The organism is Legionella massiliensis (assembly GCF_000756815.1).
Lineage (GTDB): Bacteria > Pseudomonadota > Gammaproteobacteria > Legionellales > Legionellaceae > Tatlockia > Tatlockia massiliensis.
Map to the genome: position 1 here is coordinate 230,687 of NZ_CCVW01000002.1, position 796,814 is coordinate 1,027,500.

The following is a 796,814-nucleotide window of genomic DNA, read 5'->3' on the forward strand; positions in this document are numbered from 1 at the left end:
TTAAGGGTTGGATCAAATTGATTGATACCAGGTCTGTCATACCAATTTTAAAAATTCGTTCTGAAGTAGCCGGTTCAAAAGGAGAATGGGGGCTGAAGATTTTGTCAATCTGCGACATCACCTCACGCACAGGCTCAATTAGGGTAACTGCTAGTGGGGTCAGTTGCATAATTTTATAGTGACCCGGAACAAGTAAGGAATCATTAAAAAATTCGCGCAACTGTTTTAATGAAATACTCATCGAAGATTGGCTTACGCCTATTTGCTTGGCCGCAAGAGTTACATGCCGGCAACTAAGGAGAGCGTAAAGGGCTCGTAACAAATTTAAATTTAGCTGGTTAATGCTCATATTTTTTTCAGCTTATTGCTTTTCTAAGGTATAGCTAATATTTATATTTTTTTCAATTATTTGCAATTGTGTTGGGAAAATAAAAGTGCCACCTTTTTAGATGGCACTTTGAAGAAGGGCTTATAAGGATTGTGATAATTCAATCTCTACTTCATCATCCTCAAAAGCAACCGTAGTTACTGAGTTTAATCCAATCCTCGAAATCACAGCAGCATTGGAATAACTCGAAGAGGAGCTTGAAGAAGAACTTGAGCTCGTAACCATGGAGGAACTTGAAGAAGAGCTTGAAGAGGAACTTGGGCTCGCAGGCGCGGAAGAACTTGAAGAAGAGCTCGAACTTACCGGCACGGAAGAACTTGAAGTAGACGCCGAACTATAAACACTTTCTTGCTCAACCTTTTCACCTGTTGCAATATTTGAATGGTTATCAGCCTGTTCAATATGGTCTATCCAGAACATTAACTCTGCAAACTGACGCTCGTGCTCCTTACTTCCCTCTTCTAAGTAGTTTAAATTGAAGTTTATAAGCAGCTGCATACGTCCAGCTAATCTTCTTGCGTGGGGTGATTCTGTAATTTCACTACGTGCAACTCCTCGCAAGCTTGTCAAGAGCTCAGCGACCTTTTCGTCTTCATTTCGGGTAGCGTTGACTTCTAAGTATGAATGCACTTGCAAGAAACCTTTCAATGCATTCACCGCAGCTAACTTCTCTTGTTTTGAATTCGCTTTCAAATACGCAATTTGCAAGCATTTAAAAGCAGTTTTCGCTGAAACGCTTTCATCAAAGGCCCGGGAACCCTTCATTGCTAAAGAAGCCAACTTCAGCATTTGAGTGGAGGTAGCATAGTTAAGATTGTCTTTGATAGTAGCCAGATAGTGACGTCTTGTGCTTGAGAATATGAAAGTGTTATCCACGTTTTCAAGCGCTTCAGATAATTCATTGACATTAGTAACTAACCCCACATTTTGCGCAATTGCCTGCTCATATTGTGCTCTCATGTTAGCACCTTGAGATACAGCAAAGTCTCGCGACATGAGGCAGGTTGATAGTGAAACTAAGCCCGCTCTGGTATAAGGTTCTGCGGCTGCTATTGCGCCGTCGATATGCACCTTTCGATCATCAAAATAAGTGATTGCAATCTGGCCATACCTTGCCACCAACTCACCAATCGCTTGCTGCATCATTAAGCCTTTATTATCGGTAGGAACAGCGCCCTTAACCTTAATTTGCTTATCAGAGCCAGAGCCGTTGCTAACTGCATATTTAGCAATTTGTTCAGGATCGTTTAAAAACGATCTTAATGAATCTGAATCCAGAGCAACCTCTTCCTTGCCATTAGCTCTATTTATCAAGGCAAGATTAGGCAATTCAGTCAAGGTTTCAGTATGAATAAAAGGATGTTCGCAACGCGCACTTGCAATACCACTAGCCAACTTCCATCGCAGGCTGTTTTGCAGGTAATCAAAGAGATCTTCGCTATTTGAGCTATAGTGCTGTAAATCCAAGCTACCCTGTTCACGTGCACGAACACGTTCCATCAGCGGTAGATAGAGCTCATTAAAGGCTGAACCTATTGGCTTCACTTGGCCGTTTTCATCGTAGTAGCCTGGATCAGCAGAGGTTATTACTCCATGAACGGTGAATCCTTGAGCCTCCATACGCTTAATAATTTCATAGCGGCTAGTCGGGACTAATTCTCTTCCATAATAAGAGACATCTTTTATATCCATATTGGTAAAAAAGTACACATCGGTCACACCCTGTGCACGTAGACTATCCAGTAGCGCCTGATTAATATCAGAGCTGTTGTATAACAAAGTGTCATCAACGTCCAAAAACGCAAAATGTCTCATATCGATTCCTCAGTAATTTAATTGCCTGAGTAAATTATGAACAATTTTGCTTAGGGGATTCTTAGCTTTGCTCGTTAAAAATTGATAGTGCTATTCACTTTTTTAATAGCCTGTAGAAAACATTGCCATTAAATGTCGTTAGGTCTGAGCTAAATAACTACCTTCAACATGCAACACCCTTCTGCTATGAACTCGAAATTGCCCATTAAAACGCTCTAGCGCGTCCTTTCTCATATGAGGGGCGTGATTATCGATGTAATTCAGATAGTCTTCATAATTATCAAGATAGTAAGCAACTGTTACTTTTTTAACAGCAACTTCACCGGCTTGCTGTTCTAACAATAGCTCTGCTTTGACAAAACCCTTTAGCGCTAGTAATTCCCCAATATGCGGTTTTAACCAAAGCATATAGTTGTCAAATATCGCTGAATTCACTTCCAGATTTACTTCATAGATCAACATCTCTAAACCCTTATTGATTTGCTTATTTAAAATTTAAATAATCTCAATTTACTAAGCAACAAATAAATGCGATTCTCAATGAAGTATGGGGGAGCGCAACCTTTATGAAAAATTTGGTCATCCAAAAGTGCGTACAAGGAATTCTGGATAAAGCCAATGTAACCATTAATGGCTCAAAGGCCTATGATATTAAACTCCTGGATGAAAGGGCTTTAAAGGCTATTCTCAAGCAAGGCTCATTGGGCTTGGGTGAATCTTATATGGCCGGTTGGTGGGAATGTGAGCGCTTGGATGAGCTCTCCTTTCATCTTTGCAGAGCAGGACTTGATACCGCGATAAAACCTAGTTTCTTGCAATTGTTATATAATTTATCGACAAAAATCATCAACTATCAAAGCAGAAAACGAGCTCCTCTGGTTGCCCTGAAACATTACAATCTTGATAACAAAATGTTTGAATTAATGCTTGGGCAATCGATGGCCTATAGTTGCGGCTATTGGAAAAATGCCACTAATTTGAATGAAGCGCAGCAAGCAAAATTTGATTTAGTTTGCCGAAAGTTATACCTGACTCAGCAAGATACCCTATTGGATGTGGGTTGTGGCTGGGGCGGATTGGCTGCCTATGCTGCTGAGCATTATGGCTGCCAGGTTGTCGGCATCAATATTTCCGAAAACCAGATTTCCTATGCTAACGAGAAATACAAACATTTGCCTATTGAATTTCATTTGGCAGATTATCGTGATCAGCGAATCTACAATCCTAAGCAGAAGCAATTTAGTAAAATAGTCAGTGTTGGCGCTTTTGAGCATATTGGCTATAAAAACCATCAGAACTTCTTACAACTACTAAGAGAACAGTTGAGTCCCGAGGGCTTATTTCTATTACATACCATAGGAAATAACAGGACAGTAACAACCCTCGATCCCTGGATTAATAAGTATATCTTCCCCAATGGCATCCTCCCCTCGATGCTGCAATTATCGCAAGCAATCGAAAATTGCTTCATCGTCGAAGACTGGCACAATTTCGGCGCCTATTACGATAAAACTCTTTTAGCCTGGTACCAGAATTTTGAAGATAACTGGCTCTCATTAAAGGAACGGTTTGATACACAGTTCTATCGAATGTGGCGCTTTTACTTATTAATGTGTGCCGGTATGTTCCGATCCAGAACAGGGCAACTCTGGCAAATTACGATGTCTAAATCTGGTTTGTTGGGGGGCTATGAGAGTGTTCGCTAGCTAGAGGCCTTATTTAACAAACTCTAGCCTTGATGCAGCGCAACGTAATCAAGATTTTCTTTAGATATGGATAATCATCAACTAAACTTTTGCTGGTTGATTTTTGGTGAATTTTAAATGAAGCCTTGATTACGCTACGCTCTGAGGAATACTGGCATTTTTTTAAACAGAAGGCATGCGCCATATAAGTTCTTTCTGTTCTTTTGTGTGTCATTCCCGCCTACGCGGGAACGACACACATATAAGTCAAAGTAACCGATTAATGTTCACATAGGTATATAAATGATACCTTGATTAAAAAAATGCCAGGATCACTCAGCGCCGCGCTGCATCAAGGCTACACTTATTTGATAAATAGGTCAGATTACAGTGTGTTGCAGTTGAAGCCCTTGCTCATAACATTTTTCAATTACATCTTGTAAGTGCTCAGTCATTTCAAGAACTAAATCATAACGCTTGCTTTGAGTCCCCTTTTTGGCTTCAATCCAAGTTTCTAATGCTTCCAATAGGACTCTATCACTCTCTTCTGAGGGCTCTGCTTTAGCATGTTCCTCAAACGCTCGATCTAATGTACGAGTTTCGTCTGTTTTAAACCAGGAGGCATTCAAACTTCCCTCTGTCCAGTGTTTTTGGAAGTAACCCGTTCTATGCATAACCTGGCGGTTGAGTTGATATAACTCTACTTTATCAATGTTTAGATTGTTAACTAAATGATCATAAATATTATTTCGTAAGCATTCTACTTGATTGTATCGAGAGGTAGATACGTGCTCTTTAGCAATCAGCCAGCTATCAGCCTCTTGGAAAAGATTTTTTAATTGCTCTACATCCTCACTTTGTGTATTTTCGATTGCTTTTACCAAATCTTTGGTTAATTGACTTGAAAAATATGACGCTTTTTTATCTTGCTTAGACCACCAATTAATTAACGCCTCCTCTCTATTCCAGGCCATGCCTTTTCGTAGATGTACTTGAGGATGTAACTTATCAATATAACGATAAGCTTTTTCATTTTCTAAACCAAAAAAACTTTGTAACCGAGAAATCACAGGAAAGGGTTTTGCTTCAAGATGTTGATTCTTAGTATAAGTTGCACGAGCCTCTTCAGTTTTTCTTTGCACTTCTTCTTGAGCAACCAAACCTTGTTTATGAAGATACTTAGCAACTTGCATATGCATATGCGCATCACCTTCGGGAGTATTTGGCGGATTCTGGTGATGGCTCTCACGAGGAATAACAATCAAGTCACGATGAGCAGTTCTTGGTAATTTAGGTACTACCTGTGAAAAAAATCCGCGGTGCACAGGATCCGTACTTTCATGTTGTGCCTCAACTGCATCATGCGTTGTTAAATAGGCCATCATTGCAGTAGAAATAGAATGTTTTCCTTCTATTTGAGGATTAATTTCTAAATGCTCTAGAATTCCTGACGTGTTATATTGCGTATTAAACTCTAGGAGTTGGGCTCTGACATCAGCTCCTACATAATAAAGCGCATTATTCACTAAAAGATAGCTGTTCTGATATGGTGTAAGATCCTCAGGCATCTCTAATTTTACACTGAGGTTGACACTTGTTTTTGCACCGGTATAAGCCCCAAGAATAATACTAACATTTCTTAAATTGTTTAAATTGCTGCAATCAGCAACACTAGCAACATTTGATCCAGGCCCCGAATAAAAATTTCCAGGAACAGGTTGATCAGCTACTATATCCACGGGGATTGTAGGAGCAATTTTATTTAATTCTTTAGCGACTTCAAAACAAGTTACTGCACCACGACTGTACCCACATAAGGTGATACTTTCAATTTCCTCATCACCCACTCCTTGAATATCAGAGCGGTCAAGACTAATACCAATGCCTTCTAACTCTTTACTTTCAGTTGTTGCAATTTTTTTATCTTTACCAAATAGTTTTTTGGTAAAGCGGCGGGCAAAACCTTTTAAATCAGGAAATAGCCCGTTATTACATACTTCTGGCTTATCACATCCCTTAACAAAAACCGTACGTACTTGACCGTCTCCAGGTGCATAATCAAATTGTCCAGGGAAATTATTTCCTGGATTACCTGTACCACAAAAGTAAATGACTAAATGCATAATAATCCTCTTAATAAGTAATTTTAAGATAAAGATTTAGAGGACTAATAATGACCATAAAGTTCATTTTAACCTCAGGCGCAATTTTATAAGTGCATCATGAAGTCAGAATTAATTTCGAATGAATCTTTTTCATGTTGAATTCCATATTGGAATAGTTCAAAGATGGGCCGCTCATTGAAGTGGAGTAATAGGTGACTCCCCTTCCGTCAACGAGCGCCCCAGTACATCATGTCGAACGTAGAGAGACATCTCCTGAGTGTGACACCGTGCCAATCCCGGAGATCCCTCACTATGTTCGGGATGACAGGGTCTTTATCGATGTTCGCCCCTAAGGGGCTGAGGCGCTCAGGATGACGGGCTATATTAGGGTGACGGGGGTTACCTATTACAAAGTGGATGGTTCTGAGCATCAGCTCGGTGAATAAAACATGCGCTCTGCTTATTTCCTGCCATAAACCCGATGGCCAATCCACCCTGCCAAGGCCAAAGTCGAAAAAACAGCGAGTACAATGCCGTAAGGATGCCAGCCTGGGCCGACCAGAGTTAAAGCATCGGGGCTATGTAAAATTGAAAAGGGGATAGCAAGCAGCACATCGACTAAAGCAGAGCCAGCAACTAGCCCGCAAGCAATTAATACCCCTGTTTGCTTACGTAATGATTTCTCTTCCTCAGGAATAGGCTGCTTATTTAAACGCCATTGCACTGCAAGGGCTATCATACCACCTAAAAAGAGCGGGAAAGATGAGGCGATGGGTAGGTACATTCCAATCGCAACCCCTAGAATCGACAAATGGAAATAACGGCCAATATTGCAGAGGTAGTTAATTATAATTAAGGCAAGAATAATACCAGCCCCGATGAACATCATGCTCCAGGGTAGTGTATTGCGAAATACTGCCTCAGTAATCGCTGCCATGAGAGCTGCTGTAGGAGCAGGTAATGACTGGCTAATATCCATCCCCTCTCTAGGCATAACCCCTGCAATGCCATAGACATCAAATAACAACTGCATAACAGGTGGAATAACTAGTGCCGAGACAACAACTCCCAACAATAACATCACTTGTTGCCGCCAAGGGGTTGCCCCCACTAACTGACCAACCTTTAGATCCTGAGTATTGTCATTGGCAATTGCCGCAATACCAGTAACCACTGAACCAATGATAATAGTAATCGCTTCCGCAGCCTTAATTTGGTCATCAGTTAGGGGAAAGGGCAAGCTATGTTTAATTGCCGATAAGAGAATCCAAGCAGCGAATAACATCCCTGCAATAACTACAGACGAGCCCGGGCTTGCTGTCACACCAACCATCCCTGAAAAATAGCCCGTTATTACTGAGAATAAAAAGCCGATAATTAACACGTAAAGCACTGCGCAAAAGACCAAGGTAGGCGCAAAGGCATCATCAAGCCCTACATTTTTCAACGGAAAGATAAATTGAAAGAACAAAAACAAAATAGCGGCCATGAGCACAACGCCTATTAAGATATAGGGCATGGGAATATCTCTATCAGTCCGCGGAATTTTTACATCGGTTCGACTTCTGGCAAAAAAAGCGCTAAATGAAACACTCATACTTTTAGCCAGGGGTTTTATTAATTTAAGGAAGGTCCAGGTGCCAGCAAAAAGCATTGCCCCAATTCCTAAATAGCGCATTTCACTGTTCCATAGCAGTGTTGCAGCTGCATCAGGCGCATTATTACTAATAAACTCAGGAAAAAACTGGCTAACTATAGGCATTGCGACAAGCCAGGAAATAATTGCGCCTAAGAAAATACTCAGGGCCATTTCATAGCCTACTAAATACCCTGCTCCAATCATTGTGGCCGAAAAGCCTACCCCAAATCCAAAGATTGAACGCTTGGCGGTAAACCAAAAAGTCCAATTGTTGGCAATTACTTTGAACCCAGCCTGTAATAGCTCGATCAGTGCCCCGATAGCACCGCCAAAAAAAATATCCTGGATCCCAGCTTTTTCAGCTGAAGATTTTAAAACTTCCGCAATTGCACGGCCTTCGGGAAACCTTAACACCGGTTCATTCACTAAAACCCGCCGTAAGGGAATCGAAAAAAGGACGCCTAAAATACCGCCACAGGCTGCAATAAAGAAATTGGTTAGATAATCAAAATGAGTCCAATATTGAATGATGATCAAAGCAGGAATCGTATAGACAATACCACCTGCTACTGCTTCGCCAGCAGAAGCCGCAGTTTGCACTGCATTATTTTCCAGAATTGTTGCATCCTTGAATAAACGCAAAATCCCCATAGAAATAATCGCCGCGGGAATAGATGCTGAAGTCAGGATACCCAACTTTAAGGCCAGATAAGCATTGGACAAAGCCAATACCACTGTCAGTAAAATCGCCAAAACAACAGAGCGTACTGTCAATTCAGCAATTTTTCTATCCGCGGCAATAAACGGGGCAACCTCACTCATTAGTTACCCCACAAGGTTTGAGAGACTTCAGGACGCAGCCAGGCACTAAGCTTAGCCTTGGGAATTAAAACCGTTTGTGGGCCATAAACATAGGCCGCCACCTGATAAGTATCAAACACGATAGCCAAGCCATTTTTGCTAAAAAACCAATTTTTATAATTCTCTTGAGTTGGTTTGGTGCCAGTTGCAATCCAGTCTTTATCTGAAATTTGCTTAGCTTTGATGGCCGCAGAACTTAATTTTGCAAGCTCTGTCAGATAATTGCTCTCGGGTTTGAATAACTGATCCAAAGTCACAACCTGATTATTTAGAAAATTTAGCGATTGTACACTATTCGCAGGATGAGCTGCACCACGAGTATAAGCAGAAAGTGAAAATAAAAGACTTAAGGCCTTTGGATTTTGGAATTTGATTTTATAGTCAATACGGAGGCTGCTTATCCCTGGTACATCCGCCGACAATTTCTCAGCCTTAGGCCTATTGTTCTTCTGCATGGATTGAATAAAATTTTGCACGGTTTCATCGATATTCTTATTTGCAAAACCTTGGGGATACTTGATTTGGAGATCCAACTCAGTAGTTTCTTTTTTAATTACCACTGTTGCAGGCTTAGAAGCCCAGGCCTGTCCTAAGGAACAACATAAAAATATAAGCGCTAAAATCGATCTTAGCATTAGTGAAACTCCTTAAAGATCAACTAGTTAACAGCCATTCACCCGCAACCATGGTACGGTGAGGGAGCGGAAAACCAAAGTGGTAACAAAGTGACGCGCTATCATACACTGACCAAAGAACTAAATCTGCATTTAAACCAACTTTGATAGAGCCTGTTTCTTGCTCAAGACCTAAGGCCTTTGCCCCCTGATAAGTAACTGCTGCTAAAACCTCAGGAACCCTAAGTTGAAAGAGTTGACAAGCCATATTCATCATTAAGAGTAAAGACGTTGTTGGCGAGCTGCCTGGATTAGAATCGGTTGCTATCGCGATTCCAACCCCCTTTTCTCGCAGCAGATCAATAGGTGGTTTTATTGTTTCACGCAAGAAATAATAGGCTCCCGGCAAAAGCACAGCTACTGTACCACTTTCCGCCATTGCCCTAGCTCCAGCTTCATCCAGATGTTCTAAATGATCACAGGATAAGGCTCCCATCTTGGCTGCCAGTTGACTTGCCCCTAAATTTGATAATTGCTCAGCATGGCATTTGATAGCTAAGCCAAGCTCTTTGGCGTTTAGAAAGAGTTGCTCTGTCTGTTTTAAATTAAAGGCAATCGACTCACAAAAGACATCAACAGCATCAGCTAATCCACTCTCTGCAACCCGAGGTAACATTTCAAAGCAAAGAAAATCAACATAGGCTTGGCTATTATCCTTATACTCTGGCGGGATAGCATGGGCGCCAAGAAAGGTTGTTCTAACACGTAGGCCGCTTAGCTTAGCTAAGCGTCTTGCAACCCTTAACATCTTAAGTTCTGAATCTAAATCAAGGCCATAGCCTGATTTAATTTCCAAGGTTGTCACCCCTTCTGCTCGCAAGGCCAAAATACGGGGTAAGGATTGCTGCAGCAACTCCTCCTCCGAAGCAGCACGAGTATTTCTTACAGTTGATAAGATACCGCCTCCCGAGCGCGCGATTTCTGCATAGGTTTCCCCTTCCAGGCGCCGCTTAAACTCATCAGCACGATCACCGGCATAAACAAGATGAGTATGGCAATCAACCAAACCTGGGGTAAGCAACTGGCCCTGACAATCTTCAATTTGATAAGTTTGCTGCAAAAATTCAGCAGGCAAATCCGCACAATTACCGCACCAAACAATGCGCCCTTGATCTATGGCTACCGCCTGATTGTCTAACTGCTGACCCTCAGCATCAATTGTTGTGGCATTTAATAATAACCGCTCATAGGAATGCATCATTTACTCCCACTCAGGAACCGTATTAGGCGCTCGCAGCCAATATTGGTGGTGACTTTTATCATAAATATCCCATTCTTTCGAAGAATAGACTGCGGGTTCTATATCCAGTAGCAACCAACAGAGGAAATCCCCTACTGTTGCCGGTGATAGCAGTAAGCCATTTCGATGCAGGTTAATAAAAAAATCATGCTTTTCTTCTTCCATAAATTGGGCGTCGCGAATTAAACCCTGCATATCAGTATCAATAATTCCAGGCATCACAGAAGCCATTGCCAAGTTTGGTTTCTCTAGCTGCCAGCAACGTGTCAGCATTGACAAAGCCGCTTTGGAAACACAGTAGCCAGACCAGCCAGCTACTGGAAAATAAGCTGCCCCAGAGCCAATGTGCAAAACGCGACCCTGCTTTAATTTATCGATTAGCAGCTGAGTTAAAAATAAGGGGGCATTAAGATTGGTCGCCAAAATTTGTTGCCAGGCGGACTCACTAATCGATTCGATAGGGGAAATAGGTTGGATAGTGCCAGCATTATGCACTAAACCGTCAATTGAATGCACTTCAGCTAAAGCAGCAACAAGCTGCTTACGTTCCTTGTCGGTAGATACATCAGCACAATGGTAACTGATTAGCGAGGAAAACGAGGCTGTTTCAACAAGGGCTTGCTCTCGCCTGCCAACAATCAAAATCTTTTTACCACGTTTAGCTAAGGCCAGGGCTAAAGCACGCCCAATCCCGCTTCCTCCACCTGTGATTAAGTACATTGGATTCCCCTAGGAGACGACAGTTAAACTTCGCGATAATAGCAGAGGCCCATCTAATTAGCACGATTCTTTGTAGGAGACAAAAAATAGAAAATCCTCTAATTTGCTCCTAATCCCCGCGGCTTGACCCATAGGTATCTATACAAGTGTCTGTAATAGATGAGCTCTGTCCCCCTAAGGCACGTCATCCAGAGCACAGCGAAGGATCTCCTGAATGTGGCACGGTGCTAATCCCGGAGATCCTTCGCTGCGCTCTGGATGACGTAGTGTTGAAACAAGGAAGGACGTGACCTTATTACAAACACTTGTGTAGATACCTATGGGCTTGACCGCGGGGTCTATCAAGCTTTCACTACTCCCGAGGTCAAGCCGCGGGAATTCGAGTTTTCCTGGGATTACCTATTTTTTTCTGTGCAAAGAGCACGATTATCGCGCAAGTAGATGCAAATGAGCTTTAAGAGAGATATATTACTGTGATTTTGCAAATCGCCAGAGCCAGGATGCTAAAATGCTAAACAAACTTTCAAATTATCAACCAACTCAGCCATCCCTATGGCAAGGACGCAAAGATAGTCTGCCCGGCGAACGTTTTTTTCAACATGTTAATCTCGTCGATTTGAACAACCAATCCTTAGCAGAATCATCGAATGCAACCATTCTCCTTGGATTTTGCAGTGACGAAGGCATACGCCGAAATGAAGGACGTATCGGTGCTAAATCAGGTCCCCTTGAATTAAGAGAGCAACTGGCAAAGCTTTCTTGTCACTCCCAGCAACAATTTATCGATCTAGGTAACATTGTTTGCGAGCACGATCTAGAAGGTGCGCAAGAGCAGTTTGCCGAATTAATTAGTTATTGCCATCTGCAAGGATATAAAACTCTAGCCTTTGGTGGAGGACATGAAATTGCCTGGGGGCACTTTCGCGGTTTAACTTCCCATTACCCTAAACTTGGCATCATTAATTTCGATGCTCATTTTGATTTGCGCCCTCTAAAAGATGGACGTTTTGCTACTTCAGGCACTCCTTTCCGTCAAATTTCAGAATATTGCTTGCTAAATCAACTACCTTTTGATTATTGTTGTCTCGGAATCCAGAACATTGCCAATACTCGAAGCTTATTTGACTGTGCAAAAGAACTAAAAGTTTCTTATCTGTGCACAGAACGAATCAATCAAGAAAGCTTTGCCTGGCAAACTGCGTTTCTGGATGAGTTTATGTTACGCCATGACTATATTTATCTAAGTCTTTGTCTTGATGTATTTGCCGAGTGCTTCGCACCGGGGGTCAGCGCTCCTCAAGCTACGGGTCTAACACCCTGGCAGGCCCTCCCACTGTTGAAATACATCCTACAAACTGGCAAAGTGGTAAGTCTTGATGTGGCTGAGCTCTCGCCTCCCTTAGATGAAGGGAAAAAAACTGTGCGATTAGCCGCAAGTCTTGTGGCAGAGTTGCTAGATTACTATTAAAGCAAGGAGTGTTATCGATGAAAAAATCCATGCTGTATGCAGGATTAATGACTATTTTAAGTGCAACAGCGTATGCCGAAGATAGTAACAACCTCAATACTATACAAACAAATCCTGGAGCTACTAATGCTGTGCAATTAGCCATGCAACAGGGAGTACAACTAGCATCTTCTGATGCAGTGCAAACACCCGCTAATAGCACTGTCAAAACACCTGCTAACTCTGAAACACAGCCCGCAGCAGTCAGTACACCAACTTCCGCCACCGGCGCAGCACCAACCCCGGCTTTGGATACCTCAACAGCACCAGCAGCACCAGCAGCGACAGGTGCGACTACGACACCAGCGACGGGGGATGTTACAACGCCAGCGGCAGGTGCTGCTACGACACCAGCAGCAGGTACTGCTACGACACCAGCGGCAGGTGCTGCTACGACACCAGCGGCAGGTGCTGCTACGACACCAGCGGCAGGTGCTGCTACGACACCAGCGGCAGGTGCTGCTACGGCACCGGCAGCAGGTGCGACTACGACACCGGCAGCAGGTGCGACTACGACACCGGCAGCAGGTGCGACTTCGACACCGGCAGCAGGTGCGACTACGACACCGGCAGCAGGTGCGACTACGACACCGGCAGCAGGTGCGACTTCGACACCAGAAGCAGGTACGACTACAACACCAGCAGCAATCAAGCCAGCCCAACCCTTGGATTGTAGCTACCGTATTCCGCCAGAAACTTCGCATATCGAACAAACTATTGTGATGAAATGGGCTGAGAAGGCTGCAGAGCAATCCTTTGATTTTGACTTCAACAACCTTGATAAACAAATTTCCCTATTAAAGTCTTGTTATACTGAGCAGGGATGGCAAGGTTTTAATGATGCCTTACAAAAATCAGGAAACATCAATGCCATTAAAACTCAGCAACTTACTGTAAGTTCGATGGTAAATGGGGAAGGCAAAATTACTGAGCTCAAAGATAACCAATGGAAAATTGCTATCCCAATGCAGGTGGTTTACCAAAATGATAAGGAAAAATTAACTCAACCGCTAACCATCAATCTGATTGTTGGACGCAAAGTCTCTGGCGACTTAGGTATTATGCAAATGATTGCTATACCTCGCCAACCAATGACCAATGCAGCTGGTGGTGAGAACCCTCAAGAGACAACTACCACAACGACTACACAGAAGCCCTAAGGATTTGCATAGGTTTTGTAGTAGCTAGGCGACATCATTTATACCCCCTCATCCTACCCTCTCCCCCACGCTACGCGCGGTGGAGAGGGGATAAATGTAAGATCAAGTCTCCCACCCCGTCATCCTGAGCGCAGCGAAGGATCTCCGGGATTAGCACAGTTGCTACACTCAGGAGATCCTTCGCTGCGCTCCCAAAGACGTACGTCATGTCGAACGTAGAGAGACATCTCCTGAGTGTAGCAACTGTGCTAATCCCGGAGATCCCTCACTATGTTCGGGATAACGAGGTTTTTATGGATGTTTGCCCAAAAGGGGCTGGGGCGCTCAGGATGACGTGCTATGTTAGGGTGACGGGGCTGACCTATTACGGATAAATAGAAGATTACAAACCCATTTAGCCAAAGTGCAGAACATAACGGATTATCCCGTTTGTACCCTGAGAATGGTTTCTCGCGCCCCGCTCAATGTATAAGTTAAAAAATACAAACTGATTTTTGGTTAAACCATAAAGCATTCCAGGACCAATGGCCCAAACCTTTTCTTCTCTCCCAGCAACACCCTGACCATTTACACGAGTATTGGTAAATTGATTAAACACATAGCTATTGATACCTAAGTGAAATTTTTCTGTAACTGCAAAATCAGTTGCAATGTTAGCAAAGACAGCTTGTCCTGCTTGTGTGGAATGCACCGTGGGACCAAAACCAGATGGATCTTTATTTTTTGCATTCCATAGATAATGCAGGCGCATAGATGCCGCCCATTTGGGTGTGATCCACAAAGTTGATGCCCAATAAGGGTTAATTGACCAGAAATTAGCGCTGGGGTTGATCGAAAATTCAGAGTCATAATGACCAATTGGCACAATGACATCAAATTCAAAACGCTGAACAAATAAAGGACCCTGACCATTTTTACGCATAATTGGGTCAAATTGTAAGGCTGGACCTATCGTCAAATCACCAATACCATCAGCCGCTCTTAAGACGGGGTTAGGTAATCCATCATTGACCCTAGCATGTAATACTGAAGGTAGGACCGCTGAAATTCCCAGATTCGCACCTAGAACTTTCTTGGTTGATAAATAAATTAACTGCAAGATATCCGCAGTGACGCGCAGATCATTTTCCGGAAAAGGCAGCTTATTTCCATTCTTATCATTAAGTCGGTTAGCTGTGTAATACTGGAAGTAATTTTGAAAATAAAAACCCGGGCCAGATGGCGGACCACCATCCAAAAAGCTGGTATATCCGAGATTAACAACGGGTTCATCGTAAGCTAGAGCAACTGATGGTAAGGTCAGACACAGTAAGCCAGCAAAACTTGCTAATAGCTGATTCCGTTTCATTATTATCCTTAATATCAATCTAAGATAAGAATTCGATTATTTATCAATAGGATAATCAGTTTTATATTGGCTGGGAATAGTTTTTGTAATTATTAGGCTAACACATTCGCACTGAGTTCTGTGCGCTAGCACAGGTTCTCGAACTGATGTATCTTCACAAACTTGTAACTCAAAAAAATAGTTACTTATTAAATCATTATGCTCTTTTTTATGTCGTTCCTTCGTAGGCAGGAATAACAGGAAAATAGATCAACTTATGCGATTAACATACATTTTTTTAGTCATACATCTGAATTTCAAATTCGTGGGGATACCTCAAGTCTCGAAGCGTCGCTGCGAATAGCTTCGAGACGGCCTAAAGGCCTCCTCAGCCCGAACGGGTAATTCACTCTCCCTCACAATGCGCGTGGTGGAGAGGAAATAAAGACTATTTACGCTGAACCCTTTTCATCCGCATAGGGTAGGATAGTTACCTGCGTACCTACAGTAATAAATTGCTCATTGAGCCATTTAGCCGCGCTTGGTAGTACACGCACGCAGCCATGGCTAGTATTAGCGTAGGGCACTTCATAGCCGGCATGAATTGTAAAACCCTGGAAGAAATACATACAGTAAGGCATTTTTGCGCCCCCGGTAGTTTCTACAGGATATTCACCTGACCGACATTCAAGGCCACGCTTATTATAGACACGGAAGGTACCAGTCACGGTTCGGCAAGATTGGTTGTGATCTTCATCGCAAACATCTTTTCCACCCGAAGCACTACCGGTCATTACTCGGACACCATCTTCATCATAAGCTGCCCAAGCATAAGCTTGCGGGTCAAAGATAAATTGTCTTTTACCTGTTGCAGGCGCTTTTTCCGGAAAATGATCACGGCCACGTTTATCGCGAAGATAATGAGTAGTGCGATGGACAACGCCAACATCATCAGTTATCAGGGTTGATTCATCATAATATTCCATACAACCGGCAAGCCCAAGGGACAGCATGCTCGCCCACAACAACTTTTTCATGGTAAAAATTCTCTCTATTATCGTTGAGTTACAAAGTTATCAATCTTTCAAACGACGATACTTAATTCGTGAAGGCTTGTCGGCCTCATCCCCTAAACGCCGCTTTCTATCTGCTTCATAATCGCTGTAATTGCCCTCAACAAACACGACTTGGGAATCCCCTTCAAAAGCCATTAGATGGGTGCAAACTCGATCGAGGAACCAGCGATCATGGGAGATAACAATAGCGCAGCCAGGGAAATTGAGGATCGCATCTTCCAAGGCTCTTAGGGTTTCGACATCAAGGTCATTACTAGGTTCGTCGAGTAACAACACATTGCCGCCACGTTTGAGTAATTTAGCTAGATGTACACGATTGCGCTCACCGCCCGATAATTGCGACATTTTTTTCTGCTGATCCGCGCCCTTAAAATTGAAGCGGCCAACGTAGGCTCTGGATGGCATTTGGAAAGAACCAACCTGCATAATGTCATGACCATCAGCAATTTCTTGCCAAACCGTTTTATTATCATCTAAATGGTCACGCAACTGATCGACATAAGCCAGATTTACTGTTTCACCAATACGAATTTCACCGCTATCGGGGCTTTCCTGACCAGTAATCATTTTTAAGAAGGTCGATTTACCTGCGCCATTGGGACCGATAATTCCAAGTATCCCAGCTTTAGGTAATTGGAAGTTTAAATTTTCAAATAAGAGGCGATCACCGAAGGATTTGCTAATTTGCAGGCCTTCGAGAACCAAATCACCAAGTCGCTCACCCGGCGGAATATAGAGCTCATTGGTTTCATTACGTTTTTGAAATTCTTTTGAATTCATTTCATCAAAACGAGCAAGTCTTGCCTTGTTCTTAGCATGACGTCCCTTCGGTGAAGTGCGAACCCACTCCAACTCTGCCTTGATAGCACGTTGGTGGGAAGCCTGTTGTTTGTCTTCCATCGCCAGGCGCTCTTCTTTTTGCTCGAGCCAGGAGGTGTAGTTTCCTTTATAAGGAATACCCTCACCGCGATCGAGCTCCAGAATCCACTCAGCAGCATTATCCAGAAAATAGCGATCGTGGGTAATAGCAACCACTGTTCCGGCGAACTCTTCAAGATAACGCTCAAGCCAGGCAACACTTTCTGCATCGAGATGGTTAGTTGGCTCATCGAGTAACAACATATCTGGGCTTGACAAGAGTAAACGACAGAGAGCGACTCGGCGGCGTTCTCCTCCCGATAAATTTTGGATTTTTGCATCCCATTCTGGCAAGCGAAGCGCATCTGCTGCAATATCCAAACGACGATCGAGATCCCAGCCACCATGGGTTTCAATATCATTCTGCAGTTCGCCTTGCTTCATCAATAAGTCATTCATTTCATCATCACTCATTGGCTCTGCAAAACGCATGCTAATTTCGTCGAAGGCAACGAGTTTGGCTTTAATCTCTTTAACACCCTCTTCAACGATTTCACGAACAGTCTTGTCCATATCAAGCTGAGGCTCTTGCTCCAGATAGCCAATTTTAATACCTGGTTGCGGTCTCGCCTCGCCCTCATGTTGGGTATCTACACCTGCCATGATCCGCAGTAAAGTCGATTTTCCTGACCCATTTAAACCCAGAACCCCAATCTTGGCACCTGGAAAAAAACTCAGGGAAATATCTTTTAATATAAAGCGTTGATTATCAACCACCTTAGAAACGCGGTTCATAGTAAAAATGTATTGGGACATAGATGCTCCATCTCGCTAAATGCAGGCGCAGAAAGTAAACCATAGCGTTTAATTTCTCAAGTCTATATTGCGCCTGAATTAAAAATATATTTAGATTCTTAAGTTGGACTAAAGCCCAGCCTACAATTTTTATAACTCACATCAGCTTCAATCAAGCCCAATCAAGAATTACCTTACCAGACTGGCCTGAAGCCATGATTTGAAATGCATGTTGATAATCATCGACTGGAAAATGATGAGTCATAATTGGTTCCAGATTCAAACCACTTTGCAACATGGCTATCATTTTGTACCAGGTTTCAAACATTTCCCGGCCATAAATTCCTTTAATTATCAGACCCTTAAAAATAACATGATTCCAATCAATAAGGGTTTCTTTGGGAGGAATACCCAATAAAGCGATATGGCCACCATGGTTCATTGACTTAACCATATCGTTAAAGGCCATGGGATTTCCAGACATTTCAAGACCGACGTCAAATCCTTCAACCATTCCTAATTCATCCATGACATCTTTGATTGATTGATATTTGACATTCACAGCACGGGTCGCGCCCATTTTACGTGCTAGTTCTAAACGGTGATCATTAACATCGGTAATCACCACATGGCGAGCACCAATATGACGCACAATAGCGGCTGCCATAATACCAATTGGCCCTGCGCCGGTAATTAACACGTCCTCGCCTACGACATCAAAGGCTAGGGCACAGTGGGTGGCGTTACCAAAGGGGTCAAGAATAGAGGCTTGTTCAGCAGTGATGTTATCAGGCAATACCAGCACATTTGTCGCAGGTAATGATAAATATTCAGCAAAACAACCTGGTCGATTGACGCCAACGCCCTCTGTATTACGACAAAGATGTCTTCGTCCAGCGCGGCAATTACGGCACATACCACAGGTAATATGCCCTTCTCCGGAAACACGTTGCCCAACTTTAAGGCCCTTTACTTCCCGCCCTACCTCAACAATTTCTCCATAAAACTCATGGCCTACAGTCATAGGCACGGGGATAGTAGCCTGTGCCCACTCATCCCATGAATAGATGTGAATATCAGTTCCACAAATAGCAGTTTTGTGAATTTTAATCAGTACATCATTCACGCCATGCTCAGGTACAGGGACATCCTCCATCCAAATTCCTGGTTCTGGTTTGGCTTTTACTAATGATTTCATGCATATCCCCCTTTAATATCTTAACTAATAACCCTAAGCTCTTTACCTACTTTCGCGAAAGCCGCTATAGCCTTGTCCAAATGCTCTAACTCATGAGCAGCTGACATTTGAGTACGAATTCTGGCCTTCCCTTTGGGAACCACTGGGTAGGAAAATCCAACAACATAAATACCTTCTTTCAACAAACGATCTGCCATGCGGCCTGCCAAGGCAGCATCACCTAGCATAACAGGTATAATTGGGTGCTCGCCTGGAACTAAATCAAAACCAAGCTGAGTCATTCCTTTACGAAAATACTGGCTGTTTCTCTTTAATTTTTGTGACAACTCATTGCTTTTTTCCAGCATATCAAGCACGGCAATCGAGCTATGAGCAATTACAGGCGCCAAGGTATTGGAGAAAAGATAGGGTCTGGAACGCTGACGCAACCAATCGACGATAACCGCATTCGCAGAGGTATAACCACCTGAAGCACCGCCAAGCGCTTTGCCCAAGGTACCTGTTAAGATATCAATTCGATCAGCTACCCCACAATATTCCGGCGTACCACGCCCTGTCTCTCCCATAAATCCAACCGCATGGGAATCATCAACCATAACCATTGCATCATAACGCTCAGCCAGATCACAGATTGCTGCCAAATTAGCAATAATGCCATCCATCGAAAAGACACCATCCGTTGCAATTAAACGGAAACGAGCGTCTTTTGCGGCGATCAATTGCGCCTCCAGATCCTTCATATCGTTGTTGGCATAGCGGAATCGTTGTGCCTTACATAATCTGACACCATCAATAATACTGGCATGATTAAGCGCATCGCTAATAATCGCATCCTCAGGGCTAAGAAGGGTTTCAAACAAACCGGCGTTTGCATCAAAACAAGATGAATAAAGGATAGTGTCTTCCATACCAAGGAAATGGCTGATTTTCTGCTCTAACTCTTTATGAACAGTTTGTGTACCGCAGATGAAACGCACTGAAGCCATGCCATAACCATATTTTTCCAGTGCTTTTTGCCCTGCTGTAATCAAGTCAGGATGGTTGGCTAAACCTAAATAATTGTTAGCACAGAGGTTGATAACCTCACCTTCTTTTACTTGGACAGCCGCCTGTTGTTGGCTAGCTATAATTCGCTCAGATTTGTATAAGCCTTCTTCCTTGAGCATTTCTATCTCAGATTGCAGAAACTCAGTATATCGCTGTGACACCTCATTCTCCTTTCGTTTCAGACTATAAAATGGCGCAGATAATAGCAAATTTTACACAAGTCCTCTATGAAATCCTCTCTACTTGAAAAAAAGAAAATAAATCTAAGCAATCGCACCTTTTCTCATTTCTTGCTAGAATCATCGCAACGCTTTAACCTAGCTTGTGCAGATAATCCCTTGAATAGCAATTAACCTGCTGATTCATAATAAAAAAAATTAACGGCACAATCCCTTTTTTCTGATGGTGAACCAATGACTACTAGTCAAAATGCACGTGTTAATATGGTCAAACAACAGCTCCGCACAGGTGACGTCCTTGATGAAAACATCCTCTCGCTGTTTAACTCAATCCCACGTCATGAGTTTGTTCCCAGCACTTTAAGAGACGTTGCTTATTCTGACATGCAACTTCCGTTAGCGCATGGCCAACGTATGATGACGCCCTTGGAAGAAGGCTTAGTTTTACAAGCGCTGGCACTGAAAGGGACTGAAACAGTCCTGGAAATTGGAACGGGTACCGGATTTTTTACAGCTCTATTAAGTCGTTTATGTAAAAAGGTGTTATCTGTTGATTATTATCAAGAATTCACAGAACATGCGCGACGTAAACTGGATGAACATCGCTGCACTAATGTCGAGCTAATCACAGGTGATGCCTGTCGCGGCTGGCTTGATAAAGCACCTTATGATGTTGTTATATTTACCGGCTCTATCGATGCAGTTACTGAAACCCAACGACTGCAAGTTTTACCAGGTGGAAAACTATTCGTTATAGTCGGCAAGGAACCTGTTATGCAAGGACAGCTACATTCTTTAGACCACAACGATACCTGGCATGGCAACGTGTTATTCGAAACCTGTTTGCCCTCCTTAATCGATAAATCTAAGCCGAAAGAATTTGTTTTCTAGGATAAGCTGTATGAAAAAAACGTTCTTATGCTTGCTGTTCGGTCTTGGTGTACCTGCCTTGTCGTTCGCAACAGACCTGATGGATATCTACCAGCAAGCGTTGGAGAACGATCCTATTTTTAAGCAAGCCTATAGCACTTACATGTCTAATACCGAAGCAGTGCCTATAGCTCGTGCTGCCTTATATCCTCAGTTGACTATCAATGCCTTAGCTGCACGGAATGTTCAGGATGTTGCGGCATCCACTAGCAGATTAGCGACTACCTACAATTCAAACCAATGGCAGGTCAATGCTTCGCAGGCCTTATTTAACTATAAGGCCTGGGCCCAAGTGCAACGCGCCAAAGCTTCAGTTAAAGCAGCACAAGCCAGTTTTAATGATTCAGCACAAAATCTGATTTTACGCACTGCCAGCGCCTATTTTCAGGTGCTATTGGCTAAAGATACTTTGAATTTTGCTGAAGCAAAAAAGCGGGCGAACAAACGCCAGTTTGATCAGGCAGAACAACGTTTCAAAGTGGGTTTGGATGCTATTACCTCCGTTTATGAAGCGAAAGCAGCTTATGACCAATCCGTTGCCCAGGTGATTTCGGCAAGAAATAATCAGATCAATCAAAATGAGAATTTACGTAAATTAACTAACCATGTTTACGAGCATTTATCGCCACTTAGAGACAGCCGTATTCCCTTAGTCAAACCTGAGCCTGACAATATTAATGAATGGGTGAATACCGGATTAAAGCAAAACTATAAACTTTATGCCGCCAAATATGGCCTAGAAGCGGCGCGTGAAACCATTAAAGCACAATCTTCTGGTGCCTGGCCGACCTTTGCCCTGCAAGGGAATAGCACAACAACCCATATTCAATCGGATGTCTCAGCGTCAAATTCGGCTTCCTTTTTTGTTCCCTCACGCCAAAGTACATCTAATGTAGCTATTGCTATGAATTTTCCTGTTTTTCAGGGTGGTCTTGTGCAAGCTCAAACCAGACAGGCGCAATATAATTTTCAAACAACTAGCGAGCAATTAGAGCAAACCTATCGCGATGTTGAGGTCAACAGCCGTATTGCTTTCAATACAATTATCGATGGTATCAGCAAGGTAAAAGCAGATAAGCAAACGATTATTTCTCAGCAAAATTCGCTTGAAAGCACCGAAGCCCAGTTTCAGGTGGGTACTCGTACGATGGTTGATGTTGTCAATGCCCAGCAACGGCTTTTCGAAGCGCAAGAACAACTTGCCAGCGATCAATACGACTTGATTAATTCCATTTTAAATTTAAAATACCTCGCCGGCACTTTGAATGTGACTGATCTTGAAGAAATTAATGCCTGGCTGCAAACAACCCGTATTGCCAACTTCCCTCCTGAAACCTCAGCAGTTTCTGCTAAGCGTATTGCTGTTCGTAAAAAGCAAGGTAAGTAGTGATACAATTGAGTCCAAGTTTGTAAGTAATAGGGCACTCCCCTTCCGTCATCCTGAGCGTAGCGAAGAGCTCCTGAATGTGACAGAGTGCTAACCCCGGAGATCCTTCGCTACGCTCCCAAAGGCGTACGTCATGTCGAACGTAGAGAGACATCTCCTGAATATGGCAGATGCTAGTCCCGGAGATCCCCCACTACGTTCGGGATGACGGGATCTTTATCGATGTTTGCCCCAATGGGGCTGGGGCGCTCCCAAAGGCGTACGTCATGTCGAACATAGAGAGACATCTCCTGAATGTGGCAGATGCTAGTCCCGGAGATCCCCCACTAAGTTCGGGATGACGGGATCTTTATCGATGTTTGCCCCAATGGGGCTGAGGCGCTCCCAAAGGCGTACGTCATGTCGAACGTAGAGAGGCATCTCCTGAATGTGGCAGATGTTAGTCCCGGAGATCCCTCACTACGTTCGGGATGACAGGGTCTTTATCGATGTTTGCCCCAATGGGGCTGAGGCGCTCCCAAAGGCGTACGTCATGTCGAACGTAGTGAGACATCTCCTGAATATGGCAGATGCTAGTCCCGGAGATCCCCCACTATGTTCGGGATGACGGGATCTTTATCGATGTTTGCCCCTAAGGGGCTAGGACACTCTGGATGACGTGCTATGTTAGGGTAATTACAGTTCCATTTCATATTTAATTTAGGTTTTTATTATGTCTACAAACCCCACTATTGTTGAAAAAAAATTATTACATTACACCGGCAAAGCCATTTCTGATTTTAATATGATTCAGCGTGGTGATCGGGTGATGGTGTGTCTATCTGGCGGTAAAGATTCTTTTAGTTTGCTTACCCTATTGCATACCCTACGTCGCCGCTCAAATAATAAATTTGATATTTTTGCTTTTACCCTTGATCAGGCGCAACCCGGTTGGGATGATAGTAAATTACGTGCCTGGCTCGATGAGAAAGCTATTCCTCATGAGATCTTAACTCGAGATACCTATTCCATCGTTAAAGAGAAAATTCCAGAAGGCAAAACGTATTGCTCGCTCTGTTCGCGTCTAAGACGAGGTATTATCTATCGCTACGCAGAAGAAAATGGCTTCACAAAAATTGCCCTGGGGCACCATCGCGATGATTTAATACGCACCTTAATGATGTCTATTTTGTATAACGGGGATATCCGTTCGATGCCGCCTAAGCTATTAAGCGACAATAAGAAACACATCGTTATACGTCCCTTATGTTATGTTCAGGAACGAGACATTATTAAATTTGCTGAAGAACAGGCTTATCCGATCATTCCCTGTACTCTATGTGGTTCCCAGGAGAACCTTGCGCGCAAACGGATTGGTAAATTAATCGATCAACTTGCCGAAGAAAATCCTAAGGTTCCGTCCAATATTCTACATGCTTTGCAAAGCATCAAGCCGAGCCAATTGATGGACCAGGATCTATGGCAGTTTAAAAATCTTGAAAGCCAACTGCTCAATCCAATGCTGGATAATGGAGAATCTGTCATTGGTGAGGAAGAGCTGGAAGTTATTGAAGACTAGCTTTGAGATCCCGCGGTCAAGCCGTGGGATTTCGGAACGATTAGGACTGTAGATTATTCTCATCACCTTCACATAGCCCCTCACCCTGAGCGCCCCAGCCCCTTTTGGGCAAACATCGATAAAGACCCCGTCATCCCGAACATAGTGAGGGATCTCCGGGACTAGCATCTGCCACATTCAGGAGATGTCTCTCTGCGTTCGACATGACGTACGTCTTTGGGAGCACAACGAAGAATCTCCCAGGTGCTCTTCCTTATATATCATCGAATCCCCTTAACTGCCTTATCCCCTCAGGAGCGAAGGGAAAAAGCGGGGGTTCTCCCTTCCACGGGACGGATGAGAGCTCCTAAAACTGCCTCACCTTGAAGTTAGGCTTGCCCAAACACATGGGTCTCGCAATCAATCCAGTTTTATACAATAATATTTACACTCTGAATAATTGCTTTACACCTTGGCCCGTATGGATTTACATAAAAGTTAAGAAATATTTCTTTCTTGTAAAGATTCACAAAGTATTTAACCTGGGTTACTATTGCTTCACCTCTAGCCGTTGCAAAAAAAAAATCATCATGACTGAAGCATTAAATTCTGGTTTTCGTAGGCTCCGTGTTTATCAATCACGCCATTTAAAGTTTGATTTCGTCGCAGGTATCGTAGTCTTTCTGGTGGCAATTCCCCTCTGTCTTGGGATTGCGCTAGCCTCTGGCGCCCCCCTATTCTCAGGTATCCTAAGCGGAATCATCGGTGGTGTAATCGTTGGCTCCCTAAGCGGCTCGCAGGTGAGTGTAAGCGGGCCGGCTGCTGGGATGGCTGCTGTAGTTCTCGCTGCAATTGCACAGCTTGGCGACTTTAATACCTTTCTTCTGGCTCTGGTGCTTGCTGGCTGTTTGCAAGTTATCATTGGAAGCCTTCGAGCTGGCTTCATTGCAGAATATATTCCGTCCAATGTCGTCCAAGGCCTGCTCTGCGCGATTGGAATTCTGTTAATTATCAAGCAACTTCCTCTTGCCTTTACCCTCTCTACTGATCTTAAAGAATTGAAAGTTCATCTCTTAGAATCAACAGAGAGTCTTGCCTTTAACCCCCTTTATCACATGCATGAACATATTAATCGTGGCGCTTCGATTATTTCGTTGATCTCCTTTGCTATTTTAATTTTCTCCGAGAAAACAAAGATAAAATGGCTGAAGGGAATTCCGGCACCTATTATTGTTGTTATTGCTGGTATTGTTATTAATGAAATCTTCCTGATGACAGAATCCTCTTTTGCTCAGGCTTATCCTCATTTAGTTAATATCCCTGAACACAATGGCTTTTCAGATTTACTTGGGCAATTGCAATATCCCAGTTGGTCCGCCTGGTCTAATCCTAAAGTTTATCTTTATGCCTTTATTATTGCGATTGTGGCTTCATTAGAGAGCTTGTTAAATGTCAAAGCCGGTGAAAAACTTGACAGTAAACATCGCTATTGCTCTAAAGATCAGGAATTAATTGCTCAGGGTGTTGGTAACCTAGCGGCTGGTTTAATCGGTGGAATACCAGTGACTTCAGTTATCGTAAGAACCTCCGTTAATATCCAAGCTGGCTCAAAATCTAAATTTTCTACTATCTTACACGGCATATTTCTTTTTCTAGCTGTATTGCTAATTGAGCAATGGCTTAACAAAATACCGCTGTCTTCCTTAGCAGCCATCTTGATTTTTACGGGTTATAAACTGACAAAACCGTCTATTTACCGCGCTATCTATGAGCAAGGTATGGATAGATTTATTCCCTTCGTTGCTACAGTAGTTAGTATTGTTATCTTTAATCTGTTGATAGGGATTCTCATCGGATTAGCGATTAGCCTGTTTTTTATTTTGAAATCCAACTCAACTGCACGTTTTGATATCATTAAAGAGATTTATCCAACTGGCGAGGCTAGTCGCCTGGTCTTACCCCAGCAGATCACCTTTTTAAACAAAGCCTCACTCATTGCGGAGCTAAGTTCTATCCCGAGAAATTCTCAGTTGATTATTGATGCGCGCTATTCAAACTATATCGATAAGGAAATCTGTGAATTAATTAAGGAATTTCAGCAAGAACAAGCGCCATTAAAACAAATTTCCCTAAATCTTATTGGTTTTAAAGAGCATTATGATATTCATAATTATATTGATTTCATTAATGTAACTACCTTTGACGTGCAGGCCAACCTATCACCCCAGCAGGTGTTGAGTATCCTGTTAGAAGGAAATCAACGTTTTCTCAATGATACACGTATTCATCGCACCACAAAGATTGACATCAAATATACAGCTGAAACCCAACATCCCATAGCGGTTGTCTTGGGTTGTATCGATTCTCGAGTACCTGTTGAAACCGTCTTTGATATGAGTTTTGGCGATCTCTTTTGTGTGCGTGTAGCAGGTAATGTCGTCAATGAAGACATCCTGGCCAGTATTGAATATGCCTGCCACGTTGCTGGTGCGAAATTGATTGTTGTTCTTGGTCATACCCGCTGCGGAGCAATACAGGCAAGCTGTGATCATGTTGAAAAGGGCCATATAACCCAGTTGCTAGCTAAGATTAAACCGGCAATCGCAGCAGAAACTGAAATAACCAGCGATCGAAGTTCGAAGAATACCGAGTTTGTAACGCGGGTAACAGAACTTAATATCGCCAATACCTTGCAACAAATTTATCACGACTCTGAGATTCTAAAATTGATGATTGATCAGGAAAATATTGGGCTGGTCGGCGCACTCTATGATGTAAGAACAGGGCAAGTTTCCTTTAAAGACTATACCCCTGCGCTAAAAAGCCTAGAGCATGAAACTGATAATCATCTTAGAGAGAAAATACAGAAGGTCTTGGGTGCGGCTAATCTGGGAACGGTAATTGGTTAGAAATTCTTCACTCTGAGCCCAAACATTACCCGTCACCCTGAACGTAGCGAAGGATCTCCTGAATGTGGCACTGTGCTAGTCCCGGAGATCCTTCGCTACGCTCAGGGTGACGGGGGTGCTATTACTGTTAGGGTGTTAACCCTTCCTGATAACAGGCAACCAACTCTTCAGGAACTGTAATATTACGCTCCTCACAAAACTCAAGAAATCCTTGCATGATCTCTATATCATTAACCGAACCAGCCTCCGTTAGGCGCTCGACGATTAAACGCGACAACAGGCTGTTCTCGCCAAAAAGTTCATCTTGTATTTTTAAGCGGACTAGATTGAGTGCGCTTTCTTTGATTATCTGCCGCTCTACAGGCTGAAGCGCTTCATTTTCGAGCAAATAAGCATTGATATCCTCAATAAATTGCAGTTCTTCATTACGTGTGCTGACTCTGCAAAAGAGCTTCAGTTTTAGGGTGAAAAAACCGAAACATCCGCCGCTATGATTCTCTATATAAGCTTGCTCATACTCTTCTCTGAGATCCGTTAATCGTAAATTAAAACTTTTTTCTCGTTCCGGGAAAAAAACATTTAAACCATCTTCAATCTGTTTTTGTAAAAGAATTATCTCTGGCAGACATTGGGTTTGCTTGGCTGAATCTTTAGTTTCCAAATAGGCAAGACTTTGTTCTACGATTTGCTGCGCAGCCACTAAAGCAAATAGAAGCACTCTTTTCTTTGCTTCAGGAGAATTAATTTTCTTATTAGGATCCAAGAGGTATTTAATATCTCGTATTAAAAAATCAAGCTTATCCTGATACCCTCCGAACCATCTTGGTTTTACAAGAGGTAAAGCGTAAACGGAGAATTTCGCTTTTTGATCCTTAAAATAACTAACATCATAGGGAGTTAAACCCCAGTCATTCATCCCTTGATCCAAGCGCTGGATATCGCGATTGATTTCTTCATGAATAATCTTAATTTCTTCAAATTTCCAAGCCATCTAAATCTCCGGGATGCATTAAAAATGCGCAAGTGTATCATAAGCATCCATGACTTAGAAATTTAACGGCTCTTATCCATAACTCACGTATTTACATAAAACTGCGCAAATTAGCAGACATCTCCTCAATCCACACTCTAACCTTCGGTTGCATAAACCGTGTGGGATGGTAAAAAAGATAGACAGGAATAGTTGGCATTGCATAATTGACAAGAATTTCCACAAGACTCCCCTGCTCTAGCGCTTGTGCAACCTGATAGTGATGCAGCGCCACTATGCCAAGCCCTCGACATGCACTATCACATAAGGCAGCTGCATCATTTAGATAAAGGATTGGCTCAAGATAAACCGTTTCACCAGAAGGAAAGATCCAACTATTGTTGGGTTGGCGCATGCTGTGAGTTAAATAATGATGTGCTTGCAAATCGCTAGGTTTTTCAGGATGACCATACTGTTCCAGATAATCAGGCGAAGCACAAAAGACATAACGCGTCGTCGTTATTTTCTTTTGCACAGAATTGGAAGCGACCTGGGTAGACATACCAAAAACAATATCCAATTCCTCTTCCAGCATATGGGGAACCTGCTCTGCAATTTGCAAATCCAAGGTTAATTCTGGATATTTGCGCTTGAATTCCGGCATTCTTGCCAAGATTATTTGCTCCGCAAAGAAGCGCGAACTTTTTACACGTAAGAGCCCTTTGGGTTCAGCCTGAGAAATCGCAACCGTATTATTCGCTTCATCCAAGGCGTGTAATACTTTTTGCACTTCAAAATAGTAAGTCTCACCCACTGAGGTTAGGAATACTTTCCGCGTTGTGCGCTCCAATAAACTAACACCCAGTTGTGCCTCAAGAAGGCTAACCTGTTTACTGACCGCAGCAGCGGAAATACCTAGCTGCCTGGCCGCCACAGAAAAACTTCGCGCCTGGACTACTTTGCAAAAGGTTTGGATAAGAGCGATGGTATTCATTTAGCTATCCTAACAGGATTAGGGCATTGCCGCTTAGACCGAACAAGACCGTAGCCTGGATGCAGCGAAGCGAAATCCGGGAAGTCGTACCACTGCTCCCGGATTTCGCTTCGCTGCATCCAGGCTACATTCAATTCAAGCAATGGTGTTTTGACGGAGAAGTATATACCCAAGTTCATTTCCAAAGAACTTGAGTATATAATCGGCAGCCAAATATTTGAATATCACCAGGAGCAGGTATGCGTGCATCTCAATGGCTTCTAGCCACTCTCAAAGAAACACCTAATGATGCTGAGATTGTTTCTCATCAACTCATGTTAAGAGCAGGCATGATTCGTAAACTCGGCTCAGGCCTTTATACCTGGTTGCCTCTTGGCCTAAAAGTCTTAAGAAAGGTTGAACAAATTGTTCGCGAAGAAATGAATCGCGCCCAAGCAATGGAAGTACTCATGCCTGCTGTGCAACCAGCGGAGCTATGGCAGGAAACTGGGCGCTGGGAAACCTTTGGCGGCCAATTGCTCAAGATGTTTGATTCTAATGAGCGTGAATACTGTTTTGGCCCTACACATGAAGAAGTGATCACCGATTTAATGCGCAATGAATTACAGTCTTATAAGCAATTGCCAATTAATCTTTATCAGATTCAAACCAAATTCCGTGATGAAATCAGACCCCGCTTTGGCGTCATGCGTGCACGCGAATTCATTATGAAAGATTCCTATTCCTTTCATTTGAACCAAGAAAGCCTGCAAGAGACCTATGATGCGATGTATCAGGCTTATTGCCGTATTTTTGACCGTTTAGGGCTGCGCTATCGTGCAGTGGAAGCGGATACCGGTGCAATTGGCGGCTCCGCCTCTCACGAATTTCAGGTTTTAGCAGACTCTGGCGAAGACCTAATTTTTTATAGTGACGGTTCTAGTTATGCAGCAAATATTGAGCAAGCAACCTATCTTCTCCCTACCAAAGCGACTACCACAACAACAGAACAGCTTGCGGAAGTTAATACACCAGAGCAAAAAACAATTGCCGAAGTTGCTGCCTTCTTGAAAACTGAGCCGCATCAGATGGTTAAAACACTTATTGTCCAAGGAAAGGAGCATCCGCTGGTTGCCTTGGTGCTGCGTGGTGATGATGAACTTAATGAAGTAAAGGCGTCTAAGCATCCTCTGTTAAAAACACCTTTAAGCTTTGCCGATGAGCAAACAATTTTGCAAACTCTGAAAGCACCTATTGGCTCACTAGGCCCAGTTAATCTTTCTATACCCGTGATTGCAGATCACAGGGCCTTAACCCTGTCTTCATTTATCTGTGGCGCAAACCAGGCTGATAAACATTATATGAATGCTGCCTGGGGTCGCGATGCCCAATACCAAGAGGCCTATGATCTACGCAATGTAAAAGATGGCGATCCAAGCCCTGATGGCAAGGGACAGCTGCTCTCCTGCCGTGGCATTGAGGTTGGCCATGTATTTCAACTCGGCGATAAATACGCAAAGGCCATGAATGCAGCAGTCATTGATGAACAAGGGCAATTACAAACTATGCTTATGGGCTGTTATGGTTTGGGGATTAGCCGTGTTGTAGCTGCAGCGATTGAACAACATCACGACGAGCATGGTATTGTTTGGCCACTTAATATCGCGCCTTTCCAAATTGTGATTGTTCCTATTAATGGTCACCGCTCAGAGCTCGTCAAAGAGCAGGCAGAAAAACTCTACCAGCAACTTTGCCAAAAGGGCTATGAGGTCTTACTCGATGATCGTAATGAGCGCCCAGGAGTCTTGTTTGCTGATAGCGATCTCATTGGTATCCCCCATCGCTTTGTAGTGAGTGAGCGCAATCTAGAGCAGCAGGTCATTGAATATAAAGCGCGTGATAAGGCTGAGGTAATGAAGATTGCCTTAAGCGAACTCGACTCGTTTGTAGCTAATTTAAAATGAGTTAGATGCCGCGGGGATTCGGAGTAGCCCCGCCATCCAGGGACTAGACGCAACTCGAATTCCCGTGGCTTGACCGCGGGATCTATCTATTCTGTACTTCACTCAATAGCAAGTATCAAAAATTAAAGGCGTTGTTAAGGTTTGGTTAATAATTCGGCATTATACTGGCTGTATATTTTTCTCTTAGATCAACATTGGTGCCCAATGAGCGTATTAATCCAAGCACTAACAACTCTTAAATCAGAGCTTGAGCAGATTGCCCAACAACCACTAGGGCGTAAAACTGACGGTCTCGACGACAAAAACGCTGCAAAACAGCTTTTTGCAAATCCTTCAATATTGCCAGGAATACCCGATCTCAGAGATACAAAATATACTCATCCCAACAGCTCCTCCTATTCGGATAATGTAGTTCAGGCAATTTGGAATATTGCTGATATTGCTTCCTGGGCAACAAACAAGATTATGGCTCTTGCAATAATAAAAGATAAACGTGAACTGGAGCTCAATTTCGACTATCTAGATGAAGAAAGCTGGGTGCCCAAGATTATTGACGATACAACCTATCAGGCTGGTAAAGCATTAATAAAATTTCTAAATACCCTAACTACTGATGAGAACGCTCTTGATGTCCTTCCTACCCAGGATATTAAAAACAAGGTCACCGCCAAATTGCAGTCTATGAGAGTGGTATTAGAAACACGGATTGACCTCTACGAACTTCATCTGCCCAAAGCTTTTCATGAGACTGTAGATGCTCTAAAGGTAAAAAAAGAACGTAGAACGATTTGGCATGAGCGTAGAGACCCGTTATCAGATCAAATGAGAGAGGCAGAAACCATCTATATGGAAAATTGGCCTACTTTAAATCAACATCGTGGCACTGATAGTACGGCCCTGGTCGCAGCCAACCAAAGAGTAATGCAAGCTCGTGAAATACTTTTACAGCAGTTTGCAGAATTTAACCGTTTCAAAGACGACTGGCATAGAGAGAATGAAAGTTTAGGCTTACCCACAGAAGTTAGGGCTTCTGATTTAGCCTTAGCCCTTGGATACGACAAACCAGCTTCTGATATAAAACACTGGTGGATACGGCTCTACAACGGTGGTATACGCGTTCATGATGAGAGAATAGCCTCTGCCTTAAATAGCGACTATGAAAGTGCAATCCAAATCGAAAAAGCTGTAGAGCAGCTTATCGGGAAACTGGATGGGCAATCTAAAATGTTAGAGAGTAGTATCGCAGAATGCGCACTCTTAAAAACTTATGAGGACGATATCGAATTAGGCCTCAGACCAATTGTTCAACCAGTACAACCTGATTTTCTACGCACCGAAAGCGATGGACAACTCAGTTTTGTCTTTGTAAGCTCTACCAAAGAAAATGAACTTGAGCGTAATCAGGAAAATGTGCAATTGTACCAGTTACTCATTGAGAACTTGGCACAATATCGACAAAGTCTGATTAGTTATGAAAGAACGGTTACAGCGGCAAATGAAAACTTAGCCCTTAACCACCCTCCTCTAGAGGCAGACGCTAAAACCAGGCTTTGCCAATTATCAACGGAAGTACTCGTGAAAAAACAGGAACTATTAACCACTACAAGTCAAAAAAACCAATTACAAATTGAAGCTGTAAGCGGCCTAATTGCCAAAGCCCAAGCTGAGCAAAACGCAGTTACTTACGCTCAGGAAATACAAAGCTTCATCAATTCGCTCGACCCAGCTGAAAAATCGCCTGAATTTATTAATACTGATGGCAGCGAGCCTCTATTAGTTTTCAAAGCATCGCAGAATGACAATAAACAAGCTGCCTTGACAGAAGACAGTCAAGCCTATGACAACCTGCTTCTAGGATTGCAGAGCTATAAGCGAAGTCTCGCCAACTATCAGAGTTATTTACAGCAACAGCAAGTTCAGATGCAAAATGCATTTGCAATACCCTCTGACACTCCCCAAGCCTATGTTGATTCCTATCAACAAGCCTTTGATAAGGCTAAGGCAACCATTCAGCAAAAAATGGATCTGACCCTTGCAAGCTATGAAGCGATTGCAAAACTACAGCTGGCAACTATTCAACAAAAAAGCGAGATTGATTTTGAACTTGCAAAAATGTCTGATGAAGGTCGAAGAAAGGTATTAGAAAACGCTGGCATAAGAATACGAGACGCGTTTGATTCTCTGCAGAGAAGCCAAAGGCAAGAAGTTGCTGCTTCCGCAAAACATAACGCTTTCCTGATCAATCAGTATGATCCCGCAATACGGGAAATTCATTCTCAGTTTGATAAGCCACTCGAAAAACTTCAAAGCCAGATTGGCCAAACAAAACAATACCTAGAGAACGATAGCCAAGGTCTGAGAAAGCTAGAACTATCTGCAACTGCGCGCACAGAATATTTACAAGCAGCCTCTGCGAGGTTAACTGTATTCAAGAAAATACTTGAAGAAAGTACAGGACTTTATGTTCCCGCGCAGCAAGTGCCTAAAGCAGAGTTATTGTCCCTTCTGGAATGCTTACCAGACTCTAAGGAAGCGCGTTTGCTTGATGAGATGTATGCAACCGAGCAATCAGGTTCTAGCTGGTATGGTCTAAATTTTGCAAATTTAAAAAACAAATTTAATCATCATACAACCCTTTTCGGCGCCAGTGATTTTGACTGGGATATGCACGATTTAGTGAGAGTGCTTAAGGATCGGCTCAAGCAAATTGACGATGAGTTAAAAATTGAAATTGACTCTCAAACTGAGCCGCAAAAAGCGCCAGCTGGTTTCGCTGAAAACAGTCTCTATACTCTTTGGCGTTTTTACCAAAAAACTCAAAGACGAATTGAGAATAACGAAGAACGCTTAGAGCAGCTGCAACAAGAACATAGTACTCTGTCCATAAATGCAACCCGGAGTTTGGCAGTCTGGCAAGGCAAAAAAGAAGAACAAGATCGGGAACTTACCATAGTTCAATTGCATCGCCAATTAACTCAATTTAATCATGCACTAGCCATGCTCGCGGCGGATAGTTATCGCTTGGAATATCAGCTGGACAACATTGCCGAGGAAGCCGGACGATTTAGTCGGCTTGTTGTTGAGTTGACGACCCAAGATAATCTGCAGCAGGTTCAAGCACTTTATGAGTCTAACCTAAGCACCTATAGCGATATCGATACAAGACTCGATGCTAAGGCAAGTTTTAGAGATTATTCACCCCACGAACTAGCACCTAGAGTCAAAGACGCCTTATCTAGTCTGGCGAGGACTAGGGCAGAGCTAGAACATCTTGCCAATTCAATTAGCGATTGCCCTGAAATTTTAAGGGAAAGCTTAGCCTTATTAAGTGGCGAACTTGACGGTCTAGAAACTAGAAGGAAAGCAACTGCGAAAACAGTTGCGCACCTTGAACAAGACCTTCCAGAACTAAAGGCCGCCTTTGATGACCTGGGACAACTAGCACAAATTGACAATGAATTGTCCTTGCTACTTGAGCAAAGCCAAGATCCAGACCTTGATGAGCCAACAAAATTGCAATTGACAGAGGAAATTGAGACAGCTCTGGCTAAGCATCAAGACTACTTAGACGAGCTTAGAACTGTGCGCTTCAATAGTATCGAAGAAAGAATTGTCCATGTTGATTCTCTAATCAATAATCAAGATGGTCTCATGCACTTTATTGCCCGCAATAAATTGGCGCAAATCGAGACTAGATATGCTGAGCTAGCCCTGAAAACAACTGAACTAGCAGCGAAGTTTATGCATGACTTTGAGCAATCCTACTATGATGAAGCTCTCGATGTGGCTAATGAAATCGTTGAGGAGCTTGATAAACACGATGCCTTTCTAAGGCAATGTAAGGAAATACCCTTTCAGGATGTTCAGGAAAGTTTCCGTACTGTTGATAGTTTCGAGGATGTTCTTAGAGAATTCATTATTGACCCCTTTATGTATATCAACGAACCAGAAATTCCTGAACCTGAACCCTTAGAACCTTTTGAAGATCAAATAGACGCATTAATAACGGATTTTTTTGGCAGCCCTATACAACAAAGAGAAACAAGCATTGCAGGGTTTTTTGGTGCCTATTTACACGAACGTGCAGAAACCTATGCCTGGCGTGACTGGTTTAGCACGCTTGCTGCTACAGTTTTAGGCGTCTTTGGTTATCAAACAGAATCTGCAAAAAGACAGGAATTTGTGGAAAATCTGAACAATGCAATAAGCATTTACGAAAGAGCTGGTTGCGAAGCCAATTATCAGATAGTTACGGCTCTAATAACTACAGGTAAGGAGACTTTCTCGCCAAGGGCTAAAGAAGGTGATGAGCACGATAAATCCTTGTTCGCCAAATTGAGCCTATTGGAAAGAAGAATCGAAAGAGTAGAGCGTGATCGTATCGTGGATGATGAGCGAGTACGAAGCGAACTTGCTGTTGCGGTTTAATAGGCCAGCCCCGTCACCCTAACGCAGCTCGTCATCCTAAGCGCCCCAGCCCATTTGGGGCAAACATCGATAAAGACCTCGTTATCCCGAACGTAGTGAGGGATCTCCGGGACTAGCATCTGCCACACTCAGGAGATGTCTCTCTACGTTCGACATGACGTACGTCTTTGGGAACGTAGCGAAGGATCTCCGGGACTAGCACTCTGCCACATTCAGGAGATCCTTCGCTGCGCTCAGGATGACGGAAGAGGAGGCCTAAACCTCTAAAACACTCTCCAACAATTGCTTGGTATAGCCATGTTGGGGAGCGCGCAAAATCTGTTCACACGTCCCTGATTCAAGCAAATGCCCGTCTTTCATCACTAAGACCTCATCAGCCATATAGGAAACTACTGCCATATTGTGTGTGATAAACAGGTATGACAAACCAGATTCTTGCTGTAACTCCTTCAATAAATTAAGAATCTGTGCTTGGACTGACACATCAAGAGCGCTGGTCGGCTCATCACAAATCAACAATTCAGGCTCAGTAGCCAAGGCTCTTGCAATGCAAATTCTTTGCCGTTGCCCCCCAGAAAATTGATGCGGATAACGATGCAAGCTGTTGCGCGGTAAATTGACCTGCTCCAAAAGCTGCTGCTGTTTTTGCCTGATTAATTTGCCGCTAAACCCCTGAACATGCATCCCCTCAGCCAGAATTTCACCAATTGTCATGCGAGGATTCATTGAAGAAAAGGGATCTTGAAAGATAATCTGCACCCGTTTGCGGTAAGCTCTTAACGCTCGCCCCTTTAGCCTTCGCACATCTTGGTCGCGATAAAAAATGTCTCCCGCAGTGATAGGTATCAGCCCTAATAAGGCACGGCAGGCTGTTGTTTTTCCGCAACCGGACTCCCCGACAACAGCCAAGGTTTGTCCTTTAGCCAGGGTAAATGAGAGGTTATCGACAGCCCTAATCTCTTCCCCTTTGGCTCGAAATAAGTGCTGTTTCGCTGAAAAATATACGGAAAGATTTTTTACATCTAATAAAGTTTCTTTTGCTGGCTCAGTTTTCTCCCTAATTATTACCTTATTTAGCAAGGCTGGTGGATACTCATGCTCAGGATATAAATGACAGCGCACCTGACGATGCTGGATCATTTGTAAAGCCGGTTCCTGATGATCACAAAGTGAAAAGGCATGGGCACAGCGGGGATGAAAGCGGCAACCCATTGGCAATGCATCCAAGGTAGGTACAGCGCCAGGTATGGCTTGCAAAGGTTGATAGCGTTTCTTAAAGTCAGGTAACGAAGCCAATAACTGCTGTGAATAAGGATGCAAGACCTGAGTAAAAAACTCACCCACAGAAGCCTGTTCGACAATCTGACCTGCATACATCACACACACCCGATCAGCCACTGCCTTCACTACACCCAGATCATGGGTGATCAGCAACATGCTCATTTGATATTGCTGCTGTAATTTTTTAAGCAGTGCTAAAATCTGCGCTTGGATGGTAACATCCAACGCCGTGGTCGGCTCATCAGCAATTAATATTTCTGGATTGGAGGCTAAAGCCATCGCAATCACAACCCTCTGCTTTTGCCCGCCAGATAATTGATGAGGATATTGCTGCAACCGTAATTCGGGCTTTGGCATTTCCACTTCACGAAGTAATTCAAGTAAACAAGCTTGAGTTTCTTGGCTTGTGCGCTTCGCCTTAGGCAAGGTTTCTACCAACTGCTCGGCAATCGTTAAAACAGGATTTAAAGCAGTCATAGGCTCCTGAAAAATCATGGCTAAGCGCCTTCCGCGCAGAGTTCTCATGATATATTCAGGGAGATTCAATAAATCCTTGCCTGCTAGCTTAATTTCACTTTTAGCACCATAGGCAGCCTTAAAGGGCAAAAGTCGCATCAGAGCAAGCGAGGTCAATGATTTACCACAACCAGACTCTCCCAGCAAAGCCAGAGTTTCACCAGCATTTAGCACGAAATTTAACTGATCGACTGCTTTAATTAATTGGTCTTTATTTTGGAAAGCAACGCTGAGTTCTTTAATTTCGGCAAGTAGAGTCATGAAAGCAATTGTTAAATAAGGAGTTATCACTGTAACAAGAGATAGATCGGGGAGCAACCAGATGCTGACACAGGACTCACTCCCCGCTATAATCCACGCCCATGGGTGTATATCTGGATCTTGATTCACACCATAAGTCCAGCGGAATAAACTAATTAGAAGAATAAAATATGTTTAAAAAGATAGCCTTAGTTGCAATGATGCTCCTGACAAGCCTGGCACAAGCCGCAGCCCTTTATCAAATTGATCTTATAGTCTTTGGCTATCAACAGTCCCCTATTTCGCCAGAATTATCTCTAAGCTCTACCCTGGCATCCCACTCAGCAAATAGTATTCCCCTGCAAACAGAAATCAGTAAAAACCAGACCCCCTACCACCTTCTCCCCTCTTCATCCTCGCAGTTACAAGAGGAATATTGGGCACTACATCGCAAACCCCAGTACCGGGTCTTAATACATTACACCTGGTTACAACCCTTTAATAACCAGAGCGCGATTGCGATCCCTAAGGTTCAACGTGATGGTTGGGAAATAGAGGGCACCGTCCGCGTTCAACGTAGCAATTACTATTCCCTAGATTCAGAATTGTTAATTTCCACACCCAGCTCCAACTCAGCCCCCTTTGTCTTGGTACAACAGCAACGCTTAAAGGGTGGTGATATTTATTATTTGGATCATCCACAGGCAGGGATGTTGATTAAAGTGCATCAGGTTGGTTAGGTAATTACCTGGCGTACCCTACCATGCTGGGCAGTCACTCCCCTTCCGTCATTCTGAGCGCCCCAGACCCTTTGGGGGGCAAACATCGATAAAGACCTCGTCATCCCGAACATAGTGAGGGATCTCCGGGATTAGCACAGTGCCACATTCAGGAGATGTCTCTCTACGTTCGACATGACGTACGTCTTTGGGAGCGATAGGAACCATTTATTTTTGATTTTATAAATTTTTTATCATAAATTGATTACTCGCATCTCAGATATAAGAAGTAGTTATGGATATCCTCTTTGGTAATTTTTCTGTTCTTCTAACAATTGCCCTAATAATTTTCATTTTAATTAACTCTGTAGTCATCGTTGGTGGAACCAAGATCGCTATTCTAGAGCGCCGTTGGTTTGGTAAACGTATTCCTGAAGGACGAGTTGTCGCGCTAAGCGATGAAGTAGGTATTCAGGCAAGAACGCTTGGTCCAGGCTTACATTTGCTAGTGCCCTTCTTATACCGTGTAACAAAATCCGAACTGACGATCATTAACCAAAATGAGATTGGTATAGTTGACTCTATTGATGGAGTGCCTGTTAAGTCTGGGCGAATATTCGCAAGAGCGTTTAAAGAGCATAACTTATTTCAAGACGGTGAATCCTTCTTAAAAGCAGGCGGCGAAAAGGGGCCTCAGCTCGAAATCTTACCGCCAGGTTCTTACCGCATAAATCCCTATCTATTCCAAATTACCATTTCTCCAGTTGTGAGTATTGGCAACAATCAAATTGGTGTAGTCGTCGCAACCGATGGTAACCCTATTGCCAGTGGACGCTTATTGGGAAAACATATCGACAAGCATAACAATTTCCAGGACAGTAATATCTTTTTAGAAAGCGGTGGCCAGAAAGGACCGCAAATCGATATTTTACTTCCCGGTACCTATCGTATTAATACTAAGCTTTTTGAAATTACCGTTATGAATGCGACAGTGATCCCTGTCAAAGAAGTTGGGTTGGTCACTGCTAAGGACGGAGATGCCCTACCCTCTAGCGAATATATTGCTAAATCCGTAAGTGGGCATCAGGATTTCCAAGATGGCGCAACCTTCCTCGCTAATGGCGGACAGCGAGGACCACAGCTAGATTTTTTAAAACCGGGTACCTACTATATCAACCCACTTATGTTTGATGTTTCACTTGATAAGGTCTTAACCGTTGAGCGCGGTGAAGTCGCTGTTATTGTCTCAACGATTGGTAAAGACCCTTCCGAGGATACAGACTTGCAACCCAGCAATGAGAAATCGTTAAAGGATGGTATAGAGCGTTATGTTGTTAGTACCGGTTATCGAGGGATACAGCGCGAGGTGCTTGGGCCAGGAACCTATTATTTAAATAAATTGGCGTTTACACCCCATATCATTCCAACAACCAACATTACTATTGACTGGGCAATGCCAAAGTGGTCAGCCAACAAATATACGCCAGCAGGCAGCGTACCCACTACTGTAGAAGCGCCGGATGCATCAGAGGCAATTAAATCACGCACCTTTAATCCCTTGAATATTGTATCGAAGGACGGTTTTGAGATGTCCGTCGAGGTGAAAGTTATCCTGCGTGTTCTTCCTGAACAAGCACCACACATGGTGGCAAGAATTGGTACGATTAGTAACTTAGTCGAAGACGTGATTCATCCGCTGATTGACAGCTCCTTCCGTAACCAAGCCTCCTCCTCCGAAGCGATGCAGTTTATGCAAGACCGCTATGAGGAGCAACGTAAGGCAGAGGTACATTCAGCAGAGGAATTACATAAATATCATGTTGAATGCGTCAGTGTATTAATTTGCCAAATTAAATTACCGGATCGCTTGATGCAAACCCTAACCGACAAGGTAGTTGCCAGCCAGCAAAAAGCGATGTACGACGCCCAGCAAGAAGCAGAAGGCCGCCGAGCTGAGATGGAAAAAACCAAAGCCCAAGCTGATTTACAGCCTAGTGTGGTGAAAGCAGAGTTTGATGTAAAAATTGCCTCACAGCAAAAACAACAGAATATTATTCTGGCAGAAGCAAAAAGCCAGTCGACCCGATTAGAACAAGAAGGTATTGCAGCGGGGATCAGTTCTGTAGGTAATGCGGAGGCGGGAAAAATCAGCGCAATTGGCCGAGCCACTGCAGAAGCCTATAAACAACAGGCAGACGCTCTGGGACAGCAACCCATGTCTATTATTGAAATCATGAAACAGGTTGCCGGCGGACAGGTGAAAATCACACCCGATATCCTTATACAAACAAGCGGTGATGGCAAAGATGGTGCGAATACTTCCAACCATATGCTGACCTTGTTTCTTGCTGAGTTAATGAAGAATAAGGAGCTTTTTAAGAATAACTAAGAGCCCATCTACTCTGGGTAATGAACTACATTCGTAAGGTTGCCCCTCGTCACGTCATCCTGAGCGCTCCAGCCCCTTTGGGGCAAACATCGATAAAGACCTCGTCATCCCAGGGATCTCTGGGATTAGCACAGCGCTACACTTAGGAGATGTCTCTCTACGTTCGACATGACGTACGTCTTTGGGAGTGCAGCGAAGGATTTCTTGAATATAGCACAGTGCCAATCCTGGAGATCCTTCGCTGCGCTCAGGATGACGGGCTATGTTAGAGTGACGAGGTGACCTATTACCTACTTTCTAAGATCCCTCACAGCCTTGGCTGCACAATCGAACTAATAAGCCCCGCCATCGCCTTCAAACAAAGATCTTTTGCGCTACCCGGCCGCCAATAAAGAGCGATCGAGCGCGATGGGGCTGGCTTAGCAAAGGGGATCACCAATAAATTGCTGCTCTCAGCCTCTTGTAGAGCCAGAGCAGGTAAAAGTGTAACTCCGACACCTGCTTGCACCATCCATCTTAAAGTTTCAAGGCTCGTTGCTGTGAAATCGGCGCGAACCTCTGCCTTTGCCAATTGGCATACAGCCATTGCCTGCTCTCGTAAACAATGGCCTTCCTCCAAAAGCATCACTGGTTGATTAGCCAATTCATCAACCTTTAATTCTTTTTTATTCCTCATCAGGGAGTCATTGGCAGCAGCAAAATAAAAAGGCTCTTCAAAAAGAATTAGATGCTTAAAATCACCATCAACTGGCGTCGCCATTAAAGCCGCGTCCAATTGACCTGCGGCCAGTTTTTCGCTTAGCCGCTGCGTTTTATCCTCATAAAGCCAGACTCGGATTTTTGGAAAAGCACTTTGTATCTCTGTCATTATCAAAGGAAGCAGATAGGGGGCTAAGGTAGGGATTAGGCCTAGCCTTAACTCCCCTGCATAGGGATCTGAGGATGCCCTGGCAAACTCTTTCATCTCAGCGACCTGAGTTAAAATTTGCTGGGCTCGACCCACCAAAGCCTTTCCGGCGTCAGTTAACATCACCTGTTTATTATTCCGCTCGAAAAGAGGCAAACCAAGCTCTTCCTCAAGCTTTTTAATCTGCATAGAGAGTGTAGGTTGGCTTACATGACAGCGCTTGGCTGCTTCACCAAAGTGCATTAGTTCCGCAAGAATAACAAAATAGTGCAAATCGCGTAGATTCATTTTTTTCCCTATAAAACTTTGCATCAGCCCGCACAATCTCGTATAGTCGCGCTTTTTGCCAGAAACTAGATCAATGATAGCAGCAATTAGTATTCCTGAATTAAATGCCAGAAGGCGAACTGGTATTTGGCTTATCGGCGTATCCTTTGTATTGTTCCAATTTTTCTTACAATTGTCATCTGGGGTAATTATCGGCTCAATCATGAATGAGATGGGGCTGACAGCCTTTCAGGCAGGGATTATTAGTAGCGCTTTTTATTATGTTTATACCAGCATGCAAATTCCCGTAGGTATGCTTTTCGATAGAAAAAGCACTCGCTCTTTGCTTGCAATTAGTGCCCTAGTCTGTAGTTTTGGATGTGTTTATTTTGCACAAAGCCATAGCCTTAACCACTTATTTATCGGACGACTAATAATTGGCGCCGGCTCAGCCTTTGCCTTTGTTGGTCTATCACATTTGTTAAGACAGCATTTTCCCTTAAAACAATTTGGCTTTTTGATTGGCCTTTCAGAAACTCTGGGCTTTCTTGTCGCGATGTTTGGCCTGATATCAATGGGTTCTTTACTCAATGAGATAAGTTGGCGAACCTTCCATAATGGTGCTGCTCTATTAGGCCTTATTATTAGCTTTTTTTGCTGGCTCTATATTCCTGAAAACAGCCCGTCTTCCCAATCAACAACAAGGCAGGGCAAGCAAGTTTTAAGCATTTTAACCAACACCAAGGCTTGGATTAACGGCTTATTTGCCGGTTTAAGCTTTAGCGTGATTACGGTATTCGGCGCAATGTGGGCAGTCCCCTTTATCCAGGCAAAACTGGGTTGTAGCTTGCAAGAAGCGAGCTGGGTTGATGCAATGATTTTCCTCGGTACAGCCCTTAGCTGCCCGCTATTCGGTAAATTAGCTATCTTTTTCAAGCGCCGCAGACCAATGCTTCTGACCTCCTGCCTATCAACAGCCTTCTTGCTGTTGGCTCTACTGTATTTACCTATTCATCGTTCGGACTTATTAGGCCTCATAATGTTTGCTATTGGTCTTTGTTGTGGCGCCTATATGCTCGCCTATAGCATAGCTAATGAATTATCGCCCCCCGATTCCTTGTCAACCTGCGCGGGATTTACCAATACCTTAGCCATGCTAACAGCACCGCTGATACAGCCCTTGATTGGGTATTTATTAGATCTCTTCAGTGATTCCAAGCAGGTCTACAGTCTAAGTAATTACCAAGATGCTCTGGTAATTATTCCTATCGCCTTGTTTATTGCCAGCGGACTTGTGTTCTTTTTACCGGAGAAGCAATGCTAATTTTTTCATTATAACTAAGGTCAGCCTCCGCTCTACTATTGAATTCCCGCAGCTTGACCGTAGGATCCGCTGGTTATAAGCTCTTCACTCTGAGCCCGATCCCTCGGTCAAGCCGCGGGAATTCGGGATAGGGGTGATCTATTACAGATAAACCGCAATTACAGGAGGATCTTTGTTATGAAAGGGAGTTATGTTTTTAAAGCCTTTTTGGCTTTTTTTGTTATTTTGCCATCATTCATTACGTCTTCGGCTCAGGCAGCAGATGCTCCAACAGTGAATCAATTAGTAGCCACAGTGGCTAATTCCTTCCTTAGCGATAAGCAGATTCCCGGAGCAGCTATTGCTATTTATTACAAGGGTCAGGACTATTATTTTAATTTTGGTGTTGCAAATAAGAGCTCTAATACTCCAGTGACTCAAGAGACTATTTTCGAATTGGCTTCCATCACTAAAATCTTTGTTACTACCTTGTTGGCTGTTGAAGTACAGGAAGGAAAACTACGTTTAACTGATCCCATCGTCAAATATCTTCCCCGATTAGCCAATACTACTGGCCTGCCGATTGATCAGGTCCAGGTGGTAAATCTGGCAACCCACACCGCAAGCTTTCCTCGGCAATTGGAGCAATTTGGGGTGAAATCAGGCAACATAATCGGGTTCTTTAATAAACTACAAACCTGGCAACCACAGACTCCTATAGGGACACATTATCTCTACTCTAATGTTAGTTTTGGTTTATTAGGCAATGTCTTAGTACATGCTAGCGCTAAGCCCCTTGCCGTTTTACTGAGTGAAAATATTAGCCAACCACTAGCGATGACTAATACTTATTTTACCTTGCCTGCCAATAAGCAAGCATTACAGGCACAGGGTTACCGTCCAAACGGTAATCCTGCCCCGCATTATGTACCTGCTAATTTTCTTGGTGGTGGCGCCTTACGTTCTTCCTCAGCAGACATGCTTAGATTTTTAAAGGCTAATTTAGGCGTTAAAGAGGAGAATGCTTCGCCACAACTTTTGTCTGCTATGCAGTTTGCTCAACAACCTCAGTTTGAGGTCAAACCCCAGTTTGTTCTTGGCTTAGGCTGGCAACGCATCAAACACGGGCAACAATTATTGATTACCAAGAATGGCGCTAATATGGGCTTTAGCACCTTTATTGGATTTTCGCCAGCTAAGCAACTTGGGGTTGTTGTTTTAACCAATAAATCCAAGGGCAAAGCAACTATGCTGGGGAATCAATTGCTAAAAGGTTTGTTGCGGTTGTAAAACGAATTTTGTCATTCCCGCGAAGGCGGGAAACCATCTCTACATTGGCACTGTGCTTAACTAGAAATAGTTTCCCGCCTTCGCGAGAATGACAATCGGAAAACCTTGATTACGCTGCACTGCATCAAGGCTACTTTTGTTAGTCCCCTAACTTCGCTTGAACTACTTGCCCACCAATTTCATCTCTGCTTATTGTACAAAAACCAGGCCTGTCACCCTCTGTAAGACCTGCAATAAGCTGGTGTTTTTCGCCAGTTTTTGCCAAAGCATCTTGCAGTGACAGAAGAACCTTCGGTGAGGAGATCTGAATGGACCATTGCCCAGCCTCGTTTTCCTTAATAGAAACGAATTGAGACATCGGAATGGCGGTTCCCTGAACATCACGCCATCCAGCCACTGCCCCTCTCAGGGCATCGGGTTCTTGTAGGTTGACAGCATAGAAACCGCTACCATCATTAAATTGACACAACACACCTGTTAGAGGATGCATCGTATCTTGTGACTTTGATACCCAAATTTGTTTAAACCAGGCTTTTGCTGCAGTAACAAATTGATCTTTGCTCGATTTTTCGTCTGTTTGTAAATGGCCGTTCAGTCGTCCTGTTTGATTTACTGATAACTCAACACCTGAGCGAAGATCATGATTCAAGGGAGTTATCTTGGTTTGTCCTAACATATCAACTTTAAAATTAAAACCCTTATTCTCCTTTGTTTTAACTCCAAAAACCCAACTGTTATTTATCGGGTTAAAGTGCATGAAAATCTTACCAACATGCCAGTTAGTTGCTACAAAATTCTCAACAGTCGCATCACTTTCTTCAAAGAGCAAGACTGCTTTACTTTGACTATCGATTAGAGTTGCTAGCGCATGAAACTGCGTATCTTTGCGTTGCATTTGAAAATAATAATCATAGTGCTCACCATTTTCATTGGTCACTATGCCTGAAAATACCCAATAGGCTTGTAATGCATTGCTAGAAACAGAATTTTTTTCTTGTTCTATTATGACTTTCGGCGGCGTGACAGAATCCGTAGCTCCGACATAATTTGCGGTCAGTAATGCTATACCTATTAATAAACTGCGCAGTCCTGTTCGTTTCATTAAATGTAACCCTGTAATTGTTCATGAGCCCATAGCGCCTGCCAAAACGAGTCGCTTAATTTTGCTTCAACAGGTAAAAAATACCAGGAATCAGCTGCAAATGCTCGGCATTTGACCGCATCTTTCTCAGTCATAACCACTACATTCTCCCTAAACTGTAGATCATTGATGTGAAAGCGATGATGATCTGGGAAAGGATACTTTATAATTGCAATCCCTAGGTTTTGCAAGGTTGTAAAAAACCGTTGTGGATGGCCAATCGCTGCCACAGCGGCAACTGGCGTAGACAAGGTGTTTAAGGCAACCTTTTCTCCTGTCGCCAGATGGGTTAGCTCACCTGGTTGCATATTCATTGAATAAGCGCCAGGCCAGACTCCCTCATTAACAACTAGTAAATCACTTTTCCCTAAACGACTGACCGTTTCACGCAGAGGACCTGCTGGTAAACACAGGCCATTACCTAAGCGCCTTAGACCATCAATAACTACAATTTCAATTGACCGCCCCATTGCATAATGCTGCAAGCCATCATCAGAGATGATGATTTGGCTTTGGTATTTGTCCAGCAAATACTGCACTGCCTGAACCCGTTTAGGCGCTATCACAACTGGGCAACCCGTTTTTTGGGCAATTAAAAAGGGTTCATCGCCGGCCTGGCTGGTTTTGTCGCTAAGAGATACCTCATGCGGAAATTGTTTGAGTGTAGAGCCATATCCCCGGCTAACTATACCAACCTTTAATCCCCTGCTCTTTAGCTGTTCGGCTAAGGCAATCACCAGCGGTGTCTTACCAACGCCACCTACCGTTAAATTTCCAACCACAATAATGGGAACAGGGAAATCTAATTGGCGAAACTTTAGTAAATAGGCGCGCCGTATTCCAGTCACCACCCTGTATAACAAAGCTAAGGGCCACAGTAGCCAACGTAAAGGATGCTTACCATACCATAATTTATCAATAGTCCCTGCGGCCATTATGCGAAAGCTTCTTCATCATTATCTACACTCAATTGTTGTACGCGATACAGTTGGGCATAGTGACCATCCAAGGCCAATAACTGTTGATGTGCTCCCTGTTCAACAATTTGTCCTTGGCTCATTACAACAATCTTGTTCGCTCGTTTGATTGTCGATAAACGGTGGGCAATAACCAGAGTAGTTCTGGTTTTCATAATTTGTTCTAAGGCAACCTGAATATAACGCTCTGACTCCGAATCGAGAGCGGAGGTCGCTTCATCAAGTATCAAAATTGGTGCATCTTTCAATATCGCTCGCGCTATCGCCAAACGCTGACGTTGTCCGCCTGATAACAGGACGCCATTTTCACCGATTCGAGTATCGTAGCCATCAGGTAAACGCTGAATAAACTCATCAGCAAAGGCAACTTTAGCAGCTTGCTCAATTTGTTCACGGCTTACATCAAAACGACCATAGGCGATATTATTGGCTAAGCTATCATTAAACAGAGTGACATGCTGACTGACCAAGGCAATCTGCTCACGTAAACAGGCCAAAGATAATTCATGAATTGGCTCGCCATCCAGTGTTATTTGTCCCTGCTTTAATTCATAAAATCGCGGTAATAAACTTGCGATAGTCGTTTTACCACTTCCTGAATGACCGACAAGAGCAACCGTTTCTCCAGCTGCGATGTTAAAACTCACCTCATGCAATACTTGCTGTCCCTGGCGATAAGCATAGCTAACCTTGTCAAATTGAATATCGCCTCTTACCTTTTGCTGCAAGCGTCGTCCTTTATCAGTTTCAACAGGTTTATCAAGCAAATTAAACACACTTTCAGCACCTGCTAAACCACGCTGGATAGTAGCATTCAAGGTAGTTAGGGTTTTCATCGGCTTAATAAGCTGTAACATGGCGGCGATAATGGCCAGGAAAGAACCGGCTGTAATGATAATTACTGTTGATAGTTGGATAGCAGCCAGGATGATCATGGCGATCCCTATAGCGATAACAAACTGTACTCCAGAAACGTTAATCGCCTTGGAGATAGCCACCTTCATATCATTTCTACGCGAAACCTCTGTAGCATGATTAAATTTACTAATTTCATGCTGCTCGCCACCAAAAATACGCACAACCCGATAACCATCAATGACTTCACCAGCAATCTCAGTCACTTCGCTCATCGATTTTTGAACCTTATGGCTAATACGACGGACTCGCTTATTGGTATAGTTAACAATGATACCGATAAAGGGAATGGTTAGTAAGAACATCAGTGATAGCTGCCAGCAAATCACCAGCATTACCGTCAAAAGACCAATCACCAGACAGGTATTCTGCACAATATCAGTCAACGCATCAGCGCTCACCTGCGCGACCTGTTCAACATCATAGAGAATCTTTGACAACAATTGCCCTGAGGTTGCTTCATCATAATAGTCAGCCGGCAATTTAACGATATGGGCAAAGACACGCTGCCTTAGCACCTTCACTACCGATCTGGCAACCCAGGTCATGCAGTAACTACCCAAAGAACTAACAAGCCCTCGTACAGTGATTCCTATCAGCACGATAAAAGGAATTTTCTTCACAAAATCCATATCAATATGAATAAAGCCCTTATCAAGAAAAGGACGCATCATATAGGTAAAACCAGCATCGATGATTGAATAGAGAATATTGGCGAACACGCCTAATAAAAGGACAGGCCAGAAAGGTTTAACATAAGAAAGCAAGCGTCTATAAAGAGGGCCCGTTTTGCCTTGAGGCTTTCTATTCAGAGGCTTTTTATTCATCAGTCTGCGATAAGGTTGGATCAAATGGGGCGAATTGTACCTCTAAACCAGTCCTCGCGCCAAGTAATAAGTAAATTGCTTTGTACGGAACAAAGATATGTAATCCCAGAAAAAACTCGAATTCCCGCGGTCAAGCCCATAGGTATCTACACAAGTGTCTGTAATAGATGAGCCCTGTGTTCCCCTAAGGCACGTCATCCAGAACGCAGCGAAGGATCTCCTGAATGTGGCACGGTGCTAATCCCGGGGATCCTTCGCGGCGCTCTGGATGACGTAGTGTTGAAACAAGGAAGGACGTGACCTTATTACAAACACTTGTGTAGATAGCTATGGGTCAAGACGCGGGGATTCGAATATTTGAGGGGATTGCTTAGATTAACTTATGCATCTAAACCAAACCCTCAACCAAATCTCTTACCAGTCTTGGTCCCTTATAAACAAGACCACTATAGACCTGAAGCAAATCAGCTCCAGCATGCAACTTTCCTAGGGCAGTTTCAGGACTATCAATCCCGCCTACCCCAATGAGTGTGACCTCATTACCCACAACCTGTTTTAAGATCCTCAGACATCGTGTAGAACGATCAAATAAGGGACGCCCACTCAAACCACCCTGCTCCTGAGCATATCTCAACCCAGGGACAGCTTCGCGGGAGCAGGTTGTATTGCTAGCAATAATTCCGGCAACACCCATTTCAACAATTACCTCGGCCATTTCCTTTAAGGTTTCATCCGATTCATCTGGAGATAATTTGATCACCAAGGGCACGGCACGCTGATATTTATCAGTCAAACGTTTTTGTTCCTCAACCAATTGGCCGATAAGCTCGCGAAAAAATGCTTCTTGTTGCAAGAGGCGTAAATCTGGGGTATTCGGTGATGAGATATTAATAGTTGTATAGGAAGCTTGTTGATAAACCTTATCCAGACAATAGAGATAGTCCTCAGCTGCTCGATTCAGGGGGGTATCCTTATTTTTGCCAATATTAATCCCCAAGATACCGCGGTATTGCGCTTTCGCAACATTGGCTACTAGGGCATCGACACCCTGATTATTAAAGCCCATCCGGTTGATAATAGCCTCAGCTCGAGGTAAACGAAAAAGCCTTGGTTTAGGATTACCTATCTGCGGCCGCGGGGTCACTGTGCCTATTTCGATGAAGGAAAAACCAAGCCTAGCCAAAGCATCCAAGTGTTCGCCATTTTTATCCAGGCCTGCCGCCAACCCCACTTGATGAGAAAAACTCAGACCCATAGCGACTTTTTCCTTAGCTACAGAGTGCTTAAAGCAAAAATCAGGTAGGTGATGAAGGGTTGCCAAAGTTAAATGATGCGCCTTTTCTGCATCCAGGCTAAACAGCAAAGGGCGAATGAGGGAATACATAGCAAACTCCAGGAAAAAGGAGCAATCATCATAATATAGAATTTGCTATTAGGCTAAAGGTGGAGGATAAAGGTCACTGCCATTAACTGAAGAGCGCTACCTCAAAGCCGTTCGGGCTGAGGAGGCCTTTAGGCCGTCTCGAAGCCTTGCAGAGTGACGCTTCGAGACGTGTGCTATCGCACGCCATCTCAATGAATGGTGTCTGAAGGTTGCTGGTTCGAAGTTCCTTCCTGATATTTGCCCCAAAGGGGCTGGGTGGATTGAGCTGATAGGATTATATCCGTCATCCAGAGCGCAGCGAAGGATCTCCGGGATTAGCACTGTGCCATATTCAGGAGATCCTTCGCTGCGCTCTGGATAACGAGCTATGTTGTTATTTTTCTACAACCTTATAAGGCCTGCGACTTTCCTAGTTGCTGAACGCTGTCATCAACCGGCGATTTAATATTTTCCTTATTCCCTGAAGAAGCAAAAAAGCCAGCAACCTGCTGCGCCTCGACAGAAACCTCTAATGACGAACTTTGAGCGATCGACTCTTCTTCTCCAACCAGGGAAACATCGACCTCTTCCGCTTGTACCAAGGCCAATTCTGCTTGCTCTTGTAAATAGGCCTGAATCTTTCTGATCTGGCGATCGCCATAGGACTCTTCTACGTATTGGCTACGAGCTCTAAGGGATTCCACAATTTCCTTACCAAAGGTAGGTTTATAGTATTCCTCACTGTCGGTAGCAATAGAACACGCTTTAGAAATAAAAGGGGGGGTGTAAGCGTGGTCACAATAAATTTCTTTGCGCCCACCTTCAGCAATACTTCCATTACTAAATCTAACTGAGGCCTCTTCTAATGAGAAGGCTGTTGGTTTATAGGTAATGCCTTTCTTTCTGTCAGTTACCTGTGCATAAGCATTGACACTAGCGGTTGCATTTTTACCGACAAAACCAACAATATCGCAATCGGGTAATAGATAACTTAAGACTCGAGCCGGTGAAATAAAGTATTCCTGAGTAGATTGGTTGTAATATTCATTCGCCGAGTAACAACTATTGAGGATAATACTATTAACTTTCAATCCTGTTTTTTGCTCCAGCTCTCGAATGTACTCCACAAAGGCGAAGGTATTATCCATTTCTGATTTCGCTGTCCTCCTCGCTCCAAATAACCATCCTGGCGCACCATGAGACTCAAGATACACAGTTAAACCAGTTGTTTTGCCGGTGACAGGCTTTAGCTCAGAATCGAAGCCATCAAAACTAAATTTTACTGGCTTTCCAGGTTTACTAAGTACTGTAAACCCACGATCCTCTACAACACGTAGGGCACTCTCATATTTAACAGCACCTCCTTCATCGTCGTAAGGCGAGCTCACAACTATAGCAGAGGGTTTAGTTTTACCAGTTAAACCATTTTGCTTCGGATATAAAATTTCTTTAATCTTCATTTAAGATGACCTAAATAAACACCAGCAACATTTATCATCCATTCATCCGGTATTAAAAAATTGGCAACATGCTCCGTTATTTACCACACTGAGCATAACAATAGCATTTAAATTGGTTAAAATAAAGTCTTCTTAGATTTATTAGACCTTTAAACACTATGACATCCAGCTGAATATAAATTTAGAGATACCGTGGACAAGCCACGGTAACTAGACTTTGAGGGCTTGGGTTATTAGACCTGAGAATTGTTTAAAATCTGCCTATAGGTAAAATTAACAGACTGTCTTGGTCTCCGTTGTTAGTAGGAAAAGGCTTAGGGCCAAAGATTGAAAGGCCATGCTTAACTGCCTTTTCAAGGCTATTAGAACTAGCCGTTCGCTCTATACTTTTGGATACAGTAACACCAGAAACCGCTAAAGCACTTATCGCTAATTGTTTTCGAGTAGACTCATCACTCGATATCTCGAGCTGTTCAGCTTTAATTTCTGGTTCAGAAACAAAGCTCGGGTACATCTCTAATTCGGGCGGACTTACTTGGCTTGAGGCAGCTAAACTACGAGCCATGTCTCTGCTAAACATACTTTGAGACGATAAAGAAATACTCTTATGATCTCTAGTGCGTTTTCTGTTCTCAGATTTCAAATCATCTCCAGTCGTCGCCCTCCTATCTTGCCCAGCCTCATGAAAAATTGTTTTCAGATTCATGGCAAAGGCACTCGCTTGCTGATTTTGCCAATCCCCCAGACTATCGTAACTAGAGGAACTGCCCTCTGCCCTCACTTGATCTATAACTTCCTGTGCCAAAGCAACCTGCAATAATTCGTCTCGATCAAAGCCACAGCCATCAAGAACAAACTTTGGTGTACAGGCTGTTTTATGATCACATAAAAGCAGGTTTTTAAACGCTTTGCCCGTTTCTAATACTTTGCCAGAATTAAAAAGAACGGCTCCGTCATGCAATCCCAGAAATGCAGGCGCATATCCTTCCTCCCCCACCTGGAAGAGATTGGTAATAACTGCTGAAGAATTAGTGCCAACAAAACCCATTACATTTATACCCGGTAACATAATGCTCAAGATCCGCGCCGGAGAGATAAAATAACTAGGCTGATCCAATTCCCAATTACAGGCTTCGGTAGCTGAATTACAACAGTTGAGCACTATATTGTTTACTTTTACTCCCAAGCCACGCTCAAGAGCAGCAATGTATGAAGCAAAATTTAGGGTATAGTTAAGTTCAGATATTTTAGAATCTTGAGAACCAAAAACCCATCCTGGAGCGCCATGCGCTTCCAACCAAACAGTGACCTCTCTGGACTTAGTAGTTATTGGTCTGATTTTTTTCAAAGAAATTTCGCTTTCACCGAAAAGAAGGGGCTCCTTGTTTAAAACATTATATCCAAGGTTATCGACAAAGGTTTTCGTTCCAGAGTATTTGACGGCCGAATCTCCACTAGAATCATGAGGGGAACCTAAAATAATTACCTGTGGCTTAGATTTTTTGGTTAAACCCTTTCTCTTTGGATATATTATTTTTTCAATTTGCTCGCCCATGTCCTATCACTTCCTATAGTTGGCCAGGAATAAATTCGCTTCAATCAGGCAAAAATAACAGACTTGCTATTGCGGTTAATATTGCTGGCGAATAAAAAGCGGGCATTTTATCATGAAATTACCAAAATGTGATCACAGTGAAACAAAAAAATGCACCCACCTTGAACCTAATAGCTCAGGTAGGCTGCAAAAATCTTGGAGAAAGTTCAATTTTGAGTCCAGGTCGAGAGAAAAACGTGATTAAAAAGCGCAGAATAGCTATCTATTTGAGCATTTTTAATCACGTTTTTCTCTCGAGATGGGCCAAAAGTGGACTTTCCTAAGTACGGAGTGATCTATTGCCTAAACTTCGCATTGATGAGCCCAGACACGTAACATCGCATTACCCGTAGGTTGTAAGTGGTAAGGCACTTCCCTTACTTCGACACCATAATTTTGTTGTTGCAAGCCAAGTAAGACCGGACCTAAAAATGGAGAAGGTTGTCCGTGGCGATCAATAAGGGGAAAAATTCGCACCTCTTTTGCCACTCGCGCAAGCTCTTTGAGAACTTGTATATGAAACTCGACATCCTGATCATCTAAATCAGCAAACAAATAATTCGCGCTTAAAGCAAAATCAAAGCTAAAATCGGCAAAAGGCAATTTATATTCGCTGACGCCCAGGTAGCGCTCTTCCTTTTTGCCCTCTTCATAATCAGCAAAAAATTTAGCCATCCCTTCATAACGCTCGTCCATGAGTAACTTAGCACTACCATAACGACTAAAATCAAATTTCTGCTGATCACGCATTACTCTGCCAGCCATATCAGCAAAAATAAGGCTTACCTTGCTGTAAAGAGTATCTTTATCCAGGGTGAATAAGGGATCACAACTGATAATTTGCTGTCCCGATTTAGTTAACTCTGAATTGACAGCACTTGGACCACAACCGTATTCCAATATACGTCCTTTCAAGTCCTCGGAGGATAGATCAAACATCTCCTGATATTCATCAACATGGTTTCCCCAGAGTACAAGTTTTCGCATGAGCCACATCTCCTATCTATATGCTGGCATAAATTTTCGATTAAATTGATATTGCAAGATCAATTCGATTGGGTATAGTCTAGCCTATTTGCTTTAGTAACAGGAAGTCATCTATGCACAGAGGTTTGCAATATCAGCTTGGTGAAACCTATGACATGTTGCGTGATAATGTCTATCATTTTGCCCAAAAAGAAATAGCCCCCCTAGCCGCTCAAATTGATCACAATAACAGTTTTCCTAATCAGCTCTGGCGAAAGCTAGGTGAGATGGGTTTACTCGGTATTACTGTCAGCGAAGAATTTGGTGGTGCGAATATGGGTTATCTTGCCCATGTACTTGCCATGGAAGAAATATCTCGAGCCTCAGCCTCTGTCGGCCTAAGCTATGGCGCCCACTCCAATCTCTGCGTGAATCAGATTTATTTAAACGGTAACAGTGAGCAAAAACGTCGTTATCTGCCTAAGTTGGTTAGCGGTGAATACATTGGCGCTCTGGCCATGAGTGAATCTAACTCGGGTTCTGATGTTGTGAGTATGCAGCTCCAAGCCCGTGCAGCTGGCGATAAATTTATCCTAAATGGCACTAAAATGTGGATTACCAATGGTCCCGATGCCGATGTCTTAGTTGTTTATGCAAAAACTGACAAACAAGCTGGGTCTAAAGGCATTACGGCATTCATCATTGAGAAAGGCTTTCAGGGTTTTCATACCGCACAGAAACTCGATAAATTGGGTATGCGTGGCTCAAACACCTGTGAATTGGTCTTCGAAGATTGCGAAGTTCCTGTGGAAAATGTCCTGGGTGAACTCAATAAAGGCGCTAAAGTCCTCATGAGTGGTCTCGATTATGAGCGCACAGTCTTAGCTGCCGGCCCAGTCGGAATTATGCAAGCTTGTATGGACGTTGTTTTACCCTATGTCCATGAACGTAAACAATTTAATCAAGCCATTGGTGAATTCCAGTTTATCCAAGGCAAGCTAGCCGATATGTACACCGAACTAAGTGCTTCACGCGCCTACCTCTATGCAGTTGCCAAAGCCTGTGACCAAGGAATGGTAAGCCGTCAAGATGCAGCAGGCGTGATTTTATATACTGCGGAGCGAGCAACACAAATGGCTTTACAAGCTATTCAGACACTAGGTGGAAATGGTTATATCAATGAATACCCTACTGGCCGTCTACTCCGTGATGCAAAACTCTATGAAATTGGTGCAGGTACCTCGGAAATCAGGCGTATGCTGATTGGACGGGAGCTTTTTAAAGAAACAATGTAAGGGAGATAAAGAACCATGGAACAAAATGAAATTGTGATTGTAGCAGCAAAAAGAACGCCAATGGGTAATATGCTTGGCAGCTTATCTCCACTAACCGCACCCGAATTAGGCTCAGTCGCCCACCAGGCAGCAATTGAACAAGCCGGCCTTTCTCCTGCTGATATTGATGAAGTAATCTCAGGCTGTGTACTCCAAGCAGGTATTGGCCAGGCACCAGCAAGACAAGCCGCAATCAAAGCCGGTATCCCTAATTCAGCCAATGCAACAACTATCAATAAAATGTGTGGCTCAGGTATGAAAGCAGTCATGCTAGCCCATGATCTGCTCAAAGCAGGCTCTGCCAATGTTATCTTGGCCAGTGGTATGGAATCCATGTCGAATGCGCCTTATTTATTAGCCAAAGCGCGCGCAGGCTATCGTTTAGGTCATGGTGAACTAAAGGATCATATGTTTTTAGACGGCTTGGAAGATGCTTATGAGCGTGGTCAATTGATGGGCTGTTTTGCTGAGGCTACAGCTAACCATTTTCAATTTTCACGCCAGCAACAAGATGACTATGCAATTCGCTCTATGAGTCGCGCCTTGGCTGCTCAACAAACTAATGCCTTTGCTGAGGAAATCGTGCCCGTTATTATTCCTGGCCGTAAAGGAGATGTCGTTATCAGTCAAGATGAGAGCCCAGATGAGTCCAAACTAGCCAAGATGTCTCAATTGCGCCCTGCTTTTAAGGCTGATGGCACGGTAACAGCGGCTAACTCCAGTTCTATTTCCGATGGTGCTGCAAGTCTTATCCTAATGACGGCTGCTCATGCGAAAAAACTGGGGCTGCGTCCCTTAGCAAGAATTGTAGCCCATGCAAGCCATGCTCAAGCGCCGCAATGGTTCACTACTGCTCCGGTCGATGCAATTCGCAAGGTTTTACATAAGGCTAATTGGCATCAATCCGACATTGATCTCTTTGAAATCAACGAAGCCTTTGCCGTTGTTGCGATGGCCGCAATAAGTCAGCTCGAGTTGGATGATGAAAAGGTTAATATTCACGGTGGCGCCTGTGCCTTAGGCCACCCAATAGGTGCATCTGGAGCACGAATTATTGTGACTCTGATGAATGCCCTGCGACAAAAACAAAAAACTCGTGGTATAGCTTCACTTTGTATTGGTGGAGGAGAAGCAACAGCGGTTGCTATTGAGCTTGTTTAGTAGGCTGGGCTAACAAGTTCATAGGTGCATGCTACATGAAAGCCGTTCGGGCTGAGGAGGCCTTTAGGCCGTCTCGAAGCCTTGTAGAGAGTGACGCGTCGAGACGTGTGCTTGCGCACAGACCTCTCAAAGAACGGTGTCTGAAGGAGAGATGAGGGGCTTCTGATTCGAAGTTCTTTCCCGATATTTGCCCCAAAGGGGCTGAGTTGCTCAGCGCGAACGGGTATAGAAGTTGACGGCTATAGGCTTGCCAGCCAAGCCTACACTTGTGCTAATTATAAAAATATTGAATTCCCGCGGCTTGACCGCGGGATCCATAAATCTATAAGCTTGCCAGATCCCGCGGTCAAGCCGCGGGAATTCGGTAACGAGGAAAGACGTATTTAGTTTTTAAAGGATACACATGCTCAAACAATGTCTTATTTATCTGCTGCTAAGTGTTTTAGTGATTATTTTTGCCAGATACGCCAATATGCTGGTTCTTTATGTTGATATGCTATATGTCTTTATAAACCTCAAATTAACGCCAATTTTCAGTCAGGGCGGATTGGGTTTATTAATTCGCAAAGTAATCCTCTTAGTATTCATACCTGTCGTTATTGCAGCAATACCCGCTCTTAGTTATCGACTAGTTAAGGGTAAAGACATGCCTTATTTTCTTGAGACAACTTGGTGTGTATGGCTCATCGTAGTACTTAGTAATATTCTGATACCAGTTTAAGGATTATCCATGACTAAAATTGTCAGTCAGTTAAATCCCGGGAGTAATGAATTTAAAGAAAACCAAGCAACCATGCAGGCTCTGCTTGATGAGTTGCAGAATACTATTCAAAAAATTGCTGAAGGTGGCGATGAAAAGGCGCGTCAGAGACACTTAAAACACGGCAAATTGCTCCCACGTGAACGCTTGCAACAGTTGTTGGATCCAGGCAGTCCCTTTCTGGAATTATCCCAATTAGCAGCCTACAAGGTCTATGATGATCAGGTTCCAGCCGCAGGAATAATTACTGGTATTGGACAGATAGCTGGTACAGACTGCGTTATTGTCGTCAACGACGCCACAGTAAAGGGGGGAACCTATTATCCCCTGACCGTTAAAAAGCATCTGAGAGCTCAGGAAATAGCAAGAGCAAATCATCTGCCCTGTGTTTATTTGGTGGATTCAGGCGGCGCTTTTTTGCCCAGACAGGATGAGGTTTTCCCAGATCGCGAGCATTTTGGCCGTATCTTTTATAATCAGGCTACCCTCTCCGCAGCCAATATTCCGCAAATCGCCGTTGTGATGGGCTCTTGCACAGCAGGTGGCGCCTATGTTCCTGCCATGGCTGATGAATCAATTATGGTAAAAAATCAGGCAACCATTTTCCTTGGCGGCCCCCCCTTAGTCAAAGCAGCGACCGGAGAAGTGATCTCCGCCGAAGAATTAGGTGGTGCCGAAGTGCATTGCCGCCAATCAGGAGTTGCTGATCATTATGCAGAAAATGATGCTCATGCCCTGCATCTGGCCCGGGTTGCTATTAGTCATTTGAACCGTAAAAAGCCAGAGACAGTTTGTCGTATTGCCAGTCGTGAACCACTTTATGAGGCCAAGGAGCTCAATGGGATTGTTCCGAGTGATCCACGCAAACCCTTCGATATAAGAGAAATCATTGCACGGCTTGTTGACGCCTCTGAATTTGATGAATTTAAAGCACTTTTTGGGACAACCCTGGTCTGCGGCTTCGCCCATCTTTTTGGTTTTCCTGTAGGTATCATTGCTAATAATGGGATTTTATTTGGCGAAAGCGCGCTCAAGGGAGCCCATTTCATCGAATTATGCAGCCAACGTAAAATCCCATTGATTTTTCTACAAAATATCACTGGCTTTATGGTCGGCTCTAAATACGAAGCCGCGGGCATCGCCAAACATGGTGCAAAAATGGTAACCGCAGTTGCTAGCGCAAAGGTTCCCAAGTTCACAGTTATCGTTGGCGGCAGCTTTGGTGCTGGAAATTATGCTATGTGTGGACGAGCCTATGACCCACGATTTTTATGGTCCTGGCCTAATGCACGAATTTCAGTAATGGGCGGAGAACAGGCAGCCAATGTCCTTGCCCAGATTAATCGTGATAAACATAGCAAACATGGCACCATTTGGACTGAAGAAGAAGAGGAAGGTTTTAAGGCAAAACTCCGTGCTCAATATGAGGCTCAAGGTAATCCTTATTATGCCAGCGCTAGACTCTGGGATGATGGAGTTATAGCGCCGGAGGATACTCGACGAATTTTAGGGCTTGGTCTTTCTGCTGCCTTGAATGCGCCGATTGATGAGACGACTTTTGGGATTTTTAGGATGTAAGTGTCGCTTCGTGCCACCCTCTCCCTTTAGGGGCGAAGGGCGGTAGGAGTACTTTGTCTCTTAAGGGACAAAGTGTTTATGAAGGAGAAAACTTTGAGTGACTTATTAAGTGAACAGCATAATCACGTTTTTATCATCACCTTAAACCGTACCAACAAACACAATGCCTTTGATGATAATTTGTTAATAGCCCTGCAACAGGCACTCGATAATGCGATAGCAAATTCCCAGGTTAGAGTCATTATCCTTAAAGCGAATGGCCGCCATTTTTCCGCTGGCGCTGATTTGGCCTGGATGCAGCGAGTGGCTGAATACAGCGAAGAAGAAAATCTTGAAGACGCTATGATTTTGGCGCGTCTGATGTATACCCTAAACCAAAGCCCCAAACCCACTATTGCTATGGTACAAGGCGCTGCCCTTGGTGGTGGCGCAGGTCTTGCCGCTGCCTGTGATATCGCTATTGCCGGCACCTCAGCTCGTTTTTGCTTTTCCGAAGTCAAGCTCGGTTTAATACCCGCTGTAATAAGCCCTTATGTGATAAAGGCTATCGGTGAGCGAGCAGCGAAACATTTATTCATGACCGCGGAAGCCTTTGACGCGCAACAAGCCCTGAGATTACAGCTTGTACAACATTGTGTCGCAGACGAAGTCTTATGGCCTTTTACCCTGAATTATGCTGAACAAATTGCCAAGCTAGCGCCACAGGCTGTCAATGATTGTAAGCCCTTGGTTGCTCAGATTGCAGGAAAAACTATTAATGAAGACCTGATACATCAAACTGCTGCACTCATCGCAAAAAAACGTATTTCGGCAGAAGGTCAACAGGGTTTGCGTGCCTTTCTTAACAAAGAAACACCTAACTGGAGCTAGAGGTTTTCATGTTTACTAAGATCCTAATTGCTAATCGCGGTGAAATTGCTTGCCGAATTATTCGAACAGCCAGACAAATGGGTATTCACTCTGTTGCAATCTATTCCACTGTCGACAAAGAAAGCCGCCATGTGCTGGAAGCAGATTCTGCCTATTGTGTCGGAGAGGCGCCTGCTAAAGAAAGCTATCTGAATATTCCAGCCATCATTGCCATAGCAAAAAGTGCTGGGGCACAAGCAATTCATCCAGGCTACGGCTTTTTATCTGAAAACCCTCATTTTGCCAAAGCCTGCGCTGAGGCAGGAATCGTATTTATTGGTCCCTCTATCCCTGCGATGGAGGCAATGGCTTCAAAACAACTCGCCAAGCAAATGCTGGAGAAAACCAATGTTCCACTCACCCCTGGCTACCACGGTACTATCCAGGATGATGAAACACTGTTGAAAGAGGCGCGCCAGATAGGTTTCCCGGTTTTGCTCAAAGCAGCCAGCGGCGGTGGTGGCAAAGGGATGCGTTCCGTTTATGAAGAGTCAGAGTTTTATCAGGCACTGGCCGGCGCCCGTCGAGAGTCAATGGCCAGCTTTGCTGATGACACCATGTTGATCGAAAAATTGATTCAGAATCCCCGTCATGTCGAACTGCAAATTATGGCCGATAACCATGGCCAGGTTGTTCACCTTTTTGAACGTGATTGTTCTATTCAAAGACGCCATCAAAAAATCATTGAAGAAGCCCCCGCCCCTAATTTACCAGAGAAGTTGCGTCAGGGACTGGCGGAAGCCGCCTGTGAGGTAGCCCGTTCTATCGACTACCGCGGTGCGGGTACGGTGGAGTTTTTAGTCGATGGCGCAGAACATTTTTATTTCATGGAAATGAATACCCGCTTGCAAGTTGAGCATCCAGTTACCGAAATGATTACTGGATTTGATCTAGTGGCCTGGCAGTTAAAAATTGCAGCTAATGAAGCTATCCCCTGTCTCCAGGATACTATTTCTGCCAAGGGTCATGCCTTTGAATGCCGCATCTATGCTGAAGATCCCCGCCAGGGCTTTATTCCCTCGATTGGACAAATAGACTTCCTGCAAGAACCTCAAGGCAGCGGTATCCGAATCGATAGTGGCGTGCATCGCGGTTCGGTGATTTCCAAATATTATGATCCGATGATTGCCAAATTAATTGCCTGGGGCGAAACCCGGGAACAAGCCTTGCAGCGTATGCAACAAGGCCTGAAACACTATGCAATTAGTGGATTAAAGACCAATATTCCCTTTTTGCAGGCCATTTGCAGTCATCCGCGCTTTGTTCAAGCAGACCTAAGCACAGATTTTTTAAATCAAGAAAAAATTGCTTTGCCTGAACCTGATAAGGATTTGGCGCTAATCTTTGCTGCAAGCTATGATTTTCTGCAGCTTAGAGAGACGCTTAGCGATCCCATACTAAGTGACAGCTTTGCCTGGCAAATGCACCTTGGTTCACATTGGATCTGGCGTTATCTTATTGCTGATGAGCAGCTTGAATTAAAAATTCTTCCCCTTAACCAGGAATCCTTCAAGTTGTACCTTAGGGAGCAAGAGTTCACTCTAAGCCCCCGCCTAGCAGGTGAGCATTTATATTTAAATGATGGTCAGCTAACAAGACAAACGCTGTTTTCGAATAAATCCGAGGTGATTACTATTTACCTTGAGCAGGGTCCAATCCAAGTTGAACGCTTCAATTGGCAAAACTTCGGCACTACCTCGGCAACCCAGAAAGGCCAACTTACTGCACCAATGCCGGCAACTGTTGTCGCTATTTTGAAAAGCATAGGTGATAAAGTAAAAGAAGGCGAAAGTTTAATTGTTTTAGAGGCAATGAAAATGGAACATACCATTCACGCACCTAAGGATGGTATTCTGGCTGAGCTTTTTTACGAAGTTGGCTCGCAAGTCAATGAAGGGGCGGAATTGTTAGCCTTAAAAGAGGGATAATTATGAACTACCCGCAACAGGTCACTATCGTTGAGGTAGGCCCTCGTGATGGCCTGCAGAATGAAGCGACATTTGTAGCAACAGAGAAGAAAGTAGAACTGATCAATTTATTAAGTCAAAGTGGCCTACAAAACATCGAGGTCACTAGCTTTGTTTCACCTAAGGCCATCCCTCAACTTGCTGATAATGAGGCTGTTTTTAGCACAATATCTAAGACCGGCTCTATTCACTATTCGGCGCTGGTTCCTAATGAACGAGGTATGGTAAAAGCCTTAGAACTTGGTTTAACAGAAATTGCTGTTTTCACAGCGGCCTCAGAATCCTTTAATCAACGTAATATCAACTGTTCAATTGCTGAAAGTATCGCCCGCTTCGAACCCGTTATCAGCTTAGCAAAGGCGAATAAGGTCAAGGTTCGTGCCTATATTTCCTGCGCACTCGGCTGTCCCTATGAGGGTGAAATTAGCTCTCAGCAAGTCGCGGTTGTTGCCCGCCAATTACTCGCCTTGGGTATTGATGAACTTTGTCTTGGTGATACAATTGGCGTCGGTACGGCGAAGCAAACCCAAAGGGTTATCAAGGAAATCTTAGAACTCATTCCCCTTTCGCAATTAGCCATGCATTTTCACGATACTTATGGCCAGGCTGTAGCCAATATCTTTGCCTCTTTGGAATGCGGCATAAGTCGCTTCGACAGCTCAGTTGCTGGTCTTGGCGGTTGCCCCTATGCTCGAGGAGCGACAGGGAATGTTGCTACTGAAGACGTACTTTATCTTATGCACGGCCTCGGGATTGAAACAGGTGTTGATATCTTCAAGATAGTGGCGGCGGGCGATATGATCTGTAAGGCGATGGGGAAGAAGAACCAATCGAAGGTGGCTAATGCTTTATTAGCGAATCAAACTTGAGGGGTTTCTGGTAAAGAACTTCCAATCGAGCCCCCTCATCCGCCCTTCAGGCACCTTCTCCCCTGAGGGGCAAAGGGAAAAATCGGGATTCTCCCTTCTCCCTTTCGGGGAGAAGGTGCCCGGAGGGCGGATGAGGGTTTCTGCCTTCGAAATGATAAGAACGTAGGCTGAGCTGATAAGCTCATCAAAAAAGGTTTTTTTTGAAACACAACGAAAATATAATACCCAAGTTGACTAAACTATTTTATTATACCTAATTTTTAAAAGACGAGGCTGTAGATGACAGAAGGCAGATTAAAACTTGGACTAGTCCAAGAAAAATGGAGTGAAAACCCACAAGAACACCAGGAGAGGCTTGCTTCGGGCATTTTTGCTGCAGCCAAACAAGGCGCAGAAATTGTCTGCTTGCAAGAATTAACGCTTTCACCCTATTTCTGCACTCGCCACGACGTCGATGGCAGTCCCTATATGGAAGACCTTAGTACAGGTCCTACCGCTCGCTTTGTTTCTGAAATGGCTAAATCAGCGAAAGTAACTATTACAGCCTCCCTCTTTGAGAAGGCGGGATACAATACTGCGGTTGCCTTTGATGAAACCGGAAAATTAGCAGCTGTAACTCGTAAACAGCATATTCCCAGCGGTGAAAAATACCATGAAAACTATTATTTCAAACCAGGTGATTCAGATTATCCGGTACATAAGCTTGCCGGCCATAATTTCGGTCTGCCAACCTGCTATGACCAATGGTTTCCTGAACTATCGCGTATCTACGGTTTAAAAGACACAGAAATTCTAGTTTACCCAACCGCAATTGGTGGTGAACCCACTGCACCTGGTTTTGATTCCCAACCCATGTGGCAAAAAGTCATGGTCGCCCAAGGCATTATGGCTAATACCTTCATTGTTGCAGTCAATCGCATTGGCATTGAAGATGGGCTGGAGTTTTACGGTAGCAGTTTTATCTCCAATCCAATGGGAGAAATTTTAGTGCAGGCACCACGTAATGAGCCTGCAGTCTTAGTGGCTGAATTGGATTTTAGCCAACGCGCGCTCTGGGGCCGTTTGTTTCCCTTTGCCGCTCAACGCGAGCCTGAGACCTATCAGGAGTTGCTCAAGCCTCGCAAATCCAGTGTGGGAATTCCCTAATGACCATTAATGCCGCATCCGATGAAAACTTATATAACATCGCTAACTGGGGTGAGGGTTATTTCAACATCAATCCTCGAGGGAATATTGCGATTAGCAAAAAACCTGAGGAAGAAGGTGTTGAGCTGCAAGCTATCGTTCATGCAGCCTGCCGCGCAGGACTGCAACTACCTTTGCTAATTCGTTTTACTGATATTCTGCACGATCGAGTCATCAAGCTAAACGAGGCTTTTGCAGAGGCGATAGATGAAAATAATTATCAGGGTAACTACAAACTAGTCTACCCTATCAAGGTAAACCAGGAATACTGCGTGGTGCGTGAGATTTTAAAAGCCCCTCGCTACCCTGTTGGCCTTGAGGCAGGCTCTAAACCTGAGTTAATGGCAGTTATTGGTTTGCTGGGGCAAAACCCTTCAACGATTGTTTGCAACGGTTACAAGGATAGCTCCTATATCCGCACTGCCCTGATTGCTCAACAGATGGGACATGAAGTTTTTATTGTTATCGAAAAACGATCTGAACTGGATATTATCCTCAAAGAATCAGCCCGCCTGGATATCAAACCTAAAATTGGTGTACGTATCCGCTTAGTCACTAAAGGCGCTGGAAAATGGGAGAATACCGGTGGTGCTAAATCAAAGTTTGGTTTAAATGCCGAGCAGGTTCTCGATGTGGTTAATCAATTAAAAGCCAGAGATTGCCTCGACTTTTTGCAATTGATGCATTGTCATCTTGGCTCACAGATTGCCAACATTCATGATATCCGTCATTGCATGCAGGAAGTAGCGCGTTATTATATTGAGCTTCGCCGTCTGCAAGCCCCAATAAGCACCATTGATGTCGGCGGTGGCCTTGGCGTTGATTATGAGGGTACTCGCTCAAGCACTGGCTGCTCGATGAATTACACTGTTAAAGAATACGCAACCAATATTCTTTTAGCCTTAAAGCCCTTTTGTGAAGAAGCCAATATGCCAGAGCCTAACCTGATTTCCGAATCAGGACGGGCACTCACAGCCCATCATGCGGTTTTGGTCGCTAATATCACCGATGCAGAAATAATCAAGCCATCCCCTGTCTTGCCGCTTGTTGAATCGGCGCATTCCCATGTTATCCGCGATATTTGGGACTCTTATCAAACCATTAGCGACAGCTTACCCAGCGAAAGCTATAACTATGCCAGCCATTCCCTTGAGGAGGCTCATTCCCTCTTTAAACATGGGGTAATTAGCCTGCAAGAAAAGGCAATGGTCGAGCAAATTTTCACGGCTATCTGTATTGAGTTGCAACAACGCCTAGATAAGGAAAATCCAGCTGATAGCGAATTGAAAAATCTGATTGATGAACGCATGGCTGCAAAGATTTTCTGTAATCTATCGTTCTTCCAGTCTATGCCAGATGCCTGGGCAATAGGCCAGATTTTTCCTGTTGCACCTATCTCGCATTTAACTGAACAGCCAAGCATGCATTCTATTCTGCAAGATCTCACCTGCGACTCTGATGGAACCTTAAAAGAATATACGGGACGAGCTTGCATCAATACCACCTTGATGCTTCCACCCTACGATGCAGAGAATCCCTATCATCTCGCCTTTTTCCTGGTTGGTGCTTATCAAGAAATTCTTGGCAACCTACACAATCTTTTTGGTGATACTAATTCGCTGGATGTTAAATTGATTGGCGATGGTAACTTTGAAATTAATGACTTAGTCAGTGGAGATACAGTAACTAACGTCTTGAATCTGGCTCATTTCGACACTAAAAAATTGCTTCTTTCCTATGAGAAACAACTGATTAGTGCGGAATTACCCAATGATCAAATTCAAAGCTACCTCAATGAATTACGTAGCATTTTTACCCAATTAACCTATCTCGACAGCTCTAAAGCGAAAGGATAACAATGAATACACCCAAACAAGCTGGATACCGCATGCCACCTGAATGGCATCCACATGCCGGATGCTGGATGGCTTGGCCCTGCCATAAAGAAAGCTGGGCTGAAATTGGTTTTGAACGCGCACGCATTGCCTATGCCCGCGTTGCTAATGCGATTGCCCAATATGAGCCTGTTACACTCTTAGTTAATCCTGGTGATGAAGAATCAGCAAAACGCTTATGTGGTGAAAAAATTCGCCTGATTAGCCTGCCTATCAACGATTCATGGACACGTGATACCGGCCCTACTTTTTTGTTGAATGACAAACAGGAGCTGGCTGGTGTTGACTGGATCCACAACGCCTGGGGTGGAAATTATGCTGACTGCGCACTCGATAATGAAATCGCCAGCGCTGTAATTCGTGATACAGAGGCTCGTCATTTCAAGGCACCGCTAGTTATGGAAGGCGGTTCTTTTCATGTTGACGGTGAAGGGACTGTATTGACCAGCAAAGAGTGTCTGCTAAATGCTAACCGCAATCCCCAATTAAGCCAAAAGGAGATTGAGGATTACCTCTACAATTATCTCGGCACTGAAAAAATCATCTGGTTAAACAAGGGACTAGTTGGTGATGAAACCGATGGACACATTGACGAAATCGCTTGCTTTATCGCACCGGGCAAGGTGCTAGCCTTAATTACCCACGATAAAAATGATGTCAATTACCCTATCTTGCATGAGAATCTGGAGATACTAAAGTCAGCAACCGATGCCAAAGGCAGGCCTCTGGAAGTATTTACAGTAGAGCAACCTCCGGCCACCTATCTTGGGGAGGAGCGTCTGACCTTATCCTACATCAATTTTTATCTGGCAAATCAAGGCATTGTAATGCCTGCTTTTGGCTATGAAAAAGAAGACAAAGCGGCTTATGAGCTTTTCTGTCAGCTATTCCCCAATTATCATATTAGTCAAATCGATGCTTTAGATGTTTTTGCTGGCGGTGGCGGGATTCATTGTATTACTCAGCAACAGCCTGGTTGATTTGTTGTTCCTACTCCCAAAGACGTACGTCATGTCGAACGTAGAGAGACATCTCCTGAATGTGGCACTGTGCTAATCCCGGAGATCCCTCACTATGTTCGGGATGACGAGGTCTTTATCGATGTTTACCTAAAAGGGGCTGGGACGCTCAGGATGACAGAACATAGGAACAGTGACAAAATTGGGCTAGAACCCAGCCCAAATTAAAAAATAATAAGTAGCAAGGATAGTCAAAATGAAATCAATAGTATGGGAACCCAAGCAACCTGAAACAACTAAAATGTGGCATTTTATGCGTTTCGCAGAAAAAAAATATCAACAACAATTCAATGACTATCAACAACTACATCACTGGTCGATCACTAAGCCCAGCGATTTTTGGCAAGCAATCTGTGATTATTTCGGCCTAACCTTTGATACCCCAGCAACAGAGATTCTCAATCACTATGACCACATGATGGATGCACGCTGGTTCAGCGGCGCAACCTTTAATTTTGCTGAAAAACTATTAAAACGCCGAGACGAGCATCCAGCCCTTATTTCTATCAATGAAAATGGCGATCGCGAGGTCTTAAGTTATAAGGAGCTCTACTACCGGGTTGCCCATTGTGCTCAGGGTTTAAAAGAGGCCGGTGTCGTCGCCGGTGATCGGGTTGCAGCAATTATGCCCAACGTGAGCTACACCATTATTGCCATGTTGGCCACAACCTCGCTTGGGGCTATTTGGTCCTCATGCTCACCAGACTTTGGTGCTCAGGCCGTGCTAGACCGCTTAGGCCAGATCGAGCCTAAAGTACTCTTTGCTTGTGACGGACACCAATATATGGGGAAGACTCATGATGCTGCAGAAAAAATTAGCGAGGTCAGCGAGGCTATTGCTTCCTTAAAAACTGTAGTTATTTGCCCAATTATTAAGAGCAAAACCGACCTAAAGCATGTGAAAAAAGCCATAAACTGGCAGGATTTTATCAAGCCCGCTGAAGACTGCGAGTTCAAAGCCATGCCCTTTGCCCATCCTGTTTATATTCTTTATTCCTCAGGAACAACGGGTAAACCCAAATGTATAGTTCATGGTGCAGGCGGCACCTTATTGCAACACCTTAAAGAGTTGGCCTTACACTCTAATCTTGGCGACCAGGATAACCTTTGTTTTTACACAACCTGTGGTTGGATGATGTGGAACTGGATGGTTTCGGCCTTAGCCCTAGGTATTACCTTGACGCTTTATGAAGGCGCCCCCTCCTATCCTGATGCTAGCCGTTTATTTAAGTTAATTGATGAGGAACAAATTACCGTCTTTGGCACCAGCGCCAAATTTATTTCGTCTGTAGAAAAGGCTGGCGTCAAACCAGGATCGCAATTTGGCCTAAAAAGCCTGCGTGCGATTCTGTCAACTGGCTCTCCCTTGCTACCCCAGAACTATGACTTTGTCTATGAGCAGATCAAAGCGGATGTGCAATTAAGTTCAATTTCAGGCGGTACTGATATTGTCTCCTGTTTTGCCTTAGGCAACCCTCTACTCCCTGTTTACCGCGGCGAACTACAATGCCTGGGCCTAGGCATGGCTGTTGCGGTGTTTAATGAAGAAGGGCATGCGGTATACCAGGAACATGGGGAATTAGTCTGCACTGAACCCTTCCCTTGTATGCCTGTGAGTTTTTGGGGAGATCCTAAACGCGAAGCCTATAAACACGCCTATTTTGACCGCTTCGATAAGATATGGGCTCATGGCGACTTTGCTGAAATCACTAACCATAAGGGACTAATCATCTATGGTCGCTCAGATGCTGTCTTGAACCCAGGTGGGGTACGGATTGGTACGGCAGAAATTTATCGCCAGATAGAAAAAATTCCCGAGATCTTAGACAGCATCGTTATAGGACAGGATTGGCAAGACGATGTACGTGTCGTTCTTTTCGTTAAATTACGCGAAGGTAAGACACTCAATACAGAATTGGTAGAAACCATTCGCAAAACAATACGCAGCAATGCATCACCCCGCCACGTCCCTGCCAAGATTCTACCGGTTGCCGATATTCCTCGTACTATCAGCGGCAAAATCGTAGAAATCGCGGTGCGCCAAGTGGTTCATAATAAAGCAATTAATAATCTGGGTTCTTTAGCAAATCCTGAGGCACTGGAGTATTTTAAGAATCGAAAGGAATTGCAGGAGGATTAAGGTAGAAGTTTTGTAACCGCTCAATTATCATGCTTGCTTTTTTAAATCAGGAGAACCAATGCGATACCGTCTTTGTGATACAGCTTACCCAACTAATAAAGAACTGTTACGTACTCGGCTATTAGAAGAATCAACTACACATCCATTGAAACATGGTTTAAATTATTTTAGCAATTATCTTGCAGAGGGTGGCCAAAGAGAGCATCCAATATTAGGTGATTTAGCTGATTTTATTGATGAAGTGAAAAATAACTGGGATATCAATACTAATGGCACCAACTTTGTTGTAGCCCTTTTGGAAAAAAAGTTTGATTTGGCAAGCGAGTCAACAGCTGAAACAACTTTGACCGCCTCATTCTAATAAGAAGAGATGGATAGGAATAGCATTGTGATAACCAGGTGGGATGTAAAATCTTGGAGAAAGTTCAATTACATAGCATTAACCTAGCTATTACTATCCACTCTACTTGCTTAAGAGAGACTAAAAACTTTCATCCCCTTAGCTAATTCACAATTAATTTTACGGCTCGAAAAGGGATGATAATCCTTAGCGTCCATTATTGTCATGTGCAGCTCTGCTGAACCGTCGGCATTAATATTAAATTTTGCATAATCATAAACCGCTGTGCCGCTATATCCAGGCTCATCAAGGGTGAAATGCCTATCAGATGCAGTCACACGCTTATCAGCAATCAACATCAGAGCATTGGGTTTCACAGAAACCCTAATATTGCCTAGGCTTGCGTCACAGTCTTGCAGAGAGACTACGAACACTAAATCTTTGCCAGCAGAAACCGCTTGCGCCACCTCAGGAAAAGTCTTAAGTTCTGCTGCCTGAATTGCTAAAGGAAAAAGAGCTAGAACTGGAAAAATGATTTTTTTGAGCATTGCCTGACCTCATCTAATTAGAAAAATGCCAGGCAATCATATCCTTAGCGGATAGTTTTGGCGATAGTAGAGGTTTGGGATGAACAATTTAGTTTAATTTTAACAAATTAGCCTCAGACTCATTTTTTTTCACTTATACTGAAATAAAGTTTCCTAACATAATCCGTTGTTGTTATAAAAACAATAAATAAGGAGATTGCTATGTGCGATAGCAAATGCATAAGTAACGGAATTGTTGCCGGTGTTGTTGCAGGTATAATCTTTGCCTTTTTTCTGCTTTTAGGGGGAATGACAGAAGTTATTGGCGGTATTATTGGTATGCCATCAAAAATAGCCGGCATGTTTGTTCACTTTATAGTCAGCATCGTCGCTGGCGTCGTCTTTGCCACAGCCCTGGGCTGGCTCGTTCGCTCTTGGGTAAGCGCCATTTTAGTAGGTCTACTCTTTGGAATTGCCATGTGGATAATAGGTCCGATGACGCTATTACCCTCCTTATCTGCTGGCGAACCCCTGTTTGCAAAATGGAATAGCGCTGGCCTTCATGCCAATATTCATCCCCTTATCGGACATCTTATCTATGGTTTAGTGCTCGGCCTGGCTTATTGCTTTTTGAAAAAAGGCAAACTGCATAAATTGAAAAAACCTAAGAATTAATTAACCATCCCCTACATCAAAGAGAATAATTAAAAAGGAGAAACTAATGTCTCAGCTAAAAAACAAAGTGGCCATCGTTACTGGTGGCTCACGAGGAATTGGAGCTGCTATTGCAAAACGTTTAGCTAAAGATGGCGCTTATGTAGCGATCACCTATGCCAAAAGTCCCGAAGCCGCAAAATCAGTGGTCAGTTCGATAGAATCAGCAGGCGGGAAGGCCATAGCCATCCAAGCAGATGCAACAGATTCAACAGCAGTTACAACCGCCTTCGATAAAGTACTAAATACTTTTGGACAGCTTGATATCCTGGTTAACAACGCAGGCACAGCCATCCCCAAACCCTTTGAAGAAACATCAATCGAAGAAATAAATCAGGTGATTAATCTAAATTTTGTTGGCGTTTTAGTTGCAACACAGGTTGCTTTAAAACACCTTCCCTCTGGAGGACGTATCATAACTATCGGTTCCTGCGTTGGAGAACGCATGCTAACTCCAGGACTAGTTGCTTATTCTGCTACGAAGGCAGCTGTGAGAATGTTCACGCAAGGGCTTGCTCGGGAAGTCGGTGAACGAAATATTACCGTGAATAATGTACAGCCAGGTCCTATAGACACTGATTTAAATCCTGAAAATAGCGAGTGGGCGCAACCCCAGCTCATCAATACTGCATTGAAACGCTATGGTCATGTAGATGATGTGGCCGCTCTAGTTTCTTTTATCGCAGGTCCCGAGGCCTCGTACATCACTGGAGCAAATCTTACTGTTGATGGCGGCACAAATGCATAAAGTACCTCAGACCCCGCGGTTAAGCCCATAGGTATCTACATAAGTGCCTAAAAGCCTTACAGATAAGTGTTTTAGGCAGGTGCAGTGTTCCAACCCACAAAGCTTAATTGATTATTATCCATATCTAAGGAAAACCTTGATGCAGAGCAGCGTAATCAAGGTTTCATCTAAAATTCGCTGCATCCAGGCTACATTCTATCCAGACATGACTTTCTAATTTTTTATCCCCTAATAGCAATATATCAACACTTATAGTATGATGGCCGTTTTGCGCCGATTTGAAAACTCAGCTTGCGGGCGCTCAGATGTCTGGTCTTTGCCGGTCATTTGTAAATACGGCTAAAGCGGGACATTATGCCCTCCTTAGCAACCCGCACGCTGCAAATACCCTTAGGTTATAACGAATGATTGAACTAAATGGATTAACAAAATCCTATGCAGCAAATATCGCCATAAACGATATTAATTTATTCATACAAGAAGGTGAGATCTTTGGCATCATTGGTAAAAGCGGTGCCGGTAAATCAACCTTATTGCGCAGTATCAATTTGCTGGAAAAACCTGATAGTGGTGAAGTGATTATCGATAATGAAATCATTTCAGCTCTTCCTGCCAAAAAATTACGCAAAGCCCGCCATAAGATGGCCATGATTTTCCAACACTTCAACCTGTTAAATTCAAAAACGGTTTATGACAATATCGCTTTAGCAATGCGCATCCAAGGCATTGATGAAGAAACTATTAAAAATAAAATCGACGAGTTACTCCCACTGGTTGAATTAAGTGATAAGGCTGATGCCTACCCTACTCAATTGAGTGGTGGACAAAAACAGCGAGTTGCAATTGCGAGAGCCCTAAGTTGTTCACCGAAAATTTTACTCTGTGATGAAGCTACTTCTGCCCTTGATCCAGAAACAACCGGCTCTATTTTGGAGTTATTGAAAAAAATCAACAGCCTTTACGGCATTACCATGGTACTCATCACCCATGAGATGGAAGTCATCAAGCGCATCTGCCATCGTTTGGCTGTCATGGAAGCCGGTAATATTGTCGAAGTTGTTGCGCTCAGCAATGTATTCAGTAAAGAAAACAGCCCTGCACGGGCAATGCTCTATACGCAATTAAGCCCACAATTACCAACCTGCCTCACGGGTCATATTTCTACTGTGCCCAATGAGAAACCCTTATTACGCTTGTTTTTCCAAGGTGAAACTGCAACTGTACCCTTTATTTCTAAAACAAGCCGCGATCTGCACTTAGACATCAATATTTTGCTCGCTAATATTGATCGCTTTGATACGATTACCTGTGGCGTATTGGTTGTGGAATTAACCGCAGATAGTAATCTGCTGAATCAATTTATAAAGCGCTGTGAAGACGCTAAGTTAACTGTGGAGATTTTAGGTTATGTCACTGACAATGCTCTATGATTTGTTTCTAGCCAGTGGTGAAACACTCTACATGGTAATTCTTTCTACCCTTTTTGCTGTATTACTAGGTCTACCCCTAGGCACCCTGCTGTTTAGCAGCAGCAAAATCAAACCCCATACCGGCATCAACCGTTTTATTTCTGGGATTATCAATATTAGCCGTTCGATACCCTTCATCATTCTGCTTGTTGCCTTAATTCCCTTTACTCGCCTGCTGGTTGGCACTTCGATAGGTATCAATGCGGCAATCGTACCGCTTACACTTGGAGCGACACCTTTTTTTGCTCGCTTAGTTGATAACATTTATCAAAATCTACCTAATGGCTTGATAGATGCAGGCTTTTCGATGGGGGCAAATACTCGGCAAATGATTCGCCATATTTTATTCCCCGAAGCCTTTCCAGCCCTGATTCAGGCAATCACCGTTACAGCGATTACGCTGGTCAATTATTCTGCCATGGCAGGTACAGTCGGCGGCGGTGGTCTGGGAGATTTGGCCATTCGCTATGGTTATCAACGTTTTAACGTTGTCATTATGGTGTCTACTGTTTTGATATTAATAGTCATTGTGCAACTGCTGCAAATGGCTGGCGATCGGTTGGCGCGGCATTTTTCACATCAATAGTTTTTTGGAGATTCTGATGCGTATTTTAAGTGTACTCGTTTTATTAATTGGCTTAGTTGCCTGTAACAAACCCTCACCTAATACTCTGACTATTGGCACAATTGCCGGCCCAGAAACTGAGCTAGTGGAAGCAGGCAAAGAGGTTGCGCAAGAAAAATATGGCTTACATATTAAAATCGTCGAGTTCAATGATTACAACTTACCTAATGAAGCCTTACAAGATGGCAGCTTGGATGCCAATATTTATCAACACCTTCCTTATTTACAAGCCGCAATAAAAGCACACGGTTATAACTTGGAAGCTATTGGCAAAACCTTCGTCTATCCTACGGGCATTTATTCCACTAAGGTCAAATCAGTTGGAGAATTAACTGACCACTCAATTATTGCCGTACCCAATGACCCAAGTAACGAGGCCAGAGCCTTGCTTCTACTGCAAAAAGCTGGGTTGATTAGTTTGAAAAAAAACGACATGGCTACGGTAAACGATATAAGCTCTAATCCCAAAAACCTGCAAATTAAAGAACTTGATGCCGCGCAGTTGCCCCGTGTCTTACCTGATGTCGATGCAGCAGTAATCAATACTAATTTTGCAATTCCTGCTGGCTTAAGCCCCTCCCGTGATGCGATTTTTAAAGAAGGCAAGGATTCTCCTTACGCAAACCTGATAGTTATTCGCCGTGACAGCACGAAGAAACCACAGCTGGAAGAGTTTGTTAAGGCGATGAATTCACCAGAAGTCCAGAAGAAGGCAAAAGAGCTTTTTGGAGATGCAGCAATACCGGCCTGGCACTAACTTCATAAGCACCACTTAGTCGTCATCCTGAGCGCAGCGAAGGATCTCCGCGATTAGCACTCTGCCAAACTCAGGAGATCCTTCGCTGCGCTCAGGATGACAGAGCCTAGAGATTAAGCCGGTTTATTCATTGAACGGCTTTCGATTTCTTGCACTGTTCCCTCATCAAAATGCTGGTCATTGACCTCCGAGAGCAGCCTTCTGCCAATATCCAAAGGAAAGCGACCACCTCGAAACATCTCCCCCAATATTCTTGCAGCCTGGCGAACTTCACTAAACTCCCTAAATCCCTCTTCATCTTTGGCGAATGCGCCACCTAGTTCCCTAGCTTGATAGACAGCTGATGCAGGATTTTCCATAAGTGTAATAAAATTTTCTTGATTCAATTTGTCATTCTTTACTAGGGAAGAAAAAGCTATCGAAATACCTTGCGAAAATTGAATATTTGAGAGCAATAACCCCATATTCGTTTCATTAAATAAAGAATAAGTTGTATCTGATAACACATTAAAATTGGAATCGAAGGCTTTCATATTCTCTGGGTATGTCAACAACTCCAGACTCTCTATAGCTAATACATCATTAGATGCCAGGAAACTAAAGATTGCCCCGAGCGTTTCCGAGTACTCTGGGTATTGGCATAGGAGCCCCATTGTTAAAGGAGTTCGGATATGAGCCTCAGCCTTTTCTATACTTAACTTATATAAATCATCAAGTTGTTGTATTAGCACATCAATCTGCTCTGCTTTCTGCAATACAAACCCCAGATTCTCTTTAGTCAAACAACCAATATCGTTTAAGTGCTTGAATACAGTATTTAAACGCTCTACAAATTCGAGATTTTGGGCAACAGCTTTAATAAGCAAGGGGAGTAGATCAGCTGAGTCTAAAGACTCCAAAGTCTCCAGGACAGATCTAAAATTATTCTCATCTAATTCACGCAACCTACTAACAACAAAAACGACTCCCAAAAACTCCTCTTTGCCCCTTTCAATTATATACTCAGAAAGCGAGGGATAAGGATTTACCTCCGGTTTAGCAAGCAGCATAGCCAATACCTTAGGATTAGTTAAAGAACAACCCCAGTTATAAGCAATGCTACTGTGTCCAATAGTGGAGTAATCCCAATATACTTGAACCTTTTCAATATCATCATTGTGAAAAGCCGTCATAATCCCTTCATACTCATCATAAGCTTGGTCTATTCGCGAATCATTGAATAACAAGCGCAGAATTTCGTTTGGAGCGTATTTAGTCACTATAGCTAAAGAATACTGTCCAAAAATATCAAAGAGTGCATTGCTAAGTTTCGCGGCTTCTTCTGTGCTCAAAAATTCTTCGCTTGCAAAAGTGAGTTCATTGAGAAATTGCCGCAAGGCGTCGATCTTTGACTTTTCTGCAGCAGTTTGTTCATCAAATCCTGACAGGAAATCCTCTAAAAAAGGTTTATCAACGCTAGGAATACGTGCTTGTTTTTCTTTTTCACGCAGTTGTTCATAGTTCTCTAAAGCATTGCTAAATTCTCGGCAGTTTTCTTGACTTATAGTAACTTCAACCGACTCTAAACTTTGATCTTGTCTCGTTTGCATAATTGAAACCCTTTATAGCTGATTAAAAATTGATGAACCACATTCCTTATCTTGTACACTAACAAAGTCAGGCTCGATTGTTATTGAACCATTTTGCTTAATTTTTATCCAGGCAAATATATTAATATGTCTTATTTGTTTTTTTAATATCAATATATTATTCAATTGGTTAACTAGCTATTTTGATTGATTTACGACTCAGATAAAGATTGATCTAATTCAAGTTATTTTTGCTTAATTCTAAATTAAGAAATTACTGATATACTCATTTATATAACTATTTTCGCTACAATCTAGGGATTCTTACCATGTCTTATTCCAAACCTGATATCGATACAAGTCTCTTTGCCTACAATAGTAGATATAAGGCAAATTGGGTCGAGTCTTTTAAAGCAAGCTCCAATTACACTGGTCAATTGAAATGTACTGATAGCTTTGATGCCTTTCAGCAAAACCTCATTGGAGATACCGAGGGTTTGAGTACTGTTAAAACCCGGGATGGCAAAACTCTTACAGAAAAATTGAGAGATGCGGCTCCAGGCACACCGGGTCAATTGGCCAAAGAGGCTTTGGATGGCGCATTGAAATCCGATAAGCTCGAAAAGGCCTTGACAGGTTTTAGCAAAGAAATCAAGGGATTGAATACCTTGATAGCAAGTGATGAGCCTGAATTCCTCCCTGGCGACATAGGCTCTTTCTTACTCTCAATGAAGGGCAATGCTGTTGCTGAAATTAACAATCAGCTTAGTGAGGCAAAATCCAAAATAAATGATTTATTCGCAAACAATGCTGACTTTAAAAATAATTTGCAAACAAGCCTAGGCTGCCCGCCTGAGGAGCTTGAGACTGTCAAAGCAGACATGCTAGCGGCTCTAGATGAAAACAATAAAAAACAACTGGCAGACCTTGAAAAAGCGCTTGAAGATAGTGCTAAAGAGCTTTTCGTAGAATCAAGAAAACAATTTTTCCGTATCTATTGGCTTTCATACAACTATAATCGCGACGCAAATATGAAAGCCGATATGGATAAACAAATGGCCAGCAAGTTGAATGGCACCACTATGGATTTTAACTTTGCATCCAGTGATGGTAGCCTTAGAGACGTCGATATCTCTAAACTTTCGGTATTCACTACCTCAAACAATGGCTGGTTTTCAGGCGGCACAATTACAAAGACAGAGAATGGTTTTAACGTATCGTTCAGTCAATTTTTTGAAACTGAAGACAGTGCACGAGCAAAAGTTGCTTCTATAGTGGCAATTGCTTTGGCGCAGGGTCTAGATTCTTATACCTTGACAATAACTAACAAAGATCCTGAAAGAGCAGACGAGGATGCTCGTCTCGCTTACGAGGGAGCAATTTTGGCAGGTATGGATCCCAAAAAGATCACCATTAAAACCAATCATGGGACGGGAATAGAATACGATTCCAAAGGAAACCTTAAAACGTCACCAGATAAATCTATCTTTAAAGACTTTCCCCAACGCCTACAAGTGGCTCAAGGCAAGGCAGCAGCAATTACCCAAAGGGTAGAACAATTCTCAAAAGGCTCGGAAAATGCAACTAGACAAATTAAGCAAAGACTAATAGCAATGCAAGGGCCAGAATCAACTTCTACCCCTACTCCAGGAATAATCTAAGATATCAATAATTCCAGGTACCGTAATTTATGCGATACCCACTGCCATTAAGTTAAGGGCATTTGTCATTCCCGCGAAGGCGGGAAACCATCTCTACATTGGCACTGTGCTTAGCTAGAAATAGTTTCCCGCCTTCGCGGGAATGACAAAACCTTCCTTAACTTAATGGCAGTGTACGCGGTACCTAGGTGACAGGATTTCCTGTTGATGTATTAAAGTGCTAATGAGTATGGGTATTGTGATTTTTTATCCACAACAAAACTCACTAGGTCCGCTATGGCGTTTTGCTGACGTTATTATGAAGTTACAAAATTCCACTGTAACTCATTGAAGAATTCTGCTATTTTCATCTACTAATATTTCCAATTATCAGACTGCAAGGATTGTAATCTTCTGCATTGAGATAAAACAAATTCAGAATTTTCGACCTTCACCTAGTAAATTGGGGATCCAGGAGCTACTTGCGGGCAAAGGAGAATTGCGATGAGTACTAGAAGACGTTTTGAAGATTTTGAAACCGGGGTTGAAGAGAATATCGTAGCGCAAGAAGGCGTAACTGAATTAAACCTGAATATAAAGCTTGAAAGACGTCGGCGCATCGAAGAGTTATTTGAAGAGAGACGAATGCGTGCGGAACTGGATGAGTTTGATTTAGCTTAATTAGTTTAGCTAGAATTAGCGCCGGCAAAGACGCTAGCTCTAGCTTGAATCATTTTCAATTGTTTGAGAGATTCAAACCCTGCAGATAGTCTCAGTGATAGAAAGAGCAGTGGGAAGTTGATACAAAAGGAGTAGATTCACTTTGAAACCCAAATCATTATCCTCCAAACAGATTTGCTTTGGTTTATTAGGTTTAGGATCTGCGATACTCATCTTCTGGTTAATCATCGGCTATGCCAAAGGACTAAACACCCCAGTGCCTCCTGCCCATCCTTTGCTCCATGAGGGGGGCCGTCTGGTTATTCCCGAAACCTCTCCTTTGCGTCAATTTATAGTTGTTGAGCCAGTTACCGAACAACTCGTGATCTCTCCCTTTACTCTTCCTGCTATCGTAGAAGCAGATCCTGCAACCTTAGTGAAGGTATTACCGCCACTTTCAGGGCGAATAGTTAGCCTAAATAAACGCCTTGGCGATCCGGTTAAGGCCGGCGAAATTTTGTTTACTATCGATTCCGCCGATTTGGCGCAAGCGCTTAGCGATCTCGAAAGAGCAAAAGCTGCGTTGACCTTTTCCCAAGAAAATCTCAAGCGACAGCAAAGGCTTAGCGTCTCCAATATTGCTGCACGACGTGATCTGCAACAGGCTCGCAACGATTATGATCAGGCTCTCAGTGAACTCCAGCGTGCTAATGCACGTTTACAGGCACTCAATGTTAAAACTACTGATGTTAATGAGCATTTGCTGGTTGTTCGTTCTCCCCTTACAGGGCGTGTGGTCGATTTGAATGCTGCTATCGGGGGTTATTGGAACGATGTGACTGCCCCTATTATGACAGTTGCCGATTTATCAAACGTCTTTGTCACCGCTAGTGCTCAGGAAAAAGATCTCAAGCATCTTTATGTTGGACAGGATGTTGATGTGGTTTTAGATGCCTATCCACAACATCTCCGTTCCAAGATTCAATTTATCGGCGCGTTGATGAACCCGGATACTCGCACAGTCGGCGTCCGCATGATGTTTGAAAATAGTACAGGTCAGCTAAAACCCAATATGTTTGGCAAGGCAATTTTCCTAAGCCAACCCCATAAACGAGTTATTCTCCCACTGACTACTGTTATTCAAAGGGGGTTTGACTCTATCGTCTTTGTGGAGGTAAAGCCCTGGCAGTTTGAACCTCGTTTGCTCGAGCTTGGTCCACAAATCAATGATAAGGTAGAAGTTATCTCTGGGCTGCATTCAGGGGAGCGTGTTGTAGTCAAAGGGGGAATTATTCTCAATGATTGAGAGTCTAGTAACTCAGTGCTTTCATCGCCGCGGCATTGTCGTGCTGGTATTTTTATTTGTCAGTTTTTATGGCTTTTATTGCTGGAAACAATTACCCCTCGAAGCTTATCCCGATATTGCACCGACCACTTCGCAGGTAGTTACTCAGGTCAATGGCTTAGCTGCTGAAGAGGTCGAGCAACAAATTACCATTCCTTTAGAACGGGAAATTATGGGAACGCCAGGAATTAGCGTCATGCGTTCACGTTCAACCTTTGGTTTATCACTGATTACTGTGGTCTTTCAGGATGGCGCGGAAAATTATTGGTCGCGACAACGATTACTCGAACGTATTAATAACGTAACTCTGCCCTACGGCGCCCAACCAGGCCTTGACGCACTCACCTCCCCTATTGGTGAAATACTCCGTTATACCTTAAACTCCAAAACACGGACCCTCAGGGAATTATCTGAACTGCAATTCTGGAAAGTGATTCCCAGGTTAAAGCAAGTACCCGGTGTCACTGATGTAGCCAATTTTGGTGGCTTGACCACGCAGTTTTTGCTTGAATTTGATCCAATAAAATTAGCCAAATACAACATTTCTCTTGGGCAAATCATACAAACCATCAATGCAAATAATGCCAACGCCGGTGGTTCAATTATGAACAGAGGCGAACAAGGGATCGTTGTGCGAGGCGTTGGTTTAATTCGTACCTTAGATGATTTCGCTAATATCCAGATTTCACAGAATAATGGTATCCCCGTCTTCTTGAGGGATATTGGCAAGGTAACCTTGGGCTCTAAGCAACGACACGGTATCGTAGGCGAGGATAACAAGCCTGATGTTATAGAAGGTATCGTTCAGCTTCTAAAAAACGAAAACCCTTCAAGAGTTATGGTTGGTGTACAAGAGGCTATAAAGGAACTTAATGAACAAATTTTACCGAAGGATGTCAAAGTAGTTCCCTATCTTAACCGCAGTGATTTGGTCCATGCGACCGTGCATACTGTAGGCAAGACTTTGTTTGATGGGATGACGATGGTTACCCTGATACTCCTGTTCTTCCTCGGTAGCGTTCGCGCAGCAGCAATCGTAGCTATTACCATCCCCATATCGTTATTGGTGGCCTTTATCCTGATGTACAACTTCAATATTCCCGCCAACCTATTGTCATTAGGCGCGATTGATTTTGGCATCATTGTCGATGGGGCAATTGTGGTCATGGAAAATATCCTGCGTCGTCGCGAAGCCGACGAAGAAGGGGTTATGACCGAAGAGGAGGTCCTAAAATCAAGTTTACAAGTCACACAGCCTATTTTCTTTGGTATTCTGGTGATTATTACTGCCTACTCAGTTCTCTTCGCGTTTCAACAGATTGAATATAAATTATTCTCACCAATGGCCTTTGCTGTCGGTTTTGCCTTAATTGGCGCCCTCTTAGTCGCATTAGCCCTTGTGCCAGGATTAGCCTACTGGTCCTATCATAATCCTATAAAAATTTATAAGAACCGCGTATTAACCTGGATGTTACCGCGCTACGAGTCTTTATTAAGGTTCTTAATTGGCAAAACAAAATTAGTGCTTGGCCTTTTTGGCGTAACCTTATGTTTCGTAATACTATTAGGCGGGTCTATTGGCCGTGATTTTCTTCCCTATCTTGATGAGGGTTCAATCTGGTTGCAAGTAACCCTGCCCTCTGGGATCTCTCTCGATAAAGCGAGTGAAATGGCCGGTGAAATACGGGCAGCTACGCTGGAGTTCCCAGAAGTTGATCATGTCATTACCCAAGTAGGACGAAATGATGAGGGTACTGATCCCTTTACTCCCTCACACATCGAGTGTGCAATTACCCTCCATCCTTACAATACATGGAAATCAGGCTGGTCAAAGCAAGATCTGATTAGACACCTGTCTGATCGTTATATGCAAATAGCTGGGATCCATGTCGCCTTTTCCCAGCCAATGATTGATGGGGTCTTGGATAAGGTTGCAGGGGCGCATAGTGATTTGGTGATTAAGATCTTTGGCAACAATTTTCATGGGGTTCGTAAACTGGCTAACTCCGTTGTGAGGGTTATAAAAGAAGTTCCTGGAGCCCAGGATGTGATTATTGACCAGGAACCGCCAATGACCCAGCTACGTATCGAGGTTGATCGCCAGGCTATAGCTAGGTTGGGTATTAATATCTCTGACATTATGGATGTCATTCAAACAGGTATTGGCGGCAATCCAATTACCCGCATCTATATTGAGGATAGAAGCTATGATGTCACAGCAAGGTTCCTAAATAGCACCCGTGATAATCCCCAAGCTATCGGTAATCTGCTACTGACTGCTGCAAATGGCGCGCAAGTTGCCTTAGCACAATACGCTAAAATCAAATTTGTTGAGGGACAGACAACCATCACCCGAGAAATGAACAAGCGCCAATTAACAGTACGCTTAAATCTTCGCGGCCGTGATCTGGTTTCATTCACCGAGGAAGCGAAAAAGCGTATTGATGAGGATGTACATTACGATCATACACGCTATGAAGTAACCTGGGGCGGACAACTAGAAAACCAGCAAAGAGCGCAGGCACGTCTGGCAGTTATTATCCCCATGTTGCTTGGTTTGATGTTTGTCTTACTCTTCTCCCAATTCGGTAACCTACGCCAACCAGGTTTGATTCTTATGGCTGTTCCTCTAGCCATGTTTGGCGGCCTGGTTGCTCTCCTTATGCGTGGCATGACTTTAAATGTATCAAGTGCCGTTGGCTTTATTGCCTTATTCGGTGTAGCAGTACTGAATGCGATCATCATGATCGCCAACCTAAACCGCTGGCAGCGCCAACCAGAGATAAGTTCCTTGAAAGAAGCTGTCATTCATGGTGCCAAAGAACGTATGCGCCCTGTGTTAATGACTGCAACTGTTGCGGCAGTTGGAATGATTCCTGCAGCCTCAGCCCATGGCCTTGGTAGTGATGTGCAACGCCCACTGGCTACTGTAATTGTGGGTGGGCTTATCACGGCAACTGCACTAACCCTGCTGCTATTACCCGCTTTGTATTATTTGATTGAAGAAAATTTTATTGCGCGCAAAGCGAAGAAAGCGGCTCGCCTGCAAGATCAAGATAATAATAATAATAATGGTTCAGGAGAGACGCATTGATTTTACCTACCACTCTCAATAGACCTTTTTCGAAATTATGTCTTACCCTCAGTCTGGCTAGTACTCTTATCAGCGGTTGTACCCTAGGGCCCGATTTTCATCGTGCTCCACCACCGCCAGTTAAACGTTATACTGCTGAAACCCTGCCTTCACACACGACATCAGCGCCAGCAACAGCAGGTAAAAGCCAGTATTTCGCAAAGGGTCAGGATATTCCTGCTGAATGGTGGAAGGTTTTTCATTCCGAACCCCTTAATCAATTGATTAAGGCAGCTTTGAGTTCTAACCCTGATTTACAAGCGGCTACAGCAGGATTACGTATCGCCCAGGAAACCGCTTTAGCACAACGCTCTTTCTATTTCCCTAGAGCAGATGCCAATTTTATTTCTACTCGGCAGGAAACTGCGCATACCCTAACGCCAATTGTTGCTTCCAACTCGTTTTTTTATACCTTAATCACTCCTCAACTGACGATTTCTTACATACCAGATGTCTTTGGGTCAAACCGTAGACAGGTAGAGTCGCTCGAAGCCCAGGTAGCAGCTGAAGTGTTTCAGCGAGAGGCCCTAGCCTTAACTATATCCTCGAATGTTGTCTTAGCGGTTATTGAAGAGGCTTCTTTGCGAGCGCAAATTAGGGCAACGCAAAACACTATTGCATTAGGTAAACGCCAACTTAAGATGTTGCGAGAAGAACATGCTGTTGGAGAGATCGGTCTGGAAGGTGTCAGCGCACAAGAAGCGTTGCTAGCCCAGCTGGAAAGCACCCTCCCCCCACTGCAAAAACAACTTGCTCAGCAACATCATGCAATCGCTGTTCTTTGCGGTCAATTTCCCAGTGATAAGTTATTCGATAAATTTGAGTTGAAATCGTTAAACTTACCGGGAAAATTACCTCTTAGCCTACCTTCTACCCTTGTACAGCAACGCCCTGATATTCGAGCAGCTGAAGCGCTAGCTCATGCAGCCAGTGCACAAATCGGCGTAGCAGTCGCCCAGCGGTTGCCTAATATCTTATTAACTGCAACTGCCGGCTCAGATGGCTTAAATCTCTATACTCTCTTTAATTCCAATACAAATTTCTGGGCTCTTACCGCCAACGTAGCTCAGCCAGTATTCAACGCAGGCTTACTACGTCATAGACAACGTGCCGCTGTTGCCGCTTATAAGCAAGCGGATGCGCAATACCGCTCTGTAGTCTTATCTGCCTTCCAAGATGTTGCCGACACACTTAAGGCTATCCAATATGATGCAAACAATCTGCAAGCCGCCCAAGCTGCCGTGCAAGCAAGCAAGAAAAGCCTCAACATCGCCCAGCAACAATTGGCAGCTGGTGCAGTCGGTTATCTTGCAGTGCTAAGTGCCGAACAAGCTTATCAACAATCTGAAATTAACCTAGTACAAAGCCAGGCGAATCGATTTATAGATACGGTTGCTTTATTTCAAGCGCTGGGTGGCGGTTGGTGGAATCACGGCTAGGGGATGAGGGGTTGCAGGCTCGAAGTTCCTTCCTGAACTCAATTGCCCCCTCAAACAACCCGTCCATCATTGCCAGAGCCCGCAGCCAAATTCGGGTTTTGTCTGGGATCACACATTTTTGTCCGTACAAAACTGGAAAATTTTCATCCAAATATCCTTAATATTTCCTTAAGTATTCTCTGATACCATGCGCGCTCTTTTTAACCAACCTAAGAGTATAAAATGAAAAGAAAATTTGATGATTTTCAAAAACCAGAAGAAAATAATGAAGTAGAAATAACAGAAGAAAGTAATTCTCCTAAAGATAAAATTGCTAAAAAACTTCTGAGTTTTCTAACCACGAGCAACCTTTGCAAAGTTGAAGCTCAGTTATCTGAGTCTTTTGATCGCCACAATCCACCTGGAACAGGTCCTGCTTTCTAATCAGCCTATTCTTGTACAGGGATGTATACCCTCACCCACCGTTGCTCGGAATATAAATATCAAAACGCACTACCTTACCCGGAATATGGGTTGTCGGCGGCAAAATTGCTGCTAAATGCTGAGGCCATTTGATCACTACTCGTTTCATTGCCCGCGATAAAGCAACCTCAAGCAAGGCTTGGGCATCATTGTCTGCACCCAAAAGTTGCTGCAAAGCTTGCATATCTTTTTTGACTAAGGCTGCCTTTTGCCGTGTCGGATGCATAGGATCAATATAAATCACATCGGGATAATCAGCTGGACTTAGAGCCTGTAAATAAGTCTTTGCATCAGCTTCATGTAAATCAAGCCTTAAATTTTTCCTTGATTGCTCATCTTGTCGTGCTAAACCATCTCTTAACAAGGCAGCGATAACTGGTTGACGCTCTAGCATTAATACTTCTGCCCCAAAACTAGCTAATACCGCAGCATCGCGTCCCCAACCAGCGGTGGTATCAATAATCCGCACACCAGGACTGGGTTTGCAGGCCTTAACGAGTCCCTGCTTTTTCCCAGCATCACGCCGCTTTTGCCAGGTTTTGTGACTAAAATCACTGTACAAAGGCGAAAAGCTATCCATTTTCAAGACTAATTTGTCTGCAGTTAGCAGCAATTTATTTTTTGCTTGATTATCAATGAGCAAAGCCAAGCTCTCAGCAAGCTCTTTAGCCTGTTCATAAAGGGATTCAGCCTCATAGGCTATAACCAATTGCTCCGTCATTTATGAGCCAAAAGACAATCCACAAATTGTGCAAGTGAATTAAACACTGGAACATGAAGATAGTCTTGCAAACTGACGCGGTCAGTCATCGGTGATAAAACCATGATAGGCGTAGCTCCTGCAGCTTCTGCAGCCTGAATATCAGAGACCCTATCACCAACGAAGGGTACATCGCTCAAGGCACAATTCATGCGTTCTGCTAAGGCTAGCAGCATTCCTGGCTGTGGCTTACGACAAGAACAACCTGCGTCGGGCATATGTTTGCAATACTCAATGGCTTCAATATCGCCACCCACAGCCCGAACTAAGTGAAGAAGTTTAGCGTGGATAGCGCCAAGCTCCTCTTCACTGTAATAACCCCGGGCAACACCCGATTGATTAGTTGCAAGACCAATGCGATAACCTGCCTGAGTTAAGCGAGCTATAGCAGCAATGCTCCCCTCAAGGGGTATAAACTCATCAACGGATTTGATGTAATGCAAGGAATCCTGATTGATAACCCCGTCTCTATCTAATAAAACTATTTTATTCATAGGCTTCGTTGTAGTAATGGTAACTTCTTAATAAGAAGAGACACCGTCATCCTGAACGCAGTGAAGGATCTCCTGAATGTGGCTTTGTGCCTGCATCTGGAGATCTCTCACTCCGTTCGAGATAACGTTTTATTGAGAAATTACTAATAATGAAATATCAACAACCCCTTGTAACAAGGATTGCAATCTTGCCAATAACTGCAAACGGTTCTTTTTCACAGCCTGCTCATCAACCATCACCATAACCTGCTCAAAGAATGCATCGACTGGCTCACGTAAGCTCGCTAATTGGCTCAAAATCTTGCCATAATCTTCCTGCGCATAGAGTGGCTTAAGCAGTTTTTCCATTACCTGCAAATGAGTAAAGAGTGCTTTTTCTGCCCCCTCTTCTAGCAAAGACTCATTAATTGTTTCTGCCTTGGTATCTGACTGCCCTGCCTGTTGCAAAATATTATTCACACGCTTACAAGCAGCAGATAGAGCTGAAGCCTCCGCTAATTTAATGAAGGAAGCCAGGGCATAGATTCGCTTATCAAAATCATAGAGCCATTCATCTTGGCGAGCACGCACGGCTAAAACCTGGTCAACACTAAAACCAAGCCCCTGATAATAAGATTGCATCCGCTCCAGGATAAAGGGTTTTAACTCTGCAAGTGGTAGATCTGCGGCCGGAATTCGACCACCATAGACCCTCTGTGTTTCAGCAATGAGCTCAGACAGTTTCAGCGCTGTTGGTGTAGCAACCAGCATGCGCACCACAGCCAGTGCATGTCGGCGTAACTTAAAGGGATCTTTTACCCCGGAAGGTTTCTGACCAAGAGCGAAAATACCCACTAAGGTATCCAGACGATCTGCCAAAGATAAGGCTAATCCAAGTCTTGAACCAGGCAGCTCGTCACCAGCAAAACGGGGCATGTATTGTTCATTTAAGGCAAGAGCAACATTAGTAGTCTCGCCATCATGACGAGCATAGTAATAACCCATCAAGCCTTGTAGCTCAGGAAACTCACCAACCATGCCAGTCATGAGATCGCATTTGCTTAACTCAGCGGCACGACTTGCTTCCTGGTTATCCAGTTGCAAAGGCTTCTCCAGAAAATTCATTAGAGCCTGCACGCGGGTGGTCTTTTCTTTAAGACTGCCCAATTTATCCTGGAAGACTACATTTTCAGTCGCTGGGATATGTGAACTGAGTGGCTGCTTTTTATCTTGATGGAAGAAAAAGGCCGCATCACTCAAGCGTGCGCGCATCACTTTTTCATTGCCTGCAACGACTTGCTGCGGATTGGAGCTGACAATATTCGCTACCGTAATGAAATGGGGTAACAGTTGTCCCTCTGCATTTTGCAAAGCAAAGCATTTTTGATGGGATTGCATGGAAGCAATTAAGGCTTCCGCAGGCACATCCAAGAATTCCTTTTCAAAATTCGCAATTAAGGCCTGTGGCCATTCAACAATCGAAGTCACTTCATCGACCAAGGCTTCAGGCATAACTGCACGGGCACTGTGTTGAGCCGCCAAGCCTTCGACTTGTTCAACAATGAGAGCTCGGCGCGCTTTAAAATCAGCAAGGACATAGGCCTCTTTTAGCAAGGCCTCATAATTCTCTGCCTTGGTAATTTCGATAGCCTGAGGATGATGGAAACGGTGGCCATAACTCTTACGTCCTGTTTTAACACCAAGAATTTCACAATCAATAAGCTCATTCCCATAAAGCAATAAGGCCCAATGCACCGGACGGGCAAATTCTGCATCACCCATTCCCCAACGCATCGGTTTAGGAATAGGTAAGGTCGATAAAGCTTGGTTAATCATAGCTGCCAGCAGGTCTCGAGTTTTTGCACCCTGGCTCAACGATTCGTAAACCAACCATTCGCCTTTGTCTGTCTTGGCAACGGTTAAATCGCTCACAGCAACCTTGCATGACTTGGCGAAACCCAATAAGGCAGGGGTTGGCTGGCCATTCGCGTCATAGGCTGCCACCAAAGCGGGACCACGGCGCGTCAAGGACTGACTTGGCTGCTCATCTTGTAAATTGCTTATAAAAACTGCTAATCGTCTTGGTGTTGCAAAAGAACGTAGTTCGCCATAGGAAATTTGGGCTTTTTCAAGTACTGCTACCAAATTAGTCGCGAGGGCTTCTGCTAAAACTGAAACAGCACCTGAGGGCAGTTCTTCACAACCCAGTTCAAATAAAAAATCATTCGCCATTACACACCTTTTTGCATAGGAAAACCCAGCGCTTCACGCGCATCATAGTACGCCTGCGCTACCGCTCTGGATAGATGTCGTACTCTTAAGATATATCGTTGCCGCTCAGTTACCGAGATAGCCTTTCTTGCATCCAATAAATTAAAGGAATGTGAGGCTTTCATCACCATTTCATAAGCCGGTAATGGAAGGTTTAAGGCAACTAGTTTTTGTGCTTCCCCTTCATAATAGTCAAACTGTTGAAACAAAGCATCGACATTGGCATGTTCAAAATTATAGGTCGACATCTCGACTTCATTTTGATGGAAAACATCGCCATAGGTTACAACGCCATGCTCTGTTTTACACCAGGGCAAATCAAAGAGATTATCAACACCAAGGACAAACATCGCAATTCGCTCAAGGCCGTAGGTCAATTCGCCGGTAACCGGTTTGCATACTAAACCACCAACCTGCTGGAAATAAGTAAACTGAGACACTTCCATACCATTTTGCCAAACCTCCCAACCAAGCCCCCAAGCGCCTAAGGTTGGCGATTCCCAGTTATCTTCAACAAAACGGATATCATCAGCCAAGGGGTCAACCCCTAGCGCACGCAGGGAATCAAGGTATTTTTCCTGAATATCCAAGGGAGAAGGTTTTAGAACAACCTGGAATTGATAGTAGTGTTGCACACGATTTGGGTTTTCACCGTAACGACCATCTGTTGGCCGTCGTGAAGGCTGTACATAAGCGGCTGACCAAGGCTCTGGCCCTATAGCACGCAAAAAAGTTGCTGGATGGAAGGTTCCCGCACCCACTTCCATATCCAAGGGCTGTAATATTACACAACCTTGCGAAGCCCAAAACTGCTGCAAAGCTAAAATAATATCTTGAAAAGTGGTTGGTTTTGTCATGATTGTCTCGAAAATTACGAATACGTCAGATTGATAGCAGAATTGCGCTTATCATACATCTTTCTTAGGTAGACAAGAAGCCTGTTAATGTAATAGAGCCTCCCATATTCGTCATTCTTCGCTGCGTTCCCAAAGACATACGTCATGTCGAACGTAGAGAGACATCTCCTGATGTGTAGCACTGTGCTAATCCCGGAGATCCCTCACTATGTTCGGGATGACGGGCTGTGTCCCCCCGCGCTACGCGCGGTGGGAAGATGGCGAAATCTCAAGAAGCAGAGCTTGAACCTGCACTCTTGATAAGTTCTTGCAATGACTCTTCGCTAGCAGCACCAGGGATAAAGGTTGGTGTTGTGCCTTGCTTGAGTTTGCCGTCTGGGGTGGCAGCCAGAATAAAGGCCGGTGTTCCCATTAGATGCAGTTGTTCTGCTAATTGACGATTAGCGTTTAGAGCATCAGTAACTGTCTTGCTGTTCATATCTGCTTTTAATTTCGCAACATTCAAACCAGCAGCTTTAGCAGCGCTCATAATCATATCATCGTTCAAACGACCGTCTTGTTTGATTAGCGCATCATGCATTGCCATATATTTGCCTTGCATAGCAGCAGCTAAAGCAGCTCTGGATGCAGTTTCTGAGCTCTTACCAAAGATTGGGAATTCTTTGTAAACAATGCGCAGATTCCCGTTTTGTTTTGCCAGATCGCTGATCACTGGAGCCATTTTTTTACAATGGATGCATTGATAGTCAAAAAACTCAACAAGGGTTACATTCCCTTTAGGATTGCCAGCTACAGTGAGGTTATCATTGATGATCTTGTCTGCATTAGACTGAATCGCAGCCTGTGCCTGAACTTGCATGGCTTGTTGTTGTTTTTGTTGTAAGGCTTGAGAAGCTTCTAGCAGCACTTCAGGGTTCGCAACCAGATAGTCATGGACAATCTTCTCGATTTGTTTTTGCTGTGCATCAGACATCGGAGATGTACTGGCATCAGTATTTGCAGCTGCAGCAATTGCAGCAGGTGAGGCCATTGCAGTCATCAATGCGCCTGCAGATAACAAACTTGTCAATTTCACTCTATTCCCCTTAGATAATAGTAAAAATAATATATTTTCTGAACACATGTCGAAATAAACCCAGAGACCGTAGCACCAGCTTAGGTTAAATTCAATATGTTAAAGATAAAATTCTTCTAATCAGCTTTGAATCCCCGCGGCTTGACCGCGGGGTCTATGCAGCTTTCACCGCCAGCAGATCCCGCGGTCAAGCCGCGGGAATTCGAGTTTTCTGGGATTACACATTTTTGTCTTGTATTGACGTTAACTTGTCCAAAGTTCTTCTTTTCACCCTAAAAAGGTGCGCAATCATCTTCCAAAATAGTTAGGTTGGCGTAAGCTAACACTAACCATTTGGCCCCTTCTCTAGCAAATTTTACCTGTACTCTGGTATGAGCTCCAGCCCCTTCAACAGCTAAGACAACGCCTTGGCCAAATTTTGCATGAGTGACTGTTTGCCCAAGTTTTAGACCTGCGTCACTTGCGGCAGAAGTTGAGGAAAACTGTGATTTCTGCGTCTTTGGCGCCTGATAGCGCGCTGTAACGCGAATTTCATCAACCAGCTCAGAGGGCAATTCACGTAAAAACCGTGAGGGACGGTGATATTCTTCTCGGCCATACTGACGGCGTACTTCAGCATAGGAGAGGACCAATTTTTCCATCGCCCTAGTCATGCCCACATAGCAAAGACGACGTTCCTCTTCCAAACGCCCCGGTTCTTCAATCGACTGTTTTCCAGGGAAAACCCCTTCTTCCATCCCCACCAAAAAGACCAGAGGAAATTCCAATCCCTTAGCTGCATGGAGAGTCATCAGATGGACATAGCGCTCATGCTCAGCCGCCTGCATGTCCCCAGCTTCCAGAGAGGCATGGGCTAAGAAGGCAACCAGTAAGGGCAACTCTTCTTCCGCATCTTGCTCATAGCGGAATTGTTTTGCAGCGTTAACCAATTCTTGCAAGTTATCTAATCTGGACTCTGCCTTATCTCCTTTGACCTTGGAAAAATGTGCATACAAACCACTTAGCTCCATCACTAAGCTAATTTGCTCATCCAATTCTCGATCTTCTGTTTCGCGCTGTAAGCGCTCGATTAATTCAATAAACTTTGTCAGAGCTACAGCGGCACGTTGCGGTAAAGCTTGTCCCTGTAAAATTGCCTTAGCAGCCTGCCACATAGACATTTGCTCAGCTTTGGCAAAATGACGTGTTTCTTCCAGGGTTTTCTCGCCAATACCGCGGGTTGGAAAATTAACCACGCGCTCAAAGGCGGTATCATCATCAACATTAGCAACTAAGCGCAAATAAGCCAGGGTGTCCTTAACCTCCGCTCGTTCAAAAAAGCGGACACCTCCATGGATTCGATAAGCAATACCCGCACGCAGCAAGGCTTCTTCTAAGACTCGTGATTGGGCATTGGAACGGTATAAAATTGCAATTTCCTCGGCACCGCGGCCTTGGCTAATTTCCAAAGCAATACGCTCGCTGACAAAGCGCGCCTCATCTAATTCATTAAAAGCGCTGTAAAGAACAATTTTTTCGCCGGAAGCCCCAGAGGTCCACAAGGCTTTGCCCATTCTGGAGTTATTGTTAGTAATCAGTGCATTGGCTGCATCAAGGATGGTGGCAGTTGAGCGATAGTTCTGCTCTAGTCTGACAATCTGTGTATTCTTGAAATCCTTGGAAAATTGCTGAATGTTTTCAACCCTGGCACCACGCCAACCATAAATAGATTGATCATCATCACCAACAGCCATAACCGCTGCATGTTCACCGGCGAGCAACCGAATCCAGGCATATTGGATTGTGTTTGTATCCTGAAACTCATCAACCAGAATAGCCTGAAACCGCTGGCGATAATGCGCCAAAAGCTCGGCATTATCTCGTAAAAGCTCATGGGTTCGCAGCAACAATTCAGCAAAATCAATAACCCCGGCCGTCTGGCAGGCTTGCTCATAAGCCTTATAAATCTCTACTAAGGTACGACCAGGTCCATAGTGCAGCACATTAACATGCTGTGGACGCAATCCCTCATCCTTTTTGCCATTGATAAAGGACTGTGCTTGTTTAACCGGCCATTGTTCCTCATCAAGATTCAATGAAGAAATAACTCGTTTAATAACACGGGCTTGATCTTCGCTATCCAAAATATGAAATTGCTCAGGTAATTTGGCTTCCTGATAATGGCGACGTAGCAGGCGATGGCAGAGCCCATGGAAGGTACCAACCCATAAGCCAGCTAGCGGAACTGCCAGCATAGAACCTAAGCGCTGCTTCATTTCACCAGCCGCTTTGTTAGTAAAGGTTACGGCCAGAATAGAATGCGGTGATAACTGTTCATGTTCAATAAGCCAGGCAATGCGACTAACCAAAACCCGTGTTTTCCCCGAACCTGCACCCGCTAGCACCAAGGTGTTACCAAGCGGCGCGGTTACGGCCTCACATTGTCTTTCATTGAGTCCGTCAAGAAGCCTGTTTATCGTCATAACTCTGTCCTGGGAAAAATCGTGCCCGCATTATCTTAAATTTAGCAGTCAAAGACAAAGCTTTCTGAAGGCTTTCTGTGTAGATAGCCAATTAGAATAGGATTTAAACAGATATTTTCCCTCTGTTTTTAGCAACCATTTAATTTATTTACACATTTTTTATAAAAAACTATTGTCGGCTATCCCCATTTTAAGCTATGTTGAATTGAACCCATCTAAAAATGGGTTTTTTAATTGTCATTTAAGGACGAATGCAATTGCTCAACCAAGCCAAATTTGGTTGACGATTGGTCAGAGATAGCAAAAGGAGGAAACATGGCTACTGGCGAGGTTAAATGGTTCAATAATGCCAAAGGTTGGGGCTTTATTATGCCTGAGGGTGGTGGTGAAGATATTTTTGTACATTTTTCTGCCATACACGGTACAGGCTATAAAACCCTAGTCCCAGGTCAACAAGTGAATTACGACCTTGAAAAAGGAGAGCGTGGTTTACATGCATCTAACGTAATTCCTCTGGCGGAAGTAACCGATGCCTAGCTTTTGTGTTTACTATCAATTCATATGAGTTAGTCCTTCCGAAAAATGAATTGATAGTAAACCTAAATCTTCCTATGATGGCGAATATTCTGATATCGATTAATCCTGCTCATGAAAAAAGGTTTACTGCTAATCAATCTTGGGACCCCTGATGCCCCTTACCCCCCTGCTATCAGGCGCTACCTAGCCGAATTTCTTCGAGATAAACGAGTCATCGATTTGCCTGCATTACTAAGATATCCTCTGGTTTATGGCGCAATTCTACCCTTTCGCCCCAAACAGACAGCCAAGGCTTATCAAGAAATATGGACAGACCAAGGCTCCCCCTTAGAGATTCATAGCTTCAATTTACAAAGAAAGCTGCAGGAAGGTCTTGGTGAGCAATGGCTGGTGAGTTTGGGCATGCGCTATGGCAAACCTTCGTTGCAAAAAGGTCTTGACCAACTTAAGCATTGCGAGCAACTAACGATACTGCCGCTCTATCCGCAATATTCATCAGCAGCAACCGGTTCTGCCCTTGAGAAAATTTTAAGTTTAATTGCGAGTAAAACTACGATCCCTTCTCTAAATTTAATTCGCGATTTTTATCAGGATCCTGGTTTTATTAGATCCCAGGCAACCCTAATTAAACCTGAGTTGGATAAAAATGATTACCTTTTATTTAGCTACCATGGCGTACCGGAACGGCATCTAAAAAAAAGCGGCTGCTCGAAAGTTTGTACTGTGGCCTGTGCGCCTATTAGCGAAGCTAATCAAGCTTGCTATAGAGCCCAGTGCTATTCAACAACACTCGCCCTGGCTCAGGAATTACAACTTTCTGAGACAAAATACTCTATGTCTTTCCAATCCAGATTAGGAAAAACACCTTGGATCAAACCTTATACCGACGAGGTCTTAGCTGAACTAATCGACAAAGGGATCAGACGTTTAGCCATAGCCTGCCCTTCCTTTGTTGCGGACTGCCTTGAGACGCTTGAGGAAATTGGGATTCGCGCAAAGCAACAGTGGCTAGCTCTCGGCGGCGAATCACTGTCGCTGATTCCCTGCGTTAACGATACAGACCTATGGGTTGAAGCACTTTGTCGCCTCGTCACTGGAAAGAGTTAAGCTAGCTGCTCCACTCCAGAATGTATAAGGCGATTGAACAGCTGAGCTGTTAACCTGATTTTCATCAGCACCCAACTGACTAAACAGGGTTAGAATGGCTGGCTGCCCTTTAATATCAAGTGCATGACTAAGGTCTAGGAAATCTCTTAGTACCCTAGGTTTTTGACGTTCTAGCAATTTTAGAAGGTTCTTGGGGTCTGCGATTAACAATCTAATCTTCTCTGCCGATTCCAGCCTGGAGAATAAACCCCAATATTTTTCATAGATATCTTCAGGAATTTGCGCTCTAAGGGCATAACTTAAAACACCGTCGATATCCTTTTTATGCACATAACCGCGCTCGAACAACAATCGAGCAACCTCCCACTGTCTATTTAAGACTGCAATTTGCAAGGGAGTACAGCCCGCCCCCTCCGAAAGCTTAGCAACATCAGCGCCGCTAGCAACCAGGTACTTAACTATTTCAAACTCACCCTCTTTGGCTGCCCTGTACATAGCATGGTATCCCCATTTGCTTAGCTGATTCACCTCAGCACCCTGCTCAATTAAAGACTGAACCACCTCAAGCAAGCCGCGTTCAGCAGCGCTATGTAAAGGACTTGCACCACTATTTCTTGTCATATTAATTGCCGCAATACGCTCCTGCTCTGGATAGCAATTCAGTATCAACCTTAATGACTCTGGATTATTCACATCAAAGAGGGCCGTTTTACCTTCGACATTCTTATGCCTGAAATTGACGTTAGTACGCGCAAGGATTTTGCCAACCATAGCTGCATTGCCATACCAGGCAGCGATCATCAACAGGCTGACCTCGTCACTTAAACTAACAACATTCACATCGGCGTTTTTTTCATACAAATAATTAAAAATCGCTTCATAGCCCTTTTGGGCTGCACAATACAAGGGTGTCTTTAGGTTGTCATCGAGAATTTCGATATCCGCCCCAGCCTCAACAAGGGTTCTCACCATCTCCGGGTCATTGTTATTGACTGCTAGAATTAGGGGAGCATTATCATTTTTGTCTTTGATATCAAGACTAGCAGAATTGCTAATCAAGAACCTTGCTAGCTCACGTCCACTCTCATTCCTCCTCTCATATAACACCTCTTCCAGCGCATTGTTTAAAGGTGTATTAGCTGATTTGTCCTGAATATCCAGATAGGCACCCGCTGCAATAAGCTGTTCAACCAGCGCTATATCAGGTTTTAGAACGGCAAGGTGTAAGGCGCTCTGCCCATATTTTTCGGACATCGCATTAATATGAGCCCCTTCCCCAAGTAAGGCAAAATCAATACGCCCTTCATCAAGGGCTGCCATCCATCCCCGATTAACCTGAATTAGCCTTTCCAATTCGTCTTTATGCGCTGTACCGGCCTTTTCCATCAGTAACTCAAGCAGTGCGGCACCATTTTCTTTTTGAAAATAAAGAGCGAAGGCTATCGCTTTCTTTAGATCTTCATTGTCTTTTAATAGCCCTTCTTGGCGGAATAAGGCGGTAAAAAACTGTTCACTGTTGGTTCTTATTAAGGCGTTTAACGCTTCGGATTTACATTTGTTGAAGAAGAGATAGGGAAGCGACTGGTCGGCTAAATAGAATTGTGATTTAGAATCGCTATAACCATAATAATCCGGCGATTCTATTTTTATTGTTGGATAATCACGCAATGCCACTTCGCGGCTAATACCGCTTTGCGTACCTGTATTCACCTGAGTCAGCGGATAAGCGCCGGAGCAAAGTGTTATCGCCAAGGCGCGATACATATCGACAGCGATTTCTTTTGCTTCTGTTTTAGCCTCGATCGAATCGAGACAAAGTGCCGCAGTTTTTGCACGCCAAGCCCAGGACTGGGCAATTACCTCGTCATCCAGACTCGGATTGTCAGCATTCCCCTTCCATAATACATAAAACCCCCCAAGCTCCGAGCAAATCCCATGCAGGGAACAAGCTGCCCCTTGGCCGCCGAGATGTTGGCAGCACTTAGTCATTTTCCCCAGGCAGGCGGCTATTGCGGCTCCCTGGTCAGAGAGGGTGTCCAGTTTTGTTAAATAATAGCCAGGATAACCTAAGCTGGTACCGTCAATAATAAGCTTTGGAATTGCTTCACTGTCTTTACGAACCAGAGAGTAAAACAAGGCAATATCTCTTTCTGAGATACCCTGTTTAATCAGAATTCCTTGCGCAGGACTAGCTTGTTGCAGGTATTGCTCATAAAAGGCAGAGAGTAGGCCTACATTCGCCTTAGGCAGTTCAATACCGCGTGCAATGGTTGCCAATTCTATACTTAAGAGGCTTTGTTGCTGGCGTAAATTTGATAACTCTTTTTTACGTCTTTCTTTTTGTGCTGCTGTTGGGTGGAGCTGCGGTTTTTGGCTAATTTTTCTATATTTTCTTTTTACCCTATCTAATTCGCTTTGTTTCTTTTTAATCTCGTCATCATTGAGCGGGCTCGTTTCTCGCTCAGTCCGGATTAATTTTCCAATTGCTTCAGTATGAGGAAGTAAATCACGAAAACGAGGATTTAGCAGGTTTATCCTGCCTTGCACTCCCTTTTTGTGGCTTAGGCTCTTCCAACTATAAAAATCACTATCCGCCGCTGGTAAATCAAACAAACAAGCATCGTGCACCGGATAAGTTAGAGCGCCTTCTTGATTAAATTCTTTGAGATAATTCACTACCTTTGCAACATCCTTAAAGAGTAAGGACAATTTAAAGGCATGCTCTTCTGCTCGGCCATTCTGCTCTTCCTGAAAAGCATGCTGGCATAGGGGCAAAATCTGGCAATATAATTCGTGATTATAAAAGGGCGCATAATCACCTTGTGGTTCATAAGGCAGCGTTTCTACGCTCTCTCCAGGCATAGGCTATCTCTCGAGATTATATAGTGAGGTCTTGCATAACCAGCTTAGAGCAAGGCACAAGGGGTTCCAAGGATGGAGGAGGTGAATGAGTACCAGAAAACCCTTTGTAACACCGCAATAAAGTACAAAATGCAGGCTATGCAAGTGTCTTATTTTAAAATGCCCATCCTTAGTGGATGATTATGAAATGATGCACTTTTTTAATAGTGACTATTGTGGGAATGAGATAATCAAGAGGTTTTTTCTCAATTTTCTTGCTAAGATGCCGCCCAAACTATTTATTTTGCTGTGATAACTATAATGAGTAAAAAACTCTCTATTATCATTCCTGTTTATTACAACGAAAAAAATCTACCTATTACCTATGCTTTACTCGCCGCGGAAGTACTCCCGCATTTGCCTAGTTATGAGTTAATTTTTGTTGACGATGGCTCAGCTGATAACTCTTATCAGGAAGCCTTAAAGATTCATTCGATCGACTCCCAGGTAAAGGTGATTAAATTAGCGCGTAATTTTGGTCAACATATTGCCATCTTTGCAGGGCTTGAGCACATGAGCGGTGATTGTGCGGTTGTTATTTCTGCTGACTTACAAGATCCGCCTCATTTGATCCTACAAATGTTTGAAAAATATCTTGCAGGAAACAAGGTAGTTATTGCGATTCGTGAAGATCGAAAAGAATCATTTTTCCAGAAGGCTTTTTCATCCCTGTATTATAGATTAATGAAAAAATATGCCCTTAACGATATGCCCCTGAGCGGCTTTGATTGTTTCCTGGCAGACAAGCAAGTCGTAGATGTTTTGACGAGCATCGAAGAAAAAAATACTTCCTTATTTGCGCAAATATTATGGATAGGATTTAAGCGAGCAGAAGTGACTTACACCCGCCAGAAGCGAGAGATTGGCGTGTCACGCTGGACCTTATCCAAAAAACTAAAATTAGCGATAGACTCCATGCTCGCGTTCTCTTACGCACCTATTCAAGCTATTTCTATTGTTGGCTTCTTAGATTGTATTTTCAGTTTAATCTACGCGACCTATATCGTTATACAAAAAGTCATCTGGGGAGCGAATGCGGGCTGGTCTTCGCTTATGGTAGCCATTATGTTTACTTCTGGAGTTCAGATGCTTACCCTAGGCGTCATCGGCGAGTATTTGTGGCGAAATTTTGATGAAAGTCGCAAGCGCCCCCTGTATGTGCTTGATGAAAAACATGGTATCTAAGCGGTTTTTGGAGAAAAAGGATGGGGTATTTACCGCGTTCCGCATTGGAAGAGCTGGGCTTTAAGTATCTTGGCCAAGAAGTAAAAATTAGTGATAGCGCCAAGATTTATAATGCAGATCAGATCATGATCGGAGATAACTCTCGCATCGATGATTTTTGTGTACTATCCGGAAAACTTGAATTGGGGCGCAATGTCTTTATGGGCGTTCATGGTAATTTAGCCGGTGGTATTCATGGGATTAAACTAGCTGATTTTGTAACGATGGCCTATTACGTCAATTTATTTACTCAATCCGATGATTATTATGGCCATAGCTTAACTAACTCAACGATTCCCCGAAAATACAAACAAGAAAAATTCGGACGACTTGAGGTTGGCAAACACGCAATTATTGGCTCTAACTCAGTCATTATGCCCGATGCTCATATTGCCGAAGGTTGTGCAATTGGAGCAATGAGCCTTGTTACCAAACCGACTGAGCCCTGGGGAATTTACCGCGGTATTCCAGCAAAGCGGGTAAAGGAACGCGAACGTGATCTGTTGAAGTTAGAGCAGTTATATTTACTTGAGAGTGAATAGAGGTCATCCCCGTCATCCTCACTGCCATTAAGTTAAATAACCGTTCGCGCTGAGGTCTGTGTGTAAGCACATGTCTCGAAGCGTCACCGTGCAAGGCTTCGAGACGGCCTAAAGTCCTCCTCAGCCCGAACGGTTTTGAGGTAACGTCCTTCTTAATGACGGGCTATGTTAGGGGCAAGGGGGCGAGGGCTATTAGGAATAAAGGTGTTTGTTCAGGGGATAGGTTTGAATCTTAGTGAGAAAATGTTGTCATTAAAACAGCGAGTTATCTATTTTGGAATGCTGGTTACTATGGTAGTCAGCTGTTTTGTATTTTATAAATCCTTTCAATTTCATGTTGCCAATCCTAATCCCTGGGTTAGTGATTTGCCCTCTCACACGCAATATGTCCTGAAATTTACCCAGTCTGGTAAATTTCCTGCCTATACCCTATGGTATAAACTAGTTAGCCTGCTTTCAGGCCAGACTCTCCATTATAAAAAGATAGCCGTCGTCTCTATCCTTCTGCTAGCTGGATTGGTAGCCATCAAATACCTTATTAATTACCTTATTTTGCAAACAGCCCCCTCAACTAATAGCAAATTAATGGCTCTGCTCTCCTTTATTTTGATCTTTGCTATGCCCATTTTGAGTTATTACAAAGCTGGGCAATATCCACAACAAATTACTGTAGATAGCTTTCATGTCTATTTGGGAAATATTGCTGCAAATCAATGGCATAACGCAACTTTGATTTTGGCTATGCCCTTCAATCTCTTATTGTTTTATTACGCTCTAAAATATAGATCTTCAACTAAGGTATCCCATTTTTTCGGCCTAGGCCTTCTTGCTGTTCTTGGGATTCTTTGTAAACCTAATTATGCCCTAGCATTTTTGCCGCTGTATTGCCTAAGTTTATGTCTAATTAATTGTAGAAACCGAGAGTACCTACAAGGCCTTTGCAAAATTTCCGTGCTAGTACTACCCTGCTTGCTGGTTTTAATTTATCAATGGTATTACACCTTTTTAGCTAATGACTTATTTCCGCATCCAGATAAAACAATTCTGGCCCCTTTTTTAGTCTGGAAAACCTATTCACCCCATATCCTTCTCTCCCTTTCTCTGTCCGTTAGTTTTCCTTTCATGGTTGCACTATTTTATTATCAAAAAATGGATGAATATTTGCTAATGTCGTGGGGAGTGTTCCTTGTTGCCCTGGCTATGTTTTCTTTATTGGCAGAATATCCGGTATATTCCAATGGCAATTATTGGTGGGGTAGTATCGCAGCAAATTATATTCTATTCTTATTTTCTGCCAGGTTATTGCTAAGCCAACCCTTTGATTGGAAAGCCAAGATAGCTTATAGCGTATTGGGATTGCATTTTTTATCGGGTTGCTTTCTCTTAGCTAGCTTTTTCTTTAGACACAGTTCGCTTATTTTATAAAAGGTCATAATGATTTTATTCAATAAACCTCCATTTACAGGGAACGAATTCGACTATATGCAACAAGCCGTTGCAAGCAACAAAATCAGTGGTGATGGTGAGTTTACTAGGCGTTGCAACCGTTGGATTGAAGACCAATTTAATATCCCTAAAGCCTTGCTCACCACGTCTTGCACACATGCCTTGGAGATGGCAGCAATTCTGGCAGATATTCAGCCCGGCGATGAAGTCATTGCTCCATCTTACACCTTCGTTTCTACTGTCAATGCCTTTGTCTTAAGAGGGGCTAAAATTAGATTCGTTGATATTCGCCCCGATACCCTTAATCTTGATGAAAATCTCATTGAGCAGGCAATAACTGCGCGCACCAAGGCGATTGTTCTTGTCCATTACGCTGGCGTTGCTTGTGAAATGGATAGTATTTTAGCACTTGCCAAAAAATACAATTTGCTGGTTATCGAAGATGCAGCCCAAGGTGTTATGGCAACCTATAAAGGCCGTGCCCTTGGATCAATAGCTGATATGGGCGCCTTCAGTTTCCATGAAACTAAAAATTATAGTATGGGAGAAGGTGGCGCTTTATTACTCAATAATCCGGCCTATATTGAGCGTGCAGAAATTATTCGTGAAAAAGGAACTGATCGTTCCAAATTTTTTCGCGGCCAGGTCGATAAATATTCATGGTGTGATCTGGGTTCCAGTTATTTACCCAGTGACATTAATGCAGCTTATCTGTGGGCTCAATTAGAGCTGGCGCATGAAATCAATAATGAGCGTTTAAACACTTGGCAACTCTACTATGAAGGCTTGTCAGCTCTTGAGAAAAATGGTGATCTGGAATTGCCTTTTATCCCCAATGAATGCGTCGCTAACGGTCATCTTTTTTATATAAAAACGGCGAATCTACAAGTCCGTACCAACCTGATTAAAGCATTGCTCAGGCAAGGCTGTTCAACTGTTTTTCATTATGTGCCCTTACATAGTGCTAAAGCAGGGAAGATCTATGGCGAATTTGTCGGCGAAGATAACTATACCACCCGCGAGAGCGAGCGTTTGTTACGTTTACCCTTATATTACGGTTTAACAGAAGAGAATGTTGCCGTAGTAATTGATAAAATCTATGATTTTTATGGTTTGCGTCGCTGATGAAAAAAAATATAAACCCTGCTGCAATCCTGCTCATTTTCTCCTATGCCCTGATTTATTTTTTTTGGGGAGAGCGTTTACCTGTTTCTGGAGGTTTGGGATGGGACGGTCTTACCTACGCAGCCTATGCAAAGGATTTTATTCATGAGATTAGCACTAATGCAGATCTCTATCATGTTTCAAGATGTTTTCCCTCTTTGCTGATCTGGCTTACAACTAAACTATTTCACCTATCGCTGGATTCACCGCGCGATATATTTAATGCTTTTTTTATATTTAATGCCTTATGTTTTATGTTGATTGCTTATCTTTGGGGAAAAATTGTGGGTTTAAAGCATTTTTCTATAGCAACTCAGCTCTTTGGTTTTCTCTGTTTTTTTTGTAATTTTGTATTTTTAAAATACTATTTCTATGCACCTGTTGTTACCGATATTTTTGCCTTGTTATTAGGAATGTGTTCTCTTTATTTTTATCTAAAAAAATCGATAATCGGGCTCAATCTGCTTTTAATTCCTACGCTGTTAACCTGGCCAATTGGCCTTGTTTTTATCTCTATTCTTATTTTCTTTGATAAGCCGCTATCTGAGTGCATCAACGACAACCCCTCATCCGCCCTACGGGCACCTTCTCCCCTGAGGGGAGAAGGGAAAAATAGGGGCTTCTCCCTTCTCCCTTCTGAGGAGAGACGGATGAGGGTAGTTGCCTGGACTGTTGCTTTAGGCTATGGATTGAGTTTGTTCTTGCTCTCCCGATTCTCATTGACAACCCATCTTTGGCAGGCTGCAGGAACTCAAATTTCTACCAAGCTTGCACTGCTCAGCGCCATACTTGTCGGTATCTATGTTTTTAGAATAATGGACAGTATCCAGCCTTCCTTATTCCTTAAAAGCATTAGGGATTTTAACAAGACGAATTTATTGATCTATCTACCCTTCCTGGCATTAACTCTAGCAACGCATTATTTTCTTAAATCCTTATCCCCTAACCATCTGCTTTCTGAATCTTCACCCAAGATTTTGAACTTTTTTTTGTTTTACATTCCGACAGCTCCCTTAATTAAACCAGGATTATTCTTTACGATGTTTGCTGTAAATTGGGGACCGATGGCCTTTTTAGTCATTCTCAAATGCAGGGAGATGTTTATAAAGGCTTTTGCTGAGGGTAGCGCTCTGGCAATGCTTCTATTAATTTCTTTTTATTTTCTGTTAAATCCCCAATGTCGCTTTGATACCTTCCTAATCCCTTTAACAATTTATAGTCTTAGCTTAGTGATGCAAAATTTAAAAATAAATTTAAGATTTTGTTTTGCCTACCTTTTAATTTCGCTTTATTGCTCAAAATTTTATTACTCCTTAAACAGCGGCTATATTCCGATTCAGCCCACAGGTGAGCAGCTCTATACGACAGGCTTACAGCGCTTTTTTATGAACACGGGTTATTGGGTTTCCTGGGAGGGTTATTTACTAACCTTATTAATAACCCTGATGACTGGTCTGATGATGCTTGTGCTGTTAAGAAGGTTTATGCCAAGATCCACGGTTTCGAACCCCCCGTTCCAGTATCGAATTCCCGCGGCTTGATCGCGGGATCTGCTGATTAGAAGCTCTTCACTCTGAGCCCACAGATCCAGCGGTCAAGCCCATAGGTATCTACACAAGTGCCTGTAATTGAACGCCCTGTCACCTCAACACCACGTCATCCTGAGCGCAGCGAAGGATCTCCGGGATTAACACTGTGCCACATTCAGGAGATCCTTCGCTGCGCTCAGGATGACGTAGTGTTGAGACCAGGAGGGACTTGACCTATTACAGACACTTGTGTAGATACCTATGGGTCAAGCCGCGGGAATTCAGGATGGGGGTGACCTATTGCAATAAAAATTTTATCTCTCACCAAGTAAAATTCTTTTAAATCTGGATCTTCATAAAAATTGATGTTACAAATTATCAAAAAATGAAAGTTATTGTTTTTTAACTATGATTTTCCTTAAAGCTTTTTATATACCCAAGAAATCTTAAATGCTATTTTTGAAATTTCTTAGGTATATGCTATAGAAAATAGATATTAAAAATTTCTTTTGAGGTGGATATGTCCAACAAAATACTTGCTGAACGTCTTAATAAGGAACTTGATACAATTGGTGTCCCTCCTCGCAGTGATGAGCGTATTGACGCGTTTTCCAAACTAGTCAAAATTCCCAAATTTAAGGCTGACGCTTTTCTGAATGGAATTTCAGTTCCAGATCCTGTTGTACTTAACCGCATCGCTGATGAATTTGAAGTAAATCCTGACTGGCTAATCGGTAAAAGTGATCAGAGACAGAAAAAAACTAAAGCCTAATCCCAATCATCAGGATTATCCGTTGGCAACTGCACTCCTTCTAAATCCTCGAATAAGGCTACGTGAAATAAGGCGTCCCCTTCATTGACTAGAGGAATATTTGTTCGTCCTATGATAAGCCCCTCATAGGGACAGGTAATTCTGACTTTATTATCTCCGAGGGGATCTACAATTGAGCAGAGCAATTCCCCCTTGTCTATTTTATAGCCCTGTGGTTTTGCATCAACCATCATGCCGCTAGCTTGCGCACGTATCCAAAAGGTTGATTTTGCGATAGCGGGCAGAAATTGTTTTTTCGCTATATGCTTCGCCTGTGAGGGTGACAGCATGCCAAGATAGGCCATGACTCTTAAGATCCCCCGTAAACCAAGCTTAATGGCAAATTCATCAAAGCGCAGAGCCTCCCCTGCCTCATAAACAATAACCGGAATATTGAGATTGTCGGTTGCATAACGTAGGGAGCCATCACGGATATTAGACGGAACAATAACGGGCGTGGCAAAGGCTTCAGCCATTTGCTCTGATATCGGGTTTTCCTCACTAAAACGTACCTGCGGGTAATTACTACGGTGGATTGCGCCGGTGTGCAAGTCAATCCCATGTGTTGAGTGTTTAACAATTTCTGTCATGAGCAGATTAGCAAGTTTAGAAGCCATTGAACCTCGCTCACTGCCAGGGAACTGTCGATTCAAATCCCGCCTATCCGGTAAATACCGCGAATGCAGCATCAGACCATAAATATTGACTATGGGGATAGTAATCAATGTACCGCGTAAGCGTTTGATTTGTGGGGCATGATGAAGGCGACGAATGATTTCTACACCATTAATTTCATCGCCATGAATGGCTGCGGTAATAAAAAGCACCGGCCCATCTTTTTTGCCATGAGAGACATAAACAGGAATTTCAAGAGGAGTGGAAGTATATAACATTGCCACAGCAAGCTTAACGCAGCGAGATTCCCCTGCGTTCACCTCTTCATTAGCAATGGTAATGGACTTTCTTGTATTCATCCTTAGACCATTAATTAACAGCTTCTATATATTGAATAATTTTAGCAGCAATATTGAGCCCTTGCTGATCACCCCTGAAACCGTTGATTAAAGCGCTTAGGTTTCGCATTTTTTTCTATATATTGAATAATCTTAGTAGCAATATTTACATGGGTTGCCTTTTCGATACCCTCAAGTCCTGGGGATGAATTAATTTCCAGCACTAAAGGACCATGATTTGAACGAATCAAATCAACACCGGCCACCTTTAAACCCATAGTCTTTGCAGCGCTAATAGCTATTGCCCGCTCCTGGGGCGATAACTTGACTTTGACCGCCTTGCCCCCTTGATGAACATTGGCACGGAAATCACCGTCCTTTGCCTGACGCTTGATAGCAGCAACGACCTTATCGCCAATCACAAAGCAACGAATATCAACACCGCGCGATTCTTCGATAAATTCCTGCACTAAAATATTCGCTGACATTTCCTTAAATGCATTAATAATACTGACCGCTGACTGATGACTATCAGCCAAAATAACACCCTTACCCTGGGTACCTTCCAGTAATTTAATCACTAAGGGTGCACCACCAACCATACGAATCAAGTCTTCTGTATCATCAGGTGACTGGGCAAAACTGGTTAGGGGCATTGGAATCCCCTTTCTTGCCAGCAATTGCAAGGAACGAAATTTATCTCTGGAGCGCGAGATAGCAATCGATTCATTGAGGGTATACATTCCCATTGTTTCCATATGACGCAACAAGGCAGTACCATAGTAAGTTATTGAAGCGCCAATGCGTGGAATAACGGCATCATACATCGGCAAAAGCTCACCGCCACGATAATGAACCTTTGGATTTGAGGCAGCAATATTCATGTAACAGTATAGGGGGTTGATTATTGTAACCTCATGGCCAGCCTGCTCACCAGCGGCCTTCAAGCGCTGGTGTGAGTACAACTGCGGGTTAGTAGCCAATATTGCAATTTTCATGAATCGATCGTTCCTTTTTATTATATTTTTTCTATTTAAAGCCTAGCACGTAATTTCAAAATGAGTCTCTGAAGTTCTGAAAATTAAAAGCGATTTAACCCCACCAACCGTCATTCCCGCACAGGCGGGAATCTATTGCTGATTGAACACAATACCAATGCAGTAATGGATTCCCGCCTGCGCGGGGATGACAGAGTTCAAAGCAAATGGGCCTATCTTTCGGAAACAAGCAAATTGACCTGCTTAAGAAACTAACAACTGATAATCTTTAGCCAAAAATGTTGCCTGATGAGGCGTGGTGAAAAATGCACTCAGCTCACCCTTAGGATTAAACAACATCAGGGCGCCACTGTGCTGCATATCGTAATTCTCTTCATTACCCGTTCTTGATAGAGCAATCCTGGTATAAGCAATCCCCATTTCGCGAGTCATTTGTCTCACGATTGCATCCTCACCTCGGGCACCATAAAAATTGGGGTTGAAAGCCCGGACATAGGCATTTAGTTTTTCTTGGTTATCGCGATCTGGATCAACAGAAATCATGACAATTCTTGGTAGAGGATCAACTTTCTTCTCCTCCAAAATACGATACATTTTGTTCAATTCAGCCATTGTTGTTGGGCAAATGAAACCACAGTTGGTAAAGCCGAAGAAGATCATCGTCCACTGCCCTTCCAGACTGGTATTGGTAAAGGGCTGGCTATCAATCCCAGTAAGAGCAAACTGCTCAATTTCCCTAGGTTTCTCAAGCAAGGTTCCGTGAAATTTATTGGGGTCAATTTTCTTTTTGCCATGGAGATGCTGGGAAACAAATAAACCAGCAATTAAGGCCATAAAAGCAATCAAGACAATTACAGTCTTGGTAACTTGATTTTTTTGGGTCAACATATTATCCCCTCTCAACTGTAATGATCAATCAGTAAAAAGACAAAGAGCATCATTAGATACACGATGGAAAAACGGAAGGTACGCATAGCAATAACTGGCCGTTCGGTACGATATAGCGTTATTGACCAATGCAAAAAGCGTAAACCTAATAAAAGTGCACCAGTCAAATAAAGCCAGCCACTCATTCCAATGACAAAGGGTAATACACTGACGACTAATAGTAAAATAGTGTACAGCAATACTTGTAATTTGGTGTAGGCAATGCCATGGGTTACCGGCAACATCGGAATCTCGGCATTCCTATACTCTTCTAAACGATAAATTGCCAAAGCCCAAAAATGCGGTGGCGTCCAGGTAAAAATAATGAGCACCAAAAGTAAGGCCTGAGGATCCAACTGATTAGTTACTGCAGTCCATCCTAGCAAAGGCGGAGCAGCACCTGCCAAACCACCAATCACAATATTTTGCGGGGTCGCACGTTTTAAATAGCCAGTATAAATCCCGGCATAACCGATTAGGGTAATGAAAGTAAGGACAGCAGTAAGCACATTAATAAAGAGTATAAGAGTTGCCAAACCCAAAACAGCCAAGGTAGAGGCAAAAAACAGGGCTTGCTTTACGGAAACTCGCCCCTTTGCAACAGGTCGTTGCCGGGTACGAGCCATGATCGCGTCAATACGCTTATCAACCAGATGGTTGATTGCAGCCGCTGAGCCCGCACAAAAACCAATCCCCAACAAAGCAGCCAATACAGTCTGCAAGGGAATCCAGCCCGGTGCCGCCAGATACATACCAACAACAACGGTCAACAGCATAAGCGCAACTACTCTGGGCTTACAAAGCTCCATATAATCACGCCAATCGATTCTTTGAATTTGAGGCTCTGTCTTACCCTGCATCGCTGAGTCTCCCTTGGCCAAGATAAAGCATCATAAATAAGACTGCCATTAATGCAGCCGCAACACCATTATGTGCAACAGCAACCCAGAGTGGCAATAAGTAGATGACGTTCATCACGCCCAACAAAAATTGTGAGGCAACCAGCAAAATTGCCAATATTGCCAAAAGCCGCAGAGAAGTATTTTTAACTTTTGCCAGCAATAAGGCAGCCAAGGCTAACACATAGACTGCGGTCACCATTGCGCCTAAACGATGGATAAATTGTATCGTCATACGGATATCATTATCCAAGACCCCACCCTGGTAGTTAGCACCGACAGGAGAAAATAAGTTAAAGCCTTGGGAAAAATGCAGAGGTGGCAACCATTGCCCGTTACACTGTGGAAAACCAATACAGGCAATGCCTGCATAATTTGAACTTACCCAGCCTCCTAAAGCAATCTGGCAAAAAACAATAACCAGGCCTAAGAGAAGCCAAAAACGCCATTGAGGCAAAGCCATAGGCTTCACTGAGCTCAGTTGCAAACTCAAACGGCTTAGGCAGGAAAAAATCAAAATCCCCCCTAGTAAATGCCCCATAACAACAACTGGCAGCAATTTCAAGGTTACAGTCCACATCCCAAGCGCTGCTTGAAAGAACAGTAAGAGAATTAGAGTCAAGGGCAAGACCCAAGGTAGATTCTCGCCCTGCATCCGTCGCCAGAAAACTGAGCCACAAATAAACAGAATAAGAAGTCCTAAGGTACCGGCAGCATAGCGGTGTGCCATCTCAGTCCAAGCCTTTCGCGCTTCAATTGGAATTTGTGGGTATTGATTCTGGGCTGTTGCCAACTCATTTTGGGCACTCGGCAGCACCATATGGCCATAACAACCAGGCCAATCAGGACAACCTAACCCAGCATCTGTCAGACGGGTATAAGCACCCAGCATCACAACAAACAAGGCCAAGACCACTGCAGCTATTGCAGCATACCGTATTGCTTTAAATTGCATTCCTTCAATCACTCTTCTTTTCTGTTGTATTTAATAGTTGTTTGATATCGTGAAAAATATCCTGCGGCTTCGCATCGTCCCCATAGGCCAAAACTAAATAACCTTTGGGGTTTGCAATGAAAACCTTCGGTTTTTCATCAAGAATTGGCAAGGCTTTAGCCAGGCTCAGCACATGAATATCTGTCTCCTTCAATGAAGAGGCTATTGCCCCCTGCACTTGCTGATTTTGTTCTGCCAGCACCAGCCATTCATCCACTTCATAGAGGTGCCGTCCTAAAGCAAGACGAACCCTGGCAAGTTTGTCTGCCTCTTGCAAGCAAGCTGCTTCACAATTTTCAGGATACCAATAGACAAGGCGCCATTTCGGCTTACCCTGAGCAATCTCGGAAAATAATACAGGCGGTGTTAACAAGGTCCCTTTGTTAGTCGTAGCGGCAGTTAACCATTGTGGATTTAAGTAATATAAATAAGCAGTAATCCCCGGTGCAGCAAAGATCAGAGCTAGCACCAACAAGATGAAATAATTACGCTTGGTCATTTTCATAGTTTTTTCTTCATATTTAAGGCGATGAAAAGAATCAAAACTACCGAAGCAATAGCAAACCACTGCATTGCATAGGCATAATGTCGCTCGGGGGGCATCGCAACCACAGGCCACTCTCTCACAAAATTCTGGCCACCACCGTTTTCGAGGCGAATGATAAACGGATACACTGATTTATGCAAAAATTGACTTATTAGTTTGCTATCAACACGTTCAATAATTGCCATTTTTGCCGTTTTCTCTTCCATAACCTGCCCTAAAACCCAATTTTTATCGGAGGGATAATAGGCAGAACCCGTTAAGGTTACTAAATCTTTGGGAGTATTAATCGCTGGAAAATTCTGCCGCCTTATATCACCAGCAACCCAACCCCTGTCGATAAGCAGGATTTGCCCAGAGCTCAATAATAAAGGGCTAAGAACATGGTAGCCAAATTGATGTTGATAATGTTGATTGTCGAGAAGCAGGATTTCATCCAAGTACTGTCCACTCACACGCACAGGCTGGTATTGCTTGGGCAAGGGCAAGGTGGCCTCCCAACTAAGAGGAGCTTGCTTTGCAAGACTGGCCTGCGCTGCTAGCATCTGCTTTTTCTCCTCTGCCCTCTCTAATTGCCAAAATCCCAGGCGGGTAAAAAACAGGATTGCCAATAGGGCTAAAATTGTCATGCGCCAATCAGGAGTGAAACGGCGGTTAAAACAGGTTAAACTGACCATCTTAAGTAAATGACCCAACAGAATAGTTGAGGGAGTATATCAAATGTTATTCAAAGCAATCATCATTGTTGTTATGTTGATTATCTTATTTGCCCTAGGCAGCAGCCTTTTCTACCTAGTCAAAGATGAGGGAAAAACAACCAGAACTGTTAAAGCACTGACCTGGCGTATTGGTCTCTCTTTGGCCCTATTCTTGCTGTTATTTTTAGCTTTTAGTATGGGCTGGATTAAGCCGCATTCAGTTTAAGATATATTTCGGTTTCATATAATCAGTTTCAAGGACGGTAAAATGTATACACTATATTCACTAGGAACACCTAATGGCCTCAAGCCCACAATTATTCTGGAAGAATTAGAAGCACCTTATGAAATCAAGATAATTAATATCCGCGAGGGTGAGCAATTTAAACCCAAATTTGAGCGTATTTCACCGAATAACAAAATACCTGTTATTTATGATCCAGAAACTGATTTTTATTTGTTTGAAAGTGTTGCAATCCTGCAATATCTAGCTGAAAAGCATAAACGCTTTCTACCGACTGATCTGAAAGCAAGATTTGAAGTCCTGCAATGGTGCTATTTTCAGGTTGGCAGTGTTGGGCCGATGTTTGGTCAATATGGCCATTTCCATCGCTATGCTCCCGAAGAAGTACCTTATGCTAAAAAGCGCTACGCCGATGAGGTATTACGCTTGCTGGGCGTTATGAATAAACAATTAATGCATCATCCCTATATTAGTGGGATGGAATATACTATCGCTGACATGGCCATTTGGCCCTGGCTTCATGGTTATCAGAATTTTTATGAAGCAACTATTGATACCAATCAATTCCCGCATTTAATGCAATGGTACAAAACTATTGGTAGACGCCCCCAAGTTAAGGCGGCTATTGCTGCTTATAATGGGGATTAGGCGACTACGCAGTTAAGGATGCTATATTAAAGCCGTTCGGGATGAGGAGGCCTTTAGGCCATCTCAAAGCCTTGCATGGTGACGCTTCGAGACGCGTGCTTAGGCACGCTCCTATCAAAGAACGACTTTCATTATTTCCTTCACTTAAGGGTGGAGAAAAGGTGTCCTAGGGATAGATGAGGGGAAATCTGTTGATTTAGAAAACATTGTGAATTAAAATTAATCTTTTAATTACCCCTCTATTTCCCTATGAGATTTTCCTCCTCACTAAGCACCGATAAAAAATTAATTCTTGGCTTCGCTGCACTCTATCTAACGTTCGTAATGTTCGGTCCCATAATTATTATTATCTTCGCCGCCACAGTAGCTGGTTTGATTCAGAAAAAAATTAGAGATGCGAAAACCATTCAAAGGCTCGTTGAAAAAGCGCTGACAGCAGAGGATATCGAAGATTTACAGGTTTTGGAAAGCAGAGGGATAACACTTAGTGATACACAAAAACTAACTACGCTGTTAAATGCTTATAAACGTTCAAATCAGGGGGTCATCACTAAGCTTACAGCACAAAGTTTCAGACTTAATCTTACGACAATTTATAATTGTTTTAGAGAGGATTATGATCTTGGTTTATTAGCTATTTTAAGAGATGGTTTTCTTGATAAAAATGCAAGACCAGATCCGCAAATTATTAATGCCCTGCTTAGAACTCTTGCTACGAAAAATGCCTTTGACCAGATTGAAGCCTTATTTTCTCTTTATCCCGAACAAATACTTGGAGAAATTTTTACTCTTATTGATGAGAAAGATGCAAGTTCAGCTGAGTTTCTTGTTTTTTTAACCACAAAAAAAGAATGGCTTATTGCCAACCGAAAAATTACAAATGACGCACTTCAAGAGCAAACAAACGAAACTTTAATTAATTTTCTGATGGATATTTTCCCTGATGCAAATCTTAAATTAGACAACAGTCTAATCCATTTAATTAATGGGCCTAGCAGAAATGTTTCTCTGGAAAACCGCATTCTAAAATACATGCAAAAAATGGATAAAACAGAGGATTTTTATCAGAATTTAGAAAAGGTTATATCGCGCGTGTTATATCGAAAAAGACTCGATGTAGCAGAGAAAATATTCCAAGAAAATCCCAGCTTGCTACCGACAAGAAAAGCCTTTGCATCTGGACTCTTATATGTTTATTCAAGAAGCGCAAAAGCTAGCGAACTATTATTAAAATTTGGCGCGGATTCTAATGCCAAATATTCTGAAGACCTATCTGTATTGGAAAAAGGTATTAGTACAACTTACACGCCTGTAAAGAAGAAACAACGGATGCTTGATATCTACAGGAGACACGGGGTGGATCTGAACCAAAGATTGGTCGACGCACCCAAAAAACGATGTGATATGACCTTGCTTGGCTACCTCCCCTTTCTAAATTTAAAAGTTGATAATAACCAGGATTTTGATGCTATAAAATTGCAAAAATTCCTTGCCTTATTTTTGGAAATACCCGGGGTTAGCCATTCAAATGGCACTCTTTGCCATCACACCTATATGCAGGATTCGCAAGCTTATTGGAATTTTCTGCTTGATCTCTATTTTAAACGCTTAGTTCCACAGGGACTTATGGCCAATTTTTCTGCAGAATTCTCTGATGACTATGACCGATGCCTAAAGGCAATCTATAGTGAAGAGGGCCAATATGATCCTGATCTCCTTTATCAAGATTATTCTGCTGGTAAACCTATAATACTTCCGGTCTATCTCACTGATAGGTTTGGAGCCAACCATATCGCTGTTGTTGGACTTATGAAAACAGGGCTTTATTCACAATTAGTTGTACAAGCTGATCGCGGATTGGGGCGCCACGATTTTTCAATCTTTAGCCAACCCTGTTTTGATTATAATAGTTTCTGTAAATATGCAAGAACACGAGATGCGCCAATGTTAACTTACACCTGGCAATCTCATCCGGTTAAAGAGAGACTCAGAGTTGATCTTAATAAACAACAAGATGATTTTTGCTCTGCAATTTCGGCAAAATTCGCACTACAAATTGCTTTTTTTCTCTGTCTTACACGACAAGATCTCGATAAAAATGAACAATCCAATTCAAATGCTCCAATAGAAGATGAGTTAATAAGAAATAATTATGCTACGTCGGCTAGCTGGTATGAGAATTTTTGTCGGATGGCGCAAAGCACCCTGTTAAGTGACTATCGCTCCCTACAAACTAAATATATAGACCAGGAATTTCTCCAAAAAGTCGAGACAGCTATTAAAGATAATCCCCCTAGCGAATTCACCCCGACTGAATTAGGCGACCTTGCAGATAGATCGGATCAGCCTCAAATTTGTACCCTGTAAAAAACGTTCGTCTCCACCGCGCGCAGCGCGGTTAAGCGCTAAGACTTTATAAAATTAATAAATTTTCAATGCGTCTGAACTTGACAGTATCAATTTATACTATCTACACTGTGGGAAGCTATTAGTAGAATGCTCTTAGCTAAACCAAAATTTTTGCTCAACATAAAAGGAACTTTCATGAACAAAGTAAAAGCTACTGGCGCAGCACTGGCAATTGGTGCAGCCGCAATGTTTTCAATGTCTCCTGCTTTTGCATCTTCTTCTGATGCTGCCTCTGCAGGACAGGTTCAGTGTTCAGGAGTTAACTCTTGTAAAGGTCAAAGCGCTTGCAAAACTGCTACTAATTCTTGCAAAGGCCAAAACTCTTGCAAGGGTAAGGGCGTAGTGATGAAAGCGTCTAAAGAAGAATGTACTCAAGCTGGTGGTACTGTTGTTGAATCTTCTGGCAGTACTGGTTCTGGCTCTTAATTATTCCATACCAGGTAAGCCTGAGGCTTACCTGGTCTATCCAAAACAGCTTTGATGATCTCTCTTATGAAAAATCGCCAACTCTTTCCTTATCTAGGCTTTGGCTTAGGTCTGCGTCCTGAGCACTATGAAGATGTTCTGCAAGAAAAACCAGATGTCGACTGGTTTGAGATTATTACTGAAAATTACCTGGTTCCTGGCGGTAAGCCCTTGTATTTTTTAGATAAGGTACGCGAAAACTACCCTATCGTAATGCACGGCGTTTCCCTATCAATTGGCTCCACTGATCCCATCGATTGGGATTATTTAAAGCAAGTGAAATCCTTAGCCGAACGTGCTGAGCCTATATGGATTTCCGATCATTTGTGTTGGACAGGCGTAAAAGGCTTGAACATGCATGATTTGCTACCTATTCCCTACACCGAAGAAGCTATAAAGCACATTGTTGCGAGAATTAATGAAATCCAGGATTTTCTGGGACGGCGTATTTTGATTGAGAATGTTTCTTCTTATCTGACCTTTATTCAATCGCAAATCACAGAATGGGAATTTATTTCAGAAATAGCCCAAAGAGCCGACTGCTATATTTTACTCGATGTCAATAATATCTATGTCAGCTCGGTAAACCATGATTTTAACGCCATGGATTATATTAACTTTGTGCCACCAGAGCGCGTTGTGCAAATTCATCTCGCCGGCCATTCTGATTATGGTAGCTACATTATCGATACTCATGATGCCCCTATCATTCAACCGGTTTGGGATCTTTATGCAAAAGCCATCGCCAAACTTGGGCGAATTTCAACAATGATTGAGCGTGACGATAATATTCCACCCTTATCAGAGTTATTAGATGAACTAAATCTAGCACGCAACATCATGGCAAATACCCCAGAGGGTCTATTAGCATGAGCGATTTATTCAAGTTGCAAAGTCAATTTCAAAATTATTTACTCACTAATCAGGCAGATATTCATAAAGCGATTGTAGCGACTGAGAATGTGACCGTTGAAAAACGCTTATCAATTTACTCTGATGCCTATCATTTTCGCCTCATCGACTCCTTAGGCAGCAATTTTCCTATTCTTATGAATTACCTGGGTTTTGATGCCTTCAGCAGCTTAGCTGGAGACTATATCGACAAATTTCCCTCGCCCTATCGCTCGATTCGCTGGTATGGCGATACCTTTGCTGAATACCTCCGAGAAACTAGTGAACCCTATCTAGCTGAATTGGCTGAGTTTGAATGGAAGATGACTTTAACCTTCGACGCAGCGGATGATAAAGCGCTTGAAATCGAGGAAATGGCAGCGATTCCCCCAGAGTCCTGGCCAAATTTACGCTTCGTTCCCCATGCATCCTTGCAATTGATGCGCTTTAATTGGAATGTCGTAGCTATCTGGGAAGCGCTAAGCAATGAACAAGAGCCCTCGCCACCCCAATCCGGCGATAGCCGCTTATGGGCTTTATGGCGTCGTGATTATATCAATCGCTTTTATTCTCTAAATAGTGATGAAGCCTGGGCTCTCGATGCTCTGGTAAATGGTGCAACCTTTGGCGAACTCTGTGAAGGCTTGTGCGAATGGCATGACGAACAAGAGGTCGGCATGCTCTCAGCCTCTTTTTTAAAAAGTTGGATACAATCAGGGTTAATCGCTGGAATTGAGTTATAGCTATTTATTCCCTCTCCACCGCACGTAACGTGGGGGACATTGCCATGACTCTACCTCAAAACCGTTCGGGCTGAGCAACTCAGCCCCTTTGGGACAAACATTGGGAAAGAACTTCGGGCCAGAAACCCCTCATCCGCCCTTCGGGCACCTTCTCCCCAAAGGGCGAAGGGATTCTTATGATCCGCACAACAATGCCATAGAATTAAAGGACTATAATTAATCAAACACCCAAAGGAAGCAGAGAATGAAATCTGATTTGATCACGATAATTCTGGGCTTTATTGAAGGCTTCGCCTTGATTATTTCTCCCTGCATTCTCCCTATTCTGCTAATCATCCTAGCTGGCTCACTAAGTGGTTCCAAAAAACGCCCCTTGGGTATTGTAATCGGTTTTACGCTTAGCTTTGCCCTTTTTGCTTATTTCTCAAGGCAGTTTGTCCAACATACGGGGATTGATTTAAATCTGATACGCCATATTTCCTACCTATTTTTGCTTCTCTTTGGCCTGATTATGATGTCCTCTTTTTTAAGTGAAAAATTTAGTCAACTGACCCAGGGATTTGCAGGACTGGGCTCCACTCTCTCTTCAGGCTCGAATCCCCAGGGGGGCTTTCTTAGTGGCGTCTTCCTAGGTGGATTAGTAGCAATTATTTGGACCCCTTGTGCAGGCCCCATTCTGGCGGCAGTTATTGTGCAAACCGTACTGCAAAAGACAACCCTTACCAGCTTTTTTACGCTATTAGCCTTTGCCTTAGGCGCAACAATTCCAATGATTATTATTGCTTTTTATGGGAAAACACTTATGGACACCTTCGGTATTTTTAAAACAAAGGCGGTACTTTTCCGCAAACTCTTAGGCGCTATTATCATTGCCTCTGTTGTTTATATGGTTTATTCAGAGGGAGGCTTTGTTTCCTCTTCAATAGCCCAGACAACAATAAAAACCTCCACATCTCTGGAGGATGGCTTGTGGCGCCCTTATAGCGCGCCGGAAATTGAGGGTATTGAGGCCTGGATTAATTCACCTCCACTTAAAATAAGTGAATTAAAGGGCAAGGTGGTGCTTATCGATTTCTGGACCTATTCCTGCATTAACTGTATTCGCACCCTGCCCTATATCAAGAGTTGGTATAGCAAATACCACGATAAAGGTTTGGTGATCATTGGCGTGCACTCGCCGGAATTTGATTTTGAAAAAAACTTAGATAATGTAGAAAATGCCGTCAAACGTGATGGCATTCTCTATCCCGTTGCCCTTGATAATCGCTTTGTAACCTGGAGCAACTTCGGCAATCATTTCTGGCCTGCCCATTATTTAATCGATAAAGAAGGCAAGGTCGTTTACGAGCATTTTGGTGAAGGTGCTTATGATGTGACTGAGAATAACATCCGCTTTCTACTGGGAGTCGATGATCTAAGTTTGGTAAAAGCAGCCTATAACTCTGAACCTTACACCTACTACCAAACCCCTGAAACCTATTTGGGTTACGGCCGTGCCGATCGCAATCTAAGCCCCTATTTGACTCATGACAAAGTTGCCACCTACAGTTTCCCTACTGAATTGACTTCGAATGCCTGGGCCTTAGAGGGCTCCTGGCAGGTCAATGAAGATAAAATCACTTCAGCCGCAGCCAATGCTGCTTTAAAAATTCATTTTAATGCACGCAAGGTTTTCATAGTGATCGGTAATAATTCTGGCAAACCGATTAAAGTCAATTTGCAACTCAACGGTGAACAGCTCATTGCCTCTAAGGGCAAAGACGTTGAGAACTCTGCAATTCTAGTGAATAAATCCTCGATTTATGAGCTTGTGAACGCCAAACAATTTACCACAGGGATTCTAAAGGTTACGGCCACTGAACCTGGGGTGGAGATTTATACCTTTACTTTTGGAAACTAGGTATAAGCAAAACTTTTGCGAATTGGATTTTGGTGAATTTTAAATGAAACCTTGATTACGCAGCGCAGCGTAATCAAGGTTTTCCTTATCTTTATGCCCAAATTTAATCCCTTGATTTCTTTGCATATTGTTTTATAACCGACATAAAGCGCCCAAATGTCGATTGACTTTAACCTTGCTTCGGACATAATCACAGCGGGAATTGTCAAATTATGTAGGATGTATTATGGATCTAGACAAACTTTATCAGCAAAAATTGCTTTCCGCAGAGGCAGCTGTCAATTTAATCCCATCAACCGCTACTATCTCAATGGGTATGCGTGTAGCCACTCCTCCAGCCTTATGTACAGCCTTAGCGCAGCGAGCCAAGGCCGGTGATTTGAAAGAACTAAAGGTCTACTACCTGCGCTGCGGTGAAATTGCCTTAAAAACCATTTTTCAGGAAGAACTGCTTCATATAATCAGACCCTATTCCTCTATGATGTCCGCTGGTGAAGTCAAGCTGACTGAACGTGGTTATGCCCTAGGCAAAAAGTATATTAACTTTGTTCCGATCAGTTTCAGCCGTTATCCCAGCACTATTAAAGGCCAAACCAAATTAGACGCCTTTATCGTTACCGTCGCGCCAATGGATAAATTTGGATTTTTCAATCTAGGTACCAATGGTGATTATGCAATCGAGTTAGCTCGTTATGCCGAGAAGTTGATTATCGAAGTTAACGAAAATATGCCGCGAACTGCTGGCTTAACCTCAATTCATATCTCTGAGGTCGATGCCATTGTTGAAAACACGGTTCCTTTATTAGAGGAACCCTCAAAACCCGCCACAGATTTAGACCGGCAAATTGGCCAGCACATTACTAGCCTGATACCTGATGGTGCCACCATTCAGATGGGTATAGGCGGTGTGCCCAATGCTGTTTGCGAACAATTAATTCATCATAAAAATCTTGGTATTCATACTGAGGTCATTACAGCAGGTATGGTTGAATTAATTAAGCAAGGGGCTGTTACCAACACCCAAAAATCGATTCATCCCTATGCCAATGTCTTTACCTTTGCTATTGGCGACAGGCATCTTTATGACTTCATTAATAATAATCCCTCAATGCACTGCTTGCCGGTCTCCTATGTCAATGAACCAACAATCATTGGTAAAAATAATCTGATGCATTCGGTCAATGCCTTTATCGAGATTGATTTTAGCGGTCAGGTCAATGCTGAGTTTATCGGTCATCAGTTTTCTGGTGTCGGTGGTCAACTTGATTTTCTACGCGGTGTCCATTATTCCGAGGGCGGTAAAACAATTATTGCCAGCTCTTCAACCGCAAAACATGGCACGCTATCGCGAATTGTACCCAGGCTTACCTCGATGGCTACGGATACCAGGCTTGATGTCAATTATGTTGTGACAGAATATGGAGTCGCACAATTAAAGGGTAAATCGACCTCTGAGCGCACAAAACAATTAATTAACATCGCCCATCCTGATTTTCGTGATCAATTGGAACAACAGGCGAAAGAACAGGGCTTTATCTAATGGATTTATCAATCGCACCGGCTCTATTATTTACCCCGGGAAATAAACCAGAACGCTTTGCCAAAGGCCTAAACTCAGGGGCTAATGGCTTAATTTTGGATTTGGAAGATGCAGTTCCTGAGGCTGAAAAAGAACAAGCACGAGATAATGTGCTGCAGTTTTTAAACGGGGAAACCCCGGATTCTGTTTATACCATTATCCGCATCAACCACATCAAGACCAATGCAGGCCTGCGTGATCTACTCGCTCTGAAAGACGCTGATTATCACTGTGATGCAATCCTTTACCCTAAAACGGAAAGTGCAGAAGAGTTGAAGATCATTTATGAGCTGCTTAATCTCGAAGCCAGAAACATCAAGTTGCTCGCGCTGATTGAAACGACGAAAGGAGCGAATCAAATAAGCGCAACAGTCAACGCAGCCCCCTTTCTAGCAGGGCTGGTTTTTGGTGCAGCAGATTATTGTGCTGATGCTGGCTGTGAATTAACCTGGGAATCCCTATTATTCCCACGCTATCAAGTCGTTCAAGCCGCAGCCTTAGCCAAAATTGCTGCTATTGATTCACCCTTCTTTGATTTTGCCAATGAGGAAAAATTAGTTAGCGAAACGATGGAAGTCAAAGCCTTAGGCTTTAAGGGCAAGCTAGCCATTCATCCTAAGCAAGTTGATGCGATAAAACGCTGTTTTACCCCAAGTGCAGAACAGGTTGAAAAAGCAAGGAAGATCATAGCCTTATATGAGGAAGCTGGAGGTAAAGCCTGTCAGTATCAAGGGGAAATGATAGATGTCCCCGTTTATCGACATGCACAACAGTTAGTTCAATTATTTAAAAGTATTAGAGGGGAATAAAATGTCTAATCAAAGTTATCTGCCTATTGGGGAAAATCGTATTCGCGAGGATTTTGGCTTTTATTTTGAAGATTTCGAGGTAGGGCAAATTATTGAGCATCGTCCAGGTAGAACGATTACCCAGAACGATAATATTTCATTCACCCTATTAACCATGAATACTGCGCAACTGCATTTCGACGCTCATTATGCCGAACAGACCGAATGGAAAAAACCCCTGGTTAACAGTACCTTTACTCTGGCAATTATCACTGGCATGACTGTCAATACGATTTCCAAAAAGGTCGTTGCTAATTTGGAATGGGATAAGGTCAAATTGCTTAAACCCATTTTTGAAGGCGATACGATTTATGCTGAAACAGAGATTAAGAACAAGCGTGAATCGTCTTCAAGACCAGGACAGGGTATCGTCACTGTAGAAACGCGTGGAATTAATCAGCACAATGAGATTTTTATGTCGTTTGAGCGGACTGTGCTGGTGTATAGAAAGGGTGGAGCGCCGGATTATTCGATTTAGGGAGAAAGTTGAATTTTGAGTGTAATAGGTCACCCCCGTCACCCTAACATAGCCCGTCATCCCGAACATAGTGAGGGATCTCCGGGATTAGCACTGTGCAACACATCAGGAGATGTCTCTCTACGTTCGACATGACGTACGTCTTTGGGAGCATAGCGAAGAATGACGGAAGGAGAGTGATCTATTACCATAAAATCATAACCTCTGCACAACATTCACTAACCCTGCAAAAGAAGCAAAGCCCTCCAAATTATAAGCTAAGAGACTTGGCACCATATTCTTCAAAGCTGCTCGCGGTCCAAGTTCAAGGAAGGATGATATGCCGTATTCTTTGGCAATGGACATAACCTTATTCCAATGCAGGGTTTGTGAAAGTTCATGGGCTAATAGAGAGAGCATCAACTCAGTATCATCAACACGCTCTAGTGTCAGCGCATTTAAAATGGGAAAGCGCATTCTTTGGTCTTTAAACCTTTGCAAATAATTTAAAAATTTTCCGCTGGCCTCGCTAAGTAACGGTGTATGGGAGGCTAGTTTGACAGCCAGTCTTTCCGCTTTTAGTACCGACCTTTCTTTCGCTTCTTGTAAAAGGCTAAGCAAGGCTTTCTCTTCCCCACCAATAATGTAGTGATCATCTGCATTCACAATAGCCAGATAGCAACCATGCTTTTCACAAAGCTCGCTTGCCATAGCCAGAGAGATTCGTCCCTTAAGTACTATCAACCCTGTACTCTTCCCTTTTACTGCCTCTTGCATCATAAGCGCCCGGTTTCTCACTAGATCAAGACTCTCGGCCAGATCAAGCCTGGCGCTTGCACAAAAGGCGGATACTTCGCCAAGGCTGTAACCACATAAAAAAGGAGGCGAGAGTTGAATTTGCTTTTCGAGTGCATAAAAAGCACCCTCAGAGAGGATTACCAGAAGCAGCTGGGTATCTACCACATCAGCACAGGCCTTTTCCACGGCAAGGGCATCAAATAAATCAATATTGATAAGTTTGGAGGCATCACTCAGCCAGGTTTTACCAAACTTATCGCTGGCTAAAACATTAAACATTTCACCATGCTGATTACCCTGACCAGAAAATGCAATTAGTAATGACATCGCAGTTGCTCGCAAAATACCTGTCCTAAAAATAATACTATAGCAAGCAAATCCGCAACACCACCGGGACTAATATTCTCTCTGGAAAATAAATGATGCATATCAATGGCTTGTGTCATTCTGGCTTGATGACAGTTAAGTGCTAAAAGTTCGGCAGCCCTGCTTTTTGCATAAGCTAAGCCCTGCTCACCCTTTCTATAGAGTATGTTGGTATCATCAATTCCTTGCAAAAGCTCTAAATAGGCGAATAAACAAACTGTATCAATTGAGCTAGTTTCTAAAAATAATTCGATAAAGGGGGCTAATAATTGGAAAGGCAGTTCATAACCTTGCATAGCCATCTGCCGAGCGTCGACGATCTTGAGGTTTTTACGAACTACCGCACCATGACTCCTAGGATTGGTTTGATGTTCAGCCAGATCAGCTCGCCAATCAGCTAGCAATTGCTGTTGTAACTCTCTGGCTGTAAAGATTGATTGTGCATTCATCAGTCTGGCAGTTGAAATGGACAGTAACCCTAGGGCAAAAATGGCACCACGATGGGTATTAATTCCTGCCGTTTTTTCCAACATGCGTTGTTCAGCTTGAATAGCAAGCTGTTTTAAAGCTGCAAAATCATGCCGCCTTAGCCCTTCTCTTATAATTTGCGAAAAATAATGACGCAGGCTCAAGATAGAGCGGTAAAAGGTAGCCCCGTTCATATCTTGATGGGCACCTGAATCAACAAAGCTTACTAAGCCAGGCTTGGGATAGGCTTTAACTTCAAAATACAAAGCTCTTACCGCAATTCTGGCAAGGAAATTAGCAATTTCTGCTTCAGTCTGTTTGTAAGGAAGGGTAGCGTTCATAAAGCACTGTTCTTGCGATAAGCTCAACGCTGTCTCGCGTTTTTAAAAGGATTTGTCTTGCTGATAAATCAACTAACTCTTGGACAGCAACATCACCCAAACCAGCAAAACGAATTTCTCCGTCAATTGTTCGGTTAAATACCTTTGCTAGCTTTGCCACTAACTCATTGAGCTCTGCTAAGGAGTAATCGGAATATTCAATAAGTAAATCAAGATCGGAGGCTTCATTGACATAAGGTTGGCCTGATAAATAGTGAAATAAAAAGGAACCGTAGACAGAGATAGAATGGCAAATATCAGGAAAGAACTTCGAACCAACACCCCTCATTCGCCCTTCGGGGACCTTCTCCCCATTTGAGGGGAGAAGGGAAAAATCAAACGACTCCATTTCATTGAGTTTAGGCAAAGATTGATAACGCAAAACAGCATCTTCTCTAAGTTGTAATCCAATACGTTGTTTTTGGCCTGCAGCAATTAAGGGTAAGCCTAGATTGAGATCACCATTGTTAAGGCCGGACTGCCTGGCATAAATACAGGGTAATCCTCTGGCAAACCAGGCGCGTACCTGTTCATAAAGTTGAGCTTGATTAGTCTGGCATGAATGAATTCTAAACTCGCTGTTAGGATCAGCGAAGACCAGATCATGGCGCTGAGGGTTAATGTTCAATTTATCATGAAAACGCTGAGCACTGTCATCCCCGCGCAGGCGGGGATCCATTATTGCATTACTATTGTGCTCAATCAGCAATAGATTCCCGCCTACGCGGGAATGACAGGATATAGAAATTCCCTTCCTCCTTGCCAGGCCCCGCTCCCGTTCAGGCTGAGGAGTGGAGCTAGCCACGTCTCGAAGCCTTCCTGGTTCTGTGCCTAGGCTTCGAGACGGCATGAATGCCTCCTCAGACCGAACGGAGCATAAAATTTAACTCCCCTTTGGAGAAAGCATAGGAAAAAAGCGCCATCATCCCGAATGTAATGAGGGATCTCCTGGCATTCGGGAGATGTCTCACTACGTTCGACATGACGTAGGTTTTTAGGAGTATATTCATCAGTCATAAATAATTCATCACCTCATGAATAATAGGCAAGGCCAGCTTCCTACCTCCACGCTCATTACCAAGGGCAGCACGATTATCTATAGTATCTTCTTTAGCCATCTCGTCTGCGATTTTCTTAGCCAACTCGGCTAGCTCAACTATGTCATGCAAGCCGCCCAGTTTATAGAAGTTATTCACTCCAGGGGCAAAGACTGGGAAGGTTTTGCTTAATTCTTCAAGCTCGTTGAGCTCAATTTTGGTAACCTTGGAAATACCCTCCAGCCACATAACCGCTAGGGCAGCATTAGGCAAGGCAAGGATTGTATCGCCCATCAAACCAAAGGCAATGAAACCACCACCAATTGCCTGATTATAAACCAGTGAAATCAAGCGGTTTCCCTGTTTGCGCAGGCATTCCAGGCATTCTAGTAAATGACCAAAGTATTGCTGCATACCAAGCCATTCATCGCGCATTGCCAATTGCTGGCCTGCTACATCAGCCATTAGTAAGACTGGCGCCGTTGACTTGCTTTCAATGATTTCAATGACTTTTTCGGCTAATAAAAGGGCTTGTTCAACCCCTAAAAAGGTTGCTTCTTTTACACCGAGAATATGAATAGGTTTGCCTGCAATCGTTGCCTGAGCAAAAACCACTGAGTTCTCTTCAGACAGTTGAACCTCTTCATCGCAAAGCTGCTTTAGAATGTCCTGCAAAGCAATCATGATTTCGCCCCCTTTTCTCTGTTAATCAGAGCTGCTGCCTTGAGAAAATCGTCTTCACTCATATCAAATAGAGTCTGGGCATATTCGGGGAAGGCTTTAGATAAATAGCCGCCCTCATCCTGAAATCCCGCTGTAGTTTCCAAGCGTTGTTTTAATAAGTGATGCTTTTCTTTCAGTGCTGGCAAATCAATCGACCTATTCTTCTCTAAGGCCTCAACAAGCGCCTTGCGGATAGAGCTAACACCAGAGCCGACATAATGTTGGGCAATGGCTTGTAAATAACGGGTTTTGCCCCCATAAACCCGCCAAACCAGCGCCCTATTCTGTGCATCAAAACTTTCAATGCCTTTCACTGCTTGGATAACATCTGCGCCTGAAACGCCAATACGGCCAATTTCGTTAATGATTAGATAGTCCAAACAGGCTGAAATAATTCCCATTCCACCATAGCAACCATTTTTGCCACAGATAAGGCCAATCGTCATCACGCCTTGGTTCCTGGCTTCAAAGATTGCCCTGACTGTTTCGGAAATCGCTATCTCGCCGGCATTAGCCTCATGCAAACGAACACCACCACTATCGATTAATAGAATAACGGCTGCAACCTTGGCTTTAGCAGCTGCCTTAAATAGGCCAGTTAATTTAGCACCATGAATTTCACCGACTGCACCACCCATAAAATCTTTTTGCTGGGCAGCGATCAGAATGTTTTTCCCGCTAAGAAGAGCCGAGCCAATTACGATACCATCATCAGCTTCCCCAGGAAGATCAAAGATAGCTAAATGCGGACTATAATGTTTTTCATTGGCGAGCCATTCAGAGAATGAACCCTCATCACAAAGTGCTTGAATTCTGCTTCGTGCGTCCAATTCAAGGTAGTTATCTAGCTCGCGATGATAACCTTGAAAGGCCTCAAAGGCCTGCCGCAAGCGTAGTGAAACAACTGGTGGTGTCGCGCCATTGTCATTGAGCGTAAAGCGCAGACCAACAGGTTTGTACTCTTTAACAAAATCGTTAATCACCAATTCCCAGATTTTCTGATAGTGTTCAACCGAGGTCTGTACAGAAAATTGAGTCTGTTCAGCATTGATTTCTTCAATAATCACTTCCAGATTACCCGAACCAACAACCCCACAGACCGTTCTTTTCCCGCGATGGCGCTCACCAGAAATATTGAAACTGAATGTCATTTTTTCCATTTTCAGCCCTACCAATTTCTAAATTTCGCAGGTGGTTCATATAACCCCTGCGAACAATCGACAAGTTCACGAACTGATTTTGCTGCCAGCAAATCCCGTGTCGCATCGGACATTTTTATACCCAGATCTTCTGGTCGCATAATCACTTTTCGAGCCCTTAATTCATCAACCTTTGCTTTGTCTCTGTTGATACCAACCTCTGTATATCCAGCCACACCTCGGATCGCCTGTTCCCTCTCTGCGGGATTGCGGCACATTAACAGATTAGCAATGCCCTCCTCGGTCACCACGTGGCTTACATCGTCACCGTAAATCATAATAGGGGGTAAATCGGCAGCCATTGATTTTTGCAAGACCCAGGCATCCAGTTTTTCAACGAAGGTTGGTTTGGCAGGTCCCTGGAAGGTTTCAACCATTTGAATCACCAGCTTCCGACCTCGCGGCATCTTCGCCGAACGGGCTTCAGCTAGTTCTTGCCCGGCTTTTAGCCAAGCGTAGGACGAGTGACGGCGCCCCGGGGCATCACAACCCATATTGGGTGCGCCGCCAAATCCGGCAATGCGTCCATCAACTGCTGTTGAACTGTTCCCTTCAGTATCCATCTGCAAGGTCGCACCAATAAAGACATCGCAGGCATAATGCCCTGCAAGCTGGCCTAACATACGGTTAGAACGCAAACTGCCATCCTTGCCAGTAAAAAAGATATCTGGGCGCGCAGCGGCGTAGCGATTCATACCTACTTCACCACCAAAGGGATGAATTGATTTTACAAATCCGGCTTCAATCGCAGGAATTAAGGTAGGCAAGGGATTCACAATCCAATGTTGACAAATTTTACCCTTCAACCCCAAAGATTCAGCATAGGTGGGAAGGAGCAATTCGATGGCACAGGTATTGAAACCAACGCCGTGGTTTAAAATATTTACCTCATAAGGGGCATAAATTCCTTTAATGACCATCATGGCCATCAGAATTTTGATTTCATTGATTTGTGCAGGGTCGCGGGTAAATAAGGGTTCGATATAAGCTGTTTCTGGGCCTTTAACGATAATATCAACCCAGCCAGCCGGAATATCGATGCGCGGTAAACTATCGATTACCTCGTTAACCTGGACAATGACCACGCCATTTTTAAAATTGCAGGCCTCAATAAGCGCCGGTGTTTCTTCGGTATTGGCGCCGGTATATAAATTACCTTCCTTATCTGCTTTATCAGCCATGAGCAGGCAGACATTCGGCGTTAAATCAGCGAACAAGCGGCCAAACAACTCATTATAGGTGTGGATATTACCAATATGGATTTTATTGTTTTTTACCATATTGGCCAGACGCACCGATTGAGGACCTGAATAGGCAAAATCAACCTTGGCGGCTATCCCCTTTTCAAAAATATCCAAATGCTCAGGTAAGGCTATGGCTGATTGAATCATATGCAGATTGTTAACAACCTTAGGATCCAATCGAGTCATTTCCTGAGCCAGATAGCTCGCTTGTTTTTGATTATCCCCTTCAATACAAACCCTATCGCCGCTATTGATCACGAGTGAAAGTACGGTGACTAGATCAGAAGCATCGACAAATTTATTGTTTTGTATATAGGGTTGTATCTTAGCTAAGCGCTGCAAATAGTTTTTTTTATTAGAATCCCACATACCAGAATCCTTTACTTAGGTCTCACTCGAAATCCCGCGGCTTTACCGCGGGGTCCAGAAATTTCTCAGAGCTATATCCCGCGGCTTGGCCGCGGGATTTCGAGATATCCAACAATGTCTTAGACAGTCACAATAATTTTGCCAATTTGCTCATTGGACTCCATGTATCGATGAGCCTCAACGATGTTATCCAGAGTAAAACTTCGAGCAATTTTTGGCTTAAAGGCGCCACTTTGTAGGTGATCGGCGATATATTTTTCGAGTTTGGGGCGAAGTTCTTGATTCGAAGTAATTTCAAATAGGGTATAGCCTCGTATCGTCAATCCCTTGCCTAAGGCAGCAAACAGCGGATAGGGCATTGAGGTTTCACCTGATAAATTGCCATAAACAAAGATTATCCCCCCTTGGGAAGCGGCTTCAGCAAGCGCTTCTATACCTTTACCGGCAACAGGATCAAAAATAATTCTTGCACCTTTTCCACCAGTAATTTCCTTGACACGGCTAGGTAAGTCTTCATCGTTGGTGACAATAACATGATCAGCCCCAAGCTCTAAGAGTTCAGCCTTTTTAGCTTTGGTTCTTGTGGTAGCGATACTGATTGCACCCTGTGCTTTCGCAATTTCAATAGCAGCGATACCTACGCTTGAGCTGGCTGCCGTAATTAACACATAATCGCCCTGAGCAATCTTGCCATAGTGCACTAAGGCACCATAAGCCGTCATATATTGCATCCAGATAGCAGTGCCTTCCGCGAAAGAGAGTTTTTCTGGATAAGCAGCCAGTGCATAAGCCGGCACTATCGCAGCCTCACCATAAACCCCATATTTCCCCAAATCAAAACAGGGAACTGTGCTGAATTTTTTTCCTATCAATTGCTTGTCAACATCAGGCCCCACTGCATCGATAACCCCAGAGGCTTCATAGCCAATTTTAGAAGGGAATTGAGGCTGTATTAAATACTGTCCTAGGCGAAACATACATTCTGCACGGTTCAAACCGATAGCATGTACCCGCAGTCGAACCTCGCCCTTACCTGGTTCTGATAAGGGTAGTTTTTCTAGCCTGAGTACATCTGGGCCACCAACCTCATGAAAGCGAACAACTTTGGCTGTTTCATTTGACATAATACATCCTTATATATTGATATGGTTTTTAAATTACTTACGTACTATCAACCCATTTTGTACTGATTTAACCCCAGGAACCTTGCTAGCAATATAACCTGCAGTATCACTTTGACGGATCGTCTTAACATAACCGCTTAAAACTACGACGCCTTTCTGAGTCTCAACATGAATAGGCACTGCAGAAAGTTCAGGGTTGTTCATGAAGGCATTGTGTACTGAAGCGCTAAGATTTTGATCGGCATGTCCGGGACTAAAAATTTCGCTAGGACTGCTAAGAGTTTGGCAACCTGCCAAGAGAGCTAAACAAAGACCGGCTACAGCAGTTAGACAATTTTTTCTCATCGTTTTTCCTTAGTTAACGTCAGTTACAAATTTTGTTTTGTCACCTTAGCATGAGTTGCAGTTAATTTCTAATTTAGCTTTGCATGGGACAAAGCTAATGGCTCGATTCTTTATGCTGGAGGAGTGTTTACAACTATAAATAATCAGCTTTCTAATTATTTTGCTGCTATTTCTAGCAATTAAGGGGAGAAGGAAAACCTCAGGTTCGAAGACGATATATCCTCTCTCCCCTTGGGGAGAGAGTTAGAGATGCGGCATAAATTTACTCAAGTCGACACCATTGGGTGATCTATTACGATCACTCAAACACTTTTTTCAAATAGATACGGTCATGGCCAAGAAGAAATTTTTCAAGTCTAGCGATAACCACAAAACCTTTTTTTAGATAAAAATCGAGCGCCTGAAAATCAAAGGTATCAACAAAGATATTGTTTATGTTCTTTGCTCTTGCCTGCTTAAAAAGCTCTTCGATCACTCGCGACCCCAAGGATTTTCGTCGATATTGTTCTGCAAACCATAGGATATCAATATACATAGCATCACTATGCTGCCAAACTGTGGCGCCGCCAATAATTTCCTTTTGCTCATTGCGAACAAAAATACTGAAATGGTTAGCCCTTTCGTGTAGATGACTTACATTAAAACTAACAATCCCCTCTCGCAACACAGCATTGTTCGCTGGACTCGGATTGTTATCAACCTCTAATTCCCAAGACCCCATATCCAACTCCTAAGGTTTCTCCATTCCTTCATTAAGCAAGGCTTCCAAATGCTCAATTTTCCTGAGTAGCTCTAAAGCTAAGCCAGCCCCAGCTAAATTGACGCCTAAATCGTGGTTTAAACGTAAAACTGTGCGAATCCGTCTTAGCGCTTCGCTATCAAAACGCAGTTGCTGCCTGTCATCCTCTTGTACAGAAATAATACCCTCATCAATAATCTCTATGATTGTATCTTTAGAGACACCAAAGGAAGTGGTCACCTCAGTTAATGAGAGGTAAAACCACTGTTCACATTCCAGCGCCTCAGATTTATTTTTATACTCAGACATTATTAACCCCCAGTCTCTCCCGTGGATTGAAATTAGCGGCCTTGGCTAATTGTTCATAGAGCGCATCGATTTGTGGATTCTCTATTTGCGGAATCACAATTTCTAAGGTGACATACTGATCGCCTGGTGTATGAGCAGGCAGGCCTCTTCCCTTTAAACGCAGCTGCTTACCATTCTGCGACAGTTTAGGAATCTTCAGGCTGACTGGTCCAGCCAGAGTTGGAACTTGGATAGTTGCACCAAGCGCGGCTTCCCAGGGACTAATGGGAACCCGCAGGTAAATATCGTTTTTCTTTAAAGTAAATAAGGAATGAGGATTGATGATAATTTCAATGTATAAATCACCGGCCTGATGAGCCCCACCTTTGATTCCCTGGCCTTTTAAACGAATTTGCTGTTTATCAGCGATACCCTTAGGAATTTTGACCCTGACTGCGCGATTGTGATAGTCCATGCGTCCAGTCTTCTCGTCAACAACTGGTGTTTGTAGCTGTAGGGTTTTCTCAGCACCGGAGAAGCTGTCTTCCAGATCAATAGCTAAGCTGGCATGAATATCCCGGCCCTGCTCATAAAAGGAGCTTTGTTGCTGGCCATAGCGCTCGCGAAAAATGCTATTGAGAAAATCTTCAAAATCAGCCGATTGGCCTTCATCAAAATTTTGATACTGATATTTCTGCTCGGAGTGAGGATTATGGCGAGCCTGCTCTTGTTCTTTCCAATATTGGCCGTATTGATCGTACTTAGCACGCTTTTCAGGATCATGGAGCACTTCATAGGCTTCACCTAATTCCTTGAATTTAGCCTCGGCATTTTCTTCTTTGCTAACATCAGGATGATATTTCCGAGCGAGCTTGCGATAACTACGCTTAATCTCTTCCTGGCTCGCCCCACGCTCAAGCCCCATGATTTTGTAATAGTCTTTATAATCCATGGTTTAGCTATACCCAAAATTACTTTGGTCTATATTGTGGGCTTATAGAAAATTTGTCAATTTGCCTTTCCGTTAGTTTAGGGTATTGGAAGAGGATGGTGGAGTACTGCTCCGGCCATTATTAGGCTGTATGGGCGGCGGGCTTAAGTGTGGGGCACTGCCAGGTAGCGGCGGTGTAGTCCTTGAACTATTTCCGTATTGCTGGCCTAGGCGTTGCACGTTTCCTGCGTGATCAAACTCTTCTCTTGGTTTGGGGCGCTCTTTGTAAACAGGAGGCTCTGCACTCTCCCCATAACTACTTCCTCCCGTCCTTCTACTGAAAAACGAAACCACGTTACTGAGGAGACCACCAGCTGTAGCACCGAGTAAGCCCCCAGCAACTGCACCAATAATGGCACCCACGCCTGGAATTGGAATAAGAAGTTGTCCAACTAGCGCACCAGCTCCCGCACCAAGAGCCGCTCCACCTAAAAGAGCTCCTAATTTAAGAAAGAAATTCCCTATACCATTTCCTTTTAAATTAGAAGGAGAATAACTACCCATAGCTGTACATAATCCAGCACCGAGAATCCCGCCAAAAATAGCACCACCAATAGTTCCAAATACCGGAACAACACTACCGATTGCTGCGCCAGCCACTACACCAGTGCCTATAGAAAGTACATAGTCAACTAGGCCTGCAAATAAGTCTCTCATAATAAATCCCTCGTTATCATTTCTAACTATAGCTTATAAAATTGAGATTAAGGTTTTATTAATAGATTTACAATTCAGGAAAAAGAACTTTGTACGGGACAAAAACTAGAAAACCTCTAGCTCATTGCGAATCCCCGCGGCTTGACCGCGGGGTCTATGGTGCTTGTGCTGCAATCAGATCCCGCGGTCAAGCCGCGGGAATTCGAGTTTCTACGGGGATTATCCATTTTTTGTCCCGTACAAAGGAAAAGAATTTGTGTGAAACAAAGAAATTATAATTCGAATTCCGGCAATCTGGGGCGAAGGGAGGAGGTGCCCAAAGGGGCGACTGGTTCGAAGTTCCTTCCTGATATTTGCCTCAAAGAAGCTGAGTTGCTCGCCAAGATTATGTATTACCCCCTGAACGGATAGATCCGTTCAGGGGTAATACAAACAATACTAATGCACTCCCGGCGGTCTTTTGAGTTTATTCAATCCATGTAGCTCAGCAATCACATCTTGAGTTTCTGACTTGAAGAAGGTACTACCAGCCTTGGTCAATGATTTCTTGAGACGCTCTCGGCCCTCTTTATGTCCCAGCTTATCATCACTAGCCTCTTTAATTCCTTTCATGAAATGCTCAAGAGCGGGCTGGTTTTTGAAACGTTTTTCAAAGCAGGACTTATCATTAAAGGTGTAATAGCTACCAGTAAAACCAAAATTCCGTTGCAATTCTACTTGTGGATTAAATTGCGCAGATATGACTTTGATCGCTTTATAATCAAATTTCATATGGGGAAGTTCCTTACCCAGATGCACTAATGCTGTCCACACATAGCGAATTTCCTCAGGATCAACCCCACGTAAAACAAGAGGATTTTTCTCAGTAGGCGGTTCGGACAGACTAGCCAGAACTAAGCTCGCCATAGCAATAGAAAACTCAACTCGAGCAGCAATTAGCTTAGGATCATTAGGGTCTGCCATCGTCGGGAATTTGCTTGCTGTAACACGCAATCCAGGAACATGCTCTGTAATGCCCTCAGGGGAACGATGTTCACCAATTTGGAAGCTTGCTGGCCGCTCTTCTATAAGGCGCCCGCTATAGGCTTTGCCCTCGTTTAAGGTATGTTCGCGCACCTTGCCCTTTTTCAGGCTATCTACAGTCCGATAAGTTGCAGGAGCTCCTGGAGTGATTAAAGCTGTTGCACCACCTACAGTAGTCGCTCTGCGTCTATCGGTCATTGTAGGCGCATAGGTTTTCTCAAAATGCTTCGATTTCTGTTCTACAGGATGATCATCATAATCACTCGCGAAGGTCATGAACTGCAGATCGGACGCATTCACCTTGGCCTGCTTTATTGTTTTTAAGATACCCTGGCGTAATAAAGGATTGGTTGCCTTAGGATCACCATGGAATTTTTTATCCAAGGGCTCATGAATCTCTAATTCTTTTTCTACTCGTTGCAGATAGCGAGTCAATAGTTCACGTCGATCTTTTATTGCTTTTTTCTGAGAACCGTTAGCTAGGGTCTTCCACTCTGCTTCTGTGGGCAAACTAGCTAATTGATCCTTAAGCTCGTGGCGAAGTGGGCGCAAATAGTCAATGATCACCGCGCATCCCAGAGCTAATTTTTCATAATATTGACCCATTTCGCTAGCATGTTTTTTAGCCGCTGATTGAAAACCAGGATTAAACCAATGTACGGGAGAAACCGAACCTAAGGTTTTTAAATCCTCGCGTACAGAACCATCTAGTTTCACTATCTTATTGAGGGTCTGATAGATCTCTGCTAACTCAGCTCTCTCTTCATCCAAAGCATCCTGATAGTCATCCTCACTCATAAAGAGAGCTTGCTTTAATTCTCGTTGCTCAAGTAAATAGGCATATCGTTTCTCTGCTGCATCAACAATCAAAAGATAAGCATCTTCAGTGACTAAGGCGTTGACTAACTTAGGCCTCAAGCCAGCCTCTATTAGCTCTTCATTCGATTCTGCTGCAATAACATCTTGCAAAAGCTCATCATCTTTGGAGATAGCAATTTCAGCCTTCAATGCAGCAACAGCCTTTCTTTGTGCCATCAGCCTCGGACTGCGCTCATCGTGAACAACCTCAGTCAGCCTATGTCGCTCCTTGGCTAAACCACGTCTATCTTCTTTGACGAAGTCATTAATCCGGTCTCGAGCTAATTCGGCAAGATCTCGGTAACTTTGTGGATTGATCAGGGACTGCACTAAGTCAGCATCCAAACCAATGGCCTCTAAACCAGCATTTGATCTGACACGACTGATAGCCTGAAGTAAGCCACGATCGCTAGTTCTTGTTACCAGCTCTCGAAGCTCTTCAAAGGCTTCTCGCTCAGCCTCTAAACGTTCAGAAGCTAGTTCAGCAAGTTCTTCATAGCTATCATCATTTAGGGCATCTAAAACATCGGGAAGACCGAGTATCGCCAGATCTTCGTTGGAGCTTGCCTTTGCAACCTCGTTTAGTTGAACGATGTCTGTGCTCTCTTTAACTCGTTTTTTCAAAGCAGTGATGGCTTCGTTTTCTAGTTCGTCTAAACGCGCTTCCGCTGCTGCCTTGATTTCCTTGTAAACATCGTCCCCTTGCAAGGCATCGATAAGTTTCTTATCCAGACCTTTATCATGTAGCTCATTATTAGAATTAATCCTCTCGAGTTTCCATAACATGGGCAGGTTATTACTAAGCTGCACCTCTTCTAGCAAAGTAACTAAGGCTTCCTGACTGAATTTGGCAAGGCGCAGCTCTGCTGCATCGACAAGTTGTTCATATGCATCTGCTTCATAAAGAGCCTTGACGTGATCATTATTTAAACCAATATTAAGTAATTCATTATTAGAGGAAACCCAAGAAATCGCGTCTAGTAATTCCCAGCTGCAAATCTTAATTTCTTTCTTGAGTGCAGTTATTGCCTTTTCTTGGGCAACCAAGGCTAGGGTTTGAGTTAGTCGCAATCGTTCTGCGTCAAGAGCTAATTTCTCCTCTCTTAAACGTGCCCGCTCTTCTTCGATCGCCCTTCTTTCTTGCGCCAATTGTACTTTTTCACTTCTAAGTACCTGAACTTCTTGGGTTAGTTCAATAATCTGTTGTTGGAATCCTTCACTACGTCCTGCTAATTCTTTTGCTTGATTTACTAAGACAAGATTTTCTTCTTGCACCCTAGTTAGGGTACTCAAAGTACTCTCTACCTCGCTTTGAGCCTCCTCGGCCGCTTTTTGCTGCTCTTGCAATTGCTCTTTGAGCTTAGCTATTGCCTCAGACCCTAAACGATTATTTGTTTGCAAGTCTTCTGTTAAACGCAGGTTTTGTTCGTTTAATACACCTAATCTGTTCTCTAAGTCCCTTGTGTTCTCTTCACTTCTTTGCAGAACTTCTGCTTGCTCTTGTAGCTTAATCGCTAACTGGTCTTGACCCTCTGTCGCTGCATCCAGCTCAACACGCAGGGCAGCTAAGGCACGGTTATGCTCTTCTTGTTCTTTTAACAGAGATTCTTCAGCTTCTTTTTTACCAGCCCTAAGTTCCTCTTCAAAATTCGCAACCCGTTGATGATGACTTTCCAAGGTTTCCTCTGCCTTCCTTTGCAGACTTAGTACTTCCTTATTGGCTTGGTCTAATAATTCATTGGTGCCTGCAACCTGGCGAATTGCTTCTTGTACTTTGCTGCGCTCTTCACCTAACTCTTCAGTGAGCCTTTGCTGGCTTGAGGTTAATTGCTCAACCTCTATGCCTAAGCTATCAACCTGCAAACCTAACTTTTCACCGGCTATTTCAAGCTCTTTGGTTTTGGTAACTAAGGCCTCGTTTTCTTTGCGTGCTTTGCCTAATTCACCCAAAGTCTCTTCAACCGCTTGCTGGGATTTCACAGCCGCGTTTCGTTGCGCGTCTAATTGCTCTTCGAGCTTGGCTCTTGCCTCAATGCCTAAGCGTTGGTTCTCTTGCAATTCTTGTGACAACTGCTCATTTCGTTCTGTCAGCGAGGTTAATTGGCGTTCTAAGACCTGGGTTTTCTCTTCACTGTTTTGTAGAGCCCTACCTTGTTCTTGAAGTGTGCTATCTAAACGTCGTTGAGTTTCGTTGGCTTCCTCGAGTAGTTTTTGCAGCTTAGCTAGGGTGCGTTGATGTTCTTCCTTCTCTTGTGCTAAGGCCTCTGATGCCTCTTTCTTACCTAAGCTAACCTTCTCCTCTAAGACTCTGACCTGTTCCTGATGGGTTGCAGTTGCTTCTTTGGCGCTAGTCTGTAAACGGTCAATCTCTTCATTTGCTGCGGCTAAGGATCGATTTGTTTCTTTAGCCTGCAATCTGGTTTCGTTAACCCTTGCTCGCTCGCTTTCTAATTCCTCGCTTAGCTTGTGCTGGGCTTCTGTTAAACGTCGCACCTGGCCATTTAAGTCATCAACCTGTAAAGCTAGATTGTCTCCTTTGGCTTCTAGTTCTTTAGCCTTTGCAGCTAAGCGCGTGTTTTCTTCCCGTGCTAACTTCAGTTGGGATAAGGTCTGCCCCGTTTCTTCACGTGCTACAGAAATTGTCTTGAGTTGTTCCTGCAATTGCTCTTCAAGCTTTTCCCTTGCCTCCGTCCCTACACGATCATTCGTTCGCAACTCTTCTGTTAAACGCACGTTTTTTTCGCTTAGTGAACTTAGACTGCTCTCTAGGTCTTTTGTTTTCACTTCACTACTTTGCAGTAGTTCCGCTTGCTCTTTAAGCCTGGTATCTAAGAGATCTTGCTTCTTGATGGTGCTATCCAAGACCTCTTCTGCTTTCCTTTGCAGGCTGGTCACTTCTTGATTTGCTGTGGCTAATAGCTCCTTCGTACCCTCGACTTGGTGCAACGCTTCTTGCACTCTTTGGCGCTCTTCACTTAACTCTTCATTTAGTCTTTGCTGACTTTCTATTAACTGTTTTACCTGAGAGCCTAAGCTATCAACTTGCAATTCCTGAGCTTTGGTTTTCGCAACTAAGGTCTCGTTTTCTTCTCGTGCTAAGTTCAGCGCGACTAAGGTTTTCTGAACTTCTTCGCGTGCCCAATTAAGCACCTCTTCTTTTTTCTGTAATTCGGTTTCGAAAAGCCCCCTGGCTTCTCTATCAAGACGTTCAGCCTCAATTAGTTTCTCAGCCAGTTCTAGTTTATCAGCCTTTAATCCAGAGACCTCTAGCTCTAGCTTCTCTGCCAAAGAATTGTTCTTTTCATTCAACTCTTCAAGTTTGAGGGTCAGAGACTGAATAGAGAGCAATTTGTTTTCAATATCACTTTCTTGCTGCTTGAGCTTTATATCCAATAATTCTGATTGGCTTTGCACTGCTTCAAGCTCTTCCTCTAATCGATTAATCTCAACCTCGTTCTTTCTCCTTTCATCATTGAAAGCACGAACAGCATTCTCCAAAGCTTCCTGTCCCTTGTCTCCTGCTAGCCTGATTTGTTGTTCGAGCCTGTCCTCTTCCTCTTTATGAATCAACTTAAGAGCAGTTATTTCTCTTTCTCGGTTCTTGGCATCAAGCCGCGCTGCAATTAACTCTTCTCGCGTCTGTTCCAATTCGCTACTTGCTTGTGAAAAAGAGCGTTGCGCGCCTTGCAGGTCTATGCGCAAAGTTTTTAGCTGGCTGCGATATTCTTCGACTTCGCTATCCAAAGCCCTAATCTTTATTTCCTGCTCTTTGATTAGCCCATGATCGCTCATTAAGGCATCAACTAAGCCATTTAGGTCATTGCTTTGCCTTGAAACTTCTTTGAACACCGCGGAGATAGCAAGCTGGGCTTGGGGTTCTAATTCTTGCTGAAGCGCTGGAGAGACTTCACGCACTAAGGCCGTATAGAATTTGCTCGCTAAGGGAAGGCGCTGCGCATGAGCAGCCAGTCTTTCGAAAAGCAGGCGTTTAAATGTTAAAGATAGGGCTTCATTCTGTAGTAATGCGCGTAGAGCTAGATGAGAATGCGGATTTTCAGCCTGTTCAACTAGCCATTCTTGGTTAACCAAGAGCGCGACAAGCCTTGCTTCCTGTTGTTTGGCTGTCGCTTCTGCAAAATGAGGGCAGATTGAATCAAGCAACTGACCGATAACAGCAAACTGTTGTCTACTATTTGTTTCTGAATTGAGAAAGTTTCTTAGCGGATTAACTGGCTGTGAATTGCTTAGCAAATAAACCAGAATATCTGCACTATCTAAGCCAGTTGACTCTTTTAGCAAGGTTATAAACTTAGCAAGATATTCCAGTTGGCCTTGCTCCAGAATATGGTTCAATAAATTTTTGCTATTTGCATCAGTTTGCCTGAAAAATTGCTGCCATTCTTCGGGTTCTAAATGAATATCCTGGCCTAATTTTATTAATTGTGAAAGCGCAGGGAAATTACCATATTCCGCGGCGATCAACGCTGGTTGACTAGCAAGAAATACCCTCGCTAGTTCTGGATTGTTTTTCAGGAAATCCCAGGGAATGAGCTCGGAGGCTGATTCATCACGTAAAAATAGCTGATAGGGTGAAAGCCCATCAGGTGGCAACTTGATTGCCAGAATTTGTTCGAAGGCTAGGGGGTTATCTGCATGTAAGCTATTGTATTTCTCAAGTATTTGCAGAAAGAATTGTTTATTGCTAAGAAGCGCTGAAAAATGCAGTGCCTGATGAATTATTGGTTCATAGCCATTACTTGCTGGCAACTGCGAAAGTATTGCAGTTAATAGCTCTGAATTATTATTGCGGATAGCAATATGTAAGCAATTGCTTGCCCATTTAATATAAGGAAGGCCATTAATACGCTCTGGGCCAGGACCATATTCAACAAGCATAAGCTTGAATATTTCTTCTTCAGAAGCGCCAGCTTTTTTTAAGGCGTCGATCAGACCTGTAAATACCTCATTTAACCCTTGCTCAGCACTATAATGCAAGAGCCCATCAGCCTTAATTAAGGCGATGAATTCAGGGTTTTCTTTGCTGATTTTTGCCAATAGCGCCAGAACAATTTCCTTCTGCCCCCTTGCAAGAGCCTGCTGCAGAAGTATACGGCTAGGCGGATCATTCTCGATAAATTTGTCGTTAAATTCATCTTCATTAAAGGCCTTATCTAAGATGGCTATGGCCTGTTCTTTTTGCAATACACTGTTTGGATAGGTACACAAAATTTCTAGACGACTACGACCATCAGTGATTTGTAATAAATCATTCGCTGAAAAGTTTGTTCCATGGAGATCTTCATTGATAAGTGCTTGCAGAATATCGCCTTGGGCAAGATTTTGTTGATAGCCTAAATCATTTAATTTTTCATAGTTTTTAATGCATTGCTGTGCCTGATGAAGCACCTCTTTTAATTGCTGTTTGTTAAGCCCTTCTCCAGATGCTACGGCATTATAAACTTGAGTTAAAACAAGATTCACTTGCCTTAGAATTTGCCCCTCAGGACTATCAATCGTTTTATCTGCTTTTTCTAAGATCTGTTGTAGATGCTGTAAACGACGATAGAGGTGTAAGGGTTCACCTTCACGCTGGTTGGCAGGAATATACATCACTGCATCTTGTTTGCGGTAAAAACTGCCATTTTGTAAATTTTCATCGTTGGCAAATTCATCCTGGCATGCAAAAAAGTCGTTAAATTTCTTGGTGTTAACAACTTTCAACCCTAAGGGAATCTGGCCATCAGCTTCCAGAATTCCTGGAACGATGTAATCAGAAACTGCCCGGCCTTTAATCAAGGCAAAATAGGCCTGGCGATTACAGATACCAAAGATCATTGAGGTCAAAGCCCAATCATCCATATAGGGTTCATTGCTATGTAGTTTGGTATCTTTGCTTGTATCGATGACACCACCCTCTGCGGCGACAAGACTACGATCTTCGCCAAGTACCTTGGGGCTAATATAGGGTAAGGTACCATTACGGGCACCATGAAGAATTTGTAAGGAGGGATTAACACCATAGGTTATCTTGGCGCCTTCAATGCGCACAAAGCGTCCATTATCGTCAAAACAGAGATTTTCCACAGAATGAACAGGCAAATCTGCACCAAATAATTCAGCAAAAATCCTGTCAGCAGCCCTGTTCTCACCCTGATAAAGGCTGGAAAAACCACCTGTCGCCCAGTCAATATAGCGCACCTGATAGCTGCCATCGGCATTTTGCTTATAAAGAAAATTTTCTGGTTTGATATCGTTATGCGAAAAACCTAAGAGCTGATTATGTTCTGCCTCTTCAACAACAGCCTGAGCCAAGCCTAGCATATTTTTAAACTCAGCCCAGGATTCAGCCTCACGTTGCAGCGGATTGTGATAGGCAATTTCCGCCTTAGTGAACTGATTCAAGGTTCTATTAGCCGTATCCGCTAGGGTTTCGCCCTTGGCCCGCTCGGTTAAAATCTGATATTGCTCAGGAGTACCATCTTTTGTATAGAGGCGGCCAGCTTTTCTAAGCTTATCTTTTTCAATCCAGTATTGTGTACCTGCTGAAGCATCAGGTTTCGCTGATTTCGCAGCCTTTGATAGGTTTTGTAAAACATCACTTTCAATGCGATAAAGTGGGTCATCACGTGAAGTTAAGGGACGGGTGCGTAAATCATTACGGCTTGCCTCGATAAAGGTCGGCTCTCCGCTAGGTACATAGCCTTTTTTGATAACCTGATTAAGGCCAGTCAGTAAGCTCTCCACCTCTTTGACTGAACCATATTGCCCAACACCTAACAGCCTGGAATGGGTGAACATGCGCCCTTTCTTTTTGCCTTCACCAGCATAAGCGCTGTCCAAACCAGCAAAGGGAGCAATAACACCGCGACTACCGCCATAAGAAAAGATGAATTCACTAGCTCCAGGCGGTTTAATCAGTGAGTAGGGAAGCTTAACGCCTTGTAAATCAACAAGAACATCTCTTGAGTCACCATTTTCAAAAAAGACTCTAACGTTTTGCTGAGCATGCGCAGAATAGCTGATTTTAAACTTCACCTCTGCCATTGTCACCGGAGCAATTGCTGCAGCAATTTGTTGGACTGCCGAGAAATAGGCTGTTTGCTCTTCTTCCATTAAGGCAGGCTCGCCCTTTTTGGTGCGTTCGATCAAGCGAACCATCTCTTGAGCCATAACCTGGATATCGTGATGGAGACGCTCATAATCGTTATGCGTTAAGCCCAGGGTCTCTACCATGTTGTGGTATTCATGCAGAAAAATACCGCTAAGCTGTTCTGCCTTGGTATGCACATCGCTATCAGCAGCAAAAACTGATTGCAGGCTTTGTAGTTTTTCCTGACGCTCAATTGAAGAAAGGCCAAGTACCTTAGCTTTGGCAACAATGGCTCTGGCCTGGTCTTCCAGTCCACGTTCATCAATATGGGCTAATTGCCGATAGGCCTGCTCTATATCTAATTCATAATCACCAGCAATCTTCAATACATCGGAATATTTGCCAGCAGCCAGTGCCTTGAATGCAGCCCTAATTGATGGGGGAATATCAAACCCTGGTATGGAGGCAACAGCCCTTAATTCTAAAATCTTGCGCAGCAATAATTCATTCGCATTATCTAGCCGCAAAGAGGCAATCTCTTTTAGCTTAACTGCTAAGCTGGCTTGCTCCAATTCTCTGCGGTAGGCTTCTTTTTGTACCAGAGGTAGATCTAAGCCTTCTAGTTGCTCAGCAATTTCGTCTAAGGAATTAGCAACCAAAGTCGTCGAATTGAGGGCTTGGCTAATCTTGGAGTCTTTCATCAATGACTGCAGCAAGGTTCGCGCACTATTACCAAAACCACCTAAACCAATAATTCCGTCTAATAAATTTTGTGCCAGATCTGGACTGGGGCTAAGGTAATAAAGATCGACAATAATTTGCCCCTGAGGGGAAATCCTCACCCTGGGGGTAGAGAATTTTTCATCTAAACAACTATTGATAAGCTCAAGAGCTCGCTCTATATGAGGAGCTGATTCTAACTTGTTAACCCTGTTACCAAGGGGGAAAAGGTTCTTTTCTTTGCGTTCCTTTAATACGGCATCGAGGGCATTGCCTAATCGGACAAACCTTGTAGATTCAGTAGCATAATTACCCGGTTCAACTTCAAATTCATGGTGAGAGCTAAAATGGCGCTTTTCTGCTAAACCTGAAAAAACCTGATCAGAAACCCTGCTTTTGGTGAACAGCTCCACATCTCGGATATTTCTTGCCCAAAATAAGTCTCGCGCCAAATTTTGCTGTGTTTTTTGTGCATATTCGCGGCGATCTTCCTGGCCAAAGCGCAGTTTATCCAAGAGGGCTTTTTTCTGTACCATAGCAGAGATTTTCTCTGCTTTGTCCCAATCAGTGCTTTGCTTGATCTGTAGTTTTTCTTCGACCTCTGCAAGTAATGAACCGATTGATTGTCCTTGGGTATTCCTATATTGGCTTAAATTATCGAGAATTGATGATTTACCAACCTTAGGTAATTTGGCATTAATGGAGCGAATAAGATCTTCATAGCGCAAATAGTCTGCTTCTTGTGAGTTAACTGCTTGAATTAATTCACATTCGCGACGTATTAGCTCATAAATTCCCATGTGCACAAGCTTATGACATTGATTGCGTGCCTGCTCATTGCCTTGTGTTTCATAAAGGTTGAGCGCTTGTTCAATCATGTCCTGAATATTTGCCAGGGATAGCGTAGCAAGCTGAGTTTCTTGCTCTGCTTGATCCAGCTTAAATAATACTTCGGTATAAAGACGAGTTTGCAAGGCCTTAATCTGCGGCGGCGCATCAGAAAGAGTATCGGATAAATGGCGAAGATTGCGGAAGTTGGCAGCGAACTTGCTAATAAACTCTTCGTCAATAACAGATGGGTTAATTAGATCAATAGCCTCACGTTCAGCTTGCAGCCTAATCGCTTCTAATTGATCATTGATTTGCGCTAATTTCTCACTCTGCTTTGTTTGGTAATGCTCAAATTGCTCTTGAACAAGAGGAATATCTGGAGGAAATTTGGGTAAAACTGTTAACTCTGCTTTTATAGTTCTTTCTTCTTCCATTAATTCATGATAAACAAATGCAATCAATGAGTTACGAATTAATCTCACTGAATCATCTGCAAAATTTATCAGGTTAATTCCATCTATAAATTTCTTGCAATAGGCCATCTATAGACTCCGAACCGTCTTATTTCCCCTCAATTTTACCCCTTAATTATTAAGGGAAAATTAATGGGGTTGAGTCTTAAATTATAGACCTTATATGGAATATTTATGCGGTCACAGAACACGCGTAATTGTTTGGTTTTTACCTTTTTCTTTTGCTTTATAAAGTAATTTATCTGCAGCTGAGACTATATTATTTAATTCCGTAGATTGTCCTGGCTCAATGCAAATCAAGCCGATACTCAGTGTGACATTTTTATGGCGGTTTTCTTTGCTAAACTCTTCCCTGATACTTTCGCAAAGTTTACTCACTTCAGTTATGGGTATATTTGATAGAATTACAGCAAATTCATCGCCCCCTAATCGAACCAAAACATCTGTAGTCCGCCGCATCGATTTTTTAAGAACAGAGGCAACAAATACAAGGTAACTATCACCATAAGGATGGCCGAAATTATCATTTATAAATTTAAAATTATCGATATCAATTAAGATAAGACCAAGAGGATATTTATTACGCTTCGCTCTATTGAGTTCCTGCAAGAGAGCATTATCAAAATAACGTCTGTTATATAAACCAGTCAGGGGGTCAGTGATGGACATCACCCTAATTTCTTCGTTAGAAGCTTCCAGCTTTTTATTGGAAATAGATAGCTCTTTAATTAGAAAATCTTTCTGATTATCCAGCTGAAGTATTTTTTCTAATAAATTAGAGTTCGTCTTAGCTATTGTAGCAACCATAATCACAAACAAAATGAACATAGTTGCTAAGATAGCTCTTTCTACTTCAAAAAATGAATAATTGTAAATTATAACCGGTAAAAACATAGGAAAAATATAAGAATAATAAGCGGGCAAATATCCTGAAAGAGAGGTTGCTGCCCCTGCTGAAAGCCCCCCAAATATCAAAATAACGGTAACCTCATTAACTTCTGATAAATAGGGAATAAAGATAAGATAGCAAGCGCCCCATAGACATCCCATTAATAAAGTAAGCATCAGAAATAAAAGTGCTGACTTTGCATTTTTTTCTTGATAAAGATGATGGCTAACTACATATTTGCAATAAAATAGTCTAATAAGACTTACAATAACGATCCCTAAAAACCAAAGTAAAATGGGTGTATAAGGTATTTTTTTATATATAAATTCTAGGCAGAGCAAGCCAGAAATAACGATATTGAAGGGAATGGCTTGCACTGAACTCTCAAGCACCAAAAGATAATTTTCAGATTGTAGTAATTGTCGATCCAATTTATTCATCTGACAACCTAAGAGTTAGACATCCCTATCACCTGTATTTTCATTATAGCATTTGCTTAAAACTTCAACTTAAACACGAGCTATTTAGAATGACGAAACCCTAAAAAACAACTAAACTTTATTCAGTATTAAAGCTTGAGATTTAATCATGAGCGCTCCGATTCAACAGTTTTTTTCCTCAGAAGCCTATGCAGTCATTGGTGCATCCACAGATAGAGAAAAATTTGGCAACAAGGTGTTGCGCTGTTACTTGCTCAATAATAAAACTGTCTATCCCGTCAATCCGCGCAATGGTTTCATTGAGGGTCTAACCTGTATTGCTGATATTGCAGCCTTACCTGACACGGTAAAGAGTATTTCTATTATCACCCCGCCAATAGTTACTGAAATCGTCGTTGAGCAGGCAATAAAAAAAGGGATAAAAAACATCTGGATGCAGCCCGGCGCAGAATCAGAATCTGCCATTAGAAATTGCCAGAATAATCGAATCAACGTCATTGCTAATGGACCTTGCATACTCATTGAATTAGGCTTTGCTGAACATTAGGCAGATTCTAGAGCCCACTAGAAAATCTTAGCAAACTGTTTATACTGGTGTTTTGCATTTACCTATCGTCTTTATTGCAAGGAGCACCGATGAGATACCAGTCAATCTTAACAGCCTCAGCTATTTTCCTAGCTAGCAGCAGTACATTCGCGGGCACTATGGGCTCTGTAGAACAACCCTCATGGACCTGGTTTGGCACATTCAGCGCTGGCCCTGTTTGGGAAAATGGTGGTAAAACACAAACCTTTTATCTAACACCCAGTATTGAAAAAACATATAAGTCGAATAAATCCAACAAAGCCTTATTCGACGGTGAAATTTTTGTTGGTTTGCAAAAAGCACTGTCGCAGACTTTCCAAGGCCAACTAGGTTTAGCTGTTGCAGCCACTAATTCCGCCAAACTTTCTGGACATATTTGGGATGATGCTGACCCTTTATTTGATAACTATATCTACAACTATAAAATTCAGCACACGCATATCGCTGTAAAAGGAAAGGTCCTTGCCGATGCAGGCTTCTGGGTTATGCCTTGGTTAAGCGCCAGTGTCGGAGTTGGATTTAACAATGCCCATGGTTTTAACAATACACCAACTATTTTTGAGGCTGAACAAACGCCTAATTTTGCCTCCCATACCAAAACAACCTACAGCTATACCTTAGGTGCGGGAGTACAAAAAGCCTTGAATAGCCATTGGCAAGTGGGTGCCGGTTATGAATTTGCCGATTGGGGAAAATCAAACCTTGGCCGAGCCCCAGCTCAAAGTCAGGGAAGCGGTTTGAAGCTTAATCATTTTTATACTAATGGGGTTTTGTTCAACATAACTTACGTAGCTTAAACCTGCTTTGTTGAAATTCCGAGGAGATCCCGCGGTCAAGCCGCGGGAATTCGATATCGGGGCGGGGCTGACCTATTACAAATACGTACGTCATGTCGAACGTAGAGAGACATCTCCTGAGTGTGGCACTGTGCTAATCCCGGAGATCCCTCACTATGTTCGGGATGACGGGCGATGTTTGGATGACGGGAGTGACCTATTACAATTCGAGTACCTTCCCCTAAAATAGGCAACAGCGCCCCCCAATTAACACACGCTCAGCTTGTTTAACGCAAAATAACTCCCCTCCTCTCGATGAGACTTGTAGAGCATGGAGCCTTTCTTTCTTAAGTTGCTGAGACCAATAAGGAACCAAAGCACAATGCGATGCACCAGTCACTGCATCCTCCCAGTTTGGTTTGTTGGGATAGAAGGTGCGAGAAACAAAATCGACCTCATCCCCTGGGGCGCTAACTACAATCCCTGGATGAGCTAAGTTTTTTAAGATCTCAATTTTCGGTTTCAGATCTTTTACCTGTTGAGCATTTTCCAGAATTACCAGTAAACGATCACCGGCATCATAGACAGCCTTGGCTTGTAGCCCAGCTAATCCTACCGCCAAATCAGATGGGCAACTTATTAGGGTCAAAGGTTTCTCTGGGAAATTGATGAAGACGAGCTCCCCTTCTTGTCTTGCCTTTAATTCACCAGCCTTGGGAGAATAAAAACTGATTTCTGCAGCCTTATTCAATTTCTTTTGAAAAATGACCGATGAAGCCGCCAGAGTGCCATGCCCACACAGCGGTAATTCCGACAAGGGAGTAAACCAACGAATATAAAATTTATCATCAAGCAAACTAACAAAGGCAGTGACTGGCAACTGATTCTCAATAGCAATAGCTTGGCAGGCCTCCGAATCTATTGGATCTTGAGAAATACTAACCGCAGCCGGATTTCCTAATAAATTATGCCCAATAAACGCATCTACCTTTACCATTGAGTTCATAGAGTTACCCTTAAAAAATGTCAGTTATGGATAGGAATCCTCTAATCTGTTCCGAAACCCCGTGGCTTGACCCATAGGTATCTACACAAATGTCCCTCCTTGTCACAACATTACGTCATCCAGAGCGCAGCGAAGGATCTCCTGAATGTGGCACCGTGCTAATCCCGGAGATCCTTCGCTGCGCTCTGGATGACGTGCGGCTATTACAGTCACTTGTGTTGATACCTATGGGCTTGACCACGGGGTCCATGAGGCTTTTACTGCCACCAGATCCCGCGGTCAAGCCGCGGGAATTCGGGTCTTTTTTGGGATTACCCATTTTTGTCCCGTACAAAGCAAAACATAGGGAAAAATGCTTTCCCTGGTTTATTGCGAAGTCACTAAAAAATTAACTACTGCCTTATTAACTTCCTGATGCTGTTCTAAGGGGCTTGAATGTGCTCCGGGGATTAATACAAATTGTGCATTTATGCCCTTTGCAAGCTCCTGGCTTTCACTAGGTAGAGCAATAATATCTTCAACAGCCGCAATTACTAGGGCTGGCGCTTTGATTTCATGCTGCCAACTCTGAGAATTAAAAGTGGGGATATTGCGACATTGGCGTATTTGATCCTCAATCGACTGCGGATAGGGATTGCCTGTTATTGCATCTTTAAATGCAATAATGTTTTTTGGATCGGACATATATGCACTTGAAAAAAACCAAGGCATTGCTGCTTCGATTAATAAGTCAAGAGAAAGATCTTGTTTGCGAAGATTTATGAGGCTTTCCAGAGCAAGGTCTGTTCTTCTATTAAATTTCCCAGTCGAATTTAAAATTATCAGCTTGCCAATTTTATCAGGATATTTTTTTGCAATAATTTGCGCAATTGCCCCCCCCATTGATTGGCCTAAAATATGAGGACGCTTAAGTCCTAAATGCTCAATTAAGGCCATCGTGTCCTGCGCCATATCGTCGAGGCTAAACAGAGCACCATCATCCGTTGTTTGACCAACAGCGCGATTATCAAAGACTAAAACCTGAAATTTTTTAGCAAGCTCATCAAGCATCGCGGACCAGAACAGATGATCGCAGGTATATCCTGCAACAAGCACCAAGGGTTCGCCTTGACCATGAACTTCATAATAAATAGAAGCCCCATTTACCTTTAGAAAAGCCATACTTATTTCCTTTAAAAAGCTTATAGATTAAATCGTTCAGATTCTTATATCACATGGGGAAGTCTAAAACACTATTCGGTATCGCGTACTTCGCCCACCACCTAGCTTCTCAATACAGCCTTTTTCAAGTAGATCAGTCAAATGCCTGGTGGCCGTAGCCTTTGATACCTTGGTAATTTTTCTATCAGGTTGAACGAATTGGAAGCTTAAAAAAAACGGAGCATAGATAGCTATGTGAGTATTTTTTTAGAATCCACTCTCATCAATAAGGTAAAAGCCAGATTTGAGTGCAGGTTGAACGAAGTGGAAGCTAAAAAAAACGGAGCATAGATAGCTATGTGAGTATTTTTTTAGCTTCCACTCTCATCAATAAGGTAAAAGCCAGATTTGAGTGCAGGTTGAACGAAGTGGAGGCTAAAAAAAACGGAGCATAGATAGCTATGTGAGTATTTTTTTAGCTTCCACTTCGTTCAAGATGCGCCAAATATGGCTTTTACCAGCCACCGCCACCGCCACCGCCGCCCCCTCCTCCCGAAGAGCCACTATCGCTCATCCCCGAACTCGATCCCGGAGCCTCGGTTGAAGAACTAACAGCCGTAGCAAATGCACCAGCAAGTGAGGAAGCAAGTGCTGCTGAACTAAAAGCTGTTGAGTCATGATACCAGCTTGGTTGGTAGTCAGTCTGGGAAAGAATCGTCGTGAATTGCTCTGCCCAGCGTTGCTCCACACCCAAGGCGAGAGCATAAGGCAAATATTTTTCAAAGATCTCTGGGGTAAGATTGGGGGGATTGCGGAAATTCATGCGGTCTTTTTCTGTCGCATTGAGGAATAATTTAAAGCCCAGAGTATGTGCATTAATTTCTTGTCCTAACTTTGTGGGGTAACTTAACAACCTGTAAAAGATCAAATTAATGCCAACAAGAATAAGAACTAGCAAACAATAGAGCCACGTTTTCGCAGCAAAAACAGAACTACCCATCCCATATACAAAGGACGTTAAAAAACTGAAATAGGCTATTAACCCTAAAGTAACTAAGATTTTTTTCTTCAATCTGGAGCTATCTACCTTTGCTAAAATAAGGGGGGTGGCCATGAAAAAGAGGAGGATACAGAGAACCGGCCACAACTGATCATTGATTAAAGCCATGATTGCGAAAAGAATGAAGGTTAGGCCAACGCCAATCAGCTTGTGTTTGTAATTAGTGACAAAATGTTGCGATTCATAGTCATTTTTTAAGCGATCGCTAAAGAATGTCTCGATATTATTTGTCTGCTTTTTCAATTCAAAAATATTAGCTCCCCCAAAAAAGAAGGCATGTCCTAACTCCGCCTCTTCAGCGGCCAAAGTACCCTTAAAATCAGGCTCTTTTATCAAGCTATAATTTTTTGAATTCTCATCTTTTTTAATTTTTAGAAAGCCTTTAACAGCTAAATTCAACAGGGCAGAAACCAATACTTTTTTGTCATAGGCCATGCGCAAAATATAACGTAAGGCAGCTGGGGTATAACCCTTTGGCGGCTCATATTCTGGTATTACAACTTGAGCCTGTTTCTTAGATCTGATTCCGAGCCATACACAACAGTAATAAATAAAGATCAATAGCGAACCTGCAGCTAAAATTACTAATAATTGATTATTTTCCAGCTGATAAAATGAAATTTCGCTGACAAACCCCTTTTTCCAACCGAGAGCTATTGTTAACCCCTGGTTTGGCTCCAAAGGCTTCGTTGTTTGAAAAACAAGAACCTGTTCATTCTTAAGGGGTTCAGCAAGATAATTTTGCTCACGACTTCCTTGCACCCCAGTGTAAGCGGTATAACCGGTAATTGTTTCAAAGGCACCCTTTGGTAGCTGCACTATTGCCTTTGCTTTTAAGATGGGATATGCCCAAGCATTACCCGTCACATTCCAATAAAGTTCATCATGATCCTTGAAATAACCCAATTCGCCCAAGGCACTATAGGTTATGGTAAAGGTATAAGTCCCCGCAGCTAATAGCCGATCTTTGTCACCAACATAAATACGGACGCCATTCGATAGATCGTTCTCAAAATGAGGGGTCTCTTGTCCATTCATCTCTGTTTTTAAGACCTTAAATTGAATGTTTACCGCTCTATTAGGTGTTTGATAGCGAGTTGGAAAATCACGATAGATACCGTGTTGAATTGATTTACCATCAGTGGTGATATTAATCTGCTCTTGTACAAGTAAATCACTATTGGGCCTTACATAAATTAGACTATCAAAGGAATTAATAACTGGAGTTGCTTCTAAACTAAAGGAGCATAAAAGGCTAAATAAAAACAGAATAGTTGGATTCATCATAGGCTTAGACCAATTTATAGAAGAGCTAGATTGAAGAAGGAAGGGGATCCTTCCCCATATAATAACTCACAAAGTCATTTTGCTTATACAGCAGGTTTCTGTTTGGTTGTAGCGCGCTCAATAGTAGAACTAGGGGGTCTCTTAACAACAATACCACCTGATATGTTTTCTAACTGCTTGTCATCAAGTTGGTTTTTCTTAGTCTTTTTTTCCTCAACCCTTTGATTTTTTCCTTGCTTAGCTTGAGTCTTCATAAAACACCTCCGTTTTTATCAAACCCATTCATAATTATAGTTAATGCCAACAACCTGTTCAAATATTAATTAAAACACCTAATAGAGGACATAGGGAAGCCATATTTTTACTGTTATTGTCCTATCAAAGATTGGTTTAGCATGCTTGAAAAAGAAGAAATTGGGGCATCCTTCCCCATATAGTGACTTTGTTATTAAACTATTTTTCGCGGTATCGGCATGGCAACTTTTCTAGCAATCATACCACCGGATATATTTTTCAACTTCTTGTCATCAAGTAGGTTTTTCTCATTCTTTTTTTGCCCACTACTTTGATTTTTTGCTTGCTTAACTTGAGTTTTCATAAAACATCTCCGCATTCATTAACTTCTTTTTAGTATGGTTATATGGACAAATTGTTCAAATATAAATCATCAATCATACCAAACCTGAAGGTGGCAAATGGAGTCCTACTCCATTGAAGAAAAAACCGGGGCATCCTTTCCCGTATAGTGATTTTATTTTATAAGCTCGTCACGATGAGATCTAAAAGGTTTGGTAGGTCTAATCTGAGCTTTAGTAACAGCCCAAGCACCACCTGATATATTTTCTAACTTCTTGTCTTCAAGTAGTTTTTTTTGATTCTTTTTTTGCTCACCACGTTGATTTTCTGTTTGGTTAACTTCAGTTTTCATAAAACACCTCCGCATTAATTAACCCCAATTTTTAGTATAGTTAATAAGGATTAATTGTTCAAATATTAATCAGCTGCTCCGGTGTGATGCTAGTACAATAACCTTTTTTTCTTTGTGAATTGATAAAAATAACCCTGCTTAGCGAGGAGTTCTGTATAAGTTCCTGATTCAATGCACTGGCCTGAATCAATAACGTGGATAATGTCAGCCGAACGAATTGTACTTAGGCGATGAGCAATAATCACTCGGGTAACCTTTAAACTCTCAAGTGTTTCCTGGATTAGATGCTGTGCCTTATTATCAAGCGCGCTTGTTGCCTCATCAAATAGAATGATTTGTGGGTTAGCGCTCAAAGCTCGAGCAATATTTAATCGCTGTAACTCACCGCCAGAAAAGGTTTGAATACCGTCGCTTAATAAGGTATCCATGCCCATCGGTAAGGCCTTAATCGTTGCTTTAAGCCCCACTTTTTCAACTATTTCCCAAGCTTCTTCGCGAGTAAGATCATAATTATTCCCCGCAATATTTTCAAAAATAGATCCAGGAAAAGGTTGTGATGATTGCATCACAGTGCCGATTTGAGATCTTAGCCAGTGGCTATCTAAATTCATTAGATTGATTCCGTTATATAAGATTTGTCCTGATTCTGCTGATTCTAAACCCAGCATCAACCGCAAAATGGTTGATTTTCCGGAACCACTAGCACCGACAATAGCAGTAAAAGAGCCTGGTTCAATTGTTAAATTAAAATTTGTCAGCACCGGTTTTTCACTACCCGGATAACGAAAAACAATGTTTTGCAGATTGATCACCCCATCCAAAGAAATATTGCGATTTTTGCTGCTATTGTCTTCTGGTAAGCTGTCAAAAATTGGCTTGGCTTGTTTAAATAAGGGTAGAACATCAATACTTTCACTGAGGGCTTTGGTTAGCGCTGTTAAGGCTGAGACATAGGAAACAAAAGCTGCATTGAAGATGATGAAATGACTAAAACTGATGCTGTCTTCACGCCAACCCACTAAGCTATAAAGCACTAGAGTACTAAGACCTAAAAATCCGATATTGAAGACCTCTACGCCACCTTGTAAATTACTGACTCGATTGCTGGCAATGAATTTCTCTGAAACCTCCTTTTGCCATAACTCGTAAGCCTCTTTTTCCTTATTAGCCACCCTGATTTTCATGATTGAATTGACTAAATTCAATAAGGTTCCAAATAACGAGGAATTAATTTTGGTAATCGTTCTTTCTTGCTTAAGAATGAGCCAATTCATAGTCACAGTAAAAATGAATAAGACTAGAATCATAGCCAGCACAACAGAGGCCAAGAAGAAATCAATATAAGTCATCAGGCCTAGGTAAGCTATTGAAGCAAGACCGGTGACAATTGCACTAATTGCATTAGCACTCAATCGCTCCTGAATAAGTTGCGGGATCACGAGCCGATAGGCTAAGTCACCAGCAGAGAAGGGTTTAAAAAACGATAAGGGTAAATTGATTAACCGGTCCCAAACACCGACCTGGGTCTTATATTGTATTTTTATTTTGATTCTCAATAACAACATGGTTTGTAATAGTTGCACTAAAACAACCGTTACCACTGTCACTGCTAGAATACCTGAATACTCTGTGAGTAATGAAAGGTTAGAATTGGGAATAACTTCATCAAAAATAACCGCTGTTAAAATAGGAACGACAAGTAAAATAGCGCTGTTAATTAGTTGATAAATAATGAATTTTACTAGATCGCTTTTAACCCCCGAGATAGCAAAAGCAACTATCTCTTTTAAACCAAGCCTCTTTTTTGGAAAGGTTTGATAAAAAAGATAAGCATCCAGGGCAATTTCGGCGCCTAGCTCTTTATTAATCTTTTTCTGTGTTCCTTCTTTGAAATTAAAGAGAGTATATTCCATTTTATTGTTTGGAATTAAAGCGCAGAGTTGTTGATTATAAAGAACAAGCAGTGGTCCATAATCGGCTTTCCACCAATTTGATTTTAAATGAATTTTACGTAATTGAATTGCATTATTTTCAGCAACTAAATGCAGATAATCTACAGCTGAAGGATTACGGGTTAAATCAATACTTGGCTTGGATAGATGCAAATTTAATTCTTCGGCAACACGCTGACAGGCAGCAAAATAAGCTTCAAATTGATCCTGATATTTGAGCGTTGTATCCACTTTATTCTTGTAGATACTATCAATCAGGTTTAGGCTTGAGTTTGGCAAGTCATTGCTGTTACTCACATCTCCTCCCTAATCATCAATGTTCTATAAGTACCCGACTGGTTCATCAAACTATCGTGAGTGCCTTGTTGAGAAAGCTCCCCTTCTTCTATAACAAAAATCCTATCACTATCAGTAATTGTGCTGAGACGATGGGCAATTACCACAATTGTACTCTGGCTTTGTTTTAACCGTTGATAAACCTTCTCTTCCAAAATGGGGTCCAGTGCAGAGGTTGCCTCATCTAAAATTAATAATTTCGGAGAGCGTAAGAGAGCCCTTGCTATCTCAATACATTGTTTTTGGCCGCCACTGAACATATTCCCTGTCTCAGTCATCATTAGACCGAGACCGCCTCGAGCCATGATGCATTCATACATATTAACCTGCTCTAAAACCTCATACATTTTTTCATCTGACAAGCTGTTATCCCATAAGGACAAATTATCGCGCAGCGTCCCTCTAATAAATAAAATATTCTGATCAACATAAGCAATGAATTTGCTCAAAGCTTGAGGACTGTAGCGTTCCAACTCTAAACCATTTAAAGTTATAGAACCTGACCAAGGCTTATTCAGACCACAGAATAATTTAGCCAGAGTTGATTTACCGCCCCCTGAAGGGCCAACAATAGCAACGCGTTCAGAGGGTGCTACCTGCAGAGACAGATTATAGATAGCTGGTAATTCCAGCGGCGAGTAGCCAAAAACAAGATTACTGACTTCTAAAATAGGCCCAGTATTTTTTATGACAAGATCTTGTTCTAAAGGCTCTTCTTCCTTGAAACGAGAATCAACTTTGGTGTCGATAATGTCATTTAATCGTACAACATCTCCTTTTAATTGGCGAAGCTGGTTAACAAATTGGATAAAGCTGTTGAAGGGCACTAGCAACATGAGAATTAAAGCTTGTATGGCAACAATAGTACCGATAGTAATAGAACCATGGATCACTAAATAAGCCCCCAAACAAATCATTATCACGTTAATAACAATGCCTAACAGGGTTGGCAGCGTTGTCCCTAGCTGATCGATAAGCATAATATCTGCCTTCGTTTTTACCAGCTTAGTATAAAAGGAGATCCATCGATTAAAAAAATGTTGCTCTAAGGCCGCTATTTTGATCGATTCAATCTGTTGAATGCCATTCACTTGTATAGCCTCCAACTTTCCCAAGTTCTGAGAGTATGACAAGCTTAGGTTATTCAATTTCTTTTGTGTAATTAGCAAAAAAATAAAGTTAAGCGATAAAAAAAATAACAGGCTTAACCCCAGGGGTAAACTTAGAAAACAAACGATGAGAATGATAATCGCCATTTCAAGCAGGCTGACGCCGGCGGTTATCATTTCATCGGACAAGGCTTTGGCAATTTTTTCACTAATATTGCTACGCTCAACAATATCCCCACTGGCACGCTGTTGAAAATAATGCATGGGCACATGCAACAAATGCCAGATAAAATGGAGTGTATTCACAATTTCCAATTTAATTTGCAGCCTGTTGAGCAGCCTTTTTTGTAACCAGGTTAAGAGAATGCTTGCGAGGGATGTAAAACTTAATACAACAAAAATAGTTTTGAATAATTCATATTGATTATTAATTAGTACCTGATCAATAAAGGCCTTAGAAAAAATAGGAATAGATACTTTGGGGATAATTAAGGCCATAGTTAGCAAGAATAAATAAACCAAAGGCAGTTGGTTTTTTCCCAAGCGCCAGAATAACATCCTCAATAGGCTAGGCGGCGGCTTGCCCCCTTTCTGAAACGCCTCTCCTGGTGTCATCTGCACCGCTATTCCTGTATATCCCTTATCAAATTCGTCCCAACTTACAGAACGCGGACCTGAGGCTGGATCATTAAGAAAAACCTTCTGTTGATTGAATCCCTCTACAACTAAAAAATGATTAAACTCCCAATAAACAATAAAAGGTACGGCGATTTGATCTAAGTCATCGATATCTAAATTAGCGCCATAGGCATCCATGCCATAGTTCCTTGCGGCCTTGAGAATATTAATTAGCTTCGAACCATCCCTAGAGACGCCGCAGGCAGTACGAGCCTCTTCTGCGGTGATATAACGCTGATAATAGCCCAGAATAATCGACAATACCGTGGCGCCACATTCTGTGGACTCCATTTGAATAATCGTCGGTGTTCGTATTCGTTTCTGATAGTCCATGTCTATTGACCATTTTCTTTAATAATATGTTTAATGTTCCTAATCAAAAATCCAATGGGTCTTATCTTTTCTACATTAATACTTGTATCCACCAAGCTACCCTGGGTAAATTGCAAATCAGGGCCATTGGAACTAGTCCATTCATAGCCACTCGTGGTTTGCGGATTTTTCTCTAAGCGAATTCGCACAGATAACATGGGTTGGCTAGTACCAAAAAAGGCAGAGAGTTCGCTACTCTTCACCATCGACAGTACATTTTGCTGAGTCACAGGGAACAAGGAAAAACTATCAACCTTACCTTTGATGGAACCATATTCCAGTTTATTGACAAAGGTAGGCACAACCTGTGCATCCATACCGACCTTAAGGAGCTTACCCTTAATTGCAGGAATAAAAACTAAGGCATATAAATCCTGATTAGCTGGGATCACACTAATTAATATTTGCCCTGGCGACACATAATCCCCTGCTTTCACGCGAATCTCAGAGATAACCCCAGAAACGGGGCTCATGACTACATTACTGGCTTCCCACTGTCTTTTTAACAGACCAAAGGCATATTTTTCTTTATAGATTAACAAGGCTAAATTTCGCTCTTTCTCCTTCCAAGCCTCTTTTAGCTCAATAAATTTTTCTTTAACAGCGATTAATTCGGCTTCACGCGCACTAATTTCTTGTTCGTAACCAAAGTACTCAACCCTTGTTGCAGTGACATTCGGTAGATCAATAATGCCTTTACTCAATGCCTTTTCTTTCAGTCCGATTAGGATTCTTAATTGATTAAGCTTTTCTCGAGCAACGTTTAGACTAAGTTGCGACTTTCCAACTTGTTCTGCAACATTAGTTTCAATCAGCGTGATTTCTTTACTCCCCTCCTCTATTAGCTCGTTTTGCACTTCGCGAAGCTGCCTGAGATAAACTCTTTTTAGATTAAGTTGGTTCAATAAGGGATTATTAAAATGGATAAGCGGCGTATTTTTATCAACCATCTGCCCTGGTTTAACCGAGATTTCACTAATCGTGCCTGGAGTGGTCGGCGCTTGGATGCTAATAATATCGGCTGAAACACTCATTAATATCCCCTTGCCTGACACGCGAATAAACAGGGTTCCCCAGAATAACCAGATGACAAAGGAAGCAATGATCAATAAAACAATCAAAAGCGTCAGCCAGTTATATGGAGAAATCACTTGAAAAGCCTCATCAAGAGATACTGGCCGGCTCGCCGTTTCTAATGCCCTTTTCCTAAATTTTATTTCATCTTCATCTGATTCAGTCATTATCCACTCTTTTTATTAGCTGTTCTTGCGCCTGCCTTAATCGTTTAGTAATTACCGGCAAGAGCTGCAGAGCTATTTCTGGATAACTCTGTAACTGCATCTGAAAATCCAGTGATGCTATTGCAAAGGTTTCAGTAGGCTCTATAGCAATCATAGAGGCTGAACGTGGTAATCCATCGATTAATGACAATTCACCGAGGATATCCCCAATTCCCACATCTGAAATATGAATTTTTTTATTGCTTGCCGTTTCAAAAAAAACTTCTACTTTTCCCGATTTGACTATATAGCAATAGTCCCCTTGATCACCTTGATGACAAAGATAGTCCCCTTTTTCAAAAGATTTAATTTGGGCTAAAGCGGAAATCCGCCATTGTATATTTTTGCTTAATGACGAAAATAAAGGCGATATTTTAAGTATGTCCAATAACTCCATTTTAAGTACTCCACCGCCTAGTGGTTGCTCTTGTTAGACCGAAAGACGCCTCACCATTAAGTTATCCGTTCGCGCTGAGGAGTGCGCTGGCGCACGTCTAAAAGCCTCACGGTGCAGGGCTTCGAGACGGCCTAAAGGCCTCCTCAGCCTGAACGGTTTTGATGTAACATCCTTAACTTGATGGCAGTGAGGTTAGCCTCTTCACTCCAAGCGCTTGTATTGCCATAACTTTATTATGGTTGCAGATGGGCAAAAATTCTAGGAAAGGCTAAGAACCCACAACCACGTCATCGAGAGCACAGCGAAGGATCTCCTGAATGAAGCACTGGGCTAATCCCGGAGATCCTTCGCTGCGCTCTGGATGACCTAATGTTGAGACAAGGAGGGACGTGACATTACAAATGTCTATGGGTCAAGCCGCGGGGATTTGGAATGGGCTAGAAGGTTTTTATTTTTTGTCTCTCGGGAAAATAAGAAAGCAAAAAAGGCGATGACACAAGCTATACAGAAAAACGAAAACTTGCCTGATGCTCTTTTAATTCTTTTCTATTCAATGCGTTAATATTTGAAAAAAAACTTTGCACAGCATTGAACTCAGCCTTTGCCGAAGACTCAAAGATTATTTCATCATCAGTTCCCACCACAATCTCCCTTCAGGGACGAAGGGAGAAATAATGTGGCCAAAGTGCGGAAGGGGAAAACATCAACTGAATTATTACTGTATTGAACAATTTTCCGGCTCGTTTTGATTAACAGGAGCTGGTGGATTAGTCGGAACAGGTTGCTTATTAAATTTATGACGATTAGGCACTCCAAGCTCTGGAAGTGTTTGATTCAGCGAGTCTGTAGGGATCTTAAAGGCATAATAGCTACCCTCAGTGTCGTAAGAATAACCTCTAAATGTTTTATTAAAAGTCTGAGCTTCACTTTCCGTTTTGAAAGAGATTTTTTTACAACCATTTCCTGCATCAAATAACATCACAGTTGAACCAGGTATCAGTAATTTTATCCGTTTTCCTAGATTAATATTCTCCTCATGAGGATTTTGTTGTGGTTGCTGTAGATGTTGGGGCGCTGGTGCAGCACGAAAAGAGATACGCTTATCTTGCTGTATAGCATCCATAAGCTCATTAGTCTTAGCGAAAGGAATGCCAATCCAAGCTCGCCTTTCAAATCGTTGTTCTATGACAGGAACATTATTCTTCTTAAGAAAAGCCATGAATGTTGCTGGAACATGTTCTTCATTAAATAGAAAGACAACACATTCGCCCTTATCATGAATATCACCTGCAGCGGCTCTATTTGTATAAAGATTGACATATAATCCACGTCCCCTTAGCAAATCCTGATATTCACGCTCTTTATCTGCACTAACCAGGGTTTGATCAAAACGACTTTGCATAATTACCTCTCTATAAACTTCTTAGTTGAATAAAGTGGCTATTTTATAAGAGTAAGCTTAAAGATTTATTTGATGAACTACGTGAAAATCGCATGTATCGATAGAGTAATAGGCCTGCCTCCAGTCCTTTTTGGGGCAAACATCGATAAAGACCCCGTCATCCCGAACAGAGTGAGGGATCTCCGGGATTAGCACAGTGCTACACTCAGGAGATGTCTCTCTGCGTTCGACATGACGTACGTCTTCGGGAGCGCCCAGCCCCTTTGGGGCAAACATCGATGCTGAACCCTATCAAAATATTGTTAACTGCTATGCCCCCGAGCGGCGTGAACAAATTCATTTATCCTATAAACCCGCAGAAGAATTAACGGTTGATGAGATCTGCGTTAATGGAAAAAAACGTGACTATGGCTTTATTGTCGTTAACCTGCAAAATTATAAATATCACACTAAGGTTGTTGATCTCATTAGCTCTTTTTTAGCATTGTTTCAAAATGGGAGCCTTCCCCATTTAGGCTATCTTGACGAGTTTAAACTGCAATATTTTAAAATAAATCTGAAACGTCAAAACGCCGATGACTTTACTCAAAATAGCCAGGATATCTTTGTATTTCAAAGAAACGCAAAACCTTTGCACTCAGTTTATTCATTCTTTTCCCCAGCGACTATTAAGGAGGAAGATGTAGAGGAAAGACTTAGTCTATGTCTATAAATATAAACAAATGTAGCCTTGATGCAGCACAGCGTAATCAAGGTCATCATTTAAAAAACCTTGATTACGCTGTGCTGCATCAAGGCTACTCTTACTTACCTTAATTCATTTCTACCTATATAATCCTTGTTACAAATTTCAAATCATCGCTCGCTCAAGGATCCCCATGTTTCGATCAGTATTTCTATTTGCGCTAATGACTTTTAACCTTATCGCGCAAGCCACCTTACCTGCAGATCCAATCCAACGTTGTTTAGATGTTAGAAGGCTCGTTGACTTTACTGCAAGACAGAAAATGACCGCCAAAGAGCCCGGGGTCTTGCGCTTTAAATTTCATAAAATTTCAGCCACTGAATTACCCTTAAACAACTCTGTGGGTAATATGGATGAAGTGATAACAGCATTAAATAATCAAGTTGAAAATTGCAGTAAATACCGCGGCGAATTTCAGAGTGTGACTATTGCAGGCCGTACTATCAAACGCCAAGAATGGTGTCTTGCTGCCAACCAAAAAATGCTCGCTCTTGCAAAAGCAGCTCAGGGCAACTATCAAAATTATTTATCCTCCCTTAAAACTGAATTTGACTGGTATAAAAGCGAGGGCTGGCCTGAAAATCACGCTGGCTTTAAAAGGGGTGAGTTTCAATTTACTGCTTATTATGCACCAGCCGCTATTGAAGCTCGTACCAAGAGTAGCAAAGAATTTTTGTACCCACTCTACAGCAACCCCGGTGTTGTCAGTGTGGCCTCGGAATGCAAAAAATTTAATTTAAAAGCCCCTCTTTGCGGGGTTGATCCTCTTACTAAAACGGTGCGTGGATATTGTCTGAAAGATGCCAAAGGCCGCTACTCTGTAGTGCCAGACCGCGAGGAAATTAATCGAGGGGCTTTAGATCCCAAATATATCATTGGCTTTGTTAAGAACCCCAATGACCCAGCATTCTTAATGCTTCAAGGCTCTGGCTCATTAGATCTTGATGGCAAACTATTTCATATCAACTATGAAAGCTATAATGGCAGGCCACGCACTATGCTTGGCCGCATAGTTCAATGTGCACAAGATCCAACCTGTGGTGGCAATATTGATACCATGGAGCGTTGCGCTAAAGATCCTAAATGTCATGATGAAGCCAAACTACGCTGCAATCTATCTAAGGAAGTCAGACAAAGCGGTGCATCAGAAACGCTAATTCGCCAATACTTAGATAATCAGCTTAGCATCAATCAGGCTAACGACTTGCGCAATCGCGACCAAAGCTATGTCTTCTTTAGTAAAGACGATGGCGGGCCTTGGGGATCAGAAAATATTACTCTAACCCCACATGTCTCATGCGCAACCGATCATAGGGTAATTCCTATTGGGATGAGTTTTATCTATCAAAGCAAAAAATCGACTTCATGGTGCATATCCCAGGATGCAGGTGGAGCTATTGTTGGAGCTCATGTTGATGTCTATAAGGGTGAGGGTCTGCAAGCTGGTTTGGAGGCTAATGACCTGAATAATGCAGGCTCATTATATGTGGCGCTGCCAAAGGGCAGATAAGCTGCCTTATTCACCGAAAGTCTGTATTTGGCGCAAATATCAGAAAGGAACTTCGGACCAGCAACCTCTCACTTTCTGATGAGCTCTTGCAAAATTTTGCTAAGAGGCGAAGAATAGATAAAATTTTTCAAGCCCTCGGGATTGATCAACAAGCTATTCTCTCTAACTCATAAGGATCGTGTTATGTTGAATGTTATTAAACCGCCCTCTCTTTTTATTGCTCTTATTTCGATTGCGTCCACTTCTTTTGCCGGTATTCCTTTGTGGACTTATACTCTTTCATCCGGTAACAACGTCCAGTCTATAGCGGAAAATGTGACTGGAACTATTCGTTATAAAATTACAAATCAGGCTCACAGAGTAAAAACTTTAGCTTTAGCCCCAACCGCAGGTTTGGTGCAAATGACCCCTTGCCAGCTTGCCCCCCATGGTTTCCCAGGCGATAGTTGTGAAGTGACTTTGAAAATTATTGGGAACTTGGTGCCAGCCTGGGGAATTCAAGGAGGTCCCTCTTTCTGCCAAGCAAATCTAGATGGTAGCGCGAATCGCAATCAATGCTATGAGCCCAGCATTTATGACGCCTTGTCTATTACCAAAGCAAAAAAGCTGGATGATTGGAGCAACTGGGGGCAGAACATTCAAAATAATCATCATAATATGAACTCTGGTATCACCAGGGACAATGTGGAAAAAATTGCTGCTCTATGCAAGATTGATTATACGCAGGGACTAACACTTACCTCTTCAAATACTACATCTTTTTCAAATAGTGCTAAACCCGTTATAGTGAAGGATACGCTATACTGGACAGGCTTTGCAGGGAAAATCGGGGCTCATAAAATACTGCGTGATGAATATGGTAATTTTCAAGGTTGTAACCAACTTTGGGTACAAGATGTTAGTAATTTGCTTGGCCTGAGTCCTGTAAGTGGCGGTACTCCCTCTGTGCGTTCTTCGGCGGCTTATTATGAACGTGCAAATGGTGCAGGAACCTTGCTTTATACAGCAATCGATAATCCTTTTTCTCTGCCATTTCCAACATGGTTTACTACACCACCTATGGCCTTTGCCATTGATGCTGCAAGCGGAGCAATGCTTTGGAAAATAGACTTAGTCAACCCAAGTGAGGTAGCTGTCGGGGGCGCGGCGGTAATTCCAAGTACAACCGATAGTCCACGAGTCTACAATAATACAGCCTACCTTGGCTTCTCAAGTTATAACAATGGCGTTGATAATATCCCCTTAACCTTTAGAGGCCATATGCTTGCCATAGATTTGGGTGGCCAGGGGATGATGCCTTCAATCAAATGGACTCAATATACAGTTCCCGCACCTCCAGCCAGCTATGCCCCAGGTCAATGGTTTGCCGGTGGCGGTGTATGGGCCAGCACTCCGTCAATCATCCCTGAATTGGGATTGGTGATTTTCGGCGCGGGGCAACTTTATAACTATCCTGATTTTGCCGCAGCCTGTATGGAAAGGCCGGAACCCGTTACAACTCCTACTTTTACTACCACTAAAAAGGGAGAAACAGGGATTGGTGCGCAGCAATGTTTACAAGAAACAGAAGCTAAATTACTTGAGCTAGGCGTTACACAACCTTTAGCAACTAACTCTGTAATTGCCTTAAGCATGCAAGATGGGAGCTTTGTCTGGCATGTATCAACCTCAGGCTTAGATAGCTGGCAAACAGATTGCGGCCTTAATGGTAATGTTCCTTGTAATGTCCCCGTGCCAGGCCCAGATTGGGATGTTGGCGGTAGTTCGCCAATAGTGGCTGATTTAAAATCTCTTGGAAAAGTGGTTATTTCTCATAACAAAGGGGGAGAGCTATTCTGGATTCAAGCGGTCACTGGACAACTTTTAAGAAGAGAGGATATTTGTGTAGGCAGCTCTTTAGGCGGAACACATTGGGGTTTGAGTTATGATCCTGAAGGCGAGACCATTTATGTCCCCTGCTCTGCAGGTGGAATTGTGCCAACTCAAGGAGGGGCTGTGAATTTTATGTCAATCCTGGCTAATGGAAGAAAAACCTGTATGACAGGCTATTTAAATGCCATCGATGCCAATACAGGACAGCTTAAATGGCAAACTCTTCCTGCAAGTTCGGAGATTATTGATGTCAATTCCCCGGGATGCCCAGATCAATTTTATTATAATGATGAACGCTTTAAGTATGGCTTAAACTTTGATCTGGTAATAAAGAATAATCAGTTTAACGTCCCCGTTAATATCATGCCCAACAGCAGCAATATTCCCTTGGCTAATCAGCAAAAAGCAAGGTCTAATGGTGTTCCCGCAAGCTCTAACAACATCGTTTACTGGCCTGTTTATTATGGAATGGTCTATGCCTTAGATGCCTTAACTGGTGCTTATTTAAATCAGTTCCCTTGCGACCAGGGAGCGATGTACACAGCGGGCCCTTCCGTGGCTAAAGGATTGGTTATGTTTGGCTGTGGTTATGGTAATTTCAACCCAGTTGATATTGGTAAATCAATTATGATTTATGGATTGCCTAATATTTCAACAACTGAAACCGATCCTAGGGGATGATTAGAGAGGGTTTTGAAACCCTCGTCCACCCTTCAGGCACCTTTTCCATAAAAGGGAGAAAGGTGCCCGAAGGCTTCAAGTTAAAGAGCTATACTTCAGGTTCGAAGATGATATGTCCCTCGGCAAATATCAGGAAAGAAGTAATAGGTCACGCCATCCCGAAATTTTGCGGCTTGACCCATAGGTATCTACACAAAAAAAACAAGCCTTGATGCAGCGCAGCCTAATCAGGGTTTCATCTAAAATTCACCATCGCCTGTAACTTAATCGGACTCCAGCTTTTCTGACTATCGCACTTCTAACTAGAATTGGCCAGGATATCAGAAAGCCACAAAGGCAATTCATAACATTTCTGAAAAGCAGAGCGAATTTTGTATATTACAGCAGGCAAATAATAACTCGCTGATTTTAAAATAATTTCATACAATTCATTTCGACAAAAGAGGGTTGTATGGATAAAATCAGCGAGTTACATTTCATTTGTTATAACTAGGAAAACCACTAAGATTCTCATCATTGTCGTTTGCTTCATCGTTATCCTGTTGAGCATCGAATTTACCCTGTAGAGCATCGGAAACTTTGCTAAAGACATCGGGTCGACTTTGGATAAAACCCTGAACTTTGTCAAGACGGTTGTTCACGTTATTTACCATACTTTTCCATTGTCTTTGTGCTCCGCTCACAGTATTTTCTACTGTATGCGCTACATCAGCTACAAATTTGGTTACTGCAACCTCATTTGACAAAACCCACGCCTCTTTTGCCCTACCATGTGCGAGATAATTATTTTGTATTGCACCCAATGCATTATTGGCTGCCTTACCCACATTTTCTCCAAAGGTCTCAAGAGATTTTGTAGCACTATCAAAATGTTCTTTTGCTTGTTTTGAACTATTTACTACATCCTTTACATCGGCCAGACCTACAATCGCACCAAGCCCTTGTACCAAGGCCTTAGCATATTGTCCAACACCTTTCAAGGCAGAAACTATGCTATCTTTTACATTAGTACAGGCAGCGTTTATTGCATTCCAACCATCTTTACAGTTTTTATTATATTCCGTGTCATAGTGTTTAAAATCCTCATTAGCCTTATTAAGCCTAGACTCAGCATGAGCTACGCCTCTATCCCACATATCCTTGGATATAAACTGAATATCTTTTTCCATATTCTCTTTAAGAGATTTATAGTTATCCTTATTTAAAAGAGGTTTATCTAACAGAGAATTTATGTTCCCTTCAAGGTTTGCAAGTTTGTTAACCTTTTCGGCGAATGTTGGATTTTTTTTATCAAGATTTTTTAATTCGTTGGATAGCTTAAGAAAAGATTTAATTTCTTCTTGAAGTTTAAGTTCATTTTCTATTTTTTGAATTTGCTCCTCGAGCTCTTTTGGTACATCCTCATCTTCTGATACATCCTCATCTTCAAATGCATCAAAAAATTCTTCATCATCTTCTAAGGTAGCCTTCTCTTCTATTACATCCGGCATTACTTGGTCCACTAATTTTCCTAACTCTTTTTGTATTCCTGTAAGAAACTCAACACGCTTATTATCTTGTTCTTTCTTAGCAGCTTGTAAATCCTTTTCCACCTGTAGGCTGAAGCTTACAAGCTTTTCTTTTAACTTTGAAAGTTTCATGATCACACCTCATCAATAATATTTAAAATTTAGTTGGTTGCAATGTTGCTAATAGTTTGCTGACTAATTGCAATATTCGTAGCAATTGCGCCAAAAGCGTCCCTTTGTTTTTCGTTAAGCGCTTCAGGATATTTAAACTTCTGAAAAAATTGAGCTAACTGATTGAGTCCTAAAACAAGACACTCTTGATATTTATAAACAAATGTTATCTTCTCTTCATTATTATTTCCTCGATCTAATGTAGAGATACTACTTAATAATTGCAGGGAGGATTCTAAATCTTTATTACGAGTAAAATGATCAGCAACCATTTGTAACTCTCTGATTTCTAAGCATAGTTTAGGAAGACATTCATTAATTTTATTGCATTTATCAATGTTCTCTTGATAACCTGCCAAATTAGCCATTGTGCTCATTTTTTGCCCCTTCATGTTAATTACTTATAGATTAAATAATTAGGATTATGATTCTATTAAATCCCTATGAAAAATTGGCATGGGGCATTACAAACAGTGGGGACCGTGGCGAGGGAGAAGGGCTGGGATGAAGGTGATTCAGGTAGCACAGTAGTAAATAAATAGAGAGAAAGCTGGTTATTGAGACAGGGCAAACAAGAATCGGTAGAAATGGGAATGAACGAAATATTTTCTAAATCAATGACACAACCACAAACCTTGATTAGACTGCTCTGCATCAGGCTAGAGTTTGTAAATAAGTGTAGTTACTATGGGCCAAGCCACGGGAATTCAATACTGAAGCGAGGCTTGACCTATTGTGAGATACCTACTCCTCAAAACGATCCGCATTCATCACCTTTACCCAAGCCGCAATAAAATCATGAATGAATTTTTCTTTACTATCATCCTGTGCATAAACTTCCGCGTAGGCCCTTAAGACAGCGTTTGATCCAAAAACGAGATCGACTCTGGTCGCCGTCCATTTTAAAGCGTCTGTCTTGCGATCGCGTATCTCATATTCATTAGCGCTAATTGGCTTCCATAGATAGGCCATATCAGTTAGATTCACAAAGAAGTCATTAGTCAAAACACCGACTCTGTCAGTAAAAACACCGTGTTTGGAGCCGCCATAATTAGTTCCTAAAACACGCATACCACCAATAAGAACTGTCATTTCAGCTGCGGTTAGCCCTAATAGCTGACTGCGATCAAGCATCAACTCTTCAGGTCGTAGGTCATAATCTTTTTTAAGCCAGTTACGATAAGCATCGTAAAGAGGTTCTAAAGGTGCAAAAGATTCTGCATCAGTCATCTCAGCACTGGCATCTCCCCTCCCTGGCATAAAGGGCAGAAGCACATTAACACCCGCAGCCTTTGCTGCCTGCTCAATAGCGACATTAGCAGCAAGAACAATCACATCAGCTATGCTTGCGCCTGCATTTTTTGCGATAGGTTCAAGAATTGCGAGAACGCGTTGTAAACGCTCTGGTTCGTTTCCTTGCCAATCTTTTTGTGGTGCTAAGCGAATGCGTGCGCCATTAGCTCCGCCGCGCTTATCGGAACTACGAAAGGTTCGCGCACTATCCCAGGCAGTAGAAACCATATCGGCTATCGATAAACCTGAGGCAGCAATTTTTGCCTTAACCTCAGCGATATCAAAATTTGTATTTCCTGCAGGAATGGGATCTTGCCAAATCAAGTCCTCTTTAGGCACATCAGGGCCAAAGTAACGAGCCCGGGGACCCATGTCACGATGAGTCAGTTTAAACCATGCCCGGGCAAATACTTCCGAAAAATAGACAGGGTCCTTATAGAAGCGTTCGGCAATCTTGCGATAAACAGGATCTTTAATCATCGCCATATCGGCATCAGTCATGATTGGACTATGTCGAATGGACGAATCTTCAACATCAACAGGCTTATCTTCTTCTTTGATATCGATAGGCTGCCACTGCCATGCACCTGCCGGCGATTTTTTAAGTGCCCACTCATGGTTAAAAAGCATAGTGAAGTAACCATTGTCCCATTTGGTGGGATGTGTTGTCCAAGCACCTTCAAGGCCAGATGTCACCGCATCTCGGCCAATGCCTCGTTTGCTATGGTTTATCCAACCCAAGCCTTGCTCACTAAGCTCTGCTGCTTCTGGATCGGGACCAAGCAAGGCAGCATCGCCATTTCCATGGCATTTTCCAACAGTATGCCCTCCTGCTGTGAGCGCCACGGTTTCTTCATCATTCATCGCCATCCGGGCAAAGGTTTCTCGAACCTGAGCTGCTGTTTTCAGTGGATCGGGCTGACCATTGACACCTTGGGGATTCACGTAGATTAACCCCATTTGAACCGCTGCAAGAGGATTTTCCATGGTATGGGGATTATTAAGATCAGCATAGCGATCATTACTTGGAGCTAGCCACTCCTTTTCAGGGCCCCAATAAGTTTCTTTCTCTGGATGCCAAATATCTTCGCGGCCAAAGGAAAAACCAAAGGTTTTCAATCCCATGCTTTCATAAGCAATAGTTCCTGCCAAAACAATAAGATCTGCCCAACTCAGTTTATTGCCATATTTTTTCTTAATAGGCCATAGTAAACGCCTTGCCTTATCAAGACTAACGTTATCTGGCCATGAATTGAGTGGAGCAAAACGTTGATTGCCCCTACCAGCACCCCCACGTCCATCAGCTATACGATAGGAGCCAGCAGCATGCCAAGCCATACGAATCATCAAACCACCATAATGACCCCAATCGGCAGGCCACCAATCCTGGCTATCAGTCATCAAGGCATGAACATCTTTTTTCAGCGCAGCGACATCGAGCTTTTTAAGCGCTTCACGGTAATCAAAATCGTCACCTAAGGGATTTGTTTTTCTGTCATGCTGATGAAGAATATCGAGATTAAGGGCCTGCGGCCACCAATCCATATTTGATATTCCTACTGCGGTGATACTGCCATGCATAACCGGACATTTTTCACTACCATTGCTCATTCCAAAGCTCCAAATTAGGTAATTAGATGAATATAAAATCGATTTTTCATCTTATTTCCTTTTTAGTGATTAGTCTATTAATCTAGCAAGAGCAAGGTTACCTATCTTATATAGTATAGCGATTAGCAGGTTCAGGTCTTTCAAAGCCCATTTGTTCAACAACATCAGCGACTTTGTTCTCATCGTCAAATTTACTATGGAGAAATTTCAAAGCCTCGGGGGGGATCTGTGTTTTATCCCCATTGTTTTCAAATCTCACTATATGACCCAACTCTTTACCACCCTGCTTCATAGGATATTTTTCTCCATCACCATAGTAAGAGATCCCTTTGAGTCCCGATTTTTCTAATAATTGTTTAAACGCTTTTGCATCTTGAGCATTATCAAAAGCCATTTTGAAGGTTCCCTGCAAAGCGCCCTTAGATACTAGAGGGATTTCGCTCTTGCTTTGGCCAATCATTTGTTGAATGGCTGAACTAACTTCCCGGCTTGCACTACTTTGGCTTGATGATGCCATGTGGGGTACACTTCGAGGCTGCATAGAATGCATCTGGTTATGATTAGCCTGTTGTGCTGCTTGGGGAGCTGCATAGGATTTTACATCCAGGGTACCTTTTTTGATTGCTCCAGCAGAAATTCGTTGAACGAGATGTGAACCTAAATCAGAGGTATCAGGTTGCCCCAGCCCCTGATCCCTTTTAGATTGTTTTCTGACATCAGCGAAGGTACCTTGAATTCCGTGCTGATATTGAGTACGCGCATTGGCATAATGACTTGCTACATTTGCTGTTTTAAAGGATTGTAGTTCCGGTTCAGGTGAAGTTAGGCTGAATTGATTATTTTGAACCATCATGGCAAAGGCTGTTTGCGAATTACCAAGAATGTTAGTCCCTTTACCTGCAGGACCAGTACCCCATATTTCTTCTGGGCCTTTCCCTGTTCTTAAGCTACTAGTATCTTCAATGATGGCAGCAGGGCCTTTATTATCGCCAAAGGCCTTGCCTAGATCGATAGATTTTTGGATGCAATCACGAAAGTCTTGAGACTGCTGATACTTAGCCGCGTTAATTTGCATTTGCACAAAAACCTTATCACTATCCCAGGCTTTATTATTAAATCCCTGGGGTGTCATGTATGCGTTCTGTGCATTTGAAATATGGTAAGGACTCTTAGGGTCTCTTATTCCAGCAAGAATTACTCCAGGGCTTTTTTCATTTTGCCAAGCAGCCAAATGTTGAGCTTTATGTTCTGGTTTTATTTTTTGAAAATGCAGATAATGTTCTGAAGTTGGAAACCAAACTTTCCCCAACTTAGGATCTTTAAACCAATATCCCTTACCGTTGTTATCATCGAAGTTGCTTAAAGCAAAGTTCTCTTTTCCTCTCTCATACCCTGAAACACAAACATTCGCCCTATTAGGTGGTTGTCCGTTATTGAGATAAAGCTGTCCGCCCATAATTTAACCACTCAAAATCGGTATTATAAATATATATACCGCCTCGTTAGTGTCGTCAAATACACATTTAGAATAAAAAATGAATCGATAGGCAATATATTGCTTAATCGTAAAAAAAAAACGAATTCCCGCGGCTTGATCCATAGGTATCTACACAAGTGTCTGTAATAAATGAAGTTGCTTGCGCAAATTAATTTTACCCCCCTCCCCCTAACCCTCACTGCCATTAAGTTAAGGGCATTTGTCATTCCCGCGAAGGCGGGAAACCATCTCTACATTGGCACTGTGCTTAGCTAGAAATAGTTTCCCGCCTTCGCGGGAATGACAAAACTATCCTTAACTTAATGGCAGTGAGGGCTAGGAAGAGGGGGATCTAATAGTGTCGTGGAGCGAGACAAAACCAGATGAGCCCTGTCACCCTAACGCACCACATTCACTATGAATTTTATCAATTGGCATATCCCTAAATTCACCGACATTGAGTACACCAGTATTATTAACCAAACACGCCGTTTTACCGTGTTTTTTTTCTGCTTCTCGCACAGCATGCTCAAACTGGTTATAGTCTGTTACATCCAATTGAGCATAACTAACGTTAACTAACTTCCCTCTCCTTGAGCTCAGGCATAAATTGAATAGAACGGCTAATGAGCAAGCAAGGATGCCCTTCCTCAGAAAATTTAAGTGCTAGTGCCTTACCTATACCAGAACTGGCGCCTGTTATTACTACTAATGCTTTTTTATTTTTCATTTTTTAGCCTTAGATCATTAATCGAGACCGTTCGGGCTGAGGAGGCCTTTAGGCCGTCTCGAAGCCTTTCATAGTAACGCTTCGAGACGTGAGCTAACGCTCAGACCTCTCAAAGAACGGTGTCTGAAGGGCGGATGAGGGGCTTCTGATTCGAAGTTCTTTCCCGATATTTGCCTCAAAGGGGCTAAGTTGCTCAGCGCGAACGGGTATCCTTAATGACAGTTAGCTCAGGGACTCCATTAATAACCTTTTTTACTGATTAACAAAATCGACGATTGCATTTGCGATACTCTCAGGGAATTGATAAGCCATCATATGTCCTCCATTTGGCCAACGCTTTATTTTTGCCTGTGGAATTGTATCAGCAAGAATCATGCTGTTTACTGGCGGAATTAACATATCTTTTTCGCCGTTTAATATTAGCGTAGGCACATGCAAGGTTGCGATTTTTCTCGCAGCATCCTCATCCTTACTCCAAGCTAATACCAATTGCTGCTGTTGCGGCAGCGTTTTTTTAGAAACACCCAATTCCTTATGTCCCATGGGGATAAAGCGATCTGTTTTCATTGTATAAATTACCCGTGGCCACCAGAATGGCGGCGCCATTAAACGTAGTACGGTGAAAAATCGACGGATTTTACCTTGAGGAATATTCGTTAATAGTGCCTGCACCTGTAGGCTCGGCTTGACCGCTTGTGTCCCTGCAATTGCGGTATTGATAAGCACTAAATGGCCAATCGCATTGCTATGCAAAACAGCCAGTTGCTGTGCAATCATCCCCCCCATAGAAATTCCAACAACCGCAGGTTTGTGCAAGTGCAATTGAGTTATCAAACTATAGGTGTCATTAGCCAAATCTTTAGCACTATAAGCCGCACTCTTATTATAGGAACCATCAACGTTACGATTATTAAATATAATGAGTTGGTTGCGCTTCGCTAACTCGAATAAAAACTTGCGATTCCAGGCACTCACATTTGCTGCATACCCTGAAATAAGAACTATGGGTTTTCCGTGACCGAACATAAAATATTCGATACGTCCCGTTTCCGTGGAAATGTAGCGCGGTTGTGCATTCATTAAATTTTGCATACTAAAAGAAAATACTGAACCAGCTGACAATAAGCTTACTAGAAGGAACAAAATAAAAGAACTTCTCTTGAACAATTTTTGCATACTACCTCTGAGCTGCAGTTACAATAAGCCCCAATTACACCCTTTGCCAATGAACAGCTATATATCAAATATAGTAGAGGCTTGATTTAATACCTATTGCGTGGGAAAAAGAGAGCTAGTTTAACAAACCGTCTTATTTATTTGCACTATAATAATTTCATACAAAGACTCATTTAGTAAAATAAAAAGGATGTTAGAAGAAATAGATCTCCCATCCAGGAAATATTTATGATTATCGAACAGCTCACATCTGAAGTCTTAAAACAACGTTTTAGATTGGATGATCTATTAAAAAACCTTAACTCGATACCTGCTTTTGAAGGTCTTTCTGAAGAACAAATCAATAACATACTAATGGTAGGCGATGCTGTTTTTTTGCAAAGCAATGAGTATCTTATTAGGCAAAATGCCCTTGATAGTGATCTTTATATTCTGTTGCAAGGGCATTTAATGATTACGCGAAAGGAAGGAGATGAAGAAAGTTATATTGCTGAAATTTCTCCTATCGATGTCGTCGGTGAGGCTTCCTTTTTTACAAAAAATCCGCGAAATTCCAATGTCATTTCAATTCGTGATAGTTTCCTTGTCAGGTTATCAAGGGATAAAATTTTAACTAACCCTCTTTTTATCAATTTTATTACTAATCTCGCAAAAATTAACGCAAAAAGATTATCGAGTCATCACTCAGCACTCACTCTCTATAAAAGAAAGGTAAAAACCATTACTTTAGTTCCGGCCGGGGATTTTCAAGAAATTCGCAGATTTTCTGAGAAATTCTATTTGGCCTTATCAGAGTATGGTCAGACTCTAATTGAATATATCGAAGATGCTCCGGTCGTTTCTAACGAGCAATACATGAAAGATTTTTTTGAAAAAGAAAATAAATATAGCTATATCGTTAGTGTATTAGATAAAGAGTTAACCGATGCAGCAATTAGGTCTATTAACCAAACGGATCATCTCCTTTTTGTGACAAACGACCGGGCTAATTTTCAACTCAATAAGATTGAAAAATATATAGAAAGAGAAAAAAAATATCTTCATCGCAAAGAGTTTGTATTAGTTAAAAATCAGAGTGCAATTATTACGACTGAGATACAAAATTTTATGGAAAAAAGAAGATTAAATGGCTATTACACAGTCATTAATCAAAAAAGTGAATATAGCCGTTTGGCGAGATCTATTATTGGCAAAAGCACTTGTCTGGTTTTAGGTGGTGGTGGTGCTCGTGGATTTGCTCATCTTGGAACAATCAAGGCTTTGTTAGAGAAAAAGGTTCCTATTGATATGATCGGTGGAACCAGTATTGGTAGTGTAGTTGGTGCTTTTTATGCAAAATTTTTAAACTATGAAGAAACAGAAGAAGTACTCACAGCGTTTTGTTCTCAGCATAAATTTAACAAATACACCATCCCCTTAGTTTCACTTTTTAGTGGAAGAGATATTACCAGTGCATTGAAGGAAGGCTTAGGCGAGAACTTATATATAGAAAACTTAGGCTGCCGCTTTTTTTGTGTAGCCTGTAATTTATCACAGTTGAAGCTCGCAGTATTCAACTCTGGATTAGCCTGGAGCGCAATTAGAGCAAGCTTCTCAATACCTATGATTTTTCCTCCTGTAGTCGACGAAAAAGGGGAAGTTTTTGTGGATGGTTGTGTGATGAATAATCTACCTGTTGATCAAATGGAGCTGATTAATAATGGTGGAAAAATTATTGCATCACAGATATTACCAATTGATAGTATGTCTAAGTATGGACTCTCTGATGGTGGACTTAGTGGGTCACAATTATTACTTAACAAACTAAATCCCTTTGCTGAAAAAATAGATACACCCAACATCAATTTTATCTTTATGAAATCTCTTCTTCTTAGCAGCAGATATCATCAACAACAAATGGCACAAATTGCTGATTTTTGTTTCGATCATAATGTTAAAGGAGTAGGAGTTCTTGAGCTTAAAAGCATAAAGAAAATAATTGAAATCGGTTATCAAAATGCACTAAGTCAAATAGAAAATGGACAGTTAGATCGTTGATAACTAATCTAGGCCAATCCCCAGCCTCACTGCCATTAAGTTAAGGAATGACAAATGCCCTTAACTTAACGACAGTGTCCCCAGCACTATCCCTTCTATTTTTACGTAGATCACCTAGGATTACATTAATGTCACTGTATTAATATTGAACAGTTGTTTCAATTATGAGGACTGCAGATGACATCGATTATTAATTTAATGGAAGAACTACAATATCCAACTAATAAGAGTGGAGTTTGTCTTGGGCTTGCCTATATGGCGGAAAGAGCACGTCGATGCGGCCTCTACGGTCAATTTGAAAATAGAATGAATTATTTAGATGAGCTAGGGCATTATAGGTTAAAAGGACTCATCGAAGAGCTTCATGAAAAAATCAAACAATTTGGACCTGATGAAAACGCTTTTCAATTAAATGATGAAGAAAGAATTTTGCTATCCATAGAACCATTTTTTTGGCAAATATGGGCTCACTTTAATCCCAATGAGATTCGAAAATTTCTAACTATAAATGGTCCTTTCATATCACAAACAGAGACCTTAACACTAGAAAACTTATTTTATGCTACAGACTCTGATGACAAAACATTAGCCACCTTAAATCCCCCTAAAAAACATTTTATCAGAGCTGGAAATGAAGAAAATCAAGGTGATTTAGAGTTACAAAAGTTTTTCAAAACCCTATTGAAGTATAAGCATTTATCAACAGGATCAATTATTCATTCTGGTAATCATGCTATTCATGTTTTTTATGATAAAGAAAAGAATCAATGGACCCTTACTAACCATGATCGCATAAGCCATTTTGACGATATCCAAACCTTGGCAAAGGCTGTTATCCCTTGTTTTAGTTCTAATGGTTTAGCTAATTTAGCGATTTATACTTTCACCGATGAAGCCCCAGAAAAAACAAGTTCGCTTTTTAGTGAGTTAGACGAGATATCTAACGAATCTATAAAGTTAATATCTGAAAATTCAAAGATCAATAGCACAGATTCATACAATAACACTGCTTTGCATGTTCTGGCGATTGCAAATATGCCTGAGGCCACAAAGAAATTATTGGCTGTAGAAGGAATAGATGCCTTTAAGAAAAGTAGCAGCCATCAAAGCCCTCTTTTTGATGCGATTTTTACAAACAGCGTGCAAACTGTTCGCGAATTATTTGCCAGCGGGAAAATAGACCCCAATGTATTAAAAGAAACCAAGCCCTTTTTGCTCAGCATTGCTGCGACCAATGGTTTTAGTGAAATCGTTGAGGAACTACTAAAGCAATATGATAAACACAATATCGCCCTTCCAAACAAAAAACCCTTTCTTAGTGCCTTAGACAATGGCCACACTAAGGTGGCAGAACTCTTATTAAAATCCGGAAAAATATATACAAATTCTGCCTTGCATCTTGCTGTATTAACTAAGGATAGAAAGGCTGCTAGCGAGTTATTAGCAACTGGTCGAATCAATGTTAATACAGTATCCGACTTAGGTTCTGTTACTCCTTTACACATCGCTGCAGCAGCAGGAGATGTTGAAATCGTTCGAATGATATTGCAGAAAAAAGAACTGAGAGTAAATGAATCTGATATGTTTGGGACATCTAGTCCTTTAATTGAAGCCATTCGCAAAGGTCATATCGCTATTGTGCGCGAGTTGCTTGAACACAAACATATCAATGTACTCTTTCATGGTCAAAATAGCACAGCCTTAGGAAATGCAATTGTCTTTAACAGAGCAGATTGTGTTGTCGAGTTACTAAAAAAGCCAGATATCGAAATTAACGAGGTTGCCGGTTATTTCAGTCGAGATGATATTGATAAAGACTCAACTAGTTATTACACCTATTTAGCTATGGCTATAAAAGAAAATAATGTTGAGATTGTTAAACTCTTAAGAAATGATCCGCGAATTGATATCAATAAAACAGAGGATAAAGGTCCCACTACGCTTTACTTGGCGGTAAAGAACAATAATAAAGAGATTGTCCAAGAATTGCTTAAACATAAAAATATCGATGTTAACAAGGGTAATCCCTTGGCCATGGCGCTTAACCAAGGGGATTTTGAAATCGCCAAATTACTATTAAATCACCCTAAAATTAATGTTAATCAATTAGATGCAGATGGCAACAGTCCGCTGTATCTGGCAATGAAAAATGGCGATGTTCATAGTAAGGAATTAGTCTTTGCAATCTTAGCAAATGCACAGATTGAGACTGTTGAAACTCCAAGTGAAAGCTCTCTTTATGTCTTAGATTATTTAGAAACCCATTGCCAGGTTTTTTACTATATGCAGCCCTTGGTTCGGTTTATTAATTCGCTTGAAACTGAATTAAACCGCTCAAAGAGGATTTCTAATGATACAAAAGCAGTCATTGATGATATACGCAATACAATTAAGCAACAGGTGAATAGCTCTAAATTAGACGAGCAAGCTCTCTCATCGATACATGAGCAACTTTCTAAATTGTTAGGAAATCAGATTAAAGGCGAGCTATCTACTTTAAATCATTCAAGCCAAGGGTTATTTTCAGTCAACACGAGTGCGATGATGAATAAGTTCTCTAGCGATTTCAACGCGGCTAAAAATGAGTCATCCAATCGCTTAGAAACAGGTATAGGCTCCGCCTACACTGAGATGCTACAACTAATTACCGTAGTGCATCATTAATGAGGGGTTGCTCTTCGAAGCGCCTTCATGATCTTTGCCTCAGTAAAACGTCTAAATTGGACGAATGTGAGACGGCGGCGCCTTTATTTCTGGCTGCGGTGGTTCTGGATTATGTATAAACAAAACGAAGATTAAGAAAGCACCCAGAGTAGCTAGAGAGGATTTTTGCATCTTACTTGATAATTTCCTTTTAGATAAAAGTAAAAAAATCGTATTTAAAACCAACCAAATTACCCAGCCTGTAAAGGCGATGGGAATTCTTAGGTACCAGGTAGGTCTTGGCTGTGTAGGAAAGGGAAATCCCAGAACAAAATAAGCCAGGAGTGAAAATAAAGCGGTTAAGGGTAATAAAATCCAGCCATAGGTGACTACCCTCGCTAGCGTTTTCGGAAAGTTAACTGAATCTACTTTTTCTGATGGGTCTTTCATCTGGTTTTCCCTTTCTCCGAAGCTACCCTCATCCGCCCTTCGGGCACCTTCTCCCCTGCCCACTGCCATTAAGTCAAGGGCATTTGTCATTCCCGCGATGGCGGGAAACCATCTCTACATTGGCACTGTGCTGAGCTAGAAATAGTTTCCCTCCATCGCGGGAATGACAAAACCTTCCTTAACTTAACGTCAGTTTGTACAATCATCATCATACTTATTACCTAAGGGAAGGGCAATCTCGTCAATTAAGCTCCTTCTACAGAGAATTATTTAGCAAATAACTAGAATCAAGCTCCACCACTATCGGTTTGATAGGCACTGGCGTAGAAAACCAATTGCGGCGAATTAATTCACTGCAATATTGATGATAGCCAGGGGATTGCTGTATAGCTTGCTGAAAATCTTTTATTTTATCCAATCTAACTTCAGGACTACGTTTAACTATCTTAATGAATTCAGAATCTTCGGAATTGGTATAAAGACCACCTAACTCGTCCCAAAGCCGCTTAGTTACAGCTTCACTGATTTGCGGCCAGATAGCCTTCACATCCTTACTAAGCTTAGAAAAAACCTGCTCAACTGCCTTGTATTCCTCTGCGGTTCGAGGATTTGTATATTGGGCAAGATAATTCATAGCAACCTCTTTAACAATCCGGTTTATTCGCTCCGTAAGATCCCGCTGAAAGACAGCTTCCAATCTCATAAACTCATTTTGCTGCGAGTCGTAAACAAATATTTCCCCTTCCCCAACATCATAGTACCAACCATGCAAGGTTAATTCTTTACTCTTCAGTTTTTCAGCAATAAAAGGGTAGCTTTGTAAATGCTTCATTTGCTCTATCACATTTTGTTTAATTGCCTCTGCAATCTTTTTTGAACAATCCCCATCGAATTTAGAATCATCCTCCATTTTCTGCAAAACCTCATGAGCATTGGTTAACCAGGGACCGACTAAGTTCAATCGATTTGGAAGATCTGGGTCAAATAATCCTTTAATCGCCCCACAGTCGGAATGGCCGCAAATGATAATGTCTTTTACCTTTAAAACCTCTGCGGCATATTGAATTCCAGCCCCTGTCTCACTTGGGTTAATTTCTCCTGTCTTAGTGAAGAGGCTGGAATAATCTGGAACAATATTACCCACATTACGCATAACAAATAAGTCGCCAGGTATTGATTGCGTTATCAAACCGGGGTCAATACGAGAATCGGAACAGGTAATGAAAAGAATCTCTGGTTTCTGTCCTTTTTTTAACCTCGCAAAAAGCTCTTCCATCATTTTATAAGGTTCATTCTGAAATTTACGAACACCCGACATTAATTTAATTAGCATATCTGATTCTCTTTTAGTCAACTGAGGCCAAGATAACCAATTGTTTCATAATCGTCAATGACTTTACAATATTGTAAAGAAACTATCGAGACCAAAGCCTAGGTTTCACAGACAAGCCGCAGGACGTAGGGAATTATTATTGAGGGATAACGAAGATGATCAGACGCTGTCTGACTTTGAATCAATATTATTTTTCCCAGGACTCACTATCAAACGCACATTTCTTTGCCCTTTAAAAAAATAAAGTACCCAATGTGTAAAGACCACTATTTTAGTTCTAAACCCAATTAGGAAATAAATATGAATAAAACTCCAGGCTAGCCATGCGAAGAACCCGCGTGATGGCAGAGGGCCAGAGAGTACTAGCGCATCAAATTTGCCAATATTAGCCATCATACCTCGATTGACGTAATGAAAAACTGGCCTTTTCTTCCCAGAGACGGTCTTAGAAATCAACTTTCCGACAAATTTACCCTGCTGAACAGCAACTGGGGCAATCGCAGGCAAGCTTTGATCTTTCTCTTGATAGCAGGCACTATCACCTATCACAAAGATATTGGGATCAGTGGCCAAACTTAAGTCTGACTGCACAATAACCCTGCCTGACTTATCACAAGGGGCATTAAGCGTTTTTAGCAAAGGCGATGCTTCATTGCCTGCTGCCCAAATGATATTGTGCGCAGGAATAAATTCAGTACCCAGGCTAACCCCATCCTCGGTAACATCGGTGACTCGTGTATTTAACAGTACGGTTACCTTCCTTTTTTCGAGGCTTTGTTGCGCATAAGAGGCTAATTTAGGCGGGTAGCTACTGAGCACCTGATTACTACCCTCAATCAGGTATACCTTTGTGTGGCCTGGATCGATTGATCGAAAATTAGATTTTAAACTTTGATGGGCAATTTCAGCGATAGCCCCTGCCATTTCAATACCCGTTGGTCCTGCACCAATGACTACAAAGGTTAATAAACTTTTAATGAGTAATTCATCTCTCGTATTTTCAGCTAACTCAAATGAAGTTAGGATCATTTCCCGTACACGCAAAGCATCTTTCAACGTCTTTAATCCAGGAGAAAAAATTTCCCAGTGATTTTGACCAAAATAGGAATGACGTGAGCCTGGAGCGAGGATAAGGTAGTCATAGGGTATTTTCTGGTTATCATCCAAAATAACAACCTTATCCTCTCTGTTTACAGCACTGACGGTTGCCATTAAGGTTTTGATATTTTTATTGTTTCTAAATATTTCTCGGATAGGCATAGCAATATCGCTAGGGGATAAGGCAGCTGTTGCCACTTGATAGAGTAAAGGCTGAAATAAATGATGATTGGTTTTATCGATAAGCGTCACTGAAAATCCTGGTTGATTTGCCAAAGCTTTTGCAGCATTCAATCCACCAAATCCAGCACCTATAATCACCACCTGTTGAGGTTTCATAATCAAATCACTATCCCTTACAATGGAATTGTTTTTATAGCCAAGTAACTTCAAGATGCATGATGTTACTTGGGTATATATTAGCAGCATCACTCTACAAATAGCATAGGAAAAATAAATGCCCTCTAAATATAACGAGCAAACCTTAGATACTCACCTACATAATGCGACAGTCTGGGATCATCAAGCCTTACTACAGCAAGATTGGTCTAGGCCGGTATCTTCCGAGCAGGTTGCAGCTGCCAAACAAGGGCTCTGGGATATTCATATTACTAAAAAGCCACTTCCTGAAACCTGGCTTCCCAAGAACATTCGAAATAAAGATATCCTATGCTTGGCCTCAGCTGGTGGACAGCAAGCGCCTATTCTAGCGGCAGCAGGTGCTCGTGTGACTGTTTTTGATATTTCAGAGCAACAGCTAGAGCAGGATAAATTAGTTGCTACTCGAGATAATCTTGCTCTTAAAACTGTTCAGGGTGATATGTCTGATTTATCAATTTTTCAAGATAGCTCCTTTGATTACATTATCCACCCTATCTCCAATTTGTATGTATCTGATTTACGCCCGGTATGGAGCGAATGCTATAGAGTACTGAGGACTCAAGGCCTGTTATTAGCCAGTTTTTATAATCCAGTATTGTTCGTATTTGCCAGGGATAAAGCGCTTGAAGCAAAAGGACTGTTAAAGCCGCAATATCAATTACCTTATGCCGATATCAGAGAACTTAGCCCACAACTAATCGAAGAGAAGATGAAACAACATGAAGCACTCATCTTCGGCCATACGCTATCCAACCAGATCAATGGTCAAATTGAAGCAGGATTTTTAATCGCAGGGTTTTACGAAGATGAACACCCTTCTCCAAGGTTTTTAATTGAGAAATTTATGAAAACTATGATCGCAACTAGAGCAGTTAAATTGACCTAAGCAGGGCGCTGTTGCGCAGATTGAATGTAGCCTGGATACAGCGAAGCGAAATCCGGGAGCAGTGATCCGACTTCCGGGATTTCGCTTCGCTGCGGCTCCCAAAGATGTACGTCATGTCGAGCGCAGAGAGACATCTCCTGATGTGTAGCACAGTGCTAATCCCGGAGATCCCGGGATGACGGGGTCTTTATCGATGTTTGCCCCAAAGAGGCTGGGCGCTAGGGATGACGGGTTGTATTAGGATTAACCCATCGACGCCGTACTAGTTTGTGCTGCCAAGTGCTGCTCATCGATTACTATTGGCTCATTAAGTAGCAACTCAAGCTCTGCAAAATCCTTATCTAAGCTCTGAATAGCCGACAAAGCCTCGTTGGCCTTTCGGTGTCTGAACACAGACTCGATCATAGGCCCCAACGGCAAATAATCTGTTTTTAAAAAATCATAAATATGTCGTGGCATAGCCTTCTTGGCAGAGTTACTCAGCTCATTCCAGTTTTGATCGAGCTTCTCCCAATTATCTAAAATAGTCCCATTATTATAGTTATACATATTGCCTGCTTGGGTAGTAAGAACATCAATCATGTTTGCATCAAAATTAAACTGGCTTTCTCTCATGATTTTGCCATCTAGCTCATAAGTGACACCCTTTTCTTTTAGCTCTTGATATTGCTTTAATAATTTTAATCTGATTACTTCGCCATGCTCATTCTTGGGTAAACAGCTTAGTATCTTGAGCCACATTTTCTTATTACCCGCCCAAACCGCATATTGAAAGCCACTAATTGCTGAAAAGGAGTAACCTGCATTATCAGTAATTCGCCCCTTTAATAAGAGTAAATCAATATCTTTCCCTAATTTGCTTCCTACTTTTTGATATTGGCATTGAGTTACAGCAGATAAGAATCGACTCACATCAAGTATTGTTTTAAAAATACCGACTTCAGATCTCGAAGTGGAAGCTAGAGCAGCCAGGTCATTTATTTCCAAATCGTTCCCTAACCGTTTTTTTATATCCGTTGTTTGCCCGGTATAAGTAAAGAAGCTTACCGCTTGAATAAATTCATCCAAAAAACCAAAAATCGATTTAAAAAACCAAGCTTCCTTTGACTTACTCAATAAGTTATCGACCTGCTCAGTAGTTGGATTTTCATCATCAATCTCTGAGAGCGCCGAAGATAAATCATAAGACCATAAGCTAAACCACCACCGCTGATACCAGGGTAAATCTGAATAAGATTGTTTCAGTTGTTTTAATCGGCTTATATAACCACCGTGAGTTATTCGCATTTAATAATCCTGGGAAATTAGAGTTTTTTGTGGAGACATTTCTGCGGTGAAGATTTAACTATATGGATTTAAATACATCTAATCAGATGTATTGCTATGTGATATTTAAATTTATGATATTTAGTCCAACTAGCCTTGTTTGTAGAGCAGTACAGACTTTCGGTGAATAGGGTATAGACGCTTATCGTTGATGGGCCGTATAGGGTTCGAACCTATGACACAGAGGTTAAGAGCCTCCTGCTCTACCAGCTGAGCTAACGGCCCAAGAGCATTTCAAGCATAGCTGCTCTATATAAAATTGCAAGTACTGCTGACATAAGCCAATGATATGCATTACAATTGCTCACCTTTTCCTTTTAAAATTCTAATTATGCCATATATTGTCAATCTGTCTGCAATTCATACCTTACACCCAATTTCCACCAATCTTGATGCCTTCACCGAGATTTGCAATCGCTATTCCACGGGCTGCTGGAGTGGATGTTGTCCTAGCTTTTTTCAATCCTGGACTAACTATGGCTGGGTAGCCTATCAATATAATATGAAATACCAAGAACTCATTGAGCCTTATAGATTAGGTCAAATTACTACAGACCAGTTTTTAGCTAATTTAGCAGCGATTTTTGATTTTCTTGAAGAGAGTGACCTTGATCAAGAAGCCTTAACTGACGATGAATCCTGGGTCTACTACAGTAATAACCCCGTTTATAGGATTCTTGAAAGAGCCTGGAGTGCAGGTATTGACCTTGATGACTCTAGCCGCTATCGCTTACCCCATTTGACTAGCCTTAGAGAACCAGTCTTTTTAGTCTCCAATACCAATGAATTAGATGCTTTGAGAATACTAGCCTTATTAAAGGCACAAAATCCTGAAATTAAATTCAACAAAAATATAGACCTAAGCATTGCTGACGACAAAAATCCTATCAAAATCGCCCCTAATATTTATCTTTGCTTGTCCTATCGATTTCAATATTTCAAAACAACTGAGCAAAATGAGTCAGTTACTCGTCCATCAACGATGTCCCTACTACGCTATTTAGTTGAGTTTGTCTTGGAAGCCCATGAATCAGAGATTGAGGTTATTAGCCAGTACGAGGGTGATTTACGAGAAGCGGAGAAGATTGGTATTCCTAAAGCAAACCTTCATTCAGCAGATGATTATTTTTCTGATAACCTAGCCCCGTCAGAAATAATTATAATCTAGGGTTTATTCAATCTGTATCGGGATCGATGCCTATGCTATTATTCGCGCATTTTTCGATTCCGCTTAACCCTGTAACTAAAGAGAATTATTTTGTCTAAGAAACCTTTTTTCCTGAGCCTCCTACTTTTGACTCTTATTGCAACAAATTCCTGGGCGCAAAAACGCGAAGTAGCAATAACGATTGATGATCTGCCCTTTGTTGGGGAGAGTAAAAATTTTCATTTAGATATGATTGTTAGTGCAATCAAAACAAACGAAATTCCTGTGACAGGCTTTATTATTGCTGGCGAGGTAGGCCCCAAAAACTGGGAGGCACTACAAAAATTCCGCGATGCGGGTTTAGGCTTGGGTAACCATACGCTCAAACATAAAAATCTGAATCGGGTAAATAGCGATACTTATATACAGGAAATTGAAGAGGCAGACCGAATTCTCAAGCCTGTTCTTACCGAACCCAAATACTTCCGCTACCCTTACATGGCAATGAGTGAAGGGCAAAAGAAACATAAGGTGCTTGAATACCTTGCAGCAAAAAATTATCAAATCGCCCCGATTACTATTGATAGCCGCGACTTTATATTCAACCAATTATTAATGGCTGTTCCCCAAAAGGATCGCCGTGAATTTCTAACAGTGTTAAAGCCCTGCTACCTCAATTTCATCTGGCAACAAACCTTAAAGGCAGAAGAGCACAGCCGCTCAGCGCGTAAACCTGACCAGGCACAGATTTTATTAATCCATGCCAACCTCCTGAATGCTTATGTGTTACCAGATATTATCAATCTATATAAGCAAAACGGTTATGGTTTTGTAAGCTTAGGCGATGCTCTGGCTTCGGAGAATCCAAAGCCAGTCAATGAGAAGCCTAAAAAGAAAGCTAAATTTTTGCTGGATAACTTTTTGGCTTGGGATTGATTGAGGTCGTGAATTTTAATTGAAACCTTGATGTAGCGCAGCGCTGAGTGCTCCTGATGTTTTTTTAATAGCAGTATCATTTAGATACGTATATGAACATTAATCAGTTACTTTGACTTATATGTGTGTCGTTCCCGCGTAGGCGGGAACCCATTTCTCAAAGTGGTTCCTCACCTTGTTTGCAGGATGGTTTCCCGCCTACGCGGGAATGACAGACAAAAGAACAGAAAGAACTTATATAACACATGCTTTCTGCTTAAAAAAAATGCCAGGACTCCTCAGAACGCAGCGTAATCAAGGTTTTCCTTAAATTAGGGGGAGGTGCGGCATAAGAATACTTAAGTTGACGTCATTGGGTGACCTGTTACAAATTAGTTGATAGTTAGCAGATAAAATTAACGAATATGATACATTTGTTTACACTTGGTCTATAATTAACTCATTCAGAAACTCATCATGGAGGAATTATGCTTTCTTTAATTCCGTTAAAAGGCTTTTATTTGAGTGAAAAGCGAAAACAAATTGTCAAAGTCAATTATCTTGTTAACCAAATAAATCACTATAAAAAAACCGAACCCAATAATGCGGAACCCTTTATTGCTGAGCTTTATGCCTATCAAAATGAACTTATCGAGAAAACCATAGCTGTCGAGCCTGTTTTAAGTTGGTTTGACTCTAATCCTGCTCATAAAGTTCGTAAACTTATTCGAGAAAAAATCAGGGAAAAAACCTTGATACTTCGCATTAAAGAGCTATTTGCAGCAACAAATATGACTGACATTTATTATCAATATACCGGTGCTGCCAGCTTACGAAACCTTATTCAACAACGGTTAGAATTGATTGGCGACAAATACCAGGTTATCAATTTGGATAAAGGAAAAACGCCGCTGGTAAGGGTTATTGGGGAACACAATGAGAGCTTTGTCATGCGTTTCATCCAACTAAATAGTAGAGAAGAAGCCGCAGGAACTTCAGCACGTTTTGCCCGAGAATTTCTTGTTGATTTTGCGCCAATCGCTAAGCCTTATCACCTGGCTTTTATTGAAGATGATGACCATGAAGTCAGTTTTTTAGAGTGCAGTAAATATTATAAAAACGGTAGTCTGGATACTCTGTTTAGGCATCTCCGCAAACAGCTGGCAAGCAATATTGAATTAGGCCAATTAGTCCTTCTTTATGCGCAGCAACTCTTTGAGTTTTTCATCGCAATCAATCAAAAAAACATTTGGTATACCGACCTCAAACCAAGCAACATCTTATTGGATAATAATGACCATTTGATATTCAACGATATCAAAGGCTTAGTTATTTCAACCACAAAAAAAACGACAAGCAATAGAGTTCATATCAGCAAGGAATACTATTCGCCCTCAGTCTATACCAGGGATAATCGGATCAATCTGGAACGATTACAACGACAAACCTTAGCCAATACTCTTTATCAATTAGCCTGCGGGCAACTGCCCATACAAATTAGAATTAACGAGCAAAATTGGGAAAATGCCTATGAATTTAGTCAGGAGATTTTTCAGAATAAAATTGGTGACTATTTAAAAAATCTGATTAATCTTCTGAATATGAAAAAAGCAGTCCCGATGACTAAACTGCTTGTGGAAACAAGGGATTTCATGGCTAATAGGAAAAATTATGCTAATTATGAGTTTGGTGTAAACGAAGATAGGCTAGGTTGTTAAAATCTCCTCATCCGCCCTCGGGCACCTTCTCCCCGCTAGCGAGGAGAAGGGATTCTTAGATCTCCCTTCGCCCCTTTTGGGAGAAGGTGCCCGAAGGGCGGATGAGGGGTTTCTGGTTCGAAATTCCTTTCTGATATTTACCGCAAAGAGCTGAGTTCCTCTGTGCGAGCTATTAAGCGCCTCGATTAGACAGCCAATCCTTCAAGTAGACCTTGGTTTCATCAACAACCTGTATTAACTGCTGATACAGGGGTTCCAATAGGGCAAAATAGCCGGCTTTACGATAGCGTTCGAGATACTGACAGGCATATTGCATTCTGGTTGTACCACAGTAAAGAGCCCCGCTCTTCATTTTATGCGCCAGATTTTCAATTTGCTCCCAATCTTTATCGGCATAGGCATTTTGTAGAAGCTCTTCATCTTCGGGTATTGCCTCATCGATCATTAGCTCAAGTAAATCTTTTAAAACCGCATCACCACCCAAATTTTTGATGCCCTGTTCGGTATCAAGTAGGGGGTATTTATTAAGTTCAAATAACTGCTCTTCGGTATCAGGTAAATCGCGCCCCAAGGAGCCAGCAGCTCCTTTTTGGCTTTGTTGATTGGGTAAGATAAATTCCTTAATAAGCATTTGCATGGTTTCAAGGTAAAGAGGCTTGGTAACTACTTTATTCATACCTAATTGCAGACATTCTTGTTCGATTTCTATCAGTGCCTGCGCGGTTAAACCGACAATTGGTGTTGGTCTTTTATGAAATGCTTGCTCCCAGTCTCGAATCAATTGGGTCATTTCCTTACCTGAAACAACTGGCAAACCAAGATCGGTAATGATTAGATCAAAATCCATTGATTTCACTAGTTCTAAGGCTAATTCCCCATTGGCTGCTGTTGAATAGGAGCAGCCAGTCTGTTTCATTAAGTTTTCTGCAATCCGTACAGCAATTAGATTGTCTTCAACGAGCAACACATGGGGGGCTCCAGCAACAGGTTCACCTAGTAAGAAAGTTTGGGCTTGGGTTTGTTCATCCTGAGCTCCAGGCTGCTTTTCCGCAATCCTGAAGGACACTATGAAACTAAAGGTTGTTCCATTACCAACCGCAGAGCTTAATTTTAATTGGCCACCCATAAGCTCGGTATAGCGTTGGGCAATGTGCAAGCCCACACCATGACCACGCTGCTCTCCATTATAAGAGGGATTAACGCGATAAAAGCGATCAAAGACCTTTTCTTGTAACTTGTCAGGAATGCCAATACCAGTATCTTTTATACTAAATTCAATGGTTATAACGCCCTTTTCTTCACCTACTTTTTTTAAAATAATGGCCACATAGCCTTTTTCAGTGAACTTAATCGCATTCCCTAAAATATTTAATATTATTCGATGTAATTTAATGCGGTCGCCGATAATAAAATCAGGGATATCATCATCGATATTTGAACGTAAATCGAGATTTTTGAGCTTAACCGTTGGTAATTCAAGATGCACTATATTTTCAATACTTTGGCGAATGTTGAAGGTTTCTACGTGAACATCACCTTCCCTAGTATTATCAGCCGAAATTACATCGAGCACGCCATTGAGTAAGCTCAACAGCTGCTCACCGCTTTCATTGACCCAGCGAGCATATTGTCTTTCTTCTGCGGTTTTTGCTCCGTCTTCTAACAACTTAGACATTCCAATAATACCGCTCAAGGGAGTGCGAATATCATGGCTCATATTCGCGATAAATTCCGTTTTCGCCTGATTAGCGATTTCTGCTCGGTTTTTTGCATGCTCTAAGGAGCGTTCAATTTTTTTCCTTTCAGTAATATCGTGATAAATACCTAGAATACCAACTACCTCGTTGTTATCGGAAAACAAGGGGATCTTAGAGGTTAAAAGAACTATATCCCTGCCATCTGCCAGAGTTTGTGGTTCTTCAATCCCTAGCTTGGCCTGTTTATGTTCCAGAATATATTGATCATCCTTGCGGTAAACATCACCCTGGGTCGCACCCCAGGGCATATCGTAATCAGTTTTACCAATAATATCTCGAGGAGAGGAAATACCTGCTAAATCTGCAAAAAACTTGTTGCAGCCAAGAAAGACAAAGGATGTATTTTTCCAAAAAATCGCAGCAGGTAACTGATCAACTAGATCTCTTAGAAATTTTCGCTCACTCCAATAAGCGTCTTCTTTTATCACATTAATACCTACTTTTCTAAATGTTCGCTAATAAATTGGAAAACTTCCCTTTTACTCCACCTCACAATAACAGCTTATCCAGCGAAGTGATCTAATCTCTCATGTTGTAAACCGATTATGTTTCAACAGCATACTATCATCTTCCATTGTTTTAAACTTTGTCGTGAAAAAACCTTTACTAATTGTTTCATTTACTTTCTTTTTATCAGCCATTGTCTGGATAAGTACATTGGCAAAATTACCACTTTCCAAGGACTTCCCCAAAGATGAAGAGGTATGGCGCTCCATATAGCTCTGGATAGCTTTTTTCATGTCCGCGTTTAAAGGTGAATCATGCAATTCTGCATCCGATAAAATAGATTTCATATAGTGATCAATTTGCTGCGAAGCAAGGATCTGATCCTCAATGAGATTAGCAACCAACTCGCCATTTTCAACAAAATAAAAGAGTTTGACTGCCGGGTTGGAAACAACACCTATTTGCTCTTCACGAACACCATGATAATTGCGTCGATGTACTGAGCTTTTGGGGTCTTTTAATTCTGCTAAGGTAAGTTTTCCTTCTGTTTGTACGATACCAAATACAACATCAACAGCTTCTGCATTTTTCATCTCAGGGATATACTTGGCCACTCCAGCTAGCATTTCACTGGCAATTTTAGATTTTTCGGCAGCCGTAGCCCCGCCATCCAATAGTCTTTTTGTATTTTCATCGATATTAAGGCCTGCAAAAGCGGCCATATTGGTTACGTTTGCGTAGGTTAGCATGCCATAGCCATTACCAAGATTTGAAAACATGCCATGTTGTCCCATACAGAAAAACATAGAGTTTGCGTTTTTCAGTGACTCAGGCAATTTGACAACTAATAATGATTTTAGACGATTAGTCCTAGCACCGGGAACCATGACTAAGCCGAGCTGATCATTAAGCTCTTCGATGTTTTGCCAGGTTGAATTAACAACATAATCCGTTTCATAGTTAGAATCCACGACCGCCCCGTTTGCAAGACGCTGTTTCGCTTTCAGGATAAAACGTTTGTCGCCATATTCACCGTGTTCAATACTGACGACCTCTGTATGTTCGTGCAAAGTGATATTAGGATGTTCCAAGATTTTGTTTCTAATATTCGTAGCAAAGGATTTCCAATCAAAGAGTCGCTCAGCAGTTTCAACACCAAGAGCAATCTTATCCATATTGACAACTGTTTCATATTCTTCGGGATCAAGGACGCGGAAAAATTTATCAACAGGGCCAAAAACCTCATTATCCGGATCTTCTGCAATTAGTCGTTTGTATTCTTCCTTGATCGCGGCGTAGGTAGCAAGAATTTCTGTCGGTGTATTGTCCGAATCTTTAGTAATAAAATACCTGCCATGTCGCAAAAAATGATCGTCAGACAGCTTATCGCCCCCAACTAGATAACCAGGGTAGGTACGTTGCACCTGGATAGAAGCTCTTAAATACATCTTGGCGGTTTCCACATCAACATAGTGAAAACCATGCCCCATTCGCCCAGGATTTCGGCCACTTGAACCAGCTCCTAAGGTTTGGCGTTCTATGAGCTTAACCTTATAACCACGATTAGCTAAGGCAAGCGCCGCACTAAAACCTGCAGCACCAGCTCCAATAACAATTATGGGTGATTCTGCTTTGTCTGTGGCTGTAGCTGTAGCTGGTTCACAGGGGGCTGATAGTCCCGCTGGAGTGTCAGATCGCTTAAACTCAGACGGAAACTCATCCGCAAAATCAGGCAGCTCAGTTCCATCATCTGCTTTGGACATTGTAAACTCCTAAATCTTTTATTATTTAGGGATATTTTAGTCTATTAAGGATTAAGAAACAAACAATTTGGATATATAAGAGGCATAGAATTGGAGCTATTTGAATCATCCATGCTCGGAACAAGAACAAAAAATCTTAATAGGCGTTACCTTCTTTATTATAAATTCCCATTAATTCACTAGTTTCGAGTACGTGATCGTGCATAGCATCGAGCAAATCTTGCTTAGTTGCACCAGATTTTAAATTTAATACGGTATCGAGAGCATACAATTTAAAGAAATAATGATGTTTGCCTCCAGGCGGACAAGGTCCACGATAATTTGTTTGCCCCCAGCCATTTTGCCCACTAAGCGCGCCCTTTGGTACTTCAGCTGCTTCGGAGAGTAACCAAACATCAGCTGGAATATTAAACAATAACCAGTGCACCCAATCACCCGCAGGCGCGTCAACATCATCAACGATTAAAACAAAAGATTGGGTATCTGCAGGTGGATTTTGCCAAAATAAAGGTGGCGAAACATCTGCTCCTTCACAGGTATATTGCTTGGGAATTTGGGAACTATTAGAAAAAGCAGGACTTACAAGCTTTAAACTCCCCGCTTGAATAGCCAAACTAAAAAGATATAAGACAACAAAAACAATTGATTTCTGACTAATCACCTTATATCCATTTAAAAACATACGCTACTTCTTAAATCATAAAATGATTAGTTTAGCTGTGTATATATAATTTTAGATTAATTTTGTAATAGGTCACGCCCCTTGCCCCCACATTCCGTCATCCAGAGCGCAGCGAAGGATCTCCGGGATTAGCACGGTGCCTCATTCAGGAGATCCTTCGCTGCGCTCTGGATGACGGGCTATGTTAAGGTGACAGGGGGGCTATTACTTAATTTTCTATGAATACTGCTCACGGTTGTTTCCAACCACCTAGCTCATGCTCCAAAATGGCCTAATTCAGAGTGAATATCCGGCCTAGATCTAGTATCTGGCTTATTGAAAAAAGAATCCTTGGCAATTTTTTTATTCGATTCTACTTGCTCTATCTGTCTGAGCACGTCTTCATAAGCACTATGAAAAGTATCAACACACTCCATTAAAGCTTTAAAAAGAAAATGGATTGCAGATTCTTTGTCCACTGTAGACGGATCTCCATTCTGTGTGTCTTGAATAACACGCAGAGTAACAAGCACGCCAAAGCCAGCTGTTAAAACGGCACTAATGTTTTTTGCGTCACTAGAAAGCGCTTTCCCCTCACCTTTACTCGGCGTATAACAGGGGGAAGCATCCGCTTTAACAGCGAATATTTTGCGTAAAATATTGTTTTCAAGCTCAGGTTTATCCGATAGCTGTTCAAGTTTAACTAATAGAGATTCAATAAAATAATTAAACTGTTTGGTTAAAATTGCTAATTCTATAGTGTTAAAGTCAAAACCATCGATCTCATCAGACAATTTCAATAGGTCTTGCCAATGTTGCAGCTGCTCTGTGAAAGAAAGCTTCGGATTAGCCTTTAATAACAGAGCAGCAGGGAGATGTTCTTCAAACATCCGTTTGGATTCGGGAGGTAATGAGTAGATTTCTTGCAAGTTAGCTATTTTTTGCAAACGAGTATGCAATACCTCAGCCATATCTTTCAGAAAGGGTTGATAATTCCTTGCTGCGAAATCAACAGAATTAAAAGAATCAATACAGAGATAAGAAGCAAGCTCCGTTTGCGTCTTTTTATCCATAAAATCGGCAGGAATTTTATGCAAGGCAGCGCTAACGATCTCTTGCAACAAGCTTTCATCCAGATGACTCTGCAAAAACTTTGCCTGCTCTGCAATTGCCGGAAATAAGCCAGTGATGAGCTTATAGTTAAGCATGTAGCCCTTTGTATAGGCCTTTAGATTAAACCATCCTTGATATTCGAAAGGATAAAGTAAATCCAGATTATTGTTGGGATGGCCAAAATAACGAAAGGCGGCGCCCCAATCAATACGAGCAAATTGCGTCACTTTTTTTTCTGCGCCGGCTAAGGCATGAAGACAAACCATATTGCCACTATGGACACTGTAATCGCCAAGAAGCAAGGAAAACATAAGCGCGCTGGCCAAGCCAAAATACTGCCCTGTCTGGGTCAGTAAAATATAGTAACGCGGGCCAAGAAGCATCTCGGTAATTGGATCACGGTCTGAACCATTACGATAACCAGTGCCAATAATTTTATAGAGTTCAGTGAAGGAAACTTTTGGCTGGATTAATCCGTAGGATCCATCTTCAAATTGAATCAGATCAGCACAAATTAAGGAATCATGATAGATTTTGTCAATCAAGCCACGCGTCTTAAATTCCTCAAGAATTAAGCCGGCAAATAGCTCTGCAAATAATTCCTTCAAATTCGCTGGCTTTTTAATAAAAAACTCTTCTCCATCAGAATTTTTATAAAAACCATCGACATCACTCTGGTTTTTACCAGCTGTCTTCGCTTTAGTTTTGGTTAATTCTTTACCTCGATAAGTAAGCATGGCTGACTCTATGCATAAGTTAAGAACAGTTTATTTTTATCGGTTATTTAAGAAGAAAACAAGTCCCGATGTTCTTTTCGTCAAAGACATGGGGAGAAAGGAGAAAAAAGAGTCCCTTCTCCCCGCTCGCGGGGAGAAGGTGCCCGAAGGACGGATAGGCTGCTGGTTCGAAGTTCTTTCCTCATTCGTCGTTTCGCACCTCCCTCACTGCCATTAAGTTAAGGGCATTTGTCATTCCCGCGAAGGCGGGAAACCATCTCTACATTGGCACTGTGTTTAGCTAGAAATAGTTTCCCACCTTCGCGGGAATGACAAAACCCGGCAGTGCGCACCACCCTCTCCCCTCAGCCCAAACTGTTCAACAATACACTGAGTATCATTTCATAAACAAAGCGGTATATTATCTTGTATCAATAAAATCAACGGGGTAAATACATGAGGCCTATTAGCAAGCTATGCATCTGCCTAAGCCTCTTTATGCTTCTATCCTGTGGCATCAACCTGCCGCCAGAACGCCAAGTTCAAAACCTGAAAACTGTCCCCAACATGGATCAGACCCTCAAGAAAAATTTAAAAAAGAGTGATATTTTTACCAAGGGCGATTGGCCTAGACAGCGCTGGTGGCAGGCCTATGGCTCTGCTGAACTCAATAGTCTAATTGCAGAAGCCTTAAGCTCTAATCCTTCAATACAGGAAATCAACAGTCGAGTTATGGCTGCAAAGCAGGAAGCCATCATAACAGGTTCGCTACTCTTTCCTCTGGTTTTTTTTGATGCAACAGAAAACAGGCAATACCTGAGTAAAAACGGCTTATACCGAGCCTTAAACCATACTATCCCCTTAGACGCGAACTTATTGGATCTTTCGCTGTCTTTTAATTATGAATTTGATTTCTGGGGGCAGAATCGTAATCTTTTCCGTGCCGCTCTGGGCGAGGCAAGAGCCCAGGAAGCCGAAGCTGCGGAGGTAGAACTCATTACTGCAACAGCCCTAAGCCAAGCCTATATGGCCTATAAAACCAATCTTATTCGCAAGCAGTTGTATGAGCAATTAGTAGATATCCGTAAAAATCTGGCTGGCTTACAAAATTTGTTGCTACGCAAAGGACTTTCCTCGGAATTACCGGCCTTTAGCGCCAAAGAAAACCTGCTTGACGCAGAAAAATTGCTTTCGAGTATTCATTCTGAACTCAAGGCCAATAAACACCTGATTAACGTTTTAGCAGGACGCGCCCCTGATAGTCCACTTGCAACAAACAATCCCCTACCTGCTCTGCCAGGCAAATTAGCTATTCCGCAAACATTATCCTTGGATCTCATCGCCCGCAGACCTGATCTGATGGCACAAATCTGGCGAGCTAAGGCCTTGGCCTATGAAACAGGCGCGGCAATGGCTGAGTACTATCCCAATATCAACCTCGTTGGTTTAATTGGTCTTGAAAGTGTCCGATGGGAAAAACTTTTTGACAATTCCAGTAGTACTAGAGCCCTTCGCCCGGCAATTAGTCTCCCTATCTTCACAGCAGGTGCTATTCGAGCCAATATTAATGAGAAGCAAGCAGAATTTGATGCGGCGATTTTCGCTTACAATAACTTGCTCTTGCGTAGCAGCCAGGAAATACTAGACGTGCTTGCCTTTGCCGAAGATGTCTACCGGCAAAAGAAAGAACAGACAACCATCGTAAATTATGCAGAACAACGTTATGGGCTGGTTCGCTTGCGCCAGCAAAAGGGGCTTGATAGCCAATTTGACAATTACGCGCTGAAAGAGGAAGTTATTCAAAAGAAACTAATTAATGTAACCTTGCTATATAACCAATATTTAGCGTCGATAAAATTAGCTAAGGCCTTGGGAGGTGGTTATAGCCAGTCTGAGGTTCCCTTGGTAGGCACGTTTAGGGTAAAAAAGGTATGAGAAGGAATTCAGCATTCATCGGTTTTACAGTATTGCTCATCGTGCTTTGCTTCATTTTCTTTCTATACTGGTTATTTGTCTGGCGCCTGCAAGAATATACCAATGACTCCTATGTGCAAGGCAACCAAGTCTATATTAAATCCTTACGCCCAGGCTTCGTCACAGCAATTTATAGCGATGACAGCTTCCTGGTAAAAAAAGGCCAGCTCCTTGTAAGCCTCAACGAAACAGACTCCTTAATTGCCCTGGAAAAGGCAAAGAAGAAACTCGCGCAAACCGTGCGTGATGTCTGCCAAGCCTTTCACGATGTCTTCATTCTTTCTGCGGATATTGAAGTCAGAGAGGCTGAGCTCTTAAAGGCTAAACAAAATTTTCAACATCGCTATGATGTCATTGGTGCAAAAGGGGTTTCCTTGGAGGATTATCAAAATGCTGTCGATGATCTCAAGGCAAGCACAGCTGCCTTAAAAAGCACTAAATCAAGCTATCAGAAACGTTTAGCCTTTGTGCAAGGCACCTCAATTGCCGATCATCCTTGGGTACAATCTGCAGCTCAGGAGGTACGTGATGCCTGGGTGCAACTTTATCGTTGCAAAATCTATGCGCCTGTCGATGGTTTAGTGGCACAGCGCACCATTCAGGTTGGCATGTGGATTTCCCCAAATGAACCCCTCATGTCAGTTATTCCCCTTGATCAAATGTGGGTTAATGCCAATTTTAAAGAGACGCAGTTAAAGAAAATCCGTATCGGCCAGAGCGTTCACTTTACCTCCGATCTCTATGGCAGTTCCGTTGTTTTTCACGGCAAAATTGTTGGTCTGCCTGGCGGCGCCGGGAATGCTTTTTCATTACTACCACCGGAAAATCTTTCAGGAAACTGGATTAAAATCGTGCAGCGCCTGCCGGTGCGCATAGCCTTAAATCAGGACGAGCTTAAAAAACACCCATTAAGAATTGGTTTATCTTTGGAGGTTACAGCCGATCTTTCCGATCAAAATGGCCTTTTGGTTCCGACTAACAACCTAGACTCCCCTCATTACATAACCGATATTTTTGACAAAGAAGAACAAGGAAATAAGCAGCTTATTGCTGACATCATTAGCAACAATATTGATCCCGATTTACAACTCTATGCCAGCGCCCCTCTTAGCCGCAAAAGTGGGGAGAAGGTAGCGCAAAAATGATTTTATATGTCCTCATCCTTTCACTTCTGGCAGTTATCTTTAATCTCACCTTACCAATCATGTCTGGGCTGTATATTGTCAGTGATCTGGGGGGAAGCGATTATCTTACTTCCTATGCAGTCAGCTTTTTTGCTATAGGCAACATCCTCGGCATACCCTTGGGAAAGCCAAGGGCAACAGGACTAAAACCTCTACATCTATATATCGGCTGTCTATTTATTATGGGCTTCTGTTCCTGGCAATGCGCCATTGCCCATGATTATTTTCATTTTATTTTATTTCGCTTTTTGGAAGGTATTGCTTCTGGCCCGCTCTTTCTATTAATTACCGCTGTGTTAATCCCTTATTTAGCACCAGAAAAAGAAAAACCCTTTATTCTTTCTCTTCTGCTAGTGTCTTTTTCAGTTGGCCCCGTACTTGCTGCATCCTATGGGGGTTGGATAGCCTACTATCACAATTGGCGTATTTTGTTTTATTCCAATATTCCCCTCTGTCTTTTTTTAATAGTCTATTTGGGCTATATGCACAGCAAAGATGCGCCACCTGCGCAGACTAGAAATTTTGATTTACTAGGTTATTTTTTTTATTCGGTGGCAGTTATTTTTATCGGGACAGCGCTAACAACCGGTCAGGAGCTAGATTGGTTTCGCTCATCACTGATTAATTTTTTGTTGATCACAGGCGGCATCAGTCTCGTTTTCTTTATTCTGCAAAGCCGGTATTCCTCTGCACCTATTCTCGATCTTAGCTTGCTTAAAAACTTTTATTTTTCCTTGGCAATGTTCATTGTCACCCTGCTGTTCGCGATCTATTTTGGAATGGTGGTTTTATTAGGCTTATGGCTTAAGCTCTATGTGAATTACACGCCTAACTGGATAGCCCTGATTATTGGCACAATGGCCTTCGCGGCCTGGATTCCCATCGTAATCAATTACAAACGCTTTGAGCCAAGGCTCTCACTCGCTTTTGCCCTACTTTTTATTGCAGTTTCCTGTTTTTACACAACTTACTTTAATCAGGATATCAATTTCGACAGAATTGCCTTTACCCGCATTCTGGCAGGCCTTGGGCTAGCTATCTTTTTAGCTCCCCTTTTTCGTTTATCAGTCAACACTGTGCGCCCAGAAAAAACAATTGAATCGGTTTGTTTTTTCCATGTAGCCCGACTGCTGGGCTCTGGTTTAGGCGTAGCCTTATTTGTCATTCTTTGGCATCGTAGACAGGTCTTTTATCACCTTCGTTTAGGCGCAGATTTGACCGCTTTTTCCCAACTAACCCGTCAATTTTTAGAACGTGCCCAGCTTTTTCATTTACAAGGTCAACAGGCACTAGCTCAACTCGATGTTTTCCTGACTCGGGAAGCCACTGCCCTAGCCTTGGATGACTGCTTTTATTTAATGGGTTGGATGACGCTCTTTATCTTAGGCCTTGTGCTAGCCACCTTTTTCTTACAAGCACCTATTCTGCATGAGCAAGAATAGGCAAAAAATCATTATTTTTATCGACTCCTAAAGAAACCAGCCCCCAGAGGTCAACCCCCACTGCCGTTAAGTTAACATCAGTGCCCCTCTAACGTAGCCCGTCATCCAGAGCGCTCCAGCCCCTTTGAGGCAAAAAGACCTCGTCATCCCGAACGTAGTGAGGGATCTCCGGGATTAGCAGAGTGCCACACTCAGGAGATGTCTCTCTACGTTCGACATGACGTACGCCTTCTCTGCGCTCTTGATGACGGAATAGAGACAATGAAAGTAGGTATTCCAGAATGGAATTCAGCATTACAAATTATCCAGCCCTCTTAAGGGCAGATTAATTTGCGACAAATAGAATTGGGCTTGAACCAAACAAATGGAGCTTACCATGCCAATCAAAAATGAAAATGAAAGTGAAAATGAAAACAAGCCTGGATTGAATAATATGCCTGATGAACTTATCATAGCAGTCTTGGACCACCTCAATAACCAACAGTTAAAAGCTGTTGGGCGTGTACATCCGCAGTTCTCTAGAGATGTGAACACTATAGCGAAGGCACGTGGATTCACAACAGAGAATATGATTCTCCCTAATCAAACTTATTATATTCTTGGAAACACTGTAGACAAGGCAGCAAAATCCTTCTTTAGTTTTTATTATGATGAAGCGCGGAAAGTACCTAATAAGGAAATAAAAGAGGCAGTACCTAAGCCTAATCAAATTGTTTCAGTATTCCGCACAAAAGAAGAAGCGGATACGGTATCCGCATCACATGTAGACTATGATCCTATTTCAAGTGCCGCACAACAAGTGGTTTTTGCTGTAAAACTTAAAGATAATCAAGCTGTTGAGGTTGAATTCAAGCAAGATCAATCAGCTCAATCGAACATCAAATCAGCAAAGCTACCCTCCGAATGCTTCAAAATTATTTCAGGTTACAATCCTCGTACTAATAAGGAAGTCAAAATCGCCAAAGAAAACTGCCAGGTTTCACCATTGAGTTTCTTCAAAAAAGTGGAGCAAACGATTAACGATGCACTTGCAGGTAACCAGCATCGCCCTAATCAGCCGAAATAAGTCAACAGCCAGGGGTTTAACCCCCGGCAGTTCTGTATGAACAAGAATAGGCTTGCCAAATCAAGGGTTCAGTTGCATGATGTCGATATCAAAAACCGGAAATTTTCTAAGATCACGAATTCCCGCGGCTTGACCGCGGGATCAAAGATGCAAAATACATAGATCCCGCGGTCAAGCCACGGGAATTCGATTTTCAGTAGATTAGAGGTTAGCTAAGAGTGCAAGAAAGCTCAGTCATCAAATCATCAAGCGAAGGCCTTTCAAGTTCGCGTCTGACAACTCTCGTCTTTGTCACCCTTGCTGTCGGCGTTGTCTCTGGCCTTGCGGGTATGAGCCTGGCTATGCTCTTGCATTTTATTCAACATCTAGCCTATGGATATACTCATACTCTTTTAAACCCTGAGACGTTTCTTGAAGGAGTGAGTTCTTCTACTCCTTCTCGACGAATTTTTGTCCTCACTCTCTGCGGACTCATTGCAGCTTTTGGTTGGTGGGCTATTTATCGCTATGGGAGACCCTTAGTCAGCATTGCTAATGCTGTCAAAGCAGATAAACCGCAGATGCCTATTGCTAAAACAACCCTCAATGCCTTATTGCAAATTATTACAGTTGCTCTCGGCTCCCCCCTAGGACGAGAGGTTGCCCCCCGAGAAATAGGCTCAGTCTTTGCCTGTTGGATTTCTGAAAAGACCAGATTATCGAGCAAGGAAGCAAAAATTATGGTTGCCTGTGGTGCTGGAGCAGGTCTGGCAGCTGTTTATAATGTGCCCTTTGGCGGCACCGTATTCATTTTGGAAACCTTATTATTTACCCTGAACTGGTCAGCCTTGATTCCAGCCTTATGTACCTGTGCTATTGCAACCGCTGTTTCCTGGATTGGCCTTGGCAATGAGCCAGAATACCAATTGCCCGACTTTGTCATGAATTATTCACTTGTTTTCTGGTCTGTCCTGGCAAGCCCTATTTTTGGTATTGGCGCCTATTACTTTAGCAAAATCACTAGCGAGGCACGTAGCAAGGCACCTCGTGATGGCAGGGTTTTACCTTTAGCACTAATCAACTTTATCATCATCGGATTGTTGGCGGTCTATTTTCCTGCCTTGCTTGGCAACGGGAAAGGACCGATTGAACTCGGCTTTTCGGATCAACTTGCCTTCGGCCTTGCGACCTCGCTTTTAATCCTGAGAGTGCTTATCGTTTGGTCTAGCCTGCGTGCTGGCGCACAAGGAGGTTTGCTGACCCCCTCATTGGCCAATGGGGTCTTGTTGGCAATCATTCTCGGAAGTCTCTGGGATATGGTATGGCCTGGTCCCCATATCGGCTCTTATTCAGTTGTCGGCGCTACAGCTTTTCTGGCTGCTTCACAAAGAATGCCCTTAACCGCAATTGTCCTCACCGCTGAATTTACTAATATTGATTTCAATTTCCTGCTTCCTATACTCATAGGGGTAACGGGTTCAGTCTCTACTTTTACTTTGCTTAAAAAATGAGCCGAAGAAGTAATAGATAACGTCCCCCAAACCCCGTCATCCCGAACATGGTGAGGGACTGGCACAGTGAGATGTCTCTCTGCGTTCGACATGACGTACGTCTTTGGGAGTGCTATGTTAGGATGCTATTACCACTCTTTTAACTGTTTTTCCTTGGTTCAACCCAACGCGCAATCATCATCGTAGAGACGCAGTTGCCTGTGACACTAAGCATAGTTGCCAGAGGATCAATAATTATGCTGATCGCAGCAATCGCAATAAGTACCGAAGGCTGAAAACCGTAAATCGCCAGAATCAATAGTTCACCAAGCATACCCCCACTTGGAATAGCTCCCATGACAGTGCCTACCAGCACAGAAACACCGACTGCGGTTAGCAAAACTGAAGTCCCGGTAAAATCCATATGAAAAATTCCAAACAAAAAGGCAATCTTAAACATACCACCAATGACTGAGCCATCCTTGTGAATAATTGCACCAAGAGGAACAACCGTTTCAGAAATTTCGGGGGGAACTCGCATCGACTTTGTCGCCAATAAATTCGCGGGAATACTGGCCGCACTACTACAGGTTGCAAGGGAGGTCGTCAGGGGTAGGAAAATATTTTTCCAGAACAGTTTGATACCAGTCAGTTTGCCAGCCAAATAGGCGTATAAGGTTGAGGCAAACAGAAAATAGATGATAGAGGAAACATAATAAATTAAGGCTATACGCAAATAATTTTCCATTATTTTAGGGCCAAGACCGGCAACTAAAACCGCAAAATAAGCGAAAAATCCAATGGGGGCATAGTACATAATCAAGGAAAAAACACGCATGAAAACCTCTTCACCAGCCTGTAAAAAATCCTTGAAGATCTTTCCCTTTTCGCTCGATTTTGTCACTGCAATGCCAACTAAAATTGAAAAAATGATTAGCGCTAACATATTGTTATGTGAGAGTAGGCTAGCAAAATCGGAAACTGTAAAAATTCCAGCAATTTGCTTGGAAAGACTGAGAGTCTCTGCCTTGCTCACTTCAGGTAAAACCAAAGAAACCCCTGCAGCAGGAGGAAATAATTTAACGATAACCAGGGAATAAGATGCTGCGATTAGACTAGTAAAGAGGAAAACAATGATCATTGTAAAAATAATCTTGCCCAACTTCCCCATTGAGCCCGTTTTGGCAATTGCTGATGAAACACTAAAAAAGATAAGCGGAACTATCGCCGTGAAAATCAGATTAAGAAAAATATCCCCGAAAGGTTTAAGGACTTGAGTGGCAGGACCTAAGAAATAACCAGCCAATCCCCCTAAAATAATTGAGGCAATCAAGCTAAGTGAGAAAAAATAAGAGCTTAGGGTTTTATTTTGAGTGATCACCAACGGATATTTCCTTTTGCTGAATTGATAATCTTGATAACAGAATTCCAGTTAAATGTCACTGCGGGCAAACTTTAGCAATTCTAATAATCCCTAATTCTCAAGACTGGGCCACGGGATCTAAAGCTCACCCATAACTAGAATAACCACCTCCCTCCCCAACAACTCTTCCCTAATCATCTGATACTTCTCCTCATCCAGCGGACAAGCTGCATCCTCAAGCAAAACACAGCTAAAACCTTCATCAAGGGCATCCTTAATACTGTAATAAACGCAGATATCTGAGCATAAACCACAAAAATACAGTCTTGTTGCTTTCTTTTCGCGTAGATAACCCAGCAAACCTGTGCTTTTTTTCCTAGCATTATCATAAAAGCAGCTGTAGCTATCGGTTTCTGGAGCCATTCCCTTCCTAAAAATAGCGCCTACAGACCGCAAATCAAGCATGGGGTGAAATTCAGCTCCTACAGTCCCCTGCACGCAGTGATCAGGCCAGAGTGTTTGCTCAACACCCTGCAAATCAATAATCTCAAAAACGTTTTTACCTGGATTGTTAGAGGCAAAGCTCTGATGATTTGCTGGATGCCAATCCTGCGTCGCTACTACCAAATCAAATTTCTCTTGAATCTGATTGATAATAGGGACAATCCGATCGGCCTGCGGTACAGCCAGGGAACCGCCTGGCATAAAATCATTTTGAACATCGATAATTATCAGTACATTCATCAAGCTACACCTTAAACTCTGCAATTAATTGTGCCCGGCGTAAATTGAGCTCCTCACTAAGACCTATCTTATAAATATGAGGATTGGTGATTCGTTTATATTCCACGGGTAAATGGCTTAGCCGTTGCTGGCTATATTGCGCTATCTCACTCAGGGTTTTTACTGGCGATAGCGCCTGCCCATTTTCCATGACCTTATGCAGGAGTGGCTCCTGCTGATAGTCGTTGATTGCGAGGAATTTTGAGGTTTCAAAGGGATGAAACATTCGCTCCACCTTAGTCTCACTATACAGAGCAATCACATCAGCGCCCAAATAACTACCATCTCTCTCCAGGATACGATAGACCTGCTTCTTATAAGGCAGGGATATTTTCTTTAGCGTTTCTGAAAGCTTTATCCTTGGTTTATTATCCGCAAAGGCAAGTTTATATACACCATCGAGGGCAGCATCTGGCGCGCCGATGACCAGATTCGTACCCACACCAAAGATATCAATAGGTGATTCCTGCTCAACCAAGCTTTTAATCACGTATTCGTCCAATTGGTTTGACACGGCAATCTGCACATAGTTCAAACCAGCCTGATCCAGCATTTGCCGAGCTCGCTTGGTTAAATAGGCAAGGTCTCCGCTATCTAAGCGAATACCATGCAAGCGCTTACCCTTGGCCTCCAGCTCTTTAGCCACTTTAATCGCATTGGGGATCCCGCTTTCCAAGGTATTGTAAGTATCCACCAAAAGCACACAGTGATCCGGCCAACTTTCAGCAAACTCTCTAAAAGCTGATAACTCATCATCATAACTTTGCACAAAGGAATGAGCCATTGTGCCGGCAATAGCTATGCCGTAATCACGGCCGGCGCGAACATTAGAAGTTGAATCAAAACCCCCAACTATCGCAGCCCGACTGGCGTAGTAACCAGCTGGCCCCTGTGAGCGACGAAGGCCAAAATCAATTAACTTCCGCCCGGCCGCTACCTGGTAGATCCGATTTGCTTTTGTTGCTATAAGTGTTTGAAAATTTAATATATTCAATAGAATTGTTTCTATCAGTTGTGCTTCGATAATATTCGCTTCGACTGTTAATACAGGACTCACAGGAAAAATAAGATCGCCTTCTAAAGAAGAATAGATAGTGCCCTGAAAACGAAAGGTTTTTAGATAGTTAAGAAAATCCGGATGAAAACCCTGGCTCGCCAAAAACTCGATATCCGCCTTATCAAAATGAAAATCCTGCAAAACTCGCAATAAATCATCTAAACCGGCAAAGATGGCATAGCCTCCGTCAAAGGGGAGCCTACGGAAGAAATAGTCGAAATTTGCTAGTTGATTCTGATGTCCTCTTAGAAAATAGGCCTGAGCCATTGTTATCTGGTATTTATCAGTATAGGTGCCTGTAAAATTTATCATTTATTCTTGTATTCCTATCAAAATTCCTGCAACTGCAACGGTAAGGAGTCTATAGCAAAGCGAAATTCCAGAGTAGTAAATTTATAATGAAGATAAGAGGTGAGGGGACATGACCTATTATCTGCAAAGCATGACAGCAAAAAAATAGCCCGCCTGTTTTAATAAAACTCACACTGTATTAAAATGCTCTGGTTTTATTCACCTTTGTTTAGGAAAGCTATGAAAAAACTAACTACCTTGATTTGTTTAACCCTGCCACTTTATACCTTTGCAAACAGCACTTCTATAGATCTACCACTCAGTGAAGAACTTAACGTTGAAAAAGCATCATATACTGTTCCCTTAGACAATTTGAAAACAAATGTGCTCTATAAACTAAGTTGCAAGCTCTCTAATGTTGCCAGCAATCAAACTAGAATGTTATTTGAACCTCGCCTGCTAGCGACAGCCACTTATGGCGACGTTCAACTCAATCAAGTCCAGCTACCCGCAAACGCTGGTGATTTACAGCCTGGCAATAACGAGTTTTCTTTCCGCCTACTCATTAATAAAGAAGATAGCGAGCAATACAACCGTTTTGTTTTAACCGGCGATGCTTCCGTGCAACTAAGCCAATGTTGGGCTTCAGAATCACGTCCCAGCAATAGCAAAACACTGACTAACACAGCATCGAGTGGCGGTTTCTTCTTTGTTACCAATAAGACCAATAATCCTGTAACTATTGGGGTCGGTAATTTCTTCCCTACAGAGTACAAGGTTGACCGCTGTGATTATCGTACTGTCTTTGTTTCAACCGATAACCAGAATATTGAGATTAGTAAGGTAGATCCAAGTGTGGGTGCACCTTGTAGATGATAAAAAGCTGTTCGTGATTGCAATGAAACCTTGATTACGCTGCACTACATCACGGCTACACTTATCTAACAAATCGTAGCCTTGATGTAGTGCAGAGTAATCAAGGTTTTCCTTAGATTGGCTTGTATCGCTGCATCCAGGTTACTTTAGTCATGCAATTTCGTACCATAAAGCCTGTCACCAGCATCCCCTAAACCCGGCAAAATATAGCCTTTCTTATCGATACTTTCGTCAACAGCAGCAGTATAAACCGTGACATCAGAATGTTCTTCATGAAAGGCCGCTAATCCTTCTGGGGCAGCTAAAATACAAAGAAATTTGATCGATTTTGGGTTAGTTTCTTTTACTACAGAAATCGCAGCTATCGCAGAGTTCCCTGTTGCCAGCATGGGATCGACAACAATAACATCGCGATCTTCCATATTTTCAGGTAGCTTGGAATAGTACTCAACGGCACCTAGGGTTTTAGGGTCGCGATATAAACCAATATGTCCGACGCGAGCTGAAGGAATTAATTGCAGCATGCCGTCCAAAATACCATTACCCGCACGCAGGATTGAAACAAAAACAAGTTTTTTTCCTTTTAAAACAGGGGCATACATAGAAGCTAATGGGGTTTCAATTTCCCGGTGTTCTAGCTCGAGATCACGGGTGATTTCATAGGCCAATAACATGCTAAGTTCTTGCAATAAGGTGCGGAATTTGACAGTGCTTGTCTCTTTCTTACGCATTATTGTCAGTTTATGCTGAATAAGAGGGTGTTTTATTTCAATAACTCTCTTTTCATTCATTTATATCACTCCTTGAATTCAATCTAAAAAACAGTGCCATCGCTTATGAGCTGGATGGGTGGAACTCCATCGCTGCGTTTTTGGCGAGCAATCCGCCTACCCGCTTCCCAGGTTCCGCCTTGCAGAATCTTGGCAAGTGGCAATTCTTGTGCGCTCATCTGCAATCGTTGGCGGATAGTTTCAGCCAATTCATCAAGAACAGCAACTGTTAAAGCACGCCATTCAACAATGGCTGCAGAATCAGGGGCTAGAGGCCTGGACAGAATCTGCTCATCCTTGACTTGTAAAAGCCCCATATCGATTAGCAAACCGCCATTACGGTATTCGGGTAAACCAGTCAATTGATCCAAATTGCAGACCTCAACACCATTGTCTTCTAAGGGTTCGATCAAAGAGTAAGTGAGCCATTGGGAGAGTTTGTGGAAGGGAACAAGTTCTGATGCGGGCTCTCCTTCGGTTTTCAGTGGTGGATAGATCCAAACATCACCTAATGGAATTCCCTGATAGCGTTGGCGTTCAGGCCAGATTTCGGCAAAGGCATCTAAAACTGCATGAAAAATTTTAGCTACGGAAAGTTGTCCGTTGACCTTTAAACCAAGAATATAAGTATAGAAATGGCCCAAACGCCCCTCTTTAGCAAAATAATCCGGTCGATTTTTTATGACTCGGCCAAGACGATTTAGCAAAGCCACCCGCCCTTGCAGTCCTTCCAAGGGGTTGGTATCACTGACTTGAAAGGCTTGGGATAATTTTTCTTCGCTAAAACTGAGTAGACAATCGGCATCCACCCTGAAAGGATCCTTAGGGTCGAGGCTCAAAAGGCCGCTTTGGTAAAGCGCTAAACTGGCCACAGCTAAGCCCTCTGAGCGACTATAGATCTGATCTGTAGCTAGCTCATGATAAAGCCAGTGCTTACCTGCTCCAGCATCTAGCAAGACGGAGATTATGACCAATTCATAAAGAATTTTGCCCTTGTCCTGAGGAGAAACTGTGCCAAGCCTGTTCATCAGCTCTTGAATTCGATGAATACCACCTACTTCAAAATGCCGCCAACGACTATGATAAGGAATATTCAGCATTGGGTATTGGGATTGGATAACTTGCAGCAGATAGTCAACAGTAGCAGGCATTTTTGCTTCATTAATCTGGAAATACTCTAAACTATCTGTTCGCGCCAGACTTAACATACGTTGAGCCTGGCGGCGAATGGTTTCTAAATTTTCTACGGTTTGTCTTAGTTCTTCAGAGCTAATCATGGAGCCCACGTCCTTTGGGTTTAGCCAATTCGTTGATATCAATCAATTTATCTGGAGAATAATAACCTGCTGCGCGTTTGGCATCCATCTCTACCTGCGCATCATGAGGAATTAGTTCGTCAGGAATCTTAACGCGCTCAACAACCTCAATACCCGCCTTGGCCAAAGCCTCGTACTTCATATTAGACATGGAAACAAAACGGTGTATTTTTGTGATTCCCAACCATTGCAAGACATCAGAGCTTAGTTCCTGGAAGCGCATATCCTGAATTCCTGCCACACACTCGGTTCTTTCAAAATACTTGGCAGCTGTATCCCCGCCCTTTTGCCTTTTGCGTGCGTTATAAACAAGGAACTTAGTTACTTCACCCAAAGCCCGGCCTTCTTTACGATTGTAAACAATAAGACCAGAGCCCCCTCTTTGGGCTGACTCAACACATAATTCGATACCATGCACAAGATAGGGTCGGCAGGTACAAATATCTGAGCCAAAAACATCTGAGCCATTACATTCATCATGGATACGACAAGATAATTCAACTTTTGGATCGTGAATTGTCACCACATCACCAAAAAAATAAGCAGTTAAACCACCTATAGGTGGTAAAAAAACATTTAAGTCGCTACGAGTAACCAACTCAGGAAACATACCCGCAGTATGTTGAAACAAGATTCGTCGCAGCTCAGACTCTGACACTTCAAAGCGCTCAGCAATACCAGGCAAATACCAGACTGGATCAATCGCAGCCTTAGTCACCACAACATCCCCAGATTCAAGCAAAATTTTTCCATCAGGTTTGAGACGTCCCAGCTGAATAGCCGTTTGCAATTCTGGCAGGTTAATATGTGCCCTGGTTACAGCGATAGTTGGCCTGATATCGTAACCTGCTGTTATTTCCTCGGCAAAAACCTCTGCTACCTTATGCCCCCAGGGATCAATAGACACAATTTTCCCTGGGTCAAACCATTGCTCATGCGGACCAATATTTACCAAAGGCGTTGTGTCTGTTAGATCAGGCTTGTGCTCTGGATCTAGAACCCCTGCAGCAACAGCAAGAGCACGATAGATAGAATAAGAGCCTGCGTGGGTACCCACTGCATTGCGGTGCTTGAGATTAGTAAGCGAGGCAATAATAGGGCCTCGTACCTTTGGCTCCTTTGCGCCCCAATTAATTTGCAGGGGCGCAATTGAATGGCCTGAAGGATGAGAGGTTAAAACAATATGCCCCTTCGCCTTATGTTTTGGGTGTTCTCTTTCTATTGACATTTCAAGTCCTTGTGAGCTCTCCTATCCTTTTATTTTAGTCTAATCCCAAGCATTATTGAGAGCGACTCATTCCAGATATTTTTCTCTCAATGATTTCCTGTTCTTTGGACCAATGCCTGTCAAAAAAACTATAACGCTCAGCAGGGAAATGCCTCGTTTTCTTCTCATTAAACTTGGGGGGTTCTTCTATATCAAATTGCTCTTTTAGAGTTCCAACTAATTGAGTAAGCCAAGGATTACCTGCTGTGCTTTTACTGTAATAACTAAGGCGAGATTTAAAAAAATCTTTCAGGTCCTTATCACTACAATTAAAGAGTTTTAAGTTTCCTGTTTCATGCAGTTTAAGCATGACTTCAATCTCAAAAATATAAGCATTGCCTTCGGTATTATTGATCTTAGCAGCCACATTAAAGGCATGCCCTGTTTCATGAACAATGGCTCCGATAATGTCAATAGCACTCGATTTCAGGAAACTATATTTTAGAGCAATGGTTCCGTTTTCCTTCCAATTTTCATGCTGCCAACTTAAAAGATGAAAGGTTTTATCATTCACAAAGATTGCGGGATTTTCTTGTGCGCCTAAAAAGTCACAGGGAGGTTCAAGCACATCAACTTCAAGGTCGGGGATATAAGCAGTGACGCCGTTACTTAGGCCATCACCACCTATTTCACGACATTCCTGAATAATCTCCATAATGTGGGGTATTGTAAGCATGCTAATCTCCTTATTTATTGATCGACATCGTGTCAAATACTGGTAAAGCTGCTTTTTTTTTCCACTACCAAACCATTATTAAGAATAAATATTTTGCAGTCAACATGTTTTGAAATCATTTTGTTCTTATGTAGATCACAACTCTATGTTGTCGAATATTTACCTCATTTGATTATTTATTTTCCTTTGGGTAAAATTAGCCCAATTCTCATAAGAGGCATTTAAAATGCAAGATAAATCAAAGCGTGTAAGAAAGTTCCCTCAAAAATTTAACAGTTTTCTGTTCCAAGACAGCGAGTCGAAAAAACTTGAAAAGTCTACTTATTCAAAGAAAGAAAAATCCCCATCAAATGCAAATACAAATACAAATACAAATAAAAAAAGAAAAATTGATGACAGCGAGAACGCTGAGAATCTTTTATTTTTTACGAAAACTAAAAAGAGAAAAATAGAGGAAGTTGTCGAAGAAATCTCCATCGAATCGACGGAAGAATCTTCTGCCGATTCGATAGAAGATTCAGATGTGGAAGAAAGCACTGATCAACTCGGCGTAGACCAAAGTTCAGAGAGTTATATTCCCTCTTCTATAGACCGGACTGATTTAGTTAGCGTTCGTGTCGTTGATTTATTAAAACACTCAGGAGGAAGAGGATTATTTGCTGCCACTGATATTGCAGCAGGAACCTGTATTGGTATCTATACTGGTGATCTATTTTCCAAAGAAGAATTTGCTACTTTTTTAGAAGAAAATCCTGGTACTGACAAAAGCTACGCAATGTTTTTTGGTGATAATGTAGTTGATGCACAATTCAATGGGAATTTTACTCGCTACATTAATTGTTCTGATAGCCAAGACAATCTTGAATTTAAAGAAGGATATCTAAATTATAAAAGAGTTATCAAAGTATTCGCTACCAAAGATATAAAAGCAGGGCAGCAACTTCTCATAAACTACAATACCTATGATCAAAAAGCCTCGAAATACTATTATTTTCTTAACCCAGAAGATAGCTCCTTATCCGCAGAACAATTGCGTGATCAACACGCGGCAAGTTTTCAACAATATAAGATGCCTAATGCACTAGCACAATTTAATCTTAAAAAAAATGAGATTATTCTCACTACAGGGCTAGGTCTGGTGGTTCTTGAAGATCAATCCATAGCAAAAGCAAAGCCGATACATCGCAAGGTTGATGAAGTTAGTCTCCCTTTCTTAAAAAAAGGTCGAGGATCTTCAGTTGTTGATTTTTCAAAAACGGATACTTTTACCCCACTAATGCTCGCTTGTTTTCGTGGACAACTTGCCAATGTAAACTGGTTAATTAAAAATGGGGCTAATCTTAATCAGCAGCAAAACCATTCAGGTAATTGCCCACTTTTTCTTGCTCTTGAGGGCTATAGCAAAGCCTCTTCTGCCAAGGAAAAAAATAACTTCATCAAAATCATTGAACTACTAATAGAAAACCAAGCTAACTTGAAAGCCCATGATAGAAATGATAAGACCTTTTTACACAAAGCTGTATCAATATTATCCACTAAGGATTTTCAAAAAATAATTCACTTGATTTGCAAACAAAAGCATATAAATATCGCTGAGTTATTCTCTTATATCGATGAGGATAATAACGATATTCTCACCTTCTGCTTACAGGAAAAACAATTAGCTAAGGCAGGTATGTTGCTGGCTGCTAATCACGATTATTTTCACAGCTATATGTTTGGGGAAAGTGCGATTCGATCTTCAAACCGAAAGAGCTTTACAAATGCAATCGAAGAATACAGTGAAACGGAACTAGATGAACTCGGAGAGTTACTCAGCCACAAGTATCTTAAAATAAAGCCAAGCTTATATACCGCGCTGGGCTTTAAAGAAACAGAAGGTAAACGCTTCGCTCTTTGATTGCAATCTCTATCTCTTTGACAGTTCCCACGGTCAAGCCGCGGGAATTCAATTTTTTCTGGGATTACAAATTTTGTTCCGTATAAAGCTATATTTGTTAATATGCACGACTAAAATTTTTATTCACTAGCAGGCTGTTTATGAAATCTATTTGTGTATATTTAGGCGCCACCCCAGGGAATCGCAGAGACATCGAGCAGGCGGTAACTACCTTAGGTAAAGAAATTGCCAAGACACAGCTAACTTTGATTTATGGAGGCTCCAGTACTGGAATGATGGGACTCTTAGCAAGAACTGTTAAGGAGAACCAGGGGAAAGCAATTGGCATTACTACTACTCATCTTATGCATCTTGAAAAACCTCTAGATATTTTGGATGAGCTGCAAGTGACTGAGTCCATGCAAGAAAGAAAAAAGATGATGCAGCATAGAGCGGATATGTTCCTAGTCATGCCAGGCGGCTTAGGTACGCTGGAAGAAGCCTTTGAAACCTGGAATGCGATTAAAATTGGCCTTTTGAAAAAACCCATCGGTTTTTTCAATATTGATGGCTACTTCAATGAATTATTTGCCTTTGTTAATACGGTTATCGAGGCCGGTTTTATGACTAAAAAGCATCAGGAAATACCAATAATTAGTTCTGATATTCACCAGCTTATTGCTGAGCTTAGGCAAGGCTGTTTGTAGTACACGTCATCAAGGTTTCATTTAAAATTCAAGAGCGATCAACAAACTTGTTCCTCTGAAAGCTTCCCTTTAAGATAAGCGAAATTTATTCAAGCAAGCATTACAATGTCATTCAAAACTTATTTTCTTGTTGGCGGAGCTGGATTTATTGGTTCCCACTTCACAGATGCCCTTCTTGCCCTAGAATCCACTGAAAAAGTGACTATCTATGATAATTTTTCTTCTGGTAGAGAATGGCATTATCAGCAGCATCTTTCTGATTCACGCTTTTCCCTTATCAGAGGTGATGTCAAAAACTCCAAAAAACTCAACCAAGCAATCGTTGGGCATGAGGTTGTTATGCATTTTGCGGCTAATCCCGATATAGCCCGTGCAGCTACTGAACCTAGTATTGATTTTACAGAAGGCATTTATCTTACTCACCAAGTCTTGGAGGCAGCGCGCTTAGCCAAGATTAAACGTATTTTATATACCTCCGGCAGTGGCGTGTATGGGGAAGTAAACATTGAAAGCCCAGAGAATCAAGCTGGGATGTATCCTATTTCAACCTATGGAGCGAGCAAGCTCGCTAGTGAAGCGTTTATCTCAAGTTACTGCCATATGTTTGGCTTAACTGCCTGTGTATTTCGTTTTGCCAATGTCGTTGGACCCCGGCAAACTCACGGTGTCGGCTATGATTTCCTCAGGAAATTAAATATGAATCCCACTGTCCTTGAGATCCTTGGCGATGGTTCGCAAAGCAAATCCTATATCCATGTCCAAGATGTTGTCAGTGCCGTACTTCTAGCTAACAGCAAATTAGACGAAAATTATGCTGTTTATAATGTCGCAACCAGAGACTATATAACCGTTAATGACATTGCCAGCATTACTATTGACTGCATGAACCTTAAAGAACCGGTTCATTTAAAATATACCGGCGGGGATAGAGGCTGGAAAGGCGATGTGCCTATTGTAAGATTAAATTCGGATAAAATTCGCGCCCTGGGCTGGCGTAGTCAATATAGCTCAGCAGAGGCTATTAGGCAGTCTATTCTTGCGATGATAAATAACGTCAGTTCGGGATAAGAGGGTTCTAATATCATGAAGGAATTTCGAACCAGCAACCCCTAATCCGCCCCACAGGTATCTACATAAGTGTCTAAAAGCCTTACAGATAAGGGTTTTAGACAGGCGCAGTGCTCCAACCCACAAAGCTTAATTGATGATTATCCATATCAAGGTTTCATTTAAAATTCACTGCTATGGGCTTGACCGTAGGGTCTATGTAGCTTTAGCCACAGCCAGATCCCGCGGTCAAGCCGCGGGAATTCGAGTTTTCTCTGAGATTACACATTTTTTGTCCCGTATAAAGAGAATTATTTTACCCAACCAAGTAGTTAATTACTTTTACCTTCGTTTTCTGTAACCAGATCAATGGCTCTCTGGTGCCCGCAACAGGAGTAGCTGGTATCCCAAGAATCTGTAAGACTCAGGGTTTTAGCAGCACTCCGGATCCAAATCTATGTTCTCAAGCCAGTTCAGTGCTAACTATTAATGCCACTATAGATCCAGTTACTGCTGCGATTTTGAGTGCAAACTCTACGATCAACCAACTCCAGGATCCTCTTAAAATCGTTGCTCCTCCTGGACTAGCATGGCAAATTAATCCAAACCTTGGTTTTGCTAAAACAGTTTTAGCAAACGCTACCGGTATTGCAACAACTGCTAAGCTACGTAGTTTTGCCTGCGGTGCCAGCAGTTCTAATCTTTCTTATTGCGCTGTTGCGGGAGATGATAAAGGGAAGCCAGTGCTATACCAAGGCACAACGGGTATTCTTGGTTTACAACCTATTGATATGAGCAGCATCTTCGCAGGAACTGATATTTCACAAGGTCAAATTAACCAGCTCAGCTGTACTACACCGCCAAATGGTATTCGTACCTGTGCGGCGATTGGCGTTGGTACTGATAGTTCTGCGAATCTAACGTCGCCTTTTATCTTACAGACCATAGATAATGGCAAAACATGGAAGAATATCATCTCTGATCAAATAGCCTTAGGACCACAGATCACTTTAAACAGTGTTGATTGTACCGCTAATGGTTCAGCCACTTTGTGCCAGGTTACCGGTCAAGATACGGGTCCAAATTCTGGTCCTATCCTTTATTACAATTCGGATTCGACAAACTGGCAGACCTATTCCCTTGCCTCAACCGTCATCTCTCCACAAAGCAGTACAGGAAGTATAAGCTGTGCCTCTCTGCCTAATGCAGATATTCATTGTCTTATCACCCTAAACAATAATGATGCTAATGCGCCTACCTTGATCTTTTCTAACCTTATTGGTAACGAAGGAACAAACCTTATTAAAGGAGGAAACTATGGCGCAGCAGTTACAGGTTCCGCAGTGACCCGAGGTAATAGCATTATATATAATGGGGTAGGTTGTACTGAAAATGCAGGTGGTTCTTTCTGTAGCGCAGCAGGCTCTAGTGATGGCACCCCCTTTGTGGTCCAGACTGACAACCTCTTGTCAAACGTCTGGAAAGCATCTGTACAGAATCAAAGCCAGCCAGGCGTATTGACATCGGTGGGCTGCTCTTCTACTGGGGGTAATGTTTTCTGTAATGCAGCAGGACAAAGCACTACTCAAACTGCCTTGCTTGCTGGAGGAATTACAGGTCTTGCCTATTCTACTAGCGCAGCTAAAGTGTGGGCTCCGGTCACTAGTATTGAAACAGCAGGTGTTCGTTACAGCTCAGCAGCCAGCGTAGTAGCTGCAGCTAAGCCTGCGAGAGTAATCTTGGGGGTTAATTCCAATACACAGGCTGCAGTAATGGCTCAGGCAGGTGCAGATAATGCATGGGTCCCTGTTCCGATAATCGCTGCTATTCTTACTCCTGTTGTCAATCAATAAGCATCCATCTCAGAGGGGCTAAAGCCCCTCTGCCATTTAAGTAAACCGCCAATAAATCAGACCAAAACTCAAGCCAAGAACGATACTGAAAATTGCCAGGATAATAAAAAGCAGTTTTAGTCGAGCAAACCACCTCTTCTTTCCAGCATAATCATCCAACAGCCAGAAACTAAGAATCGCAAGGATTACGAGGTAGGGGAGAAAATCCGCTTCATAGCGTTGAACTGCAAAGGGAAGCAACAGGAGAAATCCGGCATTAATTAGCGGAACAATCGCCAAAAACAGGACAAACCATACCAGAGGTTTTCTGCCAATCTTCGTTTTAAAATTAATAGAAACAAGCTTTGGCAAGGCTAAAATGATCAGGATAATTGGCGTTGTAGTTAACACACCGCCAACCGCCTCTAAGCTATAATCTTGATCAACCACGTAGTAACAATTATGTAATCGCAAGCCCAAAAAGGGAAACCGACTGCTCACAGTAAAGGGCTGTAAAAAATAGTAATAAAAACTATACCAAAGATTACGAGGTATTTTTGTTAGATCAGCCAATTCAGCATGTAAGGCTATGACATCATGACAAGACAGCTGCCAATAGTGGCCAGTCTGCAGAACCGAGCCGAAGCGCAGATAATTATAAAGCCCCATTAGAAAAACGACGGTAATAGGAGGTACCAGCAGAGCTGTGAACAATTTTGGCCAATTCACCTTAGGCGCGTAGTAAACAAGATGAATTAAAACGGCTGGAATAAGAATAAGGCAAACCAGGGCAAAATTAGGTCTTGCAGCTGGCGTGAGAGATAAACAAAGACTAAAGAGAAAGACATCTCTTAGCCTATATTGGTTATGAAGTGCTTTATAAAGAAAATAAAAAGCAATAATCATAAAGCAAATGGTCGCTGCACAGGCTACTTCATAAGTACGTGGTAATGACAATAACCCCGGCTCGCTGCCTGCAAATGCGAGAAGAAATCCAGCTAAAATCAAATAGGATTCAGAAAAATCAGGAAAATAGCGATCTCTTATTTTTATCAACAAATGAAAACTAACAATAAAGGCTAAGCTTAGAAAAATGAACGCAACAAGGCCATCGGTAGGATAGTAACCAGTAAGAATCTTAAAAGGTAAATAAATACTAAGAACTGGCAAAAGCCCAAAATAAAGATAGTATTTTCCCTGGTATAAGGACGCATCATGGAAACGATATGGGCCATTTAATGCTGGATCATAGGGATTTACTAAATTCAATAATTCAGGCTTAGGCTCTACATTTAAATAGAGGTGGCCAGATAGAAAGCCCTGGGTGAGATAAGAATATAAAGATAAAATTTCAGGCTCACTAGACACTTTCAGATGAAAGACTGGATAAAATGCATAGGCTAACAGAGCATAGATCGCCATAGCCCAATAAAAAAAAACTCGGTTATTCATGTGGTTATCTTCTCGATATTAAAGGTAATTCTCCACTGCCATTAAGTTAAGAGAACTTGTTATTCCCGCGACGGCGGGAATGACAAAACTATCCTTAACTTAATGACAGTGAGGTAATTCTCTTGTCAGATTTAGACAGCCTTTACTATGAAAGTACAATTTTCGTTCCATCAAAATCAAAGGCAAAACGCACCTCTTCCAGACCCGCACGACGCATCGTATGCCTTAACTTATTCCTGTCAGCCGCATAAAACATTAAAAATCCGCCGCCGCCAGCACCGACTAATTTGCCGCCAACTGCGCCATTTTTCATGCCCAGCTCGTACCACTCATCAATTTGTCTCGAACTCATAGCCTTAGACCGCAGTTTTTTATATTCCCAGTGCTCATGCATTAATTCACCAAAACGGAGCATATCACCCTGTTCAAGCGCATCTTTTTTGCGCAAGCCTAATTCTTTGATAAAATGCAAGTTTTGCAGCATCTGGTCATCATCCTTCTCGGTTTTTTGCTTTTGATCACCGAGAATAGAGCCAGCACTCCTTGAATAGCCTGTAAAAAATAAGAGGAGATTATCTTCCAAATCAAAAAGTGTATCCTTGGAAATTTCCAAAGAAGCTGCGGTAACCTTATTATCTTTATGGAAGGTAAAGCAGGTTAGCCCACCAAAAGCAGCGATATACTGATCCTGTTTTCCGATAGGTTCTCCCAACAGATCAATTTCAATATGACAAGCCAGTTCAGCTAAATCTTGTGGCAACAGTAAACGGTGATTATAGGCGTGCCAAGCCATGAGCAGGGCGGTGGTGAAACTACCAGAAGATCCCAGCCCTGTTCCTGCTGGAATATCTGCAAGGGAACTAATTTCTATTTGAGTATTATTTGCATCAAGCAATTTTAAGGTTTCATGAATAATTCTATGCTTTATCTCATCAACCTTATCAACATGTTCCATCTCGGAATACTTTAGAAATATGCCCTTGCTAAAGGGCCTCATTATATTGAGATAAACATATTTGTTAATTGCTGCAGCAATTAGAAAGCCTTCATGCTGCTGATAATAAGAAGGCAAATCGGTTCCCCCGCCGCCAAGACTAATTCTTAATGGGCTGCGTGCAATAATCATTGCTCTCTCCTAATACGCTAACTTAAGTCCTGCTGCTAAAGCATCGTTATAGAACATCTTAACGGTATCAAGCGCGTATTCCTCTAAATTGTAACCAATCAAGGGGAGCTTAGAGATAATGTCCTTAGTTAAGGTAATGATGTGACAACCCAACTCATCAGCCTGAAAGATATTAAGCAGTTCGCGCGGGCTTGCCCAGATTAACTCAACTAGAGGATGATCCTTAATCAATTCCAAGGCCTTTTTCATGAGCACGGAAGGATCGCGTCCTGTATCGGCAATGCGTCCTGCGAATAGGGAAATATAGGCAGGCACATCCGGCGAAAGCACTTGCAGAACCTGGCGAATCTGCTCTTCTGTCATAACAGCGGTGACATTGACCTTAACCTTCTGAGCAGCTAATTTTTTCACCAGTTCATAGCAGGTTTCTCGTTGGGTATTGATGATTGGAATCTTGACATAGATAGTCTTAGCCCATGAAGCAATATGTAAGGCTTGACGCTCCATCTCCTTGAAATCATCACTACAAACCCCGAATGAAATTGGGCGATCAGGAACAAGAGCAATCATTTCTCGCGCAAAGTCCTGATAATCATTAATTCCCGCTTTGCGAATCAATGTGGGATTAGTGGTAAATCCTTTAATGTAAGAGCTATCACCCAGCTCACGAAGATCGGCAAGAGAAGCGCCATCAAAAAAGAGTTTTACCCTTAATTGCCCAAGTTTTTCATTCATCATTTTTTGCCTTATTCTTCAATTTTGGGTGGGATACCAATAAATGCCAAACAATGGCCTGAAAGGCTTCTGAGTGTGGGGTTATTGCTTCTTTATTGACTGTAGGAATAATAAGGCAAGCATCTGCAACCTGGGCTGTATATCCACCATCCCTGCCAACAACACCAACTATTTTTGCATCGACCGTTTCGGCATACTGCAAGGCTTTGACTAAATTAGGGCTAACATTGTGAGCTAGATTACCACCACCAACTGAGAATATAAAAAGCATATCCTTCGCTGTTAGCCTGGAAACCTTTAGCCATTCCACAAAGGTTGTGTCCCAGCCATCATCATTCGTTCTAGCACTAAGTTCGGCAACATTATCGGTGGGCGCATAAGATTCAATACCTAGGATTTTGCGAAAATCATTCACAGCATGAGAACAATTTGCAGCACTCCCGCCTACACCAAGAAAAAACAAACGTCCTGATGAATCTCTGAGATCACATATCAGATTAACTATCTTTTCAATGACACTAACATTAAGGCTGTTAATGATTTCTATTGTTTCCTTTAAGTACTGTTGCGTATAAATCATGTCTTCCTTTTCCTAGATCAATCGTAATTTTATGATTCGCTTCAAGGTCCACCAAGACGTATCAAAGGATTGCATTTTGCTCTCGCCAATTCGCTCATGATAATCAATAAACAGGCTATGCACTTTATAACCTGATACCAGTGGTTTTAAAAGAAGCTCTACTGGCAGAGCAGCGCCCTTAGCTTCAAATTCTAAATTATCGATCATAGACTTACGATAAGCACGCATCCCGCTATGAAGATCAGTAAAACGACGGAAATACAGCAAACTTGCTAAGCAGGCAAAAAATACATTCCCCAAATAATTGATCCAGGGCATAGCCTCTGGTTTTTTTTGTAAACGGGAAGCATCTACCACATCATAACCCTGCTCCAGTACCAGAGCAGCCAATTCAGGAATTTTGTCAGCGGGGTAGGTATTATCGCAATCCAAAGTCACAATAACTTCCCGCTCCCCCTCTCGCAAAGCACATTCCATAGCAGGACCATAACCGCAAGGCGGAAATTGGCGAATCACCCTGGCACCGTTCTCTGCAGCTATTTCGGCTGTTCTATCCCGACTCGAATCGACGATAATGATTTCCGCGCCAGGTACAACCTTTTTGATATCTTGGATAACTCTCGCAACCGCACCCTCTTCGTTCATGGTTATCATGGCAACGGTAATACGTTTTGCTAACGGTTCTACAGATACAACCATTCTAATCCTCGTTCAAAATACTCAGCGCCTTCGCTAAATAACGTTCCTTCGTTGCCTCATTATCAGGCTCCCCGTTTAAAAACGCAGCAACCTTGATTGCCCTGGCGACTGCCATATCCACATTAACATATTCAAAATAACTGAAACGCCCTAGTAAATGTATCCCAATTGAAGCAAACCATGTTCTTACCTTTTCTGCATTCGCTTCATAGCCAACATCATAAACCACGTAAGATTGATCGACCCGATCAATTTGTTCAAACACGATCTGCTCATCGCCCGGCAAAAGATTTCTCTGCTGCAAGCCTTGTTTGGCATGAGCCAAAATTTCTGCATCAGATTGCTGCCAAACAGAGGAAGATCTAGCACAGGTAATTTCTGCCTGTAAGCTCCAATGCCCTTCTGGGCCATTTGCTGCAGAAAAAGTACAGGGATAACTGATGCGATTGACCAAAAATTCTGCCTCAGGAAAGTAAACCGCGGTATATTGATTAGGATCAACCCCTGCTACGCCGAAGGAAATAACAAACATCGGATTGACAATTAATTTCTCAACTGCAGCGCGAATTTCGTTCGGTATCTCAATGTCCATTTTAGAGATAATTTCATGCACAGGCATCGTTGATACGACCTGCTCATATTCTTTCATATTAGATTGCTCATCAAACAATCGAATCTTTCCTTGATCAAATTGAATGCGATCAACCCTAAAACCATAATTTATAACGAGCGTTTTCTTCCAAGCCTCAGAAATCGCCTGATAACCACCAGTTTTCGGATAGAAATAATAAAGTTGATGCAAATAACCCTCAGTACTATAACCCAGAGAAGATTTTAGGATATCTTCTGGCGGCGGATTAGGAATACGGGAAGCCATGGACATAGAAAGTCGCTCTACGGGAATATTCCAGATTTTCTCGTTATAGGGAAAGAGATAATGCGAGCAAATGCCCTCACCAAAGGTCTTCAAAAACCATTCTTTCATATTTGCAGGAACAGCATACTTTTCTTTATAAGGATTGAAGATGAAATGGCTGATGCAATCATAATTATCTTCAAGTTCAAGCGACTTTAAATCATTTTCAAAGGGATACTTCATTATCCTGTTTTTATATGAAATCTTATTATTACGCCGGCATCGACTGACATTATCCCCCAGGCTCGCAACGATAAAATCTAGAATTTGCTGATCACGGGAAAAGAGAATATGCGGGCCGTAATCAAAGGTAAAACCCTTTGCCATAAATGAAGAGGCATGCCCGCCAACATGAGCTTGAGCTTCAAGAATCTCAGGGCTATTGTTTAGGAAAAGACTTAATGCTAAACCGGAAGGGCCAGCACCAATGACAGCAAGACGGGTCGGAGTATTTGTTATATGCTTAACACTCAATTTTGTTAGGCTCGAGAAGGAGTGATTGAATAGATGTCACTATACCCAAGTTTCTTCAAAATGCTAGTTTTTGAGGAAATTCGAAACCTTGTAAAGGACAAAAAACATCCAAAAAAATCCGAACTCCTGCGGCTTGACCCATAGGTATCTACACAAGTGATGAGTCCTGTGTCCCCCTAAGGCACGTCATCCAGAGCGCAGCGAAGGATCTCCTGAATGTGGCACGGTGCTAATCCCGGAGATCCTTCGCTGCGCTCTGGATGACGTAGTGTTGAAACAAGGAAGGACGTGACCTTATTACAGACACTTGTGTAGATACCTATGGGCTTGACCACGGGGATTCGGAATAGTGCAATTTATATGAGAATTTAATATGACCTTACCTGTTGTTATTCTAGCTGGTGGACTTGCTACAAGAATGCTCCCCCTGACAGAACAGCTCCCCAAATCACTTCTTCGTGTTGGCAATGATTATTTTATTAATCATCAACTTCGCTATTTAAGCCAGCAAGGCATTAGCAAGGTCATACTCTGCCTAGGCCATTTGGGTGAACAGATTCAACAAGTGGTCGGCGGCGGTGAAAACTATAAGCTAAAGGTGCAATATTCCTGGGATGGTCCTTGCTTGCTGGGAACCGGTGGAGCATTGAAACGAGCCTTGCCTTTGTTAGACGAGCACTTTTTTATCCTTTATGGCGACTCTTATCTCCCCATCGATTTTGCCGCTGTAGAAAAACAATTTTATGCTCATGACAAACCAGCCCTAATGACCGTATTTAAGAACAAGAGTCTCTGGGATAGATCAAATGTCGTCTTCGGTCAGAATCTAGTAATTGAATACAATAAAAAGCAACCTAGCACCATGATGGAATATATTGATTATGGTTTAAGTATTATGTCGGCCTCTATCTTGCAGAACTATCCCGTTGAAGGCTCCTTTGATTTGGCTGAGCTTTTCTGTGAATTGGCCAAACAGAGGAAATTACTTGGCTATGAAGTTTTTGAGCGTTTCTATGAAATTGGCTCTATGGAAGGCTTAGAGGAGGCAATTGCCAGGTTGAGCTAATCGCTTAATTTAACGTCAGTTATGGGGTTTTATAACCGTTCGCGCTGAGCAACTTAGCCACTTTGGGGCAAATATCAGGAAGGAACTTCGAACCAGCCCCCCTCGATAAGCCTGATTATTATTACAAGAGATCAATAGCGTCTTCTACAATTAAGGCAATACCCTGATGCGCAGTTCCACTAGGATGGACAGTATCAGCAAAGAAATATCCATCAGCTGGAGCCATACAGGCAAGTGCTTCAACGCCCTTTCCACAAGCAGGGTCAGTAGTATTAGTAAAGAAAAACGATTGGCCTCTGATCAAATAAGGTCGTCCTGCTCGAGAAGCCTCTATTACGTCAGTAACAAGTTTATAGGCATCGATAATTACAACCTGAAGACCAGTACTGGGTTGGCTTATCTGTTTGGAATAAGCAACAACGGATGTTATTTGCGGACTGGTATTAAAATCAGTAATAACCTGGCCTAGTCTTTGATTTAGCAGTACGTTAAAAAAATAACTCATCTTTTTTAAGGTTACAGGAATCGTTGGTATATTGGTGCTGGTTGCTAGTTCAGTTGCAAATGGGGAGATACCAAAATTGGGTAATGACATAACCACAATTTTTCTGGCACCTCTAGCACTTAGGGCTGCGACCTGGCTGGCAATGTTAGTAGCCGCGATATTAGCCGTTTGTAAGATTTGCGCTTGGCTAGGGAGTGGGTTTTGAATCACAGAGACTAACATGTCATTAGAACCAGCCCAAATAAAATAAATCGCATTGGAATCGAGTTTTTTTGGGGCATGAGCGAGATAATTGCTAACTTGCTGTATTAAAGAAGGTGCCCAACTAATCCCATATCCTGGGTTTGAGCCCGTCATACTACCACCACAACCGTAGTCTACACCGTTTAAATCGGGAATAACCGCACCAAAACTGGGTAATACCAGGGGAGTTGTATTATTTGTGATTAGATCGGAGGTTGTCGGAAAGGGGCCAACAGGCAGGGGGAAGCCCTTCACATCATGAGCAATATACTGTGACCAAATATAGCCACCAAAGGTTGTAAAGGTGGGCGCTTTATTGGGTATGCCAAAAAGAGAAGTCGCATTATTGCTAAATCCGCTATCTATCAGACTATCGCCAAAAAAATAAACTTGGCTGACCTGCGAAAAAGGCATAGTTTGACCAACTGCAGGGAAGAACGTACTCAAGATAAATAGATAAAACAAAATAGCTAGATCTGTCTTCGCTTTTACTAATGCTTCCTTAATCATCCTCACAGAGTTTCTCCTTTGCGCTCATTAGGGGTATTTATTTGAGATTTGCTAGCAACTGTAACGAATTCCCAAAGCAACAATATTTGCAGAGCCTTTGAACCGAGCTTGCACCTGATTGATCTCGATTGGGCTGGTAATTAATGGATTAATTATGCCCGATTCAGTTTGATGAACACTTCGGCTATTCTGAAAAACATGGGAATAAGCGCCGTCAACGGATAGATAATTAGTTAGAGCATAAGTCAATCCGAGATTTGCTGAAAATTGATTAGAATCAGGAATCAAAGTATTACGATGAGCTTTAGTGGCTGGTGTTTGATCATAAGCAAGACCAGCACGAACAGTTAAAGTCGATGTTGCACGATAATCTGCACCAAGTGAAGCAAACCAAGCATTACGCCATTTCATTTTCATTGCATTATTAACGACATAAGCTTCTGGGGTTGCAATAGCCAGGGTTTTAAAGGTATCCCAGAAATTAACTTGTGCTGTGGCTTTCACAGTCCATTGGTTATTTAAATCTTGCGCAGCTCCCAGCGTTAAAACAGCAGGCGTTTTAATTTTGCTAGACATCCTTGTAAAGGTATTAAAGATGAAATCCTGCGAGGGAGCACTGACTATCGCGCCACCCGTTGTATATTGTCGGCCAGTCCCATGGAGGCGCGTAGAAATTTTTGAGCGATAGCCTATCCCCAAGCGCGTGGATTGGCTAGGTTGGTATAAAGCACCCAGGGTATAGCCATATCCCCAGCCGTTCCCTTTAACAAAAGAAGGGATAGAAGCAGCTAGCAGATCATCAATATCTCTTTCACCAGTATAAGGACCGTAAAAATTAGAAAAGCTTGCTTGTAAATATTGTGCCTGGAATCCTGCGGCTACAGCCCAGCTATCATTAATTTTGTATGAAAGCGCTGGATTGGCATTCAATGATTTAATTTTGGTTTTGATATTGCTAAAGCGCAGTACAGAATTGGGTGAGAAATTAGATGACCAATAATAAGGTTCATTAATTCCCAGGCCAAAGGTGAATCGCTCACTAATGCGCTCACCCAGATAGGCACTAGGTAAAAAGGCAGATTGGTTAATCTTATTTTGACTAGTCAAACCTAGAACCGGAGCGCTGAGATTCGATGGCATATAATCGCCAGGAACATTAAAAATATGAACCGCGCTAGCCCCTGACATCTTTAATTGGGGCAGGAATTCACTAGCACCAAGGTAGGCTTGATTTTGTTTTAGAGTCGCCAAGGTCGCTGGATTATTGAATAAAGCACTGACATCATTGCTTGCAGCAGCAGCCCCCGCCATAGCCGACCCTTGCAAGCTTGGGCTAGTCAAATCGGGCTGAAAGCCCGCAGCAAATAAAGCCGTTGCAGCAAAAGACTGGCAAATAACAAACACTGCGGTAGATTTTTTTCGAAGAAGGTAAGAGCCAGCCACTTTATACTCCTTGTAAATAGAGGGGCGAGAACTAATTGTTGCCAAAGCAGCTAAGACTGGCAGATTTTTTGAATAAATACAATCTGTTAGTGTGACGTAGACTGTATGCAGCGAAGCAAGAACAATGATATTCCAAATAGCTCAGATCGAGCATAGATAACAGGATGTAGGCTGGACTGTTAAGCCCAGCCTACTTTAGTAATCAGCTTAACTCAACACTCCGCTCAAGTATGAACTCTTCCTGATCTTGTCTAGCATCAGATGCTGTAGGATCAACACCCCAGAAAGTTGCTGTCCAAGAACGTTTTGGATGTGAGTAGAGAAACTCAGGAACCTTTCTATCCCTATGAAGAACATAATCCTTCACAAAAGCACCGATTTCATCAATTTGTCTGTCTCGGTCAGAACTGTGGTATTGAGGCTCTAAACAACTGAGGGTCTTGTAGTATTCCTTAACCTCATCAAGAATCCCAGTGAACTCACCATTCTCAAAAAATGCATCTTTATTTTCACTCGCTCTATAACCAGCCAATACCTTATCCAGCGTATATTCAGTGATTGTTGAGATATTGAAGGTAAAGGCTTTACGCGTGAAGGCCCAAGGACCTTTACGGCCATTTTGTCCTTCACTAATGGTTTCATTAGCAGGCAGACGACCGGCCTTCAAAGAAGAGTAGATATTTTGGAAGCGTTGCTCAGCATCTTCTACAGGCTCCTGCGCTTCAAAACGGGGCTTCTTCAAGGCTTGGTTAATTCCCTTCAAAGCAGCCACAATCGGCGAAGAGATTACCCCTAATATCAAACCCAGCGTAACAGGGATAACCTTCTTGAAGATTAGGACCACAAAGCTCACAGGTAAGGTTGTAGCCATAGCTAATGCATAGCCAGGTAAGCCTGCAAGTTTAGCATTATCAGAACGTTTATCAGCAGCCAAACCACCAAAGAATGGGGTCTCTAAGCTACCGTTTAATAATGAACCTGACAAACTACGCCAAGAGTAAAAGCTATGGGACGCCCCCTTAACAGCACCAATACCAGCCAGGGTTACCGTTCCAAAGAGCCCACCGATAACTACACCAGGCAAACCGAGAAGGTATTTTGCTTGCCAGCTTCGTTCATCTTGTTGACCTAATTCTTGGTAGGGGAAGCGCTCATCGTCATTCAAACCAACATTAGCAACCGAAGCAAAGGTACGAGTACCTGTGTTGAAGCTTTCCTTGAAGATTCGATGTATACCACGACCAACAAAAACAGCGCCGCCAGAGATTGCACCAGCTAATACACCAGGTAATCCGAATATATAGCGATCGACAAAGGAACGTTGCTCTACAAGTGGCTCAACCTGTTCTGATTCTAATATATCTCTTTGAGGTTCAACCTGTCTGACAATTGCAGAATAAGTCTCTGAGGTTGTTTTCCAACTTTCAATGAAGGAACGTTGCAAGCCTGACAAGACAAGACCTACCGCTGCAGTCATGCTACCAATAATTAGCCCAGGAAAACCGAAGACATATTTTTGCAAATTACTACGTGTATCATGCTGCAAGTCTTCTCCAAGCTGCTCATTATCATGGCGAGCCACATTAATCCCTGAGACAGTGAGGCTTTTGACTGTAGCATAAGAGTTTGCCGCAATGCGTCCTAAGTACACGCCTACAAAGCCCAGAGCGCCTGCAAAACCACCCAAGATTACACCAGGCAAACCAAAACCGAATTTGATATGTGCAGGGCGTCCATCTATCGCCATACCAAAACGTTGGATGCGAAGCTCTTCAGCCAGCGAAGGATTAATCACCGTAGAAAAACTATGGATTGCGCTCGTTACAGATTCACTAAACACCCGGCCAACAATCACTGCTGCAAAACCTAGGCTACCTGTGAAAGCACCAAAGAGATAACCAGGAGCACCAAAGATATGGCGATCAACAAAGAGGCGTTGCTCATTAGCTAATTCTGGTTGTGGGAAGGTCTCTGCCTCGGCCTCACCTGCAGGCAGAGCCTGTTTAACTATGCTAGAGTGAACCTTATTTGCTGTTTTCAAACTTTCAACCACAATACGTTGTAAGCTTGCGAAGCCTAAACCTAGGGCTGCAGTCACGCTACCGATGATCAGCCCAGGAAAGCCTAAAACGAATTTTAGAACGGTTGAACGGCCATCCTGTTCTAAGCCCTCCGGAATCTGCTCATTATCATGGCGAACTGCATTCACTGCAGAAAGAGTGAGGCTTTTTGCAGTTTTGTAAGAGTTTGTAAACACTCTCCCTATACCAACTAGGGCAAAGCCAAGGCTCCCCGCCAAACCACCTAAAAAGAGGCCAGGGAAACCAAGGCCATATTTTTCTGAATTAGGGCGCCTATCTTGTTCAAAACTAAGCCCCTGAATTCTGTCTTCAGGATCCAAAGCAAGATTTGTCACGGTAGCGAAGCTATTCATTGCACTTTTTACGGACTGAATAGCAGAACGAACGCCGATAATTGCTGCAAAACCGACCGCCCCTGTAATTGCACCTATTAGCAACCCTGGAGCACCATAGACATAACGGCTCATAAAGGAGCGCTCTTCCCTATTTTGCAGTAGAGCTTGTTCTTCTCCCTCTTCAGCTGCGGGTAGAGCCCGTTGAATGAAGCTAGTAAAGACTTCTTTCCCTGTTTTAACACTCTCTTTATTTAAACGTCCCAAACCAGTAATAGCGATAGCTATTGATGCACTAACACTACCGATAATAAGACCAGGAAAACCTAAGACATATTTCAGGATGGAAGAACGTCTATCCTGTTGTAAGCCCCCTCTTAACTCAAGGTCATCCGGAGCTCGGACTGAATTAATCCCGCTGATAGTGAGGCCTTTTGCTGTCGCATAAGAATTGGTGATTACTCGCCCAATACCTACTGCTAAAAAGGCGATAGAACCTGCAAGTCCGCCAAAGATAGTACCAGGAAGGCCAAAACCATATTTTAGGCGATTTGCACGCTCATCTTGGTCAAAACCATAGTGTTCAATACGATCTTCATTAGCTAAAGCTAAGTTTGTAACAGTGGCAAAACTATGTGCCGCAGAGCTAATGGACTGGGCAACAATGTTCTTTGCTGAAATAGCCAAAAAGCCTAGGCTACCGGCAAAGGTACCAAACAACAGTCCTGGAGCACCAAAAAGATAGTAATCAACAGTGCTACGTTGTGGAGCTTCGTCGCTAGCAATTTCTGACGGCTCTTCTTGCTCTAGCGAGGCCTGTCTGACAATTTTAGTAAAGAGGTGTAGACTTGTTTTCCAGCTTTCAACCGCAGAACGCTGCACGGTTGCGAATCCAAGACCTATTAGAGCTGTTGCGCTACCGATGATAAGCCCAGGCAAGCCTAGGAGATATTTACGGAAATTAGGGCGTATATCATGTTGGAAGTCGCCTTGAAGCGTCTCATCATCATGGCGAACTACGTTAACTGCCGAAATAGTAAGGCCTTTAGCTGTAGTATAGGAGTTAGTCAGGATTCGCCCTAGACCTACCGCCGTATAACCCACGGTTCCTATAAGCCCACCAATAATAGTACCTGGCAGACCAAAACCAAATTTGATATGGGTTGGGCGCTCATCCCGATTCATACCAATCTCTTGGAAACTATCTTCTGAATCTAAAGCATAATTGATCACTGTAGCAAAACTGTGGGTTCCGCTTTCAAAAGATTCCTTAATCACTCGACCAAAGATCACCGTTGCAAAGCCTAGACCTCCGGTCAATGCACCAATCAGATAACCGGGAGCACCAAAGATATGTTGATCAACGAAGAGACGTTCCTCTGCCTCAAGCTCTAATTGTGAGGGCGCTTCCCCTTCTTCATTTGCCGGCAAAGCCTGATTGACTACGCTAACGAAGACTCGTTTTGTTGTTTTCCAGCTTTCAACCACTGAGCGGTACAAGCTTGATAAACCTAAGCCTAGGGCAGCAGTCACACTACCAAAGAGCAATCCAGGAAAACCTAAACCAAATTTTAGGAGGTTTGAACGGCCGTCATGTTTTAAATCTGCCTCAAACTGCTCACCCTCACGACGAGCTACATTCACGCCGGATACGGTGAGGCTTTTAGCTGTTTTATAGGAGTTAACAATGACTCGACCTAAACTAGCTATTGCAAAGCCAAAACTTCCTGCTATGCCTCCCAGAATCACACCGGGCAAACCAAAGCCATAGATTCTAATCGCTGAACGCTGATCTTTATCAAGACCAAAGAGCTCAATCTCATCCTCTTCTTCTAAGGCTAAATTCGTCACAGAAGCAAAACTGTGTATGGCGCTTTTTAGGGAGTTTGTTACTACGCGAACCAAGCCAATTGCTCCAGCCGCTATTAAACCAACAGCCCCGCCTAAAACGAAGCCTGGTATTCCAAAAATTAGGCGATACCAGGGCATGCTGCCATTCAGTTGTTTAATCTGCTTATCTGCTGGAAGATCTAATAAAGCAAAATTGGCTGTCTTAAGAAAGCCAGATATTGAAAGTAATACCGAATTATAAAGCAGAGGAATGAGTGTTACAGAAGCTAACCAAGCAAGAATAACTAAAGGTGAGAGAGCAATCTGCCCGAAAATATTAAGAGAACTTGGTGTAGGTGGACGGGTATCTAAAAGCTCCTGCTCGATAGGAGCAGTATGTTGGCCGAGTAAATTATAATGTGCCCGGAAGGTATCTCGAATAAAGTAGGAGGAAGTTACACCCGCTCTACCAACGCCTGTTGCCAGTGCCCAAATCGCATAAGCAATGTTATGCGACAACTCTGTAAGCAGTTCAATCATGATTTAATCCGATATAAAAAAACCGCCGCCATTGTATTTTGTTTGGATTTATAATTCAATATTTAGTCATCTTTGCAGCAAGAATTAGCAGTCTTGTTACATTCAATACAGTATTTTCTACCGTATTAACCCTCCCAAAGCACTATAAAAACCCAGCTTGAATCTATCCTATACTATTATTATCTGATCTACTTTTGAGCAAAAAGCCTCTTTTTCTGTTTAAGGGGGTGTATTATGGCTAAAGGCCTTACCCAGGAATTACGAGAGGAAATCGTTAGCGTTGTTAGGGAAAAATGTAATACAGCAGATTATGCTGTGCGAGATGCGGTATCTTTTGCAGGCTGTATACCCGATATTGATAAAACTAAAAAAATCAAAGATCAGGAAGGTGAGGTTAAAGCCTTGTTTGATCGCTGCGAAGCAGCAGGAAAAGCGATTGAATCTGTCATACCTTTTCGCAATATGCCTTCACTAAGCTTATGGTCCATTGCCAATTAAACGGCCTGCCCCTAAATGAGATGGTCCCCAACATGCAACCCTCTATCAAAATAGTTGCAAACCAAACTGGCCACACCTCCCATACCTTTGTTCTGTTCGGTTATGAACAAGATGATTATTCATCGATGAAACTTGAAACGCATAAGGATGAGTTTTTTATTGTCGATCTCTGGCTTTACGCACTAAGCGATCAAGGCGAATTGGGTTGTGGTGTTTATACCTACCAAGATTATCCTAGGGGTTTCCTGAGCCATGTGAAATGTGTCTATGATAATCACCAGCCATTTACCAGAGCAGATTGGCAAAACTATCTTGATGAAAAGGAAGGAATTCAAAAAGCGGCTAATGGCTTTTTTTCTCCCGATCCGAAATCACTTCTTAGTCAAAAAATACTAAATTTAACTAATAAAATTTCCGAGCTGGAATGGCGAACAACGGATCTTGAGAGGGAAATAGAGACCAGGGAAACGCAAACTATTGATGAATGGGGTCTTGAGATTGAAGATAACCCCAGCTTGTTAGCTGAATTAAAACAACAATTAAATCATTTCCGTACCTCAATTGTGAGAGCAGAAGAAGAGCTGCAAAAACTCAATGAAAAGTTAGAATCTATAGACTCAACCGCGCCCGCTCACCCATCTCCTCTTAAGTAACTCCAAGCCTCGTCATCCTGAGCACCCTAGCCCCATTGGGCAAACATCGATAAAGACTCCGTCATCCCGAACATAGTGAGGGATCTCCGGGATTAGCACAGTGCTACGCTCAGGAGATGTCTCTCTATGTTCGACATGACGTACGTCTTTGGGAGCAACGTGAAGGATCTCTTGCAGCGCAGCCAGTGTTCCATTATTATTCCGCTCGATTTTTTATTAATTAGATTGAGCAAAAATGAAAGATGATGGCAAAATTAAAGACGCTAAATTTCCCTTTAATGAAGTAGAAATTAAGGAGCTTATTGCCAAGCAATCCTTTAAACCGCATTTAATGATAGTAAAGGCTAATGCGCAACCGACTGCATTCGTTGATTACCTAATGAATTTGTCACAATCAAACAAGAGTTTTCGTGAGCAATGCATAGTTCTTTATAATGAGCATTGGTTCGGCTTGGATTTGGAACGTAAAAAAAGAACCGGCAAAATTTCAATAGTAATCTTGGATGCTGCAGCCCCCTTTACCAAGGTAGCTGCCTTTATGTTTCTTATGAAACAGATTTCGCAAAACGGCTCCATAGCCTTTGATACCCTATTGATAGGTTCTAATTCAGATAAGAATTTACAGCGAAATAACCGTGACTGCTCTACCTATGCATGGGAGCTTCTTAAATGGGCGAAGGAAAGCCCCAATCTTCACGATAAGCTGTTTAAACTCAGTGCAAGTATTCCTAATCAACTGCGTACAAAAAGGCAGATCTTGCCAAAAATTGCTAATGAAAGAATATCAGCGCCTATCCTAGAAAAGTTAAGAGAATCATTTTTAGAAATCCATTGGCTAGATAGCGAAAATCTGAAAGGAGAAGAGTGGGCAGAGTTTTTTATCAACTCGCAATCAACACTTCCTGCTGAATTTGCAGACTCAGCAAAAAAATGGATTGTGGAAGAACTTTGTCATGACTCTTGGACTGAGCATAATATTCGTATTAATTATTGCGAACATCTTATGAAAGTGGAATTAGCCAATACCCCAGCTCTAAGCGAAAACGACTTTATTATCAAGCATATCTGCACTGCCCATGGTAAAACTGAAAATGAACTCGGCTTGGTGCTGCGACTAGCGATTAGCAAGGGTTTGATTTTCCAGGTAAGAGCTCTTTTAGATCTTTCCAATGTTGATGTAAATGAGCTTCCTGCTTCTAAAATGACCGCCTTAGACCGTGCTTACGCTCTAGACCGGAATAATCCTGTCCGTGAAGAAATCATACTATTACTTAAGGCAAAAAATGCCATCGCTAATACTGTAAAAAGTCCTATCCAAACTTCAGTGGAACGCAATGAGAGTACTGTCGGCGAGACAGCGGGTAACTACACATTATGAGGTACAAACTGGAAACCCCTCATCCGCCCTTCGGGCACCTTCTCCCCAAAGGGGAGAAGGGAAAATCTGTTTAAGTGTCAAACGCAGTGAGGCAATTTCAAAGAACAGTTGGATTTGAATGCAGATTTCGAGATAACGAGGCAAGAAAAGCTCAGCATACACGCAGTATGTGAGCATTTTTTGTCTCGTTTTCTCAGAAGCTGTGCCAAATACGGCTGTTCTATTCACGGATGTGGCCGTTGCCTTGGACTACCCATTTATAACTCCCCAAAGCCTCCAAAGCCATAGGCCCCCGCGCATGTAATTTTTGGGTACTAATACCAATCTCAGCACCCATACCAAACTGCCCACCATCAGTAAAGGCTGTCGAGGCATTAACATAAACCGCCGCCGCATCAATATGCTCAAGAAAATACTGCGCAGCCCCTGCATCCTCAGCAATTATTGCTTCACTGTGACCTGAGGTGTACTCCCTTATATGTTTTACCGCTTCCTCAATTGAACCTACTGTTTTTATTGACATTTTGTAAGAAAGGAATTCTTGGCCAAAATCCTCAGGCTTTGCTCGATGCAATAGTTGTGAAGGATAATGTGCCACCAAAGCCTGATAACTTGGCTCATCAGCAAAGAGTTCAACCTGATGATCTGCAAGTAAAGCGACAATTACTCCGAGCTCAGCAAGCCGTTTTTCGTGAATAACTAAGGTATCCAGCGCATTACAAACACTGACTCGTCTGGTCTTAGCATTATTGATAATCAGCCGTCCTTTTTGCTTATCACCACTTGCATCAAAATAAGTATGAACAATGCCTGCCCCTGTTTCTATAAAGGGGATCTGGGCATTTTCGCGCACAAAATTAATCAAGGCCTGGCTGCCTCTAGGAATACAGACATCAACTAAGCCAACCGCTTTTAATAGCGTATTCATTGCTGCACGTTCTGAAGGAAAAAGATAAATTAGATTTTCATCAACCTCTTGGGCTCGGAGAGTCTGGCGAATCAGTGAAACTAAAAACTGATTAGAGTGATGAGCCTCTTTACCGCCTTTTAGGATGCAGGCATTTCCCGTTTTAAAGCAAAGGCTAAAGGAATCAACTGTTACATTTGGCCTTGATTCATAGATGATGGCAACAACACCTAGAGGAACGGACACCTTTTGAATTTTCAAGCCATTAGGCAACTCTTTTTCAGCTAAAACAGCAGTCCTGGGATGGGGAAGGTTGGCTACTGATTCTACATCATTGGCAATGGCCTCAATGCGTTCTTTAGATAGTAAAAGACGGTCATATTTGGGATCTTCGCTATCCATCAACGCCAAATCTTTTTGATTTTCAACAATGATTTGCAAAGATGCCTCTCGTAACTGTTTGGCCAAGGCCAGCAAGACAGACCTGCGTTTTTCTTCATCAAGCAACATTAAGTCATAACTGGCTGCCTTTACCACTTTCAGCTGATTCATTAAATCGCTATTCACCCTAAGCTCCTAATAAATGTGCAAATGATCATAGTGAATAAATTCGGGTTTATCCTTTTGCCCTATATATTCTTTTAATTTTGCAGCATCATATTTGGCAATACCAATGCCTATTTTTTGATTATCGCGACTATGTATTTCCACTAAATCACCGCGCTTGAAATCACCAGAAAAACGCTCAATCCCGACCGGCAAAATGCTAAGAACCCGTTTTTTTTCTTTAATAATCTCATATAAACAAGGATTTATTGCAATTGAGCCCGTGTATTTGTCGTGGCTAAAGGCAATCCATCGTTTTATGTTTGATTTCTTTTTGCTCGGCAGAATGGTAGTGCCTAGGGCTTCACCTTCGACAAGTTTTGTCACCACTGAAGGATGTTCAATGCTAGCAATATGCGTTGTAATACCAAGATTCGACATTTTTCGCGCCGTACCCAGTTTAGAGAGCATCCCTCCTCTGCCATGCTGGCTTTTCACTGCGGAAACCTCTGGCCAGCCTTGTTGCTGCGGATCAATCACTGGAATAAATTGCGAATCGGGCTCATCAGGATGTCCGCTGTAAACCCCTTTTACATTGGATAAAATAATCAGCTTATCGGCATTAATCTGGGCAGCTATCAGCCCGGCTAACTCATCATTGTCTGTAAACATCAGCTCTTCAATCGCAACGCTATCATTCTCATTAATTATAGGAATAATCTGTTTATCCACTAAAATTTCTCGTAGTAATCGGGAAATATTCAAATAATGTTGCCTGGTTTGAAAATCCTGTTTAGTCAGTAACAATTGCGAAACTAGCGTTTTATGCGCCCTAAACATTACCGCATAAAGGTGCATTAGCTCATGTTGTCCTAAGGAAGCTAAAACCTGCTTTTCGGCAATTGAGGTGCCATATTGCCGCCCCAGTAACTGAGAAGCAGCCTTACGCCCGGAAGCAACGGCACCGGAACTGACTAAGACAACCTGATGCCCAGCTTGTTGCAGAGCAACTAATTGCTCAACCAAATGCAGCAATACATCTTCAAAGGGTACCCCCTCTGAAGAGAGAATACTTTGCGTCCCAACTTTGATTACAATTTTCATTTGTTTCCTGTAGGGGTTATTAGTGTCTCTGGCACATCAATTTAAATGAGCATCAATTGTGACAGATGGCAATTATATTGACAATAAAGGCTGTTCCAAGTACCGTTAGATGCACACTGGGCCATAGCCCTATCACTGCCATTAAGTTAAGGAAGGTTTTGTCATTCCCGCGCAGGCGGGAAACTATTTCTAGCTAAGCACAGTGCCAATGTAGAGATGGTTTCCCGCCTGCGCGGGAATGACAACTGCCCTTAACTTAATGGCAGTGAGCCCCTAGAATCACCCCAAGAAGGACAGTTTAGTGCCGATGTAATTGGAGAAAAGATGACAATCATTCGAGAAAAGGATTTTGTCCAAAGTATTGCAGATGCCTTTCAGTATATCTCTTGTTACCATTCCCCCGATTTTATTCAAGCGATGTATCAAGCCTATAAGAAAGAACAATCTCCTCGTGCTCGAAACGCACTTGCGCAGATCTTGATAAACTCTCGAATGGCTGCAGAAGGTCGACGCCCTATTTGCCAAGATACTGGCCTAGCGGTTGTTTTTCTTAAAATTGGTATGGATGTTCGCTGGGATTCAACAGATAAAACTGTCAATGACATGGTCAATGAGGGTGTGAAATTAGCTTACACAAATCCCGTCAATCCCTTACGTGCTTCAGTTGTAAATCATCCCTCTGGTAAACGAGACAATACTGGTGATAACACCCCTGCTGTCGTACACATTGAATTTGTTTTAGGTAATACAATAGAGGTAACCGTCGCCGCGAAAGGATTTGGATCCGAGGCAAAATCAAAATTTGCTATTTTAAATCCCTCCGATAACCTTGTTGACTGGGTGGTTGAGCAAATACCGCATATGGGCGCGGGATGGTGTCCCCCAGGTGTATTGGGAATTGGCATCGGTGGTACAGCCGAAAAAGCAATGTTGCTTGCTAAAGAAGCGCTTATGGAGCCTGTAGATATTCATGAATTGTATCAACATAAGCCACAAAATCACTTAGACAAGTTACGTCTTGAGCTTTATGAAAAAATAAATGCTCTTGGAATTGGCGCTCAAGGGCTCGGAGGATTAACTACAGTTCTTGATGTAAGAATTAAAGAATATCCAACCCATGCTGCGTCTTTGCCAATCGCTATCATTCCCAATTGTGCAGCAACAAGACACCTATCCTTTACTCTTGACGGCAGCGGGCCCGTTGAATTAGAGCCTCCTTCTCTCGATTCTTGGCCGAAACTTGATTGGGACGCTAACATCCCCTTGCGTAAAGTCAATCTAGATAATTTGACACAAGAGGATATTAAAGAGTGGCAATTAGGTGAAACCTTATTGTTATCTGGAAAATTAATTACCGCACGTGACGCAGCACACAAAAAATTAGCTCAGCTATTCGCAGAAGGCCGTGCCTTACCTGAGCAAATTAATTTAGATGGCAAATTTATTTATTATGTAGGTCCAGTACCTTCAGCAGCAGGTGAAATTATAGGTCCCGCAGGCCCTACTACAGCAACACGTATGGATAAATTTACTGAGCTCATGTTATCAAAAACAAAGATGCTTGGAATGATTGGCAAGGGTGAGCGCGGACCTCTAGCCATAGAGGCAATCAAACGTCATCAGTCCGTTTCTTTAATTGCAGTAGGTGGTGCCGCCTATTTAGTATCCAAATGTATTCGTAAAGCACGCATTATTGCCTTTGAAGAATTAGGTATGGAGGCTATCCGCGAATTAGAGGTTGTTGATATGCCTGTAACCGTAGCAGTTACTGCTGATGGTCAATCAATTCATGAAACAGGCCCTGCGGAATGGCGTATTAAAATTTCTGAAATCCCCCGTAAAAACAAAGATTAGGATTATTCAAATGTCAAATCAGTCTCTTACAGCTGAGTTAACTGATAAAACCCCTCAAAACATTCGCTTAGGAGTCATGTTAGCTTTCGGCGCATCGTTATTTTATTCAGTGATGGGTGCTCTCGTTAAACTGGTAGCTGATGACACCTCAAACACAACGATTATCTTTTTTAGGTTTGCTTTAGGATTTTTAGTACTTCTTCCAATCATCAGTATCGAGCAAGGACATAGGCGTCCTTTATCGTTTTTCAAAACGCGCCGCCCTTTCCTGCATTTGATCCGTGCAATAAGCGGATTGTTATCATTATTATTGCTTTACTATTCTCTAAAGTATGTTCCCTTAGTTGATGCTGTTTTATTAAACACAACCTATCCTATTTTTGTTCCTATTGTTCTTTGGATGTTAATCGGAGCCAAAACTACTGCTAAATCAAGTATAGGAATTTTAATTGGCTTTATTGGTATTGCCTTGGTTCTTAGGCCAAATGAAGGCTTATTTAATTCTGCTTCGCTTATTGCCTTAGCTTCCGGAGTTGCAGCAGCCTTTGCGATAGCCTGTACTCGTCTTTTAAGTAAGACAGAATCCCCAGATGTTATTAGCTTTTACTATTTTTTATTAACGACTCTTATTTCCCTAATATTGATTCTTTTTAGCTGGAATACTCCTGATTTGAAAACCCTGCTCATTTTAGTAGTTATCGCCATAGTGGCCACAGCCTATCAATTATGTCTAACACAAGCCCTTGCCCGAACACAGGCGCGCATAGTATCGCCAATTATGTACTCTGCCATTATTTTTAGCGGTATTCTAGGTTGGTGCATTTGGGGGGTAATACCAGATCTATTATCGGTAGCAGGGACAATTCTAGTTTTTACTGGTGCTTTGATTGCTGTTTCTGCGCAAAATCGTACACAGTAATGGAGTTTGTATTGCTTCTCTCTGCTCGCAATAGGGGGGATTGGATACCGTGGACAAGCCACGGTACCTAGGGCTTAGGAGTAAAAACAACTATTCATTTAGGGCGATGCTGGTTACCTGCAAGTGCTGATAGTGCATCATTAATCTTTTTCTCCGCTTTTTGGAAGAAACTCAATGATGAAACCTGAGAGTTTTCTTTTGCGATTTGGATTTCTTTCTTAGTACTAGGATTGTAACCTGCAATAATTTTGAAGCAGTCAGCGCTTAGTCTTGCTGACTCAACTTTCGACTTAGAAGGTGGCGTTTTATGGAGTTCAAGTCCAAGAGTTTCTTGCTGGCGTTCAATCTCAAAAGCTTCTTGTTGGAACTCAACCTCAAGAGCTTCTTGACCCTCTTTAAGTTTTACAGCAAAAACCACTGGTTTCTTACGCGCACTCATAGGATCGCGATCACTAGACTTTTCCTGCACTGAGGATGCTTTTTCCGCTTCTTCTTTTGTGCGAAATACTCGAACAATTTGATCAGACTTGGGTGCTGCATCTTTTATTTCCTTGTTAGGAACCTCCCGACCTGCTGTATAAGCATAAGTAAGGACACCGAAGGGAATTTTATTCATTTCTACAGTGTTTCCAAGAATGTAATACATCTGATTAGGGAGAATATTCTCTGTTGTGAGTCCATGTTCCTTCTCTACAACGTTCACAAGCCTAGAAAACTGATCTTTATTTACTCGCTCAATAGCTGCTAACTGTCTGTTATTGAGATGGCGCAAGACTTCTAAAGTAACTTCATGAGGAAAGGTATCAAAGAATTCAGGTTGCTTTTCATTTTCTTGAGTTCCGTCATTTTTGATTGGCATGGTATGCTCCGTTTGATTAGGTTCAGATGTAATTTTATTTGCTGCAAATTAGTCCACCCTTAAGAGGGATAGATAATTTGTGATGCTGCAGTCCATTCTGGAATACCTGTAGAGCGTCAATTAACATTTCTGGTGGCTTTGTCGCAAAGGATAGGCTTGCTAAATCACAGACGCGGTCAAGTGCGTTTATGATCTTGAGTCGCTACAACTAGGGGGGCAGGGCCTAACTTGCTGACCTCTTACTTTGAGTCCTGGCGAAAGTTAGGCCCCTAGAATAATTCAATTTCCATAACAGTTACTGGATAGTCACGGAAGCTATCTACGGCAATTTTTGTCCAACCCTGTTTGCCATAATAATCAGGAATTGTTGGATCAAAGGCAAAAAGAAATAGCTTTTCAAAGCCTAAGGCCCGTGCCTGTTCTTTGGTAGCCTCAATAAGCAGTTTAGCAATACCTCTGCCTTGATACGCAGGTTCAACAACCAGCGAGCCAAGCCAAGGTTTTAAATCCGCACGAATTCCGTCATTTTCGCGTAAACTGCACATTCCAACCGGTTTAGAATCTACAAAGGCAACATAGGTCAGCGGTAAATTTTCTGTGTGCAAATGCTCAGTAAAACGTTGTTCTACCCGCTCAATGGAAATATCAGGCAACCAGATCTGGCCTAGTACTTCATGCCAAATTTGCGCTAGTTTTGGGATAGCTTCTTGGTGCTGCTGTAATAGTTCGATTTTTATCATAATTTACCTTTTAAGATTGCCTGGCTGGCTGCCCGCAACCCTTATAGGGCGGATGAGGGGCGATTCAAGCACAGGTCTCGAAGCGTCATCGTGAAAGGCTTCGCGAACGGTTAATAACAGGCTGTTCAGGCTACTCGGACATACCACTACCCAATGCTCTCAGCTCCAACCCTTCAATCTCTTGCAAGGATTTACCAGCAATACCCTGTAAATCGCCATACATCCCTATTGTCGAAGTCATCACCCGCTCGATCTGCTCATTGCGTTTTACCCATTGTTTCATAATGACCTTACGCTCTTTTTCCAAATCGATTTGCATAGCAGAAAAGGCTTCGACGATTGCTTCTATGCGCTGGCGAAAACGGGGTCCTGTCAAATACTGATAGACCATTTCCATCTTGGTCTGCTGTCCTTCGGCAGAATTGCGAGCCAGTGATATTTCAAGAAGAGAATGACGAAGGACCATCGCCACTGGAAATGCAGCTCTGGGATGGGTCACCCAGACACCATTTATTAATTCAAAGGTTTCAACATTGGCCGGCAAAGCTTGGCTAACAATAACAGCAATCTCTGCCTTAGCCGCCCGCTGATCTTCTTTTAACTTTGTTAACCACCCCTCAGACCAGTTTTTAGTGCGCTTAGATTCCCATAAAATGCTACCGCATAATTGGCCAGATCCTGCAAAAACTCGTTGCAGCACATCACCGCCAAACTCGCCCTTAGGAACAGGTTCGATGGAATCGAGGGGGAATTTGCTTTGCAGCATTGCTTCGAGAATAAGCTCCTGTACTTCTCCTTGTAGCTGCTGCGACCCCTGTTCCGCCTTACGTTTCAACTCTTCAATTTGCTTTTGCATGGAACTGATAGTCTGTTCTCTCTCCCGGATCCTTAAACTGAGTGAGTCTTCAGCTTCTTTACGAGCATTAACCCGTACAAGTTCCAAGCCCTCGTTAATTTGTTTTTCGATGGTTAATTGCATTTCGCGCTGGGCATCGTCCAACTCGCGCTGCTTCTTAATGAATTCGGCCTCTGCCTTTTGTGCCAAAGCCAGCTTTTCATCACGCAATTTGAGAATTTCTTGTAAGTCTGATAATTCTTTCGCTTTGTGTTCGAGCTCAGTACCCAAGGCGAGTTTCGCTTTTCTTGCCTCATCAACTGCAATTTGCTCACGTTCTTTTTTAAGTTGTGCCTGCAGTTGCTTTTTTGTCGCCTCGATGAGAGGAGCAGCGAGGGATTCAGTAAGTTTGATTTCGATCTGACATGACGGACAGGTAATTGTAGGCTCTGACATTTTTCGGTTTCAATTTGCAATAAGGGGATATGTGCAAATTATACGCCGATGTCTTGTCGGTTCCATATCTTTTTAAAGCTAAAACTACTAGAGCTCTATTTCATGTGATCAATAACGCGGATTAATTGGCTATTTCTAACGAAACTAACAATTTTTTCGGCATGTTTTTGCGTAAAAGGCTTATTAAAATAGCCAACCATACCAACTGCGCCAGCCTTATCACGGTATTCCTGATCACTATATACGGAAACAGCCGCAATCGAAGTTTTTCGGTTCAAAGCAGAGTGCGCCTTAATTTGAGCTGCAGTGTCAAAGCCATCAGGGCCATTACCTAAACCAATATCCATTAAAATAACATCATAATGACGACCCTGCGCTTTTTCTATAGCGCCTTGTGCATCGGCAGCAATATCGACTATACAGCCTTGCTCTACCAAATTTGTCTTCATCACCATTTGTGCTATTTTCGAGTCTTCGACCACAAGAATATGTATTGCATTCATTTGGTTATCCTCATAAAAAATACAGTCAGTTGAAAATTTCAAGAATGTTGGGAAGGATAACTGCAAGATCTATTCCTCCTTTAACCTTCACCAAATCCATTTTCATCTCGATGACCTTATTATCAAACTATGATACAATATGTTTTTATTTTAGTCACCTAGTTTTTTTCTTATTCTCTTGTAAGAATTCTCTCAACTCAGCCGACAAAAGATAAGGTCAACCCTTGTTGCTCTTCGGCAACAAGATAAGACCGTATCCCAGTCATAAATTTCCGATGATTTCTAGGGTTATCATCAGGACGAATAGCAACATAGAGCTCTAATAAATAATCGATGCTTTCATTGTCATAACTACTTAGAGAAGATTGAATTCCAATCTCCTGAAGGCACTCATTGATGTATTGGCTAGCAATATAATGTTTATCTGTCCTAAATTGATTATCCAAATATTCAATGCCCATTGCTAATTCCTTCAGAAGAGCTGCTTTATAGAGCGGATAAGCAGCAAACTGTTCATTGGCAAGCGCTTCGATTAATTCAGAGGGCATTTTTTTCAAGGCAGCAAGGGTTTCATAAACCTCACACTCAATGTGCCTTAAGGTCAGTAGCTGAGCAGGTAAAGCCTTCTCCGAAGTATATTGTTCAAAGACAGAACTAATTATATCTCTTGGACATTTAAAAACAGCTGGCTTCTCGTCAGAAACTGGCATTGAAAAGGGCAGACTATTCATGCAGCTACCAAAATCAATTAGAGTCACCTGCACGACACTAGTGCCCTCAACCAAGCCCCAGTTATAATTTGCCCTATCTATTTTACCGAGCAACTCTATTAGTACAGCAGCTACACCAAGTCCTTCTATCCGCTTAGACTGTGAGGGAAAGGCCAGATCACCTTGTGCATCAAGCTTTGCGCCCAGAATCGTTACACCATCAGAATCATAAGCCTCTTTCCATGTTTTAAAGCTGCCTAAATAATCGGAGCCAATGAAAGCGTTGGGCAGCGCTTTTTCATAATAGCGTTTATACTTCGGCGAGCTTGCAGGACTAAGCTGACGTACAAATTTTGCAGAAAATATCTCACGGGCAATAGCAAATGCACCCTCATTTTCTTCAATTTCATCGTCAAAGATTTCATAACGATAAAGAGTCTCGTTTGCGTCCGCATCCCCTTCTTTCAGTAACTTATACTTTTCTCTAGTTTCCTGTTTGATGATACCTTTAACGGTATTGCCGGGAGGGCCATCTGCAGTCAGAGTGTAATGTTGAAGAACTCCTGGATTTTTTTTTGATATTTTGAAAAAACGGGTCATAGATTAGTTAGTTATTTCTTTTGGCAAAGCATACCATAGGCAGAGAAATTGAAAAAAGCTATTTTTTGCCAAATAAGGTCAATTTAAAACCAAAAAGCCTATTCTATACTTAACTTGTCATTTCAGCTACAGAAAGGATGCTCTCATGATATATAAAAACATTATGGTCGCTATTGATGGATCATCAATCACTGAGGCTGTACTTCATGAAACGATTAAACTTATCAAGGGGAATGATAAGGAAATCAATCTGCGTATATTATCTGTGATTGACGAAACAGCAATTAACTATAGCGGTGGTGTTTTTGACTATCAAGGCTATTTTGATGCCTGCAAGGAAGCAGGCCACAATCTTTTAGCTCGAGCTAAAGAGATTATCACTCCACATTCAACAGCTAAGATCGAGACTTATCTGCTTGAGCTTAAACCCTTTGGGGGAAGACTCTCTGAACTGATCATTAAAGAAGCGCAGGCCTGGCCTGCTGACTTACTAATTCTTGGCACACATGGACGTCGAGGTTTTAGCCGCCTAATAATCGGAAGTGTTGCTGAAAATGTACTTCGGCTTGCGACTATGTCTGTTTTGTTGGTGCGGGGCAAAAATGTGTAATCCCAGATAAAACTCGAATTCTCGCGGCTTGAGCCATAGGTATCTAGCCAAATGTCTGTAATAGATGAGCCCTATTCCCCCTAACGCACCTCATCCAGAGCGCAGCGAAGGATCTCCTGAATGAGGCGCCGTGCTAATCCCGGAGATCCTTCGCTGCGCTCTGGATGACCTAATGTTGAGACAAGGAGAGACATTTGTGTAGATACCTATGATTCGGAATGGAAAAAGAAGGAGTATAAAACCTTCCATTGGTAAAAAATTGTCATTTCAAAAAATAGATGTTAGAGTTTTTATTTTTTCCTCCTACTATGAAAAAATTATCTCTAAGTATCCTACTGATTGCTTTTGCCACAGTCACTTTTGGAAAAGCACTTGTCGATGGTAATGTCGTTAACACCATCCAGCAAAGCAAAAGAATGCAGAAATCTCTTCCGCTCTCGCTTATTGTTTTTTTACATTCAAACTCAGAGAAAAAAGGGTTTTTAAAAGACCTCGACAAAATACCTGATATCACCTTTCAGGAAATTGGCAATATGCCGGCTATCGCCGTAGTTATCGCGAAGGACCTATCTCTTTTAGAAACGCTTGCCGATCACCCTGCCGTTGCTCAGATCACTGTGAATAACGCCGGAACGAAAGAGTTAGATATAACAACCCAGGCGTTAAAATTAACCCCTTCTGTTTTTTACCCTAATGTAAGCAATTGGTGGGCCCAAGGTTATACCGGCCAAAAGGGTGTTATTGGTGTGATTGATGATGGTATTGCCGCAGAGCATCCTAATTTGACTAATAAACGCATAATAATCAGAAAGGAAGATGGCTCACTTTATAACCGCTTTCTCAACGGTGTGCGCACTGCCCATGGCACAGGAGTAGCCTGCATTTATACAAGTAGTGATCCCTTTTATAAAGGCATTGCCTACGGAGCAACTACCATTGTTTCCGGCCTCTCTGGCGAAGAAACAGCCAATGTACAAGACATCATGATGACCATGGCAACCCTGGACTGGATGCTAACCCGCGCTGAGGTCAAACCAACCATTATTAATTACAGCATAGGAAACGGCAGCCTTGCTTGTAAGAATTGCCCTGAATGGAGCGGGCTTGCAAAGGTTATCGATTACATTGTCAATCATGACAAAATCTTATGGGTTAAATCAGCAGGAAATAACGGTTATATTGAAGCGACCCAAACTGCCCCCTTTGCTTCAACCCTTACCGTACCTGGTGATAATTACAACGCCCTCACTATCGCTAATATGGATACTGTGAACACTGAAAACTTTATCAATTATAAAACAGCAAATCGCGATAAACACCGCATTCATGCAACCAGCAGCCGCGGCCCAACACCCTATGGCAGACGTAAGCCTGACCTGTCAGCGCCTGGCTACAATACCAGAACCTGCGCCCCCGATCCCCAGGTTTATGGCTTTAACTATTCAACAAGCATGGATTACCACGAGGGTTTCCGGTTAATGGGTGGAACCAGCTCAGCTGCGCCTCATGTTGGCGCCTCTGCCTTATTAATCCAGGATGCGGGGATAAAAAATCCGATAGCAGTTAAAGCCTTGTTGATTAATAGTGCCGATGCCTGGACAGACAACAGCGAAACTGAAGCAGCCAGCCAAGCAACTAGCAATCATTATCAAGTTATGGGCTCAGAATGGAATCGTACCTATGGTTGGGGCTATATCGATATGCAAAAAGCCTTTGAGCAGCGCAATGATATTATTGAATCGACCCTGACTGTGGCTCATCCCATACAAGAATACGAGGCTGTTCTTGAGGTTGGTGATAAGGTCACTGTAGTGCACGAACGTCGTGTTGGTTATTTCAAAGACTCTAGCGAATGGAAGCTTAGTCATATCTCTCTTGAGCTTATCGATTATGATAGTCAAAAGGTTATTGCCCGTGATGATAGTCCCATTGATACCGTTCATCAGGTCGCTAACTGTAGTCGCCAGCCAGGCGAGAGAAATTGCTCTTCGACTACAAAGACAATTCACGCTCTGGTGCGTGTCAAATTATTGAGTCCAAATATCGATGGTAGCGTTCAAGAGCCCTTTGCTCTTGTTTTAAAGCAAGGAAAAGCCTAAATGTAGCCTGGATGCAGCGAAGCGAAATCCGGAAGTAGTGATCTGACTTCCCGGATTTCGCTTCGCTGCATCCAGGCTACATTCAATCCATACCAAGATGATTTTTATCTATCTCCACAAAAAAAATGATTACATATAAAGCAATAAGTCGCTATAATGGGCAAACTTAATTCATAAAGGTGGCACACAATGGGTGGATGTAGACGCGGGTTTAGAGGTTACTTAGATGAGTTGCAAGAAGCAGGCGCAGAACAAAAGCAAGAAGCATTTAACCTTGTCAAAACAGGTAATGCAAGTGGAATTCTAGCCTTACTCAACCGATATCCTGGTTTATTAAAACAAGCATCTGATGATGAACATAAAGCGAATCTGATTATTTCCATACTTTATGAAATAAAGACTACGCGCAGTAAAAGAGTCCATGATGCGCTTATAAAACTTCTTAAAACGATTATTACAGAGCATAGAGACAAGCTTGATCTAACCTTCAGAGATAAAGATGGCAATACAGCCCTGCATCGTGCTTTTTGGTATGCCATAACCTCACAGAATGCTGCAACATCCAAAGCTCTTAGTGACATAGGGGTTGCATTTCTCAAACTGATCAAAGACGCCACCCACTTTAGGCAGATTATTGCCCTTAAAAATATCCATAATGAATCATTTTTACAAAATATTTATCTAGGAAACGTCGAACTCAGTCAAATCCAACAGCAAAACCTAGAGAAGGTGCAGAATCTGGTTGGTCCCCTCCTAAATCCCTATAAAAGACAAGCTAAAACAGGGCCCCAGGCCCCGCTTGACTTCAAAGCCAAAAGCTTTAAAGCACGCTTAGAGGAGTTACTTACTGAACCAGTAACGCTGGATTTAATCGAGGAGCCAGTAGTCTTTATCAAAGAAGGCCACACGCTTGATCGAGCAACTTGGGCCATCTTAAATCCCAAAAAGAGCCCTTTGACAAGAACCGATTTCAAAGACTCAGAGCTACAACCCAATGCAACGATTGCAGAAGTACTGAAGCTATACAAGCTGCACGCTGAAAATGAGGAAGTGCTTATTATAAGCCTGACTGAATTTTTTGGGTCTCAACAAGCTGGGCAATCAATTGATGATTTATTTGTAAGTAATAAAGACGTATTAACTGAAGATATTAAAGATCTGCTGGAGAACTACAACAGACAATATCAACAACTGCTTCACGTTGATGATGATCATAGCAACAGCTCTAACGACGTCACGCCAAGTAACAGTGATAGTGACATTGAGGAAATTAGTATTACAAGCCCATTAAAAGGCGGTTTTTCGAATGCTCAAAAAACGCCTCCAACTTCTAATAATCCCAAAGCCTCTATTAGTGAGATAATTAAAAAATTAAAGCGCAATATAGAAAACAAAACCTCAGGCCGGGAAACCTGGTTTGATAGCAACACAGATACAAAGGTTGCCAAGTTAGAGACAATTGCAACCTGGGTAAATTCCAAGCAATCTCTAAAGCCAGATGAGACAGCGCTTATTTTAGCCCTGGTTCGTGATGTCTGCGCAATTAAACGAAATAGCTGGGGTATCTTCCAGCCGCACAGCCTGGCAGAATTCAATGAGCTGACCGCCAAGAAGAAACTAAAGGCTCCTGCGGATCTTTCTTTTGATACTTTGGAATTACTACGACTGGAAGATAAAAAGGATGGGCTGAGCTTTATCGATGAACAAATGAGACCATCATCAGAGTTGGAGTTGTCCTAAATCTGCGCTGCTGTTAAGTTTTGTCATTCCCGCGAAGGTGGAATCTATTTCTAAGAAACACAGTGCCAATGTAGAGATGGATTCCCGCCTTCGCGGGAATGACAAAGGTTCATAACTTAAAGGCAATGTCCTAAATCGTGAGGAAATTAAAGTGCTTAATAGCCAATATCTTAAAGGCAAATTTTTTCATTATTTAGAGTATGTTAGAAATAGAAAGAACATCCGTAAATCGGCTTATAAGTATTATCCAGAACCGTTTTATCCCTGGTGTGGCATTGATAAGATTCATTTAGAACCAGCTGCCGAAAAGCAGCGCCCCTTTCTCATAAAAAAATATACCCGGGTCAAGGGGGAATTAGATAGAGTCTTATTACACAATCCCCAGCATTTATCCTATGACGATCACGTAACCCGCATTAAGGTCAAAGGCCAAGCCCTGACAACGGCCTCTTTCAGCTTACCGCGCTTGTCAGACTCGCAGTACCAGATCACAGACTTGCTAAACTTGGCTAGCTTGCCAGCAAAGTTCGATACTCTATTGACAGAAAACCCACAATTAGGCCAAAGACCCGCTCCCTTTGACTATATCAACATGGAGCAGCCAAACAATCCGAACAAGCCTGCCTGTGTTGGCTTACCCGAAGGCTATGATGATTCTTTTCGCTTTAATGAAGAGGAAACACTGACGGAAAATGTCTTGCATTTACCGCTTAAAGTGAGTGCAGAAAAGGCTAGAGAGCTAAACGCAGAAGGACGGGTTATTGCAGGCAGCTCTATGGCAATTAGCCATGAATCGGTTTACCTGCCCCATGAGCTGCGTTATTTAAAGCCTTTCATCGATTATCTTTGCCAAATCGAAAAAGCCTGCAATCCGGACTTTATGCAAGACTATTATATTTTCTTGTCGGTTAGTCATTCGCTCATCCCGCCAGGAGACTCACAACGCCGTGGTGGCTGGCATATTGATGGGCATCAGGGTTATGAACGTTTGCAGAAATCTGGTCGCAAACTCCCCTGTGATCGGCAATATCTAATTTCCAATATTCTGCCGACAGAAACTATTGCCTGCTCCTTTGATTTTGCTAAGGTCAGAGCCTATTGCCAAAGCAATTTTTGCGATTTGGATTCGGTCAACATGCAAGATGTGATTGAACAACAGGCTAGCCATTTCGCCAATAGCGATAATGTTAGTGCGCTGAGCCCTAATCGCTTGCATTTTCTCAATCCTTATATGGTTCATCGCGCGATGGTTAATCCCCATGATTACCCTATCAAACGTACCTTTACTCGTATTCTGTTTTCAACCTTTACTCGTAATCGTCTCGGTGATTCAGTGAATCCGGTGCTCGGGCCAATTTATCCCTTAAAGGTTAAGACGATTAAGGATATCCATGAAATTCCATCGAGCATCTACTTGGGTTGACTATGTTTGGCAAAAGAACAGATGAACAAATTTCAGACGCCCTCTTAACGACTTATGCCGCCTGGGATGACTATGTCTCGGCAATTTGGGCCTCGTTCTTTGTTGATTCCGGCTTAAGCCAAAATGGCGTCATTCTTGAGATTGCCCCCGGCGCCTCACCTAAAATCGCCTATGCCCTAGAAAAAATTGATTTTCGCGGCGATATCTATCTGATTGAGCCCTATCAAGACGCCTTGAAAGCAATTTCTAAAAAATATCAGACAATTTTACCCCAGGCCAAACTCCACCCTTTACCCTGCGTATTGATTGATAGCCTGAATCATTTACCCAGAGAACTAGACTGCGTCATTTCCCATCATCCCCTGGATGATATGATTATGGCGATGGATGATGACCCGCAAATTTTTGAACAATTATTCTCCTGGGTTAATCAGGATAAATTAGAAATACACCCTAAGTTTGCCGCACGTTGGCAACAGTTGCATGCAAACCCCGACAAAATTTCGCAAATAGAAAATGAAATAACCAGACAGTGGGTTTTGTTCGTCGAACAAATACAGCCTAAGCTATTAATGATGAGTCAGTATCCTAGTTTGGTCTTGGAAACAGAAACTATGTGCAGCCTAAATAAGCAGGCGCAGCTCTTATTACAAAGACTGAAACAGTATTTTCATAAGCAACTTATCGCAGATAGGCACGTTCAGGATTTATTGAATCATAATAAGAATTACAATTTTGATTTAATTGGCAATGAAGTGTTAAATGCTAAGAATTGGCTAATTTATAATAGGAATAGCAGCAGCCCTGGAGCCTAATATAGCCCGTCATCCAGAGCGCAGCGAAGGATCTCCGGGATTAGCACCGTGCCTCATTCAAGAGCTCCTTCGCTGCGCTCCCAAAGGCGTACGTCATGTCGAGCGTAGAGAGACATCTCCTGAGCGTAGCACTGTGCTAATCCCGGAGATCCCTCACTATGTTCGGGATGACGGGGTCTTTATCGATGTTTGCCCCTAAGGGGCTGGGGCGCTCTGGATGATGGAGTGTAGGGGCAATTTTAATAACCCCGAATTCCCGCGGCTTGACCGCGGGATCCAACAATCTTAGACCATTATTTTTTACAACTCTGAGGAGTAAACAATGACCAAAGGACCCTTATTCGACACACCAGAAGCCGTGAAGCGCCAGGGAGAAAACCTCTTTGTCAAATGTCCTTTGTATCGTTCTAAAGAATCAGTGCGCCCTATTTATATCAATAAAGAATTATTTCAGCAATTTATCGCCGACACAGACGCCTCATGGGAGCAAATGAGCGCAACCCTTAGCGAACTATTTAGCCTGACACTCAAATCTGAAGAAAGTTCAGGCGAGCAAATAGGCTGGGCCTATGTGGACAGGCAAAGCGATCCACTCAATCTTTCACTTTCAGGTAATGAAGGTTCGGGCAGAGCCTATTACACGGGTAAAAACTTTAACATTAAGGGTGAAAAGACCCCTCTTGCGACCTCAAGCGAAATCAACCATTCCAATGGTGTCTTGGCTATGCAAGATGGAATCTGGTCCTGCCTGATAGCCAACAGCCTTTACCCCAATGGCAAGGTCACACCGGTGCTAGCTGTTTTGGACATTAATGAAGTCTATAACCATCCAACCAAGCATAGTGATCTAGCCAGGGTAAAAATTATTCGCCTGGATCTTGACGGCTCCTTGGACAGAATTACCCATCTTTTTCAGCTGAAAAAATCGCTAAGCAAGGACGAACTCTTAGCCATGGCGGCTCAGTTTGGCCAACTCGATGCCTATAAATTCATGCAACGCATCGTGCACGGTTCCTGGTCTAACGGTAATATCTCACCCCATGGCCATTTGATTGATTATGATTCTGTTTGCGCTGTAAAAGGTAGGCAACCACAGTTTAGTTTAAGCAGTTACTACATCGATAACTATTTTTCTTTTGAATATGTCGGTAAACAAAAGGTTTTAGAAAGCCTCATCAATGATCCGCAGACTAATATTGAGCAAGTCCAATTTGCAGAGGTTAGCGCTGAGCTAATCGCTGCAAGAAACCAGGACATTGCTAAACTCTTGCTTGATTTAATGGGATTCAGTGATCCAAAGCTATTTAGCAATTACAACACCGAGCTTTATGACTTGGCACAGCAACTTATCAATCTCAGCCGCTATGTGCGTTACAGCAAGGAACGCAGTTTTTATACCAATACGCCCTTTCACTTTTTTGCCCATATCTTCGATTTTTCTACCCTCTTTCGCTATTTCGCGCTGTTGAAATTGAATGAGCGTTTTGATTTGGATGCGGGTTTTGCCTTGCTGGTAGAAAGTGAATTAATTCCTGAAGATGAAACTATCGACATCGCCGGTGATTTTATTGAAGAACCTCTGGAACCGAGAGTTTTAGCCTATTTGCAAGACTGTTTCATCAACAGTGAAGAGCAGATTATCCGCTTAAAAAATGAAGCCTATACCTTTATTGAAGCCTTTAATGCCTTATTTGACCGCTTGATTATCAGCAGCCATCTATCAGTGCCGGATGTGGCAAAGCAAGCTTATTTGGTTAACGAAGATCGTTTTTATTTATTTCCAGTCTTCGATTTAAGCAAAAAAATAACCAAGATAGCCTTATCGCAATCCGCCGAGCAAGCTAACGATCTCATTGGACAAATTATTAGAGCTAGCAGAAGACCCGCTGAGCGCGCAGATTTTCGTCTCTATATTGAAGGCATCACCTATATTGAATTTAGCGGCAAAGAGACTTTCCAGATTGTATTTGAACTCAAAAAACAAAGTCTAAACCTTGAGTTGGCTGATTTAACCATCAGCTTTAATGCGAAGACTTATAAAGCCAGTAGCAAGATAGTAAATACTGACACCATCAAAATCGAATCAGCAGCTATCGACATGAGGGAGCTTCTTGTTTCTTATCCCCGTGATGAAGTGTTCAAATTGAGGAAATATGAATTATTAGCCGGGGGTAATGTGATTAGGCTTCAGGATTATCTTAGGGTTGATCCTAAGCTAAAGTATTATCTATAGAGGCGCATAAATCCCCATGCCCCCTGTTTTTTATCCCCTCTCCCCCACGCTACGCGCGGTAGCTCGAATTCCCGCGGCTTGATTGCGGGATCTGGCTGTGGCTAAAGCTACATAGACCCCGCGGTCAAGCCCATAGGTATCTACACAAGTGTCTGTAATAGGTCATGTCCCTCCTGGTCTCAACACTACGTCATCCTGAGCGCAGCGAAGGATCTCCTGAATGTGGCACCGTGCTAATCCCGGAGATCCTTCGCTGCGCTCAGGATGACGTGGCGTTGGGGGGACAGGGCGTTCAATTACAGACACTTGTGTAGATACCTATGGGCTTGACCGCGGGGATTCGGAGCTAGTTAGTGGATTTCTATGTTTTGTCTGTAATAGGTCATGTCCCTCCTGGTCTCAACACTACGTCATCCTGAGCGCAGCGAAGGATCTCCTGAATGTGGCACCGTGCTAATCCCGGAGATCCTTCGCTGCGCTCAGGATGACGTGGCGTTGGGGGGACAGGGCGTTCAATTACAGACACTTGTGTAGATACCTATGGGCTTGACCGCGGGGATTCGGAGCTAGTTAGTGGATTTCTATGTTTTGTCCCGTACAAAGAGATCCAACAAGATATGACCAACAATTAATCATCCCTTAATAATATAACACTATAATTCTACCTATTGAGCAGTTTGTCGAAACAAAACGCATAGACAAAATAACAAATAGGAAAATTCAATGAGCCAAGAAATTATATTTGTAGAACTGTGCCAGAAGATTCAAGATGAGATCACCCGTCTTGAGGCTAGTAGAACAAGTTATAATCCCTTTGTAACCTCAAGCGATTTAAAAATCCAAATATTAAATCAGCTGCTTCAAGTTATTCTGGCCCCGGAACGTTTTCCTCCTGAAATATTGGATAAATATTTTAAAGATGAGCTCACTGGTGCTCATCAGGCAAAATCACTGCCAGATCTTATTGATATCCTTTTAAATGACACCACGCTTTGCAAAAATAATGCAACGGGTAAGGTTGAAGCGGTAACAAATCAAACGCTCATTAATGAAAACCGCAATATTTTTCACCATAGTGCCACCACCAAAAATAGTGCTTTTTATCAAGACCTGAAGGAACAATTCAAAGATCTTCGTATAGCGCCACCAGCGGTTAAGCAATACAGCTTACATGCTTATAAAAAAGAGCTTGATCCTGTCGCTGATAAAGGAAAATTATTCATTCGCTGGGACGAGGACAACAAGGTCCTCAAGTATAAGGTGATTAATCCCAAAGGGGAGATAGTCTCTAATACCATTAGCGAAGAGGCCTTAAAGGCACAATTAGGCGATCGTTATGCAGCTTTTAACGAAACTCTTGCTAATCATCATCTTCCTGTTCCCTTTCTCTTTGATCTCCTGCAAATTACTTCACGCAATGGCGATACCTATCATTTCGGACCGCAGCGTACCTACAATCGCATTGTCTACCTTGGCGACAGCCTGACCGATAAGGGCGAAATGTATGACTCTATACTTGGCGCCTGGAGTGGTCTAATCGGTACCTCACCTAATAAAAGTTTTTCCAATACCCGTGTCTGGGCTGATGGCATGGATAATATGATGGCCGAAGAACTACTGAAAAAAGTGGTTGCAGAGCATCTCGGAATTAAAGGCTATCGCAATTTTTTAACCTGTACCCAACAAGAACGCAGAGCTATTCAAGAAGCAATTGTAGACTTGGATCAACATCTTAAGGATCAATACAAAGCGTCTTTTGGCCTCGACAATAACAGCCGTTTCACCATTAAAGATGATGATGGCAACGATGTTGTCTTTTCGATTACCAAAGCTATTGGTGGGCTGACTGCTTATAGTTATGCAGGAGTACTCAGTATTAATCCGGTTCGGACAATCATGCGTTATCTCTTATCGACTTTAGCTAAGCAACGTGAAGAGCTACTCGAGATAGAGAAAGATGTCCCTGCTGAAGAAAGGGCTAAAACGGTTGTCCATATTTTAGCAGGCGCTAATGATTTAGTGACCGTGAATACCAGACCCTCACACGAAGAGGTTGATCATGCCGTCGATGCCATTTTGGAAACCATGGAAATACTCTGGCAAAACGGCTATCGTCAGTTTGCGCTTTCCGACTTGCCTGATCTATCTAGAACGCCTCGTTATCAATATGAATCGCGCATAGAACAACTCAATGCACATGTCTGCTCGGAATACTTTAATCGTCAGCTCGAAATGCGCCTTGCCCAATTCAAATCTAAACACCTTGATTCTGCGGTAGACGTTTTTGGTTTACATGATTTGTTGCAAGATGGTATCGACAATCCCAAGAAGTATGGCTTCAGTACCGAATATGAGCTATCCGAAGTGGATGACAGCAAGTGGTCTAAGTTGAGTTATCTCTCTGAGGGCTGTAGTTTTTATCGCGTACCAGAGGGCAGTCTCGACGCATTATTTGATGAAATTAAGACTAGAGCCTATGTACGCACAGGCAATCTGCTTTACTACATCGATAAAACTGATGGTACCGATGCCTTTACCCTTATCTTATCTGGCAAAGACGAAGTTGCTGAATTTGATAAGAAAGTAAAATGCGCAGATAAGGTCAAAATGCTGCCAGAAAATAAACTGGCCGATATCTCTAAGCTGCTCAGGGATAAAGCCGCTCATGACCAGACGCCAGTAGCACGTCACTTCGCTCCTCAAACGACACCAAAACAAAATAAAATTTATTATCAAATCAAAGCTAATGAATTCCACTATCAGACTATGGATGTTTATGATCGCTTGCGCAAAGACAAGGTCAGCAAAGAAGACTTGCTGAAGCAAGTTAATGGCTGTGCCCTGCTTCGTGCAACGATCTGCCCTGTCGATAAACAAACAGGTGAAGTTAAAATTGATATCCCCTCAGGCGCTGCCTTTGTGCGTTACCAAAATCAATTGTTCTATATTCGTCGTTCCGCCGGAGTCAATGATTTTGAGGTTGAAAAAACTATCGATTTAACTGATGAACAACTTGATGACTTCGATGCACGTTTTAAACCCTGGTACGCTTCAAAACAATTGTCTGAGGATGAGCAAGCCAAATGCCGTCAAATGTTTGATGCTCCATTCTCACCACCAGCAAAGATAGATGACCTCGAGCTTGATACTCAACATGCGCCAGGCTATGTCCCCTATCTCCAGGCTATTCTTGCTGAGCGTGATCATGTGGTTGCCCGCGGCGATATCTTTACTCCGGCGCAAAATACCCAAGCCTTCAAGCGTTTGCTTGAAGAGAGCGGGCCTGTAATGCCTGGTGATGTGACACCAACCAGTAATAAGGCCTTCAATGACTTATTACATCCGCTTGGCGATATGGGAGCACGTTGGACTGATAAATTTTTTAATGAATTTTTGGCAAAACTCTATTTATATGTCCCTGCCGCTGAGAAATTTAAGCACTTTATCGAGGAGCTAATAAAGCCTGACCTCAGTGCAAAAGCCTCTGATAAGGAGCAAGTCGAACCTCAGGTCAAAACGACAGAAGCAGCAGAGTTGCTTGTCGATACAAGCGAGCTAGTTAAAGCCTTTGCGGTTGCTTATAACGATAAGTTGGTCGCTGAAAAGAAAGAAAACTCCAGCATTTTCAGCTTTTTCCATCCTCATAAACCAGAAAAAAATCTACTGCCTGAACTAAGGGAGCTTGATGGGGAGGAGGTTCTGCAAACTGTTTTTGGCTCTGCTAAGGAGACATCTGACAACCGTACCCATAAAGTATTACAAAGCATTAATTGGATGACAGCAGAGGGTAAGCTAACCGCTTGGGCTGAACAGGTTCCCCAATTGAAACAGGCCTTTTCAGGTGAAAATCATCAATTATTGGTAGAGCTTTAAACCACAAACTTCCGCGTCCTAAATAGAAGGAATCGAAGCGTCTCCGTCATTGCAAACAATCTAAGGTCCAGAGCCCTGAACCTTAGATTGCTTCTCTCTCTTCTCAATGGCAACATACTGTCTCTATTAATTGACAAAGGATTGATTATGGCAGAGATTTATATTCATCCCTCCTTAGTACGTTTTACTGATAATCAAAAAACACTGGAATTAGCAATTTCTACCATTGAAGAATTAATTCCCGCCCTATGCGCAAAATTCCCTAAATTAAAAGCAAACCTGCTTGATGACTCTGGTGAGTTAACTCCTTTTGTGAACTGCTATATCAATGGAAAAAATTTACGCTCCTATGACCCCAAAAGCCTAATAATGCCAGATGCAAAGGCAGAGATAGTTACTGCCTTAGTTGGTGGCTAAGGTAGTAGGCAATAGCTCAGCCGTCATGGTGAGCAAGTAAAGCAATCCCAGGTTCAGAGCTACTAAGGTCACCCCTCCCGACTTTCCGCGGCTTGACCGCAGGATCTGTGGGCTCAGAGTGAAGAGCGTCTAATCAGCAGATCCGGCAGTCAAACCGCGAGAATTTGATACTGACGTGGAGGGCTGACCTATTGCGCTAGCTGATAAAATAGTCCTTCCTGCTTAATTAGCTCCTGATAGGTGCCAGTTTGCACCACTTTCCCTTGATCAAGCACAAAAATGTTATCAGCACTTCGAATTGTTGACATGCGATGGGCAATAGAAATACGGGTCATTGCCAATTGATTAATCCCTTTGATAACTAGTTCTTCTGTTTCGCTATCCAAAGAATTTGTTGCCTCATCTAACAATAAAATTTTTGGCTTTTTGATTAAGGCCCTCGCTATTAGCAGCAATTGTTTTTGCCCACCCGACAAGAGCCCAGAAGACACCATGGTATTAATTCCCATAGGCAGTGCCGCAATAAAATTATCAAGGCTAAGGGAGGCTAGGACTCTCCAAACCTCAGTCTCCGCTGGATCATTAGGACCAAGGATATTGTCAAGAATAGTGCCATAAAACAGTTGGCTCTCCTGCAAAACAACACCCAGATTTGCACGAAATTGCGCCAGATCGATTTCTTCCAATCGCCTGCCATTCAATTCAATACCGCCTTTTTGCGGGTTATAAAAGCCTAATAACAACTTTAAAAGAGTCGATTTACCCGAACCAGACAGGCCAACAAAAGCAACATGTTGACCCGATTTTATCTGGCAATTTAATCCTTCTAACACCCAACGTTTAGAATCAGGATAATGAAAATAAACCTCCTTAAAACAAATATACTCAAGGCTCTCATTCTCTGATTGATAGTTTCCGCTACCTTCCCTTGCTGTTTCTAAGATTGGCTGCAGACGGCGATAAGCGATAAAACTATCAACAATGCCGCCTGAATTAATCAAAAATGAAACCATTGTTGCAACTAACAAACAAAGACTACAAAAAAAGATAATGAAATATTCTGCCGACAAAGTACCGGTTTGCAGACTAGCTCCATAAAAAACCAAGCACATAATAAATAATGGAACACTAGAGAAAATAGCATAGCCCCAAATCCCTTTATTATAGATTTTCTGCAACAGGCTGCGAACTTCGCTATATTTTTTCAACCAAATCGACTCTACAAAGGCTTCTCTAGCAAAGAGCTTAACCCGCGTTATTCCATTTAATACTTGCAACATAAATCCATAAAGCGCTTCTGTTCGCTGTCTCTGCTCTTCATAATGAGGCAGCAGGCGCAGTGAAGCCCAAAAGGCTAAAACGCTAAAAAAAACGACTAGAATCAAGACTAAAACCGTAAGTTGCCAATTAAAATAAAGCATGAGATTAAAGCCGAGGACTAATCCTAGAAAGGACAAAATCTGCCCCATTTTTCCTGTACTACACAAAGCACTTAAGGACGTAATCCAAAGAATACGATATGTCAGATCACCAATTGTATAGTGATGAAAAAAGTGAACTGGCAATTGCAAGACCCTACGCATTATGCCTGCTTGCAACTGATAGAGAACGCGTATTTCCAGCTGTAAATAAAAATAAGTACGAATCGCACTTAAAAAGAGAATACCTAAGCTGATGCTAGCCAATAAAATAAGAAAATGAACCATTCCACCGCGCTGCAACATAAAACCAATCATAATAGGACGTAGGAAAGTAGCTAACGCAGTAAATAACACCAAGACGAGCAGACTAGTCAGCAAAAAACGATTATCTTTTATTTTTAACTCACACACTTGCTGTTCTCCTGAAAAGCTGCTCATAGGAACCACTAGCCACCAAATGACCTTGTTTAAGTATGTGAATATGCTCAGCATCCACTATTGTCGTTAAACGGTGAGCAACCGAGATACGAGTACCTGGAAATTGCCTGAGGTTAGTCTTTATTCGTGCTTCAATGATTGGATCTAAAGCGCTAGTAGCCTCATCTAAAATCAGGATTGCTGGTTTGACAAGTAGAGTTCGAGCTATTTCAAGACGCTGGCGCTGGCCGCCACTTAGATTGACTGCCCCTTCAAGTAATTGAAAATCAAAACCCGCAGGCTCTAGTCGTGGTAAATCATCTATTGCCGCCATTTGCAGGGCAGCATTCATTTCTGAATCTGAATAAGTCTCTCCCCATAAGGATAAATTTTCCCTAAGGCTCCCTTTGTAAAAGAAAAAGTCCTGACTGACAACACCTAATAAACGCGCACGCAAGGTAACAGGTATCTCTGCTAAGGGCTTACCATCAATTAAAATCTGACCTGACCAGGGTTGATAGAGTCCTGCAATCAAATTCATCAGGGTGCTTTTACCACTTCCAGAAGCCCCAACAATAGCAACATGCTGCCCGGGATTAATAGTTAAATTAAAATTCTTAAACAAAGGCTTAAATTCAGGGCTAAAACCAAAGGTCAAATCGATAATTTCAATTTTCCCTTTTAGGTTTTCTAACGTATGGCCGGTTTCCTTTGTAATAACAGGTTCAACAGGATAGTCAACAATATCACAAACCCCTTGCAAATCAGCTTCAACCTGGTTTTGTTGGCTAGCTAACCTCAGATGCTGTGTAATTGCTTCATTAAAAGAAATAAAGAGAATCTGGGAAGCCATCATTTCCCCTAAAGTCATGCGTCCTTTATGAATGCAATAAAGACCCACAGCAGTCGTTGCAATATAACCTAAGGAAAAAAAGAAAAAGGAAAAAAGTTGCATTAAGCCATTCGCTAATGAAGATTCGCGGTGAGCCTGTAAAAACGCCTTTAGCTGTTGCTCCCATTTTACAAAACAAGCTTGTTCCGCACATTGAGCCTTAATTTGGGCGATTGTTGTGAGATAGCTTGCAGTCAACGCAGTCAAGCTAGTCATTGCTGCTTTACTAGTCATTGCCACATTTCCCCACCGCTTTTGCCAGTATTGTCTAAGCAGAAAATAAGCAGCTAAACACAGGCAAGCAATCAAGGGCAATAAGGGACAATAGGTAAACATTAGGGCAACAGCAATGAAGCCTTGAAAGGTTGTGATAAAGGCTAAACACAGACTGCTCCAGGGCGCAGCAGCTAGTCGCTCGGAGGCTTGCAAACGATAGAGCAAATCACCTGAGCGACGATAGGAAAAAAAAACTAAGGGTAACGACATAAGCTGCTTTATCAGTTTGCTATTCAACCAAGTTGCAAATTTGGTTTCTAAACGACGAAAAATCCTGCGTTGTAAGTAACAAAAAGAAACCTGTACTAGCAAAAGTAGCAACATCAGCGATAAAAGCCGGCTCTGTAGTTCGTTTTGCATTTCAAGGCCAAAGAACACATAGTGATCAACAAAAATTCTGGCAAAAACAGGGGGTGCCAAACTCATTAAGGCCGTTATTACCATGAAAAAACACAAGATAACCAGACTAGGCCCTTGTTTACGAAGCAAGGGTAAAAACTCCACATAAGGCTTTGATTTTGCCCTTTTGCTAAAGCTTGTATTAGGACTTAACTGCAGTGATATACCAGAAAAACCAGCATGAAAAGTCTCCCAGTCTAAAATCTGAGGCCCTCGTTTAGGATCATTGATATAGATCTTAGAACCGATGATTTGCTCAAGGACAACGTAGTGCTTACGATTCCAAAATAGGATAAGTGGGAAACTGGGCTTCAGCGGCAATCCATTTTGAAAGACTTTGGCATTCATGCCAAAATGGGCCGCCGCTTTGACAAGATTTGCCAGACTGACACCCTCGCGAGAAACCAAACATTGCTGACCTAATTCATGAAGTGGTACATGACAATCATGAAAAGCCAATATAATGCCCAAAGCCGCAGCACCACAATCAACCGTTTCCATCTGCAGGAAAACCGGCGTTCTTCCCGATTTCCAACCTAGCACGTCACTAATACTCCTGAGGGTAATTGGCCAGGCTCCTTGTCTGATCAAGCCTATACTCAAAATGAAGGGGCTGACTTATTAGGTAATAGGTCACCCTATCCCGAATTCCCGCGGCTTGACCGTGGGATCTGTGCGCTCAGAGTGAAGAGCGTCTAATCAACAGATCCCGCGGTCAAGCCGCGGGAATTCGATACTGGAGTGGGGGACAGACCTTACCTTATTAGTTCCAAAGCTTAGAACAATGCTGAAGTACTAGCAGCAACCGCAGCACCTGTGGTTGTTACGCTAGTTGCACTTCCACCTCTGGTATCGATTAGCTCATCAAGATCGAGGGCTGTAATTGAAGGGGAGCTGTAAGTTTCACCTGCTTCGAGGTTTTTCTTATTTTCGGCACATTTGGCTAAAAATTCCTCTGTTTTTGTGGTCATAATAAATCATCCTACAATAAATGAGACATTCCTTTACACGAGGGCATACAGTAACATATCTCTTCATCTTGTATCTAGTTGATATTTATGCTGAATCCTAGCCGTCATTGCGAACAAAGCAAAAGCAATGAGAGCCACGCAAATAATACCTGCTCGCAATGATCATATAGAGGTGAACTATTACTAAGAAAATAGCGATTATTGGTGCGGGGCCGGCTGGTATCTCCCTTTGCCTACAACTGTGTAATGCCTTCGAAGAACTAAACATTCCTATTGAGCTCATTCTTTTCGAGCAAAACTCAAATATAGGCCCGGGTTTGCCCTATTCTGACCAGGAAAAAACTTTCTGCCTTAATTTACCTCATGAGCACATGAAACTTCTTAAAGAGGAACCACGACATTTTTCACAATGGCTCCATGATAGACAAGAATCATCAGACTTTCCGCCACGCTATTATTTTGGCCACTATATCCAAGAACGGTTTGCAACCGCAGAAAATAATGCTAAGAAAGTAACAATTACCAGCCTTAGAGAACACCAGGTTAAAGCTATTCTTCCCCGAGCAAGGCATCAATATCAAATCCTGGCCTGGTATCAAAGCCAGGAGGTTTCCTATAAAGCGCATTTTGTTGTTTTAGCAAGCGGCCATTTACCAGCTACCTTGTTTGCGGACTATCAAGCCTTAACAAATTTCCAGCCTAACCCTTGGAACTTAAATGCTTATAATAACCTCTCAAGCCACTCTCATGTGGCCATTATTGGAAGCCATTTATCAGCCATCGATGTAGCCTTAAAACTCTCTAGCCAAAACCACCAAGGGCGAATTTCGATGGTTTCCCGCAATGGGCTTTTATCAGCAGTCAGAAGCCAGCAACACAAGCATCAGATGCAATTTCTCACCAGCGACAATATCCGCCGAATTCTTAACCAAAAGGATCCCAGGGAACTGCTACCCGAACTAATTCATTTATTCAGCAAAGAAATGGGGCCTTATTTGCCTAATCCTAGCCTTAGCGAAACGCTAACTAAGCTCAAAAAAATAGCCCCCTTGAAACGCCTTAATTGGGAAATTCGTAATGCAGAAACAAACAGGCTAAATTGGCAATTAGTTCTCTCCTCTTTCTACCAGCTTCTTTATCGGCTTTGGCCGAAAATACCCTTTGCGTGTCAGTCTGAGTTTTTGGAGAAACATGCCAGTCTAATGTTCAGCTTTTTATGCGCTTTTCCTCTAAAGTCTGCTTATATTCTGCAAGCGATGATGCAAAGGCAGCAATTAAGTGTGCACAAGGGATTTATAGGTATCGAACCATGTAGCGGACAGTTTCTAATCCATTTAAAACAACAGCGACCCTTGATTTGCGATTATCTGATTTGTGCAACAGGCTCAGGCACTCAAGCAGCAGCCCAGCCTTTATTAGCAGAAATGCTAAAGCGAAAAATTATTAAAGAACATCCTTTGGGCGGCATTTGTATAAACCCAACTAATCATCAAATACTTACTGATAAACAAGAGCATCCTGGTTTTTATGCCTTAGGCGATCTAGTCAAAGGAGCTCGTTTTAGAATCATTGAATTAGGACAAATCGTTGAACAGGCAGCACTTATTAGTCAACATATTCTAAAATCTTTTTCTCCAGCAACAAGCTAAAAAAGGATTGCAGATCTGCTAACACTCTATCCTGCGGCAAATTATAATAAGCAGCTACATAGTCTGCTGCTACTTGCACAGTACAAGGTTCTTTGTCTAAAAACTCCCAGAGTTTTATGCCAGAGGCATTAATACGATAATAAATCTGGTCTTCAGGCCCCATTAGCACTAATTCATTATCAATTAGCGTGGCGCAAAGCTCAGGATATTTTCTGAGTTTACGATCAAGAACTAATTCGGCCATTGGCAATCCTTCTTCATACGAACAGGCTGGTCCTGCTCATCTAAATAACCAAAACGCCGCATATAAACACCATGGTCGCGAATAATACGCCCTATTTGCTCATTATTCAGAGTCGACTCCCAATCACCAACGATCCCTTTCCTAAAAAAATTTCCCGCCAGAGGCGAACTTTCTCGAAAACCAAATTGCTGCTCATAGTTTTTTAAATGTTCAAAGTTAGACTTTTCCAAGGCCGCTAAAATCATGGCTTCAGAGACACTCATATTTAAAAACTGAAAAGCCTGGGAAAAGGTTTCCAAGGTAGCGAAGCTCATATCTTCATAGCGTAAAATTAACAGCGGAATATCCTTAATAGAAGTCCAGCTTTTAACATGGCCAGTCCAAGAGGAGCAACGCTGTCTAAATTGCGCCATTGGTCTTTGAGTAAATCCCTTTAAAGTTAAAAAGGGATCATTCATCATATCAATCGCTCTATCCAATGAAGTATTCATATGATGAGCAAAGGAAATAGCAACATCCAGCGGATTTCTCAGGAAATAAACAACTCCAGCACTAGCATCCCTCGGTACCAGGGGAAGCCTGTTATTTAGCTCATAAAATGCATCATGGATTTTAAAATACTCTGGTTGCTTTTGCTGCTCTGCCTGCCAACAATAAACGAGAGGTCTTAGTTTTTCTAATTCATCCTCATTGAGTAAGTTGCTGTCAAAACCTAAAGCTTTATCCATCATAGATCGTGCTGCCGCACCTGTGCCGATGATAGTTTCTTTATTCAAGTCTAAAGTCTGTCCCACAGAATTTAAAAGATTACTAAGAACGATTCTAAACCAGGTGTTTCCTGATTTTGGGTATGAGGCTAGCCAGACAATCCCTTTATTCAATATCATGCTAATTGTCTGTCTACTAATTCAATAAAATCTTGCAATTGACTATATTCAATCAAACTCATCTTTGCTTGGCTAGCTAAGTTTGCATGATAATGGAAATATAACTTAGTCTTTGCAAATCCATTTAAATATGCCCTGCTATAACTATTTTTCTGTAAATAGCTTATTTTTTCTCCACCAGCTAAATCTCTGTAACTGAGCTCACCCTGCTTTTGCGAATTCAATACCCAGATAGTTTTGAGGGGCAAAGGTTTATCAAGAAAAGCCTTCTCAGCGGGCAGGGAAAATTTCTGTACCTTTGGTCTGATCGGCTTTAGTTCATCCCGATTAAGTTGCAAATAATCCGCCGCTGTATATCCCAAATGCAACTGTGCCAAGCCTGGCAAAGCACAACCCTCTTCACTAACAACACAAAGTCCATCTGCCAGAAACTTAGCGCCTCTATTCATCATTCTTGCAAGAGCCAGCGATTTGCCTGAAGCACTCGGACCAATATAGGCCAGGGCATAATCCGCAATCTGGATTACACTACCTTTTAACACCAATAAATTACGCTGCATAAGCAAGGCAGCCAGACAAGGTCCATAGACAAAAACTGCAAGAGAACTGTCAGCAACAGCAGCACAGGGATCTATATGGATTGACTCCCCATTAGACACTAAAAATCGGCCGATATCAGGGATATTCAGCCAGAGCTGATTGGAGTTAACCTGATAAAATAAGCCTTTTTCTATAGGCTTGTCCAAGCCCTGGGGTGAAATCTCCGCATAGCTAATAGCAAGATCTGCACTTGATTTTGAACTGGGAGTTAAGGCATCACCTAGAGGAGATAGAACAGAATTAATTATTAAACCATAGGCTTGAAAATGGAAGTTCGTCTCGGCTGCCGTTGCCCTCATCATTCCTGCCTCATACCCAGCTCTTGCTCATACAAAATCAGCCCATCATAAATCCAATTATAATATTCTGGCGCCGTCGCCAAACCTGGTTTGATATCTCTAAATCCTTGATGAATATAAATTATCTTCATATAAATCAATACAAATTCTAAGCATTTTTTTAAATCAATACCCTCTGCCTGCTTGTAGCGCCGCCAAAAACCCAGATCCTCTAAATGCTCAGCTAAGACCTCTGATTTGAGCGTCAAATGCGGCGCATCTAGGTGCTCATTTAGCAGCAAAATAAGGACAATAATCCAAGTCAACAATCCTTGACCTGCCTTGGAAAGGATAGAGAGGTCTTGTTCAAAATAAAAAGCCGCAACGGGTAAATAGCTCTCGACTCGTGCTTTGTTACTATTTGTCAGACAGGTGAAATGCAACATCCAAGGATACAAAGCTGACAATTCCTCATGCCCGCAAAGGTAGGTATACAACTTTTCTGGATAGTAAAGATTATTAGCCTGGATATATTGCAAGTAATGCTGTTGCTCTTCTAATAACTGCGTTGACTCAAGTACAACAAAGGCATTTTTCAGCAACCTGCTTAGTTCAAAAATCAACTTGTACTCTGCCGGATTCTGCAAAGACAATACTTGTATTTTACGTTCTATTTCGGGAAGCCAGGGCAAGGGATTATAAAAGGGGGTAGCCATCTCATCATCAACCAAGGACGCAATAAACTTGGTATAGGGTAAATTAGAACCCTTCTCTGATTTGGCACAGAGTGTTTGAACCTCTTGCAAAACCGCAATAGCATCTGCACGTTTAAGATCTATCACACCATGCTGTTTAAGCCATGCAGAAAGTTTTGAGTAATCGCCATCCTGATGTTTTATCGCTGCTTGTAAAGAGCGCTTAGGGTAAAACTGTGCTTTGCACCAGCAGACTAATTTCTCAGCCGAATCGGGAGTTATTATTTTGGCTTCTATAGCCGCTTCTAGCGTTGCCCTGATATTGACCATAGCCTCATTAATTGCAGACATGCCCTGTTCTTCACCATAGTGCAAGACAGCAACCTCGTCATCATCGTTTAAACGGCCACTCAGAAAATCCTGAAATATTTTACCAACACCTCTCATGCCATATGCATCTAGCTCTGCGGCACGTAAAGCACCCATACTCGCCGCGCCATAGACTATAACGCCACGATCCAGTGCCAACATGATTTCTTTGTGCCAAACAGCAGGAACCTGTTCATAAAGCCCATCAATTAGCACGATCACTTTAGGCGCTAAGCGCAACAGTCGTATCAAATCGCCACATTGAACTGGGGGGTGATAATACGCTTGTGGCAAATAGCCTTGTGCAGTCTGTAAATCCAGTGTCGGGCCTAAGAAAACATGAATACCCATAAGCTCCTCGTTCATGACAGCCGCGATAAAGAACAAGAAAAACAGGTACCATGCAGGTAACGCAATCCTGGCACCATGACATGTACCACAGGAATTGCAAACTCCTCTCTGGTATGGTCATAAACAATAATCTGTTTAAATCCATTGGCTTGTAAAATATTCAACAAATTATCCAGACATTGTGAAAAACTAAAGTTTTCCGCTATTTTAGTCTCAAAAAAGGGCATTTTCTCCACCTTGGTTTTGGCAAAGATTTCATCAAAATCCCCTCTTACTAACTTTATTTTTCGATAGACTCGCGGTGTTTGATCATCTCTGGAACCAGAAATAATTGTTAAACGTGCCTGAATAGCCTCTGTGATGGCACGTGATAAGGCAACCACAGAGGAAAAATGCGCTCCTGTTCCCATCATCATGCCTACATTGCGCAGTTCATCAGGGTTATGCAAGATGGCTAAATAAGCTGGAATATTTAACCTTGTACTGATATCCCAAACCTCTAAACGTAGATCGGCAGCAGCAATACTGCTTAGCAAACTCAGCAGATGAGGTGAGCTAATCGACGATAGATCGACTTGTTTCTGCCTGGATAACATTAAATTTTCAACGGTAAAATCACGTTCCAACACTTCGAACAAGGCATGACAGATTGCCTCTTCCCTGGTATTGCCCGAAGCAAGGCCATTAGTTGTTGGTGGAAAATAACGATAGCCCGGACGAAAATAAGTAGTATTAACATTAAAGGTCGTATAGGGAAAATAAATTGCTTTGCCACTAAGCAATTCCAACCCCTTTCCCCAAGGCACTTCAAGGTTTGCAATATTCTCCCAGGCAAAGGGACCATGATTAATATGGGGATGCAATTCTAGCAAAGGATATTCCTCGCTCAGATCTTGGTAGGAACCAAAGAGTTCTGGAGGTGCCATATTTTCACAATGCCAACCTTCAATTGACTCCATAATAGCTGAAATCTTGGCTAAATTATGAGTTAAGCCTTTGCCCTGTGCAGAGGTTAATAATTTGGCAGCCGGCCGAATTGCCACATAGGTAGGGACTCCAAGATGATCGAGCCCAGTAATATTTGCTACCCGGCTAATACGAAATTTATCCCACAAAAGCGGTTCAACTTTGGCTAGAGTCTCCTCAGGGGTGAATGCTCGATAAGTTCCGCCCAAATCAATCATTGCTCTACCTACCTAACAGAAGTATTCAGGCACGTAGGCCTGGGTTTTATGCTTAAACCAGTCAAAATGCATACCTGGAATAATGACATGAACAACTGGAATTGCTAATTCAGGTCGGGTGTGGTTATAAACAATCACTTGCTCAAAACCTTGGTTTTTTAGACGCTTAAGTAAATCTTTAATGCAGGCTTCGAAATTAGCTGGAATCTCGGTTTCTATAAAAGGGTATGATGGTTCTAGTTTTTCAATTTTTGGAAAACCATTGCGATAGAATTTTCGTTTAAATTTATAGTTTGCCGGATAAATATCATCCCTTGAGCCTGAAATCATGGTTAAACGAGACTGAACTGCCTCAGTAATTGCCCGAGACAAAGCAACAACAGAAGAGAGGTGAGCACCTGCGCCACTAAAAAAATCTAAATTTCGCGTGCCTTTTAAATCAAACAAGGTAGCACTATAAGCAGGTACTCCATTTGCAGAAGTCAAATCACAAATCTTAAATTTGATTTCATGCGCTTGCATTATATTAAAAAGCTCCAGTAGATGAGCAGCTTTAATGGATGAGGGATCAACATAGGCCGCCTTAGCAGTCTCTGCAAGCGCCCAGCTATGGCGTTCTATAACTTCATAGAGACCATGGCAAACCGCCTCCTGATAGGTATTTCCAGAGGCCAGGCCATTGGAAGTTCCGGGAAAACAGCCTAAACGCTTTGAACTTAAAATGAGTGAGTCAAGATCAATAAGGGAACTAGGAAAATAAACCTCCCGTCCGCTGTTTAACTCGATACCTCCAACCCAAGATAGCTCAAGGTTATATAAGGCATCTGCGGTTAGGTGAAAATGACCATTGATTAACTGCTCCAATTCAACCAGGTTATAAGACGGTTTAAGTACTCTATAAGACCCCACTAGTTTAGGGGAGGAAAGCCGCTCTGCATGCCAACTCTCAATCGACTCCATAATGGCAGAAATTTTCGCCAGCTCATGACTAATCCCCTTTCCCTGAGATGTAGATAAAATTTTAGAGCCAGGTCGGATTGCAATATAAGTAGGGATATTCAAAACATCCAGACCCGTTATATTAGCAACTCGGCTTATACCAAATTTGTCCCAGAGTAAGGGCTCAATTTTGTCCAGAGTCTCCTTCGGACTTACAGCCCTATAAGTGCCTCCCAAATCAAACATTAGATTCCAACCACTCATACCTTATTCATACGAAAGGCTCTATGTTAGCGCATCTTGCGCTCAAAGGCGGCCTTTCACCAAGCTTTACTTATACCCAACGGAGTACTAGTCCAAACATCAGACTGTCTAAGGATGGATTCTGAGCGCTAACAGTACTGGAAACCCCGGCTGTTGCTTGAGGATTAGAAAAAGCGCCTGAAACTTTTGCCGAATAATTGTTATTGCCAAAAACATGCATATAAGCCAAGGAAATACCGACAATGTCATTAACATTATAAATACCACCCACTTTAACTTCTGGCAAAACATTGGTAGAAACTGTATGTAATTTATTTGATGACACGTAATTGGTCGTATTATTGCTGTTACGGAACACGCTCAACCCCTTAACCCGTCTATTTTCAGCCATAGCACCAGCCTTTAAGAATAAGCTGCAACGATTAAGGTCATAGGTCAATCCTGCCAAGATATCAAAGCCATAGAGATCACTGCTATTGGAAATTGCCAAAGAACCTGACTGTGCAGCACCAAATACATGCGAGGAGGTCCTGCCATAATATCCCCAACCAATTTCTGAACTAAAACCAAAATTATTACGATATTGATGATTAAACCCAACAGCAACGCGCCCACCCCATTTGTCTTTATTGGTACTAGGGCTAACATCAAAAACTCGTGCTGATTTAATGGTATTCCAGGTTACAGCGCCCTCACCACTGATAAAGGGTATAAAGGGGCTTATTTGGACTGGGTTAACAACACCCATATCACCCGCGAAAACATTTTGTGACATTAATCCTATTAAACCGATGGTTAATGCGGTCTTTTTCATCCTAACTCCCTTTATAAATTGATTCTTGAAAAATTTTCTTTGAGCATAATGGCAGGCCCATCCTGCCTTTCGTTATCCTGAGCACAATGAAGGATTACGAGTTGTGATTCCATGCAAAACCAAGTCGCTAAGCAAAACGCAGTAATCTTCACATAACTCATTGAATTGATCTATCTTTTTTTATTTATACTTACCTTGAATTCTTCGCATTAAAGGGATAAAACAATTGTAAACAATTCTTAATATCTTTAAGATAAAATTTTATTTCCTGGAAATAATATGCCTCAGCTTCATGTGTTCTTAGGCCCTTCACTAGACTTAGAGCACGCGCAAAAAATCTTGCCAAACGGCCATTTCCACCCCCCTATCCAATGCGGAGATATTATCCGCCTGATGCGATTAAACCCTCAAACGATTGTTATTATCGATGGGCTCTATGAAACAACTCCAGCTGTCTGGCATAAAGAAATTCTTCTAGCCTTGGAGGCGGGAATCGCAGTATGGGGTGCTGCCTCTATGGGAGCACTTCGTGCCGCAGAGCTTCATTTTTTTGGCATGCGAGGCATAGGCGAGATCTTTCATGCCTTTAAAGATGGCAAGTTAAGTGATGATGATGAAGTGGCTGTTTTACATCTTAGCAAAAAAGAAAATTATCAAGCGATTAATGAAGCTATGGTTAATATCAGGGCAACTTGTGAGTTAGCCTGCTCCCAGGGGCTTTTAGCTGAAGATGCTAAGAATAACCTGATTAACTACTGTAAATCACAGTTCTACCCTTACCGCTCCTTAAAAAAAGCTATACAACATTTTGCTAAATCAGCTGTTGAGGATTATTCTGCTTTTGCTTTATGGTTAGACAAGGAGGGAATTGTTGATCTAAAGCGTAAGGATGCCATCATGCTTCTTGAACATCTTCAGCAAGTGGCTCCGCAACAAATTCCAGCCCAATCTGAGCCCATGAATCCAATGACTTGTTTTTTGAGAGAGCTCATTTTTTTTGCTAATACGACCCCTTTTAATTATGATGCAGCCTGGCTACCCGAGAAAGATAAATTGTTGCAGGAATTGCATAAGCAATCTCCATTGGAATATATGCTCGTTGCGGAACTGGCTACCTTTTTACAACGATTGGCAATTTTTTCCTCACAGGATAAAAAATTAATCGATAATGCCGTTTTACTTGATTATATTGAAAAAAATCAACTCTACTCACCAGAAATCGATTTTACTGTATGTAAGGATCATCCCCATTTAATTGAGCTTTATTCCTTAATTTGCCAAGCAATTTGTCTTAATCATCTTAAGACAGAAACTCTGGAGGAATATTTACCAGCCATTGCGCATTACTATGCCCTACCCCAAGCACTAGTCGTTAACTGCCAACAGATCTTGCGAGCAATTTTGGTTATTATTTTTTCTATTAATCAGCATCTTGAATTGCCGGGACTTAGCATTTCCCCAAAGTTGCTATCCCATCACCTTAAGCAAATAAAAAACTGGCGCCATTATAGTACGGAGCAATTTAAACATTGGCTTCACGAAACACCGGTAAGCCGTCAGATATTTAAATCATTTTTATATTCCTATATCCAAACCTCATCCGTTTACTTATTAGGGACAATAAAAATGAATTACTATCAATGGATATATGACGCCTATTCGATACATAACCAGACCAGGTTGTTCTCCCTACTCTCAAGGGAAGAGGTTGCAGCAGAGAGAACAGCTAAATGAGCATGAAGCAATCAGAATTTTTGCGATATCAGCGGCACCTACCTGTGATAGGCACCCAAGGGCAATTGCGATTAAAACAAGCGAAGATACTTTGTGTTGGCGCTGGTGGTTTAGGTTGTCCGGCCTTGCAATATCTCGCGGCAGCCGGTATTGGTACTCTAGGTATTATCGATAGCGATAAGGTTGATTTAAGCAATCTACAAAGACAGATTTTATTCCAGACCTCAGATATAGGCCGTCTTAAAACTGAGGTTGCAAAAGAACGTCTACTTGCCTTGAATCCAGAAATAACAATCAATACTTACTGTGAATTTTTCTCTGATGCGAATGCCAGTTCTCTAGTTAATGATTATCAAATAGTGCTCGATGCTAGTGATAATTACCAAACACGCTATTTGCTCAATGAAGTCTGTAGAGCCCAAAACACTCCTCTTGTTTCAGCCTCAATTTATCAATTTGATGCACAGATAAGTGTATTTAATTTCCATAATGGTCCTTGCTATCAATGTTTATACCCCAGCCCTCCACCACCTGCCTTAACTCCCAATTGCACACTGGGCGGTGTGCTTGGTGTTTTACCAGGGGTCGTGGGAGCTATGCAGGCAACAGAAGCTATCAAAATTGTTTTAGAGCAAGGCGAAATCTTATCAGGCACCCTATTGAGTATGGATTTGCTAGCTATGCGCTTTAATCAATTTACTATTGATAAACAAGATTGCACCCAGCATCCTGCTATCCGCTTCACCAATCTAAGCAATAAGGAGCCAAAATCTATTAGCCCTGCAGAGCTGAAAGCCTTACTTTCATCAGGCAAAGAAGCATTAAAGCTTATTGATGTTCGCCAAGCCTATGAGCGCGAGATTTGTCATATCGGTGGTCAACACATTCCTTTGTCTGAATTGGATCAAAATTTGGATCAGATAACTGATGGGCAGTTAACCGTCATCTACTGCAAATCAGGTGCGCGAAGCGCTCAAGCCTGCCTTAAACTAGAAGAGGCAGGGTTTACAAGGGTTATGAATCTGCAGGGCGGTATACTTGGCTGGATAGAGGCAGTCGATGATAGATTGACAGTTTATTAACTGAACAGCTAATTGACAGGAAATAACCTTGAACCCCTCATCCGTCGCTTCGCGCCACCTTCTCCCCACTGGGGAGAAGGTAGTATAAATTTAGCCCTTATCCGTTCAAAAGGTATGTAGTGAAAATATGGATTTGAGTGCAGTGAAGGATGAGAGGTTGCAGACAACTCAAGACTCACTCAGTCTCTTTCAAACCAGTCGCTATCGCTGTCACGCCAATATTTGGATTAACCCCGCAGTCATCAAGCAGCTTCAATAAGTTATTTCCTCTACGAGTTAAGCGCCGCACACAATAAGCATCAAGATAGGATTGCAAAATATAATAATACTCGGGCAGGGTCAAAACCGTTAAAATCTTCTCCGCGCGCTCAACATGATGGGAATTACTATAATCACAGGCCTGAAAAAGCACGGCACCAAGCATTGCAGCAAAACTTGCCTTTCGGCTTGGAGTTGCCAAATAAAAGCGATGAATACATTCATCAAGAGCACGATCCTTATCCCATTCAACCCAGGTTTCATAGAGCTCCATGGCCGTATTGGGATTAAAATCACTTACAGAAATATCTGCCAATTGTTGCAGGGCATAAGCTGCTGGAATTATTGCCTGGATATTAGCCCAAGAACAGTTTCCAGTAATTTGCGACTTAACAGGCAATTGCAAAACCGGTATTAATCCTAATTGCTGATTAATAAGCTGATGAAAAAATCGGCGGCTTTGTTTCTTGTAGAGGAATTGCAGCATAAATTTAACATCGATCGCTTCCGGACGAGTGATTCGGTAAATATTCACCGAACCCTCGCTAAGACTATTTTCACCTCTGTCTATTTTCGCCCACCATTGTTTATAACGTACAAAGCCCATCGCATGGCCACGGCTTGCCGCAGGTAGCACTAACATATCAGTTCTAAGCAAATGCCCTATCATTTGCTTATGATGATCAGTCAATATGGGTTGATGCTGCAGCCTGATCAATTCCGAAGCGACGGCAAAGGCATCCATCACCGTATGTAAGAAGGGAAAATGCCCGCGTAAATGCCGTGTTGAATAGCTACTGATGAAACGCCTTAATGAATCATTGACCACAGCAACCGTAAATTCCAGGATAAACCCTTCATAATCAAGCTCAACAAATTCACCCTTGCCATTGATAATGTCGGCATAACCTTTCAACTCATAACGATGCCCTAGTAATTTGCCATTGATAAAATCAAGAGCAAAATCCAATTTGGCACCATATTGATAAAGTAAATGTTTGAGATTGTCCTGTCCGCGTAATACAGGATAAACCAGTGGTGAAAAACCCGTTTTGGTATAGGCATTAGGGTCGGCGCCGTGATTCAGATATAGACGCGCCAATTCCAACTCATTATTATCCACAGCCCAATGTAGCGGTGTACGCATAGTCACATCGGCTTTGTTTACATCGGCACCTCTTATCAGTAATTGTTCGGCAATCTGTATTTGTCTTGTTATTGCACATTCAATTAAGGGCGTGAAGCCATAGTCATCAATATCGTCTAAGGATTCTCCCTGACGTAGATAATGGTCAAAATCTGGCATTCTGCGACTAATAATATCATCGGCTATAGTCATTTATCGATCCTAGGGCGGCTTAGGCTCCGGTGCTGAGCCCATTTTGGGCGCAAGACCTAATCTCTTCTGGAGCTCTAAATTCTGCTCTCGCTTAGCATTGTCATACTCAGTACGAGCTTCAGTATTTAAATCCGGCTCGCGACTCTCATTCGGGGCCGCGCCATCATTGAGCTGACTGTCCAGATCGGGATGTTGCTTAATATTATTCTGCAACTCCCCCTCTGGCGCTGATTGCAAAGGCTCCTGATGTTCAACGGCATTGACCTTGGCATATTGGCTATGGCCTTTTTGTTCCTTCTCGCGCCGATCCATTTCCATCTGGAAGGTTTCATCAACTAAATAAGACTCCCCCCGCTGCCTTTTCGGTGGCCGGGTTGATGAATCGATCTCAATTATGCCTCTTTTTTTGCTCATATTGTCAATTATATGTTATAAATAATCGCGTTGCAGGATTTCGGCAATCTGTACAGCATTTGTCGCTGCCCCTTTGCGAATATTGTCTGCAACAACCCACAAATTTAAACCATTAGGATGAGAAATATCTTGTCTTATACGACCAACAAAGACCTCATCACGACCAATTGCATGGGTTATTGGTGTTGGATATTGCAATTTTTCAGGGTTATCGACCAATTTAACACCAGGCGCTTTGGCCAGTAATTTACGTGCATCCGCAACACTAAGGGGAGCCTTTAATTCAAGATGGATTGCCTCTGAATGACCATAGAGCACAGGAACACGTACTGTCGTTGGGTTTACCAGAATTGAGTCATCCTCCATAATTTTCTTGGTTTCCCAAACCATCTTCATTTCTTCGCGGGTATAGCCATTTTCTAGAAATTCATCAATATGTGGCAACACATTAAAGGCAATTTGATGAGGATAAACAGAATGCAAAGCTGGTCGACCATTGAGTAATTCAGCAGTTTGATTAATCAATTCAGAAACTGCTTTTTTGCCAGTACCTGAAACTGCCTGATAGGTAACAACATTGATACGATGAATACCTACTGCGTCATGCAAGGGCTTCAAGGCAACAACCATTTGAATTGTTGAGCAATTGGGATTAGCAATAATCCCACGATTTTTATAGTCAGCGATACGCTGCGGATTCACCTCAGGCACTACAAGGGGAATATCCTTCTCATTACGAAAATAAGAAGTATTATCCACTACTACACAGCCTGCCTCTGCTGCTTTGGGGGCAAACTCTTTTGATACAGAACCACCAGCCGAAAATAGAGCGATATCAACCTGACTAAAATCAAAGGTCGCTAAATCGAGCACTTCTAATTCAGTCTTATTGAAGGTTACCGTCTTACCTGCAGAACGATGGCTGGCGAGTGGATAAAGTTTATCTACTGGAAAATCTCGTTCTTCTAACACAGTGAGTAAGGTTTCCCCAACGGCGCCAGTTGCTCCCACAATGGCAATATTTAATCGTCTATTCATTTATAACCTCTATGTTCTTTAATCTCAGTTATAGATAACTGGCGTTCTTTAGTATAAAGATAGTAATAGGTCAGCTCCGCCCCAGTATCGAATTCCCGCGGGGTGACCTATTACTAAAGATACCTTAAAAATACAGATAAATCTGTATTTTTAAATATCACTTAGTATTTTATTTGTTCTGCGCTTTATCCCGCAAATAATGATCCATCAACACCAAAGCCATCATTGCTTCAGCAATAGGTACTGCGCGCAGGCCAACACAGGGATCATGGCGACCTTTGGTCACAACAGTCGTTTCTTCCCCTTGAATATTGATTGTCTTCCCTGGTTTAACAATACTTGAGGTTGGTTTTAAAGCCATGGAAACAATCAGGGGCTGACCAGTTGAAATTCCACCTAAAACCCCGCCCGCGTTATTGCTAAGGAAACCTTGCTTGCTTATTTCATCACGATGCTCACTGCCCTGCTGACTTACTGCAGCAAAGCCTGCACCAATTTCAACACCTTTTACTGCATTAATCGACATCATGGCATAAGCTAGGGTCGCATCCAGCTTATCAAAAACAGGATCGCCAAGGCCTATTGGCACCCCGCTCGCCACAACTGTTACTCGCGCCCCTACAGAATCCCCCTGGCGTCTTAGATTATCAATATAATCAGCCAGAGCCTGTACCTGGTGGTTATTAGGACAGAAAAAGGGGTTATTGTTAATTTCCCCTTCATCAATAAAATCCAGTGCAAGCGTTCCCATCTGCTGTAAATAGCCAAGGATTTCAATGCCGACAATCCGTTGCAAATAAAGACGGGCTACCGCTCCGGCTGCAACTCTCGCTGCGGTCTCCCGCGCTGATGAGCGTCCACCACCGCGGTAATCACGAATACCGTACTTATGATGATAAGTAAAATCTGCATGACCCGGACGAAAAATATCTTTAATCGCTTCATAATCGCTAGAACGCTGATCAGCATTGCGAATTAATAAAGCAATTGGAGTTCCCGTGGTTAAGCCTTCAAATACACCAGAAAGGATTTCAACCTTATCCTCTTCACGCCTTTGCGTCGTATATTTCGATTGCCCAGGCTTACGTTTGTCGAGAAAGGGTTGGATATCCTCAGCCGAAAGCGCTAAACCGGGTGGACAACCATCAACGATACAACCCAGCGCAACCCCATGGCTTTCACCGAAGGTCGTTACACTAAATAATTTTCCAAAGCTGTTGCCACTCATCTAATTACCTTTGGGCGCAAAATGCGCTTGCAATTGTTGCCGAGTCAGTAAAAATACCCCATGACCACCATATTCAAAGTCAAGCCAGGTAAAGGGAACCTGCGGATAAGCCTCTTGCAAGGCTTCGTCGCTATTCCCTACCTCAACCACTAAAATACCCTCTTCAGTTAGATAATCATGGGCGTTTGCAAGAATTTTTTCAACAATCGCCAAACCATTATTCGCTGTTTCCAAGGCTAGATTGGGCTCATGAAGATATTCTTGCGGCAGGGTTTGCATTTCCTCATGTCCCACATAGGGAGGATTTGAAACAATTAAATCATAACGAACTTTAGGAACCTTTTGCCAACAATCTGATTCGATAAGCGTCAAAGTTTCCTCTAAACAATAGCGCTCACGATTAATCGCAGCGACTTCCAAAGCCTCAGGAGAAATATCCACTGCATCGACTAATGCCTCTGGAAAAGCATGACTACAAGCAATAGCAATACAGGCGCTGCCAGTGCAAAGGTCTAGTACTCGCTCAACCTTATCAGCTTCTATCCAGGGTGCAAACTGTTGCTGAATCAGCTCAGCAAGCGGCGAACGAGGAATTAAAACCCGCTCATCAACATAAAAAGCCAGATCGCAAAAATAAGCTTCATTAGTGAGATAAGGTACGGGAATTTTATCAATAATACGCCGGCTGAGCTTGTTAGCCAGCGTTAGCTTCTCTTCTGGACTCAGGCGTGCCTGATAAAACATCGGATCACAATCATGGGCTAAGGAGAGGCAGCCTAAAACCAAGGCGAAAATATCATCCCAGGCATTATCAGTACCATGGCCATAATATAAATCTGAAGCCTTAGCCTTAGAGATACCAAAACGAAGAAAATCGAGAATTGTTTCGAATTCAGCTGTTGCTGAAGCATAAGAGACTGTCATAGAAACCTTGAATAATGTTTATTTTTTTACGCTAAGCACATAATTACCACAATTTATACTCAAGTAACATCAAGATCGGCACAATTTATCGGTATAAATGCGTTATACTTGGAAATATTCACGCTTTATAACAACCACTTGTATGTCCGATGATTCTTTGTCTGATGAAGATAAATCCCTATTTCGCCAAATGATGACTGGTGTCAAACCCCTGACTAAAAGCAAAAAAGCCGACTTACCAAGTCCAAAAACCGCACCTATTAGAAGGGCACGACGTGAAAACCAGACTAAAGTCCCCCCTACTCATGAGATTTATCTCTCAGATTACTATACCGAGGAAGTGCAAACGAATAGCATTTTGTCCTATTGCAGTCAATCTATCCCCAATAAGCGGCTACGCGAGCTTAAGAACGGCCTTATTCCTTGGCAGGCACGCCTGGATTTACATGGTCTAAGACCAGATGCAGCGCGCCAATCGCTGGTTAATTTCCTGCAACAACAGACTAGCTTGGCTCATCGTTGCCTTTTAGTTATCCATGGCAAGGGTAGCCACAAGGGGGAGGCTCCTGTTCTGAAAAATTTAGTTGCTCATTGGTTACCTCAGTTTCCACAGGTTTTAGCCTTTCATAGCGCGTTAAACCGAGATGGCGGTGCAGGTGCAGTCTATGTGCTTCTAAAACGGCAAAAGGAAGAGTAAATTCACCCCATTTGGGCTTTAGTGGAAAAGTTCGATAATTACGAAAAAAATTGAATTTATCCTTATAAAGCCTTAATATTTGCACAAATTTTTGAATGTTATCGTCATGAGCAAAAAAGCAATCATCATTGGGATTTCCGGCCCATCCGCTTCCGGTAAAAGTCTTCTAGCCAATACTATCGTCAATGAGCTAGGTTCCGATCAAGTCGCTGTCATCTCGGAAGATGCCTATTACAAAGATAACAGCCATTTGCCCTTTGCTGAGCGCGAAAAGATCAACTACGACCATCCCGATGCCTTTGATCACGCTTTACTTTGCGAGCATTTACGCAAATTACAGCAGGGAGAGACTGTTGAAATCCCGATCTACTCGCATTCCAAACACATTCGTTTACCAGAAACCCGTCGCATTGGCCAGCATGCAATTATTGTCCTGGAAGGCATTCTGCTCTTCACTGATAAACCTTTGCGTGAGCTAATGGATACTCGTATTTTTATGTCTACTCCTTTGGATATCTGCCTAACACGCCGCCTAAAACGAGATGTTGTGGAGCGTCATCGCTCTTTTGAATCCGTTGTCCATCAATATGAAACCACTGTTAGACCGATGTACTTACAGTTTATCGAGCCATCAAGTCGCTATGCAGATATTATTGTTCCACGTGGTGGGGAAAATCGCATTGCTATTGATATGATCCAAGCAAAAATGCGTGAGTTAATCGCAACGCATAAAAACGGTTAAAGGAGATTCAAGTGGGATTTTTAAACGGTAAAAAAGCATTAATTATAGGACTGGCATCTAATCGTTCGATTGCGTACGGTATTGCCAAAGCCTTCCATGAACAGGGCGCAGAATTAGCCTTCACCTATCAAAATGAAAAATTACAAAGCCGCGTAGAAACGATGGCAGCAGAATTTAATTCTAGCCTGACCTTCCCCTGCGATGTCGCGTCAGACCAGGACATTCAGGCTGTATTTGAGCATTTAGGCGCTCATTGGAATAAATTAGATATTCTTATTCATTCTGTCGCCTTTGCTCCTGCCGATCAGATTAGCGGTGATTTTGTCGATTGCTCTACTCGTGAAGGTTTCCATATTGCCCATGACATCAGCGCCTACAGCCTAGTTGGTCTGGCAAAGGCAGCCCTTCCGCTAATGCAGGATACACAAGGCTCAATTTTAACTCTGAGCTACTATGGCGCAGAAAAAGCCGTGCCCAATTACAATGTGATGGGTATAGCCAAGGCTAGTCTTGAAGCCTCTGTACGCTATCTTGCTGCCAGCATGGGTCCACGCGGAATTAGAGTCAATGCTATTTCGGCAGGTCCGATTAAAACACTGGCCGCCGCAGGCATTAAAGATTTCCGTAAAATGCAGAGCGCTTATGCCAATACAACGCCGTTAAAACGCAATGTTACTGCCGAAGAAGTTGGTAATACCGCAGCCTTCCTCTGCTCAGATCTAGCCTCTGGCATCACCGCAGAAGTCGTTCACGTCGATGCCGGCTACCATGCAGTAGCAATGTCAGACTTAGTCTAATAGAAATTGTTTAGGGGTAAGAGCCTCCCTCGCACACGATTCTACCCCTAAAAACATGTAGCCTTGATGCACGTAGTGTAGTCAAGGTTTTCCTTCTCTCCAAAATAAAAAACATCAACAATACTTCATAACCAATAACTTGTAATAAGTCCCGCAGCATTCACGCCCTATTCACCGAATAGTCTGTAGGAAACCTTGATTACGCTGCATCAAGGCTACGTTTGTTAGATTGGCGGCGAGAGTCCAAGACTAGATATCTCGGCTTCAGAGGAAAGAAAAATTTTGCTCTTTAAATCTTCAAGTCCAGTTTTAAATTGCCCAAGGGTTATTTCAAATTCAAAAGCTTTTTTTGCCGACTTTGCTATTTGCCGTGCGATAGTCAGGGAATAGCAATCATTAAGAACATTATAAATATCCATTTCGATTCGATTTAGTCCATCATTGAATACCATAAACCTAGCCGTTGCAGCATCCTGGATACTACTCAACAACCTAGAGTTTTTAGGATTACCAATAATTTCCATTAGGTCAGAATTTATCCGCAAGGCAACAAGCCTATCTCTAATCGTAGTATCCTTATAAAGTTCGGGAAAAAGCTCCACAATTGCCGTCAGGGTATTTACCTTGGTTGTATATTTCATGCTTACCTCAGGCTATTTATAAACAAATACTTTTATCAACAAGTGCGAGTCCTTTTATATCAATTCTTATTATTTTTGCAATAATTCTGCACAGAACCGCAGATATTACAGGGATTTCATATTGCCATCACTATTTTGTATTCATAATGATTATTAGTATTTCATATAACCAATTTAAAATAATGGCAGTGCTCAAAAGGAAACCAGATTTAGAAATCCTCATCCGCCCTACTAGCACCTTTTCCTTAAATAAGTGAAACAATAAACCCTCTTTTTCCCTTCACCCCTCAGGAGACAAGCTGCTCGTAGGGTGGATGAGGAGCTGTCAATTAGAAATTCTTTCCTGGTGCAAATTTGCTCCGGGTGACATAGTAGAAAGGGCTGTCAAACTATACCTACTGTTTAGGCGAAAATGATGCTGAGGAAATACTACTTAGTTCAGTATATGAAACTCTGAAACATTATTTTAGTGAATGATGCGCTAAAAATAGCGCTTTATATGATAGGGAGCGAATATTTTTTAAGACCATCTCTGGATACCACACATACAGTGCGGTATTCAGAGATGATTAAGATCATTCTGATATTAGAATGTATGTGTAGGATAACCTTGTTGTGCATGAGGATCGAAATACGGTGCAGACGGTTCCGGAATCAAATTAGAATGCGGCACATAATAATAACCCTGAGGCGCCGGATACTGAGGCTGATGTACAACCGACATACCTATAGGAGATGGGAACTCGAAGGGTGACAGTGGTTGCGTTGGTTGGAGCCCAGACGAAAACGGAAGAGTATCTGGATATATTTGGCCAGTTGGTTGATGATAGGCATGATCAGATTGCTCATGACTCGGGTCAAGTAGCGGCTGTGGATAGTAGGGCTGCTGTGGTTGATGGTATTGTTGCTCTGAACCAAACGGTTGCTGCGGTGAATGGTATTGTTGGTGCTGACCAAACGGCTGCTGCGGTGAATGGTATTGCTGCTGTTGTTCTAACGGCGGCTGCTCAAAGACGTACTGAACTTGAAGCTCTTTTCTTAAATCAAATCGGAGGGTATAAGCTTCTGTTTCATTAGCCACATTTGCAGGAACATTCACTTCCATAATACCAAAGCTTCCTTCATCAAACTCACCCTTCCGTAACTGGCGGATTTTATCTAAAAGCTCTTGCTTTTCTCTACCGCCTGAAGTGAATACACGACCTAATAATGAAGGTAACTGCTCTTTGCCCATGGTTTGGCGAATAGCAATCATTGCAGAGAGTACCTTCTCAGGATCTATGCCCTTAGCTTCCAAATCTTCCCGCTCAGAATCAGTCAGTTCATAACGATGGGCATCATAGACATCAATAGCATCTGGATTAGCCTTTCTTATCGCATATTCTTGAATTTTGTTGGTAATAAAACAACCTAAACCAGCGCCAATAATAGTCAAACAAACTACGGCTAAAATTACCATACCAGCAGGGTTGCTCACACCAGCTGCTATAGCTAAAGAGATAATAGGAGCTTCTAGGAGGAAAAAGGTTAATAAGCCAACAGCACAGCCACTTGCTGCTGCAGCCATCATTGAAACGGCAGCCTGAATCCAACCCTCATTATGCCAAAAACGTTCCATATCATCCAAAAACTGGCTGAACAAATAGTACATAGCAATAAAGGCAGCAGCAATCGCCAAGGCAGCCAAAGCAACTAACAGAAGAAGAGCCCAGGCCTCTCCATCAGTGCTAGAAGAGCTAGAACTTACACCGTGATAAATACTGCTACCATATCCACCATGATGGTGAAGTGAATGAAGCATCAAGGTATCAAGCATCAGCCAAGTAAAGAGCGCATCATCAGAGGGACAATAACGATAGCTATTATAACGGTAAAAGTCTCTTTCAAGTATTGGTGTAAATTTTATAATAAAAAGTATCTGAGTATCCGTTTTTTTCATATTCAGGAATTGAGGGCATGCCTGGAAAAAGGTGTTTAGAGTAGCAAAAACTTTTTGCTGTTCTTCAAAAGGGAGGTCATAGAGAGCACTACTAGGATCGCTCAGATTATATTGCACGCGAGTAACTAATTTGTCATAAATCTCATGAGGTGGAGTTTTTTCAGCAGCTAATTGCTCAAAATCTCTTTGCAGCTGCATCTGCAGACGCGCTCTTTGGTTATTAGTAAATTTTGCTGGCATTACATCTCCTTACATCTAATTTTTAGTAATTTTTGCCTTAGACACCAGGTCATTGATATATAAATCGTAATCCATTACTCCATTGCTACTCTCAATTTGCTGGGTCAAACTTGCTTGTTGCTCTTTATCAAGGCTCTTATATTGCCCATCATTAATTTTTTTGAGGCGAACTATAACATAGTTTCCATTGCTTAAACTATGTCCATCTCGACTATTTTCTCGCGGTAAGCTAAAAGCTAGATCATTGATAGCAGAATCTGTCTTATCTGTATCACGAGTCGCTTTTTCCACTTCATGCCATTGCAGTTGATTCTCTTGCATCAGTTTTTCTTGTTGGCTTTCATCTTCCTTGTTAGATAAAAGTTCCATACCCACAGCCTGAGCTTTCTTCTCAGCGCCCTGCATAGCCAGTTTATTAGCAATATAATCCTTTACCTCTGCCAAGGGTTTCTCAGCTGTCGGGACATGCTTGTTAACCCGCAATACAATTACGCTGTCATTATCAAGTTGAACAGGCTCACTATTGTTACCCAGCGCCAACACATCGTGGCTAAAAGCAGCATTAATGATCTGTTTATTTTTTGTTAGGTCAGAGTCACCGCCTTGGCGTGAAAAAAGCTCAGATTGTTCAACAGGCAGTTTTAAGGTATCTGCAACAGGACTCAGCGAATCAGGACTTTGATAGCTCAAATCACCTAACTGTTCTAGAGCCTGAGCATACTGTGTTTGAGTTCGCTCAGCCAATAGTTGTTCTTTTATCTCTTGCTGCACTTGATCGAAGGGTTTAAGAACAGCGGGCTTGTAGGCAACTAACTTAAATATTTCATAACCAAGCTTCGACTGAACTGGTGGTGAAATCTGTCCTGGCGTAGTTAACTCTGCAAGTGTCTTATCAAAGCCAGACTGACCAGCAACCAGCCAAGGAAGAACTCCATTACTCGCAAGCGACAACTTATCATCTGTTTTTGTTTTTAATAATTCATCAAATTTTGCAGGATCATCTTGGAGTGCCTGATAAGTATCATCAGCATTTTGCTGAATCTGCTTTCTTGCTTCATCGCTTGCATCCTCAGGCACCGCAAAAAGAATATGTGCTACCTGCCATTGTGCTGGTGTAAGAAAACTACTCTCGTTTTCCTCGTAATATTGTTTTACATCTTCAGAACTAACCGCAATCTTGTTTTTTAATTGCTGGGTCGATAAACGAACATAGTCAATACTAACCTTCTCTGGTGCTAAAAATTCTTTTTGGTGTCCCTGGTAATAGTTATTAATAGCCTCATCAGAAACTTGGCTCTCTTTGATAAAGTTAGAGGCAGGAATTTCCAAATAGTCGTAATCCCTAGTTTGCATATAGAGCTTAACAAAGCGCTTTATTTCTCCAGGTAAGGCAAAGGCGGACCCCATAAAGGCAAAACGTTGCTGATTTAGCAACATACCTTGTCTTACTTCATTTTGAAATGATTCAGGGGTAAACATAGCGCCACTTAAGGCTTGTTGATAACGTTCAGGAGAAAAATGGCCATCTTGCTGAAATTGGGGGATATTGAGGATTGCATTATTTGCCTGTTCAAGACTAACCTCAAACCCTGCAGCTCGTGCTGCTTGCATACTGACTTCATTATTTATCATATCGGTCAATACTTGCTTCTTTAACGCTTGTTCACTTGCAGCCGTTATTTCAGAGGAATCGCGCTGTTGCCGCGCTCGTCTGTAATTGACTTCAAAAGATTGCTTACTAATCGCTTGTCCATTGACATCAACTTCAGCATCAGATGCCTGGCGAGACTGCATATAGTAGTCCACCCCAAATAAAGTAAAAGTCATCGCAATAAGAATAATGACTATCCAGGCTACAAGACCTTGTATGCGTTCGTTCAGCTTCTGCAACATGTTCGAAGTTCCATATTTGGTAATATTCGCAAGAAATATATTTTAATCTAAAAAACGCTGTTGAATCAGCAGATTAGCCTCTCTCTCGACGGTTCAACTGCGTTTTTTAGATTAAACGAGGCTTATAAAAAAAACGCGCCCTTCGGCGCGTTTATCTTGGCGGAGTGGACGGGGCTCGAACCCGCGACCCCCGGCGTGACAGGCCGGTATTCTGACCAACTGAACTACCACTCCTTTTCTTGGTGGGTGCTGCAGGGATCGAACCTGCGACCCTCGCCTTGTAAGGGCGATGCTCTCCCAGCTGAGCTAAGCACCCAGAAAACTATGCTTCTTGTACAGCTTCTTTTAAAGACTTACCAGCTTTAAATTTAGCAACTCTAGAAGCTTTAATCTCAATTTTTGCGCCAGTCTGTGGGTTTCTACCAGTACGTGCAGAACGATTGCCGGTGGAGAAAGAACCGAAACCAGGTAGTACAACTTGATCGCCACTTCTTAAAGCATCAGTAACAGTAATCATAAAAGTATCAAGAACTCGACTAGCGTCTGCTTTAGTTACGCCAGAACCACTTGCAATTGCATCAATCAATTCACTCTTATTCATCTTTTCCCCTATCTGTTATTTCTTCCGTTACCCGAGCCGATTAAATCAAAATCATCAACTTCAGTCAAGCAGTCACATCCCTGCATCACCCACCAGCAGCGGGCAACGGAGTGAAATATACCCGGTATTAATGGGCATGTAAATCTTTATTTTTACTTTTTTTAGAACTTTTAGCAGAAATGATCTCTTGCGGAGCTTGCTCAGGTGCATTTAGGATTGGATTGCGTTGCAAAGCCAGTTCTAAAACCTGTTCAATCGTCTTCACGGGATGAATCGCCAGTTTCCGTAAAACATTATCCGGAATCTCTTCAAGATCTTTCCTATTCTCCTCAGGGATTATAACGTGCTTGATTCCACCACGATGTGCTGCCAGTAGTTTTTCCTTCAAACCACCTATAGGGAGAACCTGGCCACGTAGCGTTATCTCACCGGTCATTGCTACATCTGCCCTTACTGGTATCTGTGTAACAACTGAAACTAGTGCCGTACACATACCTATCCCCGCACTGGGGCCATCTTTTGGGGTAGCGCCTTCAGGAACATGGATGTGAAAATCACTTTTGTCGTAAAAATCATCTGCTACGCCAAAACTCTTGGCTCGACTTCTCACCACAGTCATTGCTGCCTGGATGGATTCCTGCATTACTTCACCAAGCTGACCGGTATGAGTAGTTTTACCTTTCCCAGCCATCATTGACGCTTCAATTGTAAGCAATTCCCCGCCAACGCTTGTCCAAGCAAGACCGGTTACCTGCCCTACTTGGTCAAATTCTTCTGCTAGTCCATAACGGAATTTTTTTACACCGAGATATTTTTCAATATTCGTGCGGGAAACAGTCACTTTTTTCACTCGCTTGCCAGTAAGGATTTCTTTAACCACTTTGCGGCAAATGGAAGCAATATCCCGCTCGAGATTACGTACGCCAGCTTCTCGAGTGTAATGTCGGACTATTTCGCGAATTGCGCTTTCGCCAATATTAATCTCGTCTGGTTTAAGGCCATTCAGCACCAACTGCTTATCAACCAGATAACTCTCTGCAATATGAATTTTCTCATCCTCGGTATAACCAGCAAGGCGAATTACTTCCATACGATCAAGTAAGGGAGCAGGAATCTCTAAGGAGTTCGCTGTTGCTATGAACATCACATCACTCAGATCATAATCTACTTCCAAGTAATGGTCGTTAAAGGTGTGGTTTTGTTCAGGGTCGAGAACCTCAAGTAAGGCAGAGGCAGGATCACCGCGAAAATCCATAGCCATCTTATCAACCTCATCGAGCATGATAAGCGGATTTTTAACACCAGCCTTACATAATTTTTGAATAATCTTACCGGGCATAGAGCCAATATAGGTACGTCGATGACCTCTGATTTCTGCCTCATCACGCACACCACCTAAAGCGATACGGATAAAGGTTCTTCCAGTTGCATTTGCAATTGATTGCCCTAAGGATGTTTTACCCACCCCAGGTGGTCCGACTAGACATAATATAGGACCTTTTAAGCGTTTTACCCGTTGTTGCACAGCCAGATATTCGATAATTCGTTCTTTAACTTTTTCAAGACCATAATGCTCTTTATCAAGCAATTTCTCTGCCTTGCGCAAATCAAATTGAATTTTATTCTTCCTCTTCCAAGGCACACTCAACATCCAATCCAGATAATTGCGTATAACAGTTGCCTCTGCTGACATGGGAGACATCATTTTCAGTTTATGTAACTCAGAAAGCGATTTTTCTTTTGCTTCTTTAGGCATTCCTGCTTTATTAATGGATGCTTCAAGTTGCTCAATTTCATTACCCTCTTCGCCCATCTCGCCGAGTTCTTTTTGAATCGCTTTGATCTGCTCATTAAGATAGTATTCGCGCTGGCTTTTTTCCATTTGCCGCTTAACTCGACCACGAACCCGCTTTTCAACATGCAGCAAATCAATTTCGCCTTCAATCGCGGCCATTAAACGCTCGAGACGTGTTCCAACATCGACCGTTTCTAGTAATTCCTGCTTATCATCAACTTTTAAGCTTAGGTGGGCAGCAATTGTATCTGCCAGTCGGCCAGGTTCTTCAATGCTAGCTAAAGAACTGAGAACTTCAGGAGGGATTTTTTTATTTAACTTGATGTATTGTTCAAATTGGGACATCAATGAACGCATTAAAATCTCTATTTCCTGATCTTTTAAAAGATCGCTGACTTCCTCAATTGGTTCAAGAGATGCCTCTAAGAATCCACTTTCCAGAGTATAAGCTGTAACCTTAGCGCGCTGCTCACCTTCAACGAGTACTTTGACAGTACCGTCTGGCAGTTTTAATAACTGCAGAACACTTGAAATAGTACCAACTGTAAAAACATCTTCAGGGCTTGGATCGTCATTTGAGGATTTTCGTTGTGCAACAAGAAAAATCCTTTTGTTATCAACCATAGAGGCTTCTAGAGCCTTAATGGATTTATCACGTCCGACAAATAAAGGGATAACCATATGTGGGTAGACTACAACATCCCGGAGAGGCAATACTGGTAATGGTGATAACTCTTCATTTTCAGATTCAGACGGCATGATTTCATTTTCGCTTTCGCTAGACATAATGAGCCCTTATTCAAACGATAATCTTATGAGAAATAACATACAGCCTTTTAGGACTTGGATTTAGGCATATCCTCCTAACCTATTGCCTTGTCCTCTAGATCTGTTGGCATTTAGTGACAGAACCAAATGTCAACAGCTCTTTAGATTTGTTTGCCCCTAAATTAAGAACAAACAGAAAACCTGGGCGGCCCTACCGTAGCTATAATCCGCATAATCTACAGTAGTGCTCAGACATATTATTATTCTCTTCCACCTGCAGCAGATTGTTTACCTTCCTCACCTTCATAGATAAGGATTGGCTTTCCAGTGCTATTAATAACACTTTCATCAATTACTACTTTCTTTACACCTTCCATAGAAGGTAATTCATACATGGTGTCTAAAAGTATATTTTCAAGTATGGCACGTAAACCACGCGCACCAATTTTTCTCTCCAACGCCTTTTTAGCAATCATGCCCAATGCGTCATCCCTAAATTCGAGCTCAACATTCTCCATTTTAAATAAGGCATGGAATTGCTTGGTAAGCGCATTTTTAGGTCTTGTGAGAATATCCACTAATGCTGATTCATCTAATTCTTGCAAGGTTGCTACTACAGGTAAGCGGCCTACAAACTCAGGTATCAAGCCATATTTTACTAAGTCTTCAGACTCAAGCGCCTCAAGAACCTTTTCTGTATCCTTCCCAGCTTTTTGGTTTTTCAACTGAGCCGCGAAACCAATTCCAGACTTATCGCTACGCTCACGGATCACTTTATCAAGTCCAGCGAAGGCGCCACCGCAGATAAATAGGATATTTGAGGTATCAACTTGCAGAAACTCTTGTTGTGGGTGTTTCCGCCCACCTTGTGGTGGTACTGATGCAATCGTACCCTCGATTAATTTCAATAAGGCTTGTTGTACACCTTCACCGGAAACATCTCGAGTAATTGACGGATTATCAGATTTGCGCGAAATTTTATCGATTTCATCGATATAAACGATACCCTGCTGGGCTTTCTCTACATCATAATCACATTTCTGTAACAATTTTTGGATTATGTTTTCAACGTCCTCACCAACATAACCAGCTTCTGTCAGAGTTGTTGCATCAGCCATGGTAAAGGGAACGTTTAATAAACGCGCTAAAGTCTGCGCAAGCAAAGTCTTACCGCTTCCTGTTGGGCCGATTAAAAGAATGTTACTTTTGCCTAACTCAATACCATCTTCTGTTTTGTGATATAGCCGTTTGTAATGGTTATAAACTGCTACAGACAGCACTTTCTTCGCATGGGGCTGCCCAATCACATACTCATCAAGGAAATTTGATATTTCTTTAGGCGTAGGTAAGTTCGCCTCTGCTTCCTCAGGCGCATCCTGAGTTTCTTCGCGGATAATATCATTGCAAAGTTCTACACATTCATCACAAACGAAAACAGATGGTCCTGCTATCAGTTTTTTTACTTCGTGCTGACTTTTACCACAAAAAGAACAATATAAAACCTTATCACTATCGTCGGTTTTACTCATCTACAAACCCCTTTCTTACTGTTACCTAGCCCAATCAGGTAATCTTATACCCTTACGAATGAATTTTAGGTTTTTATGCTATCGCCTAAAATCCCCAAAATCCATTCGTTAAGGGCATAGTAAAATTTTAGACAATCGAAAAAATAACGCCAGCAAAAATGCCAGTTAATTCGAGCAAACGAATAAACTGGCATTTCTTATCACTCCGCTACTGCCATAGCTTCACGATCGTATAGAACTTTATCGATTAGACCGTATTCACAGGCCTGTGAGGCACTCATGAAATTATCACGCTCAGTATCACGCATTATTTGATCTGGCGTTTTCTTAGTGTGCTTAGCCATAATACTGTTTAATCGTTCACGTACAGCTAAAGTTTCACGTGCGTGAATTTCTATGTCAGTAGCTTGTCCTCTATAACCACCCAAAGGCTGATGAATCATCACTCGCGAATTAGGTAAACAAAACCGCTTACCCTCAGCGCCAGCGCAAAGCAAAAGTGCAGCAGCACTAGCTGCCTGACCAATACAAAGAGTACTGACATCTGGCTTGATGAATTGCATCGTATCATAGATAGCTAGACCAGCTGTCACTACGCCGCCTGGCGAATTGATGTAGAGAGAAATATCCTTCTCTGGATTTTCTGACTCAAGAAACAACAACTGGGCAACAACCAGATTAGCCATATGATCTTCAACTTCACCCAAAAGAAAGATAATGCGTTCTTTCAAAAGCCTTGAGTAAATATCGTAAGATCGTTCCCCTCTAGAGGTCTGCTCGACAACCATTGGCACAAGGCCACTGGCATTTCTAATCAAGTTTTCTGAATAACCCGACATATTTACTCTCCTTTAGTCTCACTTTCCTTCGTGGGGTTCATAACATCATTATAGTTTTTGGCTTTCTCTATAAGTTTAGCATTTTCACTAATCTTTTCGGCAACCATCTCTTCAGTAACCAACGCTTCGATTTCTGCTAATCGCTCTTTGCTACCCTGGTACCAAGCACGCAGCTCATCAGGATTTTCGTAAGCCATAGCAAATTTCTCTATCATTGCATTAACACGTTCTTTATCAGCTACTAATTCATGTTTTTTCACGTATTCAGAGAACAATAAGCCCAGATGAACACGTCGTTTTGCCTGTTCCTCGAAGAGAGCTCGTGGGAAATCAGGAATTTGCTCATTATCAGAGTGCTCATGACCAAAGAGACGATGATACATTTCATGCTTAAGGTGTTCGATTTCTTTATCGATCAGAGCCATTGGTAAATCAAATACGTTGATTGCCATTAATTTGTCGAAGATTTTTTCACGATTCATCGCTGAGACTCGTCGCTCAAGCTCTCGAACCATATTTTCTTTAATATCCTTTCTCAGGCCTTCAATACCGCCATCTTTGATATTAAATTGCTCAGCAAAGGCATCATCCAGTGCAGGTAATTTGCCTTCCATTATTTTATGTACGGTGATCTTAAACGTCGCGTCCTTTCCTGCCAATTCTTTGTGACCATAGTCTGCAGGGAAGGTAACTTTGATTTCGAAGGGCTTCTCTTTTTCAGCACCTACAATACCATCTTCAAAGCCTGGAATCATTGAGCCAGAACCAAGAGCAATTTCATAACCTTTCGCAGCACCACCTTCAAAAGCTTCTTCACCTAAGAACCCTTCAAAATCGATAACAACCTTGTCATCTTTAGCAACTGCACGAGAAACTTCATGCCATTCTTTATTTTGCTCGCGTAATTTTTCAAGCATTTCATTGATATCTTCGTCTTTAACTTCAGCACGAACAACTTCAATTTCATCCTGGTTTAATTCAACAATGTCAAAGGTTGGAAATATTTCGAAAACAGCGGTATAGATAAAATCTTTACCTGATTCAACCTGGGTAGGTTCAACAGTTGGTGAACCTGCGGGGACCAACTCATTTTTTTGCAGCGCTTCGAACAAAGTTGATTGCACCATTTCTCTGGCGACCTCTTCGCGAACGCTATCTGAATAACGGTTTTTTACAACATGCATAGGAACTTTGCCCGGGCGAAAACCGTCAACTTTTACCTTTCGAGCAAGATTTCTGAGACGCAGGCTCACTTCTTCCTCTACTTTTTCGGTAGGTACCGAAACTGTTACTTTACGTTCCAAACCTTTCAAGGTCTCTACAGAAACTTGCATCTAGTCACCTCTTGGATATTTGTCAAAGTATGGTGCGAAAGGAGAGACTCGAACTCTCACGGGTTACCCCACTGGAACCTAAATCCAGCGCGTCTACCAGTTCCGCCACTTTCGCAAACAGGGTGGAATTATCAAACAGTATGTCTATCTTGTAAAGACTCAGGATGAATCTTTAGCTTATCGACCAATTTAGGGGTCTGGGGTGAACGATGGGACTCGAACCCACGACAACCGGGATCACAACCCGGGGCTCTACCAACTGAGCTACGCTCACCATTATACTCATCTTTTATAAAGATTGCGGAATCTGCTTAAGGCTGGCACGCCCGGCAGGATTCGAACCTGCTACCCTCGGCTTAGAAGGCCGATGCTCTATCCAGATGAGCTACGGGCGCATAAAAAATTGGTCGGGGTGGAGAGATTCGAACTCCCGACATCCTGCTCCCAAAGCAGGCGCGCTACCAGACTGCGCTACACCCCGTTTTCAACCCGTCCCAAGGACAGAGCCGGAATGATACTCGGTGCAGATGTCGAGGTCAATAATTCTTTTAAATTATTTTTATTTACGGCAGGAAGCTGTTTAAGATAGCATTAAAGTTTAATTATTTGTGCAATTTTTCTATGAAAGCCAAGCTTTTACCGCTCTTCGACAGCCTTGATCATCTACATAAAAATTTAGATAACGTGGTATTACCTGATCCAAATTGTTATCAGGATTTTTTTTATAGTCTCAATTTTCTCAAGAGTTATACAGGTAGCTTGGGTACATTCAACTCTTACCGGCGCGAAGCTGAGCGCTTGTTACAATGGTGTTGGCAAATAAAAAAGATAAGGCTCAATGAGCTTAAACGAGAACATATTGAGCAATACGTTCGCTTTTGCCAAAATCCGCCACAAACCTGGATTAGCCTAAAGAAGGTACCTCGATTTATTGAAAAAGAAGGGCTCCGCCTGCCTAATGAGGACTGGCGCCCTTTCGTTGTAACTATTTCTAAGGCATCAAGAAAACAGGGTTCTCAAGCGTCCATTGAGCAATTCAGTTTATCGCAGGGTGCGATACAGGAAATTTTTGCAATTCTCAGCACCTTTTTTAATTTTCTGATTGCTGAAGAATATCTTGTATCTAATCCGGTGGCCTTAATCCGTCAAAAAAGTAAATTTGTTCGGAAACGGCAACAAAATGCACCTATCAGACGCCTTAGTTTGCAGCAATGGGCTACTGTTCTGGATACTGCCGAGCACTTAGCACAAGAAAACCCGGACAAACATGAGCGTACTCGCTTTATTTTGAGTATGCTTTTTGGCATGTATCTAAGAATTTCAGAGCTTGCAGCCAGTGAGCGTTGGATTCCAACTATGAACGATTTCGCCAAAGATTCTAATGGGCATTGGTGGTTTACAACCGTTGGCAAAGGCAATAAAGAGCGACAAATTGCCGTAAGCGAGGCTATGCTTGATAGTCTAGTACGCTGGCGTAGCTTTCTAGGCTTGCCCCCTTTACCAGCGCCTTCTGATAATTCACCTCTGATTCCCAGAATCCGAGGTACAGGCCCAATGAGTGATACGGCACCGCTTCGCCGTATTGTTCAATTTTGCTTTGATCAGGCAGCTGAACAATTACGTCGCCAGGGACTGACTGAAGAAGCGGATAATCTGACCGCGGCAACTGTGCATTGGTTGAGGCATACAGGAATTTCTGAAGATGTGAAAATTCGTCCACGGGAACATGTCCGCGATGATGCCGGCCATAGCTCCAGTGCGACAACCGATCGCTATATTGATGTTGAAATGCAGGCACGCTATCAGTCTGCGCGTAAAAAACGTATTGAGGTTGAGTAATGTGTTTGCCCCTCATCCGCCCTTCGGGCACCTTCTCCCCTTGTATAGGGAGAAGGGAAAATAAAGAGCCAAAATAGGGATAAGCACTTAAGCACTCGGCTTAGCATCAACAAGCTCGATCTGCTCAGCCTGCAAGGCTTCGCCTAAAAATATCTCGCCAACGGCTTGAAAACGTTTGACCGAATCAGTAACTAAGTAGTTGATTTTAGCTTTTTGCTGTTCACTACTTAGCAAATTCGTGTCGCTAAGCACCTTATGCAAGGCTTTCGCAGTTGCCTCTGCGGAATCGACTACGGTCACTCCGGCAGGTAACAGCGTGGTTAATAAGGATTTAAAAACTGGGAAATGGGTACAGCCTAAAAGCAGGGTATCTTCTTCACTAAAATCAGAAAGGTAATGCCTCAAGGCTTCTCGAGCAACTGTGTTTGACACCATGCCCTCTTCGGCCAAAGCTACTAAAACACTACAGGCACGGGCATTGATAGTCGCTTGGGGTAGAGACTGGCTAATTAAATGCTGATAGGCATTCGAAGCAATGGTTGTTTCTGTTGCCAATACAATAATTCGGTTATTTTTTGTTGCAGCAACGACCGCAGATGCACCAGGAATTACCACGCCAAGAACAGGTATATCAGGAAGCATGGCCTGCAGATGAGGCAAGGCTGCTGTAGTCGCGGTATTACAGGCGATGACCAGGGCTTTTATTTGTCTCTCTACCAGAAGCCGTGCCATTTGTACTGCATAGAGCTGTATGGTATCAGGACTTTTTGTTCCGTAGGGTAAACGAGCAGTATCCCCTAAATATATAAATGACTCATTCGGGAGGGTTGTTTTTAGTGCGCGCAGCACTGTCAAGCCCCCCATTCCCGAATCGAAAACACCTATTGGCAGATTATTCTTGTCCATCATGTCCCTATTTTCTTTATAATTATCACTAGAGCGACCTCTCGCAATCCGCTATTTAGGTCCTCCCGGGCCACCTAAGGTCACACCATGCGTATCTTCCTGCTCTTTGTTCTTCTCGGTGATCAAAAGCATATTCTGTTTGAGAGCCTTTGTTAACTCGGTGGTATCTTGCCTTGCTTGTGCTCGTTCTTGTAGCGTGTCTTTCGAGAACTTTTTCTCATTGACTTCCTGCACACCTTTTAACATTGCACTCAACTCAGGATTCTCTTTAAATTTATGATAGAGAGCATCGCCACCCCAACGAAGACCACCTATGCCAAACTCAGATTTAGGATCAAACTGAGCGCAAGTCACCTTAATTTGCTTGTGGTCAAATTTCATATTTTTATCTGATTCGCCGAGTATCATTAGTGCAGTCCATAAATATCTCGCTTGGACTGGATCGTTACTACGCAGCCTAATAGGGTTTTCTTGAGTAGGCGCACCTCTCAGGTTAGCCAGCATCTGGCTTGCCATCGCCATTGCAAAATACATCCTTGCCTGATGTTGCGCTGGAAATTTAGTTACAGTTAATTTTATCGATGGTTCGTAGGTCACTGTCCCATCAGGTTTAATCTGTGCAGCCAGGTTTTTAGAGGCGCGTTCCTCAATATAAAGCCCTTTGACCGGCGTGGGAGCGCTACCTTGGTAGAGCACGGTATGTTCCCGGAATTTCCCTTCTGGAATTGCTGGTACAATATCAAAATCGTCTAAGGATCCATCAGACGAAAGAGAAGTTCTGTCCTCAGGATCATCTGCCAGTCTGGCTTCCCCCCCCCAGCTAGCAGCCATGTGTGCAGCTTTTGTAGAGTTATCACAGGGAACCGAGTAGGTATTAAAATTCAATAACCGAATATCCGATTTACCTGCAGCGGCCTGATCTAGGGTTTTTATGAGACCTTGTCTTATTAATGGATGTACTGTGTTATCTGCATTAGGTACACCGTTGAAAACACGCTGTAAACGTTCATAGTCAGCAAGCTCTGCGCTTATACTCCGGTATAAGTTTCTTAATTCGTTTGCTCGTTGTGTAACTGCAATGAGCATATTTCTTCGCTCCGCTGCTGAAGCCGCTGGATTTTGCTTGATTTGTTGTTCTGAAGGTAAGCCATAATAATGAGCTTCAATCTCACTTAGCTGATTTGTCAGATAAGTTACATAAGCATCGCATTGTTTAGCAAGTACACGTAATTCGGGACCCATTGCTATTGCGTTTTGTTTTGCATGAGCCTGGAAGGCAGGGTTAAACCAATAAATTGGTTTTAGCCCAGCTATGCGCCTTAACCTTTCGCGGGCATCATCATCCAGTACTTTATCTTGGAATTGCTGTTTTATTAACTTAGTCTCTTCCTTTTGAGCCTCAAGCGCATCTTCATAATGTTCGGGACTCAAAAAGGCCGCTAATCTTGCTTGCGCTTTAAGGTAGTCAAAAGATTGTGGCGTTAATTGTTTTCCCAGTGGAGGATCAAAAACGTCTTTATAGCCTCTGCCATCAGGAGGAGGAGCATTGACTAATTTAAGAAAGCTAGCCAAGGTTTTGCAGTTTTTGATATCAGTAACAATTCCCTTGTTCGGATCATCTTCGAAGATTTGAATCGCAGGGAATACCTTATTTTTACTTAAAGCAGCCAAGGCCAGAATAATTTCTTTATCCTCAGGGGTTGTAGCTGGCTTGCGGTATTCAGCAAACAGGTATTGATTACGTGTCTGCTGTTCGGTTATAGCTGTTACTATAGGTGGATTTGGTGTCTTGACATCACTCCCATCGTCTTCCAACCCAAATTGCTCAAAAAGCTCGCTCTCTGGGTCTGAGTCTAACTCAAACAATGCGGTTATATCCTGCATTGCAACGAGATAAGTAGGAGCTGGTTGAGCGAGTAAGATATTATTAATGTCTTTTACTATATCTGTTGTCACTTCTAGTGGAGGTTGAAAGTTCGCCAAAATTTCAGCAATTTTGCTGTTGGCAACTTTAGCAATATTCAGTAAATTTTCATTTTCAGCGGCAACAGCTCTGATATAGCCTTTAGCAACCTTATGGTTTTCTCCCAATACCTCTTCGATTTCTGCTTCTGTACTCGCCGCAGCTAAGGCAGTTAGTGCTGCTGGCTTATCCAATAGGGCGCGTTGTTTTTCCAATGGTAATTGAGCGATTAAATCAAATAGTTCTGGATGAGCACCCTTGCCAAAATGCAGGGGATGGTTTGCACTAAGCTGAATAGCCCGGGTACAAGCGCTTTTTTGTATCTGCTCCATCGATTCTTTAGTAACCCAATCAACATTGGTCACATCAAACTTCTCAGTTAATAGTTGCTTGAATTTGTCTAGATCAGTCTCTTTGGCTAAGGTAGTCAACTTAGCGGCATCGGGGGGTGTTAGCCTATCTTGCGTATAATTTTTGATTAAAGACTCTACTAGAATGGTTTGAAGCCTAGCTTTTTCTTGAGCAGGGAAATCAGGATTGCCTAACAAATCTTGAAATTGTGGATCATTAAAGGCAAAAGTATTGATCTTGGCTAGTAATACATCATACCCAGCAGTACCAGTTGTTGCTGATAGATCCTGATTAGGCTGCTGTGCGTCTCTGATAACCATTTCGATTGCAGCATAGGTTCTGAATGCTTTAGAAACACGCTCGTTAGGGTCACCAACTAAATCCTTAGCGATGTCTGAACCGAATAAAACCTCCGTACTATCCTCTACATCATCCATAGTAGTAGCATTAATTAAGTCCATAAGATCATCGTCTTCCAATGTTCTTAATTCGGTTTTTGCATAGGCTAATAATGCTTGCTCACGAACTAGATGAATATTGTCTTTATCAAGGAACCCATTAATCGCGCCCTTAAGTTGAACTGTGATATCTGGAGCAGAAAATAGTTGATGATATTTCTTTTGAAACGCATCAGTCTCAGAGTTGCTAAATTCAATTAACGCTCTTAAATTTTCAGGTTTATCTGTAACTGCTATATTTTTGCTAATATGAGCAGCCGCGATCACTGCATTTAGGTCAGTTGAAGCTGTGAAAGCTTCTAAAAATTTGGGTTTATCTTTGTAACCCAACTTGCTATTAGTCGCTAGAATATTTTTTAGCTCATCAACAGTGGTTATATCAATTAAGGCATCCAAAGTTCCAACATCATCACAGAGCGCAATTTTCATACTGAGTGCTTGTGTTGCAAAAGCTTGGCGGATTGTTGGAAGCGAAGCTTTAGCTACATGCTCAGTATAGTCACCTTCTATCTCTAAAGTCGTCGCTATTGCATCTAGAGCCACCTCTGCTAAGTCTGGGGTATCAGCAATGGCAACTGCTTCCATTTCACCAATACTATCAGCAAATAACTTTTTCGCATTGAGGAGCAAAAAACGTGTTCCGAGTATGCCTTTGACAGCACTTATATCGGAATCAGCCAGGAATTTCAGAGGAAGATCAGCCAGATGTCCCGTGCTGAAAACATCCAAATCTTTAAGCTCATCTCCAAAGTCATCATCATCTGCGTTTAAAATATCCAAGCCATCTTCGAGCACTTCCTCGTCAGTCAGTGTGTCCAACCCTAAGATAACAGCCTTCCTCGCAGCGACATCTGTTACAGAATTTTTATTAATCACTAAGAGAGGGCCACGCGGTAATATATCCTTAAATTGCATAGTGTCAGTAATATTGGTATCTGGGGCGGGGCCAAATAGCTTTTTGACTATTACTTGAAAGTCTGTCTGATTTTTACAATTGAGTAAGCTACGCATTACGACTTGAGCATCAGGATTATTATATTCTTCAATTTTTTTAATCAATAATCGGCGTTGAACTTCTATTTGAATTTCTTCAAGATCCCCAGCCTTAAATATCGAACCTTTATTAGGATTCCAGCTGGGTATTCTGACTGGAGGTTCACCAAAAATACTTTCACCATTGGCATTAAAAAGCGCTAGACGAGCTTCTTTCGCGCCAATTGCATGTTGCTTAATAAACTCTTCAAGTTGATCCTTAGTTGCATCTTGTAAAGCAAGTAATACTCTTTGTTTGGCTGCTGCTTGAGTTAGCTCCTTAAAACCCTCGCCCCAACCATCCTCTTCAGTCAAAAAATCGTCGTCTGTAGGATCAGCATCATCAGCAATTTTGACAGCGCTTCTGGGACTCACAACCTTTATTAACGGATTAAAGAGTTTCTTATGATTAATTACTGCCTGTCTGAATTGCTGGTTTGAATCTTCTTCACCATAACCAGCTTCAAGAATAGCATTCAAAGCAATTATTACAGCATTTCTATTTTTAACCGTTGATAATGCACCTTTTTCATCATTTAAAATTTTTGCTAATACTTCATTCAAGTCAGCCATTTATTGCTCCGAATATCTTTTATAAACTAAGTTTAATCTTTATTTCTTAAGTCTACCTTAATTTTGATTCTTTTTTTTGCGAAAAGAATTTTATTTGGGATAAAAATAGACCCCGAGGTCGATGCCCATAGGTATCTACACAAATGTCCCTCCTTGTCTCAACATTAGGTCATCCAGAGCGTAGCGAAGGATCTCCTGAATGAGGCACCGTGCTAATCCCGGAGATCCTTCGCTGCGCTCTGGATGACGTGCGTCTATTACAGTCACTTGTGTAGATATCTGTAGGTCGAGGCCTCAGGGATTCAATGTTGTAAATAAGGAGGGTTCTCATTATTTATTTCTTACAAGGCAAAAAAAGTTTGAAAATGGAAGGAATTCATATAAGTTGTATAGTACATCATTCAAAGTCACCGAAATAATGAGTAAAAGGTCAGCCCTGCTCCAGTATTGAATTCCCGCGGCTTGACCGCGGGATCTAGTGGTTAGAAGCTCTTCACCCTGAGCCTATAGATCCCGTGGTCAAGCCGCGGGAATTCGGGATGGCGGTGACCTTTTACAATAATGAAGGAGCAAAGTGTGACCAAGTGCTATTATCTTTTGTTGTTTTTTCTACCCTCTTTGCTCTTTGCCCAGGGTTGTATTGTTGGTGATAAGACCGAGCGTCCGAGTTATGTTTGCTTTGATGGAAGAACCTTGTCGCCTAGTGAGTCTGGTTTTACCTGGCATGCCAAACGGGGCTGTTTTATGAGCCGGCTGCCTTGTTGTGCTTATGATGCGACCCATTACAGTTTTTCGCATGATCCGCAATATGTTTATCATTCTTTCAAACGTTGTCGCTATCAATACCCATTCATGTTAGGACAGATGCAGACTCATTAATCTTTCGAGCGTAATAGCCCCCCGTCATCCCGAACAGAGTGAGGGATCTCCGGGATTAGCACAGTGCTAGACTCAGGAGATATCTCTTTACGTTCGACATGACGTACGTCTTTGAGGACCTAATGAAGGGTCTCCTGAATGAGACACCGTGCCAATCCCAGAGATCCTTCTCTAAGTTCGGGATGACGAGACAGTTTAATAATCATAATCAGTGATTATAAGTAAGACCAAAAATAACCAGACAAACAGTAGGGTTATACCCTCATATTTAAAGGTATTAAAAGACTTTCGTTTATACCAGGCTTTGATAACCAGAACGGGAAGAAAGGGGAAAGCCGTTATTACCAAAATATTGGCCATAAAGTTTGCCAAGCGTTTGAAGGGTAGCAAGGAGGCCAGAGTTTCTATAAGCAATGACAATAAAGACTGAAGTCCTGTTAATACTGTGACCACATTAGCTTCATAATAAACAACAAACAGGGTGGTGAGTGATAGAGGTAGAAAAAGTGGCATGCCTCGAATCGACATGATTTTCTTAATTCCCTCACCAAATTCCTTAGCAAAAAACACGACTATCGAACAAGTCAGAACAACAATCGAGAGGGCTAAGGTATTATCGTTCATCGCTTATCCTCTGTCCTCTAAGGCTTCCCAGCGCGCATAAAGTTCAGCAAGCTCTTGTTCATCCTTAGCTAATTGTTGATTGTGCGCACTCAGTGCTTGAGCCTCTTGTTGATAAAATCCTGGCTCAGTCATTTTTAATTGCGAGGCCGCAATTTTTTGCTCTAGCGCTTCGATCTTTTGCGGTAATTGTGCAAGTTCCCTTTGCTCATTAAAGCTCAATTTTGCTGAGTTGCTTACACGTTTTGTTGCAGGTTTAGCAGGTGCCGCCTGTTCACGTTGCTGCTTCTTGAGGTTACGATAATCATCATAACCACCAACATATTCGTTGAACTTTCCTTCCCCTTCATGGACCAACACCGAGGTAACAACCTGATTGATAAAAGCCCTGTCATGGCTTATCAATATCAAGGTTCCAGCGTATTCCATCAGCATAGTCTCGAGCAGCTCTAAGGTTTCAATATCCAAATCATTTGTGGGCTCATCCATAACCAAGAGATTAACCGGTTTGGCAAATAATTTAGCTAAGAGCAAACGGTTGCGCTCCCCTCCAGATAGGGTAGCGACCGCTTGATTAAAACGCTCGGGGGGGAATAAAAATTCTCGTAGATAAGAGGCGACATGCTTTTGTTTGCCATTGATTGTGACGTAATCAGCCCCGTCAGCAACATTAGCCATCACCGTTTGCTCTTCATCCAATTTTCGGCGTAATTGATCAAAATAGGCGACTTCTAAAGCAGTACCAAGGCGAACGGAGCCAGAATTGGGTGTTAGCTCACCTAATAGCAAACGTACAAGGGTTGTTTTACCACAGCCGTTTGGGCCAATGATGCCAACCTTGTCTCCGCGTGTAAGCAAGAAGGAAAAATCCTTAAGCAGTGTTTTATCGGTAATGCTGTAATTTAAATTTTTCGCCTCGATAACCAGGGAACCAGAGCGCGAGACATCGAGGCTCAGAGATTGTACCTTGCCCAATTGTTCTCGACGCGCCTTGTATTGGTCGCGCATCGCTTTAAGCGCTCGCACCCTACCCTCATTGCGCGTACGCCGTGCTTTAATACCTGTGCGTATCCAAGCCTCTTCCTCAGCCAAGCGCTTGTCAAACAGATCATTATGCTTTTGCTCGCTCAGACGCATGGCTTCGCGGCGATCTAGATAGGTTTCATAATCACAATCGTGGCCATAGAGCTTACCTCGATCAATTTCGACAATACGATTAGCAACCTGTCCTAAAAATTCGCGGTCGTGGGTTACTACCAACAAGCTGCCGCTGTAACTTCTAAGATAGGCTTCCAGCCACTCAATTGCATTAACGTCCAGATGGTTAGTTGGCTCATCGAGCAGTAAGAGATCGGGGGCAGCAATTAGCGCAGCAGCGAGAAGAGCGCGGCGTTTCATACCACCAGATAAACGGCTCATTTCTGCATTGGAGTCTAACCCTAAGCGGCTTGCCATCATTTCGACCCGCGGCAATAGATCCCAGGCATGTAAGTTGTCCATTTGCTGCTGGCAGCTGGCTAAGGCTGCTAAATCCTTATTAGTCATTGATAGTTGATGAAACTGAGCAAGGACTTCGCCGGCTTCACCGAGTCCTTTGACTAGGAAATTATAGACTGATTGATTATTAGCTTCGATGGGGACTTCTTGCATTAAACCTGCAACCCGCAAACCGTTGAGCTGCTGGACTTGACCGCTATCAGCTACCAGCTCACCTTGCAACAAGCGTAACAGTGATGATTTCCCTGCACCATTGCGCCCTACCAGAGCGATTCGGTCTTGCGGCTGAATTTGCCAATCAGCCTGATCAAGCAAACGGTTGCCAGCTAAATTTAGGGTTACATTGTTCAGGGAAATTATACTCATACAAACTCTTTAATCTTGTTGCTGCCAAAAGAAAGGGGTTGATATTCCCTCATCCGCCCTGCGGGCACCTTCTCCCCAGAGGGGCGAAGAGATTCTATATCTTAGTCCTTTTTTATAATCAAACGCTGTTTTTCCTGCGATAAATTAAATTGGGATAAGACATTCATGCCTAACAATATTGTGTCGTCATCGCTACCCGGAACTATCACTGCTTTCACGTCAGTTAAATTAAATCCGCCAAAACTAAGCTGATTTAGTCGAGTCAGGGAGCCTGTAACCTCTCCGCTCGCAGTAGAAACGGTCATTTCATAACGCCCCTGTAAATTTAACTGTTCCGCCAACTTTTGCGGAATAGCTACCAGACTTGCGCCAGTATCAACCAAAAACTCAACTGGGTGCTCGTTAATCTGCCCTTTTACATAGTAATGACCATCTTCGCCAGGCGTAATCATGACCATTCCATGGTTAATCTGGTAAGAACCGTGTGCTTCTCCATTGTAATAGCGGAAAAACAGGAACATCAGAAAAAATAGGAACAGCCAGGCAATAATGAACATAGAACGCCCAGTTTGGGCGTATTGTTTATCACTCACAATTTCAGCCGTTGCTCTTTGTATTGAGCACCATAATACCATCAACTTCCACTTGAGCAGCACGAGGTAAGGCGGAGACACCAATAGCAGCTCTGGCTGGGTAAGGCTCAGCAAAATAACGGGTCATCGCTTCATTAACCAAGGGAAAATGATTCAAGTCTATCAGGTACACATTTATTTTAACCAAATGAGCCAAACTGCCACCTGCTGCCTCACAGACAGCTGACAAATTATCAAAAACCTGGTTAATTTGCATGCGAATTTCATCGCTGCAGAGTTGCATTGTTGTAGGGTCAAGAGGAATTTGTCCTGACAAATAAACAGTATTATCACAGCGAACAGCCTGACTATAGGTTCCGATTGCAGCTGGTGCTAAATCAGTATGAATAGGTTGCATCAATTATTCTCCCTGCTTTTTACGATAGAGGCGCATAACCACCTTGTTGGCACGCAAACGACGCATCACCCGCGCCAAATGGGTTCTGTCGCGTACACTAATAGAAAAAGTTACCGCATTATGCCGTCCATCTCTGGGATCAACATTAATATTACCGATATTGGATTCTGCCTCAGCAATAGCAGTAGCCAAAGCTGCAAGCACTCCCCTTTGGTTTGCTACTTCAACAGTAATATCCACCCAATACTCACCTTCAACCTGCTCATCCCAACGTAGTGGAACTAGCTGTTCCAGATTGCTACGGCTTTGGTTGATGTTTGGACAATCACTAGCATGCACAATAATTCCCCGTCCTTGTTGAAATCGACCCACGATGTTATCACCCGGAATAGGCTGACAGCAATCTGCGAAATGAACCACCATACCCTCTGTCCCTTTAATTGCTAAGGGACGGCTTTTTGCTGATTTATCAAGCTCATTGCTCTCTTGATTTATGACCAGGCGTTTTGCGATAACCATTGGCATCTGATTACCGATTCCCAAGGCATAAAGCAACTCATCAGCCGATTTGTAAGTTAAATCATGCAGCAAGGCCTGTAAGGTTTCTGGTGGTACCTTGACGTAGTCACTGCCTAATTCAGAAAGGGATTGCTCAAGCAAGCGCTTACCCAATACGATGGATTCAGCATGCTGCTGGCTTTTCAAAAAATGGCGGATGTTTGAGCGCGCTTTGCCTGTAACCACAAAATTCAACCAGGCAGGATTAGGATGTGCGCCTGGAGCAGTAATAATTTCCACTGTTTGGCCATTAGTTAGCGGAATACTTAGGGGAACCAAGCGACGATTAACCTTCGCCGCTACACAACTATTCCCTACACCCGAGTGAACCGTATAGGCAAAATCAACTGGCGTTGCTCCCTTAGGCAATTCCATGATATGTCCTTTAGGGGTAAAAACATAAACTTCGTCGGGGAAGAGATCAATTTTGACATTTTCAATGAATTCCAGAGAACTTCCTGTACTGCGCTGCATTTCCAGCAAACGTTGCACCCATTCGCGCGCCCGTAATTGGGCTTCGTTCACTTCCAAGCCTGTTGATTTATAGATCCAATGCGCGGCAACACCATTTTCAGCCACCTTATCCATATCACGAGTACGGATTTGTACTTCAAGCGGAACACCAAAGGGGCCAAACAGCGTAGTGTGTAGGGATTGATAACCGTTTGCTTTTGGAATACCTATATAGTCTTTAAAGCGCTGTGGCACAGGCTTATAGGTTCGGTGCAAGGCCCCCATCACTCGGTAACAGGAGTCAATATCTTCTGTAATGACCCTGAAAGCGAAAACATCGGTTATTTCGGTAAAAGAAGCTTTTTTCTGACGCATTTTGCGATAAATACTGTATAAATGCTTTTGCCTGCCAAAAACATGCTCATAGGGAATGTTCAGTTGGTGCAAGGCTTGTTCCAAGTCCTGCTCAATTTTTTGCGTTAATTCACGACGGTTTCCACGGGATTTTTCCACCGCAGATTTAATTGCCCGGTAACGCATGGGATAAAGCGCCTGAAATCCCAAATCTTCAAGGCCAGTATAAATAGCATGCATACCAAGACGGTTAGCAATTGGCGCATAGATCTCCAGGGTTTCAATAGCAATGCGTCGGCGCTTAACTGCTGGCATCACGCCTAAGGTGTGCATGTTATGAAAGCGATCAGCCAATTTAACAATGATGACTCTGATATCCTTGACCATGGCCAGCACCATCTTACGGAAATTTTCTGCCTGTGCTTCGGCCCTCGATTCAAATTTAATCTTAGTTAATTTAGTTACACCATCGACTAAGGCAGTAACATCTTCACCAAATTGCAAGGTCAAATCATCTTTAGAAATGGAGGTATCTTCAACGACATCATGCAGCAAGGTTGCCATAATGGTCTGATAATCCAAGCGCATACGAGCAAGGATTAGAGCGGCTGCAACAGGATGAGTAATATAGGGTTCGCCAGAACGGCGCATCTGACCATGATGTGCTTTTTCGGCGACCAGATAAGCTTGATAGCATTTTTCAATAAGCGGCTGCTCAAGGTAGCATTTAAGCTCTTCGTCTAACTCCTTAAAGTAGCTCACGCCATACTCCCCTAATTCAACTACCGCCAACATTGGGCCAACAGCAGATTTCGTCAACATATACTATATGAATGAGTCCAGGTAACTCGATTTTCAAGTAAAAGGAATAACAAATCCAGCTTTAGCTTGTTTAGATTAGATTTGTCATTCCCGCGAAGGCGGGAATCTATTCCTAAATTAGCACTGTGCTTAGCTAAAAATAGGTTCCCGCCTTCGCGGGAACGACAAGTTCACCCTCATCGTTTTCTAGAAGCTGTTTAGACTTCGCTAGGCTGAGTGCCCAAGGGCTGATTTTCGAGCACCTTAACGGGGCATACATCAGTATGTGACTAACCGAGCGCAGAAAACCAGCTCTTGGGTTCCAGCCTAGTAGAAATATAAAAGCGTCTAGTCTTCGTTAAGTATTTCAGGTGTGATCAAACCTTCAGCAATTTCACGAAGCGCGACTACAGTTGGTTTATCATTTTCCCACTCAACCAAAGGCTGCTCACCACGCACAGCTATAGCACGCGCGCGCTTTGTAGCAACCATTACTAATTCAAAACGGTTTGCTACATGCTCTAAACAATCTTCTACGGTTACACGCGCCATTTTATCCTCCGGAATCTACATGACAAAGGCTAGCTTTGCCTAATTTTTAGCTAAAAAACGTTCTATTTTACTGTGATGCAAGAAGGAAAGAAAGTAATTTTCCTTGCGCCCCCTTCTGGCGCCCCATTCTTAGGCGATTTGCAATAACAATTGCCTGTAATTCCATTGCCGCCTTATCAAAATCATCGTTAACTATCAGATAATCAAACTCGGCAAAATGACTTAGTTCTGCCTGCGCGCGATGCATGCGATCATCAATGACATCCTGATTATCTTGTCGTCTGTCACATAGGCGCTGTTGTAAAATTTCCAGCGAAGGTGGAAGCACAAAGACTGAGACTGCGTCCGTGAATATCGTTCTGATTTGCTGAGCTCCCTGCCAATCAATATCTAAAACAACATCAATCCCTGCTTGCAAGCGTGAATTAATCTGGGCAACGGAGGTGCCATAATAATTATTAAAGACCCGGGCATATTCTATAAATGCATTTTCCTTGATCATTTCCTGAAATTGCGACTCATCAATAAAAAAATAATCGACTGTATTTTGTTCACCAGGGCGCATCTTGCGAGTTGTATGTGAAGTTGAGACTTCTATCTTATCCAAAGTACTCACTAATTTTTTAATTAAACTAGTTTTCCCACCACCTGAAGGTGCAGCAACTATTAGTAAATTACCTGGATAGTAGTCAGCCATAATTTTCACTCTATATTTTGAATTTGTTCACGCATTTGTTCGATTAATACTTTCATTTCCACAGCGCTTTGTGTCAGGGCCACTGAATCGGATTTGGAACTTAGGGTATTTGCTTCCCTATTTAATTCCTGCATTAGAAAATCCAGTCGACGCCCAGCTGCTTCGGAACCTTCCAGTGACTTTGCAACTTCTGCAAGATGCGTTTCTAAACGATCCAACTCTTCACTAACATCCAGTCGCGCTAGCATCAATGCAATTTCCTGTTCAATACGAGAGCTATCTATTTCTAATGACAGCGTGCCAAGACGAGTTAACAATTTATCACGTGTCTGTGCTAGCGAAATACCCGCTTGCTGTTTTGCTCCTTTGACCTCAACCGCTAATTTTTCCAGACGATTTTGGATATGAGCTTTCAAGGCCAGCCCCTCAGTTTTCCTCATCTGCACCAGTTGAGTCAGGGCGTCTCGAAATAATTGCTCCACATATTTGGATTGCGCCTCAATATCTGGTTGAGTAATCTCTATAACACCAGGCCAACCAAGAACTGCGGTCAGAGATAAATCATTAGCCAAGAATTTTGACTCAGCTAATTTATTACCCGCTTCAATCAGGCCATTAACTAAATTATCGTTGATGTGCATAGCTTGACTGCCAGTGCTAACATCTTGAAATTTAAGCTGGCATTCTAATTTACCACGACTTAAGTTACCGCGCATCATCGCACGAAGTGGAGTTTCCAGATAGCGAAACGCCTCCGGCATACGGAAGGATACATCCAGATAACGATGGTTTACTGATCTAATTTCCCAGCAGAAAACACCTGTGTCAAACTGTTTCTGGACCCGGGCAAAAGCTGTCATGCTGTAAGTCATAATTTCAAGGTCAACTATTCCAAGGTTGGGCGACTATAAACTAAATCTGTACAAATGCAAGCCTAAATGTTTCGTATCGAACGCTTTTAAACCATAGTATCAAGTAGGTGCATAGTCCTAGTGAAAGGTTTATACTTGGCCATTTTATTATCGAGGATTATTATGCGCCCCTCCAATCGCGAACCCAATCAATTACGACCAATCAAAATTACCCGTAACTTTACCAATCATGCTGAAGGCTCTGTTCTAGTAGAGTTTGGCCAGACCCGTGTCTTATGCAATGCCTCTGTTGTTGATGGTGTACCACGATTCCTGAAAGGTAAGAATCAAGGCTGGATTACTGCTGAATATGGTATGTTGCCTCGAGCTACTCATAGTCGTACAGAACGCGAAGCAAGCAGGGGCAAACAAGGCGGTAGAACACTTGAAATTCAACGACTGATTGGCCGCTCACTACGTGCCTGCATTGATTTAAAAGTTTTGGGTGAAGTCACTTTAACTATTGACTGCGATGTCATTCAAGCCGATGGCGGTACCCGCACTGCAGCAATCACTGGAGCCTGCGTTGCTATGAAAGATGCTCTCAATTGGATGGTTGCACGAGAAAAATTACGCAAGATGCCTACCTTTAATTACGTAGCTGCAGTTTCAGTTGGAATTTACCGTGGCCAGCCTGTACTGGATCTGGACTATGCTGAAGATGTATTAGCAGAAACAGATATGAATGTTGTCATGAACGAAGAAGGGCATTTTATTGAAGTTCAGGGAACTGCCGAAGATAAAAGCTTTAATCGTGAAGAGCTAAATAGCATGCTGACTTTAGCTGAACATGGTATTAGTCAGCTGATTGAATTGCAGAAGAATGCCTGAGTTGGCGTAGCTCTCGTCCGCCCTTCGGGCACCTTCTCCCCTGAGGGGCATAGGCACTGCCATTAAATTAAGGGCATTTGCCCTTCCCGCGAAGGCGGGAAACCATCTCTACATTGGCACTGTGCTTAGCTAGAAATAGTTTCCCGCCTTCGCGGGAATGACATAACCTTCCTTAACTTAACGACAGTTATGGATAAGAATCGTTTAAAATCGAGAGAAATCAAAGTAATCGAGGCAAAAGCGCCCAAAAAGCGCAGGACTAGCAGGGCTAATTCGAGCATTTTTGGGCGCTGTTAACGAAGAGTACTTTGATTTATCGAAGAGTTTAAATGATTCTTATCCATAACTGACGTTAACTTAATGGCAGTGAGGGGCGTAGGCATCGGAAGCTTAGCTTGACGCCTATGCCCCTGAAGGGACAAAGAATTTTTTTAAAATAACACCTTATTTACCGCAGCGTCTCTTGCTGTCTGGCGACTTATCAGGTTAGCGTTTAGCAATTGAACTAAATGTTGATCATGCGTTCGCATGCCTTGGGTTTGTCCCGTCTGAATCACCGAGTACATCTGCGCAATTTTATCTTCACGAATCAAATTTCGAATAGCCCTGTTGCAAAGCATGAGCTCAAAGGCGGGAATCCTCCCTCCCTTTGTTGATTTCAATAGAGTCTGGGCAATGACTGCCTGCAAGGACTCAGAGAGAAGTGAGCGAACCAAGGCTTTTTCCTCCCCCCTAAACACATCAACAATGCGGTTAATCGCCTTTGCGGCTGAATTTGCATGCAAGGTTGCGAAGACAAGATGCCCTGTTTCAGCAGCAGTCATGGCCAAGCGGATTGTTTCCTCATCACGTAATTCACCGATAAATAGCACATCAGGATCTTCGCGCAGAGCTGAGCGTAGAGCAGTACTAAAACTGAGGGTGTTCTTATTGACTTCTCTTTGATTAACTAAGCATTTTTTTTGTTGATGGAAGAATTCCACCGGATCTTCAATTGTTAAAATATGCTGCTGAGTGCTTTGGTTAATCTGATCAAGAATTGCTGCTACCGTAGTTGTTTTACCAGAGCCTGTTGGACCGGTCACTAATACAAGACCTTTTGTATAAGGAGCTATTTCCTTAAAAATAGAGGTTAAACCTAAGGTTTCTATGTTTGGAACTGTAGTGGGGATGAGTCGAAAAGAGGCTCCGGCTCCTCGGGTTTGCATGAATAGGTTGGCACGAAATCGCGACAAGCCAGCGATTTCGAAGGAGAAATCAATTTCCCTATTTTGTTCAAAATTCTCTCTGTCCCTATCATTCATAAGGCCATTAACCACTTTGACAAGATCGTCGTGGTGCAAAATAGGTAAATTAGCGCGAAATAAATCCCCATTAACGCGGAAAAAAGGCGCTAGCCCAGCAGAAAGATGTAAATCAGAAGCCCCTTGTTGAACGGCACTTTTTAATAATTCCTGAATATCCATAAGATTCCCTTTGTTGAATTGCCGGTAGCGAGCCTAACTAATTTTTGGGGTTTTAGCAAAGTCCTGCTATCTTTGGGCTTTTGGTCTGAAAGAGCTGCTATGACTATCGCCGAACAAGTTTTTAAAATCCAACAAGTTATCATCAATACAGCCAAATCATGCCAACGTGAACCAGAGGCTATTCAACTCATGGCTGTAAGCAAAGGACAGCCTGCCAATGCAATTCGTGAAGCCTTTGCCACAGGGCTTGTTAATTTTGGGGAGAATTATTTACAAGAAGCTCAGGCGAAAATGCATTCCTTAGCCGATTTAGCTCTAAATTGGCATTTTATTGGCCCTATTCAAAGCAATAAAGTACAGGCCATTGCTGAGAATTTTAGCTGGGTGCATAGTCTAGACCGTGAAAAAATAGCTAAGCTCCTTGCACAACACCGCCCTGAAAGTCTGCCAGCGCTTAATCTTTGCCTGCAAGTAAACCTGGATAATGAGGAAAGCAAATCAGGCCTTGCTCCACAGCAGGTTGCTGAGTTAGCTCGCCAGGTGCAGCAACTACCCCGACTGCGCTTACGTGGCTTAATGGCCATTCCTAAGCCACAAAGCGATGAACAGCAGCAATACGAAAGCCTATTAAGATTGACTAGACTATTTAATCAACTCAATAAGGATCTCAATTTATCGATGGATACCTTATCGATGGGAATGAGCGATGATATAGTTGCCGCCATCCGTGCGGGCTCCACAATGTTGCGTATTGGTAGGGCAATCTTTGGTGAGCGTCCTAGATACTAGATAAGGGAAGCATAAACATGAAAATTTGTTTTGTTGGCTTTGGCAATATGGCAAAAGCAATCGCTCATGGCCTGTGTAAACAGGGCAGCTATCAAATTAGCGCCACCTCCCCCTCTTTGCCGGAAGGACAGACCCTTGAAGGAATCCTTACCCATTCTGATAACTCAATCGGCGTTACCGATGCTGATATAGTCATTTTGGCTGTTAAACCCGCTAAGGTCGCTGAAGTTTTACAGTTGATTAAAACAGTTCTGCCGAAACACTGCCTGTTAATCTCTGTCGCAGCGGGTATTAGCCTAAGCTGGTTGGAGCAATATTGTGCTGAGGGACAAGGCATAATACGTTCCATGCCTAATATTCCGATCTCAATAGAAAAAGGGGCAACACCGTTGATCGCCAATCATCATGTCAGCCCAACACAAAAAAGTTGGGCCGAAGAACTGTTTCAATGTTCCGGCATTATCTCCTGGGTCAAAGAGGAAAAAGATATTGATGCCTTTACTGCTTTATCAGGCAGTGGACCAGCCTATGTTTTTTACTTTTTGGAAGCAATGATTGACGCTGCCATAAAATTAGGCCTTAATGATGAAATAGCTAGACGTTTTGCCCTGCAAACTGTAAGCGGGGCCGTTGAATTGGCCAGCGGATCTCAACTTGCAATCGATGAGTTACGAAAAAAGGTTACATCTCCTGCTGGCACAACAGCTGCTGCAATCGCTATACTCGAACAGCAGGGATTTGCTAAATTACTGTTTGAAGCGATGGATGCGGCCTACAAACGTGCTAAAGAATTAGGAAAATCATAATTGTTGGGCCAAGGCCCGAACTACTTGCGAGGATAAAATGTCAGGTTTTATAGCTGTTGGTCATTTTCTGGTATCTATGTTTTTTAGTTTACTTTTTCTGCTATTGTGGGCGCGAATGTTTCTGCGCTACTACAAAATCAGTCCCTTACACTCTGTAAGCCAGTCGGTAAACTCCCTAACGGACGCCTTTGTCAAACCAATCAGCGATAAACTACCCACTAAAAGTACCCAACCTTCTCGCTATGACTGGGCTTGCCTGACGGTAATTGTGATTGCTGAAATTATTAAATATCTTCTTATTGGCTTTATACTCTATAAAACCCTGATGCCTTTAGGTTATTTATTTTTATTTGTTATCACTGATCTCGTTTCTCAGCCCTGTAATCTGCTTTTTTATTTGATTTTGATCCGGGTTATCATGAGTTGGGTCAAGCCCGATTGGAAACACCCTGCTGAGGAAGTAATCAGAACCATCACCGATCCTGTTCTAGCGTTGGGACGCAGTATACTACCTGAGATTTCAGGCTTTGATTTCTCGCCCCTTCTCGTTTTAATTATTTTGAAAGCGATTACATTGTTCATGAGTGCCTCTCTGCCTGTAAGACTCGTTTAGAGCCTTGAAAAAAAGATCTTTTTTGTCCCAGCAAAAATAGAAAGAGAGAACTATACTTGGATCAAAGCGACCATTTAGGATCAGCTCATGACTAATCGATTAGCTGTAGCTTTAGGATTAATTTCCGTCTCATTGAATGCTTTAGCAGCAACTCAATCTTACTATTGCCCAGAAAATCACGGTTACATCAATCTGGGCATGACACCTGATCAGGTGATTGCTGCTTGTGGGCAACCAATAAGCCAGCAGGATTCTAACCAACCCATCATGCAACAAGTACCTATGCAACAGCTTATGTTCAACAACATGGGTTCTCAGAAGGCATTCTATGGTACCTGGGCAATCCCTACAGGAACAACTGGTGGAAGCCAATTGCAAGTTAATATCATCAATAACAAGGTTTATTCAGTGAACATTAATGGCAGCAGTACTAATGCATTTTCTGTCTGCGGTGGGGTGAGTATTCAGGTTGGCGATCCTGCATCTAAGGTTTATGGTGCCTGTGGTAACCCTTCCGTGGTGAATAATTCTTTCATTAATCAGCCACTTCAGTCCAATACTAAACCACAAATCTGGATTTATCAGCCAGGCCAATATCAATCGCCGATTACCTTGACTTTTGTTAATGGCAAACTACAATCCATCGATTAACTTAGATATTGGAAATTGACATGAGTGACTCGATTGATGATTTGACTATCGCCTTTAGCGAAGATGGCAACGAAAAAACCCGTGAATTGGGCAAACATGTCTTATCGAAGGGTGCCTGGACTACCATCATGTTCCGCTATCAGGATTGGGATAATAGTAAGCAGGATTATGGATCAGTAAAATATTCAATTAGACGTTATCAAAAGAAAAACAATCAATATTGGATGAAATCAAAATTCAATATTTCCAGTGAAGATCAGGCACGTAAGATTATTGAAGTACTGACAGGTTGGTTAGAGCAGGATAGTGCTGAGTAATTTTCGGGCTTGAGTTTCTATTGTCTTATACGGGACAAAAAATAGAAATCTTCTAATTCGTTCTGAATCCCCGCGGCTTGGCCGCGGGGTCCATGCAGCTTTCACCACGGCCAGATCCCGCGGTCAAGCCACGGGAATTCGAATTTTTTCTGAGATGTTGAAAGCAAAAAGCGCAATTTTTGAAAGTTAACTCAAAGTGTTTTATAATCCACCGCTAATTTTGCTCTTGGCTAGCTAATGCATGAAATACCGACCAATCGCGCTACCCGTGACAATCTTGGTTATTCTAATTTCCACTTATTCCTTTATTTCTCATCAAAAAAAAGCTAAGTCAAATACCAATGAAATCAAAACTATTACTGTAGAAACTTCACCCGTTACTGAAAAAATCCTCGCTGAACAATTTGAGACTCTCGGAAGCTTGGCTTCAACGGATAATATCGATATCAGCTCAGAATTGGCAGGACAGATTGCGGCTATCCACTTTACACCAGGTGCCTTTGTTAAAAAGGGAACCTTGCTGATTCAATTAGATGACCGAGTTTTGAAAAGCCAACTTGCCAGCGCTGAGGCCAATCTGCTCCTAAGCAAAGCCAATCATAGCCGCACTACAGAATTGGCAAAACGAAGTGTTGCCTCAGAGCAGGCCTTGGATAAAACCCTAGCCGACCTGCAGGAAAAACAAAATACCGTTAAAGTTAAAAAAGCCCAGCTCGAAAAATTAAGTCTACGCGCTCCTTTTTCAGGAACTTTGGGCTCCAGGCAGGTGAGTGTAGGCCAATATGTGAAAATCGGGCAGCCTTTGCTGCATTTAGTTGCCAATCAGAAATTACGTGTCGAATATAATTTGCCCGAACGATATCTAGCAAAACTCCATTTAGGTCAAAAGGTAAAAGTTTGCTCAGATGCCTTTCCAAATAAAACCTATATTGGGGTTGTAAATTACATCGATCCAGCCGTTGATAAGGAAACACGTACCATTGCCGTAGAAGCTTTAATTGATAATACAGAACGACAACTCTCTACGGGGTTATTTGTTCGTGTCAACCACCAGTTTGGGGAAAAGAAGAAACGCTTGCTTGTCCCTGAAGAAAGCCTGATTCCAACTATTAATGGCCAGAAAATTTTTGTCTTAAGAGATAAAAGAGCTATTGCTATCAAAGTCAAAACCGGATCTCACCATGATTCCATGACTGAGGTTTGTAGTGGTTTAAGTGCTGATGACATCATCATTATTCGAGGCCAGCATAAGCTGAAGGAAGGCAGCCGCGTTATTGATAGACATTCAGGGTGAGATTATGGTTAATTTTCCTGAACACTGTATCAAACGTCCCGTATTTACCATTGTACTCACCTTGATTTTGGTCATTGCAGGCCTGATCAATTTTGGAAAATTACCGCTCAGACATTTACCTAATATAGATAAGCCAGTTATCCATATTGCTACCGACTTTGATGGGGCGAGCCCTGAGTTAGTTGAAAAGGAAATTACTATTCCTATCGAAAATGCCATCTCAGGTATTTCAGGTATTGATACACTGCGTTCGACCAGCTTGCTTGGGAAAAGCCGTATCAATATAGATTTTCAGCTAGGTGTGGATATTAATGAAGCTGTTAATGATATTCGCAACAAGCTTTCTGCCCTGCAAGCCAAACTTCCTAAAGATAGCAATCCGCCAACGGTCTCTAAAAATGATGCTGATGCAAACCCGGTGGCAATGATTGGTTTTAACGATAAGTCTAGAACTCCACTGGAAATTACTGACTATGTAACCCGTAACATCAAACCTATTCTCCAGGAAATTAAAGGAGTTGGTGAAGTGACTTATCACGGCGGGCGTGATTATGCCGTTAAAATTGCCTTGGATCCGGTAAGAATGGCAGCTCATCAGGTGACAGTTGCCAAGGTCAAAGATGCTCTTATGCAGCAGAATATTGATGTTCCCAGCGGACAAATCAAAAGCACCAACCGCTATTACACTGTAGTCACCCGAGCTCGTTTACAAGATGCCAAACACTTTGCTGATCTGGTTATTGCTCATCGAAACAAACAACTTATTCGACTAGGTGAGCTTGCCCAAGTCAGCGTGGATAGTGAAAATGAAGATAATTTACTACGCATTAACGGTAAGCCCGCTGTTGGTTTAGCGATTCTCGCTCAATCGACAGCAAACCCGGTCGAAGTAGCCGCCGCTGTTACAAAAACCATCACAACTATGCGGCAAACCCTGCCACCAGGTTTTAATATACAAGTTGTTTTTGATTCGACCCGATTCATTAAACAGTCAATTCATGAGGTGTATAAAACCTTTATTGAAGCTGTTTTATTTGTGGGTCTAGTTGTCTTTTTATTTTTAGGCAATCTGCGCGCCGCCCTTATCCCAATTATTACTATCCCAATTTGTTTGATTAGTGCATTTTGGCCTATGTATTGGCTAGGCTTTGAGTTGAATACACTCACCCTCTTAGCGATGGTTTTGGCCATCGGTTTAGTCGTTGATGATGCAATTGTTGTCTTGGAAAATTGCCATCGCCATATGCAAAAAGGTTTAAACCCTCTGCAAGCGGCCATTAAGGGGTCAAACGAGATTGTTTTTGTTGTGTTGGCAATGACTGTCACCCTTGCAGCAGTCTACGCTCCAATGGGCTTTGTTGCTGGCTTTACTGGAAAGTTGTTTTTACAATTTGGCGTCACTCTCGCGCTGAGTGTCATTATCTCCGGGATTATTGCTTTAAGTTTATCGCCAATGATGTGCTCACGACTGTTAAAAAAGGATGATGGCTCCTATAGCAAATGGCTAGACAAACATTTTGAACACCTAGGTAGCCGTTACCAGGAGACCTTGAATTTTGCCTTGAGCCATCCGCGTCGTCTAATCAGTTTATTAACCTTCTTCTGTCTGATAGGTCTTTTTTGCTACTTCCATCTCGGCGCTGAATTAGCCCCGATGGAAGATCAGTCCTATATTATCGGTCCTATAGCTTCTCCTACCAATTCCAGTACGAGTTATACCGATAAGTACAGCCGCGAACTTGAGGCCATTTATGAAACAATTCCGGAAAAGGCAGCCTATCTCACCTCGGTGAAACCGGCATCGGCCTTTACACTTTTAAAACTAGTCCCCTGGAACGAGCGCAGCCGCTCGCAAAAAGAAATATCGAATGAGCTTAGTGATAAAATGCAGAAAATCACAGGAGTCTCTGTTTTTCCTGTAAGTCCCAATCCTTTTGGTCATCGCGGAGGCAATAATAGCCAATTCAGCGTATCTCTATTAGGTAATAGCTCTTACTTGCAGTTGAATGATATTAGTGCAGAAGTCGTTAAAGCATTATCGGATGATCGACGTCTAAGGCATGTCAAAAACAATTTAGCCCTTGATAGCGAGCAAATTGATATTGAAATTGACAGGCAGTTAGCTGCTGATTTGGATGTTAATCTGGCCGATGTAGCAGAACTACTATCGACTATGCTTGGTGGTTCTAATCCTGTTAACTTTAATTATGATGGTCAATCCTATAAGGTCATCTTACAACTGCAACAATCTGAGCGCCGTGATGTCTCTGTATTAAATAAGCTTTATGTACAAAGTGGACGTGGACGTATGATTCCCTTATCCACCCTGATTCAGATTAACAATACGATAGGCCCAGACAGCCTACCCCACTTAAACCGGCTACGCGCCGCAAATATTACTGCTGAATTGACTCCAGGTACTCATCTGAATGAAATCATTAGAGATGTTAAAAAGCTTTTAAAAGCAAAGCTTCCTGATGATGTTCAGTACCGTTTTATTGGTTCTGTGAAGGATTACATCGAATCATCTGATTCAAGCCTCTACGCCTTTTTGCTCGCCTTACTTTTTATTTATCTTGTCCTGGCAGCGCAGTTTGAGAGCTTTATCGACCCCTTAATTGTCCTTTTTTCCGTTCCTCTCTGCTTGGTTGGTGCTATCTGCGCTCTCTTTTTATTCGGCGAAAACATGTCGATTTACACCAACATAGGTATGGTTACTTTGATTGGTCTGATTACAAAACACGGTATTATGATTACTGAATTTGCCAATCAGCAGCTCAAATTAGGTAAGTCAAAAGCACAAGCAATTAGAGATAGCGCCCGCATCCGTCTGCGCCCTATCCTGATGACCACCTTGGCTATGGTGCTAGGTGCACTACCCCTGACCTTAGCAGGTGGAGCTGGAGGCGAAAGCAGGCGGCAGTTAGGCCTTGTTATTATCAGTGGTATGAGTGTTGGTACCTTGTTTTCACTCTATGTTGTACCTTTCGCTTATTTGGTGATTTCGAGACGAGCACCGATTGAACAGGCTGAGGGTGAAGGTGAAGCAATCCAAGATTTAGAGTGTAGTAGGCTGAGCTGACAACCCCAATGGCTCTTAGAAAGCTATACAAAAAATGATCGTCGATGAGGTCGTCAAATTCCTGCACAAAAAGTTCCCCTCTCCTCCGCGCGCGGAGGAGAGGGGACAAAAAGCATTTTTTACACAGCTTTCTAAGAGCCATTGGGCTTGTCAACCCAGCCTGCGATCGTTATGACCGACAGCTTTCTGGATAGCCATCCATATCACAGTTGGGTATACGATAACGCTCACAGAACATACGGGTGGTCTTTTTACACCCAGGGGTTGGTTCACTTTGAAAAATCACTCCAAGGCAACTGGCCTGGTTTTTAAAAGTAAGTGAGGGAGAACAACCAGGCATCGAGGACAGGGGATGGCAGCGCAGCTCATCAAAATCAAGACAATAGGGCTGCTCTCCATGAAGCTCGTCATAGGGTATACAAGAGCACCAGACATAGATATCACGATAGCAGCCATCTTCATCAGGCCCGCATAAAAGATATTTTTCGGCCCGAACAGCCCCTGAGAAGCCAATAAGATTTAGGGTTAAGAAAAAAATCAGGACGAGATCATAGGATAACTTCGATTTGAAAAATTTCATTTTTATTTCTTCCTTGTTAATCAGACTTGTTTGCCTAATAGGCGGTGGGGATTATTCGATAAATGGGTCTAATTAACAAGTATTTATATTTTTCACAACTCTTATTTCGTCATAGAGCTTCGAATCGGCAACCCCTCATCCGCCCTGCGGGCGCCTTCTCCCCTGAGGGGCGAAGGGAAAAATCCGAGTGGGATTTCTTTTTTTTCAAAACAAAATGCAGCCTACCTAGGAGTAACAACCTAGACCTCTCACCCCAATAATCTCGCAGAGCGTAAAAGCTGAATCATCTAGACGATAGGTCACTTGACCATATCTAAGCTCTATCTTTCCCTGCTCAGTCTGTGATAACTGGGGCGGGGTTAAATCTGTCTTGTCCTGGCATAGCCCTTTAACATGGAACCACTTGCTCTTGCCTTGCTCTAAGGTGTCGCAGGTTGCCGGTATGATGAAAATATCATCATAATCCGCTATGGCGGCTCTTACCGCATTATTTGCGTCTAAAATACCTGTGCCACAGGATTTATTGCTTACACAGGAATTACTATTATCCTTGTTCTGGCCAAAGGCATGTGTTGTTGCTACTAGGATTTTCTCCACTTGTTCAACAGAAACTGAGTCCTTGCTGACTGCATAGATTAAACCTACAACACCTGCGGCATGCGGAGCAGCCATAGAAGTACCTTGGTAGAAATCAAAACCAGAATATTGATAGCCACCACCCGGATTTACTGTCGATAAAATTCCGCCTTGTTTACCGTAAAAGAGATCACCACCTGGTGCTGCAAAACTGATACTGGGGCCGTAATTGGAGTAATAAGCTCGAAAACCCGTAGGGCCGGTTGCAGCAATTTTAAGAGCATACTGGCAAACAGCAGGAGCAGAATAATTTTCTAATTTGTTTTCGTTACCTGCAGCTACTGTAATCACCGCTCCCTTAGAACGAACAAAATCTAATGCCTCTTGTAAGGCAAGATCGCAATGCTCCACCTCCTTCCCAGGCCGCTCATCAACACCAAAACTCATGTTTAACACTTTGGCTGGATAGGGATTCTTTGGCACCCCTGGTATATCGCCACCAACCGACCAGTAAATTGCATTAATCACCTGACTTTCATAGAACATACCGCTGCTATCAGGGATTTTAACGGGCAAAATCTTTAAATGCTCTCCTACCCCAAGCATCACGTTTCCATAGGCGGCAATTGTTCCTGCCACATGAGTGCCATGGAAGGTACCAGTTTCATCGAAAGTATCCGCATTATTAGCCGCAAAATTCCAGCCTAGAAAATTACCCTGTTCATCTTTAATCAGATTATTAATCAAGCTAGGATGTGCAGCTATCCCCGTATCAAGGACCGCTACAACAATAGGCTGGGGCGCTTGGCCACTAGTGTAAGACCAAGCGCCATCGCGAAAACCAGCAACGGATTCAAGCATTATCCCGCCAGGTGCTGCAAATTCGTCCCATTGTGCTTCATGCGAAACTAAAATGCTGCTTTCTGTTAGTTGCAATTGTGGTGGGGCTATAAAATGCCCTATTCGATCTTTAACTGCATAGACAACATTGGGGTTCTGGCGCAACGTCGCTAATACAGCTTCAGTACTATCAGAATTTTTAATTCCTTTCGGCCTGGCTTGGCTATCGAAGGTTAAGACATAGGCGCCACCGGCTATGGGTTTCAGAGTTGTCGGGGAAAGATTAGTTGTCTGTTTGAGCTGTTTTTTCAAAGAGCTAGGACTTGTAGCTTGCTTGTATTTGATAATGACTCGGATCCCTGTCTCATCAAGGGCAAATCCACTATGAGTCAGGGATAAAAGCATTAGTCCGGTGATGCCAGCTTGGTAACGCATGATTACTCCTTACTTACAAACTGATGCTTCACCACAAAGAGGTATTGTCGTGCAAATAAGCAACCTTTTGGTAATAGGTCAGCCCTCTTCCCGAATTCCCGCGGCTTGACCGCGGGATCTATAGGCTCATAGTGAAGAGCTTCTAACCAGCAGATCCCGCGGTCAAGCCGCGGGAATTCGATACTGGAGCGGGGGCTGACCGATTACACCGTTTGCTGTCATTGCGAACGTAGTGAAGCAATCTAGAGTTCTGAGCTTCGAACCCTGGATTGCTTCGTCACTTCGTTCCTCGCAATGACAACAGCAAGCGTAGGGCGCGACCAATAATTATTTAGCCATGCAACACTTAATATCTATAGTGCTCAGGCTTATAGGGCCCATTCACTGGAACGCCAATATAGTTGGCTTGTTCTTCAGTTAATTGTGTTAATTTCGCACCAATTCTGTCCAGATGCAAACGAGCAACCTTCTCATCAAGGTGCTTGGGTAATACATAGACCTGGTTTTCATAATGATGCGCATTTTGGAACAATTCAATCTGAGCCAAAACCTGATTAGTAAATGAGGCCGACATCACAAAGCTAGGATGTCCAGTTGCACAACCTAAGTTAACCAAACGACCCTCTGCAAGAATGATAATTCGCTTGCCATCAGGGAAGATAACATGATCGACCTGTGGCTTAATATTATCCCAGGTGTATTGTCTTAAACTTTGAATATCGATTTCTGAATCAAAATGGCCAATGTTGCATAAGATAGCCTGATTACGCATGCGTAACATATGCTCGTGGCGAACAACATGGTAGTTTCCAGTTGCCGAAACAACTATATCAACCTGCTCGGCCACATCATCAAGAGTTACCACGCGATAGCCTTCCATCGCCGCCTGTAAAGCACAGATTGGATCGATTTCACTAATCCAGACCGTTGCCCCTTGACCACGCAAAGCTTGTGCGCAGCCCTTACCTACATCGCCATAACCAAGGATCAGCGCGACCTTACCAGCTACCATCACATCAGTTGCTCGTTTTAAGCCATCAAGCAAGGATTCTCGGCAACCATATAAATTATCAAATTTAGACTTGGTCACTGCATCATTAACATTGATAGCAGGTGTCTTTAATTGACCATTTTTAGCCATTTCATAAAGTCTGCTAACACCTGTCGTTGTTTCCTCAGACACCCCCTTGATATCCACAAGAATTTCTGGATATTTTTCATGGACGATCTGAGTGACGTCACCGCCATCATCAAGCAGCAAATTAGGAACCCAGCCTTCTGGTCCTTTCAGGGTTTGCTCGACGCACCACCAGTATTCTTCCTCAGTCTCACCCTTCCAGGCAAAAACAGGTATCCCAGCTGCAGCAATTGCTGCTGCCGCATGATCCTGGGTAGAAAAGATATTACAGGATGACCATCTTACTTCAGCACCCAGAGCTAAGAGAGTCTCAATTAAAACAGCAGTTTGAATAGTCATATGCAAACAGCCAGCAATTCGAGCGCCCTTTAGAGGCTGTTGTGCTGCAAACTCTTTGCGCAAAGCCATGAGGCCTGGCATCTCAGTTTCAGCAATTGCAATTTCTTTGCGGCCCCAATCGGCAAGCGCTAGATCCGCTACTTTAAAATCGTGTTTCATTCTTTTTCCTCAAATGATTAGCTTATAAAGCCTTTGCTAAAGCATCAACCTTATCCAAACGCTCCCAAGGTAAACCTGGACGACCATAGTGACCATAAGCAGCCGTTTGCTGGTAAATAGGTCTTAATAGATCGTGATGATCAATAATGCCTTGCGGGGTCAAATCGAAATGCGTGTTAATTAAATCAATAATTACATTATTAGCTAAGCGCCCGGTGCCATAGGTATCAATTGAAATAGAGGTCGGTTCAGCAATACCGATTGCGTAAGAAACCTGAATTTCGCATTTATCAGCTATGCCTGCTGCAACGATATTTTTAGCAACATGGCGGGCTGCATAGGCGGCAGAACGGTCTACTTTTGAAGGATCTTTCCCTGAGAAACAACCACCACCATGGCGTGCCATACCACCATAAGTATCCACAATTATTTTACGACCTGTTAAACCGCAGTCGCCCAAGGGACCACCAATAACAAAACGACCTGTTGGATTAATAAAATAGCGAGTTGTCGCAGAAAGCCATTCAGCAGGTAAAATTGGTTTAATAATTTCTTCACGAACAGCTTCTACCAGATCTTTGTGGCTGATCTCAGGAGCGTGCTGAGTAGAAAAGACTACGGTATCAATTGCTACAGGTTTTCCTTGCTCATACTTAAAGGTGAGCTGGCATTTAGCATCAGGACGCAACCAAGGTAACTTATTGCTCTTGCGCATCTCTGCCTGTTGCGCCATAAGGCGATGCGAGTAAGCTATCGGCGCAGGCATATAGACATCTGTCTCACGGCTGGCATAGCCAAACATCAGTCCCTGATCACCAGCACCAAGAATTTTTGTGTCTTTATTATCGACGCCCTGAGCAATATCTGGTGACTGTTTGCCAATTGCCGAAAGTACTGCGCAAGAGGCCCAATCGAAACCCATTTCTGAGCTATTGTAACCAATCTCTTTAATCACCTCACGAGTGATAGCTTCAACATCGACCCAGGCAGAGGTTGTTATTTCACCACCAACCAACACCATACCTGTTTTAACAAAGGTTTCACAGGCAACGCGGGCTTTGGGATCCTTGGCCAGAATCGCATCTAAAATTGCATCAGAAATTTGATCGGCTATCTTATCGGGATGCCCTTCTGAAACAGACTCTGAAGTAAAAACATGAAAATCGCTCACCTTAGTTCCTCTTTATATAATGACTTAGGGGATGCCTGGGCACACTGCCATTAAGTTAGATGATCCATCAAAACCGTCCGCGTTGAGAGCGTGCGCAAGCACACGTCTCGAAGCGTCACCTGTGTAAGGCTTCGAGACGGCCTAAAAGCCTCCTCAGCCCGAACGGTTATAAAATTCCTTAACTTAGTCGCAATGATGCCTTTGCACCCATTAATGCAATAAATTCATCGAATATTATTTCGATATCGTGTGGTCCGGGACTTGCCTCAGGATGCCCCTGGAAACCCAAAACCGGCTTATGCTTATGCCGAATTCCTTGTAAACTTTGGTCAAAGAGAGAACGGTGAGTCACCTCAAGATAATCAGGTAAGGTTTCTTCATCGATTGCAAATCCATGGTTCTGACTTGTTATCAGCACACGCTTTGGTTCTTTAACCTCAACCACAGGATGATTGGCGCCATGATGGCCAAATTTCATTTTCAATGATTTTGCACCACTCGCAAGGCCGAGTATTTGGAAGCCTAAACAAATTCCCAAAATGGGAAGACCAGTTTCTAAAAACTCCTTTGTTGCCGCAATCGCATAATCACAAGCTTGGGGATCGCCAGGTCCATTAGATAAAAATATACCGTCTGGATTAAGGGCTAAAACATCTGCTGCGGAAGTTTTGGCCGGTACAATAGTGATATGGCAACCTTTGTCATGCAGGATACGCAAAATATTATGTTTGACACCAAAATCATAGGCTACAACATGATATTGAGAGGGCTTGGAAGCTGTTCCCCATTCTCCCCGCCCCTCATGCCAACGTTCTGTTGTTTGCCGCGATACCTCTGACGCCAAATCAGCTCCTTCCATCCCATCGAAAGAACGCGCTTTAGCCAAAGCCAATTCAGGTTCATTGACATTCGTGCTAATGCAGGCAGCTATAGCACCCTGTTCACGTAGACGAACTGTTAATTGACGGGTATCGATACCAGCAATCGCCACTATGCCATGCTTTTTAAGCCAATCAGGCAAGGATTGCGTAGAACGGTAATTGGAAGGCAACAAAGAGCAATCACGCATTACCAGGCCAGCAGCCCATACACGTGAAGACTCCATATCCTCGGCATTACAGCCGGTATTGCCAACATGGGAGGTGGTCAGAGTAATAATTTGTTTGGCATAAGAGGGATCAGTAAGCATTTCCTGATAACCAGTCATAGCGGTGTTAAACACTAACTCGCCTACACAATCACCGTTGGCACCTACCGAGATTCCATGCACAATCGTACCATCAGCAAGAACTAATATCGCAGGTTTGGTATACATATAAGGCTCTTAGTCCGAGACAAAATAAGCGATTGTACCGTAGACCGGTTAAAATTTCATGTCTTCAAAGAATTTTTTTACCCCATCAAACCAAGAGCTAGTACGAGGCGAATGGCTCTTACTAGAATCCAAAGAGGTTTGCAACTGAGTAAATAATTCTTTTTGTTCACGCGAGAGATTCACTGGTGTTTCCACAACCACTCGGCAAAGCAAATCACCTATTGCATGGCTTCGCACCGATTTTATGCCTTTACCACGCATACGGAAGGTTTTACCGGTTTGTGTTTCACTAGGGATTTTAAGAGTCACCCTACCTTCGAGTGTTGGTACTTCGATAGAACCGCCAAGAGCTGCTGTGCTAAAGCTAATGGGTACTTCACAATGCAAATCATTCTCATGACGTTCAAATATTGTATGGGCTTTTACATTAATCTGTACGTATAAATCGCCAGGCCCGCCGCCATAAATACCGGCCTCACCTTCTCCGCTTAAACGAACACGATCACCGTTATCCACGCCGGCAGGAATTTTAACCGTTAATTTCTTGCTTTCTCGTACTCGACCCTGACCATGGCAGCTTGTACATGGATCGGTAATGACCTTACCCTCGCCATGACAACTTGGACAGGTTTGCTGGATTGAGAAAAAGCCTTGCTGAATTCTAACCTGCCCCACACCATTACAGGTTTCACAGGATTTAGGTGTTGACCCTTTTTTTGCTCCAGAACCATCACAGCTTTGGCAGCCTACATGTCGAGGAACAGTGATTTCTATTTGCTTGCCAATAGCCGCTTCTTCAAGGGTCAAGCTAACATTGAATTGTAAATCAGCACCGCGCTGGCCACGGGATTGTCGGCCTTGGCCACGACCACCGGAAAAAATATTTTCAAAGATATCTTCGAAAACATCACCAAAGCCACCGAAACCACCAAAACCGCCAGCACCACCAGCAGCGCCATCTACACCTGCGTGGCCAAAACGATCGTAGGCTGCTCGTTTTTGCTGATCAGATAAGACACCATAGGCTTTTTGGATTTCTTTAAACTTTTCTTCGGCTTCTTTGTCGTTTGAGTTACGATCGGGATGATATTTCATCGCTAGCTTTCGATAAGCTTTTTTGATTTCGGCGTCATCAGCACTGCGACTAATACCTAAAATCTCGTAATAATCCTTCTGTTCCATAACTCAAACACCAATTGTTAGTTAGAGGCTAGTAGCCTAAAAAAATAATTCCCATGCCCCTTGGAGACCGTCATCCTGAGCACCCCTGCCCCTTAAGGACAAACATCAATAAAGGCCTCGTCATCCCGAACATAGTGAGGGCTCTCCGGGATTAGCACAGTGCTACACTTAGGAGATGCCTCTCTACGTTCGACATGACGTACGTCTTTGGGAGCGCAGCGGCGAGAGGGAGCCGACCTATCTTAATTACTTCTTATCTTCGTCCTTAACTTCTTCAAACTCAGCATCAACGACACCTTCCTCAGCCTTAGCTGATTCATGTGCTTGTGGCTCCTGAGCTGCACCTTCTGGTGCTGGCTGGCCTTCAGCCGCTTTCTTCGCGTAAACACGTTCAGCCATTTTACCAGAAAGATCAGACAAAGTGTTTAGTTTTTCTTCAATAAGCGCTTTATCATTGCCTTTTGCTACTTCTTTCAACTCAGCGATAGCTTTTTCAATACCTTGTTTTTCATCAGCGCCCATTTCATTTTCTAAATCTTTTAATGATTTTTCGCTGTTGTGGATTAGGCTATCGGCCTGATTGCGGATATCTGCCATTTCTTTGAATTTCTTATCTTCGTCAGCATGGGCTTGCGCATCTTTAACCATAGCGTCAACTTCAGCATCGCTTAAACCACTGGATGCCTTGATCACGATAGATTGCGCCTTACCTGTTGCCTTGTCTTTTGCAGAAACATTCAAGATACCATTCGCGTCAATATCAAAGGTCACTTCAATTTGTGGCACCCCACGAGGTGCAGCTGGAATATCAGTCAGATCGAAACGTCCCAAAGATTTATTCGCAGACGCTTGCTCACGCTCACCTTGTAACACGTGTACAGTTACTGCAGTCTGACGATCATCAGCAGTCGAAAATACCTGGTTTGCTTTGGTTGGGATTGTCGTGTTTTTCTCGATCAACTTGGTCATCACTCCACCTAAGGTTTCGATACCTAAAGAAAGTGGTGTTACGTCAAGTAACAGGATGTCCTTCACATCGCCTGATAACACAGCAGCCTGGATCGCAGCACCTACAGCAACCGCTTCGTCAGGGTTCACGTCTTTTCTTGGTTCTTTGCCGAAGAAATCTTGTACTGTCTTTTGCACCATAGGCATTCTTGTTTGTCCACCAACAAGAATGACTTCGTTAATTTGTGAAACATTCAAGCCAGCATCCTTAAGCGCAGTTTTACAAGGATCAATAGTACGCTCAACTAGCTTTTCAACCAGTGACTCTAATTTTGCACGGGTTAGTTTGATATTTAAGTGTTTTGGTCCTGAGGCATCAGCTGTGATGTAAGGCAGGTTAACATCGGTTTGTTGTGCAGAAGATAATTCGATCTTCGCTTTCTCAGCCGCTTCTTTCAGACGTTGTAATGCTAAAGGATCATTATGCAAATCAATACCAGTATCCTTTTTAAACTCAGCTGCCAGGTACTCGATTAGAGTCAGGTCAAAGTCTTCACCACCGAGGAAGGTATCACCATTAGTAGCCAATACTTCAAATTGATGCTCACCATCAACTTCAGCGATTTCGATAATTGAAATATCAAAGGTACCACCACCAAGGTCATAAACAGCAATAACTGAATCGCCGCGTTTTTTATCCATACCATAGGCAAGGGCTGCTGCAGTTGGTTCGTTAATGATCCGTTTAACTTCCAGACCAGCAATCCGTCCAGCATCTTTAGTTGCTTGTCGTTGGGAATCGTTGAAATAAGCAGGTACAGTAATAACCGCTTCAGTCACTGCTTCGCCTAAATAATCTTCAGCGGTTTTCTTCATTTTGCGTAAAACTTCTGCAGAAATTTGCGGTGGCGCCTTATCTTGGCCTTTGACACTAACCCAAGCATCGCCATTGTCTGCTTTAACAATCTTGTAGGGAACCATTTTAATATCTTTTTGCACAACAGCATCATCAAAACGACGACCTATCAGGCGTTTGACAGCATAGAGAGTATTATCAGGATTCGTTACTGCCTGGCGCTTAGCTGCTTGTCCAACGAGAACTTCATCATCGTTGGTATAAGCAACGATTGACGGAGTAGTGCGGTGTCCTTCGCTATTTTCGATTACACGTGGTTTGTCGCCTTCCATTACAGCCACACAGGAATTTGTTGTACCCAGGTCAATTCCGATAATTTTTGCCATTTGTTCTTGCTCCGATCTATTTAATTGGTTACGCAATAGTTCTCAATATGGGGTGAGATCTACTAATTTCAAGCTTTTTCATCTATTGGTTTTGGTTTTGACACAATAACCCGCGCCGGACGAATGATTCTGTCATTCAATTTGTAGCCTTTTTGGAAGACCGTTAGAACGGTATTGGGTTCCGCACCAGGTACTTCCTGCATAGACATTGCCTCATGCTCTTGAGGATTAAAAACAGCGCCCTGAGGGTCGATTTGTTCAACGTCCATTTTCTGCAATGCATCAAGGAACAATTTCATGGTTAATAGCAAGCCTTCACGCATGCTATCGTCTACCTTGTTCTCAGTCAGCTGGATCGCTTGCTCAAGACTATCAACCACAGGTAAAAAGGAATGAATCAGTTTTTCTTGGCCATAACGGTGTGCATTAGCAACATCTCGTTCTGCACGTCGGCGAACATTATCTAACTCAGCCATTGCACGCACGGCTTTTTCCCAATTTTCATGGGCTTTTTGCTCTGCCAGAGTGAGTTTTTCTTCAAGGATGGCATAAGTCGGATGCTCTAGGGCAGCCTCAGAGCCCCCTTCGCCACCTTCATCATCCTGTTCCATTTCATCCATAAATTCAGCTTCCTCTTTTTCATCTTTAAATTTCTGCCAGTCTTTACCTTGATCTTTACTCATAGAAGCCTCCTGAATACATTGGTGAAACTAGGTGGGGATTCGAACTAAAAATTCAAGCCCCCAGTTGCAGAATATTTTAAGCGATTCTTATCCTACTTAATAACTTGCACCAACTGTTCATTCATCGCATACTCAGTAGTATAGATAAACAAGAGGTTTTTTTTCATTATGCGAGAGTGGTCAGCACAATCATGGCAAAATTTTTCTTATGAGCAATCTGCTAATTACCCTGATGAAAATCAGCTCGATCGGGTAGTTGAACAATTAAGCCAGCTCCCTCCCCTTGTCACCAGTGGTGAGGTCAAAAATCTGAAGAAGGCGATTGCCAAAGCAGGCCGGGGCGAAGCCTTTATCTTGCAAGGTGGTGATTGCGCTGAATCCTTCGATGAATGCCGTTCAGATATCATTAGTAACAAATTGAAGATTCTTCTGCAGATGAGTCTTATATTGATTCATGGCTTGCGCAAACCGATCATCCGTATTGGCCGTATAGCTGGTCAGTATGCTAAACCACGCTCTTCTGATCAGGAAACGATTGATGGTGTTACTCTACCCAGTTACCGTGGTGACTTGGTCAACTCCCAACAATTTGACGCTGCATCGCGTACACCCAACCCTAAATTAATGCTGCAAGGCTATAGCTGTGCCGCAATGACTCTGAATTTTATTCGCGCTTTGCTAGATGGGGGCTTTGCCGATTTGAATCATCCGCAACTCTGGGATCTGCGCTTTGTGGAGCATTCACCTCAGGCTGATGAATACCATGCCATTGTGCGTTCGCTCTCTGAGTCGCTGGAATTTATGGAAGCAATTGATGGTTTTCGTTCTTCAAACCTGAACAAGGTTGATTTTTATACCTCTCATGAAGCACTCCATCTACATTACGAACAAGCATTGACTCGCAACCTCCACGATGGCAATTGGTATGATCTCTCTACTCATTTGCCCTGGATTGGAATGCGGACAGCGAAAATAGGTAGCGCGCATTTAGAGTTTTTGCGCGGCGTTCAAAATCCAATTGGTATTAAAGTTGGGCCAAGTGCAACCAAAGAATGGTTGCAGGAAATTATTGAGTTGATGAATCCTAAGCATGAGGAAGGACGAATACTGCTGATTACTCGAATGGGCGCCAAACAAATTGATAAGTTGCTACCCTCTCTCATTAAGGCTGTGCAAGAAACTAAATGCCCTGTTACCTGGTCTTGTGACCCCATGCATGGCAATACCGAAACTACCGCTGATGGAATTAAGACAAGGCATTTCGATAATATCCTCTTTGAATTACAGCAGGCGGTTAAAATTCATCGCGAAGCAAATAGCTATCTGGGCGGGGTACATTTTGAGCTTACCGGCGACAATGTTACTGAATGTATTGGTGGCGCACGTGGCTTAAATGAGGAAGATTTAAAGCGTGCTTATCGCAGTTTGGTTGATCCGCGCCTGAATTATGAGCAATCCTTGGAAATGGCCATTCAGTTGAGTAAGCAGTTTAATACTTTATAATTGAATCTCCTCTCCCCCCAAGGCACTGCCTTAAGTTAATGGCTGTGCCCAAGGGAGGTGAGGGGATCATCCCTCTCAAAAACACCCCTCAAATAAGCTGGAATCCGCTGTTCCAACCAATAAACCGGTTTGCCTGGTAACCTGCCCGCAATAAAACCAACATGTCCTCCCTTCTCACTTAATTCGAGAATAACATCCGGAGCGAGCTCTTCTGCCTGGGGCACTACCTTAGGGGTCATAAAAGGATCATCCAAGGCATGGATCACTAGGGTTGGGGTTTTAATTTTAGCAAGGTAAGCCCTTGAACTGGATTTTCTATAATAATCATGAACATGCTTAAAGCCATGTAGCGGTGCAGTGACATTTTCATCAAAGGTCCAGAAACATTGCCATTTATGCATATCCTGTAGTTCCCTTGGCATATTATCCTGAGTGAAATAGGTCTGTTTACGTTCAAACACTCGTCGTAAACGTCGCAATAAATATTCCTGGTAAATTCGCGAAAATCCTGTGCTTATACGATCCGCGACCATACGGAGCTGAAAGGGCACAGAGACCGCAACAGCGGCTTGAATTATCGATTGCTCGCCGGTTTCCCCCAGCCATTTCAATAAAACATTGCCTCCCAAAGAAACACCAACAACTGCTTTCTTAGTTTCTGGTTCACGCTCAGCCAAAAGATGGAGCAGATAATTAACATCAGCGGTATCACCGGAATGATAGGCGCGTGCTAAACGATTAGGTTCTTTGGAAGCGCCTCTAAAATGCATAAGCACTGCTCGCCAGCCACAGCGATTAAACTCATGCATCAGGCCAGCGGCATAGGTTGAGTCCATTGAGCCACCCAAGCCATGTAAAAAAACGATAAGCGGCGTATCCTTTGCCAAACCATTGATAGCCCAAGCCAAATCAATAAAGTCGCCATCGGCTAATTCAAGACGCTCCATGAAATCCACCGGTGACTGGATGCGGCGCATTAGGGTTGAATAAAGCGTCTGCGTATGCGAATTAGCCAACCACCAGGCTGGCTTAAAATCACTCTTGATTATCATAATCAACCACCATGATAGCCAGGGCTATATTCATGCACGGCCTCAATCATCGCCTTAACATGTTCAGGGGGAACATCGGGGGTAATCCCATGACCTAGATTGAAAACATGGCCACTACCCTGGCCAAAGGAAGCAAGCACTCGCTTTACCTGATAGCGTATACTTTCAGTATTGCTAAGCAATACAGCAGGATCAAGGTTACCTTGCAGCGCTACCCTATCGCCAACTAAAGCCCGCGCTCTACTTAGTTCACAAGTCCAATCCAAACCTAAGGCATCGCAACCGCTGTCGGCTATGCGTGTTAACCATTGCCCTCCCCCCTTGGTAAAAAGAATAATGGGGATTTGCGGGTGCTTAACCTTTAACTCTTGCACAATTTTAGTCATGTAATTAAGTGAAAAATCCTGATAGTTCTGGGTGGTTAGAATTCCTCCCCAAGTATCGAAAATCATTAGAGCGTTTGCCCCTGATTTGACCTGCTCATCAAGATAGGCGCTCACTGCCTGAGCAAGCTTGGCTAAGAGTAAATGTGTTAGCTCAGGCTGGGTATAAAGCATACGGAGAATCTGTTTAAAATCGCGGCTTGAACTACCCTCGACCATGTAACAGGCCAGTGTCCACGGACTGCCAGAAAAACCAATCAGGGGCAAATCTTGGGGCATTTCCCGCCGAATCAGACTTAAGGCATCCATAACATAGGCAAGTTCTTCCCTAGGATTTGGGATAGTTAAGGCTTCAATGGCCTGGCTATCGCGTAGCGGTCTACGAAAACAAGGTCCTTCCCCTTCTGCAAAATAAAGACCTAAACCCATCGCATCAGGGATAGTCAAGATATCAGAAAATAAGATTGCCGCATCAAGTGGATAGCGTCTTAAAGGCTGTAAAGCCACTTCACAAGCTAACTCTGGGTTTTTACAGAGACTTAGAAAATCACCTGCTTGAGCACGCACTTGGCGATATTCTGGTAGATAACGACCAGCTTGGCGCATAAACCAGACCGGCGTTCGTGGTAGGGGTTTGCGTTGAAGCGCTCGAATAAATAAAGACTCCGCAATCTCAGACATTAGGGATCCTAGATAAGTCAAACAAAGTTGCGATTCTAGCACTAGTCAGATTTTTTTTCTTCAGGAGAGGAAGATTAGTTGTCCCTTGATTCACTGCAATTAAGTTAACGTCATCCAGAGCGCTCCAGCCCCTTAGGGGCAAAGCCCTCCGTCATCCCGAACGTAGTGAGGGATCTCCGAGATTCACACTGTGCCACATTCAGGAGATGTCTCTCTACGCTCGACATGACGTACTCTTTGGGACGTAGAGAGACATCTCCGATATTCGCACTCTGCCACATTCGGGAGATCCTTCGCTACGCTCTGGATGACTTGGTATTGAGACAAGGAGGTCTTCTTACCACAAATTATGGAAAAGTCAGATGATGGTTGCTATGCTAGCCGCAAATTATTTTTAGCGTGTGACTAACTTGGATTCTTTACATATTAAAGGCTTAGCTGTAGAAACTCACATTGGTGTTCATGCCTGGGAACAACAAATCTTGCAGCGTCTTCTGATTGATATAACAATCCCAGCCGACTTTAGCGCTTGTGAAGATGAGCTCAGCAAAACAATTGATTATGACAGGCTTTGTCAGTTAGTCACTGCTTATATCGAAACGAATTCTTTTCAATTAATTGAGACGGTTGCTGATAAGATTGCTAATTTAATTAAGACAGAGTTTAAAATTCAACAAGTTAGCATCTCAGTTAGCAAGCCCCATGCGATTAAGAACGCAGCGAACATTCAAGTTAATGTAACGCGCTAAACTAATTTCAAATATATCAACCTTAATGTAGTAATTTAAATCCAATCACCTTAAAATTACCCACCATGTTTTTTGTCCAAACACCTTACCATGCCAAAAAAAACCATATTCCAAGATTCTGTCCTTATCTCAGGTGTGATGTGTCTAACAGGTTGTGGGATGGGAATTCAGAGTACGCTAAATAGCTGTATAGAAGATTGCATAAAAGCGGAGCTTCTTCCTAAGGATGCAAAGCTCACTATTGATTCAGAGCCCAGTGGCTTGGGTATTCATCGCTTTTTTCTAAGGATTGAGACTGCTGAGGAGAGTTTTGTACCACCAGAAAATTTTCATAATACTATTTCAGCACAACTCAAAGAAAACATCTTTTTTGACATCGTTGATGAGCAAACCGATGGAGAAGGAGAAAAATCCAATAAAACCAATTGGATAAACATTGCAATTAATTTGCTAGCTATAAGCGCTATTATTGCCCTATCGCTGCTCTTTCCTCCCTCAATCCCCTTAACTATCGGCTTAGCCTCGATCTCCTTTATAAGCACAGCATTTACCGCTAGAGAATATCTGATCGCTTTTTTTCGAAATCTATGGAATAGGGATCTGGCCAACATGACCACGACTATTTCTCTTGGCTGGTTTTTGTCCTTAGCACATACCATCTTCCATGCGATTAGCATGCCTTTAGCCAGCAGCTTTTCCATGGTTTTTATGAGCTTTATCATGCCAGTAATGCTGATAGGCTTTATTAACGGTATGGATGAAATTAAGCGCTTGGTTTTAAACAAGGCTAAAAAAATGCAACTTCAGGGGATAAGAGCAATATTCCCACAAATGTCTGAAGAATACCTTCGTTATGAGCTAAGCGATGAACAACAAAGCATCCTGTTAGAACAGTTTCAACCTGTCGATAAAGAGCTTAAAAGCGTAGCTGAGCATATTGACTTGGATAAGCTCTCCTTTATGGAGCACTTGCTAGAATCAAACAATCCTGTAAGTGAGAAGAAGGGACTTCTCAGAGGGGGCATGATCATAGAGGTTAAACGCGGAGAGTGCTTTCCCGTCGATTGCATCTTGCTTGATGGCAATACAGTGGTTGATGCCTCACTTCTGACCGGAGAACCACAGCAAAGCAAATTACGCTGGCAGAGAATTCCTGCAGGGGCACTCAATCTTGGTCAATCCGTAAGAGTCTATGCGGAAAACGGAGCCTACACCTCAACCGTAAATAAGCTTTTATTTAGATCAAATCGTGCTCGTACTAGTACCGTACAAGAAACCTCCCCTCTATTCACTTATCTTTATACTGGCTTGATTATTCTGGGACTGGTTGCAGCCATTGTGGCGCCGGCTGCCTTAGGAATTCTTACTATACCCCTGGTCATGCAAAATCTAATGGGCATCCTATTTTCGGTTTGTCCTTGTACTATTGCCATAGCCCACCAATTACCTAATTTAATCGGTATTTACCAGCGCACAAAGCAAGGGATTCAGTTACGTGATGACAATATCACTGGGCGAACTGACAAGATAAACACCGTGGTCTTCGACAAAACAGGTACACTGACTAATGGCAATTCTTCAATAGAATCCACAAATATTCCTTTCTCTTCACCAATTTGGCACAGGATCTATTTACTGGAGAAAGCACATGGAGGAGAACATCCCTTAGCCAAAGCAATCATAAATTATTATGAGTCCAATGCCTCACCCAGCATTCCTCTCAACGACGTAAAAAATTGCATTATCGATTCACAAAACCGCGGTTTAGTAGCAACTGTGCAAGGGAATCGAATTCAACTAGGCAATGCTGCCTTCCTCCAGGAAGCAGATATAGTGGTTCCTGAAGCAGATACTGCTAAAATTGCCCAGGGTTTTTCGCCTGTTTATGTCGCGGAGGATGGAGTCTATCAAGGTGTCATTTATATCCAGCACGAGCCTAGAAAAGATATTTTGGAAGCGCTTTTACGTCTGAAAAAAGAAGGTAAAAAAATTATTATGCTTACCGGGGATAGCAAAGCCGCGGCAAAAGGCTTTAATAGACATCTTTCAAAACTCGCAGGTTTGGATATAGATAAAGAATCTATCTTCGACCAAGAAAACATCCATGCTGAGCAAACACCGCAAAATAAAGAAGAATTCTTAAAATCGCTTATGACCTCCTCAGGGGTCGATCCTAAAGGCGTCTGGTTTGTGGGTGATGGATTAAATGATGCCCCCTGTTGCAGAATAGTCAGTGAATTGGGAGGGATCAGTTGTGCCATAACTGGTGAAGATAAGGCTGCCTATTTCACCGATATCTCTTTAGACGGCTCTCTGAATTATTTATTCGAGCACAATAAGCTGAATCGCATGCTGCAAACTAATGTCCTGCAAAATCAATTGATTATGGGATATAGCACAGTGGCGTTCCTGGCCTTCATTATTAGTTTTTCCATCGCTGGTATTGCAGTTTCACCCATAATTCCCTTAGTGATTATGCTAACGACCACGATGTTCGTTTTATTTAATTCCTATCGCGTACAACTGGCAACCGATGATGCGCTGGATAAAACAACATCCTGGCCAAAGAAACTCTTAGCCTCCAATTTATCCATCAGCTTATTAGTCCTTGCAAGCAGCTTACTCATTGGCGCGACGTTGATTGCAACAATATCAACGGGAGGCTTAGCTCTGCCTGCTATTGTGTTCACCGCCGGTCTCGTTACAGCGCTCAGCAGTGCCTGTACAGTTGCAGCAACTGTCTTGTTTAGTGCCTTCGCCCTACTGTTAACCTCTCATCTATTGACCAATTACTTCCCCAAATCAGATCAAAATGCAGAGATAGAGCAAGCAATGCCGGAGCAAATAGCGATTACCCAACCCGATGCTACGATAGCTTCAGAGGAAGAGCACCATAGCTTTAATCTGTTTTCCAGATTATTTTGTCAGCATACAGATACCTCCCCCCCTGGAACAAACAATGAACCACTACAATTATTTGCCAAAATCCGTTGACATCAGCCTATATTATTGTTTTAAAAAAATGCCTTTTATCCCCTCACCCTAAAGACCACTGCCGTTAAGTGACCGTTCGCGCTGAAGTCTGTGCGCAAACCCGCGTCTCGAAGCGTCACACTGAACAAGGCTTCGAGACGGCCTAAAGGCTTCCTTAGCCCGAACGGCTTTGAGGTAGCGTCCTTAATTGTTTCCCCACTCATATAAAACTTTTAAATTCATAGTGTTATGTGATAAGTTGATCAATCTTAAAGTTAGTTTTATATGAGCAAATCTCATTGGTTTCATAATAAATATAAGGACATTTTATGAGTAAAACCGCTTGCAAAGTAAAACTTTTTGTTGCCGCCTTGGGGCTTTTAACTTTCAATGCAGCAACTGCTCAGGCACTGAATGAAGCTATCCCCTCCCCGTGGACGGCACGTTTTACTGGACAAGGACTTAGCGGAAACAACCAACTTGGAGGATTTGTAGACTCTATGATTCCTCTTGTAGCTGATGCAAATCACTTATGGTTCGCTGATGGTAGTTTTATGGCTGGTCAGAGTGATAATTACGCCTTTAGTCTTGGTTCGGGATTACGCAAATTAGCAACAATAAATACTCATCCGCTCATTCTAGGTGCCTTTCTTTTTGGTGACTATCAAAGAACAACCAAACATACTCATACCTGGCTTGCGAATCCAGGAATAGAACTCTTGTCCCGACACTATGAGGCCCGCATACAAGGTTATCTCCCTGTCGGTCGTCGTCAACAAGCTTTCAGCCATTCAATGGCCAGTGTTTTCCCCCCAGCAAACGGCCCTCAACAGACAAATCGCTTATTTGGGGGGAAAGGACATTTATTTATCGACACACCGATAAATTTAGTCAATGAATTTGGTACTGGACTTGAGGCTGAAGGAGGTCGGTATTTTTCTCTGTTTAAAGGTGCATGGCTAAGAGCAGGTTTCTATCATTTTGATTATAAGTCTACAAAAAGTATTAATGGCGGCGAGGTCAACATTGAGTTTTATGTCAATAATAACGCCTCATTAATTCTGCAAAATAACTATGACAATCAAAATAAAAACAAATTCTCAATCGGTATTCGTTATAGTTTTGGCGGACCAAACCATACAGATGTCAGTAATTTAAGCAATCGAATGGAAGAACCTATTATTCGCCATCTTGCCCGTCAATCTTATGGAATGGCAACACCAGTACGTGACAGCTTTGTTGTTAGTGGTCCTACACAAATACTCGCTTCCAATGTATGGTATTTCAGCCGACAAGGAACTGCTCAAGGGCCAGTAAATTTAAATAGTTGTACAGCGGAGCATCCCTGTCTTGATTTGGATCAGACCGTTGCAGACGGAATTAATGCTCTAACGCCTTCTGCTTCTTTGTGGTTTGCCACAGGGCAGTATCAACTCCCAACAACTGGAACTAATGGCCTTGTAAGTTTACATGATGGCCAAAGCCTGTATGGCAGAACCATTGACTTCAGCCAGACTGCAATTGGACCATTCAGGCCTGAGATTATTGGCGCTCTATGGTGGAAGGGCAGTGGCGCAATAAGTGATTTTCAAGTTAGCAATAATAATCAAATTGTTCCCTCTGCTATCAACGGGACAAGCGTTAACCGAATACTAGCTGTTGGGGCTAGTGGTAATTTAACTATTAATAATTCAGAAATTAATACCAGTAATTCCACAGCCAATATCGCTGCCCATGGGGTATTTGGCTTGGAAAATATCGCTATGAGCAATTCGGTTGTTAATGCTACTGATACCGGTAATACAAGGCCTCTTGAGACCTCTGGGATTCGCTCACTTACAGATAGCATTGTTAGTAATTCGATAATTAATGTTAACAGCCATAATTTCTCATATGGCGTTATAACTAGCAAAGATGCCATCGTAAATGGTTCTATCATTAACCTTAACTCTAATAGTTCCAGTGCCAACTTTAGTGCTGGAATTCAAACTGAAGACGCTATTTTTGCTAGCAATTCCGTGATTAACATTGCTGGAAAAAATAATGATGTATACGCGCTCAGTGCAGGTACATTTATTATCTCAAACACTAATACCCTCACAGCCTCTTCGACTGGTTCGGGCGTAGCCCAGGGTTTAAATGGCACAAACAGTACAGCAATTAATTCAACAATCCTTGTAAAAAGCACTGGAAGCGGTCGTATAGCAGGTATTGAAGACTATTCAGGCGGCAACACTCTTAGCCTGAACAATTCGATTATCCGAGTTGAGAATACGGGGAGCGGACAGGCAGTCGGTCTCAGTGCAGCAACTGGAAATATTATTTTCCAAGGCCTAGGTGCAACTAAGGTGTTTGTGGTTGGCACTCCTGCTTTAGCGACCCTTGGAGCAAGCCTAACGAATAGTAGCACCCCTGCCTCGCAATGTTCTGTCAATGGGGGCGTAGCAACTAACTGTTAATGAAATAGGTCAAGCCCGCCCCGTCATTCTAAGCGTGGCGGGGTACTAATCTCCGGGATCCTGTGTTGAACGAGGGGAATCAATTTTTTAAACGTCTATTTTACGAATCATTCCTTTTATGCGCTCATTCTGCGCCAAATTTAGCTGCGCTTTTTCAGCTGCAGGGCGCGAGCCAAAGGGACCAACGATTACTCTATACCAACTAACCTGTTGCTGAACAGTTGCAACTACACTGACATCAAAGCCTTTTAAGGTCAGTGCCGCTTTGAGGTGTTCCGCATCAGACCTGGCTTTAAACGCCGCAATTTGGATGAGATAGGATTCTCTGCTGGTATTCGCAACGGCAACTGGCTTACTTTCAGTAACAACCACTGCATTTGCTGCTTGCTGCGCTGGGGTAGTTGCCGGAACTGTTGCTTGTTGTGCTGGAGCTACTGGTTGTTGAGGAGCCTGTGGTTTTACCTGTTGTGCTACAGGAGCTGGCTTAGGTTGCGCTGGTGCACTGCGATCTTTCGCTAATAAGGTATAAAACTCAAATTTTGGCTTGGGGAGCTCTGGTTCTTTAACTGCGACCTGAGCCTCAGGCTTAGTACCTTTGTGTTTTGCCAGAATATTAGCATTAACCCAGCTACTCAGACTGGTAAAATCAAAGACTGTCGCTGCTAAATACCCGCTTAGAAATGAAGCTAAAAGCCAAAACAATTGCTTTGGCATGCTAGATTTTTGTCTTGTCGGCTTTCTTTTGCCGTAGTCCTTTGCCATCACATGCTCTCAGGAGTTGATACACCAATTAGTTGTAGGCCATTTCTCAAAACCTGCCGTACTGCCTTTAATAAACATAAACGGGCTGATCTGAGGGTCTCTTGTTCACAAAGCAATTGTACTGCATTGTAATAACTGTGCAAGCCAGTCGCCAACTCCCTTAAATAATAAGCAAGTTGGTGTGGTTCACAGCTTTTAGCAGAGGCATCAATAACCTCTGGATAGCGGCTAAGGAGAGAAATCAAGGCAATTTCCTGCGGCTCAACCAAGAGATCAATATGGCTTAAACCGTTCTCCTCATCCCAACTCAGGCCGCGCTCTTGCAACTGTCTTAGGACAGAGCTTATGCGGGCATGGGCATATTGAATATAGTAAACAGGATTATCATTCGATTCAGATTTCGCTAAATCCAAATCAAAATCCATATGTTGTTCAGGTTTACGCATCACATAAAAGAAACGCGCGGCATCATTGCCAACCTCTTCCCTTAGCTCTCGCAGAGTAACAAAGGAACCACTTCTGGTGGACATTTGTACCCGCTCGCCGCCTCGGTAAAGTATTGCAAATTGCACCAACAAAACATCTAAGGCTTTTTCATCATGTCCTAAGGCGTTAACTGCGGCGCGGACACGAGTAACATAGCCATGATGGTCTGCTCCAAAGATATCGATTACCCGAGCAAAACCCCGATCATACTTATTCCAGTGATAAGCAACATCGGAAGCGAAATAAGTTGTTTGACCATTTGCACGCACTAAAACCCGATCCTTCTCATCAGCGAAATCAGTAGCGCGGAACCACAGTGCGCCTTCCTTCTCATAGGTATGGCCAGCATCTTTCAAAGCCTGGATACCCTTGCTGATTGAACCATCATCAAGCAAAGATTGCTCTGAAAACCAGCATTCATAATGTACGCCAAACTCGGCTAAATCGTCTTTGATATCGGCCAGTACAGAGTCCAAGGCATGCTTATGAAATAATTTAAAACCCTGCTCACCTAGAAGTGTTCTGGCTCGTTCAATGACGGCATCAATATAGAGCTCTTTATCGCCGCCCTGAGGTTCGTCAGCTGGTAAGCCCTCGACTATAGTGTTCCATGGTCGGATAAAATCATTGCCTTGCTGCTCTAGAACTTCCTGAGCAATGGCAGGTACATAGTCACCTCGATAGCCATTTGCTGGGAAAACCAAGGTCTCACCTGCCAGCTCCAGATAACGCAACCATACGCTTACAGCAAGAATATTCATTTGCCGGCCAGCATCATTGACATAATATTCAGAGCTGACTGCAAAACCTGCAGCCTTTAGAATATTAGCCAAGCTTGCACCAAAGGCTGCACCGCGGCCATGGCCTACATGTAGAGGACCGGTGGGATTCGCAGAAACAAATTCTAAAATAACCTTTTGCCCCTGCCCCAATTGACTACGGCCAAACTGTTCACCACCTTTCAGAACGTCTGTGATCACCTGGGAAAGCGCTTCATTACGCATGAAAAAATTAATAAAGCCAGGTCCGGCAATTTCAACACGCTCTAGGGCTGAATGAGCAGGTATGTTTTGGATGATTGTTTCAGCCAGTTGGCGTGGCGCCTGACGGCAGGGTTTAGCTAGCAACATAGCTAGATTGCTAGCAAAATCACCATGGTTAGAATCCTTTGCGCGCTCAACCTTGATTTCTATATCAAGATCCTCAGGGATTTGGGAAGACTGCTTGAGTGAATCGAGAGCCTGTGCGAGTAATTGTTCGACAGTATGTTTCATAGCGCTTTTCTAACTCGTCAAAAACCCGCAATTATGCGCTTTTTCATGATAGTTGCATAGGGGCTATTAGATATCCATATTAAATTGCAAATCCTCATCCTCCCGAGGTTCCTTCGCTATGACTTTCTTTATTCCTTCTCGTTGTTCTGTAGATGTAAAGGAACGAGCTTGCTCCTCTAAAACTGTGACATTTTCTTCCATGCTATCTTTTTGTGCTTTTAAGTCATCAAGAGCTTTTGGTATGTGTGCTTTTTGGTTAATTTCGCTTTCATTCGATTTAAAACGAGTTTGTTGCTTTTCATTATCTGATCTTAATAATTGGATTCCTACCTCTAATCCTTTACGAGTTTCCACATCTTGTTGATAAGCACTACATTTCTCTCGCGCAGCTTCGATTGACTCTGGTGATGAAAAAATAGCTAAAATAAGGCTTTTGAATATACCAGGGGCCTTATCTGCTTTATAAAAGTCCCAAAATCCTGGCTCTTCAAGGGCTGGTGCTCCTAGTTGCTCTTCCTTTGTGCTAATTTCTTCAGAGTTCCTGGACATCCTACTTTGTATTGCAATCTGCTGCCCTCCTAGTTCACTAAGGCTTGCTACTTCCCCTTCCATCCGTTCTATATTTCTATTAACTAGGGGAAGCGATTGTTTAAATATGCCAATAATATATAGTAAATCATCGTCTGTAAGATGTTCTAAAATAGAACCACCTCTTGAGCCCGCCATAAATCTGGCCTGTTCTAGCTTTGTAAAAATTTTATGATACTCACCAATATTTCTAATTTCATCCTCCTCTAATTTTAGAATCTTGTTTATAGCCTCGTGTATTTGTCTTTTTTTGTCTCTTTCGCCAACAAGTTTCTCAATAGTTTTAGCCATAGCAATAACACCTAAAAGTAACCATATAGACCAATTTTAGCACATTAAAATTGAACGCTTGTTACTATTCTGACGGTGTTACAGACGACATAGGTCAAAGGATCAAGCCGCGGTGATTCAATCTGAATAAAAAATACCATTTAGGCTAGGCGCTCGTTAAAGAAATCCAAAAATGCCCTGATCTTTGGCAATTCATAGTCATAAGCACGATAAAACATATAAATTTCATGATGACGAAAGGTATATTGCGGCAATAATTGCAGGAGTTCACCGCTTTCTAACCAAGATTTAACCAAGCTATCACCGGTTAAAAACATGCCTATTCCTGCCAGACAAGCCTGGTTTAAGGCATCAAAACTATTCATATAAAGAATAGGCCTGGCGCAATGCAAGCGACTGCCGTCCGCTAGAGAGATAAAATGTGCTGGTTTGCGCAAACTGTGGGAGATAATCTTAAAATTTGGTAACTCTTCGGCTGTCTTCGGCTTACCATAGCGCAGAACGAAGGACTTAGAGGCACATAGGATATTATTCATCGCAAACATTCGCCGGTATTTAAGCGCTTCGGTGGCTGGAGGAATCACAGGAAAACCCACCATAATGTCGATATCAGAACGGGCTAGCTCATCATCTTGCTCTGAGAAAATAAGTTCCAGCTGTAGTCCTGGATAGGCAGCAACAAAGTCATGCAAATGCTTTAAAACCCAATCCTTGGAAGTAATCGTGGATACCAAAACCTTCAACTCGCCCTGAGGCTGTTCTCTATTAGATTCGATAAATTGATTCACTGCGGTAATTTGCTCATCGATTAATTTACAACGTTCATAAAATAACTGACCAAACTCCGTAAGCTGCACGTTGCGGGTGGTGCGAAGAAATAATTGCTCGCCTATCGCTTCTTCCAAATTCTTGATTTGCTTGCTCACCGCAGTAGGAGTCAAATGCAAGCTATTCGCTGCCAGGGAGAAATTGGCCAGCTCCGCTACTTTTAGGAAACAACTGATTTGTCGTTGGTTATACATTAGCGACCCAATTATGAACTAATAGTTCACAATGAATGAATTATTAGTCGATTTACAATTTTTTGTTGTTAATAATATAATGAATCATCAACAAAGAGGAGTAGATGATGACTGTTAAAACAACTAAATATGAATTCCACCACATGGGAATTCCTACAGATACCCCACGCGAGGGTGAGCGTTATAGTTCAACCTTTAAAATGTATACCAGTGGTGGTGAAAACTCTGAGTATCGAATTCAATACCATCGCTTTGAACCTGGTTGCCCCTTGCATCCTTTGATTCAAACCAAGACACATATCGCTTTCTTAGTCGATAGTATTGAAGAGGCTATTGCTGGTAAAGAAGTGATTCTGGAGCCCTATGAGCCGATTCCAGGATTTAAGGTTGCGATGATTGCTGAATGCGGTGCCCCCATTGAACTCATCGAAACTGAGCTTAGTGAAGAGCAGATTTGGTATGGTAATCACAAAAATACTTTGATTTATCCTGAGAAATAGGAGTGAAGAGCCGGAGCTCGAGGTAATAGCAACTGTCTTGGTTTAAGCATTTTCTCCAAGACAGTTGTTATTAGATTTTGAGGAATCGGAAAACCTTGATTACGCTGCGCTCTGAGGAATCCTGGCATTTTTTTAAACAGAAAGCATGTGCCATATAAGTTCTTTCTGTTCTTTTGTGTGTCATTCCCGCGCAGGCGGGAAACCATTTCTCAAAGTGGTTCCTCACTTTGTTTGCACGATGGTTTCCCGCCTGCGCGGGAACGACACTCATATAAGTCAAAGTAACTGATTAATGTTCATATAGGTATCTAAATGATACTTTGAGTAAAAAAAATGTCAGGATCACTCAGCGCTGCGCTGCATCAAGGCTACGGTTGCTTTTTTGTCACAGGATTTCAGAATTTTATGTTAACGTCAGTTATGTTATCGTCTAGGCATCCTAAAATGCCCTCTATCTACTATGTCAAAGCAATTTATCGGTCTTAGAAAAGAAGAATTGGATACCCCCTGCCTAGTCATCGATCAGGAAAAGCTTCACTCAAATCTCGAGTTGATGCGACAACATGCTAGCCACAGCCAGGTTAACCTTAGGCCTCATTGTAAAACACATAAGTGTAGCAAGTTGGCAAAGCTGCAATTGGAATATGGCGCGATTGGAATTAGCGTCGCCAAGGTTTCTGAGGCAGAAGGGCTTATCAATGAAGGCGTCAGAGGCGTCTTAATCACCTCGCCCATTGTCACTTCCTATAAAATTGCGCGTTTACTTCGTTGCTTACAGAAAGCTCCTGATACCATTATCGTCTTGGATAATGAAGAAAATCTGAGGGAGCTAAACCAAGCAGCTGCTTCAATTCAACAAAGGCTCAATGTCCTGGTTGATCTTGATCCTGGAATCGGCAGGACAGGCTTAAAACCTGAACCAGCCCTACAACTAGCTAAAAAAGTCGTTAATTCAGACTGGCTAAGCCTTCTTGGCCTGCAATGCTATGCAGGCAACTTGCAGCATATTTCCTCTTATGAAGAGCGAAAGGCGCGCTCCCTGGCAGTCATGCAGCAGGCCAGTGGGGTAGTCAGAAACTTCCGCGAAGCCGGTTTGCCATGTGAAATCCTCAGCGGTACCGGAACAGGAACCTATGACATTGATGTTGCAGCAAGTGAAATCACTGAAATTCAACCGGGTTCTTATACCGTGATGGATGTTGAATACGCGGCCATAGGCTCAAAAGAAAATCAGCAGACCTTCACTAGCTTTCAACATGCAATGACGCTGCTTACAACAGTGATCTCCTCTAATCGCGAGGAACATGTCACTGTTGATGCAGGCACCAAGGCTATTTATGTCGATGCTCACAACAAACCTAAAATAATTAGCCATACTTCGCTTGCCTATGATTGGGGAGGTTTTGGTGATGAACAAGGTAAGATTAGCGCAGTCAATGGTGCTAAATTGCCGAAGAATAAAGAGGTGATTGAACTGATTGTGCCTCACTGTGATCCAACGATTAACCTCTATAATCAATTTTTCCTGACTAGTAATGATGTGGTTGTTGATGTCTGGGATATTGATTTGCGGGGCGCGTCGCAGTGAGTGCTTGTTTGGTGCCAATTGATCCTCATCCGCCCTTCGGGCACCTTCTACCCAGAGGGGAGAAGGGTAACACAGGGTTCACTCTCATAAGCCCTTACAATGCCTAACCTCCTGCAGCCAAAATTTATACAATCCAGAATTGACGCCAGCAGGATCAACAGGCAAAACAAAGATAAATATCGAAAACAAAGTAACATCTGTGTCTGAGTACTTTCTAGCTAATTTAAGTTGTTTAACTACCCTCTCTGGCGGGGCCGCTTTAAAGCCCGTTTGAGTTTTAGCTGTAATAAATAATTCACTAATCACCCCAAAACGAGCCTTATTGCCAGCAAGTTGGCTATCGATCGTTTTTAAATAAAGCTCCAGTGTTCCCAGATTTAATTTTCCTGTTCCTATACTGTCTTGGAATAGAATTTTATCCAGACTCTCAATTGCAAACAGGAAATTATAAAACTCAGCCACAGCAGCCATTGACGCCTGGCCAGAGCTGAAGGTTGAAATCCTAATGGACCAATCCGGTGTTTCCTTTTTTAATTCCTTCGTCATAGCCCCTAAGTAATCCTTCAAAATGCTGCGACGACTTGGTGATTGCCAGCTCTGATCATCAAGCTCATCAGATAGGTACCAGCCTCTAACTGTCTTCGCTTCTGGATCTGCCGCTTTTATAGTTGCCAGCAAAATGGGTAAGGCCTGCGACTGCTGTTGATAGCGAGCTATCATATATGTCTGTAAAGCAGCATCACTAGCGGACAATGCTGACCAAAATTTAGGATCATAATTTAGACCTATTGTCAGATCTAAACCTTCCTTCGCAGCAGCCTTGATTATTTTGGACAAGGTCTCCTGGCCTTCGCCATAGAAGGCTTGATCACCATAGCTGCTCCATTGCAGAATCAGATGTTTGATATACAGATGACGTGTTTGTTTAAACAGTGCTTCCCAATCGGATTCGGAAAGACTCGAGTGAACAACATAGAGTTGCAGAAAACTCGTATTGACCCGTTTAAGAGGACAAGCTGGAATTAAAACATATCTTCCAATTATCATTAAAATCAAAATCATAAATAGAAGACGGATTTTTCTAGGCTTAAAACTCATTATTACCAATCTATCAGAGTACCATCGTAACTATACATAACCTCTGCATGGCAAACTGACCTATTGATCAGAATAACGGTCAACATTCCTGCCACACTTAGTTCTGCATCAATTTCCGCATTAGCCCCACCCAAGTCTGTTCTCACCCAGCCTGGATGGAGAAGCATAACCTTAACTCCCTTATCCTTGATATCGACGGCAAAAGAGCGCATCGCGCAATTAAGAGCAGCCTTGGATGCGCGATAGGCATAGGCACGGCCGAAATGAATGCTCGATATACTCCCCATCTGCGAGGTTATCGCGATAACCAACTTGTCGTTACTTTTTTGCAAATTAGGTAATAGTGCCTCGCTGACCTTTAAAGCGCCAAGGCAATTAATATTGAAAACCTTTAAGAAATTATCACGCTGGATATTGCCTACGGTAACCCCAGGCTCACCAATTATTCCGGCATTATTAATGACCCAATCAATGGGTTGATCGCCTAGCTCTGCAACTAACCTGCTAATACTTTGATCATCGCTGACATCAAGCTCAAGGATAGACAAACCTTCGTTTGCTTTTGCTAATTGCTGGAGGAGTTCTGCTTTCGCCGGCTCTCGACAGGTTGCAATAACCCTCATATTTTGCTCGCATAATTGCCTGGTAAACTCTAGACCCAAACCACGGTTGGCACCGGTTATTAGTATGGTTTTCACGTGCAAAATCCTTTTAGGGAGTTGTCTTCAAAGTTTAGCACATGCCTGAGGGTCTGCTGGTAATTGATGGGGAGGCTGGTTGGTGTACCGCTATTAAAATCCGTTCACGCTGAGGAATGTGCGCTAGCACACGTCTCGAAGCGTCACTCTGCAAAGCTTCGAGACGGCCTAAAGGCCTCCTCAGCCCGAACGGTTTTAACCTAGGAAGCCAACCGGGCTTTTAATTCAGACTTGCTCGTTATCACTGCTTCACAGTGCAAACCACGGCAAAGATAAGCACAGCTTTTGCCCTGCACTTTTTTCAGGGCAAGCGACTCAGGGAGGTTGGCTGCATCGACAGGAATAGCAAAGCAATAATTATTTAGCCTCTGCGCCTCCTGATGCCAATCTTTGATTTCATCCTTCTCACCGCGAATGACTAAAATTTGCCCTGGCAACAGAGATTCTTTGAGGCCTAATAAAAGCGAGCAATGCTCCGCAGGATATTGCGTCAGCATCGGCCAGGCTGCTTGCAAGGTTTTTTCTGCAGCAGAGATATAAGTTGTTTCTCCCAGTAAATAACCCAGCACTAACAAAGCACGTACTAAAATGCCATTTCCCGCGGGAATTGCTTCATCCATCATTGTTTTAGGGCGGTATAGCAATTTTTCATGATCTTTAGCGGTAAAAAAGAAGCCGCCATCTTGATTATCTGCAAAGGATTGCAAAAGCACGTCGGTTAGTTGTCTTGCGAATAATAAATGCTCAGAATTCCAGGAAACTTGCAAAGAAGTGACTAAAGCATCTAATAAAAAGGTGTAATCATCCAAATAAGCGGCGAGATAGGCTTTGCCATCTTTATAGCTGGCAAATAAATGGTTTTCTTGCCACAAATTGTCTTGAATAAACTTGATTGCCTTTTGACCTGCTTGAATGAAACGCGGTTCACCAGTGAGCATTAACCCCTTAATCATTAAGCTATTCCATGAGGTTAGAATTTTTTCATCACGAAAAGGAGCAGCACGCTTGGAGCGGGCTTTGACTAATTTCTTTTTTGCTGAAGCTACTAATTTTTCGGCTTCTTTTAGTTCCAGATTTAATTGCTTAGCAACCGACTCTAGGGATTGCGCGATATAAAAATGCCAGTATTCTTCAAAATTGGCATGCCTGTCCAAACCATAGTAACGACGCACTAGGGCGAATTCATCAGAGCTCAGTAAGCTCTCAATCTCTTCCCGTTGCCAGCGATAAAATTTCCCTTCTTCACCCTCAGAATCCGCATCAAAACTGGAATAGAAGCCCCCTTCTGCTGCTTGCAGATGTTGCAAAGACCATTCAGCCGTTTCCCTAGCGATTTCCTTGAAAGAAGGCTCGTCATAGTATTTAGCAGCCAAGGAATAGAGCGCTAGCAATTGGCCATTGTCGTAGAGCATTTTTTCAAAATGAGGAATATTCCAGTATTGATCAACCGAATAGCGGTAAAAACCGCCATCGAGTTGATCATAAATACCGCCACTGGCCATATGCTGCAAGGTCTCTAAGGCCATAGGCGAATTGTTACGCAATAAATACTCCAGCCTGATCGCCTGCGGAAACTTCGGAGCCTGTCCAAAACCACCGTAATCCGCATCATAATATTGCTGTAAAGCGGCGATACCTGCTTGCAAGGGTAGATTATTAAGATTTTGACCTGCTGCCTTATATTCATGTTGCTCTAAAATCTTTTGTAACTGCTGAGACTGGGCTTGAACCTTTTCAGCTTGCTGCTGATAAAAATCCGCTATAAGCCTTAAAATACGTTTGAAGGAAGGTCGTTGGGGATGTTCTTCTTTAGGAAAATAGGTGCCACTGAAAAAAGGAATTAAATCGGAGGTTAAGAACATGGTTAAAGGCCATCCTCCGCTTTGTCGGCTTAGCAAATAATGAGAAGTCTGATAAATTTTATCCAAATCAGGACGCTCTTCCTTATCAACCTTGATACTGACGAAAAGCTCATTCATCAACCGCGCCGTCTCTTCATCCTCGAAGGATTCATGAGCCATGACATGGCACCAATGACAGGCTGCATAACCAATTGAAAGTAAAATAGGTTTCCCTTCAGAAGCCGCCTTAGCAAAAGCTTCCTTCCCCCAAGGATACCAATCCACAGGATTCTGGGCATGCTGTTGTAAATAGGGGCTTGGTTCTTGTTTAAGGCGATTTGTTTTCATAAGTAGAGTTCACTTTAACCAAAAAAGATTGACGTAGATGTACAAAAGGCTTAATCCAATAAGAGGAATAATAAGAAAGGCCAGGAATAGATGAATTTGTCTGCGGTTCTCAGCCGAAGCTTGATAAAATTTTTTCAATCTTGTGAATATCGACATATCTCCTCCCCCTGAGCTCAACACTTGTCATTCCCGCGCAGGCGGGAATGACAAAACTTTTCTAAGCTTTACAAAGTCTCATAAGCCTTTTTAATCTGGCCATCCTGCGACAACATAATGGCCAAAGGTCGTGTTGCTTCAAAATGGGCAAAAATAATCATCATCATTACAGTAATTGGTACAGAAAGAAACATCCCTAAGATACCCCAGACAGCACCCCAAAGCGCTAAAGAAAACAGAATAACTAAGCCACTCAAATTTAAAGACTTACCAAGAAAACGCGGTTCAACAAAATTACCTACAACAAATTGAATAGCGACAATGCCTGAAGTAATCACGATGAATGGAAACCAGCTTTCAAATTGCACCAGCGCGAGCATAGCCGGAAAGGCAGTAGCGATGATTGCGCCAATATTAGGAATAAAATTAAGAAAAAAAATGAGCAAACCCCAGAATTCAGCAAAGTCCAAACCCACACATTTCATAATGACCCAGCTGGCTGTTGCAGTGAATAAACTCATAAAGGTTTTTAAACCCAGATAGGTCTGGGTATCCTTAACAATATGGCTGGTAATATTATTCACCAGATTACGGTGCTCCTCCTGAGGAAACAGCGCATCCATTTTTTGCGTGAAATAATGCTGTTCAACAAATAAAAAACTGACATAAAGGGCGATTAGTACTGCTGAACTGGTAATCGCACTAAATACTGCGTAAATATTAACCAGCATGTTTTGCACACTTAAACTTCTAACAAAGGTATCTACAGACACCAAAGTTTTGATATGAAAGCGTTGATCGGCTTCGTTAAAAATTTTAGTTAGATTTTCTTGATAGCGTGGGGAGGCAGCGATTACTTCGTTAACATTATTACCGATAATATCGATTAGGATTTTCATCAGCAAAGCCACGACTAGCAGAGCCAAAACCATTGCCAACCATCCTGGTAAACGCTCACCCAAATAAGGAAGATGCCGCACCCCCCCTTTAACTGTATTGAGAAGGTGCCAAATGAAAATAGCAATAACGATCGGGATTAATAAACTTCGTCCCATTATCAGTAGATAGCCAATAATCCATACCGAAATCAAACCCGCAGTGAAGGTGATGGTACGATTCATGCGCAAACCCCGAGTTTTTATTCTTTATCTGATCAACTCTATCCTATTTTCCTGCTATTATCAGTTCTTTTCTTTCAGTACATATCGTGCTCCAGCAATCTTGCGAAATTCTGGCAGGCGTCGGCCCAACACTTGGCGCTAAACTGAGCAAATGCGGGATAAATACCCTGGCTGATCTGCTCTTCCATCTACCTTATCGCTATCAAGATAGAACCCGTATAACTGCCATTTGCGATTTACGTCCTAATGACTGGTCGGTCATTGCTGGCCGGGTCTGTAAAACCGAGATCAAATACGGTAAGCGCATGATGCTTTACTGCTATGTTGAAGATAAAACCGCTGTGCTGAAATTACGCTTTTTTCACTTCAATAAACAGCAAGTTAAAGCACTCAATGAAAGCACAATGATCCGCGCCTTCGGCGAGGTCAAGGCCTTTGCTAATAGTATGGAAATGATTCACCCCGAATATCAACTTTTGGCCAATGAGCAGGACTGCCAGGTTGAGGAAACCTTGACTCCTATCTATCCTTCCACCCAAGGTTTAAGCCAAACACGCCTAAGGCAGCTGGTTAAACTAGCTTTGGAACACTGTGACCAGACCCTGGATGAACTGGAATGGATGAGCAAAGAGCTCTTGCAGAACTATGGTTTCTATCCTTTGGCAGAAGCCCTTCATTTACTGCACAATCCCCCACCTGATATTTCCTTGCAAACCTTAGAGCAAGGCAGCCACCCTGCCCTGCAAAGACTGGTTTTCGATGAATTACTAGCCCAGCGCCTGAGTATGCAATTTGCTCGCAAACATCGCTCTAGCTTGAGCGCCCCCAGAATTCCTTTGGAAGCCTCGTTAAAAGACAAGTTCCTGCAACAATTAAGCTTTGAGTTAACCAATGCACAGCACAGGGTATCTGAGGAAATCGCCAGCGATTTGGCGGAAGTTAAACCCATGCTACGCCTGGTTCAAGGGGATGTTGGTTCTGGTAAGACAGTAGTCGCTGCCTTGGCTGCTTTGCAGGCGATCGCTAATGGTTATCAGGTCGCACTTATGGCTCCCACCGAATTACTCTCTGAGCAGCATACTAATAACTTACAAGCCTGGCTAAGTCCTCTAGGCATAAACACTCGCCGCTTAAATGGTAAGATGAAAGCCGCTGAACGACGAGAAACCTTAGCCTTGCTGGCAAATCAGGAATGCCAGTTACTGATTGGTACCCATGCCCTCTTTCAAGATAGCGTCAGCTTTGCCAAGCTCGGCTTAGTCATTATTGATGAGCAACACCGTTTTGGCGTTGAGCAACGCCTGCTGCTCCAGCAGAAAGGTCAGCAGGACGAACTGATTCCTCACCAGCTACTGATGACAGCGACCCCTATCCCTAGAACCTTAGCAATGACCCAATTTGCCCATCTGGATTTATCAATTATCGATGAATTACCCCCAGGGCGAACAGCCGTGACAACCGCCGTTATTTCTCAGGAGAAAAGAGAACCCATTATTGATCGCCTACAGGCAGCGATTGCCAGCGGCCGTCAAGCCTATTGGGTTTGTACGCTGATTGAAGAGTCAGAAAAATTGCAATGCATGGCAGCAACGGCCACCGCAGAAAATCTCCAGGAACAGCTCCCGCAGGTACGGGTAGGCCTAGTTCATGGTCGGATGAAAGCCGTGGAAAAGGAAGCAACGATGGCTGCTTTCAAACAGGGTGAAATTGATTTGCTTGTTGCGACTACCGTGATTGAGGTAGGGGTTGATGTCCCTAATGCCAGCCTAATGATTATCGAAAATGCCGAGCGCCTAGGTTTATCACAGCTACATCAGCTACGTGGTAGAGTGGGTCGAGGAAGCACCCAATCGCATTGTTTATTACTTTATCAATCCCCCCTATCGCAACTCGGGGCTGAACGCCTACGAGTCATGCGAGCGACCACTGACGGCTTTGTCATTGCCGAGAAAGATCTGGAGTTACGCGGCTCAGGAGAAATTCTTGGCACAAAACAGACCGGCTATCGGCAGTTCAAAATTGCAAACTTACAAAGGGATAAGACTCTGTTAACTGCTGTTGCCGCTGTTGCCAAGGATTTGGTGAACCAACGGCCTGATATTGCCCAGCGAATTGCTAATCGCTGGTTAGGTGAGTTTGAGCAGTTTTTGCAGGGGTAGTCTCCCTCATCCTAGTGTAACCCAGCATCTAGAACGTAGCTCGTCATCCCGAACACAGTGAGGGATCTCCGGAATTAGCACTATGCCATCTTCAGGAGATGTCTCACTACGTTCGACATGACGTACGCAAAGGGGCTAATAAATTTCGAATAGAAAACTCCCAATTTTTCATCCCATATAGAACATTTTCTGAAGTCAAGACTGTTTTTTAATTTTTTCTTTGTTAAGATAGCCGGGCTACCAGTCTTCAAACTCCCGAATCACATCCTGTGGATAACTTTTCTAATCTCTCCCTGAAAAGTTTAATATTCTCCAGTCTAATCTTTAGATAACCCAGTACAGACATGACTTATAGCGTTTTTTCCAGACTTTTTCTCTAATTCGATTTATCCACAAAATCTGTGGATAATCCTGTGTACAGCATTTAAAACTCCTTTAAAATAAAGCTCAAAGTCTGATTGTTCGCGAACTTACCAACCCTTCTAACCCTCTCGCTTAATCTTATGCCAGGCAGCATAGAGTGCTGGAATAAAAAGCAAAGTTAATGCTGTTGAAGCCAAAAGTCCGCCCATAATAGAAATCGCCATTGGCCCCCAAAATAGACTACGGCTTAAGGGAACCATCGCAAAGGCAGCAGCGAAGGCGGTAAGGAAAATAGGTCGAACACGGCGAACAGCAGCGTCAACTACAGAATCCCAAGCAGATTTATTGTCACGCATGTTTTGACGAATTAAATCGACCAAAATAACGGTGTTACGCATAATCATTCCACTTAAAGATAATGCACCAATCAAAGCGACAAAGCCGAAGGGCTTATCCAGCAGCAATAAGGCAGGGACAATCCCAATTATCCCTAGAGGCGCAGAGAGCAATACCATACACAAATCGGACAGAGACTGAAGCTGTAACATTAAAATCAATACAGTAACTACAATCATGGCAGGGACTACTGCATATAGTGCCTGTTGTGACCTATCATTTTCTTCCTTAGCTCCCCCCATCTCAACACGATAACCATCGGGAAGAGCTTGTATGATAGGTTGTAAGGAAGGCCAAATTTTTGCAGCAGCATCGGGACCTTCAGCGCCAGGCATCAAATCACTGACAACATTAATGGTTAATTCTCGATTTCGCCGCCAAAGTACGGGTTCCTCCATTGTAGAGTCAAGTTTCGCAATTTGACTTAAAGGCAGAGCCTTGCCTTGGGTATTGAATAATACGGTATCATGCACAGAATCCGACATCTTCCGCTCTTGCGCCCCGCCTCGCACCACAACATCAACTAACTCCTCTCCTCGCCGTAATGTTGTAGCACTATCTCCATAAAAAATAGTATTCAGAGAACGTGCTATTTGTTCATTATCCAAAGCCGCTTCCTTGGCCTTGTCTTGATTAATAATTAGCTTCTCAACGCGAACCTGCTCATTCCAATTAAGTTGTACATCGCGCACAAAGGGGCTTTTTTCTACCACATTCAAAACTTGATAAGCTAATTGCTTTAAGGTTTCAGGGTCTTTTCCAATAACACGAAATTGAATGGGATATTCGACAGGAGGCCCAAAATCCAAGCGGGTAACTCGAGCTCTGATTCCAGTATAGGTTGGGCTGGACGCAAACAACGCCTGCAGATTCTGATAAAGCTCATCGCGCGATTTTAGATCCTTAGCCATGATCACGAATTGCGCATAGCCTGGATTAGGTAAGACTGGTGGTAAAGAAATAAAAAAACGTAATGCCCCAGCACCGATATAAGCGCTGTAATAACGGATTCCAGGTTGCTCGTCTAAATAACGTTCAATATGATGCACCTCTTTTTCTGTGGCCTCAACCGATGCGCCTTCGTGCAATTTGATATCGATGAGAACTTCCAAGCGCGGTGTGGGTGGGAAAAACTGTTGCTTAACCAAAAAAATACCAAGTACCGAGGCAATAAAAAGAGCGCTAGTAATCACAATCACCTGATAACGACTCTCTAGAGAGTGATTAATTAAACGTCTAAACCAAGGCCACTGTTGAGGATCATGTTTTAAATACTTCTTATCTAATAAGGACATCCCAATAATCGGCGTAAATAAGACTGAAACAAACCAGGAAATAACCAGAGAGCAACCCACGACATAAAAGATACCGCCTGCATATTCTCCTGTCGCCGAATGCGCAAAGCCTACAGGAATAAAGCCTGCAGCAGTGACCAACGTGCCTGTTAGCATTGGGAAAGCAGTTGAACTATAGGCAAAAACTGCAGCCTTCGTTTTATCTAAACCCTGAGCAATTTTAGTCATCATACTTTCTGTTGAAATAATGGCATCATCAACCAATAAGCCCAAAGCAATTATCAAAGAACCTAAGGTCACACGGTTTAAAGACCAATTAGCGTAATACATCACAATAGCCATGCTAGCTAAAACCAAAGGAACAGAGGCTGCGATAACAACTCCTGTGCGCCAGCCTAGCCAAAGAAAAGTAATCATCATGACAATTGCCAGAGCCTCAATAAAGGAGCGCTCAAACTCCCACATGGACTCAGACACTATCTCTGGCTGATTAACAGTTTTATGAATCTGAACGCTATCTGCTAATTTCTTTTGCCAATAGACCATCCGTTGACTCAGGTTGTTTCCTAAATCCAAAACACTCGAATCAGCACGGTTAGTAATGGCCAAGGCAACGGCAGGTTGTCCCTTATAACGAATTAAAAAACTAGGAGGCTCCTCATATCCTGCATAGATCTTGGCAAAGTCACCTAGCCTTAGAAAATTACTTCCTTTGTTAATAGTGATATTTTGAATATCGTTGACGCTAGTTGCTTTGTCTTTAAGACGCAGAAAGAGTTGATCCTGACCTGTTTGGATTTGCCCCATGGGCTTCAGCTGATTATAAGTCTGTAAGCTCGACTCAATTTGCCCATAATTAAGCCCTAAGGCCGCCAATTTTTTCGAGGGAATATCAACAAAAACTTTTTCATCAGGATGCCCATAAAGACGAATTTTATTGACTTGGGGAATAGTTTGAATATCACGCTTGATGTCTTTAGCCACCTGATAAAGCTGAGCTAAATCCTTGCTCTGACTGGTTAGGGTATAAATGACTGGATAGATATCTGAAAATTCATCATTGAAGCTAATCGATTGCAAATCCGCTGGTAAGCTGCCTCGTATATCATTCACCTTTTTGCGAGCCTGGTACCAGGCATCATTAATAACTCGGTTAGAATAACCTTCTTTAAGCCAAACAGTGATCACTCCATAGCCTTGACGAGAATAACTCCAGGTATAGTCAAATTGTTCAAGTTCTGCGACAGCTTGCTCAATTTTATCAAGAGCCGAATCCTGTATTTCTTGCGCTGAAGCGCCTGGCCAGGTCACAGTAATAGTCATAGCAGGCAGAGTGAATACCGGATCCTCTAAGCGATTTAATTTCATAAAGGCAAAAAAGCCCATACCCAATAAAAAGAACATAATCAAGAACATAAAGGGGCGATGATGAACGGCATATTCTGAAAGATTCAATTTAGTCATGGCGTTATCATAGTGATATGTATTTTCGATAAAGGATTAAGCTTCTGCGAACCTGAAGTCACAATAAGCGCCCCATCATTGACTCCAGTTACCAAGGCTTGGTTTAGGTCATATCGTTTAACCCTCACTGGAATAAAAAACAGACTATCCCCCTTGATTCCCCAAACGCCAATCTGTCCTCTTTGATGCACTAATGCAAAAGCAGGCAGTGAGAGATAATGTGCTTTGGACATCTTGGTCAGTATTAATTTGGCATTCATACCCTGCCATAGGGGGAAAGATAGTGGTGCTATGTTGTATTTAGCTTGATAGGTTTTAATTTTTTCCGATGCCCAAGGCATCAGCTCTCTCAAGGTCACAGGATAGACTTTGCCAGGGTGACTCCATAAACTCATTTTTGCAGTCCAGGAGGATAAATTAGAAAGCAGGGTTTCGGGAATATCAGCCCTCAGCTCCATAACCTTAGGATCATAAAAATCGGCGACACTTTGATTGGCTCTAACATTTCGACCAACTTCCATCTGCAGATTAATGATCACACCATCAAAAGGCGCCACTAAGCGAGAATAAACAAGGTTATTTTGGGCTTGTATTAATGCTGCTTGGGCTGTCAAAAGGCGTGCATGCGCCACATCGAAGCGTGTTCTTTGTCGTTCGCTCTCGGCGATACTCGCAACTCCCTTTGCCTTTAATTGACTCAAGCGAACATCATCAGACTTAGCCTGATTCGCATCAAACTCTGCAGCCACCACCTGGGATTGGGCATTTTTCACTGCAGTTTGAAAATCAACAGTATCGAGTAAGGCGATTGTATCTCCTTTTTTTACAGTGAAACCATTCTCAACCAAACGCTCCACCACAAGACCACTCACCCGAAAACTTAAGCTCGTAAGATAGCGAGGGGTAATCTCTGCATTAAATTCATGGCGTTCGGCAATGGGAAGATTATGGGCAACAGAGGCATGTACATTTAAAACTGCTGTTTCTTTCTTTTGATGCTCACAAGAAATGAGCAAAACAAAAAGAAAAAACATTGTGTAAGTTCTGACCATGATCCCTCACTGAGAGTTAAGTTCTTGCTTCTGCAAAAATTTTGCCCCTCCTTGATTCTAGCTCAAAACTTTAACTCAGGATAATTTGCTATGATTTCAGTGAGATAAACCCTAATCAATTTCTCATCCACCTGGGGACAATGAAGCTTGCTTTCAGACAGGACTTGTAATGAATGAGCTGTCTGAACGTGGATTTTTCGCATATCTAACATCTTAGTAATCAATGGTACTTTATTCTTGTCAACACCAAGCAAAATAGGTACATATTGATAGAGCGCGCATTCAGGATGAGACAAAATCGCTTGAATCCAGTGCCGTTGATCCACAGGCTCTAGCTTAAACCCCTCTTGTTTAAAATACTTCATTAGTTTAGTCAAATGCACTGGGACAGGATTAACCCAATGATAAAACTGCGAATAATCTCGTTTCATCATGGTGTAAATAGTCGCCCGTGCAACATAATCGACGGGAGCAATATCAACATAGACATCCAGAGGCACATAGACCCCTAGTTGCAAGGCGGCCACAAGCAAGCAGGTTGTAAAATCATTATGATTATAGCGACCTGTCATACTGTCTCCATACACATTACCTGCACGATGTATATTAATTTGCATACCCCGCGCCATTGCCTCATACACTAGCTGTTCGGCAGCCCATTTACTTTGGACATAACCCATGTGCGAAGAAGGTTCAGCCAATACTGGCGCCTCTTCGCCATTGACTGAAGAATCCAAAACTGAATAAGTAGAGATATGTTCAACAGGCTTATCTCGTTTATGGCATGCAAAACGGAGGATTTCCTCTGTGCCCAGCACATTGGTAGGCACTAAAGCCTCATAAGGCAAAACAAAGTTCACCAAGGCTCCAGAATGCAGCACCACATCAATTTGCTCAGCGAGCTCATCATAACGCTCCTGCGATAAAGCAAAACGAGCCTGGCTCAGATCGCCTGCAACAGGAACAATACGCTCAGTAAAATACTCTTGCCAAATACCGTATTTTTTACAGTTTTTTCTAATTCGCTTCATTGCATGTTCTGCATTGTCTGCGCGTACAAGACAAAAAACATCGGCCTTGGTTTTAGTTAAAAGATAAAACAGCAAATAGGCGCCTAAAAAGCCACTTGCTCCCGTGAGCAAAATATTTTGCAAGTCAATTTGGCTTTGTGGGGGATTTAAGGGGCGAATCTCTTCGGCAAGCTTAGGCAAGATTATCGGAGCTGCTTCCTCATCCTTTTGATCATGTAAATGTTGAGCAATTTCCCTAATATCCTGTTTATACAATTTTTCAATGCTTAAACTAGCCCCTGGAAAGTCAATAAATAACTGGGTGAATAAGACAGAAAACTGCAAGGAATCCATGCCTAAATCAGCCAGTGTTTTATCAGGATCAATTTTATTGGCAGGGATCCCAGTGATCTCTGACAAAATGGTTAAGAGCTTAGGTAAAGTAGTAGGATAACCATCACCAAGAGACATGATATCGGCATCATTTGATGCAACTTGTAACTGAGATAAAAGGCGTTTTTTATTTTCGGCATAGCGCACTTTCATTGTGTTAGTGCGGATAATCTCGTCCACAAAATACACTTTATTGATGCGCATATGGAAAGGTAGAGTAGAAGAGCGCTCGTTAATGGCTTCATTAATGAGCTTATTTTCCTCATCGATCTCATTGCTTTTCACCACCAGCGCACAGATATGCTCATTTCCCTGCTCAGGCTCTTCCATACCCAACACAATGAGCTCTTTGACATGGGGAATGTCCTTGTACAAGGACTCCACTAAAGAAGGAGATACTTTTTTACCATTAGATAGCACTATCAACTCTTTGATTCTTCCGGTAATTCTTAAAAATCCCTTATCATCTAAAAATCCTAAATCGCCGGTATGAAACCACCCCTCCTGGATAGGCCCTTCCCCAGACTCCGCCTTGAAATATCCCTCCATCAAGAGTCCACCTTTAAGGCAAACTTCTCCCTCACCCTGCTCGTCTGGATTATCGATTCTAATTTCACATAAAGAACCAAATTGTCCAACAGAGCCTGAGCTTGTATGGTTTGGCACCTCAGAAACACAAGCACCAGATACCTCGGTTAATCCATAGCCTTGGTAGACTGGCGCAATAAAAGCAGAAAAAAAAGCTTCTGTTTCATAAGACAATTTGGCTCCACCAGCAATAAAACAACGGACCTCGCCACCAAAAACTGATTTTAATTGTTTACTCAATAGCGTATTGATTTTAATGAATTTAAGAAACTTACCCATAGACCCATCACTGAAGGCTGAAACCGCAATCTGTTTTTTTAAGCCTGATAAAGATTGAATTTCTTGTTTGATTTTTTGATGGAATAACTCAAGAATTCTGGGTACTGCAACAACAAGGGTTGGTTTAACTTTATGCATAACCTTAGACAAGCTGAAAAAGTCTAAATGTTTGACCAACGCCATTTCGCAGCTATGAAATAAGCCTGTCAGTAAGTTAGAAACCAGCGGGTAAACATGGTAAAGCGGCAAGAAGGCTAACATTCGCTCTTCACCAGTTTTCACCAATCCCCACTCATCTGTGAGATATATTCCAGTCAACAAGGATCTGTGACTTAGACAAACTCCATGAAAATTTCCTGTAGTACCAGAGGTAAATAAGATCAACGCAATATTGGGATCGATTTCAGACTGCCTAAAATCTAAGATCTTTTGTGCATAATCAGTATTGATATGGCAAGGCACTGTATTCAAACTTAATATTAGATGCTTTTTGAGCTGATTTGCAGATAATTTGGCTAATAAGCTGTCTTCCATCATTAAAACACGTGTTTCGAGTTGCTCTAGCATTTGTTCCAATTGCGGCTGGGGCATATCAATATCCATTAATACCGCAGTAGCCCGTAGGGAAAACAAAGCAAACAAATGAATGATCGTAGACGGGTCATTACGAGGAAAAAGGACAACCCGCTCACCCTCTTGTATCCCTATTTGACGTAATTGTTCCTGAACCAACATGATTTTATGGTAAAGCTTCTTATAGGTTATTGAATGCCATGCGTGCTCACTGTAATAAGTCAAAGCAGTATGAGAAGGACGCTGATTAACAACTTGAACAAAATTTCCCCATAAATCATTAACCGAGTGAGAACCAAAAATATCTACTGCTGATGCCATACATAAATCCTTATAACTTGTCACTGCCTATTTGAGTAACAATAAAACTCGCTTTGATTAAATTTTAGACAATCGCTACTGTGAACGCCAATTTAAATGTTGCTATGTAGATTCAAATACTCACTTTAGGGTAGAATACTGGTCATTTTGTTATCAGGTTATACCATGTCATTAAAACGTAAAGCTGTCGCGCTTATTTCCGGCGGGCTAGACTCCATGCTTGCTGTTAAGGTCATCCAGGATCAAGGCATTCATGTAGAAGGAATCAATTTTTATACGGGCTTTTGCCATTCTGGCCATACCTCAGCTATTCGCAACCGCAAAACGGGCAAGCCGTTGCGCAATGATGCCTTATGGGTCGCTGAGCAACTTGGCATCCAACTTCATATTATTGACATCGTTGAGCCCTACAAAGAGATCTTACTCAATCCGAAACATGGTTATGGTAAAAATGTAAACCCTTGCCTGGATTGTAAAATATTCATGGTCCAGCAGGCTCATCAATGGATGCTGGAAAATGAGTTTGATTTTATTATTACCGGCGAAGTGATTGGCCAACGCCCTAAATCGCAACGTAGCGCCACCATGCCAGTTATCGCCCATGAATCTGGCGCAGAAGACCGCCTACTGCGTCCCTTATGTGCCAAATTACTACCACCTACCCTGCCAGAGCGAGAAGGTTGGGTCAATCGAGAGGCCTTACATGATTTCAAAGGTCGAAATCGCAAACCACAGCTAGGACTCGCAGCCTCCATGGCCATTGATGAATTTGCCCAACCCGCAGGGGGCTGCTGTGTTTTAACCGATGAAAACTATACTCGTCGCCTACAGGATATGTGGAAGCATCGCGATACACGCGACTATGACATGGAAGATATTATTCTCCTGAAAGCAGGTAGACACTTACGCCTCATGCCCCATTACAAAATGATCATTGCTCGGGATGAGTCAGAAAGTAATTTTCTGACCGGCTATCGTAAAGAATTCATCCATATGCAAGTGCTTGAGCATCGTGGTCCAATGATCTTGATTGAGGGTCAGCCCAGAGCAGAAGATCTATTAACCTGCGCTCGTATAGCGGGGCGTTTTTGCTCTGGTCGTGACGAAGCAGAGATTAAAATTAATTTGCATTATCTTGATGGTCAGTCCGAAATAGTGCAGGTCAAGCCGATGAAGGCTGATGAAATTCAACAAGAATGGTATTTGTGATGCCCCATTATGAACTCGATGCGCGTCGCCTTTTGTGCCCAATGCCGGTCATTAAGACGCAAAATATGACAAAGAAATTACAACACGGTGATACCCTGACCGTGATTGCCACTGATCCCGGTACTCAGCATGATTTGCCCTGTTGGTGCAGGATTAATGGCCATCAGGTGATTGAAACAAAAGAGATGGAGGGGGAAATCTACATTACCCTGCAACTGGTTAAGGAGTAGGTATGAATCAGCCCGAACGTTATCAACAAGCCAAAAGGATCACCGTCATTGGTGCTCTCATCAACGCCCTCCTAGGTTGTATCAAGGTTCTTGGTGGCGCTTTCTTTCATTCTCATGCTCTGATAGCTGACGGGGTACACTCTTTTTCTGACTTAATTACCGACTTTATGGTGGTCTTTGCTTCAAAATACGGCAGCCAGGATGCGGATGATTCGCACCCCTACGGCCATCAACGCATTGAGACCGCAGCGACCCTGCTCTTGGCAGTTCTGCTGATTGTCGCTGGGGCAGGTATTGCCTGGGATTCGCTCGATGAATTACTCAGTGGCGCAGTGTCTAAACCAGGTGGTTTAGCCCTTATTATTGCCTTTCTTTCCATTTTGGCTAACGAAGCTTTATTTCATTACACCCACCATGTGGGTCAACGCATTCAATCGCCCTTGATCATTGCCAATGCCTGGCATCATCGTTCCGATGCAGCAGCCTCGCTTGTTGTCGCTTTAGGTCTTTTAGGTGCTTTGTTTGGCTTTGTTTATCTCGATGCTATTGCGGCGGTTATCGTTGGTTGTATGATCATTAAAATGGGGATGAGCTATGGCTGGAACAGTGTAAAAGAATTGGTCGATACAGCCGTAGAACCCGAGATGCTTAAACAGATTGAGGCGATTATTGAGGCAGTCGATGGAGTGCAAAAAATTCATCAGCTTCGCAGTCGCCTTATGGGTGGTGAGGTACTAATCGATGTACATATCCTGGTATCCCCTCTTATCTCTGTTTCTGAAGGGCATTATATTGCGCAGCATGTTCATCGCGCGCTTATTAATAAGCTTAGTGCGGTGAAGGATGTCACTGTACATGTTGATCCAGAAGACGATGAAGTGAGTTGCCCCTCCCTGCATCTACCGAATAGGGATGCTTTAGAAAAGAATTTGATTTTATCTTGGCAAAACGATTTTCCTGAACTCAGTGATTGGACGATACACTACCTCGATGGCAAACTAACTATCGATTTGCAATTCAACCCTAAATTTAATGATTGGCAGCAATTCAAGGAAAGACTAAACATCGACCTACAACCCAACGACAAAATTTGCCAGGTTCGCTTATTTAGCAATCAAGGAGTTAATAACTATGAAGAAAATTAACATAGTGGTTCTTGATGCAAAACCGCTCATTAATAACGACGTCAACCTAGAGCGCTTATATAGCTTGGGTGAGGTAGAGGTTTATGACAGAACAGCTGATGAGCAGGTTATTGAGCGGGCTATAGACGCTGAGATTGTCTTAGTCAACAAGGTAAGATTAGACGAGCGACATTTTGCTGACTTACCCAAACTCCGTTATATCGGGGAAACTGCAACAGGCGTTGATAACATTGATCTTGCTGCCGCCCAAAGATACGACATTACCGTAACTAATGTCCCAAATTACGGAACTGATAGCGTTGCCCAACACGTGATCGCCCTGCTCTTTAGCCATTGCAATCATATTGAAACCCATAATCAATCAATCCAACGCGGTGAATGGCAGGAACAACCTTATTTTTCTTATTGGCTCAATCCAATCACTGAATTGTCTGGGCTTAAACTAGGCTTGCTGGGTTACGGAAAGATAGCCCAGAAAGTTGCCCTTATTGCACAATCTCTGGGCATGGAAATTATTGCTCATAAGCCAAATTCTTTTCAGGATAAGCTTGCGCGCGCCGTTTCCTTAACAGAGCTCTTGCAAGAAAGCGATGTCTTAAGTTTGCACTGTCCTCTTAATCAGGCAACGAATAAAATAATCAATAGCGACACACTTGCTCAGATGAAGGCATCGAGCATTATAATTAACACGAGCCGTGGCGGCTTAATCGACGAATTTGCACTTGCTCAGGCGCTAAGCGAGAAAAAACTCACAGCAGCTTATTTAGATGTGCTTACTAAAGAGCCCCCTGATGCAAACAATCCCTTACTAGGCTTGGCGAATTGTATTCTAACCCCACATATGGCTTGGGCATCAGTCACGGCAAGAAAACGCTTGCTAAATATAGTTTGCGAAAATATTATTCATTTTCTTAATCAGCAGCCTATTAATGTCGTGAAGTGACTGGGCTGTAGTAAACGAACCCATATGGACTATCGAATTCCCGCGGCTTGACCGCCGGATCCAACGACGGTGCAAGATGCATAGGTATCTACACAAGTGACTGTAATAGACGCACGTCATCCAGAGCGCAGCGAAGGATCTCCGGGATTAGCACAGTGCCTCATTCAGGAGATCCTTCGCTGCGCTCTGGATGACGTAATGTTGAGACAAGGAGAGGCATTTGTGTAGACTCCTATGGGCTTGACTGCCGGGTCAAACGACGGTGCAAGATACTTAGATCCCTCGGTCAAGCCGCGGGAATTCGGGATAATCCCCAGATTTTATATGCGATACATTGTAGAGGATAAAGCATTATGGCCGAGGCCACCCTAAAGTTAATTTTTGCCTTGATAACCTTTTTGATTATCCTGCTTGGCGGTTGGTATCCTTTCAAAAAGCGTGTTAAACATGAGGAGCATCACGATTTTCCCATAGGTGAAACCTTGGCTACCGGCGTTTTTCTAGGGGCAGCACTTTTACATATGCTCCCTGAATCTGGGGCTCTGTTTCTCGAGAGGGGGTATCATTATCCTTGGGCCTATCTTATTACCGGCGCTGTTTTTCTGTTTTTCCTATGGTTTGAGCATTTAGGCAAAGAACTTTACCAACACCATAATGCCTCCCATCCGGCTTTTGCAATTCTAGCCTGGGGTATGCTTTCAATTCACTCCATTATGTTGGGTACAGCTTTGGGGTTAAATCATAGTAACTCTGTGATTATTATGCTTTTCCTTGCAATTATTACTCACAAGTGGGCGGAAAGCTTCGCGATTGCTGTTCAACTTAATAAAAGTACACTAAGCCGACGACAAAGCATCTGTTTCTTTCTGAGTTTTAGCCTTATGACTCCCTTAGGTATTTTGATTGGCTGGTACTTTGGCCATGGGGTTGAAACTAATTCTATCTTTGACCCGGTATTGATCGCGGCCTCTGCCGGTACCTTCCTCTATTTAGGAACCTTGCACGGCTTAGAGCAATGTGTAATGGTAGAACGTTGTTGCAATTTACGTGATTTCAGTTTTGTCATTATTGGCTTTGGCCTCATGGCGGCGGTAGCATCCTATGTCTGAATTTATTAAGCAAGAACCACTTATTTTAGCTTCAGCATCGCAAACCCGCCTGAAGTTGCTGCATTCCCTGGGCTTACATTTTGAAGTTATCCCCTCAAACTGTGACGAAGACAGTATTAAACAAAGCGTCAAGACTGACAGCCCGGAAGACCTGCGTAATATGGCTGCTCTCCTTGCGGCCAGCAAAGCTCTCGAAGTGAGCAAGCGCAATCCCAGTCATTTTGTCATTGCAGCCGATCAACTCTGTGTTATTGGTAATCAATATCTCGACAAACCAATTACCCACGAGAATGCTGTCAATCATTTACGCTTGTTAAGTGGCAAAACCCATCAGCAAATTGCCGCAACCTGCATCGCTAAAAACGGTGCTATAGTCTGGCAACACCAGGATATTGCAATTCTTAAAATGCAAACACTCAGTGATAAGACCATAGAGCATTATTTACGCATGGAAAAACCTTATCAAAGTTGCGGAGCTTATAATTATGAAGGCCGGGCGAAATGGCTGTTTAAAGACGTAGAAGGAAGTGAGAGTACGATCCTGGGTTTACCCTTATTGCCATTAACCCAAGCATTGATAGAACTGCAAGCGATCAGTTTATAGAAAAGATATATACTAAAAGAATTCCCGCGGCTTGACCACGGGATCTGAGCGTGATGAAAGCTATATGGACCCCACGGTCAAGCCGCGGGGATTCGGAACAAATTAGAGAATTTCTATTTTTTGTTTTGTACAAAGAATAACTGCCGTTTTTGACATGGAGTTAAGGATTATGGCTAATGCAACTAAAGTTAATCATAGAAAATCGAAACATCAGAAAGAGGCTCTCGGTCATATTAATAAACCGGCTGAAGCCTTGAGTTCTAAACAAACATATGACCGCATAGCCTGTGTATTTCAGGGTGGTGGAGCTTTGGGAGCTTATCAAGTCGGTGCTTTTCGGGCAATTCATGAACGAGGGTATCACCCTAATTTCCTCGCGGGTGTTTCCATCGGCGCTATTAACAGCTCAATAATTGCAGGCAACCCTCGTAATAAACAAATTGAAAAATTAAATGAATTTTGGGATACCATCGCGCCCAAACTATTAGGTGATCCCATCGATTTTAATAGCTTTGATTTCGCGCATCATTTGCACAATCAATGGGGTGCCTTGCAATGCTTATTTTTTGGCCTGGATGGTTTCTTCAAACCACGCGCAGTTCCTCCCTCAGTCTTATCAAATAATACCCCTGATAAATTGAGTTACTATGACACCTCCGAATTGCGTAGCACTTTAGAGAGTTTAATTGACTTCGACCGTATCAATTCGAAAAAGGTTACTCTCTGTCTTGGTGCGGTTAATATTGTTTCCGGTGAAATGGAGTTTTTTAATAATCAAAGCCAAATTATCACCCCTGAACACATAATGGCTAGCGGCGCCCTACCTCCTGGCCTGCCAGCAATCAAAATTGGCGAAGACTATTATTGGGATGGCGGTATTTACGCAAATACACCCTTGGTTACTGTGCTTGATGCCCTACCTGAATTGGATACGCTTTGCTTTGTCGTTGATTGCTTTAGCTTAAAGGGACGCTTGCCAGAAACTATGGATCAATTGGAGGAGCGACAAAAAGATATTCGCTATGCTAGCCATTCTCGTCGCCTAACCAATGTTTATACAAGTCGGCAGAATTTACAGGCAGCTATTAGTCTCTTGGGTGAACATTTAACACCAGAAGCTAAAAAGAAGCCATCCATCCAACGTGTGCTAGAACTAGGCCATGCAAAACACTTTAGTGTTGTACATATCATCTACAATGGCACACCTTTTTCACATTCTTTTAAGGACTACAACTTTGTACGTTCGGCAGTAAATTATCGCATTGAAACCGGTTATAAGGATGCAATTGCCGTGCTGAACAAACCAGATTGGGAGCAAAAATCCAATAAAAGCCTAGCCTGCTCAATTTATGGGGTTCCCTTAGAGTATTTTGATCAGAAATAGGACTCTACATCAAAGCCGTTCGGGCTGAGGAGGCTTTTAGGCCGCCTCGATGCCTTGCACAGGTGACGCTTCGAGACCTGCGCTCGCGCACACGCCTCTCAAAGAACGGTTTCCACTATTTCCTTCGCCTAAGCGTGGAGAAAAAGTGTCTGAAGGATAGATGAGGGATAGTGCTCGAACCGCCCCTCATCCGCCGATTCACCCAATCCTTAAGAAAATCTGATCAACCCCAGCCAAAAATTCATAGCGCCTGAAAACCTTTCATGGCCAATTCATACAATCATAATCCTAGTTTTATATAGTAATAAATATGAAATTTAATTTTTGTTTTTATTGGGGATTATCATGAAAAGAAATGACAAGTCAGTTGCAAATAGTGAATCAAAAAAGAGAAAGCTTGATGAGGCACTAAGCAAATATGACCAGTTGGTTATTGAACATGAAAAATCAACAAAAGATTGCCAAAAACTAACAGGCCAAATAGGAATATACTCAAATGATTCGTCTCCAATAGATAACCAAAACTTTGTAAACAATCGTTTAGAACAAGATGGAATTAAAGCCTTATATGATGGGATTTCCAAATATAAACGTGGCTACGAAAATTTAATTAAGGAAAATTACCCAAACGACGATGCCAGTGATAAGGCTATCAATAATAAACGATTTTTTAGAGAGAAATTCATTCAATTTATGGCAGAAAAAAACGCATCGTCAGAAGGGAAATATAACGGCGATCCAGATATAAGAGCCACCAATCCTGAGCAAGCAACAGTTTCCATGACAGAGTTCCTTGGTGTAGAAGGAGCTAAGTTGTATCAATTAGCCCTTGAGGAAGAAATGAATAGCTTTGAGTACATGAACGCTGTATTCAAAGCGTCCACAACACATTTTGCAGGAGAAAAATGGGCAGAAAGACCTATAATCTTTGTCGCTGGCCCCTCTGGATGCGGTAAATCCTTCGCAGCCCAAGCTGCTGTCGAAAAAGCAGGTGAGTTCTTAGCTAAAGAAGAGAGTAATTCAAATGCAAGCAATCAAGATGGAAATGATGTTGTCGCGGTTGATGGCGGTATTGCTCGAGAAGTATCTCAAATAAGAAAACTGGTTATCCAAGTCGCAAATAATAAGGGCTATCCTGGAATTAATGATTTACATAGCAAGAGTAAGGTTTTGGAGGGAGTAAAGGATAGAATGCAGAAAGCGGTCTTAGATCCTTCAACAAAGGTTGGGGTGGTCATTCCTGAAACATTTTCAGATTTTATGAAACCCATTCTTAATATAAAGAAAGCTCTTTTAAAATTAGTCAGTAACCTTCCTGGTGCCAAAGCAATATTTTGTCGAGTTGATGGAGATGAACCAGATATATTTCAAGAGGTTGTTGCATACATGGGCTCAAGACGTGCCTGGAAAACCTCAGATTTTAAGGAAGAAGGGGAGTCACTTGACTTAAATAACACCAAGATTCCTGAATCTAAAGCCTATGGAGCAAGTGGTTTTAAGTTTGGTCAACTAGGATCTTATTTGGCGGAGCTTTGGTTTATAAAACATTCAAAATCAAAGCTTAGTATAAAAATTTCTAATGACCTTGTGCTTAAAAGACCTGAGCCCCTCGATTCACAAAATTGGGTGGATGCCAAACAAGGCGAGCCTGGAACAGAAATGTTTTCAAAACGTGTTTTTAATCAATGGCAAGAATATCTTGCTGACCATCAAAAAAATCCTTCACTCACTAGCGAAGAATATGCTAAAAAATCTCCACGCCCAGCTTATCAATTTTCAGACTTAGCAAATCCCCTACTCACTCTTAAAGCTTATGCTAAAAAATATCCTGCCCCTTCTTTAATAAAAACCTCGGGAGAAATGGATTTTGCTATAGCTAAAGAAATCTTCGGAAAAAGAATAGAGGCAATCAAAGAAAGCATTGCAAAAGAAACGATAAAAAATCCTGGCAGTGTAAACATAAAAGAACTAGAGGATGCATGTAAAGTACTAGACGTAATTAAGATGAATATGGGGCTCATTGGCAGACTTAACAATAAAGAGGTTTTGAAGTTAGAAGAGCAACTAAGAACTAATATTATAATAATGAAAAAACACGGTGATTTCAGTCTTATTCCTGGCACCGAAAAAGATCTAAATCGTGCTATGAATGCGCTTAAAAAAATTACTAAGGAAATGTCAGAACAAGAATTAAACAATGATGTCTCTTCCCATTCTTCACCTCCCTCTTCACCGGAGTTTTCATCGCCCCATTCATCACCTTCTTCACCAGCGTCTTCATCCCCCTCTTCATCTCCAAACCAGTTAAAAGTAGGAGAAAGGACATTGAATCCCAAATTCTCAAATCAAAAAGCAATGAGAGAGGCGCTTCTTATAGTAAGAAATCAAGAAACGGAGAACGTTAGTGATCAACGACTCAAGGTCATTTGACCATTGACGTCACAACCAAAAACCGACTCTTTGCGCAAAAAGTCGGTTTTTGGTCTCACAACAACAAAATGTCAACAGTCTCTTAACCCCTAAATAGCCCCTGCTGGACAAACTACTTTGGCTATGCCAGGATGGGTGCTGCACAAAAACCTCAAGCTTTAAAAGTGCACAGGATTTATTACAACAAAGGAGATGTTATGAAGAAAAAGTGTGACAGTTTGAAATTTAAACTGGCCGTGTCATCTGTGTTGCTCGGTATGATGAGCGTTCAGGCACACGCTTTACCCAATGCTCCTGGTAAGGCGCACCATCCAATCCATTACAAGCCAAATACACCGCATATATTGCCCAGTGGTTTAACACCTAATCAAGTAAGCCATGCTTATGGATTTGCCCTGTTATCTACACACGGAGAAGGACAAGTTATAGCAATCGTCGATGCCTTTGATGACCCTTATATCGAATCTGATTTAGGTGTATTTAACAAGCGTTTTGGTTTGCCTACTTGCACCACAAAAAATGGCTGCTTTAAAAAAATCTATGCTAGTGGTAGAAAGCCCAAGACTGATGCCGGATGGTCAGGCGAAATTGCGCTCGATGTTGAGTGGGCTCATGCTATGGCACCCAAAGCAAAAATTATCTTAGTCGAAGCTGCCAGCGATAGCTTGAATGATTTATTCCAAGCTGTACAAGTCGCTGTGAAAAGTGGAGCTACGGTTGTATCAATGAGCTGGGGTGGTGGCGAGTTTAGTGAAGAAACTCAATTTGATAGCTATTTTAACAACCCCAATGTCACCTTTACTGCATCCTCTGGTGATAATGGTACAGGGCCAAGTTATCCTGCTGCCTCTCCTTATGTCTTAGCTGTAGGCGGAACAACTCTGCATGTCGATTCTTATGGAAACTATCAAGGCGAATCTGCCTGGTCTGGTAGTGGCGGAGGAATTAGTACAATAGAAGCTATGCCAGCAGGCCAAAGCAGCTTCTCAATCCCCCAAGCAAATAATATGCGCGGAATACCTGACGTATCCTACAATGCCGACCCAGAAACTGGCTTCTCTGTGTATAACACAGTCCCAGGTGACGGAGGTACAGGCTGGTCTGTAGTAGGTGGTACTAGTGCTGGAGCACCACAATGGGCAGCTATCGTTGCTGTTGCGAATTCTCAATTGAAAGCGCAATTGGGTAAGAATCTTGGTGGAAACTTTGCTAATCTGCTCTATTCTGCAGCGAATCCTCAAACTGGGAACTACAGTAGTGACTTTAATGACATAACCGATGGTAGTAACGATAATACCGGTGGTAGTTGTCAGGATGTCTGTTCCGCGGTAGGCGGTTACGACTTTGTTACCGGCTTGGGTAGCCCTGAATTAGGAAACCTTATTGGTGATTTACCCAATTACCTAATGGCTCAATTAGTTCCTGCTAACTCTCCAATCTTAGATCTTATAAGCTAACTGACACCCCTCATCCCTGAGGGCTCCCCTCAGAGATGAGGGGATATCATCACACCTTCTCCAATACCTCATGTAAATGCTTCACCGCCTCAATCTCCATACCAATGTTCTGCTTAGGGGCATTAGCATAGGGTACAATAGCCCGCTTGAATCCATGCTTAGCCGCTTCACGTAATCGTTCCTGACCACTTTGTACCGGCCTTATTTCACCGGCCAAACCAACCTCGCCAAAAATAATAGTTTCTCGATCAAAAATCCTATTGCGCAAACTTGATACAACTGCTGCTAATAGCGCCAGATCACTACCAGTCTCTGTGACCTTTACACCACCAACTACATTGATAAATACATCCTGATCAAAGGTTGCTACCCCACCATGACGATGTAGCACTGCAAGTAAAATAGCTAGGCGATTATGTTCAAGACCTGCCGACACTCGTTTGGCCTGCTGACCATGAGCCTCATCAACTAAGGCCTGTACTTCGACCAACATGGGGCGTGAGCCTTCCCAGGTTACCATCACAGCAGAACCCGGGGTTGCTTCAGGTTGGCGTGATAGAAAGATCGCAGAGGGATTTGCAACCTCTTTCAGACCACGATCGGTCATGGCAAAGACCCCAAGCTCATTGACCGCACCAAAACGATTTTTGATAGCGCGGATAACCCGAAAACGGTTATCACTTTGCCCTTCAAAATATAAGACACTATCCACCATATGTTCTAAAACCCGTGGCCCAGCTAAAGCACCCTCCTTAGTCACATGACCAACCAGAAAAACAGCGGTTTGGGTTGTTTTGGCGAATCTTACTAATTGGGCCGCTGACTCACGAACCTGTCCCACGCCGCCGGGTGCGGAACTCAGTGTTTCAGTAAAAATAGTTTGTACCGAATCAATCACCATGATACGGGGTAATTCTTTTTGGGCATGAGCAATAATTGATTCAACCTGAGTTTCGGCTAATAAGCGCAAGTTGGCAGTGGGTAATTGCAAACGCTTGGCACGCATGGCAACCTGTTGCAGAGATTCCTCACCGGTAACATAGAGCACTTTTTGTTGCTGCGATAGGTTAGCGAGGGTTTGCAATAATAAAGTGGATTTACCAATACCCGGATCACCACCAATGAGAACAACAGAGCCATCAACCAAACCACCGCCCAAAACCCTGTTCAATTCCGACAAGCCACAATCCATGCGGACTTCTCGATCAAGCACAACATCGTCAATGGCAGTTACTGCAGAACGTTGATTGGCATAATGCCCCATCCTTGTACCACGCGCTGTTGCGACTACATTTTCTTCGCTAATTGCATTCCAGGCACCGCATTGAGTACATTGCCCTGCCCATTGGGAAAAAACTGCTGCACATTGATTACAGACAAAGCGTAATTTAGTTTTCATCGACCTTGCGCCTAAGCCACTACAAAAAACTGAGCTTAGGGTGTCACCCCTAACTTGTCAATTGCTGTCCCTGCACCCTATTTGTATAATCGCCGAGAGCTTATTAGAACTGACGGAATAGAAATGAATAACAGAATTTATCAATGGGCTGTAGTTGGCGCAGGCCCAGCCGGCATTGCTGCAGTAGGCAAGCTTTTAGATTATGAGGTTCCAGCACAAGATATCTTATGGATAGATCCGCATTTCCTGGCTGGAGACCTTGGTCTGTTATGGAGGAATGTGTCCTCAAATACGACCGTACAGCGTTTTCTTGATTTCTTGAATGATGTCGAGTCTTTTGCTTATGAAAAGGCGCCTAAAGATTTTCACTTAAACCATTTACCGCCAAACGATACCTGCACCTTGAAAGAGATTGTTGAACCCTTGGAATGGGTTTCACAGCAGTTAACACAACAGGTTGTTACTGAGACCGCGACAATTCATAGCATGTCCCTGACTGAGCGAACCTGGACCTTAGACTCGAGTTCCAAAAGCTATAAAGCTAAAAATGTCGTTCTCGCAACAGGTGCCGTCCCCTCCAGCCTTAACTACCCAGGCGTTGATGTTGTCCCCTTTGAAATCGCTATCGATAAAGAAAGGCTGTCGAACTATGTAAATAAAAATGACACTTACGCTGTTTTTGGCTCTTCGCATTCTGCAATTATTATTGTTCGTTATCTGGTCGATTTAGGTGTCAAAAAGATCATTAACTTTTATCGCTCGCCCTGCCGCTACGCAATTGAGATGGGTGATTGGATTTTGTTTGACAATACCGGTCTGAAGGGACAAACAGCTGCTTGGGCAAGAGAAAATATTGATGGGGTTCTGCCAGCTAATCTCGTTCGTTATAACACCAGCGAACCCAACATCGCGCGCTACCTCCCTGAATGCGACAAAATAGTTTATGCGGTTGGCTTTGAACGACGCAACAATATTGTTATCGGCGATTATGAACACGCCAGCTACAACCCACATGTTGGAATTATCGGACCAGGCCTGTTTGGCTTGGGCATTGCTTATCCAGAACTTAAACCGGATCCCTTTGGCTCGGTAGAGTCTCAGGTGGGGTTATGGAAATTTATGGCTTATCTGAACAAGGTGATGCCGGCTTGGTTTATGTATCATACATAGAAACGGCCCGTCATCCAGAGCGCAGCGAAGGATCTCCTGAATGTGGCACAGTGCTAATCCCGGAGATCCTTCGCTGCGCTCTGGACGACGGGGGCATTAAATATATAAATCACTAGTTCTGAACTTAATTTCACCCTCCTCAACCCAAGCTTTAGTGAGTGAATATTCTGGCAATTCAATCCAGGTTGTGCGGTCATTAGTTAAGGGTTCTGAGGCAAATAAAATGTTGTTTCGTTTGTTTGAACCGTGCATTTTATACATCCCATCATAAATTCCATAAGCTTCACCAAAAGTAACCCAAAGACTATGATATTCAAGAAAAGCTTTATGAACGAGGGTTGAACTACAGCCAAAATCAAAGACAAAGCGGGTAACAATCAAGTAGTGTCCATTGGTTACAAAAAGATTGAGTGGAGAAGGCTCTTCAATGCCAAGTTTTTGGCGTACTTCCTTTAAGGTTTTAATCGTATTAATAAGCGCTTCAGTCGCTTCATTGAGAGAAATTTCTTGGGTGTAATCCGATAAATAAGTTAAAAAAAGTGAGTAAACCCACTCGCTATCTGTAGTTCCTTTAATTTGAGATAAAATTTCCGGTTTAATAATCCTGGCAAGAGCCACTTTCATTAAAGGCATTTGATCAAGTTTGCCATTATGAGCTAGCACAATTTTTGCATTTTCCAACATAAATGGATGAACATTTTGTTCTGAAACCGTTTCACTCGTACTGTATTGTACGCCGCGAACATGAGCTAAGAGGCAATTAGTATTTATTTTGTAAGACATTCGATAGAGATTTTTATCGAAAAACGGCAGCTGTGTCGTTTTATAATAAAAGGGCTTTTGCGGTTCAGGCGAATTAGGAGACCAAGCACAAAAACCAAGGCCAGCAAGATTCTGAATATGATGCATTAATAATGGCGCATAACTCTGATGAGCTAAAGAGTTATCTGGACCATAAATTAGATCATAAATCGACACTTCTTGTTTTCCCAAATACATTAGCATTCTACACATAAGACTACCTCCATAATACCGCTTTATGTCTCAGGGTATTATGTTGTTGAACTCACTATTTATCCTTAAAAACTGACGATTAACACTATAAACAGAACTAATAATAGCTCGGTTTATCGATTCACTAATTGTATAAAATATAGCCGGGTTCGCTTGATAAAGCTCCAGATAAACACCCATATCAAGCTCTAAAATTACGCATTTTTCACAGGTGACATAATCCGCAACTTGACGAAAGGCAGGGAAAATAAAATTCTGTAAAAATAAATCGCCTACTCCTGAAATAGCTATCGACTTTTTTAATTCATTATTTTCTTTAATAAAAAACATTACGGCGCCAGAATAAACAATGCCTATTTTATTTAGCTCTTTATTATTAGATAAAAAACGATAGCCCTTTCCATATCCTTTAGCTTTCATAAGCGACAGCAGTTTTAAAATTTGATTTTCAGTAAGTCGATTAAAAAAACTTAATTTTTGTATGTGATTTAAATCTAATTTATTAATGTCTAATTCCTTTATATAGGCATAAGGATTTTCCAGGCTAACCCTATGTTCATAATCTGATTCATCCCTAGGTATGCTATCTAATATTTTCAATATATTGTTAATATTTAATATTATTTTATCTGCTGTTTGATGAGCTATTTCCTTTTCAATTTTATAAGAAACATCGGGCTTGGCAGTACGTAACATCTCAAGTAATTTATGATAAAAAACAATACAACAACAGGGCTCTAAGGCAGCTACTGTTGCAGTAACTAATGTATTTGAAAGAAAGGTTACCTCACCAAAAACCTCATTAGCCCCTAAAACTGCTAAACGTTTTTGATAATCACCAGGAAGATTAATATCAACGGATACAAAACCAGAAATAACCAGATATAAATCCCCGCCACGACTACCCTGTGGAAGGATAATTTCCCCCTTAGCAAATTTTTTTTCTTCCATGTAAGGTAGAATAAATTTAATTTCTTTGGAAGTTAGCCCATTAAAAAATGGTACCTCTTCATACTTTATAGCAGGCTTAATTTCCATTTTTACCTCCTATATCTTCCATTCTGAAACTGGGATTTCCTGATATTGATTTTCTAAATATGCAGCCATCATATTATAAAAATCATTCCCATATTTCTTAATGAATTTACATTGCCAAATACTTCCATTCATCTTGTTGTTTACTCTCCTATCAATTAAGTCGAGATAGAAATTAATATCAGCGGCCTGAATATCAAAAATCTGCAAACCTTTTCTTGCTAAAGGGATAAGATTTTTTATTAATTCGCAGGCAGAAACGTCTCCTCCTAAAAACCATTTTAGCTGAGCATCTAAACCATAGCGCGCCGCATTAAAAAAATTTTTCCTGGCAAAATGAAAGGGTAGCAAATAATTGATGGGGGTACTTTGTACAGCATAGTAATTTAAAAGCCCATAGAAGAAGGCTGCATTGGCAACCATGTCGATAACTGTCGGCCCAGTTGAGGGGCCACGGTGCTCAATACGTAAATAAGGTTGATTCTGTTCATTAAAATCGATAATAGGACGATTCCATCTATAGACCACGCCATTTTGCCGTCTGACATGAAACATAAATTCCGGAGGAATATTGGGCACAACCTCTGGTAACAAACGCGGAAAAAACTGATAGTTTTGCTCAAATAATTCGAAGAAAGAATCGTTCAGATAATTCAGACCAAATAAACAACTTTTAAACCCTCTGGCTTTATCAAAATGTTGCAGTGTCTTTACCTGATCAAAGCTAGCAATTCTTGTATCAGACCAGACATGTTTTCCCAAAAGAAAGGGGCTATTAGATGCAATTGCCAGCACAGGTGCTGCTATTGCCTGCGCAACATTGTAATAACGCACAGATTGACTTAATCCAATTTGCATATGTGGTTGAAGGGCTGAAATTAGCCCATTCATCGCTAAGGATCCTGGTTCTAATCGAAGATTTTCAACCCCTTCAATATTGATGGAAATTGGCTTACCGCCTCGTTGCTCACTCATGCAGGAATTAATTAGATGATAGCGTTTTTTATCCGTCATAAAATTCAATTGGTGATGTATCTCTGTAGCCGTAGGTAAAGAGCCAATCAAGGCCAAATGGTAGTTGTTTTTCCTAGCAAGATCGTGACATTTTTTCCAATACTCAAGAATATTTTGATGCAAGCCAGTTAAACAATTCGCAGTAAAATTGAAATGTTCTGTATTAATTTCAAGCTGTGCTGAACCTACCTCACAAACTAAGTGGGGCTCTGCAACTAACTCAATGAATTTTAAATTGTTTGGTGAGGGAGCATAGTTATTATCGAGAAGAAAAAACTCAATTTCAGCGCCAATTTCTAACCCTCGTTCAATGAAAATCTTATCGATAAACCAATTTTCAAGCAAAGCCGTTTCTATTAGCAGTCTTTTATCAAAATCGCTGTAATCTATCGCAGTAGGCCAATCGTTTACTTCTTTATAACTTATCATAAGCAGAAACTCTTCTATTCAAAGTTTCATATTTTGAGTGTGGTGCATAAGCAATTCATCGTCAAGCAAAGTTGACTTATAATTGGACAAAAATGCAATAACAGAAAACATGCATCTTGAAGTTAATTGGGTATATACTCTCCGAAATTGAAGGACTATGCCTTAGGAAAGCCTAATGACCAAACCAATCCATTTTGAAAAATCAATGACAGAACTCGAAGAAATTGTTATGCAATTGGAAAAAGGGGAATTATCACTGGAAGAATCCCTAAAACAATTTGAAAAAGGCATAAATCTGGCGCGCAAATGCCAAGATGTGTTAAATCAAGCCGAACAAAAAATTGAAATGTTGGCCGCATCAAACTCTACAAACAGCGAATTTTCTGATGATTAATCAAACTATTACGAATTATATTAGCCATCACGATGAGGTGCTTGAACGCTTAGTCAATGAAGCCGACATTCCGGCTGAACGATTAAGAAATGCTATCCTTTATTCACTTTTTCCAGGTGGGAAACGCTTACGACCTATGCTGGTTTATTTATGTGGCGAAATTCTCGAGGTCCCGCCTAACTGCCTCGATCCGATTGCCGCTGCAATCGAGATAACCCACTGTTACTCCCTGATTCATGACGATCTACCAGCGATGGATGATGACGATTTTCGCCGAGGTAAACCCAGTTGTCATAAAGCCTTTGATGAGGCTACAGCTATTTTGGCTGGTGATGGTATGCAAGCACTGTCGATTGAAATTTTATTGAAGTATCTACCAACCCTCTTAACTTATGCCCAAGTTAATGAGGTATGCCGAGAACTGGTTCATGCCAGTGGAACTGCCGGCATGGTAAGTGGGCAAAGCCTAGATCTTTCCGAATTAAAAAATCCAGAAATCAATGAAGCACAGCTACGATTAATTCATTCACTGAAAACAGGCAAATTAATTTCTGCCTGTATCAAAATGGTTATTGCTGCAGCCAGACCGCCCAAACCAGTTTTGGAGACCTTGATTAGCTACGCTAATTATCTGGGGCTGGTTTTTCAAATGCAGGATGATTATCTAGATCATTATGCTGAGGACGATATTTTAGGTAAGGGGCGCTCCTCTGATCTGGCAAATGAAAAAATTACTTTTGCCAACCTCTATTCTAAGGCTGAATTGCTTAAACAAATAAACCAACTCTATCAAGCAGCCAAAGAGATACTCTATCCTTTTGGCGAGCAAGCAGCGAATTTATTAGCACTGACGGATTATCTTCATAGGCGTACCTAATAGCCTCTACATTATGTCATCCAGAGCGCAGCGAAGGATCTCCGGGATTAGCACGGTTCCACAACCAGGAGATCCTTCGCTGCGCTCTGGATGACGGGCGTTAGTGGGATAGGGCAGACTCTTCTCTGTGGCTCTTAGGCCCCAAAATGGTTAAGAAGATATCTTCCATCACTTATGGCATAATAACCACTTCAACTCTGTAGATTAATTAGCTGGAAAATCAATGAACTACATGAATCTCAACTATTTTCTTCATCCTGATAAAGCACTAAATGGTTTCTATGCTTTATGTCTCTTTGTACTTGGCTTTATTTTCGCTAAAAGACTAAGCAACGTTATTGAGAGAGTCTTATCTAAACGTGTCTCACGCCATCATACTATGCTAATCAAACGCACTGTTTTTTATGGTATTTTTATCGTTTTTAGCGTAACGAGCTTACAGCATTTAGGTTTCAAACTCAGTGTTTTATTAGGTGCTGCCGGAGTATTTACCGTTGCTCTCAGTTTCGCTTCACAGACAGCTGCGTCGAACTTAATAAGCGGGATTTTTCTTCTCTTTGAACATCCCTTTAAGGTTGGCGATACTGTAGAAATAAAGGGGATCAATGGTGTTGTTGACTCTATCGATTTACTCTCAACCAAGTTAAAAACCTCTGATAATAAGCTAGTCCGAATCCCCAATGAAGCGATGATTAAATCAGAGATCACTAATTTAAGTTATTTCGCAACTCGACGCCTTGATTTAATTATTGCCATTGCTTATAGCTGCGATATCGTTAAGGTGAAGGCAGTTTTGTTGGACCTTGCTGATCATTGCGAACATGTTTTGAAGGACCCAGAGCCCAATGTCACCATTAATAATTTCGCCAACTCGGCTGTGGAACTCAAATTCATGGTTTGGACAACTACAACCGAGATAAATTCAACCCGTAACCATTTACAAGAAATGATAAAAGAACGTTTTGATAGGGAAGGCATTGAGGCTCCTCCTCCACAAGTTACGGTACAACGAGTATAAGATATGGATCCTATTACCCACGCAGCCTTGGGTGCAGCCGCAGCTGAGGCTATTTTGTTCAAGCGAGATAAACAGGGTAGATCTAGTGTTTGGCTTGTGGGCGCTTTGGCTGCAATGGCACCTGATTTGGATATCTTTATTAATTCAAATACAGATCCCATGTTAGCGCTCTTGTTCCATCGTAATTTCACTCACTCCCTAACCTTCATCCCTCTAGGTGCAGCGCTGGTTACCTTGGGGCTTATGCTTTTTAAACGCTTTCGTAAGAATCCCTGGTTGACCTTTTTGGCAGCGCTTATTGGTTATGCGACGCATGGATTACTCGATGCCTGTACCAGCTATGGGACGATGTTATTCTGGCCATTCTCCGAGACCAGAGTCAGTTGGGATATTATTGCAATTATCGACCCGCGCTTTACCACTCCCTTAGTGCTTGGTACTGCCTGGACGGTTATCAATAAAAAACGCTTAGGTGTGTTTGTTGGCCTTAGCCTAGCTGGTTTATTCATGCTTTTTAATATTTATCAACACAGCCGGGCAATGTCGGTTGCCAATACCTACGCACAAGAGCAGCATCTAGCAACTAATGAATTTCGTGTCTTCCCCTATTTAGCAAGCTCAACGCTTTGGCGCTCCGCTATTATTTCCAATAACCAGATTTATGTAGCCGATATACTTACTCCTTTGTTCAAGAAAAATCAGCTAAGCTCAGTTGGAGTATTTCCTCTCTTTCGCCAGCAACAACTGCCAGCCGAAGTGATGCAATCCCATAGCCAATTACACGATTTCACAATCTTTAACTGGTTTTGTGATGGCTATGTTATCTTAGCTCATCAGAATCCTTTGATCCTTGTTGATGGGCGTTATCTCATTAACAAAAATCCAACTATTGCTCTTTGGGGGATTCAATTTGTACCTGGGCAACCCCATGTATCATCATTTAGTCTTATCAAACTAGGAATTTCAAAATGACAGCAGGATTACTTGCCACTGGCGACGAAATAATTCATGGTGATACCCTTAATACCAATAGCCATCAGCTTGCTAAAATCCTAAGTTCTGAAGGCATTTCCTTGGGACTCCAGCTTGTCTGTAGTGATAAAGAAAGAGAGCTTTTTGATTGTATTAATTTTCTTGCCTCTAACCATGATCTGATTATCATTACTGGCGGTCTAGGGCCAACCTCTGATGATCGTACCCGTTTTGCATTAGCTCGCTGTCTTAATCTGGACCTGATAGAGTTTCCACAAGCAATTGAACATATTAAAAATCGCTTAAAATTAAGCGACGACCAATTAAACACAGGTAATAGGCAGCAAGCTTTATTTCCAGCTGATGCAACAATTCTTCCTAACCCTAATGGCACTGCAGTGGGCTGCTATTACAACTGGCAAAATAAAGTGTTTGTGCTCTTACCAGGCCCTCCTCGCGAATGCATTCCTATGTTTAATAACTATGTTATGCCCCTACTGCAAAAGGCAGTTCATAGTGAAAAACAACTTATTAAATGGCGTTTATTTGGTGTTGCTGAATCGGAGATCGGCCAGAAGATCGATGAGGCTTTAGCTGGCGTTGATTGTAAAATAGGTTACCGCCTAGAGACCCCCTATGTTGAATGCAAGGTGAGCTGTAAGAAACCCTTAGTTGAAACTGTCAAACAGATCCTTGAACCCATTATTGCACCACATATCATTGCCACACCTGAACAAAAAGCCTCAGAGTACCTTTATGAAGCAATCGCAAAGATTCAGATTCCTATTTCTATTGTTGATGAGGTTACTGGCGGTATTTTGCAAACCCTAATCCAACATCCAACAAGCTACCCATGGGTTAAGTTTTATCCTTATGAACAGGCCGAACTCCATTTCCATCTTCGCGGACTGAAGGAATATTGGTCAGGTGAAGGTAAGACGGGAAAAACACAGCTGTCGATTGAATATAAAAATAACCGACTAAGTGGTAAAGAAAGCCATGAAAGCCACGAACTTCCATTTCGCAGCCCTCTTGTCGTCCACTATGCTGCAGAATGGCTAAGCTTCCGCCTCTTTCATCTCATCAATCAGTTGCATCAATGAGTAACAGAGCTGTTGAGTGCCCTCTCCGCTGATTGCAGATATGGTAAAGACCTTGTCTTGCCAATCTAAGCCATCAACAATAGCCTTCTCTGCATCATGGCGCGCCTGTTCATCAGGCAACATATCCATTTTATTTAATACTAACCAGCGAGGTTTGTTGACTAATTCTGGATCATAAACTTCAAGTTCTTTGATAATTGCCTTGGCAGAATCAACGGGGCTTGAACCATCAAGAGGAACCATGTCCACAACATGTAAGAGTACACAGGTCCGTGATAAATGCTTTAAGAAACGATGTCCGAGACCAGCACCATCAGCAGCTCCTTCGATCAAACCGGGAATATCAGCCATCACAAAACTTTTGTGAACAGAGACAGAGACCACACCCAAACCAGGGTGTAAGGTTGTAAAAGGATAATCAGCAACCTTGGGTTTAGCACTTGAAACTGCGCGAATTAATGTTGATTTGCCAGCGTTCGGCAAACCAAGCAAGCCGACGTCAGCTAAGACACGCAGTTCAAGGCGCAAATGTCTTGATTCACCTGGTGTTCCAGGCGAGGTTTGGCGTGGCGCACGATTAATACTGCTTTTATAGCGAGTATTTCCTAGGCCATGAAAACCACCCTGAGCAATCAACAGCCGTTCTCCAGCATGATTGATATCCCCAAGTAGTTCTCCTGAATCAATATCATAGACCATTGTACCTACTGGCACCTGGATGATTAGATCATCCCCTTTCTTACCAGTACAATTGCCTCCCATGCCTTGCTGACCATTTTCGGCCTTAAACTGACGCTGATAGCGAAAATCAATTAAAGTATTGAGATTTGAGTTCGCTTCGAGAAATACACTCCCGCCATCTCCTCCATCGCCACCATCAGGGCCGCCACGTGGGACAAATTTCTCGCGTCTAAAGCTTAAGCAACCATGACCGCCATTGCCAGCTTCTACTTTAATGATCGCTTCATCGACGAATTTCATGATTTAACTCTTTGGACTAAAAAAAGTAATAGGTCACCTCCATCCCGAATTCCCGCGGCTTGACCGTGAGATCTATGGGCTCAGAGTGAAGAGCGTCTAACCAGCGGATCCCGCAGTCAAGCCCCGGGAATTCAATACTAGCGCGGGGGCTGACCTATTACAAAAAAAAGCCCCGGATACTGGGGCTAATGAATAGTTCTAAAAAGACATTCCCGCATAGGCCGGAGCTGCTTTTATTAATTTTCTACTGCTTTAATCGTTACGTATTTACGGTTTTTCGCACCCTTAATAGTGAAGTGTACGATCCCGCTAACCAAAGCATATAAGGTGTGATCACGGCCACAGCCAACACCTTCACCAGGATGAAAACGAGTACCACGTTGGCGAACGATAATTTCACCAGCATTGACTAACTGACCACCATAGCGCTTAACACCAAGGAACTTAGGATTCGAGTCGCGGCCGTTTCGTGTACTACCACCTGCTTTCTTATGAGCCATTTCTTTCCCCTCTTACTTACCAATCGCAGTAATTTTTACTTGCGTATAATATTGTCGATGACCCATTTGTTTCATGTGGTGCTTACGACGACGGAATTTGATAATTTTGATTTTCTTGTGACGGCCATGCTCAATAACCTCGGCTTTCACTGCTGTCTTAGCAATAAAGGGTGTACCCCAGGTGATCTTATCGCCATCAGCAATCATGAGTACTTCAGAGAAGCTAACTTCGTTGCCAACTTCATCAGGCAGTAATTCTAATTTGATAACATCGCCTTCTTTTACGCGGTATTGCTTACCGCCCGTTTTAATCACAGCGTACATAGCTATTCTCCAACTCGCCTGAATGGCTTTCACAAATTTAACAAAGTGGCATATTCTATGAGATTACGGCAACGACTTCAAGTTGATTTTAAAATATACTCAAGTAACTTCAAGATGCATGGTTCTAGGCAGCTTAATTTTTTCATTCAAAATAATTCTAAAAGCGAGTAATAGACTATTCATATTGTGAGTTTTTAGAGTTATTTTGAACGAAAAAAGCACAAGCTCAAACTTAGCATTTCCAATAAACTAGGGTATGTTGTATACTTCGCCACCCTTTCCGAGATTTCGGAGTTTTGTCCTGGTCGCGGGCGAAGCTAGGGAAAAACTGATCCTAACTAAATTATGGAGACTTAGATGTCAACAATCGTTTTAGAAGCTGAGTCGAGAAAAGATATAGGGAAAGGTGCGAGCCGCCGCCTACGTCGTCTTGAAAACAAAGTACCTGCAGTCATTTATGGCGGCGGTAAGAAACCACAATCTGTCCACTTATTACATAATAAGGTTGTCAAAGCCCTGGAAAACGAAAGCATTTATTCCAGCGTATTTGATCTAATGGTTGATGGCAAAGCACAGCATGTCATATTAAAGGATCTGCAACGCCACCCTTATAAGCCTGTAATTCTACATATGGATCTGCAACGTGTTGATGGAAAAGATGTGTTGGTAAAACATATTCCTCTGCATTTTACCAATGAGCAAAACTCTAAAGGTATAAAAGCGGGTGGTATTATCAACCACACAATGAACCAAGTTGAAGTTCGTTGCCAAGCGAAAAATCTGCCAGAGTTTATTGAAGTCGATATGACTAATGTTCAATTAGATGATGTTGTTCACTTATCTAACCTGAAACTTCCAAAAGGCGTTGAACTGACTATCGATGTTAAAGATGGCAGCCATGACTTACCTGTAGTGAGTATTCATGCTCCTAAAGTTAGTGCCAGCGAGGAAGAAGAGACTGCTGCTCCAGCCCCTGCTCCTGAGGTTGAAGCAACTAAAGAAGTGAAAGGCGAAGAGTAAAGCAACTGTAGGTTGGGCTTCGGCCCAACTAACCTTCCTATATGAGCTCTCATTCATGGCGATAAAACTTATCATCGGGCTACGTAACCCCGGTTCAGCCTATGAACATACCCGACATAATGCAGGTGGATGGCTAGTTGAAGCACTTACTCAGCGCCACAACGCCTCTTTTAAGGCCGACAAGAAGTTGCATGGTGAATTGGCTTCTTTTGATATAGATCACCATAGCTGCAAGACCTTGCTACCCCTGACATTTATGAACCATAGTGGCTTACCAACACGGGAAGTCAGCCAATTTTATCGTATTAAACCCGAAGAGATTCTAGTCGTTCATGACGAATTGGATCTGCCGGCTGGCCGTATAAAAATAAAAACAGGCGGTGGCCACGGGGGACATAATGGTTTAAGAGATATTATTCATCAAATAGGCAGTGCTGAGTTTCACCGTTTACGAGTGGGCATTGGTCATCCTGGACATAAGGATTTAGTATTAAATTATGTTTTGGGGAAACCGACCCAGCATGAGAGACAATTGATATTTGATGCTATCGATCGTGGAGTTGCAGTGATTGCAACCGCAGTTACCGGCAATATAGCCGGTGCTATGAATATATTGAATAGTTAAAGAGAGGTGCCTGATGGGATTTAAGTGTGGAATCGTGGGTTTACCTAACGTAGGTAAATCAACCCTGTTCAATGCCTTAACCAAGGCTGGTATTGAAGCAGCAAACTACCCCTTTTGTACAATTGAACCTAATGTAGGCATTGTTACCGTACCAGATCCCCGTCTGGATGCCCTATCTGAGATTGTCAAACCCCAGCAAACGGTTCCTGCAACCATGCAGTTTGTTGATATTGCTGGTCTAGTTAAAGGAGCCTCTAGTGGTGAAGGCCTGGGAAATCAGTTTTTGGCAAATATTCGCGAGACTGATGCAATAGCCCATGTTGTTCGTTGTTTTGAACACAATGATGTTATCCATGTTGAAGGTCGAGTTGATCCGCTAAATGATATTGAAGTCATTAATACGGAATTAGCTCTGGCTGATATGGACACCGTTGAAAAAGCACTGTTAAAAGCTGGAAAAAATAGTAGAAGCGGCAATAAAGAAGCCCTATTTGAAAAGCAAACTCTAGAAAAAATAAAAACCCATCTGGATCAAGGCCTTCCTGTACGCACCTTAGCCCTAAGTACTGAAGAGGAATTAGTCTCTCGTCGACTCTTCCTGTTAACCGCCAAGCCCGTGCTTTACATTGCTAATGTCGATGATAATGGCTATGACAATAACCCTTTACTTGACAAGGTTAAGACACTTGCTAAAGATGAAAATGCATCGGTTGTCGCCCTCTGCGCAGCAACTGAGGCTGAATTAGTTGATTTAGATGAGGCTGATCGCAAAGAATTTATGGACGATCTTGGTCTTGAAGAACCAGGTTTGCATCGTGTAATTCGAGCAGGCTATGAGTTATTAGGTCTACAGACTTATTTCACAGCTGGGGTCAAAGAAGTTCGTGCTTGGACTATACGAAAAGGTGCTACAGCACCACAAGCTGCTGCTGTCATCCATACTGATTTTGAAAAGGGGTTCATTCGCGCAGAAGTTATTGCTTACGAAGCTTTCCTAGCTCATCGTGGCGAACAAGGCGCTAAAGAGGCTGGTAAATTAAGGCTTGAAGGAAAGGATTACATCGTTTGCGACGGCGATGTTATGCATTTTCGCTTTAATGTTTAGTGCTATCTCAAAACTCACTCGAGTTCTCATCTTTGGGAATTCGAAGTTTTTAATAGGTCAGCCTAATGCAACTCGTCATCCAGAGCGCAGCGAAGGATCTCCTGAATGAAGCACAATGCTAGTCCCGGAGATCCTTCGCTGCGCTCTGGATGACGGAATGTAGAGACCTGGAGCCTAACCTATTACATCGGCCACCGGTTTGACCTATATGAACCCACCCTGTATAATTCGCAATCTTTGCTAAGACCAGGTTTGGAGAGGAATTGATGACTGTTGTAAGTGTCACTTTTTTGGGAAAAGCAAACAGTGGTAAAAGCTATCTAATCAATCGGCTAAAAAACAACAGCTTTGCCGAGAGTCCAAGTGATAATACTGGTGTGTTTTATCTAATTGCTCGCAAAGGCGATGCCAAGCTAGAAATCTGGGATATTCGCGGAAAAGTCATGCCGCTATTAGCAAAACGCTATTTGCAAGGTTGTAATACCTGCGTCTATACCATCGACCTCTCTGCCACAGTTGACGAAGAACAACTTGCTGCTGATATTGCCATGATTAGGGAAACAGCACCTGACACAGTTCTCATTTTGGCCGGATGCAAGAACGATTTGGAACAGCAAGTAACACCTGAACAGCTTGCTTCGCTTCAAGCTAAATACAATATTGACCAGGTATTTACTACCTCCGCCCGCACTGGTGAGGGAGTCGATGAACTCCTTAGCACAGTTGCAAACCAGGGTTCTCTTCATAAGGTTAAGGCCAGCCTAATGAGTCAACCCAATCTTGATTGTTTGACCCTAGACGACATCAAGCGCTTACTCGACAAAAAAGGGCCGCTCTATGAAGCTCTCGTCAATCTCGAATCACTAATTAGGGACTTGCCTGAGTCATATCACAACACGATCAATCACGCCATGGTGGATTTAATCACCACTCTCCATAATCCTAAGAAAGATAGAAACAAGGCGGTTGAAGATTTTGTTCTAACCTGTAATGACGTTTTGCTGAGTGCACGCCAACTTGGCTTTAACAGAGAATCTCTTGGCAAGATTTCTAATGGGGTTCTTCTTCTTGCTGCAGCCGCTTTGGTTACAGTTGCCGCTACCTCCTTTGTTTTTGGTTTTGGCATACTCACCGTTTTGCTTGGTGGATTATTGGGAGCAGGCACTGCTAGCGCTTATTTATTAGTTAAACGAGGAATGTTTGCAGAGAAATTTAATAGTTCTCTTGATGAGATTAATAATGCTGTTAGCTGTGATAATAATTTTATAGGTATAGAAGTTAGATAACCCCATCTTCAAGCTTTGTGATAATGCTGTAGAGGTGCAAGCAGACGACCAAGCCTATGGGCGCCTGTTCGTTGACGCTATGTGACTTGCAAAGGACAACCGGAGTGCTTTGGGCGATACGGCAATTCAAGATTATTTTGACACCAATCATCTGCAAATGAATATCAAAGAACTGAGCCAATCGACTATTGAACGCTATCTTACGGAAAGTATGCTGCTGTGTAAAAGTGCCTTAGCGTCTTATTATAATGAACGCTCTGGGCTGGCACAAAGTTGGATAAGTCAGTCCTCTTTGTCTTACCTGGAATCAAAACCGAATGATCTCCAAGCGGGTACACAGACTTCATACGACTTAGGATAGTCAATAGTCCCGTAGCCTGGATGCAGGCTACAAACTCCCCCCTAGATTCAACAATAAGGAACAAAACGGCAAAATAGCGCAATTAATTCGGCTCTTGTTGCTACACTTGTCTTGTCTTTTGCTTGCTGCAGATGAGTTTCAACGGTTCTTGGTGACAAAGTTAACTGTTTTGCGATTTTCTTAGTGCTATATCCCTTAGCTAAGAAGGAAACACATTCTCTCTCCCGTTTAGTTAGCTTAGCTATTCCCTGTGTAGAAGGTAGGGCTATGCTCATGCCAATCAAACCAATAAGCTCGCCATTTTGCGCTGCAAGCGGCGACTTTCGGGTCAGAATATTCACAAAGGTTCCATCATATCTAACAATCTGCTCGTAATGACTTTGGCCTTGCTTCGCCTCAAAAACAGCCTTGTCATTAGCACGCAGCTCATCAGCATATTCATGCCAGGGAAAATCGTTATCCCGCTTGTAGGTTATCTCCCCGAGAGAGTTATGGCCTGCTGAACAATTGATAAAAAAAGAGTTCGCCCATAAATAGCGCCCCATTCTGTCTTTGATAAAAACAGATCCATCAAGCAAACTATAGGAGGCTAGATTTATTGAATTTGAACTAATCATATTGAGCATATGAGGTAAATAAGGGCTCATTGTACTTCAAGCAGCACTGCTAACAAACTCAATTACTGTTTGAATTCCCTTAGACCTTTGACATGCACATCAACATGGCGAACATAACGCTGTATCAGTTGATTAGCCTGCTCAAGAGTTAGGGGTTTGCGAAGAATGCCATCCATTTCTGCGTCTTCACAGTTAAAGCCAACAACCATTGGATCATGTCCTGTTAAGGCAATAATGGGTACTCTGTAACTCGATCCTTGCTCTCTTTTACGTAGATTTGCAGTCAAATTATAGCCATCCCCTTCTTCCAGGGTTAAATCCATCAAAACCAAATCATATTTTCCCGGTTTAAAAAGCTCGTCGGCCTGGCTGGGTGTGGCAACAACATCGGTTAAGCATTTACAACTCATGAGAATTGTTTTTTCAGCCTTTTGGGCAATAACATTATCTTCGATAAGCAAAATCTTTAACTTATCGACTTGTGCAGGATTTTCAACAACAAAACGATTTGTCGCTGAGCGATGACTGTAGCGAACCTGTGATTTTAAATTTCTTACTTGTTCTGAGAGTTGCTTTAGTTTTGTGATATCGCGGAAAGTAACCGCTAAGCCAAGCGAATTACCGGCCCCATCAGATAAGGGAGTTCGCACAATTTCAAAATAAAGAATCGCGCCATTATTGTTAATAATCGCATGTTGTTCCATTTCGCTTTTACCCGACATAATTGCTTGAACATCATGCTGCTGGAAATTTTGAATTTGTTCAGTAGTCCACAAACCTTGCGTATGCATTAGCTCATAAATCGAAGCTACTGAGTGAAGATCCGCAGGGCTGCAACCTAAAAAACGTAGTAAATTAGCATTACAATCAATAAGAAAACCATCTTTATCGATGAGGTAAAGCATGTTATCCATTTTTGCAAATGCTTTAGCATAAATCTGCGAAGCGACTGAATCTTTCATAGATATCTTAGCTAAGAAATTTATTTTAGTATAAAACATAGCAAACTCAATGTGTTTACTTTTTACACTCTCTTGACACTTTCTTTGCACTCAAGAAATCTTCAATTTTTTATAGGTTACAGTGCTTAATCTCAGAATAATGTACAACAGACACCTTTATAGCACACCTGCTTATCTACTTGATTTTCCGGTGCATTCGCAGGTAAATCTTCTTGCTCTGCTGCTTTCTCAGGCCTATATTCTTGACTTATTGTTTCTTTGTTAAAGGATTCCAAATAAGTATCAAACCCATCTATATGAGCTAGATTTTCGTAACAAAAACGTTCTATCGATGTACACAAAGAGCGAACAGACGCTTTAATTTGGACCTCGGTATACTCTCCTTCACAGAAACTATCATAACTTTCTTTAAAAGATGATCTCTCCGACGCGGTAATATTGATCTCGAAAGGACTATCAACATTAATATAGGTAGAAGCTATAGTACCCAAAGTAGATCGTAAGTCATTTCCTTCTTTGGCTATTGATCTGTAAGCATCTCTTAAAAATAAGTAGTGCTCTCCTGTTTGGATTTCATCAAAAAATTTCTTCTTAAATCCTTCATTCGTATCACTAGTAATTGCAGATTCTAAGAAATGGCATTTACAGATCCTCTTATGGGTACACATGAGCAGTTGTTCCTTTTTGAATTGATTACAAAATGGTTACAACAATAGCAAAAGGGATATTTCATGTCCATAATGGTTAGAGGATTAGCCCTTTACTTTAAAGTAGGAATTCACACTTTCTTGGGGATCGCTTATTTTGCCCTGGGCTTAGAGCAGTTACATAAAAATTTGCAAACACTCAGCTTTTCCAGGATTATTGTCAGATTATTAAAGTCGTGGAGAGCATGTATGATTCAATTGCAGGAACTGATCAAGCCAACCTGGTTTGCAGAAGAATGGCTTAACAATGCCTGGTCTGTTCTTGAAGTTGATGAACAACTGTATATCAAGAATCGGGTAGATGAAATGTTTTACAATGAAATACCTTTTCAGCTCGAGCATGACCGTATTGTTTACATTCATTTGTTCGCCCTACTGGCTCAATTAGAGATTTTAGCCTTTCAAGGATTTCTGAAATCCTTGGAAAAAATGGCTGGAACGCCGCTTTATGCTACGATGCGTAAACAAGTTGTTGATGAAATTTTCCATTCCCTAGTATTTACAAAAATCACAAACCAATTAAGTACACCCTATGCTTCTCCACCCAATTATCATAAAGAAGTGGAGCAATTGATGCAGTTCTTGGCCAGTGAGCCTGATTTAAATACCTTTCTAATCCTAATCAACCTGGTTAGTGAAAGCTGGATTGAGGAAATCTTTAGCTGCATGAAGGAACACAACATTGCTAGCAACATTTTTGAGGTCATCCTAGCTGATGAAAGTCGGCATATAGAAATCTCTGATCATTATTTTCAAAGCGAGCTAAAAGATAAGAGTTATCTCTCTAAGAGAATTGCCTCCCTCGAGGAAGAACTGGTTAAGCTAATATTTTCTCAAGAAAAATTTGTCATTACCTTTGTCAGTTTGTTAGGTAAGAATGGCGTCATTAATTTCATTAACCGTATTGATAATAAACATAGAGCTTCGTTAAAAAAAGTTGGGCTTTCGCCCTCTAACAAATGGCGATTCTTTATGGAGACAATCCATTCGCTGGTAGAAAATGTCTTCCATGAGCAGAGTCATGACAGCTTAGTTACAAAAACAAATACCAGGAGTTTATTCAATTCACTTTGGGATAATCCAAATAATCCGACTCTAATTGGATTTTTTAGTCTTAATATTAGTTCCCTTGATTTTTTTGAGAAAAAACACAAACCCGAGATCTTTACTTGCCTCTATTTGCAAGCCATATCTAAATTGGCAGCAAACAATCAGACACTCAGAAGTTATATGTCTAATCACAAAATTTATAGCACTCGTAACTCCTACGTAGGTCTAACTGTTCTTTTGCCAGGCTGTGATGATCAATTAGGCCTGATAGAGTTTGAAGACTGTCATGAAATGAGCATTGCGGAATTAGCACAATCAATTAAAGATGATATTAAGCTGATGACTTATTGCTATAAAAAGATGCACGAATTAAAAACCGAACATCCTTATTTAGAAGATGTATTTAGTAATTTATTTACACCTCTTAGCGAAAGTATTTATCGAGATCCTATCTTTGCAAAACCAACAATCTCGCTATCTAACGTTGGTTACTGGGGATATGAAGCAGGTGTATCTCCTTTGCTTCCACATGAAGCGCTCAAATTTACCTTAGCAAAGATTGAGCGGAAACAGGTGTGGAACAATAAAACGCGAAGCTTTGAGGTTCAGGATTTGCTTCCTGTCGGTATAAGTGCAGATCATCGCATTATGGATGCCAACATCCCTGTTCCCGAGCAATTACAAGAAGCCTTCGATGCCATGGTTGCGGTTATGAATCAATCGCCTCCCGTAGCGCTCTCTTTATCGCAGTCCGTTCAATTCGATGACTTTATTCGCTCAACCAATGAGATGTTAGACAAGGATCTGGAGTTCGGTTACAGATACTTGTATTACGCAAGTCAAGTTTGGAAGCATGGAAAGACTCAGGAGGTCTTTAAGAAACAAGCGGCTAAGTCAGCTGTAGATTTCGCCTAATCAAAAATAACTAGAAAGCAGGCTGGGCTGTTAAGCCCATAGGCGTCCAAGCTAAGGATATTTGTCATTCCCGCGAAGGCGGGAATCTATCCCTACATTAGCACTGTGCTTTGTGAGAAATAGTTTCCCGCCTTCGCGGGAATGACAAAACCTTACTTAGCTTCCTCCCTAGACATGGGGAGAAGGTGCTCGAAGCGGAAGGGGATATTTTAAACGAGGTTTTATGCAGCCCTATATTTTTTATGAACAACATCTAAGTAAAGTCAGCAGAAGTTTTACCTTCTGTATCAGAGAACTCCCAGAACCTGCAAAGGAGTGGGTAGCCCTCAGTTATTTACTATGCCGAATCATTGATACCATTGAAGACTCAACCTGGCCTAATAAAGAAACCCAGTTCGCTGCCTTCCAGCAAATGAAGTCCTTCTTAACTGAATCCCCTTCAAAGGAACAATTTTCATCTTGGCTTAATAGTTTCCCGGTAAATCTTGTTGAGGCAGAAAGAAAGTTACTCCTTGATCTGCCAATTTTACTAGACGATAAAAATGAATTACCCAACCCCATTAAAACGGCCTTAACGAATACCACATCCCAGATGGTTGATGGTATGGCTCATTTCCTTACTGAATACAAAACAGAATCCAATCTCTCGCTGCCCTCGCTCACAGCGGCTAACCAATACTGCTTTTTTGTCGCTGGTATTGTTGGGGAATTATTGTCACATATCTTTACCTATCTGATCCCCACCTTTGAATGGACAGAAGGTCTGTTAAACCAAGCACTTCATTTCGGTTTATTCCTACAAAAAATAAATCTTCTAAAAGATAAGGGCGAGGATGAAGCTGCGGGACGTTTTTATATCGCTTCAAGAGAACAATTACGACAAAGTCTTATACTTAACGCACAACAAGCCCTTGCCTTTATCCAGGCAATTCCAGTAATTCCAGGACGAAAGTATCGTCTAGCCTGCGCCTGGCCCTTATTTATTGGCCTCGCTTCACTAAAATGGATCGATAAAAACTGGCAAAGACAGACAAATTACAAAATTACTCCGCGTGAAACCAAACTGCTCATTCAACAGACTGCCCAACTTATTGATGATAACCATGCTTTGGAAACCCTTTTTAAACGTTATCTGACAGAGGAGGCCATCACACCAATTCCTCGGGAGATTCACTCCCTGCCTGCATGGTTTGAGACAATCTATCCTAAGAGCTCAGCGAATATTAATTATTTGGCGCTGGGGTTGTTGTAATTACCCAAAGACAATACCAAGCGCAATATCATCTGGATGGCTTTCATAACCATCTGGATCATTAAAAGGCATATCACTATACCCACGTTGACGATAAAAATTCTCAGCAGCTTTGTTTGAATCAATATGCAGGCTGAACAGCCCGTTTTGCCGAAGCCAACGTTCGCAAGACTGCATGAAGAAGCCGCCAATTCCTTGATTACGATAGGGTTCGTCGATAACAATAATGCGCAGGGCTGCTCGATGGTTTGGCCACAATTGAATATGGGCATAGCCTACAAGCTCTGTACTCTTATACAAAACAAAATGGACATGGTTGGGATCAGTGAACGTCCAGGTATAGGGATCAACCAAATTTGCCTTATTAAAAAAATAAAATTGACGAAAATGCTTCGCTGACTCCCATTCTCTAGGCGTGAGGGCTTTTACAATACGCAAGCCCTTAAATCCAGCTTTCCTATCAATATCGCTAACAAACTCTTCCTTCCCGAAACAATAGGCACTGATATCATGCGGATGTTGTTTAGCTAAATTTTGCTTCAAATTGGCATAAGCGTCTCTATCCTCCAGATGAACACGCATCCAATTACGAAAGAGTAAATGCCGATCAATTTCAGAATTTCCTGTTTCAAAAACATGGATATTAAAAGTTCTCTGATCTTCACCTTTTTGAAAAAAACGGCGAAAAAGCATGCCAAATTCACCTCGAGGCAGATAACCAAGCTTTTGCATAAGCGGGTTGGCTAGGTCAACCTTGGTGATATCAGTAACAACAGGAATCATATCAATGACCGGTTTGGCAGCGAGTCCAGGCACAGCAGTTGAGCCGATATGATGAATATCGACACAGTTTTCTCCTAAAGCGTCCTTAATTAAAGCCGCTTCGGCAGCAAATTTCTTCGGCCATTCAGCATCATAGGGAACAACCTCTATCAGTCGTAGATCAGTCATTTTCTTAAGACTCCTTAAACACAGACACTTTGTACTGGGCAAAAAATAAAAATTCTCTTACTTATTCCGAATCCCCGCGGCTTGACCGCGGGGTCTACGCAGTTTGCGCCACCGATAGATCCCGCATTCAAGCTGCGGGAATTCGAATATTCATAACCATCAAATTCTTAGCCGAATAGTCCTCAGCCCCTTAAGTAAAAAAGGTGAGAAAATTACGCAGAGTAAACCAATAAGACCGCCAGCAATAACATGAGAAAGTCGCTCTAAAGCAATAGCACTTGAATGAGTGACCAGTATGACCGCCGTTGCAACGAAAAAACAACGAAAAGTATAAGCAATGACATATCTGCGAAAGGCGACCAAAGTTAGGAAAAGACTAACCGTCACTAGGGTTAGAGTGTAAGGGTTTGAGGGAATGCAACATAGGCCAAAACCGATTCCTGCAGGCACCCCAATAACAACACCAATGAGACGTTGATGGAATTTTTTAGGCGAGGTTTCCACGTTTCCGGTAATTACACTGGCTACCCCCCAAATCATCCACTGGCCATTTTCCATCGGCAGGTATTCAACCAGGCTAGCAGCAACAATGATGCCGAGCCCCATTGCAATCATTGACTCAATGTTGCTTTCCCTTTTACCAAAATCAGATAGATAGGAAAGCCAAACAAACTGCTCTCCTCTACGATATGCTCGTATTTGCTCGTAGATGCTAACAAGCAAAGTAGGTATTAAGGCAGCCAGCAAATAAGGATGCACTGAGCCTTTCTGTAACTCATACTTCATTTCCGAGGCTAGCTCTATAGACAGGATAATTGCTGGAATAAAAGTCCAATTTCCTAAGGTTCTTAGCTGTTCTCCCTGACTAGCGATCCAAATAATAGCTGTTGCAGCAGTGGTGCAAATCAGGATAAAAACTAAGGGAGTTTCTTCAGTTAAAAATAAGAGGTTAAATAACAGAATGATTCCTGCACCATGCAGCAAGACGCCCAGTAGTGAGAGTCTTAGCTTCTCTTCAACAATAAGCGTGGACATAGTTAACACAGAAACCTGCAACCAATAGGCATTTTTTGTCAGCAAGAAAAGACAAGCCATTGGCATCAAAACAAAGATGCCACGTAGCAAAAAATTCCATCTAACCTCATTTTTTAGCCAATTGACTTTCAGTGGCGACATTAAAAACTCTTTAAATCATCAAGGTGAATTATTTGGGCAATTCTGGCCATTAACTCGATTGATGTCCGATGCTCATTCTCATCCGCAGCAGCACATAAGTCCTCAAGAATACAGACTTGATAATCAAGATCATGGGCCGCACGAGCTGTACTTTGCACCGCCCAGGCAGTGCTCACCCCGCCCAAGATAACTCGTTCAATGTTGTTTGCCCGCAGCACAGCATCGAGATTTGTGCCATAAAATGCATTGATTCTTGGTTTAATAATGGTAAGACATCCATCGCTATTCAAATCAGGATGAAAATCCGTGCCTTCTGAACCTAACTTCAGAGCGCCTAGCTCATGAACTTTGGCAAACATGGGAGACTGTTTTGGCTGATCAATATAATCCGGGCTAAAACCCACCTTAACTAAAATTTTCAGCCATTGTTTTTGTGTTGCTATCTCTAAGGCCTCATTAGCCTTAGAGATAATAGCGCGTTGGGAAGCTTGTTCTGCAGCACGTGCAATTTTCCCTCGGGGATGCATGATATCAATTATGTAGTCCAGACCAATTAAAGCAGTAGGCATAAATCCACCTAAACGTCAGTTATGGCAGAACACTATAACTGATTACTAAATTCGCATTCCAGTACTGTTATCATTTTCTTGACTCAAACCAGGTTGCTGAGAGGGTTTCACATCTTGCTGTTTAGAGGTTTGCGCTCCAAAGTTTTTAGCGCGAGTTACAATATTACCGACTTCCGCATCGGGATTTTTAATACTTTGGGGATTGCGTTTAACACCAAAGGTTTTACCATCGTCAAACATTTGCATTGAGGGATCTTTACCAAACTGCTTTGTCAATTGGGCTTTCATCGCCTCATTGAGAGCATCACAAATTTGTTGTTTGACGTTTTCTGGAAGTTTATTGATATCAAAACCCTTGCCGCTAGAGTCTGTTGCTGTAACATTTTTAGCTAGATTAGCTGGGGTCAGTTTCTCACAAGATACAAAAGCAACTTGCCTGTCTTGGGAAGGAGTCGCATTATTTTTGTTTAAATTAAAATTTAATTGCTTACCTGATTCAGGTTCCACAGCTTTAATTGGAGGGAGATTTTCAAGCATAAATTTCATTTCGTCTTCCATCATCTTCGCCAGATAAGCATTTTTCTCTGCCTGGCTCCTAGCGTTATCATAGAAGTGTTTGTTGATTTCCTGAAGTTTTATGTATTCATCTGTATTCATAAATGCCTCTTCCAAATATTGAGCAATTATTAATATAGCATGCTTTATATTAAGCGTTGATTAAGTGAGGCCAAAACCCCATTTATACAAATTTATTGATCACTGTGGCTTTAAATAGTACTCTTCATTCATCTCAAAGATCTCAGATCTTTAGGGAACTGAATAAATACATTTGGAGAACTAATCAATGTTTAATTTTATTAAATGTCTTTCCCTTGGGTTATTGGCATTATTCACCAGCCAATTTGCCTATGCAAATTCACTAGCAGGTATCTGGCAGCACGATAATCAACAAACAACCATAAGACCAGGGCAAGGTTTTAATATGCTCTTTTGTAATGAGCAAGGTGATTGTGCTCAGGGCATTTTACGTGGTTCAAGAGTTGTTGTTGTACCTCAATGGAATGTGACTGGATCGATTAACAAAAGTAAAACCCTGATCGTCTGGTCTAACGGAACTCAGTGGGCAAGATACACGCCGCCTAATAATTTTAACGTTCATCATGTTAGCCGAGGCCCCTCCGTTGCAGGTCCCTGGCTTCATGATGGCAGACCTACATCAATTCAGCTGTTCAACGACGGTATGCATTTCACTTTGATCAATGAAGCAGGTCAGCGTTCTGACGGTTTTATAAACAGAAACGGTGAGCTTGAGCTACCCAATTTACACCTCTTAGGCCGTTTGCATAAACACGGCAGTGTAATCAAATGGACTAATGGAACTACCTGGTATAGACCTTAGTTAATGCTCTACGGCCATTAGCCGTTCGCGCTGAGCAACCCAGCCCCTTTGGGGCAAATATCGGGAAAGAACTTCGAACCAGAAACCTATCCGCCCTTCGGGCACCCTCTCCCCGCGCTCGGGGAGAAGGGACTCTTTTTTCTCCCTTCGCTCCTTAGGAATGTATGTTAATCGCTTAAGTTGCTCTATTTTTCTGTCATTCCTGCGCAGGCAGGAATCTATCCCCCAAACAGAGTGATGGCCTTTGCTTGAGAAATGGATTCCCGCCTACGCGGGAACGACATAAGAAAGAGCATAATGATTTAGTAAATAACTATTTTTTGAGTTGAAAATTCGTGGGGATACCTCAGGTCGAGACGGCCTAAAGGCCTCCTCAGCTCGAACGGCTTTGATCTAATGTCCTTCCCTAAAAATTCACCAAAATTCCATGCTATAGTCCTAATTATTCAGTTTCCGTTTAGAGAGACCTATGGCAACAGCAACTGACTCAGCCTTTGCAGCATTCAAGCATCGAGTTTTTACAATATTATGGCTAGCTACGCTTATTTCCAATATAGGCACATGGATGTTTAATGTGACTGCCGGTTGGTTAATGACTACTCTTAATCCCTCACCACTTATGGTATCAATGGTACAAGCAGCCACCGCGCTGCCCATTTTTCTGTTTGCACTGCCAGCAGGTGCCTTAGGGGATATTTTTGAGCGGCGTATCATCTTGCTGGTTACTCAGATTATTTCAGCTTTTATTATGTTTATTTTTGCAGGGATGTTATGGACAAAGGATAGCAGCGCCTGGGAACTATTGTTGTTCACCTTCCTCAGCGGTGCTGGCGCAGCCTTTTCTAATCCAGCCTGGCAGGCAATTGTTCCAAACTTAGTACCCAAAAATAATTTACAGTCAGCTATTGCACTTAATGGGGTATCTATCAATGTTGCGCGTGCCTTAGGGCCTGCACTGGGTGGTTTTATTCTTGCTACTCTAGGTGCCGTCTTTGCAGTATTACTCAATGCTATCTCCTATGTCATTATCATCATAGCCTTGCTCTGGTGGCATAATACAAAGCAACTAAGCGATAATGCTTTACCCCGCGAACAATTGGTCGGTGCGATGCGTGCTGGCATCCGCTTTGCACTTCGTAGTACAGCCTTAGTTGATACCATTATCCGTGCTCTGGCCTTTATCCTCTTTGCCTCTGCCTATTGGGCCCTGTTACCACTTATTGCTAAAGATTTACTGCATGGTGGTCCTGGACTGTATGGCGGCTTGCTTGCCGCTTTAGGAGGCGGTGCAATCCTCGGAACCTTCCTTATGCCAGCTCTGAAATCCAGATTAAGCATGAATCTAATCGTTGCCCTCGGCACCCTTGCTACCGCAGCTGCCCTGTTGCTGTTTGTCTACGGTGGCTCCATTCTAACCGGCATAGTCGCTGGAGGGCTTGCGGGTATTGCCTGGTTGACCGTTGTATCGGCCTTGAATATATCCGTTCTACTTTCCTTGCCAGATTGGGTTCGGGCGCGTGGTCTTGCTATTTTTCAGATGATGTTCTTTGGTACGATGACTGCTGGTTCTATTCTATGGGGACAGGTAGCCGATCATCTTGGACTGAGCAAGACCTTGATACTTGTAGCCTTATTAGCAGTTTTAGGCATCATTTTGACCTGGCGTTTCAAGCTAAATCTTGATGAGAAACAAGACCATACACCAAGTAGTCATTTGCCTGATCCCGTTGTTGTAACGCCGATAGAACATGACAATGGCCCGGTTCTAGTAACACTCGAATATTCTATTGCTGATGCTGACAGGGAGCGTTTTATTGAATTGATAAAAGAAGCAGGAATTACCCGTCGCCGTGATGGCGCTGTGCAGTGGGGATATTTTGAAGATGTAACTGAACATGGGCGCTTCATCGAAGTGTTCATTGTTGAATCCTGGGTCGCCCATTTGCGGCAACATCGCCGTGCTTCCCAGGCAGATAAGCTCTTACAGGAGAGTATAAACAAGCTGCATCAGGGCGAGACAAAACCACGTATCACACATGCAGTGACGCCCCGCCCTGGCAGCAAAGTCAAAGACTTACCCAAGGTGCATTATGATTAATAATGGGGGCAACAACTACTGTCATTGTTACGATCAGAGTAAACAACAACGCCGAACTTATACTGTAATAGGTCACCCCCGCCACCCTAACATAGCCCGTCATCCTGAGCGTAGCGAAGGATCTCCGGGACTAGCACAATGCCGCATTCAGGAGATCCTTCGCTACGCTCAGGATGACGGAAGGGGAGCGACCTTCTACTTAATTATAAGTATACGAGGGACTAGCAATTGTATCAGGCTCTAATGCGTCCATTATCAAAGCAACGGGATAAGCGATAAACATTGAAGCCAAAGCTACACTCATAGCAAAGCCAGCGATAGCAAAGGTTATCGAAGTAATCCAAGGTAAAACTGGCACAACTGTTGATAGAATTACACAGGCTGCAACCCCCAGCAAAAGCTCTTCTGTCTTAGGATTTCTGGAATCCAAAAAAGCAGCAAATGTTAAGGTATAGGGGCTTACTGCAAAGAGAGCTGTTTTTGTGAAGAAAGAAGCATAGAATTCAGTTAAAGAACGTACTGCAGGCATAATTATCTCACCATTTGGTTATTATTTAGTCTGCAGTAGTCTATACCAAATTGGTTCAATTGTTAACTATTGGCGATGGGATTAAAAAAAGAACGCCTACCCACCACCCTTTATGCGCGGTAGGTAAGTGTTGTGGAGCTCTTAGCGCTTGGCCCTTTAAGCCTGCAATGCCACAGGGCTCACAGGTGCATCCGGTGCACAATCGTCAATCTCAGAGACAAGCTCACTAACTTGACTCTCATAGACGCGGCCTAATTTTGGATCGAAACTAAATTCAATATGTAAAACCTTACAGAGATCTTCAATAGCCTCCTTAAGCCAATCAACAAACTTATCAAAATCACCTTTACCAGCCTGATCAAGGGAACTATAGATCTGAGCATTAGCAACCTCGTTTATAAGCGTAGCAGGCAATGTGTTAAGAAATGCTGTCGCATCATTCACTTTTTGACCAAGCCCGGAATAAGGAGGAGTCATTTGAATCTCATTCAACCAAGAAGCTGCCATACCCATTTGAGAATTTAGCCGTCCCCCTGACTTTTTCAATAGTTCAGTTTGTTCATCTGTGAGATCGTTGTTGCTCAACCACATTGAATTCACACGGCCACTAAGGCGCATAAGTATATCGTGTGCCTTACTCAAGTTATCTAACAAATCACCTACTAGCTCTTTTCGTTGAGCTTCCATTTGTCTATTGAACTCAAGTGCCGCCTCCAAAATTTGTTGAGCCTTTTCCAGCTCTTGCAGTAAATCCTTATAATTAACCTCAGGATCAAAGCCTTTTGTTTTTGCTGCTAGCAAGATAGAACGGTTTTGCTTATAGCCTCTCAATATTTGGCTAATATCTTGATCTTTTAGCCTATCACCCAGCTCATTTCCTCCTTGCGCTGGCCATTTTTGCAAAGCGATCTGAACTTGTCGCCATTGATCAACCCCGCCAAAAAAGTTAGAGGGGGACTTAGCCTCATATACCGGATAGGCAGCTAAGAACCCATTAATGATCTCCACTCTCTTCGCATCTAAGCTATCTAATTTTCTATGAAACCTGTTTAGGTTCACAGTAGTTTCAGAAAATTGAGCCAAGCTAGTCAACAATCCAGTGCAGATCTCGTCAGTTTTCGGTTCAGCAAAGATAATTGCTCTGAAATCTTGTTCAAACTTCTCACGCCATAAGGGATCAGCAAGTTGTTGTATGAGTTGTTGATCGTCTGCAAAGTTTAAATCCGTATCTAATACAAGCCCCATGCCTTCTATGAATGCTTTGTTTCGCTGATAGGCAGCGCTAAGATCTTCAGGGATTCCTAAGTCTAGTGGAGCCGAAGAATTCGCTCTATTGTCGCTTATTTTTGCATGGATCACTTCCATCTTTTCTTCTAGAGTAGTTTCTGACCAATCCAGCTCGACGGGCTCCATTGCGCTTTTGCGCCCTAAGGCAATTTCCTGAATATGATGGAATTGGCATAAATTAGTATAAGCACGTTGCTCCTTTAGCCCGGCTAACCGGCTTGCAAAGTTTGCCATAAGCCCATCATTGACAAAGAAATGTAAGGGCCATTTATTCAATTTTTCATGCAAAAATCTCAGATCTTTTGCAATGCTAGAGCCCGGGTTAAATTTCTGCTCAATAGCGAGTTCGCTATTCACAACAGAGAGCCAATGCAATTTATAAGCTTTGGCGATATAGTCACGGCTTTCTTTTAATTCACTTAACTCTGAAAAATTATAACTTTCAAATTGCTTACTATCTGGCAAAGCAACCCTTTGTTGTAAAGCTGAATAACGATTAAGATGATCAGCCAAAAAGGTCTGCAGTTCCCCGCTTTTCTGTTTCGCAAACAGGGTACTTATTCCTTCATCAAGGTTAGCATTTAGATCCTCAGAAAATTGTAGCTGCTGCATAAAAGCAGACAGAACCTCATTATTTATTTTTGGATATTGTTTTTGAAAATCTGCTTTTAAATTGCCGATTTTCTGATATAAAGCTGTGAGTGTTTGATCAAGCTCTTCCGAATCACCTTCCGTCGCGTAGAAATAATTATACAGTTGGTTTATGAATTGATTGGGCTTGGCATCTGGCCCAATCTGTTGAACTAGCTGTTGTTGATAATTAAAAGCCATCGCTTGTTGGTAGTTCTTAAAATCATTGCCATTAAACTCTGGAACATAGGCATAAATGCCTTGCTCAAAAGCATTATCGGCAAACTCAGCAAGCTTTTCACAGTAGGCAATTAGCTCTTCACGTGACCAAAAAGTAATAGACGATTTGATAGATAAATTTGATATATCCGAGGTATCAAGCTGCTCATCAACAACTACAAATTCCTGCTCAGCAAGAAGTTTTTGTAATTGAGATACCTCATTCAGTTCCCCTGTAAAATGCCCTTCTCTGAAATTCTCCCCTTTAGCTAATTCCCGCACTGCATCTAAAAGCACTGGATCGGCCCGATGAGCATTTTTGTTCGAAAAGTACATAAAATTATGTTTAGCTTTCGCCTTAGTTATTTTTGATTTACCTAAACAATTATCGAGCCCCCAAATAACCCTATTCATTTCCTCAAGTTTTGATTGAATGTGCTCAATCGGAGTATCAACTAAATCTTTCGCAAATCGGAAGCCTCCACTACTCGCGGTCAGTATTTCCAAGGCCTCTTTTCGTATTTTCTCGTCTTTAAATATAACTAAGGGTGATTGCAAACCCTTATAAGTTTCAAGAAGGCTTTCTTTCTTTTGTGCAAACTCCTCTCTCAGCTTATTTTCCTTGGCTTGTGCCGGTATTACTGCATAAATCTGTTCGATGAGAGGCAGTATCTGTGTCTTCAAGTCCTTCAACTCAAAAATCCTGTTTAATAAATGGCTATAATTCTTAAGCTCCGGATCTTTTACTGAAGCAATTTCACCTTCTGCCTTGTTAAGCTGCTGCATCAATTGATCCAGGGATTTTTTAAGCTGAGCAATAACAGGACCATTTTTACCTTTTAATTGCGAGTCTAGTTTTTTCTGCAATTCGGTGAGTTCCTGCGAAAGAGGCTCGTAGGTATCATAAAACTTAGACTTTTTAGTAGTGTACAACTGCTCTTTGTTATCCGATTGCTTAAATTCAACCAAGGATTTTTCAATGGCATCAATTTCATTGAAGAGTGGATTTACTGTCTGCAACATTTGCGTCAATGCGCTATTTTGCTGTTCTAATAAGTTATTTGCTGAGCGAAGCTTTTTAAGCTCATTGCTACTAGTTTCTTCATCTTTTAAGGTATTAAGTAGCTGCTCAAATTGAAGGAAATGTTCATCTATTCTCTGCTTAATTTGTACAGCTTCTTTAACTTTTTCACCCACAAGCTCATAGAAAGTATCCCTAGGTTTCGCTTTGAGATAATTAACAAGCTTGTTCCATACTTCCCGCGCGTCACTTTGATTTTCCAAGGTAGATTTATATAAACCTTCTAATTGCTCGAAGGCATTATTTTGTTTGAATTGTGAAAGTGAAAGCGCTTGCCATCTTGTCTCTTCAAGTTGTCTTAAGACTTGCAAATTTGTAGAAATCTTAGAAACCAAGGCAGCATTTAGCATCCTTAAGTCGGTTAATTCTTTAGTAAATTCAGCTTCGGTTAATTCTTTAGTAAATTCACCTTCGCTTACTTCATCGATTTTAACGGTTCGACGATTTTTCTTAAGTTTAGCAATTGTTTGGAGTTCGGCGTCGGCGTTTAATAGGTCTGCATAATCCTGGGCAGTAGGCTCCGATTCTCCATCAGAAAATTCTTTTTTGACAACCTGCTTTGCCTTCAGCCATCTCTTCTTCAACTGAGCATGAATGGGCATACTTCCCAAGTGTTTTAGCACCTCGTCGCGTTTAGCAGCATATTGCTGCCTCTTCGCCTTGGAAAATGTTTTCACTTCATTCTCAAGCGCAACCAATCTCCAAAACTTAGGACCTAAAGCTTTGAGATGAGTTTCCAAAACAGCTATTTGCTTAGTTGCACACTCAGCGCTATTCTTTACGGCACTTGCTTCATTGAATTCGGATTCCAAGGCCTTGAGAATATTATTTATCTCAACTTCCAACCGCTCCGCTTCATTAATTTCCAAGCCTAAATTTGACCGAGCAGCTTTAGTATCCGGGCTCGATAAACCTGTTACCTTTGTAAGTTTAATCTGAGCAAACTCGGGTTGCTTGAGGTATCGAAATTGTTTGGTTTTAAAACCTTTTAGTTCTATAAGTAAATTACGGATTTCCTGAGTTAAAGGGTTATGTTCTGTTTTAGTTTTAGACATAGCAAGACCTTCTGCAGGTTTAAACTGGATGTTTTTTAATCATACTGCAATAACATTAACCCTTTATTAACAAGAATTGATTTTTTAAAGAAAAGATCGAAGCAATAATCATTATCGAATCGCGGGGGCTAGCAGTAATACAAGACAGATCCCGTGGTCAAGCCCATGGGTATCTACACAAGTGTCTGTAATAGGTCATATCCCTCCTGGTCTCAACACTACGTCATCCTGAGCGCAGCGAAGGATCTCCTGAATGTGGCACCGTGCTAATCCCGGAGATCCTTCGCTGCGCTCAGGATGACGTGGCGTTGGGGGGACAGGGCGTTCAATTACAGACACTTGTGTAGATACCTATGGGTCAAGCCACGGGATTTCGGAATAGTAGATATCTGGTATAGTTACGACAAATTTAATCCAGTTTTTGCAAAATGATGACAAGAGAGCAATTTAATATTGTAAAACTCACCGCCTTGGGCGGGATGTTGGAATTTTATGATTTTACTATCTACGCCTTATTCGCCCCCTACCTTAGTTATCACTTTTTCACCAATACCTCTCCCCTCATAGGTCTGATCAATACCTTTGCTGTATTTGCCTTGGGCTATTTTGCCCGCCCAATAGGGGGTCTATTCTTTGGTCACTTAGGCGATCGCTTTGGCCGAAAATCCGCTTTTTCCTTGGCTGTTTTTATCATGTCAATTGCCACATTATTAATGGGTTGCTTACCTAGTTATCAAACAGCCGGGATAATTTCGCCCCTCGCATTAATTATTTTGCGATTAGTACAGGGATTTTCGGTTGGAGGCGAAATACCTGGCGCAGCAATCTTTATCATTGAGCATGTGCCTCAAACCAGGCGGGGCTTTGCGATTGGTTTTGTCTTTATGTGCATTACTCTAGGAAATACCTTAGGCGCTGGCATTGGGTTATTGCTCACGACCTTTATTGATCAACAGCAAATGATGAGCTGGGGCTGGCGAATTCCCTTTGTCCTTGGGTTTCTCTTAGGCATTGTTAGCTATCTAATTCGGCGAAAATCAATTGAAACACCAGCATTTATTGCGATGAAGCACAATGAAGAAATTCAGCGTATTCCAGCCCTTGTACTACTTCGCAAATCAAGAAAAAAATTACTGACATGCTTCATACTTACAGCTTTACCCGCATCAATTATTTCCTTATTTCTTTATCTGCCAACCTATTTAATCAATACTGCAAAGATTGCAGTTTCTTATGTTTACTGGGTTAATTTCATCGGGTTTTTATCGTTTTCACTAATGACCTTATTATTTGGCTGGCTATCTGACTTTCTTCCGCGAAAAAAATTATTGGTTAGTGGCGCGCTAAGCTTATTAGTCTTCAGTTATTCACTGTTTGAGCAATTAACCACAGTTGGTGAGCCATTTATCTGGTTTTTTGTACTTGGCTTTGCCCTACTTGGCGGAATGATCAATGCAAGTTATGTCGTGTTTATTGTTGAATCCTTTCCAACTTCCCTACGTTATTCTGGTGTGGGTTTAAGCTATAGTCTAGGTATAGCCTTATTTGGTGGAATTGCTCCCTTAGCCTTTACTGGGCTTCTTCAATTACTCACCATCAAAGAAGCACCTGCCTTTTATCTGTTGGGCTGTGCAACTCTTACCTTAGCAGGGGCCTTTGTTCTATCAAAAAGTAGCAGCTCTACCGTTCGGGCTGAGGAGGCCTTTAGGCCGTCTCGGAGCCTTTCACAGTGAGGCTTCGAGACGCGTGCTTGCGCACGCTCCTCAGCGTGAACGGCTAACCAGCACTTAAGCAATCGGCACTGTCAACCGCAACATCACCCGATCCATCGAGGGAGAGACTCGGGCATTCACCTGGCGCGTCGCAATGTTACCAAGTGCTGTGGTGTGGCTTGGCAGAAATACATGCTTGTAGTCGAGACCAATAGTGGCTCCGGAAAAACCAGGCAGCGAGATTGACGTCGCTATCCTGCCACCGACATAGCCACCCGCCCTCCAGTTATCTTTCGAGGCTACAAAGGCTGGCACTCCCGGCATGACTGCACAGTAAGTCTCGCAGTTATACTTGACTGTCTGGTTCAGCTCAGCCAGACCACCGGTCAAGGAAAGGCTTAATCCTGAGGCTAACTGGTCAGTGATCCAAGCACCAAACATGAACATGTAATTGTCGCTAATTTTGAAGGTATCGCTACCGTTATCAGTACCAAAGGGCCCACCAGGAATACCTGCGATAGGTCGGCCGCTACCTGCGAAGGCATTGAAATTGCCATCGATCCCCAAAGCGAGCGAAGAACCCAAAGCGTTGCTGGACAGCGATGTTTCTGCGAGCATCGCACTTGCGCCGAGTCCAGCACTAAAATCAGAGCTCCCCTGACTAGTATGGTTGCACATGTGATCGTCTTCAGATCCAGCAGAGAAATTGCCTCTATTGACGAAGCTACTTGTGGCGATGGCACCACCGAGCGAGCCACTCAGCTCGAACCTCGGATGACCGGTGGTGGAGCGCATAGCGTGTCCGCATAAGCTCATAGCCTCTGCTTCATCATAACGATTCTGCAGAACCGTGAGATTGCTATTGTCTTGTGCAATGACAAATTCTAACCTCGACTTGCTAGCATACCACCTCTCAGCGGCAATCCTCCCTTCTGGCGGGCCGCCCTTGGTTTCTTCGGCAAGCTGGTCGCTGGTTGCCTTGATCTCAGCCTTTATAGCATCGATCTTCGCCTTAAGGTCCTCGGGAAATTTCTTTTTATCCTCGGCATTGGCAAAGCAAGTGGGTAAATCAGGCGGCTTTACTGTTTCGATAAGCACATTGTCAAGCGAGAAGCGGATCTCGTTGATGTCGGAGAGACTTATTTCCCTCTTTCCATGATCGCCGGCACAGACCGGCTCCTCAAAATCAACTGTACTCCATCCTCCGACATGATCGAGCAACATAATATGGGTGAGTTCATGCATGATGACCAGCACGGGGTCGAGACGTTTCTCGCCATTAGGGCCATCCTTAATGTCCCAACCATTCGCTCCACCCTGCACAACCTGGTCATTGGTCGAGAATTTGTCGATGTCCTTGATGATCTTGACTGACTCAGTGGAACCCTTTGTCAGTCGTGTACCGGTCTGTGACGCAGTGACATCCCCAGGCGGCTTCCCTTGGTCACGGGCTTTCAGTTGATCCTTATAGGTATCAGGCTCGATAAAACCGAAATCAAAGCCGGCTTTCTCATCGTCCTCCTTGCACTCGACGAAGGTTCAACCAGTCTGGCGCGACTTATCGTTCCAATTGTCGATTGCCTTATGGATCCAGCCTGGCCAATTTGGATCTTCAGCGACTGATGGCTGTAGGCGGTAGCAAAGCGTGCGCTTTTTGCCCCAGATATTCGACATACCATAGTAGTGTGCCGACACCGGCATGCTTACAAGCAGCAGAATGATCCACAAAAGTCTGCTGCGGATGATTGATGGTTTCGCGTTCTTTTTCACAGTCATGTGGGGTTTTCTTCCATAAAATCAGGAATAAAAATCTTAGCATAGATGTAAGTTCCAAAGACCTACGTCATGTCGAACGTAGAGAGACATCTCCTGAACGCAGCACTGTGCTAATCCCGGAGATCCCTCACTATGTTCGGGATGACGGAGTCTTGCCCCAAAGAGGCTGGGCGCTCTGGATGACAGAATGTAGAGCGTGACCCATTACAAAAATAACTGACTTGCTAACACCTGCACATTAGGCTCAAAAAACATTGTTTCATGATTCCCAGGCACATTGCAGCGCAGTAAATTACCCTCGATATAAGGCTGCCAACCGTTATGCGCATCATCTATTGCTTTAAAGGATGGCCATATCTCATTCGCTTTAAAAAGTGTCGCATTGACCTGGAGGCCTGACAATTTGTAATCTGTTAATAACTCCTTGCGATACTTCTCAAGCTTAGACAGCGATTGTTTTATTTCGGGATTTAATAACTGCTCATTGGCTTCGGCCTTGCTTAAAAGAAGCCGGGTATCATCATATAAAATATGACTAGGATAGTGAGCCCAGCCATCAAATAATCCTAAAAATTGAATTGCTTTGTTGTCATGAATAAGTTGTTTTGCCATTTCGAAAGCAACCGTTGCGCCGAAGGAGGCGCCACCTAGGCAATAATTATCCCCTTTATATACTTTTTTTATTTCCTGCAAATAAAAACCAGCCATGTCTTCCAGGGTCTTAAACTGGTGGGTCACACCATCTACATTGAGATCTTGAATACCATAGACTGTGTATTTACCTTGCAGATAAGAGGCTAATTGCTTATACCAAAAAACTGAACCGCCAACGGGATGAACCAAAAACAAGGGTATTTTTTCTCCACCTTCGGCCAGTTTTACGAGAAGGTTTGGATAAGTTATCTGCACGTGAATATCCTTCGTGCTTAATATTTGCTCTATTCTTAGTGCCAAACTGGCAATAGTCGGATATTCAAAAACAAGCTGCAAAGGTAAATTAACAGCATAGTGTTCCTTTAAAGAAGAGATCAGTTGTAAAGCCATCAGGGAATCACCACCCATAGCAAAAAAATCGTCATGAATGGAATGAATCACAGAATGAAAGACCTGTTGCCACAAGCGTGTCACCACAACCTCATAGGAATTTAAATCGGAATTTGTTGCAAGCTCATCAAGTTGTAAAAGTTGGTAATTTTGTCGTTCTAAAGCTGCAAAATCGATTTTTTCATTCTCTTTTAGAGGAATAAACTTAATTAGGAAAAATTCACTTGGAATCATATACCTAGGCAAATACTGGCCGAGATAGTCACTTAGATCCTTAGTTGTTCTTTCTTGTTTGTCGGTTACTAAATAAGCGCGCAAATAAGAGACCTTTAAGCGATTTTTCATCACAACAACCACCGCCTGCAGAATCCCTGGCATTTTGGCTAGGGTGGCCTCAATAGCAGGCAACTCTATCCGATAGCCTTGGATTTTTACCTGATGGTCGTTTCTGCCAAAAAACTGTAAGTCACCCCCAGGTAACCAACAAACGATGTCCCCAGTACGATATAAAATTTCATTAATCTGCGAGAAATTAGCCTTGATAAATTTATCTTGGGTCAATTCAGCTCGATTAATATACCCTCTACTAACCTGGGCACCACCAACATATAACTCTCCTTTTACGCCCACCGGACATAGACTTTTGAATTGATCCAAGACATAGCAGGTTGAATTAAAACCAGGTCGGCCAATTGGTACCGATGATTCTTCCACAAGTTCATCCTGAATCACAAAGTAAGAAGTCACCGAAACGGTGGTTTCCGTGGATCCGTATTCGTTAATAATTTGATGATCGGGACAGAGCGATAACCATTTCATCACGTCAACGGTTGGCACAGCATCAGCACCAAGTAAGACATAGTGAAGGGTCTTTAGATCAACAACGTCCTCGGGATAGTGCAATAGCATTTCAAGATAGCCAGGAGTCAGCTCGACATGCGTAACATCATGTTGTTTAAGATGATTTAAGAAATGTTGTGGATTTGTTTTTTGCGCATTGCTGGCTATTACAAGAGCCCCTCCTACCAGGAGTGGCGCAAGTGTGCAGGGAATAGAAAGGTCAAAAGCAATTGAGGAAGAAAAATCGATACGGCAATTTTCATCAAAATGGGTCGTTTCAGTAAACCATTTACAATAATTGATAATATTTTTGTGGGTTACCATCACTCCCTTCGCCCTTCCTGTAGTACCTGAGGTGAACATCACATAGGCTAATTTATCAGCAATATCCAACTTGGGTCTTGGTCGCCGACTCTGGGGTAAATCTTGGGCTAAGATTGCCTCCACCTCTAATAGATGAATAGCTTTCCCCTGTTTTGCAAAAAAACCGCTTAGATCTTCCCAATAATTTTTTTGAATAAAAATATATTCAAGGTTGGAGTCTTCAACAATTTGTTCAATTCTTAAGGCAGGATATTTAGGATCAAGCGGAACATAGGCGCAATGTGCTTTCAAAATCCCTAAAATCACGGCGATCATTTCAACCCCGCGCAAGAGATAGAGGCCAATTAAACTTTGCTGAGCTACACCTTGACGTTCTAACTCATTAGCAATTTGCTCAGCCATCTCATTAAGTTGGAAATAAGAGGTTTCTTCATTCGCTGAATAAATAGCAATTTTATTTGAATTCTCTGCAAGTTGCGCTTCAAACAACGTCTCTAAAGACTGCCCAGACAGATATCTGAATTTCCCCTTTCCCCAATCACGAATCAAGGTACGGCGCTCTGTCTGAGTCAAAAAACAATATTTTTGTACAGAAGCATAAGGGTAACTAACCAGTTGAATCAGGATATTCATAAGATGCTGGGTTGCATTTAGCAAAAGGGCTTCAAGCTGGGCACCATATAAACGATGGCTTATCTCTACCTCGCCAACCAAGGGGTCAATATTAAAATAAAGAACTGTATTATCTTGGCAGCAATAATCCTTGTCCCCGGCCAAGTTAATGCAAATCTGCAAATCAATAGTATTACCAACAAGCTCAGGGTGTCTTGCTGTAATGTCACTTAAAAATACTGGGCGCTTATCAACTTCCATTAATGCTTTTGTTGTTAGATCCAGTGCGTCTTGGAAGGAAAAATCTCCTTTTTTATAAAATGACAGGGGTATGAAGGTCGAAAAAAGCGAGCCAAATTGACTGTTTAAGTATTTATATTCAGGATGAACTAAGGCTACCGTAACCCGTTCATACTGATTCAAGCGTAATAAATAGATAAAAACGGCTGTTAATAGCATTTCCGTCTTATTTAAAAATACTTTGTTAGGAAATAAGGCATTAATTTGAATAGGCTTATCAAAGCGCACAAAGGCCTTATCTTTATTGATGTTCTTATAAGTGAAGGTACTATGTTCTGTAATCGCCTTTATCTTTTTAATCCAATAGCGTTCATGGCCTAAGGCTGTATCGTGGTATTTCCTTTGTGCTTCGAACTCTTTGACCTCATAAAAAGGCAAATTATCTCCGACTTTCAGATTGAGAGAATTTGCCCATTCTTCAATTTCAAGCATCAGACCAGCTTTTGATAATAGACATGTAAACCGAATCGGTTGGCTTAGGGTTGAGACAACTAAGGCATCTTTCTCAATTGCCAGGATTTTGCCTAAACTTTCGTCATTTCCTTTAAAATCGTCAGTCAATTTGGCTTGAGAAACAATGACATAATCGTCAGCAACTAATAATTTTAAGGTACCCACATAATTACTATATCGTCCTAAGGTTAAGGCACGCGATATCCGCTCAATGGTTTTCGCCGAGAAAAGCCGCCAATCAATATAACCAAAGCAGGGTAAATGGTGGTTTGCGGCAAAATAACTCCGGTTTTCAAGATTCTGCCTGCTCGGAGACACTAATCTTGCCTCAATGAGCTTTAATAGCTCTTCGAAGGATGAAATAGCATATTCATAGCATCTTAAATTTAAGGTAAGCGCCGTATCATTAGGATAAATAGGGACTTTCTTTTGAAAAATTATTTCACCCTCATCTATCGAGTCATTCATGACATGCCAGGTCACACCATGCTCTTTTTCATTTTGCACAAGTGCCCAAGACGTTGAATTAAGCCCAGCAAATTTGGGTAAATACGAGTCATGGTAATTAATGGCATAGTAGCGTGCTAATTGTCGGATGGGTTCCGATAAAACTCGGCCATTAACAATACTAAATAGATAATCCACCTGAAAGGATTCTATGCTTTCAAGCTTTTCAATAGAGGATATCCAGGGAAAACCATGATCTGTCGCCCATTCCTTGACATTGTCTAAAGATGAAATCACTAACCTAATACGATGATGTCGTTTGAGGAGCAAGTTTCCACATTGAATAACCAAGCTATCATCACCAATAAGACAAACTTCTATTTCCATATACAGTCCTTAAATGGTATATAATGACCAAATTAGCCAATCATTCTAGAAAGAATCAAAAAGATTAACAATTTGCACATAATATCATAAGGATAATATATTAGCGTGAAAAATAGCCATAACAAACAGCTGACTCAAAACTCCCTGGTTCGATTCCTAATATCACATAGCTATGAGGGAATTATTCTTTTAGACAATGATTTCAACATTGTTCTTTTTAATCCAGTCGCTGAAAAAATATTTAATTACCAAACCGACAATGCCATTGGTTATTCATTTGACCATTTTTGCACCCATTCAACGGTTAACTGCTTTTCAAAACAAGATTGGCAGCGCTTTCTTGGTGCGAGAATGATAAGCAAAATACCGAAACGCAAGAAAACAGCGGAAATCACTTGGCTCATTGAGCGTGTAAAAATTGAAAATTCTGCCTATTTTGTCCTTCAATCAACGAATTACGGTGAAATTGAAAACCATAATGGGATTTTGCGTTTAGAAACTCTGATTGACAATATGCCCTGCAATGTTTATTGGATGGATAAAGATTGCCTTATGATGGGCTGTAATAAAAACGTTCTCACCATGCTGAATATGACTCGAGAGCAATTCCGAGGCAAATCCTATGAAGAGCTCTCAGACTTGTGTAGTTGGCCAACAGGCTTAGCAGCAAAGCTAAAAAATGACGATATCTCTGTAATGAACACAGGACAACCTATTTTTGGTGTTGAAGACCCGCCTATTCCCCATGCCGATAACAGCTTTTTACATCTATTAACAAGCCGAGTTCCCCTGCGAAATGAATCGGGTGAAATTATAGGGGTTGCGGGTATCTCTGTTGACATTACTGCCTTAAAGGAAGCAAAAGAGTTAGCTGAAACAGCAAACCGTGCAAAAACTGAGTTCATCGCAAATATGAGTCATGACATTCGCACTCCCTTAAGTGGAATTATTGGAATGTCAAAGTTTTTAGAAGAGAGCGTAAAAAGTAGCCAAGAAAAACAATATGCGCGCTGGGTCAATGAATGTGGTGAACAGCTTTTGCGACTACTCAATGGCGTTTTGGATGTGGTATCCGCCGATCATCACAGTGAAAAAGATATTCATAATGAAACCTTTGATTTTCGCCAAAGTATCAACGATATCATCCAACTAGAAAAGCCAACTATTTTTCAGAAAAATATAAGCTTAGATATAGAGATTGACGAGCAAATTCCACAGTATTTGGTTTGTGATCGCTTTAAGTTAAACAGAATATTGCTCAATCTGCTCGGTAATGCCATTAAATTTACAGAGCAAGGAAGCATTCGCATTGCCATTAGCCAACAAGCCCTACACGGTGAGAAACTAAGCCTTAAATTCAAGGTAAGCGACTCGGGGAAGGGGATTCCTAAAAAATTACAACCCTTAGTCTTTGAGCGCTTTTACCGTATCTCCCCCTCCTATAAGGGCGAGCATCATGGTCATGGCGTCGGTTTGCACATTGTAGAAAAATTCATTTCACTTCTGGGCGGAGAAATTAGCTTAGTCAGCGAAGAGGGTAAGGGCACCACCTTTATTTTCACCTTACCTATGTCGATAGGTAAACAAGAAAATGCCAGCGCCTTGCCGCCAGTTGCTAGCTTAGCTCCTGAGCTAGTGCCAGCCAAAGAAACCGTAGAGCCAATATTAGCAGCATCTGTAGACTCTAATGCGCCCTATCTGTTGCTAGTAGAAGATAATTTAATTGCCTTAAAAATAGTAGAAGCGATCAGCCAACAGACCGGCTGCCGCTTTATTTCAGCAACTGATGGGGAAAAGGCCTTTGAACTTGCGACTAGTCATTCATTTGACTTAATACTGACTGACATCGGCTTACCTGGCATGTCTGGCAATGAGTTAGCCCAAGCATTACGAGGATGGGAAACGGAACAACATCTCTCTCCTATCCCAATTATTGGCCTAACAGCTCATGGCTTGATGACTGCTGAGATGGAATCTATTGAATCAGGTATGAATAAGGTCATTAGCAAACCAATTCAACTTCCTATCTTTCAAGCAATGATTGGTGAATTCATTACGCCACGGAAAAAGGAATCTGGAAAAACCCTGGGAGTTGATCTCCCTGAGTCCGAAGAAAAATTATTTTTCTTAGAGGAATACCCCTTGTTTGATGAAGATATAGGCCGTCACAATCTTGGCAGTGAAGATGTCCTACGTGAATTACTTACCCTCATGCTCGAGCAAGAATTGCCCAACGAATCCATAAAAATTCGCGACGCCTATCAGGCTAAAAATTGGGATAAGCTTGAAGACCTGGCGCATAAGCTCAAAAGCGGTGCAGTCTACTGCGGGACCACACGCCTTAAATATGCTTGCCAGTATTTGGAGCGTTATCGCAAAGCAGGATTTGAGAGGCTACTTGATCAACTCTATTCTCAGTTAATTCATGTAATTGAAGACTCGAAAGCAGAAATCCAGGGCTGGTTGGCGAAAGAGATTGTTTCTTAATACGTGGATTGAATTACCCTCTTCCGCCCTTGTTTTCCCTTCGCCCCTCAGGGGAGAAGGTGCCCGTAGGGCGGATGAGAGGATACCGGCTCGAAGTTCTTTCCTGATGACAACCCTTATCCTCGTTTAGTTCACATACCAGGACCTTTATAGCCAACTGCCTCACACAATTGTTTTTCAAACTTAGCCTCTTGCGAGAAAAATGCTCTGTAAATTGGCTTAATACCCAAGCTTAGTAGATCGGTTAGTTGTTGTATAAACGGTCTTTCTAACCAATCGGGTTGATTAGCTAAACATTTATTTACCGTTTGTTTTGCTTTTTCGAAAAATTGCTCTCTAAACTCAGGCTTATTGTGATTATTAAGAAAATCTACAAGTGCATTGTATCTGTTGCATAATTTTTCCTGTTTTGCTGATAATGGAGCATTTTCATTAATACCTTCTTTTTCAATTTTCGCCGCCAAATAATTTTTATACTCTTCCATAATCATAACTATATTAACTATCTTAACTATCTTAACTATCTTAACTATCTTAACTATCTTAACTATCTCATTTTGAATTCGGGCTTTCCTACTTTCTATTATTGGGCAAACAAACTCTGGATTTACAGCCTTTTTCCAGTTATCGATGCTACTAGAGAAAGCAATAAATTCTTGAGGTTTCATTTGATTAATTTTTTGAGTTAATTCATCAGCACTTAACTGCATAAATGTAAATTTTTCTAAGCCCTCTTTAGTTTCTTCGGAAACGCGCGACTCCAATAAGGAAAAATTCTCTATAAATTCCTGCTGATTTTCTGTTTGAACGTCCTTTAAATCTTTGTCAGTTACCACCTGCTTGATGCCTACAGCCCTAGATAATAACGTGAGTAGTTCTGTAGCTGAATACATGTTTTCCCCAAAACTGAGATTATTGGAGTAAAGATATCCTATAAAAAATCTTAGCCTCTCAAGATCCTATTTCTCAATATCTGCCGTACAAAGTTCATATATAACCAAAGGCTTTAGTACATCCGTGCCTGATTCATCATCATTTGGAAAATATTTACCTTTAACGAATGCAGCTAATTTAACAGCCTCAAAATAGTCACCACGTCTTAGAGCATCGATAAAATATTGTGCAGTTTTCATGAAAGTAGTCCAAATAATTAACTAACTCCCATTATGAACAGGCCAGATTAAGGACTAGTGACGTCGTTATGAATTATTGGAATAGGCTACGAAAGAAATTCTTTATTAGCACTAATGAGCTAATATCAATGCTATGCACATAATGGCGTCGCCTAGTAGCTACGAAGCCAATTCTTTGCTTAAATAAGTTCATCCTAACTTCTCATTGACGAACCAATATAATCGTCTGTTTGTCGTCCCTGCTCATCATCAATGGAAGGAGGGATTTCGATTTCAGATCGAGGAGGAGCATGCTCTCGCTCAGGTTGAACCGGCTCTGTGTTGAACAAAGTACACCATATGCGTGAATCCTGCTGTTGTTCGAGTTTACGCTGACACAAGGCCCGTAAGCTTGGGATCCCTTCAACTGGCTGCCCAAATTTTTCCTCTTTGTGTTGCGCGATATAGTCGCGTTTATCCTGCTCAAGATTGGCATGAAACCGCATCATATGGTCATCATACCATTGCCTTGCGGCATGCAAGGATGTCTTAGCCAGTCTAGCAGTATGATCAATAATCTGCCGGCTTCCTCTCTCCTGCTCTATTTCAAGTTTTTCGATAATCTCTACGGAATAATAGGGCAACTCAGGAGACTTGGGGGTCTGACCACTATCAACTTGTTGTAACTGTTCTGCTTGCTCGGTGAAAAGTTGATGGGTTTTCTCCAAAATAATAAAATTTTTCCAGCCCTCTCGAAATTGTTTAAACGCTCCATCCCCTGCCACTAAACTCAAGGAATTCAAATCCTCCACTGTCTTCTTACTTGTTAGCAGGTTAAAAATTGCCATCAACTCCTCAGCCTTATCACTTGCCTGGCTCAGTCCCTTTCTAATTTCTGAGGTGGTTCGTAGGAGCCAAGGTGCTGTATCTTGAAGCAATTGTAGTTCTGCCAAAGATTCTGTTTGCATCCTAGGCGTCTTAGGCTCTGCTTGGGTTATAGTTGAAGGGTCGCTTGTAGCATCCTGCTCATTTCCATAATTGGGCATTTCACAAATCTCCGATTAATTTTTCCAGCGATATAAAAATATACCTTAGAAAGCTTTAATCTTAGATACAAATTTTTGATAGTTGAAATTTGGAGGCCTAGTATTCGAGATCTCACATCAATCTCCCGAAATCCCGCGGCTTGACCGCGGGATCTAGGTATCAAGCAACCGTTACTCCGATGATCCACAATCGACGGTTACTGTTATATCTGAATCTGGCATCGTTCCAGAGCCATTAGTACCAATAGTACAACTTTGGCCACTTGCTGTTAGGGTCGCTGCCACACTATAAGTAGAATCTTCAACTAAAGAAGTAGGTAAGGTATAGGTTCCATCTGAGTCCTGTGTCATAGAATCTACATTATTATTAGCCATGGTGTTTGTTATAGTCACCTGATTACCGTTAGTATTTGTTAGTACGACATTTACTGAATTAAAGGCATCAGGAGTATCCACTATCATGTCCGTTATCTCATGAACACTTACACCTATCCCTGTACTTGCAGCATAGCCAAGATACACAGTTGGAGGACAAGGAACCCCCGTATTAGCAGGTACATCATACGTTTGAATAATTTGATCGTTATTACGTGAGACCGTGACAACACAAGCAGAAGTGACTTCAACCTTATATACATTACGACCTGTACTTTCATCAACTACCAAATTCCTGAGCAGTAAAGGATTAGAAGTAGAAGATAATGAGGGTGATAACTGGTCAGTAGCTTTAAGCAGTTGATTATCACAAGCATTTGTACCACAGGATGAGGTATCTCCTGTGGGCCCTCTTATTGCTATTCTATCAGGTATAGGATTATTCCCCGTCGATACGGCTTCAGCAAAATTACCATACTCATCAAAGCCGACTCCAATATAACCATTTGCTATGGCCGCCCCATTGCTAGTACCGTTGACCCTGTTATTCCCATAGCCTAACCCGCCGCCAAAAGGACCAAGTGCTGTAGGAATAGTGCCAGATGTTCCATCAATCAGAAAAAAGGAGATCCCATCTGCAGGAAGGTAATACCCCCACCCATAGGAGTAGGCTGTAAATTGAATAGTAAGTCCTTTCGTCATAGGGAATAAGTAATTAAAGATAACACCTCCTTCTTTATTTTCATAATAGTCGGTTAATTTCAGAGAGCCGTTTCCCTGCTCATCTATAGTATTCGATGCCGCATCATACCAGCCACATTGCATATATAACGACGTACTACCCCCACATGGCTGCGGCTGACCGGAAGGCTCTTGCTGGCCTTCATAACTAGAGTTAGCGCAACCATAAATGATATCTGTACTAGTCCCAGCAATATTAGACGCAGTTAAACAAGCCCAATTCGTGCTGGTATTTTGCCCTGGAGATTCCCAAGATAGGTTCGTTGATGAGTTTCTAAAGCTCTCCATGAAAGGCAGATCTAAGGTACAGTCCACCACTATACTAGTAATATCTTCCCCAGCGACATACCCTATCCCATTTTCAGGAACGGTAACTGAACAACTCTGATGAAGTGGCGATGCAGACACAGTGATTTGGTATTCTGAACCATTTTCTAAAGGAGTGCTAAAAGTAAACTTACCATCTTGCTGGACTTCCAACTCATCCGTTCCATTGTTCAATAAAGTAACAGAACCATTATTAAGAAGGCCGCTAACTTTTCCTCCAATTTTATATTTAGAATCAGGATTCTCACTACAACTGATAGAAGCATTTGTCACATTTTGACCATTAAATGGCCCCGATCCATTTCCATTCACAAAATTACATAATTGTCCCGAAGGTTCCGTTATTTGTATATCATAACTAGTGTTAGGATCTTGCGGATTAAAGGTGAAGGATGTTTGAGTCGAATCTAGTATTATAGTTTGTCCATTATTCACCAATTGGAGCTGCTCACCACGATTAACACCACTAACAGAGCCCCCTACCGTAACCGTACATCTTGCCGCAAGCGAATGATTGGTAGTTACATTGGTTAGTGTACAAGTTGTACTGCCGTCACAGGACGGGTAATCAAAACCATCAACATTCCAACCAATGACACTGTAGCCAGTACTCGCCGACGCCGAGAATTGCGGACTATTCTGGCCATTAGTTACAAACTGCTGTGAGCTCGGTGAAATGCTGCTGCAATTTCCTAGAGTACTTGGCGTAATCGCAAATTGCTGCACAAAACTAACAGTCAGCGTATGACCGGCTGTCACATTGTCTATCACACAAGTGGTATTGAACCCACAACCCGCATCTGCATTATCCAACAGCCAGCCACTAACATTGTAGCCAGCCGCTGGAGTCGCGGTGAAGGATTGGCTAGCATTGTAGTTTACGGATACGCTGCCACTCGGGTAAATGCTCCCCCCTGCTCCTGCGCTCGCCTGGATGGTAAAGGTATTGATAGTTGAACTAAAAGAAACTGCACAATTACTCGTCACATTACCTGTGGTGTAGGTATTGCCTACTAAAGTACCGTTGCAAGTATCATTGGCTATTGCAGCACTATAGCCGGTTGTAACGTTTAGGGTGACCTGGCCTGTTGTATTGTAACGTTTAGGGTAATCTGGCCTGTTGTATTGTAATCAACCGTCTGTGACGCAGGATTGACCGTAACATTGTCATCCCCAGAGGCAGTGACTGTATAGGTATCGATAGTGGAACTAAAGGAAACCGCACAATTACTCGTTACGTTGCCTGTGGTGTAGGTATTGCCTACTAAAGTACCGTTACAAGTATCATTGGCTATTGCAGCACTATAGCCTGTTGCAACATTTAGTGTGACCTGGCCTGTTGTATTGTAATCAACAGTCTGTGACGCAGGATTGACTGTAACATTGTCATCCCCAGAGGCAGTGACTGTATAGGTATCAATAGTTGAACTAAAGGAAACCGAGCAAGGACCCGTAATAGTGCCTGTAGTGTAGGTATTGCCTACTAAGGAACCTCCGCAACTATCACTGGCTATCGCGGCACTATAACCTGTTGCAGGAGTAACTGCGATCTGAGCTGTTGCACCATAATCGATATTCTGTGTCGCAGGACTAACTGTGACATGGTCATCTCCTGCCGCAGTGACAGGATAGGTATTGATAGTCGCTGTAAATACAACATTACACTCAGAAAAAATGGGGCCGGTAGTATATTGATTTCCAGACAACGTACCTGGTGTACAGCTCCCGCTCGGCTGATTTAGTGTATAGCCGGTATTCGCTGTTACATTAAACACCAGCGGTTGGCCATAGGTTGCAGTCTGCGAACTAGGTGAGATTGTCTCATTACCATCACTAGTGGTGGTCACATTATAGGTATTAGCTGTTGCACTAAAGTTAACCGAGCAGCTAGCCGTAATAGCACCGGTAGTATATTGATCGCCAACCATGGAGCCCGCTGGGCAGTCACCAGTGACAGCCTGGAGAGTATAGCCAGCCTTTGCGATGACTTCGAAATCTATTGCGTTGCTATAGTCCACATTTACTGGAAAGTTAGGCGAAAATTCTACATTGCCATCACCGTTGGGGGTAACAGTCAGGGGATTAGAGCTGGCATTAAAATAAACTTCACAGCTTGCAGTAATTGGCCCTGTGGTATAGATATTGCCATTCCAGCTACCTGTTGGACAGGTTCCAGTAACCGATTGGAGGTTAAAGTTTTGACTAGCAGTGACAGTGAAAGAGGCTGTATAGCCCGCCTCCACAGTCTGAGGATACTGTGGAGAGGGAGAAACGGTTTCATGACCATCGCTTTGAGCCGTAACAGTGAAAGCTTTTGATTGCGTTGAGGTTTTAATGCTCGCACTAGTTTTACTTGGACTGATATCCTTAGCTGCTATTCCTTCATTGATTAAGAAAATCGACAAAATCCAAACTAGAACTATCCTCACAATATCCATACACAACCTCCAAAAAAAGCGACGGAGTACATCGTCAATATTTATACCCTTCAGGAATGAGTTTTAGGGTATACACTGAGCTAGTTCTCGTTTTTAAAATGAATATAAACAGAATAACTAAACCATAGGAAACTGATGTCGGGGATTTTATAAAACCAGATTTAAGGCTTCCTCTGTCAAAATGCTATTGTCAAATCCTTTATAAGGTGTTGGCGATTGTAAAACATTTTAAAAAAATCACCAACTCAAAAAAATATAATAAAAGGAAAAGTTATTTTTAACCGATTTCCAATTTATTTTTTGCTTTTTTTTAATCAAAATTACACAGAAAAAATAACCATTTGATTTTATTGAAATTTAAACAAATCACCTCGTTTTATTGCCTTTAGTAGGCTCTTGTAATATTTAAAATGGCATGTGATTATGAACTGTCAATTATGAGTAATTAAAGAATTTATTGTCTAATCATTGAGGCCTTCTATTTCTTCCAATGTAAAGCATTAAATCCCTTAATTCTTCTCCATAAATAAGGATAATTATGTTTAAAAAGCCCTTATTTCTGCCCTTCTAGTTTCCAATATCGCCTTAATTGCAAATGGGATTGCTATAACTACTAATAATAGGGAGTTAATTATGGCCAAAACGAAGAGAAAACGCTCTGCCACTGAAATCATTTCAGGTGCCTTATATTTCACTTCTTCTGTGTTTTATTTGTCTGGAGCCTACGGCGATTTTATTAGCAACAATATTACTACTCCGCAAATTATTGCTGGCGCCTTAATGGTTACTGGTAATCTTGTTTGGATGAGCGCTAGCATTTTCGATATCTGTGCTGGCTGTATTCAGTACCATAAGAAAGATCCAGATGATAATGATGAATCAAGGGAAAGTATCACTCCTGAAGAGGATCTTGAACTACAAAAAACAAATCTCGCCGGTTCCACCAAAAATATCACATCCTTATTAAATATTAATGAGACCAGGTTAAAAAGGAGCCCAAGTGGTGACCACTTGAGCTTGGAGTTTGATGTTACAGACATGGATGATGAGCCTAAGAATGGTTATGTCGTTGTATTAAACGATGTACGCCTGAGAAAGAAGATGAAGCCAGAAGATTCACCGGATGAATTAAAATCAGTGAGCTATCAATAACAGCGCAATTTTAATTTTTCCGTTAACCAATTTACGGCAAATTGAGAATGTAGCTGCCAATTTTTGCTAGCTACATGCCTGTCTTCGGAAAAGACTAAAGTATCAATGTTAGTGACTTGCTTACTCAAGTACTCTATTTCTGCAATCTGGACTAAATTATCTTTGGCACCATTAATGACCAATAAAGGCGCATTTTCCTTTGCTGGCAAGAGGCTTTGTTTACTAAGAGACAATTCAGGACAATAAGCTAAAAACGCATTTGTTGGGTCATTAAATCCACAGGCATAAGCTAGAGTATCGTAGGTTGCATCAGGCAATCGCTTAATCCAATCAGCATCGAAGGTTGAATGGACAGGCCCACCCACATTAACAACCCCAGCAAGCCAAGGGTGCTGAAGAGCTAACTTAGTTGCCCAATAACCCCCAAAAGATAAGCCATAGCAAGCGATTTTATTGGAATCAATATCACTTCTGTTTTTCATTTGCTCAAGGATCGATGTGAACCAAGTTTCAGCAAAGGCAGATATAGGGATAGGACAATCCCCTGTTCCAGGAGAGTCAACGGCCAATACAGCGATCCCCTTTTCCAATAACAAATTGCCAATTTGGTGAATTTGCAAATCACTTTTCCAAATATCAATACCACCCCAAATGATAGCTAGAGCAAAAGGATCTTTCCCCTGCTGTGGTTTTCTTAAGTAAGTATCGAACTCCAAACCAGCCAGCGGGATTTTAACTTTTTCAATCGGATAAGGAGAAAACGCGCAAGCCTTAAGATAAGCGTCTTTATGCTTGGCATAAGCTGACTTCATTGACTCATTAAAACAATGAGGAAACCGGGCTAAAAAATACCAAAAAGACAGATTCAACCAATCCGCTTCGTTATCTTGTGTATCTTCTGCGATCCTGTCTGCAGAGGTAAGCAGAGCTCGCACCCATTCGTCAGTTCCAGGCTTAGCCTGATCGGCTGCTTGAACAACCACTGACATTAATTGTTCTTTTTGAATACCTAAATTAATAAAACCTTGTAATCGAACAGCGATCTCAAAAGGAATTTTATTGTCTTTGACCATGATGTTACTCCAGATTATAATGTCAACTCGAGATGACATTATAAGACGAGGCGACGATATGTCAACCAAAGATGACAAAAATGATTTGCTAAGCAATTTGAAAGGATTATTGCAGGAAAAATTATGGAAGCTGGAAGAACGGTTAGAACAAGAAAAAATTAAATCCCCCTACAAGCATTTCACAGAGGCTCAATCCAGGGTATTAGCAACCTTGCGTGGAGAAAGCCTTTCAATTTCAGAGGTTGCTCGCCGACTAAGAATTAGTAGGCAAGCCGTGCATAAGGTAGTGAGCCAACTTATCAAAGAAGAAATCTTAGCCTTGGAAGCCGCCCCAGATAATGATCGAGATAAGATTATTATTTTCACTGAAAAAGGGGTTTTGCTGAAAAAAACAGCTAAAAATGCATTGAAAATCATTGACCTAGAAGTAAAGGAAAAACTAGGAGAAAGCGATTATGTATTTTTAAAGGAGATTCTTAGTAAGGAGTGGTGGTGAATAGGAAAAGCGATGAACCTCATCAGTCTAAGTGCTCTGTTTATCCCTGGTCAAATCCATAACACAAGTGTAGCTTTGATGCAGCGCAGCCTAATCAAGGCTACGTTTGCTTTTTTTGTGTAGATACCTATGGGGCAAACCGTGGGACTTCAGTTTTGCTAGGTACAAAAGTAATTTGAGAACTTGAGCTTGCAGGTTGCTCCCTATCACGCTGAGCCCTATAAAAACGCCAATGTTCCTGTATTTTTTGCGCTGCAAGATTCAACTGTTGCTCTTCGGCAGCAGTACGCTGGTAAAAAGGCTGCTTTCCTTCGTTATAAAAAGAATCGATTTCTGTATAGCCCAACAAGGTGTACAACTCCTCATCAGCCAAGCCATTTTGCCTTTGGTAAGAAACTATTTTAGGGCTAAAACTCTTTATACTGCCATGCCCATCAAAACTCACCAATTCAGCATTAGCGCCAACACGTTGCTCTAAAAGGCCACGTAATTCAATCCAATAACTAATAAAACATCGCCCATCCACATCTTTGAAAGCCTCAGAACGTATCTCCTCTATAATAGCCCCTAAATCTAATTGCTGAAGCACAGTCTCTGGGAGTGAGTTCAATTCCAGGGCTACAGCAAATTTCTCAGCAGCCAAGGACATAGCCCAAAGACTTTTTAAGTTTTGTGAAATGGCGTAGGCCAGCATTTGGTTTTCACCTGGAAGATACTTCTCATAATCCGCCCCTCCCTCTAGTTCATTGAACTGCGAGTAATAAGGCCAAACTGTATAGGATGAAATGCAGCCTTGTATCCCAGCCTTAAGATCGGGGCGTTCTTGCAAGATTTCAGCTAAATGATATTCAAATAGATTTTCCTTCTTAAAATGTTCCGAATTCCATGGATTGACAGGAGAGGAAGCCATTTCTCTTTTAAAATTCTGATATACGCTAAAAAGAGGATGCCCTTCTACAATCACCTGATTATCCCTATCAAGCTGGAGTCCTAGTAGCATCAGTTGGTACAAACCAGCCGAGTAAAAATAACCAACATCTTGATTCTCAATAAGAACCTCTTTCTTATCGAAATAGGAAGTTCTATAAGAGACCTCAAACCCAAAGGCTGGCCTGCAAGGAAATAAAGGCATCTCTGGCTCCAGGCCGTAATAGACCCGCAGAGGTTCGGGTATATTAATGTCTTTAACCTGCAGAACCTCTCCTCTATTGCCTTGCACTAGCAAATAATGATTATTCACTGGATTAAAGAGATAAAACCGCCCATTTTGGCTATATAAGGGCAGGTTCTTGGTTAACATAACAAACTTATAGCCGAGACTAGTTGTATAAGGGGTGTAAAATAACGTTTTAAGGCTGGTCAAATTATTCGGGTCGATATAAGGCGAACCATCCAGGGTCTTCAACTCCGAAATATTTTCTTGTAACAAACCACAGCTGAGTAGCGTATTTTGATAGTCAGCAAAGGCATGCTCCTCAAAATCTGAGGGAAAGGATAAGCGCCCCATTGCCTCATACCAAGCCTTCAAGGCTAAGAAAGTATCTGAAAACCATTCTTCTTTAGAACGCCAAGACCTATCAAATAATTTCAACCCTCCATCACGTTTCTTTTGTGAACGCATTTGGGCAAGATTAATAAAGGGCATGAGCATACAAGAAGCATCTCGTTGCTGGGCAAAGAGGTAGGTGCTTGGTGTCAGGCTAGCAACATAAGGTTCAATTTCTTGCCTTAACTGCTCTATCCTTAATTTATTCTCCAGCGCTTGCTCTGATAAGGCATCTAATTTCCTAAGAGTATTAAGATGACTCGCTTCTAACTCCTTGATAAGCTCCCCGGTTGCATTAAGCTCATCATTAGCCTCTTGAGTCTCCTGCCAAGCAGACTCATAGCTCAACCTTGCAGCCTGCATTTGCAATTTATAATCTTCGAAAGATAAATTCAGCATTGCCTGCAGAACATCAACCGGGCTATCAGACTCTAACTCCGTCTTGTTAGATTGAAGATAATCCATACAAATTTCAACACAACGTGTTGTAGCTGTATATTGCCAATGCAGTATGGCTTCAGCATAAGCTCCAGCCGAATTAAAATTTGCATAGTCAAGGTTTGCTTGATTATCAAAAAGGCATAGTGCATTGATTAAGTAATAAAGCGTTTCATCCAGGGGTAAATTTAAGGGAAGAGCTATAATTCCTAACTCTGGATTCGAAACTTGATTTGCATCATCCACAAAAACGACCTTTATCAAGTCAAATTTAGCATCCAGACTTGCCACTAAGGTATTCAATAAATAGCTTTCTGATGGGTGTTCAAGTTGCTTAATAAAATCTATCTTGAGTTTTGTTTCTAAACTCTGTTCATTGGGACAATCTATTACAAATATCATGGCAGCTGCTCAAACAAATACAGCAATAGTACTTTCAGCTCATTAAATAACCATTAAGCCTGATTCTTAAAAGTTTATAGTTATTATTTGAAAATCTAAAAATAACGTTGTGAATAAAGTTATGTCGATAAAATCTATTTTTTTCGACATAAAATCTAGATATGTCGATGGTATAAACATATACTCAAAATATGTCGAAAATTCACGGTTTTTTAAACATGAGTTGCAATCCTAACCAACCTTATAATGATTTGCCTTCTTTGCCGCCGCGAACAGAAATTGAAAATATTCAAATACTAAGAGCTTGTATACCCGCTAGAACGGCATTAGCAGAGCTTAAGCAAGCAGGAGAACTTCTACCTAATCAGGGGTTATTAATCAATGCCTTGCCATTGTTAGAAGCAAAAGATAGCTCGGAAATCGAAAATATCGTTACTACAACTGATAAATTATTTCAATTTGCTCAAGAGGATACTCATGCTGATTTGGCCACAAAGGAAGCTTTAAGATACCGTACGGCTCTTTACCAAGGGTTTATAAGATTAAAGGAACGGCCTTTAAGCACGGCAACAGTCGTTGCAGTATGTTCTACCATTAAAAATACAGAGATGGATATAAGACGCATACCTGGAACTACAATTGTTAATTCAAGCAATGGCGAAATAATTTATACACCGCCTGTTGGAGAAACTGTTATTCGTAACCTGCTTTCAAACTGGGAACAGTTTATTCATAGTGAAGACGATTTGGACCCTCTTATACGTATGGCAGTAGCCCATTACCAATTCGAAGCAATACACCCATTTATAGATGGGAATGGGCGAACAGGGAGAATAATAAATACTCTTTTTTTAATAGAAAAAGGCTTACTTTCACTGCCTATTCTATACCTTAGTCATTACATTGTCCGACATAAAAAAGAATACTATCTACGTCTTGAGGCTGTAACTAAAAGAAATGAGTGGCAGGAATGGATTCTTTATATGCTTGAGGCAGTCACTAAAACAGCTCAGCTAACTTACCACAAAATAAACGCCATTAAGCAACTTATAGAACATACAGCAAACTTTGTTCGCCAGCAGTTACCTCGTATATATAGCTATGAATTAATTAGCCTTATCTTTGAACAGCCTTATTGCCGCATTCAAAATCTTATTGAAACAGGTATAGCACATCGTCAAACAGCGTCTACTTACTTAAAAAAACTGGCTGAACTTGGTGTTCTTCATGAAGTTTCTAAAGGAAAAGAAAAACTATTTGTGCACCCTAAGCTAATGCAATTACTAATTGATGATAAGAATCAATTTACTGAATACGAAAGTAACGTTGATAGAACTTACTTATAAATAAATTTTGAGGATCATAAGCCTCTTTTATTTTTATAAATTCCTTATATCTTGGATAGGCTTCACGAAATTGCGTTTTTGCTGCAAAAGGTTGATAAGGCAAATAATAAGTGCCCTCTACAGCGAGGGCAGCATCAATTAGTTGACGAGTCCAGACCTTTGTACGTTCAATCTCATCTTTCGCAAGATCTTGATTAAAATAGAGAACTACAGCAAAACTGTTTTTAGGTGAATAAGCCAATAAAATGTCCTCTTCCGCAGGAACATAGCGAATCGTCACATTCAGCAAATTCACTGAATTTTTTAACATAATAGAGCGAAGCCTATGAATGAACTGAGGAAGTTTGGCTACAGGAATAAAATACTCTTGCAACCAATCCACATCCTTGGCGCTATGATAGTCAGAGGCAAAACGAACAGGTTTCTCCATCGCATTATTTCGCGTCACTATCCGATGATTATAAAACTGACTAAAAAGTTGTTTTTCTAAGGCCCAACGCAAGGCTTTGCCAGAAGAGCCTTTTCTGGATAAATTGAACAGCGGAGTTAGGAGAACATTCCATTTATCAGGGTTATCAAGCGCTATCACGTTGGGAGGTAGTTTATAAGTGTTACTATAAGTGATGATATACATTTTGTTTAAGAAATCTTTACCCGGCGCTATATTAAGATGCGCATAAAACAAGGAAATCTCTTTTTTATTTAAAAGGTTATTCTGAAAATAGATAGGAAAATGCTCTAGGCCTGACTCTTGATAGTTACTTTCAAGCAAATGATTATCAGTTAACTGGAGCTTGACATCGGTCACCACGCCTAACAGGCCATAGCCCCCTCTTACAGCCTGCCATAATACGGGCTCAGTCTCTTGGGAAACAAAAAGTTTTTTACCATTAGCCAAAATGATATGAAAGGAAACAACACAAGCCCCCACTGCCCCTGCTCGAAAATCATCACCATGAGCATTAACGCTCATTGAACCACCTACAGTAAAAAGATTAGGTGATTGCATAGAGCTAACCGCTAAATTGTAAGGATTGACCGCTTTTTGCAATTCAGACCAGCTAATACCACTTTGCACAGTCACTTGTTTCTTTGCCACATCAATTTCTAAGACTCGGTTAAATGACTGCATATCCAATTCGATAGCTCGCAATGACAAGGTTTGCCCGCCCTGGCTATAGCGTTTGCCCATAATCGCAATCGGGAGATGTTGCAGAGAGGCCTGTTTTATTGCGTTTTGGATATCTGCTTCAGAGCTAATTGAAATAACCTGAGAAACCGGCGTTGCACTCATTTGCCCCTTGTCATCCAAGACTAAAGCAAAAGAGGTCGCGCTGATAAAAAGCATCAAAATACTAAACAACTTCATGGGCTTACTCATAAATTCCTGCCTAATGCTGAAGAAGATAGCATAGAAGCTAAATCTTTCTAATTTAAATCATCACAATACAGGTTGACCGATTGAAAATCACTATGCTATTTTAAAAACTAACTTTGTGTAAAAGAACTCATAATGAACAATCGTAGTATAGAAATCAGCGTTGCACAGACTGTAGATTTATCTACAAGCACGCCTTTTCTCTGCGATTTAGTTGCCCTTCAAAATAGCCTTTCTTTAGTGGTGATTCTTCTCTTTCCTTCCTTTCCCTAGGGCGGTTTCTTTCGTTTATCCGCGCCTCTCTAGGGAGAGGCGGTTCCCGCGGATAAATGAAATTTAACTTAACTAGCGGAGAATATTATGCAAGATAAATTTGAGGCGCATAGCGCTGAGACTCAACCTAAAGAAAAGAAAAATGGACTAAGTGTTTTCCGAAGTATATTGGCTGGAAGTGTCACCGGTGCCTTTGAAGTACTCGTTGATCATCCCCTATGGTCAATAAAAACCAGGTTGCAAAATGACGCGCCTTTTACTCTCAATCCACGCATACTGTACAAAGGTATCTTACCCAATGCTGCCAGCATGATCCCCATAACTGCGGTACAAGTAGGATTGAATAGCTTTTTCCAAAAGTGGTTTTTCGATAGTCGCTATGCATTATCGAATAGCCAACAAATGGCGAGCGCTTTTGCTGCTGGGGTTGGTTCTGCCTTGATAAGCTGCCCAACAGAAATGGTAATGACACATCAAAGAGCTAGTTTCCTTTCCACAGGCCGCTATTTGTTCCAACAAGGTGGTATGCCTCGTCTATACACAGGAATGATGGCAACCATGCTGCGCGAAGGAATGTTTTCGACATTTTTTCTAGCAGTGACGCCCTTGTTGAAAGACAACTTTAGGCAATATTGCCCCAATGACTATGCCGCATCCCTACTAGCAGGAATGCTTGCTGGAATCGGAGCAACTCTTGCCTCTCAAGGATTTGATGTAGTCAAATCAAAACAACAATCCTACGCCACGGCCAATCCTGCTGGTTTTTTTAAAACGACTCAGACCCTCTATGCAAGTCATGGAGCTTATGGTTTTTTTAAAGGCTCCCTTCCTAGAGGCTTGCGAGTAATGTCTGCAGTAACACTCATGAGTTGGATGAATGAGAAAATGGCAGAGATACTCGCGCAAAATAGGGTCGAGGAAGCTGATTCGCCGTCAGAGATGACGCGCAGGCCTGGTTGATTCTTGGCTTTGAATGGCTGGGTTGAAAAGCCCATAGCCATCAAGCCAAGGATTTTTGCTCATTTAATACGCAATTACTTCCATCTAGACATGTTCCGTTCGGGCTGAGGAAGCGCACAGCGCTGTCTCGAAGCTTTGCTTAGAGCCTTTGAGACATGGCTTGCGCCACTCCTCAGGCCGAACGGGTCCTTCAAAAGACGGGTCTGAGCTAGATTTTTCTCTTAGCCTGACGGCTATAAGCTGACAAGCTCAGCATTTTCGCCAATCCATTGTATTCAATTACAGCGAACTGCTATATTGTTCCTTTGAACGAGACAAAATAAGCAATCCCTAACGATTCAAATTAGTTAAGCCATAGGTAGAACATTATGCTATACAAGAAAATTATCCTCGCTGTTGATGGGAGTAATACCTCCAATTACGCGCTCCAAGAAGCAATTAAATTAGCCGAAGATCAAAAAGCTGTTCTCTTAGTTATCCATGTGGTTGAAGAAAATTTTGGATTTCATGGCGGAGCTGGTTTTGATTACTCGCCACTGATCGAGCTATATAAAAGAGAAGGACAGAAAATTTTAGACCAGGCTAAGGAAAGAATAAGCAGCCAATCGTCTATTAAGTTTGAGACCAAGCTCGTTCAACTCAATAGTTTTCAGGGTAGAGTTGCGGAAGTCATTATCGAAGAAACCAAACAAAGTGCTGCTGATTTGCTTGTTATTGGAACCCATGGACGCCGAGGCTTTAATCATCTGATTTTAGGGAGTGTCGCTGAACTTGCGATCAGAATAGCGACAACCCCAGTATTACTGATTAGACATTCAGCTAACTCATAACTCATTTAAATGAAGCGCTGCAAACACTTTCATCGCCTCAGCGATGTACTTGGCCAAATCGGGATGATAATGCTCATAGAAGGCTCGAAAATCTGGATGCTCCAAATACATTTGTCCAAGTCCTAAATAGCTTTCCTTAGTGGGCGTCCAGAAATTATTAACCCAATCAAAATGCTGTTGGATAAGCTTCTGGACCTTAGCTGAATCTACTTTTTCCCCCTGTTGGAGTGCCTCCATCAAAGCTAAGTGCAGTTTGTCCCCTGCATCATTAAACTTCTCCCAATCCGCTTTTTTCCAATGAGCAACACGTTGCCAACTGTCATCAATCTGTTGTTGTGAAAGAAGTCCGGTATCCAACATATATTGTTCATGCTCTTGTTGTTTAATAGGGTCAAAACCCTCAAACATTTCTTCAGTCCGCATTTTATATTGTCCTCTTAAATGTGAAATGGTTTTATCAATCGTTTGAATGAGCTTTTCTGTCCGCTCAACATTCGATTTCAACGAGGATTTTTGCTGTTCTAATGATTTTATTTTATCGAAGTCATCACTATTCAAAATCCGCTCAATGGTATTAAGAGGAAACTCGAGTTCACGAAAAAACAAGATTTGCTGCAGCAAAAGCAATTGCTCTTCTTTGTAATAACGGTATTGGTTATCACCATAAAATGCAGGCTTCAATAAGCCAATCTCATCATAAAAACGCAAAGTACGAGTGCTCACACCTGAAAGCTTCGCCAACTGTTTAATCGTGTATCTCATGTTGCATTCCTCTTAATAACAAGATGGAGAATAAAGGTTAACGCTGCGGCAAGGTCAAGCCTGATCTTTTAAATTGCATCCGCTGGTATGTAGTGATACAGTGGCCGCGCTTTTTGCTTAAGGTTTTCGGAATTGGCTAATATCTAATATAAGGTGTCAACAATGAGAATTATCAACAAATCATTATTCGTAGTACTGTCTTCTCTATCAGTGATGGCCTCAGCGGCAACAACAACTAACTCCAGCCCCTATCTCTATGAGAAGTTATATAGGCTAGCAGAAAAAATGTATTACACCGAGTATTCACTAAACGCAGAACAACAAAGAATAGTGGATGCCCTAGCAACTCAAATTGATACGGTCATATCCTTACCCAATGACATCACTTGTGGAACTATCAATGACGTATTTAAAGAAGCCTATAGATGGTCTTATAGTTATGAAGGCTTAAATGAACTATCCTCCGAAGCAGAAAAATTTGCGACTCAGATCACTGCAAAATTTTGCCCTGCAGCTTATTTAGGCGTGTATAAAGCCGCCTATAAATTCGCTTATACAGGCGAAGGCATGAATAAACTCAAATCTGAAGCCAAGAGACTTGCTACTACAATTAGTGATTTTGAAGCGTCAACTTATTACTCTAAAAATACCTTACAGTGTTATGTTGATAATTACACCTTTGCCTATTCGCGTGACGGTATGAATAAAACCAGATCTGAAGCGGAAAAATATGCTAATAAGCTGTGCTTAGGACAATAGCAAAAAATGTAGCCCGGATGCAGCGAAGCGAAATTCGGGAGCAGAGATCCGACTTCCTGGATTTCGCTTCGCTGCATCCAGGCTACGGTGTTGTTCAGAGTAAGCAACAATATCTGCACTTAATTGCTACACACAGATCATTTTTCACTTAGACCAGACCTGTTAAATATGTTACAGTGTGCTCCCTTTTTATTTTAATATTGAGCTACTTATGTCTCAGGATAAACAATGTTATCTAGTATTAACCTCTAACAATGAGCTCTATGATGAAGATGGGGATGTTTCTATTGATAAGATGGAGCAAGCCGCTTCTAACAGAACCTATGAAGTAAAAGAGTATCAAGCCGATGAAAATGAGCAAACTGTCATAGCAGGTTATAGAAACTCTAAACTCTCAAATTTCTTCCCTCATGCTGCTTTAGTTAATCTCAAAAAACAATCATCAGCACCTGAATCATCTAAATACACTGTATCTTCTTATCGATTTTTTAATGCGGATCAAGACCCTGCAACGGCAGCGAAAATACCAGAACCTTCCAAGACGAATGGTCTAGGCCAAACATATAATCCCTGAAATAACTCGAATTCCCGCGGCCTGCCCCATAGGTATCTACATAAGTGTCTAAAAGCCTTACAGCTAAGGGTTTTAGGCAGGGGCAGTGATCCAACCCACAAAGCTCAATTGATGATTATTTTTATCACGTCATAAAATTCACTGCTCCCGGATTTCGCTTCGTCCCATCCAGGCTACGGACTTTTAAACATTTATGTAGATTTCTATTTTTTGTCCTGTACAAAGGAATAACTTATTGCTCTGCCATCTTGCTTAGCCCATTAATTTTGGTTGTTCGTCCCCTAGTACCTTTTCATCATCCTCCTGAAATTCTTTTTGGATAGTTGTAAGCCGATTTTTATGGTTTTCAGTCAGGCAGCTCACAGCACTTAAATGGCCAATAGCCTCTGGAATCTTCCCTTTTTCCAAATCTCTTGCAGATTGAAAAAAATGATATCTATCACACAAGCGATTATATTTTCCGGATAATCCATTCGGCGTTTTATTTTCCATAATCGATTGCGCCTCTCTAATTAGATTAGCTGTTACACTAGGCTGAATAAATTTTCTCTGAGCAGCAAGGGAACCTTTAGCTATTGCAGTCAGAGCATCTCTATCTTGTACTTTTTTAAGAAAACCGGGCTGGCTCAGCATTGCCTCTCTAACATCCTGGATAAAACCATCTCGCTTATGTTGAATGGCCAAGTTTCTTAACTTTGTAACCCCTTTTACTTCAACTGGTTTTGTATGTTTAGCCTCAGCGCTTGCTAAGTTTTCTCCTTTTTTATTGACTTCCTGTTGGTACAAGGTTTCTGGCAATGAAGCAAAGGATTCCTTGGATTGGGTTCCTCTATAGACGAAGGCAAATTCCGGAGGAATGTTGCTTGCGTTAAAAAAACGTTCATGCTTGGAACCTGAGGGTATTTTAAAAGGCGTGTTGTTTTCACGCATTTCTTGTTCACGATTCTCCAGGATAGTGAAGGAATCGAGATTGCTCAGGTGAAATAAAATATCTAATGCAAATCTTGAGCAGCTAGCTCCGTCATATTGAATACCTTGCTTTTTAGTCTCATCGGAGGGTAAAGAACCATCTCGCAAGAAATAGAATTTTGACTTGTTGGGATCAGAGTTTGGGTATTTTTCTACTAATTTATCAAAGATCTCTTTTGCGCCTAATGAGGTTGGATCTGCTACGGCATCAATGTTTATACATTTAACGCCCTCTTGAGAAACCTCGATATCCATTGCTGTCCAGTGAACATTGGAGGTTTTAACCACAAGTTGAACACGAATTGGTTTTGAACTATTCATGGCTTGCTGATGTATGGCATCAACAAAGGTATTAACATTTTCCATGTTAAATCTTTCTTCGCGAAAACGAGGCTGTATCTCTAAGGAATACATTTGCAAATCCTGACCCCTCTGTGCTCTTTTTTCTACTTTTTCAGCAATAACGGCATCAACAGCTAGAGATGACCAAATGTCGTCTTGAAGACTGTTCAATACATCTTGTTCTGTGTTCATAATAAAACCCCGTATAAGCCTCAATTTCTAAGTTAATTTTATGTTGAGCACATTATGGGGCTATGAAACTTGGATAAGTTTTAGGCATACCCTATTCCTTTTTGGAATAGATGTGCATAAAATTACCTTAACAGAGCATTAGTCAGAGATAATTAGATCACGATTAAGTGAGAACATTTTTTATGAAAAATGACCCGCAGTTGGATAAAAAGAAAATTAAACGCACAGAAAAACCCAATGTTATCTTTTGCTTAGAGCAATTGGTCAACGACTTTCCTGGCTGTATTTATTGGAAGAACATTGACGGGATTTATCTAGGCTGTAGCCAATATTACGTATTAATTGCTGGTCTTACTAAACCCGAAGAGATTATTGGCAAAAATGACAAAGCGATCTGGGGTGAAAAATACGCTAAAACTATCGAAATCAATGACCAAAAAGTATTAGAAACTGGAAAATCTCTTACCTTTTATGAAAGGGTAATCATAAAGGGTGAGGAAAAATATTTCGCCACAATAAAAAAACCACTTAAAGATAATCAAGGCAAAGTCATCGGCATCATCGCTAATTCAATCGATGTGACTGAATTAGACGATGCTCAACAAAAGGCCATCATGTTGCCTGCCCTAGGTTCAAAATCTAAAAAAGAACAGGAACAAAGCTCTACGAATCAACAAGAAACTGTGCGAATTTTAATCGTTGAAGATAATATGGTTGCCGCAAGAGCCGTGCAAGCTGCTATCAAGCGCCTCTATAGTCATTGTATTTGTGATAGAGCAGAAACAGGTCAACAAGCAGTTAAAATGGCCGGCGAGTATCTCTATGACTTCATCTTGATGGATATAGGCCTTTCAGATATAGACGGTATTGCAGCAACAAAACAAATTCGCGCCTTGGCGCAAACCAAAAATGCCCAGGTTCCTATTATTGCATTGACGGGACATGCCAATGACTTTGACAAGAGAACAGAAGCACTTGCTGTTGGCATGCAAGACGTTTATGCCAAACCACTCAATGCCGAGACACTAGAATCCCTGATAGTGAATTATGTCCTTAAAGGGAAAAAAAATCAGAGCGATGATAATGGAGAGCTATTCACAAAACCAAATACCCACGATGTCAGACCTATCATCGATTGGGCTCAATGCCTTAAACAATTTAGCGGCGATGAAGATTGTGTTCGCGAGTTATTAGCAGCTCTTGCTATCGACCTTACTATGTCGCAAGAGCGGCTGATTAAAGCCTACGAAGCCCATAATGAAGAGTCTTTAAGAACGGAATTACATAGGGTTCGTGGCGGTGTAATCTGTCTGAGCCTACCTCAACTGACACAAGCACTCGCTGACTTTCATGAGGCAGTCAAAGCAAAACCGCAACTTGCAGAGCATTTAGAAAAAACCTTTAATGATTTATTAGATGCGATTAATAGCTTTTGGATAACCTTGGATTGAACATGCGTAATAGCCCCGTGCTCCTAGTAATAGGTCAGCCCCGCCCCTAACATAGCCCGTCATCCAGAGCGCAGCGAAGGATCTTCGAGATTAGCACTGCGCCTCATTCAGGAGATCCTTCGCTACGCTCTGGATGACGGAATGTAAGGGATGCTTACCCATTAACATTAATTGGGTTTGAATACCATCCAATATAAATTTATTAAAGGTAAGACGGTTGCAATGATGCCAAATATCATCCAAAACTTTTCCAGTCTCCAGTACTCGTCAGAAACCGTTTGAGTAGTTTTAAATTGTTTGGCAATTTGGTGTAACTTAATTTGTAAGGGTACCAGGATTAACACCCAAATAATCCCGGAAGCAATAAAGAGCCCTAGTCCCCAGGCTATCCATTTGATGTGCAAGAAATTAGCATATTGCTTCGCCATTAAAATTCCCGTAACGGCTAGTATCAACGCGCCAATGGCAGTAAAGAAAATATCCGTGTAGGTTACCAATTTTTGTGAGAAAGCAATAACTCGCCAATCCTTTGAATAATCTGCAAATGTTTTCCAAAACGCTGTAACAATAATGTTGCCTAAAAACAAAATAACGCCAAAAACATGAAACATTTTTAACATCAAGTAAGATTGCATTACTCACTTCTCCCATTTAATGGATCCTGCCGGTAAAAACTTATCAACAACTCATAAACTTCGGGATAATATTGCTTAATTAACCCAGGTTCTTCAAAGAAATACTCAGAGAAAACAGCAAAAAACTCGCCTGGAGATGCAGCTGCATAACTGTTAATAGGAAGAGGGGTTCCTTCTTGTAAATGCCTTTCAAAATCGGCATAGGCTCGATTAAATACTTCAGCCCATTGATGCGCAGACATTTCCTTATGAAGTGGCGGAAAACCATTTGCTCTTCCATTTAGCATATCTAATTTGTGGGCAAACTCATGAATAATTACATTGCCACTACTATTTTCCCTATGCCGAGAGTTATCCCAGGAGAGAATAACTGGCCCACGCTGCCATGACTCACCACTGAGATGTACTCTGCCTTGATGAACGACTCCGCACTCATCAACTTCGGTACTTTGCCTTGAAAATTCACCGGGATAGAGAATGATCGATATCCAGCCCTCATACCAATCAAGTCCAAGATTCAAAATCGGGAGACAAGCTTGCAAAGCAATCTCTGCTCGCATCCGGTTGGTTATTTCTAGCTCACCAACACTCTCTAAAACTTTATAGTGAAGCAATAAAATAGCTAGGCGTTTTAACTTTGCTCGTTCCTGCATTGTTAAATATCGAAATAAGCGGAGATCTTGAAAGACGTCCTGCCATTCAGCATCATTTATGGGGGAACGCCTAACAATACGCTCAGCCCACCATGCCTTTATCCATCGAAACATTAGCTTTGCGATGCTCCAATTAACTTTTCTGCACCCCCTTCGGGTACCTCTCCTCTCAGGGGAGAAGGTGCCCGCGGGGCGGATGAGGGAAATCTGGAATCGGTCTCTTTATCAAGCAATATATTTTTTAAATTTCTGCATCAGTACCTCATCAGGCTTTGTAAATACATAATGCTCGGGCGAAGGCACTTGAGTCACATAAAATTTATCAAGCGCATCAAGATACTTCGTCGCATCAATACCCACTTTGGAGCTCAAGGTATGCTTTATAGCGCTAGGATCGAGTTTTGAACCGAGTGCGCGTTGAATAACAACCAAGTCTCTATCTGCTTGAAAACGTGTCGCTACAGCCCATTCTACCTGAGTAGGATCATCGATATTAATATCGTCATCGACCACTATTACCTGTTTTATGTCGTAGTGGCATCCGAATGCGCAAGCAATGACATTCTTAGCCTCCCCGGGATTGCTCTTCTTCATCTTAATTATTAGGTGATAACGCCCTAAGCCACCCGGAGTTAATCTGAGATCCAGAACATTCGGGAAACTTAAACGAATCCTTTCTAAGAAAGAAGCTTCTCTAGGAACCCCTCCCAACACAATATTTTCTAAACCAGAAGGATGATTCGTTTCATAAATAGGATTTCGCCGATGAGTAATACACTTAATCTGCACGACTGGGAGCATTGAACAACCCGTATAATATTTGGGAAACTCACCAAAAGGCCCTTCTAAAGCCCGCAATCCAGGTAAAATTTCGCCCTCTATTGCTATTTCAGCTTCTGCAGGGATAAAAATATCATTAGTATAAGACTTAACTACTTCTAAAGGCTGACCTCTTAGTGCACCAGCAATTTCAAGCTCAGATTGATCTCTCGGAGCCATGAGTTGCGAAGATAATTTAGTGATGGGATCGTGGCCGATCGTTATAGTAATAGGTAAGGGAACCCCCTCTTTGTCTGCGTCCTGATAATAAGCATGAAGATCGCGAGGCAGCATAAGAATACCCAGCTTGTCAGGCAGATGAACTTGCATACGATTAATCGAGGTGTTTTGTTTTCCGGTTTTTAAATTTAAGCCATGCACTAAACCTGAGGTAATAAAGGGAGCAGCATCCTTCTCATGATGAGTCACCACGGGCAGTAGTTTCAACAGATCAATATTTTTATCAATGATAACTTCATGCACAGGAGCTGATTCCTGGTTCACAACCTTCCAGGGTAAGGGATGATGTAAAGCTCTTAATATAGACTCCAGCATGTCTTCTTCTTTGACATTCATGATTTCGGCGATCCAGCTACGCTGGCCTAAAGCGCCTCCTACTACGGGTATGCTGTATCCTTTAGGTTCAGGAAAAAAGCAGGCTTTCTTTCCTTCAAATTGTTCAATCCAAGTCATAACTTCAAATCTGGGATCAACTCCAGTTTTAGATACCATTAAGCGTTCAGTATCTGAGAGATGATCAAGCCAATCTCGTAAATTTCTCATCAGCTAATCCCTTATCAATAATGCAGACAGTCAAGAAAATTTAAGTCGCGTTGCGGATCAAACGAATCATCTGTTTTTGTATTATCAGAACTTATTTTCATTTTTTTTGGATTTAACGCAAAAAATAATCCGTAATCAGCTTTTTCCCCAACAATAATTTCATAATCACTTAGAACAAGGCCATGTTGAGCTAAAAATTTTTCGGGCTCACTAAGTAATAATTTTTTTATATTTTCATCGCTCTTTGCCTGAGCTACTAAGGCTGAAATTGCTTCTGCAAATGAGGGTGATTGGATATCTACCATGCTATTCTCCAAATTCTTCGCTCAGTTTTTTATTATCCTCAGACCAACGCTTAACAATATCGACTTCAATATCAAATAAATCGAGGACACGACCCACACTGTGATTAACAAGTTCATCAATAGTCTTCGGTCTATTGTAAAAAGCAGGCACAGGAGGAGCGATGATAGCCCCCATCTCCGTCGCGCGTTTCATATTTTCAATATGGGTTAAGTGCAAGGGACTTTCACGAACCATTAACACCAGGCGTCGGCGTTCTTTTAAAATAACATCTGCTGATCGAGTCAATAAATTCGACGTAGTACCGCAGGCAATCTCAGCAAGGGAGCGCATCGAACAAGGTGCAATAATCATTCCGCAAGTCACATAAGAACCACTTGAAATACAAGCAGCAATATCATGAATTGGGTAATGCTTGTCAGCCAGAGCATAAAGTTCGGAGGCTTTGAGTTTAGATTCATAAACACGCGTTTGATGTGCAGCTTTAGAAACAATAAGATGAGTTTCGTATTCAGTTTTTGCTAGCAATTCAAGTAGACGTATTCCGTAAATAATTCCGGAAGCTCCGGTTATGCCTATGATGATACGTTTTTTCTTCATAACTATTTGTGATCGCCTTCCTATTTATAACCATACAGATGCCAATTTGCCAAAATTTTATTTCTTAGATCCTCCGGCCAATTAGACTCAAATTTTGCAGGTGCTGGTATTTCTTCCTGGGTCCAATTATCAGGCCTCAGGCAATTGTAAATCGTTTTAGTGCACTTCAGTTCTTCCTTTTCCTCTTTGGATAAAAAAGTTACCAATGGCATTGGCAAGCTTTCATTTGGAAAAATGAGTTGATTATCCGGATTACACCTTGTGGCAAAGGCCCAGACTACGTCATTGATATTAGAGGGATCAATATCATCTGCGATAACTAGGGTTTTAGCCATCCAAATCCCAGGTTTGGTCTTAAAGATAACTTCTTTTATTTGCTCAATAATATCAGCACTTTTATAAGTTCCAGCCTTTTTCTGTTGCCAGATATAATTACGATCAATAGTAATTACCAACCAGTGAACAGCACTTTCAAAAGGAATAAAACAACTAGTAACAGGAACCTTCGCATCTTTTAAATCCGAATAAATTTTAGCAGCTATTCCTAAGGCCCACACAGTATGGTTTTCCTCTATAGGATAACCACCAACGACAACCGGTAGAATTGCATTATTTCGATAACTCATGGCGCTGATATTTAAAACGGGATTTTTGTTTTTTCCAGCTAGACAGATACTACCGGAAAACTCGCCCATTGGCCCCTCGGTAACTAACTCATCGAGAGAAAAACTGCCTTCAATAACAATTTCAGCATTAGCAGGAACTTCCAAATCTACTGTTTCGCATTTGACTAATTCCAGAGGTTTTTTTAAATAACCGCCGATGACATCTCGCTCATTAACTCTTTCAGGAATTCCCATGCCAGAAACGAAGGGAATAATCGGCGCACCACCTTGGAATAAAGCAAAGGGCATTGGCTTTCCAATAGCAGTCCACATATCTCTTATCTTATTGGTGTCTTGGCCAGGTACTACATTAGCGACTAAGCGATTTTTCTCGCCGAAATACATAACCCGAGCAATCGCCCAATTTATCCAGGAACCATCTGGCGTAGCACAAACTATAGTACCTAGTGTGCTAATGTAAGGACCACCATCGTTAAGGTTGAGCTGTGGTGTAGGTATGACACTCAGATCCACTGCTTCATCAATCAAAATATTTTCTTTACATGGGCCGCTTGGAACAGTGATCGGAGGTATTTGCTTGCATTTTGGCAAGTCTGCTAAAACCTTGATAATCTCCTGAGCACTAGTTTGCGGTTCTAAACCTAAAGAAACGGCAACCCGCGACATTAACATTTTAGGCTTATTAGAAGCTGCAACAGGAGCTCCTAAAATGCGGATGCCATGCTTGTTGTCTTTTATGTTGTTGAATAAAGGGGCAGGAGCTCGCAAATCATAAGATCGTCTAATGATTCCGCCAATTTCTAAATAGGGGTCTACTTCGACATCAATTTCTTGAATTTCATTTAGCGCCTTTAAAGCAGAAATATAATCCCTTAAATCATCTAAATGATTCATACTTTTATTCCTTTCAATACACTAAACGATGAGAACATTCATGCTACTTCTATCGCATTTTAGAAGCAAGTACTATTGCTATGATGCCTTATCTCATAAACTCCTTTAAGATCGAAAGCCAATGTAATATCTTTATTCTGTTGTTGATATATCGATTTTTTAATAAGGAATTGAATAGAAATGAGAGTTCTCCTGTTGTCTTTTCTACTAGTTTTTCAATTACAGTCTGCTCTTGGCAAAACTAGTGTTCTTGAAGAAAAACCTGTTGGCTATCATGAAGCTGATTTTATAATTCCGCTGCATCAATTCAAGAACGGTCAAACACTCAAGAATCTTCGCCTACACTATATTACTCTCGGTACCCCTCAAAAAAATGATAAGGGCGAAATTACAAATGCCGTGCTATTTTTACATTGGACTGGGGGTAGTGGCAGTGAAATGTTTAACCATTTTGATAAGGCGTTATTAGCTTCGGGTAAGCCCTTTGATGCAAATAAATATTTTCTGATTTTCCCTGATGATATTGGCCAGGGCCAATCAAGCAAACCCAGCGATGGACTTCGCATGACATTCCCGCATTATGGCTATCATGATATGGTTGAATTGCAACATGAATTAGTTGTTAAAGAATTAAAAATTTCTCACTTAAAAATGATAGTTGGAACCTCAATGGGGGGAATGCATACCTGGTTGTGGAGTGAGCTCTATCCTGAATTCATGGATGGCATCATGCCTATTGTCTGTCTTCCTCTGGCTATTGATGGACGCAATTTATTATGGCGACAAATCGTTGTTAACAGCATTGAAAATGATCCCTCCTGGAATAAAGGAAATTATGATATACCGCCCTATAGCCTACAGGCCATTTGGCCCCTAATGGCTATGATGGTTGATGGCGTACCCCATATGCAACGCACCATCACTAATCTCAAAGATGCAAACAGTTACATTCTTAACGCCAAACTTGCAAGTATGAATTATGATGCTAATGACATTATTTACGTCATGTCTGCCTCTCAGGACTATAACCCTGAAGCCTTATTACCTACTATCAAAGCCAAGGTCTTTGCCCTCGATTTCACAGACGATGCGATAGATTCACCAGAATTTCATCGCATGCCTGATTTAATCAAACGGGTAAAATATGGAAAATGGATTATGCAAAAAGGAACCCCCTTTTCTTATGGCCATTTCACCCTGCTCCATCCCGAGCTCTGGGTTGATCAAGCGGGGCGTTTCGTACAATGGGTAGATTCGCCGAGTATTAAATCGCCATAAATTGCCGTGATTTTGAGCTCGTTGTATGGGGAAAATCTAGAGAATAACGAAGGAATAACTCAGTAATCCCCTTTGGTTTTATCTCGCTCAGCAATAGCATTAGATCCCCTCTCCCTCTCGCCAAAGGGGCGAGGGAATAAATGTGAGATCTCATCATAGAAGCAACCTAAGCAATGCCTCTAAAAACCATTTAATTTTTCATTAATATTTCGCAAGTATAATGCAGCCTGTTTTATTTAAACGCATATATAAATGTCATTTTCTACAGATAAGTTACTTAGGCTAGCTGATAAATTAGGTATTAATTTTGGTGTTGGTCCCTGTATTGGTTTTGATACTGTTTTAGCTATTGCTTATCTGGGTGAAATATCTGATCAGTTGTTTAACCTGCTGGATTTTATTGGTAACCATACAGATATGGAAGCTCTGGCGCATGAAATTGAGGCTGCAAAATTAAAGGTTGGTCTTTTAGGCTTTTCTAAAAGAGATAAACAGCTACTAGCAACTTATCAGCTTCTTGTCTCTATAGCAGCGATCTGTGAAGATCAGTATCAAAACTCTACGATTCTTTTGCAAACATATGCCTCCAAGCAATTGATTTTTAGTGGTCTATTAAAAGAGAAACTATTAAGAAGTGCCGAAGAAGTTTTCATTTTAGAGAAAAACGAAATTACAGAGTTGTTTGAATTACTCTCCCCCTATTTCGCAACCTACCCCTCTATTTGTCTCGGTATTGAATCGCCTGATCATGATGTTTTCCTCAGTTATAGTAGAAAAGAAAAACTTTGGCAGTTATCAGATATTAATGATTTTGATGGCGAATCAGAAGAGGGTGAATATTTTTACAGCTATGACAACGAATCGCTTGCTGACGCATTGGCGGACTGTTTTAACGATGACGAAATTTGTCTAATGAAAATCAAGCTTTTCTATAGGGCTGATATTGATTCGCGACTGATAAACCGATTAACAGCCACTCTGACAGAATATGCAGCCATTAATAGTAGACGAGCTCAAATGGCAAACAGCGATGGTTTAGGCTTGCTTCATCTCGAAGCGCAAAGAGGAAATCTCAAAAGAGTCACTCAGTTATTGGAATTAAAAACTAATCCTGATCAACTGTCTAAGACCAATAATATAGGGCCAATTTTTGTGGCTTGCGAAAATGGGCATTTGCATGTAGTTCAAAAATTATTAGCAACAACAATGATAAACATCAATCAACTAGCAAAGAATGGTAATAGTTTATTAATTGCAGCCTGTTCTACCAAACAATGGCCTATCGTGGACTATTTACTGAGCTATACCAATATTGATGTTAACCTGCAAAATAGTTTAGGCCTTAGCGCCCTTCATTTTGCTGTACTATCACAAAACAAAAAAATTTGTCAGCGCTTAATACAGAAAGGGGCAAATATACATGCTTTTTCTGCAAATTTTGGCACACCATTAAAGTTCGCTGAGTTATTAGAGAATAAAGCGCTGCTAGCCACCGCCCCATGCACTAATGAACATGCTACACACTCCCCCTCCGGGAGGGTCACCCAGGATGATCCTGCGGATTTATATCCTTATAGAATCGATTAGCTTTTTGCAAGGCAGAGATAAGTTCCTCCTTTTTTGGTTCATAACTTATAAATTGATTGGTATTGAAGTCGCTGCGCTCAAAATTGTCGGAAGGAAAAATCTGAGTAATTACATTAGAATAAAGATAAGCATAATTATAATTAGCGCTCACTATAAGAGGATCGCGACTTTGAGCATCAAAGAGGCTTAGGCCATTACTATATCCTTCTGGGGATGATTCACACGAAAAGGCCTCCTTTAATAGCGTTGGAACAAGGTCATAATGTGTTGTTCGATATGAAAATTGTTGTCTAGCCTTGCCTGGCCAATGAATAATGAGTGGCGTTTGTAGTTGAAACTTAGTGAAATTGCTTGCATGTCCCCAATAATTATTATGGTTATCGTTGAACTCCTCCCCATGATCTCCTGTGATGATAATAATTGAATCATCGTATAAATTAGCTTTTTTTATACCATCCAATATTCGACCAATTTGCTGATCTATAAAATGAACGCTGTTGCGATAGCGATTTTGCAGAGGGGTGGACTCATAATCTTTATGAAGCAGAAAGCGAGTGCATTCTTTAACTACAGGTTGAAAGGGACCGTGAGCATAAAATTTGTCACAAAATTGATGAGCTGAATCATAAAAAATAAAGGAGAAAATGGGCTTGGATTTGTCACGAGTTTCTAAAAATGAGAGGAATTTATCTGTAATTTTCTTATCACGTTCAGAGGTCGAAGTACCTGCTGTATTAGTTTCTAAGTTAGGGATAGAACGAAAAATAGTCGATGCAAAATCTGGAACTGTTAGATTAGCACTCGCATATATCCCAAATTGATAACCTAAGCTAAGCAAATGATTAATTAAAACAGGACTTTTCTTTTGCTCTAGAACTGAGGTCCAATACATTCCAGGAAGACTGTAAAACAGAGAAAAAACACCAGGCTGAGTCGCATTACCGCCACTCAAATGATTGGTAAAGGCAAGGTTTTCAGCCATAAGCGCAGAAATATTAGGAGTCATTTTCTCACCTAGTGCCTCGAATCTCCAGGTATCAATTAGCACAATAATAATATTGGGCAGTCTTTGCGGTTTATCACAATTTTGGGGATAGGTCGGATAATTTAAGGGATGCGATGAGAATTGCGGCTGCATTGACAATTGGCTGTAAGCATAAAACCGCATCTGTGTTTTTGTCTTGAAGAAAATATGACGAAAAATTTCGGGGTAAAAAGGAAAAGCAACTATTGCTCTGCGTAATAGGTACTTATCGTAAAGCGAAGCAGAACTGAAAGAAACTATGATCAAATTCATTGAAAGAAAAAGGAAATAATAAACAAATTTGCTAAAGTCAAATTTACTTTTGTACCACAATAGATAAGCAAGCAATATTTCGAATAGTAAAATACCGCTAACAATTGAATAAAAATATTGCCACTCACTTTTTGAAAAATAAAATATTTGATTGTTATATTGGCTAAATAGCATCTTAAATAAGAAGCCATTTAAATGAAATCGATAAATTTTGAATACATATAAATCAATTAATAAGAATAAAATAAACCCGCCCATTGTCAGGAGGCTTAATGAAATACCTAGCCAGTTTTTCTTAGTTAGTTTAAAAGCAAGAAAAGAGGGAATTAAAAAGGCTAGGGTCAACAGTGAAAAATAGCTTATAGCTGTGATTGTTAAAAAAAGTAGAAAAAGCACCTGATAAAAAAAGCTTGCCTGTACGATACCGTCATTTTCAAATACATAAAGTTGTAACGATAAACTACTATCAAGATATCTAAACGCTAAGATATAAATCACTATCAAATTAATGATAAAAAAATGAAAAAACCATTTAGTGAATTTTTCTCGACTTAGATTAATCTTCAAAGCAGATATCTTCTATAAAATTATTAGTTTAGTGGATTTAAGTGAAAATTTGTATCGGTTTTCTTGCAATAGGTCACCCAATGGCGTCAACTTAAGTATTTTTATGCCGCATCTCCCCCTCTCTCTAACTCTCTCCCCAAGGGGAGAGAGGACATATCGTCTTCGAACCAGGGGTATTGCTCCTTAAGTTGACACCATTGATAGGTCCCCCCGTCACCCTTACATGGCCCGTCATCCTGGGCGTAGCGAAGGATCTCCGGGACTAGCACTGTGTCACATTCAGGGGACCCTTCGCTACGCTCAGGATGACGGAGGAGGGGGCTATTACGCTTTCTTCGTATGCACTCCGCTCAGATTTACTCACTTTCATCGCCTCTGTCTATTAGTTATTGTAAGTTCTTAGCTACCGCATTAACTTGTTTTCGCTGATAAATAGCATAAAGAGTACCATCAATGTCTGCAGTTTTATAATAGTAATAATTTTTCCACTCCCTATTAAATTGCTGATTCTGTGAAAAAAAATCAAGATAATTAAAGGGAAGATACTTATAGCGGTATTGCAAAAAACCTACTTTTTGTATCCATTGAAACAGCCATTTCTTAGGTGAAACATCTACAAAGACAAGGCCTGGTTTTATGGTTCGTAAATCTTGCGCCACCATATCACCCAAAAATTTAACATCCCTCTCTCTCTGTTCTTGGCTTATTCCTGTTTTAGCCATATAAGACCACTTCACCATGCTTGGTAACATCCAAAAGGATGAAAACCGTGTTGATACTTTGATAGGTATATAGTAGGAAGCAGGAAAAAAGGGAGCCGCCGTAGTTAGTGCATAAACAGCATTATTTGTTTTGTTAAGCAGAAGCTCATCATGCCATTTTTTTAATAGCGTTGCAGACAGCTCGTGTTTTTTATAATCGTCCCATATAACTGCTACTTCAAGTATAAAAAAAAGACTGAGGATAGACAGGCTAAGAATAGATGTCTTTAGGGACTGACTAGCCTGTTCTATGGATACAGACACAAACAGTAGCACAGCAATTAATAGAGCCAAGGAAAATGCAGGCAAAATATGGTAGGACCAACCAAATCCTTGTACAAAATAAGAGAGCCAAAAGCCGATTAATGCGATAATCAAGACCTGCAATAATTCTATATTCTCCTTTTTAGGAAAAGCAAAAAAAACAACTGCCAAAAACAGGCAAAATAAGCTTCTTCCGTTTACCATCAAATCGAACGCTGGGTAAGAATTTCCTAGGTAATACCAACGCCATATATAAGGTAATACGATCTCAATATAATTTAAATTAATTGTGAAAAGGCAAAGAAAATAAGTGATAAAAACGATAACGATAGCTAATATTTCCGTGCGAAATATATGGATTTTTCTTTGTAGAAAGAGGTAATAACACTCTAATAAAATTAGCGGGAGCAAAAAATAGGGTTTAATTAGAAATCCCAACCCTGAAAACAAGCCAATTAATAAACTAGAACTAGCTTTGATTTCCTCCCCACGAAATCGGATAGCCATCATGAAGAAATAAGGCATAGTAAAAATTAGAACCAAGTGCTCTCTTTGTCCAAATAAATACGCTGGATGTATGAGAAAACAATATAAAAGAGTAAGCATGAACACTCTTTTAACAAATAGATTTTGAGCGGCATTATGGAAAATTCTCTTGGATAATTTGTAGCAAATAAGAAAGGATATGCTTGCAAGGATATAGATATATATTCGAAAAGATAACAATATATTTAAAGAAGTAATCTTAGAGAGTAATAGCGCTGGCAAATAAAGGTATATAATCAAAGGCAAATTATTTTCAAAGAAACTACCTACATCATGACCACCATTTAGCAAACGCTTTGCAACCTTTAAAAGCCATCCAACATCATGGTTCAATGCCAAATGAGATTGCATGGACCAGCCTATGATATATAGGCATCCTATAAACAGGAAAAAAACAATAGATGACCATTCATTTTTATTGAGAAACTTCATTAATAATATCAACCATGATTTTGACGAGCTTGCCCTAGTTCAATTGGGTGAATTTAATTGGAATATAATAGGCCTTCATCAAGAGTTGTAAACCGGGAAGTTTAACTAGAGATAATCCGATTACAACTATAAAACTAAGAATAGTAAAGCACATAAAAAAAGGTTCCCGATGAAGCAATTCTGGAGCTTGGGCTACAGAATCTTTTTTCATACTTATACTCATATACCATGTAAATATAATTGCGAAGAGCGGCATACTTAGTAATAACTCAATTTTATATTTTATTAGAAAAACACCAATAAAAAAGCCAGAACAAAAGGCATAAAAAAAGGAAGACAGAATTAGTGTTTTCTCAGTGTAATACTTAAAAGAATGGCGATAAAGCCCAGCCTGAACTGGGTTATTAATTCTACGATACTCCGCATAACGTTTGCTGCTCATTAGAAATGCGCCGCCCATCCAATAGGCAAGTAATACACTAGCTGGTGGTACGATTGAATAGATAATAGTGAACCAACCTAAGAGGAAACGAATGGGATTATTAATGGATTCAGAAAGCACATCAATATAAGGGTAATCCTTAGTACGAATTGGAGGCGTATTATAAAGCATGCCCATAATGAGCAAACCAACACTTGCCACAAAAAATGCAGGATTAATTAGCCAGGCTAAACTTAGTCCGATAAATATTAATAAGAAATATTCTAGAAAAACAATTTTTTTGTTTAGTTGGTATAAGGCGCCTGGTCGATGACGTTTTAAGGGATGATATCTATCGCTTTTAGAGTCTAAATATTCATTCAGCGTATAGTTTGCTGACGAGATTAAACAGCAGCTTATCAAGCCAAGTAGTACATTGATTATTGCTACAGTGAAACTTGACTTAGTATCTAAAATGAACGCCAGAACAACACCAGGGAACATAAAAATGTTCTTTATCCAATGGTCTGGTCTTGCAATATAAAGATAAGGAGAAAGAGAACGTTTTTTTCCTATAGTTTCATTAGAACAACCATCCTTACCAGCTCTGTTTGTTTCCAAAAAATTGCTCTTTAAGTCATAAAATAGCTGCCCATTATGCATAAGATAATATTCTTTAACAAGAAATTGCCAGCAATGCAGGCAATGTGTTGGAATCACAAAACACTTATCTGTTCAGGCTAAAGGCCCTTTAATTGAACAATCTACTGAGGATAATATCTACATGACCTTACAATTATCGTTTGAAGAAAACCCACAACCTGGTGATATTCAAGTTCTTGGCAATGGCATCATGGCTTATGCCAAAGAAAAAAAAGGAATGAAGGCGCTTCATTTTTTCACTTACCTTATTCGAGATAACGGCAAAAAAATTGTTGGTGGCTGTAACGGTTGCACACTCTACGGTTCTCTTTATATCGATCAGCTTTGGGTGAGTGATTTAATTAGACATCAGGGTTGGGGAACTAAGCTGATAACTGCTGCTTTAACTTACGGCAAAGAAAAGGGTTGCACCTTTGCCACAGTAAATACAATGGATTGGGAGGCCTTTGCTTTTTATCAAAAATTTGGATTTAAGCTGGAATTTGAACGACATGGTTTTCAAAAAAACTCGGTCTTTTATTTCTTACGTAAAGAATTTTGTGAATCTGATATTGAGCAAGGCCGAATCAAGATACTCCCCTTTTCTGAAAAAGATATTTCTCTTTTAGTCACCGAATTTGATCGCCACCATTGGCCTAAACCTGTATCAACCTTTGAATTGTATTGGCAGGAACAAATCAAGGGAGAGCGCCTCATTTGGGTTGCTTTTTACAATGAACAACTAGCAGGCTATGTGACTTTAAGATGGGATTCCTATTACCAACCTTTCAGTGAAAATCAAATTCCTGAAATTATGGATTTGAATGTGCTACCACCTTATCGAAATAAGGGGATTGGTTCTGAACTGTTGAATGTTGCTGAAAAAGAAGCCTCTCTACGAAACAATAAAGTAGGTTTGGGAGTTGGATTATATTCAGATTATGGCAATGCTCAAAAATTGTATATTAAAAGAGGCTACATCCCCGATGGGCGTGGCATCACTTATCAATACAAATCAGTTGAACCAGGAAATAATGCAGCAGTAGACGATGACTTAATACTATGGTTTATGAAGAAACTTCCATGATTATAAAAGAGCAACTGTTTTGTCTTTTGACCCAATCATGAGTTCAAGTAGAAGAGTAATATTCCAACTCATCCTAAGCTGGGTATATTGATTAGTAATTACCTTCATTTATATGTAATGTATATGTTAATCATACTTGTTATAGGTGATATTTATGCTTCCATCTGCAGCTGAGCTAGAGTATTTTCTTGAAGTCTCAAACACCTTAAATCTATCACGCGCTTCTGAGAGGCTTGGGGTTAGCCAACCATCATTAAGTTTAGCTATAAAACGTTTGGAACAGTCTCTAGGAGCCCAAATTTTTGTTAGACACAAACATGGCGTTACCTTAACACAAGCAGGGCAGCAATTATTATTACAGGCAAGGCTTTTGCTGCAGCACTGGGAAAATACAAAATCAAAGGCATTGGCCTCTCATCAAAAAGTACAGGGTTATATTACCGTGGGATGCCATCCGACCATTGCTATCTATCTGGTGTCGAAATTCCTGGCTGATTTGCTAGAAAACTATCCAAAATTAGAAATACATTTAAAACACGATATTTCACGAAAAATAACGGAACAAGTTATCAATTTATCTATTCATATAGGCATAGTTGTCAACCCATTCAAACACCCCGACCTCGTTATTCGAAAAATCTGTGAAGATGAAGTAACTTTCTGGGTTGCTGAAGGAGCGCGAAAAATACAAGACATTCACTCTAAGGATGCTGTTATATTATGTGAGCCAGATCTCACCCAAACCCAGAACTTATTACAAAAAATCAAAAAAACAGGCACTGCTCCCAAACGTATTATGACCATGAATAGTTTGGAAGTAGTAGCCAATTTAACAGCCAATGGATGTGGGATCGGCATACTCCCAACTCGGGTTGCAAAATCCATGTATCCGGATAAGCTCAGGCGTATCCCTAACGCCCCCGTCTACTCAGACGAAGTATGTTTAATTTATCGTAATGAGAATCGAAATATTCAAGCCATTCAAACCATTTCAAATGTTATTAAAGCACTTTTTTAATCCACTGTTCACTAATCAAAGGAGCATTTTGCTTAAATGCTATAAATATTAGCTATGATAAAAATAGGTATTATATATTTTACATATAAATTGCTGGTCGATATATTACAAATGTTTCAATGTGTAATTTAATGAGGACATCTGTATGAAAATCAATCTAAAAATACCAGCTTTTCTATTAGCTATAGCGATAGGACATAATACAATTGCGGCCGAGTCGTCTTATTCAGACTCAGTAAATCTTGACTCACAAAGAAGACATGTGATTACTGAGTATATTCTTGATCTGGGAAAAGCTGATCCAGAAGGGATTACAGCACTTTTTTCGGATGGAGGAACCGTTATTTCTACCTCCAAAGGAGAGGTAGGTGCCTATGACTTTTTCCATTCATTTCTTCCTAATATAGAATCGGCTGACACAGAGGTTCATCAAACATTTCTAAGCAAGGGAGACGAGAATCACTATGCAGCTAGGTTCCGCTTTAATTTCAAATTGAAAGATGGCGAAATGGGAGATGGTGAATATATTGATGAATTTATATTTGAAAATAATTCGGCAAAATTAATCAGCGTTTATATGTTTGAAAATCTTAAATTCAAACCATCTAAGTAATCGTATAACAAACTTTATGCGATGAGAAATCCATCAGCTCATCGCATAAAAATTAAATGACTTTTAACTCCCCGCTTGAAAACCATCATATCCCCTTTCGAATGTTCAAAATTATCCCTCTTATTAATTCGTTCAGGGGATGTTTAATCAGAACTGTCTTTAGTCACTTACGCTTATCAAAACACAAGCGAGGAAGAACATCCTTTTGTTAAACAGGGCCTAAGGAATAATCAGCACTGTTTTCTAATTCTTCTATTAAATCTGCAGTACGAGAGCTTACACCACCAAGGAGTAAATCAGGATAAGCTTTTGTTGCCGCTTTGACAGCTTTATCAATAGTCATAGTTTCTGCACTTTTGATTAAGAGTTCTAGTCCTTTAAATTTGTTGATCTTGCGATCTTTATTGGGATAAGGCCAACAACTATTATATTCCTTTTCAAGTTTTGTCTTTAATTCATCAATCTGATCAATTTGCTCCATAGATAAACTTGACTCAAATGGAGCCGTTATTTCGCAATTTAACTTTTTGATTTTATTAGCATTAAATAAATTACCAAAAGCTGAAATTAAATTTTGCACAGAGTGACAAGCAAAATTAGTAACTAATGCGTAATATTCATCGGATGTTTGGTGATATAGGGAGTGTCCAAAAAAGAATTGACCAGGCCTTTTGGTCTTATCCAATAGCGCTGTCCAATCATTATCACCTGCGTTAACAAGCATCGATTTAAGTGGTCTTGGCACATAATCATCTTTAAGTTCTTCAGGTATTATTTCCTGTTCACCTTGCTCATCCCCCCTATCCTGAATGCTATTGGCAATAGTATAGGCATCATTACCGGCACCATCTATAAATTGAATCCTAGGGTTATTTACACTAGCCAATTGCGTATAAAAATCAGGCCATCCACAGCAATGAATAGTGACAGGACGCCCCTTGTATGCGCTTAGAGATTCGACCATCCCCGCCATCATCGCAGCACGTATTTGCGGTTCCTCTCGCTGTCCCTTGATGAAAACCCCCATACCAAAGGGTATTAGCACAACATCTGTTGTATCCGTTTCTTCTGCGGCTAGCAAAATCTGGTTCATTGTCAGCTGCGTATGTTGCTCCACAGCTGGAATTGTTGATCTTATGGTGGATCTACCTTGCTCTCTAAAACCACGAAATTCATAGCCTGTTACACTAAAAATATTGGTTCTCTTAGGATTGTATTTTAGTTCTCGCTGTGAATAGTGTTTGAAATGAAATGTGGAGGAGGGTTCTTTGCTATTGCGTTCCTGATCAGCATCAATAAGCCGAGTCGCAGAGGTATAATGATTACAATGTGAAAAAGCAAATAGCATCGATGAATTAAGCCATTTAATATAAGCTTGTTGCGAAACCCACCCCAACTCTAGCCAATGACTTGGATGTAAGCGCCCTCGTCTTGTAGCAAATGAAGGGTGCCGCTCCATACAGGCACGAACAGAGATATTCTTGTTTTGCCCAATTTTAGGAAAATTGATCGGGTTAGAGCTCATTTGAATTGACAGATACTCTTGATAAAATTTTGCAGGTAAATTTATAAAAAGCGTTGTTGACTCAAGATGTTGTGCCTTAACACCAGAAGATAACCTTCCAAATTCTTTAACCACTGCCGCTGAGGGCAAGTATTTGCCAGTTAATTTACTTGGAATTTGCGTAGCACTGTCATACCAGTAAACTCGTTGGTTAGGATGCTCTCTTTCAGCTGAAACTTCTTTGGGAGGCCATTTTGCAACAGCGTTTGACGCAGGCATTAAATTTAACTTAATTTGATTAGCAAATGTTCATGAAGTATACAGCAAGTGTAATCGATGTTCTACTATTCTAATTTTGCCAGCAATGCAGCCGCTGCTTGCCGCCCCATTTCTTCCTTGGGACAAAAATCCATTGCTACCGCAAATCCAAGGTGCTCCTCACCTTCGGGCAATGGAGCCTCTCTGTTAATAATTGGCGAAACTCTATCAATCATAAGCTGCATAGCAACATCATCAATGCTCGTAATATGCTGGTTTTTCCGTGTTAGCATAGTGAACAGCGTGGTATCTAAGGCATATTTTAAAAGGTATAAACCCTGCTCTTGTGCTTGATTTAAAGTATCTAGCAGAACCAAGCCTGAATCATCATACAAATGAGTAAACTGATAATCATCAGGAGAAAACTCTCTGTTAATAATAGCTTCCTGTGTGGTATAGGTTGACTGGCATCTAAAGAAAAACAACACCTTATGGTCGCTATTTAAATCGGTGATTTTAAAGCAGCCTTGAAAAATGCAGGGCCTGTTCCACACAGCTACCAATAGAAGCGTTTCAATATTAAGATCAGTTATCATGACTTCTCGCCTTTAAACTTTAGAGTATCTATGAGTATCAAAGCACCCAACATTCTAGTAAAAAAAGTGTCTGCTACAGCAGATCTTCAAGTTTGCCTTACCATCAGGCATCAGGTATTTGTGGAAGGACAAAAGGTCCCAATTAACGAAGAACTCGATGGGCTGGATTCTAGCAGCGAACATTACCTCTTGTCTCTCAATCAACTACCTGCGGGTACCGCTCGTGTTCGCCATGTTGGGGATTACGCGAAGATTGAGCGCGTAGCAATTTTAGAAACCCATCAAAAACAAGGGCTTGGCCATGTGTTAATGAACTTTATACTAGAGGATATTCAAAAGAGCCCCCAAGTTAAAAAGGCAAAGCTTGGAGCTCAATCCTATGCGATTCCGTTTTATGAAAAATTAGGTTTTGTGGTTTGTAGTGATGAGTATTTAGATGCAGGTATCCCTCATAGGGATATGCAGCTTAGCTTTGGGCAGTGATCCAACCCACAAAAGCCTAATCAAGGTTTCATTGTGCAATACAGACTTTTTGTGAATAAGCGTAAACCGTAAAAAAAAGCCCTATCAGACAAACTGACAGGGCTTTTTAAAAACTACTAAGACTAGCTTATTTAGCAGCCGCTTTTTTCTCTTTTTCTTTGGCAATTACTGCTTCAGCTACGCTAGTTGGGCAAGGCGCATAGTGAGAGAATTCCATTGAGAATTGACCACGACCAGAGGTAAGGGTACGCAAGGTACTGATGTAACCAAACATTTCTGAAAGAGGAACATCGGCCTTAATACGAACACCAGCAGCACTTGGTTCCTGACCTGAGATCATGCCACGGCGACGGTTTAAGTCACCAATCACGTTACCAACATCTTCTTCTGTACTATAAACGTCAACCTTCATAATTGGTTCTAGAAGTTGTGGGCCCGCTTTGGGTATAGATTGGCGGAAAGCACCTTTTGCAGCGATCTCAAATGCAATCGCAGAGGAGTCAACTGCGTGGTAACCACCATCGGTAAGGTCAACTACAACATCCAATACAGGGAAGCCAGCTAAGGTACCTGTGCTCATCATTGAGCGGAAACCTTTCTCAATTGCAGGGAAGAATTCTTTAGGAACGTTTCCACCGACAACAGAGGTAATGAAAGTGAATCCTGTGTTTGGCTCACCTGGCTGAATTGTGTAATCAATTTTACCGTATTGACCAGCACCACCAGATTGTTTCTTGTGGGTATAGCTGTCTTGAACCGATTTGGTAATGGTTTCACGGTAAGCAACCTGTGGTTGACCGACTATTAATTCAACGTCGTAGGTACGCTTCAGGATATCCACTTTAATATCAAGATGTAATTCACCCATACCACGTAGAATGGTCTCACCTGAATCTTCATCAGTTTCAACCCTAAAGGTTGGATCTTCAGCAACCATCTTACCAATCGCAATACTCATTTTCTCTGTAGCGCCCTTATCTTTTGGCGAAACAGCAATAGAGATAACTGGCTCAGGGAAAACCATCGCTTCAAGTGTACACTCGTGATCAGGTGAGCAAAGAGTGTGACCTGTGCGAACGTTTTTCATACCGACGATAGCAATAATATCGCCTGCCTCAGCACTTTGTAATTCATTACGCTCATCGGCCTGCATCTCAACCATACGACCAACACGTTCAGTTTTACCAGTAAAGGAGTTAAGAATAGTATCCCCTTTGTTCAGTTTTCCTGAATAAACACGGATAAAGGTTAGAGCACCAAAACGGTCATCCATGATCTTGAATGCCAGAGCACGGAAAGGCTCATCAGGAGAAACGATAGCGAATTGACCGTTCGGCTCGCCTTCAGCATTAGTTAATGGCTGTGGATTAACTTCATGAGGAGCAGGTAAGTAATCAACCACCGCATCCAATAATAGCTGCATCCCTTTATTCTTAAAGGCTGAACCGCAATAAGTTGGGAAGAAGGCTAATTCAAGCGTTCCTTTACGGATACAACGCTTAATGTCTTCTATTGAAGGCTCTTCACCTTCTAAATAAGCCATCAGCAATTCATCATCCATTTCAAGCGCAGTTTCAATTAACTGCCCGCGATACATTTCAACCTCATCAACCATATTAGCTGGTACATCAGTAACACTGTAATTTTCTGGCTGACCAGTTTCGTCCCAAACGTAGGCTTTACGAGTTAATAAATCGACAACACCGACGAAGTTATCTTCAATGCCAATTGGCAAAGTCATAATTAATGGATTTGCACCCAATACCTTTTTGATTTGCTCAGTTACTTTCAAGAAGTCTGCACCGATACGGTCGAGTTTGTTGACGAAAATCAAACGAGATACTTTTGAATTGTTCGCATAGCGCCAGTTAGTTTCAGACTGAGGCTCAACACCACCAGAACCACAGAATACGCCGATACCGCCATCGAGTACCTTCAGTGAACGGTATACTTCAACAGTAAAGTCGACGTGGCCCGGGGTATCGATAATATTGAAACGATGACCTTTCCAAGAACAGGTTACTGCTGCGGACTGAATAGTAATACCCCGCTCTGCTTCCTGTACCATGAAGTCGGTTGTTGATTCACCTTCGTGAACCTCACCCATTTTGTGAATTTTACCAGTGAGCTTAAGAATACGCTCAGTAGTCGTTGTTTTTCCGGCATCAACGTGGGCGAAGATACCAATATTTCTATAAAGGTTTAAGTCAGTCATAGCGCTCTTATGAAATGGATAAAAAATTGTCACGCATTATACAGTATTTTTTCTGAATTTGCAGTAGTACTTTTTCTAATTAACATCTTTTATGATTATTTCTCTGTAATAGGTCACTCCCATCCCGAATTCCCGCGGCTTGACCGCGGGATCTATAAGCTCAGAGTGAAGGGCTTCTAACCACTGGATCCCGCGGTCAAGCCGCGGGAATTCAGTACTCAAGCAGGGGCTGGCCTATTACATTTCTCTTATTACTTGCTATTCGCCGCATCTATTCACTATATGAAAATATTTTGCTCAGTGCTATCATTTGCGCTTTTTTTAATCTCAAAAGAAATACAAACCTATGTTATTAGCTGACTTCCTTCTTTCCATGCGCAATCAATTAACATCAAAGAACATTGATGGAGATCTGCAATGGACGTTAATTTACGAAACTACTCTAGGCAAGCTATATCAAACCTATTTTAACTACAAATATAACCACTTCTGGACCTTGGAAAATCCGCAGGATATAGCAAACCACCGCTTAACTAATGCAGCAACCAGGGAATCAGCCACCCTTGGTGAGATTGCTAATGCATTTGCATCAGCCTATAGTATTACTGACATAACAAGCACTAATACGCAATTTTTAAGTGAATTCGACCGCTTTTTTAAAGCGAAAGCACAGGTAGAGATACCAGTGACCTACTCATATCCCCATTGAGAGAGTACTATGGCAAACATCATTAATCTCAATAAGAAAAGAAAGGCCAAAATTCGTTTGGAAAAAGAAAAAAAGGCCACTGAGAATCGCATTAAATTCGGAAGAACCAAAAAAGAAAAACAGAAAGAGAAGCAAGACAAGGAACGTGATGAGCAGCATCTAGATGGCCACAAGTTAGACTAACGCTCGCAGGATGCAAAAAGGCAAATATAAGAATAAAAAAAGGATAATAATGCCTGTAGAGTAAATCATAAACTTCATCAAATTAGATGGCTTTTCAACTGGACACAACCCAAAAGAAACAATCTTAAAAGCTCTTTTACCTGTGGGATAAACGAATCGATCGATAAATGACTCAAGAATTACTTCAATAATAAACCAACCTAAAAATCGCAATACCGGTCTTAGCAACCCCGGTATTAGCTCATCTAAATCTAACATTATTACCTTTTAAATAGTTTCTTATCCATAACTGACGTTAACTAAGGTTAGATAATTAAAACCTTCGCAGCCCTAGGATTAGCCTTTATCCAATTAGCTACATATTCAATATAATTATTTTTGCCAACAGCAATGCATCCACGTGTTGCACCTGGCAAGTTGCCTAACCAGCCTATGGCCTTAGATGTCTGAGTTGGCCCATGGATCCCTACATCTCTACCTGTATAACCCGCGGCTCTTTGCTTTATGGTCGGATAGAGAATTGGAATAAAGACTTTAAATTGATTGGATTTTCTTGGGTAAGCTAGTCCATATAAGCCAATTGGCGTTTTATTATCCCCCGCTCGTCTTTTACCGATACCCTTGTATCCAAGAGCTACTTTAAAAGTCTTAACCACAGCACCGTGATTACAAATACTTAAAGTTCGCTTGGAAGTATGTACATTGATTCCCGTTGATAAGCGGCAAGTCGAGGAACTAGCGAATAAAGCGAAAGGGAAAAAAATAGAGATCATCAAGATAATTGCTTTAATTTTCATACAAGTAGACAAATATTAACGTAATTGGGCAATAATTATCCCACAGTATTTGTTTTATGCCTAGGGGTTGACAGGCTAAATGGTCATAACAAGAGAGTAAATCCAGGCTGGTTTTGCAGAAATCCTAATGATAAATAAGCCAAACAATTTTCTACCAAAGACTACAGTATTTTCTGATTAGGGCATCCATACAATAAAAGATCTCCGAACTTGGGTGCACCGGCTCAACATGTGTAATCCCAAATAAAACTGGAATTCCCGCGGCTTGACCTATTACACCTAGCCAAGATGCTAAGCGCATCCATCCGGTAAGTCTTAGTAAATTTATCAATATGACATATCAGCACAAACGGTTGGATTTTATTTGACTCAAGTGTGTAAAATTAGCGCCAACTTAATACCTATAGTTGATGAAATCTAGGAGTACAAATGAATTGCTTTAAATCTATTGCCTTAGTAATTTTACTAAGTGTTGTATCAGGCTGTGCAACCATGTATGAGGCCCCCAAAGCCAATGAACCTATGTCGATAGTACGAGTTAAAAATGAACGCACGGGCCTTGCAACTTGGATGCATTCACAGGTTGATGCTATTGATAATAAAACGGCTGGACTAAAACTTTTTTCCGGCAATGTACGCATCCATCCCGGCGTCCATACATTAACAGTTCTGACAGAATTTAATAAAGGCTTTCTTTCAAGCGGCCCTTACCAAGCCTTTTCTGATGTTCAAGCGAATTTTAAAGCCGGTGAAACTTACACAATACAAGCCAGCACTTCAGGCGCTCAGGTTTTAGTTTGGATTACAGATAGTGCAGGCAGAAAAGTATCTCCGGTTAGTTCTACAGGTTATCGAATAGCCCCTAAGAATACCGTAATTGTCATGCATTAATGAGAGCCATGGCCCACAAAAGCTTAATTGATGATTACCCTTAATCTAAGGAAAACCTTGATGCAGCGCAGCTTAATCAAGGTTTCATTTAAAATTTTGACGATTCAACCTGTATTTGCGACTACTCGCGCCCTAAAATTCTGTTGATGATTATCATCGCTTGATTATCACAAAGGGTAGCATCAGTTTCAGGTACAATGGCGCAACCTATATTGTGACAAACCTCTTGAGAACCTATGGCATCGAGGCACGATTTTACTCCCCCTTGAATCAAGGAAATTGTCTGCGCTAAGTTCTGATCATGCTGGTGATTAGTCACGCCTTTATATTGTGCGACTAATTCAGCTAATCCTTTCAACACTTGTTGACGAGCGGCCTGATGTTTTACTCGTAACTCGCAGAGATTCTTGGCTAAATCATGAGCATCATTATCGGGCATCAGCTCATTAGTGTCTTCGATACATTGCGCAAAATTCAATCTTATTTCATCATTATCCGCAGGAATAATTGGATTATCAGGACCATTGTAAGCACTACTATCAGCGAAGGTCACAGTAGTCACAATGAAAAAAACAAAGGTGGTTAATGCCGGGATGGTCATAATTTTCCTTAATTATAATAATTCCGATATTGAGATATTATTTAAATAATAGACTGAAAATATACTTTGCTTCATTCAATTTAACCCTACTATCACCTTAAGGAAGAGAAACCTATGGCTCAAAGAACTCGCGAACTACTCCTTCGTAACCTCCAGGACGTCTATCTGTTTTTTGACGAACTGGATTTTAAATAAGCATATATCGAGAGAGATTTTGCTAATACCCAATAATAATCACTTAATAAATAAAAAATATAATGGCTAATAATTGGTTAGAGGGAGATTTTAAATGCCATTATATACACCAGAATCATTGACTAGAGAAATTATAAAAAAACGACATAGCATCACCAATAGTGATAAGTTAAGAAAAATTAGCCTGTTTTTATTCGATTTGGCAATTAGAAACAAGGATGCTGCTGAAGCTCTCCTTGAACAGCCTCACCGACTCTTAGGCGTTATAGCTTCAAATAGTTCGGAAGAAAAATTGTTGCAATTTGCCCGTGCCAACTCGCCGAAATTAGTAGAAAAATTCATCAGCTATACTACTCTTAATAGTGATTTAGCAAACAAGATGCGTCATGCAGCTTCAAATAAACCTCAAAATAATGAGTTCAATGCCTTCCTGCAAGATGTTCGAAGTAGAAGACCGCAAATGCCACGGCAGGATGGACGAACCTTTTTAGCAGTTCGGAATAATGATCAGGTTATTAGAATAAATCATATAGAAGGAGTCTATATAGATGGAAAATTTACCCCTATCGTGGATAGAGGTACTCGTGATTTTAACAAGAGGCTATGCTCAGTAGGAGTTTCTTCAAAGCGTGAAATCTTACTTCTTGATCCACAAGATAAGGTATTACAAGATCTTTACGCTAAATTAAAATGGCAATTAAGACATGCTTCAAATCCACGTGAAATCTTAGAAATAATAAAAAACCTGACTCAAACTTGTTTTCCTGGTGGTCAACCTGACGAATTCATCGCGCGTAAGCTGAGAAGTGATAAGGTAATTTCTCTTAGTGAATTTATTTTACAAGGACAAGGAGTATGCCGACATCATACTTTGTTGAACTCTTATTTCTTATCTCGTTTAGTACAGGATGGTCTATTACATGGAGAAGTTATTCATCATCGGCAAGATTTTGATAGAGGTGCTGCTCATGCTTGGAATTTGTATCGCGATAGAGATGGCAAAGTTTACTCGCTTGATTCATTGTGGAACGACGTAACCTGTGTAACGGATAATCCAGGTGCGCTTAATAATTTGTATAGGCAGCATTATCTCGAAGGTGAAATTAATAGAATGCATTTCAGAGGCATACCTATAGAGCAGAAAATCCAAAAACAAGTGATTAGCCCCCCTCGCCCAGTAAACGAACTATTTAACAATCCTAGAAATATGATATCGCCACAAGGTTTTGAAGATTGGAAACTAAGAGAAAAAATAAATCAAATTAAAACGGACATTGAAAATAATGTATTTGAAGTTGGTAGTTACTGCTTTTTTCAGGGTGGTCTGACACTCACTTTAGATAATGGCACAGAGAAACGTGTTCCACATCGCGTGTACAAAATTTATGAGGCCATTAGAAAGCACGGTGATTATTCTGAGTCTGTGGAAGTACTATGGGCTGAGATACAAAAACACGCCAAAGATGGATTTGAGAATCCTCGTCAAGGGCAACAGGAAGAAACAACTGCATTCTACTCCGATATTGCAAATTTTGATGAGAGCAATGAGAATGACCATTCACTGGCATATAGGTAGTCCGTGGATGAAATGTAGCCTGGATGTAGCGAAGTGAAATCCGGGAGCAGTGGTGCGATTTCCCGGAGATCCTTCGCTGCTCTCTGGATGACGAGGCTGGCCTATTACATGGATTCTAAGCAAGATAGGTTCCTTTAATTTTTTCTAAAATCTCGGGACTTATCGGCTTAGTAATTGCGTCATTCATTCCCGCCTTAATGCATTTATCCTTTATTTTACTCTCAGAATGACCTGTTAATCCTATGATTGGCACTGGCCTTCGATCATGCATTTTTTCAAACTTTCTAATTCTTTTTGCTAGATCAACACCAGACAAACCCGGAAGCCCCAGATCGGTAATAATTAAATCAAAGGCCTCTGACTTCACTAAATCCAGTGCGCTTTCCCCATCAACAGCAGTGCTATAGCGAAAACCAGCCTGGTTAACAACTGCTTCAAGGGCGAGTAAGGCAATCTGATTGTCTTCAACAAGTAATAATTTCAGTGTATTTGCTGGCCTTTCATTTTTTGCTGTGGAAGATTGACTAACTGTTTCATTATTAGCTAAAGGAATTTGCTTAATATCACCAATTTTTAATAGCAGATCAAAATAAAAAGTCGTTCCTACCTCTGGTGTGCTTGTTAATAGAATTTTTCCACCTAAGAGATTTACATAAGATTGGGCAATATCTAAGCCTAAACCGCGCCCTGTATAGGTTCCTTGATTTGAGGGAGCAAGCCGAAAAAACCTATCAAATACCTTATCTTGAAGTTCATAGGGAATCCCAGAACCTGTATCTGTAACACTAAAGTTAAGTAAGGAATGTTTTTTTTCTTGATTCAGGAGTTTCACCTCAATCTTAATGTCACCGGCCTGAGTAAATTTAATGGCATTACCCAATAAGTTTAATAAGATACGACGGATTTTTATGTGATCGCTCACAAAACAAGGAGGAATTTTAGTATCAATATGCGTTTTTAACTCTATCCCTTTTGTTAGAGTAGATGGGAGTTCAAGATAGTAAATTTCTTGAATAATTTGCTTTAACTCAAATGGTTCTTCCTTTAAGTTTGCTTCATCTATGTTTTCCCCTGAAATGGTGTCCAAGATTACGTTCAACATATTCAGCAGTTGTTTACCACTTTCACCTAACCATTGAGCATATTTTTTTTGCTCAGAATCTTGCACCATCTTCTCAAGTAATTTAGACAGGCCTATAACGCCCGTTAATGGCGTTCGGATATCATGACTCATATTGGCTAGGAACTCAGTTTTTAAGCGATTTTGTTTCTCGAGCTCTTTATTTTTACTATATAACTGTTCTTTAAGTAGTTTTTGTTCCGAGATAGCATCTACCGCCTTGCTAATGTCTCTTAGGGCAGCAAGAGTAAAAATGCCCTCATCTGTCTTAAGCGGACTTATGCTTATATCGACAGGAAATTCCGTACCATCCTTTTTCATGCCAAATAATTCTAATGCCGCCCCCATAGAACGCACGGTTGGCCTAAGAAAATAATTGTCGCGATGGTGGACATGTTTGCTACGGTACCTTTCAGGCATTAGGCTCTCTACATATTCACCTAATAACTCGGCACGTGTATATCCAAATAGATGTTCAGTCTGGCTGTTAATTAAAATAATGTGGCCACTTTTATCAATAATCACCAAGGCATCTGGCATTGCCTCTATGATGCTGGAAAGACGGAGAAAATAAGATAATTGGCTGTCCATAGTTCCTCTTTAGTTATAAGCTGCAAAAATTTGCTTGTCCGCTACTAAGAATCTGATATCAGCTATAAAAAAACAACATCAATTTTTAATATTTGATTAACCATCTATCAATAGAATAGCCGATTAGAAATTTCATGTTTCACTAGATATTTCTGAAAATACAACGATATAAAATCAAATTTTAAGGATGCTACAATGGCCAAGTCATATATTTCCTCAGGGGCAACATTTAATTCAGAAGAATTAATAACTGGATTAGACCAGTTGCAACCCTGGGTGGAACAAATTATTCGCAAATCAATTAAATGCGCCCTAAAGAATTGGAATAACCCCTACAGAGAGCAAAAATTTACTGAGCGACATGAGGTTAGGCCTCATTTTCATTACAGTACCTCTGTAAGTCGATATAGACACTCTACAAATGAGCCTTATCCTTATCATTATCTTGCTGATGTTGTCATTGGTGTAGATATGGAACCCGATGAAGCTAATCTTCGAAGCATGCTGGAAATACTCAAGACACAAACTCTTAATATTGAATTGAACTTGTTTACACGCGCAGGAGAATATCTAATTTTTAGATCTGTAGAGGATAGCCAAAAGAAAATCACCCGCATTGAGCCCTATACTTTCTTAGGGCAAGCCAGAGTAACTGACTCCGGCATTGAAATAATCCGTGAATCTGTACAACCCTCTTCATCAATGGCTGCCGATGAAACACCTGATTCACATGTTTCAGACTATGAAGCATTTTTAGCAGGACAATTATTAGAGTGTATTCCAATTGGCCAAAAAACAATTCCAGCCCCGATCAGAGAGAAAATTGCTGAAATAATTCAGGGTCATGAACCTGTGATCTCGGGATTTGACGCTAATACACAAATAGCACTGCAAGTGATCTTCAAATTTTGTAATGTGGGGGATGCTATGCTTTTTAACAAAGAGCAAACAACTCCAGAAGAACAGAGTGCTATCTTAGCTAGGGTTAAAGCTATTGTCGCAAACCTACTGAAATATAATGAAGAAGAACTCACCTAACTTTCTGAGGGCACAAGACCATCGGCTGCGATACCAGCGGAACCGGCCAAAGCCAAGAAATTCAATCCTGAATTATTCCAGGCTGTAACAAGAGGAGACATCGCTACAGTAGAGCGTTTGCTGGATACTGGTGCTAATCCAGATGCTTGTGATGCCAGAGGACGAAGCCTCTTAATGCTCGCAGTACAATTGCAAAACCCAGCTATGGTTAAATTGCTGATCGATAAGAATGCTAATCTCAATTTACAAACCAAAAACTCGCAAATGACAGCACTAATGATGGCAGCAGATCATGCCGCACATTCCGGATATCAAAACCTGGAAATTTTCAGAATGTTATTAGAGGCGCAGGCTAATACAAGGTTTGTAAACATTCAGGGAAACAATGCACTACAGCTCTTAGACAGTGGACCGATACCTGATGATCAAACGATAAGAACTCAAGTTATGGGCCTGAGAGAAGTTTTATTAAGCTTTATGAAGCAGCAACCTGTGATCAAGTTAAATCAGGTAGAGGGAGAAATCGAGGAAGAAGCCGTGCAAGAAGCTGATTCTTATTTTATGCATTCTTTACTTCCTTCCTTTGTTAAAAGACCGGCAACAAGAGCAGCCGCTCCAATGCCTTCGTCATCCAATAATCCTTTATTTTTTGTGCCATCCATTCTTCCTACTCCCACTAGGACGCCAACTGTAGCAACAAGAGCGGCTCCAATCGCGTCATCTTCCACCTCATCCACGAATGACACATTTTATATACCCTCTATTCTTCCGACCACTCCTCAACGCGCAAGTACTGCTCCAAGAGCATTTTTCCAGCCTCCAAAGGCTAGTGCCCCAGCTGAACCAACTATGGCAGAAAAACAAAGGCATTTTATTCAAGCAATTAATGAAGACAATAGCGCTTATATGCTAGTTGCTCTCGCCAATGATCCCGAGCTGCTTGATTTCGTAAACACAGAGGGAGACACTCCGCTATTTCATGCTGCCAAACTTGGGCGAACGAGTATCCTAAACTTTTTGCTTTCAATGAACCCTGATATTTTCCACAGAAATAATCAAGGCCTTTTAGTTTGGGAAGCAGCAAGCATTGCTGAACAGCAAGAAGTCTATGAAAGATTTGATCGTTTACTCGGTTTAAATGAGATTAGTACCTTGAGTTATTAACCATAGCCTGCAGTACTATATTGGTGACCTTTCTGCAGAATTGCAGAGGGTCGCTAATCTTCACTTAATAATCTTGTAATATAATTCAACACTTTAAATTAGTTATTGAGATAAAAAGTGACTCAGCATTCCAGAGACCAGATCATGCATTTTATTGATAATATGCAAGATTCAAAGAGAAATCTCGAACAAATTCAAGGACGTCTTGGTAAGAGAATCAAGCGAAGAGAGCCTGAAGAAGGTTCTTTGAAAGCTCTAATCGAGGAAATGGAAGACTTAAATAAAAAGAGCCTTGGAGCACAATTTGCACCAGAGAACCCTAAGCAATTTATTAAATTTTTAGATGCTAAGATTGCGCTTTTAGATGCTATAACAGACAGCTTGACAGAGCTTTATAAAATAAAGTCGGATGCTAAATTTCAAGATAAATTGCATAAATATCAGGTTCGATTAGATAACTGTCTTGATTCTGCGTGGCGGCAATTAGTTCAGATAAGTCAAATTGAATCGACTACAACAGTGCTTCCAGAGTTAAATTTAACCAAACCCGAGATACGTGATTATATTAATATGAGAGGCGCTATAACGGCTTGGGTATCAAATTTCGATGCTGCCAATTTCCTAAAAAAGAGCGCTGATAACCAACCAAAAACTGTAAAAATAGTAACGACGCCTTTGGAACCAATCTTGACTGTGGATGATAATCCAGAAGTAGCTAAAGCTGCTGCTATTTCAATAGCAAAAGTTGAGACAACAAAAACCGCTCTTAACACCATACATAATAATTATGCCTATCCAGCAAAAACCAATAAGGATAGCAGGTGGTATCATGCTTTCAAGGCAACCACAAAGGATACATCCCAGGCTTTCAAAGATAAGCACAAGGATCAAATAGGCGACCATTTGAAAAACAGCATTCTTGAGGACTTCAGAAAACAAATTGAAGATGCTCCTTTTGATTTACCGGAGTTTAAGACGTTTGTAACTACACTCAGAAATACAGAAGGATATGCGATTCTCAAAACTGGCCAGGGATGCCTAACGACATTTTTTGATTGGGAAACATCTTCAGTAGCCGCCTTCAATGAGATGGTAGCTGAGAAAATAAAACAAATTGGACAAATTGAACAACAAGCTCAACTTTCAATTTCGAATAGCTAGTTCAAGAATCAGAGCGTAATTCATGATTATGTCATCCAGAGCGCAGCGAAGGATCTCCGAGATTAGCACAGTGCCACATTCACCAGATCCTTCGCTGCGCTCTGGATGACGTGCGTTAGGGTGACAGGGCTCATCTATTACAGACATTTGGGTAGATACCTATGAGCTTGACCGCGAGAATTCGGGCTTTTCTAGATTACACATTTTTCCCCCTACAAAGCTGACTTTCCTATTTTCCCTATGCTGATTAATGTTGCCTTAATTTTGGTCAATTAAAATGACTACAACAATGATGAGAGGAAGAAAATACATGGAAACTCTTGAGCATAAACAAGCTGGTGATCAAATAAGAATTGAAACCTTTACTAATCCTTACCTAGAAGGTAGTAAAAACTTAAATACCGCTGATACGAACAAGTTAAAAGTTACGATGATGCAAACCATCGATGGAATTCCTGTTCCTCTCGATTTAAAGCTAAGCGCTGGTGACATTGTTGCCATGGCTGGCGATTATTACACCTCAGCCGGTTGGGGATACTCTCTTGAATTACCCAAACCAAGTGGCGATGTTGTTAGTGATAATAAAAAACTATTCAACAACCCTGTGCAAGCAAAGGAAAAACAAGCTTTTCATGATGCCTTTGCTGACTTAGCCTCAACCGAGGTTAGCCAGAAAGATATTGAGCGAATTTATCAAATTGAAAAGACCACTTACGTTCCTTTTATTGAATCACTCAATCAGATAATACAGCAGATTGCTTATATCTTCGCAGTCAAAGACTACAGCGAAAAATTATCCAAGAATGCCGCACATTTTGCGCCTTGGTCAACCAGAGCCTACGTAGTTGGCCATGAGTCAGCACTTGATAATGCCAACCTTGCTTATCATTTCAAACAAATCGCAGCAGGCAATGTTATTGACGATGAAACCGTTTCCGATGAGCTAAGTGCAATCGTTGAGCGTATTGAGAAAAACCCTGCTCAATATGGTTTTACAGCAGAACAAATAGATAATAAACAAGATTTTTATACAGAGCTTAGCAATCGCTATCATGCACTTGCAGTCAGCCAAGATCTTTTTGCCATGCATTTTTACTCTGACCATTTTGCCGGCGGACACATGAGCCGTATTGGCTTATTACGCACCGTTATGCCTGAGCAATTTGGTGTCTGGGGTAATATTTTAATTAACAACATGCATAATGAAGACAACCACACTGGCGTTAAAACAACCAATCCCTTTCAGCCAAATCCTAACTGGCAAGTAGGCGATGTATTCGCTATCGATCCAGAAAAAACACAATCCTATGGTGATGGTACTTATTTTCAGCGCAGCAATGATGAAAACGCTAACCTGCTTGTTAATGGTATGGATAACTCCTTAGGTGACATTGCCAGATTAATGCAATCGGGCGAAAAACGTAGTGCTGAAAATTATGGTGGCCTTGCCTTTCTACCTGAAATTGATTACAGCCAACCACAGCCTCAGCCTTTATTACTTCAAGCAGCTGACGGGAAAGTGTATTTTCGGGCTGATGTTAGCCATATCAAAATGCTTTCACCAGAGGCTTATGCAGCTGCTCAGCAACGACCTGCAGAAAATGGTTATGAGGAATTAACCCCTTTTAAAGCGTTTATCTTAGTTATTAAATTGAGGGTATTTGGTTTTATCTTCGCACCTAAACTGGAAGTGCCTTCTACTGAATTAGTAAGCGAGCCGCCACGATTAGTAGCAGTTGAAACAGAAGACTCTTTAGGCTATGAAAATACCGTTGAAGCAGAACAAGAGCCTCTTTTCGAGTTAGCGACTGAACACGAGGCCGAGAAAACTACAAAGGTAGCGAGCATGTCCTATGTTCAAGGTCAAACCTTATTTGGTTCTTTAGCTAATCAAGCAAGGAAACAAGCATTCAGAGAGCCTACTATAGCAGCTCATCAAGGTATGATTCCTGCCTGATCTATCAACCCCTTCGGGCACCTTATCCCCGATGAAGGGATTCTTAGATCTCCCCTCGCCCCTCTTGGGAGAAGGTGACCGAAGGGCGGATGAGGGGCGGTTCTAGCACAATCCCTCATCTATCCTTCGGACACCTTAACTTAACGTCAGTACACATTAAGCCATCTACTTCAGCAACTCCTTAAAATGCGCAAGTACATTGGTGTAATATAGGGTCGATTTACTTTCAAATGCAGAATCTGTTCCTAGAACCAACCAAGCCTCTCCCTTGCCATTAGAAGTTACCGTATAGTGGTCTAATTTTTCCTGCATTTCTGCATCAGGCTGATAAGGCAGCGTTTTTAAACGATAGATGGCGTCTTCGGTATCTACACCAATTGTTCCCAATAAAATCATGTCCTTGCCATCTGTCATTTGATTGCCTTTATCAAGAGCAATGCGATAAAAATTGTCTGAATCTAAATAACGTCTTGGCTTCGCATCGACCACCCCGATTTTCACATAAACCGAAGATCCTGGCCCTCCTCCAACACCTATCGAATCGCTAGCCGCATTTGAGGCAAATTCCAGGGAAAATTGTACTTGGTAAGTTGTATTTGGCTTTAATCCTTTCAGTTGCTTGTAGGAATACATAAATAAATCATCGCTATGATTCGAACCAGCAATCTTTAACCCCCTTATTTTTAGCATTATTTCCGGGGGTAACTGAGCGGCCTCTTTATATTCCAACTCATAAAATTCTTCCTGCCCTTTCGGGTAATCAGCAAAGGCCACATCAAAATGCTCATTCTTAGCAAAGCTGTATTTATAGGTTTTTATATCAAGCCCAGCCTGAGCAGAAAGAGGTAAAAAGCTCGAAACTAAAATAAGAGAAATCAGAGTGTTTTTCATCGAAGACTCACAATTTTTTTAGAGCATTCTTTATACCTTTAATAGAAACTAGAATCAAAGGCCTTTTTTAGGATTATCTAGAAGCTCTCCTCCAAGATCACTATCAAAACTACGAACCATTGTTTTGGCATGATTTTACAATAATTGCCCAAAGGCCATACCTAAACCAGTGCGGGCTGTTCCTGCTCCAACCATAAACTTTGATAGGAAAAATCTCAGTCTGGCAAAATAAAGTTTTATTGGCCACTGCTTGACTAGATTCTCGGCAGACATTGCTTAGAATCGTGTATTTGGAAAGGATATTTTAGAATCTTGATTCACTCTGCACGTGTTCTATAAACGCTCGGAGCTTTGGTTGTACTTGCAAGTGGTGAAAGATATCCTGAACTTTATCAGAAATTAATCGATCGTTGATTTAATTAAGAGTGATAATCTCAACATCGTTGTGTAATGAAAGAATTGCTGCAATCATGACGAGGAAATGAATACCTAAATTCTTAGGTCTAATAAAGGGAGAGTTTTATGAAAACCAAAGCCTACGCAGTACAAACCGCTACCACACCATTAGTGTCCTACACTATTGAACGACGCGAACCCCGCCCCGAAGACGTCCTGATTGAGATTCTTTACTGTGGAATCTGTCACTCAGATATTCATGCTGCGCGAAATGAATGGGGTAGAACGCAATATCCCTTTGTTCCTGGCCATGAAATTATTGGGCGTGTTTCCGCCGTGGGTACTAAGGTTTCCAGCTTGAAGGTGGGTGATATGGTTGGTGTAGGTTGCATGGTTGATAGCTGTCGCCATTGTGCCTCCTGCGATGAAGGCTTCGAGCAATATTGCGATAACGGCTTTACCGGTACTTGGAATGCCGAAGATAAAATTGGCGGTACAGCGCACAAAGTTACGCTCGGCGGTTATTCTGACAAGATCACTGTTGATGCTCGTTACGTCTTGCGCATTCCAGCAAATCTCGATCCGGCAGCGGCAGCGCCCCTACTTTGCGCAGGCATCACTACTTATTCACCATTACGGCATTGGAAGGTGGGTCCGGGCCAAAAGATAGGGATTATCGGCCTAGGCGGTCTTGGCCATATGGGTGTGAAATTTGCGCATGCAATGGGCGCGCATGTGGTGATGATCACAACATCGCCAGAAAAAGGAGATGATGCGAAGAAGCTAGGCGCTCACGAGGTACTTATCTCCAAAAATGAGGTGGCAATGCAAGCTGCCCAAGACAGTTTTGATTTCTTGCTTAACACAATTCCTGTTGGCCACGATGTCGATCCCTATAGCAATTTATTAAAGCGGGATGGAGTAATGGTTATTGTCGGCTCGGTTGAGCCATTGACGAAAGTCAACAGCGCACCTTTGATTTTCCGTCGGCGTACGATAGCGGGATCGTTGATTGGCGGCATCGCAGAAACCCAGGAAATGCTCGATTTCTGCGGGGAGCACAACATCACCTGCGAGATAGAAAAAATCGCCATAAACGATGTTAATACCGCATTCGACCGTACCGTAAAGGGCGATGTCAAATATCGATTCGTCATCGATATGGCAACACTCAAAACAGCATAAATGGAGATTAGCATGGCCTAGCACAATGATGATGGGTGGCCTACTCGATATAGCCATGGAAAACGGTAGTTTTTTCTTAAAATCTATTTTTCTTATTAAAATTAGGCTTTAAGGGTAAAAACCAGAGCAAACTAGGTAATAGGTCACCCCCATCCCGAATTCCTGCGGCTTGAACGTGGAGTCTATAGCAAAGCGAAATCCCAGAGTAGTGAATTTAAATGAAACCTTGATGCAACGCAGCGTAATCAAGGTTTTTCTTAGATAAGAGATGGGGGGACGTGACCTATTACCAAATTAGATGGTACCCATTTCTTTTATATAATATTTCTGGTCAGACCCCATAATCGTCTACGCTCTGGATGACCTAATGTTGAGACAAGGAGGGACATTTGTGTAGATACCTATGGGCTTGACCGTGGGATTTCGTGATAGGGGTGACTAATAACAACCCCATTGCAACACCAGTCATAGAGTTTTTCCAAAGATAGAGCTAAACTTAGTACAAGTACTGTTCATTAAGCTTAAAAAATGATTTTTAACTTCAATGGCTTAAAACTTATGAATCTAAATAAATATTTTTCTGTATTGCTCCTGTTCGCTGTGACTAGCCTATCAGCGCTTCATGCTGAAATTAAGGTAGGGACAAAGGTTTTTTACCCCCCTTTCGTAACCTCTCCCGCCAGCGGCTTTGATATCGACTTAATGAAAATGATTTGCCTCAGACTCAAAGAAGAGTGTCGTTTCATCCCAATGAATTTTAACAATATATTTAGCCATCTGGATCAAGGGAAGATTGATGTTGCTATAGGGGGCATTTCTATTTCACTAAAGCGTATGGAAAAGTATGTTTTTAGCACCCCATACCTAGTGAGCAAAGGGCAGTTTTTGATTTTAAAGAATTCTAATATCAATTCAGTGTCTGAATTAGAAGGAGAAGAAGTTGGGATTATAAGAGGTGAAGATGATGGTAGTGCTATCTATCAAATCTTAATTAAAAACTACGGTTCTAAATTTCAAATCAAGCAATACAATGATGTAGAAGACCTTATTAGCGCACTGAGCAAACAAAAAATTACTGCAGCCTTTATCCATCGAGATGCAGCAATTTATTGGATTGAAAATAGTGGTAACCAATTGCAGGCCTTAGGTAAGCCCGAGGTCATAGGCAATGGGATAGGTATTATAGCTCTCCCTGTCAATGCCCCGCTGATTCAACGTATTAACGAACAGTTGGAAGCAATAGAAAAAGATAACTCCTATCTGGAACTCTATCGCATTTATCTGCATAGCTATTAGGGTCTGATGGGACTGTTGTTTTCTATAAAACTCTCCTCCAGTCATTCCATTATGAAATAGTTCATGAAATCAATTCATTGTTAATCTATGTTCCATTCAATTTATGATTGTGCGGGCAAAATGCTCGTAATTGAGGCCTATTTTGTTTGCCTATCCTTATTAACGTCAGTGGTTATTAGGCGGTCCATTCATAGAGCACAGCAGGACATTTCTCTTCATTATCGGAGCCATCATCAAATTTTATTGCTTGAAAGCCATGGCGCTCATAAAACCGTCTAGCTCCAATATTTTCCTGGAATGTATATAACTGGATAGGAGAGCCTAAAATTGATTTCGCCTTGTTAATCATTAGTGAACCAACACCACGTCTAACTGAATCAGGGAGAATATAAAGTTGCTGTATTCGTCCGATTCCAGCGTCATTTGTTAATGACATCATACCGATAATTACTCGCATTTCTTCAGCAACAATCACTTGTTCTTCAAGAAGAAGGACTTCACGAATCCACTGATAAATGCTTTCATCTGAATGAATTAATGGTGCAAACGATACCAGCTTTTTGCGTGAGAATAGATAAACATTGGCAATGGCGTTTACATCTGCATCTGTTGCATTTCGTAAAAGTAGACTGCTGTTCATTTTTGTTCACTGATTGTCGAAAACTGCCTCTATGTTATGTCCACTTGGGTCAATTATAAAAGCAGCCATCTACTATTCAATGGGAACTCACATTGAAAAACCGCTTGATTTTGCTGAGAACAAAAGGGATAGAGCACCAACCGATAATACCCTCTATGATCAATGCGAGCCCTAGTACTATATAAAAAACCCTCCCCATTTCAAACAGTGCAGCAATACACAATAGTGCACCAATTATTGAACGATTTATCCGATCCGTTTTATCAATATTACATCTAAGTGATTTCATAATTCCTCTATTGGATCAAAAGCAATCTTTCTGCAAAACTGCCTCATTAACCCCGTTACTCCTTGTAGAACCTCTTGCGCCAGCGTTGCACATAGGAAATTAAATACCTAATCACAATTGTATATAATTTTCTAATGCATGATTGATGCGTTATACTTTTATTCTCTCGTCACTTGAGCATATAAATGGAATATTCCTCAAAATCTATCACCAGAGTTTACCTTACCTTAATCTTACTCAACACTTTAGCCACTTCTTTCATTTGGGGAATTAACACTTTATTTTTACTTGATGGAGGACTTAGCAATACAGAGGCTTTTGCTGCTAATGCGTTCTTTACAGCGGGCCAGGTCTTATTTGAAGTTCCTACAGGCGTAGCTGCTGATACTTGGGGCCGCCGTTTATCATTTATGTTGGGAGGCATCACATTAATGGCCTCCACTCTGCTGTATTTATTTATGTGGCAGATCTCTGCTCCATTTTGGGCCTGGGCCGCTATTTCTATTTTACTGGGGTTGGGCTTTACTTTTTATTCAGGCGCAACAGAAGCTTGGCTAGTAGATGCCCTTGCCGCTGCGAAGTTCGACGATGTAGAATCGATTTTTGCTAAAGGACAAATCGTGTCAGGGATCGGAATGTTAACCGGTTCCATAGCAGGAGGGGTTATTGCACAGTATACCAATCTCGGAGTGCCTTATATTTTCCGTGCCTTCTTTCTCATTCTTAGCTTTATGTTTGCATTTTTTTACATGTTTGATATCGGATTTGTGCCCAAACAAACTATCTCTCTATTACCCGAAATGAAAAGAGTTTTATCTTCTTCAGTTAAATATGGGCTAAAAACCCCTCCTATTCGTTGGCTCATGATAGCTGGGATATTTACTTCTGGTGTAGGGATTTATGCCTTTTATGCGTTACAACCTTATCTTTTAAAGTTATATGGCGATCCTTCTGCTTACAGTATCGCAGGATTAGCAGCAGCTTTGGTAGCGGGAGCACAGATTGTAGGCGGTCTGTTGGTACCCTATGTACGAAAATTATTTAAGAAACGTACGTCACTATTATTTTCAGGTGTTTTATTGAACAGCGTTTTGCTTTTCGCTATTGGCTATAACCCTCATTTTTGGATTACCGTTTTCTTAATTTCAATTTGGTCATTAATTTTTGCTGCATCGATACCTGTTCGACTTGCTTATATAAATGGAATAATACCTTCAGATCAAAGAGCGACTGTTTTGTCTTTTGACTCAATGATGAGTTCAAGTGGAGGCGTAATATTCCAACCAGTCCTAGGTAAGGTAGCCGATGTTTGGAGCTATTCAACTTCATATTTGGTTTGTGCCATCATCAACTCTGCGTCTTGGCCATTTATCTTATTGGCAAAGCGTGAAAAAACACAGTCGGATATCATCACAACTAAAGAGGAGCCTTAATCCGTTTTTACCTTATCTGTTACAGGGGACTAGCAGCAAAACAAGCGAATTAGTTTCACAATCAAGGATGAATGACAATGACTACAGCACAAGTAACAATGTATCGATTAAAAACAGCCCTACGTTCTTTATTAGCAATTTATCGTTTACCTCAAGAGCAAATAGATGCCTTTTTACGTTCTTATGAGAGCTTTAACAAAGATATGTCAGATGAGAATGAAGAACAAAGTATTGCTAATTATTATGCCGTTCTAAATCATCTTTGCGCTCTTGGTGAAGTGGAAAAAATGTATATTCCTCCAGTAATGGATCTAACTAAAGGAATATATGACAATCAAATCTTATTCGAAGAAAAAATGAGCAAGGATTTAAGCATTAAGGAAGGTGATAAAGTTTTAGATATGGGCTGCGGTAGAGGACGGGTAGCTGCTCATTTAGCCACTATTACTAAAGCGAAAGTCACAGGGTTTAATATTGATGATGTTCAGTTAACAAGTGCCAAAGAATTTGTGTCTTTAAATAAGTTGGCTGATAGCTGCCAATTTATAAAAGCAAATTTGAATGATCCTTTTCCCTTTGATGATGCTTCTTTCGATTCCTTATATCAAATCCAGGTTTTAACTTATGCCAAAAATAAAGAAAAACTCTTTGCCGAAATGTTTCGTGTGCTTAAACCTGGAGGAAAAATATCCTTCTTAGATTGGGTACAACTGGATAACTACAATTGTACCAATGAACATCATCGTGATTTATTAAAACGCATTAAACCTTTAATAGGTGCAATTGACACACCTACAGCCGAAGAAATTAAAAGTACTTTAGAGAAAGTTGGTTTTAACGTTCTGTTAAATAAGGATATAAGTGTTGGTGGGCACCAAGCCCCTCTCATAGAAAAAATTGATAAATATTATGAGCATATGCAGAAATTCGTGTACTTCATGGTTAAATTACACTTGTTACCCAAACACTTTAAGGTATTGTTAGACCGATTTTCTCAGGATGGTGAGTCATTTATTGAAGCCGATCATTTAGGCCTCTTTACCACCAGTTGCCAAACAATAGCAGAAAAACCTGATGTGAGCCTTCATTAGATAGCACTGAACTTTAGATTGCCTCGGGATCTCTGCCGGAAGCCATACACTGTCTCAAAATACGTAGTCACTGAAATATTTTTTTAAGCTTTCAGCGTTATTCTATTGTTGTATTTCTGCATTTCTGTAGAAAGGTTACGAATGGATATAAAATTTAATCGTCAATTACCACGTCAATTAGAAGATAAGCATCTGGACACACTGACAACCCTGGACAATATAATAGCAAATTGCGTGCAAGGCGGTTATTCCCGCGTTAAAAAATCAATTGGGAGAAGACAATTTCAACCGGCTTGTAAAACACCATGGCCTAGCACTAGATGGCAGTGCTTTCATTGAATTTAATATAGAGGAGCTGAAAAAAGGTCTTGATGTTGCTCCTGATTCTCAATGTGAAGCACGACCTGGATTCTAATGAATGCTATTTATTAATCGATTGTAATAGCAACTGTTCTAGGCAAAACGTTTTGTGCAATAGGTTAATCTTTCAAGAAATCTAAGACACAAAAACAAAAATGCCTCTCTATACTTCTCCTCGTACTATAATAAAACAATGAATATGATGCCCTTCTACAGGAGCCTATCATGGATGATAAACACGACTACAAAGTGCTTCGAATTGCCTTGGTTATTATTGGACTGATTTTTATCTTCGCAGTTTACCCATTAACTCTCTTATGGCCTTCTGGTTGGGCATGGCATTTAGTTGGGCAAAACCTCTATTTACAAATGATATTAGGAATCTATGCAACCTTAGGTATTTTTTTAATCCTTGCGGCTAAGAACCCAATTCTGCATTTAAGTTTAATATGGTTTACTGTTTGGTCTAGTATTGTGCATGGAGGTATCATGGCTATCCAAGCATTATATTACCCGCAACATTTTGCTCACTTATTTGGTGATGTTCCTGCTTTATTTATCATCGCGATTGTCTTGGCTATTTTAACACCTCGTCAAAGCGCTATAACAGAATGAACAACTTAAACTGATCTTGCACCGAAAAACTATCTAATGGAAAAGAACTAAATTGAGCTCAAAATAATTGCGAATTAATCGTAATATCTAAAATTTAGGTGAGTTATTAAAGGGGCGAAATCGATCGAAAGGGAGAAAACTGATGATATGCTCTCAGAATTTCAATGTCGGGGGTCGTGGAGATTTTCATACATTATATAACGGAGAGTCTGTAGATGATCTAGTAATCAACTTCATGGAAAAACATAATATTCCTGGTCTCTCATTAGCAATTGTCCAAGCACCTTACATTACTCGCGTAGTAGGTTATGGCCTTGCTGATATCCAAACTCAACGCTTGGTTGCAGCTAACACAGTTTTTAACCTTGGACAGCTAACTAAAGCCTACACTGCTGTAGCTATTATGCAGATAGTGGAGGAGGGAAAACTGCAATTAGAACAAAGCTTAGCTACTTATCTTACAGATACTTATATTCCAAAAAAATGGAACGATATAACCATTCGAGATTTAATGTCACATAGTTCTGGTTTACCCGATTATACAGAAATTGATTTTTTTGATTTTAGTAAAGAATACAGTCCTAGGGAGATTAGTACACTCATAAAAGATATAGGGTTGCTATTTACACCGGGAACAAAAATAAATTTTAGTGCAACCGATTTTTATCTGTTGGGATTAGTTATTGAGAGAATAAGCGGTATGTCCTTTCAAGACTATATAACAAAAAATCAAATTGACCGGATAGGATTGCAGCACACATTCTTTATTTCAAATCTGAATACGATAAAAAATGGCGTAGAAAATGGGATGATTAATCCTAGGGAGCACGCTTCAGGTTATTTAGAAGAAAATCAGAGTAATGTTCTCGCTAAATCATTGAGCTACTCAGCTACTTTTTCTAATAGTAGTCTCGTGGCTTCTGCGGAAGACATTAGTACTTGGGAAATCGCTTTAGCTGGTGGGCTTTTGGTAAAAAAGCCTCAAAACAGGGACTTCTTATATCAATCTACTACCTTAAAAAATGGAAAGCCGGTCTCGAGCAATAGTGGCTGGTTCTTTCCTGGCCATCCTGGAATGATGCAAATTAAAGGAAATGTGCCAGGGTTTTCAGCATCTTTAAGCCGGTTTACTACGGCCAAGGAGTTAGTATGCGTAACTTTATTGACGAATAAAGAAGGGATACTCGATTTGGATATTTTGGCCCGCAAAATCGCAGCCTCCTTTGATATAAAACTTGCTGCCCCCTTGGGAGCTGTTTGGTCTGAAACGCTACAAAGCCCTTATTCAGTTCAAGATACATTAAATAATGTCGAAACTATTATTAAAGCTAAAGGTGGAAAAATATTTGCTCGTATCGATCATAGCGCGGAAGCAATGCATGTAGGGCTGGCTTTACAACCTACGCAAGTCCTAATCATAGGCAATCCTGCCAAAGGCACAAGTATTATGGAGGCCAAACCGTCAATGGCATTGGATTTACCTTTGCGAATTATGGCTACTAAAGACATCTATGATCAGACGTGGTTAAGTTTTACTAATCCAGTGGAACTCGCAAAGGCTTATAACCTTAATGACTCCAAAACGATCAGCGTGTTGAAACAAATTGAATCTTCATTAATGAATGTTTGCCAAAAAGCAATTCTTGGATGTGGAATTACCTCGTCAAAATAACGGGGTAACAAGGTGAGGCGCCTCTTAATAACAACAGCGCCGCAAGGCCTTATTAAAATCTTTAATATGACATATCAGCACAATCAATTGTATTAAAAACATTCTTTTAGATAAAATATACTTCACAAAGAACAACAATCAACCATGCGGGGCTTGGTTAGCGAGTATAGCTTCAACGCCAAGAACGAACCCACCATAATTTATGGCTATCAAATAGTGAAAATAATCCACTAGACGATCAAATTAAAGAAGTGGTTGATGATTATAGAAAAGCCTTAAATGAAGCCAGAAATTTTTGATGTAGTAATTTTAGGTGGCGGTATTTCAGGAATTGCAGCCGCTCATGAATTAACTAAGAATGGATTTAATGTTCATTTATTGGAAGCCCAAAATAGTTTAGGTGGAAGAATAAAATCAGTAGAGATAGATAATTCAGGAACGCTTGTTGAATTAGGAGCTTCCTGGCGTGAATGGGGAGAAAATAACCCTGTCGCAAAATACCTTGATAACTCATCAGAAATTACTCAAATTCCTGATACTGGACTCAATTTTCTTTATTATGATTCTAATGAGAATAAAATTGAACTAGATGAATTAAGCGGTATTGAGAAACTAGTCGATTGTTATGCAAAAAAATTGGCTAGCAATCCGACCATCAAAACTATTCAAGATTTGTATAACTTCATTATAGAAAATAACTCTGAAATCAATCCAAATACCTTAATAGGTTATTTAAAGCTTTGTAATGGCGGCGTTAATGCAAATGATTTAGATAATTTACCTCTTGATTCGCTATTAAATTCTCAAGGAAATCTTTATTTGCAAAGAAAACTCTCTGTCCTACCGGGACGCTACTTAATGAGTATGGGGGATGATAGCTCTAAAAATTTTGTAATCGGGGGCTACAATAAAATAATTCCTTTAATATTAGAAGAAATAAAACATCATAGTGGTCGGTTAACAATTGATTTAAATTCTGTTGTAGATGGTGTCGCAGATAATGATAAAAATCCTGTCACTATTAGCTATAACTGTGATGGAAAACCCTGTGTCACAAGTGGTTTAAAAGTCATTTGCACCTTTCCTGTGGGTGTAATGCATAAAGTAGTAAAAGACGATAATTTTTTTAGTCCTCCCTACCCTGAAGATAAAAAACAAGCACTACTAAGAATTAAACCAGGACTTTGTAATAAAATAATTATTCAATTCCAGAAGAAATTTTGGCCTGATGAAAAATTTTTTCTGAGGCTAATAGAAAATAATAAAGGAGGCCGGCAATTAAGTTGGTACAACTATGATATGACTGGAAAAAATATCTTAGTGGGAATGTTATATGGAAAAGATGCTCTTTTTGGCGATTTAACTGATGAAGAGATTTTGCAAGGGGCTCTAAAAGATTTACAAAATCTATTTCCTAATAAAGAAACAGTGATAGAACCAGTCAATTATAAAATTTCTCGTTGGGAACAAGATCCTTATAGCCTCGGCGCCTGGACTGGAGTCTCCTTAGATTCATTACCTAATGACCGATGGCTGGTGGCACAACCCTTCAATAATCTCTATTTTGCTGGAGAACATATTGCCTTTTATGGTCCCTCTGTTCATGGCGCCTTTATTTCTGGCCGGCAAACAGCTGAAGATGTTAGTTGTGCATTAGCCAATGATCCAAAATTTTCCGATAAAATTGAGCGTATTAAAGACAATATTTTAAGGCATCATGATTTTGATAGTTTATTAAATACTGGCTATCTTCCAGAAGATAAAACGCTAATGAATCAAGAAAATGTAAGGGATTTTTTATTTCGTAATTTTAGTGGAAGCGAACTCTATAAACTTGGACTTTTTTACAACTCATTAAAAGACTATCTATCTATTGATACAATACTTAATAAATCGCATCAATCACTTTTGACTTTGACAGTACTCAATGAGCTATTAGCTAGTCATACTTCCTTAGTATCTCTTGAATCTGAACGATTGGCTTTATTAAATAATACTTCACCCCTCTTTGTCTTATTAAAAAGAAATTTAATTTCTGTAGATTGGATTAGAGATGCTGATTTTAGTCTTTTAAATGAAATTAATTTATTAGATCTAGATAATCAGTCACTCTTATTTATTTTGCTTGAACAAGGAATGCTTCCTATTGAATTAATTACCGATATAAACACTTTAGATAAAATATCTACGTTATCAAATAAGGATTGGGAGTCATTATATGCTTTGTTACATCTAAAATTGATAGATGTGGAATTTATCAAAAACTCTAGTATTAATGTTTTAAAATACAGCGCCACTACAGTTAGCAATCATTTTCCTGAAGAAAAAAATGAACAAGATGAGGATTTAAAGATTAGTTATAGAGCGTAGTTCAAACTGACACTCCTACCGAAAGCCGGGACCAAGTTCAATCTCCAATCTTTGATGTTATGCTGAGAATTCACATTATTCCAACTCAGAATCAGCCATTCTAATGTTTCATGCCTCGTTAACTAATTGTTAATGCATGACTTTTAAGATAGTGCATGTTTTTTTATTAAGAGAAAAGAAAACATGCAAGATAAATATGAAAATATCGTTGCAGTTAAGAAGCCTGTGCCAATCATACAGCGTCTAAAAAATGCTACTCTTTATGAATTGGAAAATAATATTGTTATCCATCTTCCCATTAACCCTCAAAGCGACCTTCCAGAATCTGTGTGTCATGGTTTCTACAGATATGCAAAAACGAAGATCCATTCATGGGCAATTGAAAATAGTGCCCCTTTTGAAATGCCTTTTTTCACGAAAAAAATAGAAAAAGATCTTAAGATACAATCAAATTCTATAATCTCTTTAGCAATCACACTGAAAAACTACAATACTTTATTTCGTTATGTTAAATCGAAATGTCCAAATGAAGATTTATTACCTATTCCTCAAAAATGGACACAAGAACTCGCTAATCAAATAAAAACTCTACCAAGTTATACTAATCTAAATAGTAATACGGAATCATTCCCCGCGCCGAAAAAAACGCCCGTTTCAGCAGTCTCGCGGCTATTGAAAGCTAACTATAAAATAGATCTAAACCATGACTGTTATATAATAAGTATATCAATAAATCCCATTATAGAATTACCTCGAAATGTTATAGCTGTTCTCAGTCATCATCGTCTTGAAATAGAAAAATGGTTGAAAAAAAGAAATGACTCTGTAACTACTTCTTTTAATAAATTTTTTTATACAGCCCATACACAAGATAATGATCGAGATGATATTGTACAAATAGCAGTTAGTTTAAGTAATTATTCAATTTTATATGATTATCTTTCTTGTAAAGGTGAAGCCCGCGGCCAAAAATTTGAAGGTCCCACTCCCGTTAATCGCCCTACAGAAAAAGTTGTTTTTGGACAAGAAGATCAATGGTCTTCCTTGGCGGAATCGACTAGCACCAACCAAGAGGTAAAAATTCAATATCTTTGTAATCGTTTTATGAAGTTTCAAGAAATAATAGAGACACTACCACCTCCTTTAATAGCCTCCACCATCCATACTTCTTTAACACCAACACTATCTAGCCCACACAGTTTTCAAAACAGTTTTAAAAATTTATCTTTTTTTCAGTTTACTGATAAAAAGAAAATAGATGCTGAGAAACAAGAACAACAAAGCGATAACATAATGATGAATGACTGTCACAACTAAGCGGGATGGTTCAAACGTCAGTTATGTAATCTAGGTTTTGCTGGCACAATGGTGGCGAATTATGGGATTTTGTTGCGGTTTGAACCCTCATTCGACGTGATAGGTCAGTGACTCAAAAATGCTTAGTTGATGCTTATCCATATATGAGCTGTATAAGTCTGATTTGTTTTTTTTGCCTCTCCACCCATCTGCAGCTTTCTATGCAAGCCTGAAAATTGCATCTGAATTTGCTCAAGCGTCGGTACAGATTTCGCTCTCATATGTGCTTTTTTGCCATAAGAAGAATCTATATCAATATGACTAACCAACTTTATATTCGCCATTTTCGGATTAACCACAACAAGACCAGCACTAGCCCAGACTCCAGCACCAGACCCAATAAGCGAAAAAGAACGGTTGGGGTTTCCATGTTTAAGATCCCTGTCCATTTTTGAACTTGTTGTTGAAATAGTAGGTCTACGTACCATTTTGCTAAACTCAATTTCAGCCTTCTTACCTTTAATAGGCCCTTCTTCACGAAATGCGATTTCTTCTGATGGATAAATAATAGATCGCACCATTATTCGGTCTTCGCGATTGACTTTCAGTACCTGCCTTAAATAGGTGTAGAGAAGAAGAGCACTTTCATGATCCCAGCGATCTTCCCCCTCGTCTTCAGAGCAGCATCATGAAACAAAGTTGCTATTTGTAATAAAAAAATATCGTCCTGACTAAGCTTGTCGGCATTAAACATACCGTATTTGCGATATAAATTGGCAAACACTGGAACATAATGAGCGACCCGGGATACATGGGTGATACCGTGTACCAATCGAGCGATACCATTCTGCTGCTTGGGATCGGATTCAGGATAGGCAACAGAGATAGGATATCCCCTTCAGGTTAATTGGATATTAAAAGTCCTTTTTGATTTCTAATAGCAACAATTAAAAAATGATGATGGGTAGCGTATTCGCTGTCAGTGATATTAATGCCGTCAAAACATTGCTTCTTGATCCAAAAGTTTTAGTCAATACCCAAGAGATGGAAGGAAGTACAGCGCTTATGATATCTGCTATTCGCAGGCTGTATTTTGAAAGCGGGCTTTATTGGTTACAGGTCGAGTTAGCCACTAACTCTATCAAAAGTCATAACTTTTTGCGACAAAACCACATGCAACAGGTCTGTTGCAAAAAATGATTGTTTGTGCGAATATTTGCCAAATTCATTGGGAGATTAGCATGCCGCAAATGTTTTTGGCTCATCGAGTACCTCATACAATAGATGAGATGATAGCACTTTTAAATAAATGTACTCCCTCCAACATGAGTGCGCTAAAAGAATGCTTATCTTTAGAGGATGAATTAAGTTTTGCCAGTTTTGTTGATGCGATTGCCTATCCTATCCAAAGTTATAAAATCACTTCAGCATCTAAGCTCGCGCTATTTCAAGAGATTAACAGGTTGTATCCTGAATTCTCTTTGCAAAATCAAGTTCCTTCAGCTCCAAAAGCAACCTTGCTTAACATTCTAAAACGAATGGATCCACAAAAAACTAGACCTGTCGGTTTAGACGCCTTAGATCCTTTCCCAGAACTTCCAGTTAGCGAAAAATACCGGCTTGCGCTTCTTGGCGGAAAACTTCAATCGCCAACTGGGGAGCAGGAAGTCACAGGACATTTAAGTCTTTGCAAAACGCCAATAGCTGAACGATGGAAAATTATTGCTTCCCAATTAAATAGAGGTCTAAATGATAAGGTTGCTGCGGATTACCAGGCTCTCTTAAATTTACTTTACTTAGAAGCTATACATGTGAAAAAAGCCTGGGCAGTTGTGCAAGCAGCTAAAGTTTGCTACAAGTTTGGCAACGAGCATTATGCAACTGGCGTTCAAAACGTTGTCAGACTCTCTGGTACCATTGAGACTGGTATAAGCCCTGAATGGGGAGATGAAAGCCAAGACGATTTTGCATTTGCAATCCAGCTTACAGAGCTTTTAGATAAGACCCCAGTTTTATTATCTAGCCAAGATCGTAGGCAGCATCGTGTTCTTCTTAACCTATATAGCAAGCTAGAGTCTTTCTCTAAGGAATCGGCAAGCCCACGCGTGAAGTATCTTCTGGCTCATATAAGAAATCAGATGGCTATATTCGAATATAAAAATGCTTATACGGAATGGGTAGATTTTATAACAATATATTCCCAAAATGGTTTAGTGAGGGCTTTTTGTGAACGAGTAGTAGAGGACTGGATTGCTCCTTGTAATAGTATTTTGCTCAACCGGAACAAAAAAACTTTGACGGAAGCGGTAACAGCAATTGTCGAGAATAGGGTATTGCAGGGTTTGGATCCCCAAGAGCATACAGACCTTAATTTTATATGCAGAGCCTATCAAGATATGGCTCAGAGCCAAAGTCAATTATATGCGCATGTTTATCAGTTGTTGCATGGTTTTGTGTACTCTAAAAAATCAGGGCAGAAGATGCAGTATTTAAAGCTTCTTGTTCCCGACTTAGGCGTTGAACGCGTTTTGCCTAAAGAATTGCCAATAAGTGAATTGGAAGAAAAAGAATTATCTTTAAATATGCTTTGTGAGTTGAATAGCTCAATCAATGAGGAATGGCCTATTCCTATCTCTGCAGTTCCACAGCCATCCAGAAAACAATCAAAGCACACAAAACAATCGAAAAAGATCTCTGAACGTGGAGCAGCGAGTAGCTCAGTAAGCACAATACCAGAAGTTCTACCTGATGTAGATGAAAAAACTGAGCTTGTAAACGCAGATCTAGTGTTGGAGAAAAAAGTCAGTTTATTATCACTTCCTCAAACACCCGCACCATTTAGCTATGTATTTAGAGTATTTAGATGGTTTGAAACTAACATTCCCTTGGATCCTGTGCGCTTTCCTGAGTATGTTGAATGCCTAAGCAGCTACCAACAACTTATGATTGCTTATCATGCATTCACTAGTTCTGTCGATTGGTTTGTTATAGATATGGCATTGCAAACCATCTGGAATAATCCTACAACAGGACTTACTGATATCCGATATGTCTTACCCGCTGAAATTTCTATCCCAGAGCTCGGTAAACACGCGAGAGGGGTATTATCCTACTGCATAGGTAAACGGGATGGAAAACTCTATCATCGCTTTTTTACAGAAAAGCCAACTGAAGAAATTGTTAAGAAAATATCTAATAAAGCATTTGAAGCCTCCGATTTTCCTAATGTAGATAACCTATCTGAGGATTCTGAGGAGCAAGCTGAAAAACACTTTCTCTCCCCAAATCCGGATGAAACCATAGTTCAGCATCCTCTGCTTAGTACAGTAACAATTGAGAATAAACGAACAAAAATGAGAATTACTTTATTCCCTGTAACATCTAAAAAGTTGTTAGAGATAGATAAGCCTTCAATAGCCAGCAAACTTAATTTTTAGTGGCTTTGTCGCAAAATCATTTTAAAATGAAGGACTATAAAACACTGGGCGAGTTTATGCAGCGAGCCTGTAGAACTGTTCGATGATAGTTTGATTTCCTCATCACTAAATGACAATAAGGATCTAGCAAGCCCTGTTTGCAAGATATGCCCTATTGACCAATATCGTTTTCGAAAACGCCTAATTTCACTATTACCATTAACCCAAGAGCCGTTTCTAAACTTTGGTGTAACTAAATGCTTGAGATCGATATATTGAGCCTTTCTCGTAGCAAAATAAGCATGCAAAGATTGTTCATTACTAGTTTTTGTTTCCTCTAATACTTGGGGAAACATTTCTTTAAGTTGAGTTGTTAATGTGCTTATTTTTATATTTCTAGCAAATTTTTCTTGATCACGTTGTACCATATACTTTCAAGAATTAGGTTTTGAACTCATTGACTTAGTATAGAAAAAATGTTCAGGAAGAAGGTTCTCAAGCAAAGGAGTTTGAAAAAAATCACAAGACAAAATTCATTGTTAATTTATTGATTTTAAAATAAAAAACTGAAGAACTCAGAGGGACTCGACCCCCAGACACCTTGGTTTGAAGCCTTATGCTCTGGTTTTAAATTCGTTGAAAATCAATACTTTGTGAAGCGTCAAATTCAACAATTACTGCCTAAAACTGCCTACTACAGCGTAGTACCGCCACAGTTGAGACACGTTTTGTTCACAGAAGAATCTTAGTCATTTTGTTTAAAATTAAACTTAATATGTGCTATTCCAGCATCAGGAAATAAGGATTTTTTCTTCATTTTCTTAAGAAAATCATGTGCATCCCATGTTTCAGGCTTCCCGCTAGCATCCCCTTCATCTATAAGGTGACGCAACTGCTCTAGTTTTGATTCAGCTTGTTTTTCACGAAGTAAACGCAACGACTCTCTTAATACTTCGCTATTACTTCTATAATCCCCTGAGCTTACAAGTGATTCCACGTAATTACGAAGTTCATTACCCAAATCAACAGTCATTGTACCAGTCATATTTGCCTCTATATAGTAAGAATATATCTTACGTATAGTGCATAAGACATTGTCTTACATTTCAAACCATCATCATTAGCTACTGTTCCGTTCTCACAGTAGCTAAAGAACATCGTATCTGATTTTGTGTGCCAACATTTAAAGGATACTTTTTTTAAATATCAATAGCTCTAGATAGTTTAGTGACCAAATGATTGTTATTTTATGAAATTTTTCTTCAAACAATGTGGACTGCTATCAGCCCAATTTGGGAGTTTTATTTATTAAATCCTGCAATATTTCAAATAGCATCGGTTCAATTACGGCATTCTTAGATTTTCGATCATGAATTTCATAGTCAATATATCCTTGGATAATTTCTGGGGCAGATACAAGTTGATTCGCTTGTGAAGTCAAACCATCTAACGGGCTATTTTGAGGACTCAATTGTTTTGTATTAAGGTATTCCAAGAACTGTTTATCTAATAATTTTTCATTTATAAGTAGTGTAAGTTGTTCCTGGATATCTTGTAAATTTTGAATTAATAAGAAATGAGCTTGTTCCCAGGTTAACCCAAGTCGAGCATAATCGTTCATACCATTATCATCATATAGACTCGATTTTTGAGATGAACCAAAAAATGTTGGTACCCGAGTTACAACACTAGATTGCTCTTCATCGTCCAACTCGTCGGAAGGGAGAACAATCAATGCTTGGTAAAAAGCGGACTCCAAAATACTTTTTTCTGGTCTGGTTTTTACTTTATCAAGATCTGCAAGAAGCAACTGCACCTGTTCTTGCTTTAATGGAATAATGAGTGAATCTGATGTTCTATCACGAAAATGAAAGGGGTTAATAATATCGGCTATTTCTATATCAGTGAATCCTAATCGTTGTAATTTTACATCCACTTCAGCTCTCGCATTTACATCCCACAAATCAGATTGACCCTGAATTTCTAAAGAGTTTAATGACCAATTATAACTAAAAACAATATGACTATAGGCATTCAAATAAGGAAGAAGTTCCATTATTTTAAATTCAGGATAAAAAGAGTGACTTAATGCTTTGATTAGCCTCTGATGTTGTCCATGTAGTGCAATAAAATCAAACTCTTTTTGCCCTTGGTTTGCTACCAGCATTGCAACCACTTGTAGGTAGGTATCATGATGTCTTTCATCATAAAACTTTAGTGCCTCAATTAGGCGTCCTTTCTCAGTATCTAGGCTGGCTTCACTCGATATATCAGTTCGCCTGTCTGGATTTTGTTTAAAAAAGGCCAACATGTAATAAATCACGAGATCCCTATGAGGATCAATTAACTTAAATTCTTCTAGGGTCTTAATCAGATGTTCTACATCTTCATAATTAGACCAATTTTTTATGGCCCAAAACACTAATTCCTCTAATCTGTTGTGCACTTCTTTGGGAGTATCTAAACGGATATTTTTTACACGTTTAATAAGATTTCGAAAAGCATCTTCAAAATCTCGGTTATAGAATTTTAAAGATTCGATTATTCTATCTTCTTTATTTTGGGTAGATGAGATTGTTGTACAGATAGGGGCAGATCCATAAATTCCAGACTCATATTGGTTTTGTTTGTACAAATTTAAAAGATAATATAATTCTGGGTCAGTAGTGCTATTAATTAGATTCAATTTCTCTAGTAGGTAAATTAATGATTCAAAATTAGAAGAATTGATTTCTTTTACAGCCGAATTAACTAACTCATCCCTTTTTTGAGCTGATATATTATAAAATTTTTCATTCCTTATCTGTTCTAGAAAATTCGTATTATCAAATACCCAATTTCTAAGTCCAGTTTGCTCGGACAAATGAATTAAATTTAGCAAAACAGAACGTCCACTTTTACTGTTTAACAATAAATTTTTAATACAAAAATCGGAAAATTTTGACGACACAGAATGACCGGATAAATCAGAAAGATCAGGTTCAAAAGTGGAGTTAAGCCACCGTGATGCCCCAAGGAAATGCTCCCCTCTTGTATAATACAACGATTGAATGTTTTCTTCTGGAAATAGATCATAAAATTCTTGAAGCTTTTTAATTTGATTATGCCAAAATACGAGCCTAACCTTAGGCCTCTCTTTAATAATAAATTGTATTGTGCTTATTAACTCAGGTGTTAATGTTGTAAATGAAAGATCGATAATGCTGTCATCAGCAAGGTGTTTTAATAATGATTGATTAAGGAGCAATGCAGTAGGGTTGTGGTATAAGGACAAATCAAGCGTATTATATTGTTTGAGTTTTTTTAATTTCTGTATAATAAATTCTTCCTGTGTCATTTTTTTACAAGAGAATAATTCACTCGCAGTAGTTGTCGAGGGCTCCATTCGGTATCCAACTTGCTTGGCAATATGTCGGTTAATCAATGGTTCGCCAACACCACAGCCCACTAAATAATCAGCAAAATCACTATTTGCAAAACCTTGTAATACTTTTAGCGCTTGAAAACCATCGGTTAATACAAGGCGTGTTAGCGAGCCCGATAACACCATAAAGGTTGGGGCATTCTTATCTAACACATTGGCGCATTGATCAAGAACCTCTTGGAATTTCAGCAAATCTCCTTTAATAAATGTTCCTTTATCTGAATATTTAGATTGTGCTTGCTCAATATTAGACTCGTTAAAATCAAAGCCAGCTAGGTGCACATCCGTTTCATTAAAAGCGCTTGATGCCGCATTAATGTACTTCCCATTACCGCAACCACCATCAATAATATTAATCGATTTCAGCACTGGTTCCTTTGCTAGTATTCGCCTAATTTCGTTATTAATTTTTTGATGTTCGGCATCATAGAATTCATCAACTTCATCACGACGCGAAGCGTATGAATTGTAGACCGTATCTACATTCTCTTTAATCCAATCCACAGCAAGTGCAGATTTTCTTGAATAAATACGATCAAGGTTGCATCCCTGAACTTTGAATAACTCTTTAAGGACCAAACAATTTGCGGAATTAAGAGGTATGGCAAATTTGGTTTTATCCTTAAAACTCAGTACAAGATATCCTTTAAAACTTGGATTATCACTATCAATAAATTCTAGCAAGCGCATTTTTACGAGAGATTTTTGGGTTCCATCAACAAGGAGTTCACATGGTTTTTCTGAATCAGATGCAAATTTAGCTTGTTGTAAAACATACATGTTGAAATCCAGGTGAGTGGGGAACGAATATCTACCCTGGGGATACGAATCAATAAGAGACTGGACTTCAAATAATAAGTTAGCTGATTCTTTTGATGAGGTCTCTATAGAGCTTTTAAGTGGATGTTCTTGATCCATGATAAGTATCTCATGTATTTCCGTCGAAATTTTATAAACAACTGGCAGGAAGCATTTATTCAGATCATTTACACCAATTTAGTTTGGAGTTTCTCATTAGTAAGTATAGAGCAACTTTAAATTTAAACTTACCTAAGGCGTGTAAAGTTGATCGGTGGGCTTTTACTTCTACCCACTTAAATGAGAAAGGGCGGGTTTGGTCGAGCCAATACTTGTCGGACAAATTGTTGCTGACCTACTTAAGCTTGGTAAATAACCAGGTACACTACCCCGTAAAATGGCGGTTTACTAAAAACAACGGCATTACGGAAGGCTTCCATCGAAAGATGAAGCTAATTCAACGGCGTGCTTACGGATTTAGAAATTTTGAAAACTATAGGTTAAGGGTTAAAGTTTTGTGTTCTTGATTCGTGCCCCCGGAAATGGGGATGAGCCAGCTAAGTCCTTGATTTAAATGGCGCGCTCGGAGGGACTCGAACCCCCGACACCTTGGTTCGAAGCCAAGTACTCTATCCAGCTGAGCTACGAGCGCATTGTGATGTAAGACCTAGGGTAAATCGTGTTTGTTTAGAATGGTGGGCCGTATAGGATTCGAACCTATGACACAGAGGTTAAAAGCCTCCTGCTCTACCGACTGAGCTAACGGCCCATTATAAAATAACTAATTTTCTCGCCTTTCATTCTGCCACAAAGGCTTGTGGTCAAAATGGTGGGCCGTATAGGATTCGAACCTATGACACAGAGGTTAAAAGCCTCCTGCTCTACCGACTGAGCTAACGGCCCCAAAGAGGCTGGAATGATACCGGATTAAGGTAAAATTTCAAGTGTTTTATGTGGTTTATTTTTCATTAATGTACGACCGGCGTATAAATCTTCGCTTGTTGCTAATACAGTCCACCCCTCAGCCGCGAGATTTTTTACTTTTGCCTTCAAACCAGCACTGGGGATGATTAACAGCAATACATCGGCACCTAAAGCACCACAGCCTTTGGCAGCAAGGACGTCAGCTTGGGAATTGAAGGTACGGATATGCTCTTGGCTATGAGGCGCAACCAGCCCTAAGCTTGATAATTGTTGCTCATAGCTATTTACTGCTTGCACAAGTTTTTCACTGTCAGCTTGCTCAAAGGCATCATGCGCTAATTCTACTGTCGCTGATAATTGATTTATTGAATTGGGAAGCCGGATGTTCTTTAAATGGTAATGCGTTGCTAATTTTTGTCCGCTATGCAAAAGAAGAAAGGAGATATCCTTAAAAACCCAATCATAAGATTTAATAATATGCTGCTCGCGATCGATATAAACACAGCCGTTTTGCGATTGAGCGAGCAAATCATAGCCACTGGGCTTTAATCCCTCTCCTTGCCAGGCACATTGATAATAAGCATCTAACAGGGCTTTCTTACTAGGGACAACCTGCAGCAAACGACAACTGGCTAAATAAACTCCAAGGAATTGAGCGCTGGACGCCCCCAACCCTCCTTTTCCATCATAGGGATCACGCCAAACTAGCCCACGCGAGGGAATACGGTGGTGAGTCCACCATTGTCCAGCTGGTGACTCAGGGTGAATACCTTGTACCTTTGTATCGTCTGTAAAAGCTAACTCAAAACAGGGGGAGGTTGTTAAAACAATTGCTGGAGCACCTGCAACTGCCGCGTACTCGCCGAGCAAAAAGGTTTTTGCAGGAATCCGCCACTTCATGTTGCAGCCTGCGTTTGTCGTATTTCAGTTAATAGATCACAGGCATTGTTTAAACTGACTCGTTTATTAGTTACTAACCAGCTTTGCAGACGCGCTTTTAAAACAGGCATTTCGCCTTCCGTAGCTCCTGCAACTAAAAGCAAATTATCAATATGAAGCTTCATATGCCCCTGAATAATCCCTTCTGTGCACAAGGCTTTCATAGCACCCAAATTTTGCACTAATCCCACAGCAGCAATAATTCGCGACAGTTCATTGGCTGTTTCAATGCCCATCATACGCAAACAAAGTTTTGCCGTCGGATGCAAAGCAGTTACACCACCTACAGTACCAACAATGATTGGTGCGGTTAATTGGCCTGTTAATACCCCATCTTGGTAGCGCCAACGAGTAATTGCTTGATAACGACCCTGGCGAGCAGCATAAGCATGTATGCCTGCTTCAACTGCACGCCAATCGTTGCCTGTAGCAATTAACACAGGATCTATACCATTCATTACGCCCTTATTGTGCGTTGCTGCACGATAGGGATCGGTTTCCGCAAATAGAGATGCCTCTTGTAAACGCTCGCCAAGTTCAGGCTCAACATCACGAATGCTAACCTTCGCCGTTGTCAATTTCTGATCATTCAGATTGGACAAGATACACATAGTGACCTGCTCGCCGGTTAGCTTCTCAATCGGCGCCTTTAAATATTCCAACACCTGATTGATAATATTCGCCCCCATAGCATCACAGCTATTCATCATTAGATGAACTACTGCCATAACAGCACCATCATCACGCTCCAAACGACGTAGTTGCAGATCAATAACCCCACCGCCTCGTTTTACCATGCTGAAAGCAACTTCTTCGTTTGCCTTTTCAATCAAAAATTGCTTATTTTCTTGCAGGATCGCCGCAAATTGCTCCCAATTAGCAACTTTTGCTAACTGAATCTGGCCGATAATACAATCACCCTCCACCTGTGTAGTGATTTCACCCTGTTGTCTTATCCATTTAGCTGTTTTCGATAAGGCAGCGATGATAGACGTTTCTTCCACCGCCAGCGGAACAACATAGTCTTTACCGTCAATGAAAAAATTGGTCGCAACGCCTAAAGGAAGCTGAAAATAGCCAATTACATTCTCGATCAACTTATCGGCAAGCACAGTATCCTGCACTGCACCTTCCTGCAAATATTGAATATCATCCGATGTCAGAGCGCCCATGGCTAGCAAACGCTTAAATCGTTCTTCGCGAGTTAATTTGGAAAACCCTTGAAATAATTCTCCAGCCTGACTATTTAACGGCATGCCTTCTCCTTCAGCTCACTGAGTACACGGCTACCTGTACAAAACATAGCAACCTTCAATTCATATTCGATCGCTCGCATTAGATCATGCACTTGTAGTGCACCTTGCAACCCTGCATTCAACATCGGTTTGGCAAAGCCTACTGAACTTGCGCCAAGGGCAAATAATTTTGCCGCATCCAAACCATTACGAACTCCACCAGAGCCCCATACTTCAAATTGAGGGCTTAGAGAAACTGCATTGATAACAGATTGCACTGTATCAATACCCCAATTACGGAAAGTAATTGCTGTCTTTTGCTTAATACTACCCTCGGCTGCACGATGCCCCTCGATCCGTCCCCAATGAGTGCCACCGAGTCCACTCACATCAACCACAGAAACCCCTATTTCATTAAGGCGTTTTAGGGTTTGTAATGAAAACCCACAACCTGTCTCTTTAACAATGACAGGCACATCCATTTTTGCGACTAAATGAGCAAGCGCCTCCCAACATCCTCTAAATTGCGGAGTTCCTTCCGGTTGAATTGATTCCTGCAAAGGATTGCAATGGATAATCAGCGCCTCTGCCTGCAATGAATCAATTAAGGCCTGAATCTGATACAGGGGAGTATTAATAATTTGTGCAATTCCGAGATTAGAAAAGAGACTTACCTGAGGAAAATCACGACGCAGGGAATGCCATTCTGCAGGAGCTTCGCTATCAGTCAACTCACGGCGCTGAGAGCCAACACCCATAGCCCAACCACTTTCAGCACAGGCCTCAACTAGATTGCGATTAATACTCAGCCCCCCCCGATGACCAGCTGTCATGGAACTAACAAAGAAAGGCGTGGCAACCTCGGAGCCAAAGCGCTGAGTACTGATATTAAGCTCGGCAAAATCCAAGTCTGGTAAAGCTTCGTGAACTAATGAGATCTTATCCAGAACATTCAGCTCGCTCGCCTGGTTATCCTGCCTTAAAGCGAGATCAATATGATCCTGTTTGCGCTTCTCAAACTGACTGTAGGTGTCTTGCATGCCCGTTTATTGCACTAGAAAAAAATGGCCTGGATTGTATCACAAATTAGCAATTACAACTAGGGATCAATATTGTTAAATATTTATCCTATCTAAAATAATTCACCGCTTTGACCAAGTCTTTTGCTGCATAACGCCCTTTTTCGTATTATGCTAGGCTATTTCTTGCCTAACATTCTTCAATTATGGCTAAGCCAAAACCTTCGACTTTTTTTACTTTTGATAAAGAAAAACATTGCTATCAATGCGAAGGCTCATGGTCTGTTCTCAAACTCAATGACCTGCTCAGCCGTATTGATCTCTCAACTCTTCCTGAGGACAAAACAATTAAGGTTAGTGGCAAACCTCTAACCAAATTTGATAGTTCCGGCGCCCTCGCTCTAATGCATTGCATTGATAAATTGAAGGAAAAAGGCAAAGAAGCTGAATTGATTGACTTTAGCAAGCAGCAATTAGCTATGCTAAAAATTATCGAAGAAAAGCGAGAGTCGCTGCGTTATGAGGAACCTAAGGGCGATGAGCGCAACGTTTTTGATAGGATAGGCGAAGAAACTATTCATAAGCTGCATCAGGCTGATGGTTTTGTAATTTTACTTGGTGATTTAAGTACCAAATTTATCGAAGCTCTCGGTCATTGGCGACGTTTTCAGCTACCAAGTATCGTATCAAACGTTAATTCCGCAGGTTTGCAAGCCTTACCTATCGTTGCCCTACTCTCTTTTTTAATTGGTGTAGTCCTCGCCTACCAAATGGGCTTGCAGTTACAAACCTATGGTGCCAATATTTTTATCGCCTATCTATCTGGAATGGCCATTTTTCGTGAATTTGCTCCTTTGATTACAGCAATCATTGTAGCAGGACGGACAAGCTCCGCGTTCACCGCACAACTTGGGTCAATGAAGATTAATGAGGAAATCGATGCGCTGAGTACAATGGGATTATCACCTACTGAGCTCTTAGTTATGCCTAAAGTTATTGGCTTACTCTTTGTTTTCCCTCTCCTTATTTTTTGGGCAGATGCCTTTAGTATCTTTGGTGCGACAATCATGTCTAAATGGATGCTTAACGTTGGTTATATCGATTTTATGGCCAGGTTGAAGGAATCTGTTGGTTTAAATCAAATGATGTTAGGTTTATATAAAGCACCTGCCTTTGCCATGATCATTGCTCTTGTTGGATGCTTTCAGGGATTCCGGGTAGAGGCAAATGGCGCGAGTATAGGCAGTCAAACTACTAAAAGCGTGGTACAAGCTCTATTTCTAATTATCGTTGCAGATGCAGTTTTCTCTATTATTTATAGCTGGATGGGAATCTAAATGGATGAACCAGTCATTGAGATTACAGGCTTAAAAAATCGTTTGGGTGGCCAGTGGGTACACTCTGATGTCAATCTCAAGGTCGAGAGAGGAGAAATTCTAGCTATAATCGGGGGAAGCGGCAGCGGCAAGACCACCATTTTGCGTAGCTTGTTAATGCTCTTACAACCAACAGGAGGCTCTTTAAAGATCTTTGGCGAAGAAATTACTTCTCTAGATAGTCGTCAGGCGAATACAGTTCGTCGCCGTTGGGGGATGATGTTTCAACATAGCGCCCTGTTTTCCTCAATGACTGTATTGGAAAATATTATGTTTCCCATGCAGGAGTTCACCAGTTTAGCACCGCAATTTATGGAAGAACTAGCCATGCTCAAAATTGCACTGGTAGGACTCCCTAAAGAATCAGCCGGTAAATTTCCCTCAGAGCTAAGTGGGGGAATGCAGCGCCGTGCAGCTGCTGCACGTGCTATTGCAATGGATCCAGAACTGCTTTTTTTAGACGAACCTACTACAGGCCTTGATCCACGTAGCGCAAGACTTTTTGATGAATTAGTTGTTTTTTTAAGGGATACCCTGCACCTAACTATTGTCATGATTAGCCATGATATCGAGTCCCTAAAACATGCGACAGACAGGGTCGCCTTTGTTGGCGAGGGGAAAATATTAGCCATTGCCCCCATTGAAGAATTAATGAAAAATAAGCATCCTCTAATTGCTGATTACTTCAGTAAACTTTAAACTGGTTGCAACGAGATAATAGGAGCAAGCTTTTTGGAAGCAAAAACCAATTACACCATGGTCGGCTTGGCCGTAGTGATTCTTGTAGGCGCACTGGTTGCTGCAGGTTTATGGCTATCTGTGGGCTTTGACCAAAAAAAATATAGCACCTATGTTGTTTATATTCGCGAAGCTGTATCTGGGTTAAGTGAACAATCTGCGGTTAAATTTAACGGTGTGAAAGTCGGCTTCGTGAGTAAAATTGAATTAAACCATCATGATCCCCGTCAAGTTGAAATCATGCTCAGTATTGAAGATGGCACCCCCATTACTGTCAGCACTACGGCCACTCTAATCTCTCAAGGTATTACTGGAAACACCTATGTTGGCTTGGCAGCTAGCTCCTCTGACTTGACCCCCCTGGCCGCAGCACCCAATCAGCCCTATCCAGTGATCCCAGCGAAACCTTCTTTATTTAATCAACTTGATAGGGTACTTAAAGAGGTTTCTGAAAATGTTAACAAGGTCAGTAAAAAAATTGGCCAAGTTTTTAGCGAAGAAAATATTAATAACTTTAATAAATCCTTGGCAAACGTCAGAACCGTTACTACTACCTTCTCGCAAAACAGTGAGAATCTTAATCGTAGTATAAAAAATGCCGACATTTTCATAAAAAATATCACCATAGCGAGCCACGGTTTTCCTGAGGTTGTAACCCAACTCAAATCAGGACTAGTGAAAATGGAAGAGGCTGGAGAAAAAATTTCTTCAGCTATGGATTCCGGTAAAACAGCTATTGATAAAGTATCTCAACAAACCGTTCCTCCAGTGATCAACTTGATACATCGCTTGGATGCTATAGCAGTAAATCTTGAAAAGGTCTCTAACCAAATGCGACAAAACCCTTCCGTAGTGATACGAGGCTCTACACCTCCCAAACCAGGTCCAGGAGAATAATCATGAATAAACTCAGTATCCTGGTTCTAATTCTTACCGGATTTTTATTAAGCGCATGTTCGCCGGTAAAAACATCTATTTCTAACCAATACAAGCTAGACAGCTATAGTGCGAAGCCTTTGGGCGGTAGTTCAGCTAAGCAATCGATACTTATCACAGCGCCGGAAGCAGCTTCAGGCTATCAAAGCACTGAAATGTTATATGTGAAAAAAGCCTATGAGCTGAGTTCCTTTGCAAATAATGCCTGGGTCGATCAGCCAGCCAATATGCTTTTACCCCTTCTTGCTCAAAGTTTACAGCGTAGCGGGTATTTTTATGCAGTAACTTCAAGTGTCAATTCCGAACATACCGACTATCGCCTAGACACTCAATTAATTGAGTTACAACAGAACTTTTTGAAAAAGCCAAGCCAAATTGATCTTGTTGTCAAAGTAGTATTAACCCATATGTCTGATAATCGGGTTATTGCCTCTCGTGTAATTAGTCAACACATCAATTGCCCTACAGATACGCCTTATGGTGGTGTTATTGCGGCAAATCTTGCAACGAATCGCTTCACTGCTGAGGTTTCGGATTTTGTTGTGTCGCATATTAAGCGAGACTCTAACTGATAACCGTCTAGAAAATAGGGTATATCAAAGGTCTATTAGTATCCTTAAATAGCCCTTCAAAATTGGCATACATCAGATATCAGTTCTATCACAATCTGGGGCTACTCGTATTCCACTAACAGAATTTGCAACAAGTGAACTATCTCTAGTACTTGCAAGTCATCCCAAGCTAAGGTATAAAATCACGCCCCATAACTGGATTGCTATATCCTAATTAATTGAAAAATAGTTTTTATTATTAAGGAATTTTATTATGTTTAGGGAAAAAATTTCTCTCTCTTTTTTAAGTTTGTTTGTATCGGCAGCAGCTTCATCAGCCCCACCCCAACTACTTGATAAGGATGGACCAATCTGCAATTCATTTTTATGCGCTTTCCAAAGCCCTGGAGGCTTGTATGCGAATTTAACCGGCTACTATTTACGTCCCAGCGAAACTGGAATAGGTTTAGTAACTGACAGTTGGCAATATCCTACTCCGGGTGGAGAGATAGCACGCAGTAAACCTTTTCAGCCCAAACACAGGTTTGCCGGCCGTGTCGCCTTAGGTTATGATTTTGCAAATTCAGCCAACAATATCGAAGTAAGTTATTTCGGCATTAGCAATCGCACCCACGCTGTAAATGATTTTTCTGATGGTTCAAATTATTTTGGTTCAGTTCTATTTCCTGATGCAACAATCCCACCTACCCCCGGTTTCGTCAGTGATGCGCATTTGCGTTATAAATTAAACCAACTAGATCTGAAGGCAGGTAGGAAATATCGTGATACTGGCAGACAATTCAGTATCCGTCCTTCAGCAGGCATTCGCTTCGCAGAACTCGAACATAAGCTCACCTTTGCTGCCCCTGGTAACGTAATCAGTAAATTCCGAGGAGCTGGCCCGCTTTTTAGTCTTGATGCTAATTATGGTTTGGGTAGTGGCTTCGGCTTAGTGGGCTACTTTGACTACGCGCTTATTGTTGGGCAAATTGATTCCCATTCTTATGTCACCTTACAAAATTTCAATTATCAGTATACTTGGCCTAAAAATGATAGAATCGTTAACAGTATTACTGCTAAGCTTGGTATTGATTACAATCATGCTTTTTCAAATGTTGCCAGTGTAACAGTGGAAGCTGGTTATCAAGTTGGAACCTATCTGAGCTCGATGGACACCCTTAGAGGTTGGGTATTTAGCCCTGGCTATCAACATATTGCTGGCAAAGAAACTAATGATTTTTCCTATAGAGGCCCTTATCTGACACTGGCAATGCATGTCTAATTCCAAATCCCCGCGGTCTAACCGCGGGGACTCAAGTTTTCTCAGTGTCATTTATCATAAAACCGTCTATTAAAATCATCTTCACTATGGGCTAAAAGATACTTTTGTAATTAGGCATGCAGGCCTGCTCAAGGCCGAGTTCCTACAGCGCTAACTGCAAGTTCCTATCTTTATTGAACGTTCATTTTTTATTCAAAATGCACCTTTGCGAATTGTGGCTAATTTGCTAAAACAATTGTACAATGACCCGCCATTGCGGCCATTCAGTCAATTAGAACATAAGAAAAAAGAAGGAGATTAGAGGATGAAAGCCAAATCGATAAAGCTAGGACTTGTTGTTGCGGGCCTTGTGCTACTCACTGCCTGTTCAAAAAAAGTGCCCGGCCATGCCGATGGTTTTGGTGAAGGCGGCGCTACAGCACACGGTCTGGGTGGTTTTACCCAATTTGCAGGCCAAGCACCTGGCGAGTCTTATACAACTAAAGCACCACATAACCAACGTTACCTGTTCTCTTATGATGATAGTTCTTTCGCCTCTAAATACAGACCCTCTCTCCAAGCTCAAGCAGACTATTTGAAGTCGCATGAAGGTGCGCGAGTTCTTCTTGCTGGCCATACTGATGAGCGCGGTAGCCGCGAATATAACGTTGCGCTAGGTGAGCGTCGTGCTAACACTGTAGCCGACCTGCTAAAAATGTGGGGCGTTAGCAGACACCAAATCCGTGTAGTCAGCTATGGTAAAGAACGTCCTTTATACACTGGTCATGACGATGAAGCTCACAAGATGAATCGTCGTGTTGAGTTAACTTATGAGGCAACCCGATGATTAAGTACCATCGACTTCTACTAAGCCTATGCCTAACCTGCTGTTTACCACTGCAGGTTTTGGCTGAAGCACCAGTAGTTGATGACAGTGAGAATTTCGCGATTCTCGATGAACAGCAGGCCGCTATAGAGCAGCCTGTTGCTAAAGCGCAGCTTAATGAAGATAGTGATGATGAAGTTGCACTGGCGCGGGATAATCACGATAGTTCCAGCAGCGATAGCGCCGAACTAGTAAATAAGCTGCAAGGATTGCAACAAGATATTCAAGAATTACGTGGCCAATTGGAAGTTCAAGCCCATGACTTAAAGATGCTCCAGCAGCAACAGTTAGCCTTCTACAAAGATTTAGATGCACGTGTGCGTGATGGTTCAAGTAAATCTATACAATCTGCACAATTAGCACCTGCAGAACAACCTCAGCAAGAAGTAGCAGCTGCACCCAAAGTCAATCTTCCTACTCCCAGCCAACCAGACCAATCAGCATCTGAAGAAAAAATAATTACTTCTGGTGTTATAAACACGGCGCGTGGCAACCCGGCAGATGAGCAGATCAGTTATCTTGCAGCCTATGAATTAGTCAAAAATAAGCACTTTGATGATGCATTAACTGCCATGCAGGCTTTCATTAGCCAATATCCTCATGGTGGTTACACCGCGAATGCGCAATATTGGCTGGGAGAGCTTTATATGGTTAAAAGTAACTACCCTAAAGCGATCGAGCATTTTGAAATTGTATTAAAACAATTTCCCTCTTCGTCCAAAGCTGCTGCATCTACACTTAAAATTGGTTATGCACTTGCTGCTTCAGGTAAAGATAGTGAAGCCAAATTTCGCTTACAACAGGTCATAAAGAACTACCCAGATACCCCTACTGCTCAATTAGCAACTATAAAACTGGAGTCTTTAGGCGTCTCATGAAGCAATTTAGTAATCAACTGCGAATTACCGAGATTTTTCATTCTCTTCAAGGTGAATCGATCACCGTGGGTTTACCCACGGTTTTTGTCCGCTTAACTGGCTGCCCGCTGCGTTGCCAATATTGTGATACTGCCTATGCCTTCAGTGGTGGAGAGATTGTCGATATTGCTAGAGTCCTTGAACAAGTAGCCTCCTACGATTGTCAGCATGTCTGTGTTACAGGCGGAGAGCCCTTAGCCCAACCTGGCTGTCTCACACTCATGGAACAACTTTGTGATGCTGGATATAAGGTATCGCTAGAAACAAGTGGTGCACGGGATATCTCCGAAGTAGATAAAAGAGTCATGATTGTTATGGATTTAAAAACACCTGATTCTGGCGAAAGCACAAAAAATTTATTTGCTAATTTAGACTATTTAAAACCAAGTGATCAGATTAAATTCGTATTATGTAGTCGCAAAGACTATGACTGGGCTAGGCAAATCATGGCTGAATTTGGTTTAGCTGACCGGACACAAATTCTTTTTTCTCCTAGTTGGAATGAGTTAAATCCAACACATCTTGCTGATTGGATTGTGCAAGATAAACTACCAGTACGATTTCAATTGCAGTTACATAAAATTCTTTGGAACGATGCCCCTGGGCATTAAAACCATATCTGTTCAGGGGGTATGTTTGAATCTTGGTGAAAGTATGGATTTGAGAGCATGTTGCGAGAAAAACCGCAAAAAAATGCGCAGCATAGCTATCTATGTGAGTGGTTTTTTTGCGGTTTTTCTCGCAACATGCGCCAAATACAGACTTTCTTTGAATATGGCGTGAATGCTTACTAAAAACCTTTAGACCAAACTCAGGAGATCTCAATTATGCAATGGTTTGCTCAAGCACCTGCTAACATTGCCCTAATAAAATACATGGGAAAAAAGGAACCGGAAAGCAATATTCCAGCGAACCCCTCCTTGTCTTATACCTTAAATGACTTGCTAAGCTCTGTTGTCCTGGAAAGCCACTCAGCTAAAAAAGACTTTTGGGAGCCCCTTGAAACACCCGGCGCAGATCCTTTTAATTTATCCCCTCAAGGACAGCAACGTTTTTTACAGCATTTGGCGCGTATAAAAGAGTTCTTTAAGTACACTGGCTATTTTATTGTGCGCTCAACAAACAATTTTCCGCATAGTAGTGGTCTGGCTAGCTCAGCTTCAAGCTTCGCTGCTCTGACTAAATGCGCAGTACTAGCGATTTCTGAACTGAGTTCTCAACCCCAGCCCTCGATAGAACAGCAAGCCTTATTAAGTATGAAAGGCTCCGGCTCCTCATGCCGTTCTTTTTTCGCCCCCTGGGCTTTTTGGCATGATGACAAGGTTGAAGCCATTGAATTACCTTATACTCAATTGCATCATGAGGTAATCGTTATCAGTCATAGCGAAAAGCAAGTACCATCGAGTGAAGCGCATCAGCGAGTTAAAAGCTCCCATAATTACCAATCACGACTCGAAAGAGCCAATGAGAATCTTAAAAGCCTGCTTAGCGCGTTCAGAGAGAAGGATTGGGGTAGTATTTATCAAATTTGCTGGCGTGAATTCCATGACATGCATAACCTCTTTGGTACATCTAATCCACCCTTTCACTATATCACTGAGAAAAGCGATGAGGCCCTAAGAAGTTTACAAGATCTATGGCAACGCGAAGGCGATGGGCCGATTGTAACGATGGACGCAGGACCTAACATTCACCTTCTCTATCGCCCTGACCAAGCTGATATGGCCCTTCAATTTAAACGAGATTATTTAGTTGGCAATTACGATGTCCTATGATTTTCAAACAACAACCCATGGCAAATGGATATTAGCAGGCGAACATGCTGTCCTACGTGGACATGGTGCTCTTGTTTTTCCTATAAAGGAAAAAAAACTTACTCTGAGTTATCGTAAGTCTGGGAATGAACTTAGTGCTGATTACGTAGGCACTAGTGGTACAGACATGCATTTATTATTTTGGAGCGTTCTGGAGCAGGGCCAGCAATTACTAGGTCGCTCATTGAATAATCTCGATGGCCATTTTCATATCTATAGTGATATTCCTATAGGAGTGGGAATGGGCGCATCCGCTGCTCTTTGTGTAGCCACTGCCCGCTGGTTTGCTGCACAGAATTTTTTAGCCGAGGATGCTATTTTTTCTTTTGCCAAAGACTTGGAAAATTTATTTCATGGTAAAAGTTCAGGTCTTGATATAGCTGGTGTCGCAGCTGAAAGCGGGATCTTATTTCAGCAAGGCAATATGAAGCCTGTCCATCAAAGCTGGCAACCGCATTGGTTCCTATCCTCTTGTGGTCAAATTGGCATCACTTCCCACTGTATTAATCAAGTTAATGAGATTTGGCAAAACGATCCGGCTAAAGCGGCGTTCATTGATCAAAAAATGAGTGATAGCGTAAAAATGTCTGCAGACGCATTGGAGAAAAATACAGCTGAATCCTTAAACAATTTAGCTAAAGCAATTAACCTAACGGCAGATTGCTTCAAACAATGGGGGCTAATTAGTGAAACCTTGCAACAACATATGCAAATGTTGTTGAACTCCGGCGCCTTAGCAGTCAAACCAACAGGCTCTGGCGGCGGAGGTTATGTATTAAGTCTTTGGCAACAGCCACCAGAGGCGCTTCCTACAGAGCTCATTGCTGTTTAATATAGGGCATCTTCTAAGAAAAACAGGCAGGCATAGACAGCTATATTAGTAATTAGATCAGCCAAAGAGCCTGTCTCTATTGCTTTGGTTGTTTTTTATACTATTCCCACAGAAACAGCTACACTTAAAAGAAACAAGCCAAAACCTCGCTGGTTTTTATAACAAGAAAGGATTTGTTATGAAACGTAGAAAACTCTTGTTTCCTTTATTACTCTGCTTAGCAATGCTGACAACCCCACTTTATGCAACGCTTAAAGTTGGCACTGAGTATTTTTATCCACCCTATGTTATATCAACCTCTGAAGGGTTTGATATGAGCTTGATTCAGCTACTTTGTCAGCGAATGCATGAGGACTGTGAAATAATACCTATGGATTTTCATGAGATATTTCCAGCGCTCGATTCAGGAAGAGTCGATCTTGCCATCGGCGGGATTTCCATTTCACAGGATCGACTTCAAAAATACATTTTCAGTCTGCCTTATCTTATGGGTCATGGACAGTTTTTAATGCTTAAAGGCTCAGAATTGAAATCACCCAAAGACCTGACTGGTAAAGTTGTTGGAGTCATCAAAGGTGAGGAAGATGGCAGTGTGACCTATCAATGGTTGGTTCAAAATTACAGTACTAGCATTAAAATTGCTGAGTATAATGACATGGAGGATTTAATTAGCGCATTAAGTAATAAAGATATTGCTGCTGCTTTTATACATAAGCCTACAGCTCATTACTGGCTGCAAAACGGAGGTGACCAATTCGATATCTTGGGTGAGCCAGTCTTGTTGGGTCAAGGGATAGCTATTATGGCCTTACCAAGCAAGCCAGATTTAATTCAAAAAATTAACCAGCTATTAGTAACCACAGAAAAGGATAATTCTTATCTCAACTTATATAGAACCTATATGGTTATCGAATAAGGCCCTTTCAATCAACAAACTGATAATAAACTTCATCTTTTTTAACCATACCCAACTCATAGCGAGCTTGCTCTTCTAAGGCCTGATCGCCGCCTTTTAATTCAACAATATCGGCATCAATAGCGAGATTACGAGTTATAAGTTTGTCATTTTCACTTTCCTGTGTGGCTATTTTTTTTTCAAGGCTACGCCATTGATAGATACCACCATCTCCAAGCCATAATTTATATTGCAAACCGGCAAGTGCTAATAACAGAATGAAAACGATTGATCGCATGATAAACCAAAGGGAATTTATTTTTTTCTATTATATACAGGTCACAATGGATTTCACCAGAGTGTCCTTCTGACAACAATGAAACATATAAATGTAGGTACTGTCATAGCAAACAGGCATTGTTGCATGAATAAAAAGAACCGCCGTCATTGCGAACGGGGTGAAGCAATCCAAGGATCAGAGCTCCGAACTCTGGATTGCTTCGTCACTCGCTCCTCGCAATGGCGAGCAAGGTTTTCAGATTAATACCGAACGCCCTGCATAAGGTAGCGGTGCTAACTCATTAATACGCAGCAATTGATTATATTTTGCGACTCTGTCTGTGCGACATAAAGATCCTGTTTTGATTTGGCCACATCCTGTTGCAACAGCCAGGTCGGCTATAAAGGAATCTTCTGTTTCACCAGAACGATGCGACATCACGCAACGATAATTGTTAGCATGGGCTAAACGGATAGCTTGCCTGGTTTCCGTCAGAGTACCAATTTGGTTAAGCTTAATCAAAATAGCATTTGCCATTTTCTGGGTGATTCCCTCTTGCAAAATACGTGTGTTAGTCACGAATAGATCATCTCCGACTAACTGTAGTTTTGTAGCAAAACGAGCAGTCAACTCCTGCCAACCTTGCCAATCGTGTTCATCCAAACCATCTTCAATACTAACAATCGGGTAATTAGCCATTAATTCGCCATAATAACTAATAATTTCTGAGCTGCTCAATTTCTTATTCTCAGAGGCGAGATGATAAAAACCATCATGAAAAAGCTCTGATGCAGCCACGTCCAAGGCGAAAACCATGTCTTGTCCTAGTTTATACCCAGCCAACTCTACGGCCTGGGTTAACACATCTAAGGCCTGACGGTTCGATTTAAGATTTGGCGCAAAACCACCCTCGTCACCCACGGCTGTATTCAATCCCTGTTTTTTCAGAACTGTTCTCAATACATGAAAGGTTTCTGCTCCCATTTGCAAGGCAGTAGCAAAATCAGGGGCGCCAACAGGCATTAACATAAATTCCTGAATATCGACATTATTATCCGCATGCGCGCCGCCATTGAGAACATTCATCATAGGGACTGGCATAGACATCTGCTCACCTTGATTCAGTGTCAGATATAAGGGTTGTTTGACCGCATTAGCGTGGGCACGCGCACAGGCAAGAGAAACAGCAAGAATCGCATTTGCGCCTAAACGCTCTTTGTTATCATAACCATCCAAAGCACAAAGCCGAGAATCAATCTGCTCTTGCTCGTCCACAGAAGAGCCTTTCAGCGCCTGATTGATGTCATGATTGATATGCTCAACAGCCTTCAGCACTCCTCGTCCCGCATAGCGAGCCTTATCGCCATCACGAAGTTCACAAGCTTCTCGACTACCCGTAGAAGCTCCAGAAGGCACACTGGCCCGACCTATTTCACCATTCGCCAAAATAACATCGGCTTCAACTGTAGGATTACCGCGTGAATCAAGAATTTCACGCCCCTTAATACTAGCTATTTGCATTATTTGTCCTCAAGGAATTATTTTAATCTTGCTAAAAACCTTAGGTAGGAAAGGATAAAGTAATTATTGACTTTGTACAGGACAAAATTGGGAAATGAATGAAAGTTTTTTCTATTTGAACAATGCTCGCATCCGTTCTGGGGGAATGTTTGAATCTTGGTGAAAGTATGGATTTGAGTGCGGGTTAAGAGGAAGTGAACGCTTACCTATGCTCGGGGCGCCTATTTCTGTAGTACATAAGTCCCCGGTGCAGCAGCTAAGTTGCGCTTTAGAGCACGGGCTGCCAGTCTTTTCTCAGAGGATTGCTGTATCAGCCATTTATTCCAAGCATCCCACCATGAACCTTTTTTAACCTCTGCGATACCTAACCAGTCCTCTGCGTCTAAGTAAGGGTCTTCTTTTCGGCGCTCATAGATACGATAAAAACGACCTTTCTTTCCTGGTTGGCTTATAATTCCGGCATTATGCCCACCATTAGCTAAAACAAAGGTCATCCTTTCGCTATCGATCATTAGATGGATTTTATAGACTGACTGCCAAGGCGCAACGTGATCATTGTCCGCACTAACGACAAAAACAGGAATTCTTATGTTTTTAGGTGCTACTGGCTTTCCTTCAACCTTATAGCGACCCTCAGCAAAATCATCATTTAAGAATAGTCTTTCCAAATACTCGCTATGCATTTTATAGGGCATGCGTGTTGAATCCGCATTCCATGCGAGCAAATCGATCATCCCTCTTTGCGTACCATTCATATAATCGTGAATCATCTTCGACCAAATCAAATCATAGGAACGCAACATCTGGAAAGAGCCTGCCATCTGCTTAGTATCCAGATAGCCCTGCTCCCACATCATACTCTTGAGAAAAGCAATCTCGCTTTGAGTAGCAAATACCATTAACTCGCCAGCATCGGTGAAATCGGCCTGAGCTGCGATTAGCGAGATACTATTAAGTCGCTTATCGCCATTTCTTGCCATAGCCGCTGCGGTAAGCATTGCCAAGGTGCCCCCTAAACAATACCCCATTAAATTTATTTTTCGACGAGGAAAAATAGCAGATACCGCGTCAATTGCAGCCATTGCCCCTAAGCGATAATAATCATCCATGCCAAGATTCCGATCCTCCGCACCAGGATTGCGCCAAGAAACAATGAACACAGTATGTCCATGCTGGACTAACCATTTCACCATGGAGTTTTCAGGGGAGAGATCCAAAATGTAGTACTTCATAATCCAGGCCGGCAATAATAAAAGAGGCTCTTTAACAACAGTCTTTGTTTGCGGTTCATATTGGATTAATTCAATCAAATGATTGGAATAAACAACCTTTCCAGGTGTAATCGCCACATGTTCACCAGGAATAAAATTTTCTACACCGGCTGGCGGTATCCCTATCAGTTTCTCAAGCATATCGCTAACTGCCAGTTTTGTACCATGAACCAAATTCAGACCATTGTCCCGAATAGTTTCATGAAATAAGTCAGGATTTGTTAAAACAAAATTAGAGGGCGATAAAGCATCCAACATCTGTCTTGTTAGAAAAGACACGATACGCCCAACTGGTTTGGGTAAGCCCGGTAATCTGGTCGTTGCGCGCGACCACCAATCTTCACACATGAGAAAATTTTCAGCCCATAAACGCCAGGGAAAATATTGCCAATCTTCCGTTTTAAAACGCACATCAGTACCTTTACCACCTCGCTCTTCACAATAGATTTTATTTTTGCATTCTCCAGAATAAATTAATGGGTAAAAAGCGAGCTCTAACAAGCGTCCAGGACTAATTAACAATTGCGAGAGCCAGGAATAATAAGCTGTACCAAAAGCTGCTGGACTCATTCCGGCTGTCAATTTTGCAAGATTTGCCTGGTAGTAGCGGTCAATAAAATCAAAAAACTCATCAGGATTAGTAAACCCTAGCAATGAGTTATTAGCGTCCCTTATCTTTTGTTTGGTAGATCGAACTCTTCTCATCTTTCTAAACCTCTTACCAATTATCCGTATTGCTTGTCCCTTGCTGAACCAAGTTAACCTTAATATATAGGGTAGAGTTTTGGGTAAATTGGTTACCTGCACGGATAATCTGGGTAGAAGAATCGACAGGCTGGCTTCCTTGAGGACTCGCCAAAGACACCCATTTATTCAGAGGAACCATAACGGTTGTATCAACCTGTTGTTGGTCAAATTGTTGATTAACCACAGGATTTGCCTGCTCGCGAATGCGACGAACTTTCAACTTAACCTGATTCCCTTGCAAGGTAGGCTGAACCAATAAGCCATTTTGCACCAAACGCCGGTCATAACTAACGCCCGTCCAAAAACCAATTCCCGCCGAGCTCAAAACAGGCTGATCCTGGCCTGTACTGACAAAAGCAGACTCGCCATTCATTACCGTAATAGACTGACGTTGCAGTTGATCAGAGTGTGAGGGCGTAGTAATAACGATCGTATTATCATTCTGATTGTTTAACCAATCGGGATCACCTTGATAAACACTGATTTGAAAGGTCACTGGCGGCTGATCTAATTTGTGTAATACATCACGAAGCTGGGTCAGTGTTTCCGGCGTAACCTTAACTATCAAGGTCTGTCCTGAGCCACTGATTTGTTCACCCTCGCCCAATAAAGGTTGTACTAACTGGATAATATGATCAGCTGTTTGATAATTAAGAGTAATAACCTTGGTTATCATGGCAGAATCGGCAAACACATTTGCCGCTAAAAATAAAATTGCTATAAACCATTTTTTCATCTAAGCACACTCCCTTGCTTGTTTATGTTCAAGTGTAGCAGAGATAACTAAATTCATTATGTTGTTTTGTTCTGAACAAAGTTTAGTTATAATCGCCCGAATCTTTCTCGAAGATATGTATGACGATGGGTAGCATATTTAACATGTTTGGGCCCTCACCAATTAGGCCCATTGAACAACACATGCGTAAAGTACATCATTGTGCCAAACAGTTGTACCCCTTTTTTGAAGCTGTCCTCATACAAGACTGGCAAACTGCCACCAGTATAAAAGATAAAATCTCTTCCATTGAGACTGAAGCTGACCTAATCAAGCGTGATCTGCGCTTGCATTTACCAACTGGCCTATTTCTTCCAGTATCACGAACCGATTTGCTTGAATTATTGAGCGCACAAGATCGTATCGCGAATAAAGCGGAGGATATTGCCGGCCTGATTGTTAGCCGGAAAATGATCCTTCCCCAAGCACTTGCCACCTCATTCATGCCTTTTCTTAATTGCTCTCTAGATGCATCTAAACAGGCTTGTAAAGCAATTAATGAGCTTGATGAACTGCTTGAAAGCGGTTTTCGTGGTAATGAAGTGAAAATTGTTGAAGAAATGATCGTGACTCTTGATGGAATTGAGCATGATAGTGATGAAAAGCTATCTGACATCAGGCACCGTATTTTTGAGCTGGAAAAGGATTTGCCTGCTATCGAAGTAGTCTTCCTCTATAAATTGGTTCAATGGATTGGCGACTTGGCTGACCATGCCCAAACTGTAGGTGGTCGGCTGCAAATTCTCATTGCCAGGTAAAAGATTCCCATGGATTATTCACTTATTTTGCTTTTTATTGCTGTAGCGTTTTGTTTCTTCATGACCTGGGGCGTTGGTGCTAACGATCTCGCGAATGTCATGAGTACCACTATGGGCTCAAAAGCAATTACCGTGCGACAAGCCATGTTGATTGCCATTATTTTTGAGTTCGCCGGCGCCTTTCTTGGCGGAAGTGGTGTGACCGAGACCATGCGTGATGGCATTATCGACTCCAGTCAATTGTCCAATCAGCCTTTAGTGCTAATGGAAGGCATGCTTAGTGTTTTAGCTGCTTGTACTATATGGATGAATTTAGCGAGCTACATGGGTGTCCCTGTTTCCATTACCAATGCCTTGGTTGGCTCAATGGTTGGCTTCGGCTCTGTGGTGTTAGGCACCAATGCTATTCATTGGAATCAAGTATCTCACATCGCTATAGGCTGGGTTACCTCACCATTTATTGCAGGGATCACAAGCTATGCCCTGTTTGTGAGTATTCAGCAAACAATTTTTATCAAAAGCAATCCGCTAGAAAAAGCCAAACTCTATATCCCTATTTATCTCTTTTTAGTAGGGACAGTCTTATCTTTCATTACTGTCTTCAAAGGATTGAAACATTTTAATATTCATCTAAACCTCAAGCAGGATTTAGCTGTAACCTTGGCAACCAGCATTTTTATTACCATAACTGGAATGACCTTTATCAAACGCATTCCAGAAATGCCAAAAATCCGAAGAAGAGAGCGCTTTATTCAGGTTGAAAAATATTTTGCCGTACTTATGGCGTTGACAGCCTGCGCCATGGTTTTTGCCCACGGCTCAAATGATGTGGCTTTGGCTGTCGGTCCATTAACAATCATGCACAGTCTGGTAATCCATGCCAATCAACCTATTGGAGCCGATAATTATCCCTCCTGGATTATCTTACTTGGCTGCGTAGGTGTTATTACTGGTTTTCTGATGTATGGCCGAAAAGTTATTGAAACCGTGGGCAGTTCAATAACTGCATTAACCCCCAGCCGTGCTTTCGCAGCGACACTGGCAGCCGCTACAACGGTCGTTGTCGCAACAAGCACAGGTATTCCTGTTTCAGCGACTCAAACACTGGTAGGTGCTGTTCTTGGTGTTGGCTTAGCACGTGGTATTGGCGCTTTAAATTTAATCGTTATTCGTAATATTTTTATGTCTTGGGTACTTACTCTGCCTGCTGCGTCTGTTTTGACTATTTTGGCTTATAAGATAATCCATCTTTGTACGAGTTATTTAATAACGACTCCTGGATAAGACAAACGATATTTGTGAGGGATAAACGCGGATATGACAATTAGTTCGCAACAAAGGGCCATGTCGCACCTTAACCAATTAGAAGCAGAAAGTATCTATATTATTCGTGAAGCGATAGCTGAGGCGGAAAACCCAGCCATGTTGTATTCCATTGGCAAGGACAGTTCAGTGATGCTACATTTGGCACGGAAAGCCTTTTACCCTGCCACCCCACCCTTTCCATTATTGCATGTAGACACCCGTTGGAAATTCCAAGAGATGTATCGCTTCCGTGATCAGATGGCGCAGATCTGTGGTATGAAATTGCTGGTTTATACTAATCCAGAAGCTATTGCCAAGAATATTAATCCCTTTGATCATGGTTCAGCCTTACATACAGCTATAACAAAGACTGAAGGATTAAAGCAGGCACTGGATCACTATAAATTTGATCTTGTCTTTGGCGGTGCAAGGCGTGATGAGGAAAAATCGCGTGCTAAAGAACGTATTTTCTCATTTCGTAGCAAGACCCATCGTTGGGATCCTAAAAATCAACGACCTGAACCTTGGAATCTTTTCAATACCCGTAAATTACCCGGCGAGAGCATTCGGGTTTTTCCTTTATCTAATTGGACTGAATTGGATATCTGGCAATATATCCAACAAGAGCAGATTCCTGTAGTTCCCTTGTATTTTGCCAAAGAGCGTCCTGTTGTCCTGAGGGACAATACCCTATTAATGGTTGATGATGAACGAATGAAACTATTAGAAGGTGAAGAAATTCAAAATCGTTGTGTGCGCTTTAGAACCTTAGGCTGTTATCCCTTAACAGGAGCAATTGATTCTACAGCCACATCCTTATCTGAGATTATTAACGAACTGATGAACACACGATATTCAGAACGCCAAGGACGTATGATTGATCTAGATAGCTCAGCGTCCATGGAGCAAAAAAAGCAAGAAGGCTATTTCTAATGGAACAAGAGATCACTTTAGAAAACAAAACTACTTTGGCAAACGAACAACAGAGTAGCGATTTACTACGATTTATTACCTGTGGCAGTGTCGATGACGGTAAAAGTACTTTAATTGGTCGCTTGCTATGGGAGTCTCAACAGTTATTTGATGACCAAATTACCGCCCTTAGCCGTGACTCACAACGTTTCGGCACCCAAAACGGGGAGCTTGATTTTGCTTTGTTAGTTGATGGCTTGACTGCCGAAAGAGAACAAGGCATCACGATTGATGTCGCACATCGTTTTTTTGCCAGTCCTCAGCGAAAATTTATCCTGGCAGATACGCCAGGGCATGAACAATATACACGTAATATGGTAACCGCAGCATCTACTGCAGATATCGCCGTTGTATTAATTGATGCATCGAAGGCGTTAACAGTACAAACCTGCCGTCATACCTATCTCTGTTCCTTAATGGGCATTCGTCATATTGTTTTAGCGATCAACAAGATGGATTTGGTTGACTATGATGAATCTGTTTATACCAAGGTAAAATCATTATTTACTGAATTTGCCGCGGCATTAAACTTTTCTTCCATCACAGCGATACCACTTTCAGCATTAAAAGGGGATAACGTCAGCGAACTATCCAATCTGACACCTTGGTATAAGGGCCCAACATTAATGCACTATCTCAATACCATAGAGTTTAATACCTCACCATTTTCTGAAGCACAACCCTTTGTTTTTCCCATTCAATGGGTTAATCGCCCTAACTCCGCTTTCCGTGGTTTTTCAGGCACTGTTGCTGAAGGTCTTGTCCGCATTGGCGATGAAATTCGCGTGACAAAATCTGGACAAACCGCAAACATTGCCAATATCGTCACTATGGATGGTGATTTAGCTATAGCTCATCAAGGCCAGGCAATTACGCTAACCTTAGATAAGGAGATTGATGCCTCCCGCGGCGATGTTCTTTCTTTAGCCCAAAAACCACTTGAGAACACTGATCTGTTTGAAGCAACAATTATCTGGATGCATGAAGAACCTGGACTAGTGAGTCGAAGTTATGAGTTAAAGCTTGCTTGTCAATGGACAACAGCCACTATCACTGTTTTAAAATATCGTATTAATGTTAATACCTTAGCGCATGAAGCTAGCAAGCAAATGGCTGTCAATGATATAGCGGTCTGTCAGCTTAGCACCAATAAACCTATTGTTATTGATAGCTATAACCGTTCTAAACCACTTGGTAGCTTTATTTTGGTCGATCGTTTTACCCACACAACAGTGGCTGCGGGAATTATCCATCATAGCTTGCGCCGCGCACAAAATATTCATAAGCAGCCTTTAACAATTACCCGTGAGCACAGAGAAAAACTAAATGGGCATAAGGGTAAAGTCCTTTGGTTTACAGGGCTTTCAGGTTCGGGGAAATCGACTATTGCTAATGCGCTTGAGATAGAACTCTATGCGTTGGGGAAACGTACTTACTTACTAGATGCGGATAATATTCGCCTGGGTTTAAACAAAGACCTTGGTTTTACAATTGCCGATAGAGTTGAGAATATTCGTCGCATTGCTGAAGTTGCAAAATTAATGATAGATAGTGGATTGATCGTGCTGGTCACCCTTATCTCACCTTTTCGTCATGAAAGGGCGATGGCTCAGGAGTTAATTGGTACTGAAAGCTGTCTGGAAATCTATGTCAGCGCCTCTTTAGAGATTTGTGAAGCACGAGATGTAAAAGGACTGTATAAAAAAGCACGTGCAGGCCTGCTTCCGAATATGTCGGGTATAGATAGTCCCTATGAGCCCCCTGAAAATCCGGCTATGCTGATTAAACATACAGATACAGTAGAACAAGCAGTAAAAGAGATATTAAATTTACTGAAGGTCTAGCAAGGCATTGTTAAATAGAGTAATAGGTCGAGTCCCTCCTTGTCTCAGCGCTACGTCATCCAGAGCGCAGCGAAGGATCTCCTGAATGTGGCACAGTGTTAATCCCGGAGATCCTTCGCTGCGCTCTGGATGACGTTGCATTAGGGTGATAGGGCTGACCTATTACTAAATAGATTGAATGTAGCCTGGATGCAGCGAAGCACTTATCATCCGCCCTACTGTTGATGCTCTTTTACCCCAGCAATCAACATCGAAAGAACACCCCAAATAACCAGGCTAAGTAATAAAGTGGTGCATATAGACCAAATACGGCGAGGCTCAATAGCACTGGCCGGCTTTATCGGGTTTTCAATTCGCTCAAGATAGACCTGCTGACGTGCTGCTTCAATCCTAGCCTGTTCCAGTGAAGACAAGGCAGCTGTTAATTGCTTGTGCGCAAAGATATTCTCTAATTTCAGGTACTCATAACCTAAAGCCTTATTCGATAAAGAACCATGCTTACCGACGACTTGCTCTGTCTGCAGAGCAAGATTATTTTCTAAAGAGGCAACCTGTTGCCTTAGAGCAGGTAGTTGAGGATTTTTAGAGGTAATTGCTTCCATTTGCCGCAATTGCTCCTTTCTAACAATCAGCTCATCTTTGAATTTAGCGACCCGTTGTATCTCAAATGCCGTTTGTTTAATAGGATCAAAGACCTTCTTTTTTTGACGATACTCTAATAAAGCCAATGCCGTTTTTTTTGCCTTTTGCTCAGCATTGCTAACCTCTGCCGAGGCAAAATGCAATATGTCCTGTCGGGCCCGCTCATTGATGTGATTGACTAAAGCCTCACTTTTTTTAAGCAATGCTTTATTAATTTCATAGGCTTTTTCGGGGCTAAATGCACGAACTGTCAATGTAGAAATCGACGACGAATTGTCAGTGGTTACCGTGACATGTTTTTTATAATAGTCTAATAAAGATTCAAAGCTAGTATCCCAAGTCACTCCCCCAAAGCGCTTTAAGCGATCTACCGACTTGGCACCATAGTGTTGTCCAATTTGATACTGTTTCTCCAAAAAACTGAGCGCATCAGTAGAAAGAATATAGTTTTGAATAACAAAGTTATCGTCTTGAGAACGACCAAACCCAGAGTGACTGAGAAACATGCCCAATCCGCTCATTGATTTGTTTTCAGGACTCCGAATCACAAACTGTGATTCAACAACATAGACGTCAGAAGCGATAAGACCAAAATAAACTAGAGAGGCAAAGACAGGGATAACTACAGAAAACAAAAAAAGTCGATCCATCGCGAGAAAATACTGCAAACATCTTCTCATTCCTTTTACAGCAATTTCCTGATATTTCGACTTGGAAAGGGAGGCGGTTTGCGATCTTAAAAAAACAAATTTTTTAATGATATTTTCCACTAGAGAATCATATAGATAGAAAATTTGATGTTAAACAGAATTATTGTTAATTACAATGATTTCATTTAGAAACAATTGATGTATAGTGGCTTGTCATAAAGTGTGTTACGGATTTAGCCACCTATGAATGATCAAAAATTAAAAACAAAAATCTTAGTTGAAATGAGACCAGCTTTCGATGGCTACGCAGGAATTCCTCAAGAAGCCCGACTATTAATGTCAGGGCTAAACAAAATAGAATCGGTTGAGATTGAGGGGCTAATACAAACCTCACATCAGATCTTAGCCAAAGGCACTACCCCCCGTTCAAAATTGTTCTGGCGAGATTATCCTCAAGCACGGCTGTTAAATCGTTACTCTCGCGTCATTGTTTCCTTATCAGAAAAACCTTATCAGACCTACTTAGATCAAGTTTTAAGCTGGTTCGAAAAAAAATTTATCGGCATCTTGACCTACTGGAAAATTAAATGTGGGACCGAGTTTAAACTATCTCATTTTGATTCCCAGCATTTTCAGGATTTTACCTGGCGCACTCTTTTCGCAAAAACCTTACCCGCATCCGAATTCGCCGCTGTGGCATCCCTTAATTATAAAGTCTGCACTGTTCCCTGGCAGATCTTCCATAATTCTGGCCTGCGATCTTTAGGGTTAAAAGACAGACCTAATTATCCTCTTTTAAATACCAGAGGCTTTGATATTTTTATTAGCCAAACACCCTATCCTGGAAGAGTTCATAAAAGCACAGCGCTTATTGTTCGTTATCATGATGCGCTGCCTATTCTTATGCCACACACCATTCCCGATAAATCATTTCATCAGGCAACCCATTTTTATGCCCTAATGTCTAATGTGAAGTCTGGCGGCTGGTTTGCTTGCGTATCGGAAGCGACAAGACAAGAGTTAATTAAATTGTTTCCAGAAGCTAGAGAGAGAGCCGTAACCATACATAATATAATTTCAAGTCATTATTTCCTTGAAGATTCCTCATCAGAGCGAGTAGGTAGCATTATCAGACGCCATTTGCATGAAGGCGATAAAAACAAAAACATTGATCTCTCCCTCCCCTTTTTTTCTCTAAAAGAGAAGGAACGTTTTTATAATTCAGTAACTAGCGATCCAAAATTGAATTATCTTCTTGTCGTTTCCACTATTGAACCAAGAAAGAACCATCAGCGTTTGCTAGCTGCATGGGAAATATTGCGAGCAGAAGCTGACCCCAGTTTAAAATTAGTTATCGTTGGAGGATTAGGCTGGGATTACACGCCGATAGTAAGAGCATTTCAACCTTGGCTAGAGCAAGGGTGTTTATTCATGCTGAGCTCTGTCCCTGCAGCTAGTTTGCGGGTACTGTATCGGCATGCTGCAGCAACAGTCTGCCCCAGTTTGGCTGAAGGCTTTGATTTTTCTGGTGTAGAATCCATGCGTTGTGGCGGTATTACTATTGCCTCTGATATTCCGGTACATCGTGAGGTCTATGATGATGCTGCTGAGTTTTTTGATACCTACTCAACGCAAAGTCTAGTCAATGCCTTAAAGAAGGTACTTTATCAACAAGACGCCTCTAAGAGACAGGCTGAGTTACGTCAACGTGGACAGGAAGTTTCCGCACGCTACCAACCAGATAAAATTCTTCCTAAGTGGGAAGCATTTATACAGTGTGTGAAGGAAGGCAGTTTAGCCGGGATGAATTTCCCCGTGCAAGCTTCAGTGACACCAGTAGATCAAATCTCGAATAAAAAGGAACTGCATAATGTCTCTGCCTGAAGATGATGCCGCAGACTTTGCAGAAAAATGGGTCAAAATTGCTTACCAAAGTATTCTAGGCAGAGACGCTGATGAAGCTGGGTTAAAAGCACATATGGAAGCTATAAAGTCAGAAGCTGAGATTCCCCACTTACTTCGCTCTTTTGTTAATTCTCAAGAACATATTGACAATGTTAGGCGGGGGAAAATAGCTAATGTTGAACCGCCCTATAATTACCAAACCGCCAGATTGCCTACCACCCAAGCTGAATCTCTCGATCAGGAAACGCTCAATGCCAAAATATTATTGCTGGGTACCTGTGGAATCTCTGGTTTCGTCGATTATTTTCCTGAAAACTGTAAAGTGGACAACATCTTATGGGGTTCTAGTCAAATAGATTTGCTACCTGAGGTTGACCTTGAAAATTATGATGCCGTCGTGGTGTCTTTAACCCTTAGACATATTTTAGGCGCGAATTCTGTAGCGGATACAACCATCGGCAAGGAGCTATTGTGGGCTCAGTTACACTCAGAGGATGAATTACAAGGCTATTTTGACAGCTGTAAAGAGCTACTCGATTCAAAGGTCGCCTTGTTTGCAAGTTGCTCGAAAAAAGTAAAGGTTCTTTTCCTCTCGTTTTTAGAGCCAACCTCTAACCATATGGGATATCTTTTCCCTAGGTTTCATTTAAGAAATCCTTCCTTTTTTGTTATGAAATTGAATGAAGCAATGAGCCAGGCTGTTTCAGCAATCTCTAACGCTTATTATCTTGATATTAATGAAATTCTAAATGGCTATGGCAAATATTCTGTACAAGATGACAGCGTCTTATATATAGGACATGCCAGCTACGTGGGAGATTATGGCGTAGACTATGATAACAAACGCCTACAACAATCGACCCTTGTCTCGCAACTCTATCAATCTATTTCACCATCAAAAACGGTATTTTATACTGTGGCTCATCGAATAATCGATAGCTTAAAAATTATAAAACAGACAAACCCTATCAAGATTATTATTACTGACCTTGATGATACTTTATGGCGTGGTGTAGCAGCGGATGATGCAATGCCCGATTGGCAGCGCCTTGAAGGATGGCCTCTCGGTTATATCGAGGCACTTCTGATATTTAAAGCACGTGGCGGCCTATTAGCCATTGCGAGTAAAAACTCTGAAGAAGAAACGAAGATACGCTTTAATAAACTCCTAGGTGATCGTATTTCGCTCGACGCCTTTGTTTCTCTAAAGATCAATTTTGAACCCAAATCTAAGAATATTGCTGAGATACTCAAAGAAGTGAATATTCTTCCTGCTAATGCGCTTTTTATCGATGATAATCCCAGAGAAATTGATGAGGTTAAACACCTTTTTCCTGAAATTAGAACGCTCTCAAAAGAACACTATGATTGGCGGCGCCAAATACTGACCTCTGTTTCAACCCAGGTTGCCTCAATTAGTAGTGAGTCTGCAAACAGGACCGCTTCAATTCAAGCGCTAATAGAAAGAAATCTTCATCGAGAACAGTCCTCGCATGAAGACTGGCTAGCGTCTTTGTGTTTAACACAGCACCATGTTTTGCTTCAGAGTATCGAGCACCACCATTTTCAGCGGGCTTTTGAGTTATTAAATAAAACGAACCAATTTAATACGACAGGTCGCCGTTGGGATCTTAGAGAGGTAGCGGAACTATTTGACCAGGGTGGTTTTTTCGTCTCGGCCTTTCTTAAGGATAAAACAATGGATAGCGGCTTAATCGCGGTTGCTATTGTGCAAGAAAATAAAATCTTACAAGTTGTATTGTCCTGCCGAGTATTTGGCCTCGGAGTCGAATATGCGATGGGACGTCTGGTTACTTTGTTAATCCTTAAGAACTATGGGCAGGTAACAGCAACCATTGAAGATAGCGGCAAAAATTTAACCTGCCACGCCTATTTTAAAAATATGGGATTTCATCAAAGCGAGAATCACTTTTATAGCTCAACGGTACCAGAGGCTCCACAATATATTCATCTAGATTCATCGAAAAATGAAAGTATTGAATTTGAGCGAGCAACTCTTTTAGAGAATTGTTTTTGAACTGAAGAGAGGACATAGAAGTTGATTAACCAATCATTAAAAAATGCTTTTGCTATTCAAAAACGGGTTATAGGAGCCTTAGTTCTCCGGGAAGTTATTACTCGATATGGGCGACATAATATCGGCTTTCTATGGCTTTTTATCGAACCAATGCTATTCACCGTAGGCGTAACAATCTTGTGGACTTTATCAGGCGCACATCAACACACAGGCCTATCAATTTCTGCTTTTGCACTGACGGGCTATTCTTCTGTACTACTTTGGCGGAATATTCCCGGACGCTGCAGTTCGATAATAGAAGCCAATCGTGCCTTAATGTTTCATAGTAATGTAAGGCTTATTGATTTATTCCTAAGCCGAATCTTACTGGAAGCAGCTGGGGTTACCGGATCATTTCTTAGCCTTAGTTTTATTTTCATATATATCGGCTGGAGTCATTGCCCAGAAAATATTCTGGAAGTAATTCTGGGATGGGGATTACTACTCTTATTTAGTACGGGATTAGGCATATTTATCGGGGCTATAGCAGCCCAATCAGAATTAGCAATGATTATCTGGCATCCCTTATCTTATCTATTGTTTCCATTAACAGGGGCCGCTTTTATGATTGATTGGGTGCCTACTTCCGCTCAAAAATGGATCTTGTTAATGCCAATGGCACACGGAACTGAGATCATTCGTGAGGGTTATTTTGGTTCTGTGGTGCATGCTCATTATGATGTGTTGTACATGCTAACTTGCAACTTCTGTTTGTTATTATTGGGTTTATTGCAAATTAAAAAGATCTCCAAGACTATGGTGTTGCAATGATTCAATTTGAAAATGTTGAAAAAAAATACGCTACCCGTTTGGGCATGAGAACGGTTTTTAAAGAAATAAACCTGAAAATAAATCCAGGCGATAAACTGGGTATTTTAGGGCGGAATGGCGCTGGAAAATCGACGTTAATACGACTCATCTCAGGAGCTGAGCAACCCTCTGCCGGGCAAATAAAACGAGAAATGACCGTATCCTGGCCTCTTGCCTTTGGTGGCGGATTTCAAGGCTCATTGACTGGGGCTGATAATTTGCGCTTTATTTGCCGGATTTACGGCCTAGAATTTGCCGATAAAATTGATTTTGTCCAGGATTTTACTGAGTTGGGAACTTTTTTTGACGAACCAGTCAAGAATTACTCTTCAGGCATGCAGGCGCGTTTAGCTTTTGCTATTTCCATGGCCATTGAATTTGACTGCTATCTGATTGATGAGGTTATTGCTGTAGGCGATTCGCGTTTTCACGAAAAATGCCATTATGAATTATTTGAAAAACGCAAGGATAGAGCCTTTGTAATTGTTTCGCATCATCCAGATCAAATTCAAACCTACTGCACTCAAGCTTGTGTCCTGCTTAATGGAGCACTTTATGAGCAGCCTAGTGTCTCTGAGGCCTATGCATTTTATAATGAAAATCTGTGAGATGATTTTTTCTTTAAGGGAGAGCGCTGCATTGCATTATCTGATAAAAATATTTTTCTTATTTTGCCTAATAAACCTATTAACTGGCTGCGCCATTCCATCATCGGGACCAAGTAAAGAACAAGTTAAAAAGCTACCTATTCAAGGAATTCAGGTCGTACAAGTTACAAGCGAGATCGCACAACATTTACTAGCACATCAGCGAAAAAAACTCTTTTCCGAGGTGTTCCCTCATTCACATCGCACACAGGACAGGATAGGTGCGGGAGATATTATTGAGGTTTCTGTATGGGAAGCACCACCCGCAATGCTCTTTAGCAGTTCGGTCATTAACTTACATGCCGGCCCCTCTACAACACAGGTGACCGTTTTCCCACAGCAAATGGTAAATTCTGAGGGCACCATTAATATTCCCTTTGCCGGAAATATACATGCATCAGGGCGAACCCCCTCTCAAATTGAATCCGGTATAGTCGCAAAACTTAGAGATAAAGCCCACAAACCCCAAGTATTAGTGAGAGTTATCACAAATAACTCTTCTGATGTTACTGTTGTTGGAGAGGTTGCCTCCAGTCGCCGAGTCCCATTGACTCCTCATAGAGAGCGTTTATTAGATGCCTTGGCAGCCGCGGGAGGGGTACGGCAGGAAGTGAGCAAAATGACTCTACAAATCACTCGAGGTAATAAGGTCAATGCCCTACCCTTATCAACTATTATCCAAGACCCCAAGCAAAATATAGAACTACAATCGGGAGACATAGTTACAGCCTTATATCGACCTAACAGCTTTACTGTCCTGGGTGCTGCAGGGAAAAATGAGGAGATCAATTTTGAAGCCCAAGGTATTTCCCTAGCACAAGCATTAGCGCGAGCCGGCGGATTACAGGACAATCGTGCAGATGCTCAAGCTATTTTTATATTCCGTCTTGAAGAGGCTGGCGTTTTAAGTGATAAAGCAAAGCGCAACAAACTACATCTTATCCCTGTTGTCTATCAAATGAATTTAAAAGATCCGAGCAGCTTTTTCACTTCACAGCAATTTATGGTTAATAACCGCGATGTATTGTATGTGTCTAATGCTCCTACAGCAGATCTGCAGAAATTCTTGAATATCGTAGTCTCCGCGGTCTATCCGATCGTCAACGTTGGAGCAATTGCTATGGATCGGTTGTAGTATCTAAATATCCGAACCTCTGCAGTTAAACCCCGAGAGATCCTCACAAAATTTTTCCACCTACGTACCGCGCATAAAGCGCGGTACGTAGGCATTCTTTTTTAAATTAGGATAAATCAGCTCTTATCTCTATTTTTTGTGTGGAACTCTCAGAGTTAGACTGCAGGAATTCCCGCATGATGCCTTAAAAGTTTCCTATAATTTATATTGTTATAGATTAAATTGAGTAGTTGAGATGCCTAAGAAGTCCCCAAAACAAGTAATCGAAGAGTCTTTGGAAAATATTTATAAGGAAGTAAGCCTGTATAATGCAGCCAAGGACAGACTTAAATTGCATTTAGGTCATGCTGATTTAGATAAGTACTCTCTAAGTGCTATTAAAGCAGATATGCAACAAATGGCTGATGCAGTGGCCAATCTTAAAAGAATGGAGCTCCCTGAAGGATTGCATAAATACGCACTTGCACCAGGTATAAGCAAGTTAAAGTGGGCTCATTATGAATGAGTGTTTGAAAATAAGAGATGGGCGTGAAAATTATAACCAATTGTTTAGCAATTTAAGAAAAAGTGTGGATGCCCCATTAGAGTTAAGCTCGCCTCTATATCAGGAAAATATATTATCATCAACGCCAATACCCAATACACACTACAGAAAGCCCCCCATCAAGGCAACACCAGATCAACCCCCACCCCAGACGCATGTCTGGATTAAAACAGCCCCTCATATGGAACATCACTCTTTGCACCCCAATCATGATGATGCAGAAAAGGACATCTCATTAACCCAATCAACCAAAACAAGGGTTCATGATTTAACTAGCTCAGAGCCACTACCACGAGATAATTCAAATGATGATGAGGAGGAAGATGACGATAGTGAAGGAGAAAATCCTCTGTATCATTCGTAAATATATCCTTCAGCATCTTTATGCTGTGCTTGTGCGAAGAACTCGCGCAAAGGTATAGGCCTAGTAAGGATTTTGTAAAACTCCCCTGATGAGATTACACTATTTCACTCAAATTAATATTTCCCATGGCTCCCTGCAGCTTTGCAATTTGCAGCCTTTGGCGCCATTAACTAGGAGTGGAGTGGTTGCATACAGGTCGCTCACAAAATCTGGATTTATTGCCCGACCTTAGCAATCACTTTGGGTAAAGCTCGTTTAGGCTTGAGCCCGGATCAGCAAACAGATCAGCATCTGGGAATATCTAATCTGTATAGCCACCAGATTCGCTTTCAACTCACTGTGCTAGCTTAATTCCCCTTCATTTCGAACGGTAGGCTGGACTGTAATAGGTCACCCCCATCCCGAATTCCCGCGGCTTGAAAGTGGAATCTATAGCAAAGAGAAATCCCTGAGTAGTGAATTTAAATGAAACCTTGATACAGCGCAGCGTAATCAAGGTTTTTCTTAGATAAGAGGTGGGGACGTGACCTATCAATGGCGTCAACTTAAGGAGCAATACCTCAGGTTCGAAGACGATATATCCTCTCTCCCCTTGGGGAGAGAGTTAGAGACACTGCCGTTAAGTTAAGGACTCAACCTCAAAACCGTTCGGGCTGAGGAGGACTTTAGGCCGTCTCGAAGCCTTGCACTCTGTGACGCTTCGAGACGTGTGCTTACGCACACTCCTCAGCGCGAACGGTTTAAAATCCCTTAACTTCATGGCAGTGAGAGTTAGAGAGAGGGGGGTGCGGCATAAATTTACTTAAGTTGACGCCATTGCGTGACCTATTACGCAGGGCTTAACAGCCCAGCCTACATCCTGTCATCTACGCTTGATCACTATTACGTGGACAAAGGGTGGTAATTAAAACTCACCCCAAATTTCGCCTTCAGCATCTTTGTTTTCTGCGTGATCACGTAGATTAAAAATGCGCTCGTGCTTTTTAATTTCCTTTAGTTGAGATGCTGTTTTTTCGTGCTTAGCATCAAACTCGAATAGAAACTTGTCATAAGGGCTAACATAAGCCTTATCGATATCATGATTAGACATAACTTTTCCTAGATAGCTTATACTAAATAACAAATCGTCGATTTTATCGGTTTTTAGGTAAAGATACCATCTAAATTATAGTGAGAAGATAGAGCCATGAAAATCAAAAAAGCTGAGTTACATGTCCACTTGGAAGGTACTATTACACCTGAGCTTGCAAAAAAACTTGCTGCACGTAATAAGATGGTGCTAAAAAATGAGCTTTTTGCCCCTGATGGCCAAAGCTATTCTTATCCTGATTTCCTAGGCTTTCTTAAAGCCTATGACGAGGTCGCAGCTGTTATTAAACAGCCTGTCGATTACTACGACATTACCTTTGATTATCTGAAAGCAAATGCCAAAGAAAATACCCTTTATGTTGAAATGATGTATTCGCCAGATCATGCTGAAATGTCAAGCGGACTCCCTTCTTCTGAACATTTGGCCGCAATTCAACAAGCAATTGACGATGCCGAAGCCAAATTTAATATTATTGGTCGCATAATTATCACCGCAGTACGTCATTTTGGAGCTGAATCGGCCATCAAAGTTGCTAAACAAGCCTTAAAAGAAAGAGCTCCTTGCATTGTTGGTTTTGGCCTTGGCGGCGATGAAATTCATTATCCACCACGTTTATTTAGTGAAGCCTATAAGATTGCTCATGCAGGAGGGTTGCATTGCACGGTACATGCAGGAGAGTTTGCCCCAGCAAGTGGTATGCTCGAAGCGATGGAATATCTACCCATTCAGCGAATTGGTCATGGAGTACAGGCCATGCATTCCGTAGAAACACTAGCTCAACTTAAGGAACGAAATATCGCCTTAGAAGTTTGCCCCTCAAGCAATATTGCACTTGGCCTATTTGAGGATATGTTAAGTCATCCCTTGACTCAGCTGATCGGAGCAGGAGTACAAGTGAGCCTTGGCTCAGATGACCCACCCTTTTTTCGCACTAATCTTGCTAAAGAGTATCAGCGGGTACAGCAAGCCTATCAATACACAGATAGCGAAATGAATTCGTTTACGGCAACAGCAATTAAGTCTTCTTTTGCTGATAAAGAGACTAAAGCAAAATTGCTTAAGTTATTGGAGAAGTGATAGTACGTCGTTGTGAGAAAGCTGGGCTTCACAGCCCAGCCTACATCTCTTCTATGAATTGCCGTAGCTTCTTCATGGCATTTTTTTCCAACTGACGCACACGCTCAGCAGAGACGCCATATTTATTGGCCAAATCATGCAGGGTCGCCTTATCATCTGCCAGCCAACGTTGCTGCAAAATATCCTGACTACGTTCGTCGAGACGCTCTAAGGCAAGAAATAAATGTTCACGTCCGCGCTCATCACTTACTTCCTGCTCGATTAGCAAAGCGGGATCGCTTTTTGGATCATGTAAATAATGCGCTGGAGCTTTGAAACTTTCATCTTCATCTTCAGAAACAGGCGCATCATAGGAGGTATCCATTGCATTTAGCCGCTGCTCCATAAGCATGACATCTTCCGGGCTAACTCCCAGGTCATTAGCAACAGCATTAACCTCTTCGCTATTTAACCATCCCAAACGGCTTTTCATTTGGCGCAGATTAAAAAATAATTTGCGCTGCGCTTTGGTCGTTGCAATTTTGACAATTCGCCAATTACGCAGAACATATTCATGAATTTCAGATTTAATCCAATGAACAGCAAAAGACACCAGACGAACACCCATTTTAGGATCAAAACGTTTTACCGCCTTCATCAGGCCTACATTCCCTTCTTGAATCAAATCATTCAGGGGTAAACCATAGCCCAGATAACCACGGGCTACACGCACAACATAGCGTAAGTGGGCAAGCACCAAGCGACGCGCACCTTCCAAATCGCCTTCGTTTTGGAAGCGCTCAGCGCAGTCAGACTCTTCTTCAGCAGAGAGCATCGGGATTTGATTAACCCGATGAATATAAGCATCAAGACTACCAATAGGTAAGGTCAATGAGGCTAATTGCAACTGCTGGTTCATGCTATTTCCTCCAGTAGATAAAATCATAGGAATTAAAAATGTATAAAAATGCAACAATCATTGTATTATATATCAATTATACGGTTCAATAGAAGCGAGTTGCCTTTTTACTGACAATCTGGCTCCTAACCATCCAAGTATTGTCGCGACTAACACCAACAAATAAGCTTGTTTTACGGACAAACCCATAATGGGGTAATGCATTTGGTAAACTGTTGCAAGCTGCTTCACAGCGACAGCAAGACTCAACATGAAAATATTCACAAAAAATACGGCAAGAATGGCGCCTGCCAAGCTGTACCAGATCCCAGAATATAAGAATGGCCTGGCTATGTAGGGATCTGTTGCCCCGATTAATTTTAATACCTGAATTTCTTCATGGCGGTTATGAATCGCCAAACGTAGAGTATTACCAACAACCAAAACAACCGCTGAGGCAAGTAAAGCCATTAAGGCATGAGCGACCTTACTGACAAAACCAAGAATTGCATGCAATCTACTGATCCATTCCATATCAAGCTTCGCTTGCTCGACTTGGGGATAGGCTTTCAAACGGGTATATAGTTGCTCCATTTGTGCTGGAGTATTAATGGCAAGGACCGGAATAACCTCAAGTACTGTAGGCAAGGGATTTTCTGGTAAATAACGCATAATATCATGCATACCCTCTTGCTGTTGCAGTTCAGCAAGCCCTTCTGAGGCCGATTTCAGTGTAATATGTCCCACACCTTCTGTTGCTCGTATCTGATCTAAAAACGCGGTTTCTTCACTCGCGGTTAGAGAGGATTTGAGATAGAGCGAAATATGCCCACCACGTTGCCAGCTTCGTGTTAATTGATCGAGGTTATCTGTAAAAACCCAAAAAAGCGCGGGTAAGGTTAAAGCAATAGCAATCACGACAACGGTCATCATAGTTGCTAACGGTTTACGACAAAGCAAGTTGAGACTGTTACTGGCTGCCTGTAAATGATAAGACGCTAAGGACCGTAGCTTATTTAACATAAACGGCCTCCTTTCAGCATAACAATACGATGTCTCATTCTGGCAATTAGCGCCAAATCATGGGTAGCGACAAGCACAGAAACGCCAACCTGATTAAATTGCTCAAATAGTTTCATAATTTCGGAAGAAAGGCTCGGATCCAAGTTACCGGTAGGTTCATCGGCAAGAAGCAATGCCGGTTTATGCACCACTGCTCGCGCCAGCCCTACTCGTTGTTGCTCACCGCCTGATAAATGCACGGGCAACATTTTTTCCTTTGCTAAAAGACCAACCATATCTAAGGCAGCATGAACCCTTTTAGTAATCATAACCGGTGCCATCCCCTGAATCTGCAAGGGCAGAGCTACATTATCAAAAACGGTTCTATCATTTAATAAATGGGGAGATTGGAAAGTAATGCCTAGGCTGCTGCGATAAATAGCGACGTCACGTTTCTTTAATTGATTTAGGCGGATCCCGTTAACCTCAATCTGCCCTGATGAAGGTGTTTCAAGCCTAGCTATCAGTTTTAGCAAAGTACTTTTTCCGGCTCCGGAATGTCCTGTAAGAAAGGCCATTTCTCCTTGAGCCAGAGAAAAGTTAATATTGCTTAGGGCTTCAAAGCCACCTGGATAACGTTTATTTACTTGCTCAAACTTGATCATCATTGAAAATTGCTCTGACAAATTGCTGGGCATCGAAGGGGCGTAAATCGTCAATTCCCTCACCAACTCCAAGATAACGAAATGGTATCCCTAATTCATTAGCAATAGCAAACAAAATACCGCCCTTTGCACTGCCATCAAGCTTAGTCATGGTAATGCCTGTTAAGCCAACAGCTTGGTGGAATTGCTGAGCCTGATTCAGCGCATTTTGACCAATACTTGCATCCAAAACCAACATGGTTTCATGAGGCGCATTAGCATCCAATTTTTGGATAACTCGCTTCACCTTCTTAAGCTCTTCCATCAAGTTACCTTGCGTATGCAAACGGCCGGCCGTATCGGCGATTAAAACATCAATACCACGCGCCTTAGCTGCCTGCAAAGCATCATAAATCACAGAGGCGCTATCCGCCCCAGTATGTTGGGCAATCACAGGGATCTGATTACGCTCACCCCAAACCTGAAGTTGTTCCACAGCTGCGGCACGAAAGGTATCGCCGGCAGCTAACATGACTTTCTTACCCTGTTGTTGAAACTGCTTGGCTAGCTTACCAATAGACGTTGTTTTACCAGCACCATTCACACCTACGGTCAAAATCACAAAGGGCGAATGATCCGGTGTCTCTAGACTCAAAGGCTTTTCACCCACAGACAAAATAGCCTCTAAGCGCTTTTTAAGCTCATGAAAAACAGCATTACCATCGGTCAACTGTTTTCTCGCAAGCCCTTCATTCAATTGTTGTAGGATACTTTGTGAGGTTTCAACACCCAGATCCGCGGTCAACAAAAGAGTTTCTAACTCTTCTAACAGGGCGGCATCGATCTCCTTTTTCCCAAGAAGCAAACGCCCTATCCCATCGCCGAATTGTTGACGAGTTTTGGTCAGCCCACGTTTAATACGGGCAAAGAACCCCTGTTTCTGCGGTTCCTCGCTGGCAGCCATTGGCTCGGGGTCGACCAAATTCTCATCTGGGTGCAATTCTTCTACCTGCTCTGGTGGTGACTCTGCGGGAGGAGTTTGGGGAGCGGTTTCGCCCTGATTTCTTTTAAACCATTTAATCATAAGGTATACAAAACGAAGGAAATGTGGAATTCTATCACTTTTTTTGCTTTGGAGTTAATCCATGCGCGCTGCATTATTACTTCTATTTTCGGTCCTTTCCTGCCAATCATTTAGCCAAGTCTACGAATATAAACTAAATAATGGTCTTAAAGTACTTGTAAAAGAGGATCATCGCGCACCAGTTGTGGTCTCCATGATATGGTACAACGTAGGTTCGTCAGATGAACCAGGGGGAATTACCGGTATCTCCCATGCCTTAGAACATATTATGTTCAAGGGGACGGCCAAGTATCCTCTAGGTGTTTTCTCAAGAACGATTGCGGCAGTCGGTGGGCAAGAGAACGCCTTTACTAATTATGACTATACTGCCTATTTTGAAAAAGTTGCGGCTAATCAGCTGCCAATAAGTTTCGAACTTGAAGCTGATCGCATGCAGAATTTGCTCTTGGATGAAAACGAGTTCGCCAAAGAAATAAAAGTGATCCGCGAAGAACGCCGCTTACGTACAGATGATAATCCACAGGCATTAGCCTTTGAACGTTACCTAGCAACAGCCCATCTAAGCGCGCCCTACCATCACCCTATAATCGGCTGGATGAGCGATATATATCAGATGAGCATTAAGGATTTAAGAGCCTGGTATGAGCGTTTCTATGCCCCCGATAATGCGACTCTTATAGTGATAGGGGATGTCAATCCAGAAGAAGTTCACAATCTGGCTGAGCAATATTTTGGCAAAATCACTAAAAAAGCCAGTTACGAGCGCAAACCTCAGGCAGAGCCACCCAATTTAGGCCCTAAATTCACACAAATTTATGCACCAGCGCAACTCCCTTTACTCATGTTTGGCTATCCAGCCCCTAGTGTAAAAACGGCCAAAACGGCCTGGGAACCTTATGCCTTAGAGGTGATTGCCGCAATACTGGATGCTGGTGAAAGTGCGCGCTTTGCCAAAGATCTTATTCGCGGCTCACACGTCGCAAGCGGCGCTAATGCTTATTACAATATCTATACACGCTACCCAACCCAATTTATCTTGTTCGGTATTCCCTCGCAATCTCACACTATCGATCAAGTTAAGGCCGCACTGCTTAAGGAAATTAAACGGTTGAAAACTGAGCCAATTAGTCCGGCTGAGCTACAGCGGGTTAAAACGCAAATTATTGCCCAAAAGACCTATGAGAAAGATTCAATTTTTGGACAAGCCATGGAGTTGGGCTTATTAGAAACTGTCGGTCTAGGTTGGAAAACAGCAGAAACCTACGTCGATAACATCAACGCTATTACTGCCGAACAAATACAACAGGCTGCCAATCGTTATTTCCAAGACAACGCAATAACTGAGGCTCGCTTGATTCCTGTAGAATCCGGGGGACCACAAGAATGAAATCATTTTTCAAGCTTAAACAGCTGAGCAACTATCTGGCTACATCGCTGATTTTTACTGTTTCACTCAATGCACAAGCCAATACCTTTAAAACGGAAGAATGGCAAACCGCCAACGGTAGCAGAGTTGTATTTTATAAGGCGATGGAAGTGCCGATGCTTAACATTAGCATTGCCTTTGCTGCAGGCTCTGCCTATGACGGTAAACTCTTTGGCTTAAGTGCTTTAACAACAAACCTGCTCAATCAGGGCAATGCGAACATAGATGCTTCCAAAATTGCAGAAAAGCTAGCCGATGCAGGCGCACAATTCTCTGGCGAAAGTAGCCGTGATATGGCTGTTTTAAGCCTTAAAACCTTAACCAAAGCAGATGCAATGACACAAGCAGTAGATACCTTTACTGCCATTGTCAGCAAACCCGATTTCCCTCAGGATGCTTTTAATAGAGAAAAAAGCCAGCAGCTACTGGCTATTGCGCAAACCCAAGAGTCACCCGAAGATGTTGCCAATCAAATTCTTTTTAAGAAACTCTATTTGAATCATCCTTATGCTCATCCAATTAATGGTACAAAAGAGGCTGTAAAAGCTTTAACGGTCAAAAATGTCCTTAATTTCTATAAGCAATACTATGTTGCGTCGAATGCCGTCCTTGTAATGGTTGGCGCAATTGATAGTGAAAAAGCTCATCAATTAGCAGAACAAATTACCCTAGGCCTACCTAAAGGGCAGCCTGCCGCTCCTGTTCCCCAGGCACTGCCTTTGCAAAAGGGAGAAAGGATTGCTGTTGAGTTCCCATCCTCACAAACCATACTCCGTCTGGCACAAATTGGTATTAGCCACCATAATCCTGATTATTTCCCGTTGACAGTGGGTAATTATATTTTGGGTGGAGGGGCATTGGTTTCAATTCTAGCTCATGAAGTTCGCGAGAAACGTGGCCTAACCTATGGAGTTACCAGTCAGTTCATGCCCATGCCAGGTGAGGGTCCCTTTGTAATCAGCCTGTCGAGCCAAAATAAAAGCGCAGCTACCGCCCTAGAAGTCACCGAAGAGACCTTGACTACCTACCTGGCCAATGGTCCGACGGAGAAGGAGCTCAATGCGGCCAAACAATACCTGACAGGTAGTTTTCCTCTCTCTTTAGCTTCTAACGCGAGCATTGCTTCTATGCTGCTGCGTATCAGTTTCTATAATTTGCCGAAGGATTACTTAGATAACTATATATCTCGCATTAATAAGGTGACAGTGGCAGAAATCAAGGCAGCATTCCAGAAACAAATTCACCCTGAATACATGTTAATCATCGCTGTGGGAAAACACCCATTTAAGGTGTAGGTTTGAATCTTGATGAAAAGCTGGAATTGAGCACAGCCTTTCAGTGAATAGGAGTGAGCCCCTATAGTGAAACAGACAGTACGCATAATCGGCGGCCAATATCGCGGGAAGAAGCTTCATTTTCCGGAGATTGATGGCTTAAGGCCTACGCCTGATAGAGTTAAAGAAACTTTGTTTAATTGGCTAATGAATGATATTCGCGGAGCCCGTTGTCTTGATGCCTTTGCTGGTAGTGGAGCACTGGGTTTCGAAGCCTATTCTCGTGGTGCTGAGCAAGTCGTCTTTGTAGAGGCCTCTGCCCAAGCCTATAGCAATCTTAAACATCTTGCCTCATCCTTTCAGTCTGACAAGCTTATAGTCATCCAAGACAAGGCTGAAAATTATCTGCAAAAAGCCCTAGAACGCTTTGATATTATCTTTCTTGATCCCCCTTTCGCCAAGAATCATCTACCCCAGTGCATAAATTTGCTGGCCTCTTCGGAATTATTAGTAAATGGCGGCCTGCTTTATATCGAATCTGAAGAAAAACAACAGGTTGACTCATCACGCTGGCTGGAAAGAAAATCAAAACAGGCAGGGCAAGTCAGTTATAGCCTTTATGAGAAGATTGCTTGACAAGGCGTCATGCTCCTGTTTCAATCTCTGCAGTACTTATTCGATTTCAAAGCCTAAAGATGATCAACAAGTTTGTCATACTTATTATCTGCTCCATACTGTTCACAGGATGTGGCAAAGTTTTTAAAAAGCCCCCGGTTAATGATCCGAGCGACGACGCCACAATAAGGCTTGCTGAAGCAGCAACCTCTGTTAGTGATTCTATGCTGGAGATGGCGCGTGTAGAAAAGGTGATTACGCCCCCTACGAAAGATAATACGCTTACTATTCCTAATGCTTACAACCTGCAAGCTCGGGCTTCTGTTGATTGGTCAGGACCTATTGAAGAAATAACAGCACGTGTTGCAAAAGCAGCGCATTTCCGGTTACGTGTTTTGGGTACTGAACCTTCCGTTCCCGTATTGATCAATCTTACCGTCAAGGATGAAAGTCTTGCTGAAATCTTAAGAAATATCGATTACCAGGCAGGCAAGAAGGCTTACATCCATGTTTATCCTAACAGTCAAGTTGTTGAATTACGTTATGCGAAAATTTATTCCTAGTTTATTAATACTATGCCTTGCATCCTTGGTTGCTTGTCATCGCAATGTAGAGAAAGCCCCTGGTGATACCAGTTCCTTGGCTGGTCTGCAGTCTATGTCAAATAATCTGAGCACCAAAGCTACACGCAAGAAAAACAAGAACAAAATCAGGGAAACCGCCATTAAAGAAACTGCTCTTAGTGTAGGAGCCCAATCTGGCCTTGCCTGGCGTGCTAAGATTATCGATAATCAACTGACTAAGCTTGGTCGCAGGCTTGATATGATTTACGACTTCAATGCCGTGATTCTTGAACATAACGTTCTCCCCCCTGTATTGCTTGAAGGACGTAACACCCTCAATTTGGCAGATACCCAAACTATTCGTATATCCGACAGAACCTACAAGATTGCTAAACAGGCTCGTTTCGTTACAACACCACCAAACTGGCGTCAATATTTATGGATGGATTATAAACAGCCGGATCCACCCAGTTCCTTCCTCTTACCCAAGACAAGAAGGGAGAAGCAAGTCTGGAGCTATTGGGTTGAAAAAGGTTGGAAAGATGGAATCGAGCAGGCCAATGTTATCCTTGAGGAGAGTGTGGCTCGCATTAAGGAAGACTTTAGCGGTATGATTTTGTATCGCAAATTGCTAGCGATGAATATGGTTTCTCCACCCTTCGTCTCTCACACTGATTTGGGTGTAACTGGTGATGCCTCAGAAATTCACATTGACGATCGTGTATTGCGAATTACCGCCTTACCGACTCTCAATACCAATTCTAAGGAATGGATTGCTGCAGTCTCTAAAGATGAGAATGCTTTGGAGCACTTCAAAAATATGGAAAAATTGGCGCAAAACACTAAAATTATAATTACAAGTAAAGCCTGGCAACCTGTTATTGCCCCTGTTAATTGATTAGAGAACTATGACAAATGTTAATTTAATGCCTGATGAGCCAACTCGCTTTTCGCCTGTTTTCATGGATAAAATGCTACAGCATGCAGAAAGCTTAAATGCATCGGATATCACTATTCAAACCGGTTCAGCTATTTTTGCAGAGGTTTATGGTAGATTATTAAAAATTACTAATCGCAGCCTTTCCAATACTGAGTTGGGCGATCTGATTAATTCCATTTATGGCCCAAACGCTACAACCCAATTGCTATCTGGAAAGGATATTGATACCCATTACGAGTTTCGCCCTATGCGTGGCCTTCGCTACCGCTATCGGGTTAATGCCACCGCTTGTCTCGTTGAAGGCCACGATGGCATACAAATAACCTTAAGGACAATTCCTACTACCCCTCCTAAATTGGAGACAATGAACCTACCAGAGAATATTCTTGAGGCTATTGCTCCACAGGAAGGAATTGTTTTTATAACAGGGGCAACGGGTTCGGGTAAATCAACTTTGTTAGCCTCTATTATCCGCGATCTGATAGAGAAAGATGATTCCCACCGTAAAGTATTAACCTATGAATCGCCAATTGAATTTGTCTACGATGAAATTGAAACGATTTCATCTGTTGTAAGCCAATCAGAAATTCCGCGGCATTTGCCTGATTTTGCTGATGGTGTACGTAATGCCTTACGCCGTAAACCACGTTTAATCATGGTAGGAGAGTGCCGTGACGCGGAAACCATTAGCGCTGCACTTGAGGCAGCACTCACAGGACACCCAGTCTATACAACGCTCCATACCTCCGGTGTGGCCGAGACCATGAGACGTTTAGTCACTTCTTTCTCTGGGGAAGAAAGGCTTGGTCGAACAATTGATATTTTAGAAACGATCCGTCTCTGTATTTGGCAAAAATTAGTCCCCACCGTCGATGGCAAACGGGTTGCTCTAAGGGAATACCTGGTTTTTGACGAAGAAGCTCGTGATATTTTGCTTGAGGGGGATCCTAATGAGGTAACCGCAACAACCAGGAAACTTGTACGTCAACGTGGTCAGCTAATGACCGTCGATGCAAAAAATAAGTTCGAGCAAGGTATTATTTCTGAGCGTGTTTACAAGCTGATTATTGCAGGTACAAAGGAATATCAACGGTAGCTTAGTAATAAGCTCCGTAGGCTGGGCTGACAAGTCCCGCATTATCCAGCTACAGCGCTACGTTCCGTCATCCAGAGAGCCCAATTTCTGAGAGAGAAAAACATCAGGAAAGAACTTCGAACCAGCGCCCCTCATCCGCCCTAAGGGGAGAAGGTGGCGCGAAGCGCCGGATGAGGGGCGGTTCTAGCGCACCCCCTCCGCAAAAAGTGGAGGGAAGTTCTTTAGGAGAGTCCCAAACAAATTTACTTATACAAACAGTCACTTTTAATATTCATGAACAAATACTTTATAGAAAGCATTTTATGTGTATAATGTGGGCAAAATAATGTCATAAAGAAAGATTTCAAAAGAAATCTCAAAACTTATAAAGTACTTAAAATCTCATGCAAATCTATAACACTCAACTGAATACACCAATAGAGATCTATACTGACCAAGAACCAACCACGCTAGCTATTCCCATACCAACAAAGCATCCCTATCTCCAAATCGTTCTTCCCAAATCTGTACAAGAGAGTGAGTACTTTAAACATAATTTCTCTAAAATACTGGCTCATGGCTATAATTCAACAGAAGGTGACAAATTAGTAATAGCCATAACAGGTGCAAGAAAAATAGCCAGCGTTATTCACTTAATGTGTCAGCAAAGAAGTTATATCCGTCAACAAAATACACAAGAATTTATTCAGTTAAAGAGGTTAGCCCAAACTCTGACGTCTCAAATCATTACTAGGCCACCACCGGCCAAAAGCAAAAATATCGCAGCTTATGAGGTTGTGCATGATAGTAACGAGATGCAAAGAGGGACGGCCAGTGCAGCTCATCAAACATCAAAATTAGCTAAGAAAGGACACCGCGCAGAAGAGGTATTTAAGCAGGCTGAAGCTGATAGAAATATTATTGATATCGAAGCCTTTAATGGTATTTGCTACCGTCTTTTATTAAACGAGCAAACACCAAAAGTCAGAGCAATCCATGATTCATCAGGAAAGCGTCTCGGTCTTATTTCTCGCTCCATAGATAACTTTCGATCTTTGCATGATTACTATAAGGCAAAGAAAGCACGATATGGGCGATTTAGATCTCCTCCCCAGGCAGATCTGATAGAGGCTCGTATTGGCAGAATCCTAGCTGCAGCCTATTTTGGAGAAGAAAATGACTTGCATGGCGGCAATATTGGCTATGACCCTATTAACCTACTTAGTTATAAAATCGATCATGACCAGGCAACCTGGCCATTTACTTCAAAATATCGAAATGCGAATCCCCAAAAGATCGTTGAAAAAACAACGCGACGAGCCCATGGTATAAGGCCTGTTGATGCCTTCCCGATTACTCAAAGAGATATTAGCAATTTTCCGCATTTAACCGATGCCAAACCCAATAACTTTCCTGATCGTTCCGATTCAGCAGTTCTGAATTTAACCCGCATCGAAGAAAATGAGGATTTTATCTACGATGCCTTTTCAATCTTTCTAAAAGCTGCGTTGACTACTAAACAGGTCTATAGCAATATTGCCAACGCAACTATCCGCAGCGAAAAACTACGTGAACGACTAGTAAATCACAAAACAGAACGTAGTGAATTACTCAAAACCGAGCTGATTCAGAATGAAAAATTCGCCAAATTTGTATTTACTCACCCTAATTTGAAAAGACAGTTATTAGCTGAGCTTCGCGAATATAATGAAGATTACAAGGCAACAAGCCCTTTACATGTTGACCTTGCCCCAATTGCTCAGGAATTTGACAGAGTAAAAGAGCGCTGTGAAACACTCTATTTTGCACAAAATGATGCAAGACTTAGCGCAATATTTGAAGCGTTTTATCAGCCAGACAACGATTATGCTCAGGATCTAGTCTTTGATTCCAAGGAAAGGAAAAACAATACTCTTAGACAGCTCATGACCGAATTGCAGATCAACAAGGCCTCTGCAGAACGACTCTTTGTTCGCGCATCAAAACTATGGCTGAACAAGCCGGAAAACCAATCTAAGCTAGTTCAAATTCAACAAGCTGAAGAAAGGCTTGATACCATTCTACAAGATCTTATTGCTCTCGATGGCAAGGTAGGCTTTTTTGGTGGTGAAACCTGTCAACTAGAAGACGGCAAGGAAATCGAGATTGCTAAAGGTGCGGCGGCTATCTTCGAGAACTACCAAGAATATAAAAGCGGAGCCCAGCCTTCTGCAGTGGAAGCCTTAAATAAAATAATTATTCAGGCCCATCATTCAAATAATTATCAAGGACATTATTTTTTCAATCGACGCCAAGAAGAAACCAGTCTTTTTTATCAAAAAGTCATGAGCATAGAGCCAGACATTTTGCAGAATATTGCGGAGGAACCGACATCTAATTGTTTTGGCTGCTAACGGACTCGTAATAGGTTAGCCCCCCTCCCATCTCGAACTCCCGCGGTCAAGCCGCGGGAATTCGAGATGGGGGTGACCTATTACACGGACTCCTGCTAAATCATAATGACTTGATTTCTACCATTATGTTTTGCCCTATACATCGCCTCATCAGCCCTAACAAAAAGAGTCTCAATATCATCGCCATGGCGTAAGGAAGTGAGGCCAAAAGAAGCAGTAATAACCACTCTTGTATCACGGTAGCAAAACTCTGTTTCTTGAATTGCTTGACGTAAGTTGTCAAGTACTTTCCAGCCATCATGATCAGAAGTATGTTCAAAAATAAAAACAAATTCTTCGCCACCATAACGTGCCACAAAATCCACTGCGCGCAGGGATGAGCGGAATAGTGTCGCAATTTTCTTGAGCACTTTATCGCCAGCAAGATGGCCGTATTGATCGTTAACATCTTTAAAGTGATCAATATCAGCTATGGCTAATGTCATGTCGCCAAAGCCTCGTTGCCAACGGTGAAAAGCATTCAGCACATACTCATCATAGGCTGAGCGGTTAGGTAGACCGGTCAATGAGTCCTGGTTAATTCGTACTTTTTGGAAAGATAATTGCTCCTTAATTTTTGCAACGCCAGACTCTGCTTCAGTTAATTTAGCTTGTAAAGCAATAACTTGCTCTTCATAGCCTTTTACTCGCGTTTCCTCATTGTCTCTAAAGGATTTAATTTGCTGAGCAATTAGATCTAGACTACCCACTATTTTCGTCGATAATTCCTCAATCGTTTGCGACTGATCAATATGATTTTTAATCGCTATTAGATTTTCTTGTAACCCAGTTTCCAAAGTTTTTCCTGCTTCGTGAGATTGCAAATTATTAGTGTTTGAAACTTGCAGATAAGAGCCAAAATCACGCAGATAATCAGCAAATTTATTTAAAAATCCTTTAAATTGATTATGTTCAAGATTAAAGGCTTCGATAACCAGATCAGTTAAACTATCAACGACCTGTGTCAGGCTATTGAGAGTGAGTTGCTGAGACAAATTCGATTTCAGCGCTTCTAATCTGGGTGAAAAATCTTCAGGGATTTGCAAATGTTCTATTAACTGGCTTAGTCTGGCATTAATTTGCGTATTAACTGATACCTCTTGTGAATCTTTCTTTGTTATTGGTATCCCTGCTGGTTGCGATAACTGTTCAGCTATCCACTGAACACTCTCCTCGAGCAACGCCATAAAATTATTTAACAGCTCTTGCTCATTGGTATCGGCTCGTAACAAAGACTCAATTTGTTCAAAAGTACTTTGATCTTGAGCCTTGATAATCTTAGATAACAGACTTGTACCCTGTTTAACAAAGTCCCCAATTCTAGCCTTATTTTCCTGTTTCTTTTTCTGCAAGGCATTGATTGCATTGACTAGATGCTCAACGCTTTTTTTAATTTTGCTGCTATCTTGGTTTTCTTGAATGTTTGTTTGCAGATTATGCATCTGTCTGTCTACACCAATATAGATACCGTTAGGTAGCAGGCTTAACTGATAGATGGCGCTTTTCAGCACAGAGATTTCATCTTCCAATTTGTCACATTTAATCTTGTATTGACTAATTGTATTGACAATTTTGTTTTTTAATTCCTGTTCAAGCATGACAAAATTCCATTTAGTTTTAAGAGTCTTCCTTTTTAACTAATTATAGTACTGATTTTTGCTCGCATGTACAGCCCGAGTTAAGAACAAACCGCATCTTTATCAGATGCAACCCTCTTTACTACACAAAGAAGTCAATACTCACCATCAATTAATGCTAGATTGAAACATGCATTTTTTTGCTATTTATTTCAGTTTAAATTAATAGTTAGTATCAATAAATTTGCCTTAGATTAACAGGAAAAACATGGTAACTTTTTAACAAAATAAATTGGTTAGACTATTATTTTTTTTGTAAATATTTTAGAAATTCCAGGCTTTAAAATTTTAGAGACTTATTATGGGAAAAAGAAAACAAACAGCCAGTACTCACGAAGCAGCTTCGCTTAATCTACCTCTGGTTATGACTGGTCAGTCAAGCGATAGCCCTGCTGCAGCCAGTAGTGTAGCTCAATCCAGTGAAGATAAAGCTTCAACACCCCCTGAGTCGCCCCGTGTTAGCGAGTTAATTAGTCAACACAGCATATTCATCTCTGATGCTCAAGATAAAGGTCTTGAACATTTATTCAATGAATACAGTAAGATAAAACACTCACTCAAATCCAAAGATCAGAAGAATATAACTAAAGCTACTTATAGTTTGCTCATTTTAATCAAACAGTTAGAGAATCATCCAAAGAAGAAACTTATAAATTCCCACCTAAAAAATTGCTGGTATCTAAGAGCGGCTTGCCTTTTTTATGTAGAAGTAAGTGCAAACCCCGGCAGCATTAGCCGTCGGCAAGAGGCCTATAACTGTATAAGAAAAGCTATAGAGCTAGGTTTTGATGATAGTAAGCATGCTTCTCCAACCCTATTTGACTTCTTAGCCAAATCCTATGAGTGGAGGGATGCAGGTTTAGCGCATACTCGCCGACTTAAAAGAATTGCTGATCTGACAGAAGAGAGGCGTGATCTTTATGACGAAGATATAAGAAAATCAGCCTGCGTAACCAGTTTCATCAAAAGCTATAGCCACAATAGAACTATTATTCAACGATACTTGGCAGAAATATTTCCCGAGCAAGCCCAAACAATCCTGGAGCATGCGCTCGAATTAAAACCCAAATCGCAAACACCAGGTTATATAAGTCCAAGATTTTAGATATCGAATTGCCGTGGCCAAGCTACGGGAATAGTAATACCAAACATCGCCCGTCATCCCGAACATAGTGAGGGATCTCCGGGATTAGCACAGCGCCACACTCAGGAGATGTCTCTCTACGTTCGACATGACGTACCTATTACCGGGAATCCTCTAATCATCATCAACAAAAGTTAGAAAATAAGCAATAAAATCCTGGCTTCTTCCATGAACAAGATCCAGATAGGCTTCTTTTATACGCGAGCCAATCTTGCTCTCCTGGGCCTGGGCAAGTACCTTGTCATTAATAGAACGAATTAGAGTGACTTCTGCGGCCGTGCCTGTAAAAAAGGCTTCCTCTGCCTGGTAGGCATCATCAAGAACCAGATCCTTTTCAACTACCTTAAATCCAAGATGACGTGCTAAAGTGATGATTGTATCCCGCGTAATCCCAGCAAGAATGCTGCCCAATTTAGGCGTATAAATTACCCCATCCTTAGCCATGAAAAAATTCTCGCCAACGCCTTCGGTGATATAACCCTCGCTATCTAAAAACAGGGCCTCATGATAATGGGTTCCTTGCAATTCCAGGGATGCCAAAATGCCGTTCACATAATGACCAGCAAGCTTAGCATCAACAACGGTAGAATCAGGGTGAATGCGAATATATTTGCTTGTTTTGATATCTATACTTTCATAAGGAAGATAAGCACCCCAGGGCCAACAAGCAATGACCAATTCAACAGGATTTCCAACTGGATTAACTCCTAATTTTCCATAGCCATAAAAAGCAATAGGTCGAATATAACCAGCTTTTAGGTTGCTACTACGCACGAGCTCTTTAATCGCCTCGATGATCTCCTCTCTGGAATAGGGTAATTCCATTTTCAAAGTCTTTGCTGAATAAAAAAGACGATCAACATGTTCAATCAGGCGAAATATGGCAGGTCCTCTATCCGTCTCATAAAAGCGAATACCTTCGAAAGCACTACCACCATAGTGCAATGCATGGGTTAAAACATGGATCTTTGCATCTTCCCAGGGAACGAATTGTCCGTTATGCCATATTTTTTCAGTTTTCTGCATCATGCTCATTCTCCTGGCCAGCTTTAAAACAACGTTTAACTCTTTCGAGTATAGCCAGATTTGCAAAGATTTGCATAGAAGCTTTGTTTAAAATCAGGGTGTTATGTGCGCCCTTCTCCCCGCAAACGGAGAGAAGGGCGGATGAGGAGAAATTAATTAAAAAGAAACAATCAAACTCTTATCTATTCGCTGCAACTGCACCTTAAACAAAGACTGAATCTGCTCCAAGCTAGCCTTATCATCCGCCTCAAAACGGGCAACCAGACAGGGAGTCGTATTCGAAGCACGCAGTAATCCCCAACCATTAGCAAACTCTACTCGTAAACCATCTATAGTGATAATTGTCGCCTCAGGGAATTGAGCCTGTTCGCTAAAACGTTGCATAAACTCGAATTTTTCTTCTTCGGCAATAGGTATCTTGATTTCCGGGGTATTCACACTATTGGGAATAGCAGCAAATTGCTCTGAACTTGTTTGGCTGCTTTGACTGATAATTTCCAATAAACGGCAGGCGCTATAAAGCGCATCATCAAAACCGTACCAACGATCTTTAAAGAAGATATGCCCACTCATTTCGCCAGCCAGAGCAGCCTTGTCTTCTTTCATCACGCCTTTAACAATAGAATGGCCAGTAGGACACATTTTGGCAACACCTTCCGCCTCTTCAACAACACGAGCCAGGTGGCTTGAACATTTCACATCATAAACAATAGTTGCGCCTTTATTGCGCTTTAAAACATCCAAAGCATAAAGCATCAACAGACGATCTGGCCAAATCACTTCACCGGTATTGGTAATAACACCCAGGCGATCAGCATCGCCATCAAAGGCTAAACCAATATCAGCCTGGTGCTTAGCAACCGCAGCTTTTAAATCAACCAGGTTTGCTTCAATTGTTGGATCAGGATGATGATTAGGAAAGCGGCCGTCTACATCACAAAATAGAGGAATCACTTCACAACCCAGAGCTTCGATAACCTTAGGAATAACCGGGCCCGCGATACCGTTCCCACAATCAACAACGACCTTCAAAGGACGATGTACTCTCACATCGCTAATGATACGGTCGATATAGGTCGGAACAATGTCTTGGCTCAGAGATTCGCCTTGACCATTCTGAAAGCGGCCAGTCTGAATCAGGTTATAAAGTTCTTCAATATCAGTCTGAACCAGCGTTTTGCCAGCCAGAACCATTTTAATACCGTTATAGTCAGCAGGATTATGGCTCCCAGTCACTATCAGACCACTATCAATATCTGTGCTGTTGGTTGCATAGTACATGACTGGGGTTGCGGCAGCGCCCAAATCTATGACAGTGATTCCACTATCAAGCAATCCTTGTTTTAAGGCTGCGGTCAAACGGTCACTTGTTAATCGACCGTCGCGGGCAACAAATATTTTGTCGCGTTTGAGGACAGCAAGACGGCAGCTAATTGCTCGACCAATACTGTAATAATCATCAACATCTAACTGTTCACCGATGACACCACGAATATCATAGGCTCTAAAAACTGAGCGCTCTACCTGCTTTTCTTGATACTTCATTCACTCTCTCCCCGAACTGCCAAAACCACCCTCTCCCCGCTGACTTTCAATGAAATCATTCACCACTTCAAAAGCAGCTCTGACTACGGGTAAGAATACCAATTGGGCAATTCGCTCACCTGGATTAACAATAAAAGGCTCCTGGCCACGATTCCAACAGGAAATTTTTAATTCGCCCTGATAATCAGAATCAATTAAACCAACCAAATTGCCCAAGACAATACCGTGTTTATGCCCCAAGCCTGAACGAGGCAGAATAACTGCGGCTAGATTGGGATCAGCGATATAAATAGCAAGACCTGTAGGCAGTAACACCGTTTCTTGTGGAGCAATATGAATAGGTTCATCAATGCAAACACGCAGATCAAGTCCCGCCGAACCTGCAGTTGCATAGCTTGGCAAAGCGATAGTATCACCAACGCGTGGATCTAATATTTTTAGCTGAATGGCTTTATGCATAATATTCCTCTGATTTTTAATGCGCCGTATTGTGAATACTTGTGGCAAGGATTGCAATAATTTGGCCGGCAAGTCTTATTTTATGGGTCAATGGCAGTTCGGTTTTCGTATCTTTAGTTAACACAGTGGCCTGATTATGATCCACATCAAAGCCCAGCCCCTTACCAACCTGGTTGGCAATGATCATATCAAGCTTTTTGCTGTGCAATTTATCCTTTGCATGCTTAATGACTTGCGATGTTTCAGCTGCAAAACCAACCACAAAAGAGGCTTTAGCACTTGCTGTAACAGAAGCCAGAATGTCTGGATTAGGACCTAGCTGCAAGGTTAATTCGGGGCTATCTTGCTTTTTTATTTTCTCAGTAGCAGGGGCGTCGACACAATAATCAGCTACAGCTGCTGTGCCAATAAAGATCATCCCTGCTTGCAAATGCTGCATAACTGCTTCTTGCATTGCTTTGGCAGAATCAACCTTATAAGTTTGCACACCAGCTGGAGGACTAATCTCTGTTGGTCCACTAACCAGAATTACCTCCGCACCAGCCATTTTCGCTGCCTCAGCCAGAGCATAGCCCATCTTGCCAGAGCTGTTATTGCTAAGAAAACGAACTGGATCTATGGCTTCGCGGGTAGGTCCGGCGGTAATCAATAGCCTTTGGCCTGCCAATAGTTGATGCACAGAATGCAGCCTCAACGCATTAACAATCGCATCAACCTCAACCATACGCCCTAAGCCCTCTTCGCCACAGGCTTGCGAACCCTCTGCCGGCCCAACCAGGATCAGGCCTCGTTTAGTTAGCCGCGCACAATTTGCCTGAGTAGCAGGATGGGCCCACATTGAGCGATTCATTGCCGGGCAAGCGATTACCGGTGTTTCAGCGACCAGATACAGGGTAGACAACAAATCATCAGCGAGTCCGTTTGCCAGTTTGGCCAAACAGTTTGCCGTTGCCGGGGCGATGACTAAATAATCCGCCCAGCGCGCTAATTCAATATGCCCCATTGCGCGCTCGGCTTGCAGATCAAACAAATCAACACGCACTTCGGATGCACCCAAGGCTTGTAAAGTCAAAGGAGAGATAAATTCTTGTGCTGACTCAGTCATCACGACGCGCACCTGTGCGCCCAAGCGAGCTAATTCACGGACTAGATAAGCGGTTTTGTACGCCGCTATCCCACCACAAATCCCTAATACAATTTTTTTGTCGTTAAAATCTTGCATGGTTTTTCATTTTTAATAAGAATAGCTGCGATCAAACCACAAACCTCGTCATAAAGGAATAACAATGACCAACCTGCAACCGGCCCGACCTTTGCGCCTGCGCGAAAAATTTTTAGCACAAGGCGTGCAAAGCTTCTCAGATATTGAATTATTAGCCCTTTTTATCAGTTCCGGCAGCGCTAAAAAATCTTGCCTGCAACTCGCCTTTGATTTGACCAGACACTTGGGTGATTTACGGGCTATTTTAAATGCTGATCAGCAGAGTTTTAACCAGGTTAACGGGCTTGGTTTAGTACGATATCTGCAATTACAAGCAGCTAGAGAGATTTGCCGGCGCAGTGACTTTATTTCACTGCAAAAGGATCTGCAATTAACCAATACTCAGCAAACTCATGCTTACTTGAAACGTCAACTACGTGACCAGAAAAATGAAACCTTCGTCGCTCTCTTTCTTGATAGCCAACATCGTGTGCTAGCTTATGAGGAACTATTTAAAGGCACGATTAATACAGCCACAGTGCATCCTCGTCCTATTATTGAGCGCGTACTCAAATTAAATGCGGCGGCATTAATTATTGCCCATAACCATCCTTCGGGGTCTGCGAATGCCAGTCAGCAGGATTTTGCTGTCACTGAACGCCTTTGTCATGCCTTAGAGCTGGTCGATGCTCGTTTATTGGACCATTTGGTTATTGGCGATAATGAAGTCTTTTCGATCATGCATCAAATCAAATGGCCCTGTAATTAACGTCAGTTATGGATAAGAGTCGTTTAAAATCGAATGATTCTTATCCATAACTGACGTTAACTGAGCCCGATTCTTTAAACAGCTAAGACTTCCTGTTTCTCGCTTTCATCGGTATCGGAAGTTGCTGCCGGATTAGTTGGTATTGATTGATTCAATAGGTCATCAACATATTGAGAGACCTCTGTATAAATTTTATCAGTCACATAGTGGAGCGGTAAGTCCGCCAGCTTAACCAGTTTTAGCTTTGCACCATCCAAACTTGAAACATTTAATTGCTTCATCAAGGGGGCAAGAATCACCTCTAAGCCCGTTCCTTGATAGGCATTGTTTATCATATCGGCAGAATAAGGATGTAGCTTTTCGGCAACCATTAGCATTTTCAATGCATTTTGATACTGCTGTAATTCGTAGTAAAAAACAAAAAGCAGCAAATATCCTGGCGTCCTATACAAGTCGGCGGCGGCTTTTGCATAGTCTTGTGCTTTTTCAAGACCATTCGGCTGTTTCATATAGTAAATGACTAAGGTCCTTAAGGCGGCAAAATGCCCCAAGTCAGCTGCTAAGATCATGAACTCGCAGGACTCTTCTTTGTAAGCTGCATGAGCAGCCATTGCTTTTGACTTACTATAAAAATAAATTCCTTTTAATAAATCAAAGCTAGTCAGAGTTGATTGGGGTCGATACTCTTGGACAGCTAAATGATTAACCTCAGCAGCCTCCTTCGGATTGCGACCAGATTTTCGCCAGCGCTCATCCCAAAGACTAGTCAATAGAGGATTTTGGCATAGCTTATCGAGCTCAGGATCAGTGATAGCAGCTCTTATTAAAAGCCCTAAGTCAGTCCTTTCGAACACGTTTAATAGCTTATTTTTTTCAATCGCTAATTCTCGTTGTAAATCTTGATTTCTTGCATCTAAGATGCTGTATAAATTCCCTTTATTTGGCAATCTGTAATAGTCATTATAACTGGCTTTTTTTATTTCCATTTTATTTATATTTTCAAGATATTCTTCGCATTCCATCTTAAGATTTCCAATAAAATTTAACTCATCTATTGTTAACATAGAAGCATTTGGCAATGAGTGACTAGTCTTAGGCATAATTACTTAAATTCCATTGAAAAATTAGTAAAAAGCATCCTTTTTTCAAGGATGCTTTTGATGATTATTAAACGCCAGCAACTATACCATCATTTCTAATTTCAAGCGAATCATCATCTGTCTTATTACCTTCAGTATTAGAAAGAATTGGCAAGCCAATATTATCATCTAATTCACTATTCAACTCATCAATTGCAAGGTCAAATGAATCTTTGTGAGAAAAGAAAGTTGTAGGACTATTGGATACTTTAGTCTCCTCAACAGGTGAGGGAATATTAGCTGTTTCTTTCTCTTCTATAGTCGCAGTAAGCTCCTTGATTTTACCTCTCAGCAATCCTTTTACAATTTCCAAGGTTTCTCCTGCTAGTTCTGGAGATAATTTGTCATATTTTTCAACCAAACTAGCTGCATCATTCATATAAAGATCATATTCAGGAATCGGTGCACTCTTCAACGCATTAAACACAACATTAATGGTTAGAGTACCATGATCGTTTTCAGGCGATTCAGCATGAAGGGGATCAACCACATTATGAATCATGCTAGTAGAAAAATAAGAATATCCTGAACTCGCTTCAAATTTCTCTCTAACTTGATGTTCTAAATGATGAGTACCTTCCTGTTTTTCAAAACGTTTCTTATCTGGCTCAACGTATCCCCTAAATACCATATAGCCAGGATCTTTCTCATTGTTTGAAGGCAAATGAATGTCATGGTAATAGCCACCAGTCACAATAAAACTAGTAAAGCCTCTTGGATGCGAATGCCCAGTTTCTTTTTCTAATTTTGCACCTAAATTCGGATAAAGATCTCCAGGCCAAAAATTGAGTCTAAGCTCTGCAGCATCCGTAAGTGCATTCAAAAGTTCTGGCTTAGAAATTAAGCGAATCAAGTCATTATTTAATCTTAAAAACCCTGAAGGATTTCTACTAATTGATAGTTGTTCTGCATAGTCAGGATTATCTAAGACATTTAAAATTTCTGTCATTAATGAAACTTTAAATTTATCGTCTGTTAAGGTGCGATCAACGCTTTCAAAGCGACGCGCATCAACTGAAGTACTTGATAATTTTGCACGCTCTTTATCATTCAAAAAACCATAGATAGTACGTGCAACTTTACCTGTGCTTCCATTATACATTACATCATGAAAAGTTCTGGTAGGGTTAGTTTGTTTAGCTTCTTGCTCTTCGGTTTTTGAATCCACTTCCAGCAGAGTTTCAATCTTTGTTTTTGACATCATATGAGCACCTATTCTTAGCTAGTTTGTATAAAAAAGTTTGTCTGAAACATCCATGGAATGAATTATTAGAATCCAACTGGGGTTTATTTTATACAAATAGACCTTAAGTGAACCTTAGGGGAAGCAAGTTTTTTAGACAATTTGCTCACTTAAATCAAAGTAAAAGTTTAACTGCTTATTATTAAAGAGATTTATGAATAGCGAATGAGGACAAAGCTAGCGAAACAATTCTTGCAGCAGATATTGTGATGCTCAGAAATCACAGAATTTACTAAAAATTTTCATCCATTGATTGCTGCAATACTTCATCTTCCGGTGCCCAATAATAACGATCGTCAGCCGCAATAGCTGCGTTGATCGCTTGAACATCAACAGCCCTGGCTGACATTCTGGAATTATTAACTGCCGCGTAAGAAACTGTCATCGCAGAAGAGCCTGGTGCATTCATGCTGCCATTACCCGTTGTAGTACAACCACCTAAGGCGAGTAGAAAAACTGAGAGTCCTATTTTTCTCATTTACAATCTCCTTGTCCAAAAAATCTTTTTGTTCTTTGATTGCACAAATAAGATCTTTATTGATTTTGTATAAGTATAGGAAAAAATAAATTAAATATTGGGTTAACCCTGTTATTTATTTGATATACCCTTTAGGGATTAAATTGATACAAAGGAATTGTTATGTGCCGTTTCGTCGCTTATTTGGGCTCAGAAGTGCTTCTGGAGGATATCTTAGTTAAACCTATTAATTCGATCATCATGCAAAGCCTTCATGCAAGAGAATCAACTATTCCCACGAATGGCGATGGTTTTGGTCTTGGTTGGTATGCACCTGAGCTCAGTGATGAACCTGCTTTATTTACTTCTGTATCCCCAGCTTGGAACGACCGTAACTTGCTTAATTTGACTGCAAAAATCAAATCACCCTGTTTTTTCGCCCATGTCAGAGCAGCCAGTGCCGGTGGTGTTACCAATTATAATTGTCACCCCTTTGTCTTTGGAAAATGGATGTTGATGCACAACGGCAATATTAGTGATTTTATAACGGTCAAACGCCATCTGCGTCATCTTTTGGACGATGATATCTATAATTGGATTCAGGGAGAAACCGATTCAGAGCATATATTTGCCTTATTTTTGCAATTGGCCAAGGGAAAAGATCTTAACCAACTTTCAGTCCTTACAGATATCATGCAAGCCACCTTAGCTACGATCAATGAGCTAGTCGAGCACTATGGCCAGGAGAATGAGTCTTACTACAACCTCTGTCTTACAGATGGCCAACGCTTGATTGCTAGCCGCTACTGCACAGAAAAAAATGCTATGCCAGAAAGCTTGCATGTTTTTACCGGAGAAAACTTACATGAATATATAGATATACCGCATCCGATCTATAAAGCAGTCTTAATCAGTTCAGAAAAACTTACGAATTTTAACACCAATTGGCAAGATGTTCCTGCCAACCATCTTCTTATCATCGATAATGATTATCGTATTGAATTTCAAGCCTTATAAATTGCCTGGGAAATAACAGCTATGCTAGATTGGCACCCCTTAGATCTAAGTAGGAAATTGTCATGAAGCGGCTTGCAATCTTATTGCTCTTTTTTTCTTCTTTCTCTCAAGCCGCAGAAACTTTAACTACAACTGTTGCTGACCAAGAAACCACTTACAGCCGAGAAATGCTACTTGCGCATCCAAAGTTGATTACTATTAAACAAGCACACTTACCCGCGTATCCAGGGCAGCTTTTTGATTTGAAAGCAGTTCCTCTATGCTCCCTGCTCAAAATAGACGATCAAAACAGAGGAAATATTTTAAAAATACGGGCTTGGGATACCTATATCTCCTATTTTAAACTCCATCGAATTTATCCCTGTGATGGGAAACAAACATCCATTGCCTATGTTGCGATTGAAGAGCCTAATAAGCCCTGGCCAATACTCGCTAAAGCCAAGCGCTCTGCAGGTCCCTTTTACCTGATTTGGCAAGGAAAAAAAGTTCCTACCTCAGATTGGGTTTTTGGAATTGAAAATGTTAGTACAACAAAGAAAAATCCCTTCGACAGCCTTCTCCCAAGCAATAGTACAACCCAAGAAGCAGCAGGACTGGAGCAATTCGCCACAAAATGCGGGGTTTGCCACTCGATTAATCTGATAGGTAACCAAGACGTTGGGCCGGACTTGAATTTTCCAATGAATCCCACCGAATATTTAGCTGAGCCCCTGCTTCGTCAATATATTCGTAATCCCCAATCTGTACGGCATATGAAGAATGACAAAATGTTTGCCTTTACTAAGGAATACTTGTCCGATGCGGAATTAGATAATTTGCTTGCTTTCTTAAAATTAATGAAGCGTCACAAACTGAAAGAAATTCATAGAAAAACATAAGGTTACACTTCTTCATTCCGAATCCCCGCGACCTGACCCATAGGTATCTACACAAATGTCCCTCCTTGTCTCAACATTACGTCATCCAGAGCGTAGTGAAATCTCCTGAATGTGGCACCGTGCTAATCCCGGAGATCCTTCGCTGCGCTCTGGATGACGTGAGTCTATTACAGTCACTTGTGTAGATACCTATAGGCTTGACCGCGGGGTCCATGTAGCTTGAGCCACCGACAGATCCCGCGGTCAAGCCGCGGGAATTCGAGTTTTTCCTACTATTACACATTTTTGTCCCGTACAATGAAAGTTACATGAATATCACCCCTAATATTTGATTTTCCATAGAAATACATATAGAATGAGGCGACTTTTACGCCCTGCCTAGGCGCCTCGAAAAATGCAAGAAACGCCGGATTGTTTTGATTTTTCTCAATTGTCTTCTGACGAAATTGCCGACCTGCTTAAACGATTTAATCTTCGATTAACAGTTGACGAAGCTCTCACGATTCAAAATTCCCTATTAAAAAGACCACCGACCTACGCTGAATGCGTCTTATGGTCTATTCAGGGATCAGAGCACTGCTCTTATAAAAGCAGTCGTAAGCACCTTAATCAATTTAATACCAGCGCCCCCCATGTCATTCTGGGTCCCAAAGAGGATGCGGGAATTGTTGCTGTTGCGAAGGATAAACAAAATAGACGTTATGGCATTGTAGTTAGCCATGAATCCCATAACCATCCTTCACAGCTAGTTCCCTTCGAAGGAGCTGCAACCGGTGTTGGTGGAAATGTTCGCGATGTCTGCTGTATGGGAGCGGAGGTAATTGCTGTTGCCGACAGCTTGCGTTTTGGCGACATCAACCGTGCTAAAACAACCTGGATACAACAAGGCGTTGTACAGGGAATCGCTGGCTATGCTAATCCCTTAGGTATTCCCAATTTGGCTGGAGATACCTATTTTGATGAAGCTTATAATGAGAATTGCTTAGTCACAGTCGTTACCCTTGGCGTTGTCAGAGAAGATCATATTATCCATTCCTATGCACCAGAAAATGCGAAGGATTATCGCTTCATCCTGGTTGGTAAACCCACAGATAACAGTGGCTTTGGTGGCGCAGCTTTTGCTTCCGCGACACTCTCTGAGGAAGAGCAGGAAAAAAACAAAGGAGCGGTACAAGAGCCTAATGCCTTCCTACAACGTCATATCCTCAAAGCAAACTATGCCATGTTCGAATGGCTGCGTGAGCAAAATTTGATTGACCGCGTAGGTTTTAAAGACTTAGGCGCAGGAGGAATAGCCTGCGCCAGTGTAGAACTTGCTGAGGCAAGCGGTTATGGCGCTGAGATCGATTTAGACCTTGTGCCGACTAGCATGAAGAATTTACTCCCTGCGGTTGTTCTTTGTTCCGAAACGCAGGAACGTTTTATGTGGGTTGTTCCCGAACATTTAGTAGACAAATTCCTAGCACATTACAATGAGCGTTTTGCCCTCCCAGAAATTTGTGATGGCGCGCAAGCTACTCTAATCGGCCAGCTTAGATACGATGGTTTATACGTTGTTCATGCTCAAGGCAAGGAGATTGTTTCCGCCAAAGCCAAGGATATTACTCAGGGCATTCTTTATGACCGCCCTTACTCTGCTAAATCGCAAACACACAAAGAGCCAGCTCCCATCACCATTCAGGATTACAATAAGGTCCTTTTGGCTCTCTTGGCTCATGAGAATATTGCCTCACGAGCGCCAATTTATGAGTGTTATGATAAACAAGTCCAGGGGCGTTCAGCTGTAGAGCCAGGCTGGGCAGATGCTGGAGTGCTCACCCCCTTTAATGAAGATAAATATCCCGAAGAGATACGTCATACAGCAGTTGCTCTATCAGTTGATCACAACCCACGTTATAACAAAATAGATGCTTATTGGGGCGCAGTGAATGCTGTTATCGAGTCAGTCCGAAATATTATTGCTGTTGGTGCCTGGCCTCTTTCCCTGACCGATTGTCTATGTTTTGGCAACCCAGAGAACCCTGAGCAAATGGGTGAGTTTGTCGATTCTGTACGTGGAATAGTCGATGCCTGCAAAGCAGTAAAAATGTTCGATAACCGCGAAGTAAGTCTTCCCATTATTTCTGGAAATGTTTCGCTTTATAACGAATCCGCGCAGGGTGCAATTCCACCAAGCCCCATCGTTAGTTGCCTTGGGGCTAGCAACGATATTGCAAAAATACTGACCTATGATTTGAAGCAAAGCAACTCCATCCTTGTACATGTAGGCGAGACTAAAGATGAATGTGGTGGAAGTGTTTACTATCAACTACATAATCAGCTAGGAAGCCAATTACCCAAGCCCAATTTAGCTAAATTTGCCGATGAAATAGCTGCCGTACACCAGGCCATACAAACAGGTCTAGTACTTGCAGCTCATGATATTTCAGAAGGGGGTATTGCGGTTGCTCTGGCTGAAATGAGCTTTAAAAACAAAATTGGCGTCAAACTTTCCATCCCTGGAGAGTTGCCAACTGATAGAAAGCTCTTCTCCGAAAGTGGTGGTTTTATTCTCGAAGTGTCAGCACAAAATCTTGCTGAGCTCGAGCAATTACTCCGCGGCTATTCGGTCTCCTTTGAAACCATTGGGGAAACGACTGAGGAACCAATTTTGCTCATGAATTCCGTTATCAATCTACCAATAAGTACCGCAAGTACTGCCTGGGAAAAAGGTTTAGTTGAGAGGCTCATATAATGTCAATCATTGATTACAAGGCTGCAGGCGTCGATGTAGAAGCAGGTAATGAAGCAGTTCGTAGTATTAAAAAAGCGGTTGAATCGACCTTTTCCCCCCAGGTTCTTACTGGCATTGGCAGTTTTGGGGCAATGTACGATATCAAACAGCTTATGCAAGACTATGAACACCCGGTACTCGTACAAAGTATCGATGGTGTTGGCACCAAAATGATGGTTGCTAAAATGATGCAGAAATTCGATACCATCGGCATGGATTTAGTCAGTGCGACCACCAATGACATTATCGTTTTAGGTGCTAAACCACTTACCCTCCTTGACTATATAGCCAACGATAAATTAAACCCGAAAACGGTTGAACAAATTGTGAATGGCATGGTTATCGCCTGCAAAGAAAATGATATTTCGCTGGTTGGTGGTGAAACGGCAGAAATGCCAGGTACCTACCTTCCTGGTGAATTGGATTTGGTTGGGGTGATTACCGGTGTTGTTGAAAAAGGGAAAGCGATTGAGGGAAAAACGATTTGCGCAGGCGATATTGTCGCAACCTTTCCTTCCAGCGGCTTGCATACTAATGGTTATTCACTAGCCAGAAAACTGCTTTTCGATGTCGCTGGTTATAGCGTTAACTCACCCTTTGAGGACTCCGGCCATTCCATCGGTGAAGAACTTCTGATACCCCACTTGAATTACACGAAACCCATCTTAAAAATCTTAGAAAAAAACATTGAAATCAAAGGAATGGCTCACATTACTGGTGGCGGTTTGTTAGAAAATATTCCGCGTATTCTGCCGAAAAATTGCTCCGTTGAAATTCATAAGAAGCAAATCCCTGAACAGCCGCTTTTTAGCTTACTGCGCCAATTAGGGCATTTGGAAGACGACCAGATGTACCGCACCTTCAATATGGGTGCAGGCTTGGTGCTTTTCCTTTCACCAGAAACTCTCTCTCCAATTCGCGAGTTGCTACGTGATTTCCCCGCCTTTCCTCTTTATGAAATTGGCCGGGTTGTACAAGGCGACCAAAGGGTACGCTTATTATGATACGAATCGGTTTAATACTATTCCCAGGTTCAAATTGTGAACGTGAAACAGCCTTAGCACTAAAGCGTGTTGGCATGGAACCAGTTGAATTTTTATGGAATGAGCCGCTGGATAAACTGCGCGGTCTGGATGGTTATATCCTTATTGGCGGTTTTTCCTATGAAGACCGTTCCCGTGCCGGCATCATTGCCGCACTTGATCCAGTCATTCAAGAAATTAAAGCCCAAAGTGAAACAGGCAAACCTGTTTTAGGCATCTGTAATGGTGCGCAAATTCTAGTTGAATCAGGCTTAGTACCCGGCCTTGCTGATAACGAGGCAAGCATGGCGCTAAGTGAAAATAAGCGCATCGTCGATGGCAAAATAGTGGGTACAGGCTTTTACAATGCCTGGACCTACATGCGGTTAAGCGCTAATCATCAGCAGAATGCATTCACCCGTCATCTTTCTCCTAATGAACTGATTCATCTGCCAATTGCCCATGCAGAAGGCCGTTTTCTCATTCCAGATTCGCTCTTGCAGGATATAGAAAACCATGGACTTAATCTTTTTCAATACTGTGATGCGACTGGCGAGATAATTAATAATTTCCCCGTTAATCCCAATGGATCCGCCGCTAATATTGCCGCTCTAAGCAATAAGGCCGGCAATGTGATGGCGATGATGCCTCATCCAGAACGCACCAAAAATGGCGATCCGATTTTCAAGTCGATGCGTGATTATATTGCTGATACCAACAAAAAACCCTTGATAAACATTCAGGTATCTAAAACAGCACTCAAACCAAAGCAATTTAATAAAATCCCCTCTAGTAAGCTTTGCCTGATTAAATTAATTATCACCGATAACCAAGCCTTGACTGTACAAAAGACCTTAAGGCACCTCGGTTTTCCTGTCTCTGTTACCCGCTTTGAGCATTGGGAAATTGACTGCGGCTCAGCAGAAAGCGTCGAGCTACTCAAACGGTCAGGGGTTTTATATTCCGAGCGCAAAGAGCGAGAAATTAACGACGATGAATTTCATAGCGATTCAGCCCAATCCTTCCTTGTTCGCCCCAAAGATGATCTAAAAGGGCAACAGATACTACAAACCCTAAAAGGGCACTATGCAATACCAGGCATCAAAGGAATTAAACATGGTGTTGTCTGGCAGTTTCAAAGTGAAGAAGGCGATATTGCAAAGCTAGTAGACAATATTTTATTAACCCACATCATTGGAAACCAATATGCTCACGAGTGCTACTTCTATGACCACCTATAGACAGAAAATTCAAACAGCTCTTCCTTTCTGCCTGGATGACACGAAATTACCAATCGGTGAGAAATACCAGGGAAAGGTTCGAGATTCTTATGACCTTGGCGATCACATTCTGCTTATTACAACTGACAGACTCACTGCCTTCGACCGACATTTGGCGCTAATACCTTATAAGGGAGCCGTACTCAATCTGACCTCTGCCTGGTGGTTTGAACAGACAGCAAAACTTATCCCCAACCACATTATTGCTATTCCCGATCCCAATGTGGTGATTGCTAAAAAATGCCAGGTTTTCCCTATTGAATTTGTCGTGCGTGGTTACATTAGTGGTACAACGTCTACCTCTTTATGGACCCAATATCAAAAAGGGGTTCGTGAGTATTGTGGGATTAAATTTCCAGAAGGTTTGCATAAAAATCAAAAACTTGCCGAGCCTGTTTTAACACCAACAACCAAAGAAAAAATTCACGACCGCCCTATAGCTCCCGCTGAAATTATTAGCGAAGGCTGGATGAATAAAGAGGATTGGGAACAAGCCTCTGCCCTAGCAATTAAGCTCTATAATCGCGGGGTTGAAATGGCAGCCGAGCATGGCTTAATCCTGGTCGATACCAAATATGAATTTGGTATCGACGCAGCAGGTAACATTATTGTCGTTGATGAAATACACACCCCCGACTCCAGCCGTTATTGGTTGGCTGATAGTTATGAGGCGCGTTTGGCAGAAGGACTTGAGCCTGAGAATATTGATAAAGAATTCCTTCGTTTATGGTTTGCCAAGAATTCTGACCCTTATAACGATGCAATCTTACCCCAAGCCCCACAAGAACTGATTGAGGAACTATCCTTAAAGTATATACAGCTCTATGAGCGGATTACTGGCAAGGAATTCAGTTTTGCAGATCACGATGAGCCAGTGGAGCAACGTATTATGAGAAATATTGCAAATTACCTGAGGTAAGATTTAATAATGTGTGGGATAGTCGGCATTTATAGCCATGAACCAGTCGCTTATGAGCTCTTTGAGAGTCTTATTCACTTGCAGCATAGAGGTCAGGATGCTGCAGGTATACTCACCTGTGATCAGCGGTTTTACACTAAGCACGGCCTGGGTCTGGTGCGCGAGATTTTTAATCCGGACAATGTTGCAACCCTAGGAGGCAATATTGGAATTGGCCATGTCCGCTACCCCACCGCAGGCGGTTACAGCGAATCGGATGTTCAACCTTTATGGATTGGCAGCCCACGTGGAATAGCCCTTGCCCATAATGGCAATCTGACCAATTATCCGGAACTTGCTGATGAGATTCGTTTAAAACAATATCGCCACCTCAATTCATCGCTCGATTCAGAGGCTATGCTCTTGATTCTTGCCGATATGCTCTCTTATGCCAATGAAGACGACGCCAGTTTTTTCGAACTACTATGCAAAGCTGTGCAGCATATTTTTAAGCGTGTAGAAGGTGCCTATTCCATTGTTTCAGTCATTATTGGTAAGGGTTTGGTTGCCTTTCGCGATCCCCACGGTATTCGCCCCCTGGTTTGGGGTACGCGAGAAAATCCAAATGGGACTGTCGATACTATTTTTGCTTCAGAAACAACACCCTTTTATGCCTTAGGCTTTAAACCACAAGGCGATATTTTGCCTGGTGAGGTAGCCTTTATCGATCTCTCTGGTAAATTACATCGCCGCGTACTACAAAAAGAAGAATTTAGACCCTGTGTATTTGAATATGTTTATTTTGCGCGTCCAGACTCCACACTCAATAATGTCAGTGTCTATCGTGCTCGTTTGCGAATGGGACAAAATTTAGCTCAACAGTGGAAAGATAAGTACCCAGATCTTATTCCCGATGTAGTCATCCCCGCACCGTCAACAGCCAACACCGCAGCCTTATCCTTCGCCCACGAATTAGGGGTACGCTATTCAGAAGGCTTGTATAAAAACCCCTTTATTGGCCGTACTTTCATTATGCCTAACCAGAAAGCCCGCAGCCGCAGTATTCGCTATAAATTAACGCCTCAGCGTACGGAAATTGAAAACAAGGTTGTAATGATCGTTGATGACAGCATTGTCCGCGGCACCACCTCACGAGAAATTGTGAAGATGATCCGTGAATTTGGCGCAAAGAAGATCTATTTTGCCTCAACCTCACCAGCGCTTAAGAACCCCTGTTTCAGCGGCATTGATATCCCTTCTCGCAAGGAACTGATTGCCGCGAATCAAACAGAAGAAGAAATTGCCAAATATCTTGGGGTCGATGCTTTAATGTACCAATCCCATGAAAATCTTGTTGAAGCGGTCACCCGCCGTGGCGACCATCATATTAAAAAACCCTGTATGGCCTGTATGGATGGCGATTATTTCTCTAAAAAAATAACTACAGACAAAATGCAACAGTTAGAAGAACAACGCGAAGCAAGCAGAGTTCCTAATATTGATAAGATAGGGGATTTTACTGAATGAGAATTCTTGTTATTGGTTCTGGCGCCCGCGAACACGCTATTGTTAAAGCTCTGATTCGCTCCTCACAAGACACAACCATCTATTGCTTTGGCACCACTGTAAATCCCGGTATCTTTGCACTGAGTGACAAATATGTTGCCGGTGATATTAACAAATGCGAAGCAGTCCTCGCAAAGGCCAAGGCCTGGAAAATTGAATTGGCCATCATTGGCCCAGAAGCCCCACTTGAGCAGGGTTTAGCAGATCAACTTTGGGAGCTGGGCATTCCAACCATTGGTCCCAAAAGAGCTTTAGCGCAGATTGAAACTTCTAAAGAATTTGCTCGCGATCTCATGAAAAAATATCAGATTGCCGGCCTGCCCCGCTATCAAAAATTCAACAGCTTGGAAAATGCAGAACTCTTTCTCCACGAACTCGGCGCAGAAAATTATGTGATTAAAGCCAATGGCTTAATGGGAGGAAAGGGAGTAAAGGTAGCCGGCGAACACTTGCACTCTTTCGCAGAAGCAAAGCATTTTTGCCAGGAAATTCTTTCTAAAAAGCAAAGCTTCATCATTGAAGAAAAGTTAGTGGGTGAAGAATTTTCCTTCATGTGCTTTGCAGATGGCCGCCGCCTGATTCCCATGCCCTTAGTACAAGATCACAAACGAGCCTTTAAGGGTGATACAGGTCCTAATACAGGAGGAATGGGCTCTTATTCTGACTCGAATCATAGCCTGCCCTTCTTAACGCCTGAAGATGCAGAACAAGCCTTCGCGATTAATCAAGCTGTTTTCCAAGCCTTATCCTCTGAGTTTAATGAGAAATATATTGGCATTTTGTATGGTAGTTTTATCGCCACCAAAGATGGGATTTATGTCATTGAATTCAATGCTCGTTTTGGAGATCCTGAGTCCTTGAATGTTTTATCTATTCTTGAATCTGATTTTCTTGAGCTCTGCCTTGCAATGATTCATGGTGATTTATCGCCTGAAGCAGTGAAATTTGCGAATAAGGCGACGGTTTGTAAATATGCAGTTCCCTTAGGCTACCCAGATAAACCCATGAAAGATTTTGTGGTCGATTTTTCCAAAGTGGAAGACCAAGACCACTTATATCTAGCATCCGTACACAAGATTGATCACATGAGCCGCGCAGCTGGCTCGCGCACAGCCGCTTATGTGGGAGTTGCCGATACTCTCTCAGCAGCAGAAGCCTTGGCTGAAAAAGAAATTATCAGAATTGATGGGCCCCTTTATCATCGTGAAGATATAGGCAGCCAACAACTAATACAGCGTCGAATCGAACACATGCGAAGGATACGAGCCTCATGATTCGTCTCGCTATCTTAGGCTCAACGCGGGGCACTAACCTGACCGCTATAGTAGAGGCTATTAATCAAAAACGCTTAAATGCCTCCATCGAATTGATTATTAGCAATAAATCCAATGCCTTGATTTTAGAAAGAGCGGCTAATTTTGGCCTCAATGCCCTTTTTGTTAATCCTAAGGGATTAAGCCGAGAAGATTACGATAAGCATTTATCTCAAATACTTAAGGAATCCAAGATTGATCTTATCGTGCTGATTGGCTACATGCGTATATTATCACCACTCTTTGTTTCAGACTGGGAAAAAAAAATCATTAATATTCATCCCTCGCTCTTACCCGCCTATTCAGGATTAATGAATCTTGATGTGCATCAAGCAGTCTTAGATGCCGCAGAAACGGTGACTGGCTGTACCGTACATGTTGTTAACGAGGAAGTTGATGCAGGACCAATAATCTTGCAAAAAAGTTGCCCTGTTTTAAAAGATGATACTGCAGAAAGTTTAAAAGACAGAGTGCAACAATTGGAGGGATCGGCCTTAGTAGAGGCTATACAGAAAATAACAAAGGCTTTTTAAAGAATTTCGAATCTGCAACCCCTCATCCGCCCTCCGGGCACCTTCTCCCCTAAGGGGCGAAGGGAAAAAGCAAAATCCCTTCTCCCTTTTAGGGAGAAGGTGCCCGGAAGGCGGATGAGGGTTCTTAAGAAAGAAAAAATGAAGGGAGCTCTTTGGGAACAACCCAACCCGAAAGGCACAGAGAGTCTTTCTCAGACTTTAAACGAACTTATCAATGACCAAGAGGTGATCATGTCAAATATTTTAGTATCTATTTTAATGGGATCAAAATCGGATTGGGCGATTATGGAAGAAGCTAGCCGCACTCTTGATAGCCTCAACATCCCTCACGAAGTACGAGCCCTATCAGCCCATCGTACTCCTGATGCTCTCTTTGAATATTTGAAGTCTGCAGAAGAAAATGGCGTTGAAGTATTTATCGCTGCAGCTGGTGGTGCCGCTCATTTACCCGGTGTTGTTGCAGCAAAAACCCTGTTACCAGTCTTAGGCGTTCCCATGCCCTCATCAACATTCACCGATGGCCTCGACGCCCTTCTCTCAATTGTACAAATGCCGGCAGGTATTCCCGTGGGGACTCTCGCAGTCGGTAAGGCCGGAGCGATTAATGCAGCGATTTTGGCAGCGGCAATCCTTGGTAATAAATACCCAGAGTATCAGGCAGCAGTCAGAAAACATCGAGAAAACCAAGCGAAAAAGGTTTTGGAAAACTCAGTGATTAGATAATTGAACCCCATCGTTGGATCCCGCGGTCGATGCCGCGGGAATTCGGAATTATAGAAGCCATTAGAATCTTCGTAACCCCGCGGCATCAACCGCGGGGTCCAACGATAATGCAAACTCGAGGGGACTCGGAATCTAGGCACTCAACAATAAGGAAATCTCAATATGCTAACACAGGAATGGCCTGCTCATGATTATGCGATTGGTTCTTATATTCAAGCCAGCATTGCCAATAATTATCTTCAAGCCTTAGAAATAGAGCCCGGAGATGATGTCTTGGATATTGGCTGCGGCAATGGGGCATTTAGCCGTAAGATTATAGATAAAATCCCGCAAGGCCAGTTTTTAGGGATAGATGCTTCGGAAAATATGTTGGCATTAGCAAGACAAGAGTTTACTGCATATCCTAATGCTAATCTGCAGCATGCAGATGTATTAGCCATGCCTTTTAGCAATCAATTTGACTACATCGTCTCATTTTGGTGTTTGCAATGGTGTGCCTTTGCCATTGACAGAGCCTTCCTCAATATTCATAAAGCCTTAAAATCTAAGGGAAAGGTCCTCGCTCTTTTCCCCTCTGGAGATGATCCTTTCATTACCAGCTATTACGCTATCAAAGCCTCTGGACAATTTTCTTGTTTAAACGATTTTAAACCGCCGGTGGATTATCAGCACTTTCAAAACTTGGAACAAAAAATACGCGTACTACCTTTTAAACACCTGAAAATTGAACGACTCAAGCATCAATTTCTTTTACCCTCCTTGGACGTTTTCCGTAAATTTGTTAACGGCATTGCTTTTTTTCAAGGTCAAATACCTGATGAGCAAATCAAAACTCTGAATGAAGCCATGGTTGATGTCTATGAACGAGAATGCCAAGAGAAATTCTCTGGTGAGTATTGGTTTAATTTATCGATTTATTTGGTTCAAGGGGAAAAATAAATTATTTGATAATAGTTGTGAATTAGAAATAGGCCAGGTCAAGGATTTTTGTTCATTTAAAACACTATTACTTTCAACTAGACATGCTCCGTTCGGTCTGAAGAAGCGCATAGCGCTGTCTCGAAGCCTTGGCTAGAGCCTTAGAGACCTGACAGCTATGGGCTTTGTTGACTATTGAGACCCAGCTCTACATTCAAAACCGATAACGAGGCGCTTCCTCTGGTCGTGCAGTTAATTGCGTCCTTTGTTCTGGAGTGGCACTCTTAGCTAGAGAAGGACTCTTAAAAAACTCCCGAACAATCTCTTTATCTTCAACCTTTGAAAGTACGTCATATATACCCAGATTAGCGCTCGCAAGTAAATGTGGATATGAGATCATGGCTAGGGCAAAATCCTTTGGAGTTTGCGGGATGCTATCGTATTTATAATCATTAGCTACAAGATGATTCCTATGCTGCACTTTTAGGCTTTCATAATCTCTAGGTCCTAGTGCCGTCCTCAAAGGAGGTATTCGGTGAGATAGCACTACACATTTCAGCAATAATTCCTCCACATGAGCTATCCATTCCCCCCGCACCTCGAAGTTCTTGTTGAATACCCGCATTGGGATAGGTTCTTGGAGTAATAACATGTTTTTTGGCTTTGCCAGGTCTATTCGGAATCGATGCGCGTAATACGTCCTGAACACCATTGATAGCTGCTTGCTCCCAGTCTGGGTAATTAGGCAGCGAATTAATAACCATGATTTCATTCTTGCTTGGATCGCCAAAACTAGCAATTCTGACAGCAATTGCACCGACATGCCCAGGACCAGAGCTATTCATACCAAAATTATAAACAAGAGTCACAGGCAAGCTATGCGGCGGATTGCCATTGAGGTTTTTCATTGCTGCTTTGACATGCTCATTAAGGACGTTTTTAAGACCCTCGGCATTGTCTCGACTTTTATCATAGCCTGGCTTACCTGCCACGTTTGTGATGATAGGAGGAAAAACCGAACAATGATACTTATTAACTCCCGAAGGAATATTGACCTTCACCTGTACAGGTCGTTAATCGTCGCTAAAGAAAAAAAACGCTGGCATCTCTTTTTGTTCTTGATTTAAGAAAACATCTTTTCTATTAATCACATCGCCTACTTCTTCTGGAAAGTATGCTCGATTATAAGGGTTCGCTGCTGTTCAAAATTCAGGAACACGATTGTTGCTGATAACTCCCTGAACCATTCTAGGCGCACTAGCAATATTGTTATGATTTTGGTTTGCGTTAGCCTGTTGAATCTGTGGGCCACGTCGATAATCAGGCCACATATTTTTATAAATCGTAGAGTGTACTTGGATTAGCCGTTCATAATTTCCTTCTTACTTAATGGCATCCGTTAATGCTGGTGTCATAAACATCCTTTTAATAACTTTCTCATCTCTAAGTTTTGCGCAAACATCAAAAAGAACCTCGGAAAAATATATTGCTACTTTTATTATAATAGACAGGCATTTAACCAATGATTATTCTTATTACGCATTTATTGAAATTATAGTAAAAAACAAATTAAGTATTGGATTGTAATAGGTGATCCCTATCACCCTAATGCAACGTCATCCAGAGCGCAGCGAAGGATCTCCGAGATTAACACTGTGCCACATTCAGGAGATCCTTCGCTGCGCTCTGGATGACGTTGCGCTGAGACAAGGAGGGACTTGACCTATTACATTGGATTTAATGTAGCCTGGATGCAGTGAAGCAAAATCTGAGGGCAGTGGAACGACTTCTCGGATTCCGCTTCGCTGCAGGACTAATCTATTAAGAAGCACAAGGAGGTATGCGGAGTTCGCTAACTATTTAGTAAACTCTGCTTATCGATCAAAAATCATCGCTAATTTATTTAATACAGCATCGACCTGAACTAATTTCATCGTATCTTCGCCATGGGCGTGTGTTCCCCAAACATTGGTTTCTTCGGTCTTATTAAGCACCGATTTTACCGCCTCTGGATAACAATCGACCGCCAGATGTTTGAAAATATAAGGTCCTGATACCTCTGCGCTGGTTACAGCATGCAGGGCAACAACTGGGGTATTTACTGCTGCCGCCATATGCGAAGGCCCAGTATCAGGGCATAAGACTGCCTGAGCCTGGTTTATCACAGCAAGTAATTGCTTGGGTTTTGTTTTACCGACCAAATCGACACAAGAAACCTGTTGCAATATTTCATCAGCTAAGCTGCGATCATAAGCACCTGGACCGCCTGTTAAAACTGCTTGTACCTGCCAACGATCCTGGGCTGCTTTGATAACTTCCACATAGCGCGCCACAGGCCAACTGCGCTCCGGCTTAGATGCTGCTGGATTCACTACTAAGATAGGCTGTTTATCGGGTAAATGTGCGCGAGCCCATTCGTGATCAGCCTCATTGATAACTAAATCCCAACGTAGGTCAGGCTTTTCAATACCGAGGGCATAGGCAAATTTTAAGAAGCCCTCTAGGGTATGGTCCTGACCCGGTGCGATCCTTTCATCGACAAACCATCCATGCCCATCCTTAGCACGCAACTTGTCATAGCCAATCTTTCGATCTGCTGAAATTAAGGGATAAAGCAAATTGGCACGAAAGCTTGCCTGAGGAGCTAAGAGTACATCGAATTTTCTACCCTTTAGCTGTTTCTTAAAACGCCAATAATCGGCCAGGTTATTAGGCTTGCTAATGACAATGAATTCAACACCATCCATCCCTTCAACCATGTCATAGGCGGGTCGTGAAATGACCCAGGTAATGGCAACATTAGGCAAATTGGCTTGTAAAGTCCGCACAGTGGGTACAAACATAAGGACGTCACCCAAGGCAGACAAACGGACGACACAAATTGATTTAATCATTCTTCTAAAACAAACTTTGAACCACAGTAAGGACATATTTCCGAGCCAGTTTCTTCAATTGGCAAGTAAACTTTAGGATGGGCATTCCATAGAACCATTTCATCGGTCGGGCAGCTTAAAGGTAAATCACGCTTATGTACAATGTATTTCTTTTCAGTACATGCCGGTTGCTCTTTTTTCTCGGACATCGTTTTCCCCTATGAATCTCAATTTAAAGCTGGCTATTATCCTAAAAAAAGCAGCTGATCTCCACTAGGAGATCAGCTGCTTTTTTTAGGATTATCCAATATTTCATTAATGAGCGCTACGATTTCACTCTTTGTCGTCGGACTTTCACAAGAGAAATTGATAGCCCCAGGCCAACCGCGTAACCAGGTCAATTGTCTTTTAGCAAGCTGGCGAGTTGCAGCAACCCCTTTCAGGCGCAGCGTTTCGTAATTATAATCCCCTGCCAGATAATTAATGACCTGACGATAACCCACACAGCGCATTGCTGGGCAGGTTGGGGCTAAATGCCATTTTTGCAATAATTCTGCGACTTCATAAACAAGCCCTAGATTTAACATCTGCTCAAAGCGGTCAGCGATGCGAGCATGTAACCAGGCACGATCTTCGGGCTGCAAAACTAGATTTACAAACTGATAATTTTGATTTTCTTTCTGCTCTGACCAAAAGGAAGAAAGCGGTTTTCCAGTTAAATTATAAACTTCCAAAGCACGCTGAATACGTTGGGTATCATTGGGATGAATCCGCGCCGCAGATTGAGGATCAACCTGAGTTAACTGCTGATGCATATAATCCCAACCATATAATTCTGCTTGCTGGGTCAGCACAGCCCTTAACGTATCATCAGCCTGGGGCAAAGGAGAGAGTCCCTGCTGCAATGCATTGAAATACATCATTGTTCCGCCAACTAAGAGCGGCAATTTATGGCGGCGATATATCGCTTCACATAACGCTACAGCATCCTCACAAAACTGCGCTGCAGAATAACTATCTGGCGGATCAATAATATCAATTAAGTGATGAGGTGCGCTTGCAAGTTCTTCAGGGCTTGGCTTTGCAGTACCAATATTCATTTCTTTGTAAATCATTGCAGAATCAACACTAATGATTTCAAAGGGAAAGGATTTAACCAGCTCACAAGCCAAGGCTGTTTTACCCGAGGCAGTAGGCCCCATTAAGCAAAAAATAGTTTTAGGCATTTAGTACACCTCGGCAGGCTTCTGTTGATAAATGCTTGCACCAGTTTTTAAATTTATCATTTGCCGAACTCTGTATATAGTCAATTAAAACTCCAGCCTCTTCCTGGCTAAGCAGCTGGGTATTGAATAATTGGCAACCTGTTAATAAAACAAGCAACTCAGCTGTTGCTGGTTGTTCCAACTCAAATACCCTTGTTAGGAAGAGCTTCAAATCTAAATGAGGTACCGCTCGAGGCAAACTTCGAATTATCAGTGTATTCTCACCAACCAAGTCCAATTCAATGCCTACAAGAGCCAGAGCTTGGTAATAGGAACTAATCGCTTCAGCCCTAGATGACTTAATAGGAAAACTCACCGGAACCAACAGCGGACGGCAAGCCAAGGGTAAAGATTCTGTGTTGAGAAAGTCTAAGAGCCAATTTTGTTGGATGGCAATCACATCAACTATATAAGGCTGTTCTTGCAAAAACAGCAAAGCAAAGGAGGGATTTAAGACAATCCAGCTTTTTAACTCAGTTCTTGGGATGCTCAGATTTCTTGTTTGCAAAGGCGGCGGAGTATAAGGCTCGCTTAGCTTTAATACCTTAGACTCAGTCGGCATCTCGTATTGCGGTTGCAGTACAGGGGGCTGCAAGGCCTTCTGTAATTGTGAGCTGATGAAATCATGCACCAACCGAGGTTGCTGAAAGCGGACCTCATGTTTGGTGGGATGGACATTCACATCCACTTCAACAGGGTTAATCGTTAAATACAATAAGCAAGCTGGATGGCGCCCAGGATGTAAGAGGCTCTCGTAGGCCTGCTTAATTGCATGATTAAGCAACTTGTCTTTGACCATGCGATTATTCACATAAATCCAAAGTTTATCATTTTGGCTACGTTGATAATCTTCTGTACTTATCCAACCTGATAAATGCAGACCGGCATGTTCTACATCAAGGTAACAGGATTGCTCAATAAAGGTTTTACCCAATAATTTGCGAATCCTCGCAAGCTTGGATTTATCACAGGTTGCAGACGGCAAACTCAATTGTTGTTTGCCATTATGCGTCAACTGAATAGCAATCTGCGGAGCACTTAGAGCAAAACGTTTGACAACAAGCTCAATCGCTTGAAATTCGCTTCGTTCAGATTTTAAAAATCGTTTCCTAACTGGCGCATTAAAAAAAATATCTCGAACATCTATCGTTGTTCCCTGGCTGCGGGCACAGGGTCTTAGATTAATACGCTCACCACCTTCCGTGCTAAGCATTGTGGCATGTTGCTGCCCTGCGGGTTTAGAGCTGATTGCTAAGCGCGAAACAGAGGCGATACTGGCCAAGGCTTCTCCACGAAATCCCATACTAGCAATTGAATATAAATCATTTAGCTGGCTGATTTTAGAGGTCGCATGAGCCGCGATGGCAAGTGGTAAATCTTCTTCTACAATGCCGCTGCCATTATCGCTAATTTTCACCTGTGTTAAGCCGCCATAGCCGATATCGATGCTAACACTATCCGCCTGGGCGTCTAATGCGTTTTCCAATAGCTCTTTTACTATCGAAGCAGGACGTTCTATAACTTCGCCAGCAGCAATTTGGTTTGCTACTGCGGGTGGTAGTTGCTGTATTCTCATGCTAAGGGTGAAGGAATAACGAGCCTTTGTCCCGCTCGCAGTTGAGCACCTGTTAAATGGTTGGCCGTTTGTAGTGCAGCAACAGAAGTATGATACTTAGCAGCAATTTTGGGCAGAGATTCGCCTCTTTGCACTAAATGAGTATTCGAGCCTCCGGCCATCGCTTCAACCCTTGTTCCATGAGGAGGATAATCCCAAAAATAAGTTTTGAGTCCCTGAAAAATCGCTTGCGTGAGTTTAGCTTGATAAGCAGGGCTAGTCAGATTTTTTTCCTCATGTGGATTAGAAATAAACCCGGTTTCAATCAAAATTGACGGAATATCAGGGGACTTAAGCACCATAAAACGCGCCTGTTCGACTTTATGATTATGTAAGGACGTCACCGGATGGATATTATGCAAAACTCTCTCGCCCATGTGCACACTTGAACCAATTGTCGCTGTTTGCGATAAATCAATTAACACGGTACGAACCAAACCACTTTGATCATCTAAATCCGATAAATTAACCCCACCCAATTCAGAATAGTTTTCTTTTTCAGCCAGCCAACGCGCAGCTTCCGAGGTCGCGCCAGATTGCGATAAAGCAAAAACCGAAGCCCCACTTGATTGTTGATTGATAAAGGCATCAGCGTGAATAGAAACGAAAACATCCGCATTGTATTTTCTTGCAATCGTTAAACGCTCACGCAAACCAATATAATAATCTCCTTTTCGGGTAAGCACGGCACGCATGCCAGGTTGTCTATCGATAATTTGCTTCAGCTTTAAAGCAATCGCCAAGGTTACATCTTTTTCTGAAGAACGCCCAGGCCCTCTTGCCCCAGGATCTTTTCCTCCATGACCAGCATCAAGCACAACAACAACATCACGCAACCCCCGACCAGGTGCATGTTTTACCGCAACAGGCTCTGCGATTGCGGTTACTAAGGGAGCCTCAGTTTTCGTTGCAACATCCTTAACCGTTGGAATTTTTTGACTAGGACGGATTGGCTTTGCTTTCACTAAACCACCATTCGCTGACAAATCAACTGAAAAGCCATTTTTAGCTGCAGAGGGACTTGTTCGGGTTTGTACGACTTGATTCACTTCAAAAACCAGACGCAAAGTATGGGGATTAGGCCTTCCGCTACGAATATATTTGATTAGTTGGCTGCCCAAATTAACACGATTGATCTTGAGAGCTAACTCAGTATCTTCAAAATCAATAACAACCCGATTAGGATTTGTCAGAGTAAATACCTTATGAGCGACAGCACTATCTAAATTAAACAGTACTGAGGGATGCCCCGACTCTTGCTTAATCGTTATCGATAGCAGTTTTGCAGCCATCAGGATGGAACAGGATACCATCAACAAACAAAACAAAAACGTTCGCTTAATCATTGTTACCCACAAGACAAGACAAAATTTTTTCTCCAGTGGTGCTTGTTGCATCTAAGGTCAGCAAACGCCCACTCCCACTAATAGTCAATGCAAAATTAATATCAACTTGCTCAAGGCTATGCACCGCACGCTCTGGCCATTCAATGCAGCAGACAGCATTTTCAAGGAAATAATCTCTAAAACCAATATACTCTAGCTCAGTCTCATCATGAATACGATACAGATCAAAATGATGAATTTGCAAGTGTTCGCTCTCATAACTTTCAATCAGTGAAAAAGTTGGACTTTTGATCGCCGATTTAATACCTAAGGCACGTAACATCGCGCGAATAAAAGTCGTTTTTCCAGCGCCAATTTCGCCGCTAAAAGTTAGTACTAAGGGCGAGTACAAACAGTTGGCCAATCGTGTCGCTAATAATTCTGAATCAACCTCAGTTGCAAGTTCAATTGAACAAACCTTTGTCATGCATACATCCGTTGATTCACTAGACCTTGTAGATAAAGCATTAAATCACTAGCTACTATCCCCCGCTCCCCCCTTTCCGCTGCAGCAGCATCACCTGCTTTTGCATGAAGCCAAACACCTAACTTCGCTGCATCGGCAAGCAATAAGCCTTGTGCCACCAATCCAGCAATAACCCCGGATAGAGCATCCCCCATACCAGCACTTGCCATGCCTGGATTTCCAGCATTGCAAAGATAGATCTCAGATTTATCGGTTGCAACCAAGGAACCAGCTCCTTTCAAAACAATATTTCCACCATAGACATCTTGCAATCGCCTTATGGCCTGATAGCGATCTTGCTGAATTTCTGCCGAAGTGCAATTTAGTAAACTCGCAGCCTCCCCCGGATGTGGGGTCAAAATCCAATTATCATCATGCTGTTGATTATCTGCGAGCAGACGTAAGGCTGAAGCATCAATCACCATCGGTAATTGTGAAGCCATTGCTGTGGTAAACAACATTTTTGCCCATTCATCTTCGCCAAGCCCAGGACCAATAATACAAACAGTCGCTCTATTAATCAGAGGTAACATTTCCGCCGCTTCTTCGATGCCATAAATCATTGCCTCTGGTAACAGCGGTAAGGATTGGCTAGCGTATTCCGGCCTCGTCGCAATAGTCACCATACCGGCACCAACTCTTAATGCGGCATTAGCAGCCATTAGGACAGAGCCCGGCATGCCATACCCCCCTCCAACAATCAGCACATGGCCAAAAAGACCCTTGTGAGAATTTTTGGGGCGCTTCGGCAACAGAAGCTGGTTTAGATAATTATCAATAAGATAGGCTGCTGGTTCTATAGCAGCTACACATTTATCAAGCTCCAGATTATGGCAAATCAGGTCACCACAATAATCAGCACCATCCAAAGTCATTAACCCGAGTTTATAACCGATAAAGGTCACCGTTTGGGTCGCTCGAACACAAGCCCCCATAACTTGGCCTGTATCCGCATCCAAACCCGAAGGGACATCAAGCGCTAAAACAGGAAGTTCAGCCTCGTTGATTTGGTTTATAGCTGTGGCTAAGGGACCATAGACCTCACCTTTCAAACCAATACCTAGTAGCGCATCAACAATCAATTCGATTTCTGGCTCAATTGGATCATCAAGGCATTGGCAAAGAACTCCGGCAGCTAAAGTCTGCAAAGCAGCATGGCGTGCAGCGGGAGGTAAATGCTCGACAGTCTTATATTGATTAATAACGACCGAAAACCCTTTTTCATGGGCAAGACGAGCCAGCACATAGCCATCACCAGCATTATTACCGCTACCACAGAAGACAGCGATTGAGCGTACATCAGGATATAAAATTTCAAGTGTAGAAAACGCGCTTGCTCCAGCCCGAGCCATTAACTCATCTTCGCTCAAACCTAACTCATCCGTAGCCATCAACTCGCAGCTGCGGATTTGACTAGCCTGATAGAGGGCTGTTTTTGAAGCTATCATAGCTATATGGCCTCATTCAGAGATACTGTTGCCCTCCCCACAGAGGAGGGATTTGAAGAAATGCTGTAACAATGGTAAGCGTTCACGCCCTATTCACCGAAAGTCTGTATTCCTCACAACTTGCACTCAAATCCAAACTTTCACCAGGATTCAAACATATCCCTGAACAGATACCCACAATGCTCGATAACAACCCTAATCTTTTTTGACTAAGGTCAAAGCAGGTTTTCCACGCCCTTTGGTCTGTAGACCAGGTGGCGGTGGTGGCGGTTCATCACCGTACTCTTCGCCAAACTCCATCCCCCGGCCATTTTCTTTAGCGTAAATAGCAAGCACAGCAGCTGGAACAACAAAAATTTGTACGCTCTCACCAGAAAATCGAGCGGTAAATACAATTCTGTCGTTTTCAAGATGCAAGCCACGGCAAGCCTTCGGGGAGATATTCAATACTATCCGTCCACCATTGACATGCTCATTGGGAACCTGCACCGAAGGGTATTCTGCATTAACCAAGATATAGGGAGTCATATCATTATCAACAATCCAATCGTAAAGTGCTCGAATTAGATAAGGTTTATTAGATGTCATTGTCGTCATAATCAGGCCGCTCTTAATTGCCTTTCAGTTTCCGTTAAACTTGCTTGAAATGAGTCTCGCTTAAATAAACGCTGCATATACCCATTTAATCCTTTTAGTTTAGCAGGAATCTCTATCCCTAGTTGCGGCAAACGCCATAGTAAAGGCGCTAAAGCACAATCTAAGAGTGAAAATTCATCACTGAGGAAATAAGGTTTATCAGCAAAAACAGGTTCTAAGCTAGTAAGACTATCTAACAAATGCTGGCGTGCTTCTTCAACATTTTTCTCTGCTCTGATATTTTGCAATAAATAATACCAATCCTGCTCTATGCGGTGCATCATTTTGCGCGCTTCCGCACGAGCGACCGGATAGACAGGCAAAAGCGGTGGATGTGGGAAGCGTTCATCCAGGTATTCCATAATAATACGCGCTTCGTAGAGCACTAGCTCACGATCAAGAAGCGTAGGAATGGAACCATATGGATTAACAGCAAATAAATCGTCAGGGGCTTCTCCTTGCCTAGCGTGTAAAATTTCAACATTCACGCCTTTCTCCGCTAAAACAATACGCACTTGATGACTGTAAACATCATCATTGTCTGAATATAAAGACATAATCGTACGTTTTGCTACAATCGCCATCGTAACTCCTCTTCTTCAATCGTTAATCTACGCTTTACAGCGCGTCAAAGGGAAGCATTTTAGCACAATTTTCGCAATCATGATGATCAACAGCATGACAATTTTTTATTTTAAGAAAAAATATAAGTTTTTATCTGATAAATCAATGGTGAAAATTAGGGCTATTAAAGCTAAACGCCTTGCCAATAGCTTTTCTTTAGCAGATAAGCAAGTGCGCTTAGAACACACAAAAAAATAATCACTGCAAACCCCATACGATATCGGACTAATTGTGCAGGTTCAGCAACGTAGACCAGAAAGGAAACCAAATCCTCCAAATCTCTCTCATACTGATGTTGATAAAGTGCGTTTTTCTGTCCTTGTTGCCAAAGAGGGTATAAAACATTCGGCATAGCCGTTTCTGGAGTCAAACTGTTATTTGCACCAAATGGGCGTGAACTATCTGCATAAAAAGCCTTTAAATAACGATAAATCCATTCTCCCCCTCGCTCTCGAGCACTTAGGGTTAAATCGGGTGGAACAATACCAAACCACTCTCTTGCATCAGTTGCTGGCATACTAATCGCTATAGGGTCTTCAATTTTTGCACTGGTAAAAATCAAATTGGACTGTAACAAATCCCTATCAATTTGCCCGGTAAAATCAGTTAAACCTAAATCCTTAGCTAAGGTACTATAACGCAAATGACGCAATGAATGGCAGCCAGAGCAATAATTCATGAATAACTTCGCTCCCCTCTGCAATTTAGCCTGATTATGCGGATCAATGTTTGCTGATTTTGCTGCAACTGCCTCCTGCAGCAATAATGCGGTTAATAAGCTGAAAAGATAGCGCACTAACAGTTTTTTCACCTTATTATCCTTTCTGGCACCCTAGAATGAACCTCATAGCGGCTATAAATTGGCATAAATAAAAAATAGGCAAAATAAATGGCTGTACATATCCTTGCCAGATATTGTTTCAAAGGAGTCATACTCACTGTACCTAAATAGCCTAACACTAAAAAGCAAATAATCATCGCAGCCAAAGCATATCTAGAATAAGCGCCTTTATAACGCATTGAACGTACCGGACTTTTATCCAACCAAGGCATAAATAGCAAAATCAAGATAGCAGAGCCCATCGCGATAATCCCAATAAACTTATTTGGAATAGCGCGTAAAATAGCGTAAAAAGGAGTCATATACCAAACGGGAGCAATATGCTCAGGTGTTACGAGAGGATTTGCCGGGGCAAAATTATTATGCTCCAGAAACAAGCCGCCCATTTCTGGAAAAAAGAAGACTACAGCAAAAAAAACAAGCAAAAATACCACAACACCAAAAAAATCCTTTACTGTGAAATAGGGGTGAAAGGGCAAAGCATCATTTGGTTTTCCTTGCTCGTTTAGACTTTCTTTAATTTCTATTCCTTCAGGATTATTTGACCCAACCTTATGCAAAGCAACGATATGTAAAAAGACCAAGCCTAATAACAGCAAAGGAATACCAATAACATGTAAGGCAAAAAAACGCTGCAATGTTGCATTAGCTACATTGTAATCACCTCGCAGCCACACAACTAAATTATCACCAATATAGGGAATCGCGCTAAAGAGAGAAGTAATCACCTGAGCTCCCCAATAAGACATTTGTCCCCAGGGCAAGAGATAACCACAAAAAGCTTCAGCTAATAATAGAATGAATAAAACCATACCAAATAACCAAAGCAATTCCCTTGGCTTTTGGTAGGAGCCATATAAAATCCCTTTAAACATATGAAGATAAATAACTATAAAAAGTGCAGAAGCGCCTGTCGAATGCATATAGCGCAGGAGCCATCCATAGTTCACATCACGCATAATGTATTCAACAGAGTTAAACGCCTGGGCTGCTGTAGGCGTATAAAACATGGTTAACCATAAACCAGTAATTAATTGAATAAACAAAACGACTAAGGCCAGCGAACCAAAAAAATACAAAAAATTGAGGTTCTTAGGTACATAATACTCACTAACATGTGTCTTCCAGGTATTGATCAAGGGAAAACGTGTATCCAACCAATTAAGCAATCCCTTCATGGCTGTCCTTGTTCCTCATCCAAACCAATTACAATAACCTTATCACTGATAAATTGATAAGGTGGTACCTCCAAATTGATCGGTGCCGGCATTCCCTTAAACACTCGGCCAGCCAAATCAAAGGTTGAGCCATGGCAGGGGCAATAAAAACCACCAAGCCAGTGCGGACCTAGTTCATTTTCCGTTGGTTTGTATTTGGGGACACAACCTAAATGAGTACAGATACCGACTAAGATCAAATATTCAGGGTTGATTGAACGGTACTGATTCTTTGCATAATCTGGCTGTTGATCAACAAGCGAATTAGGATCGCGCAGCAACTCATCGTGTCCAGCAAGTTGGTCGAGCATTTCATTGCTACGACGAATAATCCATACAGGTTTTCCCCGCCACTCAACTGTAACCATCTGGCCAGGTTCAATCATACTAAGGTCTACTTGGACAGGTGCGCCTGCAGCCTGAGCCTCAGCACTGGGTAACCAGGAGGAAACAAAGGGAGTTAAAGCACAAGCAGCACCAATACTACCTATCACACCTGTTGCCGCTAGCAGGAACCGGCGGCGGCGCTCGTCAATCAATTCACTTTTCTGTATTTTGTCATCAACCTCTGTCATCTCACCCGATCCCTTGCATAGTTTTCAACCAAGCTAAGATTGCAAGAAAAAATTTAGCTCTGTTATAGCAAAGAATGTTCTGAATGGGAATTAATGTTCATTATTCCAACCAAGACTAAAGCATTCCTTTTTCGATTAGCACTTTAATCTGTCATTAATAATTTTCTTATAAATTTACAAATAACTACGATTAAAAACTCAGACAAAAAACAATGTTAGCTACAAGGATAAACAGATGAAAAGCCAACAAGCGCAGGATAAGCAAGCAAAAATTACCATGATAAACATTGATATGTTTTCTTCTTTACAAGATAGAGCAAGTCAAGTAGTGGCAAAATTAGTAATTAGTACAACAATCCAAAACGCTTCATTTAGCCCTGATTCTTTTAACGAAACTTTATCTCAGGAGATAAGGTATTTATCAAAAATAATGCAGCTTGCTATTCTTCATTCCCTCAAAGGTGAGCTAGAGCACAATAAAAGCGATTCAAAATACTTCAATAAAAACATTAAATCTTATCTTGCTGAAGTGAACAAGAAACTAAGGCTTATAGAGACTGACAAGCCTCAAGAGGGAGAGGAAAAACAAGCAGAGCCATACTTGGTATGATGCCCCAAGAAAGAGCCAAGCACAGGCACTGCTAAAAAACAAAAGCCCCGCATGTTGCGAGGCTTGAAGAATACATTCCAATATTAACGTTTGGAGTATTGAGTTGCGCGACGAGCTTTGTGCAAACCAACCTTTTTTCTTTCAACACGACGAGAGTCACGAGTCAACAAACCACGCGCACGTAGTTTTCTACGATATGAGTCAGGATTAGGCTCAGCATCTTCAGCAAGACCTTGCTCATCATATGCAACGAGAGCTCGAGCTATACCTAAGCGCACAGCACCTGCTTGTCCTGAAATTCCGCCACCAACAACAGTAGCATAGATATCGAACTTACCGATCATCTCAACAGTTTCTAAAGGCTGACGGACAACCATGCAGGAAGTCTCACGTCCAAAATAATCATCTAAAGCACGATTATTGATCTTGATATCGCCTTTACCAGGACGCAAAAACACCCTAGCAGTTGAACTCTTTCTACGACCAGTGCCATAGTATTGCTGTTTTTCAGCCATAATACTTATTCCTCAATCTCTAGTTGCTTAGGTTGCTGGGCAGTATGTGGATGCTCATTACCAGCATACACTTTCAGCTTACGATACATTTCTCGACCCAAGGGGTTCTTAGGAAGCATACCTTTCACTGCCAGCTCGATAATACGCACAGGATTTTTTTCCTGCAGCTTATCGAAGGAAATTGATTTAATACCACCGGGGAAACCACTGTGATGGTAATACATCTTTTCTTTGAACTTACGGCCTGTTACAGCCACCTTTTCAGCGTTGGTTACAACGATGTAATCACCTGTGTCAACGTGAGGGGTATATTCTGCTTTATGTTTACCGCGTAAACGACGAGCAATCTCGGTAGCAAGACGACCCAAAACCTTATCGCTAGCATCGATCACATACCAGTCTCGTTTGACTTCGTGTGTCTTGGCGCTAAATGTCTTCATTAAATTAACTCCGTACCGCCTTATTGTGGTAATCTTTCAATCATGGACGGGCGATTTTAACCAAAACCAGGACAACCTACAAGTAAAATAAAATAAATTCTTGCAAGCTTTTTCAGATTGGCCGAAAGATCTACGTTTAATTTGGGATTAACAGGCGTGTTACTTGCTCACCTGCAATCAAATGGCTGCTTATAATTTCATCAATATCAGCCGTAGTCGCATAAGTGTACCATACTCCCTCAGGGTAAATCACGATACATGGCCCTAAACTGCAACGGCCAAGACAGCCAGATTTAGATATCCTTATTTTACCGGGACCATGCAACTCAAGTTCCAGTAATTTAGCTTTCAAATAATCAAAAAAAGGCTCACCTCCAGTATTAGCACAACACTGTTTGCCAGCCACTTTCTGATTAGTACATAAAAAAACGTGTTTAGTATAATGACTCAAAACGCTATTTGTCCCGTTCTTCAATTTTTGTTTTTAATTTAAGTCCTGGTTTGAATGTAACAACCCGTCGCGCTACAACTGGGATTTCCTCACCAGTTTTTGGATTTCTTCCTGGCCTTTGAGGTTTATCACGCAGGGTAAAATTGCCAAAACCCGACAATTTTACATTCTGACCATTTTCCAGAGCATGTCTTAAAGTCTCGTAAAACTGCTCAACCATTTCTTTCGCATCTGGTTTAGCTAGCTCTAACTCATCACACAAGGTTTCCGCAATCATTGCTTTGCTTAGCGCATTCACGATTAATCCCTCAATATAATGGAAAATTTATCACTCAGTTTCTTGATTATAGCACTAATTATTGCATTGATCTCACTATCAATCATTGTTCGGTTATCATCTTGTAAAGTCAGAGCAATTGCCAGGCTTTTTTTATCTTCAGGAATCGATTTACCGGTATAGACATCAAAAACATCGAAGGCTTTAAGCAGATCCGTATTTATTACAGAACGGACTATTTCTTCTATCTGGGCTGCCGTTACTTCACTATCAACCAGAAATGATAAATCACGGCGAATTTGAGGAAACTTTGAAATCTGCTTATAACGTAGAGGAGTGTCATCGATTAACTGACTTATACGCAGTTCAAAAAGAACGACCTCTTCTTGCAAATCGAGAGCATCGGCCGTACGAGGATGCAACACACCGCACCAACCTATATGTTGGCCATCAATTTGGATAGACGCTGTTTTACCTGGATGAAGAGCAGGATGTTTTGCAGCAACAAATTGAACATTTTTCAATTCTAAGACATTGAATAAAGCTTGCAGGTCCCCTTTTAAATCATAAAAATCGAATTTTTTTGATAGCTCACCCCAATTCATTGTCCCATGCTCGCCTGTCAGCAGGCCAGCAAGGCAAGGGTGCTCTTTAAGAGAACCATTGTGCAAATCAAAAGTAACACCGTTTTCAAAAATTTTAATTGCTGTCTGCTGACGATGAATGTTGTAAATCATGGAGGCAAGCAAACCAGGCCACATACCAACCCGCATCTGAGATAGTTCAGAAGAAATAGGATTTAGCAACTGCATTGTCTCTGCCTCAGGATAAAGCTCCTGCTGTAATTCCGGATCGACAAAACTATAACTAATTGTTTCGTGATAACCCCGTGCAGTTAGTAACTGAGCAACACGCATTGACAAGACTTCAATAGGGTTAATAGTACCTGCCTGAACCTCGGTAACCATCTTCTCACCAAGCATTTTATCGTAACCATAGAGACGAATGATCTCTTCGATTAAATCTGGCTCTAACTGAATATCAAAACGATGAGTAGGAATAGCAACATCCCAGGGCTTTTTGCTGCTATCTACCTTCATCTCTAAGGCTTGTAACATCCGGACCATTTCCTCTTCAGCAACAGTTATGCCTGTTAGTTGTTTTACTTTGGCAGGATTGAATAACACATTGTTTCTTTTAGGTATAAAGCTTGGTTCAGAAATTAAAGTAATCGGGCCTATTTCCCCCCCAACAATTTCGGATAAAAGCTCTGTTGCACGTTCCAAAGCCAAAACTTGCAATGCGGAATCAACGCCGCGTTCAAATCGTTGTGAAGAATCGCTGCTCAGCCCATAACTTCTGGCGACCCCAGCAATAGTCAAAGGATTAAAGAAAGCACTTTCAAGAAAGATATCCCGACTAGTTTCCTGTACTGAAGATTCTTCGCCGCCCATTACCCCAGCCAGAGCTAAGGGTTTTTCACTATCTGCTATTACTAAGACTTTGTCATTTAAACTGATTTCCTGGCCATCAAGCAACTTCAAGGTTTCACCGACCTTGGCAAAGCGGGCAACAATATTACCTTGGATAGTATTTAGGTCAAAGGCATGCATCGGCTGACCTAACTCTAGCATGACATAGTTAGTCACATCGACAACCGGATGGATCGCGCGCAATCCAGACCGGCGTAGGCGTTCGCTCATCCAGGTAGGCGTGCTCGCTTCAAAATCAATACCGCGAATAACTCGGCCAGCATAGATAGAGCAACCATCAGGATCTTGCAACTTAATCGTCACTGTTTCATCAATAGTAGGCTGACTCGTTTTAGTTGGAACTGGTTTAAGGGGTAATTTAGTTAAGGCAGAGAGTTCGCGAGCAACACCTAATACACTAAAACAATCTGCACGATTAGGGGTCAGGTCTATATCCAAAACATGATCATTGAGAGATAAATAATCCCGTAGCTCCACTCCCAAAGGGGCATCGTCCTCGAGCTCCATAATCCCATCAGAAGACTCAGCTAAACCTAGCTCAGACACAGAGCAAAGCATACCTTGCGATAACTCTCCTCGTAGCATTGATTCTTTAATTTGCAAACCACCAGGAAGGTTCGCACCAATCTGTGCCAACGCAACCTTTAAGCCAGGACGCACATTCGATGCACCACAAACAACTTTTAATAACTTTCCACTACCAGTATTTATCTCACACAAAGTCAGCTTGTCTGCTTGCGGATGGGGTGCAGTACTTTCAACCAGCGCAACAATTACCTGGTTAAAGTTACCAGCAACTGGACTCACAGCATCAACCTCTAATCCAGCCATTGTTAAGAGTGCTGCTAATTGCTGCTCATTTAAAGAAGGATTTACCCACTCACGCAACCATAATTCACTAACTTTCATCATTAAATACCTGTCTAAATAGCCGGCTCACAGCACCAAATGTCAAAATAAATCACCCCTGACATTTAATCATTAAAATTGCTTTAAAAATGTCAAATCATTTTCAAACATCATACGCAAATCATCAATGCCAAAGTACAGCATAGCAAGTCTATCCATTCCCATACCAAAGGCCCACCCCTGATATTCCTCTGGTGAAATATTCACCGCTGCTAATACATTGGGATGAACCATGCCGCAGCCTAGCACTTCCAACCAGCCTGTAAATTTACAAGAACGGCAGCCCTTACCAGAACATTGAGTACATTCAATATCAACTTCGGCTGAAGGCTCAGTAAAGGGGAAATAGGATGGTCTAAAACGCAAGGCTAATTCGCGGCCAAAAAAATGAGCGAAGAAATCCTGGAGCAAGCCCTTTAGGCCTGCCAAAGTAGCTTGTTTATCGATTAATAATCCTTCAACTTGGTGAAACATTGGCGTATGAGTAACATCGGAATCACAGCGATATACACGCCCAGGTGCAATTAAACGTAAAGGTGGCTGTCGAGTTTCCATGGTGCGTATTTGCACGGGAGAGGTGTGTGTGCGCAATAAGTGTCCATCGCCAAAATAAAAGGTATCGTGCATCGCTCTGGCAGGATGGTGCCCAGGTATATTGAGCGCCTCAAAATTATAAAATTCTGTTTCAATCTCAGGTCCTTCAACAATATCAAACCCTAAACGGCTGAAATAATCATTAACGCGCTGTTTCACCTGAGTAACTGGGTGTAAAGAACCCACTTTTAGATTTCGTCCGGGTAAAGTCACATCAATACACTCACCAGCTAGTTTTTTCTGTAATTCTAGCTCTTTAAGATGCAACATTTTCTCATCGATCAACGCGCTAATATCACGTTTTACTTGATTTACTAATTGTCCAACTTTGGGCTTTTCTTCAGCAGATAAACTCGATAATCCTTTGAGGATCTCGGTCAACTGCCCTTTTTTACCGAGATAATCAACACGGATCGCCTCTAAGGTTGCAATATCTTGTGCCTGGGAGATGGCATTAGCCGCTTGTTGTTGTAACAGGATGATATCTTGCATGATTTAAACCCACATAAAAAAGGAGGCTACAGCCTCCTTATTAATTATTGCAACAGAGAAAAACCAAAGCATGTTGACATCCATGAGAACTACGGACAGGCCTGGGTTCAGCAAGGTTACAGGGCAACAGCCAATATATTCTGGACTCTGTTAGCAATTCTATTCATTTAAGCAAGTGCTGCTTTTGCTTTCTCAGCAAGCGCCGCAAAAGCAAGCTTATCGTATACTGCCATATCAGCAAGCACTTTACGATCCAGCTCAATGTTGGCTTTCTTCAAACCATCGATCAAGCGACTGTATGACATTCCACACTCACGTGCTTGAGCATTGATTCGAGTGATCCACAATGCGCGAAATTGGCGCTTTTTCTGACGACGATCACGATAAGCGTACTGACCTGCTTTGATAACAGCCTGCTTGGCAACACGGTAGGTACGACTACGAGCACCGTAATAGCCTTTGGCTTGGTCTAAAATTTTCTTATGACGAGCTTTTGCTGTCACACCACGTTTAACTCTTGGCATTTTTCACTCCTCCCCTTAACTACCGTGCAACATACGCTCGGCCAATCGTGCATCACATTGCTTCAAAGTACCTGAAGCAACTCGCAAACGGCGTTTCTGCTTAGTTGATTTTTTAGTGAGGATATGATTTCTATAAGCGCCACGACGCTTGATAGCACCACTTGCTGTCTTTCGGAAGCGCTTTGACGCCCCACGATGTGACTTTAATTTAGGCATAGCATTTTACTCCGCATTTATTCTGCTACTTAACAATGATGTAGCGCTTTCTATCTGTTCTGTAAAAATAAAGATCATATCACTATTTCCGCCATTGCAAGCCACCAAATTTAATTTGGAAAAGCATTTAGCAATTTCCAAATCACTTCGATAATCTAAGCAGAAAAATACCAACAGAATCTTAAAGAACCACGATATTCAACTACTACTTACTTTTTCTTTGGCGCCAATACCATCAGTAACTGCCGACCTTCACGCTTCGCATGCTGCTCAACAACCGCATATTCAGCGGTATCTTGCTGCAAGCGCTCCATGATTTTCATGCCAATTTCCTGATGAGCCATTTCTCTACCGCGAAAACGCAGCGTAATTTTGACTTTGTCGCCATGATTTAGGAAACGGATCAGGTTGCGTAGCTTGACCTGATAATCCCCATCTTCCGTCGTAGGACGGAATTTCAGCTCTTTGACTTGAATTTGCTTCTGCTTTTTCTTTGCTTCCGCTTGTTTTTTACTCAACTCAAAGAGAAACTTACCATAATCCATAATACGGCATACTGGCGGTCTGGCTGTTGGAGAAATCTCTACCAGATCAAAACCACCTTCTTCAGCTGCACGTAAAGCTTCCCGTGTTGATACAATTCCCACCTGATTGCCATCGACATCAATTAAGCGTACCTCAGGTACATTGATCTGTTCGTTAATCCGTGCGCGATCACTGTCACGCTTATTTGATGCACTAATAGTTCAGTCCTCCAAGTAAATTTTAAACACGACCCTTAGCAACAATCTCTTGTTGTAAAAGATCGCAAATTGTATCAATACTCATCGTACCCAGATCTGCTCCCTCACGAGAACGCACCGCGACTGAGCCACTTTCGACTTCTTTATCGCCAATAACCAGCAAATAGGGAACTTTTTGCAAAGTATGCTCGCGGATTTTAAAGCCAATCTTCTCATTTCTCAAGTCAAAATTTGCTCTAAGGCCTCGCTTTTGCAAAATATTTGTAATTTTTGTCGCAAAATCATGTTGTTTATTACTAATGGGGAGTACTAAAACTTGTACAGGCGCTAACCAAAGTGGAAGGCGACCTGCATAATGCTCAATTAAGATCCCCATGAATCGTTCAAAAGATCCTAGGATTGCACGATGCAACATAACTGGCGTCTGTCTAGAGCCATCTTCAGCAACATACTGCGCCCCAAGTCTATCAGGCATAGAAAAATCGACCTGAACTGTACCACACTGCCAAATACGACCTAGACAATCTGCCAGGGAGCATTCAATCTTCGGACCATAAAAGGCCCCTTCTCCTGGTGCATCCACCCAAGTTATTCCCCTATCACGCATCGCATCTTTTAGTGCTGTCTCAGCTTTATCCCATACAGCATCACTACCAACCCTTTTCTCTGGGCGTAAAGCTAAACGATATTTGATTTCTGTAAAACCAAAATCCGCATAGACAGACTGAACCAGTTGCAACATCATCGCCACTTCGGATTGAATTTGATCCTCCGTACAAAAAATATGTGCATCATCCTGAACCATATTTCGCACACGCATTAATCCATGTAAAGAACCAGATGGCTCACAACGATGACAGTTGCCGAATTCAGATAAGCGCATGGGCAGATCGCGATAGGATCTTAATCCCTGATTGTAAACTTGAACATGGCAGGGGCAATTCATTGGCTTGACCGCATACTGGCGATTTTCAGTTTCAGTAACAAACATCTCATCGCGGAAATTTTCCCAATGTCCTGATTTCTCCCATAAAACTTTATCAACTAATTGTGGGGTTTTAATTTCCTGATAACCAAATTCCGCTAAACGGCTACGCATATATTGTTCTAGTAACTGATAAACAGTCCAACCTTTAGGATGCCAAAAGACCATACCAGGTGCGATATCTTGAAAATGAAAGAACTCCAAAGCCTTTCCTAACTTACGGTGATCTCGTTTTTCAGCTTCTTCAATCCGGTGCAAATACTCTGCTAATGATTTCTTATCAGTCCATGCGGTACCGTAAATTCGCTGCAGCATCTCATTATGCGCATCACCACGCCAGTAAGCACCTGCTACCTTTGTCAATTTGAAAGCTTTCAATCGACCAGTCGAAGGGACATGAGGACCGCGACAAAGATCTTCAAAGTCACCCTGCTTATACAGAGAAATCACTTGACCAGCAGGAATATCAGCAATAATTTTGGCTTTGTATTCCTCACCTAAGTCACGGAAATAATTAATTGCATCATCCCGTGGCATTTCACGGCGAACTACAGGAAAATCAGCTTTAACTAATTCCTGCATTTTTTCTTCAATACGCTCCAAATCTTCAGGCGTGAAAGTTCTACCAAAAGCAAAATCATAATAAAAGCCATCTTCAATTACAGGCCCTATAGTAACCTGCGCACTTGGAAACAAGCTTTTAACAGCCTGTGCCAAAAGATGTGCTGTTGAATGCCTGATTACTTCAAGAGCAGCCTCTTGTTTCTCAGTAACAATGACTAATTCGCAATCCTGTGAAAGGGAATAACTGGTATCAACCAAATGACCATCAACTTGACCTGCTAATGCGGCTTTGGCTAAACCTGGACTTATGCTTTGAGCTAGTTCGTAAACAGTTATCGGATGCTCAAAATGTTTAACACTTCCATCAGGCAATTTAATGTTTGGCATTCTATTATCCCTCCATCCTTCTGGCACCTAAGATTTCTAGAATATACCTAGGTTCTAGTGACATTTACATAAAAACAAAAAAAAACCCTGCACAGCAGGGTTGATTTGGTAGGCACGAGTGGGATCGAACCACCGACCACCACCATGTCAAGGTGGTGCTCTACCACTGAGCTACGTGCCTATTATTAGTTCATACGATATTAAGTGGCGTTAATTATATAAAAGCTATGATCACAAAGCAATAATTATTATTAGAGTATTTTCCCTTCCTCTCTAAGAGAGGCTTGAATGGATTTACATCGATTCAAGCCACAGAGATTTGCGAGGTTAACTACTATGGTTAAACCACCTGAACTGATCGACCACTATCCATTGGGTCTAACAGCTTTCCTTGTTTGGACTCTACTGAAACAAATTTCCTAAGTTTCAGTAATTATTATGTCACAATCGTAAATATAGTCAACATTAAATTTCCAATGGAAACTATTGGTTTCCAAATGAACCTGGATTTGCGGAAATTAAAACGTTTTGTTACAATTTGTTCATCTTTAATCTTTCAATGCATCCCATGGAAAAAGTTGACTTAACAAAACAGTTTGCTTACCGCCTCCGCGATGCAATGATTGCTGCTGGATTTAATTCACGACGCTCCACCTCGGGTGTTTGTATTCATAAGTTAGCAGAGATTACTGGTTATTCTGTGCAGATTTGCCGGAAATACTTACGTGGTGAAGCAATTCCTGAACCGGTTAAGCTAGTTGAAATTGCGGCAAAACTACATGTTTCACCAGGATGGCTACTATTTGGTGATAGTCATAATGATAACTCTATTGAGAGAAATAAGGTTCTTATCTCCAAGAATTTGCTTCTCTATATTCTCAGCAACGCTGTGAATCTATATAATAGGCCTCACTTAGGAAATGAAGTTCCTGGCTTCTTACTTGAACTCATCAATGATGTTAGTCATATTAATGCCAGCGAAGAGCAATCCAAAAAAATAATTGACTTGGCTATATCGTCTGTAAAGCACTTTAGTCATGAAAACGGATAAGTTTGTTAAATTTACATGGAAATTGTTGTATGGAAATAGCCCCACACCCGCATTTGCTGGAAGCACTTTTTGCCTTTAGATCTAAGGTATCAACTGTATTCAGGGATGTTTTAGGCATTCATGAAATTAATCATATTGCCATTAGCCATATTGGTCCAGCCAATAAAATATTGACCTTTTCATCAACCCCTGCAATTGAGTTTAACCTCTTTAACAGCAACCTTTGGCGCTTTGATAAATCTTATACACCAGAATGGTTTAAAACTTGTACCCAAACCGACTGGCAGTCTTTATATACTCCAGAACGGTATGATGAACTCTACTATTTGAAGCAACTCAAGCATCATTTGCCTATTGGCTACACCCTAGCAGCAAGGCTGGAAGATAATTATTTTATCTATTCTTTTGCAAGCAATAGGTCCTGTAAACAAACACAGGAACTGTTCGCTTATCGCTACCATGATTTTTACAAAATAGGCCAATACTGTACCAACATGCTGAGCTCACTGTTCCAACATTATGGCAATTTATCTTCGCAATTATCTGAAACACAGGTTGAATATGAAACATCAAACTAAGACAATTTTAGGTGGCTTCATGGGCAATGTTGTCGAAGCCTATGATGTCTCGATTTGTTATTTTTTATCCAGTGAATTATCACGAGTATTGATGGGTGATAACCAAGGAAATCCAACTGTTGTTCTCGGACTGATTTTCCTTGCTTATTTGGCTAAGCCTATTGGTGCTTTTATTTTGGGCCTATTCTCCGATCTTTATGGGCGGAAAAATGTACTAATGGCTTCTATTCTGATTATGGGTATATCGACAGCCTTGATTGGTTTAATCCCCAGCTTTAACCAGATTGGCTTGTATGCTGCTGGCCTACTGCTAATTCTACGCACAATTCAAAGTATGGCCTTAGGCTCTGAGTTTTTAAACTCTGCATCTTTCTTAGTTGAAAGTGGTGACGATAGTAAGCGAGGGTTTCGTGGCTGTTGGTCCTCTGTAGGGGTGAAAGCGGGATATTTGCTAGCCTGTATCATCGTTGAAATTACCCATTCTTCTGGTACTCAACTCCCATTAATACAAGATTGGTTATGGCGAATTCCCTTTTTACTGGCAATACTCACAACCCTTATGGGAGTTTTTATTCGTTATAAAATGCCAGAGAGCCTAGCTTATATTGTTTATTATGCTGAACGAAAAAAGCCGACTACGAAAGCTATTTATAGTCAGGCTAAAGAATTTATAAGAAAAAATCCCTTTTTGTTTAATTATGCTTTTTTTGCCAGTTTCCTTTCCGTAGCTACAGGATTTTTCTATTATCTTTATATTCCCTTGCATGCACTCCAATATTCACAGCTCACACGCTCTTTTATTATGAGTTCAACAACCATGTCGCTTGCATTTGTGACCTTTCTTATCCCTCTATTTGGTTGGCTATCGGACAAATGCGACCGTCTGCAAATGTTAACTAGTGCAACAATTAGTCTTCTAGTCCTTTCATACCCCTTTATGCACGCAGTGAATCATGGAAATGCTACTTATTTTGTATTGATGCAATTAGTCATTTCTATCCCCTGTGCCTGTTATTACAGCGTATCTTCTGTATTGCTAACAGAACTATTCCCCTTACAGATCCGCTGCACTGCTTTATCAATCGTATTTTCAATTGCAGCAAGCCTTGCTTCTGGGCTTCCTCCGTTGTTATCTGATTATTTAGTAAGAAAAACTCAATTAGTTAATTCACCCTGCCTTATTATGATCACACTGTCATGTATTGTCTTGGTCAATGTAATAGTATTAGCTCAGCGCTATCGCTTAGGGGTGAATCAATATAACATCGCCGCACTCAATGAGGAAAAACCGATTTTTACAATTCACTATCAAAACCCATTAATTGATTAATAATCGGCTACAAACTAACTCAAAAAATCTATCTGTTCAGGAGGTATATTTTGACTTTGATGAACACTTACCAAAAAATAAAGCCTTCTCACAAGATAGTGCAGAAGGCTTTTATGAGCCCAAAAACGATTTATTCGTTCATGGAGCAATAGAGAATTTTGAGTAACAGTTAATCTTATACAGTTACTGTCTCTTTATGAAAATCGGGGATTGTTGCTTGAGACTCGCTATGCTGATCAAGCATGTGGCAAGAATTTTGACGTTTAACGGGATCTTTTTCCTTGGCACATTGCTCTAGGAATACGTCTATGTTGTTTGTGCTGTACGATGCATTGCCAGCGAAGGATAGTACGGGGACTAACAAACTGATTATTATTGCTAATTTTTTCATTAAAGACCCTTTTTCTTTGTTAAGTTAGGACTTAAGTCATTCAAAAAAAGCCTGATTCCAACAAGCAATCTTTAAACACCTTGAATAATATTTCCATTCTCGTCTTTAGAGGGTTCTGGCCTGGCTACAGCCACTTGCACCATCATCCTACAGAGCCATATAGACATTTAATCTCTCTAACGACTGGCGCATTATAGCACAATATCTTTTTTTTTCTCAAATGTGAAGAGTTTTCATGATTCCATAGAAAACAAAATCAATGCCATAACTGCAAATAACATTCCTAAAATTTGTTTAACTGTAACGCCTTGTTTAAGAAAGACCATACACAATAACAAAGTAATAAGCGGATACATTGAAGTGATAAGTACAACAGGCATTGCAGGTCCCTTACGAAGAGCTAAAATGAAAAAGATACAGGCAATCCCATTAGCTAAGCCATTTAACAAACCGTAGATACTTCCTTTCGTTGATATTTCCGGCCTAAAATCTAGCATTACTAAGGCTAAAATACCGGAAATTAAAACACCCAGACTGGAATAAAAGGTAATTGATAGTGGATTAATAAAACTTGAGGCTCTGGCTCCCCAATATCCCCATGCCCCATAAAGGCAGAGGGCTATAATTGAGGGAAAATACCATGTGTTAATAAACATTAGATATCAATTTTCCTGCTAGGATTAAATGCATAGCTGAGAATAACCGCGGACTGAGAAAAATAAAATCATTTTTGATAAAAAAAATAAAAGCCGTATCGACGTTAAACTTCTTTAAACAAGGAGAGGCATAATGGCAGAACAAAATGGCAGCCTGTTGTATCTTGATGACTTCAAGGTTGGGCAACGTTTTATTAGCGACAGTCACAGCTTAGATGCCCAGCAAATTAAGACTTTTGCAGCTCAGTTTGATCCTCAGCCTTTTCACTTAGATGAAAAGCAAGCTCAAAATACTTTTTTTGGGGAGTTGATTGCAAGCGGTTGGCACACAGCAGCGATCACTATGCGCCTTTTGGTCAATAGCTTCGGTCATCGCATTGCCGGAGGGCTAATTGGTAGAGGTGGTGAAATTAGCTGGCCAAATCCTGCTCACGCCACAGATATTCTTCACGTAGAGTCTGAGGTTCTTGAGCTCAAACCATCAATCACCCGCCCTGACTGGGGAACTATTAAAATTCAAAGTCTTACCTTAAATCAGCAGCAGCAGGTCGTACAGAAACTTATTGCTGAGGTGATGTTGCAGCGTAAAAAAGTTTATAAGAGCGATTAAGATTAAATAAATCTTCAATCCATTTTTTATCAATCTATTAAAGCTTTTCTTTAAGCTCAGTAATTGCAGCTAGTTGGCTTGCAAACGCCTCCTTTAAATAATTTATGCTCGTTCGATTAGCCTCTTGGAATTGCGCATCAGTAACGCCCTCAGAAACTTCTGAAGTAATCAAGTCGTGTATGCTCTTAATTGCCTGACTTACATCTTCTGATGCCCTAGTTAGTGCTTGAATTTGTTCTCTTTTACCACCTATAGTTTCTAAGGACTCAATTTTTGCAGCAATTTCGGCATTTAATCCCTTTAGTTTTTGATCTAAGCGAATAATGCTTTCTCGAAGCTCTTGGTCAACTACGCTGATAAATTTGGCCGATTGGGTATTTTGCTCCTCTACCATGTTATTACTCCATCATCTGTTACTATAAGCCTAGCGTTATACTATATATTTCGCCAGTTAGATTAATAGTGCTATGATTGCATTTTTTTAGCACAACAATAAACCTTATGTTACTGCATTATCTATTTATTATGGGCATTTGTGTAGAAGCAATTACCGGGGCTATCGCTGCCGGTCGAAAAAAAATGGATTTTTTCGGGGTTATGCTGATTGCATCTATCACTGCACTCGGAGGCGGAACCGTAAGGGATGTCCTGTTTAACAACTATCCCCTTACCTGGGTCGCTCATCCCGAATATCTAGTTTATACCTCTGCCTGTGCTTTTTTAACTATTTTTATCGCCCATTCACTTGCCCGCATCATGAAAATATTTTTGATTCTAGATGCGCTTGGATTATCTGCCTTCGTGATTATCGGTACTCAAAAAATTCTCAGTAAGGGTTTACCACCTAGTGTAGCAATTATTAGTGGTATGCTCACTGGTATTTGTGGCGGAATGCTGCGGGATATCCTTTGCAATGATATCCCTCTTGTCCTGCGCAAAGAATTATATGCTGTTATTGCCCTTGCTGGAGCCTTACTATTTATCGAGCTTGAACACTTTCATCTCAGCAAAGAGCTTAATGTGATAATCACACTAGCCGCTATTTTTTCGGCACGTCTCTTAGCGATATTTTTCCATGTCGAAATGCCTAAATTCGATTACGCAGCAAGCCTTCGTAAACGACGACGAAAATAAATAGCGCTAAATGCGCTATTTATTTAAACTTCCTTGATGTCATGGATTAACACTTCTTCCACTGGCACATCAGCATGTCCCATGCGTTGCCCTGTTTTCACTTTTGCTATTGCATCGACAATATCCATTCCTTCAACAACTTCACCAAATACACAGTAACCATAACCTTGTGCATGTTCACCACTGAAATTTAAAAAGGCGTTATCAGCAACATTAATAAAAAATTGTGCTGTTGCAGAATGTGGATCCATTGTTCTAGCCATAGCAATTGTACCGCGCTTGTTAGGCATTGCTGTTTTTGCCTCGTTTTGCACAGAAGTCTCTGTCGTTTTCTGTTGCATATCAGTAGTTAAACCACCGCCTTGAATCATAAAACCATCAATCACACGGTGAAAAATGGTATCGGAGTAGAAACCATTGCGAACATAGCTCAGAAAATTTTCAACCGTTTTAGGTGCGGTTTCTTCATGCATTTGTAGGCGAATATCGCCTTTCGACGTACTAATTAAAATCATTAAGCTCTCCCGTTTTCTTTTTAAAAAATTAAGACTCTAGGATCTGTTGGCATTTGGAAGCAGGAACCAAAAGCCGAGATCATTTCGCGCAAATTTTAACTTGAGTGAGGCGAATAGCCAGCTCTATTTAACGAGCTCAAGCTGAAATTTGCGCAAATTAGCTTGGTTTTTGGTCCTGTCTCCAATTGCCAACAGACCCTAGTATAAGGTTGCGCATTTTAGCACAGACATCATGCATTACGTGGACATTATGTATGCTGGCTAATGCCGTAAATAAATTTGCTTTTTGTTTGGATAAATGATGTAAGAATGCTCGCGAATGGTTCTGGCAAGTATAACAGCTGCAACTCTCCATAACTGGCGATAAATCATCAGCAAAGCAAGCTCTTTTGATTTGAATACGCTCATTTTCATAACTACTGGCAAACCTTAGCCAATTACCATCCTTTATCACTTCGCCACAATACAAAGCGCCATGGCGGGCATTGCGAGTCGGCGCGACACAGTCAAACATATCAATACCTTCAGCCACTACCTCTAGCAGATCCTGTGGCGACATACCAACTCCCATAGTGTAGCGAGGCTTATTCTGCGGTAAATACTGTCTAACCCAACGAATAACTTCTATCGTTGTTTCCATATTAAAACCAATGGTTTCCCCGCCTATTGCGATCCCATCGGTATTCATTGAGGCAACAAAATCAGCACTTTCTTGACGCAGATCCTGATAAATGCCACCTTGGATAATTCCAAACAAAGCCTGGGCAGCACCATAACGAGAGTTAGGATGTTGCTGATGATAAGCAGTCGATTGTCCAAGCCAGCGATGTGTGCGAGTCATAATCTTTTGAACTTCATCTCGGGAACAACTATCTGGCGTACACTGATCAAAGGCCATAATAATATCTGCGCCGATAATTTTTTGTGTTTCAAGTGACATTTCTGGTGTCATATGGATAAGGCGCTCTGTACCCGGCAGCTTGAAATGAGCCCCTTCTTCATCAATAGTACAAATTTCTTTATTCTTCGATAGGCTAAAAACCTGGAACCCACCACTATCTGTGAGCATCGGCCCATGCCATCCCATGAAGGGATGCATTCCACCAGCCTGTTCAATAATCTGCATGCCTGGTGCGCAGAGCATGTGGTAGGTATTACCACCTAAAATAATTTGGCTTCCAGCAACCTGCAATTCATTTGGTGTCATATTATTCACCCCAGCTCTTGTGCCTACAGGCATAAAGACCGGTGTTAGAAAATCACCATGAGGCGTACTGACACGCGTCACTCGCGCCTGAGTATAAGAGTGGTTTTTGATAACTTCAGTGCTAAACCTATTCATGATGGTTTGATTAGCTCAATAATAATGGTTTGCGATGATAGCCAAGCGGCTTCTTTTTTACCAGTATTCGTTAAGGATTTGGCCGATCCTTGCTAGCTAATTGGCTATGCAAGACAAATAATACTGGTATGGCAACTAACAGCATCCCTAAAAAATACAACGCAGCCCAGCCAGCCATAGGTAAGCCAAGCCATTGCCAGGTAATGTCAGCGCAATCCCCGCTCCCCAAAAACAGGGCGTGTAATACATCTCGCCAAGGAAAATAACGAATCAGCACATCCAGTTCAGGCATGCATGCAGGCGCCTGGCCAGCTGGGAGCGATTGTAGCCACAGTTGACGGCCAGCAAAAAATAATCCACCAGCAGCAATAAGGAATTGGAAACAGGCAACTATCTGCCCTCCTCTAAGACTCCGCACGAAAGCACCAGCAAAACAAATACCGAATAATAAAAAAACACATATTCGTTGCATCAAACATAGGGGGCAAGGCTGCAACCCTTTGATATATTGAAAATAATAGGAACTTCCCAGAACAAAAAAACTCAGGAAGGTTAATAGAATCTGCCAACGTCTATAAAAAATCTTAGTCATGGCTGCGGCAACATATATTGGATAGCATTTTTAAGATCCTCATCACTACATTCGCTACAAGTTCCTTTTATTGGCATTGCATTTAGACCTTTATTTGCTGAAGCAACAAGATCATCAATGGCTTTTTTATCTATCCGCGATTGCCAATCCTTTGCATCACGAAATTTTGGAGCCCCAGCCAAGCCATCGCGATGACAGACAGAACAATACTGTTCATAGGTTGCTTTTCCGGCATCTTCTTGCGGAAGATTAGCTACAGTGGGATTTACCGCAGGCTTTGTACTTGTTGCAGGCGTCGCTTGTTCAGCTAAATTGACTTGACCAATTGGTTTAATACGCTCTTCAATTTGCTGTCTATCTGATAGGTCTGCAGCCCAAATATTGAGAGACAAAGTGACTAATGTAATAAAAAAACCAAACCGCATGAAGACCTCAGCAACCTTAATTTTAAAATAATGTCTGTTTCCAAACAGACGTTAAATAATACCGATTAGCAACCAGCATTTCCAGTCTGTCTTCACTTCTTATTATGATCTGCTATAGTTTGGAAACATCAATTTTGAGAATAGGTTATGGAAAGCTTTACCAAAAGATTAGGCATACAATTTCCGATTATTCAGGCACCAATGGCTGGCGGACTGACAACAGCAGAATTGGTTGCTGCCGTATCAAATTCTGGCGGTCTGGGCTCCCTAGGCGCAGCCTATATGTCGGCTGATGCCATTAGGAAAGCTATCCAGCAAATTCGCACCTTAACAGACAAACCTTTCGCAATTAATTTATTCATTCCTAATGAATCCTATGCAGCTACTGAACAGATTCAAAATGCCTGCCACTTTATAGAGCAAGCTTGTAAAGAATTAAATTTTAAAATTGTTCCTTCAGAGCCACCTTATGCTATTGCTTTTGATGAACAGATGGCTGTAGTCATCGAAGAAAAAATACCTGTTTTCAGCTGTATTTTTGGCGTCCTTCCTAAAACCTGGCACACAGAACTGAAAAACAATAAAACAATTATCATGGGTACAGCAACCAACGTCGCCGAAGCTATTCTTCTTGAGCAATCCGGGGTTGATATGATTATCGCCCAAGGAAGTGAAGCAGGAGGACACCGTGGTAGTTTTCTAAAAAATCCAGAAGATAGCTTGATTGGTACATTCAGCTTATTGCCGCAATTGCTTGATCATTTAAAGCTCCCAGTCATAGCCGCCGGCGGCATTATGGAGGCTAGAACTATCATGGCCGCGTTAACGCTGGGCGCAAGTGCAGTACAAATGGGGACAGCCTTTCTAGCCTGTACAGAATCAGGAATTCATCCTAGTTATAAAGAGGCTTTATTGGCAACCAAACAAGATAATACTGTCCTGACAACCGCCTTTTCTGGCAGGTTAGCTCGCGGCATAAGAAATAAATTTATTGATCGAATGGAAGCAGATAAAAAAAATATCCTCCCCTATCCCATACAAAATGCAGTGACTAGGGCGATGCGCAACGAAGCTGCAAAACAAAACTGCACTGATTTTATGTCGATGTGGGCAGGACAATCAGCTTATCTTTGCGAAGAAATGAGCGTAGCAAATTTGTTTAGCAAATTAACTACAGAACTTAACAAGATTAGGCCCCATTCCTAAAGGATATATCTGATCTTTTTTTGTCTTTAATATCTAATTTTTATGCGGCCAATTCAAATAAAAACCAGCTGTGGTTTTTAATTTAACCCTCACTATTTATTACATTTTTTACACTTTTGCAAACTCGGCTTTACAATTTATAAATTCGTTTACTTTTTTTATCTTTTGATGAAAATTTATCTCGAAAAATGATCATTATTTATTTTAAAATATCAGCCTTCGATCACAATCGCTATTTCAAAAATAGATAATGAAAATGAACAATCTATTTTTCAAATCACTCTGGGGGCTTAAGTGGACTCTACTCAACTTGAAGAACGTTTAAATTTTATCGAAGCTCGCCTTGCTGCGATTGAAGAAAAATTAAATCTAATTCCTCAAAAAAACGAAGTAAAACAAGCCCCCATAGCTGAAAAGAAAGCACCCTCAGAAATTGCACGCCCTATCCATCCACCTAAATATGGCAACTGGCTTGGGATTATTGCAGTGATCTGTTTCGTTTTCGCAGCTGGTTTTATCATTAAATTGTCTATTGAATCAGGCTGGCTAACTCCTGCGAAACAACTAGGACTGGCAGCTCTTCTTGGCTTAGCGCTTATTGCATCAGGGACTGTTTTATTGAGTTCAGACCGAAGTTATGCAGGCCTACTTCCAGCCTCCGGCATCATTATTTTGTATATCACTCTCTTTGCAGCATATCGCTACTATTTCTTTTTATCCTTTCAAACAGCAATAGCTATGCTCAGCCTTAATTCGGGGATGTGTGTTTGGTTTTATAAAAAAATTAAACATGACCTCTATGCCATTATTGCCGCGATCGGTGCCTATCTGGGCCCCTTCCTTTTAACCTTGAATACTAATGCAGTATTTTCACTTTACTATCTCATTATCTGTTCATTTACTTTCGCAACTATCTCAATTTGCTTGCAGTCACGAACTTTAACGGTAATCTCGGCTTACCTGGCAATTTTGGTTACCTCATTTATTGGACTGCATATGGATCAGGATCTCCTGCTCGCAATAGTACTAGCGCTATATTTCCTTATCTTCTCAATAGGCACCTATTATTATACTCAGTTAACTAAGCAAGAATTGACCGAGAAAGAAGGCTGGAGTTTGTTTCCTGTCTTACTGATTTTCTATGCAATGGAATATTATTTTATAGACCGAATTCAACCCGGTTTGGCCCCGTGGATTTCTTTGGGCTTCGCAGCAGTATTAGGCGGTCTTTATCTTTCTGCCAAAAAATGGTTCCCTGAACGTAGTATCAACAGCCAGATTATTACCCTTGCCTTCGTTACAATTGTATGTTTTCACTCCATTTATCTTGAATTGTTGCCAGCTGAGGTACGCCCATGGCTTTTTGTCATTATCGTATTAGGATTCAGCTTCCCTATAAAAACCTTTAATGCCCCAACACCGCACACCTATCTTTTTCCCAAGATAGCCCTTTGCATTATTGTGGCTATCGAGTATTTGAATATGCTAGATCATCTGATGGGAGCCTTTAGTTTATCCTGGTTTATGGTCTCTATGGCTTCCTTTATCAGTATCTGGTTGATGATTAATCAGAAGCGCGAATGTTTCACAAAAAGAGATGAATATGGTTATATTTTGTTAGGTACTGCTCACCTTCTTGCGATATCAGGACTTTATCAGATCACTGCAGATTATGGTTCTCTCGCGGTTTCAGCGTCCTGGCTTTTTTATGCAATAGCTGTGATGAGTTTTGCCTTTATACGCAAAGATAAGCTCTTTGCTAAGTCAGCCCTCCTTATTTTAAGCTTTGCCGCAGGAAAAGCATTGCTTTATGATGCAGGCTCTACGCCAACAGTTATACGCATTCTCTGCCTGATGCTTACGGGTGTCGTTCTCTATGCCTCAGGATTTGTTGTGCGGAGAATGGCTGAATGGCAGGATTAATCAATTGACGACAGCGCCAGGCCTTGTTATAACTTCACTATGTCGTATCAATCATAATCGATTTGTTCGATTATATACCTCGTATCCGTTCAGGAGGTTCTGCTTGAGTTTAGGGTGGGCAACTAATGGTGAACAACAATAGACCGTATTTAAATGAGGATGTGAAAGAAATCCAAACCAGGGATAATTTTCCCAAATTCCTTAATAAACCCCTAGGACAATACTTTGAAGCTCGCTTAGAACAATCTTCACAAGGCAAGCATCTTCTTAAGGGAAAAAAACCCTCACCAGATGCATTAATTCTTTCAAGCAATGATTATTTACATATCAGCCGTCATCCTCAACTCATCAATGCTCAAATCGAAGCGATGAAACAATATGGAAATGGCCAAATGCAATCACCCGTTTTCTTAACTGACGGGAGCATGCTTTCGGCTTGTGAGGAGCAATTTGCCCGATTTGTTAATTATCCCGCAACCCTGCTTGCCCAATCAGGCTGGTGTGCCAATATTGGTTTGATCCAAGCTTTGGCCTCTCGAGATTTACCTGTTTATCTGGATTTTTATGCCCATATGTCGTTTTGGGAGGGGATAAAGGCGGCGAATGCTAAACCAATTCCTTTCCAACACAACTCAGTACAATCTTTACGTAAACGCCTGGAGCGTTATGGTTCAGGCATTATCGCTGTTGACTCAATCTATAGCACGACAGGAACACTGAGCCCCCTAAGAGAGTATGTTCAACTTGCAAGAGAATTTGACTGTCTCATTATTGTTGATGAATCTCATTCCTTAGGAACCCATGGGCCACAAGGCAAAGGGTTGGTTGCTGATTTAGGCTTGACTGGGCAGGTGGATATTATTACTGCAAGCCTTGCTAAAGCCATATCCGGCCGTGGGGGGTTAATTGCTGCAAATTATAATTTAATCGAGTTGATTCGCTATACCGCTTTACCAACTATATTTAGTTCAGCCTTAGTCCCTCACGATCTTGCGGGCTTTAGTGCTTCTCTTTCCATCATTAGCAATGAAGAATGGCGACGCCAAAAACTACATGAGAATGCAAGATTTATCCGCAATAACATCAAGCAACTGGGTATGAATTTAGGTAGTTCCAATTCGCAAATTATTCCACTTTTCACTGGAAATGAGACCAATACTATCTGGCTACGCAACCAGCTTGAGAAAGCGAATATTCATGGCGCAGTCTTTTGCTCACCAGCCACACCAAAAGATAAGGCCTTAATCCGTCTCTCCATAAGTACTCACTTTCAAGAAAATGATTTAACTAGAATTATTAACTGTTTGAAGAAGCTTGATAGGAAGGGGATGGATTTACCTCTTTTTGAAGAGCCTAGCTAATATACTGCGCTCTGCTCGCGGTGACGATTGAATGTAGCCAGGATGGTAATTGGTCAGGCAATGGCGTCAACTTAAGTAAATGTAATAGGTCATCCCCATCCCGAAATCCCAGCGCAGCGTAATCAAGGTTTTCCTTAGATTAAGAGGTGGAGGGACGTGACCTATTACAAGTATATTTATGCAGCCCCCCTCTCTCTAACTCTCTCCCCAAGGGGAGAGAGGACATCTGAGCTTCGAACGGGAGGTATTGCACATGTAATAGATCACTCCGTACCAAGGAAAGTCCGCTTTTGAACCATCTTGCGAGAAACGTAGTGACGAAGCAGCCCAGAGAATGCGGACAGTTCTGTTTCTAAATCAATAGCAACTCTTCAGCATCAAGCTCTTCCAAATGGCGGTGGTAAGATAGAATTTTATCCTGCCGGACATCAAATAGAGCGGAGCCCTGCACATAGGCGTAGAAATAGGTTTCATCTGACACAAAGCGATGTGCAGGAACCAAGCAAGTTGACCAATCATTCCAATCAGGGGGCTGGTTATTAGCCTGCCAAAAACAAGGAATTTTTTCTCCTCCTGATAATTGGTCTAATACCTCTTCATTGGCACCGTTATCCAGAGCCAAATCATAATGTAAACGAAGATCTGCTTCTGATCTAACGATAAGAAAGCTGACATTAGCATCATCATCCAATAGTAAAAAACTACCAGAATTATCAGCAAGATAATGTTCTACAATGCGTCTGTCATGGCGCAGCTCTTGGAAAAACTCTGCAAATTTTTTATCGTGCAGACAGCTGGGTGAGGTCACTGATAACATGCGGACGATCATATCTGACATAGCTTGAAAATATTGCATCTGTAAATCGTAAATACTTTTCGTAATCAATTCGGCTACATTCGGGTCGCTCTTCTGGATATAACGATGAATCAAACCTTGGTTAAATGCTTCTATCGCTAATTTTTCATCTGCCTGACCGGTTAAAAGGATCTTTTTGATGTTTGTATTTTCTATACGGCGGCAAAACTCTAAACCATCCATACCAGGCATTGCGTAATCGACAACTACAACAGAGATTTCCTCAAAACGACGTGGATTGTAAATCTCTGCGTGAATGGCAGTTAAATCAAGGTTAACCGTATGGTTTGTCAAAGGGCAGTTTTTAGCCTCAGTATATTCGCTCAGACAGCGTTGGCTTAACATATCTAATTCACAGCGTTTCTTATAGATACAATCAAGCGCATCAAAAGGAGAGTCAAAAACGCGATAAGCCAGACCTTCATCCAACTGTAAAACAAAATTCAGCAGAAAATCGCGACTATCATCGATAAACAGTGCGGTACTTGGAAAATAGCAGGTCGGTATTGAAAAGTATTGCATAGCTCCTCCTGAGCAAGCGTTCCTAATAACTTCAAATCTTCCTAATTATTTGACCCGGACGACTTGTAAGATTTGATCGCTGCTTAAAACTAATTAAAAAATTTACAAACTGCTCATAAAAAATCACGATTGGTTGGTTCTTCCAATTATAATCAGTAAGATCGCGAACCATTACAATACAAGGCCAAATTAATTTCAACTGCTTTTTATTTAAATCGCAGGAAAAGAAAGAATGAACTTTGTATAATGCCCCTCACGAGCCTCACAGCGAATATCCCCACCAAAACGGTTCATTACTAACTTACAAAATGACAAACCAATTCCTGTTCCCATAAAAGTTGTTGTATAAAAATGATTGAAAACCCTGGCAAGCTCTTGGGCAGACATCCCTATAGCCGTGTCTTTAAAATACAACATATTGAATTTATCCGTTTTTTCAGTCCAGATTGTTATCGTCCCTCTCTGAGCTGTCGCAATCACATACAAGGCATTTTTTAATAGATTAAACAAAATATGCTGCATTAATAATTTTGAACCAGTAAATGCAAAATCGCCCTGCCAACTCACCAAGGCTCTTTCCTCTGCCGATTTAAAGGGATATCTTGCCATAGCCTCAGCCAAACAATCGGTCATTGAGCAAGATTCAAGTACGCAATTTTGCAAAGAATTTTCGCGTCCGGCTTTGACCAATAACATATCGATAATCGTTGTAGCATAGTCAATTTCACAAATGATCCGATCGCTCACTTCCTCTAATTGCTGTAAACGTAACTCACGCAGAGTATCGGTCAACAACCCTTGTTCTTTGGCAAGATGATAGGCTTGAAATAATTGTGGAGAATAACGCGCCATTGCCTTTGCCCCACTTTTAATTCCCAGTAAGGGCGTGCGTAACTCATGGGCAATCATTCCAGCAGCAGCCGCCATCCCAGCTAAACGCTGCTGTTGGTACATCGCGGTCTTATAATTAACCGTTGACCCCACAATCACCACGAAAAGCATAACAACGATGACCTCAATATGCTCGACACCAAAATAAATTGTTGGGGAAACAAGATAATAACAAATCAGAGCAAGCCCCCAGCCTAGGATTAATAAGATGGTCAAACTCAGCAAATCCACCAGTAAAACCAGCAAAAATACCGAACAAAGCAAGGACATTGCCGAAATAACACTGGCATCATTCATTAGGAAAGAATAAGCAAAGAAAAAGGAAAGGGTATAAAAAATAGTTAGAAACCAGTACCAGGGCAAATAAGGCTTACATGAGGCAGACCAATAAGGTGTTAACATCAAACCCAAGCCCAATAAACTACCAATAAGCCGCAAAGAAAAGGTTTCATAGGGTTGAGGAAACCATTCGGTCCAAATTAAATAAAATAATGGGAATCCAAGAAAGGCAATTGCCCCTACAGCCTTTAATTGATGAGCCGCGTTAGATAAGCTGCGCTCCATTGAATGATCAAGGTAGTTCACTATTTTTTTAAAGTTCTTCATTGCTTGAAAAATCCCGCTCCCTGCCGAGCTTCAAGGGTTGAATAACTCGCCTCTAAAGTCAAGCAGCTCTTGGGTAGTCAACCGAAATAACTATGCTCATTATTTCTACCCAGAAGACCTTTAATCATCATATTTAATAAATTTTGTGTTAACTTCACAAAAAACAGGCTATTCTGTTTTAGTCCAATACAGGGATATTGCGTTCTAACCTGGTTTTTATGGCGATTTAAGTTGTTTATTAATTAAACTAACAAGGAAAAAAATCGTGAAACCATCTATTATTTCGCATTTTGTTATGTTGGGGGATAGCCTCACGGATAGGGGTACTGCAAACCGTCGAAAAATCCTAAGATATATCACAGAGTTAGAAAGAAAATCACCGAAGGGCCGGTTTACAAATGGCTATACCTGGAGTGATCATATTAGCGCAAGACTAATCTCAGAATTCATTATTCGCGAATTGAAAACCGAAGCAGGTATGAGTCCTAGCGATATTGCTGATGCGATCATCCATAATGAGCCTAGGGTAAAAGAACTTGTTCATGGCAGTTACAGCTTAGGCGATGATCTTTGTGTTAAGTATAAGGGCAGCGATTTTGTTAGAAATTATGATGAAGGAGGGCTAACTTCTCATGACTATAGCTGGGCTCCTAGTACAAGTATTAGTCGTTTTGCCACTCGCCTGATTGTCTCGACCTTAGGTGCCAAACTGGCGCAATTATTAGCCTACGATCAAGAAAATCCCCCATCAAAAATACAAAAAGCACAAACGCTGATTGTTGAATGGTCAGGGGCTAATGATTTAATCACTGTCAATGCCGAGCCATCGATGCTCGAAGTCGATCGGGCAATACGGTCTCGAATTACCCATGCAGAGCAGCTAATAAAGAGTGGTTATCGTAATTTTGTGTTGTTCAACTTACCAGATCTCTCTTTATGCCCTCATTTCCAATCGCTAAGCGCAGCAGAGAGAAGCAATGCCCATCAATGCACAGAATATTTTAATGCAGAACTAGCGAGGGCCTGTCGAGAGCTTAATGAAACCTATCCCCACTGCTCAATTGATGTCTTTGATGTCAATTCTGTTTTTAAAGAAATTTATGACGAGCCAGAAAAATATGGCTTTGATAGGGATAAACGGTCTCGCTCTTTCATTCGTTCGCCTGAGTTTACAATTAGGGCTAATGGTACCTCACCTGCAAATGGGTATATGTTTTGGGATGGAATACATCCTAGTGCAGATATGCATGCTCTGTTAGCCGATAGATTTTATGAGAAATACGCGGCTGATTATAATTTTTCTTCACCGCTGCTTGATAGCGACTGGGACCCGGAAATTCCGCTGAGCACTGAGCAATTGCTCCTGTCTTTTGTAAAAAAATACAGCAAGGTCTTGGAGGAGAGCCAGGGATTTTTTAATCCACATCCAAAACCAGATATCCCTTATAGAACAGCAACTCTGGAAGAGATCTTGCGAAAATCCTTTGACCCCAGAGGAGAGCTATGTCGCAGGGTCATTTCTGAACTACAGTGGATCGATGAACAGGGCAATCTGAAATTGAATATCCCTGTATTAAGGGCTGCGATGGTACAAGCCAGAATGGAGGAGGCATCGAAGGGCGAGGTTATGCATTAAACATCTTGTCCTCTAGAGTTACTATTTTGTCATTCGCGTGAAAGCGGGAAACTATTTCTAGCTAAGCACAGTGTCAATGTAGAGATGGTTTCCCGCCTTCGCGGGAATGACAAATGCTCTTAACTTAATGTCTCTAACTCTCTCCCCAAGGGGAGAGAGGACATCTCGCCTTCGAATTTGAGGTATTACTCCTTACTTACCCTTAACTTTCACTGTAGAGTTTGGAAAGAGGTCTAGTGTATTATGTTGACACATTTTGCTAACTCATCCTGAAAAATGACCTCTCAAGTTTTACGCATAGCAACAAGAAAAAGCCCTTTGGCGTTATGGCAGGCTAATCATGTTGCCGAAAAAATTAAACAGTTTTGGCCCTCAGTTGTTATTGAACTTGTTCCTATGACCACCTCTGGTGATAAATTTCTGAAAGATAAGTTATTAACTGTAGGTGGCAAAGGACTTTTTGTTAAAGAGCTTGAAGAGGCTTTATTAGCCAACCAAGCTGATATTGCCGTCCATTCAATGAAGGATGTGCCCGCATTCTTCCCTGACGGCCTGTCGCTTGCAACAATCTGCGAACGACATAATCCCTTTGATGCCTTTATTGCCAATAACTATCAGACTCTGCAAGAGCTTCCATCAGGCTCGATCGTTGGGACCTCCAGTCTACGCCGCCAATCACAACTCTTGGCTCTGCGCTCCGATATAAAAATCCAATCTTTGCGTGGCAATATCAATACCCGCTTAGGCAAGCTCAGAGCAGGTGAGTTTGATGCGATCATTTTGGCTGTTTCAGGACTGGAACGAATGGAATTACAAGATTCCATTGGTGAAATCTTAACTGAAGAACAGATGTTACCCGCATGTGGACAAGGTGCCTTGGGCATTGAGTGCAGAGCTGATGATACAACCATACTAAAGTTGTTAGCTCCATTGAGCGATCCACTTTCAACGATTTGCGTAGGTACAGAGCGCCAGGTTAATGCCCTTTTGGGTGGAAATTGCCACGTCCCCTTAGCTGTCTACGCCAGAGTTGAAGCAGAAAAGCGGATAATGTTGCGCGCGAAGATACTTACCTTGGACGGCCAGACTGTGATTAGTGATCAACAAGAAGGCCTTCTGGCTGATGCAGAGACCCTGGCGAATAATTGCGCCAAAGCCTTGGAGGCAAAAGGCGCTGCTAAGCTGTTAGCACAAGCCTTATGAATGGGCTCAAGGGCTTAAGAGTACTCAATACCAGACCAGTAGATCAGGCTAAGCAATTAAGCCAAGCTATCGAAGCTGCTGGCGGAGTGGCTATTGAGTGCCCTGCTCTGGTTATTCGTTGCAAAGAAAAGACCTGGTTAAACAACCTACCTAATTTGAATGGGGTTGCTCAGGCTATTTTCATCTCTACCAATGCTGTCGATTGTTGTTTTAAGACCCTAATTGCTGAGCTCTTGCCCTGGCCTGCTTCGATTCAAATTATCGCGGTAGGCGAAGCAACAGCCGCAGCCTTGAGTCGCTATAGCCTAGAAGCCCATTTAATTCCCGCAATCGCTGACAGTGAAAATCTTTTACAACTGGAAGACTTGCAAAATGTTCAGAACAAAACAATCTTGCTCTTTAAGGGCGAGGAGGGACGCGAACTGATCGCTGAAACACTTCAGGCTCGTGGTGCAGATATACATCTTATTGAAGTTTATAAACGGGAAATGCCTAAACCGAATCCACAACAACTTCGCTTCCTGTGGCAGAATGAAGTTGTCGATATTATACTGTTTACAAGTCACCAAGCGATGAGCAATATTTTTTACCTGTTTGGTGAAGAGGCACAGGACTGGCTTTGCCGCACACCTTGCCTGGTAATTAGTGAGCGACTTGCTAAAGAAGCGGCTTTATTAGGCATAAAGAAAGTGATAGTAAGTACACCGAAATCAATATTAACGACACTGCATCAATTCAACCAAGGATTAATAGATGGCCAATAGTAATGAGGCACAGCCCCAATCATCAAGCCAAACCACTGAGACCAAATCCAGACAAGACAAAGTTGCAGTAAAAGGCGCTAACACGGCCAAGAAAAGCGTAGCCGGCTGCGCTTTTAATCCAATTCTGATACTGATTATTGCTGCAGTTGCTTTTTTAGTATCGTTGTATGCACTTTATAGTAATAAACATTCTGAACAACTTAGCAATCAGCAAAGCCAGGCCGCCGATGCTGCAATCGCGCAGTTAAAACAGCAACAAACAGAGGTGGAGTCAGGCTTTAATACAGTAAAAGAGACCCTTAGCCAAGCACAAACAGCGCTACATAATCAAATGCAAGCTCTGGATAAAAATCTACAGACAGCAATGCAGCAACGGCTCTATCAAAAGCAAGATTGGTTATTATTAAAAGCACGTTACTACCTGGAATTAGCGCAAATTAATGCCCATTGGAGCGATGATACGCAAGCAACTATTGCACTTCTGGAGCAAGCTGATGCCTTATTGCTTAATCAATCCAATCAGCATTTATTCACAGTCAGGCAAGCAATTGCGAAGGAAATTTCTCAGCTGCAGTCCCTTCCTAAATCCGATATTCCAGGTCTCCTAAGTCAGCTTGATGCTGCACAAACGGCTATTAGCAATTTACCTATTAAACAGCCACTTAGTGCAACTACGAATAGACCTGCTGAAGATAATAGCAGCAGCTCTCCCTGGAAGGAGAAACTCAAGAGCAGTGTGTCTGTGCTGGAAAAGTTGGTTGTGATCCGCCATAACGATGAAAATATTCGCCCCCTATTATCCCCTTTGCATCAAACCTTACTGCGCGATAGTCTGCGTCTTAATTTGCAAGAAACACAATGGGCTATTTTGCAAAATAATCCTCAGGTCTATCAATTGTCCTTAAATCGGGCTTTACAAGATATTCAAGTAGCCTTTGATACAAACTCTGCTGCGACTCAAGCCCTAATTAAGCAATTACAGACCTTGCAACAAGAAAAATTTGAAAAACAGCAAGTTACCTTGGAAGAATCGCTTTCGCTACTAAATCAGTATATTGAAAGCAAAAACTCACAAATTATGGATAAGGCAGCCGCTCCGGAAGGAGGAAAAACACCATGATACGTCTCTCCATATTATTCATTGTTTTACTTCTTTCTGTCTTTCTTGGTATTCAGATTAGCCGGGATCCAGGTTATCTGCTGATTACTATCAACCATTGGAGCATTGAATCAACGCTATGGATAGCCATTATCGCGTTAATTCTTGCCTTTATTCTTTTGCACAGTCTCTTGTTATTACTAACCAAGCTAGGACGAAGCCCTGCTAAAATTCGCAACTGGCAAGCAAAACGACGTGTACTAAAGGCACAATCAATCACTCAGAAGGGGTTAATCGAATTTAGCGAAGGCTACTGGTCACAAGCTCAGAATCACCTCATTAAGGCCTTACCAGATAGTGATAGTCCTTTACTAAATTACCTCACGGCGGCCAGAGCAGCCCAAGAAATGGGAAATAATCAATTAAGGGATACCTATCTGCGTGAGGCTCAGCAATCAATGCCAGACGCTAAGATCGCTGTTGAATTAACCCAGGCTCAGCTGCAACTTGCCAATAAACAATGGGAACAAGCGCTGGCTACACTTAGGCACTTACAAGATCTGGCCCCAAGACATCCCTACGTTCTGAAATTGCTAATGCATCTTTATGAGGAAGTTAAAGATTGGCCGCAGTTGATTGCCTTACTACCCGAACTCAAAAAAAACCAGGTTGTTACAGGCAAGGATTATGACAAGCTCCAGCAACAAACCTATTTGCAAGCCATGTCAGACTTGGCAAAACAAGCACAGCCTGAGGCATTGAAGAAAATGGTTAGACAGTTACCGAAGAGCCTTAATCATGATCCGGCTTTAATGGCGGAATATTGCCAGTTTTTACTCAGCCGAAATGAGCATGGGCAAGCTGAGTCAGTGATTCGCAATTGCTTGCGGAAGCAATTCGATGAAAAACTAATTGATCTTTATGGTCGAATCAAAGGAGATGAAAACCAGCTCAGCTTCGCAGAATCTTTACTCAAAAAACATCCTCACTCTGCTGAACTTTACCTCTGCTTAGGGCGCTTAAGCCTCCATAATCACTTATGGGGTAAGGCAAAAAGCTATTTTGAAAACAGTATTTCTTTGAAAGCTAGTCCAGAGGCCTATGAAGAATTGGGACGGTTATTTGAGCGCTTAAGTGATCAAACTGAGGCCTGCATCGCTTATCGCCAAGGTTTGGCGCTGATAACGCAGGATAGCTGAGGGGTTGTGCTAGAACCGCCCCTCATCCGCCGCTTCGCGCCACCTTCTCCCCAGAGGGGAGCATGAACGCTTACACTATCAATTACAAAGCTCGTTTTTTGGTGTAATACCACTTTATTAGATCCAAAGAACTACCTTCTTCAACATTCTCAATACCAACTGTTTTATCACCATGTAAACCTAAGAGAACCTCTTTTAATTTCCATACCCCATCCAAACGACCAAAAACCCAATATTCTGTAAAGGGAGTAACATAGCTATCTTGTGAAAGTAGAAAGCTATCCTGCTTAAGAATGCGTTGGGCATGCGCTGTTACCCTGGCTGTGAATTCGTCTTTTGTCTTATCATTAAAATTTTTAACAAGAACAATCTCAATCTTGCGAATGCAAAAATTACGATACTCAATTGTCTTCCCTAAGGCCCTCCATCCATCTACTGTTTCCCTAAATTGAGCAGCCACTTCAGGAAAGAGTTGCTCATCTACCTGGGCATCTAGGGCTCCAGCCTCTAAGGCAAGGTGCACGGAACTAAATACTTTGGAGACTCGATTTTCCATCCCTCGCTTATCCCAAAGTTTGTCAGCTTGCACAAGAAAATTTAGCATGCGCTCAACCTTATTAGCCTTTATCTCAACATCTTGTTTTAACCCAGGACCAGCAACACCTAAGTTATCTACTTTATCTTGATATATTTTCTCAATTTGCAGCTCAGTAAATTGCTCAACAAAATTTTCCTCTTTTAAGTAGTCTGACTCGCGTGTCTGCTCGATTTCACGCAAGAGCCATCCCAGATCTTGATCATATTGAAAGGTCCAAAATTCTTGAAATGTTTCTGCACTCTGATCTCCACGAAGAAACTCGTGATTACGATCATCAACATAATAATCCCGAACAGTTGCGGTTATCAAAGCAGTAAACTCTCGCTGTTCTTTCTTCTCGGTATAACGAAGATTAACCAGATCAATATTATTAATTATTAAAGAATCAAGAATATTAATTTCATGATTACGCGTCATAGCAGAAATTTGCAGGCAATGTTGCATATAAAGATCAGGCATTAATAAGGTTTCCATTGGTGTATATTCCCTTGCCTGCCAACACTTCTGAAGTTCTCGAAAAATAATTCGAACTCGCTTTATTAAGGTCTCAGGAGCGACGGTTTTATCTTGCCGCGCCAAAAACTTTAAAAGCTCATCAGTTTTACTCGCTTTTCGCCTTATAACATTACGGGAGAAGTTATAATCCAAATTTTCAAACCTTTTATACTCTGCACCATGCTGAGTAAACCAGCCAAGGGCAAAAACTAAAAAGATAGCGAACAATAGCCCCCCGAGCCCCTCCTCACTTCCTCCACCGCCACCATAGCCGCCCCCTCCCTTATTGTGCACGAGAAATCCATCTGCAATAAAAGTATGAGGAGTCTGCACACGTAGGTTAAAAACGAGAGACTCTGCTTCGGTGTGCAAAGACAAAATAGTTGCCGGCTTAAACCCTTTTGCTGTTTTAAATAGAATTTGGTCATGTACGACTAAACGGCCAGCTTCAGTAAAATAATTAGCCCCTTGCGCTAGAGGATGTTCTTTCGTCGTATGTAGCGTTCCTAAATCGGTTTCTACCGTTAAAATAGGGGACTGTGTCGTGTAAATGGATTCAATTTTAGTGCTAACTTCCAAACCATTTCGATTAATAGCTCTAACCTGTTCACCTGGCGAAAGAAGCTCTATTGCTTTTGGACCTGTTGCTGTTTGAATTTGTGTGCCAGCAGGGAAGCATCCTCCCCCTTTATTATGAACAGCAATACCCGCCGCAAAATAAGTATGAGGCACATCTGTTTGTAGATTATAAACCGTCGTTGCCTTAGAGACCTGATGGATCTCTCGAATCCTCTGAGCTTGCAAGCTATCACCAACTAAAACATAAATAAGCTCCCCGGGCTTTAAAGCCTCTAGTGTTTTGAAGCGACCATTACCAACAAAAAATGGATGCTCAGCAGTGACATTTAAGGTTATTTTATCTGTGCTCAAAACATAGTAGTCAGTCGCCTGATGTTTTATAACGCCTCGCACTTCGGTTGTTACTATCCGCCCATCAATCTCATAAGCACGAACAAGATCTCCTGGACGAATCTGGCTTATTGGGATTGTTGTTCCATTAGCCTGCAAAATAGGCGTGTTAGGTAGGAAACAACCTTTATTATGAACCAGAATTCCATTAGCAAAATAGGTAGCACCATGATCGACTAATAAATTAAAAGCCGGCTTATGTGCTTTGATACGTTTGATAGTCAGTATCGGTAGTTCTTGCCATTGCCCCTTCTGCCAGATAATCAGTTTATCGCCTGGTTGCAAGCTTGCTGCACGTTTAAAAATCCCCATGGCAAGAGCAAAAAGGTGTTCATCAGTGACATGAAGTGTTTCAGCGGGTAATTGAAATTCAAGATAGGATTCTGGTTTAATCTGCGTGGTAGAGACAATCTGAGCTTGTTTATATTTTCCCTGTGAACTTCCCCATACCCAGTCACCGTCCTTGAGCTGTTCTATAGGTATCGGGCCTCTGGGAGTTGAAACCAAGGTGCCTTGCTCAAAACAGCCTCCGCCTCCTCGTGCCCATAAATTTAAAGAGCAGGCTGTAGCTATACTGAAAACCAGGAAATACCTAAAGAGCCGTCCCATAGTTGCTTATTCTCAGCCATGTAAACCCGCTATAATTCCCCCCAGAACTGAGGCGGCAACCACGACACTAACACCTATAATCGCGGCAGAAATGATACGCCCGAAATATTCGGCTACAGCTAAATTACCACGTAGAATTTCTTTCTCTTCATTCATATGTGGCGACCACTGATTGATAATACGCGGCAAAATACTCGCCGCCACAGCGATAATAAAGGTACCAACAATTGCCCCAATAAACATAAAGGCTACTGACCAACCAATATTTATAATTACTTGTGACATCATAGTATTTCCTTATTTTTTGCTGTTCTTGGGAACTCTAAAGCGTTGGCTTGCAGCTATCCTCGCAGAAAGCAGGATTACGCTCAACCTGAATAGTCGCGTGGTGAATATTGTGTTTTTCCTTTAATAAATTAACTAAGGCATGACGAGCTTGGTCACTGATAGGGTCTTCAGGCATGTAAAGATGTACTGAAAGAGCATTTTCTTGAGTACTAATTGCCCAGATATGTAAATCATGTATCTCTTGAACCCCGGAGACTGCCAATAAAGACTGACTGACCTCCGTCCAAGAAATCTCTCGGGGAACCCCATCAATAATTAAGCGGAAACTATCTGCAAATAAAGACCAAGTGCCTTTAATAATTAAAATAGCAATCAATAAACCAACAACGGGATCAATCCATAGCCAATGAGTCCAATAAATTAATGCAGCAGAAATCACTACGCCTAAGGAAATCACAGCATCGTATAATAAATGCAAAAAGGCTGCGCGGATATTTAGATCATCCGAGCCTCGCATAAATAACACTGCTGTAGCCCCGTTGACAAGAATACCGATGCTAGCAACGATCATCACTGAAACAGCCTGTACTTCGGTAGGAGTAAATAATTTATACATTGCCTCAGTTGCAATGATGCCGCAGGTAAAAACCAGCAAGACACCATTAGCCAAGGCAGCCAAGATTGATGTTTTCTTCATCCCATAGGTTGTTTGGGTTGTAGGAATACGTTTCAATAATCCATTGGCAATCCAGGCGAGGATCAAACTTAAAACATCACCCAAATTATGAATAGCATCTGCCAATAAAGACGTTGAATTGGCAATATAAGCAAAAATAACCTGGCAGATTACGAATAATCCATTAGCGATGATCGCTATCAAAAAGGCTCGATTAAACTCGACTGGCCCATGATGATGACCGTGTGAGTGATCATGATTATGTCCATGATCATGATTGTGCTCATGATCATGTGCGTGCTCTCCTTCATCAACTTCATGAAAAATCATAGCGATGGCTCTCCATTAATCCCCTTCGTTCTCAGAGGTATTTGGTTCTTGCTCGTTTCCGTAATAATTCAGGCCAATCTTAATACGTTCCCGCTCATTCTGCTTACGCCAAGCATTCGTATCACGCAAAGAATAAACGCAACCACAGTATTCCTGCTTATAAAAACTTTCGCGTTTGGCGATTTCATACATCCTTGCAGCCCCACCATTTTTACGCCAATTATAGGTCCAATATTCGAGCTCAGGATAACGGCCAGCGGCGCGAACACCGGCATCATTAATTTGGTTCATATCCTTCCAGCGAGAAATACCAAGCGAACTTGAAATCACTGGAAAGCCATGCTCATGGGCATAAAGAGCCGTGCGCTCAAAACGCATGTCAAAACAGGCTGTGCAACGTTTGCCACGCTCTGGTTCCCATTCCAAGCCCTTTATTCTGGCAAACCAATTATCTTTATCATAATCAGCATCAATAAAGGGAATATCATGTTTTTTGGCGAAAGCGATATTCTCTTCTTTTCTAATTTCATACTCTTGTATGGGATGAATATTGGGATTATAGAAAAAAATCGAAAAATCAATTTTGGAAAATAGCAGAGCCTCCATCACCTCACCTGAGCAAGGCGCACAGCAGGAATGCAGGAGTAATTTGTCAGCCCCGTTGGGCAATTCTAATTGTTCACGTTCAACCATGATCACTATCCGGTAAATTAATAAAGTATTGGCGATAATAAACAAGTTCTGCAATTGAATCTTTGATGTCATCCAATGCCAAATGCTTTGATTCTTTGGTAAAACCATTTAACAGCTTGGGCTGCCAACGCTTTACCAACTCTTTCAATGTGCTGACATCAAGATTTCGATAATGAAAATAAGCCGCCAAATCAGGCATATATTTATACAAAAATCGTCTATCCTGGCAAATGCTGTTACCACACATTGGGGATTTGCCTTTATCGATATAATTTTTGAGAAAATCAATAGTCATCTTCTCTGCCTGGGCTTCTGTTGTATTAGATTCCCTAATCCGTTTCACTAAGCCAGATTGATTGTGTTGGCGAGTATTCCACTCATCCATACCAGCAATTAAGGCCTCGTCTTGATGAATGGCCAAAACAGGCCCTTCTGCCAGAATATTTAATTGTCCATCTGTAACAATTGTCGCGATTTCGATAATCCGGTCTTTTTCTGGCTCAAGACCTGTCATTTCCAAATCAATCCAAATTAAATTATTGTTGCTTTTCATGTTCAGTCCAAGATTTTAAAATTAATTCTACACAGGCTACCCGTCGTTGATGTAGCCCTTCTTTAATCGCTTCTCCCTGAAACCCTTGTTCTACTAACTGTCGCGGAGATACCTTTGCACACTCAGTTAATAAGTAGAGCCACTTAGGGGCTTGCTTATAATCAATTCGTCTACAGCGCCCCTGCGCATCCGCTTCACAGGCCAAGAGCAACTTGTCAAACATGGCAGGACGGCGGAATGCGTCTGTCTGTTCGAGCAAGGTCACAATTGTCGTTGCACGTAATTCCATAAGGCGATGTATTTTTAAATGATAGCGCGATACCATCATCGCAAATTTACGGTAATCAGCAGGAATTCGCAAACGCTGGCATAAGGCCTCAATAATTGCTACCCCTCGTTCTTCATGGCCGTGGTGCTTTGGCCACTCGTTCATGGGCGTTGCTGCTTTACCCAAATCATGCACAAGGGCTGCAAAGCGAACCATAGGATCGTCTGATAATTCAACAGCAACCTGTAAAACCATTAATGTATGTATTCCACTGTCTATCTCTGGATGATAGACCGGGGGATTAGGTACACCGAACAAGGCATGAATCTCAGGTAAAATAATTTTTAATGCACCGCAAGCCCTCAACGTATGAATGAAACATTCAGGATTTTTTTCTCCTAAACTACGCAGCCATTCCTGCCATACTCGTTCAGCAACCAAATGAGATAATTCGCCTCGGGTGACCATGTTGTACATTAGAGCCAGAGTTTCATCAGCAACCTTAAATCCCAAATGATGATAGCGCGCAGCAAAACGCGCCACACGCAAAACTCTTACCGGATCTTCTATAAAAGCAGGAGATACATGTCGGAGAGTTTTAGCTTGTAAATCTGAATAACCATTATAAGGATCGATGAGATTACCCTCATCATCTTTTGCCATTGCATTAATTGTTAAATCGCGGCGCAATAAATCTTCTTCTAAGCTTACACTCTGATTGAAATCACAATCAAAACCATAATAACCAGGAGCTGATTTGCGTTCGGTTCTAGCCAATGCATATTCTTCACGGGTCGAAGGATGGAGGAAAACAGGAAAATCACGGCCAACCTGCTGATAGCCTTGCTGCCTTAATTGCTCAGGAGTCGCGCCTACAACAACCCAATCACGCTCTTTTACTGGATAGCCTAATAATTGGTCGCGAACAGCTCCTCCTACTAAATAAATTTTCATTATGCCCTGTACAGAAAAATTACCGTTAAATTTAAAATCATTTTAGCTCTATCTGGTTTATAATGAAGACAATTATAGACTATCTTTAAACCATGAGTAAAAGACGAATCAATAAGCAACAGTCGGGACGTATTCAAAAAATACAGGCAAATTACCGTCAACAAGCTGAAAACAATACCTCTTTAACCGCTGAAAATGGTCTGGTTCTTTCCCGATTTAGTCGCCACGCTGATATTGAAGATAGCCATGGGAATCGAATTCATTGTTCAATTCGCCCTAATATTGACTCTCTGGTTGCAGGAGATAGGGTCATTTGGCAAGCGGAGGGAGTGAAGAGAGGGGTTGTAGTTAGCCGTTACCCCCGCACATCAGTACTCGGTCGGCCAGACAAACGCGGGGAATCCAGGCCTGTTGCAGCCAATATCACCCAGGTAATCATTGTTGTCGCAGCAAAACCGGAGCTAACCTGGTCTTTACTTGATAGTTATCTTGTTATGGTAGAGCAGCTTGGCCTAGAAATTTGTATCGTTTTAAATAAGGTAGATCTGGATTGTGAGGCAGTACAAAAAGAACTTATCGCCTGTTATCAGCCCCTAGGATATCGCATTTTATTCACCTCAAAGGAAGCAAATCTAGGCTATGACTTATTAAAACAAGCCTTAAACCATCAAACCTCTGTTTTTGTTGGGCAATCCGGTGTAGGTAAATCTTCGTTAATCTCTGGGCTCCTACCTCATGAATCAAATATTCAAACCGCTGAAATATCGGCTAATTCAGAACTTGGTTGCCATACAACCTCTAATTCTCGCTATTATCATTTACCAAGCGGCGGAGCCTTGATTGATTCCCCTGGCGTACGTGAATTTGGCTTATGGCACATGCCGGATAATGAAATTACTCAAGGTTATCGCGAGTTCAGGCCACTTATTTCTCAGTGCAAATTTCGCAATTGTAACCATAGAGACAGTCCGGGTTGTGCGATCATTAAAGCGATAAATAACGGCGAGCTATCGCAGAAACGCTATGATAGTTATCTTAAAATCATCGCTCAATTTGGGTAAGCGTTCAACGCAATGGCGTCAACTTAAGGAGCAATACCCCTGGTTCGAAGACGAGATGTCCTCTCTCCTCTTGGGGAGAGAGTTAGAGAGAGGGGGAGATGCGGCATAAAAATACTTAAGTTGACGCCATTGAGTGTTCACGCCCTATTCACAGAAAGTCTGTATTTGGGCCAATACGGCTGTGCCTTGAATCTGTGAACAGTTACAGCCTCTTACGCACCAACCCCTATCATGACCGGCATTGCATCCCTTGAGGTTACTTCATCCATATTTACCTTTGTTGTATCTACTAGAGGACTTATCTCCGCCATATATCGCTGAAGTTTTGCAAGCTCATTCCGTTGGCTTTTCTTGACTACCACATCAAGTTTTTTAATTAAGTCTTGGATCGTAGGTTTTCGATCTACTATTGTTAGCAACTCTGCTTCTAATTTATGAGATAGCATTCTTTTAAGGTGTTCATAGGTGGATTTGTACATTCCAGGGGTTGAGCCAAAGAGACCAGCCTGCCTACATAAACAGTCACGCGCACCACATTGGGCTAAACGGTGTATCAAAAACTCCTTACTTGAGTTGATTGCTAAGTCTGGCTCAACAGTTTCGACCATACTGGCATCCCTAAGACTCTGAAGAATTTCGTTACGCTTAGGTTTAACTGCTGACAGATTCAAAAACTTAGTAAACTCAATATTTACTAGAACCCATTTTTTATATTGATTATCAGGGCCACTAATTATTTCGTGTAGCTCATCCAGGAAGTTTTCTGTAGCTTGTTTCAATTTATTATTTTTTTGAAACCCGGACCATAACACAGTTAATAACAATTCTGGGTCAAAATACTCTTGATTTTCTATATCAAACATCGTTCCTGTATTTATGGCAGTTAACCAAGCTTCTGTGTCCTGATAACGAAACCACGATTTATTCAAAATAGAGGGCTTAATAATATGTTCATATAGCTGGGTAAATAGAAAGCGAGAAGATTTTAAATTACCGCTATTGATGTTCTTGTTGACTAAATTAAAAATTTCATTACCAGTCTCTGTAACTGTATTGCTATATTCATCAATAGAAACGCTGTATCCCATTAACCAGAGACATTGAAACTGATGCGTCATAAGGGATGTAAAGATAGTTAAAGTATACCTCATCGCATCTTCTTCAGTCAGTTCATCGTAGTCGCTGTATACTTTTTTAGCAGAAAATAAACGCATACTTGCAATATCAACATTCTTTTCAATTTCATCACGAAATTTTGTCTCGGGCGCGTAATCCATCACCAACTTTGCAAGGTATTTTCCCCAACCAGCAATACACTCCCTCTGGCTATAACGTTTTGACTGTATCAAATCCATTATCTCCTGGACCGATACTAAATGGCTGCGGTATAAGATTCGTTGGCGAAATAATTTGTCTCTTTCTTCAGCTGAAATCTCACTGATATAAGCCAAGAAATCATCGTAACTTTTAGTCGCAGCATCATACTCGGCTGAACTAACTTGTAGATTAGATAAACCCACCGGATTTAAACTACCATTGACCAGTTTCCTAATTTCATCAATGGTTCTTTTACTGACAGGGGGATCATCATATTTTTCATCAATGCGTAGAAAATAGTCATAAATCTCCCGATCGGCAAAGGCGATACGCTTTCTTTCTTTGAAGCTTAGAGGCATCGGCTCACGGTAGTTACAATTATAAAATGTTTGTTTCGTCCTATGATGCGCTAAACAATTAGGTAAAAAGATAAGTTGCTCGCCATTCGTGGACAAAACATATTTACTAAGTGGATAGGTAGTCAGAGGTTCTAGTGTGACCGGATCAGTATCATGCCTTAATGTTGGTATGAGTAATTTATAGTAATTCGCATCAACATAGCCCGCACCTGCCAAATACTGTGCCAAATGGATCCAAGGTTGATTAACACCTTTTTGTAAACGGAGATAATCAAGCGAGCTATCAATGACTTTTTCCCAACGCAGGGCATAGATCGTCTTTATTTTGTTAGTTAATTGCTCACAGAAGTTCTTGTCATCTGACAACCCTGCATCAATACCCGTTTTTAGAAATTGTAACAATTCCGTTTCTAAGGGCTTCAATACACTTGAAGAGCTAATATTCAACTCGCCAATTAATTTGTATAAGGTGTCTAGATCAAAAAAGCTCCCAACCTTAAGTTCTTCGTAGATAGGTTCGAGGCTTTTATTCTTACTTACCAGAGATGGATCGGTTTTACCGATCCATTTAGCAACACTAAATAGTTTTTCATCCAAATTTTCTATGTTAGTTTCCATACAAGAAAGCAAGATTTCCAGCATAAAATGCTTACTACCATTAGCGTCATCATTAATCCCTATACTATAAAAATGATTAACATCTGATAGGGAACAAGAGGTTAAATGCTCCTTAAAAAGCTTAACTGAGATCTTAAAATCACTAAAGTCACCACTACCTGTTTTCGCTACAAAATATCTTTCAATTACCTCAAGCAGAGCAGGTAACAAATGGGTAGGACACGCCGTATCATTTTGTAAGGAGGGAAGAACTTTGCGAACTATGTAATCCCAAAAGCGTGTATAGGTAATACCATCTGCCTCAGTAAATACCAGTTCTTCACCGCCTCTTTTTAAACTAATACGTCTAAGTTCGTCCAAAGTTAGGGCTCTTGGGCGAATGCTTTTTGGTTTATCAAGAATTCCAAAAACACCGTCAGGTTTTTGTAACTCCTCGTGAAGTGCCCATAGCCTATGCCAGGTTTTATTCTTGGAAATATAAATTGAGCGTGGATCAAGAATCTGATTTAGTCGTGATAAATTGTTAGGATCAATATCATTAACTAGTGTGGGGATAAGTATGGTTACATAAAATTTCTTTAGATCTTTTCCTAGCTCCTTAGCAAAAGCTACCCATGGCGCATTATTGCCAGTCGAATCGAAAGTATAGTCGTCAATACCATCTTCGACATTTCGCCAACGTTTAGCATAGAGTTCAACTAGCCAGTCAATGTCTTCCTGTGGAATAACAACTTCTTCTAAAGGTTGTTCAAGCACATTGGGTACAAGATAGGCTTGGAATTTCTCTTGTAATTCAGCCAAAAAAAGATTATCGCTTGCACTCAGATTAATTTTTATCTGCGATAAAGATAGTATAAATTCCCTTAATTGACGGACTAACATGCTCATCTACTTCCTTTCAAATGGTAGTTAATTCTACTGTATTCTTTTCAACATAAAAACAAAATTTAATATAGTGGAAAAGCTATAGTATTTTATGAAATTAAATAATAATAATTTCAAAATTGCTAATATTAAATCTTCAACTAACGATAAGAAACCGGCGCATTTTGACAGTTTAAACAGCAAATGAAAAGCCAGATAAGCAATATCTTGGAGAAAAAAACAACAGATGGTACTAGAGATTACTGTCTAAGGTTATGGCAGAAATACAAAAGCATTAATCTGTTAGATATTGCCTTTGATCTCATTAAATTGAGTCTGTTATTTTCTTTGAATATAGCTTCAAGATCAAAACTGCTTAGCAGTTCAGTTCGAAGCTCTAAATTGTGTATAAATTCCTGTATGTTGCGAACTAGCATAACCCTATATCCTTTTAAAATTCCATTAAAAAAAAAGCGGCTAAAATAGCCGCTTCTTAGGATAAAGCCCTGGCGATGACCTACTTTCACATGGGGACACCCCACACTATCATCGGCGCTGGTCTGTTTCACTACTGAGTTCGAGATGGAGTCAGGTGGTTCCAAACCGCTATTTTCTTAAGCACTCCAATCTCTCAAAGCGCCCACACAGTTTGTCTTCTCTCTTCTTAATGAACCCGCCCCGAAGGCGTGATGCGTATTCTACTCATCCACGACTCCTTGTCAAACACTTTCTTCATTTTTTTGCAAAATTCTTTTTGCAACCGTTGTAAAAGCTATAACTAGCCGCCTTACTTCTTATCTAATGCAAACGAAGTAATAAGATTTATTATTAAAATTATCGATATAAGTGATAGAGACTGAGTAAAACTATATTTTTTCTCTAAGAGTAACCCAACTAAAGGCTGTAGTAATGGTGCGCTAATCATCACGATCATGTTCGTTACTGAAAGCGCTGTTGCCTGTACTGCGGTTGACACGGTGTCCTTCACAATTGCAAAGACCTGGATATAGCTCGATGAAAAAATACCTAGGCTAAGAAATATAAAATACAATCCTGGAGGGGAAAACTTTGGAATATAGATAGTTAATGCAAAGAGTATTGTTGTAACCAAAGCAAATAGCTGCATAAATAACTGTCTATGCTTCCAACGTTGAATGAGCCATGCATTAAAAGGACCACCTATAGCAATACCCAGGAATACCATGGACATCATTGCGCCAGCGACATCTAAGGTTAATGGATAATATCGCTCTATAAGAAATGGAATACCCCAAAGCGTTACAACAACATTTACAATTGAAAATAGTGCGAAACCATAATAGCCTGCTAGCCAGACTTGTCTGTTTGATAAAACTTCTTTTAAAGCTCTAACAATAGGGAGCGCTTTTTTATTCTTATCAGATAGTGATGCATGGTCGCGTATTATTAGGATTACAGCACCAGTCATCACTGTAGCAACACAACCTACTACTATCATTGTATAACGCCATCCATAGGTACTGATGATCGTAGCCATCCCGATCTCACCTAGAGCAACACCCAGCATTGCCAATGTTTCTGAAACACCTATAAACAAAGCGAAGTAACGACCAGAAAACCAGGAGGATGTTACATAAAGCATTCCTACGAATCCGAATGAACTGCCAATCCCCATCACTAAACGAGCAAGGATAGCTTGCCAATAAACCTGGCTAAGGGCTAAAGAAAAACAACCCGCCACCATAATAATAGTTGCTATGATTAAAATCTTGCGTGCGCCAAAGCGATCGAATATGAGACCTACAGGAACTTGCATTAGCGTGTAGGAAATAAAAAACGCAGCCGAAAGCGTCCCTACTTGCCCGCTTGTTAATTGAAAATCATTTTGCCAGCCAGTAGCCATTAACCCAGCAGCTGCTTGCAGGAAAAACTGAAATAAAGCAAAGCAGGTGCTAACCATCCAATTAAGCCAGGCAGAAACGATTCTAGGCATATGATATCTTTTTAAAGACAACAAGTTTTCTATTATATATGTTTCATTAGCCCAAGCATAAGATTTGTTTACCGAAGCTCTAGCCATCACTATTGTTTTTTGGTACTCTTCGCAATTCAACGATGGTGGCTCTATTGGTCCCCTCGCGACGATAGATTGTGAACCCCGTCAGGCCCGGAAGGGAGCAGCGGTAACGATTGATTCGGGCGCCGGGGTGTGGCTCTTAGAGCTGCCGCCCAACTTGTGAAAGTCCATATGAGCTATCTGGCACTAGCGCGTAAATGGCGACCACGTACCTTTTCTCAGCTGGTTGGCCAAGAACATATTAATAAAGCATTAATCAACTCGCTCAATCAGCAGCGACTACATCATGCCTACTTATTTACTGGTACCCGGGGCGTTGGCAAAACGAGCGTTGCGCGACTTTTAGCTAAAGCCTTAAACTGCGAAGCAGGCATTAGTTCTGAACCTTGTTTGCGTTGTGAAGCTTGTGTAGCTATTGAACAAGGACGCTTTATCGATTTGATTGAAATTGATGGTGCGTCAAGAACTCGAGTTGAAGATACACGAGAATTGTTAGAAAACGTACAGTATCGTCCGACAAATGGACGCTTTAAAATCTATTTAATCGATGAAGTCCACATGCTTTCACAGCACAGTTTCAATGCCTTGCTGAAAACATTGGAAGAGCCGCCAGAGCATGTGAAGTTCTTACTAGCGACAACTGATCCACAGAAATTACCTGTCACAGTACTCTCACGCTGTTTGCAATTCAGTCTCAAACATTTGACAACTGAAATTATCAGCCATCATCTACAACACCTATTAAATGAAGAACAAATAGCCTTTGAAAAAGAAGCTATCGATTTATTGGCTAAGGCTGCGAAAGGTAGCATGCGAGATGCCTTAAGCCTGCTGGATCAAGCAATTGCCAGTGCAGATGGTAAGCTTGTAGCCCAAGAGACAAAAGCTATTCTAGGTTATACCCAGCAGGACTATGCCATTCAGTTACTGCAAGCCCTTGCCAAGTTGGATGCCCAAGAAATTATCCATCTTTCTCGCCAGATTGCCAGTGAGGGAGGCCATTTTCGCTATGTCATCGATGACTTGCTTGAAAACCTGCATCAAATCACCATCGCACAAGCCCTAGTAAGTGACAATCCGCTGCTTAGCCCTCGTTCTGAAGTCAAGGTTCTGGCTCAGCAATTTAGCCCCGAAGATACACAGTTGTTTTATCAGATTGGTATCAAGGGAACAGAGGAAATGCTTTTGGCGCCAACTATAGCAATTGGTTTTGAGATGATTTTGTTACGGATGTTGACATTCAGGCCGGCGCCTAAGGTTGACACACCGCCACTGGCCTATGAGAAACCAGGCGTGAAAACCACAGACCTTTTAGCTGTTAGTATCGAAAACTGTGCTAAGGGAAATGAGCAAAACCCCGCCCCTTCCATCGATATTATAGAAAGAACTGAAAAACACGCAGAAGAGAAGCAGGTTGAACCAGAGCCTAGGCCACCATCTTCAGCTTACATGCCCGAACAAAATCCTGTTGTGCCTAATGACGAAGATTGGGCAAGTATTCTAAGCCGACTTAATTTGGCAGGCTTAACTTTAAATGCCGCGGAGAATGCAGAGTTCATTGAAAAGTCTGGTCGTGAAATTAGATTACGTGTTGCCAAAGGCCATCAGTCCTTATTTACTCCATCGGTGACAGGTAGGATTGAGCAGGCCTTAGAATCTTATTATAAGGAACCAATTAAGATTGCATTAAGCAGTGATGAGCCAGTACAATCGTCACCTGCTCTGCAAAAGCAAATTGCTCAGAATTTACGCCAACAGGATGCAGAAGTAAATCTACAAAATGACCCTTTTTTTCAACAGTTAAGACAGGAATTTTCCGCAGAGTTGGTCAAAAATTCTATTGTCCCTGTTAAAGATGAATTATAATTAACGATATCATTAATTGAGAGGTAAACATGGATATTAATCAAAATCTTGGTAACTTGATGAAAGAAGCGCAAAAAATGCAGCAACGCATGCAAGAGGCTCAAGAACAACTCAGCAAACTAATCGTAGAAGGTGAGTCAGGTGGCGGCATGGTAAAAATCAAAATGAATGGCCGTCATGATGTAGTTGAAGTGAAGATTGCTGCAACATTAATGGAAGAAGATGTCGAAATGATGGAAGATCTGGTAGCCGCAGCTGTTAACGACGCTGTCCGCAAAGTAGAGAAAGCCTCTAAAGAAAAAATCAGCCAATTAACTGCAGGTCTTAACATTCCTACTGATTTCATGAAGGACAAGGACGATAAGGAATAAGACACCTAATGGATGCCTTAAGTCGTTTGGTGGACGCTTTTCGTTGCCTGCCGGGGGTTGGCCCCAAATCCGCGCAGCGCATGGTGTTTCATCTTTTGCAACATCAACGCCAACGCGGCTTACACCTTGCTTCTTGTCTGGAACAAGCGATGCTGGCTATACACCATTGTCAACGCTGCAACAATTATACAGAACAAGATTTATGCTCACTCTGTAGAAACCCCGAGCGTGATTTAACGACAATTTGCATCGTAGAGAATCCAGCAGATGTCGCTGCTATAGAACAAAGTAATGCGTTCCATGGTAGTTATTATGTCTTAATGGGAAAAATTTCACCCCTTGATGGTTTGGGACCGGAAGATATTGGCTTACCACAATTACACGAGCTCATCATTCGTGAAGATATAAGGGAAGTTATTCTCGCTTTGAGCCCTAGTATAGAAGGCCAAACAACAGTTCATTTTATCCATGAACTATTGCGTGACCATCCTGTGCGCATCAGTCAGCTGGCGCACGGCATTCCTTCTGGTGGAGAGCTAGAGTTTTTGGACGGGAATACTATTGGCAATGCATTAAGAAATCGAGCTATAGTGAATGTTTAAAATTCGTGGTTTACTACAGGGCTGTAGTTTTTTTATAGGCTTATTTTTAATAGTTGGAATAGCAAACGCATCATTTCACAGAAATTTATGGCCTAAATGGGAGGTCAACAACCCTTTATCAGAAGCCGTTGTTCCTCATGATGACTGGCAAGAATTTCTCAGTCGACGTGTTGTCACTAATGAGGAAGGAATAAATCTTGTTGATTACCCTCATCTCACCAAAGAAGATTATGATTTACTAAAAAACTATGTTAACAAAATGTCTAAAATTGATATTGATAATTATAATCGAAATGAACAATTGGCATTTTGGATCAACCTCTACAACGCGCTTACAGTCAAGGTTATTGCTGATTATTATCCCGTAGGAAGTATTGAGGAAATAAATATTTCTCCAGGGTTATTCAGCATAGGCCCCTGGGGTAAAAAATTAATTGTTGTTGACGAAAGCAGTTTATCACTGGATGAAATACAAAACCGTATTATCCGTCCTGTTTGGAACGATCAGCGCGCGCTTTATGCCTTAAATAACGGTTCGATTGGTGCGGCTAATTTGAGCAAAAAAGTTTACCAGGGCGCAACGCTTGATGCAGCACTTGATGAGGCCGCTTTCGGATACATTAATTCTCTTCGTGGTGTTCAAGTTATTGAGGGATCGCTTATTGTTTCAAAGATTTATGAATGGTTTAGTGAAGATTTTGGCGGAACTAAACAAGATGTCATCATTCATCTTAAGCAATTTGCCAAGGAACCTTTGAGTAGCCAATTGAAGCACGTAAATAACATTGATAGTTATGTCTACAACTGGCATTTGAACTCTACAGTACCTGATGAAAGCTAGCTTCCCGTGAGACTGAATGCCATGTTCGTGCTGAGCAATTCAGCTGCTTGGCTGGGACGAAGGGAATAATGAGCAAGGCTGATTATCTATTCCTAACACCACAATATTCAGCCGTATCGAGCTCACCGTCTTCGGCCTTTGTCAGGGATTTCGTAGCAAAAAATCCGGCTGTTGCTGCTGCGCAACAAGACTGACTACCCAGTCTTTTATTTTGCTCGTTCCGAAGTAAAGCCAAGATCAAACCATTATCTTTTAAACGTTCAGCCTGTGAAAATACGGTAGTTTTTGTATTGCCAGCTGTCATATCAAGAGAGGCCCCATGTTCAAGAAGAAGTTGAACCATATGATAGTTACTTTTGCTAACCGCTATAAAAAGAGCAGTAACACCTCTTTTATCTTTCGAGTCAACATTGGCGCCGTTCTCTAATAACAATTTGACAACTTCACAATGGCCATTTTGTACAGCTACAGCAAGAGCACTCATTTGAATTGTAGTGGAGGGCTCATTGACAGCCACCTTATGCTCAAGCAATAGCTTCACAATAGGTACATTTCCTCTGCTAGCTGCTAAATAGAGAGGAGAATATCCCAGATCTGATTTTTCATTGGGTAAAATGCCCTGCTCAAGGAAAAATTCAACAAGACTAATATGAGCATTTAAAATAGCTAGAGGTAATAGTCTGTTGCTATTAGTGATGCCCCCCTTAGCCTGTTCTAAATCCCATAGGAGTTTTGCATGTCCCAGAAAACCATATTTGGCTGCCATCGCTAAGGCAGTGTCTCCAGACTTATCTACAGCTTTAACATCAATAGTTGCAGCTAAATCTGAAACTGATGATAGAGACTGATTGCTCTGCACAGCCCAATGCAACAAGGTTCTTTTGTATTGATCTGTTTCGGACGATTTAAAATTAACATTTTTCAAGGCAGTAAATAAAGAGTCAAGCAAAGCTTGTGCTACAGCAAATGCAATCCAACTGTGAAGTGTACGGCCTTCGCTATCCTTTAGTTCCAGGGTATCAAACCCTCTTGCCTCCAAGTCAGTCATAGAGAGCAAGCCCTCTTTAGCTTGAGAAAATAATCGCCTTTGCTCCGCACTAAGTTTATGCATTGAACGGTTATAAGCTTCGTGGAAAACACTATACCATTCAATATCAGCAGGATTTTTACAGGAATTAAACAACTCAGGGAAATATTTTTTAGCTTTGTTCATCCAAAAAACATTATCTTTTAAAAGCAAACTAAAAAACGTATTTACTTGCGCTAGATTCCAGATATCCTCTGGTAATAAGCCGAGTAAAATCCCGTGGAACCACAGCTCATTAGGCAACTGTGTCTCGATTAAAGAAACGTCTGTGGCCAAAGAAGCCGGTTCCGCTTTTGCATCTGAAGCTCCGTCTACTGTATAAATAACAGGACTGACTTGTTTCAGAATCTTGAGTTCAGTTTCACGCACAGTAGATTATTCCTTAATATTAATAGCCGTTCTTGTAATAGGCTAAGGTTCTACAATTAATTATGTTCTTATTTTACCAAACTGTTCTTAATTTGAATACAAACTAAAACAGATATCATCTTGGATTCAACAGAAAGCAAGCTGAAGCTTGCTTTCTGTTATCGATCAAAGTTCTAACTGAGGACTACGTGCTCAGTCTTTTGCTCTTGAACATGGTGTTGCTGAACCATTTGCATTTCTTCGCCCCCATTCTTTCTTAGCAGAACACTATCCGCTTTTCTCGCTGCAGTTAATGCGATTGTATGATGGCCCACGCAGAAGGAATCATTGTGGATTACATTTGCACCAACCTTCAAAACAGAACCACAGGGTACTTTCAGGGAAATAAACGACCATTTCTCATCATCTATTTGCTTTCCAACAATAAATCCGCCCTGACAACTTTCTTCCATAGGAATAAAGAAATGAGGGAAGGAATGAGTTTCCACAAAGAGGCCACCGCCACCTTCAGCTTGAAGCACATAATCCTGCATGTAATCTTCTTTAAACTCATATTCAGTAGCGTATAAAGTCGCATCAGAATCATTGGACAAGACTTCAGATAATGAATGTAAAGAAACCCCATACGATTCTAAGAGATCTTTGGGAACAGAGGTTGCATCGACCACTGGAAAATCGAGTACTGCAGTATCTTCTAATACTTCGAAAGTACCTAACTGGCCGAATACATTTGCATTGGAGGAAGCCTTAGCAGGCTTTTCTGATGCCTTGTACCAATGGGCTCGAACTTCTAATTGAGGAACAGCAGAGCTGTCAAGGACATCGACCTGATTGCTAAGATCGAGTGGCGCAATTTTTGGTAACATCTGGCTAAAGTCAAGATTCGCCTGAGGCTCCAAGACACCACGAACACAATGTGTTGTCATTCGTACTTCATCCGATGGAGATACACGATTCACAATTTCAGCATAAACTAATTCCCAAAATTTGGGCTCTAAACTTCCTTCCCTAATTGCATTGATAGTAAAGTACATAATCTCTTCAGACTCAAAAATTTCAGCAGCAATCATATCTCGTCTACTTGGAGTTTTTTTAGTATTAGACTCTAGCTGCTGCATTGCTGCTGCAGTATCAACACGATGAACTGCTACAACTTTTTCTTCATCAGCAAGAACATCTTTACTCTTAAAACTCAAAGAATCTTGCACATCAAAGCGTTCTGCTATTCTTGAGCGGTAACCAACCATTTCCTTATCAACACTCTCATTGGTTTCAATCTGCTTAGTAGATAAAGTCGAGGCAAACCCTTCACGCAATTTCAGTAGCTGGCTTGTTTCGTTCAAATCGACTCGCTCTTTAAGTTTTCTTAAGCGAATCTCCGTCTTCACCAAGTCAAGTGCATCTTGCTGGCTTTTCTCCAATTGAACACCTTCTTGGGGTTTAAACTCAGCAACTTTCTTTTCCAACTCTTCTGTCGACAAAAACTCGAGAGATGTTTCTGGATTTTGTAAACAACAGGCTAATTTAAAAAGCTGCTCTACAGATTCTTTATCACCCAAATGATGAAATTTAGTACCCTCAACTTTTTCATTTGCCATTTGGCCGATATTCTTAGCAATAGTATTTAGATCGAAGATATAGCTACGCAGGATATTTGTAATAGTATCGTCTTTGATCGCTTCTTTATCATCAATCATCGCCCTACGCATAGCTTTAAACGTTCCATCTGAGATTGTTAAAGACTGAGCAATTTCCAGCATTTTACTATTATCTTTCAAACTAAAAAGACCTCGCTCCCTGATAAACTCCAAAAGCGTTTTTAATCTTTGCATTTCTTCATTATCTTGCATGTGGTGAAAAGGAATGGTGCCTAATAAGATTGTTGAAACGTATTGGTTAAAATCGTCCAGACAGGCAACCGTTTCTTTTTGAAAAACCTCTTTAGATTCGCTTTGATCCAGAAAGGCTGTACCAAGAGCAAGAATAGACTGTACGGCCATCAGACCCGAAAACTGCCAACCATAGTAATAATGCGCATGGTAACCACCGGCATCTTTAGGATGAAAATGCGCCTTGTCTCTGGGTTGATTATAGAATGAATTAAAATTGACATTTGAATATTTATAACCCGCATGATCCAACACGAACTCGACACCAGGCTCAATTCCTGTCATTAACAAAGGTTCATAAACATTGAAATAAGAATAATTTCGCTCATCCCATGCTGCACCAACCATGCAAGCCAGTAATTTACGGCCAACCTGAGTTGGATGGGGATAGATAACAATATGGTTAGTCCCCACTTCAATTCGCTGATAAAAGGGGTGATCTTTAAATTTATAGGTATACAGTGACTCTGATAAGCCAGTTAAGTTCTTTACCGCTTGTTTCCTGAGAACTTTACCTTCTGTTACTTCGGAAGAAATATCATCAAGCGTTGGATTAACATCTTGAATATCGAGAAATTCTGACTCAGAACCTTCAATATGAGTAGATTGCAGTGTGTCAACCGTACTCTCTTCTTTATCCTTTTTTAATTGCTCTTTAACATCTGCTTGATTAAACATAAATAAGCCCTCAGTTTCATTAATAACAAGCTGAGAGCGCGCTAACCTAGTCTTCAGTTCCTTCTTGTTTATAGTGCAAATTGAATTCTAGGATCGGCCTATACCCACCAGCTGATTAAAAATTATACTTGCGGTTTATTAAATCAACATTAAGAGGTCTAAGAAAACAAACTTTCATTATAAAGAACAAGATGTTAGCCAAAGAATGATAGTTGAAATTTGTGATTAAATAGCCTCACTCTGTTAACGATGCAGCCTCTTTGAGGCAAATACCAGGAAAAGAACTTCGAACCCCAAGCCCTTCGGACACATTCACCCCGTGTCTGGGGCCATAGGTATCTACACAAGTGTCTGTAATAAGGTCACGTCCCTCCTTGTTTCAACACTACGTCATCCAGAGCGCAGCGAAGGATCTCCGGGATTAGCACCGTGCCACATTCAGGAGATCCTTCGCTGCGCTCTGGATGACGTGGCTTAGGGGACAGGGCTCATCTACTACAGACACTTGTGTAGATACCTATAGTCTGGGGCGAAGGGAGAAATGAAAGCTGTTCTTTGAGAGGGCGTAAAAATTTTTAAGGACTCTGAATTTCCGCGAACAGGTCACGGAAATTCATTCTTAGGAGGGGGCGTAACCTTTAATTAGAGGTACCATCATCAGGTAAAACGCGAGTATGTTTGCCATAGACAACTAAGACATGTTGCTTCACTTTCAATTTCAAATCTTCTGACTGCGCAACAGAAACAATGGTACCACTATTTAACTTGATCACATAAACATAGCCCTGGCCACCGTCAATATATTCACTACCTGGCGCAGCTGGAGTATTTGCAGGGCTTTTGTTATGAAACTTAACGGCACGTTTTGAAATAATTACACCTGATGCCACCTTCTTTAATTTACCTACTTCTGCTGCATCATAATCTCCGGGGGGCACATCTTTACAAGCACTGACAAGCAAAGACAAAGCCAAGGCAAACAATCCAACAATTCTTCTCATCCTCTTCTCCAACACAATTTGATAAAGCGACCACTTAGGAAAAACCGGGTCTATTCTACAAATTTGCATCGTTTATTACCACGAATAAAATAGTGACCACTAATTGACCAAGCCGATCAATGGTTGTATTATGATCTATATGAACAAAAGATAATCACATTTTAGGATATATTGTGACTCCTGAAGCTCGATTAAAGAAACAACTTGCTGCACAAAAGGTTAGAGAGAGACCCTCATTCTTTTCGTCCAGCAAAAGTATTTCTGATACAGCCGCCGCTCCACCATTGGAAGAACAGCAAGCCATAGAGCGCCTTGTGTTTAGTGGTGGTGGAGCAAAAGGGGTCGTCTATCCTGGTAGTTATGAAGCCCTTTTACAAACAGGTATTCTGAAAGGTGTAAAAGAGATTTCAGGATCCTCCGCCGGTGCAATTACCGCAGCACTGATCGCCATAGGGATGCCCTCTAAGCAGCTTAGAGATCAGTTACTCAGTACTAACTTTCAAGACCTTTTAGGAGAGCCTGTATGGAGTATCCTAGATTACTTTATACCTGGCTGCATCAAACCAGCTGGTGTGAGCTTCATTACGAAAGATGGTTCGGGAATTTTAAATTTTATCCGTGAAAATATTGACGCCACACTAACACAATTTTTTAAAGATAATGCAGAAGACATTAATGCAATAGATGATGAGCGGCTCAATAGTATTGCTGAGAAAATGTTAGAACAACCTGCAAGAATCACCTTTGGCGATCTCGCGGTTCTTAATCAATATTGGCCTGAGACCTTTAAAAAATTAACAATGCCCGCAGTCAGGCATCCTTCTGGGGAAGTACAAGTCTTTAGTTGTGATGAAACCCCTAATGTAGAAATAGCCTTGGCTTGCCGCGCATCAGCGTCTATTCCAGCCCTTCTAGAACCAGTCGAGATTGATTTAGGAGACGGAAGCCCGCCCTACCGATATGTTGATGGCGGTCTTTTTGATAATCTGCCTACTGATTATTTTGATCGAGATGAAGAAACAGGCGCCTTTATAAAAAATCAAAAACCGCAGCAAACACTCGTCTTTGCCTTTGGGGAAGGGCTTAATAACCAAGAAAACCAGGTTTATCAAGCTCTATATGGCCATCGCTGGGACGAGGTTCTAACGAGTAATTTGCTAGCAACTCTATTTAAAAGTACCGCTGAACTCATAGAGGCAGACCTTGATGAAGACGGCCCTCTAATGCTTTCTAATATAAAAGAACGATTTAAACCTGCGCTTTTTCAGGTTCTCAAAGAGTTCGTTGCACAAACGCCAGGACAAGATAGTAGGCGTGCAGCCAATTTGGTCATGCAAACAAGCATGAAAAAACTGGAGGATATTACTAATGATTGGCAGAACTACCCTGATATTTTTCAGGAAAAATCAGGCCAAGCAATCACTATGAATTTGCGAGCCCTTGCTGAACTGATTGAAGAAGAGGTTGCCCCTGTTTTGTATAAGGCAGGTTTTATCGAGCAAATAAAGCGTAACGAATTGGTTTCCACTATAGGCGAGATGAATACGGAGTATAAAAATACTGAGCAAAAAGAATTAGGCTTTCAAAAACTACGTAGTGAATACCCATTAAGAACCGTCGAACTCCGTGTAGGTAACATCAAAACAACTGATTTTGATGAAGCATCCAAGCATGCTCGGGTTATGGATGCCCTGGGTTATTTAGACTCGATAAACCATTTTACCAATCATGATTTAGAAGACCCGGAAAGTTTTAATACCGATCAATTCTATGTTGAGCTTGTACATAATTTTGAACAGATTTATAGCGCAACGCTGCAAGGGTCTAACAAAGATTTAGCCAAGGATGAGCTATTAAATTCGCTGGAAAAACTGCAGAGCCAATTAGCTAATCGAGAAAAACCAGCAACGGCTGAGGTTATAGGCCGACAACTCTATCAAGTCATTAAAGACCAGGTTGAACAAAATTTTGATTCAGCAGCTGCCTTTGCCTTATCACGGGCAGTAGAATTCAATAATGGCAATCTCAATGCGGAGCAACTTTTTAAAGAAACCTATGAAGAAGCCTTCCGCCGCACGCCTTTCGCAATATCCAATTTCGCCGGTGAACGATTTTTTTCCGCCAAATCACTTCATGCTGCATTAGCTGAGCAGAATATGTTTGACTTATATCAGGCACAGGATTCTCATAATGAAAACTCTCGTCATGAAAAAATCTTCAGCGCATTATCAGGAATAGAGGCTTTTGAAACCGCGAGTCAAACCCACAATCTAGCGCCTGAATACTCGAGAAATTCCTTTTGACAGTAGAGTTTAGGTCTAGTATATAATCGAAAGCTGCTGATAATACTTAAAAGAAAAATACCAGGAGGATGAACATCAATGTCAAGCCATCGCAAGTACCTGCTGATTATTGACAATAACCCCTGGGATGAACGGCTAGCAGAATACTTTGCTAAATTTGACTATGAAATTACTCAGCTCAAAAATCTATCAGAGTTAGATAAAGAAAACGAACAGCCTGCAGCACTTTTAATTAATTGGTCTCTTTTTGAAGCTGATTCATCAATAATAGATACCCTCTATCACCGTTACCCAGTTCCTCTAATTGTGATAAGCGATAGCAATGATGAAGATACCTGCGTGCAGATGCTCGAAGCAGGCGCTGATGATTTTCTCGTTAAGCCACTGCATCCTCGAGAATTACACGCACGAATATCTGCTATTTCTCGACGAGTTCAACGCGCTACGCAAGACAGTGATCAAGAAAAAGAGGTCCTGCTTTTTGCTGATTGGCGCCTTTACCCAGCCTCACGACAAATCTTTAATAACACGAATCAAGAATTACAACTCAGCGCTGGTGAGTATGACCTGCTTCTAGCTTTTATACGTCAACCACAACGAGTCTTGGGGAGAGAGTTTTTATTACAAATTACCAAAAACTCTGATTTGAATCCCTTTGATCGACGCATCGATGTACAAATTAGTCGCCTGAGACAAAAAATTGAAACGGATGCAAAAAAACCCGCTTTGATTAAGACAATTAGAAATGGCGGTTATTTGTTTACAGCTCAAGTGTTAACTATTAGAGAGAGCGCTGACAAGGAATAATCGCCGTTAATACCTAAAGAATGGCCACTCCCGTCATCCTGAGCACCCCAGCCCCTTTGGGGCAAACATCGATAAACCCCCCGTCATCCCGAACGTAGTGAGGGATCTCCGGGATTAGCACCCTGCTACACTCAGGAGATGTCTCTCTACGTTCGACATGACGAAGTCTTTGGGAGTGACCGACAAACAAAGTTGTTTAATAAAAATTCAATTTTGTGCTAATATCATCACCTCTTTGCTAGTGAGAGCTGCTGTGAATCTCGTGACTAAAATCCTTAACCTCTTACAAAAAAGATATTTTCTTATCACAACGTTGGCGCTTGTTGTCTTTTATCTTCCCTTTTTAGGTTACCAATTCTTTCAAAAAAAGGCGGTACCCTCGCCAGTCGAAAATACCAAAATAGTTGAAATCGAAGAATTGCAGAATAGCGATATCCGCCAAACCGTTCGGCTTATAGGGACAATCCGCCCCAAACATGCAACCATCCTTATTGCCAAGGGTTCAGGCATGCTGGATTCGCTGGTAGCTACGGGTAATAAAATTCAAAAGGGCGAGTTAATTGCCAAAATTGATAATCCAGATATTGAAAACAATTTACAACTTGCCGAAGTTGCTGAAAAAATTGCTAAAACCCAATTTGAGCGATTACAGAGTTTATTGAAATCGGGAATTGTCAGTTCGAAAGAAGCTGAGGAAAAGAAACAGGCGTGGATAATCTCGCAAAAAGAATTGTCTAAAGCAAAAATTGAGTTAGATACCATGCGTTTCTATGCCCCCTTTGATGGGATTATCGGTGCTTATAAGAAACGAGAAGGAACCCAGGTAAATCAAGGCGATCCCATTGTTACTATTTATGACCCCAGCGCCCTTGTTGTTGATTTCGATATCCCTTGTACCAACCTGAATACCATAAAAGAGGGACAGAGCGTACGAGTTTTTGATAAAGAATATGTATTGAACCATATGCAAAAGATGATCGATGAAGAAACACATATGTGTCCTGCTGATGTGGATATTAGCTGCGAGAATTGTGTAGTTGGCTCCAATGTGGATGTTGATTTGGTTATCGAAGAGAGGAAACAGGTCATTGTCGTGCCCTTCGCAGCTATTTTTCTTCGCAATAGTAAACCTTTTGTCTATGTCGTTGATAAGGAAAAAATTGTATTAGTTCCAGTCGAAACAGGCTTAAAGGAGAAAGCACAAATTGAAATTCTTTCTGGTTTGAAACCAGGCCAAAAACTGATTATCAAAGGCCAAGAGCGTTTGTACCCAGGCATGCAGGTAGCCATTTATAAACCTGAAACAGCGACCTCAACAAGCAGTTAACCTTATGAAATTAACCTCTTATTTCATCAAACATCCAGTTATTGCAATTATTTTTAACTGCATGATTATTGTATTGGGCTTGTTAAGCTTCTATTCACTGTCGCTGCGTGAGTACCCGGATATCAGCTTTCCAACGATTAATGTACAAAGCAATTATCCCAACGCCAGCCCAGATCTGGTTGAATCAGCCGTCACAAACGTGCTCGAAGAACGTTTAGCAGGGATAGAGGGCTTGGAAACAATTACCTCACAATCCTATTCCGGCTCTTCGCAGATTACTTTGGTTTTTCGTGCAGGAACATCTATGGATCGTGCATTGAATGCAACCCAGGATGCAGTTGGCCAAGCTCGCGCAATCCTTCCTACTGAAGTAAAAATGCCTTTGGTCGAACGCCAACGTAAAACCTCCGGCCTGCCTTTTATTGGAATCTCACTGGAATCAACAACCATGGGTTTTGGCGAACTAACCCATTACGCTAATCTTAGTCTGAAAAATGCCTTTCGCTCTGTTAGAGGAGTGTCTTCCGTAGAGGTTTGGGGGCAACCCTATACCTACGACATTAACCTTGATCCAAAAAAACTCTATGCCTTTGGGGTCAATGTTGATGAGATTTTTGATGCACTTGCCCGTAGCCGAGTTAGCCTGCCCGCTGGTAATTATCAAAATAAAATCCCCAGCTCATTAAATTCCGAACTCTTAACAAATGAGGATTATGAGAACCTGCTTATCAAATCGAATAAGCAACATCCTATCTTATTAAAATCCGTAGCTCAGATAAAACTGACAACGGACAATACCCAGATGCGGGTCAGAGTGAACGGCCATGCCGGCTTAGTGCTCTCTATAAATCGTGCCAATGATGCAAACCCGATCGATGTTTCAAAACTGGTGCGCCAAGAACTTAAAGATCTGCAACATGGCTTACCCTCGGGGATGAAAATGCAGGTAATCATTGATCAATCTGACTTCATCAATGCCTCATTACACAACATTCGCTCTTCTATTTTAGAAGCAATTATTTTAGTACTACTCATCGTGTTTGTGTTCCTGCGTAATTTCGCTGCTACTCTGATTCCTTTGTTAACAATTCCTATTTCCTTACTAGGCTCTCTGCTGTTTTTAAAACTATTTGGTTTTTCTATTAACTTAATGACCTTACTGGCGATGGTACTAGCCGTTGGTCTGGTGGTTGATGATGCAATTATTGTCTTGGAAAATATCTGGCGTCATATTGAAAATGGCTTATCCCCCTTTGCAGCAGCAATAAAGGGAGCAAAGGAAATTGGTTTTGCAATTGTGGCGATGACCCTAACGCTAGCCAGCGTTTATATGCCAATTGCCTTTGTTCAGGGCATGCTCGGACAACTTTTTATCGAATTTGCTGTCGCCTTGGCTGGAAGTGTCTTTATTTCAGGCCTGGTCGCCTTGACTCTTTCACCATTAATGTGCGCCAAGTTTCTTAATAGCTCTAATAAGCATATATGGCCGCAAATTGATCACTTCCTGAATTGGCTTTCAGCAGCCTATGCTAAATGCTTAGAGTATATCGTTAAGCGTAAAACCATTAGTTTACTGGCCGCTACTGCATCTATTGGCTTTTCCATCCTTTTCTATAGCTTGCTACCGCATGAAACAGCACCGAAGGAAGATCGTGGATTGATTGGGATTTACACCCCTACTGTAGCGGGGGAAGATATTAATGCTCTCGATAAAAAAATCAGCCAAATTGAGGGTGTAACCAATGCGATTCCTGAATCTGAAAATAAACTAACCTTCTTAGGTGATTGGGGTTCTAGTATTGTTCTTCCCTTAAAACCACATGCATCAAGACATCGTAGCGCAGCTGAACTGGTTGAGACCCTGAAACCAAAGCTAGGAAACTTCCCCTCTACAGATGCCCATGCTTGGAGCTGGGATAGCGGTTTACCAGGGGGGGACAATGCCGGCAGTGGTTCTGAGCTTACTCTGGTTATTTCCAGTGCAGATAATTATCGCCAATTATTCGAGCAAGCAGAAAAGATCAAAGCAGCCTTGGATAAATCAAAGCAATTTGAATCGAGCCGCTTTGACCTTCGCCTTGATTCTATGGGATACAATATTGATCTGGATAATAATATTCTTTCCAAACTCGGTTTATCTGCACCACAGGTAGCCAAAACAATTGAAGTCTTTTTTAGCGGCAATCGCTCGATAAATTTTCAAAAAGACGGTGTTGTTTATAATCTAACGATTAAGGGAGCAACTTCACCATGGACCTTAAATGAACTCTATCTTACAACCGCCAGCGGTAGCCGTGTTTCCTTAGGTACGATTACAAAGATGAGTCCCAAGGCTCAACCAGCAACGCTGGATCATTATAAGCAAATGCGTTCAACAACCTTGCATGTACAAACAAGCCCCGGTGAATCGATGCAACAAGGGATGAAAAAACTTTGGAAAATCGCAAAAACTGAACTTCCGGCTAATTATAAAATGACTTGGGACGGTGCAGCCAAAGCCTATAACGAATCATCCAATGCCATGTTGTTCTTATTGGTTTTATCTTTGATTTTTATTTATGCAATTCTGGCTGCACAATTTGAGAATTTTATCGATCCTTTCATTATTTTGTTTACCGTACCACTTGCCTGTTCAGGCGCCTTATTCCTGGCTTACTTATGCGGACAATCTCTCAATATTTATACTCAGGTCGGATTGATTACCTTGATTGGCTTAATATCCAAACACGGTATTCTGATTGTTGAATTTGCTAATCAATTAAGGGCAGAGGGAGCGCCACTTCTTACAGCGATTCAACAGGCTGCTGTTTTACGTTTAAGACCTATTTTAATGACAACCGCTGCCATGATTTTTGGTGCAATTCCCTTGATTTTATCTCATGCTGCCGGAGCAGAATCTCGCCATGTTATCGGGACAGTGCTTATTGGTGGCTTAGGCATGGGGACCTTGTTTACGCTTTTTGTTCTTCCTTCAGTTTATTATTTTATAAAGGGGAAGACCTCTCTGTAAAACGCAAGTAACCGTTTGAGTAAATCTAAATATAAGGGGCTCGAGCTATTATCGGCAACCCCTCATCCGCCTGGATACAGTCTTACTTTTTCTTCCTACTAACCTTGAGCATCCTTACAGTTCTAATCATATTGTCACTGACTTTAAGGATTTCAAATTGAAAATTGTCAATCTGTAAACAACAATCAGATGGAGGGATATAACCTAGATGTTCAATGATCAGACCGCTTAAAGTTCGTGGACCAATCATTGGCAATTGCCAATTCAACAGTCGCTTTAAATGGCGAAGCGTAATGCTTGCATCCACAATGACAGAACCGTCTTCTTGTTGGAAAACATCTTTACTTAGATCAGCAATATCCGTTGTGAATTCGCCAACAACCTCTTCAAGGATATCCTCCATAGTCACCAAACCCAATAAATCGCCATATTCATCTACAACAAAACAAGACCGTTTTTTCATTTTGCGAAAATTCAGAATTTGTACATTCAATGGTGTTGCTTCAGGAATGAAATAAGGCGGATCAGTGATTTTTAAAAGGCTCTCCATATCCAGGCGCTCCTCCAGTGCCAAATTAAGAATGCTGCGAACATGAACCATTCCCACCAAATTATCTATGCTGTCTCTGTAAACCGGTAGGCGCGTATGTTGTGCTGTTTCTAATTGCTCAAGTAACTCATGCCAGGATTGTTCCAAATCAATACCCACGATATCTGCTTTTGGCACCATAATGTCTTCCACAGTTGCCTGTTCCAAATCAAGCAAACTTATCAACATACTCTTATGTTCTACAGGCAAGAACCCACCCGCTTCATGAACAACTGAGCGCAACTCCTCACCTGATAATACTTCTTTCTGAACCTTATCAATTGAAATGCCAAACAAACGCAAAACAAAATTGCTTATCCAGCTAATTGTCTGGACTAAAGGCGCGAAAATATTTTGTAAAATTTTTAAAGGAAGGGAAACAGCAAAGGCAACCTGTTGTGGATATAAAGCAGCTACTGTCTTTGGCGCCATTTCTGCAAAAACCAAAACAACAAAAGTCAACAGCAAGGTCGCCAAGGCTACCCCTGCATCGCCATACAAACGCTGTCCTATAAGGGTCGCAATAGTTGACGCAACAATATTGGCTAAGGTATTGCCAATTAAAACGACACTAAGCAACTTATCAGGTCGGCTTAGCATCTGATTGACACGAACCGCTTGTTTATTATTCATCTTGACTAGGTGACGTAAGCGATAGCGATTAATCGACATCATGCCGATCTCTGAACTCGAAAAAAATCCAGAAAGCAAAATCAAAAAAAGCAGAAATATCAGTAGAGTGGTTAGAGATAGCTGCACCGCACATCCCCCAATAATTTTAAAGAGACTTTATAAAATAACATTCTAAGCGGGATCCATGTATTTTGCACCACTGCCTGGCTGAACTAGCAGATTTACTCAAATCTTTCGCAAAAGTTGTTTGGAAAATCAGTTGTCAAAGATATCATGTGTTCAAAGTGATACACGTCAAAGGTAGATGACTTTGAAACCTATCTATAGCTTATGCAGACTCCTAACTAAAACTGTTTTCTTCTTTATAACTCTGCATTGCCATGCCCAAGCCCCCATATGGGTCTTTACGCCACTATCACCAACAAAGCTAACCCTTAGCAAAGAAACCACCGCAACAGTCAAATATAAGATCACTAATCAATCGATTAAAAAGCATAGCTTAGCGCTACGACCTATTGCTGGGGTTAAGCAAATTACCACAGGCAGCGACTGCCCCAATCTCTTTGTCTTGGGGTTCCAAGAATCCTGCACGCTCACACTCCAAATAACAGGAAGCTATTTACAAGATGATATTGTTGATGGACCTTGGGTGTGCGAACAGGTTAACCCTTTGCAATGCTATCAACCCAGCCAGCCCGATATCCTTAATATCACGCGCAGTGCCGGAAACTTTTTAGTCATCTCAGATATACATCTAGATCAAGATAAAGCGAGCATTAGCTATAAAGAGGATACCGGAACCCTGCTTTTTTCAAACACCTTATCACAATTAGCACAGCTAATAAGTGAGCAATCCCCCCAGTTTATGGTCTATCTGGGCGACTCGCCAGCGCATAGCCAGATAAATAGGGCGAGTAACGTGCAATTGGTTTTAGAAGGTTTGAGTAGAAATGCGCCTAGTACACCGTTTTTCTATGTCTATGGGAACAATGATTCCTATAATCTAGGCCCAAACCCTACAATCAATTATGGCCCCTTTAGTCAAGACGGCGTGAATTTATTTAACCTGGATCCCGCCGCAGCCTGGCCAGCATTAAATGTTATAACCTGCCCGGCAAGTACAGCTTGTATCAATCCCACCATAAGTCCGAACATGGCCTTTGCACAAAAATATGGGTTTTATAGTGCTTATCCGCTGGGAAGCGATACCCCTTTGCGTTTCATTGCTGTGAATAGCGTTATATTTTCGTATCGCTATACTGGGCCATTGGCTATCCAGCAAGAAGAAGCACAATTTGAGCTGGATTGGTTAGCAGCCCAATTGCAGGATGCCAAAATGAAAAATGAACAGGTTTTCATTGCCATGCATATTCCCATTGGCGATGTTGCAGTGAATCCCACCCACCCTGACTTATGGAACACCTCAATCCTGTTAAATGGGAATATAACCCCCTCCTTGAAAGGGCTGACACTGCGCAATGCGTTTTTAAGACTAGCTGCTGACTATAAACAAACTATTCGAGCTCTGATAACAGGACACACCCATATGGAAGAATATCGGGTTTTATACTGGGGAGAAGCTGCCTCTTACCAGCCAACTGTGCTTAATGTAGGCGTACCAGGCATCACACCTCTGCATCTCAATAATCCAGGCATGCAAATTTATTTTCATGATACAGCCTTTCATCTCATCGATGCCCTAACCTATTACACAACGCCAGAAGCACTACCCTGGTTAAGGTTCAACTTCAAAAGTGACTACGCCTGCCCACCTCGTTCAACCCTATTCAGCTGCATACTCAGCGAACTGATCCCAAACCTTGATCAGGGCTCTAAGGCAGTAAGCCAATATAAAATTAATTATTCTGTTCGTTCGCCCATCTATGCCCCTGAACCAGCAACAACCTGGGAAGAAATATTAAAGTTGATACAGGTATACCCTGTTGCTTAGCAGCTCTTTTTAACTGCGTATTTGTAAAAGGTCGGGCTCCTTGTCTGATCGAGCCTACATACGGGGATTCAAATTTTTATAGGGATTGCTTATTTGTACAAAGGTTAATTCTACTATAATAGCCGTTGTGCTATAGTAAGAATTTTTGCAGCAGAGTAATCATCATGTTTGAGAATCTTACCGAACGTTTAACACGTACCTTCAAGAACCTAAGCGGCCAAGGACGTCTGACAGAAGAAAATATGCAGCAAATGCTGCGTGAAGTCCGTCTTTCCTTGCTTGAGGCCGATGTTGCCTTACCTGTTGTTAAAGAATTTATTGAACAAGTTAAGCAAAAGGCCTTAGGTCAAGAGGTCGCTACCAGTCTAAAACCAGATCAAGCCCTAATTAAGATTGTTCATGATGAATTAGTACATATTCTCGGCGACACACGTGCAGAGTTAGATTTTAAAACTCAGCCTCCAGCAGTGTTCTTAATGGCTGGTTTGCAAGGTTCTGGTAAAACAACGTCCTCTGCAAAGCTAGCTCGCTATCTAAAAGAATCTGAAAACAAAAAAGTCATGCTGGTGAGCGTGGACGTCTATCGCCCAGCAGCGATTGAACAGCTGAAAGTATTAGCTAAACAGCTCGATGTTGCTTTTTTTGATGCAGAAACACACGAGTCGCCTGTAGCAATCGCACATAAAGCCTTAGATAGTGCGAAGAAGCAATATATGGATGTAGTGATTCTTGATACCGCCGGCCGCTTACACGTTGATACTGAGATGATGGAGGAAATCAAAGCCTTGCATCAGGCAGTCAAACCAGTTGAAACACTCTTTGTGGTTGATAGCATGACCGGTCAGGATGCAGCGAATACAGCAAAGGCTTTTCACGAAGCACTCCCATTGACCGGGGTCATTTTAACTAAAACAGATGGTGATGCCCGAGGCGGTGCAGCCCTCTCAGTGCGCCAAATTACTGGGCAAGCGATTAAATTCTTAGGAAGCGGTGAAAAAATTGACGCCTTAGAACCCTTCCACCCTGAACGTATTGCCTCTCGGATTTTAGGTATGGGAGACATACTTACCCTGATCGAAGAAGTTGAGCGTAAAGCGGATAAAGTGGCTAGTGAAAAACTAGCCAAGAAACTCAAAAAAGGAAAAGGCTTTGATTTAGAAGACTTCAAGCGGCAGCTCGAACAAATGAATCAAATGGGCGGTATTAACAGCATGATGAGTAAACTCCCTGGTATGGGACAATTACCTCAACAGGCGATGGGTCAAGTAAATGATAAGACAATGGCAAGAACTATTGCGATTATTAACTCGATGACTCCTAAAGAGCGTCGCCTTCCTAAACTCATCGTTGGCTCTCGTAAAAAACGTATTGCTCTTGGTTCAGGAACCCAAATTCAGGATGTTAATCGTTTATTGAAGCAATATGAGCAAATGCAGAAGATGATGAAAAAATTCACTAAGCCAGGCGGCATGAAGCAAATGATGCGTGGCATCGGTGGCATGACAGGCTTAAAAGGTATTATTCCTGATGATTTGAAATAGAGAAGAATGTCGAGGAGAAACGTTCGCAATGACAATTTAATCCATTTTGTCAGATACATAGATTTTTTCCGGGATAATCACAATAATCCCTTCCAATGTCGAGTTAATTTTCGTACAATACACGGCATTTTTACGTAACCACTCTTAAGTAGAGGAAAATAATGGTCGTTATACGTTTATCACGAGCTGGCGCAAAGAAGCGTCCTTTTTACAATATGGTTGTTACCGATAGCCGCAAGCGTCGCGATGGTGGCTATGTTGAACGCATCGGTTATTTCAATCCAATTGCACGTGGTCAAGAAGTTCGCCTGCACCTGGAAATGGATAAATTAACCCACTGGCAAAGTGTTGGTGCGCAATTATCCGATCGTGTACGCGCATTGGTTAAAGAATTCAAGAAGAACACTGCTGCTGAATAACGTGGATAAGAGTTCAGACTGGGTCGTGGTTGGCCGTTTTGGCCGGGCCCATGGCATTAAAGGGTTTGTTACGGTTCATTCCTTCACAGATCCACGGGAAAATATCCTGCGTTACACTGATTGGCATGCTTATATTGCAAAGCAATGGCAGCCCTTGAAAATATTGCATTTAGAAATCAATGACAAATCGATTCTTGCACAAATTGAGGGTTACCGTGAGCGTGAGCAGGTAGCCAATCTAACTAACGTTGAAATAGCCATCAGCCGGTCTCAGCTTCCTTCGTTAATGCCGGGAGAATTTTACTGGCACGAGCTTGTTGATATGCAAGTTGTCAATCAACAAGGCCAACTCTTTGGTAAAGTAGTTGAAATTATGCCTACAGGGGCCAATGATGTCTTGGTCATTGAAGGCGATAAGCGATATTTGATTCCTTATTTACCTGGTAAGTTTGTTATTGATGTCGACAGAGATCAGAAACTGATTAAGGTTGATTGGGATATGGATTTTTAAAAAATGATGCAGTTTGGCGTGATAAGTTTGATGCCTGAAATGTTCACAAGCCTGGATTATGGCGTAGTTGGGCGGGCAATCGAGCAAAATCTAGCCAAGGTAGATTTTTGGAATCCTCGGGACTGGGCGTCAAGGCCTTATCGTCAAATTGACGACAAGCCCTACGGCGGCGGACCGGGCATGGTTATGATGTATGAGCCATTGCACGCAGCAATAGAGCATGCAAAAAGCCAGATGCCAGATTCCTGTAAAACGATTTATCTCAGCCCTCAAGGAAAAGCTATCCGGCAAGCTGATTTAAATCAGGTAGCCAATAGCAGACAGCCTTTGCTTTTTATAGCTGGGCGGTATGAAGGCATTGACGAGCGGATAATCAATCAGCATGTCGATGAAGAATGGTCACTTGGTGATTTTGTTTTAAGTGGTGGTGAGTTAGCAGCCATGGTGTTTATCGATGCGATTATACGCCTGCTTCCTGGAAGCCTTGGCCATTTAGGGTCAGCTGAACAGGATTCGTTTATGAATGGCTTGCTAGACTGTCCACATTATACAAGACCAGCAAGTATACAAGGTATGGAAGTACCGGCCGTGTTATTAGGCGGCAATCATCGAGATATTGAGTGCTGGCGTAGAAAGCAGATGTTGGGTAAAACCTGGCTTAAGCGTCCAGACTTGTTAGATAAAATAGAGTTAAGTGAAACTGACAAGCGCTTGCTTGTCGAGTTTAAATGCGAACACGGTGATTCCTGAGCAAGGGATACCGATTTGAGGAGTGACCCATGAGCAAAATCATTGATCAGTTAAACGCTGAACAAATGCAAGGTAAAGAAATCCCTGAATTTAGTTCAGGTGACACAGTTTTAGTTCAGGTAAAAGTAAAAGAGGGTACCCGTGAACGTTTACAGGCCTTTGAAGGCGTTGTTATTGCTAAACGTAATCGTGGTTTAAATTCTGCTTTCACTGTTCGCAAAATTTCTCATGGCGTTGGTGTTGAGCGTGTTTTCCAAACTTACAGCCCTGTTGTTGACAGCATAGTTGTTAAGCGTCGTGGAGATGTTCGCCGTGCTAAGTTGTATTACCTCCGTGATCTGGCTGGCCGTGCAGCACGTATCAAAGAGAAATTAACTGGCAAAAAAGAAAGTTAAATCATCTAATGCTCATCGTTACTGCATTCAAAACGCCAGCAGGCTGGCTTGAAGTTCAGTACGATGAGCATTATATCTATCGCGCTATCTTTACTCAGATACCAACCCATCACAAAGAGACAAATGGATTAACGGCAACTATTGCCCGGGAATTGGATAAATATTTCTCTAATCCTCATCACCGTTTTCAATTACCCTTAAAACCACATGGCACTGTCTACCAGCAACGCGTCTGGAACGCCTTACTCGTTATCCCCGTTGGCCGAACGGTTAGCTATGGTGAGCTTGCCCAATCGCTACAATCCAGCCCCCGAGCTGTCGGACAAGCCTGCAAGTCAAATCCCTTAGCGCTTTTTATTCCTTGTCACCGTGTTGTAGGAAAGCATGATCAAGGAGGCTATATGGGACGCGTCGATGCTTTATGTTATAAAACTAGCTTGCTGGAGCATGAGAGCTAAGGTCTCAATATGTCCTAGCACCGCTTCTGTTTGGCACCCAACCCACAAAGCTTAATTGATGATTATCCTTATCTAAGGAAAACCTTGATCACTCAGAGCGCAGCGTAATCAAGATTTCATTTAAAATTCACTGCCCCCAGGGACTAACGTGCTCAACAGGATTGAAGCCTAGCCTCTTGATCAATTAGCTGCTCCTTCACATTTACCGTCACTGTCTTCTCCTTATCCACACTAAAAAAGGCAATTTTTGAGTGATATTTCTCAACTGTAGAGCGATGAGCAATGCTCACAACTGTTGTACCTTTAAGCTCATTAAGCGCTCGATAGACACGTTCCTCGCTCTCTTCATCAAGCTTTGAAGTTGCCTCATCAAGAAGAACCCAATCAGGCTTATTCAATAATACTCTGGCCAAAGCGATTTTTTGTTGCTGGCCACCAGAAAGTTCTGACCAGTCTCGAGCTTTAGAATCGCGCAAGTTTGGAATAAATTGCTCCATACCACCAACTTTTCGCAAAACCTCAGTATATTTTTTCAGAGTATAAGTCCTTGCAGGCTTAGGATAAGCTAACAGGGCTCGCAAACTTCCTTTGCGTAGGGTTGGTTCCTGAGCCAGGACGTCTATGGTTTTCCCCGCAGGTACAGTGATTTTTCCCTCACCGTATTTCCAAACGCCAGCAATCGCTTTGAAAATGGTGCTTTTCCCTATTCCAGATGCTCCTTTTATTACAACTTTGTCACCGGCATTAATTTTTAGATTGAGATTACGAAAAATCAAATCCACGCTTGACTTATTAGGGTGTGTAATCGTGAGTCCTTTTATTTTTATGGCGTCTTTATTTTTCTCTGTTCTGACAATCGCCTTGTGCTCAGGGGCGATCTTGGCATTTTCAAGTCCATACTGAAGTTGGGTGAGCCTTGCAATCGCTGTTCTATATCTGCTGAGATCTTCGTAAGCCTCAACGAACCAACTTAAAGAAGAACTCACCTGGGAAAAAGCCATACCAATTTCCATAATCTGCGCCAGCTCAATTAAGCCGGTAAAATAAAGGGGCGCAGCTAACAGAGTAGGTAATATTGAAGAGAACTGCCCATAAAAGTTTTGAAATGCGACAACCTTAGTCTGTGTTTTTAATTTTTGTTTCGAGATAGTAGCGAGATCTTCCGTCTTTGAGATTAATGATTCTCTGTAATGCTCTCCAGCATGCTCAACACTAATCTTCTCGGAATCCTTGCTCAAGACAGTTAGGTCCTGTCGCAAATCAGCCTCTGTACTTTCTTCTTGTTGATTGGTTTCTGCGAGGGATCTACCGAGGAAATGCGTAGTAATTGTCGCAACTATGGCGATCAGTAGAGCAACCCACACAAGATATCCAGGAATAACAATATTCATTCCAATAGCCAGGGAGCCGCCAACAACCCATAAAGTGCCGGCAAACAAACCGAGGCTCAATGCTGATCTTATAAAATCAGTAACCAAACGAAGCGTTAATTCAACAAAAGATTTGGCACCATCCTGAATACGTTCGCCGATATTATCGATTTCCGGGTAGGTTCTTTTTAGCTCGAGATAATTGTTCTCACTATCAAATAGTTGATTAATAATGTTTTTAGTTAACCACTCTCGCCAGCTGACAGAAAGATTTCCGATAAGATAATTTTTTAATACGTGCAGGCCAACTAAAGCACCAACCAAAATGGTGAACTCCACCATACTCATCAAAAAGGGAGCAAGCACTTTGGCGCCAAGTACAGCCCAAAATCCGGCAGACCACCAAGTTAAAGCCAGCATTAAGCCAACAATTCCGACTACACAAAGAATAATACCGATTAGCTGTAACCAGGCGAAAAATTTTTGGTCAGACTTTATAAAGTAACCAGTCATTAAATCCAGAGTATTACGCCAGCTTGATTTTGGAACTTCTGGAGTTTGTTCCTGCTCTTCTTCATGAAAATCAATTATATTTAATTTTTTTGACATAATGTTAAATCCAAAATTAATTTTGTTGAAATTAACATACAAAATTTAATTTTAAAATAAAATTATTTAATTATATTTAAATATATATTAATAATACTTTATTTTTATTTATTTAATTTAAGATAATACAAGGATAATAAAAGACAAATCAGACGGTAGCCTGGATGCAATTGTTAGAGATGAAGAAATGACCTGAATGCCTTGGTAAGCCAAGGCATAGGGGGTATTGGTGTGTTAAGAGATTAGACGTAGAAAAACCATCTTGTGAAAATAACAGCAAAGACTTCGCCGAGGATAATAGTTGTGAAAAAACTACCCCATAAATTCTTACCTTCCATACCGGAAGATTCTTTAAAGGCAAAAAAATAGGTCATTAATTGCCAGAATATTGCGCCAAAGATCACAAAGTTCTCAAAGGAGTTTAGGAATGATAAATGAAATTCAATTTCCTTCGTCCTATCATATTGGAAGGTCTGAGGGTCAAGATATTTGAAAATCGTGAAAAATATCAATGAGATAAATATGGGATAACGCGAGAAAGCTACTGTACCAAAAAAATCAATAATTCTTATCCTTTTTTGCTTGCATAGGACTGCAGCCAGAATAAAAAGACAAGAAACGGTCAAACAAGAGACAAGATTCTGATAGATCAACAAAACCAGGTTCGGTTTTACCGCCTTAATGTTATAGGCCATCATATAACCTAAGGTCCCATCAAAATAAACATCGGCATAGACCCCCAAGGCAGACATCAGAATCAGGAGAATCAGGCCAAGGGTCAAGGCTTTGAAGCCGGCAATTTTTTGAAATGGATTGATAAATATGGAGTTTTCAATCTGAGTACATAGACTTTTCTTATTTAATGCTGCTAAAAGCATCTGGTAATCCGACTCAGAAATCTTATTATCCTTGCGCATCATTAAGAGTTTGGTTTCTTCTTTATTCATGACAGATCTCACAAGCGTTTCAACATATTCGCGGCTTCTTTGGCAGAAATTTTACCTTCTTCAAGCAATTGCAAAATTTCCTCTTTAGATCCCTCTTGGTTTATTTCCAGATTTCCCAAGGTTTCTATTAAAGCATTGAGACGGTTTCTTAATGTGGGGTAAGACATTTTTAAAATAGTCGCCATATCCTTAAGACTCCCTGAACATTTAACAAAATCAAGGATAAATTGGAGATCATCTTCAGGGAGTTTTAATAAGGTCGGTATGTCAAATTGCCCCTCGAATCTTGTTTTACAATCCGCGCATTCGATTTTAACGACATTTAAATTCGAACTATTGCATGAAGGACATTGCGTAACTATCTTTCCCAATTGCTTATCAACCTTGGCTTCGTAGAAAGGCTGTTATCTTAGCAAACGAGGCATAAATACTAAAGAATTAATAAGCGTCCTATTTATAAAATTAAACTTGTAATAAATAAATCTAAAGGCCATTGTATATAACAAAGACTAAAGAATTGCCAACATCTAGCGATAATACTTAAAAGACACATGGATGCTAACAATGAAAAAGATCACTATTGCTGCAGTTTTACTCTTTCTCCCACTCACTACCTTCGCCTACTGTGATTTAACAACCTTTCGCTGGGGCTGTGATATCCCTATCAAGCCTAAAAGCTCGTCAGGCGCTCATTCATTAGTCTATTGTGGAAGCTCTTATGGTTATATCACACAGGCTCAGTATGAAATTCTGTCGCGTTATCATCAGCGATCTGTGAACATGGTATTAAAGATTAATGGTGAATATATTGACAGCCCCTGTGTTCCTGATGAGCGTTTTTAAGTTTAAGCAGAGCTCACTAAATATCTATAAATTTATTCATCTTATATGGCGATCATCTTTAGATTTTGCCAATCAAAAAAGGCTTACGTAGAATGGCTACGCGCACCTTTTTTTTCAATCGCAAAATTTAAATCTGAACCCCATCTAAGCGAATAAGGTTATAGATATTTAATGAGCTCTGCTTAGCTTGTTGGTTGCTTTTGTTATATGATTTCCCAACAAAAACTACTATTGCTGGCTTTATATGGCAACAAATCAGTTCGAACTCGATGGAATTGCTATCGAAATTCTAAGAAAACCAATTAAAAACATCCATCTACGCATCTATCCGCCAGATGGACAAGTCAGAGTCACTGCACCGCTTAGGCTCCGCTTAGACTTAATTCATAAACAAATCGAGGCTAAACGAGCCTGGATTCATGCTCAGCGGGCTCGATTCAGAGCTAAGCTCCCTCTTTCACCCTTAACCTTTGAGACTGGCGAGCAGCATTTTTTCCTAGGCAAGGCTTATACTCTCAGGATTCATCATGGGGTAACACGCCCTGCTATCCACATTGACACAGAGAACCTGGATTTTTACATTCAACCCGAGGTTTCAACTGAGCAAAAACAACGACTTCTCGACCATTGGTATAGACGACAAATGAAGGCTCTTTTACCCGGACTCATCGCTAAATGGGAGCCCATAATTGCGGTACAGGTTGCCAACTGGGGTATCAAGCTGATGAAAACACGTTGGGGTAGCTGTAATCCGGTTGAAAAGCGTATTTGGCTCAATCTACGTTTAATTAAAAAGCCTTTAATCTGTTTGGAGTACGTGCTTGTACATGAGTTAGTCCATATCTTAGAAGCTAGTCATAACAAGCGTTTTTATGCTTTTATGGATCAGTTTTTACCGAATTGGCGTCAAATTCAGAAACTTTTAGAAAGTAGTTAGGGATTTCCCTAAAGATGATCTACACTTGCCTCTTTCCTAAATTTGGAGCTTATTTGAGCATGTGCCTAGCTGATGAAATCTATTCTCAAGGATTTCATATTATTGATAACTTCTTAGAACCCTCAGTTTTTCAGGCACTGCGTGAGACAGCGGAGTTTATGCATAATCAGGGGCATTTCAAGCAGGCTAAAGTAGGGCATCAAATCAATGCAGCCCATCATTCGAATATCAGAAATGATAAAATTTGCTGGCTCGATGAGGATTCAACAAATAGTGCTGTTAATCGCTATTTCACAAGACTGCATGAGATAGCCAAGATTCTCAACCAAAGTCTTTTTCTAGGATTACAGGACTTTGAAACCCATTTTGCCATTTATCAGCCCGGCTCATTTTATAAAAAACACGTTGATCAATTTAAGGGAAGCACTGATAGGCGAATATCTTGTGTTTATTATCTGAACGCAGAGTGGCAGGAAAAGCTGGGCGGTCAGTTAATGCTCTATGATTGTGACGATAAGCCACTTACCTCTGTCTTGCCACAGGGCAATCGCTTTGTCTGCTTTAGTAGCGAACTCCCGCATGAGGTTTGTACAACACAGGAAACTCGGTACAGCATTACGGGTTGGATGAAAACTAGATCCTCGTCGATTAGTTAGGGCGTGTCCTCAATCTATTACTCGAAGCGAAAATTGAGCTAATTTAGCTAAAACTTTAACTTGAATGAGGCGAATAGCCAGCTCTATTTAACGAATTCAAGCTAAAGTTTTAGCTAAATTAGCTCAATTTGCAGCCGAGTAATAGATTGAGGACACGCCCTGGCGTATACTCAATTTTTGCCTATCACATAACCTCTATGTATGCCCTCGAAATTGAGCAGTTAAAAAAAGTCTATGCCAATGGTGTCGAAGCACTGAAAGGAATTGACCTCAAAGTTAAATCCGGTGATTTTTTTGCCTTGCTGGGTGCTAATGGCGCAGGGAAATCAACAACTATCGGCTTAATCGCCACCTTACTTAATAAAACCTCTGGCAGTATTCGTATTTGTGATTATGACTTGGAGAAAAATCCTGAACAAGCAAAAGCTTGCTTAGGTTTGGTTCCGCAAGAAGTTAATCTGAATATTTTTGAAACCTGCGAGCAAATTCTTATTAATCAGGCCGGTTATTACGGTATTCTGCGCAAAGAAGCGATTCCCAGAACAGAAAAGTTATTGCAACAGCTTGGCCTATGGGAAAAACGCAAAGAAATTGTGCGCCATTTATCAGGGGGAATGAAACGGCGGCTGATGATTGCCCGTGCCTTGATTCATCAACCCAGGGTCTTGATTCTTGATGAGCCGACTGCGGGTGTCGATATAGAAATACGCCGCTCTATGTGGGATTTTCTTGTTGAAACTAATCGACAAGGAACAACCATCATCCTGACAACCCACTACCTTGAAGAAGCCGAACAGCTTTGTAAAAATATTGCCATTATTGACGAGGGACGATTTGTTGTGAATACCTCGATGCAGAAACTGTTAAAAACCTTAATGCATCAAACCTTTGTATTTAACACCGAAAACCCTATCACAGAATTACCCAAGCTTGATCCCTTTATTGCAACGCTTATTGATAGCAATACCTTTGAACTACGTGTAGAGAATAAATGGACTCTTAATGAGGTTTTCGCTGTGCTAACTCAGAAGGGGCTTTGCATTCAAGGCATGCGCAACAAAACTAATCGCTTGGAAGAACTCTTTTTGGATCTGATTAACCATGGCCACTAAACAACAAGCTATAGCACTTTACACCATTGTTAGGCGCGAATTGGTAAGGATGTTTCGCATCGTAACCCAGGTATTCTTACCCCCTGTCATCACAACCGCCCTATATTTTCTTATTTTTGGTAGTTTAATTGGTGGACGGATTGGGCCTATCGATGGGGTAAATTATATTCTTTTCATAGCCCCTGGATTGATTATGATGTCAGTGATCACCAATGCCTATTCCAATGTCTCAACCTCCCTTTTCAGCGTTCGCTTTCAAAAGAACATTGAGGAAATTCTAGTAAGTCCCATGCATGATAGTTTGCTCCTACTTGGCTATGTCCTTGGTGGAGTCTTGCGTGGCGTAATTGTTGCCCTTTTGGTCTATCTAGTTTCCTATTGTTTTTTAAAAATAGAGATCCACAATCTGATGATGACTATCGTCGTTATTCTCTTAGTTTCTGCTATTTTCTCTCTTGCCGGTTTTACCAATGCGATGCTCGCACGTAACTTTGATGATGTAATGATCGTTCCAACCTTCGTCCTTGCACCACTAACCTATCTAGGAGGTGTATTTTATAGCACCAATATGCTACCCGCATTTTGGCAAAAAGTGTCTCATTTAAATCCCATACTTTATATGGTGAATGCCTTACGCTACGCGATGATTGGCCAACATGAAGTTAATATGATAACCTCTATGTTCATTATTTGTATAATGTTGATCGTCCTAACCGCGCTCAATATGATTCTATTAAAAAAAGGCGTTGGTTTGCGAGAATAAAAGGGCTCTAGATTGTTGTAGGGAAGCAGTAACATGAGAAATTCAATAATAGAGATTTACCTCAAACAATGTTCAAAACCCCGTGCGTTTAAGCAAAAACGGCTTGTAAAAGATTTTAAAGCCGCTCTTGTTAAGGTTAATACATTCAAAGAATTGCACAGCTTGCTTAGTCAGTATATTGATAAAGAACTTGAAGAAAAATCTGGTGAAGATTGTGCGTTTTTTGGTGCCACAGATTTTTTTCACACCCTTAAAGAATGGAAAGAAACTTTAGACGCTGAGCACCAAAGAGCTCTCATAATCCACAATAAACTTATAGAATTTAACCCGCCTAAAGATTCAAGCGCGCTCGTGGCCTTTATCCTTAGCTTATTGGATGACCCAAAAAGCTTATTACACCAGCGAACCTCAAGTCTTCTAACCTACCTCAATTTACCTCATTTAGAGAAAACCCTGTCTTATCTGGACTCATTGGCGGAGGCCCCCTGGCCCCAAAACCTACGGCAGGGAGATTATCTGGCGATAAAACCCGTTACTGCTGACCACGCTAAATGCCTTAAACACTTAAATAACAATTGTGCTGTCTTCAATGTCCATAACATCCACTGCGATCATGCAAATAGTATCCTACAAGCAGTTCTTATGATTTTTGAAGATTTAGAATTAGATTCTTTACTGTCTCTCGACCCAATAAATGATGAACTGGAATCAGACGATGAACTATCCACATCAGCTTGCTGCTGCTGGCCCTTTTAAGAAGGAAAATACCTTTATGAATAAATTTATTTATTTTTTTTTGCTTCTGATCTGTCAAATTTCCTTTGCAGAAACCTGTGAAACTAAGCGTGAAATTTTTATTGAAAACGCAGTCACCAAAGTATGGAAAACAACTATTTGCCCACAGCAAAGACTCTCCTTCCATACCCATCAATTTGCACGAGTGGTCATTCCCGATGAAGATGGGCGCTTAACTGTTATTTATAAATCCGGCAAAGAAGTCAGTCTTCACTTAAAAAAACAGGTTCCACTCTATTTGGACGTTGCCCAAGGGCAAGAGCTACATCAGGATGAAAATCCCGAAACGGAACCTCTGCATGTCACCGTTATTGAGTTAAAGAATGGATAATCCTTTTTGGCAATTTTCCCTGCGAATTTACAAGAATGAGAGGGTTAAAAATTATTGCCTAGAATTTCAGGAACAGGAAGCTATCAATGTTAACTTGCTATTGTTTTGCTGTTGGCTTGCTTACGCAGTTGAGCCAATATCAAAGGCTGAATTCATCAAAGCTTGTCAATCCATTGCCACTTGGCAGAAAGAGGTTACCGAATCCCTAAGACGGGCAAGACGGTACTTAAAAACCTTTCCTGCACACTCTTGGCCCCGGGATTTTTACCTACTTATCCTAGAGAATGAAATAAAATCAGAATCCTATCAGCAAGAGCAGCTCTATCTGCATTTCGCAGATAAACAACGAAAACCCAGTTTTTGCGATCATGAATTAATGCAGAGCTATCTTTTCTGGCTTTTTGAAGAAGGAGAAATAGTTGTAAGTCCTGAGTTATCCTCAAGAATTCAAGATTTTAAATGTTTAATTTTATCACTCTTAGTTTGATTTCTGTTTACTTATTGCACAAGCAATTTTTCTCACCTATAATCCTCTGTTTTCCTAATAAGCCACCTCTGTCACCCGAACATAGCTCGTCATCCTGAGTGACCCAGCCCCTTAGATAAAGACCGCGTCATCCCGAACGTAGTGAGGGATCTCCGGGATTAGCACAGTGCTACAATCAGGAGATGTCTCTCTGCGTTCGACATGACGTAGGTCTTTGGGAGCACAGTGAAGGATCTCCTGAATGAGACGCGGTGCTAATCCCGGAGATCCTTCGCTGCGCTCAGGATGACGGAATGCAAGGGCAGAGGGGCGTGGCCTATTAGGTTTTTCCTAATTAACAGATCCTCTTACAATGAAATACATTATCGAAGAAGTTCACTATTATCATTCTCCCGGACAAAAGCCCACCTTTTCAATTCGTTGGAATACAGGAACAACTGACTATTACAATTGGTCAACCTTCCCTGAAAACCCCGATCTAAAAAATTACAAGCCTTGGTATTATCGCAATGCTACCGGTATCACAATGTTCCGTGCACCACCCGAATGGCCTAAAAGACATATACAAACATTAAACATTCGCAATTACAAAGCCGACCCAGAAGTGCCTAGCAGCCCATCAGTGGTAGAGCGCTTGGAAAAGGCCGCTGACGAGATTTGTCAGGCGACCGATGACCATTGTGTCTATTATTGAAAACCGACCCCGATTTAAAATTTTAGCTATATTCTATCCTTGGAACAGGGATAATTTCAGGATGCACATAGGCACCGAGATCATTGGAAAAAAACTTAAAATGGCTATTTGGTCCAGGCAAAACAAGAAGGAGTTATTCAAGGCTAAATCGTTCCAAGAGATTTCTTATTGTTTTCATTAATTGATCTTTTGGCAATGGACCTTGCCGAGTTTCATTTAGAAAATTTTCTATCTGAGACTCTTTTAGAGGAGTAACTATCTGAGTTTCTATTTGAACATTTTCTTTCTGGGTTTCTTGCATAACAGTTTTTTGCTGCGTTGCGTTCACTACATCTTGCCTAAGAACATGACCGACTTGATACTCAGCAGCAACGCTATACAAAAACTCAGGTTCTTCCAATTTTTGCATAGCAGCTAAATGCCAAATTATAAAAGTTAGCTATGTTTCAAATATTGAACGAACCTTGCTCAACACAAAGGTAATGGTTCGTAATTTCGTCAACTATGTCGTGAGGTAAGTGAAAAAAGGCCGAGGCATTTGTTGAGTAATCTTTAAACAGTAATTTTATCTTCGGAAAGGCAGTTGAAGCTAACCAAAGCCTCTTTATTTCTTGTTTAAGTGCTAAATCTTTTTCTGAATCGCTACCAAGCTCATCTTTATTAAGTAGTGGCAATACAATAAGCTGAAAAACGTCAATCGATAATTTTCCAAGATTGTCACAAACAAGTTTAAAGGTTGAAAGCTCTTCTTGCGCACAGCAGCAATTGTAAACAAAAAGCGGTATAAACCGATGAAAGCCTGGAGCCCCTATTAAAACGCTAATCAACTCGCAGGCAAATTTCTCATTTGCCCCCTTAAATAACGCGAATAAATCAGCATGCCTAACTAATTCCCCAAATTCCGCAGCCCAATCAAATGAATCATCGTTTACCATATAAGATAAAACCGGTTTTGCATCCATCTGCAATTCATCTATTTTAAAAAAGAGAGAATTTAAAAGGACCTTTCTCCAAATATAATAGCCATCTAATGCAGTAAATATCTTCAATGCTTTAATCAGCGACTCTGAATCATATCGTTGAATCGCCGCTAAAATCTTAGAGCATAAAATATCGTCGATTAGGTCAACCTCTAAGCTCCCTGCAATTTTGAGTAGTAAATCGCCAATACCTCCATCGACATCGCCAGCAATAATCCAGCCAATCAGGGACTCTGATAAATTATTAGAGTAAAGGTTTGATGGGTCGTATTCTCTATAAGAGCGTTCATTCATAATTTGGAACAGGCAATTTGGATCGATATCGGGATGATTTAATAATAAACTGGCTGCTGTTTTTCGCTGGAATAGACAGGCTAAATACAAGGCATACTTATCAGGTTCAACCCGCGGATCTTGCAGCAATAAATCGAAGCATAAAATTAATGAATTAAATTCTTGTTGCTTTTCTCTGGCAGCAACATAAGCCCAGAATAATTCTTTATAAGGTCTAAGTTCGGAATGCCCCGGATCTAAATTCTCACAATGCTCTAGCATGTAGGCTAGTAAGCCATAACATCCAACAGCACAGGCTTTTTCAAAGCAAAGATGCAAGACAATAAGATAGCGTTCAGATTGATTTAATCCATCAGCTAGCGTCTTAAGTATCTCTTTTGAATAAAATGACAAGTCATAACTATAAAGAAATGTCTCAATTAGCTCTGGTTTGATACCGGCTTGCGCTATAACTGAGCCTAGGGTTTCGTAGTTATTATTAGAAAATAAAGCCTCAACTTGTCTTAGCATTGTAATTTGAACCACTGACTCGACTCTTGGTCTTTTTGCATCCTGACTAACTAAACCGCCAGTGACCGAGCCATCTTGTCGTCGTTTCATGTTATTACCTCTAAGGAAAGCAGAATGCTAGATATCAGCTAAGCGCTCTCAAATAAAATCTGTTGTCCTAAAATAGTCCATTCACAGGTCGAATGAGATTTGCTCACAATGACTACTAACTTCCCCACTTGCTTCTCTACGCGCTTGAAAAAAGGCAGGATAATTTGTAGCAGCATCTTCTAACAGCAATTTTGTTTTAGGTAAGATGACTGCAGCAGCCCAAAGCTCCCTTAGCTCCTGGCTGATTTTCGGGTTGTTAGAAAACTCTTCTAATAATGGTAATACAAGATTCCGTTGAACTTCTTCGATCGATAGTTTCTCAATATCGCCACAAACAAGTTTAAAGCTTGTCAAATCCGCTTGTGCGATACAGCAATATCTGGCTACATTCAGCATAAACCGATAAAACCCTGGTGCAGCTAGTAACACTGTAATCATCTCACAAGCCAACTTCTCATCTGAACGCGTAAATAAATCGAATAAATCATCCTCCCATATTTTTTCAAGTGCGGCAGCCCAATTAAATGAATCATCGCTTACCATATAAGACATCAATGATGTTGCATCCATCTCTCTGCCATCTATCTCTAAAAAAAGAAAATATAAGAAACAATTTTCCTGAATAAATTTACTATCTAATGAAACAAAGCTCTTCAAAGCATGAATTAAAGAATCTGAATCGCATTCTTGAACCGCTACTACAATTTTACAGCATAGAATATCTCGAATTAGATCAGGTTCCACTCGCCCTGCCATTTTGAGTAAATAGTTGCTAATACCGCCATCGACATCACCAGCAACAATCCAACCTACCAAGGATTGCGATAAATCATTAGCAGTAAAGACTACTGGTTCGTATTCATCACCATCGCTTTCATTCATGATTATAGAGAGGCAATTTGGATCAATATTTGGATGGTCTAATAATAAAATTACTGCCTCTTTTCGCCGGAAAAGACAGGCTAAATACAAAGTATATTTGTCGGGTTCTATTCGTGGGTCTTGCAGCAATAAATCAAAACATAGGGCTAAAGAATTAAATTCTTGTTTCCTTTCTTTAGCAGCGGCATAAGCTAAAAATAGTTCTTTATAAGGTCTTAGCTCGAGATGCCCAGGATCTAAATTCTTGCAATGCTCTAGCATGTAGGCAACTAACCCATCACATCCCGCAACACAAGCCTTTTCAAAATAAAGATGCAAGACCGCAATATAGCACTCAGATTGATTTAATCCATCAGCTAGCTTTTTTAGTAGTTCAACTGAATAGGCTGACCAAAAATAATTAGAAATGAACTCCTCAATTACCTCGGGCTCGACACTAGCCTGCGCTAGATATTCGCTTAGAGTTTCGTAGTTAGTATTAGAAAATAAAGCCAAGAATTGCCCTAGCGTTGCAATTTGAACCACTGGCTCCATTCTTGCTCTTTTATTACTATCAACAACCGAGTCATCTTGTCGTCTTTTCATGCTATTACCCCTAAGAAAAACAGCAATATAATAGCACAAAAAGATTGATTTTAAGACAAATTAATATTCAAAGATTTGATATCTGATAGCAAAACTCTTGGTATCAGTACCTATTTAAAACGCGACTATCATGGTTTATCGTTTCTCCAACCTTTTCGCGAGGCATGCGAAAAAAGGCGGAAAAGTTTATACCAGAACCTTCTAACAGCAATTTTGCCTTAGGAAAATTGATTGCCGCTAACCAAAGCCTCTGTATTTCTTGCTTGAGTGCTAAATCTTTTTCTGAATCGCTACCAAGCTCATCTTTACTAAGTAGTGGTAATACAATAAGCTGGAAAACGTCAATCGATAATTTTCCGAGATTGTCACAAACGAGTTTAAAGGTTGAAAGATCCTCTTGCGCCCAGCAGAAATAATTAACAACTTTCGGTATAAACCGATGAAAGCGCGGGGCTGTTATTAAAACGCTAAGCCAATCGCAGGCAAGTTCCTCATTTTCTGGATCAATTAGCGTAAATAAATCAGCACGCTTACCAGGTCCTTCAAATTCCGCTGCCCAATCAAATGAATCATCGTTTACCATATAAGACAAAACTGGTTTTGCATCCATTTGTCTTTCATTTAATATAAAAAATAGGTCATCTAAAAGGGCGTTTCTCCCAATATAACCCCCATCTAATACGGTTAATAGCTTCAATGCCTTAATCAGCGAATCTAAATCACATCTTTGAATGGCCACAAAAATTTTACAGCATAAAATATCGTCGATTAGATCAACCTCTAATCGCCCTGCAATTTTGAGAAGTAAATCACCAATAGATCCATCAACATCGGCAGCAATAATCCAGCCAATCAAGGATTCCGATAAATTATTAATGGCCAGGTTTGAGGGGTTGTACCCCTGGTAAGCGTATTCATCCATAACTAGGAACAGGCAATTTGGATCGATTTCTGGATGATTTAGTAATAAACTGGCAGCCGTTTGCCGCTGAAAAAGACAGGCTAAATACAAGGTGTAGTTATCAAGTTCAACCCTTGGATCTTGCAGCAATAAATCAAAACAAAAGCTTAATGACTTAAATTCTCGTTTTCTTTCTCTTGATGCAGCATAAGCTAAAAATAGTTCTTTATAGGGTCTTAGCTCGGGATACCCCGGCTCTAAATTCTCACAATGCTCTAACATGTAAGCGAGCAGTTCTTCACATCCAGCAGCACAGACTTTTTCAAAACAAAGATGTAAGACTGCAATATAGCGTTCTGATTGATTTAATCCATCAACCAGCTGCTTTAATACTTCCACAGGGTAAAATGACAAATCATAGGTATAAAGAAATTCCTCTATTAGATCTGGCTGAATACTGGATTGCGCTATCAATGCACCAGTACCCTCATGATTATTAGATAATAAATCTATAAATTGCCCTATCGTAGAAATTTGTACCTCTGATTCAATTCTTGCTCTTTTATTTAAGCCGCCAATGGTAGTAATGTCTTGTCGTCGTTTCATTCTTTTGCCTTTAAAAAAGGCAAATAATAGCACAAAAAGACTTATTTAAAGGCAGCCAACACCTTCAAAGATTTGATATCAGATAACAGAATGCTAAATATCAGCTAAGCGCCTTTCAATAAGAGCTGTTGCTATAACAATAGTGTTTGCCGATTCTTTAGTTGATTCTTTTGTCATTCCTGCGCAAGCGGGAATCTATCTCGCAAACAGAGTGATGGCCTTTACTTGAGAAATGGATTCCCGCCTACGCGGGAACGACATAATAATAAACATAGTGGCTTAATAAATAGCGGCCCATGCTAATTGTGTTTATTTAAATATTGAACGAATCTTGCTCAACGCTAATATAATGGTTCCTAATTTCGCCAACTATCTCATTAGGCACGCTAAAAAAGGCGGAGGAATTTGATGCATGACCTTCGAGCAGTAGTTTTACCTTGGGAAAGGTGGCTTTAGCTAACCAAAGCTTCCTTATTTCTTGTTTGAGTGCTAAATCTTTTTCTAGAACGTCACTAAGCTTATCTTCATTAAGTAGCGGTAGGACAATAAGCTGGTAAACGTCAATCGATAATTTTCCTAGATTGTTACAAACGAGTTTAAAGGTTGAAAGATCCTCTTGTGCGAAGCAGCAATCATGGACAAAAGTCGGTATAAACCGATGAAAGCGTGGCGCCGTAATTAAGACACTAATCAAATCACAGGCAAACCTCTCATTTGATCCATGAAATAACACGAATAAATCAGCATACTTAACTACTTCTTCAAATTCCGCAACCCAATCAAATGAATCATCGTTTACCATATAAGACAAAACTGATTTTGCATCCATCTGTCTTTCATCTATTTTAAAAAAGAGAGCATTTAAAAGAACGCTTTGCCAAAAATAATTCCCATCTAATACAGCTAATACCTTCAATGCCTTAATCAACGAACCTGAATCATGTCTTTGAATCGCCACTAAAATTTTACAGCATAAAAGATCATGGATTAGGTCAGTCTCTAATCTCCCTGCAATTTTGAGTAATAAATCGCCAATACTTTCATCGACATCGCCAGCAATAATCCAACCAATCAAGGATTCCGATAAATTATTGGAGATAAAGTTTGAAGGGTCATATCGCCAGTAGGTGCGTTCGTTCATAACTAGGAACAGGCAATTTGGATCAATATCTGGATGATTTAATAATAAACTTGCTGCCGTTTTTCCCCGGAATAGACAGGCTAAATATAAGGCATATTTATCAGGTTCAATTCTTGGATCTTGTAGCAATAAATCAAAACATAGAATTAATGAATGAAATTCTTGTTTCTTTTCTCTAGCAGCAGCATAAGCCCAAAATAGTTCTTTATAAGGTCTAAGTTCGGGATGCTCCAGATCTAAACTCTCACAATGCTCTAGCATGTAGGCCAGTAAGTCATAACATCCAGCAGCACAGGCTTTTTCAAAACAAAGATGTAAGACAGCAATATAGCGTTCTGATTGATTTAATCCATTAGCCAGTCTCTTTAGTAGTTCTTCTGAATAAATTGACAAATCATAACTAGAAAAAAACGCCTCAATTAGCTCTGGTTCTATACGAGCTTGCGCTATAAGCGAGCCAACAATTTCGTAGTTATTAGACAATAAAGCCACAAATTCCCTTAGTGTACTAATTTGAACCTCTGACTCAACTCTTGGTTTTTTACTATCTGGACTTTTTGAGCGACTAGTGAGCGAGCCGTCTTCTCGTCGTTTCATGGTATTGCCTTTAAAAAAAAGGGGAACATAATAACACAAGGAGATTTATTTATGATCAAATCAATATTCAAAGATTTGATATCTGATAGCAGTGCCTTAGGTATCTACACAAATGTCCCTCCTTGTCTCAACCCTACGTCATCCAGAGCGCAGCGAAGGATCTCTTGAATGTGGCACCGTGCTAATCTCGGAGATCCTTCGCTGCGCTCTGGATGACGTGCGTCTATTACAGTCACTTGTGTAGATACCTACGGGTCAAGCCGCGGGCATTCGAGTTTTCTCTGAGATTGCACATTTTTTGCCCCGTACAAAGTACCGTATTAACCAGGAATTTTCAGATAAGGAAACTCTGTTCTAATCAGCTCTAAAACCTTGGATAAGCTATCCTTCGAGCGAATAATCAACAGCACGGTATCATCACCAGCGATAGTTCCTAGGATATCGGAATGATTTGGCGATTGGGATGAAAAAGCGACGTATTTTCTGTCAATGAATGAAGCAAGGCTATTGGCATTAGCTGGATGAGTATGCAAAACGATTAGCCCCATATCCGAAACCTGAATATTCAATACCAAAGGTAAGCTTGGCATATTGAAATCAACCACACGATAAAGCCCTGCTACCTTAGCAATTTTTAGCTTCTTCAAACGCCTTGATAAGGTCGCCTGCGGAATATCATAGCCTCTTTCTTTTAATTTATTTTGCAAATCTATTTGTTCGGGAATTTCCTGTGTTTGCACAAGACTCAAGATATGGCCATCAAGCACATTGTTATAAGACATGAACCACTCTCCCAGAAATGAATACAAAACCACAATATAGAAATTATATCCATTTATGGTTGACAAAACAAGGCAAAGGCAATATAGTCAAAAAATGGATATAAATTGGATGCAAAATCATCATGACCAAATTAAAAACTTGCTTGATAATAGGTTCATTGCTCTTTCAAGTTGCTTGCAGCGATGACAAGTCATTAAACGGCACGAATAAAATGCATTTTGCCACTTCAGGAGAATATCCACCTTTTGAATATAAACAACAGGGTAATCTCAAAGGGTTTGATATTGAACTAGCTAAATTGATTGCCAAAGAGCTAGGCAAAGAAGCCGTGTTTGATGATATGCAATTCGCCAGTATTTTACCCGCACTCACCTCTGGCCAGGTTGATGCAGCAATATCAACCATTACCATTACCGAGGCCAGAAAGAAAAATTTTGACTTCAGCACACCCTATTATTTTGAAGGCATGGCGGCGGTCTTTAAAAAAGGAGAACCCGTCAAAGATCCTTCTCAACTTACAGGGAAAAAACTAGCAGCCCAGCTAGGTTCAACGATGGAGATTTGGCTGAAAAAACATGCTGCGGAAGAAAACATCGTGGCCATGGATAACAATAATCAGGCCATCGAAGCCCTCAAGGCTGGCCATGTTGATGTCGTCCTGATGGATGGCGCCCAGGGTGCTATTTTTTCACAAAAAAATCCAAGCCTGGCTTATGCGATTATTGCTAAATCAGAAGATGGCTATGGCATTGCCTTAGCCAAAGACTCCATGATGACCGCAAAAATTAATCGAATTCTGGCCTCCCTCAAACAAAATGGTGAGCTCGACAAGCTCAAGAAAACCTGGTTGGAGAATACAGAATGGAAGAACTAAAACAAAACCTAACTTATATCGGCCAGGGAACTGTTTTAACCCTAGAGCTCATGGCCGGCGGTATGCTGATAGGCTTGATTCTTGGCACGATACTCGCCGTTTTAAGGCACAAGGGCTTCGCCAAGACAGTGATTAATCGATTTATTTCCATCATGCGAGGAACCCCTCTTATTTTGCAACTGAGCTTTATCTACTTCGCAGCCCCAGCCCTTATAGGTTTAAAGGCAAATATCTTAGTTGCCGGCATTCTAACCTTTGGACTTAATAGCTCTGCCTACATCGCTGAAATTCTAAGATCTGGCATTGAAAACCTGCCTAAGGGGCAATTTGAAGCAGCAAAAACCTTACAAATTCCAAGCTTTTATTTATGGAAAGACATCATTTTGCCGCAGGTTATAAGAAACATCCTACCTGCGCTTATTAATGAAATGATCGCCCTACTTAAAGAAACAGCGTTGATCTCGACAATTGGCGGTATGGATTTGATGCGAAAAGCCCAGTCAATTGCGGCTGAACAGTTCAGTTACTTTTTGCCACTCTGTATTGCTGGTTGCTATTACTATGGCCTGGTCTTGCTCATTGAGCAATTGGGCAAAAAAATCGAAAAAAGGGGGCAGCTATGTTAACTGTTGAACAAGCCTGTAAAACCTTCGGTCCCGTCCAGGTACTTAAACAGCTCAACCTGTCTGTAGAAGCCAATACTATTGTTGGTCTTGCTGGGCCTTCTGGTAGCGGTAAATCAACCTTATTGCGATGCATCCAAGGCTTAGAATCGCTTGAGTCTGGAGCCATACATTTCAGCGGAAAAAGTGGTTTTATGTTTCAGGATTTCCAACTTTTTCCACATATGACAGTTCTGCAAAACCTGATTTATGCACCCAGGCTGCACAATAAAACAGCCAATCATGAAGAAAAAGCAAAGCAGTTACTAGAATCACTAGGCATTGCCGACAAAGCTCAGGCTTATCCTCATCAGCTCTCAGGTGGGCAAAAGCAGCGTGTTGCCCTGGCAAGAAGCCTGATGATGAATCCCTCTCTATTACTTTGTGATGAACCAACCTCAGGTCTGGACCTAGCTACGATTGACGATGTTATTAGCCTGTTAAATGGCATCAAAGTGATGGGAGTCACGATGATTATTGCCTCTCATGATTTGGATTTTTTGAGTAAAGTTGCGGATCGACTGATTGTCTTAAAAGGAGGGGAATTAGTCTCTGACAGCGGTGCTAGATAGATGGATCCCGCAGTCATTAAGTTAAGGACGATACATCAAAACCGTTCGCGCTGAGGAGTGCAAGGGTATATAGGGCCGCGAGCAAATCGCGGAAACTAGATAAAAACGATTTAAAAAAATACTACCAGGAGTGAATTATGACAGCTTCAATTAAAAAAATTGCTCTAGCCTATTCAGGTGGACTTGATACCTCCGTGATGATTACCTGGTTGAAGGAAAATCATCAGCAGGCAGAAATTATTGCCGTGATCTGTGATCTTGGCCAAAGCGAAGATCTTGAGGCAATTAAAGCAAAGGCCATCAAAAGCGGCGCTTCAAAGGCTTATCTTGTTAATGTCCAAGAAGAATTTGTCAGCCACTACCTTTGGCAATTAGTCAAAGCTGGCGCTCTTTATGAGAATCAATACATCCTAGGAACCATTTCCAGACCCCTGATTGCACAAAAACTCGTTGAAATTGCGCTCCTGGAAAAGGCAGATGCCATCGCTCATGGCGCAACCGGTAAGGGCAATGATCAGGTGCGATTTGAATATACCGTCAAAGCCCTTGCCCCAGAACTTAAGATCATTGCCCCCTGGCGATCCTGGGAAATCAAGTCAAGACAAGAGGCGATTGACTATGCTAAGGCTCATGGCATTGAAGTCCCTGTCACGCCGAAATCCCCCTATTCTAGAGATCATAATATTTGGTATATCTCTCATGAAGGCGGTGTGCTTGAAGATCCTAGTCAGGAAAAACCAGACGATCTCCTGCTGATGACTAAAACCCTCGAACAGACTCCAGATGAAGCAGAGCTTATTAGCATCGAATTTGCCAAAGGTGTTCCTGTTGCCCTTAATGGTCAGGCTCTTAACCCAATTGAGTTACTAACAACCTTGAATAAAAAAGCCGGCACACACGGCATAGGGGTCGCAGACATCGTAGAAAATCGCCTGGTAGGTATGAAAATCAGAGGGGTTTATGAAGCGCCAGCCGCAGCAGTACTTTATAAGGCACATCAGATGCTAGAAAGTCTTTGCCTGGATAGAGCAACCCTACATCTCAAACAATCACTGTCGCCTAACTATGCCAACCTAGTCTATGAGGGCAGATGGTTTTCGCAAACGAAGGAAGCCTTGGATGCACTCATCGAGGTGACGCAGAGACACATCAGCGGCACCGTCAAGCTGAAACTGTTTAAAGGCAACATGATTCCCTGCGGCATGGAATCTCCCTTTAGTCTGCATAATCCAGCGCTGGCAACCTTTGAAGAAGACAATGTCTATAACCAACAGGATGCTGAGGGTTTTATTAACCTGTTTTCACTTTCAGCCAAGGTCTATGGCATGGTACATAAGGGAGAAACTCATGAGCAATAAAACCTGGGGGGGACGATTCAAAAAGCCGCTTGACCCAAGTGTCGTGAAATTTAATGCATCCCTGTCCTTTGATCACCTGCTCTATGCCCATGATATTGCAGGATCGAAAGCCCATGCAGCTATGCTAGCCCGGCAGGGACTTATCACTGAAGAGGAAGCCCAGGCGATAAACAGCGCCCTAACTGAAATTGGCCTTGAAATTGAACAAGGTCAACATTCGCTTGATGAGTCCTGTGAAGATATTCATATGTTTATCGAGCATTTACTCATCAAAAAAATTGGTGAGACCGGCAAAAAGCTACACACAGGCCGAAGTCGAAATGATCAGGTTGCCCTGGATCTAAGGCTTTATACCCGAGATGCAGCCAACAAAATTATGGATTATCTCCAGGATCTGCATAGCATTTTGCAAAACTTAGCAACTGAACATGCTAACAATCTGATGCCCGGTTATACCCATCTCCAACAAGCGCAGCCAATCTATTTGGGTCAGTATTTCACCGCCTATCTCGCCATGTTTAAACGGGATCTAAGCCGATTGGCAGACTGGCAGGAACGCATGAATTATTCACCACTTGGTGCGGGTGCCTTAGCCGGTTCCAACTTACCGCTTGATAGGACCTGGGTTGCGCAAAGCTTAAGCTTCAAAGGGGTTATTGAGAATACCCTTGATGCCGTGAGTGACAGAGATTTTATTATCGAGTTCTGCGCCGCAGCCTCAATTATTATGGTGCATCTGTCTCGCCTCTCTGAAGATCTGATTTTATGGGCAACCCAAGAGTTTTCCTTCATTAGTCTTGATGATGCCTTTGCTACAGGTTCTTCACTGATGCCCAATAAGAAGAACCCTGATGTGCTCGAGCTAATTCGCGGCAAGTCTGGGCGGGTATTTGGCCATCTCATGGGGATTTTAACGATCATGAAAGGCCTTCCCCTTGCCTATAACAAAGATATGCAAGAGGACAAGGAATGTTTATTTGATACGGTAAATACCCTTGTTGCCTGTCTTGCTATCATCGGGCCCTTCCTGCAAAGCCTGCATTTCAATACTGAACTGATGCAGCAAAAAGCCAAAGGCGGCTATTTGGATGCAACTGCGGTTCTGGAGTCCCTGGTTTTAAAAGGCATGCCCTTTAGAGATGCCCACCATCAGGTCGGCCTTTGGGTCAGCCAAGCGCTCGAGAAAAATTGTTCACTCGCAGAGCTAATCAAGGAGGTCAACCATGGCTTTTCTAATCTTAGCTGACGGAAGCCTCTTTCAGGGTCAGTCTGTTGGCGTCTCAGGCTATGCCCTGGGGGAAATGGTATTCAACACTTCACATAGCGGCTATCAGGAAATTTTGACGGATCCCTCCTATCTTGGCCAGATTATCAATTTTACTGTGCCGCATATTGGCAATGTTGGGGTTAATGAGGCAGATAATGAATCGACCCAAATACACGCTGCTGGCGCAATTTTCAGGGATTTTTCCAGCACCTACAGTAATTGGCGAGCTGAAGAAAGCTTGCATAACCTTTTAATAAGACAGGAACTGATTGCCCTAAGCGATATTGATACTCGCGCCCTCACCCTGCATTTGCGCGAAAATGGCAGCCAAAATGGCTGTCTGGTGAGCAATGATGAGCTAAGTCCTGAGAAGGCGCTGCTAATGGCACAGAATTTTCAATCAATGAAAGGCGCAAATTTAGCGTCTCAGGTTTCAACTCGAGAACCCTATATTTACAAGGATCCTCAAGTCCCTATTGGCCATATTGTGGTTATAGACTGTGGTGTTAAAGAAGGAATTCTGCAAAACCTTGCGGCCTTTCCTGTCAAAATTACCGTTGTCCCGGTATCAACAACTTTTGAGGAACTATTGAGTCTTGCCCCAGATGGCTTGCTACTTTCTAATGGTCCCGGCGATCCGGAAAGCTGTGATTCGGTGATTAAATTAGCCCGCCAGGCCTTGCAGCAAAAGCTCCCTACCTTTGGTATCTGTCTGGGGCATCAGATTATGGCACTTGCGGCAGGAGCTCAAACAAAGAAGATGAAATTTGGCCATCATGGCGCCAATCATCCTATTCAATGCTGCCAAACAGGAACGGTGTTTATCAGCAGCCAAAATCACGGTTTTGTTGTTGACGAAAGGACCTTACCCGAAACCTTGGCAATCACCCATGTCTCCTTGTTTGATGGCACCATCGCAGGGCTTAGCCATCGCAGTGCACCAGCCTTTTCCTTTCAGGGACATCCTGAAGCAAGCCCTGGTCCTAATGAACTTAGGGTCTTGTTTCAACAGTTCATTCAACTACTAACTAACAACGGAAAAGAACTGCAAATCAGCCCCCCCCATCCGCCCTTCGGGCACCTTCTCTCCAAGTCTGGGGAGAAGGGAAAAATGAGAAAAGTTCTTTGAGAGGTGCAACATGCCAAAAAACACTAAGATAAAAAGCATTCTGGTTATCGGTTCTGGTCCGATTAACATTGGCCAAGCCTGTGAATTTGATTATTCCGGCACCCAAGCCCTTAAAGCCCTCAAGGAAGAAGGTTATCGAGTGATTCTCATTAATTCGAATCCAGCAACGATTATGACGGATCCCGAATTAGCCGATGCAACCTACATTGAGCCAATTACCCCTGAGTTTGTCAGTGCAATTATCGCCAAAGAGCGACCTGATGCGCTGATTGCAACCCTAGGCGGGCAGACCTCCTTAAACTGTGCCCTGGCCTTAGATAAAAAAGGTATTCTGGCGCAATACCAGGTTGAACTGATCGGTGCCTCAATCGAGGCCATTACCCTTGCCGAGGATAGAACGCTTTTCCACCAAAAGATGTTGGACATTGGTTTAGATGTGCCAAAAAGCTTCACAGCCCAAAGCTATGAGACGGCTTTGAACATTATGAATGAGCTAGGCCTACCACTCATTGTCCGCTCTTCCTTTTCCCTTGGTGGAGCAGGAGCTGCCTTAGTTCATAGCGAAGAAGAAGCCCTGGCAATCTTCCAGCAAGCCTTTGCTCAGCCTGAATGCCAGGAAATTTCCATTGATGAGGCACTGATTGGTTGGAAGGAGTTTGAATTAGAAGTTGTGCGCGACAAGAATGATAATTGCATCGTTGTCTGCGGCGTTGAAAACTTTGATCCCCTGGGCATTCATACTGGTGATTCAATTACTGTCGCGCCTATCCAAACCTTGACCGATGTTGAATACCAGGCGATGCGAACAGCGGCTTTCGCAGTCTTGCGAGCAGTGGGAGTGGATACCGGCGGTAGCAATGTGCAATTTGCTGTCAATCCGCAGACAGGTCGAATGGTGGTCATTGAAATGAACCCCAGGGTATCGCGATCATCAGCGCTGGTTTCCAAGGCAACCGGCTTTCCAATCGCCAAGATTGCGGCAAAGCTAGCCGTAGGTTACACCCTTGATGAACTAAGAAATGAAATTACCGCCGGCGCTCTACCCTCTTCCTTTGAGCCCAGCATTGACTATACCGTGGTTAAAATTCCGCGATTCCATGATGAAAAATTCAATGCCCAAAACCTAGCAAGAGGCCCGCAAATGCGGTCTGTGGGCGAGGTTATGGCCATTGGCTCAACCTTCACCGAGAGTTTGCAGCATGCCATTCTAAGCCTTGAAATCAATGCCACAGGCCTTGATTCGCTTCCCGAATTAAGCGATGAGGAGTTGAAATCGCAGCTTAAACGACACACCTCAACCCATCTTTGGTCTATTGCCGAAAGCTTTCGACGAGGTTTCAGCATTGAAGAGGTGCATGCGGCTTCCTTTATTGATCCCTGGTTTTTAGAGCAGGTTAACTCTCTGGTCAAAGCCGAACAAAGGCTTAACTCCTTATCCGAACTTGATAAAACAAGCCTGTTAAAGTTGAAAAAACAAGGTTTTTCCGATCAGCGAATTGCCAAACTAACCAAGACTACAGAAATGAGGGTGCGACAATATCGCCAAGAGCTAGGCATTTACCCAGTCTATAAATGCGTGGATAGCTGTGCCGGCGAATTTAAAACAGAAACGGCTTATTTGTATAGCACCTACCAGGAATACTGCGAATCCAAGCCCTCAGACAAACCAAAGATTATGATCATTGGCAGCGGCCCTAACCGAATCGGCCAAGGCATTGAGTTTGACTATGTCTGCGTCAAAGCAATTCAAGCCTTTGCTGCCGCAGGCTATGAAACCATTATGGTGAATTGCAATCCAGAGACAGTCTCTACCGATTATGATGTAGCCTCTAAACTCTATTTTGTCCCCCTAACCTATGAAAAAGTCCTGGATTTGATCGAAAAGGAACAACCCGATGCGGTAGCCCTACAATTTGGGGGTCAGACCCCATTGAATTTGCTGGACGCTCTTCATCTGGCAAAGGTTCCCCTATTAGGCTTAACTTCAAATATCGTCAATATCACCGAAGATCGCGACAAATTCAGTGCTTTAGTGCGACATTTAGGTCTAAAGCAACCAAAGAATAAAGCACTTAGTAACCTTGATGGGCTCGAGGAGGCCTTAGAAGACTTGCAATTTCCCCTAATCATTCGCCCTTCCTTTGTCCTTGGTGGCAGAGGTATGGAGGTTGTGACGAATGAAATTCTGCTCAAAGAAAAACTCACTGAGCTCTTTAAGCTGAATAACCACGCAGTGCTTCTGGAAGAATATCTTGCTGGTGCTATTGAGATTGATGTGGATGCTGTCACTGATGGTGAAGATGTTTTTATACCAACCGTTCTTGAACATATTGAACCTGCCGGTGTTCATTCAGGCGATTCAGCCTGCATTACCCCCCCCTACAGCCTGACTCCGGCAATCGTCAATCTGATTCATCAGCAGACCAAAGATCTTGCCCAAGCCTTAGGGTTAAAAGGACTTATGAATATACAATTTGCCGTAAAAGATTCTGAGGTGTTTCTGATCGAAGTCAATCCGAGAGCCTCAAGAACCACTCCTTTCATTTGCAAAGCGACAGGCCTTCCTTTGGTGGAAATCGCGGTCAATTGCCTGCTAGGCAAATCCTTAAAAGAACAGCGATGCCTCAGCCCAGTGAGCTTACCTTATTACTCGGTCAAAGAAGCCGTGCTGCCCTTTCGAAAATTTGCTACCTCTTCACCCATTCTTAGTCCAGAAATGAAGGGAACAGGTGAAGTAATGGGAATTGGCCACACCGCTTATGAGGCTTTTTTAAAGGCACAGATTGCTGCAGGCCATGACTTTAGCCTAAGCCTATCAAAGGCTGTCCTGATATCAGGCCTAGCCATAGACGATCCTTTGCTGGCAAAGCTGGCGCAAGCCGGTTTTAGTGTGTTGCATGAGATAGAAAGCCAAAGCAAACCCGATTTTGTTATCGCAATTGATGGTTCCCTAGCCAATTTATCCTATGCCCTGCAGCACAATCTTCCCTATGTTTCGACCTACGAAGCAGCAAAAATGATTGTGCAATCCTTGTTGGAAACTAAAGATTCACTGGTCTTTATCAAGCCCTTGCAAGAGCTCTATCAGCAAACAAAGCATCCTGTTAAAACCAGACATTTATTGACTGGTTTGGAGTTAAGCAAGGAAGAACTGCTTTTTGTTCTTGAGCTAGCCAGCAAAGTTAAAAAGGATCCGCAATCTTATGCTAGGGCGCTTAGCGATAAGAATTTAGTCATGATTTTTGAAAAACCCTCATTTCGAACCCGACTCAGTTTCACCCGAGCAATCCAAAGTTTGGGGGGCACAGCGATTGAAAGTGTTAGCACAACCAGAAAGACGGAAGAACCCCGTGATTTTATTCGAGTCCTTAATGGTTACTGCGACTTTGTGATGATACGAACCCATGAGGATAAAGGGCTTGAGGAAATGGCAGGCTATGCCACTATCCCTATTATTAATGGCTTATCAGCCCTCTATCATCCCTGCCAGATTCTTGCTGATTTACTCACCCTGCAAGAATACTTCGGCAAGCTTGAAGGACTAACTCTGGCCTATATTGGTGATGGCAATAATATCCTGCATAGCCTGCTGGAGCTGGCTCCGCAATTAGGACTGAGTATTAATTACTGCTGCCCATCAGGCAATCAACCCAAGGAGCAAATCCTTACCCGAGCTCAGAGCAAGGCAAAGTCGATGATTCATCGCAAGGAAACCCCAGAAGCAGCCGCTGACCAAGCCCACGCACTTTATACCGACGTATGGACAAGCATGGGCTTTGAACAACAGCGCGCAGAGGAACAGTTTGCTGGTTTTCAAGTGAACGAAGCCTTAATGGCTCATGCAAGACCTGAAGCGATTTTTATGCATTGCATGCCGATGGAGCGGGGAAAGGAAGTATCTCTAACCTTGCCCGATGCGCCGGCTTCGGCAATCTTTAGCCAAAGTGAAAATAGATTGCATGTGCAAAAGGCCTTGTTATTGTTTTTGCAGGATGAGGGCTAAAGTTAAGGGCATCTGTCATTCCCGCGAAGGCGGGAATGACAGAACCCTCCTTAACGGGGCTAGCTGCCTCAAGACGCTGTAGAAAAACAATTATTTTCATGACAATATGGATGCCATCTCAGCCCCAAGTAGAATTGTTTTGAAACGAAATTACCCAATTTTTTTACAACCTCTATCTGCCTTTGTGCTGCTTTGTTACTGCATCACTGGAAATTGCTCGACCATTCAAGATTATCAAAACTGGTTCAATCTAACGGCGTCGGGTAATTTTTCAAAGGACAGTAGATCCTTCAGCCGTTTCAAATACTGGCTGGAGGGTCAGGAGCGGCTAGGTGATGATTCTAGTCGGCGCTCACAAACCTTATTTCGCCCCGGTTTAGGTTATGACCTGACAAAACATCTAAGTTTCTGGCTAGGTTATGCCTGGATTCAGACAGGCGCTCCCTTTGCCAGTTCACTCTTTATTGAAAATCGAACCTGGGAACAACTTTTATGGAAAAAAGAGTTTAAATATTTGACTTTTTCCAGCCGAACCCGCATGGAACAACGCTTTGCCAAAAGAAATACCAATGTCGGTTACCGAGCAAGGCAGCAGTTTAAACTGGTTATTCCCTTAAGAACTCATAGCAAATGGAGCTTGGTTAGTTCTGAGGAATTGTTTTGGAATAAGAATAACTTTAATGCTGATGGAGAGGGCCAAGGCTTTGATCAAAACCGCGTTTTTGTTGGCCTGGGTTATAAAATAACCTCTAAAATTACCAGTGAAATTGGTTATATGGATCAGTATATTAGGCGTATTCGTTCGCCCTATTTCAACTCTAATATTTTGTCTATCAATTTTTATGTGAGTTTGTAGAACCAGATTTAGAAACCCTCATCCGCCCTACGGGCACCGTCTCCCTAAAAGGGAGACGGGATAAACAGGGTTCGATGTGCCCGTAGGATAAGGGATTGCTTTTGTCTCTATGCGCTTAACTGTACCTCTGAGCGCAGAATATCATCACTCATCTGAATTGCGACACCGCGGCAATATTCCTCAGCAGGAAAGGCATAATCCTCTGGTAAATTCTCTTTTTGGAATACCAACACCTGCTTACGATGACCACCGGCCTCAGAGATTGGGCTTTGACCACGCTTAAAGAAGCGTACCACCGGTAATACCGAGCCTTCATCAAGACTTTCTAATTGGTAACGGAAGTCTTGGTTTAAGCTGGCAAGTTTAGAAATCAATGCATGGGCATAAGCTTCCATATCCTCTGGGATTTCAACGTCGTCATTAAGTTCCAACCACAGTTCCAGTTTTTCAGCGCCAAACTGATCATGATAGGTGTAGAAAGCCTTCTTAAGCACCTCTCCCTCGGTATCAATATTTTCTACCGCACGTTCTAACTCAGTAAAGGCTAAGTTCGCGCCGTTGAAAACAACTGTTGAATCACGTCCCCAAACAAACATGAGGGGTAAATTGGTTCTTGGCTTATGGAAAATGCCGTATTTTGCTAACAGGGCTTGTACGTCACTAGAAGCATAGATTCGGCCTTTGTCACCTAAATCATAACGAATACGTGGTGAAGAACGGTCATCACGGGTTGTAGTAAATACCAATGAATCTTTTTCCTCATGCTCTTCTTCTCCATCAAGGCATTCAACATGAGTGTTCCAGGTATCATAGTGGAAAACCATCGGTAAGCCTTTATTCTCGCCATAAAGCTCTCGAGCCAAACCAGGGTTTTGTTCAATAGCCTGACGTACGACCATTTCATCTTCGGTTTCGACACCCAGGTTAATATCCAGGTCAGAAGCACCATAAGACGAGTAGATTTGATTAAAGCCATCCTTTTTCAGCAGATCACGCATTGCTTCGGAAATAGCCTGGCCGCCAACAACACCAATCACTGAAAAGTCTTCTAAGCTATAGCCTGTTTCTGCTTCTTTTTCTTTGATAAAGGCAGCTAAATCTTTCAGGAAGGGTGGGTAACCCGCAATAATCGTTTGTGTCTTCTCTTTGTTTAAGGATTCAGCAATCGCTAGAATTTTTCCTTTATGTTTGTTGATAAAGGCTTGTTGCTGCTCAGAAAGACCATTAATTTTCTCATTCAGAGCATCAGCTAGTTTTAGATCGCGGGTTTTCAGCATTGCTTTGAATGTGGCTTCGATTAGATCGGCAATAAGTTTTTTGCCTGTGTTTCTGATCTTAGGATTTTCTGCCTGCAACTTATCAACTGCTAATTCAAGCTGGTGCCTTTCGTATTTAGCAATTCGCAGCAACTCATCAAGAATTTTTTCTTTATCAGGTCCTGTAGCAAAGACTGATCCGGTTTGGCGCATTAATTCATAGGTTGTTAAACCAGTTGCCCAAGGACCTAAGGCAAAGGCATTAACATAATTAAGCCTGCGATCGCCAAATTGGATTCTTGCAGCAAGCTCTAATGACTTTTTAACCGTATCTAACTCTCGCTCACCACGTACCCAGGCGGTTGGTTTGCCTGTCGTACCTGTTGAGGTATCGGTTTTAGAGCGCTCAGGATATTTACCCTGTAAATGGGTATCTGAGTCATGTTCCTGAACCTTGATATAGTTCGCTTTGTTGGTCAGAGGAATATCACGGAAGCTCATATCCTCAATTGGCATACCATTATAGGTAGTCATATGTGTTCTATAGGCAGGCACTTCGGCATAGGCCTCGTGGAATCGTTTTTTTGCTAGAATTTCACCGTTTTCAAAGTGATCTTTTTCATTGCCATAGAGGAAAAAACGAACTTTGATGAGGTTAACACTGCGAATAGTGACTTGGTAAAGCCAGCTGAGAAAAGAACCTTTGAAAAAATCAACTATCGGATCAGACCAATGTTTGACAGCACGCTGATTATGCTGACCAGCATGACGAAGATGTTCTCCAGCCTCACCTTGTTTAGCCTTTTCTTCCTGGCTTGGATTGTTTAACTCAGAGATCCATAATTTGCTTTGCAACTTGCGAATCAGTGCGTCATCAGAGTCATCAGAGCTGGCATCACCACCGATATATTTAATTAAACTGTTACGATTTACGGTAAACTCACGAGCTTCCTGCGTCCCATGTTCATCAATCTGAGCAGCCTGAATTTTGATTGTTCTATAAAACATAGAACCAGGCCAACGGTGCAAGGTAACACCATTTTTTCCGAGTTCATTACGAGGATTTGCTTCCCCTTGTTGGAATAATAAGCGTTCGCCGTATTCTTCATGATTAAAGATAACGACTGGTGATTCTATTCGATAACTTGGCATTTTTTTATGTCCTAAAATTTTTTTCAGGACCGATTAAAGCACAGCAGTCTTAACGAAATATTACGGGTTTCTTAACGGAGCCTTAACAGTTTTTAATATACTTGTACTTGGTCCCTAACATAGCCCGTCATCCCTCACTATGTTCGGGATGACGGAATGTAAGAGCCCAGACAACAGTACTATCTTTCAATAATTATTCAGAGAAATAATTTCGATAATTTAGAGAAATTTCTTGGATAATTCAGAGAAATTGTTACATAAGTCAAGCCGCGGAAACTCGATAATTAAAAGCAAGATCCTTTGCTTGTACATAGCCCCGTTTTAATGCCTCTTCAGCTGCTGCCAGTACAGGATCATCGCCATCATCGCTATGCAGTTTTTTCTCTCCACCTCGCTGCGCATTATCTTTTTCAAAAATGACATTTCCTCTGGTTTCTGGAAAATTTAAATGACCATAAGCAGTCATATTGATACTGTCAGGTATAAAAGCCAAACCTGTCAGGCCACTCATCTCGCTATCATTAAAGGGCGGATCGCCACAGATCTCTTTTATTTTTTCGATTAATTCTTCATAGAAAATATCGCTATAGTCCAGATCCATAGCAAAGATATAAGTATCGGGTATACCTTGTGCATGACAGCCAAACAAATATTGCTTTCTTAGGAAAATTTCATCGCTAAAATTTAAAAATAAAACGTCATTGTTGGAGTAAACTCCTTCCTGCTGAACAACTTTTAATAATCTTAAAAAATCAGTTGCAAACACCGAATCGCACACAGTTTTAGATAGGGCAGCCTTAGCCAAAATTTGTCGAGCAAAGGCGACCAAGAAAGGATCATCAGGCGCTTTCGCTAAACTAGCGTTAATATTTTTTATCTTAATTCCTAAATCTGTTAATAATTTGATTTTAGTTTTTTCTAAGTTCATGCAGCTTTGGTTAACAAAAAAAGTTAAATAATCTTGCGGACGAATTTTTCTTTGAAAAATTAATCGATTGATAATTTTTGCTGGAATCAGGCCATCCGGATGAATCCACATCTTGACATGCCGATTAAGCATAATAGGCATAAAAAAATCCTCTTTGGTGCCAAAATACTCCCTTTATATAAGTTTAGTTCAGACTAATCTCTCATGCATTTTGATTTCGTTAATAAATGGCCCTAATATAGGAAGTTCATAAAGCTATTGGGTATAGGATGATTATTGCTTATTTGAGTAAAGAAACCTTACAGGCCAACGAAATCAATGAAAGCAATTTATCGTTGCTAAAAGAGGCCGTATGGATTGACCTTCTCCGCCCAACAAGGAGTGAAGAGTTAAAGCTGGAAAAACAATTGGGATTGAATATTCCTACACGTGAAGAAATGCGTGAAATTGAATTATCCAGCCGTTTGTATAAACACAAAGATGCCCTGTTTATGACCGCAGCAATGATTGCTCAATCTGAATCGCCTGATCCTAAGCAGGATGCAGTGACCTTTGTCCTCACTAAACAGCAATTAATTACTATCCGTTATATCGAACCCCAGGCCTTTAAATTATGCATTTCTCAATTGCATAATTTTGATTTCATCCATAACGATGCAGCAACAATACTCATTGAACTATTAGAAGCGACTATTGATAGATTAGCTGATATCTTGGAATTCGTCGCTCATCGCCTTGAAGACTATTCCAAGCTCATTTTCAGATCCGACTCGTCAGGTGGGAAGCCAAATTATCAGAATATGATCCAAGATGTAGGGACTAATGCGGATCTAAATACCAAAGCACGTGAATGTCTGGTTACCTTTAGCCGCTTAATTCCCTTTTTTGGCCAATCAATTGGTGCGCAACTTGATAATGAGGGACAAACAAGATTAAACACCCTAAGTAAGGATATTGGCGCTTTAAGTGATCATGCCAGCTTTATTTCCTCGAAGGTCAATTTTCTTTTGGATGCGACCTTGGGAATGATTAATATTGAGCAGAATGCGATCATCAAAATTTTTTCCGTCGCCGCGGTTATCTTCCTCCCCCCAACCCTGATCGCAAGCATTTATGGGATGAACTTTCATTTTATGCCAGAGTTGAACTATAAATGGGGATATTTCATGGCTATTGGCCTGATGTTTTTATCTGCCCTGCTTCCTTATAAATATTTTAAGCGTAAAAAATGGCTCTAAGAGCCATTTTATTACTAAGTCGCAGCAGCAGGTGAAGGTGTTCCAGCCCCAAAAAAGCTTAATATTAGAAGAACGACAAAAATCACTATAAATAAGAAAAATAGAATTCTTGCAATATCGACAGCTGTCGAAGCAATGCCTCTAAAGCCAAAAAGGCCGGCAATAATTGCGACCACTAGGAAAATTAAAGCCCACGTTAACATGCCAAACTCCTTTTTGTTTAAAAAAGTCCATTTATTTAATACTAGGCTGAAGTGAGGTATTTGTAAAATGAAGAGCTGTACGGAACAAGAATGAACAACCCCAAAATAGGCACTAATTCCCGCGATCACCCCCATAGGTACCTACGCACTTTTAGGTATTTGTAATGTCACGTCCCTCCTTGTCTCAACATTAGGTCATCCAGAGCGCAGCGAAGGATCTCCGGGATTAGCACAGCGCCCCATTCAGGAGATCCTTCGCTGCGCTCTGGATGACGTGCCTTAGGGGGACAGGGCTCACCTATTACAAACATTTGTGTAGATACCTATGGGTCAAGCCACAAGAATTCGGAATAATAAAATGGAAAATCAGGCTATTTTTTATCTTTTCTAATAAAACCAAGCGCTTTAAGACGATCTGCTATCGCTGGATGAGTAGAAAAAGCGGAGCTAAAGGATTTCACTGGGTCGATACTAGAGGGATCAAAAAGGTAAGAGGCTTGTCTTATCTGTTCATGGGCAGTATTGCCATATTCATCAGTATATTGTGCTGCATTGTCCTCATGATCCTGACTAATCTTAAGCAGGGCTCGCGCCATCGGCTCATTATCACGCATTAATTGTACCGCTCCTGAATCCGCCATATATTCGCGCGTGCGACTTAGGAAGAGGGTTAAAACAACAGTTAATAAGGGTAAAACATAGCGAAGAATGATAATAACCATGGCCAGTTGATTTTGATTCCCCCGACGATCATCCCTGCGGCTAAAAACCATCGAATAGAACAAAATATCAATGACGATCAATAAAATATTTGAAAGTACTGCGACCATCAGAGTCAATTTAATATCGTGATGACGGATATGACTTAATTCATGTGCCATGACCGCCTGTAGCTCAGCACGATCCAGTTTTTCCATCAAACCACGGGTTATGGCAACCATGGCCGATTTTTCACTATAACCACTTGCGAAAGCATTCATATAATTTGCTTCAATAATATAAACCTTGGGCATAAAACTCAGGCCGGCAGCAACCTTCATTTCTTCAACCACGTTATATAATTGTTTTTCTTGCAGACTTTGCGCAGTTTCTGGCGTAATTTCCCGCGAATCGGTCCCTAGCAGCATGATGGTGTCGTACATCGCATAGGTGATCATTAATGAAACAGCGGCAATCCCAGCCATTATCAGCGTTGCATAGGGCGTTACTTTGAGGGTCGCTAAAGCAAGCAACAATTGGCCTAATGAAGCCTGGGGATACTGCGAAGAGATAACGACGGCATCAACAACTAAGCCGACAGCAATATAAATTCCCAGGAAGAGCGCAATAACCCAGCGGGTTTTGCGCTCATTTTGCTTGAGTTGCTCACGCCAATTGCCTGCTGAAGCGTGATAGTCTGAAAGTGCCATGGGTTATACTCAAAATTTGACAGTATAATCTTCTCGAACCTTGATTTGCTCCTCAGGCAGAGACCAGTACTCAAAGGCTTTGTCTAATTTATCACGGAAAAATCCAACAACCATGGATTCAAAAAATGACTTTTTCTTTGCCTCATAACGCTCAACACTATCGTTATAGGCTTGCTTGGAATAAGCCAATTTGTTTTCGGTGTTGACGATTTCTTCCTGTAATTGTAAGACGTTCTGATTAGCTTTCAGATCAGGATATTGTTCAAAAACAACATTCAGATTAGAAGCAATCTGCGAAATACCGTTCTCTGCGGCGATTTGCCCTTTTTCATCGCCAGCAGCTTTTGCAGCCTGAGCTTGATTACGCAGAGCCACCACATCTTTCAGCGTAGTCTGCTCATAATCCATGTACTTTTTAACGGTTTCGATGAGCGATTCAAAAACCTTATAACGACGGTCTAATTGAATATCAATCTGTCTCTTGTTGTTGTTAATTGCCTCAATTAAAGCAATTAAACTATTGAAGATCCCAATTGCCCAAAAGAGCAAAAGTACGGCTAACACCAAAATCCCAATTAGAAAGGTACTCATTGCTTTTATCCTTTTTAGTCGTTCAACTATGTTATAGCCTGAAAAAGCTAGAAAAATCAAATTCTGGTGTTCACTGCAGTGATTTTCAATTATTTTACTAATAGTTTGTTTATTATTCACAAATGAAAAGCTAGTATAACTAAATTCCTGCAACTTTGCTGTGGGAATAAAACCATAACCAATAGAAGAGAATATCTATGAATAAAAATATTAACTTTCTTGCCGGTCTTAGCTTAATACTTCCTGTGGTTGGTTACTCACAGACTTACAACGTGATAAATCAATCCGGTTACCAGGTGCAAATAGTGTCTACCTGTACTGGAGAAGGGGCAATTCCCTATGATTTGTCAAATGATAGAAATTATGGGATTCCACCTTGCAGCTCAAATGGAAAACTTAAGGTTACAGCCCAGATTACAACCATGCCATCTACGGTAGTGAGTTGTATCGAAGCAGATTTTAACGGTTCTGATATGACTCAATATGAATACACCGTAAAATCAGCATCAATGCCCCATCGTATAGAAGCTGTTTGCTATAAAAGCGGCGAGCACAATTAGAAAGCCCTAACACTCCGTCATCCTCAGGCAACCCGTCATCCCGAACATAGTGAGGGATCTCCGGAACTAGTACTATGCCTCATACTGGAGATGTCTCACTGCGTTCGACATGACGTACGTCTTTGGGAGTGCAGTGAAGGATGACGGGCTTTACTAGATTTAGATCTTATCAATAGCCGGCCATAAATGATAAAAATGATGAACAGGACCATTCCCCTCACCAACCTTATCATCCTTTGCCGCCTTAATAGCCTTGGAAATATAGTGTTTTGCGACGTGACAGGCATCGACTAAGTCAAAGCCAAGTGCGCAGGCTGCAGCAATAGCCGCCGATAAGGTACATCCTGTGCCATGGGTATTTTTCGAATCAATCCTAGCACTTGTGAACCACTGGCTTTCACCTTGTCGATTCAATAGAAAATCACTCGCTTGATTATCGGACAAATGCCCGCCTTTTAGCAGAACAGCATTTGCGCCAAATTCTAGTAATTGGGCAGCAGCTCTAGGCATATCATGTCCTGAAACAGCAGAAATCCCTAGCAAAGCCTCAGCCTCCGGTAAGTTAGGGGTGATTAGAGTAACTAAGGGGATAAGCTGTTTTTTCATAGCAGCGAGCGCATCAGGCATTAATAGCAGATCGCCACTTTTGGCAACAAGCACGGGATCAAGAATGATAGGAATCTCTTGGGCATAGGGCTTGAGAAAATCAGCAACCAGCTCAACGATTTCTGCCTTAAAAAGCATACCAATCTTAATGCTATGAGGTCGGATATCACTAAAAATAGCCTCTAATTGTTCTTCTATCGCCTGCAAAGGTAATTCATAGCAAGACTTAACACCTCGGGTATTTTGCACAGGCAAAGCAGTTAGGACTGTCATTCCATAGCAGCCAAAGGCTGAAAAAGTTTTTAAATCAGCCTGAATCCCGGCGCCACCGGAACCGTCAAACCCAGCAATCGATAAGGCCTTATGTTCCATACTCATTTATTCGATCTCCATCTTGCTTATTTCATTGGAATAATCAGCAAAGAAGGCCCAATCGGGTTTGAATAAGGCATTTATAAACTGCTGCCGAAAGGTTCCTGGTTCTTGAGTTCGTTGCTGGCTTTGTTGGCCACATAAACCAAAATAGGCCGTTGCTAACAGAGAGTCTTTATAAGCATTAGAACCAATCCCAGCAAAGGCGGCAATTACCGCAGTGAGCGTGCAGCCCATACCAGTAATTAAGGGCATCAACGCAGAGCCGAAAGGCAGCTTAATCGTCGCTGTCCCATCAGTAACCAAATCAACGGGGCCGCTTACCACCACAACATTCCGCAAGGTCTTCGCCAATTTCTTTGCAGAAAACGCCGCCTGGTCAACCGTGCGTGAGGCCTCCACTCCCTTTGTTTCCCCTACTTCATCAGCCAGGGCCAAAATTTCACTAGCATTGCCGCGGATAATATCCGCAAAGGGTAGCAAGGATTTGGCAGCCTCTGTGCGAAGACGACTAGCACCGGCACCTACTGGATCAAGAATAATTGTTTTATGCTGTTGTTTGGCCAAACTTGCAGCATAACGAGCCCGTTCACAAAAGGGCTGATCAAGAGTACCGAGATTAATATAGACCGCTTGGCTTATTGCGATTAACTCTTCAAGCTCATCCCGAGCCTGGGACATCAAAGGGGCAGCACCGAGTGCTAGCAGGCTATTGGCCATTAAGTCCATAGTTACAACATTGGTTAAGCACAGCACAAGGGGCTTAGACTGACGCAGAGATGTTAAGGCTATCTCTAATTCTTTAACCAGGTTCATTATTTTTACTCCTGTCAACGAAAGACCGTAATTCAGCAGCCATAGCAGCGGGATTGTCTGCTTCATGCAAGGCACCAATAACAGCAACACCTTGAGCACCAGCAGCCATTACTTTGCCAAGATTTTGCTGATTGATACCACCAATTGCGATTAGCGGATGTATTGAGCGCTTAGCCAGAGATTGAAGACCATCGAGCCCCCAGATTGTGCGAAGATTGGTTTTATGACTAGAGGGAAAGACTGCACTGGCAGCAACATAATCGACCTCGCAGGCATTTGCCCTTGTTAGGTCGTCTTCGCTTTCAATTGATAAGCCGATGCACTTATCAGGACCCAAGCGCGCTCTGGCGAGAGCTGGTGATCCGTCTGTTTGCCCTAAATGAACACCATGGGCATCAATTTCTAATGCAAGCTCAAGATTATCGTTGATAATCAAAGGAATTTGATATTGATCCAAGAGCTTTTTTAGTCTGGATGCATAGTCAAGCAAAAAGAAAGGCGAAGCATCCTTCTCGCGCAGTTGTACACTACTAACACCTGAAGTGACGCATTTTTCAATAAATTGCAAATAGGCGTCTAGTGGCTGCGCTTGACGGTGGGTAACCAGAATAAGCTTATATATTTCTGTTGTCATAACTTCCTTAACTACAAGGAAGGAGGTGCAACCAAGGTATTATGACCCGCGCAATAAGACCTATCACACTCCCTCCGCAGGTATTAACCAGAGCAGGTTGTAAGGGTTTTTCTCAGCCTTGCTACAAAAAGCAAAGCACCCCCGGCGATAAAAACGAACGTTGTACGGGACAATCTCCAAAAAGATTCGAATTCCCGCGGCTTGATCGCGGGACCTACCGATGGTCAAGCTACATGGACCCCGCGGGGATTCGGAACAGCTAAGAGAATTTTCATCACGCACAAAGCAAAACGGACTAAATCTAAAATAAGGATAAACAATTGTCAATTTATCAATGCTACAATAGCGAAGAAGAAAATATTTATATTATTTAAACAATGAGCCCCAAAAAACACCATATTCTCATCATTGACGATGACAAAGAAATCACCTTACTCATCAGCGATTACCTAACTCAGCATGGTTATAGAACAACCTGCGCCTACAATGGTAATAACCTGTCAGCCTTGTTGCGTGAAAATAACTTTGACCTGATTATTCTGGATATCATGATGCCAGGAAGCGATGGCCTCAGTTTGTGTAAACTCATTCGCCAATCTCATGATGTACCGATTTTTATGTTAAGCGCGGCTGATAGTACCGCCGATCGTGTTGCTGGGCTGGAGTTGGGGGCAGACGATTACATCACCAAGCCCTTTAGCGCGCGTGAACTCTTAGCGCGGGTCAAGGCACAGTTGCGGCGTACCAGTGGTGAATTACAATCAAACAGTAAACGCTTAAGCCCCTTGAATAAAATTCAGTTTGCCAACTGGCAACTCGATAGAGAAACCCATTGCCTAATCGATGAGGATGAAATCGCTATTTCACTCAGCCAACGTGAATTTGATTTACTTGTTATTTTTTTAGAGCACCCAGGCCGTATTCTAAGCCGCGATCAGCTATCTGATCTTTTATACGATAGAGACTGCGATCCCTTAGATCGCTCAATTGATGTACTTATTGGTCGCTTACGTAAAAAAATCGAAGTCGACCCCCGCAATCCCCTGTTGCTAAAAACCATCCGCGGTGGTGGCTATCAGCTAAAAACTCAAGTGAACTCATGAATAAATTAACAGCCTCAGCACGCAAGACTTATGCTTTGCTCATTACTGGCAATCTCTTGCTTTTAGTTGCCTGCATAGTTCTCACCCAATACTTTCTCTTTGCAGCCCTAAAACCTGTTGTTCCGCCCAAGACCGTGCATTCAATCATCAAACTGGTTCATCGTTTACAATCGCAACCCCCAAGCAAATGGCCAGGCTTATTACAAAAACAAACCATCCCCTGGTCGAAGATGACCCTGTCAGCAAGCCCACTCTATCCTGATAATGCCTTATTAAATTTAAAAGCCCCCATTGTCTTTGACTTGATCAAACAACATAAACAAGTCGAACTTTCTGTGTTTATTAAACAAAACTCCTGGCTCAATTTCAGCCTGCTTCCCCCGCAACACGATCATACTAGCCTTAATGCAGCCCTAACAACGGCTCTTTTAGGTCTGCTCTTCGCGTTATTTTTAATCAATTACTGGGCGGTTAAAAATTTAAATCAGCCGATACAGACCTTGAGTCAAAGTCTTATTTACAGTGAAAGCCAGGAAAATTGGCTACCTATGCCAGTAACGGGAAGTGTTGATCAGAAAATGCTTTTAACTCAGATTAATACCCTGCAAGCAAGAATGTCTAAACTTTTACAAAATAGAACGCAGGTTGTCACAGCAATTTCCCATGATTTGCGTACACCTTTGACTCGTTTAAAACTACGTATGGAATATCTAAGTGATAACCCACATTTCGCAAAAATGATGAATGATATTAATGACATGGAAATGATGATTCGTGAAACCCTGGATTATTTTAAGGATGCTCATGATGAAAAAATGCAACGCTTTGATTTGGTTGCTATGTTGCAATCACTCTGTGAAGATGCGGCTGATTTAAATCTTGATGTTAAATTTAATTCAAATGCGGAGAAATTAATTTACTCTGGCTCTGTTAACTTACTCAAACGCGCATTTTCCAATCTGATCAATAACGCTCTTTTTTACGGTAATCAGGCTTTAGTTACCATTGAAAAAACCAAAGAACAAATTGAAATTTCCATCGAAGATAATGGCGCGGGATTGCGGGAATCAGAACTCGAGCAAGTTTTCACCCCCTTTTATCGCGGCGAAAGCTCTCGCTCCAGAGAAACCGGCGGCACGGGCTTAGGCCTTACAATCGCCCGGGAAATCATTCAGCTTCATCAAGGAAAAATCAGCCTGACCAATCGTGTACAGGGTGGTTTAAAGGCTCAGGTTAGCTTCCCCCCTTGTTGAAATGAGATAGCAACTATTTTATGATTTAGGACGATCACATAAGTAAACGGATTTTCCCATGTTAAAAAAAACCTTAGGGTTAGCTCTATTTTCGTTTTGTGCCTCATCCCCCTGTTTTGCTGATGATAACCCACCCCCATCAAGTTACATGCCTGTCGTTGAGAAAGAAAGTTTCCAAACTGTCATGCAGAGGATGTCAGGGCAAAAGCAAGCGATTAACGACAAACAGAAAGAGCTGCTTAATCAGCGTTATGATCTGAGCAACAAGCCATCAAAAGATGCGACCATGTCGAATGGTAAACCAATTCAGGAAGGGGTGCGCGTTAAGTTGCCGTCGGGTACTGACTGGAATAGCCTAGCAAAAATGACCGCTGAGCAGATTAAAGAAAAAGGATTATTTCCGCAGGGCTTTCTCCCGCTACCCCACCCTAACCATGCAGAAGGTGGCATGCTGTTTCCTAAATTTGCTATCGATGAGATTAATAAACAGGAAAATCGCGATCTAACCCGTTTTGACCTCGATTTTGATATTCCTGATCATTTCCTCCCACCCTATCCGGCGCCTATTTATCTGACTACCCGTCCAGATCTCGGCGATGTTTCTCAGGGAAAACTGGTTACCATCGAAAATTATTATGACTTATTCAATGGCATATTAAATCCTAAACAATTGGAAGGTCTGCGCTTATTAGTCACCCCCTTCCCACAGCAGCAATATAACCAAACTACGGATCGCCGTACGGTTGCGCCTAGCCGCGGTGTCGCTTGTTTAGACTGCCATGCAAACGGCCATACTAACAAGGCAACGCATTTAGTAGGCGATATTCGTCCGCAGGAATTCCGCCATCGTATTAACACCCCAACTCTGCGCGGTGTGAATATTCAACGTTTATTCGGTTCACAGCGTGCGCTGAAGAGTATCGAGGACTTTACTGAATTTGAGCAAAGAGCAGCTTATTTTGATGGTGACCCGGTTATTGCCACCAAAAAGGGAGTCAATATACTGGAGCGCGGTAGCCAGGTGCATTTCATGGCGGAGTTTCAAGAGATTCTTGATTTCCCTCCAGCACCCAAACTGAAATGGGATGGCAAACTGGATCGCAGCAAAGCAACTCCTGCTGAATTACGCGGCCAGGACTTATTTTTCGGTAAGGCACAATGTTCAACCTGCCATACACCACCTTATTATACTGATAACACGATGCACAATTTGCAAACAGAACGTTTCTATAAGCCTCAATTGATTAATGGTATGAAGGCAGTGGGTGATGGACCGATAAAAACCTTCCCTCTTCGCGGCATCAAGGATTCTCCCCCTTACCTGCATGATGGCCGCTTGCTAACCCTAGCTGATACTGTAGAATTCTTTAATCTTGTTTTGGAGCTGAAACTCAATGAACAAGAAAAACAAGATCTAACTGAGTTTATGAAGGCGCTTTGATTTTTGCTCTCCCCTGGTTAGCTAGGGGAGATGCAGCAACAAAGTAATGTGATAACGAGCTTTAAGAAGTAGATTATGAAAAAATTAAAATTTTTACCGCTGTTAGGCGCTGCTTTACTTGCATCTTGTGCAACTCACGAAAATATGGATATGGTCACTGATGATGCCGGTTATCCACATTACACCGTACAATACCAAGATGATACCCGCGGCCAATCAGTGTTCCCTATGCAACGGGAAGCAACTGGCAAAAAACTTTTTATCTTTGATCCCAAGGCTGGAGCCTGGGCTGCCTATGATGCCCAAGGCCACCGCGTAATGACCGGTAGTGCCTCTGGTGGTATGGATTACTGCAAAGATATACACCAGGGTTGCCGTACAGTGACTGGAACCTATGCTGTTTTCGATAAGAAAGGCCCAGATTGTACATCGCATGAATACCCAATCAGAGCAGATGGTACAGAAGGTGGGGCGAAGATGCCTTATTGCATGCACTTCTACCAAGGTTATGCAATCCACGCCGCTTATGAAGTCCCAACCTACAATAGCAGTCATGGCTGTATCCGCGTTCTACCGGGTGCCGCAAAATGGTTGCATGATAATTTCATCGATGTAGGAACAACTGTTATTGTTCTGCCCTATAGTTCTTAATCAGGCAGCACTAGATCCCGCGGTCAAGCCGCGGGATTTTGAGTGTTCCACTTCACCTAATCCCGTCATCCCGAACGTAATGAGGGATCTCCGTGATTAGCACTATGCCACATTCAGGAGATGTCTCTCTACGCTCGACATGACGTACGTATTTAGAGCCCGCATGGCAGTTATACTACCTGTGCTCAGGATGACGGGATCAGGAGTAAAAATCCCACGAGCCCCCACCCTGATAGAGTTGAACAAAAAATCAACACCAACGAATTATAAAAAAATACCTTTTACGGTATAATCGCGAAAATTTTTTTGTTGCAGAGGAAAGTGAAGGATGAAATATCGTCCACATGTTGACGGGCTAAGAGCCATTGCTATTTTATTTGTACTGGTATTCCATGCTGGCTTGACTTTATTTCCCTCTGGCTTCATCGGTGTTGATATTTTCTTCGTTATTTCAGGTTTTTTGATTACAGGAATTATTCATAAATCCCTACAAAATAACAGTTTTTCCTTTGTTGAGTTTTATAATCGCAGGCTTTGGCGCTTACAGCCTCTTTTTATTTGCCTGATTGTGGTAACGACTCTGCTGACCCTGCTTTTTTACATCCCCGAAGACTTAGTTAGTTTTGGTAAGAGCGCGCGCAAAACCTCCCTTTTCCTTTCTAACCAGTATTTTGAACGAGTAACGAAGGGTTATTTTTCCGAAAAAGCTGATTTTTTGCCCCTCTTACACACTTGGTCACTATCCATAGAGTGGCAATGCTATTTAATCCTGCCTATTGTCATTTATCTGCTACATCGTCTTGTTGGCAATCGATACATCTCGAAGGTTATTTATCTACTCACCGCTGCATTGTTTGCCCTATCTCTGCATTATTCAGCCATTATGCCGGAGAAAACCTATTACCTGTTTTTAAGTCGTATTTTTGAGTTTTTTATCGGCTCTTGTACTGCACTGGCACCCAGACGTATTAATTGGAACAAGTACCTGGTCAATCTGGTGAGTATTGCAGCCCTGCTCAGTCTATTTTATGTGGCAAGATTGTCGAATATCAGCCTTGGTTTTCCTAACTGGTATACCCTGGGTCTATGTATAGCAGTAGCAATCCTTATCCGCTCAGGAGAGTATGATTCGCAACCACTCAGTGTCTATTTACTTTCACTGAAGCCAATCGTATTCATAGGCTTACTCTCTTATTCCTTGTACATCTGGCACTGGCCTGTTTTTGTAACGATTCGTTACCTCAATTTCGAGGAAACTTCGACAGTGTTAATCCTTGCCTTTGTCTTGATAATCATTACAGCTTATCTATCCTGGCGATTTATTGAAAAGCCTGCACGCAAATTAAATAACACTAGATTTGTTTATACCTTTGCCTCTTTATTGCTTTTACCTGCGCTACTTTTTCATTTCAGTGACTATGAAATTAAAAAATACCAGGGCTATCCTCAACGCTTTGAAGACACAACAAGGATCTACACGCTTCTAAATAAATACTCTACAAGCCTTAGACCCTATTGCTTGCGTAATCTTGAGAAAGCGAATACTGAAATTAGAAACGACTGCCTATTGGGTGCCAATAACTCTGATAGTCGCAAAGGTTTCATGATTGGCGACTCCTTTTCAAATCATCACTGGCAATTTATGGATTCCTTTGCTAAAGATGCGAACCTTTCTGTTTTAGCCCATTCAACAGCCGGCTGTTTAGCTTTACCTGGCATAGCACAATATGACTGGCTAGAAGGTCTCAATGGGGTTTATCAAAGCTGTTATGATCAAAACTCGCTTTACTACAAAATGATTAAGGAGAATCATTACGACTTTGTCATCATTGGACAAAACTGGGCTGGTTACCTGGCACCTAAGATTATCAATAATGTCGATGATGAACGTTCGGTGGAACTATCAAAGGAACGCATTGAGAAAGCGGTTGATCAGGCTTTGCAACTCATCATTGACTCTGGCGCCCGTCCTGTATTCATCAAATCGATAGCCTTGCCCTCGCTTGATGATAATCCCCATGATTGCTTTTTTAAGCATATAAAACGGCGAGTGGCTTACAAACCCGAGCAATGTGATTTTAACTTTGACCCAAAGAGAGACGAATGGTTTGACCAGCTATTTGCAGAAATGCAAAAGAAATATAGCCAACTGATTATTATTGATCCGAGGAAGGTTCAATGTATAAAGGGAGTATGTAAGGTAGATATCAATGGGGTTCCTGTATTTCGTGATCTAACACATCTTACGGATTATGCGTCTCATTCTTATGCTAAATCGTATTTGAAGCGCTATAAGAATCCATTGGTGGGTGAGCAGCCTGGATAATACATCATCCTGAGCAGCCCCAGCTTCCTAAAGAACTTCCAATATCCAAACCCTCATCCGCCCTCCGGGCACCTTCTCCCTAAAAGGGAGAAGGAACGACTCGATGTTTCCCTTCGCTCCTCAGGGGAGAAGGTGCCCGAAGGGCGGATGAGGGGTTGCGGTGCCCGATTACTGACAAGCGGTGTGAAGATGGCAGGCTACGATTTCTTCAGTAAAGGGCGCAAAAACTGTCCAGTATATGAACCCTTAACTTTGGCAACCCCCTCAGGTGTTCCTGTTGCAATAATTTGTCCGCCTTTCGAACCACCTTCAGGACCCAAATCAATAATCCAGTCAGCGGTTTTTATTACATCCAGGTTATGCTCAATAATGACCACTGTATTGCCCTGTTCACGTAAACGGAATAAGACCGATAAAAGCTGCTTAGTGTCGTGGAAATGTAAACCAGTTGTGGGCTCATCCAAAATATAGAGGGTATTTCCGGTATCTCGTTTTGATAACTCACGCGCCAGTTTAATCCGTTGCGCCTCCCCGCCGGATAAGGTGGTTGCGCTTTGTCCTAAACGAATATAGGACAGGCCAACATCGATCAGGGTCTGACATTTTCTCGCTAAAACGGGAATAGCATCAAAAAAAGTTCTGGCGTCTTCAACTGTTAGATCAAGGATCTCATGGATATTTTTTCCCTTGTATTGAATTTCCAAGGTTTCCCGATTGTAGCGTTTGCCCTTGCAAACATCGCAAGAGACATAGATATCAGGTAGAAAATGCATTTCAACCTTGATTAGGCCATCGCCTTGGCATGCTTCACAACGCCCGCCACGTACGTTAAAGCTAAAACGCCCGGGTTGATAACCTCGAGCCCTTGCTTCTGGCGTACCAGAAAAGAGTTCACGAATGGGAGTAAAAATCCCGGTATAGGTTGCCGGATTAGAACGTGGCGTGCGGCCAATTGGGCTTTGATCGATATCAATAACCTTGTCGCAAAGCTCCAACCCTTTAATTTCTTTGAGTGCTCCTATCGTGAGAAGGTTAGCACGGTTTAATTTATTCGCTGCAATTGGGTATAAGGTATCGTTAATTAAACTTGATTTGCCTGAACCTGAGACACCAGTCACGCAGGTTATCAAGCCTAGTGGAATACTAACGCTAATATTCTCCAGGTTATTGCAAGACACTCCCGTCATATGAATCATCTTTGCCTTATCAATTGCAGTGCGCTCAGCAGGCACTGCAATAGCCTGAGTACCCGCAAGATATTGCCCAGTCAATGACTCTGAATTAGCCATAATCTCATTTGGTGTTCCAGAGGCAACAATTTTACCACCATGCACCCCGGCACCAGGCCCTACATCAAGCACATAATCAGCCGAACGAATGGCATCCTCATCATGCTCCACAACAATAACGGTATTACCCAAATCCCGTAAATGCAGCAAGGTTTTTAATAGGCGATCATTATCACGCTGATGCAAACCGATAGAAGGTTCATCAAGAATATACATCACACCAACCAGGCCTGAACCAATTTGACTTGCCAGGCGAATACGTTGAGCTTCTCCTCCAGACAAGGTCTCAGCACTGCGAGCTAAAGACAGATAGTCCAAGCCCACGTTGACTAAAAAGCCTAAGCGTTCGGTAATTTCTTTATTAATTTTTGCTGCAATTTCACCACGATAGCCTGTTAACTCCAGGCATCTGAAAAATTCATAGGCCTTTTCTATAGAATAGGCGCTAATCTCTGGCAAATTTTTATCATCAACAAAGACATGACGCGCCTCCTCACGTAAACGCGCGCCCTTACAGGATTGGCAGGGGCGGGAGGATAGATATTTCGCTAATTCTTCGCGGATCATCGTTGAATCAGACTCATGGTAGCGACGCTGCATATTGGGAATGATCCCCTCAAAAACATGCGTTCTGACCATGTAATCGCCATGTGACCGTTGATAATTAAATTCAATCACCTCTTTGCCACTACCATAGAGCACAACCTCGCGCATTTTTTCGGGTAGATCGCAAAAGGCTTGCTCAATATCAAAGTCATAATGCCGCGCCAAGGACTCCAACATGGGGTAATAATAGGTCGTTTTCTTGTCCCAACCACGAATCGCACCTTCAGCTAAACTAAGGGTTACATCATGTACTACGCGCTCAGGATCAAAATATTGGTCAACACCCAAGCCATCACAGGAAGGGCAAGCACCCATCGGATTATTAAAGGAAAAAAGCCGCGGTTCTAATTCACTTAAACTGTAGCCACATTCCGGGCAGGCAAATTTTGAAGAAAAAACAAGCTCAGGAAATTCACCATCAACCGAGGCAATAACCGCCAAACCCTCAGCACGGTTCAGCGCATTTTCAAAGGATTCACTTAGACGCTGGGTTAAATCGTCTCTTACCTTGAAACGATCGACAACAACCTCAATCGTATGTTTTTGCCGTAAGGACAATTTTGGCGGATCGTCTAATTCATAGATTTCACCATCAATTCGCGCCCTAACATAGCCCTGAGCCTGCAACTGTTGTAGTAACTGCACATGCTCTCCCTTGCGTTCACGAACTACGGGAGCCAGAATCATCGCTTTGGAACCTTCTGGCAGGGTCAAAACCTGATCAACCATTTGACTGATCGTCTGCGCATGCAAGCTCACGCCATGGATAGGACAGCGTGGTTCACCGACACGAGCAAAAAGCAGACGCAAATAATCATAAATTTCGGTAATAGTGCCAACTGTCGAGCGCGGGTTATGTGAGGTCGCCTTTTGCTCAATGGAGATAGCCGGTGACAAGCCTTCTATTGAATCAACATCCGGCTTCTCCATCATCGATAAAAATTGCCGGGCATAGGCGGAGAGCGACTCAACATAACGTCGTTGTCCCTCAGCATAGAGGGTGTCAAAGGCTAGGGAAGATTTTCCAGAACCTGAAAGGCCTGTAATAACGATTAATTGATTACGTGGCAATTCCACGTCGATATTCTTGAGATTATGGGTTCTTGCACCGCGGATACTGATGGAATGCATTATGAGTCATACTAGAGAAATGGTCGATTATAGTGGATTAAACAACTTTTAGCTAATGTGCTATACTCCTGCGACAGTTACCAACAAGTCATGATGATGCGTTCCTTTATAAATTTTCTGATTAGTTCAATCCTCCTTTTCAGTATCGGTTTAGCGCACGCGGAAAACAATCTGAAAGAAATTGAGAAAAATATTAGTGATTCAGTAATAACCACTAAAATTACAGCAAAATTCACTAAAAATACGGCACTTAATCCACTCAAAATCCGTGTATCAACCAATAACGGTGTTGTTACACTTAAGGGCAATGTCAATAACAAGCAAGCCTTCGTTGATGCCTTAACTCTGGCGAAACAAACCGTAGGAGTAAAAGCCGTAGAAACGGATGATTTAGCAATTAAACAAGTCAATACTGCTCTAACCGACACCTATATTACAGCAAAGGTTGAGGCGGCGGTTTTAAAAGCTAAGGTCTTTGATGATGAATCTATTCCCATCGTCGGTATCAATGCAACTACAAACAATGGCACCGTAACGCTTTCGGGCAAGGTTAAAACCGGTAAGTCTATTATCGCTATAATCAAACGGGTCAATGCGGTACAAGGTGTAAAAAAGATTGTTTCAAATTTGCAGGTTAATAAGGATGTTACATGAGCCCCCTGACTCGCTTTAAGTTTTTTCTTTGGTCCTTTGGCCACTTTAAGGTGCCATTAATAGGCCATTTAAGACCTAAGCTGATTCAACTTGACGATAAACACATTGTCGCCAAACTACCTCTTAGTCGGCGTAGTAAAAACCACTTGAATTCAATGTATTTTGGTGCCCTTGCAGTAGGTGCAGATTTGGCCGGCGGCCTGCACAGTTTCTATCATGCTGATCGCGCTAAGCTGAAGGCCTCTGTCGTTTTTAAATCATTTCAAGCACAATTTATTCGACGCCCTGAATCAGATGTTTATTTTGTTTCCGAAATGGGCGATGTAGTAAAGGCAATGCTTGATGAATCGCAGAAAACTGGAGAACGCATTAATAAGCCTATTAAAATTAAAGCCTTTGTGAACTATCCTGACAATCCAGAAGAGGTTGCTGATTTTACTCTCGAGTTATCCATTAAGGTTCTGACTAAGATAGAGAATGAATAATAAAAAAACATTTCGCTTTGTAATTCCTGGCGCTCTTATTTTTGTTTATGCTGTAGTTCTATTTTTGATTTTTAATCTCGAGCGAACCATTGATTTCACTCCCTTCTATATTTCTATCAAAGCACTTAGTTTAGGCTTTAACCCTTATCCACTCTCTAAAACCTTACCCGCTAATTTAAACCCCCCAATTTTTCTCTACGTTTTTTACCCTCTGGGTTTTTTTGAATATCGTACAGCGATAATCATATGGTCACTTATTTCGATTAGCTTAGGATTTATTGGTATCCGCCTTATGTTCATGCATATTTTTTCAGAAAAATTCCGTCAAAAATATGGTTTGTCTTTATATTGTATTTATTTTGGATTTTTTCCGATTTTAATGGACATATCTATCGTTCAAGTAGGCTCTCTCCTGCTCTTTGCGGTGATGCTTGGTTATCATTATTATTTGCGCCAAAACGACTATATTGCTGGGATATGTTGGGGCTTCATTATTTCGCTGAAACTCTTCCCTGCTCTGTTATTTTTCTTTATGTTAAAACAGAGGCGTTACAAAGTATTTTTTATTACGCTTGGCGTATTTCTTTGCGCATTATTAATCCCTCTGCTTTTCCATGGTCCTACGATTTATAAGCAATATCTCACGATGATGTCTGTTATCTATTGGTATGGTGACAGTTGGAATGCTTCGATATACGGTTATATTTTTCGCCTATATCTTGATTTAAAACATCCGGGTCAAAATGTTGTGCCGGTTTATATAGGCTACCTCATTTCTTTTGCGATTTTACTTCCCTGTTATCTCTATGCCATGGGTCCAAAGGAGATAAGAGGAGAAAAAAACCAAGTTAACTATCAACCCTTCTGCCTTACACTAGCGATGATGATCTTTTTGAGTCCTTTTGGCTGGCTTTATTATTTTCCCTTAATAGTTTTTCCGCTGATGCTGACCGGCATTGCTACTTTTAACAGAAATTATAAAACGCTTATTCCACTCATAGCCTGGACGGCATGTTTTCTTCTTCTTAACTTTCCACAGGGCTATATCTTGGGCAGACAAATGCAGAATTTTACGCAGAAGATAGGCCTCTATTCATTCTCATTTTATGGTTTGGCTATACTAGTTATTCTCGTTTGTTGCAAACGAAATTTGCCAGGTCAAAATGAACCTAATATCAGCCTAATGCTTCAAAATGAAGATAAACGCAGATTTCTACTGATAAATCTTGCCTCTCTTGCCTTCGGTATAGCAGCTCCACTCAATAGCTTTTTGATTCGTTTATCGATGGGGGGTGCAGGGAGTTATAACTTGAAAGACTTGTATCCACTACTTGGGCAATCCTAAACGATGAGCAAAACAATCCTTGGCCTGTTTTTCAGTTTAATCTTCATTATTACCTATTTTTTGCTCACCTACTTCACTGTGATTTCACCACCAATAAAGGATTTTACTTCCTTTTACGCAGCCCTTGTAAACCTTGCTGAAAATAAGACTCCCTATACACAATTAGTTAGTAGCTTCTTGCCTACACCTCAAAAATTATCGCCCAATTTAAACCCTCCCATTGTTTTAGTTCTGTTTAGCCCCTTAGCAAAATTCTCCTATTATACAGCGCTAAAAATATGGGTTTTCCTTAGTTTTATTTTAGGTTTATTTGGCGCTGGCCTCGCCTTTTATTACGCCATAGCAAGCAACGATCTAAGAAAATACTGGCCTGTTTTATATCTCTTTTATCTATCCTTATTTTCAACAATGATGAACATATCAACGATTCAATTTGGCGCCTTTTTACTTTTTTTTATCATGCTTGGCTATCATTTTTATCTTACAGAAAGACATCTTACTGTAGGCTTATGTTGGGGCCTCATTATTTCTTTTAAATTTTTTCCTGCATTGTTATTTTTTTTCGTTATAAAGCAGGGCAGGCTAAAGGTGTTTTTTGCTATGCTAGCAACAACAATTGCAGCCTGCCTTATCCCCTATTTACTCTATGGTCAATCTATCTACCTTCAATATATGGAAATGATGTCTCAGGTGTTTTGGTATGGCGATAACTGGAATGCTTCTATTTTCGGCTATATCTATCGATTATTTATCAATATTCATAATACAAAGAAGCATTTAATTCAGTTAGAAATTATCTATCTCATCCTACTTTTTACTGCCTTAATCTGGTACTTAAAGAAATTAGGGGCTCAACAATCTGGACAAATAAATCATCAGCCCTTTTGCCTGACTTTAACAATGATGCTCCTGATGAGCCCTTTCGGCTGGCTTTACTATTTTCCGCTCTTGATTTTTCCTCTAGTTTTAACCGGTATAACCACAGAGAAATCCAAACGTCATTTCAACAGTGACATACTTATTTGGCTTGTTGTTTTATTTTTTATTAATGCCCCACAAGACTATATTATGAGTAGGCAATTACATGGTTTTCCTGAGAAATTTTTCTCCGCATCCTGCCCTTTTTATGGATTAATTTTATTCAATTACCTCTGTGCAAAACAACAACTTCTTTCTGGAAAAAACGAAATAAATCCACCGAGAAATAATAGATCTTCTCTTGCAATTGCCTCCCTTATTTTAATCATCGGAATGCTCACAACTTCTTTAAGATTTATTGCCCATTTGCATTAAAAAATGAATGATTGACAAAGCCAACCTCGCGGTCTAACGTTTAATAAAAGAATACCCCTATTTTTTTTGATAGCGAGTTAAGCCAAATGATTGATTTAACTATCCATACCCAGCCAGATGACGAGAGTTGTGGTCCTACCAGTCTACATGCACTTTATAGATACTATGGTTTGAATATTGAGCTTGAAGAAGTCATTAAAAGCGTAGAGCGTTCTCACTCGGGAGGCACTCTTGCTGCCTTGTTAGGAAAGCATGCGCTAGAGCGCGATTTCTCTGCGACTATTTATGTTAACAATGTCAGTATTTTTGACCCCACTTGGTTTGATATTGAACATGGCGAGTCTTGTGGATCTAATCTTTCTGGTAAATTAATCGCCCAGATGCAACATAAAACCGATGCGAATTTACACCAGGCTAGCAATGCTTATCTGGATTTTATAAAACTAGGGGGACAAGTACGCTTTCACATCTTAACCGTGGCCCTCCTGAAAAAATATTTTGCCCAGAAGATCCCAATACTGACCGGCCTAAGCGCTACCTATCTTTATCGCTCTGCCCGAGAACGCTTTGACGAGGGTAAGGCTGTTTTTGATGACATTCGAGGTACACCTTGCGGTCATTTTGTTGTACTCTGCGGTTATGATGATTCAAAAAAACATGTGGTTGTGGCTGATCCTCACTGGGCGAACCCAATTTCACGTAACAATTATTACAAGGTAAGTTCTAATCGTTTAATTAATGCTATTTTGCTTGGCGTCTTAACTTATGATGCCAATTTACTGATAATTCAACCTAAAAGAGCCTTTAATGCAAACAATTATAGTAACGGATGACACAACTAACTGGAATTTTCTAAGCCCACTAGCCAATATAGTGAACGCCACCAACTACTTATCTAAAGAAGAATACCACCAGTGTGGATCCCTGAGAGTGATTAATCTCTGTCGATCTTATAACCATCAAACGATTGGCTATTATGTCTCCCTGCTTGCCCAAGCACGTGATCACAGAATAATTCCTTCTGTTGATAGCATTCAGGATGTCTTAAGCAGTAGTTTATCCAAGTTTATTTCACAAGATGTGGATGATGAAATTCAGCATAGCTTACATGACATCAAAACAGATGAATTCATTCTCAGCCTTTATTTTGGTCAAAACATGGCTAAACGCCACGCAACTCTTGCTAAGAAGCTACATGGACTCTTTCCACTTCCCCTGCTAAGGTTTAGCTTTGAAAAGAAAAAACAATGGCGCATCAAAGAGTTAAAAATATTATCCTTTGAAGATATTCCCGCACACCATATTGAATTCTTGCAAGAAGCAGCAGAAAGCTATTTATCGAAAAAGCGCTTTCATCACTGGCGCAAAAAGCAGCGCTTTCATGATCTGGCAATTCTTGTTGATCCTGCAGAACCTAATGCGCCTTCGAATAAAAAGGCCCTCGATATCTTCGCTGATATTGGTGAGTCGATGGGATTGAATGTTGACTTTATAGAGAGAACCGATAGCAAGTCCATTGCAGAATATGATGCTCTCTTTATTCGCGCCACAACCTCTGTCAATCATTACACCTATCGCATGGCAAGGCGTGCTGAACAAGAAAATCTTGTGGTCATAGATGATCCACAATCCATTGTTAAATGTAGTAATAAGGTTTATTTAGCTGAGCTAATGCGCAGCCACCAGATTTTGACACCACCAACTACCTTTATCAGTAAATATGACAAAGTGATTCCTGAGATTGAATTTCCTTGTGTATTGAAGCGGCCTGACTCTGCTTTTTCTCATGGTGTCATCAAACTTGAAGATGAAAAAGCCTTACAAAAATCATTGACGCAATTCTTTAAAATCTCCGATTTGGTGTTGATTCAACCCTTTATCCCCACAGAATATGACTGGCGTATTGGTGTTTTAGACAATAAACCCATTTTTGCCTGCCGCTATTTCATGGCAGAAAATCATTGGCAAATTTATAACTGGGATGCCATGAATGAAAAAATAGTTGAGGGAGATCATGAAACTATGCCCCTTCACGCAGTACCAGAAGGCGTCATCAAAACCGCTTTAAAAAGCACTCGATTAATTGGTGATAGCCTCTATGGCGTTGATATTAAAAGCCACGGTGATAAACATTATGTTATTGAAGTCAATGACAATCCCAACATTGATTTTGGCGTCGAAGATCAAATTCTTGGTGAGTCGCTTTATGAACAAGTGATGACTGTCTTTTTACAACGAATTCGCAGGAAGCATGGTTATGTCTGATTATTCTCTTTTTTCTGTACTGGGCATTGAAATTGAATACATGCTTGTTGATAGAGACAGCCTGAATATACAACCCAAGAGCGATCTGCTCCTCAAAGCTTTAGCAGGCGAGCAAACCAACGAGGTTGAACTCGGAGAGATTTCTGCCTCTAATGAATTGGTCATGCATGTCCTTGAATTGAAAAACAATGGACCTAAGCCACCGAAGGCACCTATTGCCGAGCAATTTCAACAAACCATCGAAAAACTGCAGCCCTTGCTTAAGCAATATAACCTGCAACTATTGCCCACTGGCGCTCATCCTTGGATGGACCCCTTAACCGAAACTAAACGCTGGCCGCATGGCAACATGGCTATTTATCGCCAATATGACTCTATTTTTAATTGTGAAGGGCACGGCTGGGCGAATTTGCAAAGTATGCACGTCAATCTACCCTTTGCGAATGATAATGAATTTAACCAGCTTCATAATGCAATCCGGCTGATACTGCCTTTATTACCGGCTCTGGCAGCATCAACCCCCTTCCTTGATGGTCAAAAAACCGGGCTAAAAGATTCACGCCTTTATTTTTATGGTAAAAACCAACAGCGCATTCCTTCTATTAGCGGGAATATCATTCCTGAATTTATCCAATCGGAAGCGCAGTACCAGCAAGAGATCTTAAAACCGATGTATGAGGATATTAAACCCTATGATCCTGAGGGAATCTTGCAATATGAATGGCTTAACTCCAGAGCAGCTATTCCCAAATTTGATTATAAGGCAATCGAAATACGCATTTTGGATTCACAGGAATGCGTACAAGCAGATATCGCTATAGCCCTTGCTATACATGCAATCTTAAAACACTGGCAAACTAATTCTCACTACTATCTGGAAAAACCTTGCGATAGTAATCGCTTGCGAGCAGTTTATGACCAGGCATTAAAAGACGGCTTAGCACTGACTGTGGACGATGCAGAATTATCGGCACAATGGCAGTTACCTAAGCGTAAAATGACCGGCGCTGAGTTATGGTCGCAGTTGATTGAACGTGTCAGCGCTGACCTGGACAATACCAGCCAACGCGCTTTGGAATATATTCTAAGTCAGGGCAACCTAAGTGAACGGCTGTTACGCGCCTGTGGCAATGACTATTCCAAGCAAACCTTAAGCCGCGTTTATCGGCAACTAAGTCATTGCCTCCTCAACAACCAATTATTTAATCCATCATGAAAACAATTGAACTTGTTTTAAGTTGTGAACATGCAGTGAATACCGTTCCTGAGAACTACCAAGCGCTTTTTGCTCCCTATCAGGATTTGCTGCAAACACATCGCGGGATTGATTTTGGTGCCTTGTCTATCGCCAGCGGGATGAGTAAATATTTCAACTGTGATTTTGTGCAAGCTGAGACCACGCGCTTATTAATTGATTGCAACCGTAGCCTGGCAAATCGCCAATGCTTTTCGGAGGTTACAGCCCCCCTTTCTCAAGAAGAAAAAAATCAACTCATAGAAAAATACTATTTGCCCTTTCGCCAACAAGTCGAGAAAAATATCAGAAAACATATTCAACAGGGTAAACAAGTGCTTCATATCTCCGTACACAGTTTTACACCTATTATGAATGGCGTCACACGCAAAGCTGATCTAGGTTTGCTCTATGATCCCAAACGCAGTATTGAGAAAACGATTGCTCGCCAGTGGCAGCAGCAACTTAGACAAGACGCCAGAGAGCCCCTGCAAGTTCGCTTGAATTATCCTTATCGCGGCATTAGTGATGGCTTCACTACAGCATTAAGGAAAGCATTTAGCGACAAGGACTATGCGGGCATTGAAATTGAAACTAATCAAGCTTTGGTCAACGCTCCAAGCTTCCTGGACTATTGGGCAAATTTATTATCTAAGAGCTTAAAACACTTAATGGAGCACAACTAGTAATAGGTTCCCCCCTTCCGCCATCCTGAGCGTAGCGAAGGATCTCCGGGATTAGCACAGTGCCACATTCAGGAGATCCTTCGCTACGCTCAGGATGGCGGAAGGGAGGGGATCTATTACCACAACAAAGCAATGTTCTTGGGTATATACTTTTAACGTCCCACTAAAAATTTTTATAAGGATATAATGATGACTAAAAAATTTGCAGGAAAGGTCGCTATTGTTACCGGCGCCTCCAAAGGAATCGGGGCTGCTATCGCAAAGCATCTGGCAGCAGAGGGTGCATCAGTGGTTGTGAATTACAGTTCAAGCAAGGACGCAGCTGATCGCCTGGTTGCAGCAATTACTCAAAACAATGGTAAAGCAGTCGCTATACATGGAGACCTCTACAAAGAGGCAGATATTAAACATTTGGTGAGTGAAACCCAAAAGGCTTTCGGTTCCATAGATGTGCTTGTTAATAATGCAGGACGCTATGAGTTCTCTCCAATTGAAGAGCTAACAGCCGAGCATTTTCACAAGCAATTTGATCTAAACTTATTGGGATTGCTCCTCACTACCAAAGAAGCCTTGAATCATTTCAACGAGAAAGGAGGCAGCATCGTCAATATCAGCTCTCTAGTTTCCACTGCAACACCACCGCAATCTTCTGTTTATAGTGCAACAAAAGCAGCTGTTGACGCAGTCACAAAGGTTTTATCAAAAGAGCTTGCAGCAAGAAAGATTCGTGTTAACGCAGTAAACCCCGGGATGATCGAAACCGAAGGCCTCATCTCAGCAGGGTTCAATGAGGGTGATACACGCAGCTGGATAGAGGCCAGTACTCCTATGGGGCGCATAGGTACTGTCGATGAGATAGCAGCTGCTGTTTTATTTCTGGCCTCTGAAGATGCAGGTTATATCACAGGAGAAACGATGTTCGTCTCAGGCGGGCTGAAATAGAGGCCTCTCCCATAAGGTAGAACCTTTTGTTATTATCACTGCTGGCAAATTGACAGGGCGTAGGCTGGGCTGACAAGCCCAATGGCACTTAGAAAGCCATACAAAAAATGACCAATGAGCTCCAGGCCATGTGCCAAAGGTTCTCCTCGCCACCGCGCGGTGGCGAGGAGACAAAAAGCATTTTTTACACAGCATTTTAAGTGCCATTGGGCTTAGCAGCCCAGCCTACAGCACTACGCTTATTCTTAGACATCAAACATGAAGGATTAAAACCTTATATGACTACCAAAGAACCAGTCGATGCAGTGATAACCTGGGTTGACGGAAGCGATGTAGAACATGCTAAAAAGCTAGCTAATTACTGTGCAAAACTAGGCATCAAAAAGTCTGAGGGTGCTGCTCCAACTCGTTTTAATGAGCGTGGCGAACTGGTGTATTGCGTTAAATCTTTATTACGTTTTGCTCCCTGGATCCGGACAATTTATATTGTAACTGATACCCAAATCCCGCCTATTATAAAAAGTTTGCAAGGCACTAAGGATGCAGAAAAGCTAAAACTGATTGATCATCGAGAGATCTTTGTAGGCTACGAAAATCATCTGCCAACCTTCAACAGCTTATCGATAGAAACCGCTCTCTGGCGCATTGAGGGTCTGGCGAATCATTTTATCTATCTTAATGATGATTTCTCACTTATCCGCCCGGTCTCTCAAGACGATTTTTTTCGTGATAGTAAGCTTGTATTACGCGGCGATTGGAAGGTTCAATTAGAAAAAAAATGGCGTAATTATTGGAAAAATCTTGCTAAACCTTTCATTAAAGAAAAGCAACCAGCGGTCCCCGAAAATCTGCACCGCGCCGTACAAGAAAAAAGCGCAAAATTAGCAGGTTTCACTAAGCATTTTTTCCATCTCCCCCATGCACCCTACCCTGCAATGCGAACCACCTTTGAACGTTATTTTTCCGAACATCCTGAATTTTTGTCTGAAAATCTGAGTTATCCTCTGCGCGATCATAAACAGTACTGGCCCTTTTCATTAGCGCAGCACTTAGAAATCCAAAGAAAAAATGTTGTCTTTGATAATTCTCTCGAGGTAATTACTATCAATGGCGCCTGCCATTCCCTTGAGCAAATTCAAGCAAAATTAGCAAAGGCTGATAGAAAAAAGAATGTCCCCTTTATCTGTGTGCAAAGCATCGATGAAGCAGCAGAGCCAACACAGCACTTTGTTTTTGAATGGCTTGACAGAAAAATTATTGACTAGCTTGACCCTGTATATGCAAATTCACCTGTCGGCGCAGGACCTTCTTCCTCCATTATTTTAACCAGCCCTGGTGAAAATAATTTTGCCTTGCTCTGGCCAGCTTGAGCAGATGCTTTCTTTGGCGACTGTTGCAGAGCGGGCTCCTGTCCCTGTTTTGTCAGAAAAACAGATAAGTCCTTGAAAGTAGCCTTTTGAGTTGATGAAAGATGTTTGCAATAACCGCTCTCATTAATAAGATTTACAATTAGAATAGCGCTTGAATACATCGTATTAAGCATCAAGCTTTCTGCGGTATCTGTCGCCCCATAGTATTTCTCAATGTAGAGCGCGAACATAACCAATTGCTCAACTTTTTCCTGGCAATCAGACTCTTTGGACGACTCACTTTTAGACTTAAAGAACAAGCCTGAACCCTTTCGCTTGAGTTTAATTAGGGTAAATTTTTGCTCTCCTTCAACAAGAAAGGAACTATATACCAGACGACAAAAGATTTCTCTTGCACTTTCCTTTGCTCGATCTTTGGATGCTGACAAGCTCTTAGTTTTAAAGGGAAATTCAATAATAGTCTTCATGTTTTGCAAAGGGATTTGGAAGAAAAAATCCAACAAGAACTGCTTGTTAAACGCATCATCTGCCTTAGGTGCATTAAGAATCAGTCCTTTAAACTCCCTCGCATCTGCTACTAATGAAAGTAGAGCTTGCTTATGCTCAGTCATTAAATTCATTAAAAAAATATTCAACAACGCCGGATCTTTTTGTTGAATAATCTGAGAAAACAAAGGGCATAGGTTTGCTAAATAAGCGTCTATCCCTAAACGTCTCTGCATATGGAAAACCAAAACATCTAAACGTTTATAGCTCTCCAAGTCCAAGTTTTTAGTTCTGCAAAATTGGGAAAGAGCTAGCTCCAAGATTGATTCTTTGAGATTTCCAGAATCAATCTTCGCCCTTGTTTGTAGCAACGCTTGCAGAATATCGGAATCACAGTTATTTAATATTGCCGCTACGAGAGGACTAACCGTACGATAATTACTATCGAAATCAAAGGGTTGTTCTGACGAGGCGCCTAATTTTAACAAATTATGTAGAATCAAATAGTTATTCTTTAGAATCGCTACACCTAACATCGTTCCTACTAAGGTTGAATTACCAACAACCCTTTGCTCGTCGATCATTCGATTATAGCCACTGCGCCCTTTAAATTTTTTCAAGACGCGGTAAGCGCTTTTGGGATTCTGGCCAACAAGCTCAACCAGATTTTGTAAATCCTGATGAACAAGACAAGTCTCCGGCCTAATACCCTGACTCCGATTTTTTTTAGCTTCCAGGTATTGCTTGGCAATGGCAACAGCTTCCTCTGGCTCGGAATCATATTTTTTAGAGTCTTGCTCTAATCCCTCTGCATAGGCAGCCAAGCCGATAAGTTTCGCCAGTTCATATAAATAATCCACTGAAGAGGTACCGCGAGCACCGGGTGAAAAATCAAGTGGAACTAAAATTGCTTTAAATCCAGCCTTCCTAGCCAGAGTTACAATCACTTCTGAGTCATCCACAATAAGCAGATCCTCAGGCTTAAGCTTTTCGCCACTCGATCTAAATTCGTTAATTCTTTGCAAGATCATATGCAAATCAGGGTTTTTCTCCCTTATATACAGATCCCATTCCTTATCTATTGGCGTATATTGACTCATAAAGGCCGCACGGAATTCTTTAACATCCTCGCTCTTCACAATTAAACTTGGCTTATCAATGCAAAAAAAGATTTTTCTTTTCTTCATGAAATGGAGCAAATCGCTTACAGAAACAGCGCCATTTGCGGATATATCATCATCCAATCGTTTATCGCGGGCAGTATCAATAGCCAAAGGGAGCTTAAGAAGAGAGGCAAATCTTAGGATGGGAATTAATAGATCAGCATCGAGAATTGAACCATAAAGGCCATCGCGCAGATTAACCAAGGTATTATCAACATCAAAGGCCAGGGCTTTTACTCCTGGCTCTATTTTTTCAAACATCTTTTTATCCTATGACTATTCGTCACAATAACTACCCCAACTATTTCACATAAACTTTTTGGGGCACATCGAAATTATACATAACCCCAAAGGCTACCTGGGCTGTATTGGTTGTAATCTTAGTGTTCTTTAGAACGCCACCATTGGGTTCATAAACGGAACTTCTAATACCACCGTAATTAATCTGGCTATAATCCATCATCAAGGTCCAGCGTTCCGTTAAATTATGCCGCACCCCCAGACCATAACGGATTCCGCCGCGATTGGTTGATGCTGAACGTATTGTTGGATCCGATTCCCGAATTTTTATATGACCATTCGCATAACCAATTCGGCCATAAAACCAGGTATCATTGGACAAGAAAAAGCCGGGAAGCAGACTCACCCCTTCGCTATTTTTTACTGTAAAGGTTGTTTTGGAAGTGGTTCCATGGACATACTCATCGTTTGTGAGCTTGTACTCAACTGAACTAATATTGGCATTAACCTCCCCAGCTAAATAGTAACGGTTATACTTCCAGCCATAGCCGCCGAAAACAGTACCAAATCCGCCTAGTCCAGAGAAATGGTTTTTATCAACGACATCAAAGGTACCGGGACGCACAACATGAGCTTTTTGACTAAAGCTAGCACCCTCAGGACCGGCACCAACACCGAGGTAAAATCCGGAAAAGCAGGAAGAGGAGAAAATTAAACCAAGAGCTGCACAAAGAGTTGTTTTCCTTAACATTTTATTTCCTTGAATCTGAATAGGAGCTCTTTGTATATCAGCTAGCCAGCAACTTTGCAAGGATAGAGTCTCTCATCGATTTACACCAATGTATACCGCAACCTCATCGCTGCCGGAGTATAACTCAAAGTCGGAAATAAAATTACGCTGATAACCTTGCGTCTCGGCAAAATAAGACCAGATATTCTGCCAGATTTTAATGACCACCTCTGGCATAACGCCCTGATCCTTAAAAACCAGATAATCACCAGGTTTGACTTCAACGCTAGAGTTGCCGGGTTTTCTAGTCCTATCGTTTAAAGATACTCCCGCCGTAACCTGATAGGAGCCCTCTGCATCTGATTCATAATCCGAATACACTCCAAAAATTTTGGAATTAACTGCGTTTTCGGCAATTTCACTCGCCATAAATTGCTGCCAAAGTGAGGGTAATTTAGCGGTCGCAGGATTAAATTCATCAGTATTTTTTGTGCGGACACTCAGACCAGAAACGAAAAAGCCGTTAAGTACAACTAAATTGGGTTCGTTATAAGACATTATTTTCTCCTTCATTAAGAATAGAGAAAAGATCTTAGACCCTAGCTATGACAGATTCTGACAGTAATGACTTAGAGTTCGTTACTTGCCAACCAACGCCGTATTTCATCAAGGCTATCATCAATAACTCGAAGTGTTTGCTCATAAAGCTGTTCCAACAACTCACGCTGTCCTGTTTTCCAATAACGCTCAAGATATTGGCAAGCCATCTTCATCCGAACAGCCCCCACATAAACCGCCCCACCTTTGATTTTATGAGCAATTTGCTGTGTTTTATCCCAATCATTATTACCATGAGCCGCTTTCATCTGCGATAAATCTTCAACCATTGCTTGGTTCAGCATAAGATCCAACATTTGCAAAAGAATATCCTTACTACCCATCGCCCTCGCCGCTTCATCAGCATCCAAAAGCGGAAATTCATCAAGATTGAATAAATTTTCTTGTGCTGGCAAATCTGCAGCATAATTTCTCATAAAAAAAACCTCCTTTTATGGTGTGTAGAAAATATATTAACAAAAGAATTCGATAATTTCAGAATAGCTCCTATCGCTTAGGTGATAATATTAATAGCATAGATGAGTTCGTTTTGTTTTACTAAAATTATATCAGAGTCTAGTGTGACAATAAGGAATTAGAATGAAGAGAGAAAGTTCCAATATAATATTAATTGTAGAAGATGATTACATCAGCTTTAAAATTGCCAAGGCCTTTTTCGAGCGCTTAGGATGGCAGGTTGAACATGCTGACACTGGCGAAGCAGCAATAGAATTAATTACCCAACGTCATGACGATTTTTATGGTATCTATCTAGACATTGGTTTACCCATTATGAAAGGGATTGAGGTATGTAAAAGAATTAGAGCCTTTGAGCTAGAAAATCCCTTTTACTTAAGCCTTCCTATCATTGCAGTTACTGCTAATTTTTCGACTGAGGATGCAAAAGAATATATTAGTGCAGGAATGCAAGAAACTTTTTTTAAACCCTTGACTCCTGAGAAAACGATAAATTTTTTAGAGCTTTGTAAGACTTGGCATAATAATCTGAGCTAAGACGGAAGAGTTAGAGTAAAGGTAGAGCCTTTTCCGACTTCACTCTTCACAATCAAACTTCCCCCCAAGCTTTCCGCCTGAATCTTTGAAATATATAAACCAGTACCTATTCCTTTAAATTGATTAGCATATTTATTGGAAGGTTCTAGTTTAGTAAAGCGCTCAAAAATATAAGAAAACTTGTCTGTAGGTATACCAATTCCTGTATCAGTAACATCAAAAATGAAATGCTCTTTTGTTCGGTGAATAGAAAGCTTCACATATCCTTTTTCTGTGAATTTAACTGCATTACTAATTAAACTTAACAAGATTAAACTAAGCTTCAACTTGTCTGTTTTAATTAATCCTAGAGCCTCTAGCTCTTCCTGCGAAGGAAAAATTAATGGAATCTTTTTTAAATGCAGCGTTGCCGTAAGCATTTCTTTAATTTTGTGCAATTCCTCATAAAGATAAAATGCATCAATTTTTGTCGCCCCTTCCTCAGTTCGTATCGCCTCTAGAATTTGATGATGGATTTTTTCCCATTGCACACAACTTTCAATCATTGGCTCTAGCCATTCTTTCAATTCAGGATATTGTTCCGCATACAGCGCATACAATACTTCAGCCGATCCATGAATACCTGAAAATGGCGTCCCTAAATCATGTTGCATATTGTGAATAAAGTCGATTTTAGCCTCTACAGCTGCCTCAGCACGTTCTTTAGCGCTGACTAAGGCTAGTTCGGTATTCTTCAGTTCTGTAATATCTACCGATACCCCAATAATTCCAACAATATTTCCTTGCTCATCAATCAGGGGAGCCTTGTGGGTCAGCATAGTAATTTGTCTCTTGTCTGATAAGACAGGGTATTCCTCCAATTCAATCGTTTTGTTCTCTTCAATGATAACTTCGTCAATTTTCTTTAAATTGGGAGCAAATTCTTTCCAAGGCATATCGAAATCAGTTTTACCAACCACATCTGAGATACCAGCCATTTGTAATACAAAATCGTTACAACCTAGGTAAACGCCATTTTTATCTTTCCAATAGATGCTGCCGGGTACTTTATTCAGAATATTTTTTATATAGAAGAGATTTTTTTGAATGCTTGTAATATCGCTAAGCGTCGCAATCATCCCAATAATTTCTTTCTCGGAGTTAAATAAAGGGGCTTTATTTACAAGTAGGTAGCTAGTGTTGCCATTAATAATGATTCTCGGCAACTCTTCATTCTCTTGGGATTGACCTGTATTAATGATATTTAAATCAGCCTGCTCATAGTTATTGATTTGTTCTGCTGTCCAATTGCTAAATTGAAACAGTCGTTGATAAGTTAACTCTTTGTCGTTTGCCGTAAATCCAAATTTATAAAGTAAATTATTATTAGCATGAATCTGCCGACTACCCTTTGAGCGCCAATAGGTCATCGATGGCATGTAAGCAACTACTTGATCTAATTCACTATTCATTTAAAAACCTTTTAGTCAATTACAAAACCAACGGAATCATTATTGAGTCAATATTAACAAATAATGGCTATCCTGATATTTGGTTTTTTGATAAAATACTTTCTTTTTGATAAAATATTGCTCTATGAAAACATTATTTCTCCATGAGTTATTTGAGCGACAAACCCAACTAAACCCTGATGCGGTAGCAATTAAGTGCATCGGTAAAAGCTTTACTTATAGAGAAACTAATAACTTATCACAAATACTTGCCCAGCACTTATTAAAACTTGGCATTACCTCTAATCAATTAGTCGCCGTTATTATGGATAAAGGCTGGGAACAAGTTATAGCTGTCTTAGGTATCTTAAAAGCTGGTGGGGCTTACCTCCCCCTCGATCTAGCTGATTCAGAAGAGAGAATTCATAATTTATTAACTATCTCTGATGTAAAGATTGTCCTTACTCTAAAGAAAATTGAATCAACACTTAAGTGGCCCAAAGGGACGATTGTTATTACCGTTGATTCTTTAGAAAACTCGTCAGAATCGAATGAGGTTAGAACATTATCTAGGGATACCTCAGACCTTGCGTACGTTATTTTTACTTCTGGCTCTACAGGGCAACCTAAAGGTGTGATGATTAGCCATAGATCTGTAGTTAATACTGTTTTGGATATTAACGAGCGCTTTGCAATCAATGAAAAAGATAAAATTCTAGCCCTATCTAATTTAAATTTTGACCTGTCGGTTTATGATATTTTTGGAGTTCTTGCAGCTGGCGGAACCGTGGTTATTCCTGATTCAGAGCAAGCAAAGGATCCTGTTCAATGGTATGAGATTTTTATCAAAGAAAAAGTTACAATATGGAATTCAGTTCCAGCTTTAATGGATCTATTTTTAGAGTACATTCACCATAAAGGATTAAAAGTTAGCTCGCACGCCCTGCGCTTAATTTTATTAAGCGGCGACTGGATCCCTCTTAATTTACCTCCCAAAATTCACTCCTTATTAGGACAAATCAAGACAGTCAGCCTAGGCGGAGCAACCGAGGCATCTATTTGGTCAATACTTTATGAAATAGGCGAAATATCCCCCGAATGGAAAAGTATTCCATACGGAAAAGCCATGAAAAATCAAACTTTCTATGTGCTAAATGACAAACTTGATTTGCTTCCAAATCCAGAGGTAGGCGAACTATATATTGGCGGGCAAGGAGTTGCCGAAGGTTATTGGAAAGATAAAGAACGCACTAACAAACGATTTATTTTTCACTCCCAGTTTGGAAAGCTATACAAAACTGGTGATTTAGGTCGTTATTTACCAGATGGAAATATAGAGTTTCTAGGGCGCGTTGATTTTCAGGTTAAAATTGCAGGATTCAGAGTGGAAATCAATGCAATCGAGAAATATATTTTGGATTTTCCGCATACAAATCAAGCGGTTGTATTGGTTAATAATAATAAAGAAAAAAAACCTCGTCTAGTAGCCTATATCAACTTCGATTATGATAGCTTTTTAAGAAAAGAACATAACAGCTCTTTGTATATTAGGGAGCAAGTCAATCATTGGCAACAGATATACGATGCGCTTTGCATCAACAAATTTCTACCTATTAATGAGCAGACTTTTAATACAGTAGGTTGGATTAGTAGCTATGACAATCAACCTATTCCCAAAATACAAATGCAAGAATGGGTTGCGAGTACGGTCGAACGAATTTCACAGTTAAAGCCCAAGTCGGTTTTAGAAATTGGCTGCGGAACAGGATTGTTACTTTTTCCCTTAGCAGCAATTACTAAGCAATATGATGCTACCGATTTTTCTAAAACTTCTTTAGAGCATATTCAAAATCAGTTAAACCAACTTAATATTGATAATGTAACACTTAAAGAATGTGATGCCTTGAAAATTAGTGAATTATCAAAACATTACGATACAGTTATATTAAATTCCGTAGCTCAATACTTCCCAAGTCTTGATTATTTTATTGAAGTATTAGACCAAAGCATTAATAGCATTGAGAGGTCAGGCCATGTATTTATTGGTGATTTAAGAAGTTTACATCTTTTAAATGAGTTTCACGCGTCCATTCTATTGCATAGAAATATTAGCAATTATTCTTACAATGAGTGGAAAAGAGCCATGCTACAATCTGTTGAGGAAGATGATGAGCTAGTGATTGATTATCAATTTTTCGAGGATTATAAATATAAAAATCAACGAGTTAGCCACATCGAAATTTTATTGAAAAAAGGAAAATATAATAACGAAATGAATAATTATCGTTATGATGCGATTTTATATATTGAGCAGCCTATTACAAAGATTGACAAAGAAATTATTGAAATTCAATGGGATACAAATAAGAGCGAGTGTATCAATCTTGAAAAAATTCACTCAGAGCTATCCACCTATCCCTCGCATTTATTATCCCTCAGCAACGTACCTAATAACCGGGTGAAAGGATTGAGCTATTTAATTAACAATAGTAAAGAGTTCCAAAATGATAAATGGCAAGAAATTTTTGGAAAATACACAGCATCAAACCAGTTTGTAGATCCAGAAATATTTTTCGAAATTGCAGAAGAACACGGCTATTATGCATCTATTACCTGGTCAGATGAGTATCCATCAGAGAGATTTAATGTAGTACTCGAAAAATATAACCCCGAAAATTTTGAAAGAAAATATTTAAACTACTTGAATGCTCCCCGAAGAAAATCAAAAGAAAAAACTTATTATGCAAACTCCCCCATAAAACCACATATTAACCGAGCTCTTATTACAGAATTAAAAGCATTTCTACTGAAAAATCTTCCAAAATATATGATCCCAAGCTATTTTGTTCCCGTCAAAGAATTGCCAATGACAGTAAATGGAAAAGTAGATCGAAACATACTACCAATTATCGATCCACCATTAATCGAAAAAGAATATATAAAAGCACACACCGACACCCAGGAAAAACTTGTATCAATTTGGAAAGAATTGCTAGGAATAGAGCACCTAGGCATAAGAAACGATTTTCACGATATTGGCGGAACATCAATTCTATTAATTCAAATGATTATCAAAATTCACAAAATTTTTGATGTTGAATTAAATTTACAAGAAATTAGAGAATGTATTTCTAATATTGAGAGTTTGAGTGATTTAATTGAGGAAAGGGTGGGGGTTTTAGTGAGTGCTTGATTTATTAGAAAACATGAAAATGGGTTCAAATTATTCGTCTATATCTTCTTCCTGCATCTCTAAAAAGTACATATTTTTGGTCCGACCGGATATGTCGATTTCAGGACATCAAGTGTTTAAAGGGATTGCACAGCGAGGTTATTCTTCCGTAGGTTATTTTTTTGGCTTTAAATTACATCTAGCAATTAATCATCAAGGGGAATTAATGAGTTTTTGTCTCACAAGAGGCAATGTGAGTGACTTAAGTGTGCTATCGAAACTCACTAAGGGACTCTCAGGCCTGTTAGCTGGAGACAAAGGATATGTCAGTAAAAAGCATGAAGAGACTCTTCAAAAACAAGGGCTAACATTAATAACCAAGCTTAAGAAAAATATGAAAAAGAAAATGAGAACTGCTTTTGAAAAATTCTTTTTAGCTCAACGAAATTTAATAGAAACTGTCATTGAACAATTAAAATCCATTTGCCATATTGAACATTCTCGGCATCGCAGTCCTCTTTATTTTTTCGTCAATCTTGTTGGAGGGTTAGCTGCTTACGCTATTAAGCTGCGGAACCCCTCCATCAAAACAACTAAATTACCCCGGGCTTTAAATAATGCCCTTATCCATAACTGACGTTAAATTAATCTAATTTTCTCACTCTAATCGATACAAACAGGAATCCAAGTCTTAAAAATTGTACAATTTAACCCCATTAAATGTATAATAAATATCATTAATGACCTAAATTTAAGTTTTTGCAATATTTTTATTACAATGAAGGAGTTACCTTGAAAATAGCCATTGTTGGTGCAGGATGGTACGGATGTCATCTCGCCCTAGTACTCCAGAAGATGGGGCATGATGTGACTATTTTCGAAAAGAACGATGATATCTTTCAAGGGATATCAGGTAATTTCGGCATCCGGCTGCATAGTGGCTCACACTATCCTCGCTCCCCTGAAACCCGTGAAAGTTGCCGGCGTGGATATAGTGAGTTCATTGAGCGTTATTCCGAGCTTGTTATCGATCACAGTTATTCTATTTATGGTTTGGGTGTTTCTGATTCAACAAATGAAGCATCTCACGTCGGTCCTACAATTTTTAAAGACGTTTGTGAAGAGTTTCCTTCCTCACATGAAATTGCCCCTCAAAAATGGGGTTATCAAAATTTACTAAGCGCACACAATATGGAAGAACCAAGTGTTTTGCTTGGTAAACCTTTACGCGATAAATTCAAACAATACCTCTCAGAAGCTGGTGTTAAACTTCGTTGCCAAACAACTATCGAAAAAGTCGTATCAGAAAGTGAGCAAGTTTGCCTAACTCATTCTAAGGGCGAGGAGCAGTTTGATAAATTAATCAATGCATCAAGCTTCCAAACCTTATTACCTCAAGAGGCACTACCTTTTCCTTTTGAAGTTGTTTATCAGCCATGCTTAGGCTTAGTTTACAAAGATTTAGAGCCCCTAGAAAAGCCCTTCTCTTTTATTGTTATGGATGGCTTATTTCCCTGTGTAATGCCTATTGTTGAAGAAAAACCAGCAAACTCTGAGCACTATTTATTAACACACGGCCAGTACACTATCCTGGCATCTTGCCAAAAACTAGAAAGTGCCCAAGCAATCTTAGAGCGAATTGATGATAACTACATTGAATCAATAATAAAGCCTCGTTGTGAACAAGAAATAAATCGTTTCTGGCCAGAATTTGCTGAACGTTTCCAGTATCAAACATGGAAAGGGGCAATTCTGGCTAAACTAAAGACAAAAACAGAGTTTCGTAGCGCTGTAACTTTTGAAAAAGATAATATTATCCATATTATTCCTGGTAAGATAAGCAATATTTTTGATGCTGAACGCGAGGCCATTCAATTACTGGCTAATCATCATATAAAAACTAAAAATGACTATCGCTATGTTGAGGACGGTGTACTAGACCATGGACTCAATGAAATCATTACACTTCCAGAAGAGAACCAAAGAGCAACAACAACCCTTCAAACTTATACTGATTTAAGTAACTCAGAAAATCATAGCCCGCCATCTTACGTGTCTCTTCGATAAGCTTAACCTCCTTTTTCAGCGTTGAATAGGCTATTATCTATATAAAGCGTTTGCCCAAGAAGCTTCATGAAAAATATAGAAAATAATATTATTCCATGGATTAATGAGTATCCATGGCCTGCTTTTGTTATATTCCCAGAACGCAGTAGCATCCTAGGCAATAAACTCTTAGAGGAGCTCTTGGGTGACCAGGATCATGGCAACATTCAAATAAGCTCTCTTACTCAGAGAGAAGAATTTGAACCATTGAGCAAACTAATTCAGCAAACTAATCTGTCTAAAACAGATACTTTGCCTGTCACTTATCATGAGCAGAATTGTTTGCAATGGTTAGTCTATGAGTCAAACAATGCGTTAATTTGCCTGAGCCAGCCAGTAAATGCTTTTATTCAAGCAATTGAGCATGCAAAAAAACTTCAAACTTCAATTATCGATTTACTGCCTAGTCATTATATTTTGTGGAAGAACATAGACTCCGTTTACCTAGGTTGTAATAAAGCTCTTGCTGATGCACTGGGGCTTCCCTCTACCAATGCAATTATTGGTAAAACAGATTTCGATTTACCTACGACCAGAGAACAAAGCGAATTATATCGTGCAGATGATAGAGAGGTAATGCGAACTGGGTCACCTAAGCTAAATATTGAAGAAACTCAAACCTTACCGGGACAAGGTAATCGAACGTTATTGACATCTAAGGTTCCATTGCTCAATGAGCAAGGCATAGCAACTGGTGTTTTAGCCATTTATTCGGATATTACCGAACAAAAGGTATTACAGCATTCATTAGAGGTATCTAAAGAGAAAGCTGAAGCAGCAAACAATGCAAAAACTGAATTCCTAGAAAACATGCGACATGATATTCGTACCCCATTAACGGGTATTGTTGGATTTGCTGAGATCCTCAAAATTGAGTCTCAAGAGCCTCGTATTAAGGAGTATGCTGAAAACATAGTTGCGTCAAGCCAAGCGTTGCTGCATTTAATGGATGAGGTTTTAGAGGCAATCAGGGTTAGTTCTGGTGAAATTCCCAAGTTAAGGAAAAAGTTTGAGCTAAAGAAAATTCTAGAGCATATTTTAAATTTGAATCGTTCAAAGGCAGCGCAAAAACGGCTTGATATTACCTTTGATTTTGACTCAGCGATTCCCCAATATTTAGTCGGTGACAAGATTCGTATTCACCGTGTTGGCCTAGAGTTAATGGCAAACGCGCTTAACTTCACTGATCAAGGGTTTGTCAAAATTTCCGCGAAGCTTGCTAAACAGGAGAATCGTGAATCAATCATTAAGCTCATTGTTGAAGACAGTGGAGTCGGGATCCCTAAAGAGAAACAACAAGAAATCTATCTTCAATTTAGACGATTAACACCATCATACCAAGGCATTTATAAAGGGGCAGGCTTGGGTTTATCGGTAATTAAGCAGTTTATTGATGAATTAAATGGTGAAATTTATGTATCTAGTGAACCAGGTAAAGGGTCTCAATTTACCTGCATCATTCCTCTGCAAAAGGCTCTTTTAGACGATGATGAGGGTATAGACACCGATTTAGAGCGCTTATTTGATGCAACCTATGAATCGACCTATGCGCAACAATTTAGTCCGGCGCTGCTGACTAATGAGAATACAGAGGATTTTACGCATCGTATATTGGTTGTCGAAGATACTCTAATTGCACAACGAGTTGCACAATCACTATTAGGTCAATTTCAATGCCAAACCGATATTGCGGATTGTGGTAAAAAAGCCGTTGAAATGGCAAATTCCAATGACTATGACCTAATCTTTATGGATATTGGTTTACCTGATATGGATGGTTATGAAGTCACTCACCGAATTCGGGTGCAAGAACTGACAAAGAAAAATCATGTTCCTATCATCGCATTAACAGCTCACGCTGGTGATGAGAACAAAAAACGTTGTATAGAAGCCGGCATGAACGCCGTTTTAAGCAAACCACTGACCCTTCAAAATTGTTCAGACATTATTGAATCGTTCATTCCTGGCCAACGAAAAGAGAAATCAGAAATTAGCAAAAATAACGGCTTGCCAGAAGAGGTCTCCCACTTATTTGAGCTCTCTCAATTCCCACTTCTCAATTTAGAGGAAGGGATTAATACTCTAGGCGATAAGGCTGTTCTCTTTGACATGCTTAAGCTCATGATTAATGGTGAGCTAACAAAGGATTTAGCCATGATGAAAGAAGCTCATGATAATAACGATTGGGATAAAATCCAACAAGTAGCCCATAAAATAAAAGGAGGGTCTGTTTATGTCGGTGCGATTCGTATGGGAATAGCCTGTCAATATTTAGAACGTTATTGGAAAACAGGGCAACGTGATTTATTAGAACAGCTCTATCAACAACTGATTGCAGTAATCGATGATAGTATAAAGTCTATTCAGGGTTCACTTAACAAGTAGCGCTTGCCCCCAATTTCTACAAATTCAGATAAATCATGAATAACATCATAATAGATAGGTAATCCCCCCATTTTTAATTGAAGTTAAAAGTAGAGGATTAGCAACTAGTGCCAATTTTTGCCTAGGAGGAATGCCTCCAATAGCAGTATTTGGACGTTCATTGTTGTACGTCCATAACCATTGTGTGGCATGTAGTTGCACCTCAGCAATAGATTCGAATAAATATTGGCTTAACCAATCATACCGAACAGTGCGATTATACCGTTCAATATAAGCATTTTGCTGTGGATTTCCTGGTTGAATAAAGACCAATCGTATTTGATTTTTATCAGCCCATTGTTCTAGCAACTTACTTATATATTCAGGGCCATTGTCACAACGTATTTGCCGGGGTTTGCCACGCCATTCAATGATTTGATTAAGAGCTCGTATGACCCGCTCTGCCGGCAAAGATAAATCAACCTCGATAGCAAGACCTTCGCGGTTGAAATCATCGAGCACATTAAATAACCGATACCTCCGACCATCTTCTAACTGATCATGCATAAAGTCCATCGACCAGCATTCGTTGATTGCAGTTGGTACCGCCAATGCCTCTGGCTTTTCCCTTATTAACCGTTTTTTGGGTTTTATCCGCATGTTGAGTTCTAATTCCCGATAGATTCGATAAACGTGTTTGTGATTCCAAACAAACCCCTTCACATTACGCAAATAGAGAAAACATAAGCCAAAACCCCAATTACGTTGGTTCTCGGTTAAACGCATCAACCAATCCGCTATGATTACATTTTCATCATCTAATTGTGGCTGATACCGATAACAGGTCTGACTGAGGCCAAATAACTCACACGACAAGCGAATCGAAATATCCTTATTAGCCACCGCCTTTCTCGCCAATTCTCGTCGGCGTGACGGTGTTACCACTTTTTTTCAATGGCCTCTTTGAGTATCTCTGCTTTTAATCGTTCCTCTGCATACATCTTTTTAAGCCGGCTATTTTCAGCTTCCAGCTCTTTTAGCCGCGACATCATCGATGCATCCATTCCTCCAAATTTAGCTCGCCATTTGTAAAATGTAGCAGCGCTAATGACATGTTCTCGGCAGAGTTCTGAAACAGGGGTGCCACCTTCGGCTTGTTTTAGAATCGACAGGATTTGGCTATCTGTAAATTTTGATCTTTTCATGAAGAATCTCCTCCAATATAGCGTATGAGAAAATTCTACTTTTGACATCACTTATTTTTCGGGGGGATTACCTAGCAGCTTGTCTATGCAAATTAACATCTTACCAACTCCAATAATGAGACTAATTTGAGCCCACTACTAATTATCTATTTATATCCTCTACCTTCATCCCTAAAAGGTGTTCTTTTAGACCTTCAAAATCTTCCATATCAGATGTAATTCGGTATTTATGGCCGTTTTTTAAAATAAGATCTAACCCTCTCGCTTTTCTTATAAAAAATGCAAAGACTTTATTCATTGTTGAATTTTCAACGAGCTTTATTGACTCTATTTCAAAAGGGCTAAATGTAACTTGCTTATTAAAATAATTTGTTAAATGAAAACGCTCCCCTTCTTGTTTAATTGATTTAACAAATCCATCTCCTTTGATAATAATAAATAAATTGCTTACAGAAAAATATATAGTAAGAAATACGCCTACTAAAACTACGAGTTTATCTTCTACATTTGAATACATTATTACTTTTTGAGCAGCTAAAAAAGTAATAATACAAACCATAAAAGTTATAACGATATAATATATCTTGGGAGGACAATATGTATTAGTCATCACAGAATCGTTCCAAACCATAGTTATGCTCCTTTATAATTTTACCACCTACTATTTTCTTAATTGATTCCCTAAATTATTCCCTACTGCCGTTGCACTATTGATAATCATTCCATCAATAACCGTTTTGGTGATAGGAACATTAATATAGCGTGTTACCTGATTCGCTTTTGCGACGCCTAGCATTGTAGCGCTTAAAGATACAAAACTATAGTGATGTGTTTGTGGATCCCTAATATAAGAGTAAGATTGACCTAAAAAGTTAGAGAGACCGTTAGATACATAAGGGTTTTTCAAAATTACTCTATATCGTGAATATGTACTACCTAATGTTATAAATACTCCTGTAGCAGCGCCAGCAACCATATCATAGCCATCTCCCCCAGCAGCAACAGCCCCATATATACCTGATGCTCCATTAAGTGCGCTATATCCCATCACGCTCTTAACAACCGGATTTTTCAAAGTCTCCTTCAAATACGTCGCTTTTAACGCAGTTTGCTCTTTATGCGCATAAAGCGTTTTTCCAGTGTAATTTGTCATTTTTAATAAGCTTTTCTCTGCCGCTACCATTGGGTTTGATACGAGGGGTATTAGCTGATCTGCTTGGACGGCATGTTCTTCAGACAAAGGGATTTTTCGTAGTAGACCCAGTGTCTGGGTACCATAGTGATTATCTGTTGCTATATTCCTTATGCCGGTTAAGGTGTTATCTATAGAGTTTAGATAGAGTAAGGCTCCTAGGGCCAGTACTGGGTTAGATACGCCTGCTGCGGTTATAACTGCCGCGGTTATAGACATACCTAAGGCGCCTCCTAGGGCTTGAGCTATGTCATCGGAGTGTTTGCCTAGGTAGGCTGTGGTTTTTGGTAGGCCTGTTAGCTCTAGCTCACTTTTTGCTATCTGAGTATAAGTATTAATCGTTCCCCTGGTAATGGCATCTTCGAAGGCTTTTTCTAGCTGATTATCTGGATTGCCAGTTAACCAAACACCTAGCACTTTTGGGCTGTGAGTGAGAATTTTATCGCCGTAGTCGTTCCATAATTCGTTAGCTTTTTCAGTTATTGATTCGTAGAACTCTCTTTGAGCTCGTTCTTGATGGAAGCGTTCATAGGTGCCTTCTGGGATGGGGGAGAAGGTTTCTTCTTCTGTTATTGGGATTGGGCAGTTGGGAGTTTCCATTGTTGCTATTTCTGATTGTATAGCTGCTAATCGCTCTTCTTGTTCTGCGGCTGCGGCTTGGGCGTTAACGAAGCCGGTGCCTATGGCTGAGCCTAGATTGTCGGTTAGGATTTGGGTGGCGTCGAAATGGCCTTCGTTGATTGCTGTTTGCATGCCGTTGGTCGCTAATGCGCTTAACTCAGAATGAACTAAGGCACTGCCGCCTTCACCTAGATGGTCGACTAAGGATTGGTTGAAGTTTTTGCCATAGGAACTGCCTGCTACTGCAGCGATGGCGCCTCGGGTACCTAGTTCAAGCCAGTTAAAATGCTGGTGGTTTTGTAGAGCAAGACTTACACCTTGGCCTATTGCATCCTGCTCCATCATTTGGGCTGCGGAAGACAGGCTAAAACTTAGGGGAGAAATGTTGTCGAGTTTTCCGATTATATCTTTGTAAGCCTGGTTGGAACTTAGTCCTCGTAAGAGCCCTGTTGATGCTGCTGAGGATAGTCCTGTAATTAAGGTACTGCGCCAGTTGATCTTTTCTTGTAATCCCAAAATCTTTGCTAATCCCTGTCCAGCAAGATTTCCAGCAACACCTGCGGTGAAACCTGCTGCTATGGAACCAGCCGTCCCTAAGATTTGACCTGATAAAACCTTCATTCCCAGGCTAAGTATTTTTCCTAAACTAGCTGCCCCTAAGGCACCACCCAGAGCTGCGCAGGCTGCTGCGGCTATGACTGTGGCAACCATGGAAATAGCCGCTACAGCTATCTTTTTAAATAGGGAATGATGTTTCTTCTGATGAGGGGAAAAGCTCTTGGTTGCAGGCATTGGCACCGTGGCGGAAAGATCACCTAATAACTCTTCGCTGCTCAATAGTCGATGGGTTCCACTATTTTGATGCTGCCTTGTTGCCACCGCGGGGATAATAAGCCGTTTCCCTGTTTGTAGTTGGCTAGCATCGGTTCGATCACTAATACCATTGGCATCAGCAATGAGATACCAGAAGCTGCTATCGCCATAGACCTGTAAGGCTATACTCTCTAAGCTATCGCCTGACTGAATGGTGTATGTGCCTGTATTATCTTGGGGCGTATTTGCCAGAATGTTTTCTGTGGTTTCACTTGAGACGCCGACTTCGTTCCCTCGCGAGAAAAAGCCGATTGTATTACCCAAAGGTAGTACAGCCCTATTTAGTGACGGTGAACCTTGACTAATGGGCTTACCTGTTGGTGTAAAACCACCATAGATATTCAAATGCTGCACACCGTTTGTATCTAATTGCAAATCACCTATCGTTTTCCCAGCCAAGGTTAAATAGTTCCTCTCGCCCTGAGCATCAACTCTACTGCGAATCCCCTCCAGGGTACTTGTCTTGTAGGCTGCACTATTCGATTTACCTTGTGAATTAGTTTGCTGATCGATGGATTGATAGAGTTGTCCATTGACATCGTAGAAACGTCGATTTTCACCAAAGGTTGGGATACCACCATTGACAGACATAGCTACAGAATCTTTAGATTGTAAATAGTTATCCCACAGCTCGTAGTCATAGACGTGAGTACTATCAATAATCATATTGTTATTTATTAAGCGACTAGTAACTGATTGCAGATTTCCCACATTGTCGTAGTGGTATTCATTTAATTCTGTTGGAATTAAATTCGGGCTGTATTTCGTTTGTGTTTTAAGCAAATCTCCTTCATAACCCATTACTGTTATCTCAGTTGCCTGCCCAAAGGCATCATAGAGATATTCTTTTTCAACACGACCGAAGTCATCATAGGCTATCGCCTTTAATATACTGCCGTTTTTATAGATTTGCTGGAGCTGAGAATCGTTATTATAGTTATAGGTATACTGTTGTAGTGCGCCGTTTTCAACGATAAAAGCATCCTTTACATTACCGGCATCATCATAAACTAGACGAGAACGCTGTGGGCCATTGATAACCAGCTCTCCATTAACCAAAAATCCCTTGTTAACAAGCATACGGTTATTGGCGTCGTAACTGAAATAATCATCACTCTGAACCTTCTGATAACCCGTGTAATTAGCCATAGCCTGCGTTCGAATAATATTTCCAACCGCATCATAGGAATAGTTCACCTCTAACAACTGATGATCTTTTTCTGGAAAACGATAGTCCTTATCATCAGATTCGTTACGTTTTACCGAGGTTAAACGCCCCAGCGCATCATAATCATAGATATCTTGCTGAGACTTCCATCCTCTATCCCTTCCCTGTGTCGCACGACTGATTGTTTTACTTTGGATATTGCCCTCATCATCGTATAAATAATAACTAACCTCGTTATAGCTATGATCTGTAAATGACCAAAGTTGCCCATCACCCTCATAACTGTAACTAAGATTTTTGCCTGCAGTTGAGGTCTCCTCCAGCAATAATCCATTGTTGTTATATTGATAACTTGTCTCGTGATTACCTAAATCTCGATGAGAAAGTAAGCGCCCCTGTTCATCATAGCTCCAAGACTGGTTGTGCCCATTCATATCCTGCTCAAAGATTTTATTACCTGCATCATCATAGGCGTAAATCGTCAAACGCTTATTTCCATCTAGCTTTGTAATCTGATTACCTAGATTGTCATATTGAAATAATACAGCCCGCTCCGGTGCATCGCTCTGGCTAAGGAGCTTGCCAATTTCATCGTAGGCATAGCTTTGCTTGCTAGTTGGCGTAGACAAATTAATCAGGCGTTTCGCTTTGTCATAGACATAGGTTGTCAGCCCTTGCAATTCATTTTTGCTGGTTCGCAGCTGCCCGAATAGGTCATAGGTTTTTATGCGTTCAATGCCCTTTGCATCAATTTCGCTGAGCACCTGTCCTTCAGCATCAAGTATTTTTGCCAGGGTATGGCCATTTGCATCGGTTAGGGCAATCGCTCGTCCCAAAGCGTCATAGGCATAGTAAAGTGTAGGCTTCTGACTTTGTTGCTGAAATTTTTCATTAAGAACAATAACCTCTGGAAGCTCTTGCTTGATTAGCTGGTCAAAGGCGTTATATTCATAACTTGTTTTATATCCCTTAGCATTGGTATGGGATAATACATTCCCCCAACGATCAACTGATTCTAACTGGCTAAGCTGCCGCAACTCAGGGGTTTGTTCTGAATTTTTATTTGCCAGGGAAAATTCTTTGGTTTGCTGTAAGCAACGGCCGAGGCCATCGTAAATATTATTCTGACGTTGCAAGGAAAAACGTCTTTCAAAGTCGCCGAAACGCTCAGAATTATCATAGTTCAGAAGGGATAAATCTATGCCCTTTGCACCATATTCAGGCGAAATAGCATTGGATGCAGTCACAATTTGAGCCACTTTATCAGTTAAATCATAGAGAAAAATCTGATAGTAACCCTCCGTATTTGAGCGCCAGGCTCGGCCTAAATTATCGTAATCAATATGAGTACTTAACTTACCATTGAGGCCTTTTGCTATGAGTTCACCAAAGATATTGTAACTTGCGTCCTCAGTGCGAAACTGGCCATCGTTTTTAAAGATTGCGGTTTGTAAAAGATGACCTTCTTTATCGTAACTATAACGTTTATCGCTCAGTCTTTTGCTACCATCAACCTGCGATAGAAGTTCCCAACTCCGCTGTAACTGGCCACTAGCATCATAGCTATAATTGATTTCATGCTCTATGGCATCGATCGTTGTGATCACCTTCCCTTGATTATCGTAGATAGTCCGATTGTGATGATCGTTGACGGAAGCTTGCACTAGATAGTGATTTACATCAGCTTCCTGGGCGCCTTGTTCATAACGGATTAGCTCTACCAATTGCCCCAGACCATCATAGCCATAACTTGTTGCAGCCCGACCAGCTTCTGTGCGTGGGCCTATCTTGGCGACTAGCTGTCCTAAAGCATCATAATAACAGTAGGAACTATAACCGAGGGGATCGGTGGTTGAAGTTAAGTTACCCATCGCATCATATCTAAAACTTGTCGTCAGATCGCTCGTTAAGGACTCATAGCGATTAGAACTGCCAATGAGTCGCTCATATCGAATATTTTTTAGGGTCTTAGTCTCTAGTCGCCCTATATTGTCGTAGCTAAAGGTGACATGGCGATCCTTGCTGTCTGCAACTGGGTTTGTAACAGCTTTTGTATCCCAGGCCGTAGCCCGGTTGGCATATTGCACTTCGTCGACAAGCTCACCAAAATTGTTATACGTGTAGGTGCTGAGGTAATGTTCTGCATCAAGGCCGGCTATTTTTAGGCCGTCCTTGTCATAATAATTCGTGGTCTTAGCCCAGTCAGTTTCATTTCGCTTAACGGCGGTTAAAACCAGTTCCCCAAAGGCATTATAAGATTTAGTCTCTAGAGGATTGAGCGTCTCGTAGCGATTTGTTTGGGCATTATAGCTTTTAACGCCGGGCTTTCGGGTTTCGATTAAGCGGTTTTCTAGACCATAGTCATAGCTTTCTGTTCGATCGGCCTCATTTGCTATGCACGCATTTTTTATTGTATCTGCTGAGAAATCTGGGTGTTCAGCAATAGAGTATGGATTGGCATAGGCGGTCTTTGATACTAGATTGCCAAAGAGGTCATAACTATAGCCTGTAAGCGCCCCCTGGGCATCCAGACTGTAGATAAGATTCCCTTTTTTGTCATAGTCTTTATAACGCCAATTTCCAGCCCGATCTTTAGACGCAATCAACTCACCAAAGGCATTATATTGATGGTCTTCACTTAGGGTTCTTAGTTCTTCTTGGCGAGCTGCACTAGCCTGGTTAGTTGCTGCATTGACTGCAACATTAGGATAAATCGTTTGGATTTTGCGGTTATTAGTATCGTATCTATAATTTATTTTTTGCTGCGAACCTTCGGCGTCATGAATTGTCTCGATGATATTTCCGAAACTGTCATAGACATTACGAGTAACAATAGAACGCATCTGCCGATTCCAACCACTTGCCTGACTCATAACCTCTGTAAGGGGTGAATAGGCTTCAATTAACTGATTTGCCTCATCATAAATGTAAGTCCAACGAGCTGAATTGGCTTCGATCTTCGTCGTGACATTATTATTGTTATCATAGCCATAGCGTGTTTGTTGGTGGTTTGCATCCGTTTTTATCTCAAGCCGTCCAGCAAGGTCATAAGCATAGCGGGTTTTACGAGCAGCTGAATCTGCATTTAATCGCATAGTTATTTCTGCGAAGCTAGCCACATTTGAGTCCAGGCGAATGTCGTGGGCAATTTCGGCGACAACATTACCTAGGGCATCATAACAGCGCTCTAAAATGCGGCCTTCGGGACTAACTCGATAAACTTCACGACCGGCTATATCAAAGAAAAAGCGAGTCATCCTGTCTTGATCATTAGGAGATAACAAACTTTGCCAATTAGCTTGTTTCAAACTAGCAGGCTCTAAGCGAGTGGCATAGGCCCGGGAAGAGATTAAATTGCCCAAGCCATCATAACTATAAGAACTAACTGCACCATCTGCGCTCGCTTTATAACTTAAACGGCCTGCTTGATCGTAGGCATAGGCCGTATATTCATCTTTTGCAGGAGAATATTGGATAGCTCGTTTTAGATCCTCTAAGGTGTAGCTATTTCCAGCGAGTGATAACCCTATGGCATAGCGGGTTTTGGCAATAACTTGCCCACTGCTGTCATAGTCAAACTGCGTTATACCATTAGCTTCATCAACCTGATAAACAAGACGATTTAAGCCATCATAAGCAAAACGCTGTGTTCGAAGACCACCCTTTGGAAACCTCATGGATCCTGCCTTAAGTTCAGCCAGTGGCAGAGCTTGGGCAGAGCGGACGATTTCTAATAAATTAGAATTCGCATCATAGGTATAGCTAGTTGCATAACCCATGCTGTCAAACGACAGGCTAAGGCGTCCCAAACTATCAAAAGTTCGAAACTCATAATGATCCTGGTCACTGGCCTGAACCTGCGAAGCAAGCTCTGCTAAGGTATAGTCGCGCGTTAATGCGAGGCGATTAGCGTAAACTACTTTTTGGATTTCGTTACCCTTCATATTAAAGAGGTGTTCTGTCACTACCCCGCGTGCATCAATTTGATAGCGACATTGGTTTTTAGCATCATAAATGAAATAAGAGGTTTGATTTTTTGCATCAGTTTGGCTAATCAAATTATCATTCAGATCATAGCCGTAGCGGGTAGTGAGATTTAGTCCTTCGGGGTCAATGCTGACTGCCGTGCGTCGCCCTAGATTATCCCATTCATAGGTCGTTACCTTAGATTTTCCTGCAAGGTCACATTCAACTTGCTTGATAATCAAATCTCGAGCGTCGTAATAAAAGCGAGTAATCAGATTAAGCCCATCAGGGTCAATTGTTGTTTGGATGAGGTTGCTTCGATCATCATAGCTAAATCGCTTATGAAGCCCATTGGCCTCTATCACTTCCAATTGGCGTCCTAGCCCGTCGTAATGATAGCTGCTAACAAGAGCTAATCCTTGGGGATCGATTGTTTTACGAAGTATCCTTCCGCTTGCATCATAGCTGTAAGCGATACGGTGGCCAGCACTATCCAGCTCTAAAACAAGGTTACCTGCTGCATCATAATCATACTGCTTCGTACTTCCCTCCGGCGCATCCACCTCAATAAGTTGTCCTTTGGCATCATAGTGATAAGCTGTTGTATAACCATTTCCATCAGTCAAGGAAACTTTATCACCAAAGGCATTAAAGGTTGTTTGTATACTTATCTTCTCATCAGGATGGTTAAGAGTGACTGTATTATTTTTATCATCATAGCTGTAGATATCAATTCGTTTTGTGCCTGTGAAATCTGTCTCAATTAAGATGCGGCCAAAAGCGTCATAAGTTATTACCTTATTTTTTTTATCTTGATTTTGAATAATCACACGCTCACCGCGACGATTCAGAATATAGTTCGTTATCCCTCCGCGACCATCGATCGCTTTCACAAGGCGACCAAAGGAATCGTAATTTGACTTTGTCTCTCGTTTAAGGCCTTCAACATCTTCAATTTGCTGGCAGATCAGTCCCCTACGATCGTAAATGTATCGATTAACAAGCGACCTTGAATCGATGTTCTGGCGAGTTTCTTCTATCTCACCAAAGCTGTTATAGCTTGAGAGCTCTTGCCCCTTGCTTCCCTTGGTTTTTTTAATCAAGAATCCTAGGCTATTGTATTCATAAGAAATTTTTTCATCGGCAGCCTCGTCTTTTAACTGAGCTAAGCGATTAGCAAGATCACTGCTTGTTAAACTGTCTAGATTAGCTGTTAACTTTCGCGAGTAACGATAGCTTGTTTCGATTTGATTAAAGGCATTAAATTGCTGTTCACTAACCCCACCATCTGCATTAACAGTGTACCGAAGCAAGCCAGCCTCGTTATAGAAATAGCGAGTCTTTTGATTCAGGGCATTCGTTTGGCTAATGACTCGACCAGCAAGATCATAGTCGTAGTGCAGGCTATGCTCTTGCCAAATTAGTTCTATCTCTGCTTGGCTAATCTGAGGATTAGCTAAAAGTTTGGCAGCCCCTAAAGCATCTAAACTTTGGCTCACTCTCCCCAGCGAATCATAGCGAAAACGCTGCTCACGTAGCTCTTGAGTTTTCGCATCAATTAAGGTTTTTGCCAGTACCAAGCCTTTTTCATCATAGCGATAACGTGTAATTAGGCCATTTTGCTCACGTTGCTCAATAAGTTGCCCTAATTCATCATAGTTATAGACACTAAGATGATCGTTATCGTTTTCCTGTAGACCAAGCGCGCTAAGTGTAGTTCCTGCATTGATTTTAATCTTGACTGCGGTAGCAAGGCTACGCTTCTTGATTAGTAAGCCACGCTCATCGTATTCATAGGTTGTGGTATAACCAAGAGCATCGATGTCAGCAACTTTCAAACCGGCTGGATTATAGAGGCTAAAATTATGAATATCTGAAGCAGAGGCTTTAGGTACCGTCCATTCAAGCCCGGGTGGCAAGGGCAAGCGATTGAAATAGCGGATTGTTTCTAATAAATGTCCCTGGCGATCATAGCGGTAGGACGTTGCCCCTCCTTCGCCGTTTATTTCTGCCTCTAGACGTCCTGCAGAATCATAGAAATAAAAACAAGAACGATCGTCATTGCTGAATTGCACAACAATAGAGTCAAAGGATAGCGGCTGACGAGATTGATAACTGCTTAGACGGTTTGCATAAGCGGTCTTCTTCGTTAATTGCCCTTGGGGATTATATTCGAAGGCGATCACAGCTCCCTCAGAGTCAATTTGATAAGCAATTTGATTATGAGCGTTATAAATAGTTTGATTGATACGATCTTTTGCATCTGCTTTCACATTAAGAGCAGACCAGGCAGGCATACTTTCATGCCAGCCTGAGGTGTCTAGCCTTTCTTGATAACTGATAGCTTGCACAAGGCGTCCCACAGCATCATAGCTATAGCTGCTAAGGCGTCCACCGGGCTCACATTTTGCTTTTAATTGACCATTACTATCATAAAAATAATAAGTTGCTTTGCCATCGGCACTTAATTCCTCCTGTAAGCGACCTACGGAATCGTAGCGATAGTGGATAGTTCCATAAGCCTGTTGTGTGCCACTTAAGTACTGTGTTGTTAGAAGCAAACCACCGCGATCATAAGTACGGATTGTTTGTAATCCTTTAGCATCTGTTTCGATAATGCGCTGATTAGCGTCATCATATTCGAAGCGCTCACAATGATTTTGGCTGTCTCTACGAAGGATTAAACGCCCCAAATCATCATAGAGATAACTCGTGGTTTTGCCTCCCTCTGATTTTTGCAAAAGCTTGCCGGCTGCATCGTAATGATAGCGATTGATTATGGATTTATTGCTCAGTCCCTCACCATTAGCATTAATTTCGCTGTAACTCACCTCTTCATCAAGAAGCCCGCGCCAATCATAGTGATACCCTTTTAGACTAACGGCCTGAGGATTTTGCGAATTGACCCAGTTCAGCATGTGATTGAGGGTTAGAGCTTGCTCATTGGCGAGTTGACTCAAATCATAACTTGATTGAAGATAGCTACGAACAGTCAGACATTGTCCTTCTTGGTTATAGCGGTATTCCGTCACTGTACCATCACTAGCAATTTGAAAACGCAAATGCCCTAATTCGTCATAAACAAAACGGTTGGCCTTTGGCTTAGCTGGCTGATGATTTCCATCGAAAATTGTAAACGAACTTTCACTTAAAAGAAGATGATCATTATTGTAAGTACGAGTGGTTACCTGCCCGGAAGGTTCTTCGATACGAATGCAATCGCCTGCTTCATTGTAGGCTAATGACCAATGTAAATCCCCTTGATAGACCTCAGTTATATAGTCGCCCTTATAGGCATAACGGATAGGGTTGTTTAAGGGACTATCGATCCCTGTTAAATGTCCTTTCTCATCGTAGAAATAAGCCCAATTTTCTCCTAAAGAGTTGGTCACTATGGTTACGCCAGGCCAATATTGATAAGACGTTATTCGATTTTCACCATCGGCAATAGTTTTTACCCGTCCCTCACTATCATAATCAATGAGAAGACTAGAACCGTCAGACTGGCGAATCGCGCTAATACGATTAGAATCGCCATGACATTCATAAGTTAGCCAATAAGTCTTTCCTTCTCCTAAATCACGACTAACCTTAGTCAAACGCTGCTGTGCATCATAGTCATAATGCAGATGATGAACCTGCTCACCAGCACTCAGGGTCAAAATATCTCTTAGCAAACCCTGTTCGAAGGTCCATTCAATTGTCTGGTTACCACTATTATCGATGATCCGCTCTAACTGTCCCTGCTTGTAGAAAAATTGTAATTGATGACCATCTCGATCGGTCAGCTTTATCAGTAAACCGTTCGCATCATAGATATAAGAACTACTACTTGCCCCTTCTCGGTATGACCATTGATTATTACTGAAGCTGAGCTTAGCTGTTCCTCCATGCTCTGCAACATAGTAGCCCTTTGTTTGATCGAAAATAAAACAGCTACTATGACCATCCTCATCAATTCGCAGAACTTCTGAGCCAGGAGAATTAATCGCTCCGTTAATAATCAACCGTGTTTGGACATTAAAACTCCAATTATGACCGCTCTCACCCAGTGAGTTATAACTTTGAATTAAATCCAGACCTAAACCAGTTCCAGCTAAAAAGCCATCATTCTGTCTTATAACCATATTACCATTTGCCGCATTCACATAGACTGACTCTCCCCCCTGTCCTAGTGTCGCATCTGTTTTTGGACCATAGCTGCCTAATTGGTTTATTGAAGAACTGGCTATGCCTAAACCCTCATTGGTAAATATCTGCGTCATCTTCGCTCCTTATATTATTGTTTTTGGAAGACATCTCTGTCCCGAAATCCAGTCTTTATCTTTCTCTACTCTCAGATCCCGTGGTCAAGCCGGGAGAATTCAATAGTTCATGGTTAATTCATGGCAACTAAGGTCAATGGGATAGCCTCTGATTTGCCTCCTGCTTTATTTTTGATAGTGAGGCAAATTTCATAGAATTGTTCATCAAGATCCTCAGGGACCTGATCAGAGAGCAGCTTATTGTCTTCTATGCGCAACCATGAAGGATTGCTACAACTCTCGGCGAACTCGACAACATAGGCCTCATCCTCGTAGTCGGGATAAATATCGCGATTGAAAACAAAATCATGCTCATAAGGAACTCCGAGAGATGCTATTGGGAATTGCGGATTTTCTGCTTTAAAGCGAGGTCTTTTTTCCTGATCGAAATCTATAGCTAGCTGAATCTTAATCACCTCGGAATTGCCACCAATTCGTGTATTCGTGTGTAAACTCACTTGATAGAGCTGGCCAACAGCATTATCAGGAATAGTACCTATCAGTGCGGTCGGGCTTGATGGTGAGATTCTTAGCCAACTCGCAGCCGGTTCAACCTTATCAATAATCAGTTGCAGGCTAGCATCATTAGCCGGATCGAAGATGTGTTGGCGCACATCATATTCAAACTCAGTTCCAGCCGATTTTTTAAGCACGAAGGGGGATATATGTGACTTAGAGGCCGGATCTATTACTATAGGAATCTGTAGTCTTAGCGGTTCAGAATCCCCCCCAGTATTGGATGAGGCAATGATGGTTACCTGTCTTGTTGTACCAGCTTCATATACGGGAATAGTTCCCTGGAGAACAGTTTCACCAGGACCGCCGATACTCAACCAATCAGGATGACTTTCATTAGTATCAATCCGAAAATGAACTGGATTACTAAGCAGAAAACTTGCCTTAGGCTCAATAAACTCCATTAAATTCAGTTGATAATTGAGACCAGGTGTAGCACTGGCAACCTGGTAATTTTTTCTAAACGCAGGCTTGTCTCGTTGATTAACACCCACGTCAAAATACAGCTTGGTTGCTGCTGATTTTGAGAAAGCATTTTGTACGGCAATGCTAAATTGATAGGAGCCAGTTCGCGAGGGCGTACCGACTATCGCAAAACGAGCGGGATCATAGTAGAGACCATCAAGTTGTTGCGGAGAGACTTCAGCAGCGGCAGGGCTCCCTGCCTGGATATTTTCATCATAATAATTAACATAGCGTTTGAGATCGACATAAACGGGTAAATTGGCAATAGCGTTTTGTAAAGGCAAATTTGCCATTGATAAGGGATGAGGAATTACCTCAACTGAGAAACGCAAGTCCTTTGACTCGTCCCAATGAACGCCGTTTTCGCTACCATAATAACGGTATAGGCCAACACCACTTATAACATTGTTTAGCCGATTAGCTGTTAATCGATCACCTGTGATAACTACATTGAAAAAACAGAATCCTATATCGATGTAAATTTTACTATTTATAAAAGGTGGACAGAATCCACTAGCATTTTGCGGTTGTACATTTGCCGGGAATAGCCATTGCTGATGTGTTTTAAGATGCGTAAAGTCCATGTATATAGGGAGAACAACCTGCTCCCCATAGAAAACCGTATGTATATCTGGCTTTAAATTGTAAAAGTTAACATTAGGCTTATAGGTCGTTGAAACCTCGGCGATTGTTGGCCCAGAAATAAACCCTATTAATAAAATAGCTAAAAATCGTTTCATCCTACTAATTCCATTGGGAGGTAAACTTGCTAATTCTTTACATCTAATAGGTCACTCCACTCCATCATTGTGAGCAAAGCGAAGCGATCCAAGATCGAAGCAATGAACTTTAGATTGCTTCGTCACAACGTTCCTCGCAGTGACAGAACTTGGTGCCTAGCTGGCTAACCTATTAGCTTCACATCAAGATAAAGAAAGCTCTTAAACTGTTCCTGAGCTTCACGATTTAGGAGGATAATTTCCAAAGTGGATGAAATTTTTAAGCCTTAATCCTGGCCATACAAAAATTTCAGTTTTATTTATGAATAAATCTGTGTTTTTAGATTTTATGGGGTATTCCATCATCATTCCTTTTTCTTGTTAACTTGCGATTCAATAACAAATTGAGCTGTATCAAGAAAGAAAAGATGAATGAAGAATACAAATTGAATTGAAACTTGGGATAATCGATTCCATTTGCTTGGACATACAACTCTTGCTTTTCATGATAAAACTCCATATTTTCCTTTTAGCCTTTCCAAGGCTGAGAATGATACTACTTGATAGAATTATCCAGGTCAATTAGCTCCGTGATCATTTTTTTGCCCTTTCTATTTTAACTAAAATTGTTTATAACAATGAGCCTAAGCCTGTTTACCTTTTGAAGGAATACTATGACAAGCGACCAGAAGTCTACTTTCACCCCGCAATTATTTAACCAGATCTCATGGACTGCAATTTTTGTTGGTACTCTGATTGGTTTTGGCCTGGGTGTGCTGCTCGACCTCTTTGGTTTAGCTCTAAGTTTGAGCTTGTTTAGTACTGCAAATACAGGTGCGATGCTTATCGCTATTGGAGGAATGGTTAGCCTCCTTATAGGCTTAGCAATATCCATGTTAATTGCTGGCTATGCCACAGGCTATTTGGGACGCCCGGAAAAACCCCAACGCCATCTCGCTATCTTCTATGGCTTAACAACCTGGAGCCTTGTTTTACTCTTAAATGCTTTGATTGCTCTCCCTCTTAATCAATACATTGCAAGCTTCAACGCAACACTTTACCCCTCTGATACTACAGCCTCAAATAGTCCAGGGTTAACTATTGAAGCCTTACCCACCAATATCAAGAATAATGAGGGAATCACTAATGATGCTCCTAGCCCAACCGCCTCTCCTAAAATGTTGGCGGAAAGTACTTTCATTATTTTTGGTTTATTTTTTATTGGCGCTTGTTTTAGCTGTTTCGGTGCTAGCAAGGGAATGCGAAAAAACCATATTTGCTCTATTGAGCAAAAATAATTCTAAAAAAGAGACATAACCAGCTCTGTTTCACTTTTAGAATCATATTCACTCAAATCTAACTTTACTTTGTGCTTTGTGACTAAAAAGTAATACTAGGTATTTAATTGTCATTCCTTAAAATAATATCTGCTTAATTTTTGACCACTACACTTTATAGAAAGTATTCTTTCAATTGTGTAGAGGTTATTATGGGTAAACGATCAGAGAAAATTTTAAAACCTAAACTTTCAGGACTGGCAGGGAAAGACAAACCTCTTGCCTTCATAGTTCAATCACCGCATGACCGTAATAATCCCGATCCTACTTTGCGTAATGCAGTAAAATTCCTACCAACAAAAACCTTTGTGGGCGACTTAGGCTTTGGTATGCTCAATAAAGCAGCCATCGAGTTCAGTGAAAGCACAGGAGCGTCATTTAAGAAGGTAATCAAACCGGGGCCAATGAAACCTCAAATTACCGTTTGGTTTGAAGCTCATGGAGCACCAGGCTGGCTTTTTGGCGCAGACAAAAGCCAAGCTTCAGAATTCGAAGGTACCGTACAATTTGTCGGTTTTATTCACGCTCTTGAGGCGTATCTAAATACAGAGGTTAATCATATTGTATTAAGCGGTTGTTATACTGGCTGCGAGTTTAATAATGGTAGCGATTACTTTATCTCACCAGCCAGAATGCTAAGCATCCTTTTACCTGGCAAGGAGATTGTAGGCTTCATCGGACAACATGCGAAGGGTAAAGTGAGTCATGTTTACTCATACTCTGAGGGGTTTGGTTATGAAGAACGGCGTGTCAACCCAGAAGAGGCCTCAATCGTTTTCCAAGACGGAATGGCTATTGAGTCTTTAAGTAAAAAAGAGCTTTATTGCGATCATGGATACACGCCTGAGTTTATTTTAGAGGGCTGCCATCTTGATCCAGAACTTGATGCAAGCGACTATTACCTCCCCTGTGCTGTACTTGAGGAGATGCAAGAAAAACAGCTCGAAGCTGCTCCTGATTCCTATGGGGCAACCCAGGAAAGACAAGCACGAGATTTTGTAGAGGCTCACCCTGAGCTGCTAGAAAGGGCACCTCAGCCAGCACGCGGCCCTCGCTAGCATCCGAAGAAATCTTGCTTATCGCTGAGTTTAGTGCTAGATGCAGCTACAACCTGCTCTGACCTAGACTCAGTGAAAAAGCTGAAACTGTTAGGTTTTGACCATACTATCAGCGCAGTACTCTGTGAGTAGCTTATAGCTGTTGGGCTGTCATCATCATCTAAATCTTCAATTAATAGGAAAGGGGCTTGCGAATTTGCGCCGGCCTCATCGGCTGAATCATCATCGAGAGATTCGACAAGAAGTCCACTTAAAACACCCCCAGAATACTCCGTTTCCGCAATAGTTAAGCTAGAAATTTGCTCTTCTAATCTTGAAGTCTCATCAGTATTTTCAAAGGCTCTCGCTCTTTGCCGTTCGGCTAAAACTCCCTCATATTCTTCATCCTTAACCATATGCAAAGCGTCTCTTATCAGCAAATCTTTTCTGTATTGACTCGCAAAACCAGACTCAATAAGTTGTTCTACACCATCTTCTATCGAAAAGATTTCACCGTACTTTCTAGCAACAAGAGGGCTAGTTCCTAAAGAATAAAACATTGGGATATTTAATCTGGCCTTGTAAAAATTGAGTAGAATTTCACTGTAAAATTCACCTAAACTATATGCAAAATTAAGCGCCATTTTTTGGTTACTATCGTTTTCATCACAGATATAAAGCTTAATAACTTTCAGATTTTGGGCTAACTCAGGTGTTAAGCCGCATTGCATCATACGCCAGGCAATAGCTTCAACGGGTAAAAAGCTGGGGGTATCGTTGTGTTTTTGGTAGAAAAATTGATTGGTATTCGTCACATAACCAGGGTTTCCAGTCCCATCCGCTATTACATAGACTGTTGTATTCGTAGGTAAATTCTCAGCAGAAAACTGAAAATGAACGTCATACTCTTCATACTCTTCATTGGTCTCATCTGGATGACGGTACATGACAATTTCTGGAATCTTGTCATGCTTGTTCGAATCACGTAGATTTTGTCGCCAAGTTAAGGCACGAAAGTATAAAGAAAAATTGTTTTCGGTCGCAGAAAAAGGAACAAAAATAACGTTCTTTTTATCCGACAAATCTTTTTTTATTTCAGTTACAGACAGCATTTATTTCTTAATATCTATAAATTATTTTGGCGAATTTTATAGATCTAATATTAAGGAAATATTAAAGAAAACCAAGCATTCCAATTTTGCTTTGTACGAGACAAGAATTTGTAATCTCAGAGAAAATTCGAACTCCCGCGGCTTGACCGCGGGATTCGGAACGAATTAGAGGAGTTTCTATTTTCTGTCCTGTACAAAGAACATGCCTAATAGTTTTTAAGAAAAGGCTTTATTTCTCGGGCTATTTCTTCAATATGCGCCATGCTGGAATCATGCACGCCAGGCAGGTGAATCTCTTCGCCATTTTTTAATATTAATGCTAGGCTGTATTCCTTATGATGTTTACCATGTTCTTCAAGAATTAATTTAGCAACATCATCAATAGAAATTATTGTTTCATGGGTGTTAATTATATTCTTAGCAGCAATAGTTATTGTGTTCGTTTTTTTGCTGAACTTTATGGTAATTAAGCGAAATAAAAGCGATGAAAACCCTATAAAAGGAAATATCAGTACTTTGAAATAAGACCACACAGATTCGACCTTAGGAATACTAATATTTTTCTTGTCGCTTTCGTTAATATAGCTATCCACAGCATCAGCAACATAAACAATATCGATATTTCTTTTTGAGCGAATATTAGGAACTTTAATGTAACCTTCACTGGTATTTAATAATAGGCAGTAATAGATAGAGTTCGCCCTACCTTCGACAAAATTGGATACTGTTGCAGATTTCAATTCGCCCAAATAAGTATCTTTGCTGTATATTTTGAAAAAACTCGTATTTAAGGTACAAATATTTGCATGTTTTAACCCTTTTTCCTCACAACTAATACTATATTGAACCAACATGGGAAATAAAAAAATAAGGCCTGTGGCAATAAACAATATGCCCCATACGCGAAATAGGAAACGCGAATAAACATCTATCAATAATTCGCCATCCTCAATACTAATTTTCATAAGATCTCAAACTATAAAATTAACCAAAACCTAACGTCGCTTTATCCCTAAAGCAGACAATAACGAACGAGTTAGATCGCGCATTATTTGCCGAATTACCTGCCTAAATAAGGTGTTTTTACTGATCTTTTCAACCATTGACTCTTCACTATCTGCAGCAGAATCATTAGGTTTGGCCGCGCCATTTACAGTACTCCTCTCAGCTTCACGCTGAGCTGCCAATATTTCCTGGGCAGAACTCGTCTCCACTCGCGTACCATAACGCTGAATGAGCGATGATTGGGCAACTAAAGCCGCCAGTTCCTGCTGACTAATTACCCCCATCCGTGATTCCGGGGCACGAACACGGCATTCCACCAAGGGTGTAGGCTGTCCTTTAGCATCCAAACCACTGACCAGCGCTTCCCCTATACCTAGAGCAGTCAGAAGTTGCTCGGTATCATAGTAATTTGTCGAGGGAAAGTTTTGTGCAACCAGTTTCATGGCTTTCCGATCTTTGGCTGTAAAAGCTCTTAAGGCATGCTGAATTTTCAGGCCTAACTGACTTAAAACAGCATCGGGAATATCATTGGGTGTTTGCGTACAAAAGATAAGGCCAATTCCCTTGGACCGAATTAGCTTCACCATAGTATCTAACAAACTTAATAAGGCTTTGCTGGCATTCGAGAAAATCAGGTGCGCTTCGTCAATAAACAAAACTAATTTGGGTTTTGGTGGATCCCCTAATTCGGGCATCTGTCGATAAACATCCGACAAAAGTTTCAGCATAAAGGTTGAAAACAGCTTGGGTTTATCTTGCATATCCATCAATCGTAATATTGAAATAATGCCATGGCCCTGCTCATTGGTTCTCACTAAATCCAGCACCTTGAAGGCAGGCTCACCAAAAAATTTATCGCCGCCCTGTGCTTCGAGTTCAATCAATTTACGCATGATTGTGCCTACAGTAGCTGCCGAGACCCCGCCAAAATTAGCTTCAACCTTTTCCTTCCCTTCATCAGTTTGTGCAAACTGTAAAAGCGCTTTTAGATCTGCCAAATCGATTAAGGGCAAATTATTTGCTTTAGCATATTCAAAAATGATGGTTACAACACCAGCTTGGGTGTCATTAATATCGAGCATACGTGAAAACAACACGGCACCAAAATCGCTTACGGTAGAGCGGAGAGGGACGCCCTCCTGAGGAGAGTCATTTAAACTGAGAAATTCAACAGGGAACGCTCGAGGGTTAAAGGTTAAGCCCAAGCCTTTGGCTCGTTCGGCCAAGGCAGGATTTTCTTCTCCTGACTCAGCTAAACCAGAGACATCTCCTTTAATGTCCATTACTAGACTGGGTACACCTAATAAAGAAAGTTGTTCACTAAGTACCTGAATCGTTTTAGTTTTACCACTACCTGTTGCTCCTGCAATCAAGCCATGGCGGTTGAGTGATTTAAGGACAAGATTGACTGGCGAATCGTCAAGCAACTTATCCTTAAGTAAAATCCCGCCTAACTGTACGGAAGGCAAATCGCTTGCTGCATAAGGGATACGCAAATCTTCATACATTGCTAATCGTCCTTGTATCTATATTGAATAAGTATATACGCTTTTATGCCGCATTTTGGCAATCTGGGCATAAGCCGTAAATATTCAAAGCATGATCAGTCATTTTGAAATGAGCTTGCTCCGCTATCATTTTTTGCCTTTGCTCAATGATTTCATCAATAAATTCTTCAACTCTACCACATTTAACACAAACCAAATGATCGTGGTGCTCGCCCTGGCTTAGTTCGAAAACGGAATGACCGCCCTCAAAATTTTGACGGACGACTAAACCAGCAGCTTCAAATTGAGTTAAGACACGATAAACTGTTGCAACCCCAACATCCTCCCCCATATCTAGCAATGCTTTGTAAACTCCCTCAGCACTGAGATGATGATCCGGTGACTGTTCTAAAATTTGCAACACTTTTAAACGCGGCATGGTAATTTTTAATCCCGCATCTTTTAACTGCTGACTTTCTTCCACAAATGCTCCTAGGTAAGGTGTCTTTCAACGGATGACATGTTATTATGGCGAAATTTTTAATAGCAGGCAAAAAAATGCGCGTTGGAACAATTTTTTTAGGAATGGCTTTAATCTTATCGCTGACTAACTGTGCGTCCTATGATTTTTCTAGACGTGTTGTCGAACAAGGCAACATGTTACCGCAAGAAACTGTGCAACGATTAAAAATCGGTATGAGTAAAAGTGATGCAGCAATTTTGTTGGGGTCGAGCCTCTTAAGCCCAACCTTCAACAATGATCGCTGGGATTATGCTTATACTTTGCGGAAAGGAAATGGTCCCTTAGTAGTGCAAAATCTAACCTTATATTTCTCACACGGTTCGCTTAGTCGAATTGAGAGAAGCCCTAAGATAGTAACCTCAAATTAAAACTCTGTAATAGATCAGCCCTGTCACCCTAACGCAACGTCATCCAGAGCGCGGCGAAGGATCTCCTGAATATGGCACCGTGCTAATCCCGGAGATCCTTCGCTACGCTCTGGATGACGTAATAAGGAAAAGTCAGATTTGAGTGCAGATTAGACCCCGTTTTCGTTCAAGATGCGCCAAATCTGGCTTTTCCTTTCGCTCTCTGTCTTCTTTTCTCTTTAGGATCTAGGGTTAGTGGCCTATAGACCTCTATACGATCACCAGATTTCACTATCCGCTCCAAAGGTACCTGTTTTGAAAATATGCCGACAGTCAAGCCCTTGGCTTCTGGATTTGTCACAAATAGGCCAGAAGCTTCCAAAGCCTCAGCGACAGTAGACCCTACCTCTAAGCAAAGGTGCAGATGGATAGCCTCTCCGTCTACAGGGAGATAAACAAGCTCAGCTTTGACCATATATAGACTCAGCGCGCGCGCAGAAGGCATCAACCATTTTATCAGTCACCTGTTCAAAGACCGGGCCTAAAAACATGGAAAGCATACGGCCTGCTAATTCATATTCCAAATCAAAAGATAGGCGACAGCCATCCTGTTCTTCATCAAAGCGCCAAAAGCCTTCTAAATGGTGAAAGGGCCCATCAACCAAGCGAATTTCAATCATTTTATTAGTTTGTAAGCGATTCCGGGTAGTAAAGGATTTGCTCATTCCAGCAGCAGCAATAATCAAAGTTGCCTGGACTTCATCTGTATCGCGATGATGCACCATACTTTGCGTACAATAGGGAACAAATTCGGAGTAATGCTCAATGCTATTGACCAAATTGAACATCTGCTCACAAGAATAAGGGACAACTTTCGATTTTTTAACAACAGCCATTAACGTTCTTCCTCTATTTGTGCAACAAGCCATTTGGAAAGATCTGCAATTTCTTCCGCACAGATGGAATGTTCCATAGGGTAATTATGAAAACTAATATTGCCATAGCCAGCCGTCCCCAACCATTCAGTAGATTGCCTGGTCCAAAGGGGTAAAACAATAGGATCATAAATCCCACCAGCAATAAAGATAGGGGTATCCTTAGCTAAGTCTGTCTTGCATTGTTCAGCCAAAGGCAAATAGGCTGAGAGAGCAATGACACCAGCAACTGGAGTATTAATATGTAAGGCTGAGTACAAAGCCATCGCCCCACCCTGAGAAAATCCAGCTAAAAAGATCTTAGCTCCTGACAATCCAGTACTCAGTTGATCGTCAAAAACTTGTTGAATAAAGGCTGCTGACGCCATAATGCCTTGCTTGTCTTCTCTATCAGTCAATTTCATGCCGACTATATCGTACCAAGCACGCATAGCCATGCCAGCATTAATTGTCACTGGACGAACTGGCGCATCCAAAAATACGTGACGCACAGCAAGCCCACCAATAGATAGCTGTTCAGCAAGCCCGGCCATGTCGGAAGCATCTGCACCTAATCCATGCATCCATATCACACAAGCTTGTGCTGGCTGTTGTGGCTCTTTTAAATAAACGTTCAACGAATGCCTCCAACAAAAAAACTCAAATTATCCCCAAAGCCTTTTATTATGGCAAGATAGGTTAGTGTATATATACCCAATTAACTTCAAGATACATGTTTTCTACTATCGCATAAATCCATGTATCTTGAAGTTAATTGGGTATAGCTGTGATATATTTCTCTGCTATCAGTCAATCGACGTTAACTTACAGATCAAATCGAACGATGTTAAAACAAATTCAAGCCTTACTGCGGTCTTTGGACAGCAAAACTGTTGATTATCAGCTCGACAAAACTATATGGAAGCAAATTGTAGAGCTCTATGAACAATGTTCAGCTGAGCATCGGGACGTTTTAATCTCCGGTTTGTCAAAGCGTTTCACCCTTAGCAACACAGCGCTTAATGAAATCTTCGTTTTATTTAATGCGGCTGACGCAGATGATTTTTTACTTGAGCAAACTCTGACAATTTTTCACGACACTCAAATTCTCGCTGAAGACGAGAAAATCGCTTTATTTAAAAAACGAGCAATAAGGCATTTGCCGGAACTAGACTCGTCAGTAACAGATCGTCACGAATGGTTGGAGTTAATTCGTCGCTTTGAAAAATTAAGTCTAAAACATCTAACACGAAGGTTTCTTTTAGATGAGCTCAGCGATATAACAAAGACGGACTACAATGCTTACATCGCTCAGTTTTCCAGAGACCAGCCCCCTCGGAGGGTGAAGGTGCTGAGCCCCTTAGATTCCGCACCACAAATACGAAGTTTTAAACGCAGAGAACGATACAAAGATGGTGAAAATGAACTGATTTTCCAATCAACGGCAGGCAATCTCTATTTGCATTCACCCTTGCGAAAAACAGGTGCACGCGTTGCAGAACTTGAACCAGCAACACCTGAAAAAGGCTTCACGGGACTACAAAGGACGCCAGGAGGAAGCAAAGTTCGCCCCTATTGGGGTAACTCTAAAGGCAATTTCTTTAAACCTCTCACCCCTTATGGGAAAAAATCTGAGTCAGGGATGGTTGAAATATCGAAGAACAAACGACGCGCTGAAGTTTTAGAGCAAATCCCAGCGCTACGTTTTGAACGACCCGGGCCAATAACCTTCGTCGCAACCCTGGAAAAATTACGGGCTCGCAGCAATGTGCGCAGAAGGGTAAGCCAATTACAAGTAACCGGTGCTCGCTGCCATGATATCTTCAAAGCAGAGGGTAGTGATGAACTCATTACTATTAGTGGCCATGATTACCATTGGTCACATCTCATTGCCTATTTTCTTGGCGGCGAACAAAGCAAAGAAAATTTAATTCCGGGTACTGCTGCATCCAATTACAACACCCTGGAGCTAGTGGAGCAGCCTATTGCACGTAAATTAATTCAAGAGGGGGTAGAAAGCATCGAAATTACGGTGACACCCTCTTACACAGGCGACTCCTTTATTCCTGATGAACTTATTTTCTCCCTGAAATGGGGAGCTGGACATTTTGAAACGATCCATATCAATTCACGCTCCTATAAGCGCATAACCGGCCCTATGCATAAATCGATTGAGCTCCTGAGTAGTTTCGATGATGAACAAGATGGCAATGATCAGGTAGAGCTGAATGGTGATCTAACTGAAGATAGCTTAGCCCCACTGGGAGGGGATTACACGAGCTCAGTTTCTCCGGGAGCAGATGAAAATGACGACCTCTCTGTATTGGATGGTGGCGCAACACTATCCTGTTTTTAACCTAGAAAGATCATAGCGGTTTACAAAGGGATTCATTATACTCAGTGATTTACTGAGCGATAACTCACAATGCGTATACTTCCCTATGTGTTTATAACTTGTATGGCTGTAGTGGTTTTATCTGCTTGCGGGCAAAAAGGTCCTCTCTACTTACCAAAACCTGAGCAACCAGCAAAATCTCAACCGCCTCAACATCAGTGAGTCATTAAATGACAATTCGATTTACAAAAATGCATGGCCTTGGCAATGATTTTATGGTGATTGATGCGATAAACCAGCAGATCAACCTAAGTCCCGACCTGATTAAAAAAATTTCTCGGCGTGATACTGGTATTGGATTTGACCAATGCTTGGTTGTTGAAACCTCCAAAAGCCCGGAACTTGATTTTTTTTATCGGATCTTCAATGCAGATGGAAATGAGGTTGGACAATGCGGTAATGGCGCTCGGTGCTTGGCGCGCTTTGTTCATCATTATGCTCTGACTAATAAAAAATCCATTCGAGTAGCCACTAAAACAACTGAAATGACCCTCGTGCTGAACGACGATAATAGCGTCACCGTTGATATGGGCCTTCCCCGACTAGAACCTGAGGATATCCCCTTTAGTGCTAGTCATTCAGAGGTACTTTATTCTCTGCCCCTAAGCGATGGCTCGAGCTGTAAAATACATGCGATTAGTGTAGGCAATCCGCATGCGGTAACCCTTGTTGATAATCTCGCTGATGCACCAGTTGTCAGCCTAGGACAACAAATAAGCGAGCACAGTCTTTTTCCAGAACAAACGAATGCCGGATTCATGCAAATTATTGATGCTAGCCACCTGCGTTTACGTGTTTATGAGCGAGGTTGTGGCGAAACCAGAGCCTGCGGCAGCGGCGCAGTTGCTGCGGCGGCTGTCGGACGTCTTTGGCATCAAATGGCGAATCAAATTAAGGTTAGTTTACCTGGCGGCGAGCTTCGCATTGATTGGCCTGACACCAAAGGCTCCATTTATCTAACCGGCCCAGCTACCTTCGTCTATGAGGGAGTTTTATTCCCATGCGAATAGTTATCCTCGGAGCAGGACAGGTTGGCGCTGCCCTGGCACGTAATTTAGCGCGTGAAGATAATGACATCACCTTGATTGATTTAAATGAGAATCGTTTACGTGAGCTCCAGCATCGGCTTGATATAAAAACAGTACTTGGCTCTGCAGCACACCCTAATGTATTAATTGAAGCCGGCATTCAACAAGCTGATATGTTAATTGCGGTTACTGATAGTGATGAAATTAACATGATGGGCTGTCAGATTGCTTACAGCCTATTTCGAACTCCAACAAAAATTGCTCGTATACGCGCACAAGATTATTACGATTATCCTCAACTATTCCGTAATGATCATGTCCCTGTTGACGTCTGTATTAGTCCGGAAAAATTAGTTACCGAACATATTGAAAATTTGATCAACTACCCCGGCGCAACCCAGGTTCTTGAATTTGCTGAGGGCAAAATTCTGTTGATTACCATTAAACCTGTCGCTTCAGGCCTGATGGTTGGCAAAACTATCCAACAACTTTATGAGTACCTGCACCCGATTAAAGCGAGAGTTGTTGCTATTTTTCGTGACAAGCAGGCTATTGAACTTCATGCAAATTGTGAAATCGCCATTGGAGATGATGTGCTCTTTGCCGCCTCCCCTATTGCGATTCAGGAAGTGCTCACTGCCTTAGGACGTAACACCAATCCTAACCATCGCATTATGATTGCTGGTGGGGGTCACATTGGTTCTAAACTTGCCCAAGTCTTAGAATCAAAATACCGGATTAAAGTCATCGATCGTAGTTTGGAGCAAGCCTCCACCCTAGCCTCTCATTTGCACAAAGGGACTGTTTTACAAGGTGATATTGCGGATCGCGATCTTTTAGTTAATGAAAATATTGAATTCACTGATGTTTTTTGTGCGGTCACTAATGATGACGAAGCTAATATTATGTCCTGTCTACAAGCTAAACGTTTGGGTGCACGCCATGTTGTCGCTGTGGTCAATCGCAGCGCCTATGTTGAGTTGATTGAAGATAGTGCTATTGATCACGCCATTTCGCCGCAATTGATTACCATTGGTAGTATTCTGGCCAAATTGCGCCGGGGCAATATGATCAAAATTTACCGCCTGCAGAATGATGAGGCAGAAGCTATCGAACTGGTCACCCACGGCGATGAACTGACCTCTCAGGTAGTAGGCCGACAGCTTGGGCAACTTGAGTTGCCACCAAGCTGCTCAATCGCGGCAGTTACCCGCAAAGAAGAGGTCCTAATGGCGACATCCGATCTGGTTCTGCAATCGGGCGATCATGTTATTCTTTTGGTATTAAAGAAGCGTTACATTCGCCAAATCGAATCCTTGTTCCAAGTTAGCCTGACCTTTATGAGCTAAATCAAGATGCAAATTAAAACCATACTTCGTTTATTAGGCTTACTTTTGATGATGTTTAGTTTGAGCATGATCACGCCTTTGCTCATCAATTTTGTTTTCCATGAGACATTTTGGCTGCCTTTTGTAATTGCTTTTATTTGCACCTTCACTACAGGCTTTACACTTTGGCTAAGCTTTAGAACGCAGCACCAAGAACTTAAAATCCGTGATGGTTTTCTCATTGTCGTTTTGTTTTGGTTTGTACTCTGCCTCTTTGCCTCCCTACCGTTTATTTTTGCTCTGCACCATCAACACCACAGCATGACTGATGCCTTGTTTGAGTCAGTATCCGGCTTTACAACAACAGGCGCGACCATCATTGAGCATCTAGATGGATTGCCACAGGCTCTTCTATTTTATCGCCAACAACTCCAGTTTTTAGGGGGTATGGGAATTGTTGTTTTGGCTGTTGCGGTCCTACCTATGTTGGGGGTTGGAGGGATGCAGCTTTACCGAGCTGAAACGCCAGGCCCGATGAAAGATTCAAAACTGACCCCGCGTATTGCGCAAACAGCCAAAGCGCTTTGGTTCATTTATTTGCTTTTAACCTTGATTTGCATGCTCTGCTATTGGGCAGCAGGCATGGATTGGTTTGACGCCTTGGGTGAAAGCTTTGCCACGGTTTCAACAGGTGGCTTTTCCATGCACGATGAAAGTTTCTCTTTTTACAAAAGCGATATGATAGAAGCTATTGCCTGTCTTTTCATGTTACTGGGTGGTACAAATTTCGCGCTGCATTTTATTGCCTTTAAGAAACGTAGCCTTCTGCACTATTGGCATGATGAAGAATTTCGTTATTACATTGGCTTCTTATTTTTTGCCAGCCTCTTAGTCACGATAAGCCTGGTGTTCTATGGCTTCTTTAAGGCCGACCACCATGTTCTGATCAAAAGTTTATTCAATGTGATCTCCTTAGCAACAACGACTGGTTTTATATCCGCACCTTTTACCAATTGGCCAACCTTTGTTCCTATCCTCATCACACTTCTAGCCTTGATTGGTGGTTGCGCGGGCTCGACAAGCGGTGGAGTTAAAGTGATTCGCGCCCTATTAATCTACAAACAATCTAAACGCGAAATGGCTCGCCTCCTGCATCCCAACGCCATTATTCCTATTAAATTTGGCAATCAGAGTCTGGCCGAGCCGATCTTACAAGCCATGTGGGGCTTTATCTCCGTCTTCCTTGCATTATTTACCTTTCTTATTGTGGTCTTTATGGCCTTAGGCAATGATTTTATTACTTCCTTTTCAGCGATTACGGCATCCTTATCCAATGCCGGAGCAGGAATCGGTGACATTCATGAAAACTTTGCCCAGCTAAGCGCCCCCAGCAAATGGGTATTAATTTTTGCAATGTTAGCCGGTCGCTTAGAAATCTTTTCGCTATTGATTCTTTTTTCGCCGCATTTTTGGCAGAAGTAGAGCGTTTGGTAACACCCACACTCCGTCATCCAGAGCACAGCGAAGGATCTCCGGGATTAGCAGAGTGCCTCTTTAGGAGATCCTTCGCTACGCTCTGGATGACGGGCTACGTTAGAGGGACGAGGCAAAGCCAAAAATGGTTTAATTATTTACAACCTTGCAAGCGGCTGCTATGATATTTTTCATGAAAGCGAGTATAAAGTTACTTCATTATCTAATCATTCTCTGTTTGGTTTTTTTATCATTAAAGCCATTGCTAAGTCCTGCAAATGATAAAAACAACATAGAATCAACACATTACTCAACAAGAAGTAGTGATTGCACAAGTCGTGCCCCTCTAGTCAGCACCTGCCAATTAACCTCTTATTACACCTTAACAGAACATGAGATTCAGGCCGCGCCTTATCTATTTATCGTCGCTGGCGCTCTGTTTTTCAGCTTGATTCCCTTAAGTTCCAATTCCCCAGTCTCCCGGCTATTTAAACCTCCTATTTAGTTCATAAAGAGTTATTGATAGTAGATCGCCTTCCACCTCAGCAGTGTTTGGAATGCAGGGTCTATTCTCTAAATCAGCTATTTTTACTGAATTAAATAAGGATTAAAAATGAAAAACGTCACACGGTTAGCTGCCGTTTTCGCGCTAATGTTTATTAGCCATATGGCATGGTCATTCTCTCTGAATTTTGAAAGTTCAAATCCAGAAATGATCATGAGTTTTATTCAACAAAATAACGCCTTCGTCTATTTAAGCGCGTTCTTTGCTATCGGTCTATTGCTGGCTTTCACGCCCTGTGTTCTGCCAATGGTTCCTATTCTATCTGGCATCATTGCCGGTCAGGATTCACTCTCAACCCACAAGGCAGTTAAGTTGTCTCTTGGTTATGTTGCCGGGATGGCTGTTACCTATGCTGCTGCAGGTATGTTGGCTGGTTTTATGGGATCCACCATCCAAACACAGATGCAAAGGCCTTCTGTCATTATCGCTTTTAGCCTTTTATTTCTGCTAATGGCTCTGTCTATGTTTGGCTTATTTGAGTTGCGTCTTCCGGCAAAACTCAATCTGGGCTTGAATCACTTTAGTAAAAAGAGCAATAAACATAGTTTTCTTTCTGTGGCTCTGATGGGAGTCATCTCAACCTTAGTTGTGTCCCCCTGTGTTACCGCCCCCTTAATAGGCGTCTTAACCTATATAGGCCAGAACGGTCAGGCACTTAGAGGCGGTTTGATCTTGTTTGTCATGGCAATAGGAATGGGAGTCCCCTTAGTCCTGGTAAGTGCTGGATACGGTTCGGTCTTACCTAAAACAGGTGCCTGGATGATAAAAATCAAGCAACTCTTTGGCCTTATGATGATTGGTATCGCCATTTGGATGCTAGGGCGTATTTTACCCTCTCTGGCAACAAATCTTTTGTGGGTCGTTTTATTATTCATTACTAGCCTGAACCTAGGGCTTTTAAGATCAGCCATGAATAAATCAGAACGCGTGCTCCAATTATTCGGTCTTTTGGCTCTTATCTTGGGAACTGTAGTGGCCTATCACAGCCTTGCACCTGAATTTCGAAGCAAGACCGAAGAATTGGCGGCTTCCCATGCCCCCTTTATTGAAGTTAACACTCTGGAAGCAGTAAAAGAACAGTTGGCCTTAGCCAAGACAGACTCTAAACCTGTCTTTCTTGAGTTTTCTGCCAGTTGGTGCAGTGATTGCCAGAATATGGACTCACAGGTATTTAATCAGGCAGAGATTAGCAAAGCAATGTCGGGGCTGGTCAGTGTCAAAGTTGATATCAGTGAAAACAATCAAGAGGTTGCCGCAATCAAAAAATATTTTTCCATTTATGGCACACCAACCATGCTATTTTTTGATGCGCAGGGACAGCTACAAAATCAATTAACTGCTGTTGGTTATATTGATAAATCCACAATGTTAAAGCTTTTGCAAAGGGCAGGCTAACCCCGGTCAAAACGTCATCTCGAACATAGAGAGAGATCTCCGAAAGCAGGCACAAAGCCACATTCAGGAGATCCTTCACTTTGTTGAGGATGACGGGCCTTGGGCCCACTCGGTACCCAATATTTAGTCTATAATTTAATCACCAGAGCTGCCCAGGGACCTAATATGAAAATGAGGATTTTTCCCATTATCATCTTTTTATTAGCCTGTCTTTTCAATATTTCCTCGTATGCGGTGGTACGTATTGGCACCCCGCTATTTCAACCCCCTTTCGCTATTAACGTTCAAAATATGCCTATTCAAGGCTTCGATATTGCTCTTATGAAAATGGTTTGTGAACGTATGAAATGGCAGTGTGAATTTATCCCCATAGTAGGCAATGATTTTTTTACAGCTCTCGTTACGAATAAAATTGATTTTGCCATTGGAGGTATTGTTATCACTCCAGCCCGTCGCCAAGCCTTTCTCTTCAGTACGCCCTATCTACCAAGTAAAGCAGGTTTTGTAACGCTAACATCTAGCCCAATTAAGACGCTTGACGACTTAAGAGACAAGCGAGTTGGAGCTTTAAAAGGAAAAGTCTATATAGAATATTTATCGACTAACTTCCCAATACCAGTCATCCCATCATCTTATTCTTTATATGGTGATTTAATACTCGCACTGAAAAATGATGAGATTGATGCTGTTTTTCTGAATTACGACACCGCCTTATATTTAGCTCATCAACATCCCTCAATAATTCGTGCACTTAATGAGAAAATACCTGTGGGTGAGGGAATGGGAATCTTAACTACCTTTGATCACAGCGCTGATATTGATGAAATCAATAAAATTCTCCTGAAAAATGAAGAAGACGGAACTTTTGTCAAATTGTATAACTATTATTTCCAATTTTTCATTGCCCCTGGAAACAAGGTACAAAATTAGCTTTAGGAATTCTACGGACTTTTAGACATTTGTGATGTCACACGTCATCCAGAGCGCAGCGAAGGATCTCCGGGATTAGCACGCGCTGCGCTCTGGATGACGTGCCTTAGGGTAACAGCGCTCACCTATTACAGACATTTGTGTAGATCGATGGATCAAGCTGCGGGGATTCGGAATGAATGAGAATTTTTATCCCAAACAACGAATAATCAATGAGGTCTATACACATTAGGATAGTTAGCAATTGCAGGGGACTCTGCAAGTTTTCCGAATTGCATTAACAGCGTCAATTCAGCCATTGAAATCGGACAGTTTGTCTTTATTTTTCGCAGAGCTTCTATACGAATTTCGAAGCGCTCACTGGCAGCCTTTAATTCACAATCAGCGGTCCTTTTCTCTAACTGCGAATCACAGGCTGCTTTGCAAAGAATCATCCAACAAATTAACTCATCAATTAACTTTTTATTAACTACTACTGGTTCGTTACTAATAACAAAAAATTGGCTCTGACTTTTCTTCATTCTCTATCCCAAGCAATCTATCTATTGTAAGCAAGTAGAAAACACGATCTTGTTCAACAAAATAAAAGCAGTTTGCATTGCAATGATACGCTTTTTTTATACACAATGATCATTGTAATGACATAATTTGGTTCTGTAAATGACCTTATAGTTCCAAAAGGAATCCTTTAGTACAAAAAAAGGTTGATCTTTGTTTTCTGGGACTTATAATACGAAAATCCCCCATCCTAAAATGAGTGAAAAAACATGCTCGAGACACTGATAAACTGTATAAAAAATGGCGAAACAATCACTCATCTAGATAATATCCTCCTTAACTTACCCACTATACAAAGAGCACTCACTGATGCGAGAGTTGAAGAGAGAAAGTTACTTGCCACAGTTAGAATAGCAAGATACACAAAGGCTTCATCTACTGAAGTACTAGAGGCGTTTGAAAAACAAAGTAGGCTTGTTCGTTTTCTTGAGTTTTGTGAGGGTGCCTTAAAAACAGAGAAGCAGGAAAACTCGGCTTATATGCTAGTTTTTGAGTATTGGCTGACACTTCCCCTTGACCAACGCCCAGACAATCATGCTTTAAAAGTTAACGGCCTGTTCATGGCTTTATTAGCAGAAAACGCTAAATCATGCATGGAATATTATGCTAATAACAAAAACCTCTTTCTCGGATACCCGCAAACCCGGACAGTTGCCGAACACAATTTAAAACTGACAAAGGGCTTAGCTCAAGTCAATGAATCTCTGCTATTGCTACAACAACTTTTAGCAGAACAAGAAAATCCCTTAGGCATACAGCCTTTATTTAAGAGTTCAATAAGCGAAACTGAAAAACTTGCCGCATTTTTACTTTGGTTAATTGAAAGAAATACTAGCGTTGAAACCATTTTACAGACCCAGCTATTACATGACTTTTTAAGATACAACATGTCATATTTAGACTCGGAAGATAGTGACATCCATTATTTATACCAATTGTTAAGCCATTTTCCTCAAACCGCCCCACTCATTGAACAAGCAAAGATTACGAGCTGTGATGAGCGCGGGTTTGAACGTTATGCCTTAGATGGCGAACTTAAAGAAGAAGGCAGCGTGCAAAGCATCGATCCTGAAGAGCGAACTCTGGACTTTAGCCCAACAGCTAATAATTTTGATGCGCTCTATCAACTCTTTGGTTCCGCTTTTCTACACCAAGCTCTGAACTGGCTTGCAGTTAATGAGGACGAGCACTGGTCTAACTTGCTGGAAGAGCATTTGAATAGCCCTGCTTGCCTGACTACGGAGTTGCCCGCTCTTATCAATTATATCGCCAAAGAAAATCCACAAATGTTGGAGCTACTGGCCTCGCTAATTAGAATAGAGTCCTTAGATCTGTTACTAAGCTCGCAAAATGGCGCTGTTATGCATCTGCTCCCCTATAACCCCGAACTCTTAGATAGCATTGATGCCCCAAGCATAGCGAGTTTTATTCAGGAAATAAGGGCCAATGTTGCAAGTTATGACCTTATTGCGCAACTATCAGCTCTGTTTGACGCGTCACTACAACGCCATCATGAGACATCTCCACTAATTTTTGACGCGATTATTGATTCTCTTTATGAAAACTCCCATTTAGTCGACGATGATGAGCTCATTGCACTATTAGAAAAATATCCATATAGATCTCAGAATCTTAAGCAACGCTGCCAAAATCTTCAGCAATTGCTTGAAGATACTATTGCTGCCAATACTTCAGATGCCACCTTCGCTACTCATAATTATCATCTCATTGAGGATATGTGGCAGGACACATCGATGAAATTGCGAGTCCTGAATGGAATAAAACCCTCTCTCGAAGTCGAACCCTATGATAAATACAGCTTATACGTTCGCATTGTACAGAGCTCTATTAACCAGCATGGGCAAGTTTTTGACCTTGATGCATTTATTCAAGCCCTAGAGCTTCCTGATAGAAAAGCGCCCGTTGGTGCAAGCCTTCATGAGCGCGTTTATGTTGAACTCTTGTGCGCAATTGATGATCAAATCCTTCGCGTACAGCTTGCCGATTTACTTGGCAATTCTGACTGGATGGCAAAAGACTACGGTGGTCTTAGTGTACTTATCAAGGCGGCTCAACAAGGGAATACAGGATTAATTCAACTGCTTGTTGAAAATTACAACTTAGATCTAATTGATCTTGAACCCGCGCTTTCTGCTTCAACTACGGCAGGCCATTGGGAGACTGCAAATTATCTTTGCAGCCTCCCAGAGGCTCAACTTGAAAAAGAACAGCTGCTTGACTTACTCCGTCTAGCTGTGGATGAAGGTCAGTTGACTACCATCAAGTTACTCGTCGAAATGGATAGCTTTACGCATGTAAATGCTAAAGTATTCAACCAATTATTAGAGAGTGCTGCAACAAAGGGCCATCTTGAGATTGTTAAATTTCTCTGTGAGCACCCATCTTATACACTTAAAACGTATGTAATGAATAAGCTCTTTCAGATCGCGCTTAAATCCAATCATCTGGAAATTCTAGCCTATTTTTGCAATAGCCCCTGCCCACCTATGCAAACTCAAGTTGATAAGGCCTTCGAGCTGGCGGCGACATCAAACAATCTTGAGTTAACGAAGTTTTTTTGCTCTTCTGAAAATATCCCTCCCAGCAAGGGAGCCCTTGAGAGAGTTTTTAAACTGGTTTCCGCCTTAGGTTTTCCTCTCATCGTGCAATATTTAAGAGAGTCGCATCCGAGCTGTCTAACTCAGCCTGTCTGCGCCGATGCGATGGTTGATGCTGCAGCCAATGGTCGTTTAGGGATAGTGAATTATTTAATGGAATTTACACTAGCCTCAGCCGCTGGTCGCGTGCTTAAGGCAGCAATTAAGAACCATCGTTGGGGCACAGCGAACTATATTTGTAACGTATCTGCAGGAGCCCCCCATTTATCTCAGGTAATTAATGCTCAACTATTGTCAATGGCCAAAGAAGGAAATTCATCTGATGTTAAGAAACTTCTCTTGCTGAAAATAAAACCTCAACCGCACGCAATTGAGAATGCGCAGCTTGAGGCTATTAAGCAAGGGCATTTTTCGCTCGCAGTCTATTTATTTAACACTCACCCTCCTTCAACAAAGTTTTTAAACAAAGCGTTAATTGAGGCAGTAAATAGTAAAAGCCTCGCGATGGTCTCCTATTTATGCGAATTAGAAAATATGCCAGATCTCCGCATCATGAAAGCAGCCCGTAGGAGATGTCTTTCAAAGAGTCAGACCGAAATAGCAGCTTATTTATTTGATCGCATTAAAGAGCTACCGACGCAAAACGAGCAAGAGGATGACACAGAACAGCCCCCTGCTACCCAAAAGATTGCTCCAAACTTAAGTGCTTATGGTGTATTTTCCCGTTCTAAAATTAAAAGAGCTGCAACACCGCTTAGCGAGGTGAATTTATCTAGTTCGACTGGGGTAAATTTTTAATTATGCTGTTGGTCAGCTCCACCCTCTAACGCAGCCCGTCATCCAGAGCGCAGCGAAGGATCTCCTGAATGTGGCACCGTGCTAATCCCGGAGATCCTTCGCTGCGCTCTGGATGACGTAGTATTGAAACAAGGAGGGACTTGACCTATTACCTCTCAATAACGATGTGGGGGTGACCTATTACATTACGTAGAGGGGGATAACAGAAGTCACGCTCTTAGCCTAAGGAAAAACACACTTAACTTGATTTTAACTTCCAACGCTTGTGCAACCACAACCACTGCTCTGGGCGAGCTAAAATAATACGCTCGAGAGCTTGGTTATAGGCCAAGGTATTACGATAAATAGACTCTTGCACAGAGTCGTATTCTTGCCATTTTATAGGCTCATAGAACTCCAGGACATGGCGTCCGTTTGGCAAACGATAACCTGCTGCTGGAACCACAGGTACGCCGGTATGGCGAGAAAAGGTAGCTAAACTACGATAAGTGCCTGCTTTCTTGCCAAAAAACTCAGCCGCAATGCCATCTCGATTAGCTAAGGACGCATGTTGATCCATAACAAAGATAACTGCATGGTTCTGCTCCAGAGCATCACAAACCTGATGCAAGGAATTCTTCTTGGGAATCACATTTAAACCGGCTTGGTAATAGCGTCGAAATAGAAACTTCTCTATCGTTTTATTCCCTAAGGTACGCCTTATAAAATGGAATTGCCCTTTAAATTCTTCGAAACTGAGAATTCCACCGAGTGGAGCAAATTCCCAATTACCGAAATGCCCAGTTAGCACCAAAACACCACGTCCTTCTTTAACAGTAGCCAACATATGTTCGGCACCACGAACTTCTACGCGATTACGCAGCTTTTTTTCACTCAGAAAACGTAAGAACAGGGTTTCTTTAATCGAGGTTGCTAAATGAGAATAGAAGGCCTTTATTAGGTGTTCCTTTTCTGCATCGTTCAATTGCTTGTCAAAAACTTGGTCGATATTGGCTCTAATAACCGCGTGTCTGTAGGGCAAAAACCGGTAAAAAATCCGGCCAGCCCAGGTCAGCGGCATTTGTTTGATTTTGGCTTTTATATCAGTCACAGGCTTTAATCACAAGGCAGGCGTTAATACTAGCAAAACCGCGGCTAATCATCACAACAGCCTTCCCTTTATCTAACTGGCGATGCTGTGCACTGATATTTAATCCTTCGCTTGCCAACGCTGGGCTAGCAAAATTTGCGATTCCGGGTATACATTGATCACGCAAGGCATAGGTCGCTAAGACCGTATCTAGAATGCCAGAAGCACAAATCGTATGTCCCATCGACCATTTAAAGGCTGTCACCGGTACCTGATGCGAACCAAAAACCGTTTTTATTGCCTGCGCCTCGCTATCATCCGATTTGCTATTGCCATTACCATGAGCAATCAACATGCCGATGTCAGAGGGTTTAAGCTGCAGCCCTTCTAACGATTGGGCTAAAACAGAGGCTAGATGCTCGCCTTCTGCTTCAATGGAAAATAGGCCAGAAGCTTCTGTTGCCGAGACACCGCCTGCAATTTCACCATAACAAACCGCTGAGCGCGCCCGCGCACTTGCCTCAGACTCAAGGACAATTGCAGCCGCACCATCAGCCAAAATTGTACCATCATGTGATTTATCAAAGGGTCTTAGATGGCGAGCACTTAATACCCCAATTTTTTCATAATAAAACAGCCCTTGCGGTTCAATCAGATCATAGGCAACAACTACAGCGCGGTCTGCCTGGCCTTGCTTAATGGCATGATAGGCTTCCAATAAGGCTTGTGTACCACTGACCGCGTGATTAGTCACATTGTGATTAGGTCCTTTGAAACCATAAGTAATGCCAGTATAAGCCAGCACATTATTAGGTAGGATGCGTAGCAACCACATGGGATGCACTTCGGAAAATAAATTATCGGCAAAGACCTGCATATCATCGCCAGCTTTTCCCATTAGGGGCAGGAAATCTTCTTGTTGGAAATATTTGTTACCAGGCGAGCCTACATAAACACCGGTTTGCTCGTCAAAATTCCCAGGATTTTCCAGGGTTCCACGATAATCGAGCATTTGGCTATGATTCACAGCCTGCACGGCGGCATTAATACCCATCACATCCTGGCGGGAAATGACTTTCATCAATTTGCGATCCGGCAGCATTTTTGCGGGCTGGAAATTTTTAAGCTCGCCACCTAAGCGATGAGTCCAAGAGGACAAATCCCATTGACCAATTTCGGCAATACCAGACTGCCCTGCAATAAGTGCATCCCAGGTCTGCGCAGCGGTTTCGCCAGTTGCAGTTAAGGCGCCTAAACCGGTAATAAAAACACGATTGGAGTTACTCATTCTCCGCTCCTTCAAACTCAGGATGTTTAAATAACAAACAACTGTTCGACCCACCAAAACCAAAGGAATTCGATAAAACCACACCTACCGATTTTTCGCGTGGTCCATCAATCACATAATCCAAATCACATTCAGGATCCGGTGTTGTTAAATTAGCCGTTTTAGGAATTCGCCCATGCTCGATAGTCATCACTGATAACACGGCTTCAAGAGCACCTGCAGCAGCAATTAAATGGCCAGTTTGACTTTTTGTCGAACTAACAGGGATTTGTTTCGCGCGTTCACGAAAGACAGCCTTAATTGCATTAGTTTCACTAAGATCATTCATCTTCGTCGAGGTACCATGGGCATTGATATAATCAACATCGCTCGCGTGCACCCTTGCTTGTTGCAAAGCCCGCTCAATCGCTTGCAGAGCACCATCACCATTAGGGTGTGAATCCGTAATACGATAAGAACTTAGCGAATTACCTTCCCCAGCTAATTCAGCATAAATTTTAGCGCCGCGCGCTTTGGCCTTAGACCATTCTTCAAGAATTAAAAATGCCGCCCCCTCACCGAGGACAAAGCCATTACGTGTACCATCAAAGGGTCTGGATGCTGTTGTTGGCGTATCGCTATAACTTGATAGAGCACCGAGCAAACAAAAGCTGGATAAACCTAAAGGATTGATCATAGAGTCAAAACCGCCGGCCAGCATATAATCAGCATCACCGCGTTTTATGGCTTGCATAGCCAAACCCAGTGCCTGGCCGCCTGAGGCACAGGCAGTGTGCACAGAAGTCGCGTAGCCTTCGATACCATATTGTTGGATCAATAAGGATAAGCCTGAGTTCGAAGTGGTTTTGCCGAAATCGACCAAACTATAAAATTCTTTTGTACTATCCTGTAAAAGCTGCCAATCAGGGATGCCATCTCGTGTACAAAGCTGCTGAAATTTCTGCAGATAGGAAAACTCTGCTGTCATCATACCGCTTCCAGCAACAACTCCCCAGCGTCTGGCGTTCTGTTTTGTTGGTTTGATACCCGCATCATTAAAGGCTTGATAGGCTGCTTCTAAGGCATATTGTGTAAATTGCATTGCAAAGCGATTATGCTTACCGGCAATTGCAGCAGCGCTTGGTGTAAATTGCTTAACTTCCGCAGCGATATAACAGGGAAAAGCACTGGCATCAAAATGTCGAATCTCAGCAATCCCAGATTCACCAGCCATTAGATTGTGCCATGTAGACTGTACATCATTACCTATAGGCGACACAGCGCCTAAGCCTGTAATAGCAACCCGTCTATTTTTCATCTAACTGTTCACTCCCCATTCACAGAAAGTTTGTATTTATCGCAACCTGCGCTCAAATCCAAACTTTCACCAAGATTCAAACATGTCTCCTGAGCAGATGCTTTTCCTATTAATCACCTTTTGCAATCATCACTACTTCCAAGACACAAACTCGCTTACCTTCAACCTCGCTGCGATAACTAAGAACTAGCTGTTGCTCGTCTTGTTGTTTCACTTTGACCTGACAGGTCAACACATCACCTGGATAAACAAAATCACTCATTTTAATGCGGCGTAATTCACTGACTTGATAAGCTTGACTATATGAAGCTCGGACCAGGAATTCGCGGGCTAGATTAAGTTTTGATTCCAGCAATATTGTCAGAGGTAGCACTGGCTTATTAGGAAAATGATCCGGAAAATAGGGTGCGGCACGGGTAATACGTTTTTCCGCTGTTAAGCTAACACCCGGCTCAGAATCAAGAATACGATCAAAATGCATCGGCGCAACTCTAGGATTTAGCGCAGCACTACTGTCTAACTCAAGGGCCGGTTCTAGGTTTATTTGCGGCCAATCACCAGGGCGATTTATTTCATTAAATTGATGCCGGATAAGCACATCATCAATAAAATCACTCATCGGCAATAGAGGTCCTAAAGCCCCTTCAATCGTAAAAACGATCTCCGAGCCCACGCGAGCCACACTATTGTATTGCACCGCCGTATCATCCAGCGATTCAATAACCGATTCCAGTAACAGGGTTTCACCCAAATAGGCGGGGCGGTGCAGTCGAGCACTAGCAACTACGCCCGCAACTGGCCTTAAGGTGAAATCATTGGCAACCATAGCACTCCAAGCTGCCAACTGCCCTAAGGTTTCGCCGATCAAAGAAGGAACGAAACACTGTCGGCCTGTTTCATCAGAGCAAAGGTAGGCATCGTCTCGGGTAATATGCTTTATCCCCCGAGCTAATTTGCCAGGAGATAATTGCAAGATCCTATCAACAAATAAAAACCGCATCAGACAACAGTTTCACAAAGCTTTTGCTCACTAACTGCATTAACGATCAGCTTGCAAAAGGTTTCAACTGTGAACAGCATGGGGATTTCATTGACCTTCAGATTTGCCTTGAAGTGTTCGGCAGGAACTTCACTCAAATAATTCTTCAGCGCTTGCATACCTTTAACAGTCAAAACACCGCCTTTCTCAAATTCATCTTCTGCTAAATCACCGCGAGCATTCTTCTCTAATTGGCCACGAGGAATCTTAATATCAAATTCTTTTTCTAATTGGAAAACCAAATCAAGAAAATCAATCGACTCTGCACCTAAGTCGCTAATTAATCGACTGTTTAATGACACTTCTTCTTCGTCAATAACCAACACATCAGCGATAATTTCCCTCACTTTAGGGTAAACGCTATCTACATTCATGTTTTATCCTCAAAACTCAGCTAGTTCACAAAACCCCAGAGTATATCACAAAGTTATAAAGGGCAGCTACGCTAAACGTGAGACATTTAGCATGCTTTTTGAGCAATAATTATCCACTAACCTCGTTCAAGGGACATGTTTGAATCTTGGTGAAAGTTTGGATTTGAGCGCAGGTTGCGAGAAAAGCTGCAAAAAAATGCGCAGCATAGCTGTCTATGTGAGTAGTTTTTTTGCAGCTTTTCTCGCAAGATGCGCCAAATACAGACTTTCTGTGAATAGAGCATGATCCGCTAGAACAAGGTTTGCTGGATAAAGGTTTGCACCTTTTCATTAACCTGAAAATGTACACCTACTCCCAGCAAGCGAATTGCTTTTTGTTCCCTATAGAGTTTGTTAAATAAGTCATGGAACTGTTGTAAGTCCACCTGTGACCCTTTGGTCTCTGCAGACACTAGCTGAAAATCATCGAACTTAATTTTGATATAGAGATTCTTAATGGCAAATTTTGCAGCTGACTCATTAATTCGTCGGATTAATTCGTCATTTAACTTATCAATAATAGCGAGAGCTTGGTTGCTATCCCTAATATCCTCGGTCAAGGTAGTTTCAACACTCAATGACTTTCTCAGTCGATTAGGTTGTACTGGGCGATTATCAATACCGCGGCATTGGTGATAGAGATGCTCACCTAATTTACCAAAGTCCTGTATTAACAGCCGCAAAGGGATTTCCTGTAAATCAGCGCAGGTTCTTATATTTCTATCATGAAGCTTTGCTGCAGTGACCTTTCCTACGCCGAACAATTTGTTAACTTCTAAGTGATTAACGAAGGCCATCACACGCGGAGGGGATATGACAAATAAGCCATCCGGTTTTTTCCAGGCGCTGGCGATTTTAGCTAAAAATTTATTCGGCGCCACACCAGCCGATGCCGTCAAACCGGTTTGTTGCCTTATTTCCGCACGAATTGCCTCGGCTATCCAGGTGGCGCTGCCTTGATAGAGCTCGCAGTCAGTGACATCCAGATAGGCTTCATCCAAGGAAAGTGGTTCGACAAAATGAGTGTATTGGTGAAAAATCTTATGAAGTTGCTCAGAAATCTGTTGATATTTTTTCATATTGACAGGAAGCACGATTAAATCTGGGCAAAGGCGCAGCGCTTTGGCAGTCGGCATCGCTGCACGCACACCGTATTCACGCGCCAGATAATTACAGGTACAAAGAACACCTCGTCTGTCTGCAGAACCACCCACAGCAACAGGCCTATCCTTTAAAGAAGGATTATCTCGAATCTCGATTGCTGCATAAAAACAGTCCATATCAATATGGATAATTTTGCGCTGCTTATTAGTAACTTCTTTTGGTTCCATAGTTTAATTAAGATATATTAACAACACTCAAACTTAAGGCATGGTGCCATGATGGACATTCTTTTCCATTTAGCCTTTCCGATCCACGATTTTAATTTAGCCAAAGCCTTTTATCTCGATACACTGGGTTGTAAATTAGGGCGCGAATCCGAGCATGCTTTGATTTTACAATTTGGCCCTCATCAAATTGTAGCCCACAAAGTCGACGAGCTCCCGCCGGCACAACAGGGGATTTACCCACGGCATTTTGGCTTAATCTTTTTAAATAAAACTGAATTTGATGAGTTTGTCCATCGTTTAAATACTAAACAGGCTCGCTTTGAAATCCCCTTAAAAACACGTTTTGCAAATTCAAGACTTGAGCATCAGTCTTTTTTTCTGAAAGATCCATCGAATAATCTGCTTGAGTTTAAGCACTATACCTACCAAACAGCAATATTTGGTGAGGTAGAGATGAGGCAAATTGGAGAGGGGTAGGTATTACTTAAATATTGAATATACACTATAGGAGATTAGTTAACGCTTTTAATTCTTCAGTAATAAGTCAGCCCCCCCGCTCCAGTATCGAATTCCCGGATTTCGCTTCGCTGAATCCAGGCTACATTCTGAGAGACAACTTACCTGCGTCTTAACCCACCCGGCTATAACCCGCATCGACAAATATCGTTTGCGCATTAATCATTGCTGCCTCGGGTAAGCAAAGCAAATAAATGGTATCAGCCACATCTTGCGGGGTAAGAGGCCGAGCAGCCAAAGAATGAGCCTGATATTCATCAAGCAATTGCTCGCGATTAGGGAAATATTTAAGTGCGTCAGTATCAACCACTCCTGCTGATACAGTGTTGGCCGTAATGCCGTATTCTGCCAACTCAAGGCTTAAAGAACGTATCAAGGCTTCAAGAGCTGCCTTGGAAGCACCGATAAAGCCATAATTGGGAATAGCCCGATGAGCGCCTAAACTGGATAAGGCAAGAACACGCCCTCCAGTCTTCATGAGATCAAGCCCAAGGGAGACCAAATGATTCAGGGCTAAAGCATTAGTTTCCAAACACCAACGCCAATGCTTGGTAGACATTTTTAACGCGGGTTTTAATACACCACTTGCTGCATTACTAATAAGAAAATCCAGTCGATCAAAATGAGTACGAAAAAGGGCATACATCTCTTTTACTGATTGCTGATCAGCAACGTTGGCTTGCATTGCTATTGCCTTTCGTCCAAGTTTCTCTATTTCTTCGACTGTCGCTTGCGCCTCATCTGAACTGTTATAGTAAACAATTGCTATATCGCATCCTGTCTGCGCCAGCTTCAATGCAGTCGCTTTGCCTATACCGCGTGCCCCACCAGTAATCAAGGCCACTTTATTAGCAAATTGCAATGACATTGGATTTTCCCCTCGCATAAAAATGCACCAAACTACCGTGAATTACTTAGTCTGTCAATCATAGAAGGGGGCTTAGGGTTTACTGTCTTTACAACCTTCTGCCACTAAAATTTATCCCTAATGAACAGTTATCCTTGTCTCATTGCCTCTAACTTTGTACCATTTGCACACTAGATTATGAGGTACCTTATTCTTAATGAAGCATTCCTGGTTAAACAGCGTCTTTCCAATTGCCGCGATTTTCTCATTTCGTATGCTGGGTTTATTTATGTTAATCCCGGTATTCACTGTTTCTGCTGCTCAGCTAACGGATGCAACCCCTGTACTCATCGGTCTGGCCTTGGGAAGTTATGGTTTAACTCAGGGTATATTACAAATGCCCTTTGGCATGTTGTCTGACCGTATTGGCCGAAAACCTGTTCTCAGCATTGGGCTATTGCTCTTCGCCTGTGGAAGCCTAATTGGTGCCTTCAGTCATTCCATATACACAATGATCCTTGCCCGTACCCTACAAGGAACAGGGGCAATTGGTAGTGTTCTCATCGCATTACTTGCAGACCTGACCCCCGATGAGCAGCGCACCAAGGCTATGGCGGTGATCGGTATGACAATCGGCCTCTCCTTTAGTCTGGCAATGGTCCTAAGCCCTGCGTTGACCAACCATTACGGTTTAGCAGGAATTTTTTATTTAACAACCTTCTTGGCTCTATTAGGCCTGCTCTTATTACATACCGTCATACCTAATCCACAGAAAGAACGCTTTCATTCAGACAGCGAAGCCAATCCTTCGCTTTTCAAATCAGTGATTTCTAACAAACATCTGCAGCGTTTAAATGCAGGTATTTTTATTCAACATTTTATTTTAACCGCCACCTTTTATGTCATTCCCCTCTTATTGCAGGAACAAATTAAACAGGGAAACCTAACTCAGCAGTGGTATTTTTATTTGCCACTTATGTTCTTTTCCTTTGTATTTATGGTGCCCTTCATTATCTTGGCCGAAAAAAAACGACAAATGAAAATTGTCTTTTTTATGTCTGTACTGATAACCAGCCTGTGCCAATGGTTTCTTGCCCTATTGGGTCACAGCTGGCTTAGCCTCTGTGGTTTGATGTTTTTCTATTTTATTGCCTTTAATATTCTTGAAGCGACCCTCCCTTCGCTGATATCAAAACAAGCTGATACAGGCTCAAAGGGTACGGCAATGGGTATTTATTCCAGCAGCCAATTCCTAGGGATTTTTATCGGGGGATCTACTGCAGGTTTGCTCTATCAATTGAGTAGTAGTACCGGAATCTTTATCTGCAACGGTTTATTAGGCCTGGTTTGGCTCATGCTAACTATTGCAATGAAGCCTAATGCTTATATTTCAACGATCCTTTTTAGTTACCCCAAGATCCTGCAAAACGAAGCCCAGATAATTGCCCAATTAAGAGCGCTTGCCGGAGTTAATGATGTATCTGTTGTCAATGAAGAAGAGGTCATCTATCTAAGAGTCGATAGAGCCGTTTACAAGTCAGGCAGCGCAGAAAAAATTTTACAAAACTCAGACCTCTGAAGCACAATGAGTTCAAGCAAAGCTACGAAATTGTATTCAGATTAGTTATAATCCGCCTCTAACTTTCGCATGCAGGAGAATAAAAAATGGCTCGTGGGATTAATAAAGTCATCTTAGTGGGTAACGTCGGGGGTGATCCTGAGGTCAGATATCTACCAAATGGTAATGCCGTAACTACCTTATCAGTAGCGACCAGTGAATCGTGGAAAGATAAGCAAACCGGTGAGAAACAAGACCGTACAGAATGGCATCGTGTAGTCTGTTTTAATCGTCTTGGTGAAATTGCAGGGGAATATCTTCGCAAAGGCTCCAAACTTTATGTTGAGGGAAGCTTACGTACCCGTAAATGGCAAGATCAGCAGGGACAAGATCGTTATACGACTGAAATTATAGCCTCAGACATACAGATGCTTGATAGCAAAGGAACCGGAGGAGCACCTAGTTACGATGATATGGCTCCACCACCACATGCTCAGCAGCAACAAAGCGCACGCAAACCCCAACCAGCGCAATCCGCACAGGATGCCTTCGATGAGTTGGATGACGACATTCCATTCTAAATTCAAACGTAATAGCTCAGGTGGGATGTAAAAATCTTGGAGAAAGTTCAATTTTGCTCTCGACATGGGCCAAAAGTGGACTTTCCTAGGTACGGAGTGATCTATTACATTCAAACACAATCTATTTTGTTATTCCTAAAGCCTTAGTCTTAAAGGTTTTAGGTTTTTTTTAGAAGGTGACAAATGGAAAAGGTTAATTTATCTGAAAAATTTGAACTTTTTGACGAATATTGGTCGCCACACATTGTAGGTGAACTGAATGGGCAATACATGAAGCTGGCAAAGTTCAAGGGAGAATTCATGTGGCATAGCCACGCCAATGAAGATGAATTATTTTTGGTAATAAAAGGCAGTCTACGAATTGAGTTCCGCGATGGTTCTATTACCTTAAATGAAGGCGAATTTTACATTGTCTCCAGGGGTGTTGAACATAAACCAGTCGCAGATGAAGAAGCTCATGTAATGCTACTAGAGCCTCAATCTACGGAGCAAACTGGTGGCATTGAAAGCGATTTATTAGTAGCTACTCAACCATGGATTTAAGACTTAACTGACCCGATTTCCGGCAGCGACGCAAGAACACGCATCGCCAAATAAATCATATCATCCATTTCCTCAACCTCTGGTCCAATTTGATTGACAATAACAACCATACTTAAAGATAACTTGGGTATATAGAGAAAAACCGTATGATAACCTAAGGTACCTCCATTGTGAGTCCAGATATCACCATAGCGCTCATCGGTGATATGTCCCACTCCAAGACCGTACCCAACTGCATCACTCTTAGCAGAAAGAGGTTCTCCTGATTTGCATTCGCTATTATCAACGCAGACTAATGCTTGTAACTCTCGTAGTTGTTTTCCTTTTAGAAATTGTTTTGAAAATAACAGATCAGCCCAGTTTGCTAAATCTTGGCTGCGGCTTATTATAGCCCCAGCCGCGCCTGCCCAAGACAAAGTCAAAGCTGTTATATCCTGCTGATAGAATTCTGCATGCTGCGTCTTCTCCATCATGTAACCATGAGCCATCTCTCTAAAATGTCCCAGGGGATAGCTGCTAGGTTCATAGTAAATATGCTGAAATCGTTGAGGATATTTTTTAAATATTTTCTCACTTAGCAGTTGCTCAACCGTTTTATTAGTAAGTCGTTCTAGCAACATCCCAGCCAGAATGTAATTCGTATTTGAATACTCATAGTTTTCACCTGCATTAAAATTTGTATTAGGATTGTGCGAGTAAGCAAGATTGACCAATACATTTGGAGACCAATAATACTTAGGATTTAAAGCAATCTCCCTAAAGAGCCCGGCATCATCAGTGTAATTATAAATACCAGAAGTCATGTTCAAGAGATGCTTAATCTTTATCCCCTTCCAGGCCTGATACTCTGGCAACCAAAGACCTAAGGGCTGTTCAATATTAAAATCAATATTAAGTTTACCCGCTTCAGACTCTTCTTCTAACTTCAGGATAAGTGCGGCAATAAAGGATTTTGTTGTGGAACCGATTTGCATAAGATGCGAGGTACGCATTCGAATTCTTCGTTCTTTATTAGCTAGCCCGCTAGAAAAATTCCAAGTCTGATGGGTATTCGTATCAATCATAGAGACAGAGGCCCCTGGTAAATGATAGGTATTTACGACCTCATCAATAGTCTTTTGAATAAGGGTAGGGTTTTTAATAAGTTCCGCAGAGACAGAGGCACAACTAAAGATAAAAAGAAAAGCAGTAATAATCTTCTTTACAAACATTTTTCAGCAAGTCAAAGCAAAATATTTTCAATTATACAGTTATCTCCATTATCGGTCTATTTGTTTTGTTTTTTAACTTATTGCAAATAGTTAAACATGACCATCTTAGTTTGACATAAACGAATAATAGCTCAGCTTCCTAAAGGATTCTCTGAGAGAAATTACAGCAATAAGATTAGTGAATAGTAAGGACATTGCAAATCCATAACCAAAATAGAGTGGTCCTAAATAAAGGGTTAAATAAGTCAATGCAAAATTCAGAAAAAAGAAAATGATGGTTAGATACAATGCGTTGCGCGCCATATCGAGATAAAAAAATAAATTAAGCTGGGCAATTAGCAAAACTAAAAGAAATGCAGCTACAGTCGTTATTCGTAATAAATAAACGTAGATTGGAGCTAATTTGAGTAAGGCTAAGATCTCAGGAGCAAGTAATATAGCGAATAATGTAATACCTCCTTGTATTTTTAAAGTATTTAAAATGCAGTTTCTAGCCATAACTACTAATTCAGCGTGCTTCTTATTGAGTTCTTCTAAGGTTGCGCCTTCACGAATGGCATCATAGTAGCGGTGAAAGTAGCGTGAAAAATTCGCTTCTACTTCGTAAAAAAACGTTGATATGCCAGGTATCATTAGAAGAAATGAAATAAAGACAGGCATATCGTAGAGGGGGGAAGCGCGTAAGGCGCCTAAGGTTAAAGTGCTTGTATTGTCGCTGAACCAGAAACTTAACTTATCAATCCAGAGGCCTAAATAAAAAAAGAAACCACTATAGACCAAAGCGGGGTTTAATTTCATAAAGTGAAGAAATCTTCTGCTAAACAGGTAGTTAGAAGGATAAGTTTTAAGCATAAAAATAAATAAACAAATGGCTAAAATGACTTGTCCAATATAAAAAGAAAATAGTAATCCTGACAGCTCATATTGATATAAGTAAACTGCTAGTAAAAAGGTAGTTACATAACCCAAAAAAAATGAAAATAGCAAAAAGCGATATTTTTTTAATCCTGCGAAGGCATTAGAAAAAACCCAAATAATATTGAGTAAAACGAAGCTACTCGCCATGAGCAGTTTTACCGCTAGGGGTTGATCAAATAACAAAAACTCTGCCGAAAGATAGCCAATGACCGTGCTGGCTGCCGATAGGTATAAGATTGCTGCAATAAAATTTGGTCTAATTAACTGATATTTCTTTTCAAAGATTCGATCGGAGATAAAGCGGTTCAAGCTATGTTGAAAGATTCCACTTACTATTAAAGATGAGGCAACAAGATAAGTCACTGCTACTAAAAATTGTACGGCAAAAAGTTTGGGCCCCAGGAAGTGATTCACAACAAAATAAATCGCAATAAGAATGCCAATGGAAATAATCCATGCGCCGTTGCTAAGTATGCCCGCATACAATTGGCTGCGCAAAAATTTCCAGAAGGAATCAGTATTTGCTAATTTACGTAATTCAAAACCTATTCCCGCCATTAGCTTAGTGCCTTCTGATAAATGTCATTATAAGAATTAACCATTTTTTCCTGTGTATAGTATTTCTCTACGCGAGTAATGCAAACCTTATGAGCCTGCTGCCAAAGAGCGCGGTTATTAAGCAGCTTAACTGCTTCTTCTGCAAGCATGGACGCATTGGTAATCGAAATAACAGCTCCGCATTTGCCTAAGGCACGATCTTCTTCATCGCGCCCTTCAATAAGCTCCTTACAGGCACCTACAGATGTAGCAATAACAGGAATCCCTGCAGCCAGGGACTCTAAAAGAACCAGAGGCATACCTTCACTAATAGAGGACAAGACAATTAAGCCTGCATTGGCAAGAATATAAAGCATATCGCCCTCTTCAATGAAATGAATATGGTCTTTAAGCCCCATCAAAGAGATGTAATCTAGGCATTCCTGGGCATATTCAGGATCCTCGTTGCCTATATTTCTTATCCAGGCCTTAATGCCAGGATCCATTTCAATCATTATTGCAATTGAGCGAATAAAGGTTTTTACATCTTTAATACGTACTACACGCCCGACAAAGCAAACAATTTTGGGAATTTCTGCATTTGCAGGTCGTCTTATGGCTGCAAATTTCTTTATATCAACGCCATTTGGAATTACCAGGGTTTTTGCCTCATCAGCCCCAGCAGATTGTTGCTGTAGCCTTGCGTTGTCATATAGGCTGATAATCAAACTTGCGTAGTGATAACAACTTCGTGCAAGAGAGTCAAAAAAATTGAGCCATACATTATGCTGATAGCTAAAGTTCTTTGTATTAGAAATTAATTTGTCGACTCTGGGAAACATGGTTGTTTGTAATAACTCAATGCTTCGTTCTTTCGAATACAGACCATGCTCACATAAGATCATAGGCCAGCCGTAACGTTGATGTATCATAGTGGCTAAAAAACCTGCATAGCCCGTAGAAATGGAGTGTAGAACTTTGGTTTTTGGTACTTTCTCCACCATTTTTGCCATCTGCCATAACGGCATATGCATATTGCGGACATTCCAAAAATAATCGATGAATGAGGAGGTTGTACTATAGCTTGTGTACTGCTCTTTAATATATTCCCAAGATTCTTCACTGCGTAGAAAATGTTCTAAATTAAAGCTATCTTCAGCAAGCAAATGACTAATGTTTGGAAGTTGTTCACATAAATCCTTTGGACAGCCATGAGATTGTTTAAAGGTCTGGTGCATTTCTTTTATTTGGTCCAATTCCTCCTGACGCGAATCGAGCTTCAGTGGAATACCTTTTTCTCTTTCTTCAACGAAAAATAAGTAAACAATCTGCAGATGGACAAGATTATCAGGTATTGGATATAAGAACTCTTTGTAAAGACCTTCAACAGCGCCTAAAAAAATAACGCCAAATTTGTACTGAGGTAGATTTTCAATCAGTTGAAAAATCCATGATGACACCCCTCCTCTAACAAAGGGATAAGTTCCTTCAGCAAATAATAGGATGTCAACTTCTTTGCTTGAAAAGCAGGTTTCAATCATGGGTCACCCAAAACGATATCAGTGGTTCTAAACTAATTAATCCTTTCCTCTGACACGGTCTAAGCGTGTCCTTGATTGCGCTATAGTTTTTTTCAATATATTCAATTTCAGCAAGGCAAGAAAGAATTTTATATTCTGGCGCCTCATTCTCAACAGCTAGTTTTAGCCATTGTTTAGCCTCTTTGATATCTGACTGCTGTAAGGCAACCTTAGCGAGTAATAAGGGAAGTTCAATGTCGTCAGGCAAAACTTCTAAAGCTTGTAGGGCATTCTTTTTGATATTTAGAAGTGTATTTCTAAGATTCTCATTCATCACCAAGTAGTTATATACCTGCTCCCACATAATCTGGGCAATTTGTTTCTTATAGTAGGCTATTTTAATCGGATCTTCTGTTCTACTAAGTTCAGTAAGAAAAAATTTGATTAAATTCAGGAGACTCCTTTCACGTTTATCCATGAGACTTTGTGCGAAAAGACGGACCTCATCCATCTCGTCGCCCAAAGCGAGCGCATTAATTTTATTGACATTTTTTGCTCCAAACTGATTTGCAGCAACTAAGAGTTTCTGCCGTAGCAATTTGGGGAAGTTTGCTGAAGTTGCGATCTTAAAACCACTACTCTCACCAAATACCGTGTTTTCAAAAACAGGAGGACGCTGGTAATCGGGCTGATCAACCATAGACCAAGCTATATTCTTCTTTTTCACAGGTTTCTGATAATGCAAAGTTAAGCAAATAATAAAAGAAATTAAAATGCCAAAACCGATAATTGATACGCAGAGGATATAGAGAAGAAGAAAGGTAAGGGGCGGTTGATGACGCATGTATGCGGGAATTAGCAGGGAAATTATATAGGCAATGGGCAAGCAAATAATGCAGTAAAATGGCCATATTATGAAAAGACTATTAACTTGTAAAAAATAGTCAATCGATAGCATGAGTTGCGTTCTCTATAAAAGTATCGAGCTGGATGTTTACGGCTTGATCACTTATTTGCCGGAAACGAAAATTCAACCCATGGGTATTAATTTCCAAGCCAAAATCATTTTTTAAAAGCGTATTAATACGATTTTTATAGCCCAACATTGCTTCCATGCCTGTTAGGGGCATGAGAGTAATAATAAGTTTGGCGGAGCCAAGATCAAGCTCCCAAAGATAGTCCAGAGAACGTTTTTGTCTTTGCAGGATATAGGCAATATTCTGTTGCTGCTGATGTGGAGGAACAACAATACAAGCAAGAAAACTATCAACTCGATGTGTTTTATTTAAACTCACTGCCGATTTCAATTCATTTAAAAACTCCGGGGGGCAACTCGGAAACTCTTTTATTAAAGCACCAGGGCCTTTGATATTTGCTAGGGTTGAGGTGAAATAGGAGGCAAACACGCATAAGGTTTCTAAAGTATCATGTGTCAAAGACCAAAAGGGCATTTCTTTGATAATGATGAATCCGATTAGTTCATTATTTATGTCTAATAGTGGAACAGCTGCCAAATAATCACTATTCCTAGCTGCCAGTTTGTTTACAGCAAAATAGGCTGCAGCTTTGTGGTTAATTACACTTTCGACGAGGGGATCTTCTCTATTGATAAAGAAGTGTTTTCCTAAGACAGCAAGAGTATCAATTTGTTCGTTGTCATTATCGTAGAGGCAAAAGACAGCGCTACTTATCGAACAAAATTGACTAAAAATAGTAAGTAGAGATTCACCGGTTGCAGGATTGATTTCACAATTATTTTTCAAGAGCTCTTGTTTTATTTGTAGGAAGGCATCTCTAAATGACAAAGGCTTAACAATATAAGATTGCTCAATACGCTCGTGGGAAATACGTAATAGATAGTAATCCCGGGATAAATTCTCTAAATGCTCACGCACATAAGCGTTTAAGTCTTGAACATGACGTATTCGTGAGCTCCAATAGGAGCTAAATACTCCAATCAACAAAGTTAATCCAATACTTCCAGCCACGTATTCGCGTAATAACCCACTGTCAAAGAGAGAGGTAGATTGCTCATAAAGTAAAATAATCAATAGAATAAGAAGAGAGAGGGCGCCATATAAAGCATCATAAAAGAGGCTGCAAAAAATAGGGGCTAAAAGAATCCAAGGAAAGGGCCCTTTGAGTGAATAGGGATCCTCCGGTGAGATTAGATGAGCTAAAAAGATAATAAGCAAAGTGATTACAATCGTTTCGATTGATTTCCAGGTATCACTTCGCTTATGTCCATAAGCGATTGAAAAATCCTTTTCAAATTTCATTTAATAGGTTGGGATTATGTTAACTAAAATTGAATTTAACATCGACTGCCCCACTTCATCGAGCCCCGATCGACTTCCGCCAATAGTACTTCCGACACCAGTCCACTCAGTCCTACCGGTTCGTACATTAATTGCACTTAAAGTGGCCCCAGCAACTGGCTCACCATCAAGACCAACCTTATAACGCCACTCGTTAGCTGCGCCAGTAAATACATAAACGAGATGGTTGGCTCTGGCCCATCGGAGAATTTGTGCTTTGGTTTGACTTTCATCAGGACAATACAGCAGTTTTGCACAGGATTTTGAATGCTCGTAATGCTTGATATTTCTAAATCCCCTTGTTTGTAACAAGCCTACCACCATGGATTCAACTTGCCGATTAGCTAAAGGCGTACTTGAGTGGTTTGCAAAGGCCGCTACACCAATTGGCGCATTTGCGGGAATCAACATTTGATTGCTGACATCGATCTTTACGGTTGTACATGCCGTCAGTACAGTACATAGCAAAGTGATAAGTGATAAATGGATTTTATTAATGAAATTATTCGGTATTTGCTTAGAAGTAGCGGTCATAACTTATCCCTATTTTATAATACACCTGTGATTCCTGACTTTGGTTTTGTCCGGGTTGGTTAATGAGTTGATTAACCTGTTGTTGATTAACAGCATATTCTATATGCAATACTAAATGATCACGACCAAATATACTAGTTGCAACCCCACCCTCAACGATTTGCCCCAAACCAAGCAATCTACTGTATAAAAGACCTGCTTCCGCATAGGGCTTCCATTTATGGGTATACTCTTCCTTGTATTGTTGACCAAAGCCAAAAGTAATACCCGTATTGATATCGCTGAGCGGCATGTAGAAAGCGGTTGTAGGGTCCTGATTGGGAGGAATTAACTGTTGTAACAAATGAGGCAGTATTCTGTTTTTAGTTTTATAATTCAACAAGTTACCATAAAAATTAATATTCCAGTCGGGATAACTTAAATACCATTTGTGTTGCCAGTGAAGGCGGAGCTCATTCCCCGACCCTAAATAGAAACCATCTTGTCCTAAAAACCGTTGAACGCCCAGTTGCGCATCATAAATATCATGGCTTTTTCGACCATAGGTAAACTCTAATTTTGCTTCGTTCTTCATTCCTCCCAATAAGAGAGCTGTTGTTTCATCTGATTTGACATGATAACCAAGTGATAGCTCAGCATCCAGGCCGGGGTAAATGCGATCTCGATGCCATTTTGCACTAGCAGGGAAAAAATGATCCAGGCTTTTACGTTCAGCAAGATTAACTTCCCACCATCCCCTATGAACATATTTTCTGGCAATAATCCCTGCTATCTCATCAACTGCCGGTGGTGATGCAATCACACTTGTCTTAGTACTATGCGGAAACCAAGCTATCCCGTAAGGGGTTAGTGCCAAAGAAGGAGTAACAAAAAAACGGCCTTTCAGTTCAGATAGAGGGCCAACTACATTACCATAAGTTTGGATTGATTGATCTACAAAGAATTGATTAGCACGAGGTAGTGTCGTTTCAGTAAATAATTGATACATTTCTGCCTCATCTGGGTGTTCACTCAACCCTTGATAGGCATATTCTTCCGCAAGCTTAAAATTTCCAATACGCGTGGCAGCTATGACTCTGTCTCGATGGGGCAATTGATTAGGGGATTCAAGCAAAAGTAGTTGCATCAGGTCTCTGTCATTCTCTTCCAAAGCTTGGGTTAGAGACATCCAGGGAGGGGTAAAACGCCCAGTTAAAGCATGTGATTTTATGATTAAACCTGATAAATCATAATTATCTGTTTCCAGAGCCCAGGAGATAATTTGCTCATCGACCTCTGGTTGGGAATATAATTTTTCACTCATCTTGAGCATGACATTATAGGCCACTGATGCTGGTGCAAAAAGTTTAACCAGTTCTGAAAGGGCTAATTCTTGCCTTGTTGATAAGTTTTCCGGATGAGGAGAAATCTCATTTAATAATAAATACATCGCCCGTCGCTGGAGGTAATAGGCAGCATAATCATTATTGTTCTGAATAAATAAATCAGCCACTCCTAATAGACTGGCATAATCATTATTGATACTTTCCCAGTGCGGGCTAACAATCTGTAAAGCCAGTTGGTTATTGCCTATAGCGGTGAGAATTGCGGCATGAGCTTCCCAAAGTTCTGGTTTAGCATTAAAAATTTCACACCAGTGCGACAGCACATATTCGATTTGTTTAAATTCATTGTTATCAAACAAAAACCAAAGGAAAGAATCTTGCACAAGGGTTTTCTCAGGCCAGCGCGCGAGAATGCTTTCCCAATTTTGGAAGGATTCAATAACCAACCCGAGCTGCCTGTTCATAGTCGCTATCAGGATTGCATACTCTGGAATATTATTTAATTTTGCCAGATCACTTGGAGGGAGATTGTCTACAACCTCTTTGACTTCATGCCATTTATTTAATTCTGCTCCCAAAGAAAGGAGTAACTTGCCTATGCTAAGGTCATGATTTTGGTTGAAGATGGTTTTCGCATCTTGATAAGCGGCAGCCAGATTGTTTCCAAGCTCTTGTAATTCGACTAATTCCATTGCAGACGTTCTGTCCAGCGCATTGGACTTCATTAGTATTTTTAAGGCAGTTATAGTGGACTGTATGTGTCCTGTTATTGAGGCAAGATCAGCATATTGTTTCCAGAATTCAAGATTAGTGGGCTCTGCTTTTTGGGCTACTTCTGTATAAATATTGAAAGCATCGTTTAGATCACCTCGTGAATAGAGGATTTCAGCCTCTTTTAAATAGGCTTTTGTATTTGATTTATCAATTGAAATTAACTTTTTCAGATAACCAAGCTCTTGTTGAGGTTGATCAGTGCCCTGAGTGATAGCAATGAATTGCTCGAGATATTGTGGGTCTTCTTGAGAGTTTGGAATCGCCTGCAACATTTTTAGTGCCCTATCTGGGTAGCCACGCTTTTGAGTTGCAATATTATTATTCAATAATAACTCTTTGTTATTAGGTGTTTTTTTCAGTTGATAGGCATAAATTATTGCTTGTGCATCGTAGTCAGATACCTGTTTGGCCAGTACCAACGCTCTATAAAGATATTTTTCAGGATTGAGATTATTCTCTATAAGAAAAATCCATTGCTCAAGGGCAAGTTCACCATTCCCTGACCAAAGTGCTGCCTCTACCAGTCTTTCACGCCACTCCACATTTTTAGGTTCATTCTCTACTGCCACAACGGCAATTTTGAGGGCATCGTTAACATTGCCATTCATAAGAAAGACATTGAAAGCAAGAGTAAAGGCTTTAGGTTCATATTGATCTAAATTAATTTCTACTTGTCTACGATTGTCGTCGTAATAAGTAATTTTTTTACTCCGGTTCTCCGTGTCACTGTCTTGGGCGTTGGGCAAGTTTAGGGGGATGGGCGTTTCGGATTCTGCTAATTGGATCAATGGACCACTAAATTTACTTGCTATTTGATTGTTTAACTCTTCTGTACCATGCCTTCCTGGTTTTTCAGATACAGAGGATTTGTTCTTCGATTCAGCAAAATGGGTTTTCTCGGGGAGAGGGGGCGGTGTTTTTGCAGCAACCGTTTGATCATCGCGAGAAGAATCGTTCGCCAAAGGATAGTGTAGATTTGGCGCTTTGTTTTTATAATTTGTCCCAGCCTGTTTTCTCGACACTTCTTCTATAGAACCCAGGAATAGATTTTTTTCCCAATCATGCTCCTCTTTTTTTTCTTCAGAATGCAGCGTGCTCGTAGGCAGACTGCTATTAATGAAAGATTCTTGGGCAGGTTTGAAAGCGGGTATTTTTTTCCTGCTTAATTGCTGTGGCTTTGAAGATTGTGGGGGCGGTTGTTGGTCTACTATTTTTACCGGTGGCTTTTCATTGAGTTTTGATGCTTGTTTTGATTTAGTTAATCCAATGTGCTCCTTAGATTTTTGTGTAACAGCTTTCGGCTTTGTCGATTTTGCCCATACTGCTTTTCGGATTTGAGCTTTCGTCAGCTTAGAAGGTCGTGCTAATAGTCGATGACTAATACTAATTAATTGTGCTTCGTTTTGGATAGGGCCTATAACAACACGATATCTGACTGGTATTGTATTTGAGGTATTGATGCGTACCGTATTGTTAGCAATCAGTTTGCTTAACTCATTTCTGTATTTTTCAGCATTCGAGTAGTTATCAAAGGAACCAACCTGCAAGAGATATTTGTTGGTGGAGTATTTCGGAATTTTTAGGCGGGCACCTTGTTCCGCCCCAAATATAGTGACGGTTTTGCTAATTGGGTGAGCAAGGGTTTCTTGCCCCAAAAACATGAAGGGCATAAAGCATAATAAGACTAGCGACGACCTTCCCATGTCTTGTATAAGCCCCATGCAGTTTTAAGTGAATATCTAAGCAGAATACCAAAAACAAGAAAATCTACAATAAGAAGCATCTTGATTATTAAGTAATATTAGGAAAACTGTAGCAACTAGAAAAATAGACTTCTGTGCACTAAGCTTAAAATTAAAGAATACATCGTGGAGTCTAAAGATGCGGCATGTGCTAGTTACTGGAGGAAATGGCTTTATTGGTAGCTATTTGGTTGAGCGTCTGCTTTCACAAGGTATTGAGGTTTTAGTTATTGATAAATCCATCCATAAACCTACCCCTTGTGATATCCGTAAGGCCAAACTCATTGAAGGGGATGTTTTGTCACATAGCTTACTTCATGAGTGTCTTGAGCAAGTAGATACTTGTTTTCACTTAGCAGCCCTTTCATCAGTACCCATATGTGCAAGAGATTGGATCTTCAGTCATGAAAATAATGTCCAAGCATTTAATGGTCTTCTTGAAGAATTCCGACATTTAAGCCACCCAGTAAAATTGATTTATGCTTCTTCAGCAGCAGTCTATGGTGATTCTGAAGCTTTACCTTTATCAGAGTCAGAACATGTTATTCCAAATTCAGTTTATGGGGCTGATAAATTGTCGAATGAAATCTATGCAGAAGCTGTGTCAAGGACTTTTGGCATTCATTCAATAGGCCTTCGCCTGTTTAATGTCTACGGGGAAGGGCAAATTGAATCAAATTCCTACAGTGGTGTTATTACCAAATTTAAAAATGCTCTTAGGGAATCTCTGCCAATAAAAATTTTGGGGGATGGGAAACAAACAAGAGATTTTATCTACGTTCGAGATGTTGTTGAGGCATTTATACTTGCCGCCAATGCAAATGTTGATGGAGCAAAAATTTATAATATTTGCAGTGGTCATTCTGTTTCAATTTTAGAGTTAGCTCAATTAATGATGCAGCTTTCACATAGGAAAGTGCCAATTACCTATGAAAATGCAAGGATCGGTGATCTCTATCATTCGGCGGGCAATGGTTTGCTAGCCCAACAGGAGTTGGAATTTAGCGCACGTACACCTATTGAATTAGGGCTGGCTTCTCTATTGCAGAAGGATGATCTAGCTCATTAAGAATAAAAAAGTTGGTGCAAGTGCTTCTTGTATTATATTCTTTAAAAACATAGCCCTATTATACGGTCACCTAATGACAAGGACGAAGGTTTCAGTGAACCTCCACAAACGCCTAATTTGTAGCATGCTATGGTTTTTATTTTCCTTTGCTTGCTATGCTATAGATGATAATAGTCGAGTTGCTTTTTATTACGGCACTAATCCGCCTTTAGACGAATTGCATGCGTTTAATATTGTTGTCGTTACTCCACAAAAAGATTTGGATCCTAAAAAATACAATAATCTATCCAGTCAGCTCTATGCCTATGTTAATGTGGGAGAAGTAGATGCTAACTCCCCTGATTTGAAACAGATAAAACCCAGCTGGTTTAAAGGAAAAAATGCTGACTGGGGGAGTCATATTATGGATATGGCTAATCCTGCCTGGCGGGATTATTTACTCAATAAGAAAATTAGTTCTCTTTGGGAGCAGGGTTATCAGGGTTTTTTCCTCGATACACTTGATTCTTATCAGTTACTCAAATTAACTCCTACACAGATTAAAGAACAACAGGCTGGAATTGTTGACCTGATAAAAAAGATTAAAATCAAATATCCAGGTGCAACTATTATCACTAACCGGGGTTTTGAGGTATTAGACAGTATTCATCAAGAGATTAACGCCATGGCGGCTGAGTCATTATTCGCTAAATGGAATCCAGCAGCTAAAAAATACGAGCAAGTCTCTGATAGTGATAGGAAATGGCTGCTCAATGTGCTTAACAAGACGCATCAAGAGTACCATTTGCCAGTGATAGTGATTGATTACGTCCCTCCTGGCAAACCTGAGGAAGCACGCCAAGTTGCTAAGCAAATAAGAACCCTGGGGTTCATTCCCTGGGTCGCAGATGCAGATTTAAATACGATTGGTGTAAGTACTATTGAAATAGTGCCACGAAAAATTTTACTGCTGTACAACCTTACTTCAGAAAAAATTAATGTTCGCAGTACGGATATTGCCGCCTTTGATTATACGGCCTTTCTTTTTCAATTTAAGGGATTTGTTCCTGTGCTACAGCCTGTGGATACAACCTTACCCCAACAGGTTGTGAAGGGTAAATATGCAGGGATAGTGGCCTGGTTTAATGAGCGGGTAGTCAAACATCATGATTTATTAGAAAGCTGGTTGAGCAAACAAATTCAGGCAGGGGTTCCAGTCGTTTTTATGCAGAACTTCGGTCTGCCTAGTACCTCACCGCTGTTAAAACAGTTAAATATAAACATTGATAAAAATAAACAGATTATAACCAGCGTAAAAACCAAATATAAAGAAAAGAGTATTGGTTTTGAAGTATTACCTCAGCCATTAACGACCGATTTTTTAGCAGCTACCATCAAGAACGCCAAAGTTCTTTTAAAATTAACTAATGGGGAACAAGATGAAGATGCAATCGCTATAGCCCCTTGGGGTGGTTATGTGCTTGCCCCCTTTGATATGGTAGTTTTACCTAACACTCAGGCACGTTGGGTTATTAATCCTTTCAGTTTTTTTAGTGAGGCGTTACGTTTACCACAATTTCCTATTCCTGACATCACTACCGCAACTGGTAGACGCATAATGACTGTACATATTGACGGTGATGCTTTCGTTTCTCGTGTGCCTTGGATTGATAATAAATATGCGGGCGAGGTTATTTTAGAGCAAATTCTTAACATTTATAAAATTCCAACCACTGTATCAATTATTCAACGTGAGTTTGTATTATTGGAAGCTAATGCGGGTTTGTCAAAAAGACTTACTGAAACAGCGCAAAAAATTTTTAGGCTACCCTGGGTACAAATTGCAACACACACTTATTCACATCCGTTGGTTTGGGGGGGGCTAGTTGAGGGGAAACCAAATATGTCAGCCCTATCTTATCCAGATAAAAACTATCTTTTTAACTATAAAACTGAAGTGGCTGGTTCTACAGAGTTTATTAATTCCAAACTTGCACCATCCGATAAGAAAGTCGTTGCTGTATTTTGGTCTGGAGATTGTAATTTACAGCAAGGGCCTTTAGATGTCGCAGCTGAAGTAGGGATCAAAAATATAAATGGGATGGCGAAAATATATCTTAATGCGTCTAAGTCACTAAATAATTTAGGTGCTTTTGGTATCATGGTAGGTAACTATTTCCAGGTCTTTGCACCAATCCCTAACGAATTTGAATATACTGATGACTGGTCACAGCCGCTGTACGCGTTTCAAAATGTTATTCATACTTTTCAATTGACTGATAAGCCGGTTCGCTATAAACCAATGTCTATTTATTATCACTTTTACAGCGCTGCTGATCAGGCTGCTTTTCGAGCATTAAAGCGCGTCTATAAATGGGCTTTAAAACAATATATAACGCCGCTGTATATTGCTGATTATATTTCGAAAGTCCTTGATTTTAATCAAATCATTATAGCCAAAGACCTTAATGGAGAACCTAATACCTGGTACATCTTAAACAATAATAGTTTGCGGGAATTTCGTTTACCAATATCCCAAGGATTTCCTGACATTGAGAAGAGCAGAAATGTTGCAGGTTACAGCCCTATTAATAGTGACAACTACATTCATGTGGGAAGTCAAGCTGATACCTTTATAAAGTTAACTACGACGGAATCAAGACATCCCTTTCTTATTGATGCCAATGCAGAACTCACCCGATGGGATATACTTGATATGAGAAGAATTAATTTTTCATTAATGGGGCATGTACCACTAAGCTTCAAGCTTGCAAATATGGAAAACTGCCAGGTAGAGTTGAATCATAAACCTTTAAAAGCTGTTGATGTGAATAGCTATCTTATACAGGAAGCTAATAGTGGAACATTTGAGATACACTGCAACAGATCAAAAACACAAGAAACCAGATAAGGCGCTTTTTTCTTATCAATTCATAGCCTTTGCCTTTTTGCTAGTCCTGGCGCTACTCCTTTATTTATTTCCTGGCAAAGCCTTATTTAATAACCTTATTGAGCAATCCTATATTTCAGAAGCTGACTTCAGATACAGTATTCTATTGTTAAATTCAGATGGTTATAATGAGATCGTAGAGAATCCAGCAGCGATAATAAAGCAATTTAACGACGATGCAGATAAACAGGATTCGGAGTCACTCTGGCTGCAGTACATCATTCTTAAATATATATCCTATCAACCTAAATTACCTAAAGAAATCAAATTGCAAGCTGAGCAAGCCCTAGCTCACTATTTATCAATTTTACAGACGATACCCACCACTGTAGACGAGGAATTCATTTTAGCTAGAGATGCTTTGGCAGTTGATCAGGCGCCACTAGCACTTAATTTTTATCAACAGATAATAGAAAAAAATCCGAAGCAAGATATTGAATTTTATGTCCAAGCTGCGCGAGTCGCTTTATGGGCAAAGCAGTGCGTACAAAGTGCAGATTATTATTTCATGGCCCAATCTATGGCAAAAACAGTGGATGATAAACGATATCTTTTCATCACAGCTATAAAATTGCTTTTTGAATGTAATAAATATGAGGAGGCAATAACCGCTGCTGAGAAGCATATTGATGGTTTGCAAAGTGATCAATTGACTTACCAAATTTTAACTGAACTTGCTGTTCGGGCAGACAAGCCAGCTAAAGCACAGGATTTTGTGCTTAGATTGCTACAACTTCGAAGTGGCATAGCTAACAGCAATGAACTAATAATTAATAAGAATCTATATTATGAAATCAGAAATATCCTCGAGCGTATCTGGGGTTATATTCTTAGTCATTCCCCTTTTACCGATTAGTGCTAGTGGCAATCAACTGGATATAACACAGTGAAATCACAGAGATCCTTTGCTTCGTTCAAGATCTGATACATCCCGCAAGTTTTTAAGTAATAGGCCACCCGTACACCTCCTCTTGGGATAGATCAGTTCAAAATGACCGGCTGCATAGGGAGCTAGACCAGTCTATAACTTTTTGCACAAAAAAAACCCGTCAATATGACGGGTTTTCAGCATTTGAATTCAATTATTCATCAGCAGAACTATCATCTTGTACTGGTCTATCAACCAGTTCAATAATAGCCATAGGTGCGTTATCACCTGTGCGGTAACCACACTTCAGAACACGCACATATCCACCAGGGCGCTCAACATATCTTGGGCCTAAAACAGTGAATAATTTTCCAACTGCACTCTTTGAACGAAGTTTATCAAAAACAAAACGACGTGAAGCAACAGAATCAGATTTGCTAACTGTAATTAGCGGCTCGATATAGCGTCGCAATTCTTTAGCTTTAGGCAGAGTTGTTTTAATCAACTCATGCTCAATCAAAGAAGTACACATATTTGAAAACATCGCTCTTCGATGGCTGCTAGTACGGCTTAATTTACGGCCAGTATTACGGTGACGCATGACAAAAACTCCTAATATTACTCGCCTAGATTCGCTGGCGGCCAATTTTCAAGTTTCATCCCTAAGGATAAAGAGCGTGATGCTAGAACGTCTTTAATTTCAGTGAGGGATTTCTTACCTAAATTTGGTGTCTTTAATAATTCATTTTCAGATTTTTGAACCAAATCGCCAATGTAATAGATATTCTCAGCTTTCAAACAATTAGCTGAACGAACAGTAAGCTCTAAATCATCAACTGGTCGTAGCAAGACTGGATCAAAATCATTTCGCTCTTTGTTATCAGTACGAGACTCTTCAAACTTCATATCAACAAAGGCATGTAGTTGACGCTGAAGAATAGAAGCCGATATACGGATAGCTTCTTCAGGATCAAGAGTCCCATTAGTTTGTAGATCAATAGTCAGTTTGTCTAAGTCAGTACGATTCTCAACACGGGCACTATCAACAAAATAAGCGACCTTTTTAACCGGTGAGAAAGTATTGTCGATTTTTAATTTTCCAACAGACTTATGCTCAATCTCGTCATCAAAAGAGCGAACAAAAGAGTCTGTAGAATGGAAACCAACACCTTTTTCAACCTTAAGTGTCATATTCAGTTTGCCATTTTCGTTTAATGTAGCAATAACCAATTCCGGATTAATTATCTCTTGGCCATGTGTCAACTGAATATCACCTGCAGTAACCTGGCAAGGTCCTTCCTTACTTAAAGTCAGTATTACTTCATCCCCAGTTGTTATCTTTATAGCAACTTGTTTGAGGTTTAAGAGAATATCAACAACATCCTCTTGGACACCTTCAATTGTGCTGTACTCATGCAGGACACCATCAATAGATACTTCAGTAATAGCACATCCCGGCATTGACGACAGCAATATACGCCTCAAAGCATTACCTAAAGTATGGCCATAACCACGCTCTAAAGGCTCGAGAACGATTCGAGAGTGATTGGGCGTCTCAGCATGTACTTTAAGTACAGACGGTGTCAGCATTTCATTTATTTGATTAGACATTCGGCTATATCTCCGAGCTTACTTAGAGTAAAGTTCAACAACTAAATTAACGTTATACAAAGACGATAAGTCATTTAGTGATGGTACGCTTGTAAATGTACCTTTCAATGAACTTGTATCAACAGTCAACCAATCGCACGGTGCACGTTGTTCAGAAAGAGCAACAGCTGCTTGTACTCGACCCTGAGCTTTAGCCTTTTGACGAATTGCAATAACGTCACCAGGACTAACCAGGTAAGAAGCAATATTTACAACTTGCTCATTCACTAAAATAGCTTTGTGGGCTACTAACTGTCTTGCTTCAGCACGTGTACTAGCAAATCCCATACGATAAACTACGTTATCTAAACGTCTTTCCAGCAATACCATAAGATTCTCACCAGTAGAACCTTTTTGTCTGGCTGCCTTAGCATAGTAATTTCTAAATTGCTTTTCTAAAACACCATACAGACGTCTAATCTTTTGCTTTTCACGCAATTGAATACCGTAATCACTCAAACGTGGTCTTTTATCGCCATGCTGTCCGGGTTGTTTTTCAGATCTGCATTTTGATTTGTGATCACGTACACCACTTTTCAAGTATAAATCCGTACCTTCTCTACGTGATAATTTACACTTTGGACCTAGATATCTAGCCATTAAATAACTCCCGAATCTTATACACGACGTTTTTTAGGTGGCTTACAGCCATTATGTGGTATGCCAGTCACGTCAGTAATTTCAACAATCTTAAAATCCTGTGATATCAATTCACGAATAGTTGATTCGCGACCTGGTCCAGGGCCATGTACAAATACTGCCACAGATTTCATACCGTACTCTTTAGCTACAACAGATGCTCTTTCAGTTGCAATTTGAGCCGCATAAGGGGTACTTTTTCTAGATCCGCGGAAACCTGAACCACCAGCAGTAGCCCAGCATAAAGCGTTACCTTGACGATCTGTGAAAGTTACAATGGTATTATTGAAAGAAGCGTGAACGTGTACGATCCCATCGGATACCACACGTTTTACCTTTTTTCTTACTTTTTGTTGCTTTGCCTTACTTATAGCCATCTTTTTTTCCTACATATGAATTAGTTTGAGCTACCTTTACGTCGACCTTTACGTGTGCGGGCATTAGTTTTAGTGCGCTGTCCACGTAAGGGCAAACCGCGACGGTGTCTAAGGCCTCTATAGCATCCAAGATCCATGAGTCGTTTAATATTCATAGTTACAACTCGACGTAAATCACCCTCTACAGTCATCTTGGCAATTTCCGTACGTAAAGCTTCCAACTTTTCTTCAGATAACTGAGATACTTTAGTTGACGGTTCAATTCCAACCGCTTTACATAAATTTATTGATGTTGTTTTGCCAATTCCATAAATCGACGTCAATGCAATCACTATATGTTTGTGATCTGGTATGTTAACACCTGCAATACGAGCCATTAATCTCTCCGAACGTTATTTTGCTCTGCCAGAAAGGGACAGAAGAATACTATTATAATGAACCAAAATCAAGCAAGGAATTAACCTTGCCTTTGTTTATGTCTTGCATCTTTACATATAACGCGGATAACTCCATTGCGCTTAATAATTTTGCAGTTTCGACAGAGTCGTTTTACTGATGCTCTAACTTTCATTAATAACTCCGATAATAATCATAAAAGACCGGGCAACTTGGTCCCTTTAAAATTGGCTTTTTTCATCAAAGAATCATACTGTTGTGTCATGAGATGGGCTTGCACTTGTGCAACAAAATCCATTATCACAACCACAATAATCAACAGTGATGTTCCGCCAAAATAAAAAGGCACATGCCAGGTATACATCAAAATCTGTGGTAATAAACAAACCAAAACCAAATAGAGTGCGCCAATCAATGTCAATCGCGTCATTACTGAATCAATATATCTGGTAGTCTGTTCACCGGGACGGATCCCTGGGATATAGGCACCAGATTTTTTCAGATTGTCCGCTGTATCTTTGGGATTGAATACCAAAGCAGCATAGAAAAACGCAAAGAACAAAATTGCAGCAGCATAAACTATCAGATATAAGGGCTGCCCGGGTGATAAAGCTAATCCAATATCAGCCAGCCAATCCATTCCCTTTCCTCTTGCAAAAAATTGCGCAAGGGTAGCAGGTAATAGAATTATGCTAGATGCAAAAATTGGAGGAATCACACCAGACATATTGATCTTTAAAGGTAAATGGCTAGTTTGCGCCGCATATACCTTACGACCATGCGTGCGTTGAGCATAGTTAACTCTAATTCGGCGTTGAGCCCTTTCCATAAATACAACAAAGCCTGTTACTACAACAACAATAACCGCAACAAGTATTAAAGTAAGAGCCTGCATCTGACCTTCTCGTACTTGTTGAAACACTGATGCGATGGCATTTGGCATGCTTGAAACAATACCGGAAAAGATAATGAGTGATATACCATTACCCACACCTTTTTCAGTAATCTGCTCCCCAAGCCACATCAGAAACATTGTTCCAGTAACTAAAGTAACAACAGCGGTGAAATAAAAGAAAATATCTGCCTGCATGGCAATCTGTTGTCCGGCTAGCCATCTGGCCATCCCCAACGATTGAAATATTGCAAGAATCAAGGTCAGATATCGAGTGTACTGATTTATCTTTCTACGCCCCGACTCCCCTTCCTTCTTCAGTTGTTCTAGCTTAGGAGATACAACAGAAAAAAGTTGGATGATAATCGATGCAGAGATATAGGGCATAATTCCTATAGCAAAGACAGTCACTCTGGATAATGCGCCACCAGAAAACATATTGAACAAGCCAAAAATTGTATTTTGTTGTTCACCAAAAAAATTAGCTAATTTTTGTGGATCTAATCCAGGAACGGGTATATGTGCGCCTAGCCTATATACCAGAATTCCTAAAACAACAAAAAGCAATCTTGCTTTTAGTTCTGCCAATCCACCTTTGGATTGGCTATTGTTCAGCCTTTGGTTATTCATAGTCACTCTTCAATGCTGCCACCAGCTTGCTCAATCGCAGAGCGCGCACCCTTAGTAATACGTAATCCTTTCAACTTAAGCGGAGCTTTAACTTCACCAGAGAGTATAACCTTAACTTCGCGAATTGATTTGCAAATCAACCCAGAAGCTTTCAGTACATCGATATCGATTATCTCTGCTTGTAAATTTGCTAGTTCCCCTAGAGTAACTTGATCAATTGTTTTCGCAACGCGAGATTTAAAGCCCATTTTAGGCAATCGGCGTTGAATAGGCATCTGACCACCCTCAAAATTAATTTTGTGGTAACCACCAGCTCTTGCCTTTTGACCTTTATGTCCTTTACCGCTTGTTTTTCCCAAGCCAGAACCAATTCCTCTACCAAGGCGTCTTTTACTTGGTCTTGAACCGGGATCCGGAGACAGTGTATTTAAATTCATTACGCACTCTCCTCAACTTGTAACAGATAGTATACTGCGTTAATTAAACCGCGTATCGCAGGAATATCCTGATGAATAACACTTGAATTTAATTTACCTAAACCTAACTGTTTTACAATTTCAACATGTTTTGGCTTACGTCCAATCGTACTTTTCACCAGTGTAATTTTAAGATTTTTGCTCATCATTAGCCCGCCATTACTTCTTCAACTGACTTACCGCGCTTAGCAGCTACATAGTCAGGAGTTCCAATATTAGTAAGCGCTGCAATTGTAGCTCGTACAATATTACTTGGATTCGTTGATCCAATGCTTTTAGCAAGAATATTTTGTACGCCAAGAACTTCTAACACAGCTCTCATAGCACCACCGGCGATAATTCCAGTACCTTCACTTGCAGGCTTCATAAACACTTTAGAAGCACCATAACTCCAGGTAATTTCGTGGTGAATTGTTGTACCAGCTAAAGGAATATAAGTCATGTTCTTTCTTGCTTGTTCCATCGCTTTCTGGATAGCAATTGGAACTTCTCGTGCTTTACCACGTCCATAACCAACTTTTCCTTTACCGTCACCAATAACAACTAATACGGCAAACCCAAAAACGCGACCGCCCTTAACAACTTTGGCTGTACGCGTAACAGATACTAATTTTTCTTGGTATCCGTCACTTTTCATTGATTCATCAAATGCCATAACCGTTCCTTAAAAATTCAAACCAGCTTCACGTGCACTATCAGCCAAAGCTTTGACACGACCATGGTATTTATAACCAGCACGGTCAAATGCAACTTCACTAATTTGCTTAGCTTTTGCACGCTCGCCTAACAATTTGCCAACGCGTTGGGCTTGTTCAACCTTTGTTCCGGACAGAGTAGATTTCAATTCTTTATCTAAAGTTGATGCGGATACAATAACCATATCACCTTTCTCGCCACGAACAACGATTTGCGAATATATGTGTGAACCACTTCTGTGTACTACAAGTCTTGGCCTTTTTGAATGGCGTAGAATGGCCTTTGCTTTTAAACCTCGTCGAATACGGGCTTTATCTTTATTCATGATTTACACCTTATTTCTTTTTGGCTTCTTTACGAACAATTACTTCACCTGCGTATTTTACGCCTTTACCTTTATATGGCTCTGGTGGTCTAAATGCACGTATCTCTGAAGCGACTTGTCCAAGAAGCTGCTTGTCAATGCCCCGAATTATTATCGTGGTATTATTAGGTGTCTCAACCGTAATACCTTCAGGTAGCTTGTACTCAATTGGATGTGAATAACCCAATGAAAGAGCTACCGTTTTGTTACTTGCTTGTGCTCTGTAACCAACCCCGACAAGCTCAAGAGTTAAGTCGAAACCGTTGGTAACGCCTTTGACCATATTGCTTACTAAGGCTCTTACAGTTCCGGCATGCGCCCATGCAGTTGGATCATTTGAAGCAGGGCTAAACGTAATTTTTTTGTCTTCACTCTTACTAACATTTACATGCTTGTTATAGTGTTGAACCAATGACCCTTTTGGTCCCTTTACCGTTAAAGTATCTTTTCCCACAGTCAATTCAACGTTTGCTGGTAACTCTATGGGGGCTTTTGCTACTCTAGACATTTCATTCCTCTCAAGTATTAGGCCACTTCACAGATAACTTCACCGCCAAGACCTTTTGTTCTAGCTGCGACATGTGTCATAACCCCTTTTGAAGTAGACAATATTGCAACACCAAATCCAGGTATTGAAGGTAGCTCTTTAGAAGATTTATACACTCTTAAACCAGGTCTGCTGATACGCAAAATACGCTCAATTACCGGTCTACCGTGGTAATACTTTAATTGTATCGTGATTGATTTAAGATTATTCTCAAGCGGCTGTACATTAAAATCTAATATATAACCTTCTTCTTTTAATACCCTTGCTATTTCCTCTTTTAATTTAGATGAATTCAGGGTAACACTCTGATGTTTTGCTTGCTGACCATTACGAATTCTAGTCAACATGTCAGCAACAGGATCATGCATACTCACAGTTGTTCTCCATTGAATAAATTTTACCAGCTGGATTTACGGCCACCTGTGACATTACCAGTCATTAGCTGTTGTCTCAGGCAAATCCTGCAAAGTCCAAACTTGCGATAAACGGCATGTGGACGGCCACATTGCTGACAACGCGTACTGTTACGCACAGGATTTGAATTCAATGGCAGCTTTGCTAACTTTGCTTGAGCTTCCATAATTTCATCAAAATCCTGCGATGACTTAATTAAAACTTTCAATTCATTTCTTCGTGCTCTATATTTTGCGACGAGCTTTGAACGCTTACTTTCGCGGGCGAGCATAGATTTTTTAGCCACAGTATTTACCCTTCTTAGTGTTTATCTCTGTCTTTCAAAGGCAGGTTAAATGCTTCCAACAAGGCCTTTGCTTCTTCGTTTGTTTTAGCACTTGTGGTTATACAAATATCTAAACCACGAATACCGTCCGTCTTATCAAAATCGATTTCAGGAAAAACGATTTGCTCGTGTATACCCATGCTATAGTTACCTGTACCATCAAATGACTTAGGGTTTAATCCACGAAAGTCACGTACACGAGGCAGTGTTATAGTAATTAATCTATCCAAAAACTCATACATACGTTCACGTCGTAAGGTTACTTTGCAGCCAATTGGCCAACCCTCACGAATTTTAAAACCTGCCAGAGATTTTTTGGCTTTTGTAACAACAGGCTTTTGCCCTGATATTAAAGTCATATCTTCAACAGCGTGGTTCATGACCTTTTTATCTCCAACAGCCTCACCAACACCCATATTTAGTGTGATCTTAAGGATCTTGGGAACTTCCATAACACTTTTGTAGCCGAATTTTTTCATCATCATATCGACTACTTCTTTTTTATAAAACTCTTTAAGTCTAGCCATTTCGTCACCTAATTAGACAAGGTCGATTACTTCATTATTCGACTTGAAGTACCTTACTTTTTGCTTTTTACCGTCTTTTTCTAGATACTTAAATCCTACTTTATCCGCTTTTTTAGATACCGGATTATAAATAGCAACGTTAGAAGCATCTAATGCAGCCTCCCGGGTAATTATTCCGCCCTGCTGATCTAATTGTGGATTTGGTTTAACGTGCTTTTTAATTAAATTCGCACCTTCAACGATAACGTTGTTGCCAAATACCCGCATTACCGTACCAACATGACCTTTGCTTTTTCCGGCAATGACGATAACAGTATCACCTGATTTTATGCGCTTCATAGCTAATCCTTCCTACAATACTTCAGCTGCAAGAGAGATAATTTTCATAAACCGCTCTCTCAGCTCACGAGTCACAGGGCCGAATATACGTGTTCCTATAGGCTCGTTTTGGTTATTTAAAAGTACGGCAGCGTTACCATCGAAGCGTATAAGTGAACCATCATCACGGCGTACACCTTGACTAGTCCTAACCACAACAGCCTTCATAACAGCACCTTTCTTTACCTTACTACGTGGTATTGCATCTTTAATGCTTACTTTAATAACATCACCAACACGCGCATAGCGTCTATGTGACCCACCAAGCACCTTGATACACATCACTTTGCGTGCCCCGCTGTTATCTGCAACTTCGAGCACAGTCTGCATTTGTATCATTCTATTCTCCAGCTCTAAATTCGACCAGAAAAAGGCTGCTGATTATATCAGCCCTCTCATAGTTTTAAAAGTAAAACACATGATTATCAGGAAATTACTTCTACTAATACCCAACTTTTCGTTTTTGAGAGTGGTCGAGACTCACGTATTTTTACTATATTACCAATTCTTCCTACTTGATTTTCATCATGAGCGTGAAGTTTAGTTCTACGCTTCATAATTTTTCCGTATTTAGGATGCTTAACTGTACGTTCAACCATTACAACAATAGTCTTTTGCATCTTATCACTGACAACTTTACCTACTATAGTTCTGCCATTTGTTTCACTATTTACCATGGCTTGTTCCTACCTTTTCAGACATGATTGTTTTAACTCGTGCAATAGTCTTTCTGACTGCTGTAACGAGATGTGTCTTATTTAGCGAGCCACTGGCCTTCTTCATACGGAGGGTCATTTGCTCTTTACGCAAGGAGAGAAGCTCGGCTTGCAATTCTTCAGGTGTTAAGTTTCTTAACTCTTTAATATCTTTCATCACATCACCTTGCGCTCTTCGAAGATTACTTTGAAAGGTAGTTTTGCCTTGGCAAGATCAAATGCTTCCATTGCCAACTCTTTACTAACACCTTCCATTTCAAATAACACTTTACCTGGCTGGATCTGAGCAACCCAATACTCTACGCTACCCTTACCCTTACCTTGTCTTACTTCTAACGGTTTTTGAGTTATTGGCTTATCTGGAAATACACGGATCCAAATCTTACCGCCACGCTTAATATGTCTTGTCATCGCTCTACGAGCTGCTTCAATTTGACGTGCAGTTAGGCGGCCTCGTTCAAGCGCCTTTAGACCAAACTCTCCAAAGCTAACCGTTGAACCCCTTTGGGCTAGACCGCGGTTCCGGCCCTTCATTTGCTTACGATATTTCGTACGTTTTGGCTGTAACATGATTCTAATTCCTCACTTACTTACCGCTTTCAGCGTTTCGGTTTTTCTGAGGGAGCACTTCCCCTTTGAAAATCCACACTTTAACACCTATGATTCCATAGGTTGTTTTAGCTTCAGCAGTACCATAATCAACATCTGCACGGAAAGTATGTAGAGGAACTCTTCCTTCACGGTACCATTCACTACGTGCTATCTCAGCACCGCCTAAACGTCCGCTAACGCAAATCTTGATTCCCTTTGCACCGGCTTTCATAGCGGATGTAACAGCACGCTTCATAGCGCGTCGGAACATAACACGTTGTTCCAACTGTTGGGCAATGCCTTCAGCTACTAGAGTAGAATCCAATTCAGGTTTGCGAACTTCTTCTATATTTAAATGAACCGGAACTCCGAGTTTAGCGGCAATCTCGCTTCTAAGTGCCTCAATACCGCCACCTTTTTTCCCGATAATAACGCCAGGTCTTGCTGTATGAATTGTCACAACAGCATTATTTGCAGGTCGCTCTATGCGGATTTTGCTTACTGCTGCTGCCATAAGCTTTTTCTTCAGGTCTTTACGCAAGTTGATATCTTGATTCAAAAGCTGAGCATAATTTTTGCTTGCATACCACTTTGAATTCCAATCCTGCGTTATACCAAGACGTATACCTATTGGGTTAACTTTTTGTCCCATTGCTATTCCTCGTCAGACACTTTAATTGTGATGTGGCAGGTACGCTTGCATATACGGTTTGCACGACCCTTTGCACGAGGGCTAATTCTCTTCAAAGTAGCCGCCTCATCAACACAAACCACACCCACTTTTAATTCATCGATGTCGGCGCCGTTATTATTTTCAGCATTTGCCATAGCAGACTGAAGTAACTTTAGCATTAACTGCGCACCCTTTTTGGGGGTATATTTAAGGACATCAACTGCTTTAGAAACGTCCATTTTACGTATCATATCCGCAACCAGCCTGCCTTTTTGAGCAGACAGAGGTGCATTTCTTAATTTTGCTGTAACTTCCATCATCGCCTCTTACTTACCTTTGGCTTTTCTGTCACCAGAATGGCCTTTGAACGTACGAGTCATGGCGAACTCACCCAGTTTGTGACCGACCATGTTATCTGTGATATATACAGGAACATGATCCTTGCCGTTATGAACAGCAATTGTAAGGTCAATCATCTCAGGAACAATAGTTGAGCGCCTGGACCAAGTTTTAATCGGTTTTTTGGACTTAGATTCGATCGCCGCTTCAACTTTACTTAATAAGTGATGATCGATAAAAGGACCTTTTCTAATAGAACGTGCCACCTTGATATCCTCTTAGCTAATTATTTCTTCTTACGTCTTCTGACGATAAAACGATCTGTACGTTTATTACTTCTCGTTTTGTACCCTTTTGTTGGCACACCCCATGGTGTTACAGGATGACGTCCACCTGAAGTACGGCCCTCACCACCACCATGTGGATGGTCTACGGGGTTCATCGCGACACCACGCACTGTAGGTCTTATACCTCTCCAACGCTTAGCACCTGCTTTACCAAGGGCACGTAAGCTATGTTCACTGTTTGACACTTCACCAATTACTGCTCTGCAAGTAGTTAAAACTTTGCGCATTTCACCAGAGCGTAATTTCAGCGTTGCATATACACCTTCTTTAGCAACAATTTGTCCACTGCAACCAGCACTACGCAACATTTGCGCGCCTTTGCCAGGTTTTAGTTCCACACAATGGATTGTTGTACCAACCGGAATGTTCCGCAGGGGTAAACAGTTACCAACACTGATTGGTGAGTCTTCACCACTTACAATAGTATTTCCAGCGACTAAACCAGAAGGTGCAATAATGTACCGTCGTTCACCGTCTTTGTAAACTACTAATGCAATTAATGCTGAGCGATTTGGATCATATTCAATTCGCTCTACTCTTGCTTCGACTCCATCTTTGTTCCTTTTGAAATCGATCAAGCGATATTTTGCACGAACTCCACCACCTATATGGCGAACTGTAATTCGGCCTTGGTTGTTCCGTCCACCAGTTTTATTTAACTTTTCAACAAGAGCTGCATGTGGCTGCCCTTTGTGAATATGATGATGGACAACTCGTACTTCACCGCGCTTTCCAGGTGAAGTGGGTTTAGATTTTAATAATGCCATCTTAATCTGCCTTATTCAGTCACGGTAAAGTCGATGTCATAATTCTCATGCAGGGAAACAAAAGCTTTCTTCCAATCAGAGCGCTTTCCACTCATTTGCTTGAAACGCTTTCTTTTACCTTTAACATTCATTACAGACACACTTTTGACTTTAACATTAAACATCTGCTCAACAGCAAGTTTAATTTCTTGTTTAGTCGCTGTTTTTAGCACCTTAAAAGTAAACTGCTTAAATTTATCAGCCATCACTGTCGCTTTTTCAGAGGTATGTGGCTCGCGCAGTACCATTAATAATCGTTCTGCATTCATTGTAACTGCTCCTCTAAACTCTTAATGGCTTCCTCAGTAATGAGAATCTTCTCAAAACGAAGGAGGCTAACAGGATCTAAACAACTTACATCACATATGTCATATTGATATAAATTACGTGAAGCAAGGTATTCATGCTCACCAACTTCATTCATTACAATCAATGCATTTTGCAAGTCAAGCTCATTCATTTTTGCAATAAAATCTTTAGTTTTATGTGATTGGCACTGAAAGTCGCTCACAACAACTAGATTTCCACTTCTATGAAGCTCGGAGATTATACTACGCAATGCGCGTTTGTACATTTTTTTATTAAGCTTCTGGCTATAATCGCGCTTTTTAGATGCGAAGGTCACTCCACCGGAACGCCAGATTGGGCTACGAATAGTTCCAGCTCTTGCCCTACCAGTACCTTTTTGATTCCATGGCTTCTTACCACCACCACGAACTTCAGAGCGTGTCTTTTGTGCACTATTTCCGCTACGAGCCTTGTTCATGAATGCGACTACAGCTTGGTGTATCAAGCCTTCGTTATAGTTATAGCCAAATACTTCTTCACTTACACTCAACTTAGCGTTGGTATCTTTAGTAATAAGTTCCATTATTCGCCCCTTACTTTCTTCTTAACAGCGGGCCTTACTTCAACTCTCGCTCCAGGACAGCCAGGAATGGCGCCTTTGATTAAAAGTAAATTACGCTCTTTGTCAACTCGAACCAATTCTAAATTTTGCGTAGTACAACGTACATTACCCATGTGACCGGCCATTTTCTTACCTTTGAATACTCGGCCTGGTGTCTGGTTTTGTCCGATTGAACCAACAACACGGTGCGAACGGGAGTTACCGTGTGTTGCATCCTGTGTACGGAAATTGTAACGCTTTACTGTTCCTGCAAATCCTTTACCTTTTGAATTGGCAGCAACATCAACAAGCTGACCATCATTAAAGATATCGTTTACAGAAATAAGCTGTCCTGGCGCAAATTGCTCAACTGAATCCATACGGAATTCACAAAGCATATCACCAGCATCAATCTGCGCTTTAGCAAAATGACCAGCTAATGGCTTGTTCACATGGCTAGATTTTTTTTCACCACCTGTCAATTGAACAGCACTATAACCATCAGTATCGATAGTTTTAATTTGTGACACTCTGTTAGGTAGTACTTCTACAACTGAGACTGGTATAGAAATACCATCTTCCGTAAATACCCGTGTCATACCGATTTTTCGGCCTAATAACCCAATCGTCATTGTAACACCTCGTTAATAACCCTTGCCTTAGAGAGACTACTCGTCATCAAGGCTAATTTGCACATCAACCCCAGCGGCCAAATCAAGTTTCATCAGCGCATCTACTGTCTTCTCGGTAGGGTGCACAATTACGACTAGGCGTTTATGGGTACGCAACTCATATTGATCTCGTGCATCTTTGTTAACATGCGGAGATATCAATACGGTGAACTTCTCTTTTCGAATTGGCAAAGGTATTGGGCCACGAATTTGTGCCCCAGTACGTTTTGCAGTTTCGACAATCTCGCGAGTTGATAAATCAATTAACCGATGGTCAAAAGACTTCAGACGTATTTTAATATTTTGATTGTTGCTCATTTTTATTACTCAATGATTTTTGCGACAACACCAGCACCAACAGTGCGGCCACCTTCTCGAATTGCAAAGCGCAATCCCTCATCCATAGCAATTGGTGAATGCAGGTTAACTATCATTTGAACATTATCACCTGGCATCACCATTTCTACACCTTCTGGTAAATCACAAGAACCAGTTACGTCTGTTGTTCTAAAGTAGAACTGTGGACGGTATCCGTTGAAGAATGGTGTGTGTCGACCACCTTCATCTTTTGACAATACGTACACTTCTGCTTCGAACTTTGTATGCGGCTTGATTGAACCTGGCTTAGCTAATACTTGGCCGCGTTCAACTTCGTCTCTCTTGGTTCCACGTAATAACACACCAACGTTGTCCCCAGCGCGACCTTCATCGAGCAACTTACGGAACATTTCAACGCCTGTACAGATCGTTTTCTGTGTATCACGGATTCCTACAATCTCTACTTCTTCACCAACTTTTACGATTCCGCTCTCGACTCGACCTGTTACTACTGTTCCACGTCCAGAAATTGAGAATACGTCTTCGATTGGTAACAAGAAGCTCTTGTCAATGTTTCTTACTGGTTCAGGGATATATGAATCCATTGTCTCAACCAGTTTTTCAATCGCTTTAACGCCGATATCGCTTTCATCGCCTTCTAAGGCTTTCAACGCTGATCCAACTATAATTGGAATATCGTCGCCTGGGAATTCGTAGCTGCTTAGCAGGTCACGAACTTCCATCTCTACCAGCTCTAATAGCTCTGCATCGTCTACCATGTCAGCTTTGTTCAGGAATACAACTATATAAGGTACGCCTACCTGACGGGACAACAGAATGTGTTCTCTTGTTTGTGGCATTGGACCATCAGCTGCTGATACTACCAAGATCGCTCCATCCATCTGGGCGGCTCCGGTAATCATGTTCTTCACATAGTCCGCGTGGCCTGGGCAATCAACGTGCGCATAATGGCGATTCGCTGATTCGTACTCTACGTGAGCTGTTGATATCGTAATTCCACGCTCACGCTCTTCTGGCGCTGCGTCAATCTGGTCATAGGCTTTCGCTGTACCGCCAAATTTCTTTGCCATTATTGTCGTAATCGCTGCTGTCAACGTCGTCTTTCCATGATCTACGTGACCAATTGTGCCTACGTTAACGTGCGGCTTCTTACGCTCAAATTTTTCCTTCGCCATTTCTATACCTCATTAACTTTTATTGTTTCTTGATAATCGCTTCAGCTATGTTTGCAGGTGCTTCTGCATATTTAGCAAACTCCATGGTGTATGTAGCACGACCCTGAGTTGCAGAGCGAAGATCAGTTGCATAGCCAAACATTTCAGCCAGGGGAACTTCTGCACGAACAATTTTACCAGCTGGAGAATCTTCCATACCCTGAACCAGACCTCTTCTACGGTTAAGGTCTCCCATTACATCACCCATGTAATCTTCAGGAGTAACAACCTCGACATCCATAATAGGTTCAAGTAAAACTGGCTTTGCTTTCAAAGCACCTTGTCTGAAGCACTGAGAACCAGCAATCTTAAATGCCATTTCGCTAGAATCGACTTCATGGAAAGAACCATCAAACAGAGTTACCTTCACGTCAACTACTGGATATCCGGCGATAACACCATTTTGCATCTGTTCTTGTACACCTTTATCAACTGCAGGTATGTATTCTTTAGGAATAACCCCACCAACAATTGCATTCACGAACTCATAACCAGCACCTGGCTTCTGAGGTTCAATTTTCAGCCAAACATGTCCGTACTGACCACGTCCACCTGATTGACGAACAAACTTACCTTCTTGCTCAACAACTGCCTTTAACGTTTCACGATAAGCTACCTGAGGTTTCCCAACATTCGCTTCAACATTAAATTCACGCTTCATACGATCAACAATAATTTCAAGATGCAGTTCACCCATACCTTCAATAATTGTTTGACCGGACTCTTCATCTGTATGAACTCGGAAGGAAGGATCTTCTTGAGCCAGTTTACCAAGAGCAGTTGACATTTTTTCCTGATCAGCTTTTGTTCTTGGCTCAACAGCTACTGCAATAACTGGATCTGGGAAGTCCATTCGCTCAAGAGTAACAACATGATCAATGTCACAGAGTGTATCACCTGTTGTTACAGTTTTAAGTCCAACAGCCGCAGCAATATCTCCTGCTCGTACTTCTTTAATTTCTTCACGAGAGTTTGCATGCATTTGTAAAAGTCGACCAATCCGCTCTTTTTTACCTTTTACAGGATTGTAAATCGTATCTCCACTCTTCAGAATGCCTGAATAAGCTCTGAAATATGTTAGTGTACCAACAAAGGGATCAGTAGCAATTTTAAAAGCCAGGGCAGAGAAAGGCTCATCGTAAGAGGTATGGCGGTGTATTTCTTCACCATCTTCGTCTACCCCTTTAATTGCCGGAATATCAAGAGGTGATGGCAAATAGTCAATAACACCATCAAGCACAGCTTGGACGCCTTTATTCTTAAATGCAGAGCCACAAAATACTGGTACAATTTCATTATTAATTGTGCGCTTGCGTAATGCCTTTTTAAGCTCTTCTTCAGAGAGTTCTTCACCCTCAAGGTACTTTTCCATTAGCTCTTCAGAAGCTTCTGCTGCAGCCTCTATGATATGCCCTCGATATTCTTCGCACTGAGCTCGCATATCTTCTGGAATATCTGAATAAGTAAAAGACATTCCCTTAGATTCCTCATCCCATTCAATAGCCTTCATCTTAATTAGGTCAATAACACCTTTAAAGGTTTCTTCTGCCCCAATAGGCAATTGAACAACAACAGGATTGGAACCTAGACGTTGTTTAATCTGAGATACAACTCGTAGGAAGTTAGCTCCCATACGGTCCATTTTGTTTACGAATACAATACGTGGAACACCATATTTATCCGCTTGACGCCATACAGTTTCAGATTGGGGCTCGACACCTGATACAGAATCGAATACCACAATTGCACCATCCAACACACGAAGTGAACGTTCTACTTCAATCATGAAGTCAACGTGCCCAGGGGTATCGATAATATTAATGCGGTGAAGAGCGAAACTCTTGTCCATTCCAGGCCAGAAACAAGTTGTAGCAGCAGAGGTGATAGTAATACCACGCTCCTGCTCCTGAACCATCCAGTCCATGGTTGCAGCGCCATCATGAACTTCACCAATCTTGTGCGAGACACCTGTGTAAAACAGAACTCGCTCAGTAGTGGTGGTTTTTCCGGCATCAACGTGTGCTGCGATGCCGATGTTCCTGTATAGCTCTAATGGAGTAGACACGAGTTACCTCTCTATTAATTCCATCTAAAATGAGCAAAGGCCTGGTTAGCTTTTGCCATTTTATGCGTATCTTCGCGCTTCTTAACTGCAGAGCCTTTGCTCTCAAACGCGTCCGATAGCTCACCAGCTAATCGTAGCATCATACCTTTTTCGCCACGTGAACGTGCTGCCTGAACAATCCATCGCATACCCAAAGCGATAGATCTGTCGGTGCGAACTTCCACAGGGACCTGATAAGTTGCTCCACCCACTCGTCTTGACCTAACTTCGACACTAGGACGAACATTATCAAGCGCTTGTTCAAAATAACGTAAAACACCAGCTGACGTTGATGAACCACCTTGCTCACCATCCTCGTCTTCCGATTTTTTGGTTTTCTTAACGCGGTCATTTAGTACTTCTAAAGCACCGTAAATGATTTTCTCAGCAGTAGATTTCTTACCACTAATCATCAATACGTTAATAAACTTTGCGAGCAATTCACTGTGATGCTTTGGATCAGGTAGAATCTCACGCTTGGGGACTTCTCTTCTTCTTGGCATGTCTAGTTCCTACAATCAGATTATTTCTTATCTTTTGGTTTCTTAGTACCGTACTTAGAACGGCCTTGCTTACGATCGTTTACACCAGATGTATCCAAACTACCGCGTACTGTATGATAGCGAACACCAGGTAAGTCTTTAACACGACCGCCACGAATCAACACCACCGAGTGCTCCTGAAGGTTATGGCCTTCACCACCGATGTATGAAGATACTTCAAAACCATTCGTCAAGCGCACACGAGCAACCTTACGCATAGCTGAGTTAGGCTTCTTAGGTGTTGTTGTATAAACACGCGTACAAACCCCACGTCTTTGCGGACATGATTCCAATGCAGGGACGTTAGACTTTCTCTTGGCGTCCGCGCGAGGCTTTCTTACTAACTGATTAATAGTAGCCATTTATTCTTAACTCCGAACTTTCATTTGTATTTATTTCGAATGCATAAGGAGGCCGGATTCTATATAGGTCCGGAGGGTTTGTCAAGCACAAACCCTCTGTCAATAGATCCAGATTAATGATCATGGTTATCTTCGGCATTAAGAGCTTCACTTAATGCGTGTTCCACATCACTAGCTGTTACCGTATGCGTAGTATGCTCAGTACCTGCAGCTTTAGCGCGTTTTGCCTTTCGGCTTTGGTGATAGGCATAGCCAGTTCCCGCAGGAATTAAGCGTCCAACCATCACGTTTTCCTTCAAGCCGCGCAAATCATCGATCTTTCCACTTACTGCTGCTTCTGTCAGGACACGAGTTGTTTCCTGGAATGACGCAGCGGAAATAAACGATTCTGTTGCCAAAGACGCTTTGGTAATACCAAGTAATATTGGTGTTCCATGCGCCACTTGCTTTCCTTCTGCAACAAGTCTGTCATTCTCTTGCAGCATCACACTTTCCTCGACCTGTTCACCTGCGAGGAATTTCGAATCGCCAGCAAATGTTATTACACGCTTACGTAACATTTGTCGAACAATTGTTTCAATATGTTTATCGTTGATTTTTACACCTTGTAAACGATAAACATCCTGAACTTCGTTAACAATATAATTCGCCAGTGCTCCAACACCAAGCAGACGAAGTATATCGTGCGGATTCAATGGGCCATCGGCGATCACTTCACCACGCTCAACGTGCTCACCCTCAAAGACAGAGATATGACGCCATTTAGGAATAAGCTCCTCGTGTGATTGATGCTCTGAAGCAGAGATAATTAAACGTCTCTTGCCCTTCGTTTCCTTACCAAAGTTAACCAAACCAGAAACTTCTGCCATTACCGCAGCATCTTTTGGTTTTCTCGCTTCGAATAGATCCGCAACTCTTGGCAGACCCCCGGTAATATCACGCGTTTTGGAGCGCTCCTGTGGGATACGTGCGATAACGTCCCCAACACCTACTAAATTACCATCTTCAAAATTAATGATTGCATCGACGGGCAGATAGTACTGAGCAGGAACATTTGTACCTGCAAGGAAAATCTCATCACCATCGTCAGAAACCAACTTGACCATTGGACGCATATCTCTTCCGGCAGAACTACGCTGTTTAGCGTCAGTAACAACGATATTACTTAATCCTGTAATCTCGTCGGTTTGTCGATTCATCGTCATACCCTCAATCAAATCGACAAATTTGAGTTTACCGCTTACTTCTGAAATAACGGGGTGAGTATGCGGATCCCAAGTTGCGATGACCTGACCAGCTTCTACGGCTTGATTATCATGCATAGTTAAAACTGCACCGTATGGTAGCTTGTATCGCTCACGTTCACGGCCAAAATCATCAACAATAGATACCTCTCCCGAGCGAGAAATAGCAACCAGGTTGTTATTTTCGTGTGTAACAGTCTTAATATTGTGTAGGCGGATAACACCCTTGTTTTTGATTTGAATATTATTCGCAGCTGTTGCTCTTGACGCAGCACCACCGATATGGAATGTACGCATTGTCAGCTGTGTACCTGGTTCACCGATTGATTGTGCAGCGATGATACCAACAGCTTCTCCGGTATTTACCAAGTGTCCTCGAGCTAAGTCACGGCCATAACAGCTTGCACAAAGACCGAATCGCGTGTCACAAGTTATTGGAGAACGAACCAATACCTGATCAACACCAAATTTCTCGAGTTTTTCAACCCAATCTTCATCAAGCAGAGTACCTGCTGTAACAACAGGTTCTTCCTGATTGGGGATATACACGTCAGTAGCAACGACACGTCCTAAGACACGCTCGTGCAATGGCTCTACAATATCGCCACCTTCAATCAATGGCTGCATTAATACACCGTTCTCAGTACCACAATCATCTTCGGTAATAACAACGTCTTGAGCCACGTCAACTAGTCGGCGTGTCAAATAACCTGAGTTAGCTGTCTTCAATGCAGTATCAGCAAGACCCTTACGTGCACCGTGAGTAGAAATAAAGTATTGGAATACGTTTAATCCTTCACGGAAGTTAGCGGTAATAGGTGTCTCAATAATCGAGCCATCTGGTGCAGCCATCAATCCCCGCATACCTGCGAGCTGCCTAATCTGAGCAGCAGAACCCCTCGCACCAGAGTCAGCCATCATAAAGATCGGATTAAATGAGTCTTGTCTTAACGTTTTTCCGTTGCGATCGACTACTTCTTCTGTCGCAATTTTAGCCATCATTGACTTGGCAACCATTTCATTGGTTCTAGACCAAATATCAATAACTTTGTTGTATCGCTCTCCGTTTGTTACGAGACCAGAACGGAATTGAGATTCAATTTCGCGAACCTCATTATCAGCCTGCTCAATAATTGCTGCCTTATCATCAGGTATTTCCATATCATCAATACCAATTGAAGCACCAGCGCGAGTCGCATATTTGAAACCCATATACATAAGCTGGTCGGCAAAAATTACAGTTTCTTTCAAACCAAATTTACGATAACAACCATCAACAACCTTTGTGATCGCTTTTTTGGTCATTGCCCTGTTAACTTGAGAGAAAGGCATTCCCTTCGGCAAAATATCTGACAGAATGCCACGGCCAACAGTTGTCTCAACGAGATGGTATTTTCCATTGTTTTCGGCAGTATCAACAGGCATTCTGATTTTCACTTTTGCATGAATATCAACATATCCCGCTTCATAAAAGTTCTGAGCTTCCTGAGGACTTACAAAAATCTTACCTTCGCCAGGAGCATTAATGCGCTCACGAGTCAGATAATAGAGTCCGAGTACTACGTCCTGGCTCGGTACAATAATAGGCTCACCACTCGCAGGTGATAAGATATTATTGGTAGACATCATTAATGATCTAGCTTCGAGCTGTGCTTCCAATGTGAGAGGGACGTGGACTGCCATCTGGTCGCCGTCAAAGTCGGCGTTATATGCAGTACAAACCAATGGATGCAGCTGTATCGCCTTACCTTCAATAAGAACCGGTTCAAAGGCCTGAATACCTAAACGGTGTAAGGTTGGTGCACGGTTAAGAAGAATTGGATGTTCGCGAATTACATCATCGAGAATATCCCAAACAACAGGCTCTTCCCTTTCAACCATTTTCTTGGCAGCTTTAATTGTCGTCGCCAAACCTCTGAATTCCAATTTGCTGAATATGAATGGCTTAAACAGTTCCAAAGCCATTTTCTTAGGCAAACCACATTGATGTAAGCGAAGTGTAGGTCCAACTACAATAACTGAACGGCCTGAATAATCTACACGCTTACCGAGAAGGTTCTGTCTGAATCGACCCTGTTTACCCTTAATCATATCAGCTAAAGATTTAAGTGGGCGTTTGTTTGTACCAGTTATTGCTCGTCCACGCCGACCATTATCCAGTAAGGCATCGACGGACTCTTGCAACATACGCTTCTCGTTACGGACAATAATATCTGGCGCACTAAGATCAAGTAATCTCTTCAATCGGTTGTTTCGATTGATGACGCGACGGTACAAGTCGTTTAGATCAGATGTCGCAAAGCGTCCACCATCCAGTGGAACCAAGGGTCGGAGATCAGGTGGTAGAACGGGTAATACATCCATGATCATCCATTCAGGTTTATTGCCAGATTCATAGAACGCTTCCAACAATTTTAATCTTTTTGTAATTTTCTTGATCTTTGTCTCAGAATTGGTTGTTGGCAATTCTTCTCTTAAGGATTTGATTTCTTCTTCAAGATCGATTTGTCTCAATAGGTCGCGAATTGCTTCAGCACCCATACGAGCATCAAATTCATCTCCGTATTGCTCCATAGCATCAAGATAAACTTCATCATTGAGTAATTGACCACGCTCAAGCTCAGTCATGCCAGGATCGACAACAACAAAGGCTTCGAAGTATAAAACGCGCTCGATATCGCGAAGAGTCATATCCAGTAGTAGACCTATACGGGATGGTAATGATTTCAGGAACCAGATATGAGCAACAGGGCTAGCTAGCTCGATATGGCCCATACGTTCACGACGTACTTTCGCCAATGCAAGCTCGACTCCACATTTCTCACATATGACGCCACGGTGCTTAAGTCGCTTGTACTTACCACATAGGCATTCATAGTCTTTAACTGGACCAAAAGTCTTAGCGCAGAACAGCCCATCACGTTCAGGTTTGAACGTGCGGTAGTTAATAGTTTCAGGCTTTTTAACTTCGCCATAAGACCATGAACGTATTAAATCAGGCGATGCAAGTGCAATTTTAATTGCATCAAATTCCTCACTTTGACCTTGTTGCTTGAGGATGCCAAGAAGGTCACTCATTATAGGTGCCTTTCTCATTGGGTCGCTGCTTAGATTAGCCAAGTCTATGCCTCCAAAAAAATAAATTAGTCAGAACTCTTCGATTAACGCTTAGTCGTGGTCAAGTTCAATATCAATACCCAATGCGCGGATTTCTTTCAACAGTACGTTGAACGATTCTGGCATTCCTGGATCCATACGATGATCACCATCAACTATGTTTTTATATATCTTCGTGCGTCCTCCGACATCATCTGATTTAACTGTTAACATTTCTTGTAAAGTATAAGCAGCTCCATACGCTTCTAGTGCCCATACTTCCATTTCCCCAAAACGCTGACCACCAAACTGTGCTTTACCACCGAGCGGTTGTTGGGTTACTAAGCTATAGGAACCAGTTGAACGTGCGTGCATCTTATCATCAACCAAGTGATTCAACTTAAGCATGTACATGTAGCCGACAGTAACAGGATTATCAAACGCCTTACCAGTTCGTCCATCATACAATATTGTTTTTCCATCGCGTCTTAGACCTGCTAACTCAAGCATTGATTTAATTTCAGGCTCACTGGCCCCATCAAAAACTGGAGTTGCCATTGGTACACCAGAACGCAGGTTATTTGCCAGCAGCATCAGCTCGTTATCATCTAAACTGTCAAGACGGACGCGTTCTACACCATCATGATTATAAATCTTAGATAGATAAGCTCTGACTTCAGCCACATTCTTCTTGCTATCCAGGAGTTCAGCAATTCGATGTCCAAGACCCTTAGCCGCTAAGCCAAGATGTGTTTCTAATACCTGTCCGATATTCATACGTGAAGGTACACCCAGTGGATTTAACACGATATCAACTGCTGTACCATCTTCCATATGAGGCATATCTTCAACCGGTACAACTATGGAAATAACCCCTTTGTTACCGTGTCTTCCAGCCATTTTGTCACCGGGCTGAATTCTACGTTTAACCGCAAGATAAACTTTAACAATCTTTAATACGCCAGGGGCAAGATCATCCCCTTGAATTATTTTCTTCCGGCTATCGTTAAAGCGCTTTTCCATTTCTTTACCAAGCAATTCTAATTGCTTAGACAATTGCTCCAGCTGTTGACTGACAGAATCATCATCAACACGGATATCAAACCATTTTTCTCTATCAACTTTTTCTAAATACTCAGGGCTGATTTTTGAACCTGGTTTAATACTGGATGGACCGCCTGTTGCAGCTTTGTTTAATAACAGATTATGAACACGATGATAAATGTCTTCTTCGCGAATACGGCGTTCATCAATCAAGTCTTTACGTACTCTTGCCAGATGCTCCTCTTCAATGCTCTTTGCACGCTCATCCTTTTCCAAGCCATCACGTGTGAAAACTTGTACGTCAATAACTGTTCCATTCATTCCTGAAGGAACTCGCAGTGAAGAATCTTTAACATCAGAGGCTTTTTCACCAAATATTGCTCGAAGAAGCTTCTCTTCAGGTGTCAGTTGTGTTTCCCCCTTTGGTGTCACTTTACCAACTAGGATATCTCCAGCACTAACTTCAGCACCTATGTAGACAACCCCTGACTCATCAAGACTTGCTAATGCAGATTCACCAACATTTGGAATATCTGCCGTGATTTCTTCTGTACCGAGTTTTGTATCTCTGGCGATACAAGTTAATTCTTCGATATGAATTGTAGTAAATCTATCTTCTTGAACAATTCGCTCTGAGATTAAGATAGAGTCCTCGAAGTTATAGCCATTCCAAGGCATAAAAGCGACCAACAGATTTTGTCCAAGTGCTAACTCACCCATATCTGTACATGGGCCGTCAGCAAGAACATCACCTCGTTGGATACGATCGCCGGTAGAAACAATCGGTCGTTGGTTGATACATGTGTCTTGGTTGGAGCGGAAATATTTAGTTAGGTTGTAAATATCCACACCAGTCTCACCTGCTGTCGTTTCATCATCATTGACACGAACAACTATCCTGGATGCATCGACCAGATCAATAACGCCACCACGCTTGGCAACAACAGAAACCCCTGAATCAGAGGCAACTGTTCTTTCCATACCAGTACCAACTAATGGCTTTTCTGATCTCAAAGTAGGAACTGCCTGACGTTGCATGTTTGATCCCATCAATGCACGGTTCGCATCATCATGCTCCAAAAATGGAATAAGTGATGCAGCAACCGAAACGATTTGCTTGGGTGAGACATCCATATAATTGATTTTATCTGGTGTAGTTAACGAAAATTCATTTTGATGTCTGCAAGGAACCAGATCTGCAAGAATTTTGCCATTTTCATCAACTGCTACACTAGATTGTGCAATATACTGATCAACTTCTTCGATCGCTGATAAATACTCAATTTCATCGGTAACACGCCCATCAACCACTTTTCGGCAGGGTGTTTCGATAAAACCGTACTCATTAGTTCTTGCATAAACAGACAGAGAGTTGATCAAACCAATGTTTGGTCCTTCAGGTGTTTCAATTGGGCAAACACGGCCATAGTGGGTAGTATGAACGTCACGTACTTCAAAGCCCGCTCTTTCACGCGTTAAACCACCTGGGCCAAGTGCTGACACACGGCGTTTATGAGTTACCCCAGAGAGTGGGTTTACCTGATCCATAAACTGTGACAACTGGCTTGAGCCAAAGAATTCTTTTACAGCTGCTGAAACAGGTTTTGCATTAATCAGGTCTTGCGGCATCAAATTCTCTGATTCTACGAGGCTTAAACGCTCTTTAACAGCTCGTTCAACGCGAACCAAACCTACGCGGAATTGGTTTTCGGCCATTTCCCCGACAGATCTGACACGTCGGTTACCTAAGTGGTCAATATCATCAACCATACCAATACCGTTACGTATGTCGATGAGCGTCTTAATTACTGCAAGGATATCTTCTTTTGTAAGAGTTCCTGGACCGGTATCTTCTTTACGACCAACACGGCGGTTAAATTTCATACGTCCGACAGCGGATAGATCATAACGGTCATCAGCAAAAAAGAGGTTCTTGAACAATGCTTCTGCAGCCTCTTTTGTGGGTGGCTCGCCAGGACGCATCATTCTGTAGATCTCAACTAATGCTTCAAGTTGACTTGTGGTTGGATCAATCTTCAACGTATCTGAAATATAAGACCCATGATCTAAATCGTTGGTGTAAATAGTTTCAAAGCTGAGAATTCCGTTTTGCGCGAGTTGATCAAGCAAGTCTGCCGTAATCTCATCATTCGCTTGTGCCAAAATTTCTCCAGTCTCAGTATTTACTATGTTCTTAGCTAAAATCTTGCCTACCAAATAATCTCTGGGCACAACAAGATCCTGCATATTGCTTTTTTCCATAAGCTTAATATGACGGGCCGTTATGCGGCGGCCTTGATCTACGATTAGCTCACCTGTTTCTGGTACAGCAATATCAAAAGAAGCCATTTCACCACGTAATCTCGATGGAATAAGGGTAATATGGAATTCGCCGTTTTTAAGCTGGCATGTGGTGGATTCAAAAAACTCAGCAAGTATGTTTTCAGTTTCATAACCTAATGAGCGTAATAAAATACTGACTGGTAATTTGCGTCGTCTATCAATTCGAACAAATACGCAATCTTTCGGATCAAACTCAAAATCTAACCATGAGCCACGGTAAGGAATAATGCGCGCGGAATAAAGCAATTTTCCGGATGAATGCGTTTTACCTCTATCATGTTCGAATATAACACCTGGTGAACGATGTAATTGTGAAACTACAACTCGCTCAGTACCATTGACTACAAAGGTACCTACATCAGTCATGAGAGGAATTTCTCCCATAAATACATCTTGTTCGCGAATATCTTTTATTGGCTTCGGTTCGCCAGCAGCATCTTTATCAAGTACTACCAAGCGGATTTTAACTCTTAGTGGGGCAGAATAGGTCAGACCTCGAAGTTTACATTCGCGTACGTCAAAAGCAGGCTCACCCAGCTTATAGCTAACGTATTCTAGTCTTGCGTTACCCGAAAAACTTTCTATAGGGAAAACTGATGAAAAAGCAGCCTGTAACCCTGTATTTTGCTGTGTACTAGCACTTGAATCGGTCTGTAAGAAATCTCTATATGACTTTAGCTGGATTTCAAGCAGATTAGGAATTGCCATCTTATCTGCTTGTCTACCAAAGCTTTTGCGAAATCGTTTTTTCTCAGCATGCGAGTATTGATGAGCGTTAGCTTCTGCAATTGCCATGGTGGTTCCTCTGTAAATTATTGATGTCAATCAAACACACAAACCCAGCCATGAAACCATGGCTGGGTCTTATACATATAAACAACGGTATTACTTAACTTCGACAGATGCGCCAGCTTCTTCAAGCTTTTTCTTCATCTCAGCAGCTTCGTCTTTAGACACGCCTTCTTTAACAGTTGCAGGAGCACCTTCTACTAAGTCTTTAGCTTCTTTCAAGCCTAAACCAGTAATTTCACGAATTGCTTTAATAACGCCTACTTTGTTAGCTCCAAAGCTTGTCATTACGACATCAAACTCTGTCTTTTCTTCAACAGCGGCAGCAGCACCAGCAGGTGCAGCAACTGCAACGGCTGCAGCAGCAGCTGATACGTTAAATTTTTCTTCCATTGCTTCAATCAGTTCTACAACTTCCATAACAGTCATGTTAGCGATTGTCTCAAGGATATCATTTTTTGATACAGCCATTTCTAGCTCCTAGATTAAAAATTAAATAAAGATTATGTGGTTATTGTTGCTTTTTGTCTTTAATTGCAGCTACCGTTCTAACCAGTTTGGCATGAGGCTCTGCAAGAGTTCGAACAAATTTCTCAACAGGTGCTTTCATCACATACATTAATTTAGCTATTGCTTCATCTCGCGTTGGCAAGCTGGCTACAGCTTCTAATTGGTGGGCTTCATAGACTTTACCACCAACTGATAATGCTTTGACTTCTAGCTTGTCAAATGTTTTTACGAATTCCTTTAACATTCGCGCAGCATCACTTGGGGCTTCCATTGATAATGCGATAAATAAAGGACCAACCAACTTGTCGCTTAGGCAGGAGAAATCAGTGCCTTCAAATGCTCTTCGTGTCAAAGTATTTGGCACTACTCGCAGATATACACCTGATTTACGAGCTGCACTTCTAAGTTGGGTCATTTGGTTAACTGTTAAACCACGATAATCAGCAACGACTGCCGAAATAGCCTTTGAAGCAACTGCAGTTACTTCTTCAACAACGGCTTTCTTTGCAGCTAATGTTAATGTCACGTTACTGACCTCCTAAGTTGTGCAAATCCATTCAGATTTGACAGTTATGGTGGCCGTCTCAGAGAGATCTCGGAGCCGGTTCACCGTCTGCGCAGGGTATTAAGCTTTAAGCACCTGCGGTCTTCGACAGCATCGAACCATGTCTATGCCGTGAAAGCGTTTTAAAGGGCGCTGCATATTACACAGGTATTGAAGCAAGATCAATAGTTATCCCCGGGCCCATTGTTGTTGAAAGTGAGATTTTCTTGAAATATACGCCTTTAGATGATGCTGGTTTCGCTTTTTTCAAGTCAACCATCAGTGCTGCGATGTTTTCGATTAAGTCTTCTGGTGAAAAGTCAATCTTACCAACGCTGCAATGAATAATACCATTCTTGTCTGTTCTGTAACGCACCTGGCCTGATTTAGCATCTGTAACTGCCGCTTCTACGTTCATTGTTACAGTACCTACTTTCGGGTTAGGCATCAATCCACGAGGGCCGAGGATTTGGCCTAATTGACCGACAATACGCATTGCATCTGGTGTTGCAATAACAACATCAAAGTTCATTTCGCCTGCTTTAATTTGTTCTGCTAGATCTTCAAAACCTACCAGGTCAGCACCAGCATTTTTAGCTTTAGCTGCATTTTCACCTTGTGCGAATACTGCAACTCTTACTGTCTTACCTGTGCCCTTAGGTAGATTTGTTGATGAGCGAACAACTTGATCTGATTTTCTTGGATCAACACCAAGGTTCACACTGATATCAATACTTTCTTTAAATTTCGAGCTTGCAAATTCTTTCAGAACAGCTATCGCTTCTACAGCACTATATAGATGATTAGGCTTGATCGTTTCGCGAATTCTTTTTTGCTTTTTACTTAACTTAGCCATGGTAACCCCTTATTCTAAACCTTCTACCTCAATACCCATACTACGAGCAGTTCCTGCGATACTTCTAACTGCCGCCGCCAAACTTCCTGCTGTTAAATCAGGTTCTTTAATCTTGGCGATCTCTTCGAGTTGAGCACGAGTAAGCTTAGCAACTTTTTTAGTGTTGGGATTTCCACTACCACTCTGAATACCAGCAGCTTTCTTCAATAAGACAGATGCAGGTGGTGTTTTTGTAATGAAAGTAAAACTGCGATCAGAATAAACAGTGATCACTACAGGTGTAGCCAATCCTGGTTCTAAATTTTGGGTTGCAGCGTTAAAAGCTTTACAAAATTCCATAATGTTAACACCACGCTGACCTAAGGCAGGTCCAACTGGCGGACTTGGGTTAGCTTTACCTGCTGGAATTTGCAGCTTTATATATGCTTCTACTTTTTTAGCCATCTTCACTCCTTATGGGTATAACGCATTTTCATATAAAAAATCAAATAATGATTTTTTACAGTACTCATACTCCCCTGTTACAAACAAATTATTAAGTCTTTTCTACTTGACTAAATTCAAGTTCAACCGGTGTTGAGCGTCCAAAAATCAATACAGCGACCCTTAGCCTGCTTTTCTCGTAGTTAACTTCTTCCACAACACCATTAAAGTCGACAAATGGACCATCTTTAACGCGAACAACTTCACCTGGTTCAAACAAGATTTTAGGTTTAGGCTTAGTCACCCCATCTTCAACCCGCTGTAGTATTGCTTGGGCTTCTTTATCGGAAATTGGGGTTGGGGTCTGACTAGTTCCACCAATGAATCCTAATACACGTGGTATAGCGCGGATCATATGCCATGTTTCATCATCCATAACCATATTCACAAGTACATAACCTGGAAAAAATTTTCTTGTACTTTTTCTCTTTTGGCCTGCACGCATTTCAACGACTTCTTCAGATGGAACGACTACTTCGCCAATTTTATCTTCTAAATGATGATGTTCAGTACGCGACTTAATTTCACGCATAACAAAGTTTTCATACCCCGAATATGCATGAACGACATACCATTGTTTAGTTTTATGTTCTTCCACCGTATTATCAACCTAGACGTGTTATTTTAGCGATTATCCACATCATTCCAGAATCTATTCCCCAAAGAACAAATCCGGTTACTGTAACCATAATCATAACGATTGATGTGGTTTGGACTGTTTCCTGGCGCGTTGGCCAAACAACCTTTTGTAATTCTATCTTTGCTTCTTTTGCAAATTCAAAGGCTTGTCTTCCTTGAGTAGTAAAAAACGCTAATAGTGCTGTCAATACAAACCAACCAATCCAGATAAGTGCCTCTATTGGGCCTGAGAAATCGTAGTGGTAAGTCCCAAAAAAAGCTAAGGCTGTGACAAGTGCAGTACCTATCCACAGGATTATATCTTTAACATTCATTTTGGAATTATTTGAATTTTTCATAATTATCTAGTAGTTGGCAGGCCAGGAGGGAATCGAACCCCCAACCTGCGGTTTTGGAGACCGCCGCTCTGCCAATTGAGCTACTGGCCTAAATCAATCTTGTGTAGAACTCCAGAATCTCCGGAATTCTACACTTCCGATCACTTATTCAATGATCTTTGCAACAACACCTGCACCAACAGTGCGACCACCCTCTCGAATTGCAAAGCGCAATCCCTCATCCATAGCAATTGGTGAATGTAGGTTAACTATCATTTGAACATTATCACCTGGCATCACCATTTCTACGCCTTCTGGTAAATCACAAGAACCAGTTACGTCTGTTGTTCTAAAGTAGAACTGTGGACGGTATCCGTTGAAGAATGGTGTATGTCGACCACCTTCATCTTTTGACAATACGTACACTTCTGCTTCGAACTTTGTATGCGGCTTGATTGAACCTGGCTTAGCTAATACTTGGCCGCGTTCAACTTCGTCTCTCTTGGTTCCACGTAATAACACACCAACGTTGTCCCCAGCGCGACCTTCATCGAGCAACTTACGGAACATTTCAACGCCTGTACAGATCGTTTTCTGTGTATCACGGATTCCTACAATCTCTACTTCTTCACCAACTTTTACGATTCCGCTCTCGACTCGACCTGTTACTACTGTTCCACGTCCAGAAATTGAGAATACGTCTTCGATTGGTAACAAGAAGCTCTTGTCAATGTTTCTTACTGGTTCAGGGATATATGAATCCATTGTCTCAACCAGTTTTTCAATCGCTTTAACGCCGATATCGCTTTCATCGCCTTCTAAGGCTTTCAACGCTGATCCAACTATAATTGGAATATCGTCGCCTGGGAATTCGTAGCTGCTTAGCAGGTCACGAACTTCCATCTCTACCAGCTCTAATAGCTCTGCATCGTCTACCATGTCAGCTTTGTTCAGGAATACAACTATATAAGGTACGCCTACCTGACGGGACAACAGAATGTGTTCTCTTGTTTGTGGCATTGGACCATCAGCTGCTGATACTACCAAGATCGCTCCATCCATCTGGGCGGCTCCGGTAATCATGTTCTTCACATAGTCCGCGTGGCCTGGGCAATCAACGTGCGCATAATGGCGATTCGCTGATTCGTACTCTACGTGAGCTGTTGATATCGTAATTCCACGCTCACGCTCTTCTGGCGCTGCGTCAATCTGGTCATAGGCTTTCGCTGTACCGCCAAATTTCTTTGCCATTATTGTCGTAATCGCTGCTGTCAACGTCGTCTTTCCATGATCTACGTGACCAATTGTGCCTACGTTAACGTGCGGCTTCTTACGCTCAAATTTCTCCTTCGCCATCGGAAGATCTCCCCATTTCAAAAGTTATAACTGTATGGTGCCCACAACTGGACTCGAACCAACGACCTCTTCCTTACCAAGGAAGTGCTCTACCGCCTGAGCTATGTGGGCTTTAATATTCAGACCGTAGCATTGTTTTAATTCCACAGCCTGCTTTCACAAACTTGGAGCGGGTGATGGGAATCGAACCCACGCTATCAGCTTGGAAGGCTGAAGTTCTACCATTGAACTACACCCGCTTGTATACCATATCTCCTGC

Annotated in this window: 670 protein-coding genes, 14 tRNA genes, 1 rRNA gene, 1 other RNA gene, 1 pseudogene and 1 riboswitch (1 of these 688 cut by a window edge); of the genes and pseudogenes, 303 read left to right on the top strand and 384 right to left on the bottom strand. The window is 41.8% G+C overall.

Annotated features, from left to right (window positions below; all coding sequences use genetic code 11):
* From BN1094_RS08260 to BN1094_RS08270, 3 genes are all read right to left on the bottom strand, one after another.
* Window positions 1-349, bottom strand: the 5' portion of a protein-coding gene (locus BN1094_RS08260; protein ID WP_245614256.1) for a LysR family transcriptional regulator. It extends 566 nt beyond the left edge of the window; only the first 349 of its 915 coding nucleotides appear in the window; it begins with the start codon at window positions 347-349; its stop codon lies beyond the left edge, outside the window.
* Between the two features lie 120 nt (window positions 350-469).
* Window positions 470-2,203 carry a hypothetical protein gene (locus tag BN1094_RS19825; protein ID WP_043873969.1) on the bottom strand — a complete coding sequence of 578 codons (1,734 nt, stop codon included), beginning with the start codon at window positions 2,201-2,203 and terminating at the stop codon, window positions 470-472.
* 138 nt (window positions 2,204-2,341) lie between these two features.
* On the bottom strand, window positions 2,342-2,665 hold the full coding sequence (locus BN1094_RS08270; protein ID WP_043873970.1) for a DUF4286 family protein: 324 nt from the start codon (window positions 2,663-2,665) through the stop codon (window positions 2,342-2,344).
* Between the two features lie 104 nt (window positions 2,666-2,769).
* On the opposite strand from BN1094_RS08270, the gene cfa reads away from it, so the two are divergent.
* Complete coding sequence (cfa, locus tag BN1094_RS08275; RefSeq protein WP_043873971.1) at window positions 2,770-3,909, top strand: cyclopropane fatty acyl phospholipid synthase; 1,140 nt, start codon at window positions 2,770-2,772, stop codon at window positions 3,907-3,909.
* Window positions 3,910-4,268: 359 nt separating this feature from the next.
* On the opposite strand, the gene BN1094_RS08280 is transcribed toward cfa, so the two are convergent.
* The 5 genes from BN1094_RS08280 to BN1094_RS08300 form a co-directional block, all read right to left on the bottom strand.
* The gene (locus BN1094_RS08280) at window positions 4,269-6,011 is read right to left on the bottom strand and encodes a hypothetical protein (protein ID WP_043873972.1); all 1,743 of its coding nucleotides are present in this window, start codon (window positions 6,009-6,011) and stop codon (window positions 4,269-4,271) included.
* 442 nt (window positions 6,012-6,453) lie between these two features.
* A complete protein-coding gene (locus BN1094_RS08285; protein WP_043873973.1) occupies window positions 6,454-8,454 on the bottom strand; it encodes an OPT family oligopeptide transporter in 2,001 nt (666 codons plus the stop codon).
* Window positions 8,454-9,128, bottom strand: a complete 675-nt coding sequence (locus BN1094_RS08290) for a DUF3298 and DUF4163 domain-containing protein (RefSeq protein ID WP_043873974.1) — start codon at window positions 9,126-9,128, stop codon at window positions 8,454-8,456. Before BN1094_RS08290 ends, BN1094_RS08285 begins: the two co-directional genes overlap by 1 nt.
* 19 nt (window positions 9,129-9,147) lie before the next feature.
* Window positions 9,148-10,365 carry an imidazolonepropionase gene (gene hutI, locus BN1094_RS08295; protein WP_043874562.1) on the bottom strand — a complete coding sequence of 406 codons (1,218 nt, stop codon included), beginning with the start codon at window positions 10,363-10,365 and terminating at the stop codon, window positions 9,148-9,150.
* Between the two features lie 3 nt (window positions 10,366-10,368).
* Window positions 10,369-11,127 carry an SDR family NAD(P)-dependent oxidoreductase gene (locus BN1094_RS08300; protein WP_043873975.1) on the bottom strand — a complete coding sequence of 253 codons (759 nt, stop codon included), beginning with the start codon at window positions 11,125-11,127 and terminating at the stop codon, window positions 10,369-10,371.
* A 508-nt stretch (window positions 11,128-11,635) separates the two neighbouring features.
* Here BN1094_RS08300 and hutG point away from each other — a divergent pair.
* Together hutG and BN1094_RS20115 are read left to right on the top strand one after the other, a co-directional pair.
* Window positions 11,636-12,595, top strand: a complete 960-nt coding sequence (gene hutG / locus BN1094_RS08305) for a formimidoylglutamase (RefSeq protein ID WP_043873976.1) — start codon at window positions 11,636-11,638, stop codon at window positions 12,593-12,595.
* Between the two features lie 17 nt (window positions 12,596-12,612).
* Window positions 12,613-13,794 (top strand): DotI/IcmL family type IV secretion protein, encoded by a 1,182-nt coding sequence (locus tag BN1094_RS20115; protein ID WP_052403206.1) that lies wholly within the window; start codon window positions 12,613-12,615, stop codon window positions 13,792-13,794.
* Window positions 13,795-14,188: 394 nt separating this feature from the next.
* On the opposite strand, the gene BN1094_RS08315 is transcribed toward BN1094_RS20115, so the two are convergent.
* The 5 genes from BN1094_RS08315 to BN1094_RS08335 all read right to left on the bottom strand — a co-directional run bounded on the left by BN1094_RS08315 (window position 14,189) and on the right by BN1094_RS08335 (window position 20,256).
* Window positions 14,189-15,142, bottom strand: coding sequence for a SphA family protein (locus BN1094_RS08315; RefSeq protein ID WP_043873977.1), 954 nt, complete (start codon window positions 15,140-15,142; stop codon window positions 14,189-14,191).
* Between the two features lie 431 nt (window positions 15,143-15,573).
* Window positions 15,574-16,158: a L,D-transpeptidase gene (locus BN1094_RS08320; RefSeq protein WP_043873978.1), complete on the bottom strand. Its 585-nt coding sequence runs from the start codon at window positions 16,156-16,158 to the stop codon at window positions 15,574-15,576.
* 39 nt (window positions 16,159-16,197) lie between these two features.
* Window positions 16,198-17,871 (bottom strand): energy-dependent translational throttle protein EttA, encoded by a 1,674-nt coding sequence (gene ettA, locus BN1094_RS08325; RefSeq protein ID WP_043873979.1) that lies wholly within the window; start codon window positions 17,869-17,871, stop codon window positions 16,198-16,200.
* A gap of 151 nt (window positions 17,872-18,022) precedes the next feature.
* A complete protein-coding gene (gene tdh / locus BN1094_RS08330) occupies window positions 18,023-19,048 on the bottom strand; it encodes an L-threonine 3-dehydrogenase (protein ID WP_043873980.1) in 1,026 nt (341 codons plus the stop codon).
* Between the two features lie 20 nt (window positions 19,049-19,068).
* The gene (locus BN1094_RS08335; protein ID WP_043873981.1) at window positions 19,069-20,256 is read right to left on the bottom strand and encodes a glycine C-acetyltransferase; all 1,188 of its coding nucleotides are present in this window, start codon (window positions 20,254-20,256) and stop codon (window positions 19,069-19,071) included.
* 252 nt (window positions 20,257-20,508) lie between these two features.
* Between BN1094_RS08335 and BN1094_RS08340 the strand changes: the two genes are divergently transcribed.
* The 4 genes from BN1094_RS08340 to BN1094_RS08360 all read left to right on the top strand — a co-directional run bounded on the left by BN1094_RS08340 (window position 20,509) and on the right by BN1094_RS08360 (window position 27,037).
* Window positions 20,509-21,165 (top strand): protein-L-isoaspartate O-methyltransferase family protein, encoded by a 657-nt coding sequence (locus BN1094_RS08340; RefSeq protein WP_043873982.1) that lies wholly within the window; start codon window positions 20,509-20,511, stop codon window positions 21,163-21,165.
* A 10-nt stretch (window positions 21,166-21,175) separates the two neighbouring features.
* Complete coding sequence (locus BN1094_RS08345; protein WP_043873983.1) at window positions 21,176-22,591, top strand: TolC family outer membrane protein; 1,416 nt, start codon at window positions 21,176-21,178, stop codon at window positions 22,589-22,591.
* A 712-nt stretch (window positions 22,592-23,303) separates the two neighbouring features.
* Window positions 23,304-24,149, top strand: coding sequence for a tRNA 2-thiocytidine(32) synthetase TtcA (gene ttcA / locus BN1094_RS08355; RefSeq protein WP_043873985.1), 846 nt, complete (start codon window positions 23,304-23,306; stop codon window positions 24,147-24,149).
* 569 nt (window positions 24,150-24,718) lie between these two features.
* Entirely contained in the window at window positions 24,719-27,037 is a 2,319-nt protein-coding gene (locus BN1094_RS08360; protein WP_043874564.1) for a bifunctional SulP family inorganic anion transporter/carbonic anhydrase, read from the top strand.
* Between the two features lie 127 nt (window positions 27,038-27,164).
* On the opposite strand, the gene BN1094_RS08365 is transcribed toward BN1094_RS08360, so the two are convergent.
* Together BN1094_RS08365 and BN1094_RS08370 are read right to left on the bottom strand one after the other, a co-directional pair.
* A complete protein-coding gene (locus BN1094_RS08365; protein ID WP_043873986.1) occupies window positions 27,165-28,028 on the bottom strand; it encodes a hypothetical protein in 864 nt (287 codons plus the stop codon).
* Between the two features lie 91 nt (window positions 28,029-28,119).
* Entirely contained in the window at window positions 28,120-29,001 is an 882-nt protein-coding gene (locus tag BN1094_RS08370; protein WP_043873987.1) for a LysR family transcriptional regulator, read from the bottom strand.
* Window positions 29,002-29,240: 239 nt separating this feature from the next.
* Here BN1094_RS08370 and BN1094_RS08375 point away from each other — a divergent pair, with 239 nt between their 5' ends.
* A complete protein-coding gene (locus BN1094_RS08375) occupies window positions 29,241-30,944 on the top strand; it encodes a proline--tRNA ligase (RefSeq protein ID WP_043873988.1) in 1,704 nt (567 codons plus the stop codon).
* 204 nt (window positions 30,945-31,148) lie between these two features.
* Window positions 31,149-35,372, top strand: a complete 4,224-nt coding sequence (locus BN1094_RS08380) for a hypothetical protein (protein ID WP_043873989.1) — start codon at window positions 31,149-31,151, stop codon at window positions 35,370-35,372.
* 255 nt (window positions 35,373-35,627) lie between these two features.
* Here the strand turns inward: BN1094_RS08380 and BN1094_RS08385 are convergent, their stop codons facing one another.
* Window positions 35,628-37,430, bottom strand: a complete 1,803-nt coding sequence (locus BN1094_RS08385) for an ABC transporter ATP-binding protein (protein ID WP_043874565.1) — start codon at window positions 37,428-37,430, stop codon at window positions 35,628-35,630.
* A 170-nt stretch (window positions 37,431-37,600) separates the two neighbouring features.
* Between BN1094_RS08385 and BN1094_RS08390 the strand changes: the two genes are divergently transcribed.
* Both BN1094_RS08390 and BN1094_RS08395 read left to right on the top strand, forming a co-directional pair.
* Window positions 37,601-38,149 (top strand): CsiV family protein, encoded by a 549-nt coding sequence (locus tag BN1094_RS08390; protein WP_043873990.1) that lies wholly within the window; start codon window positions 37,601-37,603, stop codon window positions 38,147-38,149.
* Between the two features lie 274 nt (window positions 38,150-38,423).
* Complete coding sequence (locus BN1094_RS08395; protein WP_052403207.1) at window positions 38,424-40,517, top strand: SPFH domain-containing protein; 2,094 nt, start codon at window positions 38,424-38,426, stop codon at window positions 40,515-40,517.
* 307 nt (window positions 40,518-40,824) lie between these two features.
* Here BN1094_RS08395 and BN1094_RS08400 read toward each other — a convergent pair whose 3' ends face one another.
* A complete protein-coding gene (locus BN1094_RS08400; RefSeq protein ID WP_043874567.1) occupies window positions 40,825-41,712 on the bottom strand; it encodes a LysR substrate-binding domain-containing protein in 888 nt (295 codons plus the stop codon).
* A gap of 73 nt (window positions 41,713-41,785) precedes the next feature.
* Here BN1094_RS08400 and BN1094_RS08405 point away from each other — a divergent pair, with 73 nt between their 5' ends.
* The gene (locus BN1094_RS08405; protein WP_081935098.1) at window positions 41,786-43,015 is read left to right on the top strand and encodes an MFS transporter; all 1,230 of its coding nucleotides are present in this window, start codon (window positions 41,786-41,788) and stop codon (window positions 43,013-43,015) included.
* 177 nt (window positions 43,016-43,192) lie between these two features.
* Complete coding sequence (locus tag BN1094_RS08410) at window positions 43,193-44,284, top strand: serine hydrolase (RefSeq protein ID WP_052403208.1); 1,092 nt, start codon at window positions 43,193-43,195, stop codon at window positions 44,282-44,284.
* A gap of 139 nt (window positions 44,285-44,423) precedes the next feature.
* Here BN1094_RS08410 and BN1094_RS08415 read toward each other — a convergent pair whose 3' ends face one another.
* The 7 genes from BN1094_RS08415 to BN1094_RS08445 all read right to left on the bottom strand — a co-directional run bounded on the left by BN1094_RS08415 (window position 44,424) and on the right by BN1094_RS08445 (window position 53,548).
* A complete protein-coding gene (locus tag BN1094_RS08415; protein WP_043873992.1) occupies window positions 44,424-45,386 on the bottom strand; it encodes a hypothetical protein in 963 nt (320 codons plus the stop codon).
* A complete protein-coding gene (gene lpxK, locus BN1094_RS08420; protein ID WP_043873993.1) occupies window positions 45,386-46,360 on the bottom strand; it encodes a tetraacyldisaccharide 4'-kinase in 975 nt (324 codons plus the stop codon). The genes BN1094_RS08415 and lpxK overlap by 1 nt, the downstream gene beginning before the upstream one ends.
* Window positions 46,360-48,144 carry a lipid A export permease/ATP-binding protein MsbA gene (gene msbA / locus BN1094_RS08425; RefSeq protein ID WP_099909001.1) on the bottom strand — a complete coding sequence of 595 codons (1,785 nt, stop codon included), beginning with the start codon at window positions 48,142-48,144 and terminating at the stop codon, window positions 46,360-46,362. Before msbA ends, lpxK begins: the two co-directional genes overlap by 1 nt.
* Window positions 48,145-48,532: 388 nt before the next feature.
* Complete coding sequence (locus BN1094_RS08430; protein ID WP_043873994.1) at window positions 48,533-49,528, bottom strand: quinone-dependent dihydroorotate dehydrogenase; 996 nt, start codon at window positions 49,526-49,528, stop codon at window positions 48,533-48,535.
* 389 nt (window positions 49,529-49,917) lie between these two features.
* Window positions 49,918-50,967 carry a hypothetical protein gene (locus BN1094_RS08435; protein WP_043873995.1) on the bottom strand — a complete coding sequence of 350 codons (1,050 nt, stop codon included), beginning with the start codon at window positions 50,965-50,967 and terminating at the stop codon, window positions 49,918-49,920.
* Between the two features lie 250 nt (window positions 50,968-51,217).
* The gene (locus BN1094_RS08440) at window positions 51,218-52,522 is read right to left on the bottom strand and encodes a hypothetical protein (protein ID WP_043873996.1); all 1,305 of its coding nucleotides are present in this window, start codon (window positions 52,520-52,522) and stop codon (window positions 51,218-51,220) included.
* Window positions 52,523-52,864: 342 nt separating this feature from the next.
* Window positions 52,865-53,548 carry a class I SAM-dependent methyltransferase gene (locus BN1094_RS08445; protein ID WP_043873997.1) on the bottom strand — a complete coding sequence of 228 codons (684 nt, stop codon included), beginning with the start codon at window positions 53,546-53,548 and terminating at the stop codon, window positions 52,865-52,867.
* A 113-nt stretch (window positions 53,549-53,661) separates the two neighbouring features.
* Between BN1094_RS08445 and BN1094_RS08450 the strand changes: the two genes are divergently transcribed.
* The 12 genes from BN1094_RS08450 to BN1094_RS08505 all read left to right on the top strand — a co-directional run bounded on the left by BN1094_RS08450 (window position 53,662) and on the right by BN1094_RS08505 (window position 68,705).
* Window positions 53,662-54,822 (top strand): isovaleryl-CoA dehydrogenase, encoded by a 1,161-nt coding sequence (locus BN1094_RS08450; protein ID WP_043873998.1) that lies wholly within the window; start codon window positions 53,662-53,664, stop codon window positions 54,820-54,822.
* Between the two features lie 15 nt (window positions 54,823-54,837).
* Window positions 54,838-56,022 (top strand): acetyl-CoA C-acyltransferase, encoded by a 1,185-nt coding sequence (locus BN1094_RS08455; protein WP_043873999.1) that lies wholly within the window; start codon window positions 54,838-54,840, stop codon window positions 56,020-56,022.
* Between the two features lie 403 nt (window positions 56,023-56,425).
* Window positions 56,426-56,743 carry a hypothetical protein gene (locus BN1094_RS08460; protein WP_043874000.1) on the top strand — a complete coding sequence of 106 codons (318 nt, stop codon included), beginning with the start codon at window positions 56,426-56,428 and terminating at the stop codon, window positions 56,741-56,743.
* Between the two features lie 9 nt (window positions 56,744-56,752).
* Window positions 56,753-58,360 carry a carboxyl transferase domain-containing protein gene (locus BN1094_RS08465; RefSeq protein ID WP_043874001.1) on the top strand — a complete coding sequence of 536 codons (1,608 nt, stop codon included), beginning with the start codon at window positions 56,753-56,755 and terminating at the stop codon, window positions 58,358-58,360.
* Window positions 58,361-58,453: 93 nt separating this feature from the next.
* On the top strand, window positions 58,454-59,230 hold the full coding sequence (locus BN1094_RS08470; RefSeq protein ID WP_043874570.1) for an enoyl-CoA hydratase-related protein: 777 nt from the start codon (window positions 58,454-58,456) through the stop codon (window positions 59,228-59,230).
* 8 nt (window positions 59,231-59,238) lie between these two features.
* Entirely contained in the window at window positions 59,239-61,197 is a 1,959-nt protein-coding gene (locus tag BN1094_RS08475) for an acetyl/propionyl/methylcrotonyl-CoA carboxylase subunit alpha (RefSeq protein WP_043874002.1), read from the top strand.
* A gap of 2 nt (window positions 61,198-61,199) precedes the next feature.
* Window positions 61,200-62,105 (top strand): hydroxymethylglutaryl-CoA lyase, encoded by a 906-nt coding sequence (locus BN1094_RS08480; protein ID WP_043874003.1) that lies wholly within the window; start codon window positions 61,200-61,202, stop codon window positions 62,103-62,105.
* A gap of 279 nt (window positions 62,106-62,384) precedes the next feature.
* A complete protein-coding gene (locus tag BN1094_RS08485; RefSeq protein ID WP_043874004.1) occupies window positions 62,385-63,251 on the top strand; it encodes a carbon-nitrogen hydrolase in 867 nt (288 codons plus the stop codon).
* Complete coding sequence (gene speA / locus BN1094_RS08490; RefSeq protein WP_043874005.1) at window positions 63,251-65,146, top strand: biosynthetic arginine decarboxylase; 1,896 nt, start codon at window positions 63,251-63,253, stop codon at window positions 65,144-65,146. Before BN1094_RS08485 ends, speA begins: the two co-directional genes overlap by 1 nt.
* 2 nt (window positions 65,147-65,148) lie before the next feature.
* Window positions 65,149-66,165, top strand: a complete 1,017-nt coding sequence (locus tag BN1094_RS08495) for an agmatine deiminase family protein (protein ID WP_043874006.1) — start codon at window positions 65,149-65,151, stop codon at window positions 66,163-66,165.
* A gap of 235 nt (window positions 66,166-66,400) precedes the next feature.
* Complete coding sequence (locus BN1094_RS08500; protein ID WP_043874007.1) at window positions 66,401-68,344, top strand: acetoacetate--CoA ligase; 1,944 nt, start codon at window positions 66,401-66,403, stop codon at window positions 68,342-68,344.
* A 58-nt stretch (window positions 68,345-68,402) separates the two neighbouring features.
* The gene (locus BN1094_RS08505; RefSeq protein ID WP_043874008.1) at window positions 68,403-68,705 is read left to right on the top strand and encodes a hypothetical protein; all 303 of its coding nucleotides are present in this window, start codon (window positions 68,403-68,405) and stop codon (window positions 68,703-68,705) included.
* A 110-nt stretch (window positions 68,706-68,815) separates the two neighbouring features.
* Here the strand turns inward: BN1094_RS08505 and BN1094_RS08510 are convergent, their stop codons facing one another.
* Complete coding sequence (locus BN1094_RS08510; RefSeq protein WP_043874009.1) at window positions 68,816-69,232, bottom strand: VirK family protein; 417 nt, start codon at window positions 69,230-69,232, stop codon at window positions 68,816-68,818.
* A gap of 201 nt (window positions 69,233-69,433) precedes the next feature.
* On the opposite strand from BN1094_RS08510, the gene BN1094_RS08515 reads away from it, so the two are divergent.
* The 5 genes from BN1094_RS08515 to BN1094_RS08535 all read left to right on the top strand — a co-directional run bounded on the left by BN1094_RS08515 (window position 69,434) and on the right by BN1094_RS08535 (window position 73,524).
* A complete protein-coding gene (locus BN1094_RS08515; RefSeq protein WP_043874010.1) occupies window positions 69,434-69,886 on the top strand; it encodes a hypothetical protein in 453 nt (150 codons plus the stop codon).
* Between the two features lie 46 nt (window positions 69,887-69,932).
* Complete coding sequence (locus BN1094_RS08520; protein ID WP_043874011.1) at window positions 69,933-70,673, top strand: SDR family NAD(P)-dependent oxidoreductase; 741 nt, start codon at window positions 69,933-69,935, stop codon at window positions 70,671-70,673.
* Window positions 70,674-71,077: 404 nt separating this feature from the next.
* On the top strand, window positions 71,078-72,103 hold the full coding sequence (locus BN1094_RS08525; protein ID WP_043874012.1) for a methionine ABC transporter ATP-binding protein: 1,026 nt from the start codon (window positions 71,078-71,080) through the stop codon (window positions 72,101-72,103).
* Window positions 72,081-72,728 carry a methionine ABC transporter permease gene (locus BN1094_RS08530; RefSeq protein WP_043874013.1) on the top strand — a complete coding sequence of 216 codons (648 nt, stop codon included), beginning with the start codon at window positions 72,081-72,083 and terminating at the stop codon, window positions 72,726-72,728. Before BN1094_RS08525 ends, BN1094_RS08530 begins: the two co-directional genes overlap by 23 nt.
* A gap of 16 nt (window positions 72,729-72,744) precedes the next feature.
* Window positions 72,745-73,524 carry a MetQ/NlpA family ABC transporter substrate-binding protein gene (locus BN1094_RS08535; protein ID WP_043874014.1) on the top strand — a complete coding sequence of 260 codons (780 nt, stop codon included), beginning with the start codon at window positions 72,745-72,747 and terminating at the stop codon, window positions 73,522-73,524.
* A 113-nt stretch (window positions 73,525-73,637) separates the two neighbouring features.
* Here the strand turns inward: BN1094_RS08535 and BN1094_RS08540 are convergent, their stop codons facing one another.
* Entirely contained in the window at window positions 73,638-75,113 is a 1,476-nt protein-coding gene (locus tag BN1094_RS08540; protein WP_043874015.1) for a hypothetical protein, read from the bottom strand.
* Window positions 75,114-75,421: 308 nt separating this feature from the next.
* On the opposite strand from BN1094_RS08540, the gene BN1094_RS08545 reads away from it, so the two are divergent.
* From BN1094_RS08545 to BN1094_RS08565, 6 genes are all read left to right on the top strand, one after another.
* Window positions 75,422-76,753, top strand: a complete 1,332-nt coding sequence (locus tag BN1094_RS08545; RefSeq protein WP_043874016.1) for a hypothetical protein — start codon at window positions 75,422-75,424, stop codon at window positions 76,751-76,753.
* 483 nt (window positions 76,754-77,236) lie between these two features.
* On the top strand, window positions 77,237-77,413 hold the full coding sequence (locus BN1094_RS19830; protein ID WP_176695281.1) for a PA3496 family putative envelope integrity protein: 177 nt from the start codon (window positions 77,237-77,239) through the stop codon (window positions 77,411-77,413).
* Between the two features lie 142 nt (window positions 77,414-77,555).
* The gene (locus BN1094_RS08550) at window positions 77,556-78,698 is read left to right on the top strand and encodes an efflux RND transporter periplasmic adaptor subunit (RefSeq protein WP_052403209.1); all 1,143 of its coding nucleotides are present in this window, start codon (window positions 77,556-77,558) and stop codon (window positions 78,696-78,698) included.
* The gene (locus BN1094_RS08555; protein ID WP_043874017.1) at window positions 78,691-81,831 is read left to right on the top strand and encodes an efflux RND transporter permease subunit; all 3,141 of its coding nucleotides are present in this window, start codon (window positions 78,691-78,693) and stop codon (window positions 81,829-81,831) included. Before BN1094_RS08550 ends, BN1094_RS08555 begins: the two co-directional genes overlap by 8 nt.
* The gene (locus tag BN1094_RS08560) at window positions 81,828-83,309 is read left to right on the top strand and encodes an efflux transporter outer membrane subunit (protein WP_218054613.1); all 1,482 of its coding nucleotides are present in this window, start codon (window positions 81,828-81,830) and stop codon (window positions 83,307-83,309) included. The genes BN1094_RS08555 and BN1094_RS08560 overlap by 4 nt, the downstream gene beginning before the upstream one ends.
* 222 nt (window positions 83,310-83,531) lie before the next feature.
* Complete coding sequence (locus BN1094_RS08565) at window positions 83,532-83,732, top strand: hypothetical protein (protein WP_043874018.1); 201 nt, start codon at window positions 83,532-83,534, stop codon at window positions 83,730-83,732.
* Between the two features lie 31 nt (window positions 83,733-83,763).
* Here BN1094_RS08565 and BN1094_RS08570 read toward each other — a convergent pair whose 3' ends face one another.
* From BN1094_RS08570 to uvrD, 6 genes are all read right to left on the bottom strand, one after another.
* Entirely contained in the window at window positions 83,764-84,492 is a 729-nt protein-coding gene (locus BN1094_RS08570; RefSeq protein ID WP_043874019.1) for a class I SAM-dependent methyltransferase, read from the bottom strand.
* Window positions 84,489-85,025 carry a D-glycero-beta-D-manno-heptose 1,7-bisphosphate 7-phosphatase gene (gmhB, locus tag BN1094_RS08575; protein WP_043874020.1) on the bottom strand — a complete coding sequence of 179 codons (537 nt, stop codon included), beginning with the start codon at window positions 85,023-85,025 and terminating at the stop codon, window positions 84,489-84,491. The genes BN1094_RS08570 and gmhB overlap by 4 nt, the downstream gene beginning before the upstream one ends.
* Window positions 85,026-85,154: 129 nt before the next feature.
* Window positions 85,155-87,236 (bottom strand): glycine--tRNA ligase subunit beta, encoded by a 2,082-nt coding sequence (glyS, locus tag BN1094_RS08580; protein ID WP_043874021.1) that lies wholly within the window; start codon window positions 87,234-87,236, stop codon window positions 85,155-85,157.
* On the bottom strand, window positions 87,236-88,132 hold the full coding sequence (glyQ, locus tag BN1094_RS08585; protein WP_043874022.1) for a glycine--tRNA ligase subunit alpha: 897 nt from the start codon (window positions 88,130-88,132) through the stop codon (window positions 87,236-87,238). Before glyQ ends, glyS begins: the two co-directional genes overlap by 1 nt.
* 268 nt (window positions 88,133-88,400) lie before the next feature.
* Complete coding sequence (locus BN1094_RS08590) at window positions 88,401-89,207, bottom strand: DsbA family protein (protein ID WP_043874023.1); 807 nt, start codon at window positions 89,205-89,207, stop codon at window positions 88,401-88,403.
* A gap of 272 nt (window positions 89,208-89,479) precedes the next feature.
* Window positions 89,480-91,669: a DNA helicase II gene (uvrD, locus tag BN1094_RS08595; protein ID WP_043874024.1), complete on the bottom strand. Its 2,190-nt coding sequence runs from the start codon at window positions 91,667-91,669 to the stop codon at window positions 89,480-89,482.
* A gap of 315 nt (window positions 91,670-91,984) precedes the next feature.
* On the opposite strand from uvrD, the gene BN1094_RS08600 reads away from it, so the two are divergent.
* On the top strand, window positions 91,985-92,206 hold the full coding sequence (locus BN1094_RS08600; RefSeq protein ID WP_043874025.1) for a cold-shock protein: 222 nt from the start codon (window positions 91,985-91,987) through the stop codon (window positions 92,204-92,206).
* A 111-nt stretch (window positions 92,207-92,317) separates the two neighbouring features.
* Entirely contained in the window at window positions 92,318-93,313 is a 996-nt protein-coding gene (gene hemH / locus BN1094_RS08605; RefSeq protein WP_043874026.1) for a ferrochelatase, read from the top strand.
* Here the strand turns inward: hemH and BN1094_RS08610 are convergent.
* Window positions 93,269-96,175 (bottom strand): ankyrin repeat domain-containing protein, encoded by a 2,907-nt coding sequence (locus BN1094_RS08610; protein WP_043874027.1) that lies wholly within the window; start codon window positions 96,173-96,175, stop codon window positions 93,269-93,271. The two genes, hemH and BN1094_RS08610, sit on opposite strands and share 45 nt — an antisense overlap.
* Before the next feature lie 300 nt (window positions 96,176-96,475).
* On the opposite strand from BN1094_RS08610, the gene BN1094_RS08615 reads away from it, so the two are divergent.
* The 6 genes from BN1094_RS08615 (at window position 96,476) to BN1094_RS08640 (ending at window position 102,891) form a co-directional block, all read left to right on the top strand.
* A complete protein-coding gene (locus tag BN1094_RS08615; RefSeq protein ID WP_043874028.1) occupies window positions 96,476-97,399 on the top strand; it encodes a glycosyltransferase family 2 protein in 924 nt (307 codons plus the stop codon).
* A gap of 20 nt (window positions 97,400-97,419) precedes the next feature.
* Complete coding sequence (locus tag BN1094_RS08620; protein ID WP_043874029.1) at window positions 97,420-97,980, top strand: acyltransferase; 561 nt, start codon at window positions 97,420-97,422, stop codon at window positions 97,978-97,980.
* Window positions 97,981-98,205: 225 nt separating this feature from the next.
* A complete protein-coding gene (locus tag BN1094_RS08625; protein ID WP_141650450.1) occupies window positions 98,206-99,405 on the top strand; it encodes a hypothetical protein in 1,200 nt (399 codons plus the stop codon).
* A 9-nt stretch (window positions 99,406-99,414) separates the two neighbouring features.
* Window positions 99,415-100,551, top strand: coding sequence for a dTDP-4-amino-4,6-dideoxygalactose transaminase (gene rffA / locus BN1094_RS08630; protein WP_043874031.1), 1,137 nt, complete (start codon window positions 99,415-99,417; stop codon window positions 100,549-100,551).
* Complete coding sequence (locus BN1094_RS08635; protein WP_043874032.1) at window positions 100,551-102,131, top strand: hypothetical protein; 1,581 nt, start codon at window positions 100,551-100,553, stop codon at window positions 102,129-102,131. The genes rffA and BN1094_RS08635 overlap by 1 nt, the downstream gene beginning before the upstream one ends.
* Before the next feature lie 508 nt (window positions 102,132-102,639).
* Window positions 102,640-102,891 carry a helix-turn-helix domain-containing protein gene (locus BN1094_RS08640; RefSeq protein WP_043874033.1) on the top strand — a complete coding sequence of 84 codons (252 nt, stop codon included), beginning with the start codon at window positions 102,640-102,642 and terminating at the stop codon, window positions 102,889-102,891.
* Here the strand turns inward: BN1094_RS08640 and BN1094_RS08645 are convergent.
* The 7 genes from BN1094_RS08645 to BN1094_RS08675 form a co-directional block, all read right to left on the bottom strand.
* Window positions 102,888-103,904, bottom strand: a complete 1,017-nt coding sequence (locus BN1094_RS08645; protein ID WP_043874034.1) for a succinylglutamate desuccinylase/aspartoacylase family protein — start codon at window positions 103,902-103,904, stop codon at window positions 102,888-102,890. The two genes, BN1094_RS08640 and BN1094_RS08645, sit on opposite strands and share 4 nt — an antisense overlap.
* 68 nt (window positions 103,905-103,972) lie before the next feature.
* The gene (gene rimK / locus BN1094_RS08650) at window positions 103,973-104,881 is read right to left on the bottom strand and encodes a 30S ribosomal protein S6--L-glutamate ligase (protein WP_043874035.1); all 909 of its coding nucleotides are present in this window, start codon (window positions 104,879-104,881) and stop codon (window positions 103,973-103,975) included.
* Window positions 104,882-105,124: 243 nt separating this feature from the next.
* Window positions 105,125-105,769: an SCO family protein gene (locus BN1094_RS08655; RefSeq protein ID WP_043874036.1), complete on the bottom strand. Its 645-nt coding sequence runs from the start codon at window positions 105,767-105,769 to the stop codon at window positions 105,125-105,127.
* Between the two features lie 11 nt (window positions 105,770-105,780).
* Window positions 105,781-106,668: a heme o synthase gene (cyoE, locus tag BN1094_RS08660; protein ID WP_043874037.1), complete on the bottom strand. Its 888-nt coding sequence runs from the start codon at window positions 106,666-106,668 to the stop codon at window positions 105,781-105,783.
* Window positions 106,658-107,662: a COX15/CtaA family protein gene (locus BN1094_RS08665; RefSeq protein ID WP_081935136.1), complete on the bottom strand. Its 1,005-nt coding sequence runs from the start codon at window positions 107,660-107,662 to the stop codon at window positions 106,658-106,660. The genes cyoE and BN1094_RS08665 overlap by 11 nt, the downstream gene beginning before the upstream one ends.
* Before the next feature lie 4 nt (window positions 107,663-107,666).
* Window positions 107,667-108,206: a hypothetical protein gene (locus tag BN1094_RS08670; protein WP_043874039.1), complete on the bottom strand. Its 540-nt coding sequence runs from the start codon at window positions 108,204-108,206 to the stop codon at window positions 107,667-107,669.
* A complete protein-coding gene (locus BN1094_RS08675; protein WP_043874040.1) occupies window positions 108,203-108,922 on the bottom strand; it encodes an SURF1 family protein in 720 nt (239 codons plus the stop codon). Before BN1094_RS08675 ends, BN1094_RS08670 begins: the two co-directional genes overlap by 4 nt.
* 43 nt (window positions 108,923-108,965) lie before the next feature.
* On the opposite strand from BN1094_RS08675, the gene BN1094_RS08680 reads away from it, so the two are divergent.
* The 10 genes from BN1094_RS08680 to BN1094_RS08725 all read left to right on the top strand — a co-directional run bounded on the left by BN1094_RS08680 (window position 108,966) and on the right by BN1094_RS08725 (window position 119,148).
* The gene (locus BN1094_RS08680) at window positions 108,966-109,169 is read left to right on the top strand and encodes a twin transmembrane helix small protein (RefSeq protein ID WP_043874041.1); all 204 of its coding nucleotides are present in this window, start codon (window positions 108,966-108,968) and stop codon (window positions 109,167-109,169) included.
* 42 nt (window positions 109,170-109,211) lie between these two features.
* Window positions 109,212-109,835 carry a glutathione S-transferase N-terminal domain-containing protein gene (locus tag BN1094_RS08685; RefSeq protein WP_043874042.1) on the top strand — a complete coding sequence of 208 codons (624 nt, stop codon included), beginning with the start codon at window positions 109,212-109,214 and terminating at the stop codon, window positions 109,833-109,835.
* 324 nt (window positions 109,836-110,159) lie between these two features.
* On the top strand, window positions 110,160-112,202 hold the full coding sequence (locus tag BN1094_RS08690; protein ID WP_043874043.1) for a hypothetical protein: 2,043 nt from the start codon (window positions 110,160-110,162) through the stop codon (window positions 112,200-112,202).
* Between the two features lie 177 nt (window positions 112,203-112,379).
* On the top strand, window positions 112,380-112,670 hold the full coding sequence (gene bufA2 / locus BN1094_RS08695; protein WP_043874044.1) for a BufA2 family periplasmic bufferin-type metallophore: 291 nt from the start codon (window positions 112,380-112,382) through the stop codon (window positions 112,668-112,670).
* 66 nt (window positions 112,671-112,736) lie between these two features.
* A complete protein-coding gene (gene bufB / locus BN1094_RS08700) occupies window positions 112,737-113,582 on the top strand; it encodes an MNIO family bufferin maturase (protein WP_245614269.1) in 846 nt (281 codons plus the stop codon).
* Window positions 113,579-114,343 carry an HvfC/BufC N-terminal domain-containing protein gene (locus BN1094_RS08705; RefSeq protein WP_043874046.1) on the top strand — a complete coding sequence of 255 codons (765 nt, stop codon included), beginning with the start codon at window positions 113,579-113,581 and terminating at the stop codon, window positions 114,341-114,343. The genes bufB and BN1094_RS08705 overlap by 4 nt, the downstream gene beginning before the upstream one ends.
* Window positions 114,344-114,587: 244 nt before the next feature.
* Entirely contained in the window at window positions 114,588-116,243 is a 1,656-nt protein-coding gene (locus BN1094_RS08710) for a cytochrome c biogenesis protein DipZ (protein WP_043874047.1), read from the top strand.
* 226 nt (window positions 116,244-116,469) lie between these two features.
* Complete coding sequence (locus BN1094_RS08715) at window positions 116,470-117,783, top strand: acetyl-CoA hydrolase/transferase family protein (RefSeq protein WP_043874048.1); 1,314 nt, start codon at window positions 116,470-116,472, stop codon at window positions 117,781-117,783.
* On the top strand, window positions 117,783-118,631 hold the full coding sequence (locus BN1094_RS08720) for an HpcH/HpaI aldolase/citrate lyase family protein (RefSeq protein WP_043874049.1): 849 nt from the start codon (window positions 117,783-117,785) through the stop codon (window positions 118,629-118,631). The genes BN1094_RS08715 and BN1094_RS08720 overlap by 1 nt, the downstream gene beginning before the upstream one ends.
* A 1-nt stretch (window position 118,632) precedes the next feature.
* On the top strand, window positions 118,633-119,148 hold the full coding sequence (locus BN1094_RS08725; RefSeq protein ID WP_043874050.1) for a MaoC/PaaZ C-terminal domain-containing protein: 516 nt from the start codon (window positions 118,633-118,635) through the stop codon (window positions 119,146-119,148).
* A gap of 195 nt (window positions 119,149-119,343) precedes the next feature.
* On the opposite strand, the gene BN1094_RS08730 is transcribed toward BN1094_RS08725, so the two are convergent.
* The 14 genes from BN1094_RS08730 to BN1094_RS08795 all read right to left on the bottom strand — a co-directional run bounded on the left by BN1094_RS08730 (window position 119,344) and on the right by BN1094_RS08795 (window position 142,116).
* On the bottom strand, window positions 119,344-120,252 hold the full coding sequence (locus BN1094_RS08730) for an ACP S-malonyltransferase (RefSeq protein WP_043874051.1): 909 nt from the start codon (window positions 120,250-120,252) through the stop codon (window positions 119,344-119,346).
* Window positions 120,240-121,100, bottom strand: coding sequence for a triphosphoribosyl-dephospho-CoA synthase (locus BN1094_RS08735; RefSeq protein ID WP_043874052.1), 861 nt, complete (start codon window positions 121,098-121,100; stop codon window positions 120,240-120,242). Before BN1094_RS08735 ends, BN1094_RS08730 begins: the two co-directional genes overlap by 13 nt.
* Window positions 121,069-121,989, bottom strand: a complete 921-nt coding sequence (mdcG, locus tag BN1094_RS08740; RefSeq protein ID WP_052403210.1) for a malonate decarboxylase holo-[acyl-carrier-protein] synthase — start codon at window positions 121,987-121,989, stop codon at window positions 121,069-121,071. Before mdcG ends, BN1094_RS08735 begins: the two co-directional genes overlap by 32 nt.
* A gap of 163 nt (window positions 121,990-122,152) precedes the next feature.
* Window positions 122,153-122,860: a biotin-independent malonate decarboxylase subunit gamma gene (locus tag BN1094_RS08745; protein WP_043874053.1), complete on the bottom strand. Its 708-nt coding sequence runs from the start codon at window positions 122,858-122,860 to the stop codon at window positions 122,153-122,155.
* Window positions 122,857-124,059, bottom strand: coding sequence for a biotin-independent malonate decarboxylase subunit beta (locus BN1094_RS08750; RefSeq protein WP_043874054.1), 1,203 nt, complete (start codon window positions 124,057-124,059; stop codon window positions 122,857-122,859). Before BN1094_RS08750 ends, BN1094_RS08745 begins: the two co-directional genes overlap by 4 nt.
* Window positions 124,060-124,067: 8 nt before the next feature.
* A complete protein-coding gene (mdcA, locus tag BN1094_RS08755; protein WP_043874055.1) occupies window positions 124,068-125,711 on the bottom strand; it encodes a malonate decarboxylase subunit alpha in 1,644 nt (547 codons plus the stop codon).
* Between the two features lie 119 nt (window positions 125,712-125,830).
* Window positions 125,831-126,835, bottom strand: a complete 1,005-nt coding sequence (locus BN1094_RS08760; protein WP_043874056.1) for a zinc-dependent alcohol dehydrogenase family protein — start codon at window positions 126,833-126,835, stop codon at window positions 125,831-125,833.
* Between the two features lie 33 nt (window positions 126,836-126,868).
* Window positions 126,869-127,180: a BON domain-containing protein gene (locus BN1094_RS08765; RefSeq protein WP_043874057.1), complete on the bottom strand. Its 312-nt coding sequence runs from the start codon at window positions 127,178-127,180 to the stop codon at window positions 126,869-126,871.
* A gap of 298 nt (window positions 127,181-127,478) precedes the next feature.
* The gene (locus BN1094_RS08770; RefSeq protein WP_043874058.1) at window positions 127,479-127,901 is read right to left on the bottom strand and encodes a GNAT family N-acetyltransferase; all 423 of its coding nucleotides are present in this window, start codon (window positions 127,899-127,901) and stop codon (window positions 127,479-127,481) included.
* Window positions 127,902-127,910: 9 nt separating this feature from the next.
* Window positions 127,911-128,228 carry a chaperone modulator CbpM gene (locus BN1094_RS08775; RefSeq protein WP_043874059.1) on the bottom strand — a complete coding sequence of 106 codons (318 nt, stop codon included), beginning with the start codon at window positions 128,226-128,228 and terminating at the stop codon, window positions 127,911-127,913.
* On the bottom strand, window positions 128,221-129,159 hold the full coding sequence (locus BN1094_RS08780; RefSeq protein WP_043874060.1) for a DnaJ C-terminal domain-containing protein: 939 nt from the start codon (window positions 129,157-129,159) through the stop codon (window positions 128,221-128,223). The genes BN1094_RS08775 and BN1094_RS08780 overlap by 8 nt, the downstream gene beginning before the upstream one ends.
* Before the next feature lie 72 nt (window positions 129,160-129,231).
* Window positions 129,232-129,855, bottom strand: coding sequence for a hypothetical protein (locus BN1094_RS18835; protein WP_052403211.1), 624 nt, complete (start codon window positions 129,853-129,855; stop codon window positions 129,232-129,234).
* Between the two features lie 438 nt (window positions 129,856-130,293).
* The gene (locus BN1094_RS08790) at window positions 130,294-140,919 is read right to left on the bottom strand and encodes a hypothetical protein (protein ID WP_043874061.1); all 10,626 of its coding nucleotides are present in this window, start codon (window positions 140,917-140,919) and stop codon (window positions 130,294-130,296) included.
* A gap of 111 nt (window positions 140,920-141,030) precedes the next feature.
* Window positions 141,031-142,116: a GGDEF domain-containing protein gene (locus BN1094_RS08795; RefSeq protein ID WP_245614271.1), complete on the bottom strand. Its 1,086-nt coding sequence runs from the start codon at window positions 142,114-142,116 to the stop codon at window positions 141,031-141,033.
* A gap of 208 nt (window positions 142,117-142,324) precedes the next feature.
* On the opposite strand from BN1094_RS08795, the gene BN1094_RS08800 reads away from it, so the two are divergent.
* Together BN1094_RS08800 and BN1094_RS08805 are read left to right on the top strand one after the other, a co-directional pair.
* Entirely contained in the window at window positions 142,325-142,726 is a 402-nt protein-coding gene (locus tag BN1094_RS08800; RefSeq protein WP_043874063.1) for a CoA-binding protein, read from the top strand.
* Window positions 142,727-142,815: 89 nt separating this feature from the next.
* The gene (locus BN1094_RS08805) at window positions 142,816-143,562 is read left to right on the top strand and encodes an outer membrane protein (protein ID WP_043874064.1); all 747 of its coding nucleotides are present in this window, start codon (window positions 142,816-142,818) and stop codon (window positions 143,560-143,562) included.
* Between the two features lie 220 nt (window positions 143,563-143,782).
* On the opposite strand, the gene BN1094_RS08810 is transcribed toward BN1094_RS08805, so the two are convergent.
* The 13 genes from BN1094_RS08810 to BN1094_RS08845 form a co-directional block, all read right to left on the bottom strand.
* Complete coding sequence (locus BN1094_RS08810; RefSeq protein ID WP_043874065.1) at window positions 143,783-144,547, bottom strand: PhzF family phenazine biosynthesis protein; 765 nt, start codon at window positions 144,545-144,547, stop codon at window positions 143,783-143,785.
* 366 nt (window positions 144,548-144,913) lie between these two features.
* Window positions 144,914-145,708 (bottom strand): alpha/beta fold hydrolase, encoded by a 795-nt coding sequence (locus BN1094_RS08815; RefSeq protein WP_043874066.1) that lies wholly within the window; start codon window positions 145,706-145,708, stop codon window positions 144,914-144,916.
* A gap of 63 nt (window positions 145,709-145,771) precedes the next feature.
* A complete protein-coding gene (locus tag BN1094_RS20305; protein ID WP_425411910.1) occupies window positions 145,772-145,942 on the bottom strand; it encodes a hypothetical protein in 171 nt (56 codons plus the stop codon).
* A 259-nt stretch (window positions 145,943-146,201) separates the two neighbouring features.
* Window positions 146,202-148,034, bottom strand: coding sequence for a DUF2207 domain-containing protein (locus tag BN1094_RS08820; RefSeq protein WP_043874067.1), 1,833 nt, complete (start codon window positions 148,032-148,034; stop codon window positions 146,202-146,204).
* Between the two features lie 83 nt (window positions 148,035-148,117).
* Window positions 148,118-148,288: a bacteriocin gene (locus BN1094_RS19670; RefSeq protein ID WP_141650453.1), complete on the bottom strand. Its 171-nt coding sequence runs from the start codon at window positions 148,286-148,288 to the stop codon at window positions 148,118-148,120.
* A 194-nt stretch (window positions 148,289-148,482) separates the two neighbouring features.
* Window positions 148,483-148,632: a bacteriocin gene (locus BN1094_RS19675; protein ID WP_176695282.1), complete on the bottom strand. Its 150-nt coding sequence runs from the start codon at window positions 148,630-148,632 to the stop codon at window positions 148,483-148,485.
* Between the two features lie 153 nt (window positions 148,633-148,785).
* Entirely contained in the window at window positions 148,786-148,962 is a 177-nt protein-coding gene (locus BN1094_RS19835) for a hypothetical protein (RefSeq protein ID WP_176695283.1), read from the bottom strand.
* Between the two features lie 89 nt (window positions 148,963-149,051).
* On the bottom strand, window positions 149,052-151,211 hold the full coding sequence (locus BN1094_RS08825) for an ATP-binding cassette domain-containing protein (RefSeq protein ID WP_043874068.1): 2,160 nt from the start codon (window positions 151,209-151,211) through the stop codon (window positions 149,052-149,054).
* Window positions 151,208-153,370 (bottom strand): cysteine peptidase family C39 domain-containing protein, encoded by a 2,163-nt coding sequence (locus tag BN1094_RS08830; protein WP_043874069.1) that lies wholly within the window; start codon window positions 153,368-153,370, stop codon window positions 151,208-151,210. The genes BN1094_RS08825 and BN1094_RS08830 overlap by 4 nt, the downstream gene beginning before the upstream one ends.
* A 2-nt stretch (window positions 153,371-153,372) precedes the next feature.
* On the bottom strand, window positions 153,373-154,650 hold the full coding sequence (locus tag BN1094_RS08835) for an NHLP bacteriocin system secretion protein (RefSeq protein ID WP_043874070.1): 1,278 nt from the start codon (window positions 154,648-154,650) through the stop codon (window positions 153,373-153,375).
* The gene (locus BN1094_RS08840) at window positions 154,643-155,086 is read right to left on the bottom strand and encodes a Crp/Fnr family transcriptional regulator (RefSeq protein WP_043874071.1); all 444 of its coding nucleotides are present in this window, start codon (window positions 155,084-155,086) and stop codon (window positions 154,643-154,645) included. The genes BN1094_RS08835 and BN1094_RS08840 overlap by 8 nt, the downstream gene beginning before the upstream one ends.
* Before the next feature lie 500 nt (window positions 155,087-155,586).
* Window positions 155,587-155,727, bottom strand: a complete 141-nt coding sequence (locus BN1094_RS19840) for a hypothetical protein (protein WP_176695284.1) — start codon at window positions 155,725-155,727, stop codon at window positions 155,587-155,589.
* 74 nt (window positions 155,728-155,801) lie between these two features.
* Window positions 155,802-156,488, bottom strand: a complete 687-nt coding sequence (locus tag BN1094_RS08845) for a hypothetical protein (RefSeq protein ID WP_043874072.1) — start codon at window positions 156,486-156,488, stop codon at window positions 155,802-155,804.
* An 878-nt stretch (window positions 156,489-157,366) separates the two neighbouring features.
* On the opposite strand from BN1094_RS08845, the gene BN1094_RS08850 reads away from it, so the two are divergent.
* Window positions 157,367-158,743, top strand: coding sequence for an MltA domain-containing protein (locus BN1094_RS08850; protein WP_043874073.1), 1,377 nt, complete (start codon window positions 157,367-157,369; stop codon window positions 158,741-158,743).
* Window positions 158,744-158,926: 183 nt separating this feature from the next.
* Window positions 158,927-161,296 carry a PQQ-binding-like beta-propeller repeat protein gene (locus BN1094_RS08855; RefSeq protein WP_043874074.1) on the top strand — a complete coding sequence of 790 codons (2,370 nt, stop codon included), beginning with the start codon at window positions 158,927-158,929 and terminating at the stop codon, window positions 161,294-161,296.
* A gap of 476 nt (window positions 161,297-161,772) precedes the next feature.
* Here the strand turns inward: BN1094_RS08855 and BN1094_RS08860 are convergent, their stop codons facing one another.
* The 7 genes from BN1094_RS08860 to BN1094_RS08885 all read right to left on the bottom strand — a co-directional run bounded on the left by BN1094_RS08860 (window position 161,773) and on the right by BN1094_RS08885 (window position 169,166).
* Window positions 161,773-162,936, bottom strand: coding sequence for a hypothetical protein (locus tag BN1094_RS08860; RefSeq protein ID WP_043874075.1), 1,164 nt, complete (start codon window positions 162,934-162,936; stop codon window positions 161,773-161,775).
* 29 nt (window positions 162,937-162,965) lie between these two features.
* Window positions 162,966-163,352, bottom strand: coding sequence for a hypothetical protein (locus BN1094_RS08865; protein WP_043874076.1), 387 nt, complete (start codon window positions 163,350-163,352; stop codon window positions 162,966-162,968).
* A gap of 367 nt (window positions 163,353-163,719) precedes the next feature.
* The gene (gene katG / locus BN1094_RS08870) at window positions 163,720-165,879 is read right to left on the bottom strand and encodes a catalase/peroxidase HPI (protein WP_043874077.1); all 2,160 of its coding nucleotides are present in this window, start codon (window positions 165,877-165,879) and stop codon (window positions 163,720-163,722) included.
* 106 nt (window positions 165,880-165,985) lie between these two features.
* The gene (locus tag BN1094_RS08875) at window positions 165,986-167,335 is read right to left on the bottom strand and encodes an NADAR family protein (RefSeq protein WP_052403212.1); all 1,350 of its coding nucleotides are present in this window, start codon (window positions 167,333-167,335) and stop codon (window positions 165,986-165,988) included.
* Between the two features lie 414 nt (window positions 167,336-167,749).
* On the bottom strand, window positions 167,750-167,998 hold the full coding sequence (locus tag BN1094_RS20310) for an SDR family NAD(P)-dependent oxidoreductase (RefSeq protein ID WP_425411911.1): 249 nt from the start codon (window positions 167,996-167,998) through the stop codon (window positions 167,750-167,752).
* The gene (locus BN1094_RS20210) at window positions 167,931-168,086 is read right to left on the bottom strand and encodes an SDR family NAD(P)-dependent oxidoreductase (RefSeq protein WP_141650455.1); all 156 of its coding nucleotides are present in this window, start codon (window positions 168,084-168,086) and stop codon (window positions 167,931-167,933) included. The genes BN1094_RS20310 and BN1094_RS20210 overlap by 68 nt, the downstream gene beginning before the upstream one ends.
* Before the next feature lie 252 nt (window positions 168,087-168,338).
* Window positions 168,339-169,166: an alpha/beta fold hydrolase gene (locus BN1094_RS08885; protein WP_176695286.1), complete on the bottom strand. Its 828-nt coding sequence runs from the start codon at window positions 169,164-169,166 to the stop codon at window positions 168,339-168,341.
* Window positions 169,167-169,490: 324 nt separating this feature from the next.
* Between BN1094_RS08885 and BN1094_RS08890 the strand changes: the two genes are divergently transcribed.
* Together BN1094_RS08890 and BN1094_RS08895 are read left to right on the top strand one after the other, a co-directional pair.
* The gene (locus BN1094_RS08890; RefSeq protein WP_043874079.1) at window positions 169,491-171,299 is read left to right on the top strand and encodes a cyclic nucleotide-binding and patatin-like phospholipase domain-containing protein; all 1,809 of its coding nucleotides are present in this window, start codon (window positions 169,491-169,493) and stop codon (window positions 171,297-171,299) included.
* A gap of 177 nt (window positions 171,300-171,476) precedes the next feature.
* Window positions 171,477-173,963 (top strand): ankyrin repeat domain-containing protein, encoded by a 2,487-nt coding sequence (locus BN1094_RS08895; protein ID WP_043874080.1) that lies wholly within the window; start codon window positions 171,477-171,479, stop codon window positions 173,961-173,963.
* A 51-nt stretch (window positions 173,964-174,014) separates the two neighbouring features.
* Here the strand turns inward: BN1094_RS08895 and BN1094_RS08900 are convergent, their stop codons facing one another.
* From BN1094_RS08900 to BN1094_RS08910, 3 genes are all read right to left on the bottom strand, one after another.
* The gene (locus tag BN1094_RS08900; RefSeq protein ID WP_141650456.1) at window positions 174,015-174,392 is read right to left on the bottom strand and encodes a hypothetical protein; all 378 of its coding nucleotides are present in this window, start codon (window positions 174,390-174,392) and stop codon (window positions 174,015-174,017) included.
* 256 nt (window positions 174,393-174,648) lie between these two features.
* Window positions 174,649-175,725, bottom strand: coding sequence for a carbonic anhydrase (locus tag BN1094_RS08905; RefSeq protein ID WP_043874082.1), 1,077 nt, complete (start codon window positions 175,723-175,725; stop codon window positions 174,649-174,651).
* 159 nt (window positions 175,726-175,884) lie between these two features.
* Window positions 175,885-177,162, bottom strand: a complete 1,278-nt coding sequence (locus BN1094_RS08910) for an NAD(P)/FAD-dependent oxidoreductase (protein WP_043874083.1) — start codon at window positions 177,160-177,162, stop codon at window positions 175,885-175,887.
* A gap of 118 nt (window positions 177,163-177,280) precedes the next feature.
* Here BN1094_RS08910 and BN1094_RS08915 point away from each other — a divergent pair, with 118 nt between their 5' ends.
* On the top strand, window positions 177,281-178,090 hold the full coding sequence (locus tag BN1094_RS08915; protein WP_043874084.1) for a class I SAM-dependent methyltransferase: 810 nt from the start codon (window positions 177,281-177,283) through the stop codon (window positions 178,088-178,090).
* 243 nt (window positions 178,091-178,333) lie between these two features.
* On the opposite strand, the gene BN1094_RS08920 is transcribed toward BN1094_RS08915, so the two are convergent.
* Both BN1094_RS08920 and BN1094_RS08925 read right to left on the bottom strand, forming a co-directional pair.
* Window positions 178,334-179,377 carry a hypothetical protein gene (locus tag BN1094_RS08920; protein WP_043874085.1) on the bottom strand — a complete coding sequence of 348 codons (1,044 nt, stop codon included), beginning with the start codon at window positions 179,375-179,377 and terminating at the stop codon, window positions 178,334-178,336.
* Window positions 179,378-179,568: 191 nt separating this feature from the next.
* Window positions 179,569-179,641: transfer RNA gene (locus BN1094_RS08925), tRNA-Lys, on the bottom strand.
* 106 nt (window positions 179,642-179,747) lie between these two features.
* On the opposite strand from BN1094_RS08925, the gene BN1094_RS08930 reads away from it, so the two are divergent.
* The 3 genes from BN1094_RS08930 (at window position 179,748) to BN1094_RS08940 (ending at window position 183,196) form a co-directional block, all read left to right on the top strand.
* Window positions 179,748-180,584: a hypothetical protein gene (locus tag BN1094_RS08930; protein ID WP_043874576.1), complete on the top strand. Its 837-nt coding sequence runs from the start codon at window positions 179,748-179,750 to the stop codon at window positions 180,582-180,584.
* A gap of 90 nt (window positions 180,585-180,674) precedes the next feature.
* Window positions 180,675-181,499 (top strand): polysaccharide deacetylase family protein, encoded by an 825-nt coding sequence (locus BN1094_RS08935; RefSeq protein ID WP_245614272.1) that lies wholly within the window; start codon window positions 180,675-180,677, stop codon window positions 181,497-181,499.
* A 467-nt stretch (window positions 181,500-181,966) separates the two neighbouring features.
* Window positions 181,967-183,196, top strand: coding sequence for a protein kinase domain-containing protein (locus BN1094_RS08940; protein WP_043874086.1), 1,230 nt, complete (start codon window positions 181,967-181,969; stop codon window positions 183,194-183,196).
* A gap of 172 nt (window positions 183,197-183,368) precedes the next feature.
* Here the strand turns inward: BN1094_RS08940 and BN1094_RS08945 are convergent, their stop codons facing one another.
* From BN1094_RS08945 to BN1094_RS08960, 4 genes are all read right to left on the bottom strand, one after another.
* Complete coding sequence (locus tag BN1094_RS08945; protein WP_052403214.1) at window positions 183,369-185,381, bottom strand: ATP-binding protein; 2,013 nt, start codon at window positions 185,379-185,381, stop codon at window positions 183,369-183,371.
* Window positions 185,382-185,480: 99 nt separating this feature from the next.
* Window positions 185,481-187,163 carry an FAD-dependent oxidoreductase gene (locus BN1094_RS08950; RefSeq protein ID WP_043874088.1) on the bottom strand — a complete coding sequence of 561 codons (1,683 nt, stop codon included), beginning with the start codon at window positions 187,161-187,163 and terminating at the stop codon, window positions 185,481-185,483.
* A gap of 136 nt (window positions 187,164-187,299) precedes the next feature.
* Window positions 187,300-187,845, bottom strand: coding sequence for a YbhB/YbcL family Raf kinase inhibitor-like protein (locus BN1094_RS08955; protein WP_043874089.1), 546 nt, complete (start codon window positions 187,843-187,845; stop codon window positions 187,300-187,302).
* A gap of 254 nt (window positions 187,846-188,099) precedes the next feature.
* Window positions 188,100-189,674, bottom strand: a complete 1,575-nt coding sequence (locus tag BN1094_RS08960) for a hypothetical protein (RefSeq protein WP_052403215.1) — start codon at window positions 189,672-189,674, stop codon at window positions 188,100-188,102.
* 435 nt (window positions 189,675-190,109) lie between these two features.
* Here BN1094_RS08960 and BN1094_RS08965 point away from each other — a divergent pair, with 435 nt between their 5' ends.
* The 5 genes from BN1094_RS08965 to BN1094_RS08985 all read left to right on the top strand — a co-directional run bounded on the left by BN1094_RS08965 (window position 190,110) and on the right by BN1094_RS08985 (window position 196,809).
* The gene (locus BN1094_RS08965; RefSeq protein WP_043874090.1) at window positions 190,110-191,588 is read left to right on the top strand and encodes an efflux transporter outer membrane subunit; all 1,479 of its coding nucleotides are present in this window, start codon (window positions 190,110-190,112) and stop codon (window positions 191,586-191,588) included.
* Window positions 191,585-192,772, top strand: coding sequence for an HlyD/EmrA/EmrK family protein (locus tag BN1094_RS08970; protein ID WP_043874091.1), 1,188 nt, complete (start codon window positions 191,585-191,587; stop codon window positions 192,770-192,772). The genes BN1094_RS08965 and BN1094_RS08970 overlap by 4 nt, the downstream gene beginning before the upstream one ends.
* Window positions 192,769-194,253, top strand: coding sequence for an MFS transporter (locus BN1094_RS08975; protein ID WP_043874092.1), 1,485 nt, complete (start codon window positions 192,769-192,771; stop codon window positions 194,251-194,253). The genes BN1094_RS08970 and BN1094_RS08975 overlap by 4 nt, the downstream gene beginning before the upstream one ends.
* Window positions 194,254-194,629: 376 nt before the next feature.
* Complete coding sequence (locus BN1094_RS08980) at window positions 194,630-195,319, top strand: hypothetical protein (protein WP_043874093.1); 690 nt, start codon at window positions 194,630-194,632, stop codon at window positions 195,317-195,319.
* 218 nt (window positions 195,320-195,537) lie between these two features.
* Window positions 195,538-196,809 carry a chloride channel protein gene (locus BN1094_RS08985; RefSeq protein WP_245614274.1) on the top strand — a complete coding sequence of 424 codons (1,272 nt, stop codon included), beginning with the start codon at window positions 195,538-195,540 and terminating at the stop codon, window positions 196,807-196,809.
* A 139-nt stretch (window positions 196,810-196,948) separates the two neighbouring features.
* Here the strand turns inward: BN1094_RS08985 and BN1094_RS08990 are convergent, their stop codons facing one another.
* The 3 genes from BN1094_RS08990 to BN1094_RS09000 all read right to left on the bottom strand — a co-directional run bounded on the left by BN1094_RS08990 (window position 196,949) and on the right by BN1094_RS09000 (window position 200,303).
* A complete protein-coding gene (locus tag BN1094_RS08990) occupies window positions 196,949-198,169 on the bottom strand; it encodes a dicarboxylate/amino acid:cation symporter (RefSeq protein WP_043874094.1) in 1,221 nt (406 codons plus the stop codon).
* Window positions 198,170-198,289: 120 nt separating this feature from the next.
* Window positions 198,290-198,895 carry a bifunctional nicotinamidase/pyrazinamidase gene (gene pncA / locus BN1094_RS08995; RefSeq protein ID WP_043874095.1) on the bottom strand — a complete coding sequence of 202 codons (606 nt, stop codon included), beginning with the start codon at window positions 198,893-198,895 and terminating at the stop codon, window positions 198,290-198,292.
* Window positions 198,896-198,899: 4 nt separating this feature from the next.
* Window positions 198,900-200,303 carry a nicotinate phosphoribosyltransferase gene (locus tag BN1094_RS09000; RefSeq protein WP_043874096.1) on the bottom strand — a complete coding sequence of 468 codons (1,404 nt, stop codon included), beginning with the start codon at window positions 200,301-200,303 and terminating at the stop codon, window positions 198,900-198,902.
* Window positions 200,304-200,522: 219 nt separating this feature from the next.
* On the opposite strand from BN1094_RS09000, the gene BN1094_RS09005 reads away from it, so the two are divergent.
* Entirely contained in the window at window positions 200,523-201,158 is a 636-nt protein-coding gene (locus tag BN1094_RS09005) for a hypothetical protein (RefSeq protein ID WP_043874097.1), read from the top strand.
* A gap of 146 nt (window positions 201,159-201,304) precedes the next feature.
* Here BN1094_RS09005 and upp read toward each other — a convergent pair whose 3' ends face one another.
* The 4 genes from upp to BN1094_RS09025 are packed head-to-tail and all read right to left on the bottom strand — an operon-like array spanning window position 201,305 to window position 205,187.
* Window positions 201,305-201,949 (bottom strand): uracil phosphoribosyltransferase, encoded by a 645-nt coding sequence (gene upp, locus BN1094_RS09010; protein ID WP_043874098.1) that lies wholly within the window; start codon window positions 201,947-201,949, stop codon window positions 201,305-201,307.
* A gap of 23 nt (window positions 201,950-201,972) precedes the next feature.
* A complete protein-coding gene (locus tag BN1094_RS09015) occupies window positions 201,973-203,205 on the bottom strand; it encodes a URC4/urg3 family protein (RefSeq protein ID WP_043874099.1) in 1,233 nt (410 codons plus the stop codon).
* Window positions 203,198-204,472, bottom strand: coding sequence for a GTP cyclohydrolase II (locus BN1094_RS09020; RefSeq protein ID WP_099909003.1), 1,275 nt, complete (start codon window positions 204,470-204,472; stop codon window positions 203,198-203,200). Before BN1094_RS09020 ends, BN1094_RS09015 begins: the two co-directional genes overlap by 8 nt.
* A 52-nt stretch (window positions 204,473-204,524) precedes the next feature.
* Window positions 204,525-205,187, bottom strand: a complete 663-nt coding sequence (locus tag BN1094_RS09025; RefSeq protein ID WP_052403216.1) for a hypothetical protein — start codon at window positions 205,185-205,187, stop codon at window positions 204,525-204,527.
* Window positions 205,188-205,413: 226 nt separating this feature from the next.
* Here BN1094_RS09025 and ankI point away from each other — a divergent pair, with 226 nt between their 5' ends.
* From ankI to BN1094_RS09045, 4 genes are all read left to right on the top strand, one after another.
* The gene (ankI, locus tag BN1094_RS09030) at window positions 205,414-207,087 is read left to right on the top strand and encodes a Dot/Icm T4SS effector AnkI/LegAS4 (RefSeq protein ID WP_052403217.1); all 1,674 of its coding nucleotides are present in this window, start codon (window positions 205,414-205,416) and stop codon (window positions 207,085-207,087) included.
* A gap of 140 nt (window positions 207,088-207,227) precedes the next feature.
* Window positions 207,228-207,773 (top strand): LOG family protein, encoded by a 546-nt coding sequence (locus BN1094_RS09035; protein ID WP_043874100.1) that lies wholly within the window; start codon window positions 207,228-207,230, stop codon window positions 207,771-207,773.
* 105 nt (window positions 207,774-207,878) lie between these two features.
* Window positions 207,879-208,841, top strand: a complete 963-nt coding sequence (locus tag BN1094_RS09040) for an NAD-dependent epimerase/dehydratase family protein (RefSeq protein WP_043874101.1) — start codon at window positions 207,879-207,881, stop codon at window positions 208,839-208,841.
* 359 nt (window positions 208,842-209,200) lie between these two features.
* The gene (locus BN1094_RS09045; protein ID WP_043874102.1) at window positions 209,201-210,673 is read left to right on the top strand and encodes a hypothetical protein; all 1,473 of its coding nucleotides are present in this window, start codon (window positions 209,201-209,203) and stop codon (window positions 210,671-210,673) included.
* A 36-nt stretch (window positions 210,674-210,709) separates the two neighbouring features.
* Here the strand turns inward: BN1094_RS09045 and BN1094_RS09050 are convergent, their stop codons facing one another.
* The 6 genes from BN1094_RS09050 to BN1094_RS09075 all read right to left on the bottom strand — a co-directional run bounded on the left by BN1094_RS09050 (window position 210,710) and on the right by BN1094_RS09075 (window position 216,634).
* The gene (locus BN1094_RS09050) at window positions 210,710-212,104 is read right to left on the bottom strand and encodes a hypothetical protein (protein WP_043874103.1); all 1,395 of its coding nucleotides are present in this window, start codon (window positions 212,102-212,104) and stop codon (window positions 210,710-210,712) included.
* 145 nt (window positions 212,105-212,249) lie between these two features.
* On the bottom strand, window positions 212,250-213,230 hold the full coding sequence (locus tag BN1094_RS09055) for a GHMP family kinase ATP-binding protein (RefSeq protein ID WP_043874104.1): 981 nt from the start codon (window positions 213,228-213,230) through the stop codon (window positions 212,250-212,252).
* A gap of 9 nt (window positions 213,231-213,239) precedes the next feature.
* The gene (locus BN1094_RS09060) at window positions 213,240-213,968 is read right to left on the bottom strand and encodes a transaldolase (RefSeq protein ID WP_245614276.1); all 729 of its coding nucleotides are present in this window, start codon (window positions 213,966-213,968) and stop codon (window positions 213,240-213,242) included.
* The gene (locus BN1094_RS09065; RefSeq protein WP_043874106.1) at window positions 213,958-214,545 is read right to left on the bottom strand and encodes an SIS domain-containing protein; all 588 of its coding nucleotides are present in this window, start codon (window positions 214,543-214,545) and stop codon (window positions 213,958-213,960) included. The genes BN1094_RS09060 and BN1094_RS09065 overlap by 11 nt, the downstream gene beginning before the upstream one ends.
* Before the next feature lie 12 nt (window positions 214,546-214,557).
* Window positions 214,558-215,244 (bottom strand): glycosyltransferase family 2 protein, encoded by a 687-nt coding sequence (locus BN1094_RS09070; RefSeq protein ID WP_043874107.1) that lies wholly within the window; start codon window positions 215,242-215,244, stop codon window positions 214,558-214,560.
* A 1-nt stretch (window position 215,245) separates the two neighbouring features.
* The gene (locus BN1094_RS09075) at window positions 215,246-216,634 is read right to left on the bottom strand and encodes a protoporphyrinogen/coproporphyrinogen oxidase (protein ID WP_052403218.1); all 1,389 of its coding nucleotides are present in this window, start codon (window positions 216,632-216,634) and stop codon (window positions 215,246-215,248) included.
* A 373-nt stretch (window positions 216,635-217,007) separates the two neighbouring features.
* On the opposite strand from BN1094_RS09075, the gene BN1094_RS09080 reads away from it, so the two are divergent.
* On the top strand, window positions 217,008-217,700 hold the full coding sequence (locus tag BN1094_RS09080; RefSeq protein WP_043874108.1) for a sugar phosphate nucleotidyltransferase: 693 nt from the start codon (window positions 217,008-217,010) through the stop codon (window positions 217,698-217,700).
* 121 nt (window positions 217,701-217,821) lie between these two features.
* Here the strand turns inward: BN1094_RS09080 and BN1094_RS09085 are convergent, their stop codons facing one another.
* The 3 genes from BN1094_RS09085 to BN1094_RS09095 form a co-directional block, all read right to left on the bottom strand.
* Window positions 217,822-218,958 (bottom strand): SGNH/GDSL hydrolase family protein, encoded by a 1,137-nt coding sequence (locus BN1094_RS09085; RefSeq protein ID WP_043874109.1) that lies wholly within the window; start codon window positions 218,956-218,958, stop codon window positions 217,822-217,824.
* A 51-nt stretch (window positions 218,959-219,009) separates the two neighbouring features.
* Window positions 219,010-220,401: an OmpP1/FadL family transporter gene (locus BN1094_RS09090; RefSeq protein WP_043874110.1), complete on the bottom strand. Its 1,392-nt coding sequence runs from the start codon at window positions 220,399-220,401 to the stop codon at window positions 219,010-219,012.
* Window positions 220,402-220,603: 202 nt separating this feature from the next.
* Window positions 220,604-225,184, bottom strand: coding sequence for a hypothetical protein (locus BN1094_RS09095; protein ID WP_043874111.1), 4,581 nt, complete (start codon window positions 225,182-225,184; stop codon window positions 220,604-220,606).
* Between the two features lie 234 nt (window positions 225,185-225,418).
* Between BN1094_RS09095 and BN1094_RS09100 the strand changes: the two genes are divergently transcribed.
* The 3 genes from BN1094_RS09100 to BN1094_RS09110 all read left to right on the top strand — a co-directional run bounded on the left by BN1094_RS09100 (window position 225,419) and on the right by BN1094_RS09110 (window position 227,713).
* Window positions 225,419-225,682, top strand: coding sequence for a hypothetical protein (locus BN1094_RS09100; protein ID WP_043874112.1), 264 nt, complete (start codon window positions 225,419-225,421; stop codon window positions 225,680-225,682).
* A gap of 32 nt (window positions 225,683-225,714) precedes the next feature.
* Entirely contained in the window at window positions 225,715-226,335 is a 621-nt protein-coding gene (locus tag BN1094_RS09105; RefSeq protein ID WP_043874113.1) for a hypothetical protein, read from the top strand.
* 235 nt (window positions 226,336-226,570) lie between these two features.
* Window positions 226,571-227,713: a YopJ family acetyltransferase gene (locus BN1094_RS09110; RefSeq protein ID WP_043874114.1), complete on the top strand. Its 1,143-nt coding sequence runs from the start codon at window positions 226,571-226,573 to the stop codon at window positions 227,711-227,713.
* 220 nt (window positions 227,714-227,933) lie between these two features.
* Here BN1094_RS09110 and BN1094_RS09120 read toward each other — a convergent pair whose 3' ends face one another.
* A complete protein-coding gene (locus tag BN1094_RS09120) occupies window positions 227,934-229,187 on the bottom strand; it encodes a glutamate-5-semialdehyde dehydrogenase (RefSeq protein ID WP_099909004.1) in 1,254 nt (417 codons plus the stop codon).
* Between the two features lie 9 nt (window positions 229,188-229,196).
* Window positions 229,197-230,270, bottom strand: coding sequence for a glutamate 5-kinase (proB, locus tag BN1094_RS09125; RefSeq protein ID WP_043874116.1), 1,074 nt, complete (start codon window positions 230,268-230,270; stop codon window positions 229,197-229,199).
* Between the two features lie 324 nt (window positions 230,271-230,594).
* Here proB and BN1094_RS09130 point away from each other — a divergent pair, with 324 nt between their 5' ends.
* Together BN1094_RS09130 and BN1094_RS09135 are read left to right on the top strand one after the other, a co-directional pair.
* Window positions 230,595-232,124: a fumarate hydratase gene (locus BN1094_RS09130; RefSeq protein ID WP_043874117.1), complete on the top strand. Its 1,530-nt coding sequence runs from the start codon at window positions 230,595-230,597 to the stop codon at window positions 232,122-232,124.
* A gap of 10 nt (window positions 232,125-232,134) precedes the next feature.
* Window positions 232,135-233,043 carry a DMT family transporter gene (locus BN1094_RS09135; RefSeq protein ID WP_043874118.1) on the top strand — a complete coding sequence of 303 codons (909 nt, stop codon included), beginning with the start codon at window positions 232,135-232,137 and terminating at the stop codon, window positions 233,041-233,043.
* 94 nt (window positions 233,044-233,137) lie between these two features.
* On the opposite strand, the gene BN1094_RS09140 is transcribed toward BN1094_RS09135, so the two are convergent.
* The 5 genes from BN1094_RS09140 to BN1094_RS09160 all read right to left on the bottom strand — a co-directional run bounded on the left by BN1094_RS09140 (window position 233,138) and on the right by BN1094_RS09160 (window position 237,746).
* Window positions 233,138-233,902 (bottom strand): hypothetical protein, encoded by a 765-nt coding sequence (locus tag BN1094_RS09140; protein ID WP_043874119.1) that lies wholly within the window; start codon window positions 233,900-233,902, stop codon window positions 233,138-233,140.
* Between the two features lie 269 nt (window positions 233,903-234,171).
* Complete coding sequence (locus BN1094_RS09145) at window positions 234,172-234,642, bottom strand: GNAT family N-acetyltransferase (protein ID WP_043874120.1); 471 nt, start codon at window positions 234,640-234,642, stop codon at window positions 234,172-234,174.
* Between the two features lie 130 nt (window positions 234,643-234,772).
* Window positions 234,773-235,933: a DUF2130 domain-containing protein gene (locus tag BN1094_RS09150; protein WP_043874121.1), complete on the bottom strand. Its 1,161-nt coding sequence runs from the start codon at window positions 235,931-235,933 to the stop codon at window positions 234,773-234,775.
* Between the two features lie 95 nt (window positions 235,934-236,028).
* Entirely contained in the window at window positions 236,029-236,436 is a 408-nt protein-coding gene (locus tag BN1094_RS09155) for a response regulator (protein ID WP_141650457.1), read from the bottom strand.
* A gap of 197 nt (window positions 236,437-236,633) precedes the next feature.
* Window positions 236,634-237,746: a hypothetical protein gene (locus tag BN1094_RS09160; protein WP_043874123.1), complete on the bottom strand. Its 1,113-nt coding sequence runs from the start codon at window positions 237,744-237,746 to the stop codon at window positions 236,634-236,636.
* Window positions 237,747-237,891: 145 nt separating this feature from the next.
* Here BN1094_RS09160 and BN1094_RS09165 point away from each other — a divergent pair, with 145 nt between their 5' ends.
* The 8 genes from BN1094_RS09165 (at window position 237,892) to BN1094_RS09200 (ending at window position 250,956) form a co-directional block, all read left to right on the top strand.
* Entirely contained in the window at window positions 237,892-238,356 is a 465-nt protein-coding gene (locus BN1094_RS09165) for a universal stress protein (protein WP_245614278.1), read from the top strand.
* Between the two features lie 278 nt (window positions 238,357-238,634).
* Window positions 238,635-240,455: a S8 family serine peptidase gene (locus BN1094_RS09170; protein ID WP_043874124.1), complete on the top strand. Its 1,821-nt coding sequence runs from the start codon at window positions 238,635-238,637 to the stop codon at window positions 240,453-240,455.
* Between the two features lie 189 nt (window positions 240,456-240,644).
* Entirely contained in the window at window positions 240,645-242,195 is a 1,551-nt protein-coding gene (locus BN1094_RS09175; RefSeq protein WP_043874125.1) for an RING finger protein, read from the top strand.
* 151 nt (window positions 242,196-242,346) lie between these two features.
* Window positions 242,347-243,618, top strand: coding sequence for a hypothetical protein (locus BN1094_RS09180; protein WP_043874126.1), 1,272 nt, complete (start codon window positions 242,347-242,349; stop codon window positions 243,616-243,618).
* 2 nt (window positions 243,619-243,620) lie between these two features.
* Window positions 243,621-244,433 carry a hypothetical protein gene (locus BN1094_RS09185; RefSeq protein ID WP_043874127.1) on the top strand — a complete coding sequence of 271 codons (813 nt, stop codon included), beginning with the start codon at window positions 243,621-243,623 and terminating at the stop codon, window positions 244,431-244,433.
* Between the two features lie 322 nt (window positions 244,434-244,755).
* The gene (locus tag BN1094_RS09190) at window positions 244,756-246,666 is read left to right on the top strand and encodes a hypothetical protein (RefSeq protein ID WP_043874128.1); all 1,911 of its coding nucleotides are present in this window, start codon (window positions 244,756-244,758) and stop codon (window positions 246,664-246,666) included.
* Window positions 246,667-247,389: 723 nt separating this feature from the next.
* Window positions 247,390-250,539, top strand: a complete 3,150-nt coding sequence (locus BN1094_RS09195) for an SGNH/GDSL hydrolase family protein (protein WP_043874129.1) — start codon at window positions 247,390-247,392, stop codon at window positions 250,537-250,539.
* 147 nt (window positions 250,540-250,686) lie between these two features.
* Window positions 250,687-250,956 (top strand): ubiquitin family protein, encoded by a 270-nt coding sequence (locus BN1094_RS09200; protein WP_043874130.1) that lies wholly within the window; start codon window positions 250,687-250,689, stop codon window positions 250,954-250,956.
* Window positions 250,957-251,144: 188 nt separating this feature from the next.
* Here the strand turns inward: BN1094_RS09200 and BN1094_RS09205 are convergent, their stop codons facing one another.
* The 3 genes from BN1094_RS09205 to BN1094_RS09215 form a co-directional block, all read right to left on the bottom strand.
* Entirely contained in the window at window positions 251,145-252,788 is a 1,644-nt protein-coding gene (locus BN1094_RS09205; protein WP_043874131.1) for a peptidase domain-containing ABC transporter, read from the bottom strand.
* Entirely contained in the window at window positions 252,781-254,904 is a 2,124-nt protein-coding gene (locus tag BN1094_RS09210) for a peptidase domain-containing ABC transporter (RefSeq protein ID WP_043874132.1), read from the bottom strand. Before BN1094_RS09210 ends, BN1094_RS09205 begins: the two co-directional genes overlap by 8 nt.
* Window positions 254,905-255,137: 233 nt before the next feature.
* Window positions 255,138-255,332 (bottom strand): hypothetical protein, encoded by a 195-nt coding sequence (locus tag BN1094_RS09215; RefSeq protein ID WP_043874133.1) that lies wholly within the window; start codon window positions 255,330-255,332, stop codon window positions 255,138-255,140.
* Between the two features lie 200 nt (window positions 255,333-255,532).
* On the opposite strand from BN1094_RS09215, the gene BN1094_RS09220 reads away from it, so the two are divergent.
* A complete protein-coding gene (locus tag BN1094_RS09220) occupies window positions 255,533-256,981 on the top strand; it encodes an FAD/NAD(P)-binding protein (protein WP_342666477.1) in 1,449 nt (482 codons plus the stop codon).
* On the opposite strand, the gene BN1094_RS09225 is transcribed toward BN1094_RS09220, so the two are convergent.
* From BN1094_RS09225 to BN1094_RS09255, 7 genes are all read right to left on the bottom strand, one after another.
* Window positions 256,938-257,225 carry a PqqD family protein gene (locus BN1094_RS09225; protein ID WP_043874135.1) on the bottom strand — a complete coding sequence of 96 codons (288 nt, stop codon included), beginning with the start codon at window positions 257,223-257,225 and terminating at the stop codon, window positions 256,938-256,940. The two genes, BN1094_RS09220 and BN1094_RS09225, sit on opposite strands and share 44 nt — an antisense overlap.
* Window positions 257,213-258,112 (bottom strand): sulfotransferase domain-containing protein, encoded by a 900-nt coding sequence (locus tag BN1094_RS09230; protein ID WP_043874136.1) that lies wholly within the window; start codon window positions 258,110-258,112, stop codon window positions 257,213-257,215. The genes BN1094_RS09225 and BN1094_RS09230 overlap by 13 nt, the downstream gene beginning before the upstream one ends.
* On the bottom strand, window positions 258,109-259,014 hold the full coding sequence (locus BN1094_RS09235) for a phosphoenolpyruvate carboxykinase (ATP) (protein WP_043874137.1): 906 nt from the start codon (window positions 259,012-259,014) through the stop codon (window positions 258,109-258,111). Before BN1094_RS09235 ends, BN1094_RS09230 begins: the two co-directional genes overlap by 4 nt.
* A complete protein-coding gene (locus BN1094_RS18840; RefSeq protein WP_176695288.1) occupies window positions 259,011-260,405 on the bottom strand; it encodes a TfuA-like protein in 1,395 nt (464 codons plus the stop codon). The genes BN1094_RS09235 and BN1094_RS18840 overlap by 4 nt, the downstream gene beginning before the upstream one ends.
* Window positions 260,406-260,416: 11 nt before the next feature.
* On the bottom strand, window positions 260,417-261,589 hold the full coding sequence (locus BN1094_RS09245) for a YcaO-like family protein (protein ID WP_043874138.1): 1,173 nt from the start codon (window positions 261,587-261,589) through the stop codon (window positions 260,417-260,419).
* Between the two features lie 12 nt (window positions 261,590-261,601).
* Window positions 261,602-262,792: a YcaO-like family protein gene (locus tag BN1094_RS09250; protein WP_043874139.1), complete on the bottom strand. Its 1,191-nt coding sequence runs from the start codon at window positions 262,790-262,792 to the stop codon at window positions 261,602-261,604.
* Between the two features lie 70 nt (window positions 262,793-262,862).
* Window positions 262,863-263,606, bottom strand: a complete 744-nt coding sequence (locus BN1094_RS09255; RefSeq protein WP_043874140.1) for a hypothetical protein — start codon at window positions 263,604-263,606, stop codon at window positions 262,863-262,865.
* A gap of 279 nt (window positions 263,607-263,885) precedes the next feature.
* Here BN1094_RS09255 and BN1094_RS18845 point away from each other — a divergent pair, with 279 nt between their 5' ends.
* A complete protein-coding gene (locus BN1094_RS18845; RefSeq protein WP_052403220.1) occupies window positions 263,886-265,340 on the top strand; it encodes a TfuA-like protein in 1,455 nt (484 codons plus the stop codon).
* Window positions 265,337-266,422 (top strand): molybdopterin-synthase adenylyltransferase MoeB, encoded by a 1,086-nt coding sequence (gene moeB, locus BN1094_RS09265; protein ID WP_043874141.1) that lies wholly within the window; start codon window positions 265,337-265,339, stop codon window positions 266,420-266,422. The genes BN1094_RS18845 and moeB overlap by 4 nt, the downstream gene beginning before the upstream one ends.
* 175 nt (window positions 266,423-266,597) lie before the next feature.
* Here the strand turns inward: moeB and ankH are convergent, their stop codons facing one another.
* The 5 genes from ankH to prmB all read right to left on the bottom strand — a co-directional run bounded on the left by ankH (window position 266,598) and on the right by prmB (window position 271,623).
* Window positions 266,598-268,019: a Dot/Icm T4SS effector AnkH/LegA3 gene (ankH, locus tag BN1094_RS09270; RefSeq protein WP_043874142.1), complete on the bottom strand. Its 1,422-nt coding sequence runs from the start codon at window positions 268,017-268,019 to the stop codon at window positions 266,598-266,600.
* A 9-nt stretch (window positions 268,020-268,028) separates the two neighbouring features.
* Window positions 268,029-268,433: a hypothetical protein gene (locus tag BN1094_RS09275; protein ID WP_052403221.1), complete on the bottom strand. Its 405-nt coding sequence runs from the start codon at window positions 268,431-268,433 to the stop codon at window positions 268,029-268,031.
* 15 nt (window positions 268,434-268,448) lie between these two features.
* A complete protein-coding gene (locus tag BN1094_RS09280) occupies window positions 268,449-269,471 on the bottom strand; it encodes an aspartate-semialdehyde dehydrogenase (protein WP_043874143.1) in 1,023 nt (340 codons plus the stop codon).
* Between the two features lie 169 nt (window positions 269,472-269,640).
* On the bottom strand, window positions 269,641-270,699 hold the full coding sequence (gene aroC, locus BN1094_RS09285) for a chorismate synthase (protein ID WP_043874144.1): 1,059 nt from the start codon (window positions 270,697-270,699) through the stop codon (window positions 269,641-269,643).
* Entirely contained in the window at window positions 270,700-271,623 is a 924-nt protein-coding gene (gene prmB, locus BN1094_RS09290) for a 50S ribosomal protein L3 N(5)-glutamine methyltransferase (RefSeq protein WP_043874145.1), read from the bottom strand.
* Between the two features lie 97 nt (window positions 271,624-271,720).
* Here prmB and BN1094_RS09295 point away from each other — a divergent pair, with 97 nt between their 5' ends.
* The 3 genes from BN1094_RS09295 to BN1094_RS09305 all read left to right on the top strand — a co-directional run bounded on the left by BN1094_RS09295 (window position 271,721) and on the right by BN1094_RS09305 (window position 273,859).
* Entirely contained in the window at window positions 271,721-272,320 is a 600-nt protein-coding gene (locus BN1094_RS09295; RefSeq protein ID WP_245614280.1) for a Smr/MutS family protein, read from the top strand.
* Window positions 272,321-272,426: 106 nt separating this feature from the next.
* Window positions 272,427-273,062 carry a uridine kinase gene (gene udk, locus BN1094_RS09300; protein WP_043874147.1) on the top strand — a complete coding sequence of 212 codons (636 nt, stop codon included), beginning with the start codon at window positions 272,427-272,429 and terminating at the stop codon, window positions 273,060-273,062.
* An 11-nt stretch (window positions 273,063-273,073) separates the two neighbouring features.
* The gene (locus BN1094_RS09305; RefSeq protein WP_043874148.1) at window positions 273,074-273,859 is read left to right on the top strand and encodes an enoyl-ACP reductase FabI; all 786 of its coding nucleotides are present in this window, start codon (window positions 273,074-273,076) and stop codon (window positions 273,857-273,859) included.
* A gap of 224 nt (window positions 273,860-274,083) precedes the next feature.
* Here BN1094_RS09305 and BN1094_RS09310 read toward each other — a convergent pair whose 3' ends face one another.
* From BN1094_RS09310 to BN1094_RS09375, 14 genes are all read right to left on the bottom strand, one after another.
* Window positions 274,084-274,500 (bottom strand): hypothetical protein, encoded by a 417-nt coding sequence (locus BN1094_RS09310; RefSeq protein ID WP_043874149.1) that lies wholly within the window; start codon window positions 274,498-274,500, stop codon window positions 274,084-274,086.
* Between the two features lie 586 nt (window positions 274,501-275,086).
* Entirely contained in the window at window positions 275,087-276,679 is a 1,593-nt protein-coding gene (locus BN1094_RS09315; protein ID WP_043874150.1) for a hypothetical protein, read from the bottom strand.
* A 15-nt stretch (window positions 276,680-276,694) separates the two neighbouring features.
* Window positions 276,695-278,572, bottom strand: a complete 1,878-nt coding sequence (locus BN1094_RS09320; protein ID WP_043874151.1) for a SurA N-terminal domain-containing protein — start codon at window positions 278,570-278,572, stop codon at window positions 276,695-276,697.
* Between the two features lie 157 nt (window positions 278,573-278,729).
* Window positions 278,730-278,806 (bottom strand) — tRNA-Asp (locus BN1094_RS09325).
* Between the two features lie 6 nt (window positions 278,807-278,812).
* Window positions 278,813-278,888 (bottom strand) — tRNA-Val (locus tag BN1094_RS09330).
* A 6-nt stretch (window positions 278,889-278,894) separates the two neighbouring features.
* Window positions 278,895-279,173, bottom strand: a complete 279-nt coding sequence (locus tag BN1094_RS09335; protein ID WP_043874152.1) for an HU family DNA-binding protein — start codon at window positions 279,171-279,173, stop codon at window positions 278,895-278,897.
* 127 nt (window positions 279,174-279,300) lie between these two features.
* Window positions 279,301-281,727, bottom strand: a complete 2,427-nt coding sequence (gene lon / locus BN1094_RS09340) for an endopeptidase La (RefSeq protein ID WP_342666478.1) — start codon at window positions 281,725-281,727, stop codon at window positions 279,301-279,303.
* Between the two features lie 269 nt (window positions 281,728-281,996).
* The gene (clpX, locus tag BN1094_RS09345) at window positions 281,997-283,265 is read right to left on the bottom strand and encodes an ATP-dependent Clp protease ATP-binding subunit ClpX (RefSeq protein WP_043874154.1); all 1,269 of its coding nucleotides are present in this window, start codon (window positions 283,263-283,265) and stop codon (window positions 281,997-281,999) included.
* Between the two features lie 200 nt (window positions 283,266-283,465).
* A complete protein-coding gene (gene clpP, locus BN1094_RS09350; RefSeq protein ID WP_043874155.1) occupies window positions 283,466-284,104 on the bottom strand; it encodes an ATP-dependent Clp endopeptidase proteolytic subunit ClpP in 639 nt (212 codons plus the stop codon).
* Between the two features lie 2 nt (window positions 284,105-284,106).
* Window positions 284,107-285,438 carry a trigger factor gene (gene tig, locus BN1094_RS09355; protein WP_043874156.1) on the bottom strand — a complete coding sequence of 444 codons (1,332 nt, stop codon included), beginning with the start codon at window positions 285,436-285,438 and terminating at the stop codon, window positions 284,107-284,109.
* A 30-nt stretch (window positions 285,439-285,468) separates the two neighbouring features.
* Window positions 285,469-285,553, bottom strand: a tRNA-Leu gene (locus BN1094_RS09360).
* 83 nt (window positions 285,554-285,636) lie between these two features.
* Window positions 285,637-285,712 (bottom strand) — tRNA-His (locus BN1094_RS09365).
* A 44-nt stretch (window positions 285,713-285,756) separates the two neighbouring features.
* A tRNA-Arg gene (locus BN1094_RS09370) sits at window positions 285,757-285,833 on the bottom strand.
* 9 nt (window positions 285,834-285,842) lie between these two features.
* Window positions 285,843-285,919, bottom strand: a tRNA-Pro gene (locus BN1094_RS09375).
* Window positions 285,920-286,059: 140 nt separating this feature from the next.
* On the opposite strand from BN1094_RS09375, the gene BN1094_RS09380 reads away from it, so the two are divergent.
* Complete coding sequence (locus BN1094_RS09380) at window positions 286,060-287,277, top strand: tyrosine-type recombinase/integrase (protein ID WP_043874157.1); 1,218 nt, start codon at window positions 286,060-286,062, stop codon at window positions 287,275-287,277.
* A gap of 87 nt (window positions 287,278-287,364) precedes the next feature.
* Here the strand turns inward: BN1094_RS09380 and murI are convergent, their stop codons facing one another.
* Window positions 287,365-288,183, bottom strand: coding sequence for a glutamate racemase (murI, locus tag BN1094_RS09385; RefSeq protein WP_043874589.1), 819 nt, complete (start codon window positions 288,181-288,183; stop codon window positions 287,365-287,367).
* 51 nt (window positions 288,184-288,234) lie between these two features.
* Entirely contained in the window at window positions 288,235-292,560 is a 4,326-nt protein-coding gene (locus BN1094_RS09390) for a hypothetical protein (RefSeq protein ID WP_043874158.1), read from the bottom strand.
* Window positions 292,561-293,136: 576 nt separating this feature from the next.
* On the opposite strand from BN1094_RS09390, the gene BN1094_RS09395 reads away from it, so the two are divergent.
* Window positions 293,137-293,439, top strand: a complete 303-nt coding sequence (locus BN1094_RS09395) for a hypothetical protein (protein WP_245614282.1) — start codon at window positions 293,137-293,139, stop codon at window positions 293,437-293,439.
* A 195-nt stretch (window positions 293,440-293,634) separates the two neighbouring features.
* On the opposite strand, the gene BN1094_RS09400 is transcribed toward BN1094_RS09395, so the two are convergent.
* The 8 genes from BN1094_RS09400 to BN1094_RS09435 form a co-directional block, all read right to left on the bottom strand.
* Window positions 293,635-294,063: a hypothetical protein gene (locus BN1094_RS09400; RefSeq protein ID WP_043874160.1), complete on the bottom strand. Its 429-nt coding sequence runs from the start codon at window positions 294,061-294,063 to the stop codon at window positions 293,635-293,637.
* Between the two features lie 3 nt (window positions 294,064-294,066).
* The gene (locus BN1094_RS09405; RefSeq protein ID WP_043874161.1) at window positions 294,067-295,923 is read right to left on the bottom strand and encodes an ATP-binding cassette domain-containing protein; all 1,857 of its coding nucleotides are present in this window, start codon (window positions 295,921-295,923) and stop codon (window positions 294,067-294,069) included.
* Window positions 295,924-296,024: 101 nt separating this feature from the next.
* Entirely contained in the window at window positions 296,025-296,516 is a 492-nt protein-coding gene (locus BN1094_RS09410) for a retropepsin-like aspartic protease family protein (protein WP_043874162.1), read from the bottom strand.
* A gap of 4 nt (window positions 296,517-296,520) precedes the next feature.
* The gene (locus BN1094_RS09415; RefSeq protein WP_043874163.1) at window positions 296,521-296,913 is read right to left on the bottom strand and encodes a RidA family protein; all 393 of its coding nucleotides are present in this window, start codon (window positions 296,911-296,913) and stop codon (window positions 296,521-296,523) included.
* Window positions 296,914-296,916: 3 nt separating this feature from the next.
* A complete protein-coding gene (gene spoT / locus BN1094_RS09420) occupies window positions 296,917-299,040 on the bottom strand; it encodes a bifunctional GTP diphosphokinase/guanosine-3',5'-bis pyrophosphate 3'-pyrophosphohydrolase (protein WP_043874590.1) in 2,124 nt (707 codons plus the stop codon).
* A 387-nt stretch (window positions 299,041-299,427) separates the two neighbouring features.
* Window positions 299,428-299,631, bottom strand: a complete 204-nt coding sequence (gene rpoZ, locus BN1094_RS09425) for a DNA-directed RNA polymerase subunit omega (protein WP_043874164.1) — start codon at window positions 299,629-299,631, stop codon at window positions 299,428-299,430.
* Window positions 299,632-299,698: 67 nt separating this feature from the next.
* Window positions 299,699-300,328 (bottom strand): guanylate kinase, encoded by a 630-nt coding sequence (gmk, locus tag BN1094_RS09430; RefSeq protein WP_043874165.1) that lies wholly within the window; start codon window positions 300,326-300,328, stop codon window positions 299,699-299,701.
* Window positions 300,329-300,333: 5 nt separating this feature from the next.
* Window positions 300,334-301,200, bottom strand: a complete 867-nt coding sequence (locus tag BN1094_RS09435; protein ID WP_043874166.1) for a YicC/YloC family endoribonuclease — start codon at window positions 301,198-301,200, stop codon at window positions 300,334-300,336.
* A gap of 162 nt (window positions 301,201-301,362) precedes the next feature.
* Between BN1094_RS09435 and rph the strand changes: the two genes are divergently transcribed.
* Window positions 301,363-302,070 carry a ribonuclease PH gene (rph, locus tag BN1094_RS09440; RefSeq protein WP_043874167.1) on the top strand — a complete coding sequence of 236 codons (708 nt, stop codon included), beginning with the start codon at window positions 301,363-301,365 and terminating at the stop codon, window positions 302,068-302,070.
* Window positions 302,071-302,501: 431 nt separating this feature from the next.
* Here the strand turns inward: rph and BN1094_RS09445 are convergent, their stop codons facing one another.
* A complete protein-coding gene (locus tag BN1094_RS09445) occupies window positions 302,502-303,536 on the bottom strand; it encodes a type IV pilus twitching motility protein PilT (protein WP_043874168.1) in 1,035 nt (344 codons plus the stop codon).
* Between the two features lie 99 nt (window positions 303,537-303,635).
* Between BN1094_RS09445 and BN1094_RS09450 the strand changes: the two genes are divergently transcribed.
* The 7 genes from BN1094_RS09450 to BN1094_RS09480 all read left to right on the top strand — a co-directional run bounded on the left by BN1094_RS09450 (window position 303,636) and on the right by BN1094_RS09480 (window position 311,088).
* Window positions 303,636-304,325 carry a YggS family pyridoxal phosphate-dependent enzyme gene (locus BN1094_RS09450; protein ID WP_043874169.1) on the top strand — a complete coding sequence of 230 codons (690 nt, stop codon included), beginning with the start codon at window positions 303,636-303,638 and terminating at the stop codon, window positions 304,323-304,325.
* Window positions 304,326-304,342: 17 nt separating this feature from the next.
* Entirely contained in the window at window positions 304,343-305,131 is a 789-nt protein-coding gene (proC, locus tag BN1094_RS09455; protein ID WP_043874170.1) for a pyrroline-5-carboxylate reductase, read from the top strand.
* Window positions 305,132-305,168: 37 nt separating this feature from the next.
* Window positions 305,169-305,744 carry a YggT family protein gene (locus BN1094_RS09460; RefSeq protein ID WP_043874171.1) on the top strand — a complete coding sequence of 192 codons (576 nt, stop codon included), beginning with the start codon at window positions 305,169-305,171 and terminating at the stop codon, window positions 305,742-305,744.
* Between the two features lie 87 nt (window positions 305,745-305,831).
* A complete protein-coding gene (locus tag BN1094_RS09465) occupies window positions 305,832-306,395 on the top strand; it encodes a DUF2845 domain-containing protein (RefSeq protein ID WP_043874172.1) in 564 nt (187 codons plus the stop codon).
* A gap of 20 nt (window positions 306,396-306,415) precedes the next feature.
* Window positions 306,416-306,712 carry a hypothetical protein gene (locus tag BN1094_RS09470; RefSeq protein WP_043874173.1) on the top strand — a complete coding sequence of 99 codons (297 nt, stop codon included), beginning with the start codon at window positions 306,416-306,418 and terminating at the stop codon, window positions 306,710-306,712.
* 241 nt (window positions 306,713-306,953) lie between these two features.
* Window positions 306,954-308,006 (top strand): efflux RND transporter periplasmic adaptor subunit, encoded by a 1,053-nt coding sequence (locus BN1094_RS09475; RefSeq protein WP_052403222.1) that lies wholly within the window; start codon window positions 306,954-306,956, stop codon window positions 308,004-308,006.
* Window positions 308,007-308,010: 4 nt separating this feature from the next.
* A complete protein-coding gene (locus BN1094_RS09480; protein ID WP_043874174.1) occupies window positions 308,011-311,088 on the top strand; it encodes an efflux RND transporter permease subunit in 3,078 nt (1,025 codons plus the stop codon).
* Between the two features lie 169 nt (window positions 311,089-311,257).
* Here BN1094_RS09480 and BN1094_RS09485 read toward each other — a convergent pair whose 3' ends face one another.
* From BN1094_RS09485 to grpE, 8 genes are all read right to left on the bottom strand, one after another.
* Complete coding sequence (locus BN1094_RS09485; RefSeq protein ID WP_052403223.1) at window positions 311,258-311,668, bottom strand: hypothetical protein; 411 nt, start codon at window positions 311,666-311,668, stop codon at window positions 311,258-311,260.
* Window positions 311,669-311,893: 225 nt separating this feature from the next.
* Window positions 311,894-313,519, bottom strand: a complete 1,626-nt coding sequence (locus tag BN1094_RS09490; protein WP_043874175.1) for a S8 family serine peptidase — start codon at window positions 313,517-313,519, stop codon at window positions 311,894-311,896.
* 346 nt (window positions 313,520-313,865) lie between these two features.
* Window positions 313,866-315,155, bottom strand: a complete 1,290-nt coding sequence (ahcY, locus tag BN1094_RS09495; protein WP_043874176.1) for an adenosylhomocysteinase — start codon at window positions 315,153-315,155, stop codon at window positions 313,866-313,868.
* A gap of 22 nt (window positions 315,156-315,177) precedes the next feature.
* A complete protein-coding gene (metK, locus tag BN1094_RS09500; protein WP_043874177.1) occupies window positions 315,178-316,326 on the bottom strand; it encodes a methionine adenosyltransferase in 1,149 nt (382 codons plus the stop codon).
* Between the two features lie 178 nt (window positions 316,327-316,504).
* A complete protein-coding gene (gene carA / locus BN1094_RS09505) occupies window positions 316,505-317,641 on the bottom strand; it encodes a glutamine-hydrolyzing carbamoyl-phosphate synthase small subunit (protein ID WP_043874178.1) in 1,137 nt (378 codons plus the stop codon).
* 48 nt (window positions 317,642-317,689) lie between these two features.
* On the bottom strand, window positions 317,690-318,823 hold the full coding sequence (dnaJ, locus tag BN1094_RS09510) for a molecular chaperone DnaJ (RefSeq protein WP_043874179.1): 1,134 nt from the start codon (window positions 318,821-318,823) through the stop codon (window positions 317,690-317,692).
* Window positions 318,824-319,069: 246 nt separating this feature from the next.
* Window positions 319,070-321,013: a molecular chaperone DnaK gene (gene dnaK, locus BN1094_RS09515; RefSeq protein ID WP_043874180.1), complete on the bottom strand. Its 1,944-nt coding sequence runs from the start codon at window positions 321,011-321,013 to the stop codon at window positions 319,070-319,072.
* Window positions 321,014-321,081: 68 nt separating this feature from the next.
* Window positions 321,082-321,696 carry a nucleotide exchange factor GrpE gene (gene grpE / locus BN1094_RS09520; RefSeq protein WP_043874181.1) on the bottom strand — a complete coding sequence of 205 codons (615 nt, stop codon included), beginning with the start codon at window positions 321,694-321,696 and terminating at the stop codon, window positions 321,082-321,084.
* A gap of 168 nt (window positions 321,697-321,864) precedes the next feature.
* Between grpE and BN1094_RS09525 the strand changes: the two genes are divergently transcribed.
* Window positions 321,865-323,199, top strand: coding sequence for a 3-deoxy-7-phosphoheptulonate synthase class II (locus tag BN1094_RS09525; RefSeq protein ID WP_043874182.1), 1,335 nt, complete (start codon window positions 321,865-321,867; stop codon window positions 323,197-323,199).
* Window positions 323,200-323,234: 35 nt separating this feature from the next.
* Here the strand turns inward: BN1094_RS09525 and BN1094_RS09530 are convergent, their stop codons facing one another.
* Both BN1094_RS09530 and hemE read right to left on the bottom strand, forming a co-directional pair.
* The gene (locus BN1094_RS09530; protein ID WP_043874183.1) at window positions 323,235-324,251 is read right to left on the bottom strand and encodes a hydrolase; all 1,017 of its coding nucleotides are present in this window, start codon (window positions 324,249-324,251) and stop codon (window positions 323,235-323,237) included.
* A gap of 2 nt (window positions 324,252-324,253) precedes the next feature.
* The gene (gene hemE, locus BN1094_RS09535) at window positions 324,254-325,315 is read right to left on the bottom strand and encodes a uroporphyrinogen decarboxylase (protein WP_043874184.1); all 1,062 of its coding nucleotides are present in this window, start codon (window positions 325,313-325,315) and stop codon (window positions 324,254-324,256) included.
* Window positions 325,316-325,725: 410 nt separating this feature from the next.
* Between hemE and folB the strand changes: the two genes are divergently transcribed.
* The 3 genes from folB (at window position 325,726) to BN1094_RS09550 (ending at window position 331,496) form a co-directional block, all read left to right on the top strand.
* The gene (gene folB / locus BN1094_RS09540; protein ID WP_043874593.1) at window positions 325,726-326,064 is read left to right on the top strand and encodes a dihydroneopterin aldolase; all 339 of its coding nucleotides are present in this window, start codon (window positions 325,726-325,728) and stop codon (window positions 326,062-326,064) included.
* A 90-nt stretch (window positions 326,065-326,154) separates the two neighbouring features.
* On the top strand, window positions 326,155-329,058 hold the full coding sequence (locus tag BN1094_RS09545; protein ID WP_081935104.1) for an HAD-IC family P-type ATPase: 2,904 nt from the start codon (window positions 326,155-326,157) through the stop codon (window positions 329,056-329,058).
* 308 nt (window positions 329,059-329,366) lie between these two features.
* Window positions 329,367-331,496: a hypothetical protein gene (locus BN1094_RS09550; RefSeq protein ID WP_043874185.1), complete on the top strand. Its 2,130-nt coding sequence runs from the start codon at window positions 329,367-329,369 to the stop codon at window positions 331,494-331,496.
* A gap of 87 nt (window positions 331,497-331,583) precedes the next feature.
* Here BN1094_RS09550 and BN1094_RS09555 read toward each other — a convergent pair whose 3' ends face one another.
* The 4 genes from BN1094_RS09555 to BN1094_RS09570 all read right to left on the bottom strand — a co-directional run bounded on the left by BN1094_RS09555 (window position 331,584) and on the right by BN1094_RS09570 (window position 335,919).
* Complete coding sequence (locus BN1094_RS09555) at window positions 331,584-332,258, bottom strand: SPOR domain-containing protein (protein ID WP_043874186.1); 675 nt, start codon at window positions 332,256-332,258, stop codon at window positions 331,584-331,586.
* Window positions 332,258-334,018 carry an arginine--tRNA ligase gene (gene argS, locus BN1094_RS09560; protein ID WP_043874187.1) on the bottom strand — a complete coding sequence of 587 codons (1,761 nt, stop codon included), beginning with the start codon at window positions 334,016-334,018 and terminating at the stop codon, window positions 332,258-332,260. Before argS ends, BN1094_RS09555 begins: the two co-directional genes overlap by 1 nt.
* Window positions 334,019-334,084: 66 nt before the next feature.
* Window positions 334,085-334,897, bottom strand: coding sequence for a hypothetical protein (locus tag BN1094_RS09565; RefSeq protein WP_043874188.1), 813 nt, complete (start codon window positions 334,895-334,897; stop codon window positions 334,085-334,087).
* 140 nt (window positions 334,898-335,037) lie between these two features.
* A complete protein-coding gene (locus BN1094_RS09570) occupies window positions 335,038-335,919 on the bottom strand; it encodes a LysR family transcriptional regulator (protein WP_043874189.1) in 882 nt (293 codons plus the stop codon).
* Between the two features lie 104 nt (window positions 335,920-336,023).
* Between BN1094_RS09570 and BN1094_RS09575 the strand changes: the two genes are divergently transcribed.
* Both BN1094_RS09575 and BN1094_RS09580 read left to right on the top strand, forming a co-directional pair.
* Window positions 336,024-336,419 carry a hypothetical protein gene (locus tag BN1094_RS09575; protein ID WP_245614284.1) on the top strand — a complete coding sequence of 132 codons (396 nt, stop codon included), beginning with the start codon at window positions 336,024-336,026 and terminating at the stop codon, window positions 336,417-336,419.
* Between the two features lie 460 nt (window positions 336,420-336,879).
* Window positions 336,880-338,007, top strand: a complete 1,128-nt coding sequence (locus BN1094_RS09580) for a DSD1 family PLP-dependent enzyme (RefSeq protein WP_043874191.1) — start codon at window positions 336,880-336,882, stop codon at window positions 338,005-338,007.
* 84 nt (window positions 338,008-338,091) lie between these two features.
* Here the strand turns inward: BN1094_RS09580 and BN1094_RS09585 are convergent, their stop codons facing one another.
* The 4 genes from BN1094_RS09585 to BN1094_RS09600 form a co-directional block, all read right to left on the bottom strand.
* On the bottom strand, window positions 338,092-339,054 hold the full coding sequence (locus BN1094_RS09585; RefSeq protein WP_176695289.1) for a DUF4434 domain-containing protein: 963 nt from the start codon (window positions 339,052-339,054) through the stop codon (window positions 338,092-338,094).
* 53 nt (window positions 339,055-339,107) lie between these two features.
* Window positions 339,108-339,803, bottom strand: a complete 696-nt coding sequence (locus BN1094_RS09590; RefSeq protein ID WP_043874193.1) for an SDR family oxidoreductase — start codon at window positions 339,801-339,803, stop codon at window positions 339,108-339,110.
* Window positions 339,804-340,003: 200 nt separating this feature from the next.
* On the bottom strand, window positions 340,004-341,992 hold the full coding sequence (locus tag BN1094_RS09595) for a thioredoxin domain-containing protein (RefSeq protein ID WP_043874194.1): 1,989 nt from the start codon (window positions 341,990-341,992) through the stop codon (window positions 340,004-340,006).
* A gap of 224 nt (window positions 341,993-342,216) precedes the next feature.
* A complete protein-coding gene (locus BN1094_RS09600; protein ID WP_043874195.1) occupies window positions 342,217-343,269 on the bottom strand; it encodes an AI-2E family transporter in 1,053 nt (350 codons plus the stop codon).
* 86 nt (window positions 343,270-343,355) lie between these two features.
* Between BN1094_RS09600 and recG the strand changes: the two genes are divergently transcribed.
* Window positions 343,356-345,428 (top strand): ATP-dependent DNA helicase RecG, encoded by a 2,073-nt coding sequence (gene recG / locus BN1094_RS09605; protein ID WP_043874196.1) that lies wholly within the window; start codon window positions 343,356-343,358, stop codon window positions 345,426-345,428.
* 482 nt (window positions 345,429-345,910) lie between these two features.
* Here recG and BN1094_RS09610 read toward each other — a convergent pair whose 3' ends face one another.
* The 3 genes from BN1094_RS09610 to BN1094_RS09620 form a co-directional block, all read right to left on the bottom strand.
* Window positions 345,911-348,946, bottom strand: a complete 3,036-nt coding sequence (locus BN1094_RS09610; RefSeq protein ID WP_043874197.1) for an efflux RND transporter permease subunit — start codon at window positions 348,944-348,946, stop codon at window positions 345,911-345,913.
* Window positions 348,943-349,998 (bottom strand): efflux RND transporter periplasmic adaptor subunit, encoded by a 1,056-nt coding sequence (locus tag BN1094_RS09615; RefSeq protein ID WP_043874198.1) that lies wholly within the window; start codon window positions 349,996-349,998, stop codon window positions 348,943-348,945. Before BN1094_RS09615 ends, BN1094_RS09610 begins: the two co-directional genes overlap by 4 nt.
* Before the next feature lie 62 nt (window positions 349,999-350,060).
* Window positions 350,061-353,162, bottom strand: coding sequence for a thioester reductase domain-containing protein (locus BN1094_RS09620; protein WP_043874199.1), 3,102 nt, complete (start codon window positions 353,160-353,162; stop codon window positions 350,061-350,063).
* 165 nt (window positions 353,163-353,327) lie between these two features.
* Between BN1094_RS09620 and BN1094_RS09625 the strand changes: the two genes are divergently transcribed.
* From BN1094_RS09625 to BN1094_RS09665, 9 genes are all read left to right on the top strand, one after another.
* Window positions 353,328-354,371 (top strand): tRNA (5-methylaminomethyl-2-thiouridylate)-methyltransferase, encoded by a 1,044-nt coding sequence (locus tag BN1094_RS09625; protein WP_043874200.1) that lies wholly within the window; start codon window positions 353,328-353,330, stop codon window positions 354,369-354,371.
* Window positions 354,371-354,601 carry a sulfurtransferase TusA family protein gene (locus BN1094_RS09630; RefSeq protein WP_043874201.1) on the top strand — a complete coding sequence of 77 codons (231 nt, stop codon included), beginning with the start codon at window positions 354,371-354,373 and terminating at the stop codon, window positions 354,599-354,601. Before BN1094_RS09625 ends, BN1094_RS09630 begins: the two co-directional genes overlap by 1 nt.
* 2 nt (window positions 354,602-354,603) lie before the next feature.
* Complete coding sequence (locus tag BN1094_RS09635; protein ID WP_043874202.1) at window positions 354,604-355,746, top strand: cation diffusion facilitator family transporter; 1,143 nt, start codon at window positions 354,604-354,606, stop codon at window positions 355,744-355,746.
* Window positions 355,733-356,689, top strand: coding sequence for a D-2-hydroxyacid dehydrogenase (locus BN1094_RS09640; protein WP_052403225.1), 957 nt, complete (start codon window positions 355,733-355,735; stop codon window positions 356,687-356,689). The genes BN1094_RS09635 and BN1094_RS09640 overlap by 14 nt, the downstream gene beginning before the upstream one ends.
* A gap of 353 nt (window positions 356,690-357,042) precedes the next feature.
* Entirely contained in the window at window positions 357,043-357,798 is a 756-nt protein-coding gene (locus BN1094_RS09645; RefSeq protein WP_043874203.1) for a ZIP family metal transporter, read from the top strand.
* Window positions 357,791-358,402 (top strand): Maf family protein, encoded by a 612-nt coding sequence (locus tag BN1094_RS09650; RefSeq protein ID WP_043874204.1) that lies wholly within the window; start codon window positions 357,791-357,793, stop codon window positions 358,400-358,402. Before BN1094_RS09645 ends, BN1094_RS09650 begins: the two co-directional genes overlap by 8 nt.
* A gap of 169 nt (window positions 358,403-358,571) precedes the next feature.
* Window positions 358,572-359,786, top strand: a complete 1,215-nt coding sequence (locus BN1094_RS09655; protein ID WP_099909005.1) for a patatin-like phospholipase family protein — start codon at window positions 358,572-358,574, stop codon at window positions 359,784-359,786.
* 345 nt (window positions 359,787-360,131) lie between these two features.
* A complete protein-coding gene (locus BN1094_RS09660; protein WP_052403228.1) occupies window positions 360,132-362,216 on the top strand; it encodes a hypothetical protein in 2,085 nt (694 codons plus the stop codon).
* A 197-nt stretch (window positions 362,217-362,413) separates the two neighbouring features.
* The gene (locus tag BN1094_RS09665; protein WP_141650458.1) at window positions 362,414-363,673 is read left to right on the top strand and encodes a S53 family peptidase; all 1,260 of its coding nucleotides are present in this window, start codon (window positions 362,414-362,416) and stop codon (window positions 363,671-363,673) included.
* 49 nt (window positions 363,674-363,722) lie between these two features.
* On the opposite strand, the gene radA is transcribed toward BN1094_RS09665, so the two are convergent.
* Entirely contained in the window at window positions 363,723-365,072 is a 1,350-nt protein-coding gene (gene radA, locus BN1094_RS09670; RefSeq protein ID WP_043874205.1) for a DNA repair protein RadA, read from the bottom strand.
* Window positions 365,073-365,195: 123 nt separating this feature from the next.
* Between radA and BN1094_RS09675 the strand changes: the two genes are divergently transcribed.
* Window positions 365,196-366,242, top strand: coding sequence for an FAD-dependent oxidoreductase (locus BN1094_RS09675; protein ID WP_043874206.1), 1,047 nt, complete (start codon window positions 365,196-365,198; stop codon window positions 366,240-366,242).
* A 96-nt stretch (window positions 366,243-366,338) separates the two neighbouring features.
* On the opposite strand, the gene BN1094_RS09680 is transcribed toward BN1094_RS09675, so the two are convergent.
* Genes BN1094_RS09680 through BN1094_RS09690 form a run of 3 tightly spaced genes read right to left on the bottom strand, consistent with a single transcriptional unit; the run spans window position 366,339 to window position 369,734 of the window.
* The gene (locus tag BN1094_RS09680; protein WP_043874207.1) at window positions 366,339-367,256 is read right to left on the bottom strand and encodes a class II glutamine amidotransferase; all 918 of its coding nucleotides are present in this window, start codon (window positions 367,254-367,256) and stop codon (window positions 366,339-366,341) included.
* Between the two features lie 30 nt (window positions 367,257-367,286).
* A complete protein-coding gene (locus BN1094_RS09685) occupies window positions 367,287-368,294 on the bottom strand; it encodes a cyclic nucleotide-binding domain-containing protein (RefSeq protein WP_043874208.1) in 1,008 nt (335 codons plus the stop codon).
* 9 nt (window positions 368,295-368,303) lie between these two features.
* Entirely contained in the window at window positions 368,304-369,734 is a 1,431-nt protein-coding gene (locus BN1094_RS09690) for a glutamate-cysteine ligase family protein (RefSeq protein ID WP_043874209.1), read from the bottom strand.
* Window positions 369,735-369,909: 175 nt separating this feature from the next.
* Between BN1094_RS09690 and BN1094_RS09695 the strand changes: the two genes are divergently transcribed.
* The 5 genes from BN1094_RS09695 to BN1094_RS09715 all read left to right on the top strand — a co-directional run bounded on the left by BN1094_RS09695 (window position 369,910) and on the right by BN1094_RS09715 (window position 374,098).
* Window positions 369,910-370,128 (top strand): exodeoxyribonuclease VII small subunit, encoded by a 219-nt coding sequence (locus BN1094_RS09695; protein ID WP_043874210.1) that lies wholly within the window; start codon window positions 369,910-369,912, stop codon window positions 370,126-370,128.
* Window positions 370,121-371,005, top strand: a complete 885-nt coding sequence (locus tag BN1094_RS09700; RefSeq protein ID WP_043874211.1) for a polyprenyl synthetase family protein — start codon at window positions 370,121-370,123, stop codon at window positions 371,003-371,005. Before BN1094_RS09695 ends, BN1094_RS09700 begins: the two co-directional genes overlap by 8 nt.
* A 223-nt stretch (window positions 371,006-371,228) precedes the next feature.
* Complete coding sequence (locus BN1094_RS09705) at window positions 371,229-372,023, top strand: mechanosensitive ion channel family protein (protein WP_081935106.1); 795 nt, start codon at window positions 371,229-371,231, stop codon at window positions 372,021-372,023.
* A 3-nt stretch (window positions 372,024-372,026) separates the two neighbouring features.
* Window positions 372,027-372,995 (top strand): metal-dependent hydrolase, encoded by a 969-nt coding sequence (locus BN1094_RS09710; RefSeq protein ID WP_043874212.1) that lies wholly within the window; start codon window positions 372,027-372,029, stop codon window positions 372,993-372,995.
* A complete protein-coding gene (locus tag BN1094_RS09715) occupies window positions 372,992-374,098 on the top strand; it encodes a competence/damage-inducible protein A (RefSeq protein ID WP_043874213.1) in 1,107 nt (368 codons plus the stop codon). The genes BN1094_RS09710 and BN1094_RS09715 overlap by 4 nt, the downstream gene beginning before the upstream one ends.
* Here the strand turns inward: BN1094_RS09715 and cgtA are convergent.
* From cgtA to rplU, 3 genes are all read right to left on the bottom strand, one after another.
* On the bottom strand, window positions 374,054-375,079 hold the full coding sequence (cgtA, locus tag BN1094_RS09720; RefSeq protein WP_043874214.1) for an Obg family GTPase CgtA: 1,026 nt from the start codon (window positions 375,077-375,079) through the stop codon (window positions 374,054-374,056). The two genes, BN1094_RS09715 and cgtA, sit on opposite strands and share 45 nt — an antisense overlap.
* Before the next feature lie 236 nt (window positions 375,080-375,315).
* Window positions 375,316-375,579, bottom strand: a complete 264-nt coding sequence (rpmA, locus tag BN1094_RS09725; protein WP_043874215.1) for a 50S ribosomal protein L27 — start codon at window positions 375,577-375,579, stop codon at window positions 375,316-375,318.
* Between the two features lie 12 nt (window positions 375,580-375,591).
* A complete protein-coding gene (rplU, locus tag BN1094_RS09730; protein WP_043874216.1) occupies window positions 375,592-375,903 on the bottom strand; it encodes a 50S ribosomal protein L21 in 312 nt (103 codons plus the stop codon).
* 357 nt (window positions 375,904-376,260) lie between these two features.
* On the opposite strand from rplU, the gene BN1094_RS09735 reads away from it, so the two are divergent.
* From BN1094_RS09735 to BN1094_RS09755, 5 genes are all read left to right on the top strand, one after another.
* On the top strand, window positions 376,261-376,923 hold the full coding sequence (locus BN1094_RS09735; RefSeq protein ID WP_043874217.1) for a 50S ribosomal protein L25/general stress protein Ctc: 663 nt from the start codon (window positions 376,261-376,263) through the stop codon (window positions 376,921-376,923).
* 55 nt (window positions 376,924-376,978) lie between these two features.
* On the top strand, window positions 376,979-377,548 hold the full coding sequence (pth, locus tag BN1094_RS09740; RefSeq protein WP_043874218.1) for an aminoacyl-tRNA hydrolase: 570 nt from the start codon (window positions 376,979-376,981) through the stop codon (window positions 377,546-377,548).
* Between the two features lie 13 nt (window positions 377,549-377,561).
* Window positions 377,562-378,653, top strand: a complete 1,092-nt coding sequence (gene ychF / locus BN1094_RS09745; RefSeq protein WP_043874219.1) for a redox-regulated ATPase YchF — start codon at window positions 377,562-377,564, stop codon at window positions 378,651-378,653.
* 266 nt (window positions 378,654-378,919) lie between these two features.
* Window positions 378,920-379,939 carry a Rab family GTPase gene (locus tag BN1094_RS09750; RefSeq protein ID WP_043874220.1) on the top strand — a complete coding sequence of 340 codons (1,020 nt, stop codon included), beginning with the start codon at window positions 378,920-378,922 and terminating at the stop codon, window positions 379,937-379,939.
* A 109-nt stretch (window positions 379,940-380,048) separates the two neighbouring features.
* Window positions 380,049-380,300: a hypothetical protein gene (locus BN1094_RS09755; protein ID WP_043874221.1), complete on the top strand. Its 252-nt coding sequence runs from the start codon at window positions 380,049-380,051 to the stop codon at window positions 380,298-380,300.
* Between the two features lie 47 nt (window positions 380,301-380,347).
* On the opposite strand, the gene BN1094_RS09760 is transcribed toward BN1094_RS09755, so the two are convergent.
* From BN1094_RS09760 to BN1094_RS09770, 3 genes are all read right to left on the bottom strand, one after another.
* A complete protein-coding gene (locus BN1094_RS09760; RefSeq protein ID WP_043874222.1) occupies window positions 380,348-380,947 on the bottom strand; it encodes a PAS and helix-turn-helix domain-containing protein in 600 nt (199 codons plus the stop codon).
* 32 nt (window positions 380,948-380,979) lie between these two features.
* Entirely contained in the window at window positions 380,980-381,879 is a 900-nt protein-coding gene (locus tag BN1094_RS09765; protein ID WP_043874600.1) for a response regulator, read from the bottom strand.
* 131 nt (window positions 381,880-382,010) lie between these two features.
* Window positions 382,011-382,547, bottom strand: a complete 537-nt coding sequence (locus tag BN1094_RS09770; RefSeq protein ID WP_043874223.1) for a hypothetical protein — start codon at window positions 382,545-382,547, stop codon at window positions 382,011-382,013.
* 63 nt (window positions 382,548-382,610) lie between these two features.
* Between BN1094_RS09770 and BN1094_RS09775 the strand changes: the two genes are divergently transcribed.
* Window positions 382,611-384,551, top strand: a complete 1,941-nt coding sequence (locus BN1094_RS09775; RefSeq protein WP_052403231.1) for a 2-oxo acid dehydrogenase subunit E2 — start codon at window positions 382,611-382,613, stop codon at window positions 384,549-384,551.
* Between the two features lie 223 nt (window positions 384,552-384,774).
* Window positions 384,775-385,803: a squalene/phytoene synthase family protein gene (locus BN1094_RS09780; RefSeq protein ID WP_043874224.1), complete on the top strand. Its 1,029-nt coding sequence runs from the start codon at window positions 384,775-384,777 to the stop codon at window positions 385,801-385,803.
* Here the strand turns inward: BN1094_RS09780 and BN1094_RS09785 are convergent, their stop codons facing one another.
* The 4 genes from BN1094_RS09785 to BN1094_RS09800 form a co-directional block, all read right to left on the bottom strand.
* The gene (locus BN1094_RS09785) at window positions 385,804-386,754 is read right to left on the bottom strand and encodes a GNAT family N-acetyltransferase (RefSeq protein ID WP_043874225.1); all 951 of its coding nucleotides are present in this window, start codon (window positions 386,752-386,754) and stop codon (window positions 385,804-385,806) included.
* Between the two features lie 159 nt (window positions 386,755-386,913).
* On the bottom strand, window positions 386,914-387,930 hold the full coding sequence (locus BN1094_RS09790; RefSeq protein WP_043874226.1) for an FUSC family protein: 1,017 nt from the start codon (window positions 387,928-387,930) through the stop codon (window positions 386,914-386,916).
* On the bottom strand, window positions 387,930-388,499 hold the full coding sequence (locus BN1094_RS09795; RefSeq protein WP_043874227.1) for a cysteine hydrolase family protein: 570 nt from the start codon (window positions 388,497-388,499) through the stop codon (window positions 387,930-387,932). The genes BN1094_RS09790 and BN1094_RS09795 overlap by 1 nt, the downstream gene beginning before the upstream one ends.
* 45 nt (window positions 388,500-388,544) lie before the next feature.
* Window positions 388,545-389,156, bottom strand: a complete 612-nt coding sequence (locus BN1094_RS09800) for a hypothetical protein (RefSeq protein WP_043874228.1) — start codon at window positions 389,154-389,156, stop codon at window positions 388,545-388,547.
* Window positions 389,157-389,343: 187 nt separating this feature from the next.
* On the opposite strand from BN1094_RS09800, the gene BN1094_RS09805 reads away from it, so the two are divergent.
* Together BN1094_RS09805 and BN1094_RS09810 are read left to right on the top strand one after the other, a co-directional pair.
* Window positions 389,344-389,898: a hypothetical protein gene (locus BN1094_RS09805; protein ID WP_043874229.1), complete on the top strand. Its 555-nt coding sequence runs from the start codon at window positions 389,344-389,346 to the stop codon at window positions 389,896-389,898.
* A 469-nt stretch (window positions 389,899-390,367) separates the two neighbouring features.
* Window positions 390,368-391,996, top strand: a complete 1,629-nt coding sequence (locus tag BN1094_RS09810) for an MFS transporter (RefSeq protein WP_043874230.1) — start codon at window positions 390,368-390,370, stop codon at window positions 391,994-391,996.
* A gap of 199 nt (window positions 391,997-392,195) precedes the next feature.
* Here the strand turns inward: BN1094_RS09810 and BN1094_RS09815 are convergent, their stop codons facing one another.
* Window positions 392,196-392,525, bottom strand: coding sequence for a hypothetical protein (locus tag BN1094_RS09815; RefSeq protein ID WP_043874231.1), 330 nt, complete (start codon window positions 392,523-392,525; stop codon window positions 392,196-392,198).
* 156 nt (window positions 392,526-392,681) lie between these two features.
* Entirely contained in the window at window positions 392,682-396,797 is a 4,116-nt protein-coding gene (locus tag BN1094_RS09820; protein ID WP_043874232.1) for a hypothetical protein, read from the bottom strand.
* Between the two features lie 428 nt (window positions 396,798-397,225).
* Here BN1094_RS09820 and BN1094_RS09825 point away from each other — a divergent pair, with 428 nt between their 5' ends.
* Window positions 397,226-398,530: an MFS transporter gene (locus tag BN1094_RS09825; RefSeq protein WP_081935107.1), complete on the top strand. Its 1,305-nt coding sequence runs from the start codon at window positions 397,226-397,228 to the stop codon at window positions 398,528-398,530.
* Window positions 398,531-398,584: 54 nt separating this feature from the next.
* On the opposite strand, the gene BN1094_RS09830 is transcribed toward BN1094_RS09825, so the two are convergent.
* The 3 genes from BN1094_RS09830 to BN1094_RS18850 all read right to left on the bottom strand — a co-directional run bounded on the left by BN1094_RS09830 (window position 398,585) and on the right by BN1094_RS18850 (window position 404,692).
* Window positions 398,585-399,832, bottom strand: coding sequence for a hypothetical protein (locus BN1094_RS09830; RefSeq protein ID WP_043874233.1), 1,248 nt, complete (start codon window positions 399,830-399,832; stop codon window positions 398,585-398,587).
* 289 nt (window positions 399,833-400,121) lie between these two features.
* The gene (locus BN1094_RS09840) at window positions 400,122-400,328 is read right to left on the bottom strand and encodes a hypothetical protein (RefSeq protein ID WP_043874235.1); all 207 of its coding nucleotides are present in this window, start codon (window positions 400,326-400,328) and stop codon (window positions 400,122-400,124) included.
* A 161-nt stretch (window positions 400,329-400,489) separates the two neighbouring features.
* Entirely contained in the window at window positions 400,490-404,692 is a 4,203-nt protein-coding gene (locus tag BN1094_RS18850) for an amino acid adenylation domain-containing protein (protein WP_052403233.1), read from the bottom strand.
* A 105-nt stretch (window positions 404,693-404,797) separates the two neighbouring features.
* Here BN1094_RS18850 and BN1094_RS09850 point away from each other — a divergent pair, with 105 nt between their 5' ends.
* Complete coding sequence (locus tag BN1094_RS09850) at window positions 404,798-407,179, top strand: PAS domain-containing hybrid sensor histidine kinase/response regulator (protein WP_052403234.1); 2,382 nt, start codon at window positions 404,798-404,800, stop codon at window positions 407,177-407,179.
* Between the two features lie 131 nt (window positions 407,180-407,310).
* Here BN1094_RS09850 and BN1094_RS09855 read toward each other — a convergent pair whose 3' ends face one another.
* The 5 genes from BN1094_RS09855 to BN1094_RS09870 form a co-directional block, all read right to left on the bottom strand.
* On the bottom strand, window positions 407,311-408,072 hold the full coding sequence (locus tag BN1094_RS09855; RefSeq protein WP_043874236.1) for a hypothetical protein: 762 nt from the start codon (window positions 408,070-408,072) through the stop codon (window positions 407,311-407,313).
* A 66-nt stretch (window positions 408,073-408,138) separates the two neighbouring features.
* Window positions 408,139-408,312, bottom strand: a complete 174-nt coding sequence (locus BN1094_RS19850) for a hypothetical protein (RefSeq protein WP_176695290.1) — start codon at window positions 408,310-408,312, stop codon at window positions 408,139-408,141.
* A gap of 194 nt (window positions 408,313-408,506) precedes the next feature.
* Complete coding sequence (locus BN1094_RS09860; protein ID WP_043874237.1) at window positions 408,507-409,337, bottom strand: hypothetical protein; 831 nt, start codon at window positions 409,335-409,337, stop codon at window positions 408,507-408,509.
* Between the two features lie 171 nt (window positions 409,338-409,508).
* Entirely contained in the window at window positions 409,509-411,767 is a 2,259-nt protein-coding gene (locus BN1094_RS09865) for an InlB B-repeat-containing protein (protein WP_043874238.1), read from the bottom strand.
* 83 nt (window positions 411,768-411,850) lie between these two features.
* The gene (locus BN1094_RS09870) at window positions 411,851-413,218 is read right to left on the bottom strand and encodes a hypothetical protein (protein WP_043874239.1); all 1,368 of its coding nucleotides are present in this window, start codon (window positions 413,216-413,218) and stop codon (window positions 411,851-411,853) included.
* Window positions 413,219-413,851: 633 nt separating this feature from the next.
* Between BN1094_RS09870 and BN1094_RS09875 the strand changes: the two genes are divergently transcribed.
* Complete coding sequence (locus BN1094_RS09875) at window positions 413,852-414,370, top strand: hypothetical protein (protein ID WP_043874240.1); 519 nt, start codon at window positions 413,852-413,854, stop codon at window positions 414,368-414,370.
* Here the strand turns inward: BN1094_RS09875 and BN1094_RS09880 are convergent.
* A complete protein-coding gene (locus tag BN1094_RS09880; protein ID WP_043874241.1) occupies window positions 414,364-415,443 on the bottom strand; it encodes an alpha/beta hydrolase in 1,080 nt (359 codons plus the stop codon). The genes BN1094_RS09875 and BN1094_RS09880 overlap by 7 nt on opposite strands.
* A gap of 58 nt (window positions 415,444-415,501) precedes the next feature.
* Between BN1094_RS09880 and BN1094_RS09885 the strand changes: the two genes are divergently transcribed.
* Window positions 415,502-415,939 carry a MarR family winged helix-turn-helix transcriptional regulator gene (locus tag BN1094_RS09885; protein ID WP_176695291.1) on the top strand — a complete coding sequence of 146 codons (438 nt, stop codon included), beginning with the start codon at window positions 415,502-415,504 and terminating at the stop codon, window positions 415,937-415,939.
* A gap of 127 nt (window positions 415,940-416,066) precedes the next feature.
* On the opposite strand, the gene BN1094_RS09890 is transcribed toward BN1094_RS09885, so the two are convergent.
* Complete coding sequence (locus BN1094_RS09890; RefSeq protein ID WP_043874243.1) at window positions 416,067-418,325, bottom strand: hypothetical protein; 2,259 nt, start codon at window positions 418,323-418,325, stop codon at window positions 416,067-416,069.
* A gap of 218 nt (window positions 418,326-418,543) precedes the next feature.
* Here BN1094_RS09890 and fic point away from each other — a divergent pair, with 218 nt between their 5' ends.
* A complete protein-coding gene (fic, locus tag BN1094_RS09895) occupies window positions 418,544-419,671 on the top strand; it encodes a protein adenylyltransferase Fic (RefSeq protein WP_043874244.1) in 1,128 nt (375 codons plus the stop codon).
* On the opposite strand, the gene BN1094_RS09900 is transcribed toward fic, so the two are convergent.
* Complete coding sequence (locus BN1094_RS09900) at window positions 419,631-421,052, bottom strand: FAD-binding oxidoreductase (protein WP_081935110.1); 1,422 nt, start codon at window positions 421,050-421,052, stop codon at window positions 419,631-419,633. The two genes, fic and BN1094_RS09900, sit on opposite strands and share 41 nt — an antisense overlap.
* Window positions 421,053-421,184: 132 nt before the next feature.
* Here BN1094_RS09900 and BN1094_RS19855 point away from each other — a divergent pair, with 132 nt between their 5' ends.
* The 3 genes from BN1094_RS19855 to BN1094_RS09910 all read left to right on the top strand — a co-directional run bounded on the left by BN1094_RS19855 (window position 421,185) and on the right by BN1094_RS09910 (window position 423,112).
* Window positions 421,185-421,322, top strand: coding sequence for a hypothetical protein (locus tag BN1094_RS19855; protein ID WP_176695292.1), 138 nt, complete (start codon window positions 421,185-421,187; stop codon window positions 421,320-421,322).
* An 87-nt stretch (window positions 421,323-421,409) separates the two neighbouring features.
* Complete coding sequence (locus tag BN1094_RS09905; RefSeq protein ID WP_043874245.1) at window positions 421,410-422,282, top strand: MC/SLC25 family protein; 873 nt, start codon at window positions 421,410-421,412, stop codon at window positions 422,280-422,282.
* A gap of 368 nt (window positions 422,283-422,650) precedes the next feature.
* On the top strand, window positions 422,651-423,112 hold the full coding sequence (locus tag BN1094_RS09910; protein WP_043874246.1) for a universal stress protein: 462 nt from the start codon (window positions 422,651-422,653) through the stop codon (window positions 423,110-423,112).
* On the opposite strand, the gene BN1094_RS09915 is transcribed toward BN1094_RS09910, so the two are convergent.
* The gene (locus BN1094_RS09915; RefSeq protein ID WP_043874247.1) at window positions 423,107-423,874 is read right to left on the bottom strand and encodes a MerR family transcriptional regulator; all 768 of its coding nucleotides are present in this window, start codon (window positions 423,872-423,874) and stop codon (window positions 423,107-423,109) included. The genes BN1094_RS09910 and BN1094_RS09915 overlap by 6 nt on opposite strands.
* 162 nt (window positions 423,875-424,036) lie before the next feature.
* On the opposite strand from BN1094_RS09915, the gene BN1094_RS09920 reads away from it, so the two are divergent.
* Together BN1094_RS09920 and BN1094_RS09925 are read left to right on the top strand one after the other, a co-directional pair.
* Window positions 424,037-424,633: a hypothetical protein gene (locus BN1094_RS09920; RefSeq protein ID WP_043874248.1), complete on the top strand. Its 597-nt coding sequence runs from the start codon at window positions 424,037-424,039 to the stop codon at window positions 424,631-424,633.
* Between the two features lie 211 nt (window positions 424,634-424,844).
* Window positions 424,845-425,207, top strand: a complete 363-nt coding sequence (locus tag BN1094_RS09925) for a hypothetical protein (RefSeq protein WP_043874249.1) — start codon at window positions 424,845-424,847, stop codon at window positions 425,205-425,207.
* Window positions 425,208-425,459: 252 nt separating this feature from the next.
* Here BN1094_RS09925 and BN1094_RS09930 read toward each other — a convergent pair whose 3' ends face one another.
* Complete coding sequence (locus BN1094_RS09930) at window positions 425,460-426,710, bottom strand: YopJ family acetyltransferase (protein WP_043874250.1); 1,251 nt, start codon at window positions 426,708-426,710, stop codon at window positions 425,460-425,462.
* A 182-nt stretch (window positions 426,711-426,892) separates the two neighbouring features.
* Here BN1094_RS09930 and BN1094_RS18855 point away from each other — a divergent pair, with 182 nt between their 5' ends.
* Window positions 426,893-428,161: a response regulator gene (locus BN1094_RS18855; RefSeq protein WP_052403236.1), complete on the top strand. Its 1,269-nt coding sequence runs from the start codon at window positions 426,893-426,895 to the stop codon at window positions 428,159-428,161.
* Window positions 428,162-428,328: 167 nt separating this feature from the next.
* Here the strand turns inward: BN1094_RS18855 and BN1094_RS09940 are convergent, their stop codons facing one another.
* The 6 genes from BN1094_RS09940 to BN1094_RS09965 form a co-directional block, all read right to left on the bottom strand.
* Window positions 428,329-428,796, bottom strand: a complete 468-nt coding sequence (locus tag BN1094_RS09940) for a DUF2269 family protein (protein ID WP_043874251.1) — start codon at window positions 428,794-428,796, stop codon at window positions 428,329-428,331.
* Window positions 428,796-429,563 carry a M90 family metallopeptidase gene (locus BN1094_RS09945; protein WP_043874252.1) on the bottom strand — a complete coding sequence of 256 codons (768 nt, stop codon included), beginning with the start codon at window positions 429,561-429,563 and terminating at the stop codon, window positions 428,796-428,798. The genes BN1094_RS09940 and BN1094_RS09945 overlap by 1 nt, the downstream gene beginning before the upstream one ends.
* A 111-nt stretch (window positions 429,564-429,674) precedes the next feature.
* Complete coding sequence (locus tag BN1094_RS09950; protein WP_043874253.1) at window positions 429,675-431,051, bottom strand: UbiD family decarboxylase; 1,377 nt, start codon at window positions 431,049-431,051, stop codon at window positions 429,675-429,677.
* 14 nt (window positions 431,052-431,065) lie between these two features.
* Window positions 431,066-431,356, bottom strand: coding sequence for a hypothetical protein (locus tag BN1094_RS09955; RefSeq protein ID WP_052403237.1), 291 nt, complete (start codon window positions 431,354-431,356; stop codon window positions 431,066-431,068).
* A 1-nt stretch (window position 431,357) separates the two neighbouring features.
* On the bottom strand, window positions 431,358-431,954 hold the full coding sequence (locus tag BN1094_RS09960) for a UbiX family flavin prenyltransferase (protein WP_043874254.1): 597 nt from the start codon (window positions 431,952-431,954) through the stop codon (window positions 431,358-431,360).
* A gap of 20 nt (window positions 431,955-431,974) precedes the next feature.
* A complete protein-coding gene (locus tag BN1094_RS09965; RefSeq protein WP_043874255.1) occupies window positions 431,975-433,474 on the bottom strand; it encodes a UbiD family decarboxylase in 1,500 nt (499 codons plus the stop codon).
* 180 nt (window positions 433,475-433,654) lie between these two features.
* Here BN1094_RS09965 and BN1094_RS09970 point away from each other — a divergent pair, with 180 nt between their 5' ends.
* Together BN1094_RS09970 and BN1094_RS09975 are read left to right on the top strand one after the other, a co-directional pair.
* The gene (locus BN1094_RS09970; RefSeq protein ID WP_099909006.1) at window positions 433,655-434,752 is read left to right on the top strand and encodes an alpha/beta fold hydrolase; all 1,098 of its coding nucleotides are present in this window, start codon (window positions 433,655-433,657) and stop codon (window positions 434,750-434,752) included.
* Between the two features lie 252 nt (window positions 434,753-435,004).
* The gene (locus tag BN1094_RS09975) at window positions 435,005-436,339 is read left to right on the top strand and encodes an ankyrin repeat domain-containing protein (RefSeq protein WP_043874257.1); all 1,335 of its coding nucleotides are present in this window, start codon (window positions 435,005-435,007) and stop codon (window positions 436,337-436,339) included.
* Here the strand turns inward: BN1094_RS09975 and BN1094_RS09980 are convergent.
* From BN1094_RS09980 to BN1094_RS09990, 3 genes are all read right to left on the bottom strand, one after another.
* On the bottom strand, window positions 436,293-438,203 hold the full coding sequence (locus BN1094_RS09980) for a sulfatase-like hydrolase/transferase (RefSeq protein WP_043874258.1): 1,911 nt from the start codon (window positions 438,201-438,203) through the stop codon (window positions 436,293-436,295). The genes BN1094_RS09975 and BN1094_RS09980 overlap by 47 nt on opposite strands.
* A 386-nt stretch (window positions 438,204-438,589) precedes the next feature.
* A complete protein-coding gene (locus tag BN1094_RS09985; RefSeq protein ID WP_141650459.1) occupies window positions 438,590-440,206 on the bottom strand; it encodes a hypothetical protein in 1,617 nt (538 codons plus the stop codon).
* Window positions 440,207-440,240: 34 nt separating this feature from the next.
* The gene (locus BN1094_RS09990; RefSeq protein ID WP_218054614.1) at window positions 440,241-441,248 is read right to left on the bottom strand and encodes a UbiA prenyltransferase family protein; all 1,008 of its coding nucleotides are present in this window, start codon (window positions 441,246-441,248) and stop codon (window positions 440,241-440,243) included.
* Window positions 441,249-441,411: 163 nt separating this feature from the next.
* Here BN1094_RS09990 and BN1094_RS19985 point away from each other — a divergent pair, with 163 nt between their 5' ends.
* The 3 genes from BN1094_RS19985 (at window position 441,412) to BN1094_RS10010 (ending at window position 443,987) form a co-directional block, all read left to right on the top strand.
* Window positions 441,412-442,356 carry a GNAT family N-acetyltransferase gene (locus tag BN1094_RS19985; protein WP_245614289.1) on the top strand — a complete coding sequence of 315 codons (945 nt, stop codon included), beginning with the start codon at window positions 441,412-441,414 and terminating at the stop codon, window positions 442,354-442,356.
* A 154-nt stretch (window positions 442,357-442,510) separates the two neighbouring features.
* A complete protein-coding gene (locus BN1094_RS10005; RefSeq protein WP_043874260.1) occupies window positions 442,511-443,374 on the top strand; it encodes a LysR family transcriptional regulator in 864 nt (287 codons plus the stop codon).
* Between the two features lie 145 nt (window positions 443,375-443,519).
* A complete protein-coding gene (locus tag BN1094_RS10010) occupies window positions 443,520-443,987 on the top strand; it encodes a nuclear transport factor 2-like protein (protein WP_043874261.1) in 468 nt (155 codons plus the stop codon).
* Between the two features lie 208 nt (window positions 443,988-444,195).
* Here the strand turns inward: BN1094_RS10010 and BN1094_RS10015 are convergent, their stop codons facing one another.
* Entirely contained in the window at window positions 444,196-445,770 is a 1,575-nt protein-coding gene (locus BN1094_RS10015) for a hypothetical protein (RefSeq protein ID WP_043874262.1), read from the bottom strand.
* Window positions 445,771-445,835: 65 nt separating this feature from the next.
* Window positions 445,836-446,345 (bottom strand): hypothetical protein, encoded by a 510-nt coding sequence (locus tag BN1094_RS10020; RefSeq protein ID WP_043874263.1) that lies wholly within the window; start codon window positions 446,343-446,345, stop codon window positions 445,836-445,838.
* Window positions 446,346-446,375: 30 nt separating this feature from the next.
* Here BN1094_RS10020 and BN1094_RS10025 point away from each other — a divergent pair, with 30 nt between their 5' ends.
* Window positions 446,376-446,828 (top strand): GNAT family N-acetyltransferase, encoded by a 453-nt coding sequence (locus tag BN1094_RS10025; RefSeq protein WP_043874264.1) that lies wholly within the window; start codon window positions 446,376-446,378, stop codon window positions 446,826-446,828.
* A 127-nt stretch (window positions 446,829-446,955) separates the two neighbouring features.
* Here the strand turns inward: BN1094_RS10025 and fusA (BN1094_RS10030) are convergent, their stop codons facing one another.
* Entirely contained in the window at window positions 446,956-449,043 is a 2,088-nt protein-coding gene (gene fusA, locus BN1094_RS10030; protein WP_043874265.1) for an elongation factor G, read from the bottom strand.
* Window positions 449,044-449,389: 346 nt separating this feature from the next.
* On the opposite strand from fusA (BN1094_RS10030), the gene BN1094_RS10035 reads away from it, so the two are divergent.
* Together BN1094_RS10035 and BN1094_RS19315 are read left to right on the top strand one after the other, a co-directional pair.
* Window positions 449,390-449,752, top strand: coding sequence for a hypothetical protein (locus BN1094_RS10035; protein WP_043874266.1), 363 nt, complete (start codon window positions 449,390-449,392; stop codon window positions 449,750-449,752).
* A 9-nt stretch (window positions 449,753-449,761) separates the two neighbouring features.
* Window positions 449,762-449,935 carry a DUF4169 family protein gene (locus BN1094_RS19315; RefSeq protein ID WP_081935112.1) on the top strand — a complete coding sequence of 58 codons (174 nt, stop codon included), beginning with the start codon at window positions 449,762-449,764 and terminating at the stop codon, window positions 449,933-449,935.
* On the opposite strand, the gene BN1094_RS10040 is transcribed toward BN1094_RS19315, so the two are convergent.
* Window positions 449,927-450,193 (bottom strand): hypothetical protein, encoded by a 267-nt coding sequence (locus BN1094_RS10040; RefSeq protein ID WP_043874267.1) that lies wholly within the window; start codon window positions 450,191-450,193, stop codon window positions 449,927-449,929. The two genes, BN1094_RS19315 and BN1094_RS10040, sit on opposite strands and share 9 nt — an antisense overlap.
* Before the next feature lie 47 nt (window positions 450,194-450,240).
* Window positions 450,241-450,732 carry a L,D-transpeptidase family protein gene (locus tag BN1094_RS10045; protein WP_043874268.1) on the bottom strand — a complete coding sequence of 164 codons (492 nt, stop codon included), beginning with the start codon at window positions 450,730-450,732 and terminating at the stop codon, window positions 450,241-450,243.
* Between the two features lie 429 nt (window positions 450,733-451,161).
* Here BN1094_RS10045 and BN1094_RS10050 point away from each other — a divergent pair, with 429 nt between their 5' ends.
* Entirely contained in the window at window positions 451,162-451,623 is a 462-nt protein-coding gene (locus BN1094_RS10050) for a hypothetical protein (RefSeq protein WP_043874269.1), read from the top strand.
* 121 nt (window positions 451,624-451,744) lie between these two features.
* Here BN1094_RS10050 and BN1094_RS10055 read toward each other — a convergent pair whose 3' ends face one another.
* Window positions 451,745-452,224 carry a hypothetical protein gene (locus BN1094_RS10055; RefSeq protein WP_043874270.1) on the bottom strand — a complete coding sequence of 160 codons (480 nt, stop codon included), beginning with the start codon at window positions 452,222-452,224 and terminating at the stop codon, window positions 451,745-451,747.
* A gap of 289 nt (window positions 452,225-452,513) precedes the next feature.
* On the opposite strand from BN1094_RS10055, the gene BN1094_RS10060 reads away from it, so the two are divergent.
* Window positions 452,514-453,995 (top strand): hypothetical protein, encoded by a 1,482-nt coding sequence (locus BN1094_RS10060; RefSeq protein WP_043874271.1) that lies wholly within the window; start codon window positions 452,514-452,516, stop codon window positions 453,993-453,995.
* A gap of 115 nt (window positions 453,996-454,110) precedes the next feature.
* Here the strand turns inward: BN1094_RS10060 and BN1094_RS10065 are convergent, their stop codons facing one another.
* Entirely contained in the window at window positions 454,111-455,706 is a 1,596-nt protein-coding gene (locus BN1094_RS10065; RefSeq protein WP_052403238.1) for an ATP-binding protein, read from the bottom strand.
* 195 nt (window positions 455,707-455,901) lie between these two features.
* Between BN1094_RS10065 and BN1094_RS10070 the strand changes: the two genes are divergently transcribed.
* The 4 genes from BN1094_RS10070 to BN1094_RS10085 all read left to right on the top strand — a co-directional run bounded on the left by BN1094_RS10070 (window position 455,902) and on the right by BN1094_RS10085 (window position 461,026).
* The gene (locus tag BN1094_RS10070; protein WP_043874272.1) at window positions 455,902-456,744 is read left to right on the top strand and encodes a hypothetical protein; all 843 of its coding nucleotides are present in this window, start codon (window positions 455,902-455,904) and stop codon (window positions 456,742-456,744) included.
* Window positions 456,745-456,774: 30 nt separating this feature from the next.
* A complete protein-coding gene (locus BN1094_RS10075; protein ID WP_081935113.1) occupies window positions 456,775-457,908 on the top strand; it encodes an ankyrin repeat domain-containing protein in 1,134 nt (377 codons plus the stop codon).
* Window positions 457,909-458,052: 144 nt separating this feature from the next.
* Window positions 458,053-459,069: a hypothetical protein gene (locus BN1094_RS10080; RefSeq protein WP_043874274.1), complete on the top strand. Its 1,017-nt coding sequence runs from the start codon at window positions 458,053-458,055 to the stop codon at window positions 459,067-459,069.
* A gap of 277 nt (window positions 459,070-459,346) precedes the next feature.
* Window positions 459,347-461,026, top strand: a complete 1,680-nt coding sequence (locus tag BN1094_RS10085) for a hypothetical protein (protein ID WP_141650460.1) — start codon at window positions 459,347-459,349, stop codon at window positions 461,024-461,026.
* A 165-nt stretch (window positions 461,027-461,191) separates the two neighbouring features.
* On the opposite strand, the gene BN1094_RS10090 is transcribed toward BN1094_RS10085, so the two are convergent.
* A complete protein-coding gene (locus BN1094_RS10090) occupies window positions 461,192-461,917 on the bottom strand; it encodes a hypothetical protein (RefSeq protein ID WP_052403240.1) in 726 nt (241 codons plus the stop codon).
* 135 nt (window positions 461,918-462,052) lie between these two features.
* Window positions 462,053-462,190, bottom strand: a complete 138-nt coding sequence (locus tag BN1094_RS19865) for a hypothetical protein (RefSeq protein ID WP_176695293.1) — start codon at window positions 462,188-462,190, stop codon at window positions 462,053-462,055.
* A 249-nt stretch (window positions 462,191-462,439) separates the two neighbouring features.
* Between BN1094_RS19865 and BN1094_RS10095 the strand changes: the two genes are divergently transcribed.
* Together BN1094_RS10095 and BN1094_RS10100 are read left to right on the top strand one after the other, a co-directional pair.
* Complete coding sequence (locus tag BN1094_RS10095; protein ID WP_043874275.1) at window positions 462,440-463,498, top strand: NAD(P)-dependent alcohol dehydrogenase; 1,059 nt, start codon at window positions 462,440-462,442, stop codon at window positions 463,496-463,498.
* Between the two features lie 558 nt (window positions 463,499-464,056).
* Window positions 464,057-464,794, top strand: a complete 738-nt coding sequence (locus BN1094_RS10100) for a transporter substrate-binding domain-containing protein (protein ID WP_176695294.1) — start codon at window positions 464,057-464,059, stop codon at window positions 464,792-464,794.
* Window positions 464,795-464,969: 175 nt separating this feature from the next.
* On the opposite strand, the gene BN1094_RS10105 is transcribed toward BN1094_RS10100, so the two are convergent.
* Together BN1094_RS10105 and BN1094_RS20315 are read right to left on the bottom strand one after the other, a co-directional pair.
* Window positions 464,970-465,434, bottom strand: coding sequence for a GNAT family N-acetyltransferase (locus tag BN1094_RS10105; protein ID WP_043874276.1), 465 nt, complete (start codon window positions 465,432-465,434; stop codon window positions 464,970-464,972).
* A 76-nt stretch (window positions 465,435-465,510) separates the two neighbouring features.
* Window positions 465,511-465,723: a YgaP family membrane protein gene (locus tag BN1094_RS20315; RefSeq protein ID WP_043874277.1), complete on the bottom strand. Its 213-nt coding sequence runs from the start codon at window positions 465,721-465,723 to the stop codon at window positions 465,511-465,513.
* Between the two features lie 185 nt (window positions 465,724-465,908).
* Between BN1094_RS20315 and BN1094_RS10115 the strand changes: the two genes are divergently transcribed.
* The 6 genes from BN1094_RS10115 to BN1094_RS10140 all read left to right on the top strand — a co-directional run bounded on the left by BN1094_RS10115 (window position 465,909) and on the right by BN1094_RS10140 (window position 474,581).
* Window positions 465,909-467,156 carry an MFS transporter gene (locus BN1094_RS10115; protein ID WP_043874278.1) on the top strand — a complete coding sequence of 416 codons (1,248 nt, stop codon included), beginning with the start codon at window positions 465,909-465,911 and terminating at the stop codon, window positions 467,154-467,156.
* Window positions 467,157-467,233: 77 nt separating this feature from the next.
* Window positions 467,234-468,247: a class I SAM-dependent methyltransferase gene (locus BN1094_RS10120; protein ID WP_043874279.1), complete on the top strand. Its 1,014-nt coding sequence runs from the start codon at window positions 467,234-467,236 to the stop codon at window positions 468,245-468,247.
* A gap of 585 nt (window positions 468,248-468,832) precedes the next feature.
* Entirely contained in the window at window positions 468,833-469,222 is a 390-nt protein-coding gene (locus BN1094_RS10125) for a DUF6632 domain-containing protein (RefSeq protein WP_043874280.1), read from the top strand.
* Window positions 469,223-469,364: 142 nt separating this feature from the next.
* The gene (locus BN1094_RS10130; protein WP_043874281.1) at window positions 469,365-470,894 is read left to right on the top strand and encodes a serine hydrolase; all 1,530 of its coding nucleotides are present in this window, start codon (window positions 469,365-469,367) and stop codon (window positions 470,892-470,894) included.
* 279 nt (window positions 470,895-471,173) lie between these two features.
* On the top strand, window positions 471,174-473,264 hold the full coding sequence (locus BN1094_RS10135; RefSeq protein ID WP_043874282.1) for a flavin monoamine oxidase family protein: 2,091 nt from the start codon (window positions 471,174-471,176) through the stop codon (window positions 473,262-473,264).
* Window positions 473,265-473,447: 183 nt separating this feature from the next.
* Window positions 473,448-474,581, top strand: a complete 1,134-nt coding sequence (locus BN1094_RS10140) for a hypothetical protein (RefSeq protein ID WP_043874283.1) — start codon at window positions 473,448-473,450, stop codon at window positions 474,579-474,581.
* A gap of 122 nt (window positions 474,582-474,703) precedes the next feature.
* Here BN1094_RS10140 and BN1094_RS10145 read toward each other — a convergent pair whose 3' ends face one another.
* The gene (locus BN1094_RS10145) at window positions 474,704-475,141 is read right to left on the bottom strand and encodes a hypothetical protein (RefSeq protein WP_043874284.1); all 438 of its coding nucleotides are present in this window, start codon (window positions 475,139-475,141) and stop codon (window positions 474,704-474,706) included.
* A gap of 373 nt (window positions 475,142-475,514) precedes the next feature.
* On the opposite strand from BN1094_RS10145, the gene BN1094_RS10150 reads away from it, so the two are divergent.
* Together BN1094_RS10150 and BN1094_RS10155 are read left to right on the top strand one after the other, a co-directional pair.
* Window positions 475,515-475,760 carry a hypothetical protein gene (locus BN1094_RS10150; protein WP_043874285.1) on the top strand — a complete coding sequence of 82 codons (246 nt, stop codon included), beginning with the start codon at window positions 475,515-475,517 and terminating at the stop codon, window positions 475,758-475,760.
* Between the two features lie 41 nt (window positions 475,761-475,801).
* Window positions 475,802-477,997, top strand: coding sequence for a hypothetical protein (locus tag BN1094_RS10155; protein WP_043874286.1), 2,196 nt, complete (start codon window positions 475,802-475,804; stop codon window positions 477,995-477,997).
* Here BN1094_RS10155 and BN1094_RS10160 read toward each other — a convergent pair.
* The 3 genes from BN1094_RS10160 to BN1094_RS10170 all read right to left on the bottom strand — a co-directional run bounded on the left by BN1094_RS10160 (window position 477,994) and on the right by BN1094_RS10170 (window position 482,318).
* Complete coding sequence (locus BN1094_RS10160) at window positions 477,994-478,404, bottom strand: hypothetical protein (RefSeq protein WP_043874287.1); 411 nt, start codon at window positions 478,402-478,404, stop codon at window positions 477,994-477,996. The genes BN1094_RS10155 and BN1094_RS10160 overlap by 4 nt on opposite strands.
* Window positions 478,405-478,721: 317 nt before the next feature.
* On the bottom strand, window positions 478,722-479,021 hold the full coding sequence (locus BN1094_RS10165) for a type II toxin-antitoxin system ParD family antitoxin (protein WP_043874288.1): 300 nt from the start codon (window positions 479,019-479,021) through the stop codon (window positions 478,722-478,724).
* 237 nt (window positions 479,022-479,258) lie between these two features.
* On the bottom strand, window positions 479,259-482,318 hold the full coding sequence (locus BN1094_RS10170) for a class I SAM-dependent methyltransferase (protein WP_043874289.1): 3,060 nt from the start codon (window positions 482,316-482,318) through the stop codon (window positions 479,259-479,261).
* 278 nt (window positions 482,319-482,596) lie between these two features.
* Here BN1094_RS10170 and BN1094_RS19320 point away from each other — a divergent pair.
* A pseudogene (locus BN1094_RS19320) lies at window positions 482,597-482,725 on the top strand (transposase); the annotation flags it as partial.
* Between the two features lie 48 nt (window positions 482,726-482,773).
* On the opposite strand, the gene BN1094_RS10175 reads toward BN1094_RS19320, so the two are convergent.
* From BN1094_RS10175 to fni, 6 genes are all read right to left on the bottom strand, one after another.
* Window positions 482,774-482,850: transfer RNA gene (locus tag BN1094_RS10175), tRNA-Arg, on the bottom strand.
* A gap of 41 nt (window positions 482,851-482,891) precedes the next feature.
* Window positions 482,892-482,967: transfer RNA gene (locus BN1094_RS10180), tRNA-Lys, on the bottom strand.
* Between the two features lie 58 nt (window positions 482,968-483,025).
* Window positions 483,026-483,101: transfer RNA gene (locus tag BN1094_RS10185), tRNA-Lys, on the bottom strand.
* Window positions 483,102-483,125: 24 nt separating this feature from the next.
* Window positions 483,126-484,022 (bottom strand): mevalonate kinase family protein, encoded by an 897-nt coding sequence (locus tag BN1094_RS10190; protein ID WP_043874290.1) that lies wholly within the window; start codon window positions 484,020-484,022, stop codon window positions 483,126-483,128.
* Entirely contained in the window at window positions 484,019-485,317 is a 1,299-nt protein-coding gene (locus tag BN1094_RS10195) for a hydroxymethylglutaryl-CoA reductase, degradative (protein WP_043874291.1), read from the bottom strand. The genes BN1094_RS10190 and BN1094_RS10195 overlap by 4 nt, the downstream gene beginning before the upstream one ends.
* Window positions 485,308-486,336: a type 2 isopentenyl-diphosphate Delta-isomerase gene (gene fni, locus BN1094_RS10200; RefSeq protein WP_043874292.1), complete on the bottom strand. Its 1,029-nt coding sequence runs from the start codon at window positions 486,334-486,336 to the stop codon at window positions 485,308-485,310. The genes BN1094_RS10195 and fni overlap by 10 nt, the downstream gene beginning before the upstream one ends.
* A gap of 185 nt (window positions 486,337-486,521) precedes the next feature.
* Here fni and BN1094_RS10205 point away from each other — a divergent pair, with 185 nt between their 5' ends.
* From BN1094_RS10205 to BN1094_RS10255, 11 genes are all read left to right on the top strand, one after another.
* Complete coding sequence (locus BN1094_RS10205; RefSeq protein ID WP_043874293.1) at window positions 486,522-487,652, top strand: MlaE family ABC transporter permease; 1,131 nt, start codon at window positions 486,522-486,524, stop codon at window positions 487,650-487,652.
* Window positions 487,653-488,390 (top strand): ABC transporter ATP-binding protein, encoded by a 738-nt coding sequence (locus BN1094_RS10210; RefSeq protein ID WP_043874294.1) that lies wholly within the window; start codon window positions 487,653-487,655, stop codon window positions 488,388-488,390.
* Window positions 488,391-488,423: 33 nt separating this feature from the next.
* Window positions 488,424-489,326, top strand: coding sequence for an MlaD family protein (locus BN1094_RS10215; RefSeq protein WP_043874295.1), 903 nt, complete (start codon window positions 488,424-488,426; stop codon window positions 489,324-489,326).
* 2 nt (window positions 489,327-489,328) lie between these two features.
* Entirely contained in the window at window positions 489,329-489,937 is a 609-nt protein-coding gene (locus tag BN1094_RS10220; protein ID WP_043874296.1) for an ABC-type transport auxiliary lipoprotein family protein, read from the top strand.
* A gap of 253 nt (window positions 489,938-490,190) precedes the next feature.
* Entirely contained in the window at window positions 490,191-491,198 is a 1,008-nt protein-coding gene (locus BN1094_RS10225) for an Lpg1974 family pore-forming outer membrane protein (RefSeq protein ID WP_043874297.1), read from the top strand.
* 304 nt (window positions 491,199-491,502) lie between these two features.
* A complete protein-coding gene (pal, locus tag BN1094_RS10230; protein WP_043874298.1) occupies window positions 491,503-492,024 on the top strand; it encodes a peptidoglycan-associated lipoprotein Pal in 522 nt (173 codons plus the stop codon).
* Window positions 492,021-492,941, top strand: coding sequence for a tol-pal system protein YbgF (gene ybgF, locus BN1094_RS10235; RefSeq protein WP_043874299.1), 921 nt, complete (start codon window positions 492,021-492,023; stop codon window positions 492,939-492,941). Before pal ends, ybgF begins: the two co-directional genes overlap by 4 nt.
* Window positions 492,938-493,591, top strand: a complete 654-nt coding sequence (queE, locus tag BN1094_RS10240) for a 7-carboxy-7-deazaguanine synthase QueE (RefSeq protein ID WP_043874300.1) — start codon at window positions 492,938-492,940, stop codon at window positions 493,589-493,591. The genes ybgF and queE overlap by 4 nt, the downstream gene beginning before the upstream one ends.
* A gap of 216 nt (window positions 493,592-493,807) precedes the next feature.
* Window positions 493,808-494,755, top strand: coding sequence for a diphosphomevalonate decarboxylase (locus BN1094_RS10245; protein WP_043874301.1), 948 nt, complete (start codon window positions 493,808-493,810; stop codon window positions 494,753-494,755).
* Window positions 494,745-495,626, top strand: a complete 882-nt coding sequence (locus BN1094_RS10250; protein WP_043874302.1) for a mevalonate kinase family protein — start codon at window positions 494,745-494,747, stop codon at window positions 495,624-495,626. Before BN1094_RS10245 ends, BN1094_RS10250 begins: the two co-directional genes overlap by 11 nt.
* A 178-nt stretch (window positions 495,627-495,804) precedes the next feature.
* A complete protein-coding gene (locus BN1094_RS10255; RefSeq protein ID WP_043874303.1) occupies window positions 495,805-496,542 on the top strand; it encodes a transporter substrate-binding domain-containing protein in 738 nt (245 codons plus the stop codon).
* 7 nt (window positions 496,543-496,549) lie between these two features.
* On the opposite strand, the gene ftsB is transcribed toward BN1094_RS10255, so the two are convergent.
* The 4 genes from ftsB to BN1094_RS10275 all read right to left on the bottom strand — a co-directional run bounded on the left by ftsB (window position 496,550) and on the right by BN1094_RS10275 (window position 501,076).
* Complete coding sequence (gene ftsB, locus BN1094_RS10260; protein ID WP_043874304.1) at window positions 496,550-496,819, bottom strand: cell division protein FtsB; 270 nt, start codon at window positions 496,817-496,819, stop codon at window positions 496,550-496,552.
* A 237-nt stretch (window positions 496,820-497,056) separates the two neighbouring features.
* Complete coding sequence (eno, locus tag BN1094_RS10265; RefSeq protein WP_099909007.1) at window positions 497,057-498,322, bottom strand: phosphopyruvate hydratase; 1,266 nt, start codon at window positions 498,320-498,322, stop codon at window positions 497,057-497,059.
* Between the two features lie 221 nt (window positions 498,323-498,543).
* Window positions 498,544-500,298, bottom strand: a complete 1,755-nt coding sequence (locus tag BN1094_RS10270) for a PHA/PHB synthase family protein (protein ID WP_043874306.1) — start codon at window positions 500,296-500,298, stop codon at window positions 498,544-498,546.
* A gap of 13 nt (window positions 500,299-500,311) precedes the next feature.
* On the bottom strand, window positions 500,312-501,076 hold the full coding sequence (locus tag BN1094_RS10275) for a type II/III secretion system protein (protein WP_043874307.1): 765 nt from the start codon (window positions 501,074-501,076) through the stop codon (window positions 500,312-500,314).
* A gap of 143 nt (window positions 501,077-501,219) precedes the next feature.
* Here BN1094_RS10275 and BN1094_RS10280 point away from each other — a divergent pair, with 143 nt between their 5' ends.
* The 4 genes from BN1094_RS10280 to cysN are packed head-to-tail and all read left to right on the top strand — an operon-like array spanning window position 501,220 to window position 505,994.
* A complete protein-coding gene (locus BN1094_RS10280; protein ID WP_176695295.1) occupies window positions 501,220-501,873 on the top strand; it encodes a TIGR00153 family protein in 654 nt (217 codons plus the stop codon).
* A gap of 9 nt (window positions 501,874-501,882) precedes the next feature.
* Window positions 501,883-503,157, top strand: a complete 1,275-nt coding sequence (locus BN1094_RS10285; protein ID WP_043874309.1) for an inorganic phosphate transporter — start codon at window positions 501,883-501,885, stop codon at window positions 503,155-503,157.
* A gap of 33 nt (window positions 503,158-503,190) precedes the next feature.
* Window positions 503,191-504,111 (top strand): sulfate adenylyltransferase subunit CysD, encoded by a 921-nt coding sequence (cysD, locus tag BN1094_RS10290; protein ID WP_081935115.1) that lies wholly within the window; start codon window positions 503,191-503,193, stop codon window positions 504,109-504,111.
* The gene (gene cysN, locus BN1094_RS10295; protein WP_043874310.1) at window positions 504,111-505,994 is read left to right on the top strand and encodes a sulfate adenylyltransferase subunit CysN; all 1,884 of its coding nucleotides are present in this window, start codon (window positions 504,111-504,113) and stop codon (window positions 505,992-505,994) included. Before cysD ends, cysN begins: the two co-directional genes overlap by 1 nt.
* Before the next feature lie 215 nt (window positions 505,995-506,209).
* Here the strand turns inward: cysN and BN1094_RS10300 are convergent, their stop codons facing one another.
* Window positions 506,210-507,406, bottom strand: a complete 1,197-nt coding sequence (locus tag BN1094_RS10300; protein WP_052403242.1) for a KpsE/RkpR family capsule polysaccharide export protein — start codon at window positions 507,404-507,406, stop codon at window positions 506,210-506,212.
* Window positions 507,407-507,529: 123 nt separating this feature from the next.
* Here BN1094_RS10300 and BN1094_RS10305 point away from each other — a divergent pair, with 123 nt between their 5' ends.
* The 7 genes from BN1094_RS10305 (at window position 507,530) to BN1094_RS10335 (ending at window position 514,768) form a co-directional block, all read left to right on the top strand.
* Window positions 507,530-509,170: a glycosyltransferase family 4 protein gene (locus tag BN1094_RS10305; RefSeq protein WP_052403243.1), complete on the top strand. Its 1,641-nt coding sequence runs from the start codon at window positions 507,530-507,532 to the stop codon at window positions 509,168-509,170.
* A complete protein-coding gene (locus tag BN1094_RS10310) occupies window positions 509,157-511,229 on the top strand; it encodes an HAD-IIIC family phosphatase (RefSeq protein ID WP_052403244.1) in 2,073 nt (690 codons plus the stop codon). Before BN1094_RS10305 ends, BN1094_RS10310 begins: the two co-directional genes overlap by 14 nt.
* Window positions 511,230-511,250: 21 nt before the next feature.
* Window positions 511,251-512,039 (top strand): ABC transporter permease, encoded by a 789-nt coding sequence (locus BN1094_RS10315; RefSeq protein ID WP_043874311.1) that lies wholly within the window; start codon window positions 511,251-511,253, stop codon window positions 512,037-512,039.
* On the top strand, window positions 512,036-512,686 hold the full coding sequence (locus tag BN1094_RS10320) for an ABC transporter ATP-binding protein (protein ID WP_043874312.1): 651 nt from the start codon (window positions 512,036-512,038) through the stop codon (window positions 512,684-512,686). The genes BN1094_RS10315 and BN1094_RS10320 overlap by 4 nt, the downstream gene beginning before the upstream one ends.
* Window positions 512,634-513,860: a polysaccharide biosynthesis/export family protein gene (locus BN1094_RS10325; protein WP_218054615.1), complete on the top strand. Its 1,227-nt coding sequence runs from the start codon at window positions 512,634-512,636 to the stop codon at window positions 513,858-513,860. Before BN1094_RS10320 ends, BN1094_RS10325 begins: the two co-directional genes overlap by 53 nt.
* 235 nt (window positions 513,861-514,095) lie before the next feature.
* Window positions 514,096-514,365, top strand: coding sequence for a hypothetical protein (locus tag BN1094_RS10330; RefSeq protein WP_043874313.1), 270 nt, complete (start codon window positions 514,096-514,098; stop codon window positions 514,363-514,365).
* The gene (locus tag BN1094_RS10335; protein ID WP_043874314.1) at window positions 514,358-514,768 is read left to right on the top strand and encodes a hypothetical protein; all 411 of its coding nucleotides are present in this window, start codon (window positions 514,358-514,360) and stop codon (window positions 514,766-514,768) included. Before BN1094_RS10330 ends, BN1094_RS10335 begins: the two co-directional genes overlap by 8 nt.
* A gap of 904 nt (window positions 514,769-515,672) precedes the next feature.
* On the opposite strand, the gene BN1094_RS10340 is transcribed toward BN1094_RS10335, so the two are convergent.
* Window positions 515,673-515,858: a CBU_0585 family protein gene (locus BN1094_RS10340; protein ID WP_043874315.1), complete on the bottom strand. Its 186-nt coding sequence runs from the start codon at window positions 515,856-515,858 to the stop codon at window positions 515,673-515,675.
* A 96-nt stretch (window positions 515,859-515,954) separates the two neighbouring features.
* Here BN1094_RS10340 and BN1094_RS10345 point away from each other — a divergent pair, with 96 nt between their 5' ends.
* Window positions 515,955-516,935, top strand: a complete 981-nt coding sequence (locus BN1094_RS10345) for an adenosine deaminase (protein ID WP_043874316.1) — start codon at window positions 515,955-515,957, stop codon at window positions 516,933-516,935.
* A gap of 40 nt (window positions 516,936-516,975) precedes the next feature.
* Here BN1094_RS10345 and rpoH read toward each other — a convergent pair whose 3' ends face one another.
* The 4 genes from rpoH to ftsY all read right to left on the bottom strand — a co-directional run bounded on the left by rpoH (window position 516,976) and on the right by ftsY (window position 520,422).
* On the bottom strand, window positions 516,976-517,833 hold the full coding sequence (rpoH, locus tag BN1094_RS10350; protein WP_043874317.1) for an RNA polymerase sigma factor RpoH: 858 nt from the start codon (window positions 517,831-517,833) through the stop codon (window positions 516,976-516,978).
* 72 nt (window positions 517,834-517,905) lie between these two features.
* Window positions 517,906-518,835 carry a permease-like cell division protein FtsX gene (ftsX, locus tag BN1094_RS10355; protein ID WP_043874318.1) on the bottom strand — a complete coding sequence of 310 codons (930 nt, stop codon included), beginning with the start codon at window positions 518,833-518,835 and terminating at the stop codon, window positions 517,906-517,908.
* On the bottom strand, window positions 518,829-519,479 hold the full coding sequence (gene ftsE / locus BN1094_RS10360) for a cell division ATP-binding protein FtsE (protein ID WP_043874619.1): 651 nt from the start codon (window positions 519,477-519,479) through the stop codon (window positions 518,829-518,831). The genes ftsX and ftsE overlap by 7 nt, the downstream gene beginning before the upstream one ends.
* Window positions 519,466-520,422: a signal recognition particle-docking protein FtsY gene (gene ftsY, locus BN1094_RS10365; RefSeq protein WP_245614306.1), complete on the bottom strand. Its 957-nt coding sequence runs from the start codon at window positions 520,420-520,422 to the stop codon at window positions 519,466-519,468. Before ftsY ends, ftsE begins: the two co-directional genes overlap by 14 nt.
* A 181-nt stretch (window positions 520,423-520,603) precedes the next feature.
* On the opposite strand from ftsY, the gene BN1094_RS10370 reads away from it, so the two are divergent.
* The 7 genes from BN1094_RS10370 to BN1094_RS10400 all read left to right on the top strand — a co-directional run bounded on the left by BN1094_RS10370 (window position 520,604) and on the right by BN1094_RS10400 (window position 528,828).
* On the top strand, window positions 520,604-521,929 hold the full coding sequence (locus BN1094_RS10370; protein ID WP_043874320.1) for a M16 family metallopeptidase: 1,326 nt from the start codon (window positions 520,604-520,606) through the stop codon (window positions 521,927-521,929).
* Window positions 521,926-523,263 carry a M16 family metallopeptidase gene (locus BN1094_RS10375; RefSeq protein ID WP_043874321.1) on the top strand — a complete coding sequence of 446 codons (1,338 nt, stop codon included), beginning with the start codon at window positions 521,926-521,928 and terminating at the stop codon, window positions 523,261-523,263. The genes BN1094_RS10370 and BN1094_RS10375 overlap by 4 nt, the downstream gene beginning before the upstream one ends.
* 66 nt (window positions 523,264-523,329) lie before the next feature.
* Entirely contained in the window at window positions 523,330-523,878 is a 549-nt protein-coding gene (gene rsmD / locus BN1094_RS10380; protein WP_043874322.1) for a 16S rRNA (guanine(966)-N(2))-methyltransferase RsmD, read from the top strand.
* Window positions 523,875-524,420, top strand: a complete 546-nt coding sequence (dotD, locus tag BN1094_RS10385; RefSeq protein ID WP_245614292.1) for a type IVB secretion system lipoprotein DotD — start codon at window positions 523,875-523,877, stop codon at window positions 524,418-524,420. Before rsmD ends, dotD begins: the two co-directional genes overlap by 4 nt.
* Complete coding sequence (locus BN1094_RS10390; protein ID WP_043874323.1) at window positions 524,401-525,318, top strand: type IV secretion system DotC family protein; 918 nt, start codon at window positions 524,401-524,403, stop codon at window positions 525,316-525,318. Before dotD ends, BN1094_RS10390 begins: the two co-directional genes overlap by 20 nt.
* 28 nt (window positions 525,319-525,346) lie before the next feature.
* The gene (gene dotB / locus BN1094_RS10395; protein ID WP_043874621.1) at window positions 525,347-526,456 is read left to right on the top strand and encodes a Dot/Icm type IV secretion system ATPase DotB; all 1,110 of its coding nucleotides are present in this window, start codon (window positions 525,347-525,349) and stop codon (window positions 526,454-526,456) included.
* Window positions 526,457-526,839: 383 nt separating this feature from the next.
* Window positions 526,840-528,828, top strand: coding sequence for a hypothetical protein (locus BN1094_RS10400; protein WP_043874324.1), 1,989 nt, complete (start codon window positions 526,840-526,842; stop codon window positions 528,826-528,828).
* Between the two features lie 95 nt (window positions 528,829-528,923).
* Here BN1094_RS10400 and BN1094_RS10405 read toward each other — a convergent pair whose 3' ends face one another.
* Complete coding sequence (locus tag BN1094_RS10405; RefSeq protein ID WP_043874325.1) at window positions 528,924-530,465, bottom strand: GGDEF domain-containing protein; 1,542 nt, start codon at window positions 530,463-530,465, stop codon at window positions 528,924-528,926.
* 340 nt (window positions 530,466-530,805) lie between these two features.
* Between BN1094_RS10405 and BN1094_RS10410 the strand changes: the two genes are divergently transcribed.
* Entirely contained in the window at window positions 530,806-531,609 is an 804-nt protein-coding gene (locus BN1094_RS10410) for a hypothetical protein (RefSeq protein WP_043874326.1), read from the top strand.
* A 153-nt stretch (window positions 531,610-531,762) separates the two neighbouring features.
* Here BN1094_RS10410 and BN1094_RS10415 read toward each other — a convergent pair whose 3' ends face one another.
* The 4 genes from BN1094_RS10415 to coaBC form a co-directional block, all read right to left on the bottom strand.
* The gene (locus tag BN1094_RS10415) at window positions 531,763-532,677 is read right to left on the bottom strand and encodes a branched-chain amino acid transaminase (RefSeq protein WP_176695296.1); all 915 of its coding nucleotides are present in this window, start codon (window positions 532,675-532,677) and stop codon (window positions 531,763-531,765) included.
* Window positions 532,678-532,830: 153 nt separating this feature from the next.
* A complete protein-coding gene (locus BN1094_RS10420; protein WP_043874328.1) occupies window positions 532,831-534,219 on the bottom strand; it encodes a phosphomannomutase/phosphoglucomutase in 1,389 nt (462 codons plus the stop codon).
* Window positions 534,220-534,678 (bottom strand): dUTP diphosphatase, encoded by a 459-nt coding sequence (gene dut / locus BN1094_RS10425; RefSeq protein WP_043874329.1) that lies wholly within the window; start codon window positions 534,676-534,678, stop codon window positions 534,220-534,222.
* Between the two features lie 16 nt (window positions 534,679-534,694).
* Window positions 534,695-535,900 (bottom strand): bifunctional phosphopantothenoylcysteine decarboxylase/phosphopantothenate--cysteine ligase CoaBC, encoded by a 1,206-nt coding sequence (coaBC, locus tag BN1094_RS10430; protein ID WP_043874330.1) that lies wholly within the window; start codon window positions 535,898-535,900, stop codon window positions 534,695-534,697.
* Between the two features lie 64 nt (window positions 535,901-535,964).
* Here coaBC and radC point away from each other — a divergent pair, with 64 nt between their 5' ends.
* Window positions 535,965-536,648, top strand: a complete 684-nt coding sequence (gene radC, locus BN1094_RS10435; protein WP_043874331.1) for a RadC family protein — start codon at window positions 535,965-535,967, stop codon at window positions 536,646-536,648.
* Window positions 536,649-536,722: 74 nt separating this feature from the next.
* Here the strand turns inward: radC and BN1094_RS10440 are convergent, their stop codons facing one another.
* From BN1094_RS10440 to BN1094_RS10450, 3 genes are all read right to left on the bottom strand, one after another.
* Window positions 536,723-537,748: a DUF5630 domain-containing protein gene (locus BN1094_RS10440; protein ID WP_043874332.1), complete on the bottom strand. Its 1,026-nt coding sequence runs from the start codon at window positions 537,746-537,748 to the stop codon at window positions 536,723-536,725.
* 67 nt (window positions 537,749-537,815) lie between these two features.
* Window positions 537,816-538,991: a hypothetical protein gene (locus BN1094_RS10445; RefSeq protein ID WP_141650461.1), complete on the bottom strand. Its 1,176-nt coding sequence runs from the start codon at window positions 538,989-538,991 to the stop codon at window positions 537,816-537,818.
* A gap of 271 nt (window positions 538,992-539,262) precedes the next feature.
* Window positions 539,263-539,508, bottom strand: a complete 246-nt coding sequence (locus BN1094_RS10450) for a hypothetical protein (protein ID WP_043874334.1) — start codon at window positions 539,506-539,508, stop codon at window positions 539,263-539,265.
* A 162-nt stretch (window positions 539,509-539,670) separates the two neighbouring features.
* Between BN1094_RS10450 and BN1094_RS10455 the strand changes: the two genes are divergently transcribed.
* From BN1094_RS10455 to BN1094_RS10505, 11 genes are all read left to right on the top strand, one after another.
* Complete coding sequence (locus BN1094_RS10455) at window positions 539,671-540,504, top strand: class II glutamine amidotransferase (protein ID WP_043874335.1); 834 nt, start codon at window positions 539,671-539,673, stop codon at window positions 540,502-540,504.
* A gap of 62 nt (window positions 540,505-540,566) precedes the next feature.
* A complete protein-coding gene (locus BN1094_RS18860) occupies window positions 540,567-541,382 on the top strand; it encodes a c-type cytochrome (protein ID WP_052403245.1) in 816 nt (271 codons plus the stop codon).
* 394 nt (window positions 541,383-541,776) lie between these two features.
* Complete coding sequence (gene purL, locus BN1094_RS10465; RefSeq protein WP_043874336.1) at window positions 541,777-544,116, top strand: phosphoribosylformylglycinamidine synthase subunit PurL; 2,340 nt, start codon at window positions 541,777-541,779, stop codon at window positions 544,114-544,116.
* On the top strand, window positions 544,116-545,159 hold the full coding sequence (gene purM, locus BN1094_RS10470; RefSeq protein WP_043874337.1) for a phosphoribosylformylglycinamidine cyclo-ligase: 1,044 nt from the start codon (window positions 544,116-544,118) through the stop codon (window positions 545,157-545,159). The genes purL and purM overlap by 1 nt, the downstream gene beginning before the upstream one ends.
* Window positions 545,156-546,418, top strand: a complete 1,263-nt coding sequence (gene purQ / locus BN1094_RS10475) for a phosphoribosylformylglycinamidine synthase I (protein WP_043874338.1) — start codon at window positions 545,156-545,158, stop codon at window positions 546,416-546,418. The genes purM and purQ overlap by 4 nt, the downstream gene beginning before the upstream one ends.
* Complete coding sequence (locus BN1094_RS10480) at window positions 546,384-547,376, top strand: phosphoribosylaminoimidazolesuccinocarboxamide synthase (RefSeq protein WP_043874339.1); 993 nt, start codon at window positions 546,384-546,386, stop codon at window positions 547,374-547,376. The genes purQ and BN1094_RS10480 overlap by 35 nt, the downstream gene beginning before the upstream one ends.
* Before the next feature lie 9 nt (window positions 547,377-547,385).
* Window positions 547,386-548,882, top strand: coding sequence for an amidophosphoribosyltransferase (gene purF / locus BN1094_RS10485; RefSeq protein ID WP_043874340.1), 1,497 nt, complete (start codon window positions 547,386-547,388; stop codon window positions 548,880-548,882).
* On the top strand, window positions 548,879-550,195 hold the full coding sequence (gene purD, locus BN1094_RS10490) for a phosphoribosylamine--glycine ligase (protein ID WP_043874341.1): 1,317 nt from the start codon (window positions 548,879-548,881) through the stop codon (window positions 550,193-550,195). The genes purF and purD overlap by 4 nt, the downstream gene beginning before the upstream one ends.
* Window positions 550,192-550,767 carry a phosphoribosylglycinamide formyltransferase gene (gene purN / locus BN1094_RS10495; RefSeq protein ID WP_043874342.1) on the top strand — a complete coding sequence of 192 codons (576 nt, stop codon included), beginning with the start codon at window positions 550,192-550,194 and terminating at the stop codon, window positions 550,765-550,767. The genes purD and purN overlap by 4 nt, the downstream gene beginning before the upstream one ends.
* 231 nt (window positions 550,768-550,998) lie before the next feature.
* Complete coding sequence (gene purE, locus BN1094_RS10500; protein ID WP_043874623.1) at window positions 550,999-551,490, top strand: 5-(carboxyamino)imidazole ribonucleotide mutase; 492 nt, start codon at window positions 550,999-551,001, stop codon at window positions 551,488-551,490.
* A 162-nt stretch (window positions 551,491-551,652) separates the two neighbouring features.
* Window positions 551,653-552,429 carry a class I SAM-dependent methyltransferase gene (locus BN1094_RS10505; RefSeq protein ID WP_043874343.1) on the top strand — a complete coding sequence of 259 codons (777 nt, stop codon included), beginning with the start codon at window positions 551,653-551,655 and terminating at the stop codon, window positions 552,427-552,429.
* A gap of 193 nt (window positions 552,430-552,622) precedes the next feature.
* On the opposite strand, the gene BN1094_RS10510 is transcribed toward BN1094_RS10505, so the two are convergent.
* The 14 genes from BN1094_RS10510 to petA all read right to left on the bottom strand — a co-directional run bounded on the left by BN1094_RS10510 (window position 552,623) and on the right by petA (window position 565,353).
* Window positions 552,623-552,889, bottom strand: a complete 267-nt coding sequence (locus BN1094_RS10510) for a hypothetical protein (RefSeq protein ID WP_043874344.1) — start codon at window positions 552,887-552,889, stop codon at window positions 552,623-552,625.
* A gap of 19 nt (window positions 552,890-552,908) precedes the next feature.
* Window positions 552,909-553,469, bottom strand: coding sequence for a hypothetical protein (locus BN1094_RS10515; RefSeq protein ID WP_141650462.1), 561 nt, complete (start codon window positions 553,467-553,469; stop codon window positions 552,909-552,911).
* Window positions 553,470-554,282: 813 nt separating this feature from the next.
* Complete coding sequence (locus tag BN1094_RS10520) at window positions 554,283-555,302, bottom strand: glycosyltransferase family 9 protein (protein WP_043874346.1); 1,020 nt, start codon at window positions 555,300-555,302, stop codon at window positions 554,283-554,285.
* Window positions 555,299-555,490 carry a zinc-finger domain-containing protein gene (locus BN1094_RS10525; RefSeq protein ID WP_043874347.1) on the bottom strand — a complete coding sequence of 64 codons (192 nt, stop codon included), beginning with the start codon at window positions 555,488-555,490 and terminating at the stop codon, window positions 555,299-555,301. Before BN1094_RS10525 ends, BN1094_RS10520 begins: the two co-directional genes overlap by 4 nt.
* A 72-nt stretch (window positions 555,491-555,562) precedes the next feature.
* Window positions 555,563-556,507 (bottom strand): tRNA (adenosine(37)-N6)-dimethylallyltransferase MiaA, encoded by a 945-nt coding sequence (miaA, locus tag BN1094_RS10530; protein WP_043874348.1) that lies wholly within the window; start codon window positions 556,505-556,507, stop codon window positions 555,563-555,565.
* A complete protein-coding gene (gene mutL, locus BN1094_RS10535) occupies window positions 556,500-558,122 on the bottom strand; it encodes a DNA mismatch repair endonuclease MutL (protein WP_043874349.1) in 1,623 nt (540 codons plus the stop codon). The genes miaA and mutL overlap by 8 nt, the downstream gene beginning before the upstream one ends.
* Window positions 558,119-559,507: an N-acetylmuramoyl-L-alanine amidase gene (locus BN1094_RS10540; protein WP_043874350.1), complete on the bottom strand. Its 1,389-nt coding sequence runs from the start codon at window positions 559,505-559,507 to the stop codon at window positions 558,119-558,121. The genes mutL and BN1094_RS10540 overlap by 4 nt, the downstream gene beginning before the upstream one ends.
* Window positions 559,500-559,973: a tRNA (adenosine(37)-N6)-threonylcarbamoyltransferase complex ATPase subunit type 1 TsaE gene (gene tsaE, locus BN1094_RS10545; protein ID WP_043874351.1), complete on the bottom strand. Its 474-nt coding sequence runs from the start codon at window positions 559,971-559,973 to the stop codon at window positions 559,500-559,502. Before tsaE ends, BN1094_RS10540 begins: the two co-directional genes overlap by 8 nt.
* On the bottom strand, window positions 559,970-561,460 hold the full coding sequence (locus tag BN1094_RS10550) for a bifunctional ADP-dependent NAD(P)H-hydrate dehydratase/NAD(P)H-hydrate epimerase (RefSeq protein ID WP_043874352.1): 1,491 nt from the start codon (window positions 561,458-561,460) through the stop codon (window positions 559,970-559,972). Before BN1094_RS10550 ends, tsaE begins: the two co-directional genes overlap by 4 nt.
* A gap of 195 nt (window positions 561,461-561,655) precedes the next feature.
* The gene (locus BN1094_RS10555; RefSeq protein ID WP_099909009.1) at window positions 561,656-562,057 is read right to left on the bottom strand and encodes a ClpXP protease specificity-enhancing factor; all 402 of its coding nucleotides are present in this window, start codon (window positions 562,055-562,057) and stop codon (window positions 561,656-561,658) included.
* A gap of 2 nt (window positions 562,058-562,059) precedes the next feature.
* A complete protein-coding gene (gene sspA, locus BN1094_RS10560; protein WP_043874353.1) occupies window positions 562,060-562,680 on the bottom strand; it encodes a stringent starvation protein SspA in 621 nt (206 codons plus the stop codon).
* Between the two features lie 170 nt (window positions 562,681-562,850).
* The gene (locus BN1094_RS10565) at window positions 562,851-563,483 is read right to left on the bottom strand and encodes a cytochrome c1 (protein WP_425411912.1); all 633 of its coding nucleotides are present in this window, start codon (window positions 563,481-563,483) and stop codon (window positions 562,851-562,853) included.
* Window positions 563,484-563,527: 44 nt separating this feature from the next.
* Complete coding sequence (locus tag BN1094_RS10570) at window positions 563,528-564,739, bottom strand: cytochrome b (RefSeq protein WP_043874355.1); 1,212 nt, start codon at window positions 564,737-564,739, stop codon at window positions 563,528-563,530.
* The gene (petA, locus tag BN1094_RS10575) at window positions 564,736-565,353 is read right to left on the bottom strand and encodes a ubiquinol-cytochrome c reductase iron-sulfur subunit (RefSeq protein ID WP_043874356.1); all 618 of its coding nucleotides are present in this window, start codon (window positions 565,351-565,353) and stop codon (window positions 564,736-564,738) included. Before petA ends, BN1094_RS10570 begins: the two co-directional genes overlap by 4 nt.
* A gap of 235 nt (window positions 565,354-565,588) precedes the next feature.
* Between petA and BN1094_RS10580 the strand changes: the two genes are divergently transcribed.
* A complete protein-coding gene (locus tag BN1094_RS10580) occupies window positions 565,589-565,963 on the top strand; it encodes a hypothetical protein (RefSeq protein ID WP_043874357.1) in 375 nt (124 codons plus the stop codon).
* Window positions 565,964-566,046: 83 nt separating this feature from the next.
* Here BN1094_RS10580 and rpsI read toward each other — a convergent pair whose 3' ends face one another.
* From rpsI to BN1094_RS10635, 11 genes are all read right to left on the bottom strand, one after another.
* Window positions 566,047-566,478, bottom strand: a complete 432-nt coding sequence (gene rpsI, locus BN1094_RS10585) for a 30S ribosomal protein S9 (protein WP_043874358.1) — start codon at window positions 566,476-566,478, stop codon at window positions 566,047-566,049.
* Window positions 566,479-566,483: 5 nt separating this feature from the next.
* Window positions 566,484-566,918 carry a 50S ribosomal protein L13 gene (gene rplM / locus BN1094_RS10590; RefSeq protein WP_043874359.1) on the bottom strand — a complete coding sequence of 145 codons (435 nt, stop codon included), beginning with the start codon at window positions 566,916-566,918 and terminating at the stop codon, window positions 566,484-566,486.
* A gap of 136 nt (window positions 566,919-567,054) precedes the next feature.
* Entirely contained in the window at window positions 567,055-567,369 is a 315-nt protein-coding gene (locus BN1094_RS10595; RefSeq protein ID WP_043874360.1) for a (2Fe-2S) ferredoxin domain-containing protein, read from the bottom strand.
* Between the two features lie 4 nt (window positions 567,370-567,373).
* Window positions 567,374-567,667, bottom strand: coding sequence for an integration host factor subunit alpha (locus BN1094_RS10600; protein WP_043874361.1), 294 nt, complete (start codon window positions 567,665-567,667; stop codon window positions 567,374-567,376).
* A 2-nt stretch (window positions 567,668-567,669) separates the two neighbouring features.
* On the bottom strand, window positions 567,670-570,048 hold the full coding sequence (pheT, locus tag BN1094_RS10605) for a phenylalanine--tRNA ligase subunit beta (RefSeq protein ID WP_043874362.1): 2,379 nt from the start codon (window positions 570,046-570,048) through the stop codon (window positions 567,670-567,672).
* Between the two features lie 72 nt (window positions 570,049-570,120).
* A complete protein-coding gene (gene pheS, locus BN1094_RS10610; RefSeq protein ID WP_043874363.1) occupies window positions 570,121-571,134 on the bottom strand; it encodes a phenylalanine--tRNA ligase subunit alpha in 1,014 nt (337 codons plus the stop codon).
* A gap of 167 nt (window positions 571,135-571,301) precedes the next feature.
* On the bottom strand, window positions 571,302-571,658 hold the full coding sequence (gene rplT / locus BN1094_RS10615) for a 50S ribosomal protein L20 (RefSeq protein WP_043874364.1): 357 nt from the start codon (window positions 571,656-571,658) through the stop codon (window positions 571,302-571,304).
* Between the two features lie 15 nt (window positions 571,659-571,673).
* Window positions 571,674-571,874, bottom strand: coding sequence for a 50S ribosomal protein L35 (rpmI, locus tag BN1094_RS10620; protein ID WP_043874365.1), 201 nt, complete (start codon window positions 571,872-571,874; stop codon window positions 571,674-571,676).
* Window positions 571,875-572,083: 209 nt separating this feature from the next.
* On the bottom strand, window positions 572,084-572,617 hold the full coding sequence (gene infC / locus BN1094_RS10625; protein WP_043874366.1) for a translation initiation factor IF-3: 534 nt from the start codon (window positions 572,615-572,617) through the stop codon (window positions 572,084-572,086).
* Between the two features lie 22 nt (window positions 572,618-572,639).
* Window positions 572,640-574,553 carry a threonine--tRNA ligase gene (gene thrS, locus BN1094_RS10630; protein WP_043874367.1) on the bottom strand — a complete coding sequence of 638 codons (1,914 nt, stop codon included), beginning with the start codon at window positions 574,551-574,553 and terminating at the stop codon, window positions 572,640-572,642.
* A gap of 106 nt (window positions 574,554-574,659) precedes the next feature.
* Window positions 574,660-574,734: transfer RNA gene (locus BN1094_RS10635), tRNA-Val, on the bottom strand.
* 387 nt (window positions 574,735-575,121) lie between these two features.
* Here BN1094_RS10635 and BN1094_RS10640 point away from each other — a divergent pair.
* From BN1094_RS10640 to BN1094_RS10650, 3 genes are read left to right on the top strand one after another with little or no spacing between them, the layout of a single operon-like run.
* Window positions 575,122-575,604, top strand: a complete 483-nt coding sequence (locus BN1094_RS10640) for a helix-turn-helix domain-containing protein (protein WP_043874368.1) — start codon at window positions 575,122-575,124, stop codon at window positions 575,602-575,604.
* A gap of 29 nt (window positions 575,605-575,633) precedes the next feature.
* On the top strand, window positions 575,634-576,182 hold the full coding sequence (locus tag BN1094_RS10645) for a hypothetical protein (RefSeq protein ID WP_043874369.1): 549 nt from the start codon (window positions 575,634-575,636) through the stop codon (window positions 576,180-576,182).
* Window positions 576,166-577,512 (top strand): MFS transporter, encoded by a 1,347-nt coding sequence (locus tag BN1094_RS10650; RefSeq protein WP_052403246.1) that lies wholly within the window; start codon window positions 576,166-576,168, stop codon window positions 577,510-577,512. The genes BN1094_RS10645 and BN1094_RS10650 overlap by 17 nt, the downstream gene beginning before the upstream one ends.
* A 175-nt stretch (window positions 577,513-577,687) precedes the next feature.
* Here BN1094_RS10650 and BN1094_RS10655 read toward each other — a convergent pair whose 3' ends face one another.
* On the bottom strand, window positions 577,688-577,903 hold the full coding sequence (locus BN1094_RS10655) for a hypothetical protein (RefSeq protein ID WP_043874370.1): 216 nt from the start codon (window positions 577,901-577,903) through the stop codon (window positions 577,688-577,690).
* Window positions 577,904-578,136: 233 nt separating this feature from the next.
* Entirely contained in the window at window positions 578,137-578,559 is a 423-nt protein-coding gene (locus BN1094_RS10660) for an EamA family transporter (protein ID WP_043874371.1), read from the bottom strand.
* Window positions 578,560-578,692: 133 nt separating this feature from the next.
* Between BN1094_RS10660 and BN1094_RS10665 the strand changes: the two genes are divergently transcribed.
* Window positions 578,693-579,169, top strand: coding sequence for a MaoC family dehydratase (locus BN1094_RS10665; protein ID WP_043874372.1), 477 nt, complete (start codon window positions 578,693-578,695; stop codon window positions 579,167-579,169).
* 37 nt (window positions 579,170-579,206) lie between these two features.
* On the opposite strand, the gene BN1094_RS10670 is transcribed toward BN1094_RS10665, so the two are convergent.
* Window positions 579,207-579,563: a hypothetical protein gene (locus BN1094_RS10670; protein ID WP_043874373.1), complete on the bottom strand. Its 357-nt coding sequence runs from the start codon at window positions 579,561-579,563 to the stop codon at window positions 579,207-579,209.
* A 107-nt stretch (window positions 579,564-579,670) separates the two neighbouring features.
* Here BN1094_RS10670 and BN1094_RS10675 point away from each other — a divergent pair, with 107 nt between their 5' ends.
* The gene (locus tag BN1094_RS10675) at window positions 579,671-580,303 is read left to right on the top strand and encodes a trimeric intracellular cation channel family protein (protein ID WP_043874374.1); all 633 of its coding nucleotides are present in this window, start codon (window positions 579,671-579,673) and stop codon (window positions 580,301-580,303) included.
* A gap of 23 nt (window positions 580,304-580,326) precedes the next feature.
* On the opposite strand, the gene BN1094_RS10680 is transcribed toward BN1094_RS10675, so the two are convergent.
* The 4 genes from BN1094_RS10680 to BN1094_RS10695 all read right to left on the bottom strand — a co-directional run bounded on the left by BN1094_RS10680 (window position 580,327) and on the right by BN1094_RS10695 (window position 583,177).
* Window positions 580,327-580,818 (bottom strand): peptidylprolyl isomerase, encoded by a 492-nt coding sequence (locus tag BN1094_RS10680; protein ID WP_043874375.1) that lies wholly within the window; start codon window positions 580,816-580,818, stop codon window positions 580,327-580,329.
* Window positions 580,819-580,975: 157 nt separating this feature from the next.
* Window positions 580,976-582,160: a tRNA guanosine(34) transglycosylase Tgt gene (gene tgt, locus BN1094_RS10685; RefSeq protein WP_043874376.1), complete on the bottom strand. Its 1,185-nt coding sequence runs from the start codon at window positions 582,158-582,160 to the stop codon at window positions 580,976-580,978.
* Between the two features lie 70 nt (window positions 582,161-582,230).
* Window positions 582,231-582,752, bottom strand: a complete 522-nt coding sequence (locus tag BN1094_RS10690; RefSeq protein WP_043874377.1) for a disulfide bond formation protein B — start codon at window positions 582,750-582,752, stop codon at window positions 582,231-582,233.
* The gene (locus tag BN1094_RS10695) at window positions 582,749-583,177 is read right to left on the bottom strand and encodes a c-type cytochrome (RefSeq protein WP_043874378.1); all 429 of its coding nucleotides are present in this window, start codon (window positions 583,175-583,177) and stop codon (window positions 582,749-582,751) included. The genes BN1094_RS10690 and BN1094_RS10695 overlap by 4 nt, the downstream gene beginning before the upstream one ends.
* Window positions 583,178-583,324: 147 nt before the next feature.
* Between BN1094_RS10695 and BN1094_RS10700 the strand changes: the two genes are divergently transcribed.
* The 3 genes from BN1094_RS10700 (at window position 583,325) to cqsA (ending at window position 587,667) form a co-directional block, all read left to right on the top strand.
* A complete protein-coding gene (locus tag BN1094_RS10700; RefSeq protein ID WP_043874379.1) occupies window positions 583,325-584,383 on the top strand; it encodes an NAD(P)H-dependent flavin oxidoreductase in 1,059 nt (352 codons plus the stop codon).
* 294 nt (window positions 584,384-584,677) lie between these two features.
* Window positions 584,678-586,306, top strand: a complete 1,629-nt coding sequence (locus BN1094_RS10705) for a DUF2339 domain-containing protein (protein WP_043874380.1) — start codon at window positions 584,678-584,680, stop codon at window positions 586,304-586,306.
* Between the two features lie 125 nt (window positions 586,307-586,431).
* Window positions 586,432-587,667 (top strand): alpha-hydroxyketone-type quorum-sensing autoinducer synthase, encoded by a 1,236-nt coding sequence (gene cqsA / locus BN1094_RS10710; RefSeq protein WP_043874381.1) that lies wholly within the window; start codon window positions 586,432-586,434, stop codon window positions 587,665-587,667.
* Between the two features lie 352 nt (window positions 587,668-588,019).
* Here the strand turns inward: cqsA and BN1094_RS10715 are convergent, their stop codons facing one another.
* Together BN1094_RS10715 and BN1094_RS10720 are read right to left on the bottom strand one after the other, a co-directional pair.
* Window positions 588,020-589,045 carry a response regulator gene (locus BN1094_RS10715; protein ID WP_043874382.1) on the bottom strand — a complete coding sequence of 342 codons (1,026 nt, stop codon included), beginning with the start codon at window positions 589,043-589,045 and terminating at the stop codon, window positions 588,020-588,022.
* Window positions 589,046-589,255: 210 nt separating this feature from the next.
* On the bottom strand, window positions 589,256-590,542 hold the full coding sequence (locus tag BN1094_RS10720) for a sensor histidine kinase (protein WP_043874383.1): 1,287 nt from the start codon (window positions 590,540-590,542) through the stop codon (window positions 589,256-589,258).
* Between the two features lie 265 nt (window positions 590,543-590,807).
* Here BN1094_RS10720 and BN1094_RS10725 point away from each other — a divergent pair, with 265 nt between their 5' ends.
* The 5 genes from BN1094_RS10725 to BN1094_RS10745 all read left to right on the top strand — a co-directional run bounded on the left by BN1094_RS10725 (window position 590,808) and on the right by BN1094_RS10745 (window position 596,443).
* Window positions 590,808-592,178: an SGNH/GDSL hydrolase family protein gene (locus BN1094_RS10725; protein WP_052403247.1), complete on the top strand. Its 1,371-nt coding sequence runs from the start codon at window positions 590,808-590,810 to the stop codon at window positions 592,176-592,178.
* Window positions 592,179-592,454: 276 nt separating this feature from the next.
* Window positions 592,455-593,381: a hydroxymethylbilane synthase gene (gene hemC / locus BN1094_RS10730; protein ID WP_043874384.1), complete on the top strand. Its 927-nt coding sequence runs from the start codon at window positions 592,455-592,457 to the stop codon at window positions 593,379-593,381.
* Window positions 593,378-594,145: a uroporphyrinogen-III synthase gene (locus tag BN1094_RS10735; protein ID WP_043874385.1), complete on the top strand. Its 768-nt coding sequence runs from the start codon at window positions 593,378-593,380 to the stop codon at window positions 594,143-594,145. Before hemC ends, BN1094_RS10735 begins: the two co-directional genes overlap by 4 nt.
* A complete protein-coding gene (locus BN1094_RS10740) occupies window positions 594,135-595,265 on the top strand; it encodes a uroporphyrinogen-III C-methyltransferase (protein ID WP_043874386.1) in 1,131 nt (376 codons plus the stop codon). The genes BN1094_RS10735 and BN1094_RS10740 overlap by 11 nt, the downstream gene beginning before the upstream one ends.
* Complete coding sequence (locus BN1094_RS10745) at window positions 595,262-596,443, top strand: heme biosynthesis protein HemY (protein ID WP_043874387.1); 1,182 nt, start codon at window positions 595,262-595,264, stop codon at window positions 596,441-596,443. Before BN1094_RS10740 ends, BN1094_RS10745 begins: the two co-directional genes overlap by 4 nt.
* 82 nt (window positions 596,444-596,525) lie before the next feature.
* On the opposite strand, the gene BN1094_RS10750 is transcribed toward BN1094_RS10745, so the two are convergent.
* The 6 genes from BN1094_RS10750 to BN1094_RS10775 are packed head-to-tail and all read right to left on the bottom strand — an operon-like array spanning window position 596,526 to window position 602,876.
* Window positions 596,526-599,114 (bottom strand): polymorphic toxin-type HINT domain-containing protein, encoded by a 2,589-nt coding sequence (locus tag BN1094_RS10750; protein ID WP_043874388.1) that lies wholly within the window; start codon window positions 599,112-599,114, stop codon window positions 596,526-596,528.
* A 12-nt stretch (window positions 599,115-599,126) separates the two neighbouring features.
* A complete protein-coding gene (locus BN1094_RS10755) occupies window positions 599,127-599,402 on the bottom strand; it encodes a hypothetical protein (RefSeq protein ID WP_043874389.1) in 276 nt (91 codons plus the stop codon).
* A gap of 34 nt (window positions 599,403-599,436) precedes the next feature.
* On the bottom strand, window positions 599,437-600,408 hold the full coding sequence (locus tag BN1094_RS10760; protein WP_043874390.1) for a cation diffusion facilitator family transporter: 972 nt from the start codon (window positions 600,406-600,408) through the stop codon (window positions 599,437-599,439).
* Window positions 600,409-600,423: 15 nt separating this feature from the next.
* Complete coding sequence (locus tag BN1094_RS10765) at window positions 600,424-601,101, bottom strand: epoxyqueuosine reductase QueH (protein WP_043874391.1); 678 nt, start codon at window positions 601,099-601,101, stop codon at window positions 600,424-600,426.
* Window positions 601,094-601,654, bottom strand: coding sequence for an oligoribonuclease (gene orn, locus BN1094_RS10770; protein WP_043874392.1), 561 nt, complete (start codon window positions 601,652-601,654; stop codon window positions 601,094-601,096). Before orn ends, BN1094_RS10765 begins: the two co-directional genes overlap by 8 nt.
* Window positions 601,638-602,876 (bottom strand): multifunctional CCA addition/repair protein, encoded by a 1,239-nt coding sequence (locus tag BN1094_RS10775; RefSeq protein WP_043874393.1) that lies wholly within the window; start codon window positions 602,874-602,876, stop codon window positions 601,638-601,640. The genes orn and BN1094_RS10775 overlap by 17 nt, the downstream gene beginning before the upstream one ends.
* Before the next feature lie 92 nt (window positions 602,877-602,968).
* Here BN1094_RS10775 and rsgA point away from each other — a divergent pair, with 92 nt between their 5' ends.
* Window positions 602,969-603,937, top strand: coding sequence for a small ribosomal subunit biogenesis GTPase RsgA (gene rsgA / locus BN1094_RS10780; RefSeq protein ID WP_043874394.1), 969 nt, complete (start codon window positions 602,969-602,971; stop codon window positions 603,935-603,937).
* A 212-nt stretch (window positions 603,938-604,149) separates the two neighbouring features.
* Here rsgA and BN1094_RS10785 read toward each other — a convergent pair whose 3' ends face one another.
* From BN1094_RS10785 to BN1094_RS10800, 3 genes are all read right to left on the bottom strand, one after another.
* The gene (locus BN1094_RS10785) at window positions 604,150-607,119 is read right to left on the bottom strand and encodes a hypothetical protein (protein ID WP_141650463.1); all 2,970 of its coding nucleotides are present in this window, start codon (window positions 607,117-607,119) and stop codon (window positions 604,150-604,152) included.
* Window positions 607,120-607,599: 480 nt separating this feature from the next.
* Window positions 607,600-607,715, bottom strand: a 5S ribosomal RNA gene (rrf, locus tag BN1094_RS10795).
* 167 nt (window positions 607,716-607,882) lie between these two features.
* Window positions 607,883-609,067 (bottom strand): MFS transporter, encoded by a 1,185-nt coding sequence (locus BN1094_RS10800; RefSeq protein ID WP_043874397.1) that lies wholly within the window; start codon window positions 609,065-609,067, stop codon window positions 607,883-607,885.
* Between the two features lie 132 nt (window positions 609,068-609,199).
* On the opposite strand from BN1094_RS10800, the gene ffs reads away from it, so the two are divergent.
* The 5 genes from ffs to BN1094_RS10820 all read left to right on the top strand — a co-directional run bounded on the left by ffs (window position 609,200) and on the right by BN1094_RS10820 (window position 612,831).
* An RNA gene (gene ffs / locus BN1094_RS19325) (signal recognition particle sRNA small type) lies at window positions 609,200-609,296 on the top strand.
* Between the two features lie 26 nt (window positions 609,297-609,322).
* Window positions 609,323-611,017, top strand: a complete 1,695-nt coding sequence (gene dnaX / locus BN1094_RS10805) for a DNA polymerase III subunit gamma/tau (protein WP_043874627.1) — start codon at window positions 609,323-609,325, stop codon at window positions 611,015-611,017.
* A gap of 29 nt (window positions 611,018-611,046) precedes the next feature.
* Window positions 611,047-611,388, top strand: a complete 342-nt coding sequence (locus tag BN1094_RS10810; protein WP_043874398.1) for a YbaB/EbfC family nucleoid-associated protein — start codon at window positions 611,047-611,049, stop codon at window positions 611,386-611,388.
* Between the two features lie 8 nt (window positions 611,389-611,396).
* Window positions 611,397-611,990 carry a recombination mediator RecR gene (recR, locus tag BN1094_RS10815; protein ID WP_043874399.1) on the top strand — a complete coding sequence of 198 codons (594 nt, stop codon included), beginning with the start codon at window positions 611,397-611,399 and terminating at the stop codon, window positions 611,988-611,990.
* Complete coding sequence (locus BN1094_RS10820) at window positions 611,983-612,831, top strand: DUF547 domain-containing protein (protein WP_043874400.1); 849 nt, start codon at window positions 611,983-611,985, stop codon at window positions 612,829-612,831. Before recR ends, BN1094_RS10820 begins: the two co-directional genes overlap by 8 nt.
* An 82-nt stretch (window positions 612,832-612,913) precedes the next feature.
* Here BN1094_RS10820 and BN1094_RS18865 read toward each other — a convergent pair whose 3' ends face one another.
* The 3 genes from BN1094_RS18865 to BN1094_RS10835 form a co-directional block, all read right to left on the bottom strand.
* Window positions 612,914-614,287, bottom strand: a complete 1,374-nt coding sequence (locus tag BN1094_RS18865; protein WP_052403248.1) for an ankyrin repeat domain-containing protein — start codon at window positions 614,285-614,287, stop codon at window positions 612,914-612,916.
* Between the two features lie 173 nt (window positions 614,288-614,460).
* Window positions 614,461-616,854 (bottom strand): hypothetical protein, encoded by a 2,394-nt coding sequence (locus BN1094_RS10830; RefSeq protein WP_043874401.1) that lies wholly within the window; start codon window positions 616,852-616,854, stop codon window positions 614,461-614,463.
* Between the two features lie 638 nt (window positions 616,855-617,492).
* Window positions 617,493-617,855 (bottom strand): hypothetical protein, encoded by a 363-nt coding sequence (locus BN1094_RS10835; RefSeq protein ID WP_043874402.1) that lies wholly within the window; start codon window positions 617,853-617,855, stop codon window positions 617,493-617,495.
* Between the two features lie 173 nt (window positions 617,856-618,028).
* On the opposite strand from BN1094_RS10835, the gene BN1094_RS18870 reads away from it, so the two are divergent.
* The 4 genes from BN1094_RS18870 (at window position 618,029) to lpeB (ending at window position 625,302) form a co-directional block, all read left to right on the top strand.
* A complete protein-coding gene (locus BN1094_RS18870; RefSeq protein ID WP_052403249.1) occupies window positions 618,029-620,158 on the top strand; it encodes a patatin-like phospholipase family protein in 2,130 nt (709 codons plus the stop codon).
* Between the two features lie 78 nt (window positions 620,159-620,236).
* Window positions 620,237-620,965, top strand: coding sequence for a response regulator transcription factor (locus tag BN1094_RS10845; protein WP_043874403.1), 729 nt, complete (start codon window positions 620,237-620,239; stop codon window positions 620,963-620,965).
* A 175-nt stretch (window positions 620,966-621,140) separates the two neighbouring features.
* Window positions 621,141-622,292 (top strand): efflux RND transporter periplasmic adaptor subunit, encoded by a 1,152-nt coding sequence (locus BN1094_RS10850; RefSeq protein ID WP_281175068.1) that lies wholly within the window; start codon window positions 621,141-621,143, stop codon window positions 622,290-622,292.
* A 4-nt stretch (window positions 622,293-622,296) separates the two neighbouring features.
* Entirely contained in the window at window positions 622,297-625,302 is a 3,006-nt protein-coding gene (gene lpeB, locus BN1094_RS10855) for a multidrug efflux RND transporter permease subunit LpeB (protein WP_043874404.1), read from the top strand.
* A gap of 82 nt (window positions 625,303-625,384) precedes the next feature.
* Here the strand turns inward: lpeB and BN1094_RS10860 are convergent, their stop codons facing one another.
* On the bottom strand, window positions 625,385-626,650 hold the full coding sequence (locus BN1094_RS10860; RefSeq protein ID WP_043874405.1) for an HlyC/CorC family transporter: 1,266 nt from the start codon (window positions 626,648-626,650) through the stop codon (window positions 625,385-625,387).
* A 184-nt stretch (window positions 626,651-626,834) separates the two neighbouring features.
* Between BN1094_RS10860 and BN1094_RS10865 the strand changes: the two genes are divergently transcribed.
* The 7 genes from BN1094_RS10865 to BN1094_RS10895 all read left to right on the top strand — a co-directional run bounded on the left by BN1094_RS10865 (window position 626,835) and on the right by BN1094_RS10895 (window position 632,549).
* Window positions 626,835-628,475, top strand: a complete 1,641-nt coding sequence (locus tag BN1094_RS10865) for a metallophosphoesterase (RefSeq protein ID WP_176695297.1) — start codon at window positions 626,835-626,837, stop codon at window positions 628,473-628,475.
* Window positions 628,476-628,639: 164 nt separating this feature from the next.
* On the top strand, window positions 628,640-630,016 hold the full coding sequence (ffh, locus tag BN1094_RS10870; protein ID WP_043874406.1) for a signal recognition particle protein: 1,377 nt from the start codon (window positions 628,640-628,642) through the stop codon (window positions 630,014-630,016).
* Window positions 630,017-630,177: 161 nt separating this feature from the next.
* Complete coding sequence (gene rpsP, locus BN1094_RS10875; protein WP_043874407.1) at window positions 630,178-630,435, top strand: 30S ribosomal protein S16; 258 nt, start codon at window positions 630,178-630,180, stop codon at window positions 630,433-630,435.
* A gap of 1 nt (window position 630,436) precedes the next feature.
* Window positions 630,437-630,946 carry a ribosome maturation factor RimM gene (rimM, locus tag BN1094_RS10880; RefSeq protein WP_043874408.1) on the top strand — a complete coding sequence of 170 codons (510 nt, stop codon included), beginning with the start codon at window positions 630,437-630,439 and terminating at the stop codon, window positions 630,944-630,946.
* A 3-nt stretch (window positions 630,947-630,949) separates the two neighbouring features.
* Window positions 630,950-631,696 carry a tRNA (guanosine(37)-N1)-methyltransferase TrmD gene (gene trmD, locus BN1094_RS10885; protein WP_081935119.1) on the top strand — a complete coding sequence of 249 codons (747 nt, stop codon included), beginning with the start codon at window positions 630,950-630,952 and terminating at the stop codon, window positions 631,694-631,696.
* 29 nt (window positions 631,697-631,725) lie between these two features.
* Window positions 631,726-632,091 carry a 50S ribosomal protein L19 gene (rplS, locus tag BN1094_RS10890; protein ID WP_043874409.1) on the top strand — a complete coding sequence of 122 codons (366 nt, stop codon included), beginning with the start codon at window positions 631,726-631,728 and terminating at the stop codon, window positions 632,089-632,091.
* Between the two features lie 8 nt (window positions 632,092-632,099).
* Window positions 632,100-632,549, top strand: coding sequence for a methylated-DNA--[protein]-cysteine S-methyltransferase (locus BN1094_RS10895; RefSeq protein ID WP_043874410.1), 450 nt, complete (start codon window positions 632,100-632,102; stop codon window positions 632,547-632,549).
* A gap of 152 nt (window positions 632,550-632,701) precedes the next feature.
* On the opposite strand, the gene BN1094_RS10900 is transcribed toward BN1094_RS10895, so the two are convergent.
* The 3 genes from BN1094_RS10900 to BN1094_RS19330 all read right to left on the bottom strand — a co-directional run bounded on the left by BN1094_RS10900 (window position 632,702) and on the right by BN1094_RS19330 (window position 635,846).
* Complete coding sequence (locus BN1094_RS10900) at window positions 632,702-634,528, bottom strand: ABC transporter ATP-binding protein/permease (RefSeq protein ID WP_052403251.1); 1,827 nt, start codon at window positions 634,526-634,528, stop codon at window positions 632,702-632,704.
* A 242-nt stretch (window positions 634,529-634,770) separates the two neighbouring features.
* Window positions 634,771-635,475, bottom strand: coding sequence for a hypothetical protein (locus tag BN1094_RS10905; RefSeq protein ID WP_043874411.1), 705 nt, complete (start codon window positions 635,473-635,475; stop codon window positions 634,771-634,773).
* A gap of 8 nt (window positions 635,476-635,483) precedes the next feature.
* Window positions 635,484-635,846: a DUF2089 domain-containing protein gene (locus BN1094_RS19330; protein ID WP_043874412.1), complete on the bottom strand. Its 363-nt coding sequence runs from the start codon at window positions 635,844-635,846 to the stop codon at window positions 635,484-635,486.
* Window positions 635,847-636,039: 193 nt separating this feature from the next.
* On the opposite strand from BN1094_RS19330, the gene BN1094_RS10915 reads away from it, so the two are divergent.
* The 9 genes from BN1094_RS10915 (at window position 636,040) to BN1094_RS10955 (ending at window position 642,093) form a co-directional block, all read left to right on the top strand.
* Window positions 636,040-636,318, top strand: coding sequence for a hypothetical protein (locus BN1094_RS10915; protein ID WP_043874413.1), 279 nt, complete (start codon window positions 636,040-636,042; stop codon window positions 636,316-636,318).
* A gap of 244 nt (window positions 636,319-636,562) precedes the next feature.
* The gene (locus BN1094_RS10920; protein ID WP_043874414.1) at window positions 636,563-637,255 is read left to right on the top strand and encodes a M48 family metallopeptidase; all 693 of its coding nucleotides are present in this window, start codon (window positions 636,563-636,565) and stop codon (window positions 637,253-637,255) included.
* Between the two features lie 59 nt (window positions 637,256-637,314).
* Window positions 637,315-637,911: a 2OG-Fe(II) oxygenase gene (locus BN1094_RS10925; protein ID WP_043874415.1), complete on the top strand. Its 597-nt coding sequence runs from the start codon at window positions 637,315-637,317 to the stop codon at window positions 637,909-637,911.
* Between the two features lie 197 nt (window positions 637,912-638,108).
* Complete coding sequence (locus BN1094_RS10930) at window positions 638,109-639,023, top strand: ABC transporter ATP-binding protein (protein ID WP_043874416.1); 915 nt, start codon at window positions 638,109-638,111, stop codon at window positions 639,021-639,023.
* Window positions 639,013-639,786 carry an ABC transporter permease gene (locus tag BN1094_RS10935; protein WP_043874417.1) on the top strand — a complete coding sequence of 258 codons (774 nt, stop codon included), beginning with the start codon at window positions 639,013-639,015 and terminating at the stop codon, window positions 639,784-639,786. Before BN1094_RS10930 ends, BN1094_RS10935 begins: the two co-directional genes overlap by 11 nt.
* 33 nt (window positions 639,787-639,819) lie before the next feature.
* Complete coding sequence (locus BN1094_RS10940; RefSeq protein ID WP_043874418.1) at window positions 639,820-640,542, top strand: hypothetical protein; 723 nt, start codon at window positions 639,820-639,822, stop codon at window positions 640,540-640,542.
* Window positions 640,543-640,558: 16 nt separating this feature from the next.
* Window positions 640,559-640,912 (top strand): cupin domain-containing protein, encoded by a 354-nt coding sequence (locus tag BN1094_RS10945; protein WP_141650465.1) that lies wholly within the window; start codon window positions 640,559-640,561, stop codon window positions 640,910-640,912.
* On the top strand, window positions 640,905-641,399 hold the full coding sequence (locus tag BN1094_RS18875) for a TIGR02444 family protein (protein ID WP_052403252.1): 495 nt from the start codon (window positions 640,905-640,907) through the stop codon (window positions 641,397-641,399). The genes BN1094_RS10945 and BN1094_RS18875 overlap by 8 nt, the downstream gene beginning before the upstream one ends.
* A 352-nt stretch (window positions 641,400-641,751) precedes the next feature.
* On the top strand, window positions 641,752-642,093 hold the full coding sequence (locus BN1094_RS10955) for a hypothetical protein (protein ID WP_043874420.1): 342 nt from the start codon (window positions 641,752-641,754) through the stop codon (window positions 642,091-642,093).
* A gap of 133 nt (window positions 642,094-642,226) precedes the next feature.
* Here BN1094_RS10955 and BN1094_RS10960 read toward each other — a convergent pair whose 3' ends face one another.
* The 6 genes from BN1094_RS10960 to BN1094_RS10985 form a co-directional block, all read right to left on the bottom strand.
* Window positions 642,227-642,502 (bottom strand): hypothetical protein, encoded by a 276-nt coding sequence (locus BN1094_RS10960; protein ID WP_043874421.1) that lies wholly within the window; start codon window positions 642,500-642,502, stop codon window positions 642,227-642,229.
* A 37-nt stretch (window positions 642,503-642,539) separates the two neighbouring features.
* Window positions 642,540-643,967, bottom strand: a complete 1,428-nt coding sequence (locus BN1094_RS10965) for a hypothetical protein (RefSeq protein ID WP_043874422.1) — start codon at window positions 643,965-643,967, stop codon at window positions 642,540-642,542.
* An 81-nt stretch (window positions 643,968-644,048) separates the two neighbouring features.
* The gene (locus tag BN1094_RS10970; RefSeq protein WP_043874423.1) at window positions 644,049-645,434 is read right to left on the bottom strand and encodes a hypothetical protein; all 1,386 of its coding nucleotides are present in this window, start codon (window positions 645,432-645,434) and stop codon (window positions 644,049-644,051) included.
* Window positions 645,435-645,537: 103 nt separating this feature from the next.
* Complete coding sequence (locus BN1094_RS10975; protein ID WP_141650466.1) at window positions 645,538-646,941, bottom strand: hypothetical protein; 1,404 nt, start codon at window positions 646,939-646,941, stop codon at window positions 645,538-645,540.
* Between the two features lie 313 nt (window positions 646,942-647,254).
* Window positions 647,255-648,679 (bottom strand): hypothetical protein, encoded by a 1,425-nt coding sequence (locus tag BN1094_RS10980; protein WP_043874425.1) that lies wholly within the window; start codon window positions 648,677-648,679, stop codon window positions 647,255-647,257.
* Between the two features lie 320 nt (window positions 648,680-648,999).
* Window positions 649,000-649,461: an arginine repressor gene (locus tag BN1094_RS10985; protein ID WP_043874426.1), complete on the bottom strand. Its 462-nt coding sequence runs from the start codon at window positions 649,459-649,461 to the stop codon at window positions 649,000-649,002.
* Between the two features lie 122 nt (window positions 649,462-649,583).
* Here BN1094_RS10985 and BN1094_RS10990 point away from each other — a divergent pair, with 122 nt between their 5' ends.
* The 8 genes from BN1094_RS10990 to BN1094_RS11025 all read left to right on the top strand — a co-directional run bounded on the left by BN1094_RS10990 (window position 649,584) and on the right by BN1094_RS11025 (window position 660,183).
* On the top strand, window positions 649,584-650,336 hold the full coding sequence (locus BN1094_RS10990) for a substrate-binding periplasmic protein (protein ID WP_043874427.1): 753 nt from the start codon (window positions 649,584-649,586) through the stop codon (window positions 650,334-650,336).
* Window positions 650,324-650,962 carry an amino acid ABC transporter permease gene (locus BN1094_RS10995; protein ID WP_043874428.1) on the top strand — a complete coding sequence of 213 codons (639 nt, stop codon included), beginning with the start codon at window positions 650,324-650,326 and terminating at the stop codon, window positions 650,960-650,962. Before BN1094_RS10990 ends, BN1094_RS10995 begins: the two co-directional genes overlap by 13 nt.
* Window positions 650,956-651,570 carry an amino acid ABC transporter ATP-binding protein gene (locus tag BN1094_RS11000; protein ID WP_043874429.1) on the top strand — a complete coding sequence of 205 codons (615 nt, stop codon included), beginning with the start codon at window positions 650,956-650,958 and terminating at the stop codon, window positions 651,568-651,570. Before BN1094_RS10995 ends, BN1094_RS11000 begins: the two co-directional genes overlap by 7 nt.
* Window positions 651,571-651,707: 137 nt before the next feature.
* On the top strand, window positions 651,708-652,928 hold the full coding sequence (locus BN1094_RS11005) for an argininosuccinate synthase (protein ID WP_043874430.1): 1,221 nt from the start codon (window positions 651,708-651,710) through the stop codon (window positions 652,926-652,928).
* Window positions 652,918-654,174: an argininosuccinate lyase gene (gene argH, locus BN1094_RS11010; protein WP_043874431.1), complete on the top strand. Its 1,257-nt coding sequence runs from the start codon at window positions 652,918-652,920 to the stop codon at window positions 654,172-654,174. Before BN1094_RS11005 ends, argH begins: the two co-directional genes overlap by 11 nt.
* Window positions 654,152-655,324 (top strand): glutamine-hydrolyzing carbamoyl-phosphate synthase small subunit, encoded by a 1,173-nt coding sequence (carA, locus tag BN1094_RS11015; RefSeq protein ID WP_081935120.1) that lies wholly within the window; start codon window positions 654,152-654,154, stop codon window positions 655,322-655,324. Before argH ends, carA (BN1094_RS11015) begins: the two co-directional genes overlap by 23 nt.
* Before the next feature lie 10 nt (window positions 655,325-655,334).
* On the top strand, window positions 655,335-659,327 hold the full coding sequence (gene carB / locus BN1094_RS19990; protein WP_081935121.1) for a carbamoyl-phosphate synthase large subunit: 3,993 nt from the start codon (window positions 655,335-655,337) through the stop codon (window positions 659,325-659,327).
* A 139-nt stretch (window positions 659,328-659,466) separates the two neighbouring features.
* Complete coding sequence (locus tag BN1094_RS11025; protein WP_052403266.1) at window positions 659,467-660,183, top strand: DUF2490 domain-containing protein; 717 nt, start codon at window positions 659,467-659,469, stop codon at window positions 660,181-660,183.
* 107 nt (window positions 660,184-660,290) lie between these two features.
* On the opposite strand, the gene BN1094_RS11030 is transcribed toward BN1094_RS11025, so the two are convergent.
* Both BN1094_RS11030 and BN1094_RS11035 read right to left on the bottom strand, forming a co-directional pair.
* Window positions 660,291-662,591, bottom strand: coding sequence for a phenylacetate--CoA ligase family protein (locus tag BN1094_RS11030; protein ID WP_043874433.1), 2,301 nt, complete (start codon window positions 662,589-662,591; stop codon window positions 660,291-660,293).
* 262 nt (window positions 662,592-662,853) lie between these two features.
* Window positions 662,854-663,660: a hypothetical protein gene (locus BN1094_RS11035; protein WP_043874434.1), complete on the bottom strand. Its 807-nt coding sequence runs from the start codon at window positions 663,658-663,660 to the stop codon at window positions 662,854-662,856.
* Window positions 663,661-663,788: 128 nt separating this feature from the next.
* Between BN1094_RS11035 and corA the strand changes: the two genes are divergently transcribed.
* A complete protein-coding gene (corA, locus tag BN1094_RS11040; protein WP_052403253.1) occupies window positions 663,789-664,757 on the top strand; it encodes a magnesium/cobalt transporter CorA in 969 nt (322 codons plus the stop codon).
* Between the two features lie 14 nt (window positions 664,758-664,771).
* On the opposite strand, the gene BN1094_RS11045 is transcribed toward corA, so the two are convergent.
* The 3 genes from BN1094_RS11045 to BN1094_RS11055 all read right to left on the bottom strand — a co-directional run bounded on the left by BN1094_RS11045 (window position 664,772) and on the right by BN1094_RS11055 (window position 666,960).
* On the bottom strand, window positions 664,772-664,960 hold the full coding sequence (locus tag BN1094_RS11045) for a DUF1328 domain-containing protein (RefSeq protein WP_043874435.1): 189 nt from the start codon (window positions 664,958-664,960) through the stop codon (window positions 664,772-664,774).
* A gap of 371 nt (window positions 664,961-665,331) precedes the next feature.
* The gene (gene htpX, locus BN1094_RS11050) at window positions 665,332-666,369 is read right to left on the bottom strand and encodes a zinc metalloprotease HtpX (protein ID WP_043874436.1); all 1,038 of its coding nucleotides are present in this window, start codon (window positions 666,367-666,369) and stop codon (window positions 665,332-665,334) included.
* Between the two features lie 9 nt (window positions 666,370-666,378).
* Window positions 666,379-666,960 carry a LemA family protein gene (locus tag BN1094_RS11055; protein WP_043874437.1) on the bottom strand — a complete coding sequence of 194 codons (582 nt, stop codon included), beginning with the start codon at window positions 666,958-666,960 and terminating at the stop codon, window positions 666,379-666,381.
* A 197-nt stretch (window positions 666,961-667,157) separates the two neighbouring features.
* On the opposite strand from BN1094_RS11055, the gene BN1094_RS11060 reads away from it, so the two are divergent.
* Entirely contained in the window at window positions 667,158-667,520 is a 363-nt protein-coding gene (locus tag BN1094_RS11060; RefSeq protein WP_043874438.1) for a hypothetical protein, read from the top strand.
* A gap of 159 nt (window positions 667,521-667,679) precedes the next feature.
* On the opposite strand, the gene thiD is transcribed toward BN1094_RS11060, so the two are convergent.
* From thiD to thiE, 3 genes are read right to left on the bottom strand one after another with little or no spacing between them, the layout of a single operon-like run.
* Window positions 667,680-668,498 (bottom strand): bifunctional hydroxymethylpyrimidine kinase/phosphomethylpyrimidine kinase, encoded by an 819-nt coding sequence (gene thiD / locus BN1094_RS11065; protein WP_043874638.1) that lies wholly within the window; start codon window positions 668,496-668,498, stop codon window positions 667,680-667,682.
* Between the two features lie 6 nt (window positions 668,499-668,504).
* The gene (gene thiM, locus BN1094_RS11070) at window positions 668,505-669,314 is read right to left on the bottom strand and encodes a hydroxyethylthiazole kinase (protein ID WP_245614298.1); all 810 of its coding nucleotides are present in this window, start codon (window positions 669,312-669,314) and stop codon (window positions 668,505-668,507) included.
* On the bottom strand, window positions 669,301-669,948 hold the full coding sequence (thiE, locus tag BN1094_RS11075; protein ID WP_043874439.1) for a thiamine phosphate synthase: 648 nt from the start codon (window positions 669,946-669,948) through the stop codon (window positions 669,301-669,303). The genes thiM and thiE overlap by 14 nt, the downstream gene beginning before the upstream one ends.
* 51 nt (window positions 669,949-669,999) lie before the next feature.
* Window positions 670,000-670,101, bottom strand: a riboswitch (TPP riboswitch).
* Window positions 670,102-670,325: 224 nt separating this feature from the next.
* Here thiE and BN1094_RS11080 point away from each other — a divergent pair.
* The 5 genes from BN1094_RS11080 (at window position 670,326) to BN1094_RS11100 (ending at window position 676,722) form a co-directional block, all read left to right on the top strand.
* Window positions 670,326-671,051: a response regulator transcription factor gene (locus BN1094_RS11080; protein ID WP_043874440.1), complete on the top strand. Its 726-nt coding sequence runs from the start codon at window positions 670,326-670,328 to the stop codon at window positions 671,049-671,051.
* A complete protein-coding gene (locus BN1094_RS11085; protein WP_043874441.1) occupies window positions 671,048-672,304 on the top strand; it encodes a sensor histidine kinase in 1,257 nt (418 codons plus the stop codon). Before BN1094_RS11080 ends, BN1094_RS11085 begins: the two co-directional genes overlap by 4 nt.
* Before the next feature lie 58 nt (window positions 672,305-672,362).
* Window positions 672,363-673,745 carry a cytochrome b6 gene (locus BN1094_RS11090; protein ID WP_043874442.1) on the top strand — a complete coding sequence of 461 codons (1,383 nt, stop codon included), beginning with the start codon at window positions 672,363-672,365 and terminating at the stop codon, window positions 673,743-673,745.
* Between the two features lie 75 nt (window positions 673,746-673,820).
* Entirely contained in the window at window positions 673,821-674,396 is a 576-nt protein-coding gene (locus BN1094_RS11095) for a L,D-transpeptidase (protein WP_043874443.1), read from the top strand.
* Window positions 674,397-674,724: 328 nt separating this feature from the next.
* Window positions 674,725-676,722, top strand: a complete 1,998-nt coding sequence (locus BN1094_RS11100; protein WP_043874444.1) for an acyltransferase family protein — start codon at window positions 674,725-674,727, stop codon at window positions 676,720-676,722.
* A gap of 197 nt (window positions 676,723-676,919) precedes the next feature.
* Here the strand turns inward: BN1094_RS11100 and uvrA are convergent, their stop codons facing one another.
* A complete protein-coding gene (gene uvrA / locus BN1094_RS11105; RefSeq protein ID WP_043874445.1) occupies window positions 676,920-679,748 on the bottom strand; it encodes an excinuclease ABC subunit UvrA in 2,829 nt (942 codons plus the stop codon).
* Between the two features lie 93 nt (window positions 679,749-679,841).
* Between uvrA and BN1094_RS11110 the strand changes: the two genes are divergently transcribed.
* The 10 genes from BN1094_RS11110 to BN1094_RS11155 all read left to right on the top strand — a co-directional run bounded on the left by BN1094_RS11110 (window position 679,842) and on the right by BN1094_RS11155 (window position 689,917).
* A complete protein-coding gene (locus BN1094_RS11110; RefSeq protein WP_245614300.1) occupies window positions 679,842-680,402 on the top strand; it encodes a BON domain-containing protein in 561 nt (186 codons plus the stop codon).
* The gene (locus tag BN1094_RS11115) at window positions 680,399-680,887 is read left to right on the top strand and encodes a PaaI family thioesterase (RefSeq protein WP_043874446.1); all 489 of its coding nucleotides are present in this window, start codon (window positions 680,399-680,401) and stop codon (window positions 680,885-680,887) included. The genes BN1094_RS11110 and BN1094_RS11115 overlap by 4 nt, the downstream gene beginning before the upstream one ends.
* Window positions 680,880-682,232 (top strand): glycosyltransferase family 87 protein, encoded by a 1,353-nt coding sequence (locus BN1094_RS11120; protein WP_052403254.1) that lies wholly within the window; start codon window positions 680,880-680,882, stop codon window positions 682,230-682,232. Before BN1094_RS11115 ends, BN1094_RS11120 begins: the two co-directional genes overlap by 8 nt.
* 3 nt (window positions 682,233-682,235) lie before the next feature.
* Window positions 682,236-683,525, top strand: a complete 1,290-nt coding sequence (locus BN1094_RS11125; RefSeq protein ID WP_043874447.1) for a glycosyltransferase family 87 protein — start codon at window positions 682,236-682,238, stop codon at window positions 683,523-683,525.
* 86 nt (window positions 683,526-683,611) lie between these two features.
* Complete coding sequence (locus BN1094_RS11130) at window positions 683,612-684,358, top strand: C39 family peptidase (RefSeq protein WP_043874448.1); 747 nt, start codon at window positions 683,612-683,614, stop codon at window positions 684,356-684,358.
* Window positions 684,333-685,790: a RimK family protein gene (locus BN1094_RS11135; protein WP_043874449.1), complete on the top strand. Its 1,458-nt coding sequence runs from the start codon at window positions 684,333-684,335 to the stop codon at window positions 685,788-685,790. Before BN1094_RS11130 ends, BN1094_RS11135 begins: the two co-directional genes overlap by 26 nt.
* Entirely contained in the window at window positions 685,783-687,006 is a 1,224-nt protein-coding gene (locus BN1094_RS11140) for a carboxylate-amine ligase (protein WP_043874450.1), read from the top strand. The genes BN1094_RS11135 and BN1094_RS11140 overlap by 8 nt, the downstream gene beginning before the upstream one ends.
* Entirely contained in the window at window positions 687,003-687,710 is a 708-nt protein-coding gene (locus BN1094_RS11145) for an N-formylglutamate amidohydrolase (RefSeq protein ID WP_052403255.1), read from the top strand. The genes BN1094_RS11140 and BN1094_RS11145 overlap by 4 nt, the downstream gene beginning before the upstream one ends.
* Before the next feature lie 189 nt (window positions 687,711-687,899).
* Window positions 687,900-688,652 carry an SDR family NAD(P)-dependent oxidoreductase gene (locus BN1094_RS11150; protein WP_043874451.1) on the top strand — a complete coding sequence of 251 codons (753 nt, stop codon included), beginning with the start codon at window positions 687,900-687,902 and terminating at the stop codon, window positions 688,650-688,652.
* 200 nt (window positions 688,653-688,852) lie between these two features.
* Window positions 688,853-689,917, top strand: coding sequence for a stealth family protein (locus tag BN1094_RS11155; RefSeq protein ID WP_081935122.1), 1,065 nt, complete (start codon window positions 688,853-688,855; stop codon window positions 689,915-689,917).
* Here BN1094_RS11155 and BN1094_RS11160 read toward each other — a convergent pair.
* The 4 genes from BN1094_RS11160 to BN1094_RS11175 all read right to left on the bottom strand — a co-directional run bounded on the left by BN1094_RS11160 (window position 689,914) and on the right by BN1094_RS11175 (window position 693,675).
* Window positions 689,914-691,932, bottom strand: a complete 2,019-nt coding sequence (locus BN1094_RS11160) for an HAD family hydrolase (RefSeq protein ID WP_043874452.1) — start codon at window positions 691,930-691,932, stop codon at window positions 689,914-689,916. The genes BN1094_RS11155 and BN1094_RS11160 overlap by 4 nt on opposite strands.
* Before the next feature lie 40 nt (window positions 691,933-691,972).
* Window positions 691,973-692,662 carry an outer membrane protein gene (locus BN1094_RS11165; protein ID WP_043874453.1) on the bottom strand — a complete coding sequence of 230 codons (690 nt, stop codon included), beginning with the start codon at window positions 692,660-692,662 and terminating at the stop codon, window positions 691,973-691,975.
* A 72-nt stretch (window positions 692,663-692,734) separates the two neighbouring features.
* The gene (locus BN1094_RS11170) at window positions 692,735-693,199 is read right to left on the bottom strand and encodes a GyrI-like domain-containing protein (RefSeq protein WP_043874454.1); all 465 of its coding nucleotides are present in this window, start codon (window positions 693,197-693,199) and stop codon (window positions 692,735-692,737) included.
* A 71-nt stretch (window positions 693,200-693,270) separates the two neighbouring features.
* A complete protein-coding gene (locus tag BN1094_RS11175) occupies window positions 693,271-693,675 on the bottom strand; it encodes an Hpt domain-containing protein (protein WP_043874455.1) in 405 nt (134 codons plus the stop codon).
* Window positions 693,676-693,838: 163 nt separating this feature from the next.
* On the opposite strand from BN1094_RS11175, the gene BN1094_RS11180 reads away from it, so the two are divergent.
* A complete protein-coding gene (locus BN1094_RS11180) occupies window positions 693,839-694,252 on the top strand; it encodes a response regulator (protein ID WP_043874456.1) in 414 nt (137 codons plus the stop codon).
* Here BN1094_RS11180 and BN1094_RS11185 read toward each other — a convergent pair.
* Window positions 694,249-695,703, bottom strand: a complete 1,455-nt coding sequence (locus tag BN1094_RS11185; protein WP_043874457.1) for an ATP-binding protein — start codon at window positions 695,701-695,703, stop codon at window positions 694,249-694,251. The genes BN1094_RS11180 and BN1094_RS11185 overlap by 4 nt on opposite strands.
* Window positions 695,704-695,827: 124 nt before the next feature.
* Here BN1094_RS11185 and BN1094_RS11190 point away from each other — a divergent pair, with 124 nt between their 5' ends.
* The 4 genes from BN1094_RS11190 to BN1094_RS11205 all read left to right on the top strand — a co-directional run bounded on the left by BN1094_RS11190 (window position 695,828) and on the right by BN1094_RS11205 (window position 703,345).
* Complete coding sequence (locus tag BN1094_RS11190) at window positions 695,828-698,875, top strand: amino acid adenylation domain-containing protein (RefSeq protein ID WP_052403256.1); 3,048 nt, start codon at window positions 695,828-695,830, stop codon at window positions 698,873-698,875.
* Entirely contained in the window at window positions 698,868-699,491 is a 624-nt protein-coding gene (locus BN1094_RS11195; protein WP_081935123.1) for an IS982 family transposase, read from the top strand. The genes BN1094_RS11190 and BN1094_RS11195 overlap by 8 nt, the downstream gene beginning before the upstream one ends.
* A 155-nt stretch (window positions 699,492-699,646) precedes the next feature.
* Entirely contained in the window at window positions 699,647-700,921 is a 1,275-nt protein-coding gene (locus BN1094_RS11200) for an FAD-dependent oxidoreductase (RefSeq protein WP_043874458.1), read from the top strand.
* 66 nt (window positions 700,922-700,987) lie between these two features.
* On the top strand, window positions 700,988-703,345 hold the full coding sequence (locus BN1094_RS11205; RefSeq protein WP_081935125.1) for a response regulator: 2,358 nt from the start codon (window positions 700,988-700,990) through the stop codon (window positions 703,343-703,345).
* Between the two features lie 45 nt (window positions 703,346-703,390).
* Here BN1094_RS11205 and BN1094_RS11210 read toward each other — a convergent pair.
* From BN1094_RS11210 to BN1094_RS11230, 4 genes are all read right to left on the bottom strand, one after another.
* Window positions 703,391-704,529, bottom strand: a protein-coding gene (locus tag BN1094_RS11210) for an IS3 family transposase (RefSeq protein WP_099909011.1) whose coding sequence is annotated in 2 segments (ribosomal slippage) — window positions 703,391-704,268 and window positions 704,268-704,529 — 1,140 coding nt in all. Because the reading frame shifts where the segments join, the coding sequence is not laid out codon by codon here.
* Window positions 704,530-704,671: 142 nt separating this feature from the next.
* Window positions 704,672-705,160, bottom strand: coding sequence for a hypothetical protein (locus tag BN1094_RS11220; protein ID WP_043874460.1), 489 nt, complete (start codon window positions 705,158-705,160; stop codon window positions 704,672-704,674).
* A gap of 30 nt (window positions 705,161-705,190) precedes the next feature.
* Window positions 705,191-716,614, bottom strand: a complete 11,424-nt coding sequence (locus BN1094_RS11225; RefSeq protein ID WP_043874461.1) for a DUF6531 domain-containing protein — start codon at window positions 716,612-716,614, stop codon at window positions 705,191-705,193.
* Window positions 716,615-716,727: 113 nt separating this feature from the next.
* Window positions 716,728-718,374, bottom strand: a complete 1,647-nt coding sequence (locus BN1094_RS11230; protein WP_043874462.1) for a hypothetical protein — start codon at window positions 718,372-718,374, stop codon at window positions 716,728-716,730.
* 653 nt (window positions 718,375-719,027) lie between these two features.
* Between BN1094_RS11230 and BN1094_RS11240 the strand changes: the two genes are divergently transcribed.
* Together BN1094_RS11240 and BN1094_RS11245 are read left to right on the top strand one after the other, a co-directional pair.
* Entirely contained in the window at window positions 719,028-719,651 is a 624-nt protein-coding gene (locus BN1094_RS11240) for a hypothetical protein (protein ID WP_043874464.1), read from the top strand.
* Window positions 719,652-719,842: 191 nt separating this feature from the next.
* Window positions 719,843-720,748 (top strand): hypothetical protein, encoded by a 906-nt coding sequence (locus BN1094_RS11245; protein ID WP_043874465.1) that lies wholly within the window; start codon window positions 719,843-719,845, stop codon window positions 720,746-720,748.
* Here the strand turns inward: BN1094_RS11245 and BN1094_RS11250 are convergent.
* From BN1094_RS11250 to fur, 4 genes are all read right to left on the bottom strand, one after another.
* Complete coding sequence (locus tag BN1094_RS11250; RefSeq protein ID WP_043874466.1) at window positions 720,745-721,839, bottom strand: hypothetical protein; 1,095 nt, start codon at window positions 721,837-721,839, stop codon at window positions 720,745-720,747. The genes BN1094_RS11245 and BN1094_RS11250 overlap by 4 nt on opposite strands.
* Window positions 721,840-722,045: 206 nt before the next feature.
* Entirely contained in the window at window positions 722,046-722,804 is a 759-nt protein-coding gene (locus BN1094_RS18880) for a hypothetical protein (RefSeq protein WP_052403258.1), read from the bottom strand.
* 30 nt (window positions 722,805-722,834) lie between these two features.
* A complete protein-coding gene (locus tag BN1094_RS11260) occupies window positions 722,835-724,352 on the bottom strand; it encodes a helicase HerA-like domain-containing protein (RefSeq protein ID WP_043874467.1) in 1,518 nt (505 codons plus the stop codon).
* A 43-nt stretch (window positions 724,353-724,395) separates the two neighbouring features.
* The gene (fur, locus tag BN1094_RS11265; protein WP_043874468.1) at window positions 724,396-724,815 is read right to left on the bottom strand and encodes a ferric iron uptake transcriptional regulator; all 420 of its coding nucleotides are present in this window, start codon (window positions 724,813-724,815) and stop codon (window positions 724,396-724,398) included.
* A gap of 44 nt (window positions 724,816-724,859) precedes the next feature.
* Between fur and BN1094_RS11270 the strand changes: the two genes are divergently transcribed.
* Window positions 724,860-725,222 (top strand): outer membrane protein assembly factor BamE, encoded by a 363-nt coding sequence (locus tag BN1094_RS11270; RefSeq protein ID WP_043874469.1) that lies wholly within the window; start codon window positions 724,860-724,862, stop codon window positions 725,220-725,222.
* A gap of 166 nt (window positions 725,223-725,388) precedes the next feature.
* Here BN1094_RS11270 and BN1094_RS11275 read toward each other — a convergent pair whose 3' ends face one another.
* The 3 genes from BN1094_RS11275 to BN1094_RS11285 are packed head-to-tail and all read right to left on the bottom strand — an operon-like array spanning window position 725,389 to window position 726,753.
* The gene (locus tag BN1094_RS11275) at window positions 725,389-725,676 is read right to left on the bottom strand and encodes an RnfH family protein (RefSeq protein WP_043874470.1); all 288 of its coding nucleotides are present in this window, start codon (window positions 725,674-725,676) and stop codon (window positions 725,389-725,391) included.
* A complete protein-coding gene (locus BN1094_RS11280; protein WP_043874471.1) occupies window positions 725,663-726,097 on the bottom strand; it encodes a type II toxin-antitoxin system RatA family toxin in 435 nt (144 codons plus the stop codon). Before BN1094_RS11280 ends, BN1094_RS11275 begins: the two co-directional genes overlap by 14 nt.
* Window positions 726,097-726,753 carry an alpha/beta hydrolase gene (locus BN1094_RS11285; RefSeq protein ID WP_081935126.1) on the bottom strand — a complete coding sequence of 219 codons (657 nt, stop codon included), beginning with the start codon at window positions 726,751-726,753 and terminating at the stop codon, window positions 726,097-726,099. The genes BN1094_RS11280 and BN1094_RS11285 overlap by 1 nt, the downstream gene beginning before the upstream one ends.
* A 206-nt stretch (window positions 726,754-726,959) precedes the next feature.
* On the opposite strand from BN1094_RS11285, the gene BN1094_RS11290 reads away from it, so the two are divergent.
* The 8 genes from BN1094_RS11290 (at window position 726,960) to BN1094_RS11320 (ending at window position 735,229) form a co-directional block, all read left to right on the top strand.
* Window positions 726,960-728,471, top strand: a complete 1,512-nt coding sequence (locus BN1094_RS11290) for a DNA/RNA non-specific endonuclease (protein ID WP_043874472.1) — start codon at window positions 726,960-726,962, stop codon at window positions 728,469-728,471.
* A gap of 69 nt (window positions 728,472-728,540) precedes the next feature.
* Entirely contained in the window at window positions 728,541-728,672 is a 132-nt protein-coding gene (lptM, locus tag BN1094_RS19335; RefSeq protein ID WP_081935127.1) for an LPS translocon maturation chaperone LptM, read from the top strand.
* Between the two features lie 8 nt (window positions 728,673-728,680).
* Window positions 728,681-729,520: a diaminopimelate epimerase gene (gene dapF / locus BN1094_RS11295; protein WP_043874473.1), complete on the top strand. Its 840-nt coding sequence runs from the start codon at window positions 728,681-728,683 to the stop codon at window positions 729,518-729,520.
* Window positions 729,511-730,887: a Trk system potassium transporter TrkA gene (gene trkA / locus BN1094_RS11300; RefSeq protein ID WP_043874474.1), complete on the top strand. Its 1,377-nt coding sequence runs from the start codon at window positions 729,511-729,513 to the stop codon at window positions 730,885-730,887. Before dapF ends, trkA begins: the two co-directional genes overlap by 10 nt.
* Window positions 730,888-730,893: 6 nt before the next feature.
* Window positions 730,894-732,348 carry a TrkH family potassium uptake protein gene (locus BN1094_RS11305; protein ID WP_043874475.1) on the top strand — a complete coding sequence of 485 codons (1,455 nt, stop codon included), beginning with the start codon at window positions 730,894-730,896 and terminating at the stop codon, window positions 732,346-732,348.
* A gap of 184 nt (window positions 732,349-732,532) precedes the next feature.
* Window positions 732,533-732,844, top strand: a complete 312-nt coding sequence (locus BN1094_RS11310) for a lpg1681 family protein (RefSeq protein WP_043874476.1) — start codon at window positions 732,533-732,535, stop codon at window positions 732,842-732,844.
* Between the two features lie 108 nt (window positions 732,845-732,952).
* Window positions 732,953-734,299: a protein-disulfide reductase DsbD gene (gene dsbD / locus BN1094_RS11315; protein WP_052403259.1), complete on the top strand. Its 1,347-nt coding sequence runs from the start codon at window positions 732,953-732,955 to the stop codon at window positions 734,297-734,299.
* 165 nt (window positions 734,300-734,464) lie between these two features.
* On the top strand, window positions 734,465-735,229 hold the full coding sequence (locus tag BN1094_RS11320; protein ID WP_043874651.1) for a transporter substrate-binding domain-containing protein: 765 nt from the start codon (window positions 734,465-734,467) through the stop codon (window positions 735,227-735,229).
* Window positions 735,230-735,438: 209 nt separating this feature from the next.
* On the opposite strand, the gene BN1094_RS11325 is transcribed toward BN1094_RS11320, so the two are convergent.
* Window positions 735,439-735,750, bottom strand: coding sequence for a hypothetical protein (locus BN1094_RS11325; protein WP_043874477.1), 312 nt, complete (start codon window positions 735,748-735,750; stop codon window positions 735,439-735,441).
* Between the two features lie 246 nt (window positions 735,751-735,996).
* On the opposite strand from BN1094_RS11325, the gene BN1094_RS11330 reads away from it, so the two are divergent.
* A complete protein-coding gene (locus BN1094_RS11330) occupies window positions 735,997-739,203 on the top strand; it encodes an ankyrin repeat domain-containing protein (RefSeq protein WP_043874478.1) in 3,207 nt (1,068 codons plus the stop codon).
* 238 nt (window positions 739,204-739,441) lie between these two features.
* Here the strand turns inward: BN1094_RS11330 and BN1094_RS11335 are convergent, their stop codons facing one another.
* The 6 genes from BN1094_RS11335 to dinB all read right to left on the bottom strand — a co-directional run bounded on the left by BN1094_RS11335 (window position 739,442) and on the right by dinB (window position 745,640).
* A complete protein-coding gene (locus BN1094_RS11335; protein ID WP_425411913.1) occupies window positions 739,442-740,263 on the bottom strand; it encodes a lysophospholipid acyltransferase family protein in 822 nt (273 codons plus the stop codon).
* A gap of 22 nt (window positions 740,264-740,285) precedes the next feature.
* Window positions 740,286-741,560 (bottom strand): beta-ketoacyl-[acyl-carrier-protein] synthase family protein, encoded by a 1,275-nt coding sequence (locus BN1094_RS11340; RefSeq protein WP_043874480.1) that lies wholly within the window; start codon window positions 741,558-741,560, stop codon window positions 740,286-740,288.
* Window positions 741,553-742,857, bottom strand: coding sequence for a beta-ketoacyl-[acyl-carrier-protein] synthase family protein (locus tag BN1094_RS11345; protein ID WP_043874481.1), 1,305 nt, complete (start codon window positions 742,855-742,857; stop codon window positions 741,553-741,555). The genes BN1094_RS11340 and BN1094_RS11345 overlap by 8 nt, the downstream gene beginning before the upstream one ends.
* Window positions 742,858-742,966: 109 nt before the next feature.
* Window positions 742,967-743,857, bottom strand: a complete 891-nt coding sequence (locus BN1094_RS11350; RefSeq protein ID WP_043874482.1) for an ApeI family dehydratase — start codon at window positions 743,855-743,857, stop codon at window positions 742,967-742,969.
* On the bottom strand, window positions 743,857-744,270 hold the full coding sequence (locus BN1094_RS11355; protein WP_043874483.1) for an acyl carrier protein: 414 nt from the start codon (window positions 744,268-744,270) through the stop codon (window positions 743,857-743,859). Before BN1094_RS11355 ends, BN1094_RS11350 begins: the two co-directional genes overlap by 1 nt.
* Window positions 744,271-744,560: 290 nt before the next feature.
* The gene (gene dinB / locus BN1094_RS11360; protein WP_043874484.1) at window positions 744,561-745,640 is read right to left on the bottom strand and encodes a DNA polymerase IV; all 1,080 of its coding nucleotides are present in this window, start codon (window positions 745,638-745,640) and stop codon (window positions 744,561-744,563) included.
* Window positions 745,641-745,688: 48 nt separating this feature from the next.
* Between dinB and BN1094_RS11365 the strand changes: the two genes are divergently transcribed.
* On the top strand, window positions 745,689-746,117 hold the full coding sequence (locus BN1094_RS11365) for a VOC family protein (RefSeq protein WP_245614302.1): 429 nt from the start codon (window positions 745,689-745,691) through the stop codon (window positions 746,115-746,117).
* 151 nt (window positions 746,118-746,268) lie between these two features.
* Here BN1094_RS11365 and fabL read toward each other — a convergent pair whose 3' ends face one another.
* Window positions 746,269-747,024, bottom strand: coding sequence for an enoyl-[acyl-carrier-protein] reductase FabL (gene fabL / locus BN1094_RS11370; RefSeq protein WP_043874652.1), 756 nt, complete (start codon window positions 747,022-747,024; stop codon window positions 746,269-746,271).
* A gap of 196 nt (window positions 747,025-747,220) precedes the next feature.
* Here fabL and BN1094_RS11375 point away from each other — a divergent pair, with 196 nt between their 5' ends.
* The 3 genes from BN1094_RS11375 to BN1094_RS11385 all read left to right on the top strand — a co-directional run bounded on the left by BN1094_RS11375 (window position 747,221) and on the right by BN1094_RS11385 (window position 749,685).
* The gene (locus BN1094_RS11375; RefSeq protein WP_043874486.1) at window positions 747,221-748,582 is read left to right on the top strand and encodes an MFS transporter; all 1,362 of its coding nucleotides are present in this window, start codon (window positions 747,221-747,223) and stop codon (window positions 748,580-748,582) included.
* Window positions 748,583-748,668: 86 nt separating this feature from the next.
* Window positions 748,669-749,142: a single-stranded DNA-binding protein gene (gene ssb / locus BN1094_RS11380; protein ID WP_043874487.1), complete on the top strand. Its 474-nt coding sequence runs from the start codon at window positions 748,669-748,671 to the stop codon at window positions 749,140-749,142.
* A 183-nt stretch (window positions 749,143-749,325) separates the two neighbouring features.
* Window positions 749,326-749,685 (top strand): cupin domain-containing protein, encoded by a 360-nt coding sequence (locus BN1094_RS11385; protein ID WP_043874488.1) that lies wholly within the window; start codon window positions 749,326-749,328, stop codon window positions 749,683-749,685.
* On the opposite strand, the gene BN1094_RS11390 is transcribed toward BN1094_RS11385, so the two are convergent.
* The 7 genes from BN1094_RS11390 to BN1094_RS11420 all read right to left on the bottom strand — a co-directional run bounded on the left by BN1094_RS11390 (window position 749,682) and on the right by BN1094_RS11420 (window position 760,525).
* Complete coding sequence (locus tag BN1094_RS11390) at window positions 749,682-750,896, bottom strand: serine hydrolase domain-containing protein (RefSeq protein ID WP_043874489.1); 1,215 nt, start codon at window positions 750,894-750,896, stop codon at window positions 749,682-749,684. The two genes, BN1094_RS11385 and BN1094_RS11390, sit on opposite strands and share 4 nt — an antisense overlap.
* 105 nt (window positions 750,897-751,001) lie before the next feature.
* Window positions 751,002-752,372, bottom strand: coding sequence for an exopolysaccharide Pel transporter PelG (gene pelG / locus BN1094_RS11395; RefSeq protein ID WP_043874490.1), 1,371 nt, complete (start codon window positions 752,370-752,372; stop codon window positions 751,002-751,004).
* Window positions 752,372-753,892 (bottom strand): GT4 family glycosyltransferase PelF, encoded by a 1,521-nt coding sequence (gene pelF, locus BN1094_RS11400; RefSeq protein WP_043874491.1) that lies wholly within the window; start codon window positions 753,890-753,892, stop codon window positions 752,372-752,374. The genes pelG and pelF overlap by 1 nt, the downstream gene beginning before the upstream one ends.
* On the bottom strand, window positions 753,885-754,598 hold the full coding sequence (locus BN1094_RS11405) for a hypothetical protein (RefSeq protein ID WP_141650467.1): 714 nt from the start codon (window positions 754,596-754,598) through the stop codon (window positions 753,885-753,887). Before BN1094_RS11405 ends, pelF begins: the two co-directional genes overlap by 8 nt.
* Before the next feature lie 217 nt (window positions 754,599-754,815).
* Window positions 754,816-756,150, bottom strand: a complete 1,335-nt coding sequence (locus BN1094_RS11410) for a PelD GGDEF domain-containing protein (protein ID WP_043874493.1) — start codon at window positions 756,148-756,150, stop codon at window positions 754,816-754,818.
* Entirely contained in the window at window positions 756,151-756,723 is a 573-nt protein-coding gene (locus BN1094_RS11415; protein ID WP_052403261.1) for a hypothetical protein, read from the bottom strand.
* Window positions 756,707-760,525 (bottom strand): tetratricopeptide repeat protein, encoded by a 3,819-nt coding sequence (locus BN1094_RS11420; RefSeq protein ID WP_176695298.1) that lies wholly within the window; start codon window positions 760,523-760,525, stop codon window positions 756,707-756,709. Before BN1094_RS11420 ends, BN1094_RS11415 begins: the two co-directional genes overlap by 17 nt.
* 178 nt (window positions 760,526-760,703) lie before the next feature.
* On the opposite strand from BN1094_RS11420, the gene BN1094_RS11425 reads away from it, so the two are divergent.
* The 3 genes from BN1094_RS11425 (at window position 760,704) to BN1094_RS11435 (ending at window position 765,418) form a co-directional block, all read left to right on the top strand.
* On the top strand, window positions 760,704-761,633 hold the full coding sequence (locus BN1094_RS11425) for an NAD-dependent epimerase/dehydratase family protein (protein ID WP_043874495.1): 930 nt from the start codon (window positions 760,704-760,706) through the stop codon (window positions 761,631-761,633).
* A 73-nt stretch (window positions 761,634-761,706) separates the two neighbouring features.
* Complete coding sequence (locus tag BN1094_RS11430; RefSeq protein WP_081935129.1) at window positions 761,707-764,523, top strand: bifunctional glycoside hydrolase/polysaccharide deacetylase family protein; 2,817 nt, start codon at window positions 761,707-761,709, stop codon at window positions 764,521-764,523.
* Entirely contained in the window at window positions 764,471-765,418 is a 948-nt protein-coding gene (locus BN1094_RS11435; RefSeq protein WP_043874497.1) for a tetratricopeptide repeat protein, read from the top strand. The genes BN1094_RS11430 and BN1094_RS11435 overlap by 53 nt, the downstream gene beginning before the upstream one ends.
* 226 nt (window positions 765,419-765,644) lie before the next feature.
* Here BN1094_RS11435 and rplQ read toward each other — a convergent pair whose 3' ends face one another.
* The 44 genes from rplQ to BN1094_RS11650 form a co-directional block, all read right to left on the bottom strand.
* On the bottom strand, window positions 765,645-766,031 hold the full coding sequence (gene rplQ / locus BN1094_RS11440; RefSeq protein ID WP_043874498.1) for a 50S ribosomal protein L17: 387 nt from the start codon (window positions 766,029-766,031) through the stop codon (window positions 765,645-765,647).
* A gap of 17 nt (window positions 766,032-766,048) precedes the next feature.
* Entirely contained in the window at window positions 766,049-767,041 is a 993-nt protein-coding gene (locus BN1094_RS11445) for a DNA-directed RNA polymerase subunit alpha (RefSeq protein ID WP_043874499.1), read from the bottom strand.
* A gap of 18 nt (window positions 767,042-767,059) precedes the next feature.
* Window positions 767,060-767,680 (bottom strand): 30S ribosomal protein S4, encoded by a 621-nt coding sequence (rpsD, locus tag BN1094_RS11450; protein ID WP_043874500.1) that lies wholly within the window; start codon window positions 767,678-767,680, stop codon window positions 767,060-767,062.
* 17 nt (window positions 767,681-767,697) lie between these two features.
* The gene (gene rpsK / locus BN1094_RS11455) at window positions 767,698-768,096 is read right to left on the bottom strand and encodes a 30S ribosomal protein S11 (RefSeq protein ID WP_043874501.1); all 399 of its coding nucleotides are present in this window, start codon (window positions 768,094-768,096) and stop codon (window positions 767,698-767,700) included.
* 20 nt (window positions 768,097-768,116) lie between these two features.
* Window positions 768,117-768,473, bottom strand: coding sequence for a 30S ribosomal protein S13 (rpsM, locus tag BN1094_RS11460; protein ID WP_043874502.1), 357 nt, complete (start codon window positions 768,471-768,473; stop codon window positions 768,117-768,119).
* An 80-nt stretch (window positions 768,474-768,553) separates the two neighbouring features.
* Window positions 768,554-768,667, bottom strand: a complete 114-nt coding sequence (gene rpmJ, locus BN1094_RS19340) for a 50S ribosomal protein L36 (RefSeq protein ID WP_081935130.1) — start codon at window positions 768,665-768,667, stop codon at window positions 768,554-768,556.
* A gap of 18 nt (window positions 768,668-768,685) precedes the next feature.
* Complete coding sequence (gene secY / locus BN1094_RS11465; RefSeq protein ID WP_043874503.1) at window positions 768,686-770,014, bottom strand: preprotein translocase subunit SecY; 1,329 nt, start codon at window positions 770,012-770,014, stop codon at window positions 768,686-768,688.
* A gap of 2 nt (window positions 770,015-770,016) precedes the next feature.
* Window positions 770,017-770,451 carry a 50S ribosomal protein L15 gene (gene rplO / locus BN1094_RS11470; RefSeq protein ID WP_043874504.1) on the bottom strand — a complete coding sequence of 145 codons (435 nt, stop codon included), beginning with the start codon at window positions 770,449-770,451 and terminating at the stop codon, window positions 770,017-770,019.
* Window positions 770,451-770,636 carry a 50S ribosomal protein L30 gene (gene rpmD, locus BN1094_RS11475; RefSeq protein ID WP_043874654.1) on the bottom strand — a complete coding sequence of 62 codons (186 nt, stop codon included), beginning with the start codon at window positions 770,634-770,636 and terminating at the stop codon, window positions 770,451-770,453. The genes rplO and rpmD overlap by 1 nt, the downstream gene beginning before the upstream one ends.
* Window positions 770,637-770,638: 2 nt before the next feature.
* On the bottom strand, window positions 770,639-771,145 hold the full coding sequence (gene rpsE, locus BN1094_RS11480) for a 30S ribosomal protein S5 (RefSeq protein ID WP_043874505.1): 507 nt from the start codon (window positions 771,143-771,145) through the stop codon (window positions 770,639-770,641).
* A 9-nt stretch (window positions 771,146-771,154) separates the two neighbouring features.
* The gene (gene rplR, locus BN1094_RS11485; RefSeq protein WP_043874506.1) at window positions 771,155-771,511 is read right to left on the bottom strand and encodes a 50S ribosomal protein L18; all 357 of its coding nucleotides are present in this window, start codon (window positions 771,509-771,511) and stop codon (window positions 771,155-771,157) included.
* Between the two features lie 10 nt (window positions 771,512-771,521).
* A complete protein-coding gene (rplF, locus tag BN1094_RS11490; RefSeq protein WP_043874507.1) occupies window positions 771,522-772,058 on the bottom strand; it encodes a 50S ribosomal protein L6 in 537 nt (178 codons plus the stop codon).
* 17 nt (window positions 772,059-772,075) lie between these two features.
* Window positions 772,076-772,465, bottom strand: a complete 390-nt coding sequence (rpsH, locus tag BN1094_RS11495; RefSeq protein ID WP_425411914.1) for a 30S ribosomal protein S8 — start codon at window positions 772,463-772,465, stop codon at window positions 772,076-772,078.
* Between the two features lie 29 nt (window positions 772,466-772,494).
* The gene (gene rpsN, locus BN1094_RS11500; protein WP_043874509.1) at window positions 772,495-772,797 is read right to left on the bottom strand and encodes a 30S ribosomal protein S14; all 303 of its coding nucleotides are present in this window, start codon (window positions 772,795-772,797) and stop codon (window positions 772,495-772,497) included.
* 14 nt (window positions 772,798-772,811) lie between these two features.
* On the bottom strand, window positions 772,812-773,363 hold the full coding sequence (gene rplE, locus BN1094_RS11505; RefSeq protein ID WP_043874510.1) for a 50S ribosomal protein L5: 552 nt from the start codon (window positions 773,361-773,363) through the stop codon (window positions 772,812-772,814).
* Window positions 773,364-773,375: 12 nt separating this feature from the next.
* The gene (gene rplX, locus BN1094_RS11510; RefSeq protein ID WP_043874511.1) at window positions 773,376-773,702 is read right to left on the bottom strand and encodes a 50S ribosomal protein L24; all 327 of its coding nucleotides are present in this window, start codon (window positions 773,700-773,702) and stop codon (window positions 773,376-773,378) included.
* A gap of 12 nt (window positions 773,703-773,714) precedes the next feature.
* Window positions 773,715-774,080: a 50S ribosomal protein L14 gene (gene rplN / locus BN1094_RS11515; protein ID WP_043874512.1), complete on the bottom strand. Its 366-nt coding sequence runs from the start codon at window positions 774,078-774,080 to the stop codon at window positions 773,715-773,717.
* Between the two features lie 86 nt (window positions 774,081-774,166).
* On the bottom strand, window positions 774,167-774,418 hold the full coding sequence (gene rpsQ, locus BN1094_RS11520; protein ID WP_043874513.1) for a 30S ribosomal protein S17: 252 nt from the start codon (window positions 774,416-774,418) through the stop codon (window positions 774,167-774,169).
* A complete protein-coding gene (rpmC, locus tag BN1094_RS11525) occupies window positions 774,408-774,614 on the bottom strand; it encodes a 50S ribosomal protein L29 (RefSeq protein WP_043874514.1) in 207 nt (68 codons plus the stop codon). Before rpmC ends, rpsQ begins: the two co-directional genes overlap by 11 nt.
* On the bottom strand, window positions 774,614-775,027 hold the full coding sequence (rplP, locus tag BN1094_RS11530; RefSeq protein WP_019217916.1) for a 50S ribosomal protein L16: 414 nt from the start codon (window positions 775,025-775,027) through the stop codon (window positions 774,614-774,616). The genes rpmC and rplP overlap by 1 nt, the downstream gene beginning before the upstream one ends.
* A 16-nt stretch (window positions 775,028-775,043) precedes the next feature.
* Window positions 775,044-775,700: a 30S ribosomal protein S3 gene (gene rpsC, locus BN1094_RS11535; protein WP_043874515.1), complete on the bottom strand. Its 657-nt coding sequence runs from the start codon at window positions 775,698-775,700 to the stop codon at window positions 775,044-775,046.
* A gap of 2 nt (window positions 775,701-775,702) precedes the next feature.
* Window positions 775,703-776,038 (bottom strand): 50S ribosomal protein L22, encoded by a 336-nt coding sequence (gene rplV, locus BN1094_RS11540; protein WP_043874516.1) that lies wholly within the window; start codon window positions 776,036-776,038, stop codon window positions 775,703-775,705.
* A 9-nt stretch (window positions 776,039-776,047) separates the two neighbouring features.
* A complete protein-coding gene (rpsS, locus tag BN1094_RS11545; protein ID WP_043874517.1) occupies window positions 776,048-776,326 on the bottom strand; it encodes a 30S ribosomal protein S19 in 279 nt (92 codons plus the stop codon).
* 20 nt (window positions 776,327-776,346) lie between these two features.
* The gene (rplB, locus tag BN1094_RS11550) at window positions 776,347-777,174 is read right to left on the bottom strand and encodes a 50S ribosomal protein L2 (RefSeq protein ID WP_043874518.1); all 828 of its coding nucleotides are present in this window, start codon (window positions 777,172-777,174) and stop codon (window positions 776,347-776,349) included.
* An 11-nt stretch (window positions 777,175-777,185) separates the two neighbouring features.
* On the bottom strand, window positions 777,186-777,482 hold the full coding sequence (rplW, locus tag BN1094_RS11555; RefSeq protein WP_043874519.1) for a 50S ribosomal protein L23: 297 nt from the start codon (window positions 777,480-777,482) through the stop codon (window positions 777,186-777,188).
* Complete coding sequence (gene rplD, locus BN1094_RS11560) at window positions 777,479-778,084, bottom strand: 50S ribosomal protein L4 (protein ID WP_043874520.1); 606 nt, start codon at window positions 778,082-778,084, stop codon at window positions 777,479-777,481. The genes rplW and rplD overlap by 4 nt, the downstream gene beginning before the upstream one ends.
* Window positions 778,084-778,734: a 50S ribosomal protein L3 gene (rplC, locus tag BN1094_RS11565; RefSeq protein ID WP_043874521.1), complete on the bottom strand. Its 651-nt coding sequence runs from the start codon at window positions 778,732-778,734 to the stop codon at window positions 778,084-778,086. The genes rplD and rplC overlap by 1 nt, the downstream gene beginning before the upstream one ends.
* Window positions 778,735-778,770: 36 nt before the next feature.
* Complete coding sequence (gene rpsJ, locus BN1094_RS11570) at window positions 778,771-779,091, bottom strand: 30S ribosomal protein S10 (protein WP_043874522.1); 321 nt, start codon at window positions 779,089-779,091, stop codon at window positions 778,771-778,773.
* A 5-nt stretch (window positions 779,092-779,096) separates the two neighbouring features.
* Entirely contained in the window at window positions 779,097-780,287 is a 1,191-nt protein-coding gene (gene tuf / locus BN1094_RS11575) for an elongation factor Tu (protein WP_043874523.1), read from the bottom strand.
* A 19-nt stretch (window positions 780,288-780,306) separates the two neighbouring features.
* Window positions 780,307-782,391, bottom strand: coding sequence for an elongation factor G (gene fusA / locus BN1094_RS11580; protein WP_043874524.1), 2,085 nt, complete (start codon window positions 782,389-782,391; stop codon window positions 780,307-780,309).
* A 14-nt stretch (window positions 782,392-782,405) separates the two neighbouring features.
* Window positions 782,406-782,933, bottom strand: a complete 528-nt coding sequence (rpsG, locus tag BN1094_RS11585) for a 30S ribosomal protein S7 (RefSeq protein ID WP_043874525.1) — start codon at window positions 782,931-782,933, stop codon at window positions 782,406-782,408.
* Window positions 782,934-782,953: 20 nt separating this feature from the next.
* Complete coding sequence (rpsL, locus tag BN1094_RS11590) at window positions 782,954-783,334, bottom strand: 30S ribosomal protein S12 (RefSeq protein WP_043874526.1); 381 nt, start codon at window positions 783,332-783,334, stop codon at window positions 782,954-782,956.
* Window positions 783,335-783,447: 113 nt separating this feature from the next.
* A complete protein-coding gene (rpoC, locus tag BN1094_RS11595) occupies window positions 783,448-787,656 on the bottom strand; it encodes a DNA-directed RNA polymerase subunit beta' (protein ID WP_043874655.1) in 4,209 nt (1,402 codons plus the stop codon).
* A 90-nt stretch (window positions 787,657-787,746) separates the two neighbouring features.
* The gene (gene rpoB / locus BN1094_RS11600) at window positions 787,747-791,856 is read right to left on the bottom strand and encodes a DNA-directed RNA polymerase subunit beta (RefSeq protein ID WP_043874527.1); all 4,110 of its coding nucleotides are present in this window, start codon (window positions 791,854-791,856) and stop codon (window positions 787,747-787,749) included.
* Between the two features lie 90 nt (window positions 791,857-791,946).
* Entirely contained in the window at window positions 791,947-792,321 is a 375-nt protein-coding gene (rplL, locus tag BN1094_RS11605; RefSeq protein ID WP_043874528.1) for a 50S ribosomal protein L7/L12, read from the bottom strand.
* 40 nt (window positions 792,322-792,361) lie between these two features.
* On the bottom strand, window positions 792,362-792,886 hold the full coding sequence (gene rplJ, locus BN1094_RS11610; protein WP_043874529.1) for a 50S ribosomal protein L10: 525 nt from the start codon (window positions 792,884-792,886) through the stop codon (window positions 792,362-792,364).
* Between the two features lie 178 nt (window positions 792,887-793,064).
* Complete coding sequence (gene rplA / locus BN1094_RS11615) at window positions 793,065-793,760, bottom strand: 50S ribosomal protein L1 (RefSeq protein ID WP_043874530.1); 696 nt, start codon at window positions 793,758-793,760, stop codon at window positions 793,065-793,067.
* 9 nt (window positions 793,761-793,769) lie between these two features.
* Window positions 793,770-794,204 carry a 50S ribosomal protein L11 gene (rplK, locus tag BN1094_RS11620; RefSeq protein ID WP_043874531.1) on the bottom strand — a complete coding sequence of 145 codons (435 nt, stop codon included), beginning with the start codon at window positions 794,202-794,204 and terminating at the stop codon, window positions 793,770-793,772.
* Between the two features lie 91 nt (window positions 794,205-794,295).
* A complete protein-coding gene (nusG, locus tag BN1094_RS11625; protein ID WP_043874532.1) occupies window positions 794,296-794,841 on the bottom strand; it encodes a transcription termination/antitermination protein NusG in 546 nt (181 codons plus the stop codon).
* A gap of 7 nt (window positions 794,842-794,848) precedes the next feature.
* Window positions 794,849-795,220, bottom strand: coding sequence for a preprotein translocase subunit SecE (gene secE, locus BN1094_RS11630; protein WP_043874533.1), 372 nt, complete (start codon window positions 795,218-795,220; stop codon window positions 794,849-794,851).
* A 14-nt stretch (window positions 795,221-795,234) separates the two neighbouring features.
* Window positions 795,235-795,310 (bottom strand) — tRNA-Trp (locus BN1094_RS11635).
* Window positions 795,311-795,364: 54 nt separating this feature from the next.
* Window positions 795,365-796,555, bottom strand: coding sequence for an elongation factor Tu (gene tuf / locus BN1094_RS11640; protein WP_043874523.1), 1,191 nt, complete (start codon window positions 796,553-796,555; stop codon window positions 795,365-795,367).
* Window positions 796,556-796,590: 35 nt separating this feature from the next.
* Window positions 796,591-796,666, bottom strand: a tRNA-Thr gene (locus BN1094_RS11645).
* A 54-nt stretch (window positions 796,667-796,720) separates the two neighbouring features.
* Window positions 796,721-796,794: transfer RNA gene (locus tag BN1094_RS11650), tRNA-Gly, on the bottom strand.
* Window positions 796,795-796,814 lie beyond the last annotated feature (20 nt).

Bases quoted from the DNA above. Each gene is read 5' to 3' on its own strand.
- BN1094_RS11100 (WP_043874444.1), top strand. From the start codon at position 674,725: ATGAAATATCGTCCACATGTTGACGGGCTAAGAGCCATTGCTATTTTA.
- BN1094_RS10800 (WP_043874397.1), bottom strand. From the start codon at position 609,067: ATGCCTAGAATCGTTTCTGCCTGGCTTAATTGGATGGTTAGCACCTGC.
- BN1094_RS10965 (WP_043874422.1), bottom strand. From the start codon at position 643,967: ATGAAACGACGACAAGATGGCTCGGTCACTGGCGGTTTAGTTAGTCAG.
- ankH (WP_043874142.1), bottom strand. From the start codon at position 268,019: ATGACTATAGCCGATGATATTATTAGTCGCAGAATGCCAGATTTTGAC.
- purF (WP_043874340.1), top strand. From the start codon at position 547,386: ATGTGTGGGATAGTCGGCATTTATAGCCATGAACCAGTCGCTTATGAG.
- BN1094_RS10210 (WP_043874294.1), top strand. From the start codon at position 487,653: ATGGATGAACCAGTCATTGAGATTACAGGCTTAAAAAATCGTTTGGGT.
- BN1094_RS08510 (WP_043874009.1), bottom strand. From the start codon at position 69,232: ATGCTCAAAAAAATCATTTTTCCAGTTCTAGCTCTTTTTCCTTTAGCA.
- BN1094_RS11035 (WP_043874434.1), bottom strand. From the start codon at position 663,660: ATGCCTATTATGCTTAATCGGCATGTCAAGATGTGGATTCATCCGGAT.
- mdcG (WP_052403210.1), bottom strand. From the start codon at position 121,989: ATGCCGTCTCGAAGCCTAGGCACAGAACCAGGAAGGCTTCGAGACGTG.
- BN1094_RS19670 (WP_141650453.1), bottom strand. From the start codon at position 148,288: ATGAAGACTCAAGCTAAGCAAGGAAAAAATCAAAGGGTTGAGGAAAAA.
- rplQ (WP_043874498.1), bottom strand. From the start codon at position 766,031: ATGCGTCACCGTAATACTGGCCGTAAATTAAGCCGTACTAGCAGCCAT.
- BN1094_RS10945 (WP_141650465.1), top strand. From the start codon at position 640,559: ATGAATAAATTTATTTATTTTTTTTTGCTTCTGATCTGTCAAATTTCC.
- BN1094_RS08810 (WP_043874065.1), bottom strand. From the start codon at position 144,547: ATGAACTCAATGGTAAAGGTAGATGCGTTTATTGGGCATAATTTATTA.
- BN1094_RS08760 (WP_043874056.1), bottom strand. From the start codon at position 126,835: ATGTCAAATGAAACAGCCAAAGTTGTTCGCTTTCATGAGGTTGGTGGC.
- BN1094_RS11220 (WP_043874460.1), bottom strand. From the start codon at position 705,160: ATGGTTTGGAACGATTCTGTGATGACTAATACATATTGTCCTCCCAAG.
- BN1094_RS11330 (WP_043874478.1), top strand. From the start codon at position 735,997: ATGCTCGAGACACTGATAAACTGTATAAAAAATGGCGAAACAATCACT.
- mdcA (WP_043874055.1), bottom strand. From the start codon at position 125,711: ATGTGGGATTCTAATAAAAAAAACTATTTGCAGCGCTTAGCTAAGATA.
- BN1094_RS09815 (WP_043874231.1), bottom strand. From the start codon at position 392,525: ATGCCTGCAGTACGTTCTTTAACTGAATTCTATGCTTCTTTCTTCACA.
- BN1094_RS09710 (WP_043874212.1), top strand. From the start codon at position 372,027: ATGGATCCTATTACCCACGCAGCCTTGGGTGCAGCCGCAGCTGAGGCT.
- BN1094_RS09920 (WP_043874248.1), top strand. From the start codon at position 424,037: ATGAGAATTATCAACAAATCATTATTCGTAGTACTGTCTTCTCTATCA.
- BN1094_RS09760 (WP_043874222.1), bottom strand. From the start codon at position 380,947: ATGAGCCCTTATTTACCTCATATGCTCAATATGATTAGTTCAAATTCA.
- BN1094_RS09600 (WP_043874195.1), bottom strand. From the start codon at position 343,269: ATGAATCGTACCATCACCTTCACTGCGGGTTTGATTTCGGTATGGATT.
- rpsC (WP_043874515.1), bottom strand. From the start codon at position 775,700: ATGGGACAAAAAGTTAACCCAATAGGTATACGTCTTGGTATAACGCAG.
- secY (WP_043874503.1), bottom strand. From the start codon at position 770,014: ATGAATAACCAAAGGCTGAACAATAGCCAATCCAAAGGTGGATTGGCA.
- rplS (WP_043874409.1), top strand. From the start codon at position 631,726: ATGAGCAAAATCATTGATCAGTTAAACGCTGAACAAATGCAAGGTAAA.
- BN1094_RS19865 (WP_176695293.1), bottom strand. From the start codon at position 462,190: ATGTCTGCCGAGAATCTAGTCAAGCAGTGGCCAATAAAACTTTATTTT.
- BN1094_RS10090 (WP_052403240.1), bottom strand. From the start codon at position 461,917: ATGAAAAACACTCTGATTTCTCTTATTTTAGTTTCGAGCTTTTTACCT.
- rplV (WP_043874516.1), bottom strand. From the start codon at position 776,038: ATGGAAGTTACAGCAAAATTAAGAAATGCACCTCTGTCTGCTCAAAAA.
- BN1094_RS10405 (WP_043874325.1), bottom strand. From the start codon at position 530,465: ATGCTTGAACAGGAATTAAAAAACAAAATTGTCAATACAATTAGTCAA.
- BN1094_RS08775 (WP_043874059.1), bottom strand. From the start codon at position 128,228: ATGTCTGAGTATAAAAATAAATCTGAGGCGCTGGAATGTGAACAGTGG.
- BN1094_RS18855 (WP_052403236.1), top strand. From the start codon at position 426,893: ATGAAAAATGACCCGCAGTTGGATAAAAAGAAAATTAAACGCACAGAA.
- BN1094_RS09930 (WP_043874250.1), bottom strand. From the start codon at position 426,710: ATGAACACAGAACAAGATGTATTGAACAGTCTTCAAGACGACATTTGG.
- carA (WP_043874178.1), bottom strand. From the start codon at position 317,641: ATGTATACCAAACCTGCGATATTAGTTCTTGCTGATGGTACGATTGTG.
- BN1094_RS11420 (WP_176695298.1), bottom strand. From the start codon at position 760,525: ATGGGAAGGTCGTCGCTAGTCTTATTATGCTTTATGCCCTTCATGTTT.
- BN1094_RS08875 (WP_052403212.1), bottom strand. From the start codon at position 167,335: ATGGGCGGACAGCTTTATCTCAATAACGGACAACCACCTAATAGGGCG.
- BN1094_RS08750 (WP_043874054.1), bottom strand. From the start codon at position 124,059: ATGGAAAAAATGACATTCAGTTTCAATATTTCTGGTGAGCGCCATCGC.
- BN1094_RS09880 (WP_043874241.1), bottom strand. From the start codon at position 415,443: ATGGTCAAAGACAATAAAATTCCTTTTGAGATCGCTGTTCGATTACAA.
- BN1094_RS09245 (WP_043874138.1), bottom strand. From the start codon at position 261,589: ATGATTGATTTGGGCGGAACTTATCGAGCATTCACCCCTGAGGAGACT.
- recR (WP_043874399.1), top strand. From the start codon at position 611,397: ATGGATGCCTTAAGTCGTTTGGTGGACGCTTTTCGTTGCCTGCCGGGG.
- BN1094_RS08885 (WP_176695286.1), bottom strand. From the start codon at position 169,166: ATGAATGCACAACCGCGCTACATTTCCACGGAAACGGGACGTATCGAA.
- BN1094_RS10085 (WP_141650460.1), top strand. From the start codon at position 459,347: ATGACTACAACAATGATGAGAGGAAGAAAATACATGGAAACTCTTGAG.
- dnaX (WP_043874627.1), top strand. From the start codon at position 609,323: ATGAGCTATCTGGCACTAGCGCGTAAATGGCGACCACGTACCTTTTCT.
- BN1094_RS11240 (WP_043874464.1), top strand. From the start codon at position 719,028: ATGACAAGCGACCAGAAGTCTACTTTCACCCCGCAATTATTTAACCAG.
- BN1094_RS09790 (WP_043874226.1), bottom strand. From the start codon at position 387,930: ATGTCGCCACTGAAAGTCAATTGGCTAAAAAATGAGGTTAGATGGAAT.
- BN1094_RS10755 (WP_043874389.1), bottom strand. From the start codon at position 599,402: ATGATGTCACAAGTAATTATAAATATTGGTTGGTCAGTAGCCTTTATG.
- BN1094_RS10155 (WP_043874286.1), top strand. From the start codon at position 475,802: ATGCCGCAAATGTTTTTGGCTCATCGAGTACCTCATACAATAGATGAG.
- BN1094_RS11095 (WP_043874443.1), top strand. From the start codon at position 673,821: ATGAAAAAATTAAAATTTTTACCGCTGTTAGGCGCTGCTTTACTTGCA.
- BN1094_RS09945 (WP_043874252.1), bottom strand. From the start codon at position 429,563: ATGTTTCGATGGATAAAGGCATGGTGGGCTGAGCGTATTGTTAGGCGT.
- BN1094_RS08345 (WP_043873983.1), top strand. From the start codon at position 21,176: ATGAAAAAAACGTTCTTATGCTTGCTGTTCGGTCTTGGTGTACCTGCC.
- BN1094_RS09185 (WP_043874127.1), top strand. From the start codon at position 243,621: ATGTTTGGCAAAAGAACAGATGAACAAATTTCAGACGCCCTCTTAACG.
- ychF (WP_043874219.1), top strand. From the start codon at position 377,562: ATGGGATTTAAGTGTGGAATCGTGGGTTTACCTAACGTAGGTAAATCA.
- BN1094_RS10285 (WP_043874309.1), top strand. From the start codon at position 501,883: ATGGATTATTCACTTATTTTGCTTTTTATTGCTGTAGCGTTTTGTTTC.
- BN1094_RS11125 (WP_043874447.1), top strand. From the start codon at position 682,236: ATGAGCAAAACAATCCTTGGCCTGTTTTTCAGTTTAATCTTCATTATT.
- BN1094_RS10115 (WP_043874278.1), top strand. From the start codon at position 465,909: ATGGAATATTCCTCAAAATCTATCACCAGAGTTTACCTTACCTTAATC.
- thiD (WP_043874638.1), bottom strand. From the start codon at position 668,498: ATGGAACATAAGGCCTTATCGATTGCTGGGTTTGACGGTTCCGGTGGC.
- BN1094_RS08895 (WP_043874080.1), top strand. From the start codon at position 171,477: ATGACATCGATTATTAATTTAATGGAAGAACTACAATATCCAACTAAT.
- tuf (WP_043874523.1), bottom strand. From the start codon at position 780,287: ATGGCGAAGGAAAAATTTGAGCGTAAGAAGCCGCACGTTAACGTAGGC.
- BN1094_RS09060 (WP_245614276.1), bottom strand. From the start codon at position 213,968: ATGATGAATGAAAAACTTGGGCAATTAAGGGTAAAACTCTTTTTTGAT.
- rpoB (WP_043874527.1), bottom strand. From the start codon at position 791,856: ATGGCAATTGCAGAAGCTAACGCTCATCAATACTCGCATGCTGAGAAA.
- BN1094_RS10940 (WP_043874418.1), top strand. From the start codon at position 639,820: ATGAGAAATTCAATAATAGAGATTTACCTCAAACAATGTTCAAAACCC.
- BN1094_RS09910 (WP_043874246.1), top strand. From the start codon at position 422,651: ATGCTATACAAGAAAATTATCCTCGCTGTTGATGGGAGTAATACCTCC.
- BN1094_RS08405 (WP_081935098.1), top strand. From the start codon at position 41,786: ATGATAGCAGCAATTAGTATTCCTGAATTAAATGCCAGAAGGCGAACT.
- BN1094_RS09280 (WP_043874143.1), bottom strand. From the start codon at position 269,471: ATGAATAGACGATTAAATATTGCCATTGTGGGAGCAACTGGCGCCGTT.
- BN1094_RS09615 (WP_043874198.1), bottom strand. From the start codon at position 349,998: ATGGTCAGAACTTACACAATGTTTTTTCTTTTTGTTTTGCTCATTTCT.
- purM (WP_043874337.1), top strand. From the start codon at position 544,116: ATGTCAATCATTGATTACAAGGCTGCAGGCGTCGATGTAGAAGCAGGT.
- dinB (WP_043874484.1), bottom strand. From the start codon at position 745,640: ATGGAACCAAAAGAAGTTACTAATAAGCAGCGCAAAATTATCCATATT.
- pth (WP_043874218.1), top strand. From the start codon at position 376,979: ATGGCGATAAAACTTATCATCGGGCTACGTAACCCCGGTTCAGCCTAT.
- BN1094_RS11355 (WP_043874483.1), bottom strand. From the start codon at position 744,270: ATGAATGTAGATAGCGTTTACCCTAAAGTGAGGGAAATTATCGCTGAT.
- hemH (WP_043874026.1), top strand. From the start codon at position 92,318: ATGAAAAAAGGTTTACTGCTAATCAATCTTGGGACCCCTGATGCCCCT.
- BN1094_RS11165 (WP_043874453.1), bottom strand. From the start codon at position 692,662: ATGTTAAGGAAAACAACTCTTTGTGCAGCTCTTGGTTTAATTTTCTCC.
- BN1094_RS09975 (WP_043874257.1), top strand. From the start codon at position 435,005: ATGTCATTTTCTACAGATAAGTTACTTAGGCTAGCTGATAAATTAGGT.
- BN1094_RS11445 (WP_043874499.1), bottom strand. From the start codon at position 767,041: ATGTCTAATCAAATAAATGAAATGCTGACACCGTCTGTACTTAAAGTA.
- BN1094_RS09665 (WP_141650458.1), top strand. From the start codon at position 362,414: ATGAAGAAAAAGTGTGACAGTTTGAAATTTAAACTGGCCGTGTCATCT.
- rpsG (WP_043874525.1), bottom strand. From the start codon at position 782,933: ATGCCAAGAAGAAGAGAAGTCCCCAAGCGTGAGATTCTACCTGATCCA.
- BN1094_RS10525 (WP_043874347.1), bottom strand. From the start codon at position 555,490: ATGTCCGAGAAAAAAGAGCAACCGGCATGTACTGAAAAGAAATACATT.
- rplN (WP_043874512.1), bottom strand. From the start codon at position 774,080: ATGATACAAATGCAGACTGTGCTCGAAGTTGCAGATAACAGCGGGGCA.
- BN1094_RS08790 (WP_043874061.1), bottom strand. From the start codon at position 140,919: ATGGCCTATTGCAAGAAATTTATAGATGGAATTAACCTGATAAATTTT.
- BN1094_RS09915 (WP_043874247.1), bottom strand. From the start codon at position 423,874: ATGAGATACACGATTAAACAGTTGGCGAAGCTTTCAGGTGTGAGCACT.
- BN1094_RS10640 (WP_043874368.1), top strand. From the start codon at position 575,122: ATGGAAAAAGTTGACTTAACAAAACAGTTTGCTTACCGCCTCCGCGAT.
- BN1094_RS11410 (WP_043874493.1), bottom strand. From the start codon at position 756,150: ATGAAATTTGAAAAGGATTTTTCAATCGCTTATGGACATAAGCGAAGT.
- uvrA (WP_043874445.1), bottom strand. From the start codon at position 679,748: ATGCATTCCATCAGTATCCGCGGTGCAAGAACCCATAATCTCAAGAAT.
- BN1094_RS09155 (WP_141650457.1), bottom strand. From the start codon at position 236,436: ATGAATGCAATACATATTCTTGTGGTCGAAGACTCGAAAATAGCACAA.
- BN1094_RS08715 (WP_043874048.1), top strand. From the start codon at position 116,470: ATGGATCTAGACAAACTTTATCAGCAAAAATTGCTTTCCGCAGAGGCA.
- BN1094_RS10700 (WP_043874379.1), top strand. From the start codon at position 583,325: ATGGAAAGCTTTACCAAAAGATTAGGCATACAATTTCCGATTATTCAG.
- rpsQ (WP_043874513.1), bottom strand. From the start codon at position 774,418: ATGGTAAATAGTGAAACAAATGGCAGAACTATAGTAGGTAAAGTTGTC.
- BN1094_RS09130 (WP_043874117.1), top strand. From the start codon at position 230,595: ATGACAATCATTCGAGAAAAGGATTTTGTCCAAAGTATTGCAGATGCC.
- BN1094_RS08815 (WP_043874066.1), bottom strand. From the start codon at position 145,708: ATGGCTTTTCTAAAGGTAAATGGGGCTTCTATTTATTATGAAGTTCAT.
- BN1094_RS08600 (WP_043874025.1), top strand. From the start codon at position 91,985: ATGGCTACTGGCGAGGTTAAATGGTTCAATAATGCCAAAGGTTGGGGC.
- BN1094_RS09550 (WP_043874185.1), top strand. From the start codon at position 329,367: ATGAGTAAAACCGCTTGCAAAGTAAAACTTTTTGTTGCCGCCTTGGGG.
- BN1094_RS08670 (WP_043874039.1), bottom strand. From the start codon at position 108,206: ATGAAAATGACCAAGCGTAATTATTTCATCTTGTTGGTGCTAGCTCTG.
- BN1094_RS10280 (WP_176695295.1), top strand. From the start codon at position 501,220: ATGTTTGGGCCCTCACCAATTAGGCCCATTGAACAACACATGCGTAAA.
- fic (WP_043874244.1), top strand. From the start codon at position 418,544: ATGAGTTGCAATCCTAACCAACCTTATAATGATTTGCCTTCTTTGCCG.
- BN1094_RS11005 (WP_043874430.1), top strand. From the start codon at position 651,708: ATGACAGCTTCAATTAAAAAAATTGCTCTAGCCTATTCAGGTGGACTT.
- cfa (WP_043873971.1), top strand. From the start codon at position 2,770: ATGAAAAATTTGGTCATCCAAAAGTGCGTACAAGGAATTCTGGATAAA.
- BN1094_RS10960 (WP_043874421.1), bottom strand. From the start codon at position 642,502: ATGCAAAAATTGGAAGAACCTGAGTTTTTGTATAGCGTTGCTGCTGAG.
- BN1094_RS09065 (WP_043874106.1), bottom strand. From the start codon at position 214,545: ATGATTTATACGCAACAGTACTTAAAGGAAACAATAGAAATCATTAAC.
- BN1094_RS08485 (WP_043874004.1), top strand. From the start codon at position 62,385: ATGACAGAAGGCAGATTAAAACTTGGACTAGTCCAAGAAAAATGGAGT.
- BN1094_RS09660 (WP_052403228.1), top strand. From the start codon at position 360,132: ATGAAAAGAAATGACAAGTCAGTTGCAAATAGTGAATCAAAAAAGAGA.
- BN1094_RS11190 (WP_052403256.1), top strand. From the start codon at position 695,828: ATGAAAACATTATTTCTCCATGAGTTATTTGAGCGACAAACCCAACTA.
- ffh (WP_043874406.1), top strand. From the start codon at position 628,640: ATGTTTGAGAATCTTACCGAACGTTTAACACGTACCTTCAAGAACCTA.
- BN1094_RS09150 (WP_043874121.1), bottom strand. From the start codon at position 235,933: ATGTCAGAGCCTACAATTACCTGTCCGTCATGTCAGATCGAAATCAAA.
- BN1094_RS08770 (WP_043874058.1), bottom strand. From the start codon at position 127,901: ATGGGGTCTTGGGAATTAGAGGTTGATAACAATCCGAGTCCAGCGAAC.
- BN1094_RS19825 (WP_043873969.1), bottom strand. From the start codon at position 2,203: ATGAGACATTTTGCGTTTTTGGACGTTGATGACACTTTGTTATACAAC.
- BN1094_RS09405 (WP_043874161.1), bottom strand. From the start codon at position 295,923: ATGAGTATAATTTCCCTGAACAATGTAACCCTAAATTTAGCTGGCAAC.
- BN1094_RS08320 (WP_043873978.1), bottom strand. From the start codon at position 16,158: ATGAAAAAGTTGTTGTGGGCGAGCATGCTGTCCCTTGGGCTTGCCGGT.
- BN1094_RS09870 (WP_043874239.1), bottom strand. From the start codon at position 413,218: ATGGATATTGTGAGGATAGTTCTAGTTTGGATTTTGTCGATTTTCTTA.
- rplU (WP_043874216.1), bottom strand. From the start codon at position 375,903: ATGTACGCTGTGATTAAAACGGGCGGTAAGCAATACCGCGTAAAAGAA.
- cysD (WP_081935115.1), top strand. From the start codon at position 503,191: ATGACAATTAGTTCGCAACAAAGGGCCATGTCGCACCTTAACCAATTA.
- rpsL (WP_043874526.1), bottom strand. From the start codon at position 783,334: ATGGCTACTATTAATCAGTTAGTAAGAAAGCCTCGCGCGGACGCCAAG.
- purE (WP_043874623.1), top strand. From the start codon at position 550,999: ATGTCAAATATTTTAGTATCTATTTTAATGGGATCAAAATCGGATTGG.
- BN1094_RS09175 (WP_043874125.1), top strand. From the start codon at position 240,645: ATGGGTGGATGTAGACGCGGGTTTAGAGGTTACTTAGATGAGTTGCAA.
- rplO (WP_043874504.1), bottom strand. From the start codon at position 770,451: ATGAATTTAAATACACTGTCTCCGGATCCCGGTTCAAGACCAAGTAAA.
- grpE (WP_043874181.1), bottom strand. From the start codon at position 321,696: ATGAGTAAAGATCAAGGTAAAGACTGGCAGAAATTTAAAGATGAAAAA.
- proB (WP_043874116.1), bottom strand. From the start codon at position 230,270: ATGAAAATTGTAATCAAAGTTGGGACGCAAAGTATTCTCTCTTCAGAG.
- BN1094_RS08400 (WP_043874567.1), bottom strand. From the start codon at position 41,712: ATGAATCTACGCGATTTGCACTATTTTGTTATTCTTGCGGAACTAATG.
- BN1094_RS08725 (WP_043874050.1), top strand. From the start codon at position 118,633: ATGTCTAATCAAAGTTATCTGCCTATTGGGGAAAATCGTATTCGCGAG.
- BN1094_RS10760 (WP_043874390.1), bottom strand. From the start codon at position 600,408: ATGATTTTTCATGAAGTTGATGAAGGAGAGCACGCACATGATCATGAG.
- tuf (WP_043874523.1), bottom strand. From the start codon at position 796,555: ATGGCGAAGGAGAAATTTGAGCGTAAGAAGCCGCACGTTAACGTAGGC.
- BN1094_RS09780 (WP_043874224.1), top strand. From the start codon at position 384,775: ATGCAGCCCTATATTTTTTATGAACAACATCTAAGTAAAGTCAGCAGA.
- BN1094_RS10015 (WP_043874262.1), bottom strand. From the start codon at position 445,770: ATGCCTGCGTCAAACGCTGTTGCAAAATGGCCTCCCAAAGAAGTTTCA.
- BN1094_RS09310 (WP_043874149.1), bottom strand. From the start codon at position 274,500: ATGAAATATACAACCAAGGTAAATACCCTGACGGCAATTGTGGAGCTT.
- BN1094_RS09785 (WP_043874225.1), bottom strand. From the start codon at position 386,754: ATGACTGATCTACGACTGATAGAGGTTGTTCCCTATGATGCTGAATGG.
- BN1094_RS10440 (WP_043874332.1), bottom strand. From the start codon at position 537,748: ATGCCTAAGACTAGTCACTCATTGCCAAATGCTTCTATGTTAACAATA.
- BN1094_RS08435 (WP_043873995.1), bottom strand. From the start codon at position 50,967: ATGAAGATTAAAGAAATTTTATATCCGAAGCAAAATGGTTTAACTGGT.
- BN1094_RS09575 (WP_245614284.1), top strand. From the start codon at position 336,024: ATGATGACTGTTAAAACAACTAAATATGAATTCCACCACATGGGAATT.
- BN1094_RS10980 (WP_043874425.1), bottom strand. From the start codon at position 648,679: ATGAAACGACGAGAAGACGGCTCGCTCACTAGTCGCTCAAAAAGTCCA.
- BN1094_RS09735 (WP_043874217.1), top strand. From the start codon at position 376,261: ATGTCAACAATCGTTTTAGAAGCTGAGTCGAGAAAAGATATAGGGAAA.
- BN1094_RS09005 (WP_043874097.1), top strand. From the start codon at position 200,523: ATGAAAAAACTAACTACCTTGATTTGTTTAACCCTGCCACTTTATACC.
- BN1094_RS08500 (WP_043874007.1), top strand. From the start codon at position 66,401: ATGAAATCAATAGTATGGGAACCCAAGCAACCTGAAACAACTAAAATG.
- BN1094_RS11375 (WP_043874486.1), top strand. From the start codon at position 747,221: ATGAAGCATTCCTGGTTAAACAGCGTCTTTCCAATTGCCGCGATTTTC.
- BN1094_RS10925 (WP_043874415.1), top strand. From the start codon at position 637,315: ATGTGCCTAGCTGATGAAATCTATTCTCAAGGATTTCATATTATTGAT.
- BN1094_RS19850 (WP_176695290.1), bottom strand. From the start codon at position 408,312: ATGAAAACTGCACAATATTTTATCGATGCTCTAAGACGTGGTGACTAT.
- BN1094_RS11310 (WP_043874476.1), top strand. From the start codon at position 732,533: ATGAAAGCGAGTATAAAGTTACTTCATTATCTAATCATTCTCTGTTTG.
- BN1094_RS09165 (WP_245614278.1), top strand. From the start codon at position 237,892: ATGATATATAAAAACATTATGGTCGCTATTGATGGATCATCAATCACT.
- BN1094_RS09465 (WP_043874172.1), top strand. From the start codon at position 305,832: ATGACTAATCGATTAGCTGTAGCTTTAGGATTAATTTCCGTCTCATTG.
- BN1094_RS09985 (WP_141650459.1), bottom strand. From the start codon at position 440,206: ATGAAGTTTCTCAATAAAAATGAATGGTCATCTATTGTTTTTTTCCTG.
- radA (WP_043874205.1), bottom strand. From the start codon at position 365,072: ATGAAAACTAAATTACGCTTTGTCTGTAATCAATGTGCAGCAGTTTTT.
- BN1094_RS09135 (WP_043874118.1), top strand. From the start codon at position 232,135: ATGTCAAATCAGTCTCTTACAGCTGAGTTAACTGATAAAACCCCTCAA.
- BN1094_RS08765 (WP_043874057.1), bottom strand. From the start codon at position 127,180: ATGAGAAAAAATTGTCTAACTGCTGTAGCCGGTCTTTGTTTAGCTCTC.
- BN1094_RS09635 (WP_043874202.1), top strand. From the start codon at position 354,604: ATGAATCAGCCCGAACGTTATCAACAAGCCAAAAGGATCACCGTCATT.
- BN1094_RS10400 (WP_043874324.1), top strand. From the start codon at position 526,840: ATGCAAATCTATAACACTCAACTGAATACACCAATAGAGATCTATACT.
- BN1094_RS08940 (WP_043874086.1), top strand. From the start codon at position 181,967: ATGCTTTCTTTAATTCCGTTAAAAGGCTTTTATTTGAGTGAAAAGCGA.
- BN1094_RS09970 (WP_099909006.1), top strand. From the start codon at position 433,655: ATGAGAGTTCTCCTGTTGTCTTTTCTACTAGTTTTTCAATTACAGTCT.
- BN1094_RS08555 (WP_043874017.1), top strand. From the start codon at position 78,691: ATGATTGAGAGTCTAGTAACTCAGTGCTTTCATCGCCGCGGCATTGTC.
- trmD (WP_081935119.1), top strand. From the start codon at position 630,950: ATGATGCAGTTTGGCGTGATAAGTTTGATGCCTGAAATGTTCACAAGC.
- BN1094_RS08645 (WP_043874034.1), bottom strand. From the start codon at position 103,904: ATGAATACAAGAAAGTCCATTACCATTGCTAATGAAGAGGTGAACGCA.
- glyQ (WP_043874022.1), bottom strand. From the start codon at position 88,132: ATGACAAAACCAACCACTTTTCAAGATATTATTTTAGCTTTGCAGCAG.
- BN1094_RS09460 (WP_043874171.1), top strand. From the start codon at position 305,169: ATGTCAGGTTTTATAGCTGTTGGTCATTTTCTGGTATCTATGTTTTTT.
- radC (WP_043874331.1), top strand. From the start codon at position 535,965: ATGACCAACCTGCAACCGGCCCGACCTTTGCGCCTGCGCGAAAAATTT.
- BN1094_RS08900 (WP_141650456.1), bottom strand. From the start codon at position 174,392: ATGAAAGACCCATCAGAAAAAGTAGATTCAGTTAACTTTCCGAAAACG.
- BN1094_RS09890 (WP_043874243.1), bottom strand. From the start codon at position 418,325: ATGATATTTGTAATAGATTGTCCCAATGAACAGAGTTTAGAAACAAAA.
- rpsM (WP_043874502.1), bottom strand. From the start codon at position 768,473: ATGGCTCGTATTGCAGGTGTTAACATACCAGATCACAAACATATAGTG.
- BN1094_RS09400 (WP_043874160.1), bottom strand. From the start codon at position 294,063: ATGAACGATAATACCTTAGCCCTCTCGATTGTTGTTCTGACTTGTTCG.
- BN1094_RS09705 (WP_081935106.1), top strand. From the start codon at position 371,229: ATGAACTACATGAATCTCAACTATTTTCTTCATCCTGATAAAGCACTA.
- BN1094_RS08505 (WP_043874008.1), top strand. From the start codon at position 68,403: ATGCGATACCGTCTTTGTGATACAGCTTACCCAACTAATAAAGAACTG.
- BN1094_RS09170 (WP_043874124.1), top strand. From the start codon at position 238,635: ATGTTAGAGTTTTTATTTTTTCCTCCTACTATGAAAAAATTATCTCTA.
- BN1094_RS11090 (WP_043874442.1), top strand. From the start codon at position 672,363: ATGTTAAAAAAAACCTTAGGGTTAGCTCTATTTTCGTTTTGTGCCTCA.
- BN1094_RS09645 (WP_043874203.1), top strand. From the start codon at position 357,043: ATGGCCGAGGCCACCCTAAAGTTAATTTTTGCCTTGATAACCTTTTTG.
- BN1094_RS10120 (WP_043874279.1), top strand. From the start codon at position 467,234: ATGACTACAGCACAAGTAACAATGTATCGATTAAAAACAGCCCTACGT.
- BN1094_RS08860 (WP_043874075.1), bottom strand. From the start codon at position 162,936: ATGAAACTTTCAAAGTTAAAAGAAAAGCTTGTAAGCTTCAGCCTACAG.
- lpeB (WP_043874404.1), top strand. From the start codon at position 622,297: ATGAAATTAACCTCTTATTTCATCAAACATCCAGTTATTGCAATTATT.
- BN1094_RS08735 (WP_043874052.1), bottom strand. From the start codon at position 121,100: ATGAACGCTACCCTTCCTTACAAACAGACTGAAGCAGAAATTGCTAAT.
- uvrD (WP_043874024.1), bottom strand. From the start codon at position 91,669: ATGACGATAAACAGGCTTCTTGACGGACTCAATGAAAGACAATGTGAG.
- BN1094_RS09685 (WP_043874208.1), bottom strand. From the start codon at position 368,294: ATGGAAATTAAGCCTGCTATAAAGTATGAAGAGGTACCATTTTTTAAT.
- BN1094_RS09925 (WP_043874249.1), top strand. From the start codon at position 424,845: ATGTCTCAGGATAAACAATGTTATCTAGTATTAACCTCTAACAATGAG.
- BN1094_RS10645 (WP_043874369.1), top strand. From the start codon at position 575,634: ATGGAAATAGCCCCACACCCGCATTTGCTGGAAGCACTTTTTGCCTTT.
- BN1094_RS08475 (WP_043874002.1), top strand. From the start codon at position 59,239: ATGTTTACTAAGATCCTAATTGCTAATCGCGGTGAAATTGCTTGCCGA.
- BN1094_RS11335 (WP_425411913.1), bottom strand. From the start codon at position 740,263: ATGCCGCTGACCTGGGCTGGCCGGATTTTTTACCGGTTTTTGCCCTAC.
- BN1094_RS10655 (WP_043874370.1), bottom strand. From the start codon at position 577,903: ATGAAAAAATTAGCAATAATAATCAGTTTGTTAGTCCCCGTACTATCC.
- BN1094_RS08620 (WP_043874029.1), top strand. From the start codon at position 97,420: ATGGGGTATTTACCGCGTTCCGCATTGGAAGAGCTGGGCTTTAAGTAT.
- BN1094_RS08300 (WP_043873975.1), bottom strand. From the start codon at position 11,127: ATGTACTTAATCACAGGTGGAGGAAGCGGGATTGGGCGTGCTTTAGCC.
- BN1094_RS10455 (WP_043874335.1), top strand. From the start codon at position 539,671: ATGTGCCGTTTCGTCGCTTATTTGGGCTCAGAAGTGCTTCTGGAGGAT.
- htpX (WP_043874436.1), bottom strand. From the start codon at position 666,369: ATGGCACTTTCAGACTATCACGCTTCAGCAGGCAATTGGCGTGAGCAA.
- BN1094_RS08440 (WP_043873996.1), bottom strand. From the start codon at position 52,522: ATGGGCGAGCAAATTGAAAAAATAATATATCCAAAGAGAAAGGGTTTA.
- tgt (WP_043874376.1), bottom strand. From the start codon at position 582,160: ATGAATAGGTTTAGCACTGAAGTTATCAAAAACCACTCTTATACTCAG.
- udk (WP_043874147.1), top strand. From the start codon at position 272,427: ATGAGCAAAAAAGCAATCATCATTGGGATTTCCGGCCCATCCGCTTCC.
- BN1094_RS11045 (WP_043874435.1), bottom strand. From the start codon at position 664,960: ATGTTAACGTGGGCTTTAATTTTCCTAGTGGTCGCAATTATTGCCGGC.
- rph (WP_043874167.1), top strand. From the start codon at position 301,363: ATGCGCCCCTCCAATCGCGAACCCAATCAATTACGACCAATCAAAATT.
- BN1094_RS08950 (WP_043874088.1), bottom strand. From the start codon at position 187,163: ATGTCCAAAGCAGATGATGGAACTGAGCTGCCTGATTTTGCGGATGAG.
- BN1094_RS09820 (WP_043874232.1), bottom strand. From the start codon at position 396,797: ATGTCTAAAACTAAAACAGAACATAACCCTTTAACTCAGGAAATCCGT.
- bufA2 (WP_043874044.1), top strand. From the start codon at position 112,380: ATGAACAAAGTAAAAGCTACTGGCGCAGCACTGGCAATTGGTGCAGCC.
- BN1094_RS10715 (WP_043874382.1), bottom strand. From the start codon at position 589,045: ATGCAATACTTTTCAATACCGACCTGCTATTTTCCAAGTACCGCACTG.
- BN1094_RS19315 (WP_081935112.1), top strand. From the start codon at position 449,762: ATGGCAAACATCATTAATCTCAATAAGAAAAGAAAGGCCAAAATTCGT.
- BN1094_RS09225 (WP_043874135.1), bottom strand. From the start codon at position 257,225: ATGGCCGAATTAGTTCTTGATCGTAAACTCAGAAAATATCCTGAGCTT.
- BN1094_RS11430 (WP_081935129.1), top strand. From the start codon at position 761,707: ATGACAAGGACGAAGGTTTCAGTGAACCTCCACAAACGCCTAATTTGT.
- purQ (WP_043874338.1), top strand. From the start codon at position 545,156: ATGATACGAATCGGTTTAATACTATTCCCAGGTTCAAATTGTGAACGT.
- prmB (WP_043874145.1), bottom strand. From the start codon at position 271,623: ATGACAGTCTCTTATGCTTCAGCAACAGCTGAATTCGAAACAATTCTC.
- pheT (WP_043874362.1), bottom strand. From the start codon at position 570,048: ATGAAAGTTAGTGAATTATGGTTGCGTGAGTGGGTAAATCCTTCTTTA.
- BN1094_RS09650 (WP_043874204.1), top strand. From the start codon at position 357,791: ATGTCTGAATTTATTAAGCAAGAACCACTTATTTTAGCTTCAGCATCG.
- thiE (WP_043874439.1), bottom strand. From the start codon at position 669,948: ATGACAACAGAAATATATAAGCTTATTCTGGTTACCCACCGTCAAGCG.
- BN1094_RS10345 (WP_043874316.1), top strand. From the start codon at position 515,955: ATGAAAATCAAAAAAGCTGAGTTACATGTCCACTTGGAAGGTACTATT.
- BN1094_RS10195 (WP_043874291.1), bottom strand. From the start codon at position 485,317: ATGCCGTTAAATAGTCAGGCTGGAGAATTATTTCAAGGGTTTTCCAAA.
- purN (WP_043874342.1), top strand. From the start codon at position 550,192: ATGATTCGTCTCGCTATCTTAGGCTCAACGCGGGGCACTAACCTGACC.
- BN1094_RS10675 (WP_043874374.1), top strand. From the start codon at position 579,671: ATGTTACTGCATTATCTATTTATTATGGGCATTTGTGTAGAAGCAATT.
- BN1094_RS09700 (WP_043874211.1), top strand. From the start codon at position 370,121: ATGATTAATCAAACTATTACGAATTATATTAGCCATCACGATGAGGTG.
- lptM (WP_081935127.1), top strand. From the start codon at position 728,541: ATGCGTATACTTCCCTATGTGTTTATAACTTGTATGGCTGTAGTGGTT.
- BN1094_RS09485 (WP_052403223.1), bottom strand. From the start codon at position 311,668: ATGAAATTTTTCAAATCGAAGTTATCCTATGATCTCGTCCTGATTTTT.
- BN1094_RS19830 (WP_176695281.1), top strand. From the start codon at position 77,237: ATGAGTACTAGAAGACGTTTTGAAGATTTTGAAACCGGGGTTGAAGAG.
- pelF (WP_043874491.1), bottom strand. From the start codon at position 753,892: ATGATTGAAACCTGCTTTTCAAGCAAAGAAGTTGACATCCTATTATTT.
- BN1094_RS10045 (WP_043874268.1), bottom strand. From the start codon at position 450,732: ATGAAAATTAAAGCAATTATCTTGATGATCTCTATTTTTTTCCCTTTC.
- msbA (WP_099909001.1), bottom strand. From the start codon at position 48,144: ATGAATAAAAAGCCTCTGAATAGAAAGCCTCAAGGCAAAACGGGCCCT.
- BN1094_RS08850 (WP_043874073.1), top strand. From the start codon at position 157,367: ATGTTTCGATCAGTATTTCTATTTGCGCTAATGACTTTTAACCTTATC.
- BN1094_RS09565 (WP_043874188.1), bottom strand. From the start codon at position 334,897: ATGGCTAAAACTATTGAGAAACTTGTTGGCGAAAGAGACAAAAAAAGA.
- glyS (WP_043874021.1), bottom strand. From the start codon at position 87,236: ATGGCGAATGATTTTTTATTTGAACTGGGTTGTGAAGAACTGCCCTCA.
- rpoC (WP_043874655.1), bottom strand. From the start codon at position 787,656: ATGAGTGACCTTCTTGGCATCCTCAAGCAACAAGGTCAAAGTGAGGAA.
- BN1094_RS10505 (WP_043874343.1), top strand. From the start codon at position 551,653: ATGCTAACACAGGAATGGCCTGCTCATGATTATGCGATTGGTTCTTAT.
- dnaK (WP_043874180.1), bottom strand. From the start codon at position 321,013: ATGGCAAAAATTATCGGAATTGACCTGGGTACAACAAATTCCTGTGTG.
- BN1094_RS10310 (WP_052403244.1), top strand. From the start codon at position 509,157: ATGTCTCTGCCTGAAGATGATGCCGCAGACTTTGCAGAAAAATGGGTC.
- BN1094_RS09335 (WP_043874152.1), bottom strand. From the start codon at position 279,173: ATGAATAAGAGTGAATTGATTGATGCAATTGCAAGTGGTTCTGGCGTA.
- argH (WP_043874431.1), top strand. From the start codon at position 652,918: ATGAGCAATAAAACCTGGGGGGGACGATTCAAAAAGCCGCTTGACCCA.
- BN1094_RS09610 (WP_043874197.1), bottom strand. From the start codon at position 348,946: ATGACTAAATTGAATCTTTCAGAATATGCCGTTCATCATCGCCCCTTT.
- BN1094_RS10650 (WP_052403246.1), top strand. From the start codon at position 576,166: ATGAAACATCAAACTAAGACAATTTTAGGTGGCTTCATGGGCAATGTT.
- trkA (WP_043874474.1), top strand. From the start codon at position 729,511: ATGCGAATAGTTATCCTCGGAGCAGGACAGGTTGGCGCTGCCCTGGCA.
- BN1094_RS10445 (WP_141650461.1), bottom strand. From the start codon at position 538,991: ATGATGTCAAAAACAAAGATTGAAACTCTGCTGGAAGTGGATTCAAAA.
- rplX (WP_043874511.1), bottom strand. From the start codon at position 773,702: ATGAAGCGCATAAAATCAGGTGATACTGTTATCGTCATTGCCGGAAAA.
- BN1094_RS09545 (WP_081935104.1), top strand. From the start codon at position 326,155: ATGCCAAAAAAAACCATATTCCAAGATTCTGTCCTTATCTCAGGTGTG.
- BN1094_RS10140 (WP_043874283.1), top strand. From the start codon at position 473,448: ATGCAAGATAAATATGAAAATATCGTTGCAGTTAAGAAGCCTGTGCCA.
- pelG (WP_043874490.1), bottom strand. From the start codon at position 752,372: ATGGCGGGAATAGGTTTTGAATTACGTAAATTAGCAAATACTGATTCC.
- BN1094_RS09805 (WP_043874229.1), top strand. From the start codon at position 389,344: ATGTTTAATTTTATTAAATGTCTTTCCCTTGGGTTATTGGCATTATTC.
- BN1094_RS09675 (WP_043874206.1), top strand. From the start codon at position 365,196: ATGAATAACAGAATTTATCAATGGGCTGTAGTTGGCGCAGGCCCAGCC.
- BN1094_RS11225 (WP_043874461.1), bottom strand. From the start codon at position 716,614: ATGACGCAGATATTTACCAATGAGGGTTTAGGCATAGCCAGTTCTTCA.
- rpsK (WP_043874501.1), bottom strand. From the start codon at position 768,096: ATGGCTATAAGTAAGGCAAAGCAACAAAAAGTAAGAAAAAAGGTAAAA.
- BN1094_RS09620 (WP_043874199.1), bottom strand. From the start codon at position 353,162: ATGGCATCAGCAGTAGATATTTTTGGTTCTCACTCGGTTAATGATTTA.
- rplL (WP_043874528.1), bottom strand. From the start codon at position 792,321: ATGGCTGTATCAAAAAATGATATCCTTGAGACAATCGCTAACATGACT.
- BN1094_RS08535 (WP_043874014.1), top strand. From the start codon at position 72,745: ATGCGTATTTTAAGTGTACTCGTTTTATTAATTGGCTTAGTTGCCTGT.
- BN1094_RS20115 (WP_052403206.1), top strand. From the start codon at position 12,613: ATGAAAAAATCCATGCTGTATGCAGGATTAATGACTATTTTAAGTGCA.
- BN1094_RS10580 (WP_043874357.1), top strand. From the start codon at position 565,589: ATGAAAAGCCAACAAGCGCAGGATAAGCAAGCAAAAATTACCATGATA.
- BN1094_RS11080 (WP_043874440.1), top strand. From the start codon at position 670,326: ATGAGCCCCAAAAAACACCATATTCTCATCATTGACGATGACAAAGAA.
- BN1094_RS08970 (WP_043874091.1), top strand. From the start codon at position 191,585: ATGAGAAGGAATTCAGCATTCATCGGTTTTACAGTATTGCTCATCGTG.
- BN1094_RS08665 (WP_081935136.1), bottom strand. From the start codon at position 107,662: ATGCAATTTAAAGCAATACGGTATGCTGCAATAGCTGCAGTGGTCTTG.
- BN1094_RS09085 (WP_043874109.1), bottom strand. From the start codon at position 218,958: ATGATTAAGGAAGCATTAGTAAAAGCGAAGACAGATCTAGCTATTTTG.
- BN1094_RS08845 (WP_043874072.1), bottom strand. From the start codon at position 156,488: ATGCAAAGTCGTTTTGATCAAACCCTGGTTAGTGCAGATAAAGAGCGT.
- BN1094_RS09015 (WP_043874099.1), bottom strand. From the start codon at position 203,205: ATGATTAGCTCTGAAGAACTAAGACAAACCGTAGAAAATTTAGAAACC.
- BN1094_RS09530 (WP_043874183.1), bottom strand. From the start codon at position 324,251: ATGATAATCAAGAGTGATTTTAAGCCAGCCTGGTGGTTGGCTAATTCG.
- BN1094_RS08855 (WP_043874074.1), top strand. From the start codon at position 158,927: ATGTTGAATGTTATTAAACCGCCCTCTCTTTTTATTGCTCTTATTTCG.
- BN1094_RS10080 (WP_043874274.1), top strand. From the start codon at position 458,053: ATGCATTTTATTGATAATATGCAAGATTCAAAGAGAAATCTCGAACAA.
- BN1094_RS11120 (WP_052403254.1), top strand. From the start codon at position 680,880: ATGAATAATAAAAAAACATTTCGCTTTGTAATTCCTGGCGCTCTTATT.
- BN1094_RS11345 (WP_043874481.1), bottom strand. From the start codon at position 742,857: ATGAAAAATAGACGGGTTGCTATTACAGGCTTAGGCGCTGTGTCGCCT.
- BN1094_RS09200 (WP_043874130.1), top strand. From the start codon at position 250,687: ATGGCAGAGATTTATATTCATCCCTCCTTAGTACGTTTTACTGATAAT.
- BN1094_RS10370 (WP_043874320.1), top strand. From the start codon at position 520,604: ATGCGCGCTGCATTATTACTTCTATTTTCGGTCCTTTCCTGCCAATCA.
- rplA (WP_043874530.1), bottom strand. From the start codon at position 793,760: ATGGCTAAGTTAAGTAAAAAGCAAAAAAGAATTCGCGAAACGATCAAG.
- BN1094_RS10985 (WP_043874426.1), bottom strand. From the start codon at position 649,461: ATGTCTTATAACAATGTGCTTGATGGCCATATCTTGAGTCTTGTGCAA.
- corA (WP_052403253.1), top strand. From the start codon at position 663,789: ATGATTATTGCTTATTTGAGTAAAGAAACCTTACAGGCCAACGAAATC.
- BN1094_RS09190 (WP_043874128.1), top strand. From the start codon at position 244,756: ATGACCAAAGGACCCTTATTCGACACACCAGAAGCCGTGAAGCGCCAG.
- pncA (WP_043874095.1), bottom strand. From the start codon at position 198,895: ATGAATGTACTGATAATTATCGATGTTCAAAATGATTTTATGCCAGGC.
- rpsI (WP_043874358.1), bottom strand. From the start codon at position 566,478: ATGGCTGAAAAACAGCAATACTATGGCACTGGTCGTAGAAAGAGTTCA.
- BN1094_RS10990 (WP_043874427.1), top strand. From the start codon at position 649,584: ATGACCAAATTAAAAACTTGCTTGATAATAGGTTCATTGCTCTTTCAA.
- BN1094_RS09480 (WP_043874174.1), top strand. From the start codon at position 308,011: ATGGTTAATTTTCCTGAACACTGTATCAAACGTCCCGTATTTACCATT.
- BN1094_RS11365 (WP_245614302.1), top strand. From the start codon at position 745,689: ATGATGGACATTCTTTTCCATTTAGCCTTTCCGATCCACGATTTTAAT.
- BN1094_RS11415 (WP_052403261.1), bottom strand. From the start codon at position 756,723: ATGACCGCTACTTCTAAGCAAATACCGAATAATTTCATTAATAAAATC.
- BN1094_RS10100 (WP_176695294.1), top strand. From the start codon at position 464,057: ATGAATCTAAATAAATATTTTTCTGTATTGCTCCTGTTCGCTGTGACT.
- pal (WP_043874298.1), top strand. From the start codon at position 491,503: ATGAAAGCCAAATCGATAAAGCTAGGACTTGTTGTTGCGGGCCTTGTG.
- BN1094_RS10105 (WP_043874276.1), bottom strand. From the start codon at position 465,434: ATGAACAGCAGTCTACTTTTACGAAATGCAACAGATGCAGATGTAAAC.
- BN1094_RS10830 (WP_043874401.1), bottom strand. From the start codon at position 616,854: ATGTTTAATCAAGCAGATGTTAAAGAGCAATTAAAAAAGGATAAAGAA.
- BN1094_RS11270 (WP_043874469.1), top strand. From the start codon at position 724,860: ATGGCGAAATTTTTAATAGCAGGCAAAAAAATGCGCGTTGGAACAATT.
- BN1094_RS09900 (WP_081935110.1), bottom strand. From the start codon at position 421,052: ATGAGTAAGCCCATGAAGTTGTTTAGTATTTTGATGCTTTTTATCAGC.
- BN1094_RS09715 (WP_043874213.1), top strand. From the start codon at position 372,992: ATGACAGCAGGATTACTTGCCACTGGCGACGAAATAATTCATGGTGAT.
- hemE (WP_043874184.1), bottom strand. From the start codon at position 325,315: ATGTCTGAGATTGCGGAGTCTTTATTTATTCGAGCGCTTCAACGCAAA.
- hemC (WP_043874384.1), top strand. From the start codon at position 592,455: ATGACCTCTCAAGTTTTACGCATAGCAACAAGAAAAAGCCCTTTGGCG.
- BN1094_RS08285 (WP_043873973.1), bottom strand. From the start codon at position 8,454: ATGAGTGAGGTTGCCCCGTTTATTGCCGCGGATAGAAAAATTGCTGAA.
- BN1094_RS10550 (WP_043874352.1), bottom strand. From the start codon at position 561,460: ATGATAGCTTCAAAAACAGCCCTCTATCAGGCTAGTCAAATCCGCAGC.
- BN1094_RS11385 (WP_043874488.1), top strand. From the start codon at position 749,326: ATGGAAAAGGTTAATTTATCTGAAAAATTTGAACTTTTTGACGAATAT.
- BN1094_RS08375 (WP_043873988.1), top strand. From the start codon at position 29,241: ATGCGTGCATCTCAATGGCTTCTAGCCACTCTCAAAGAAACACCTAAT.
- BN1094_RS08610 (WP_043874027.1), bottom strand. From the start codon at position 96,175: ATGCCTGGAGAGAGCGTAGAAACGCTGCCTTATGAACCACAAGGTGAT.
- BN1094_RS10900 (WP_052403251.1), bottom strand. From the start codon at position 634,528: ATGTCAAAAAAATTAAATATAATTGATTTTCATGAAGAAGAGCAGGAA.
- rimK (WP_043874035.1), bottom strand. From the start codon at position 104,881: ATGAAAATTGCAATATTGGCTACTAACCCGCAGTTGTACTCACACCAG.
- rpmA (WP_043874215.1), bottom strand. From the start codon at position 375,579: ATGGCTCATAAGAAAGCAGGTGGTAGTACACGAAACGGCCGCGACTCG.
- rplD (WP_043874520.1), bottom strand. From the start codon at position 778,084: ATGGAACTTATTACTAAAGATACCAACGCTAAGTTGAGTGTAAGTGAA.
- BN1094_RS08890 (WP_043874079.1), top strand. From the start codon at position 169,491: ATGATTATCGAACAGCTCACATCTGAAGTCTTAAAACAACGTTTTAGA.
- BN1094_RS09095 (WP_043874111.1), bottom strand. From the start codon at position 225,184: ATGATTGAACTGCTTACAGAGTTGTCGCATAACATTGCTTATGCGATT.
- BN1094_RS09960 (WP_043874254.1), bottom strand. From the start codon at position 431,954: ATGAAGAAAAAACGTATCATCATAGGCATAACCGGAGCTTCCGGAATT.
- BN1094_RS10540 (WP_043874350.1), bottom strand. From the start codon at position 559,507: ATGATTAAGCGAACGTTTTTGTTTTGTTTGTTGATGGTATCCTGTTCC.
- BN1094_RS18880 (WP_052403258.1), bottom strand. From the start codon at position 722,804: ATGAAAATTAGTATTGAGGATGGCGAATTATTGATAGATGTTTATTCG.
- BN1094_RS08835 (WP_043874070.1), bottom strand. From the start codon at position 154,650: ATGACTGAATCAGATGAAGATGAAATAAAATTTAGGAAAAGGGCATTA.
- tsaE (WP_043874351.1), bottom strand. From the start codon at position 559,973: ATGACAAAGGTTTGTTCAATTGAACTTGCAACTGAGGTTGATTCAGAA.
- BN1094_RS08720 (WP_043874049.1), top strand. From the start codon at position 117,783: ATGGATTTATCAATCGCACCGGCTCTATTATTTACCCCGGGAAATAAA.
- BN1094_RS08615 (WP_043874028.1), top strand. From the start codon at position 96,476: ATGAGTAAAAAACTCTCTATTATCATTCCTGTTTATTACAACGAAAAA.
- rplP (WP_019217916.1), bottom strand. From the start codon at position 775,027: ATGTTACAGCCAAAACGTACGAAATATCGTAAGCAAATGAAGGGCCGG.
- BN1094_RS09215 (WP_043874133.1), bottom strand. From the start codon at position 255,332: ATGACCACAAAAACAGAGGAATTTTTAGCCAAATGTGCCGAAAATAAG.
- BN1094_RS10765 (WP_043874391.1), bottom strand. From the start codon at position 601,101: ATGGTTGAACGTGAACAATTAGAATTGCCCAACGGGGCTGACAAATTA.
- rplR (WP_043874506.1), bottom strand. From the start codon at position 771,511: ATGAATAAAGATAAAGCCCGTATTCGACGAGGTTTAAAAGCAAAGGCC.
- rpsH (WP_425411914.1), bottom strand. From the start codon at position 772,465: ATGCATGATCCTGTTGCTGACATGTTGACTAGAATTCGTAATGGTCAG.
- rplT (WP_043874364.1), bottom strand. From the start codon at position 571,658: ATGCCAAGAGTTAAACGTGGTGTGACAGCAAAAGCTCGTCATAAGAAA.
- BN1094_RS10160 (WP_043874287.1), bottom strand. From the start codon at position 478,404: ATGGTACAACGTGATCAAGAAAAATTTGCTAGAAATATAAAAATAAGC.
- BN1094_RS09940 (WP_043874251.1), bottom strand. From the start codon at position 428,796: ATGCAATCTTACTTGATGTTAAAAATGTTTCATGTTTTTGGCGTTATT.
- BN1094_RS08445 (WP_043873997.1), bottom strand. From the start codon at position 53,548: ATGCGAAAACTTGTACTCTGGGGAAACCATGTTGATGAATATCAGGAG.
- BN1094_RS09570 (WP_043874189.1), bottom strand. From the start codon at position 335,919: ATGTATAACCAACGACAAATCAGTTGTTTCCTAAAAGTAGCGGAGCTG.
- BN1094_RS10320 (WP_043874312.1), top strand. From the start codon at position 512,036: ATGATTCAATTTGAAAATGTTGAAAAAAAATACGCTACCCGTTTGGGC.
- BN1094_RS08340 (WP_043873982.1), top strand. From the start codon at position 20,509: ATGACTACTAGTCAAAATGCACGTGTTAATATGGTCAAACAACAGCTC.
- BN1094_RS10130 (WP_043874281.1), top strand. From the start codon at position 469,365: ATGATATGCTCTCAGAATTTCAATGTCGGGGGTCGTGGAGATTTTCAT.
- BN1094_RS08635 (WP_043874032.1), top strand. From the start codon at position 100,551: ATGAAAAAAAATATAAACCCTGCTGCAATCCTGCTCATTTTCTCCTAT.
- BN1094_RS11180 (WP_043874456.1), top strand. From the start codon at position 693,839: ATGAAGAGAGAAAGTTCCAATATAATATTAATTGTAGAAGATGATTAC.
- rpmJ (WP_081935130.1), bottom strand. From the start codon at position 768,667: ATGAAAGTTAGAGCATCAGTAAAACGACTCTGTCGAAACTGCAAAATT.
- BN1094_RS10060 (WP_043874271.1), top strand. From the start codon at position 452,514: ATGCCATTATATACACCAGAATCATTGACTAGAGAAATTATAAAAAAA.
- BN1094_RS09070 (WP_043874107.1), bottom strand. From the start codon at position 215,244: ATGGTTGTATCTGTAGAACCGTTAGCAAAACGTATTACCGTTGCCATG.
- BN1094_RS10250 (WP_043874302.1), top strand. From the start codon at position 494,745: ATGTCCTATGATTTTCAAACAACAACCCATGGCAAATGGATATTAGCA.
- hutG (WP_043873976.1), top strand. From the start codon at position 11,636: ATGCTAAACAAACTTTCAAATTATCAACCAACTCAGCCATCCCTATGG.
- BN1094_RS10905 (WP_043874411.1), bottom strand. From the start codon at position 635,475: ATGAATAAAGAAGAAACCAAACTCTTAATGATGCGCAAGGATAATAAG.
- BN1094_RS08465 (WP_043874001.1), top strand. From the start codon at position 56,753: ATGACTAAAATTGTCAGTCAGTTAAATCCCGGGAGTAATGAATTTAAA.
- BN1094_RS10050 (WP_043874269.1), top strand. From the start codon at position 451,162: ATGAATTGCTTTAAATCTATTGCCTTAGTAATTTTACTAAGTGTTGTA.
- BN1094_RS09140 (WP_043874119.1), bottom strand. From the start codon at position 233,902: ATGCCAATCAAAAATGACGGAACTCAAGAAAATGAAAAGCAACCTGAA.
- BN1094_RS09800 (WP_043874228.1), bottom strand. From the start codon at position 389,156: ATGAATACAGATGAATACATAAAACTTCAGGAAATCAACAAACACTTC.
- clpX (WP_043874154.1), bottom strand. From the start codon at position 283,265: ATGAGTAAAACCGACGATAGTGATAAGGTTTTATATTGTTCTTTTTGT.
- BN1094_RS10225 (WP_043874297.1), top strand. From the start codon at position 490,191: ATGTTTAGGGAAAAAATTTCTCTCTCTTTTTTAAGTTTGTTTGTATCG.
- BN1094_RS10170 (WP_043874289.1), bottom strand. From the start codon at position 482,318: ATGGATCAAGAACATCCACTTAAAAGCTCTATAGAGACCTCATCAAAA.
- BN1094_RS18845 (WP_052403220.1), top strand. From the start codon at position 263,886: ATGCCTCAGCTTCATGTGTTCTTAGGCCCTTCACTAGACTTAGAGCAC.
- BN1094_RS11250 (WP_043874466.1), bottom strand. From the start codon at position 721,839: ATGCTGTCTGTAACTGAAATAAAAAAAGATTTGTCGGATAAAAAGAAC.
- BN1094_RS09445 (WP_043874168.1), bottom strand. From the start codon at position 303,536: ATGGATATTCAGGAATTATTAAAAAGTGCCGTTCAACAAGGGGCTTCT.
- BN1094_RS08685 (WP_043874042.1), top strand. From the start codon at position 109,212: ATGTATACACTATATTCACTAGGAACACCTAATGGCCTCAAGCCCACA.
- BN1094_RS08830 (WP_043874069.1), bottom strand. From the start codon at position 153,370: ATGGACTATCAGAAACGAATACGAACACCGACGATTATTCAAATGGAG.
- BN1094_RS09255 (WP_043874140.1), bottom strand. From the start codon at position 263,606: ATGAAAAAGACCGCATTAACCATCGGTTTAATAGGATTAATGTCACAA.
- BN1094_RS11290 (WP_043874472.1), top strand. From the start codon at position 726,960: ATGTTAAAACAAATTCAAGCCTTACTGCGGTCTTTGGACAGCAAAACT.
- gmk (WP_043874165.1), bottom strand. From the start codon at position 300,328: ATGGCTGACTACTATCCAGGTAATTTACTAATAGTTGCTGCACCTTCA.
- BN1094_RS10125 (WP_043874280.1), top strand. From the start codon at position 468,833: ATGGATGATAAACACGACTACAAAGTGCTTCGAATTGCCTTGGTTATT.
- BN1094_RS11325 (WP_043874477.1), bottom strand. From the start codon at position 735,750: ATGAAGAAAAGTCAGAGCCAATTTTTTGTTATTAGTAACGAACCAGTA.
- BN1094_RS18840 (WP_176695288.1), bottom strand. From the start codon at position 260,405: ATGGGTATTCATGTTTTCTTAGGCCCGACACTGGATTTACAGACTGCA.
- BN1094_RS09885 (WP_176695291.1), top strand. From the start codon at position 415,502: ATGTCAACCAAAGATGACAAAAATGATTTGCTAAGCAATTTGAAAGGA.
- BN1094_RS11425 (WP_043874495.1), top strand. From the start codon at position 760,704: ATGCGGCATGTGCTAGTTACTGGAGGAAATGGCTTTATTGGTAGCTAT.
- BN1094_RS08290 (WP_043873974.1), bottom strand. From the start codon at position 9,128: ATGCTAAGATCGATTTTAGCGCTTATATTTTTATGTTGTTCCTTAGGA.
- dut (WP_043874329.1), bottom strand. From the start codon at position 534,678: ATGCATAAAGCCATTCAGCTAAAAATATTAGATCCACGCGTTGGTGAT.
- BN1094_RS09025 (WP_052403216.1), bottom strand. From the start codon at position 205,187: ATGCTTACAATACCCCACATTATGGAGATTATTCAGGAATGTCGTGAA.
- BN1094_RS08690 (WP_043874043.1), top strand. From the start codon at position 110,160: ATGTTCGGTCCCATAATTATTATTATCTTCGCCGCCACAGTAGCTGGT.
- BN1094_RS09770 (WP_043874223.1), bottom strand. From the start codon at position 382,547: ATGTGTACCCATAAGAGGATCTGTAAATGCCATTTCTTAGAATCTGCA.
- BN1094_RS18860 (WP_052403245.1), top strand. From the start codon at position 540,567: ATGAAGCGGCTTGCAATCTTATTGCTCTTTTTTTCTTCTTTCTCTCAA.
- fusA (WP_043874265.1), bottom strand. From the start codon at position 449,043: ATGACTGACTTAAACCTTTATAGAAATATTGGTATCTTCGCCCACGTT.
- ahcY (WP_043874176.1), bottom strand. From the start codon at position 315,155: ATGAAACACGATTTTAAAGTAGCGGATCTAGCGCTTGCCGATTGGGGC.
- orn (WP_043874392.1), bottom strand. From the start codon at position 601,654: ATGAAAAGCAACAATAATTTAATTTGGATTGATTTGGAAATGACAGGT.
- BN1094_RS10390 (WP_043874323.1), top strand. From the start codon at position 524,401: ATGCGAAAATTTATTCCTAGTTTATTAATACTATGCCTTGCATCCTTG.
- BN1094_RS08515 (WP_043874010.1), top strand. From the start codon at position 69,434: ATGTGCGATAGCAAATGCATAAGTAACGGAATTGTTGCCGGTGTTGTT.
- purD (WP_043874341.1), top strand. From the start codon at position 548,879: ATGAGAATTCTTGTTATTGGTTCTGGCGCCCGCGAACACGCTATTGTT.
- BN1094_RS11275 (WP_043874470.1), bottom strand. From the start codon at position 725,676: ATGGTCAAAGCTGAGCTTGTTTATCTCCCTGTAGACGGAGAGGCTATC.
- BN1094_RS08930 (WP_043874576.1), top strand. From the start codon at position 179,748: ATGCCATATATTGTCAATCTGTCTGCAATTCATACCTTACACCCAATT.
- BN1094_RS10930 (WP_043874416.1), top strand. From the start codon at position 638,109: ATGTATGCCCTCGAAATTGAGCAGTTAAAAAAAGTCTATGCCAATGGT.
- BN1094_RS08710 (WP_043874047.1), top strand. From the start codon at position 114,588: ATGAAATCTGATTTGATCACGATAATTCTGGGCTTTATTGAAGGCTTC.
- BN1094_RS09855 (WP_043874236.1), bottom strand. From the start codon at position 408,072: ATGTATTCAGCTACAGAACTACTCACGTTATTATCTAGGGCTGTAGGC.
- BN1094_RS09905 (WP_043874245.1), top strand. From the start codon at position 421,410: ATGCAAGATAAATTTGAGGCGCATAGCGCTGAGACTCAACCTAAAGAA.
- BN1094_RS11230 (WP_043874462.1), bottom strand. From the start codon at position 718,374: ATGAAACGATTTTTAGCTATTTTATTAATAGGGTTTATTTCTGGGCCA.
- BN1094_RS10065 (WP_052403238.1), bottom strand. From the start codon at position 455,706: ATGGACAGCCAATTATCTTATTTTCTCCGTCTTTCCAGCATCATAGAG.
- ttcA (WP_043873985.1), top strand. From the start codon at position 23,304: ATGTCTACAAACCCCACTATTGTTGAAAAAAAATTATTACATTACACC.
- BN1094_RS09695 (WP_043874210.1), top strand. From the start codon at position 369,910: ATGACCAAACCAATCCATTTTGAAAAATCAATGACAGAACTCGAAGAA.
- BN1094_RS09000 (WP_043874096.1), bottom strand. From the start codon at position 200,303: ATGATAAATTTTACAGGCACCTATACTGATAAATACCAGATAACAATG.
- BN1094_RS08805 (WP_043874064.1), top strand. From the start codon at position 142,816: ATGAGATACCAGTCAATCTTAACAGCCTCAGCTATTTTCCTAGCTAGC.
- rpoH (WP_043874317.1), bottom strand. From the start codon at position 517,833: ATGAACCAGCAGTTGCAATTAGCCTCATTGACCTTACCTATTGGTAGT.
- BN1094_RS08780 (WP_043874060.1), bottom strand. From the start codon at position 129,159: ATGGATTATAAAGACTATTACAAAATCATGGGGCTTGAGCGTGGGGCG.
- BN1094_RS10420 (WP_043874328.1), bottom strand. From the start codon at position 534,219: ATGAAGTATCAAGAAAAGCAGGTAGAGCGCTCAGTTTTTAGAGCCTAT.
- BN1094_RS10735 (WP_043874385.1), top strand. From the start codon at position 593,378: ATGAATGGGCTCAAGGGCTTAAGAGTACTCAATACCAGACCAGTAGAT.
- BN1094_RS19985 (WP_245614289.1), top strand. From the start codon at position 441,412: ATGACCTTACAATTATCGTTTGAAGAAAACCCACAACCTGGTGATATT.
- BN1094_RS10450 (WP_043874334.1), bottom strand. From the start codon at position 539,508: ATGAGAAAAATAGGACTCTCAGTTTTTCTACTCGCCTTAGGTGGTTGT.
- BN1094_RS09235 (WP_043874137.1), bottom strand. From the start codon at position 259,014: ATGATGAGGGCAACGGCAGCCGAGACGAACTTCCATTTTCAAGCCTAT.
- BN1094_RS10820 (WP_043874400.1), top strand. From the start codon at position 611,983: ATGTTTAAAATTCGTGGTTTACTACAGGGCTGTAGTTTTTTTATAGGC.
- BN1094_RS08315 (WP_043873977.1), bottom strand. From the start codon at position 15,142: ATGAAACGGAATCAGCTATTAGCAAGTTTTGCTGGCTTACTGTGTCTG.
- BN1094_RS10270 (WP_043874306.1), bottom strand. From the start codon at position 500,298: ATGAGAAGAGTTCGATCTACCAAACAAAAGATAAGGGACGCTAATAAC.
- ftsY (WP_245614306.1), bottom strand. From the start codon at position 520,422: ATGGCTGCCAGCGAGGAACCGCAGAAACAGGGGTTCTTTGCCCGTATT.
- BN1094_RS11170 (WP_043874454.1), bottom strand. From the start codon at position 693,199: ATGTCTTATAACGAACCCAATTTAGTTGTACTTAACGGCTTTTTCGTT.
- dnaJ (WP_043874179.1), bottom strand. From the start codon at position 318,823: ATGGAACAGAAGGATTATTACGAGATTTTAGGTATTAGTCGCAGTGCT.
- rplW (WP_043874519.1), bottom strand. From the start codon at position 777,482: ATGAATGCAGAACGATTATTAATGGTACTGCGCGAGCCACATACCTCT.
- BN1094_RS10150 (WP_043874285.1), top strand. From the start codon at position 475,515: ATGATGATGGGTAGCGTATTCGCTGTCAGTGATATTAATGCCGTCAAA.
- BN1094_RS08430 (WP_043873994.1), bottom strand. From the start codon at position 49,528: ATGTATTCCCTCATTCGCCCTTTGCTGTTTAGCCTGGATGCAGAAAAG.
- BN1094_RS10095 (WP_043874275.1), top strand. From the start codon at position 462,440: ATGAAAACCAAAGCCTACGCAGTACAAACCGCTACCACACCATTAGTG.
- BN1094_RS09690 (WP_043874209.1), bottom strand. From the start codon at position 369,734: ATGATAAGTTATAAAGAAGTAAACGATTGGCCTACTGCGATAGATTAC.
- moeB (WP_043874141.1), top strand. From the start codon at position 265,337: ATGAGCATGAAGCAATCAGAATTTTTGCGATATCAGCGGCACCTACCT.
- rpsD (WP_043874500.1), bottom strand. From the start codon at position 767,680: ATGGCTAGATATCTAGGTCCAAAGTGTAAATTATCACGTAGAGAAGGT.
- BN1094_RS09040 (WP_043874101.1), top strand. From the start codon at position 207,879: ATGTCATTCAAAACTTATTTTCTTGTTGGCGGAGCTGGATTTATTGGT.
- BN1094_RS11085 (WP_043874441.1), top strand. From the start codon at position 671,048: ATGAATAAATTAACAGCCTCAGCACGCAAGACTTATGCTTTGCTCATT.
- rpmD (WP_043874654.1), bottom strand. From the start codon at position 770,636: ATGAGCAAAAATCTTAAAATTACACTGGTGAAAAGTACGATTGGACGT.
- BN1094_RS18835 (WP_052403211.1), bottom strand. From the start codon at position 129,855: ATGAGAGACTTATTTGCAGGCCTAGTTGACTATGTACTTTCTATAGGC.
- BN1094_RS08840 (WP_043874071.1), bottom strand. From the start codon at position 155,086: ATGGAGTTATTGGACATACTTAAAATATCGCCTTTATTTTCGTCATTA.
- BN1094_RS10915 (WP_043874413.1), top strand. From the start codon at position 636,040: ATGAAAAAGATCACTATTGCTGCAGTTTTACTCTTTCTCCCACTCACT.
- BN1094_RS08980 (WP_043874093.1), top strand. From the start codon at position 194,630: ATGCCAATCAAAAATGAAAATGAAAGTGAAAATGAAAACAAGCCTGGA.
- BN1094_RS11185 (WP_043874457.1), bottom strand. From the start codon at position 695,703: ATGAATAGTGAATTAGATCAAGTAGTTGCTTACATGCCATCGATGACC.
- BN1094_RS11280 (WP_043874471.1), bottom strand. From the start codon at position 726,097: ATGGCTGTTGTTAAAAAATCGAAAGTTGTCCCTTATTCTTGTGAGCAG.
- rpoZ (WP_043874164.1), bottom strand. From the start codon at position 299,631: ATGGCGCGTGTAACCGTAGAAGATTGTTTAGAGCATGTAGCAAACCGT.
- BN1094_RS09595 (WP_043874194.1), bottom strand. From the start codon at position 341,992: ATGAAAACAAATCGCCTTAAACAAGAACCAAGCCCCTATTTACAACAG.
- lon (WP_342666478.1), bottom strand. From the start codon at position 281,727: ATGCCGTCTGAATCTGAAAATGAAGAGTTATCACCATTACCAGTATTG.
- BN1094_RS09625 (WP_043874200.1), top strand. From the start codon at position 353,328: ATGTCATTAAAACGTAAAGCTGTCGCGCTTATTTCCGGCGGGCTAGAC.
- BN1094_RS08410 (WP_052403208.1), top strand. From the start codon at position 43,193: ATGAAAGGGAGTTATGTTTTTAAAGCCTTTTTGGCTTTTTTTGTTATT.
- BN1094_RS08640 (WP_043874033.1), top strand. From the start codon at position 102,640: ATGTCCAACAAAATACTTGCTGAACGTCTTAATAAGGAACTTGATACA.
- BN1094_RS08495 (WP_043874006.1), top strand. From the start codon at position 65,149: ATGAATACACCCAAACAAGCTGGATACCGCATGCCACCTGAATGGCAT.
- BN1094_RS11160 (WP_043874452.1), bottom strand. From the start codon at position 691,932: ATGTTTGAAAAAATAGAGCCAGGAGTAAAAGCCCTGGCCTTTGATGTT.
- BN1094_RS08270 (WP_043873970.1), bottom strand. From the start codon at position 2,665: ATGTTGATCTATGAAGTAAATCTGGAAGTGAATTCAGCGATATTTGAC.
- petA (WP_043874356.1), bottom strand. From the start codon at position 565,353: ATGACAGAGGTTGATGACAAAATACAGAAAAGTGAATTGATTGACGAG.
- ybgF (WP_043874299.1), top strand. From the start codon at position 492,021: ATGATTAAGTACCATCGACTTCTACTAAGCCTATGCCTAACCTGCTGT.
- BN1094_RS09875 (WP_043874240.1), top strand. From the start codon at position 413,852: ATGGCCAAAACGAAGAGAAAACGCTCTGCCACTGAAATCATTTCAGGT.
- BN1094_RS10895 (WP_043874410.1), top strand. From the start codon at position 632,100: ATGCTCATCGTTACTGCATTCAAAACGCCAGCAGGCTGGCTTGAAGTT.
- BN1094_RS09825 (WP_081935107.1), top strand. From the start codon at position 397,226: ATGATGACAAGAGAGCAATTTAATATTGTAAAACTCACCGCCTTGGGC.
- BN1094_RS10220 (WP_043874296.1), top strand. From the start codon at position 489,329: ATGAATAAACTCAGTATCCTGGTTCTAATTCTTACCGGATTTTTATTA.
- BN1094_RS10740 (WP_043874386.1), top strand. From the start codon at position 594,135: ATGGCCAATAGTAATGAGGCACAGCCCCAATCATCAAGCCAAACCACT.
- BN1094_RS09490 (WP_043874175.1), bottom strand. From the start codon at position 313,519: ATGCGTTACCAAGCTGGCATCACCGGACTAATGCTTTTATCCCTGACT.
- BN1094_RS08415 (WP_043873992.1), bottom strand. From the start codon at position 45,386: ATGAAACGAACAGGACTGCGCAGTTTATTAATAGGTATAGCATTACTG.
- rsgA (WP_043874394.1), top strand. From the start codon at position 602,969: ATGAGTAAAAGACGAATCAATAAGCAACAGTCGGGACGTATTCAAAAA.
- BN1094_RS10375 (WP_043874321.1), top strand. From the start codon at position 521,926: ATGAAATCATTTTTCAAGCTTAAACAGCTGAGCAACTATCTGGCTACA.
- BN1094_RS10660 (WP_043874371.1), bottom strand. From the start codon at position 578,559: ATGTTTATTAACACATGGTATTTTCCCTCAATTATAGCCCTCTGCCTT.
- BN1094_RS08395 (WP_052403207.1), top strand. From the start codon at position 38,424: ATGGATATCCTCTTTGGTAATTTTTCTGTTCTTCTAACAATTGCCCTA.
- BN1094_RS09680 (WP_043874207.1), bottom strand. From the start codon at position 367,256: ATGTGTAGAATGCTAATGTATTTGGGAAAACAAGAAGTGTCGATTTAT.
- BN1094_RS09950 (WP_043874253.1), bottom strand. From the start codon at position 431,051: ATGAGAAATTTACGAGATTGGCTTGATCATCTCTCAGATACTGAACGC.
- BN1094_RS09750 (WP_043874220.1), top strand. From the start codon at position 378,920: ATGACTGTTGTAAGTGTCACTTTTTTGGGAAAAGCAAACAGTGGTAAA.
- BN1094_RS08540 (WP_043874015.1), bottom strand. From the start codon at position 75,113: ATGCAAACGAGACAAGATCAAAGTTTAGAGTCGGTTGAAGTTACTATA.
- BN1094_RS10745 (WP_043874387.1), top strand. From the start codon at position 595,262: ATGATACGTCTCTCCATATTATTCATTGTTTTACTTCTTTCTGTCTTT.
- BN1094_RS09475 (WP_052403222.1), top strand. From the start codon at position 306,954: ATGAAATACCGACCAATCGCGCTACCCGTGACAATCTTGGTTATTCTA.
- mutL (WP_043874349.1), bottom strand. From the start codon at position 558,122: ATGAGAATACAGCAACTACCACCCGCAGTAGCAAACCAAATTGCTGCT.
- BN1094_RS10520 (WP_043874346.1), bottom strand. From the start codon at position 555,302: ATGATTAAATCAATTTGTGTCGTCCGTTTGTCTGCCTTGGGTGACGTC.
- BN1094_RS08565 (WP_043874018.1), top strand. From the start codon at position 83,532: ATGAAAAGAAAATTTGATGATTTTCAAAAACCAGAAGAAAATAATGAA.
- katG (WP_043874077.1), bottom strand. From the start codon at position 165,879: ATGAGCAATGGTAGTGAAAAATGTCCGGTTATGCATGGCAGTATCACC.
- bufB (WP_245614269.1), top strand. From the start codon at position 112,737: ATGAAAAATCGCCAACTCTTTCCTTATCTAGGCTTTGGCTTAGGTCTG.
- BN1094_RS08530 (WP_043874013.1), top strand. From the start codon at position 72,081: ATGTCACTGACAATGCTCTATGATTTGTTTCTAGCCAGTGGTGAAACA.
- BN1094_RS08460 (WP_043874000.1), top strand. From the start codon at position 56,426: ATGCTCAAACAATGTCTTATTTATCTGCTGCTAAGTGTTTTAGTGATT.
- BN1094_RS09955 (WP_052403237.1), bottom strand. From the start codon at position 431,356: ATGGTAGATATCCAATCACCCTCATTTGCAGAAGCAATTTCAGCCTTA.
- BN1094_RS09050 (WP_043874103.1), bottom strand. From the start codon at position 212,104: ATGAATAACCGAGTTTTTTTTTATTGGGCTATGGCGATCTATGCTCTG.
- BN1094_RS11320 (WP_043874651.1), top strand. From the start codon at position 734,465: ATGAAAATGAGGATTTTTCCCATTATCATCTTTTTATTAGCCTGTCTT.
- BN1094_RS10670 (WP_043874373.1), bottom strand. From the start codon at position 579,563: ATGGTAGAGGAGCAAAATACCCAATCGGCCAAATTTATCAGCGTAGTT.
- BN1094_RS08380 (WP_043873989.1), top strand. From the start codon at position 31,149: ATGAGCGTATTAATCCAAGCACTAACAACTCTTAAATCAGAGCTTGAG.
- BN1094_RS10935 (WP_043874417.1), top strand. From the start codon at position 639,013: ATGGCCACTAAACAACAAGCTATAGCACTTTACACCATTGTTAGGCGC.
- BN1094_RS10255 (WP_043874303.1), top strand. From the start codon at position 495,805: ATGAAACGTAGAAAACTCTTGTTTCCTTTATTACTCTGCTTAGCAATG.
- BN1094_RS10720 (WP_043874383.1), bottom strand. From the start codon at position 590,542: ATGAAGAACTTTAAAAAAATAGTGAACTACCTTGATCATTCAATGGAG.
- BN1094_RS09020 (WP_099909003.1), bottom strand. From the start codon at position 204,472: ATGTCAATAGAAAGAGAACACCCAAAACATAAGGCGAAGGGGCATATT.
- BN1094_RS08675 (WP_043874040.1), bottom strand. From the start codon at position 108,922: ATGGTCAGTTTAACCTGTTTTAACCGCCGTTTCACTCCTGATTGGCGC.
- BN1094_RS09795 (WP_043874227.1), bottom strand. From the start codon at position 388,499: ATGCCTACTGCTTTAATTGGTCTGGACTACATAATTGATATCATGCAT.
- BN1094_RS11145 (WP_052403255.1), top strand. From the start codon at position 687,003: ATGAAAACAATTGAACTTGTTTTAAGTTGTGAACATGCAGTGAATACC.
- BN1094_RS10275 (WP_043874307.1), bottom strand. From the start codon at position 501,076: ATGAAAAAATGGTTTATAGCAATTTTATTTTTAGCGGCAAATGTGTTT.
- BN1094_RS10845 (WP_043874403.1), top strand. From the start codon at position 620,237: ATGTCAAGCCATCGCAAGTACCTGCTGATTATTGACAATAACCCCTGG.
- BN1094_RS09145 (WP_043874120.1), bottom strand. From the start codon at position 234,642: ATGATAAAAATCGAACTATTACAGCAGCACCAAGAAGCTATCCCAAAA.
- cqsA (WP_043874381.1), top strand. From the start codon at position 586,432: ATGGTGAACAACAATAGACCGTATTTAAATGAGGATGTGAAAGAAATC.
- BN1094_RS11305 (WP_043874475.1), top strand. From the start codon at position 730,894: ATGCAAATTAAAACCATACTTCGTTTATTAGGCTTACTTTTGATGATG.
- gmhB (WP_043874020.1), bottom strand. From the start codon at position 85,025: ATGAATAAAATAGTTTTATTAGATAGAGACGGGGTTATCAATCAGGAT.
- ftsE (WP_043874619.1), bottom strand. From the start codon at position 519,479: ATGATCAAGTTTGAGCAAGTAAATAAACGTTATCCAGGTGGCTTTGAA.
- rplC (WP_043874521.1), bottom strand. From the start codon at position 778,734: ATGACGATTGGGTTATTAGGCCGAAAAATCGGTATGACACGGGTATTT.
- BN1094_RS09275 (WP_052403221.1), bottom strand. From the start codon at position 268,433: ATGAGCAAAAAAAGAGGCATAATTGAGATCGATTCATCAACCCGGCCA.
- proC (WP_043874170.1), top strand. From the start codon at position 304,343: ATGAAAATTTGTTTTGTTGGCTTTGGCAATATGGCAAAAGCAATCGCT.
- BN1094_RS09415 (WP_043874163.1), bottom strand. From the start codon at position 296,913: ATGCAACCTATTCATACTGATTTAGCACCAGCTGCAATCGGAACCTAT.
- BN1094_RS18850 (WP_052403233.1), bottom strand. From the start codon at position 404,692: ATGGAAATAGAAGTTTGTCTTATTGGTGATGATAGCTTGGTTATTCAA.
- BN1094_RS11000 (WP_043874429.1), top strand. From the start codon at position 650,956: ATGTTAACTGTTGAACAAGCCTGTAAAACCTTCGGTCCCGTCCAGGTA.
- BN1094_RS11030 (WP_043874433.1), bottom strand. From the start codon at position 662,591: ATGCCAAGTTATCGAATAGAATCACCAGTCGTTATCTTTAATCATGAA.
- BN1094_RS09525 (WP_043874182.1), top strand. From the start codon at position 321,865: ATGCGAGAGTGGTCAGCACAATCATGGCAAAATTTTTCTTATGAGCAA.
- ftsX (WP_043874318.1), bottom strand. From the start codon at position 518,835: ATGTTAAATAAGCTACGGTCCTTAGCGTCTTATCATTTACAGGCAGCC.
- lpxK (WP_043873993.1), bottom strand. From the start codon at position 46,360: ATGGCCGCAGGGACTATTGATAAATTATGGTATGGTAAGCATCCTTTA.
- BN1094_RS11150 (WP_043874451.1), top strand. From the start codon at position 687,900: ATGACTAAAAAATTTGCAGGAAAGGTCGCTATTGTTACCGGCGCCTCC.
- BN1094_RS10135 (WP_043874282.1), top strand. From the start codon at position 471,174: ATGAAGCCAGAAATTTTTGATGTAGTAATTTTAGGTGGCGGTATTTCA.
- BN1094_RS11390 (WP_043874489.1), bottom strand. From the start codon at position 750,896: ATGTTTGTAAAGAAGATTATTACTGCTTTTCTTTTTATCTTTAGTTGT.
- rffA (WP_043874031.1), top strand. From the start codon at position 99,415: ATGATTTTATTCAATAAACCTCCATTTACAGGGAACGAATTCGACTAT.
- BN1094_RS11350 (WP_043874482.1), bottom strand. From the start codon at position 743,857: ATGCGGTTTTTATTTGTTGATAGGATCTTGCAATTATCTCCTGGCAAA.
- rplE (WP_043874510.1), bottom strand. From the start codon at position 773,363: ATGGCTAGACTTAAAGAGTTTTATAAAAAAGAAGTAGTCGATATGATG.
- upp (WP_043874098.1), bottom strand. From the start codon at position 201,949: ATGAATGAAAAGAGAGTTATTGAAATAAAACACCCTCTTATTCAGCAT.
- aroC (WP_043874144.1), bottom strand. From the start codon at position 270,699: ATGAGTGGCAACAGCTTTGGAAAATTATTTAGTGTAACGACCTTCGGT.
- BN1094_RS09315 (WP_043874150.1), bottom strand. From the start codon at position 276,679: ATGCCAGCAAAATTTACTAATAACCAAAGAGCGCGTCTGCAGATGCAG.
- ssb (WP_043874487.1), top strand. From the start codon at position 748,669: ATGGCTCGTGGGATTAATAAAGTCATCTTAGTGGGTAACGTCGGGGGT.
- BN1094_RS10785 (WP_141650463.1), bottom strand. From the start codon at position 607,119: ATGAGCATGTTAGTCCGTCAATTAAGGGAATTTATACTATCTTTATCG.
- BN1094_RS08915 (WP_043874084.1), top strand. From the start codon at position 177,281: ATGCCCTCTAAATATAACGAGCAAACCTTAGATACTCACCTACATAAT.
- BN1094_RS10995 (WP_043874428.1), top strand. From the start codon at position 650,324: ATGGAAGAACTAAAACAAAACCTAACTTATATCGGCCAGGGAACTGTT.
- purL (WP_043874336.1), top strand. From the start codon at position 541,777: ATGCAAGAAACGCCGGATTGTTTTGATTTTTCTCAATTGTCTTCTGAC.
- BN1094_RS10055 (WP_043874270.1), bottom strand. From the start codon at position 452,224: ATGACCATCCCGGCATTAACCACCTTTGTTTTTTTCATTGTGACTACT.
- BN1094_RS10205 (WP_043874293.1), top strand. From the start codon at position 486,522: ATGGCTAAGCCAAAACCTTCGACTTTTTTTACTTTTGATAAAGAAAAA.
- BN1094_RS08905 (WP_043874082.1), bottom strand. From the start codon at position 175,725: ATGCTAATTAAATTAATGTCGGGTGTTCGTAAATTTCAGAATGAACCT.
- BN1094_RS10570 (WP_043874355.1), bottom strand. From the start codon at position 564,739: ATGAAGGGATTGCTTAATTGGTTGGATACACGTTTTCCCTTGATCAAT.
- BN1094_RS10305 (WP_052403243.1), top strand. From the start codon at position 507,530: ATGAATGATCAAAAATTAAAAACAAAAATCTTAGTTGAAATGAGACCA.
- BN1094_RS08865 (WP_043874076.1), bottom strand. From the start codon at position 163,352: ATGAGCACAATGGCTAATTTGGCAGGTTATCAAGAGAACATTGATAAA.
- BN1094_RS08655 (WP_043874036.1), bottom strand. From the start codon at position 105,769: ATGTTGACCCAAAAAAATCAAGTTACCAAGACTGTAATTGTCTTGATT.
- BN1094_RS09860 (WP_043874237.1), bottom strand. From the start codon at position 409,337: ATGCCCAATTATGGAAATGAGCAGGATGCTACAAGCGACCCTTCAACT.
- queE (WP_043874300.1), top strand. From the start codon at position 492,938: ATGAAGCAATTTAGTAATCAACTGCGAATTACCGAGATTTTTCATTCT.
- BN1094_RS11205 (WP_081935125.1), top strand. From the start codon at position 700,988: ATGAAAAATATAGAAAATAATATTATTCCATGGATTAATGAGTATCCA.
- speA (WP_043874005.1), top strand. From the start codon at position 63,251: ATGACCATTAATGCCGCATCCGATGAAAACTTATATAACATCGCTAAC.
- ftsB (WP_043874304.1), bottom strand. From the start codon at position 496,819: ATGCGATCAATCGTTTTCATTCTGTTATTAGCACTTGCCGGTTTGCAA.
- ankI (WP_052403217.1), top strand. From the start codon at position 205,414: ATGCAAGATAAATCAAAGCGTGTAAGAAAGTTCCCTCAAAAATTTAAC.
- BN1094_RS10690 (WP_043874377.1), bottom strand. From the start codon at position 582,752: ATGACTAAGATTTTTTATAGACGTTGGCAGATTCTATTAACCTTCCTG.
- BN1094_RS09640 (WP_052403225.1), top strand. From the start codon at position 355,733: ATGAAGAAAATTAACATAGTGGTTCTTGATGCAAAACCGCTCATTAAT.
- BN1094_RS08480 (WP_043874003.1), top strand. From the start codon at position 61,200: ATGAACTACCCGCAACAGGTCACTATCGTTGAGGTAGGCCCTCGTGAT.
- sspA (WP_043874353.1), bottom strand. From the start codon at position 562,680: ATGGCGATTGTAGCAAAACGTACGATTATGTCTTTATATTCAGACAAT.
- BN1094_RS10005 (WP_043874260.1), top strand. From the start codon at position 442,511: ATGCTTCCATCTGCAGCTGAGCTAGAGTATTTTCTTGAAGTCTCAAAC.
- BN1094_RS08820 (WP_043874067.1), bottom strand. From the start codon at position 148,034: ATGATGAATCCAACTATTCTGTTTTTATTTAGCCTTTTATGCTCCTTT.
- BN1094_RS10750 (WP_043874388.1), bottom strand. From the start codon at position 599,114: ATGGGACGGCTCTTTAGGTATTTCCTGGTTTTCAGTATAGCTACAGCC.
- carB (WP_081935121.1), top strand. From the start codon at position 655,335: ATGCCAAAAAACACTAAGATAAAAAGCATTCTGGTTATCGGTTCTGGT.
- BN1094_RS10025 (WP_043874264.1), top strand. From the start codon at position 446,376: ATGAGTATCAAAGCACCCAACATTCTAGTAAAAAAAGTGTCTGCTACA.
- thrS (WP_043874367.1), bottom strand. From the start codon at position 574,553: ATGCCAAACATTAAATTGCCTGATGGAAGTGTTAAACATTTTGAGCAT.
- BN1094_RS10145 (WP_043874284.1), bottom strand. From the start codon at position 475,141: ATGGTGCGATCTATTATTTATCCATCAGAAGAAATCGCATTTCGTGAA.
- rplM (WP_043874359.1), bottom strand. From the start codon at position 566,918: ATGAAGACATTTAGCGCCAAGACACACGAAGTCAAACGAGACTGGTAT.
- BN1094_RS10920 (WP_043874414.1), top strand. From the start codon at position 636,563: ATGGCAACAAATCAGTTCGAACTCGATGGAATTGCTATCGAAATTCTA.
- BN1094_RS09380 (WP_043874157.1), top strand. From the start codon at position 286,060: ATGAAAGCCAAGCTTTTACCGCTCTTCGACAGCCTTGATCATCTACAT.
- BN1094_RS19675 (WP_176695282.1), bottom strand. From the start codon at position 148,632: ATGAAAACTCAAGTTAAGCAAGCAAAAAATCAAAGTAGTGGGCAAAAA.
- BN1094_RS10035 (WP_043874266.1), top strand. From the start codon at position 449,390: ATGTTATTAGCTGACTTCCTTCTTTCCATGCGCAATCAATTAACATCA.
- BN1094_RS10665 (WP_043874372.1), top strand. From the start codon at position 578,693: ATGGCAGAACAAAATGGCAGCCTGTTGTATCTTGATGACTTCAAGGTT.
- BN1094_RS11130 (WP_043874448.1), top strand. From the start codon at position 683,612: ATGATTGATTTAACTATCCATACCCAGCCAGATGACGAGAGTTGTGGT.
- BN1094_RS09965 (WP_043874255.1), bottom strand. From the start codon at position 433,474: ATGAATCATTTAGATGATTTAAGGGATTATATTTCTGCTTTAAAGGCG.
- dapF (WP_043874473.1), top strand. From the start codon at position 728,681: ATGACAATTCGATTTACAAAAATGCATGGCCTTGGCAATGATTTTATG.
- BN1094_RS08360 (WP_043874564.1), top strand. From the start codon at position 24,719: ATGACTGAAGCATTAAATTCTGGTTTTCGTAGGCTCCGTGTTTATCAA.
- BN1094_RS09080 (WP_043874108.1), top strand. From the start codon at position 217,008: ATGACCTTACCTGTTGTTATTCTAGCTGGTGGACTTGCTACAAGAATG.
- BN1094_RS08960 (WP_052403215.1), bottom strand. From the start codon at position 189,674: ATGCTTACTTATCGAGGTAAAGAATTAACCAAAACTAAAGCGAAGACA.
- BN1094_RS09840 (WP_043874235.1), bottom strand. From the start codon at position 400,328: ATGCTAAGATTTTTATTCCTGATTTTATGGAAGAAAACCCCACATGAC.
- BN1094_RS09555 (WP_043874186.1), bottom strand. From the start codon at position 332,258: ATGGCAAAGGACTACGGCAAAAGAAAGCCGACAAGACAAAAATCTAGC.
- BN1094_RS08365 (WP_043873986.1), bottom strand. From the start codon at position 28,028: ATGGCTTGGAAATTTGAAGAAATTAAGATTATTCATGAAGAAATCAAT.
- pheS (WP_043874363.1), bottom strand. From the start codon at position 571,134: ATGCAAGATATCATCCTGTTACAACAACAAGCGGCTAATGCCATCTCC.
- rpsJ (WP_043874522.1), bottom strand. From the start codon at position 779,091: ATGAGCAACAATCAAAATATTAAAATACGTCTGAAGTCTTTTGACCAT.
- BN1094_RS09765 (WP_043874600.1), bottom strand. From the start codon at position 381,879: ATGAAAGATTCAGTCGCTTCGCAGATTTATGCTAAAGCATTTGCAAAA.
- murI (WP_043874589.1), bottom strand. From the start codon at position 288,183: ATGGACAAGAATAATCTGCCAATAGGTGTTTTCGATTCGGGAATGGGG.
- BN1094_RS08455 (WP_043873999.1), top strand. From the start codon at position 54,838: ATGGAACAAAATGAAATTGTGATTGTAGCAGCAAAAAGAACGCCAATG.
- BN1094_RS09195 (WP_043874129.1), top strand. From the start codon at position 247,390: ATGAGCCAAGAAATTATATTTGTAGAACTGTGCCAGAAGATTCAAGAT.
- argS (WP_043874187.1), bottom strand. From the start codon at position 334,018: ATGAAACATACTGTCGAACAATTACTCGCACAGGCTCTCGATTCACTC.
- BN1094_RS09295 (WP_245614280.1), top strand. From the start codon at position 271,721: ATGCGTTATACTTGGAAATATTCACGCTTTATAACAACCACTTGTATG.
- BN1094_RS08965 (WP_043874090.1), top strand. From the start codon at position 190,110: ATGAGGCCTATTAGCAAGCTATGCATCTGCCTAAGCCTCTTTATGCTT.
- BN1094_RS11340 (WP_043874480.1), bottom strand. From the start codon at position 741,560: ATGAGTAACTCCAATCGTGTTTTTATTACCGGTTTAGGCGCCTTAACT.
- thiM (WP_245614298.1), bottom strand. From the start codon at position 669,314: ATGAACCTGGTTAAAGAATTAGAGATAGCCTTAACATCTCTGCGTCAG.
- BN1094_RS10810 (WP_043874398.1), top strand. From the start codon at position 611,047: ATGGATATTAATCAAAATCTTGGTAACTTGATGAAAGAAGCGCAAAAA.
- rpmC (WP_043874514.1), bottom strand. From the start codon at position 774,614: ATGAAAGATATTAAAGAGTTAAGAAACTTAACACCTGAAGAATTGCAA.
- BN1094_RS10775 (WP_043874393.1), bottom strand. From the start codon at position 602,876: ATGAAAATTTATTTAGTAGGAGGAGCTGTTCGCGACCAATTATTAGGC.
- dsbD (WP_052403259.1), top strand. From the start codon at position 732,953: ATGAAAAACGTCACACGGTTAGCTGCCGTTTTCGCGCTAATGTTTATT.
- BN1094_RS09655 (WP_099909005.1), top strand. From the start codon at position 358,572: ATGGCTAATGCAACTAAAGTTAATCATAGAAAATCGAAACATCAGAAA.
- BN1094_RS09160 (WP_043874123.1), bottom strand. From the start codon at position 237,746: ATGACCCGTTTTTTCAAAATATCAAAAAAAAATCCAGGAGTTCTTCAA.
- tig (WP_043874156.1), bottom strand. From the start codon at position 285,438: ATGCAAGTTTCTGTAGAGACCTTGAAAGGTTTGGAACGTAAAGTAACA.
- BN1094_RS08920 (WP_043874085.1), bottom strand. From the start codon at position 179,377: ATGCGAATAACTCACGGTGGTTATATAAGCCGATTAAAACAACTGAAA.
- tdh (WP_043873980.1), bottom strand. From the start codon at position 19,048: ATGAAATCATTAGTAAAAGCCAAACCAGAACCAGGAATTTGGATGGAG.
- miaA (WP_043874348.1), bottom strand. From the start codon at position 556,507: ATGCCTAAAACTATTTTTTGCTTAATGGGGCCTACTGCCTCGGGTAAA.
- BN1094_RS09105 (WP_043874113.1), top strand. From the start codon at position 225,715: ATGCAACCCTCTATCAAAATAGTTGCAAACCAAACTGGCCACACCTCC.
- BN1094_RS09250 (WP_043874139.1), bottom strand. From the start codon at position 262,792: ATGAGTGGTTGGAATCTAATGTTTGATTTGGGAGGCACTTATAGGGCT.
- BN1094_RS10010 (WP_043874261.1), top strand. From the start codon at position 443,520: ATGAAAATCAATCTAAAAATACCAGCTTTTCTATTAGCTATAGCGATA.
- BN1094_RS09470 (WP_043874173.1), top strand. From the start codon at position 306,416: ATGAGTGACTCGATTGATGATTTGACTATCGCCTTTAGCGAAGATGGC.
- BN1094_RS08730 (WP_043874051.1), bottom strand. From the start codon at position 120,252: ATGTCATTACTAATTGCATTTTCTGGTCAGGGTAATCAGCATGGTGAA.
- fni (WP_043874292.1), bottom strand. From the start codon at position 486,336: ATGCAAGACACCTACAGTCAGTTTGAGAAGCGCAAACAGGATCATATT.
- BN1094_RS08705 (WP_043874046.1), top strand. From the start codon at position 113,579: ATGAGCGATTTATTCAAGTTGCAAAGTCAATTTCAAAATTATTTACTC.
- BN1094_RS08975 (WP_043874092.1), top strand. From the start codon at position 192,769: ATGATTTTATATGTCCTCATCCTTTCACTTCTGGCAGTTATCTTTAAT.
- BN1094_RS11135 (WP_043874449.1), top strand. From the start codon at position 684,333: ATGCAAACAATTATAGTAACGGATGACACAACTAACTGGAATTTTCTA.
- BN1094_RS10835 (WP_043874402.1), bottom strand. From the start codon at position 617,855: ATGAGAAGAATTGTTGGATTGTTTGCCTTGGCTTTGTCTTTGCTTGTC.
- BN1094_RS19855 (WP_176695292.1), top strand. From the start codon at position 421,185: ATGAACAATCGTAGTATAGAAATCAGCGTTGCACAGACTGTAGATTTA.
- BN1094_RS11140 (WP_043874450.1), top strand. From the start codon at position 685,783: ATGTCTGATTATTCTCTTTTTTCTGTACTGGGCATTGAAATTGAATAC.
- BN1094_RS10410 (WP_043874326.1), top strand. From the start codon at position 530,806: ATGGGAAAAAGAAAACAAACAGCCAGTACTCACGAAGCAGCTTCGCTT.
- BN1094_RS10335 (WP_043874314.1), top strand. From the start codon at position 514,358: ATGAATGAGTGTTTGAAAATAAGAGATGGGCGTGAAAATTATAACCAA.
- BN1094_RS08450 (WP_043873998.1), top strand. From the start codon at position 53,662: ATGCACAGAGGTTTGCAATATCAGCTTGGTGAAACCTATGACATGTTG.
- BN1094_RS11055 (WP_043874437.1), bottom strand. From the start codon at position 666,960: ATGAGTACCTTTCTAATTGGGATTTTGGTGTTAGCCGTACTTTTGCTC.
- BN1094_RS11110 (WP_245614300.1), top strand. From the start codon at position 679,842: ATGATGCGTTCCTTTATAAATTTTCTGATTAGTTCAATCCTCCTTTTC.
- BN1094_RS11060 (WP_043874438.1), top strand. From the start codon at position 667,158: ATGAATAAAAATATTAACTTTCTTGCCGGTCTTAGCTTAATACTTCCT.
- BN1094_RS10970 (WP_043874423.1), bottom strand. From the start codon at position 645,434: ATGAAAAGACGACAAGATGACTCGGTTGTTGATAGTAATAAAAGAGCA.
- BN1094_RS09630 (WP_043874201.1), top strand. From the start codon at position 354,371: ATGCCCCATTATGAACTCGATGCGCGTCGCCTTTTGTGCCCAATGCCG.
- BN1094_RS10480 (WP_043874339.1), top strand. From the start codon at position 546,384: ATGCTCACGAGTGCTACTTCTATGACCACCTATAGACAGAAAATTCAA.
- BN1094_RS08525 (WP_043874012.1), top strand. From the start codon at position 71,078: ATGATTGAACTAAATGGATTAACAAAATCCTATGCAGCAAATATCGCC.
- cysN (WP_043874310.1), top strand. From the start codon at position 504,111: ATGGAACAAGAGATCACTTTAGAAAACAAAACTACTTTGGCAAACGAA.
- rpmI (WP_043874365.1), bottom strand. From the start codon at position 571,874: ATGCCTAAATTAAAGTCACATCGTGGGGCGTCAAAGCGCTTCCGAAAG.
- BN1094_RS10040 (WP_043874267.1), bottom strand. From the start codon at position 450,193: ATGTTAGATTTAGATGAGCTAATACCGGGGTTGCTAAGACCGGTATTG.
- BN1094_RS20210 (WP_141650455.1), bottom strand. From the start codon at position 168,086: ATGAAAAATAAAAAAGCATTAGTAGTAATAACAGGCGCCAGTTCTGGT.
- BN1094_RS11245 (WP_043874465.1), top strand. From the start codon at position 719,843: ATGGGTAAACGATCAGAGAAAATTTTAAAACCTAAACTTTCAGGACTG.
- BN1094_RS08745 (WP_043874053.1), bottom strand. From the start codon at position 122,860: ATGATTGCTTTGCAGGACATTCTAAAGCAGCTTTGCGATGAAGAGGTT.
- BN1094_RS19835 (WP_176695283.1), bottom strand. From the start codon at position 148,962: ATGAAAACTGAAGTTAACCAAACAGAAAATCAACGTGGTGAGCAAAAA.
- BN1094_RS09100 (WP_043874112.1), top strand. From the start codon at position 225,419: ATGGCTAAAGGCCTTACCCAGGAATTACGAGAGGAAATCGTTAGCGTT.
- BN1094_RS08955 (WP_043874089.1), bottom strand. From the start codon at position 187,845: ATGTTTTTAAATGGATATAAGGTGATTAGTCAGAAATCAATTGTTTTT.
- BN1094_RS08370 (WP_043873987.1), bottom strand. From the start codon at position 29,001: ATGAATACCATCGCTCTTATCCAAACCTTTTGCAAAGTAGTCCAGGCG.
- BN1094_RS08910 (WP_043874083.1), bottom strand. From the start codon at position 177,162: ATGAAACCTCAACAGGTGGTGATTATAGGTGCTGGATTTGGTGGATTG.
- BN1094_RS10325 (WP_218054615.1), top strand. From the start codon at position 512,634: ATGAGCAGCCTAGTGTCTCTGAGGCCTATGCATTTTATAATGAAAATC.
- BN1094_RS08570 (WP_043874019.1), bottom strand. From the start codon at position 84,492: ATGACGGAGCAATTGGTTATAGCCTATGAGGCTGAATCCCTTTATGAA.
- BN1094_RS09580 (WP_043874191.1), top strand. From the start codon at position 336,880: ATGTCAAAGCAATTTATCGGTCTTAGAAAAGAAGAATTGGATACCCCC.
- cgtA (WP_043874214.1), bottom strand. From the start codon at position 375,079: ATGAAATTCGTCGATGAAGCGATCATTAAAGTAGAAGCTGGCAATGGC.
- BN1094_RS08545 (WP_043874016.1), top strand. From the start codon at position 75,422: ATGTCTTATTCCAAACCTGATATCGATACAAGTCTCTTTGCCTACAAT.
- BN1094_RS09585 (WP_176695289.1), bottom strand. From the start codon at position 339,054: ATGATAATTGGAAGATATGTTTTAATTCCAGCTTGTCCTCTTAAACGG.
- BN1094_RS09775 (WP_052403231.1), top strand. From the start codon at position 382,611: ATGTCCATAATGGTTAGAGGATTAGCCCTTTACTTTAAAGTAGGAATT.
- cyoE (WP_043874037.1), bottom strand. From the start codon at position 106,668: ATGCAGGGTAAGACAGAGCCTCAAATTCAAAGAATCGATTGGCGTGAT.
- carA (WP_081935120.1), top strand. From the start codon at position 654,152: ATGGCTTTTCTAATCTTAGCTGACGGAAGCCTCTTTCAGGGTCAGTCT.
- BN1094_RS08280 (WP_043873972.1), bottom strand. From the start codon at position 6,011: ATGCATTTAGTCATTTACTTTTGTGGTACAGGTAATCCAGGAAATAAT.
- BN1094_RS10695 (WP_043874378.1), bottom strand. From the start codon at position 583,177: ATGCGGTTTGGTTTTTTTATTACATTAGTCACTTTGTCTCTCAATATT.
- BN1094_RS09230 (WP_043874136.1), bottom strand. From the start codon at position 258,112: ATGATATTGAATAAAGGGATTGTCTGGCTAGCCTCATACCCAAAATCA.
- BN1094_RS09810 (WP_043874230.1), top strand. From the start codon at position 390,368: ATGGCAACAGCAACTGACTCAGCCTTTGCAGCATTCAAGCATCGAGTT.
- BN1094_RS09390 (WP_043874158.1), bottom strand. From the start codon at position 292,560: ATGGCTGACTTGAATGAAGTATTAGCAAAAATTTTAAATGATGAAAAA.
- BN1094_RS10020 (WP_043874263.1), bottom strand. From the start codon at position 446,345: ATGATAACTGATCTTAATATTGAAACGCTTCTATTGGTAGCTGTGTGG.
- BN1094_RS10955 (WP_043874420.1), top strand. From the start codon at position 641,752: ATGAAATACATTATCGAAGAAGTTCACTATTATCATTCTCCCGGACAA.
- BN1094_RS11260 (WP_043874467.1), bottom strand. From the start codon at position 724,352: ATGTATGAAGATTTGCGTATCCCTTATGCAGCAAGCGATTTGCCTTCC.
- BN1094_RS10415 (WP_176695296.1), bottom strand. From the start codon at position 532,677: ATGATGCAGAAAACTGAAAAAATATGGCATAACGGACAATTCGTTCCC.
- coaBC (WP_043874330.1), bottom strand. From the start codon at position 535,900: ATGCAAGATTTTAACGACAAAAAAATTGTATTAGGGATTTGTGGTGGG.
- BN1094_RS09435 (WP_043874166.1), bottom strand. From the start codon at position 301,200: ATGACTTACAGCATGACAGCTTTTGCCCGGGTCCAGAAACAGTTTGAC.
- eno (WP_099909007.1), bottom strand. From the start codon at position 498,322: ATGCAAATAGCTAGTATTAAGGGGCGTGAAATTCTTGATTCACGCGGT.
- BN1094_RS10190 (WP_043874290.1), bottom strand. From the start codon at position 484,022: ATGAAGTGGCGGATTCCTGCAAAAACCTTTTTGCTCGGCGAGTACGCG.
- BN1094_RS10070 (WP_043874272.1), top strand. From the start codon at position 455,902: ATGGCCAAGTCATATATTTCCTCAGGGGCAACATTTAATTCAGAAGAA.
- BN1094_RS10330 (WP_043874313.1), top strand. From the start codon at position 514,096: ATGCCTAAGAAGTCCCCAAAACAAGTAATCGAAGAGTCTTTGGAAAAT.
- BN1094_RS09450 (WP_043874169.1), top strand. From the start codon at position 303,636: ATGACTATCGCCGAACAAGTTTTTAAAATCCAACAAGTTATCATCAAT.
- BN1094_RS09035 (WP_043874100.1), top strand. From the start codon at position 207,228: ATGAAATCTATTTGTGTATATTTAGGCGCCACCCCAGGGAATCGCAGA.
- BN1094_RS10340 (WP_043874315.1), bottom strand. From the start codon at position 515,858: ATGTCTAATCATGATATCGATAAGGCTTATGTTAGCCCTTATGACAAG.
- BN1094_RS10975 (WP_141650466.1), bottom strand. From the start codon at position 646,941: ATGAAACGACGACAAGACATTACTACCATTGGCGGCTTAAATAAAAGA.
- BN1094_RS09055 (WP_043874104.1), bottom strand. From the start codon at position 213,230: ATGATTATTGCACGCAGCCCATTAAGAATTAGTCTTGGCGGCGGGGGA.
- rplK (WP_043874531.1), bottom strand. From the start codon at position 794,204: ATGGCTAAAAAAGTAGAAGCATATATAAAGCTGCAAATTCCAGCAGGT.
- ettA (WP_043873979.1), bottom strand. From the start codon at position 17,871: ATGTCCCAATACATTTTTACTATGAACCGCGTTTCTAAGGTGGTTGAT.
- clpP (WP_043874155.1), bottom strand. From the start codon at position 284,104: ATGTCGGGTTATTCAGAAAACTTGATTAGAAATGCCAGTGGCCTTGTG.
- BN1094_RS11115 (WP_043874446.1), top strand. From the start codon at position 680,399: ATGAGCCCCCTGACTCGCTTTAAGTTTTTTCTTTGGTCCTTTGGCCAC.
- secE (WP_043874533.1), bottom strand. From the start codon at position 795,220: ATGAAAAATTCAAATAATTCCAAAATGAATGTTAAAGATATAATCCTG.
- BN1094_RS08680 (WP_043874041.1), top strand. From the start codon at position 108,966: ATGTTATTCAAAGCAATCATCATTGTTGTTATGTTGATTATCTTATTT.
- rplB (WP_043874518.1), bottom strand. From the start codon at position 777,174: ATGGCATTATTAAAATCTAAACCCACTTCACCTGGAAAGCGCGGTGAA.
- BN1094_RS10165 (WP_043874288.1), bottom strand. From the start codon at position 479,021: ATGACTGGTACAATGACTGTTGATTTGGGTAATGAACTTCGTAATTAC.
- BN1094_RS10245 (WP_043874301.1), top strand. From the start codon at position 493,808: ATGCAATGGTTTGCTCAAGCACCTGCTAACATTGCCCTAATAAAATAC.
- BN1094_RS18875 (WP_052403252.1), top strand. From the start codon at position 640,905: ATGGATAATCCTTTTTGGCAATTTTCCCTGCGAATTTACAAGAATGAG.
- BN1094_RS08520 (WP_043874011.1), top strand. From the start codon at position 69,933: ATGTCTCAGCTAAAAAACAAAGTGGCCATCGTTACTGGTGGCTCACGA.
- BN1094_RS09110 (WP_043874114.1), top strand. From the start codon at position 226,571: ATGAAAGATGATGGCAAAATTAAAGACGCTAAATTTCCCTTTAATGAA.
- BN1094_RS11175 (WP_043874455.1), bottom strand. From the start codon at position 693,675: ATGAGAAATTATGCTGCAGATTTGCCAGCACAAGAAAATTTATTCAAT.
- BN1094_RS10555 (WP_099909009.1), bottom strand. From the start codon at position 562,057: ATGACGACAATGACATCTAATAAACCTTATCTAATTCGAGCACTTTAC.
- fabL (WP_043874652.1), bottom strand. From the start codon at position 747,024: ATGTCATTGCAATTTGCTAATAAAGTGGCCTTGATTACTGGTGGGGCA.
- BN1094_RS08385 (WP_043874565.1), bottom strand. From the start codon at position 37,430: ATGACTCTACTTGCCGAAATTAAAGAACTCAGCGTTGCTTTCCAAAAT.
- BN1094_RS09320 (WP_043874151.1), bottom strand. From the start codon at position 278,572: ATGTTGCAGAAGCTGAACGAACGCATACAAGGTCTTGTAGCCTGGATA.
- BN1094_RS20315 (WP_043874277.1), bottom strand. From the start codon at position 465,723: ATGAAATCACTTAGATGTAATATTGATAAAACGGATCGGATAAATCGT.
- rpsE (WP_043874505.1), bottom strand. From the start codon at position 771,145: ATGGCATTTGATGAATCAATGAAAAGTGACGGATACCAAGAAAAATTA.
- BN1094_RS08390 (WP_043873990.1), top strand. From the start codon at position 37,601: ATGTTTAAAAAGATAGCCTTAGTTGCAATGATGCTCCTGACAAGCCTG.
- rplF (WP_043874507.1), bottom strand. From the start codon at position 772,058: ATGTCTAGAGTAGCAAAAGCCCCCATAGAGTTACCAGCAAACGTTGAA.
- rpsP (WP_043874407.1), top strand. From the start codon at position 630,178: ATGGTCGTTATACGTTTATCACGAGCTGGCGCAAAGAAGCGTCCTTTT.
- hutI (WP_043874562.1), bottom strand. From the start codon at position 10,365: ATGCATTCCTATGAGCGGTTATTATTAAATGCCACAACAATTGATGCT.
- dotB (WP_043874621.1), top strand. From the start codon at position 525,347: ATGCCTGATGAGCCAACTCGCTTTTCGCCTGTTTTCATGGATAAAATG.
- BN1094_RS10680 (WP_043874375.1), bottom strand. From the start codon at position 580,818: ATGATTTTAATTAGTACGTCGAAAGGCGATATTCGCCTACAAATGCAT.